Source organism: Microbacterium azadirachtae, assembly GCF_025583665.1.
GTDB lineage: Bacteria > Actinomycetota > Actinomycetes > Actinomycetales > Microbacteriaceae > Microbacterium > Microbacterium azadirachtae.
The window spans coordinates 2,768,861-3,671,408 of the sequence record NZ_CP099706.1; the positions used below are offsets into that span (position 1 = coordinate 2,768,861).

Below are 902,548 nucleotides of genomic sequence, written 5' to 3' on the forward strand. Positions count from 1 at the left end.
GATCCCCGCGTTGTTCGCGGCGATCTTGGTCAGCGTGTTCTTCACCACGGCGTAGTTCGCGTCCTGACGGATGCTGTTGCGCAGCTGCTTGAGCTGGGCAACCGTCAGACCGCGGTACTCGGTCAGCAGAACGGCGTTCGAGTCCTCGAAATTCTTCGTGAGCTCGGCGACCGATGCATCCTTCTGCGCCATGGTCACTCCTTGATGAGTACGGGATGCTCCACGGCGGTGGAGCACCGGCCTCGACCGCTGCGCTCTGCAGGCAAACAAAAACGCTCCGGCGCAAGCGCACGGAGCGGGATCCAGGATCTGGAGGACGTTCGTGTCACCTGCGCGGGCCTCTGCTGAGTGGATCCGGGGATCCGGCAGTGCTTCGATCGTCTCGCACTCGCGTGCACGACGATGACCAGCGGTCTTCGGTTGATCCAAGACTACGGCATCCTCCGCGCTCCCCCAAATCGGGGCGGCCGCGGCGGACGGCGACCGCGGTGCATCGGCGTGCCCGGCGCGGAGGCGTCGGCGGGCGGAGGTAGCCTCGATGGGTGACCCCGGAACTCGAAGCGCGCATCGTGGCCGACTCGCGCGACCGGGTCGCCTGGCTGCGCGCGCGAGCCCGAGGCATCACCGCGACCGACGTCGCCGGGCTCACCAGCGAGGTCTCCATCGCCCGCGCCGCCGACGCCAAGCTCGGCGCAGGCCCGCGGTTCGCCGGCAACGCCTACACCGACCACGGCCGCCGGCGCGAGCCCGAGATCGCGGCCTGGGTCGCCGCGACGCACGGCATCATGCCGTCCTCCGCGCTGTTCCGCGCCGAGGTGGAGGCGCGGCACCTGGCCACGCCCGACGGCATCCTGCAGGATCCGGGCGGACGCATCCTGCTGGCCGAGATCAAGACGACCAACAAGTCGTGGCGGCAGATCCCCCGCACCTACCTGCGCCAGGTGTGGTGGCAGCAGCATGTGCTCGGCGCGGAGCGCACGCTCTTCGTCTGGGAGGAGCACGACGACTTCCGTCCCGTGCACGACGAGCCGCACTGCGTCTGGATCGACCGCGACGAGCGCGAGATCGAGACCCTGGTCGGGCTCGCGACGCGACTGATCGACGAGCTCTACCACCGCACGACGGGTCGCACTCCCCCGTCGCGCACGCCGTCGGCGCCCGAGAGCCGGCGCGACGCGCTGCGCGAGCGGGACATGTTCCGGGCCCTCGCGCTCGCGGAGTAGCAGCTCACACGCACGTCGCGTTGAGGCCTGCCAGAGACATCGTGAGCGTCTTCGTCAGGCTCGTCGACGTCCAGTTCGTGCCCGCGGCGTTCTTGACCGTGAAGGTCGTGGTGCTCCCGAGCAGGTTGGTGACGAGGCTCAGCAGCAGGTTCTGATCGAGGGTCACCGTGTAGGTGTAGGGGCCCGTCCCGGAGGAGCTGATCCCCGTGACCGTGCTCGTCTTGACCGACGAGCTCGCCGTGAGCACGGTGATCCCGCCGACCGTCGTCGTGAGCGGGTAGGCGGAGTGCCATCCGATCGTCACGCTCGTGAAGACACCGAGTGACTTCTGCACGGTGCACGTCATGTTCGACGGGTTCGACAGGGTCGCCGCGGTCACGGTCCCGCTCGCGGCGTACTCGCCGTCCGTGTAGGAGGCGTCGGTCATCGCCGGACGGGGCCAGAGCAGCGCCGCCGCGCATCCCGCGACGACGAGCATGGCGAGCACGGCACGGCGCAGGCGCGAGCGCTTCGCGGCGATCATGAGTCCCCTCCTCTGCGGCGACGCGCGAACACCAGCAGCAGCGCCGCGGCGACGAGCAGGGCGCTGCCGGCGACGATGGCCGGCAGCGGGAGGGATCCCCCTGTCGCGGGAAGCTGCCCCCCGGGCCCCGTCTGGATCCGGTCGCCGAGCCCGTCCGCGTGGACGCGGATCTGCGTGGCTCCCGCCTCGCGGCCACCGGCGAGCCGCACGTCCAGGCGGACGTGGGCGACGTCGTCGGAGGAGATCGCGTCGAGCTCGACCGTCCGGCCGTTCCGCGGCACACCCCAGGCGCGGCGCAGCAGCTGAGCTCCGCCGACGCAGTCCTCGCCCTGCCACGCCACGGGGCAGAGCCGCACGTCGACGGCGACCGGCGCGTCCCCGAGTGCGCTGACGCCGACGCGGACGGTGCCGGGGCTCGGCGCGGCGGCGCTGATCTCCAGATCCCAGCGCACACTGGCCTCCGGGCCCATCGCCGCGGCGGCGGCCCAGTCGGCACGGGACACGATGCGCACGTAGCGCCCCTGCACGATCTCCGTCGCCGGAGCCGCGGCGGCCGCAGGCGCCGACGCGATCACGAGCAGTGCCCCCGCCAGCGCGGCGAGGGCCGCCCGGGCGCGACGGTCACGGCGACTCATGGCTCGCCCGCCGAGGCCCCGGGGCCTCCGCCTCTTCTTCCGTCGCAGCGCGACGACGCGGCCAGAACGCCCAGATCACGAGGACCGCGACGCCGATCGTGATGCCGCCGAGCACGAACGGGTTGCCGAACGCGACGATGACCGGAGCGAGTCCCGGGATCGCGAAGCGCACGATCCGCACGGTCGAGACCGGATAGGGCGCCACATCGTCCTGCGCGTTCGCGTCACCCCGGAGGGTGAGGAGCCGCTCGCCGGAGGTCGAGCCGTCCGCGACGGCCCGCACGCGGTGCGTCACGGGAAGCTCCCCCGGCCGGTCCACGGTCACCACGTCGCCGACGTGCACCTGCGACGCGGGGATCTGCTGGACGATCGCGACGGACCCGGTCGGGATGGTCGGTGCCATGGATCCGGTGCGGAACATGATGAGCGTGATGTGGGCGACGAACGCCAGGATCACCAGCACGATGCAGACGAGGCCCGCCAGCGCCGCGACCCAGAGCAGGATCTCACTGAGCACTCCGCGGACGGAGCCCCGGCGCCGACGGCCGCCGCCCGGCCGCGGACCGGCGTCGGCGCTCTCCTCGGGTGCCTCGTCGCGCGTTCCGGGTCGCACGCCGTGGTGCAGTTCTGCCGCCGCGCTCTCGCGCGCGGCGCGACGCGTGGTCGGCTGCGTCGTCTCGGTCATGCTGTCCTTCTCTCTCTGTGACGTGCTCACTCCGGACCTCATCCCGAGGTCGCGACGAGCTGCCAGGTCTGCGCGATCGCCAGCCCCTGCATCCCGTTGGACGCTCCCACCGGCAGCGAGAGCGCGAAGCAGTAGTAGACCGGCGTGCGGTCGGCCGCGAGCGTCTGCGAGCCGGCGGCCGAGGTCCCGAGGGTCGAGCCGTCCGGGATCACCGCCCCGCCGCCCGCGTACCCGGCTGCGGAGCACTGGCCCATGCTGCTCACGGTCCGGACGCCGTACCGGAGATCGGAAAGTCCCCCGCTCGCCGTTCCGGCCGAGACCTGCACATGGCCGGCGACCGAGCCCGTCGTCGCGCGGACGGCGAAGGCGGCGTACGACGTGCCTCCGGGGAACAGTCCGGTCACCGCGGGGCTGAAGCTGAGTGCTGCGGCACCCGTGCTGGCGTGCTTGGAGTAGTTCGTGCCGTCGAGCGAGCCCTCGATGCCGAACCTCGCCGCCGTGAACGTGCCGTTCGCGTACTCCGCGTCGTTCCAGCTCGCCAGCGTCGAGGTCGCCCCCGTGCCGAGCACGAGCCCGCCGGCGAGCAGAGCACGGATCCGCAGCAGTCGGATCCTCCGCTCGCCGGCGCGCGTCGCCGCTCGCCTCTTCTGGTGAGCCCGCATCGCGGGGTCCTCAGTTCGAGGTCGCGGTGAACTTCCAGACGGCCGTCCCGGCGCCGCCCTGCTGCAGCACCGCCTGGGTTCCGGCGGTCGCGACGAAGCAGAGCTTCTGCGCGGCACCGGCCGTGGTCGGCGGCGTGCCCTTGGCGAGCGGGAACGTGGTCGCACCGGTGGCGGTGCTGAGGTTCGCTCCGGAGAGGATGAGCGTGCCCGTGGTGGCCACGTTCACGTCACAGGCGGTCGCGCTGGGCACCGTGTACACCTTGTACGAGATGGCCGCCGCGTTGACGCCCGTGCCGGAGGTCGCGTCGAGGGCCGGCGTCACCGTCGCCGGGCTGGTCGTGTTCTTGTCGAGCTGGACCCAGTACGACGCGTACACGCTGTCGCCGGGCGTGAGGTTCCCGACGTTCGCGCTGAACGTCAGTCCGGCGCCGGGCGCGGCGCTGTGGTCCGCGAAGGTGGTGCCGTCGGTGGAGCCCTGGAGGTTGAACGAGCCGGCGGTGAAGGTGCCGGTCGCGAACTCGGAGTCGTTCCAGGCGGCGAGGGTGATCGCCGCGCCGACGCCGAGCACGAGGCCACCGGCGAGCACGGCGAGGACCTTACGGCGGTTGCGAGTGGTGGGTGTCACGGTGTCCATGAGAATCCTTTGCGTCGTCTGGACCTGATACGCCCATACTGGATTCCGAGATACCGGTTGACAAGACCACTGAACAGGTCTTCAGGCTTCCTTCACACAACCTTGAGGAGCGCTCGCGGAACGGTCGCGCACCGCGAAGAAAAGGTCCGGACGACTGCGCCCTACTCCGCCGGGGCGAGGGCGATCACGGGCGCCAGGGCGTCCCGGCCGACCGTGATCGCGGGGCCCGCGGCGTCGATGAGCACACCGCTCAGGCCGGGCTGCTGAACCATCACGGTGCCGATCTGCTCCGCCGAGAACGGCATGGGCTGGTCGCCGCGACCGAGCGCGATGACCTCGAGCGGGTGGCTGAACAGCTGGAGGTAGCGCTGGCCGTCGGGCGTGTGCGCCTCGGCCACGCCGTACTGGCCGTCGCCGTCGACATCGCTCACGGCGACCCACAGCCGCGCCGTGGTGAGGGCCTCCGCCACGCGCGCCTCGGAGTCCGCTGCGCGCGGTGTCGCGAGCAGCGCCTTCACGGCGAACGTCGGGTCAGCCTCCTCGAGGGCCTTCTGCAGGATCTCGGAGGGGAAAACGACGCGGTGCGGCTCCGAGGCGTTGTCGATGATGAGCCCGGCGAAGGGTCCCTCGATGACGTTCTGGTAGACCGCCTGCACGGGCTGCACGACCGCGGACGTCTCGGACGGATCCTCGTCGCCCTGCTGCACGGAGTCGCGCACCGCGGCCGCGGAGCTGAAGGCGAGCATGAACGAGTTCTCCCCGTCGTTCACGACCGCGACGGCCAGCGGCTTGCCCTCCCGGATCTGCTCGCCGGCGTCGCCGCTGACCCGGAGGAACAGGTTGCCCTGCAGCGACTGGCGCAGCACGCCGAGCAGCTCGGCCTGGCTCGCGTCCGTCCCGAGCATCGACAGAGCCTCGCGCAGCAGCACGTTGTCCGGCATGCCCGGGATCGACTCGGTCTGCTCCGGCGGGTCGGCCGGCGCCAGCGGAAGGGGCGGCCGGCTCGACGGCGCGGGCGCCGGCGGAACGGGCGCCTCGTCGACGACCGGGTCGATGAGGTCGTGGCCGGCATCGGGGGCGTCGGCGGGCGCGGCGACCTCGGGGCCCGCGGGCGCTCCGAGACCGCGGAAGGCCTGCACCGAGACGTTCACCACCGGTGCGGCCTCGGCGGCCGTCTCCTCAGCGCCCGTCTCCCCTGCGCCCTCGGCGACGGCGTCCGGCACCGCCCCCTCGGCGGCGGAGGCGGACTCCAGCGAGACGACGTCGTCCTGCTTGCTACGGCGCGAGAAAAGGCCCATTGCCCCAGCCTAACCGCGCGGGCGCTCCGGATACGCCTCGGGTCAGAGCTTCTGGATGGGCGCGATCTTGATCAGCAGCTTCTTCTGCCCCGCGGCGTCGAAGCGCACGTGTGCGATGCGCTTGGCGCCCTCGCCCGTGATCGCCTCGACCTTGCCCTCGCCGAAGTCGTCGTGACGGATCCGGTCTCCGGCGTTCAGCTCGAGGTCGCCGTTATCGCGCACCTTCGCCGTCACCCGGTTCGGGAACTTGTCCATCGCCGTGGACAGCGGCGTGAGCCCCTCGCGCTTCGGGAGCGCGCGGGCGGCGAAGCGGTCGCCCGATCCCCCCGACCCGCCGAACCCGCCCGGACGACGGGCGTTCAGGGCGCGCGACTGCGTGCCGCCGCGGGAGTTCACATCTCCCGGGGACTGCCTCCAGTCGATGAGCTCTGAGGGGATCTCCTGCAGGAAGCGGCTCGGCATGGCCACCGACACCTCGCCGAACTGCGCGCGCGTCATCGCCAGGGACAGATGCAGGCGCTTGCGGGCCCGCGTGATGCCCACGTAGAACAGCCGGCGCTCCTCCTGCGGACCGCCGGGCTCGTTCGCGGAGATGCGATGCGGGATGAGGTCCTCCTCGACGCCGGTCACGAAGACCGCGTCGAACTCGAGTCCCTTGGCGGTGTGCATCGTCATGAGCGACACCACCCCGGACTCGTCGTCCAGGTCGTCGGCGTCGGAGACGAGCGCGACCTCGGCGAGGAAGTCGGACACCGAGCCCTCGGGGTTGTTGCGCGCGAAGTCGCGGGTGACGGCGATGAGCTCGTCGAGGTTCTCCAGCCGCGCCTCGTCCTGCGGGTCGCGGCTGGCACGCAGCGCGTCCAGGTAGCCGCTCTTCTGCAGCAGGAGGGTGAGCCCCTCGGCGACGGCGGTGGGCGGCGCGACCTCGCCGCTCGCGGGCAGCATGATCTCCGTCGCCTCGCGCAGCACCGCGTCCAGCTGGGCGATCGCGCCCTGGATCTTCGGCCCTACGCCGAGCTGCGCCGGGTGCGCGAGCGCATCGCGGAAGCTCAGCGAGTGCTCCTCCGCGAAGCGCGCGATCGAGGTCTCGGTGACGTCGCCGATGCCGCGACGCGGCTTGTTCAGGATGCGCCGGACGGCCATCTCGTCGGCCGGGTTCGCCACGGCGACGAGGTAGGCGAGGGCGTCCTTGATCTCGGCGCGCTCGTAGAACTTTGTGCCGCCCATGATCTTGTACGGGACGGCGGAGCGGATGAAGATCTCCTCCAGCGCGCGGGACTGCGAGTTGGTGCGGTAGAACACCGCCATCTCCCCGTACGGCATGCCGGCCCGGCGCAGCGCCTCGACCTCGTCCGCCACGAACTGGGCCTCGTCGTGCTGCGAGTAGCCGGTGAACCCGACGATCGCGTCACCGGATCCCTTGTCGCTCCACAGCTTCTTCTCCTTGCGGTCGAAGTTGTTGCTGATCACGGCGTTGGCGGCCGACAGGATGTTCTGCGTCGAGCGGTAGTTCTGCTCGAGCAGCACCACCTTGGCGCCGGGGAAGTCGCGCTCGAACTCGCTGATGTTGCGGATGTCGGCGCCGCGGAAGGCGTAGATCGACTGGTCCGAGTCGCCGACGACGGTGAGCGCGGCGCCCGGCTCCGCTCCGGCGGCGTCCTGCGGGTCGGGTTCGAAGATCATCATGCCGTTCGAGGCAAACGGCTCCCTCCCGGTCCCCGAGCCTGTCGAAGGGCCCTGCACCGGACGCGTGAGCTCGTGGATGAGCGCGTACTGCGCCGCGTTGGTGTCCTGGTACTCGTCGACGAGGATGTGCCGGAACCGGCGGCGGTAGGTGTCGGCCACCTGCGGGAACGCGCGGAAGAGGTAGACCGTCTGCCCGATGAGGTCGTCGAAGTCGAAGGCGTTGGCCTTCTGCAGCTGGCGCTGATAGTCCGCGAACACCTCCGCGAACACGCGCTCGGCCGGATCCGACATGTTCGCCTGGCGGGCGAAGGACTCCGCATCCTGCAGCTCGTTCTTGAGCTTGGAGATGCGCGACTGCACCGCTGCGGGCGTGTACCCGAAGGCGTCGGCCTCGTGCTCCTTGACGAGCCTCTTGATGAGCGCGCGCGAATCGCCGGAGTCGTAGATCGTGAACGACTTCGTGAAGCCGAACTGCTCGGCCTCGCGGCGCAGGATCCGCACGCACGCGGAGTGGAACGTCGAGATCCACATGCCCCGGGCGGTGTCGCCCACCAGCTGCGCGACGCGCTCGCGCATCTCGCCCGCGGCCTTGTTCGTGAACGTGATGGCGAGGATCTGGCTGGGCCACGCCTCGCGCTGGCGCAGGAGCAGCGCGATGCGTCGGGTGAGCACGCTGGTCTTCCCCGACCCCGCGCCGGCCACGATGAGCAGCGCCTGGCCCCGGTAGGTGACCGCGTCGAGCTGCTGCGGATTGAGCCCCGCGAGCAGATCGTCGGCCGAGGGCGCGGACGCGCTCGCGCGCGGCGCTCCGACGGCGGACCCGGGCGGCAGGATGACGGGGGAAGGTGCTTCGCTCATGACCTCACAAGTCTAGGTCTGGCCGCGGACATCGATCCCGGTCGGGCGCGCGCCCGGCCCGCGGGGCGGCGGCTCCGCTCCGCAGGGACGGCCCGCGCGCCGGTGTCAGGCGATCCGGGTGCCCGGGGGCAGCCGACGCGCCGGGGTGCGGGTGCGCGCCCAGGCGCCGGCGAACAGGCCCGCCGCGATCACTGTCTGGATCCCGAGCCCGACGAACCAGCTCGGGGTCGTCGACTCGATGATCTCCTTGGGCGTCGGACGGCCGTCATCGGGGCTCTGCAGACAGGGGTCGTAGACGTTCAGCGTCTGCGGCGGCAGCTGGGCGGAGCGCACGGAGAGCTTGATCCCGCCGAACATGTCGGCCGGCGAGCCGTACGGCGTGTACGTCGTCGGAGTCGCATCGGCGAGCACGACGAACGGGTTCGCAGCGAGGAAGCCCCACACGTAGTCGAAGCGCGGCTGGAGCACGGTCCGCGTCTCCCAGCGGTCGCAGATCGGCTGGCCCTGTGCATCCCAGGCGCGGTCGCGCAACTCCACGTCGGTGCGGATGACGGACCCGGCCAGCCCGAAGAACAGAAGCGTTCCGAGACACAGCGCCGCCACCACGAGGTACGTGTTCGCGACCGAGAACAGGGGCCGTGCGACGAGCCCGCTCCAGCCGACGCCGATCGCGGCGACGATCACGATCTCCGCCGCGAGGATGAGCAGCGAGACCAGCAGGACGTCGACGCGCACCACGCCCGCCAGCATCGACACCACGAGGAACGGGACCGCGACGAGGAGGAACGCCGCGCCGGTGATGATCGCGGCCAGGAGCTTGCCCACCATGATGTCGCCCGTGCTCGCGAGGGTGGTCTGGAGGCTGGCGAGCGTGGCCGCCTCGCGGTCGCCGTTGATCGAGGATCCGCTGAGCGTGGGCGAGATCAGCACGACGAGGAGCAGCACGAGCATCACGATCGCCGAGTAGGCGCCGGATCCCGCGGCCGGCGTGAACGAGAACGCCATCAGGGCGAGCACGGTGACGATGAGCAGCACGAGCGCGAACACGCCGAGCAGGATGTACCAGCCGGCGCTGCGCAGGCGCTGCGTGAGCTCGAGACGCGCGATGGTCCAGATCCGGGTGAGGCTCATCGCGCACTCGCCAAGGTGAGGAACGCCTGTTCCAGCCCGCTCTGCGCGGGCGCGAACGAGGTGACCGGCAGGCCCGCGCCGACGAGGCGCGAGAGGGCGGCGGCGGCCCCGGCCTCGTCGGGGAAGACCGCGAGCACGTCGCCGCGGTCCGTTCCCAGCGTGTGCGGGTCCACGCCGAGCGCAGCGGCGACCCGCAGCGGCGCCGAGCCCGTCTCCGGCACGAACCCGCCATCCGGGACGCTCTGTGCCGCCGCCTCGGGCGGCGCGGTGTCCGGCAGGAGCCGGATCCGCCAGGCGCGCGCCACCGGTTCCGGAGCGGTGACCACCTCGCCCTGCACGAGGAACACGGCGTCGTCGATCACCTCCTCGAGCTCGCCCAGCACATGGCTGGAGATGAGGATCGTCAGCCCTTCCGCGGCGAGGTCGCGCAGCAGCACGCGCAGCTGCACGCGCGCCTCGGGGTCGAGCCCGGACGCCGGCTCGTCCAGCAGCAGCACCCGCGGCCGGTGCACGAGGGCCCTGGCGAGGCCGAGCTTCTGCTTCTGGCCGCGGGAGAGCACCCTGGCCGGCGTCGCCGCGAGGTCTCGCAGGTCGACGAGCTCGAGCAGCTCCTCCGTGCGCGCCGCCGCCTCGTCGCGATCGAAGTCGTGCAGCCGCGCGGTCGTGACGATGGTCTCGCGCACCGTGAGGGCCGGCCACGCGCCGAGCGCATCGGGCATCCAGCCGAGCACGCCACGGGCGGCCGAGGGGTCGGCCACCGGATCGATCCCGTCGATGCGGATGCGGCCGCGGTCGGGGGCGAGCAGGGACGCGAGCATCAGCAGCAGCGTCGTCTTGCCTGCACCGTTCGGGCCGACCAGTCCCGTCACCCGCCCGGGCGCCGCGGCGAAGCTCGCCCCGCGCACGGCGTGCACCGATCCGAACGACCGCGCAAGATCTGCGACCTGGATCCCACCCTCCGAAAGCTCATCCATGAGGTCAGCATGCCAGACGCCCCGACGGCCGCCGGGTGGCCGCGCTCAGCTCCGGAACGCCTCCGCACCGAGGTCCGGGTGGTCGACGAAGACGCCGTCGAGGCCGGTCTCGGCGATCCTCGCCCATTCCGCGCGGTAGTCGCCGAACGCGGCGGCCCCGCCGCTGCGGCGGAAACGCCGGTCGAGGAATGCGTTCTCCGGACGGCACGTCCAGGTGAAGACGCGCAGCCCGCGCCGGTGCGCCTCGTCGATGAGGTGCGGCCCGGCGTCCTGCAGCAGCAGCTGCTTGTCGACGCTGATTCCGTCCACGTCGCGGGCGAGCACGTCGAGGCCTGCCGGCGTGAGCGCGTCCGCGTAGGTCTGCGCGAGGCGCCCGTCCCGTGCGACGAGATCCGCCGGCGAGCCCGCCGCCTCCAGGAGGTAGACGAAGACGGCCCGCACGCCGCGCCCACGCAGCTCCGCCAGGACCGTCTGCTCGAACGACTCGATCCAGAGCGGGTGCTCCCCCGAGGCCCACCCGGCCTCGCGCAGGTCGCGCTCGACCAGCGGGGCCGGATCCCGTCCGATCCCGGCGAAGTAGGTGGCGTGCTTCACCTCGAGCACGACCCCGATCGCCCGGCCCTGTTCGGCCGAGGCCTCGCCGACGAGCTCCAGGAGGTCGGTCAGGCGCAGGATCGGCTCGGTGTCGTCGTGCTCGGCGGATCCGGGACGCAGGGCGGGGATCCTCTCCCGGCAGCGCAGGGTGGCGAGCTCGGCCCAGGTGAAGTCCTCGGTGAACCACCCGGTGAGACGCTCCCCGTCGACGCGCTTCGTGGTGCGCCGATCCGCGAACTCGGGATGGTCGGCGACATCGGTGGTGCCCGAGATCTCGTTCTCGTGACGGATCACGAGCACTCCGTCCGCGGTGACGACGACGTCGGGCTCGACGGCGTCGGCGCCCATCGCGAAGGCGAGGCGGTAGGACGAGGCGGTGTGCTCGGGACGATAGCCGGGAGCGCCGCGGTGGCCGATCAGGAGCGGACGGACGGACGGATCCGTCGGCGAGACGTCGGGCGGGATCCGTCGGGTCACGCTCTCAGCGTACGGCAGTGCCCCTCACGGGTTCCGCCGGTACTGTAGAAGGAAGATGACCACCACTTCTGAGGAGTGAGGCCGACCATGAGCAACTTCGCGTTCAACAACCCGGCGTTCAAGGAGCGGGATCCGCGCGCCGTCGCGACCTATCCCGGAGGCGCCCAGGCGGGCCAGAACGGTCAGTACGCGCCGCCCCCGCCGACCGGCCAGTTCGCCGCGGCCCAGCAGGCGGCCGTCAACGCGAACCTCGAGGGCATGTACGCCGCACCGTCGGCCGGCGCCATCGAGACCGACCGGATGACGGTCGAGGACACGGTCTGGAAGACCGCGGGCCTGTTCGGCATCCTGCTCGTCTTCGCGGCGATCGGCTGGTTCTTCACGCTCGGCGGCGTCGCCGTGCCGCGCACGCCGACCGCCGTCGCGATCTGGCCGTGGGCCGTGGGCGCGCTCGGCGGCTTCGTGCTCGCGATGATCGTGAGCTTCACCTCGCGCAAGAAGGTGCGTCCGGCGCTGATCTTCGCCTACGCGGCGTTCGAGGGCCTCTTCATCGGAGGCATCTCGGCCTTCTTCGAGGTGCTCTGGCCCGGCATCGTGCTGCAGGCGACGCTCGCCACCGCGGCCGTGGTCGCCGTCACCCTCGCCCTGTTCGCGAGCGGCAAGGTCCGCGCGTCCGCGAAGATGACGAAGATCGTGATGATCGCGATGCTCGGCTACCTGCTGTTCTCGCTGCTCAACGTCGTGCTGATGGTGTTCAACGTGCTGCCCGCCAACCAGATGTTCGGCCTCTACAGCGCGAAGGTCGCCGGCATCCCGCTCGGCCTGATCATCGGTGTGCTCGTCGTCTTCCTCGCCGCGTACTCGCTGGTCATGGACTTCGACCAGATCCAGCAGGGCGTGCGCAACGGCGCCCCGCGCCAGTACGGCTGGCTCGGCGGCTTCGGCATCATGGTCACCGTCGTGTGGCTGTACGTCGAGATCCTGCGCATGATCGCGATCGCCCGCGGCAACAACTAGCCGCCACCGCGCTTCACGATGAAGGCCGCTCTCCTCGGGAGGGCGGCCTTCGTCGTTCCCGCGCAGCCCGGCGGCGCACGACGGCGGCTCGCTCAGCCGCGGGCCTTCTGCTCGAGGAGCGCACGCTCGCGGTCGTTGCCGGCCAGCGCGGCCGCGACCGCGAACTCGGAGCGCGCCTCCTCCGCGCGCCCGAGACGCAGCAGCAGCTCGGCGCGCGTGGCGGGCAGCAGGTGATAGCCGCGCAACGCGCCGTCGGCGATGAGCCCGTCGACGATGCGCAGCGCGGACGCCGGGCCCGTCGCCATCGCGACCGCCGCGGCGCGATTGAGCTCCACGACCGGCGAGGGGGCGATGCGCCCGAGCGCCTCATAGATCAGCACGATGCGCTCCCAATCGGTCTCCTCGACCGATGGTGCGACCGCATGGCACTCGGCGATCGCCGCCTGCAGCGCGTAGGCCCCGCGGCCGCGGCCGAAGGCGTCCGCCTGAGCCAGGGCGGCGCGGCCACGGGCGATGCGACCGCGGTCCCACAGACGACGGTCCTGGTCGGCGAGCAGCACCGGGTCGCCGTGCGCGTCGACGCGCGCCGGAAAGCGCGCGGCCGTGAGCTCCATGAGCGCGAGCAGCGCGTGCACATCCGGCTCCGTCGGCATGAGCGCGGCCAGCACGCGGGTGAGCCGGATCGCCTCGCGTCCCAGATCCGGGCGGAGCAGATCCTCTCCCGCCGTCGCCGCATGCGCCTCGTTGAACACCAGGTAGAGCACCCCGAGCACCGCACCGAGCCGCGCAGGGAACTCGTCGCGCCCCGGCACCTCGAACGGCGCCTTGGCCGCCGCGAGCGTCTTCTTCGCCCGCACGATGCGCTGCTGCACGGTGGCGGTCGGCACCAGGAACGCACGCGCGATCTGCTCCGTGCTCAGACCGCCCACCACACGCAGGGTGAGCGCCACGCGCGCCTCGCGCGAGAGCACGGGGTGACAGGCGATGAAGACGAGCCGCAGCACGTCGTCGTCGATCGCGTCAGGATCCCAGGGCGGGGCGTCCAGGGCGGCGTCCTGCTCCCGCTCGAGATCGTGCGCGATCACCGCGAGTCGATCGTCGTAGCGCTCCCTGCGCCGCCATCCGTCGATCGCACGGCGCTTGGCGACAGCCGTCAGCCAGGCCGCGGGGTTCGCGGGCACGCCGTCGCGCGGCCATTGTGCGAGCGCCTCCAGCAGCGCGTCCTGCGCGAGATCCTCGGCGAGGCCGAAATCGCCGGTGAAGCGCGTCAGGGTGGCGACGATCCTCGCCGACTCGATACGCCACACCGCGGCGACGGCGCGCTCGGTCTGAGCGCCCGTCGCCGCGGAGTCGGATCCGGCCATCGCCGTCACTCGGCCGCGCGCGCGGCCGCCTCCTCGCGCCAGCCGGCCTCCTTCTGGATCCACTCGTTGTCGGCCGGGAAGTCCTCGAGCTCGGTGACGCGGCGCACCTCGAGGTACGCGCCCGGCGTGAGCGGCGCGCGCTTGGCCCACTCCGCGGCCTCCTCACGCGTGGACACCTCGATGATCCAGAAGCCGTTGAACAGCTCCTTCGTCTCGCCGTAGGGGCCGTCGGTGACCAGCGGCGTCTCGGCCGAGAAGTCGACGACGAAGCCCTCCGCGGCGTCCGTGAGCCCTTCGCCGGCGATCAGCACCCCCGCCTTGATCATCGACTCGTTGTACCGGCCCATCGCCTCGATGACCTGCTCGAACGGCATGTCCTCGTACGCCCGCACACCCTGGTCGTCCGCGCGCATGATCAGCATGAACTTCATGATCTCTGTCTCCTCATCGGGGGTCGTCCTTCGACCCTCTCACTCAAGACGTCGAACGAGAAGACGCCGGATCGACAGCGCGTCGAAGATTCTTCGAAGATTTTCTAGACTCCGGATGTGACGTCCTCCTCTGCGCTCGCGAACGTGATCCGCGAGGCCCTGCGCGCGGCCGCGGATCCCGCCCTCGCACCCGGCCAGCAGGCCTACATGAAGTCGGCGATGCCGTTCCTCGGCGTGCGCGTGCCGGACGCTCGACGGCTCGCCACTCAGGCGGCGCGCGGGGTCGTCGACGTCGACGAGCTGCGCGACGCGGCGCTCGACCTGTGGCGTGCGGCCGGGTACCGCGAGGAGCGCTACGCGGCGCAGGCCCTGATGGCCCTGAAGCCGCTGCGCGGACGGCTGGATCTGCTCGACGTGCACGAGGAGATGATCCGCACCGGCGCCTGGTGGGACCACGTCGACGAAGTCGCGCACCGTCTCGCGGACCTCCTGGACTCCCACCCCGCCGAGCTGGCCGTGGAGCTGCGCGTGTGGGCCGACGACGAGGACCTCTGGATCCGGCGCGCGGCGATCATCGCCCAGCTGCAGCGCAGGGACCGCGTCGATCACGGCCTGCTCTCCGACGTGATCGAGGCGAACCTCGGCGACGAGGAGTTCTTCATCCGCAAGGCGATCGGGTGGGCGCTGCGCGATCACGCCAGGGCGGATCCGGACTGGGTGCGCGCGTTCGTCGACGCGCACCCGTCCCTCTCGCCGCTGAGCCGCCGCGAGGCGCTGAAGCACCTGGGCTGAGGCGGTTCCGCCGTCCTCGCTCAGCGGGCCCCGACCGGGGAGATCACTCCCACTCGATGGTTGCCGGCGGCTTCGAGGTGACGTCGAGCACGACGCGATTCACCTCGGAGACCTCGTTCGTGATGCGGTTGGAGATCTTCGCGAGCACGTCGTACGGCAGGCGGGTCCAGTCGGCGGTCATCGCATCCTCGGACGACACCGGACGCAGCACGACCGGGTGGCCGTAGGTGCGGCCGTCGCCCTGCACGCCCACGGAGCGGACGTCGGCGAGCAGCACCACCGGGCACTGCCAGATGGTCTGGTCGAGTCCGGCGAGAGTGAGCTCCTCCCGGGCGATCGCGTCGGCTTCGCGCAGGATGTCGAGACGCTCGCGGGTGACCTCGCCGATGATGCGGATGCCGAGGCCCGGCCCGGGGAACGGCTGGCGGCCGACGATCGCCTCGGGGATCCCGAGCTCGCGTCCGATGGCACGCACCTCGTCCTTGAACAGGGTGCGCAGCGGCTCGATCAGATCGAAGTCGAGGTCGTCGGGGAGGCCTCCGACGTTGTGGTGCGACTTGATGTTCGCGGTGCCCGCGCCGCCGCCGGACTCGACGACGTCCGGGTACAGGGTCCCCTGCACGAGGAACCTGACCTTCTCGCCGGAGGCCTTCGCCTCCTCGACCAGGTCGCGCTGCACCTGCTCGAACGCGCGGATGAACTCGCGGCCGATGATCTTGCGCTTGGTCTCGGGATCCGTCACGCCGGCCAGGTGGCCGAGGAACGTGTCGGCCGCGTCGACGGTGATCAGGCGTACGCCGGTCGCCGCGACGAAGTCGCGCTCGACCTGCTCGCGCTCGCCCTTGCGCAGCAGGCCGTGGTCGACGAAGACCGCGGTGAGCTGGTCGCCGATCGCCTTGTGCACGAGCGCGGTGGAGACGGCGGAGTCGACGCCGCCCGACATCGCGGAGATCACGCGGGCGTCGCCGACCTGGGCGCGGATGCGCTCGACCTGCTCGGCGATCACGTTGTCGCTGTTCCAGTCGGCGGGGAGGCCCGCGCCCTTGTGCAGGAAGTTCTCGATGATCTCCTGGCCGTGGTCGGAGTGCTTCACCTCGGGGTGCCACTGCACGCCGTAGAACCTGCGCTGCTCATCGGCGAACGCCGCGACCGGCGTGGCCGGGGTCGAGGCGAGCACCGCGAAGCCCTCGGGCGCCTTCGCGACCTGGTCGCCGTGGCTCATCCACACGTTCTGCTCGGCGGGCTGACCGCCCAGCAGCGTGGAGTCGTTGACCGGAATCATCGCGTCGGTCGCGCCGTACTCGCGCAGTCCGGTGTTGGCGACCTCGCCGCCGAGAGTGCGCGCCATGTACTGGAAGCCGTAGCAGATGCCGAGCGTCGGCACGCCCAGGTCGAACACGGCCGGGTCGAGCTGCGGGGCGCCCTCCTCGTACACCGACGACGGGCCGCCGGAGAGGATCAGCGCGACCGGGTTCTTGGCCGCGATCTCGGCCGCGGTCACCGTGTGCGGCACGATCTCGCTGTAGACGCCCGCCTCGCGGACGCGGCGGGCGATCAGCTGCGCGTACTGCGCACCGAAGTCGACGACGAGGGCGGGGCGCTGCTCGGTGTCGGGAGTGTTGTCGGTCAACGGGCACCTTCCGTGGCGGGAGTGGTCGAGGAGGTCTGGTCGGCGTCGGCCTCGCGCCGGAAGAGGTAGGCCTTCACCTCGCGGGCGACGCGGGTCTCCATGAAGAAGGAGAGGAACGGCACCACGCCGCCGAGGGCGAGCATGATGAAGCGCAGGAACGGCCAGCGCATCAGGCTCCACACGCGGAAGCAGGCGAACAGGTAGACGACGTAGAACCACCCGTGCGCGACGAGGATCCCCATCGAGAGGTTGAGGCCGTTGCCGGTGGACTCCAGGCCGCCGTGCACGCCCTCCACCACCGGTGCGAACCAGAGGAATCCGCCGGATCCCCCCGCGAAGAGCTCGAGGTGGATGGGGGTGTACTTGAGCACCATCTCGGTCACCAGCAGCAGGAGCATGACTCCGGTGATGATCGAGGCGATCTGGTAGAACTTCAGCGCGCCGCGGATGGCCTGGAAGCTCTCAGGCTTGGGTTCGGGCATGGATCCATCCTAGCCGCCGGATCCTGTGCGCCTCCGGGCACGACGGAGGCCGCCGGGGCGAACCCCGACGGCCTCCGCAGGTCAGCGCGAGAGGGTCACTCCACGCGCAGGCGACGACGGGCGACGACGAGCCCCAGCCCGAGTGCCAGCAGCACCAGGGCGAGGAGCAGGAACGAGCCCGAGTCCGCACCGGTCAGCGCCAGGCCTCCTCCTGATGCGGCCGCGACGACCGTGATCTCGACGGAGATCTGGGCGCCGTCCGACAGGATCGCCACCACGTGGTGCTGTCCCGCGGCGGTGCCGGCGGGGATCGTGACCGTGGCCGTGAAGGACCCGTCCGCGGCCGCCGTCACCGAGCCGAGCGAGACCGGGGTGGAGTGGAGCTCGAGCGCCACCTTCTCGTTCTGCTCGAGGCCCGATGCGGAGATGGTGACGATGCCGCCCGCGGTGACCGAGGAAGCGCCGACCTTGAGCTGGCCCTTGCCGCGAACCACGGTGACGGCGGCGGTCGCCTCGTCCCCGTCCGTCTGCGTCGCGGCGACGAGGTAGTCGCCGCCCTTGACGGAACGCGGCACCACAGGCGCGGTGGCGAACGATCCGTCGCCGCCGACCTTGACCGTGCCGAGGTCGATGACCGTGCCCTTCTTGCCCTGCTCGCGCAGCTGGAGCGTCAGCGTCTCGCCCGGCTCGAACGCGGTGCCCGTCAGCGCCAGCTTCTCGCCGGCGAGGACCTTGGCCGCACCGACCGAGATCGTGCCGTTGAAGGATCCGGTGTCGGATCCGGCGACGGTGATCGGCAGCCGGAGCGACGTACCGGTGACCGCGACGTCGACCTGCAGAGCCTGCGCCCCGGTCACCCCCTCGGGGATCGGGAACGTCAGGGTCGCCGTGCCGGCCTCGTCGAAGGCGTCGACGGTGACCGCCGCATCGACCGTCGACGTGGTGAGCGCAGTGCCCCCCAGCGAGACGGTGACGTCGCCCGGAGCCTTCTCCCCCGCGCTGAACGCGAGCGAGCTGAGCTTCAGCGTGACGCTCTCCCCGGCCTTGTAGCCGGCGGCGTCCGCCGGAGCGCTGAGCACCGCGCCGACCGCGCGCTGCGCGAGATCGGGCGCCGCCGTCTTGTTCGCCGCGAACCAGTCGACCATCGACTGCAGGTCCACCTTGCCGGTGTCCTTCTTGTCGGTGCCCTGCTGGAATGCGGTGAACGCGTCGCCGCCCGCGGCGAGGAAGGCGTTGGCTCCCACCGTGTAGACCGCCGCCGGGTCGATCGGCGCGCCGTTGACCGTGATGCCCGTGATGTGCGAGCCCGCGGCGGCGGCCGGGTCGTAGGTGTACGCCAGCTCCTTCGAGACGCCGAGCTTCAGGAACGGCCGCGCCGAGCCGGCGGGCTGCCACTGCTGCTCGAGCACCTGCTTCACCTGGGCGCCCGTGAGCTTCACGGTCATCAGGGTGTTGGCGAACGGCTGCACCGTCGCCGCCTCGCGGTAGCTGACGCTGCCGTCCGCATCCCCCGCGCCGCTGGACGCGTAGGTGAGGTTGGCCCGCAGACCGCCCGGGTTCATCACCGCGAAGTCGGCGCCGGTCGACCACTTCTGCACGTCGGCCACGAAGTTGCCCAGGGTGGACTCGCCACCGCGGTTCTCCGTCTTGCCGTCGCTCTGCCGTGCGCGGTTGAAGTCGGCCGTGATGTCGCCGAGCTTGACCGAGCCGAGCTCGTCGGCCTTCTTCTTGGCCGCGTCCACGATCGCCTGCACCGCGGGATCCGCCGGGTACTGCGGGACCTTGTTCACGGTGAGCGGCTTGATCTCGTTGGTGATCGAGAGCAGCTTCTTCGTGGCCGGGTCGACCTTCAGATCCATCAGTCCCATGTTCTCGCCGTACTGACCGGCGGAGACCACCGGACGACCGTCGATCACGTGGTTGTACGCGAGGTGCGTGTGCGCCGAGACGATCGCGTTCACGCTCTTGTCGACGCCGTTGACGATCTCACCCAGCCGCGACTCGGGCGTGATGCTCGCGACGTCGGTCGTGGTCGCCCCCTCGTGCACGAGCAGGATGATCACGTCCGCCTCGCCGTTGGAGGCGTCGCCGTCCTTGAGCTCGGCGGCGACCTTGTTCACCGACGTGGCGATGTCGCGCACCTCGAGACCCTTCATGCCGTCGGGCGAGACGAGGGTCGGCAGATCCTCGGTCACCGCGCCGATGAACCCCACCTTGACGCCCTGTACGTCCTTCACCCATGCGGGGGTGAGGGCCGGCTTGCCGTCGGCGGTCAGGAACACGTTCGAGCTGAGGTACGTCCAGTCCGCGCGCGGGATGACCCGGTCGCGGAGGTCGGCGTAGCCCTGGTCGAACTCGTGGTTGCCCGCGGCGCTCACGTCGAGACCGGCCGCGTTCAGCGCGTCGATCGTCGGGTTGTCCTGCTGGATGAACGACGTGAACGTCGACGCCCCGATGAGATCGCCCGCCGCGGCGAAGATCGTGTTCGGGTTCTGCGCGCGGAACTGCTCGACCGCCCCGGCCACCACCGCGGCGCCGGCGGCGGCGCCGTCGGCCTCGATGCGTCCGTGGAAGTCGTTGATCGTCGCGATGTTGATGTCGATCGGATCCGCGGCGCCCTTGAGCCCCACCACGATCGGGTCGTGGTCGCTGGAGCGGTACGGCGTACCCGACTCGGTGGCGGCGAACGCGTAGCCGCGGTCGCTCCACTCCGGCGAGTTGATGTTCCAGACGCCGGCACCGGTGATCGCCTTCGCCGCGGACGGCGATGCGATCACGTGATCCAGGGATCCGAGTTCGCCGTCGAACGAGTACGTGTACTGCCCGTGCGCGAAGGTCGGCTCCACGTCGGTCCACCCGGCCTGGGCGAAGACGTCGATCGGGTCCTCCTTGCCGTACGCGTTGAAGTCGCCCACGAGGAAGACGTCATCGCTGCCGGAGCTCTTCTGCACCTTCTGCGCGAACGCGAGCTCGGCCTTCGCCTGCGCGACGCGGTCGGCGTTGAAGAAGCCCTGGCCGTCGGCCGGCTCGGGCCCCGCGTTCTGGGGCGGGGACTTCGACTTCAGATGCGTCGTGATCACCGAGAGCACGCGGCCCTGCGCGGTCTGGAACGTCTGCGCGATGGGCTCACGGGCGTTGCCGAACACCGTCTCGTCCACGACGGTCGACGCGTCGCCCTTGAGGGTGACGGACGCCTTCTTGTAGATGATCGCGGTCGTGATCACATCGGTGATCGACGTGTCGTTGAGCGCCTGCGGCGTGCGGACGTAGTCCCACACGTCGGATCCGGCTGCGTCGTTCAGCCCCTGCACGAGATTCTGCAGCGGCGCGTCGAGCGGGAGTCCGAACTTCGGCCCGTTCTCGACCTCCATGAGACCGACCACGTCGGCGCCCAGTCCGTTGATCGCCGAGACGATCTTCGAGCGCTGGATCTGGAACTGCGCCGCCGTCTTCGCGCCACGCGCGTCGGCGTTCTCGCTGGAGAGCGTCGTGAAGAAGTTGTAGACGTTGAACGACGCCACCTTCACGTCGCCGCCCACAGCGGGCGGGGCGTCCGTGCGCGGGTTCTCGGAGCCGAACGTGGGCTTGTGCGCGGCGTCGCTGGTGCCGTTGATGGGCACCACCGGCTGCAGGCGCCAGTCGTCGAAGCCGTACTGGAGCACCTCGCCCTCCGTGGGGAAGTGCACGGTGTCGCCGTTGCGGACGACGGTGTCCTTCGTGAAGTACGGCTGCCCGCCGGTGTGGCCGCCCTTGCCGATCTGGGACGACCAGCCGTCGTCGAGCAGGATCCGGTTCGCCCGGTTGGCCGCGGTGATCGCGTCCGCCTCGGCACCCGGACGCACGGTCTCGGTCGCCTTGACGTTGAGCGCGTCGCCCGCGTTGAGCCAGAGCGTGCCGTAGTTGTACAGCTGGTGGCTGGAGGCGAGCTTGTAGGTGCCGCTCGGCGCGACGAGCATGTTCTCGTACGCTTCGCGATCGGCGCCGCGCACCGAGTCCGGCAGCGCGACGGGCTGCGGGAGCCCCGCCCCCGCCGTCACCACGGAGATGTCCCCGAGGGTCGCCGGGTTGATCTGGGTCTGGCCGAAGTACTCCGAGACCGTGCCGGTGACCGAGACGAGGTCGCCGCGTGCGACCGAGGGCGCCAGCGCGTTCAGGTACACGAAGATGCCGTCCGAAGCGCCCGCGGTCTTGACGTCGCCGCCCGTGCCCTGGGTCTGGATCGAGACGCCCTTGTAGCCGCCGGTGCGGTAGTCGCCGGTGACGATGCCCTGCACGGTGACGGTCTGTCCGACGAACGGAGAGCTGTCGGTCGTGCCCTGCACCTCGGCGATGCTCTTGGTCTCGCCCGGCGCGGGGGTGTCCGTCGGCGTGGGGGTCGGCGTCGGCGTCGGCTCGGGGTCGGGATCCGTCGCGTTGTTCTTGGTGTTGGTCGGCGTGATCGTCGCCGAGAGGGAGAAGTCGGCGTTGTTCGCGTCGGTGTCAGCGCCCTGCGTGCGGTTCAGCGATCGCACGTCGGTGTTGCCCGAGGGAGCACCGGCGACGGCGCCCTCGAAGGTGTTGGACGTGCCGTATCCGATCAGGTCGATCACATCGGGGTTGCCCACGAGGGATCCGGTCGGCAGCGCGACCGCGGACGCGCTGTTGACGAGCGCGATCGTGCCGGTGGTTCCGCTCGGGTTCAGGCCGCCGGTCGCATCGGGGGCGGGAAGCGCCGCGCCGTTCGAGCCGTTGCTGCCGCCCTGGACCAGGTAGTAGCCGTGGGCGGGGATGGATCCGGCGAGCGGGACGACCCCGCTGAAGTTCGTGGTGCCGGTCGCGGACCGGTACTGCACCGAGGTGCCGTCGAGCGAGATCGCCGCGTCGGTCGGGTTGTACAGCTCGACGAACTTGTTCTTGAACGCCGCGCCCGCGCTCCCGCCGGAGAGGTACGCCTCGTTGATCACCACCCCCGTCCCGGACGTGTTGGCGAAGGCCGGAAGCGCCACCAGGCTGCCGAAGCCCACGGCGCTGACGGTGGTCACGGCGAGTGCGCACAGACGCGCTCGCCTTCTGCGATTCGCGACGGGAACCGCGTGGTTCTCGCCGGTGGGGACGGACGTCATCGGTGCTGTCTCCTCGGGAAGTGGAACGCCGGCTTCCCCGCGGGACCGCCGACGGCGCCGTCTGGGGGACGGCGCATACGTCCCGACCCTAGGCGAGGCTATGCACGGGCTTCAAGGACCTTAAGGAAGGGCTGAAAGGAGTTCACTGTCAGGACAACGGATCTTCACCCGGCGGCGCGCGAAGGTGCAGGAGATGCGGCTCCGATGCTCGAAAGAGCGACGGCGGCCGAGGCCCGCCCGCGACCGAGTCAGAGTGCTCCGGGATCCGGATCCGCGACGGATCGCCGCTCCTCGAACTCCTCGACCTCGCGCTCCCAGGCGTCCTTCGCCAGGCGGTACCAGAGGTAGAACGCGAACCCGGCGAAGATCGCCCACTCCACCGCGTAGAAGATGTTCAGCCAGTTCACCGAGGAGTGCTCCTCCGGCGCCGGCGAGGAGATGGCGTCGAGACCGCCGAGCGCGGCCGTCGAGGCCAGGAAAGGACGATAGACGTCGAGGCCCGCGGTGTCGTGCCAGAAGCCGAGCAGTGCCGCCGGCGACATCCGGTCCATGCGGGTGGGCTGGTCCTTCGGCGGGGCGACGGGCCCCTCGTCGGAGATCAGCCGCCCCTTCACGGTGACGACGGATCCGTCCGCGGTCTTCTCGAGGCGCTGCACCGCGGCCTTCGCGGCAGCCTCGTCCGCGGCCCAGCCGACCGCGACCGCGAGCGAGGTGGGCTTCGCCGTGCCCGAAATGCGGAGCTGACCGGTGACCCAGTAGCCCTCAGCCCCGTCGTTGAACCGCGAGGAGACGATGAGGAAGTCTCCGGGGATCCAGGATCCGCTGGCCTGGGTCCGCTGCCCCACGAGGGCGGCGTCCAGGTACTCCCCCGGCTTGACCACCTGGTCGAGCGGCAGCACCTTCTCGGTGGCGCCGGGCGGCGGGGGGCTGGTGTCGATCGCGCGGCCGAGCTGCCACTGCCCGAGCCAGGCGAACACTCCGGCCACCACGAGACACAGCAGCAGCATGCCGATCCAGCGACCGCGCAGCATGACCTCGCGCAGGGTCGGCGGGAACTCCGTCTCCGGCGATCGGGGTGCGGGCGAAGGGGCGGAGGGCGTGGACGACACGGAGCGGCTCAACGACAGCGCGAGTTCAGGACTCGTACGGGGACAGCACGACCTCGACGCGCTGGAACTCCTTGAGGTCGGAGTATCCGGTCGTGGCCATCGACTTGCGCAGCGCCCCAATCAGGTTCGCCGTGCCGTCCGCCACGGGGGCGGGGCCGTACAGGATCTCCTCGAGCGTCGCGACGCCGCCGACGGCCACGCGACGACCGCGCGGCAGCTTCGGGTGGTGCGCCTCGGGGCCCCAGTGGAAGCCCTGTCCGGGGGCATCCGTGGCGCGCGCGAGGGCGACCCCGAGCATGACGGCGTCGGCGCCCATGGCGAGCGCCTTGACGATGTCGCCGGAGGTGCCCACGCCGCCGTCGGCGATGACGTGCACGTACCGGCCGCCGGACTCGTCGAGGTAGTCCCGGCGCGCGGCGGCCACGTCGGAGACGGCCGTGGCCATCGGGGCGTGGATGCCCAGGGTGGCGCGCGTGGTGGAGGCCGCCCCGCCGCCGAAGCCGACGAGCACGCCCGCCGCGCCCGTGCGCATGAGGTGCAGGGCCGCGGTGTAGGTGGCGGCGCCGCCGACGATCACGGGGACGTCGAGGTCGTAGATGAACTTCTTCAGGTTCAGCGGCTCGGCGACGCTCGACACGTGCTCGGCCGAGACGGTCGTGCCGCGGATGACGAACAGGTCGACGCCCGCCTCGACGACGGTCTGGTACAGCTCCTGGGTGCGCTGCGGGGTGAGCGACCCCGCGACCGTGACGCCGGCCTCCCGGATCTCGGCCAGGCGCGTCTTGATCAGCTCGGGCTTGATCGGCTCCGCGTAGAGCTCCTGCATGCGCGTGGTCGCGGTGCCTTCATCGAGGCCCGCGATCTCGGCGAGCAGCGGCTCGGGATCCTCGTACCGGGTCCACAGGCCCTCGAGATCCAGCACGCCCAGTCCGCCGAGCTGACCCAGCATGATCGCCGTGCGGGGGCTGATCACCGAGTCCATCGGCGCCCCGAGCACGGGGATCTCGAACGGGAACGCATCGATCGTCCACGCGGTGGACACGTCCTCCGGGTTGCGGGTGCGCCGCGAGGGCACCACCGCGATGTCGTCGAACGTGTATGCGCGGCGCGCGCGCTTGCCTCGGCCGAGCTCGATCTCCTGAGTCACCCCCTCAGACTACCCGGGTTGCCTCTGCGCCCTCCGCGGGTGTGGATCCCGCCCCCACCGCGGCGACGCACGAGGGGAGAGCCGGACGCCGGGCCGCTCAGCGGGCACGCGCGACCCGGCGCTCGTCCCACACCGGGGCGTCCGCCTCGTAGACCTCGCCGTCCTCGCCGAACACGAGGAACCGGTCGAACGAGCGCGCGAACCAGCGGTCGTGCGTGACCGCGACGACCGTGCCCTCGAACCGAGCGATGGCCTCTTCCAGCGCCTCCGCCGACTCCAGGTCGAGGTTGTCGGTGGGCTCGTCGAGCAGGAGCAGCGTCGCGCCGGAGAGCTCGAGCAGCAGCACCTGGAACCGCGCCTGCTGACCGCCGGAGAGCTGCGCGAACTCCTGCTGCGCCTGACGCACCAGTCCATAGCGGTCCAGGGCCGAGCTGGCCGCGTCGCGGGGCATGCCCGCCCGGCGGTCGTCGCCACGGTGCAGGATCTCGAGCAGCGTGCGTCCGGCGAACTCGGGGTGCGCATGGGTCTGGGCGAAGAGGCCTGGCACGACGCGGGCGCCGAGCACCGCGGTGCCGGTATGGGCGACCTCGTCGAGCCGCTCCCCCGCGCCGGTGAGGTGCCCGAGGGCCGGATCGGGATCGCTGCCCCCGCGCGCCAGCAGCCGCAGGAAGTGGGACTTGCCGGATCCGTTCGAGCCGAGCACGGCCACGCGGTCGCCGAACCACAGCTCGGCATCGAAGGGCCGCATGAGGCCGGTCAGCTCGAGCCCGGTGCACACGATGGCGCGTTTGCCGGTGCGCGCGCCGCGCAGCCGCATGTCGAAGTCCTGCGCGGGCGGGCGCTCCTCGGGAGGGCCGGCCTCCTCGAACTTGCGCAGCCGGGTCTGCGCCGCCTGGTACCGCGAGGCGAAGCCGTCGTTCGCCGCCGCCTTGACCTTGAGGTTCGCGACCAGGGTCCTCAGCTTCTCGTGCTGCTCGTCCCAGCGCCGGCGCAGTTCGTCGAGCCGGTCCATCCGATCGGTCCGCGCCTGATGGTAGGTGCCGAACCCGCCGCCGTGCACCCACGCGGTCGCGCCCGCGCCGCCCGGCTCGAGCGTGACGATGCGATCGGCCGCCCTCGCGAGCAGCTCGCGGTCGTGCGACACGAGCAGCACCGTCTTGGGCGTCTCGCGCAGCCGCTCCTCGAGCCATCGCTTGCCCGGCACGTCGAGGTAGTTGTCCGGCTCGTCGAGCAGCAGCACGTCGTCGGGGCCGCGCAGCAGCGCCTCGAGCGCGAGCCGCTTCTGCTCGCCGCCGGACAGGGTCGCGAGGTCGCGGAACCGCGCCCGCTCGAACGGGACGCCCAGGGCGGCGGTCGTGCACTGGTCCCACACAGTCTCGTGCTCGTACCCGCCGGCGTCGGCGTACTCCGCGATCGCGGTCGCGTAGCGCATCTGCCGGGGCTCGGTGTCGTCCTCGATCAGAGCGTTCTCCGCGGCCTCGAGCGCCTCGGCCGCCGCCCTGATCCGCGCGGGCGCCACCGCGACGAGAAGGTCGTGCACCGTCTGTCCCTCGCGGCCGTGTCCGACGAACTGATCCATGACGCCGAGGGATCCGTCGATCGTGACGACGCCGGCATCCGGCGCCTGATCCCCGCGGATGATCCGCAGGATCGTGGACTTGCCCGCGCCGTTCGGTCCGATCAGGGCGCTCGTGGATCCGGCACCCACGCGGAACGAGGCCTCGTCGAGCAGGGGGCGGCCGTCGGGCAGGGTCAGCGAGACGCCGGCGACATCGATGTATCCCACGGTGGTGGTCCTTCCGCCCGCGAGCAGGTGCGCAATGGCGAGCCGACCAGGCTATCAGGCGCCGGAGCCGGCGCGGGCGGCGGCGCCCCTACAGCCGGTGCTCGCTGCGCGGAAGGACCTCGAGCACGTGCGGCAGCTTGTTCGGGAAGCACGCCCGGAACAGCTCGGTGATCTGCGGATCGGATCCGTAATCGTCCACGATCCGCAGGCCGATCATGGTGCTGATCAGCATGCCCTCCGCGAGGAACGAGCGCGCCCCTTCGGCGTCGAGCCCCATCTCGTCGCGCAGGAAGCGCCACACCCGCGCGAACCCCTGACGTGCGGCGGCGCCGATGGCCGGGTTGCTTCCGAGCAGGTATGCGTGCGCGAGGGTCTGATGCAGGCCGCGTACCTCGATCAGATCGACGTAGGCCTCGCCGATCCGCTTGCCGACCGGGCGCTCTCCCCCCTCGTCCGACGCCGCGAGCGCCGCACGGAACACGGCGAGCAGCCGCTCGACCGCGAACTCGATGGTCGCGAGGAACAGGTTCTCCTTGGTGCCGAAGAGGCGTACGACGTAGGGCTGGCTGACCCCGGCGGCGCGGGCGACCTGGTCGGTCGTGGCGCCTTCGTAGCCGCGCGAGCCGAACACCGTGAGCGCGGCGAGGATGATCTGCGCGCGCCGCTCGTCCGAGGACAGGCGGCGGCCCGGCTCCTCGGTCGAATCGGGGGCGGCGGTCGCGGCGGAAGTCATGCTGAAAGGTTATCAGCGAATGACTTGACTTTGTAATCATGCGATTACTACATTGATGCCAGCGCTGGTAATCATCCAATTACAACCGGGAGTCCTCCATGACCGAGTCCTCGTCGCTCACGACCGCGCGTCGCGAGCGATCCGCCCTGCGGCCTCGCCGTCCCCGCCCGGTGGCGCTCGTCATCGCCGCCGCGTCGCTCCCCATGTTCATGGCCACGCTCGACAACCTGGTCATGACCAACGCCCTGCCCGTGCTGCACCGCGAGATGGGCGCCACGATCGAGCAGCTGCAGTGGTTCGTGAACGCGTACACACTCGCGTTCGCCGGCGCGATCCTCATGGCCTCCGCGCTCGGCGACCGGTTCGGCCGCCGCACCGTGTTCGTGCTCGGCATCGCCCTGTTCGGCGCCGGATCCCTGCTGGCGGCGCTCAGCGCGGATCCGGGGCAGCTCATCGCCGCGCGGGCGGTGCAGGGTCTCGGCGCGGCCGCCGTCATGCCGCTCTCGCTCGCTCTACTCACCGGCGCCGTGCCCGCGGCCCGGCGCCCCCTCGCGATCGGCATCTGGGGCGGCGTCTCCGGACTCGGGGTCGCGGTGGGCCCGCTCATCGGCGGCGCGATCATGGAGGGCTGGAACTGGCAGGCGATCTTCTGGATCAACGTGCCGGTCGCCGTGATCGCGATCCCGCTCGCCGTGCTGGTGCTCGCGAACGACTTCGGCGCCCGCATGCGCATCGACGTGCCCGGCGCCGTGCTCGCGGCCGCCGGAGTGCTGGCGCTCGTCCACGCCATCGTCCGCGGCAACGACGACGGCTGGGACTCGGTCGGCGTGATCGCCGAGCTCGCCCTCGGCGGCGTCCTCGTGATCGTGTTCCTGCTCTGGCAGTGGCGCTCCTCGGCGCCGCTGATGCCGCTGCGGCTCTTCCGCGACCGGTCGTTCTCGATCACCAACGTCGTCGGCTTCGCCTTCAGCTTCGGGACCTTCGGATCCGTGTTCATCCTGATCCAGTTCCTGCAGGTGGTGAAGGGCGCGACGCCGCTCGAAGCCGCCGTGCAGACCATGCCGTGGACGCTCGCCCCGATGGTCGTGGCCCCGATCGCGGGCATCGTCGCCCCGCGCGTGGGCACCCGCGTGCTGCTCGTCGGCGGCCTGCTCCTGCAGGGCGTGGCCCTGGGGTGGCTCGCCGCGCTCCTCTCCGTCGACGTGCCATATGCGGCCCTGGTGACGCCGTTCATCCTCGCCGGCGTCGGCATGGGGCTCGTGTTCGCCCCGTCCGCGACCGCGCTGCTGGCCACCCTCGGCCTCGTCGACCACGCCAAGGCGTCCGGGGTGAACTCCACCCTGCGCGAGCTCGGCGTGGCCCTCGGCACGGCCGTGATGACCGCGGTCTTCGTGGGCGCCGGCGGGCAGCTGCTGCCCGACCACTACGTCGACGCCGCGCGCCCGGCCGTGTTCACCGGCGCCGCGGTGCTTCTCGTCGCCACCCTCATCGCCCTGCGGCTGCCGGCCGGCACCGGCGGGCACACGGACGGCGAGCCCGTCGCCGGTGCGACGACCGCAGCTCCCGAGCCCGTCTCAGCCTGAGAGCTGGTCCCCCGGGTCCCCCGGCTCGCTGGTCGCGGATTGCGGCCTCGGACACCGCAAACCCGCAGACGGCGTCCAGCGAGCAGTCGGGGATCCCGGCGACGACGAAGGCCTCGGATCCGAACGGGATCCGAGGCCTTCCGCGTCGTCGGTCAGCGCTTGTAGTTGGGCGCCTCGACCACGATCTGCACGTCGTGCGGGTGCGACTCCTTGAGGCCCGCCGCCGTGATGCGCACGAACTTGCCGCGGTTCTTCAGCTCCTCGATCGTGCGCGCGCCGACGTAGAACATCGACTGGCGCAGCCCGCCGACCAGCTGGTACGCGACCGCGGAGAGCGGTCCGCGGTAGGGCACCTGGCCCTCGATGCCCTCGGGGATCAGCTTGTCGTCGCTGGGCACGTCGGCCTGGAAGTAGCGGTCCTTCGAGTAGGAGGTCTGCTTGCCGCGGGTCTGCATCGCGCCGAGCGAGCCCATGCCGCGATACAGCTTGAACTGCTTGCCGCCCTGGAAGACGATCTCCCCCGGCGACTCCTCGGTGCCCGCGAGCAGGGATCCGAGCATCACGGCGTCGGCGCCGGCGACGAGCGCCTTGGCGATGTCACCGGAGTACTGCAGACCGCCGTCGGCGATCACCGGGATGCCGGCGGGACGCGCGGCGAGGGAGGCCTCGTACACGGCCGTCACCTGCGGAACGCCGACACCGGCGACGATGCGAGTGGTGCAGATCGAGCCGGGGCCGACGCCCACCTTGACGGCGTCGACGCCCGCGTCGACGAGCGCCTGCGCACCCTCGCGGGTCGCGACGTTGCCGCCGATGACGTCGATGTGGTCGAAGGAGGGATCCGCCTTGAGCCGCTTGACGAGGTCGATCACGCCCTGCGACTGGCCGTTGGCAGTGTCGACGACGAGCACGTCCACGCCCTTGTCGCGCAGCGCCTCGGCGCGCTCCCAGGCGTCGCCGAAGAAGCCGATCGCCGCACCCACGCGCAGGCGACCCTGCTCGTCCTTGGTAGCGAGAGGGTACTTCTCGCTCTTGTCGAAGTCCTTGATGGTGATGAGGCCCGCGAGCTTGCCGTCCTCATCGATGAGCGGCAGCTTCTCGACGCGGTGCTTGGCGAACAGCTCGATGACCTTCTCGGCCGGAACCCCCACCGGGGCGGTCACGAGGCCCTCGCTGGTCATCACGTCGCGCGCGAGCGTGGTCTGCTTGGCGGATCCGGAGATGAAGCGCATGTCGCGGTTCGTGACGATGCCCACCAGGCGTCCGTCGGGGTCGACCACGGGCAGGCCGGAGATGCGGTACTTGGCGCACATCGCGTCGACCTCGGCGATCGTCGCCTCGGGGGTCGTGGTGATCGGATCCGTGATCATGCCCGACTCGCTGCGCTTGACGCGGTCGACCTGCGCGGCCTGATCGGCGATCGAGAGGTTGCGGTGCAGGATGCCCAGGCCGCCCTCGCGCGCCATGGCGATGGCCATGCGCGCCTCGGTGACGGTGTCCATGGCGCTGGAGAGCAGGGGCGTGGCGACCGAGATGCGGCGCGTCACGCGGGACGACGTGTCCGCCTCGCTCGGGATCACGTCCGTATGCCCCGGAAGGAGCAGGACGTCATCATAGGTCAATCCGACAAAACCGAACGGGTCGTGCTGCTCCATGGGTTGCGGGGCTCCTCTTTCTCGCGCGCGTGTATCGATTCTAAACGCCGCGGGAGAGGCGGTATTCCCAGGAACGGCGCCGTCGGGCGCCGTGCTCGCGCGTCAGGGCACAGGGATCGAATCGGTCCCCGGGTGCGTCTCGTCGGCCGACCCGCGACCGGACCGCAGCCGCCGGGCCGCAAGGCCGAGGTCGATGAGGAACACGGCGATCGCCACCCAGACGATCGCGAACCCGATCCACCTCTCGATCGGCATCGGCTCGTGCATCACGAGCACGCCGACGAGGAACTGCATGATCGGGGTGATGAACTGGATCATCCCGATCACGGTCAGCCCGATCCGGCGCGTGCCCGCCGCGAACAGCAGCAGCGGCACAGCGGTGGCGACGCCCGCGAAGGCGAGCAGACCCGCGTGCAGCGGACCGTGCTGCCCCATCGTGATGCCGGTGGTGAGGCCCACGGCGATCAGCTGCACGACCGCGACGGGCAGCAGCCAGAACGACTCCAGAGTGAGGCCGCTGAGCGCGTCGACGGACGGCCCGATCTTCTTCTTGACCAGCCCGTAGATCCCGAAGGAGGCGGTGAGCGAGAGCGCGATCCAGGGGAACGTGCCATGCGCGAACACGATCACGAGCACGGCGACCGTGGCGATGCCGATCGCCACCCACTGCAGCCGGCGCAGCCTCTCCTTCAACACGAAGACGCCCAGCAGCATGGTGCCGATCGGGTTGATGAAGTATCCGAGGCTCGTCTCGACGATCTCGCCGTTCAGCGTCGCGAGGACGAACACCTGCCAGTTGATGTAGATCAGCACGCCGGCGAGCGCGGTGAGGGCCAAAAGCCGCGGTTGGCGGACGACGGCGAGCAGCGGCTTCCATCCTCGGGTGACGGCGAGCAGGATCACGCAGAACACGAGGGACAGGGCGACCCGCCACGCCACGAGCTCCCAGGGTCCGGTGGGGGCGAGCAGCAGGAAGTAGAGCGGCAGCACGCCCCAGAGCAGGTAGGCGCCGATCGCGAAGGCGACGCCGGCGGTCTGGGTGCTGCGGGTCGTGGTCACCGGTCAACCCTATTGCCCGTCCTGCCACCGCCTCCGCGTTCGAACGGATCCGGATCGCCGGGGACGACGAAGGCCCGGATGCGCAGGGGCATCCGGGCCTTCGATACGTCAGTGCGAGCTCAGCGCACCACGACGGCGAGCACGTCGCGCGCCGAGAGCACGAGGTACTCCTCGACGCCGAACTTCACCTCGGTGCCGCCGTACTTGCTGTAGAGCACGCGGTCGCCGACGTTGACGTCGAGCGGCACGCGGTTGCCGTTGTCGTCGATGCGGCCGGGGCCCACGGCCACGACCTCGCCCTCCTGGGGCTTCTCCTTCGCGGTGTCGGGGATGACCAGGCCACTCGCGGTGGTCTGCTCGGCCTCGACCTGCTTGATGACGATGCGGTCCTCGAGCGGCTTGATGGAAACCGACACGGTCTACCTCTTTCTTGACGGTTCAAGACTTCGTTAGCACCCTCAACCCGAGAGTGCTAACGCCAGTCTAGGCGCAACGCTGGCACTCATGCAATCAGAGTGCCAGTCGATGTCCTCTGACCGGCCGTGGTCCCGCAGCCAGGGAGGGCGGGATCCATCCGCTCCGGATCCGACCGCCGCGGGGCCGCGACGTCGATAGCCTGGACCGTGTGGACATGAGCGAACTGCGAACCCTGCTGACGCCCGAGGCTCTGCGGGCGGTCGACGTGCTCGGCGAGGTCGCGTCCACCGACGCCGCGGCGAGCGCGGTGCTGCGGCTGCGGGCGGAGGGGCACTCCCCCGAGTTCGTGAGCGCCGTGGTGGGGCAGGCCCGCCTGCGCACCAAGGCGGCGGCGAAGTTCGGCGAGTTCGCGCAGCGGATGCTGTTCACCCGCGCCGGCCTGGAGCAGGCCACCCGGCTCGGCGTCGCCGCCCGGCACGCGGGCCGCATGCGCGCTGCCGGCGTGACCCGCGTCTCGGATCTCGGCTGCGGTATCGGCGGGGACGCGCTCGCGTTCGCCGGCGCCGGGCTCACGGTGACCGCGGTCGACGCCGACGAGGTCACCGCCGCTCTCGCCGCCTACAACCTCGCCCCGTTCGGATCCGACGCCGAGGTGCGGCACGGGCTCGCGCAGGACCACGCGCCGGAGGGGACGGACACAGGGGCGGGGACCGAGGCGGTGTGGCTGGATCCGGCCCGGCGCACCGCGGGCCACGCCGAGACCCGCCGCGTCTCGGCGGACGACTACTCCCCCTCGCTGGACTGGGCGTTCGCGCTCGCCGGCCGTGTTCCGACCGGCATCAAGCTCGGCCCGGCGCACGACCGCGAGGCGATCCCCGCGGACGTCGAGGCGCAGTGGGTCAGCGCCGACGGCGACGTCGTCGAGCTCGTGCTGTGGTCGGGCAGGCTGGCCCGCGAGGACGTGCGCCGGGCCGCGCTCGTGATCCGGGGCGATCGCGCGTTCGAGCTGACGGCGGCCGCCGACGCCGAGGACGCCGACGTGCGCCCGCTCGGCGCCTACGTGCACGAGCCCGACGGAGCGGTGATCCGCGCCCGCCTCATCGGCGACCTGGCCCGCGGCATCGACGCCGGCATGCTGGATCCGCACATCGCCTATCTCACCTCCGATGCGCCGGCGGAGAGCCCTTTCGCGTCGTCGTTCCGCGTCCGCGAGGTGCTGCCGGTGAATCCGAAGACCATCGCCGCCTCGCTGAAGAAGGCCGGCATCGGGCGACTCGAGATCAAGAAGCGCGGCGTCGATGTGGATCCGGCGGCGTTCCGCAAGAAGCTGAACCTGCGCGGCTCTGGGGAGGCGACCCTCATCCTGGTGCGCATCGGCGACAAGCGTCACGCGATCCTCGCCGACCGCGTCTGATCACCCTGCCGGCGGGCCGAGGACGACGCTATCCGCCCATCTCGTCCGGCGCAGGCGGGCTGGGCGCGCGCTGAGGGAACAGGCCGGAGGCCTGTTCCGTGATCACGATGTACCCCGCCGATGAAACCGGGTTCCACATCTCGATCCGGGCGCGGGGGCGGTCTCCGGAAGCGCGCAGATCGAGGCTCAGCATCGGCTCGTCGTCGCCGGACTGCGGATCCAGGCCGAGCGGCGCCGCGGTCGGATCGGCACAGCTGCTGCGCAGCGCAGGGTCCTCGACGACCAGGCACTGCTCGTTCTGCGTCGTGTAGCCCATCCACACGATCAGCCCTCGCCAGCGGGCCGCGAGGGCCACGTGCGCGAAGCCCTGCTCCCTGCGGATCCGCTCTGCGGCCAGCCCCTCGGCGTCCGTGAGACCGCGGTCGCTCTGCGTGAAGTACTCCATCCTCTGCAGCGCTCCGATCGGCACGCCGTTCGCCGAGATGAGGACGTACCCGGCATAGGTCACCAGCGCGCGGGAGCGGTCCGCGGACACGTTCGTCGGCGCCGAGATCGCCTGCAGCGGCTGGCTCTGCAGTGCGTTCGCCGGCCGGCAGTCGCTCTCCATCGGCCTCGGCGCAGGCGGGGGCGCGACATCGATGATCAGGCAGCGCACCTCGCCGCGCGCGCTCGTCGCCGTCCACAGCAGGGCGTCGCCCTGGCGTGCCAGCAGCAGGAGGGATCCGGGGTCGAATTCGTCGTTGGCGGCGAGCACGGCGTCCCGGCGGGCACCCTCGCCGTCCCTCAGCGCGAGCCCGCCGACCGGCGGACGCGGGATACCCCATCCGATCAGCAGACCGATGAGGAGCAGCGCCGCAGCGGTGCCGACGAGGACGCGCGGGCGCGTCCCGCGAACCGTGGCGAACCGGGCGCGGAACCGGGAGAGGACCGGCCGTCCGCCGTCTCCCTCCGACTCCGGAGCCGGCGGCACCGCGGACGGCAGTTCCGCGTCCTGCCGTTCCGGCTCGGGAAGGGCGGCGACCGCGTCATGCTCGGCGCCCGGGGCCTCTGCCGCGCGCTCGGGGGCCGGAGACGGCAGCGCCGACCGCCGCAGCTCGGACAGGCGCGCGGCCTCGACCTCGCTCAGACCGGACCCGTCCCGTGCGAACGCACGACGCTCGAGTTCGCGGCGCTCGTCCTCGCGGGCCGGATCCGTCATGCGGCTATCCGAGCCAGCCGAACCGGTACGCGGCCCAGAGCAGCCAGCCCGCGCTGTAGAGGGTGGCGAGGATTCCGAGCGCGAGAGCCCAGACCGACATGCTGCGGCTCTCCCCCGGGCGGCGCAGCGACATGATCGCCGCCGCCACCGACACGATCGCGACGGGGATCCCCCAGCCCACGAACAGCGACGCGAACAGCGCCACGATCGCCGACAGCAGCGCCCAGGGCGCCAGCCTCGGCTCGGACGCGGGGTGCGCCGGGAGCTCGGTCCCGTCGGTGGGGTGCCAGTGCTCCTCGTGCACCGTCTCGCCGTCGCGCTCGAGCTCCACAGGATCGGGCGCGGGGGCGTCCAGGAGCGGTCCGCTCTCCACGACCGCAGGGACGGGCGCGGTCGGCAGCCGGGTGTACCGATCCGGATCCTTCCCGCCCGTCTCCGTCATCCTCCGACCCCGGTCCCCGCCGCGACCGCGTCGCGCTCCGCCACCTGGATCTCGGTCACCGGCAGCGTCGAATCCGCTCCGAAAGCGAGCGTGGACGGCTGCCGCCCCGAGGCGATCAGCTCGGCCGCGAGCCCGGCGATCATCGCCCCGTTGTCGGTGCACAGCGACAGCGGCGGGATGCGCACGGTGACGCCGGCCTCGGCCGCGCGGGCGAGTGCGACCTCGCGCAGGCGGCGGTTGGCGATCACGCCTCCGCCGAGCAGCAGCCGCGGCACCCCTCGATCGACGCACGCGGCGAGCGCCTTGGTCACCAGCACGTCGACGACCGCCTCGCGGAAGCTCGCCGCGACGTCGGCGACCGGAATGGGGTTGCCCGCTGCCTGCTCGCGCTCGATCCAGCGCGCGACCGCCGTCTTCAGGCCCGAGAAGGAGAAGTCGTAGCGGTGCTTCTCCAGATCCGAGGCGCGGGAGAGCCCACGCGGGAACCGGATCGCCGCCGGATCGCCGCCCACCGCTGCGCGGTCGATCTCGGGTCCGCCCGGGTAGGGCAGCCCGAGGATGCGGGCGACCTTGTCGAAGGCCTCTCCGGCCGCGTCGTCGACGGTCTCCCCGAGCAGCTCCACGTCGGTCGTGAGATCGCGCACGTGCAGCAGCGACGTGTGTCCGCCCGACACCAGAAGGGCGATCGTCGGGTATTCCAGCGGCACCGAATCGGGCGTCAGGATGTCGGCGGCGATGTGACCGACCAGGTGGTTGACGGCGTACAGCGGCTTGCCGAGCGAGACCGCGAGGCCCTTGGCGGCCCCGATGCCGACCATCAGCGCGCCCGCGAGCCCCGGGCCGCTGGTCACGGCGACCGCGTCGAGATCCTCCAGCCGCACCTGCGCCTCGGCGAGGGCCCGGTCGATCGCGGGCTGCATCTCCTCCAGGTGGGCGCGCGCGGCGACCTCCGGCACCACACCGCCGTAACGGGCGTGCTCATCCATGCTCGAGGCGATCGTGTTGGACAGCAGAGTGCGTCCGCGCACGATGCCGATCCCGGTCTCGTCGCAGCTCGTCTCGATCCCGAGCACGAGGGGTTCAGACATCGGATCCCTCCTCGTTCCCGTTCTCGGCGTTGCCGTTCTCAGTGTTGCCGTTCTCGGTGTTCCCGTTCTCGGGCCGGTTCGGCGTCTCTGCGCCGTCTCCCTCCGATTGTGCCCGATCGGGCGAACCCACCCGGAGAACGGCCGCGTCACGGCCGCGGAGCTCCAGCCGCATCACGATCGCGTCCACGTCATCGGGCTGGTAATAGCCCGCACGGCGGCCGATCTCGACGAACCCCTCGGAGACGTAGAGCCGCTCGGCCACGGGGTTGTCGGCGCGGACCTCGAGGAACACCTCGCGCGCCCCGCGCTCCGCCGCCTCCGCGAGCAGCGCGCGCAGCAGGGCCCTCCCCCGGCCGGATCCGCGGTGGGCCGCGTCGAGCGCGATGGTCTGGATGTCGGCGTCCGCGGATCCGCGCAGGGCGCGCACTCCGCCGTATCCGACGACGAGCTCGCTCTCGCCCGCGGACTCCGCATCGACCAGATAGCGCCCGTGCGGGCTGGCGAGCTCCGCGGCCATCATCTCCGCGCTCCACGCATCGGTCGGGAACGAGCGCCGCTCGATGAGCATGATCGCGTCGAGGTCGCCGGGAGTCGCCGGGCGGATCACGACCCGACCTTCTTCGGCGCCGCGGGCACGCGGGCGTCCGGCGGGCGCAGGTACAGCGGCTCGGATCCGGTCAGCGTGCGACCGGCGGCCACCGCCCGACGCGCCACACGTGCGAGGACGGCGCCGGAGATCTCGGTCACCTCGATGCGGCGCAGCGCCCCGAGCCGGCGGTCCACCTCGGCCTGCGGCACGAGCACCGTGTCGACGACGGCGTGCGGGATGCCGTCGACGTCGATGCCCTCGTAGACCGTCACGGCGGTCTCGCGGCGGCGCGCGTCGGTGAGGATCGCGAAGGGCTCGGCGGGGGCGTCCGACTCGATGACGGCGAGCGCGGCCGCGTGATGGCTGGGCACCGCGATCACGGGCACGCCGCGGCCGAGCGCGAAGGCGCGGGCGGCGGCGATCCCGATCCGCAGCCCTGTGAACGGCCCGGGTCCCATCCCCGCGGCGACGTGGGTGAGGGTCTCGGCGGCGGCCTCGTCGGTCGGCGCCGCGCCCGCGTCGGCGGACGGCGCCGCGGCGAGCACCTGCTCCAGCAGCGCGCCGATCGCCTCGGCATGCCCGAGGTGCCCGGTCTGGGAGACCTCGGCGACAGTGCGACCATCGCGGCCGATCAGGCCGACGGCCGAGCCGAGGGAGGTGTCCACGCCGAGAATCACCCTTCCAGGGTAGTCCGTGCGTGCGCGACGGCCCGGTCGGCCTCGTCCGGAGGGCACCGCGGCTGGATCAGCGCACGGGCACGACCGCCCGCTCCCAGCGGTCCCCGCCGCGGGTCTGCGCGAGGGCGGAGGCCTCGGCGGCGGCCGACGTCAGCGCCTCGAGATCGTAGTCGGCGTCCCGCGCGCCGACCCACCCGATGCTCGCCGACACGCGAAGAGGTGCGCGCGGCCCGGAGTCCTCGATCGTCGACACGCGGGCGAGGAGCGCCCTGAGATACCGCCGCACCTCGTCGTCGGAGCCGGGGAGCAGCGCCAGGGCGCGGCCGTCCGCCGCCCGCTCCACGTCGGCCACGACAGGGAGGGCATCGACCACGTGCTCATGGAACGCCTGCACGATGCTCGCGAACGCCGCCGGGCCGACGGCCTCCTGGACGTCGGCCGGATCGTCCAGCCGGATGTCCAGGAGCGACCACGCCGGATCCTGGTGCTGCCGCGCACGCGCGAGGCGTCCCGCCAGGGCGGCGCGGTCGTCCTGACCGCCCCTGCCGCCGCCGCGCAGCAGAGCCTCGCCCCGGGCCAGCAGCACGATCGTGATCGCCGCGCACTGGCTGGTGAGCATGATGCCGACCCCGTTGATGTCGCGGAGCATACGCAGCTGATCGCCCGGGGCGGCCCCGACGCCGGCGATCCCGGCGGCGACCCCGAACACGGCGACCACGACGAACGCCGAGGAGACCAGGGCGAGCGGCAGCACGACGTCGCGTGCGCTGACCCGCAGCCGGAACAGCTCCCACGCCGACATGCCGGCGAACACGGCCCCCGCGGAGAACACGATGCGGAAGACCACCGGATACGCGTCCGTGGTGGAGGCGACGGTGAGCAGCGCCGGCCCGATCACGATGTACGCGACCGCGGCGGGCCAGAACGCGCGGCGCCCGGCGTAGAAGCGGATTCCGAGCCACAGCAGCGGCTCGAAGCACACGATCAGCCCCGAGGAGAGCGCGCGCAGCGGCGCGCTGTCGAACTGGTTCGCCGCGACCCACACGTAGGTCGCGAGCATGGCGATGCCGAAGCCGACCGACCACGTGATCGTGGCCCGGCTCGGTCGCGGCATGAGCGCGAGCCCGAACACGAGCGCCGCGGACAGCGTGACGACCGCCACCAGCGTCGCCGAGGTGTTGACGGTGATCCCGATGGGAGCAGTGGCGATGTTCATGCGTCGTTCCTCTCTGGGCGCCGGGGCAGCCGCACGCGCATGCGCGTCCCCTCGCCGAGCCGGCTGTGCACGTCGACGGTGCCGCCGTGCGCCGTCACGATGTCTCGCACCGTGACCAGTCCGAGCCCCGTGCCCGGCACGCCTCCATGCGCGGCCTGCTCGCCGCGGAAGTAGGGCTCGAAGAGCCGCTCGACATCGGCGGGAGCCATGCCGGATCCCGTGTCGGCGACGACCAGCTCGGCCAGCGCATCGTCGGCGACGTCGAGCGAGACCACGATGGATCCTCCCGCGGCGGTGTACTTGACGGCGTTGCTGAGGAGGTTGTCGATCACCTGACGCAGCCGGAACGCGTCCCCGTAGATGAGCAGCGCGGAGGCGCCCGTGACGTCGACGCGGATCCGGCCCGCGGTCGCCGTCGGCAGGAACGAGGACACCGAGGCCCGCACGAGGGCGTGCAGGTCGACGGGCTCCGACAGCACGCGGCGTGCGGGGCGGGAGGCGTCCAGGGCCGTCGTCACCAGATCCTGCATGCGCTCGGCCGCGCCGGCGACCACGGTGAGCTGGTCGGCGGCGCGCGCGGGCAGATCGTCGCGCTCCAGCAGCAGATCCACGTGCCCCACGATCGCGGTGAGCGGGTTGCGCAGCTCGTGCGTGAGGATCGCGGACATCAGCCGCCGCTCCTCGGCCGCCGCGAGCGCGGCCGTCACGTCGTCGATCCTGACGAGGGTCACGGCGCCCTGGTCGGCATCGCTCGCCATCGGCCGGGTGCTCACCTCGAGGGCCCGCCACACGCCGTCCGCGTCGTAGAGCCACACCCGCTCCCCGTCGAGCTGCTCACCGCGGCTCGCGCGGGCGAGCACGGTGCGGTGCACCGGGACGGGCTCTCCTTCGCGGTCGTCGTACTCGACGGCGGGCGCCGGCAGGGCGATGCCGTCGGCGTCCACGCCGTAGAGCCGGCGATACGCGTCGTTCATCTTCAGGATCACGCCGTCGTCGCCGAGCGCCACGAGCGCGGTGTCGAGCGCGTCGATGATCTGGGTGACGCGGCGCTCATGCGTCTCCGCGCGCCGGGCGATCCTGTCGATCTGCTCGGACCGCCGCCGCAGGAGCCTGCTGGACGCGCGCGAACGCTTCACGCCGATCCGGATCGTGGTGCCCAGGAAGCCCAGCGCGAAGGCGGTGATGAGCACGCGCAGCACGACGTCGGAGAAGAGCCCCGTCTGGTTCGCGATCGTGAACAGGAAGGCGGTGATCAGTGCGATGCCGCCGAACACGGCGATCATCGAGTAGTACGTGGCGATCCACGTGATCGGGATCACCCACAGGAACCCCAGCCGGATGTCGGGGGCCTGCGTGGTGAGGCCGATCGCGACGATGTCGACCATCGGCACCGCCAGGATCCCGGCAGGAGGGATCCGGTCCCAGGGCAGCACGAGCACGACGATCGTGGCGACGAGGGACAGCAGGAGTCCCGCGGTGAACAGGGGCGTGGCGAAGACGGTCGGTTTGAGGGCCGCGACGAGCACCGCGATCGCCACCGTGGTGCTGACGAAGATGAGCTGCCAGCGCCAGATCGACGCCCTGCGGGACATGCCGATCCTCTCTCTTGCGCGGCGCCGCGCCGACGCCGGATGCGCCGCGCGGACCGGGACCGGAACCCGGCCGCTCAACGCTTCCGCAAGGTTATCCAAAGAACGCCCGAAGGCGGTTCAACCGGGATATCGCGCCGCATAGCATCGCTCGAGACGGACCCCCCTCCGTCGCCGGATCCGCGGCCCGAACGCGGATCCGGCACACCTTTCACTCCCGTGCCGCATCGGATCCGTCACCACCCGCCGAAGGAGAATCGCGATGACCGCTCCTTCCTCCACCCGCCCCGACCGGCCCCGCCGGGGCTGGACGGTGCTGACCGGCCTGCTCGTGGCGCTGACCGTCGCCATCGGGATCGTCGCGGTGCCGTGGTTCCTGCTGCAGGACACGCCCGGATCCTCCGCCGCGGCCGGGCCGCGCTGGTTCGGCGGCTACGTCGACGTCACCGCGGGAGGCGGGACGGCGGCTATGGCGAGCACGACCGCCGCGGACGCCGTCGTGCTCGCGTTCGTGGCGTCGGCGTCGCAGGATGCCTGCCTGCCGAGCTGGGGCGGCGCGTACTCCCTCGCGGAGGCGGGGCAGGCCCTGGATCTGGACGGCCGGATCTCACGGATGCGACAGCACGGTCGCCCCGTGGCCGTCTCGTTCGGCGGTGCCGGGAACATCGAGCTGGCCGGATCCTGCGGCTCGGTCGGCGCTCTCGCAGGCGCCTACGCGGCGGTGCTCGACCGCTACGCCGTGACGACCATGGACCTCGACCTCGGCACCCGCAGCCTCGACGATCCCGTGGCCGGTGAGCGCCGCGCGCAGGCGGTCGCACAGCTGCAGGCGAACCATCGCGCCCGGGGCGCCCGGCTCGCCGTGTGGCTCACGCTCCCCGCGGGGCACGGCGGGCTCAGCACGGACGGCCTGCGCAGCATCCGTCAGATGCTCCAGGCGGGGGTCGAGCTCTCCGGCGTCAATGCGCTCATCGGAGGCGACGACGCCTCGGCGCACGGAGCATCGACGGGCGCCGACGCCGTCACGGCGCTCACGGCCGTGCACGACCAGCTCGGCCGCCTGTACGACGATCTGAACGTGTCGCTCCCCGCCGACGACGCCTGGACGATCATGGGCGCCACTCCGACGATCGGACGCACGGCGGAGCACGGGCCGGTGTTCGCGCTGGACGACGCGGCCACCGTGAACGCGTTCGCCCAGAAGCACGGTCTCGCCCGGCTGTCGATGTGGTCGGCCAACCGCGACCGTGCCTGCGCGGTCGGCGCTCCGGCCGCCGATGCCGCCGCGGGCTCGTGCAGCGGCATCCCGCAGCAGGATGAGGCTTTCGCAGACGTGCTGGGACGCGGGTGGGGAAACGGCGCGGCGGACTCGGGGACCCCGAGTCCGCCCGTCTCCTCGGCGCCTCCGGCCCCGACTCCCGTTCCGAGCCCGGACCCGTAACCGGGATCGGAGCGGAGGCGCCTTCGGGAGGCGCCGCCCCGCCCCGGGACCCTGCCCGGAGGCGGTCGCCGGAATCGACGGGACTCGATCCGGCCGTGGTCCCGGGAGCCGAAGGGGACCGGCTCCCGGGACCGCACAGGGGGCGCGTCTCGGGACGACGCCCCGACGGGGGGCGCGGACGAGGGATCTGCGCCGCATGGGGAGGCGCGGGCGGGGGCCCGCGCCAGGACCGGCGATGCTCGGGATGTCGCCGACGGGGGTGCCGGACCTTCACCCGGCACCCCTCCGAGCACCCGAGGGCACCGGAAGTCCGATCAGTGCTCGACGGTCAGCCTCGGCCGTCAGCCCTCGACGGCATCGTCGTGCGCGGTGAGACGGTAGCCGACGCCCCGCACGGTCTCGATGTAGCGGGGCACGGCAGTGCTGTCGCCGATCTTGCGACGCAGGTTCGCCATGTGCGCCTCGATCGCGCGCTTGTCGGGATCGCCGACGTACGACGCGGATCCGAACGCCTCTCCGCGCAGCACCAGCGCGAGGTCGGACTTGCTGCGCACCCGCCGCTTGGACTCGAGCAGCGTGGCGAGCAGGTCGAACTCGGTGGGCGTCAGATCCACCTCCTGCTGCGCCACCAGCACGGTGTGCGTGTCGAGGTCGAGACTGATGTCGCGGTGCGCGTGCCATCGTCCGGCGGTGCCCGCCGGCGGATGCGCCGCGGCGACGGAGGGATTGCGCGCGGCTGCGCCCTGGGCGACGCCGGAGGGGATGCGCGCCGCGGGCGCCGCGTCGCTCGCGGCGGGGGTCGCACCGGCGGTCGTGGCGGGCGACGGCTCCGGGTTGCGGGGACGGCGCAGCAGCGCCTCGATCCGCGCCCGGAGCTCACGCGGACGGAACGGCTTCACCAGATACTCGTCGGCGCCCGAGGTGAGACCGAGCACCACGTCGGACTCCTCACCGAGGGCGGAGAGCATGATGATGAACGTGCCGCTGACGGCCCGGATCCGTCGTGCGGCCTCGAACCCGTCGATGCCGGGCAGGTTGATGTCGAGCGTGGTGATGACCGGCCGGTTCGCGGCGACCGCGGCGACGCCCTCGAGCCCCGTGCCCGCCAGCACCGTGCGGAAGCCGGCGGAGCGGAAGACCTCGTCCAGCAAGGAGCGGACGTCCGGATCGTCCTCGATGATCACGGCGGTCTTCGTGGCGTCTTCGGTCATGATCTTCCCTGCAGCTCCGGTCGTGAGCATCATATCGGCATGCCGGTGGCACGCCGATCTCGCTCAGCGGCCGGCGCGGGCGATCGTGACGATGCGGGGCGCGTCGGCGTCGAGGTCCTCCGCGGCGAGGTCGTCGGAGGTCGCCCCGATCGGGCGCTCCAGCTCGATGTCCCACCAGCTGTCGGCGAGCTCCTCGGCCATGCCGCGTCCCCACTCCACCACCACCACGGATCCGGGCACGTCCACGTCGAGATCGTCGAGCTCCGCCGCGGATCCGAGCCGGTACGCGTCCATGTGCACGAGCGGCGCACCGCCGATGAGGGACGGATGCGTGCGCGCGATCACGAAGGTGGGACTCTGCACGGGGCCTCGCACGCCGAGCCCTGCGGCCAGCCCGCGGGTGAACGTGGTCTTGCCCGCGCCCAGGGGCCCGGTGAGGATCAGGACGTCGCCCGCGACGAGGTCGGATCCGATCCGTCGTCCGAGCTCCTCCATCGCCTCCGCCGTGCGGATCTCGTGCCGTCCGGCCAGCTCGTCCAGGGCGGTCACGAGACGCTCCGGCGCGGCACGCGCGGCCCGATCCGCGTCACGATCTCGTAGTCGATGGTGTCGGCCGCGTCGGCCCAGTCCCTGGCCGAGGGCACCCCGAGCGTCGGGTCGCCGAACAGCACGACCTCGTCGCCGACCGCGACCGGGTCATCGCCCACGTCGACGAGGAACTGATCCATCGCGATGCGCCCGGCGACCGAGTAGCGCCGGCCTCCGATCTGCACCGGTCCGCGCCCCGACGCCTGGCGCGGCACGCCGTCCGCGTAGCCCAGCGGCACCAGCGCGAGCGTCGTCTCCGCCGCCGTGCGGTGCGTGTAGCCGTAGGAGACGCCGGTGCCCGCCGGCACCCGCCGCACGGCGGCCACCGCCGCGCGCAGGGTCATCGCGGGACGCAGGCCGAGATCGCTCGGCGAGCGGTCGTCGAAGGGGCTGACGCCGTACAGGCCGATGCCGATGCGCACCGCGTCGAGGCGGGTCTCCGGCAGATCGATCGCCGCAGCGGTGGCGGCGAGATGACGAAGCTCCGGGCGGATCCCGTTCGCCTCGGCCTCGGCGCACGCGGCGTCGAAGGCGGCGAGGGCTGCGCGGTCGTCCTCGGGCGAGGTGTTGGAGACGTGGCTGAACAGGCCGACGATGCGGATCCGCCCGATGCGCTCCAGGCGCGCCGCCTCCGCGAGCAGCCGGCCGCGATCGGCCGGGGCGATGCCGTTGCGGCTCAGCCCCGTCTCGAACTTCAGGTGCACGCAGACCGGATCCGCGCCGCGTCCTGCCTCGGAGGCGGCGATCAGCTGCTCGAACGACGAGACGCCCAGCTCGATGCCGGCCTCGGCGGCGTCGTCGAACCGGCGCCCCGGCGCGTGCAGCCAGGCCAGGACCGGGGCGTTCACGCCGTCGCGCCGCAGCTGCAGCCCTTCCTCCACCGTGGCGACCCCGAGCCGGGTCGCTCCGCCGGCGAGCGCGGCGACCGCGGCCGCCGCGGCGCCGTGCCCGTATGCGTTCGCCTTCACGATGCCGATCACCTCGACGCCGGTGAGCCGGCGCAGGTGCCGGGTGTTGTCGCTGATCGCATCGAGGTCGATCGTCGCCTCGCGGAACGGCGCGGTCATGCGCGCTCCTCCGCGACGGCCCCCGCCGTCGTGGCTGCGGCCCCCTCGGCCACGACGTACGCGGCGGCCAGACCCGCGTCGTGGGTGAGCGAGAGGTGCAGCGTGGTGATGCCGCGCTCCGCGACCGCCTCGGCGGTGCTGCCGCTCAGCAGGAAGTAGGGCCGGCCGGAGGGTTCCGAGGCGATCTCGATCTCGGTCCAGTGCACTCCGTCGGATCCGCCGAGGGCCTTGATGAGCGCCTCCTTGGCGGCGTACCGCGCAGCCAAGGACGCCAGTCGGAGCGTCTGCTCCGACGGGGCGAACAGCCGCTGCATCAGCCGGGGCGTGCGGGCGACGGTCCGCTCGAACCGCGGGATGTCCACGAGGTCGATGCCGGTGCCGATGATCACCGATTCAGACTACCGGGCGGGATCCGCGCGTCCGGATCCCGCTCGGTGGCCACCTCGATGCGCGTGGACCTGCCGGGTGCGCCCCGGGTCACTCCACGGTGACGGACTTGGCGAGGTTGCGCGGCTGGTCGACGTCGAGACCCTTCGCCGTGGCGAGCGCCATCGCGAAGATCTGCAGCGGCACCACCGCGAGGATCGGCTCGAACAGGGCCCCGGCGAGCGGGATCCGGATGACCTCGTCGGCGAACGGCAGCACGGCCGCGTCGCCCTCCTCGGCGATGACGATCACGCGGGCGCCGCGGGCGCGGATCTCCTGGATGTTCGACACGACCTTCGCGTGCAGCAGCGCGGAGTGGCGCGGCGACGGCAGGAGCACGAACACGGGCTGACCGGGCTCGATCAGCGCGATCGGGCCGTGCTTCAGCTCGCCCGCGGCGAAGCCCTCGGCGTGGATGTAGGAGATCTCCTTGAGCTTGAGCGCGCCCTCGAGCGCGATCGGGTAGCCGACGTGGCGGCCGAGGAAGAGCACCGAGCGGGTGTCCGCCATCCAGCCCGCGAGCTGCGTGACGTGCACCTGCTCGTCGGCGAGAACCTTCGCGATCTTCGCGGGCAGCGCCTCCAGGTCCGCGACCGCGGCGGCGGCGTCGGCGGCGGAGACCGTCCCGCGCACGCGTCCCGCATGCAGGCCGAGCAGCAGCAGCGCCGTGATCTGCGCGACGAACGCCTTGGTCGAAGCCACCGCGACTTCGGGGCCGGCGTGGGTGTAGACGACCGCATCCGACTCGCGCGGGATGGTCGCGCCCTGCGTGTTGCAGATCGACAGGGTGCGCGCTCCGCGCTCGCGGGCGTACTTGACCGCCATGAGCGTGTCCATGGTCTCGCCGGACTGGCTGATCGAGACGACGAGCGTGTTCTCGCCGATCACCGGATCCCGGTAGCGGAACTCGTGCGCGAGCTCGACGTCCACGGGCACGCGCGCCCACTGCTCGAGCGCGTACTTGCCGACCATGCCCGCGTACGACGCGGTGCCGCACGCGGTGATGATGATGCGGTCGATGCCGCGGAACAGCTCGTCGGATCCGTCGAGCTCGGGGATGACGACCGCGCCGTCCTGCACCCGGCCGCGGATGGTGTTGGCGACGGCGTCGGGCTCCTCGGCGACCTCCTTGGCCATGAAGCTCGGCCAGCCGCCCTTCTCGGCGGACGCCGCATCCCAGGACACGTCGAACGGCTCGGGCGTGACCGGGTTGCCGGCGAAGTCGGTCACGGTCACCGCGGCGGGAGTGATCGCGACGATCTCGTCCTGACCGATCGCGAGCGCACGGCGCGTGTGGTCGACGAACGCGGCGACATCGGATCCGAGGAAGTTCTCCCCCTCGCCCAGGCCGATGACCAGAGGCGAGTTGCGGCGGGCGGCCACGACCAGACCCGGCTCGTCCTTGTGCACCGCCAGCAGGGTGAAGGCGCCCTCGAGGCGGTTGACGACGGCGCGGAACGCCTCCTGCAGGTCGCCGGTGCGACGGTACTCGCGCCCGATGAGCGCGGCCGCCACCTCGGTGTCGGTCTCGCTGCGGAAGCCGACGCCGTCGGCCTCGAGCTCCGCCTTGAGCACGGCGAAGTTCTCGATGATGCCGTTGTGGATCAGCGCGAGCCGGTCGTCGTCCGCGAGGTGCGGGTGCGCGTTCGCGTCGGTGGGCCCGCCGTGCGTGGCCCAGCGGGTGTGCCCGATGCCGGTCGTGCCGTCCGGCAGCGCGGCGTCTTCCAGGGAGTCCCGCAGCACCTGCAGCTTGCCGGCCTTCTTGCGCATCCCGAGGGATCCGTTGTCATCGATGACCGCGATGCCGGCCGAGTCGTACCCTCGGTACTCCAGGCGGGCGAGCCCGGCGAGCAGGATGTCCTGGCTGGGGCGCGGCCCCACGTATCCGACGATTCCACACATGGTTTCAGGGTACGGCGGGAGTTTTGCGCAGGTTCCGAACGAAATCAGACGCCGGCCCTGTCCCAGCTCGCACCGAAGTTCGCGGGCCTACCCTGACGCAATGGGGACCGAGAAGGTGCTCTGCGTCGACGGTTTGGGGCCGCACGCATGAGCCGCAGGAATCGTCGTAGCGTCGACCGCGAATACCGCACGCCCTGGCTGCTCAAGGAGCTCTCCGGCGCACCCGTATGGGCGATGATCGCGTTCGGCGTCATCGTCACCGGGATTGCGACCTTCGCGTTACTGCATCGCTAGAGCCGAGGCGCCTCCCGGGCGCGCGGTCCGGCGCACGACACGAGGTGACGGCAGCCCGGACAGAGCGAACGCGCGGCGCATCCCGGCCGCGTCTGCGAAGCCCGCGTGCTCGGCGATCTCCGCGAGGCCGAGCGGCGCATAGTCCGTGTCGCTCATGAGTTCACGCGCCAGCTCGACGCGCGCTCGGCGGAGCTCATCCGCCGGCGAGCTGCCCTCGGCGGCGAACATCCGCTGCAGCTGACGCACCGACAGATGCATGTCACGGGCAAGGCCCGTGACATCGAAGTCGCGCTCACCACGGCGGACGAGCATGAGCGAGCGGGCCCGATCGATGCCGGACGCCTTGCGTCCCTCGACGATCCCCCGCGGCGCCGCTTCCACGAGCACGCTGAACACCATCTCGGCGATCAGCCGCTCCACGAGGTAGTCGGTGTACACCGTCGGATCCGAATGCTGGGTCAGCAACGAGCTCAGGAACGCATGCAGGCCACGGCCGAGCGTGCTCGGCGGAATCACCTCCCTCGGCGCACGCACACCGGACTCGATCTCGGCCAGCGCGCCCCAGGGCACCCACGCGCACATGACGCTCCCGGCTGCGACGGCGGTCACGGTGACGGTGCGGTGCGGGTGCAGAAAGCACAGCGTTGCCGCCGGCGCCTCCACCGCCACACCCTCGCCCCCGAGGACCCGGAGCGGGCCGGTCGCGATGAGGATCCCGGCGATGGCGTCGCTCTCGCCGGCCTGGGCCGCCCAATGCCACTCCGCCCCCTTCTCGAGTGCGTGCTGAGTGGCCAAGACGCCTCGGTAGCGTCGCGCCACGAGCGGATTCTGGCGCCCCGATCCGAGCTGGCGCATCACCGCGCCGACGTCGATTGCGATCCCCATATCGCGACCTCCCCGTAGGTCTCGCGGGTGCGACTCCCCAGTCGCAAGCGCCCGCGTGAGCGTCATTGTACGCGCCAAAACACGTCATGCGAACCATCGGTTTCGCGACACGCCGCACTGCGGGGGCAGGGGAACCTCGGGATCGGCTAGATGACCGGTCCGGAGTGGGCGTGCGCCGGAGTGCCCTTCACGTCGCCCGCGCACGGCGGCAGCTTTCCCAGGGGCGCCGTCACCGAGCCGGTGCGCGCGACGCCGGCATCGGAGTAGGCGAACGAGAGCGTCGCCGTGCCGTTGGCCGAGTCGGCGAAGAGCCCCGCGTCGACGTAGAGGGCGATGTTCTTCTTCGGGGGCACCGTGTACGACGATGTCAGCCGGCCGCCCGCCGAGAACTTCGCCTCCCTTGCCTGTCCGTTGACGAGGAAGCTCCCGAGCACGATCGTGAGGGGCGCCGCCGTCGTGTTCTCGAACGAGAACGTGCCGTGGTAGTACTTCGGGTTCCCGGGATGCTTGCAGAACGACCCCGCCTGATACGACGGGACGAGCGGCGTCCGGCCCCCGGTCCCCGGCGTGCTCGCGCCGCCGCCCGGAACGCCGGTGGTGGAGGCGCTCGCCAGCGGCGCCGCCACGGCCATCGCGATCACCGGCAGGCTCCACGCCGCCCCGCGCACCACGGTGCGGCGGGAGAGACCACGCTGCTCCCCCGCCTGCGCAGTGCTGTTGTTGCTGTTCCCGGACATGCATGCCTCCCCGGAAATCGGTCGCTGTCGCTCTCCGCGCCGGGCTCCCCCTGCCCGGCGCGCAAGATCCCGACTCTGCCGAAGGACGGCGCGAAGGAGCCGTCAGGGTGTCGCGAAATTCACGAAGGAGGGCGCGATCGTGTCGCGCGCGGGTCAGATCGCGGTGCGCGCCTGCAGGCGCCGCGGCGTCGGCAGTCCCTGACTGAGGAACGCACGACGCATCCCGGCGACGTCACGGAAGCCGGCGCGCTCGGCGACCTCGTCCAGCCCCTCGGCGCCGGCGTCGATGAGCCGGCGCGCGTGGTCGACGCGCTGACCCCGCAGCTCCGCCAGGGGCGTGGTGCCCTCGCGGGCGAACAGACGCTGGAGCTGGCGGCGCGAGAGGTGCAGCGCCTGCGCGAGGGAGTCCACGCCGAACGCCGGATCCGTGCGCCGCGACCGCACGATCTCCCGGGCACGGTCGATCGCGCGCGCTCGGCGCTCCCCCGGGTCGACATCGGCGAGCACTCCGCGGATGGCGCCCACGATCAGCCTCTCGGCGAGCGGGCCCTCGTCGACGCCGGATGCGTCCGCGAGCATGCCCAGCAGGAACGCGTGCAGACTCCGGGCGATCGCGCCGTCGGGCAGCACCTGCCCCGAGCCGGCGGCGGCGCCGGCGGCTTCGGCCACGGCGTCGTGACGCACCCACGCACAGGTGACGGATCCGGGCCGTGCCGCGATCATCTCGACGGCCTGATCCGGATGCAGCAGGCAGACGGATCCGGCGGGGACGACCATCCCCCGGTCCTCCCCGACGCGCACGCGCAGCGGTACGTCGGCGAAGCACAGCACGAGCAGCTCGTCGCCGCGCCGCTCCTGCGCCTCCCAGCGCCACGGCCGCGCGGGATCCACGCGATGCCGGCTGATCAGCGCGCCGGCGCAGCGGAGCAGTGCGAGCGGGTGCTCTTGCTCCGTCCCCAGCCGCCCCAGAGCAGCACGGGAATCGATACTCTTCCCCATCCCAGACATCCCCATGTCCACCCGGGAGTGCGATTTCCCCATCGCTCCGACTCGTCCGGGCGGATCCAGAATACTGGTATCACGGACGCCGTCTCCCGGCGTTCGTTCAGCACCGCGTGCGTCAGCGCGCGGGCGGCCGCTCCCCGTGCAGGCTCTCGTAGACGTCGTCGACGAACTCCGCGATCGCCGAGGCGCCCGTCACCGGACCGCCGGCGAGCATTCCGTCGGCGCCGAGGAGCACGGCGGTCGGCGTGAACCAGTGGTCCGCGAGCGATGGCCCGACATAGCGCAGCGGATCGTGCACGGTCTGCGGTTCCTCGGCTGAGGCGAGGCGACTGTCCTCGGGCGCGCTCTGCAGCAGGAAGCGCACCGACACCTCGGGCAGCAGCGCCCGGTACGCGTCGATCCTCTCGATCACGGGCGTGCAGGATCCGCAGGTCTCCGAGACGGCGAGCAGCAGCACGGGCTTCGTCTCGGCGAGCTGACGCAGCGTCACGGTGCTCCCGTCCGCGAGCGTCACCGGAACCGCGGGAATCCGGGCGCGCAGGTAGTCCTCGAGCTCTGCGTCATCGGCCGGACCCGCACCGGATCCGCCCGCGACGTGCGCTGCGGGTGCGGACTCCCCCGCCTTCTCCTGCACCAGGACGAAGGTGACGGCGACCGCCGCGAGCGCGAGCGTCCACGGCCAGAACGCGATCGCGAGCACGACCGTACCCCCGAACAGAGGAAGGGCGCCGATCGTGAGTGCGGAGATCACGGCCAGCAGCGTCAGCCAGCCGTTGCGCACGAGCGTGCGGCCGGTGATCGGCTGCCGTTCACCGAAGCAGGCGCACGACGCGTCGGGCGTCTTCCGCCGCGCGCGCCACACCATGACCAGATAGGCAGCGAACAGCAGCACCGCGACGACGGCCGCGGCGACGCCCAGCAGACCCCCGAGCAGCAACAGGGCGGCCGCGAGCACGAGCTCGGCGACGGGGTGCAGCCGGATCAGCCAGTCCTTGCGCAGTGCGGCGGGAAGCCCCAGCGCCTCCCACCCCTCGGCGTCGTCGGGCGTGCGCAGTTTCGCGACCCCGCTCACGACCAGCACGCCCACCAGGATGAGCGTGGATGTCAGCGCCGCCGCCGGCAGCAGAAACTCGATCAGAGCAGTCCCCATCCGGCCAGTATCCCAGGAGCGGGAGCGGCCGGGGTCCGGTCAGAGCTTGCGCAGGAGCACCGATTCGACCGCGTGCGAGGCGCCCTTGTTCAGCACCAGCGTCGCCCGGTGCCTGGTCGGCATCACGTTCTCGATGAGGTTGGGCATGTTGATCTCGTTCCAGTAGCCCATCGCCGTGGTGACCGCCTCCTCGTCGGTGAGGTGCGCGAACACGTTGAAGTAGGACGACGGATTGGTGAACGCGCCCTGCCGGAGCGCGAGGAACCGGTCCACGTACCACTGCGCGATGTGGTCGAGTTCCGCGTCGACGTAGATCGAGAAGTCGAAGAGGTCGCTCACCGCCACATCGTTGGGCGCCGGCGGCGGCTGCAGCACGTTCAGCCCCTCCACGATCACGACGTCGGGGCGGCGCACGACCACATGGGCGTCGGGCACGATGTCGTAGCGGATGTGCGAGTAGAACGGCGCACGCACCTCGTCCGCACCGCTCTTGACCTTCGTGAGGAACTCGATCAGGGCCCGCCGGTCGTAGGACTCCGGGAAGCCTTTGCGATCCATGATGCCGCGGCGCTCGAGCTCGGCGTTCGGGTAGAGGAACCCGTCGGTCGTGACGAGCTCGACGCGGGGGGTGCCGGGCCAGCGGCTCATCAGCTCCCGCAGCAGACGCGCGATCGTCGACTTTCCGACCGCGACGGATCCGGCCACGCCCACGACGAACGGGGTCGTGTCGTCGGCCTCGCCGAGGAACTGGTTCGTGGCCTCGCCGAGGCGCTTGGTCGACGTCGCGTACAGGCTCAGCAGCCGGCTCAGCGGCAGGTAGACCTCTTTGACCTCGGTGAGGTCGAGGCGGTCGCCGATGCCGCGGATCTCCACGACCTCGGTCTCGCTGAGCGGCTGGTCGAGATCGGCGGCGAGGCGCGCCCAGTCGGCGCGGTCGATGCGGCGATACGGAGACAGCGACGGCAGCGTCTGCGGCGCGAGGGGATCGGAGCTCACGCGCTCCATCGTATCGGCGCGCCGACCGCCGTCCGGTGCCGCTGCCGTGCCGGACGCCCCTTCGCTGGTCGCCGTTTGCGGTTCTCCCGCGCTCGAAGCCGCAACGGCGACCAGCGAGCGGAGATGAGACGCTCGCGTGCACGTCACCTCCGCCGAGTAGTCTTCCCCCGTGCGTCTCGGAGTGCTCGACATCGGATCCAACACCGTCCACCTGCTCGCGGCCGACGTGCATCCCGGCGGACGGCCGCTCGCGACCACGAGCGACCGCACGGTGCTGCGGCTAATGCGGTTCCTCACCCCGTCCGGCGCCATCAGCGAGGAGGGGGTGCAGGCGCTGCTCTCGGCCGTCGCCCAGGCGCGCGCCCTCGCCGAGCACGAGAAGGTCGACGCCCTCCTCGCCACGGCGACCAGCGCGGTGCGCGAGGCGGCGAACGGCGCCGACGTGATCGCCCGGGTCGAGGCCGCGCTGGGCCAGCCCCTGCAGGTGCTCGACGGAGAGACCGAGGCCCGGCTCACGTTCCTCGCCGTCCGGCGCTGGTTCGGCTGGGCGGCCGGGCAGATCCTGCTGTTCGACATCGGCGGCGGATCGCTGGAGGTGGCGGCGGGCTCGGAGGAGCTTCCCGACGTCGCCGCCTCGGTGCCGCTGGGAGCCGGCCGCTCGACGGTGATGTTCCTGCCCGACGACCCGCCCGGCGAGGAAGCGGTCGAGAGGCTGCGTGCACACGCCGCCGACGTGCTCGCACCGGTCGCGGAACGGCTCTCCGCGCTCCCCCGCCCCGATCACGTGGTCGGCTCCTCCAAGGCGATCCGCTCGCTCGCCCGTCTCGTGGGCTACCCGGCGCCGGGCTGGTCGGGATCCGAGCGGATGCTGCTGCCCCGTGCGTCACTCGGATCCTGGATCCCCCGGCTCGCCCGCCTGCCCGCGTCGGCGCGGCAGGAGCTGCCCGGGATCACGCCCGACCGCACGTTCCAGATCGTGGCGGCCGCGGTGGTGCTGCACGCCGCGATGACGGCGATGAAGGTGGACGAGCTCGAGGTGTCGCCGTGGGCTCTGCGCGAAGGCGTGCTCCTGCGCTACATCGAGGACCGGGCGCACGACGACGACCGCTGAGACAGCGGCTCTCCCGCGCCCGCATCCCCTACCCTGGTGTCATGAACGACGCGAGGGATCTGGGGTCACCGCGCGGCGAGTCGCCGATGCCGCTCACCCGACGAGAGCTGCGACAGCGCCGCGAGGCCGCGGCCGTCGCCGAGGCGTCAGGGGCGCATCTCGACGAGCGGCAGGAGCCGGATGCGGCGGCGGCACCGCAGGACGCACCCCGCCCCTCGGACCCGCAGACGCCGGACCGGCCTCCCGGCGGTGCCTCCTTCGGCTCCCTCGCCGGCATGTTCGCCGACACCGTGCGGGCCGTCTCGGCCCAGCCCACGGTGCTGACGGTGTGCACGGGCAACATCTGCCGTTCGCCGCTCGCCGAGTCGCTGCTCCGCGCGCACCTCGCCGACCTCGACGTCCGCGTGCACAGCGCCGGCACCCACGCGCTCGTCGGCCATGCGATGACCGAGCCCGCGCAGCAGCTCGCCCGCGACCGCGGCGTGGATCCTGCCGTCGCCGACGCCCACCGGGCCCGGCTCCTCACCGAGCCGCTGCTCGACGACGCCGACCTCGTCCTCACCATGACCACGGAGCAGCGCGACTACGCCGTGCAGCTGCTGCCGCGCCGGCTGCACCGCGTCTTTCCCGTGCGGGAGTTCGCGCGACTCGCGCAGGATCTCGACGACACGCAGCTGCGTGTCATCGCCGACGCGGCGGGCGACGACCCCCGCGAGCGCCTGGTGGCGGTCGTCGAGGCCGTCGCCGGCCGTCGAGGCGGATCGGCACCGAAGGGCGAGGACGTGATCGACCCCTACCGGCGCTCGACGGCGGTCTACGAGGAGTCCGCCGCGCAGCTCACCCCGGCACTCGTCGAGGTCGAGCGCGTGATCCGCGCGGCCCTCTGACACCGCAGGCGGAATCGGCCTGCCGCCCGTTCTCGCGGACGTGCAGGCCGACCCCCTGAACGGCTACGGCATGCAGATGCCCGACACGTCGAACGTGAACGGCCCGACCCAGATGTTCTGCGGCGGTCGGTCGTTCGCCGCGCGCCCCGAGTTGTTCACGATGAAGTCGAGCGAGAACGCGCTGACCGATGCCGCGGTGACGTTGACGTTGCCCGCGCTGCTGGCGGCATCGACCTCGACGTTCGGCGCGCTGGTCGACAGGCGCCAGCGGTTGGACGGGATCCCGCTCCCCTGCAGCCACGTGGGATTGTAGCTGCCCGTGCCGGCCGACACCGAGACACGCTCGGCGCCGCCGTTGCCGTCGAGCGCCATGAACCCGTCGATGTCCTTGATCGTGTAGGCCAGGTTCTGCACGGTCGTGGCGGCGCCGCCCAGCGCGAACGTGAAGGTCACCGTCTCGCCGCCGCCGTTGTTGACGAGACCGAGGGTGTCGAGGGCCAGGTGCACGCTCGGCTTCGCCTCGCCGCCGTGCATGTCGACGTCCTGAACGAGGTTGTTCGCCGTGTTGATGGCCATCTGCGCGACACCCGTGTGCACGGCGCTGAGCGTCAGGGTGAGATCCTTCCCATCGCCGAAGGGATCGGTCCAGGTGAACTGCGACGCCGTGGCCCCGGCGCGCACATAGGCCGCCGTCTCCGTGCTGAGGTGCTTCGTGCACGCCGCCGACGCGGCGGACATCGGCGTCGCCGCCACTGCCGCCAGGACGGGAACCGACCACGCCGCGCTCTTGACGACCGTTCGTCGCGTCAGCTCTCTCGACCGGCCGCGCTCGACGTCGAGTTCTTCCATTCTGTCCATCCTCTTCTCCCCGATCTGCGGCGGCCGGGGTGCCACCGCCTCTGGACAGAAAGGAGTGGCCCGCCCTCGAAAAGTGACGGCGCGACGCAAGGTTCTTCGCCCCTTGGCCGGTGCCTGCCGATGCCGGCCCTCCCCGACACCCGCGGCTCGGTTTCGTCGCCGCTGTCAAGACCCGTCATACTGGTCTGCAGGGGGCGGTACTATGTCGGCTGTCCACGTCCGAAAGGACCTCCCACCCCCGTGTCATCCCTTTCGACCACGCGCTTGCTGGAGACTCACCTCGGTCTCAGCTCGCACCATTCCGGCCTCGTCAGCGCGCGCGCGTTCCGCTCGATCCTGGTCACGGTGCACCGGCCGCAACAGCAGCACTGGACCTGGCGCGAAGTGGCCGACGAGCCCCACGCCGCCGTGCTGTTCGCTACCGGTGAAGGCGCGGACGGTACCCCGCTCCCGGTCGCGCGGTTCGTGCCGCCTCACGCCGTCGAGAGCATCGAATGGAGCCGCTCCAGCGAGGTGATCGCCGTGTGGGTCCCGCTCGAGACCCTCCGGGAGCTCATCCACGACGCCCCGCTGCGCCCGCTGACGCTGCATCCCACTCCGATGGTGCAGGCGTTCCGCGCCTTCACGCTCGCGATCGCGCGCAACACCGAGGACTCGACGTCCATCTCGCGGTACGCGATCGAGCGCCTGCTCGCGGAGATGGTCTTCGGCGCCCTGCTCGAGGTGTTCGCCGGGGATCTCCCCGAGCGCGGGCAGGCGCCGTTGGCGGAGCGCGCGCGTTCCACGATGTTGCTGCACCGGGAAGATCCGCAGTTCACGATCGCCGAGCTCGCCAGCGAGCTGCATGTGTCGCTCCGCCACCTGCAGCGGGCCTTCGCGAAGCTGGGCACCACGCCGGGAGATGCGCTGCGGCGCCTGCGGGTCGAGCTCGCCGAGTCGCTGCTGCGCAACCCCGACTACGAGGTGCTCACGATCGAGGAGATCGCCGCCCACTCCGGGTTCACGAGCGGCCTGCAGCTGCGCCGCGCGCTGCGGGCCGAGGGCCTGCCGTCGCCGACGAGGATCCGGCCCTCCCGCTGACGGGTGCGGCCCGGGGGCATCCCGCCGGTCAGACGCGTCGGCGCACCACCCCGGCCTGGATGAGCTCCGCCAGTGCCGCCTCGACCAGCTCTCGCGGATCCCCGTGCTGCGGCGCGCCGAACTCGGCGACGACGTCGTCGATGATGCCGGCCGTCGAACGGCCGGCGCGCAGGGCATCCCAGATGACCGGCGCGATCCCGTCGAGCACGTGCACCCAGCGCTGGGCGAGCACGACGACGTGATCGCCGCAGCGGATCGCATCGGTCACCTCGGAAAGGTCGAACTCGGGGTTCTCCTCCGTGACCAGTGCGGGCTCCCACTCGCCGTGCACGCGGGCGTGGTCGAGCAGCTGCGGGACGATCGGCGCGACGGTGGCGGCGTCGGGGTAGGTCAGGCGCACGACGCCGCCGATCCGATCGCAGAGGGCGGCGACCGTCTGCAGCGGTGTCGGCAGCTCGGCGAGATAGCTCATCTGCGGCGCCAGCTCGGCGATCGCATCGGGGAACGTCACCTGCTCGATGCGCGGCTCCGGCTGCGCGGCGTCGCGGGTGATCAGCACGAGGGCGGTGAGCGCCAGCGGGGCGTCCGGCACCGGCTGCAGGCCGGCGGCGTCCGGCGAGACCTGCTCCTTGGGGCGCCCCTCCCGCACCATCGAGAGGGGTTTGCGGTACGGCAGCACCGTGCGTGCGGTGTCGACCGCGATCGTCTCGTCGGAGATGTACCCGTGCACGGCGCCCAGCGCGCGGCTGAGCGTCGTCTTGCCGCGCCCGGAAGGCCCGACGAACGCGGCGACCCGGCCCTCCGGGTCCGACACACCGCAGGCGTGGAACATGAGCAGCTCGCCGCTGCGCGCGTTCAGCGCGGCCAGCGTGACCTGCACCGTGAGCGATTCGGCGAGGGCGTCGCCCTCCAGCCCGGCCGCGACGGGCACGTCGGCGCCGGGTTCGATCGCGGGGTCGTACGGAACCCGGGCTCCGGCCCAGGAGGCGCGGATCGCGTCGACGACGTCACCGGGGACGCCGTCGGCGAACGTCAGGCGGATCCGCACGCCGAGCGCGCTGACATCGAGCGGAGCGTACCGGGTCCCCTCCGGTGCGGACGCCTCGGAGGCCATCACGCCGCCTCCGACTCCCCTCGCCGGCGCGGGCCGTCTCCGTGTACGGTGCCGGACGGCAGCTCCTGCTCGTCACTGCGGTAATAATCCCCGTGGTACTGATACCCGTAATACGCAGCACCACTACCCCGACGCGGAACCTTGTTCAACACCAAACCCAAAGCACGCGCCCCCGCACGCTCCAGATTCCCGATCGCCTTCCCCAACACCTCGAACGTCGTCTTCCCCACCGTGCCGACAATGATCGCGCCGTCGGCGCTGTGGGCGAGCACGGCCGCGTCCGTCACCGGAATCAACGGCGGCGCATCGATGATCACGATCGCCTCCCGCGCGATCGACTTCAACAACTCCCGCATCCGCGCCGACCCCAACACCTCACTCGGATTCGGCGGCACCTTCCCCGCCGTCACCACCAACAACTGCCCATTACCGAACCGCTGCGCCACCTCCGCGATCGTCGCCCGCCCCGCAAGCACATCCGAGATCCCCGCACCCTTCGGCAAACCGAACACCGTATCCACCATCGGACGCCGCAGATCCCCATCGATCAACACCACCGGCTGCCCACTCGACGCCAACGTCACCGCCAGATTCGACGAAATCGTCGACTTCCCATCACCCGGCAACGGACTCGTCACCACAATGATCCGCGGCGGATTATCCACATCCATGTACTGCAGATTCGTCCGCAACTCCCGCATCGCCTCACCGATACCGAACAGATGCGCACCCTCACTACCCCGACTCGTGCCCCCATCAAACGGCAACAACCGGTTATCCGCCGTGAACGACTTCTCCTCCGGGATCGTGCCCACCACAGGCTTACCCGTCTCCCGCTCCACCTGCTCCACCGAACGAATCCGACGATCCAACGTGTACCGCAACAGGCCATACCCCACCGCGACCGCCAAACCCACCAACGCCCCCAACGCCAACGCCAACCGCGTATTCGGCGACGACGGCGCATCCGGCAAACGCGCCGAATCAATCGGACTCAAAAACACCGCACCCTTCTTCGCCGGGTCCGTGGTCTCCAGGCGGTTGACCTCGGCGCCCATCGAGCGCACCCAGGCCTCGGCGATGTCGCGGGCCTTCTCGGGCGAGGACGCGTCGGCGGTGACCTTGAGCGTCGTGGTGTCGACGGTGTTGGCGACGCTGACCTGCTTCACGAGCTGGTCGGCGCTGACGTCCAGGTTCAATTCCGTGATCACGCCCTCGGCGACGGCGCGCGACTGCCCCAGCGCGACATAGGTCTTGACGCGCCCCGAGGTCAGCGAGTTGCCGAGCATCGCAGAACTCAGGCTGCTGTCGCCGGTGTCGCCCGACGTGTTCGCCTGCACGATCGCGGAGGCGTCGGCCGTGTAGACCTTGGGCTGCAGCAGCGTCCATCCGAACGCGACGGCGACGCCGAGGAGCGTGATGAGGACCATCCCGAGCCAGTGCGCGCGGAAGACCCGCAAATACTCACGCAGATCCATACAGGCTGATCCCCCTCGCTCCGCTCACCCTGCGAGGGCGATAAGTCAACGGCCTTTCGATGGTACCGGAAGCGCATTCCCAGGCGCGACAAGGAGACGACGGCTGTCGACTCGCCGAGAGCGGACTCAGGCGGTGGCGGTTCCGCTGAAGTTCAGCGTTCCGATACCGCCGAGCACGAAGCCGGTCGCCACGCCGTGGAGGTTCCAGACGAGAGTCATCGGGCACTCGACGCTCAGACCCAACCCGTACTGAAGCGTCGTCTTCACCGTGACGGTCAGGGTCTTCGGGACCGGCGCGTACGGCGGGATACCGATGGCCGAACCACCGTTCGGGAGTGCCACGTTCGTGAAGATGAAGGCGCCGGGGAACAGTCCCACGGTCGAGATGTTGCCGGCCCCCGCGCCCAGACCGACAGCGGAGGTGTAAGTGTTGTTGTCCGACATCGTCAGGGTGGCGCTCAGTACGACGTAGGTGAAGGCGGGCTGGAAGATGTTGGTCCAGCTGATGCCGCACGCGGTCGCGTCGAGTCCGAAGACGTTGGGGAAGGCAAGGGTCGCCTTATTTCCTGCCACAAGCGCCACGGACGTCCAAGCGCCGGCGATGAGGCCTCCGACGATCGGCAGGCCCGCCTTGATGCATGTCGGGCAGGCGGGGACCGACGCAGAAGCCAACGGTGTCGCGGCAGCCGCCGCGACCACGGGAACGGACCAGGCAGCACCCTTCAGAACGGTGCGGCGCGCGACCTGCTTGGTGGTTTCGATCTCGGACATGCGGCCCCCAGAAGTGACGAGTAGATTCAGAGCGGACCGATCTGCCGGTTGCCGTTCACGCACCGCATCGGGACCCACATCTCGACACTGGCCAGCCCCTCAGGCCGCCCGCAGATTGACGTCGTCAGAACGTGGAAACGCGTCGTCGAATCGACGTTGTCAATCCGGTCGAACACGAAGAAGGCCGCCTCGGCAGAGGCGGCCTTCTCGAAAGGGTGGCGTCAGAGGATGCCGGCGCCGACCGGGACGCTGATCGAGGTCGAGCTGGTGAAGGTGCGGCCGTTCAGGACCACGGTCAGGGTGACGGGGAACGTCGCGAGCGCGCTGATCGCCACGCCCGTGCTCACCCCGGCGAGACCGAAGACGACCGGGACATTGAGCGTGCCGTTGGACGCGACGGTCACCGTACGCGTGCCGGTCCAGCTGGTCGCGGGGAATCCGAAGCTGCCGACGATCGGGGCGGTCTGGTAGGTCGTGGTGCGCTCGCCGGCCGTGGTGTTGATGCCGTCGACCGAGGCGACGCCGAATCCACGCGCCTGTCCCACGGGGATGTTGATCCCGGCCGGACGGCCGACGGCGATGGTCACCGTCGCCGCCCCCGTCAGCGGGCCTGTGCCGTTCGTGACCGTGTACTGGGTCGGCACGGTGATGAGGACCTGAGCCGTCAGGGTCCCGCCGCCGTCAAGGAGGGCCAGGGTCAGGAGCGAGGTGCTGCTGCCGTTCCAGGCGATGCTCGCGTTCGCCGTCGACGCCGCAGCGAGCGGGGTAGCCACCGCTGCCGCCACGACCGGCACCGACCATGCGGCGCCCTTCAGCACTGCGCGGCGCTGGATGTTCTTGTTCTCCGTCATGTGTTGCTGCTCCTCCGGTGTTTCCGATATCGACGCGGGTACGTCGCCCTCCGCGCCCTGCTGCAGATGGGGGACATCTGGGCACGTTCAGCAGCCATCGTCGCGGCGCGCACGGGGAGGGAACAGGGGTGAGGTCGCTGACTGATCGAGACCGGTCGCAATCCGCCCACGGGTCGAGAGCGGCATGATGGACGCATGGCATCCGACACCGCAGCACCCGAGCGTCCCCCGGAGCAGAACCGCCCGCTCTGGCGTCGGATCACCGGCAGCTTCCTCTTCCAGCTGTGCGCGGCGTTCGTCGTCTTCGGGCTGGTCCTGTCGTTCGTCGCGAAGCCGTACTGGGTGCCGTCGGGGTCGATGGAGCAGACCCTGCAGGTCGGGGACCGCGTGCTGGTGAACCGCCTGGCCTACGTCGGCGGTGCGACGCCGCACACCGGTGACATCGTCGTCTTCGACGCGGACGATGCCTGGGACGGCGGTACGAGCGCTCCGGAGAATCCGCTCAAGGCCGCCCTGCGGTGGGTCGGCGAAGTCACCGGGTTCGGGCCGTCCGGCCCGCACACGCTCATCAAGCGCGTGATCGCCGGGCCAGGGCAGACGGTGAGATGCTGCACCGCGGACGGAAGGCTGATCGTCGACGGGAAACCGCTGGACGAGTCCTACGTATTCCAGGACTTCCCGTTCCAGCCCGGTTCGCTCGACTGCGCCACGACGCCCGTCTCGCCGAGGTGCTTGCCCGAGGTGACGGTGCCGAAGGACTCCTACCTGGTCATGGGCGACCACCGCTCGAACTCGTCCGACGGCGCGATCCGCTGCCGCGGGCGCACGACGCCCGACGCCGGCTGCTGGCGCTGGGCGCACTCCGAGGACATCGTCGGCAAGGCCGTCGTGATCCTCTGGCCCGTCAACCGTTGGTCGGGGCTATAGCCGGTCTCACCGCTCGTCGGCGTCGTCGTCCATCGCCGCGGCCGCAGAGAGAATCACGGGAAGACGCCAAGCCACGGTGAGCCGCAGCGGACGTGCAGGCGCCTCGCCCGCGTCATCCGGAGCCGGTTCCTCTGCCGTCGACCCCCGTTCGTCGGCACGACTGTCGTCCCTGTCCATCTTCATGAGCAACGCGGGCTTCCCCTCAACAGATCCCCTCCCCAGGGGACACCGCCGCACGACGGAGAACCGACCTGCATGCGGTGACAAAACGATGCCGACGACTTTCGGGTCGCCGCCGACAATTCATTCAACGCGCGAAGTCTGGGAGCTTCCCCCACTGCAGAAGAATTCACCCTTGACATCACCCGAGTCGGGTGAAGTGCAACAAGGCCCGCTCAGAGGTACCCGGCCTTGGTGGCCAGGCGCACCGCGTCGGCCGCGGCGGACACGCCGAGCTTGCGGTACAGCGAGGTCTGATGGCTCTTCACCGTGTTCGGCGAGCGGAAGAGGGCTTTCGCGATCTGCTCCCTCGTCTCGCCCAGTGCCAGGCGGGCGAGTACGGCGAGCTCGCTCTCGGTGAGCGACGGCATGTCGAAGACGCCCCTGCTGCCCGGACTCACCACCTCCGGGAGCAGCTCCGGGATCCGCTCGGCGACCAGTTCGAGCAGGCGGGGAGCGAGGATGCGCATCACGGCGAGCTCATGCGGGCCCGAGCGGCGGTTGAGCTCACCGAGCTCGTCCACCGCGGCCCTGGCCGCCGCGGTGTCGCCGCTGAGATAGTGCGCGAGCCCGAGCATGAGGCTGCGGTGCCGCTCCGCCTGGCGCAGTCCCTCGGTCAGCGGGCGCGCCGCGCGGAGCTCACGGATCGCCGACTTGGGCGCTCCCCCGGCGATGCCCACCATGCAGCTCACGATCACGGTCGGCCAGCTGCGGTCCTGCACGGTCCGCAGATGCTGTCGGGCGCCCGGCACGTTGCCGTTCAGGAGGGATTCGAACGCGAGGAGCACGTGCGGGACGGAGGAGTTGAGGGCGCTCCCCCTCGTCCCCAGGCCGGCGGCCATGAGCGCCTCGATGCGCTCCTTCACCTCCACCCGCCGATCGGCGAGCACGCCCCGTCGTTGCAGAGCAAGGAGGTAGAGCGGCCAGAGCTCGCCCATCGGACCGTAGGTGAGCTGCAGGATCCGGGCGAACGACCCGGACGGATCCTCGTCGTCGAGCAGTGCCTCGACCAGCGCCTGCTCCGGATCGAGCAGCGGCTCCATCCAGCTCGACGTGCGAGGCGTGCGTTGCGCCTCGACGAGGTGAGCGCGTGCCGCGGCGGGGTCGCCGTATAGGGCGTGGATCATCGCCGAGCGCAGGTGCGCCTCTCTGAGATAGAACCGCAGGGAGGAGGGCGTGGGAACGCGCAGCACGCGTCCGAAGAGCGCGAGGGCTTCGGCGAACCGTCCGAGCAGCAGCGCCGTGAGAGCGGCCTCCGTGAGGAACAGGCTGCGGACGCCGTTCGTCGGGTCCAGCACCGAGGGGATCGCCGCCTCGATCTCGGGCAGGCGGATGAGCACCTCGTAGGCGCGGGCGACGTCGCCGTTCAGCCGCGCGTGCCAGGCGTCGGTGACCACGAGCCAGCGCCGCAGGTGCGCCGGCAGATTCGGGGAGCGGGAGAGGGCCCTGTCCTCGGTGGCCGCGTCGGCGCCCTCGGGAGCGAGCATCCGCGCGACCAGGGCGACCTCGGCGCTCGCGCGGACCGCCTCGGCGGGCAAGCCCAGGAGGATCCCGGTCAGCTCCTCCACCGGCAGCGTGAACCAGGCCTCCACCGGCCGAGTGGCGAGCAGGTGGACGACGACGGCATGGTCGCCCGCCGCTTCGGCGTCGCGAATCCTTCTCGCGATATCCGACATCCGGCACTCCCCGCAACTGACCCCCGTGTGACGAGCATACGATCCGCATGGCGGATTCGGGCGGCGCAGGGGCCACGAACAGAGGATCTTGTGAGAATCTCACTCCGCACGGGCGGAGGCCGCGCCCCCTGCCGGCTCGAGGAGCCCGCGCACGACGAGGTCCGCGACGAACTCGTCGACCGCGCCGACGATCGCCGCCGTGTCGCGGTCGACACGGCCGGAGGCGCGATCGGCCACCGTGCCGTCCCCCTCCTCGCAGGCGGCACGCCAGATCACCCCGGCGGTTCCGGCCAGCACCACGATCGGCCCCTGCGGTAGCCGCGCCGCGTACACGGCGTCGCCGTCGTCGATCACGCCGACATCCGCTGCCGGACGATAGCGGATCATGATCCGCCGTGCTTCCGGGGTGGATCGTCGGGCGTGCGACGACGGAGCCGGCTCCGCGTCGACTGCGCGACCTCGCGCAGTCCTCGCCCCGAGCGGACGGCGAACTCGCGCAGGATCTCCCCCGGTCGCGGCGCACGGCCCAGCTTGTGCGTCAGACGTTCGGTGTTCACCAGCGGCGCCCGCAGCATCAGCACGATCCGCTCGCGCAGCGTCCGCGCGGCGCGCACGCGGGCGAGCCAGTCCTGCGTGCGGGTACCTCCCTGCGACGCCACCTTCCAGAGCAGGTACTCGCGCCGGTGGGCGTGGCTCTCCAGGTCGCCGTGGGCCGCGGCGAACGCCACCTGCGCGTCCAGGCGATCGACCAGCGCGAGACAGGCTGCGCGCGCGGGTTCGTCGAGCGCGTCCCACACCCGCGCGGCGGTGTCGCCCTGACCGCCGGCGCGCGCCGCGTTCAGCGTGAGCAGGACGGCCTGGGCCGTGAGCCCGGGCACCGCGCAGGGCAGCCCCGCCGCGCGCGCCGGCGCACGGTCGGCCCACAGCACCTCGAAGGCCGGCCCGTCGGGGAGCCCGATGCCGGGGAACCGGCGGTGGACGTCGAGGTGGCCCCAGTCCGGGTGGAAGTAGGTCTGCGCATGCTCGAACGAGGAGTTGTTGCGGAAGAAGCTGTAGACCTGCCAGCCCTGCGCGAGCAGGGCGCGGTGCAGCGCGGGGATCCCTGCGGGATCGACGATCACGTCGACGTCCGTGCCCTCGAAGCGGCGATCGAGCAGCGCTCGATCCGTCATGCTCCCCTTGATGTGCAGCAGGCGCGTCCCGACCCGGTCGGCGATCACCTGCACTCCGGCGCGCGACATCTCCAGCCGCACGCTCGGCGGGATCCGCTCGACGACCTCCGCTGACACGGCGCCAGCCTACGGCACCGCCCCGACGCGCCCAAGGCATGCCCTGACGGCGGGATCAGCGCCGCGCGAGCACCCTCCGATAGACCTCCGCGTGCTGCTCGGCGACGGCGTGATCGGTGACGAGGCCCGGCGTCCGCGACGCGGCCTCGCCGAGCCTCCGGCGCAGGCCGGGGTCGTCGCCCAGTCGACGCAGCGCCGCGGCGAGGGCGCGGGCGTCGCGAGGGGCGACGACGAGGCCGTTGCCGCCGTCGCGCACCCACTCGACCGGCCCACCCTCCCCCGCGACCACGGTGGCCAGGCCCGCGTCCAGGTACTCGAGCACGTTGAACCCGAGCGGCTCCGCGCGCAGCGACGCCTGCACGCCCACGTCCCAGCGGCGCAACAGGCGCTCGACGTCGTCCACATGACCGAGCAGGCGCACCCGGTCAGCGAGACCGAGCGCGCGGGCCCGGGCGCGCAGCTCGTCGGCGTAGCCGGCATGTCCGAACGGCGCGCCCCCGGCGAACTCCAGCACCTCATCGCCCGCGGGGAACGCCTGCGCGAACGCCTCCAGCAGGAGCAGCTGGCCCTTCCACGGATCGATGCGCGCCAGCATGCCCACCCGGAGCGGCCCCGGCTCGCGTTCGCCGCGTGCGCGACCGGTCAGACCCGACGCCCCCACGGCGACCTCCCGCAGAGCAGCCGCCCGCAGGAACGGCTCGGCGCTCGCCAGTGTCGCCTGCGAGTTGGCGATCACGCCATCCGCGCGGGGCAGGACGATCCGGGTCATCATCCGCAGTCCGAAGCCGCCCAGCGTCTCCCGGTCGGTGAAGTCGTGCAGGTAGACCACGAAGGGCGCACGCGTGCCCGCCACCGCGAGCGCGCCGTAGGCGGCGGCGCGGGTGCTGTTCGAGACCACCAGATCCGCCCGGCGGAACGACGGATGCCGCCGGGTCGCGATCGCCTGCGCGGCCAGCCGGGCGCCCGCCGCGACCGCCCCCGCCGGCGAGGCGCCGCTGGCGCCGTGCGGCTGGGTGACGCCGATGCGATGGATCGGGACCGACTCCGGCACGCCGGCGAAGGCGCCGTCCTCCGCCGGGTCCGGCGGGAGCAGGATGCTCGCGCGCCAGGGCGGGTCCGCCCGGAGCATCCGGGCGAGGCCGAGCTCGGCCCCTCCCGGCACCGTGGTGTGCGCCAGGTGGACGACCCTCGGTGCAGGTGCCGTCGAACGCTCGGGAACGGACAGCGGATCCTCTCCTAAGATGAGTGCGGAGTCGCTTCTCTGCGACGACACCGGGCGTCTCCGCGGCACGCGAACACCTGTCCCGCGTCGACGGACCCAACGATACAGGGGGGACGATGCGTGTTCTGCGGATCTCCCACAGTGCGACGGTGCGGGCCTGGCGCGGGCGGGAACGAGCCCTGCGCGAGCGCGGTCTGGACGTGCGCCTGCTCACCGCGACGCACAGCGACGCCGGCGGCGTGCCGGTCGCGCTGGACGCGGATCCGCAGGAGGACGTCGTCGGCGTCGGGACCTGGGGCACGCACCCGGCCCTGTTCGTCTACGACCCCCGTCCGCTCTGGAGGGCCCTCGGCGAGCACTGGGACCTGATCGACATCCACGAGGAGCCGTTCGCGCTCAGCACCGCCGAGATCCTCGTCCTGAGGGCGTTGCGCGCGCGGCGGACGCCGTACATCCTCTACACCGCGCAGAACCTGCTCAAGCGCTACCCCTTCCCGTTCGGCTGGTTCGAGCGCCGGTCCCTCCGCCGCGCCGCCGGCATCTCCGCCTGCAACGCCGAGGCGGCGGCGATCGCGGAGCTCAAGGGCTTCCCGGGGCACGCGCGGGTGATCCCGCTGGGGGTGGATCCGGCTGACGAGGTGGATCCGGCCGCCGGGACCGCTCCGGCCGACGGAACCGGATCCGCGACGGCCCCGTCGGAACCGGTCCGGATCGTGGTCGGGCTGCTCGGACGGCTCGTGCCGGAGAAGGGCGTTCTGCTGCTGCTCGACGCCCTGGTCGCCGATCCGTCGCTGCACGCCAGGATCGCGGGCACCGGTCCGCTCGCCGAGGTCATCGAGGAGGAGGCGCGGCGTCGCGGGGTCGGCGCAAGGGTGCAGTTCCTCGGCGGAGTGGATCCGGACGACGTCGCGGGGTTCTACGCGTCGATCGACGTCCTCGCCGTGCCCTCGCTGCCGACGCGCCGGTGGACCGAGCAGTTCGGACGCGTCGCGGTCGAGGCGATGGCCGCCGGGGTGCCCGTGGTGTCGAGCGACGCCGGGGCGCTCCCGGACGTCGTCGGCGGCGCCGGCATCGTCGTGCCCCGGGGCGACGCGCGCGCCCTGGCGGCGGCACTGCGGGAGGCGGCCGGGCCCCGACGCGACGAGCTGATCGCACGGGGGCTGACCCGCGCGGCCGAGTGCTCCTGGCCCGCCATCGCCGCGCAGTACGAGCAGCTCTACACTGCCGCGCTCGCCTCCGCGCCGCGCGGGCTCCCTCGAACCGCTGCCCGGGCGGACGAGCCCGAGGTGATCGTGGTGGCGTACGGCGCACCCGACCTGCTGCGCCGTGCACTGGAGCCCGTGCGGCACCTGCCCGTCACCGTCGTGGACAACTCCTCGCTGCCAGAGATCGCCGCCCTGTGCGACGAGCTGGGCGTGCGCTACCGGGATCCGAGCAGGAACCTGGGCTTCGGCGCGGGGGTGAACCGGGCGCTCGCCGAGCGGATCCGCCCGGGCGCCGATGTGCTGCTGCTCAATCCCGATGCGGTGATCGACGCGGACGGCGTCGGCGCCCTGCAGCGCGCGCTGGCCGCCGACCCGCGACTGGCGAGCGTGGGCCCCCGGCAGCACGACGAGCAGGGGGTCGAGGCCCGCGCCGCATGGGTGTTCCCCTCCCCCGGCCGTGCCTGGCTCGAGGCGCTCGGACTCGGGCGCCTGATCCGCGGCCCCCGCTTCGTGATCGGATCCGTGCTGATGCTGCGCGCGGAGGCGCTGGATCAGGTCGGCGGCTTCGACGAGCGCTTCTTCCTCTACGCGGAGGAGACCGACTGGGCCTACCGGGCTCATCTGCTCGGCTGGCGGCATGCCGTGGTCCCCCGCGCGGTCGCCACGCACGCCGGCGGGGGCACGAGCACGGATCCGGCACGCCGCGAGCGGCAGTTCCATGCCAGCCAGGAGCGCTATTACCGCAAGCACTTCGGCGCCCTGGGCTGGGCTTCGGCCCGCGCCGCGCAGCTCCTCGGCGCCACCGCGCGCGGGATCGCGCTGCGCGGAGACCGCGGCCGCGCCGCGGCCCGTCGTGCCGCGCTCTATCGTCGCGGTCCGGTGCGGGCCGAGGCGGAGGCGGATCCTCGCCCCCTCTCGGCCTGACCTGCGCGCTACGCTGAATCAGCGGCGCGGCGGGGCACATGCGCCGAAGGCCGTGTAGGGGATCGCACCGTGATGAGGATCGTGCAGATCGCACCGAGCGTCGCACCCGGCGCCGGCATCTCGGGTGTGGCCTGGGAGCTCGAGCGCGCGTTCCGAGCGCAGGGACATACGGTCGAGTCGCTCACGGCCGCGCAGCTGGTGCGCATCCCGCCGCGCACCCAGCGCGCCGCGTGGCGGCGCCGGCTGTCGATGGTCGGCACGCAGTTCCGTCTGGCCGTCCGCGGCAGCGCTCGCGCACGGCGGTATCTCGCGGCGCGGCCGGATGCGGTCGCGCTGTGCCACGGCATGGTGCTGGCGGGCGACGTGTTCGTGAACCACGTGATCACGGTCGCGGCCGTGCACGCCCGCGGGCATGCGCTCTGGCGGATCCTGCGCAACCCGATGGTCCCGTTCGCCTACGTCGTCGATCGGATCCGCTATCGCGGGCGCACGCATCGTGCCGTCGTCGCACTCACCTCCGCGGAGGTCGCGACGCTCGAGCGCTGGTACGGGGCGGTGGCCCCGCCCGTGCAGGTGATCCCGAACGGCGTGGACCTGGAGCGCTTCCGGCCGCCCACCGACGCCGAGCGGCGGGAGGCGCGGGCCGCGCTGGGCCTCGACGACGAACACCGGGTCGCTCTGTTCGTCGGCCACGAGCTGCGCTGGAAGGGCGTGCCCCTCGCGATCGATGCGCTCGTGCACGCGCCCACCGTGATGCTGCTGGTCGTCGGCGGCGATTCCGAGACCATCCCGCTGATGCTGCGCCGCGCCGAACGGGTCGGCGTCCTGGACCGCGTGCACTTCGCCGGCGTGAGGACCGACCTGCCGGCGGTCTTCGCCGCCGCGGACATGTTCGTCTTCCCTACGCTCTACGAGCCCTACGGCATGGTGGTGTCGGAGGCGCTGGCCTCCGGGCTGCCGGTGGTGGCGACACGGCAGGGCTGCGCGGCCGACCTCGTCGAGGACGGCGTGAACGGCTATCTCGTGGATCCGGATCCGGTCGCGATCGCCCGGCGGCTCGAGCAGATCGCCGCGACCGACGTGGCGGGGTGGCGGGATGCGTGCCGGCGCAGCGTCGAGCATCTCGGATGGGATCGTATCGCGCGCCGCTACGTCGACCTGCTGTCCTCCGTGCGCCCGGGGCGGACCGGCCCGGGGCCGGATCCTGCCGAGGACGCCGCGGCCCGACCGCTCGACATCGTGCACGCCGTCTGCTCCGACGGGTTCGCCGGCGTCGAGCGGTTCATCGTGCGGCTCGCGAGCGCGCAGCGCTCGGCCGGGGCCCGCGTGCGCGTGATCGGCGGGGATCCGGCGCGCATGTCGGCGGCGCTGGCCGGAACCGGTGTCGGATTCGTCCCGGCCCGCGGAAGTCTCGGCGTGCGTCGCGCGCTGCGGGCCGTGCGCGACGACGCCGACGTGGTCAACGTGCACATGACGGCCGCGGAGGCCGCCGCCGCGCTCGCCTTCGGTCGCGGCCGCCGCCCCGCGGTCGTGGCGACGCGGCACTTCGCGCAGCCGCGGCGGCGCCGCGCGGTGGTGCACATGGACGCGGTCGCCGCCCGCGTGGTCGACGCCGAGATCGCGATCAGCAGCGCCGTGTCGGCCGAGATCGGCGTGCCCTCGACGGTCGTGCGCTCCGGACTGCCCACGCCCGGAGCCTCCGGGACCGAACCCTCCGGGACGCCGCCGGTGCGCGAACGCATCCTCCTCGTCGCGCAGCGCCTCGAGGCGGAGAAGGCGACCGACGTCGCGATCGAGGCGTTCGCGGCCTCCGGTCTCGCTGCAGACGGCTGGCAGCTCTGGATCGCCGGCGAGGGCGCCCTGCGCGCAGCGCTCGAGGCGCAGGCCGCGCGTCTCGGCGTCGCCGGCGCGACCCGCTTCCTGGGGTATCGGTCCGATGTCGCCGCGCTGATGGCGCAGGCGGGGATCCTCCTCGCGCCGTGCCCGCGCGAAGGTCTCGGGCTGACCGTGCTGGAGGCGATGCAGGCCCGGCTCCCGGTCGTGGCCGCGGCGGCGGGAGGGCATCTCGACCTTCTCGAGGCCGTGGATCCGGATGCGCTCTTCCCGCCCGGCGACGTCGCGACCGCCGCCGACCGCCTGCGCGTGCTCGCCGCGGATCCGGAGGCGCGTGAACGTCTCGCCGAAGCGGCGCAGAGGCGCCAGGTCGCCGAGTTCTCGCTCGAGGCACAGGTGGCCGGCACAGCCGCCGTGTACCGCGACGCGATCGCCCGCCGCACGGCGTCTCGCCGGGGCCCGGATGGCGGGCACCGCCCATGACGGACCTCGTGGTGGTCTCGCTCGAGCGCTGGGACGAGGTGTGGCGCCGCAACCAGCATCTGGTCTCGGGTCTGCTGCGCGAGGATCCCGCCCTGCGCGTGCTGTTCGTCGAGCCGCCGGACGACCCCCTGTACGCGCTGCGGCGCGGCGCGCGTCCGGAGTTCGGGCGGCGGCTGCGGGCGATCTCCGGACGGCTGCACGCGATCCGCCCTGTGAAGTGGCTGCCGCGGCGTATCGATCCGGCAGCGGATGAGCGGATCGAGCGCGCGGTCGTCCGCGCCGCGGCCCGCCTGGGCATGACGGATCCGGTGCTGTGGATCAACGACCCGCGCGCCGCAGGCCTCGCCCGGCGCACGGGCTGGAGGACGCTGTACGACCTCACCGACGACTGGCTGGCCGCCGACCGCCCCACCGCGGAGACGCGGCGCATTCGCGAGGGCGAGGAGTGGCTGCTCGCCCATGCGACGGCCGTGGTGGCGTGCTCGGCCGAGCTCGTGCGCCGCAAGCGCCCCGGCCGAGCGGACATCGCCCTGGTGCGCAACGGCGTCGACGTGGCCGCCTATCGCGCCCCGCATCCGCGCCCGCACGATCTGCCCTCAGGGTCCGTCGCGCTGTACCTGGGCACCCTGCACCGCGACCGGCTCGACGTCGACCTCTGCGTGCGCACCGCCGCCGCCCTCGGCGGCGCCGCCACCCTGGTGCTCGTCGGCCCGAACGCGCTCGACGACGCCGACACCGCCCGGCTGCGCGAGGCCGGCGCGGTCGTCCTGGGCGCCCGGCCGCGCGACGCGGTGATCGGATACCTGCAGCACGCCGACGTGCTGCTCGTGCCTCACCTCGTGACGGCGTTCACCGAGAGCCTGGATCCGCTCAAGCTTTACGAGTATCAGGCGGTCGGACGCCCGGTGGTCGCCACGCCCGTCGCGGGGTTCCGCGAAGCGGCAGGCGATCGGATCCGCCTCGCCGACGCCGACGAGTTCGCCGCGGTCACGCGCCGCACGCTGGCCGACGCCGCGGAGTCGCCGGGCTCCGACCCGGATCCGGTCGCGGCGGCCGACTGGTCGCAACGGGTCGCCGAAATGCGTGCCGTGCTGGCCGGGGCGGAGTCGCGGTGAGCGCGCGCGAGGCGCCCACCGGGATCCGCGGATCCGGTCGCGGCACGGACCGGCGGACGGCCATCGACGTGGCCGTGCTGTGTGCAGCCACCGCCGCGCTCGGGGCGTTCGCGGTCTTCCTGGTCCCCGCGGGGCTCCCCTACGACGAGCCCGCGCACTGGTCGAATGTGCTGTATCTGGCCCATCACCGCACGCTGCCCGTCGTGGGCGACCCCGGGGTGACCTACGAGGGGCAGCAGGCGCCGGCCTACTATGCGGTCGCGGCGCTGCTCGTCGGCGCGTTCGGCTCCGGCTCCGCCGGCTTCATCGCCGTGCGCCTGTTCGGGGTGCTGGGCGCGGTGCTGATGACGTGGCTGGTGGCCCGTCTGCTGGGCCGGGCACTGCCCGGCCGGCCCGCGGCGATCGTGTCCGGCACCGCGTTCGTTGCTCTCAACCCGATGCTGCTCGTGATGTCGGCCTCGGTGCAGAACGACACCTGGTCGCTCGTGGCGGGGTTCGCCGCGATGCTGGTCGCCCTCGGCACCGGCGGCAGCCCGTGGATCCGCGGAGCAGCCCTGGGCCTGCTCGCGGCGCTCGCGATCCTGGTGAAGATCACGACCGCGCCCCTCGTCGTCGGCGTGCTCGTGGTGCTGCTCGTGCGGGCGCGGTGGCGCGAGGCGGCCACGGCGGCGCTCGTTCTCGTGCCCGGGTGCGGCTGGTGGGTGCTGCGGAACCTCTCGCTGTACGGCGACCTGACCGGCCAGGCCGGCGTCGATGCCGCGGGCTACCGGTTCGCCGGCGGCGGGGCGACCCCGTTCGCGCTCGCCCGCGAGGCGCTCACGTACCTGACGCTGCCCGACGAGTATCTGCGCAACGTGTTCGCGGCGCCGACCGCGATCGACGCGCTCGCGGTGCTGGTCGGCGTCATCCTGGTGGCCGGGGCGATCGCCCTGCCCGCTCGCGGCCGACGGTCGGTGCGGGGTCTGCCGGTCGCGCTGCTCGCGGTCGTCGGCGCGGTGAGCGTCGCGGCCTGGCTGGCCCAGGTGTCGCTGGGCTGGCACGTCGCATTCCGCACCGCCTACGGCGCGCTGCCGCTGGCGGCGCTGGCGTACGGATCCGCGACGCTCTGGGCGCGCGGACGACGCACGGGCTGGATCCTGTGCGCGCTGAGCGTGCTGCTCCTGCTGGTGCTGTGTGGCTGGACCGGGCTCCAGCTCATCGCGGTCTCGGATCGGGTGATGCTGCGGATCTGAACCGCGCCCTCCCTGGTCTCCGCGGATCAGCCGGCGGTCGCGGGCGTCGCGTCGGGATCGGCCGGCGGACGCGTGCCGTGCAGGGCCTCGTAGACGTCGCCGATGAAGGCCTCGACGGCGACGTCGCCGGTCACCGGCCCGCCGGCGAGCAGGCCGTCCGCGCCCAGGAGCACCGCGGACGGCGTGGACCACTCCTCGATCGACGCCGCGACGTAGTCGCCGACGTCGTGCAGCGACTGCGGCTCCTCGTGCTCGGCCCAGCGGCTCGTCGCCGGCTCCACCAGCAGCAGTCGCACGTCGACCTCGGGCAGCAGGGCGCGGTACTGCGCGCGCCGATCCCGGATCGTCTCGCAGTGCTCGCACACCGAGGACAGTGCGAGCAGCAGTTGCGGCTTCTTCGCTGCGAGCGCCCGGAGGTTCACCTCGGTGCCGTCGGCCAGGACCACGGGGACCGCGGGCGTACGGCGCCGGACGTAGTCGAGCGCGTCGTCGCCGGATCCCGACGCGGCCTCGCCCACCACCGGGACGCCGGCCGCCGATGCCGGGACCGGGGTCTGGGGAGCGCGCCAGAGCACGAGCGCGGTCGTCGCCACGGCGATGGCCGCCGCGACCAGCCAGGGCAGATGCCCTGCACCCGCCGCGATCGGCCCGCCGACGAGCGGCGTGCTCGCCGCACCCCCCGCGGCGGCCGCGGCGAGCAGGGTGAGCCAGATGTTGCGCGCCACCGTGATGCCCGTGACGCGCGCGGGTGCGCCGAAGCACGAGCACGACGCTCCCCCGCGTGCTGCGGCGCGGGCGACCAGCACCGTGTAGCCGAGCATCAGCAGGGTGGCGACGGTGCCGGCCAGCGCACCGAGCCACCCGCCGAGCACGGCCACGGCGATGCCGAGGAGCAGTTCGCCCCAGGGGTGCAGCCGCAGCAGTGCGTTGCGCCGCAGGAACCGGGGCACGCCCAGCTCCTCCCACTCCCGCAGGTCTCCCGGTGCGCGCAGCTTGGAGACGCCGCTGAGCACGAGGACGCCCGCGAGCAGCAGCGGCAGCGTGACGGCGAACGGAACGAGCATGGTGCGATGCTATCCAGCGGGATCCCGGACCTGCAGAGGGTCCCGCAGATGGTCCGGCAGACGACGAAGGGCCCCGCTGCAGCGAGGCCCTCGTCGAGGCAGGATCACGGGTCAGGCCGCCGCGATGTACGCCTTCTCGGTCGAGTTGAAGGCGGTGCAGGAGCTGCCTTGGATCGGCGGGGCCGACGGGACAGTGGCGTTGGCCACCTGCGGGGCGCCGCCGTTGACCGTGTACGTGATGCTCAGCGCGCCGTTGGAGCTGTTCGGCGCGTTGACCGTCAGCAGGGCGGCGACGTACGTCGTGTGCGCCGGCACGGTGAACGGGTTGGTCTTGATGGACCCGTCGGCGAGGTTCACGACCTCGACCCCGCCGAGGCTCGCACCGTCGAGCGTCGCCGAAGTGATGTTGATCGTGATCGGCGAACCCGTGGGGTTCGAGACCGTGAGACGGAACGCGTAGCCCTTGTAGAGGGACTGCGAGTTGCCCGGGAGCTTGCAGCCGACGCCCGCGAGGGAGATCGGACACGGATTCTCGGGGTTGTAATCGTTGCAGACGCTCGCGGCCGCGAACGGCACGGTCGCGGCGACGGCCACCGCGGGCATCGCCCACGCCATGGCCTTGGTCACTGTGCGGCGGCTGATGCCGACCGACGGCTCGTTCTCAGACATATGCAGTTCCCCAGTCGAATGCAATACGTTATGCGCCCCCAGTTGACGGCATAACGCGAACAAGACCGATGTTAGCGTATGACCCAAGCATTCCGATACCGGTATTGCAAGGATTTCGCGGGAGGACACGCGCGATGACACGCGATGCGATCCGCACCACCGCCCCGCGGACGCTCCTCTCCCAGCTCGGCACCCTCCTGCGCGTGACCGGGGCCCGTCCGCGGCAGTGGATCCTGGGCACCGTGGCGGCGTCGGTCGTGCTCGCGCTCCTCGACATGGCCGGGGTCGCGGCGATGCTGCCGCTGATGAGCCTGATCACCACCGGGCAGGCGCAGGGCGCCGTGCTGGAGTGGATCGCGGCGCGGGTCGGCAGCTCCGACCTGTCGGTCCTGATCCCCCTCGTCGGCGGCTTCATCGCAGTCGTCTTCCTCGTCAAGACGGCCGGCTCCCTGCTGTTCCGCTGGTGGCTCCTCGGGCGCACCACGCGGATCACCGCGCTCGCGGCAACGGAACTGATGAACCGCTACGTGCAGGCGCCGTACGCCGCGCATCGGGCGCGCACCCTCAGCGTCGTGTACCGCAACATCAACGACGCGACGAACCAGGCAGCCAGCGTGCTCATGGCCGTCGTCACGATGTGCTCGGACGTGCTCGTGCTGGTCGCGATCATGACGGTGCTCGCGCTCGCGGCGCCCGGCGCCACGGTGTTCACGATCGTGCTGTTCGGCGGCATCGTCGGCGGGGTGCAGTTCGCCCTGCGCCGTCGCCAGCTGCGCATCGGCGAGACGATCGCCCAGGCGGGCCTCGAGTCGTGGCAGGCGCTCATGCCGGGCCTCGAGGGCTTCCGCGAGACGCGGCTGAGCTCGCGGGGATCCGCCTTCGTCGGCGCCTTCCGCGAATCGCGGCTGCGCAGCGCCCGCGCCGGGCGCGAGCTGAGCTTCATGAGCGACGTCCCCCGCCACATCCTCGAGATCGCGTTCATCATCGCGATCGTGGGGATCTCGATCCTGATGTTCACGCTGGGATCGGCCGCGCAGGTGATCCCCGTGCTCGGACTTTTCGCGACGGCCGCCCTGCGCGCTCTGCCGACGCTCACCCGCGTGTCGGCGAACCTCGCCACGACACGCGTCGGCGGGGTGGGACTGAACATCATGGTCGAGGCGCTCGACGAGCTGGATCCCGCCGAGCTGTACGACGAGCGCCCCCGCGGAGACGAGCCGTACCACGGCGACATCGTGCTCGACGAGGTGACCTTCCACTACCCGGACTCGGACGCACCGGTGCTCGACGGGCTCTCCCTCACCATCGGCGAGAACACCACGGTCGCGTTCACCGGCGGCAGCGGCGCCGGCAAGACCACCGTGGTGGATCTGATCCTCGGCCTGTTCTCCCCCACGTCGGGCGTCGTGCGCTGCGGCGGCCGCAGCATCTCCGACGATCCGGCGACCTGGTACTCCGAGATCGGCGTCGTCCCGCAGGACGTGTACCTGCTGAGCGGGACCATCGCGCGCAACGTCGCCTTCGGGGTGGATCCCCCCGCCATCGACCGTGACCGCGTGCACGCGGCGCTCGTCCAGGCGCAGCTCGGCGACCTCGTCGCGAGCCTTCCCGACGGCATCGACACGGTCGTCGGGGAACGGGGCACGCGCCTCTCCGGCGGTCAGCGCCAGCGCATCGGCCTGGCCCGCGCGCTCTATCAGCGCCCGCGGGTGCTCGTGCTCGACGAGGCGACCAGCGCTCTCGACAACGCCACCGAGCACGAGATCGCCCAGACGCTGCAGTCCTTGCAGGGCACGATGACCATCATCATCGTCGCGCACCGGCTGTCGACCGTCCGCACGGTCGACCATCTGGTGCACCTGCGCGACGGCGGCATCGCCGCGCAGGGCACGTTCGACGAGGTGCGGGAGCAGGATCCCGAGTTCGCCCGGCTCGTGCAGCTCGGCCGACTGGAGTGATCCGGTCCCGCCGCTGAGCGGCCGGTTCAGACCTCGACCGCGGACGTCCGCTCCCGTTCGAACGGACGCTGCGCCAGGGCGCGCACGGAGGGAAGCCTCTCGCCGATCCGCGCTCTCAGCGTCGTGTCGCCGAGCAGGGCGGCCAGCGCCCGTCCGACCTCGGGCCCGACGCCCGGCACCGGATCCAGGGTGTACGGTTCGAGGCCGAACATCCGCGCCAGGCCCTCCACCTTGCCGCGCGTGCGCAGCACCACCACCGGCGTGCCCTGCGTCAGCGCCAGGATCGCCAGGTGCATGCGACCGGTGACCACCGCCGAGGCGCGCTTCGTGATCCACCGCACTTCGGCGGGGCGCAGCATCCGCTCGACCAGCAGCACCCTGTCCGGTGCCGCCGCGCGGACAGCCGCGCGGCGGCACACAGCGAGGTCGTCGTCCCCGTCGCGCAGGCAGTGCGGGAGCAGCATGACGCGCCGGCCTTCCGCGGTCACCCGATCGATGAGCTCGGCGAACTCGGGTACGAGGTCCCTGCGGCGCTCGATGAGACCGCTGAGGTTGATCACGATCACCGGATCCGGATCGCGCGCCAGCCAGGTCGCGACGCCGGCGGGCTCCTGCTCGCCGTCCGCCGTGAACACCAGATCCGCGGACTCGATCACGGAGACGCCCGCTGCGGCCAGGCGCTCGGCAGAGATCGGGTCGCGCACGAACAGCCGGGCCTCGCGCGCCGCCCGCGCGAGCGCCGCGGCGGCGACGCGGTCGGGCTGCGCGCCCCAGCTGAAGCCCAGCAGCTGCGCGCGCGCCCCGAGCCGGTGCGCGAGCCGGAGAAGCTCGGCGCGCGTCACAGCCTCCATGCGCTCGTAGCCGCCGTCCATGATGTCGGCGCCGATCACGGCGAACGTGCGGGCGACCCTGAGTTCTTCGGCGAGCGAGTGCACCTCGCTCCCCCGGCCCCGCAGGGTGCCGGCGCTCAGCAGGGGCGCGAGCAGCACGCGGACGCGCGCCCGGTCCTGCTCCGGGATGACGTAGGCGTCGGCGGATCGCATGACGGCGACGATCTCGCCCGGGGTGTTCGCGAGATACGCCTCGAACATCGCCTGGTCGCCGATGTTGCCGCGGCCCGCGGCGAGCATCACAACGTCCCGATCACGAGGAGGTGGAGACGGCGCCGTCTCGGCACGCCGGAGGGACGCGCGGACACGCATCCGCTCCGCGGCGTGCGCGACCCTCAGCCCGACGTCGGTGACGAGCGCGCGTCGCGCGCCGAGGTACAGCGCGTGGCGGAGCATCACCCGGCGCTGCGGCGGACCCGCGGCGGGTGCCGCGTCGCCGCTCCGGGTGATGGGCATGCTTCCTCCGCGGTGATGCTATTGCCTGTGACGGCGCAGTGATATACCTGTGTCGTGATTCACCCGGCCTCTGGGGTGCCCGTCGGATCCGGCCCTCCACGATGAGGATCGTCAGCTTCTCGCTGGTCGTGCCCTACCCCGGCATCCCGCATGCGGGCGGCGAGTACTACCGCCGCCACCTGCGGGCGCTCGGCGCTCTCGGCCATGACGTGACCGTCGTCGCGCCGGATTCCGCGCTCAACCGCGTCGGCCTCGCGCGCAGGGAGGATCCGGCGCGCGTGATCCTGGTCGGCGGAGACCTCTCTCCCGGCATGCGCGCGGTCGACCGCGTGGCCGCGCTGGTGGCGCCGCACTGGCTCCCGCCGAGCAGCCGCCGAGGGCTGCGCCGCAGCGACGAGGTCGGCGACGCGGTGCGGGATGCGGACTTCGTCGAGGCGCACTGGGAGGAGATGGCCTTCCTGCTGCGCCGAGCGACGGCGCCGCGCCCCACCGCCCTGTTCGCCCACGACGTGCCGCTCCAGCGCGAGCTGCGGTGGCTGCGGGCCGCCCGGGCTCAGCGCGCCATGACGAAGGTCGTGTGGCGGGTGTGGCGGGTGCTGATCGTCGCCCTGACGCAGCCCGCGTCGTTCCGGAGCGCCGACGTCGTGGTCGCATTGAGCGACAAGGACGCCGGACAGGTGCGCCGTGCCGCGCGACGTTCCCGGGTGGCGGCGATCGACCCGCCCCTGTGGGACCCGGCCGAGCACAGCGATCCCCTGCTCGAGGGCCGGGAGGCGCCGCGCGCCGCGCACGCCGTCTTCGTCGCCGCCTTCGATCGCCGCGAGAACGTCGAGGCGGCGGAATGGCTGCTGGACGAGGTGTGGCCCGCGGTGCGCGCGGCCCTGCCTGAGGCGACCCTGTCGCTCGTCGGCGCGCACCCGCCGGAGTGTCTCAGCCGACGTGCGGTCGAAGGCACGGGGGTGACCGTGACCGGCTACGTGCCCGATCTCGACACGGTCTATCGCACCGCCACCGCGGCGGTCGTGCCGCTGCACTCCGGCGCGGGCGTGAAGTTCAAGACGATCGATGCGCTGCTGCGCGGCCTCCCGGTGGTCGCCACCACGGTGGGGGCGGAAGGGATCGCCGCGGACGACGGCCGGGTCCCGTTCCCCGTGACCGACGAGCCGCAGGCGTTCGCCGCAGCCGTGATCCTCGCACTCGCGACCGCGCCCACGACCGAGCTCGAGACCGCCGAGTGGGCGCGCGCCCGCTACAGCACCGAGCGCTACACCCGCCGGCTGGTCGAGCTGATCCCCGAACTGGGGCCGCGTACAGCCCCCTAGACGGCGATCATCGAAGCCACCCCAGACTCCACGCCCGGCCGCCCTATGCTGACCCCATGGGCGAACTCCGCGTCATCCACGCCATCACGCCCGGCGACCATTTCTCCCCGCGCACCGGCTCCGCCGTGCCGACCGTCGTGCACCTGCTCGCCGATGCCGCCCGGCGCGCCGGCGACGCTCCCCACGCCGTCGTCCTGGACCGCACCACGATGGCGCCGCGCTACCCCGGCGTCGAGCTGATCGAGTACGACCGCGCCCCCGGGGTGACGCGCACCGGGCGCGTCCTCGATGCGGTCGCGGGCCGGCTCGGGGGGGCGCGCCCGCGGCTCGCCCGGTCGTTCGCCCCGGTCGCGGACGCCGTGCGCGAGCTCCCCGCGGCGCACGTGCTCGCACACAACGCGCCCGTCCTCCCTCGGCTGCTGCGCGGGAGCGGGCATCGCGTGTCGCTCTACGCGCACAATCAGCTGTTCCGCACCTACGGGCGTCGCGAGGCGGATCGGGCGGTCGGCGACGCCGCCGCGGTGATCTGCGTGAGCGATGCCCTGGCCGACGAGACCGCCCGTCTGCTGCCGCGCGCGCAACGGTCGAAGGTCGCTGTCGTCGAGAACCCCGTCGACACGGCGCGATTCTCCCCGGCGGAGCGGAGGGCGGACGGATCCCGTCCCGTGCGCGTGCTGTTCGTCGGGCGGATGATCCCGCAGAAGGGCCCCGACGTGCTGGCCAGGGCGGCGCAGGAGTTCGGGCTGGACGACGCCGAGTTCACCTTCGTGGGCAGCCACGAGTTCGACGCGGGCGCGCATCCCTCCCGCTATGAGCAGCGGGTGCGGGAGCTCGCGCGCGCGACCCGTGCGCCCGTCCGCTTCCTGCCGTTCGCCGACAGGGACGCCCTGCCCGACCTCTACCGCGAGGCCGATGTGCTCGTGGTGCCCTCGGTGTGGGCCGAGCCCAGCGGGCTGATCCTGGGCGAGGGCATGGCGAGCGGGCTGGCGATCGTGGCCTCGCGCACGGGCGGCATCCCCAGCGTCGTCGGCGACGTCGCGGTGCTGGTGCCACCGAACGATCCCGGCGCGCTCGCCGGCGCGCTCCGCGGCCTGATCGCGGATCCCGCGGCCAGGATCCGGCGGGGCGAGGACGGGCTGCGGCGGGCGATGCAGCGCTCTCCGGACTGGGCGTGGTCCCGGCTGCGCTCCCTCCTCGACGGGATCTGATCCCGTCTCACCGGCCCCAGCGCCGCAGCGGGCGGATCAGCGCGAGGTGGGCGAGGGCGTCCAGCTGGAGCCGGCAGGCGGCCAGCAGCCGACCCGGCCGCAGCGCGCGCCGCGCGGCCTCCGACTTCACCCGGAACTTGTGCCGCTGCATGCCCCGCCACGCCGCCTGCAGCGCGCGACGGTCGGCCGGGGAGTTGTCGGCCGAGGAGTACGTGCGCGCCCAGACGGCGCGGCTCTCACGCACGTTCAGCGCCGTATCCCCCGATGCGTTCGCGCCGTGGCGCCGGTAGCCGACCAGGATCTCGTCCAGCGCGGCGATCGGGCCGAGCCGGGACAGCCGGACCAGCGCGTCCCAGTCGTCGGCCACGCGGTACGACGGATCGAATCCGCCGATCGCGTCGATCGCACTGCGCCGCAGCAGGATCCCGCTGGGCGGATAGAGGTGGTTGGCGAGGAAGAGTTCCGGCAGCGTCGCATCCTCGCCCGGGGCGACGGGCACCACCCGCCCGTCCCGCACGATCTCGCGCTGCCGCATGAAGCGGGCGAACTCCCCGTCGCCGAGCGGCGCGGAGTCGGCATCGATCCAGTCCGCGATCGCGAAGGCGCCGACTGCGTCGGGGCGGCGGTCGAGCACGTCGCACAGCCGCGCGCACAGGTCGGGGGCGATGAGGTCGTCGTGATCCAGGAAGATCACGTACTCCGTCCCGTCGGCCAGCAGCGCGAGCCCGGCGTTGCGGGTGCGGGCGATGCCCTCGTTGCGCTTCTGCACCAGCGTCAGCCGAGGATCACCGAGCATGCTCCGCACGATCTCGGCACCGTCGTCGGAGGACCCGTCGTCGAGCACGATCACCTCGAGTGCGGAGTGCGTCTGGGCGAGCACGGACCGGAGCGTGTCGGCGATGTGCCGGGCGCCGTTGTAGAGCGGGATGACGATCCCGATCGTCGCCTCACCGGCTCGCCCTTCGGCCACCTGCGCTCCTGTCGCTCGCCCACGCCTGCGATGCGCCACCAGACCCGATGATAGCCAGCGGGATGCGCGGCGTCCGCGCGTCGAGAACAGGAACCGTCGCGGATCCCCGCGGGCATACTGGAAGCGCACACGGACAGGAGGCGTGATGGCGCGAGCCCGAGCCTTGCACGGATCCGCCGGCCGCACGGCGACGCAGCCCCGTGCGGCGTCGGCACGCGCTCCGCAGGGCGCGATCCTGTGGCTGAGCGTCGAGGTGCCGGATCGCTTCGGGCAGGGCGGGCAGCGCCGTCAGTACCACCAGATCGCCGCGCTGCGGGAGAACGGTCGACGGGTGGTCGTCGTCTCCCCGGCCGGCCCGCAGGACGACTCCTCGATCGCGGCCCTCGGCGAGGTGCTCCGCCCGCGGCTGCACGTGCGGGGCAGGGCGGTTCCCGGCGCCGCACGGCGGCTCTCCCGGCGCCTGCGCAGCGAGCCCTGGGACGCGATCGTGGTGTCGCACCAGGACTCCCTCTGGCTGCTGCCCGAGGAGACCGAGGCCCCGGTCCTGCTCGACGTCCACAACGCGATGAGCGCCTGGTACCTCTCCCGCGGGCTCCCCGTGCGGGCGGGACGGCATCGCGATCTCGAAAGGCAGGCCATCGCCCGCGCGGACGCCGTGATGACCTGCTCCGAGACGGAGCGCGTCCGTCTGATCGCCCAGCACCCGGAGGCGGCGGCGCGGACGTTCACCGCTCCCCTGGGCATCGATCCGCAGGAGTGGCCGGACCGGGACTACTCGCGGGCCCTCCCTCTCGTGGTGCTCTTCGGCGGCTGGGGCTGGGAGCCGAACCGCCGCGGACTGGAGTGGTTCGCAGGCGAGGTCTGGCCGCGGCTCGCCGCGCGGGCGCCAGAGGCGCAGTGCCGGATCGCGGGCACGGGACTGGATCCGTCCGTCTCACTGCCGGTGGGCGTGGAGTTCGTCGGAAAGGTGCCGAGCCTGGCCGACTTCGCGGCGGAGGCCACGGTCGTGGCCGTGCCCGTGGTGGACGGCGTGGGCGCGGCCATGAAGTTCGCCGAGTCGATGGCCACCGGAGCGGCCGTGATCGCGACGCCCGACGCCGCGAACGCCTTCCCCGGCGCCCAGGCCCAGGTCTCCGCGGATCCGACGGTCTGGGCCGAGTGGATCGCCGAGCGTCTGCGGCGGCGCGGCGAGGAACCCGTCCCCGCCGCAGAACGCGCGCAGGTGCTCGCCGAGCGCACCTGGGCCGCCTGTGTCGCACCGATCGAGGACTGGCTGCGCGCGCAGGTCGGGCGAGGCGACGCGACTGCGCCCCCGGGCGACGGTGCTCGCGGCACGACAGGCGACGGCGCTCCCGGCGGCGGGACGACCGGACGGAGCACGCCATGACCGCCGCCCGGCTCTCCCTGGCGACCATCGCGACCGAGGTGCCCATGGGCGCGCAGGCGTACCAGCGGCAGATCGGCGAGCGCGCCGAGGCGGCGCTGCGCCACGCCTCGTCCGAGCCGTGGACCGTGCGCCCCCTCGTGTTCCGATCGCTGCGGTCGTCTCTCGACGGGAACCGCCGGCTTCCCCTCGGCCGGGTCGCACGCGCGACCGAGAGCGCGCGCGCGTCGCTGGGCCGCCTGCTGTACCGGGGCGACACGGTCTCGCACCGGATGGCGCTCGAATTGCCGCCCTCCCCGCACGCCGACGTGATCACGCTGCACGACGTGGTGTCCTGGCGCTTCCCGGATGAGTCCGCGCCCGTCGCCGCGGCCGCCGCCGAGGCCCGCCGCGCCGCGGCCGTCATCTGCGTGTCGGCGTTCACCGCCTCGGAGGCGGTGGACTTCCTCGGGGTGGCGGATCCGCACGTCGTGCCGAACGGAGTGGATCCGCGCTACCTCGACGCGACGCCCCTGACCGACCGGGCGCGTGCGACCCTCGGCCTCGACCGGCCGTTCCTGCTGCACGCGGGCGGCGCCGCCCGGCGCAAGAACCTCGAAGCGCTGGCGGCCGCGTGGCCCCGGATCCATCGGGAACGCCCCGACCTGCTGCTCGCGCTCGCCGGCCCGCCGCATCCCCGGCGCACGGAGCTGTTCTCGGACCTGCCCGCGGTGCGCCTGCTCGGTCGCCTGCCGGACGAGCTCATGCCGGGCCTGGTCGCCGCGGCCCGCGCCGTGGTCGTGCCGTCGCTCTACGAAGGGTTCGGACTGCCCGTGCTGGAGGCGATGGCCGCCCGCGTCCCCGTGATCGCGGCGAACACGAGCAGCCTGCCCGAGGTCGCCGGCGGAGCAGCGGTGATCGTCGCGCCGACGGCGGACGGGGTCGTCGACGGCGTGCTGACCGCGACATCGGGCGACAGCGCCGTCGACGCGCTCATCGCCGCCGGCCGTGCGCGCGCGGCGGAGTTCACCTGGGACCGCTCGGCGCAGGGCCACGCCCGGATCTGGGACGCCCTGCGCTGACCGCTGCCGGACCGCGGGAGGTCAGCGGTGCAGAGCTCCCGCCGGGTAGCGCGGCAACGCCCCGAGAACCTCGGGAAGACGGCGCAGTGCCGACTCCAGCCCGTCGCACAGCGCCGTCACGCGCGCGGCGTCGGCGGCGCGCGCCCGGCGCACCACGTCGTCCGGCGTGCGCAGGTCCTCGAAGGAGACGAAGCGGCTGCGGCCCGGCGTGACCGCCGCCTCGTAGTCGCGGAACTTGAAGTCGCCGCCGATGAGGGCCGGCTCCCGCGTCGTCCAGACGGCCGGGATCCCGTAGGCGTCGGCCGTGACGAGCCCGTGCAGCGACGTGGTCAGCACCGCGTCCGCCGAGGCGATCCCGCGCAGCACTCCCGGTGCGGGCCGGTGCACGTTGACGGCGCGCACGCCGGCCGCGGCCTCGAAGCGGAGGAGCTCCTCATCGCGCCGATGATGACCGTGCGCCACGAGCACGACCCTGCCGTCCGACCCGGGCCGCTTCAGGTGACGGCCCACCAGCAGCCCCGGGTCGCCGTACGCGACCCCTTCCGCCCCGATCCGCTCCGCCGTGAGCGGGCCGCGGACGGCCAGGACGTGGGCCGACGGCAGGCGGCGTTCGGCGTCGTCGATCGACCCCGAGCCCCAGACGGCCCCGTCGAAGCGCTCGGGGAGGAACTGGATGATGCTGCCGACCCCCGCGAGCCGCGCTCGGTCGGGTTCGCGATGCAGCGGGACGATGCCGTACCGCGGCAGCAGCAGCGGTGTGAGGGCATCGCCGAAGTTCGGGTGCCCGTCCCACCAGAAAGCGGGCACGACGACTCCGCGCACGCCGACCACGGGCGCGGCCTGCAGGATCCGTCGCGCCTGGCGCAGTCGCCGCCGAAGCGGGCTGTCGTACCCTCCGGCCCCGGTCATCGGGACGTCCCCGCGGGCGGATAGAGCAGCAGGTACCGCTCGACGACGCGCTCCCAGCGGAACTCGGCGACCCGCTCGGATCCCGCCGCCGCCAGCCCGTCGCGCAGCGCCGGATCCTCGAGCACGCGCGCGATGGCGGCCGCCAGCGCATCCTCGTCCTCGGGGTCGACCAGGATGCCGTCCTCGCCGTCGTGGACGAACTCGCCGGCGCCGCCGCGGTTCGTCATCACGAGGGCCGTCCCGGCTCGCCACGCCTCCAGCGCCGCGATGCCGAACGCCTCGGAGCGGCTCGGCACCACGAGCGCGCGGGATCCCGCCAGCACCGTCGCCACCTCGGCCGGCGCGCACCATCCGAGGAAGTCCACGACGTCGGTGAGACCGCGTGCCGCGACCTGCTCCGCCAGCGCGGACCGCTCGGGTCCGTCGCCGGCGATCACGAGCCGCACCTCGTCCGGCCCCTCACCGTTCCCGGCCCGCGACGGTGTCCCGCGCTCCCGCAGACGCGCGAACGCCTCGATCAGGAGGTCGAACCCCTTCATCCTGCCGAGCCGGCCGACCGCGGCGAGATAGGCGCCCGAGGGGAGGCGGCTGCGGATCCCCTCGTCCGCCGGCACGTCGGGGGCCACGCCGTTCGGCACCACCACGCCGCCGGTCAGTCCGAATCGCGCGCGCAGATCCCGCAGCACATATTCCGAGGGCGCGGTCACCGCGGTGGATGCGGCCAGCGCGTCGCGGAGGCCGCGGCGCAGGAGCGCGGAGCGGGCGAAGACGTTGTCGTCGTCGCCGGTGGTCTCCCCGTGGGAGGTGACGATCAGGGGCGTGCCGAATCGGCGCTGCAGGGCGAGCGCGTAGAGCCCGTTCGGGCCGAAGCAGTGCACGTGGAGGACGTCGGGGCGGAAGCGCCGGTGCGCGCGCGTCCATGCGGTCCACGCCCCCGGCGCCCGCCGGGCGAACCGGGCCAGCGACGCCGCACGCCGGGCCGGCAGGGGCGTCGGCAGATAGCGCACGGGGAACGCGTCGGGCGGCGGGCCCTGCGGGCGCTCGCCCCGGTCGACGGCCCAGACCTCGACCGCGACGCCGCGGGCGGTCAGAGCTCGGGCGACCTCGGCCACGTGGGTCTCGACGCCGCCGACGTGGGGTGCGTAGGACGACGTGATCAGTGCGACGCGCGGCGCGCTCACGTCCGGCCGCGCTGGCGGCGCGGCCCGGTGGCGGCGTCGTCGGCGATGAAGTCGCCCAGCAGGCTGTCGAGGTCGCCGGCTTCGGGATCCGCCGCGAGAGCGGGATCCTTCCCGCGCTCGACGGGAGCGGCGGTCCGCGCGGCGCGCACCGCACGCGCCGTGGCCCGGCGCGGCTTCGACGCGGCGGGGGCGGCGACCGTCTCCTCGACGGGCTGCGCCGACGCCTCCTCGTCGGGGAGCAGCGGTCCCTGGTCGGCCGGCACGACGGGCACCGGCTGCGCGCCGGTGCGCTTCGGCCCGCTCGCCGCGTCGGTGCTCTTGCCGCCCTTGCCCGCCGTCTCCTTCGGCGAGGACTTCTCGCGGTAGTCGTAGGCGTACCCGGCCTGCCGTCCGGTCACGGGCACGCGGTTGAGCACCACCCCGAGCACCCGCCCCCGTGCCTTCTCGAGCGTGTTGAGCGCCTTGTCGACGACGTCGTAGGTGGTCTTTCCGACCGCGACCACGAGCAGGGCGCCATCGGCCTGGTTGGCGAGCACGGCGCCGTCGGTCACGGCGAGCACGGGCGGAGCGTCGATGATGACGGTCGCGTGCTTCGTCAGGTCCTTCACGAGCTGGTGCATCCGCGCGGATCCGAGCACCTCGCTCGGGTTCGGCGGGATGGTGCCGGCGGTCAGCACAGCCAGGTTGGGGATATCGGGCGCCGTCTGCGCGACCTCGGTGAGCTTGGCCCGTCCGGCGAGCACGTCGGTGAGGCCCGCGCCCGCGACGAGCCCGAGGGTCGAGGCGACGGTCGGGCGCCGGAGGTCGCCGTCGACGAGCACGACGTTCGCGCCGGCGGCGGCCAGGGTCATCGCGAGGTTCGCGGCCACGGTCGACTTCCCCTCCCCCGGCAGGGCGCTCGTCACCACGATCGTGCGCGGAGGATGGTCGACGTCCATGAACTGCAGATTCGTGCGCAGGGCGCGCAGCGACTCGCGCACCGCGAAGTCCGTGCGCGAATCCGCGCGCGCGTCGTCCTCTGCGACGATCCGCCGCTCCGCGGCCACGGAGTCGACCTTCGGGATGATGCCGACGACGGGCACCCCCAGACGCTGCTCCACGTCGTCGGTGCCGCGCACGCGGCGATCCGAGATCGCGCGGATCATCGCGAACGCGATCCCGCCGCCGAGCCCCAGGAGTCCGCCGATCAGCAGCGCCGTGGGGACGCTCGGGAAGATCGGCGCCTCGGGCAGCGCCGCGGTCTGCGCGACGTAGATCATGACCGGCGAGGTTCCCGGCTGGCGATCGATGCCGTCGGTGTCGTCGATGACGGAGACGAGGCCCTTCATCCACGCGTCCGCGAGCTGCTGCGCGGCCTTCGGCGACGACGCGGTGGCCGCGATGTTGATGATGTTGGTGGCCTCGGGGTTGGTCACCGTGATGCGCTTCACCAGAGACTCCGGGCTGTCCGAGAGCCCCAGGGTCGAGCCGGCGTTCACGGCGACGCTGCGCCATCCCGCCATCACGAGGTAGGTCGGCACTTTCGCGCGGGCATACGTGTCCGTGGACTGCGCGAGCTGCTGCTGCGGATCCGTCGGCGTCACCCGACTCTTCACCAGACCGCTGACCGAGGCCTCGTACACGGGCGTCTGGATCTTCGCCCACCCGTACGCGGCGCCGAGCCCGACCGCGGTCATCAGGATGATCGCGATCCAGTTGCGCCGCAGCGCCCGAAGATAGTCCCGGATGTCCATGTCAGTCCTTCGGGGTGGATGAGTAAGCACGATCATACAAACGGGGGTTCCGCCGGCCCCGGGCCTTCGAGCGCCGTGCCGCCGCGCGGCGCTCGGCGGAGCTCTGCCGGGCGTCCTTCGGGGGCGCCCAGTACTGTCCGTCACCCTTCGAGACGGCGAGCGCCTGCGCGCCCAGGCAGATCCCCGCGACCACGAACGGCACCGAGACCTGCGCCGCCACCCAGAACAGGTCGAACTGCGCCGCGGTGATGCGCAGCACGACCGCGCCGAGAGCGACCGCGCCGTAGCGGGGCGCCACCCGCCACAGCACGATGACGAACCCCGCCCACATGATCGCGAACCCCAGCAGGCCCACGACGCCCGCAGACGCCGCGACCTCGAGCTCCGCCTGCGGGGGCTGGAAATGCGCCCAGGGGTGCACGTACCAATAGCGCAGTCCGTGGCCGAACACCGGCGACAGCTTCCACAGCGCGTACACCTCGCGCATCCAGTCCAGTCGGGCGTATGCCGAGTTGAACTGGTTCCCGGATGCGAACTGCTCGATCACACTCTGCACGAGCAGCAGCACGGCCGGGACGGCCAGCACGGTGAGGAACAGCGCGTGCCCCGCCGCGCCGCGGCGGATGATCAGGATGAAGAGCGCGCCCAGCAGGCCGGCGATCGCCTGGCGTGACTGCGTGAGCAGCAGCGCCGCCCCGAAGACGCACACCAGCAGCACCGTCCAGCGCCGGGAGAGCCCGAGCCAGTCCGGTCGCGCGTAGACCAGGAAGACGCCGAGCGCCAGGGCTCCGCCGGCGGCGTTCTTGTGCATCGCCCACGGCCACAGGGGGTACACGGCATCGAGGCCGTGCCCCTGGAGGGCGTTGAGCGCCGCCGTCGCGAAGGTCCCCGCCGCGATCAGTCCCAGCATGCCCAGCAGCAGGAGCATGCTCAGCCGCGCGTAGCCTGCGCGCCCCAGCCCCCATCCGAGCACAAGCGCTCCCGAGATCAGCAGCCAGGCGTGGAACCACTCGACGGTGTTCTGCGGGAACGGGTTCGCGATCACCGTGAAGACGGTGCTGAACTGGTAGATCGCGTTCAGCCACAGCATCGCCCGCATCGGTGGGCTGAGCCGGCGGCTGCCCAGCAGCACCACGGTGCCGAAGCCTGCGGCCAGCGCGGCGTCCGACACCGTCAGATCCGCTCCGCCGACCGCGAGGCGCTCCGTGACGAACACGACCGGCGTCGCCATCAGCGCGATCGCCAGAGGCACCGACCAGGTGAGCACGGCGCCGACGAGGAGGGCGGCGAGCGCGGCGGCGGCCAGCACGGAGGAGGTGGTCGCGTGCTCCAGCACGAGGTAGGCGGCGAGCGCGACGCCGACGGCGATGACCGCCCATTGCCAGGTGGCCGCCCAGGCCGTGGGGAGGGCGTCACGAACGCGCGATACGACACCTGCGGCTCTGCCCATGTCCCCGGTCCTTCGTCCCAGGCGCCATTATCCCACGCCGGTATTCCGCGCGGGGGGCGGAATACCGGGCCACGGCCCCGGCACGCGTGCCGTCGAAAAAGTCGATTCGTCACTTTTCGGCACTTCCGCACTCCTTCGGTATGAGCCGTTTTTTGTGCTCGCGGGCAACGGCGGGGGGCACGCGACGGCACCCCGTCCGGCACACCGGGAGCAGGGGTCGGATCCGCTATCGTCGGACCGTTCAACTGCGTGCACCCGTCGTGCAGATCCACTTCCGGCCTCTTGGGGAGGAGAGCCGGATGAGCCTCATTCATTGGGGAGGATCTCGGTGGATCCACGCACCGATGCCGAGCTTCTGCGCGCTCTGCGCGCGGGAGACGTACGGGCGTACGACGCCCTCTGGCTGCGGCATTCGAAGGCCGCCCTGCGCTATGCGCACCGGCTTCTGGCGTCACGCGCGGAAGATCTGGTCTCCGAGGCGTTCCTCGCCGTGTTCCAGCAGGTCACGACGACCGAGGCGGGCCCGCAGTTCGCGTTCCGGTCATATCTCACGTCGGTCGTGCGCAATCTCGCGATCCGGTGGCGCAAGGAGGCGGAGCAGCTCGTGCAGCTCGGCGAGGTCGAGCAGATCGACGAGCGCGATGCGCTCAGCATCGCCGAGAGGGACGGCGACGCCACCGCCGTCCTGACCGCGCTGCAGGCGCTGCCCGAGCGCTGGCAGCAGGTGCTGTGGCTCGCGGAGGTCGCGGAGGTGAGCCGGCCGGAGATCGCTCGGCAGCTCGGCATCAAGCCGAACGCCGTCTCGCAGCTGCAGCGGCGAGCCAGGGCCGGGTTGAGGATCCAGTGGCTGTCCGGCCAGATCCCGCCCGCCCTGCGGGACGAGGAGGAGCGGCACTGACTCTCTCACGGCGCGTCACTTCTCGCCCTGGTCCGCGCTCCTTATGTGGTGAGACGGCCGAGGTCCTCCCCGGCCCCGGCCGTCTCACCGGTGCAGCCCGTCGTGGCGGAGCGGTCGATGCGAAGGCGCGGCAGCTCTGACGGGACACGGACCCGGGCTGCACCGGATCCGCCGCGTCACTTTCCCTGTCGCGCGCACTCCTTCTCTCGTGGGGACGGTGGCACCCGGCCACCACTCGAATTGGGGAGTAGCAACATGGAACAGCTCGACAACGAGCACGGGCCGAAGAAGGCCCTCACGCGACGCACGATCGTCAAGGGGGCGGCATGGTCGCTGCCCGTCATCGCGGCGGCGTCGGCCGTGCCGGCGTACGCGGCCTCGAACGGCGTCGTGATCGCCCCCGGCAGCCAGCCGGCGCCCACGGGCGTCTGCACGCCCGTCGGCAGCATCGCCTTCACGATCACCAACAACGGGACGCCGGTCGCGAACCAGGCGATCATCGTGACGCTTCCGTCGGCGGCCCCCGCCGGGCAGTCGTCGTTCCACTGGGACGACAACACCACCGCACCGAAGACGTTCGTCTCGGACGCGAACGGCGTCGTGGATCTCACGAGCCACATCATCACCAGCTCGACCCCCGGGACGTACACCGTGCTCGGTCAGATCTCCCCGAACGGGGCGACGTCGAGCATCCAGATCATGGTCTCAGGGGTCTGGATGGGAGCACTGCAGCAGGGCTACGGCGGCACGGGGATCCACGGGGTCTACAACAGCACGCCCGCCGACCCCAGCAACCCGGGAGCGCCCGACTACTTCTCGTACTGCGTCGAGCACAATGTCTCGGCGAAGTCGAACCTGGCGGCGACCGCCGGGGGCCTCGGCAGCTTCCTCGGCAGCAACTACCTCACCGGCAGCTCCGACATCTACAGCAAGGTGCTGTGGATCATCCAGAACAGCTACCCGGGCATCACGCTGAGCGCGTTCTCGGCCGCGGTCGCCGCGGATGCGGCCGCAGCGGGTCGCCCGTTCACCGCGCCGCTCAGCGCGAACGACGCGATCGAGGCGACCCAGTACGCGATCTGGCGCTACACCGACCTGACGTTCGACGCGAACTGGAACTTCCAGACTCCCAACAGCGCGGCGGCGTACTGGTACCTCATCGGTCAGATCAACGCCGGTATGCGCGGCACGCAGAGCGGCAGCACCGGCCTGATCACGTCCGAGGCCACGACGGTCTGCGGCACTCCGACGGGCGGCAGCCACGCGCAGAGCCAGATCCTGGTCGTCCCGGCCTGATCCCATCGCACGGCCGCACGACGGCGCCGTCCCGGAGTCATCCTCCGAGGCGGCGCCGCGCTCGTGCGCGCACGCGTCTATTCGCGCGCTCCGGGTCCGTCGGAGGGTATCCGACGAACTCCGATATATTCAGCAGACGTGCGCGCACCCGACGCGACACGCCGCCGACCGGCCCTCCCGGGACAGGAGGACCGGCAGACCTCGTTCCTGGGGAGGGAACAGTGGACGGTCGCACCGATGCCGAACTCCTCGCCGCACTCCGCGGCGGGGACAAGCATGCGTACGCGGCGCTCTGGGAGCGTCACGCTCCGGCGGCGCAGCGGTACGCGCTGCGCCTCTCGCCGGCGCGGGCGGACGATCTCGTCTCGGAGTCCTTCCTCGCGATCTACCAGCAGGTGACGACGACCGAAGCCGGTCCGCAGTTCGCGTTCCGGTCCTACCTGAAGGCGGTGATGCGCAACACGGCGATCCGTTGGTCCAAGGATGCCGACCAGCTCACCTTCACGGACGAGATCGACGCGGTCGACGAGCGCGATGCACTGAGCCTCGCCGAGACCGACAGCGAAGCGGGCGACGTTCTCGAGGCGTTGCAGGCGCTGCCGGAACGCTGGCAACGGGTCCTGTGGCTCGCCGAGGTCGTGGAGGCGGGGCGCCCGGAGATCGCTCGGGAGCTGAAGATCAAGCCCAATGCGGTGTCCGCTCTGCAGCGCCGGGCTCGGACGGGACTGAAGTTCCAGTGGCTGAGCCGACAGATTCCCGGTGCGCTGCGCGACGACACGAGCCATGTCGCCCGCCTCTTCCCGCAGTACCTCACGGAACCGCGCAACGCGACCCTGATCGCGGAGGTCGATCCGCATGTCGCGGAATGCGCAGAGTGCCGGGTGCTGCTGGGCAGCCTCCGTGGTGGCGCAGCACGGCTTCAGGGCGCCACGCTGGGTGTTCTTCTGGGCTCGGCGGGTATCGGTGCGGCCACGGCGTCGCTGTCATCCGCGACGACGGCGACCGCCCTTGCCGTCGTCGCCGGCACAGGCGCTGTCGCCTGGCTGATCGGCGGGGGGATGGCCGCGGTCACCGCCGGAGGTCTCATCATCGCGCCGTTCTTCACCGTCGGCCCGGCGCTGGCGGCGCCGGAGCCGACCCTGGTGCAGACGGCGCCGGTCGCACCGGAGCCCATCGTTCCCCCCGTGACCCGTGATCCGCTGGCCCCCTCGTCGCCGATCGTGCCTGTGGGCGCCCCTGGGCAGGTCGATCCCGCCGACCAAGGCATTGCCGAACGCTACACGCTCGAATACCAACCACGCCCCGACCCGGCGACGGGCGTGCCTGACCCAGGCCCCGCTCCTGGGCAGTCGACCCCCGACCCGACGGGAACGTCCACCCCGGCGCCGGGCACCCCCGGATCCTCACCCGGCGTCGTCAGCCCTGCGAGCAGCGGATACCTCGCCCCGGTGATCACCGGGAAGACGACGCCGGGCAACAAGGTCGCCGTGCAGCTCGACTCGTCGCGGTACACGCCGACGGTCGGAGCGGACGGATCCTGGACCTTCGACCCGCGCGGCCTCGAGCTCCCGGCCGGCGACTACACGTACCAGGCATGGACGTTCACCGACTCGGCCTCGTCTCCGGCGACCGAGGGCATGTTCACCATCCTGCCGATCGAGGTGCGCGGATTCGAGAACGTCACGGGCTTCGAAGACCTCACCGTGACGCAGGCCAAGACCACCGGCCTCGTCGTCGAGTTCCGCGGGCCGGCGAACGGAACCATCTACGTCTCGACCATGGAGGGCAACACCGCGTTCGTCGCGCTCGACGCCAACGGCTATGCCCAGCGCCGCGTGCTCGTCGACTCGTACGGCTGGTACTGGTTCACCATGCGCTACATCGACAAGGACGGCTACTGGGGACCCCTCTGGGAGCACAACCTCGACGTCTACGACCCCGTGGCGCCATATGACCCGATGGGCCCGGACCCGGCGGATATGACCTACCGGTTCGTGGTCCCGTAGACGACGGGCACCGCCTGCCGCGAGACAGGCGTAGAAGGCCCCCGCAGCCCCTGCGCCGGTGAGTGCTGAGGCTGCGGGTGCTCACGATGTCAGGGGTGGCTGACTGCTCCGCTGACGCTCACGCCGTTGTTGATGTTGGCGGCGGCGACCGAGACGGTGCCTGCGACAGGGTTCCTCGTCGTCGGGGTGCCCGTCCAGGCACCGGAGAAGACCGCCGCGGGCAGGGAGAAGATCGTGTCGGCGCTGACCGACTGCGAGGGGCCCGCGAAGTCGATCTCCCAGGTGCCGTCCGCGTCGGTCACGACCTGCGTGACGGTCCATGTCACGCCCCCGGCCACGATCGTCTCCCCGCTGACGAACGGCTGGCCGTTCGGCTTCGTGATCGCGAAGCTCGTCCACTGGCCGGAGCCGATGTACTTCCCGGTCAGCGCACCGGTCTCCCACGGGCCGTTCTTGACGTTCGTGATCACGACACCGCCGTTGAGCGTCCCGGTCGCCGTCTTGGCATTGTCGTCCGCGGTGATCGACCCGCCGACCTGAGCGGACAGATGCGCCTGCGAGGCGGGGCCGGTCGACGCCGCGTGGGCAGGCACTGCGGCTGCGGCGGCGATGACGGGCAGGGACCATGCCGCGCCCTTGATGATCGTGCGCCGTGGTACATGTCGGGTGAAACTGCTCTGCGTCATTGTCTTCGCTCTTCCTGATGCCTTAGTTTCGGGGAGGCCGCGGATCTGGACGCCCGGTACGTGGGCGGCAACGCGGCCTCAGCCATGTAAAGCGACTCCGGCGATGACGATCGACGAAGCGAGCGATTCTGGCGATTGCGGTGTGAGATCGAGTCGTGCCGGGTATTCGCCTCGGGTTCCACGCCGCTTGCTGCGGCACGATGCTGCCGGGGTGAGGCGAGGCCCTCTGCGGCCATCGCTCGCGCAAGGCTCGACCCGTTGCTGAGGCCGACCTGCTGGGCGAGGCACGTGATGCTCATGCGAGCCGTCGACGGATCCCGCAGCAGGGCCACCGCCTTGAGCACTCTCATGCGCCGGATCTCCTGCCGGATCGTCCGGCCGAGCGCCGCGAAATCGCGTTCGAGCTGACGCAACGAGACGTTCACGTCGTCAGCGATCGCCTGGGCCGACAGCGCGTGGTCGGCGTACCGCTTCTCGATGAGGGACATCGCCCGGTCCAGCGATGAAGAGGGGGCGACCTTCTCGACCGCGCCCGAGGTGATGGCCGCATCCATCAGCGCCATCAACGCGGACTCGAAATGCGCAAGAGTACGGTCGGGAACACCGTGGCCGCTCGCGAGCAGAGCGAGCACGAAGTCGCTCGACGGTCGAGCGACAGCGGAGCTCTCGACGAGCAGCAACGACCGATGCGGAATCGGCGCTGCCGCCAGGGCCACGCTCGGAGCGTCGATCACCGCGCTCTGCGCACCGTGCGCCGCTGAGATCCTCGCCAACGACGGGCCGGTCACCACGACGCCCTGCCCGCCGCGAGCGGAGATCCGGCGCCCCTCGAGGGACACATCGACGACGCCGTCATGACTCGCGACGAACGCCACACGGCCCCGCCCGACGGCGAGAGAACGGACCGACCGGCGCGCGTGCCGATGCACGGCAACGGTCACAGAACCGACAGCGCGCATCTCCAGAGAACCGCTCAACGACGATCACCGCGTGTTTCCCGAACCGAAGTCACGTGCCGGTGCCGAGCCCCCAGATTCATCCCCACAAAGGAGAACGGGTCGGTCCGGCCGGAATAGTGACGGCAGCGGGGTGGGCCCCGCTCCGCCGCGTGGTCAGGCCCTCTGCCGCACCCGCACGACCTCGACGACCGCGGTGATCCCGATGACCAGTGCGGCTGTGAGGAGCCAGAACCAGGGCGTGACGGTGCACAGCAGCACCAGGGCGACGAGCACGAGGAAGAGCACGGACGCCCACCTCGGCAGCGTGCGGCGCAGGATCAGCGCCCAGGTCGCCGCGAAGAACGCGGCCACCGGCACGGTGAGCGTTCCGGCGAGCGCGGTGCTCTGCACGCCGTGACCTTCCTCGAGCGCCGCGAGGACGTTCTCGATGCCGACCGAGAAGGCGCCGGCGGCGGCGAAGACGACGAAGTGCCCGTAGCCGAAACCCATGGTGGCGCGGAGGCCGCCGACCAGCTCGTCGCGGGGCAGCGCGAAGTAGCACCACCACATCCCCGCGAGCACCGTCAGGGCCGTCGCCGCCACGCCGATGAAAACGAGCGCGCCGTGATGCTCGATCGCGGCGAGCATCGCGGCGGTGGATCCGACCACCGATTCGCCCAGCAGGATCAGGGTGAACGCACCGAATCGCTCGGAGACGTGGTGGGGGTGCCACGGCGTCGACCGCGCGCGCTCGGCGAAGACCGGAACGAGCAGCTCGAGCGCCACCATCGCCAGGAGGCTCGGGACCTGCAGCGCGGCCGGCACGAGCGGCTGCCGCAGGATCCAGAGCGCCTGGACGAGCGTGATCGACACCGCGTAGCGCAGAGCGGTCGCCCGGTACTCCGGGCTGGCCGACGCGACGCGGATCCACTGCGCGACCGAGCACAGACGCAGCACGACATAGCCGATGACCACCCAGGTGAAGTCGCCGTGCAGGATCCCGCTCCGCGACCCCGCGGCGATCGTGATCGCGCCGCCCATCTGGACGATGACGAGCACGCGGTAGAGCCAGTCGTCGGTGTCGAAGCTCGTGCCGAACCACGTCACGTTCATCCACGCCCACCAGATCGCGAAGAACACCATCAGATAGGCGCCGACTCCGCCGAAGAGGTCTCCGTGCGCGGTGAGCTCGTGCATCGCCCCGGACGAGATGCCGACCGCGGCGGCGAACACGAGATCGAAGAGCAGCTCGAGGTTGCTGACGCCGCGATCCCGCTCCCCCACGTCGCGCGGGCGCATCCGTACGAGACCGAAGCGCGGCGGCGTCGACGCCCGAGCTCCGCGACCTGCGGACGGCCCGCTCATGCGGCGCGGATCGTCATCGAGGAGATGACCCCGTCCACGACGAGGAACTCGAACCGGCTCGGGCCGTTCGCGAAGGACGAGCGCCAGTCGCCGGTGACGACGACGAGCTCCTGGCCCGACTCCGGTGCCGTGGCGCCCTCGTCGACGCGCGTGATCGCGAGCACTCCGCGCGCGCCGATGAGCTCGCGGCTGCTCCATGCGTCGATCTCCGCACGGCCCCGGTAGATCGACCCCCAGTCGTCCACGAAGCCGCTCGGCGAGAACGCGTCGAGGAACCCCTCCTCGTCCAGCGCGGCCAAGCGGTCCAGCGCGTTCTTCACCGTCGTGTTCTGCACCTCGGTCATCAGATTCCCTCCCCAGGGTCCGGGCGCACGGCATCACGCCCCTGCAGAGAAGGAGTCGAACGGCCGCGTTTCGTGATGTGCGGCAGGCGCGACCGTGCCGGCGCTCACGCGCACCGACCGGCCGTCCTGCGTCACTTCTACGGCGACGCGTGCTCCTTCGACAGGGGGACGCTGAGATATCCTCCCCGTCGTCAGCGTTCCCCACGGTGCGGTCCGGCCGCGCGGGATGTCAGGAATCGGGACCTGACGTCCTCACTGGGGCCGTGGCACGGACCGCATCGGGTCTCTGGTGCGCACGCCCAGGGCGTCGACCAGGGCTTGCATCCGCGCAGCTCCCGCGCCCGGGGAGTACTCCGCGAACCATCGCTCGAACAGCGGCCCGCGCTTGGCGGTGGCGGATCCGGCGGTCAGCTCGGCGATCCGCTCGGCGAGCGCGATCGGGTCAGCGGCGGGAACGATCTCGCCGCGCGGGCCCACCACCTCGGGAAGGGCGCCGGCATCGCTCACGATGAGGGGCACGCGCGCGGCCATCGCCTCGGTGGCGACCAGGCCGAACGCCTCGTCCACGACTGACGGGACCACGAGCAGGTCGATGCCGTCGAAGAGGGCCGCCGTGTCGACCCATCCGGTGCGGTGCGTGAGGTGGGCGACGGGGCCGAGGGCCTCCTCCATGAGCGCGAGATCCTCCTCCGGCACCCCGACCGGCTCCCCGGCCAGCACCAGGCGGTAGCGACCCGGCATGCAGTCCTCGAGCCACTCGACGGCTTCCGCGAGCACATGCACCCCGCTGTCGAGGCCGAGCGGGCCCAGGAACCCGATCCGGATCCGCCCGTCCTCGTCCGGATGCGGATCCGCGCGCCGCATCCGGTCGGTCCAGTTCGGGAGCACGACGGCGCCGGGCACCGCCTCGAGCATCGCGCAGGAGGGCACGAGCGTGGCGACCGCGCCGCGCCGCGCGAGCCTCGCCACGAGGCCGCGCACTCCGCTCGGACTCCGGTGCAGATGCACCAGCCGATCGCGGCGCCCGATCGTGGCGGCAGAGGGCATCAGCCCGTTGCACCAGAGCAGACCGGGCGGGCGCGTGCGGTCCCACCGCCGCAGCGCCCAGGGCCAGGTGACCGGATGGCGCGCGGGGAGCGCGATCACCGAGAGCCCCTCCCTCACGGCGGCGACGAGCACCGGAGACGGATCCGGCACGACCGCGGTCACGTCGACGCCGAGCTCGCGCAGCACGGAGGCGATGCGCAGCAGCATCACCTCGCTGCCGCCGGGGCCGGCGTGATCGGCGACGACGTAGACGCGGGGGAACCCGCCGGAGGATCCCGCCTGCCAGCCGCCGGCCGCGAGGGCATGCTCGGCGCGGCCGAAGAGTCCGGACTTCCACGCGTCCTCGACGTCGCGATCATCGATCGCGTGCAATGGTTCGACCGCGCGCAACGGCCGGGCAGCGTCGCTCACCCGTGCCTCCCCAGTGGCACTCTCAGGCGCCTCCCACAGGCGCCACGGTCTCCCACGGACCGCTAGGGGCAGACTACGTCACCCGGCATCCCGCCGGAAGGGGTACGGCAGCCCGATTCGCGGTTCGGCGCCGTGATGCCGTAAGCTCTCTCTTTGGTGTGCGATCACTGCTGGTCGCACGCACGAACGTGAGCCCTCCACTGGCGTGTTCCTCTCCCTCGGGAGGGAACCACCCCGGAGTGGGATTCACGAACCTCTCCGTTCGATCAAGAAAGCAGCACTATTGTGACGCGCACTTACACCCCCAAGGCCGGGCAGGTCCAGCGTGACTGGGTCGTCATCGACGCCACCGACGTCGTTCTCGGTCGCCTCGCCTCGCACGCCGCAGCGCTTCTGCGCGGCAAGCACAAGGCCACCTTCGCCAACCACATCGACTCGGGTGACTTCGTCATCATCGTGAACGCCGACAAGGTCGCGCTCACGGGGCAGAAGCTCCAGAAGAAGATCGCCTACCGCCACTCGGGTCACCCGGGCGGGCTCAAGGCCGTCGCCTACTCCGAGCTGCTCGAGAAGAACCCGGTCCGCGCCGTCGAGAAGGCGATCCGCGGCATGCTCCCGAAGAACAGCCTGGGCCGCCAGCAGCTGGCCAAGCTCAAGGTCTACACCGGCTCCGAGCACCCGCACGCCGCTCAGCAGCCCAAGACGTACACCCTCGACCAGGTCGCCCAGTAAGCGCCGTTACGAATAAGGACATACTCGTGGCTGACATCGACACCACCGAATTCCCGCAGAACTTCTCGACCGAGACCCCTGAGGCCGCCGCCGTCGAGACCGCTCCGCGTCCCGTTCTCAACGTCCCCGGCGCTGCCGTGGGTCGCCGCAAGCAGGCCATCGCCCGCGTGCGCCTCGTCCCGGGTGCCGGCACCATCACGGTGAACGGCCGCACGATCGAGGACTACTTCCCGAACAAGCTGCACCAGCAGCTGATCAACGACCCGTTCACGGTGCTCAACCTCGCCGGGGCCTACGACGTGATCGCCCGCATCTCCGGCGGTGGCCCCTCGGGCCAGGCCGGCGCCCTGCGCCTGGGCATCGCCCGCGCGCTGAACGAGATCGACGCCGAGAACAACCGTCCGACCCTGAAGAAGGCCGGCTTCCTCTCGCGCGACGCTCGCGTGAAGGAGCGCAAGAAGGCTGGTCTCAAGAAGGCCCGCAAGGCTCCTCAGTACTCGAAGCGCTAAACCCTACAGTCCCTTCTATGGCTCTGTTCGGTACCGACGGGGTGCGGGGGCTGGCCAACGGCCCCCTCACCGCCGATATCGCGCTCACCCTGGCCCAGGCGACTGCCGTCGTCCTGGGCCAGGGCCGTATTGCCGAGGCCCGCAAGGCCGCAGGCAAGCGCCTCACGGCCGTGGTCGCCCGCGACCCGCGCATCTCGGGACACTTCCTCAGCGCTGCCGTGGAGGCGGGGCTCGCCTCCTCCGGCGTGGACGTGCTCGACGCGGGGACGCTGCCGACGCCCGCTGCGGCGTTCCTGATCGCCGACATCGACGCCGACTTCGGCGTGATGATCTCGGCATCCCACAACCCCGCGCCCGACAACGGCATCAAGATCTTCGCCCGCGGCGGAGTGAAGCTGCCCGACGTCGTCGAGCAGCGGATCGAAGAGGCGATGGCCGGCGAGAAGCTGCGCCCGACCGGCGCTGACGTGGGACGGGTCAGCCGCTTCTCGGATGCCGAGGACCGCTACGTCATCCACCTGCTGGCGTCGCTGCCGCATCGCCTCGACGGGATCCACGTCGTGCTCGACTGCGCCCACGGCGCAGCCAGCGGCGCCTCCCCCGAGGCGTTCCGCAACGCGGGCGCCAAGGTGACCGTGATCGGTGCGGATCCTGATGGCGTCAACATCAACGACGGCGTCGGATCCACGCATCTCGACAAGCTCGCCGCCGAGGTCGTGCGCGTCGGCGCCGATGTGGGCATCGCCCACGACGGCGACGCCGATCGCTGCCTCGCGGTCGACGCCGACGGCAACATCGTCGACGGCGACCAGATCATGGCGATCCTCGCGGTCGCCATGAAGCAGCGCGGTCGGCTCGCACAGGACACGCTCGTCGCGACCGTCATGAGCAACCTCGGCCTGCACGTGGCGATGCGCGAGAACGGCATCACCGTGCGGCAGACCGCCGTGGGCGATCGCTATGTGCTCGAGGACATGAACGCCGGCGGCTACTCGCTGGGCGGCGAGCAGTCCGGCCACGTGATCATGAGCGACTTCGCCACCACGGGCGACGGCGTGCTGACCGGTCTGCACCTGGTCGCCGAGATGGCGCGCCAGAAGAAGACGCTCGCGGAGCTCGCCTCGATCATGACCGTGTACCCGCAGAAGCTCGTGAACGTCAAGGGCGTCGACCGCACCAAGACCGACGACGAGCACCTGCAGAAGGCCGTGCGCGCGGTGGAGGCCGAGCTCGGCGACACCGGCCGCGTGCTGCTGCGCCCCTCAGGCACCGAGCAGCTCGTCCGCGTGATGGTGGAGGCCGCCGACGAGGCGTCCGCCCACGAGTACGCGCACCAGCTCGCCGAGGTCGTCCGTGAGCGACTCGCCCTCTGACAGCCTCTGACTGAGCGGCCGCACAGGATTCCTGTGCGGCCGCTCTGTCACAATGATCGTTCTGCCGCGCGAGCATATTGGGGGTGACGACGTGAGCGGGATCCCGCCGAGCTCGGCCTCGTTCTGGCGCCGGCTGACCACATGGGCGCTGATCTACGCCGTCGTCGTCGCCATCATCGTGTTCTCGCCCTATCCCTTCCTCTCCGCCTTCGATCCTGCGATCCGCACCCTGGGCAGAGTCATCCCGGGGCTCACGCTGGTCCGCGCCGAGTTCCTCGCGAACATCGCGATGTTCGTGCCCTTCGGCATCTTCCTCTCCGTGTTCCTCCCCCGGCGCCGGTATCTCGTGCTTCCCCTGGGATTCGTCACGACCGTCGTGATCGAAACCGTGCAGGGTCTCTTCCTGATGTCGCGCAGCGACTCGGTGCTCGACATCATCGCGAACACGGCCGGCGCCGCGATCGGGCTACTCGTCGTCGAGCTCTCGGACGCCTCCCGCCGTCGTTCACGCCGGATCGCACACGCCGACGGCGCATGACGAGGGTGCGATATTCCAGACTCTGGATTCCTCACTGATCGAGGACTAGCATGAATACGTCCACGTCTTTGGGAGGCGAGGACGCCCGTGAATCCCAGCCCCGGGAAGGCCGAGACCGCGGGGAAGCAGGATGGTCGCACCATCCACCGTTGTGGGAACGGGTATTGGGGAATTGTCTGGGAAAGTCGACTTTGTCGCGACGGCACACAACGTCGCGCTGTGGCGGCAGGCGTATGTTCGACGCCTCGCCGTCACGGATATGTTCATCGTGTTCGCGGCGGTCGCGTTCGCTCAGGTCGGAAGATTCGGGTTCGGAGACTCTCGCGTCGCCGGGTTCAGCGTCCTCGACGCAGAGGTCGAGTACTCGATCTTCTCGGTCGCGCTCGCACTCGTCTGGCTGCTCGCGCTGCGCCTGTCCGGCTCGCGCAACGCCAAGCTCGTCGGGGGCGGCACGCTCGAGTACAAACGCGTCGCCGACGCGACGATCCGGCTGTTCGGAGTGCTCGCGATCCTCGCGTTCGGCTTCCAGCTGCAGATCGCACGCGGATATGTGCTCATCGCCTTCCCGATCGGGCTGGGCATGCTGTTCTTCGGCAGGTGGCGCTGGCGGCGGTGGCTGCAGCGCCAGCGTGCCTTCGGAAGGTTCACGCACCACGCCGTGCTGCTCGGCGAGCGCGAGAAGTCTCGCCACGTCGGAGCCTCGATCCTCCGCGAGCCCGGGCTCGGCGTGGAGCTGCTCGGCGCCGTGACCGAGTTCGGCGGCACGGATCGGGATCTCCTCCCCGGCGTGCCGGTGCTGGCGGGCTTCGAGAACGCGCTCGAGGTGCTGCTGGCCAGCGGCGCCGACACGGTGGTGTACAGCGGCTCCGACCGCCTCTCCCCCGAGGCGCTGCAGGAGCTCGGCTGGGAGCTCGAGGCCGCGAAGATCGAACTGCTGGTGGCGCCGGCGCTCACGGGGATCGCCGGTCCTCGCCTGCACTCCATCCCGACCCCTGGCCTGCCTCTGATCCAGGTGGACTACCCGACGTTCGAGGGCACGAAGTACGTCGCCAAGCGCACGTTCGACATCGTGGGATCCGTGATCGCCCTGGTGGTGCTGAGCCCGATCTTCGCGGCGCTCGCCCTCCTCGTGCGCCAGGACGGCGGGCGCGCGCTGTTCCGTCAGCAGCGCATCGGCGCCGACGGCCGGCGCTTCGAGATGCTCAAGTTCCGCACCATGGTCGTCGACGCGGAGGATCGCCTGCCCGGTCTGCTCGATCAGAGCGACGGCAACGGCGTGCTGTTCAAGATGAAGAACGACCCCCGGGTGACGCCGGTGGGGCGGGCTCTGCGCCGGCACAGCCTCGACGAGCTCCCGCAGCTCATCAACGTGCTGCGCGGCAACATGTCGCTCGTGGGGCCCCGTCCGCCGCTCAACACCGAGGTCGAGCACTACGACTCCCGCATGCAGCGCCGCTTCCTGGTGCGCCCGGGCATCACCGGGCTCTGGCAGGTCAACGGCCGGTCGAACCTCTCCTGGGACGACAGCGTGCGCCTCGATCTCTTCTACGTCGAGAACTGGTCCCTCACCGGCGACCTCATCATCCTCTGGCGCACGCTTCGCGTCGTGTTCAACGGCGCCGGCGCGTACTGACGTCGGAGGCGGGCGCCATGTCGGGGTTGATCGTCACTGAGTGGATCGAACGCTCCGGTGGCGCCGAGCGGGTCCTGGACTCCATGGGCGAGATCTTTCCCGACTCGGAGATCTACTGCCTGTGGAACGACGCACCAGAGCGGTTCCCGAACGGACGCGTCGCCGAGTCCTGGCTGTCACGGACGCCGTTCCGCAAACACAAGGCTGCTTCACTGCCGCTGCTCGATGCCGTATGGCGCCGGGCGCCCGTCCGAGACGATCACGAATGGGTCCTCGCAAGTTCGTATGTCTTCGCCCATCACGTGAAGGTCCCTGATCCGTCGGTGCCGAAGTTCGTCTATGCACACACCCCCGCGCGCTATCTGTGGGATCCGGAGTCCGACGATCGGGGACGGTCCGCGCTTGTTCGTGCTGCCGCTCCCACCTTCCGCTGCATCGATCGCCGCCGGGCGCAGGAAGCCACGAGGATCGCGGCGAACAGTCGATTCGTCCGGGACAGGATCGCGCGGGCGTGGCAGCGCGACGCCACGGTGATCCACCCGCCCGTCGCCGTGGAGGCGATCGGCGAGAAGTCCGACTGGCGCGCTCATGTGCTCGATCCCGACGAGCGGCGCATTCTCGACGGACTGCCGGAGACATTCGTCATGGGGGCATCACGATTCACCCCGTACAAGGCGTTGGATCTCGTGATCGCGGCCGCTGATCGTGTCGGGCTGCCCGTCGTCATCGCGGGTCGCGGACCGGACGAGAGGCGTCTCCGCGCTCGAGCGGCGGAGGCGGGAGTCCCGGTCAGCTTCGTTATCGCGCCCTCGGATGCGCTGATGTACGCCCTGATGCAGCTCAGTGCCGTGTTCGTCTTCCCTCCTATCGAGGACTTCGGGATCGTTCCGGTCGAAGCGCAGGCGACGGGCACTCCCGTCGTCACGGGTCCGATCGGCGGACAGGTAGAGACGATCGTTCCCGGTGTCTCCGGAGTGATCGCGGCATCCACGGACCCCGCTGATCTGGCCACCGGTATCGAAGCCGCCCTGCGCCTCGCCCGGTTCGATTCGCGGATCCTGAGCGAGCGGTTCGGGCCGGAACGTTTTGCTCGTGAGCTGCAGAGGTTCGTTCAGGTCTGAGTGTTCGGCGCCGCCTGTCCTGCTGCCGCTGTGGTCCGAGGTGACCCCGTAGAGTCGGAAGGCCATGTTCGAGGAGCTTCCGAAGGATCCCGCCGCGCGCTCGCGCCCGTCTCCCGATCGCGTTGCGATGTTCGGAGCACGGTCGCTGCTGCCGTTCGTCGTGGCGGGAATCCTCCTGCTGACCTGGCTGCCGGCGGAGGACGCCGGCAAGGTGACGGGGATCGTGAACGCCGCGGCGAAGCTGCTGACCCACGCCGGCGTGCCCGTGACGATCGGTTACCCGGTGCTCGAGTTCCTTGCCAATGTCGCCCTGTTCATCCCTCTGGGCCTGTGCCTCGCCGGCGGCTGGCCCTCCCTCCACAGCGGTTGGATCGTCGCCGCGGGGATGCTGTTCAGCACGCTGATCGAGATCGTGCAGCTCGGTATCCCGTCCCGCTATGCGACGTTGTCCGACGTCGTCGCCAACACGGTGGGGACCGCGGTGGGGGCTTTCGCGGTCATCCTCATGCGCAGGCGCGCGGCCCTGCCGCGGTGATCACTGACAGGTGGGGTCGACCTTCGCCGGGGTCGCACGCGACATCGGCGTCGTCCAGATCGCGAGCGGGCCTTCGGTCTTCGCCGTCTTGAACGAGAATGCGATCGTGTGCGTGTCGGTCAGGTGGTTCACGACCTCGACTTTCACGGCGGGGCGGCCGAGATGCTCGCCCTGGCTCAACGGCGACGCAGGGTTGCCGTCGATCGTGATGCCCGTGAGCTCACTGCCGACGGGCCCGTACACCACGACGTAGCTGCTGATGTCCTCCGCAGCGAAGTACGGTCCCTTGATGTAGTTGGGCAGTTCGTTCGCCTTGTCCTGGGTGAGCGTCGATGTCAGTGTGGCGTGCCCAGACACCGCTCCCCCGTCTGCACGGCAGGCATCGATCGCCATGTCGAGGTAGTAGCTCTTCTTCGAGCCGGTGTTGTCGTTGAGATAGACGCCCACTGCGGTCTGCTCGGCGTTACTCGTCGGCATGATCCCGCTCATTCGGGAGTTGTCGATGAGCTTCGTCTGCTGGGGGTCGTCGCTCTGATACAGCAGCCGACCCTCGTCCGCTGCGCGGAACAGGGCCTGGATGAGCTTCACAGGCGACGCCTCGCCGGCGGTGACCTTGGTGAAGATCGAGTCAGCAGCCGACGCGAAGAACGCATCCTGATCCTTGCTCTGCGGATACCGGAAGTAGACCTCGTTGAGCAGCAGCGAGACGGCATTCTGCGACGTGAGCTGGTCCCCCGTGGCCAGCGTGACCGGGCCGGTGGCCTCGAGCACGTAGGACAGCGCAACGGGATCGATCGAGAGCACGCCCTGGAAGTCCGTGTGGATGTCGCTCGCCCACCAGCCATGCAGGATCTGCACGGCCGTCGGGAAGTTCGGGACCATGGTGAAGTCGGGCGAGTACCGCCCGATCTTGTCACCGAAGATGTTCACGGCCTGCGGATCCAACGGCACCACGGGCTCGGGCCTCGGCTGATGGGTGAAGTCCGAGCTGCTGACAACGGTGCCGCGGACGATCTTGCCGTTCTCGACGTGTACGGGGAGGAACTGTGCCGCGTTACCTCCGAGGCTGCGCGCTTCGGAGTTGCCCTGGAACATGAGCACGTAGTCCTTCGCGCCGTTCGCTCCGAGAGCGCTCGGAAGCACACTCAGCACCTCCTGGGCCGTCGACATCGTCGGACCGACCTTCTTCAGCTCCGTCTCGAGCTTGCTCACGCCGTCGGCGACGGGCCCTATCAGGGTGGCTCGGTCGACCTTCTTGAGTCCGGCGAGAGCCTTGTCGATGCCCGCGTCGACCGTCGTGAACGTCTTGGACAGGTTCGTGATCGCAGCGACGTTGATGGCGCCGTCCGTGAACGTGAAGTCACTCAGCCGGACGCTGGCGGCCGGCTTGACGACGTCGTTCGCGAGGCCATCCGTCACCTGTGCGACCGTGCGCACCGCGACCAGGTTCTGTCCGACGATCGGGAGCTTCTCGCCGAAGCGCCACTGCCAGTCCTTCGTCGCCGCGACGGCGGCCGCGGTCTGCTGCGATGCCGCGTCCGCACCCTTGGACGCCGCGTCAAGATCTCCCGCAAGAATCGACTTCTGTACCTGCTGCACGTCGGTCATGGCGGCCGCGAGATGGGTGCGCGCCTTCGCCGCACTGTCATAGACGTGCTTGCCGATGATCGCGCCGACGACCCCGATCACGATGAGCACGACCAGCACGCTGACGAGGATCCAGGGCCAGATCCGGCGCCGACGAGGCCGCGGGGCGTCGTGCTTCGTCTGCGCGTTGTTCTGCCGCTCGCGGTGTTCGCGTCGTGAGGAGGGCGTGCTCATGTGACGTCAGGCCGCTCCGACTACGATCCGCGGCGTCCCCGCCCACAGCGCGGGGTCTGTGGCGGCCCGTCCATCGACGAGCAATCTGATGCCCGGAAGGTGCGACGGGTCGAAAGTCCGATAGATAGCGTGATCCGTCTGCAGAACCGCGACGTCGACAGTATCTCCCAGGGTGTGGGGCACGAAGCCGAGCGCTCGCAGCTCCTCATCGGTGTAGAGCGGGTCATGCACACGCACGTCAGCTCCGCGCTCGCGCAACGCCTGCACGGTCGGGAAGACGCCGGAGAGCGCAGTTTCCTTCACCCCGCCGCGGTACGCCGCGCCGAGCACAACCGCGGTGAGACCGGTCAGCGATCCGAGGACGGACTCCGCGCGACTCACGAGGCGATCAGGCATCGAGGCATTCAGCTGGCGCGCCGTCCGCACGATGTCGGCTTCCGGGTCTGTTGCCAGATAAAGGCGTGGATAGACAGGGATGCAATGTCCTCCAACCGCGATGCCAGGACGATGGATGTGGCTGTATGGCTGGGAGTTGCAGGCTTCGATGACTTTGTAGACGTCGATTCCGTGGGATGCCGCGAACAGTCCGAACTGGTTGGCAAGCCCGATGTTCACGTCGCGATACGTAGTCTCCGCCAACTTCGCCATCTCGGAAGCTTCGGTCGTACCGAGGTCCCATACGCCGTTGGGACGTGGAAGGTCGGGGCGTTCGTCGAACTGCAGAACCGCCTCGTAGAACTCACGCGCACGGCGGTTGCCCTCTTCGGAAAGCGCGCCGATCAGCTTGGGATACTTACGCAGGTCCTCGAACACCCGGCCGGTGAGGACACGCTCCGGCGAATAGACGACGTGGAAGTCGACGCCTTCGGTGAGCCCCGAGCCCTTTTCCAGCATCGACGCGAAGCGGGTGCGCGTCGCACCCACCGGCAATGTCGTCTCGTACGAGATCAGCGTCCCCTCGCTGAGATGCGCGGCGAGCGCGATCGTCGCGGCGTCCATGTACTGAAAGTCGGGCTCCCAAGTCTCTTCGTCCACAAAGACTGGGGCGACGAGCACGACGGCCTCAGCCTCGGGAATAGCCTCGGCAAATTCGGTCGTCGCCCGAAATCGTCCGAGTGCGATGACTTCAGCGAGCTTCTCCTGCAGGTGTGCCTCGCCAGGGAACGGCTCCAGCCCCGAGTTGATCTTGTCAACGGTCCTTTGGTTGACGTCGACACCGATGACCTCGTGGCCTGATGAAGCGAACTGGACAGCGAGTGGTAGGCCGATTTTCCCCAGGGCCACGACAGCAATGCGCATGCAGCCATGCTATCTGGGCGCCCTGCACTCTCGTCTCACACCGTCCGACACGCGGCCGCCGATTTTGCGCCGCTCTACCCACGGAAGAAGTATCGCAGCGTCGCCTCCAGCCCGCGACGCCAACGGCGCGCCTGATAGGCCCACAGCTCGCTTCGCGACGGCAGACGCTCAACGTCGTTTCGTGGCACGTCCCGTCGCGAGACCCAGACCGCCTGCAGAATCCATCTAGGCTTCTGACTCCACGGCGCCGTGCGAACACGCTGCCACCACGCAACGCTCGAAGCGTCATCTACGCGCCTCGAGAAGAGCTCCCACTGCTGCCGCTGGGCGGAGTCGGCATCGATGACGACGGGGCCGAGGTCAGCAGCGTTGAAGTAGTCGCGCAATGTCCAGATCGCGCGACCGGCGCGGGCAACCTCGACAAACTCCGCGCGCTCGGCCTCGGTGAATGTCTCGTCCAGCGCCTTCATGACGAGTTCCTGCTCCTCGACGTGCCTCGGCGACCGTCGATCACGTTCGGCGTGAAGCGCCATGATGACGGCGGCGCCTGCTTTCGAAGGCGCCTGCACCGGCACATGAGCGACGCTGATTTCCTGGCGCGAGTCCCAGAGCGCTGAGAACACATCTTCGGGATCCGCGAAGAAGCCCGGAAACATCCAATGAACATCGATGTCGCACGGCCAATCCACATGGATATACGTGACGGAGTGATGGGGTAAGAGAGCGGGCGTCTCGCGACCAACCCGCGTATGCCATCCGTAGCTTTCGAGAGCTGCACAGAACTCCGCGAAGCGGTCGGGCTCGATGAGAACGTCCGCGTCCGCCGAGACACGCGGCGCACGGAGTTCATAATGTTCCGCGACTGGCCCCTTCAGACTCAGAGTCTTGATATCGCGGCTCCGGGCGATCGCCGCTGCCAGCGCATGCGCGAGCAGCGTAGCCGCGCTCATCTGAAGATACCCCGACACCACGGGCCCATCCTAGGGATCAAATTGCCTCAGCTCATACAGCCGAATGCGCTCACGAGCCTTGATGTACACGAGTCCGAATCACCCGGAGCAGCCCGACAGGGAGCAGCCCACTCAGGATCGAAGTTACGATCTTCGCATACTCTCGGGGCCCCGCTCCAAGCGCGGGGTAGTACCGGAGGCGCACGCGGATCTCGTCCCCCCGGTTGCGCAGCACTCGCTTAGAGAAGTCGGCCTTCTCGACGCGGTACGCGATTACGATCTCCGGGACCATGTAGAGCCGGTATCCGCGAAGGAGAAGTTCACACCACAAGGCCAGATCCTCCGAACGACGATAACTCGGGTATCCGCCCACTTCACGCACCGCCGCCGCCCGCATGATCGTCGCGGGATGAATCGGCGTGCGGCCGCGCATCACCAGCTTCGCGGTCAGTTCTCCTGGCCGCCCCAGGAGCAGATCCGCGCCGTCAGAGGACACTTCGCGCGCCCGCCCGGACACGACGGCGAACTCTGGGTGATCGCGCAGCCATCCGTATACCGTCGCGAGATAGCCCGGTTCCGCCACATCGTCCGTGTCCATCCGCGCGATGTACTCGCCTCGCGCATGTTCGAGGCCGAAGTTCAGGGCCTCGACGAAGCCACGATTTTCGCCGTACCCCACGACGCGGATCCGCTCATCCGCGAACTCAGCGGCAATTGAACGCACGTCCGTCGCGGATCCGTCGTCGACGATCAGCAGTTCGAAACGACGCTCCGTCTGATCCAGAATCGCGGCGATCGACTCCCTCAGCCGATCGGCGGGCGTGTTGTACTCCGCCATCAGAACGGTGATCGCGAGAGCGGTTGCGGAGTTCGTCACCGGACCACACTAACTGCGACAGCCGAACGGCCCCTGGAGCCTGCCCGACGACGCGTCTAGGTAGAATCGAGAAAGGCGCCAGTACCCTGGCATCTCGTTCGGAACGCGAACACCGTCTTAGCCAGGATCACGTCACGCCATGAGAATCCTTCACGTCGGCCTCTTTCACAAGCTCGGCAGCGGGCAACGCGCGCAACTTGAATACGAGCGCTCCGCAGCGAGCGGCCTCGAGAACGCCGTGTGGCACACCCATACGCTGACGCCTGACGCCGACCGGACGGACGACGGACCGAAAGTCCCTCGGTGGGCACGACGCTTCCAACTTGCAAAGCTCTTCACCTGGTGTCACATCGTCCGCACTGCCCGGAAGTACGACGCGGTCCTCATGCGAACGATTTCTCCCGACCCGTTCGCTGCATTCATGGCCCCGCTGATCCCCAATCTCTACACGATCCATCACAGCAAGGAACGCGAAGAGCTAGCGCTGCTGACCAGCGGAATTCGTCGGCGAATGACCTTGTTTCTGGAGGGTCGCCTCAAGACGTGGGCTTTCCGGCGGCTTCGCGGCGTCATCGGCGTGACCGAGGAGATCGCGCTTTATGAAAGCCGGCGATTTCCCCACGCTGCCGTCGTCGCGACTTATCCAAACGGCATCGATCTCGGGGGTCTCCCTGTCTCCGACGCGATCCCAGCGACCACGGGTCCAATCCATGCCGTTTTCGTCTCGAGCGTGTTCTACTCCTGGCAAGGCCTCGATCGACTACTCTCGGCTCTTGCAGAGTCCGCCCCTCACATCCAGAACTCTCTCGTTGTCCATCTTGTGGGGCGCCTTGAGGACGAACAACTCCCTTTGGCCGAGCAGCTCGCCGCAAGAGGCGTGGTGAAGCTGCATGGAGAACTGACCCCCGACCAGATGTCGCCCGTGCTCGCGGGAGCCCAAGTCGCGATTGCTTCGCTCGCCCTCGATCGCAAGGATCTCCTCCAGGCATCGACACTCAAGGTCAGGGAGTATCTCGCGGCCGGCCTGCCTGTCTATTCAACGCATGAAGATTCTGGACTCCCGTCGCATTTTGAGTACTATTTCTGCGATGGGAAGGGAGTCAGCATCGAGCGCATCGTCGCGTTCCACGACGGGCTCGTCGATCGGGCGCGGTCCTCTGTGCGCGAAGCCGCAAGGCCCTATATCGATAAGCAGGCGATCATGAAACGACTGATCGAACAGCTGCGCACGCCGACCGCACACGAAAGCGCGTTGCTGCGGGCGCGTCGATCATGACCTCCATCAATTCCGGTTCACGCGTCATCCAGGATGCGGCACCGGCAACAGGCGCGAAGCCCTTGAGCCGGATCGGGCAGCTCCTCGTCGCCGGGCTGATCCCCGTCGCGGCACTCAACCCCGTGTTGCCCCACGTTGGCCCCGTATCATCGTTCACCGCGTACGCAATCATCTTCTTCGTCTATGCGATCGGGCACATACACAAACGCCCTCCGAGCCGTCTGCGGCTCTTGATTGCACTGTTCTCGATTGTCGTCCTTGGCATCGCGCTCGTCACGCTAGCAAATCGATTCGGCGCCTTGTACGCCTCCGCGGAAGCTGTCGTAGTGGCAGGCGGCCTCTTCATCACCCTCGGGCTGATCTCGCTGCCCAGTACGCGCAATACCATCAAGTCGCTGCTCCTCGGCTGGTTGCTCGCATCCATCATCACAACTGTTCTGGCAATCGTCGAACTGCTCACCGGGCATCATTTCGGACCGAGTTACCTGGATGCGAACCCCGGCGCGTCAAAGACGGGCGTCGTCGTGGTGTTCTTCAATCCGAACAACTACGCCGCCTTCCTCACCCTGACAATCCCCCTCCTCATCGCGGGCGCACGGTTGACGAGTCGAGTCTGGGTACGAAGGGCGTACTACTTGGCCGCCTTCGCCTCCGTGCCGATCATGTTTCTCACGAGCAGCCGGTTCGGTCTCGCCGCTCTTGTCCTCGGCGCCGCGGTATGGGTGATACTCCGTGTCCGTTCCCGCGTCGCGCAAGCAGCTATTCTGGTGTTCGCGCTGATCGGCGTTATTGCCGTGCTGGTGATGTTCCAAGGCCGTACCGCAGGCGACATCTCCGCCGGCATTTCAAGGGACTCGTACGAGATCACCATCGGCGGGATCAAGATTCCGTCCGACAGCTCTCTCCTCGCTCGCTGGAACCTTGCGCTCAACGGTCTCGACATGATCGCCGAGAACCCTTTCGGCTCTGGACCCGGGGGCTATGAGCTGTCCGCCCTGAGCACGGGGACATCGAGGATGACATTCGGGATGGTTAATCCGCATAACGGTGCGATCGAGTTCGCGACACAGTATGGCGTATTCCTCGGTATCATTGCCGCCCTGATCACAGTCACTTTGCTGGCGACCGCTCTGCGTGCGAACTCGGTCGCGTCCAGGAGGTCACCGGACCGCGCTCTGGCGGCAGCGACCGTGGCGGTGATCTGGACACTTCCTCTCCTTTTCGGAATGCACAGCACGTTCGTCGATGTCCCGCACGAGTGGCTGGGCTTCGCTACCTTCGCGACGATCGGGGTCTACCTCACCCAGTACCGAGGCGCTCCAAGAACTCCCGATGCGATCGCCGACGATGTCTGAGGCCGCCGGGCGGCTGCTTCTCCTGACGCACCAGTATCCGTACGATGCCGGGGATGCTGCATTCGTGCGCAACGAGATCGAAGCACTCGCGTCAGCTTTCGATGAAGTCCTTGTCGTCTCCCTGACTGCTCCGGCCGTGGCACGACTGGCGCTGCCAAGGAACGTGCGCTACCTCGGCGCGGTGGGAACCATCACTCCGGCCCGCGCGGCGCGTGGCCTCAGGCATCCACGACGCGCAGCGCGGGCACTACGGGTCTTTCTTGGGGAAGGCGCGAGGTCGTTGACCCAGATGCGCAGTGATGTGATCGCTTCGCTGTGCGGCGCATGGTTTGCCTCTCATCCTGCGATCAATCAGGCATTGGCGTCCGCGCAGCCTCTTACCGTCTACAGCTTCTGGGGTGTCGACATCGCCTACGTGCTCCCCTGGTTGCGCCCGCGAGCACGCCGGATAGCCGTCCGCGTGCATCGCTACGATCTCGACGAGCGTACCGCGGGCTACCGACCGTTGAGACGCGCAGTTCTCGGTGCGGCAGATGTCGTGCTGACCATTGCGGAGAGCGGCCGCGACTACCTTCGCGACCGAGCACCATACATTGCCCCTGGGCGGATCGTGATCCGTCGCCTCGGCATTCCGAGTCAGCCCGAGGTAGAACCTCGAACGCAACCCGCCGACGCGATACAGCTCGTCAGCTGTTCGTCCGTTATCGCACTCAAGCGTGTCGATCGCATCCTTGACACCGCCGCCGAGCTCGCGCGAGCCGGCGAGCGTGTTTCCTGGACGCATTTCGGAGACGGTCCTCTCTTTGAAGCGCTCCGGGCGAAAGCTGTTGCACTGACCTCAGAGATTCCTTCTTTGTCCGTCGAACTACGCGGACGCGTCCCCGCGGCCCAGGTGCTCGAGCACCATCGCGTCAACCACCCAGCGGTCTTCATCAATCTGAGCACTATCGAGGGAATCCCAGTGAGTGCGATGGAAGCGGCCTGCTTCGGCATCCCGATCGTCGCGACCGACGTGGGCTCGACGTACGAACTCGTCGGCGAAGCCCTCGGTTCAGGAATTCTCGTGAATCCCGATGATGACATCGAAACCGTCGTGTCCGCCGTGCGAACAATCCTTGCTGAGCCGACTCGCTTCGACTCGAAGCGGGTGTGGGCGGAACGTTTTGACGCCGCCATAAATTCGACCGCGGCCGCCACGAGCGTAAAAGGGTGATCTTGTCCGACAGCGCCCTCGGTCAACTCCGGCTCGGAGCCGTCACGCTTCTGTCTCTGCGACTCTGATCTAGAGACTGCGGTGCACGCATCGACCGGATCGCGCCCGCCACGCTGCGCCATTGTCGGGTACGACGAGCACCAGTCCGCGTGGGTCTACGAGCGATCAGTCAGAGCCGAGGCGATGGCTGTCGAAGCGCGCAGCGACTCGGTGAGCGAGCACGATCAGAAAGGCCAGCAGGAGCGTCATTGCAGCGCTCGTCAACCACACCGCTCGCACGAGGTCTGCACCCGCGAGCAAGAGGATTGTCAGGGGTACCACGAGATACACGATTGCGAAGATCAGCATCGTGCCCTGGCGTTCCGCAACGATGAAGACCGTCGACAGCGGCGCAGTTGCCACGTTCAAATAGAGCCAGGGCGTCAGCGCTTGGACCACGAGTCCTGCTTCTGCCCATTGGGCACCAAGAAACCAGGGGACGACGATCGGAGCAACAAGACCGAGTGTCAAGAATGGGAGGAACCCGAGAAGCAACGCCCGAAGTGTGACGCTCCGCACGAGAGTCTTGAGCGTCCCCGGCGTGGCAACCGCCATCCGTTGGTAGTACACCTGCGAGATCGCGCTCGCGATCAGAGCCATAGGCGCCTGGGCGAGCTTCCAAGCCATCGAGAACTGCCCCAGTGCGTGCAGCGATCGACCCCCGATGATCATGTTGATCCCGTTGAGTCGCAATGAGTCCACCAGCGCGTTGGGGGCATTGAGGAGCGGCATCTTTCTGTATCGCACCATGAGTGACCACCAACTGCGTCGATCACGGACCGGTGCTGTCTTGCGAGCATCGTCCATTGCGATGAGGACACCGACACCGAAGACTTGCCCCACCAGGTAGCCTGCAATGAGCCATTCGCCCGTCGGCGCCAAGAGCCATCCCAGGCCTGCCTGGGTCGCCGCCGTGATCAGCGCTTGCACAATGCGCGACAGGCTTTGCGCGCGATAGCGCCTCTTCCGCGTCAGCCAGAAGTACAGAATCGATGTCTCCCCGGCCAGGAAGACGCTCACTCCGATCAGGAGCACCCACCAGTGTCGATCGGTCGGACGAGATAACCAGAACACCGCAATCGTCGTGATAACCGTGAGCGCCGAGATAAGGCTCACCAGCCCCGTTGAAAGCTGCCGTAGCCGATGAGCGTCTTCGTCGTTCCCCGGAAGAACGATGGCGTAGTCGTAACGCAAGGCGGAGACCATACTGACCACAGCACTCACGGAAAGGAAGACCGCAAGGACGCCGAAAGCCGCGGGGCCGTAAATCCGGCTGAGGAGGGGCATCGTAACGATGCCGATGACTTGCGAGGCCACCGTTCCTGTGAGCAGCGTCGCGATGCTCCGCAGGGCCGAGCGTCCTTCCCGTCGAGCCGGAACGTCTGTGTCAACCATGCGGATCATTCCGATGTCGGGCTTGTCCAAGCTGCACGTGAAGATGCTCTTCCAACGCTGACCAGACGACACCGGGCGCGTATGCTTCCACGGCGCGTCTCCGCGCTGCGATTCCCATCGCTCTGGCTCGATTCCGATCCGCAATAACAGTTCGGAGAGCGTCCGCGACGCCCAAAACGTCCCCGACAGGCACCATCAACCCAGTGACATCTGGCACGACTGCGTCGACGCACCCCGTGGCATCCGACACGATCGCAGGTACCTCCATCGCGGCAGCCTCGAGCACCACATTGGGAAAACCCTCGCGCCGGCTCATAAGAACAAGGACATCGAACTCCGCAAGGTACGGGCGGACGTCGTCCGCGTCGCCTGCCCGATGCACGGGGAGCCGCCCCTGCTCTCCTTGGATTTGAAGACCTTCGTCGCCGCCCACGAGGAGCACGCGCATCTCCGTTCCCTCGTCATGAACCAGGCTCGCCGCTTCGAGAAGGGTTTCAATTCCTTTGTCAGGATGCAACCGACCGATGAAGCCGATCGTCGCCCCTGCGTTCCGTTCCAGGAACCGGGCTGTGTCCGCATCCAACTCCGGGCGAGGCGCATCGGGCGAGAAGTGTTCCGAATCGACTCCATGAGATGAGCCGGACGCAGGCACACAGATGCGACCGGTGCGTGCGATGCGCAGTTTGACGGCCCGCGCGGCGAGGCTCTCGCTGTTGGCGACGATCGCCGTCGAATTCGAAGCGATCAGCCGCTCGAGTCCCTGGAAAACCCGGCGCGAAACACCCGTCGAGGTCTCGAAACGGATGCCCCAGAGCTCATAGACCCGCACGGGAATGCGCAGGAAGCGCGACGCAATCGAAGCGAGCAAGCTCGCTTTGGGAGTGGCGTAGATGACGGCGTCGGGGCGGACCTTCCGCATCAGCGCGATCATCCGTGCCAGGCTTCGTGCGTCGTGCACCGGGGACGGATCCCTCCTCATCGGCAGGGAGTAGGACAAGACCCCTCGCTGGGCAAGAGCGTCGCTGATCTCGCTTACGTCGTCGGCCACCAACGTGACGTCATAGTTGGACGCGGCGAGAAACTCGGCGTACCCCCGCATGAAGAGTCGAGCTGTCACCGCAGCGGTGACCACGATCATTACCCTCGGACGCGGCGCTGTGCTCGTCACCAGCGGTTCTCCATCTCACGGGCGGGGACGCCGATGACGACGACTTTCGGATCCACGTCCTTGGTCACGCACGCTGCGGCGCCGACGACGGCACTCTCCCCGATGGTGAGCCCTTGAAGCACGGTCGCCCCTGCCCCAACAAGTGCTGCTCGCCCGACGGCGACCTCGCCCGAGATGACGGCGCCTGGATTGATGGAGACGAAGTCGTCGAGCACCGTGTCATGTCCGATGACCGCGGCGGGATTCAGGTGCGTATGCCGTCCGACGCGGACATTCGTCGAGATCTGAACGCCACCGCACACCACGGATCCTGCCGAAATCACCACGCGCGTCCCGACAACGGCAGAAGGATGCACAACCGTCGCCGGGCGAGCCCCCCACGCTTCGACCTTTTCCGCGATCCGTGCCCGCACCGCGGTCGATCCGATTCCGATCACGTAATGAGTGCCTTCGAACAACTCGCGGTTCGCCTCGATCCCTCCGAGCAGACGAATCTCACGGTCCCGAAGGCGCTCAATCTGAATCTCAGCAGGCCCGTCGTCCACCACCCCGAGGATGTCCCATGTCGGGTCTCGGGTGAGCGCGTTGATCGCCGCGATCACATCGAGCGTCTCTCGCCCGAAACCGCCCGCGCCGATGACAATGATGCCGTCAGCCATCGCCCTCACCGAACTTCGTCATCGTCGCCTGCCCCTCCGCCGAGATCCCCTCCCGCGCCACCACCGAACGGATCGTCGCGATGATGATGCGCGCGTCGAGTTTAAGGCTCCGGTTGTCCACGTACTCGACGTCGAGGGCGAACTTGTCCTCCCAGCTGAGCGCGTTGCGGCCGCTCACCTGCGCAAGTCCGGTGATGCCCGGACGCACCTCATGCCTCCGCGCCTGCACCGGGGTGTACTTGGGGAGGTACTCGACGAGCAGTGGCCGGGGCCCGACCACGCTCATGTCGCCTCGCAGCACATTCCACAACGACGGCAGCTCATCCAGGCTGGTGGAGCGCAGCTTGCGTCCAAAAGGAGTGAGCCGATCCGCATCGCTGATGAGCCCGCTCGCCTCGTCGACGTCACGCATCGAACGGAACTTCCGCAGCAGGAAGATCCGTCCGTCGCGGCCCGGCCGTGGTTGGACGAAGATGACCGGGCGGCCGAGGCGCATCGCAACCAGCATCGCGACCGCGAGCATCACGGGCGAGAGCACGACCAGCGCGACCACGGCGGCAGCCATGTCCAGGAGCCGCTTGAGCACGTCATAGGGCCGAGTACGACCAGCCACGGTTCAGCGACCGCCGAGGAAGTCGCTGATGCGGCCCGAAACACGCGCGCGATGCTCGGCCGTCAGCGCCGACCCGCTCGGGAGCGTCAGGCCGGTTTCGAAGAGCGTCTGAGATGCGCCGTTGATGACCCCGTGATAGCCCGCGAACACCGGCTGCTTGTGCATCGGCTTCCACAGCGGACGACTCTCGATGTCGTCTGTCGCGAGGAACGCAGCGAGCTCGGTCGGCGCCCATCCGGTTCGCTGCTCATCGACCAGAATCGACGTCAGCCACACGTTGTCGTTCTCGTCGCCTTCGGCACCGAAGACCTCGACGCCGTCCACGTCGCGGAACAGCTCCTTGTAGAGCTCACGCATCTCACGGCGGCGCGCGATCATCTCGTCGAGCCGGCTCAGCTGCGCGCGGCCGAGCGCAGCGAGAAGGTTGCTCATGCGGTAGTTGTAGCCAATGTCGATGTGCTCGTAATGCACGACCGGCTGACGCGCCTGAGTGGCCAGATAGCGCACGTGCTGAGCGAAGTCGGCGTCATCGGTGAGGAGCATCCCACCGCCCGACGTGGTCATGATCTTGTTCCCGTTGAACGAGACGGCCGAGGCACGACCGAAGCTCCCCGCGGCGCGGCCCTCGTGCGAGGCTCCGAGCGACTCCGCGGCGTCGGCGAGCACAGGCACCCCGAAATCCTCAGCGAGAGCCAAGATCGAGGTGTAGTCGACGGCCTTGCCGAGAAGATCCACCGGCACGATCGCGGCGACGTGCGCACCCCCCCGGCGCAGCAGTGTCAACGCCTCGCGCAGGAGCTCTGGATCCATGTTCCCGGTGACGGGATCCGCGTCGACGAAGAAGGGCTCGGCGCCGGTGTAGACGATCGCGTTGGTGGTGGCCGCGAACGTCATCGTCGACGTCACGACGACGTCTCCGGGCTTGACTCCGAGAGTCAGCAGCCCCAGATGAAGGGCCGCCGTGCCCGAGCTCAGTGCGACGCCGTGCGCCACGCCGACACGGTCGGCAAGCTCCCGCTCGAACGCATCGACGTCGGGCCCCAATGGCGCGATCCATCCGGATCGCATCGCTGCGACGAGCGCCTCCTCCTCCCGCGCCGTGACGTCCGGCGAGGACATGTAGATGCGCTCAGTCATTCGAACCGCTGCCCGGTGCGGCGTTCACGCCGGTCACGAGCTGATCCACCACGATCCGGTCGACCACTGCCGTGTCATTGTTCCGTGGCACTGCGTTCATCCGAGCCTCCCAGCCCGCCTTGTCCAGGCGCTCAGGACTGATCGTATCGGCGTGGGCGTGAGAGATCTTCGGGTGGAACGGCCGTTCGAGGTTCTCCCGTGCGCCGACGAGCTCCTCGTGCAGCTTCTCGCCGTGGCGCAGGCCGGTGAACACGATCTCGATCTCCTTGCCCGACATCGCGATCATGCGTTTGGCGACCTCAAGGATCGAGACAGGTTCGCCCATGTCGAGGATCAGCACCTCGCCGGCGCGTCCGATACCACCGGCCTGGATGACCAGCTGGCACGCCTCAGGGATGGTCATGAAGTAGCGAGTGGCGTCGGGATGCGTGACGGTGATCGGCTTGTCCTCAGCGATCAGACGCTGAAAGGTCGGCAGCATGGAACCGCGGCTGCCGATCACGTTGCCGAAGCGCACAGAGAGGTACTGCGTACCGGTCTGCTCACCGGCCCAGGCGGTGAGCTTCTCGGCGACGCGCTTGGAGTGCCCGAGCACGCTTGTGGGGTTCGCCGCTTTGTCGGTCGAGATGTTGACGAAATGGGTCACGCCCACGCGGCGCGCAGCCTGCAGCACGTTCAGCGTCCCGATGACGTTCGTCTTCCACGCCTCGTCCGGATACTGCTCGAGCATCGGCAGGTGCTTCAGCGCGGCGGCGTGGAACACGACCTCCGGACGCCGCTCGTCGAAGATGGCGTTCAGCACGGAGACGTCGCGGATGTCGGCGAGCACGACGTCCTTCGAGTCCAACAGCCCGTTGCCCGCCGTGCCCAGCTGGGCGCCCTGCAGCCCGGTCTCGTCGCGGTCGAGCATGATGAGCTCACTGGGGCCGAACTTCGCGAGCTGGCGGCACAGTTCGGATCCGATCGACCCACCGGCCCCCGTGACGAGCACGCGCTTGCCTGTGACGTACCCCGCGATGAGCTCGACGTTGGTGTCGACGGGGTGCCTACCGATGAGGTCTTCGATCTCGATGTCGCGGACGTCGACCGTGGTGCGGCCTTCGAGCATGTAGTCGGTGACCGTGGGGGTGACCGACACGGACATCCCGGCAGCGTCCGCGGCATCACTCAGTTCACGCAGCAGCACGCTGTCGGCGTTGCCCAGCGCGATCACCAGTCGCGTCGCCCCCGTCCGCGCCGCGATCTCCGCGAGCTGGCTCCGGCGTCCCAGCACGGGCACGCCGCGGAGCCGCAGGTTCTTCTTCGCCGGGTCGTCATCGATCAATCCGACCGGCAGAATCGGCGACCCCGGGTCCGTCGTGATGCTGTGGAGAAGGCGATCGCCGAGGTACCCCGCTCCCACCACGAGCGCACGCTCGGCATTCTCCCCCGGCTTGCGGGAGCGCTCGACGACGAGGCGAGCGACGTAGCGAACGCCGAACATCGTCAGCAGCACGAAGGGTCCTGCCAGCAGAACGGTGGCGCGCGGGACACCGATCTGGTTGCCCGAGGGGATGACGAACGCGGAGAGGATCAGCGTGATGCCTCCCGCAACCAGCGACAACGTCCAGACTTCGCTGAACGAGCCGTACGAATAGCGGCCTCGGTAGAGCGCGAGCACATAGCCGACGATCAACTGCAGCAGCGCCGCGATCAACCCCAGGCAGAACGTCGCGATCCAGCCGGACAGCGGCAACTTGAAATCGACGCGCAGGCCTACCGCGAGGACGGTGCCGAAAACCCAGGCGAAGGCATCGAGCGCGGCCACCCAGCCGCGCCGCCGATGGCCGGCACCGGCGCTCTGAGCCCCCTGAATGACGTTCTCGCCCCGATCACCGCTCTGCACAGCGACATCCCCCCAAACTCTCAACTGACGGCGAAGGCGCCGCGATGCCCGTGAACAGCAATTTCCCGATCAGGCACGAATAGCTGGGATCCTTGCCCGCTCCCCCTGTGCCTCCAGGATCCCATATCTGTGAGAAAGCCGAGTGACAATGTCCGGAAAGTGACGCAATACGCATGCTTCGCACTCGCATTTCGCGCGTTTAGGTCGCATCGCACGAGCGACCGCCCCAACTGGGCTGCGGCAGCGCAGCGTCGCGCTCACGGCCTTCGATAGGCTGACGAGGTGGGTGGGGACCAGAGCGGGCCGTGGCGTATCGCCGATGCGGTCGCGTGGACGACGAGCGGCAATGAGGTCGTGGCCCTCGAACTCGAGTCGCCGACCTCTCATCCGATGACTCTTCAGGGCACCGCCGCGTACGTGTGGGAGGAGATCGACGCAAACGGCCCGCTCTCCTCGGCGGAGCTGATCACGAACGTCGCCGCTGCCTACGAGGTGAGCGAGGACGCCATCCGGGACGACATCCTCGCCCTTCTCGACGGTCTCCTCGCCCAGCATCTAATCGCACACTGATCGCTTGTGCACGGCGGATCGGCCGTGCCCGAATCGACACCGTTCGACCATGGTCAGGGGCCCGGGGGATCTCTAGAATCGCTTCGTGCCTTCCCGACACGAAGATCGTGGGGAGCGCCCGACCCGCGATGGAATCTCACCCGACTCGGACGATTCCTTCGAGCGCCTGCTGGCCACGCCTCAGACACCGGTCGGCAAGACGCACAGGAGGCGTCGCCCCGTGCTGAAGAGCCCCTGGTTCTGGGTTCTGATCTCGCTGCTGGTCGTCCTGATCGTGATCGGCGTCGTGGGCGCTCTCACCGCGAAGCGCCTGTACGACCAGGCGATGATCGCGAGGAACGACCTGGAGCAGGCCATCCCGCTCGTCGACCAGGTACAGCAGAGCATGCTCGCCGGCGATCCGGCAGGAGCCAAGAAGACGATCGCCAAGATCTCCGCCCTGACGGACGACGCCGCCAAGAAGACGAGCACAGGCCTGTGGCGCAATTCGGAGTGGGTCCCCGTCGCAGGTCCCAACCTCAAGGCCGTGCGCATCACGGCCGACTCCGTCAACGGACTCGTGCATGACGCGCTCCTGCCGCTGACCGGCCTCGACCTGAAGGCGCTCCTGCCGAAGGACGGCGGCATCGACGTCGCGAACCTCAAGACCCTGGCCGACGACATCGACACCGCCAACACCCGCATGGAGCTGGTGCAGAAGAACGTCAAGAGCATCGACCGATCCGCCCTGGTCCCGCAGGTCGCCGCCGGGCTCGCCAAGCTCGACGACGCGATCGCGAAGATCGAGCCCGTCCTCACCCCCGTGCACAACGCCCTGACGATCCTGCCGAACGCCCTCGGTGCCGACGGCCCGCAACACTACCTCCTCATCTTCCAGAACAACGCCGAGTCGCGCGGCACCGGCGGCAATCCGGCGGCCATCGCGATGCTCACGGCCGTGAACGGCAAGATCTCTATGACGCAGCAGGCCAATTCCACGGACTTCGCCAACGGGCGGCCGGAGCCCGTGATGGCGCTCGATCCCGAGACCGAGGCCCTGTACGGCGACAAGATCGGCCGCTACATCCAGGACTCGACTCTCTCCCCCGACTTCAGCGAGACGGCGCAGATCGTGCGCGCGTGGTGGTCCGAGACCTACGGCACCCCGGTCGATGCCGTCGCCTCGATCGATCCGGTGGCCCTCGGCTATCTGCTCCACGCGATCGGGCCTGTGACGATGCCGGCACCGTTCGACGAGACGCTCAATGCCAACAACGCGGTGGCCTTGCTGCTGAACGGCGTCTACGCGAAGTACCCGGATCCCCACGTGCAGGATGAGTTCTTCGCCGATGCTGCCAAGAGCGTGTTCGATGCGCTTCTGACCACGCACGCCGACCCGAAGGCGCTCCTGACCGCCCTGACGCAGGCCTCGAACGAGGGCCGCCTGATGTACTCGCCCAGCGACGAAGCCCAGGCGAAGATGCTGGCCGGCACCCCCGTCGGCGGCAACATGCCGGCGGACAACGCCAAGACCACGGACCTCGGCGTCTACATCGACGACCTCACCGCGAGCAAGCTCGACTACTACATGCAGATGAGCATCGCCGCTTCGGGCACGCAGTGCCAGAAGCCCGATGCCCCGACGTTCTCGAGCACCGTCACGCTGCAGAACACGCTCGATCCGGCCGCGGTCCCGGGCCTTCCGGTCTACGTCGACCCGGGACTCTTCTTCCCCAAGGGCCATGCCTCCACTGATGTGTATCTGTACGGACCGGTGGGATCCACGCTCACCGGTGTGACGGTCGACGGTCAGCCCGTGGCTGCATCGGGGCTGCCGCATCTCGGCCGCACGGTGGCGAAGCTCAACGTGCTCATGGCACCCGGCCAGACGACGACCATCGTGGCGAGCTTCAGTGCACCATCCGGCGCCTACGGGCCGCTCGAAGTGCGCCACACTCCGATGGTGAAAGCCACCCCCGTCGCGATCGACGCCCCCGGCTGCACGCCCGCGAAGAAGTAGCAGGCAGCTCGCCGCCTAGGATTGCGGCATGCGTGTTCTCGTCACCGGCGGTGCCGGCTTCATCGGCTCCCACACGGTCGTGGCTCTGCTCGAACACGGGCACCACGTCACGATCGTGGACAACCACGAGAACTCCTCCCCCGAGGTGATCAACCGCATCGAGCGAATCGCCGGCATCCGTCCCGAGATGATCGAGGTCGATCTGCTGGACGACGAGGCGTTCGATGCCGCCTTCGCTACGGCCGCACCCGATGCGGTGATCCACTTCGCCGGGCTGAAGGCCGTCGGCGAGAGCGTGGCCGACCCGCTGCGTTACTACGCGCACAACCTGGGCAGTACATTCTCGCTTCTCCGGACGATGAAGCGTCATGGCGTCCGCAACCTCGTCTTCTCCTCATCGGCCACGGTCTACGGCGACCAGCAGGATCCGCCGTATCGCGAGGACGCCGGCCGCCTCGACGCCACGAACCCGTATGGCATGACCAAGGTGATGCTCGAGCGCATCCTCAGAGATGTCGCGGCTTCGGAGGATGACTGGCACATCGGACTGCTTCGCTATTTCAACCCGATCGGCGCACACCCCAGCGGTCTGATCGGGGAGGACCCGAACGGGATCCCGAACAACCTGGCGCCGTACATCCTGCAGGTCGCTGTCGGTCGCCTGCCCGAGGTGAACATCTTCGGCGACGACTACCCCACCGCCGACGGCACGGGGGAACGCGACTACATCCACGTGGTCGACCTGGCGGAAGGACACGTGGCAGCGCTCGAGAAGCTCTCGACCGTCGCCGGCGCACGCGCCTGGAACCTGGGCACGGGAGCCGGCACGTCGGTCAAGCAGATGATCGCAGCGTTCGAGGCGGCGTCTGGGAATCCGATCCCGACGGTCATCCGACCGCGTCGCGCCGGCGATCTGCCACGGAGCTGGGCGGACACGTCGCGCGCCCAGGAGGAGCTCGGCTGGACCGCCTCCCGCGGCATCGCGGAGATGGCGCGCGACGGGTGGCGCTGGCAGTCGTCGAACCCGAGGGGTTTCGCAGAGTAGCCGCGCAGGACGAGACTCGCAGCTCCGCTCTCCGACGGAGTCAGGCGCCGTTCTCGTTACGGGGTGGGCAGGACAGTCGGCGGCTCCGTGGAGCCGGGATCCGTCGGCACGGGCGGGGGCTCCGTCGTCACCGGCGGCGGTTGCGTCGGCTCGGTCGTGGCGCCGCCGCCGGTGCCCGTGCCCGTGTCACCCGTGCCGCCGCCGGAACCGCTCGAGTCGGACTCCGCCACCGCGCGCGCCTGATCCGCGATGAGGGCGGCCAGCGCGCTGCGCCAGGCATCCCATGGGGCGAAGGACATCGCTCCGAACGGATCCGATGCGGCGACCGCCGCCGCCGTCTCCGTGGCGGCGGTTCGGAAGGGCTCGGCCGCGTCGGGGTTGTCGGCGACCGCGGTCGCCGCGTATCCGGGCACCGACTGCCGGAACGTCGTGATGGCACCGCGGAATCCGGCGGTCGCGGCCGTCAGCGACGCCTCGCGCGACGCGACCTCGCGCTCGAGCTGATCGAGCTGGACGTTCGTCGCGGACTTCCCCGCAGACTTGGGCACCTTCACCGCGGCGAGCGCCGCGGTGTACGCCTGGCGCGCGGCCTCGGCGGCGAGCCGGGCCGATTCGTCGCTGGATCCCGCCATCGCCGCGAGCGGCGAGGCGAAGGACTCTGCGCTCGTCTGCGCGGCCTTCACAGCACTCTCGAGGGAGTCGACGGCTGCGTTGACCTTGGAGATCCGCGCCGGATCCACGCTCGAGGTCGGGGTCGCGGAGACCGCGGCCGGCACGGGTGCGCCGGGCGTCGCAAGCGCCCAGCCGACGCCCAGCGCGGTGACGACCAGGCCTGCCGCCATCGCGATGACCTGAGGGCGCCCCAGGCCGTATCGCGGCGCGGCGTGCTGCGGCTCCGGCCGGGCCGGCACGGGCGCAGGGAACGAGTGCGTGTAGGGATGAGCCTCGGTCGCGGCATCGTCGAAGAGGTGACCCTCGGCGGTGTCGATCAGCGCCGTCGGGGCCTGCAGATGCAGGTCGAGGTCATCGTCGGGGTTCCGGTGCTCGCCGGGCGCGGGCATGACGGGCGCGTCGGCGTCCGTCCCCGGCCCCTGGGGATCCGTGGTCTCGGTTTCCTCAGATGCGGGCGAGCCCTTCTCGGTGCGCGCGACATCGCCCGGTCCCGCGAAGAGGGCGCTGAAATCCTCCAGCGGCGCCGCCGAGACGTCGTCCTCGTGGTGATCGAACAGCGACGCGAGATCGAAGGCGTGCTGGTCGTCGGACTGCGGGCCGTCGCCGTGCGCAGCCCCTTCGGTGCCGGCCCTGTCCCGGGGCACGTCATCGTCGGGCATTCGTCCCGCCTTCCCAGGTCGACGCGGTACTCGACTTTATCGGGAAACCACGACCTGCCTCGCCATGGCGTTCGCGGAGTCGCGCACAGCACCTCGCGGTGTCGCCCCGCGTGCCCTGGAACGCCCCGGCGCCGCGCCCCGCATCCGCGAGCTTCGGCGTGCGCGACGGCGCTACGGCCTGCCCATCCCGACGTAGGTCCAGCCCGCCGCGCGCCACGCCTGCGGATCCAGGCAGTTGCGCCCGTCGACGATGATCCGGCCCCGGGCCAGCGTGGACGCATGCTCGGGAGAGAGCTCGCGGCGGTACAGGTCCCATTCCGTGACGAGCACCACCGCATCCGCGCCCTTGAGGGCCTTGTCCCGATCCGCGACGTACTTCAGCTGCGGGTGCACGGCGGCGGCATTGCCGAGGGCCTCCGGATCCGTCACCCGTACCTTCGCGCCCATGCCGCGCAGCCGGATCGCGACCTCGAGCGCCGGCGAGTCCCGCACGTCGTCGCTGTGCGGCTTGAACGCAGCTCCGAGCATGGTGATCCTCTTCCCGACGACGCTCCCGCCGAACGCCTCGAGCACGAGGCGCACCGCGTGCTCCCTGCGGCGCAGGTTGATCGCGTCGACCTCGCGGAGGAATCCGACCGATGCCCCACGCCCGAGCTCCTCCGCGCGCGCGGCGAACGCGCGGATGTCCTTGGGCAGGCATCCCCCGCCGAAGCCGATCCCGGCGCCGAGGAAGCGTCGTCCGATCCGGTCGTCGTACCCGATCGCGTCGGCGAGCCGGGTGACGTCGGCCCCCGCCGCCTCGGCGATCTCCGCCATCGCGTTGATGAACGAGATCTTCGTGGCGAGGAACGCGTTCGCGGCGCCCTTGACGAGCTCGGCCGTGGCCAGATCGGTCACCAGGAACGGACTGCCCTCCGCGATCGCGTCGGCGTACGCCTCGCGCAGCACCTCGACCGCGCGCCGACCCGAGTCGTCCGCCGCGGCCCCGACCACGAGGCGGTCGGGGTGCAGCGTATCCCGCACGGCCCAGCCCTCGCGCAGGAACTCCGGGTTCCAGACCAGAGTCGCCCCGGCGCCCGCCACGCGTTCGGTGAGGCCCGCAGCGGTTCCCACGGGGACGGTGGACTTGCCCGCGACCACGTCTCCCGGCCGCAGCTGCGGCAGCAGCGCATCGAGGGCCCCGTGCACGAAGCGCAGGTCGGCGGCAGATCCGTCGGACTGCTGCGGGGTGCCCACGGCCAGGAAGTGCAGGACGGATCCGGCCGCGTCGGCGATGTCGGCGCTGAAGGTCAGCCGCCCGCTGGCGACCCCCGCGGCCAGCAGCTCGTCCAGCCCGGGTTCGAAGAACGGTGCCTTCCCCGTCGCGAGCGCCGCGATCCGGTCGGGATTCGTGTCGATCCCCGTCACCTCGTGGCCGATCGACGCCATCGCCGCCGCGTGGACCGCTCCGAGGTACCCGCAGCCGATCACAGACATCCGCATGAGGACACCACACCGCGCGAGTCTCACCACCACACGACCGGCAGGCGTCGCGTCGGCGACGACCGGGTGAACGCTTGGGGCGGGCGGTCTACCGGGGCGTCGCGGTCACCAGGATGGGCAGGTGGTCCGACTCCCCCTGCGGCAGCGTGCGCACCGACTCGACCACGAATCCGGAGGCCGCCGCGAAGTCGTAGAACCCGCGGAAGACGCGGTATCGCGTGTACGTATGCTGGTCGCTCATCACGAGCTCGTAGCCGACGTCGCGCATGTGCTCGCTGAGCCGCTCCTTGAACACCGGATAGTTGAAGTCGCCGACGATGAGCTGCGGCAGGCCCCACCCGAGCTCGGACAGCTCGGAGAGCGCCGCCCGGATTTGGTCGCGCCGCAGGGCGTTGCGCGCCGTGAGCGGCGCCGCGTGCAGCGACGCGACGAGGAAGTCGCGGCCGGCGTCGATGTCGCGGAGCCGCACGCCGAGCAGACGCTCGTGCGCGGGGCGCAGCACGTGGTCGTGCAGCGACTTCTTCACCGCGACCGCCGCCATGTCGACGAGACGGTACGTGCTCTCGCGGTAGTAGATGGCCAGTCCCAGCCGGTTGCGCTGCGTGGTGTGCGCCAGCACGAGACCTCCGGCCCGCTCCGGCAGCGACGCGGTATCGCCCTCCTGCAGGCACAGCACGTCGGGGTCATGGGCGTCGACGAGGGCGTCGAGCTCATGCGCCGCACGATGCTTGCGCAGGTTGTAGGAGATGATCCGCACGCCCCCACCGTACCCGCGCGCTCTTGCGCGAGGCTGAGCGGCAGCCGGAGTTCATCGGATGTTGCAGATCCGGATCCGCGTCAGTCGTCGTGATCGCGGCGGTTGCGCGTCTGCTCGGCGCGGGCCGCCAGCAGCTCGTCCGCGGGGTACCCCACCTCGGTGAGCGTGAGGCCGCGCGCGGCGAGCACCTTGAAGGCGCTGGTGCGGGTGAGGTCGTCCCGCAGCCGCGCCAGATCGGCGACCTCGAGGCGCCCCTCCCCCACGGCGGCGCAGGCTCCCACGAGCGCCCGCACCATGCTGTGGCAGAACGCGTCGGCCTTGACCTCGGCGACCAGCACGCCGGACGCATCCCGCGACCAGCGATAGTCGAGCAGGGTGCGGATCGTGGTGCCCTCCTCGCGCGGCTTGCAGTACGCGGCGAAGTCGTGCAGTCCGATCAGCGTCTGCGCGGCGGCGTCCATGGCGCCCTCGTCGAGGACCGCGCGGACGGTGGTGGTGTCGTGGCGCAGCAGGGGGTCGTATCCGGCCCGCGCGTCGGCCAGCCGATACCGGTACCGGCGCCAGACGGCGGAGAAGCGGGCGTCGAACCCCTCCGGCGCGAGCGACGTCCGCGACACGGTGGCATCGGGATACTGCCCGAGCACGCCGCGGATCCGCGAAGCCAGCGACGCCGCCGGATCGAGCGCGGCCCGGCCGTTGCGCGTCGCCACACGCGCCCACTGCTGCGCGTCGAGGTCGACGTGCGCGACCTGCCCGGTGGCGTGAACGCCCGCGTCGGTGCGCCCGGCGACGACGAGGCGCGGACCGGATGCCTGCGGATCCCCCGCGGCGGACTCCGCCGACGGACCGACGATCCGGGCGAGCGCCGCCTCGATGGTCCCCTGCACGGTCCGCAGCCCTGGCTGCTTCGCCCAGCCCCGGAAATGGGTGCCGTCGTAGGCGATGTCGAGACGGATGCGCACGGATCAAGGGTACCGACCGCGCTTCTCGGCCCCGCACCGGGCCCGCACCGGCGGGCTGCGCGCTCGGCATCGCCCCCGCCTCGGAGTAGGGTTTCCCACAATCCGTCCCGGCGTCGGGCCGATCCGGAATCACTCTGGGACTCAGTCTCTATTTGTGCGACACTGAATCCCAAGTGACCGGCGCCGGCACCCGAGCCGGCGGCGCAGCGGCATCGAGACGGACCGAGATCGAAGGAGATCCCATGGTCAGCAGCACGTTCCCCGACGTCGAGATCCCCGTGGTCCCGATCCACGAGTACCTCTTCGGCGACATCTCCGAGCACGACCTCGACCGCGTCGCCCTGGTCGACGGGATGTCGGGCGCGGAGACCACCTACCGTCAGCTGATCGGCCAGATCGATCTCTTCGCAGGAGCGCTCGCCGCCCGCGGCATCGGCGTGGGCGACGCCGTGGGCCTGCTCTGCCCGAACGTCCCCGCGTTCGCGACCGTTTTCCACGGGATCCTGCGCGCCGGCGCCACGGCCACCACCATCAACGCGCTGTACACCGCCGATGAGATCGCCAACCAGCTGCGCGACGCCTCGGCGTTCTGGCTCATCACGGTCAGCCCGCTCCTCCCCCAGGCGCAAGCCGCCGCGGAACAGCTCGGCCTGCCCGCCGACCAGCTGATCGTGCTCGACGGCGCCGAGGGGCACCCGTCGCTGCGGGATCTGCTCTCCGAGGGACACCATGCGCCCGCCGTGACCTTCGACCCCGCCACGCACGTCGCGGTGCTCCCGTACTCATCCGGCACCACCGGCCGGCCCAAGGGCGTCATGCTCACGCATCGCAACCTCGTCGCCAACGTCGCACAGAGCACGATCTCGATCGACCTGAACGATGACGACCGGATCCTCGCCGTCCTGCCGTTCTTCCACATCTACGGCATGACGGTGCTGCTCAACCTGGCCGTGCGCCTGCGCGCGACCCTCGTCACGATGCCGAAGTTCGACCTCGTCGAGTTCCTGCGCATCATCGCGGAGCAGCGCACCAGCTGGCTGTTCATCGCGCCTCCCATCGCCGTCGCCCTCGCCAAGCACCCGCTGGTCGCTCAATACGACATGAGCTCGGTGAAGGTCGTCTTCTCCGGCGCCGCGCCCCTGGACGGAGCACTCGCCCACGCCGTCGCCGGCCGGCTCGACTGCCTCGTGCGGCAGGGCTACGGCATGACCGAGACCAGCCCGGTGACGCACACGATCCCGGTCGAGCGCGAGGACATCGACCTCTCCTCGGTGGGTCTGCTCATTCCCAACACGGAGGCGCGACTGCTCGCGGAGGACGGATCCGACGTGGTGATCCCCGCCGACGGCGCGAGCGAGCCCGGAGAGCTGCTGATCCGCGGCCCGCAGGTCATGAAGGGCTACCTGAACCGTCCCGACGCGACCGCCGACATGCTCGACGCCGACGGCTGGCTGCACACGGGCGACGTCGCCACCGCCACGGCCGGCGGCGTGTTCCGCATCGTCGACCGCCTCAAGGAGCTCATCAAGTACAAGGGCTACCAGGTTGCCCCGGCCGTCCTCGAGGCCGTGCTCCTGGAGCACCCGGCCATCGCCGACGCCGCCGTGATCGGCGCGCCGGACGAGGACGGCCAGGAGGTGCCGAAGGCCTTCGTGGTGCTGCAGCCCGGATCGGAGCTCGACGCCGCGGGCGTCCAAGCGCACGTCGCCGCGCACGTCGCACCGCACGAGAAGGTGCGGATGGTCGAGTTCATCGACGCGATTCCGAAGTCGGCGTCGGGCAAGATCCTCCGCAAGGATCTCCGGGCGCGGACGAGCTGACCGGCCCGTCGCCCGCACATCTCCCTGTCCGCTCAGGTCGAAGCGTCGTCGACGTCGTCCTTCGGCGTGTGCCGGAACACGACGTAGTGGTACAGCAGGAAACGCACCACGACGATCACCGCGATGCTGCCCAGGTTGACGATGTTCACCAGCGCCGGACCGGGGGCGTGACCGGTGATGCCCTCGACGACCTCTGCGCCCAACCAGACGATCCCGGCACCGAGCAGGGTGCACACGAGGTTGACCACGAGGAACAGCACGATCTCGGCGGCGCGCCCGCGGCGGTTCCGATCGCGGAACGCCCACTCCCTGTTGCCGAAGTAGGCGTTGATCAGCGCGACGAGACTGGCCCCGATCTTGCCGAAGACGAGATCCCAGCCGAAGACGTAGACGAAGAGGTTGAAGGCGCCGACCTCGATGAGGGTGCTGATGCCGCCGACGATCAGGAAGCGGGTGCCGACTCCCGCCAGACGGCGCAACCGGGAGCGGCGATCCATAGCGCTACTAGAATACCCGGGAGGACGACGCAGCCTGGACGTCTCCCCATCTCCGAGACCTGAGGTTCGAGTGCAGTACGCCCACCTGGCCGTCGTGATGCCGGCCTACAACGAGGCCGAGGGCATCGCCGGCTTCATCGATGAGATCCGCGCCTCCGTCGGCCCGCTCGCCGAGCGCGTGACCTTCGTGATCGCGGACGACCGCTCGACCGACGGCACCGCGGCCGCACTCGCCGGCATCGCCGACGTGGACGTGCAGACGCAGCCGGTGAACCGCGGACACGGTCCCACTGCCCTCGCCGCCTACCGCGGGGGCCTCGCCCTCTCCCCCGACGCGATCGTGCACGTCGACGGCGACGGCCAGTTCCTCGGCGCCGAGATCGCGGCCGCCGTGCGCGCTCTCGCCGCCTCCGGTGCCGACGTGGTGCACGGCGTGCGCCACTCCCGCACCGACGCCTGGTACCGGCGGGTGCTGACCGCGTGCGTGCGCCTGCTCATCGCGACGTTCGTGGGCAGGGGCGTGCCCGACGTGAACACGCCCCTGCGCGTGTACCGCCCCGAGGCGCTGCGCCTTCTGGTGAATGCGGTGCCCTCCGACGCCCTCGTGCCGCACGTGCACTTCTCCCTCGCCGAGGTGCGAGCGAGGCTCGACGTCCGCTACCTGCGGGTGCGGAGCATCCCCCGGCGCGGCTCCTCGAGCACCGGCACGATGTGGGGCCGTGTCGCGCGACCCTCGCTGCCCCCGAGCAAACTGGTCCGCTTCGCGATGGACGCGCTGCGCGAGGCGTGGACGTGGTCCCTCCGTCCGGGCGCCCCGTTGCGGGCGCTGTCGCTCGAACGACCGGATCCGGTGCGCGCAGACGAGGGAACCGCATCCGCATGATCCGTCGCCTCACCGGAACCGGATTCTGGATCCTGCTCGCGCTGCTCGTCGTCGCGAATGCGATCGTGATGTGGCACAGCCTGACCGTGCTGCGGTTCTGGGAGGACGAGGCGTTCAACCTCACAGTGCCCCGCAATCTGCTCGCCGGGCTCGGCTACACCAGCGACGGCACCCTGTCCGGCTCCACCCTCACGCCCTTCGATCCCCGGATCTCGACCGGTCCCGTGGTGCTGATCCCGGTGGCCGGGATCCTCGCGCTCGGGGCGGATCCGGTGATCGGCGCCCGACTGGTCCCGCTCGCCTACTGGGTGCTCCTGGTCGTCGGCTGCGCGGTGATCGGGCGCCGCATCTCCGGGCGCTTCGGCGCACTGGTCGCCGCCGCCCTGCCTCTCGCGTTCAACACCGCCGAGAGCGTCTCCCCGATCCAGGGTCCCGCCGATCTGCTGGGCGAGACCGCTGCCGCCGCTCTCCTCGTATGGGCGCTGATCGTGCTCCCGCGCCGTGCATGGCTCGCGGGCCTGCTGCTCGGGCTCGCCATGCAGGCGAAGCTGATCGCGCTCTTGGCGCTCCCGGCGTTCGCCGTGGCGTTGTTCCTGTTGACGCCGGCGGCGCCGTTCCGGCGGCGCTTCACGGCGACCCTCCGCCGCTCGCTGCTTCCGCTCGCTCTGGCGGCCGCGCCGACGGTGCTGATGGAGCTCATCGCCCTCGTCTCCCTCGGCATCGGCGGGTACGCACGGCACGTGCGGGCGATGGGCGGCTTCCTGCTGAGCGGAGGCCAGCACATCGAGCCGACGACCGCGACGCAGAAGCTGGGCACGCTCGCCGGATCGTGGTTCGTCCCCTGGTGGCTGACCGTCGCCGCGGTCCTCCTGGCGGCAGCCGTCGTGATCGTGGCCGCCGTGCCGGTGCGGCACCAGCGCTCCGACACGAACCCCGGCTCCGCCCCGCGCTGGTGGGACCGCGACCCGCAGCTCCTCGCGTGGGGTTTCGGATCCGCCGTGGGTCTGCTCGCCTTCGTCGCGTGGTGGGCGCAGGCCTCGCACCTGCCACTGTGGGTGCGGCACCCCGCGGTGGGCGTCTTCGCCTTCGCCCCGGTCCTCGCCGCCGTCGCCGTGCGCGCGGCGGTCGCGCTGTGGCGGCGTCGCGGCCCCTCGAACTCGCAGGCGCCCGTACGGATCCTGTCCGTCGCGGCCCTCGCCCTGCTCGGCGGCGTCGTGGCGACAGGAGGCGTCAGCGACGCCGGCCGGGCACTGCGTGCGCCGGCCGCCGAGACGCTCGCCCAGCAGCGCGCCGCGGTCGCGCCCCTGGCCGCCTGGGTACGCGACAACGACGTGGAGTGGCTGGCCGCGGAACCCTGGGGCGGGCCCGTGTCCTCCGTGGTGCTGACCGGCGCGCACGTCGGCCTTTACGACGCGCCCGCGATGAGCCGCACGATGACCCTCGCGTACGGATCCTGCCGCACCGGATCCCCCCTGACCGCGGCCGGCGGCATGGTGATCTGCCCAGCGCCCTGACGCCCTCTTCGGGTCTGACCCTCTGGACCCTCGCCGCTGACGCCGCGGGGTCCTCCTGCTCGCTGGTCGCAGCGTGCGGCTTTCGGCACCGCAAGCCCGCAAAGGGCGACCACCGAGCAGGCGGAACGGTCCCCTGCGGCAACGACGAAGCCCGCCGTCCCACAAGGGGACGACGGGCTTCGAACGAGCGGACGGCCTTACTCGGCCTTCTCCTCCGCGGCGGCGTCAGCGGCGGTCTCGTCGGCGACGGGAGCCTCCTCGACGACCTCGGCCTCGGCGGCAGGGGTCTCGACGACCTCCTCCACGACCTCCTCGGCGGGGGCGGCCTTCTCCGCCTTGGCGGGCTTCGCGGCGGCCTTCTTCACCTTCGGGGCGACGGGCTCGAGCACGAGCTCGATCACGGCCATGGGCGCGTTGTCGCCCTTGCGGTTGCCGACCTTGGTGATGCGGGTGTAGCCGCCCTCACGCTCGGCGACCAGCGGCGCGATCTCGGCGAACAGCACGTGCGTCGCCTCCTTGTTGCGCAGCACGGACAGCACGCGACGACGCGCGTGCAGGTCGCCGCGCTTGCCGAAGGTGACGAGGCGCTCGGCCAGCGGACGCAGGCGCTTGGCCTTGGTCTCGGTGGTCTTGATCGACTTGTGCACGAACAGCTGGGCAGCCAGGTTCGCAAGCAGCAGACGCTCGTGTGCGGGGCCGCCTCCGAGGCGGGGACCCTTGGTGGGCTTGGGCATTGTTCTCTAGCTCCTGGATCGGAAAGGTTCGGGTCAGCTGGCCTCTGCCAGCCGGCAGAACGGGTGGGTCAGAAGGACTCGTCTTCGGAGCCGCCGTAGAAGTGGGCGCCGTCGAAACCGGGCACCGAGTCCTTCAGCGACAGGCCGAGCGAGACGAGCTTGTCGCGCACCTCGTCCACCGACTTCTGTCCGAAATTGCGGATGTTCATGAGCTGCGTCTCCGACAGGGCGACGAGCTCGGACACCGTGTTGATGCCTTCGCGCTTGAGGCAGTTGTACGAGCGGACGGACAGATCGAGGTCCTCGATCGGCATCGACAGCTCGTTCGAGAGGACGGCCTCGACCGGCGCGGGGCCGATCTCGATGCCCTCGGCCTCGACGTTCAGCTCGCGGGCGAGACCGAACAGCTCGGTCAGCGTGCGACCGGCCGAAGCGACGGCGTCGCGCGGGATGATCGAGTTCTTGGTCTCGACGTCCAGCACGAGCTTGTCGAAGTCGGTACGCTCGCCGGCGCGGGTGGCGTCGACGCGGTAGCTGACCTTCAGCACGGGCGAGTAGATCGAGTCGATCGGGATCTGGCCCGCCTCGGCGTACTCGCTGCGGTTCTGCGCCGCCGACACGTAGCCGCGGCCACGCTCGATGGTGAGCTCGAGCTCGAACTTGGCGGTGTCGTTGAGGGTCGCGATGACCAGCTCGGGGTTGTGCACCTCGACGCCGGCCGGAGCGGAGATGTCCGCCGCGGTGACCTCGCCGGCGCCCGTCTTGCGCAGGTAGGCGGTGATGGGCTCGTCGCGCTCAGAGGAGACGACCAGCTGCTTGATGTTGAGGATGATCTCGGTGACATCCTCCTTCACACCGGGAATGGTGCTGAACTCGTGGAGGACGCCGTCGATGCGGACGCTCGTGACGGCCGCGCCGGGGATCGACGAGAGCAGGCTGCGACGCAGCGCGTTGCCGATCGTGTAACCGAAACCGGGCTCGAGCGGCTCGATGACGAACCGGCTGCGGTTCTCGGAGATCTTTTCCTCGGTGAGAGTGGGACGCTGTGCGATGAGCACTGTGTGTTCCTTTCGATCACGTGCCCGCTATATGACACGTGTGGGTGAGGTCTTGAGTTATGGAAGAACGCGGGTGAGGATCCGGCCGCTGCCCTTCGATCGGCTCAGGGACCGATGGAAGTGAGGACCGGATCCACACGCCTGTCCTCGGGCCCTTCGACAAGCTCAGGGACCGAGGACAGAGAGCGTCAGACGCGGCGGCGCTTCGGCGGGCGGCAGCCGTTGTGCGCCTGCGGCGTCACATCCTGGATCGAGCCCACCTCGAGGCCGGCGGCCTGCAGCGAGCGGATCGCGGTCTCGCGGCCGGAGCCCGGACCCTTCACGAAGACGTCGACCTTCTTGACGCCGTGCTCCTGCGCCTGGCGGGCAGCGGACTCCGCGGCCATGCCGGCGGCGTACGGCGTCGACTTGCGCGAGCCCTTGAAGCCCACGCCACCGGACGAGGCCCAGCTGATGACAGCGCCGGACGGGTCGGTGATCGAGACGATGGTGTTGTTGAACGTCGACTTGATGTGGGCCTGGCCCAGCGCGATGTTCTTCTTCTCCTTGCGGCGCGGCTTGCGCGCGGCGGCCTTGGGTGCAGCCATGAAAGTGTTCTCCTATTCCCTGGCCGCTTAGCGGGCCTTCTTCTTGCCGGCGACGGTGCGCTTCGGGCCCTTGCGGGTACGCGCGTTGGTCTTGGTGCGCTGACCGCGGACCGGCAGGCCACGGCGGTGACGAAGGCCCTCGTAGGAGCCGATCTCGACCTTGCGGCGGATGTCGGCGGCGACCTCGCGGCGGAGGTCACCCTCCACCTTGTAGGTGCCTTCGATGTAGTCGCGGAGCGCGACGAGCTGGTCGTCGGAGAGGTCCTTGACGCGGATCGACTCGTCGATCTCGGTGGCTTTGAGGATCTCGACCGAACGGGTACGGCCGATGCCGTAGATGTACGTGAGGGCGATCACCACGCGCTTGTCGCGCGGGATGTCGACGCCGGCAAGACGTGCCATGCGGTAACTCCTGGAGTGTTGTGGAGGTGTGGAGCAGGATCGGTGCCCGGGCCTCCGCCCGAGGTGTCAGCTTCTCGCGGCCGCTGAGCCTGTCGAAGCGTCTGATCCTGCCTGTCAGATGTTGAGTTGTGAGATCGCGAGAGACCGGGCCGGGGCCCGAAGGCTCAGCCCTGGCGCTGCTTGTGGCGCGGGTTGCTCTTGCAGATCACCATGACGCGGCCGTGGCGGCGGATCACCTTGCAGTGGTCGCAGATCGGCTTGACGCTGGGGTTGACCTTCATGTTGCTTCCTTATCGCTGTCTTCACCGGGCAGGCGCGGACGCCTGGGGTGTTACTTCTCGACCGACCTAGCGGTAGCGGTAGACGATGCGACCGCGCGTGAGGTCGTAGGGCGAGAGCTCCACGACGACGCGATCCTCGGGGATGATGCGGATGTAGTTCTGCCGCATCTTTCCGGAGATCGTTGCAAGGACCTTGTGTCCGTTGGAGAGCTCAACGCGGAACATCGCGTTGGGCAGCGCCTCGGACACGACGCCCTCGATCTCGATGACACCGTCTTTCTTAGCCATAGCCTCGCTGACGCTTGTGCAGACCGGTCGATCTGCGGTGGTTGGGTGGTGTGGTGCCTGCGGATCCGGACACGCCGGACCAAGGCGCAAAGCACCAAAGATCTATGGTAGTCCGGATCCGCCGATCCGCAAAATGCGGCGGGATTACTTCTGGTCGACGATCTTCTGCAGCTTGGCGACGTCCGCCTGCTTGCTCGTGTCGAGACGCTCGCCGTTGATCTCGATCGTCGGCGTGCCCTTGATCTTGTGGGCGGAGGCCTGCGCGGTCGGGAACTTGAAGAACGTGTTCGCCTTGATCGTGGCCTCCGCCTTGTCGGCGCCGACCTGCTTCGCGTAGTCGATCAGCTGCTGGTCGGTGAGGCCTGGGGTGTTCTCGGTCGGCTGGTTCTCGAACAGGATGTTCAGGTAGTCGAGGAACTTGTCCGGGTTCTCCTGCGCGACCGCGTAGGCGGCGGACGCGGCGCGCGACGAGTAGTTGGTGCCCTGCGAGTAGCGGTCGAGGATCGCGATCGGGTGGTACTCGAGCGTGATCTTGTCCTCCTTCGCGAGCGCCTGCAGCTGCGAGCCGTACTGGGTCTCGAAGCTCTTGCAGATCGGGCACTGGAAGTCGACGTACAGGGCGACCTTGTCCTTGCCGCTGCCCGTGGTCACCGCTCCGGTCTCGGAGTTGACGATCGAGCTCTTGGGCGCGGGACCGGCGTCCGTGGCCTTGTTGTTCAGCCAGACGACGACGCCGACCAGTGCGATGAGCACGGCGACGACGGCAGCGGTGATTCCGATGGCGAACCCGTTGGTCCTGCCCTTGGCAGCGGCCATGTGTGTGTCTCCTTGTCCAGACCCGTCCGGCGGATCCGCTCAGCTAGGTCTTCCCATTGTGCCGCGAGAAGCCTTTGAGGTCCGTGGGAGACGGATCCGCGGCTCAGGCGAGGGGCGCGGGAGTGATGCCGAAGGGCGCGAGGCCCGCCGCTCCCCCGTCGGCCGCCGTGAGCACCCAGATGCCGCCGTCGTGCAGAGCGACGCTGTGCTCCCAGTGCGATCCGTCGGATCCGTCCGTCGTGGTGACGGTCCAGTCGTCGTCCTCGACGTAGGTCTTGTCCGATCCCGCGGTGACCATGGGCTCGATCGCGAGCACGAGACCCGGGCGCACCTCGGCGCCGCGGTCGGGCGTGCGGTAGTTGAACAGGCTCGGCGCCTCGTGCATCTTGCGGCCGATGCCGTGGCCGACGTACTCGCGCAGGATCCCGTAGGGCTTGCCGGAGACGACGGAGGGCCCCGCGGCGAGGATGTGGTCCTCGATCGCCGCACTGATGTCGCCGAGATGCGAGGCCGACGCCATGGCGGCGATTCCCGCCCACATCGACCCCTCGGTCACCTCCGACAGCGTCCGCCGTGCGTCCTCGACCTGAGTGTCGGTCGAGCCCGGCACGATGACCGTGATCGCGCTGTCGCCGTTCCACCCGTGGTACTGCGCGCCGCAGTCGATCGAGACGATGTCACCGGGCTCCAGCACGCGGGATCCGGGGATCCCGTGCACGACCTGGTCGTTGACCGAGATGCAGGTGGTGTGCCGGTAGCCCCGCACGAGCTTGAAGTTCGACTCCGCTCCGCGGTCGGCGATCACGCGGTCGGCGATCGCGTCGAGCTCGCCGGTCGTGATGCCGGGACGCACGGCCTCGCGCACGGCGGCGAGGGCTGCGGCCGTGATGAGCCCGGGCTCGACCATCGCCTCGAGCTGGGCGCGGCTCTTGTAGATGGAGCGGCGGAACGCCACGTCAGACCGCAGCCGTGCGCACGAGACCGCGCAGCGCCAGCGCCGCGAAGATGCGCTCAGTGATCTCGTCGAGGCTGCCGACGCCGTCGATCGTGTCGACGATGCCGCGCGCTCCGTAGGCGTCGAGGATCGGGGCTGTCTGCGCCTCATAGATGTCGAGGCGGTGCGCGATGGCCTCGGGGGTGTCGTCGGTGCGACCCTGCTCCGTGGCGCGCAGCGTGAGGCGGGCGATGCTCTCCTCGCGCGGCACGTCGAGCAGGATCACCGCGTCGAGGGCGGCGCCCTGCTCCCCCAGGAAGCCATCCAGGTCCGAGACCTGCGCCGCGTTGCGCGGGTAGCCGTCCAGCAGGAAGCCCGAGGCGGCGTCCGGCTGCGACAGGCGGTCGCGCACGAGCGCCCCGGTCAGCTCGTCCGACACCAGGTCGCCGGCGTCGAGGATGGCCGTGACCTGCTTGCCGAGGGGCGTGCCCTCCTTGATGTTGGCGCGGAAGATGTCACCGGTCGAGACGACGGGGATGTCGTAGGCCGCGGCGATCCGCACTCCCTGCGTGCCCTTGCCGGAGCCCTGCGGGCCCACGATCAGCAGGCGTGCGGTGGAAGTTGCGGATGCCGTCATCGTAGGAGCCCTTCGTAGTGTCGCTGCTGCAGCTGCGCGTCGATCTGCTTGACCGTCTCCAGGCCGACGCCGACGATGATCAGGATCGAGGCGCCGCCGAACGGGAAGTTCTGATTCGCGCCGACCGTGGCCAGGGCGATCAGCGGGATGAGCGCGATCAGACCGAGGTAGAGCGATCCGGGAAGTGTGATGCGCGTGAGCACGTAGTCGAGGTACTCGGCCGTCGGGCGACCCGCACGGATGCCCGGGATGAAGCCGCCGTACTTCTTCATGTTGTCGGCGACCTCGGTCGGGTTGAAGGTGATCGCGACGTAGAAGTACGTGAAGCCGATGATCAGCAGGAAGTACACGACCATGTAGAGCGGGTGGTCGCCCTTGACGAAGTACGTCATGATCCAGGTCGCCCATGCCGGCGGCGTCTTGCCGTTCTGCGGGATGTTGAACTGCGCGATCAGCATCGGGATGTACAGCAGCGACGAGGCGAAGATAACCGGGATCACGCCCGCCATGTTCACCTTGATCGGGATGTAGGTGTTGGTTCCGCCGTAGGTGCGGCGGCCGACCATCCGCTTGGCGTACTGCACCGGAATCCTGCGCTGGGACTGCTCGATGAAGACGACGAGCGTCATCACGAGGATTCCGATGAGGAGCACGAGAAGGAAGACCTCGAAGCCCTTCGTCTGCCAGATCGCCCACATGGCACCGGGGAAGGTCGCGGCGATCGAGGTGAAGATGAGCAGCGACATACCGTTGCCGATGCCCTTCTCGGTGACGAGCTCGGCGAACCACATGATCAGGCCCGTGCCGGCCGTCAGCGTCACGATGAGCAGCAGCTGCGCCCACCACACGTCGTTGGTCAGCAGCTGGTTGCAGGCGGCCACGCCGGTCTGCCCGAACAGCTGGCCCGTGCGGGCGACGGTGACGAGGGTCGTGGACTGCAGCAGCGCGAGGGCGATCGTCACGTAGCGCGTGTACTGCGTGAGCTTGGCCTGGCCGGCCTGGCCCTCCTTGTGCAGCGCCTCGAAGTGCGGGATGACCACGCGCAGCAGCTGCGTGATGATCGAGGCCGTGATGTACGGCATGACGCCGAGCGCGAAGATGGAGAGCTTCAGCAGCGCGCCGCCGGAGAAGAGGTTGACGAGCCCGAGCAGGCCCTCGGTGCCGCTGTTCTGAGCGAGGCACTCGGAGACGTTCGGGAAGCTCACGAACGGAGCGGGCACGGTGGATCCGAGGCGGTAGATCGCGATGATCGCGATCGTGAAGCCGATCTTGCGACGAAGATCCGGCGTGCGGAAGATCCGCGCGATGGCGCTGAACAAAAGCTTGCCTTCCTGAAAAGGGATGACGCCCGACGAGGGACAGTCAATTACCCAGGGTAACGCAAGAGGGGCCGGAGAAATCTCCGGCCCCTCTCGACGCGTGTTACTTGACGGATCCGCCGGCGGCGACGATCTTCTGCTCCGCGGAGCTCGAGACCTTGTCGACCGACACGGTCAGCGCCACGGCGATGTCGCCGTTGCCCAGGACCTTGACCTTCTCGTTCTTGCGAACCGCGCCCTTGGCCACGAGGTCGGCGACGGTGACGTCCCCGCCCTTCGGGTAGAGCTCGGCGAGCTTCTCCAGGTTCACGACCTGGTACTCCACGCGGAACGGGTTCTTGAAGCCGCGCAGCTTCGGGGTGCGCATGTGCAGCGGCATCTGCCCACCCTCGAAACCGACGCGAACGGTGTTGCGGGCCTTGGTGCCCTTGGTGCCGCGACCAGCGGTCTTGCCCTTGGAGCCCTCACCGCGACCCACGCGGGTCTTGGCGGTGTTGGCGCCGGGGACCGGACGCAGGTGGTGCACCTTCAGGACGCCGGGACGGGAGACCGTGGTCTCCTCGGCCTTCTTGGCGGCCGGCTTCTTGGCGGCGGTCTTGGTGGCCGCTTCCTTCTTCTCAGCCATTAGTCGATCTCCTCAACCTTGACGAGGTGAGCGACCGCGCGGACGTAGCCGCGGGTCTGGGCATCGTCGGGACGGACGACCGAGTCGCCGATCCGCTTGAGGCCGAGCGAACGCAGCGTGTCGCGCTGGTTCTGCTTCTCGCTCACCTTGGACTTGACCTGCGTGACCTTGAGGCGCGCAGCCATCAGGCACCTGCCTTCTGCGCAGCGATGGCGTCAGCCTCTGCGCGGACGAGACGCGCCGGGGCGACCTGGTCGAACTCGAGGCCACGACGCGCGGCGACCGCACGGGGCTCCTCGAGCTGCTTCAGGGCCTCCACCGTCGCGTGCACGATGTTGATCGTGTTCGACGAGCCGAGCGACTTCGACAGCACGTCGTGGATACCGGCGCACTCGAGCACGGCGCGGACGGGACCACCGGCGATAACACCGGTACCGGCCGCAGCCGGACGCAGCAGCACGACGCCGGCAGCGGCCTCGCCCTGCACCGGGTGCGGGATGGTGCTCGCGGAGCGCGGCACGCGGAAGAAGTTGCGCTTGGCCTCCTCGACACCCTTCGAGATGGCGAGGGGGACCTCGCGGGCCTTGCCGTAGCCGACGCCCACGAGACCGTTGCCGTCACCCACCACGACGAGCGCGGTGAAGCTGAAACGACGGCCGCCCTTGACGACCTTCGACACGCGGTTGATGGTCACCACGCGCTCGAGGAACTGGTTGTCCCCACGGTCGCGGGAGTTGCGGTCACGACCGCCCTGGCCGCGGTCGCGGCCACCACGGCCGCCGCGGCGCTCGTCGCGCTGCGGAGCCTCGGAACCGGCCGCGTTCTCGGCGGCAGGAGCCGTCTCGGTCACTTCGTTCTCCTTGATGTCACTCACAGTGCCAGCCCCCCTTCACGGGCGCCATCGGCGATGGCCGCGACGCGACCGGCGTACCGGTTGCCACCACGGTCGAACACGGCCTCCGAGACACCGGCGGCCTTCGCGCGCTCGGCGACGAGCTCGCCGACCTTGCGGGCCTTGGCGGTCTTGTCACCGTCGAACGCACGCAGGTCGGTCTCGAGGGTGGAGGCGCTGGCCACGGTGTGGCCCTTGCTGTCGTCGACCAGCTGCACGAAGACGTGGCGGGCCGAACGGGTGACGACCAGGCGCGGACGCGCCTCGGTGCCCTGGATCTTCTTGCGAAGGCGGGCGTGACGACGCGAGCGGGCGTCGGACTTCGTCTTGATAGCCATGGTTACTTACCACTCTTTCCGGCCTTGCGACGCACGACCTCGCCGGCGTAACGCACACCCTTGCCCTTGTACGGCTCGGGCTTGCGGATCTTGCGGATGTTCGCAGCCGCCTCGCCGACGGCCTGCTTGCTGATGCCGCTGACGGTGAGCTTGTTGGTGCCCTCGACCGTCAGGGTGATACCGGCGGGCGGGTCGATCAGGACCGGGTGCGAGAAGCCGAGGGCGAACTCGACCGAGCTGCCCTTCTGCTGCACGCGGTAACCGGTGCCGACGACCTCGAGGCCCTTGGAGTAGCCCTGGGTCACGCCGATGATGTCATTGCTGATGAGGGTGCGGGTCAGACCGTGCAGCGAACGCGAAGCGCGCTCGTCGTCCGGACGGGTGACGAGAACCTGGTTCTCCTCGACCGACACCTCGATGGGGGAGGCCACGGTGAGCGAGAGCTCGCCCTTCGGCCCCTTCACCGTCACCGCACGACCGTCGACCGAAACGGTCACGCCCGCGGGGATCTCGATGGGAAGTCGTCCAATACGCGACATTTCAGATCACCACACGTAGGCGAGAACTTCTCCGCCCACGCCCTTCTGCTCTGCCTGGCGGTCCGTGAGGAGCCCCGAGGAGGTGGACAGGATCGCGACGCCGAGGCCGCCGAGGACCTTGGGCAGCTCGGTCGACTTCGCGTAGACGCGGAGACCGGGCTTGGACACCCGCTTGATGCCGGCGATCGACCGCTCGCGGTTCGGGCCGTACTTCAGCGCGATCGTGAGGTTCTTGCCGACACGGGCGTCGGAGACCTCCCAACCGGCGATGTAGCCCTCCTGCTGGAGGATCTCGGCGATGTGGGTCTTCAGCTTGCTCGACGGCAGGGTCACGGAGTCGTGGTGCGCCGAGTTCGCGTTGCGCAGACGGGTCAGCAGATCTGCGACCGGGTCTGTCATCGTCATAGTTGTCTTCTTTCGTTCATGAGGTTCCGGCTGCCGTTACACGGCAGACGGCCTGCGATGAGCACGCAATTTTCAATTGTACGTCACCGCGGACTGCCGCGCAGACCGCAGAACGATCGTTGAGCGAGGCGGCGGAGCCGCGGAGCCGAAACGGTCTGAAGACCGGATCCCGAGGAAACCCCGGGACCCGGTCTTCAGAACATGACTTACGCCTGGGCGTCGTTCGACTTGAACGGGAAGCCGAGGTGGCGCAGGAGCGCGCGGCCCTCGTCGTCGTTCTTCGCCGTGGTGACGACCGTGATGTCGAAGCCGCGGACGCGGTCGATCTTGTCCTGATCGATCTCGTGGAACACGCTCTGCTCCGTGAGACCGAAGGTGTAGTTGCCGTTGCCGTCGAACTGCTTGTCCGAGAGACCGCGGAAGTCGCGGATACGGGGCAGTGCGAGGTTCACGAGGCGGTCCACGAACTCCCAGGCGCGGTCACCGCGGAGGGTGACGTGCGCGCCGATGGGCTGACCCTCGCGCAGCTTGAACTGCGCGATGGACTTGCGGGCCTTCGTGACGATCGGCTTCTGGCCGGTGATCTTGGTGAGGTCGTCGACCGCACCATCGATCACCTTGGAGTCGCGAGCCGCCTCACCGACACCGGTGTTGACGACGACCTTGACCAGGCCGGGGATCTGCATGACGTTCTCGTAGCCGAACTCGTCCTGCAGAGCCTTCTTGATCTCGTTGTTGTACTTCGCCTTCAGGCGGGGCTGCACCTTGACAGCGCCCGCGGCGTCAGCAGCCGCCATCAGAGGTCCTTACCGCTCTTCTTCGCGTAGCGCACGCGGACCGTGCGCTTCACGCCGTCCTTGACCTGCTCCTCGACGCGGTGACCGACCTTGGTCGGCTTCTTCGTCTCGGGGTCGACCAGGGCGACGTTCGAGATGTGGATGGGGGCCTCGATGGTCTCGATGCCGCCCGTCTTGGTGCCGCGCTGGGTCTGACCGACGCGGGTGTGCTTGGTGGCGTAGTTCACGCCCTCCACGATCACGCGGTTCTGCTCGACGAGGACCTCGAGGACCTTGCCCTGCTTGCCGCGGTCGCCGCCCTTTTCCTGCTTGCGGCCGGAGATGACCTGGACCAGGTCACCCTTCTTGATGTTCGCCATGAGTTACAGCACCTCCGGGGCGAGCGAGACGATCTTCATGAACTTCTTGTCACGGAGCTCACGGCCGACCGGACCGAAGATGCGGGTGCCGCGGGGCTCCCCGTCGTTCTTCAGGATCACGGCGGCGTTCTCGTCGAACTTGATGTACGAGCCGTCGGGACGGCGGGTCTGCTTGACGGTGCGGACGATGACGGCCTTGACGACGTCACCCTTCTTCACGTTCCCACCGGGGATCGCGTCCTTCACCGTGGCGACGATGATGTCGCCCAGGCCCGCGTAGCGGCGGCTGGAGCCGCCGAGCACGCGGATGGTGAGCAGCTCCTTGGCGCCGGTGTTGTCGGCGACCTTGAGTCGGGACTCGGTCTGGATCACTTTGCCTTCTCCAGGATCTCCACCAGACGCCAGCGCTTGGTGGCGCTCAGCGGGCGGGTCTCGTTGATGAGAACGAGGTCGCCGATGCCGGCGGTGTTGTTCTCGTCGTGCGCCTTGACCTTCGTCGTACGACGGATGACCTTGCCGTACAGCGGGTGCTTCACGCGGTCCTCGACCTCGACGACGATGGTCTTGTCCATCTTGTCGCTGACGACGTAGCCGCGGCGCGACTTGCGGTAGCCACGGGCGTCGGCGTCGCGCACGTCGTGCGAGACGACCTCGGCCTCGGCGGCAGCAGCCTTCTTCTCAGCCATTACTCGGCCTCCTCCTTCGGCGCTTCAGCCTCGTCGGCCTTCTTCGCCTTTGCCTTGGACGCCTTCTTGGCCGGAGCCTCGACCGGAGCCGGCGTCGCACGGATACCCAGCTCACGCTCACGGATCACGGTGTAGAGGCGCGCGATGTCGCGCTTCACAGCGCGAATGCGGCCGTGGCTCTCCAGCTGGCCGGTGGCCGACTGGAAACGGAGGTTGAACAGCTCCTCCTTGGCCTTGCGCAGCTCCTCGACGAGGCGCTGGTCTTCGAACGTGTCGAGCTCGGTCACACCGAGCTCCTTGGTGCCGATCGCCATTACGCGTCGCCCTCCTCGCGCTTGATGATGCGTGCCTTGAGCGGCAGCTTGTGGATTGCCCGCTGCAGTGCCTCACGGGCGAGCTGCTCGTTGACACCGGCGACCTCGAAGAGGACGCGGCCGGGCTTGACGTTGGCGACCCACCACTCGGGGGAACCCTTACCGGAACCCATGCGGGTCTCGGCGGGCTTCTTCGTGAGCGGACGGTCGGGGTAGATGTTGATCCACACCTTTCCACCACGCTTGATGTGACGGGTCATCGCGATACGAGCGGACTCGATCTGGCGGTTGGTCACGTAAGCGGGGGTGAGGGCCTGGATGCCGAACTCGCCGAAGGAGACCTTCGTGCCGCCGGTGGCCGCACCATCACGCTTGGGGTGATGCTGCTTGCGGTACTTGACCTTACGAGGGATAAGCATCAGGCAGACGCTCCTTCTGCGACGGGAGCCTCGTTGCGCGGGCCACGGCGACGGTCGCCACGGTCGTCACGACGGGACTTCGGTGCGTTGGCCTGCTCGCGAGCAAGCTCCTTGTTGGTGAGGTCGCCCTTGTAGATCCAGACCTTCACGCCGATGCGGCCGAAGGTGGTCTTGGCCTCGTAGAAGCCGTAGTCGATGTTCGCGCGCAGCGTGTGCAGCGGCACACGACCCTCGCGGTAGAACTCCGACCGGCTCATCTCCGCGCCGCCGAGGCGGCCCGAGACCTGGATCCGGATACCCTTGGCGCCGGCGCGCTGGGCACCCTGGAGGCCCTTGCGCATGGCGCGACGGAAGGCCACGCGAGCAGAGAGCTGCTCGGCGATGCCCTGGGCGACGAGCTGAGCGTCGGCCTCGGGGTTCTTCACCTCGAGGATGTTCAGCTGGATCTGCTTGCCCGTGAGCTTCTCGAGGTCGCCACGGATGCGCTCCGCCTCGGCGCCGCGGCGGCCGATGACGATGCCCGGACGAGCGGTGTGGATGTCCACACGCACGCGGTCGCGGGTGCGCTCGATCTCGATGTTGCTCACGCCGGCGCGGTCGAGCTGCGTCTGGAGGAGCTTGCGGATCTTGATGTCCTCGGCGACGTAGTCGGCGTAGCGCTGACCCGGCTTGGTCGAGTCAGAGAACCACCGGGACACGTGGTCCGTGGTGATGCCGAGGCGGAAGCCGTACGGGTTTACCTTCTGTCCCATTACTTGCTCGCCTTCTTCTCGTTGGCCGGTCCCTGAGACTCTCGAAGGGCAGGGGTGGCCAGCACGACCGTGATGTGGCTCGTGCGCTTCTTGATCTGGAACGCGCGGCCCTGGGCGCGGGGCTGGAAACGCTTGAGCGTCGTCCCCTCGTCCACGAAGGCGTTCTTGACGTACAGGTCCTGCTCATCGAGGAACTCGCCGTCGCGATCGGCCTTCACCTGAGCGTTGGCGATGGCGGAGTGCACGAGCTTGTAGATCGGCTCGGAGGCGCTCTGCTGCGCGAACTTCAGGATGGCGAGGGCTTCCTGCGCCTGCTTGCCCTTGATGAGGGCGACGACACGACGAGCCTTCTGCGGGGTCACGCGGATGTGCTTCACGCGTGCGATGGATTCGACCATTAGCGGCGCCGCCCCTTCTTGTCGTCCTTCTCGTGGCCGCGGAAGGTGCGGGTGGGCGCGAACTCGCCCAGCTTGTGACCGACCATGGTCTCGGACACGAACACGGGGATGTGCTTGCGTCCGTCGTGCACGGCGATGGTGTGTCCCAGCATGGCGGGGATGATCATCGACCGACGCGACCAGGTCTTGATGACGTTCTTCGTGCCGGCTTCGTTCTGACCGATCACCTTGCGAAGCAGGTGCTCGTCGACGAAGGGGCCCTTCTTAAGACTGCGAGGCATCTTCTCTTACTCCTACTTGCGCTTCTTGCCAGCGTTACGGCGACGCACGATGTACTTGTCGCTTTCCTTGTTGGCGTGACGGGTGCGACCCTCAGCCTGGCCCCAGGGGGTGACGGGGTGACGACCACCGGACGTCTTGCCCTCACCACCACCGTGCGGGTGGTCGACCGGGTTCATCGCGACACCGCGGACGGTCGGGCGAACGCCCTTCCAGCGCTTGCGGCCGGCCTTACCCCAGTTGATGTTGGACTGCTCGGCGTTGCCGACCTCGCCGATCGTCGCACGGCAGCGCGCGTCAACGTTGCGGATCTCGCCCGAGGGCATGCGCAGCTGCGCGTAGGGGCCGTCCTTCGCGACCAGGCGCACGGAGACGCCGGCCGAGCGGGCGATCTTCGCGCCGCCGCCGGGGCGGAGCTCGATCGCGTGGATGACGGTACCCGTCGGGATGTTCTTCAGCGGCAGGTTGTTGCCCGGCTTGATGTCCGCGGCAGCACCCGACTCGATGACGTCGCCCTGCTTCAGCTTGTTCGGCGCGAGGATGTAGCGCTTCTCGCCGTCGAAGTAGTGCAGCAGCGCGATGCGCGCGGTGCGGTTGGGGTCGTACTCGATGTGAGCGACCTTGGCGTTGACGCCGTCCTTGTCATTGCGACGGAAGTCGATGACGCGGTACTGGCGCTTGTGGCCACCACCGATGTGACGGGTCGTGATGCGGCCCTGGTTGTTGCGGCCACCGGTCTTGCTGAGCGGGCGCAGCAGCGACTTCTCCGGCGTCGATCGGGTGATCTCGGCGAAGTCGGCCACCGACGAGCCGCGGCGACCCGGGGTCGTGGGCTTGTACTTGCGAATAGCCATGTTCTGTCCTTATCCCCCGGTCAGTTCACTGCCGTGAAGATGTCGATGGTGCCCGACTTCAGGGCGACGATGGCGCGCTTGGTGTCCTTGCGCTTGCCGGTGCCGAAGCGGGTGCGACGAGCCTTGCCGACGCGGTTGATCGTGTTGACGCTCGCGACCTTGACGTCGAAGATCTTCTCGATGGCGAGCTTGATCTCGGTCTTGGAGGCGCGGGGGTCCACCAGGAAGGTGTACTTGCCCTCGTCGATCAGGCCGTAGCTCTTCTCGGAGACGACCGGCTTCAGGATGATGTCGCGCGGGTCCTTGTTGGCAGCCGCGGCGAGGATGTTGTCGCTCATGCGGAGACCTCCTCGGTTGCGCCGGACTTCAGCGCGACGAACGCGTCGAAGGCCGCCTTGGTGAAGACGATGTCGTCGGAGTTGACCACGTCGTAGGCGTTGAGCTGGTCGAAGTACAGCACGTGCACGTCGGCCAGGTTGCGGACGCTCAGGGCGTTGGTGTCGTCGCCGCGGTCGATGACCACGAGGACCTTCTTGCCCGGGAGCGCCTTCAGATAGGCGGCAGCCGTCTTGGTGGACGGCTTGCCCTCGATGCCGAAGGACTCGACGACGTGCAGGCGCTCACCGCGGAAGCGGTCGCTCAGCGCACCGGTGAGGGCGGCGGCGATCATCTTCTTGGGGGTGCGCTGCGAGTAGTCGCGCGGCTTCGGGCCGTGGACGATGCCACCGCCGGTCATGTGCGGCGCGCGGATGGAGCCCTGGCGGGCGTTACCCGTGCCCTTCTGCTTGAAGGGCTTGCGACCGGCACCGGAGACCTCACCGCGACGCTTGGTCGAGTGGGTGCCCTGGCGTGCCGCGGCGAGCTGCGCGACGACGACCTGGTGGATCAGCGGAACGTTGGTCTTGGCGTCGAAGATCGCGGCGGGGGCGTCGACCGTACCGGTCTTCTTGCCGCCGGCGAACACGTCGAGCGTCAGAGTGGTGTCAGCCATGGGACTCAGGCACCCTTCACTGCGTTGCGGACGTAGACGATGCGACCGCGAGCACCGGGGACGGCGCCCTTGACGAGCAGCAGACCCTTCTCGGCGTCGACGGCGTGCACCGTGAGGTTGAGGACGGTCACGCGCTCGCCACCCATACGACCGGCCATGCGCATGCCCTTGAAGACACGGCTCGGGGTCGAGGAAGCACCGATGGAACCGGGCTTGCGGTGGTTGCGGTGCGCACCGTGCGAAGCGGAGACGCCCTTGAAGTTGTGGCGCTTCATGACACCGGCGAAGCCCTTGCCCTTGCTGGTGCCGACGACGTCGACCAGCTGGCCGGCCTCGAAGGTGCCCTCAACGGTGAGCTCCTGGCCGAGCGTGTAGTCGCCGGCGTCCGCGGTGCGGATCTCGGTGACGTGGCGGCGCGGGGTGACCCCGGCGGCCTCGAAGTGCTTGGCGAGGGGCTGCGTGACCTTGCGCGGGTCGATCTGACCGGCCGCGATCTGCACGGCGTTGTAGCCGTCCTTCTCGGGGGTGCGGATCTGGGTGACCACGTTCGGGGCCAGCTCGATCACGGTGACCGGGATCAGCTTGCCGTTCTCGTTCCAGACCTGGGTCATGCCGAGCTTGGTGCCGAGCAGGCCCTTGGAAATCTTTGCGTTGATGTCGACCATCGTGATCCCCTTACAGCTTGATCTCGATGTTGACGTCAGCAGGAAGGTCGAGACGCATGAGCGAGTCAACGGCCTTCGGCGTCGGGTCGACGATGTCGATCAGACGCTTGTGGGTGCGCATCTCGAAGTGCTCGCGGCTGTCCTTGTACTTGTGGGGCGACCGGATGACGCACACGACGTTCTTCTCGGTCGGAAGCGGCACCGGGCCGACGACGGTCGCGCCCGCACGGGTCACGGTGTCGACGATCTTGCGGGCCGACGTGTCGATGACCTCGTGGTCATACGACTTCAGGCGAATGCGGATCTTCTGTCCCGCCATTGTCTGCTCTCTCTCATTAAGCGTCGTACCTGCCCGGACCGGGTGATCCGGGGGCATTGGACGCGCGACGGCGCGTTCTGCGCCTTCGCACTCCTCCTCCTTGCTCGTGTCGCGGATCCGAGGATCCACTCCGCGAGCCTGTCGAAGGGGCGCACCACTGTTCTGCTGTCAGCCCGGAGCCTCGCGACTCGCGGAAGCCGACCCCCGCACATGACGGGGCCTCGGTGAGGAGGTGTCGGTTGTGTGTTCTGCTGCCCGCGGCCCAGATCCCTGCAGCCGCTTCCCGGAGGAAGGGCGCCGTCTGTGCACTGCCCTGGCAGTGATCCGGCGCACGTCGGAACGCACGCCGGAATGTGGAACCTCAATAGTCTACGTGCAGCCCGGGCGTGTCGCAAACTCGGGCGTGTCGTCGACGGCGTGTACGGCGTGTCGCGGGCGGCGCCGCCCGGCCCCTTCGCTCACCGGTCGCCATTTGCGGTTCTCCAGCGCCCGAACCCGCAATCCGCGACCAGCGAGGCGGCGCTGCCGCGGGGCTCCTCCCATCCCCCCTGTTCGCTGGTCGCCGTTTGCGGGTCAGGGGGCGCCAAAACCGCAATCCGCGACCAAGGAGCCGTGAGACATCTCCTACACAGGGATACCGTCGATCTCGTTGTGCACGGTTCCCGCGATCGGCCCTCGGGGGTGGAGCGGTGGGACGCATCCTGGCTGACATGCGCTACCCGGATCCACTCCCCTCCTCCCTCGGAGACGCCTTCACGCGGGCCGAAGGGCTCGCCGCGGGCCTGCCCGCCTCACGATTGCGGGGCTCGGATCTCGTGACTCCGTTCCCCGGCATCCGAACGACCGCTCGAGCGTACGAGGACATGGACGACGGGGATCCGTTCACCGATCCGATCGCCGAGTCGGTGCGGCGTCTGTCGCACGCCTATGCGCTCTGCCTGCCGCCGGGCGTTCACCTCAGCCGCTCCACGGCTGCCGCACGCTACCGGATCCCCCTCCCGACGCACGCCTTCCCGATGCGAGGAAGCCCCTCACTCCCCGTGGGCGAACGCGTGCTGATCGAGGCCACGATGCCCGCACCCGGCCGCGCACCCCGAGGACCCCGCGTGCGTGGACACCAGACTCTCGCATCGTTGGAGCCGGTGACGCTGCTCGACGGTATTCCGATCTCCACGCCCGCAGCCACGTGGGCGTCTCTCGCAGACCGCCTCGGCATCGATGCGCTCGTGGCGGTCGGCGACGCGATCGTGCGGATCCCGCGGATCGCCGGACCGTTCGGGCGAGTGCTCCACGCACCGTTGGCCACATTCGAGGATCTCGACGCGGTGATCCGCGCCGGTCGCCGGATCGGGATCCGGAAGCTCAGGGAGGCGCGCACGCTGATCCGCATCGGGTCGGCGTCACCCCAGGAGACCGCGTTGCGGCTCGCACTCACCACCGGCACGGGCCTGCCCGCACCGGCCCTTGACGTCGACGTCTCCTCCCGCGGCGAGTTCCTCGGCTGCAGCGAGATCGCCTACCCCGACCATCAGGTCGCGGTCGAGTACGAGGGCGACTACCACCGCACCGACCGTCGACGATGGGCGAAGGACATCGACAAGTATCAGGCGTACACCGCCGCGGGCTGGCGAGTGGTCCGGATCACCGCCGAGCACCTGCGCCGCCCCGGCGAACCCGCACGCCGCGTGCGCGAGGCGCTGCGCCAGGCGGGACGGACTCTATGAGCCACAGAACCGGCTACCAGTTTGCGGTCGTCACGGTGGGCGTCACCGTGACGAATTGTGTTCCAGACAGGGTCCGGGTGCCGCCGATCGTGATCGGGAAATCCCCATTGCCGATCGAGCCCGACCCGTTGAGCCGGAAGCTCAGGCTGCTGGTCGAGCCCGCGGACGTGCTGCCCGTGAAGGTGAAGACGTAGGTGACCGTGTCGCCCGATGAACTGGCGCTGGTGAAACTCCATCCCGCCCCCGAGACGACCGTGGCCGCTGTCGGTCCGCTGCCGATCAGAACGTGCTTGTTCGGCTTCTGCTGAACGCTGAAGGTCAGCGTCGCGTTCGTCACCGCTGCCACCCCAGCCGGCGGAGTGAATGAGGCGGCGCCTGCAAGGTAGGCGCTGGTGTGCGTACCCGCGTTGAGGGTGGCGCTCATGCCGCTGAACGGCACGATCGGCGCGCCGAAGTCGATGCCCTTGGAGATCTGGCAGGCGCCCTTGGTCCACACGGCGCTTCCCGTGTAGCCGCCGGTGAAAGAGCCTCCGAACGAGACGGTCGTGCCGGTGGCTCCGGTGATCTCCAGCTGGACGTTGCCGTTGGCCAGGTTGGTGCGCGTGATGGTGGTGCCGGACGTGGTCTGCGCCGGCACCGTGATGCTGGGCCCACCCGCCTTCGGCACCAGGGTGATCACGAGCGACCACCCCGTCAGCGGCTGGGCGCTCCCGGCCTTGTTGACGCCGAAGGTCGCGGTGTAGTTCGACCCCGTGGCGACGAACCCCGCCCCGCCGACGCTGAAGTCGGCGCAGCCGCTCGCCGCATAGGCCGGCACGGCCACCGCCGCGGCCAGCACCGGCACGCTCCAGGCCGCACCCCTGAGCACGGCTCGACGGCCGATCCCCGCGTTCTCGGTCATGATGTCTCCCAGATGGCTTCCGCCTACATCGAGCTCGACCGCATCCGGTCCCATCCGGATGCGAGCTCAGCGCCCCAGCGCTTGGTGTCCCGCCCTCATGACAGCGCATCGTCACCGGGCCCCGAACGCCATCCGGCGCGAAACGACGCGTGCGGACGCAGAGGTGTCGCGTTCGGCACGACTCCCACGGCGGCCTCGGCCGAACGCAGGGCGTCAGCCGGCGAAACGCACACCCATGCGCACCACCGACGGCGCGGGCAGCCCCTCGCGCACCATCGCCCTGGCCAGCGGCGAACCGCCGGAGAATCCGACGCGGTGCGCGATCTCGTCGATGCTGGACGTCCCGGTCGGATCCTCGCTGAGCAGCCTCACCGCGGCATCGAGGCGCGCGTGCCGCACCTCCCGCGCGATCGTCGTGCCCTGAGCGTGGAACTGCCTCTCCAACTGACGGACCGAGAGGTTCACCGCCTCGGCGATGCGCCGCGAGCTGAGCGCCGGATCGGCGTGCATCCGCAGGATCACCGAGAGGGCACGCCGCATCGGGTTCGGCGCCTCCTGCACCGCCTCGACGGTCAGCAGGCGAGCGACCATGTCGCGGATGAGCAGCTCGATATGCGGATGGGGAACGCCCATCGCCTCACGGTCGACCGCGAGCACGACCTCGGCGGCGAAGGCGATGACGCCGCTGAGCAGAGTCTCCCCACCTGCCGCGACCCGCACCCCCGGAGACACCGTCTCTCCCGGCGGCAGGGCGAGCGTGATCGAGACGAGGTCGCTGGGGCGCAGTACCGCCGCCATCGCGGAGCTGTCGGACATCAGCAGAGCCCCGTTCTGCGTGATCTCGAACGGGGACGATCCGCCCCGGACGGCCACGCGACCCCTTCGCACGCCATGCACGGAGAGCATCCCGGCCCCCGCCGTGAGCGAAAGCACGCCCCCGGTCGCCCTCGTCGAGCGGATCCGGATGTCCCCGAAGGTGCGCTCCACGACCTGCGTAGCCGGCCCGGTCGACACGGCGGTCATCGCTCCGCCTCGGCGAGCACCTCGTGGAGAGGCGCCGCGTCCGGGTTCGCGGACACGTATCCCGCGTTCTTGCCGACGTAGCCGCCGCCGTAGTAGCCGTAGCCTGCACGATCCATGCCCTTGACCGGGATCCGGTTGATCACGATCCCCAGTGCCACTGCCCCGGCCTTGGCGAGGTTCGACAGCGCCTTGCCCAGCTCGTCGATGTGCGTGCGCCCCGCCCGCACCACCACGATGGCGCCATCAGCTTGGTTCGCCAGAATCGCCCCATCGGTCACGGGCAGCAGCGGCGGCGCGTCCACCAGCACGATCGCGTGCTCGCTGAGCTCGCGCAGCAGGTCCCGCATCACCTGTGTGCCGACGAGCTCGCTCGGGTTCGGAGGGACCGTGCCCGACGTCAGCAGATAGAGGTTGCGATGCCACGCGGTGCGCTGCAGGACCTGGCCGATCTGCGCACTGCCGACGAGCACATCGGTGAGGCCCGCCGCCCCGCTCACCCCGAAGCTCTCCGCGACGGTCGGCCGACGCAGATCTCCGTCGACGAGCACCACCCGTCGTCCGGATTCGGCGATCGCCAGCGCGAGGTTGGCCACGACGGTGGACTTGCCGTCGCCGGGCACGGGGCTGGTCAGGACGATGACGCGCGGCGGGTCGTCCACATGCAGGAACTGGATGTTCGTCCGCAGCTCGCGCAGCGCCTCGGCCAGTCGCAGATGCTCGTTGTGCTCGTGCGCTCGAGGTGCTGATCAGGCGACGACCGGCGCCGGCGAGGACGTCGTCGACCGGAAGGGTCCCGACCACGGACACGTCGTAGGTGCTCTCCACCGCGGCGGCGGAGCGGATCCGCTTGTCGACCGTGCTGCGCACCAGCGCCCATGCGATGCCGAGCGCGAGTCCGATGAGCGCGCCGAGGAGAAGGTTCAGCCTCAGGTTCGGCGAACTCGGCGCACTGGGCAGGACCGCGGTGTCGCCGGGGACGAGCGCGACCACCGCGGCACCGGCCGGATCGCCCTCCGCCGGCGCGGCGGCTCCGCCCTCAGTCAGCACCTGCCCGCTCTCGAGCTTCTGGACCTCGACGGCGAGGGCGCGGATCCAGGCGTTCGCCAGATCCTGCGCCTGCTGCGGCGTCGCCGCCTGGGCCGTGATCCGCAGCGTCACGGTGTCGAGCGGCACGGATGCCGAGATCTGGTTGACGAGCGTCTGCGGAGTGGTCTTGAGATCGAGCTGGCCGATCACCGCCTGCGCGATCGTGCGGTTCTTGGCGATCTCGACGTAGGACTTCGCGCGCGACTTCGCGTAGGCGTCTCCGAGCGAGGCGATGCCCGTGGATCCGCCGCTCTGCGAGACGACGAACCCGCTCGCGTCCGCGGTGTACACCTTCGGCATCAGCGCGCTCACCCCGAACGCGACGGCCAGCCCCAGACCGATGCTCAGCGCGATCGCGGCCCAGTGCCGACGTACGAGACGCCCATAGTCTTCGAGATTCACATCTGCTCCCCAGCAGCATCAGACAAACCCGCTCGTCCTCCCACAGGACAGTCGCAGTATATCGAGCACGACGAAGGGCGGGGAGCCCGTGCTCCCCGCCCTTCGCGAGATGTCAGTGCGACGTGTCAGGCGTCACTCGTTGCCGACCTGCTTGTCGAGGTTGTCGCGCACCCCGTCGATCTGCTCGGCGGCGCCGGGAGCGACCTTCTTGGCGAGATCCGCAGCGCCACCCAGAACGGTGTCGCTGATGCCTTCGGCCTGCTCGCTGTGCAGCAGCTCCTCGACCTTGTCCTTGTTCTCCTCGAAGAACTCCTTGCCCTTGTTCACCGCGTCGTTGATGGCGTCACCGAGACCCATGGGGTTTCCCTCCCTAGATCGAGCCGACTGTCGGCCCGCACGTCGCCATTCTGCCGCTCAGGGCCCCGGAACGGAACCCTTGGCGCACCACGTGTCGGCAGATGAAGCAGCATCGACGTGGGGCGGATTTCCCGCCCCCGAACGCCGCCGACAACGACACAGGGGCCGGGCCCGAAGGCCCGACCCCTGTGCGCAGAAGCAGATGCTTACTTGATGACCTTGGTCACCGTGCCGGCGCCGACGGTGCGGCCACCCTCACGGATCGCGAAGCCGAGGCCCTCTTCCATGGCGATCGGCTGGATGAGGTCGACCTTCATGTCCGTGGTGTCACCGGGCATGACCATCTCGGTGCCCTCGGGCAGCGTGATGACGCCGGTCACGTCCGTGGTACGGAAGTAGAACTGCGGACGGTAGTTCGTGTAGAAGGGGTTGTGGCGGCCACCCTCGTCCTTGGACAGGATGTACGCGGTGCCCTCGAACTCGGTGTGCGGGGTGATCGAACCCGGCTTCACGACGACCTGGCCGCGCTCGACGTCCTCGCGCTTGGTGCCACGGAGGAGAAGACCGCAGTTCTCGCCGGCCCACGCCTCGTCGAGCTGCTTGTGGAACATCTCGATACCCGTGACCGTGGTCTTCTGCGTCGGGCGGATGCCGACGATCTCGACCTCGGAGTTGATGGCGAGGGTGCCACGCTCGGCGCGACCGGTGACGACCGTGCCACGACCGGTGATCGTGAAGACGTCCTCGATCGGCATCAGGAACGGCTTGTCCTTGTCGCGCACCGGGTCCGGGATGGACTCGTCGACAGCCTCCATGAGCTCGACGATCGACTGCACCCACTTCTCGTCGCCCTCGAGAGCCTTGAGGCCCGAGACGCGCACGACGGGGGCGTTGTCGCCATCGAAGTCCTGCGACGACAGCAGCTCGCGGACCTCGAGCTCGACGAGCTCCAGGATCTCCTCGTCGTCGACCATGTCGCTCTTGTTCAGCGCGACGAGCAGGTACGGCACGCCGACCTGCTTGGCGAGCAGCACGTGCTCACGGGTCTGAGCCATCGGGCCGTCGGTGGCGGCGACCACGAGGATCGCGCCGTCCATCTGAGCCGCACCGGTGATCATGTTCTTGATGTAGTCGGCGTGACCGGGCGCGTCGACGTGAGCGTAGTGACGCTTCGGGGTCTCGTACTCGACGTGCGAGATGTTGATCGTGATACCGCGCTGACGCTCCTCAGGAGCGGAGTCGATCGACGCGAAGTCGCGCTGAACGTTGGTGGCCGACGGGAACTTGTCGGCGAGCACCTTCGAGATCGCAGCGGTGAGCGTGGTCTTGCCGTGGTCGACGTGACCGATCGTTCCGATGTTCACGTGCGGCTTGGTCCGCTCGAACTTGGCCTTAGCCACTGGGTCCTCCTCAGGACGTCATGTAGGGGCACCGGGCACTGGATTGTGACCGCTTTCCTACGGGTTTGATTCTCAGTTTAGTAGAGAGACGATGTGAAGTTGTCTGAGTGCCTGACGGGCTCCGGGCGGAGCCCGCCAGGCTCCTAGGGCTTACTCGCCCTTGGTCTTCTGGATGATCTCGTCGGCGACGGCCTTCGGGACCTCGGCGTAGCTGTCGAACTCCATCGAGTAGACGGCGCGGCCCGAGGTCTTCGAGCGCAGGTCGCCGATGTAGCCGAACATCTCGGACAGCGGCACCGACGCGCGGACGACCTTGACGCCCTGGGCGTCCTCCATCGACTGGATCTGGCCACGACGCGAGTTCAGGTCGCCGATGACGTCGCCCATGTACTCCTCGGGAGTACGGACCTCGACGGCCATCAGCGGCTCGAGCAGCACGGGGTTCGCGCGGCGCACGGCCTCCTTGAAGCCCATGGAGCCGGCGATCTTGAACGCCATCTCCGAGGAGTCGACGTCGTGCGACGCGCCGTCGATCAGGGTCGCCTTGACGCCGACCATCGGGTAGCCCGCGAGGGCTCCGGTGGCCATGGCGTCCTGGAAGCCCTGGTTGGTCGGCTCGATGTACTCGCGCGGGATGCGGCCACCGGTGACGCTGTTGACGAACTCGTAGGTCTGCTCCGCGGTCACCTCGAGGGGCTCGATGGTGAACTGGATCTTCGCGAACTGGCCCGATCCACCCGTCTGCTTCTTGTGGGTGTAGTCGTGCTTCTCGACGGCCTTCTTGATCGTCTCGCGGTACGCCACCTGCGGCTTGCCGACGTTGGCCTCGACCTTGAACTCGCGCTTCATGCGGTCCACGAGGATGTCCAGGTGCAGCTCGCCCATGCCCTTGATGGTCGTCTGACCGGTCTCGGGGTTGAGCTCCGTGCGGAACGTCGGGTCCTCTTCGGCGAGCTTCTGGATCGCGGTGCCCAGCTTCTCCTGGTCGGCCTTGGTCTTCGGCTCGATGGCGACCTCGATGACCGGCTCCGGGAACGTCATCGACTCGAGGACGACCGGGGCGGCCGGGTCGGCGAGGGTGTCACCGGTGGTGGTGTCCTTCAGGCCGATGACGGCGTAGATGTTGCCGGCGGTCAGCTTGTCGACCGGGTTCTCCTTGTTGGCGTGCATCTGGAAGATCTTCCCGATGCGCTCCTTCTTGCCCTTGGTCGAGTTGATGACCTGGGCGCCCGACTCGAGCTCGCCCGAGTAGACGCGCACGTAGGTGAGACGACCGAAGAACGGGTGCACGGCGACCTTGAAGGCCAGGGCGGAGAAGGGATCCTTTGCGTCGGGGTGACGCTCGATGATCTTCTCCTCGTCCTTCGGGTCGTGCGCCTCGATGGCCGGGATGTCCAGCGGCGACGGCAGGAAGTCGACGACGGCGTCCAGCATCGGCTGCACACCGCGGTTCTTGAACGCGGAGCCGCAGAGCACCGGGTAGATCTCGCTGGCGATGACCATCTTGCGGATGGCGCCCTTGATCTCGGCGACGGTGAGCTCCTCGCCGCCGAAGAACTTCTCGAGAAGCTCCTCGTCGGTCTCGGCGACCGTCTCCAGCAGCTGCTGGCGGTACTCCTCGGCGCGGTCCTTGAGGTCGGCCGGGATCTCCTGCACCTCGTACGAGGCGCCCATGGTCACGTCACCCTTGGCATCGCCGGGCCACACCAGGGCACGCATCTCGATGAGGTCGATGACGCCGACGAAGTCGTTCTCGGCACCGATCGGCAGCTGCAGCACGAGGGGCTTGGCGCCGAGGCGGTTCACGATGGTGTCGACGGTGTAGTAGAAGTCCGCGCCGAGCTTGTCCATCTTGTTGACGAAGCAGATGCGGGGGACGTTGTACTTGTCGGCCTGACGCCACACGGTCTCGGACTGGGGCTCCACGCCCTCCTTGCCGTCGAACACGGCGACCGCACCGTCGAGGACGCGGAGCGAGCGCTCCACCTCGACCGTGAAGTCCACGTGACCGGGGGTGTCGATGATGTTGATCTGGTTCTTGTTCCAGAAGCAGGTCACGGCGGCAGACGTGATCGTGATGCCGCGCTCCTTCTCCTGCTCCATCCAGTCGGTCGTCGACGCACCGTCGTGGGTCTCGCCGAGCTTGTGGTTCACACCCGTGTAGAACAGGATGCGCTCGGTCGTCGTGGTCTTACCGGCATCGATGTGCGCCATGATGCCGATGTTGCGGACCTTGCTCAGGTCGGTGAGCACTTCTTGTGCCACGGGGGTGTCCTTATCTTCTTGCTGTCGTTATGCGACGAAGGAAAGTGTGGGGTGCCGGGATCGGATCCCCGGTCCTTCGGCCCTTCAGCCATTCGAGAGCCTCAGGGACCGAGGGACCGAGGGACCGGCGATCCGATCCCGGCCCGACTGGATGATTACCAGCGGTAGTGCGCGAACGCGCGGTTCGACTCGGCCATCTTGTGGGTGTCCTCGCGGCGCTTGACCGCGGCACCCAGGCCGTTCGAGGCGTCCAGGATCTCGTTCTGGAGGCGCTCGGTCATGGTCTTCTCACGACGGCTCTTGGCGTAGCCCACGAGCCAGCGGAGGGCGAGGGTGTTCGCGCGGTGCGGCTTCACCTCGACCGGGACCTGGTAGGTCGAACCGCCGACGCGGCGGCTCTTGACCTCGAGAGTCGGGCGGATGTTGTCGAGAGCCTTCTTCAGGGTCGCGACGGCATCCTGGCCGCTCTTCGCCTCGACGCCGGTGAGGGCACCGTAGACGATGGCCTCAGCGAGCGACTTCTTGCCGTCGATGAGGATCTTGTTGACCAGCTGGCTGACGATCGGTGCGCCGTAGACCGGGTCGTTGACGACGGGGCGCTTGGGGGCGGGGCCCTTACGAGGCATCTAACTCAACCCTTCTTCGCGCCGTAGCGGGAACGAGCCTGCTTACGGTTCTTGACGGCCTGGGTGTCCAGGGCGCCACGGACGATCTTGTAGCGGACACCGGGGAGGTCCTTCACACGACCACCGCGCACGAGCACCAGCGAGTGCTCCTGCAGGTTGTGGCCCTCACCGGGGATGTACGCGGTGACCTCGGTGCCGTTGCGGAGCTTCACACGAGCGACCTTGCGCATCGCCGAGTTCGGCTTCTTCGGGGTGGTGGTGTACACACGGGTGCACACGCCGGCCTGCTGCGGGTTCGACTTCAGAGCGGGAGCCTTGGTCTTGGAGACCTTCGGCGAACGGCCCTTGCGAACCAACTGCTGAATAGTTGGCACTGCTTCTCCTAGTTGTGCTGCACGGTGACAGCGTGATGGGTTTCACATCAGACCCGCCCGCACGCCGAGGACGACGTGCGTGTAGATGGTGGGTATGCCGTGGGGGCGGAACCGGCGAGTGCCGGCGCCCGGTACGCGCGCGTCAAGACACACGCATACCCGCTCTATGGTAATGCGCGGTAACACGGTCGGTCAAATGGGCGCGGCGCGGCGCGCCGGGCGACGCGGAAGCCGTCGAGCCGCGCCGGCGGATCTGCCCTGGCCCCGGGGACTCAGAGCGTGTCGGGGTCGAAGGGCGAGTCCAGCGCCTCGGTGAGCTCGGCGAGCATCGCCTCGATCTGGGGCTCGACGTATTCGCTGATCGCCGCCTGCACGCGCAGCCGATGCCGCAGCAGCAGTCCGCAGATCTCCCGCCCCACGACGTTCGCGTAGTCGTCGGCCAGCGCGACCTCGTGACGCAGCGCGGCCTTCGCCTCGTCGCTGAGCGGCGGCAGAGGCGGCAGCTCACCCGCGTCCTCGTCCGCCATGCCGGCGAGCGTGAACAGGAACGGCGCACCCGGCACGGGATCGGGATCCAGCGGCATCCCCTCGTACTCGGGCTCGAGATCCTCGGTCGGGCGATAGGCGCGGGCGCGGTTGCGGGCGGCCTGCTGGTCGAGCTCGCCCTGCAGCATCGGCAGGTTCAGCGCCGTGTACTCGGCGACGGCATGGTCGACGATCGCCTTGATCCGGGTCGAGAGTCCGTGCTGCACGCCGTGCGGGACGTTCGCGCCGATGCCTGCGGCCGACAGCACCGGGGACCCCAGGCAGCGGCGGCACGGCGCGACCCTGCCGCGATGGGTCGCCGGCTCCCAGCGGGGCACCCAGCGGAGCCAGGCCTCGACGGCCTGGTCCACCTGCGTCTCCAGCGAGCGCTCCACGACACCAGCGTACGGCGCGGACACGCCCGGGCGGCGACGGCACGCGAGATCCGCGGCGCGCATACCGGGGTCCCCCGGGTCAGGCCGACGTGACCGGGAGAAGGTCGACCGGCCGGGGCTCACACGTCGTCGTCGTCCTTCTCCCACGGCCAGTGCGGGGCGCGCGCCGCGGTGCGGCGCAGGGCGATCGCCACCCATCCGGCGAGCAGGGCGGCCACCACGATCACCGCGCTCGCTCCCCCGAGCACCAGCTGCCCCGCCGCGGCGGTGGCGCCGACGGCACCTGCGCCCTCGGCCACAGCAGCGCCCCAGACGCCGCCGAGATGCACGAGCGCGGCGCCGAGCGCCAGGAAGACGGTCGCGACGAACGACGGACGCGCATCGGCGAGCACCACCCAGAGCGCGAGCGCGAACACCAGCACGGCGAGCACCATGCCCACCACCCCCGGCAGCTGCCCCAGTCGTGGCACCGAGATGATGTCGTGCTCGGCGAACAGGCTGAGCACGCCGAGGCCCATGATGGTCAGCGCGAAGAACGACACCACTCCGATGACCCAGGCGAGGACAGGCCGAACCCCCGCGGGCCGGGGCTCGCGGGGGTTCGGCGTGATGTCGTCCGTGATGGTCTCCTGCCCGGAGGGCGGTTCCTGCGGCTAGGGCAGCTGGGGACCGGCTTCGAGGACGCGCTCGTATTCGCGCTGCGCCTCCTCGTTCTGCGCGGTGCGGCGGGCGCCGGTGCGCGCGGCCCAGGCACCGAACCAGATCGTGAGCTCGCGGCCGAAGATGAACGCGGCGATCGCGAGCGGGGAGAGCAGCTGCGCGTTCGCGAGGCCGGCGAGCTCGGATCCGCCGAGCTTCCAGAACTCCACGGAGCCGATCGCGCCGAGCACGTGCCCGCCGTAGGCGAAGGCGCCGACGATGATGCCGAAGACGACCCAGAAGCCCCAGCGGCCGCGGTTGATGATGCCGCCGAGGATCCAGAAGCCGATCGCGAAGGCGGCGACCGGGACCCACAGACCCGCCGACTTCAGGTGGTCGAGCAGGACCGGGACGAAGCCGTCGGTCGTGGAGATGTTGCCCTCGAACGCGGCGATGCCGAGCGTCGTGCCCAGGTAGAGGATCGCGAACGCGATCGCCGCCAGCAGACCGATGCCGAAGATCGCGCCGCGGTTGCCGCGCTCGCGGGGGGCCTCCGGTGCCTGCACGAAGATCGGAGGCGCGTCGACGGCCGCCGTCGCGACCGCGGCCGGCGGCGGCGCGAGCACCTGGGTGCGGGCGTCGTCGGCCGTGTCGACGCGGGTGGTCGCGGCGTCGATCGCGACCGTCTCCTCCACGACCTCTGCGGGGCGCACGGCGGGCGGCGGGGTGAACGTGCCCCCGAACGTGCCGGGGTAGGCGGCCTCCGCCTCCTCGAACGCGGCGAGCTCCGGGTCGACGGCCGGCTTCTCGGCGGCGGACTTCTGCTCCGCGGCGTGCTCGGGCGCGGGGGCGGTGGCGTCCGCCGCGGCGCGCTCCGCCTCGGCGAGGCTCTCGTTGGCGCTCTGGGCGACGGCTGCGTGATCGGGCTGAGCGGCCGGGGCCGTCTCCTCGACCGGCTCGTGCGACGCGGACGCCTCCGCGGCGGCCGGGACGTCGGTGCGCGGGGCGGTGTCCGCCGTCTCGGCGGCGCCCTGGGCGTCCGCTTCGGGCGCGGCGGCCACGGCGTCGTCGACGTCGTGCGCCTGCGCCGGCTTCGAAACCTCGTGGTCACTCATGGGAGCTCCTCCATAGGGGATGCGGTGCTCCGAGGCTAGCTCCGCCGGGCGCCGGCACGGCGGAGGCGTGCCGGAAAGCGCCGATGCAGGTCCACCCGCCGTCCCGCGACGAGGAGCCGAGCACGCTCGCCGGATCCCGCACGCTCAGTGCGAGAGCAGGTCGCCGAAGTACTTCAGCATCACCGGCCCCATGGGCGCGGCGAGGTACACGAGGCCCGCGACCACGCCCGCGCAGACGACGCCGGCGAACCACGCCAGCGGCGTGCTGCGACCGCCGATCCGAGCCATGCTCCGAGCCTACGAGCGCCGAGGGCCCAGCGCGGGAGGGCGCGCGGATCCGGTCGCGCGCGTGTCGCCGGACGCCCCGCGCACAGCCGCCCGAGCGTCCGGCCGGCGCTCTCAGCGCGCGTCCGGCGCCGCCACCCCGGGCAGCGCCCACGCGGCGAACACCGGACCGTCCGCCGCCAGGGCCACCGCGCCGTCGTCCGCGACAGCCAGCGTCGCGTCGCCGAAGAGCGCCGCGGCGCCGGCGGCACCCGCCAGGGCCCGCGGCGGGAGCGCGACGTCGGCGTCGCCGCGGGCGGCAAGCACGAGCACGGTCTCGGCCGCGGACTCTCGCACGAACACCACGCACTCGTCGTCGACGTGCAGCCAGCGCAGCCCGCCCGTGCCGAGCACGGGGTGCGCGCGGCGGATCCCGACGAGGTCCCGGTACAGCGCGATCCGCTCCGCCGTCTCGGGGCGGTCCTCGGACCCCCAGGGGATCGGCGTGCGGCTGGACTCCCCGTCGACCCCGGTGAGGCCGAACTCGTCGCCGGCGAACACCACGGGCAGGCCGGGCAGCGTCATCGACAGCCCCACGGCGACCGGAACGGTCCCGGGCGCCGCGTTCGTCGCGAAGCGCGCGGTGTCGTGCGTGTCCAACGGCTGCATGTTGCCCAGTCGCACGCGCCAGGGGATGCCGCCCGTGAAGCGCGTCATCGAGTCGGCGAAGTCCCGCGCGGTGTAGCGCGGGATCCCGCCGATCTGCATCCCGAAGAACCAGCTCTCGGTGCGCTCCTCCCCCTCGGCGTCCAGGTACGGCGCGCCGTTCGGCTCGCTGAGCCAAGCCCACACCGGGCGCGTGAACGACGGGTACGTCATGGCCCCGTCCCAGCCGTCGCCCTGCAGGTCGCTCGTGGCGTCGTTCGTGGACTCGCCGAGCAGGATCGCCTCGGGGTTGATCCCGCGCACGGTGTCGCGCAGGAGCCGGCGCACATCGGCGTTCAGGTCGATCGCGCCCAGGCGTCCGGTCATGTTCGCCACGTCCACGCGCCAGCCGTCGGCGCCGTACGGGGGCTTGAGCCAGTGCGCGACGGCGGAGTCCTCCCCGGTGATGAAGCGCTCCCGCAGCTCGTCGCTCGCCCAGTCGAACTTGGGCAGGCTGCGTGCGCCCAGCCAGCACTCGTACTCGGTGTTGTCCTCGTCGGTGAAGTAGTAGAACTCCTCCTCGGGAGCGCCGGGATGCCCGAAGGCGGCACGGAACCACTCGTGACGGTCGCCGGAGTGGTTGCTGGTGAGGTCGCCGATCACCCGGATCCCCCGGGCGTGCGCCTCGTCGATCAGGCGCGCGTACGCCTCGTCGCCGCCCAGCAGCGGATCGATGCGGAGGAAGCTCGAGGCGTCGTAGCGGTGGTTGGACGCGGCGGGGAACACCGGCGTCAGGTAGAGCAGGTTCACGCCGAGCTCCACGAGATGGTCGAGGTGCTCCACGACGCCCGGCAGGTCGCCGCCGTAGAACTGCTGGGCGCGCCCAGGCATGACCGGGTCGACCGGGGTGTCCCACTCGGCCGGGATCGCCCAGTCCGGCGTCGGATGCAGGTCGGCCTGGGCCGAACGGGCGAAGCGGTCGGGGAACACCTGGTACATCACCGACCCGTGCAGCCACGCGGGCGGGGCGGCCTCGGCGACGAGGGCGAAGTCCTCGGCGTCGAGCGTCTCCAGCCGGTGGATCCCGGTCTGGTTGAGCCACTCCACGCGGCCGTCCGCGTGCTGCAGCAGGAACCGATAGCCGTGGCGCGGGTTGCGCACGGTCACCGGCGCCTCCCACCACTCCCACCCGTCGGCGGCCCCGATGCGCTCGGCATCGGTCCACTCCGGCTCGTGGTCGGGGTTCGAACGGGTGCGCACCGCGACGAGCGGGCCGTAGCCGTCGGGCACGCGCAAGCGCACCCTGACCACGTCGCCGAGGGCGGGCGCGTCGTCCGAGACGTGCAGCGGGGATCCGTCGTGGTGCGGGAGGAGGTCGGTCATTCCGGGCCTTTCGTGGACGGCGGCAGCCCGCCGTATGTGCGACGTGGTTGCACGGCCGATGCCGTGACAGAGCCCTCGGATTGTGATCGGGAACGCGGATCGCGTTCGAGGGAACGCTACTTCACACTGCCGGCGGTCAGGCCGCCGACGATGTACTTCTGCAGCGAGAGGAACAGGATCATCGGCAGGACGGCGGCGAGGACGGCCCCGGCCGCGAACACCGCGTAGTTCTTCGCATCCGTGGAGACGTACTGGTACAGCCCCACGGCGAGCGTCTGCTTCTCCGGGGAGATGAGCACGGTGGACGCGATCAGGAAGTCTCCCGTGATGCCGATGAACGCGAGGAGGCCGACGACGGCGAGGATCGGCGCCACGAGGCGCAGGATGATCGTGAAGAAGATCCGGGCATGGCCCGCACCGTCGATCTTCGCCGCCTCGTCGATCGAGGCGGGGATCGTGTTGAAGAAGCCGTACATGAGGAACGTGTTCGCCCCCAGTGCGCCGCCGAGGTAGACGAGGATCAGGCCGATCTGCGAGTTGAGGCCGAGGGCGGGGAAGATGTCGCCGATCGCGGACATCAGCAGGAAGATCGCCACGATCGCGAGCAGCTGCGGGAACATCTGCACCAGCAGCAGGGTCATGAGCCCCGTCCGGCGGCCGCGGAAGCGCATGCGCGAGAAGGCATATGCGGCGAGCGCGCACAGGAAGACGCTGAACACCGAGGCCAGCACGCCGATGAAGATCGTGTTGAGGAACCATGCGCCGTACGGCCGGGACGGATCCTGGAACAGCTGCACGTAGTTGTCGAGGCTGATCTTCGAGAACAGCCCGTTGGTGCTGAGGAGCGTCCCGCCCGGGTTCAGCGACGCCGACAGCACGTAGACGAGCGGGAAGCCCGCGAAGACGAGCATGACGATGCCGATCAGGTGCCGCCAGCCGGTCTCGCGGAACCAGCGGCCGAACGGGCGTCGCGTGCGCGGCGCGGCCGGCGCGAGGAGGGCGGCGGTCGCGGTCGAGGCGTCGGACGTGGTCGATGCGATGTCGGTCATGTCAGTTCAGATCCTCCAGCACCTTGGTCTGCCGGAACCCGATCAGGGAGATCACGGCGACGAGCACGAAGATGATGATCGAGAAGGCGCTGGCGAGGCCGTAGTCCCGCTCGGAGCCGACGAACGCGACCTTGTAGACCATCGAGATGAGCAGATCCGTGGACCCCACGTTGATGCCGGCGCCGGTGAACTGGGGACCGCCGTTGGTGAGCAGGTAGATCAGCCCGAAGTTGTTGAAGTTGAACGCGAACGACGCGATCAGCAGCGGGGCGACCGCCACGAGCAGGAGCGGGAACTTGATGAGCCGGAAGGTCTGCCAGACGCTCGCCCCGTCCACCCGCGCGGCCTCGACGACGTCGTCGGGCAGCGACTGCAGGGCACCGGTCGTGACGAGGAACATGTAGGGGAATCCGAGCCACAGGTTCGCGATGAGGATCGCCCCCTTGGCCAGCCAGGGGTCCGTGAGCCACGGGATCGACGCACCGCCGAGCACCACCTGGTTGATGAAGCCGAAGTCCTTGTTGAACAGCCCGGCCCAGACCAGGGCCGACAGGAACGCCGGGAACGCGTAGGGCAGGATCATCACCACGCGGTAGTACTTGCGGCTGCGCATCCTCGGGTCGTTGAAGACGATCGCGAGGAAGAGACCGAGGATGAACGTCGTCGCGACCGAGAGGATCGCGAACGCGAAGGTCCACAGCAGCACCGCGAAGAACGGTCCGCGGATGGACTGGTCCGAGAAGGCGCGGACGAAGTTCTCGCCCCCGACCCACACCTGCCAGCCGGGCAGCAGCGCCTTGCCGTCGGCGGCCGTGAACGCGCCGTGGCCGGTGTCGCGGTAGACGACGCCCGTCTTGGCGTCCGTCATGGTGTCGGCCTTCGGATCCCACTTCAGGGACGAGGTGAACAGGTACGCCTTGGACCCGTCGGTGGTCTTGAGGTAACCCTTGTTGAGGTCGTCCGAGAGCGGCACGGAGAGGGCGGCGATCTCGTCCTGGTGGGCGATGACGCCGGCGAAGTCGAGCGTCGTGAACCCGGGAGCGCCGTCCGCGGTGATGCCCGGCTCCGCAGAGAGCGGACGGTCTGCGCCGCCGATGACCGGTTCGCGGCTGTCCGGCGCGGTGGTGAGGAAGAAGAACTTCCCGTCCTTCTCCAGCACCTTGACGGAGAACGTCGGCGAGTCGGCGACGCGGGTCTGGGACTGCAGGAGCAGTGCCTGCACGGCGTCGTCCTTCGTCGAGTTGTGACCGGATCCGTAGTTCGTGAAGGCGACGTAGCCGGAGTAGAGCACCACGAAGATCTGGAAGATCAGCAGGAACACCAGTCCGGGCGTCAGATACTTCGCCGGCAGGAGGCCCGGCACCAGATAGACGACGTTGATCGCGACGACGCCCACGGCGACGAGCACCGCCGGCGTCCACTGCGCGCTCGCGGCGAGCGCGATCACCGCGTAGAGCGCGAGCGCGTCGATCACCCCGAGCGCGACGATCTTGATCGCCCACACCTTCCAGCCCGCGGACGCGGCCTCCGCATATGCGGCGGCTCGGCGCTGGCGGCGGCTGCGCGCCTTCTCCTCGGCGGACACGGCCGTCTTCTCCTGCACGGCAGGACCCGTCATCTCGACCCCTTCACAACGTCGTCAGCGGGAGGGTGCGGGGAGGCGTCGACGGCGTCTCCCCGCACCGGGTTCACGAGCGGATCAGCCGATCTTGGTCTGGATCGCCTGGGACATGGTCGTCCAGGTGCCGACCGGATCCGCGCCCTTGATGATGGCGACCTCGGACTTGCCCCAGTCGTCCCACACGGAGCCCATCTCGGGCACCGAGGGCATCGGCACGGCGTTCGCGCCGACCTTGGCGAAACCGGCGACGGCGGGGTCGGACTGCGCGGCCTGGAACGACTCGGTCAGTGCCGGCGGACGGCCGCCGGCCTTGTAGAGCGCCGTCTGCACGGACGGGGTGGCGAGGTAGTTCACGAGGAACTCGTTCGCGGCGAGGGTGTTCTTCGACTTCGCGTTCACGAAGAACGCCTGCACGCCGGCGAACGGACGGGCCTCCTGGCCGCCGGCACTGGGGATCGGATCGACGGAGACCTTGATCCCGGCCTTCTCGGCGTCGGGCAGGTTCCACGGACCGCTGATGAAGTAGGGCGCCTCGCCGGCGTTGAACGCGGCCTTGGCGAGGTCACCGGTCAGGCCGGGGTTGAACACGCCCGCGGCGCCCTGCGCGCCGAGCCAGGTGGCGAACTTCTGCCCGGCCTCGTCGCCGATCGTGAGCTTCTTGGCGTCGTAGCTGCCGTCCGCGTTCTGCGCGAAGACCTGGCCGCCGAACGACGTCTCGAACGGGTAGGTGTGGTACGCGTCGCCGGTCGCGGCGTCGAGGCCGATCAGGAACGGGTACTTGGTGCCCGCCGCCTTGCCCTTGGCGATCATCTCGTCGTAGGTGGCGGGGGTGGAGTCGGCGAGCGCCGTGTTGCGCAGGATGGCGATGTTCTCGATGGCGTAGGGCAGACCGTAGACCTTGCTGTCGTAGGTGACGGCGGAGATCGCGACCTTCTCGAACTTCGAGGCGGAGTCGCCGAGCTCGATCGGCGCGACCAGGCCGTCCTTCACGAAGGAGCCGATCCAGTCGTGCGCGCCGATGGTGACGTCGGGGCCCTTGCCGGTGGGGACCTGAGCGGTGAAGTCGTCGCGGATCTTGCCGAAGTCCTTGACCACCAGGTCGATCTTGATGCCCTTGTCCTTCTGGAAGTCGGCGGCGACCTGCTTCATGGCGGCCGCGCGGTTGGAGTCGACCCAGACGGTCAGCGTCCCGGCGTTCTTGGCACTGCCGGACGTCGAGCTCGCGGAGCCCGCGCTGCCGCCGCAGCCGGTCAGCGCCAGTGCGCCGGCCACGAGGACCGCGCCGAAGCCGACGATGCTCTTCCTGTTCACCTTCATCGGTGTACCTCTCTCGGTGCTGTGGAAGCGCGGATCGACGACGATCGGGTCCCCCGCGGCTTGCGGCGCGCTTCGCCTGCGCATTGCAAGCGTTTACAGTATGCGATGAAGATCCGCCTCGTGCAACGCCCCTTGCACTCTCATCTCTGGACAGCAGGACGGCGAATGCGCGATATTCCCCCATTCCTGGGCGTGGCCGCGGGACTTGCGGAGTACGCAAGCGTTTACAACAATGTTCCGAACGATCGTCATGCGCCCGCTCCCCCTGCCCGGCCGACGCCTCGGACCGATACCCTTCCTTGACCCGAATCCCAGGAGGCCCCGTGGCTGACATCGCCGATGTGGCGCGGCTCGCCGGTGTGTCCACGGCGACGGTGTCGCGAGCGCTGAACGGCAAGACCGCGTCGGCGGCGACCCGGGAGAAGGTCCTCGCGGCGGCCGCCGAGCTCGGCTACGTCATCTCGTCCAACGCGTCGGGTCTCGCGTCGGGGCGTACCCGGCACATCGGGTTCATGGTCCCCTTCATCGACCGCTGGTTCTTCACCGACCTGCTCACAGGCATCGAATCGGTGCTGCTGAGCCAGGGCTACGACGTGACCCTCTACGACCTGCAGGGCAACGATTCGCAGCGCGACCAGGTGTTCGGCAGCTCCCTGCGCCGCGCGAGCATCGACGGCCTCATCGCCGCGAGCATCGAGCTGACCGGCGACGAGATCCGCGCGCTGCGCGCCCTCGGCAAGCCCGTCGTCAGCATCGGCGGCTACATCGACGGCGCCACCGCGGTCGACGTGGACAATGCGCGGATGGCGACGCTCGCCACCGAGCACCTCCTCTCACTCGGACACACCCGGATCGCGTACGTCGGCGCCGGACGCACGATCGCCAGCGCCTTCCAGCTGGGTGACGCCCGGTACGACGGGTGGCTGTCCGCCATGCGGGCCGCGGGCCTCGACGGGGAGGAGTCGGGCTTCTGGGAAGCCGACTTCGACATCCCCTCGGGCTACGCGGCGGCGAAGGCGCTGCTCGCCCACGACCGGCCGACCGCCATCTTCGCCGCGAGCGACGAGATCGGGATCGGGTGCATCCTGGCCGCACGCGACCTCGGGCTGCGGGTGCCGGACGATCTCTCCGTGGTCGGGATCGACGACCACAAGCTCTCGGCGTTCTTCGGACTGACGACCCTCGCTCAGGATCCCGCCGGTCAGGGCCGCCTCGCCGCGCACCTCCTGCTGGCGCAGCTGGACAATCCCGGAGCCGCCCCCGAGCACCGCACGCTCACTCCGCGGTTCGTCGTGCGCTCGTCGACCGCGCGCCCCGGCGGCGCCGTGCACGGAACCGCCTGACGCCGTCGCTCGTTACACTGCCTGTATGGCTGACAGCTCATTCGACATCGTGTCCAAGGTGGATCGTCAGGAGGCCGACAACGCCCTCAACCAGGCCCGCAAGGAGATCGAGCAGCGCTACGACTTCAAGGGGGTCGGCGCGTCGATCGCGTGGAGCGGCGAGAAGATCGTGATCCTGGCGAACTCGGACGAGCGCGCGCGTGCCGTGCTGGACGTGTTCCAGTCCAAGCTCATCAAGCGCGGCATCTCGCTGAAGAGCCTCGAGTCCGGCGAGCCCACGGCGAGCGGCAAGGAGTTCCGGCTCGAGTCCACCCTCAAGGAGGGCATCAGCTCCGAGAACGCCAAGAAGATCGGCAAGATCATCCGCGACGAGGGCCCCAAGTCGGTGAAGTCGCAGATCCAGGGCGACGAGCTGCGCGTGCAGTCCAAGAGCCGTGACGACCTGCAGGCCGTGATCGCGCTGCTCAAGGGATCCGACCTCGACCTGGATCTGCAGTTCATCAACTTCCGGTAGAGGAGAACGACTGATCGAGGATCTCGAGCCACGGTCAGCAAGGAGTCCGCAGAATCGGCACGTCGGGCGGCTCGAACCGTCGCCCCTGCGACATGTTCCCGCGTTCCGGCGACAGGCGCCCAGTTGCCGCGTCCTGCCGGGGGCTACGGTGGCTCCGCCGCCGGGGCAACTCCCCAGTTCTCGGTGGCACCCGGTATCCGATTCCCCGGTGCCGGCGGGTTCGCATCATGGGGACCGCGAACCCTGCTGGTGGCTCCGTCCGTGTCGACGGAGCCACCACCTCCCCCACAGCGACGAAACCGCCGTGTCTCCGCTGACGTCGCGGTATCGGCGCCAACGCGTCCTGTGTCACGTTTGGACGCCCGTTCGGGCGACGCTTCACACGCACGCCGACGCACACGCGCATGCGCCCACCCCTGCTGATCGTTGAGCGTGTCGACAGGCGCGGATCTGCCCGAAGGTCGTCCTGGCGACAACTTTCAACGTTCCCCCGTCACGGGGTCGCCCTCCGTCGACCCTCCCCCTGAAGGATGAGCCGAGCACGGCGAATACCCGACGCGATAGCCGCGTCATTCGTCGTGCCGAGTCATCACCGTTCCTGGGGAGGAAACACATGTCTGAAACGAAGACTGTGAAGCACATCGATCGCCGCGCTGTCGTCAAGGGCGCCGCTTGGAGCATCCCGGTCGTCGCCGCGGCCGCGGCCATGCCGCTCGCCTCTGCATCCACGCCCGCGTGTCCGACGTGCATCAAGGCCGGGTTCCCGATCATCGGAGGCATCATCTCCGGTGCGTGGACCTCGCAGGCCGTCGTCGCCGGCAACAAGGGCACGATCGCGTTCCCGTCGATCTTCGGCCTGGACGCCACGCAGTGCGGGATCAGCTTCACGAACATCTTCCAGCCGGCCTTCACTTACATCGTGACCCAGGCGACGCTGACGATGTCCGATGGCAAGACCTACAATTCGGCGGTCGGCCTCGGGGCAGGCGCGGGCAATATCTCGACCGTCGGCGCCATGCCGGGCGCGTTCGTGTTCACCAATGTGTCTCTGCCCAACGGCGGCGCGGTCGGCGGCTTCGGCAACTACACCGACGTCCCGACGAAGCTGACCGTCACCGTGCAGACGACGCTCCAGTACGGGATCGGCCTCTCGATCCAGTGCCCGATGGTGCTCACGTGGAATCTGCACGGCGTCGCGACCGGCCTCGTCGCCTTCGGCGCCGGCACCGTCAACTTCAGCGGAACCGCCACCGTCTGAGCCGGGAAGAATGTCGCAAGGCGACGTCGGTTGACGTCGATTCGACCTTTTCGCGACAAGATTCCGGAGACGCAGGAGACCCGCGTAATCGGATCGCTCTCGTGTGATCTCATCCAGTGCACGGCTTCCGCGCTGCCCGGCTCCCAGATGCCGACCAGCGTTTTCCCGGGCTGTGCAGCGCCACGGGGGGGGGTGGTAGGTGCGGCCGGTTGTCCCAGCCGGTCGCACCGCATACTCCCCTCTTCCCGCGTCGGCCGGGCGCAGAACGTGTCGTCCGGAGCCACCCCTTCTGGTTCCCCGACGACCGGGCATCGGGACTCCCCTCTCGATGCCGAACGTTCGCCTTCTGGGGAAGGGCGAACGGCCGGTGGCTCCAACCGAGGGGGGAAGGAGCCACCGGATCCTCGCGCGAATCGACCGCTCCGGCCGCGCTGTCGATCGCAGCGCCCCTCGTTCGTCATCTCCGTGAACGGAACCGACGACCTCCGAAGGGACATGTCATGGACGACTTCCACATCACCGGCGTCCGCACGGTGAGCATCCCGGTGAACGATCAGGACGCCGCGCTGCGGTTCTACCGCGGACTGGGGTTCGCCGTGCTGCGCGACACCCCGACGCCGAACGGCGGGCGCTGGATCGAGCTCGCACCGGGCGACGAGCAGGTGATCCTCACGCTCGAGCCGGCGGATCCGGAGGTGCATCGCGGCGCGATCGGCATCCGGTTCACCTCCGACGACGTCGACGCCACGCACGCGGCCATGCTCGCCGCGGGTGTGGAGGTCGACGAGATCCTGCGCTGGCCGGGGGTCCCGCCGATGTTCGCCTGGCGCGACCCCGATGGAAACGCCTTCTCGGTCACCGGCCCCGCCCCCGCCCAGGACGGAGCGGCGTCGTGAGCACCGTCGGCCCGCTGGACATCGCCTTCACGGCCATGTTCGGTCGCGTGCGGGAGGGCGACACGTGGATCTGCGTGCAGCTGCCCGACTCGGCACGGATCTTCGGCACGCGCGGCCTGGTGAAGGTGTCGGGCACGGTCGACGGCCATCCCTTCGACGGCGCCTTCATGGCGCTCGGAGACGGCACGCACAAGCTCCCGATCTCGGCCGCCGTCCGCCGGGCGATCGGGCGGGGCGAGGGCGACGAGGTGACCGTGCACCTCACGCGACGTCGCGGCTGAGCCGCCGATCGTCGCGGGACCGTTCGGCACGGAAAACACCCTTGCCGTCGCGGAACAGCGTTTCAGCGTCGCAGAACGCGCGTTCGCTTCGACGCTCCGAACCGATATTTGGGTTTGACTGGTCGGAGTGGGATAGTGCTGTTCTGGGGAAACTACTTGGGGGTAGTGATGGACGAACGCGGTCCGCAATCCGGCGTGGGCCGGGCGCTTCTGGGGGCGCCGAAACAGCTTCTCGCCGACGAGGTCTATCAGAGGGTCGGGGCGTCGATCATCGACGGCACCCTGCCGCCCGGCCACCGCATCAGAGACGCGGAGCTGGCAGAGAAGTTCGGCGTCTCGAGGATGCCGATCCGGGAGGCGCTCCAGCGGCTGGAGCGGGTCGGTCTCGTCGAGATGCACCCGAGCCGGTACACCCAGGTCACGGAGGTGCCTCCGCAGCTGACCGAGAAGACCCTCGAGTACGCGGGATACTTCGGCGGCGCCGTCGCCGCGATCGCGGTGCCGCGGCTGACCGATACCGAACGGGAGCAGGCGGCCGCACTGGCGCGCGCCCTGGACGAAGGCCTCGACGACCCGACGGTCCTCGCAGCGCGGCGCAGCGAGCTCCTGCAGTACCTCTCGCGGCACTCGGACAACGAGATCCTCGACGCGGTGCTCGACCAGACGAGCATGCCCCTGTCGCGCAACCTCCGCCCGTGGACGGTGGAAGGCGCCGAGCGCGAGCAGATGCGGGAGATCCACGCCGCACTCGCGGAGGCGATCCTCGCCGGGGACGGTCACGCGGCCGAGCACTTCCTGCGCGCGATGCACCACGTCGCCTGAGCGGCGCGTCGGGCCGTCCGGCGGCGGTTCCGCTGCTCAGTCGACGCCCGGCGCGCCTGCCTCGCGCGACGCCGCCGCCCGCGCGGCCGAGTCCGCGGCCGCCCATCCGTCGACCCAGTGACCGAGCCGGGCGTACGCCTCCTCGCGGGCCTCGTGCCGCGAGAGGAACACGTCGTGCAGCGCGCCCTCGATCCATTCGATCGTGATCGAGTGCCCGATCTTGAGCGCGGCGCGGGCGATGTCGTCCACGACGAGCACGCTGTCCGCACGGGTCAGGTCCTCGGACCACGACGTCGGATAGGCGCTGTGCGCGGAGAGCAGCACGCACACCGGAACGCCGATGTCGATGCCCGCGGCGATGCTCGCGTGTCCGGCCAGGATCGCGTTCAGCCAGCCCGCATGCACCGCCATGGTCTGCGCCGGCCGCCACGCGAGATCCACGTCCATCGGATCCTCGGGATCGGCGACCTCGTTCTGCGCGCGCGTGTAGAAGCCGAGATCCACCTGGGGCGCCCGGTCGAGCGGACGCCTCTTGGCCTGCAGCCCCACGAGCGGCGCGATCGTCTCGCGAGTGAACCGCGGCAGTTGGAACTCCAGCCACGGGCTGTTCAGGATCACCGCCGACGCGACGCCCGGGTTGCGCGCCGCCCACAGGCTCAGCGTCAGTCCGCCCGTCGAGTGGCCGAGCAGCACCAGGCGGCGCGGCGCGGCACCCTGTCCGTCGGTCATCGCGGCGAGCGCCGCCGCGATGTCCTCGTCGTACTCGGCGAGGTCCGAGATGTACCCAGGGGTCTGCCCGGGACGGAGGCTGCGCCCGTATTTGCGCAGGTCGAGCGCGAAGAAGCGCGCCCCTCTGCCCGTCCAGAATCGCGCGAGTCTCTTCTGGAAGAAGTAGTCCGACCAGCCGTGCACGTAGAGCACGTCGGTGTCGGCGAGCGTGCGGCGGTCGCCGAACAGGCGCTGCCAGGCGGTGCGCTCCGGGAGAGCACGCACCAGCGTCGCGACCACCTCGCCCTCGTCGTCGGCGCGCAGCGGCAGTGTGAGCTGGAAGAACTCCTCGCCGAGCACGTCGGGCACCCATCCCTGCGGATCCGGTGCGGCGGTCATGACCTCAGCGTATCGGCGCCCCTGCCGTGCGCGCGGCGCGTCCCCTACGCTGGGGCCACAGCCCACCAGGAGGAACCATGCACCGCCGACTTCCCCGCTCCCGGGCCGTGCTGGCCGGGATCCTCATCTCGTCCGCAGCGCTCGGCCTCGCCGCCTGCTCCGGGACGGGCGGCACCGCCGCGACCACCGAGCCCGCATCGGTCACCCCCGCGCCGAGCGCGCAGCAGCTCCCGCCGATCATGGCCGATCTGAAAACCGTCGACGGCACCACCGTCTCGGTCCCGCTCGACAACGTCATCGTGCTGACCGGCGACACCGCCGACTTCACGCACTGGACCGCGAAGATCGAGGATCCGAACATCGTGTCGTTCACGCCCGGCAAGGACGACGGATCCGCGCAGTTCAACCCGGGACTCTCCCCGATCACGACCGGCACCACGAAAGTCACGATGGACAACAGCGCCTCGGGTGCACACGTCGCCTTCACTGTCGAGGTCACGCCGAAGAAGTAGCCCGTCCGTGACGCCCCGAGCCAAGGCGCTCGAGGCGACCGGGATCCGTCACTCCCCGCGGGAGATGCGGACCATGTCCTCGCGCGGAACGACCTTGACCCGGGCGCGCTCCTCCGGCGCCCCCAGGGCGATCTCATGCTCGTCCAGGCGGTGCCAGCCGTCGAGATCCGTCCAGCGCACGCCGCGCTCGGCGAGCAGCGCGGGGATCGCCTCCTCCGACGCGTCCTCCGGCTGCCACCAGGACCCCTGGTCGTTGATGAGGTGGCGGACGGTCTCCATCGCGTCGGACTTGGTGTGCCCGATCAGGCCCACCGGGCCGCGCTTGATCCAGCCGGTCGCGTAGATGCCGGGCACCCGCTGGTTCGAGTCCTTCGCCAGCACCTGCCCCTCGCGGTTCGGGATCACGCCGTGCTTCTTGTCGAAGGGGACGCCGGGCAGCGGCGAGCCGAAGTAGCCGATGGCGCGGTACAGCGCCTGGATCGGCACCTCGCGCAGCTCGCCGGTGCCGACCGCGCCCCCGGTGCCGTCGGGGCGGGTGCGCTCGTAGACGAGCGCCGCGACGCGGCCCGTCTCGTCCTTGCGCACCTCGACCGGACGCGCCCAGAAGTGCAGGTGCAGGCGGCGCGACGCGGTGCCGCCCGCGTTGTTCACGGAGTCGCGCTTGCGCCACGACTGCAGCACGCGGTCGATGACCATGACCTGCTTGTTGCTCGCGATCGCGTCGCGGGAGGCGTCGTCGTAGTCGAAGTCCTCGTCGTAGACGACCATGTCGACGTCGCGCAGCTCGCCGAGCTCGCGCAGCTCGAGCGGGGTGAACTTCACCTGCGCGGGGCCGCGGCGCCCGAACACGTGCACGTCGGTGACGGCGCTGCTCTTCAGCCCCTCGTACACGTTCGCGGGGACCTCGGTGACGAGCAGATCCTCGGCGTGCTTGGCCAGCATGCGCGACACGTCCAGGGCCACATTGCCGTTGCCGATGACGGCGACGCTCGCGGCGTCCAGCGGCCACTCGCGCGGCACGTCCGGGTGCCCGTCGAACCAGCTGACGTAGTCGGCAGCGCCGTAGGATCCGATCGCGTCGACGCCCGGGATGTCCATCCCGGTGTCGCGCCGTGCGCCCGTCGCGAAGATCACGGCGTTGTAGTGCCGCTTGAGGTCGTCCAGGGTGATGTCGGTGCCGAAGTTCACGTTGCCGAAGAGCCGGATGTCGCCGCGGTCCAGCACGTCGCGCAGCGCCGTGATGATGCCCTTGATGCGCGGGTGGTCCGGTGCGACGCCGTAGCGCACCAGGCCGTACGGCGCGGGCAGCTGCTCGAACAGGTCGATCGAGACGTCGAAGCGACGCTCGGCCTTGAGCAGGAGGTCGGCGGCGTAGATGCCGGCGGGGCCAGCGCCGACGATGGCAAGCCTGAGCTTGGTCATGGTGGTTCCTTTCGGCAGCCCGGGCACGGGCCGGACGATGTCAGCTGCTGCGGTCCGCGAGCGTCTCCGCGAAGCGGGTGAGCGCCTCGCGGACGGGACCCTTGGGCAGCACGGCGAGCTCGTCGATCGCGCCCTGGGTCCAGCTGCGCGCCAGGTCGAGCGTCTTGCGGGTCACGTCGTGGTCGCGCAGGCGCGAGAGGGCGTCGTCGAGGATCGACGGATCCTCCCCGGCCGCGATCCGCTGCACGCCCGCGTCGATCTCGGCGGCGAGCGCGACCGATTCCGGATCCGTCTCCACTCCCAGCAGGAGCGAGGGCATGGTCGGCACGCCGGCGCGCAGGTCGGTGCCGGGGACCTTGCCGGTGTCCTCCGGCTTGGCGGACAGGTCGATCACGTCGTCGAGCAGCTGGAACGCGACGCCGACCTTCTCGCCGTAGACGCGCAGCGGCTCCTCGAACTCGGCGGGAGCGCCGGAGAAGATCACGCCGGCCTGCGTCGCGGCCGCGATGAGGGATCCGGTCTTGTCCGCGAGCACCTGGATGTAGAACGCGATCGGGTCGTCGCCGGGCTGCGGGCCCACGGTCTCGTGCATCTGCCCGAGCACGAGCCGCTCGAACGTGTCGGCCTGCAGGCGGATCGCGCGGTCGCCCTGCCCGCTCATGAGCTTGAGCGCCCGGGAGAAGAGGATGTCGCCGGTGAGGATCGCGACGTTGTTGCCCCACACTGCATGGGCCGCGGGGACGCCACGACGCCGATCCGCGCCGTCCATGACGTCGTCGTGGTACAGCGAGCCGAGATGCGTGAGCTCCAGCGCCTTGGCGATGTCGATGACGGCGGGCAGGTTGCCGCCGCCGAGCTGTGCGGTGAGGAGCGCGAGCACGGGGCGCACCCTCTTGCCGCCGGCCTCGTACAGGTAGCGGCTCGTGGCGTCGGCGAGGGCGTCGGCCACGCGCAGGTCTTCGGCGAGGCCGGACTCGACCAGGTCGAGGCCCGCTTCGACCTCGCGGGCGAGCTTGCGCGCGGCGGGACCGATGAAGACACGGTCACTGAAACCGAGACGGCTCGCGAGGCGCGAACCCGTGGCGGCAGAGCTCGAAGTCACGGTGTCCAGCCTACCTGCGAACGCCGGGAGGTTGAGCGCGCCCGGTTCAGGCCCGCGGCTTCCGAGCCCGGTGCAGGGCGACCATGCCGAACGACAGGTTGCGCCAGGCGACGTCGATCCAGCCCGCCTCGCGCAGCCAGCCGGCCAGGGTGCGCTGGTCCGGCCAGTCCCGGATCGACTCGTTCAGGTAGTCGTAGGCATCGCCGTTGGTTCCGGCGAGGCGGGCCACCCGGGGCAGCACCTGGGAGTTGTAGAGCCGGTAGAAGCCGCGCATGAGCTTGGCCGGGGGCGTGGAGAACTCGTTGATGACGACCCGGCCGCCCGGCTTGGTGACCCGGTAGAGCTCGGCGATCGCCTTCTTCGGATCCTGCACGTTGCGCAGGCTGTACGACATCGTCACCGCGTCGAAGGAGTCGTCCTCGAAGGGGAGCGCGGTGGCGTCGGCCTCGACGAAGCTGAGGTTCGGCAGATCGCCGTGCCGGCGCTTGCCCTCGGCGAGCATCCCGGGCGAGAAGTCGGCGGCGACAACCTCCGCGCCGCTGCGCGCAAGGGACGCCGAGGAGGACGCGGTGCCCGCGCCCAGGTCGAGGATCCGCTCGCCCTTCTTCGGTGCGACCGCGCGCGTGGTGGCGGCCCTCCACAGTGCGTCGTTGCCGACCGTCATCACGGTGTTGGTGCGGTCGTAGCCGGCCGCCACCTGGTCGAACATGCCGCTGACGCGGGAAGGCTCCTTGCCGAGGTCGGCGCGGTTGGGCTCAGACGGGGTCACCCGTCCAGCCTACGCGCGTGCGGGCGTGCGGCCGGCGCAGGTCAGGACAGGTGCCGCGCCGGAAGCGCCAGCTCCGCGAGCCGGTCGAGCCACCGGTCGGCGGTCGCGTCGTCGAACGGCGGCACCTGCGCGCGCACCCGCTGCTCGAGGTCCGCGGCGAGCGCCTCCAGATGCCGCTGCACGTCGGCCGGGTAGCCGTACTCGACCCGGTGCTCGTCCCACTCGTCCTCGTCGTCGATCCAGGTGCCGCGCTCGCCCTCGACGCGCACGACGTCCAGATCCATGTCGATCCCGGTGAAGAGCACGGGCACGGTCCCCTGCCCTTCCTCCGCGCCATCGCCCTCCACCGCGCGCACGTCCCAGGCGAGGTCGATGTAGATGCGCATCCCGTGAGGATGGTCGCGGTTCACCGTCAGCGCGTAGTCGGCACTCGGCGGGACGAGGGTGACGTTGGGGCCGGCGGCGGTGAACGAGCGGCCGGGGCGCTCGCTCCCCCAGCCGGCAGGCTGTCCGACCCAGTCCCCCCAGTCATCGGATCCGAGGTAGACGCACTCGTGCCTCCAGTGCGGGGAGCCGCCCCACTTGCGCCATTGGAAGACGATCTCGGTTCCGGATGCGGGGCGGTCTGCGGTCACGCTGCCACTCTATGCGGGGGTCCCGCGCGCGAGGCGACCGGCTCCGCACGCAATAGGCTGGATGCGTGAGTGCCGGCCTGGTCGTTCAGACGCGAGAGTTCGACCTCCAAGGCGACCTGCTCGGCTATGCGGATCCCGCGGATCCGCGAGCGTGGTTGCGCCGCGGCGACGGGATCGTCGCGGTCGGCGCCGAGACCGCTCGCGTCGTTCGCGCCGCCCGGGGGCCCGAGTCCCGCACGTCGGCGCTCGCTCGCGCCTGGGACGACATCCGCGCGTCCGCGACCGTGGACGACACCGTGCAGCTACCGGGCACCGGGCTGGTCGCGTTCGCGGCCCTGGTCTTCGACGAGGAGTCGTCCGCGGAGAGCGTGCTCCTCGTGCCGCGGACGGTGATCGGCCGCCACGGCGGGCGCACGTGGATCACCCACGTGCTCGACGCCCCGGCCTCGGGCGACACCGATGGATCGGCCATCCCCGCTCCCACCGCGCTCGGACCGCACTGGGCGGGCACGCTCGGTCCGGGCGCGCAGACCGCGCAGGGCTACCAGGCATCGGTGCGCGCCGCGCTTTCCGCGATCGCCGAGGCGCAGTACGGCAAGGTCGTGCTCGCGCGCGACCTCGTGGGCACGGTGCCGGCCGGATCCGATCTGCGCCGGCTCGTACGGGCTCTCAGCACCGAGTACCCCGACACGTGGGCCTTCGCGGTCGACCGTCTCATCGGCGCGAGCCCGGAGACGCTCGTCACGGTGCAGGACGGCGTGGTGACGGCCCGCGTGCTGGCCGGCACGACCGCTCGCGGCGCGGACGCCGTGACCGACGCCCGTGCCGCCGCGGCCCTGGCCGACAGCCCCAAGGACAACGACGAGCACGCCTTCGCGGTGCGCAGCGTGGTCGCCTCGCTCGCCCCGCACACCACGGCGCTCGACGCCGACGGCGGACCCTTCATCCTCGAGCTGCCGAACCTGTTCCACCTCGCGACCGACGTGCGGGCCCGGCTCAGCGACGGCGCGTCCGCGCTGGACCTCGCCGCGGCACTGCATCCCACGGCCGCGGTCGCGGGCACGCCGACCGACGCGGCAGTCGCGGCGATCCGGGAGCTCGAGCCCTTCGATCGCGGTCGCTACGCCGGCCCGGTGGGCTGGATCGACGCCCGCGGCAACGGCGAATGGGCGATCGCGCTGCGGTGCGCCCAGTTCGGAGTCGCGGGCTCCGGGGTGCCGATCCCCCTCACCGCCTACGCAGGAGCGGGCATCGTGGCCGGCAGCGATCCGGAGGCGGAGCTGCTCGAGACGCGGGTGAAGTTCCGCCCCATCGTCGACGCCCTCGCCTGACGCGGAACAGGATCCGCTCAGGTCGCGGCGAGGCGCTTCCGCTCGGCCTCGACGTCGTAGTCGGCGAGCGGCCACTGCGGATCGATGTCCTCGAGCGCGGCGAGCAGCAGCTCCTGCACCGCGAGCCGCGCGTACCACTTGTGGTTGGCCGGGATCACGTACCAGGGCGCCGCGTCGGTCGAGGTGCGCGCGAAGACGGTGTCGTAGGCCGCCATGTAGTCGTCCCAGAGCAGGCGCTCATCCGTGTCGCCGGGGTTGAACTTCCAGTGCTTCTCGGGCCGGTCCAGGCGTTCCATGAGGCGCTTCTTCTGCTCGTCGCGGGAGATGTTCAGCATCACCTTGACGATGCGGGTCCCGCTGTCGACGACCCGCTTCTCGAACTCGACGATCGCGCCGTAGCGCCGTTCGATCTCCTCCGCGGGGGCGAGGGAGCGCACCCGGCCGATGAGCACGTCCTCGTAGTGCGAGCGGTCGAAGACCCCGATCTTGCCCTCCGCGGGCAGACGCTTCTCGATGCGCCAGAGGAAGTCGTGCTGCAGCTCCTCCGAGGTCGGCGCCTTGAAGGCGGCCAGCTCGACGCCCTGCGGATCCACGCCGCCGACCACGTGCCGCACGATCCCGCCCTTCCCGGCGGAGTCCATCGCCTGCAGCACCAGCAGCACGCTCGCCTGCGCCTCGCCCACCGCCGAGCGCGCGAACAGCCGCTCCTGCAGATCGCCGAGCGCCACCAGCCCGTCGGCGAGCGACGCCGCGCCGTCCGACTTCCGGCCCTGGTATCCCGGGGTGGAGTCCGGATCCACGCCGGCGAGACCGGCGGACGTGACGCGGAGGACTTCGGCGGCGGGGGCGGTCCACCCGGCGGAGTGCTGGCTCATGGTCCCCATGATGCCCCATGCCGGGCACAGGGGCCCGAGGGCGGCCGGCACCCGCTCCGGCACCGCGAAGGCTCAGCGCGCCAGCGGCACCTCGATGAGCTGGGGGCCGGTGACCTCCGCGGCGAGCGCACGCTCCAGCTCGGCGACCGTGCCGGCGCGCACGAACGTCCATCCGTAGGCGGCGGCGAGGGGCTCCAGCGCGACGGACTGCGGGGTATAGAACGCACGGTCCAGGTCGGCCGAGGGAGCGGTGCCGGCGACCTCGAGGCCGTCGAAGATCGTGCCGCCGCCGTCGTTCCCGACGATCACCTGGATCCGCGGCGCCGGTTCGTCGGCCGGCAGCAGCAAGGATCCCACATCGTGCAGGAGGGAGAGGTCGCCGAGCAGCACCCGGGTCGTGCCGCCGGCTCCGGGCGCTTCCTCCGCTTCCGCGGCGAGCGCGATCCCGATTCCCGTCGCGATCGTGCCGTCGATCCCGGCGAGCCCGCGGTTGGCGTGCACCCGCACGTCGCGGCCTTCGAGCAGCTGGTCCGCCACCCGCACGATCCTCGACGACCCGAACAGCAGCCGGTCCACCGGACGGCCGGCCGCCCCCACGGCGCGCACGAGAGCGCCGCGGTCCACCACGGCCCGCTCGACCGGGACGCTGTCGACCGCGGGTGCTGCGTCGCGCACGACCGGCGCGGTCCACGCCGCCAGCCATTCCGCGTCCCCAGGACCGGGCTCCACCTCCACCGCGCGTGCGTCGACGGCGGTGCCCGACGGGTTCAGCCGCTCCCCGCCGCGGCGCACCGCGACGATGTCGAGGTCCGTGCGGCGCAGCAGGGACGCGACCTCGCGACTCAGGGTCGGATGCCCGAAGACGATAACCCGCTGGATCCGTCCGGCGAGTGTCGGGTCGTTCAGGCGATCCCGGTATGCGGGGACGACATGCGGGTCCCCGGCCCGGGCGCCGCTCACCACTTCGGCGATCAGCGGCCACCCGGCTTCACGGGCGATCCGCGCCGCGTCCGGGCCGGCATCGGCACCCGCCACCACGACGGTGCGCGGTCCCGCGGCGATCCGCAGCGGTTCCGCGGGCGCCGACGACGGCAGCGGTCCACGCGTCGCGCGGAGCGGATCCGGCACCGCGCCGGAGAGCGGCTCGCGCGTCGGCAGGTTCAGGTGCGCGGGGCCGGCGATCCCCTCGAGGCCCTCGCCCGCGGCGCCGACGGCCGCCGCGACGGCGTCGGCGGCGAGCGTCGCGAAGACGGCCGGCTCCGCATCGCCCGGCACGGGCGCATCCACGCTCAGCCGCGCCCACGGACGGAACATCCCGGGCTGGATGGTGGCCTGGTTCGCGCCGACACCGCGCAGTTCAGGCGGCCGGTCGGCGGTGAGCAGGATCAGCGGAACGCCGGCATGGAACGCCTCCATCACCGCCGGGAGGTATCCGGCCGTCGCCGTCCCCGATGTGCAGATCAGCGCCGCCGGGGCGCCCGACTCACGACCGAGGCCGAGCGCGGTGAACCCGGCGACCCGCTCGTCGATCCGCACGTGCACGCGCACGGATCCGGAGCGCGCGAGAGCGGTCGCCGCGAGCGCGAGCGCCTGCGACCGGGATCCCGGCGAGAGCACGATGTCGGTCACGCCGCGTTCGACGAGCCCCGTCAGCAGTCGCACGGCGGCATCGGTGGCGGGCGACGATGCAGGCGCCGTCACGGGCGGGGGCCCGGCGAATCGGTGTCGCCGCGCTCGTCGAGCCGCGCGAGCTCCTCCTGGAGCTCCTTGATCAGCCGCTCCTGCTCCGCCTCGCTGATGCGTCGCACGGAGCCGGCTTTCGCGTGACTCGGATCCCCGTCGTCCAGCGGCAGGTACCGCTCATCGGCGGCGGAGTGCCCGCGGCGGGTGCGGCCGATCGCGAACCACAGCACGCCGCCGATCACCGGGATCACCACGACGATCGCGATCCACACACCCTTGGACACGCCGCGGTGACGGCTCGCCGGCTGCACGACGCAGTCGACGATGCTGAACACCCAGAAGACCGCGGCCAGAAAACCGCCGATCACGAGGAAACGTGCCACGCCTCCAGTCTAGGCGCGCGTGCTCGCGCCCGGGCACTTCCCCGGGATCACACGGCTGCCGCACATGTGATCGAGACGGACGCCATACGCCCCTCACAGCGCACCCCGAACGCGGGCTCCTAGACTGGACCCGTGAAACTTCCTCCCCTTCTCGTGTACTCGGTGCTGCGCCTGCTGGCGTTCCTCGTGCCGCTGGGGATCCTCTGGTTCTTCTTCCCGATCTTCCGGGAGTTCTGGTGGCTCGCGGCGCTCTTCGCCGCCCTCATCGGCATCAGCATCTCGCTGCTGTTCCTGCGCAGCCCGCTGTCCGACGCGTCGCGCGCGATCTACGCCAAGCGCGCTGAGAAGACGGGATCCGCACCGACCGACGAGGACATCGAGGACGCCGAGGCCTCGGCGGACCGCGACGAGACGGACGCGAACGGCACGGATTCCCGCAACGCGGCCTGACCCGCGTTCCGGGCGTCGCGCGCTCAGCCGGGCGCACCCAGCCGCGCGCGCTCAGCCGCGGGCGAAGGTCACGTGCACGACGCCGCTCTCGGCGACCTCGCTCGTGACGGTGTAGTCGCTCTCGAGTCCGCGCAGCTCCGCCCAGAGGTTCTGGCCGCGGCCCAGCAGGATCGGCGTGATGCCCACGTGCAGGCGGTCGATCAGGCCTGCCGCCAGGAAGGAGCGCACGGTGTCGACGCCTCCGCCGATCCGCACGTCTTCGCCTCCGGCCGCGTCGGTCGCGAGCGCCAGCGCCTCGTCGGGCGAGGCGGCGAGGAAGCGGAACTCGGTGCCGTTGGCGAAGACGATCGGATCGCGGTCCGCGTCGTGGGTGAGCACGAACACCGGGCAGCGGAACGGCGGCTCCTCTCCCCACCAGCCGCGCCAGTCGCGGTCGTCCGGGAAGTTGTGCAGCCCGAACATGCCCGCGCCCATGATCTCGGCGCCGATGTTCTCGAAGTAGGCCGCGCCGTAGCGGTCGTCGACACCCGTGGTGCCCTCGCCGGAGGAGTCGCCCAGCACCCGCTCGCGGAACGTGCGCGTGGCGGTGTAGGCGGCGACGAGGCGCCCCCAGTCCTCACCGAACGGGTTCTCGGGCGTCTGATCCGTGGTCGACGCGTAGCCGTCCAGGGAGATGTTGAGGTCGGCGCGAACGGCCATGTGTCGGCTCCTTGCTGACGAGGGGAGGGATTCAGGGGCGGTGCGGATTCGAGTCTTTGCCGTCGAGCCAGAGCGTATCCGTGGCGTCGCGATGCACGCCATCGGTTCCGACGTGGGTTGAGCTGATCGCGGGACCCTTGGTGATGACGTGAACGATCGCCATGCCGTGACCGCGTCCGAGGTCGTACTCGTTCTTCAGCCACTCGAGGATCGGTGTCGCCTTGGTACCCGGGCCGAAGCCCTGGGCGGCGGCGAGGTCGACGATCTGGCGCGGCGTGAGCCCGGTCTTGGTCTCGACGGCGTCGAGATATGCCTGGAACGACATGTTCTGGTTCTCCTCGGAGGCGGTGGTCACTCGACCACGGTCTGGATGATGACGGCGGAGGCGTGGATCCCGATCAGGCGCATGGTTCCCGATCCCACGTTCTCGAACCGGTGCGGTACGAATGCCGGCCCGGTGACGGTGTCCCCGGCGGTCGCGGCGATCGTGCGGTCGCCGACGGTGAAGGCCGCGTCGCCCTCGAGCACGACCCAGGTCTCAGGGTACGGGTGCCAGTGCAGCAGCGAGCCCTGACCGGGCTGGTTGTCGACATAGAAGTACGAGACGCCGGCGCCGTGCTCGGCTCCTTCGAAGCGTCGTCCGTTGCCGGTCCCGAGGCGGATCTCCTCGGGCGCGATCACGGTGACGTCGGGTGCGATGGTGCTCATGTCGTGTCCTCTCGGTGGTGTTCCCACTCTCGCGAGATCCCCGCGAGGCTCGTAGAGTTTCGATGTGGATCGAAACATGGAAGGTGTCGAGTGGGAGCACCACCGCGTCGACTTCCATCTGAGCCCCGGTGACATCCAGGCGGTGCGGTTCGGTATCTCGCCCGGCCATGAGCTTGCGCACGCCGTGCGCGTGCTGCTGCGCCCCGAGCAGTACCCGCTGGCCTGGGGCTGGCTGAAGAACGTCCGGGACCGGCTCCCCGGCGACGCCTTCGGCGTGCTGGCGCACGTGATCGGCGCCGACGGCTACATGCCCGACTTCGTCACCACGACCGCCCGCTGGGATCTCGGACCCGACGACGAGCTCGCGGCCCTGCGCGAGGCGCCGCTGGCGGGAATGCGCGTCGATCTCGGGAAGATGGTCGTGCGATCCTCCGGCCGACGTCAGGATGCGCTTCGCCGCATGCAGGACGACCCCGCCTGGGCACGCGCGATGATCGCCGACGCCTGGGCGGAGGTGTGGGAGGCGGCGATGGCGCCCGTCTGGCCGCAGCTCGAGCGGATCCTGCGATCCGATATCGCCGTCCGCTCCCGCACGATCGCGACCGAGGGCCTGGCGGCCATGGCCTCCGGCATCCACCCGCAGGTGAGCTGGGGCGACGGTTCGGTGCGCGTGCGACTGCGCCGGCACAGCGAGGACGTGGACTGCCGCGGCGGCGGGCTCGTGCTCGTGCCCTCCGTCATGTCGTCCTGGGGCTGCATGGTCATCACCGAGCCGCCGGCCCAGCCCACCCTCTTCTATCCCGCGCGCGGGGTGACGGCGGGCTGGGCGGCAGACGCGGAGGACCTCGTCCGCGCCCTGGAGGCCCTGATCGGTCCGGTGCGGGCGGGGATCCTGTTCACGGCGCACGTGCCGCGCACCACCTCCCGGGTGGCGGCGGAGGCGGGGATCGCCGTGTCCACCGCCTCCCACCACCTCACCGTGCTGCGCGACGCAGGCCTGATCGTCAGCACCCGCGACGGCGCCCGGATGATGCACCTGCGCGCCCCGCTCGGGGAGGCCCTGGTGGGCGCCGCGCTCTGACCGGTCCCGCTAGCGCAGGATCACGAGCTCCTGCGTCGCGCGCGTCATCGACACATACCGGTCCACGGCCCCTTCCACGCCCTCGCCGAAGCGGTCCGGCGCCACGAGCACCACGAGGTCGAACTCGAGGCCCTTGGCGGTCACCGGCGTGCGCAGCCGCACGCGCGGGTCGATCGCTCCCTGAGCGTCCGCGTACGGACGGTCGTCGCCGATCACGCAGGCGATCCCCTCTTCGTGCGCGGCGAGCCAGGTCGCGAGGAGCTCGTCGCGTTCGGCGACCGCGGCGTGCCGCACGGGGATCCCGCTCGAGCGCACCGAGACGGGCACGTTGGCATCCGGAAGCGCGGCCCGGATCACGGGCTCCGCCTCCGTCATGACCTCCTCCGGGGTGCGGTAGTTGATGCGCAGCGACGCCTGCTCGATGCGACGGATCCCCACGCGCGCGAGCCGCTCGCTCCACGTCTCGCCGAACCCGTGGCGCGCCTGGGCGCGGTCGCCGACGATCGTGAGGCTGTGCGAGGGGACGCGACGCAGCAGCATCGCCCACTCGGCGTCGCTGAGCTCCTGCGCCTCGTCGATGATCACGTGCGCGAAGGGCCCCGCCAGCGCATCCGGATCCAGCCGCGGCAGTGCGTCCTCGTCGAGGAGCATCTCGCGCACCCCCGCGCTGTCGTCGCCGAAGAAGAAGCCGGTGACGGCGCTCTCCTTGTCGTCGTCGGCGGCGAGCAGCTCGTCCAGCACGCGCTCGCGATACTCGCGCTCCTCGGCGGTGACGGCCTCCTGGCGGCGACGCCGGCGTGCTGCCGCGGGGTCGCCGATCAGCGCGCGTGCCGCGTCGAGGAGCGGCAGATCCTGTCGTGTCCAGCCGCGCGGATCCGCCCCGTCCCCCGCCCCACGTCGCAGGGCCGCCCGCTCCTGCTCGTCCAGCCACGGTGCGCAGATGCGCAGATAGGCAGGGGTGGACCAGAGGTCGGCGACGACTCCCGCCGGATCGAGCATCGGCCAGGCCGCGACGAAGGCGCGCTGCAGTGCCGTGCTCTGACGCAGCGCGCGGTCGAGGTGCCGCGGCGGCACGTCCTCGTCGGCGTACTCCTCGACGAGACCGCCGACCAGCGCGTCCCACACCTCGTCGCGGGCGTCGTTGTGCGCCGTGCCGGGCGCGGGAGCGTCGAACGCCTCGGCCCACGCCTGCGGTTCGACGATCACGTCCCGCCACGGCGTCTCCACGAGCAGCCGCTCCGCGGGGGCGTGCTCGTGGTAGCGCACGGCCGCCGTTACCGCATCGAGCAGGCGCGCGCCGGACTTCAGCGAGCGTGCGAGCGGATCCGCCTCCTCCGGCATGCGGTCGCCGTCGCGTCCCTCCGGGGCGAGGTCGGCCAGGGTGCACACCCGCACGCTGTCCTCCCCGAGGCTCGGGAGCACGTCCTCGACGTAGGCCAGGTAGGGCCGGTGCGGGCCGACGAAGAGGATCCCGCCGTGGCTGAGCCGCTGCTCGGCGTGCATGAGATAGGCCGCGCGGTGCAGGGCGACGACGGTCTTGCCGGTGCCGGGCCCGCCGTCGACGACGAGCGCATCGCGCGACGAGGCACGGATGATCGCGTCCTGGTCGGACTGGATCGTGCCGAGGACGTCACGCATCCGCGGCGAGCGCGAAGCGCCGAGGCTGGCGATGAACGCCGACTGGTCGTCGAGCGCAGCGGCCGCGTCGAGTCCGGCCTCCGCATAGGCGGCAGGATCGAACACCTCGTCCCAGTAGTCGGTGATCCGCCGCGCGTTGCCCGGTCCGGTCGACCAGCGGTAGCGGCGGCGACTCACGAGACCTGCGGGATCCGCGTGGGTGGCGGCGAAGAAGGGCTCGGCGGCCGGCGCGCGCCAGTCGACGAGCAGGCGACCCCCCTCCGCGTCGGACAGTCCGATGCGGCCGATGTAGACGGTCTCCGCCGGTTCGGTCCCTGTTCCCGCGACGACCATGCGGCCGAGGCACAGGTCGACGCCGAACCGGCGCAGCAGCTGCAGCCGCGAGGTCGATCGGTGGATGTCGAGGTCGCGGTCGAGGGCCTCCTGGCCGAGGCGGGCGCGCGCGGCGCGCAGGGCGACGAGGCGCTCGTCGAGCGCGACGATCTCCTCCGCGAGGCGGGCACGGACCGCGGCGAGGTGGGCGTCGTCCGCCGCGATGAGCGCCGGGGCCGACTTGCGGGCGAGTGCGGGCGGGAGCGCGAAGACGGACGGATCGTCCGGCGAGCCGGACGACGCGGTCGGGATGTCGGTTTCGAGGGCGGTCTCAGGGGTGGTTTCAGAGCGCACGGATCCTCCGGTTCCTGGGCGAAGCCACTCAGTCTGCCCCCGCAGGGGGCCCTTGCCGCAAGCCCCACCCCCTCCGGTATCCTGGAAGTGCAGGGAGCGGTCCGCGAGGATCCGCTCCCATCGTGTTTCCGCCGCTTTCCCGACACCGGAACGACATCTTCTGCGGCCGGAACGCGCTTCGCGCGCGGCTACGATCGAAGGTGCTCTGCGCCGCCCCGGCGGTCGCGCCTCGCCTCGGAAGGATCCTCATGTCCCACGCCGCCTCCGCCCACCGCCATGTCGAGGATCTGGCCGACTTCGTCGCCGCCTCGCCGTCCAGCTACCACGCGGCCGAGGAGGTCGCGCGGCGCCTCCAGGAGCAGGGCTTCACGCGTCTCGACGAGACCGAGGCCTGGCCGGCGCAGGCGGGCGGCCGCTTCGTCGTCGTGCGCGACGGCGCCGCGATCGCGTGGATCGTGCCCGCCGGCGCGACCGCGACGACGCCGGTGCACGTGCTGGGCGCGCACACCGACTCCCCCGGCTTCAAGCTCAAGCCCCGGCCGACCACCGGATCCCGCGGCTGGCTCCAGGCAGCCGTCGAGGTGTACGGCGGGCCGCTGCTGAACTCGTGGCTCGATCGCGAGCTGCGCCTCGCCGGCCGCCTCGCGCTCGCCGACGGCCAGGTCGTGCTCGCCGCGACCGGACCGCTGCTGCGACTCCCCCAGCTCGCGATCCACCTCGACCGCGGCGTCAACAACGGTCTCGCGCTGGACAAGCAGGTCGAGACGCAGCCGGTCTGGGGTCTGGGCGACCCCGAGGCGGCGGACGTCCTCGGCGAGCTCGCCGCCACCGCGGGCGTGGATCCGTCCGGCATCCGCGGCTTCGACGTCGTCGTCGCCGACAGCGCGCGCGGCGCAGTGTTCGGCAAGGACGACGCGTTCTTCGCGAGCGGGCGCCTCGACGACCTCGCCTCCGTGCACGCGGGCGTCGTCGCACTCGGGGAGGTCGCCGCGCACGGCGAGCCGTCGGCGATCGCCGTGCTGGCCGCCTTCGATCACGAGGAGCTCGGCTCCGGATCGCGTTCCGGCGCCGCGGGCCCGATCCTCGAGGACGTGCTGGAGCGGATCTACGACGGGCTCGGCGCCGACGCGGTCGACGTGCACCGCGCGTACGCCGCCTCCTGGTGCCTGTCCAGCGACGTCGGGCACTCGGTGCACCCGAACTACGCCGGAAAGCACGACCCGGTCGTGCAGCCCGTGCTCGGATCCGGGCCGATCCTGAAGATCAACGCGAACCAGCGCTACGCCACCGACGCGGTGGGCGCAGCGGCATGGCACCGCTGGTGCGACGCGGCGGGCGTCGTGACGCAGGAGTTCGTCTCGAACAACGACGTGCCCTGCGGCTCCACGATCGGCCCGATCACGGCGACCCGGATCGGGATCCGCACGGTCGACGTGGGGATCCCGATCCTCTCGATGCACTCCGCCCGCGAACTCGCCGGCGTGAGCGACCTGCACGATCTCGCCGCCGTCGCGAAGGCCTTCTTCGCGAGCTGAGGCGGTCCGACGCCACCCGGGAAGAGGTCCCGGATGCGGGTCAGCGCATCGTGTCCAGGATCCCGACCAGGTCCTCGAACGTCGTGAGCGGGTTCAGGATCGCGAAGCGGGTGTTGACCCGGCCGGCGTGCGAGCTCGGCACGACCAGCGCGCGCTGCGTTTCGAGCAGCTCGTCGGACCAGCGGTCGTAGTCCGCGCGCTCCCAGCCGTCGCGCTCGAACACCACGACCGACAGCTGCGGGTCGCGCACGAGGCGCAGCTCGGGACGCGCGGCGATCTCGGCCGCGATCCGGCGCGTCAGCGTCAGCGTCTCGCTGACCGCGGCGCGGTACGCGTCGACGCCGTAGGTCGCCAGGGAGAACCACAGCGGCAGACCCCGCGGGCGCCGGGTCAGCTGGATCGAGTAGTCGGAGGGGCTGAACTCGTCCGTGTCGGTGAGGGTGTCGAGATACTCGGCGTGCTGGGTGTGCGCGCGGCGCCCCGTCTCCGGGTCGCGGTAGAGCAGGGCGCAGCAGTCGAACGGCGCGAACAGCCACTTGTGCGGGTCGACCACGAGGGAGTCCGCGCGCTCGACGCCGGCGAACCAGCCGCGGGCCTCGGGCGCGAGCATCGCGGTGAGCCCGTAGGCGCCGTCGACGTGCAACCAGAACTCGAACTCGTCCTTGAGCGCGGCGATGCCGGCGATGTCGTCCAGGATCCCGAAGTTCGTGGATCCGGCGGTCGCGACGACGGCGAACGCCGCGTCGCCGTGCTCCTCGAGCGCTTCGCGCACGGCGTCGGCCCGCAGCACTCCGTCGGATCCGGCGGGGACGGCGATGACGTCGACGTCCATGATCTTCGCCGCCGACTTGTTCGAGGAGTGCGCCTCGAGGCTGCAGACCAGCTTCCAGCGCGGCGGCAGCTCACGGCCCGCCGCGAGCAGCCGCTCCTTGGCGGTCTCGCGCGCCGCGGCGAGCGCGGACAGGTTGCCGATCGTGCCGCCCTGCACGAAGACGCCGCCCGCGGTCTCGGGCAGCCCGAACTCGGCGGCGAGGAACGCGAGCACCTCGTTCTCCGCGTGCACGGCACCGGCACCCTCGAGCCAGCTGCCGCCGTACAGTCCGGAGGCGGAGACGACGAGGTCGAAAGCCATCGCGGCCACGGTGGGCGCGTTCGGGATGAACGACAGGTAGTTCGGGTGGCTGGTCGTGAGGCAGGCCGGCGCGAGGATGTGCTCGAACACGCTCAGCGCGCGCTGGGCGCCGAGGCCCTGGCCTGTGATGGTGGTGCCGACGAGGCGGCGCAGCTCCGACTCGGGCTGCGGCTTGTCGAGCGGCACGTCGGTGGCGAGCATCCGTCGGCGGGAGTAGTCGAGCACGGCGTCGACGATCGCGGCGGATTCGGGCGAGGCGGCATGCATGCGCGCGGCGTCCATGGAGGATCCTTCCGACCCGGAAGCCTACGGGCGCCCGGTCACGAGCAGAATGCCGCGCCGGATCAACGGGTCGGCGACATCGTACCGTGCCGTGCTTCCGTCCGCGACCGCATCCTCGAGGAGCGATGTCTGCGCCGGAACGCCCGTCCGGCGGACCGACATCGCTCCTCGAAACCCGGCGATGACGCCGCACCGCAGGGCGGCAGTGCCAGGATGAAGCCATGTCAGCAGATTCCCCGGCCGGATCCGCCTCGCTGATCGAGCGCAACGGCATCGAGATCATCCCCGAGTCGCAGCGCACCGCGCGGCCCCGCGACCTGTTCTGGCCCTGGTTCGCGGCCAACGTGTCCGTGTTCGGCATGTCCTACGGATCCTTCCTGCTCGGATTCGGGATCTCGCTCTGGCAGGCCACGGTCGTCGCGATCATCGGCATCGTCGTGTCGTTCGCGCTGTGCGGGCTCATAGCGATCGCCGGCAAGCGCGGATCCGCGCCGACCATGGTGCTGTCCCGGGCGGCGTTCGGCGTACAGGGGCAGAAGATCCCCGGGATCGTGTCGTGGCTCACGTCGATCGGCTGGGAGACGTCGCTCACGATCACCGCCGTGCTCGCCACGACGACGGTGCTGCACGCGCTCGGCTGGGTGGGCGAGGGCGGCGACGTGGCCGTCAACATCATCGCGACGATCCTGGTGGCGGCGCTCATCGTGGGCGCCTCGGTGCTCGGGTACCACACGATCATGCGGCTGCAGTCGGTGCTGACCTGGCTCACCGGCGCCTTCACCGTGCTGTTCCTGATCCTGACCTTCTCCAGCATCCACTGGGACAAGGCGCTGTCCCACCCCGACGGCACGCTCGCGCAGACCATCGGCGCGCTGGTGATGGTGATGACGGGCTTCGGGCTCGGCTGGATCAACATCGCCGCGGACTGGTCCCGGTATCAGCGACGCACCGCGTCCGACACGCAGATCGTCGCCTGGAACACGATCGGCGGATCCGTCGCACCCGTCATCCTGGTCTTCTTCGGCCTCCTGCTCGCAGGCTCCGACGACAAGCTCGGCGCCGCGGTCGCCGCCGATCCGATCGGCGCGCTCGCGTCGCTGCTTCCGACGTGGGCGCTGTTCCCGTTCCTGATCGTGGCGATCCTGACCCTGGTGTCGGGCGCGGTGCTCGGGATCTACTCCTCGGGTCTCACCCTCCTCAGCCTCGGGATCAGGATCCCCCGCCCCGCCGCCGCCGCGGTCGACGGCGTGATCCTCACGATCGGCACCATCGTCGTGGTGTTCTTCGCGCAGAACTTCCTCGGGCCGTTCCAGTCCTTCCTCATCACGCTCGGCGTGCCGATGGCCGCCTGGGCGGGGATCCTCATCGCGGACATCCTGCGTCGGCGGAAGGACTACGACGAGGCATCGCTCTTCGACGCGCGCGGCCGCTACGGCGCGTGGGACGGCGTCTCGATCGTCACGCTCCTCGTGGCGTCGGTCATCGGCTGGGGCTTCGTGATCAACACGTTCGCCGACGCGGCGCCGTGGAACAACTGGCAGGGCTACTTCCTCGGCCTCATCGGCGGCAAGGACGGCGAGTGGGCCTACGCGAACCTCGGGGTGTTCTTCGCGCTCGTGATCGGCTTCGTCGTCACGTGGTTCGGCCGCGCGGGACGGATCCGCCGTCAGGAGCAGGAAGCACCCGCGGCGTGAGCGCTCCGGAACCGGGCAGCACGGCGGAGTCCGTGGGGCCCGCCGCGTTGCCGTGGCTGGTGGTGATCGACGCGCAGAACATCTTCGCGGCGCCGGACTCGGCGTGGGGATCCCCGATGTTCCCGGAGGCGCTGGAGAACATCCGGCGCCTCGCCGCGGCCGCCGACGGGCGCGTGCTGCTGACCCGCTGGCTTCCCACCGCCGATCGGAGCACGTCCTGGGGCGACTACTTCGCGGCATGGCCGTTCGCGGACCGCCCGGCCGATGACCCGCTCTACGACCTCGTGCCCGGCGTGCGGGAGCTGTCGCCGCATCCGACGCTCGACCTGCCGACCTTCGGCAAGTGGGGAGCGGAGATCGAGCGGATCCTCGGATCCGCTCCGGTCGTGCTGACCGGCGTCTCGACCGATTGCTGCGTGGTCTCCACGGCTCTGGCCGCCGCGGATGCGGGGGCTCGCGTGACGATCGCCGCCGACGCCTGCGCCGGATCGACGCCGGAGAATCACGCCGCCGCCCTCACCGTCATGGGACTCTATCCGCCGCAGCTCACCGTCTCCGTCACCGCGACGGCCCTCGGGATCCTGCGCCCCTGACCCCCACGGCCCCACTCCCCCACGTCCGCTCGCTGGTCGCGGATTGCGGTTCTAGACGTCGAACACCCGCGATCCGCGACCAGCGAGCGGGATGGGGAAACCCTGCGGGGACGGGATGCAGGGCAGGCGCAGCGCGCCGTCAGCCCAGGACTGCGGCGACGGTCCGCCGCGCGAGGCCGGTGCGGTCCTCCGGCGCCCACTTCACCAGCGAGTGCGCGCTCATGCCGTCCACCGTGGCGAGCAGCAGCCACGCCGCGCCTTCCGCCTGCGTCGGGGTGATCTCGCCCGCGGCGACGCCCTCGGCGACGACCGCCTCGAGATCCTGCTGCCAGCTGTCCATCTCGCGCCGTACCCGGGAGGCGAGCTCCTCGTTGCGCGCGCCGGCGGCCCACGCCTGCACCCAGACCAGGGTGACGTCGTCGCGGTCGCCGTCGAGCAGGGTCTCGACGATCCGGGTGATGCGCGATCGCAGGCCCGCCTCCGCCCGCCCGGCCGCCATGACCTCCTCGCGCTCGGCGCCGACGATCGCACCGAACACATCGGCCACGAACGCGTCCATGCTCGGGCGGTAGTGGGCGACCAGCGCGGGCGTGACGCCGGCGGCAGCCGCCACGGTGCGTACGGTGAGTCCCGCGATCCCGCTCCGCCGTGCGAGCGCGACGGCCGCGTCGAGGATCGCCCGCTCGCGCTGCTCCGGCGGCATCCGCTTCGGGCGAGGGCTTGACGAGGTGCTCATGAGGCTATACCGTATCGCTAGTTGGTCACTTGTTCAATAAGTGCCGCGAACCCGATCCAAGGAGCACCGATGCCCTGGCAGATGCCCAGCGAGACCGCCCGCCACGACCGCGTCTGGATGGCCTTCCCCGCCGAAGGCGAGACCCTCGGCGACACCGACGCCCTGCGCGAGGAGGGCTACGCGACCTGGACCGCGGTGGCGCACGCCGTCTCCGCGTTCACGCCGGTGACCATCCTGGTGGATCCGAGCGAGCTGAGCCGCGCCCGCCGCATGCTCTCCTCGGACGTCACGATCCTGGAGGCGCCCGTCGACGAGTTCTGGATGCGCGACTCGGGTCCGACCTTCGTCGTCGATCCCGAGCGACCCGGTGTGCTCGGCGCGGTCGACTGGGTGTTCAACGGCTGGGGCGCCCCCGCCTGGGCGAGCTGGAAGCACGCGGCGCAGCACGCGCGCATCATCGCCGCCGAAGTCGGGGCCGAGCTCGTGAGCTCCGCACTCGTCAACGAGGGCGGCGGGATCCACGTCGACGGCGAGGGCACGGTCCTGCTGACCGAGACGGTGCAGCTCGACCCGCGCCGCAACCCGTACCTCGACCGACAGCGCGTCGAGGCCGAGATGCTCCGCACGATCGGCGCCACGAAGGCGGTCTGGCTGCCCCGCGGCCTCACCCGCGACTACGACGAGTTCGGCACGAACGGCCACGTCGACATCGTCGCCGCCATCGCCTCCCCCGGCCGGGTCCTCCTGCATGCACAGCAGGATCCCGCCCACCCCGACTTCGAGGTGTCCGCCGCCCTGCGCGAGCACCTCGCCGCGCAGACCGACGCCGCCGGCCGCGCCTTCGAGATCGTCGACCTCCCCGCCCCTGCGACCCTGCGCGACGAGGAGGGCTTCGTCGACTGGAGCTACGTCAACCACCTGGTCACCAACGACGGCGTCGTCGCCTGCGGCTTCGGCGACGAGACCGCCGATGAGCGGGCGCGGGAGATCCTCACCGACGCGTACCCGGGACGCCGCGTGGTGACGGTCGACGCCCGCCCCCTGTTCGACCGCGGCGGCGGCATCCACTGCATCACCCAGCAGCAGCCCACCCTCCAGGCCTGACCCGCCTGCCCTCGCTGCCCCTCCCCCCTCCCCGTCTGTTTGCGCCGAACCGTGGCGTTGCGCCCCTGAATCCCACGGTTCGGCGCAAACAGACGCACGATCGAAGGATCCGCTCATGTTCGACGTCGTCGAGACCCCCATCGCCCGCCTGCGCGAGGTCCTCGAGGCCGGCGAGACCACGGCCGTCGAACTGGTCGACGCCTATCTCGCCCGCATCGACGCCTATGACGGGCCCGACACCGAGACTGCGCTGAACGCGGTCGTCGTGCGCAATCCGCAGGCGCGTGCAGAGGCTGAAGCATCCGACGCGCGGCGCGCCCGCGGCGAGACCCTGGGTCCGCTCGACGGCATCCCCTACACCGCGAAGGACAGCTACCTCGTGCGCGGGCTGACCGCGGCGGCCGGGTCCCCCGCGTTCGCAGAGCTCGTCGCCCAGCGCGACGCGTTCACGATCGAGCGTCTGCGAGCGGGGGGCGCGATCTGCCTCGGCCTCACCAACATGCCGCCGATGGCGAACGGCGGCATGCAGCGCGGCGTGTACGGCCGCGCGGAGAGCCCGTACAACGCGGACTGGCTGACGAGCGCCTTCGGATCCGGTTCGTCCAACGGATCCGGCACGGCCACGGCAGCGTCGTTCGCCGCCTTCGGCCTGGGCGAGGAGACCTGGTCCAGCGGACGGGCGCCCGCATCCCACAACGCGCTCGTCGCCTACTGTCCCAGCCGAGGGGTCATCTCCGTCCGCGGCAACTGGCCGCTCGTGCCGACGCAGGACATCGTCGTGCCGCACGCCCGCTCGGTCGCCGATCTGCTCGAGATCCTCGACGTGGTCGTCGCCGACGATCACACGACCCGCGGGGACTTCTGGCGGGCGCAGCCGTGGGTGCCGCTGCCGACGGCATCCGAAGTCCGCCCCGAGTCGTATGTCGCCCTCGAGCCCGCGGATCTGCACGGCAAGCGGTTCGGCGTCCCCCGGATGTTCATCAATGCGGATCCCGAGGCCGGCACCGGCACCGGGATCGGCGGGCCGACGGGGCAGCGCATCGAGACCCGCGAGTCGGTCATGGAGCTGTGGCGCGCCACCCGTGCCGCGCTGGAGGCGGCCGGCGCCGAGGTGGTCGAGGTCGACTTCCCCGCCGTCTCGAACTATGAGGGAGACCGCGCCGGAGCGCCGACCATCGCAACCCGCGGCATCGTTCCGCCGGAGTTCCTGCGCAGTGAGGTCATCGAGCTGTGCGCTTGGGGATGGAACGACTTCCTCGACGCGAACGGCGACCCTGCGCTGAACACCCTGGCGCAGGTCGACGGCGCGCAGATCTTCCCCGCGCCCCCGGGCGCACTGCCCGACCGCTACACCGGCTTCGACGACGACATCAACGAGCTGCCCGACCTCTTCCGCGCACACCCCGTCACTGACATGACGACGATCCCGCTCATGGAGGAGGGACTGCGCGGGCTTGAGGAGACCCGCCGCATCGACGTCGAGGAGTGGATGGATCGCCTCGGGCTGGATGCCGTCATCCACCCGACCATGGCCGACATCGGCCCGGCGGACATGGATGTCAACCCCGCCTCCGCCGATCAGGGCTGGCGCAACGGCGTCTGGGTCGCCAACGGCAACATCGTGCCGCGGCACCTCGGCATCCCCTCCGTGACGGTGCCCATGGGCACCCTCTCGGACATCGCGATGCCGGTGGGCCTGACGATCTCGGGCCGCGCCTATGACGACACGCGGCTGCTGCAGCTCGCGGCCGCCGTCGAGGCGACCGGCGACCGGCGCACGTCGCCGCCGCGCACTCCCCGGCTCTGAGGCGTCGCCCCGTCCCCCGCCGCGGCGAGGATCGTCGCGCTATCGTGAGCGCATGGAACCGACTCCGCTGCGCACCCTCGAGGAGACGGTGCGCCGGGAACGGCGGGGCGTCCTCGCGACGACCGCCGCGGACGGCGCTCCGGAGGCCTCACTCGTCGGCATCGCCGTCCTCGACGACGGCACCCTGATCGTGAACGCGCCGTCCACGGCGCGCAAGGTGGCGCACCTGAGGGTGAACCCCCGCGCCGCGCTCGTCATCGGCGCCGGGGACGTGCGCAGCCTGCAGGTCGAGGGCAGAGCGCAACTGCTCGAGGGCGACGACCGCGCCCGGCTCGGCGCCGCCTATGACGCGCAGCTCCCCGGATCGCGATCGCTCGCCGAAGGCTTCATCCTCATCATGATCCGCCCGGAGTGGATGCGCGACTACGACGTCTCCCGCGAGCCCCGTGCCGTCGAGGCCACCTTCGCCGCCGACTGATTCGGGCCTCCGTGCTTCGGCGCGCTCTGCCTGCTCTCCGTGTGTCGTCACATTTCACGACCGTTTCCTCGGCGACACGCCCGGACGTAGCCTGATCGCACCGATCCTGTGAGGAGACCATCGTGACCACGCCCCGCGCTCAGCTCTCGCCCGTTCCGGCGCGACAGGCTGCGGCGTGCATGTGCGACCACGGCGACGTCTGCTCCTCCTTCGCTCCGGGGCACGCGCTGCATCTCATCCAGGCGCGTCTGGCCGCTGCGACGACCGCGGGCTGGACCGACGCGCTCGTGACCGGCCTCGACCGTGCGGCGGGCATCGTGCAGGTGCAGACGCTCGAGGGCGAGATCCTCTCGCTCTGGAACGCCGGCGGCGCAGCGCTCGAGGTCGAGCCCGGACAGCCTGTCGCCGTGCACACGCGGTGGAACGTGCTGGCGATCGGCGCGCTCCGCTACAACGTGGCGCGCGCCTGACGACCCCCGCGGAACGCAGGTCGCGGGAGCGGGTGACCGCGTGGGGTCACCCGCTCCCCCGGGTCAGACCTCGAGCTCGCGGAGGAAGCCCTGCACGTGCTCCTGCAGACGCAGGATCCGCAGCTCTCGGGCGGCCTCTCGGTCATACCCCTCGTATGCCAGGGCCGGCAGCCGGCGCACGTTCGCCGAGCACCCGAAGTTCGCGCAGATCAGCACGCCGAGCGTGTTGCCGTTGCGCCCGGACGGGCCCGCCTTGCGCGCCGCGAAGAACTGCACGTCGTTGCGGAGGGTGACGTCCTCGCACCACGAGCACTGGGCGCGCGCGAGTGTACGCTGCTCCGCCTGCTGGAGCAGCACGGACATCGGCGTCCCGTCTTCGCGATGCGCGACGACATAGGCGCGCCGGGGCATCTTGGGGTCGGACCAGCCGAGGTAGTCGAGGGTCGAGAAGTCGAGCTCGCCGAAGCCCGGCGGAAGCGTGAGGGAGGAGGACTCCTTGCGGGAGGCGTTGCGGAAGGACGCGCGGATGGCGCGCTCGTCGATGGGAAGCATGTCGTGCTCTCTGTGCGATGTCGTGGGGCCTGCGGGGCAGACCCGAAGAAGCGGCCGTCTCCGACAGCCGAGAAGTTCCCGCGGACTGATCACGCGGGCGCGACGAACTCGCCGACGCGTCACCTCGTCGGCGGGGGCGTCAGCCTCTGCCACCGGCGCAGAACGCGCCGGCTACCTCCTTCGACGCCGCACGGGCGTCACGAACGAACAGCATGTCTCGATCCTATGGCACCCTGGTGTGCCGAGCGCTGAACGCGTGGGTGGTCAGGCGACCATCATCGAATCGCGCATCGCCATGCAGGCATCCATGCACGCCTTGCACGCTGCTGCGCACATCCGGCAGACCTCGCTGTGGGCCTCGTGCTGCATGCACATGTCCATGCAGAGCTGGCACATCGCCATGCAGGCGTCGAGCATCGACATCATCACGGCCGGGGTCATCCCCTGCATGCGCATCATCGAGCGCATCATCGTGTTGCACATGTCGGCGCAGTTCATGCACGCGGGCGAGCAGTCCATCATCTGCGTCGAACAGATCGTGCACGCCTGCTCGCACGCCGAACACGCGTCCATACAGGCCTGCATGAGCGACATGTCCATCGCCTGCATGCCGGGCATCATGTCCATGCTCTTCATCGAGTCCATCATCATCGCGTCCATCACAAGCTCCTTCGTTCCACCAGGGAGGCGGGCGATCCGTCCGTCTGACGACAGGGTAGCCCCGTCGACTCCTCCCGTCGATGCCCGATCGCGGACGGGTGCGTCGAAGGCGCACGGGCGCGTGCACGCGAATCCCGCCGCGCAGCGGCGGAGGTCGCGGGGCCGCGCACGCACGAAAAAAGGCCGCCCGGAAGGGCGGCCTTGAATCGTCTCGTGGTGAAATGCAGAAAGGCCACCCTGCGTTGGGTGGCCTTTCTGTTAAAGGAAGTCCGGCGGTGTCCTACTCTCCCACAGGGTCCCCCCTGCAGTACCATCGGCGCTGTGAGGCTTAGCTTCCGGGTTCGGAATGTGACCGGGCGTTTCCCTCACGCTATGGCCGCCGAAACACTATTGACGTGTCTCAAACAAACACAAGCATGTGTGTTGTTGTTTGGTTTTCGACCGTACGTCGAGAACCACAAAGTGGACGCAAGCACCAAGAACGGTGTGTTATCAAGTCATCGGCTTATTAGTACCAGTCAGCTGCACGTGTTACCACGCTTCCACATCTGGCCTATCAACCCAGTAGTCTGGCTGGGAGCCTCTCACCCGAAGGTATGGAAGTCTCATCTTGAGGCCGGCTTCCCGCTTAGATGCTTTCAGCGGTTATCCATCCCGAACGTAGCTAACCAGCGGTGCTCCTGGCGGAACAACTGGCACACCAGAGGTTCGTCCAACCCGGTCCTCTCGTACTAGGGTCAGATCCTCTCAAACTTCCTACGCGCGCAGCGGATAGGGACCGAACTGTCTCACGACGTTCTAAACCCAGCTCGCGTACCGCTTTAATGGGCGAACAGCCCAACCCTTGGGACCTACTCCAGCCCCAGGATGCGACGAGCCGACATCGAGGTGCCAAACCATGCCGTCGATATGGACTCTTGGGCAAGATCAGCCTGTTATCCCCGAGGTACCTTTTATCCGTTGAGCGACAGCGCTTCCACAAGCCACTGCCGGATCACTAGTCCCGACTTTCGTCCCTGCTCGACCTGTCAGTCTCACAGTCAAGCTCCCTTGTGCACTTACACTCGACACCTGATTGCCAACCAGGTTGAGGGAACCTTTGGGCGCCTCCGTTACTTTTTGGGAGGCAACCGCCCCAGTTAAACTACCCACCAGGCACTGTCCCTGAACCGGATCACGGTTCGAAGTTAGATATCCAGAGTGACCAGAGTGGTATTTCAACAATGACTCCACATGAACTGGCGTCCATGCTTCACAGTCTCCCACCTATCCTACACAAGCCACACCGAACACCAATACCAAGCTGTAGTAAAGGTCACGGGGTCTTTCCGTCCTGCTGCGCGTAACGAGCATCTTTACTCGTAATGCAATTTCGCCGAGTTCGCGGTTGAGACAGTTGGGAAGTCGTTACGCCATTCGTGCAGGTCGGAACTTACCCGACAAGGAATTTCGCTACCTTAGGATGGTTATAGTTACCACCGCCGTTTACTGGGGCTTAAATTCTGAGCTTCGCCGAAGCTAACCCGTCCTCTTAACCTTCCAGCACCGGGCAGGCGTCAGTCCGTATACATCGTCTTGCGACTTGGCACGGACCTGTGTTTTTAGTAAACAGTCGCTACCCACTAGTCTCTGCGGCCACCACGCCCTTTTCGGAGTAAATCCGTATAAGCGGGTGGCCCCCCTTCTCCCGAAGTTACGGGGGCATTTTGCCGAGTTCCTTAACCACGATTCTCTCGATCTCCTTGGTATTCTCTACCTGACCACCTGAGTCGGTTTGGGGTACGGGCGGCTAGAACCTCGCGTCGATGCTTTTCTCGGCAGCATAGGATCACCCACTTTTTATCCGCATCGTGTCTCAGCCTGAATGAGAGACGGATTTGCCTATCTCTCGGCCTACGCACTTGCACCAGGACAACCATCGCCTGGCTTGGGCTACCTTCCTGCGTCACACCTGTTAATACGCTCACTCCACCAGATGGGGTCGCATGCCGCCTCACGATCGTCCCCGAAGGGATCCACGCGTCTTGGGATGCTTAGCACTCCTGATTTCATGTGGGCGGTTCTTCGCCGGTACGGGAATATCAACCCGTTGTCCATCGACTACGCCTGTCGGCCTCGCCTTAGGTCCCGACTTACCCAGGGAAGATTAGCTTGACCCTGGAACCCTTGGTCTTCCGGAGGACGTGTTTCTCACACGTCTTTCGCTACTCATGCCTGCATTCTCACTCGTGTAGCGTCCACGGCTGGATCACTCCGCCGCTTCACTCGCCACACGACGCTCTCCTACCCATCAACACGGCTGGACCACGAAGGCCTACCATTAATGTCAATGCCACAACTTCGGTGGCGTGCTTGAGCCCCGTTACATTGTCGGCGCGGAATCACTTGACCAGTGAGCTATTACGCACTCTTTCAAGGGTGGCTGCTTCTAAGCCAACCTCCTGGTTGTCACAGCAACTCCACATCCTTTCCCACTTAGCACGCGCTTAGGGACCTTAGTTGGTGGTCTGGGTTGTTTCCCTCTCGACTATGAAGCTTATCCCCCACAGTCTCACTGCTGCGCTCTCACTTACCGGCATTCGGAGTTTGGCTGACGTCAGTAACCTTGTAGGGCCCATCGGCCATCCAGTAGCTCTACCTCCGGCAAGAAACACGCAACGCTGCACCTAAATGCATTTCGGAGAGAACCAGCTATCACGAAGTTTGATTGGCCTTTCACCCCTATCCACAGCTCATCCCCTCAGTTTTCAACCTAAGTGGGTTCGGCCCTCCACGACGTCTTACCGTCGCTTCAGCCTGGCCATGGATAGATCACTTCGCTTCGGGTCTAGGACACGCGACTGAATCGCCCTATTCAGACTCGCTTTCGCTACGGCTACCCCACACGGGTTAACCTCGCCACGTATCACTAACTCGCAGGCTCATTCTTCAAAAGGCACGCTGTCACCCCTACTAAGGAGGCTCCAACGGTTTGTAAGCAAACGGTTTCAGGTACTATTTCACTCCCCTCCCGGGGTACTTTTCACCTTTCCCTCACGGTACTTGTCCGCTATCGGTCATCTGGGAGTATTTAGGCTTATCAGGTGGTCCTGACAGATTCACACGGGATTTCTCGGGCCCCGTGCTACTTGGGATACTCTTCACGCCAAGCCAGGCATTTCGACTACGGGGTTCGCACCCTCTATGACCGGCCATTCAAAACCGTTCGTCTATACCTGCTTGTAACGCTGAAAGTTCGGCAGAACAATCAGAAAAGTCCCACAACCCCGAGCATGCAACGCCTGCCGGCTATCACACACACCCGGTTTAGCCTCATCCGCTTTCGCTCGCCACTACTCACGGAATCACATGTTGTTTTCTCTTCCTGTGGGTACTGAGATGTTTCACTTCCCCACGTTCCCTCTACCCGCCCTATATATTCAGGCGGGAGTCACTAGGTCGGCACGCCGCCCAGCGGGGTTTCCCCATTCGGACACCCTCGGATCAAAACTCGCTTATCAGTTCCCCGAGGCTTATCGCAGATTGCTACGTCCTTCTTCGGCTCCAGATGCCAAGGCATCCACCGTTTGCTCTTAAAGACTTGAAATCACATGAGTTCATCAAGAATCGGTACCAGACCCCGAAGGATCCAGTTCGAAATTGACTAATGATCTTTAAGATCATCAATACAACACAACCCCAAAGGGTCATGCTGAAGATGCTCGCGTCCACTGTGTAGTTCTCAAAGTACGGGCGGTCCCCCACCCCCTCACCGCAGTGAAAGGCATGAAGGCCAGAAGTACCGCATGTGTTCCCACACCCGGTCCCTCAGGACCCAACAGCGTGCAGGCACCAAACCCGCCGGCCCCGCGTTCCCACACCGAAGTGCGTACTAGCAGAAACCATTGGCTCTGATGCCATGTCAAATGTTCCACCCATGAGCTCCCAGCGAAGAACGTGTGCCTTCGATCTGGGTTCTGGACTCCGAAGAGTCAGATGCTCCTTAGAAAGGAGGTGATCCAGCCGCACCTTCCGGTACGGCTACCTTGTTACGACTTAGTCCTAATTACCGATCCCACCTTCGACGGCTCCCTCCACAAGGGTTAGGCCACCGGCTTCAGGTGTTACCGACTTTCATGACTTGACGGGCGGTGTGTACAAGACCCGGGAACGTATTCACCGCAGCGTTGCTGATCTGCGATTACTAGCGACTCCGACTTCATGAGGTCGAGTTGCAGACCTCAATCCGAACTGGGACCGGCTTTTTGGGATTCGCTCCACCTCACGGTATTGCAGCCCTTTGTACCGGCCATTGTAGCATGCGTGAAGCCCAAGACATAAGGGGCATGATGATTTGACGTCATCCCCACCTTCCTCCGAGTTGACCCCGGCAGTATCCCATGAGTTCCCACCATTACGTGCTGGCAACATAGAACGAGGGTTGCGCTCGTTGCGGGACTTAACCCAACATCTCACGACACGAGCTGACGACAACCATGCACCACCTGTTCACGAGTGTCCAAAGAGTTGACCATTTCTGGCCCGTTCTCGTGTATGTCAAGCCTTGGTAAGGTTCTTCGCGTTGCATCGAATTAATCCGCATGCTCCGCCGCTTGTGCGGGTCCCCGTCAATTCCTTTGAGTTTTAGCCTTGCGGCCGTACTCCCCAGGCGGGGAACTTAATGCGTTAGCTGCGTCACGGAATCCGTGGAAAGGACCCCACAACTAGTTCCCAACGTTTACGGGGTGGACTACCAGGGTATCTAAGCCTGTTTGCTCCCCACCCTTTCGCTCCTCAGCGTCAGTTACGGCCCAGAGATCTGCCTTCGCCATCGGTGTTCCTCCTGATATCTGCGCATTCCACCGCTACACCAGGAATTCCAATCTCCCCTACCGCACTCTAGTCTGCCCGTACCCACTGCAGGCCCGAGGTTGAGCCTCGGGATTTCACAGCAGACGCGACAAACCGCCTACGAGCTCTTTACGCCCAATAATTCCGGATAACGCTTGCACCCTACGTATTACCGCGGCTGCTGGCACGTAGTTAGCCGGTGCTTTTTCTGCAGGTACCGTCACTTTCGCTTCTTCCCTGCTAAAAGAGGTTTACAACCCGAAGGCCGTCATCCCTCACGCGGCGTTGCTGCATCAGGCTTCCGCCCATTGTGCAATATTCCCCACTGCTGCCTCCCGTAGGAGTCTGGGCCGTGTCTCAGTCCCAGTGTGGCCGGTCACCCTCTCAGGCCGGCTACCCGTCGACGCCTTGGTGAGCCATTACCTCACCAACAAGCTGATAGGCCGCGAGCCCATCCCCCACCAAAAAATCTTTCCAGACACTGACCATGCGGTCGCGTCTCGTATCCAGTATTAGACGCCGTTTCCAGCGCTTATCCCAGAGTGAGGGGCAGGTTGCTCACGTGTTACTCACCCGTTCGCCACTAATCCCCCAAAGCAAGCTTCGGGTTCATCGTTCGACTTGCATGTGTTAAGCACGCCGCCAGCGTTCATCCTGAGCCAGGATCAAACTCTCCGTAAAAAAGAAAAGCATACGAAACCAGGGAAAACCAGTAACGCAGCGAGTTTGAAACTGACCAAAGAGATGACATCATTGCTGACTTCATCCGAATGCCAACCCCGAAGGGCTGGTCTTTGATCCAAAGGAATTTCTCAACCAGCCCGAAGACTGGACGAGGAATAAATTGGCATTTGACAAGTGCACGCTGTTGAGTTCTCAAGGATCGGATGCTCCTGCGTTCCGGCCTCTCGGCCTTCCCTTCAGGGCAACTTCTCTATCTTATCCGTGTCGCTCAGGCTGTCAAATCGACACGCCGTGAGGTTCAGAACCGGATCCGTTCCCTCGTTTCCGAGGCAACTTCTCTAGCTTAGCCCTCCCGGCCAGTCTGTCAAATCGACGATCCTGGCGGACGGTCATCCTCTCAAGCGCACGCGCTTGATCCTCTGTGCGGGGAGAACCCGCGAAGAGGAACCGGCTTCCGAGGAAGTGGTGGATGGTGTTCGCCGCTTGGGGAGTCAGGCCTTCCGGCCCTTCGCTCTACCGCTTGGGGCGAACAAGTAATAAGTTACGCGGATCCCAGGGTTCCGGCAAATCGTGGCCCACTCTCGGGCGTGTCGCACGCGGCGGAGAGCAGCTTCATCGAGGCGGTTCGGCGCGGGATTCCGCGGATCTGCGCCGGCGGACCCGCAGCACCGACACCAGGATCAGGGAGAGGGCTCCCCAGATCCCGACCGCGAAGGGAAGAGTCCGGTACGCGAGGTGCTGCACCGTGAACTCCGGCGTGAGCGGCCCGTAGAGGGCCAGGCCGATGCACGCCGCCGCGAGCAGGAACGCCGGGAGCGACACCCACCAGGTCAGACGGAGCGCGAGAGGGGCGGTGTCTGCGGCAGCCGGAACCCGGCGGCGCAGCCAGACCGCGCCCGCGACCGCCAGCACCGCCAGGCCTCCGATCCCCGACGCGTACTGCAGCCACTTGTACCCCGGCAGGGGCCCCCAGGACCGGTCGAGTGCGGGGATGAGGGCGACGCCGCCCCTCCCCTCGTGCGTGAACGCGTCCCACAGGATGTGCGAGACGATCCCGAGTGCGAGAGCGACCAGGAGCAGAAGCGTGCGGAGCGGCGTGCCGAACGTCTCCTCGAGGGCGGCGCGGCCACCACGGTCCCATTCGGCGGGCAGACGCTGCGCGAGGAACCGCGGTGCCAGCATCCGCGCGGCCGGCCGTAGGAGCACTCTCCAGATCAGGAGCAGAACCAGCGCGACCCCGACCGTCACCGGCAGCCAGCGCAGGTCGTGGGTGACGTCGTAGCCCACGATCGCACCGCGCGTGAAGAGCGGCAGATCAGGAGCCATGGCGCCGATCGCGACCGCAGCCGGCACGAACGGCGTGCGGATGAACGGCAGGGCGACGATCGCATGACTGGGAGTGAACGGCATGACCCGACGGTATCCGGCCGGAACCGAGGATCACTCGTACGGGCGCAGGATCCGATCCAGGAAGCGTCGCGTGCGCTCGTGCACCGGCGCGGTGAAGACCTGCGACGGCGCGCCGCGCTCGACGACGACGCCGTCGTCCATGAACAGCACCTCGTCGGCGACCTGCCGCGCGAAGCCGAGCTCGTGCGTCACGATCACCATCGTCCAGCCCTCGGCCACCAGCTCCGAGATCACGCTCAGCACCTCGCCGACGAGCTCGGGGTCCAGCGCGCTCGTGGGCTCGTCGAAGAGCAGCAGGTCCGGCTTCAGCGCCAGCGCCCGCACGATCCCGACACGCTGCTGCTGTCCGCCGGAGAGCTGGAAGGGATAGGAGTCGCGCTTGTCGGCGAGGCCCACGCGCTCGAGCAGGGCGAGCGCCTCCTCCTCGGCCTGCGGCTTCGGCACGCCCTTCACCTGCACCGGGCCCTCCATCACGTTCTGCAGAACGGTCATGTGCGGGAACAGGTTGTGGTGCTGGAAGACCATCGCGGACCGGTCGCGCAGCGCGAGTCGTGCCCGCTCCGCGGACCGCCGGTCTCCGCGGTTCGCGAAGTCCACGACGGGACCCCCGTCGAAGGACAGCACCCCCGCGTCGGGCGTCTCGAGCCCGTTCAGGGAGCGCAGCACCGTCGTCTTGCCCGAGCCGCTCGGCCCGATGAGCGCGACCACCTCGCCCCGCTTCACGTCGAGGTCGATGCCCTTGAGCACCTCGTGGGCGCCGAAGGCCTTCGTCAGACCGGTCGCGCGCAGCAGCGGCGTCGACGTCGGCGGATCAATGAGCGACATAGCGGTCCAGCTTCTTCTCCACGAAGCCCTGCGCCCCGGAGAGCACGAGGCAGAACAGCCAGTAGACGAGCGCCGCCTCGAGGTACAGCAGCATGACCTCCTGGCTGGCTGCGGCGATGCGCTGGGCGACGCGGAACAGCTCGGTGACCAGGATGAGGGAGGCCAGCGACGTGTCCTTGACGAGGGAGATGAACGTGTTGGAGAGCGGCGGAACCGAGACCCGCGCCGCCTGCGGGAGGATGATCCGGCGCAGGGTCCGGCCGCGCGACATCCCGATCGTGTACCCCGCCTCCCACTGCCCCACCGGCACCGAGAGGATCGCGGCGCGGATGATCTCCGCGGCGTAGCCGCCGACGTTGAGCGAGAACGCCGCGATCGCCGACGGCCACGGGTCGATGACGATCCCGACGGCGCCCAGGCCGTAGAAGATCACGAAGAGCTGCACCAGCAGCGGCGTGCCCCGGATCACCGACACGTAGCCTCGGGCGATGCCCGAGAGCACGCGCGACTCGGACAGGCGCATCAGCGCGATGAGCAGCGCGAGCACCAGGCCGATCGCGAACGAGGCGAGGGCCAGCGGGATGGTCCCGCTGATCCCGCCCCAGACGATCGGCCAGAACGACTCCAGGAAGAGGTGCAGCCCGTCGGGCATGGCGTGCTACTTCGAGACGTCTTCGCCGAAGTACTTCTTGCCGAGCTTGGCGAGCGTGCCGTCGGAGGACAGCTTCGCGAGCGCTCCATCGACGGCCTTCACGAGCGCGTCCTTCTTCTTGGTGAACGCGAACGCGCTCTGCGCCGGGTCGGTCTGCGCGGCCACGGCCAGCTTCGCGTCCGGGTGCTGCTTGACGTAGTCCAGGTAGGTGAGCTTGTCGTTGACCGTGGCCTGCACGCGGCCCTGCTCGAGCAGGGCGACGGCCTGGGCCCAGCCCTCGACCGACTCGACGTTCGCCCCGGCGTCCTGCGCGAGCTTGTAGAAGTTGCTCGTCAGGGACTGTGCGGTGGTCTTGCCCTTGAGATCGGAGAAGCTCTTGATCGACGTGTCGCCCTTCTTCACCACCACGACGCTCGGCGAGACGGTGTACGGCGTGGAGAACAGGTACTTCGCCTGGCGCTCCGGATTGATCGAGACCTGGTTGCCGATGACGTCGAAGCGGCCGGCCTCGAGTCCCGCGAAGATCCCGTCCCACTGCGTCTCCTGGAACTCGACCTTCAGACCGAGCTCCTTGCCGACCGCCTGCGCGACCTCGACGTCGTAGCCGACGAGCTCGCCCGATCCGCCGTCCGCGTGGTACGTGAACGGGCTGTAGGTCCCCTCGGTCGCGACCGTCAGCGTGCCCGGCTTCACCAGCCCGTAGGACGCCGTGTCCGCGCCGGAGGATGCCGTGGGCTTGCCGGACGCGCCGCCCGAGCAGGCGGCGAGCGTGACGACGAGGGCGGATGCGGCGAGGCCGACGGCGATCCGGGCGATGCGACGGTGAGACATGGAGAGACTCCGTTCAGAGTGAAAAGTGCATGCGGAAAGGGCGCGCCCCCGCGCATCCGAGTGGATCATACGCGCACCGGTCGCGCGAACTGCGTTTCGCCGTGTGTCGCGCCCCGGACCCCGGGATCGCGCGCATGCGGTCCCGGGGATCGGATCCGGTCTCAGGCAGGGAGCAGTCCCGCGAGGGTCTTCTTGCCGCGGCGCAGCACCGAGACGCCGCCGGGCAGTCCCAGCGGCACGGTCGCGTCGTCGGCCTCGACGCGGACGCCGTCGATCGAGACGCCGCCCTGGGCGATGGCCCTGCGCGCCTCGGAGGCACTGGACACCAGGCCGGTCGCGACGAGCGCGTCGACCACGGAGGATCCGGCGGCGACCTGCGCGTTCGGCAGCTCCTCCAGTGCGGAGCGCAGCGTCGCGGCGTCGAGCACGGCCAGGTCGCCCTGACCGAACAGCGCCTCCGACGCGGCGATGACGGCCGCGGCCGCATCGATCCCGTGGACCGTCGCGACGACCTCGAGCGCGAGGCGCTTCTGCGCGGCGCGCCGGAACGGCTCCGCCTCGACCAGCGCCGCGTACTCCTCGATCTCCGCACGGGTGAGGAAGGTGAACACCTTGAGGCGGTCGATCACGTCGGCGTCGGCGGTGCCCAGCCAGAACTGGTACATCCGGTACGGGCTGCACATCTCGGCGTCGAGCCAGATCGCGTTGCCCTCGCTCTTGCCGAACTTCGTGCCATCGCTGTTCGTGATCAGCGGCGTGCCGATCGCATGCGCCGACACGCCCTCGACCCGGTGGATCAGATCCGTGCCGCTGGTGAGGTTGCCCCACTGGTCGCTGCCGCCGGTCTGCAGCACGCAGCCGTACTGGCGGTAGAGCTCGAGGAAGTCGAGGCCCTGCAGGATCTGGTAGCTGAACTCGGTGTAGCTGATGCCCGCGTCGGAGTTGAGCCGCGCCGCGACCGCGTCCTTCTTCAGCATCGTGCCCACGCGGTAGTGCTTGCCGATCTCGCGCAGGAAGTCGATCGCGCTCAGCGGCGCCGTCCAGTCGAGGTTGTTCACGATGCGCGCCGCGTTGTCGCCCTCGAAGCTCAGGTAGCGCTCGACCTGGGCGCGCAGGCGACCGACCCACTCCTCGACCGTCTCCCGCGTGTTCAGCGTGCGCTCGGCCGTGGGGCGCGGATCGCCGATGAGTCCCGTGGATCCGCCGACGAGGCCGAGCGGCTTGTGGCCGGCGAGCTGGATGCGGCGCAGGGTGAGCAGCTGCACGAGGTTGCCCAGGTGCAGGCTCGGCGCGGTCGGGTCGAAGCCGCAGTAATACGTGATCGCGGGCCCGGCGAGCAGGGCGCGCAGCGCCTCGGGATCCGTGGACACGTGGACGAGTCCGCGCCACACCAGTTCGTCCCACACGTTCTCGAACGAGGGGTCGATGGCCGGTGTCGCGGTCGTCAGGGATGGGTTCGACACCGGTTCAGGGTATCAGCGCGGATCGGCCCGCTCGGCCCGCCGGAAACGTCCGGCTAGGCTGGCAGCTGTGTGGGGAACGCGCGCAGGTCGCACGGTCCGGGGCCTGATCGCCGCCCTGGTCGCGACGTTCGTCGCCTCCGTCTCCCACTCCACCGCCGACGGCGCGCCCGCGCCCCTGATCGGCATGGTGCTCGCGCTGCTGTTCGCCGCCCCGGTCTGCATCGCCCTCGCCGGCCGCCGGCTGAGCTGGATCCGCCTGTCCCTCGCGGTGGGGCTGAGCCAGATCGCCTTCCACGGCCTGCTGCTGATCGGGGTCGGATCCGGATCCGGATCCGTGACGCCAGGGCTCGGTGCGCACCTCCACGGCACGGAGCTCGCGGGCGCCCTGGGTGCGACGGCGGTAGACGCCGGCCACGTCCTGCACCTGCAGCCGGCCATGTGGATCGCCCACGCGATCGCGGCGGTGCTCACCGTGCTGGCCCTGGGCCGGGGCGAGCAGGCGCTGCGGGCCCTCCTCGAGCTCACCGGCTGGAACCTCGTCGCGCGGCTGCTCCTGGCCGCACCGGCGCCGGCGCACCGTGGGACGGCTGCGCCGTCCGTGCGCGTGCCCGTGCTGCGCTCCCTGTTCTCGCTGACCGTCGTGTCGAGGAGGGGTCCGCCGCTGGCGGCCTGACCCCCCTCCCTCCGCACCGCACTCCGGGCGTCGCTTCGCGCGCCGCGGTGCACCCACACGACTCAGAAAGACACTCCCACCATGCGCAACACCCCTCTCTCCCGCGTGCTCACGGGCCTCGCCGCCGGCGCCGTCCTCGCGGTCGCCGTCCCCCTCGCCGCGTCCGCTCACGTCACCGCGACGCCGAATCAGGCCGAAGCCGGATCCTGGACGTACGTCACCTTCCGGGTGCCGAACGAATCGGCGACCGCCAGCACGGTCAAGCTCGACATCCACCTGCCGTCCGACACCCCGTTCACGAGCGTCAGCTACCAGCCCACTGCGGGCTGGACCGGCGCCGCCACGAAGACGACCCTGCCGAAGCCCGTCAAGGTGGAGGGCAACACCATCAGCGAGGCGACCACCGAGATCACCTTCACGGCCGACGCGGGAGGCATCGCCCCCGGCCAGTTCCAGACGTTCACGCTGTCGCTCGGCCCCGTGCCCGACACGGGGCACATCGTCATCCCGGCGACGCAGACCTATTCGGACGGCAAGGTCGTCGAGTGGTCGGCCACGCCCGAGCAGGTGAAGAAGGACGACACGCTCGAGCCGGCGCCCGTGCTGTGGGTGAACGATGCGCCTCCGGCCGATCACCACGGCGGTGCGTCCGCGACGGCGGCGCCGATGGCCGAGGCCGAGGAGCCCGCCGGCGGCCAGGGCGGACTCGCCCTGGGGCTGAGCATCGCGGCGCTCGTGGTCGCGGCCGGCGGCGCCCTGCTCGGCGGCTTCGCCCTCGGGCGTCGGAAGGCCGGCGCGTGAGACTGCGCCACCGGCTCACGGCGCTCGCCGCCGCCGTCGGCGTCGGCACCGTGCTCGCGGTCTCCGGGGCTGCGGCGGCGAGCGCTCACGACACGCTCGACGGCACGGATCCCGCCCAGGGCTCGACCGTGACGAACCTCTCGGCCGTGTCGCTCACCTTCAGCGCCGACCCGCTCGGCACCGACGGCGCCACCGTGATCCAGCTGATCGGTCCGGACAAGAAGTACTACGAGACGGCATGCCCGGATCTGAACGGCCCCGTGGTGTCGTCCCCGGTCGCGCTGGGGCCGGCCGGCACGTATGAGGTGCTCTGGCGCGTGGTGTCCTCGGACGGGCATCCGATCTCGGGCAGCTACACGTTCGCGTACGCCCCGGACGGCACGGCCACCCCGGCTGCCGGCGGCTCGGCGAAGCCCGTCTGCGGGCCCGCCGCGTCGGAGTCGACCGAGGCGCCCACCGCCTCGGCGTCGGCGGATGCGGGCCTGTGGATCGGGCTCGGCATCGGGGCCGTCGTGCTCGTGGGCGTCGGCGTCGGCGCGTGGGCCCTCGCCCGCGGCCGCAAGAACGAGGACTGAGGCCCCCGGGCGTTCGGATCCTCCCGAGGTGCGCCGGTCGCGTCCTGCCTTTCTCCGCATTCCGGAGCGGCAGGACGTGACCGGTGCGCCGGACCGCGGTCGACCCGGCCGGCGAACGGCGCGCTCAGCCGGTGTGCGTGGCCCACCACAGCAGCAGCGCACCGCCGAGCGCGACCACCCAGCTCACCAGGCTGCCGACCAGGAAGTACTCTGCGCGGCCGCCGTGGGCGCCGTCGCGGGAGATCTCGGGGAAGCGGACGATCCCCTTGGCCGCGAGCATCGCGGCCAGCAGAGGATAGGCCGCGAACAATGTCAGCAGGAGCACGATCACACGCTCGAGCGGACCGATCAGGCGCCCGCCGCGGAACCCGGGATCCGGAGCGGAGGCATGCAGCGACGGCGTCGGCGCGGTCGGGACGCCCGGATCGAGCGCCGGCGCGGGCACCAGTCCGTGCACGGCCTCGGCGGGCGGCGCCTGTCCGGGCACGACGTCGGCGGGGAGCTCCGCCTTCTCGCCGAGCAGGGCGGCGCGCACGATCACGTTGCCCGTCTCCAGCAGCACCGCGAAGACGCCCACCGCGAGCACCGCGAGGTCGAAGCCGACGCGGCCGATCGGCGTGGGGAGCGGCGCGCCGGAGAGCAGTCCGGCGGAGGTGCGGGCAGGCAGGAGGGCCACGCCGCCGACCGCGATCAGCGCGAGCAGCACCGCGGGCCAGAACGACAGCCGCGGACGCCCCTCGAGCGGGAGCAGCCACGTCCACAGCGCGGCCAGCGCGATGCCGAGCAGCGCGAACGGCGCGGCATCCCCGAGCACGGAGAGCGCGAGCAGCAGCGCAGCGGCGATCCCGGCGCCGATCCAGAACGCACGACCGCGCAGGAAACCGCGCAGCACGTCGGCGAGGCCGACGGCCAGCAGCAGGAACCCCGCGACGATCATGCGCCCGCTCCCGCCGTCGAGGGGCAGGGCGCGCAGGCTCGACCGTTGGTGTCCATGGCGCCAATCCTCCCCCGACGCTCCGACAATCGCGACCCTCCGATGCGGCTCGGCGCGACCGGGACCCCGTCCGGCGCTCGGATCACCCCGCGTCTCGGACGAACCTCTGCACACGCCCGTTGCGCGAGGGCGACGGCGACAGCCCTGCCCCCTCGAGCAGCCCGCGCACGCGTCGGGACAGCGGAGGCAGCGCGGGCGTCCTCCCCTTCGGCACGCGAGCGATCCCGGCGATGAGCGAGAGCTCGACGCCCTCACCGCGCACCTCCAGGCGTGCATACTCGCTGTCGCTGCGCCAGACCAGGCGGTCGACATCGGCGTAGCGCACCGACAGCGTGCTCCCCGCACGCTCGAGCTGCAGGCGGTCGACATCGAAGCGCACCGTGCACGCGACGGTGCGACGACGCAGCAGGGCGCTCAGCAGAAGGTAGGCGGGCAGGCCGAGCACGATCCCGAGCGCGACGATGACGAGCCGCGGGCCGGCGGCCATCACGAAGGCGTCGAACGCGATCATCAGCGCGACGCCGATCCCCGCGACGACGACCACGACGAGCAGGATCCACAGCGTCAGCGCCCGCATCGTGAGGGGCACGGCGGCGAAGCGCAGCACGGATCCGGATCCCCGCTCCGCGCCCTCCCATTCGGAGCCCTCGAGCACGGCCGGGGTCGCGCGCAGGCGGAGGGCGCTCGTGAGTCGTCCGATCAGGGCGAGCCAGATCCATCCCGCGGCCGGAGCGGCGGCCATCTGCACGACGGCGACGACCGCGCGGGCGGGATTCGGCTTGGGCGCCAGCAGGTCGGGCACCACCGCTGCCAGGAACGCGAGCAGCAGGCCCGCCGCGATGGCGCCGAGCCCGTGCACGATCGCACCGCGACGCGGCGGGGACATGCGCGCGGTCGCGTTCACGAACGACATCCCGCACAGCCAGCCGCCCGCCAGCGTGAGCAGGAACGGCAGGAACGCATCCCCGCCGGCGGCATAGCCGGGAACGGCGAGCACGCCGCAGAGCAGCGCCCACAGCAGCGGCATCCGCAGCGCCCGCCGCCAGAGCGGAGCCCGCACCGTCGGCGGCGTCGGCGGTTGCGCTGCCACCGCGTGCACCTGGTGCCGCATCTGGCGGGGAACGGGATCGGACATCCCGGTCAGTCTAGGCAGGGCCGCGCTCGGCCTGCCGCGCCCCACAGACGGCGGGACCGGGATGCGTGCGCGCACCCCGGTCCCGTCGCCCGCGTCAGGCGGCGAAGTCCTCCGGCACCTCGAGCGGGCGCCGCGAGAAGTACGCGTCCTTCGCCTTGCGGTAGAACAGCGCGAGCGGGATGATGCCGATCGCGATGAGGCCGAGTCCGAGGATGTTCACGACCGGCTCGTTGTTCGGGATCGCCGCGAAGAAGATGTACAGCATGAACACCGCTCCGACGAACGGCCAGACGCCGATCAGGAGGAAGTTCTTCAGCGAGCGGAAGATCACCTTGCGGAAACCGATGATCAGCGCGAAGCCGGCGAGCGAGTAGTAGAAGGCGATCTGCAGGCCGATCGACGAGATCGCCCAGCCCAGGATCTGCCCGACGCTGTCGCCGAAGACGTTCGCGAGCACGAACAGCAGCAGCGAGACGCCCACGACCACGAGAGTGGCGAAGACGGGCGTCTTCCACTTGCGGTTGATCCGGCCGAAGGCGAACGGGATGGTGCGGTCGCGGCCCATCGCGAACAGGGTGCGGCTCACCTGGACGAGCGTGGTCTCGAGCGTCGCGATGGTCGAGAGCGCGACCGCGATGATCAGGATCTTGCCGCCGATGCCGGGCATGATCGCGTCGCCCAGCACGCTGAGCACGTTTCCGCTGTTCGCCTCGATCGTCTTGCCCGGCAGCATCACCAGGGTGGTCGTCGTGTAGATCTCGAACAGGATGAACACGATCACGATGCCGAGGATCCCCGCGAGGCCCGTGGTCTTGTGCGCGTTCTTCGTCTCCTCGCCGAGGTTGGCCGTGACGTCCCAGCCCCAGTAGTAGAAGGCCGCGATCAGGGCCGCCGCGACGAAGACGCCCGCGCCGGTCAGGTGGCCGAAGCCGAACCAGTCCCAGGAGAAGGTCTCGCCGTGGTGGTAGGTCGTGATCGCGCGCGGGATCGCGATGGCCGCGAACACCACGAGGATTCCGACTTCGATGATCGACATGATCCACTGCGCGCGCTCTGTGGTGTGCACGCCGAAGATCACCGCTGCCGCCATCACCAGGAACCAGAGGGCTCCCACGAGCGTCACGAGCAGCGTGTTCTCGTTGGCGACCTTGTCGCCGGCGAACAGCGCGACCGTCATCTGGCCGGCGGGCAGGGCCCCCGCCACCATGAAGATGGTCGCCGAGATCACCACGGCCCAGCCGGCGAGGAAGCCGAGGATCGGATGCAGGCCTCGCGCCACCCAGGAGAACGATGCTCCCGCGTGGGTGTCGACGCGCGCGAGGTAGCCGAACGCGAAGGCGATGCCGAGCATGGGGATGCCGCACCACAGCAGTGCGGCGGGGGCGCCGACGCCGGCGGCGCCGATCAGAAGCGCGGTGCTGGCCGCGATGGAGTAGGCGGGCGCGCTGCCTGCCACGGCCATCAGCGTCGAGCCGGCCTTGGAGACGCCTCCGGCCTGCAGTGCGTGCTCCTGATAGTCGATCGCACGCTGCAGAGACGTATCCGTCTCGAGTGGATTCTGGGTCACTCTGTTCCCCTGTCTCATCGTCGGGTATGGGGGATGACAGAGGGACGTTAGCACCCCGGGCATCCTTGCAACTAGAGGACCAGACCTTGATTTCGTCGATGTTCCCTGAAGCTATGGACGCGCTGAGAATATCGGCGCCCTCGGTGGGGATTCCGAAAGCATCCGAGAGATCCGCGCCGGGATCCGTTGCGGATCCGCCCGAATCGGTTCGATATGCGCAGACGCCTCCTCGTCCCGGCCACCCTTCCCGCCCGGCTCGTCAGCTGGTACCGTCGGCGCCATGGCTGCGGAGCTGGGACCGCGGGACACGCGCATGCGCCTGCGCTACGCCGGGACGTGCCGGCTGTGCGGTCGCGCTCTGCCCGCGGGCACGGACGCCGTCTACGAGCGCGACCGGCGGACGGTGCGGTGCCTCGAGTGCGCCCTGGATGAGCCGCCCGCCCCCGAGACGCTCGAGCCGGGCACGGCGGGCGCATCCGCACGCCGTGAGTACGAGAGACGCCACCGCCGGCGCGAGGAGCGGATCCGCACGGCGCACCCGAAGCTCGGGGGTCTGATCCTCGCGCTCTCCGACGACCCGCAGAGCACGCAGGCCTGGGCACGCGGGGCGATGGGCGAGGAGCTGCTCGCCCGGCGGCTTCAGGATCTGCCGACGTCGGCGCGCGCACTGCACGATCGGCGGATCCCGCGCACCAGGGCCAACATCGACCACATCGTCGTCTCCCCGGCGGCGTCTGGGTGATCGACGCCAAGAGGTACAAGGGCCGCCGCCCGTCGCGGGAAGCCACAGGGGGCGTCTTCGGGCCGCGCATCCAGACGCTGCGGATCGGCGGACGCGACGGGACCGCGCTCGTCGACGGCGTGCGGAAGCAGGCGGCGCTGGTCGCGGCGGCGCTCGGCGACGCCACCCCGGTGGCCGCAGCGCTGTGCTTCCTCGAGGCGGACTGGGGCTTCTTCGGCAGCCCGTTCTCGATCTCCGAGGTGCTGGTGACGTGGCCCGTCCGCCTCGTGAAGCGGATCGCGGAGTCGGCGGACGTCGGGGTGGACGTCGACGCCGTCGCCGCCCGGCTCGCGGCGGCGTTCCGGCTGCGTGAGCCGCGAGGCCTTCGGGCGGCGGTCAGCGCACGTCGAGGGCGAGGCGGGCGCCGAACAGCATCAGCACTCCGCCCGTGATCCGGTCCATCCAGCGGATCACGCGGGTGGAGCGCAGGCGCGGCGCGAGCCGGTTCGCTCCCAGGATGATCGCGCCCAGCCAGACGGTGCCGAGGGTGCAGTGCACGAGTGCGAGCAGCAGACCCACCAGGAGCGGGGACTGCCCCGCCGGAACGAACTGCGGGATGGTCGCCATGTAGAACACTCCGACCTTCGGGTTCGTGATGTTCGTGAGGAGCCCGAGCAGGAAGCCGCTCCGTGTGCTCCGCCGTGAAGGAGCCGGGGCCTCCGTCGACGCATCCGCGCCCGGGCGGAACGTCTTCGCGATCATCGTCGCGCCGAGGTAGACGAGGTACGCCGCGCCCGCAAACGACAGCACCCGGTATGCGACCTCGCTCGCCGCCAGCAGGGCCGCCGCCCCGGTGGCCGCGGCGGCGCCCCAGATCAGCGTGCCGACCTGGATCCCGAGAAGGGCGGCGAACCCGTAGGGGCGGCCGCGGGTCACCGTGCCCCGGATCACGAGCGCCGTGTCCAGGCCGGGGATGATCGTGAGCAGGCCCACGACGAGCGCGAACGAGAGCAGTGCCTGGCCGAGCGTCATACGACGAAGGTAGCGCGAACGCGGAACGTCCCGGGCAGCGGTCACCGGAGGGCGACGGCAGCCCGGGACGGATCCGCGTCAGCGCCCGGAGCGGCGCTTGTTGAAGACGTCGAACGCGACGGCGGCGAGCAGCACGAGGCCCTTGATCAGCGCCTGGTACTCGGTTCCGACGCCGAGGATCGACATGCCGTTGTTCAGGATGCCGATGATGAGGCCGCCGATGATCGCCCCGGTGATCTTGCCGATGCCGCCGGTGACGGCCGCGCCTCCGATGAACACCGCAGCGATCGCGTCGAGCTCGAAGCCGTCTCCGTTGCGGGGGCTCGCGAGGTTCAGCTGCGAGGTGAACACGAGCCCGGCGAGGGCCGACAGCACGCCCATGTTGATGAACAGCGTGAACGTGACGCGCGGCGTCTTCACGCCGGAGAGGCTGGCGGCCAGCGGGTTGCCGCCGATCGCGTAGATGTGCCGGCCCCACACGCTGCGCGCCATGATCGCCGAGTAGACCACGGTGAGCACGCCGAGGATCACCAGGGCGATCGGGGTGCCGTTGTAGCTGGCGAGCAGGTAGGCGACGAGGGCGATCAGCAGGCTGGTGAAGGCGAGCTTCGCGATGAACCACCACAGCGGCTCGTCCTCGACGGCGAACTTCCGGCGGGTCATGCGCCCGCGGATCCCGAAGCCGATCATCCCGAGCACGACGAGCACCGCGAGGATGATCGTGAGCGGCTCGACCACGGTCTGTCCGCCGCCCAGGTCGGGCAGGAAGCCGGCGCCGATCGCGCGGAACCCGTCGGGGAACGGGGAGATGGCCGTGTTCTGCAGGGTGATCTCGGTGAGGCCGCGGAACGTGAGCATCCCCGCGAGGGTGACGATGAACGCCGGGATCTTGAAGTACGCGACCCAGAAGCCCTGCCAGGCGCCGATGAGCGCACCCAGCACGAGGCACAGCACCACGGCGACCGGCCAGGGCACGCCCATCTTGGTGATCAGCACGCCCGCCGCCGCGCCGATGAAGGCGACCACGGACCCCACGGACAGGTCGATGTGACCCGCGATGATCACCATCACCATGCCGATCGCGAGGATCAGGATGTAGCTGTTCTGGATGATCAGGTTCGACACGTTGATCGGGGCGAGGGTGATCCCGCCCGTCGTGATCTGGAAGAAGATCACGATCACGATCAGGGCGATGAACAGGCCGATCTGCCGCAGCTGGCCGGTGAGGAACTCGAATGCGGAGCGCAGCGAGCTCGTCTGGGGGGTGATGGATGAGCCGCTCATGCGGAGCCCACCTCCTTCTCCTGGGTCATGTAACGCATGAGGTTCTCGGCCGACGCCTCCGCCCGCGGCACGTCCGCGGTGATGCGCCCCTCGGCCAGGGTGTAGATCCGATCGCAGAGCCCGATCAGCTCCGGCAGCTCGCTGGAGATGACGATGACGCCCTTGCCCTCGCTCGCGAGCTGGTTGATGATGCCGTAGATCTCGTACTTCGCGCCCACGTCGATGCCGCGGGTGGGCTCGTCGAGGATGAGCACGTCGGGCGACGTGTTCATCCACTTCGACAGCACGACCTTCTGCTGGTTCCCGCCGGAGAGCTTCCCGACGACCGCCTCGACCGAGCTGGTCTTGATGTTCATGCTCTTCCGGTACGACTCTGCGACGATCCGCTCGCGGCTCTCGTTGACCCACCCGATCCGGGCGATCCGGTCGAGGGCGGCGATCGTGATGTTCCGCTCGACGTCGTCGATGAGGTTCAGCCCGAACCGCTTGCGGTCCTCGGTGGCGTAGGCGAGGCCGTGGCCGATCGCGTCCGACACGGTCCTGGTGGAGATCTCGGATCCGCGCTTGTAGACGCGCCCGGAGATGTTCACCCCGTAGCTGCGCCCGAACACGCTCATCGCGAGCTCGGTGCGCCCGGCGCCCATGATCCCGGCGATGCCGACGATCTCGCCCTCGCGGACGAAGAGGTTGGCGCCGTCGACGACCTTGCGCTCGTGGTCGAGGGGGTGGTGCACCGTCCAGTCCTCGATCCGCAGCAGCTCGCCGCCGATCTTCGGGATCCGGTCGGGGAACCGGCTGGCCAGGTCGCGCCCCACCATGCCGCGGATGATCCGGTCCTCGCTGACGTCGTCGGTGCGCATCTCGAGGGTCTCGATGTTGCGCCCGTCGCGGATGACGGTGACCTCGTCGGCGATCGCGCGGATCTCGTTGAGCTTGTGGCTGATGATGATCGAGGTGATGCCCTCGTCGCGCAGGCTCCGGATCAGCTCGAGCATGTGCGCGGAGTCGTCGTCGTTGAGCGCGGCGGTCGGCTCGTCCAGGATCAGCAGCCGCACGCTCTTGGAGAGCGCCTTGGCGATCTCGACGAGCTGCTGCTTGCCGACGCCGATGTCGGCGATCTTCGTGGCGGGGTTCTCGTCGAGCCCGACGCTGCGCAGCAGCCTGGCCGCCTCCTGGTTCGTGGTGTTCCAGTCGATCCAGCCGCCGGACTGGCGCTCGTTGCCGAGGAAGATGTTCTCGGCGATCGACAGGTACGGGCTCAGCGCCAGCTCCTGATGGATGATGACGATGCCCGCGTGCTCGGACTCGTTGATGCTCTTGAACGCGACTGGCTCCCCGTCGAGGAGGATCTCGCCCTCGTAGGATCCGTGCGGGTAGACGCCCGAGAGCACCTTCATCAGCGTGGACTTGCCGGCCCCGTTCTCTCCGCATATCGCATGCACATGGCCGCGCTGCACGCTGATCGACACGTCCTGCAGAGCCTTCACGCCCGGGAACGTCTTGGTGATCCCGCGCATCTCGAGGATGTTGTCGCTCATCTCGCTCTCCTTTCGTCAGAGGAGGGTGGCTGCGGGAGCGTCCGCAGCCACCCGTGTCGAGGGAGTGCCTTACTTGAGCTGGTCCTCGGTGTAGTACCCGGTGTCGATGACGGCTTCCTTGTAGTTGTCCTTGGTGACCACGACCGGCTGGAACAGGAACGTCGGGACGACCTTGGTCTTGTTGTCGTAGGACTTCGTGTCGTTGACCTCGGGGGTCTTGCCGTTGAGCAGGTCGTCGGTCATCTTCACGGCCTCACCCGCGAGCTTGCGGGTGTCCTTGTAGATGGTCGAGTACTGCTGGCCCGCGATGATCGACTTGACCGACGGGATCTCCGCGTCCTGGCCGGTGATGATCGGCAGCTTGTCGGTGGCGTAGCCGGCCCCGGTGAGGGCCGAGATGATGCCGATGGAGAGGCCGTCGTACGGGGAGAGCACGCCGTTCACCGTCTGACCGTTCGAGTAGGTCGAGGCGATGAGGTCCTGCATGCGCTTCTTGGCGACGTCGGCCTGCCAGCCCTGCGTGGCGACCTGCGTGAAGCCGGTCTGGCCGCTGCCGACCTTGAGCACGCCCTTGTCGAGGTAGGGCTTGAGGGTGTCCATCGCGCCGTTGAAGAAGAAGGTGGCGTTGTTGTCGTCGGGGCTTCCGGCGAACAGCTCGATGTTGAAGGGCCCGGCGGCACCCGTGTCCTTGCCGCTCTTGTCCAGCACGCCCAGGCCCTCGAGGAGGCTGGTGGCCTGCTGCACGCCGACCTTGTAGTTGTCGAAGGTCGTGTAGTAGTCGACGTTCTTGTTGCCGTTGATCAGACGGTCGTAGGCGATGACCTTGACGCCCTTGGACGCGGCCTGGTCGAGCTGGCTGGACAGCGCCGTCCCGTCGACCGATGCGACGACGAGCACCTTGGCGCCCTTGGTGAGCATGTTGGAGATCTGCTGCACCTGGGTGGGGATGTCGTCGTCCGCGTACTCGAGGTCGACCTTGTAGCCGAGCTTCTCGAGTCCTGCCTTGACGGCGTCGCCGTCGTGGATCCAGCGGGTCGAGGTCTTCGTCGGCATCGCGACGCCGACGAGAGCGCCCTTGTTCGCGCCGGGCTCGGCGGTCGAGGAGCCGCCGCCGCCACGGGTGCCTGCACAGGCGGTCATCGTGAGGGCGAGGGCCACGGCCGCAGCGCCGAGAGCCAGTCTGGAGAACTTCATGTGATTCCTTTCGTCGAGCACGCCGCCATGGCGCGCTCAGGACCGCAGAGGGCGCGCCGACGGCATGCTCGGGGCGCCCGTTCAGGACCCTCGCCCCGAGGACGCGGGGCGAGGCAAGGCAGACGGACGCATCGCTGCGGCCGTCGGTTCGTGATGCTTCTCGCGGGAGGCCGGTGGCCGCCGATCTCCTGCTCGGATGACGAGGAGGCCGGAATCCGACCCCTTCGTCGCCCGCGGCTGTGACCGATCACACCCGCACGAGCGATCCTCTGGCGAACCGGTCACATTTGTCAAGAGCCGAATCCAAGATGGACGTGCCCCTGCCTCGTCGCCGACAGCTCGCGTCGTGGCCGCGAAACCCTCAGAGGGAGCGGGGAGCGGCCGTCGACGAGCGCACGATCAGCTGCGGGATCAGGGGTTCCTGTGGCAGCTCCTCGCCGTTCAGCTGCGCCAGCAGCATGCGGATCGTGCGCCGCCCGAGCTCGCTGAAGTCCTGCCGCACGGTCGTGAGCGGCGGGAAGAAATGCGCTGCCTCAGGGATGTCGTCGAACCCGACGACGCTGATGTCCTCCGGCACCCGCACGCCGAGCTCGCGGCAGGCGTGCAGGAAGCCGAGCGCCATCGAGTCGTTGCCCGCGAAGACCGCGGTGAAGTCGGGCATCCGCAGCAGGCTCCGCCCGGCCTCATAGCCGAACTGCGCGGTCCAGTCCCCCAGCAGCGGGGCGCGCACCCGCAGATCCCGGGCATCGAGCTCGCGCAGATACCCGACCATGCGCGCCTCGGCCTCGGTCCAGTCCTGGGGTCCCGCGAGGTGCACGATGTACTCGTGTCCGAGGTCGGCGAGATGCCCGACCGCCGCCCTGGCGCCGGCGATCTGATCCATCGCCATCGAGTGCCGCTCACCGCTCGGACCGAGCGCCACGATCGGCACGTCCACGCTCATCTCGCCGACCTCGCCGAGCACCTGCTGCTGAGGGGCGATCACGATGATCGCCTCGACGGCGTGGCTGAGCAGATCGTCGATGCTGGCGCGCACCGCCTCGGTCTCCCCCGAGCGCAGGTTCGCGATCGAGAGCCGGTAGCCGGCGTCGCGCGCCGCGAACTCGATCGCGGCGATCGCCGTGGCGGGTCCGTACAGGGCGCTCTGCGCCGTGAGCACCCCGATCGTGCGGGAGCGGTTCGTCGACAGCGCCCGCGCGACCGGATTGGGACGGTAGCCGAGCCGGTCGATCACCGACTGCACGTGCGCGCGGGTCGACTCCCGGATGCGGTCGCTGCCGTTCAGCACCCGCGACACGGTCTGGTACGAGACGCCCGCCTCACGCGCCACGTCGCGGATGTTCAGGGCGCGAGACGGCTCGCTGTCCACAGCCACGCCCACCTCCGCTCCACACCGGTCAAGCTCATTATGGGGGAGGCGGCGAACGCCTCGGACGCCCCCGCCCGCTCCCCCGGCCATGCGGCTCGACCACCGCGCCGCGGCGCATCCGCCCGCGTCACGGGCGCCGTCGCGTTCAGAACACGGTCTCCACGACGTCCACGACGACCGGGTCCGGCGCGTCCGCATCGGCGACGACGGGGATCAGGCGCCACTTGTCGAGCACCGTGCAGGGGTGGGACAGGCCGAGCCGCACGACGTCGCCCACTGCCAGCCGCTCGGCCGCCCCGGAGGCGACGACGTCGTCGCCGAGCCGCAGGAACAGGTGCTGGTCGTTGAGCGCCGTGACGCGGCTGCCGGCGAGCACGACGTCGTCGCTCGCGCGGCCGGCGATGCGCTGCGCCACCGGCAGCCCCTCGTCGAACGAGGCGTCGCGACGGCCGCAGTCCAGCAGTGCGAGTCCGGGTTCGGGGCGTGACAGCACCCGTGCCCACACGTGCATCGCCGAGCGGAACGGCACATCGCCGATCGTGCGGCCCATCGGGCTGATGCCGGCGTAGAACCCGTCGTCGTGGATCTGGAAGGCGCCGGAGCGCACCACCACGTCCGCATCGGGGCAGAGTGCCGGCAGCACGGCCCCCACGCGGTCGAAGTAGGCGCTGCCGCCGGCGGTCACGACCGGGCGTGCGCCCTCCGGGTAGAGTCCGGCCTCGCCGATCGCGCGGTGCACGGCGGCGAGCTCGTCGAGGTACGCGTCGACCCGGGCGATCGCCGCGTCGCCGGCGTCGTGCGCGAGGGCGCCCTCATAGCCGCCGACGCCTGCCAGCTGCAGCACCGGCGACGCCGCCATCGCCTCTGCGACGGCGAGAGCGGCGGCACGGTCGCGTGCGCCGGTGCGCCCGCCCGCCCCGCCGAGCTCGACCATCACCGCCAGCGGCCGGCGCACGTCGGCGCCGAGCCCCGCCTCCATCGCCCGCACCACGTCCACGCCGTCGGCCCAGCTGAGGATCTCGACGTCGGGATGCGCCGCCAGCTCGTCGGCGATCCAGCGCAGGCCGACCGGATCCACGACCTCGTTCGCGATGAGGATGCGGCGCACGTCGTGCGCACGACCGACCTGCGCCTGCCATGCGGTGGCGAGCGTGAGACCCCAGGCGCCGGCGCCGCGCGGACGGGGATCGAGCAGCTGCCGCCACAGCGCCGGAGCCATCGTGGTCTTCCCGTGCGGCGCGAGCAGCACCCCCGCCTCCTGCGCCCAGTCGGCCATGCGGGCGACGTTGTGCACCATCGCGCCGGCGTCGAGCGTGAGCAGCGGTGTCGCGAAGTCGGAACGTCGAGGGGCCGTCGCGAGGAACTGCTCCCGCGTGAGGCCGTGCGCCGACGGGGGGAACGACTTGTCGCGCACGGACAGCGGGCGGGCAGCACTCGATGACGTCTCCACTCCTCCATGATGACGCGCCGCGCGCGACGACGCGTCGCGTAGCATGTCGATCGCCGCGTCCGGCCGCCGACCGAGAGGAACGACCATGACCGAGAAGACCCGTGTGCTGACCGCCGACGCCCCCGCCCCGGCGCATGTGTTCTCGCAGGGCGTGCGCAAGGGTCCGATCGTGCAGGTCTCCGGCCAGGGGCCCGTGGATCCCGCCACCGGCGAATACCTGTTCCCCGGCGATGTGGCCGCGCAGACCCTGCGCACGCTGGAGAACGTGCGCGCCATCGTCGAGGCGTCGGGGGCGACCTTCGACGACGTCGTGATGCTGCGCGTCTACCTCACGAAGCGCGAGGACTTCGCCCTCATGAACGAGGCCTACGGCGCCTTCGTCACCCGGCACACCCTGAGCGGCGTGCTCCCCTCCCGCACCACTGTGTTCACCGGACTCCCCCGAGAGGAGATGCTGGTCGAGATCGACGCGCTCGCCGTCGTCTGAGCCGCGCCGCGACCGGTGCTCCGCGTCGCCTCACAGCTCGATCTGCGACCCCATCACGATCACGCGGTCGCGGGGCAGGCCGAAGTGGTCGCTCGCGTCGGTGGTGATGTGCGACGCGGCGAGGAACAGACGCTTGCGCCACCGTGCCATGCCGCCCCTGCGCCCCTCGCGCAGCTCGATCTTCGACAGGAAGTACGTGGCGTTGTCGAGATCCAGCCAGCCCTGGGTCTTGTGCGGAGGGATCGTGCGCAGGGCACGCGGGATGTCCGGGTTCTCGGCATAGCCGAACCTCGTGGAGATGTAGAGGATCCCGTCGGTCGGATCCCCGAGATCGTCGACCGTGCAGCGCTGGGACTGCGGGACCCGCGGGACGTTCTGGATGTCCACGGACAGGATGATCACCCGGGCGTGACGCACGTGGTTGTGCTCGACGTTGGCGCGCAGGGCGAGCGGCGTCGTGGTGCCTCCGGGGTTCAGGAAGATCGCCGTGCCGGGCACGCGGTCGATGAGCTTCGGATGCGTGCGCAGGTTGCTCACGAAGTCGGCGAGCGACCCCTCCGCCTCGGTGCGGCGGGCGGTGATGAGCGCGCGTCCGCGCTGCCAGGTCGTCATCACGATGAACGCGATGAGACCGATCGCGAGGGGCAGCCAGGCGCCGTGCACGAACTTGGTGGCGTTGGCGGCGAGGAAGAGCAGGTCGACGGAGAGCAGCACCGCCGCGCCGATCGCGAGGATCCAGCTCGGCGTCTTCCACCGTCGCCGAGCCAGGTAGAAGAACAGCAGCGTCGTGATCGTGATGGTGCCGATGACCGCCATGCCGTACGCGAAAGCGAGCGACGCGGAGCTGCGGAAGACGAACACCAGCGTGATCACCGAGACCATCAGCAGCCAGTTGATCCATGGGACGTAGATCTGCCCCTGGGTCTCGGAAGAAGTGTGGGTGACCCTCAGTCGCGGCAGGTAGCCGAGCCCGGATGCCTGCGCCGCGACCGAGAAGGCGCCGGAGATCACCGCCTGCGATGCGATCACGGTCGCCGCCGTGGCCAGCACGACCAGCGCGATGCGGCTCCACTCCGGCGCGAGCAGGAAGAACGGCGCCGACATGTTCGCCTTGTCCTCCAGCAGCAGCGCCCCCTGACCCAGGTAGGTGAGCGCGAGCGCCGGGAACACCAGGAACAGCCACCCGAACGAGATCGACTTGCGGCCGAAGTGGCCCATGTCGGCGTAGAGGGCCTCGGCGCCCGTGACGGAGAGGACCACGGCGGCCAGGGCGAAGAACGCGATGTGGAAGTGGCTGACCATGAAGCCGATCGCGTAGGTGGGCAGCAGGGCGAGCAGGATCTGCGGATCGTGAAGGATCCCGCCGATGCCCAGCACGCCGACGACCACGAACCAGATCGCCATGATCGGCCCGAAGAGCCGCCCGACCACGGAGCTTCCGAGCTTCTGGATGAGGAACAGGATGAGCAGGATCGTGGCAGTGATGGGGACGACCCATTCGTCGAGCCCCGGATTGATGGTCTTGAGCCCCTCGACCGCGGAGAGCACCGAGATCGCCGGGGTGATCATGCTGTCCCCCAGGAACAGCGCCGCCCCCAGCACGGCGAGGCCTGACAGGATCGCCACGGTGCGCGTGCGCCCCTTCGGCGCCCAGCGGCGCAGGAGGGTGAGGAGCGCCATGATGCCGCCCTCGCCGTCGTTGTCCATGCGCATCGCGAGCAGGACGTAGGTGATCGTGACGATCAGGATGACCGACCAGACGACGAGCGAGACGACGCCGTACAGGTTCTCCGTCGTGAGCGGGACCGGATGCGGATCCTCGGGGTTGAACACGGTCTGCAGCGCGTAGATGGGGCTCGTGCCGATGTCGCCGAACACCACCCCGAGCGCGCCGATCACGAGGGCGAGCCGGAGCGGACTGCGGGTCGCGGCGGGAGCCTTCTGATCGATCACTGCCTGGCTGTTCACAGACGAAGCCTAGATCCCGTTTCCCGCGCCACCCGGCCCTCCTCACGGAATCCTCACGGAGTGTCGGAGACGGCTTCCTCACGCGATCCTCGCGCTGGGTGCGGCACCGCGACGACGACGGAGCGCCGACCCTCGAAGACGAGGATCGGCGCTCCGGGCGCTGTCGCGGGTGCGACTAGCTCTTCGGCTCTGCAGCGCTGCCGCCGTCGAGCCGACGGCGACGACGCGCCACGACGAGCAGCACGCCGGCGAGCAGTACGAGCAGACCGCCGACGATGCCCGTCGTCAGCAGCGCGTCGCCGTTCAGACCGGTCGCGGCGAGGGCGCCGGAACCGTGTCCGGTGCCGCCCTTGCCGTCACCGTCGCCGCCGGTGACCGGCGGAGTCGGCGTCGGAGTGCTCGGCGTCGTGACCTCGGCGACGACGAAGGCGCTCGCCGCCGGGTCGCTGTTCAGATCGCCCACGCTCTGCACCGCGGAGATCGTGTGCGGCCCGGGCGCGAAGGTGCCGACGAGCGGGACCGTCCACGTGCCGTCGCCGCCCACGACCACAGGCTCTTCCACCGTGACCGCGGCATCCGCCGCCTTGGCCTTCGCCGCGGCGGGAGCCGCAGCCTTGGCGTCGGCAGCCGCGGCGGCTGCGCCGTCGACCGTCACCTCGACGACGGCTCCCGGCACACCCGTGCCGCTGACCGCGGTCGGCGCCGTGTCGAGCTTGGCACCGTCCGCCGGCGACGTGATCGCCGGCGCGGCGGGCTTCGACGGGGCGTCGGAGAGCGGGGCGCGCACCGTGAGCAGGGCTGCCGTGTTCTTCTGCAGCGCCTTCTTCACCGTGACCACGGTGCCGTATCCGACGCCGGCGTCGGCGGGGTTGCCGGTGCCGAGGGTCGTGAAAGGCAGCACGGTGCCGTACAGGTCGGTCGCCGGGGTGCCGTCAGGGTTGACCACGCGCGTGGTGTACGCCGCATCGTCGACCGAGGGCACGACGACCGAGGCGTCGCGCAGACGGTTGTACAGATCGCCGTCACGGAACTCCAGGCCGGCGACCCAGCCCTGGTCGTCGGTGAAGCTGCTCACCGGCGGCTGGGCGGCGATGTCGGTGCACGCCTCGGTGAAGTCGGCGTCCACCATGCAGTCCTTGAACGGCAGAGTCGGCGTGAGACCGAAAGCGGCGTTCGACGATTGCGCACGGCTGGAGAGATTCTTGAGCAGCGACGGATCCAGCTCCGCCTCCGCGCCCGTTCTGCGCAGCGGGTCGAAGTGGCTGTCGACGAGCAGAAGGCCGCCCTTCGCCCCGTAGCTGGGCAGATTGGTCAGATACGACGTGATCTGGTTCGACGAGCCGTAGGCCGCGTCGCGATACCAGACCAGCGCACCCGGCGCGTTGTACGGAACCTTCTCGACCTTCCAGCCCTGGTCGCTGTAGACCGTGGTGTAGCCGTACTTCAGCCCCTCGTCGAAACCGTCGAAGTTGCGCCATTCGACCAGGTAGAACTGCTTCTTGGTCTGAATGCCGGTGTCCCGCGCCCAGCCGACCCCCGTGGTGTCCGTGAAGGTGCCCGCCGTCGCCGTCCAGCCGTTGTCGCCGGACTCCACGTCGTCTGTCCAGACGTCGGATCCGCCGGCGCTGAGGGCGAAGTCGTCGGAGAACCAGCCGCGCTCCTCGAACGCCGCGTCGGTCGCCTGACGCAGACGCACCTGGATGTTCTGGCCCGCGTACGAGGACAGATCGATGTGGTCGTGGCGCCAGCCGTCCGTGGATCCGGTCAGACCGTACTTCTTGTTGCCGAAGTCCTTCATCCGACCGTTCGGGTCGCTGTAGCCGTCATCGGTCGACACGAGGGCGTTGCTGTCGTCGTAGACCTTCTGCTCGGTCCACGTGCTGCCGCCGTCGGTCGAGACCTCGATGAACCCGAAGTCCCAGTCCTCCTCGATCACGTAGTTGTTCCACATCGAGAAGGTCGCACCGGCCGGCACGTTGTCGATCGTGCGGCTCAGGGTCACGTCGGCCCAGTCCTGATCGGCGTTCGAATACCACATCTCGGCGCCGCTGTGCGGGGTGGCGAGCGTCTTGACCTTGTCCGGCAGGTTGATCTTGACGCCGTCCTCGGTGCCATTCGCGGGCCGGGACGCCTGTCCCACCTTGATCGTCTTCGTGCCGTCACCCGGGTTGATCTCGAGCGGGTCCACCCAGCCGAGCACCCACTTGTCCCAGATGCCCATGTGCGTCGGCATCGACTGGAAGATCGGTCCGGAATGCGACCCGGAGCTCATCAGATCCCAGAAGTCGACGTCGGAGTCGCCGGCGTTCGAGGTGTCGTACAGGTCGGGAAGGCCCAGGTCGTGTCCGTATTCGTGGGCGAACACGCCGACGCCGGAGTTCTCCGGCTGGACGATGTAGTTCTGGATCTTGAAATCGGTGCCGGGGATGGTGGCTCCGCCCGCGACATCGGACGAATGCGCCCAGATCGCGTAGGTCCCCTCCTTGCCGCCGCCGCCCGACTTGTCCTCACCGGCGTGCACGAGCACGACGTGGTCGATGATCCCGTCCGGCTCGTGCAGGTTGCCGTCGCCGTCCCGGTCGCCCTGGTCCTCGATGTCATAGTCCGCCCACGGGAACGAGGGATCGGACTGCGCCAGCGCCGCCACTGCGTCGATCGGGAGCTGGCCGGGGCCGAGGGGGTTGTCGGGGTGACCCTGCATGTCCTGCATCGGGCCGGCGACGTAGTCGCCCGTGGCGGGATCCTTGTGGCACACGGTGGCGCCGTAGTACGCCTCGGAGTGCGGCACCTTCACCCATGCGGTCGCCTCGCCCGTGAGCGAGTACGCACCGCGCGACATCTCCTCGTACATCTTCTTCATGGTGTGGCCCGAGATGTCGAAGCCGGGCTGGCCGTCCAGGCCGGTCAGATCGGTGCGGACGCGCTCGGTGATGCCCTCGTCGGAGAACAGCATCTTGTTGTAGAAGTCGCTCGAGAAGTCCGGCACCCACATGCTGTTGTTGTCTTTGTGGACGGCATCGGCCGGGTTCGCGATGTTGTTGTGCAGCGTCGGCCCCTGCACGTCACCGGGTTTGCAGGTCGTCTCGCCGAACGCGGTCGGGACCTGCAGGTTCGAGAAGTCCTCCGTGCCGTCGAACTCGACGAGGATCGTGAGGAGCTTCGCCTGCTGCGTGCTGTCCGCGTGCTTGAGGTTCTTCGGGCTCTCGCCGCTCTGCACCGCCTCCGCCTCGGTCTTGGCCAGCTGCTCGGCCGCCACAGGGTTGCCCTGAGCGTGCTTCTCGTCGTTCTCCTTCGCCCGCTCGAAGGCGGCGTCGCTGACGCCCTTACGCGCACGGGCATTGCCGCTCAGGTCGGCGACCGGCTGGTCGTCGGCCCCGTCGAGGATCGCGTCTGCACGCGGCGCCACGTAGTTGATGTAGTGATCGCTGGCGACTCCCGTCGTCGCAGCGGCGGTCGGACGGACGCCGGGCGCCGAGACGCTCGGCGCCGCGACGGCGGGGACGGCCCCGAACGTCGCCACTCCGGCTGCGGCGAGCACGAACGCGGATGTCGTCGCTGCGACACGTCGGCGTGCGCGGACGCTTCTCTCTGACATTGATTCTCCCTCCAGGCATCACCGCGGGGGTTGCCGCGACGGTGCGGATGTCATGCGCCGGTCAGGCGCACAAGAATCAGGATTACCGTGAAAACCCTATGCAAGGGAACAGAATCGCCTGAGAAAGGAAAGGATCCGCGACCGGATCCGTCCTCCCCTGATGCGGAAAGGCGCCACCCGGGATCGCTCCCGGACAGCGCCTTTCGGGCGGGCAGAGGCCCGCGGGGCTCGGATCAGCCCTTGTTGCAGACTTCCTGCAGCTTCTTGCCCTGCTCGGTCAGCTTGGCGCTGGCATCCTGCGCCTTGGTCGAGATCTCCTCGGCCTTCTTCTGCGCCTCCTGGATCTTGTCCATGGCGGCCGGGTCGGTCGCGTCGATGTTCTTCAGGTCGGGCATCTCGAAACCGTCGAACGCCTTGACGAAGCCGTTGAACTCGTTCGCGAAGGCGGTGAGCGGCGCCTTCACGGCCTCGTTGGTGACCTTCTTGCCGGCCTCGTCGAGACCCTTCTGCACCGGAGCGAAGATCTCGGCGAAGTCGACCTTCTCGCCCTGGGTCGCCTTCTGCATCGCGGCGTTGACGTCGCTCGAGACGCTCGAGGTCGCCTTGGTCATCTCGGTGTTCGCGATCTTGCACGCGTCGGCGACGCTCTGGCCGCCCGAGCAGGCGGTCATCGTGGCGGTCAGGACGATCGCAGCGGCGACGCCGCCGATCCGTGCGAGGGTTGCCTTGTTCATGTGAGCTCTCCGGTCTCCATAGATGTGGCTGCCGGTCCGTGAGGGCGCGACAGCCATGGTCACCATCCACCCTATTCCGAGCAGATGCATAGGTTCGGACCCTCGGACGGGATCCCGCGGGATCGTGACCGCACTGAGATATGACGGTCACGGCCCGTTGACCGCGCCGCGCGGCGTTTGTTCTGCCGGGTGCACCGCTGGGCGTCAGTCCGAACCGCCCAGCAGCTCCGCGTAGCCCTCGCGGAACGACGGGAAGCGCAGAGACCCGAGAACCTCGCGCATCAGGGCGCCGTCGAGCACGGTCCCGCCGTTCCCCTCCGGCTCGATCCGCGGCGGTGCCTCGCCCCCCAGGCGGTCCGCGACGAAGGTCACGACCTCGCCCATCGGCACCGGCGCCTGATCCACCGCATGCACGAGCGGCGGCGGATCCTCGGCGCGGAGCATCGCGTCCAGCAGCCGGACCAGGTCGTGCTCGTGGATCCTGTTGGTGCGGCGTGAGTAGTCGACCGGGACGCGTTCGCGCACCCGGCGGATCACCGACTCCCGGCCGGGGCCGTAGATCCCCGCCGGGCGGATCACGCGGGCGCCGAGCAGCCGTGCCGCGAGCCGTTCGCCGTCGAGCAGCGCGTGCGCCCGAGGGCCGGCCGGAGCGGGCGCATCCGCCTCGGTGAGGGGACGCGGCCCCGGCCGCCCTTCGAAGACGCGCGTCGAGGAGACGAACAGCACGCGCGAGGGGTGCGAGGGCAGCGCCTCGGCGAGGTGGGCGAGCGCCGCGGCGTAGATCCCCTCGCCATCCTCGTCCGGGGCATCCGGCGGGAGCGTGATGACGATCGAGTCGCAGGGTGGCAGGTCGCGGGGTGCGGCGAGACGCAGATCCTGGGCGATCGAGCGGAAGCCGGAGGGCAGCGCTCCGGGCGTCCTGCGGATCGCGAGCACCTCCTGGCCGCCCGCGACCAGCCGCTCACCGAGAGCGACGCCGAGCTTGCCGCAGCCGACGAGGAGGGTGCGGCCCGGGGACCGCTCCCCCGGCACCGTCATCCTGCGCCCGGTTCGGGCTCGGGGTTGGTCACCCGCATGCGGTCGGGCCGGAACCCGTGTTCGATGCCCCACAGCACGGCGTTGGTACGGCTGTTCACGCCGATGCGCCGGTAGCAGCTGCGGATGTAGGTCTTGACCGAGTTCACGGACAGGTGGGCGCGATCGGCGATCTCCGTGTTGGAGAGCCCCTGGGTGATCAGCGCCAGCACCTCCGCCTCGCGCTGGGTCAGGCCCTCTTCGCGCCCGGGCCAGTCACCGGCGACGACCGCCCCCGTGCCGGGGAGCGCGGCGTAGATCTTCGAAGAGCCGTGATGGATCTCCTCGAGGGCGGCGACGAGCTGTCGGGCGGGAAGCCCCTTCGAGATGTATCCGTGGGCGCCGTTGGCCAGGGCCGCACGGACCAGTGCGTCGTCGATGTTCCAGGAGTAGACCGCGACCTTGCCCGCGAGCGGGTTCGCGGCGAGCGCGTGCAGCTCCGCGCGGTCGCCCTGGGTGGCGGCGAAGGTGTCGTAGAGCACGATGTCGACGGGCTGACTGAGCTCCCGGTTCACGTCGAGCTCGAGGATGCGGACGCGGTTCTGATAGGCGCGCAGCATCGAGGAGAGTCCGCGGACCACGACCTCGTAGTCGTTGACGAGCGCGATGGAGATGACCATGTGCACACCATACGCCGAGACTTTCACCCTTTGGGGTGAAGTTCTTCACCACCGCGGAATCTACGGTGAAGGAGTGATGGCACCCAGGACGACAGACCGGCTCGATCATCGGCAGACGACGGGGCGCCCGGAGTAGGCGACCTGTGGGAGACATGTACTACGGCGGATCCGCCGCTCCGATCCGCATCGACGATCGCGTGCTCGCTCATCTCAAGATCGTGATCACGACCAAGCTGCGCCGCGGGGAGAGCTTCACGGTGTCGTGGCCGCACGGCGACGGCGAGCCGACCGGGCGCAGTTCCATCTGGCTGCACCCTGCCGTGCCGCTGCGCTTCGTGTTCGATGAGCCGGTGGCGCCCGACCTGGACCGCCCCTACCTGGCGAGGCTCGCGAACGCCGCGAACTCGACCGGCGGCATCCACCTCACAGCGGAAGACATCGACGGCAGCTCAGGTCGCGCGCCCGGTCACGAGCCCCGCGGCGCCCGGCATGACAACCCCGTCGGGTGAGGCGTAGCGAGCGAGCCGTTCTCTGACGACCGCGTATCGTCTCGGTGCGAAACTGCTCGCGGTCAGTGCGCTGTGTGCGCGCTGAGCAGCACCACGGCCCAGAGACCCAGGGCGACGATGGCCGGAAGCAGGGTGACGACAACGCCTCGACCGTGTCGGACCCCGAGCGCGAAGAGCGTCAGTACAGCGATCGCTGCCGTCGCCGCGAGGCCGAACACCGTGGTGGGCCACCCGGTCTGCACGACGATCTCCCCGCCGCCTTCGGCGAGATAGACGCAGAGTCGTCCGGCGGGCATCGCCGTCGTCGACGCCGTCACCAGAGGGTCATTCACTTTCGCGACCCCCGCAGGCTGCGAGTACATGCACTGCGATGCGACGTTCTCGTGTGAGTCGATGTACTGGATGGCGAGCATGAGCAGAACGGGGAGACAGAGCAGAGCAGCCGCCATCAGCAGCACTGCACGCACCTCTCCGCCCGGCAGCGGCCTCCGTGTGTCAGGGGGCAAAGTCATGATCCGGTGAGCCTACGTGGTGAATGCGACAGACTCCGGACCCCCTCACCCAGAGCTCTATATACTTACTTATACAAATCGGTTCAGCGAGGGGGCACCATGACCGTCACATCCATCGACATCGATCCCGACGAACTGCGGCAAGCCAAGGAGCTCGCAGGCACGTCCTCCAATCGCGAGACGGTGGACCTTGCCCTGCGCACGCTCATCGCTGTTCGTCGCCAGCCGGCGGCGGTGGAGCGCATCATCGGACGCAGGTTCACGCCTGACCAGATCGACGCGCCCACGATCGCGCCGACAGCGACTCGCCCGTGACCACCTACCTCGTAGACAACAGCATCTGGCAGAAGGCCGGAACCAGCACCGCGATCGCCGACAGGCTCAGGGCGCTGTCGCCGAACCACCTGATCATCACCTGCCCACCCCAGGTGCTCGAGTACTGCCATTCGGCGCGGGATCCGCGCGAGTACCTGGACCTCCGCGAGGACATGGAGGGGCTGTTGCCGGCGTGGGAGCACCCAGACGGGCAGGACGCCCTCGACATCCAGCAGGCCCTCTGGGAGAAGGGGCTCGTGCGCGCCGCCGCGGCGTTCGACTGCCTGATCGCTGCCTACGCTGTCGTCAACGACGCCGTGATCCTGAACTCTGACCACGACTTCGGATACATCGAGCTTGCGACCGACGGCCGCGTCCGCCAGGAGTACGTCGCAGCCTGACCGCGGCGGGAATCAGCCAGCCGCCCGCACACTGATCATCGACCCGCAAGCGAATCACGGTTCGTCGCGGGAGTCTCGACGATCTCGTTGCGCACGGACCGACCGGACTCGATCTCAGGGACCAGCGTGATGTAGGCAGCATCTGCCTCGGCGTCGAAAGTCGTTCGCATCCTCGGAGCCTACGCGGCGACACGGACACCTGGATCAGTGTGTGCAACCGGAATCCGTGCCCACAGGAGCCACGTCCCTGAACTCAGATCCGTTTCCAGCTCGCCTCCATATTGAGCGAGCCTCTGGCGGGCGCGAAGCAGCCCGCGCCCACTCGAGCGTGCCTTAGTGCGCGCATCGGCGTCTGAAACGACATTCGTCACCAACAGCTCGACGAAGCCGGGCTTCCCCACGACGTCGAGACTCGCGGCTTCCGAGTTGGGTCCGTGCTTGAGGATGTTCGTCACGGCCTCGATGGCTGTATCTGCGAGAGCCCGCTCGGCTGCCGGCGTGACGCTGAGTGCGCCCTGCGGGAGCGACACCCTGGTCGGGATCCCCGCCTCCTTCAGCAAGGTGGCCAGAGAGGTCACGGCTTCGATCACGTCGCCGTCGTACCGCGCGGGGCACCCATCCGCGCCCTCAGGCCTCGTCTCGCGCATCAACGACAAGAGCGATTGGATGCTCTGCAGCGCCTTCTCGGCCGATTCCTCGATCGTGGTGAGTGACACCTGCCGTGATGCCTCGTCGGGTTGTCTCGGCAGTGCGCGCGCATGGAACAGCACGAGGGTGAGGTCATGCGCGATCCCATCGTGCAGTTCGTCCGCGATCCGCTCCTGCTCTTCTCGTGCCAGAGCTTCCAGGTCCTTCACGACACGTGCCCGTTCGGCGACGACGATCTCTTCTCGGGCGGTGACGATGCGGAAGGTGAGACCGGCCAAGAAGGCGATCGCAGCGATACCTGTGTTCCCGTACACCCCTCCGTCCGTGAGGGAGGAGCCGTTGATGGCGATGTCCGCAGTCAGCACACTCAGCACCAGAGCATGAAGGACGATCAGCCACGGCGCGCAGGTTGCGGCAACCAGGCCGAGGGCGATCGCCAGCTCGAGAAGATCTCCGCCGCTGCCCGTCAGCACAGCGCCCAGACTGCAGATGACTATGACCATGAACGCCGCAGTGAGCGGGTGCCAAGCGAAAGCAGCGATCGCGACGTAGAGCATGAGCGTAAGCAGGTCAGCGCGCGCGAAACGGCCCGCCGCGACGATGAAGCCGATCGCGATGCACAACAGCACGGTCACCACCGCGAGCAGCAGGATGCGCGCGATCGGGTGCAGAGTCCGTTGCTGCCAGAACCGCCTGGAGCCAAACAGACGCCTGAAGGATGTCCGTCCCGGGTCGGAGAACCTCAGCTTCTGGCCCGCCTCAGGATGTTCATCAGGCACAGATGCCCAGCATCTTGCACAGCCAATCACCGAGGTCGGCGTTGGACCTGACCACCAGGCCTGCGAATGTACCGAAGCCGAAGACGTTCAGGGTGGGCATGATGTGGCTCCTAAAGGTCGGGGTCGCGAGCCGACGCCGGGCCCGTGGGTTCGACGTCGTCACGCACACGGATGCTCTTCTCACACTACGTCGCTGACCTCCAAGGCTTGAGAACCGTAGCCCTGGGGCTACGGTTCTGTCGAATTCCCCGCGATAGCGTGAAGGGGTGAGCGATGCCGTGCGTGTACTCGTCGTCGATGACGAGGCTCTCGTACGCCATGCGCTGCGCGCGTTCATAGCAGACGATGAACGCATCACGCTCGTCGGAGAAGCCGCCGACGGTTCCGAAGTCGTGGACGCGTGTAAACAGGTTCAGCCCGACGTCGTCCTCATGGACATCAAGATGCCCGGGGTCAGCGGCGTCGAGGCCACGAAGCGAGTCCTCGAGTGGAACCCGAGCTGCCGGATCGTCGCGCTGACGACGTTCACCACCGAGTGGCGCGCGCTCGAGGTGCTTCACGCGGGGGCATGCGGTTACCTCGTGAAGAACTCGACGCCAGAGCAGATCATCGACGCTGTCGTCGCCGCGCACGCCGGCGACCGAGTCGTCTCCCCGGAGGTACAGGCGCGTTTCGTACGCGCTGCGATCGAGTCGGGCGCCACGCGCACCCCTAGGGCGTGTTGATCAAGAAGGTGCGGGGTGGCCAGCCGCCGCGAGTTGCGCGGGAGAATGGGCGTGTGAAGATCCAGGTGCTGCATATCGAGGATTGCCCGAATTGGCAGGAGGCGGGCGATCGAGTACGGCTGGTGCTCGACTCGATCGGACGGGGCGATGTTCCGGTGGAGTTCGTGTTGATCCGCACCGAGGCTGAGGCGGTGAGCTCTGGTTTCGCGGGCTCGCCCACGATTCTTCTGGACGGTCAGGACTTGTTCCCGTCCCAGGGGAACACTGCCGACTTGGCGTGCAGGGTCTATCTGACCGAGCGCGGCTTTGCGGGTGCGCCGACGGTGGGACAGCTTGAGCGCACGCTGCAGGAGCGCGAAGCGCTCAGCGGAGATCGGTCTTGATCCAGATCAGCGCCGCGGCGAGGCTGACGGCGGCTCGGTAGTTGCGGGCGAGTTTGTCCGAGCGCATCGCGATGCCGCGCCACTGCTTGAGACGGTTGAAGCAGCGTTCTACGACGTTGCGTCCCTTGTAGCGTTCCTTCTGCTTGTCGCCGAAAGCGATCGGCCGGCCCGGCTTCTTGCGGCGGTGCGCGATCTGGTCGTCCCGCTCGGGGATGGTCGCCGCGATCCTCCGGTCGCGGAGCCAGGCGCGGTTCGCCCTTGAGGGGTACCCCTTGTCGGCGAGCACCCGGTCGGGGCGGGTGCGGGGGCGGCCCTTCCCGTCGCGGGGAACGCGGATGTTCTCCAGCACCGCGCTCATCATCGTGGTGTCGTTGATGTTCCCGGCGGTGATCATCATGCTCAGCGGCCGGCCGCGGCCGTCGCAGACCAGGTGCAGTTTGGTCGTCAGCCCGCCGCGGGAGCGTCCGATCCCGTGATCAGGCGGCTCGGACCACGGATTCTTGTGATTCGGCACAGCCCCCTGTGTCCCGGGCGAGGGTCGCGCCGTGCTGATGCACGCGCGCGATCGTGGAGTCGATCGAGACGACCCAATCGATTTCCCCAGCGGCGTCGGCCTGCTTCTGCACCTCGGTGAGCAGCTTCTGCCAGGTGCCGTCCCCGGCCCACCGGTTGAACCGCTTGTAGATCGAGTTCCACTTCCCGAACCGTTCCGGAACGTCACGCCACGGCGCACCGGTCCGGTACTTCCACGCCATCCCCTCGATAGCGAGCCGGTGATCCGTCCACGGCCGCGACCGACCGGTCACCGTCGGCATCAACGGCTCCATCACGGCCCACACCTCGTCAGAGATCTCCTGTCGCGTCACCGTTCAAGACTCACCCACCGAGGAGCGGAACCTCTTGATCAACACGCCCTAGCGCACCCGCACTCACGGACAGAGAACGGCAGGTCATCGAACTGATCGCCAAGGGGCTGTCGAACGCTGAGATCGCCGAGGAGCTGCACTACGCCGAGAGCACTGTGAAGGCCGACATCCGCCACATTAACCATCTATGGGGCGTAGAGAACCGTCTCCAGATCGTCCTTCGTGCCACAGAACTGGGCATTATCACCCTGTGAGCCAGTGCCGGCCAGGGCTGTCGCTGAACAGGGAAGGTTGATCGTCCCTCGATCAGAACTCGAAGATCCTGGCGAGCTCGTCGGAGATCAGGACGGTGTGCGGGAGACCTCGCAGCGAGTCCGCATCGACTGACATCCCACGGAGCCTCGCCGCCTGCGCATACTCCTCCCACGGGAAGAACCCGGGATCCGGCTCATCGCCCTGGATCAGGTCTAGAACTTCGGCGATAACCTCTTCCGAGCTTCGCTTCCACGAGACGGGCTCGACAGCTCCGAACCTGGCGGCGGTCACCCCACGATCCATATCCAGACGGATCATCGAGTCGTCCGAGAGTCGCAGATACTGCGTCATCTTCATGCTCATCGAAGGCCCCGCGTTCGCCGTCGGCCTGTGATCGAGCTCGCAGACGATGACGAGGCCCGTCACCGTCAATGCGGAGAGGTCGAAGGGGACACGCTGCGCAGGTTCAGTACGTGCCGACTCGGGATGAATCGGCACGTACTGAACGCGATCTGACTCGTTGGTCATGCGGGCGAGCAGCTGAGATCGACTTGGGCGCCGTAGCTCGGGCCGTAAGGGTGCCAGAAGTTCGTGAGGCCGACGTAGACCTCACCGCGCCAGCCGACGGGGTTGGAGTTCGCGCATGCCTTGTGAGGCGTGGCCCAGTGGCCGGTTCCGGATCCTGGGGTGACCGCCGTCGCCGTACCCGTTGCCTGCGTGATCCAGGTACAGCCGAGGGAGCTGCATCCGAGAGCCTGGAGGTTCGCGGTGATGTCGGCCGTGGACGGACAGCTGCCGCTCTTGTACACCCAGTACCCGTGCACCGATGCCTCGCCGTTGGTCACGTGCGGGTAGTCGGCCTTGCCGTCCCACTCGCATCCCCACCACTCGTTCATGGGGGTGAGCACCAGTCCCGACTCATCTGAGCTCGGCGTGCTCTCGACCGGCGCAGAGGGATCGAAGCCGAACTCTTCGACGGCTTCAGCCACCGAGACGTACCGCAGATCGGGAGCGTTAGCGATCTGCGCCGCGAGATCGGAGGTGTCCGACGGCGGTGCCCCCTCACCGGAGTCGGCGCTGGCCGCAGCTGGCACCGCGATCACCAGGGCGAACGCTGCAGCGATGGCCAGACCGAACTTCTTCTTCGTTCTCATCCACTTCTCCCTTGCTCATTCTCCCCCTGCGCCTGCACCATTCCACGGTTCTCATGCGCTGACCAGCAGAACTGGCATTCGTAGCCCCAGGGCTAGAGGGGAGCCGCCTGGCTTGACCGTCTGCACCACACGGTGGTGCTGTGTCGATGGGTCACTTCAAGCCACGAAGGGCCGTCCTGTCGCTCGCACCAACACGAAGGAGTCACGGTGTCCAGATCCATTCCCACGTTGAGGAAGCTGGCGACGCTGACCGTCGCCGCCACAGTCGCCGCAGCTGCGATGCTCACGGTCGCCTCTCCCGCGATGGCGTCGACAACCCCGGATCTGGCTCCGGTCGCCACCACGGTGCAGCAGGCTGGTGACACGACCACGAAGGTCCCGCAGGAAGACATCGACAACGGCAACCTCGCCGGAACCTTCGTGACCACCTCCAACGAGGTCGCCAGCTTCGACTACGGTGCTGCCGTGGCAGGAGGTGTCCCTGCGTCCTTCGCTGCCGAGTTCGCAAGTGGCGTCATCGCTGGAGGCGGCAAGATCGTCAACGCCCCCGCTGATGTCACCACCGCCTCCGAGGCCAAGGGCGCCCAGATGCTCTCCGCGGCGTCGTGCAACGGGCGCAACGGGTACGGCGTGTACTGGTGGGGATTCCAGACGGCGACCGACTCGTGTGTGACGAGCGCGCTCATCAACGCGATCTGGGCTGGGGCTGGGGCGGCGGCCCTCGCGGGCATCATCTCCTCCGAGACCGGCGTCGGGGCAGCCGCCGGTGCCATCGCGGCCGCCGCGCTCACCATCGGCGCCGGAGCGCTCGGCGTGTGCGCCTCGTGGGGCAACGGAATCTACTGGAACACGCTCTATACGGGTACCCCGTTCTGCTGGGGCCAGTAACGGGTCACACTAGACACTGAGGGGCTCACCGGATGGCTGCGCATTGCCCCCGGTGAGCCCCTCGCCGGATCCTCACAAGGCACCACACGCCCAAGAAAGGAACCAGACCAATGACCAGCTCACCCCGCCGCTTCAAGGCACTGACCTACACGTCGATGACTCTGACCGCCGTGCTCCTGGCAACCGGCATCGCCATGACCGTCTACGCGTTCACGGGCCTCGACCGCGGATCGGCCGCGTTCAATGCGACCATCGGCTGGGCGCAGACTGCACTCATCGCGGCGGTCGTCATCGGCGTGGGAGCCATCCTCTTGCGTCGCTCGCTCGCACGCCGACGCCCACCGTCCGAGAACGCCCAGGCCTGAAGCCAGCAAGGAACTGGAACGAAACCGTGGTCAGATCAACGTGGCGAGGCTGGGCAACAGCGCTCACCCTCGTCGGGGCTGCCCTCGTGCTCGGCGCAAACTTCCTTCAGGTGCAGCTGGCACTCGTCGGCTGGGCGACCGGACTCATCTGCTTCATCGCGGCTGTGAGCTGCGCGCTGGTCGACGCCCGCCGGCAGCAGCAGGGCACCAGACCCTGACGAGGAGATCCGCGCAGGAGCGGCCCGGCCCATCAACGAATCCGGGGCACTCCTGCGTCAGTTCTCCGGAACAGGAACTTCGCCGATGAGGACGTCAGGGTCCATGATCGAGCGCATCAACGAGGCACCGCCCGCCGACCTCGACGTCGAAACCGTCGCCGCGAGGATCGCGCAGGTCTCCCCCCGTGGCCTGAGCTCCGTCCCGCGGCCCGTTGACGACCCGAAGAAACAAGAATCCCCTCGCCGTAGCGAGGGGATTCCGAGGTAATCACGCCAGCCCTTGTCCGGCGCTCGTGCATGCAACGCATACGCTGATGCGCGTGACGGGTCAACATGCGCTGGGGGTACTGCTCAGCCCTGCGCGCATGGTCCCGTATCTCACTGCATCCAACGGAGATCTCAACCGGGCCGTCGACCTCTATCTCTGGGCGACGGAGCTCGCCGGCGCTCGCCAAGAGCAACCGCTCCGAATGGCCCGATCTCATGGTGCGATCCATATCGGCGCCGCACTCACGGATCTCTTCCACGGTGGACCAATATTCCCAAGAGCCCAGGCAGCCATGGAAAGGTGCACCACGGATGCACCACGTTGCCAGCCGATATGCGAAAACCCCCGATCTCTCGGGGGTTTTCATGGCGGTGACGGTGGGATTTGAACCCATATCGATATCCAGCATCATCAGGACGTGACGTCAAGAAGGCCAGAAATTCGGGGAATCAACTCCCACCTGTTCACATCAGCTCCCGAGCCCCTGCAGGCATTCTGTTACTGCTGCGTTACCGGGGATCCGACTGCGTGCCGTGTTCCGACCCGGCCAACTGCTGCTCACGATGGTGCTCGACTCGGTCCACCGCGACTTGAGTCGCTCCTGCTCCGCGCTCGAGGACGATCTTGACAAGCGTCTGGTCCGGACGGCTCGGAGCGAGCTCCAATGACAGGTACTCGAAGAGCTCGGGCTCGTGGATTGCGATCACGACTTGACGCCCATGAGTGAACGCCAGCTGGCGCACAATGGCGGCAAAGTTTGCAATGTGAATGTCATCCATCGACTGGACCGGATCATCGAAGATCAGCCAAGGCAGCCTTGTCGGTGCCGAAAGGTGAACTGCCATGAACAGTGAGAGTGCCGCCGAGTTGGTGTTTCCGTAGCTCAACATCGCCCCGGGGGCTCCGGACGTTGTCCCGTTGGGGAGTTGGGTCTCCAAGCGGACGTCGACTGTTCTCGTCGCCCTCGTCTGCTTGACAAACTTCGGAACGAAGCGTTCAGTGGGGGCGAAGCGACTGAACAACTGGGCCCACAGGGTGTTGAGTGACTGATCGAAGTCGACCATTTGTCTCTTGCACCGAATCGAGAACACCTCGTTCCCAGCGTCGCTGCGTTTCCCGGTACCTATGACTCTGAATTCGCTCTTCCACCAATTCGAGTAACGTTGCTTCCGGCTCAGCCAGGGGAAGTGCCGCCCTCGGGCGGTCTAGCGCTTCGGCAACATCCGCGATCCTCTGGTCGATAACGCGGTACTGCGCGTCACCCGACCGAGCGTCCGCCTCCTTGAGTTGAGCCTGGTCGACTTCAAAGCGGAGTCGTGCTCCCCTTTCGACCGCGCCTTCCATACCATTCGTGATCCGCACGATGCGATCGAAATCCACGTTGTCAGCGGCTGGGGGGGAGACTCTTCTGCAACACAGCTTCTCGGACTGCAGCCAACCGCGTTTCCTTCGCCGACGCGACGGCCGACTCGATTCGGACTAAGTCCTTCGATCGGTCGCTGAGACTCCGCAACTTGCGTCTTATGTGATCCGACAGGGCGCCGACGCCGATGAACTCCTGATCGCATACAGGGCAGATATTATCCGCAACCTGCGGGAGAATCGCGCCAAGAAGCTCGATGACGATTCGAACGTCAGTTGGCACGTCGATGGCCTGCGCCTCCGCTTCGAGGGCGCGGATAGTCGCGTCCAGATCTCGGATCTGTTCGTCGAGAACGCGAACACGGTCGGCCCGCTCTCGGTCAGCGACACTAGCGGCTTGATGAGCGCGCTGCATTGTGGACAAGGTCTCGCGCGCCTCACTATATCCGTCGACGAGTTGCGGCAGCCCCACTTCCGGCAGGCCAAGGTGCTCGGTTCGTACTTCATTTAGTCGATCAATCAGGACCGAGCCCTCATCGCCTACCCACCGCTCGTAGAGATTCGCAGCGTCGGCCGCGCGAGCTGCCTCCACTTCAATCTGGGTTGCGGACCGCTGGTCGCCGAGTTCCGCGCGCATGTTGCTCACCGAGTGAAGAACGGCCCTGAGCCCCTCGAGGTGCGTGAGCTCTTCTTCCTTGGGCGCCTCGGTTCGCGATCGCGATCGCAGGTGCTCGACAATGGCATCGTGCGCGCCCTCGTCAGGCAAACCCAGGAGTGCTCGAGCTTCGTTCGCAGTCTCCCGCAGCGCCCGCTCAGCGTCATCGACCTCCGCGTCCACAGAACTGATCCGAATCGGCTACCCCTCCATACCGGCGCGCATGCAGGCCCCCGACTGGCGATCAGCCTTCACTCTGATGGTCGAGGGCATCCTGCAGGACGCCGCGGACGCCGGCGCGCCCGTTCCTGCTGACAGGGTCCGCGACGTTCTTTCCGCACACGGGAGCGCCCTCGACGCGTGCACGACCGCGTCGGTCGTGCACGGCGACCTCTGGGCAGGAAACCTGTTCCTGGACTCCGCCCAGCGAATCGTCGGGCTGATCGACACTGAGCGGACCCTGTGGGGCGATCCGCTGTTCGATCTCATCGGTGCGGACCAGTTCGGCCTCTGGAATGTCGACCCAGATCTCCTCGAGGGGAACACCGAGCATGGAGGCATCCTCGCCGCAGAGCTCGCCTCCCCGACCGGACCCACCCGTTTCGCGCTGTATCGGCTGTACTTCTCGGTGATACTCGTCACGGAGATCTCCGTGCGGGACTACGAAGGCGAGTGGGTCGCCGAACACAGAAAGTCGGCCGAGGGGATGCTCGCTGCGGTGCTCCAGCGCTTCGATGAGCTCGCGCCGACGAACACCACGACCTCTGCCCTCGGAGTCCGTGAGTCGAACCCTCAGGGATAGAAGGAATCAGCGAACAAGCGCGCGGAGTCCGCAAACGACAGACCCCGCGCGCCCTCGGCCGACCGATCGCTAGATCATGGGTCGATGCTGCGCCCAAGGATAGGCGGCCTCGACCGCAGCAGCGGCCTTGAGCACTAGGGCGTCCTTGCCATGACCCGCTGCGATCTGTAGGCCCACAGGAAGACCGTCGGCAGTGAATCCGGCCGGGATGCTGATCGCCGGGTAACCGGCGTGCGCGATCGCCTCGGTGAGGATCTGGTTCTCGATCAGCGGGTCGGCCACCGGGCGACCATCGATCTCGGTCGGGTATCCGTGGACTCCGGGATGCAGGTATGCAGGCGCGGACGTGGTCGGCCACATCAGGACATCATGGTCGAGGAAGATTCGTGCGAATGCATGATGAATCTGCGTCCGAGCCGTGAGGAACGTCTTCGCATAGTCCAGCGAGCTCGCCCTCTCGGCACGAGGGATCACCTCGTACTTGGCACGCGCAGCGTCGTCGATACGCCCGTCGAGCAGATCATCGACGATCTCGAGCGCGATGATCGGCGACCAGTACGACCAGAAATAGTCCACCGGGTCCGGCAGCTGGATGTCGACCTCCTTCACGGTGCCGCCGTTGTCACGATCAATGCGGTCGATCAGGTTCCGCACGACACGTGCGGTCTCCGTCGCGATGGGACCCCGTCCGAGGTCCGGGCTGTAGGCAATGCGAAGTCCGGAGAGAGACGCCCTGTCGAGTCCTTCCGTGAAGTCGATCCCGCTCTCGAGCAGCGCGTACGGATCCCATGGGTCGGGGCCGTGGGTAGCAGACAGCACCATCGCGACATCAGACACGGTCCGCGCCATCGGACCGGTTGTCGTGACGGCTTCCCAGGCCTGCCGCTGGTCATTGAAGGGGATGCGTCCCGCCGACGGTTTGAGTCCCACGACACCGCAGTACGAGGCCGGCACACGGATCGAGCCGCCGCCGTCGCTCCCTGTGGCGATCGGACCGAGCCCCGCGGCGAGCGCGGACGCGGCACCTCCGCTCGATCCGCCGGCGGAACGATCGAGATCCCAGGGATTACGTGTGATGCCTGATAGCTCACTCTCGGTGGTGACGCCGTTGCCAAACTCCGGCGTGGCGGTCTTGCCGATCAGGATCGCGCCCACACCCTTCAGACGCGCCCAGATGGGAGCGTCCGTATCGGGGACGTGGTCTCGGAAGCTCACTGATCCGTATGTGGTGCGGACACCGGCCGTCTCCTCCAGATCCTTGACCGAGACGGGAACGCCGAAGAGCGGGGGAAGGGCGCCGGGATCCGCAGCCGCGAACGCCCGCTCGGCGGCGAGCGCACCCTCTCGCGCGGAAGCGGCGGTGACCGTCAGATAAGCATTGACCACCGGATTGACCGCATCGATGCGGTCGAGCACCGCGTCGATGACTTCGACCGGGGAAAGTGTTCGGTCTCGGTAGGCCGCGGCGATCTCGGTCGCGGAGAGGTACGCGACCTCGTCGTGCATTGCACTCATTGGTGAACCCTTCGGAGTGGATCGATGGAGAAGTAGGGCTGACGGGTGGGTCAGGAGTCGAAGCCGATGCCGAAGAGACCGGCGAGACGCAGAAGCGCACCGTCTCTTCCCCCTCGAGCATCGGACTTGGCGACGGCGCGGCGCATGATCTGGATCAGCGGATTCGCAAACGGCTCCGGCGGTATGGGAAAGGGCAGACTACGAGACATCCTGAGCCGAGTCCGTTCTGTGTCGTCGCCGTCGAGGAGGTCGAGCATCGTCTCCGCACCAAATCGGGTCGCGGCGACGCCGAGTCCCGTATAGCCGGCGCTGTACGCGACAGTTCCGTCCCTGCTTCTGCCATGATGTGCCACGAGGCGCGTCGACATGTCGATCATCCCTCCCCACCGGTGCGAGAACCTCACATCGTCCAGCTGTGGGAATGTCGAGAGGAAGTGGTCGGCGAGCCGCTCGAATGTCTCGTCCCGCTGATCGTGCTCTGCGCGCACCCTGCCGCCGCGATGATAGACAGCGTCGTACCCGCCGAACAGGATGCGGTCATCGTCGGTCTTCCGGTAATAGTGGAACTCGCGCCCGGAATCGGTGATTCCGTGTCGGCCCGTCCAGCCGATCGACCGCAACTGGGCGGGAGTGAGGGGCTCCGTCATCAGCACGTAGTCGTAGATCGGCACGGTGAAGAAGCGCAGGTGCGGTAGAAGCGACGGGTAGCCGTTGGTCGCGAGCACGACGGCCGCAGCATTCACTTCTGCGGTCGCCGTGCGCACTCGGCGACGCCCGTCTGCGAGTCGCATACTGAACACCGGGCTGTTCTCATGGATCTCGACGCCGAGCGACTCAGCGGCGTCGGCGAGACCCCAGGCAAGGCGTGCCGGGTTCACATATGCGTGCCCCCGTTCTTCCAGGATGCCCGCGCGGTAGAGCGGTGAATCCGCGAGAACGGAGAGTGCGTCCCCTCGAAGGATCTGACTCTCATTGTCGGCGTGCAGCGCCTCGACCTGATGATGCTCGGTCCCGACCGTGAGCATCGGGGCGCGCTCCCAGGATGCGTCGATGCCGTAGCGATCGATCGCGTCCTCGATCGCACTGAAGTTCTCCTGCCCGAGACGGTCGAGCACGTCCAGCTCTGCAGCGAAGTGCAGTCGCCCGTTCTCAGGGCCATGGGTCAGGTCGGCTTCGACGAACCCGCCGTTCCGACCGCTTGCCGCTCCGCCGACCCGGTCCCCTTCCAGCAGAACGACCCGCCGATCGGGGTCTCGCTCCTTGGCGATGATCGCGGTCCACAGCCCGCAGTATCCACCCCCGACGACGACGAGATCGGCACAGATGTCCTCCGCGAGGGACTGCCGCGGGACAGGCCGACGATCGTCATCGAGCCAAAAACACGCACGTTTCGCGCCGGCGAGTGAATCACGGATCTCTGCGAGGTCGTTTCGCAGGTCGTGGCCATAGGCAACTGTCGGGATTGCCATCTGTCAGAGTTTCTCACCGGCCGCGAGGGCGATTTCGGCGAAGGCGATGCCGACCGGCCGCAGATCGTCGACGGAGACCCGATCGATCGTGTCTGAGGGGTGGAAGAGGTACATCTGCCCAGCGACGAGACTGACAACGGGGATACCGGCTTCCGCGAACGAATACGCATCGGAGATCACTTCGTCCGCGTGGAACTCGTAGACCTCATCGTTCGCGTGCTCGGACGCGGACACGGGCGCGAGGAACGTTCGCCCGAGCCCGTTGCGCTCGAACGCATCCCTCACGTCCGGAAGCAGGCCCGATTCGTTCGACACGTAGACGATGCGAGGTTCGGAACGCCCGGTCTCGACAGCCCCGCCGTCGTCCGACAGTTCGACTTCTTTGCCGATGTGCTCGATGCAGAGATCCAGCACGATCCTGTCCGCGGCCTCGTCACGGGCCGCGATGAACGCCTCGTGTCCGACATAGTCGGTGAAGTGCGTATCCGTGAGCGCGAACATCATCGTCTTCGGACGCTGATCTATCGGCGTCTTCGCGAAATACTCCGCCAGCGCCAGCACCTCCGACACACCTGAGCCATCCTGCACCGCCCCGGCGAAGACGGCGTCGTGGTGCGAGTGCACCAGGATGATGTCTTCGGATTGCCCCGGGAGAGTCCCGCGAACGTTCAGTGCGTCCTCGAGCGTGTACTCGACATCGAGCTGAAGCGCCGCGACAGCGCGCCCAGGCACGGCTATCGTCTCGACGATGCGGTCGCCGTCAGCACGCGACACCCACAGAGCGGGGATACGCGATCCGTCCACGCCGAGAGCGAGCCCGTTCTCCGTATAGTCCTCGTTGTAGTAGGACGCATCCATATAGTCGCGAAGCGACCCGACGAATCCGACTGCACCGCGCTGCTGAGCGAAGAAATAGTTGTTCGGCCAGTTGTTGGGCGAGTAGATGTCGAACTTGTTCACAGGCTCAGCCAGGGTGCCGTCCGGGTCGAGCATCTCCATCCGGTCGTTGCGGGCCATCATCGACTCCGCGTTCATCGGCAGGAACTCGATGTCGCACACGACGATCTTTCCCTCGACATCGACACCTTCGAAGTCCGCCTGCCATCCCGCTCCGACGTGCACGATCGGTGTCTCATCGGGCAGGGAATGCACGAAACGCCCGAGGGGTGCGGTTCGCCCGGTGCCATTCGCCCAGAACGTGTCGATGCGCTCGCCGCCCAGGGTGAGGCCCTGGTTGCGCACCACTGGGCACGGCGTCGGCGCGGTTTCGATGCGCACCTCCTCGAGTCCGGCCTCGCGGAGCACCGACTCGATGTACTCGGCCGATCGCCTCCCCTGAGGCGTGCCGGTGCGGCGGTGCCCGAGAGCAGCCAGATCGTCGATCCAACCGTGGATGCGCTCCGTAGTCGGGAAGAGATCGAGGTCAACAGTGGGGCGGAGAGACGTGGTCACGATGAGATTCCTTGTATTTCAGTGGGGTTCTGTTGTTCGGCGCAGTCGCCACGCTCGGCGAGGGTTCAGGGTGACGCGTGCTCGACCTCGACCTGAGCTGTGCGAAGCTCTTCGACGATCGCGGCATGACGCCGTTCATTCACATTCCAGAACGCGAGCGGCACCACAGACAGGAGCAGCAGCCCGGCTGGCACCCAGGTCTGGAAGGCGACCAGAACGCTCGCGACGGCGGGGGACGCGGCCGACATCGGGTCAAAGGCGGCGGCTTCGAGGAGCGCACCAATGACCACCGGCGCGAACGAGCTCGTCACTCCGATGAGCAGCGTGAAGAGGCCGACGAGGAGAGCGGTGAGATCCTGCCCGCACCGCAGCTCGGTGACCTCGCGCAGGTCATAGACCATCGCGTAGCTGCACACGAGGGCGATGGAGTTCGTTACTCCGAACGCGCCGGCGAGCACAGCAGCCTGGGCGTATCCATTGAATCCGACGAGCAGCACGATGCCGGCGACGATCACGAAGAAGATGATCGCGTAGACGAGCGTCGCACGCTTGCCGATGCGACGGGCGAGGAAGGCTGCCGGAGCGACACTCACGAATGTGGCGAGCGCGCTGATCAAGAACAGTGTCGACGCTGTTCCCTCGTCGAGCCCGAGGACGTACACCGCCGCATACACGATGGTGCCGGCCAGTACAGCGTTCGCGAAGAAGTAGATGAGCGCCCAGACCAGGATGACGATCACCGGACGCATCCGCAGAACGCGGCCGACGGACTTGAAGGAGACAGAGGATTCATCGAGGACAGCACCCTGAGATTCGTAGCCACGAGTGGCACGCCAGGCCAGGAGAGCGAACACGCCGCCCGGGAGGCTGCAGCTCACCACGACGGCGAGCGTCCATGCCGTCGCAGAGCCGTAGGCCGGGGCGAACAGTGTCTGCAGCTGCAGCACGAGGAAACCGCCGACGAGAACCGAGAGGTACAGCGCCGCCGTGCAGATGGCACGGATGGTCGCGCGGCGCCCCGCATCCTCCGTCAGCACCGCACCGAGCGCGTCGTAGGGCACGAGGAAGCAGTAGTAGGCGATGATGTACGCCGCCGCCACGACGAAGTAGTACGTCGACGTGGCACCACCGAAGTCGACCTTCGTGAACAGCAGCGCCAGCAGGGCCATGGTCGGCACACCCGCGATCAGCAGGAACGGCCGGCGGCGACCCCACCGAGACCTCGAGCGATCGGAGACGACTCCGATCATCGGGCTCAGCAGTGCTCCGAGCAGCACCGATGCCCCGCTGATGAGTCCTGCCGTACCGGCAGGAAGCCCCACTTCGGTCGTCAGGTAGAAGAGCAGGTAGAAGCCGATGAGGTTCTCACCGACACGGATGAAGGATCCGAGGCCGTAGGCCGTGCTTACTCCTGTTGTCAATCGCATCGGCAGTTCCACACTTTCGTCTTCGCGGGATTTCGGAAGTCGCCGACGCGGGATGCCGCCGGTGGCATGAGAGCCATCATGGCCCCCATCCGAAGAGATGTAAAGACTTTTACATAAAAACGGCGTGCAGTGATTTCTTCGTGGTTACGATCTTGTTTCGTGTGGCGCTAGCGAGACGTGAAGACCTGCAGCAGGTGATCGAGCGCGCGCTCCTGGTGTTCGATCGTCCATAGGGCTGGTCGCTCGATCGCGTTGAGGGCGATACCACTGGTCCAGATGCGCAGGAGATCCACGTCGGACTCGTGGACCTCGGTCGTCTCGTCTCCGCCCAGGGCGACGCGGAGCACACGTCTCATGGATGGCTCGACCACGTCGAAGAACTCGTCGACGGCGGGGTCTCCTTGATGATCTCGAAGAGCCAACCGAACGCTCTCCTCGCGCGTGTCCTGGAGGTCCCCCAGCAGGAACCAGGCGAGCGCCCGACGGAGACGCTCCCGCGGGTCATCGAGGGAACGAAGCTCGTCCAGGATGACGTCCGTCTCGCGAGTCAAGCGTTCGACAATACCGTGGATGAGTTCCTCACGATTGCGGAAATAGTGCGTCACCAGGCGGATCGAGCCGCCGAGCTCCTTCGCGAGGTTGCTGAGAGTGAGTCGCGCGAACCCGCCTTCGCTGAGGATCTTGATCGCAGCCCCGAGTATCTCGTCGGTGCGCTCCTGTGGATCCACGATTCGAGGCATGTTCCCATCCTGCCCGATCATGGGCACCGTCGAGTGTGCGTCTGATCGTCATGCCGACCCAGGCCTCAGGCGGACGGAACCACCGCTCGGATCAGGCGGAACACCGTCGAGACGACCTGCGAATCGCTCGTGGGGCTCCAGTCATCGTCGCCCAGGAAGGCCCTCACGTCTGGCGCCAGAGTGTCGAAGTACTCGAGATGCGATCGCACGAAGTCCGCGTGCTCCGCGTTCTCATGGATGCTCACAGAGCGGGGAACCTCGCCGAGCAGACCCTCGTGAACGTGCGTGTACTCGACGAGAGCCGCGGGCTGCCCGGTCGAATCGATCAGCATCCGCCGGTCTCCGACAGCCGGCATCCGTTCGCCGCTCATCCGGTAGGCGAGCGAGAGCGTCGTTGATCCCGACTTGCTTCCCTCAACGATGCGCCGGACGAACTCCTCGCGAACTGGTCCGGGACTTCCCAGCGCCCACTCCGTCGGCTCTGGTGAATCCTGCGTCGACGCGAGGATCAGGTCGCAGAGCTCCATCGTGCGCACGTTGTCCCACGCGGAGCTCAGCGGGCTGCGCTCGCCACGGACCACGGCCTCGAAGTAGCGCATCTCACCGACGAACCCCCGATGGTGCAGGTCTGCCGCCCCGCCCGACATCGTGCTCTCCGGCGCGGTGAAGCGCGTGGCGACGTCCCCGACACTGGTGAAGTCGCCGTCAGAAAGTGCGGAGCGGTGGATGACGAGCTCTCGACTGCCGGTGGTCTCGGCCCACCCCTCGTCTCCGCACACGGTCATCGCTTCGACCTCGGACTGGCGGCTCGGAGCGCTCACCAGATCGAGAGTGCCGACCACGCCGCTGCCGAAGGTGATCGCCACCGAGAGGGACAGCGATTGTCCGTCGCGATTCATCGCGGTCACGACCGAGCCGGCTTCCCCGAACAGCCACCGCGTGAGGTCGATCATGTGTATCGCGGCATACAGCAGATGCTCTCGCGGAGAGGCGGCGAACGAGGAGCTGTCGCACGCGAACGCCAGGGTGAACGACTGCAGCCGACCGAGAGTCCCGTCGTCGATCGCCGCCTTCAGCTGCCGATACACCGGCGCGAATCGCTTCATGAACGCCACGGACACCGAAACGCCATGCTGATCGGCCAGGCGCGCCACCTGTCGCGCCTGCTCAGCAGTGAGTCCCAGCGGCTTCTCGACCAGCACATGCTTGCCAGCTATGACGGCGTCCTCGACGATCTGCACCTGGTCGTCAGGCTGAGCCACGATGATCACACCCGCAACCGCTGCGTCTGTCAGGAGCTCGTCGGCGCTGCCATAGGCCGCGGTTCGCTCGCCGAAGAGGCTCGCCGCGCGCTGAGCGCTGGCCGCGCTCCTTGTCGCGAGTGCGACGACAGGGACTTCCGCGAGCCTCAGAGCCGGGATGACATTGACGCGGGATTGGAACCCCGCGCCGATAACTCCGATTCCGGTGCTTTTTCTCACAGAGTCGGACATAGACGCCCCTTTCGTCATGAGCTTCCCTTGAAGGCGCCATCAGCTGTTCAGCTCGGCAACACCCCCCGCCCAGTTCGCAGGACGTGGACGCTCCAGGAGCCTATCCGGCATGAACGCCGAACCACCCACTCGCGCACAGGCTTTACGGCGCGTTACCGCTGCGTTACCGCCATGCACCGCTCGCGCATGACGAAGGCCCCGCATCCCAGTATTTCCAGGGGATTCGGGGCCTTCGTGGTGGCGGTGACGGTGGGATTTGAACCCACGGTAGGGGGTTACCCTACACAACTTTTCGAGAGTTGCACCTTCGGCCGCTCGGACACGTCACCGCGGACAAGCTTACGCGACCGCGGGATCGATCGCGAATCGAGCGGATCCGGCCGGGCGCGTCGCCTGGACGGGATCCCCTCTCGCGGCCGCAAGGCCCTGCACCGTGGTCACCAGGCTTCGGCGACCTCGGCGTGGGTGCGGAGGATCCCCTCAGTGGATCCGGCGGGAGCGCGGCCGATGCCGCACTCGGTCGCGACGCCGAACTGCGGCGCGTGCGGCGCCGCGGCCGCGATGCGGCGGAGGGCTCCGTCCGCCCCGTCCTCGCGATGCACGAGGCCGAGGTAGAGCTCCGTCTGATCGCCGAGGGCGAGCCCGTCGAGCGGCGCGAAGTACGCGTCGTCGTCGCGCTCGATCGGCACCGGCAGGTGCAGCCAGGTGAGCGGGCGGTGCGCTGCGGCGATGACGGCGTTCGCGTAGCGCACGAGGGTCGCGGCATCGGCGGGCTCGATGAAGTGCCTCTCGGCCGCGTCGCCGTAGCAGAGGTGCACACCGACCTCGACGCCGGAGGGCACCTCATCGATAAGCTCCGCCAGCCGTGCGACCAGCCCGTCGAACGGGTCGCCGGGCCACCACGCCTCCATGACCTTGCCGTAGCCCGCCGCACGCTCGATGATGCCGATCTCGCTCGCGACGTCCCATTGGATTGCGAGATCCGCCTGCGGGATCGCGTCGAGGATCTCGGCGAGCTCGCGAAGCATCGCCGCCGTGTAGACGGGCTCGATCGCCGCACGGTCATCCCCGGAGAAGAACGACGCGATGACGGCGAGCGGCGTCGGCAGCGACACCTGGAACCGCACGTCGTCGGCAATCGCCCCCTCCGCGCGCAGGCGCAGGAACGTGCCGTACGACTCCTTCGCCGCGGCCGCATAGCCGAGCGGCGGCAGCACGATCGACGCGGCGTCCGCCCCGCCGGCGATCCGCAGCGGGCGGGCGTCGAGGCCCGCGCCGAACGGGATCCGCTCCGCGCCCACGCGCTCGATGCCGTCGGCCTGACCGAGCACATCCGGCTGGAACATGATCCAGTGGAACCGGATCCCGACCTCGCCGTCGGGGATGCGCCGCAGCCGCGGACCGAGCAGCTCTGCCGCGGTGCGCATCGTGGTCTCGGCGTCGTCGTAGTTCACGCTGCCCACCAGCAGCGCTCCTCGGGGGCTCGTCATAGTGAAAAGCGTAGGCGCGTTCACGCCGCCGGTTCCGCACGGTTTCGCGGGACCAGCCGCTCCCGCGCGGTCAGTCCGCGGCGACGATGCGGACCCCGGCCTCCGCGAGCGCGCGGACGGTCGGGTCGTCGGCGGGCACATCCGTGACGACGCCTGCGACCTCGTCGAGCGTCAGGACGCCGAACCGCGACGCCGCTCCGAGCTTCTCCTCGCTCGCCAGGACGAACGTCTCGGCGGCCCGCGCCGCCAGCGCCCGCTTCATCGCCGCCTCGTCCGGATCCCCCGTGGTGAGACCCGTCGTGGGATGCACGCCCGTGACGCCGAGCAGGAACAGGTCGGCGCTGATCCGCTGCGCGGCCTCCATCGCCGCCGCACCGCAGGCGACCGCGGAGTGCTTGAACAGCTGTCCGCCGATGAGGAACACGTCTGCGGCATGGTCGAGCAGGGCCGCGGCGATCGTCGGGCTGTGCGTGATGACCGTGCACGACCTGTCGAGCGGGAGCGCGGCGACGACGGCGAGGGTCGTCGTGCCGCCGTCGAGGATGACGGTCGCGCCGGGCTCGATGAGGGCTGCGGCCGCGCGGGCGACCCGCTCCTTGCTGGCCGGCGACACCGCCGCTCGCCTGCCGTAGTCGACGACAGCCGGCGAGGCAGGAAGGGCACCGCCGTAGACCCGCACGGCGAGTCCCGCCGCATCCAGCTCCCGCAGATCCCGGCGGATGCTGTCCTCGGACAGCCCCAGTTCGGCGGCGACCTCCTTGGCGACGAGGCGCCCGTCACGGTGGAGCCGTTCGAGCAGCATCTCCTTGCGCGCCGCAGCAAGCATTCCGATTCCTTCCGATTGTTGCACGTTCCTGCTGTATTGTACCCGACATGACGAAACCACTCATGATCCTCATCGCCGGCCCCTACGCCTCGGGCACCGGCGGAGACCCCGGCCTCATGGCGCAGAACCTCGCCCGGCTCGAGGAGGCGGCGTGGCCGATCTTCCGCGCCGGTCACATCCCGATGATCGGCGAATGGGTCGCGCTGCCCGTGTTGTCCAGCGCCGGAGCGACCGGCCCGGGCGACCCCCTCGCGGCCGAGGTGATGTACCCGACAGCCGAACGCCTGCTGCAGCACTGCGACGCCGTGCTGCGCCTTCCGGGCGAGTCCCGCGGAGCCGACCAGGACGTCGCGATCGCCGAAGGACGCGGGATCCCCGTGTTCCGCCGACTCGACGAGATCCCGGGGATCGCGGCCTGACCCGGGTCCGACCGCGCGGGGCCCGGCTGACGAGCCCGGGTCCCGGCGCGGCGGCCGCGGGCGTCGGCACGCACGCCGCGACGTCAGCCCGCGACGGGGAGGATACGGCCGGCGTCGAGCCGCACCGCGCGGTCGACCAGGCCATCGGGCGGCGCGACGTGCGAGACCAGGATCACGGTCTGTCGCCCGGCGGCGCCGAGGAGGTCGCGCAGCAGCGCGTCCGACGCGTCGGGATCCACTCCCGCGGTCGGCTCGTCGAGCACGAGCACCGGGAAGCCGCGCAGCAGCGCCCGGGCGAGCGCGAGGCGCTGCGCCTGGCCGCCCGAGATCAGCGCGCCCCGCTCCCCCACGCGGGCGTCGAGACCGCCGCGCCCGGCGACCCAGCCGGCGAGCCCGACCCGGTCGAGCACGGCGAGCAGGTCCGCATCGGTCGCCGTCTCCCGCGCGAACAGGAGGTTCTGGCGGATGTCCTCGTCGAACAGCATCGGATCCTGCTCGCACAGCCCGACGTGCCGGCGCAGCTCGGGCCCGGAGACGCGGCCCGCGTCGTCCTCGCCGATCCGGTACGAGCCTCCGCTGCGGAGGAAGCCGACGAGCACCGCGGCGAGGGTGGACTTGCCCGCGCCGCTGGATCCGGTCACGAGGATCCGCTCCCCCGGCGCCACGTCGAGATCCAGGTCGCGCAGCGCCGGAGTGGCGGCCCCGGGCCAGGAGGCGGTCACGCCCCGCAGACGCAGGGCTCCCCCGGCGATCGCGCCGCCATGCGGGGGCACGCCGTCGTCGTCGCGCACCTCGGACGGCAGCGTCGCGGGCAGCAGCCCGTGGATGCGCTCCGCGCTCGCGCGCACCCCGCGCCAGGCCGACGCGGCCTGCGGCACGGCAGAGAACACGTCGAACACCGCCATCGGCAGCAGCACGGCCACGGCGAACCAGGGCGCGTCGACGGCGCCGCCCGGCTGCCCCGGCGCGGCGAGGGCGAGCGCGGCGATCGAGGCCGCACCGGCGGCGAGCGAGACCACCGCGGACGACAGCGCCTGCGCGACCGCCGCCCGGGTGACGGTGCGCCGGAGGGAGGCGTCGGCGGAGCGGATCCGCTCACGCGCGACGCGCTCGGCGCCGTAGGCCTGCAGCACGTCGAGCGCCGTGAGCTCGTCGACGAGGGCACCGGCGAGCTCCGCACGGTCGCGGCTGACCGCGCGTTCGGCGCGCCCGCCCGCGGAGCCGCCGAGCGCGACCGCGCCGACCACCGCGATCGCCAGGCAGACGGCCAGGGCGACCGCCGCCGCGGGCGCGATGAGCGCCAGCACGCCCACCGACACGACCGCGACCACGCCGCCGGTGAGCAGCGGCTGCACGACGCGGAGGGGCAGGTTCTGCAGGTTCTCCACGTCGTCGACCAGCGCCGCGAGCACGGATCCGCGGTCGGTGGCACCGAGGCCCGCGGGAGCGAACGGGGTGAGCCGGCGCACCACCGCCGCGCGCAGGTTCGCGAGCCGCCCGAGTGCGGCGTCGTGTCCGGCGAGACGCTCGAGGTAGCGCGTCACCGCTCGGGTCACCGCGAAGAAGCGCACGCCGACGATGGCCACCGACAGCGGCACCAGGCTGTCGACGATCGAGGCGCTGACGATGAGCCAGCCGCTGACGAGCAGCAGGCCCACAGCGGCCGCCGCGGAGACGATGCCGGCCAGCACCGCGGGCGCGAAGCGGCGGCCGCGGGGCATCGCGAGACGCAGGATCCCGCCGACCGAGGCAGGAAGATCGGGGATCGGATCCGGCCCCGGACCCGGCTCCGGATCCGCGATCGGCTCCGGTCGCGAAGGCTGCCGTTCCGACGGCCCCGAAGCGGTGCTCCCTGCCCCGGGAGCGGACCTGAGGGTCGTGTCGGCGGCTGACTCGGCCTCCCCGATGCGCACCACCCGGTCGGCGATCGCGCGGGCCGAGTGCCGGTGCGAGACGAGGAGCACGGTGGCGCCGCCGTCGGCCGCACGCCGGATCGCACGCCACAGCCGTTCCTCGGTCGCCGCGTCCAGGGCGCTGGAGGGCTCGTCGAGCACCAGCACGCGGGCACCCGACCACAGCCGGTAGAGCGCGCGGGCCACGCCGACCCGCTGCGCCTGCCCGCCGGAGAGCCCGGCCCCCTGCACGCCGAGCTCCTGAGCGGGATCGAGGTCGGCGGCCGCGGCGTCGTCGAGCGCCGCGCGCACCCGGGCGGCGTCGGGCGCGGGGTCGCCGAGGGCGACGTTCGCCGCGATCGTGCCGCGGATCAGGCCCGGGCGCTGCCCCGCCCACGCGAGCCACGAGGACGGATCCGCCGTCGCCGCGCCGTCCACGCGGATCGACCCGTCGTACGCGACCGCGCCGCGCAGCGCCGCGAGCAGACTCGACTTGCCGGATCCGCTGCGCCCCTCCAGGAGCGTGACCGTGCCGGGCTCAGCCGTGAACGACACCTCGGGCAGCCGTCGCTCCCCGTGGCGCACCGCGACCCCGTCGACGACCAGCCGGATCCCGGATCCCGTGTCGAGGAGCGATGTCGGCTGTCCGGAGGGCGGTGTCGCGACCGACATCGCTCCGTGAGCGCCGGCGGGAGGCGCGGCAGACGCGTCCAGGATCTCGAACACGTCCTCGGTCGCGGCGACGCCCTCGGCCGCGGCATGGAACTGCACGCCCACCTGCCGCAGCGGCAGGAACGCCTCGGGCGCCAGGAGCAGGACGAACAGCCCGACGCCGAGGGTCAGCTCGCCGTCGAGGAGCCGCAGCCCGACCGACACCGCGATGATCGCGACCGCCAGCGACGACAGCAGCTCCAGCGCGAACCCGGAGAGGAAGGAGTACCGCAGCACGCGCAGGGTCTCGCGCCGGTACTGCTCCGCCGTCTCCCGCATGCGGGCGGCGGCACGGCGCTCCCGCCCGAACAGCCGCAGGGTCGCGAGGCCCTGCACGGTGTCGGCGAACCGCGCGGCGAGCGTCTGGAGCACGGTCAGCTGCCGCCGCTGCACACCGCGCGTGGCGATGCCGATCAGGATCAGGAACAGCGGGATGAGCGGCAGCGTCACCACGGCCGCGAGCCCGCTCGGCCAGTCCTGCCACCACATCACGACGACGATCACCGGCGTCGCGATCGCGGTGAGCACGAGCTGCGGGATGTAGCGGGCGAAGTACGGATCCAGCGCGTCGAGGCCGTGACCCGCGATCACCGCCAACGCTGAGCGGTTGCGCTCGCCCAGCCACGCGGGCCCTCGCCGTGCGATCGCGTCGAGCAGGGCGTCGCGCAGCTCTCGCCCGGTCTGCGCCGCGGCCCTGGCGCCCCAGGCCTCCGAGACCCACAGCAGCACGGCGCGCACGACCACGACCAGCGCGAGCCACGGCAGCGCGCCGGCCGGCGAGCGCCCCTCCGCGACGGCGGTGATGCCGGTCGCGAGCAGGCCGGCGAACGCGATGACGACCGCCGTCTGCACGAGGGCGATGCCCGCCGACACGGCGAGGTACGTCCGCGCAGCGGGCGCCCAGCGCAGCAGCCGCGGATCGATCGGCTTCATCGGCTCACCGTCGCCGCGCCCGGCGCGACGGCTGCCGGATCCGGCGACGCGTGCCGGATCGATCCGGGGAGAACGCCCGGCATCCGTCGCCGGATCCTGCAGCCGTCCTCGCGGTGTGCGCGGTGTGCGTCGTGAGCGTCGGCGTCATGCGTGCGCGGGCGCCGCCTCGATCGTCGACCGGCGCACGCGCTTGCGGAACACCCAGTACGTCCACGTCTGGTAGGCCAGGACGAGCGGCATCGCGATGAGCGCCGTCCAGCTCATGATCTGCAGGGTGAGCGGCGTGCTGGACGCGTTCTGGATCGTCAGCGAGTTCGCGGGATCGATCGTCGACGGCAGCACGTTCGGGAACAGGGCCGAGAAGAGCATGAGCACCGCGGTGAGGATCGTCACGACCCCGGCCGCGAAGGCCCAGCCGTCCCGTCCGCGCAGCGAGAGGACGACCGACGCGATGAGGGACACCGCGGCGACGCCGCCGAGCGCGATCACGGCCCCCAGCAGCGACGGGCGCCCCGCGGCGATCACGATCGTCCACACCACGGTGCCCGCGGCAGCGAGCACGGTCGGCAGTGCCGCCAGCCGGGCCACGCGCCGGGCGCGCTCGTGCACGACGCCGTCGGTCTTCAGCGCCACGAAGTACAGCCCGTGCAGGAAGAAGAGCAGCAGGGTGGTCACGCCCACGAGGAGGCCGTACGGGTTCAGCAGGTCGAACACGGTCCCGCGGAAGATGTGCCGCTCGTCGAGCGCGACGCCCTGCACGATGTTCCCGAACGCGACGCCCCACAGCAGTGCGGGCACGGCGGATCCGATGATGATCATCGTGTCGAAACGGCGGCGCCAGCGCGGGTCGTCCTTCTGGTGCCGGTACTCGAACGAGACGCCGCGCAGGATGAGCGCGAGCAGGATCAGCAGCAGCGGCAGGTAGAAGCCGCTGAACAGCGACGCGTACCACTCCGGGAACGAGGCGAACAGGCACGCGCCCGCCACGATCACCCAGGTCTCGTTGAGATCCCACACGGGGCCGATGGTGTTGATCACCTGGCGGCGGGACACGTCGTCCCTGCCGAGGAACGGCAGCGACATCCCGACGCCGAAGTCGAAGCCGTCGAGCACGAAGTAGCCCACGAAGAACAGGGCGACGATCCAGAACCAGAGCGTTGCGAGATCCATGTCCGTCTCTCCTTCCTCAGTACACGACCGACGGGACGGGCGCGTCCTCGTCATGCTTCTCGGTGGTATCCGGCCCCTTCTTGGCCGCCCGGACGATGAGCCCGACCTCGACGACAGCGAGAGAGGCGTAGATCAGCGTGAAGGCGATGAGCGAGATGAGCACCTCGACGCCGCTCACCCCCGGCGAGACGCCGTTCTTCGTCGTCATGAGACTGAACACGATCCAGGGCTGACGCCCCATCTCGGTGAAGACCCAGCCGACGATGTTGGCGCCGAGGGCGAGCGGGAACGACCAGATCGCGATCTTCCACATCCAGGGCGCCGGCGGCTTCTTGGCGCCCTTGCGCGTGATCCACAGACCCACGAGGGCGATGAAGGCGTGCAGCATGCCGAGGCCGATCATCCAGCGGAACGCCCAGTAGGTGATCCACAGCACAGGGGTGAACTCGGTGAGCCCGGTGGAGGCGAACTGCTGCGCGTACTGCGCGTTCAGGTCGTTGATGCCCTCCACGCAGCCGTTCAGGTCGTGCGTCGACAGGAAGGCGAGCAGATACGGCACCCGCAGCGACCAGATCTCGCCGGTGCCGTCGGGCGTGCCGATCGAGAACAGCGAGAACGAGGCGTCCGCCCCGCAGCTCGAGTTGAACATCGCCTCCGCGGCGGCCATCTTCATCGGCTGGGTGCTGACCATCGCGAGTCCCAGCTGATCGCCGGACAGGACGACGCCCGCCGTCGCGACGAGCATGCCCCACAGGCCGAACTTCAGCGCCGGCCGCAGCGTGTCGACGTGCTGCCCGCGGGAGATGTGCCAGGCCGAGACCGAGATCACGACGCCGGTCGCGAACATCAGCGCGCCGAAGATCGTGTGCGGGAACGCGGCGAGCGCGACCTTGTTGGTCAGCAGCGCCCAGAAGTCGGTGAGCTCGGCGCGGTTCGTCGCCGCGTTGTACGTGTAGCCGACCGGGTTCTGCATGAACGCGTTGGCGGCGATGATGAAGTAGGCCGACAGGATCGTGCCGATCGCGGTGCCCCAGATCGTCGCGAGGTGCACCTTCTTCGGCAGCTTGTCCCAGCCGAAGATCCACAGGCCGATGAACGTCGCCTCGAGGAAGAAGGCGAGGAGCCCCTCGAACGCGAGCGGCGCGCCGAACACGTCGCCGACGAAGCGCGAGTAGTCCGACCAGTTCATGCCGAACTGGAACTCCTGCACGATGCCGGTCACGACGCCCATGGCGAAGTTGATGAGGAAGATCTTCGCGAAGAAGCGGGTGAGGTGCAGATATTCGATCTTCCCGGTGCGCACCCACACCGTCTGGAAGATCGCGGTGACCGTGGCCATGCCGATCGTGAGCGGCACGAACAGGTAGTGGTAGACGGTCGTCAGCCCGAACTGCCACCGGGACAGGACGAGGGGATCAAGCCAGTCCATGCGCGACGCCTCCTGTGTTCGCGGATCCTGCTCTGTCGTCGAATTCTGCCGTGCTCAGTCGGGGATCGCACGGATCGGCATCGCCGGATCCGGTGCGGACCAGCTCCACCGTGCATTCCTCGGGGCGGGCGGCCGAACGCACGCAGCGCGCGGCGAGAGGGCCGCCGGCCTGCGCCAGCACGCCCTGCATGAGGCCCAGGTGCACCTGGCACAGCACCGGCCGGTGCTCGGGACGCGCGGCGGCGTGCGGGCACGGGGTCAGCTCGACCGTGAGCCGGTCCTCGTCGATGACGGGATCGAAGCCGCTCTCCTCGAGATGCTCGACGAGGGCGTCGAGTTGATAGGTGGCGGGGCGCCCGAGCTCGGACGGATCCGTCTGCAGCATGCGGCGCAGCAGGTCACCCCGGCGGGCGGCGGCACCCGCCTTCTGCTGCGCGACCGGGCTCGTGGCCCCGGGAGCCCCGGTGGCCGCGCTGTACAGCACGCGCGGCCGGCCCCGGGTGGTGCGGTGCTCGGTGGCCTGCACGACGTAGCCGCCCTCGATCAGCCGCTGCAGATGCTCGCGCACGGTGTTCGGGTGCAGCGAGGTCGCCTCGCACAGCTCGCCGATCGTGCGGCGGGGTCGCGACTGCACGAGGTGCAGGATCCGCACACGCGAATAACTGGAGATCGGCCCGCAGACGGGCCCGGCGCTGGCCATGGCTCCATACTCGCATCGCCCCCGCCTTCGGAAGGGTCGTGCGGCCGTGAATAATGTCCCGCGCGATAGGAGCTTCGGATCGCGACCATGCGGTTCACGGATCCAGGCCCCGGCGGGGGCGCCTTTCCGCGCGGAACGGGATCCTCTCCGCGCGGATCAGGTCCCCGGATCGGACCGGTGGGCGAGCGCCAGTTCGGAGATCGCGGCGACCACGGCGCGCACGTCGCCGGGGCTGCCGCCCGCACGTCCGGCGACGAGGCCGGCCACGAACGCGCTGAACGGAGCCGCCGGGCGGGCCACGCCGTTCGCCACGTCGCGGGCGAGGTCGAGGATCAGCGCGATCGGCAGATCATCCTCCGCGAGGGCGAACCGCTCGCGCAGCACGGCCGCCCAGTCGTCGAGCGCCTCCGGGGGAAGCGTGCGGTCGTTCTCGGTCATGCGGGCTCCTCTGATCGGTCGGCGTCGGCGCGGGCGCGTGCGAGGTCGTCGGGGGTGTCGATGTCGGCGCTGGTCCCATCCTCGTCCGGGATCCATCGGATCGGAAGGCCGCCGAGGAGCGCGCGGCAGGAGGCGCCCTCGACCTCCCCGAGGGCGGCGAGCGCCGCCCGCACCGCGGCGACGCGATAGCGTCCGGCGAGCCACTGCGGCCGCCCCTCGGCCCGGAACACGACGCCAGCGGCGGATCCGTCGGGAAGGGCGCCCTCCCCCTCGGACGCCACCCCCTCAGGCAGGGTCCCAGCTGCTCGCGGGCCGCGGATTGCGGCTTTGCGGGGTTCATGTCCGCAATCGGCGACCAGTGACGGAGCGGAGGGGGTCGGATCCCGGCACATGAGGCGGGTCACGACGGCCTCGGGATGGGCCAGGTCTCCCGCCAGGAGCAGGATCTCCTCGGCGCGCGCGAGCGCCGGAAGCGCGAGAGCGGCGGCCAGCGCCGCGACCGGACCGCCGAACGGAGGCTCCTCCCGCACCCAGATCACCGCACCCGCGCCCTTCGCGCCGGCCTCGGGAGCGGTCTCGTCCGGGGCTGGTCCGACGGCGACGACCGGGGCGATCCCGTGGTCGGCCAGTGCGGAGAGGGCCCGACGCCAGGGCGTGGAGCCTCCGAGCGGGAGCAGGTGCTTCGCGGCCCCGCCCATCCGTCGCGCCCGGCCGCCCACGAGCACGACGGCGGCCACGGGTGCGGAGCCCCCCGACGGGGCGGATGCGGACATGACGCTCAGTCCAGATCCATCACGTCGACGAGATCGCCCACCTGCACCTCGTCGATCTCGGCCGGCACCACGGCGTACGCGGTCGCCCCGCCGAGCCCGACGCTCAGGTGCGATCCGGATCCTCCCCGCGACGCCGGCACGACCGCACCGTCGACGACCACGGCGGGCACGTACTGGCGGCGGCCCGGGGGCGTGCGCCACGCAGCCCCCGCCGGCACGCGACGCACCGGGCGGAAGACGGCGCTGCGGCCCTGCAGGCTCAGCAGCGCCGGGCGCACGAACGTCTCGAACGAGACGGCCGCACTGACCGGATTGCCCGGCAGCCCGAACAGGAGCACGCCCTCGGGGGTCACGCCGAACGCCTGCGGCTTGCCGGGCTGCATCGCCACGGGTCCGAACTCCATGACACCGGCGAGGCTCTGCCGCACGGGCTCATAGGCTCCGGCGCTCACCCCGCCCGAGAAGATCACCACATCGGCGCCCCGCCGAGTGGCGTGCGCAACCGCGTCCGCAGGGCCGTCGCCCTCGTCGCCGACCACGGTGCGCAGCACGACCTCGGCCCCGGCCTCGGCGGCGAGACCCGACAGCAGGAGCGAGTTCGACTCCGGGATCTGTCCGCGGCGCAGGGGCGCGCCGGGCGGGACCAGCTCGGATCCCGTCGACACGACCGCCACCCGCGGGCGGGGCGCGACCTGCACCTCGGCGACGCCGACGGAGGCGAGCGCGGACACCTGCCGCGGGCCCAGCAGCGTGCCGGCCGGGAGCACCAGCGCGCCCGCGGCCGCATCGGCTCCGGCGCGACGCACGTGCGCTCCCGCTTCCCGCGGCGCTCGCCGCACCACGGCCGTCTCCAGGGAGTCGGCGAGCCCGCCGGCCGTGTCCTCGAAGGGCACGATCGTGTCGGCCTGGGTCGGCAGGGCGGATCCGGTCATGATGCGCACGGCGCAACCCGGGGCGAGAGGCGGATCCTCCGCGCTTCCGGCCGGAAGGTCCGCCGTGACCCGCAGGGTCACGGGCGATCCGTCGGCCGCGCTCGCGACGTCGGTGAAGCGCACCGCGAACCCGTCCATGCCGGAGTTGTCGAAGGCCGGCACCGGGTTCGCCGCATGGGCGTCGGCCGCGAGCACCCGCCCGCCCGCCTCGGCGATCGGCACGGTCTCCGGCTCTCGGGGGCGCACGGCGGCGAGCACCCGCTCCTGCTGCTCCTCGACCGTGCGGTACGTGCTGCCCTGCCCCATGCGCGCTCCTTCGTCAGTGCCTCCGAGCGTACGGGTTCGGCGGGGGCGACGTCCCTGTCCGACGCCATCCCTGTCCCCGGACCCGACCCGCACTGTCGCCCGTCCGCACTGTCATCGCCCGCGCCGTCGCGCGTCCACCACGTCGCCGCCCGCCAGAGCACAACGCAGGAGATCCCGGGCATGACGGCTGGATCCGCACCCATCCACCTGCCTTCTCCTGCGTCGTGTCGGGCCGCGGCCGCTGCCCCGCGCTGTCGGCGGTCCCGGATAGCCTGAACCCATGGCCTCCCGGAAACCCTCCGCCCCCGCGTACGTCTGCACCGAGTGCGGCTGGACGACGGCGAAGTGGGTGGGCCGCTGCGGCGAGTGCCAGCAGTGGGGCACCGTGGCGGAGCAGGCCGCACAGACCGGGATCGTGCGGCGCGTCGAGGCGACCGCCCCGGCCGCCGGGCGTCAGGCGCGGCCCATCACCTCGCTCACATCGGCCGAGTCGCCGCGGCGGTCGAGCGGAGTGGCCGAGTTCGACCGCGTCCTGGGCGGCGGCATCGTGCCCGGAGCGGCGATCCTGCTCAGCGGCGAGCCCGGCGTCGGCAAGTCGACGCTGCTGCTCGAGGTCGCGGCCGCCGGTGCCCGAGCGGGCCGCCGGGTGCTGTACGCGAGCGGCGAGGAGTCCACCGCGCAGGTACGGCTGCGCGCTGAGCGCACCGGGGCCCTCCACGACGAGCTGTATCTCGCCGCCGAGACGGATCTCGGCACGATCCTGGGCCACATCGAGGAGGTCTCCCCCGAGCTCGTGATCGTCGACTCGGTGCAGACGGTCGCCTCAGCGCTGTCGGACGGCGCCGCGGGTCAGCCCGCACAGGTGCGCGAGGTCGCCGCCGCCCTGATCCGGGTGGCCAAGGAGCGGGATCTGCCGATCGTCATCGTGGGCCATGTCACGAAGGACGGCCAGGTCGCGGGTCCGCGGATCCTGGAGCACCTGGTCGACGTGGTCTGCCACTTCGAGGGCGACCGGCAGACGTCGCTGCGCTTCATCCGCGCGCTGAAGAACCGCTTCGGGCCCACAGACGAGGTGGGCTGCTTCGAGATGACCGGATCCGGCATCGCGGAGGTTCCGGATCCGTCGAGCCTGTTCCTGTCCCGCGGACGCCCCGAGCCCGGCACCTGCGTGGCGATCGCGCTCGAGGGCCGGCGGGCGATGCCGGTCGAGGTGCAGGCGCTGACCATTCCGACCCAGGCGCCCAACCCGCGCCGCGTGGTGAACGGACTCGACTCGTCGCGTGTCGCGATGGTGCTCGCGGTGCTCGAGCGACGGGCGGGCTTCAAGACCAGCGACAAGGACGTGTACGTCTCGACCGTCGGCGGCGTGCGGTTCACGGAGCCGGCCGCCGACCTCGCGATCGCGATCGCGGTGGCCGGATCCCTGACCAACGACGCGGTGCCCCGAACGCTCGCGGCCGTGGGCGAGCTGAGCCTCGCGGGCGAGGTGCGCGCCGTCACGCAGGCGGCGCAGCGCCGCTCGGAGGCGGCCCGTCTCGGCTACGCGCACGTGGTCGATGACCGTTCGGCCACGCTGCGCGGCGCCCTCGGCGACGTTAAGGCGCACCGCGCGCCGCGGCGGCTCGACGACGAGGTCCCCGCGTTCTGACCCGCCGCGCCCGCGCCCGAGCGCCCCGTCCCGCTCCGTCTATTTGCGTCAAACTGCGGTTTCAGAGGGCCCAGCACCACAGGTTGACGCAAATAGACGGAAGGTAGGGAAGCGCGGCGCGGCGGGGGCGGGGTCAGGCGTCGAGGGCGCGGAGCAGCTCGGCGGGCGGGGCCTGCATCGGATGCGGGCCGGCGATGTCGAGGAACACGGTCGTGATCACGTCGCGGTGCGCGGTGAGGAACGAGCGCAGCCACGCCGGCGAGTAGATGCCGACGCCGGGGGGAAGGTTGGCGGGCTTGTTCTTCGCGTCGCTGAACAGCAGCAGCGCGACGTCCCCGGTGGACGGATCGCGGTACGTCCACACCTCGCCGCCGTCGAGCGGGTTGTCCCTGGCACCGGGACGGATGAGCGGCACGACGGTGTTCCCGTTGCGCAGCGCCAGCGCGACGGCCGCCATGTCCTGCTTCTCCAGCGCCTGCGCGAGAGCCTCGGAGCGGAACTCCGAGGCGGCGGGAGCCTTTTTCTTCGACTTCTTCGCGGCCATCGTTCCACCTTACGAGAGACGGCGCTCCCGCCGGACGGGAGGCGTCCTGCCCGGAGAAAGAGAGGAGGACCCCTTCTTCCATCGCTTGGGGACAGATGGAGAAGAGGCCCTCGCGTCTTCGAGGACGGACGACGATGCGCTGGGGACGCTGAGTTGTCGAAGCCACTGGGGATGGCGACCCGTCAAGATGTCGAAGACCTTTCCTATGGTATCCCAAAGGACGGTCCGGGGCGACCGTTTCCCATCAGTTGCGCAGTTTCGGCCGCAATTCGCGCGCGTCGCGGACCTCGCGGCGGTCAGTTCAGCAGGAACTGCAGCGGGTTGGTGCTCTGGAACCCGCCGATCGCCACCGTCAGCCGGTAGGCGGCGCCGCCGCCCGGTGCGCGCTGGCGATCCGTGGCCTCGCAGGTGTCCACGCTGGAGCGCGTCCGGTCCCACACCACAGGGGTCGAGCTCGTGATGGTCGCGCCCGCCTTGATCGTCTGGACCGCGTCACTCGGCGTCTGCTGGCAGTCGGTCGAGCGCCACCAGGTGTCGCTGCCGCTCGTGATCGTGAACACCTGCGTTGTCGTGCCGACGTTCATCGTGCAGTCCTTGGCGCTCTTGTTCGTGAGCGAGATCGACAGCTGCGGGTTCTCGTCGGGCGAGTAGGTGTCATGGTCGGTCACGGCGGTGACCTGCACCTCGGCGGCCGTGCACGGAACCGGCCCCGCGTCCGCGGTGCTGGTCGGCGCGGAGGTCGCACCGGGATCGGGGCTCGCGTCGGCAGTCGGATCCGGCGTGGCCGGCGGGGCGCTGGGCGTCGGCGTGGACGTCGGCGAGCTCGGCGCCGGAGTCGGGGTGGCTCCCGATCCGCCGCGCGCGGTGAGCGCCCACACGAGAGCGATCAGCAGAGCGAGCACGACGATGACGGCCCCGAGCACCACGATCCGGCGTCGACGATAGACGGCGGCGGACTGGCGAGGGGTCATGCTTCCAGGTTATGCGGCGCTTCCTGCCGCACCCTGGATGACGCCCGGTTCGTCGTCGGCTTCAGAGATGCTTCAGCATCCGCGTGTTGCCGAGCGTGTTGGGCTTCACGTGCGCGAGGTCGAGGAACTCCGCGACACCCTCGTCCCCGCTGCGCAGCAGCTGGGTGTACACGTCCGGATCCACGACCTGCTCCCCGATCGGCGCGAATCCGCGGCGCTCGAAGAAGGGGACCTCGAAGGTCAGGCAGAACAGGCGGCTGAGTCCGAGGACCTTGGCATGTGCCTCCAGCTGATCGACGATCGCCCGCCCGACGCCGTGGTGCTTCCACTCGTCTTTGACGAGCAGGGTGCGCACCTCCCCCAGGTCCTCCCACATGACGTGCAGGGCACCGCACCCGATCAGCGCGCCGTCGGCCTCCGCGACCACGAACTCCTGCACGGCGCCGTAGAGCACCGCGATGTCCTTGCCGAGCAGGATCCGTCGCTCGACGAGCGGCTCCAGCAGCGCGTAGATGCCCTGGACGTCACCGGCCCGCGCGGGCCGGACGAGGTAGTCGCTCATCCCTCCAGCCTACGACCGCCGCCCGGTGCCGCCCGAACGACGCGGCCCGGCCGCCCTGCGCTCGCGAGCGGGGCGGCCGGGCCGAGGAGACGCACCGGTCGAGTCAGACCGTGACGATCACGTCGTCGGCGTCGATGCGCACGGGGATCGGACGCAGGCCGACGCGGTGATCCACCGGGTGCTTGCCGGTGAGGATGTCGAACTCGAAACCGTGCCACGGGCACACGATGTTGCGATCGGTGGGGTGGAACCCCGGCCCGCCGCTCTTCAGGCCGCCTTCGCCCCGCACGAGCTGCACAGTACGCGGCATGGTCTTGCCCTGGCAGACCGGCCCGCCCTGGTGCGGGCAGACGTTGTACCAGGCGCGCACCTCCCCGGCGTAGAAGTACAGGCCCAGTTCGGTGCCCTCGACGTCGACGACGATCCGCTCTCGCTCCTGCAGGTCCGCGAGGCTGGCGACCACGACGTCGCGTCGGACGACCTGCGCGCTCATTCGGCCCTCCGGTACCAGATCGCCATGTCGAAGAGGTTCACATCGGCGGCATCCAGGAGCGCCGTGACGAGCACGACGGTCTCGGTCGCGTTCAGCGCATCCTCGCGGATCGGCCACGCGATCTTGCCGACGCGGTCGGTCTTGGCAGAGAACAGCCGCGCGGCCGCGTAGAGCACGTCGGCGATCTGCTCGTCGGAGACCTCGGCGCCGAGCTCTTGGTCACCGACGTGCTGCACGAGCTCGCCGAGGCGGGTGATGACGGCCGAGAGCTCGGCGATGTCGGGGACAGTGGTGATGGTGTTCTCAGTCATGTCAGGAGATCCCGGGTCGTTCGAGGAGCACGCGCTCCGCGGAGGGCTTCTTGCGGTCGGTGGGGAGGTTGAACACGCGCGCGGCGTTCAGCCCGAGGATGTTGCGCTTGGCCTGTTCTGAGAGGAACGGCAGGCGCGTGATCGTGGACGGCGCGTCCCAGTCCCAGTGCGGCCAGTCGGATGAGTAGAGCAGCTGGGTCTCGGCGTTGAACGACTTCATGGTCGCCTCGAGGAGCTCCATGTTCGTGCGCTCCATGGGCTGGGTGGTGTACCACATCTCCTTCATGTACTCGCTCGGGAGGCGCTTGAGACCGGGTGCCTCGCTCGGCCTCATGAGGACCTCATGGTCGAGCCGCTGCATGAGGAAGGGGATCCAGGCCAGGCCGCTCTCGACCCAGACCATCTTGAGCTTCGGGAAGCGCTCCGGCATGGCGTTGATGATCCAGTTCGTGACGTGGATCTGGTTGTAGTGCGTGAACGAGAGGGCGTGCATGGAGAGGAAGCGGTTCAGCTGCGCGAACGACGGGTCCCCCCAGTGGTAGCCCGAGTGGAAGGCGAGCGGCTTGCCGCTGTCCTCGATGAGCTTGTAGAGGCGCGTGTAGACGTCGGAGTGCACGGGGTTGTTGCGCGTCGAGCACACCGTGTAGCCGATGATGCCCTCGTTGTCCGCGTACTTCTCGACCAGCTCCTCACACACCTCCGGGGTGTTGTAGGGCAGGTAGAGCATGCCCTTGAGGCGCGGGTTCGGCGGCAGGATCACCTCGGTGAGCCAGCGGTTGAACGCCCGGCCCAGAACGACCTCGACCTCGTCCTGCGGGTGCATGCCGAGCAGCAGCATCGCGCTGGGGAACACGACCTGGTAGTCGAGGCCCATCGCGTCCATGCCGCGCCGGGCGGCGGTGACGAAGGGATGCCCCTCCGTGCCCTCGACCGGCTCCTTCCGGCCCTGGTGGCCGATGCGTCCGCCGACGCTCTGGTGCGACATGCCCGGCTGGATGTTCAGGAGCGCGTTGTTGCCGGCGAAGCCGGCGTACTGGCTCATGCCCAGATCCCGCCAGACGTCGTTGTCGATGAGGTCGAGCACCTCCCCCCAGAAGTGATCCTCCGAGACGTGGGCGTCGATGTCGACGATGAAGTAATCGTCGTAGTCGTCCCGCGCCTGCTTGGTCGCGTGGGCGAGCACGTCTCTCGTGTCCGAGCGGCCGCCGATCTCGGCGAGCTCGCGGATCCGCGGCGCGTCGGAACGGGGCGTGGGCAGGTCACTCATGGGTATTCCTCTCGGGCTTCGTCCGCTCAGTGGGCGGCGACGATCGCATCGGTCATGGTGGTCAGGTAGTCGTCCTCCGAGGGCGCCGCGGCGACCCGGTGCGGGATGACGACGGCACGAGCGGGGTTGACGGCGAAGCCGTATCCGTCGCCCGGGTGCGGCACCGCGTCGGCGGCCATCTCGCCCGTCTCGACGCGGACCCGCAGGGGCAGCCCATCGGCGCGGACGAGGAGGTTGACGGCGCTGCCGAGGTACGTGGTGCGCTCGACGACCGCGGCGAACCGCCCGGCGGCGGGTGCGAGCTCGGCGGCGGGCATGAGCCGGGCGTGCGCCGCCCGGAACGCGATGTCGGCCCGCTCCCCCGGCGCGGCCTCGCCGGTCACGACCCCGGCGATGACGAGCGAGGTCCCGTCGACCTCGACGTCGGCGATGCCGTCGCGCACAGCGCGGATCGTGCCGGGCAGGATGTTCTGGAAGCCCATGAAGTCGGCGACGTACGCCGAGTTCGGCCGGTCGTACAGTTCGCTGGGTGTCCCGTCCTGCACGATGGACCCCTCGCTCATCACGATGATCCGGTCGGAGAGCGTGATGGCCTCCTCCTGATCGTGCGTGACGTAGACCGAGGTCGTCTCGAACTGGTTGTGCAGCGCGCGGACCTGCTGGCCCATCTGGTAGCGCAGCTTGGAGTCGAGGTTGGAGAGCGGCTCGTCGTAGAAGATGATGCCCGGCCGGGCGGCCAGCGCGCGGGCGAGAGCCACCCGCTGCTGCTGGCCACCCGACAGGGCGGTGACCGGACGTTTCTCGAAGTCCGCGAGGCCCACGGCGGAGAGCATGTCCGCGACGCGGGTGCGGCGCTCGGCCGCCCCCACCCTCGCGACCTTGAGCGGGTACGCGACGTTCTCCGCCACGCTCATGTGCGGCCAGAGCGCGTAGCTCTGGAACACCATGCCCACCTGCCGCTTGTCGGCCGGCACGAAGGTGCGCCGGTCGGTGTCGACGACGATGCGATCGCCCATGCTGATGCGACCACCGGTGGGGCGCTCGAGACCGGCCAGGCACCGCAGCGTCGTCGTCTTGCCGCAGCCCGAAGGACCGAGCAGGGTGACGAACTCGCCGGATCCGATCGTCAGATCCAATCCGTGCAGAGCGGTCTTGCCGCCGTAGCGCTTGGTCAGTCCGGATACCTGGACCTCAGTCATGCCGATCAGTGCTCTCTCGTGTGGGGGTCGGGGCCGAGCGCTACTTCTTGAACTGCGTGTTGATGAAGTCGAAGTAGGGCTGGTTGAAGTTCGGGTCGGGGTTGGAGAACGGCAGACGCCCGAGCTTGCTCAGCGCCGGCGCGCCCTGCGGGCCGGGTGCGTCCGGCGTCCAGCCGTAGGATTTGTTCTTCTCGGCGAGCGCCTTCTGCCCCTCCGGCGAGTACAGCCAGTTGATGTAGAGCTGCGCGGCGTCCGCATGCGGGGCCTTGTTCACGATGCACATGCCGGTGCGGGACATGAAGTTGCCGCCGTCATCGAGGGGGAACACCGCGGCGATCGGGCCGCCCTTCGCCTTCACGTCCTCGTAGAAGCCCTGGTAGACCGCGATCCCGATCGGGAAGCGGCCGCTGGCGACGTCGGCGGGGACGTTCGGCTCGGACTGGGCGAACTGCACGTCCTGCTTCGCGAGCGCCTCGACGTAGGGCTTGCCCCACTTGTCGGCGCTCTCGGGCACCATGAGCGACGTGAGGATGTAGCGGATCCCGCCCGGCACCGTCGGGTCGCCGACCGTGATCTTGCCCTTCCACTTCGGGTCGAGCAGGTCCTTCCAGTTCTTCGGGGCCTCGTTCTCCTTGACCGTGTCGGTGTTGTAGACGAACACGAAGTAGCGCATCGCGTAGTAGGTGAGGCGTCCGTCGAAGTTCGTCGGGATCTCGAAGCCGTCCGGCGCCGTCTGCACGTCGGCCTTGGTGCACAGATCTGCCTTCGCGGCGACCTGCGGCGACTCGCCGCCGTCGTAGATGTCGGCGATACGGTTGCCGCTCTGCGCCTCAGTCTCGATCTTGGTGATGCTCTGCGCGTCCGGCTGGTCCTGCTGAACGACCTTGATGCCGGGGAAGCGGTCCGTGAACGCCTTGAACAGCGCCTTCTGGGAGGAGACGCTGGGCCCGTAGACCACGATGTCCGTCTTCCCGTCGGCGACGGCCTTGCTGTACAGGTCGTTCATGTGCTTGTTGCCCGCGGCACTGGTCCCGGGCACCTCGATCGGAGTGTCGGGCTTGGCCGCGGCCGTGCCGGAGGAGCACGCGGTCAGGGCGGCGAGTGCGCCGATGGCCAGGGTGGCCGTGGCGAGGCGGAGGGTGGTGCGGGAGAACGTCATCATTCTTCCTCTCGGGTGTGTCAAGGGGTGATCCGGGTGAGGGGGACTGAGGGGGCGCGGCCCGAGCGGCCGGCGCGGGCGCGGAGGACCGCGGCGAGTTTCATGGATCCCGCGGCGAACGCGAGCACGGCCATGGCCGCGACGAGGATGATCATGAACAGGGCGGCGCCCTGCGACATGTTGCCCTGGAGGAACTGCTGGAAGGCGGTCAGTGAGACCGGCTGGAGCCCCGGAGGCGCGAGCAGCATCGGCACCGACAGGTTGCCCGCGATGAAGAGCGCGGACAGGAACCAGCCCGACAGGAAGCTGGGCACGACGAGCCGCAGCACGATCGTGAGCAGCACCCGCCAGGATCCTGCCCCGGACGTGCGTCCGGCCTCCTCGAGCTCGGGCGAGAGCTGGGCGAGGGCGCCCTCCGCGATCCTGCTGGAGACCGGGATCGTGGCGACGATGAGCACGAGGGTCATGAGGAATGCCGTGCCGTAGAGCCCCCGGAACGCCGGCACGTAGAGCACCGCGAACATGTACGCCAAGGCCAGGACGATGCCCGGCAGCGCCCACGGGATCCACACCGAGAACGACGTGTAGGAGCGGATGAAGCCGGTCCGGCGCGCCGTGACGTACGTGGTGAGCAGCGCGACCGCGATCGATCCGAACCCGCCGATCACAGCGAGCCAGGCGGTGAGGCCCAGACTCGAGCTGAACTCGGGATCTGTGAGCATCTGCACGTAGTTGTCGAACGTGAGTCCGGTGCTCACGACGCCGAAGATCGGCTGCAGGCTGCCCAGGATCATGGCGAACAGCGGCAGGATCACGTTCAGCAGCAGGAACACGACGATGAGGGCGGACAGGACCCAGCGCACCGGGCCGAGTTCCTGCGGCTCGCGCCGCGAGGTCTTTCCGGTGAGGGTGGTGAAGCTGCGGCCCCGCAGGATCCAGCGCTGGGCAAGGAACAGCAGCAGCACGAGCACGATGAGCACGAGAGACAGCGCGAAGGCCTTCGTGTACTCGGCCGGCGCCTGATCGCGCACGTAGTGGAAGATCTGCGTCGAGAACACGAAGATGTTGGCCTGGCGCCCGATCAGCTGCGGGCTGTCGAAGGACTGGAACACGAGGACGGCGATGAGGATCGCGGCTCCGGTGATCGCGGGTCCCACCGACGGGATCGTGATCGTGAAGAAGGTGCGCACCGCTCCGGCCCCGCTGATCGCGGCCGCTTCGTCGAGCGACTGGTCGCGGTTCTTGAAGGCGCCGAGCATGAGCAGGTATGCGAACGGCATGTACCCCAGCGACATGAGAAGGAACAGGCCGCCCCAGCTCTGGATGTTCATGATCGGGCCGTGCATGCCGAGCATGCGCCCGAACTGGTTCAGCAGCCCGTTCTGCGGGTTGCCGAGCATGATCCAGCCGAGCGTGTGGAACAGCGGGGGCACGAACAGGTTCACCGCCATCAGCGGGGTCAGCAGTCGCCGCCCCGGCACGTTGGTGTTCGCCGCGATCCAGGCGAAGAGCCCGCCGCCGGCGACCGAGATCGTGCCGCAGACGACCACGAGCAGCAGCGAGTTGCCCATGGTCTTCCAGGTCTCGGGATCCTGGAACGCCGCGACCAGTCCGCCGATCGTGAAGGGCAGGTCGTCCGACGGGAGGCCGTCGCGGAAGGCGCCGATCGCGATCATCGAGACCGGATAGACGAACACGAGCGTCAGGGCGGCGAGGAACACCGTCCAGCCGAACCCGCCGGTCAGCGAGCGCCGGATCGATGCTCGCCGGTCGCGTTCGAAGTCGCTTGCCGTCACTGCCCTCTTCTTCCGTTCGCGAGAGCGGATCCGAGACCCCCGGTCACCCGGGATCAGACCGCTCCGTCTGTCGTGTTGTCAGCGTAGGAAGCCGTTGCGCGGGCCTCATCGGGCCCGGCTCCGAAGTCCTTCCCGGGCGATCCGACACGGTGTCGGAACCCGGTCCGCCGGGGGTGCGATCGTGTCGGTCGGCGATCCCCGGCGCGCGATCGCGACGCGCCGGGGATCGATCGGCGGTTCAGAGCAGGGCGGCCAGGACGGCGTCGTTCTCGGCGGGCAGGCCCACCGTCACACGGACGCCGCCCGCGTTCGGGAACGGGCGGGCGAGCACGCCCTGCTCGGCGAACCGGGCCATGAGGGCGCTCGCGTCGCCCGGGAGGAAGAGGAAGTTGGACTGGCTCGGGAGGACCTCCACGCCGGCCTCGTCGAGCGCCCGCACGATGCGCGCGCGCTCCATGACGATGGTGGCGACCCGCTTGGCGGCGATCTCGATGCCCTCCGGGCTGAAGGCCGCGATGAGCGCGGCCTCGGCGATCCCGTTCAGCGCGAAGCCGACGGAGGTGCGCCGCAGCGCCTCCGCGATCCGCTCCGAGGCCGCTGCGTACCCGGCCCTGATGCCGGCGAGACCGTGCGACTTCGAGAGCGTGCGCAGGATCACGAGGTTCTCGAACTCGTCCAGCAGCGGCAGCGTGGCCTCGACGGGCTCGTCGGTCACGAATTCCCGGTACGCCTCGTCGAGCACGACGATCACGCTCTCCGGCACGCCCCGCAGGAAGGCCCGCAGGCCTTCGACCGGGATGAGTCCGCCGGTGGGGTTGTTCGGGTTGCAGAGGTAGACGATGCGCGTCTCGGGGCGGATCGCGGCGGCCATCGCCGGCAGGTCCATCGCCCCGTCGTCGGCCAGCCCCACGGCGGACGCGTCGGCGCCGGCGAGCGAGAGGGCCGCCTTGTACGCCTCGAAGGACGGCGCGGGGTACACGCCGTGAACCCCGGGCTCGCAGACGAGCCGGGCGAGCCCGTGGAGCAGTGAGCCGGAGCCGTTGTCGACGGCCACCCGGTCGGGGTCGACGCCGAGTGCGTCCGCGATCGCGGCTCGCGCGGCGGCGCGGTGGTAGTCGGGGTAGCGGTGCGACGTCTCGACCGCCGCGGACATGGCCGCCACGATCGGCGCCGAGGGCGTCCAGGGCATCTCGTTCTGCGAGAGCCGGATCGGCGGCGGGGTCGCCCCGGCGGGACGATTCGGGGTCTGCAGCATCTCGTCGACGACGCCTCGGAACTCGAGCGGCATGCGTCCTCCTCGGGCGGAAGTTAATTCTTAATAATGAATATGAACATTATTGAAGACGCGCCGCCCTGTCAACCCGCCGAGCTCCTCGGATCGTCAGGAGAGGAGGGTGGCGACCGAGGAATGCCGGTGCCGCTCGGCCGCGGAGCGCGCAAGGGCGTGGTCGCGCCGCTCCACGGCTTCCGCGAAGTCCAGGTGGGTCCGCAGACGCTCGGGCGTGCTGGGCGCCGTAGCACCCTCGAGCTGCTCGGCGATGATGTAGTCGACGAGGTTCGTGTAGAGGCTGCGCAGCAGTTCGTTCGGCGTGATCTCGGCGATCCGCGCATGCAGCGCCCAGATCGCCGACGGGCCCGCCTCGGTGCCCCACACAGCCTGGAGCCGCTCGGCGAGCGTCGCGATCTCGGCGATGTCGTCGTCGCTCGCGTGCTCGATCGCATCGTGCAGCACGAGGCCGTCCAGGGCGTCCAGCACGCGGAGGCAGTCGCTCGCGGTCGCCTTGCCCTCGCGCAGCTGCAGCAGCTGGTCGCTGAGCTGCATGAACGGCGAACGCGATGCGACGAAGATGCCGCCGCCGGGGCCGGGCTTCGCGTCCACGACGCCGCGCGAGCGCAGCAGCTGGATCGCCTCACCGAGGGTCGCGGGGGCCACCCCGAACCGGGTGGCGAGCTCCTGCCGCCTCCCGATGAAGTGCCCCGCCTTCCAGCCCCCCGAGACGATCTCGTCCTCGAGCGACTTCGCCACCTGCACGGCGACGGCGGCGTTGGTGATCTGCGTCATGACTTCCCCCGGTGATCCCTGCGGTGACCCCGAGCCGGTCACGCGTGAGTACAGAGTATGAGGTGACCCGCCTCGGCGCACCATCTATTGGATATATTCATCATATCCAATCGGCATCGGCGGCCACGGATCGTCGACCTGGGACGAAGGAGCCCCCATGGCGGATCCCCTCGCACTCCGCGCGGACGCGGGAGCACTCCTGCCCGACCTCATCGCCCTGCGTCGCACGCTGCACGCGCATCCCGAGGCGGGTTTCGCCCTCCCCCGGACGCAGCGCGCCGTACGGGAGGCGCTCGACGGCCTCGGTCTCGCGGTCACCACGGGCACCGAGGACTTCTCCTCGATCACGGCCGTGGTGCACGGTTCCCGCCCTGGCCCCGCCGTGCTGCTGCGTGCCGACATGGACGCCCTCCGCGTGCCGGAGCGCACCCGGCTCCCCTACTCCTCCCGCACGGACGGGATCATGCACGCGTGCGGACACGACCTGCACACCGCGGGGCTCGTCGGCGCCGCCCGGCTGCTGGCCGCGCGGCGGGATCGGATGGCCGGCTCGGTCGTGCTCATGTTCGAGCCCGGCGAGGAGGCCGGGGGCGGAGCCCTCCGGATGATCCGCGAGGGCGTGCTCGACGCCGCGGGACCCCGCGTCGAGGCAGCGTACGGCGTGCATGTGCTCCCCGGCGCCGCCGGGGTCTTCTCGACCCGCGGCGGGACGATCATGGCGGGCGCCTGCGCACTCGAGATCGTGGTCGAGGGCCGCGGCGGTCACGGGTCCCGTCCGCAGCAGGCGGTCGATCCGGTGCCGGCCGTCGCGCAGATCGTCCTCGCCCTGCACGCGTTCGCGACCCGGCGATTCCCCGTCTCGGATCCGATCGTCCTGTCCGTGACCAAGCTCTCCGGGAGCGAGATCATCAACGCGATCCCCGACACCTCCTCGCTCGGGGCCACCATCCGCATCCTCTCGGAGCGCAGCCGGCGCGTGCTGGAAGCGGAGCTTCCTGCGCTGGCGGAGGGGATCGCCGCGGCGCACGGCTGCCGGGCCGAGGTCTCGTTCCGCACCGTGTATCCCGTCACCGTCAACGACGAGAGGTGCGCGGAGCGAGCGCTCGCGACGATCGGCGCGCTCCTCGGCGAGGGCCGGGCGCTGCACGCGACGGAGCCCTCCATGGCCTCCGAGGACTTCTCCGCCGTGCTCGCCCAGGTGCCGGGCGCGTTCCTCTTCGTCGGCGCGACGCCGGAGGGGATCGACCCCGACGAGGCGGAGATGAACCACTCCCCCCGCGCGGTGTTCGACGACGGGATCCTCGCAGACCAGGCGGCCGCGCTCGCCGCGCTCGCGCTCGGGCACGTGGGCGCCGACCGCGGATGACCCCGGTCCGCAGGACGTGCCCGCGCGCGTCGGACGGCGGCGCAGAGCCGCGCTCGAGACCGTGCCGCCTCGACGGCCCGGCGGCCTCGCCGGCCGCCGGGCGCGGATCAGTGCTTCTCGTGGATGAGGGACCACGGCGAGGGGAACACGTCCACCCGCACCCGGACGATCGCCGGACGCCGGGCCGCGATCGAGGCCTCGATCGCGGTGCGGACCCCGTCGGCGTCCTCGACGTCCACGAAGTCGATCCCGAACGCCTGCGCGAGCAGCGCGAAGTCGGGGTTGACGAGGTCGGAGCCGATGAAGCGCCCGCCGTAGGTGTCGCGCTGGATGCGCCACACGTTGCCGAATCGCCCGTCCTCGAACAGCACGGTGACGAGCGGGATCCCGTAGCGCTTGGCGGTCGCGAACTCCTGCAGCGACCAGCCGATCCCGCCGTCGCCGGTGACCGCGACGACCGGGCGCCCGCCCGAGCCCACCGCGGCGCCGAGCGCCGTGGGCATCGCGTAGCCGAGCGTGCCCTGGTAGCCGGGCCACACGTACGAGTGCGGCGCCTGCACGGGGAAGCCGTAGGTGGAGACATAGCCGATCTGGGTCAGCTCGTTGACGTAGACGCCGTCCTCGGGCAGCGCGGCCCGGATCGCGTCGACGAAGGCCATCTGGGGTGCGACGCGCTCGCGGATCCGCCCCTCGCACTCGGCACGAAGTCGCCGCAGCTCCTCACCCCAGCCCTCGCGCGCCGGAGCCTCGGCGACCAGCGCCTCGAGCACCGCGGTCGCGTCGGCCTGGATCGCGAGGTCGGGCCGTCGCGGGGATCCGAGATCCGCAGCCTCGACGTTCACGAGAGCGATCCGCGCATCGCCGACGTTCAGCTGCTGCCCGAACGGCGTGAGGAAGCGGCTGCCGAACGAGACCACGAGATCGGCCGTCGCGCGCAGCTCCCAGAGCGCGAAGGCCGGGAGGGCATGCGGATCGCGGGCGTCGATCGCGCCCCGTCCGTTCTCGCTCATGACGACCGGGGCATCCAGCTTCTCGGCGAGGGCGGCGATGAGCGCGAACGCGCGCGTCCCGCGCACGCCGCCGCCGACGTGCAGCACCGGGCGCTCGCTCTCCGCGAGCAGGCGCAGCAGCGCCGCCACGTCCTCGGCCGGCGCGACCGGCGCCTCCGCCGCGAACGGGTCGCCGACCTCGACGTCGATCTCGGCGTGCAGCAGATCCGGCCCCAGCTCCAGGGCGACGGGGCGCGGACGGCCCGTGCGCATCTGACGGAAGCCCTCGTGCACCAGCTCGGGGATCTCCTCCGCTCGGGTGGGGCGCACCGACCACTTGGTCAGACCCTGGACCGTCTCGCTCTGTCGCGGGATCTCATGCAGCGCGCCGAGGCCGCCGCCGACGAGGCGCGAGGGGATCGTGCCGGCCAGCAGCATGACCTGCGAAGAGCAGGCGTACGCGGTCGCCATGCCCGCTCCTGCGTTGAGCACGCCGGGGCCGGGCACCACCATCGCGACGCCCGGCTTGCCGGACGCGCGGTGATAGCCGTCCGCCATGTACGTCGTGCTCTGCTCGTGCCGCGGGACCAGCAGGTCGATCTCGTCCTGCTTGCGGTACATCCCGTCGATGAGCCCATCCAGCTGCACGCCGGGGATTCCGAAGACCGTCTCGACGCCCTCGCTGAGCAGGGCCAGGGTGAGCGCGTCGCCGCCTGTCATCTTTGCCATCGCATCGCCTCTCAAGAAATGAATATAATGAATATAGATCTATTTCCCGGATCTCTGCAACGCGGCCGCCCGTCGACCGCTTCGGCGGAGGCTCGCGACCGCTCGCGGCAGACACCGGGGAGCAGCAGGAAGGGAGGCGGCCGATGACGCTCGAAGCGCAGGTCCAGGCCTATGCGGACCGGCTCGGACGACCGATCATCGTGTTCGACACCGAGTTCGCGGTCATCGCGTTCAGCGTGCACGACGGCGATGTCGACCATGCGCGGCTGGCGATCATCCTCGCCCACCGGGGATCCTCCCGCGCGAGGGAGTCGATCAAGGAGTTCCGCGTCGGCCAGGCCGACGGCCCTGTGCAGATCCCGGCGATCGAGGGCGGACAGACCCGGCTCGTCGCACCGATCCGGCACGACGGCCATCTCGTGGGCTACGTCTCGTCGACGATCCCCGAGGGGCATGAGCCCGCGGCCGACGACGAGGTGCTGCGCACCGGGCGCGAGCAGCTCGGCGTGGTGCTCGCCGCGATGGCACTCGGCAACCGGCAGGACGAGGACCGGGCGCTTCGACTGCTCTCCGCCCTGTTCGGCGGTGGTGCGGAGCAGCGCGCACGAGCCGCGGACGAGCTGCTCACGAGCGGACTGCTCTCCCCCGCCCCGCATTACACGGCGATCTCCCTCGCCGTGGCCCCCGACGCGACGGCGAGCGCAGCGACGTTGCGCCTGCTGCTGGACAGGGCCGTCGCGAGCATCCCGGTGTTCCCCACGCTCAAGGCCGTCGGCGCCGTGATCGACGGGGAAGCCGTGATCGCCGTCCCCTACGAGATCGACGCCGACCGACTCACCGCCCTCCTCGAGCAGCCGGCGTTCTCCGCCCTGCGCGCCGGGATCGGCGGCGCGCACGCCCCGCTCGCCTCGAGCACCCGCTCTCTCCGGGAAGCGCGGATCGCCCAGCGGGCCGCGGTGGTCGACCCCGAGCGCGGCAGCGTCGCGCACTGGGCCGAACTGGGCCTCGATCGGGTGCTGCTGCAGCTGCCGCTCGCCGAGCTCGCCCTGACCGACCTCCCCGGCGCCGTGCAGCGCCTGCTCGATGCACAGTCCGGGCCCGACCTCGCGCACACGCTCGAGGCGTATCTGGACTGCGGCTGCGATGCGCAGCGCACGGCGCAGGAGCTCCACGTGCACCGGAGCACGCTCTACTACCGGCTCGATCGGATCCGGGCGATCGCCGATGTCGACCTCGCCGACGGGGGTGTGCGCCGCGAGCTGCACACCGCGCTGCGCGTCGCGACGCTCGCCGGCCTGCGCTGAGGCGCAGACACCGCCCGGACAATTGACTATATTGATTAGAGTTTATTGCGGCCGTCCTGCGATCGCCGCGAATCCGCCGCGTGCAAGGGAGCTGTCATGAACCTACTGCTGACCTCGGTCTCCGACCCCGACGGCCGCCCCATCCTCGATGCCGCGACCCGCGCGGAGGTCGGGCGTGCCCCGATCCGCACCATCGCGGATCTGGATCGGGCCATCGACGCCGCGCGGGCCGCCCAGCCCGGCTGGGCGGCACTCGGCCACGCCGAGCGTTCCCGACTGCTGCACCTCGTGGCCGATGACCTCGACGCGCATGCCGACGAGCTCGGCGAGATCGTCACCGCCGAACAGGGCAAGATCGACGGCGCCGGAGAGGTGCACGGTGCCGCGCACTGGCTGCGTGCCGCCGCCGACACGGTTCTGGAGCCGCAGGTGCTGCGACAGGAGGGCGACTCCCGCGCCGAACTGCACTACGTCCCCCTCGGCGTGGTCGCCTCGATCGGCCCCTGGAACTTCCCGGTCATGATCTCGGTCTGGCACATCGCGCCGGCGCTGCGCATGGGCAACACGGTCGTCATGAAGCCGTCGGAGAACACCCCGTTGAGCGTGCTGGCCCTCGCAGAGGTCTTCCGGCGGCACCTGCCGTCCGACGTCGTGACCGCCGTCTCCGGCGACCGCGAGGTCGGGGCGGCGCTGGCCGCCCACCCCGATGTCGCGAAGATCGTGTTCACCGGATCCACCCCCACCGGGCGGCGGATCGTCGAGAGCTCGGCGCACAACCTCGCACGGCTCACGCTCGAGCTCGGCGGCAACGACGCCGGGATCGTGCTGCCGGGCACGGACGTCGCGGCGGTCGCCGACCGCCTGTTCTGGGGCGCCTTCATGAACACGGGGCAGGTGTGCGCCGCCCTCAAGCGCCTCTACGTGCATGACTCGGTCTACGACGAGGTGGTCGCCGCGCTCGCCGAGCGCGCCGAGGCCGCGCCGATGGGGTCCGGTCACGACAAGAGCAACCGGCTCGGCCCCGTGCAGAACCCCGCCCAGTTCGACATCGTCTCGCGCCTCGTCGACGACGCCCGCGAGCGCGGGGGCAGGATCGTCACGGGAGGTGCGCCGGCTGCCGACCTCGGCCCGCTCTTCTACCGCGCCACGATCGTCGCCGACGTCGAGGACGGCACGGCGATCGTCGACGAGGAGCAGTTCGGACCCGTGCTGCCCGTCGTGCGCTACACCGACGTCGACGATGCGGTGCGCCGCGCGAACGGCACGGAGCAGGGCCTCGGCGCCTCCGTGTGGGGTCCGGACGCCGACGCCGCCGCCGAGGTCGCCCAGCGTCTCGACGCCGGCACCGTCTGGATCAACCAGCACGGCGGTGTGGATCCGTCTATCCCCTTCGGCGGGACGAAGGCCTCCGGCTACGGATTGGAGTTCGGGGTCGAGGGTCTCAAGGCGATGGCGGCGACGAAGGTCATCCGCCGCTGAGCGACGGCCCTGCCACGAAGAAGGTCGCCTTCCGGCATCGGGAGGCGACCTTCTTCGTGGCAGGGGACGCGCCCGATCAGGCGGCCCCGCGGAGCAGCTCCCAGAGCGCGGCGGCCTCCGGAGCGGTCGGGGCGGCGCCGCGCCAGACCACGGTCTGGTCCTGCCGGACGAGGGTGATCGGCTGGTCGTACTCCGCCGGGAGCCCTTCCGCGACCTCGACCGCGGCGAACGGGATCCCGCGCAGCTCGGCGGCCGCGGCGAGCACCGCGATGGGCACGCCCGGCGCGCAGACCGCCGTGTATCCCGCGGAGAGCCGATCGTAGAGCGAGGTCCCGTCAGCGAGGCGGAAGTGCGGCGCACGGCAGCCCGGGACGGTCGAGGGCGTGTACGAGCCCATCGTGTAGCCGGGCGCCGTGCCGCCGTCGTAGTGGATGATCGGCGAGGCGTCGTAGCTGTAGCCGTAGTTGAGGCCCGCCGCGGCGAACTGCGGCTCGTTGAGATCGTGCACGGCCGCGCCGAACACGCGACGCGCCTCCTCCCCCGCGGGCCCGTCGTCCTCGAGCGCCGCGGGCAGCCCGGGCTTGGCGAGCTTCTGCTGGTGGCTCATCGCGAAGTGCGAGACCTGCTCCGTGATCGGTCGCCGCTCGGCCTGGTACGCGTCCAGGATCCGCTCGTCCGCCCAGCCGGCGATCCTCGCGCCGATCAGCCAGGTGAGATTCAGCACGTCTGCGATGCCCGCGTTCATGCCGAACCCGGCGAACGGCACCCAGAGGTGGCACGCGTCGCCCGCGATGAACACTCGGCCGTCGCGGAAGCGGTCGGCCAGCAGGCGGCGCGCGACCCAGTCCTCCTTCGAGACGACCTCGTAGGAGAAGCTCTCGTCGACGCCGAGGATCGCGCGGATCGCGGCATCGCGGTCGACGGATCCGGGATCCTGCGCCTCCTCGGGCGAGAGGTAGGTGTGCACGAGGAACGTGCCGGTGCCGTCGATGGCGTAGACGTGCCCCACGCGCCGCGGGTTGAACGTGTAGTAGCCCCAGGCACGGGGCTCGTCGGCCGACATGAGCGCGTAGAGGTGCGGGGCGCGGATGCACGTCGACTGCACGTGCTGCAGCACCGGGTCGCCGCTGAGCTTCGCCCCGAGCTGCTTGCGCACGGCCGAGCGTCCGCCGTCCGCGCCGATGAAGTAGCGGGCGCGCAGGGTGCGCTCGTTCTCGCCGTCGAGGTCGCTGATCGTCGCGGTCACGCCGTCCGCGTCCTGTGCGAAGGAGTGGAACCGGGTGCGGTTGAGGAGCGTCACACCGTGCGCCGCCGCCGCGCGCCGGGCGAGGATCGGCTCCAGGAACGTCTGGTTGATGCGGTGCGGCGGCTCGGGCGTCGCCCAGGTCGTGTCCGGTCCGTCCGTCGCGGTGTACCGCTCGCCGCTCGCCGGGATCGGGATCCGGGACAGCTCGCGCCCGGTGAGGGAGGTACGGAACGCCACGTCCTGCGGGTAGTCGGCGGGCAGCCCCGCGGCGCGCACCTCGGCCGCGATCCCGAGCCTGCGCAGGCTCTCCATGGTGCGGGAGGCGACGTGGTTGCACTTCACGTTCGGCGGCTCGAGGAACTCGCGCGTCTCGACCACGATCGTCGAGATCCCGCGGGAGGACAGGTCGAGCGCGGCGAGCAGGCCGACCGGGCCCGCTCCGATGATGAGGACGTCGGCGTCCGGCGTGCCGGTCATCGTGCTCCGTTCGGGTCGGCCGCCGGACGGATCGGATCACCGAGGCGGCGGAAGTCGTAGAGGTCGAGGGTGAGTTCCCCCGCGCGCAGGCGCGCCATGTACGCGTCCTCCTTCGCCGCGCGGGCACGGGCGGCCTCCAGGATGCGGTCGACGTCGCCGGAGGGGAGGATCGCGACGCCGTCCCGGTCCGCGACGACCAGGTCGCCGGCGTTCACGACCCGGCCGCGCAGGGTGATCGGGATCCCGATCGTGCCGGGCCACTGCTTGATCGTGCCGCGGATGGAGATCGAGGTGCTGAACGCGCCGAAGCCGAGCTCGCGCAGCTGCGCGGTGTCGCGCACGCCGCCGTCGATCACGAGGCCCGCGATGCCGCGCGCCTGCGCGGCCGCCGCCATGACCTCGCCCCAGTAGCCGAAGGGCGCTCCGCCGCCGTCGACGACGAGCACGTCGCCGGGGCCGGCCGCCTCGAGGCCGTGGTGCAGGGCGAGGTTGTCCCCCGCCTGCGCCGCCACCGGCACCGCGCGGCCGACGATCTCCGCACCGTCCCAGGCCGGGCGGAACGCCGCGTCGAGGAAGCAGTCCTGCCCGGAGGCCTCGTACAGCGTCGCGCTGCCGAGCCGCAGCAGCTCCGCGGCGTCGATCGGATCCGCGCCGCTCACGCCTCGGCCCGCTGCAGGTCGTGGTAGCCGTAGCGCGCGCGGGCCTCCGCGATCGAGGCGCCGGCGAGCGCCGCGGCGAGGATCGACTCCTCGCGGGCGTGGATCGTCTCCGCGACCTCGAGCACCTCGGCCTCGCAGTCCTGCGGGATCACGACGACCCCGTCGGAGTCGCCGAGCAGGATGTCGCCCGGCCGCACGGTGACGCCGCCGATCGTGACCGGCCCCTGCTCCTCGGCGACCTCGACCCTGTCCTTGCCGGTGCGCATGAAGCGCCCGCGACTGTAGATCGGGTACCCGATCGACAGGGCGCGGTGCGTGTCGCGGCACACGCCTTCGATCACGGTGCCGGCGATCCCCCGGTGGTGCGCGACGGCGGTGAGGATGTCCCCCCACACCGTGCAGTCCACGCGGGCGTCGTTGTCGAGCACGACCACCTGCCCCGGCTCGACCTGGTCGATGAAGTCCCCGACCGTGCCGGCCGGCACCTGGGCGCTGACGTAGCGGACGGTGAAGGCGCGGCCGACCATGCGCTGACCGTCGGCGAGCGGCGCGAGGCCGAGCAGGCTTCCGGGGCGACGCAGCTTGTCGAGCGCGTCCGAGACGGTGGCGGTGCCGAGCTCCCGGAAGCGCTCGATGAGGGGATCCGTCATGGCTTCTGCTCCTCTGCGGTGACGGTGGGGAACTGGGAGTCGTGCATGACCTCGCTCACGTCCCGGCCCGCGCGCACGGCCTCCGCCATGCGCTCCTCCCGGTCCGCGATGCGGCGGGCGAGGCGCACCACGCGCTCGGCCTGGTCGGCGGCGACGAAGACGACGCCGTTGACGTCCGCGATCACGTAGTCGTAGGAGGCGACCGGTACTCCCGCGACCTGGATCCGCTCGTCCGCCGCCTGCTGCACGATCCGGCCGCGCGCGCTCACGGGCACGGCCGCGCGGGCGTACAGGGGCAGGCCGAGCGCGGCGCTCTCCTGCACGTCGCGGCACGCGCCGTCGACGATCACGCCGACCACGCCGCGGCGCGCGGCCGCCTCGGCGAGCAGGCCGCCCCAGCACGACACGTCGGTGCGGCCGTGGTTGTCGATCACGACGACGTCGTCGGGCTCTGCGACGGCGACGAGCGGCGTCGCGATGTGCGTCGCCGGACCGGCCGCCGCCTTGGGCGCCGCCGTGACCGTGCGCACCCGGCCCGCGGTCACGCCGGTCGACGGCCAGCGCGGCGACAGGGCCGTGACGGCGCCCGGGAGGCCGAGCGTGTCCAGCGCATCCGACACCGCGCAGCTGTCCAGCTCGCGCAGCGCCGCGACGATCGGATCGGTCATCAGGGGGTCCGCTCCCAGGTGAGGAAGCCCATCGCGTTGCCGGTGCCGGCCTCGGTGCGGTAGCACGGCTCGTAGTCGACGTTCGTGACGCTGAGTCCGACCTCGTCGGCGATGCCGGCGACCGCGATCCAGTTGCGCAGCTCGGAGGCGCCCGACATCATCTCGCCCGCGGGGACCGACGAGAGGTACTCGGCGTCGTGATCCTTCATCGCCTGGATGAACTCGGAGTCGAGCTTCTCGTCGATGACGAAGTGGCTGAGGCCGCCGGAGGCGACGACGCCGACGCGCAGGTCGCCGGGGAACGACTGGATCGCACGACCCACCGCACGTCCGAAGTCGTAGCAGCGCTTGGCGCTCGGCGGGTTCGGCTCCCAGAACGTGTTGATGAAGATCGGCACCATCGGGATCGTCGACTCCTGGCCGAGGAACCGCTGGTAGATGAAGCCGAAGCCATGCGGGATCGTGTGGTTCTCGTAGCGTCCCGCCGGGATGATCTCCGTCGCGCCGGTGTCGAAGTCGTCCGCCTGGGTCGACTGGATGATGTGCTTGCCGAGCGCGCGGTGCGTGGGGCGCATGACCGTTCGATCGGGCACATCCCCCATCGCGGCCTCGGCGAGGCCGGGCGCCATCTCGTCCAGCTGCGCCCGCGTGTACGGCACGTGCGCGACCTCGTCCCCCCAGAACACCGAGAACGGCGCGAGCCACTCGTCGCCGTAGGTCTCCTTGTGGTCGCTCGAGATGATGACGAGCACGTCCACGTCCTGGTCGGCGATGAAGCGCGAGAGCGAGTCCATCGACGCCTGGCAGCTGTCCCAGCGGCGCTGCATGACGTCGTGCGTGATCTCGGCGGAGAAGTCCTCGCGGAGGGCCTTGAGCTCCTCGAACGAGTAGGTGCCCCCGCGGAACTTCAGGCCTTTGCTGCGACGGTCGGCGACGCCGCGCGTCTCCCAGGCCTCGGGCGGCGCGGCCTTGAGCTGCGGGCCGTGCGAGGTGCCGAATCCGGCGACGATCTCGGTCATGGTGGATCCTTTCTCGGAATGCGGGACGCGGCTGTCAGAGACGGAAGAGGGCGCGCGCGTTGTTCTCGAGCACGTCGGCGCGACGATCGTCGTCGAGCCACTCGATGTCGTCGATGAGCAGGTGGATGTCGTCGAACCAGCGCCCGGTCGCCGGGTCGATCTGCGATCCGGTGCCGGGCTTCTCGGATCCGAAGAGCACGCGGTCGGTGCCGACCGCCTTGAGCAGCAGCTCGAGACTCTCCTGCGTGTAGAGGCAGGAGTCGAAGTGGAAGTTGCGCAGCTTGTCGAGGTAGGAGACGCCGGTGCGCACGACCGAGGGCAGGAACCGGCCCATCTGGTACGGGATCGCCCCGCCGCCGTGCGCGACGACGACCTTGAGGTCCGGGAAGTCGGCGAAGACGTTCGCCTGGATCATGCTCCAGACCGAGACCGTCTCCTCCTGGATGAAGTGGAGGCTGTACGGCTCGCGGGAGGGGAACTTGCATCCCGCGGAGTGCAGCAGCATCGGCACGTCGAGCTCGCAGAGCGCCTCGTAGAGCGGGTACCAGTAGCGCTCGCCCATCGCGGGTGGCACCTCGGTGCCCTCGTAGGGGTCGGAGTTGACCATCGCCCCGACGAACCCGAGCTCCGTGACGGCACGGCGCAGCTCGGGCAGCCACTGCTCGACGCTCAGGTACGGGCTCTGCGGGATCCCGGCGACGCCCCGGAAACGACCGGGGAAGAGCCCGGTCGCGCGGTGGATGAGGTTGTTGGTCTCGGCCGTGAACCACTCGACGATCTTCGTCGGGCGCTCGGAGTGCATCGCGTGGAACGGGCGCGGGGAGAGCAGCTGCAGATCGATCCCCGCGCCGTCGATGTGGTCGAGGTGCGAGATGTTCCCGAAGCTCGGATGCGGCGCGTTGTACGAGGCGATGAGGGCATCGTCGCTGATGACCGGGGGCTTGCCGCCGTGCGAGCCGCGCGCAGCGAGGAGCGAGGCCTTCCACGCGTAGTACGCGTCCGGCGCGGACATGTGGCCGTGGACATCGATGATCACGGGGGCTCCTTCTGAGTCTTCTGCGGTCCGGAGGGCCGGGGCTTCGTCGCTGTCTCGACGTTATGAGAGGCCCGATCCGGGCGGATCGGCGGGCTGCGGGAAACTCCGCCGGGCGGATCCGACACGGTGTCCGAATCGGATCCGCCCACGGTGCGGCCCTTCGGGCGCCGCGGCCCTGAGGTCACTGCACGAGCACGCTGGCGGCGGCACGGATGCGCTTCAGGAACGGCTCCGCGGGGTCCTCGGCGGGGAGGTCACCGCCGCGCAGGATGATCGCGAGCACGTCGTCGAGCACCATCGACGGGTCCTCGGGCATGCCCGCCGACCGCCACGCGACCTTGCGGTCGGGGCGCACGAGCAGCGCGCCGTCGCCGCCGATCTCGCGCGCGCCCTGCCACGCGCTGTCGGAATCGTCGATCGCGACGACCGTGACCGGCAGGGCGCCGCCGACGAGGTCGATCGCCTCCTGCCACCGACCCGCGGCGGACGCCGAGGTGAGCAGGGTCAGCCCGACTCGCTCGACGAGGTCATGCGACGACACCGCGCCGCCGTCGTCCGCCGTGCGGCTCGCCAGCCAGACGTGGGGCAGATGATGCCCGGGCCTCGACGTCGCCTGGAAGTCGGTGGGGTCGGCGGGATCGCCCGGAACCGGAGTGCCGTCCGGCACCAGAGCGCCCGCCTCGTAGTGGAACCCGGCCTCGACGCCGAGCTGGCTGTAGTCGTGCGCATTGTGCGCGACCTCGGCCTCGACGCGGGCGCGCATCGCCTCCCCCTCGGGCGTCTCGCTCACGAACACCTCGAGGTTGCGGAACCCCTCTGCCTCGTCCTCGCTGAAGCCGAGCGCCGCAGCGATCGGGGGGTGCCGGTTCGCGTTCTCGAGGGAATGCGCGGTGTACCAGGCCACGATCGGCCGGCGCTCGGCCTGATAACTGTCCAGCAGCGCATCGGGCGCCTGACCGTCCAGCACCGCAGCGAGCTTCCAGCACAGGTTCTGCGCGTCCTGGATGCCGCTGTTCAGACCCAGGCCGCCCGTGGGCGGGTGTTTGTGGGCCGCATCGCCCGCGAGGAATACGCGACCGGTGCGGAACCGCTTCGCGACCAGGCCGTTGTACGTCCAGCGCGTCATCGAGTGCATCGCGATCCCGTGATCCTCGGCGAGACCGAGCATGCGGCGGATCGAGTCGAAGAGCGCCTGCTCGTCGTCCGGGTCGCCCTCGACCATCCAGCCGGCGACCGACACCAGCCATTCCTCGGAGTCGCGGTCGTAGTGCGTGGGGCCGAGCGCCTGGATCGTGCCGCGCCGACGCGCGCCACCCGCCGGGTGCAGGAAGTGGCCGAGCAGCGCGTCCGGCTCCGACCATGCCGACAGGTCGAGGCTGACGTGGTAGTTGACCACCTCGCGCATGTCCCGCGGTCCCTCCAGCTCTACCCCGAGCAGCGCGGCGCTGTCGCGTCCGCCGTCGGCCGCGATCACATAGCGGGCGCGCACCTCGCGGACCTCACCCGAGACCACGTCGCGGATCTCGACGGTCGCGGACTCCGCGTCCTGACGGATCCCGATGACCTCCTGCTTCGCGCGGATCCTGCCGGGTGCCGCGGCGACCGCGTGCCGGTGGATGAGGGGATCGAGCCGCAGCTGGGGCATGTTCGCGAACGCCCGCGGACTCGAGGCGCGATAGCGCTCCGCGTCGGGCCCGCCGCCCCACGCCGGCACCTCTCCGATCTTGAGCCCGTCGAAGCGCCCGGGTCCGGTCGCGGTCGTGTACCAGACCGCCTTCCGCCAGCGGTCGTGTGTGGGAGTCGCCGCATAGATGTCGTCCGCGACGCCCATGTCGTGGAACGCCTCCATCGTCCGCGGGTTGAGCAGGTGCGCGCGGGGGAAGCGGAACACGAAGTCGCGTCGCTCGACGAGCAGCACGTCGATCCCGCGCTGGGCGAGCAGGATCGCGCAGCTCATGCCGACCGGCCCGCCGCCCATGACGAGGACCTCGACGGCCTCGGGCCACTCGTCCTCGCCGAGCGGCGGCAGGGGGGCGCGGGGGCTCTTCACGGATGCGGTCACGGATTCCTCCTCGAATGCGGAATCCCAGGCTAGGGACGGGCCGGAACGCGACGATACGTGCCGAGAGCGCGAAAGTCGGCCGCCGATTCCGACACGATGTCGCATCCCGTCGCGGCATCCGGGCACGACGAAGGAGGACGTGCCGTCCCCCTCGGAGCAGCACGCCCTCTTCCGCCCGCGGGCCGGCTCTCAGCCCGAGATCGTGGGGACGGTCACCCACTGCCAGTAGGTGAACTCGTCCAGGTTCCAATGGCCGCCGTGACGGCCGCCGTTGCCGGAGGCGCCGATCCCTCCCATCGGGATGTGCGCGGCGTCGTAGATCGTCTGCCCGTTGACGGCCACCATCCCGGCCCGCAGCCGCGCGGCGAAGCCGAGCGCACGGGCGACGTCGCGCGTGTGGATCGCCGCAGTGAGGCCGTAGTCGCTCGCGTTGGCCAGCACCAGGGCCTCCTCCTCGGTGCGGAACCGGGTGACCGGGGCGACGGGGCCGAAGATCTCCGCACGGAAGGCCGCGTTGTCCGGGTCCACCCGGTCCAGCACGGTCGGTGCGTAGAACAGCCCGTCGTGGGCGCCGCCGTGCACGACGAGTGCGCCGTCGGCGATCGCCGCCTGGACGATGCCGTGCACGCGCTCGGTCTGCGCGGCGGTGATGAGCGGCCCGAGCGTCGTGCCCGGGGCGAGCGGGTCTCCGGGCACCAGGGCCGCCGCGGCGGCGCGCAGACGCTCGACGTATTCGTCGGCGATGCTCTCGTGCACGAGATGACGTCCCGTGGCCATGCAGATCTGCCCCTGATGTCGGAAGGATCCGGCGACTCCGGCGGCCACGGCCCGGTCCAGGTCCGCGTCCGCCATGACGACGAAGGCGTTGTTGCCGCCGAGTTCGAGCACCACGCGCTTGAGCAGCCCGCCCGCGACCTCGCCGACCCGGCGGCCGGCGGCGGACGAACCGGTGAAGGAGATCACGGTCGTGTGCGGCGAGCGCACCACGGCCTCGCCGGTCTCGGGGCCGCCGGGGAGCACGTGCAGCACGCCGTCGGGGAGTCCCGCACGACGGAAGACCTCGGCGATCGCGGCGCCGCCGGAGAACGCGGTCTTCACATCGGGCTTGAGCAGCACGGCGTTGCCGAGCGCGATCGCGGGGGCCACCGAGCGGATCGCGAGCATGAGCGGGGCGTTCCAGGGCGCGATGACGCCGACGACTCCGACGGGGATCCGCCGGGCCATCCCGATCGTCGAGGGATCCTCGACCGGCAGCAGGTCGCCCTGCGACATCGTCACGAGCCCGGCCGCCGCGACGAGTTCGTCGACGGCCTTGTCCACCTCGTGGGAGGCCTTGCCCGGCAGGGATCCGCTCTCCCGGATGAGGACATGCTCGACCTCCGCGCGGATCTGCCGCAGCGCGGCCGCCGCGCCCAGGAGCACGTCGGCGCGGGTGCGGTACGACGCGCGCCCCCACGCGGCCTGGGCCGCCGCGGCGCTCGCTCCCGCCCGCTCGACGTCGGACTCGTCGGCGAGGCCCGCGTGCGCCACGACGCCGCCGTCCCCGGGGGACACGATCGGGTGCGCGCCGCCGCCACCGGGACGCCAGCCGTCGGAGAAGATCAGCCCGTCGATGTCCTCGATGTCCCACCGTGCCATCGCCGTCTCCGTCCTCCTCGTCGAGTGCCGCCACGGCGATGGTATTCGACGCCCGGCCCCGCCCTCCCCGTCGTGGCGGCGCAAGGCGGGACGCTCGCCTCCGACACCGTGTCGTGCGGCGGTCGCGTCCGTGCTCGAACCGGTCGTCTGCGCCGATCGAACGGATCTGCTAGGCTGAGGAGTTGCGCGCCTGGCCTGCCGACGTCTCTTCGGTGCCGCGCCGCCCGGTCTCTGATCTTCGGAGGCCGCCCGCTCCGGACTGACATCCGCGACCCGCACCGATGCGCGGTCGCGCGCCCGGATCGGATCCGACACTTTCCCGGCTGCCGCGCGGCCGGAGCACACGAAGAAGCATCACCATGAACATCACCTGGAAACAGGCCGATCACGACGTCTACGTCGCGACCACGGACGGCGAGTACGCCGGCTTCGTGGCCGTCGACGGCACGGCCCACGTCCTGCACGATCGGCACAGCCGCCGTCTCGGCAGCTACCCGTCCCTCTCCGCCGCGCGCAGCGCGCTGGAGGTCCTCGGTGCGCCCGCGTCCGCGGCGCAGCACCGCCCCCGCCGCTCCGCGCGGAGCCGTCGCCGCCCCTCCACCGCACGGAGCCGCTGACCGCCCGCGCGACGGCGCGTTCCACGGCCGATCCGAGGCTTCACGAGATGGATCACGGGTCCGTCTTCGCCGAGCACGCGAAAGGGGGCGAGTGCCGAAGCACTCGCCCCCTTTCGCGGGAACGGGATCCGCTCAGGCGCCGGCCGCCAGGTCGGGCGTGGTCGGGATGGTGCCCGCGGTGTTCACACCGACGGAGACCTTCTCGCCGCGGGCCGTGGTCGTGAAGACGAACTTGCCGTCCACCGCGTCCACGTGCACGTGGTCGCCGGGGTTGAGCTCGCCGTGCAGGATCTTCTCCGACAGCTGGTCCTCGACCTCGCGCTGCATCGCACGACGCAGCGGACGCGCACCGAGCGTCGGGTCGAAGCCCAGGTCGATGAGCCGGTCCTTGGCGGCGTCCGTCAGCTCCACCGTCATGTCACGGTCGAGCAGGCGATCGGACAGGCGCTTCGTGAACAGGCCCACGATCTGGCGCAGCTCGTCCTTGTTCAGCTGCGGGAAGACGATGACGTCGTCGAGACGGTTCAGGAACTCGGGCTTGAAGTTGCGCTTGAGCTCCTCGTCCACCTTGCCCTTCATCCGCTCGTAGGTGCTCTGCGAGTTGCCCTCGATCTGGAAGCCGACCGGACCACCGGCGATCGCCGACGAGCCGAGGTTCGTCGTCATGATGATCACAGTGTTCTTGAAGTCGATCACGCGACCCTGACCGTCGGTGAGACGGCCCTCCTCGAGGATCTGCAGGAGCGAGTTGAAGATGTCCGGGTGGGCCTTCTCGATCTCGTCGAACAGCACCACGGAGAACGGCTTGCGGCGCACCTTCTCGGTGAGCTGGCCGCCCTCTTCGAAGCCGACGAACCCGGGAGGGGCACCGAACAGCCGCGAGACGGTGTGCTTCTCGCCGAACTCGCTCATGTCGAGAGAGATGAGCGCACCCTCGTCGTCGAACAGGAACTCGGCGAGCGCCTTGGCGAGCTCGGTCTTTCCGACGCCCGTGGGGCCGGCGAAGATGAACGAGCCCGAGGGACGCTTCGGGTCCTTGAGGCCTGCACGCTGACGACGGATCGTCTTGGACAGGGCGGCGATCGCCTCCTCCTGGCCGATGACGCGCTGGTGCAGCGCCTTCTCCATGAAGACGAGACGGCTGGACTCCTCCTCGGTGAGCTTGAACACCGGGATGCCCGTGGCCTGGGCCAGGACCTCGGCGATCAGGCCCTCGTCGACGACCGCGTTGGTCGCGACGTCGCCCGAGCGCCACTGCTTCTCCAGGCGCAGCCGCTCGGCGAGCAGCTCCTTCTCCTGGTCGCGCAGGGCGGCGGCCTTCTCGAAGTCCTGCTCCTCGGAGGCCTGCTCCTTCTCCTCGCGCACCTTCGCGATCTTGTCGTCGAACTCGCGCAGCTCCGGCGGCGACGACAGGATCGACAGCCGCAGGCGGGCGCCGGCCTCGTCGATCAGGTCGATGGCCTTGTCCGGAAGGAAGCGGTCCGACACGTAGCGGTCGGCGAGGTTCGCCGCGGCCACGAGGGCGCCGTCGGTGATCTGCACCTTGTGGTGCGCCTCGTAGCGGTCGCGCAGACCCTTCAGGATGTTGATCGCGTGCGGCAGGCTCGGCTCGTTCACCTGGATCGGCTGGAACCGGCGCTCCAGCGCCGCGTCCTTCTCGAAGTGCTTGCGGTACTCGTCGAGCGTGGTCGCACCGATCGTCTGCAGCTCGCCGCGAGCGAGCAGCGGCTTCAGGATCGATGCGGCGTCGATCGCGCCCTCGGCGGCACCGGCACCCACGAGGGTGTGGATCTCGTCGATGAAGACGATGATGTCGCCGCGGGTGCGGATCTCCTTGGTGACCTTCTTCAGGCGCTCCTCGAAGTCTCCGCGGTACCGGGAACCCGCGATGAGGGATCCGAGGTCCAGCGAGTAGAGCTGCTTGTCCTTCAGCGTCTCGGGCACGTCGCCCTTGACGATCGCCTGGGCCAGCCCCTCGACGACGGCGGTCTTGCCGACGCCGGGCTCGCCGATCAGCACCGGGTTGTTCTTCGAGCGGCGGGAGAGGATCTGCATGACCCGCTCGATCTCCTTCTCGCGCCCGATCACCGGGTCGAGCTTGTTCTCGCGCGCGGCCTGCGTGAGGTTGCGGCCGAACTGGTCGAGGACCTGCGAGCCCTGCGCCGACTGCTGGCTGCTGTCGTGCGCGGCGCCGGAGACGGCGGCCGGCTCGCGGCCCGGGGATCCCGAGAGCATCTGGATGACCTGCTGGCGCACCTTGTTCAGGTCGGCGCCGAGCTTGACGAGCACCTGGGCGGCGACGCCCTCGCCCTCGCGGATGAGGCCGAGGAGGATGTGCTCGGTGCCGATGTAGTTGTGACCGAGCTGCAGCGCCTCGCGCAGGCTCAGCTCGAGCACCTTCTTGGCGCGCGGGGTGAAGGGGATGTGGCCGGTCGGCTGCTGCTGACCCTGGCCGATGATGTCCTGCACCTGCTCACGCACGGACTCGAGGGAGATGCCGAGCGACTCCAGGGCCTTGGCAGCCGCACCCTCGCCCTCGTGGATGAGGCCGAGGAGGATGTGCTCGGTGCCGATGTAGTTGTGGTTGAGCATCTTCGCCTCTTCCTGGGCGAGGACGACGACACGACGGGCTCGGTCTGTGAATCTCTCGAACATGTCACTCCTTGTTCGTTGCCCGGGATGCGGGCGATGGCACAGTTCGTGCCGGATACATCGAGAGTAACGACCGCACGGAAGACGTATGCCGTTGTTCGCCGTGGGCTGACCCTGTGACGCGGCGTGACGACCGCACGCGACGGCAGACCCGGAATGCCGGATCCGTCTCCCTCCCCTGGCCGCCTTTCCCTCCCCGCACATGCGCACATGCGGGGAGGGAAAGCGGGCGCAGGGAGGGAAACGAGCGATCCTCGGGCGAGATCACGCGTCGCGCGAACCCGGGGTGGTCGGGCGAAGGGTCGGACGTCGGGCGACGGGTCAGGCGTCGGGCGACGGGTCAGGCGACGGGCGGAGCCGGAGGCGCGGCGGGCTGCGCGGGAGCGGGAGCGGCGCCGGCGATCGGCTCGATGAGCACGGCGGTGCCGTAGGCGCACATCTCGCTGAAGCTCCCGAGCGAGCCGGAGTCGAAGCGCATCGCGATCACGGCGTTGGCGCCGCGCTGCACGGCCTCGGCCCACATCCGGTTCATCACCTCGTAGCGGCTCTCGTACATGAGCTTCGTGAACTCGGGGATCTCACCGCCGCCGAGGGCACGGAACCCGGCGGTGAAGCCCTGCCCGAAGTTGGTGGAACGCACGGTGAGGCCCATCACCTCGCCGAGCACCTGGGTCACGCGGTAGCCGGGAACGTCGTTGGTCGTCACCATGAACATGCGCTCATCGTGACACGTCGTGTGGATGCCGCGCATCCCCCGCTCCCGGAATCCGCACAGGTGGCCGACGGAGGATCGTCAGGGCCCCTGCGACGGGTCCTCGCCGACGACAGGAACGGATCCCGACGATGACGATGAGCCCCCAGCACGCCTCCCGGCGCCGCATGTACCGACGACGCCGCTGGCTCGTCGGGATCATCGCGGTGATCGTGCTCGCGCTCATCGCGGCCGCGGCGTTCGTCGTGATCACCTATGCGGACGCGAACAACGGGATCCGCCGCTCGTCGATCTCCGGCATGACCGGACCGAAGCAGAACACCGGCGAGTCGAACATCCTCATCATGGGGCTCGACAGCCGCGTGGACGTGAACGGCAAGCCGTTCCCGCAGGCGATCTACGACCAGATCCACGCCGAGGACGCGTCGGTCGGCGGCTACAACACCAACGTGCTGATGCTGATCCACATCCCGGCGAACGGCGGCAAGGCCGTCGGGATCTCGATCCCGCGCGACGACTACGTCGACTTCCCCGGCGCCCCTGGCGGCGTGGAGAAGGGCAAGATCAAGGAGGCGTACGGCGATGCCATGAACGCGTCCCTGCAGAAGCTCGCCGACGAGGGCGTGCCGGAGGCGGACGCCTACCAGCAGTCGCGCACGGCGGCACGGCAGAGCACCATCAAGACCGTGTCCGAGTTCCTCGGCGGGGTGCGCATCGACCACTTCGTCGAGGTCACCATGGCCGCGTTCTACGAGGTGGCCCAGGCGGTGCAGCCGATCACGGTGTGCCTGAACCATGCGACCGCCGACACGTTCTCGGGCGCCGACTTCCCGGCCGGCGTCCAGCAGCTGAACGCTGCGCAGTCGATGGCCTTCGTGCGGCAGCGCCGCGACACCACCTCGAGCGACTTCGACATGACCGACCTGGACCGCACCCGCCGCCAGCAGGCGTTCATGGTGTCGCTGGCCGTGAAGCTCAAGCAGGCGTCGACGTTCACCGACTTCGGCAAGCTGCAGAAGCTCATCGACGTCGCGAAGAAGGACGTGGCACTCGATTCGGATCTGGATCTGCTGTCGTTCGCGCAGCAGGCGCAGAGCCTGGCCGGCGGCAACATCTCGTTCGTGACGCTGCCGATCGACCACTTCGACACCGTCGACGGTCAGGACGTGAACATCGTCGACGTGGATGCGATCCGCGCGCAGGTGCACGACCTGCTGAACCCGCCGACCCCGACCGCTGCGCCGTCCGCGTCGCCGTCGTCGTCTTCGGGGACGAAGGCCGGATCCGGATCGACGGCGCCGTCGGCTCCGGCGACGCCGAACCCGGTCTACACGGACTCGTCGTCGCCGCTGCAGTCCGGCAACGTGCCCTGCGTGAACTGAGGCGGTCCGGTCGCACCGGGCCTACTGGACGTAAGGCACAGTCAGCACCGCATCCGCGAACCCGGGGGCCGTGAAGCGGATCGTGATCACGCCGTCCCAGAATGCGCTGCCGTTGTTCGGGGTCTCCGCACCGTACATGAAGCCGTTCGCGGTGGATCCGTCGTAGCTGGAGACGACGGGCGTCTGCGAGTTCCCGGCACCGATGACCGTCTGGAAGACGAAGACGCTGTGGAGCTGGTCGTCAGGGGCTCCGGTCGTGGTCGCCCACCCGACGATTCCGGCGTCGCCGCCGGGCACGTTGCCTTTGTACAGGTAGAGCCCCTGGGCGGCGGAGTTGGATCCGGTTCCCTGCCAGGTGATGGTCGCCGACACGGTCGTCGCCGTCGGCGCGGCCTGCGACAACTGGAGCACGCCGCTCAGGCGGAACTCCGAGCTCCACTGAGGGCCGGTGAAGGTGAGTGCGACGCCGGACGCGTCGATGGTGCCGCCGCTCGCCGCGCTGAACGGTACCGCGACTGCGGCGACCACCACGGGGGTGCTCCACGCCGCAGCGCGAAGCACGCCGCGTCGGGAGAGGGGGCTGCGATCGGTGCGTGCGGGTGCGTCGGTCATCGGAGTCCTCACTGCGACGGCGGGGCGGCCGTCGGATTCGGGCGCACGCAGCATCCTAGTGGCGCCGTCACCCACGCTTCGAGCAACGGTATCTCGATATATGCCAACACTGGCGGCCTCGACATGCGTCGCAGGCTTCGCTGCTCACCCGCTCCGGGCCGCCCGATCGGGACCCGGCTGATCCCGCGAATCGGGACTCCGACCCTCTGGCGCGGAGGCCGGCGCCCGCAGTACTTTGATCACCGTGAGCCGCGCCGCCCAGATCGCCACCGGAGTCGCGGCTGCGGCGGTCATCGCGGGCCTGGTCGCGCTCGCCTCTCCCGTTTTCAGCGCCTTGGGTGGTTCCGGGCACCACCCCATCGCACATGCCTTGTCGGTGAGGCCGAGCGCCGCGCCGATCGCCTCGCCCGCCCCGACGCCCACGACGGAGGAAGCCTCCGCCGGCTGCAGAGCGGAGGCATCCTTCAGTCTGCAAGGCGATGTCGCGCACCTGCTGAAGGCCGACGCGATCCAGGATCGAGGCTCTCGATGGGGTGCCCGCGGAGAGGTCCTCTCGAACGCGGCCGGGATCTTCTCCTATGTCGTCGCCCCGAACGACAACCTCGATTCGATCGAGACGCGCCTGTGCTTCGACGGGTGGTCTCTCGCACGGTTCAATCACGTGCTCGGCGCGGCGATCCAACCCGACGCTCATCTGATCCTCCGCCCCGACCCCGCGCTGCCCTGGATCGATTCGTACCACCCTTACGATGAGGTGCCGGGAGTCAGCGTCGTCGACTACACCGACGCCCTGTACGAGATGGGCGCCGCCGTGCGCACACAGGATCTGGACACCGCCCGCGCGATCTGGAGCAAGCTCGTCTCCGGACACGTCTCCCCCGCCGCCCAAGCCGCCGCGACGAAGGCGCTGGATGCGGGTGACTGGCCGGTGCTGGATCAGCTGTTCCCGTAGCACACGCGTCGCCCCTTGATCGGGCAGCCGATCGCGTGCGCGTGCACTCCCCCGCATCGAGCAGGAATCGAGAAGCGCCCCCGCGGGCCCGGATCCGAGACTCGAAGCATGAACATTCAGCGCATCACCCTCGAGACCACCTCCGACGCCGTGCCGGCGGCCGAGGCCTTCTACCGCGACGCCCTGGGGCTGGCGGAGCAGGTCACCGTCCGCGCGACCTCCGCACCGAGCACCGGCTTCCGCGGCTTCGCGCCGTCGCTCATCTTCGTGCAGCCGGGCGACGTCGACGAGGCCGTCGCGCGGGCGGTCGCCGCCGGTGCCGAGATCCTCAAGCCGGTCGTCAAGAGCCTCTGGGGCTACGGCGGCTCATTCCGGGCACCCGACGGCACCGCGTGGCAGATCGCCAGCGCGAACAAGACCGCCACAGCACCCGTCACCGGCGAGGTGGAGCGGCTCGTCCTGCTGCTCGGCGTCGACAGCGTCAAGGCCGGCAAGCGCTTCTACCAGGAGCAGGGCCTGACCGTCGCGAAGAGCTTCCCCTCCTACGTCGAGTTCGACTCCGGTGCTGTCACGCTCGCCCTCTACAAGCGCGCCTCGCTCGCCAAGCAGGTGGGCATCGATCCGAGCGGCAGCGGATCCCACCGGCTCGCGGTCGTGGCGGACCGGACCTTCACCGATCCCGACGGCTACGCGTGGATGACGGCGGAGAGCACCGTCAGCGCGGCGTGAACGCGGGACCCGGGACGGTCGGACCCGGGGGCGTCGGACCGGGTCGGGGCCGGACCGGGTCGGGGTCGGACCGGGAGGGCACCGCGTTTCGTCTCGCGCCGGCTTCGCCGGTGCTCGCTCAACGACCGGCGAGGAGAGCGCGGGCCGGGCCCTTCGACAGGCTCAGGGACCGAGGGCGCGGGCCGGGCCCTTCGACAGGCTCAGGGATCGGGGGCGCGGGCCGGGCCCTTCGACGGGCTCAGGGACCGGGGGCGCGTCATCGTTCGTCACACCGGGCGCGGAATATCGGCTGACTCATAGCGTTGAAGACATCCGGCGCCACGGCGCCGACGTCCCGGCGCGTCTCGCGCCCATCCTCCCGGCGCACCCCAGCGCACCGACTTGGAGTCTCTGATGAGCACAACCACCCCCGCGGCACGGCGCCCGAAGGCGCCCGACACGCGCGGCCCCGTCCGCAAGCTGCTGACCTCGTTCGGCTTCCAGATCATCGCCGCGCTCGTGCTCGGCATCGCCGTGGGTCTCATCGGCCGCCAGCTCGGCGCCACGCACGACAACCACACGGTGCTGTCCGACACGCTCGACAAGATCGGCGGCTCCTACGTCACGCTGCTGCGCGCGGCCGTGGTCCCTCTCATCTTCACCGCGATCGTCGCGAGCATCTCCAACCTGCGCCGGGTGCAGAACGCCGCGCGCCTGGCCGGGCAGACCCTGCTGTGGTTCGCGATCACCGCGTTCATCGCGGTGTCGATCGGCATCGTGCTCGGCATCACCATCCAGCCCGGCGCACACGCCGGCACAGACCTCGCCAAGGGCGCCCCGCCCACGGTCGGCACCTGGTGGAACTTCCTCCTCGGCCTCATCCCGCAGAACTTCCTGGGCCTCGCGGTCTCCACGAGCCCGGGCCCGGCCGAGGGCACCTTCGTCTCCGGCGTGAGCTTCAACATCCTCCAGGTCATCGTCGTCGCGGTGGCGGTCGGCATCGCCGTGCTCAAGGCCGGCCGAAAGGCCGAGCCGTTCCTCGCCTTCACGGAGTCCCTGCTCAAGGTCATCCAGCGCGTGCTGTGGTGGATCATCCGCATCGCCCCGCTCGGCACCTTCGGCCTCATCGGATCCGCCGTCATCAACTACGGCTGGGACAAGCTGACCTCGCTCGCGTGGTTCACCGGCGCCATCTACCTGGGCCTCGCCCTCGTGCTGTTCGTGGTCTACCCGATCCTCGTCAAGAGCCACGGGCTCTCGATCACGCAGTACTTCTCCGGCGTGTGGCCCGCCGTGCAGCTGGCGTTCGTGAGCCGCAGCTCGATCGGCACGCTCCCCCTCACCGAGCGCGTGACCGAGCGCAACCTGGGCGTGCCCCGCGGCTACGCGTCGTTCGCGGTGCCGCTCGGCGCCACCACCAAGATGGACGGCTGCGCCGCGATCTACCCGGCCCTGGCCGCGATCTTCGTCGCCCAGTTCTTCCACATCGACCTGAGCATCATGCAGTACGTGCTGATCGTCATCGTCTCGGTGGTCGGATCCGCGGCGACCGCCGGGACCACCGGCGCGATCGTCATGCTGACCCTGACCCTGTCGACCCTGGGCCTGCCGCTCGAAGGCGTCGGTCTGCTGCTCGCGATCGACCCGATCCTCGACATGGGCCGCACCGCGGTCAACGTGGCCGGCCAGGCCCTGGTGCCGACGATCGTCGCCAAGCGCGAGGGCATCCTCGACCTGGACCTCTACAACGCCCCGCGCAACGGCCTGCCGTTCGCCGAGGACATCGAGGACGAGGCGCCCGAGTCCGTGGAGTCGAGCGCCGACGAGGCTGCGGTCTCGGCGCGCTGACGCTCCCCCTCCGTCACGAGGCCCCCGGATCCTGCGGATCCGGGGGCCTCGGTCGTGCGGGCATTCACCTCGTCACGCTTCCATGAGCGGCACGTCGAGGTCGAACGCGAGCACGACGGCGCGCGCGAGCAGACGCTCCTGATCCTCGCCCGGATGGCCCAGCGTGCGACCCAGGCGATCCACGGGAATGGTAGTTCGGTGCATCCCGTTTCGGGATGCACCGCTGTGACTCCGCTTCAGCCGCGCCTGGCCTCGCGCTGCCGGAGCGCCTCGCTCTCCGCGCGTTCGGCCTCGAGCTCGCCCCGGAGCCCCGCGTTCTCGTCCTCCAGCGCGAGCACCCGCCCGATCCCGGCGATGTTCATGCCCTCGTCGCGCAAGCGCGCGACGCGCTGCAGCCGCGCCACGTCGTCGTCGCTGTACCGGCGGGTGCCGCCGTCGCTGCGAGCGGGGGTCAGCAGACCCTTCTGCTCGAGCAGTCGCAGGCTCGCGGCGTTCATGTCCGCGAGCTCGGCGGCCACGGCGATGCCGTAGACGGGGGTCGCGGAATCGCGTTCGGCCATGCGGTTCTCCTCAGCACTTGCACCATTCGGAACGTTGATCTATAACAAATCTACACTGGCAGATATAGATCCTGCACACCCCGCAGCCCTGACGGGCCACAGGAAAGGAGTAAGACATGACCCTCGGTTTCGATCCCCTCAGCCAGCTCGATCGCTTCGCAGCAAGCGTGTTCGACTCCCCGCGCGCGCCCAAGCGCATGCCCGTGGACCTCTACCGCGACGGCGACCGGTACGTCCTGCACGCGGACATGCCGGGCGTCGACCCCGGATCCATCGACGTGGACGTCGACGGCGGGCAGCTCTCGATCCGCGCCCAGCGAACCATGGGCGGGCAGGAGAGCGTGCGCTGGTTCACGCGCGAGCGCGAGTCCGGCTCGTTCCTGCGGCAGTTCGCCCTCGGTGACGGCGTCGACCTCGACGGCATCAGCGCCTCCTACGACAACGGCGTGCTCTCGGTCATCATCCCCGTGAGCGACCGGGCCAAGCCGCGCCGCATCCGGGTGGAGTCGTCCGACCAGGGGCAGCGGATCGACGCCTGAGTCCCCCACGAGAGGAGAAGAGAGAATGGTCCTTCCGTCCACGCTCGACAGGTTCCTCGCCGGCATGGAGTACCCGGCTTCGAGGGACGACCTGATGCGCGAGGCTCTGCACGACGGCCTCGCCCGCGCCGACCGGGATCTGCTGGGCACGCTGCCCGACGGCACTTACACCGCGCGCTGGCACGTGCGGCACGCCCTGACCCGCGCCGGCAGCGCGTTCGACCGCATCCCCGCCCTGGCCTGAGGCCGGCCCTTCCCGGCCGCCGGCGTCGCGGCGACCGACGGCGTTCGCCGCCGGGACGGCGACCGGGGAGCGGGGCGGATCCGCATCGGCGGGATCCGCCCCACGGCATGGTCAGCGCTCGGTCGGCCCCGTCGCGATCCGGGTGTCGAGCGCGAGCTCCTCGGCGTCCATCGCGTGGATCAGCTCGCGCATGACCTCCTCGTTGAGCGTGCCGGCGTCGCGCTCGGTGATGAGCACGTCGCGCCGCACCTGCAGCCACCCCTTCGAGAGGCCCACGAGCTCGTCCCGGCTCGGCCGCGGCATGCTGTCCTCGTCGCGCTGCCCCTGCGCGGTGTCGCGCTCGACCCGTGAGAACCGCTGCGCGAACCGGTCGAACCAGCCCAGCGACGCCGCGCCGTGCTTCTGCTCCCACGCCGCGCGCTTCTCGTCCAGGAAGACCTTGCCCGCTTCGCGCGTGCGAGCGCGCACCTGCTCGAGCTGACGGCGGTCCTCCTCCTCTTCATCCGTCACGTCGGCGACGCCCAGCCCGCGGATGAGCGGCGGCAGGGTGAGGCCCTGGAGCAGGAGGGTGCCGACCGTCACCAGGAACGCCACCACGACGATCGCGTGCGACGCCTCCGTGTCGAGCCCTGCGAGATCGGCCGCGGCGAGCGCGGTCGCGAGCGTGACGACGCCGCGCATGCCGGCCCACGAGATCACGGCGTTGTCGCGCCAGGTGAGCTGCGACTCCCGGAACCGCTCGCGCAGCTCCTCCTCGCTCGGGCGTCGCCCCGTCCACCCCTTGCGGCGCTGCTTCTCGGCGACCGCGTCGACGCGCCTCTGGAACTCGCCCGACGCCAGCGCCTTCTCGAAGCGGCGGAGGCGCAGACTCGACCAGAACGCGCCCCAGGCCGACGCCGGGTAGACGAACAGCGGCCGCACCAGCAGCACGACGAGGAAGACCGCCCCCGCGAGCCACAGCACCCCGCCCACCTGCGTCGCCCCCAGCTCGGCGAGCACCGGCGGAAGCTGCAGCCCGATGTACGCGAACACGAACGACTCCAGCAGGAAGTCCGCGGACAGCCAGATCGGCGCCTCCTGCATCCGGGTCGCGTAACTGGTGCGCGGGGCGTTGTAGCCGACCACGAGTCCCATCGCGACGACGGCGAGCACGCCGGATCCCTCCAGGTGCTCCGTGATCGCGTACACCCCGAACGGGGCGAGCAGCCCGAACGTGCCGATCACCACCGGATCCGAGATCCGCATGCGCAGCTGGTGCATGCCGAGGCCGGCGACGATGCCGATCCCGACGCCGGCGACCACCGCGACGACGAAGTCCTTGAGGCCGCTGCCCACCGTGACGGTGGTTCCGGCGAGGATCAGCGCGAACACCCGGTACAGGGTCAGCGAGGTGGCGTCGTTGATGAGGCTCTCCCCCGAAAGCACGGTCATCACCCGGCGCGGCAGGCCGAGCCGGCGCCCGATGGCCGCGGCCGACACCGCGTCGGGCGGGGCGACGATCGCACCGAGCAGCAGTGCGCCGGGAAGGGTCAGCGACGGCATGATCAGCCACGCGACGAGCCCCACCGCGGCCGTCGTGACGATCACCAGCCCCACGCCGAGCCGACGGATCTGCGGCAGGCTGCGGCGGAAGCTCACGAACGACACGTCGAGCGACGCGGAGTACAGCAGCGGCGGCAGGACGAGCGTCAGCAGCACGTGCCCGTCGATGCGCAGGTTCGGCACCGCCGGGATGAACGACACCGCGAGCGCCACCACCGTGACCAGCAGCGGGGCGGGCCAGCCGCGCCACCGCGCGATCGCGGCGACGATGACGGATCCGACCAGCACGTAGAAGATCTCGGCGTCCATGCGGTCAGGCTACCGGTGCGCCTCTGTCGCGCCGCTGTCACGGTGCTGTCGGCGCGGATTGGCATCCGCCCGATCACCACGACCCGTCCGGGCCTCGTTCCTCCCGGCCGTCCTCGGTCGCCGACCGGGCGGCGTCGAGGATCCCGATGACCTCCTCGTCGGCCGTCTGCCGGAAGTCGACGTAGTGCATCCCCACCGCCATGAACCCCTCCGGCGCATCGAGGCAGACGACCGCATCGGCCACAGGACTGGCTCCCGAGCGCAGCCCGGCGAGCGCGTCGGGTGCCGCAACGGGGACCGCCACGACGACACGGGCCGCACCCCGGGCCCGCGCGATCGCGCAGGCCGCCCGCACGGTCGCGCCCGTCGCGATGCCGTCGTCGACGAGGAGCGCCGTCCGTCCGACCAGCGGCACCGGCGCGCGCCCGCCGCGGAACAGCCGGGCACGGCGCTCGACCTCGGCGCGCTCCCGGCGCTCCCCCGCACGCACCGTCTCCTCGTCGACCGCCGCGGCGCGGATCACGTCGGCGTTGCGGACCGCGGCACCCTCCTCGCCGACGGCTCCCATCGCGAGCTCCGGCTGCCACGGCACACCGACCTTGCGCACCACGAGCACGTCGAGGGGAGCGCCGAGCACCCCTGCCACCTCGGCCGCGACCGGCACCCCGCCCCGGGGAAGGCCCAGCACGACCGGATCCGGTGGCGGATCCTCCGCCAGTCGCGCGCCGAGCCGCCGGCCGGCGTCGGCACGATCCGCGAACCCGTGCATGCCTCCGGACTACGCCCCCACGGCCGCCGCGGTCAAGCCAGGACGCCGGCCCCGGGATCCGGATCCGGAATGCCGCGGGATCCGGTCGCGTTGCCACCATCGATGTCTTCTCTCGCGCTCTCCGTCCTCGACCTCGTCCCGGTGCGCACCGGGCAGACCAGCGCCCAGGCGGTGGCGGCGTCGCTCGCCCTCGCCGCGCGTGCCGATGAGCTCGGCTACCGGCGGTACTGGTTCGCCGAGCACCACAACATGCCCGCGGTCGCCTCCACCGCCCCGCCGGTGCTCATCGCCGCGGCCGCCGCGCGCACTCAGCGCATCCGCGTCGGATCGGGCGGCGTGATGCTGCCGAACCATGCGCCGCTGATCGTGGCGGAGCAGTTCGCCGCACTCGAGGCGATCGCCCCCGGTCGCATCGATCTGGGCATCGGGCGCGCGCCCGGAAGCGATCCGGTGATCACCCAGCTGCTGCGCGCCTCGGGCGCCGCCGGCGACGTCGAGCGGTTCCCCGACCACGTGCAGGACATCGCGCTCATGCTGCAGCCCGACGGCGCGACCGTGCAGTTCACCTCGGGCGGCGAGTACTCGGTGCGCTCGACCCCCGCCGCCGGCGGCTCCCCGGAGGTGTGGCTGCTCGGATCCAGCGACTACTCGGCGCAGCTCGCCGCGTCGCTCGGTCTGCCGTACGTGTTCGCGAACCACTTCTCGGGTCAGGGCCTCGACCGCGCCCTCTCCCTGTATCGCGAAGGCTTCCGGCCCAGCGAGGCACACCCCGAGCCGCGCACCTTCCTCACCGCGAACGTCGTCGCGGCGCCCACGGCCGAGGAGGCCGCCGACCGCGCCCTGCCGCAGCTGCGGATGATGGCGCGGCTGCGTCTGAACCGTCCGCTCACCGCTCTGGAGACGGTGGAGGAGGCCCACGCGGCACTCGCCGCGGCACCGGATCCACAGGAGGAGCAGATCCACGCCGCCGCCGTCGCGAACTGGTTCGTGGGCGACGCCGCCTCCGTACGCGCCGAGCTCGAGGCCTTCGCCGCGCGGCACGGCGTCGACGAGATCATGGTCTCCCCCGTCGCCGGCTCGTTCGCCGCCGAGGATCCGACTCTCACCCCGGGACGCACGCAGACCCTCGAGCTGCTCGCGGACTGAACCGATCGCGACGGCTCGGCGGCGCCGCTCGACCCGCGCTGTTGCGCAGGGCGTCCCTGCCGTTGTGCAGGGTGCCCCCGCGTTCTGCACGAGCCGGCCGGCGGGTCGGGGCGGATCGCGCCGGATTCGCGGCCGGGTCGGATAGGCGGTCCTGCAGAACGTCGCACCCTCCCTGCCGAACGGCTGCAGTGTCAGGCAACCTTGGCGCGCGATCCCCGCGCCGGCGCGGCTATGCCTCGGGCTCGCCCGCGATGAGGCCGCGCAGCCAGTCCCTGGCCTCGACGAACACGTCGTCGGCGTAGCGCTCGGGGTACTGCACGATGCGGCGGTCGGCGCGGGGGTACGACCCGAGGAACACCACCCGGGGGCTGAACCGCCGGATGCCGAGCAGCGCGTCGGCCATGCGCTCGTCCTGGATGTGCCCGTCGGCGTCGAGGACGAACCGGTAACGGCCCAGCTCGTCGCCGATGGGGCGCGACTGCAGCAGCGACAGGTTGATGCCGCGCGTGGAGAACTGCTCCAGCAGCTCGAGCAGGGCACCCGCGTGGTCTTCCGGGAGCTCCACGATCAGGGAGGTCTTGTCGGCGCCCGTCGGGGGCGCCGGGGCGACCGTGCGGGCGACCAGCACGAACCGGGTGACGGCGTTGTCGTTGTCGCCGATGCCGTCGGCCAGCAGCTCGAGCTCGTGGTGCTGCACGATGCCGGGGGCCGCGATGGCCGCATCGGCGGGCAGAGAGCCGTCCAGGATCCCGAGCGCCGAGGCGACGTTGCTGGCGGCGGGCACGTGCTGGTGGCGCGGGAGGTGCTCGCCCAGCCAGCCGTAGCACTGCGCATAGGCCACGGGGTGCGCGGCGACGACGGTGACGTCCTCGAGGCGCTTGCCGGGGGCGGCGACCAGCACGAAGTCGACCTTGACGAGGTACTCGCCCACGATCCGCAGTCCCGGCAGCGTGGCCAGGGCGTCGAGGGTGGTGGTGACACCGCCCTCGACCGAGTTCTCGATCGCGATCATCGCCGCGTCGCTGCGCCCCTCGAGCACGTCCGACAGCGCCTCGCCGACGTTGTGCACGGGGCGCCACTGCTGCCCGCGCGCCTCCGGCACCTGGTCCAGTGCCGCCTCGGTGAAGGTGCCCGCAGGACCGAGATAGCTGTAGGTGCGGCGGGCGGGGGCGGCATCGGTCACGGCGATCAGCCTAGTCCGCGGGGCGGGGCGCCGACGGCACGTGACGACGCCCCGGCACCGGCCGCCCGCGTCGGCCGCCCCCTCGCGTCCCCCGAGGAAACGATGATGCGTTCACAGGCCGGGCGGGGCAGACTATCCCCATGACGAGCCGAGCCGGCCTCCCCGCGGAGGAAAGCGACCTGATCGACGTCGACGAGCTGATCGCCGCCTACTACGACCGGATCCCGGATCCGAAGATCTCGACCGAGAGAGTCGTGTTCGGCACCAGCGGGCACCGCGGATCCTCGCTGTCCGGCAGCTTCAACGAGCAGCACATCCTCGCCACGACCCAGGCGATCGTCGACTACCGCACGGCGCAGGGCATCACCGGCCCGCTGTTCCTGGGCCGCGACACGCACGCGCTCAGCCGCCCGGCGGAGCGCAGCGCGATCGAGGTGCTCGTCGCGAACGACGTCGACGTGCTGGTCGACGCGCGCGACGCCTGGGTGCCGACCCCGGCTCTCAGCCACGCGATCCTCACCTACAACCGCGACCGCGCCGACGACGAGCCCGGCCGCGCCGACGGCATCGTGGTGACCCCGTCGCACAACCCGCCGCGCGACGGCGGCTTCAAGTACAACCCCCCGCACGGCGGACCTGCGGACACGGACGCGACCGCGTGGATCGCGAACCGCGCGAACGAGCTCATCGAGCAGGGTCTCGAGGGGGTCAAGCGCACGCGCTTCGCCGACATCGACGCCGACGGCCTCGGCACCTACGACTTCCGCGAGGCGTACGTCCGCGACCTGCCGTCGATCATCGACATCGACGCGATCAAGCGCGCAGGCGTACGGATCGGGGCGGATCCGCTCGGCGGTGCGTCGGTCGAGTACTGGGCGCTCATCGCCGAGATGCACGGCCTCGACCTCACCGTGGTGAACCCCGAGGTCGACCCCACCTGGCGCTTCATGACCCTGGACTGGGACGAGAAGATCCGCATGGATCCGTCGTCCCCCTCGGCGATGGCGTCGCTGGTGGCGAAGAAGGGCGACTACGACGTGCTCACGGGCAACGACGCCGACGCCGACCGGCACGGCATCGTCACCCCGGATGCCGGGCTCATGAACCCCAACCACTACCTCGCCGTCGCGATCGACTACCTGTTCTCGCACCGCGAGGGCTGGGACCGTAATGCGGCGATCGGCAAGACGCTCGTGTCGTCGATGATCATCGATCGCGTCGCAGAGTCTCTCGGACGGCGCCTGCTCGAGGTGCCCGTCGGGTTCAAGTGGTTCGTCCCCGGGCTGCTCGACGGATCGGTCGCGTTCGGCGGTGAGGAGTCGGCCGGGGCCTCGTTCCTGCGCCGGGACGGATCCGTGTGGTCGACCGACAAGGACGGGATCCTGCTCTGCCTGCTGGCCGCGGAGATCATCGCCGTGACAGGCAAGACGCCCTCCGAGCGCTATCGCGAGCTGGAGGAGGCGTTCGGCGCCTCCGCCTATCAGCGCGTCGACGCGCCCGCCACCCCGGAGCAGAAGGCGACGCTCGGCAAGCTGTCGCCGGAGTCGGTGTCGGCGACCGAGCTGGCCGGCGAGCCGATCACCGCGAAGCTCTCGCACGCTCCGGGCAACGGCGCGGCGATCGGCGGCCTGAAGGTGCAGACCGAGCACGCGTGGTTCGCCGCGCGCCCGTCCGGCACGGAGGACGTCTACAAGCTCTACGCGGAGTCGCTGCTCGGCGCGGAGCACCTCGCCCGCGTGCAGGAGGAGGCCCGCGCGGTCGTCAGCGCCGCGCTCGGCGCCTGAGGGCCGGCGCCCGTCGGCACCCGGTGCCCGGGGTTCCGGCCCGGGGGCGGGTCCTGGCCCCCTGCTCGCTGGTCGCGCATTGCGGGTTAGGTAGCCCCATTCCCGCAATATGCGACCACCGAACGACGGTGAGAGGGGCGGATCGGGTCGGGGGAAGGGGCGCGGCGGCGGGGACGGCCGCGAGCGTCAGCGGCGGCCGGGGGTGCTGTCGCGCACGATCACCTCGACCGGCAGCGGGGCCTGGGTCCAGTCGTCGTCGACGATCGCGCGGAACGCCTGGTAGCCGGCGTCGTTGAGCGGCACCCGCACGGTCGTGAGCGCCGGGGTCACGTCGCCGCTCGCCGAGACGTCGTCAAAGCCGCAGACCGCGATGTCCTCGCCGACGCCGCGGCCCGCCGCCCGGATCGCGGACATCGCGCCGAGCGCCACCACGTCGCTCATGCCGAAGACCAGCGTGCCCGGCTCGACGCCCTCGGCGAGCGCGGCCGTCATCGCCGCGGTGCCCGACTCCCGGCGGAAGTCGCCGCGGTGGATCCGGGCCAGCTCGCCCCCGCCGGCCGCGAACCCGCGGGCGAAGCCGTTGAGGCGGTCGTCGGAGGTGCGCACGCCCTCGGCGGCTCCGATGCCGATCGCGGTGCGATAGCCGATCGCGGCCATGCGGCGGCCGAGTTCCTCCGCCCCGCCGGCGTTGTCGATCGTGATCGCCCGGGTGGCCCCCTCGTCGCCGGCCGGGCGCTCGCCGAACACGACGACCCGTCCGCCGTAGCGCTGGAACGCCGCCAGCTCCGCATCCGCGGGTGCGCCCTCCCCCGCCTCGCCGGTGCGGTCGGCGCGGGACGCCGCGAGGATGAGGCCCTGCGGACGCTGGCCGCGCAGGGCGCGCAGGATCCGGTTCTCGCGCTCCGGATCCCGCTCGGTGATCGAGATCGTCACGACCAGCCCTCGCTCGTCGGCACCGCGCGCGACACCCGCCGCGATCTGGCCGAAGTAGGGGTCGGCGATGTCGGCGACGAGGAGGGCGATGACCGGGGAGTGTCCGCGCGCGGTCGCCTGCGCCGACACGTTCGGGGTGTAGCCGAGGGACTCGGCGACGCGCTCGACCCGCTCCCGGAACGCCTCGGCCACCTTGCGCTCCGAGCCGTTCAGCACGCGCGACGCCGTGGCGAGGGAGACGCCGGCCTCCCGTGCGACGTCCTGGAGCGTCACCGCATGGGCGGCGCCGGGGGCGGAGCGCAGGGAAGGGCTTTCCGGATTCATGCCCCGAGCATAGTTCCCGTCGCGCCCTTCGCGCATCGCGGGACACGCGCCGGGACGTCCGTCCGCGCCCGGGTGTCAGCCGAGGTAGGCGCGCAACGCGGCGGCCTCGCCGGCGAGGGCGGCCGGGTCGTCCCCCGGCACGAACTCGAGCAGCGCATCCCGCGGGGGGACGGGCGCGTTCGCCGCCGCGGCGGCGAACGCCCGCCACAGACCGTCCCGGGCGCCGAGCGTCAGACGCTCGGCCGCAGGCCACCAGGAGAACACGTGCACCGCCGAGACCCGATCCGCGATCCGTCGGTACTCCGCGACGGCCACGTCGTCGGGCGCCGAGACCGTGGGCTGCCAGTACGTCGACAAGTGCGGGCTGGCGACCTCGTCCAGCACGCGCAGCGTCTGCTCCGCATCGTCGGCGAGCGTGCCCCCGTGGAACTCGAGCGCGAGCGAGATCCCCCGCGCGCCCGCCTGCTCCACGGCCGCGGCGAGGGCGTCGATGGTCGCGGCGCGCTCCTGGGCACTCGCCTGCGCGGAGCCGGTCCGCCCCGCCCAGATCCGGATCCGGTCGGCGCCGAGCGCCGCGGCGGCGTCGAGCACCGGGGCGATCTCCTCCCCCGCATCGCCGCGGAAGTAGGAGCCGTAGGAGGCGACCGCCAGCCCGGCGTCGGCCGTGACCCTGGCGACCTGGGACGCCCGCGCGACATCACCCGGAGGCACGTGCACGTCGCTGCCCCACTCGACGGCCTGCAGTCCGGCGTCCGCGGCGAGCGCGGCGATCGCCGCCGGCTCCAGCTGACGGAAGGTCACGGAGCACAGTCCCGGTCGGATGCTCATGGATTCAGCCTTTCACGTGGTCGCGGCGGGACGCTTCTCCGGGGACCGCCCGTCGCGCACCGCTCCACGCCGTCTCAGACCAGGTGCGGAGAGACGGTGCGCGCGAAGGACTCGGCGGTGCGGCGCACCACGTCGACCGGATCCTGGGCCCAGATCTCGGCGTTGAAGATCTCCACTTCGATGTCGCGGTCGTAGCCGGTGGCGACGACCGCCTGCGTCAACGAGGCGAAGTCGATGATCCCGTCTCCCGGATAGTGCCTGCTGAGCAGCACGTCCGCCGGCAGCGGGGTCTTCCAGTCGCACACCTGATACGTCGCGATCCGACCCTCGCGGCCGGCGCGGGCGATCTGGTCGAGCACCTGCGGATCCCACCAGATGTGGAACGTGTCGACGGCCGCGCCGACGACCGCCGGGTCGAAGTCCGCGGCGATGTCGAGGGCCTGCCCGAGCGTCGAGACGACGCAGCGGTCGGATCCGAACATCGGATGCAGCGGCTCGATCGCGAGGGTCACGCCCGCCGCCCGGGCGTCGACGGACAGCTCGCCGATGGCGTCGCGCACCCGCTCCCTGGCGCCGCCGAGGTCGCGCGATCCCTCGGGCAGCCCGCCGGCGACGAGCACGAGGACGGCGGTGGATCCGTCCGACCCGGCGGCGGCGAGCGTGGCGGTCTCCTCGATCGCGCGCCGGTTGTCGTCGAGCGCGGCGAGGCGCTCGGGTCCGGCGGGCAGCGTGAAGAAGCCGCCCCGGCAGTGCGTCGTGAAGCGCAGCCCGGAGTCGCCGAGCATCTGCGCGGCCACATCGAGCCCGACCTCGTTCACCGGCTCGCGCCACAGCCCGATCGCCGCGACGCCGGCCTCGGCGGTGACCCGCAGCGCCGTCGCGAGATCGGCGCGCTTGATCGTGGCCTGGTTGATCGACAGACGGGGATGCGGCCTCTGAGGCTCTCGAAGGGTCATGCGCCCACCCCGTTCAGGCGCAGCATGCCGTGCCAGCGTTCGCGGGCGAGTTCCGGATCCTCCAGCGCGAGCGCGGCGTTCGCGAGCTCGACGATGCGGCTGAGGTGGGGAAGGCTGCGCGCCGAGTGAAGACCGCCGACCATCTGGAACGCGGGCTGATGGCCGTTCAGCCAGGCGAGGAACGCGACGCCGGTCTTGTAGTAGAACGTGGGCGCGGCGAACACCTGGCGGCTGAGCTCCTCCGTCGGCCCGAGGATCTGCAGATACCGGGCCGGATCCCCCGCGTCGAGCGCCTGGATGGCGGCCGAGGCGACGGGCGTGATCGCGGCGAACGCGCCGAGGAGCGCATCCGAGTGGCCTCCGGTCGTCGAGAGAGCGGAGGGAGACGAAGCACGGTCGGCGGCGAGGGCACCGCGTTTCGTCTTGTCGCTGCGCTCCTCGCTCGACGACCGGGTGGTGTCACCGCCGATCAGGTCGACGTAGTTGAAGTCGTCGCCGGTGAACATGCGCACCCCGTCCGGGAGCTGCTCGCGCACGGCGATCTCGGACTCCGCGTTCAGCAGGCTCATCTTCACCCCCGCGACCTTCCCCGGATTCTCGTCGATGATGCGCAGCAGCGTGGTCGAGGCTTCGCGCCACGGGGAGGATCCGAAGTATCCCTCGAGCTGCGGATCGAAGGCGGTGCCGAGCCAGTGCAGCACGACCGGGGTCGTCGCCTGCTGCAGCACGGCCGCGTACACGCGCAGGTAGTCGGTGCGCGATTCGGCGACGCGGGCGAGGTGGCGCGAGGCCATCAGCACGGGCCCTGCGCCCTGCTCCTCGACGAAGTGCAGCTGCTCGACGTATGCGTCGATCACCTGCGTCAGCGGGATGCGCTCCTCGTCGACGTGGTCGGTGTTCACGCCGACGACGACGGAACCACCCTCCTCGCGGGCGACCGCCGCGCTGCGGGCGATGAGCTCGCGGGTCGCCGCCGCATCGAGGCCCATGTTGCGCTGCGCGGTGTCCATGGCGTCGGCGACGCCGAGACCCCAGGAGTAGACGTTGCGGCGGAACGCGAGCGTGGCGTCCCAGTCGATGTCCGCGGGCTGCCCGGGGGTGTTGTCGGCGTGCGTCTTCGGCACCACGTGCGCGGCGGCGTAGGCGACGCGGCTGCGCAGGGGCGCGGACGGACGGGTGTAGGCGCCGGAGTCGGCGAGCGGGACGTCGGAGGTCGCTCCGTCGGCGGCGAGGAGGCGGATCGTCGTCATGTCCGGCCTCAGTCCAGGGTCAGCGCGGGCAGCGCGATCTTGCGCCCCTCGGCGGAGGACTGCAGTCCCGCCTCGGCGAGCTGCACGCCGCGGGCGCCGGCGAGCAGGTCGAACGCGTAGTCCGTGCCGAGCACGTACGACGTGAGGTACTCCTCCCACTGCTGTCGGAAGCCGTTGAGGAACACATCGTTCGTGGGCACCTCGGCCCAGTCCGCGTCGTAGTCGTGCTCGTCGGCGAGGTCGGGGTTCCACACCGGCTTGGGAGTGGCGTTGCGATGCTGGATCTTCGCGCCGAAGAGGCCGACGACCGCGGATCCGTGCGTGCCGTCCACCTGGAACTCGACGAGCTCGTCGCGGTTCACGCGCACGGTCCAGCTGGAGTTGATCTCGGCGACGATGCCGCCCTCGAGCTCGAAGATCCCGTACGCGGCGTCCTCGGCGGTGGCCGTGTAGTGCTCGCCCTTCTCGTCCCAGCGGTCGGCGATGTGCACGGCCGCCTGGGCGTACACGCTCTTCACCTCGCCGAACAGGTTCTCCATGACGTAGTTCCAGTGCGGGAACATGTCGCTGATGATGCCGCCGCCGTCTTCGGTGCGGTAGTTCCAGCTGGGACGCTGCGCCGGCTGCCAGTCGCCCTCGAACACCCAGTAGCCGAACTCCCCGCGCACGGACAGGATCCGGCCGAAGAAGCCCGAGTCGATGAGGCGCTTGAGCTTCTGCAGGCCGGGCAGGTACAGCTTGTCGTGCACGACGCCGGTCTTGACGCCCGCGGCCCGGGCGAGACGGGCGAGCTCCAGCGCCTCCCCCACGGACTCGGCCGTGGGCTTCTCCGTGTAGATCGCCTTGCCCGCGGCGATGGCCTTGCGGATCGCGGCCGCGCGCGCCTTGGTGACGAGGAAGTCGGCATAGATCTCCCACTGCGGATCCGCGAGCGCGGCGTCGAGGTCGGTCGTGTAATCGGCGATGCCGTGCGCGGCGGCGAGCTCGGCCAGCTTCTGCGCGCTGCGGCCGACGAGGATCGGCTTCACGGTGACCCGGGTGCCGTCGGGCAGCTCGATGCCGCCCTGCTCGCGGATCGCCAGGATCGACCGCACCAGGTGCTGGCGGTAGCCCATGCGCCCGGAGACGCCGTTCATGATGATGCCGATCTCGCGGGTGGTGCTCTCCGCCACGGTTTCTCCTTCGTTCCGTTGCCCCGGCGTGCGACGCCGTCGCAGAGGGTAAGCGCTTTCCAGTTCCCTCATCCTGACATGGGAACACGCTTTCCGCAACCGATGCGACGCATCCATCGCGAACGCCCCGCCCGAGAGCGGCCGCCCCGCCCGCGGGCGACGCGAGCCCGGCTAGGCGCTCGCGCGCGCGACCAGCGTCGGCACGAGCAGCGCCGGATCCGCGAGGGTCTGGCCCTCGACGCGGTCGATGAGGATCTGCACGGCCTTCTCGCCGAGTGCGGCGAAGTCCTGGCGGATCGTCGTCAGCGGCGGGCGGAACTCGGCGGCGTCGGCGATGTCGTCGAAGCCGAGCACGGCGACGTCGGCGGGGATGCGCCGCCCGGCGTCGGCGAGCGCGCGCAGCAGCCCGAGCGCCATCTGGTCGTTCGCGGCGAACACGGCCGTGACCTCGGGATCGGCCGCGAGGGTGCCGCCCAGCGCATGACCGGATCCGGCGCTCCAGTCTCCGCGCAGCGGCTCCGGGATGCGGGCCCCGCGCGCCGCGAGCTCTTCGCGCCAGCCGCGCTCGCGCTCGGCCGCCGCGAACGAGCCCTCCGGTCCGGCGACATGATGCACGGTGGCGGCGCCGCCGTCGAGCAGGTGCGCGGTCGCGACCCTGGCGCCGGCGGCGTGATCGGTGCCGATGACCGTGAACCGCGGGTCGGCCGGCGCATCGACCACGACGAGCACGAGGCCGGCCGGATCCACGTCGCGGGCGAGCGCCGATGCCTCGTTCAGCACGATCGCGCCGTCGACGCCCTGATCGCGCAGCCGGTCGAAGGCGTCGCCGATGCGACCCGCCGCGCCCAGCGTGACGACGGCGAGGGCGTAGCCGCGCGCCTCCGCAGCCTCCGCGACGGCCTGCAGCAGCGAGGAGTTGCCGACCGTGGCGAGGGTCTGCGCCACCACGCCGATCGTCATCGAGCGTCCGGTGCGCAGCGCCCGCGCGGCGCGATGCGGGCGGTAGCCGAGCTCGGCCATCGCAGCCTCGACCCGCTCACGCGTGACCGGATCCACCCGGGGGCTGTCGTTCACGACCCGTGAGACGGTCTGGCCGGAGACGCCGGCCCGCGCGGCGACCATCGCCATCGACACGCGACCGCTGGGCCGGGGACCCCTGCGCGTGCGGCCGGCGGGCGCTCCGTCGACCGTGCGGAGGAGCTCCTCGAGCTCGTCGTCGTGCTTCGGCATCGCCTCGCCTCTCCCCCGCCGATCCCACCCGCACCGTTCGGCGCGCCGTTCGCAGGTTTGTTGACGCTATCACGCCGCGTGCCCTATCGTGTTTACGTGAACATGGAAACGGATCCTGCGTTCGGTACGACCGCCGCGCCGGCGGCGCCCGCAGACGCGACCGCTGCCCCCGGAGGCGGGGACGCGGTGCTCGCCGTCACGACGCTCGGCGCCGGCGTCGTCAAGCGGACCACACGCCTCGCCGACGGCCGAGACCTCGTCTACTACGACGACCCCGGCACGGCCCTCGGGCCGGAGCGGAGCGTCGACGCGCGCGCCCTCGACCCGCGCCCGGACACGGCGACCATGCGTCAGGACGTGCTCACCGGGGACTGGATCACGTTCGCCACCCAGCGTCAGACCCGGGTGATGATGCCGGGCGCGGATGCGGATCCGCTCGCGCCGCAGACGGCGACCAACCCCTCCGAGGTGCCGTCGCGCTACGACGTCGCCGTGTTCGAGAACCGCTCCCCGTCGTTCGGGCCCGCCCTCACGAACGCCGTCGGCACCGCGCCGGCAGCGGTCGACCCGCCGCAGGGCCTCGCCGACCTGGAGCAGATCGGGCTCGGACGCACCCGGACCAGCGTCGGACGCTGCGAGGTGGTCTGCTTCAGCCCCGAGCACGCCGGATCCTTCGGCACGCAGTCGGTCACTCGCGCGCGCACCGTGATCGAGGCCTGGGCCGACCGCACGGCCACCCTCTCCGCGCTCCCCGGCATCGAGCAGGTGTTCCCGTTCGAGAACCGCGGCGAGGCGATCGGCGTCACGCTGCCGCATCCGCACGGCCAGATCTACGCGTACCCCTATGTCACCCCGCGCACGCAGCGGCTGCGCGAGAGCATCGCCCGCACCGGCGACGACCTGTTCGCGCGCATCCTCGACGCGGAGCAGGGATCCGACCGGGTGGTGCTGCAGGGAGAGCACTGGACCGCCTTCGTGCCGTTCGCCGCGCGCTGGCCGCTCGAGGTGCAGCTGCTGCCGCACCGGCACGTGCCCGACTTCACCGCGCTGGACGACGCGGAGCGCGACGAGCTCGCCCCCCTGTACCTGCGCCTGCTGCGCGGCGTGGATGCGCTCTACGCCTCGCCGACGCCGTACATCGCCGCCTGGCACCAGGCCCCGGTGCACGTCGGCCGCGGCACGATCCGCATGCGCCTCGAGCTCACCAGCCCCCGCCGTGCCGCCGACAAGCTGAAGTTCCTGGCCGGGTCCGAGTCCGCGATGTCTGCGTGGACGGCCGAGATCCTGCCCGAGGATGCGGCCGCGCGCCTGCGCGACGCGATCGCGTCCGTTCCCCTGCCCGTCGAGGAGACCCGATGACCCCCGCCCCCGCCGCCGACCCCGTGGTCGCCGCCGAGCCCACCGCCGTCGCCGGCGCCGCAGAGCTGTTCCGCGCGCTGACCGGATCCGCGCCCACCGGCGTCTGGTCCGCGCCCGGACGCGCGAACCTCATCGGGGAGCACACCGACTACAACGACGGCTTCGTGCTGCCGTTCGCGATCCAGCACCGCACGGCTGCGGCGGCACGGCTGCGCGCCGACGGCCGGATCCGCGTCGCGTCGACGTTCGCCTCGGAGCCGGTCGAGGTCGCGCTCGACGACCTGGATGCGCTCTTCCCCGCGGCCGGCTCTGGCACGCGCACCCCCGGCGATACCGCCCCGGCGACCGTGCCCGAATGGGCCGCCTACCCTCTGGGCATCGCCTGGGCGCTGCGGGGTCTCATCCCGGCATGGGCGGCGGCGACCCTGCCGGGGGTCGACATCGCCATCGCGTCCGATGTGCCGGTGGGGGCGGGGCTCTCCTCGTCCGCCGCGATCGAGGGCGCCGCCGCGTCCGCCCTGAACGAGCTGTGGGGGCTCGGACTCGATCCGGTGACCCTCGCGCAGGCCGGGCGCCGCGCCGAGAACGAGGCCGTGGGCGCGCCGACCGGGATCATGGACCAGATGGCATCGATGCTCGGCCACGCCGACGCCGCGGTGTTCCTGGACTGCCGCTCGCTCGAGACCCGCTCGATCCCGCTCGGGTTCGCCGAGGCCGGTCTCGAGGTGCTCGTGATCGACACCGGCGTGAAGCACGCGCACTCCACCGGGGGCTACGGCGAGCGCCGCGCCTCCTGCGAGCGCGGGGCCGCGGCGCTGGGGATCGCCGCGCTGCGCGACGCGACTCCGGCGGATCTGCCGCGGGCCGCCGAGCTGCTCGACGAGGTCGACTTCCGGCGTGTGCGCCACGTGGTCACCGAAGACCAGCGCGTCCTCGACACCGTGGCCGCCCTGGCCGCGGAGGGCCCTCGGGCGATCGGCGACCTGCTCGTCGCCTCGCACGCGTCGCTGCGGGCCGACTTCGAGATCTCGATCCCCGAACTCGACGCCGCCGTGGAGGCGGCGCTCGCGCACGGCGCGATCGGCGCGCGGATGACCGGCGGCGGCTTCGGCGGCGCGGCGATCGCGCTCGTCGACCACGACGCCGTCGAGCGGGTGTCGGACGCCGTCCGCCGTGCGTTCGCCGACGCCGGGTTCGCCGAGCCGCATCTCTTCACGGTGACCCCGTCCGACGGCCCGCGCCGCGACGTCTGAGCGCCCCTGCCGGTTTCGAAGCGCTGACTTTGCCGGATCCGGCCCCCGGATGCAGCCAGGTGCGCGCTTCGAACCGGATCCGTTCAGCAGGCCGCTGAGAGGATTGACGAACGAGGGCTGACGCCCGGAAACGAAGGAGACCCATGTCCTGGCTTGTCACCGGCGGCGCCGGCTACATCGGATCGCACGTCGTGCGCGCACTCGCGGAGGCCGGGCTCACCCCGGTCGTGCTGGACGACCTGTCCAGCGGCGTGGCCTCGTTCGTCCCCGAGGGCGTCGCCTTCGTGCAGGGCAGCATCCTCGATCGCGAGCTCGTGGAGCGCACCCTGCGTGAGCACGACGTGCAGGGCGTGATCCATGTCGCCGGGTTCAAGTACGCGGGCGTCTCAGTGCAGCGTCCGCTGCACACCTACGCGCAGAACGTCGAGGGCACGCGCGTCATCCTCGAGGCGATGGCCGCGGCGGGCGTCGCGAAGATCGTGTTCTCGTCGAGCGCCGCCGTGTTCGGAACCCCCGATGCGCCGCTCGTCGTGGAGGACACCGAGAAGCGTCCGGCGAGCCCGTACGGCGAGTCGAAGCTCATCGGCGAGTGGTTGCTGCGCGACCAGGCGGTCGCGACCGCCGGATCCGAGACCCCGCTCGTGCACACCTCCCTGCGCTACTTCAACGTGGTGGGATCGGCGGATCCCACGGTGTACGACGTGAGTCCGCACAACCTGTTCCCGATCGTCTTCGAGAAGCTGCTCGCCGGCGACACCCCGCAGATCAACGGCGACGACTACGCCACCGAGGACGGCACGAACGTGCGCGACTACGTGCACGTCGGCGACATCGCCCTGGCCCACGTGGCCGCTGCGCAGCGCATGGTCGCGGGCGACCCGATCGAGGCCGCCTACAACCTCGGATCCGGCGACGGCCTCTCGGTGCGCCAGATCATGGACGCGATGGCCCGCGTCACCGGCATCGCCTTCACCCCCGCGATCGGGCCGCGCCGCCCCGGCGATCCCGACCGGATCGTGGCGACCGGGGAGCTCGCCGCCCGCGACCTCGACTGGCGGATGCGTCACACGGTCGACGAGATGGTCCGCTCCGGCTGGGAGGCCCGCCGCAACGCCGGCTGAGCGATCCAGATCCGCGGACGCCGCTCGCGCACTGCATCACTGCTCGCTGGTCGCGGATTGCGGCTCTCTACGAGGAATGCCCGCAATCCGCGACCAGCGAGCGGAGTGGATCCGGCGCAACACGCGGAACCCCGTCCCGGGGAGTGGCGCTCCCCGGGACGGACGGGCGGTCAGGCCTGGGGGGCGTTCGCGGCGGCGATCAGCTGGTCGACCCCGGCACGGTCCAGGCCCCAGCCGAACGCCGGCAGGCGGCCGATCGGGAACGACCCCATCATCTTGGCCATCGCCTCGCCCGACATGATCCCGTCGCCGTCGCCGCCGAACTGCTCCTGCATCGCGGCGAAGGCGCCCGCCACCATCGGGCCGGCCACCGGGTGCGCGAACACCTGCGTGAGCGTGGACTCGGGAGTCAGCGGAACCAGGACCGCATCTCCGGCGACGTCGATCGTCACGGTGCCGCGGAGATCGCGGCTCGACGCACCGACCTCGACGCGGTAGGAGCCGCCCTCGACGACGAAGCGGTCGACGCGGATGTCCCAGTAGGCGAGATCCTCGCGACGCACGGTCAGCACGACGTCGGCGGTGGCGCCCGCCGCGATCTCGACCGAGGCGAAGGCCTTGAGCTCCCGAGGGGCGCGCTCGACGACGGAGGCGACCGGGGCGACGTACACCTGCACGACCTCACGGCCGTCGCGGGATCCGGTGTTCGTCACCGGGACCGTCACCTCGATGTCACCCGATGCGGTCACCGCCGCGGAGATCTCACCGTACGCGAAGGCCGTGTACGACAGCCCGTGCCCGAACGGGTAGGCGACCGACATGTCGCGGGCGTCGTACCAGCGGTAGCCGACGAGGATCCCCTCGCCGTAGCGGACGTGGCCGTTCGAGCCGGGGAAGTTGCCGAACGCCGGGGTGTCCTCGATCCGGTGCGGGATGGTCTCGGCGAGGCGGCCGGACGGGTTCACCGCGCCCGTCAGCACGTCGACGGTGGCGGATCCGCCGGCCTGGCCGAGCAGCCAGGCCTCGACGATCGCCGGCACCCGGTCGGCGAACGGCAGCGCGACGACCGAGCCGTTGGAGAGCACGACGACGGTGCGCGGGTTCGCCGCGACGACCGCATCGAGCAGCGCGAGCTGGTGCGCGGCGAGGTCGATGTGGTCGCGGTCGAAGCCCTCCGACTCCTCGGCATCGGTGAGGCCGAGGAACACCACGGCGACGTCGCGGGACGCGGCGAGGGCGACCGCCTCTTCGCGGAGGGCGTCCTGGCCCTCGGCGGCGGGATCGAAGGCGAAGCCGGGAGCGAACGCGACGCGATCCCCGGCGACGGCGCGCAGCGCGTCCAGCGCCGAGTCCACCCGGGTGGGGTTGATGTGCGAGGATCCGCCGCCCTGGAACCGCGGCGTGCGCGCGAACTCGCCGAGGAGCGCGATGGTCGTGTCGTCGGCGAGCGGAAGCAGCGGGGCGCCGTCGACCGCGTCGTTCTTCAGCAGCACGATCGAGCGTCCGGCGGCCTCGCGGGCGAGCGCGTGGTGGGCGTCGACGTCGAGCGGCCCGGCGACGGCGGGGCGGTCCAGTGCCCGCCCGACCAGGTCGAGCACGCGGCCGGCCGACGCGTCCAGTGCGGCGGCCACGGCCGGGTCGGAGGCCGCAGCGGTGGCGACGGCGGCGTCGGGCGCCCCGTCGCTGCCGGGCATCTCGAGGTCCAGGCCCGCGACGAGCGCCGCCACCCGGTCGTTCACCGCGCCCCAGTCGGAGACGACGAGTCCGTCGAAGCCCCACTCGTCCCGCAGCACCTGCGTGAGCAGCCACGGATCCTGCGACGCGTAGACGCCGTTGATCTTGTTGTACGAGCACATCACCGTCCACGGCTGCGCGTCCTTCACGACGCGCTCGAAGCCGCGCAGGTAGATCTCCCGCAGCGGACGCGGATCCACGTCGCTCGACGCGGTCATCCGCTCGAACTCCTGGTTGTTGGCGGCGAAGTGCTTGAGGGACGAGCCCACGCCCTGCGACTGGATCCCCCGTACCAGGCCTGCACCGATGACGCCGGAGACGATCGGGTCCTCGGAGACGTACTCGAAGTTGCGGCCGCACAGGGGCGAGCGCTTGATGTTGATGCCGGGGCCGAGGATGACCGCGACGTCCTCGATCGCCGACTCGACGCCGAGGGCGACGCCCACGCGCTCCGCGAGCTCCGGATCGAACGAAGAACCGAGCCCGGAGGCGGGCGGGAAGCACGTCGCCGGGACGCTCTCGCTGAGACCCAGGTGGTCGGACTCCGCCGCCTGCTTGCGCAGACCGTGCGGCCCGTCGGTGACCATGATCGACGGCACGCCGACCCGGTCGATGGGCTTCAGGGTCCAGAAGTCCCTGCCGCTGGTCAGCGACGCCTTCTCCTCGGTGCTGAGCTCGGGCAGGTGGTCGCGGGGCGTTGTCATGTCGACTCCTTCGTAGACGACTCGGGTGACGGGCAGGGCCAGTCGATCAGGTTCCGGATCAAAAAGCAAGCATTGCTCGGTTTTAGCCGCGAGGCCGGGGATCCCGAGATAGTCTCGGGCCATGGCACGACGGGGCTCGTATGCGAAAGGGATCGCGAAGCGTGAGGAGATCCTGCGCACCGCGCTGGCCGTGATCGCCCGCGAGGGGTACCACGGCGCCTCCGTGAAGGAGCTCGCCGAGGCGGTCGGCCTCAGCCAGGCCGGCCTGCTGCACTACTTCGACAGCAAGGACGAGCTGTTCGTCGAGATCCTGCGCACGCGCGACGAGATCGACCTGGCCGATCATGCCGAGGCGGCGGGGGCGGATCTGGACGACCTGCGCGACGGATACCTCGACATCGTGCGCCACAACGCGCAGGTGCCGGGGCTCGTCGAGCTGTTCACCCGCCTCGCTGCCGACGCCGCCGACCCCGAGCACCCGTCCCGCGCGTTCTTCGCGGAGCGGAGCGCGGGCCTGCGCGCCCGCTGGGCGGCCACGATCGCCGAGGCGCAGGCGGCCGGCCGACTGCGTGCCGGGATCGATCCCGTGCTCGCCGCGCGGCTCCTGCAGGCCGTCTCCGACGGCGCCCAGATGCAGCTGCTCGTCGAGCCGGAGCTCGACATGGCGGCCCTCATCGAGACGCTCTTCGATCTGCTCCAGCCGCCGGGCGAGTGAGCGTCACCCCTCCTGCAGCGGATGCACCGACGCGTAGGCGTCGGGCTGGTCGCGCGACGGGGTGTCGAACACCCGCGCGATCCCGTCGCGGTCGTACCTGGTCCATCCCGGATCCCCGGCGGCGATGAAGGCGACCGCGGCCCGGTGCACCTCGTCGGCGAGGGCCTGCGGCGGGTTCGGACCGGCGAGCGGCACCATCGCAGGGCCGTCCAGGCAGTCGAAGAAGAACGGCACGTCGAGGCAGTGCTCGGCGAACCCGAACGTGCCGGACGGCCAGGAGAAGCGGTAGACCCACGTCGGCGCGGTGCCGCGGTCGGCCACGATCCGCAGGATCGCGAGGCGGAACATCCGGTCGGTCAGCACGCGCCCCGCCAGGCGCGCCTTGCCCTTCGCCACCACGTCGGCGTTCGCGGCGAGGTACGCTCTGCGCACCGGCTTGGCGACGCCCAGCTTGCCCAGCAGCATGCCGGTGGGCACCCAGCGCAGCGCCTTCGCCGCATCCCCCATCGCCATCGTGAACTCGTCGTCCGTCGCGCCGAGCACGAGGGGCTTGCCGGATCCGACACCGGCCCGCAGCGACTCGGGCGTCGGCCGCAGCAGCAGCTCGCCGTCGACGCTCGGGCCGAGCGGCAGCCCGTCCTCGACGATCGACGACATGTCGCCGCCCTCGAAAGCGGTCGCCTTCTTCTGCAGCTCGAGCACGCGGTCCTGATCCAGCGCCGACCAGCCGGCCCGCGTGGGGGCGACGCCGGCCGTCGCCGCCAGCGACCGCCCGAAGGCCTCCGCACGCTCCGCCGAGACATCGGCGAGCGCTCCGGAGATCGCGTAGACGCCGTGGAACAGGTGCTGCGCCCTCTCCATGCCGAGCAGCGTCAGCACCGCACCTCCGCCGGCGGACTGCCCCGCGATCGTGACCCGTGCAGGGTCGCCGCCGAACGCCGCGATGTTCTGCTGCACCCACTCCAGAGCCAGCAGCCAGTCGCGCACGCCGCGATTGGACGGCGCGTCCTGGATCCACCCGAAGCCGTCGAAGCCGAGCCGGTACGAGATCGTCACCGTCACGACGCCGTCGCGGGTGAAGTTGCGCCCGTCGTACCAGGGGCTCGCCGGGGAGCCCGCGAAGTACCCGCCGCCGTGGATGTACACGAGCACCGGCAGGCCGGAGCCCTCCGTCCCCTCTTCTCCGGGGATCACGGGCGTGTACACGTTCACGTTGAGCGTCGAGTCCCCGTCGATGCTGGGCTCGGGGATGAGCGTCACCCCGGGGTCGCCGCGCTGGGCGGTGGCGCCGAACTCGGCGGCGTCGAGCACGCCCTCCCACGGCGCCTTCGGCACGGGGGCCGCGAAGCGCCGCTCGCCGACCGGCGGCTCGGCGAACGGGATCCCGAGGAACGCCGCGGAGCGCAGGTGTCCGCGGGGACCGGATCCGGGCGGTGTGGTGTCGCGCCATCGGCCGCGCACGCGGCCCGCGCGCGTCTGCACCTCGGGGTGCCGTTCGGCCGCGGGAGCCGTGGTCTCTTCTGCGGTGGTCTGGGTGTTCTCCATCGGGTGTCCTTTCGTGGAGGAGGCGGGGCTACTTGACGCCCTTGATCGGGGCGATGGCGACGGCCCCGAGCACGGCGAACACGATCGCGAAGACGAACAGCACCGGGTAGCCGCCGAAGGATCCGATGATGATCGCCGCGATCGGCGCGCTCAGCGCCTGCGGGATGTTGGTGGCGACGTTCAGGATGCCGAGATCCTTGCCCGCCGAGCCGCCCTCGTCGGGCAGCACCTCGGTCATGAGCGCCGCATCCACCGACATGTAGAGGCCGAAGCCGACGCCGTTGACGATGCTCATCAGGATCATGCCGGTCATGTTCGGCATGATCAGGGGGAACGCGAGCCCTGCGGCCATGACGACCGTGGCGGCGTAGATGAACACCTTGCGCCGTCCGACCCGGTCGCTCCACCAGCCGGACAGCGCGATCGCGATCAGGGTGGGCACGAACGCGACGAGCGTCAGCGTCATGACCGCTCCCTGGGCCTCCTGCAGCGGCAGCCTGATGTAGTCGGTGAGGATGTAGAGCTGATACGCGGAGACGACGAAGTACCCGAGGATCAGCAGGAACCGGCCGGTGAACGCCCAGAAGAAGTCGGGGTGCCTGCGCGGATCGATCCAGAAGCCCCGGAAGAACGCGCTCCAGCGGAACGGCTCGACGACCGCGTCCTTCGAGGACCAGTCCTTGTTGAGCAGTGCGAAGAGGATCGTGACGACGATCACGGCGATGCCGAAGACCGAGTAGCCGAGGCCGAGCTGCGCACCGAGTCCGACCGCGAGCATGACGCCGACCGTCATGCCGAGCTGCGTGCCCAGGCCGATCATCGCGCTCGCGCCGCCGCGCTTGGCACGGGGGAAACGGTCGGCGGTGATCGTGGTCAGCGGGGACTGCAGGAAGTTCAGGGCAACCTGGATCACCACCCAGAACACCGTGATCCACATCAGGTCCTGCAGCGACCCCATGCCCAGCAGCAGCACGCCGCCGATCAGCGCGCCGAGCACCATCCACGGGACGCGCCGGCCGAAGCGGGAGCGGGTGCGGTCGCTGAGGGCTCCGGCGATCGGCTGCGCGAACAGGGTGAAGACGAAGGAGGTCGTGGTGACGATCGCGAGGTTCGCGACCTTGTTCTTCTCGTCCAGCAGCAGGATCTGCGTGGGCAGCAGGATCGCGATGAGTCCGCCGTAGGTCGCGAACAGGGTCATCGAGGCGATCAGCAGGCTCGGCAGCAGCCGCTTGGTCGCGGGCGGGCTCGCCGCAGGCTCCCCCGCCGCGGGCGCGGTGGCGCGGATGAGCCCGGTCGGTGCGATCTCGGCGGCGGGATCGGGAGGGGTGATGGTCATGGTGATGGCTCCTCGTCGAGCGGATCGGGGGCGGATCCAAATCCCGAATCACGTTTGGTTTCTGGATCCGTGACGATTGTCGCATCGAAACCTGAACGTCGCAAGGCTTTCAGGTGCAGAACCCGATGCTTGTTCGCGTTTCATGACGGACGGATATCCTTGCTCCATGGCCAAACGGGGGGCGTACGCGAAGGGCGTCGTGAAGCGCGAGGAGATCCTCGAGGCCGCGCTCGAGATCGTCGGGCGACGCGGCTACCGCAACGCCTCCGTCCGCGAGATCGCCGACGCCGTGGGCCTGAGCCCCGCCGGGCTGCTGCACTACTTCGGCACCAAGGAGCAGCTGTTCGTCGAGATCCTGCGGGCTCGCGACCGGCGCGACACCGCCTCCGACGACGAGCTCGAGTTCTTCGACGCCTTCCTCGCCGTCGTGCGGCACAACCCCGAGGTGCCGGGCCTCGTGCAGCTCTACACGCAGCTGCAGGCCGAGGCGGCCGATCCCGGGCACCCCGCACGCGCGTACTTCCTCGACCGCACGGAGGAGGTGCACGCCGCCGCCCGCACGGCCATCACCGCAGGCCAGCGCGAGGGGCGCATCCGCGCCGACCTGGACCCGGAGTGGATCATCCGCGCCGGGCACGCGCTCGCCGACGGGCTGCAGAACGCGTGGATGCTGGATCCGACGATCGACATGGCCGCCGACGTCGAGCAGTTCTTCGCCCTCCTGAAGCCCTGACCTTCTGCCCTCGACCGCTGAGCGAGCGCAGCGAGACGAAACGCCCCTCACGACGGGCGGATACGCTGATCGGGTGACCGCCGACGCGCCCCTCGCCCAGACCGACGCCGGTGCGGTGCGCGGCTTCTGGCGCGGCGAGCCCGGGACGCCCGGCGCCTCCGCGGCCTTCCTCGGGATCCCCTTCGCCGCACCGCCCACCGGCGGACGACGCTTCGCCGCACCTCAGCCGGCCGAGCCGTGGTCCGGGGTGCGCGACGCGACGGCGTTCGGGCCCACCGCCCAGCGCGGTGACAAGGGCGAGACGCTCATCCCCGAGCCCAGCATCCCCGGCGCCGCGACGCTCAACGTCAACGTCTTCACCCCGGCGCTCGACGGCGCGCTGCCGGTCATGGTGTGGATCCACGGCGGCGGCTACGTCGACGGCTCCCCGGCGAGCCCCTGGTACGACGGCGCCGCGTTCAACCGGGACGACGTCGTGACGGTCACGATCTCCTACCGCCTCGGCTTCGACGGCTTCGGCCTGATGGACGGCGCCCCGCCCAACCGCGGCGTGCTGGACTGGATCGCGGGGCTGGAGTGGGTGCAGCGCAACGTCGCGGCCTTCGGCGGGGATCCGGGCCGCGTCACGATCGCCGGGCAGTCGGCCGGCGGCGGCGCCGTGCTGACGCTGCTCGGACTGGAGCGCGCGCAGCACCTGTTCCACGCGGCGATGGCCTTCTCCCCCGCGCTGGCCGACGTTCCGGCCGATCTCGCGCGCCGCCGTACGGCCCGGCTCGCGCAGCTGCTCGAGCTGGACGGACCGCCGACCGCCGACGCGTTCCGCACCGTCCCCGAGCGTCGGGTGATGCAGCGCCAGCCCGTCGCGGCGCTGCTGGGCGCGACCGGACTCCGCGCCGTGCTGGATCCGCTCGTCTCCGGCCTGCCCTGGGGCCCGGCGATCGACGGCGAGGTGCTGCCGCAGCCCGCCGTGGAGGCGCTGCGCGCCGGGATCGGATCCGACAAGCCGCTGCTGCTGGGCGCCACCGACGACGAGTTCACCATGACGCTGGATCGGGCCCCGCGCGCCCTGCGCTTCGTGCCGGCAGGACTCGCGCTGCGGCTGCTGACGCGCGACCGCCCCCTGCGCCGCGCCTACGTCGCCGCGAACCGGGCGCAGCGCCGCCGTGGCACCCCGGCCCTGCTCGGGCGGTTCGTGACCGACCGTGTGTTCCGCTCGCTCGTCGTGCGCACGGCTCGGGCACGCGGCGATGCGCCCACCTGGACCTACCGGTTCGCCTGGGTCTCACCGGCGAAGGGGTGGTCCTGCCACTGCCTCGACGTGCCGTTCTGGTTCGACGTGCTCGACGATCCGTTCGTCGAGCGCCTCGCCGGCCCCACCCCGCCGCAGCACCTCGCGACCGAGATGCACGCCACGGCAGTGCGGTTCGTGACCGAGGGCGACCCGGGCTGGCCTTCCTGGCGGACGGATCCGGGCCTCAGCCGCGTCTTCGGCGGGGAGCCTGCCGAGCCCGTGCTGTCCGCGACCGCCTACGACGGCGCGCTGCCCCTGGCCTGACGCCGGCACGACGAACCCGCCGTCCGAGGGGAGCGGGACGGCGGGTCCGGGTCTCAACGGGGCGCGTGCCCCGGGGAGGATCCGATCAGGCGATCGGATCCAGGAGCGGGATGTCGTGACGGTGCGGGGTGCCGAAGCGGTGCGCCGTGACGGAGACCGCCTGCTCGCGCAGGAACGCGAGGATCTCCACCCGTCCTGCGGCGACCACCGGGTTCGCGTACAGCGCGAGGCTCGGCGAGCCGTCCACGGCCGCAGCGGTCTCGGCGGCGGTCGCGCCGATGAGGCGCACCCGTCCGCCGCGGGCCGCGAGGCGCCGGGCGTGCGCGGCCCAGGCCGCGGCGTCCTCGGTGGCGACCGTGACGTCCTGCGTCCCGAGCCAGGTGGTGACGGATCCCGGCAGCGGCGCAGGGGTGCTGACCGTGACGCGGGCGCGGGCGCGGCGACCCGCGGCCACCACGCGCACCAGCTCGGCGACCCGGTCGCCCTCGAAGCGCACCGTGACCGGCACGGCCTGGTAGCGCAGCGCGTTCTGCTCGGTCACGAGACCGGTCGCGTCGCGCACCACGCCGAACTCCTCGGCCCACGCGTCGATGTCGGTCGCGAGCGCCCCGCGCAGCCAGGCGATGTCGGTGTCGCCCGCCGGTCCCTGCCCTTCGAGGGTCTCCGGGACCGAGCGGACGGCGGCGAGCGCACCGACGGCGGAGGTCGCCAGGGCGTCGAGCTCGCGCGTCGTGGTCACCGGCGCGTCGGTCCACTCGGACAGGCCCACCAGGTAGTTCGGGCCACCGGCCTTGGATCCGGCGCCGACGGCGGCCTTCTTCCAGCCGCCGAACGGCTGGCGCTGCACGATCGCCCCCGTGGTGCCGCGGTTGACGTAGACGTTGCCCGCCTGGATGGAGGCGAGCCACTGCTGGATCTCGTCCTCGTCGAGGGAGTGCAGGCCAGAGGTGAGGCCGTAGTCGATGTCGTTGACGATGTCGATCGCCTCGGCGAGCGAGTCGGCGGTCATGATGCCGAGCACCGGGCCGAAGTACTCCACGCGGTGGAACTCGCTTCCACGGCGCACGCCGTCACGGATGCCCGGGCGCCAGAGCTGACCGGCGTCGTCCAGCTTCTCCGGCTGCAGCAGCCAGCTCTCCCCCGCGTGCAGCGTGGTGAGCGCGCCGAGCAGCTTGCCCTCGGCAGGGCCGATGAGCGGGCCGATGCGATTCGAGCCGTCCACGGGCGAGCCCACGTCGTAGGCGCGCACGGCGTCGACGAGCTGACGGCGGAACCGCTCCGAGGTCGCGGCCGAGCCGACCAGCACCACGAGCGACGCGGCGGAGCACTTCTGCCCCGCGTGGCCGAACGCGGCGTACGCGACGTCCTTCGCGGCGAGGTCGAGGTCGGCCGAGGGGGTGACGATGATGGCGTTCTTGCCGCTTGTCTCGGCGAGCAGCGGCAGATCCTGACGGAATCCGCGGAACAGCTCCGCCGTCTCATAGCCGCCGGTGAGGATGACCCGGCCGACGGCGGGGTCGCTCACGAGCTTCGCGCCCAGGTCGGAGCGCGCAGGACCGTCGAACTGCACGTACTGCAGCACCTCGCGCGGCACGCCGGCCTCCCACAGCGCCTCCACCATGACGGCGCCGGAGCGGCGGGCCTGGCGGGCGGGCTTGATGATCACCGGGGAGCCGGTGGCGAGGGCGGAGAGGGTGGATCCGGCCGGGATCGCGACCGGGAAGTTCCACGGCGGGGTGACCACGGTCAGGCCCACGGCGTGCATCTCGGCGCCGTCCACGTGGGCCAGCTTCTTGGCGCTCTCGGCGTAGTAGTGCGCGAAGTCGATGGCCTCGGAGACCTCGGGGTCGCCCTGCTCGATGACCTTGCCCGCCTCGGATCCCATGACCTCGAGCAGCTCGGCGCGGCGGGCCTCGAGCACGTCGCCGGCCTTGTGCAGGATCGCGGCGCGGCCCTCGGCGCCCAGGGCGCGCCAGGCCTCGCCCGCCGACACGGCGGCGGCGATCGCGGCGTCGACCTGCTCCGGCGTCGACAGCGTGTTCGCCGCGACGGTGTCGTCGCCGAGGGTCGAGCCTGCCATGCGCGCGCGAATGGCATCGCCCCAGGCGCGGTTCGCGGCGAGCGACGGGTCGGTGTCCGGCGTGTTCTCGAAGCCGTCCGTCGGGGCCGGGGCGGCGGGGGCCGTGCGGTCCTGGATCCGGTTCGGGCCGGGGACCTCGGCCGGGACGCTCCGGACCGACGCGAGGAAGCGCTCCTTCTCGCGCTCGAAGAGGGCCGGATCCGCATCCAGGTCGAAGACGGCCGACATGAAGTTCTCCTGCGAGGCCCCCTCCTCCAGACGGCGGATCAGGTAGGCGATCGCCACGTCGAACTCGTCGGGGTGCACGACCGGCGTGTACAGCAGCAGCGAGCCGACGGTGCGCTTGACGACCTGCGCCTGCGCCGAGGCCATGCCGAGCAGCATCTCGAACTCGACCCCCTCGGTGACGCCGCGCTTCTGCGCGAGCAGCCAGGCCAGCGCGATGTCGAAGAGGTTGTGACCGGCCACGCCGATCCGCAGGTTGCCGATGTGCTCCGGGCGCAGCGCGTACTCGAGCACGGCCTTGTACGAGGCGTCGGACTCCTGCTTGGTCGACCAGGTCGCCAGCGGCCACCCGTGCGACTCGGCGTCGACGGTCTCCATCGGCAGGTTGGCGCCCTTGACGACGCGCACCTTGATCGGCGCTCCGCCGTCGGCGACACGCTGCGCCGCCCACTCCTGCAGGCGGATCATGGCCCCCAGGGCGTCGGGCAGGTAGGCCTGCAGCACGATGCCGGCCTCGAGGGTCTTGAACTCCGGACGGTCCAGGATCGAGGTGAAGACCGCGATCGTGAGATCGAGATCCTTGTACTCCTCCATGTCGAGGTTGATGAACTTCGGCGAGCCGGGGGTCGCTGAGGCACTCGAAGCGCCCTTGGCGGAGATCCGGTACAGCGGCAGCAGCGCCTCGGCGGCGTCGGCGACCGCGGCGTCGAACGCCCACGGGCTGTGCGGGGCGACGGTGGAGGACACCTTGATCGAGACGTAGTCCACGTCGTCGCGCTCGAGCAGGCGACGGGTGCCCTCGAGACGGCGCTGGGCCTCCTCGCGGCCGAGGATCGCCTCGCCGAGGAGGTTGATGTTGAGCTTCACGCCCTGGGTCTCGCGGATGTGCGCGATGGCCTTGCCGAGCTTCTCGTCGCGGGCGTCCACGATGAGGTGGCGCACCATCTGGCGCAGCACGGTGCGCGCGGCCGGCACGACGACGCCCGGGACCATGCCCGCGGCGAGCCCGCCGAGGCCGATCGCGCCCTTCATCGGCGCGGGCAGGAAGCCGGGCGTGAGCGGCACGAGCTCCTTGAGCTTCGCCGCCGCGACCTTCAGGTCCTCCGGGCGCACGACGCCGTCGACGAAGCCCACGGTGAAGTCGAGGCCGTTCGGGTCGCGCAGCACACCGGCGAGACGCTGGCCCGCGGCGTCGACGGGCACCTCGCGGCTCTCCACGAGCCAGGTCTTGACGAGGGCGACGGCGTCGTCGGCGAGGGCGGAGAGATCGTCGCCGTTCGCGCGGTCCCTGAGGCTCTCGGAGGGCAGGGACCGGTCGGTGGACACAGTGCTTTCGGTGGCGGTCATGGTTCCTCGTGGGGGTCGGGGTCACGCGCACGCGCGCGGGGATGCTCCCAGCATGGAGCCGACTTCCCTGCAGCAAAAGCGATCATTCGTGACGAGTATCATTCGAATTATCCGAATGAAGGAGGCTGACCGTGCTGGAGCTGCGCCGGCTGCGCCTGCTGCACGAGTTCGCGCTGCGCGGGACGATCGCGGAGGTCGCGCAATCCCTGTCGTACAGCCCGTCGACCGTCTCGCAGCAGCTGGCCCTGCTGGAGCGCGAGGCCGGCGTCGCCCTGCTCGAACCGGACGGGCGCCGGATCCGGCTGACGCCGGAGGGGCGCGCCCTCGCCGCGCACGCCGCCCGCGCCCTCGAGCTCGACGAGCAGGCCAGGCAGGCGCTCGCCCAGGCACCCGCCGAGGCGGTGCGCATCAGCGCGATGCCGACCGCGGCCGAGACGATCGTGCCCGCGGCGCTCACCGCCCTGGCCACCACGCATCCGCACCTGCGCGTGCAGATGACCGAGGCCCCGCCCGAGGAGGGCCTGTTCGAGCTGACGGCACGGCGCTTCGACCTCGTGATCGCCGAGCAGTACCCGGGGCACACGCGCGAGCGGCACCCGGGCAGCGTGCACGAGCTGATCGGAGAGGACCCGATCCGCCTCGCCCTGCCGTCCGGCGACCTCCCCGTGTCCCTCGATCGCCTGCGCGACCGCGCCTGGGTCATGGAGCCCGTCGGATCCGCGGCCCGGCAGTGGGCGGTGCAGCAGTGCCGGGCCGCCGGGTTCGAGCCCGACGTGCGCTTCGAGGCGGCGGATCTGACCGCGCACGTGCGGCTCATCGAAGCGGGCCATGCCGTCGGGATGCTCCCCGACCTCATCTGGGGGGACGCGCCCGCGCGGGTCACGCTGTCCGAGCTGCCCGGATCCCCCGTGCGGGAGGTGTTCACCGCGGTGCGGGAGTCGACGCGCGCCTCCGAGGCGATCGGCGTGGTCCGCGCGGCGCTGGCCGACGCATTCGCTCAGCATCGGCGGCCGCACCGCTGAACGGCCCCGCCGCCGGCCCGTCGGGGCCTTCGGCACCCTCGCGCGACGATCTGCACACCACTCGACGATCTGCACATGATCACCCCCGATCGGCGTGCGGATCGTGACACCGTGTGCAGATCGTCGCAGCCTCGTGCCCCGGATGCCACGCACACCTGGCCACATCCGTGACATCGGATGTTTCCTCCCCGTCCATCTCCGCTCCCTAGGGTCCCGAGGGTCCTCGACTCCGAAGGTCCCGACTCCGAAGGAAGCGCCCGATGCACGATCACGACGCACCGCACCGCCACGCCCTCGACGCCGAGCTGCGCACGCTCGGATTCTCGCGCCGCGAGATCCTCCGCACCGCCGGCATCGCCCTCGCCGCCGGCGGGCTCTCGGCCTTCGGCGGTGCAGGAGCGGCGATGGCCGCCGCCCCTGCCTCCCGTCCCGCCGCCGACCCGCAGCTGTCCTGGCTCGTGGGCGACCATCACGTGCACACCCAGTTCAGCCACGACGCCAAGTACCGCATGGCCCAGCAGCTCGACGCCGCCCAGCACTACGGGATCGACTGGCTCGCGTTCACCGAGCACAGCAACTTCGCCCACGCGGAGCGCGGGCTGCCCACCGCGCGCGACCTCATCCAGCAGGAGCGCGACGCCCGCGGGATGCTGATCTTCCAGGGACTGGAGTGGTACATCCCGGCAGCCGAGCACGCCTCCGTGCTCATCGCCCCCGGAGCGGACGACATCCGGATCCTGCGCGCCTTCGAGCTCGCGTGGGACGGCAAGCTCAACGGCTGGGACAAGCCCCAGGATGACGCGCAGGCCGCCGAGTACGGCCGTCGCGCCACCGAGGCGGTCGCCTGGCTGGGTGCGCAGAAGGCCGCCGGCGCGATCGGCGACGCCGTGGTGCTCGCGAACCACCCCATGCGGCTCGGCATCGACTCCCCGCACGAGATCCGTGCGTGGAGGGACGCGGATCCCGCTGTCTTCATCGGCATGGAGGGCGCACCCGGCGCACAGGGCTCCGCGATCAGCCAGAACGCGGGTCCCGGCGACCAGCGCGGAGAGTACGTCAACGCCCCGCGCCCCGACAGCTGGGCGGGCTACCCGGCCGACGCCTACCGTCCCTACGGCGGATTCGACTGGGCGACCGCCACCGTCGGCGGCCTCTGGGACGCGCTGCTCGCCGAGGACCGCCCGTTCTGGATCACCTCGAACTCCGACAACCACCTCACGGTGAAGGACACTTGGCGGATCGGCGACTACCCGGCCGGTGAGCCCTACGCCAGCCTGCCGAGCGAGTTCGATCGCTGGGCGGTGCGAGGGATGCGGCCGGATCCCATCGACACCGGCGTGCCCCAGGGCGGCAGCGACTTCTGGCCGGGGCAGTTCTCCCGCCTGCACACCGGCGTCACGACCCGCTCCTACGCCGGTGTGCTCGAGGCGATGCGGCTCGGTCGCATGTGGGTCGATCACGGCCATCTCCTGAGCGGTCTGGACGTCCGCGTCGGTGCCACGATGCCCGGCAAGGGCACCGGACGCGGCAAGGGGAACGGCGGCGGCTGGGGCAATGCCGCGGGCACCACCGTGACGCTCGGCGGCCGGCTCACGGCGAAGCGCGGGCAGGACGTCGTCGTCACGATCACGGTGACGGCGACGGAGGACGTGAACGCCGCCGGGATCCTGCCGCAGCTCGCGCACGTCGACGTCATCGCGGGCCCGCTCACCGGCCCCTCGTCGGACGCCGATGCGATGCGGGCTCCCGAGACGCGTGTGGTGCGCCAGTTCGACACCACCGGCCGTCGCGGCACGTTCACCCTGACGCACGTGTTCGAACGGGTCGACCGGCCGTTCTACCTGCGACTCAGGGGCAGCGACGGCAACCGCCACGGCGCCGGCTACTACGGCGCGTCGGTGGATCCCGCCGGCCCGCAGCGGCACGGCGACGGCGAGGGCGATCCGTGGAAGGACACCTGGTTCTACGCCAACCCGGTGTTCGTCGACGTGCGCTGACGAAGGCGCCTCCGAGCTTCGGGCGGCGCGTCGCACCGCCCGAAGCAATGGCTCAGGGCTCCTGCACGGTCGCGTGCGGGATGCGCTCGCGCATCACGCGCACGGCCTCGGAGCTCACGTCGACGAGCAGGGCGTCGCGACCCAGAGCGGACGCGACGGCGCCGGTCGTGCCGGATCCGGCGAAGAGATCCAGAACCCGGTCGCCACGACGGCTGGACGCCTGCACGATGCGACGCAGGATCCCCTCGGGCTTCTGCGTCGGGTAGCCGGTCTTCTCGCGCCCGGTGGTGGGAACGATCGTGTGCCACCACACGTCCGTCGGGAGCTTGCCGCGCTCGCGCTTCGCGGCGCTCACCAGGCTCGGCGCCATGTACGGCTCGCGCTCGACGTCGTCGACGTTGAACACGTGCCCTCCCGGCGTCTTGACGTAGACGAGGATCGTGTCGTGCTTGGTGGGCCAGCGGGTGCGGGGCTTCGCGCCGTAGTCGTAGGCCCAGATGATCTCGTTCAGGAAGCACTCCCGACCGAACACCGCGTCGAGCATGACCTTCGCGTAGTGCGCCTCGCGGTAGTCGAGGTGCAGGTAGAGCGTGCCGTCGTCGGCGAGGAGCCGCCAGGCCTCCTCCAGCCGCGGCATGAGGAAGTCTCCGTAGTCGTCGAACCGGTCGTCGTAGGCGTGCAGCAGCTCGCGCACCCGCTCGTAGCGGTGCCCATGGAACCCGTGGTTCACTTCGCGCCCCGGTACCGAACGCAGGAGATCCAGGGTGCCGTCGGTGTTCGTCCCGCGGGATTCCGCGGATCCAGGTTCGCCGGCATCCGGGATCTCCTGCGTCGTGTCCGCCGGACGGTCGGCACGGCGGCTGGAGACGACATGCCGCTCCTGCGTGCGACCGGTGTTGAACGGCGGATCCAGGTAGATCAGCGTGAACGCGGAGTCCGGCAGGGTGCGGGCGACGTCGAGCGCCTCCCCGTGCACGATCTCGACAGCCCCGATGCCCGGCGCGGGCGACGCCGCCCTGACGACCGCGGACGCTTCGACAGGCTCAGCGACCGGCGTCGGCTCAGCGACCGGGGTCGGCTCGGCGACCGGCTCTGGAGCGCCGCTCACGGGACGCGGTGCAGCCACGCCTCGGTGCCGAACTTCGTGCGCACCAGCTCCTCCGCGGCCTCGTACTCGTCGGCGGAGATCGCGCCGTCCTCGGCGCCCGTGAGCGAGCGGAACGTGCCCTTGAAGCGCTCGATGATCTCGGCGCGGGTGAGCCCGGTCTGACTGCGCAGCGGATCCACGCGCTTCGCGGCGGAAGCCGTGCCCTTGTCGCTGAGCTTCTCGCGACCGATCCGCAGCACCTCGGTCATCATCTGGCCGTCGATGTCGTACGACAGCGTGGCGTGGTGCAGCACGCCACCGTTGGCGAGCCGCTTCTGCGCGGCACCGCCGATCTTGCCGCTGGGTCCGGCGATGTCGTTGAGCGGCTGGTAGGTGGCGTCGATCCCGAGCGAGCGCAGGGCCTGCAGCACCCAGTCGTCGAGGAACGCGTAGGAGTCGGCGAAGGTCATGCCCTGCACGAGCGACGCCGGCACGTACAGCGAGTAGGTGATGATCTGGCCCGCGGCCATCATCATCGCTCCGCCGCCCGAGATCCGCCGCACGACGTCGAACCCGTGCGCGGCCGCGCCCGCCGGATCCACCTCGTTGCGATAGGACTGGAAGGATCCGATCACGACCGCGGATTCGTCCCACTCCCAGATCCGCAGCGTCGGGCGGCGCCGCCCCTCGCCGACCCGGGTGGTGAGCACCTCGTCGAGCGCGAGGTTCATGCGCGGGGACACCGCCTTCTCGTGCAGGATCTCCCAGTCGAAGTCGCGCCAGCCGGGCGCGGTCACGAGCGCCCGTCGCACGGCCGTGCCGACCGCCTCGGGCGTGAGTCCCAGCAGCTGGGCGCCGTCGGGGAGCGCCGCGCGCACGGCGGCGGCGATCCCGGAGGCATCGGTCTCGACCGGCAGCCCCGTGACGGCGGCGTTGATGTCGTCGAGCGCGTCGTCCGGCTCGAGGAAGAAGTCGCCCGCCAGCCGGAAGTCGGCGATCGCGCCGTCCGTCACCTCGAAGTCGACGACGACCAGCTTGCCGCCAGGAACCTTGTACTCACCGTGCACCGCTCCAGCCTACGCGGCGCGGGACGGGCGGCGGCGTGCGGGCAGCCCGGTCGTTCTGCAGGGAGGCCGGGGCGTTCTGCAGGGCTCGACGGCCGAAACGGCGCCCGATCCGCGGAACGGCGAGGAATCCCCGGCGACGCCCCTGCAGAACACGGCGGGGTCCCTGCAGAACGGCTCGGTTGGGGATCCGCCTCAGTCCCGCGACGGGATGTGCTTGTCCAGCCAGGCGAGCAGATCCGCCCGCACCTCCGCCTGCTGCAGCTCGTTGAAGATCTCGTGGCGCGCATCCGGGTACACGAGCGTCGTCACGTCGCTGAGGCCGGAGCGGTTGCGGTAGTCGTCGGCCAGACGGTGCACGCTGCGCGGCCCGCCGACCGGATCGTCCCGGCCGACCATCAGCAGCACCGGGACGTCGCGCGGATAGTCGCGGTGCGGGCGGCCGTAGAGCCGCACGGCCTCGATCGGGCCGAACAGCTTCAGCAGCGGCACCTCGGTCGTGAGCGGGTCGGCGCGGAACTCCGCCCATACGGCGGGGTCGCGGGACAGCCACTCGAGCCCGTGGGCGTCCGGACCCTTCCACCGGGCGTTGAGCGGCATCGAGTTCAGGTCGCTCGGGGTGCGATGGGCGGATCCGGAGAGGACGACGGCGTCGTACGCGTCGGGGTGCGCGTCGAGCACCATCTGCGAGAGGAACGACCCCCAGGAGTGGCCCAGAAGGACGAGCGGGAGCCCGGGGTTCTCGGCGCGGATCAGCTCCGTGAGCTGCCAGACGTCGGCGACGACCGCCCGCAGTCCGCCGGGACCGAGCCGTCCGAGCCGGGACGCGTCGCCGTGCTGCTTCATGCCGGTGCGCCCATGTCCGCGGTGGTCGTCGGCGTACACGATGAACCCGGCCGCGGTGAGCTCGGCGATCAGGCTGCCGTAGCGGCCCGCGTGCTCCCCCACGCCGTGCAGGAGCTGGACGACGCCTCTGGGCCTCACGCCGTCGGCGACGGGATGCACGTCGTAGACGATCGCGATGCCGTGTGCGTCGGTGAACTCGGCGGTGCGGGACTCAGCCATGCCCCTGAGTCTACGGATCCGGCACCGCGACCGCGTTCGCGCGTCGGCGGATGACGGGCTCAGAGCCCGAGGGCGGTGCGCACGGCCTGCGCCTCCGCCAGCTCGGTGACCTCGTGCCCGCCGCCGTCGTCGGCCGCGGATCCCATCCGCACCGAGCCGGAGGCCGCCACCGTGCGCTTGGCGGAGAAGTGCAGGGCGTCGACGCCGGTCGCCGCGATCTCGGCGGCGTTCTCGGCAGTGACGCCACTGCCGGCCATCACCTGGATGCGCCCGTCCGCGGCCGCGACCAGAGCGCGCAGCATGTCCCGCCCGTCCCTCGCGGCGGAGGCGCCGCCGGAGGACAGCACCCGGGTGAGCCCGAGCGAGACCGCCGTCCGCAGACCTGCGAGGGGATCCGGCGTCACGTCGATCACGCGGTGCAGGGTGACCTCCGCGTCGGCGCGCACGTCGCGGGCCGCGTCGCGCAGCCGGGCGAGCGCATCCCCGTCCAGGACTCCGTCCACCCTCTGCGCGCCGATCACGACACCCGTCGCGCCGTGCGCGAGCATCCACCGCACGTCGCGCACGGCGGTGGCGATCTCGTCGGCGTCGTAATGGAAGCCGCCCGCGCGCGGGCGCACCAGCACGTGCACCTCGACGTCGGGCCCCGCCCCGCGGGGCGACACTGCCGCCTCGACGGCGAGCTCGAGCGTCGCGGGCGAGGGCGTCAGACCGCCCAGCGCGAGTCCCTGCGTCAGCTCGACGCGGCGGGCGCGGACCTCACGGGCCACCCGCACGCCCGCGAGGTCCTGGACGGCGAGTTCGAGGGCGAGCGGCACCCGTCCATTGTCGTGGCAGCGGGACGCCGGGGGAACGGGCGCGCCGGAATTTGTTCGGCATCTTTCGCATCGACCGCCCGCACTCGCCGGCGTCGAGCACCCCACCTCCCCGAATATTTAGTTAGGCTATCTAAGCGATGGACGACGAGAGACTGCATGAGACCGCATCCGAACTGCGTCTTGCCACGTTCCGCCTCGCCCGCCGGCTGCGTTCAGTGCGGGCGGTGGACAGCCGCAACACCGCGATGAGCGACGCACAGCTCGCCGTGCTGGCGGCGCTGCGCGCGCACGGGAGGCACTCGCTGACGGCGCTCGCCGACCGCGAGCGCGTGACCGCCCCCACGATGAGCGCCGTGGTGACCGGGCTCGAGGAGCAGGGCTATGTCACGCGGATCCCGGACGACCAGGACCGCCGCCGCGTGCACGTCGAGATCACCGCTGCGGGCGAGAAGGTCGTCACCGAGACCTTCGAGCGGCGCACGCGGCTGATCATGACCGAGATCACCGAGCTCGACCTCACGGACGACGAGCTGAGGGTGCTGCACGAGGCGAGCATCCTGATGCGGAAGCTGGCCGAGCTGTGAGCCAGATGTTCCGCTCGTTCGGGGCGTTCAACTACCGGATCTGGTTCTTCGGCGCGATCATCTCCAACATCGGCGGCTGGATGCAGTCCACCGCGCAGGACTGGGTGGTGCTCACCGAGCTCACGCACAACGACGCCACCGCCATGGGCGCCACGATGGCCCTGCAGTTCGGGCCGCCGCTCGTGCTCGTCGGGCTCACCGGCCGCGTCGCCGACCGCTTCGACCGGCGACGCATCCTGCTCGTCACGCAGTCGACCCTCATGGTGCTCGCCCTGTGCGTCGCCGTGCTGCTGCTCACCCACGTCATGACGCTGCCGCTCATGCTCGTGTTCGCCGCGTGCTTCGGCGTCGCGAACGCGTTCGACGCCCCGGCCAGGCAGGCTTTCGTCTCCGACATGGTCTCGATGGAGAACGCCTCGAACGCGGTCGCTCTGAACTCGGCGTCGTTCAACATGGCGCGCCTGATCGGCCCCGCGGTCGGCGGCCTCGCCATCGTCGCCCTCGGATCCGGCTGGGTGTTCGTCGCGAACGCGGCCACCTTCCTGGCGATGATCGTGGCGCTGCTGCTCATCCGCACCAGGGAGCTGCTGCCGCGTCCGAAGAACCCCCGGGCCGGGGGTCTCATCGTCGGCTTGCGCTATGTGCGCAGCAGGCCGGATCTGATGGTCGTGTTCGTCATGGTGTTCCTCATCGGCGCATTCGGCATGAACTTCCCGATCTTCGCGTCGACCATGGCGCTCGAGTTCCACAAGCAGGCGGACGGCTACGGCGTGCTCAGCTCGGTGCTCGCGATCGGCTCCCTCACCGGCGCGCTGCTGGCGGCGCGCCGCGATCGGGCCAGGGTTCGGGTGCTCATGCTCGCGGCCGGCGGGTTCGGCGTCGCGTCGCTCGTCTCGGCGCAGATGCCCACCTACGTCGCCTACGCGATCACCCTCGTCTTCGTCGGCTTCTCGACCGTGACGATGCTGACGACCGCGAACGGCTATGTGCAGACCACCACGGACCCGGCCCTGCGCGGACGCGTGCTGGCGCTGTACATGGCGGTCGTCATGGGCGCGACGCCGATCGGGGCGCCCATCGCCGGCTGGGTCGCGGACGCGTTCGGCCCGAGGGCGGCGATCTCGGTCGGCGGTGCGGCGGGTCTCGTGGCCTTCGCGATCGGCGCGGGCTGGATGATGTACTCCGGCCGTCTGCACCGGCGGGAGGACGCCCGCTTCCTGCTCGCCCTGGACGAGACGCGCCCCCTGCGGGTGGTCGAGGCGATGCAGCGTGCGGTCACGCCGCCGATCACCAGCGCCACCACGCCGATCCGCACCGAAGCGGGCGGATCCGGCAGGCCCGTCTCCGGCGGTGCGAACGGATCCGGCCCGGAGGACACGGACGCGTGAGCGCCGACGGAGGCCTCGACGACATGCGCGCCCGCCGCTCGCTGCTGCCCGCCCTGGGCGCGCTCTCGGCGTTCGGCCCGCTGTCGATCGACCTGTACATCCCGGCCCTTCCGCAGCTGGGGCGGGACCTGCTGACGACCGAGGCCCTCACGCAGGTGACGATGAGCGCGTGCCTGATCGGCATCGCCGTGGGGCAGCTGCTGTGGGGTCCGGTCAGCGACCGGTACGGTCGCCGCCGTCCGCTGCTGTGGGCGGTGGCCGCCTTCGCGCTGTGCTCGTTCCTGTGCGCTGCGGCGCCGTCGATCGAGCTGCTGATCCTCGTGCGCCTGCTGCAGGGGCTGTGCGGTGCGGCCGGGCTCGCGATCGGGCGCGCGGTCGTGCACGACGTGTTCCACGGGGCGGAGGCGACGGCCGCCTTCGCCGCCCTGACCGCCATCGCGGGAGCCGCACCGGTGCTCGCGCCGCTGATCGGCGGCGGCCTGCTCGCGTTCACGGACTGGCGCGGCCTCTTCCTGGCGCTCGGGGCGATCGGGCTCGCGCTGCTGCTGACGGCCGCCCTGTGCGTGCCCGAGACCCTCGCCACCGCCCAGCGCACCACGGGCGGGCTCGGCAGCGATCTGCGCGGCCTCGGCGCCGCCCTGTCGAACGCCCCGTTCATGGTGTTCGCGATCACGCTGGGGCTCGCCACGGGCGGCTTCTTCACCTATCTGCAGATGTCGTCGTTCGTGCTGCAGCGCGAGTACGGGGTCGGAGCGCAGGGATTCGCCGTCATCTTCGCGGTCAACGCGGGCGGGATCATGCTCGGCGCGTGGATCAGCCGGCGGGTGGCGCGCGGCTCGTCCCGGTCGGCCCCCGACGGCGCCCATGCCGGGATCGCGCGACGACGGCGAGACTCCGGACGCCGGCTCGTGCTCTGGTCGCTCTCGCTCGGCACCGTCGCCGCAGCCGCCGTGCTGCTGAGCGCGCTCCTGCACAGCCCCCTGCCGTGGCTGCTCCCTCCCCTGTTCCTGCTCGTCTCACTGCACGGCGTGAACAACCCGACGCTCACCGCGCTCGCTCTGTCCCGCATCACGCGCGGAGCCGGATCCGCGTCCGCCGTGCTCGGCACCCTGGCTGCGCTGCTCGGCGCCCTGGTGCCGCCGCTGCTGTCGCAGGCGGGGGTGTCGGCGACGCTGATGGGCGCGACTATGCTCGTCGCATTCGCCGCCGCCCTCACCGTGCTGGCTCTCACCGGACGTGTCACGCGCACCGGCGAGTGAGCCCCGTCCGGACGGCCGGACCCGGACGCGGACCGGATCCCGCGAACTTCTTACGAATCCGTGATCTCCGCGCCGTCCGCCCGCGCCGGGTTCCTACGCTGAGGACATGAACGGATCCGCCTGGGGCGTCAGGGCGCGCGCCGCGGCGGCGGGGCTGGCCGCCGCGCTGCTCGGCATCGGCGCGGGCGAACTCGTCGCAACCCTGGTGGCGCCGCAGTCGAGCCCGTTCGCCGTCGTCGGCGGCGTGCTCATCGACGCGGCTCCGGCGTGGGCGAAGGACACCGCGATCGCCCTGTTCGGCACGGGCGACAAGGCGGCGCTGCTCACCGGCATCGCGATCGTGCTCCTCGCCGCGGCGGCCGCGCTCGGCCTCTGCGAGCGGCGCTGGCGGCACCTCGGCGTCGCCGGGTTCGTGGTGCTCGGCGCCGCGGTGTCCCTGCTGGCGCCGCTGCGGGCCGGCGCGGCGACGCTGTCGTGGCTGCCCGCGCTCACGGCGGGGATCGTCGCGGCCCTCACGCTGCGCGCGCTGATGCGGCGCCTCCCCGAGCGCGAGAGGCCTTCCGCGGGGACCGCGCCCGAGAAGCCCTCCGAGGGGACCGCGCCGCAGCACGCCCGAGCCGCAGCCACACTCCCCGAGGGCACGTCCCGCCGCCGCTTCCTCGCCGGGACGGGCGCGGCCGCGGCGCTCGGCATCCTCGCGACGGTCGCGGCCACGGCGGGGCGAGCAGGGTCCGTCGCGGTCGCCACCGTGCGCAGCGCCCTCCGCCTGCCGAAGCCGGCCGTGCCGGCACCGGCGATCCCCTCCGGCGCCGCACTGCACGTCGACGGGCTCAGCCCGCTGATCACCCCGAACGCCGACTTCTACCGCATCGACACCGCCCTTGTCGTGCCGCAGGTGGATCCGGCGCGCTGGCGGCTGCGGATCCACGGCATGGTCGCCCAGGAGGTGACGCTCACCTGGGACGAGCTGCGCGCGCTGCCCCTCGTCGAGTCGGCGGCGACGCTGTCGTGCGTGTCGAACGAGGTCGGCGGTGACCTCGTCGGCAACGCCGTCTGGCTGGGCTATCCGATCCGCGAGCTGCTGGCGCGGGCGCAGCCGTCGGCCGGCGCCGACATGGTGCTCTCCACCTCGATCGACGGCTTCACGGCCGGCACCCCGCTCGAGGCCCTCACCGACGACCGCGACGCCCTGCTCGCGATCGGCATGAACGGCGAGCCGCTGCCCCTCGAGCACGGCTTCCCCGTGCGGATGGTGGTGCCCGGCCTGTACGGCTACGTCTCCGCGACGAAGTGGGTCACCGACCTGGAGGTGACGCGGTTCGATCGCGCCACCGCCTACTGGACCTCGCGCGGCTGGTCCGACCACGGACCGATCAAGCTCGAATCGCGCATCGACGTGCCCCGGGCCGGGCAGGCGGTGCGCGCCGGCGAGACGACGATCGCGGGGGTCGCCTGGCAGCCGCACGTCGGCGTCTCGGCGGTGGAGGTGCAGGTCGACGACGGTCCGTGGCAGACCGCGGAGCTCGCGCCGGCGATCTCCGCCGACACCTGGGTGCAGTGGCGGGTGCCCTGGCGCGCCGCCGCGGGGCAGCACACGCTCCGCTGCCGCGCGACGGGCGCCGACGGCACCGTCCAGACCGCGACCGTCGCTCCCCCGGCCCCCGACGGCGCGACGGGCTGGCACACGGTCGGCGTGACGGTGAGCTCCTGACCGCCCGGCGCCACCCGCCGCTCCCCCGCGCGAATCCTCACGGAATCCATACGCTTCACTTCCTTCACGAATTCGTGAAATCGGCGTAGCATCGCCGCCATGAACACGATCATCCGCACCGACGGCCTCACCAAGCACTACGGCCGCGTGCATGCGCTCGACGGACTGGACCTCAGCGTCGACGAGGGCCAGGTGCACGGCTTCCTCGGCCCGAACGGTGCCGGCAAGTCCACCACGATCCGGATCCTGCTGGGCCTCGCGCGCAAGACGGGCGGATCCGCGACCGTCTTCGGCCAGGATCCCTGGCACGATGCGGTGCAGATCCACCGGCGGGTGGCCTACGTCCCCGGCGACGTGAGCGTCTGGCCGAACCTCTCCGGCGGAGAGGCCATCGACTTCCTCGCGCGCCTGCGCGGCGCCCGCACGAAAGATACGGCCTATCGCACCGAGCGGGAGCGCCTGACGACGGCGTTCCAGTTCGACCCGCGCAAGAAGGGCCGCGCGTACTCGAAGGGCAACCGTCAGAAGGTCGCGCTCATCGCGGCGTTCGCCGTCCCCGCCGATCTCTACATCCTCGACGAGCCGACGAGCGGACTGGATCCGCTCATGGAGGTCGTGTTCCGGGACGAGGTGCAGCGGATCCGCCGCGGCGGAGCCACCGTGCTGCTGTCCAGCCACATCCTCTCCGAGGTCGAGCTGCTGTGCGACCGGGTCAGCATCATCCGCGCAGGGCGCATCGTCGAATCGGGAACCCTGCAGGAGCTGCGCCACCTCACCCGCACCGAGGTGTCGTTCGAGGCGGCGGACGCTTCCGCCCTCGCCGGCATCCCCGGCGCCCACGACGGCACGCTCGACGACGGCCGGGCCCGGTTCACCGTCGACAGCGACGACATCCCCTCGGTGCTGCCGGTGCTCGCGCAGCGCAGCGTCGCCGGGCTGCGCATCGAGCCGCCCTCTCTCGAAGAGCTGTTCCTGCGGCACTACGGAGACGACCTCGCCGCCCTCCGTGCCGCCGAGGACGCAGGGTCGACGGGCGGCGGGACCCGCGCGTCCCGCCGCGCCGCCATCAAGGAGTCCTGATGCTCGCCACACTGCTGAAGCAGCGCCTGCGCCGAGACTGGCTGCAGCTGCTGCTCTGGATCCTCGCGACCGTGCTCATGGCGTACGCGGGCTTCGCGGGCGTCACCCAGTCGTACGCCACCCTCAAGGACCGTGTCGAGGTGCTGGCGGCCGTGATGGCGAACCCGGTGATCATGATGTTCCGCGGGCTCCCCTCGGGCGCCTCGGAAGGTCAGTTCCTCTCCTTCGAGATCCTGCCGTGGCTGACGATGCTCGCCGCCCTCATGAGCACCTTCCTCGCCGTCCGGCACACCCGCGGCGACGAGGAGGCAGGCCGTGCCGAGCTCGTCGCGGCCACCGCCGTCGGCCGGGCGCTGCCGACCATCGCGACGATCGTCCACGGCGTGGCGGCGAACCTCGTGCTCGGCGTGCTGGTGGCCCTCGCGCTGCTCGGCTCGAAGCTCGAGCCCGCCGGATCCTGGCTCATGGGCGCGACGTCCGCGACGACCGGGATCGCCTTCCTCGGGATCGGGCTCATCGCCGCGCAGCTCATGCGCACCTCGCGCGGTGCGAACGCCCTGACGGTGTGGATCCTCGTCGGCACGTTCCTGATCAACGGGATCGGCAACGTCGCGGGCACGCCGAGCGACGACCTCACGCGCATCAGCAGCTCCGGGCTGGTGTGGGCCTCGCCGTTCGGCTGGGCCGAGCAGGCGCGCCCCTACGACACGAACGACGGGTGGCCGGCGCTCCTCGGCCTCGCGTTCGGCCTCGCGCTCGCGGTGGTCGCCGTGGCGCTGCAGTCGGCGCGCGACATCGGCGAGGGCTTCGTCCCCGCGCGCCCCGGCCGGGTGCACGCGCGTCCGGCGCTGTCCTCCCCGCGCGCCCTCGTCTGGCGGCTGACGAACGGCGCCATCGTCGGCTGGGCCGTCGGCGGCGCGCTCACCGGCATCCTGGCGACGAAGCTCTCCGGCCTCGCGGGCCAGATCTCCGGGCAGAACCCCGCCGTGCAGCAGCTCCTGGAGAAGATCGGCAAGGCCGGGAACCTCGAGGAGACGGTGGTGTCGGTGTTCTTCACGATGCTCGGGATCCTGGCCGCCTGCGCCGCCGTGCAGATCGTCGCACGAGCCCGCCAGGAGGAGGCGCACGGCACCGCCGAGATCGTGCTGGCGCAGCCGGTGAGCCGGGTGCGGTGGCTGGCCGACCACCTGCTCGTGGCGGCCGCCGCGATCGCGATCGTCGTGGCCGCCGCGATGCTCGCCGCGTACGCCGGCCTGGCCGGCAACGCGCACGCGTCGTCGCTCGCTCGGGTCGTCACCGTGGTCGGACTCGGGCAGGGCCTCGCCGCCTGCGTGTTCATCGTGCTCACCGGGCTCGTCTTCGTGCTGCTGCCCCGCGGCACGATCGGGATCGCGTGGGCGCTCGTGCTGCTGGCGACGGTGTTCGGGCTCTTCGGCCCGCTGTTCGGGCTGCCCGAGTGGACCACACGGTTCTCGCCGTTCTCCGTCGCCCCGATCGTCACCGACGGCGACACGGATCTGCGCGGCACGTGGTGGCTGTTGCTCGTGGTCGCCGCGGGGGCGGCCGCGTCGCTCGCCCTGATGCGCCGTCGCGAGCTCCAGACCGCGGGATGATGGGGTCATGAACGCGCACGCTCCGGAGCCGCCCGTGCACCACGGCGTGGACGCGGCGGAGGAAGCTGCGGCGATGATCACCGCCGTCGGCTTCCCCCGCATGCCCGGCCGCGTGATGATGGCGCTCATCGCCGCCCCTGCGGAGGGGTACAGCGCGGCGGATCTCGCGGACAGGCTCGGCATCAGCGCCGCGGCCGTGTCGGGCGCCGTCCGCTATCTCCAGACGATCCAGGTCATCCGCCGCGTCTCGCGCCCCGACCGCCGCCGCGACCACTACGTCATCATCCCCGACACCTGGTACGGGCTGATGACGAACAACGGCCCGATCTACGAGCGGCTCGCCGCGCACATCGAGGCGATCGGCGCGGAGCACGACGACGACCACGCGGCGCGGGGGCGCGCCGCCGAGATGGCGGAGTTCTTCCGCTTCATGGCGCGCCGGATGCCCGAGCTCGTCGATGAGTGGGAGGCCTTCCGGGCGGAGCACCACCCACCGGCCTGACCCGGTCCCGCCTGCCGCGTGCCCGTTCCCCGGATTGCCCCTCCGTCCGGTGTGCCGGCCGTCCCGGGCGGGCGCGGGGCCGGGTGCGGCCATGCCGCGATGCGGTGCCGAAGCCGGGCGCGGCCCGCACGGCGCACCGCCTCCCACGCCGAGACCCCCACGTGACGTCGAAACCCCCACGCCGCAGCGACTGCGTGTGGGGGTTTCGACGCGCCGCGGGGGTCTCGGCGAGATCGGGCGGGCCCTACCGAGCCGGCGCCCGGCCGCGGGGTCAGCCCTCGAGCACCAGGCGGAGCTGCTCGAGCGCCCAGTCGAGCTCGGTCGCGCGCACCACGATGGGCGGCGCGATCCGGATCGTCTGTCCGTGCGTGTCCTTGACCAGCACCCCGCGATCGAGGAGCCTCTCGGCCACCTCGCGTCCGGTCCCGCGGGTCGGGTCGATGTCGACGCCCGCCCACAGCCCGGCGACGCGCACCGCGGTGACGCCCTGGCCGATGAGCGACTCCAGGCCCTCGCGCAGATGCTCGCCGAGCGCCTTCGCGCGCTCCTGGAACTCGCCGGAGGACAGCATCTCCACGGCCCGCAGCCCGACGGCCGCGGCGAGCGGATTGCCGCCGAACGTGGATCCGTGCTCGCCGGGGCGGATCACGCCCAGCACGTCCTCGTTCCCGACGACCGCCGAGACGGGCAGGATCCCGCCGCCCAGTGCCTTGCCGAGGAGGTAGAGATCGGGCACGACGCCCTCGCGATCGCAGGCGAACGTCTCGCCCACCCGGCCGAGGCCGGACTGGATCTCGTCCGCGACGAACAGCACGTTCCGCTCGTCGCAGATCTCGCGGATCCGGCGCAGGTAGCCCTCGGGCGGGATGATCACGCCGCCCTCGCCCTGGATCGGCTCGATCAGCACCGCGACGGTGTCGTCGGTGATCGCCGCGGCGATCGCCTCCGCGTCGCCGTAGGGCACCGCGTCGAAGCCCGGCGTGAAGGGGCCGAAGCCGTCGCGAGCGGACTCATCGTCGCTGAAGCCGACGATGGTGGTCGTGCGACCGTGGAAGTTGCCCTGCGCGACGATGATGCGCGCCGCGTCGGGCCGCACGCCCTTGACCCGGTATCCCCAGGCGCGCGCGACCTTGATGCCGGTCTCCACGGCCTCGGCGCCGGTGTTCATCGGCAGCACCAGGTCCTTGCCGCACAGCTCGGCCAGGGCGGCGGCGAACGGCTCGAGCCGGTCGCTGCGGAACGCCCGGCTGGTGAGCGCGACGCGCCCCAGCTGCTCTTCGAGCGCCGCCACGAGAGCGGGGTGGCGGTGGCCGAAGTTGACCGCGGAATAGGCGGCGAGCAGGTCGAGGTAGCGCTTGCCCTCGACGTCGGTCACCCAGGCGCCCTCGCCGCGCGCGATGGTCACGTCGAGCGGCGCGTAGTTGCGGGCGACATGGGGCTCCGTCGAGGAGGCGGCCGAGTCGGCCGTGAGCTCTGCGGCGGCTGTCACTTGGCACCGCGCAGTTCGAGGGTGCAGCACTTGATGCCGCCGCCGCCGAGCAGCAGCTCGCTGAGGTCGACGGTGAGCGGGTTGTAGCCGCGCTCGCGCAGCTGCTTCTCGAAGCCGGTGGCACGCGGCGAGATGATGACGTTGTAGCCGTCGCTCGCGGAGTTCAGCCCGAAGACGGCGCCGTCCTCGTCCGAGACCAGGATCGCGTCCGGGAAGCGCTCCTCGAGGATCGCCCGGCTCGCGTCGTCGAAGGCGTGCGGCAGGTAGGCGATGTTGGCGCTCGCCGGTCCGCCGTTCTCCTCGCCGACGACCGGATCCAGCACCGTCAGCGCGGTGTCGAGGTGGTAGAAACGCGGGTCGACGAGCGTGAGCGTCACGACCTCGCGGCCGAACACCTCGCTCACCTCGCGGTGGCTGTCGCCGGCCGAGCGGAAGCCGGTGCCGGCGAGGATCACGTCGCCCGCGAGCAGGAAGTCGCCCTCGCCCTCGTTGATCTCCTTCGGCAGCACGGTGTCGAAGCCGTTCGCGCGGAACCAGTCGGCGAACGCCGGGGCCTCGCCCTGGCGCTGCTCGTAGTAGAACGAGGGCACGTAGGCGCGGCCGTCGATGACGAAGCCGCCGTTGGCGGTGTAGACCATGTCGGGGTAGCCGGCGAGCGGCTCGATGAGCTCCACCTCGTGGCCCAGCTCGAGGTACAGGTCGTAGAGCTTCTGCCACTGCGCGACGGCCTTCGCGGTGTCGGTCGGGTTCGCCGGCTCCATCCACGGGTTGATGCTGTAGTTCACCGTGAAGTGCTCCGGCTTGCACATCAGGTACCGGCGGTGGTGCGCGGTGCGGGTGGGCGTGGCGGCCGTGGCGGTCTCGGGCGTCGACATGAGGCTCCTCAGAATCTCCGGTAGCGGCGGACGCTGTCCTCAGGCCCGGCGGTCCTTCGATCCGTTGTGCGGAGAAGATGCGACACGGGCACGCCGCCGTCCATTGTCGCACCCGAGCCTGAGCGTGGCCAGATCGCCGGGCCGCTCAGATGACCTCGGCGCTCCAGTCGTCCGGGTTCCCGTAGCGGTGGGCGGTGATCGCGATCGCCTGCTCGTGCAGGAACGGCAGCAGCTCGATCCGCCCGGCCGTGGTGACCTCGCCCGCGAAGATCGCGAGATCCGGATCCCCCTGCACGGCCTCGGCGAGCGCGGCGTGCAGGGCCGCCACGTCGTCGGGCGCCCCCACGATGCGCACCCGGTCGGCGCGCGGCAGCGGCCGGGCCTCGTCGCCGGGCTCCGCCTCGCTCTCCGTCGGCTTCGGCGAGGGGAGGCGAAGGGATCCTTCGGGATCCGGCACCGGCGGGGCGGTGAAGCGCTGGATCCACTGCGCGTCGGTCTCGACGAAGACGGTGACCCCGGCCTCGCCCAGCACGCGCCGCACCGCGGCGGGCAGGCCGACCGGGGACGAGAGCGTGAACGCGCCGCCGCCGCGGATCGCCGCGATCGCCACACGCAGCAGGGCGCGCAGGGGGGCTTCGCCGGTCGCCCTCACGGCGACCGGAACGGGGCGGTAGCGGAAGAGATTGCGCTCCACGCCCAGTCGCGACACGTCCCGCACCCGCCCGAACTCGCGGTCCCAGGCGAGCGCGTCGGAGAGCGCCGCGCGGCGCAGCCATTCGAACGCGGTGTAGTCGAGCGACGGCTGGGCCGACTCGATCAGGGCGGTGATCCGCGAATCGAGTCCGCGCAGGTGCAGCGTGGTGGATCCGCTGCCGCCGGTGTCCCGCCACGTGCCGAGGCCGAGGAGGTGGTTGGGGCCGCCCGCCTTCGCGCCGCCGCCGACCGAGGAGCGCTTCCAGCCGCCGAACGGCTGGCGCTGCACGATGGCGCCGGTGATGCCGCGGTTGACGTAGAGGTTCCCCGCCTGCACGCGGTCGAGCCAGAGCGCGAGGTCGTCGGGGTCCTGGGTGTGCAGGCCGGCGGTGAGGCCGTACTCCACGGCGTTCTGCAGCTCGATCGCGCGGGCGAGCGTGGGCGCGTGCATGATGCCCAGCACGGGGCCGAAGAACTCCTCCCGGTGGAAGCGCGACCCCGGCTGCACGCCGATCCGGATCCCGGGGCTCCACAGCCGGCCACCGGATCCGGGCACCTCCTGCGGCTTCAGGAGCCACTTCTCGTCCGGCCCGAGCTCGGTGAGCGCCCAGAGCAGCTTGCCCTGCGGGGGCTCGATCACGGGGCCGACCTCGGTGCGCGGATCGTCGGGCCAGCCGACGTGCAGGGACCGGGTCGCGTCGAGCAGCTGCCGCGCGAAGCGCTGCGAGCGCCCGATGGGTCCCACCAGGATGGCGAGCGACGCCGCCGAGCACTTCTGCCCGGCGTGCGCGAAGGCGCTGCGCACGAGATCCGCCACCGCGAGGTCCAGGTCCGCCGACGGGGCGATCACGAGCGCGTTCTTGCCGCTGGTCTCGGCGTGCAGCGGCAGGTCGTGCCGCCAGCTGCGGAACAGGGCCGCCGTCTCGAAGGACCCGGTGAGGATCACCCGGTCGACGTCGGGGTGGGCGATGAGGTCGCGGCCGAGGTCCGCCTCGGAGATGTCGACGAACGCGAGCAGGTCCCGCGGGATGCCCGCGTCCCAGAGCGCGGCGGTGATCACCGCCGCCGAGCGCCGCGCCTGCGGGGCCGGCTTGAACACGACGCCGGATCCGGCGGCGAGCGCGGCGAGCACCCCGCCGGCGGGGATCGACAGCGGGAAGTTCCACGGCGGCGCGACGACGGTGAGCCGGGACGGCACGAAGGCGGCGCCCGGCACGGCGTCGAGCTCCCTCGCCCGCGCCGCGTAGTAGCGCGCGAAGTCGACGGCCTCGCTCACCTCGATGTCGCCCTCGGAGAGGATCTTGCCGGTCTCTGCGGCGGCGACCTCGATGAGCTCCGCCCGGCGGGACTCGAGCACGGTGGCGGCGCGGAGCAGCACCTCGCCGCGCTCGGCGGCGGGGCGGGATCCCCAGTCCGCGGCCGCGACACGGACGCGCGCGACGATGCGGTCGAGCTCCGCGGGGTCGGTGACGAGGGCGCTGCGAACGAGCCCCTCCCCGGCCGTGCTGCCCTCGATGCGCGCGAGGATCCCGCGGGCCCACTCCCGGTTCGCGGGGAGGGACGGGTCGCTGTCGGGGGTGTTGCGGAAGCCGGGGGCGCCGGCGGCGACCGCGGAGTCGTCCTCGCGCGCGGCGAAGACGGCGGTCTCCACGAACGTGTCGCCGGGGTCGACGGCCTCGGCGATGCCCAGCACCGCCTGCGTGAGCGCCGCGGCCTCGGTGTCCGGATCCGTGGTGAGCGCCGCCGACTCGTGCACGGGGGCGAGACGGTTCTGCCGGCGGCGCGGACCGGTCGGCAGCCCGGGGTCGGCGGAGCGCTCGAGCGAGAGCGCGAACCGGTTGATCTCGCGGTCGAGCAGGTCGGGCTCCTCGTGCAGGCGGAACGCCGCCGAGAGGAAGTTCTCCTTGGACGCGTTCTCCTCGAGCCGCCGCACGAGGTAGCTGATGGCGACGTCGAACTCGCGCGGCTTCACCACGGGCACGTACAGGAGCACGTGCCCGACCTCGCGGCTCACGGCCTCGACCTGCCCCTGCGCCATGCCGAGCAGCATCTCGAACTCGAGGGGCGCGGAGGCGGATCCGGGCGCTCCTCCCGCCGGGCCGTCCGTGCCGTCGAGCGCGACCGGGTCGGGCCGCACGCCGCGGTCGCCCGCGAGCAGCCAGGCGTAGGCGATGTCGAAGAGGTTGTGCCCGGCGACGCCGATGCGCACCGCCCGCACGGATTCGGGCGTGAGCGCCGCGTCGAGGCAGCGCAGGTAGTTCGCGTCGGTGTCGATCTTGGTGTCGTAGGGCGCGGGCGTCCATCCGTGCAGCGCGGCCTCGACGCGCTCCATCGCGAGGTTGGCGCCCTTCACCAGCCGCACCTTGATCGGGGCGCCGCCGTGGTCGACGCGGTCCTTCGCCCAGGCGGTGAGCTCGCGGAGCGCCGGAAGCGCGTCGGGCAGGTAGGCCTGCAGCACGATGCCGGCCTCGAGGTCCTTCAGCCGCGGATCCTCCATGATGCGGGTGAACACCGCGATCGTGAGGTCGAGGTCGCGGTACTCCTCCATGTCGAGGTTGATGAAGGTCGGGACGGAGCCCGCCCCAGGCGCCGCGGCCGTGAGGTAGAGGGGCATCAGCCGCGCGGCGACCTGCTCGACGACCTCATCGAACGCCCACATCGAGATGCGGCTCACCACCGACGACACCTTCACCGAGACGTAGTCGACGTCGTCCCGGCGGATCAGCTCGTGGATCCCGTCCAGGCGGCGCTGCGCCTCGTCCTCGCCGAGCACCGCCTCGCCGAGCAGGTTGAGGTTGAGCCGCGCGCCGCCCGCGCGCAGCTTCGCGATCGCCGGTCCCAGCTTGGCGGGGCGGGCGTCGGCGATGAGATGGCCGACCATCTCGCGCAGCACGGTGCGTGCGATCGGCACGGTCGGAGCCGGGAGGCCCGGGGCGACCAGACCGCCGGCGCGCACCGCGGCGCGCAGGTACCAGGGCAGGAATCCCGGCACGAGCGGCGCCACCCGGTGCAGGCCGGACGCCGCGGCGCCGAGGCTCTCGGGGCGCATCACGTCGTCGACGAAGCCGAGCGTGAACGACAGGCCGTGCGGATCCCGCAGCACGGCGGCCAGGCGCTCCGCTGCCGGATCCGCCTGCGACTGGGCGGCCTCGTCGATCCAGCGCTGGGCGAGGGCCACGGCCTTGCGGGCGCGCTCGGTCTGTGCGGCGTGCAGCCACTGCGGCATGTGCGTGCGGTCCTCCCTCTCGCGCTGTCGGGTGGGCGCGCGAGTGCTCACTCCCAGCATGGCGCTCTCCGGCCCGCAGAAAGGGGCGGCACGCCCGCCCGCGCACCCTGAATATGCTGTACGCGTGGGGGAACGGGACGAGCCGCTGCCGGCGTCGCGCGAGGAGGCCGACGCGGCCACGCGCGCGGCATCCGAGGCGCGGATCACGGCCTGGGCCCGCAAGATGGCCGACCGCGTGCCGACGGCCTGGTTCGTCAGCGGCGCCGGCGCCGTGCTGCTCGCCTCGACGGCCGCGTTCGGGGGCCTTGCGGACGTGCCGGTGCCGAAGCCGCCGAAGCTCCACGCCGGAGAGCACTACGTCGGATCCGACCTCGACATGTCGGTGGTCAGCGCGGCCATCGGAGGCGAGGTGCGCGGCACCGGCCTCTCCCCCGCCGCCGGGCAGCGCACGCTCGTCGTCGTGCTCGACGTCACGAACGAGTTCTCCAAGCCCCGGTCCGCCTCGGCCAAGGACGCGCTCAAGGGCGTCACGGTCAAGGACGTGGCCGTGCAGGGGTTCAGCGCGGACCGCACGGTGGACGGCAGCAGCGTCTCCTTCCTTCAGCCCGGGGTGGCGACGCGCGTGCGGATCTCCTGGCTGGTGGACGCGGACGACGTCGCCCCCGGGGACGAGATCCAGGTCCTCCTGCCCGATTCGACGCACTTCGTGGGCGAGCTCTTCACCCGCGGCGACTACTGGGCCGACATCCGGACCGGCGCGTACGTCACGGTCGGCGTCGACGAGCTGCCCGCCGAGGACGAGGTGACGTCATGACCGTTCCCCCGCTCCCCGGCCCGCCCGCCGCGCCGTCGCCCGCCGCCCCTCCGCCGGCTCCGCCCCGCAGCCGGCTGCGCACGCTCGGCGTCTGGGCCCTGTCGATCGTCCTCGTCATCGCGGCATGGGGACTCATCCAGCTGCAGCAGCCCGACGACGCCCCCTACGAGAGCTTCGTCAGCCGCACCACCGTCGGCGAGCCCGCCACCACCCGCAACCTGGCGATGACCGTCACCCGCGTCCGCGCCGCCCATGCGGTCTCGGACGGCCGGCGCTGGCGCGCCGACGGCACGTGGCTCGTCGTCGATTTCGACGCCGCCGCCGTCGTGGACCAGTTCGGAGCCCTGCTGGCCACCTCGAACCTGCACCTCGGCGACCGCACGTACTCCGCCACGGAGCGCGGCGAGAGCGCCCGGAACATGGTGCTGGTCACGGGCGTCCCGCGACACGGGAGCATCGCCTTCGAGGTGCCGCCTGGATCGCTGGAGGGCACCGCGACCCTCGAGTTCGCGGTGGACTACGACACGGACGCCGACGGCGTGATCGAGGTCGTGGTCGATCTCGATCAGGTCGCGATGCAGAACGAGGTCACCCTCGATCCGGAGGGGTGGGCACGATGACGGACGACGCGACCCCCATCCGGCGGGGTTGGTGGCGCAGCAACCTCCTCAGCCTCGGCGTGCTGGCGGTGCTGCTGCCGGCGACGGTACTCGGCATCGGCTGGTGGAAGTGGGATCACGCGTTCCCCGGCTCGGGCCAGCCGGTCTGGGCCGTGGAGCCCGGGAAGTCGGGCACCGTGGAGCTGCAGGGCGCGACCTGGGGCCCGGTGCGCTCCAAGGAGGTCGCCGACACCTCCGGACTCGACATGCCCCCGAACGCGAAGCTCATCCTCGTCGGCGTTCCGGTGGATCCGACGGGCGACAAGGGTCCGGGGTGCTGGTCGCCCAAGCTGGTCCAGAAGAGCACGGGGCGGGTCTGGCTGTCGGCGCGCACCGAGCTGGGTCTGCTGTGGAACGACGACGAGCCCGAGGACTGCGTGCCGACGTTCGAGGGCGAGAAGGCCGAGCGCTACGAGCTGGTCCTCCCCTACGTCGTCCCGGACGATGTGGAGGGCCCGTTCTGGGTCGATCTGGAGCCGCTCTCCGCGAAGTCGAAGTACGTACGCTTCAGCATCGATCCCTGAGTCCGGCGACCCCGGTCAGGCCGGCGGCACGGCCGGCGGCACCGGCGCGCCGGGCGGCAGTTTGGTGGTCCGTGACGACGCAGGCTCGCGCAGGGCAGCGCTGGGCAGCGCCCCCGCGGCTGCGGTGATCGCCGCGGCGTCGACCTCGTCCTCTGTCGCGGGCGCGGCCGCATCGCTGCGCGCCTGCTGCGCGCGGCGCAGCATCCCGAACGTGGTGTCGTAGGCGCCGGCCACCACGGCGAGGCGGATCGGCTCCATGATCAGCGGCGGGATCAGGAAGATCACCGGCCAGTACACGTTCCAGAAGAGATCGAGGTCGTGCGGTCCGATCCAACGGCTCACGCCGTAACGCAGCCAGGACTGCGCCACGACGACGACCGTGTAGAGCAGCGCGTACGACGCGATGATGAGCGGCCCGGCGCGCCACATCAGCAGGATCGCGCGCCAGATCGGGAGGAAGCGCGATCCGAGTTCGGCGCCGAGGTCGCGCAGCCGTCGCATCACGGGGTTGGGCACCCGCGCGACCCGCTCGTGCATCTGCACGATGAGCCGGTGCTGGATCTGCAGCTTCTCCGCCACGATCGCCTGCCCGTAGACGACTCCGGCAACCGTGAGCCAAGCCAGCGGCGCGAGGAGCACCGGCCCCGCCTGGCCGAGCAGCCAGCCGATGCCGTCGCCGAGCCAGACGAGGGGAGGCAGCCAGCCCGCGAGCGTCGCGCGGACCTCTCCGAGCCACGCCACGGCCGCCCGCGTGTCGATCCAGGCGGTCACGGCTTGCGTGACGTCCTTCAGCAGCAGCACCGAGAAGAAGACCCAGATCACTTCGCAGTAGACCGCGGCGAGCGCCATCGCACGCGGCAGCCGGTTCGACCAGCGTCCCCATGCCCAGCGGGCGGCGAACGCGCCGACGATGATCAGCACCGTCCACACGTTGAACGACAGCTCGAGCACGTTGTCGCCCGGGTCGAAGGTGCGGTCGGTGCCGAGGGTGGCCCTGATCTCCTCGGTGTTCTTCGCGAGCGCGCGCAGCCCGTAGGTCTGGATGTCCTCGCGGAGCAGGCCCTGCGCGGCGTACACCGCGAAGAAGGGCAGGATGCTCGCCAGCAGAGCCGTGAGGAAACTGCGCCGCCGTTCCGCGGCCGTCTCGGGCACCGGCGCGACGCTCTGCAGCGCACGCAGGCCGTCGCGCATGACGAGCAGCATCCCGACCAGGCTGATGAGGCGCGCGAGCACGGCGATCGGGAGGATCAGCAGCCCGCCGACCGACGTGTACGCGCCCACGACGCCGGCGACTTCGTTCACCGCGTAGTGCACGAGGATTCCCGCGAGATACCAGGCCAGCAGCGCAGGCCACCGCATCCACAGCACCCGGCCGGTCGTCCGCAGTATCGCCCCCACGCGCTCAGATTAGCGCGCCCGCCGCGCTTCCCGGGGCCGCGGTGCGATTGCTTCCCGAGCGCCGCGGCCGGTCAGTCCCAGATGCTCGGGGCCGGCGCCTTGGTGGGCGGCAGCGCCGAGGCGGCGGCCCAGTCGTGGATCCAGTCCTCGACGCCCGGCACGTCCTCCGGACGACCCAGCGCCCCGAAGAACTCCTCGTGCGAGACGGTGCCTCCGGTGCGGCGCAGCATGCGCGCGCGCACGATGACCTTGGCGTACACCTCGCCGGCGACCACGGCCCTGTGTTCCATGAACAGCGCCTTGTCGTCGTGGCCGATGAACCGCGACTCGATGTCGAAGCGCTGCCACAGCTCGAGCGACTTGCGGAACGTGATCGTCTCGCTCGAGACCACGGCGTACCACCCGCGCTCCTTCATGGCGTCGAAAAGCCCGGTGCGGATCAGCAGATCCCATCGGCCGAGGTCGAACAGCGACAGGTACCGGCCGTTGTTCATGTGCCGGAGGATGTCGATGTCCGTCGGCAGCGTGGTGAGGCGGATGCGGCCGACGGCGGTCGGGGCGAGGCTCTGGCCGCAGCGGGCACGACGGCGGGCGGACAGGATGACGAGCATGGTGCGCCAGATCACGTTCACAGCAGGAGCGTAGTGAATCCGGCACGGATCACGAGGATCGCTTGTCGGATCTCCACAGAGCGTTCGAGGCGCGAAACGCGCCTGAAATGCATGTCGCCGCTCGATTTCGCGTCAGCGCACGGCACGCGTAGAGTCGCGAACATGAGCGCCGAAGCCCTTCCCACCGTCACCGTCCGGCCCGTTCGCGATGTGGATGCCGAAGCGCTCGGCCGCGTGCACGCGAAGTGCTGGCACGAGACCTACGACCACCTGATCAGCACCGCCACGCTCGAGGCCGTGTCGCCCAAGCGCCTGGCGGAGCTGTGGACGCACTGGGCGTCCCAGGGCGAGGAGTACCGCATGAGCGCGGCGCTCGTCGACGGCGAGATCGTCGGGTTCGTGGGCTCGGGTCCCGCCCGCGACGACAACCCGCCGGCCGAGCGCGAGCTCTACTTCATCTACCTCCTCGATGCCTGGCACGGCACCGGCATCGGCCAGCGGCTCTTCGAGGCCGCCGTCGCCGCCGGCGAGCGCTGCTACCTGTGGGTCGCCGAGGACAACCCCCGCGCACACCGCTTCTACGCGCGCAACGGGTTCACCCTCGACGGCGCGTCGCAGCAGGAGCCGTTCCTGGGCGAGACGATCAAGGAAGTCCGCTTCGTCCGCTGAGTCGCCCTCCTCGGCCGAAACCCCCGCACACCGTCGAAACCCCCTCCGAGCTGCGTCGCTCGGAGGGGGTTTCGGCGTGTGGTGGGGGTTTCGGGATCGGATCCGGTCCCGCGAGGGCGGGGGCGGATCCGGCGCGGTCAGCGGCCGGAGACCTGGCCGAACAGCTTCGCGATGGGGGCGAGCACGAGCGGCCGCGCGGCGATCCAGCCGCCGGCGATCACGGCGAGCGACAGCAGGAACACCCAGAACCCGGTCCAGGTCACCGCATCCTGGGCGGCGAACATGTGGTTCAGGTTGCGGAGCATCCCGGTCAGCAGCACCAGTGCGACGTGCACCACGATGAACGCCACGAAGAAGAGCATCGTCGGGAAGTGCAGCGCGCGGGCGACCTCGATCGGGTAGGCATTCGAGAGGCCCTCGGCCTTCTTGGGCCACAGCCCCGACATGCGGAATCCCGTGGCGATCGCGACGGGCGCGGCCAGGAACACCACCGTGAAGTAGGCGAGCTGCTGCAGGCTGTTGTAGTTCACCCAGCCGTTCTCGGTCGGCCAGTCGAACGAGACGTACTGCAGCGCCGCCGACAGCGCGTTCGGGAAGACCTCCCAGCTGGTCGGCACGAGCCGCATCCACTGCCCCGTGACGAACAGCAGCACGATGAACACCACGCCGTTGAGGATCCAGAGCAGATCCAGCCCCTGATGGAACCACAGCGTGAGGCTGATCTTGCCCTTCGGGTTGCCGCGCGGCGTCCAGAAGGCGGTCGGCCTCTTCTCGCTGCGCACCCGGAGGCCGGAGCGGATGATCAGCGTCATCAGGAACACGTTGAAGAAGTGCTGCCAGCCGATCCACGCGGGAAGGCCGACGGGGGCGCCGGCGGGCAGGTGGTACTCGCCCGGGTACGTGGTGAGGAAGTCCTGCATGAACGGGAGGCTGAGGAACGCGCGCACGATCGCGATCCCCGCGCCGGCCAGCACCGCGAGGCCCGCGGCGGCGAACAGCCCTCCGATCGCCTGAGGCCAGGTGGGGCGGAGCTTCGAGGGAGCAGGCTCGGCGGACACGCGGCGCGGAGCGGAGCCGTTCCACACGGTGCGGGTGAACGGCAGAGGGGCGGACACGTCGGGACGACGCACCATCGCGCTCGCCGCCGCGGAAGTCGCCGCCGCCGTGGTCGCCGGCTCTGCGGTCGCGGGCTCAGGGATCGGCGCGGCGCTCGGCGCGGCCGGAGCAGCCTGTTCGAGGACCTCGGACACCGCGGCGGGCGCCGTCGACGCACGCACGGACCCCGCGGGCGGCCACGGATCGCCGCCTGCCACGCGCGGCAGACCGCGGCGCAGAGAGGTTCCGGGAGCCGTGGCACGCTCAGCCGAGGGGAGATCGGGAGCGGAGGCGGCGGGCGCAGCGGGGGTCGCGGCCGGAGCGCTGGACGAGGCCTGCGGAGCCTCCGCAGTGCGCGCGGCGTCGGCCTGCACCACCGGCGCGGGGACGCTCGCAGCGCCTCCCGGCACCGCGACACCGGCCGGGGGCCACGGCTCGCCTCCGCTCACCCGCGGCAGTCCCCGGCGGAGGGGGGATCCGCCCGCTGCCGCGCCGGATCCCTCGCGAAGCCGATCCGCCGACGCCGAGACCGTCGTCGCCTGTTCCGCGACTTTCGGCGCGACGTCCTCCCCCACCGATGTCACCACCGACGCAGCAGAGAGGGAACCCCCCGCTGCGGGGGCGCTCGGAGCAGCGGAATCCACCGCGACGGATCGCTCATCGCCGGATGCGGCGTCGGCGGACGCGAGCGCATCGGACGCGACCACGCCGGCGGGCGGCCAGGCGTCCCCGCCCGGGGTGCGCGGCAGTCCCCTCCGCAGAGTGGCCATGGCTACTTCTTCCGCGCGCGCAGCTGCTCGATCACCTGCGGCACGACGGTGAACAGGTCGCCCACGATGCCGAAGTCCGCGACGTCGAAGATCGGCGACTCGGGATCCTTGTTGATCGCGACGATCGTCTTGGCGGTCTGCATGCCCGCGCGGTGCTGGATGGCACCCGAGATGCCCAGCGCGACGTAGAGCTGCGGCGACACCGAGACGCCGGTCTGACCCACCTGGTGCGCGTACGGGATGTAGCCCGCGTCGACGGCGGCACGGGAGGCGCCGATCGCGCCGCCCAGCTCGTCGGCCAGCTCTTCGACAAGAGCGAAGTTCTCCTTGGATCCGAGCCCGCGGCCGCCCGAGACGACGACCTTGGCACCGCGGAGCTCGGGGCGCGACGAGGTCGCCTCGACGGCCTCGATCGCGGATCCCGTCGCCGCTGCGGCCCCGGACGGCTCGACGGCGAGCGCCTCGACGCGGGCGTCGGCGACGGCCTCGGCGCGGGCGTCGATCGCTCCTTGGCGCACCGTGATGATCGGGGCGCCGAACGTGGGCGCCGAATCGGTGAGGAACGCACCGCCGTAGACCGAATGGTGCGCGACCACGCCCTCCTCGTCACGGGAGACGCCGATCGCGTCGACCGACAGCGCCAGGTGCTCGCGCACGGCCAGGCGTCCGGCGACGTCCCGCCCGGCGATCGAGTTCGAGACGAGCACCGCGTCCGGCCGCACGGCACGGTACGCGGCCTGCAGCGCATCGACGACGGGCACGGTGACCCCGGCCGCGTCGATGTCGGCGGTGAGCACGACCTGTGCGCCCGCGGAGACGGCGGCGTCGACCGCCGCCTGGGCGGTGCCCGCCGGGGCGGCGACGAGGGCGATCGGAGCGCCCAGCTGCGCGGCGGCGCCGAGAAGGCCCGCGGTCGACGGCGACGCGGCTCCCGCGGGGGTCACGTCGACGAGCACGAGGATCGCGTTGTCCGGGTACGCCATGATCACACCAGCCTGTTCTGCACGAGGAACTCGACGAGCTGCGCCGCGGCGTCGCCCTCGTCCGTGATCTTCACGCCCGCCGCGCGCGGCGGCTTCTCGGCCACGGCCGTGAGGATGGTCTGCGGCGCCTCCGCCGGGTCGGCGCTGACGCCGAGGTCGGCGAGGGTGAGCACCTCGAGCGGCTTCTTCTTCGCCGCCATGATGCCCTTGAAGTTCGGGAACCGCGCGTCGGGAAGGGCCTCGGTGATGGAGATCACGGCGGGGAGCGGCACGGTCACCTGCTGGGAGCCGAAGTCGGTCGCGCGCGTTCCGGTCACGGCGTCGGCGCCGATCTCGACCGCGCTCAGGGCGGTGGCCTGGGCGAACCCGAGGTGCTCCGCGAGCATCGCCGGGATCACGCCCGCCGAGCCGTCGGTGGAGAGGTTCCCGGTGATGACCAGGTCGGGCTCGCCGCGGCGGATCGCCGCCGCCAGCACCGCGGCCGTGACGCCCAGGTCCGCGCCCTGCAGTGCCTCGTCGACCACGTGGACGGCGGATCCTGCGCCGATGGCGAGCGCGCGGCGGATCGACGCCGTCGCCGACTCCGGTGCCATCGACAGCGCGACGACCTCGGTGCCGGGGTTCGCGTCCGCATGGCTCAGCGCCACCTCGAGGGCCCGCTCGGTGATCTCGTCGAGCACCACCTCTCCGGCGCCGCGGTCGGCCAGACCCGTCTCCAGGTCGAGCTTGCGGTCCCCGTAGGTGTCGGGCACCTCTTTCACCAGGACGAAGATCTTCATCGAGCCTCCTCACGCGAGCTTGGCCGGCCACCCGGCCGCAGGCGGGATCGCCCCGGTTACCGGGCGATAACGTGGTGCCAGCGTACCTCAGCGGCGGGGTCGGATCCGACTCCCTCCGGGCCTCCCGGACGCCCTCTGGCGCAACCCTCCAAGCCGCGCGCCACCTCGCCGGGGACGGTTTGGCGGAGCACCACGAACGGTGTCCGCGACGGCGGCGGGAAGCCCGGGATCCGGTGACCGCCCCGGTAACGTAGGGACATGGCCCGCCCGCATCCGCTGCCCATCGATCCCCTCGCCGAGGCGAAGCGGCAGTGGCTCGCGCACGGCTGGACCGATGCCGCCGACGGCATGTCGCTCGTGACCTCGGTGATGCGCGCGCAGCAGCTCCTGCTCGCCCGCGTGGACGCGGCTCTGCGTCCGTTCACCCTCTCCTTCGCCCGGTACGAGGTGCTGCGCCTGCTCGCGTTCAGCCGCACCGGGACGCTTCCCCTCTCCAGCGTCGTCGCACGCCTGCAGGTGCATGCGACGAGCGTGTCCAGCACCGCGGACCGCCTCGTGCGCGACGGGCTCATCGCTCGCCATCGCGACCCTCACGACGGACGCGCCGCGCTGCTCGAGCTCACCGAGACCGGTCGCGAACTCGTCGAGCGCGCCACCACGGCGCTCAACGACGAGGTGTTCGCCGATCCCGGGATCTCCGCGGAGGACGCCGCCGACCTCGTCGCGATCGTGGCGCGCATGCGCAAGGCCGCCGGGGACTTCGCCGACCCGCGCCCGCAGCCGGATCCGCTCTGATGGGATCCTTCGTCCTCGAGCGGACCTAGGCTGACGGTCATGAGCGAACTCAGGATCCGCACCACCCTCGAGCCCATGGGACCGGCAGGGGCGATCGTGCTCAGCGATGCGCAGGTCGCCGAGCTGAGCACCGTCAAGGCCTTCCCCGTCGTGGTCACGGTCGGCGAGAAGACCGCGCGACTGCGCCTGGCCAGGATGGGCGGCAAGAACCTCATCGGCTTCAGCAAGGCGAACCGCGCCGCGATCGGCGTCGAGCTCGGCGACGAGTTCGACGCGGTGATCGCGGCCGACACCGCCGAGCGCACGGTCGAGGTGCCCGAGGCGCTCGCCGCGGCCCTCGCCGAGGCGGGGCTGACCGGCGCCTTCGAAGCGCTCAGCTTCACGCGTCGCAAGGAGCTCGCCGGGTCGGTCGCCGACGCCAAGCAGGAGGCGACCCGCGAGCGCCGCATCGCGAAGGCGCTCGACGAGCTCCGCGCCTGACCGGCCGCTCCCCCGGATCCCGCTCGCCGGTCGCGGATTGCACTGACCGGGCCGCCCGGGATCCGTTCACTGGTCGCAGATTGCGGGATTCCAGTGCTCAAAGCCACAATCCGCGACCAGCGAGCCGACCGCCGAGACGGCGAACCATGTCCCCACTAAGTTGTGCACAACTGAATTGTCTGCAATGCTTCTATCATGGCCGCAACAGACGAGATGGTGTGCTTCGCGCTCTACGCCGCGACGCGGGCGACGACCCAGGCCTATCGGGCGCTCCTCGCGCCCTGGGGCCTCACCTACCCGCAGTACCTCGTGATGGTGACGCTGTGGCTGGATGGCGAGCAGACCGTGTCGTCGCTCGGCGACCGCCTGCAGCTCGACTCCGGCACGCTCTCGCCGCTGCTGCGGCGGATGGAGCAGAGCGACCTGATCGTGCGCGAGCGGCGCTCCCCCGATGAGCGCGTCGTTTCGATCGCCGTCACCGATCGCGGCCGCCGTCTGCGCGGTGAGCTCAGCGACATCCCCCGCCAGATCGCCGAGGGCTTCGCCCTCCCCGACCGCACCAGCGCCGAGGACCTCATCCGCCGGCTGCACGAGATCTCGTCCTCGATGCACGCCGTGGCCACCAACGCGGCCCGGCCCTGAACCCACCCACCTCGACCAGAAGACCAGAAGGAGATCACCCATGGACGTCCTCTACACCGCCGAAGCCATCGCGACCGGAGCAGGCCGCAACGGCCGCGTCGTCACCACCGACCGCCGCGTCGACCTCGACCTCGCCATCCCGCGCGAGATGGGCGGATCCGGCGACGGAGCGAACCCCGAGCAGCTCTTCGCGGCCGGGTACAGCGCCTGCTTCCACTCCGCGCTGCAGGCCGTCGCCCGCACCCAGAAGGTCGCGATCGCCGACTCCTCGGTCGCCGGCCGCGTGCAGATCGGCCCGAACGGCCAGGGCGGCTACCAGCTGGCCGTGCGCCTGGACGTCGTGCTCCCCGGCCTCGAGCTCGCGCAGGCCCAGGCGCTCGCCGACGCCGCGCACCAGGTCTGCCCCTACTCGAACGCGACCCGCGGCAACATCGAGGTGACGGTCGTCGTCTCCGAGGACTGATCCCGTGCCGCGTCGGGTTCCCGCCCACTCCCGGCGCGGCGCACGTCCGGCGGATGCGGCTCAGTCGCCCTCGTACACGTAGGCGTCGAACCGGGCGGGGATGTTCATCCGCTGCCAGGCGAGCTCCTCGTCGCGGCGAGAGCGGTCGCCCGGAAACGCACGGGCGGTGTGCCGCGGCACCTGCCGGCTGTGCCCGGCGAGATGCGCGACCGCCACCGCCTGGCCGCACACGCGTGCGGCCGCGACGGCACTCGGATCCTGCGCCTCGCGCGCCGCCTCGTGACACGCGAACGCCTTCTCCCGCACGGCGTCGATGTCGAGCTCGCCGCGCAGGAACGCCTCGGCCGCGGCCAGCGCCTCTCGGGGCCGGTCGTCGTCCGGACGCTCGGCCTGGAACAGCGGCAGGAGGCGCTCGGCGCACGCGATGGTCCATCCGACCAGCTCGCGACGGTCGTCCTCGCTCAGGCGCAGGTCCTCGGGGTCGGGCAGCGCACCATCGGCGAACAGCGGCACCACGTTGGACACTTCGCCGGCGGGGTCGGCGGACGCGGTCCGGCGACGGGGATCCGAAGCGGATCCGAGAGGGCGGATGTCGGCCACGTCGGTCACCGGTTCACGAACTGCGGAGGACGCTTCTCGCGGAAGGCCGCCATGCCCTCCTTCTGGTCGACGGTGTCGAACAGCGACGCGAAGGCCTCGCGCTCGATGTCCAGCCCGACCGCGAGCGTCGTCTCCATGGCGGCGTCGAGCGCGGCCTTGGCGGCGATGATCGAGGGCAGCGACTTGGCCGCGATCGACTCCGCCAGGGTCGACGCCTCTGCGAGCAGATCCGCGGCCGGCACGACGCGCGACACCAGGCCGGCGCGCTCCGCCTCCTCCGCGCCCATGATGCGCCCGGACAGCACCAGCTCGGCCGCCTTGTAGTAGCCGACGGCGCGGATCAGGCGCTGTGTGCCGCCCATGCCCGGGATCACGCCCAGGTTCACCTCGGGCTGGCCGAACTTCGCCGTGTCCGCCGCCAGGATGATGTCGCACATCATCGCGAGCTCGCATCCGCCGCCCAGGGCGAATCCGGACACGGCGGCGATCACCGGAGTCCGCACCGCGGCGAAGTCGCGCCACACGCCGAAGTGGTCGGTCGCGATCATCTCGGCCGCCGACATCGACTCCATCTCCTTGATGTCGGCCCCGGCGGCGAACGCCTTCTCCGAGCCGGTGACCACGATCGCCCCGATGCCCTCGTCCGCGTCGAACGCGGTGGCGGCGGCGGTGACCTCCGCGGCGACCTGCGAGTTCAGCGCATTCAACGCCTGCGGCCGGTTGAGGGTGATCCAGCCGACCCGCCCGCGCTGCTCCGTGAGGATCGTCTCGTACTCGGCCATGTCCCGTCCTTTCGCCGCACCGTCGTGGCGCTTCCAGTATCCCCGATGTCGGTGAACGGACGGTGTCCGCACCCTCTCCGGCCGCAGCCCGGCCCCCGTTCCGCTCCCGCCTGGCCTGCCCCGCGCGGCTCCCTGCTGCACCGTTTCCCTCCCTCCAGCGCCTTTCCCTCCCCTGGGCACCGCATGTCCGGGGAGGGGAACAGGCCCCGGGGAGGGAAACACATGCCCTAGGAACTCCCGCGCCGCGACAGGATCGGGACTCCCGCTGCGGATCCGTCAGGAGGCGTCGCGGATGTCGGTGATGATCCCGGAGAAGTCACGCCCGGCACCCGCGCCCGCGGCGAACTCCGCATAGATCTCCTGTGCGAGCCGGCCCATGCGCGCCTCCGTGCCCGTCCCCTCGATCGCCTGCAGCGCGAGCCCGAGGTCCTTCGCCATGAGGGCGCCGGCGAACCCCGGCCGGTAGTCGCGGTTGGCGGGGCTCGTCGGCACCGGCCCCGGCACCGGGCAGTTCGTCGTGATCGCCCAGCACTGCCCCGACGCCTGCGACACCACGTCGAACAGTGCCTGATGCTCCAGGCCCAGCCGCTCACCGAGCACGAACGCCTCGGCGACGGCGATCTGGGAGACCCCCAGGATCATGTTGTTGCACACCTTGGCGGCCTGCCCGAGCCCGGGTCCTCCGCAGTGCACGATGCGCTTGCCCATGACCTCCAGCAGGGGAAGGGCGGTGGCGAAGTCCTCGTCCGATCCGCCCACCATGAAGGCGAGCGTGCCGTTCTCGGCGCCCACCACGCCGCCCGACACCGGGGCGTCGACGTTGCGGTGCCCTGCCTCGACCGCGAGGGCGTGCGCCGTCCGCGCCTCATCGACCGCGATCGTCGAGCACTCGATGAACAGCGTGCCGGGATCCGCAGCGCCCAGCAGCTCGTCCTGGTAGGCCGAGATCACATGCCTGCCGGCGGGGAACATCGTGATGACGACCTCCGCGCCGGCCACCGCGTCGACTCCGAACTGAGCGATCGGCACGCCCGCCGCCGATGCCGCATCGACCGCTGCGGGCATGACGTCGAAGCCGCGGACCTCGTGGCCGGCCTTGATCAGGTTGAGCGCCATCGGCAGGCCCATGTGGCCGAGACCGAGGAACGCGACGCGCGTCATGATGCGCTCCGCATCTGCTGGGATCCGGCAGGGCGCAGCATCTCGCGTCCGACGATGAGTCGCATGATCTCGTTCGTCCCTTCCAGGATCTGATGCACCCGCAGATCACGGACGACCCTCTCGATCCCGTAGTCCTGAAGGTACCCGTAGCCGCCGTGCAGCTGAAGGGCGCGGTTGGCGACGTCGAAGCCGGCGTCGGTCGCGAAGCGCTTGGCCATCGCGCAGCGCATCGTGGCGTCCGGCGCCTTCTGGTCCACGGCCTGCGCGCCGTCGCGCACCATGAGCCGCGCGGCCTGCAGATCCGTGCGCATGTCGGCGACGGCGAACAGGATCGACTGCTTCTCGGCGAGCGGCTCGCCGAACGCCTCCCGCTCGTGCACGTACTGCACCGCGCGGTCGAGGGCCCACTGCGCGCCGCCGATCGAGCAGGCGGCGATATTGAGCCGCCCGCCGTTGAGCGCGCTCATCGCGATCGCGAAGCCCTGCCCCTCGGATCCGAGCATGTTCGACGCGGGCACCCGCACACCGTCCAGGACGACCTGGCGGGTCGGCTGCGCGTGCCAGCCCATCTTCTTCTCCGGGGCCCCGAAGCTCAGGCCGGCCGTGTCTCCGGGCACGAGGAACGCGGAGATGCCGCGCGCGCCCGGCGCGCCCGTGCGCGCCATCACGATGTAGACCGCGGCCTCGCCGGCGCCCGAGATGAACTGCTTCACGCCGGTCAGCACGTAGTCGTCGCCGTCGCGGGTCGCGCTCGTGGCGAGGGCCGCGGCGTCGGAGCCCGCGCCCGGCTCGGTGAGGCAGTAGCTGCCGAGACCTTCCATGGAGACGAGCTCGGGCATCCAGCGATCGAGCTGCGCCTCGCTGCCATAGCTGTCGATCATCCAGACGACCATGTTGTGGATCGAGATGTACGCCGCGATCGTGGGGTCGCCCTTCGCGAGCTCCTCGAAGATCGCGACCGTGTCGACGCGCTCGAGGCCGGTGCCGCCGGACTGCTCGCGCGCATAGATGCCGCCGAGGCCCAGCTCCCCGGCACGGCGCAGGGTGTCGCGGGGGAACAGGTGCTTCTCGTCGCGCTCGGCGGCGAACGGGGCGAGCTCGGTCTCGGCGAACTCGCGCACGGCGCCGAGGATGGCGGCGCGCTCTTCCGCGGTCATCGCGACCGGGGTGGTGACGGTGGTCATGGTGTGCTCCTCGTGGGTCACAGCTGTCGTGAGCGGGGACGGATCAGTGCATCGTCGGGATGACGAAGCTGGCGCCCTCGCGCACCCCGGCGGCGGGCCAGCGGCTGGTCACGGTCTTGGTCTTCGTGTAGAAGCGGAAGGCGTCGGCGCCGTGCTGGTTCAGATCGCCGAACCCGCTGCGCTTCCAGCCGCCGAAGGTGAAGTACGCGATCGGCACCGGGATCGGGACGTTCACCCCGACCATGCCCACGTTCACCCGGGCCACGAAGTCGCGGGCGGCGTCGCCGTCGCGCGTGAAGATGCCCACGCCGTTGCCGAACTCGTGCTCCGACGCCATGCGCAGCGCCTCCTCGTAGTCGGCCGCGCGGGCCACCACGAGCACCGGGCCGAAGATCTCCTCCCGGTAGATCGACATGTCCGTCGTCACCCGGTCGAACAGGGTCGGGCCGAGATAGAACCCCTGCTCGTGGCCCGGCACGGAGAACCCGCGACCGTCCACGACGAGGTCGGCGCCCGCATCGATCCCCTGCTGGATGTATCCGGTCACGCGATCGACCGCGGCGGCGTTCACGAGCGGGCCGTAGTCCACGCCCGGCGCGTCGGACGGGCCGACCTTCAGCTTCTCGATCCGCTCCACGAGCTTGGCCGTGAGCGCGTCGGCGGTGTCGTCGCCGACGGGGACGGCCACCGAGATCGCCATGCAGCGCTCCCCCGCCGAGCCGTAGCCCGCGCCGATGAGCGCGTCGGCCGCCTGGTCCAGATCGGCGTCCGGCATGACCACCAGGTGGTTCTTCGCGCCGCCGAAGCACTGGGCGCGCTTGCCGTGCGCGTTCGCCGTCGAGTAGATGTACTCGGCGATCGGCGTGGATCCGACGAAGCCGATCGCGCGCACCCGGTCGTCGGTGAGCAGCACGTCGACGGCCTCCTTGTCGCCGTGCACGACGTTGAGGATGCCCGCCGGGAGCCCGGCCTCCAGGAACAGCTCGGCGATCCGCACGGGCACCGAGGGGTCGCGCTCGCTGGGCTTGAGGATGAACGCGTTGCCGGCGGCGATGGCCGGACCCATCTGCCAGAGCGGGATCATCGCGGGGAAGTTGAACGGCGTGATGCCCGCCACCACGCCGAGCGGCTGGCGCATCGAGTAGACGTCGATGCCGGCGCCCACACCCGTGGAGTACTCGCCCTTGAGCAGGTGCGGGGCGCCGATGCAGAACTCGATCACCTCGACGCCGCGCTGGATGTCGCCCCGAGCATCGTCGACCGTCTTGCCGTGCTCGCTGGACAGCAGCGCGGCCAGCTCATCGGTCTCGTCGCGGAGGAGCTCGAGGAAGCGCATGAGCACCCGCGCGCGCTTCTGCGGGTTCGTCGCCGCCCAGCCCGGCTGCGCCGCCTCCGCGTCGGCGATCGCCGCGCGCACCTCATGTGCGCTCGCGAGCGGCACGCGCGCCTGCACGGCGCCGGTCGAGGGGTCGAAGACCTCGCCCCAGCGCCCTCCGTTCGCCTCCGGGCTGCCGGGGATCCCGGATCCTCCGATGAAGTGGGTGATGTCGCGGACCATCGTGTGCTCCTGGTTCTGCGTCGTCGTCGACGCGGACTCCAGATTACATGGCCGTCCATGTAGTTACGAGGGCTTCCATGTAATTCATCGACACCTGGCGGCGAGTTCACCTCCCCGTCACCTTGAGCACGTACAACAGATCTCGCGCGGGCCGCAGACGCTGACCGGATCGGGTGCTCGTCTTCCCCGCGCTTCAGGGATCCGCCCGGCTTTCTCGCACGGGCGTCCAGCGGTCACGAACCGCAGGACCCCCGCCGAATCGGGTCGGCGGGGGTCCTCTGGTTCGCGGGGCTCAGTGGCTCACTGCTCCCAGGTGACCTGGGGGCTCGGCTTGCCGAAGTCCACCGTGGGGGTCTCCAGATAGCCGCCGAAGGTGACCGTGTAGGTCTGGCCGTCGCTGCCCTGCAGACTCATGTCGACGGGGATCGAGTCGTACGCGGAGACCACCGTGGGCGAGGATCCGTTGCTCTCAGGCTGCAGCGCGTCGAGGGCGGCGCTCCCGTCCGCCGTGAGCGTGCGGGTGACGGTTCCCTCCACCGGGCTCGCACCGGAGAGGTCGATCGCGGTGATGTCCATGCCGCACGGCGTGGCCAGGGTCTTCATGGCCACGCACGCCTCGACCGCCGAGCGCACGAGCGAGCGGAACTGGGAGACGCCCGCATCGTTGAGCTTGGTGCGGACGTCGTAGAGGGCCGACGCGTCGTCGTAGGACGCGATCGCGAAGGTCGAGTCGCCGTCGATCGAGAAGTACTTGGAGTCCAGCGCGATCTGGTAGGTGCCGGGGAACACGTACGCATCCGTGATGTCGGCGGTCGGCACGCCGTTGAACGTCGCGTCGAGCCCGCGCAGGCTGTCCAGCGAGATCGGCGTCACGCCGTTCGTGATCTTCCAGGCGTCCTTGACCTTGTACACCTCGTACGTGGTCGACACGGTGCGGCCGCCGACCTCGAAGCTCGCCGCGACGGCGCCGGAGTACTTGCCCTCGCCGCCCTTCTTGACCGTGATGTGGCTGACCCCGCCGAGCTTGTCGGAGGCCTTCAGCACGGAGTCGGTGAGCAGCTTCTTGTCCGGGACGCTCTCGAGGTAGCCGAGGGCCGTCTTCGCGTCGCCCTTCGAGACGGCGGTCAGGTAGGCCTTCACCGTGTCGGCGGCCGTGACGGACGAGCGGGTGAGGGCGGGCACCACGAGCAGCGCCACGACGAGGATCGCGACGATCACCAGGGCCGCGCCGCCGCCGATCAGGCCCCAGAGCAGACCCTTCGAGGTCTTCTTCGGAGGCTGCCCGCCGGGGGCCTGGCTCGGCTGCGCGCCGTAGGGCTGCCCCGGGTACGGCTGCGCGACCGGTGCGCCGTAGGGCTGCCCCGGATACGAGGGCGCCGGCTGCGCGCCGTAAGCCTGCCCGGGCTGCGCGCCGTAGGGCTGCCCCGGCTGACCGGGATAGGCCTGCGTCGGCTGTCCCGACTGTGCGCCGTAAGGCTGACCCGGCTGGCCGGGGTAGGCCTGCGCCGGCGTGGCCGGGTACTCCTGCGCCGGCTGGCCAGGGTACGACTGCGCAGCGCCGTAGGACGGGGCGGCGGAAGGCTGGCCCGGCGCCGCGGCTCCGGGAACCACGGGTGCGGGATAGGACCCCGGGGGCGGGAACGCCTCGGTGGGGAAGGCCTCGGTCGGCTGTTCGGGTGCGGCGGGAGCGGCCTCGGGCGCGGGCGCCGTCTCGGGCGCGGGCGCCGTCTCGGGCGCGGCCTCGGCCGGCTGCGCGGGCGCCGTCTCGCGCGCGGGCGCCGTCTCGGGCGCGGCCTCGGCCGGCTGCGCGGGCACGGCAGGAGCGGCCTCGGGAGGACCTGCCTCGATCGGCGCTGCATCGGCCGGGGCGCCGTCGGCCGGGGCCGGGGCGGGTGCGTCCGCGGGCGGTGGCGGCGTCGGCTGCTGCGCCGTGGATCCGAAATCGAGCTCGTGGCCGCCCTGCAGCGGCTCCCCCTCAGTTGGCATGGACAACACGATACTCAGCGCGGGGCCCCTGCTCGATGGGCAGAACTCCCCGGCCGTTCCGTCTATTTGCGTCAAACCGTGGCTTTTGACCCTCGGAACCCACGGTTTGACGCAAATAGACGGAACCGACGGAGCGGGCGGGGCGGGGCGGGCGCCCCGGGCTCAGAGGGCCTGGATGCGCCAGGAGGCGACGTGCTCGCCGCGTGGGGGGAGCACCGTGAGTCCCGCGCCCGAGTTGTAGGCGTCGGGGGCGCACGTCATCGGCTCGACCGCGAGACCGATCCGGTGCGTCGCGGGATCCGCGGGCGTGTCGGCCGTGTGGATCTGCATCCACCGGCACGCCTCGTCCGCGTGCAGCGCGACCCCGCGGCCGTCGCGGGCACGCACCTCGACGGAGGCGATTTCGTCCGTGGCCGCCAGCTCCGTGAACGCATGGTCGATGAAGGTCGCGCCGATCCGGCGAGCCGCGCGGAAGTCCCACTGCGGATGCGCGTCGACGGGCTCGAGCGCGACCGGGCTCAACCGGTCGGGCGTGACCGTCAGGACGGCCGACGCGGGGAGGAGGAGAGTCCACCCGTCCACGGGAGGCGCCCCGTCCTCGGCGTCGCCCGCCACGAGATACGGGTGCGGCCCGGTGCCCCAGGGCGCTGGATCCGTTCCGGTGTTGCGCCCGGTCACCGTCTGGGTGAGCCCGTCCGCGCCCAGGCGGTACTCCACCACGACCTCGACGCGGAACGGATACCCGGCCTGCGGTTCGATGGTCGTGGCGAGCACCACGCGGTCCGGCTCCACCACGCGCGCGACGAACGCGCTCCACGCGACGAGGCCATGCAGCGCGTGCCCGCGCTCCGGTTCGGTCAGCGGCAGCCGATGCTCCGCCCCGCCGAAGGCGTAGCGCCCGTCGACGACCCGATTGGGCCAGGGCGCGAGCGTGGCCCCGCGGTAGTTCGGACGCACCTGGTCGGCCGCGAACGGCACCACGAGGTCCCGTCCTTCGAACCGCAGCGCGCGCAGCGTGGCGCCCACCGAGGCGATGTCGGCCTCATAGCCCTCCGCGGCGAGCGCGAACTGCCGCCCGGAGCGCGGCAGCGGTTCGTCGTCCGCCATCACAGTCCCTGCGCGAGGCGGTAGTACGCCTGGTTCCACCGCACCCGCTGCTGGAACTCCGGCAGGGTGGTGCTCTCGTCGATCACGAGCAGCTCCACCTCGGCCATCTCGGCGAAGTCTCGGAACGCCTCGATCCCGACGGCGGTCGACATCACCGTGTGGTGCGCGGCCCCGGCGGTCAGCCAGGCCGCCGCGGACGTCGTGAAGTCGGGCTGCGGCTTCCAGACGGCACGGCCGACCGGAAGGTTCGGCAGAGCCGCGCGCGGGGCGACGTTCTCGACGACGTTGGCGGTCAGGCGGAATCGATCGCGCATGTCGCTCAGCGCGACGACGACCGCGGATCCCGGATCCGCCGTGAACACCAGCCGCACCGGGTCGTCCTTGCCGCCGATGCCCAGCGGATGGATCTCGAGCGTGGGCTTCTGCGTGGTCAGCGACGGCGAGACCTCGAGCATGTGCGCGCCCAGGATGAGCTCGTCACCGGGCGTCAGGTCGTAGGTGTAGTCCTCCATGAGGCTCGCACCTCCGGGAAGGCCGGCGCCCATGACGTTCGCGATGCGCACGAGCACCGCCGTCTTCCAGTCGCCCTCGGCGCCGAAGCCGTAGCCCTCGGCCATGAGCCGCTGGACGGCGAGGCCCGGGAGCTGCTTCAGCGCGCCGAGATCCTCGAACGAGGTCGTGAACGCCGCGAACCCGCCCTCCTCGAGGAACGAGCGCAGCCCGAGCTCGATCGCCGCGCCGTCGCGCAGGGACGAATGCCGCTCCCCGCCCTTGCGCAGCTCGGGCACCACCGCGTACCGCTCCTCGTACTCCGCCACGAGCGCGTCGATGTCGGACTCCGCCGCCGCGGCGACCGCCTCGGCGAGTTCGTTGACGCCCCACGTGTTGACCTGCACGCCGAAGCGCAGCTCGGCCTCCGTCTTGTCCCCCTCGGTCACGGCGACGTAGCGCATGTTGTCGCCGAAGCGCGCGAGCTTCATCGAGCGGCTCGCGGCCAGGCCGGCCGCGGCCCGCTGCCAGATGCCCAGCTCCCGCTGCACGCGGGGGTCGGACGCGTGTCCGACGATCGTCTTGCGGGGCACCCCGAGGCGCGTCTGGATGTAGCCGAACTCGCGGTCGCCGTGGGCGGCCTGGTTCAGGTTCATGAAGTCGAAGTCGATGTCGGCCCAGGGCAGCTCCACGTTGGCCTGGGTGTGCAGGTGCGCGAGCGGCTTCTGCAGGGCGTCGAGGCCGGCGATCCACATCTTCGCCGGGCTGAACGTGTGCATCCAGGCGATCAGGCCGATCACCCGGTCGTCGGCGTTCGCCTCGAGGGCGGTGCGCCGGATCGCCGCGGAGTCGGTGAGCACCGGCTTCCACACGATGCGCACCGGCACCTCGCCGGCCTCGTCGAGGATCCGCGCGATCTGCTGCGACTGGTCCGCGACCTGCGCGAGCGTCTCCGGACCGTACAGGTGCTGGCTCCCCGTGAGGAACCAGACCTCGTAGCCGTCGAGGGAGGTGGTCAGTGTCGGCATCATCGGCCTTTCTGTGTGCCGGTCGTCGAGCGAGGAGCGCAGCGGGGCGACGCGTCGCTCAACGACCGGAGGGAAGGGAGGCCACCGCGGCGGCCTCGATGGCGAGTCCCGCACGGTAGCGGTCGAGGTAGGCGGCGAAGCCGGCGGCGTCGGCGGGATCCGGGTCCGCGACGACGAGCGCGGCCGAGGCGAACACCCGCCGGTCGAGGTATGCACCGAGGTCGAGCTCCCCGGCGTGCGCGAGATAGGACGCGAGCACGGCGATCCCCCACGCCCCGCCCTCGGAGGCCGCCTCGCCGATCGCGACGGGGGCGCCCAGCGCCGCAGCGAGGAAGCGCTGCGCGACGCCGGCCGTGCGGAACATGCCCCCGTGGGCGAACATGCGGTCGAGCCGCACGCCCTCGGCGGCGAGGGTCTGCATGCCCAGTGCGAGCGTCCCGAATACGCCGTAGAGCTGCGCGCGCATGACGTTCGCCAGGGTGAAGGCGCTGCCGGGGGTGCGCACCAGCAGGGGCCGCCCCTCCGTCAGCCCCGCGATCGGCTCCCCCGCGAGGTGGTTGTAGGCGAGCACTCCCCCGGCGTCGGCGTCGCCGTCGAGCGCCTCGCGGAAGAGCGCCTCGAAGGCGGTGTCGTCGCTCACCGGCGCCCCGGCCGCGGCGGCGAACCGCGTGAACAGCCCCGCCCAGGCGGCGAGCTCGCTCGCGCCGTTGTTGCAGTGCACCATCGCGACCGCGTCGCCCGCCGGCGTCGTGACGAGGTCGATCTCCTGGTGCACGCCGTCGAGCGGACGCTCGAGCACGACCATCGCGAAGATGCTCGTGCCGGCGCTCACGTTCCCCGTGCGCGGGGCGACGGCGTTGGTGGCGACCATCCCGGTGCCGGCGTCGCCCTCGGGCGGGCACAGCGGGATGCCGGGCGCGAGCGTTCCGGAGGGGTCCAGCAGCAGCGCCCCGTCGGCGGTGAGCGCCCCCGCGTCCGCGCCCGCGGGCAGCACCGCCGGAAGCAGGTCCGTCAGGGGCGCGGGCAGCCGCCCGGCGGCGAGGGCGTCGTACGCGCGCGCCTTGGCGGCGTCGTAGGCTCCCGTCGCGGCGTCGATCGGGAACATCCCCGAGGCGTCGCCGACACCCAGGACCCGCCGCCCCGTGAGCCGCTCGTGCACGTATCCGGCGAGGGTGTTCACGCTCGCGATGCGCGGCAGGTGGACCTCCCCGTCGACGACCGCCTGGTGCAGATGCGCGATCGACCAGCGCAGCGGGATGTTCACCCCGAGCAGCTCGGTGAGCTCGGCGGCCGCGACGGCGGTGTTGGTGTTGCGCCAGGTGCGGAAGGGCACCAGCAGTTCGCCCGCGGCGTCGAACGCCAGGTATCCGTGCATCATGGCCGAGATCCCGAGGGCTCCGAACGTCGTCGGCCGCACGCCGTACCGGTCGTGCACGTCCGCGACCAGCGCGGCATAGGCCGCCTGGAGGCCGGCCCAGACCTCGTCCAGGCCGTAGGTCCACAGGCCGTCTTCGAGCCGGTTCTCCCAGGCGGCGGACCCGGAGGCGAGCACGACGGACGGATCGGATCCGATCAGGCACGCCTTGATGCGGGTGGATCCGAGCTCGATCCCCAGGCTCGTCCGGCCGGAGAGGATGTCGTCGCGCGCGCTCATCGGCGGGCGTCCGCGCTCTGGCCGTACACGTTCTGGTAGCGGTCGAAGAGGCGGTCGATCGCCTCCTGCGGGAGCGGGATGAGCGGCCCGGCCTCTCGCGCGTGGTGCACGGTGCGCGCCACGTCCTCGACCATGACGGCGGCCTTGACCGCGTCCGCCGCATTCACGCCGATCGTGAACGGTCCGTGGTTCTGCATGAGCACCGCACGGCTGCGGTGCCCACGCAGAGTCTCGACGATCCCCCGGCCGATCGAGTCGTCGCCGATGATCGCGAACGGCCCGACGGGGATCGGACCGCCGAACTCGTCCGCCATGGCGGTGATGACGCAGGGGATCTCCTCACCGCGCGCCGCCCAGGCCACGGCGTACGTGGAATGCGTGTGCACCACCCCGCCGACCTCGGGCATGTGCCGGTAGACGTACGCGTGGGCGGCGGTGTCGCTGGACGGGGCGCGGTCGCTGCCGGCGGTGCCCGGCACCACCGCGCCGTCGAGATCGCAGAGGATCATGTTCTCGGGCGCCAGGTCGTCGTAGCTCACGCCGGAGGGCTTGATGACGAAGAGGTCGCCGCTGCCGTCGTCGGAGAGGCGGACCCGGCCCGACACGTTGCCGCCGGTCCAGACCACGAGACCGTAGCGCACGAGCTCGGCGTGCAGCCGGGCGACGTCGGCGCGGACGGCGTCGATCGCCTGCTCGATCTCGGGGGCGGAACGGGTCATGCGGATCCTCTCGGTGGCGCCCGAGATGCTCCTGGGCGACTGTGACCGGTCACGGACAAGTGTGACACCCGGGCACCGGGTCGTCAAGACCTCGACGCCGCGGCGCTCAGGCGCTCAGCCGCTCAGCCGCTCAGGCGGAGGGTGCGACCACCGAGTCGCGGATCACCAGCACCGGCGCGATCGGATCGGCCGCGTGCCGATCGGCATCCGCCGCGGCGTCCGCACCAGTCCGACCGCCGGCACCGGATCCGCTGCGGGCGATGACGCGCGCCACGGCGCGTCGTGCGAGCTCCTCGAAGTCCTGGCGCACGGTGGTCAGCGGCGGCCAGGCGTACGCCGCCTCCGGCACGTCGTCGAAGCCGACGATGCTGATCCGCTGCGGCACCGAGATCCCCGCCGCGCGCAGGCCCCCGAGGAGACCGAGCGCCATCTGGTCGTTGGCGGCGAACACCGCCGTCGCGCCCGACGCGATCACGTCCGCGGCGGCCTCGTGACCCGAGCGCGGGCTCCAGTCGCCGGCGAACACCGGCCCCTGCGGCAGCCCCCGCGCGGCGAGCTCCTCGGCGAAGCCCGCGGTGCGCGCCTCCGCCTCGAGCCAGTCGCGAGGGCCGGCGAGATGCGCGATCCGCTCGTGCCCGGCGTCGGCGAGCGTCGCCACGGCGAGGCGGGCGCCGGCCCGCTGGTCGACCGAGAAGTCCGCGCGCTCCGCCGCGTGCAGGATCACGGTCGGGATCCCGGTGCCGAGAGCGTCGAGCACGTCGAGCGTGCGGGCGTGCGGGGCGAACACGATGAGGCCGTCCACGGCCTGACCCCGCAGGTGCTCGATCGCCGCGGTCACCGAGGCGCCGTCGCCGGAGTCGGCGAAGGCCGCCGTGAGCCAGTAGCCGGCCTCGCGCGCCGAGGCCTCGATCGCCGCCATGCTGCGCGAAGGGCCGTACTGCAGCGCATCCGAGGCGAGCACCCCGATCGTGCGGGTGCGGTGCGTGCCCAGCGCCCTGGCGGCGTTGTTCATGCGATAGCCGAGCTCCTCCATCGCCGCCACCACTCGGGCGTGCGTATCGGGCGCGACATCCGGATGGTCGTTGAGCACGCGCGACACGGTCTGCCGGGAGACACCCGCGAGCGCGGCCACGTCCCGCACCCCGACGGCGCGCTGCGGCTTCGAGTCACTCACGCCTGCGAGTGTACGGGGCGCGGGCCCCTGCACTCCGGCAGGCCGGGTCAGCGGGCCAGGCCGAGCCGCTCGAGGGAGGCGTTGCGGAAGCGCCCGGACGGATCCATGCGGTCCGCGAGCGTGACGAAGTCGCCCCAGCGCGGCGTGCGCCGGCGGATCTCCGCGGGAGCGAGCGTCGCGAGCTTGCCCCAGTGCGGGCGTGCCGTGTCCGGCAGGGCCTCCTCGATCACCGGGAGCAGCGCCTCGACGGCCGGCTGATCCCGACGCCACGTGAAGTGCACGCCGACGGCCGGCTCCCCGTAGGACGAGCTCAGCCAGAGGTCGTCGGCCGCGACCGTGCGGATCTCGTTCACGAGCAGCAGCGGGGCGATCCGGTCGGCGAGGGCGCGGACCGCCTCGATCGCGCGCACCGCGTCGCGCCGCGGCACGAGGTACTCGCTCTGCAGCTCCTCCCCCGCCGACGGCGTGAACGCGAGCCGGAAGTGCGGCAGCCGCTCGTGCCACGGGCCGGCCTCGCCGAGCTGGGGCGTGCACGCCTCCGCCGAGACGCCGAGGATCGGATGCCTCGGCACCGTCGCCGCCGTGGCGCCGAGCCGCGCGAGCAGATCCCGGTCGGGACCCGGCTCGCCCACGCGGTTCTTCACCCACAGCTGGTCGGCACGGTCGCGGTCCGTCCATCGGCTGAAGATGCTGACGCTGGTGCCGAGCGCAGTGACCCGATCGAACTCGGCGAGCACCGCGTCCCACGCAGGACCCTCGTGCACGGTCTGCGCCACGTCGTAGGCGGGTTCGACGTCGAGCTCGAGCTCCACGATCACGCCGAGCGCTCCGAGGGAGACGATCGCTCCGGGGAAATCCGGGTCGCCGCGCCGCAGGACGCGCTCCCCCTCGGGCCCCGCGAGCGTGATCGCCCGCACGGCCGTGGCGAGGGATCCGATGGCGTCGCCGGATCCGTGCGTGCCCGTCGACACCGCCCCCGCGACGGAGATGTGGGGCAGCGACGCGAGGTTCGCGAGGGCCAGACCGCGCCGCTGCAGCTCCGCCCCGAGCTCGCCGTACCGGAGGCCCGCCGAGACGCGCACCGCGCCGGGAGAGACCTGATCGATCACGACGGGCATCTCCGCGAGGTCGATGAGGGTGCCGTCGGTGTCGGCGATGGCGCTGAAGCTGTGCCGGGATCCGAGCGGACGCAGGGGGCCCGGTGTCGCAAGCGCGCTCACCAGCTCGTCGCGGCTGCGCGGGCGGGCGACCGCCCGCGCGCTGTACGACACGTTGCCGGCCCAGTTCGTCCCGATGCTCATCGCCACATCATAGAGGCGCGACAGTGCCACCCGCCGCGGCTGTTACATCGATAGAACGGCGTCGGCGCCCGAGCCGACGTCCCGGGCATAGGCTGATCGCATGGCCGGAAGCACGCGCGCGACGATGCGCGACGTCGCGTCGCTGGCCGGGGTGTCGGCGAAGACCGTGTCGAACGTCGTCACGGGGTCCGTGTTCGTGCGGGACGACACCCGCGAACGCGTCGAAGAGGCGATGCGCAAGCTCGACTTCGTGCCCAACCTCAGTGCCCGGAGCCTGCGCAACGGCCGCTCCGGGGTCATCGCGCTCGCCCTCCCCTACCTGGCCACGTCGTTCTCCGCGGAGCTGCTCGACCACATCGTGCAGGCGGCCCGCTCCCGGGGGCTCGCGGTGCAGGTCGAGCAGACCGGATCCGAGCCGCGCCGCGAGCGCGAACTGCTCTCGCGCGCCCGCGCGCACCTCGTCGACGGGCTGATCCTGAATCCGATCCGGCTCGAGGACAGCGCGCTCACCGACGCCGACCGCCAGCTGCCGGTGGTGCTCATCGGCGAAGTCGAGCACCAGCTCGCCGATCATGTCGGGATCGACAGCGTCGCCGGGGCGGCCGAGCTGACCCGGCACGTGATCGCCCGCGGCGCCCGCCGGATCGCCGTCGTCGGCGGCGACGACCAGCACGCGATCGCGACCGCCACCAGCCGGCTCCGCCTGCAGGGGGTGCGCCAGGCACTCGCCGAGGCCGGCCTGCCCGCGGATCCGCGCCTGACCGCGAACCACGCCGACTGGACGATGAGCGGGGGCGCGGCCGCGATGACCGAGCTGCTCACCCGCGGCGTGCCCTTCGACGCCGTCCTCGCCTTCACCGACTCCCTCGCCGCCGGTGCCCTGCACGTGCTGCACGAGCGCGGCATCAGGGTGCCGGAGGACGTGCTCGTCACCGGCTTCGACGACGTGGAGCTCGCCCGCTTCACCGATCCCGCCCTGTCCACGGTGCAGATCGACCGGGCCGCCTTCGCCGCCGCCGCGGTCGACCTGCTCGCGGAGCGGATCGCCGATCCGACCGGCACCCCGCGCACGATCACGGTGCCGCACCGGCTCATCGTGCGCGACAGCACCGCCGCCGCCCCCCGAGGCTGGACGCCCGCGCGCTGACGGCTCGGCGCGATGGGCGCGCGAGCGCCGCGTGCGGCACGATGCGCGGCCGCCGCTGCAGCGCGCGAACGCCCCACCCGGGCACGCTGTGCCGCCGCCGCAGCGAGACCCCGGTCTTCCAAGATGGAAAACGCGCCCCCACCGGAGCTCCGGGCAGCGTTTTCCATCTCGCCGCCACGCGCGCCACGTCCCGAAGAGGGAGAACACACCGCGGACCGGCGCCCCGGCGACGTCATCCATCTCCCGGACGCGCGAACGCGCCACCCGGGCACAGTGCGCAGCCCCCCGCAGCGAGACGAACCCCGTCCTGTCACGCGGATCCGTGACCGGTCTCAGTTACCTCTTGCGCGGCATATTTCATCGATGTAATGATGTCGGAGTTCCCCGATCGTCCACGAAGGAGTGACGATGACACCACCTCTCGATCTGAACCGGCGGCAGTTCCTCGGCGCCGCGGGTCTCGCCGCCGGCACGGCCCTGCTCGCCGGCTGCGCCCCGTCCGCCAGCGCCGCCGGCACGCGCACGCTGCAGTTCTGGCACCTCCTCTCCGGCGGCGACGGCGTCACGATGTCGGGCCTGCTCGACGCCGTGAACACCGCCCAGGCCGACTACCGGATCCGTCCGACCGTGCTCGCCTGGGGCACGCCCTACTACACGAAACTCGCGATGGCCGCGGCCGGCGGGCGTGCCCCCGACGTCGCGATCATGCACGCCACCCGCGTGCTGGGCTGGGCTCCCGGCGGCCTCCTGGACGCCTGGGACACCGGACGACTCGCAGACCTCGGCGTGGATGCGTCGACCTTCCCGGATCCGATCTGGAAGAAGGGGGAGGTCGACGGCAAGCGCCTCAGCATCGCGCTCGACGCGCACCCCTTCGTGCTCATGTACAACACCGATGTCTGCCGCAAGGCGGGTGTGCTCGGCGCCGACGGGCGACTGAAGGAGGCGAAGAGCCCGGACGAGTTCCTCGCCATGGTCGACGCGATCGCCGGGGTCACCGGCGGGCACGGCCTCTCCTACGGCTATCTCGGCGACGGCTCTCAGATGTGGCGGCTCTTCTACACGCTCTACACCCAGCACGGCATCGAGATGGAGATGCCGCAGGGCGGATCCGCCGTGATCGACAAGGACGCGGCCGTCGCCTCGCTCGAGTTCATGCAGAAGCTGCTCGACGGGAAACGGGCGGCGAAGCAGGCCGACTACGGCACCGCGGTCGCCGAGTTCGCCACCGGCAAGAGCGGCATGTTCCTCAGCGGCGTCTGGGAGCTGCGCACCATGCAGGCGGCCAAGATCCCCTTCGACATCGCGATGATCCCGCCGCTGTTCGGCACGCGCACCGCCTACGCCGACTCGCACTCCTTCGTCCTGCCGCACCAGTCGCATCCCGACCCGGCGAGCCGCGATCTCGTCTACCGGTTCGTGGCCGACATGCTCAAGGGCTCCTTCGGCTGGGCGGAGGCGGGGCACATCCCCGCCTACCTCCCCGTCACGGAGTCCCCCGAGTACGCCGACCTGCTGCCCCAGGCGCACTATGCCGAGGCAGCCGGGTACGTGCGCTACGACCCGCCCGCGTGGTTCACCGGCTCCGGCTCCAACTTCCAGGGGCAGTTCGGCGCTGCGGCGCAGCCCGCCCTGCTCGGCGGGGGCAGCCCCGCCGACGCCATCGCCCGCTTCGAGGAGGCGGTCACGCGCTTCCTCGCCCAACCCAATCCGGCCGACCCGGAAGGAGCACGGAGATGACCGCGACGGCCACCACCACGACCATCGTCACCGGCCGGGCCGCGACCCGCGCCGCACGCCGGCACGCCGGCGGATCCCGCGGCGGGGAGCAGCTGATCGGCTGGGTGTTCCTGGCCCCGTTCCTCGTCGCGTTCGCGCTGTTCCTCGCCTGGCCGATCCTGCACGGGCTCTACCTGAGCTTCACCGACCAGTCGCTCACCGGATCCGGCGGAGGCTTCGTCGGCGTCGCGAACTACGTCGAGGCCCTCGGCGACCCGGTCATGTGGGGCGCCTTCGGCAACACCGTGTGGTTCACGGTGCTGTCCACCATCCCCCTTGTCGTCATCGCCCTCCTCATGGCGGTGCTCGTCGACCGCGGACTGCCGGGCCAGTGGCTCTGGCGGCTCTCGTTCTTCATGCCGTACCTGCTCGCCTCCACGGTGATCTCGCAGATCTGGATCTGGATCTTCAATCCCCAGATCGGCGCGGCGAACAACGTGCTGAAGGCGTTCGGCCTCGAGCCCATCGCCTGGCTGCAGGATCCGGCCGTGAACATGCTCGCGATCGTCATCGCGACCGTGTGGTGGACGATCGGCTTCAACTTCCTGCTCTACCTCGCGGCCCTGCAGAACATCCCGCAGCAGCAGTACGAGGCGGCGGCGCTCGACGGCGCCGGCGGCTGGCGGCAGTTCTGGTCGATCACGCTCCCCCAGCTGGGACCTGCGACCACCCTCATCGGCCTCCTGCAGATCCTGGCGTCGCTCAAGCTGTTCGACCAGGCGTACCAGATGCTCGGCGGCCTCTCCAGCGACACCACGCGCTCGATCGTGCAGTACATCTACGAGACCGGCTTCGTCGGCTACCGCTTCGGCTACTCGGCGGCGATCTCCTACGTGTTCTTCGCGATCATCATCATCCTCGGCGTCGCGCAGGCGCTGATCACCCGTCGGCGGAAGGACGTCCGATGACCACCGCGACCCGCACCCTCGTCGCTCCCGGCGCCGCGCGCGCCCGCACCCGCCGGCCGATCGGCCGCCGGTTCACCGTCCTGACCGTCGTCGCGTTCGCGGTGCTGCTGGTCCTCGCGATCGGCTGGCTGCTGCCGTTCCTGTGGGCGGTGGCCACGGCGTTCAAGACCGAGACCGACGCCGCCTCCGGCGACCCCGGCTGGATCGGGGCGAGCGGTCCGACCGTCCAGGCGTTCTCCGCGATCCTCGGGCAGGGCAACGTCTACCTCTGGGCCTGGAACAGCCTGTGGACCGCGACCGCCGTCACCGTGCTCACGGTGACGATCTCGGCCCTCGCGGCGTACGCCTTCTCGCGGCTCGACTTCCGCGGACGCAAGTGGCTGTTCGTCGTCATCGTGGCCGCCATCGTCGTACCGCCGCAGGTGCTGATCATCCCGCTGTTCTACGAGATGCTGGCCTTCAACCTGGTCGACACGCACTGGGGCCTGATCCTGCCGCAGGTCGTGGCTCCGGCGATGGTGTTCATCCTGAAGCGGTTCTTCGACGCGATCCCGATCGAGCTCGAGGACGCCGCACGCGTCGACGGCGCGAGCAGGTTCCGGGTGTTCTGGTCGATCGTGCTCCCGCTGAGCCGCCCGATCCTCGCCTCCGTCGCGATCTTCGTGTTCATCGGCGCGTGGAACAACTTCCTCTGGCCGTTCCTCGTGATCAACGACACCGGGCTGATGACCCTGCCGGTCGGCCTGCAGACCGTCATCAGCGCCTACGGGGTGCAGTACGCGCAGGTCATGGCACAGGCCGTGCTCGCCGCCCTCCCCCTCATCGTCGTCTTCCTCATCTTCCAGAAGCAGATCGTCAAGGGAGTCGCCACCAGCGGCTTCGGCGGTCAGTGACCCGACCCGAAAGGATCCTCATGACCCACGCCCGCATCACCGTCGACCGCGACTTCACGATCGCCGAGGTGCCGCGCCGCCTGTTCGGCCAGTTCGTCGAGCACATGGGCCGCTGCGTCTACACCGGCATCTACGAGCCCGGCCACCCGGCGGCGGACGCCCGCGGATTCCGCACCGACGTGCTCGAGCTCGTGCGCGAGCTCGGCCCGACGGTCGTGCGCTACCCCGGCGGCAACTTCGTCTCCGGGTACCGCTGGGAGGACGGGGTCGGCCCCGTCGCCGATCGCCCGGTGCGCATGGACGGCGCCTGGCACACGATCGAGACGAACGCGTTCGGCCTGCACGAGTTCATGGACTGGTCGCGCGAGGCCGAGGTCGAGGTCATGGAGGCCATCAACCTCGGCACCCGCGGCGTCGAGGAGGCCAGGGCGCTCGTCGAGTACGCCAACCACCCCGGCGGCACGTACTGGTCGGACCTGCGCCGCCGCAACGGCGCGGAGGATCCGTTCGGGATCAAGCTGTGGTGCCTCGGCAACGAGCTGGACGGCCCCTGGCAGATCGGGCACAAGACCGCGCACGAGTACGGACGCCTCGCCCAGGAGACGGCCAAGGCGATGAAGCTCGTGGACCCTGAGATCGAGCTCGTCGCGGTCGGATCGTCGAACCGGCAGATGCCCACCTTCGGCACCTGGGAGCACACCGTGCTCACGCACGCGTACGAGGAGGTCGACTACATCTCCATGCACGCGTACTACCGCGAGCAGGACGGCGACGCGGCCTCGTTCCTCGCCGAGGGCGTGGAGATGGACACGTTCATCGACGGCGTCATCTCGACGATCGACGCCGTCAAGGCCGCCGGCAAGCACAGCAAGCAGGTGAACATCTCGTTCGACGAGTGGAACGTCTGGGACTTCGACCGGTTCAACGACGTCGAGGAGGGCGAGGTGGCTGCGGCCGGCTGGCGCGAGCACCCGCGGCTCATCGAGGACACCTACACCGTGACCGACGCGGTCGTCGTCGGCACCTTCCTGCACAGCCTGCTGCGCCACGGCGACCGCGTGAAGATCGCCAACCAGGCGCAGCTCGTCAACGTGATCGCCCCCATCCGCTCCGAGGAGGGCGGCCCCGCCTGGCGGCAGACCATCTTCTGGCCGTTCGCGCGGATGGCGCGGATGGCGAAGGGCCGGATCCTGCGGCTCGCGATCTCGTCGACCAAGGGCGAGACGGCCCGGTTCGGCGATGTGGACGAGGTCGACGCCGTGGCGACGTGGGACGAGTCGTCGGGACGGCTCGCGCTGTTCGTCGCGAACCGCTCGCTCGCGTCGGAGGCCACGGTCGACCTCGACCTGCACGGCCTGCGGGCGACCGCGGTGCGCTCGGCCGAGGTGCTCACGGTGCCCGACGACGGAGACCGCCTCACGGCGAACGTCGAGCACGCGCCGGATGCGGTCGGGCTGCGGCCGCTCGACGGCGTCGCGATCGACGACGGCGCGGTCCGCCTCACGCTGCCGGCCCTGTCGTGGTCGGCGGTGGAGTTCGAGGTCGCCCGCGGCTGACCCTCTGGGTCGTCGAGCGCCCCGGAGGCGAGACGAGACGCGGTGCTCCTGCGAGGGCACCGCGTCTCGTCTCGGTCGCCTCCGGCGGCGTCGCTCGACACCCCGAGGAGGGACTCAGCCCAGGGGGTCGGCCAGCAGGCGCGCGAAGGCGGCGTCGGCGGCGCCGATCAGCAGCCGGTCGGCGCCGAGCGCGGCCGCGGAGATCGCCAGCCCCTCGGCCGACGCGGCGAGCGCACGCCGGCGCACGTCCTCGTCGAAGGCGTCCGGATCCAGATCCCGCAGGATCGCCAGGAAGCCGCCCAGCACGATCATCGCCGGGTTGAGCACGTTGACGGCGTTGCCCAGGGTCGCCGCGAGGATCCGGCGCTGCCGCGCGGTCTCGTCCATCGCGGCGCGGTCGGTCGACGCGGTCAGCGCCGCGCGCAACTCCGCGTCGTCGGGTGCCGTGAGCCCCGCGGCCTGCACCAGGCGCGCCCGGTTGACCTCGTCCTCCAGCACCCCGCCGTCGACGCGGCGGTCTGCGACGTCGGCCACGCTGGCCGCCGTCTGCCCCCACTCGCCCGCATAGCCGCCGACGCCGCCGATGAGCCGCCCGTGCAGGATGAGCCCGCCGCCGATGCCGCTCGCACCGCCGTTGAGGTAGACGACATCCTCATGCTCCCTGGCTGCACCGAAGAGCCGCTCGGCCCGCGCGCCGAGAGACGCGTCGTTGCCCACCACGACGTCGACGCCGAGGGCCGCCGCGAGCGGGCCGGCGATGTCGGCGTCGCGCCAGTCCAGGTGCGGGGCGAACCGGACGAGGCCGTCCGAAGCCCGCACCAGGCCGGGCACCGCAAGACCGACGCCCTCGATGCGCACGCCGTGCAGCGCGCCGTCGCGCCAGCCGTCCACGACGCGGGCGACGATCTCGACGACGTCGGCGACGCCGGGCTGCTCGACGGGGATCCGCACCCGCTCGCGCACCGCGCCGCCCAGCGCGACGGCCCCGAGCTCGACGGCGTCGATCTCGGGGTTGACGCCGATGGCGACCACGCCGGGGCTGGCTGCGACCATCGGCGAGGGGCGGCCCACGCGGCGCGTGGGATCCGGCTCGTGTTCCTCCACCAGCCCGGCCTCGACCAGTCGCCCGACCAGGTCCGAGACGGTGGAGCGGTTCAGGCCCGTCTCCGCCGTGATGACGGCGCGGGACCGCGGGCCGGAGTGGTGCACGAGGCGGAGGACCTCGGCGAGGTTGGTGCGCCGCACCCCCTCGACGGTCGTCGCGCGTTCGTTCATCCGGCGTCTCGCTTCCTGCACGCGGTGGGACTCCAGGCTACCGATCGCCGTGGTCCGCCTGCGCAGGCGCGTATGCGAAACGCGTGATGCGCACTTCGCCGCTCGGTTCGGCGCCCGCGCTCGTGGCGTACGCCCCGATCCAGAGCCCGAGGAAGCCACCGGTGGCCGAGGCGTCCAGGTCGCGCCCGTCCGCCGACTCCAGGTCCCGCCCTGCATGCCGGAACGCGTAGTCGTATCCGCGCCCGCTGACGACGAGCTCCACCTCCGGCGCCTCCGCCGGCGCCCCGTGATCGCGCCGCAGCACCTCGCCGCCGAGGCAGCGCTCGGACGTGAGCCGGAGCCCGTCCGGGGTGCGGGTGACGGCGACCGCGACGTGGTCCCGCTCGGACTGCCGCAGCACGACCCCCGCGCTCTCGCCCTCGGCGAGCCGGCGCACGTCCAGTGTGCAGCGCACGTCGACGTCGGCGTGCTGCTGCCTCACGCCCAGGAACGCGGGCGCCGACGGATCGTGCAGCGACGCGGCGCGCACCGGAAGCCGCCAGACGTCGCCCTCCGCGATCGCGACCTCGGCCGGCAGGGCGCGCAGCGCCGTCCACCGGGGGTCGGCGGGGGCGACGACGCCGGCGACGCGGTCGTCCGGCTGCCATGAGCCGGCACGCGGCGCGTCGGTCGCCCAGGGGATCGCGACCGCGCTCGGCAGCCGCCCCTCTCCGGGGGCGAAGACCGGCCAGCCGTCCTCCCACACGACAGGGCAGAGGAAGGTCTCCCGGCCGAGCGGGTAGTGCCGTCCGTCGTCGGCGCGCATCGCGAGCATCACGGCGAACCAGGATCCGTCCGCCGCCTGCACGAGATCCGCGTGTCCGGCGCCGATCACCGGGCTGGTCCGTCCCAGTTGCCGATGCGTGAACACCGGGTTCGCCCGGTCGCCGGCATAGGGTCCGGCGATGTCGTCCGCACGCGCCGCACTGACCGCGTGGTGGAACTCGGTGCCGCCCTCGGCCGCGATCAGCAGCCAGCGCCCGTCGACGCGGTACAGATGCGGCCCTTCGGCCCACACGGCACCGCGCACCGCGCCCCGCCAGATCACGTGCTCCGCACCCACGAGGCGGCGCTCGGCGGGGGCGTACTCGCGCACCCAGACCTCGGTCTGATCGTGCCATTCCGGGGCGGTCGCCAGTCGGGTGCCGTGCAGCCACACGCGTCCCTCGTCGTCGAAGGCGATCGACGGATCGATCCCCGCGGCGTCGAGCATCACCGGGTCGCTCCAGGGGCCCGCCGGGTCGCTCGCCGTCACCAGGAAGTTCCCGCCCCGGGACGCGTCGTCCCGGTCGACGAGCGTGCACACGACCCAGAACAGCCCGAGACCATGGCGGATGGTCGGCGCGTACAGCCCTCCGGAGGATCCGATCCCGTCGAAGTCGAGCATGCCCGGCCGATCGATCACATGCGCGACCGTCTCCCAGCGGATCAGGTCGCGGGAGCGCAGCACCGGAAGGCCTGGCAGGTACTCGAACGTGGAGGTGACGAGGTAGTACCACTCGCCCACCCGGCAGATCGACGGATCCGGATGACACCCGGGAAGGATCGGGTTCGCCGCCGCGATCACGCGACCGACACCGTCACCAGGCGGGCGTCGGCGGCGCCGACCGCGTGCACCTCGCCCGTCAGCACCACCGGGAGCGCCGCCGTGGCCGCTCCGGGAAGCGTCCGGCGCGCACGGGCGCGCTCATTCGAGATTGCCCCGCCGGTCACCCCGCCGAGCTCCGGCGCCGGGGCGGAGGCCTCGGCGTGGGCCGCGGCCCAGACGCGCACCTCCCCCGGCTCGACCACCCGGGTGAGCGTGCGATCGGAGAAGGCGAAGCGGGCGGCGGGCACGGTGAAGCGCAGCGTGCGGCGCTCCCCGGGATCGAGCTCGACGCGCGTATATCCGAGCAGCTGCGCCACCGGACGCGTGACGCTCGCCACGACGTCGCGCCCGTACAGCTGCACGACCTCGGCGCCACGGGCGGTGCCGGTGTTCGCCACCGTCACGGTCGCGATGAGGACGCCGTCGGTGCGGGCCTCGGCGGAGACGGCGAACCCCTCGTAGGCGAAGGTCGTGTAGGAGAGCCCGAAGCCGAACGGACGCAGCGGCGTCGGATCCGTCGACGTGACGTCCGAGGGGCCGCCGAGGATCGGGTGCAGGTAGCTGTACGGCTGCGCGCCTGCGGATCGCGGCAGGCTCACCGGCAGCCGCCCCGAGGGCGAGACGGCTCCGGTGAGCACGTCCGCGATCGCCGTGCCGCCCTCCTCCCCGGGGAAGAAGGCCTGCAGCACCGCACCGGGGCGGTCCTGGACGCCGTCGAGCGCCCAGTCGATCGCGTAGGGGCGACCGGAGAGCACGACCATGACGACGGGGGTGCCGGTGGCCACGACCCGCTCGACGAGCTCGCGCTGGACGCCCGGGAGATCCAGCGACTCCACGTCGTTGCCCTCGCCGACGGTCCCCCGCCCGAAGAGCCCCGCCTGGTCCCCGACGACGACGATCGCCACATCGGCGTCCGCGGCGGCGCGCTCGGCGTCGGCGAGCCCGGCGCGGTCGTCGCCGTCGACCTCGGATCCGCGCACGTGCACGACCTCTGCCCCCGGGAGAGCGGCGGCCAGCGCCTCGCGCACGGTGGGCATCTCGATCCCCAGCTCGTGATCGGGGTGGTGCGCGAGCACGTGGTTCGCGAACGAGTAGCAGCCCTGCAGCGCCTCCGTGCGGTCGGCGTTGGGGCCGATGAGCGCGATGCGCCCCGCTGTCGCGGCCAGCGGCAGGACGCCGTCGTTCGACAGCAGCACGAGGGATTCCGCGGCCAGCCGCCGCGCGACGGAGCGGTGCCGCGGGGTGTCGAGGTCGACCGCGACCGGGGCGTCGTCCTCGAAGACGCCGGGCTCGAGGAGTCCGAGCTGCTCCTTCTGGGCGAGCACCCGGATGACGGCGCGGTCGAGGTACGCCTCGTCGAGCGCACCGCTGCGCACCCGGCCCACCAGCGGCTCCAGATACGCGTCGCCGGAGGGCAGCTCCACGTCGATCCCGGCCCGCAGCGCGAGCTCGGCGGCCGCGCCCCGGTCGGCGGCGATCGCGTGCATGACCTCCAGGAACGCGATGGCGAAGTAGTCGGCCACCACGACGCCGTCGAAGCCCAGACGCTGCCGGAGGAGCCCCGTCAGCAGGGCCGGATCCGACGCGACCGGCACACCGTCGATCTCGGCGTAGCTGTTCATGACGCTGCGGACGCCGCCGTCCCGGATCGCCATCTCGAACGGCGGCAGGAAGACGTCGGCCACCTCGCGCGGCCCCGCCGACACCGGGGCGTGGTTGCGCCCGGCGCGGGAGCCCGAGTACCCGAGGAAGTGCTTGAGCGTGGCGTGCACCCCGGCGGACTGCAGGCCCTGGACGTACGCCGTCCCCACCGTGCCCACGAGGTAGGGGTCCTCGCCGATGCACTCGTCCACGCGCCCCCAGCGGGGGTCGCGCACCACGTCGAGCACCGGGGCGAGCCCCTGGTGGATGCCGAGCGTGCGCATCGACTCCCCGATGAGCGCACCCATCTCGGCGACGAGCTCCGGGTCGAACGAGGCGCCCCACGCCAGCGGCGTCGGGAAGGTCGCGGCCTTCCATGCGGCGAGCCCGGTCAGGCACTCCTCGTGCACGAGAGCCGGGATCCCGAGTCGCGTCTCGCGCTTCAGCCGGCGCTGCTCCTCCCAGAGCCACGCGGCGCGCTGCGCAGGCTCGACGGGCCGGGTGCCGTAGACGCGCGTGAAGTGGCCGATGCCCTCGCGGGTGATCTCGGCGAGCGTGTCGTGGCGTCCCGCGGCCGCCATCTCGTGCTGCAGGGGCGCCACGACCTCTCCGCCCTGATCGAGCCAGTATCCGACGAGCTGCGCGGCCTTCTCCTCGAGCGTCATCTCTGCGAGCAGCTCCCCCACTCGGGGGGAGGCGATCGGGAAGGCCGGGATCTCCTCCGTCGCGGCGACGGTCTCCAGGGACGTGTCCGAAGTCATGCTCAGCCCTTCACCGCGCCGGTCAGGCCGCCCACGATGCGGCGTTCGAAGAGGCTGAAGAAGATGAGCGCGGGCAGCATCGACAGCGAGGTGTAGGCGAGCACCCGGGCGGTGTCGACCGAGTACTGCGAGGAGAAGTTCTGCACGCCCAGCGGCAGGGTGAACAGGTTCGGATCGTTGAGGATGAACAGCGGCAGCATGTAGCCGTTCCAGGATCCGACGAACGCGAGGATGCCGACCGTCACGACGCCGGGCAGGCTGAGCGGGATCACCATCCGCCAGAAGAAGCCGAGACGGGAGGCCCCGTCGATCGCCGCCGCCTCCTCGAGCTCCTTCGGGATCGCCTTCAGGAACGGCACGAGGATGATGATCGTGCCGGGCAGCGCGAACGCGATCTGGGGCACGATGATCCCGGCCAGGCTGTTCACCAGTCCGAGGTTGCGGATCAGCAGGTACAGCGGCGTGATCGCGACGGTGACGGGGAACATCAGCCCCGCGGCGAACAGCGAGTACATCACCGGCTTGGCGGCGAACTCGTACCTCGCGAGCACGTACGCCGCCATCACGCCGAGCAGCACCGCGCCGAGGGTCGTGCCGATCGCCACGATCGTCGAGTTGAGCAGGGCGGTCCAGAACTCGGATCCCGCGAGCACGTCGGAGTAGTTGGCGAACTGCCAGGGCGCCGGGAAGCCGGACGGGTCCTTCGTGATCTGCGAGTTCGTGCGGAACCCGCCGATGATGATGTAGAGCACCGGCGTGATGCAGATCGTCACGAGCACGATCGCGATCAGGTAAAGCCCGGGGCTCCCCCACGGGGCCTTCTCGGAACGGCGTTCGCCGCGGCGGCCGCGCGGCTGCACGATGGCCGTGGTGCGGAGGGTGTCGGTGGTCATCGTCGGGCCTTTCCGCTGTCGCCGGTCAGGGCGCCGTCGGTGTCGCGCCGCAGCACGAAGCGCTGGTAGATCAGGGCGACGACGAGCGTGATCAGGAAGAGCATCACGGCCACCGCGTTGCCGAAGCCGTAGCTGCCGGCCAGATGCCCGTTCTGGTACATGTAGGTCGCCATCGTCGAGGTGCCGGCCGTGGCGGAGATGTACTGACCCCAGATGATGTTGACGAGGTCGAACAGCTGCAGGGCGCCGATGATCGACAGGAATGCCCAGATCCGGATCGTCGGCCCCAGCAGCGGCACCGTGATGTTCCACTGGATCTTCCAGAACCCGGCGCCGTCGATCGCCGCCGCCTCGAAGAGCTCCTCCGGGATGGACTGCATCCCCGCGAGCATGAGGATGACCGCGAAGCCGATGTACTTCCACGTGATGATGATCATCAGCGTCCACAGCGCGAGCTTCGGATCCGCGAGCCACGAGTGCTGCAGGAAGCCGAGCCCGAGCTTGCCGAGCAGCGAGTTGAGCGCTCCCGTGTCCTGCATCATCAGGTTCCAGCCCGTGCCGACGATGACCTCGGAGATCACGTACGGCACGAAGATCAGCACGCGGATCAGCGACCGCCCGCGGAACTTCTGGTTCAGCAGCAGGGCGAACAGGATCGCGATCGGCCCCTGCAGCACGAGCGAGAGCACGACGATCGCGAAATTGTGCACGACCGCATCGCGGAACGTGTGGTCCTGCCACATGTGGACGTAGTTGTCGAGGCCGACGAACTGCGTCGGCCAGCCGAAACCGTTCCACTTGAAGAAGCCGTAGACGGACGCCATCCCCACGGGGAGGATGACGAATCCGACGAACATCAGCAGGGCGGGTCCCGAGAGCAGCGCGATCTCGCCGCGCTTGCGCCAGTCGGCGCGTGCTCGCCGCACCGGGGCCGGGGAGGCCCCGGTCCCGGTGCGGCGGCTGCTCTCAGGCACGGCCCCGGCCATCACCTGGGTGCCGGTCATCGCTCTCGCTCAGCCCCTCGCCGCAGCGTCGGTGATCTTCTGGATGAGCGTCTTCGGGTCGCCCTGGCCGGCGAGCATCTCGACGACGCCCGTGTTCAGCGCGTTGCCCACGTTCTGCCCGAGCGCCGTGTCGAGCCAGAGCGCCACATAGGGCGCGTTGGCGTAGGCCTCCATCAGGGGCTTCAGCGAGGCGTTGTCGACGGCGCCCTTGGCGTCCTGGTTGGCCGGGATGGTCTGGAACGCGTGGGCGTAGTTCTCCTGCTGCGCCTTCGACGCGACGAAGTCGAGGAACTTCTCGCAGGACGACGGAGACTTGTCGGAGCAGGAGTACCCGTCGACGCCGCCCATCATCGCGCCGGGCTCGCCCTTGCCCCCGGAGACCTCGGGGAACGGGAACCAGTCGAGGTCGGCCAGCGGCTTCTGATCCGGGGTCAGGCTCGCGATCACACCCGGATCCCAGGCGCCCATGAGCTCCATCGCCGCCTTGTGGTTGGCGACCAGACCGGCGGAGGAGTTCGCGCCCTGCTGGGCCGAGGTGGTGAGGAAGCCCTCGTTGAACGGCTCGACCTGCGCGAACTTCTGCAGGTTGTCCGCCGCGGTCAGCCAGCAGCCGTCCTTGAAGTCCTTCTTGGTGGCGAGGTTCGTGATGAGGTCCTTGCCGCAGGCGCGCACCGCGAAGAAGTAGTACCAGTGCGCGGCCGGCCAGGCGTCCTTCCCGCCGAGGGCGATCGGGGCGATGCCGGCGGCCTTGAGCTTGACGATGGCCGCCTCGAGGTCGTCCATGGTCTTCGGCGTCTCGGTGATGCCTGCCTTGGCGAAGAGATCCTTGCTGTAGAAGAGGCCTCCCGGCAGCACCGCCATGGGCACGCCGTACAGCTTGCCGTCGACGCTGAACGCGCTCAGCGCCGCGTCTCCGATCGCCTTCTTGACGTCGGGATCGATCTTGTCGCTCAGATCCTTGACCTTGCCGGCCGCGACGACGTCGGCGAGCTTGCTGCCGCCGCGCGCCATGAAGACGTCGGGCATGTCGCCGGAGTTGACGGCGGTCTGCAGCTTGCCGTCCATGTCCTCGTTCTGGATCGAGGTGACCTTCACGGTGACGTCGGGGTTGGCCTTCTGGAATGCGGCGGCCGCGTCCGTCCAGAACTTCTTGCCGTCGCCGGTGGTCGAGTTCTGCCACACCGTCAGCGTCTGCTTGCCGCCGCCGTCGCCGCTGCCGGAGCCTCCGGAGCAGCCGGTGAGGGCGATCGCCCCTACCGCTGCGAGCGCCACGGCGGCGGTCAGAACCTTGCGGATCTTCATGCTGTGTTTCTCCTCATCGTCGAGTTCCAGCACCGAGTCGATAATTTGTTGTCGACTACAGCGAATGTGCCGTCGGCCTACTCTGACATCCGGATCCACCGCATGTCAAACGATATCGATAACGTTTTCGCTCGGTATATTGGGCCGATGAGCCGCCGCATCACGATTCACGACGTCGCGCACGCTGCAGGTGTCTCCGTCGCGACCGTTTCGAAGGCGATCAACGGTCGCGACGGCGTCTCGCGCACGACGCTCGAGCACGTGCAAGAGGTCGTGGCACGACTCGGATACGAGAGCTCACTGGTCGCCACCTCCATGCGCCGGCGCAGGACCGACGTGATCGGCGTGCTCGTGGCCGAGTTCGAACCCTTCGCCGTGCAGCTGCTGCAGGGGGTGTCGGCCGCACTGCAGGGTACTCGCTTCGACGTGCTCGCCTATGCGGGGAGCGTGTCGGCGGGCGAGCACCTCGGCTGGGAGCGGCGGTCGCTCTCACGCCTCGGCGGGACGCTCATCGACGGCGCCATCGTGGTCACCCCGACGACCATGCCCGTCGACGCGAGCGTGCCGCTCGTCGCGATCGACCCGCAGGCGGAGCCGGACGGCACGGCCTCGGTGAGCGTGCACAACGCCGAGGGCGCCTTCGCCGCCACCACGCACCTGATCTCCCTGGGCCACCGCCGCATCGCACATCTGCGCGGCCGCACCGATCTGGAGTCGGCCCACCAGCGCGAGGACGGCTACCGGCGCGCGCTCGACGCCGCGGGGATCCCCTTCGACCCGGCGCTCGTCGTCGACGGCGGGTACCGCACCGCGAGCACGACCGCGGGCGCGCACGCCCTGCTGGATCTGGCCGCGCCGCCGACGGCGGTGTTCGCCGCGAACGACCAGTCCGCGATCGAGATGATCCGCGTCGCGGCCGCGCGCGGCCTGAGCGTCCCTCAGGATCTGTCCGTGGTGGGCTTCGACGACGTGCCCGAGGCCGCCGCGCACGTCCCGCAGCTGACGACCGTGCGCCAGCCCCTCACCGAGATGGGCACCGAAGCCGTGCGACTGCTGCTGGCGATGCTCGACGGCGCCCCGCGCGAGCACGTGCGGCTGCCGGCCGAGCTGATCGTGCGCGCCTCCACGGCCGCCCCCCGCTGACCCTCCTGCACCGCAGGAGCGCGCCGCGACCACCGCGCAGGGACGTTGCGCCGACTCGACCTCGCTGATATGTTCGCTGCTACAACATTTCACCGACGTCGCTGAAGGCGGTTCACCATGTCACTCACCCCCACCCGCGAGGACAAGTTCTCGTTCGGTCTCTGGACCGTCGGATACAACGGCGCCGACCCGTTCGGCGGCCCGACCCGCCCGGCTCTGGACGTGGTCCACGTCGTCGAGAAGCTCGCGGAGCTCGGCGCCTACGGCCTGACCTTCCACGACGACGACCTGTTCGCGTTCGGATCCACCGAGGCCGAGCGCCAGACGCAGATCGACCGCCTGAAGGGGGCGCTGGCCGACACCGGCCTCGTGGTGCCGATGGTGACCACCAACCTGTTCAGCGCACCGGTCTTCAAGGACGGCGGCTTCACCTCGAACGACCGCGCCGTGCGCCGCTTCGCACTGCGCAAGGTGCTGCGCCAGCTCGACCTCGGCGCCGAGCTGGGCGCCCAGACGTTCGTCATGTGGGGCGGCCGCGAGGGCGCGGAGTACGACTCCGCCAAGGACATCCGCGCCGCGCTGGAGCGCTACCGCGAGGCCGTGAACCTCCTCGGCGACTACGTGACCGACAAGGGCTACGACATCCGCTTCGCGATCGAGCCGAAGCCGAACGAGCCCCGCGGCGACATCCTGCTCCCCACCCTCGGCCACGCCCTCGCGTTCATCGACTCGCTCGAGCGCCCCGAGCTCGTGGGCCTCAACCCCGAGGTCGGCCACGAGCAGATGGCGGGGCTCAACTTCGCCGCCGGCATCGCACAGGCGCTGTACCACGGCAAGCTCTTCCACATCGACCTGAACGGCCAGCGCGGGATCAAGTACGACCAGGATCTCGTCTTCGGGCACGGCGATCTGCACAACGCCTTCGCGCTCGTGGACCTGCTCGAGAACGGCGGCCCCGGCGGGGTCCCCGCCTACGACGGCCCGAGGCACTTCGACTACAAGCCCTCCCGCACCGAGGACGAGACGGGCGTCTGGGACTCGGCGAGCGCGAACATGCGCACCTACCTGCTGCTGAAGGAGCGCGCCGCGGCCTTCCGCGCCGACCCGGAGGTGCAGGAGGCGCTCGCCGCCGCCCGCGTCGACGAGCTCTCCACGCCGACGCTGGCCGAGGGCGAGGGCTATGCCGGGCTGCTGTCGGACGCGTCCGCCTACGAGGACTTCGACGCGAACGCCTACTTCGGCGCCCAGGGCTTCGGCTTCGTGCGCCTGCAGCAGCTCGCGACCGAGCACCTCCTCGGGGCCCGCTGACACCCGCGCTCCCCCGGGCACCGAGACCCCCTCCGAGCGCCGAAACCCCCGCGCAGATGCGCTGCGCAGAGGGGGTCTCGGCGCCCGGGAGGGGTCTCGACCCCTCGAACTCCACGGAAGGAAGCTGACATGACGCTGGTGATGGGCGTGGACTCGTCCACGCAGTCGTGCAAGGTCGTGGTGGTCGACACCGCGTCCGGATCCGTCGTGCGCACCGGGCGCGCAGCGCATCCGGACGGCACGGCGGTCGACCCCGAGGTGTGGTGGCGCGCGCTGAACGCCGCGATCGCCGACGCGGGCGGCATGGACGACGTCGACGCCTGGTCGGTCGGCGGCCAGCAGCACGGGATGGTCGTGCTCGACGACTCCGGATCCGTGATCCGCGACGCCCTGCTGTGGAACGACACCCGCTCGGCCGGCGCCGCGGAGGAGCTCATCGCGGAGTTCGGCGCCACCGCGCTCGCCGCGCGCACGGGTCTCGTGCCGGTCGCGTCGTTCACCATCACCAAGCTGCGCTGGCTGCGCGACGCGGAGCCGCAGAACGCGGCACGCGTGGCCGCCGTCGCGCTGCCGCACGACTGGCTGACCTGGCGCCTGCGCGGCTACGGACCGGCCGGGGTCTCCGCGCGCGGACCGGTGCTGGACGAGCTCGTCACCGACCGCTCCGACGCCAGCGGCACCGGCTACTGGAATCCGGCCGACGGCGGCTACGACCGCGAGCTGCTCACGGCGGCGCTCGGCCGCGACGCGGTCCTGCCGCGGGTGCTGGGTCCGGCCGAATCGGTCGCGGACGCGGCCGGCCGGCGCGTCGCCCCGGGCGCCGGGGACAACGCCGCGGCGGCGCTCGGCCTCGGCGCGGAGCCGGGCGACGTCGTCGTGTCGATCGGCACGTCGGGCACCGTGTGCGCGATCAGCCGCGCGCCCATCGCCGACCCGTCCGGCACCGTCGCGGGGTTCGCCGACGCGACCGGGCGCTTCCTGCCGCTCGTCGCGACGTTGAACGCCGCGCGGGTGCTCGACGTCACCGCCGCCCTGCTGGGCGTCGGGCACGACGAGCTCAGCGACCTCGCACTGCACGCGCCGGCGGGCGCCGGCGGCCTCACCCTGCTGCCGTACTTCGAGGGCGAGCGCACCCCGAACCTCCCCGACGCGACCGCATCGCTGACCGGCATGACTCTGGCCTCGACCACGCGCGCCAACCTCGCGCGTGCCGCCGTGGAGGGGATGCTGCGCGGCCTCGGCGCCGGCCTCGACGCCCTCCGCGACCTCGGCATCCCCCTCGAGCGCGCCCTGCTCATCGGCGGGGGCGCGCAGTCCGAGGCGGTGCGCCGGATCGCGCCGGAGATCCTCGGCGTGCCGGTCGAGGTGCCGGCTCCGGGCGAGTACGTCGCCCTGGGGGCCGCCCGCCAGGCGGCGTCGGTCGTCGCGGGCCACTGACCGCGGACACTGCTGGCGGTGTCCCGGCGTCGCCTCCGGAGGCGCCGCCGGGGCATCCGCAACATCCGGGAAACACGGGATGCGTACACTCGGGGACGCCACAAGCACGCACTCCCCCGAAGGACCCACCCATGTCCGGTACGCCGTCATCCGCGCCCATCACCGTGTCGATCCGCCGCGAGGTCGATCCCACCCGCATCGCCGAGGCCACCGCCTGGGTGCAGACCGGGGTGAACCTCGCCAGCGCCCACCCGGGCTTCCTCGGATCCGGCTGGGTGCGCGACGGCGAGGACTCCCACCACTGGCACATGCTGTACCGCTTCACGGACGAGGCGGCGCTCGACGCCTGGGAGGCCTCGAGCGAGCGGGCGTGGTGGCTGTCGATGGGCGAGGGCTTCGTGCGCAGCGAGCGCACGAAGCGGCGCACCGGCATCGAGGGCTGGTTCGACGAGCCGTCCACCGAGACGATCTCGGTGCCCACCTCGACGGGCGCGACCACCGTGATGGTGGCCCCGTCGCCGCCGCGCTGGAAGCAGGCCGTGTCGATCTGGCTGGGCTTCTTCCCGGTGAACCTCGTCTTCACGTACCTGATGAGCCCGGTGCCCGGCTGGAACGGACTGCCGATCTGGCTGCGCGTGCTCACGACGACGGTCGTCCTCACGCCGATCATGACCTACTGGGTGCTGCCCTGGGTCACCCGCACGCTGCGGCACTGGCTGAACCGCTGACCGCCGCGGCGGGCGCGGTGCGTCAGCGCAGCGCCTCCTCCGGCTCCGGCACCGCTTCCGGATCCACGTCGTCCGCCACGGGCTCGCCGAGCTTCACGAGCACCACTCCGACCAGCACGAGCGCGCCGCCGATGGCCTGCAGCAGTCCCGGCAGCTGGCCCAGGAACAGCCAGCCGAACAGCAGCGCCGCGATCACCTCGGAGAGGGCGACGAACGAGGCGACACGAGACCCCAGCCGGCGCGTCGACACGATGCCGAGCACGTAGGCGAGCGCCGTGGCGACGACGCCGACGGCGAGCACGGGGACGAACCACGGCAGGGTGCCGAAGCGATAGGCGACGTCCTGGGTCGTCCACGTCATCGGCAGGATCCCGGCGACACCGGCGACGCTCAGCCCGAGCGCCCCGATCAGCAGCCCGAGCCCCGCCAGGGCGATGGGCGGGAGCCCGGTGTCGCCGCGTCCGGACAGCAGGAAGTAGGTGGCCGCGCCGACCATCGCACCGAGCGCCCACAGGATCCCCACGGGATCGATGCGGGAGCCGGTGAAGATCTCCAGCATGAGGATCAGCCCCACGAACGCGACCAGCGCGCCGATGATGCCGCGCACGCCTGGGCGTTCGCCGCGCCGCAGCCAGAGCCAGAGTACGACCGCGATCGGCGCCGTGTACTCGATGAGCAGGGCGATCCCGACGTCCATGACGGCGACGGCCTGGAAGAAGCACAGCTGCGCCGCGGTGACGGCGAGCAGCCCGTAGCCGACGATCATGCCGGCATTCCTGCGCACCGCGCCCCATCGCCCGCGGAGGGCGAGCAGGGTCGGCACGAGGAGGACGAGCGCGGCGACCCACATGCGGGCCGTCACGGCGGCCCCGGGGCTCCAGCCGGCGTCCATGAGCCCGCGCGCCCAAGCCCCGCTCATCCCGAAGGAGAGCGCCGCACCGAAGGCGAACACGAGCCCGGAGCGCACGCCCGTCGTCCGCATGTCATTCACCACCGTGCTCATGACATGTGACGTTACTCGGGGCGGATGTAAGATGTCAACATGATCTTCACCGATGACACCGAGGAGACGCTGCGGGCCGCGGTCTGGCTTGTCAACTCGGCTGAGGATCCGGACGCCCTCCTGTCGCCGAGCGACGAGGCGGACTTCCTCAGCGGATACGGGTACACCGGCCGGATCGACCGCGATCAGCCCGAGGTGGACGCGCTGCGGGCACTGCGCCCCCAGCTGCGGACGATGCTGCTCGCGCCGCGCGACGAGATGGCCGTCGCCGTGAACGAGGCGCTCGCGGGGGTCTCCCTGGCCCTGCGCCTCACCCGGCACGGAGCCATGGACTGGCACCTGCACGCGGTGGCCGACGACCGCCCCCTCGCCGAGCGCGTGCTCGTGGAGACGGCGATGGCACTCATCGACGTGATCCGCGCGGAGGAGGGATCCCGCATCTCGGTGTGCGCGGACGAGACCTGCGACGCGATCGCCCTCGACCTGTCGCGCAACCGCTCGAAGCGCTACTGCTCGACGACCTGCGCCAACCGCAACGCCGTCGCCGCCTATCGCGCCCGTCGCGCCGAGGCCTGATCCGGAGCATCCGCGGCACGACGCCCGGCGGCGGGACGGCCGAGGCGTGCGCCGGCCACCACACGGCTTCCGTGCCGCTGCTTCGTCGACCCCGCGGGAAAACGCTTACTGAATGTGCGTTGATCGCTTCACAAACGATTATCGATTAGTGTATCGTCGCGGATGCCCCCCCACCCGCATCAGGAAGGATCAACGATGATCAAGGGCCGCCTCATCCCCGCCGCAGGCCTCGCCGCGCTCGCCGCCGTCGCCCTCGCCGGCTGCAGCACCGCCGCCGCGCCCTCGGGCTCCGACGCCACCGGCTCCTCGAAGGTGACGCTGCACGTGCTCGTCAACGTCACGCCCAACCTCACCGAGGACTACTGGAACTCCCTCGTCACGCCGTTCGAGAAGAAGAACCCGGACATCGACGTCGTCATCCAGAACCCCGGCGCCGAGGGCGTCGCGGCTGCGGTCCCGCGCCTGCTCGCCTCGGGCGACGCTCCCGACGTCGTGCAGTCGCTGGCCCCCACGGCCGAGCTCGCCCCCGAGCTCGTGGACCTGTCGAAGTACGCCTGGGCCAAGAAAGGCCCGCTCGCCGACCAGTACTCGATCGACGGGAAGAACTACATGGCGGGAATCGGCGTGCAGCTGCAGAGCCTCGTCTTCTACAACAAGAAGGCGTTCAGCGACGCGGGCATCGCCGCCCCTCCGAAGACGGTCGACGAGCTCACCGAGGACCTCGGCAAGATCAAGGCCGCCGGCTGGCAGGTGCCCGTGCAGACTGGCGGCGACTGGATGACCAGCCACACGCTCCAGGTACTCGGGCTGCCCACGATCGTGTCTCAGGATCCGAAGTTCTACCAGGAGATCTCCGCGGGCAAGACCACGTTCAGCAAGGCATACGGACCGGCGGTCGAGACCTATGCGGAGTGGGTGTCGAAGGGGTACATCCCCAAGGAGGCCCTGGGCATCAAGTACCCCGACGCCGAACAGGCGTTCCTCAGCGGCAAGAGCGCGATCTACCCCATGGGCAGCTGGTTCGTCGGGTCCCAGGCCAAGGCGGCCGACTCCGCCGACATCGGCGTGTTCCGCGCCCCGGCCGAGAAGGCCTCGGAGGCCCCGGCGATGGGCGCGAACATCGCGAGCCCCTACTCGATCCTGAACACGAGCAAGAACCAGGAGGCCGCGGCCAAGCTCATCGAGTACCTCACGACCGACAAGGCCGCCGTCGCGTCGCAGCTCAAGGTCGACGGCAACTACCGGGACGGCTACACGTACGAGATGAGCCCCCTCGGCGAGGAGCTCCAGAAGATCGTGTCCGACACCAAGGCGTCCTCGTATACCCCGACCGGCGGCGGCTACGGCGAGCGCACCATGCCGACCGGGTACTCCGGCGAGATCAACACCCAGACCCAGGCGCTGCTGGGCGGCGCCCCGGCGGCCGACGTGCTCAAGAGCATGGACGACTGGTTCGCCGCGAACGCGGGCTGACGCCGGGGGCGATGAGATCGTGACGATCACGCGTTCCTCCGGGGGCGGGACGGCTGCGGCCGCCCGTCCCCGGGACCCCGCGGCCGAGGAGGAGAGCAGGAGCAGCGCCGCCCGAGCCGCGACGACCACCCGGGGCCCCCGCAGAGTGAGCACGGCGCGCCGCCTGCAGCGCGCGCTCCCCGGCTTCCTCATGAGCGCCCCGGCCGTGGCCGTGTTCATCGCGATGTTCGTGATCCCGATGATCCTGGCCTGCGTGCTGAGCTTCACGAACTGGAACGGCTACAGCCTGCGCTTCACCTTCATCGGCTGGGAGAACTACATCCACGCGTTCCGCAACCCGCGCTCCGCACAGGCGGCCCTGTTCACGGGCGTGATCGCGGTCGCCGGCACGATCCTGTGCAACGGAGTCGGTCTGGCGATCGCGGCGCTGATCTCCGGATCCGGTCGCGCGAACGCGCTGCTGCGCACCGTCTTCTTCTACCCCTATGTGATCAGCGGCCTGATCATCGGGTTCCTCTGGTCGGCGATGCTGGCCCCGCAAGGCGCGGTGAACGGCGTCCTCGGGGCGATCGGCCTCGGACCTCTGCCGTTCCTCACGGATCCGACGTTCGCCAAGGCGAGCGTGATCCTCACGATCGTGTGGTCGCACTTCGGCTTCAACATGATCCTGTTCCTCGCCGGCATCAAGTCCGTGCCCGCGGAGTACTACGAGGCGGCGACGGTGGACGGGGCGAGCCGCGGAGAGCAGTTCCGCAGCATCACGTTCCCCCTGATCGCCCCCGTGTTCACCGTGAACCTGGTGCTCACGCTCGTCGGCCTGCTGAAGGCGTACGACGTCGTGCTGGCGCTCACCGACGGCGGGCCCGCGGGCTCGACGCAGACCATCGTCTACCAGATCCTCAAGGACTCGTTCGCCCGCTCGGCGCTCGGCCTCGGCGCCGCGCAGTCCGTCATCCTGCTCATCGTCACGGCGGCGGTCGGGCTGGCCGTGACCCTCATCCGCCGCCGAGCCGAGCAGAAGGTCGTGGACGACTGATGAGCACCGCCACCAGCCTCAACCCGGCGGTGCGCCCGCCGTCCTCCCGCGGCCGCGTCCGCCGTTCCGCGGGGCGCACGCGGGCGCCGCTCCTGGCCCGTCTCGCGCGCGGGATCGTGCTGACGGCCGTCGCGGTCGTCATGATCGTGCCGCTGTACACGATGGTGATCAACGCCTTCAAGCCGCAGAAGGAGATCATCGAGAACCCGCTGCTGATCACCCCGCAGAGCTTCACCCCCGAATTCCTCTGGGCCGCCATCACGAGCAGCAAGTTCAACGTGATCGCCGCGTACGGCGTGACTCTCCTGTTCGTCGTGCTCGTCAACGTGTGCTGCATCCTGCTGTCGGCCCCGGTCGCGTACGTGATCGCGCGGGGACGCTCGAAATGGCACATGGGACTGCTGCTGCTGTTCGTGTCCGGCCTGTTCATCCCGGGTCAGGTCACCCTGATCCCCGTGGTGTTCGTGCTGCGCGTGCTCGGGCTCATCAACACGATCCCCGGATTCATCCTGTTCGAGACGGCGGCCACCCTCCCGGTGACGATCTTCCTGTTCTCCGCCTACCTGCGGTCGGTGCCGCGGGACATCGACGAGGCCGCGGCGCTCGACGGCGCCGGACGCATCCGCGCCTTCTGGACGTGCATCTTCCCGATCATGCGCCCGGTCGTCGCGACGATCGTGGTGCTGAACTCGATCGGGGTGTGGAACGACTTCGTGAGCCCGCAGATCATCCTCGGCCCGAGCTCGGGGATCTACACCGTGACGACCGGCGTGTACGCCGCGGTCGGGGAGTTCTCCACCGACTACACACAGGTGTTCCCGACCCTGCTGCTCGCCATCGCCCCCGCGCTGGTCTTCTTCGTCCTCATGCAGAGGCACATCATCGGCGGCCTCGCCGCCGGAGCCACGAAGGGCTGACGATGACCCATCTGATCACCTCGCCGCTGCGCGCGATCCCCGCCTGGGCCGTGCTGCAGCGCCGCCTGTTCGACGAGGTCGAGGACGCCAGGCGGCTGTTCGCCGAGCGGTACACCCTGCCGGACGGACGGCTCCGCGGCGTCGCGGAGTTCGAGGACCGCGACGGCGTGGACGACCTGTACGAGCCGTTCTTCAACTGGCCCGCGTTCTACCTCCTCGGAGGCGCGGACGCGGCGCTCGCCGACGCCAAGCGCTGCTGGGAGGGCGTGACCGCCCAGCTCGCCGAAGCCGGCATGCTCACCGACGAGTACGAGAACGGCTACGACTGGTTCCACCAGGGCGAGTCGGTGCTGCTGTTCGCGGGCATCCGTGCAGCGGACCCCTCCGACGCGGTCTTCGCCGAGCGCGCGCGCCGCTTCGCCGCGCTCTTCACCGATCCCGCGCGCGGCAACTACGACGCCGAGCACAACATCATCCGCGCCCCGCACAACGGCGGGCTCGGCGCCCGTGCAGGCCTGGAGGATCCGCAGCCGGAGGGATCCCCGCTCGCCGGGCGGGTGCGCCCCTACTCCGCCGAGCGCGCGGAGATGCGCCCGTACGGGCTGCCGATCCAGGGGCTCGACGGGATCGCGGAATGGGACGATCTGGCCGACCCCGGCAACGCGCAGCGCATGGCGGACGAGATGCAGCGCCGCGCCGCCGGCGACGTCCCCGTGAACCTCGCCGCGACCTCGCTGCCCGTGCTGCGCTGGCTCGACGACGGGGACGAGGGATCCGCGGCCTGGATCCGCCGCTATGTCGAGGGGTGGGTTGCGCGCGCGGCGGCGAACGACGGCCTCGTGCCCGACAACGTCGGCCCCGACGGGACCGTCGGGGCCCTGCAGGACGGCCGCTGGTGGGGCGGTCACTACGGCTGGGCCTGGCCGCACGGCTTCCACTCGGTGGCCATGAGCGCCCTCATCGGCGCGATCAACCACTCCCTCGTCAGCGGCCGGGACGACGCCCTCGACCTGGTGCGATCCGCGCTCGACACGGTGCTGGCGCACGCGATCCCCGGATCCGTGGAGGACTCCGTCTACAGTCTGCGCGGGGGCTGGCGCGCCCGCCTGGGCGATGCCGCGTCGCGCCCCGGCCTGCTCGTGCCCTACCGTCACGGCATCGAGGGCTGGTTCGACTTCGGCCCGCTGCAGCTCGATGTGCCGGTGTGGCTGTGGTGGTGGAGCCGCACGCCGGCCGATCGCGCGCTGCTCGACCGCGCCCGCGCGGGGCTTCCCGAGGGGACCGACCTCGTGGCGCCGTTCCGCGACAAGGAGGAGGCGGGGCACGAGGCCGGCTGGATCGCGTTCCTGGACGGAGAGCTGCCCGACTACCCGGAGCGCGCCCTGGAGATGGCGCTGGGCCAGGTGTCGCGCCGGGTGGCGATGATGCTCGGCGACGACGCCGATCCCGACGCCGCGCACCTGCATTTCTGGCAGCGGGTCAACCCCGTGGTCACGGAGGTGCTCACGCAGCTCGTCGGCGGCGCTCCGCAGATGCTCTACAACGGCGGCCTCCCCTTCACCGCGCTCCGCTACGAGGACGTCGACCTCGGACGCCCCGGGCTCCCCCGCGACGTGGCCGCACTGGTGCACCGCATCGACGACGCGGGCGTCGGGCTGCGCCTGGTCAACACGTCCGTGGTGCGGTCCCGCACCGTGCGGGTCCGCGGCGGTCGCTTCGGCGCCGACCGGATCGTCCGGGTCAGCGCGACCGTCGAGACCCCTGGGTCCTTCCCCGGCGCGTCCGGCTCGTACCGCGCGGCGCAGAACCCGATGCGGACCGTCACGTGGGGCTGTGACGACGACCTCGTCGTCACCCTGCCGCCGGCGCACGTCGCCGACCTCGACCTGATCATCGCCCGCGGGGCAGGAACGCCCCGCCTCGACCCCGGAGGAGACGCATGAGCGCCGACCTGATCCGCCCCGACTTCGCCCTGCCCGTGCGCGGCGCGGCCTACGCCCGTCCGCCACGGGAGCTCGTGGAGGACTTCGGCGGCCTCTCCTCTGCCACCGCGTGCGCCAAGCTGCACGGTCTCGGGATCCGGCACAGCTACGTCGACGGGCCGGAGCCCCTCGCCGCCGGCAGCCGCGTGGTCGGATCCGCGCTCACCCTGCAGTTCATGCCGCAGCGCGAGGACATGGCCTCCGGGCAGGGCCAGGAGTACGCCGAGCGGCACACCGCGCTCTGGCACGTGCTCGAGGCCGTGCAGCCGGGCGACGTGCTCGTGATCCAGGCGTACGGCAGCCGCTTCTCCGGGTGCATCGGCGACATCCTCGCGCGCTACTTCGCGCGCAAGGGCGGCGCGGGGATCGTCGTCGACGGACGGATCCGCGACGCCGGCAGGATCCGCGAGCTCGGCATCCCGGTGTGGTCCACGGGCACGACGCCGCACTACGCGTCGCAGTCCGAGCTGGTGCCCTGGGCCTATGACGTGCCGGTGGCCGTGGGCGGCGCCCTGTGCATGCCGGGCGACCTCGTCGTCGCCGACGACGACGGCCCGGTGGTCGTGCCGCAGGCGATGGCGCGTCAGGTGATCGACTCGGCCCGCGACCACGAGGAGTGGGAGGTGTTCAGCCGCGCGCGCCTCGACGACGGCGCTCGCCTGAGCGATTACTACCCCCTCACCCCCGACACGCGCGAGGAGTACGAGGCATGGCGTTCCGTGCAGAGCTCCGTCCGCTGAATCCGGGGCCGGTCGGGGACGTCGCCCTGCGCGACGACCTCGGCCTCGGCTGCGCGCCCATCGGCAACCTCTACACGCCGGTCGCCGACGACGACGCCGTCGCCACGGTGCGCGCGGCGCTCGACGACGGGGTCCGCTTCTTCGACACGGCCCCGCACTACGGCGCCGGCGAGAGCGAGCGCCGGCTCGGGCTCGCCCTCCAGGGCGTGCCGCGGGACGACTACGTGATCGCGACCAAGGTGGGACGGCGGATCGTCGACGCCGTCGGGGATGCGGTCGCCGGATCCGCATCCGGGCACGACACCGTCGCCGACCTCAGCCGCGACGGCGTGCTCCGCAGCCTCGAGGCGAGCCTCGCGCGTCTGCGCACCGACCGGATCGATCTGCTGCACCTGCACGACCCGCTCGACGTCGACGCCGGCCTGGCCGGCGCCATGACCGCGCTCGTCGAGCTGCGGGACCAGGGCGTGGTGCGCGCGATCGGAGTGGGCATGGGCAGACTCGCCCCGCTGATCCGGTTCGCCGCCGAGGCCCCGGTCGACGTGATCATGGAGGCCGGGCGGCTCACCCTGCTCGACCGCACCGCCGAGGACGAGCTCCTGCCCCTCGCCGCGTCGCGCGGCATCGGCGTGATCGCGGCCGGCGTGTACAACACCGGGATCCTGGTCGCGCCGCAGACCGCGCCGTACTACGAGTACAAGCCCGCACCGCCGGAGCTCGTCGCCCGCGCGCTGGCGCTCCAGGACGCGTGCCGCGCGCACGGCGTCGAGCTCGCGACCGCAGCGGCGCGCTTCCCGCTGCGGCACGGCGCCGAGGGCGTGGTCATCGGCGCGCGCACCCCCACCGAAGTGGCCGCGTTCGTGCACGGCCGCGACGTGCGGATCCCGGACGCGCTCTGGTCCGGGCTCGATCGCATCGCCGCCCCGGGGACGGCCGTCTCCTGATGCGGATCGTCGACGCGCACGTGCATCTGTGGGACGTCGACGCACTGCCGCTCCCGTGGTTCCGCGAGGAGCTGGGGCTCCCCCGCCGCGCCCTGCCCGAGGATCTCGGCGCGCTGCTGCGCGCGACGGGCGCAGGCGCCGCGATCGCGGTGCAGGCGGCGGACTCGGTGGCCGAGGCCGACTGGCTCGCCGACGTCGCGGAGCGGGATCCGCTGGTGCGGCGCGCGGTGCTGCAGTACGTCCCCTTCCCCGGCGCGCCGCTCGGGCGCACCGCGACCGCGCCGGGTCCGTCGACGACGGGGATCCGGGCCGCCGTCCCGCAGTTCGCTCCCGACCTGTCCGATGTCGAGGGCCTGGACGCCCTCGCCGCCACGGCCGGGGAGGCGGGACTCGTCGTGGAACTGCTGCTGCGCCCCGAGCAGCTGCCGGGAGCCGCCGCCCTCGCCCGCCGCCACCCCGCCACGACGTTCGTCCTGTGCCACCTGGGGCTGGGCGCATCCGTGCCGGATGCGGGGTGGATCCGCGATCTCGTCACGGCCGCCGCCGCGCCGAACCTGTCCGCGAAGACCTCGGGCGTCGTGCACCCCTCGCGCTCGGCGGCGGAGCTGCGCCGCATCCTCGGCGCAGCGCTCGACGCGTTCGGCGCCGGTCGCCTGCTGCACGGCAGCGACTGGCCGATCTCGGCCCGGCACACGCCGTACGAGGCGGTCGCGGCACGGGTCGCCGAGGCGCTCCCCTCACTATCCGCCGCAGACGCCGAGGCGCTCTGGGCGGGCACCGCCGAGCGGCTCTACCGGCTCTGAGCGCCGACCCCGCGGCGCGGGGTCTCAGTCGTTGAGCAGCGTGCCCGCCGCGTGCGCGCGGAAGAGGGCCGAAGCCGCCTCGGCGTCGCCGCCGTCGAGCACGTCCAGCAGCCCCTTGTGCCAGTCGGCGACCTCGTGCCAGTCGCCGGTGAAGGCCGGATCTCCCAGCACATGCATCACGCGCAGGCTCGGCTCGAGGAGATCCCACATCCGGGGCAGATACACGTTGCCGCTCGCCTCGATCACGGCGCGGTGGAAGACGAAGTCGAGCTCGCGGAACCGCGACAGATCGGCGGCCTCCGCGGCCTCGTGCATCTGGGCGATCAGGGTGGAGAGCGCGCCGCGGCGCTCCTCGTCGAGCGCCCCGCAGGCCAGCCGGCCCGCGAGCGCCTCCAGCTCGACGCGGGCGGTCTTGGCCTGCGCCGCCTCCTCCGGCGAATAGCTCGCGACGAAGCTGCCCAGGTGCCGCACCTGCGACACCAGCCCCTCGTGCGTGAGCCGCTTGAGCGCGTCGCGCACGGGCGCCTGGCTCACCTGCAGCTGGCGCGCCAGCTGCGACTCGACCAGCTGCTCGCCCGGCGCGAGCGAGGAGTCCTTGATCATGCCCTTGATCATCGAGTAGATCTGATCCGACAGCAGCCCTCGCTGCAGGGTCGTCGAGGCCAGCGCGTCCGTCATGGTGCTCATTCTAGGTCCATTATCGACTATCGCTAATGACGCACCGCGGACGTCCACGCGTCCGCGATGAGCCGGGATCCGGCGGGTGTCGGGTGCACGCCGTCGGGCGCGAGCCCGGCCGGATCCCGCCCCTCGGCCGCCTGGGTGAGCACGTCGTGCAGCGGCACCCGCACCGCATCGAACTCCGCGGCGAGGCGGGCCACGGCTGACCGCTTGTCCGCGAGCTCGTCGAGCCAGGACCGCTGCTCCGGGCGAACCGGAAGCAGGTACGGCTCCATGAGGACGAGCCTCGGCGCGCAGGTCTGCACCGCGCGTTCGAGCAGCCCTCGGTACGTCTGCTCGAACACCGCGGTGGGCGTCGGATCGTCGCTGTCGAACCGCCGCCAGACCTCGTTGATCCCGACGTACACGGTCAGCAGCTCCGGTCTGGTCGGCAGGAGCTCGACGCTCCAGCGCGCGTCGAGGTCCGCCGCCCGGTCTCCCGCGACGCCGAGATTGCGCACGACCGCGCCGTCGGCGATCAGGCCCGGCGCCAGCAGCGACACGTAGCCGTCGCCGAAGGATCCGGGATCTGCGCGGTCGCGCCCTGCGTCGGTGATCGAGTCTCCGATGAACGTCACCCGCACCGGGGCACCTCCGCTTCGTCCTGCTTGATCTTGGGTCGCACCGAGACGTCCAGCGTGGTCGACTGCCCCTCGTAGGCGATCGTCAGCACCTGGTGCGGGCGGACCTTGCTGCTGTCGAATCCGCTCACCATATCCTCCGCGACCTGCGCGGTCGTCAGGGTGCCGTCGCTCCAGCGCACGCCCAGCAGCATGCCGGTCACGTCCAGCGCGTCCCCCACCACGTAGCGGGTCTTCGGATCCGCGTCGGCCGCCCAGCAGATCCCGGTGATCGTCGCGGGCGGAGGCGTCGGCCGCACGGCGAGGGTGCTCGTCTTGGCGTAGTGATAGACGTTGAAGAACCCGTCCGCACCGATGCGCAGGTTCTGCCGCGCATCGAGCGTGTTCCACACGGTCTTGCCGTCCACCCGCAGCACCACGCGGGTGCCGCCGGTCTCCTTCACGGCGCCGACCTCGATCCGATGCGTGCTGTTCGGCGCGATGACGGTGTTGGGGATCACGTCGAGCATCGTCTGCCCGGGCGACCAGCTCTGCAGCTCGAACGTGTCCTGCTTGACGAGGAACAGATAGCCGGTGTTCGAGTTCTGCCACGCCGGGATCCCGGTCTGATCCGATCGCACCTGGAACCCGTACCAGCCGCCGTCGAACGCACCGAAGTCCGCATCGAACTGCAGCAGTGCGTCACCGAAGCGCTCGGCCTTGTAGCCGTGCACGCCCTGGCCGGTGATCGTCACGCCGGCGTCGCCGACCGAGATCACGTCGGATGCGCTCCAGTTCGCGGCGTCCTTCAGCTGCGCATCGAGACGCACCGTCGGGTAGGTCGCGTCGGCCACCGTCACGGCGACCGCCGCGGTCGCCGTCGGCTCCGCCACGCTCGCGGCCGTGATCGTGGTCGATCCCGCGCCGACCGCGGCGATCCGGCCGGTCGCGTCGACCGTCGCGATCGACGGATCGGCGCTCGTCCACGCGACGCGCAGGTCGCTCGCATCCTCCGGCGCGATCTTGGCGGCGACGCTGCGCCGCTCTCCGACATTCATCGACACCGAGGCGGCGTCGACGGTCAGTCCGGTCACCGGCACGGCGGAGATCGAGAACCCGATGTCGTCGACGTCGAGCGAGGGATAGCCCTCGACGTAGAAGCCGACCCGGCCGGCGGCGCCCGGCGCCGGATCCGCGCCGTCCAGCACGAGCGTCCCGCCCACCGAGATCCGGATGCGGCCGTCCTGCACCGCCATCCGCACGTGCGAGGTCTTGCCCGCGGGCAGGGCCTGATCGGCCGGGAGCACCTTCTCGGCGACGACCTTCCACGCGTCGTCGAAGATCGTCCAGGTCGGGCCGGCGGCGGCGTTGCGGTAGCGCACGTACCCGCCGCCCTTGCCGTTGCGGTCGTAGATCACCAACCCGGATCCCGCCGGCGCGGCGCCCGCTGGGGTGGTCACGTCGACGTCGAGGACGAAGGAGGTGAAGTCCCTCGGGAGCACGGCGTTCGCGCCCTTCACGATGCGATAGACGTGATCGCCCGTCCCGTCGTCGACGACCTTGCGGTTCGGATCGGTCGGCCACCCGTTCGACCCCGACTCGAAGTCGGTGAAGTGCAGCACGCCGTCGCCCTCGTCCACCGTCACGGCGACCGTGGCGGTGAGCGTCGGGTTCGACGCGGCCGTCGCGGTGACGGTGGTCGTGCCGGGCGCGGCGCCCGAGATCGTGCCGTCGGCCGCCACGGTGGCGATGGCGGGGTCGGCCGAGACGTAGGTCGCCTTCGCATCGGCCGCGTTCCACGGGAGCGGAACGGCGGCGGCGCGCACGTCGTGGCCCACGTCGATGCGCACCGCGTCGGTCGGGAACGCGATGCCCTCCAGCGCCACCCGGTCGGGCGACTGGGACTGGCCGACCTTGCCCTGCAGGCCGATCTTGTCGAAGGCGATCGCCTGGAAGCCGGGGATCTGCGCGAACACGGCGGCATCGGGCTTGAGGCGGTAGTCGCCGTGCGCCGCATCCACGAAGCCGGGGTCGGAGGTCGCGACCATGTTGGTCTCGTAGTTCAGCAGGTTCTTGCCGTCCTTGGCGCCCTGCGCGTTCAGGCCCGACGGCTTGCGGTTCGGGTTCCACACCACGTTCTGGGCGAAGGTGCTGTGGTCGGGGAAGTAGTGGTCGTCCTCGAAGAAGTGCGCCAGCTCCGGGTACTTCTCCAGATAGGGGGTCCCGACGAAGTCGTGGTTGTCGGCGAACACCTGCTTCCACGCGGGCATGTAGTCGCGGTCGACCACGTTCCCCTCCTGGTTGCCCATCCACTGCTCGTAATTGTCGTACGGCACGAGATTGTCGATGAAGACGTTGTTGCGCGCTTCGATGTAGTCGGCGGACCCGCTCTTGATGCCCGAGTTGCCCATGTTCACGAAGACGTTCTTCGTGATCTCCAGATCCCAGGTGAAGTTGTCGGCGTAGATCCCCTCGACGCCGGCCATCCCCACGCCGATGTCGTGGAAGTAGTTCTCGCGGAACACGTGACCGCGCTGCTGGGGCGTCTTGCCGGAGTTCATGTAGATCGCGCCGAGGTCGTGGAACTGCTTGCAGACGTCGTAGACCTCGTTGCGCTCGAACAGGTGGTCGTTGCCGTAGACGATGATGCCCGGATGCGGGGCGTCGTGGATCTTGTTGTTCTTCGCGACGTTGCCGACGCCGTCGAACATCACACCGGGGTTGTACGCCTTGTGGTAGTACGCGAAGTCGGCGATCTCGGAGTTCTCCACGCGATTGCGGCCGGGGGCGAGCGTGGTCTTGTCGCCGCCCTGCAGAACCACGCCGATGCCGCCGATGTGCGTGAGCCTGCTGTCGGTCACGGCGTGATCCGTGCCCCCGCGGTTCACCGGGATGCCGTCGTAGGTGTAGCGGCCCGGCGAGTTGATGAGCACGCCGCCGTCGGAGAAGTTGCGGATGTCGCTGTGCGAGACCGTCACGTGCGAGCCGCCGAGGATCACGGCCGCCGTGGCGCGACCGTACTCGAGGGCGAGGTCGTCGAAGGTCACGTACGAGGCGCCGTCCGTGCGCAGCATCGGGTCCTTGAGCGTGGTCACCGTGATGTCGCCGCGACCGGCCGCGAACGCCGCATTCGGCATCAGGTAGAGGACGCCCTTGTCCCGGTCGATGTAGTACTCGCCCGGCGCGTCGAGCTCCTCGAGCAGGTTCTGCGCGAAGTGGAAGTCGGGGAACCAGCTCTTCATGATCCCGCTCATCTCGCCGTAGCGGAGCGTGATCGTCTTCTTCTCCGTGTCGATGGACTGGATCTTGTTGTACGACCACTCCCAGCTGTAGCCGAAGATGCCGTCGAGCCAGACGTCGTCGGCCTGGGTCCAGTACTTCGGCCGGTCGTAGCCGTAGGTGAACGTCCCGCCGCGGTCCTGCAGATCCGCGTCCTTGCGGGTGGGGCCGGGATCCACGATGTCGCCCATCTGCACCGTGGGCTTGGCGGCGTCGGCGTTCGGCCACCGCGCGAGCGTCATCCCCTGCCCCTCGATGTAGAGCTCCATCGGCGGCGTGGTGCTGACGTCGTTGGCCTTCCAGTAGCCGTGACGGCTGAGCTGGCCGTAGTCGGCGATGCCCAGGGCGCGCAGGTCGATCTGCTGCACCTTGTCGCGCGCTGCGGCCTCGACGATGCGGTCGCGGACCGCCGGGTCGGTCACGCCTGTGAAGCCGTCCTTCGGCAGGGTCCGCCCGCCGGAGAGCGTCGCCCGCTCACCCGGGTAGGAGCGGTAGGTGATGGGCGCGTCCGCGGTGCCCGAGTCCTGCGCCCCCAGCTGGAACGACGCGTCCCGCTGATACGTCCCCTGCCGGAGGTAGACGGTCGTGCCTCCGGCCGGCAGGGATCCTGACGCCCGGAGCGCGCGGATGCGGTCGCGAGCCCCTTCGAGCGTGGCCAGCGGCGCATCGATCGCGCCCGAGGCGGCGTCGTCACCTCCGGGCGCGATGTAGAGGGCGCCGTCCGCGGCGGCCGCTGCGGACGCGGCGCCCGCGGAGAGGGCCGTGCCGAGCAGGGCGGCGAGGGCGAGTGTCGTCAGTGCACGCTTCATCGCGTCTCCGATGTCTGAGAGGGGTGCCGCGGGGCGGCGTCTTCACAACTCTTCGGACACTAGCGCAATCGATAATCGACTATCAAGCATCGATCCATTGAAGAGGAGCCGAGGAAGAGAGGTGAACGAGCGCATGTCACAGATTCTTTCAATTCACATCAACTGCGCTCGTTACCTGATCGTGATCCGGACGTGTTGACGTGAACACAACCTGCCGGAAATACTGAGGACTCGAGCCGGAAACCCCCGATCCCGCTCTCCCGCTCTTCCCCGGTCAAGGATGCCCAAGATGACAGAAGCAATCAGCTCTTCACGGAAAACAACAGGCGCGAAGCCTCGTCGCCTCAGTGACGGGATGTTCGCGTTCCTGCTCACCGTGCCCGGGCTCGCCCTGCTCCTCGCCGTGGTCGTCTATCCGCTGATCACGGCGCTCGTCACGGCGTTCTTCAAACAGAGCCTCGTCACCCCCGGGCGCGAGTTCGTCGGACTGCAGAACATCATCGACGTGCTGCAGGGCGACTTCTTCCGCCTGCTCGGCCAGACGCTGGTGTTCACGCTCGGGACCACGATCGCGCCGTTCGTGATCGGCTTCGGCCTCGCGCTGGCGCTCAGCACGAGGATCCGCGGCACCAAGGTGCTCCGCGGCGTCATGCTCATCCCGTGGCTCATCCCCGGGGTCGTGGTCTCGTTCCTGTGGATGTGGATCTTCAACGCCAACTACGGGGTGATGAACGCCCTGCTCGAGGGCGTCGGACTCATCGACGAGCCCCAGGCCTGGCTCGCGCACCCCGCGACCGCCATGATCGCCGTCATCGTCGCGAAGACGTGGCAGTCGTTCCCCTGGATGATGGTCATGCTCCTCGCCGGCCTGCAGACCGTGCCCCACGAACTGCACGAGGCGGCCGAGATCGACGGCGCGGGCACCGTGCGCCGGTTCTTCTCCATCACCGTGCCGCAGATGCGCGGCATCATCGGACTCGTCCTGCTCCTGGAGTTCATCTGGAACTTCCAGCACTTCGACATCATCTACGTGCTCACCGGCGGCGGTCCCGCCGGCGCCACGCAGACGTTCGCCACCGCGGTGTACGAGACCGCGTTCACGGGCTTCGACCTCGGCCATGCCGGAGCGATCGGCCTGCTCTGGATGATCCTGCTGCTCGGCCTCGTCGTCGTCTACGTCCGCTTCTCGGAGAGAGGGGAGAAGCGATGACCGCCGTCCTCGAGCAGCACGCTCCTGCCACCACGACCACCACCCCGCCCGCTCCCCGCCGCCGTCGCCTGCGCAGCGACCGCCGCGCGGTGAAGGTCAGCGCCTGGATCGCGATCGTGATCTTCGGCGGGTTCGCGCTGCTGCCGGTGTACTGGCTGCTGGCCACCTCGCTGACGCCGCGCACGCAGGTGTTCTCCTATCCGCCGCGCCTTTTCCCGAGCGAGATCACGTTCGATGCGTACGCGGCCCTCGCGGCCAATCCGGCGCTGTTCGGATACCTCCGCAACAGCATCGTCGTCTCGGTGATCACGGCCGTGCTGTCCGTGATCGTCTCGGCCTACATGGGCTACGCGTTCTCGAAGTTCCGCTACCGGGGCCGCCGCAGCCTCATGTACTTCGTCCTGGCGTCGCAGATGTTCCCCCAGGCCCTGCTGCTGATCACGCTGTACGCGGTGTTCTCGGCATACGGCCTGCTGAACACCTACACCGCCCTGGTGCTCTCGTTCACGACCTTCACGCTCCCCCTGTGCGTGTGGATGCTGAAGGGCTTCTTCGACACGATCCCGGACGAGCTCATCGAAGCGGCCAGGGTCGACGGCGCCTCCCGCCTCCGGATCATCCACTCGATCGTGATGCCGCTGGCCGCACCCGGCCTCGTCGCTGCCGGCCTGTTCGCGTTCGTGCGCGGCTGGAACGACTTCATCTTCGCCCTCACCCTCGCCGGCCCCGACAAGCAGACCCTGCCGCCGGGCCTCGTCAACACGTTCATCGGAGAGGCCTCGACCGCGTGGCCCGAGCTGATGGCCGCCTCCCTGGTGGTGTCCCTCCCGGTCGCCATCGCCTTCATCGCCCTGCAGCGGTACCTCGTCGGCGGACTCACCGCCGGCGCCGTCAAGGGCTGACCGCACCCCCTCGAAGAAGAGAGAATCGCATGACCTCCACCCCCATCTCCCGCCGCCGGCTGCTCTCCCTCGCCGGGCTCGGCGCCGCCGGCATCGCGCTCGCCGGCTGCATGCCCAGCGGAGGCGGCGCCGCCCCCAGCGCGACCCCGTCGGGTCTCGCTGCCGGATCCTTCACGCCCGCCGGCTTCTCCTTCGCGAGCTGGTCGCTCACCGAGGAGGCCGCTGCGCCGGCCATCAAGGCCCTGCTGGACGGCTACAAGAGCACGCAGAAGGTCGACATCGCCGAGGTCTCGTTCCCGTACAACGAGTACTTCAAGCAGCTCATGCTGCAGGTGCGCGGCGGCCAGTTCACCGGCGCCGCACACGTCGACGTGGCCTGGCTGGCGTCGCTGGCGGCCCTCGGCAAGCTGCAGGACGTGTCCGGGCTCACGAAGGATCGCGGCTACACGGCCGCGGCGCTCAAGGCGGCGCAGTTCGACGGCGTGCAGTACGGCTTCCCGTGGACGATCGGCGCGATCGGCCTCGTCACCAACTCGGAGCTGCTGGCGAAGGCCGGCGTCGACGAGTTCCCCGTGACGGTCGACGACTACGAGAAGGCGCTCAAGAAGCTCAAGGCGCTCGGCAACGGGCTGATCCCCTATGCCGCCTCGACCAAGGCCGCGCAGCTGAAGGACATCCTCATCTGGATGCAGACCTTCGGCAGCCCGCTGGTGAAGGACGGCAAGGTCGCGATCGGCGACGACGAGAGCGTCGAGGCCGTCACCTGGTACAAGTCCCTGTACGACCAGGGCCTGATCGCCGCCGACGTCGACCGCTTCGACGCGCGTTCCCTGTTCTCGCAGGGCCGCACGGCGATCTACGACGATGCGCCGGTCGGCCGCGGCGCGGTCACCAAGGACTCCCCGGACAAGGATCTCGCGAGCAAGCTGGTCCCGCAGTCGCGCCCGGTGCTGAAGAAGGGCGACACGCCGCGGGCTCTGGTCTGGGGCGGAGCGATCGTGGTCGTCGGAGACGACAAGGGCACCCGCACCGCCGCCGACTTCGGCCAGTGGTCCACGAGCGACCTCGACGCCGTGCTCGGCGACTACAAGCTGCGCGGTCTGCCGCCGGTCACCACCGAGGCGCAGTCCTCCTCCGAGGTCGCCGCCGACGCCTTCGGCAAGCGGTTCGCCGAGCGGATCACCAAGACCGCCACGACCAACCCGTTCTGGGTGTATCCGCAGTACGCGCAGATCGAGACCGTCGTCGCCGAGCGCGTGCAGGCGGTGCTCGTGGGCCAGCAGAGCCCCCAGGACGCCATGTCGCAGGCCGGCGAGGCCGCTCAGAAGCTGATCGGCTGAGGCCCCCGATGACTCCTCGCACCTGGGCGGGCGTCGCGGCCGCAGCCGCAGCCGCCGTGACGCTCTCCGTGCTCGCCGCTCCCGCCGCGGGCGCGGATCCGGCCTCCCCGTCCCTGGAGACCGTGCCGGTCACCGTCGACGCCTCGAACCAGTCCGGCTGGTGGAACCCGCTTGCCGTGGTCGGAGGCACCACGTACTTCGCGTACAACGTGACCACCACCACCGGCCGGCACCAGGTGCACCTGGCGGCGCGCGCCGCCGACGGCGCCTGGACGACCGGATGCCTGCGCACGTCCGCGGGGGCCTGCGCGGACTTCCTCGACGACAACGGGCACAACCAGCCCTCGATCGTCGTGGACGGATCCGGTCAGATCCATGCGTTCGTCTCGATGCACCACGAGCCGTGGCACTACTTCCGCTCGACGGTCGCGGGCGACGTGACCTCGCTCGTCGACGTCAGCGCCGAGATGCCCGACCAGGGCGCCGCGATCTCCTATCCGGTGACCGCGCCCGGCGCGAACGGCGACGCCTGGCTCATGGTGCGCGTGGGAGCGGACCCCCAGGGCCGCCGGGACGGCGTCCTGTACCACTACACGCCCGCGACCGGCACGTGGACGCGCGAGGCGGTGATCGCCTCCGCCGTGGGCTATTCGTTCTACGCCGACGACCTCACCGTCGACGACAGCGGACGCGTGCACATCCTCTGGGAGTGGGGGCCGTGGCCCGCCGGACCCTATCGCCACCTCGGCTCGTACGTCGTCTACGACCCGGCCACCAAGGTCTTCCGCGACGTCGCAGGCACGGCGCTCACGGCGCCCGTCCGGCCGACGGATCCGGGCGCGACGGTCTGGCGCACCTTCGCGTCCGGGGAGACCGTGAACACCGTCTCCCCGGACGCGCCCGCGGTGCAGACGGCGAAGATGGCGATCGCCGGCGGACAACTCGTGGGCGTCTCGTATCGCTACGCGGAGCAGGGCTCCACGGCGTTCGACGTGCACTGGGCGACGTGGAGCGGCACCGGCTGGACGGACCAGACGCTGATCGACACCCACGCCCTCGGCGGCGGGATCGACACCATCGCCGCCGTCGACGCCACCCGCTCCGGATCCGAGACCCGCGTCTACGCCGTGCTGTCGATGCCGGACTGCGGCACGGCGCGCAGCCAGGTCGTGATGCTTTCCTCGACGGGCTCGGCGTGGTCGGCGACGGCGATCGGCGCCCCGGTGTCCGGGCAGCAGCGCCTGCGCGCCGCCACGGCGGCCGACGGCGGCGACGTGCTGTACCTCTCCGCACCGGAGAAAGGCACGCTGACCTACGGCCGGGTGCCGCGCACCGGCACGACATCGACCGCGACCGTGGCCGACGTCGTGGCCGGGATCCGCGGCGACTCCGGCGGTCAGAACCTCGCCCGCACGGGAACGGCGACCGCCACGTCGCAGCTGCGCGCCGACACCGGTCCGGAGCGCGCGATCGACGGCGTCTGCACCGACGCGAGCCGGTGGATCTCCTCGACGACCGACGCGCACCCCGTCTACACGGTGACCTGGGCCCAGGCCCAGCCGCTCGAGCTCGTACGGGTGCGCAGCGGCTACTCGGTCGGCGACCCCGCCCTCTCCGTGCTCAGGGACTTCCGCGTCGAGGTGCGCACCGCCGCGGGCTGGACCCCGATCGGATCGTTCACGGGGAACACCGCCACCACCGTCACCGCGAACGCCGGCGGGGCGACCGCCGACGCGGTGCGCCTGGTGATCCAGACGCCGTCCGCGTCGACCACCAACGTGGCGCGCGTCTACGAGGTCGAGGCGATCGCCGCCACGCCCTGATCCTCGGGCGGGCGCCGTCCGCCGGCGCCCGCCCGTCCCTCCGTCATGCCTACCGATGTGAATCCAGAACCTCCAGGAGCAGAACCCATGCGCACGCAGACCGTCGATGCCGACATCGTCGTCATCGGAGGAGGCCTCGCCGGCGTCAGCGCGGCCGTGGCCGCGGCCCGACTCGGGCGCCGTGTGGCGCTGATCAACAACCGGCCCGTGCTCGGCGGCAACTCGTCGTCGGAGGTGCGGGTGTGGGTGTGCGGCGCGACCGCGCACGGCAACCAGCGGTGGGCGCGTGAGACCGGCATCATCGGCGAGCTGTACCGGGAGAACCAGTACCGCAACCCCGACGGCAACCCGATCTACTGGGACGACGTGGTGCTGGACACGGTGCGCCGAGAGCCGAACATCGCGCTCTTCCTCAACACCGAGGTCGTCGATGCGAGCGCCGAGGGACCCGACGACGCCCGCCGTGTGCGCTCGGTGACCGGATGGACCCTCGGATCCGAGATCCGCACGACCTTCCGCGCTCCCGTCTTCCTCGACTGCACCGGCGACGGCCTCGTCGGCGCGCTCGTCGGCGCACGGCACCGCCTCGGCAAGGAGGGCCGTGACGAGTTCGGCGAGGACTGGGCTCCCGAGGAGCCCGAGCGCGAGTTCCTCGGCTCGACCCTGCTCTTCTACACGAAGGACGCGGGGCACCCCGTGAAGTACGTCGCCCCGGAGAGCGCGAAGGACATCACGACGACGCCCATCCCGTCCTCGCGCATCATCCGCTCCGGCGACAGCGGCGCGCACTACTGGTGGATCGAGTGGGGCGGCCGCCTCGACATCGTCCACGACAACGAGCGGATCCGCGACGAGCTGCGCTCGGTGATCCTGGGCATCTGGGACCACATCAAGAACTCCGGCGAGTTCGACGCCGACACCCTCACGCTGGAGTGGATCGGGAACCTGCCCGGCAAGCGGGAGTACCGCCGCTTCATCGGCGACCACACGCTCACGCAGAACGACGTGCTCGCGCAGACGTCGTTCGACGACGGGGTGGCCTTCGGCGGCTGGTCGATCGACCTGCACCCCGCCGACGGGATGTACGCCACCGGCGCCGGGGCGCTGCAGCGCTTCAGCGAGGGCGTGTTCGAGATCCCGTTCCGCTCCCTGTACTCGGTGAACGTCGAGAACCTGCTCATGGCGGGACGCAACGTCTCGGCGACGCACATCGCGTTCGGCGCCGCGCGAGTGATGGCGACGTGCGCGGCGATGGGCGAGGCCGCCGGCACCGCCGCCGCGATGTGCGTCGAGCACGAGGTCACGCCGCGCGAGCTGCACGCGACCCGTCGCTCAGAGCTGCGGCAGCTGCTGCTGCGGGCCGACGCCTCCCTGATCGGCGTGGAGAACGAGGATCCGGACGACCTCGCACGCACCGCGACCGTCACGGCATCGTCGACCCGCTCCGTCGTCGGCGCCGAGGCGCCGGATCCCGAGGCGCACGCGCTCGTCGACGATCTCGGACTCGTGGTGCCGGTGCACCCGCGCCTGGACGCCGTGCACCTGCTGCTGTCGGCGGACGAGGACACGGAGCTCACGGTCGAGGTGCATTCCACCGGTCGCCGGCAGAACGTGATCCCCGCGCGGCTCGAGCACCGCACGACCGTGCGGGTGCCCGGCGGGGCGCCGGCCTGGATCCGGGCGGATGCGGCGTTCGCGCCGGAGGCGCCCGAGAACGCCGTCGTCGTGCTGCGGGCGAACCCGGCCGTCCGCGTGCACCTCACGGCGAAGGGGGTGCCCCTCGCACCGGGCGTGCTCACCCTGGTGCACCGCGCCGACAACGACGACCAGAACGTGCAGATCAGTCAGGACGAGCTGCTCGTGCAGTGGCCGACCAAGCCGCTGCGCGGCCGCGCCGTCGTGTTCCGTGCCGAACCGGAGAGCGACGCGCTGGCCCCTCAGCGCGCGGTGTCCGGCTTCAACCGGCCCTTCGGCGGCCCGAACATGTGGGCCTCCGCTCCCCTCGCCGACGGGCCGGCCTGGCTGCGGCTGGACTGGCCGCAGCCGGTCGCCGCCCGCGAGATGCGCCTCGTCTTCGACGACGACCTCGACCTCGAGCTGAACACGCTGCACCACCACCGCAGCCCCGACGAGATCCTCCCGCAGCTGGTGCGCGACTACCGCCTGGAGGTGCAGCGGGCCGGATCCGACGACTGGACGGTCGTCGCCGACGAGACCGCGAACCGGCATCGCCTCCGCGTGCATCCCGTGCCCGCCGAGGCCGGGCCGTTCTCCGCGGCCCGCCTCGTCATCACCGCGACGAACGGCGCGCCCGAGGCGCGCGTGGTGGCCTTCCGGGTGCAGTCGTGACCGACGGCGCTAACGTGAGGGGCACCGGTCGAGCACGCCCGGTCCGTCGCACGATCACCGGGAGGTCCGTGATGCGCTCCTCCGATCCGCATCGACCCGAGGCGCAGCGCTCCGTGCCCGTCATCCGCGCGCCGCGCACGGGTCTGATCGCGCTCGCGGTGCCCAACCTCGAAGAGCCGTACTTCGCCGAGCTGACCTCTCTGCTCGTGCGCCGCGCGGACGAGCGGGGGCTTGCGGTGCTCATCGTGCAGACCGAGGGCGATCACGGTCGCGAGATCGCGGTCGCCGACGGCGTGGGACTCCCCCCCATCGACGGCCTGATCCACATCCCGCGCTCGCTCACGGTCAGCGATCTCACCCGGCGCACCTCGCCCGGACCCCTCGTGCTGCTCGGGGAGCACATCCAGACGAGCCCGTTCACGCACATCACGATCGACAACCGCGCGGCCGCCCGTCTCGCGACCGAGCACCTGCTCTCCGACGGCCGCCGCCGGATCGCCTTCATCGGACGCCGCGACGCCCGTCCGTCCGATGCGGCCGACCGCCGTCATGCCGGCTACGTCGAGGCGCTCGCGCACGCCGCCCTCCCCGCGGATCCCGCCGCCGTCGCCCAGGTCGCGGCGTTCACCGCCGAGGAGGGTGAGCGCGCCACCGCGGAGATGCTCGCGGCACTCCCCGACCTGGACGGCATCGTGTGCGCCAACGACTCGATCGCGCTCGGCGCGCTCGTCGCCCTGCATGCCGCGGGGCGCGCCGTGCCCGCCGACGTCGCGGTCACCGGGATCGACGACATCCGCGCCGCGCGCTTCGCGATCCCCGCTCTCACGACCGTCGCGCCCGATCACGAGCAGCTCGTCGACGCCGCCTTCACGGAGCTGGAGCGTCAGCTCACCGCCCCGCCGGGCGCCGACCTCCCCGTGCGACACGTCACCGTCGGGATCCGTCTGATCGAACGCGCGAGCACCGTCTCCGCCGCGGCCGACGACGCGGCTCCCGCGCGCCGGGGCGGCGCGCGGCGATGAGATCCGCCCGCTCAGCTCACGTGGTCGCCCGCGATGAGCAGCTCGCCGACGTGCGCGCCGAGCTGCTCCCTGGCGGTCTGATCCAGCCCCGCGTCGATCACGAGACGGTCGATGTCGCTGAGGTCCGCGATCGTCGTGAGGCCGACGAGACCCCAGCGCCGATGATCGGCGAGCACCACGACCTCGCGCCCTGCGGCCATGAACGCGCGGTCCGTCTCCGCCTCGAGCAGGTTCATGGTCGTCATCCCGGCCTGCACGTCGAGTCCGTGCACGTCGAGGAACACGATGTCGCAGTGCAGCTGCTCGAGGGCGCGGACGGCGACCGGCCCGACCAGGGCCTGCGCCGGCGTGCGCACTCCCCCGGTGAGCACGACGGTCTGCGTGTACGGCTCGTCGGCCCGGTCGGGGCGCGCGAACAGATCCGAGACGCCCAGCGCGTTCGTCACGATCGTCAGCTCCGGCACGGCGGCGAGCGCTTCGGCGAGCGCGAGCGAGATCGCCCCGCCGGAGATGCCGACGGCCATGCCCGGTTCGACCAGGCCGGCCGCGAGGGCCGCCACCTCCCGGCGCTCACGCGACACCGACGCGGCGGGGGCCCGGACGGATGCGGCGCCGAGGGCCGCCCTGACGCCTCCGCGCACCTTGCGCACGGCGCCCTCGTCGGCCAGGAGGTCGATGTCGCGGCGGATCGTCATCGGGCTGACGCCGAGAAGGCCGGAGAGCTCTGGGATGGTCGCGGTGCCGTGCTCGCGGACGTGCGCGAGGACGCGCTCACGTCGCTCCGATACCAGCACCCGCGCTCCTTCCGATCGAGGCTCCAGTCTGCCACGTGCGCACCTCGCCGGCCGGTCCCGGGCCGCGCGCGAACCGCATGCTCCCGGCGCGAGACCGCCGCGACGTCGTCCGGACGGAGCCGCCGATGAGCGCCCCCGCCCCCTACGACGGCTGGTTCCCCGACGCTCCCCTCGACGGCACCTACGGCTTCGACCTGCCCGCGCTGCAGGCCGTCGCGCCGGTCGCCGCGCCGGACGGCTTCGGAGCCCGCTGGCAGGCCTGGCGCGCGGCCGCCGCCCGCATCGACGCCGACCCCGTGATCGTCGCGCAGGGCGAACGTGACGGCAGGAGCCTGTCGATCGTGGAGCACACCGGCGCCGACGGCACGCGACTGCGCGCGTGGGTCGCTCAGCCCCTCGACGTCCCGGCGGAGATCGCGCTCGTGCACGGGCACGGCTACGGCGGGCGGGACGAGCCGGGCTTCGCGCGTGTGCCGGACGACGCGGCGGTGATCTTCCCCGTCGCGCGCGGCCTGGGCGCGCTCAACGCCGGCGTCGGTGCGCCGCCCGTGCGGGACGAGCACGTCATCGCGGGGATCGAGGATCCCGAGCGCTTCGTGCTGGGCCTGTGCGCCCGCGACCTCTGGCTCGCCGCGGACGCGCTGCTCGCGATCACCGGACCGCTCCCGCTCGCCTACGTCGGCGAGAGCTTCGGCGGCGGCATCGGCGCGCTGGCGCTGCCGTGGGACGATCGCTACGTCGCGGCGACGCTCGTCGTGCCGAGCTTCGGCCAGTACGACGAGCGGCTCGCGGTGCCCTGCCTCGGCAGCGGCGAGGCGATGCGCCGCCACGTGCGCGCGCACCCCGAGGCCCGCGAGGTGCTGCGCTGGTTCGACGCCTCGTCGGCGATGCTCGCCAACCGGATCCCGGTGCGGGTGGAGGCGGCCCTCTGGGATGCGAACGTGCCGCCGCCGGGACAGTTCGCGATCGCCCACGCGGTGGCGCAGTCGGCCGGCGCGCTGGAGCTCGCCGTGCTGCCCGCGGGCCATGCGGAGTACCCCGGCCGCGTCGGGATCACCCGGTCGGCCGAGCGCGCGGGCCTGGCGCATCTGGCACGAGCCCGCCGAAGGGAATCGCCCTCCGCTCGCCGTTTCGAGGAGCGAGGTTCGTCGTCTTCGGGGCCGTTCGGGAGCGGACATCGCTCCTCGAGCGGAGAGCCTCCCGGCTACCCTCGATGACATGACCTCCGACTGGACCGGATCCGCCATCGCCCTGCTCGAAGCGGATGCGAATCGCAGCGCCGACACGCACCTGCACGTGTTCCCGCTGCCCGCGGAGTGGGGCGTCGACCTGTACCTCAAGGACGAGTCGGTGCATCCGACCGGATCCCTGAAGCACCGCCTCGCGCGCTCGCTGATCCTGTACGGCCTCGTGAACGGCCGCATCCACGAGGGCACGACGCTCGTCGAGGCCTCGAGCGGATCGACGGCCGTATCCGAGGCGTACTTCGCGCGGATGCTGGGCCTGCCGTTCGTGACGGTCGTGCCGCGGTCGACCAGCCAGGAGAAGATCGACCTCATCGAGTTCTACGGCGGCCGCTGCCACTTCGTGGACTCCGGCGCCGCGATGTACGCCGAGGCGGAGCGGCTCGCCTCCGAGTGCGGCGGCCACTACCTCGACCAGTTCACCTACGCCGAGCGCGCGACCGACTGGCGGGGCAACAACAACATCGCGGAGAGCGTGTTCAGCCAGCTGAGCCGCGAGCGCCACCCGATCCCGAGCTGGATCGTGGTCGGCGCGGGCACCGGCGGCACGAGCGCGACGTTCGGGCGCTACGTGCGCTACCGCCGCCACGACACCCGCATCGCGGTCGTGGATCCGGAGGGCTCCGCGTTCTACGGCGGCTGGCGCAGCGGCGATGCGTCGTTCACGACCGGGACCCCGAGTCGCATCGAGGGCATCGGCCGGCCGCGCGTCGAGCCGTCCTTCGTGCCCGGCGTCATCGACGAGATGATCCCGGTGCCCGATGCCGCGTCGATCGCCGCGATCCGGCTGCTGAAGCAGCGCACGCTGCACTGGGCGGGCGGCTCCACCGGGACGAACCTCGTCGGCGCGTTCCAGCTCATCGCCCGCATGCTGCGCTCCGGCGAGCGCGGCAGCGTCGTGACCCTGATCTGCGACGGCGGCGCCCGCTACCTCGACACGTACTACTCCGACGAGTGGGTCGCCGCGAAGGGCTGGGATCTCGCTCCGCACCGCGCACGCATGGAGCACTTCCTCACCACCGGGGAGTGGGCGGAGGACTGATCCCTCCCCCCGCCTGTCGACGCGCCGGGGCGCTCTGGTCGCACGATCCCCGCTCCCCTACGCTGACGGCATGACCACGCTCATCCTCACCGTCGTCGGATCCGATCGCCCCGGCCTCGTTGCGACCGTCGCCCATATCGTCGACGAGCACGGCGGCAACTGGGAGAACAGCCGGCTGGCGGAGCTCGCGGGGACCTTCGCCGGCGTGATCCAGGTGTCGGTCCCGATCGAGCGGGTCGAGGAGCTGCGCGCCTCGCTGAGCGGCCTCGAAGGGCTCCTCACGATCGCCGTGCACGCCGGATCCGGATCCGAGCCGGCAGAGGCTCCGCAGGAGCTGTCGATCCGGGTGCTCGGCAACGATCAGCCGGGCATCGTGCGCGAGATCTCGGCGGTCCTGAACGCGAGCGCCCTGAGCATCGAGAGCATGACGACCGAGACCCGCGACGCGGCGATGGCCGGCGGGCGGCTGTTCGAGGCGTCGATCCTCGCCCGCATCCCGGCGGAGGCGGATCCGGAGGCTCTCCGCGGAGCCCTGGAGCGGATCGCGCATGACCTCCAGGTCGACATCACGGTCGGCTGAGAGCGTCCCCGGCCGTTGAGCGAGGACGCCGAAGGCGACCGAGACGAAACTCCTCGCTCGACGACCCCGAAGAGTCGTCAGACGAGCCGCTCCTTGGGCGATACGTCGTAGGTGTCCTGGGGGTCGTCGTTCACGACACCCGCGAGCGCGTCGTCGATCGCCGCGAGGGTGTCGGCGTCGAGCACCACGCCCGAGGCCTTGACCGTGTCGGCGAGCTGCTCGGGCCGGGACGCGCCGACGAGGGCGGCCGCGACGTTCTTGTTCTGCAGCACCCACGCGATCGCGAGCTGCGGCATCGTGAGCCCGGCCTGCGCCGCGATCGGCTTCAGGCGCTGCACGGCCGTGAGGATGTCGTCCTGCAAGAAGCGCTGGATGAAGTGCGCCCCCGAGTGCGGATCCGTCGCGCGCGATCCCTCCGGCACCGGCTGACCCGGCAGGTACTTGCCGCTCAGCACGCCCTGCGCCATCGGCGACCACACGATCTGCGAGATGCCCAGCTCCTCCGAGGCGGGGACCACCTTGCCCTCGATCACGCGATGCAGCATCGAGTACTGCGGCTGGTTCGAGATGAGCTGCACGCCGAGCTGCGTGGCCAGGGCGTGCCCCTCCCGCAGCTGCTCCGCGGTCCACTCGGACACGCCGATGTAGAGCGCCTTGCCCTGGCGGACGACGTCGGCGAACGCCTGGAAGGTCTCCTCGAGCGGCGTCTCGTAGTCGAACCGGTGCGCCTGGTACAGGTCGACGTAGTCGGTGCCGAGGCGCTGGAGGGATCCATTGATCGACTCCAGGATGTGCTTGCGGCTCAGACCGGTGTCGTTCGGGCCCTTGGGGCCGGTCGGGAAGTACACCTTGGTGAAGATCTCGAGGCTCTCGCGGCGCTGTCCTTCGAGGGCCTTGCCGAGCACGACCTCGGCGGCCGTGTTGGCGTACGTGTCTGCGGTGTCGAACGTCGTGATTCCGGCGTCGAGCGCGGCGTGCACCGTCTTGACGGCCGCGGCGTCCTCGACCTGCGAGGCGTGCGTGACCCAGTTGCCGTAGGTGATCTCGGAGACCTTCAGACCGCTGTTGCCCAGGTATCGGTAGTTGACCATGGCTCCAGCGTAGGCGTGACCGGACACAGCCGGGGCCGCCCGTGTCATCCTTCGTGACGGATCACTCCGACATCTGCTTGCGCAGCCAGAACTCCGTCTGGGCCACGTGTCCCGCCGCCGCCGCGGACGCCGCCGCAGGATCGCGGGCGATCAGGCCCCGCACGATCGCGCGGTGCCCGGCGTCCGAGAGGATCTTGAGCTGGGCGGCGTCCTCGTCGTCGAAGATCCGGTACTGGCGGGTGCGCGAGCGCAGCACCTCGAGGAGGCTGGTGAGCGCGGCGTTGCCGGCGAGCTCGGCGATGCGCATGTGGAACTCGTGGTCCAGACGCGACGCCTCGTCGTGATCGGGGCACTCGGCGATCCGCTCGACGAGATCGGTGAGCCCGGACAGCAGCGCGTCGTCGCCGCGGGCCGCCGCGATCGACGCCGCGTGCGCCTCGAGAGGCCGGCGGATCTCCACGAGCTCCAGGATCGCGTCGAGGGGCAGCACGTCCACGGTGAGTGAGAGGCCGCGGATCAGGTCGGCCGGGCGCAGGCTGCTGACGTAGCTGCCGGATCCGTGGCGCGTCTCCAGCACGCCGAGCGCGGAGAGGGTGCGGATCGCCTCCCGCACCGACCCGCGAGAGACGCCCAGCTGCTCGCCGAGCTCGCCCTCGCTCGGCAGCTTGTCCCCGGGCCTCAGCTCACCGTCGGCGATGAGGGCCCGCAGTCCGTGCAGGGCGGTCTCGCGAGCGCTCATGCTTCTCCTTCGATCCGTTCCCTTGAGTGTGCCGTTTCGCACGCGCCAGGGGTAGTTGTTCTACGACTAGGGCGAAACCTGATCGTAACAGTGGCTATTTCCGGGGTTTCATGCCAAAGTTGTGCGACAAGTCACCCCGTTCCCGACCGTGAGGATCCCCGCGCACCATGTCCGACGCCGACACGACCGTCCGCACCTCCGCCGTGCGCCTGGCCTCCTTCGAGCGCGCACGCGACGCGTGGCCGCTGGATCCGGCGATCGTGCACCTGAACCACGGATCCTTCGGCGCCGTGCCGCGCGAGGTCGTCGCGGCACAGGATGCGCTGCGCCGCGAGGCCGACCTCAGCCCCGTCGGCTGGTTCCCGCGGATCGCGGAGAAGGTCGAGGCGGCGCGGGCGGCGACGGCGCCGTTCGTCGGCGCGGACGCGGCCGACACGGCCTTCGTTCCCAACGCCTCAGCCGCCGCGACGGTCGTCTACAACGCGCTGCAGCTGACCGGCGACGACGAGATCCTCGTCACCGACCACGGCTACGGGGCCGTCACGATGGGGGCGGCCCGGCTCGCGCGGCGCTTCGGCGCCCGGCTGCGCACCGTGCCCCTCGGCCTCGTCGACGACGCCGAGACGATCCTCGCCCGCTTCGCCGAGGCGATCGGCCCGCGCACCCGCCTCGTCGTGGTCGACCAGATCACATCCTCCACGGCCCGGCGCTTCCCCACGGCGGAGATCACGGCTCTGGCGCACACGCGCGGCGCGCGCGTACTGGTCGACGGCGCGCACGCCCCCGGCCTCGTCGCCGACGCCGCGGCGGCCGGCGGCGGCGACTGGTGGTTCGGGAACCTGCACAAGTGGCCGTGCGCCCCTCGGGGCTCCGCCCTGTTCGTCACCCGCGCGTCGGATCGGGACGACCTGTGGCCGCTCATCGACTCCTGGGCGGCGGAGGATGCGTTCCCCGCGCGCTTCGACACCCAGGGCACGATCGACGCGACGACGTACCTCGCCTCCCCTGCCGCGATCGACTTCATCGAGCGCGAGCACGGCTGGGAGCGCACGCGGCGCACGATGACCGACCTCGCCGACGCGGGCGCGCAGATCATCGCCGAGGCGTTCGAGGCGTACTCGGACGAGCCCGCGCTCGTGGACCAGCCGATGCCGGTGCCCTCGATGCGGCTGATCCGGCTCCCGCTCGGAATCGGGAGATCGCGTGAGGAGGCCGACGCGCTCCGCATGCGGCTGTTCGACGAGGTCGGCGTGGAGACGGCGTTCACGAGCTTCGCCGGCGCCGGCTACTTCCGGCTCTCCGTGCACCTCTACACCGAGATGACCGACTTCGAGGCGTTCGCGGAACGCTGCGTCCCCCGCATCCTCGAACTCGCGCGCGCCTGAGCGTGCGGACACGACCGACCCTGCAAGACACCCAACGAAAGGACGTTCCATGGTGAAGCGCACCCGACTCGCCTCCATCGCCGGGATGGGCATCGTCGCCCTCCTGGCCCTCACCGCCTGTTCCGGCGGAGCATCGGGCGGAAGCGGATCCGCGGGCGGCAAGGTCACCCTCCAGATGGTGGAGAGCCTGACCAACCCCGACCGCACGAAGCTCATCCGCAGCCTGCTCGACGACTTCCAGAAGGCCAACCCCGACATCACCGTCAAGCTGGTCTCGCCGCCCACCGAGCAGGCCGACACCACGATCCAGCAGATGCTCCAGTCGGGCAAGGGCATCGACGTGCTCGAGACGCGCGACATCACGGTCGGGCCGTTCTCCAACAACCACTGGCTCTACGACATGTCCAAGGACCTGAAGAGCTGGGACGGCTGGGGCGAGCTCACCGACAACGCGAAGAAGGCGGCCGATTCCGGCGGCAAGACCTGGTTCGTGCCCTACGGCTTCTACGGGCTGTCGCTGTTCTACCGCACCGACCTCGTCAAGGACGCGGGCTTCGACGGCCCGCCGCACTCCTGGAAGGACCTGCTCGAGCAGGCGTCGAAGATCCAGGATCCCGGCAAGAACCAGTACGGCTACGCGTTCCGCGGCGGCAAGAACGCGAACTCCAACGTGGTCGCCGCGATCGAGGCCTACACGATCGACGACCTGGACACGTCGAACGCGTTCCTGCTCAAGGACGGCAAGACGATCTTCTCCTCGCCCGACGCCCAGCAGGCCGTCGACGACTACTTCGCCCTGTTCAAGAAGGCCTCCCCGCCGTCGGCCGTCTCCTGGGGCTACCCCGAGATGGTCGCGGGCTTCACGAACGGCACGACCGCGTTCCTCCTGCAGGATCCGGAGGTCATCGCGACCGTGTCGGCGTCGAGCCTGAAGAAGGACCAGTGGAGCACCGCCCCGCTGCTCGTCGGGCCCAGCGGCAAGGCGGCGCAGCCCCTCGCCGTCGCCGGCTGGGGCATCGCGCAGTCGAGCCAGCACAAGGAGGCGGCGGTCAAGCTCGTCGAGTACCTCTCCTCGGCGAAGCCGGCGACGACCTTCGCCCAGAAGAACAGCCTCGTGCCGATCATCGCGGCGGCCGCGAAGGATCCGTTCTACTCGACCGGTCCGTGGACGAGCTACGTCACGATGACCGAGCACCCCGACACCTACGTCAACGTCCAGCAGCCGCGCGGCGAGGCGTGGTGGACCGAGTGGATCCAGAAGTCCGACCAGGACGTGCAGAGCGTGCTCCTGGGCAACATGACGACCAAAGACCTGCTGAAGTCGTGGGACGAGTACTGGACCACGAAGTACAAGAAGGGCTGACGTCGTGACCTCGACCTCCGCCGCCGAGCGCCCGGCCGGTACGTCCGGCCGGGCCGCTCGGCCCGAGCAGGCCCGCCCCGCGCCCTCGGCGCCGGGGCGGCGCCGCCGGACGTTCCGCGCGCGCCATGCGCTGACCATCTTGGGCTTCCTCGCCCCGGCGATCGTCTTCGTGTGCTGGTTCACCTACTTCCCGATGCTGCAGGGCGCGCGCATGGCGTTCCTCGACTACAAGCTCTGGGACCTGACATCGACGCCTTTCGTCGGGTTCGACAACATCGCGCGGGTGCTCTCCGACCCGGTCTTCCCCACCGTCGCGGGCAACACCGTGCTCTGGGTCGTCGGCTCGCTCGTCCCGCAGTTCGTGATCGGCTTCCTGATCGCCCTGGCGCTGCGCCAGCGCTTCCGGTTCCGCGGCGTCTACCAGGCGCTCGTGTTCTTCCCGTGGGCGGTCTCGGGGTTCCTGATCGGCATGCTGTTCCGCTGGATGTTCAACGCCGAGTTCGGCGTCGTCAACGACCTGCTCATGAAGGCGCACCTCATCTCGGCGCCGCTGCCGTGGCTCGCCGACCCGAAGCTCGCCATGTTCGCGGTGATCCTGGCGAACGTCTGGTACGGCGTGACCTTCTTCGCGATCATGATCCTCGCCGCACTCCAGTCGGTGCCGGACGAGGTGCTCGAGGCGGCCAGCCTGGACGGGGCGGGCAAGGCGCGCCAGCTGTTCTCGATCGTGATCCCGTACATCTCCACGACGCTGCTCCTCACCGTGCTGCTGCGGGTGATCTGGATCTTCAACTTCCCCGACATCATCTGGGCGATGACCGGTGGCGGCCCCGCCAACCGCACGCACATCATCACCACCTGGATGATCAACTTCACGCAGCAGGGCGACTACGGCACCGCCAGCGCGATCGGACTGGTCGTCGTCGCCGTGCTGTTCGTGTTCTGCGCGTTCTACCTGTTCGCGATGAGGAAGGCCACCCGATGACCGCGACGATGACCCTGACGACGGGACGCGCGCAGGCCTCGCGGCCGGTGCGGCGCTCGCGCTCGCGGATCACGGCGGGCGGGGTGATCAAGGTCATGGGGCTCGCCCTGTGGCTGCTCATCACGCTGTTCCCGCTCTACTGGATCGTGCTCACCTCGTTCAAGTCGCCGCAGACCGTGAACCGGTTCCCGATCGAGTACTGGCCGTCCGAACCGTCGATCGAGAACTACACGCGGCTCTTCTCCGACGCGAACTTCGGGGTCTTCCTCGGCAACTCGGCGCTCGTCTCGCTGGTCGCCGGGGCCACCTCGACGCTGATCGCTCTGCTCAGCTCCTACGTGATCGCGCGCTTCGAGTTCCGCGGCAAGGGCGCGGTGCTGATCGCGTTCCTGCTGACGCAGATGATCCCGGCCTTCATCGCGCTCGGCCCGCTCTACACGATGATGACCGACCTCGGTCTGGTCGACGGCAAGTTCGGCCTGATCCTGGTCTACATCGCGGTGTGCATCCCGTTCTCGACGGTGATGCTGCGCGGGTTCTTCGAGAACGTGCCCGACGCGCTCGAGGAGTCGGCGATGATCGACGGCTGCTCGCGGCTGGGAGCGCTGTTCCGGATCCTGGTCCCGGTGATGACCCCCGGGATCATCGCGGCGTTCATCTTCAACTTCGTGAACTGCTGGAACGAGCTGTTCCTGTCGGTCGTGCTCATGCAGTCGGAGGAGAACCGCACGGTCCCCGCCGCGCTGAACGCCTTCATCTCGACCTTCAACGTCGACTGGGGCTCGATGTCGGCCGCGGCCGTGCTCACGATCCTGCCGACCATGGTGCTGTTCGCGGTCGCGAGCCGCTGGATCGTCGCCGGCCTCACCGCGGGCTCGGTCAAGGAGTAGCGCGCGACGCGAAAGGGTCCCCTCCCGTGCGATCGGAGGGGGCCCTTTCGTGTCGGCTCAGACCCGAGCGGTCTCCGGCGACGCCGGATGCGCGGAGCCCGGGACCGGGTGCGCGGAGCCCGGCGCCGGGTGCGCGGAGGCGACGCCGGGGTGCGCGGGCACCGGCCACGACGCCGCACCGGACGACACGGCCCCCTGCGCCCGGTGCGGCTCGGCGGCGACCTGCGCGGGCACGGCCGCCGGCTCGAACGGTGCCGGGGATCCCGCCGGCATCGGGGACTCGCTCGTGTCCGCAGCCGCGGCGGCGGTCTCGGCCTCGTGCGCGTCGGCGAAGGCGCGATGCCGCGCCTCCTCCGCGATGATCGCGGCACGGTCGCGGTACCCCTTCGAGGTGACGCGGTCGAGCTCGACCTGCTTCGCGATGGCCTCGGCCTTCTCGTACAGGGAGGGATCGCCCCAGCTGGTCAGCACCTTCACGATCACCGGGAGCAGTTCGATCATGAAGAAGAGCGCCGCGATGAGCCAGTGCGCGAAGCCCAGGACCGGCTCCTTGGCGGACAGTCTGTCGAGCGCCGAGATCTGGCTGAGCAGGCCGACGGCGCCGGCGTTCGTGCCCGCCACGTCGGCCGCGCGGGCGTTGTAGGCGTCGAGCGCGGTCTTGTACGCCTGCTCCGCCGCCGGGATCTGGTCCTTGGCCTGCTGGCGGTTCTGCGCCTCGGAGGCCGAGGTCGCCGACTTCGACGAGCTGTCCGCCGACTCCAGGTCCGTGTTGGCCTGGCGCAGCTGCGCGGCGAGCGCGTCGTAGGTCTGCTGCGCCTGGTCGAGCTGCGACTTCGCGGCGGCCGAGCTCGCGCCGTCGCCCTGCACCCCGGTGCAGCCGGGCACGGTGCCCGCGCCCTGTCCGGTGAGCTCGCACTGGTAGAGCGCGCGGGCCTGGTCGATGACCTTCTGCTGGTCGGCCATCTGAGCCGTGACCTTGGCGACCGTGTCCTGCGCCGCCTTCTGCGAGGCCGAGTCGCTCGAGGTGCCCTTCACGATTCCGGTGGAGGCCTGGTTCTGCAGATCGGCGAGGCGCTGCGACGCGGCGTCGAGGGCCTTCTTCTCCGGACCGGTCGCGACGGCCTTCTGGTCGCTCTGCGCCTGCACCAGGTTGGTCGCGGTGACCTCGCGGGCGATGTCGTTGTGGAACGCCTGGAGCACGATCGGCTCCGCTACGACGAATCCGATGATGGCGGCCATCAGCACACGCGGGAGCGCGAGGCCGAGCAGCCGCCACACGCTGCGGGTGGACCGCATGGTCGAGGTGAGGAAGCGGTCGAGGTTGAAGATCAGCAGCGCCCAGACCACGGCGAGCGGGACCGCGAGCCACACCAGCACCTGCACGCCCGTGGTGAGGGCGAACAGCATCGACAGCGCCGAGACGAGCGCCGTGCCCGCGAGGACGAAGAACATCTGCACGAAGCGCGGCTGCTCGCTCGGCACACGGTCGAGGATCGCGCCGTCGGCGCCGCCGAGGATCGCGAGCCGGCGCCAGAACCAGCCCTGCGGGCGGGGCTGGCGCGGCGCCTTGGGCCGCTTCGGCGGCTTCACGGGCCGCGACGGCGCGACCGGGTCCTCCGCGGCGGCGAAGAACGCCTCGGCATCCGCGGGCGCGGGCTCGGGAGCCTCCGGCGCCGCCTCGGCGGGTTCGGGCGCCGCGGACGTCGCCGCCTCGGGCACGGGCGGGCGGGGCGGGACGACGGGCTCGACGGGAGCCGCCTCGGCCTCTGCGGCAGCCGGGTCGGATCCGGCCGGGGTGTAGTCGCGCACGAAGATGAACGGGTCCTCCGCCGTCGGGTCGGCGGGGTTCGCGGGGTCGTTCTGTCCGTCGACGTCGAAGGCGATCCGACCCTGGGAATCCATGCGGCCGGGGCGATGAGCGGAATAGGACATCCCTCAAATGTACGAAAACCCCCCTGGGGAACCGATGGACGAACCCTGGACAGCGGCCCAGCGGATCCGAGGCGCAGCCTATGCGCGGCCGCGTCGCGCGCCTCCGCGCGGCCGGACACCTCCCTTCGCGTTTCCCTCCCCGCAGCGCCTTTCCCTCCCCGCAATCGCACCGATGAGGGGAGGGAAAGACGACCAGAGGAGGGAAACGCGGAGAAGGGGCGCGCCACACCCGACGTGCGCCCGGAGCGCGGCGGGCTCACACCCCGAGGTGGGCGGCGAGCTCGCGATCGAACGTCTCCGCCTCGTCGAGGTGCGGCGCATGTCCAGCCTCGGGCAGCGCGACCTCACGGTAGCTTCCGCCGTTCGCGGCGTACCGCTCGAGCACGGCACGGGTCTGGGTGACCATCGGCTGTGCAGGGGCGACGTCGTCGCCCGGCCACCCGGGGATCACGCCGAGCGCGCCGAGGTGGTTCAGATCGAAGAACGAGGCGTCCGAGACGATCGCGTCCCTGTCGCCGTGGATCCACAGGATCGGGGGCTTCACGGCGAGGTCGACGATGCCGGACAGGTCAAGGTGCTGCGGCGCCATGGTGTTGAGCACGCCACGCGTGCCGGCCGCGAAGCCCGGCCAGTTCTCCGAGGCGACGGCGTCGCCGGGATAGTTGTCCGGACCGGTCTTCGTGGTGAGCATCGAGGCGACCCAGACATCCTCGTGCGCGGCCTGCGCCTCGGGCTTCGCCACGTACGCCGTACGATAGACGGTGCGCGGCGAGGTCTGCGCCTCCTCCGTGGTGTCGCCCGCCTCGAGCCTCGCCACGAAGTCGGGGTTCGCCCCACCGCCGCCCGTGCCGGCGCCGTCGGCGTCGTTGCGGATGCCGTCGGCACCGTGTGTGCCGCCGAAGCCGTAGGGCGACACCGGCGCCTCGAGGGTCAGTGAGAGCACGCGCTCCGGTGCGTCGAGCGCGACCTGCAGCACGACGCCGCCGCCCATGCTCCACCCCACCAGGTGCACCGCGTCGAGCCCCAGCGCGTCGAGCACGGCGCGCACGTCGTCGGCGAAGTCGCGCAGCCCGCGGGTCGCGTCGACGGGCTTCGTCTCGCTGTCGCCGAAGCCGCGCAGGTCGATCGCCAGGGCGCGCACGCCCGCCGGCAGGGCCTGCATCGTGGGCGCGAAGTACAGCGACGACGACACGTTGCCGTGCACGAACACGATGGTGGCGTCCGGGCTCTCCGGATCCGCGGCCGGGCGCTCCCGCACGTTCGCGGTGTAGCGCGGCGTCTCGACGCGGAATGACGTGATGCCGTCGAACAGGGTGTCGGTCATAGCGGGTTCCTTCGGGAACGGGGCGGGGAGGCGCGGCGGTCAGCGGCGGTCGTCGACCGCAGCGGCGACGCGGCGCGCCCCGCGATCGGCGAACAGGATCGTGTAGTGGTTCACGTCGTCGACCTCGACGATCTGCAGCTGCGGCACGAGGTCGAGGAACCCTTCGAGGGCGCCCGGCGCGTAGAGCGGCTCCGCGTCGAGGAGGCCCCGCGGCGCGCGCAGCACGGCCACCGGCATCCGCAGCCCGCGCAGCGCGGCGACGTACCAGTCCGGGCCGTAGAGCTCGCCGCCGTCCTGCACCATGGCCGCGGCCACGGTCGAGGAGCGCAGGTGCGGCGCGGCGCCGTCGAGGTCGTGCCGTGCGTACGCCTCGACCGCCGGGCTCCAGTCGCGGGCGAACGCCGGGTGCGCCCGCCAGAAATCGAGGTACGCGTCCTCGTCGGCGAACTCCCGCGCGAGGCGCTGCGCGGCCGGGCCCAGCAGCGCGGCGATGTCCAGGTCCTCGGCACTGCGGACGCCCGACGGCAGCGGCAGCGGGAACCCGCCGTCCACGAGCACGAGCTCCGCGACCAGGTCGGGCCTCGCCGCGGCGAGCGCGACGGCGACGAACGCCCCCATCGAATGGCCGAGGACGGTGCGCGGCCCGCCGCCGTCCGCATCCAGCAGAGCCGCGAGATCCGACGCGTGCCGGCGCAGGCCGTACGGCCCGGGCAGCGCACTGCTGCGCGCCCGCCCGCGCAGATCCGGCGCGAGGATGCGCCGTGCGGGCAGCAGCGCGGCGACCGTGTCCCAGCAGCGGCCGTTGGCGGTGATGCCGTGGATCGCCAGCAGCGCCGCCGCATCGGAGCCGGGCCCGTAGGTCGTCACCGCGAGCGCCGGATCCGGGACGGACGCGGCGAGCGCAGGATCCGTCGCGGGCAGCGGATCCGACGCGGATTCGGCGAGCGCCGCAACGGGCACGGGCGCGACATCCTCGCTCATCGCGCGCTCCAGCCGCCGTCCATCGTGTACGACGACCCCGTGACGGATCCGGCCATCGGACCGCACAGCCACAGCGCCAGGTCGGCCACCTCCTCGGGCTCGAGCAGGCGCTTGATCGCCGCCTCGGCGAGCATGACCTTCTCGATGACGTCCGACTCCGGAATCCCGTGCGTGCGCGCCTGATCCGCGATCTGCTTCTGCACCAGGGGCGTGTTCACGTACCCCGGGTTGAGGCAGTTGCTGGTCACGCCGTACGGACCGCCCTCGAGCGCGGTGACCTTGGACAGGCCCTCGAGCGCGTGCTTGGCGGTGACGTACGCCGACTTGAACTCGCTCGCGCGCAGCCCGTGCACGGAGCTGATGTTGACGATCCTCCCCCAGCCGCGGGCGTACATGCCGGGAAGCACGGCCCGGGTCAGCAGGAACGGCGCCGTGACCATGATGTCGAGCATGCGCCGGAACGTCGCCGGGTCGAACTCGACGATGGGTGCGACCGTCTGGATCCCCGCGTTGTTGACGAGGATGTCGGCATCGAAGCGCTGCGCCGCCAGGGCGTCGAGATCGCCGAGGTCCAGCGCGAGGCTCTCCCCGCCGATCTCCGCGGCGAGATCCGCCGCGCCGTCGGCGTCGCGGTCGATCACCACCACGTGCGCGCCGTTCCGCGCGAGGACCCGGGCGCAGGCCGCGCCGATCCCGCTCCCGCCGCCCGTGACCAGAGCAGTGCGCCCCGTCAGATCCGTGCTGTTCCCCCGGGGTCCCTGTTCCGCCATGCCTGCAACGTACTTCACGAGAGTGCACGCCGGGAAGAGAGCCAGCTATGCAAAACTGCACATATGGACGCGCACTTCCCCGCACCGCCGCTCAGCGCCGACGACCTCCTGGTGCTGCTCGCCGTCGCTCGCAGCGGCCGGTTCACGAGCGCCGGCCAGCAACTCGGCCTCAACCACACGACCGTCGCCCGGCGCATCGCGGCGCTGGAGACCCAGCTCGGCGGCCGCGTGCTCTCCCGCGAGGGCGCGGGCTGGGAGCTCACCCCGCTCGGCTCGCGCGCACTCGCCGCGGCCGAGGGCGTGGAGCGGGCGCTCGGCCGGCTCGACGATCGCGACGGCGGCCGCATCGGCGGCCTGATCCGGCTCTCCGCGACGGACGGGTTCAGCGGCTTCGTGGCGGCCCCGGCGATGGCGGCGCTGCGCAGGATCCATCCCGACGTCTCGTTCGAGATCATCACCTCGACTCGGCAGGCCTCCCAGCAGCGCACGGGCGCGGATCTGGAGGTCGTGGTCGGGCGGCCTCAGGTGCGCCGCGCCCGCGCGATCCACCTGGCCGACTACGCGCTCGGCCTCTACGCCAGCCGAGAGTGGCTGCGCACGCATCCCGCTCCGCAGGATCCTGCCGAGCTGGCGGGGCAGCCGCTCGTCTACTTCATCGAGTCGATGCTGCACGTCGACTCCCTGGACGACGCACGCCGGGCGGTGCCGGGCATGGTGGACTCGGTCGCGAGCACCAACGTCTACGTGCACGTCGACGCGACGCGCGGCGGAGCCGGATACGGGCTGCTCCCCGCGTTCCTCGCCGACCGTCACGACGACCTCGTGCGTGTGCTGCCCGACCGGATCGACGAACGGCTGCCCTACTGGCTCATCGCCCGCCCCGAGGCGCTGAACCAGCCGGCGATCGCGGCGTTCCTGGAGGCGCTGCAGGCCCGGCTCCGCGAGATCCGCCCGCAGCTCCTCGGCGAGCGCTGACCGCGGCGCCCGGATCGGCGTGCGCGGGCGAGTGCGCGGTGGCACTCTGGTGTCCATGAAGACCCTGCTCCTGGCCCGTCACGCCAAGTCCGACTGGGACGTGGCGGGCCTGCGCGATCACGACCGGCCGCTGAACGCGCGCGGCCTCAGGGACGCCCCCGCGATGGCCCGGCGACTGCGCGACGAGGGCGTGAGCCTGCAGCGCGTCGTCTCGAGCACGGCCGTCCGCGCCCGGCGGACGGCCGAGGAGTACGCGGCGGCCTTCGCGCTCCCGGTGGTCGAGGAGCCCGACCTCTACGCGGCCCACGCCGCACGGATCCTGCGGGTCGCCGCCGCCCTGCCCGACGACGCGGACGTCGCGATGCTCGTCGGCCACAACCCCGGGATGACGGACGCGGTGGCCGAGCTGACCGGATCCTGGGTCGAGTTCCCGACCTGCGCCGTCGCCGAATGCACGATCGACATCGGATCCTGGGCCGAGCTGATCGAGGGATCCGGCCGGCTGCGCCGCCTGCGCACCCCGCACGACTGACGCCCCGGATCCGCCGGAACCCCCACGTCGCGCCCAGACCCCCCTACGGCCACGCACCGGCGTGGAGGTTTCGGCGCTCTGCGGGGGTTTCGGCGGAAGTGGACGGCCGGAGACGGCCGGCCGCGAGCCCGGACCCGGGTCAGGCCATCGCGGCGGCGGCGGCCTCGTCCTCGGTGGTGGCGACGAGCTGGCCGCACGCGCCGTCGATCTCCTTGCCGCGGGTGTCGCGCAGGGTCGTGGGGATGCCTGCGTCGTTGAGGCGACGCACGAACTCGTCCTGCACGTCCTTCTCCGACGCGGTCCAGATGGATCCGGGCGTCGGGTTCAGCGGGATCGGGTTCACGTGCACCCAGCCGCGACCGCGGGCGTTGAGCTTCTCCGCCAGCAGGTCGGCGCGCCACGGGTGGTCGTTCATGTCCTTGATGAGCGCGTACTCGATCGAGACCCGGCGGCCGGTCTTCTCGAAGTAGCCGCGTGCGGCGTCGAGCGCCTCGTCGACCTTCCACCGCGAGTTCACCGGGATGAGCTCGTCGCGCAGCTGGTCGTCCGGCGCGTGCAGCGACAGCGCGAAGGTGACCGGGATGTCCTCGTCCGCGAGCTTGTTGATGGCCGGGACGAGCCCGACCGTGGACACGGTGATGCCGCGGGCGCTCATGCCGAGCCCCTCGGGCTGCGGGGCGATCATGACGCGCACGGCGTCCATCACCCGCTTGTAGTTGGCCAGCGGCTCGCCCATGCCCATGAAGACGATGTTGCTGACGCGCTCCATCGAACGGTCGTCGGCCTTCTTGCCGCCCAGCCCGCCTTCGGCGATGAGGCGGTTCGCGCGCACGATCTGCTCGACGATCTCCGCCGTCGACATGTTGCGCGTGAGTCCCGCCTGCCCGGTGGCACAGAACGGGCAGTTCATGCCGCAGCCGGCCTGGCTCGACACGCAGAGCGTGATGCGGCCCGGGTAGCGCATCAGCACGGACTCGACGAGCGCACCGTCGTGCAGCCGCCAGAGGAACTTGATCGTGTCACCGCGGTCGGTCTCCAGATGTCGCACCTCGGTGAGCAGCGGCGGGAGCATGCCGGCGACGAGCTCGTCTCGCTGCCCCGCAGGCAGGTCGGTCATGTGCGCGGGATCCGACGTGTAGTGCGTGAAGTAGTGCGTCGCGAGCTGCTTCGCGCGGAAGCCGGGCAGTCCCAGCTCCTTCACCTTCTCGACGCGCTCGGCAGGCGTGAGGTCGGCGAGGTGCACGGGCGGCTTGCCCCGCTTGGGACTGGCGAACTGCAGGAGCGGACGCCCCTCGGCGTCCTTCTTCTGCGTCCATCCTTCGGTGGCGGGGCGCACCTGGGCGGTGCGCTTCGCGGGCGCGCCGGAGCGGGCGGACGCAGGAGTGTCGGACATGTCTTCCAGGGTAGGGCCTTGCAGGTGCGAAGGTCCTGGATGCCGTGTCCTGACGGGTGCACGACGGACCGCTGGAGGCGCGCGCCGCCACGGCCCCGTACCCTGGCGGCATGGAGCTGTGGATCTGGATCCTTCTCGCCGTCGTGATCGCCGCCCTGCTCGTCGTGATCGTCACGACGATGCGCGCGATCCGCCCGAAGCCGCCGGGGCCGCTCGACGCGGGCGTGGCCGCGCCCTCCCTCGCATCGCCCGCCCGGCCGCTGTCACCGCGCGATCCGCGCCCGGCGCCGCCGGCCGCGCTGACGCCCGCGGTCACCGCCCGGATCGACGCACTGGTCGCCGCCGAGCAGCGGATCTCGGCGATCAAGGTGCTGCGCGAGGCGAGCGGACTCTCCCTGCGCGAGGCGAAGGACCGGATCGACGCATGGACGCCGTCCGCCTCTGCCGTCCGCCCGGCGGTCACGCCGCCGTACCCGCAGGCCGGGTCGGCGTCCGACGCGCTGGCACGCCTCTCCCCCGAGGTGCGCGCGGAGATCGGCCGCCTGGTCGCCGCGGACCAGAAGATCTCGGCGATCAAGCTGCTGCGCGAGGCGACGGGTCTCGGCCTGAAGGACTCCAAGGACGCCGTCGACGCCTGGCGCTGATCGCGCACGGAGGAGATCCGGCCGAAGGCGCCGATCGCGCCGTGCTCAGTGCCGCCCGGTGACGACGTCGGCGATGCGGGCGATCGGCGAGGTGGTCGCCCTTCCCGCCGCCTCGGCCCGGTCGGCCATGCCGTACGCGGCGTACAGGCCCGTCGTCGCGATCCAGCGCAGCGGCTCGGGCTCCCACCGGCGCACCCGGTGGTTCACCCAGGGGAGCCCGGCGATCTCGGAGTCGTGCTCCAGGATGAGGTCGGCGATCGTGCGCCCGGCGAGGTTGGTCGCCGTCACCCCGGTGCCCACATAGCCGCCGCCCCAGGCGATGCCGGTGCGCCGGTCGAGGCCGACCGTGGCCGCCCAGTCGCGGGGCACCCCCAGCACCCCCGACCAGGCGTGCTCGATCGCGGCGCCGGCCGTGGCGGGGAAGAACCGGTGCAGGATGCCCTCGAGCGTCTGCACCGTGGACAGCGGCGTCCTGCCGTCGGTGTCGGTGCGGGATCCGTACCGGTAGGGCTTGCCGCGGCCTCCGATCGCGATCCGGCCGTCAGCGGTGCGCTGGGCGTACATGTACACGTGCGCGAAGTCGCCGAGCACCTCGCCGCCGCTCCAGCGCAGCTCGTCCCACACGGCGGCGGGCAGCGGCTCGGTCGCGATGAGGGAGGAGTTCATCGGCAGCCACACCCGGTGCAGGCCCTTGAGGTTCGCGGTGAAGCCCTCGGTGGCGCGCACGATGTGCTCCGCCGCGACCGTGCCGTGGTCGGTGGTCAGCCGACGCGGCGCGATCTCCTGCACGGTGGTGCGCTCGTAGATCTCGACGCCGAGGCGCTCGACCGCGTCCGCGAGTCCCGCCACGAGCCGGGCGGGCTGGATCCGGGCGGCGTGCGGATGCCACACCGCCGCGCGGGTGTAGCGCACGGCGATCCTCGCCGTCGCCTCCGCCGCTTCGAGCACCGTGAGGTCCGTGTGCCGCCACGCCCGTTCCTCCGCGGCGAAGGCACGCAGCCGCGCCTCCTGCGCGGGCGTGCGGGCGACCGTGAACTCGCCGCCCTTCACGATGTCCGCATCGATGCCCTCTGCAGCGGCGACCCGGATCACCTCGTCGACGGTCTCGTTCATCGCCCGCTGGAACCGTTCGGCGGCGTCGCGACCGTGACCGGATGCGTACCGCTCCCGCCCTCCGGTGATCGAGTTCGTCAGCCACCCGCCGTTGCGGCCGGAGGCCCCGTACCCGGCATGCCGCTGCTCGATGACCGCGATCCGCAGCGCCGGACGCGCCTTCTTCAGGTAGTACGCGGTCCACAGACCCGTGTACCCCGCGCCCACCACGGCCACGTCGACCGTCAGATCGCCGGGGAGCTCCGGACGCGGCGTCGGCGCGCCGACCTCGTGCCACCAGTGCGAGACGTCTCCGTTGAGCATGCGAGGGTTTCCTTCGTCGGGTCGCGATCGGCGACGTCGCCGGATCCGCTCGATTCTACGGACCCGCCCTCAGCCGAGACGCGGACTCAGGTGGTATACCATTTACATGCCTTCCTCCGCGTCCTCTCGCACCCGCGCCGCCCGCGCGGTCGCCGGGCTCGGCGCTGCCGCGGTGCTGCTCGCCGGATGCACGACGACGGCCACGGAGCCCTTCGCGACCGTCACCAGCACACCGCCGGCGACCGCAGCCCCGTCCCCTGCCGCATCGAGAACCGAGGCCGAGATGACCACCCTGAACTCCCGCCTGTTCGACGCCGCGTCCGCCGGAGACGCCGACGCGGTGCGCACGGCGATCGCCGCCGGCGCCGACCTCGAGGCGCGCGGCACGGGAGGGATGACGCCGCTCGTCGCCGCCACCAAGGGGAACCGGGTCGAGGCGGCGCTCGCCCTCATCGACGCCGGCGCGGACGTGAACGCCAAGGACGACATCGTCGACTCGGCGTACCTCTCTGCGGGTGCGCGCGGCCACGACGAGATCCTGCGCGCGACGCTCGCGCACGGGGCCGATCTGCGCAGCACGAATCGCTACGGCGGGACCGCATTGATCCCCGCGTCAGAGCGCGGCCATCTGCAGACCGTCAGGATCCTGCTCGCCGCGGGCGTGGATCCGAATCACGTCAACAACCTGCACTGGACCGCGCTGCACGAGGCGATCGTGCTCGGCGACGGCTCGGCCGTGTACGCCGAGATCGTGCGCGCGCTCGTCGCCGGCGGCGCCGATGTCACGATCCGCGACGGCGACGGCGTGCTGCCGCGCGACCTCGCCGCCTCGCGCGGCTACCGCGAGATCGTCGCGGCGATCGACGCGGCCTGATCCGGACGGACGGCGGAGGATCCGGCTGCTCCGCGTGCTCGGGAGGCCGGATCCTCGATGCTCAGTCCAGGAAGATGTCCGGGAACAGCTGATCGTCGGGGGTGCCGGGCACGGCCGCATAGCGGGAGAAGTCGGTGACCCCCTCGGCCTCGAGCACGTCCTCCACGATGAGCGTCTGGCCGGAGTACTCGCGCGCGGGCTTCGTCAGCACCGCGTAGGCGGCGTCGGCGTAGACCTCGGGCGTGCGGCTGACCTTCATCATCCGGTCGCCGCCGAGCGCGAACTGCACCGCGGCCGTCGCGATCGTGGTGCGCGGCCACAGCGTGTTCGCGGCGATGCCGGCGTCGGCGAACTCGGCCGCGAGACCCAGGGTCGTCATCGTCATGCCGTACTTCGCCAGCGTGTAGCCCGTGTGCGCGCCCAGCCAGCGCGGCGTGAGGTTCAACGGCGGCGAGAGCGAGAGGATGTGCGGGTTCGGGGCGTCCTTCAGCACCGGGACCGCCGCGCGCGACAGCATGAACGTGCCGCGCACGTTGACGTCCTGCATCAGGTCGTACTTCTTCGCGGCCAGGTCGAGGGATCCGGACAGATCGATCACGCTCGCGTTGTTGACGACGATGTCGATGCCGCCGAACTCGCCCTGCGTCTTCATCACGGCGTCGATCACGCTCTCGTCGTCGCGCACGTCGCCGACGATCGGCAGCGCCTGGCCGCCGGCTGCGCGGATCTGCTCCGCCGCCGAGTGCACGGTGCCCTCGAGCTTCGGATGCGGGGTGTCCGTCTTCGCGAGCAGCGCGATGTTGGCGCCGTCGGCGGCCGCCCGGAGGGCGATCGCGAGGCCGATGCCCCGGCTGCCGCCCGACATCAGGATGGTCTTCCCCGCGAGGGGCTTGTTCTCGGTCATGTCTTCCTCGGGTTCGTGGGTGTCTCGCCGTGCGCCGCGGGTGGGGATCCGGTCATCTCGGGGCCATGCGGATGGCGCCGTCGAGGCGGATCGTCTCGCCGTTGAGGTAGCCGTTCTCGACGATCTGCTGCACGAGCGACGCGTACTCGTCGGGACGACCGAGACGGGCCGGGTACGGCACCTGCTCGCCCAGGGAGTCCTGCGCCGCCTGCGGCAGGCCCGCGAGCATCGGCGTCTCCATGATCCCGGGGGCGATCGTGCACACGCGGATCCCGTAGCGGGCGAGCTCCCGGGCGATCGGCAGCGTCATCGCGTGCACGCCGCCCTTGGACGCCGAGTACGCCGGCTGTCCGATCTGCCCGTCGAAGGCCGCGACGCTGGCCGTGTTGACGATGACCCCGCGATCCCCTCCCTCGGTGGGCTCGTTCGCCGCGATGACGGCGGAGGCCTGCGAGATGACGTTGAACGTGCCGACGAGGTTGATCCGGATGATCCGCTCGAAGGCGGCGAGATCGGCCGGGTTGCCGTCGCGGTCCAGCACCTTCGCGGGCGGCGCGATGCCCGCACAGTTCACCACGATGCGCAGCGGGGCCGCGGCCTGCGCGGCGGCGACGGCCGCGGCGACCTCCTCGGCACTGGTGACGTCGGCCGGGGCGAAGACGCCGCCGAGCTCCGCGGCGATCTCCGCGCCCTGCGACGAGGGCAGGTCGATGATGGTGACGGTCGCCCCCGCGGCGGCGAGGCGACGGGCGGTGGCGAGGCCGAGCCCCGAGGCGCCACCGGTGACGAGAGCTCCGGATCCTGCGATCTGCATCAGCCCCTCCTTCTGGAACAGCACTGTTCCGTCAAACCTGCAACTGAGTCTCAGCTTACGTGAGTCTGCGTCTCACGGAGACGCGGATCCGCATTCGCGCGGACGGCGAAGCGGGTGTTTGCTGAGCACATGGACATTCGTCTCAAGCGAGCCTATGACGCCGCGGCCCCGGATGACGGGTTCCGCGTGCTCGTGGACCGGCTCTGGCCCCGGGGCGTCTCGAAGGAGCGCGCTGCGATCGACCTGTGGGCGAAGGACACGGCGCCATCGCCACCGCTGCGCACCGCCTGGCACCAGGCTCCTCCGACGGAGTGGTCGGCATATGCCGACCGGTACCGCGACGAGCTCGCGCACGAGGCGGCTCCCGCCCTCGCCGCGCTCGCGGACACGCTCCGCCCGCAGCCGGTGGTGACGCTGGTCTACGCCGCGCACGACCCGGTGCACAACCACGCCGTGGTGCTCACCCAGGCGCTGCGCGCCGCGCTCGGCGACTGATGCTCACCGGCAGGATGGATCCATGAGCATCCCGGCCGTCGACCTGCCCGTGCCGGAGCGGGTGCGGGCGCTCGCCGGGTCCGCGGCGCTCACGCCGGTGTGGGAGAACGGGATCGGCGGGCTCACGTTCCGCACCGATGACGGCCGGTTCATCAAGTGGGGCCCGCGCCATCTCGAGAGCACCATGCGCGCCGAGGCGGAGCGGATGGTGTGGGCGCGCACGTGGACGCGGGTGCCCGCGGTGCTCGCGCACGGCGAGGACGAGCGCCACGAATGGCTCGTGACCGCCGCGCTCCCGGGGCGCAGCGCGGTGGAGCCGCACTGGATCGCGCGCCCGGAGGCGGCGGTGCGCGGCGTCGGCGCCGCCCTGCGCGCCCTGCACGATGCGCTCCCCGCGGCGCAGTGCCCGTGGAGCTGGGACGTGCCCGAGCGACTCGCGAACGCCGCCCGGCGCGGAGTCGTCGTGCCGCCGGCGCTGCACGAACGGCCGCCGGTCGACCGGCTCGTGGTCTGCCACGGCGACGCATGCGTGCCGAACACCCTGCTGGACGACCGGGGCCGCGGCGTCGCGCACGTCGACCTCGCCGCGCTCGGCGTCGCGGACCGATGGGCCGACATCGCGGTCGCCTCGATGAGCACCGAGTGGAACTACGGGCCCGGGTACGAGGAACTGCTCATCGAGGCCTACGGCGTCGCCCCGGATCCGGAGCGCCTCGCCTACTACCGCGATCTCTGGAACGCGACCTGAGGGATCCGGATCCGGGATGCGCGGAGGCGGCCTCAGTGATCGCGCAGCAGGTGGATGAGCTCCTGCTTGCGCTTGCCGGAGTATCCGTGCAGTCCGAGCTCCTTGGCCCGGTGCCGCAGGTCCTCGACGGTCCAGTCGTCGTACGAGCCCGACTCGCCGCCGCGGCGTCCGACCGCGCCACGGCCCTCCTTCGCCGCCGCGTTCGAGATGCGCGCGGCCTTCTCCTTCGAGTTCCCTTCATCGCGCAGCTTCTCGTAGAGTTCGGGATCCTTGAGCTCCGGTTGACGGGGCATGGTGCACTCCTTCCTCTCGTGGAGGGGCCACGGTAGGCACGCGCGGCGAACCCGGGCACAGGGGTTGACAAAGCCGGCCTGCCCCCCCTGCCACGCCGCGCGGCGCACGTCAAGACGGTGACGGTCCGGCGGCGCGGCGCACGACGCTGATCCTCATGCAGGACCACACGGACACCCCGCGCCCGCCCGCGACGCGCGCGACGCAGGCGACCTCGCAGGCCTCGCAGGCCTCGCAGGAGGACGTCTCCCGGCGCTGGGAGCGGATCCTGCAGGAGGTGCGCGTCACGCAGACCGGCACGCAGATCATCACCGGCTTCCTGCTGTCCGTGGCGTTCCAGCAGACCTTCGCGAAGCTGCCGGGGCATGCCAGGGGGATCTACCTGGTGCTGGTCGTCCTCGCGTGCGTCGCGACGCTGCTCGGGCTCCTGCCCGTCGTGCAGCACCGCAGACTCCCGGAGCGCGACCCTGACCGGCGGCTCGTCGCGTCGGGCTCGCGGATCCTCATCGCACTGCTCCTGCTCGTCACTCTGCTCGCGATCGGCGTGGCCGTCTTCATCTTCGACGTGGTGCTCGGCGGCGTCGCCGCGCTCGTCGCCGGAATCGTGGCGTTCGTCGCGGGCGTGCTCGTCTGGACGCTCCCCGTCCATTCGCGCGCGCAGCGCCGCCGGCACACGGAGACGTCGTCGCAGACGGATGCACCGCCGCTGTCAAGGCCCTCGCGGTGATCCGCCGCGTCGCGGATCCTGGGCACAGCATCACGGCCCCTGACGGAACAGGAGCCGGGAGGAGAGAGCGACATGAGCGAGATCTCGGACGAAAGCCAGCTGCCGCCGAACGTGCATCACCCGCGGCCGGAGAAGCCGGCGAGCACGGACGAGGAGGCCGACCGCGAGCGCGTCGAAGAGGGCGCCGAGGGCGATGGCGACGAGCCTCGTCACGACGAGGGCGCCGACCGGCAGCCACCCGCCGACACCCCGCACGCGCGCCGAGGCGACACCGACGACCCCTACGCGAAACAGGGCGAGGATCCGTACGCCGAGCCGGCGAAGAGCCCGCGGCGCACCGGGCACGACGGGGCCTCGGGCGACGGGACCTCGGAGGGGACCTCCGGCACCGGCGCGTCGGGCACGGGCGCCGCGGGCACGGCGGAGCCGCCGGACTGACGGCTCCGCCGGGTGCACTACTGGAGGTGGCCGCCCTCGTCGAACTGCATCTCGTCGACCTGGGAGGGCTCCGGGATCAGGCGCAGGCCCGCGGGCGTGTTCGCCAGCTGGCTCAACGCCTCGATCCAGATCCGGTTGAGCGGCGGGCGTCGACCCCCGTGATAGGTGAACACCATCGTGCAGCCCGGGTGCACCCAGACGGACGTGCGGCCGTGCCCGATGCTCGGATCGTCCTTCCACGTGAAGTAGAACGGCTCGCCGCGACGCAGCTTGTTGGCCACCACCATCTGCAGATGCGCGAGCGCGCGATCGTCGAGGTCGACGTGCGTCTGGCCTTCGTAGCTGAACCTGCCCATGTCTCTTCTGGTCTCCTCGTCCTGCCCCGCGCACACGCCATCCCCACCCTTCATCATGGTGCGGCACGGCACCGCCCGACAGCCCCTCGACGCACGCGCCGCGCCCGTGCTACACGCGCGCGAACGCGCGGAACACAATGGAAGACAGGCCACCGACAGGAGATCCGCAGTGGGAGTCATCTACTACGGCGGGGCGGAGACCCCGATCCGCATCGAGGACGGCGTCCTCGCGCACCTGAAGGTCGTGATCGCGACCAAACTGCGCCGGAACGAGAGCTTCACGCTCTCCTTCCAGCACGGCGACGGCGAACCCACCGGGCGCACCACGATCTGGCTGCATCCGGCGATCCCGCTGCGGTTCGTCTTCGACGAGCCCGTCGCGCCGGAGCTGGATCCTGCGCTGATCCAGGATCTCGCCAACTCCGCGAACACGTCGGGCGGCATCGCGCTGATGCCCGAGCATGTGTTGCGCGGGCGTCACGAGCCCTCGGAAGGCACGGCCTCGGAGGCCCCCTCGACCGACGCGGCCTCCTCGAGCTCCTGACCCGGGACGCCCCGGGATCATACGTTCCGGCGGCGCGCACCGGAACCCCCGGGCGCGAAGACCCGGCGCGCCGTACCGTGCCGGCATGAGGAGCATCATGATCAGCACGATGGATGCGGTCGTCGATATCGACCGTCCCGTCGACGAGGTGTACCGGCGATGGACCGACTTCGACGACCTGCCCGATCTGCTGCCCAGCGTCGAACGCGTCGAGCGCGTGGACGACGACGTGACGCACTGGGATGCGCGCGTCGGCGGGCTGCGTCGCTCCTTCTACGCCACCACCGTGGAGGAGATCCCGAACCAGCAGATCAGCTGGACGAGCGACGCCGGCCGGCAGCACAACGGGATCGTGATGTTCACGCGGCTGACGTCCGACCGCACCCGGCTCGAGCTGCGGCTCGCCTGGGTGCCGGAGTCGTTCCTGGAGCGCACCGGGGCGCGGCTCGGGATCGCGCGCCAGATCGCCGAGCGCGACCTGGCGCGATTCACGCAGCGCGTCGAGGACGCTCCGGCGATCGAGCCCCCCGTTCCGTGGTGAGCGGTCCGTCACGAAAGGAGCATGTCATGTCGAATCCCGAGGTCCCGGTCCTGCCCGAGATCCATCACTGGTGGCCGCGCCTGTCGGCCCACGCCAAGCAGCTGCTCGAGGACGCCGAGGACGGCGTCGTGGTCGACGAGGTGCGCGAGGAGATCGAGCGGATCACCGGCACGACGGTCGACCCGTCCGCGCGTCTCAGCGACGGCGACCGCCGGTTCATCCGCACCCAGCAGGAGATGGTCGACTAGCTAGCCGGCGAGGAATCCGGATAGTCGGGCCGCGGTTCCTGGAGCTGCTGATCGGAGAACTCGCCGCCCTCGCGTCCGCCGAACGGGCGCCCGTGGTCGGCGAACTCGTCGCGCATGAAGACGAGACGCCACGGCCCGACCGTGAACCGCGCGCCCGTGCGCAGGATCTCGTCGCCGCGACGCTCCTCGTCCTGCGACTTCTCCAGGTTCGCGCTGGTCTCACCCGGGCCCTGCATCGTGAGCACGTACTCGTCGCGCGAGTCGTGCCGGATCGATGCGTGCACGGGGTCGGCGCCCGGGAGCCGCAGATCGCACTCCTGGGCCGAGCCGATCGTCGCCCCGTCGACCGGGATGTCGTAGACCGACCGGCTCTCTCGAGAGGAGACCAGCAGCCGGGGGTGTCCCGCACCCCAGTCCGCGTGGGTGGTAGGGCCGGTCTGCTCCTGGGTGTCGTCCATGTCCTGTTCCTTCCGTGGGTCGCCGCATCGGGCGGTCTGGTCGGGGGCGGTGCGCGGCGCTGGTCAGAGGTGCCGGCCGCCGGTGACGGGGATGATGCCGCCGGAGACGTAGGAGGCGTCCTCCGAGGCGAGGAACACGTAGGCGCCGGCGAGCTCCGCCGGCTGGCCCGCGCGGCCCAGCGGGGTGTCCTCGCCGAACGTGGGCAGCTTGTCCGGCCAGCCCGTCGCGGGGATCAGCGGGGTCCAGATGGGTCCGGGCGCCACGCCGTTCACCCGAATGCCGTGCGGGCCCTGCTGCTCCGCCAGCGTCTGCACGAACGAGACGAGCGCCGCCTTCGTCAGCGCGTAGTCGAACAGCCCGGGCGAGGGGTCGTATCCCTGGATCGACGTCGTCGCGATGATCGACGACCCCGGCCGCAGGTGCGGCAGCGCGGCCTGCGCGAGCCAGAACGGCGCGTACAGGTTGGTGTGCATGACCCGGTCGAACTCCTCGGTCGGGATCTCGTCCACCTCGCCGCGGCTGCGCTGGTAGCCGGCGTTCAGCACCAGGATGTCGAGCCCGTCCAGGCTCTCCGCGGCATCCGCGATCACGTCCTCGCACTGCTGCTCCTCGGTGAGGTCGCCCGGCAGGAGCACGGCCTGGCGGCCCGCCTTGCGGACCCACTCCGCCGTCTCCTCCGCGTCCGCCTGCTCCTCGGGCAGGTAGCTGATCGCGATGTCGGCCCCCTCGCGGGCGAACGCGATCGCGACGGCGCGCCCGATGCCGGAGTCGCCCCCGGTGATCAGTGCGTGGCGGTCGGGCAGGCGGCCCGAGCCGCGGTACGTCTCCTCGCCGTGGTCCGGGCGCGGTTCGGTCTCCTCCAACAGGCCCGGCTGATCGGTGTGCGGATCCGGCGGGTCCGGAAGCGGCGGATACTTCGTCCTGGGGTCGGTCATCCTGTGGCTCATGCGCGGCACGCTATTCCGACGGGCTTTCCTGACACAGGGGCTTGACGCTCGCGGCCGTACGGCCTACAGACCCCGATCCCGGCGAACATCCCTCCTCCCGCGCGGTATCCCCCTGCACAGCCGCTGTCAAGGGCCGTGACTTCCCCGTGCGCGCAGGAGAGCCTTCCGGGGAGCGATGGGAAAGACATGTCGACGATGACAGGCCCCCGATTCGAGATGCGCCGGCTCACCGAGAGCGAGTGGCTGATCCTCGATGACCGATACGAGTCCACCGACGCGCGGCACACCGTCGCGTGCGTGAGCCGGGTGTCGGTCGATCAGGTCGACGTCGTCTGGCTGCGGCCCGTCACCGGACGGCGCCGGTTCGCGACGGTCGCCGACGTGCTCGAGGCCGTGCGCAGCACGCTCTCCGCGGCGGATCCGGCGCGCGAGCCCGCCTGATCCGCGACCCCTGCCATCCCGAGGCCCCCGCCGTCAAGCCCCTGGGCCGTGCGACGCGTCGGTGCCTACGGTGGTCGAGCGGCCGCACCCGTGTGCCGCGGAAGGAGTCCGTCATGAACATCCTCTTCATCGTCATCATCGTGGTGGCGGTCATCCTGGCCATCACCGGTGGTCTCGTGCAGTCGCTGAACTTCCTGCTGTGGGTGGGACTGGTGCTGCTCGTCCTGGCCGTGATCGCCTGGCTGATCCGGTCGCTCACCGGCAGCCGCACGCCCTGACCGACGCCGGACACGGAAGGAGCCGCCGATGACCGTCAGGCTCAACGAGAAAGCCCTCTAGCCCCCGCAGGACGGCCCTCCACCCCGTGCAAGATGGAAAACGTCGCCCCGGCCCTCGCGCAAGCGACGTTTTCCATCTTCCGCACCGCCCGCAGCGGGCCGGATCCGCGCCGCTGTCAGCTCACCCGGCAGAGGATCTCTCCGTGCAGCAGCGAGATCCAGCCATCGTCCGATGCCGCCCACTCCCGCCAGCCGTCGCTGACGCGCTGCAGGTCGGCGGGCGTCGCGGCGCCGGAGTCCAGGAGCTGCGGCGCGATCGCCGAGCCGAGGATCCGATCCGCCCACATGCCGCCCCACCAGGCGCGGTCCTCCTCGTTCGCGTAGCACCAGGTGCTCGAGGTCGCCACCACGTCGGTGAGGCCCGCGGCGTGCGCCCAGGACAGCAGCCGTCGCCCCGCGTCGGGCTCGCCGCCGTTGGCGCGCGCCGCCGTGTAGTACAGCGCGAGCCACTCGTCCAGCGCCGGGACGGCCGGCCACCATTGGAAGCCGCCGTAGTCGCTGTCGCGCACCGCGACGATCCCGCCCGGCCTGGTCACGCGCGCGAGCTCGCGCAGCGCCTGCACCGGATCCGCGACGTGCTGCAGCACCTGATGCGCATGGGTCACGTCGAAGCTGTCGTCGGGGAAGTCGAGCGCGTGCACATCGGCGACGTGGAACTCGATGTTGTGCACGCCGCGGTCGGCGGCGGTGGCGCGGCTCAGATCCAGTTCGGCCTCGCCGACCTCGGTGGCGACGACCTCGGCCACCCGCTCTGCGAGATCCGCCGTGATCGTGCCGGGCCCGGCGCCCACGTCGAGCAGGCGATCGGTCGGGCGCAGGTGTGGCAGCAGGTGCGCCGCCGAGTTCTGCGCCGTGCGCCAGCGGTGCGATCGCAGCACCGAGTCGTGGTGTCCATGGGTGTAGCCGGCCATCGGGTCTCCTCCGGGTCAGGGGCGTTCGTCCTCAGCGTCCCGGTTCGAGGAGCCGTGCGGAAGACCGTAGTCTTCCTAGGAGCGCCGCACCCTCCCGCGCGACGCGGATCCTGTCTTCCCGAGCTCCCGGAGGCTGCGGATGTCGAACGCACTCGGCGATTTCCTCCGCGCCCGGCGCACCGACGCCCGGCTGCAGGCCGACGCGCCGCGCACCGGCGGCCGCCGCCGCACGACCGGGCTGCGCCGCGAGGAGGTCGCGACCGCCGCGGGCATCAGCGCCGACTACTACACGCGCCTCGAACAGGGCCGCGAGACCCATCCGAGCGATGCGGTGCTCGACGCGCTCGCCCGTGCGCTGCAGCTCGACCCGGACGCCGCCGACCACCTGCGCCGGCTGCGGGACGCCCACCCCGCCACCGCCCGCACCGAATCGCCGGCCGCGCCCGCGGTCGACGAGGGCCTGATCGCCCGCATGGCGCTGCTGGTCGATGCCGTGCGCCCCAACCCGGCCTATGTGCTGGATCGGCTCAGCACGGTCGTGGCGGCCAACCCCGAGGGGCTCGCGCTGCACGAGGGACTCGCCGACCTGCCTCCGGCCCAGCGCAACACCTGCCGGTCGCTGCTGCTCGACCAGCGAGCCCGCGAGACGTTCGTGGAGTGGGAGGAACTGGCCCGCGGGGCCGTCGCCCACCTGCGCGCCGCGAACGTGGACGACCTGCAGGATCCGCAGCTCGTCGCGCTCGTCGCCGAGCTCGGCGCCGCCAGCCCCCTGTTCCGCACCTGGTGGAGCGGCCATCTGGTGCAGCGCCGGCGCGGCGACATCACGCACGTCCGCGGTGCCGACGGCACGGTCAGCGCGCGGCGCTACGAGGTGCTGCACCTGCCGGAGGACGGCGTGCGGATGACGCTCTGGCTGCCCGCCCTCTGAGGCCGGATCCCGGCCGCCGGCCCGGCCACCAGATCCTGTCGCCGACGAGCGCGAAGATCGCGGGCACGATCACGGTGCGCACCACGAGGGTGTCCACGATCACGCCGACGCCGACGATCAACCCGAGCTGGCCGAGCGTGACGAGGGGCAGCACGCCGAGCGCGGCGAACACCGCCGCGAGCACGATGCCGGCGCTCGTGATCACGCCGCCCGTGTGCGCGATCGCCTCGACCATGCCCTGACGGGTGCCGTGCACGGCGGCCTCCGCCCGCGCGCGGTGCACCAGGAAGATCGTGTAGTCGATCCCCAGCGCGACCAGGAACAGGAACGCGAGCAGCGGGACCTGCAGATCCAGCGCGTGCTGGCCGAACAGCACCCGACTGAGCCAGGCTCCGGCACCGATCGCGGCGACCGCGCTGGCGAGGTTCACCAGGAGCAGCAGCACCGGCGCGACGAGCGAGCGCAGCAGCACCAGCAGCACCAGGAAGCTGACCAGCAGCACGAGCGGCGCGACGAGCAGCAGATCCTGCTGGTTGCCGCTGCGGGCGTCCAGATCCGTCGCCACCGCCCCGCCGACGACGGCGTGCGCCTCCGGCACGGCGTGGACGGCGGTGCGCAGCGCGCGGATCTGGTCGAGGCTGGCACCGGATCCGGGGGCGTACTCCCCCGTCACCATGATCTTCGTGAGGTCGCCGTCCTCGGTCACGCCGGCCGGCTGCACGCGCACGACTCCCTCGACGCTCTTCGCCGCAGCCACGACGTCGTCCGCCTTCGTCGTGTCCGCGACGATCAGGACCGGCTGGGCCTCTCCCGGCGGGAAGTGCGCGGAGAACACCTCGAGTCCTGCCGCCGACTCCGACGGCACCCGGAACTTCTCCACCTGGTCGAGGCCGACCGTCGTGCCGACGAGGCCCGCCGCCATCACGGCGAGCAGGGCCGCTCCAGCGAGCAGTCCCGCACGGGGTCGTCGCGCGACACCGCCGGCGACCGCCCGCCAGGCCCGTCCCTGCCGCCGCTCCTGGCCGGGACGCGGCACGAACGGCCAGAACACGCCGCGCCCGCACACGGCGAGGAGCGGCGGAAGCAGGAACAGCACCGTGCCGAGCGCGATCAGGAGCCCGATCGCACTCGAGACGCCGAGCCCGTGCGTGCCGGGGATCACCGCCAGCACCAGGGTCAGCAGGGCGAGCACCACGGTCACGTTCGACGCGACGATCGCCGGCGCCGTCCGGCGCCAGGCGGTGCTCAGAGCGCGCCGGTGGTCGGTCTCGCGCTGCAGCTCCTCGCGGTAGCGCGAGATCAGCAGGAGGGCATAGTTGGTGCCCGCGCCGAACACCAGCACGCTGATGATCCCCGCGTCGAACTGCAGGCCCCAGGCGGATCCGGCCGCGGCGGTGATCCGGCCGGCGAGCCCGTCGGCGAGGGCGACGACCACGAGCGGGATCAGCCACAGGATCGGCGAGCGATAGGTCACGATGAGCAGCACGGCGACGATGAGGATCGTCACGATGAGCAGCGTGAAGTCGGCCCCCTCGAACGAGGAGGCGATGTCGGCGCCGAACGCGGGGCCGCCCGTCACCTGCAGGGTCAGCCCGTCCGGGGCGTGCGCGGCCGTGTCCGCCCGCAGCGCCGCGATGACCTTCGCCGTGTCGGCATTGCTCGCGCCCACCGTGATCGGCACGACGATCGCGCCGGCCTTCTTGTCCTCGCTCACCAGAGGACCGGTCGGGTCGGCGGCCGCCACGGGGCGCAGCGACGGCATCAGCTGCTTCAGCCCGGCCAGATCCGCAGCGCTCAGCTCCGTCCCGTCGTCACGCGAGGCGACGACGATCACGGACTGGCGGTCGGCGTTCGGGAATTCCGACAGCAGCGCGGCCGCCTTCGTCGACTCGGCGTCGGCCGGGGCCTGTGCGCTGCCACCGGGCGCCTTGGCCGAGCCGAAGGCGCCGAACAGCAGTACGAGGAGGACGAGGACGAGACCGAGCGAGACCCACGCGCCGCGGCGCGAGGTCAGCACGTCGGAGAGGCGCGGGCGCGCGGCAGGTTCTGACATGCCTCCAGTCCATCGCCGCAGGGTCCGCGTGACATCGTGCACAAGGTTGATCGAAAGATCGATCGAAGGGACGAGACCGGATCCGGGGCAGCCTCGCAACGCCGAACGCGGCCCCCTTCGGGGACCGCGTTCGTGGTGCCGGGCGCCCCGAGATCTCGGGGCGCCCGGGGAATGAGGACGTCAGTACCGCAGGCCGTGGCCGAACCGGAAGGTCGGGTCCTCGGTGTCGAACGCGACGTCGGTGCGGCTCGCGGCGACGGCCGCATCCGAGCGCGGAAGGTCGAACGGGAGCGAGCCCTGCGGACCGCGTTCGCCGAACAGCACCCGCAGCACGGCCTCGTCCGACGCTCCGTAGTCGGCGAGCACGGCGCGCGCCGACTCCTCCAGGCCGCCGAGCACGGCAGGACGGTCGAGGTAGATGTCGATCACCGTGGGGACGGCCTCGGCGATCGCCGTCAGTCGCGCGTGCTCCTCGGCCGGGAACTCCAGCGATCCGGAGTGGAAGAGGTCGCTGAATCCGCCGCGGTCCCGGTCCTCGAACGGCGCCTTGATCCGCAGGATCGCGACGTCGGCGTCCTCCGGGGCGGTCACGACGTCGGCGTATCGGGCGAGCGCCTCCGCGGCGACGCCCTCGGCGTAGACCTTCACGCCACGCGTCAGCGGCAGGATCGGGGATCCGCCGTCCACCGCCGTGTTCGTGAGCAGGGTGAGCGAGTCGCTCTGCGCGTCGAGGCCCTCCTGGACGAAGTCGGCACGACCGACGACGGCGGCCGCGTGCTCCTCGTCGACGAACGGGTTCTCGAACAGCCCCAGCCGGAACTTCTCGCGCAGCAGCCGTCGCACCGACACGTCCAGGCGCGCCTCCGAGACCTCGCCCCGTTCGACGAGACCGAGGAGCTCCTCGGTGCAGAGCTCGCCGCCGAACTGGTCGATCCCCGCGTCGAGCGCCTTGACCATGCGCTCCGGCCGGGTGAGGTGCTCGACGCCCCAGGCGCGGGCGGGCATGTCGGCGCCGAACACGACGACGTCGGTGAGCAGGCCCCAGTCGGTGCAGACGATCCCGTCGAAGCCGAGCCGGTCGCGCAGCAGATCCGTGAGCACGTCCTTGTTGAACCCGAAGCCGACCTCCTCCCAGTCGGTGCCGATCGGCTGACCGTAGTACGGCATCATCTGGGTCGCGCCGGCGCCGATCGCGGCGATGAAGGGGCGCAGGTGGTACTCCTGTTCGCCACCCGGATAGACCTGCTCCTTGCCCCACTCGAAGTGCGGATCCTCGCCGTCGAGCTGCGGACCGCCGCCCGGGAAGTGCTTGACCATCGTCGCCACGGACCCGGGGCCGAGCTCGGAGCCCTGGAATCCGCGGATGTAGCCCACCACGAGGCGCGACGTGAGGTCCGCGTCCTCGCCGAACGTGCCCGCGATCCGCGACCAGCGCGGCTCGGTGGCCAGATCGATCTGCGGATGCAGCGCGACGCGCAGGCCGACCGCGACGTACTCCTGCCGTGCGATGTCGGCGAAGCGCTCGAGCCGCTCCGGGGATCCGAGGGCCGCGAAGCCGAGCGTCTCCGGCCACTGCGAGAAGGGCCCCGCCATGAGCGAGGTGAGGGGGTTGTCGCTGAACGAGTGCCGCGGGTCGGTGGAGAGCGTGACCGGGATCCCGAGCGGCGTGTCCAGCGCCATGCGCTGCAGGGCGTTGTGCCAGGCGGCGAACTCGCGTCCGCCCGGGGCGGCGCCGAGCAGGTTGAAGTGGCTCATCCGGCGTTTGCGCACCATGGAGGCGAGGGAGGGCAGGCCGAACGTCGGGTTGCCCTCTTCGAGCTCGGCGAAGGCCGCCATGGTGTGGAACAGCATCCCCACCTTGTCGGCGAGCTCCATCCGGCCGAGGAGGTCCTCGACCCGCTCGTCGATCGGCAGCGAGGCGTCGCGGTAGGGCAGCACGGCTTCGTTCACGGTGTCCGTCATTGTGATGTTCTCCTCTACTTGACCGACTTGATGAACCAGACGCTGACCGCGCCGAGCACGCTCAGCACGATCGCGATCGGGAAGAGCGCGCCGTATCCGAATGCCAGCACGATCGCGCCGGCGACGCCGGGGGCGAACGTCTGCGGCAGCGTCGCGGCGATGTTCACGACACCGAGGTCCTTGGCGAAGTTCTTCGCGGACGGCAGCACCTGGCTCATGAGGGCGGTGTCGACGGCCTGGAACATCCCGAATCCGAAGCCGCTGATCACGGTCATGATCATCCACGACGTGTAGGAGGGGGCGATCATCGGGAACACCAGCGCGACCGCCATGAGCAGGGAGGATCCGAAGACGAACGGCTTGCGTCGGCCCACCTTGTCGGAGAGCGGACCGGAGATCACCGTCGCGACGAGGATGCCCACGAGGCTGAGGATGCCGAGCAGCGGGATGACGGAGAAGGGATCCTTCACGCCGAGGTAGTTCTTCAGGATCAGCAGCTGGAACCCGGTGACCGCGAAGTATCCGGTGTACAGCAGCAGCCGGCCCGTGAAGGCCCAGAAGAAGTCGGGATGCTTGATCGGGCTGACCCAGAACGTGCGCAGGAACTCGCCGAAGCTGAACGGCTCGTTCCGGAAGTTGAGGCTGGAGTGATCGGGGTTCGCGACGACGAACCCGAGCAGCACGACGACCGCGAACACCGCGAAGACGATGTAGCCGAGCGTGATCGTGTGCGCGAGCTGCGATCCGATGATCTGTCCGCCGAGCGCGCCGAACATGAGGCCGATGCCGGAGAGCGCGGCGAACGTGCCGCGGCGGGCGACCGGAACCCGGTCCGGGAGGATCGCGGAGAGCGGACCCTGCGCGAAGTTGTAGGCGACCTGGATCAGCGTCCACGCGACGATGATGCCCGCGAGGCTGTTCATGAAGCCGAGGGCGATGAGCGCGGCGCCGCCCACGATGGCGCCCGCGATGATCCACGGCGCGCGGCGGCCGAACCGCGAACGGGTGCGGTCGGACAGCTGTCCGGCGGCGGGCTGGGCGATCATCGCGCCGAGCGCGCCGATCGTGGACACGATCGCGATGTTCGCGACCTGGGTCTTCTCGTCGGGGAACATCGCGATGAGCTGCGCCTGCAGCAGGATGCCGGGGACCGCGCCCCAGATCACGAAGATCGCGAAGTTCGCCGGGATGATCCATCCCAGCAGACGTCGGACGCCCTTGATCGGGGCGGGCGGGTCGTCCTCGCCGGACGCGGTGGCCACGAACGTGGTCTCCGTGAGGGGCGGACGCAGCTCTTCGGGCGTGTCGGATGATGTCGACGTCATTGTCAGTCCTTGGGGGCGAGCGGTGGGATCGGGTCGGGCCGACGAAGGCGCTCGACGCGTCCTCGGAACCGGCTGTTCGCACGCTAGCATGAAAAACCGGCACAAGTGTAGGTTTTTGTTCAGAGCGGTGCCCGGCCGCGGATCGCGCACCGGTCGCGACCCTCTCCGGCGCCGGGGGACGCATACGATGGGACACCGATGACGACCGAACGCGGATACACCACGGGCAGGGCCCGGCGGGAGCGGATCATCGCGGCCGCGACCGCGCTGTTCGGACGCGTCGGCTTCAACAGCGCCACGATGCTCGAGATCGCGCAGGTCTGCGAGATCTCCCGCGCGGGCCTGGCCCACCACTTCCCCACCAAGGAATCGCTGATGGAGGCGGTGCTGGAGACCCGGGACCGCGAGGACCGCGAGCGTTTCCGGCGCAACGGCTCCCAGGGCCAGGACGGCATCGGCGTGCTGCGCGGCATGGTGGACCTCGCCCGGCACAACAGCGAGGTCGGCGGCATCATCGCCCTGTACGCCGTGCTCTCGGCCGAGGCGGCGGATCCCGCGCATCCGGCCCACGACTACTTCGTGCGGCGTTACGCCAGGATCCGCTCCGGCACGGCCAAGGCGCTGCGCGACGCCCGCGCCGCGGGCTACCTGGCCGCCCACGTCGACGAGGACCGCGCCGCCGCCGAGCTCACCGCGCTCATGGACGGCCTCCAGCTGCAGTGGCTGCTCGACCCCGCGTCGGTCGACATGGCGGAGACCGTGCGCCGCCGCATCCAGGAGCTGCTCGTGGTGCCGCTCGACCCCGCCCGCTGAGCGAGCGCGGCAGCCCCGGCCCTGAGCGCGCGAAGCGAGACGAAGGGCGCCTACGACCAGACGAAGCGGAAGGTGCCCGCCAGGACGGCCGCCGCGATCGACAGCGCCATGATGCCCGCCCCGCCCGCGAGCGCGATCGCGTCGCGGGCGTGGAGCCGCGACGGACGCGACCACGTGCGCGGGATCTCGGATCCGAATCCGCGAGCCTCCATCGCGAGGGCCAGCTTGGTGCCGCGACGGACGGCGAACACGAGCAGCACGAAGGACATCGTGACGAACCGGCGCAGCACGCCGCGATCGCCCACGCCGCGCGCTCGGCGGGCGAGCGACATCGTGCGCCAGTCGTCGAGGAACAGCCCGAGCATGCGCGTGCCCGCGAGCACCCCGAGCACGAACCTGCTGGGCAGGTGCGCGACCTGGGCGAGGGCGTCCGCGAGCGCGGTCGGATCCATGCGGGCGAACAGCAGGATGGTTGGAAGGCCGAGCGCCACGACGCGGATCGACACCGCGACGGCGAGCTGGATCGACGCCTCGCTGATGTGCGCGAACCCGAAGCTGAAGAAGACCTGCCCTCCCGGCGCGGCGTAGAGCAGCATGCTGATCCCCGCGATCGGCGCCACGACGAGCAGCAGCGCGAGCCGGCGCAGCACGGTGCCCAGACGGAGCCCGCTGAGCGGGACGCACAGTAGCTGCAGGCCGATCGCGACGAGGCCGCTCGTCACGTCGATCGACGCGAACAGCGGGATCGACAGCAGCAGCGCCAGCAGGATCCGGGTGACCGGATTGACCCCGTCGATCCACGCCCCGGCCTCGGCTCGACCCCCCACCGTACGCAATGCAGGAGATCCCGCGTCTTCCGCCCCGGATCCGGGCCCACCGGCGGCGTTTCTCCTGCGTTGTGTGCGGCCGAGGTCGAGGCGCGTCATGCCGCCTCCTCGGTCCGGGCCGCGTCGGCCGCGTCGGCGGGGGCGAGGGCGATCCGGTGGCCGCCGAGGTGGCGGATCACGTCGTCGTCGTGCGTCACCGCGATCACGGCGGTGCCGCGCGCGATCTCCTCCTGCAGCAGGCTCACGATCCCGATCCAGCCCCGCCGGTCCTGCCCGAAGGTCGGCTCGTCCAGCACGACCACGGCGGGCGCCGCGGCGAGCACGGTGGCCACCGACAGCCGCCGCTTCTGACCGCCCGAGAGCGTGAACGGGTTGGCGGCGGCGAGCGCCGTGAGGCCGAGCCGGTCGAGCAGGGCGTCGACGACGGCATCGACGCGCGGGGCCTCCCAGCCGAGGGCCCGCGGACCCACCGCGAGCTCGTCGCGCACGGTCTGCGTGAGGAACTGATGCTCCGGATCCTGGAACACCATCCCGATGCGGGTGAGCAGCTCGCGCGAGGTCCACGCCGACGGGCGACGGCCGCGTCGCCCGCGGAGCTCCTCCTCGGCCTCCACCAGCCCCCGCAGCGGATCCAGGAGACCGGCGAGGGTCAGGGCCAGCGTGGACTTGCCGGCACCGTTGGGGCCGACGATGACCGTCGCGGCAGCGTCCGGCACCGTCAGGTCGAGGCCGCTCTGCACCGCGGAACGGCGGTCGCGCGACACCGCGAGATCCCGGGTCGTGAGCACGCCCTCCCCGGCCGACGGCGCCGGCGGCAGCACCGGGAGGTCGACCGGGTGGCCCGGCACCCACACGCCCGCGTCGGCCAGAGCGTCGCCGTACGCGCCGAAGACGTCGGCGGGCCTGCCGTCGGCGAGCAGTCCGCCGCCGGCGCCCACGACGATGACGCGCGTCATCAGGTCGGCCCAGATCCCGGTGCGGTGCTCGATGACGACCAGCGTCGCGCCCGTCGCCTCGACCACCCGCTCGACGCTCGCGCGGATCTCGCGCACGCCGTCCGGATCCAGGTTGGCCGTCGGCTCGTCCAGCAGCAGCAGCCCGGGCCGCATCGCGAGCGCGCCAGCGAGGGCCAGGCGCTGCTTCTGCCCGCCGGACAGCGCGGACGTCCGGCGGTCGAGCGGCACGTCGAGACCCACTGCGTCGAGCGCCTGCCCGACTCGCTCGGGGATCTCCGCCGCGGGGACGCCGAGGTTCTCACAGCCGAACGCGACGTCGTCGCCGACCCGGCTCAGCACGACACCGGCATCCGGATCCTGCAGCACCAGGCCGATGCGCCCGCGGCGGCTCTCCGGATCCGCGCCGTCGACGAGAAGGGATCCGCTGCGCTCGCCCTCGTCGGCGTCGCCGAGCAGCCCCGCCATCCCCGTCAGGAGGGTGGACTTGCCCGCGCCGGAGGCGCCGAGCAGCAGCACGCGCTCGCCGGGCTCGATCGTGAAGGACACGTCGCTGACCGCGGGCAGGCGGCGGCCGGCGTAGCGCCAGCCCCACCGGTCCGCGACGACGCGGGCCGCACCCGCGGTCATGTCAGACCTCGCGACGCAGCTCGCGTCCGGCGGCGAAGCGGCTGAGCGCACCGGTCGCGGCGAGCGCGCGCACCAGCAGCCAGCCGAGCACGCCGGCGAGCACCGCACCCGAGACGACGAGGGTGCCGAGGTAGATCGCGTTGAACTCGAGGCTCTTGAGGATGTTCGGCGAGCTGCCGTAGAACAGCTCGAACACCCAGGCGCCCACCGCCGCGGCGACACCGGAGAGCGCGGCCACCGGCAGCGAGAAGCGACGGTAGAGGAAGACGGCGAAGATCAGCTCGGCACCCAGGCCCTGCGCGATGCCCTCGAGCACCGTGGATACTCCCCAGATGTTGCCGATCAGCATCGAGACGACCGCCGCGACGACCTCGACCACGAGCGCCGCGCCGGGCTTGCGGATGACGAGTCCGCCGACGACGCCGCCGAGCAGCCAGATCCCGACGGCGATCCCGCCGAGGCCCGGGGTGAGTGCGTCGGCGGCCGAGAACCAGGCGTAGCCGATGGTGTTCCAGACCCAGAAGACCAGGCCGATCGCGACGCCCAGGACGGCGGCGACGACGATGTCGACGACCCGCCAGTTCAGGCGGCGCGCGACCGCTCCCATGCTCGCGTTGCGTGCGGTTGCCGTTGCATGCATGACTGTTGCTCCTCCCTGCGCCGGCATGATCCGGATCAGGTTCGACGGTCGAAGCGCGATTCGCTCCCTCTCAGCCCGGCTCGCCGGACTCCCGTGGTGATCCGCCCATCTTAGCCCCGGCCGAGAGGCGCCGCGACCGGCGGCGTCGCACCCGGTCGCCGCCCGTTCCGGAGCACCGGATCCCGCGCCGGAACGCACGAGGGGTGTGCGGCGACCGACGTGCGCGCGGATTCCCGCGGCAGAACGGCGTTCGGCTGCCGGTGATCGACACGGCCTCCCGATACGGTAGGAGGGTGAACGAAGACGACGGCCCGGCGGCCGCACAGGGCGATCCCGAGCTCGTCGACGCCCCGGCCGAGACCGCCGCAGCGGATTCGGCGTCCGCCGTCGCGACGCTCGACGCTCCGGCCGAGGTCGCCGAGTCCTCGGACGACCCGATCGCAGGCGACGCCCCTCCGCCGGAGGACCCGAACGCCCCGGCCACCGACGCCCCCGTCTCCGGGGGCCCGGTCGTCGGCGCCGACGCCGTCGACTCCGCGGAGACGGTCGAGCCCGCGGGCCTGTTCCCGGCGCCGGCGCCCGCCCCCGAGGCCGGCCTCCTCTTCCCGCCGACCGACGCTGCCGTCCCGACCGCCCCTGCCTCCTCGGCCGCGACCGGCACGGTCCTCGTCGACGCCGCCTCCGCCGACGCCCCCGCCGCCACGTCCGGCGCCGCGCGTACCGAGGTGCGACCGCTGCCGTCGGCCTCGCTCGTCCGCGGGCCCGATCGCACCCCGACCGCCGCGCTGGCCTGGGTCGACGTCGCCCGCATCGGTTCGACGACCACGGCCGCGGAGCCGGCCTCCTCGCCCGCGCTGCTCGCCGACGCCCCGCGGCGGAGCCTCGTCCGGCCCGCCGTGCTGCTGCCGATCGCGGGCCTGCTCGCGGTCGCCGTGGCCTACGGCGCCACGACCGCGCTCTGGCCCCTCAACGCCGTGAAGCCGACCACGACGGCGGTGGCGTTCCAGCCCGTGGCCGCCCCGGCCGCGGCGGCCGCGTGGCCGACGACCGGCAGCGCCGCGGTCAGCGTGCAGGGCATCGGCACGGTCGCATCCGCCGACCAGCAGGTTCCGATGGCCAGCATCACGAAGCTCGTGACGGTGCTGACCGCCCTCGACAAGATGCCTCTGAAGACCGGAGAGCAGGGCCCCTCCTTCGCGTTCACCCAGGCGGACAGCGACGACTACCTGAACTATCTGCGACAGGACCAGTCGGCTCTGGATGTTCCCGTGGACGGATCCCTCACGCAGTACCAGTTGTTCGAGGGGATCCTGCTCGGCTCCGCCAACAACTACGCCGATCGCCTCGCCCGCGAGCTCTGGGGTTCCGACGAGAACTACGCGGCCGCGGCCAATCAGTGGCTGGCCCAGCACGACCTCGGCGACATCCGCGTCGTGACGCCCTCCGGCTTCGACTTCGGCAACGTCGCCACCCCTCGCGCGCTCATCCAGCTGGGCGAGATCGCGGAGAAGAACCCGGTCATCGCCTCGATCGTGAAGCAGAAGAGCGTCGAGCTGCCCGGTGCCGGGATCGTGGAGAACACGAACGGCCTGATCGATGACGCGGGCATCGTCGGCATCAAGACGGGCACGATCGGCGACGGCGACGACACCCGGTACAACCTGCTCTCCGCGAAGGACGTGGCCGACGGCACCACCACGGTGCGCATCTTCGTCGCCGCGCTCGGACAGAGCAGCGATCAGGGTCGGGTCGACGTCTCACGGGCGCTCTACGCCGACGTCGAGGCAGCACTGAAGAACCAGCCGCAGACGGTCACCAAGGGTACGACGCTCGGCACGGTCGACACCGCCTGGGGCGAGACGTCGCAGGTCATCGCCGCCGACGACGCCCGCGTCACCCTGTGGAACGGCGCTTCGGCGTCGGCCACGACGAAGTTCGCGCTGGGGGACACGTGGAAGGCCGGCGCGAAGGCCGGGACGCTCGCCCTCAAGGGTCCGCTGGATGCGACGACGGTGCCGCTCACGCTGCGCACCGAGCTGAAGGGACCGAGTCTCTGGTGGCGACTGAGTCACCCTCTCGAGCTGTTCGGTCTGACCAAGTAGGGGCACGAGCGCGTCCGCGCGGTCGGACGCTCTCGGCATCTGCCACCGCGAGAACGACGGAGCGCCGCCGCCCTGGCCAGGACGACGGCGCTCGTGCCGTGATGATCGCGGTGCGTGTCAGAGATCGTCCGACCGCGGGGCGTCTGCCGCCTCCGCGGCCTCGACCGCCCGCTCGGCCACCGCGACCGGAGCGGACCCGGCTCCGGCGACCGCGGCGCCTCCGGCCTCGGTCTCCGAGGCGACCGAGCCCTCTGCGGGCACCGTGACGGTCCCGGTGACGAGTGCGGCGTCGGCGTCGGTGTCACTCGCCGCCTGCTCGAACTGCGACTGGTAGAGCCGCCAGTACGCGCCCTCGGCCGCGATCAGTTGCTCGTGCGTGCCCTTCTCCACGATGTCGCCGTGCTCCATCACGAGGATGAGGTCGGCATCGCGGATCGTGGACAGGCGGTGCGCGATCACGAACGACGTGCGGCCGTGCCGCAGCGCCGCCATGGCGTGCTGCAGCAGCAGCTCGGTGCGGGTGTCGACGGCCGACGTGGCCTCGTCCAGGATGAGGATCGACGGCTGCGCCACGAACGCGCGCGCGATCGTGATCAGCTGGCGCTCACCGGCCGACACGTTCGACGCGTCCTCGTCGAGCTTCGTCTCATAGCCCTCGGGGAGGGCGTGCACGAAGCGGTCGACGTAGGTCGCCTTGGCGGCCTCGATGACCTCGTCATCGCTCGCCGTGGAACGGCCGTACCGGATGTTCTCCCGGATCGTGCCCGCGAACAGCCACGGATCCTGCAGCACCATGCCGGTGCGGGAGCGCAGATCCGACCGCTCCATCTCGGCGATGTCCTGCCCGTCGAGCAGGATGCGGCCGCCGCTGAGCTCGTAGAACCGCATGATGAGGTTCACCAGCGTGGTCTTGCCCGCGCCGGTCGGGCCGACGATCGCGACAGTCTGCCCCGGCTCCACGCGGAACGACAGGTCGGTGATGAGCGGCCGGTCCTCCGTGTAGGAGAAGGCGACGTGCTCGAACTCGATCACGCCCTTGCCGTCGGTGACGGTGGGGGCGTCGTCGATGTCCGGATCCTGCTCCTCCGCGTCCAGCAGCTCGAAGACGCGCTCGGCCGAGGCGGTGCCCGACTGCACGACCGCCGCCATGCCTCCCAGCTCGCTCAGCGGCTGGGTGAACTGCTGCGAGTACTGGATGAACGCCTGCACGTCGCCCAGACGGATCTGGCCGCTCGCGACCATGAGGCCGCCGAGCACGGCGAGGCCGACGTACGTCAGGCTCCCGATGAACGTCATCGCCGGCATGATGATGCCGGACAAGAACTGCGCCTTGAACGCGGCCTGGTACAGATCCTCGTTCTCGACCTGGAACTTCTCCAGCGCGTCCTTCTCGCGGCCGAACACCTTCACCAGGGCGTGGCCCGAGAAGGCCTCCTCGACGCGGGCGTTCAGGCGGCCGACCTTCTTCCACTGGATGCCGAACGCCTTCTGCGAGCGCGGCCCGATGACGCCGAAGATCACGGCCATCAGCGGCAGCGCCACGAGGGCGACGAGCGCCAGCTGCCAGGAGATCGAGAACATCATGATCAGCACGCCGATCACCGTGAGCACCGAGGTGAGCGCACCGGACAGCGACTGCTGCATGGTCTGCGTGATGTTGTCGATGTCGTTCGTGACGCGCGAGATCAGCTCGCCGCGCTGCACCTTGTCGAAGTACGACAGCGGCAGGCGGTTGATCTTCGCCTCGACGTCCTCCCGCAGGCGCCACATCGTGCGCACCATGATGACGTTGATCACGTAGCCCTGGATCCAGCTCAGCAGGGCGGAGCCGACGTAGATCGCCAGCACCGCGGTGATCACCCAGCGCAGCTGGTCGAAGTGGATCCCGTCGCCGACCCGGAAGTCGCCGAACGCGGCGACCATGTCGGCGAACTGGTTCTGGCCGCCCTGGCGCAGCGTCTCGACGACCTGGCTCTTCGGCGTGCCCGCGGGGAAACCGGGGAAGTCGCCGTTGGGCTGGCCGAGCGTCTTGGAGATCACACCCTCGTAGATGATGTTCGTCGCGTTGCCGAGCACCTTGGGCGCGGCGACGGACAGCACGACCCCGATCGCGCCGAAGATCGACACGAGCACGAACCACACGGCGCTGGGCTTGAGCAGCCCGATCATGCGCTTGAAGCTCGGGCCGAACTGGCTCGCCTTGCCGGGCGCGGGCCCGTCGAACATGCCGCCACCCTGCAGGCGCGCCTTCTCGGCCTGCTCGGCCTCCTCGCGCTCCTCGTCGGTCATCTCCGCCGTCGCGGTCGCGGCACCGCCGGCGTACTTCGCCCGACGCGCCTCCATGCGGGCGGCCCGAGCGGCCTTCTTGTCGGTGTTGTCGGTCATGCGTCCACCCCCAGCTGCGACTCGACGATCTCTCGATAGGTGTCGCTGGTCTCGAGCAGCTGCTCGTGCGTGCCGACCGCGACCATCGTGCCGCCTTCGAGCACCACGATCCGGTCGGCGTCGGTGATGGTCGACACGCGCTGCGCGACGACGATCTTGGTCACGTGCGGGAGCTCGCGCCACAGCGCCTGACGGAGTCGGGCGTCCGTGGTGAGGTCGAGCGCCGAGAACGAGTCGTCGAAGACCAGGATCTCGGGCTGATGCACGATCGCGCGGGCGATCGCGAGGCGCTGGCGCTGGCCGCCCGAGACGTTCGTCCCACCCTGGGTGATCGAGGAGTCGAGCCCCTTCGGCATCTCCGAGACGAAGTCCTTCGCCTGGGCGATCTCGAGCGCCGCCCACAGCTCCTCGTCGGTCGCGTCCTCCTTGCCGAAGCGGAGGTTCGAGGCGACCGTGCCGCTGAACAGGAACGGCCGCTGCGGCACGAGCCCGATGCTCCTCCACAGCGCGTCGACGTCGGCCTCGCGCACGTCCGTGCCGCCGACCGCCACCGCGCCGCCGGTCACATCGAACAGGCGCGGGATCAGCGAGACGAGGGTCGTCTTGCCCGCACCTGTGGATCCGACGATCGCGACGGTCTCACCCGGCTCCGCGCCGAAGCTGATGCCGGTCAGCACCGGCGACTCGGCACCCGGGTAGGTGAACTCGACGTCGTCGAACGCGACGGCGCCCGGTGCCGGGAACCGCACCACGCCGTCGACCGGACGGCTCATGGTCTGCTCGGCGTCGAGCACCTCGCCGACGCGCTCGGCCGAGACCGCGGCGCGCGGGATCATCATCGCCATGAAGCTGGACATGATGACGCCCATCATGATCTGCCCGATGTACTGCATGAACGCGAACAGCGTGCCGACCTCGACGTTGCCGTTGTCGACCTCGATGCCGCCGAACCAGATCACGCCCACGATGGTGACGTTGAGGATCAGCATGAACAGCGGGAACAGCAGCACGAAAAGGGATCCGACGTTGCGACCGACCACCATGATGTCGGTGTTCGCGCCGCGGAAGCGCTCCTCCTCGATGCGCTCGCGCACGAAGGCGCGCACGACGCGCACGCCGGTGAGCTGCTCGCGCATGATGCGGTTGACGTTGTCGAGCTTGCCCTGGTAGCTGCGGAACAGCGGAACCATGCGGCCGATGATGATGCCGGCCACGATCAGCAGCACGGGCACCGACACCGCGATGAGCCAGCTCAGCTGGAGGTTGGTCTGCACGGCCATGACGATGCCGCCGATGGCGAGGAGCGGGGCCGTGACGAACATCGTCGAGCCCATCATCGCCAGCATCTGCACCTGCTGCACGTCGTTGGTGTTGCGGGTGATCAGCGAACCGGCGCCGAACTGCGAGACCTCGCGCTCGGAGAATCCGCTCACGCGGGAGAACACGTCGGCGCGGATGTCGCGGCCGGCGCCCATCGCGGCGCGCGCCGCGAAGTACGTGGCGATGACGGAGGCGATGATCTGGCCGAGCGATACGGCGAGCATCAGCGCGCCGTGCGACCAGATGAAGCCGGTATCGGCCCTCGCGACGCCCTTGTCGATGATGTCGGCATTGAGCCGTGGCAGGTACAGGGAGGCCAGGGCGCTGGCGAACTGGAACACCAGCACGCCGAGCAGCAGCCACTTGTACCGCGACAGATAGCGGAACAGGATCTTTCCGAGCACAGGCGGACTTTCCTTTTGGGAGCGGACTTCCCAGGGGGAAGAGGATCGGCCGAGAATCGGCCAGGAAACACCCTGCCACGAGGCGCCGACATTCACATCCCCCGTGAGGAGGATCCGCTCGAATCTTCGCTGACGGCGAACGAATCCCTGCTCCGCCGATATTTCCGGATCCGGTTGAGGAACCCGGGACCGGGGCTTCAGCGCCCGACGATGAGGTGCGGGCGCGGCCCCTCGAGCCGCGCGATCCCGATCTTGACCTCGGTCAGCTCCGCCTGCAGCCCATCGATGCGCGCCGAAAGGGAACCGTCTACTCCATCGATCCGGGCGGACAGCGTCTCCTCGACCCGGTCGATCCTCGCCGACAGCTTTCCTTCGACCCCGTCGATCCGCGCCGACAGCTTTCCCTCGACCCCGTCGATCCTGCGGACCACCCAGGCGAAACCTGCGAACATGCCGCTGCCGAGGGTGACCAGCACGGCGAACGCCGTGACCACCACCCCGATGAGCTCGACGGACATGTACATGCCCTCCATTCTGCGCGTCCCCCGGGCGCTGCACCAGCGACGATAGGCGACGGAACGGAAGGAGTCGCACCCCTGTCCGCGACCGGTGGACTGCCCGACCAGGTGCGCGGCTGTGCGGACCGCGCTCAGCTCCAGAGCGGGACGGGCGGCACGTAGTCGCGCGCCTCGGCGGCGGCGTCGGGGGCGAGGTCGGCGAGCGTCTGCGGATCCCAGCGCGGGTTGCGGTCCTTGTCGACGAGCTGGGCGCGGATGCCCTCCACGAGATCCGGGTGGTGGTGCACGAACCACAGCACGCGGCGGTACTCCCCCGCCAGCGCATCGCGCACCGACGCCATCGCGCGGGCCTCGCGCACGGCGTCGAGGGTGACGACGAGGGCGGTGGGCGCGAGCGATTCGAGCAGGTCGGCGGTCGCCGCCGCCCCGTCCGGTTCGCCCGGAAGCGCCCGGAGGCGCGCGACGATCTCCGGCACCGTGTCCGCGGAGAAGGCCTCGTCGATCCACCCCTGCTGCGCGGCGAGCGCGGACGGTTCCGGCGTCTCGTCGAACAGCATGACGATCTCGCTCGGCCCGGTCGGATCCGCCCGGTGCGCGAGAGCGTCCCGGAGCGCGTCGATGCGCTCCGACGGCACGAAGAAGTCGGCGAACCCCGCGTACAGCGCGTCGGAGCCGTCCATCGTCCCGGCGGTCAGGGCCAGATACTCGCCCAGGCGTCCCGGCGCTCGGGCGAGCAGCCAGGTGCCGCCCACGTCGGGGGTGAAGCCGATCCGTACCTCCGGCATCGCGAGCTGCGAGCGCTCCGTGACGACGCGGATGGCGGCGTGCCCGGCCACGCCGATGCCGCCCCCCATCGTGATGCCGTCCGCGACCGCGACGATCGGCTTGGGGTACTCGGCGATGGCGGCGTTCATCGCGTACTCCTCGCGGAAGAAGTCGACCGTGTCGGCGCTGCGACCGGCCGTGATCTGCGCGTGCAGCTCTCGTACGTCGCCCCCCGCACACAGCCCGCGCTCCCCCGCGCCGTCGATGAAGACGATCTCGATGTCGCTGTCATCGCGCCAGGCGTCCAGCGCGGCGTGCACCGCGCGGATCATGCCGACGTTCAGCGCGTTCAGCGCGCGCGGCCGGTTGAGCGTGATCCTGCCCAGCGCCCCATCGGTGCGCACCAGCACCTCGGGCTCGACGACGGCGGCGGACGGGGCCTCTTCGACAGTGCTCACGGATGCCACGTTACCGCGCCCAATCAGGCGGAATGGCCCGGATCAACCTGCGTTTTCACTCCCCATCCGGCAGGATAGAGGGGTACTGCCGTATCGATGAGAGGCCGCGGATGACCGACGGACAAGTGCTCGAGTTCTCGCATGCGACGAAGCGCTTCGGCGTTCTCACCGCCGTCGACGACCTCTCCGCCCGCATCGAGCCCGGCGCGGTGACCGCCTTCCTCGGTCCCAACGGGGCGGGCAAGACCACGTCGCTGCGCATGCTGCTCGGCCAGATCCGGCCCACCTCCGGCACTGCGACCATCGGCGGCGTCTCGCACGCCGAGCTGCGCCACCCGCTCCGCACCATCGGATCCGTGCTCGAGGAGGCCGTCTACCGGCCCCGCCGCACAGCACCCCGCCAGCTGTCCATCGCGGCCAAGGCGAACGGGATCCCGCTGTCGCGCGTGGACGAGGTCCTCTCGCTCGTCGGCCTGCAGAACGAGACCGAGACGCGCATCGGCGCCTACTCCCTCGGCATGCGCCAGCGCCTGAGCGTCGCGGGCGCCCTTCTGGGCGATCCCGGTGCGCTCGTGCTGGACGAGCCGGCGAACGGCCTGGATCCCGAGGGCATCCGGTGGATGCGTCTGCTCATGCGGCGCCTCGCCGACGAGGGCCGCACCGTTCTGGTCTCCTCGCACGTGCTGAGCGAGATCGAGCAGATCGCCGACAACGTGCTCGTGCTCTCCAAGGGCCGCCTGGTGTATGCGGACAGCATCGGAAAGCTGTCGGATCCCACGACGGGTTCCGTGGTCGTCGACGCGGAGGACCGCGCCGCGCTCACGACCGCCCTGAGCGAGGCCGGGCTGACCTTCGACGTGCTGCGCTCGGGGCTCACGGTGCACAACACCGACGCCGCCGCGGTCGGCGCCGTCGCCGCGTCCGCCGGTCTCGCGCTCACCACACTGCAGCAGCGTGGACCGAGCCTGGAGGAGGTCTTCCTCGACCTCGTGCACGGCCGCCGCGATCCCCTCACCGGGTCCGTCCCGGTGCTGACGGCGCCCGCCGCGGAGGAGACCCCCGCCACGGACGACGCGGCAGAGGCCGCAGCGGCCCCGGACGCCGACGCCGAGGGCGCGGGAGCTCCGGCCGCGGAGGACGGGACGCCGTCGGCCGGACTGTTCGGCGCGGCTGTGGCCGTGCCCGCCGTCGCCGCCACCGGTGCGGGCGTCGCCGGCCTGTTCGAGAAGACCGGCCCGGCGGCCGCCGAGGCCGGCACCGTCGCGATCCCCACCACCCGCCGCGAGGCCGCCGAGTTCGCCGCCGCGCAGAGCGCGCAGGGCGACGAGGAGGCCGAGGGCTCCGAGGAGGGCGTATCCGTCGCCGCAGATGACGCGGGCGATGAGGGCGACGAGGCCGCCCCGGCGGGAGCGGACGCCGCAGAAGGATCCGAGGAGACCTCGTCGGACGGCGTGGCTCCGTCGGACGGCGAGGCCGCCGAGGGATCCGTCGACGCCGAGCAGGCGCCGGCCGAGGACGACGACGAGGCACCCCAGGGCGACGAGCCCGGAGCGGCGTCCGCGGAGGAGAGCAGCGAGGACGCCGACTCCTCTGCCGAGGTGGACGGATCCGAGAGCGACGACCAGGACGGATCCGAGACCCCCGCGACCGACGACGGCGGCGAGCACGCGCAGCCCGAGGTCGCGCCGGAGCAGTCCGCCGAGGACGACCAGGACAGCCCGGACGAGAGCACGATCGCCGCGGGCATCGCGCTGACCGCCCCGGTCGCGGCCGACTACACCCCCGGAGAGCCGCAGCACGACGCTCCGCTCACCCACGACGCCGACGCGGCGGATGAGGCCGAGGGTTCCGCTCTCGGCTCCTTCGAGACCGCCGCCCTGACGATCCCGGCGGAGGCGACCTCGGTGTCGTTCGACGACCTGATCACGGGCGTGCCCTCGGCGGTGCAGTCCACCGAGGACGACGACGCCCCCGAGGACGCGGAACCCGCCGCAGCATCCGAGGACGGCGAGGCGCAGGACACCGCGGACGAAACGTCTGCGGACGAAGCACCTGCGGACGATGCCGGCCACGAGGTGGACGACGCCCCGACCGCCGCGACGACCGTGATCACCACTCCTCACGCCGATGACGAGTTCGCCACCCCTGAGCCCAGCACCGAGACCACGGAGATCGCGGGCATCGAGATCTTCGCAGCCCTGGCCGAGGGCCGCACGCAGGAGATCCAGGTGATCCTCGACGAGACGCCCGAGGAGGACGACGACCTCGAGGATGTGACGCAGGGCGAGATCCATCACGACGAGGATCCGCGCGCCGCCGCCGTCAGCGCATCGCTGGCCGCAGCCGCCCGGGCCTTCTACACCGATGACGCCCCGTCGTACACGCCGGGGCCCGCCGCCGGCGAGCAGCCCGCAGCGGACGAGCACGCCCCCGACGAGCACGCCCAGGGGGAGCACGCGGACGGCGAGCACGCCCCCGAGGAGCACCACGAGGGCGACCGCAACGACGACGGGCAGCACCCGGAGCACCGCGGGAACTGACCCCGGCACAGGCTCGCGAAGCGGCGATCGTCCGAGGACGGTCGCCGCTTCGGCGTTCCGGGACGGTGCACGCGTCGCCACGGCGGCGGCATCGGCACCGGCTCAGGCGGGGCGGACCGCCGGCTTGCGCTTGCGGGAGGGCTTGGCCGGCTCGGCGACGGGGATCGCGCCGGTGGCGGCGATGTCGGTCACCTCGGCGAGCTCGCTCGTGGCATCCAGGCGCAGCGCCTGGGCGAGCGCGAGGCCGTGCCTCGTGGTGAGGACGAGACGCTGGAACTCCGCCCCCTCGAGATCGATCACGACGCTGGGCTTATGACGCCGGATCAGGACGAAGTCGTCGCCGTTCGCCGACTTCCAGGTGCCCGCGGCGAGCACCAGCGGCACATGCGTGCCGGGGCTGCCGACGCCGCGGAGCCAGGTCCAGGCGTCATCGGTGAGCTGCACCTTCACGATCGCCTCGCGGGCGATGTGGAGGTTGTCGCGGCGGAACGAGACGGCGCGCTCGAGCGGAGACAGCTCCACCTCGAGGCGGGTCCGGTCCAGCAGCAGCGTCACCATTCCTCCAGTCTGCCAGCGCCGTCGCGGATCCGCCCGCGAGGCACCTCACAGGACGGCAACGATCACACTGGCGGGGATCCACAATCCGGCATCCCCGCCCGCGTCCGTCGCCCCGACCCACATCCCCCCTCTTTGCTCGCTGGTCGCGGATTGCGGCTTTCCGCGGCGCTGAACCGCGATCTGAGACGAGTGAGCGAAGTGCGGGAGGCGGCAAGCGAGCGAAGCGCCGGGGGCGGCCCAGCGAGCGAAGGGAGGGGCGGGTCAGGCGGTCGCGCGCGCCGCGGCCTCAGCCGCCTGAGGCAGGGCCGCCTCGATCGCGGCGAGCTCGGCCTCGCCGTGGGCGGCGGTGAGGAACCAGGCCTCGAAGACGCTGGGCGGGAGGGCGACGCCCTGCTCACGCATCGCGTGGAAGAACGGCGCATACCGGAACACCTGCTGCGCCTGAGCCTCGGCGTAGTCGCGCGGCGCCCGCTCGGCGAAGGCCACGCCGAACAGGTTGCCGGCGCGCGGCACGGCGTGCACGACGCCGGCCGCGGTCAGCGCGCCGTCCAGCGCCGTCGACAGCCGCGCCGCCGCCGCGTCGATCTGCGCGTAGACCTCCGGGGTCGCGAGCCGCAGCGTCGCGAGCCCCGCGGCGACCGAGAGGGGGTTCCCGCTCAGGGTGCCCGCCTGGTAGACGGGGCCGGTGGGCGCGAGGCGGTCCATGACCTCCGCGCGGCCGCCGAGAGCGGCGAGCGGCATCCCGCCGCCCACGACCTTGCCGAACGTGATGATGTCGGGGAGGTACTCCTCCCCCGCCTCCTGCTGCAGACCCCAGAAGCCCGCGGGGTGCACGCGGAAGCCGGTGAGCACCTCGTCGAGGATCATCAGCGCGCCGTGCGCGTGCGCGGTCTCGGCGATCAGGCGGTTGAAGCCCGGCACAGGGGCGACCACGCCCATGTTGGCCGCCGAGGCCTCCACGATGACGGCGGCGATGCGCTCGCCGTGCTCGGCGAACACCGCGGCGAGCGCCTCCGGGGAGTTGTAGTCGATGACGAGCGTCTGCGCCGCGATCGGGGCCGGGACGCCCGCGGATCCGGGAAGGGCGAGCGTCGCGACACCGGATCCGGCGGCGGCCAGCAGCCCGTCCGAATGCCCGTGGTAATGACCGGCGAACTTCACGAGGAGGTCACGGCCGGTGACGCCGCGGGCGAGCCGGATCGCGGTCATCGTGGCCTCGGTGCCCGTGGAGACCAGGCGCACACGCTCGACGGGGCGCACCTCGCCGTGCCGCACCCGATCGGCGATGAGCGCGGCCAGCTCGACCTCGCCCTCGGTGGGGGCGCCGAACGACAGTCCGCGGGTCGCCGCCTCCTGCACCGCGGCGACGATCTCCGGGTGCGCGTGCCCGAGCAGTGCCGGACCCCACGACGCGACGAGGTCGAGGTATACGGAGCCGGCCGCGTCGGTCACGGTGGCGCCCTCGGCGCGGGCGAGGAACCGCGGCGTGCCGCCGACCGAGCCGTAGGCGCGCACGGGCGAGTTCACCCCTCCGGGGATCACAGCGCGGGCGGCGTCGAACAGGTCGTCATTGCGGTCGGTCATGGATCCATTCTCCCTAGGGAGCCGGTGCTCCTCATCGTCTCGAAGCGCGCACGTGGCTCCATCCGGGCCCCCGATCCCACCATGTGCGCGCTGTGAATGCAGTGGGCCGATTCAGCCGCGGGCGATCCAGCGCGCGGCCTCGGTCGCCCAGTACGTCAGCACGACGTCGGCGCCGGCGCGGCGGATCGACAGGAGCGATTCCAGGATCGTGCGCTCCCGGTCGAGCCAGCCGTTCTGCGCGGCGGCCTCGATCATCGCGTACTCGCCCGAGACCTGGTACGCCCACACGGGCACCCGCACGGCGTCGCGCACCTCGCGCAGCACGTCGAGGAAGGCCATCGCCGGCTTCACCATGACGACGTCCGCACCCTCGGCCTCGTCCAGAAGCGCCTCGCGCACGCCCTCGCGCCGGTTGCCCGGGTCGAGCTGGTACGTGCGGCGGTCCCCCTGCAGCTGCGAGTCGACGGCCTCGCGGAACGGGCCGTAGAACGCGCTCGCGTACTTCGCGGCGTAGCCGAGCAGGAGCACGTCCTGGAAGCCCTCCGCGTCCAGCGCGTGCCGCACGGCGGCCACCTGGCCGTCCATCATCCCGGAGAGGCCGAGCAGATGCGAGCCTGCGCGCGCCTGGGCGAGCGCCATCGCGACGTACCGCTCCAGGGTGGCGTCGTTGTCGACCGAGCCGTCGGCGGCGAGCACGCCGCAGTGACCGTGGTCGGTGAACTCGTCCAGGCACAGATCGGTCTGCACGACGAGCGCGTCGCCGACCTCCGCCGCCACCGCGGCGGTGGCGAGGTTGAGGATCCCGTCCGGGTCGTCCGCCCCGGATCCCACGGCGTCTCGCACCGCGGGGACGCCGAACAGCATGATGCCGGTCACGCCGGCCTCCGCCGCCTCCGCCGCGGCGCGGCGGAGCGAGTCGACCGTGTGCTGCAGGACGCCCGGCATGGACCCGATCGGCGTCGGATCCGTGAGGCCCTCGCGCACGAAGGCGGGGAGCACCAGGTGGCGCGGGAGCAGATCCGTCTCGCGCGCGAGCGACCGCACCGCTGCGGACTGCCGCAGCCGGCGCGGGCGGACGTCGGGGAAACCGGCCGAGGCGCCGAGTCCGCCGCTCACGGGGCGAACTCGTCGGCGGCGTGCGGGAGCGTGAAGTGCGAGACCGCCTCGATCAGCGCGTCGACGGTCTGCGCGTCCGCGACGACCGTGATCGGCAGGCCGGCCTTCTTCGCGTCCTTTGCGGTGCGCGGGCCGATCGCGGCGAGGAGCGTGGTGTCCGGGATGTCCGGGAACTGCGCGCGCACCTGCTCCGCCACCGAGCCGCTCGTGACGAGGATCGCGTTGATCCGCCCGTTCTGGACGTCGCGCATGATCCGCTCGGTGACCGGGACGCCGACGGTGCGGTAGGCGACCACGCTCGAGACGTGGTGTCCCGCCTTCTTGAGCGACTTGGTCAGCAGCGGCTTCGCGATCTCGCTGCGCAGGGTCAGGATCCTCTTGGGCTCCGGCTCCAGGGCGATGATCTGGCGGGCCATGCCCTCGGCGGAGTTGTCGTCCTCCGGCACGAGATCCACGTGGTAGCCGACCGCCATGAGGGCGGCGGCGGTGGTCTCGCCGACGGCGGCGATCTTGGTCGTCGAGGGGATCTCGGCCCGGTGCGCGAAGAGCACGTCGACGGTGGTCGCGCTGGTGATCGTGAGCCAGTCGAACTCGCCGTTCTCGAGCTTCACCAGGGCGTCGTCGAGCGCGGCCTGGTCGTTGGTCGGCGCGAAGTTGATCAGGGGGGCGACCACGGGGACCGCGCCCTGGGCGCGCAGGCTGGCGGCGACGCCGTCGCCCCAGGGGCCGCCGCGCGGCACGAGCACGCGCCAGCCGGTGAGCGGCTTGGCCTCTTGCTTCGATTCAGTCATCATCATCGGGTTCAGGAGCGCGGAAGAAGGTCAGCCGCCCCACGTTCGAGCAGCCGATGGGCAACAGACGACCCGATCTCGCGTGCTGCGGCGATCGGGTCTGCACCATCGGCAGAGTCCGCGCCGTTGCCCCTGCCGTTGGCTTGAATATACTCCTCGGCCGACCCCTCCGCCTCCACGGTTCCTGGACGCAGCGCCTCGGTGACGTCGATCCCGATGCGCCATCCGTCGTGCGGGGCGTAGACCACCGCGCGCACCCGGAGGTCGGCGCCGGAGAGCTCGGCGTGCGCCGCCATCGGCGCCTGGCACCCGGAGTCCAGCCCGGCCAGGACCGCTCGTTCCGCGGTCACCGCGATGCGGGTCGCCTCGTCGTCCAGCGCGGCGAGCGCCGCGAGCAGGTCGACCGGGGCGTCGGCCGTGGTCTCGACGGCGAGCGCGCCCTGACCGGGTGCGGTCGGCCACTCCGCGAGCCCCAGGCTCTCGACCTTCAGCGCGCCGATCGGGTCGCCCTCGAGCCGGCTGAGCCCGGCCGCCGCCAGGATCACGGCGTCGAGCTCGCCCGATGCCACCCGCTGCAGCCGCGAGTCGACATTGCCGCGCAGATCGACCGTGCGCAGACGCGGGTTGCGCACGTGCACCTGTGCGATCCGACGCGGGGATCCGGTGCCGATCGTGGATCCGGCCTTCAGCTCGTGCAGTGGCGTGCCGTCACGGGTGACGGCGACGTCGCGCGCGTCCGCCCGCGCCGGGATCGCCGCGATGACCAGTCCGTCCGGCACGGTCGTGGGCAGATCCTTCAGGGAGTGCACCAGCAGGTCGCACTCGCCGCGGAGGAGGGCGTCGCGCAGCGCCGTGGCGAACACGCCCTGGCCGCCGATCTCGCTCAGCGAGGCGCGGTTGGTGTCGCCCTCGCTCGTGATCGGCACGAGTTCGACGCGACGTCCAGACACCTGCTCCAAGGCCTGCGCGACCTGGCCGGACTGAGCCTGCGCGAGGGCGCTGCGGCGGGTGCCGAGCCGGAGCGCGCCAGCGGTCACTGCAGGACCTCGGCGATCTCGTCGAACCGCAGCCGGCGCCCCGTGTAGAACGGCACCTCCTCCTTCACGTACCGGCGGGCGTCGGTGTAGCGGAGATCTCGCATGAGGTCGACGAGCTCCGTGGGGTCGTCGGCCTCCAGCGGAAGCAGCCATTCGTAGTCGCCCAGCGCGAACGCCGCGACCGTGTTGGCGATGACCCCGCGGAACGCGGCGCCCTTGCGGCCGTGCTCGGCGAGCATGCGGCGACGCTCGTCCTCCTCGATGAGGTACCACTCGGGAGTGCGCACGAACGGGTACAGGCACAGCCAGCCCTTGGCGTCGACGCCGCGGAGGAATCCGGGGACGTGGGCGCGGTTGAACTCGGCGTCGCGGTGCACGCCCATGACGTTCCAGACCGGCAGCAGCGTGCGCAGCAGCTCGGTGCGGCGCAGGCGGCGCAGCGCCTTCTGCAGCTCCTCGGGACTCGGGCCGTGCAGCCACACCATCAGATCGGCGTCGGCCTTGAGGCCGGACACGTCGTAGAAGCCGCGGACGCTGATGCCGCCGTCCTCGATGTGACGGACGATGTCCTCCAGCTCGGTGGAGTCGGTCTCGAGCACGGGTGCGGCGGGGTCGCGTCGCCACACGGCCCAGAGCGTGTAGCCCTCGGGCGAGGCGTCGGAGTCGGCGGCGAGCACGGGCGTTTCTGCAGCTTCAGCCATGGATCCAGTCTGCCCCCTCCGCCTATGGACGGGTGACCGATGACGGATCCGGAGCCGGATCCGCGCGGCACGATCTGCACACGACGCGACGATCTGCACGCGATCGCGCCGGATCCGTGTGCGGATCGTCGCCGGATGTGCAGATCGTCGCGCGGGGAGAGGGGCGCCGAAGGCGCGCGCGGCTCAGCGGGCGATGCTGCGGGCGACCGCCCAGACCACGCCGCCGACGACGGCGGCGACACCGACCGCTGCGGCGACCGCGCCGACCGGGTTGCGCTGGGCGAAGAGGCGCGCCCTGCCCCCGGCCTTCTGCAGCTGACGAGGCACGTTGGTCTTGTCCTCGATCGCGAGCAGAGCGGCCTTCAGCTCGGCGCGCGCCGAGGCGACCGGGTCGACGATGCCCACAGGCACGGCCGTGCGCGGGATGTTCGGATCAGCGGCCATCGCCGGCCTCCTTCACGATGCGGACGTCGGTGGCCACGGCCTGCGCGGGGTTCTCCCGTCGCAGCACCCGGCGGAACTTCAGGATCCCGAGCAGCGCGAACACGAGCACGACGAGCAGCAGGATGCCGAACGTGATGATCGCGGAGAGCCACACCGGGAACCACGAGGAGAGCCCGGCGATCGAGAACACGAGCACGACCGGCACCGCCCAGAACAGGAAGAACAGGGCGACGAGGAACCAGACGCTGCCGATGCCCGCATCCTTCGAGGTGCGCGCGACCCAGGTCTTGGCCGCGTCGATCTCGGCCTTGACGAGGTTGCTGACGAGATCGGGGAGATCGCCGAGCAGCGTCAGCAGACTGTCGTCGGCGCGATCCCGGTAGTCCCTGACCATGTCAGGCTCCTGCGGCGGGCTTCTTCGGCCCGCTCCTGGGAGCCGACGTCGAGCGCGGCTTCTTCTCCGCCTCCGCGGCGGCGACGGTCTCCTCCGCGGCCTGCTTGACCTCCGCGGCGACCGACTTGCCGCTCGCGATGGTCGAGTCCACGCGCTGGCCCGGCGTGCCGTCGGAGGTCGCCGCCTTCACGATCTTGACGGCGCCGGTCCAGAGGGCCTGCGGCACGGCCGCGGCCTGGGTCTTCGCGAAGTCCTGCACCTTGTGCACCTGCGCCTGCACCGGGTCGAGGTTCCAGACCTTGAGCCATTGCTTCTTGATCTGCTCGTACCGTTCGCGCCCTGCACGGGTGCCCAGCACATAGCCGACGCCGAGTCCGACGACGAGTCCGATCTTCCCCTTCATGGGGTCCCCTCACGTTGTGGTCGGTCTATCCGGACCTCCAGCGTAACCCTGTATTCCGTTTTCGGCATCTAAAGGTCTTCGGCCGAACGAGAACCCTGTCACGGCGCGGCGCGCGCTCAGCCCCAGAGCAGCGCGTGCCGGATCCGCTCGGCCTCCGCTCTGGCGTGCGGGACGACCTGCGCCAGCCCCGTGCCGCTGAGCCACGCACCGGTCGCGGCGAGGCCCGGGGCGTCGGCGATCGCGGCGGCCGCGGCGCTCCGCCGCTCGGCCGCGCCCAGCACCGCGGAGGGCTGCGCCTGCACGAAGCGGGAGCGGTGACTGCCGCGGAGCTGCTCCGGACGCAGCTCGACGCCCAGCAGCGCGGACGCCTCGGCGAGCGCGAGCGCGGCGGCGGCCTCGTCGTCGAGCGCGGCGGTCGCCGGCTCCTCGCCCTGGGATCCGAAGGACACGCGCACGACGTGCCGCGAGCCCGCCCGCTCGCGCAGCCAGGCCCACTTCGCGGTGCTGTGCGTGAGCGCTTTCGCGGTGTGGCTGCCGGGCACCGTCAGCACGCCGGATCCGCGCGGCGCCGCGTCGAGCACCGGGGCGTCGAGCACGAGGGTGACGATCTCGATGCGCGGGGAGGATCCGGCGGCGACCGCTGCGAGCGCGGGGACGTGCGGGGCGAGCAGGCGCCGGGCCGTCGCCTCGTCGGCGGCCAGGATCACGGCGTCGAAGAGTTCGGGCTCGGCAGGACCACCGCCGGGCCCGGCACCATCCGCCACCTCGGCGGGCGCGGACTCGGCGACGCGCACGGTCCAGCCGTCGCCGTCCCGGTAGAGGGCCTCCACGGGCGCCGCCGTGCGCACCTCGGATCCCAGCAGCTCGATGCGCGCGACGAGCGCGTCCACGAGGCCCGCCATGCCGCCCTCGAGCCCCTGCACAGCGGCGCCCGGAGCACGCTCGGAGCCGCCGGTGAGCTCGGCCACCGCCCCGGAGAGGGATCCGGCACGGGTCAGCGCGGCGTTCAGCGCGGGGGCGGCGACGTCGACGTCGATGTCGTCGGGGTGCGCGGAGTACACGCCGGTGCTGACCGGCGCCACGAGCCGATCCCGCACGCGGGGACCCATGCGCTTGCGCACGAGGCGCCCCAGGCTGTGGTCGTGACCGATCGTGAGCGGCGGGCGCAGCCGGTCGAGCCAGGCGCGCCAGGTGCCGCGCCATCCGATCACGCGGCGCACGTCCTCGGCGAACGGATTGGCCGGGATGCCGAGCAGACCGCCCTTCGGCAGCGGCGCCGCGCCCGAGGGGATCCCCGCGACCCAGGCCCCGCCTGGCTGAGGCGTGCGCACCCGGTCGCCGAGGCCGAGGTCGTCGATGAGGGCGCGCACGTGTCCTCCGCGCACCGCGAAGCTCTCCGCGCCGGCGTCGAACACGAGCCCGTCGGCCTCCCCCGGCTGCACGGCTCCTCCGGCCCTGCCCTGCGCCTCGAACACGGTCGCGTGCGCGCCGATCGCGGCGACGGCCTCCGCCGCCACGAGACCGGCGATCCCGCCGCCGACCACGGCGACCCGCAGCCGCGCCGCACGCTCCGCCAGCTCCGGCGCGTGCGCCGCCTCGGGGGCGTCGGAGCCCGCCTTCGCGCCCGGATCGGTCATCGCGCGCCCTCGACCGCGGGCTCGACGCGCACGGCGTGCACGAGCTCCACGATGCGGGTGAGCACAGTCGGGTCGGTCTCGGGCGGAACCCCGTGACCGAGGTTCAGGATGTGCGCGCGGGCCGCGGCGCCGCGGCGCAGCACGTCGCGCACGTGCGCCTCGAGCACCGGCCAGGGCGCCGTCAGCAGGGCCGGGTCGATGTTGCCCTGCACGGTGACGTCGTCGCCGAGCACCGCCGCGGCCTCGTCCAGCGGCAGGCGCCAGTCGACGCCCACGGCGTCGGCACGGCCATCGAGGCGCATGTCGGCCAGGAACGGCCCGGTCCCGACGCCGAAGTGGATGACCGGGGCATCGACGCCGTCCACGGCGGCCGCCGAGTGCGGCGCCACGAAGGCGCGGTAGTCGGAGGGGCTCAACGAGCCCGCCCAGGAGTCGAACAGCTGCACGGCGCTCGCGCCGGCCGTGCGCTGCGCCGCGAGGAACGTCCGCGAGACCTCGGCGAGCCAGCCCGCGAGGCGGTTCCAGGACTCCGGATCCGTATGCATCATGGCGCGTGCGCGCAGGTGCTCCTTGGACGGACCTCCCTCGACGAGGTACGCGGCCAGGGTGAACGGCGCTCCGGCGAAGCCGATCAGCGGCGTGCGGTCGCCGAGCTCTGCCACCACGAGGCGCACGGCCTCCTGGATCTGCGTCGTGTCGAGGGATGCGGGGTCGATCGCGGTGATGCGGGCGACGTCGGCGGCCGAGCGCACGGGATCGGCGAACACGGGTCCGCGGCCCGGCTCGATCTCGACCTCGACGCCCGCAAGCCGCAGCGGCACCACGATGTCGCTGAAGAAGATGCCGGCGTCCACGCCATGCCGGCGCACGGGCTGCAGCGTGATCTCCGCAGCGAGGTCGGGCGTCAGGCAGGCGTCCAGCATGCGGGTGCCGACGCGCAGGTCGCGGTACTCGGGCAGCGAGCGGCCCGCCTGCCGCATGAACCACACCGGGGTCGTCTCGGGGCGGGTTCCGGAAAGAGCGCGCAGCAGCGGGGCGTCGTCGAGGGGCATGGATCCATTCTCCCCGACGCCTGCTTAGCGGCCGATGGGGATCCGGCGTCGCCCGCGCGAATCCGCCTCGTGCCACAGAGGCGGCGACGATCACCGGGCGCACGAGTGCCCTCGCGGCGGCTGGCGCGCCGCAGGGCCAGGCGGCAGAATGCTGGGCAGGGATCCGCCGTCCCCGGTCGCGACGATGGCGCACCGCGCACCACCCGAGAGAGCAGACCGTTGGACGCAGCGACTCCGCCCGTGACGTCGGCCCCCGGAGGCCACGGACTCCCCGGCCTCCGCTTCGGCGCCTCCGGCCCGCGCTCCGGCGGCCACGGCCTCCCCGCGCCTCGGTTCGGCGGCGGCCCGGGCGCGGCGCCGGTCCCGCGTCCGACGGCCGGCGCCGCCGCGCGCCCTCCGATGTCCCGCCGCCGGCGCGGCTGGCTGTGGGCCGTCACCGTCGTCGCGGCGGTCGCGGTCACGATCGGGGGCGCATCGATCACCGGAGTCGCCGTGCTCACGGCGATCGCGCAGGGCTCCCCGTACGGTTCGGAGGCCACCGGGGACGGCTCCTCGACGGGCGCCGACGCGTGGGAGGACGACGTGACCACGCGGCTGAGCACCGCGATGCAGCAGAACGACCGCGCGGCGTTCGTCGCAGCGGGCGACGGGCGCGTCGCGCAGCATCTGGCGGCGATCTGGGACGAGACCAAGAAGCTGGGCTGGACGCTCGGCGTGGCCGAGTCGACGGACGCGACCGGATCCGTGCAGCTCGCGTTCAACATGCAGCTCGGCGGCTTCCACGCGGTCGCCGCCGACGACGGGACCGGCCTCGGCGGGGAGCTGCTGGCGACCTTCGTGTACGACGCGACGATCACGGGCACGGGTCCGCACTCGAAGCTCACGACGCTGGACGCGGTGGCGGACATGCCCTGGGATCGCGGCGAGCAGATCGCGGTCGCACGCGGGGAGCACGTCGCGTTGTTCGCCGACGCCGACGAGGCCGCCCTCGCCGAGGACCGCATCCCCGAGGCCGAGGCCGCGGCGGAGGACGTGCTCGCGCGTCCCGAGTGGGCGGGATCCACGGCGCGGCTCGACGGCTTCGTGACCTACGTGACCGAGGACGACCAGGACTTCCATGCGGCGTACGGCCCGGACATGGCCGACGGCGTCGCGGGATTCTGCCTGTTCGACTACCGGCCGACCCGGTGGACCGCGGAACAGGTGCCCGGCCTCGCCAGCGGCCCCTACCCGGGCGGCGGGCTCGCGGTCCTGGGGCCGGACGGGCTGCTCGATGAGGACGGCTACGTCTTCGCGCACGAGTTCGCTCACTATCTGCAGAACGCGTACGCGCCGGCACCGCTCACCGCCGACGGCGCGAAGGGCGACGACCGCGCCTTCTCCGAGGGCTACGCGGAGGCGGTGGCGGCCGACTACGCCGACGCCTCGGCCGAGCTCTTCACGACCCGCGAGGTGCGGCGCACGGTGCTCGACGGGGACGTGGCGGACGCGGTCTCCGCGGCGGCGTTCGACGACTCCGCCCGCGTCGACACGGCCTATCTGACGGCCGGATCGTACTTCTACTTCCTCGACCAGCAGCACGCCGACTACCGCGCCCTGCTGACGACGGACGGCTCGACCCCGTTCGTCACGGAGGTCGACGCGGTCATGCCGCCCGGGCTCCGCATCGCGGACTGGCAGACCTGGATGGCGTCGCAGTAGCGACGACCGACAGGATCCCCGCCGGCCGTGTGCGGGATCCGGATGAGGCTCCGCTCCTCGGATGATCGGGCATCCAGCATCCGCAAAGGGCTCAGCGCGTAAACTCTCAGGGTGCTGCTCTGCGTCACGGCCAATCACAAGACGGCCCCCTTCGACCTCCTCGAACGACTCAGTCGCACCCCGGATGACCTGGCGGGATCCCTCTCCGAAGGATCCCGGGGCGCCGTCGTGCTGGCGACCTGCAACCGCTTCGAGGCCTATGTCGACGTCGACGGCGCGGCGGACGAGCACGACGTCGAGCGGATCCTGAGCACGGTGTCGGAGCGCAGCGGGATCCCCGCGGACACGCTCACCGCATCGTCCTCCGTGCACTCCGGCCCCCGGGTCGTCGAGCATCTCTTCTCGGTGGCGTCCGGGCTCGAGTCGGTCGTGTCGGGCGAGGGCGAGATCGCCGGACAGGTGCGCCGCGCGCTGACCTCCGCGCGCAAGCACGGCACCACCTCCCCCGAGCTGGAGCGGCTGTTCCAGCGCGCGAGCGAGGCGCAGCGCAAGGTCAAGAACGACACCGCCCTCGGCCGCGCCGGCCGCTCGCTGGTGCGCCTGGCCCTCGAGCTGGCGGACAGCCGCATCGCCGACTGGAGCGCCGCCCGGGTGCTGCTCGTCGGCACCGGCGCCTACGCCGCCGTGACCCTGGCGACGCTGCGCGAGCGCGGAGCGCACGACATCAGCGTGCACTCCCCCTCGGGCCGCGGCGCCGCGTTCGCCGCGAAGCACGGCATCCGCGCCCTGCCCAAGGCCGAGTACGCGCGCGCCGCCGCGCACGCCACGATCATCATCACCTGCACGAGCGCGGAGCAGCCCGTGCTCGACGCCGCGATCCTGCGGCAGGGCCGCGGTCCGGCGCTCGCCGCGCTGCCCACGCCGGATGCCGCGGTGGACTGCCCCGTCCCCGGCCACGGCTTCTCGGCCGGCGCGACGCCGTCGCAGCTGATCGTCGATCTCGGCATGCCCCGCAACGTCTCCCCCGACGTCGCCGAGGTCCCCGGCGTCGCCCTGCTCGATCTCGAGACCATCCGTCTGCACGCGCCGCTCGAGGAGCTGCAGGCCACCGACGCCGCACGATCGATCGTGCGCGCGGCCGCCGCGACCTTCCACGAGGTCGGCGCCCGCGAGAGCGTCACTCCGGCGGTCGTCGCCCTCCGCGGGCACATCTTCGATCTGCTCGAGGCGGAGATCGAGCGCGCGCGGCGGCGCGGCGACGACGGCGGGCAGGTCGAGCAGGCGATGCGCCACCTCGCCGGCGTGCTGCTGCACACCCCGACGAGCCGCGCGCACGAGCTCGCCGCGCAGGGCCGCGGCTCCGAGTTCATCGCCGCGGTCGAGACCCTCTACGGCCTGACCGCCGCACCCGCCGCCGAGCAGGACGACGCCGCCACGGCCTGAGCCGCCCGGCCCTCACCGCGGTTAGCCTGGGACGGTGAGCGACGCGACAGACGAAGGACCGTTCTTCCACGGCACCAAGGCGGATCTGCGACCGGGCGACCTCCTGACGGCGGGTTTCCGCTCGAACTACCGGCCCGAGATCGTGATGAACCACATCTACTTCACCGCGCTGCGCGACGGAGCCGGCCTCGCGGCGGAGCTGGCCGCGGGCGATGCAGCGCCCCGCGTGTACCTGGTCGAGCCGACCGGGCCGTTCGAGGACGATCCGAACGTCACCGACAAGAAGTTCCCCGGCAATCCGACGCGTTCGTACCGCAGCACCGAGCCGCTGCGCGTGGTCGCCGAGGTCGACGACTGGACGCGGCTGACGCCGGAGGCGCTGCAGGAGTGGCGCGATCGCCTCGCCGCCGTCCTCGAAGACGAGCGCGGCGAGATCATCAACTGACCGCGACGATCAGCACCGCGACGGGTGTTCCGCCGGTGCGCCGCGAGCGTGCTCAGAGACCCGCGGCTCTCAGAGCGGCCGCGACGTGCAGCGCGGTCGTGGGGAACACCGGCACCGGTGCATCCTCCTGTGCGATGAGGAGCTCGATCTCGGTGCACCCGAGGATGATGCCCTCGGCGCCCGCGTCGACCAGCCTCGCGATGACGTCGCGGTACTTCTGGCGCGACTCCTCGGCGACGACGCCCTGCACGAGCTCGTCGTAGATGACGCCGTGCACGGTCGCCCGATCCTCCGCGTCGGGGATCAGCGTGGTGATCCCGTGCACGGCGAGGCGGTCGCGATAGAAGGCCTGCTCCATCGTGAACGCCGTTCCGAGCAGGCCGACCGTCCGCAGCCGCGCGGCGCGGATCGCTTCCGCCGTCGTGTCCGCGATGTGCAGGAACGGCACGCTGATCGCGTCGGTGATCCGATCGGCGACCAGGTGCATCGTGTTCGTGCACAGGACCACGAGCCCCGCACCGGCGGCCTCGAGGCCTTTCGCGTGGGCGGCCAGAACGGCTCCCGCGGCCTCCCAGTCTCCGGCAGCCTGCATCGCTTCGATGTCGGCGAAGTCCAGCGAGTCCAGCAGGATCGGAGCAGAGTGGAAGCCGCCGAGCTCCGCCCTCACCATTTCGTTGGCGAGCCGATACCAGTCCAGCGATGATTCCCAGCTCATGCCTCCGAGGACGCCGATCGTCTGCATGCCTTCACGCTACTGGCGGATCCGAGGACACGTCGCCTCCGGATCCGTCCTCGGATCCGCCGTCGAGGTACGCCGTGAGCGCCTCCAGCAGCTGGGTCCATCCCGGCTCGAGGCCCGCGATGGCCTCTGCGGCGCCCTCCCGGACGCCCGTCGCCTCGATGCGCAGTGCGACGACGGTCTCCGCGTCCGTGCCGGTCAGCTCGACCGTGTGCACGGCGTCGAACAGCGCCTCCCCGTCCTCGTCGACCGGGGCGAGCGCGAACACCAGGCGCCGGCCGCGGTCGGCCTCGAGCACGCGGCCGGCCGAACGGTAGACCGCCCCGCCCGGCTCGCCGAGCGCGAAGCGGATGGGCGAGCCCTCCTCCGCGCCGAGGACGAGCTCGTGCACGTCGAAGTGCGGCGGCGCCCACCACCGGCCCGCGATCCGCGGGTCCGTCCAGGCACGCCACACCGCCTCCGCGGGGGCCGCGACGACGGCGCGGAGCGATACGACGCGGGAGCGGCCCGGCTCCCCCGCCTCGCGGGCGATCGCCTGCTCGTACGCCTGCAGCGCGTCGGCATCGGGATCCGGCTGTGCCCACCCGCCGAGGTGCGCGGCGAGCGCCGCGAACGCGGGACGGTCCAGACTCGCCACCCGGCGACGCCCCAGCTTGTGGACGCGGATCAGCCCGGCCGCCTCGAGCGCCTGGAGGTGCTTGGTGGTCTGCGGCTGCAGCGCGCCGATGGCATCGGCGACGCCGCCGACGGTGCTCGCGCTCTCTGCGAGCACCTCGAGGATCCGGTACCTGGTCGGCTCGCCCATCGCTGCGAACGCGCGCTGCGGGGCGGGGGATCCGGCTCCGGGAGTGTCGTCCGCCCCGGCCCCGGGCACGGGCGACGACGACGCCGCGGTCATTCGGCGGCGACGAGGGCGGCGAGGTTGTCGAGCTCGTTCGCCCGGCCCGCGAGCAGACGCTGCGTCCAGACCTCGTCGTGCAGGGGCTCCACGCGCATGACGACCCGCGTGCCGCCGTCGTCGGCCGGGTGCAGCTCGACCTCGGTGAGCTGCTCGTACTCGTCGTGGCCGGGCACGAAGTCGATGATCGAGGCATAGGCGAGCCGCGTGGGCTCCTCGATCTCGGTGAAGCGCTTGCGCGACGCCGTCGAGAGCGGCATCCCGTTCTGCTCCATGAAGGCCACCTGCTCCGGGGCGACCGCCGTCATCGTGTACTCGAGCGCGCCGCCGGGGCGCAGGTCGAGGGCGGTTACGTCGGTGCGGAAGCCGTCTGGTGCCCACCAGCGCGAGATGCCCTCGGGGGTGGTCCAGAGCTCCCAGATGCGCTGAGGGGTGGCGGGGACGGTGCGTTCGATGATCTCGTTCATGAGTTCATAATGCATTCGTCTAGACGAATATGTCAAGGGTTTTCTCGTTCCGGATCCGCGCGCGGTGCGAGACTGGATCCATGGCCCTTCACATCACCGGAGACACCGCCGCCGACACCCTGCTCACCGACAACCCGCTCGCACTGCTCGTGGGCATGCTGCTGGATCAGCAGGTCGCGATGGAGACGGCCTTCGCCGGTCCGCTCAAGATCGAGCAGCGCACCGGCGCGGCCGATGCCGCGACGATCGCGTCCTACGACCCGGAGGAGTTCCTCGCGGCGTTCCGGCAGACGCCGTCGGTGCACCGCTTCCCCGGCTCCATGGCGGCGCGCGTGCAGACGCTCTGCCAGAAGCTCGTCGACGACTGGGACGGCGATGCGGCCGCCCTGTGGACCCGGGGCGATCCGGACGGCGCCGAGGTGCTGCGGCGCCTCAAGACCCTCCCCGGCTTCGGCGAGCAGAAGGCGAAGATCTTCCTCGCGCTCCTCGGCAAGCAGTACGGCTTCACCGGCGAGGGCTGGCGCGAGGCCTCGGCACCGTACGGCGAGGACGGATCCTTCCGCTCGGTCGCCGACATCGTCTCGCCGGAGTCGCTCGCGAAGGTCCGCGAGCACAAGCGCGCCATGAAGGCCGCCGCCAGAGCGACGGCCTGAGCGCTCACATCATGACCATGTCGCCGTCGTGGGCGCGGTACTCCTCGGTCGCCGGGATCACCGGCTCCGACTCGGTGCCGGTGCGATAGCCGCGCACGGCCGCGAGCACGGGCTCCGGCCCCTCCAGCTCGATCTCGACGCCCCGCACGGTGCGGCCGGGGAAGGCGTGCAGCCGGCGTACGCCCACCGTGCCCCCCGCGCAGACCTGGACGCCGTCGTCGAGCACACGATGGCCCGAGATCCGCTGCGCCTCCTCGAGCGCCTCCTCGAGCTCGAGATGGTCGACCTCGACGGCCCCGCCGAAGTCGGCGCGCCAGCGGCCTCCGCCGAGCGGCACGAGCACCGCCTCGAGGGGCGTGCCGAAGCGGCGCTCCCGCTCGGCCGCGTACTCGGCGAGCCGGGCGAGGTCCGCCGGATCGATGAGACCGTCGCGGTTCGGGGGCACGTTCAGCAGCAGGTTGGCGCCGAGGCCGAGCGAGCGGTAGTGGATGCCGAGCAGGTGCTCGAGGCTCTTCGGCTCGTCGCCGGGCTGCCAGAACCAGCCGTGCCGCAGCGAGACGTCGCACTCCGGCGGCAGGTAGCGTGCCTCGCCGAAGCCGAGCACGGCGTCGGTGTGCACGTCGTTCGGCGTCACGTCGACGACGTACTCCACCGGGTCGGCGGCGAGGCCGTCCTCGTTGCCGACCCACCGGATGTCGGGGTCGCCCATGTTGAAGATCACGGCATCGGGCTGGTGCCGGCGGACGATGCTCGTGATCCGCTCCCAGTCGTAGACGCGACCGGCGGATCCCGCACCGTCGAACCACACCTCGACGAGGTCGCCGTACTGCGTGACGAGCTCGGTGAGCTGAGCGCAGTAGACGTCGTCGTAGGCCTGCGGATCCGGATAGCGCGGGTCGTGGCGGTCCCAGGGCGAGAGATACAGGCCGAGTCCCATCCCGCTCTCGGCGCAGGCGTCGGCCAGCTCGCGGACCACGTCGCCATGCCCGCCCCGCCACGGGCTGGAGGCGACCGAGTAATCGGTCGTCGCCGTCGGCCAGAGGCAGAAGCCGTCGTGGTGCTTCGCGGTGAGCACCACGTACGCCGCGCCCGCGGTGCGCGCCGCGGCCACCCACTGCCGGGCGTCCAGCCGCGCCGGGTCGAATCCGGAGGCGGGCAGGGTGCCGTCGCTCCACTCGACCCCGAAGAACGTGTTGAGCCCGAAGTGCAGGAACACGCCCGTGCCGGCGCGCTGCCACCGCAGCTGGGCGGGCGTGGGGCGCAGCGCCGCGGTCTGCGCGGAGATGGTGGTCACGAGCGTTCAGCCTAGGGCGTGGCGCGACCTTCGGCGAGAACGGGATCCGCGCGTAATAGACCGCTCGTCCCGGCGTCTCGCCAAGGGAAGGAGTCCCGGTCATGAGCACCTTGTCGCAGCACGACACGCGACCGTCGCCGCCGGCGCGTGACGCGGCGCAGGCCCGCGCCTCCCACCGTCGGCGCGGGTTCGCCCAGGCGGTCCTGAGCGCTCTGAGCGCCTGGCATCCGCACGATGCCCTCGTGCTCGGCAGCGCGGTGGACAGGGCGGCGTTCGGCGCCGTGGCGGAGGACATCACCGCCGCGGTCTCCCCCGAGGTGCTGTGCGCGCTCCACGCGCGCCGGCCGATCATCGTCCCCGGCGAGAGCCGTTTTGGCGGAGTGCTCTATCTCGTGCAAGGCGGCGCCGGATCCCCCGAGGGACGACGCGAACCGCTGACGGCGGTCCTGATCAGCCTCGGCGAATCGGATCACGTCGACCTGGACGTGTGCGATCTCACCGCCGGCCTGCGACTGCTGCGACGGCGAGGGGTGGGCCTCGCCGAGCTTCCGCAGCTCCTGCTCGCCTTGGCGCACGACGGGCGCGCCACCGCAGGACGGATCGTCGAGACCGGGTCGGCCGACGCCGACGCGGCCTAGGCGCGGACCCCCTCCGCGCAGCGCGCGGTCGGCGGGGCTGCGCCGATCGCCGTGTCGACCGCGGCGAACTCCTCCAGAGACAGGGCGGATCCGGCGTTCCACGCCCGCTCGGCCATCGCCCGCAGCGGGGCGCGGATCCCTTCCGCGACCTCGGCGGGCGTCTGCGCCCCGGGCCGGTCGGACCACACGGCGAAGGAGACGCCGAGCAGCAGCGCGGGATAGGGACGGACGAGCTCCTGCCGCACCGCGCCCTGTCCGCCCGGACCCCACTGCGCCGGGAACAGGCCCGGGTGCCAGTCGGCCGCCCAGATCCGCTCGGCGGTCGGATAGCGGTAGCCCGCGTTCTCGCCGAGCACGTAGTAGAACAGCGCGTCGTTGACGTTGACGACCCGGTGCCCCGCGGCGAGCGCATCCGCGACGGGTCGCATCCCGGCGTTCCAGTTCGTCCACCAGGTCAGCACCACCTCGGGATCCAGGTGCTCCGCGGCACTGCGCAGCAGGCCGTCGTTCCACGCGCGCGCCTGGAGGCCGTGCGCGCGCACATGGGCGGCGACGCGGTTCACGAAGGCGGTGAGCAGGTCGAATCCGGTGCCGTCCGGGCCGTACCGCTCGCGCGCCGCCGTCGCCAGCGCGGGGAACTCCGCCATGCGATCGAAGTCGACGAACTCGTCGCCGCCGAGGTTCCACCGGGAGCTGTGCGGGAAGACCGGGATCAGGTCGTCGATCAGCGCCAGGGCGAACCGGATCGGATCCTCGCGGGTGATGTCCAGCGCATGATCGGTCGCGAGTCCCGGCGCCTCGGGCAGCCGGAGTCCGGGGTGAGCGGCGAGCGTGTGCCGGAGGTGGCCGGGCATGTCCAGCGACGGGACGAGCTCGATGTGCAGATCGCGTGCGGTCGCGACGACCTCCGCGGCCTCGGCGCGCGTGATGTGCTCGGCGGAGACGATCTCCGGGAAGGCGGCGGACTCGATGCGGAAACCCTCGTTCTCGGAGAAGTGCCATTGGACGATGTTGATCCCGACGTCGGCCGCGGCCCGCAGCTGCGCGAGGATCCACTCCGCGGGGTAGTGCTTGCGTCCCGTGTCCAGATGCAGACCGCGCTCAGCCACGGCGGGCGCGGAGACCACGGTTCCGCGGGGCACCGCACCCTGTGCGCGCAGGTTGTGCAGCAGCTGCCGGGTCGCGCGGAACGCCCCCGCCGGAGACGCGGCGGTGACGGTCACGTCGTCGGCGATCCGGATCCGGAAGGACTCGTCGGGGAGGGCCTCGCCCTCCGTGCCCGCCGCCGCGACCGCGGACGGGGACGGGGCCGGCTCCGTGGCCGGCGGCAGGGTGAGGCGCAGCGTCGGATCCGCCGCGGAGCGGGCAGGCTCGATGCCGGCCGCCGCCAGCTCCGCCTCGACGCGCTCCGCCTCTCGCCGCAGCGCCGCCGCGTCGGCCACGACCCGCACGCGCTGCGGCGCCCACACCCCGCACGATGGACGGAACGACGAGGGCTGCGGGATCGCCCGCCAGCCCCCGTCGCTCCGCCCGGGATGGGTCACGGGTGCGCGGCCGTGTCCCGGGAGTCGGCCGCGGGGTCTCCGAGGTCGAACAGCTCGATCTGCCGCAGCACGGCCGGCGCCGTCGCGCGCACGCGCAGCAGGGCAGTCGTCACGGGCGCGGCGAACGTGAAGGGCACGGTGCGGTCGGCGGGAAGGTCCTCACGGTGGGTGGTCGAGACCGGGATCCAGGTCTCGCCGTCGGCGCTGTGCTCCCACGCCAGTGCCTCGGCGGAGGTGTGCGCGACCGCGGTGAGCGTGACGTCGGTGATCGTCGTCGGCGCGGAGAAGCGCCACCCCGCGACCTCGCCCTCCGCGAGCGGGACCGCGGCGTCGTCGCCGTCCGCGAACAGCGCGACGACCACGTCAGCCCCGAGCGGGACGCCCGGCGATCCGGCGCGCTCCGCCCCGGGCACCACGACCGGCCCCGTGAGGTCGGCGCGCCATCCCGGCGCGACGGACGTGTCCTCGCCGGCGCTGTGCGCGTCCGTGCCGGCGTCCGGCTCGGCGGGCGCCCACAGCGGCGAGGCCGCGACACGGCCGGGATCGGCGGTGAGGACGAGGTCGAGAACCGCGTCCGCGCTGTGATCCAGCACACGCACGTCGAGCAGGGGCCGCTCCAGGGGAACGCCGTCGAGGCGGGCTTCGGCGAGGTGCGTCGCGTCGGGGCTCTCCCTCCGCGTGCGGATCCGCAGCGTACGACCGTCCGTCCGCCGCACCGTCACGTCGTCGAGCAGGGGCGCCCCGATGCGGAGCGCCCCGGCGCCGAGCTCGAGCGGGTAGAGGCCGAGCGCGGCCCACAGCCACCAGGCGCTCATCTCACCGTTGTCCTCGTCGCCGGGGAAGCCCTGCGCGATCATCGCACCGGTGAAGAGCCGCCGCGCGAGCGCGTGCACCGTCGCACCGGCGCGCCACGGCTCGTCGCCGAAGACGTGCATCCACGGGATGTGGTGCGCGGGCTGGTTGGAGATCGCGCACATCCCGGAGCGCAGCGCCCTGGCCTCGCGCTGCTCATGGATCACCGTGCCGTAGGTGCCGCCGAAGGCGGGATCCGCGGTCTCCGGCTCGGCGAACAGCCGATCAAGATGCGCGCGCAGACCGGCCGGTCCGCCGTGCAGCGCGGCGAGCCCGGCGCCGTCGTGCACCGCGCCGACCGACATGCCCCACGCGTTCGTCTCGACGTTATCGCCGCCCCAGATCCGCGGGTCGAACGCGTCGGAGAACGATCCCTCCTCGTCACGGCCGCGGAAGAAACCGGTCTCGGCATCGAAGAGCGAGCGGTGGGCCAGGGCGCGATTGCGGAACGAGCGCGAGAAGGCCCGGTACCGTGCCCGGGCGGGCGGACCGGCGTCGGGATCCGCGGCGAGCGCGTCGGCGAGGTGCGCGATGCCCGCGTCGCTGATCGCGTTCTCGATGCTCCAGCTCATGCCTTCGTGCACCGAGGACGGGATCCAGCCGAGGAAGCGTCCCGCCCCGATCCCCTTGCGCCCGACGCGAGGGTCGGCGGACGGCTCGGACGCGTTGCGCCAGGCGCTCTCGAACGCGGCGGCGGCGTCGAACGGGAGCCCGCGGCGGGCGGCGTCGGCGAAGATCTGGTCGCTCGAGGTGCCGACCATGCAGTCGACGTAGCCGGGGGCGCTCCACCGCGCCATCCAGCCACCGTCCCGCCACTGCCGCAGCAGGCCGTCGAGCATCGCACCGGTGCCGGCCGGATCCAGCATGCCCAGGAGCGGCCAGGCCGTGCGGTAGGTGTCCCAGTACCCGTTGGTGACGTGGGCCTCGCCGTCGCGGACCACCGCCCCGGTCTCGGTCTCGCCGTGCGGGGCCGCCGGCGCGGTCGCGTCGGCGTAGCGCGGCACGGGCCGCTCCGTGGTGCCCGTGTTCTCGTCGATGCGGCACGGATACAGGTGCAGGCGGTACAGGGCGGAGGCGATCCGCGCGGCATCCTCCTCGTGCGCGAGCGTGCGGCCCGGATGCGCCTCCGCGGCAAGGGCCGGGATCTGCACCGCGCCGAGCAGCGCGTCCCAGCGCGCCCGCAGGGCGTCGCGGAGCACCTCGAAGGAGACGGCGTCGGGCAGCTCGAGCGCGAGGTTCCGCTCGGCCTGGGCGACCGACAGGTACGACAGCGCGATGCGCACCTCGATCGCGCCGCGGCCGGCGACGTACCCGGCCACCCGCTCGCGCCCCGCGTCCGAGAGCGCTCCGTAGGCGATGGGGTGCTGCACGACCCGTCCCGCGAAGTACGTGCGCGGCGGGTTGCCCCAGCCGGGATCGCCCTCGGGCACCCAGCCGGAGAAGGAGACGCCGTCGGCGGCGTACGTGAGCCGTCCCTCGGGCCGGATCTGGTCGAGCACGAATCCGACGGTCTCGCCGGGGTCGTCCGCGAGCGCCCGGAACGCCCCGCCATGATCGGTCGCGGTGACCTCGAGCCGCAGCCCGCCGGTGAGCGCGGCGGTGTACACGTGCGGGCGCGCCCGCTCGGTGCCCGGCAGGATCCCGCGCCGCCGGGCGGTGCGATCGGAGTGCGGCTCGCCGGTGAACGGCATGAGCTGCAGCACTCCGTGGTCGCCGATCCACGGGCTCGGCTGGTGCGAGAACTGCACCGCCTCGAGGCGGCGGATCCCGATCCCGTCCGGGTCCGGGTCGTCGTGCACGAACGGCCGGTACGGCCATCGCGCGTCGCCCGCGTCGGTCGCGGGCGTGAGGAAGCAGAACCCGTGCGGGGCGGCGGTGATCGGGATCGTGTTGCCGCGCGAGAACCGCGAGCCCGCATGGCTGCCGCGGCGCGTGTCCACCCGCTCGGCGGGAGACGGATCCGCTCCCTCGTGCGCCAGGGCGTGGTCGACCCGCACCTCGACGAACCCGGTGACCGGCTCGTCCGCTCGCTCCGCCCCGGGTGCGGCGAGGCTCGGCGCGCCCAGCACCACCTCGATCCGTCCCGTCCGCCCGGTGTGGGCGCCGAGGGCGACCGAGTCGGCATTCCACTGCTCCGGCATCGCCCAGGCGGCGTCGAACTGCGCCTGCGCGTCGAGGGGGAACCCGTACCGGTCGCGCAACGCCGGGTCGTCGGCGAGGCGGGTGCCGTCGTCGAACACGACGTCGACGGCGACGGCGAGCGCGGCGTGCGGGGCGAGCGCCGCCGCGGGGCCGTCGGCGTAGAACGCCCAGTGCAGCACCGAGTCGGGACCGGGCACCACGTCGCCGGGCAGCGGAATCCGCTGCACGCCCTGACCCGGCGCGAACCGGTAGGCGCGGACCGCGCCGCCCAGCACTCCCGCGTGCGGGCGGGAGGACGGCGGATCCTCCGGCCCCCGGGCCGGCTCGAGCACGGCTCCCGACCGCGGCACGGCGTGCGTCATCCCTTGACCGCCCCCTCCTGGACGCCGGAGAAGAAGAACCTCTGCGTCACCGAGAACAGCACGATGATCGGGATGAGGGCGATGATCGTGCCGGCGGCGATGAGCCGCGGATCCGGCGAGAAGTTGCTGTTCAGATAGGCCATGCCCACCGTCAGCGTGTAGTTGTTCGGATCCGTGATCACCATGAGCGGCCACAGGTAGTCGTCCCAGGCGCCGATGAACGTGAAGATCGCGACCACGCTGGTCATGCCCCGCACGTTCGGCCATACGATGTGCCGGATCCGCTGCCAGGTCGTCGCCCCGTCGACCGTGGCGGCGTCGAGCACCTCCGCCGGGATCATCCGGCAGGCGGTCGCGATGAGCAGCACGTTCATGGCGCCGATCGCCCCGGGCAGGATCACGCCCCACAGGGTGTTGGCCAGCCCCAGCCCGTTGACGGTGAGCAGGTTGCTGGTGACGGTGACCTCGCCGGGCAGCAGCATGGTGGAGAACAGGATCCCCAGGGCGATGCGCTTGCCGCGGAACTTCATGCAGGCCAGGGCGTAGCCGCCCATGAGGGCGAACACGACGTTCGTGGCCACCGACACCAGTGCCACGAACAGCGACCGCCAGGCGTACTGGTACACCGGGATGAAGTCGGTCACCTTGCGGTAGTTGTCGACGGTCGGCTGCGCAGGGATGAGGTTCGGCGGGAACGTGTAGAGGCTCTCGCCGGGTCCCTTGAACGACGTGGACAGCTGCCACAGGAACGGGCCGATCACCAGCACGAGCACGACCACGAGCAGCACGTAGCGTCCGATCAGTCCGCCGACGGTCGGCTTGGTGATGTCGCCGGAGCCGCCGGTGCGGAACATCCGCTCCTTCGCCGGCTTGCGTCGCCGGGTCTCCTCCTCGACGATCAGGGCGGTCTCGGGCAGGCCGACATCCGTGGCGCTCATGAGGTCGCCTTCTTCTCGCGGTTCAGCAGGGCAATCGCGACGAGCGGGATCAGGGTGAGCAGGAACAGCGCGACCGAGACCGCGGCCGCATAGCCGAGGTTGCCGGTCAGGCCGGATCCCGCCTGGCGGATCAGCATGACGATGGACATGTCGTAGCCGCCCGGGCCGCCGGTGCCGTGCGAGAGCACGTCGAGCTCGGCGAACACCCGCATGGCCGAGACGGCGATCAGCACGGAGATGAGCAGCATCGCGCCCCGCACACCGGGGATGGTCACGTTCACGAAGCGCTGGAACGCGTTCGCACCGTCGAGCATCGCCGCCTCGTGCAGATCCTTGCCCACGTTGCCCAGCGCAGCCAGGTAGACGACCATGTAGTACCCGACCCCCTTCCAGACGGTGAGCAGGATCGCGCAGGCGAGCAGCCACCAGCGGTCGACGAGGAACGCCACGGGCTTGTCGACCACGCCCATGAACTGCAGCGCCTGGTTGATGATCCCCTTGCTGTCGAAGAGCCAGCTCCAGATCAGCGCCACGACGACGACCGAGGCGATCACGGGGAAGTAGAACGTCGTGCGGAACAGCGTGATGCCGGGGATCTTCTTCTCGACGAGCAGGGCCAGCAGCAGGGGCAGGATCGTGAGCAGCGGCACGCACACCACCACGTAGATCACGCAGGTCAGCAGCGCGTAGCGGAACTGCTCGTCGCCGAGGAGCTTGACGTACTGGTCGAAGCCGACGAACTGGGGTTCGCGCAGCGGCCGGGCGTTGGTGAAGCTCAGCACGACCGTGTTCAGGAACGGCCACAGCGAGAACACCAGCACCCACAGCACGGCGGGTCCGACCAGCAGCCAGGGCGTGAACCAGCGATGGGAGCGGATCGGGCCCCGCTTCGGGGAGCCGGTGCGCGCGGCGCCGGCTCCCTTCCGCGAGAGGGTGATCCTGTTATTTGTCGATGCGGTTGTCATTCGCGTTCTTCACGATCTTGTCGAGCGCGTCCTTCGCCGGGATGTCACCGCGCACGGCGAGCGCCATCTGCTGGTTCAGGTAGTCGGTCATCGCACCGGTCCACTGGTACGGCGTCGCCTTGGCCTTGGGCAGGGCGTCGAACATGATCTTCATCGCCTCGGCCTGCGCCGCGGGCACGTTGGCGTCGCTCTCGACGGCCTTGACGACCTCGTCGCCGCCGTTCGCCGTGCCCGGCGCGAAGCCGATGGCGAGCTTGGTGAACGCGACCTGGTTCTTCTCGTTCGTGGCGAACTCGGCGAACGCGAGCGCCGCCGCCTTGTTCTTCGAGGTGGACGCGACGTTCAGGCCCTGCACGAACAGGGGCGGCACGCCGGGGCGTGCGGACGCGGCCGTCACGTCGACCAGGTCAGGAGCCTTGGTGCGCAGATCGCCCGCGAAGCCGGATCCGCCGGTCGAGTACGCGACCTTGCCCTGCAGGTACATCTCGGCGTTGCCCGAGTAGGTGCCGCTCAGCGCCTCGGCCGGCATCGCGCCGGCCTTGTACGCGTCGGCGTACTTCTGCACGATGGCGACCGCCTCGGGGGTGTTGAAGACGAACGCGCCCTTGTCGTCGATCACCGGGATCCCCGCGGAGATGAAGGTGTCCAGGCCCGGCATCGACGAGACGAGCATCACCTTGCCCTGCGAATCCGTCGCCACCTTCTTCGCGAGGTCGAGCCACGCGTCGGTCGTCGTGGGGAGGTTCTCCTTGGTGACGCCGTAGGGCTTGAGCTGATCGAGGTTCCACCACGACTCGTCGCTGCCGATGTACCACGGCAGGCCGTAGGTGCCCTTGATGCCGGTGTAGCTGCTGTACGCCTCCCAGCCGCCCTTGTTGTACTGCGCCTCGAGCTTCGGATCCGCCTCGGCCAGGTCGACCAGCTTTCCTGCGGCGACGAGCGGGTAGCCGATGTCCGGCGGGAGGTTCAGCACGTCGGGCAGGGTGTTCGAGTTCGCCTGGCTCAGGATCTTGTCCTGGTACCCGTCGCCGGGCTGGTCGACCCACTCGACGGTGACCTTGGGGTGCTCCTTCTCGAACGCCGTGATCAGGTCGGTGAAGTAGGGCGAGAACTTCTCGTTCTTGAGCGACCAGGTCTGGAACTTGATCGTGCCGCTCAGCTCGCCGGAGGTGTCGATCGCGCCTCCGCCCCCGCCTGCCGCGCCCCCTGCGCCACCCGTGCACGCCGTCAGAGCGAGTGCGGCGGCCGCGGCGATGCCGACGGCCAGAGTTGCTCGGATTTTCATGGACGTTCTCCTTCGAAGTGGTCCCCGGGATCCGCGCGCCTGCCGGCTCTGGAATCCCATCGCTAAAACGCTATAGTGTGCCTACTATGCCATAACCGCAAGACGCCGTCCAACAATGCCGTCGCGAGATCCCGTGGCCGGCCAAATCCCTTCAGTGGAGCAAGGAGAACCGCGATGGACAGCCCGCGCCGCCCGAACATCGTGTTCGTGCTGACCGACGACCACGCCTCGAACGCGATCGGCTGCTACGGATCGGTGGTGAACACCACCCCGGGCATCGACGCGATCGCGGCGGCCGGGGTGCGCTTCGACCGCGCCCTCGTCGAGAACGCGCTGTGCACGCCGAGCCGCGCCGCCTTCCTCACCGGCACGTACAGCCACACGAGCGAGGTCACGACGCTCACGACGCACCTCGCGAACGACCGCGAGACGTTCATCAGCGCGCTGAAGGCCGCCGGCTACCGCACCGCCATCTTCGGCAAGTGGCACCTGGGGCACGGCCCCGACCACGACCCCGTCGGCTTCGACCACTGGGAGGTGCTGCCGGATCAGGGCGAGTACGTGGATCCGGAGTTCCACACGCCGGACGGGCTCGTGCGCTACGAGGGCTACGTCACCGACATCATCACGGAGCACGCGCTGGCGTGGATGGATGCGCAGGGCGACGAGCCGTACTGCGTGCTCGTGTGGCACAAGGCCCCGCACCGCCCGTGGGAGCCGCATCCGCGGCATGCGGACCTGTTCACGGATCCGATCCCGCTGCCCGCCACCTTCCACGACGACTACGAGGGCCGCGGAACCCCTGCGCACCACGCGACCATGCGGATCGCCGACGATCTGAACGACATCGACCTCAAGCAGGATCCGCCGTCCGAGCTCGGCTACGCGGAGCGGGCGCTCTGGAAGTACCAGCGCTACATGCAGGACTACCTGCACTGCGTGGCCGCAGTCGACGAGAGCGTCCAGGCGCTCACCGGCTTCCTGCACGAGAGCGGCCGGTTCGACGACACCGTCACGATCTACGCCTCGGACCAGGGCTTCTACCTCGGCGAGCACGGCTGGTTCGACAAGCGCTTCATGTACGAGGAGTCGCTGCGCATGCCGCTCGTGCTCAGCTACCCCGCCCGCGTCGCCCCCGGCAGGACCACCGACGCCATGGTCTCCAACGTCGACATCGCGCAGACGCTGCTCGACTTCGCGGGGGTCGAGGCTCCCGGCGGCATGCAGGGGCACAGCCTGGTGGAGCTGATGACCGCAGACGCCCCCGTCCCCGTGCGCGATGCGCACTACTACCGCTTCTACGAGCACGACGACCGATCGCACCATGTCTGGGCGCACTACGGCGTGCGCACCGAGCGGTACAAGCTCATCTACTTCTACGCGGACGGGATGGGCCTGCCGAACACGCGCGACACCACCTATCCTCCGGAGTGGGAGCTCTTCGACCTCGAGAAGGATCCGCATGAGCTCACCAGCGTGCACCTCGATCCCGCGTACGCCGACATCCGGCGTGAGCTGACCCTGAAGCTCTGGGATCTCCAGCAGGACCTCGGCGACTCGCCCCACCCGCGCCAGCCCGTCCCGGAAGGACGTACTCGATGACCCCCCGCACTGACTCCGCCCCCTCCGCCGCCCCGAGCGGCCCCGCCCCCCTGCGGTTCGGCGCGAACTACACCCCGGCGAAGGAGTGGATGCACTCCTGGCTCGACCTCGACCTGGACGACGTGCGCCGCGACTTCGCCGGTCTCGCGGCGCTCGGCCTCGACCACGTGCGGATCTTCCCGCTCTGGACGGTGCTGCAGCCCAACCGCACCCTCATCCGCGACAAGGCCGTCGCCGACGTGAGGGCGGTGGTCGACGTCGCCGCGGAGTTCGGGCTCGACGCGAGCGTGGACGTGATCCAGGGACACCTGTCGAGCTTCGACTTCATCCCGTCCTGGCTGTTCACCTGGCACGACAAGAACATGTTCACGCACCCGCAGGCGCTCAGCGGCCAGGTCGCCCTGATCGAGCGGCTCGGCGCCGCCCTGCGCGACGCTCCGAACTTCCTCGGGTTCACCCTCGGCAACGAGGTGAACCAGTTCTCCGCGGCGGTGCACCCGCACCCGTGGCCCGTCACGCCCGAGGAGGCGGCCGGCTGGCTCACCGCGCTGCTCGACGCGGCCGAGCGCTCGACGCCCGGGCTGCCGCACGTGCACAGCGAGTACGACGCCGCCTGGTACATGGACGGGCACGGGTTCGTGCCGACGCACGCGAGCCGCCTCGGCGCCATGACCACCGTGCACTCCTGGATCTTCAACGGCACCGCGCAGCGCTACGGCGGGCGCAGCATCGCGAGCGACCGGCACGCGGAGTACATGATCGAGCTGTCGCGCGCCTTCGCGACGGATCCGGGCCGTCCGGTCTGGCTGCAGGAGGTCGGCGCCCCGTCGAACTGCCTCTCCTCCGACGAGATGCCCGGCTTCCTCGAGGCGACCGTGCGCGCCGCGGCCCGCACCGAGAACCTGTGGGGCGTCACGTGGTGGTGCTCGCACGACGTGAGCCGCGGGCTCGCCGACTACCCCGAGCTCGAGTACTCCCTCGGCCTCATCGACCAGGACGGCGAGGCGAAGCCGATCGGGCGGCGCTTCGCCGAGATCATCCCGTCCCTCCGCGACCGGCGTCCGGCACCCGCACGCCCCACCGCGATCGTGATCGAGGTCGACGAGCAGGAGGTGCCCGTCAGCCGCGCCGCGATGAGCCCGGGAGGCGCGGTCTTCCAGGCGTGGGTCGACGCGTGCGAGGCGGGGCTCGATCCCGCCTTCGTGACCTCGCGGACGGCGTCGGATCCGATCGCCCTCGCTGCGCGCGGCATCACCGAGCTGATCCACCCCGACCTCGGCACCGGGTCAGGGACCTACTCCTCGAACAACACGGTCGTGGACCACACCGCTCCCGCGTCGGAGGTCCCCGCCTGATCCGTCCCCGGTGGGGGTCGTCGAGCGAGCACGACCGAAGGCACGGGTCCTCGAATCAGGCGCGCGCTTCGCGCTCGGCCTCCTTGGCGGCGACGATCTTGCGCAGGCCGGAGCTGGAGAAGCGGTGGTCGCGGCTGTTGAAGTACAGCTCGATCCCCGCCTCCTCGCAGTAGGTGCGGCCGGTGAAGTCGCGGTCCTCGTACTCGTCGCCGACGATGCGCACGTCGAGCTTGAACGAGCGGAGGATGTCCTCCAGGTCCTGCTCGGTGGAGTACGGCACGATCTCGTCGACGTACTCGCAGCCGCGCAGCTGGATGTAGCGCTCGACCACGGTCTGCGTGGGAGCGTTCTTCTCCGGGCGGTCCAGGGTGGGATCCATCTGCAGCCCGCAGATGAGGTAGTCGCACTGCCGCTTGGCCTCGGCGAGCATCATGATGTGCCCCGCGTGCAGCAGGTCGAAGGTGGAGAAGGTGATCCCCACGCGCGGCCCCGGGTTGTAGTCCTGGTGCTTCTTCTTCACGGCGTCCGGCGTCATGCGCATCCCTTTCGTCGGCCTCCAGAACTCTAGCGGACGGGTCTCCGCGAGCGGCCGGAGCCCGCTCAGCGGGAGGGTGCGGCCGTGCTCTCGCGGATGGTGAGCGCCGGGGCGGGACCGCGTCGGGACGGCAGCGGATCCGCGGATCCGATCCGCTCGAGCAGGAACGTCGCGGCCTGCTCGCCGAGGGCGAAGGTGTCACGGGTGAGGCAGGTGATCGAGGGGTGCACGAGGCCGGTGACCACCGAGTCGTCGAACGACGCGACCGACAGCGCGTGCGGCACCGCCACCCCCATCTCCTGGGCGACGCGGAGGCCGGCGATCGCCATCACGTCGTTGTCGTAGACGATGGCGCTCGGACGATCGGCGCGGCTCAGCAGCGTGCGCGTCGCCGCGGTGGCCGCGGCCGGGGAGAAGTCGGTGACGAGGGTCTCGCCCGCCACGCCGCGGCCCGCGAGCGCTTCCAGCACGTCGGCGCGGATGCGCGTGTGCTGGAACTCGGCCGGGCCCGACACGTAGGCGATCTCGCGGTGGCCGAGCGCGGCGAGGTAGTCGAACAGCGCGTGCGCGGCCGCCTCGTCGTCGAGCCAGATGGCGGGCGGATCCCCGGAGGCGTCGCGGCTGCCGATCACCACGGCGGGCAGCGCGAGCGCGGGCAGCAGCTGCAGACGCGGGTCGTCGTCACGCGGGTCGATGACGATCACGCCGTCGACCTGATGGGCGCTGCGCCAGCGCCGGTAGGTCGCCATCTCCTCCTCGATCGAGGAGACCACCACGAGCTGCAGGGCGATGCCGTGCAGTGCGAGCGCCGACTGGACGCCGGCGATCAGGTCGGTGAAGAAGGCCTCGGTGCCCAGCGTGCGCGCCGGGCGGTTCACGGCGAAGCCGACCACGCCGGCCCGGGATCCGACCAGGGCGCGGGCCGCCGAGCTGGGCTGCCACTGGTGCTGCTCGGCGATCTCGAGGATGCGCTGCCGGGTCTGCTCGCTCACGCCGGGACGCCCGTTCAGCGCGAAGGACACGGCCCCGGGGGACACACCGGCGAGCCGAGCGATATCGGCGATGGTGATGCGCTTCGCCTGTGACATAGACTCACCGTACTAGATCGTTTTAGTGGACTCCGGGGAACAGGATTCCCCCGGCGTTCCCACATTCTCGCACCGCGAAGGAGCACCCCGTGCACGAAGAGACCTCGCTCACCGTCGGCCGCGTCACCCGGGTGCTCGCGGAACGGGTGCGTCCCGCGGTGCATTCCGCCCGCATCCCGCTCGAGGTCGCCGCGCACGCGCTGCCCGGCGAGCCGATCGCGCCCGCCGACGGTCTCGGCCTCGACTACGCGCCCTTCGCGGCCGGCGAGCAGTGGGGACCGGCCTGGGGCACCACCTGGTTCCGCCTCCGCGGCACCGTCCCCGCCGACTGGGCCGGCAAGCGGGTCGAGGCGCTCGTGGACCTCGGCTTCGACATCAACATGACGGGCTTCCAGTGCGAGGCGCTGGCCTACCGCGCCGGCGCGGACGGCGAGCCCGTGCCGGTGAAGAGCCTCAACCCGCGCAACCAGTGGCTGCCGATCGCGGATGCCGCCGAGGGCGGCGAGGGCGTCGAACTGTTCCTCGAGGGCGCCTCCAACCCGGTGCTGCTGGACTACCACCCCTTCCTCCCGACGCAGGAGGGCGACATCCTCACCTCGTCCCCCGCGCCGCTGTACCGCGTGCGGCACATGGACCTCGCCGTGTTCGAGCGGGAGGTGTTCGAGCTCTCCCTCGACCTCGAGGTGCTGCTCGAGCTGCAGGCCGAGCTGCCGGAGACCAGCCCGCGCCGGATGCGGATCCTGCAGGCCCTCGACGACGCGCTCGACGTGCTCGACCTGCAGCGCATCGCGGAGACCGCCGGCGACGCCCGCGCCCGGTTGGCGGAGGTGCTCGCCGCCCCCGCCGACGCGAGCGCGCACCGCATCGCCGCGGTGGGCCACGCGCACATCGACTCCGCCTGGCTGTGGCCGCTGCGCGAGACCGTGCGCAAGGTCGCGCGCACCACCTCCTCGATGACGACGCTGCTCGAGGAGCAGCCGCAGTTCCGCTACGGCATGTCGAGCGCGCAGCAGTACGCGTGGATGAAGGAGCACCGCCCCGAGGTATGGCAGCGCATCAAGGCCGCCGTCGCCGAGGGCCGCTTCCTGCCGCTCGGCGGCATGTGGGTCGAGTCCGACACGGTGATGCCGACGGGCGAATCGCTGGTGCGGCAGTTCTCGCACGGGCAGCGCTTCTTCGAGCGCGAGTTCGGGATCCGCTCGAAGGGCGTCTGGCTGCCCGACAGCTTCGGCTACTCCCCCGCGCTGCCGCAGCTCATGCGGCGGGCCGGCTTCGAGTGGTTCTTCACCCAGAAGATCTCCTGGAACCAGCGCAATGTGTTCCCGCACCACACGTTCGAGTGGGAGGGCATCGACGGATCCCGGATCTTCACGCACTTCCCGCCGATGGACACCTACAACTCCCAGCTGAGCGGGATGGAGGTCGCCAAGGCCTCGCGTCAGTTCAAGGAGAACCGGATCGCGACGCGTTCGATCGCCCCGGTCGGCTGGGGTGACGGAGGAGGCGGCACCACCCGCGAGATGACGGGCAAGGCCGCGCGCCTCGCCGACCTCGAGGGCAGTGCGAAGGTCGAGTGGATCCATCCCGACGAGTTCTTCGACGCTGCCAAGGCCGAGCTGCCCGATCCCGCCGTGTGGGTCGGCGAGCTCTACCTCGAGCTGCATCGCGGCACGCTCACCAGCCAGCACGCCACGAAGGCGCTGCACCGCTGGGCCGAGCAGGCGCTGATCGAGGCGGAGCTGTGGGCCGCGACCGCGGCGGTGCAGCTCGGCACGCCCTATCCGCACGACGAGCTCGACCGCCTCTGGGAGACCGTACTGCTGCACGAGTTCCACGACATCCTGCCCGGCACGTCGATCGCCTGGGTGCACCGCGAGGCCGTCTCCGTGCTCTCCGGCGTGCTCGACGAGGCGCGCGCCCTGTCCGATGCCGCGCGCACGGCGCTGGCGGGCGAGGGCGACCGCGAGCTCGTCTTCACTCCGACCTCCGTCGGGGTCGCCCCCGGCGCGCGTGCGCTGGGCGCGGCCGCCGCCCCCTCTTCGGGGTCGTCGAGCGGCCCCGCCGCCGACCGCGACGAGTCGCCGGTCACCCTCGCCGAGACCGCCGACGGCTTCGTCCTGGAGAACGACCTCGTCATCGTGACGGTCTCCGCCGAGGGCCTCATCGTGTCCGCCGTGGACAAGGCGTCGGGCCGCGAGGTCGTCCCCGCCGGCCGCGCCGCCAACCTCTTCCAGCTGCACCAGGACTTCCCGAACATGTGGGACGCGTGGGACATCGACCGTTATTACCGCAACCGCGTGGACGATCTCACCGCGGTGTCCGCGCTCTCCGCGTCGGTGGAGGACGGCGTGGCGACGATCGTGGTGGAGCGTGCGTTCTCCGCCTCGTCGCTGCGGCAGACCATCACGCTCGCACCGGGCTCCCGCACCGTGCAGCTGCGCAACGAGATCGACTGGCACGAGACCGAGAAGCTGCTCAAGCTCGCGTTCCCGCTGGATCTGTTCGCGCGCGAGACCGCGGCCGAGACGCAGTTCGGCTTCCAGCGCCGCGTCACGCACGTCAACACGAGCTGGGAGGCCGCGAAGTTCGAGACCTCGATGCACCGCTTCGTGCTCGTGCAGGAGGACGGCGGCTTCGGCGCCGCGCTGGTGAACGATTCGATCTACGGGTACGACACCACTCGTGACGCCGACGGCGACGACGTCACGACCACGGTCCGTCTGTCGCTGCTGCGCGCCCCGCGCTTCCCCGACCCCGACACCGACCACGGCCGGCACGAGATCCGCGTGGGTCTCGTGATCGGCGCCGGCGCCGCGATCGCGACCGCCGAGGGCATCGCGCTGAACGCCGCGGCGACGGTCGTGCGCGGAGCGAACGAGATCGAGCCGCTGGTCTCCGTGGCCGGCGACGGGATCGTCGTGTCGAGCGTGAAGCTCGCCGACGACCGCTCGGGCGACGTGATCGTGCGCGTCTACGAGGCTCTCGGCCGGCGCACGACCGGATCCCTGTCGGTCGGGTTCGCGCATGGCGGCATCCGCGAGGTGTCGCTCATCGAGGACGAGCTGGAAGGGCCGCGCACCGGCGAGACGCTGTCGCTGCGCCCCTTCGAGGTGCGCACGCTGCGCATCGCCCGCGCCTGACCCGCCGAGACCCCTCCGGTCCGCCGAAACCCCCACGTGCGCGCGAGCGAGCGTGGGGGTTTCGCTGGTCCGAGGGGTATCGGCGGGCAGAGAGGACGTGCCGCGAAGCCGGGCCCTCGCCCTACGGGCGCAGACGGTCGAAGCCCGCGGCGCGCAGGCGCTGCGTCGCCGGATCGTCGATGCTCACGCGCACTTGGCTGAGGCCGTCCAGCGCGGCCCAGAAGGCGATCGGCATGAGCAGCGTGCGGATCAGCATCGCCCACCCGGCCTTCGCGAGGCCGATCCGGGATCCGTCCTTCATCCGCACCAGTCGCGTGGCCGTGAGCAGTCCGCCGAGGGCTCGGCCGTTCCGGTACGCCCAGCCGTAGCAGAGCGGCAGCACGATGAGCAGGGCGATCGCAAGCACACCGGCGCCGGCACCGGCGTACGGATCCGTGGAGCGGGTGCCGTAGAGCACGGCCAGCGCGACGGCCGTGCCGTTCACGAGCACCGCGTCGATGAGCCAGGCGGTGAACGCCGCGCCGCTCGTCGAGTCGATGTACAGGGCGCCGTCCTCGAAGGCGCGCAGCCGCTTCGCGACGTCCGCGCCGCCGACCGCCGGAGCCACGGTCTCCCGCATGTCCGCGAGCCGCGCACGGACGTCACGGGCCGTCGCCGCACCCTTTCCCTCGACGCTCATCCGTAGGTGTAGCTCGTCGTGGCCGCGGCGACCACCGCGAGCACGGCGAGCAGCCCGAACAGCACCGAGAAGGCCGTGGTGATCCAGCCGATGACGATCGCGGCGACCGCGAACCCGTTGGGCGCACCCGCGCGGCGGCTCTGCGACCGTGCGATGTAGCCCAGCACCAGGCCGACCACGCACGCGAGCACGGACAGCACCAGCGCCACGGCACCGAGCACCCTGCCGGGCGTCGCGGCCGGCGCCGCCTTCCGGCCGGTGACCGCCGCGAGGACGATCCCCCAGACGAAGACGAGGGCACCGACCGCCATCGTCGAGACTGCGACGACGCCGAAGCCCGCCGCGAAGTCGCCGAAGGCGGTGGTGTTGCCGCCTCCGCCCGCGAGGAACAGCAGGTAGGGCAAGGCGGAGATCCCCTCGCCGAGGAGCACGACGGCGCCGCCCACGAAGATGAGCGCGATGCCGGGCCCCTGCGATGGTCCCTGAGCCGGCGGCGCGCTCGGCACCGCCCCGTAAGGGAGAGGCGCGCCCTGCGGGGCGTACCCGCCCTGCGGGGCGTATCCGCTCTGCGGGGGGTAGGTCGACTGTGGCGGGGCGGGCGGGATACTCGAGCCGGAAGCGGCGGGCGTCTCGTTCGTCACGGCCCCACGCTATTACGGGTGCCGCGAGGAAGCCCATGGGCAGCAGTGCCCATGGATGCCGACGGTCAGGCCAGGATGCGCGTGAAGGCGTCGCGGCTGATCCCCTGCTCGAGGATCCGGGCCGACCACTCGCGCGCGCCGTGCAGGCTGTGATCGCGGTAGTTGCCGCACTCGATCGCGCTGACGCCCGGAACGTCGCTCCACTCGGCCTCCTCCGCGATGAAGCGCAGGCTGTCGGTGACGGCTTCGACGAGCGCCGGGACCTCGGGGCGGCCCCAGGTGATCAGGTGGAAGCCCGTGCGGCAGCCGAACGGCGAGATGTCGATGACGCCCTCGACGCGGTCGCGCAGCAGGGACGCGAGGGTGTGCTCGATCGTGTGGAGGGCGGCCGTCGGGATCTCGCCCTCGTTCGGCTGCACGAAACGCACGTCGAAGTTCGAGATCTCGTCGCCGCGCGGTCCCTGCTCGACGCCGATCAGGCGGATGTAGGGCGCCTTGACGGCGGTGTGGTCCAGCGTGAAGCTCTCGACCTCGGCCATGACGGATCTCCTTCGGGTGGGGGTGCGATGCGGGCGGGCGGTGTGCCGGTTCCGGCCCGCTCCGAGGCTACCCCGCTCCGGTCCCGCGGGGGCCGCCGGCCGCAACACGATGACGGTGCGGCCGGCGGCGCTCGGCTCAGGCGGTGGCGCTCCCCGCGAAGAACGCGCGGATGTCGCCGGCGACGAGGTCGGGACGCTCCAGGGCGGCGAAGTGGCCGCCCTCGTCGAAGCGGCTCCAGTGCACGATGTTGTCGTTGTCGCGCTCGGCGAAGACGCGGATGGTCTGGAAGTCGTCCTTGAACACGGCCACGCCGGTGCGCGCGTGGTTCACCTGCGGCTCGGACGGCGCCTGCGCGTTGTCGAAGTAGCTGCGGCTCATCCCCGCCGCCGCGTTCGCGAACCAGGTGACGCTGACCTCGAGCAGGATCTTCTCCAGCGGCACGAGCGAGGTCCCGTTGCCGAAGCTGTTGAACAGCTCGCCGTAGGCCAGCAGCGCGATCGGGGAGTCGCTGAGCCCCACGGCCACGGTCTGCGGACGCGACGCGTTCATCGTGTTGTACCCGCCGACCGACTGGAACCACTTCATGTGCTCGAGCCCGGCGTAGTCGGCGGGCTCGAGGCGCTCGAACTCGGACGCGTCGCCGGAGGGGAACGAGAACAGCTGCAGGACGTGCAGTCCGAGGAAGCCCTGCGGATCCAGGAGTCCGAGCTCGCGCGCGACCATCGCGCCGTTGTCGGATCCGTGCACGCCGTAGGAGTCGTAGCCGAGTCCGCGCATGAGCCGGTCGTAGGCCGCGGCCACCCGGGACACGGTCCACCCGCCTTCGGTCACCGGCTGGGAGAAGCCGTATCCGGGGGCGTCGGGGACGACGACGTCGAAGGCGTCCTCCGCGCGCCCGCCGTAGGCGACCGGGTCGACGAGGCGGTCGATGACGTCGAGGTAGTCGACGGAGGAGCCGGGATAGGTGTGCGCGAGCAGCAGTGGCGTCGCACCCTCGTGGGGCGAGCGGACGTGGATGAAGTGGATGTCCTGTCCGTCGATCTCGGCGACGAAGTGCGGGAAGGCGTTGATGCGCGCCTCGGCGGCGCGCCAGTCGAACGCGCGCCAGGCGGCGACCGCCTCGCGCAGGTAGTCGTTGGGCGTCCCCGTGGTCCAGTCGTCGGCGGGGGCGGGCTGCGGCAGGCGGGTGCGCGCGAGGCGGTCCTGCAGATCGGCGATCTCCGCGTCGGTGACGGAGACGGTGAACGGGCGGAGGGCGAGGGATGCGGTGCTGTTCATGTGTTCCACGGTAGGAGCCCATTAGGCTGGATATGTTCCTAATAGAAGAAGTTCCTCGAGGATGCGATGACGAGTCCCTCCGCCCGCCTGCTCACCCTGCTCTCGCTGCTCCAGACCGGGGCCGGCCGCACCGGCGGCGAGCTCGCCACGCGGCTCGGAGTGAGCGCTCGCACGGTGCGCGCCGACATCGAGCGGCTCCGCGAGCTGGGCTACCCGGTCGATGCGGTGCGCGGATCGGTCGGCGGCTATCGGCTCGGCGCAGGCGGGCATCTGCCGCCGCTGCTGCTCGACGACGAAGAGGCCGTGGCCGTCACCGTGGGGCTGCAGATGGCCGCGGGGGTGACCGGGGTCGAGGAGTCGGGGGCGCGTGCGCTCGCGAAGCTCGAGCAGGTGCTCCCCTCGCGCCTGAGACCCCTCGTCGACGCCCTCGGATCCACGATCGACCGCGGCCAGGAGAACACCGGCACCGACGCCCCGGATCCGGAGGTCGACGCCGCGGTGCTGGGCGCCGTGGCGGCCGCCATCCGCGACGCGGAGTGGCTGCGCTTCGACTACCAGGGCGAGCCGGTGCTCGTGGAGCCGTACCGGCTGCTCAGCTGGCAGCGACGATGGCATCTCGTCGCACGGGATCCGGTGAGCGCCGCCTGGGGCACGTACCGGGTGGACTGGATGTCACTGCGCATGCCGACGCGCCGGCGCTTCGATCCGCAGCCCCTGGAGGGCGGCGACTACACCGCCTTCGCGATGCGCACGATCGCCGCGAGCGGATGGGCCGTGCACGCCCGCCTGCGCATCGACGCACCCGCGCAGACCGTGCTCGATCGGATCAACCCGACGGTCGGCGTGGTCGAACCCGTCGACGCCGAGCACTGCGTGCTCGTGACCGGGGCGGACAGCCTGGACACGGTCGCCGCGTACATCGGGATGCTCATGATGGACTTCACCGTGGAGTCGCCGCCGGAGCTGATCCCCCGGCTGCGGGTGCTGTCGGAGCGGTACGCGCGCGCTGTCGCCGGATCCTGTCCGAGCGCGTCGCCGGATCCTGATCAGCGGCCGTAGCGCTCCGCGATCTCGTCGGTCAGCGCGGGCCAGATCCGCTTGTGCTCCTCGCCGAACGGGACGCCGGAGAGGAACGCCGCGGCGATGTCGCGGGAACGGTCGACGAACAGGAAGCTTCCCAGCGCGCCGAAGTGCCCTGCCGTCTCGGGCCGGAAGGAGTCGCTCAGCCAGTGCGGCGACTTCACGCCCTTGAGCTCGAAGCCCAGCCCCCACTGGTTGTCGGCGTAGGAGCCGTAGCCGGGCACGATCCCCCGCAATCCCGGATGCGAGACGGTGAGGGCGAGGTCGCGCAGCGCGGCGGGGATCAGCGTGGGTCGAAGCACCTCGCGGCCGAAGATCAACAGGTCCTCGATCGAGGCGGTCGCTCCCGCCGACGGCCGGCCGGTGACGTCGGTGCGCTCCATGCCGAGCGGGAGGGTCACCTCGCGCAGCATCCAGTCCGCGAAGTCCATCCCGACGGCGTCGGCGATGTGGGCGGCGAGCGCGTCGAAGCCGGCGTTCGAGTAGATGCGCCGCTCGCCAGGCGCCTTCTGCGGCTCCTCCCCCTCCATCGGCAGGCCGCTGGTGTGGTCGAGCAGGTTCAGCACGGTCGCTCCGGCCGGGCCCGCCGGCTCGTCCAGATCCACCAGTCCGCGCTCGACCGCGACCAGGGCGCCCCACGCCGTCAGCGGCTTCGTCACCGACGCGAGCGGCAGGACCGCCTCGGGATCCCCCTGCACGGCGAGCGTGCGCTCCGGGTCCGTGACCCCGACCAGGGCCGTGTGCGGGAAGCCGTCGGTCGCGGTGAAGGTCGTCGATTCCACGGGATCCATCGTGTCACGAAGGATCCCGGGCAGCGGATGTCACACTTCGGGCCCCGGCGGTGTCTCCATGTGCGAAGGCGCGAGATGCGCGCCGCAGAAGGAGCAGATCATGACGAAGACGACCAGGATCCCCGCCGTCGAGGTGACCGGCCCGTTCGGCGCCCTCGTGAAGGCCGTGGCGCGGCGCAAGCTGGGCCTCGTGCCCGACTCGCTCGGGGTGATGTGGCAGCACCGGCCGGTGATGATGGACATGATGAGCTTCGGCGGCAAGACCGAGAAGTGGCACGAGCTCGACCTCGGCCTGTCGACGCTGGCGACCATGGCCGCGGCGGCGACCGTCGGATGCAGCTTCTGCCTCGATCTGCACTACTTCATGGCGCACGACCGCGGCCTCGACGAGGGCAAGGCCCGCGAGGTGCCGATCTGGCGCGAGTCGACCCGGTTCACCCGCCTGGAGCGGCTGGTCATGGAGTATGCCGAGGCGATGAGCCAGACCCCGCCGGCGGTCACCGACGAGCTCTCCGACGCCCTGCTCGCCGAGATCGGCGCCCCGGCGCTGCTCGAGCTCGCCGCGAAGGTGGGCTACCTCAACGCCACCGCCCGCACGAACATCGCGCTCGGCATCCACTCCGACGGCTTCGCCGACGCCTGCGGCCTGGCGCCGCTGGCCGCAGCGCCCGCCGGCGTAGCCTCGCACGCATGAGCAGCGTGCCGGCGGCCGATTCCGAGGATCCGTTCGTCGCCCATCGCGGGCTGCTCTTCACGGTCGCGTACGAGATCCTCGGATCCGCCGCCGACGCCGAAGACGTGCTGCAGGAGTCGTGGCTGCGCTGGGATGAGGTGGATCGCGACCGGATCCAGGATCCGCGGGCGTACCTGGTGCGGATCGTCACACGGCAGGCCCTGAACCTGCTCCGGTCGGTGTCCCGTCGGCGCGAGGAGTACGTCGGACCGTGGCTCCCCGAACCCCTGCTGACGACCGCGGACGTGGCCGATGACGTGGTGCTCGCCGAGAGCGTCTCGGTTGCGATGCTGACGGTGCTCGAGACGCTCGGCCCGACCGAGCGCGCGGTGTTCGTGCTGCGGGAGGTGTTCGACGTGCCCTTCGACGAGATCGCGGACGCCGTCGGCAAGACCCCGGCGGCGGTGCGTCAGATCGCGCACCGCGCGCGCGACCACGTCGCCGCCCGGCGCCCGCGCGTCGCCGTCGACGCCACCGAGCACGACCTCGCCGTACAGCGCTTCATCGCGGTGATGAACTCGGGCGATGTGCAGGGACTCATGGACGTGCTCGCGCCCGACGTGGTCTCGGTCACCGACAGCGGCGGACTCGTCCGGCATGCCGCGCGGCGCCCGCTGCACGGCGCCGATCGGGTGATCGCGTTCCTGCGGGGAAGCATCGCGAAGCTCGACATCGCCTACACCGTCGTGCCGCTGCGCGTGAACGGCATGCTCGCCGCAGGGATCCGCGTCGGCGACGAACTGGCCGCCGCGGTGAGCTTCGCCGTCGAGGACGGCCGGATCAGCCGCGTGTTCTCGATGGCGAACCCCGGCAAGCTCGCCGGGCTCGACGCGGAGGCGCGGCTCACCCGCTGACACGTCGCACGGGCGCAGAGACCCCGCGCGACGGGCCATGCCCGGTTCCTTGCAGAGTGCGAAGAAACCGCGGTTCTTTCCCGTCGGATCGCACAGAAGCGCGGCGGAATGCCCGCGAAACTGGATCCAAGCCCCCCTCGTACGCAAAGGAGCACGCGCATGGAACGCGACCCGGAACTCTTCGACACCGACGCCCTGCTGCACATCGGCCGTCCCGTCTGGTTCGAGAAGCACCCCTCGCAGGCCGAGGGCGAGGACTTCTGAGCACCCGCCGCCCCGGCACGAAAGGCCGCGACTCACCTGTGTGAGTCGCGGCCTTTTCGGTGTGACATGCCGGAGCCGGCTCAGGCGCCCTTGAGGCGCTCCGACAGGTAGGCGTCGAGCTCGGCGAGCGGCACGCGCTCCTGCGCCATGGTGTCGCGATCGCGCACAGTGACGGCGTCGTCCTCGAGGGAGTCGAAGTCGATCGTCACGCAGAACGGGGTGCCGATCTCGTCCTGACGGCGGTAGCGGCGGCCGATCGCGCCGGCGTCGTCGAAGTCGATCGCCCAGTGACCGCGCAGCCTGTCGGCGACCTCGCGGGCCAGGGGCGAGAGGCGCTCGTTGCGGCTGAGCGGCAGCACGGCGACCTTGACCGGAGCCAGGCGCGGGTCCAGCTTCAGCACGGTGCGCACGTCGGTGCCACCCTTGGCGTTGGGCACCTCCTCCTCGACGTAGGCGTCGACGAGGAACGCCATCATCGAGCGGGTCAGGCCGAACGACGGCTCGATCACGTAGGGCACGTACTTCTCGCCGGAGGCCTGGTCGAAGTAGCTGAGCGACGAACCCGACGCCTCGCTGTGGCTGGAGAGGTCGTAGTCGGTGCGGTTGGCGACGCCCATGAGCTCGCCCCATTCCTTGCCCGCGAAGCCGAAGCGGTACTCGACGTCGATGGTGCCGGCGGAGTAGTGCGCGCGGTCGTCCTCGGGCACGTCGAACTGGCGCATGTTCTCCGGGTCGATGCCGAGGTCGATGAACCAGTCCCAGCACGCCTGCACCCAGTGCTCGAACCACTCCTGCGCCTCGGCCGGCGGCACGAAGTACTCGATCTCCATCTGCTCGAACTCGCGGGTGCGGAAGATGAAGTTGCCGGGGGTGATCTCGTTGCGGAACGCCTTGCCCACCTGGCCGATGCCGAACGGCGGCTTCTTGCGGCTCGCGGTGAGCACGTTGGAGAAGTTGACGAAGATGCCCTGGGCCGTCTCCGGGCGCAGGTAGTAGAGGCCGGACTCGTCGTCCACGACGCCGAGGTAGGTCTTCACCAGTCCGGAGAACGCCTTCGGCTCGGTGTACTGGCCCTTGGTGCCGCAGTTCGGGCAGGGCACGTCGGCCAGGCCGTTCTCGGCGGGACGGCCCTTGCGTGCCTCGAAGTCCTCGATGAGGTTGTCGGCCCGGAACCGCTTGTGGCACTGCAGGCACTCGACGAGCGGATCCGTGAACGTCTCGACGTGGCCGGAGGCCTCCCACACGCGCTTGGGGAGGATGATCGACGAGTCCAGGCCCACCATGTCGCCGCGGCCGCGCACGAACGTCTGCCACCACTGGCGGCGGATGTTCTCCTTGAGCTCGGTGCCGAGGGGTCCGTAGTCCCAGGCCGAGCGCGAGCCTCCGTAGATCTCACCCGCCTGGAAGACGAACCCGCGGTGGCGGGCGAGGGCGATGACCTTGTCGAGGCGGGACTGTTCGGCCACGGTGGCTCCAATGGTCGCGATGAGGCGGGGAATGCGCACGAAGAGGCGCAGCTCAATCCTATCGGCGCGGCAGAACTCCGCGACGGCGGCCCCGTGTCGGGGGCCGGTGGCACACTGACCGTCATGGAACAGCGTGTGAGCTTCATCACCCTCGCCGTCGCCGACGTCGCCCGCAGCCGGGCCTTCTACGTCGACGGACTGGGCTGGCGCCCGATCTTCGAGGCCGACGAGGTGCTGATGCTCCCGGTCGCAGAGAGGCTCATCCTCTCGCTCTGGAGCGTCGAGGGCTTCACCGCGGAGATCGGCGAGCCGCCGGCGACGGGCGTCGCTCCGCTCACCCTCGCACACAACCTGGCGACCGAGGCCGAGGTCGACGCGGTGCTCGCCGAGGCCGCCGCCCTGGGCGCGGCGGTGGTCCCTGCTCAGCACCGCGACTGGGGCGGCTACTCGGGCTACTTCGCCGACCCCGACGGCTTCCGCTGGGAGATCGCGATGAACCCGGGCGACACCGGGGCGTTCGTCCTGCCGCCCGCCGACTGACGCCGGCGATCCGCGCCCGGTCCCGGCGCGGCATACGCTGGAATGATGAGCACCGCACCGGAGAGAGCGAAGCACGGCGAGCACGACACCCGATTCTTCGGGCAGCCCTGGGCTCTCGCCCACCTGTTCGGGGTGGAGATGTGGGAGCGGTTCAGCTTCTACGGCATGCAGGGGATCCTGCTCATCTACCTGTACTACTCGGTCACCGACGGCGGGCTCGGGCTCGACAAGGCGGTCGCCGGGGGCATCGTCGGCGCCTACGGCGGCTCGGTGTACCTGTCCACGATCCTCGGCGCCTGGGTCGCCGACCGGATCCTGGGATCCGAGCGCACCCTGTTCTACAGCGCGATCGTCATCATGGCCGGCCACATCGCGCTCGCCCTGCTGCCGGGGGCGGCCGGGGTCGGCGTGGGCCTCGTGCTCGTCGCGATCGGATCCGGCGGCCTCAAGGCGAACGCGACCTCGGTGGTCGGCACGCTCTACAGCGCCGACGACCCGCGTCGCGACGCCGGCTTCTCGCTGTTCTACCTCGGCATCAACCTGGGCGGCTTCTTCGGCCCGATCCTCACGGGGCTGCTGCAGTCGACACTGGGCTTCCACTTCGGCTTCGGGCTCGCGGCGGTCGGCATGGCCGCCGGACTCGCGCAGTACTCGTTCGGGCGACGCGGACTCCCCGAGGAGGCGCACCGGATCGCGAACCCGCTGCCGCGCAGCCGGTACGGGATCGCCGTGGTCATCGCACTCGTCGCCGTCGCGCTGATCGCGGCGCTCGTGCTCACCGGCGTGATCCGCGCCGACAACCTGGCCACCGTGGTGATCATCGCGGCGACCGTCGCCGCGATCGCCTACTTCGCCGTGATCCTGACCAGCCGTCGTATCGACGCCACCGAGCGCTCACGCGTGTGGGGCTTCCTGCCGCTGTTCATCACGAGCGTCGCGTTCTGGTCGCTCTATCAGCAGCAGTTCACCGTGCTGACCGTCTACTCGGATGCGCGGCTGAACCGCGACCTGTTCGGGTGGGAGATGCCGGTGTCGTGGGTGCAGTCGATCAACCCGGTGTTCATCATCGTGCTCTCCGGCGTCTTCGCCGCCCTCTGGACGAAGCTCGGCGCGCGCCAGCCCTCCACCCCGGTGAAGTTCGCGCTCGGCGCGATTGTGATGGGCGCCGCGTTCCTGCTGTTCCTGCCGTTCGCGAACGGCCCCGCGAACTCGACGCCGCTGCTCGCGATCATCGGGATCCTGTTCGTCTTCACGGTCGCCGAGCTGCTGCTCTCGCCGATCGGGCTGTCGGCGGCGACCAAGCTCGCCCCCACCGCGTTCCACACGCAGATGGTGGCGCTGTTCTTCCTGTCGGTGTCGCTCGGCACGGCGATCTCGGGCTGGCTCGTGACCTTCTACGACCCGAAGAACGAGATCCCGTACTTCTCGATCCTGGGAGGGATCGCGATCCTCGTCGGCGTCGGGCTGCTCGTCTCGGCCCGGCCCGTGCTCGCGCTCATGAAGGACGTGCGCTGACGCAGACGCGAAGGGGCCGGGCGATCGACGCCCGGCCCCTTCGTCGCGTTCAGTGGGCGGCGACGCTCTCGCCGAGGTACTCGCCGGCCGCGAGCTGCTCCACGAGCGGACGCGCGACGGGCGCCCAGCCGAGCTCGGTGCGCGCCGTGGCTCCGGACGCCTGCTCGTCGAGCAACAGCGCGTCCGCGAATGCCTCGCCGAGCCGGGCACGGGTGTCGTCGTCGCTCTCGGGGCGCACCCCCTCGGCCACGTCGTACCCTGCCGCGATGGCCTCTCCGAGCTCGCGGACCGTGGGGTTCTGACCCGAGGCGCCGATGTAGGTCGCGCCGGGGCGGCCCTTCTCGAGAGCGAGCACGTAGAGCGCTGCGAGGTCGTCGACGTCGACCGTGGTCCAGTGCTGGCTGCCGTCGCCGATCAGGCGCACTCCCCCGTCGGTCTCATCGGTGAGGAGGCGGATCAGTCCGCCGGCGCGGCCATACACGAGCGCGGGCGCGACGACCGTGCCGCGCACTCCGGTCGCGCCGAGGACACGGGCCTCGCCCGCGCCGCGCCAGGCGGTGAGCGCCGGCCGGTCGAGGGGGCTCTGCTCGGTGATGTCGCTCGACGTGCCGTAGCTCCAGATCCCGCCGGTGTGCACGAACGGCTTGCCGCTGCCCCCGAACGCCCCGAGCACGGCGTCGATGAACGCCGCATCGCCCTCGGGCGTGGAGGCCGTGTGGATCACGCCGTCGGCGACGGACGCGGCCTCCGCCACGAGAACGGCGTCGGTCACGTCTCCGACGAGGCCCCGGGCGCCGGCCTCCTCGACGGTGCGCGCCTTGGTGGCGTCGCGCACGAGCGCCGTCACCTCGTGCCCTTCGGAGAGAAGACGGGAGAGGACGGAGGAGCCGATGTAGCCGGTCGCGCCGGTGAGAAGAACCTTCATGCCTTTCGCGAACGCCCCGCGGGCGGGGGCGTATTCCCGATGCCGAGGACGGCGGGAGGCGCTCGCGCCGGCGCGCTCGGCAGGCGGGGGACGGGAGACCGCCGTCGCGGGCGGTCTCCGACGGCGAGTCAGCGGGTGATCGTGCGCCCGTCCGGGTCGCCGGCGCGAAGCGGCCGCAGACGCGACGGGATCGGCCATTCGAGGGCGTACCGCTGCGTGGGCGGGCGCTGCATGTCGCCGAAGTCGTCGACCTTGACGGTGATCCGCCCGTCGCCCTCGGGCACGACCTCCACGATCTGCACCCGCAGCGGCCCCTCGGCCTCCCCCTCCAGGATCCAGGGATCGGCCAGCCAGCGGATCCCGTGGTGCTCCAGTGCGGTCTCGGCGTCGAGCCAGTCGATCGCGCCGGTGAGCTCACGTCCGAGCACGTCGACGGCCAGCCAGTCGGCGCCGGACGGACGGATCCATCCGAGCAGCTCGCCGTCCTCACGGCGATGCGGGGTCCAGTCTGCGGGGATCATGCGCCGAGCCTAACCCGATGCGATCCCGCCGCCCCGCCGGCTCCCTCGCCCCGCCGGATCCCTCGCCCCCGCGCTCTGCCGCCTGGCTGCCCGGCTGTCCGCACCCGCGAGATGGATAACGCACCTCTCTCGCGCGCCGCAGCAGCGAAATCCATCTCCCCGCGCGGGCTCCCCGGCCTACGAGATGGATAACGCACCTCCCCCGCCCCGCGCAGGAGCGAAATCCATCTTCCTGCCCTCTCGACCGCCGCCCGACCACGGCTCCGACGCACGAACGCCCGCCCCGGAATCGGGACGGGCGCTCGCATGGCCGGGTGTCACCAGATCGTGACGCGCTCCTCGGGCGCCAGCCACAGCCGGTCGCCCTCGGTCACGTCGAACGCGCCGTAGAACGCGTCGATGTTGCGGAGGATCTGGTTGCACCGGAACTCGTTGGGCGAGTGCGGGTCGATCGTGAGCAGGCGGATGGTCTCGGCCTCGCGGCTCTTCTGCTGCCAGACCTGCCCCCAGCTGAGCAGCAGGCGCTGCACGCCGGTGTAGCCGTCGATGACCGGCGCCCCGTCGAGGGCCTCAGGGGCCTTCCCGAGCGCGATCTCGTAGGCCTTGAGCGCGATGCCGAGACCGCCGAGGTCGCCGATGTTCTCGCCGATCGTGAGCGCGCCGTTGACGTGATGGTCCGCGGACAGCCCCTCCGGCACCAGCGCGTCGTACTGCGCGATGAGCGACGCCGTGCGCTCCTCGAACGCGGCGCGGTCCTCGTCGGTCCACCAGTCCTGCAGCTTGCCGTCGCCGTCGTAACGGCTGCCCTGGTCGTCGAAGCCGTGGCCGATCTCGTGGCCGATCACGGATCCGATCCCGCCGTAGTTCGCGGCCGCGTCACGGCCCGCGTCGAAGAACGGGTACTGCAGGATGGCCGCCGGGAACACGATCTCGTTCATGAGCGGGTTGTAGTACGCGTTCACCATCTGCGGCGGCATGAACCACTCGTCGCGGTCGATGGGCTTGCCCACCTTGCCGATCTGGCGGTCGTGCTCGAACTGCGCGGCGCGGCCGGCGTTGCCGACGAGGTCGCCGGCGTCGATCGCGACGGCCGAGTAGTCGCGCCACGTCTTCGGGTGGCCGATCTTCGGGGTGAACGTGTCGAGCTTCGCGAGCGCCTTCTCGCGGGTGGCGGGGCTCATCCACTCCAACGTCGTGATGGACTGCCGGTACGCCTCCAGCAGGTTGCCGATGAGCTCGTCCATTGCCGCCTTGGCGGACGGCGGATAGTGCCGCTCGACGTACACCTTGCCGACCGCGTCCCCGAGGGAGCCCTCGACGAGCGAGACGCCGCGCTTCCAGCGCTCGCGGATCGTGGGGACGCCGGTGAGCTCGGTGCCGTAGAACGAGAAGTTCTCCTCGACGATGTCGTCGGTGAGGTAGGCGGCGAGGCCGTGCACGACCTTGGCGCGCAGCCAGGCCTTCCAGTCGTCGAGACGCTCGGCGACGAGCAGGGATCCGAGGCCCGAGAAGAAGCTCGGCTGGTAGACGACGACCTCGTCGAACGCAGCCGCCCCCGCAGGGCCGGCGACGGCGTCGCGCCACGGGGCGAGATCCACGCCCACGAGCTCCTGGAGCTCGTCCCAGCTCTTGAGGTTGTAGGTCTTGACCGCGTCGCGGCTCTCCACGTTGTCCCAGTGGTGACCGGCGATCTCGTGCTCGAGCCCGAAGGCGCGCTCGGCCTGGTCCGCCGCGTCCGCGACGCCGGCGAGCGTGAGGATCCGCTCGAGGTGCGCGCGATAGGCGGTGCGGGTGCCCTCGAAGCTGTCGAGGCGGTAGTAGCTCTCGTCCGGGAGGGACAGGCCCGCCTGCACGAGGAACGGCACGTAGCGCGCGGGGTCGCCCGGGTCCGGCTCCACGAAGACGCCGAGGAGCGCGGCGATGCCCGCGCGGTCGAAGGCTCCGACCGTCGCGAGGAACTCGCCGATCGTGCCGATCGCGTCGACCGCGGCGAGCGGCTCGGCGAGCGGTGCGGTGCCGAGCTCGGCGATGCGCTCCGTGTCCATGAAGCTCGCGAACAGGTCGCCGATCTTGCGCGCCTCGGTGCCGGGCTCGGCCGTCTGCGCCTCTTCGATGATCGCGCGGACGTCCTTCTCCGCCTGGTCGGCGAGCATGTGGAACGAGCCCCAGCGCGCCTTGTCGGCGGGGATCTCGGTGTTCTCGAGGAAGGTGTGGTTGACGTGCCGGTAGAGGTCGTCCTGGGGGCGGATCGCGGGGTCGAAGTCACCGGTGGCGAGGCCGGAAGGGAGAACGTCGGTCATGGGGATCAGCCTATGCGGCGGAGTCGACATCGGGCGGGCCGGATCGCTCTCGGCGGATCAGGACTCCAGCAGCGCCTTCGCCCGATCGAGCGCCGCCGTCTCGCCGTCCATGCTCCGCTGCACGGCGGCTCCCATGAGCAGCTTCTTCACGCCGGCGACCTCGGCCGACAGCGCGAACGTGACGCTCGTGCCGGCCGGCGTCTCGGTGAGCGTGTAGCCGCCGACGGGGCGCACGGGGCCGGCGATCGTGGCGAAGGCGTAACGGACCGGCGGCGCGTACTCGGTGATGCGGATGTCGGCGACGATCGACCGCCCGCCGGGCCCCGCGACCGCCTGGTGCACGATGCCGCCGACGGCGGGGGCGCCTTCCGCGCTCATCTCCTTGACCCCGCTGCGCCAGAGCGGATCCTTGCTCGGGTCGGTGAAGAACGCGAACACGGACTCGATGGGGGCGGCGATCTCGATCGTCCGGGATGCGGTGGGCATGGAGCGATTATCGTGCGCCGCTGGGCGCACGGGAAGACACGTGACGACGGGGGCTCCCCCTCGGCGGGACCATCGCCGGGGCAGTCGCGCGGAGCGACCGGAATATCGCTCTGCCGCAGAAGCCCGCGCCGCTCTAGGATGAGCGCAGAGCGGCTTTGGGGAGCCGCCCGGATTGGGGTCTCCCATGCGCGGTCTGGGACAGATGCTCGTGCTGACCGGTGCGGCGCGCGCCGAGGACGTGAACGCCGCGGTCTCCGCCGTCGGCGACGGCGACGCTCTGCCCGGCTACCTGCTGCGGCGCGGACTCGTGAACGAGGTGCAGCTGGCCGAGGCCGTGTCGGTGGCGACCAGCACCCCGTACGTCGACCTGACCGCCTATCCGCTGGATCCCGAGGTCATCGCCCTCGTGCCGGGACCGCTCTGCCGTCGGTACCGGATGATCCCGCTGCGTCACCACCGCGACCAGCTGACGGTCGCGATGGTGGATCCGACCGACATCATCGCGCTCGACGACGTCGCCAGCCTCACGGATCTGCGCGTCACGCCCGTGGTCGTCACCGACGAGGCGCTGAACCAGGCGTTCGAGCGCTTCCTGCGCTCCGACGAGGAGCTCACCGACCTCTCCGAGCAGATCGGCGAGGCGTCGGCGACGTCGAACGTCGTCTTCACCGAGCAGCTCGACGACCAGGATGCGGACGCCCCCGTCGTGCGCTTCGTGAACCTGCTCATCACGCAGGCCATCAACGACCGCGCGAGCGACATCCACATCGAGCCCGGTGAGCACCGCCTCACGGTGCGGTTCCGGATCGACGGCGTGCTGCACGAGATGCAGCGCGCCGACCGCAGCATCCAGGACGGCGTGATCTCGCGCCTGAAGATCATGTCGTCGATCGACATCGCCGAGAAGCGCGTGCCGCAGGACGGCCGCATCTCGGTGCTGCATGAGGGGCGCAGCGTCGACCTGCGCGTGGCGACCCTGCCGACGGTGTGGGGCGAGAAGATCGTCATGCGCATCCTCGACAACAGCGGTCAGGTCATGCTCATGTCGGACCTGCTGTTCTCCGAGCCCAACGAGGAGCTCTTCACGCGGGCGATCTCACGCCCGCACGGCATGGTGCTCGTGACCGGACCGACCGGATCCGGCAAGTCCACCACCCTGTACACGGCGCTGCGCGCGGTCGCGAACCCGCGCGTGAACGTGATCACCGTCGAGGATCCGGTCGAGTACCGGATCCCCGACATCAACCAGATCCAGGTCAACCCCCGCGCCGGCCTCACCTTCGCGACCGCCCTGCGTTCGATCCTCCGCGCGGACCCGGACGTGGTGCTCGTGGGCGAGATCCGCGACCGCGAGACGGCGGCGATCTCGGTGGAGGCCGCGCTGACCGGCCACCTCGTGCTGTCGACGCTGCACACCAACGACGCGCCGAGCGCGCTGACCCGGCTGGTCGAGATCGGCACCGAGCCGTTCCTGGTGGCGACCGCGCTCAGCGCCGTCATCGCGCAGCGACTAGCCCGCCTCCTCTGCACGAAGTGCCGCCAGCCGATCGATCACGACACGGCCATGCTCAAGAGCGTCGGGATGCCGGCGCACCTCATCAAGGGCGCGACCGTGCACCGCGCGGTGGGCTGCACGGTGTGCTCGAACACCGGCTACCGCGGCCGCGTCGCCCTGCACGAGGCGATGGAGGTGACCGACCGCATCGAGCAGGCCCTCGTCGGCCGTGCCACGGGCGGCGAGCTGCGCGAGATCGCCCTGGAGCAGGGCATGATCCCGCTGCGCGACGACGGCTGGGCCAAGGTCGCCCGGGGCATCACGACGATCGAGGAGATCCTGCGCGTCTCGGTGTGAGGCGCGGCCTCGGCGCCGTTCCCCTCAGTGCTGCTTGGCCAGGTCGCCGTAGAGCGTGAAGATCGGCAGGTAGAGCGAGACCACCATGCCTCCGATGACCACGCCGAGGCCGACGATCAGCACGGGTTCGATGAGCGACGACAGCTGCTCCGTGGCGGTTTCGACCTCGTCCTCGTAGAAGTCGGCGATGCTGCCGAGCATCTCCGCGAGGGTGCCCGACTCCTCGCCCACCGCGACCATCTGCGCCACCATCGGCGGGAAGACCTCCGCCTTGGCCAGCGGCGCCGAGAACGAGCGGCCGCCCCGGATCGACTCCTGGATGTCGCGCACGGTCTGCTCGACCTTCCAGTTGTTCGACGCCTGGCCGACGATCGACAGGGCCTGGATGATCGGGACTCCCGCGTCGAGCATCATCGAGAGGTTCCTCGTGAAGCGGGCGACGGCCATCTTGGTGAGCAGCTTGCCGAAGATCGGCAGCTTCAGCAGGAAGGGGTCCACGACCTTGCGATACGCGTCCGTGTAGCGGTTGCGCGCCCACCAGATCCACACCACGATCACGACGACCGCGAGGGAGGGGAGGATCCAGACCATGTTCTCGGAGACGGCGACCAGGATCTGCGTGGGCAGCGGCAGCGAGGCGCCGAGGCCGGCGAACATGTTCTTGAACACGGGCACGACGAACGTCAGCATCGCCAGGACACCCAGGATCGCGACGATCAGCACGACCAGCGGATAGGTCGTCGCGGCGCGGATCTTCGCGTGCAGCTCCGCCTGCTTCTGGTAGGTCTCGGCGATCGAGTCGAGCGCCTTGCCGAGGAAGCCGCCCGCCTCGCCGACGCGGATGATCGACACCATGAGCGGCGGGAACACCTGCGGATGCCGCGCCAGGGAGGCGGACAGCGACGATCCCGACTCCACGTCGCCCTGCACGGCGACCAGCACCTGCTGCAGCTTCTTGTCGTCGGCCTGCTCGGAGAGCACGCTCAGGGTGCGCAGCAGGGGGAGGCCGGCGTTGATGAGCGCCGCCATCTGCCGGGAGAAGATCGCGAGCGTCTTCGCGGTCACCCCCTTGCGCAGCGTCGGCAGCGTGATCTCCCGGTGCAGGCCGGTCCTCGCGACGGGCGCGACGCGCAGCGGGGTCAGCCCCTGCGCCCGGAGCTTGGTGGCGACCGCGCTGTCGCTGGACGCGTCCATCGACCCCTTGACGGTCTGCGCGGTGGACGAATCCAGCGCCTGATACTCGTACTCCTGCACCCCGGCCATCACGATCCCCATTCCTCGAGCTGCGTCCCACCGGCGAACGTCGACCACGATTCGGCGTCGAGATCCGCGGGCCGCACGTGCACGCCGTCGATCGACTTCGGATCGACGGCGAAGGTGCGCGCGACGTGGGCGGCGATGCGCCCCTCGCCGACGAGGCGGCGCAGATCCTGGTCGAGCGTGTGCATGCCGTAGGCCTGCCCGGCCTGCATCGTGGAGTACAGCTGCGACACCTGGCCCTCGCGGATGAGGTTCGCGACGGCGGGCGTGTTGATGAGCACCTCGGTCGCGATGGTGCGACCCGAGGTCTGCGCCTGCGGCAGCAGCGTCTGGCTGATGATGCCCTGAAGCGTGTCGCCCAGCTGGGTGCGGATCTGGTGCTGCTGATCGGCGGGGAACACGTCGACGATGCGGTTCACCGACTTGGCCGCCCCCTGGGTGTGCAGCGTGGAGAGCACCAGGTGGCCGGTCTCCGCCGCGGACAGGGCCGTCGAGATCGACTCCGGGTCGCGCAGCTCGCCGACCAGGATCACGTCGGGGTCCTGCCGCAGCACCCGGCGCAGCGCCTCGGCGAAGGACTCGGTGTCGGATCCGACCTCGCGCTGATGGATGAGCGCCCGGTTGCTGGTGTGGTGGAACTCGATCGGATCCTCGATGGTGACGACGTGCACCGGCCGGGTGTTGTTGACGATGTCCACCATCGCGGTGAGCGTGGTGGACTTCCCGGATCCGGTCGGTCCGGTGAGCAGCACGAGACCGCGCGGCCGCAGCGCGAGGTCGGCCGCGATCGCCGGCGCACCGAGCTCCTCGAGGCTGAACACCCGGTCGGGGATGAACCGCAGCGCCATCGCGATCTCGCCGAGCTGGCGGAACACGTTCACGCGGAAGCGCCCGATGCCGGGGCTGGCGTGCGCGAGGTCGACCTCGTGCCGCGTCGCGAACTCCTCGCGCTGCGGCATCGTCATGAGCTCGAACGCCGCCTGCTCGACCCAGTCCGCGCTCAGCGGATCCGCGTATCCCGGCACGGCGACGAGATCCCCGTCGACCCGCATGAGCGGAGCGGCCCCCGCGGTCACGTGCACGTCGCTGGCCCCCGCGCGGGCGCCGATCGCGAGGATCCGGGTGAGGACGAGGACGCTCATCTCGACGCCCCCGCCGTGGGTGCCGGCGCCACGAAGGCGAGCAGGTCGACGTGGAGCTGGAGCCCGCCGTTCCCCGGCGAGAGCGCGGCCTTGTCGACGGCGAGCAGCCGGTCGGATCCGCGCAGTCCGTCGAGGAAGGCCTGGGCGGCCGCGGCGTCGGGGACGGTCGCGATCACCGTCACGGGGATCTGCTCCTTGCCCGCCGCGCCCGTCCCTCCGCCAGCCGGAGCCGCGGCGTTCGCGCCGTTCGCCCCCGAGGCGCCGGCCTGCGAGGTCTGAGCCGCGTTCGCGTCCGCCTGCGCGGCGACGTTCTTCGCATCGCCCACGGTGCCCGAACCCGCGGTGGGCTGCGGCGTCGGCTGGGCGGAGGGCGCGGTCTGCGCCTTCTCCGCCGCAGCGGCCCCCGGCCCCGCCTCGACCGGAGCGGTGCGCGGGGCGAAGGGCGCCAGGTCGCCGCGGGTCGCGCTCGTCAGCGCCGCTCCGGACGCCTGCGCGGAGGTGGCGACGATGTCGAACACCTGGTCGAGCTCGGGCGACGCGGGGATCTGCCCGCGCAGGGCGTCGACCGAGGCGTCGATCTCCGCCTTGCGCTGCTTCTGCTTCTGCAGTTCCGCGATCTGCGTGCGGTAGGTCGCGTTGGTGGCGGCGACCTGGCTCGTGCTGCTCAGCGCCGTGAACGACTGGCCGACGAGGGGCAGGACGCCGAAGACGACGGCCAGCACCACGATGGCGATCGACACGAGGGCGCCGATCAGGGTGATCAGCTGCTTGGTCACTTCGTCGCCTCCTTCGCGTACCGTCCGGAGTACACGGTCTGATCGAAGGTGACGTCGATCGTGTAGATGTACCGGCCGGGAGACTGCTGGCTGGCCGTGCTCGCCCTGCCGTCGGCCGCGAGCACTCCGTCGACACCGCGCAGCCCCCGCGCCAGGGCGCCCAGGTCCAGCGCGTTCGGGCTGTCGATCGTGAGGGTGCCGGTGAGGCCGATCGCCTTCTTCGCCGCGTCCTTGTCCTTCGCCGCCGGATCCGGAACGGCCCCGGGCGTGAGCTCGAAGCCGGTCACCGTCGTGTCGGCGGGGAGCGCGCCGCGGACACGATCGAGGATGCCGCTCCAGGCGAGATCCGACCCCATCGCCTCGCCGCGGAAGGCGTTCAGCTCCCCCTCGGTCGCGAGGGCGCCGCTGACGTCGTTCAACTGGCCGATCTGAGCGAGCAGCTGCGTCGAACGGTCCTGTTCGGCCACCAGCTGCTGCTGCGCGAACTGATTCCACACGAAGGCGGCCCCGATGAACGCCGCCGCGAGGACGACCGCGAGCAGCCCGATCCGCACCCAGACGGCGGAGAGCTTCTCGCGCTCCCGGCGATCGACCTCGGAGCGGGGCAGCAGATCGACGCGGGGCGGGCCGCCCACGGCGGCGGCGGCGATGCGGGACATCAGCGGTCCTTTCCGAGGGCGAGTCCGGCGGTGGGCACCAGATCGAGAGCGAGCTCTCCGCCCGGATCCGTGCCGCGCACCGGCAGGACGTTCTGCAGGCTCAGCGTGTGCACCGGAACCTCGACGGCGGCAGCGAGACCGGAGGCGACGCCGTCGACGGCGGATCCGGCACCGCTGAGAAGCACCTGCTGGATGGGCGCCGCCTCGGGTCTGTTCAGGTAGAAGGCCAGCGTGCTGCGCATCCGGCCGATCAGGTCGTGCACCGGGCGCACGCCGGCGTCGACGCGCAGTGCACCGCGCGCGACGATCCCGGCCGTGCCCGTGAGGTCGTCGTCGCCCGACCCGGTGTCGGATCCCGCGACCGCGAACGTGCCGTCGCCCGCACCGCTCGGCGCGACCATCTGCGCCGCGCGTCGACGCACCGCCGAGGTCTCCAGATCCACGGGCGTGATGCGGACGAAATCGGGGATCCCGTCGCGCAGGATCACGATCTGCGTCGTGTGGTCGCCGATGTTGATCGCGGCGACCACACCGGCCGGCACCACGCGGGCCGCGGCGCGGGCGAGGCCGAAGGCGGCGAGGTCGACGCCGTCGATGCGGATCTTCGCCCGCGCGAACGACGCGATCATCGCTTCGACCGTGTCGGCGACGGCGGCGACGAGCAGGCCGTGCAGCTGGCCCCCCTCCTGCGACGTCGGGTAGTAGTCCAGCACCGCCTGCGCGACCGGCACGGGAAGCAGATCCTGCACCTGGAACGGCAGGGCCTGGCGCAGCAGGTCGGGCGCCATCGCTGCCGTGCTGTGCTCGCGCACCAGCACGCGCCGGCTGGCGATCCCGAGCGTGGCGGACTTCGCCTTGATCCCGGCCGTGCGCCAGAGCTGCTGGATCGCGAAGGCGACCGCGCCCTGATCGAGCACCTCCGAATCGTGGGCGGCGTCCGGAGGCAGCGGCACCTCGCCGCAGGCGACCACCTGCGGCGACCGTTCGCCGCTCACCTCGACCGCACGGACGCTCTCCTCCGTGATCTCGACTCCGACGTGACTCTTCGCCATCTTCTCTTCCCCAGTTCCCCACGCGCTTCGCCGCAGCTCAGCTCAGTCCCAGCATTCCGACATACCAGCGTCCGATCGGCTCACCCACGGCGATCCCAGCCCAGGCGCCCGCGATCATCCACGGCCCGAACGGGATCGCCGTCGTGCGTTTCGCTCGGCGCAGCAGGATCAGGCCCACCCCGAACAGCCCGCCGAGCACGAACGCCGCGAAGGCGCCGACGACGAGGGTCGCCCACCCGCACCAGCCGAGGAACAGGCCCACGAGGGCCGCGAGCTTGACGTCGCCGCCGCCCATGCCGCGCGGGCTGATGAGGCGCACGACCGCATAGAACGCGCAGAGGATCGCCCCGCCCGCGACCGCCCGCAGGAAGGTGGTCCATCCGATCCCGCTCGCCGATCCCGCCGGCCCCAGGGCCGCCGCGATCGCGAGCAGGGCGACTCCGACGACGATGCTCGGCAGCACGATCGCGTTCGGCAGCCGCTTCGTCTCCAGATCGATGAGGCTGAGCACGATCGACACCGCCGCGAAGCCGAGGAACGCGACGAGCACGACCCAGAAGACCGGATCCGCGACGGCGCCGACCGGAGCAGCGAGTCGAAGGGCCCACCACGCCACCCCGACGAACACGACGCCCGTGAACGCCTCGATCAACGGGTACTGCGCGCTGATCGGGGCCGCGCAGCGCGCGCACCGTCCGCGCAGCGCGACCCACGACACGACGGGCACGTTCTGCCACCACCGGATCGGCGCATCGCATCCGGGGCAGCGGCTCTCGCGCACGAGCGAGATCCCTGCGGGCACGCGGTACGCGACGACGTTGAGGAAGGAGCCGATCACCAGGCCGAACAAGCCCGCGAAGACGAGGAGGAACGCGGTCATGGCGCGACCTCCTGCTCGGAGGTCAGGGTCGGCGGGAGGATGGTCGTGATCGTGGTTCCGGGCGAGCCCGCCGCCGTCGCCACCTTGCAGCCGAGGTCGATGACAGGGCTCCAGCTCATCGGCGTGCAGGTGAAGTCGGGGTGCACCCAGTGCGGGGTGCCGTCGTTGTTGGCGTAGTACTGCCCCTGGAAGATCAGCCCGTTCTGCGAGCTGTTGTTGAGCCCGCAGGGCGTGTAGAACATCAGCCGCGCCTGCACGGTGCTCGGCAGGGTCAGCGCATCGCTCGCCGACCCGGATCCGCAGCTCGGCGCGGTGTCGGTGAGGTTCGCGTCGGCGTGGACGAAGAACAGCTGCGGCGCCGTCGCCAGCGACGGGGCGCTCGAGGTGAGCGGTCCGGAGACGTTGACGTTCATCGGCGATCCGGACGCGATCAGCATGACGGCGTCGTTGACGAGCCCGGTCGCGCCGATGTTCACGGTGACCGTGCCGGTGCAGGAGCTGAAGTCGATGCCGACGCGCGTGTTGGGCGGGGTCGGCGCGGCCGCGAGCAGGCCGCTCACGTTGGATCCGTTGCACGGTCCGGTGGTCCACTGGATGTTCGAGCCCCACGCGGCGCGCGCCGAGCCGAGGTTGCGCCAGGTGGTCATCGCCGTCACCGCGACGAGGGTCGGGTTGGTGCGGTTGGTGCCGGGCTTCGCCGCGGGCGATCCGCAGAGCGAGGCGTTGGCCGCGGGCGTCGGGCTGGTCGAGCAGTTCGCGACGGTCTGCGTGGGCTTTCCCACGACGCCGGCGCCGCTGAAGCCCTTGCCGATCGAATAGCCGCCCCTGATGACGGGCTTGTTGCCCAGGGCGAACGTGCCGTCGGCGTACACGAACCCCGACGTCGGGACGGCGGAGTCCCCGAGCGAGAAGCCGTTCGCCGTGAGGTTGACGTTGCCCGCGGTGATCAGGTTCCCCTTCACGATCGCCGCGTTCCCGCCGCTGGCCGTGATGTCGCCGAGCGCGTAGACGTTGCCGTTGACGGTGCAGTTCGCGCTGAGATCGACGGCGCCGTTGGGCACCCAGAGGTCACCCGTGATCACGGACGACGAGTTGCAGCTGTAGTTGCCGCTGCGGATCACCAGATCGCCGGTGTAGTTGGCGTGGGTGGCGAGGAAGGACCCGTCGAAGTACGACATCGTCCCGCCGGGCGCGTTGGAGAGCGAGACCGGGCGCTGGTAGAGCGCGACGATCTTGGTGGCCGAGCCGTCGGGCCCCTTGCCGCTGGCCGTGATCTGGATCGTCGAGGTCGCGGTCGCACTCAGGCACGCGTCGGTCAGATGATCCTTGTCGGGCCCGAACAGCGCGCTGACCGCGTAGTAGAGAGGTGCGGACCCGGCATCCGCGATGGACTTCGCGCACGGGTTGGCGAGCACCGTCGCGAGCATCTGGTCGCGTCCCGACTCGGCGGCGACGAACGCCTGGGTCGTGCTCTTGTTCTTGGCGTTGGACTGGATCGTGAACATCACGGTCGCGGCCACCAGCACGGCGGCGACCACGCCGACGATCATCACGATGAGCACCGCGACGAGCGCCGCACCGCGGTCGTCGCGGTCCGCCGTCTCGAGTCGATCCCGGATCACCAGCATGGGCTGAGGCTTCCTGCTGCGGAGTTGCGCATGTAGGCCGTGCCCTGGAAGTGCACGGGCGCCGCGACCACCTGGGCCCCCGACCTGCTGAGCGCATCGAAGCTGTACGCGACGCTGTTGCCGCTCTGGGAGATGAACGCCCCGGATCCGGCGGCGACGTCCGCCTGCCAGACGGGCCAGCCCGAGGAAGGGGCGGGCGAGGAGGAGACGGTCATGTGCAGGCCGTCCGCGGCGAGCTGGAACGCCTGGCACTGGAGCCCGCCGCCGAGCGCCGTGTTGACCCGGATCGTCGATCCGTCGGCCGAGACGTCGAAGGCCACTGCGTTGCGCATCGCTCGCTCCACCTCTGATGCGACGAGCTGCCCCCGGGTCGTCGCCTGGCTCTGCGCCGAGACGGCGACCTGGGAGCGCCACATGTTGCTGAACAGCGTCCCCAGCACCAGGCTGACGACGCCGAGGATGGCGACGACCACCACCAGCTCGATCAGGGAGACTCCCCTGTCGTCCTGCGACCGGGGCGTCATGGCGACGTCACCGGATCCGGAGGGACGATCACGAGCGCATCCGCCGCCGCGAGGGCGTTCCCGCCCTGCGTGGCGGTGAGGTGGATCGACACCGTCGACCCTTTGCTGCACGATCCGATCGCCGCCTGGGTCGTGTAGCTGTTGCCGTGACCGTCCAGGAAGGTGCGCGGCGTGGCCGCCGTGCCGAGGATCGACCCCATCGTCGCGCAGTCCGGGCTCTGCCGCACCTGGTCGATGAGGCCGTTGAGCTGCCGGGTGGCCGTGGCCACCGACGACTGCTGCGCCGAGAAGCGCAGACCGTTGACCAGGGCCGGGAGGAGGGAGACGGCCACCAGCGCGAGCAGGAACATCGCAATGACCACCTCGACGAGGCCGAGTCCGTCCTCGCTGCCCTGATTACGCTGGTTCGCCATCGTTCTCCGCCCCCAGATCGCGCTCGGCCCCGGAGCTTCCCGCCCCGGAGCCGAGCACGACGGTCGTGTCAGCAGCCGGGCCCGGCGGTTGCCACGGCGCCGCCCGCCGTTGAGCCCGCACCCGTAGCGGTCACGCAGAACCCGTCGAGCGTCAGACTGCCGCCCACGGTGACGGTTGCATTTCCGCCGGCCTTGTACACGCCGGCCGGAACGGGCCCGGTAGCAGTGGTGAGTGGCGTCGTCTTCGCCAGATCCGCGGCCACCGCCGAGGCAGCGCTGGCCGCGATCGACTTCAGTGAATTGTCCTTGGCCTGCTGCTGGATCCCGGCGAAGATCGGGATCGCGATCGCCACCAGGATTCCGAGGATCACCACGACGATGATCAACTCGATGAGTGAGAAGCCGGCCTCTTCACCGTTCTCGCGTGCTGCTTTCTTCGCCTCGAGGGCGCGACGAATACCGCTCATTGCATATCCCCATTTCAGAGAGTCGTTTTCGGGTAAAACGCACTCTGCGAACCGGCGCGTCCCCTACGCCTCAGCCCGGATGGTCCCGGTCCCCAGATAGGAGTCGAGCTGTCCCAGAGCTCTCATCCTGGACAAAGGATGGACCCATCCGGGCCCTGGCGCAAGACCTGCGGCGAAACCGCTATTTCGGCATTCCGACGACAGCGATGCTCATCTGCACGACATGCGTCAGGGCTGCCCGACCGGCAGTTCCACCTTCAGGCAGAAGCCGTCGTCGGTGTGCTCGGCGAACACGTCGCCTCCGTGCGCCCGGGCGAGCCCCCGCGCGATCGCCAGACCCAGCCCCGCGCCGGAGGCGACGGCGTCGGGCGCGGCGCCCGCGGTACGGGACGGATCCGACCTCCAGCCCACCTCGAACATGCGGTCCAGGTCCTCCACGGCCACGCCGCTGCCGTGATCGAGCACGGCGAGCACGAGGCGATGCGGCGAGGGCGACTCCGCGAAGACGAGGATCTCGGATCCGTCCGGCGCATGGCGCACGGCATTCGTGAGCAGGTTGACGATCACGCGGGTGAGCTGATGCGGATCCGCCCACAGCACGTGCCCTTCGATCCCCTGCGGCACGATCCGCACCCGGTGCTGTCCGGCGGCGGCGCGCACGTCGGCGACCGCATCGGAGACGATGTCGAGCAGCTCGACCTGCTCGGCCCGCAGCCGGAGCGAGCCCGACGTGATGCGCGACAGCTCGAAGAGGTCGTCGACCATCCGGCCCAGGGTGTCGACCTGCGCGCGCACCTGCGCCGGGAACGCCGCCGGATCCGCGAGCCCCGCCTCGGCCGACTCGGCGAGCGCCCGGATCGCGGTGAGCGGGGTGCGCAGGTCGTGCGAGATCCAGGCGAGGAATCTGCGCCGGTCGGAGTCGAGTCGCTCCAGCTCGGCACGCGCGTCGCTGAGCTTCGCGGAGGCCTCGGCGAGCTGCGCGGAGAGGTCGTCGAACTCGCGCCAGCCGGTCGCTCCGCCGTCCACCACGTCGCCCTCCCCGACCCGGCGCACCGCGGCCGACAGATCCTGCACGGAGCTCCGCGCGGCCCGGGCGGTGATCCACGCCGTGGCAAGCGCGCACAGCAGCGCAGCTCCCAGCACCCAGACCAGCACGGTGAAGTCGTGAGGCGACAGGTACATCTCCGCCGAGATCGCCAGCACTCCGGTCGCGAGGGCGAGCACCGACGCGACGCCGACCACGACGAGCCGGAACGTCAGCCCCGCCCTCCGTGCACGACGGAGCACCAGCACCGCCGCGAGGGTCACCACCCCCGCGCATCCCAGCGCGGTCAGCACGATCAGCAGCACGTCGGGCGTCCCGAGCGGCATCATGACCCGGATCCGTCCGCCGAGAACCGGTATCCGGCGCCCCACTCCGTGAGCAGGTGCAGGGGGCGACGCGGATCCTGCTCGATCTTCTCCCTCAGCCGCCGCACGTGCACGGTCACCGTGGAGCCCTCGCCGAACGACCACCCCCACACCTCCCGCAGGATGTCGTCCCGCGAGAGCACTTCGCCGTCGTGCTGCACGAGGTGCGCGAGCAGCTCGTACTCCCGCGCCGCCAGCACCACCTCCTCGCCGCGTACGTGCACCCGCCGGCGGGCCGGATCCAGGCGGAAGTCGCCGCGCACGATCTCCCGCGTCGGCGCCGCCGCTGCCCGCGACCGGCGCAGCAGCGCGTCGACCCGCAGCAGCAGCTCACGCAGCGCGAACGGCTTGACCACATAGTCGTCGGCGCCGTTCTCGAGCCCCTCGATGCGCTGTTCGACCTCGCCCAGCGCCGTGAGCATGATGATCGGCACGGCGGAGCGCCCCCGCACGTCGCGGGCCAGCTCGTCCCCGCTGATCCCGGGCAGCATGCGGTCCACGATGAGGACGTCGGGCGGATCCGCACGCACGGCACGGCGCGCCGAGACCCCGTCGCCGAAGGCGTCGACGAGGTAGCCGTTCGCGCCGAGGTAGCGCTCGACCGCGACCCGCACGGTGGGGTCGTCCTCGACGAGCACCACCCGGGGCACAGAGGTTCCCGGGGTCTCCATGCACCGAGGCTATCCCTGCGGCGCGGACCGGATCCGCGTTCCTTACGGCCTCGAAAGAACTCCCCCGCACGCCGGCGGGCCTGCCTAGCGTCGGATCCGTTCTCGACCGTCGGCGGGTCCCCCCGCCGGCATCCCCCCAGGAATGGAGCAATCATGCGCAAGACCGCACTCGTCCCCTCCTCGATCGGCGTGGCCGTCCTCGCCCTCGGCCTGACCCTCGCCGGCTGCAGCTCGACGCCGTCGGCGTCCTCACCCTCGGCCGACACGATGTCGAGCTCCTCGCCGACGCCGTCCGCGTCTCCGATGGACCACATGTCGAAGACCGGCACCTTCATGGGCCTCAACGGCAAGAGCGTGAAGGGCACGGTCACCGTCTCCGGATCCGAGCTGACGCTCACGGGGTTCTCCTCGGACGAGGGGCCTGACCTGCACGTCTACCTGACGAACGGCACCGACGAGGCCGCCGTCGCCGCCGGCAAGCAGATCGATCCCGTCGCGTTCGACAAGGACTCGCAGTCGTTCATGCTGAACGGCGTCGACGCCTCGATGTACAAGGACGTCGTCATCCACTGCGACAAGGCCAAGGCGGTGTTCGGGGCCGCCGCGCTGTCATGACCGCGGCAGGCGCCGGCGTCGTGGGAGAGGCGCTTCCCACGGAGCCGGCGGTGCGGCGCGGAACCGGCCTGCTCCGGGCCGGGGAGGTCGTCGGCACGCTGGCCAGAATCGCGGCGGGTGCGCTGTGGCTCGGCGAGGGATTGCTGAAGTACCGGGCGGGATTCGGATCCGCCGACATCCTGCTCGTCGCCCAGGGCAGCACCGGCAACAGCCGGGTGCCGTTCTTCTTCCGTCCGCTCGGGGCGCTCATGCAGGCCGCGCCGGGGCTGTTCGGCTTCGCCATCCCGGCGCTCGAGGTCGCACTCGGCATCCTGCTCGTGCTCGGACTCGGCCGTGTGCTCACCACGATCACGGCGCTCGGATCCGTCGCGACGCTCATGCTGTACTGGTCGTCGGATCAGCTCATCACGCAGTATCCGCTCATGACGCTGCTCTCGGCGATCGTGCTCGCACTGCCGTGGTCCGGACGGTTCGGCGTGGCGTGGCTCTGGGCGCGCAGACGCGGGCGGGGCGTGCGACGCGGCGGCTGAGAGCACCGGCCATCACGGCTGCCGCCCCGGTCGGTCGCCTCGCGTCACCCGCGCAGGGGATCGATCGGCGCCATACGGGCTCAGCGTCGGCGGAACCAGCGCTTCTTCGGTGGTGCAGGGGCGGCCGACGCTGCCGACGTGGTCGCCGCGCGCCGCTCTCGCCAGGCGGAGACCTCGGCGTCCACGTCCCGCGGCTTCGTCACCACGGGCGGGCCGCCGAGCAGCTGCCGGCGCGCCTCGATCACACGCCGGTTGAAGTCCTCCAGCACGGCGCGGACGTCCTCCTCGCGATGCAGGCCGTCGAGCTGCGCGTCGAGCTCCCGGTCCTCCACGCGCAGCATGAGTGCGGGCGGCCCGAGACCGGTGAGGTTCTCGCGCTCGATCTTGCGGCGGATCCACCAGTCCGGATCATGATGATCGCCGAGGCCGGGGATGGGCTTGCCCGCACCGGGCAGATCGTCGAACTGTCCCTGCCGGATCGCCACCTGGATCGCGGTCTCGACGATCGCCGGCATCGTCTCGGCGTTCAGTGCCGCGGGCGGCGCGGTGGTTTCCCCAGGCTTCGCGCTCAGCGCGCGCTCGGCACGCGCGGAGCGTCTCTGCTCGTCGTCGGCCATGGGTTCCTCCGGTTCTGTTCGGACCTCGGGGTTTCCAGCCTACGGTCCGCGGCGGGTGCGCGGCGGTCACGACGAGCATCGGCCGTGCGCGGATCGTCCTCCACAACTGCCCGCGCCAATGAGTTCTGCACAGTCCGGAAAGAGCGCCTGATCTGGGCTTCGAATGTCGGTGGCCGAGGGTTGAATAGAGGCATGACATCGACCGCGACCCGGATGCTCGAGCAGGTGGACGAGCTGCTCGAGCACCTGCTCGCCTCGGCGGAGGTGTGCTCCGGGTTCGACGGAACGCGCGGTGCGGATCTGGTCGCCGCGGCGCAGGCCGCGGGTGCGGTACGGCGTCGGCTGGACGCGGTGATCACCGCCCTCACGGGGCAGCTGATCGACCGGGACATGCGGGCCGTCTCCGAACGGGTGTCTGTGCAGGCGGGGTGCCGCGACGCGACCGAGCTGCTGCGACGAGCGCTGCGCACCGACGTCGGCACGGCGCGCATGTTCGTCCGCGCCGCCCGGGCCACGCACCGGGAACGGCAGCTGTCGAGCGGCGGGTTCGCCGCCGCTCGGTTCGCGGGACTGGCCACTGCGCTGCGCGATGGGATCGTGTCGGTCCCGGGGCTGCTCGCCGCGATCGGTCCGGTCGAGCGCGCCGGCAATCGTGTCGGAGCCGAGGAGCGCGAGGCCGTCGACGGCCTGCTGGCGGCGACCGCCCGCGGCGAGGATCTGCCCGACGAACACGGGCGGCCTGGACCCGCCCCGTCCACCGCCGAGCTCGGCGAGTACGCCCGGGCGGTGATGCTCGCCCTCGATCCCGACGGCGCCGAACCCGACGACGCGAAGGCGGACCGGAATCGCGGGCTCTGGATCGGCCGGCTCCGCGACGGGGTGCACCCGGTGCGCGGCGGACTGCTGCCCGAAGTCGCCGGCCAGCTGCAGCGCCTCTTCGACGCGCTCAACAACCCCGCCGCGACCGGATCCGCGGATCACGGGTGGAGAGGCGTCTCGTTCGCCCCGGACCCGAACCCGGATCCGGATGGGCTCGCCGACCTCCCGGCCCCGGCGGAGCCGCGTACCCGCGCTCAACGCGATCACGACAACCTCGCCACGATCCTCACCGCTGCAGCCGCGAGCGGTGGGCTGCCGGACCTGGGCGGGGCCGCTCCGACCCTGGTCGTGTCCGTCACCGCCTCTGATTACGCCGTAGGGCAGGGACGCGCCCGTATCGAAGGCACCGGCGACGACGTCTCGCTGTCCGTGGCGCGTCATGCGGCGTGCGCGGGCGGGGTGCAGCGGGTGCTGTTCGACGAGCAGGGGCAGATCGTCTCCATCGGCACGAGCGCGAGGATCTTCACCGCGATCCAGCGCCGTGCGATCGTGCTCCGAGACCGGGAGTGCGTGATCCCGGGCTGCCACGTTCCGGCGACCTGGTGCGAACTCCATCACGTGCAGGAGTGGGCGGCGGGCGGTCCGACGCATACGAGCAACGGCGTCGCCCTGTGCTGGCATCATCACCGCACTCTCGAGTCGTCGGGATGGCGCATCCGCATGCGCGTGGGCGTGCCAGAGATCAAGGGCCCGCACTGGTGGGACCCCCACGGCGGCTGGCACCGCCCGCGCACCCGCGACGGCGACCCGCACCGGATCCGCCGAGAACTCGCCGACGCGCTGGCGCCACCGGGCCAGCGGCGATGACGATACCCAGCGATCACGATGGTGCGTGACGGCCGGCCCGTCGCGACCATCGGAACGGCCACGCGATCCGGCCTCGCGCAGCCACAGGGACGGTCCGACGCCGACGCTCGACCGAGCGATCACGCCGTCGCCTGTCCGCGGCCACCTCTAGGCTCGTACGGTGCCCTCCGAGACCCCGAGCGGGACGCCGGCCCCCAGCCCGGCGCCGACCCTGAACCGCGAGATCGTGCGGCTCGCCGTCCCGGCGCTCGGCGCGCTCGTGGCGGAGCCCGCGTTCCTCATGGTCGACGCGGCGCTCGTCGGGCATCTCGGCGCGACGCCGCTCGCCGGGCTCGGCATCGCGTCCGCGATCCTGCAGACCATCGTCGGGCTGATGATCTTCCTCGCCTACTCCACGACGCCCGCCGTGGCACGGCGGTTCGGCGCCGGAGAGCACGGCGACGCCGTGTCGGTCGGCATCGACGGCATGTGGCTGGCGCTCGGGCTGGGCGCGGTGCTCGCCGTGCTCGGATCCCTGCTGATGCCCGCCGTGATCCCTCTGTTCGGCGCGACCCCGGCCGTCGCCGCGCAGGCGAGCGCCTACCTCGCCCCCTCGATGTGGGGCCTGCCCGCCATGCTGGTCGTCTACGCCGCGACCGGCCTGCTGCGCGGGATGCAGGACACGATGACCCCGCTGTGGATCGCCGGGATCGGGTTCGCGGCGAACGCCCTGCTGAACGCACTGTTCATCTACGGCTTCGGCTGGGGCATCGCCGGATCCGCGTTCGGCACCGTCGTCGCCCAGTGGGGCATGGTCGGCGCCTACGTGATCTTGATCGGCCGGCTCGCCCGCCGGCACGAGGCCTCGATCTCGCCCGAGCTCAGCGGGATCCGGGGGTCCGCCCGCTCCGGCGGATGGCTGTTCCTGCGCACGGTGAGCCTGCGCGTGGCCCTGCTCGCGACCGTCGGCGTCGCCACCGGCATCGGCACCCGTGAACTCGCCGGCTGGCAGGTCGTCTTCACCGTGTTCTCGGCCGCCGCCTTCGCCCTCGACGCTCTCGCGATCGCCGCGCAGGCCCTCATCGGCAAGAGCCTGGGAGCAGCGGATCCGAACGGCGCACGGCATGTGCTCGCCCGCACCGTGGCCTGGGGCGCGTGGTTCGGCGTCGTCGTCGGGGCGCTCATCGCGGCCCTCTCCGCCGTCATCGGCCTCGCCTTCACCGGAGACCCGGCGCTCGCGGCGCTGATCCAGCCGGCCCTCGTCGTGCTCGCCGTCGCGCAGCCGATCGCGGGCGTCGTGTTCGTGCTCGACGGCGTGCTCATGGGCGCCGGGGACGCACGCTACCTCGCCGTCGCGGGCGGGCTGAACCTCGTGCCGTTCCTTCCCGCCCTCGCGATCATCGCCGCCACCGGGGTGTCCGGTGCGGCGGGCCTGATCTGGCTCGCCGTCGCGTTCTTCGGCGTGTACCTGTGCGCGCGCCTCGTGACCCTGGGCTACCGGGTCCGCACGGGACGCTGGCTCGCCGTCGAGGTCTGACACGCGCCGTCGGCACTGACCGCGACGGACCCGCGTCCGCAGCTTCGCCGATGCGATCCGGTGAGCGCGGTCAGCTCGCGTGCCGTCGACACCACTCGTACATGATGATCGCCGCCGCCGCACCGGCGTTGATGGAGCGGGTGGATCCGTACTGCGTGATCTCGACATGACCCGAGGCCGCGGCGAGGGCGTCCTCCGACAGCCCGGGACCCTCCGCGCCGAACAGCAGCACGCAGCGCTCCGGCAGCTCCGCCTGGTCGACAGGAACGGCGCCGTCGAGGTTGTCGACCGCGATGACGGGGATCCGCTCCGCCCGCGCCCACTCGGCGAAGGCGGTCACCGTCTCGTGGTGGACAACGTGCTGGTAGCGATCCGTGACCATGGCACCGCGGCGATTCCAGCGGCGCCGACCGATGATGTGCACGGTGTCGGCGAGGAAGGCGTTGGCGCTGCGCACGATCGAGCCGATGTTCATGTCGTGCTGCCAGTTCTCGATGGCGACGTGGAAGCCGTGCCGCCGGGCGTCCAGGTCGGCGACGATCGCCTCCATCCGCCAGTACCGGTAGCGGTCGACGACGTTGCGCCGGTCTCCGTGCGCGAGCAGTTCCGGGTCGAAGCGCTCATCCGCGGGCCACTCCCCCTCCCAGGGGCCGACGCCGTGCGCGGGGGCCGGCTCGTCGGCCGACTCAGGATGGTGGCGCGCGTCGGGATCCTGCATGCCGCCAGCGTATCCGGGACCATCGAGCGCCTCCGCCGACGCAGGAGCCCCACCGGGATATTTCGGTGTGCCTAAAAATAGGATAGGTTTTCGGTGTGCCGAAAACCTCCGTGACCGTCGCTCCGCAGCGCCAGGGACTGCCCGCCTCGGCGCGCGGAGCCGCACTGCTCGGACCGGCGCTGGTCGCGGGCGTCGCGTACGTGGATCCGGGAAACGTCGCGAGCAACATGACGGCCGGCGCCGGCTACGGCTACCTGCTGGTGTGGGTCGTCGTCGTCGCCAACGTGATCGCATGGCTCGTGCAGTACCTGTCCGCGAAGCTCGGCGTCGTCACCGGCCGCAGCCTGCCCGAACTGCTCGGCGACCGTCTGCAGCACCGTTTCGCGCGGCGCGCCTACTGGCTGCAGGCCGAGCTCGTCGCGATGGCGACCGACATCGCCGAGGTCATCGGAGGCGCCGTCGCGCTGCAGCTGCTGTTCGGCCTGCCCCTCCTCCTCGGCGGTCTGATCACCGGCGCCGTGTCGATGGTGCTTCTGGCGATCCAGGGGCGGCGCGGCGCGCGCCCCTTCGAGTTCGTCGTGATCGGGCTCCTCGCCGTCGTCACCGTCGGCTTCCTGGCAGGCCTGGTGGTGGCTCCACCGGATCCCTCCGCAGCACTCGGCGGACTGACCCCGCGATTCACCGACTCCGGATCCGTGCTGCTGGCGGCGTCGATCCTGGGCGCGACGATCATGCCCCACGCGATCTACGCGCACTCCGCCCTCGCCCGCGACCGCTTCGGCACGGCACCCGTGCACCCCGGCGGAGACCCGGAGCCCTCGACACGCACCCCGATCGCCCGGCTGCTCACCGCCACCCGATGGGACGTCACCCTGGCGATGATCGTCGCCGGTGCCGTGAATCTCGGCATGCTGCTGCTCGCCGCGACCACTCTCCCGGGCGTCGACGGCACCGATTCGCTCGAGGGCGCACACGCCGCGATCAGCGCTCAGCTCGGTCCGCTCATCGGAACCCTGTTCGCGGTCGGTCTGCTCGCCTCGGGCCTCGCATCGACGGCGGTAGGGGCGTATGCGGGCGCCGAGATCATGCACGGGCTGCTGCGGGTGCGCATCGCGATGCCTCTGCGGCGTCTGATCACGCTGGTCCCCGCGCTGCTCATCCTCGGGCTCGGCGTCGATCCGACGTTCGCGCTCGTGCTCAGTCAGGTCGCGCTCTCGTTCGGCATCCCCTTCGCCCTCATCCCGCTCGTCGCCCTCACCGCCCGCCGACGCACGCTCGGGCGCTATGCGAACCGGCCCCGGACCACCGTCGCCGGGATCATCGCGGCGGTCCTGCTCATCGCGCTCAACGCGGTGCTGCTGTGGCTGCTGCTGACCGGCGCCTGAGCGCGCGGCCGCTACGGCCCGTCGGGGGCGTCCCCGCCGCGCGATGCCCCCTCCTGCTCACCGGCCTGTGAGGCGATCTCCTCCTGCGCCCGCGCCTCCGCGCGGGACTCGGCTTCCGACTCGGCCGCCCGTGCCGTCGCCGTGGCCGCCTCAACCTCGGTCGCGACGGCGCGCGGATCGAGGGCGCGCGGATCGGCCTGTCGCCCGTCCGGCTCGTTCCGGGCGGGCGCGTCGGCCGTCGCCGGGACCAGCGCTCGCGCGATCCCCTGCAGCTCGGCGATCATCTCGAGCTGCCGCCGGTTGATCTCCAGCAGTGCCTCGATGTCGATCTTGGCCGCGACGTTCGTGTCGAAGTCATGCTGCGCGAGCGCCGCCGTGATGGCGTCCTGCCGTTTGGCCGCGATCAGCAGGATCGCGCCCTGCAGGCCCGCCAGCATGCTGAGGAACAGGTTCAGCAGGATGAACGGGTACGGATCCCAGGTGGTCGCGCGCAGAGAGTTGAGCATCCACCACGTGCCCATGAACAGGACGAATCCGCCGACGAAGACCCAGCTGCCCATCCCGTTGCGGAGCCGATCCGCCGCACGCTCGCCGAGCGTGAGACGCTCCCGCGCCCGCTCGTGCCAGGTGCTGTCGGGCAGCGGCCGGGCACTCGCCGACGGCAGCCGCTCGAGGAACGCGTTGAGATTCTCGATCGACATGACCTGCTCCTCGCATGATGGTCGCACGCATGCCCGCGGCGCCGCGGGCTCGGGTCCAGTCTCCTCCGCCGAACGCCCGCCGGACGGGATCTCTCGGGGATGACGAGATCCACCGGATGGACGATCCCTGCCGCAGGGCGCGCACAGGCGCCGCGGGTAGGCTCGGAGCATGGCCCGATCCCGCCGCCCGTCCGCCGCGCAGCGCGCCGCCGAGAAGGCCGAAGCGCAGGCCTCGGCCCGTCGCGCGGTGCAGATCTGCACCTGGGCCTCGCTCGTCACGGCCGCGCTCGGGATCCTGCTCGTCGCGGTTCCGAAGCTGATGCCGGTCGGCAGCCCGTGGGTGCAGCTCGCACTCGGGGCGCTCACGCTCATCCTCGCGTTCCGCGCCCGCGCGATCGGGATGCGCGGCGTCGAGGGCTTCGACGGGCGCCTGTCGCTGCTGGGCGCCTTCGCAGGCTTCATCGTGATGTTCTTCGCCGGCCAGGCCGCGTTCTCCGTGCTGTCCTCGCTCGGGCACTGACCTGCGCCGGATCCTGCTCGTGCGGCCCGCACCCTAAGCTGGATCCGTGGCATCCCCCGCGGCCGACGACTACCTGAAGACGGTGTACGCGCACACCGAATGGCAGCCGGCGCCGATCACCCCGTCGCAGCTGGCGGCCAAGCTCGGCATCGCGCCGTCGAGCGTCACCGAGATGGTGAAGAAGCTCGCCGCCGCCGGCCTCGTCTCGCACGTGCCCTACGGCGCCGTGCGCCTGACCGAGGACGGCGAGCAGCGCGCGCTCGCGATCATCCGACGGCACCGTCTCATCGAGACCTGGCTCGTCCGCGAGTTCGACTACGCCTGGGACGAGGTGCACGACGAGGCCGAGGTTCTGGAGCACACCATCAGCGACCGCTTGCTCGAGGGGATCGACGCCCGTCTGGGCCGCCCGCGCTTCGACCCGCACGGCGACGCGATCCCCGATGCGGACGGCCGCATCGACCGCGAGCCGTTCGTGCTTCTCGCCGATGCCGCCGCCGGCCACGAGGGCAGGGTGCTGCGCGTGGACGACCGGGATCCCGAACTGCTGCGGTCGCTGGAATCCGCCGGGCTGGTGATCGGCGGCGACGTCGTCGTGACCACCCGAGGACTCCGCATCGCGGGCGCCGACGTGGAGCTCCCGCCGGACGGCGGCGACGCGGTCTGGCTCTCGGCCTGACCGCGCACGCATGCCCGGCGACCGCCTTCAAGACGAGACCCGCGTGATGGCGTGACCACGGTCGGTTCGAACCCCTGCGCCGCGAGACCGTCCTGAGCACGAGACGCCGCCCGATCCACCCGGTCGTCATCCTCCCGTAACGCGGCGGCTCTAGGCTGGGCGCATGGCACAACGCGACGACATCGAATGCTGGCTCACCGACATGGACGGTGTGCTCGTGCACGAGAACGACGCCATCCCCGGAGCGTCCGAGCTGCTCGCCAACTGGGAGCGCAACGGCATCCCCTACCTGGTCCTGACGAACAACTCGATCTTCACCGCGCGGGACCTCTCCGCGCGCCTGCGCACGAGCGGGCTGAACGTGCCGGAGGAGCGGATCTGGACCTCCGCGCTTGCCACCGCCGACTTCCTGCAGCAGCAGCTCCCTGGCGGATCCGCGTTCGTGATCGGCGAGGCCGGCATCCTCACGGCGCTGCATGACGCGGGCTTCATCATGACCGAGACGGCCCCCGACTTCGTCGTGGTCGGCGAGACGCGCAACTACTCGTTCGAGGCGATCACCAAGGCGATCCGCCTGATCAACGACGGCGCACGGTTCATCGTCACCAACCCGGATGCGACGGGCCCGAGCGCGGACGGGCCGCTGCCCGCCACCGGCGCGATCGCGGCGCTCATCACCAAGGCGACCGGCAAGGACCCGTACGTCGTCGGCAAGCCCAACCCGATGATGTTCCGCTCGGCGCTCAACAAGATCGGCGCCCACTCCAAGCGCACCGGCATGATCGGCGACCGCATGGACACCGACGTGGTCGCGGGCATCGAGGCGGGACTGCACACGGTGCTCGTGCTCACCGGGATCAGCGACACGGCGGAGATCGAGAAGTACCCGTTCCGCCCGGACGAGGTGGTGCAGTCGGTCGCCGACCTGCTCCCGCGCATCACGGAGACCATCCGCACGATCCCGCAGAAGGCGTCCAAGCCGAAGGGCTGACCCATGGGCGCACTCGACGAGGGCGAGCGGGTCGTCGCCACGGACGCCGCCGCCTGGCGCGCGTGGCTCGCGGAGAACCACGCGACGGCGACCGGCGCCTGGCTGGTGCGGCCGCGGCCCGGCAACGACGACGTGCACGTCCCGTATGAGGACGCGATCCTGCAGGCGCTGTGCTTCGGCTGGATCGACGGCCCGGTGCGCAGCTTCGACGACCGCATCGGCGGGCTGTGGTTCGCCCCGCGCCGCGCGTCGAGCGGTTGGGCGGCGACGAACAAGGCCCGGATCGCGCTGCTCGAGGAGGCCGGCCTGCTCGAGGCGGCCGGCATCCGCGCGATCGAGGTCGCGAAGGCGAACGGCGCGTGGACGGTGCTCGACGGTCCGGAGGCCGGCATCGAGCCGGATGACCTCACGGCCGCTCTGGATGCGTCCCCCGCGGGCCGCGCCGGGTGGGACGCGTTCCCGCCGTCGGCGAAGAAGCTCGGCCTCACGCAGATCGCGATGGCGAAGCGGCCCGAGACCAGGGCCGCGCGCATCGCGAAGATCGTGGCCGACGCCGCCGAGGGGAAGCGGCCATGAGCACGAACCCGATCCTCTGGGTGGCGCTCGTGATCGCCCTCGGAACCCTCACCGCCTGGATCGTGCAGTTCGTGCGGAACCGCCGCGGGGGCTCCGCGCGCGACCGCGGCGCGTGGTGGGAGGGCCCGTGGGACGAGGACGATCCGCCGCGGAAGCGCTGAAGCGCTGAGCACGGGGACCGCGACGCGCCGGGGTCAGGAGCTCGTCGCCCGAACCGGGCCCGTCAGCGCAGCACGAGCGCGGCAGCGCCGATGAGCGGCCCCTCGTCGCCGAGGCCCGACCGCACGACGCGCGTGTGTCGGGAGTAGTCGTGCGCGGCGGTCGCGGTGAGCGCCGCCTGAACGAGCTCGATGTAGTCGCCGGAGACGCGGGAGAACCCGCCGCCGATCGCGACGACCTCCAGATCCACGAGCGTCGAGGCGTCGGCGAGGGCCGCGCCGACCGTGCGCGCGGACCGTTCGATCGCGGCGCGCGCGATCGGGTCCCCGGCCGCAGCGTCCTTCGCCAGGTCCTCCCCCTGCTGCCCGGTCCATCCCTGCGTGCGGGCCCAGGCCACGCTCGCGGGCCCGGAGGCGACCTGCTCGACCGTGAGCTCGGGTGTCGCGTGCACCTGGCCGAGGTGGCCGGCGTTCCCGGACGCGCCGGGGAGGTAGCGGCCGTCGACGACGAAGCCGCCGCCGACACCGGTCGACACGACGATCGACAGCGACGCCGCGGCGCCGCGCGTGGCCCCGAGCCAGGACTCGGCGAGCGCCAGGCAGCCGCCGTCGTGCGCGAGCACCGTGGGCACCGGCGCCCCGACCGCCGTGGCCGCGCCGTCGCGCACCGCGCCGCGCAGGTCGAAACCGTGCGCCTGCGGCATGTTCACGGGGACGATGGTGCCCTGTTCGCGATCGATCGGGCCGGCGCTGCCGATGCCCGCGCCGATCAGCTCGTCCTCGGATCCGAGGCCGCGGAGCGCGTGCGTCACGACCTCCTCGATCGCGGCGCGCAACGAGGCGAAGGTCGCATCGGGACCGGTGGCACGCCGGCTGCGGGTGCCGTCGACGACGCTCCCGTCGGCACGCACCAGCGCGGCCTCGAGCTTGGTGCCGCCGACGTCGACGGCCAGGGCGACGCGACGGTCTTCGGATCCGGTCATGGGCGCGGCTGCGGTCGTCACTGCGGGGCGAGTCCGAGGTCGTCGAGGTCGATCGCGGCGAGCCACTGCAGCCCTGCCGCCTCGACCGCGGCCTGGGCGCCGGTCTTGCGGTCGACGATCGAGATCACGGCGACCGGCTCGGCGCCGGCCGCGCGCAGCACCTCGACGGCCTTGAGCGGGGACCCGCCCGTGGTCGACGTGTCCTCGACCACGACCACGCGCTTGCCGGCGACGTCGGCGCCCTCGATCTGACGGCCGCGGCCGTGGTCCTTCGGCTCCTTGCGCACCACGAAGGCGTCGACCGGGGCGCCCGCGCGCACCGACTCGTGCATCACGGCGTTGGCGATGGGGTCGGCGCCGAGCGTGAGACCGCCGACGGCGGCGATGTCCCCGAGGCCCTGCATCAGATCCAGCACGATGCGGCCGATCGCAGGCGCGGCGCGGTGGTCCAGCGTCAGGCGCCGCATGTCGACGTAGTAGGTCGCCTTCTTGCCGCTGGCGAGGGTGAAGTCGCCGTGGAACACCGCCTCGTCCTTGATGAGAGCGATGAGGGCCTGGCGGTCGGCTTCGAGTTCGGGGGTGCTGAGCGTCACGGCTCAAGTCTAGGGTCGCCGCTCGCGACACAGCGCAGGGGAATCGGACCCGTCCGTCCGAGATCCGCAGCAGCACGCCGCATGTTCCTGCGTTGCCTCCGATCAAGGCCGATCCTCCGGCCGGTTCGGGGCCGGATCGGGGCCGGTCGGGGCAGGATCCGGCGACCGGATCCTGGCCGCGCGGCGCGGATCGATGCGAGGATGGCGGGGTATGCGGCGGCTCCCGCGTCCGCCGCGACCGAGGAGGATCGCATGCTCGACGTCGACACGTACGCCGCCCTCGCCCGGCTCAAGCCGGTGCCTCCGCTGGAGCTCTCCAGCCCCGACTTCGATGCGGACGGGCCGCTGCCGGTCTGGGCCTGGTCGGAGTCGCGCGGCGGGGACGACCGCTCCCCCGGCCTGGTGTGGGGCGAGCCCCCGGCGGGCACCAAGAGCTTCGCCCTGTCGGTCTACGACCCGGACGCCCCGACCGGATCCGGCTTCTGGCACTGGGCGGTCGCGAATCTCCCGGCCGACGTGCGCTCGCTGCCGGCGGGCGCCGGCGACGGCGAGCCCGGGTCGCTCCCGCCGCAGGCCGTCACCCTCCCGAACGAGGCGCGCCTGCCGCGCTACATCGGCGCGGCTCCGCCCGCCGGCACGGGCGTTCACCGCTACGTGATCACGGTCGATGCACTCGACATCGAGGAGATCGACCTCGACGGGCACGAGACGCCGGCCTACCTCGGCTTCAACCGGCATTTCCACGTGCTCGCACGCGGGATCCTGGTCGGCACCGCGGATCCCGCCGAGCGCTGAAGCCGAGCGCTGAACCGGTCTCCCGCGGATCCGCCCGGCCATCTTCACTTTCAACATGTGGAACTCAATCTTCACATTGTGATAATCTCCTCGCGAAGGTAATCTCGACATCGAGATAAATCACGCCGAGGAGACGCCGATGTCCACGCACCGACAGACCGTCACGATCACCTACGAGACGGCCGCACGAGCCGTCGCGCTGGCGCTCGAGATCGGCGCCGAGCGCGGCCTCCCCACCGTCGCCGCCGTCGCGGATCCGTCGATGACGCTCATCGCCTACGGCATGGCCGACGGCTCCACGCCGCACAGTGCCGAGACCTCCCAGCGCAAGGCCAAGAGCAGCGCCTCGATCCGCCGCCGCACCGGACAGATCGCCGAGGCCCTCGCCGCGACGCTGCCGCTCGGCACGGGCGGCACCATGACCACGATCGACGGGGGCGTGCCGATCTTCTTCGGCGAGCACCACGTCGGCGGCCTCGGCATCGCCGGCGGTCCGCCCGCACTCGACGCGGAGATCGCCCTGGAAACCCTGAAGCGCCTCGGCGCTCGCACAGAAGGAATGGAACTATGACCTCGTACCTCACCCGCGCAGACCTGTCGGTCGCCGCGCCGATCGTCGAGTTCGCTGAAGCGTCGCTTGCCGATTCCGGTCGCGACGCCACGGCGTTCTGGGCGGGCGTGAGCGAGATCGTGCACGACCTCGTGCCGCGCAACGCCGCGCTGCTCGCACGCCGCGACGAGCTGCAGCAGCAGATCGACGAGTATCACCGGAAGAACCCGGGACAGCCGGATCCGGCCGCCTACCGGGCGTTCCTGACCGAGATCGGCTACCTCGTGCCCGTGCCGGAGGACGTCGCCGTCACCACCGAGGGCGTCGACCCCGAGATCGCCACCATGGCGGGGCCGCAGCTGGTGGTGCCGCTGCTGAACGCGCGCTTCGCCCTGAACGCCGCGAACGCGCGCTGGGGCTCGCTGTACGACGCGCTCTACGGCACCGACGCCATCGAGCGCACCGGTGAGCTCGCCCCCGGCAAGGACTTCAACCCGGCGCGTGCCGAGGCCGTCGTCGCGTTCGGCCGCGAGTTCCTCGACGAGATCGCCCCGCTCGCCGACGGCTCGCACCGCGACGCCACCGGATACCGCGTGGACGCGGACGGCCTCGTGGTCGCGACGGCCTCCGGCGACCGTCGCCTCGCCGACCCCGCGCGCTTCGTCGGCTACACCGGCGACGCCCAGGCGCCCGACACGGTGCTGCTCGTGCACAACGGGCTGCACGCCGAGATCCTGGTCGACCGCTCCGGCGCCATCGGCCGCACCGACGCCGCGGGCGTGCAGGACATCATCCTGGAGTCCGCGCTCACCGCGATCCTCGACCTCGAGGACTCGGTCGCCGCGGTCGACGGAGACGACAAGGCGCTCGGCTACCGCAACTGGCGCGGCTTCATGGACGGCACCCTCACCGAGACGGTGACCAAGGGCGGCCGCACCTTCACCCGCGCGCTGAACCCGGACCGCACCTACCGCACCGCCGATGGCGGCGAGGTGACCCTTCCCGGCCGCGCGGTGCTGTTCGTCCGCAACGTCGGCCACCTCATGCGCACCCCCGCCGTGCTCGACCGCCACGGCGACGAGGTCTTCGAGGGGATCCTCGATGCGATCATGACCGCGCTCGGATCCCTTCCCGAGCTGGAGGGCTCGCGCGCGGGCACCAACTCGCGCACCGGATCCATGTACATCGTGAAGCCGAAGATGCACGGCCCCGAGGAGGTCGCGTTCGCCGCCGAGCTGTTCGGCCGCGTCGAGCAGCTGCTGGGCCTGCCCGCCGGCACCATGAAGGTCGGGATCATGGACGAGGAGCGCCGCACGTCGGCGAACCTCGCCGCCTCGATCGCTGCCGCGAGCGACCGCGTCGTGTTCATCAACACCGGCTTCCTCGACCGCACCGGCGACGAGATCCACACCTCCCTGCATGCCGGCCCCTTCCTGCCGAAGGCCGGCATCAAGGCGCAGCCGTTCATGCAGGCGTACGAGGACCGCAACGTCGCCATCGGCGTCGCGAGCGGCCTCAGCGGACGCGCGCAGATCGGCAAGGGCATGTGGGCCGAGCCCGACCTCATGCACGCCATGCTGCAGAAGAAGATCGCGCATCCGCTGTCCGGGGCGTCGACGGCCTGGGTCCCGTCGCCCACGGCCGCCACCTTGCACGCCCTGCACTATCACCGGGTCGACGCGTTCGCGGCGCGCGCGGCGCTGCCGCCCGTGGACGACAGCGCCCTGGAGCGGCTGCTGGTGCCGCCGCTCGCGGATCCCGCTGCGCTCACGCCCGAGGTCGTCGCGACCGAGGTCGACAACAACGTGCAGTCGATCCTCGGCTACGTGGTGCGCTGGATCGATCAGGGGATCGGCGTCTCGAAGGTGCCGGACATCCACGACGTCGGACTCATGGAGGACCGCGCCACGCTGCGCATCTCGAGCCAGCTGCTCGCGAACTGGCTGCAGCACGGCGTGATCACCGAGGAGCAGGTCGACGACAGCCTGCGCCGGCTCGCCCCCGTCGTCGACGCGCAGAACGCCGGCGACCCGAACTACGAGCCGCTCGCGTTCGCGGAGGGTGAGCAGCCGGGCATCGCGTTCACCGCGGCCCGTCGCCTGATCACCGAGGGCGCCGCCCAGCCCAGCGGCTACACCGAGCCGCTGCTGCACGGCCTGCGCCGCGAGAAGAAGGCGGAGCAGGCCGCGCGCGGCTGACCCGGATCCTGCCCGTTTTCGAAGCGCGCACCTGGCGGCATCCGCACTCTGGATGCAGCCAGGTGCGCGCTCTGAATGCCGGCATCGCGCCGGTCAGGACAGGGCGTGCGCGTAGGCGGCGCGCCAGATGCGTTCGAAGGCGGGCCCGTCCAGGTCGCCTGCGCGATAGGCGGCGCTGGCTCCCAGCAGCGAGTCGGCGATCGCGTCGAGGCGGCGCTGCGCCGCCCTGCCCTCGTCGTCGGGGCGGAGGCCGGAGCAGCACGCTGAGACCGTCGCGGCGGCGTGGCGCACGGCGCGCGTGCGGCGGGCGAGCACGATCCCGACAGGGAGGGTGACCGCCGCGATCACCACCAGTGCCGCCAGGGGCGGGATCCCGGCCGCCGCGCAGCCGATCCAGACGAGGAGTCCGCCGCCGAACGCGAAGACGCCGTATCCGCGGGCGAGCTCGGCCCAGCGCCGTTCGATCTCCGGAGAGTCGGGCGCATAGATGACGAGCGTGCTGGAGACGACGCCGTACCGGCTGACGGAGCGCGACAGGTGACCCCAGTGGGGGCGCGGCCGTCGCAGGGCCGGCGGGACGGGGTGATGCGGCGACGGCAGGGACCGCTGTTCGATGACCATGGATCCACCGTGCGCCGCATTCCGAGCCGCGGCGTACGTCCCTACGGAATCCGAACGGCTCGGAGCCGGATCCCTGCGCTTCCCGAACGCCGCCGCGGGCAGGTGCCGGTCAGTCCCGTCCGGGGAGCTTCCGGGGCCGGCGGTGTCCTCGGCCGCCCGTAGGCTGGATCCATGCGCCTGGCCACCTGGAACGTCAACTCCATCCGCACCCGTGTCGCCCGCACCGTCGAGTTCGCCGTGCGCGAGGACATCGATGTGCTCGCGATGCAGGAGATCAAGTGCAAGCCGGAGCAGTTCCCGTACGCTCCCTTCGAGGAGGCCGGCTATCACGTCGAGGTGCACGGCCTGAACCAGTGGAACGGCGTCGCGATCGCGAGCCGCGAGCCGATGACCGATGTGCGCACCGCGTTCGACGGCATGCCCGGGTTCGCCAAGGGCCATGAGGGTCCCGACGCGCCGCAGGAGGCGCGGGCGATCGGCGCGATCGTCAACGGCGTGCGCGTGTGGAGCCTGTACGTGCCGAACGGCCGCTCGCTCGACGACCCGCACCTCGCTTACAAGCTGCACTGGCTCGAAGCGCTGCGCACCGCGACGGCGGCCGAGCTCGCGGCGAAGCCGGGCCTCCCGCTCGCGCTCGTCGGCGACTTCAACATCATCCCGTTCGACCACGACAACGGGGATCCGGACATCGTCGTCGGCAAGTCCACGCATGTCTCCCCCGAGGAACGCGCCGCATTCTTCGCACTGGAGTCGGCGGGCGTGCAGGACGTCGTGCGGCCGCTGCTGCCCGAGGGCTACACCTACTGGGACTACCAGCGGCTCAAGTTCCCGCGCAACGAGGGGATCCGGATCGACTTCGTGCTGGGATCCACGCCCTTCGCCGATGCGGTGAAGGGCGCCTCGATCCACCGCGAGGAGCGCAAGGGCGAGCAGCCGAGCGACCACGTGCCGGTGGTCGTCGACCTCGAGCTCGGCGCGGCCGACGAGGACGACGACCTGCCGATGATCTTCGCGTGAACTCGGCGGATCCCCGCCCCCCGGGGTCGTTGAGCGACGAGACCGAAGGCGCCCCCACCCCGGGGTCGTTGAGCGAGGACGCCGAAGGCGACCGAGACGAAACGCGGTCCCCTGCGGAACCCGCAGGCCACCGGATCCGCCTGATCGCGACCGACCTCGACGGCACCCTCCTCGACCCGTCCGGGCACGTCACCGCCCGCACCCGGGCGGCGCTCGACACCGCACGAGCCGCGGGCATCGTGGTGGTGCCGGTCACCGCCCGCCAGCCGATCGGGCTGCGCGCGATCGCGGCCGAGGCGGGATTCGAGGGCTGGGCGCTGTGCGGCAACGGCGCGTACGGCATCCACCTCGGCACGCACGAGCTGCTGTTCGCGTCCGAGATCGCGGCGCCCGTGCAGCAGCGCATCGCGCGGGAGCTCGGCGAGCGGATCCCGGATCTGCTGTTCGCGAGCGTGCGCGAGGGCGGCGAGGTCTTCGTCGCGCAGGAGGGGTACGCCGCCGTCGCGACCCTCAGCGATCACAAGCGCGACCCGCGCACGATGGGTGCCGTGCCGCTCGCCGAGGTGCTCTCGGCACCGAGCCTCAAGCTCGTGATCCGGCACGCGACGATCTCCCCGGCGGAGATCTTCGCCGTGCTGGGCACCCTGGATCAGACCGGCTTCGCGGCGACGCTGTCCGGCGCGCCGTTCGTCGAGGTGATGGCCGAGGGCGTCACGAAGGCCACCGGCCTCGCGCAGCTGTGCGCAGCGCTCGGCATCGATCGCAGCGAGGTGCTCGCCTTCGGCGACGCGCTCAACGACGTCGAGATGCTGCGCTGGTCGGGCCGCGGCGTCGCCATGGCGAACGCCGAGCCCGAAGCGCGGGCCGCCGCCGACGAACTCACCCTGTCGAACGCCGAGGACGGTGTCGCGCTCATGCTGGAGCGTGTGCTCGCGGGTTGATGCACCGCGGGCGCCCCGTGGCCGAAGCCGACGAGGCGCCCGCGGAGGATCGAACCGGTCAGGCCTGCTGACGACGACGGATCCGCACCAGCACCGCTCCCGCGAGCAGCAGGAGAGCAGCGAGTCCCATCTCTCCGAACGGGACCTCCGATCCCGTTGCGGCGAGCTGCGCAGCGCTGGAAGTGCCGGCGCCCGAAGGACTCGCCGCGCCGCCGGTCGCGCCGCCGGTCGAGCCGGTTCCGGTGCCACCTGGGACCGTCAGCGCCGCGCTGCCGGTGAGCGTCGACATCGCTCCCGTGAGCACGATCTGGTGCTCACCCGCGGCGACGTCCGGCGGAAGCGTCACGGTGGTGTCGACGGTGCCGTCGGCGCCCGCCGTGACGGATGCGAGCAGCACGGGCACGGAGTGGAGCTCGATCTTCACCGGATCACGGGGCGCGAAACCCGACGCCGTCACATGGACGGTCTCTCCGGGATGCGCCGTCCCGGAGGACAGTGCGACTTTCGCAGTGAGCGAGGACAGATCGAAGTCGATGCCGGTCGTATCGGCGTCCCCGGAGAGCACGACCGGGGTCGCTTCGGCTGCGGTAGCAGCATGGGAGTAATACTGCGGCGCCACCGCCCAGGCGAAGCCCTCCGTGCCCTCGACGTGCACCGTGTACGTGCCCGGGGCGATCGTCAGAGTGTAAGTGCCGTCAGGATGGACGTAGCTCATCCCGGCGAACCGCCCGTCCGACTCGGCGATCACCGCGATGCTCGAGGAACGCCCGCGCAGATCCGTCGATCCGTCGAGGAGCACGGTGCCACGGATCACCCGGGTCGCGTCGAGACGGGCGTCGATGCCGGTGACCTGCGAGCCCTCCGCCAGCGTGACCGGCGTCGCGTCCTGCGCGCTGGTCGCACCGCTCCACCACTGGGACACGAACGCCTGGTAAGGGTCGCGGAACTCGACCGTGTACTGGCCCGGCGCAGCGGAGATCCGATAAGCGCCCATGTCATCGGTCGTGGCCCAGTAGTACCCACCGGCACCGCTCGCGGTCACTGAGATGCCCGCCACTGGTGCGCCGTCGGACGCGCGCGTCACGGTGCCGCTGATCTGCGCGGGGAGGGACTGCAGCGCGGCGTCGATACCGCTGACCGTCTGACCGGCGACGACGGTGACGGCCGTCGCCGCGGCCGCGGTCGCGGCACCGGCCCAGTACTGCGGGACCAGGCTCGGATCGTTGGAAGAGAATTTGACCTTGTAGTCCCCGGGGCGGATCCCCTCGATCCGATAGGTGCCGTCCGGGGAGAGAACTCCCTGTGCGACGGAATTGCCGTTCGCGTCCAAGACGGCGACCCAGCCGTTGGCCACGACGGAACCGTCGGAGGCCTTCGTGACCACACCCTGGACGGACCCGCCCGCCGTGAGCACGGCGTCGATGCCGGTGACCGCGCCACCGGCCGCCACAGGCACCCGTGTCGCGGAGAAGTAGTCGGCCGCATCGTTCCAGTACTCGCCGACCAGTCCGTCCCAGGTGGTCGAGAAGTTCACGACGTAGGAATCTGCCGGGAGCCCCTGGATCGTGTATGCGCCCGAGCTATCGGTGATCGCGCTGCTGAATCCGCCGCCGAGGCCACTTGCGGCGGCACTGACGGGTTCACCCACGACGGGGGTGCCGTCCTCGCGCGTGACCACGCCACTGATGGTCCCCCCGCTGCTGAGTGCTGCATCGATCCCGGTCGCCACGACACCGTCCTGCACGTCGACGACGGCAGCCTGGAAGTAGCTCGTCGCGTTGTTCCAGTACTCGCTGATGTACGAGGTCCCGAGCGTCAAGAAATGCACGCGATGCGCGCCCGGCTGAAGCCCGTCGATGCGATACGAGCCATCGGGTCCGGTCGTGGCACCGGCGATCGAGGACGCGTCGTCGTTCTGCGCCTGGACGAAGATGCCCGCGATCGGGGAGCCATCCGCTTCGTTGGTGACGACACCCGCGATCGAACCACCGGTGGCCGCGAGCGTATCCGCCGCAGCCGCCGCCCCCACTCCCGTGAACATCAGCGCCGCGGCGATCAGCGCTGTGAGAGCGCCTTTCCACCGTCGACGCGTGGACACACCTGCAGACATCCTGGTCCCCCCGTCGGGTCGTCGCCCGCCCCCTTCATCGGGCGCAGGCGGAGCCTGAAGAACCAGGCGTCGATGCAATCTATCGTCACAGGGTTCTCTCAGGAAAGAGGAAGATCCGTCGAGATCCGCGCCCGGACATGGGAACAGCCGCACTCCCCAGAGTGCGGCTGTTCAGTCAACGTCCCCACGCGTTACGAGGACTGTAGTTTCCGCCGAGACGACGGGACAGAGGCGTTCGCGATATTCCGGTCACGAATCGGAAACGGCCCTGCCGGTGGTCACATCGTGCCGGTCTCCACCTCGCCCGGCGCCGGCGCGTAGCGCAGCAGAAGGGTGCCGCCGTCGCCGGACTCCGCGTGCACGAGACGCAGGTTGTGCGGGGCCGCGCCGTCGGGGAACACCTTCTTCCCCTGGCCGAGCACGATCGGGTACACCCACAGCTGGAGCTCGTCGTAGAGCTGCTGATCGAGCAGGGTGTGCACGAAGTCGACGCTGCCGATCACGTGCACGTCCTGGTGCTTCTCACGCAGGGCGGCGAGCTCGGCCGGCAGGTCGTCGCCGACCCTGCTGCTGCCCTGCCAGTCGAGCTGGATCCCGGCGTCCCGCGAGGCGACGTATTTCGGCACCCGGTCGAAGAGCTGCCCGATCGGCCCCTCCGGCCCGGTCGTGTGCTGCGGCCAGTAGCCGGCGAAGATGTCGTACGTGCGCCGGCCCAGCAGCAGCGCGTCGAGCGTCTCCATCCCCGCCATCACGCTGCCCATGACGGCCTCGCTCGGCAGCGGCGCCTGCCACCCGCCGAAGCGGAATCCGTCCGACGGATCCTCCTCCGGGCCGCCCGGGGCCTGGGCGACGCCGTCGAGCGTGGTGAACAGGTCGATGATGATGCGTCCGGTCATGATGTCCTCTTCCTTGGGAATCCGGTTCGGTCGTTCGTCCTTCAGCGCCCACGGCGACGCTACGCCGCGAGCCGGTCGATGTGGAAGGTGCGGGCGAAGACGTCCAGGATCCGCTCGTCGCCGCGCACGACCGCGACCAGATCCTGCGCGACAGCCTCCGCCGGGGTGACGTCGCCCGCGATGAGGTGACGGATGCCGGGCCCGGCGACCAGGATCCCCTCCGCATCGCCGGCGGGCAGCGCTCCTCCGACGGGCGGGGCGGGCGGCGCGAGCTGCGCGACGCGGAGCGCGCCGTCGCGGACGATCACGCGCAGAGCGACATCGCCCACGTGCAGTTCCACGTCGAGGCGCGCGGCGCGGTCCGGGCGGAACGACGTCCGCAGCGCCATGGTGAGCGAATCCGGGGACACCACATCGCCTTCGCCCGGATCCCCCATCGCCTGGAAGCCCCACCTGCCGAGCGCCAGCACGATCGGCTCCAGCGCCTGCCCATAGGGCGTGAGCTCGTAGACGAGACCGCTGCCGTGCAGGGGCGCCCGGCGCACCACCCCGCCCTCCTGCAGCTCCTTGAGCCGCGAGGACAGGATGTTCGTCGGGATGCGCGGCAGACCCTGCTTCAGATCCGTGTACCGGCGCGGCCCCACCAGCAGGTCGCGCACGATGAGCAGCGCCCAGCGCTCGCCGATCAGCTCCACCGCCGTCGTGACGCCGCAGTACTGGCCGTAGCTGCGCGCGGCCATGTCAGAACCGCTTCCGCATCACGCGGTCGTCGCCTGCGCGGCCGGCTCCTGCTCGGCACCGCCGGGGACCATGTACAGGAAGCCGAGGGAGTTGCCGTCGGGGTCGTCCAGATCGCGCGAGTACATGAAGCCGTAGTCCTGCGCGGGCTGGGGCTCGGTGCCGCCCGCCGCGAGTCCCTTCGCGATCACGGCATCGACCTCGTCACGGGAGTCGAGGGCGAACGACGCCGAGGTCTGCAGCGTGACCCTCGGATCCGCGATCGGCTTCTCCGTGAAGGTGGCGAAGAACTCGCGCGTGATCATCATGAAGAAGATGTTGTCGTCCCACACCACGCAGACGCCGTTCTCATCGGACATCTCGGGATTGATCGTGCAGCCGAGCGCCGTGTAGAAGGCCTTGGTGCGCTCGAGGTCGGTGACGGGCAGGCTGATGAAGACGGTGGCCACGATGACTCCTCTGTCGCGGACCCGGATCGGATCCGATGCGTCAAGCTTGCTTTTTGCAAGTTCGCTTGTCAAGAGCAAGTCCAGGCCCGGACTCAGCCCTCGTCCGGAACCCGCCGGAGCCCGAGGCCGGCGAGGATCCCCGCACCGGCGGTCAGGCCCCCGATCACGACGAGCCCGATGCCGGGGACGGTCGCGGTCGCCACGGCGCCGGCGATGAGCGGCCCGCCGGCGTCCCCCAGCTCCCGGCCGAGCTCGGCGGATCCCATCGTGCGCCCCATGCGATCCGGCGGCGTCGACGACGCCAGGTGCGCGAAGGCGAGAGGCGTCGCGAGTCCCACCCCGGCACCCGCGAGCACGGCGGCAGCCAGGACCACTCCGACGACCGGCCACAGCCCCGCGAGCAGCATGCCCGCGGCGAGCAGCGCCAGGCCGCCCACCGCGCCCGCCCGGATCCGGAGGCGTCCGCGATCGTGCAGGGATCCGGCCCACGGCTGCACGACGCTGCTGACGATCGCCAGCACGGTGACGAGCGCCATGCTGCCGACCGTGCCCATGCCCGTCTGGCGGCCCAGCAGCGGCAGGAAGCCGACGGCCACCGCGAGACCGCCGGTGGTCGCGGCCAGCACGAGGGTGGGCACCAGGAACCCGGGGGCGGCGAGCTCGCGCACCAGATCGGCGACGGTCACGCGCTTGCGCGGCAGCACCGGCACCGCCGGCACGCCGAATCGCACCCAGGCCGCGGCGACGAGGGCCACCGCGGCGAGCGCCCAGAACAGCGCGGGCAGCCCCGCCCACACCACGAGACCGGCGCCGACCAGCGGGCCGAGCGCGTAGCCGAGCCCCTTCCAGGATCCGTAGCGGCCGAAGTAGCGTCCGCGCGACGCGTCGTCGGCGAGCCGGGCGACGGCGGCGGACGACGCGGGCGAGAACGCCGACGCGGCGGCGCCCTGGCCGAAGCGCGCCACGACGAGCCCGATCGTCCCCGGCACCAGGGCGCCGACCACGGAGAACGCAGCGAAGCCGAGCAGACCCGCGACGATCACGGGACGTACGCCGATCCGGTCGCTGAGAGCGCCGAACACCGGCTTCAGCAGCACCTCGGCCAGGTCGTACAGCGCGAGGGTGAACCCGAACGCGAGCAGGGTCCAGCCGATGTCCTCGGTCTCGGCGCCCAGCGCGGCGGCGATCCCGTGAGCGCCGAACGCCGTCGTGAACCCCGCGAGGTACAGCGGAGCGAGGCGAGGGCGCGGCGAGGTCACGCCTCAGTCTCGCACCGCGCGTCCGTCGCACGGGGGATGCCGTCCGCGCGGGCACCGCCCTACGGTGGAGGGATGCCGTTCACCCGCACTCCGACGCCGCGCGAGCTCCGGCAGGACCTGCTCCTCGCCGCGGTCCTGCTGGTGGGCGGGATCCTCAGCGCCGGCCTGTCGTCGCTCGCGAAGGTCTACGGCAGCGAGCAGGGCCCGCTGTGGACGGCGATCCCGTACGTGGTCGTGATCTCGGCGGCCATCGCCCTGCGCCGCCGCTGGCCGGGCCCTGTCGCCGTGGTCGTCTCGCTCGCGTTCGTCGTGGCGACCTCGCTGAAGGTCCCCGAGATCTACGCCGGCAACATCGCCATGTTCATCGCGCTGTACACCGTGGGCGCCTGGATGAACGCCCGCCGGAGCGCGTTCTTCGTGCGCGTCGGGATCATGGTCGTGATGGCCGCGTGGCTGGTCGTCGAGATGTACCGGCAGGCGATCGACCAGGCCGCGAAGGCCGACGTCGTCGCGGGGATGTTCTCCCCGCTCGTCGCGTTCCTCATGCTCCAGGTGCTGCTGAACGTGCTCTACTTCGGCGGCGCGTACTACTTCGGCGAGCGCAGCTGGAGCGCCGCCCGGCAGCGTGCCGCGCTCGAGCAGCGCACGGAGGAGCTGGAGCGGGAGCGCGCGCTGAGCGCCGCCCAGGCCGTCGCACTGGATCGCGTGCGCATCGCCCGTGAGCTGCACGATGTCGTCGCGCACCACGTCTCGGTCATGGGGGTGCAGGCGGGAGCGGCCCGGATGATGATCCCGCAGGATCCGCAGGCGGCCACCGAGATCGTCGCGGGGATCGAGACCTCCGCGCGGGACGCGATCCGCGACTTCCGCCAGCTGCTCGACACGCTGCGCGCCCCGGGTGACAGCGAGGACGTCTCCTCGACCGTCGACATCGGCGACATCGCCGAGCTGGCGGCCGCCTCGACGTCCGCCGGACTCCCCACACGCCTGCAGGTGATCGGCGACCCCGTGCCCGTGCCGCGCGTGACCGCGGTCAACCTGTACCGGATCGCGCAGGAGTCGCTCACGAACGCACGCCGTCACGCCGGTCCCGACGCCGAGGCGGACGTGCGGATCCGATACGAGCCGGGTTCGGTCGAACTGGAGGTCGTGAACACCGGACGGGTCGTCACCGGGCTGCGCCCCGGCCTGGGGCAGCTCGGCATGCGCGAGCGCGCGACGGCCTCGGGCGGAACGATCGAACTGGTCCCCCGTCCGGCCGGCGGCTTCCGCGTGCGCGCCACGCTGCCCGTGACGTCGGCGTCGGCGTCGGCCTACGCGCTCGCCGACGCGCCCGCGGGCTCTGCGCCGCGCCGCGGGACGGAGGACGCATGAACGCCCCGATCCGTGTGCTGATCGTCGACGACCACGCGATGCTCCGAGCCGGCTTCCGCACGATCCTGGATCTGCAGCCCGACATCTCGGTGGTGGGCGAGGCGTCGACCGGCGCGGAAGCCGTGACGCTCGCCGGATCCCTCCTCCCCGACGTCATCACGATGGACGTGCAGATGCCCGACATGGACGGGATCGCGGCCACGCGGATGATCCGCGCCGACGAGCGGATCCGCGCCTCGATCGCGATCGTGACGACGTTCGACCGGGACGACTACCTGTTCGACGCGCTCGATGCGGGCGCGAGCGGGTTCCTGCTCAAGAACGCGGGGCCCGAGGAGCTCGTGGCGGCGGTGCGCGCGCTGGCCGCGGGCGACGGCATGCTCGCCCCCGAGGTGACGCGGCGGGTGCTGCAGCGCTTCGCGGCCGCGTCCGCATCCGCCGTCGTCCCGAGCGCAGAGGCCGCGGCATCGCGGACGGCGGTGGTGACGACCGGATCCGTCGCGCTTCCCAGCGCCGACCTGCCGGAACCGCTGACCGATCGCGAGGGCGAGGTGCTGCGCCTGGTCGCCGAGGCGTGGAGCAACGCCGAGATCGCTGCGGAGCTGTTCATCGGAGAGGCGACGGTGAAGACGCACGTCTCGCGCATCCTGCAGAAGCTGGGAGCCAGGGACCGCGTGCAGGCCGTCGTGCTCGCACACCGGCTCGGGCTCGCGTAGCCCGCTCCCGGGCGTGCACGCAGCCCGCTCCTGGGCGTGCGCGGAGCCTCGCCGCCGGCCGATAGCCTCTCCTCATGGCCGAAACCGCGAGCCCGCCGATCCCCCGAACGCCGCTGTCCCGCCCGATCATGGCGGGCGTCGTCACCGCGCTGGTCGGGTTCACGAGCTCGTTCGCGGTGGTCCTCACCGGGCTCGCCGCGGTCGGCGCGAGCCACGCGCAGGCGGCGAGCGGGCTGCTCGCGCTCAGCCTCACGATGGGCGTCGCCTGCATCGTGCTGGCCTGGCGCTACCGCATGCCGATCACCGCGGCCTGGTCGACGCCGGGTGCCGCGCTCCTCGCCGCTTCCGGGGCGGCGGGCGCGGGCGCGATCGAGGGCGGCTGGCCGGCCGCGGTCGGCGCGTTCCTCATCGTGGCAGGGCTCATCCTGCTCACCGCCCTCGTGCCGCAGCTCGGGGCGCTGATCGCCGCGATCCCGCCGTCGATCGCGCAGGCGATGCTGGCCGGCGTGCTGCTGCCGCTCTGCCTCGCCCCGATCACCGGGCTCGCGAAGAACCCGTGGGGCGTGATCCCGGTGGTGCTGACCTGGCTCGTGTTCGCCCGGCTGGCGCCCCGCTGGGCCGTGCCCCTGGCGTTCCTCGCGGCCACGGTCGTGATCGTCATCGGGATCGCGACGGGCGGGGCGCACGTCGACCCCGCCGCCCTGCTGCCCCGCGTCGAGCTGACGATGCCGACGTTCACGGTCGGATCCCTGGTCGGCATCGCACTGCCGCTGTTCATCGTGACCATGGCGTCGCAGAACGTGCCCGGCGTGGCCGTCATGCGCAGCTTCGGCTACGAGGTGCCATGGCGACCGGCGATGCTCGTGACCGGCCTCGGCAGCGCGCTGGGCGCGCCGGCGGGCGGTCACGCGATCAACCTCGCCGCGATCAGCGCGGCCCTCGCGGCGGCCCCCGACGCGGAGCCGGATCCGAAGCGCCGCTGGATCGCGGGCGTCTCCACCGGGGTCTCGTACCTGGTGCTCGGCGGCTGCTCGGCCGCATTCGCGGCGCTCGTGGTGCTCGCGCCCGCCGCCGTGATCCCGGCCGTCGCCGGACTCGCCCTGTTCGGCGCGTTCGGATCCGCGGTGCAGCAGGCGATCGACGACCCCGGCGAGCGCACCCCGGCCGTGGTGACGTTCCTCGTCGCCGCGAGCGGCATGGCGTTCTGGGGCGTGAGCGCGGCGTTCTGGGCGCTGCTCGCAGGCCTGCTCGTGCGCGGCGCACTGCACCTCGGCAGGCGCTGAGCGGATCAGGCGGGACTCGCCGCGGCGTCCGCCGCGGGCCGGACCCGGATCCGCGATCCGGATCCGTCTTCGGGGGGATGTCGCGGCATCGGCACCCTGGTTAGCGTGGGGCGTGCGCCGCAACGAGCGGACGCCGAGGGAACGGAGAGAGACGAAGTGACCACAGTGCTTCCTCAGAGCGGGGCCGCGACCACGGCCACCGGACTGCTCGAGCTGCAGGGCCTCACCAAGAGCTACGGTGTGCGCCGGGTGCTCGAAGACGTCTCCTTCCGCGTCGCGCCCGGCCGCCTCACCGGCTTCGTCGGCGGCAACGGCGCGGGCAAGACCACGACCATGCGGATCGTGCTGGGCGTGCTCGCCGCCGACGCCGGAACCGTGCGCCTCGGCGGCCACGACGTCGCAGCCGCCGACCGCCGCCGCTTCGGCTACATGCCGGAGGAGCGCGGCCTCTACCCGAAGATGAAGGTGCTGGAGCAGGTCGCGTACCTGGCCCGCCTGCACGGCTTCGGCAAGGCTGAGGCGACCGCGCGCGGCGAGGCGCTGCTGACCGAGCTGGGCCTCGGCGAGCGCCTGCACGACACGATCGAGTCGCTCTCCCTCGGCAACCAGCAGCGCGCGCAGATCGCGGCCGCCCTCGTGCACGACCCGGAAGTGCTGATCCTCGACGAGCCCTTCTCGGGTCTCGATCCCCTCGCCGTCGACGTGGTGGCCGGCGTGCTGCAGTCGCGCGCCGCGCGCGGCGCCTCGATCCTGTTCTCCTCCCACCAGCTCGACGTGGTGGAGCGCCTGTGCGACGACCTCGTCATCATCGCGGGCGGCACGATCCGCGCCGCGGGGTCGCGCGAGGAGCTCCGCGCCCAGCACTCCGCGCCCCGCTACGAGCTCGTCTCCGACGCCGACGCCGGCTGGATCCGCTCCGAGCCGGGCATCACCGTCGTCGACTTCGAGCGCGGCACGGCCGTCTTCGACGCGGCCACCCCGGAGGACGCCCAGCGCGTGCTCCGCACCGCCCTCGGGCACGGCGTCGTGCACGCCTTCACCCCGCAGCATCCGTCCCTCGCCCAGATCTTCAAGGAGGTCATCCAGTGAGCACCACGACCGCGCGCGACTCCGGAGCCCTGTCGACCGGCAACGGCATCCTGCTCGTCGCCGAGCGCGAGATCGGATCCAAGCTGCGCAGCAAGGCCTTCCTGATCTCCACCGGGATCCTGCTGCTCATCGCCCTCGCCGGGGTGCTGATCGGCGGCTTCATGAGCAAGAACACCTCGGAGACCAAGATCGCGGTGACGGCGGAGACGGCACAGGCGGTGCACGGGCTTCCCGGCCTGAAGGCGATCGAGGCCGCCGACGCGACCGCGGCCGAGAAGCTGGTCCGCGACGGCTCGGTCGAGGCGGCTCTCATCCCCGCGCCCGGCGATGCGGCGTTCGGCTTCGAGATCGTGGCGCTCAAGGACGCCCCCAGCGGTCTGCAAGGCCTGTTCGCGAAGACGCCGAAGGTCACCATCCTCGAACCGGACACGACCAACCCCCTGCTGCGCTACCTGGTGGCGATCGGCTTCGGGGTGGTCTTCCTGATGGCCGCCTCGACCTTCGGCGCGACCATGGCGCAGAGCGTCGTGGAGGAGAAGTCCACGCGCGTGGTGGAGCTGCTGCTCGCCGCGATCCCGGCGCGGGTGCTGCTGGCCGGCAAGGTGCTCGGCAACACGGTGCTGGCGATGGCGCAGATCCTCGCGCTCGCGGCGATCGCCGTCGTCGGGCTCATCGTCACCGGGCAGAACGCGGTGCTGGAGGGCCTCGGCTCCCCGCTCGTGTGGTTCGCCGTGTTCTTCCTGTTCGGCTTCGTGCTGCTGGCGTCGCTGTTCGCCGCGGCTGCCGCACTCGTCTCACGCCAGGAGGACATCGGATCCACGACCATGCCCATCACGATGCTCGTGATGGCGCCGTACATCCTCGTGATCATCTTCAACGACAACCCGCTGGTGATGACGATCCTGTCGTACATCCCGTTCTCGGCGCCGGTCGCGATGCCCGTGCGGCTGTTCGTGGGCGAGGCGCAGTGGTGGGAGCCCCTGGTGTCGCTGGTGATCCTGCTCGCGGCGTGCGTGGCCGCGATCCTGGTCGCCGCGAAGATCTACGAGAACTCCCTGCTGCGCATGGGGGCGCGCGTGAAGCTGTCCGAGGCCCTCAAGGGCTGACGCCTTCGCGCCGCGAGACCGCATCCCGTCGCCGACGCGGATGCGGTCTCGTGCTGTGCGGTCACGGATCCGGATCGGCGGCGAGGAATATTCACGCGCATGGATTGTTGGGGTGAGCAACGGACGACGGGGTCCGGACCCGCAACCATCCATCCGAAAGGCCTCACCGTCATGAGCACGCCTGCCCTCGACCGCACCGCGGTCACCGACGCCCCGATCCTCGACGTCCTCGCCGAGCGCTGGAGCACGCGCATCTTCGACGCCACCTCGACCATCGACGAGGCGGCCCTGGCCAGCGCCCTCGAAGCGGCGCGCTGGGCGCCGACCGCCGCGAACAGCCAGCCCTGGCGCGTGATCGTCGCCCGCCGCGGCTCCGAGGCGCACGCCACCGTGCTTGGCAGCCTCATGGGCTTCAACAGCGCCTGGGCCGGCGACGCCGCCCTGCTCGTGGTCTTCGTCGCCGAGACCACCCGCGACGGCAAGCCGATGCCGTGGGCGCTCTACGACACCGGCCAGGCCGCCGCCCACTTCACCGTGCAGGCGCACGCCAACGGCCTCTCCACCCACCAGATGGGCGGCTTCGACCGCGACGCCCTCTCCGCCGGCTTCGGTCTGGGCGACGAGTTCACCCCGATCTCGGTCATGGCCGTCGGCGAGCTCGGCGACATCCGCACCGCCAGCGAGGAGATGCAGCAGCGCGAGAACGCTCCCCGCGAGCGTCGCCCGATCGCCGAGACGATCATCGTCAACGACTGATCCGACCGGATCCGAACGCCCTCTCCGCCGGCCGGAGGGGGCGTTCGTCGTCCACGTCCTCCCTCGCCGCGGCCGGCCGAGATCCGGCGGATCGCCCCGGAACAGGCGGATCCCGCACGATCCACCCCTCCTCGGTCGATCGAGCCGCTCCCGGTCACCGGCGCGGAGGAGTCAGCGCTTGCGGTGGCGCCCGGCGGCGAGCGCGTCGGCCGCCCGCACGAGCGACAGATGCGAGAACGCCTGCGGCGTGTTGCCGACCTGGCGCCTCCCGACGGGGTCGTACTCCTCGCTGAGCATCCCGACATCGTTGCGCAGACCGCAGAGCCGGTCCATCAGTCGGCGCGCCTCGACCTCGCGCCCCGTCACCGCGTACTGCTCGACGAGCCAGAACGAGCAGGCGAGGAAGGTGTGCTCGCCTCCGGGAAGGCCGTCGACGCCGGTGCCCGTGCGGTACCGGTTCACGAGGCCGTCGTGCACGAGGGTCTGCTCGATGCGCTCCACCGTGGCGAGCATGCGCGGATCGTCTGGCGCGCAGAAGCCCGTGCGCGGGATGAGCAGCAGCGAGGCGTCGACCTCGTCCGTGCCGCGGTGCTGGACGAACCAGCCGTGGTGCACGCCGAACTCGTCGACCTCGGCCCTGAGCCGGTCGCGCACCTGCCGCCACCGCTCCACGGGGCCGCGCGCCCCCTCCTCCTCGACCGCACGCACGCCGCGATCGAACGCCGCCCACAGCATCACCCGGGAGTGCGTGAAGAACTGCGGATCCCCGCGGATCTCCCACATGCCGTTGTCGGGCCGGTCCAGCAGCTCCTCGACGTGCCCCAGCAGCAGCCGCTGCAGCGACCATGACCGCGCGGACTCGGCGAGCCCGGCCCGGCGAGCCGCCGCCAGGGTCACCATGACCTCGCCGATCACGTCGGCCTGGTACTGCCGTGCCGCATCGTTCCCGATCCGCACCGGGGCGGATGCGGCGTAGCCGGGCAGGGACGGCATCTCCCGCTCGATCAGCTCGCGCTCCCCGGCGAGGCCGTACATGATCTGCACGTCCGCCGGGTCTCCGGCGACCGCCCGCACGAGCCAGTCCCGCCAGGCGCGGGCCTCGTCGGCGAGTCCGTGCGCGAGGAGCGCCTCGAGGGTGAGCGCCGCGTCGCGCAGCCAGACGTAGCGGTAGTCCCAGTTGCGCACCCCGCCGAAATCCTCGGGGAGCGAGGTCGTCGCGGCCGCCGCGATGCCGCCGGTGTCCCGGTTCGTGAGCGCCCTCAGGATCAGCAGCGAGCGTCGCACCGCCTCGTGCTGCGGACCGGAGTGCGCGATCCCGGCCGCCCATTCGCGCCACCAGGCCGCGGTCCGGCGCAGCGACGCGTCGACATCGAGCGGATCCGGAGTGCGGCGGTACGACGGGAACCAGGTGAGCACGAGGTCGGCGGTCTCACCCTCCCCCACGGTGATCTCACCCGTGTGGCTGTGCCCCGACGGCCGCAGCGCCGCACCGCGCACGACGACCGCGTCCGGCCCCGCGGTCGCGGTGATCTGGGGAGCCGACGCCGAGCCGGTCTGGTGGATCCACGGCAGCGCGCGGGCGTAGTCGAAGCGGATCCGCAGCTCCTGGACGAAGCGCACGGTGCCGCGGATGCCGGTGATGCGGCGGATCACGTCGGCGCGTTCCCCGGGTGCGGTCTCCGCCATGCCCGCGTGGTCGCCGGTCGGCCGCTCGGGAGCCTCGGACGTTTCGGGCCCGGACTCGGACCTCGCGGGCTCGGACTTCGCGGGCGCGGGCTCGGACCTCGCGGGCTCGGGCTCGGGCGCGGCCTGCCCCGTGCCCGGCCGGTCGTCGCCGCTCGGCACGATCGGCATCCACTCGGTGACCTCGGCGACGCCGTCGGCGGTCTCCCATCGGGTGACCAGGCAGAACGTGTCGCCGTCGTAGCGGCGGATCGCGGTCGCGTCCGGATCCTCGGGACGCAGCGTCCAGTGCCCCTGCTCGACGCCGCCGAGCAGAGCGCCGAACAGCGACGCGGAGTCGAGCCTCGGTGCGCACAGCCAGTCGATGCTGCCGGCGCGCGAGACCAGGGCCGCCGTGCGTCCGTCGCTGAGCAGCGCGTAGTCCTCGATCGGAGCGCTCGCCGCTTCTCCCTCACCCATAGCCGCAGTCTCGCACGCACGGCGATGCCGGGGCTGGACAGCACGCGCATCGGATCCCGCCGCGCCGGACGACAACCACGCGCGACGGAACGTATCGTGGGCGCATGACCACCCCGACGACGCTGCTCATCCTCGGCGCCTCCGGAGACCTCACGTCCCGGCTCCTCCTGCCCGCCATCGCCCAGCTGCTGCAGCGCCAGCCCGACCGCGCGCTCGTGCTGCGCGGAGCCGGATCCGACGACTGGTCCGACGAGCGCTGGCAGGAGGCCGTGCGCACCGCGTTCGCGACCGTGGGCGCGGAGGACCAGGTGGCCCGCGTCGCCGGCAGCACCTACACGAAGGCCGACGTCACCGACCGGGACGCGCTCGCGGGACTCATCGCCGGCGTCGAGGGATCCCTCGTCATCTACTTCGCCCTGCCGCCCGCCGTCACGGTCGCCGCCTGCGAGAAGCTCGTCGACATCCCCCTCCCCGCCGGCACGGTGCTGGCGCTGGAGAAGCCCTTCGGCAGCGACGAGCAGAGCGCGGCCGCGCTGAACGCGCTGGTCACGCGCATCGTGCCGGAGAACCAGGTCTTCCGCGTCGACCACTTCCTCGGCCGGTCCACGATCCTCAACATCATGGGCGTGCGGTTCGCGAACCGTCTCGTGGAGCCGGTGTGGTCGGCCGATCACGTCGAGAAGGTGCTGATCCGCTACGACGAGGCCCTCGCGCTGGAGAACCGCGCCCGCTACTACGACAAGGCGGGCGCGCTCGTCGACATGATCCAGAGCCACCTGCTGCAGGTGCTCGCGATCGTCGCCATGGAGCAGCCGGCGGATCTGGACGAGATCGACCTCCGTGACGCGATGGCCGCCGCACTGCGCGCCACCCGGATCGTCGGCGACGATCCCGCCCGCTCCACGCGCCGCGCCCGCTACACGGCCGGCACGATCGGCGAGCGATCGATCCCGGCGTACACCGACGAGCAGGGCGTGGACCCGGCCCGCGGCACCGAGACGCTCGCCGAGATCACCTGCGAGGTCGACACCGCGCGCTGGGCGGGCGTGCCGTTCACGCTGCGCAGCGGCAAGGCGCTCGGCGACCGGTGCGCGGAGATCGTCGTCACGTTCCGTCCGGTGCGGCACATCCCGGGAGGTCTCACCGGCCGCCCGGCCGACGGCGGGGTGCTGCGCTTCTCGCTGGGACCCGACCGGATCGACCTCGAACTGAACGTCAACGGCGGCGACGACCCGTTCGCGCTGCGCCGGGACGTGCTGTCGACCGGACTCGGCAAGGGCACGCTGCTCGCCTACACCGAGGTGCTGAGCGAGATCCTCGACGGCGACGTGGCGCTCTCGGTGCGCGGCGACGCGGCCGAGCAGTGCTGGCGGATCATCCAGCCCGCGCTCGACGCCTGGAGGTCGGGCGCGGTGCCGATGGAGGAGTACGCGGCCGGCTCGCGCGGACCGGACGACTGGCAGACCTCCCACGGCACGACCGCCTGAGGCGCGGGTCCCTTCGTTCGCTGGTCGCAGTTCGCGGGATTCGGGCTGCGAAAGCCGCAATACGCGACCGCCGAACCGTGGGTCGGGGCGAACCGCGGGCGGGCTGCCAGGGCGGATCCGCGGCATCGCGACGGCCGGGATGACGGATCCGGCGCATCGGATCCGTCGATCCGCGTGACCGCCCCTACGATCGGCGCATGACCGCGCTCCCCCGCCGCGTCCGCGTCGGCTACGCCCTGGGCGGCATCTCCTCGGGCACCTACGGCACCGTGCCCGGCCTCATCCTGATGCCGTTCCTCACCGACCTCCTCGGCGTGCAGGCCGCGATCGCGGGCATGATCGTCTTCGCTCCGAAGGCCTGGGACTTCTTCCTCAATCCGATCGCCGGCCGTATCAGCGACCGCTCCCGCAATGCGCGGGACCGCCGGCGGCCGTTCATCCTGCGCGCCGGGATCCTGCTGGCCCTCGCGTTCGCCGCGATGTTCTTCGGCCCGACGGCCCCGCCGGTCGCGGCCGCGCTGTGGGTGCTCACGGCGTTCCTCGCCTCGGCCACGGTCTACGCGTTCTTCCAGGTGCCGTATCTCGCGATGTCGGCCGAGATCACCGACGACTACACCGAGCGCACGCGGATGATCAGCTGGCGCGTGATCGTGTTCACGCTCGCCATCCTGGTCTCCGGCGCCGCGGCCCCGGCCCTCGTGGAGGCCTTCGGCGGCGTGTCCGGCTACCGGATCATGGCGCTCGCGATGGCGGTGCTCATCCTCGTCGGCACCGCGGGCGTGTGGTTCGGCACGCGCTCGGTGCCGCTGACGCGCGGCGAGCAGGCCCAGGGGCGGCTGTTCGCCCAGCTCGCGATCGTGCTGCGGGACGCCGACGCGCGCATGCTCATCGTCGCCTTCGTCCTGCAGGCCGTCGCGATCGGCATGGTGCTCGGCGGCGTCGTCTACGCGGCGCGGCACGTCGTGCACGATCCGTCCGTCGCGACCTACAGCTTCGTGTGCTTCGTCGCCCCCGCCATCGTGCTCACCCCGGTGTGGAGCCGGCTCGGATCCCGGATCGGCAAGAGGTCGGGGTTCATGGTCGCCACCGTCACGATGACGCTCGGTCTGGTCGCGCTGCTCGCGGCGCGCACCGGCGACGCGGTGCCGCTGCTCGCCGCCTCGGGCGTGGTCGGCGTCGGGTACGCCGGAGCGCAGCTGTTCCCGCTGGCGATGCTGCCCGACCTCGCCGCCGAGGACGCCCGTCGCAGCGGCACGAACCGGATCGGGATGATCTCCGGAGTGTGGTCGGGGTTCGAGCTCCTCGGCTACGCCCTGGGGCCGGCCCTGCTCGGGCTCGTGCTGACGCTCGGAGGCTACCGCGCCGCCACCGGCGACACGACGGCGCAGCCCGACAGCGCGCAGTGGGCGATCGTCCTCGGAGTCTCTCTCGTCCCCGCGGCGCTCTGCCTGATCAGTCTGATCCCGCTGTCGCGCTACCGCCTCGACGGCCGCCTGCGCACGGAGGCGGACGCTGCCGCCGCGCCCCTTCCCTGACCGCTCCCCGTCACCACCGGGGCGGGATGCGCGCGATCGACCGGCCAGAGGCGTCGAGCTCGTGCCCGTTGCGCTTGACCGATCGCAGCACGGTCCAGCGGTCGACGATCTCGACGTCCTGCCCCCAGGAACGCTCGATGGCGGGCAGCGCCGTCAGCGAGCGCGCCCGCACGCACGCGAACACGGGCGCGGGCCCCACCGCCACGCCGGCGCGATGCGCCTCCGGCAGACGTGCCGCACGCGCTGCGGCCGCCTCGGGGTCGGCGGAGCGCGCCCACAGCACGGCGCCCCGGCGGTAGCCCGCCGCCGGCATCGCCAGGTCGCAGCCGAACCGCAGCAGTCCCGTCGCGGTCGCCCGCTCCACGGCCCGGCGGGCGGTCGCCTCGGACACGCCGAGACGCGCCGCGAGCGCCGCCGAGGGCATGCGCGGATCCTCCTCCAGCACGTCGGCGATGTCCGCGACGGCGTGCGGCTTGAGCGGCCGCGCCGTGTCCGCCGCGGACGCGCGGGTGCCGCCGGGTGCGGGGCGGAGGAGGCGCTGCTGCGCGGCCGAGAGCACGGGCAGCCGCCAGGTGGAGTCCTCGGCCGCGACGGTCGCAGCGACGTCCATCCGCACCACGGTCGCGTCGGCTTCGAGGGCGCGCACGCGCTCCCCCAGCTGCGGCAGGCCGTCGGAGGCGGCGACGAGCACCAGGAGCCCGGCCGAGGTCTCATCGACGCCGAGCACCCACGGCCGCCGCACGATCGCGGCCTGCGCGTCGGGCGCGATCCCGGGATGCACCAGCACGAGCGCGAGATCGGTCGTCGACGCCCAGCGTTCCGCCGTGGGCCACGCCGTGAGCCAGGCCAGCCCCTCGTCGGTCAGCGCGCTCCAGTGCCGCACGACCGTGGCGGCGTCCACGCCGATCGCGGCCGCGATGCGGGTCCAGGGCGCCCTGGCGTCGAGCTGCAGGGCATGGACCACCGCCAGGTCGACCTCGTCCAGCACCCGGGGATCCGTCGTCTCCATGTGACGAAGACTACGCATGATGCGGAGAAGAGTGGCGGTTTCCCTCGATTCAGATCCGGATCCCGATCGAAAATCTACGCTCGACCCATGAGCTTGACGACCGCGCAGATCCTGGCGACCATCGAGGATCTGGTCGCGCTGGCACCCCGCGCCACCGGGACGCCGGGCGGGGCCGCCGCGGCCGCCTACGTCGAGGAGCGCTTCTCCCGCGCCGGCCTCACGACCGAGATCCTCGAAGTGCCGTCGTTCGCGTGGCGGGCCGGCGAATGCCGCGTCGAGGTCGGCGAGGCGGCGGACGCGCTCACGGTGCCCTGCTCGCCGATCCTGCACTCCGCCCTCCCCGCACACGACTGGACCGGCGAGGTGCGGCACGTCGTCGACGCCCCGGTGGTCGACATCGGGGCCGACCGCGTGGGCCGGCACGACGTGCGCGGGGCGATCGTGCTGTTCGACCTCACGTTCGACATGACGCTCGCGCACACGCTGCCGCTGACGCTGTTCCTGCACGATCCGGGACGGCGCGTGCTGCGGCGCGACGTGCTGCGCAGCCGCAACCCGTACGTCACCTCGCTCGCCCGCACGATGCGCGACGCCGCGGCGGCGGGCGCCGTCGGGGTCATCGGTGTCCTGCGCGACTACCCCGACTCGCTCGGCTACCACAACGAGTACTACCGGCGCACGCTGTTCCGCCTGCCGGGCGCCTGGGTGACCCGCGCGGGCGGCGCCCGGCTGCGGGCCCGTCTGCGTCGCTCGCCGCGCGCGACGCTCACTCTCGGCGTGGAGCGCTCGGAGGTGGTCTCGCGCACGGTGATCGGCGTGCTGCCGGGCAGCGACCGCCCGGCGCGCGCCGACGAACGCGCGGCGCGATCCGGGGGCCGGTCCTCCCGGAGCGACGCCGTCATGATCCAGTCTCATCACGACTCGGTCGGCGACGGCGCGGTGGAGGACGCCTCGGGGGCTGCCGAGGTGATCGCGCTCGCCGAGCACTACGCGGCCGAGTCCCGCGCGGGGCGGCCTCCGCGCAAGACGCTGCTCTTCACCACCTTCGACACGCACTTCACCGGCTACCAGGCGCACCGGGAGTTCGCCCGCCGCCACGTGCTCTCGCCGGACGCGCCCTGGAGGATCGTGCTCAACGTCACGATCGAGCACATCGGGCTGCGCGCCGTCGAGGGCGTCGATGGAGGTTTCGCGAGCACCGGGGAGACCGAGCCGCGCGGCATCTTCCTCAACGTCAGCCCGGCGTTCACCGCCCGCATCGCGGGACTCATCCGCACGCATCGGCTCCACGCGACCAGCATCCTCGGATCCGGTCTGCTCGAGTTCTTCGCGGGCGGCATCCCCACCGACGCCTCGTTCACGTTCGTCTCCGGCGTGCCCACCGTGAGCCTGATCTCCGGCCCGCTCTACCTGTACGACGACGCCGACACGATCGACCGCATCGACGTGGCCCAGCTCGAGCCGGTGGCCCGGTTCTTCGCCGACGTCGTGGACGACGCCGACCGGCGCCGCGGCTCGCTCCTGGGCACCCTGCCCGCCGGCGTGCGCCGCCTGCTCCCCCGGGGACGCTGGTGAGCGGCCGGGGCGACGACGCGTCCGGCGGACCGGGATCCGGGATCCGTCACGGGTCCACGCGCATCGTGCGCTTCCCCGGCGAGGACGGACCGGAGACCGGGATCCTGCACCTGCCCGCCACGGCGGCGCCGCGCGGCGGCCACCCGATCGTCGTGTTCGGCCACATGACGACGGGCGGATCGCGGCGGTCCGCGCCGAGTCTCGGCCACCCCGGGCACCCGGAGTGGCGCCGCATGTCCCAGGGCGACGCGCTCTGCGACCTGCTGCTGGGGCGCGGCATCGCCGTGCTGCGGCCGGACTACCCCGGCATCGGCGGCAGCGGCGTGCATCCCTATCTCCTCGGCGGTCCGCTGTCCGGATCCCTGCGCGCGATGATGCGCGCCCGGCACGCCTTCGACGACCGCCTCGGTGACGACTGGGTCGTCGCCGGTCATTCCGAGGGCGCGGTCGCCGCGCTGTTCGCCGGCGCGGCGGACGAGCCCGACTCCCGCAGCAGACTGCGCGGAGTCGCCGCCGTGACGCCCGTCACCCGGATGGACCTCAGCATCCGCGCCTCGCTCGCGCTGCCCGGCGTCGCACCGGGTTCGGGCGTGGTCTCAGCCCTCATCGGCCTCATGCTGCGCGGTGCGGCCACGGCGGATCCCGTTCTCGCCGCGCTGATCGACGGCGAGGGCCTCAGCCCCGCCGCCCGCGCACGATGGCGCGATCTCGACCGGCTCTGCCTCAGCGAGCTCGCCGCCGCAGACTCCTGGGGCGGCATCGCGCCGGGCCGCATCGGCGGGCCCGCACGGAGGGCGCTCTTCACGCGGCTGTACGCGTCGTTCCGGGCGAACGACGTCGCCGCCCTGACCGGATTCCGCACGCCCGTGCGCATCGATGCGGCGTGGTTCGACGAGGTGGCGCCCGCGCCGCTCACCGCGCGACTGCTCCGCCGCTACCGCCGGGCCGGGGTCGACCTCACGGCCCGCTGGTGGCCCTCGCATCACTCCGGGACGATGCGCGCGCAGCACGCCCCCTCCCGCGCCGCCGACTGGATCGCCGCCCGCTTCAGCCGCTGAGGCTCCGGCTGAGGCTCCGGCTCCGCCTGTTCGCTGGTCACAGTTTGCGGGTTTCGGGCCGCGAAAGCCGCAATGCGCGACCAACGAACAGCAAGGGAAGGGCCGGGATGGCGGGGCGACGCGGGCTCAGGCGTGGCGGGCGAGCAGCGCGCGGGCCGCGGCGCTGTGCTCGGCGATCAGCTGCGGCACGTCGAGCCCCACGATCTGCCCGTCCTGCACGCGCCAGACGCCGCCCACCATCACGCGATCGGCGCGCTCCGCGCCGCACAGCAGCAGGGCCGCGAGCGGATCGTGGCTGCCGGAGAAGCGCAGCTCGTCGAGCGTGAACATCGCGAGGTCGGCCTGCTTGCCCGGAGCGAGCACACCGATGTCGCTGCGGCCGAGGGCGCGCGCCGACCCCTGCGTCGCCCAGCTCAGGGCGTGCTCGGGCGTGACGGCCGCGGCCCCGTAGCGGAGGCGCTGCAGGTACAGGGCCTGACGCACCTCCATCATCATGTTCGAGCCGTCGTTCGAGGCGGATCCGTCCACGCCCAGTCCGACCGGGACGCCCGCCGCCTCGAGCTCGACGGCGCGCGCGATCCCGCTCGCCAGGCGCATGTTCGAGGTGGCGCAGTGCGAGACCGCGGTGCCGGCGGCCCCCAGCCGCGCGATCTCGGCGTCGTCGAAGTGGATGCCGTGCGCGAGCCAGGTGCGGTCGGAGAGCCAGCCGACGCTGTCGAGGTAGTCCACCGTGCGCAGGCCGAACCGCTCGCGGCAGAAGTCCTCCTCGTCGATCGTCTCGGCGAGGTGGGTGTGCATCCGCACGTCGAGGCGCTCGGCGAGGGTCGCGGTGTCGCGCATGACCTCGGTGGTCACCGAGAACGGCGAGCAGGGCGCGAGGCCGATCTGCACGAAGGCGCCCTCGCCGCGCTCGTGATGGGCGCCGACCAGGCGCTCGCTGTCGGCGAGGATCACCTCGGCGTCCTGCACGGTGCTCTGCGGCGGGAGTCCGCCGTCCTTCTCGCCGAGAGACATGGATCCGCGCGTCAGGGTGGCCCGCATGCCGAGGCGCTTGACGACCTCGACCTGCACGTCGATGCCGTCCTCGAGCCCGCTCGGGAAGAGGTAGTGGTGGTCGGCGGCGGTGGTGCAGCCGCTCAGCAGGAGCTCGGCGAGCGCCGCGGTCGTCGCGAGCTCGAGATCCCGCGGGGCGAGCCCGGCCCAGACGCCGTACAGGCCCTTGAGCCAGGGGAACAGCTCGGCGCTGACGACCGGCGTCCACGCCCGCGTGAGCGTCTGGTAGAAGTGGTGGTGCGTGTTGATCAGGCCCGGGATGATCACGTGCCGGGAGGCGTCGAAGGTCTCGTCCACGGGCACGGAGGGGGCTCCTCCGGCTGCCACGGCCTCGAGGATGCGCGACCCCGAGACGACGAGACCGCCGCGGGCGTCAGCGCTGTCGCCGGTGTGGATGCCGAGCGGGTTCTTCAGCCAGACGGTGCGGGTGGATGCGGACATGATGCGGACTCCCTCTTTCGATGAGCGGGGCCGGTTCCGACCCCGCGGGGCCAGCTCAGTGATGACCTGTCTGCTGATCCAGGTGCGGCGCCCGCCGACCCGCCCCGGCGGTGAGCCGGGACGGGTCGGGCGGGGTCAGTGCGCGGGACGCTCGATCGAGACCTCGTTCCCGTCGCGGTCGACGATCTTGCCGTCGATGATCGAGTCGCCGTCCTCGAAGGCGTCCAGGTACGCGACCGGGATGCTGCGCGTCGGCGCCGACACGAAGGCGTTCTTGCGCTTCGCGCTGCCGAGGTGGTTGAAGAGCAGGTTGAGCAGGATCGCCGTGACCGCGGCCGAGCTGATGCCCGAGTGGAAGATCGTGACGAACCAGGCCGGCATCGCGTGGTAGATGTCGGGCTTCGCGATCGGCAGCATGCCCACCGCGAGCGACGTCGCGACGATCACGAGGTTCATGTTGTCCTTGTACTCCACCTTGGCGAGCGTGCGGATGCCCGAGGCGGCGACCGAGCCGAACAGCACGAGTCCTGCGCCGCCCAGCACCGGCTGCGGGATCGCGCCCACGACGCGCCCGAGCACGGGCAGCAGGCCCAGGATCACGAGCACCCCGCCGCCGGCGGTCACCACGAAGCGGCTCTTGACGCCCGTGATCGCGACCAGGCCGACGTTCTGCGCGAAGGCCGACTGGGTGAAGGTGCCGAAGATCGGCGAGACCGCGCTGGAGAGCATGTCGGCGCGCAGGCCCGCGGCGATGCGCTTGGAGTCGACCTTGGTGCCCACGATCTCGCTCACGGCGAGGATGTCGGCGGTGGTCTCGGTGAGGGTGACCAGGATCACGATGAACATCGAGATGATCGCGGCGATGTCGAACGTGGGCAGGCCGAAGCCGAAGATCTGCGGGAGGGCGAAGATCTGCCCCTCGCCCACCTTGCTGAAGTCGGCCTTGCCGAGGAAGATCGCGACGATCGTGCCGAGCACGATGGCGAGCAGGATCGCGAGGCGCGAGATCGCCCCGACCGGGATCTTGCTGAGGATCAGCACGATCACCAGAGTGATGCCGGCGAGCATCAGGTTCTCCGGCAGCGCGCCGTTCTCGGGCTTCGCGCCGGGGCCGTAGATCCAGCCGGCCGCCACAGGCAGCAGGCTCAGACCGATCGTGGTGATGACCGTTCCGGTGACCACCGGCGGGAAGAAGCGGATGATGGTCGCGAACACCGGGGCGATCAGCAGACCGATCAGGGACGCGGCGATCACGGAGCCGAACACCGAGGGCAGCCCCCCGCCGTTCGTGACGATCGCGCCCATCGTGGCGACACCGGCGAACGAGACGCCCTGCACGAGCGGCAGCTGGGATCCGAAGAACGGGATTCCGACCGTCTGCAGGATCGTGGCGAGACCGCCCATGAACAGGCACGCGGCGATGAGCACGCCGATCTCGGCGGGCTTGAGACCCGCGATCTGGCCGATGATGAGCGGCGGGGCGATGATGCCGCCGTACATCGTGAGCACGTGCTGGATGCCGTAGCCGATCGTCGCGCCGATCGGCAGGCGCTCGTCCTCGGGGCGGGCGAGCTCCTTCTTCTGCTTGGTAGTCACTTCGACCTCTTCGTCGGGGGGATGCACCGGGTGAGCCGAGCGTCGGCCGGCATGCAGCGCCGGTGTGCGGCGATGCGGTGCGGACGCTCCTTCCGTCCCGACGTGCGGGGCGGACTGCTGTTGGTCCCGGTGCGTCTCCTGCTCTGGAGACGTCCTCAGGCTAACGGCGGCCTCCGTCGCGAGTCAAGCATTTTTTCCGAATCTCGGAGTGGTGCTTCCATGATGTGGATATTGAGGAAGGCGCCTGCTATACCGGAGACCACGAGAAAGGGGCCCGGATCAGGAAGATCCGGGCCCCTTGGGGAGATGCTCCCCGACGTCAGTCGTCGAGCAGCTCCGCCTCGATCGTGTCGTCGTCGGCGTCCGCTTCCGGCGTCGGGGCCACGACGGGGCCGTCGCTGGTGAGCACGAGCGACGAGCCGTCGGCCGCGACGTCCACCCGCACCACGTCGCCGTCGTGCACTCGGCCCGACAGCAGCGCCGACGCGAGCCGGTTCTGCACCTCGTTCTGGATGAGACGGCGCAGCGGCCGCGCACCGAACACCGGGTCGTAGCCGCGCTCGGCGAGCCACGCACGCGCGTCAGGGGTGACCGCGAGCGTGAGCCGGCGATCCGCGAGACGGCGCTGCAGCTGGTCGATCGTGAGCTCGACGATCTGCGCGAGGTCGTCCTCGGTGAGCGCCTGGAACATCACGATGTCGTCGAGGCGGTTGATGAACTCGGGCTTGAACGCCTGCCGGACCAACGCCATGACGGCCTCGCGCTTCTCGTCGGGCGAGAGCGTGGGATCGATCAGGATCGGGGATCCGATGTTGCTCGTGAGAATGAGGATGACGTTCGAGAAGTCGACCGTGCGCCCCTGGCCGTCGGTGAGGCGGCCGTCGTCCATGACCTGCAGCAGCACGTCGAAGACCTCGGGGTGCGCCTTCTCGACCTCGTCCAGCAGCACCACGCTGTACGGGCGCCGCCGCACGGCCTCGGTGAGCTGACCGCCCTGCTCGTAGCCGACATAGCCGGGAGGGGCGCCGACGAGCCGCGATACCGAGTGCTTCTCGCCGTACTCCGACATGTCGATGCGCACCATGGCGTGCTCGTCGTCGAAGAGGAACTCCGCGAGCGCCTTGGCGAGCTCGGTCTTGCCGACGCCGGTGGGCCCGACGAAGAGGAAGGATCCGGTCGGACGACCGGGGTCGCTGATCCCGGCCCGGGAGCGGCGCACCGCGTCGGAGACGGCGGCGACCGCGTCCCGCTGCCCGATCAGGCGCCGCCCCAGCTCGCGCTCCAGGTGCAGCAGCTTCTCGCTCTCGCCCTGCAGCAGCCGGCCCACCGGGATCCCGGTCCACGCGGCGATCACGCCGGCGATGTCCTCATCGGTGACCTGCTCGTTCACCATGCGGGGCTCGTCGCTCTGCGCCTCCGCCTGCCGCTCGGCGTCGGCGAGCTGCGCCTGCAGCTGCTTGATGGTCTCGTACTCGAGCCTCGACGCCTTCGTGTAGTCGGCGTCCCGCAGCGCGCGGTCGCGCTCGGTGACCGCCTCGTCGAGGCGCTTCTTCAGCTCGCCGACGCGGTTCAGCCCGCCGCGCTCGCGCTCCCAGCGCGCCTCGAGATCCTTGAGCTCGGCCTCGGCCTCGCCCATCTGCTCACGCAGCTTCGCCAGACGCTCCTTCGAGGCGGCGTCCTTCTCCTTCTTCAGCGCGAGTTCCTCGAGCCGCATCCTGTCGACCTGGCGCTTGAGCTGGTCGATCTCCACCGGGCTCGAGTCGATCTCCATCTTGAGCCGGCTCATGGCCTCGTCGATGAGGTCGATGGCCTTGTCCGGCAGCTGACGGCTCGGCAGGTAGCGGTTCGACAGCGAGGCGGCGGCGACGAGCGCGGAGTCGCTGATCGTCACGCCGTGGTGCGCCTCGTAGCGCCCCTTGAGTCCGCGCAGGATCGCGATCGTGTCCTCGACGGAGGGCTCGCCCACGTACACCTGCTGGAAACGGCGCTCGAGGGCGGCATCCTTCTCGATGAACTCGCGGTACTCGTTGAGGGTGGTGGCGCCGATGAGGCGCAGCTCTCCGCGGGCGAGCATCGGCTTGAGCATGTTGGAGGCTGCCACGGAGCCCTCTCCCCCGCCCGCGCCCATGAGCACGTGGAGCTCGTCGATGAAGGTGATGACCCGGCCGTCCGACTCGGTGATCTCCTTGAGCACGCTCTTCAGGCGCTCCTCGAACTGCCCGCGGTACATCGCGCCGGCGACGAGGGCGGAGATGTCCAGCGAGACGAGCTCCTTGTCCTTGAGCGACTCGGCCACGTCTCCCGCGACGATGCGCTGCGCGAGGCCCTCGACGACGGCGGTCTTGCCGACGCCGGGCTCGCCGATCAGCACCGGGTTGTTCTTGGTGCGCCGCGTGAGCACCTGGCTCACCCGGCGGATCTCGGCGTCGCGCCCGATCACGGGGTCGAGCTTGCCCTGCCGTGCGCGGTCGGTCAGGTTGATCCCGAACTGCTCGAGCGCCGACTGCTGTTCTTCCTGCGGTGCCTGCTGAGGGGTGGCCATTCGTCCTCCTGGAGTCTCCTTGCGTGTGATGCGGAAGAGCCGGATCCGGTCCGCCTCTTCAAAACTTGAGTTGATTCGACTCAAGTTTACCGGATGGGGCGGATCAGGACAAGGGGCGCGGACGCGAAGAACCGGCCCGATCGCAGGATCGGGCCGGTTCTTCACTCTGGGGGAACAGCCGTCGACGATGGGGGACGCCGTTGTCCGCGCATCGTCGACGAGCTCAGAGGGGGCGACTCACTCGGCGTCCACCATGCCGCGACGCAGCAGGCGACCCCGCGGTGTCGCGAAGTCGATCTCCTCGCCGTGCAGATACGTCCTGCGCACCCGGCCGGCCAGAGCCTTGCCGTTGTACGGAGTGAGCGGGTTCTTGTGGTGCAGCTTGGTCACGTCGACGACGTAGGCGTCGTCGGCCGCGAAGATCGAGAAGTCCGCGTCGTAGCCGGGAGCGATCCGGCCCTTGCCGGTGAGGCCGGCGAACTGCGCGGGCTTCTCGCTCATCCACGACACGACGGTCTCCAGCGCCAGCCCGCGCTGACGGGCCTCGGTCCAGATCAGGGACAGGCCGAGCTGGAGCGAGGCGACGCCGCCCCACGCCACCGCGAAGTCGCCGTTCTCGAGATCCTTGAGGTCGAGCGTCGAGGGCGAGTGGTCCGACACGATGAAGTCGATCGTCCCGTCCTCCAGGCCCTGCCAGAGCAGTTCCCGGTTGCCGGCCTCGCGGATCGGCGGGCAGCATTTGAACGCCGTCGCGCCGAGCGGGATCTCCTCACTCGTGAGCGTGAGGTAGTGCGGGCACGTCTCGACGGTGATCTTCAGGCCGTCGTGCTTGGCGGAGCGCAGCATCGGCAGCGCGTCGGACGAGGACAGGTGCAGGATGTGCGCCCGGGCGCCCGTCCAGCGCGCCCGCTCGATGACCTCGGCGATCGCCAGGTTCTCGGCCCCGCGCGGGCGGGACGCGAGGAACTTCGCGTAGTCGTCGCCGTCGGGCTTCGGCGCGCGGTCGATCGCACGCGAATCCTCGGCGTGCACGATCATCACCGAGTCGAACGTCGCGAGCTCGCGCATATCCTCCTCGAGCTGATCCGGGTCCAGCGGAGGGAACTCGTCGACCCCGCTGTGCAGCAGGAAGCTCTTGAACCCGAACGCGCCGGCGTCGTGCAGCCCGCGCAGCTTGTCGAGGTTGCCGGGTACGGCGCCGCCCCAGAAGCCCACGTCGACGTGCACCTGGTCGCGGGCGACGTCGCGCTTGATCTCCAGCGCCTCCACGTCGATCGTCGGCGGGATGCTGTTCAGCGGCATGTCCAGGATCGTGGTCACACCGCCCGCAGCGGCGGCCTTGGTGGCGGACGCGAAGCCCTCCCACTCGGTGCGGCCCGGCTCGTTCACGTGCACGTGCGTGTCGACCAGCCCCGGGATCAGGGTCTCGTCGTCGGCGAGCTCGATGACCTCGTCCGCCGAGAGGTCGTTGCCCAGAGGCTGCATCGCGACGATCACGCCGTGGCGGACCCCCACCTCGCGGGGGCGGATGCCGGAACTGGTCAGGACCCGCTCGCCGCGGATCACCAGGTCGTAGTGCTCTCCGGTGGGGTCGTGCTGATCCTGCGACATGTCGGACGGATCCTTTCCTCCGGCGAGAGCCGGTCGTGCTTCGTTGGATTTCATTGTGCTCCGGAAGCGGAGCATGTCGCTCCGATCCGTGAGTTGTCGCTCCGGTCCCTGAGCTTGTCGAAGGGCCCCGAGCGACAGGCCGGGCGCTTCGACGGGCTCAGCGACCGGTGTGGGCGCGCCCGGGGCTCACCCACGCGGGACGAGCTCGCCGATCTCCGCGCCCACCCGCCGGCCCACCTCGGTGAGCAGCGCCACCGCCTCGGCCATGCTGCGGGCCGGATCCGGCTCGAGGTCGGCGAGCGCGTAGACCCGCTCGAACCCGGCAGCGCGAGCCGCCTCGGGCGAGAGGGTGGAGCGGCCGCACACCGCGATCACCGGGATCCCGGCCGCGCGGGCGGAGGCCGCCACCCCGAGCGGCGTCTTGCCGCCCAGGCTCTGGTCGTCGAGGCTGCCCTCCCCGGTGATGACGAGGTCGGCCCGGGTTCCGCCCGCGCCCAGCGCTTCCGCGAGACCCGTCAGCCGCTGCACGACCTCGACGCCGGGCTCCCGCCGCGCGCCCAGCACGGCGAGCGCCGCATAGCCGACGCCGCCCGCCCCGCCCGCGCCCGGCAGATCCGTCGCCGCGCGGACCCCGGGCTGCTGCTCGAGCAGCGCGGCGTAGCGCGCGAGGGCCGCGTCGAGGGTCGCCACGTCCTCCGGGGCCGCCCCCTTCTGCGGGCCGAAGACCGCGGGGGCGCCGCGCTCGCCCAGCAGCGGGTTGTCGACGTCGCTCGCGAGCACGATCTCGACCCCGGCGAGACGCGGATCCAGGCCGGATACGTCCGCCTCCGCGATGCGTCCCAGCGCGCCGCCGCCTCCGGGGAGCTCGTTCCCCTCGGCGTCGCGCAGTGAGACGCCGAGCGCCTGCAGCATGCCCGCGCCGCCGTCGGTGTTGGCGCTGCCGCCGATGCCGAGGACGATGGCGGTCGCGCCGTGGTCGAGCGCCGCGGCGATGAGTTCGCCCGTGCCGCGGCTCGTCGCCCCGAGCGCGTCCTTCACGCCTCCCGGGAGCAGGTCGAGCCCGCTCGCGGCCGCCATCTCGATGATGGCCTGCCCCTCACGCACGCCGAACCGCGCCTCCACCGGCCGGCCCGTGGGCCCGGTCACCGTCGCAGTGACCGCCTCGAAGCCCGCGGCGAGGGCGGCGTCGACCGTGCCCTCACCGCCGTCCGCGACGGGGACCGTGTCGATGACGGTCCCCGGCGCAGCCTGGGTGATCCCGTCCGCCAGGGCGGCGGCGACCTCCGGGCCGGTGGCGGAGCCCTTGAACTTGTCCGAGGCGATCAGAATGCGCATGGTGGCCCTTCTCCTTCAGGCTCGTCGACTTCGCCTACAGGCTACGGCTCGCGGAACGGCGACTCAGTCGAGCAGCGCGTAGATGGCCTCGGGGGCGTCGGCCGGCGACGTCGCGAGATCCTCGAACTCGTTCATGGTGTCCAGATCCGCGCCCATGGCGATGTTGGTCACGCGCTCGAGGATGACCTCGACGACCACCGGCACCTGGAACTCGTCGCGCAGGCGCTGCGCCTCCGCGAAGCCCGCGGCCAGGTCCTCGGGACGCTCGACGCGCAGCGCCTTGCAGCCCAGTCCCTCGGCGACCTTGACGTGGTCCACACCGTAGCCGGTGGCGATCGAGGAGGAGTCCTGCGGGGTGTTCACGTTGTCGAACGCGAGCGACACCTCGTAGTCCATCTCGAAGCCGCGCTGCGACTGGCGGATCAGGCCGAGGTAGCTGTTGTTCACCACGACGTGGATGTAGGGCAGCTTGTGCTGCGCCCCCACCGCGAGCTCCTCGATCATGAACTGGAAGTCGTAGTCGCCCGAGAGCGCCACGACCTGCTCGCCCGGCTTGCCGCGCACGACGCCGAGGGCGGCAGGGCCGGTCCAGCCCAGGGGTCCCGCCTGGCCGGCGTTGATCCACTTGCGCGGGCCGTAGACGTGCAGCAGCTGCGCGCCGGCGATCTGCGACAGGCCGATGGTGGTGACGAAGGTGGTGTCGCGGTCGAACGCCGAGAGCATCTCCTGGTAGACGCGGTGCGGCTTCATGGGCACGTTGTCGAAGTTGGTCTTGCGCTGCAGCGTCGCCTTGCGGTGACGGCACTCCTCGGCCCAGCCGTTGTAGTCGGGCAGTTCGGCCACGCGCTCGCGGGCGGCCTCGAGCAGGGCGTCGATGAACGCGCCGGCGTCGGACACGACGCCGTAGTCGGGCGCGAAGACGCGGCCGATCTGGGTGGGCTCGATGTCGACGTGCACGAAGGTGCGGCCCTTGCGATAGGTGTCCAGGCCGCCGGTGTGGCGGTTCGCCCAGCGGTTGCCGATGCCCAGCACGAAGTCGGACTCGAGGAAGCTCGCGTTGCCGTAGCGCTGCGAGGTCTGGATCCCGACCAGGCCCGCGGCGAGCGGGTGGTCGTCGGGCAGCACGCCCCGGCCCATCAGGGTCGGGAACACGGGCACGCCCAGGGTCTCGGCGAGCTCGACGAGCTTCTCGGAGGCGCCGGAGTTCACGATGCCGCCTCCGGCGATGATCGCCGGGTGCTTCGACGCGACGAGGAGGTCGAGCACCTTCTCGGCCTGGGCGCGGGTCGCAGCGGGCTTGGCGACCAGCAGGGGCTCGTAGGTGTCGATGTCGAACTCGATCTCGGTCATCTGCACGTCGAACGGCAGGTCGATCAGCACCGGGCCCGGCCGGCCGGAGCGCATGATCTGGAACGCCGACTGGAAGACGCCGGGCACCTGCGCACCCTCGAGCACCGTCTTGGCGAACTTCGTGACCGGCTTCGCGATCGACGCGATGTCGACGGCCTGGAAGTCCTCCTTGTCGAGCTTCGCCACGGGCGCCTGGCCGGTGATGCAGAGCATCGGGATGGAGTCGGCGATCGCGGCGTACAGACCGGTGATCATGTCGGTGCCGGCCGGGCCCGAGGTCCCGAGGCACACGCCGATGCGGCCGTCGGCCGTACGGCTGTAGCCGTCGGCCATGTGGCTCGCGCCCTCGACGTGACGGGCGAGGGTGTGCCGGATGCCGCCATTGGCGCGCATCGCGGAGTAGAGCGGGTTGATGGCGGCACCGGGAAGGCCGAAGGCCTCGTCCGCGCCTTCCTTGATCAGGATCTGGACGATGGCGTCGACTGCGCGCATGCGGGTCATGGGAGTTTCCTTAAGGCTGAAGTTTCGAGGGAGCATCCGGCCCCTGAGCGTGTCGAGGGGTCCGGATGCGAACCGGGTCCGGCCCTGAGCGTGTCGAAGGGTCCGGATGCGAACCGGGCGCTTCGACGGGCTCAGCGACCGGCGGGAGGGTCATTCGCGACCGGCGGGCGGGTCAGTCGCGGCCGGCGAGCTCGGTGGTGAGCTTGAACAGGCCCGAGTGGTCCAGGCCTCCGTCGCCGCGGGCGACGAGGGCGTTCACGAGCTGTGCGACGGCGGCGCCGAGCGGGACGGTGACCCCGACGGAGCGCGCAGCCGACGTGACGATGCCCAGATCCTTGTTGTGGAGGGCGAGGCGGAATCCGGGCGCGAAGTCGCGGTTCAGCATCTTCCGGCCCTTCTGATCGAGCACCTTGGATCCGGCCAGGCCGCCGCCGAGCACGGTCAGCGCCGCGTCGGTGTCGACGCCGAACGCCTCGAGGAACACGACGGCCTCGGCGAGCGCCTGGATGTTCACGGCGACGATGAGCTGGTTGGCGGCCTTGACAGTCTGCCCTGCGCCGGCGGGACCGACGTGCACGATGGTCTTGCCGATGGCGTTCAGGACCGGCTCCGCGCGGGCGAAGTCGTCGGCGGATCCGCCGACCATGATCGAGAGGACCGCGTCGATCGCGCCCTGCTCGCCGCCCGACACGGGGGCGTCGACGGCGCCGAGGCCCGCGGCCACGGCCTCTGCGGCGAGCTCCTTGGCCACGTCGGGGCGGATCGAGGAGTTGTCGATCCAGAGCGCGCCGGCCTTCGCGTTCGCGAACACCCCGTCCGGGCCCTGCACGACGCCGGCCACGTCCGGGGAGTCCGGGACCATGGTGATGACGACGTCCGCCTCCGAGACGGCGTCGGCGATGCCGGTGGCTCCGGCTCCGCCGGCGGCGACCAGCTTGTCGATGGCCTCCTGGCTGCGGTTGTAGCCGACGACGTCGTAGCCGGCGGCGACCAGGTTCTTCGCCATGGGCAGGCCCATGATGCCGAGGCCGATGAATGCGATGCGGGTCATGTTCTTCGCTCCTTCGCGGAATGCGTGCGGGTCAGGCCTGAGCGGCCGCGGGGGTGATCCAGGCGAAGGGATCCGCCTGCGTGGCCTTGTACTCGAGGCCGATGACGCCGGCGTAGCCGCCGGCCTGGGCGTCGGCGATCCACTGCTCGAGCGGCAGCTCGCCGGTGCCGGGCTCGCCGCGACCGGGGGCGTCGGCGATCTGGATGTGGCCGAACTCGGCCGCGTGCGCGGCGATCACGGCCGGCACGTCGTCGCCGTTGACCGCGAGGTGGTAGAAGTCGGCGAGGAGGCGGACGTTGTCCACGCCCTCCTCGTCCTTCACCCGCGCGATGATCGCGAGCGCGTCGGTCGCGGTCTTGAGCGGGTAGGCCTCCATGCCGGAGACCGGCTCGAGCAGCACGACGCCGCCGAGCTCGGCGACCGCGCGTCCCGCCGCGGCGAGGTTCTTCACGGCCAGGTCGTCCTGCTCCTGCGGGTCGGCGCCGTCCAGGCGGTTGCCGTACAGCGCGTTGAACGCCCGGGTGCCGAGGCGACGGCCGATCTCGACGACGACGTCGATGTTCGCCGCGAACTCGTCCTCGCGGCCCGGCCACGACACCAGGCCGCGGTCGCCGCCGGGCATGTCGCCCGCGAAGAAGTTCAGCCCGGTGAGCTGCACGCCGGCGTCCTGGATCGCGGCGACGAACGCGTCGACCTCGTCCTGCGCGGGCACGGCGACGGAGAACGGCCACCAGTACTCCACGGCGTCGAACCCGGCGGCCTTCGCGGCGGCCGGGCGCTCCAGGATCGGCAGCTCGGTCAGCAGGATCGAGGCGTTGACGGTGTAGCTCATGAGATCGTCCTTGATTGAGTCTCGGCATCTTTCCGAATTATGGAAAGAAAATCTTGATTGATGAAAGTTTAGGACGAGTCGCCGGGGATGTCAACGGGTCGCCCCGGCGGTCGCCCCCGCGGATGCCGGCCGCCGTGAAGATGGATCTCGTCGCTCCCCGCGCTGTGGCGGCGACGTTTTCCATCCCGGTTCCCGGAATGCAGGCGGGCGGAGATGGATTTCGCTGCTCCGGGAGCGCTCAAAGCGACCTTTTCCCTCTCGCGGGACCAGAGCGGCGCGCCCTCCGCGCGACAGCGCACCGCCGCGCGTGACGGACCGATACGACGAACGCCGCCCCGCGAAGGAGCGGCGTTCGCCGACCAGGGCCGCAGCCGTCGTCAGGTGAGACGGATCTGCCGGTTCATGTCCTTGTACAGCAGGTAGCGGAAGTCCTCGGGGCCGCCGGCGTAGCAGGCCTGCGGGCAGAACGCGCGCAGCAGCATGTAGTCACCCGCCTCGCACTCGACCCAGTCGTCGTTGAGGCGGTACACGGCCTTGCCCTGCAGCACGAACAGGCCGTGCTCCATGATGTGCGTCTCGGCGAACGGGATGGATCCGCCCGGCTTGAAGGTCACGATGTTGACCTGCATGTCGTGGGCCATGTCGCTCGCGTCGGAGAACCGGGTCGTCGCCCAGACGTCGTCGGTGTCGGGCATCGAGACCGGCTCGATGTCGTTGTCGCTCGTGACGAAGGACGCGGGCGCATCGACCCCGTCCAGATACTCGTAGGCCTTGCGGATCCAGTGGAAGCTCGTGATCTCGGACCCCTCGTTCGCGAGCGACCACTGCGCGTTCGGGGTGATGAAGGCGTACCCGCCGGCCTCCAGCACGTGCCGCTCCCCCTCGAGGGTGAGGGTGAGCTCGCCGGTGGTGACGAACAGCACGCTCTCGACGCCTGCCTCGGCCTCGGGCCTGGCGGCGCCGCCCCCGGGCGCGATCTCGACGATCAGCTGCGAGAACGTCTGCGCTGAGCTGGGCGTCGGTCGGGCCAGGATCCAGGCGCGGGTGTCGGTGAAGCCGGGGAGGCTCGAGGTCACGATGTCGCGCAGCACGCCCTTCGGGATGAACGAGTAGGCGAGCTTCACGACCGCGCGGTCGGTGAGCAGGTCGCTCTGCGGGGGCAGCCCGCCGGCGGGCGTGTAGTAGGTGCGAGTGCTCATGAGGCATCCTCCGTGATGACGAGTTTCGGGTGGGCGAGGCGGACGAGCTCCACGGGCTCGGATCCGGTCGCGGAGCGGACCTCCTCGGCCGTGAGCGCTCCGCACTCCAGGCCGCGCACGACGAACCGCGCCAGGGCCCGGGCCGTCGCCGGCTCGTCCATGATCGCGGCGTCGCTGCCGTGCAGGTAGTTGTCGAGGCGCCTGGCCGCGGCGGCGAACCCCTCGCGGTAGAACGCGTAGGTGGCCAGATACCGGGTCGGCAGCTGCGCGGCGTGCAGATCCCAGCCTTGGTAGTAGCCGCGCTCGAGCGAGCGCCGCACCAGCCGGGCGTGCAGCTTCCACGCCTCCTCGACGTGGACCGGATCCCCGACCGGGACCACGTTCGTGGATCCGTCGGAGAGCCGCACCCCGGTCTCCGCCACGGCGACCTGCATGACCTGCTTCGCGAAGTCGGCGGCCGGGTGCTCCATGGACTGGTGCGCCGCGGCGATCTGCAGCGAGGCGCTGTAGTCGTACGTTCCGTAGTGCAGCGCGCTCACACGGCCGTCCGCGCGGTGCAGCAGGGTCGCGACCGGGACGGATCCGTCCGCGGCGACGATGAGCTGCGGCGTCTCCATCTGCACCTCGAAGCGCAGGCGGTCGGCGGCCAGGCCCAGGCGCTGCTCGAACAGCTCGCACAGCGCGACCATGGCCTCGACCTGCTCGACCGTGGTGACCTTCGGCAGTGTCAGCACGAGACCGTCCGGCAGCGGGCCGTTCGCGACGAGCGTGGTGAGGAACAGGTCGAGCGTGCGGATCCCGCGCCGGCGCGTGGGCTGCTCGAAGCACTTGAACCGGATGCCGACGAACGGCGGCGCGATGCCGGCGGCGACGGCCGCAGAGACGCGCTCGGCGGCGAGGACCGCATCCGCGTCCTCCTCCGCGTCGGGACGGGATCCGTAGCCGTCCTCGAAGTCGAGGCGCAGGTCTTCGATCGGCTCTCGCTCGAGCTTCGCGTCGACCAGCGGGGCGAGCTCCTCGGCGAGCACGCCGAGACCGACCGCACGGGCGAGCGCCGCCGTGCCGCCGAACGCGGACACGGCCTCGGCCGCCGTCCGCCCGAAGGCGGCGGGCAGATCGAGCCGGAACCGGTCGGCGGGCACGTACAGGGTGTGCACCGGCTGACGGGATCCGTCATCGCCCGGGTACTCGGTGCGCAGCAGGGTGTCCGTGCCGGCGAGACGGGCGTCGATGTCGGCGAGGTCGCCCTCGCCCAGGGTGCCTGCGGGCATACCGGTCACTCCTTCGACGACTCGACGACGCGCACGATCGCGTCGGCGACGGCGCCGGCCACGAGCGGGTCGAACACGCTCGGGATGATGAAGCTCGCGTTGAGCTCGTCGTCGCCGACGCGGTCCGCGATCGCCTGCGCGGCTGCGACCAGCATAGGCGGGGTGATGTCCGACACGCCGGCGTCGAGCAGGCCGCGGAAGAAGCCGGGGAACGCGAGCACGTTGTTGATCTGGTTCGGGAAGTCGCTGCGCCCGGTGGCCACGACGGCCGCGTGCCGGGAGGCGACGATCGGGTCGACCTCGGGGGTCGGGTTCGCCATCGCGAACACGATCGCGTCCTCCGCCATGCCGGCGATGTCGTTCTCGTCGAGGATGTTCGGGGCGCTCACGCCGATGAACACGTCGGCGCCGACGAGCACCTCCTTGAGGGTGCCGGAGACGCCGCGCGGGTTGGTCGTGGCCGCGAGTTCCCTGCGGTGCGCGTCGGTGTACTCCTCGTCGCGGGTGATCGCGCCGTTGCGGCCGCAGGCGACGATGTCGACGGCGCCCTCGGCGAGCAGCAGCTGCACGATCGCGTTGCCCGCGGCCCCCACGCCCGAGACCACGATCCGCACGTCTCCGATCGCCTTGCCGACGACCTTGAGGGCGTTCTGGAGCGCGGCGAGCGTCACGATCGCGGTGCCGTGCTGGTCGTCGTGGAACACCGGGATGTCGAGCTCGTCGCGCAGGCGCGCCTCGATCTCGAAGCAGCGGGGGGCGGCGATGTCCTCGAGATTCACGCCGCCGTAGACCGGGGCGATGGCCTTGACGATCTTGATGATCTCCTCGGTGTCCTTCGTGTCCAGGCAGACCGGCCAGGCGTCGACGTTGGCGAACTGCTTGAACAGCGCGGCCTTGCCCTCCATGACCGGCAGGGCGGCCTCGGGTCCGATGTCCCCCAGACCCAGCACGGCCGTGCCGTCGGTAACGACGGCGATGGTGTTGCGCTTGACGGTGAGGTTGCGGGCCTTGCTCTTGTCCTCGGCGATCGCCATGCAGACGCGTGCGACGCCCGGCGTGTATGCGCGGGACAGGTCGTCGCGGTTGCGCAGCGGCACGCTGGGGACGACCTCGAGCTTGCCGCCGAGGTGCATCAGGAAGGTGCGGTCGCTGACCGCGCGCACCGTGACGCCCTGGAGTCCTTCGACTGCCGCCCGGATCTGCTCGGCGTGCTCCTCGCCCGTCGTGTTGCAGGTCAGGTCGACGACGATCGTGGCGGGGTGGGACTCGACCACGTCGAGCGCGGTGACGGCGGCGCCGGCCGCAGCGGCCGCGGCGGCGAGCTCGCTGGTCACGTGGAAGTTGGACGGCGCGTCGATGCGCAGCGTGATCGAATTGCCCGGACCCGGATTCGCCATGGTTCCTCCTCATCGAGGCGTCCGGGCGGAGGGCTCGGGCGCGGTAGCGGTGATGTAACTCTTTACAACTTTCGTATTGTGGACACTATTATCTCCATCGTGGAAGTTTTGCGCAAGACGAGTTTCCCAACCCGTCGGATTTCCGGCGCGCAACTCTCGCATGATGGAATAACCACGACGACGGGAGCGGCAATGACGGACATTTCGAAGACGAAGGACGCGGATCCGAAGCCGGGCAAGAGCTCGGGATCCGGCGTGCAGTCGGTCGAGCGCGTGTTCGAGCTGCTCGAGCTCGTGACGGACGCCGGCGGCGACGTGACGCTCAGCGAGCTCTCCGCATCGACCGACCTGCCCCTGCCGACGATCCACCGGCTGCTGCGGACGCTGGTGTCGCTGGGCTACGCGCGCCAGCTGCCCAACCGCCGCTACGCGCTCGGGCCGCGCCTGATCCGCATCGGCGAAGGAGCTTCCCGTCAGTTCGGCGCCCTCGCGCGCCCGCAGCTGAAGACCCTCGTCGACGCGCTCGGCGAGAGCGCCAACATGGCCGTGCTGGACGGCGACATGGTCGTGTACGTGGCCCAGGTGCCCTCGCAGCACTCGATGCGCATGTTCACCGAGGTGGGCCGCCGCGCCAACGTGCACGACACCGGCGTCGGCAAGGCGATCCTCGCCCAGCTGGACGACGACACCGTGCGCGGCATCGTCGGGCGCACGGGCATGGCCACCCCGACCGAGCACAGCATCGGCACCGTGGACGCCCTCCTGAAGGAGCTGGACCTCATCCGCGAGCGCGGCTACTCGATCGACGAGCAGGAGCAGGAGATCGGCGTGCGCTGCTACGCGATGGCGGTGCCCGGTGCCCCGACGCCCACGGCCGTCTCGGTCTCGGGCCCGATCGCCCGCGTGACCGAGGAGTTCGGTCAGCGCGCGGTACCCCTGCTCCGCGACGCCGCCGCAGCGATCGCCGCCGACCTGGAGGCCTGAGCCCGGCGCGATCGACGACCGGTGCGTTCCGGTCCCTGAGCGAGCGCCCTGCGCCACCGGGCAAGATGCAAAGCGCTGCTCCCGTCGGGTCGGGACGGTGCGCGGGGCCCCCATCACCCGGATCCCTCACGCCTGCCTCATGGCGATGGCCCGGCGGATCCGGGTGACGAAGGCACCGGATCCGTCGGTCAGGTCGAGCTGGGTGAGGCGGATGACGATCCAGCCGCGGTCCTCGAGCTCGCGCTGACGCTGGATGTCGCGGCGCCACTGGGCGACATCGGTGCGGTGCCCGTCGCCCTCGTACTCGATCGCGATCTTCCACTGCGGGTAGGCGAGATCGATCCGAGCGACGAGCCGCCGCCCGTCGCGGACCTCGTGCTGGACGACCGGCTCGGGCAGCCCGGCGTCGACGATGAGCAGGCGCGTCTCGGTCTCCTTCGGAGACTCCATCCCGACGCGGGCACGAGGCAGGGCGGCGAGGATCGTCGCGCGCCCCGGAAACCGCCCCCAGTGCCGCACCCGCTCGCCCAGCTCCTCGGGAGAGGCCACCGGTCGCCCCCTCCGCAGCGCGGGGTAGCTGTCAGCGTCGGCAAGAAGGGCGTCGAGCAGGACCACGGCCTGTGCGTCGTCCAGCTCCGCGGCGCAGCTGAGCACGGCGGCGACCGGATCCACCACGGGGAGGGAACCGATCCGCCACGTGGACGCCTGATCCTCCCTGAGCCGACGACCACGGATGCCTCGGCTCTTCGGCGGAGTCGCGTCCGGAGGCACGACCACCTCGAGCGGCTCGCCCGGCTGCCATCGCTGCGGATGGGGCAGCCCCCACAGCCGCGCCGCCGTCACCCCCACGAAGCGCTGGCGCGGCTTCAGCCGCCGCGATCCGCACGCGACGACAGCCGCGAACGTCTCGGGGACCTCGCTCGACCGCACGCCGCGGAACGGGCGTCTCAGATCGCGCGCATCCGCCCGGGCGCGACCCAGCCCGACGACCTGCGCCTCGCGCAGGGTGAACGTCGCGCCGAGCGATGAGGGCAGGGGGATCCGGTGGTGCATCCCCCGATGCTCGCCGAGGGCCGAGCCCGACGGGTTGGCGGTCACGTGATCCGTGGACTCTCCACGACCCGAGTGCGCTGGGGAGGGCGAGCTGCCGACGGCGACCCGTGTTGCGGGCCGCGGGCCGCCCCGCGCAGCGGACTCGGGAAGCGCCGCGAGATGGAAAACGTCGCTGGCAGGATCCGCGGAGCGACGCTTTCCATCTTCACGGGTCCGCGGTTCCCACGACGAGATGGAAAACGTCGCTCCCGCTGAGTCAGGAGCGACGTTTTCCATCTTTCGCACCGCCACGGAAACCGCCACGGGCACCGCCACGCGCACCGCCACGCGCACCGCCACGGGCACCGCCACGGGCACCGCCGCGCGCACCGCCACGGGCACCACCGCGCGCGCCGCGAGCACAGCCGGGGGCACAGCCGGGGGCTACTCCGCGTCGGTGCCGCTCGTGCCGGCGTTCACGTCGAGCAGGCGGTACTTCTCGGCGGCCTGGACAGGGATCGCCGCGTCGACCTCGCCCCGGGCCGCGAGCAGCTGCAGCGTGCGCACCACGACCGACGGGCCGTCGATCTTGAAGAACCGCCGGGCGGCCGCGCGCGTGTCCGAGAAGCCGAAGCCGTCGGCGCCCAGAGTCGCCCAGTCGTTCGGCACGAACTGGCGGATCTGGTCGGGCAGATCCTTCGCGTAGTCGCTGACGGCCACGATCGGGCCGTGCGCGTCGGAGAGCTGCCGCTGCACGAACGGCACCCGCGTGCCACGGCCGAGGAACGCATCCTCCTCGGCGGCGACCGCGTCGCGGCGCAGCTCGGTCCACGAGGTCACCGACCACACGTCGGCGTCCACGCCCCAGTCGTCGCGCAGCAGCTGCTGCGCCTCCTGCGCCCAGGTCACGCCGATGCCCGAGGCCAGCAGGTGCGCCCGGGGCGCCGCGACCGGAGCGATCCGGTGGATGCCGCCGAGGATTCCCGCGACGTCGACGCCCTCGGGCTCGGCGGGCTGCACGATCGGCTCGTTGTAGACCATGAGGTTGTAGATGACGTTGCGGTCGGTCGACTCGGCGCCGTACATGCGCTCGATGCCGGCGCGCACGATGTGGCCGATCTCGTAGCCGAACGCCGGGTCGTACGTCACGACGGCCGCGTTCGTCGCGGCGAGCAGCGGGGAGTGCCCGTCGGCGTGCTGCAGACCCTCACCGGTCAGCGTCGTGCGCCCCGCGGTCGCCGAGATCAGGAACCCGCGCGCCATCTGGTCGGCGGCCGCCCACAGCGAGTCGCCGGTGCGCTGGAAGCCGAACATCGAATAGAACACGTACACCGGCACGAGGGGCACGCCGTGCGTGGCGTAGGCGGTGCCCGCCGCGGTGAAGGCGGCGATGGATCCGGCCTCGTTGATGCCGACGTGCAGGATCTGCCCCGCCTCGGACTCCTTGTACGAGAGCACGATGTCGCGGTCGACGGCGAGGTAGTTCTGCCCGTTCGGGTTGTAGATCTTCGCGGTCGGGAAGAACGCGTCCATGCCGAAGGTGCGGGCCTCGTCGGGGATGATCGGCACGATGCGCGCACCGAACTCCTTGTCGCGCATGAGGTCCTTCAGCACGCGCACGAACGCCATCGTGGTCGCCGCCTGCTGCTTGCCGGATCCGCGTGCCGCCACCTCGTACGCCTTCGCATCCGGCAGCGCGATCTCGCCGGAGGCGTTCGGCCGGCGCTCGGGCAGGTAGCCGCCGAGAGCGCGGCGGCGCTCCTGCAGGTAGCGGATCTCGGGGGCGTCGGCGCCCGGGTGGTAGTACGGCGGCTCGTACGGGTTCGCCTCGAGCTGCTCGTCGGTGATCGGCACGCGCAGGTGGTCGCGGAAGTCCTTGAGGTCCTGCAGCGTCAGCTTCTTCATCTGGTGGGTCGCGTTGCGCGCCTCGAAGCGCGGCCCGAGGCCGTAGCCCTTGACCGTCTTGACGAGGATCACGGTGGGCTTGCCGTTGTGCTCGAGCGACTTCCGGTACGCGGCGAACACCTTCCGGTAGTCGTGGCCGCCGCGCTTGAGCCCCCAGATCTGGTCGTCGGTGAGGTTCTCCACGAGCGCGAGCGCACGCGGATCCTTGCCGAAGAAGTGCTCCCGGATGAACCCGCCGGACTCGGCCTTGTACGTCTGGTAGTCGCCGTCGCGGGTGGTGTTCATGATGTCGAGCAGTGCGCCCGAGGCGTCACGGGCGAGCAGGTCGTCCCACTCCCGCCCCCAGACGACCTTGATCACGTTCCAGCCGGCGCCGCGGAAGAATCCCTCGAGCTCCTGGATGATCTTGCCGTTGCCGCGCACCGGGCCGTCCAGGCGCTGCAGGTTGCAGTTGACCACGAAGGTGAGGTTGTCGAGCCCATCGTTGGCGGCGAGCTGCAGCAGGCCGCGGCTCTCCGGCTCGTCCATCTCGCCGTCGCCGAGGAAGGCCCAGACGTGCTGGTCGCTCGTGTCCTTCAGGCCGCGGCCCTGCAGGTAGCGGTTCGACTGCGCCTGGTAGATCGCGTTCATCGGGCCGATGCCCATCGACACCGTCGGGAACTCCCAGAACTCCGGCATGAGCCGCGGGTGCGGGTAGGAGCTCAGCGCGTGGCCCTCGCGGGACTTCTCCTGGCGGAAGCCGTCGAGATCCTCCTCGCTGAGGCGCCCCTCCAGGAACGCGCGGGCGTACATGCCGGGCGAGGCGTGGCCCTGGAAGTAGACCTGGTCGCCCCCGCCGGGGTGGTCCTTGCCGCGGAAGAAGTGGTTGAAGCCGACCTCGTACAGCGTCGCGGCGCCCGCGTACGTGGAGATGTGGCCTCCCACGCCGATGCCGGGGCGCTGCGCGCGGTGCACGAGGATCGCGGCGTTCCAGCGCATCCAGGCGCGGTAGCGGCGCTCGAGCTCCTCGTCGCCCGGGTAGGCGGGCTCGTCGGCGGCGGCGATCGTGTTGACGTAGTCGGTGGTCGCGCGCGGCTCGGCGGAGTATCCCGAGCGGGCGACGAGCGAGCGCACGATGTGCTCGCCGCGCTCGGCGCCGCGCTCGGCGACCAGCGCGTCCAGCGACTCCAACCATTCGGCGGTCTCTTCGGGATCGTGATCCTGGGTGTCGGATCCGAGGGCGGCGGAGGTGCTCTGTTCGTGCATCTTCGGCCTTTCTGTGAGAAGTCGGGGTGACCTGTTAGATGGAGGGGGCTGCCGGTCCGGCAGCGCAGTCGAGTCGGGAGGAGTGGGGATGCACGCGCGCATCGCTGTGGTGACGGGGGCGGGATCCGGGATCGGACGCGCCGTGGCGCGCACCATGCTGGCCGCCGGATACCGCGTCGCGCTCGCCGGGCGGCGCGAGGCTGCGCTGGCGGAGACGGCGGCCGGGCATCCGGACGCGCTGGTGCTCCCGACAGACGTGACGGTCGAGGCCGAGGTGCAGGCGCTGTTCGACCGCGTCGTGCGCGAGTGGGGCCGCGTCGACGTGCTCTTCAACAACGCCGGCGCCTTCGGCCCTGCCGTGTCGGCGGCGGACATCGAGCTCGCCGACTGGGAGCAGACGCTCGCGGTGAACCTCACCGGCGCGCTGCTGTGCGCCCGGGCCGCGATGCGCACGATGCGGGCGCAGACCCCGCAGGGCGGCCGCATCATCAACAACGGATCCATCTCCGCGCAGGCCCCGCGCCCCCTCTCGGTGGCCTACGCCGTGAGCAAGCATGCGCTGACGGGGCTCACGAGGTCCATCGACCTGGACGGCCGGGCGGACCGGATCTCCTGCGGTCAGATCGACATCGGCAACACCCGCACCGAGATCATGGACGAGCTCGGCGTCGGATCCGGGGCGCTGCAGGCCGACGGGACCAGGAAGGTCGAGCCGACGTTCTCGGTCGACGAGGCCGCGCGCACGGTGCTGTTCATGGCGGATCTGCCGCTCGAGGCCAACATCGGCGCCCTCACGATCACCGCGAGCGGGATGCCGTTCGGCGGGCGCGGCTGAGATCGCGGACGAGGGGATGGATCTCATCAGGCGGATCCATCCCCTCATCCCGGTGCCGAGCGCGCTCAGCAGAAGCCGGCGATGCCGTCCCACGACCAGTGGTCGGCGTCGGCGCCGTCACGCAGGAACGACGCCTCGATGAGGCCGTACGGGCGGTCGGCCGCGTAGAAGACCTCGTTGGGGTTCTCCAGGCCGAACGGGGACAGATCCACGACGAAGTGGTGCTTGTTCGGGGTGGAGAAGCGGATCTCGTCGATCTCCGGGTGGGCCTCGAGCACGGCCTCGGCCATCTCCTTGAGCGTGTGCTGCAGGGCGTACGAGTAGTTGCGCGAGAAGCCGGCCAGGAGCAGGCGGCGCACGTCGGCGTAGACCTCGTTGAAGTCGATGTCGTTGCGGTTGTAGCGCCACTTGGCCGTCACCGAGGTCGCGAGGATCCGGTCCTCGGTCTCGGGAAGGGTCGTGTACTTGTCGCGCGGGTAGCCGACGAAGCCGCTCGCGGTCGACTTGAGCACCGTGAGATCCTGCAGGCCGGCGATGATCGTGGTGTCGTCGCCGTCGATCTGCACGACCGCGGTGCGGGTCTCGGTGCCGCCGCGCACGAACGCGTGGTCGTGCTCGCCGTTGTCGCCCTCGATGCGCAGCCACGTGTACTGGTCGGCGGCCCAGCGTCCACCGGTCACCCAGTCGAACTCGCCGGTGAAGTGCCGGCCGAGACGCAGGAGGAACTCCTCGGGGCTGCCGACGCCGTCCTTGGCGAAGGCGTAGACCGTGTTCTTCTGGGTGTCGGTGGCGACGACGTTCTCGTTGTTGCCGTCGAAGTGCGCCGAGGCGAAGTCGCCGCGCAGCTGCGAGGTGACGTTGAGGTCCTCGATCTCGTGGCGGTCGGTGTCGCGCGTGATGCGGACGACCCGGTTCTCCGCCTTGCCGTACTGGTTCTTGCCCAGGGTGATGGTGGTCATGTCGGATTCCTCTTAGCTTCCTCGGTAGGTGGAATAGGCGAACGGACTGAGCAGCAGCGGCACGTGATAGTGCGCCTGCTCGGCGTCGACCTGGAAGGTCAGCACCACCTCCGGGAAGAAGGCGTCCGTCTCGATGCCGGCGAAGTAGGCCGCGGTGTCGAACCGGAGGCGGTACGCACCGCTCTCCAGCCGCTCCGGGCCCAGCTCTTTCACCCGCCCGTCAGCATCGGTGAGGCCCGTACCGATCCCCGACCACCCATCGCCGACTCGGGCCTCGAGTACGACGGCGACGCCGGGCGCGGGGCGCCCGAGTGTGGTGTCCAGGATGTGGGTGGTCACGTGGGAGACGCTCATGCGCTCGCTCCTTCGGTCTCGATGGCCGCCGCCAGGCGCAGGGCCGCGATCTCGCGCAGCTGCTGGTCGACGACGGCGAGCTCCTGCTCGTCGGTGTTGCCGAGCCGCTGCTGCAGCAGGGCCAGGATCTCCTCGGCGGTGCGTCCGGCGGCGCGCACCAGGAAGACGCGGTCGAACCGCTCCTCGTAGGCGCGGTTGCCCTCGGCGAGCGCCGCGGCCGTGACGTCGTCGACGCTCGGCTGCTCCCGGCGCGAGTGCGCGGCCTCGGCGCTGGTGCCGTCGACCTTCGCGCCGATCCGCGGGTGGTGCGCCAGCGCTCCGTCGAGCTCGGCCTCGCTGAGCGGCGCGGCGGCCTCGAGGGCGGCGGCGGAGAGCGCGTCGACCGAGGCGTAGGGGCGGGCGTCCACGATCGCGTCGATCCAGCGGGGGATGTCCAGCGCGGGCTTCACGGCGGCCGCGGCATCGGCGCGGCCTGCGGAGTTGAACTCCTCGAGCAACATCTTCGATCCTCAAGCCATGCTGGCATCCGGCGTGTAGAGCGTACGGCGGGATCCTATCGAGAGGTTCCCGGATCATCGTGGCGATGATTTCCGCAGTCCGGAACTGTTATTTCAGCATGTGTAAACCATTGTGCGGATCGGATCCGGCGATGTCAAGCCCCCGGCGAAGTTCCCGCCTTCTCTTCGCGAGACGAAACGCGGTGCCCTCGCAAGAGCACCGCGTTTCGTCTCGGTCGCCTTCGGCGTCCTCGCTCAACGACCGAGGGAAGGGCTGCGTCTTGTTCAGACGCCGAGCTCTTCGCGCAGGCGCGCGACATGGCCGGTCGCATCCACGCCGTACTCGGCGCGCTGCACGACCCCGTCGCCGTCCAGCACGAAGGTCGAGCGGATGACGCCGTCGAACGTGCGGTCGCCGACCGTCTTCTCGCCCCACACTCCCCAGGCGCGCGCCACGGCGGCGTCGGTGTCGGCGAGCAGCGGGAAGGCCAGGCCCTCGGCGTCGGAGAAGGCGCGGATGTCGGCCACCTCGTCGGGCGAGATGCCGATCACCGAGTAGCCGGCGGCGTCGAGCGACGACAGGCTGTCGCGGAAGTCGCACGCCTCCGTGGTGCAGCCGGGCGTGGCCGCCTTCGGGTAGAAGTACACGACGACGTTGCGGCCGCGGTAGTCCTCGAGCGAGACCCGGGCGCCGTCGGCGTCGTCGAGGGAGAAGGCGGGCGCGGTGTCGCCGGGGGCGAGGCGAGTGGTCATGGTGTCTCCGTTCGGATGGATCAGTGGGTGACGGGCAGCACGCCGAAGGCCTCGGCGAGCTGCATGATCTTGCGGGCGCGACCGAGGCGGGGCAGGTCGCTCCCGTCGCGGACGATGCGTCCGCGCGCATCGAAGTCCTCGAGGAACTCGTAGGCCCACTCGACATCGGTGCGGGTGGGGCTGATGACCTCGTTCACGACGGGGGTCTGATCCGCTGTGAGGCAGAGCTTCCCGGTCATGCCCATCGACACGGTGATCGCCGACTGCTCGCGCAGGATCGGGTGGCTGGATCCGACCGTCGGGCCGTCGATGGGTCCGGGCAGCCCGCCGGCGCGGCTGGAGATCACGAGCCGGGCCCGGGGGTAGGCCATGGCCTCGCGGTCGGCCGACATGCCGGTGTCGCGGCGGAAGTCGCCGCTGCCGAAGGCCAGGCGGAACACGCCCTTCGCACGCGCGATCTCAGTCGCGTTCTCGATGCCGATCGCGGATTCCACGAGCGCGACCACGGGGACCTTCGCGCCCAGGCGGTTGAACGTGTCCATGACCTGGCCGCCGAACTCGGTCTTGGCGAGCATCACGCCCTGCAGGCCGGGGGCGTCGCGCAGGCCGTCGAGGTCGGGCGACCAGTGCTCGCTGGTCGCGTCGTTGATCCGCACCCAGGCCCGGTTCGGCCGGCCGTCGGCCGTCGCGCCGTGCAGCCAGCGCACGACGTCGTCACGGGCGGAGTCCTTGCGGCTCGCGTCGACCGCGTCCTCCACGTCGAGCACGACGGCGTCGGCGTGGGAGCGGGCGGCCTCGTCGAACGTCTCCGGCTTCGTCGCGGCGACGAGCAGCCACGAGCGCGCCAGCTCCGGCGCAATCTCGCGCGGGCCGGCAGTGGGGAGCGGAGCGTTCATTGCATTCCATTCTATGAAACTTGATTTTTGCAATACGAAAATGTTACTGCGGCGTGGCCCGACGCGCCAGCCTTGTGCGACGTCGTCGCACCCGCCTCAGGGACGCAGCGCCACGACCGCGTCCCAGAGGGCGGTCGCGATGCGACGCTTGGATCCCGACACGGCCGCGACGACCTCGCCATCCGGACCGATGATCTCCACCGCGTTGTCGGGCTTCTCGAACCCGTGGTCGGCGTCCGCGAGGTTCACCGCGAGGAGGTCGGCGCCCTTGCGCGCACGCTTGCGCCGCGCACGCTCGCGTCGGGCGTCGGCGTCGGTCGAGGTCTCCGCGGCGAAGCCGACGAGGATCTGCCCCTCGGGCGCAGCGCCCTCACGGCGGGACGCCCCGAGCGCCGCGAGCACGTCCTCGTTCTCGACGAGCTCGATGCGCTCGAGGATCCCGTCCTCCTTGGTGAGCTTGTGCGCCGCGGCCTGCGCCGGGCGGTAGTCCGCGACGGCCGCGGCCATGACGACGACGTCCGCCGCAGCCGCGGCGTCCTTCATCGCGGTCGCGAGCTCCGCGGCGGTCCCGACCCGGTGGATCCGGATGCGCGGATGCGCCGCTGCGGCGAGGACGTCGCCGGCCAGGTTCGCCGCGACGAGATCGACGTCGGCGCCGCGCCCGGCCGCCTCGACCGCGAGCGCCGCCCCCTGCCGGCCGCTCGACCGATTGCCGAGGTAGCGCACGGGATCGATCGGCTCGCGGGTTCCGCCCGCCGAGACCGCGACGCGGAGTCCGGCCAGATCCTGCGGCGCGAGCAGGCGCAAGGCGGCCTCCGCGATCGCCTCGGGCTCGCTCATCCGGCCGGGCCCGCTGTCGCCGCCCGCGAGCTCGCCGTCGTCCGGACCGATGACGTGCACGCCGCGCTCGACGAGCGTGCGCATGTTGGCGCGGGTCGCCGGATGCGCCCACATCTCCGCGTGCATCGCGGGCGCCACGAGCACCGGCGCAGTCGTGGCGAGCAGGGTCGTGCCGAGCAGGTTGTCGGCGATGCCCGCCGCCATGCGCGCCAGCGTGTTCGCGGTGGCGGGCGCGACCACGACGAGATCCGCGCCCTGGCCGAGGGCGACGTGGCGCACCCGGGCGACGTCGTCGTGCACGCTCGTGGTGACCGGGTTGCGGCTGATCGCCTCCCAGGTGGGCGCGCCCACGAATCGCAGGGCGTCCTCCGTGGGCACGACCGTGACGTCGTGGCCGGCCTTCACGAGAAGGCGCACCAGCTGCACCGACTTGTACGCCGCGATGCCGCCGGAGACCCCCACCACGATGTCCATCCCTCGATTCTGCCATCCGGCATCCGTGCCCGCCCTTGTGCAGGGCGTCCACGCCGTTGTGCAGGGACCCGGCGCTGTTCTGCAGGGACCGGGCGCTGCTCTGCGGGGGGCCAGGCGGCGTTGTGCAGGGGCCGGCCGCCGTTGTGCAGGGACCCGCCGCCGTTGTGCAGGGACCGGGCGGCGTTGTGCAGGGACCGGGCGGCGTTGTGCAGGGACCCGCCGCCGTTGTGCGGCAGCCCGCCGCCGTGGATCCGCCAGTTTCCGCTCCGAGACCGAGGCTTCTCTCCACCTGGCCTGCAGAACGGCCCCGGCGCCCTGCAGAACGGCCCGGTGGCCCTGCCGAACAGCCCGGGCGCACTGCCGAACGGCGCGGGCGCCCTGCACAACGGCGGCACCGGCGCGGGCACCCCGGACGGATCCACCCACCGGCGGCCTGCCTAGACTGAACCCGTGTGCACGGTCGTGATCGAGATCGACGCCCTTCGACAGGCTCAGGGACCAGAGGCGCGGCTGCTGGCCGTGCGCGACGAGGATCCGCTGCGCGAGTGGGATGCGCTCGGTGAGTGGTGGCTGGATCGGCCCGGCGTCATTGGGATCCGTGACCGTCGCGCGGGCGGCGCCTGGCTCGCCGCGGATCCCGCGACCGGGCGCCTCGCCGTGCTGCTGAACCGCGCCGACGTGCTCGACCTTCCCGACGACCAGGCCGTCTCCCGCGGTGCGCTCGCGCTGGCCTCCGTCGCCGATGCCTCCGCGGGCCTCCGCGAACGGCTCGAATCGGGCGCCGTGCGGATGCACGGCTTCAATCTGCTCGAGGTCTCCCCCGCCGGCGCCCGCGTGCTGTCGTGGGATGGGGCGACGCTGCACGAGACGCCCGTCCCCGCCGGCGTGCACATGATCGCGCACGACGACCTCGACGACCCGGCCACGGCGCGGATCGCGCGCTGGCTGCCGGAGTTCCGCGCGCAGCCGGCCACCGGAGACGACTGGCCGGAGTCGTGGATCCGCCTGCTCGCCGAGACCGCGGAATTGGATCCGGCCGACGATCGCGCGATCATCCGCGACAACCGCCCGCACGGCTATCCGACGCAGTCGCTGCTCTACGCGACCGCCGCCGTCGACGAGGACGGCGTCGACGTGCGCGACCACGCCCTCCCGGCACCGGCGCACTGGGCATGACGACGTCCGTGGGGTCCGGGGATCACCTCGCCCCGATCCCCGGGGCTGTGATCCGGCAGACGTCCCCCGGCGCGGACGACCTCGAGCGGTCGGTCGCGCTGTTGCGTCAGGTCGCGTCCGGAGAGGGGCCGCAGCGGCTGCTCCGTCTCTACACCCCGGCGCCGACGCTCGCGCTGACGCGGAGGGAGAGCCTGATGCCCGGCTACAACATCGCCGTGGCGGCGGCGGAGCGCCTCGGGTTCGCACCGGCGATCCGCCCGACCGGCGGCCGCGCCGCCGCCTACGACGAGACGTGCCTCGTCTTCGACCTCGTCGAGCGCGAGGAGTCGCATGCCGACCCCACGGCCCTCTTCGCGCAGGCGGGCAGGACGATCGTCGACGCCCTGCGCGGACTCGGCGTCGACGCCCGGCTGGGCGAGGTGCCCGGCGAGTACTGCCCCGGCGAGTACAGCATCAACGCCCGCGGCGCCGTCAAGCTCGTCGGCACCTCGCAGCGCGGCGTGCGCGGCGCACGCCTGCTCAGCGGGGTGCTGGCGTTCGGTCCGGTCGACCACCTCGTCGCGGTGCTCACCGAGGCCAACGCCGCGCTGGGACTCGAGTGGGATCCGCGGACATTCGGGTCGATGCTCGCCGAGGCACCTGGGGTCTCGCGCGAGGACGTCGAGGAGGCGTTGGCGGGGGCGCTCATCGCCTGACTGACACCGCGTCTGGGTGGCATGGGTGGTGCCGCCGCGGGAACCGTCTACATCACCTTCGAGTCCCTCCAAGGGCACAGTCCCTTTTGCCTCTGACCAGGTATTTCTTCTGTGGTCAGACCACTCAGATTGCGCTTTTTGCCCGCATTTTGCCCGCATCCTGAAACTTCGGTGGACCGAAAATGCGCGTCAACAACGGCCTGCGCGCGACGCTTAAGAGCGCCAAAATCGAGCGTTTCGGGCGAAATCCGCCTCGTCGTAAACTGAGCAATCTGCTCTCTGAGCTACTGGTGTCGGGCGTAGCGGGTCTGCGGATCCGAGGGCAGCGCCACCAGCGGCATCTGGTCGTTCAGTCGCGTCGCGACGGCATCCAAATCATCGTCGAAGAGATCGGCGTAGGTGTCGAGCGTCATCGCCGCCGACGCGTGGCCGAGCATCCGCTGCACAGCCTTCACGTTCGCGCCCGAGCTGATCGCGAGCGATGCAGCGGTGTGACGGAGGTCGTGCGGAGTGAGCCGCAGGATTGACGGAGCGAACTCCTGCGCACGCCGGACCGCGTTCACAAACCATCCCTTGTTCCCCGAGTTGCGGATGTGATTGCGCGGCCCGCGGCGAGGAAGGCTGCGCACGTGCCGGGCGGGATTGCTGCGAGGCGGCGATCGTCAATGGCGACGTCGAGGATACCGGCGAGGACTCCCAGCGCGCGAAGAACGACTGTGCGCGACTTCTGCGTCGCGAGCTCTGACACCCAATCCTGGACTTCGGAGCGCCGAATCGACGAGATCTCTCTGTCGGCCCACACCGGCGAGACATGGTTCTTCCACGCCCGCTCCAGCGTCATGTAATACGACGGCTTCGACATCGGCGGTTGCTTGGATCGCAGCCAGCTGTCGGCGAACATTCGCACGGGCACCCGCGACGTGGACGGGTCGATGTACTCGCCCTTCGACTTCGACACCGTGACCATCGAGAGGTACAGCTTTGCCTCGTGCATCGTCGTGAAGCCGCGCTTCTCCCCCTCGATGCGATCGGGCTTGCGATAGCGCACGCGGTAGCGGCGGCCCTTCGCCGATTCGTACGGCGTGATGCTGCCCATCTCGACCTCCGCTCATGCCGGATTCAGGGTCAGTATCGGGCCAGTGTCGGACACACTGCGCCGCGCCCGATCGCTGAAATGGCCGATTGTCGGAGGAAAGCTGATCTGGGTCGCGCGCCGCTTCGTCAAACCCGCAGCGTTGCCCATTACCGACGACCGCAAGAGGCGAATCACGCCATCTCACTCCGCGGGAGCCCACAGCACGTGGGCAATGATCACACCAACTGCACGTGCTCTTGGTAGTCGAAGTGGGTCTTCACTGACTCGGTGACATCGATGTTCTGGAGCTTGCTCGAAACCGGAGTAAAGCCACCGAGCCCCGCAGCTATCTCGCCGGCCTGGGCTGTCCAGTACACGTACTTAAGGACAGCATCGGTCGTGGAGTGGTAGCCGTAGACGACCTCATCTACTGCTGCGGTCAGTGAGTCCCAGTTGCTTTTCGCGCCGATCGCAGCACCGAGCAGGTGGGCGGCCTGGATGCGCGGGCCACCGGGCTTTGTGCCGAGGGTCTCGGCTGCCACGACCATGACGCGGGCGCCGAGACTGTGGCCAATGAGGACGTATGACTCTGCCTCGGTGCGCGCGAGGAGGTCTCCCACGATGACGCCCGTTTTGTCAGCGCGGCTCTTCGCAACGTGCCACGGGTTCTTGGCGAGATCGGTCGCGAGCATGGCCGGTCCGACGACGTTCCCGAGGAACTTGGCGCCGGCCTTCGTTCCGGCGGCTGCCGCGGCCTTCACCGCCGCAGTGCCGCCGGCTTTGCCCATGGCGTTCACGCCAAGAATCCCGAAGTCGCGGAGCTCCTTTGAGCCCCACCACACACGGTAGACAGGTGAGTCGGGATATCGATCGTTGACGATCTTCTTCCACCCTCCCCATTTGTCGCCCTTGCCATCAGTGAGGAATCCGTTCGCCACGAGCACGGGCACGCCGCCCTTCCCGGGCCGAAGTAGCTCGATACGGAACGACTTGTCTTCGCGCAGATACGCGTTCGCCACGGAAGCGCCCAGCGCACCGCCGACTGCCGCACCGACGGCGGTGACCACGGCGGTACCTCCGGCCATCCCGAGCCCGCCGGCGGCAAGGGTTCCTCCCCCGAGCAGGGCCAGGCCGTGGGAGGTCGCGGCCGCGCCGGAGAAGCCGCCGAAGACGCCGAGCGACCCGATCGCGCCGCCGACGGCAGGCGCTGCGACGAGCGCGAGTGGGATGGCTACGCCCACGGCCAGCGCGCTACCGACTGCGATCTTGGATGCCTTGTCGAGATCGGGCTTCTCGTACTTGAGGAACTCCTCGTAGTCGTGAAGCTCGCCGATGGTTCCCTGAGCCTTCTCGAAGCCGGGGACGTCTCGGCGGTGCTCCGCGCAGAATTGAGGAACGCGGATCGCGCCGCGGTCGCGCACTGCCATGTTGTCGCATCCGACCGCCACGCACGGGAGCGTCGGCGACCCGCATCCCTGACACACGTAGACCGGCAGCTGACCGACAGGGCGGTTCGACTTTCGGTGCTCCGTCTTGAAGAAACAGGACGAGCACCATCCATGCTCGATATCCAGCAGTGAGACGTCATCCGCCACGTCGGCGATCCATTGTGCGGTCTTGGCGTACACGTCGGCCTGCTTCTGCGCAGTCCGCTTCGTATCCTCGACCAACTTCAACGCGGCCTTCTGCTCCGCGGGATCCGCGAGGCTCAGAGCATCGGCATTCGATGTGGTACGCGCGGTGTACCAGGTCTTTGCATACGCCCACATGTTGCTGCGAAGCGCTGGATTCGCTTCGAGGACTCCACCGGTCTCCACGATCGGCTCCAGGTCGGTGAGTTCACCACTCAGCGACAAGGTCGCCCCTTGGTCGGAAACCACGTCGACTCTGAGGCGAGTTCCGTCGAGCACATGGGCATGTAGAGAGCCGGGCATGGCTAGATCGTGCCACAAACTCCCGACGCGGCACCCAACTGCGTCGAGCGCATTTGGCAGCATCGGACGCACTGACCGTCGATAATGCCGGCGGTCGTGCTTCCGAATTGCTACTGAATGGTCTTGGTGATCGAACGCTGACGTCACCGCCGTGCAAACAGCTCGAACTTCTGGGCAAGTCGGTCACGATCCGGTCGCACGTTCGACTTCGATGGAAGCCGGATCTGCCTGCCATGCATGTCCTGCAGCCCATGCCGGAGCATAGGACCGTCGACTTCGTCAAGCAGCTCTTGGTCGATCCGCACTTCGAAGTCCGGCGTGATTCCCAGCAGCGAGCGGTCAAAGGCGGCATGGTGGATCTTGCACATCGCCAGCCCATTCGTGACATGGGCGACGCCGTGTTCATTCGCATCAGGAATGATGTGCGCTGCGTCCAACAGCTCTGAGTGCCGGAGATCGCACACCGTGCATGCACCCGAGTACGCGTGCAGCACGCGCGCCCGAAAGATCGGCTGGTGAAGCCGTACGCGCACGATCGACTCGGCGTACCGCCGCTTCTGCTCATCGTACGTTCGCGGATCTCCGAGGAACGAGAGCGCTTGGTCGAGTGGGAATCGGATGACCCTACCGACAGGGTCGTTGTGGACGATCACGATCGGGTAGTACGGGATGTAGAAGCCCTCCCGCACCGCCCGGAAATACACCAACGGATCGCCGTTAGCCCACGCTCGCACGAGCTTGGTGTTGTCGCCGCCCTCACCCTCGCGATAGTGGTAGGTCACCCATCCGTCGTCGGACTCGTAGTCCGAGTACCTGTTCGCCTTCCACCCCGACATGATCGAGAGCGTCGATGAGAAGGTTCCGGGATTACGGATGCCTTTGCCACGGTCGAGCAGAGGAATGTGCTCGCGTCCGTAGTGGTAACTCCGCAGCACGGAGCTGTGGATCTCGTATCCGCCACGTCCGATGAACTGCTCATCGAGCCAACGGAACACGTCCGCGCGGATGGCGAGCTCTTCGTCGCGACCCCTCATGAACCCGCCGCGGCAGAGAGGTTGGTGCCCATCATCGTGTACGCGAGTTCAGCAAGGCGACCCGCGGCACCTGCACGGCCGCCGCTGAACTCGGCGGCTCCTAGCGGTGTGCAATGTTGGTAGCCGATCGCCGCGCCGAAGATCGCCTTCGAGTCGTAACGACCAGTCTCCGTCACGAGCATGTAGTCGCGAGCGCGGCCGAAGCCGTGCTGGTGAAGGAACGCATCACGCCCAAGCCTGTCGAACTCTGCGAGTGCGGCATCGACGGCCCACCGGTCCGTGAGGTCTGAGTAGCGCGGCACAACCTCAACGTAGCGCGCATGCGCGCCGCGGCCGATCCGGATTCCGGGATGCGATTGCGAGTGTCTTGCGTGGGCGCAAGCATTTGAACGAAGCAACCACCATGAGGAGCGAAGCATGAGCGTTGGGCCAAGTCGGGAAGTGCTCGATGAGATCGACGCGATACTTGCGCGGGATGGCACTCGACTCGGCGATGTCTTCCGCGGCAAGCGCACCGGCTTTACGATTTCGCAGATCGCGCAGAGCGCCGGCGCCTCCACGCATGGGTGGGTAACGAACTAGGGCGTGTTGATCAAGAAGGTGCGGGGTGGCCAGCCGCCGCGAGTTGCGCGGGAGAATGGGCGTGTGAAGATCCAGGTGCTGCATATCGAGGATTGCCCGAATTGGCAGGAGGCGGGCGATCGAGTACGGCTGGTGCTCGACTCGATCGGACGGGGCGATGTTCCGGTGGAGTTCGTGTTGATCCGCACCGAGGCTGAGGCGGTGAGCTCTGGTTTCGCGGGCTCGCCCACGATTCTTCTGGACGGTCAGGACTTGTTCCCGTCCCAGGGGAACACTGCCGACTTGGCGTGCAGGGTCTATCTGACCGAGCGCGGCTTTGCGGGTGCGCCGACGGTGGGACAGCTTGAGCGCACGCTGCAGGAGCGCGAAGCGCTCAGCGGAGATCGGTCTTGATCCAGATCAGCGCCGCGGCGAGGCTGACGGCGGCTCGGTAGTTGCGGGCGAGTTTGTCCGAGCGCATCGCGATGCCGCGCCACTGCTTGAGACGGTTGAAGCAGCGTTCTACGACGTTGCGTCCCTTGTAGCGTTCCTTCTGCTTGTCGCCGAAAGCGATCGGCCGGCCCGGCTTCTTGCGGCGGTGCGCGATCTGGTCGTCCCGCTCGGGGATGGTCGCCGCGATCCTCCGGTCGCGGAGCCAGGCGCGGTTCGCCCTTGAGGGGTACCCCTTGTCGGCGAGCACCCGGTCGGGGCGGGTGCGGGGGCGGCCCTTCCCGTCGCGGGGAACGCGGATGTTCTCCAGCACCGCGCTCATCATCGTGGTGTCGTTGATGTTCCCGGCGGTGATCATCATGCTCAGCGGCCGGCCGCGGCCGTCGCAGACCAGGTGCAGTTTGGTCGTCAGCCCGCCGCGGGAGCGTCCGATCCCGTGATCAGGCGGCTCGGACCACGGATTCTTGTGATTCGGCACAGCCCCCTGTGTCCCGGGCGAGGGTCGCGCCGTGCTGATGCACGCGCGCGATCGTGGAGTCGATCGAGACGACCCAATCGATTTCCCCAGCGGCGTCGGCCTGCTTCTGCACCTCGGTGAGCAGCTTCTGCCAGGTGCCGTCCCCGGCCCACCGGTTGAACCGCTTGTAGATCGAGTTCCACTTCCCGAACCGTTCCGGAACGTCACGCCACGGCGCACCGGTCCGGTACTTCCACGCCATCCCCTCGATAGCGAGCCGGTGATCCGTCCACGGCCGCGACCGACCGGTCACCGTCGGCATCAACGGCTCCATCACGGCCCACACCTCGTCAGAGATCTCCTGTCGCGTCACCGTTCAAGACTCACCCACCGAGGAGCGGAACCTCTTGATCAACACGCCCTAGAACGGCGTGATCGACAGCATCCGAACGGGCAAAATTCCGGATGGCGCATCTCGCAGGAAGGACACCCTCGGCGCGGTCCGTTCCTTGCATGAGCGTCATCGGTCAGGTCTGTCGGTCGAGGGAGGGTCGTGGCTCGCGGGCATCACCGCCGCGCTGTCGCGGACAGGAGATGCGCGACCAGAAGTCAATGATCGGGACTGGGATGGCGAGGACGTGGGAGGCCACTTCCAGACCGTCCAGCTCGATGCGGATGTCTACCGGAGGCTCGTAAACGAGCAACGTCCAACCGAACGCACGCTTAACGACACTTTCCGCCGAATCCTCACTTAGTGCCGCCCGCCGATGTCGAAGCTCTTGGATAGGCTCAGCTGCGGGGAAGTGCTTACGGCCGGGTAAAACAATGGTGGGGAGAGTCCAACGTTGGATGCGTTCAAGGTTCATCGTGATGTGATCGAGGACTATCGCCGATTCACTGAAGGATTTGTTGGTGCCGCTGACCCGACGATCAGGGACTTCCTCGAAAAGCAGAGCGCCGAAGGACGCCAGTGGCCCGATCCGTGGTTGTCGCTGAACCCCGCTTTCGCGGCGGGCGGTTCAGTAGACGAACTCGTCGCTGAGGGCGCCCTCCACCCTGACGTTGCACGCGTCTTCCGCGTGAAGAAGAGCGAAGACGACTCCGGCTTACCATCCCCCATCGTCTTCCACAAGCATCAGCGGGATGCCATCGAGACGGCGGCGACCCGCGAGAGCTATGTCCTCACGACCGGTACGGGTTCGGGCAAGTCACTCGCGTATATCGTGCCGATCGTCGACCGGGTGCTCCGCGAAGGTTCCGGCAAGGGCACGCGGGCGATCATCGTCTACCCGATGAACGCGCTGGCAAACAGTCAGCTCGAGGAGTTGACTAAGTTCCTCAAGTTCGGCTTCGGCGGCAAGCCGCCTGTCACCTTCCGACGCTACACGGGACAGGAATCGCATGACGAGCGTCAAGAGATCCTCGCGTCGCCGCCGGATATTCTCCTGACCAACTACGTGATGCTCGACCTCGTCATGACTCGCCCCGACGAGCGGAGGTCGCTGATCCAAGCGGCCAAGGGGCTGCAGTTCCTGGTGCTCGACGAGCTGCATACGTATCGAGGGCGACAAGGTGCGGACGTCGGGATGCTGGTGCGTCGGCTCCGCGAAGTGTGTGACGCCGACGACACGCTGCAGTGCGTCGGGACATCAGCAACCATGTCGAGCGGCGGAACTGTCGCGGAGCAGCGTGCCGAGGTTGCTCGCGTTGCGACGCAGATCTTCGGAACGAAGGTGGCACCACACAACGTCATCACCGAGACCCTGGTGCGTGCCGGCCGCGGCGACGAGGTGACCGCCGACCAATTGCATCCGCTCGTCGAGGCGCGCGGTCCCGTGGAGGCTCCGAAGCTCAAGTTGACTGCGAGCGAACTCGCCACCGACCCCCTTGCTGCCTGGATCGAGCAGCAGTTCGGTCTCGATACGGAACCCGAGAGCAACATCCTCGTCCGCAAAAAGCCGACTACCGTCACAGCCGCGGCGGCGGTGCTCGCCGAAGCGACCGGTACGGACGCGACGACGGCGGCGAACGCGATCCGCGCGACTCTGCTTGCCGGGGCGAACGCGAAGAACGCGATCGGCCGTTCCTTTTTCGCGTTCCGCCTCCACCAGTTCCTCTCGAAGGGTGGCAACGTCTACGCCACGCCAGAGTCACCGTCGAAGCGCATGATCGAGACGAATTTCCAGGTCACCATGCCCGGGGTTCCCGAAAAGCGTCTCTACCCATTGGCGTTCTGTCGTGAGTGCGGCCAGGAGTACCTTGTCGCCAGACGAGGCGAACCCAATGCGGCCGGTATCGCTCTTGCGCGCCATCAGATCCGCACGACGGACCGTTCCGACGGCTACCTATACATCTCACACGATCAGCCGTGGCCCATCGATCCGATCGAGGACGGTCGGCTCCCTGGCTCCTGGCTGTCCGTGACTCCGTCCGGCACAGGGGTGACCAAACTCCGAGCCCCGGACGTTCCGGAGCGCGTGAACATCACGCCCGACGGCCTGCTTACCCCTCTCAGCGACGACGAAGCCGCGCAGGACACACTCGCGGCATGGATTCCGGGCATCTTCCGGTTCTGTCTCGCCTGCGGCGTCTCGTACGAAGGACGGAGCTCGGAATACACCAAGCTCGCCACCCTCGACCGCGAGGGTCGAAGTAGCGCTATGACGGTCCTGGCGACGTCACTTCTCACATCGCTCAAGGCGATTCCGGCCGACGAGCTACCTCCGCGCGCGCGAAAGCTGCTGACATTCGTCGACAACCGACAGGATGCTTCGCTGCAGGCGGGGCACTTGAATGACTTCGTGCAGGTCGCGCAGCTCCGCGGTGCGCTCCACCACGCCGTCGCCGCATCTGGAAACGACGGGCTCGACCTGCTTGACGTTGGCGACACCCTGATCGATGCGCTCGATCTGCGCCCCGCTGACTACCTCGCAGCGCCGGATGGCCTCGCTACGCGTGCCGGGCGCGCGGCACTCAAGCGAGTTCTGGAGTATCGGGCAATTGCCGACCTTCAGCGGGGGTGGCGCGTGACGCTGCCGAACCTTGAGCAGACGGGACTTGTCGTCGTCGACTATCCGATGCTCGATGAGCTCGCCGCACGCGACGACCTGTGGGCAGACGCCGATCACCGACTCGTGGCTGCAGACCCGAAGCAGCGGTTCGAGGTGTCAAAGGTTCTCATGGACGAGTTCCGCCGCGTACTGGCGATCGACGCCGAGGCGTTGACACCTGAGTCGTTCGAGCGACTCCAGCGGCTCAGTCGCGAGTACTTGACCGGGCTGTGGGCCATCGGCGACATGGAACCTCCCGCGAATGTAGGTATCGCCATCCCGGAGGCCGGCAGCAAGGGCGGAGCACGCAACGTCCTGACGCTCACAGGACGCGGCGCGTACGGCCGGTGGCTCCGCCAGCCGGATCGATTCGGCGTGGCGCTCAGCCCGTCCGAGGCGGACGAGGTCATCGTCTCCCTGATCGCCGTCCTCGAGCGGGCGGGCATCGTCACCAAGGTGATCGATGAGAAGAGCTCTGGATACCGGCTGCGCTCCTCGGCCATTGTTCTTCACATGGGCAAGGGTAAGCACGGTGCACCTGACCCGCTGCGGCGGCGCTATCAGAATGAGCAAAAGCCTCGCGTTGTGACTTACTTCCGCGATCTCTACCGCGACCACAGCCGTGATCTCGCGGGCCTGCGAGCTGCTGAACATACAGCTCAGGTCCCGGCCGATGTGCGCATGGATCGTGAGAAGGAGTTCACCGAGGCTGAGCTCCCACTCCTGTTCTGCTCACCCACGATGGAACTGGGCGTTGACATCGCAGAGCTGAACGCGGTGGGGATGCGAAACGTGCCGCCGACGCCGGCGAATTACGCCCAGCGCAGCGGTCGCGCAGGCCGTTCGGGGCAGCCCGCAATCGTGATGACTTACTGTGCAACCGGCAACGCGCACGACACCTACTACTTCGAGCGGTCGCACCTGATGGTGGCAGGTCAGGTGATGCCGCCGCGCCTTGACCTGGCCAACGAAGACCTCGTTCGTTCGCACGTTCAGGCGATCTGGCTTTCCGAGGCGCTCGCCGTGAGCGCTAAGGGCCTCGGAAGCTCGATGAAGGACGTCCTTGTCCTAGATGACGCCGTCAACCGCTATCCGGTCGCGCCATCGCTGCGCTCGAAGCTCGAAGACGGAGGGGCAGCGACTCGCGCTCGCGTTTCAGCCAACCGTGTGCTCGAACCGCTTCGGGAGGTGCTGGGACGAGCGAGCTGGTGGACGGAGGGTTGGATCGACGCAGTTATTGCACGCTCCGCCAACGAGTTCGACCGGGCGTGCGATCGCTGGCGTGACTTGTACGCATCAGCGCGCGCTGAGCAGCAGGCGGCCTTCGAGCAGACGAAGAACATCGCTGCGACAAAGCGCGACCGCGACGATGCCGAACGGCGCCAGCGCGAGGCCCGCCAACGCATCGATCTTCTCCTGAACGATGCCGGCGACACGGGCTACAACCAGTCCGACTTCTACACCTACCGGTACCTCGCATCCGAGGGGTTCCTTCCCGGCTACTCCTTCCCGCGTCTTCCGCTTGCGGCGTTCATTCCCGGCTGGGGCAATCGCCCGAGCAGCTGGCTGCAGCGCCCGCGCTTCCTCGCGATCTCCGAGTTCGGTCCCCAGTCCCTCATCTACCACGAAGGCGCACGCTACCAAGTGACGCGCATCAGCCTTCCTCGCGAGGGCGGTGAGGCAGGCGGTGATGTAACGCTTACGACCGCGAAGATCTGCGAATCGTGCGGCACCCATCATCTCGATACCCAGAACGTCGACGTCTGCGTAACCTGCCAAACGCCTCTCCCCGCTGAGTGGAAGAACCTCCTGCAGCTCCAGACCGTCCTCACTCGTCGTCGCGAGCGGATCAGCGCGGATGAAGAGGAGCGCAACCGCGTCGGTTACGAGCTCCGCACTACGTACCGCTTCGTTCCGCGCGCGGGTCACCCCGGCCGCGCGACGGCGAAGGCGACGGCGGATGCCGGAGCCCATGTACTCGACGTCGTTTACGGTGACTCCGCCGACGTGCGGGTCACAAACCTTGGCAGGCGAACACGCAAGGATGCCGACAGGCACGGGTTCTGGCTCGACACCGTCAAGGGGCGATGGCTGAGCGAGAAAGATGCGGCGCAGACCGACTCGGAGTCCGAAGAGACCGACGATGATGCGCCGATGCCCGCTGATGTGAAGACGAAGGCGTTCGTCACCCCGTACGTCGAAGATCGCCGCAACATCGCAATCCTGCGATGGGCGAACAAGATCGACGAGACTCAGTCAGTGACGGCGCGATATGCCCTTGAGCGAGGGATCGAGGCGCAGTTCCAGCTTGAGGATTCTGAGCTGATGAGCGAACAGCTCCCTGACGCCGACGAGCGGGGACGTCTGCTTCTGACCGAGGCGGCGGAAGGTGGGGCTGGCGTGCTCCGCCGGCTCCAGTCGGATGCGACGGCGCTGGCGGATGCTGCACGCGAAGCCCTGCGCATTCTCCACGTCGATCCCGAGACGGGGCTGGACACCGACGATGCGTGTGGTGCGGGGTGCTACAAATGCTTGCTGTCTTACTCGAACCAGATGGACCACGAGCGCATCGACAGGCGCACGGTCGTGCCCCTGCTCCGCGACCTGGCTAGCTCTCGCGTGCAGTCTGACGACCCCGAACCGGTGACACTGCCGACCGCACTCGCAGATGACTTCGCGACGGAGTCATCGGAAGCGAGCCTCATCGCAACACCCGAAGCGGAGCGCGCTGCCGCTTTCCTACGACACCTCGAGTTTCGCGGACTGCGGCTCCCCTCTCATGGCGAAGGCGAGGTCGGTGGGCTCCTCGTCGACTTCGTTTACGACAGTCCGCTCGCCGTGGTCGTTGTCCACGACGACATGATGAAGGTAGACGCCAGCGACCTCGCTTTTGATGGCTATCAGGTCGTCACGGTCGGGCTCGACCGTGACTTCGACGACGTGATCCGTGAACACCCCAGCGTGTTCGGAGAGGCAGTGCAGTGACCGCGACTGACTTCGCGATTGGTTCTCTCGTGACGGCGCGGGGGCGCGATTGGGTCGTGCTGCCCGACTCGGTTCCCGATTTCCTCGTGGCCAAGCCTTTGGGCGGCTCCGATGCCGAGATCACCGGACTCATCCCCGCCGTCGAAGACGTCACCGCCGCGAGCTTCCCACCCCCGGCTCCGACCGACCGCGGTGATGACCGCAGCGGGCGGATGCTGCGCGAAGCCCTGCGCATCGGATTCCGCTCGTCGGGCGGCCCGTTCCGATCGCTCGCAAGCCTGAATGTCGATCCGCGACCGTACCAGCTTGTGCCGCTCCTGCTCGGGCTGCGCCAGGAGACCGTGCGCCTGCTGATCGCCGATGACGTCGGCATTGGAAAAACGGTGGAAGCAGGGCTGGTCGCGAGCGAACTGCTCGCCCAGGGCACGGTGCAGCGCCTTGCGGTCCTCTGCCCGCCGAGCCTCGCCGAACAGTGGCGTACGGAACTCTCCGAGAAGTTCGGTCTCGACGCCCAGCTCGTGCTCCCCTCGACCATCACAAGGCTGGAGCGCGCGCTCGCCGTCGGCGAGGAGCTCTTCACCCGTTACCCCGTTACGGTCGTCTCCCTCGACTTCATCAAGTCCGAGCGGCACCGTTACGAGTTCCAGCGCACCGCGCCCGAGTTGATCATCGTCGATGAGGCCCACACGGTCGCTGCCGACGACAGCGGCGCTGGGTCGGCGGGCCGCACGCAGCGGTACAACCTGATCCGCTCGCTCGCTGACGACAAGACTCGTCACCTGATTCTCACCACGGCCACCCCTCACAGTGGCAACGACGGTGCCTTCCGCAACCTCATCGGCCTCCTCGATGACGACCTCAAGACGGTCGATCTGTCGAGTGACACCGGCAGGCGCCTGCTCGCCCGCCACATGGTACAGAGGCGCCGCGGCGACATCCGTGACTACCTCGGCGCCGAGACGCAGTTCCCGAAGGACCGTCAGACCAGCGAAGCGCCGTATCAATTGAGCGGCTCGCATCAGGAATTCTTCGACGACGTTCTGCAGTACATCCGCGGCCAGGTGCAGGACCGCACCGGCACCAAGCTGCAGCAGCGCGTGCGCTGGTGGTCGGCGCTCGCCCTCCTACGAGCGATGGCCTCCTCTCCGGCTGCCGCTGCGATGACCCTCCGCACGCGCGCGGCGACGACCGAAGCCCAGACGGATGCCGAGGCCGATGTCGTCGGGGCCGCCGAAGTGCTCGACCAGTTCGAAGACGAGGGTGCGGATGCCGCGGACCTCGTGCCGGGCGCCGAGCACGAAGCATCCGAGTCGTCGCTCCTGCGATCCTTCGCCGTCCGTGCCGAGGCGCTCGTTGCCGCGCCGGCCGAGGACGCGAAGCTCACGCTGCTGACGAAGCAAGTCAAGGCGCTGCTGAAAGACGGATTCAGCCCGATCGTGTTCTGCCGGTTCATCCAGACCGCCAAGTATGTGCACGAGCACCTGTCCGGTGCCCTGCGAAACGTCGAGGTCGAGGTCGTGACGGGAGAGCTGCCGTCGGAGGAACGCGCCGCCCGCATCGCGACGCTCGCCGCCCGCTCCGAGGGCGTGAACCGTGTGCTCGTCGCCACGGATTGTCTGTCGGAGGGTGTGAACCTTCAGTCTGACTTCCAGGCTATCGTGCATTACGACCTCGCGTGGAACCCCACCCGCCACGAGCAGCGCGAAGGCCGGGTCGACCGCTTCGGTCAGCCGCGCGACATCGTGCGGGCGCAGACGATCTACGGCTCCGACAACGGCATCGACGGCATCGTGCTCGATGTGCTGATTCGCAAGCACGAGAAGATCCGTCGCGACCTCGGCATCAGCGTGCCCGTGCCCGCCCGGAGCGATGAGGTGCTGAGCGCCCTGCTCGAGGGTGCCGTTATGCGCGGCAACGGCTACGAACAGCTCGCGTTCGACTTCGGGCTCGACGACGGTGGCGTGAAGGACTTCGACGCCGAATGGGAGTCGAGCGCCGAGAAAGAAAGGCAGAGCCAGACGTTGTTCGCCCAGCGCACGATCCACCCCGACGAGGTGAAAGAGGCGATGGATGCCGCGCGCCGCAGCCTCGGCGAACCGGGCGACGTCAGCGGCTTCGTCGCCGACGCGCTCACCGAACTCGGAGCTCTGCTCACCGCGACCTCGACGGGCTTCACCGCCGAACTCTCGCAGGTGCCCGTGCAGGTGACCGAGGCATTGACCGCCGCCGACGGCCGCCCCGTCACGACTTACTACAACGACCTTCCCGCCCCGCGCCAGGCGGCCGTGCTGCAGCGCACAGACCCTACTGTGGCCGCCCTCGCGAACTACGTCCTCAACAGTGCGCTCGACGGCTCGCTCGCACCGAAGGAGCGCCCGGCGAAGCGCGCCGGGATCCTCACCACAGGCAATGTCGAGAAGCAGACGGTCGCGCTGCTGATGCGGTTCCGCACGCACCTCGTACTGCCCTCTGCGAGCGGTTCGCGTACGACGCTTGCCGAGGAGGCGCGCGTCGTAGCATTCCGTGGGCGTCCTTCTGACCCGGAATGGCTCACACCTCTCGAAGTCGAGCAGCTGCTCGCTGCGACGCCGACGGCGAACACTCCTGCTGACGTCGCGGCAAACACGCTCGCCGCCGTCATCTCGGCAATCCCCGTCATCCAGCAGCACCTCGGTACCCAGGCCGAAGGCCTCGCCGCGCAGCTCGAAGAGGACCACGTCTCGGTGCGCGTTGCGGCTCGTGGCGAACGCGCGGGTGCGCTCTCGGTGCGTGGGCTGAGCGTGCGAGCCCAGCTGCCGCCCGACGTGCTCGGCGTGTACGTCTACCGCCCGGCAGGAATTGCGGCATGAACGGCGACCTGCAGGGTATCCGGCTCATCGGCGGTGTGCTGCCCGCTGCGCTTCTCGGCCGCATTCAGGCAAACGAGCTCAGCGATCTGCAGAGCATCTCGGGTGCTTCCTACCATCTCGTCGGGAATGAGAAGCCGAAAGATGCCGCCGCCCGCGCGTGGTCGTACCTGCGTGGTGCGTGGAACGCCTGGCGCGATGTCGCCGCGAGGGAGCAGGGGCTCCCCGGGACCGGCGCGGCACGCGAGAAGTGGCTGCTCGTCCTCCTTGACGAGCTCGGGTATGGGCGTCTCCCCGTCACCCGTCAGGCCGAGGTGATCGACGGGACGGAGTACCCGATCTCGCACCGCTGGTACCACGTGCCCATCCATCTGCTCGGCCCGGGCGTCGACCTCGACAAGCGCAATCCGGGTGTGCCTGGGGCGGCGCGCGCACCCCAAGCGATGCTGCAGGAGTACCTCAACCGCAGCGATGACGACCTGTGGGGCATCCTCAGCAACGGCCTGCGTCTGCGGTTGCTGCGTGACTCCACCGCGTTCGCGGGGTCGGCGTACGTCGAGTTCGACCTCGAGGCGATCTTCGACGGCGAGCTGTACGCCGAATTCCAGCTGATGTGGCTGCTGTGTCACGTCTCGCGCGTCGAGAAGCGCGGTGGGCAGGACGCGAGCCCTGCCGACTGCTGGCTGGAGGAATGGCGCGCCGAGGCCGCCGAGGCTGGCACTCGCGCCCTCAACCGCCTGCGCGATGGGGTGGAGGCGGCGATCACGACGTTCGGCTCCGGCTTTCTCACCCACCCGGCGAACGACTGGCTCCGCGCCGCGCTGCACACCGGGTCGCTTACCGGCCGGGACTACCATAAGGCGCTGCTGCGGCTCATCTACCGGATGCTGTTCTTGTTTGTCGCCGAGGAACGCAGCGCCTTGCTCGACCCGGCAGCATCCCGCGAGGTCCGTGAGCGGTACGGCGAGTACTTCTCCACGACGCGGCTGCGCCGGCTGTCGCGGCTGCGCTCGGGCGGCACGCACCCCGATCTGTGGCGCGGGCAGAGGTTGATCCTCACCGCGCTCGGAGATCGCGGAATGCCGCAGCTCGGCGTCCCTGCCCTCGGCGGTCTCTTCGACCCCGACCGGCGCGCGCCCGTGATCGACGGCGCACCGCACCGCGACCTGTTGCTCGGTGCCGAGATCACCAACAAGAACGTGCTGCGCGCCATCCGGCACCTCGCGTGGATTCTCGTGCCCGGCCAGCGGGCCCAACCCATCGACTACCGTCACCTCGGGGCCGAGGAACTCGGCGGCGTGTACGAGTCGCTGCTCGAACTCGTGCCGCGCGTCGATCTCGATACTCGCCAATTCTCGCTCGCCCATCTGTCGGGCAACGAGCGCAAGACCACAGGCTCGTACTACACCCCACCCGCGCTCGTCTCAGCCCTGCTCGACGCATCCCTCGACCCCGTGCTCGACGAGGCCGTCACCTCGGGCCACAGTGTCGCCGAACGTGAGGCGAACCTGCTCGCGGTGACCGTGTGTGACCCGGCGAGCGGTTCCGGCGGGTTCCTCGTCGCCGCCGCCAGGCGCATCGCCCGCCGTCTCGCGCAGGTGCGCTCCGATGAAGACGAGCCGACGCCCGAGGCTGTGCAACGCGCCCTGCACGACGTCGTCGCCCGGTGCATCTACGGGGTCGACGTGAACGACCTGGCCGCCGAGCTCGCCAAAGTGTCGCTGTGGCTCGAAGCCCTCGAACCCGGGAAGCCCCTCGGCTTCCTCGACGCACGCATCCGCGTCGGCAACAGCCTGTTCGGCACGACCCCGGCCCTCATCGCGGGCGGCGTGCCTGATGCCGCGTTCAAAGAGATCGAGGGCGACAGCAAGGCGTTCGCCGCTGAGGTGCGCAAGCGCAACAAGAACGAGGCGACCGGTCAGGGCCTGCTGTCGTGGGCTGACCCCGACGCGCTTGCCGCCGCGAACCGCCGCGAACGAGCGTTGCTGCTCGCCCCGAGCGACGATGTCGACGACATCCGCGCCCGAGGCGAAGCGTGGGACGCCTATCTCACGTCCGACGCTCGACAGACCCTCAAACGGCAAGCGGATGCCTGGGCCGCCGCCTTCGTCTGGCCCCTGCACGACGGCACCCCTCTGCCGCCGACCACCGCAGTCGTCCGCGCGATGCTCGATGACGACGTCGCGGTGCAGTACCCCGACACCGTTACCCGCGTGGAGCGGCTCGCCAGCGAGTACCGGTTCTTTCACTGGCACCTGGAGTTCCCCGAGGTCTTCGATGCCGCCACAGGTGACGGGCTCGGCCCCGAGGGGTGGGCGGGCGGCTTCACGTGCATGCTCGGCAACCCGCCGTGGGAGCAGATCGAACTGAAGGAGACTGAATTCTTCGCCGCGCGCGACCCGGAGATCGCGAAAGCGACCGGGGCGAAGCGCAAGTCGCTGATCGCGAAGCTCGCCACCGCCGACCCGATCCTCGATAAGGAGTACCGGACGGAGAAGCGCTCCATCGATGCTCTCCGAAAGTTCGTGTCTACGGGACGTTATCCGCTCACGGGCCGTGGCCGGGTGAACACCTATTCGGTCTTCGCGGAGCTCTTCAGAGGACTCACGGCTCCGCAGGGGAGGTCAGGTGTCATCGTCCCCACGGGAATCGCGACGGATGCCACCACGCAGTACTTCTTCAAAGACCTCGTCGAGACGGAATCGCTGGTCGCGCTCTATGACTTCGAGAACTCGAAGCCCATCTTCGATGGCGTGCATCGGAGCTTCAAGTTCTGCATCCTGAGCTCGAGTGGGCGCGCCGTCGAGACCCCGGCAGCACAGTTCGCATTCTTCTTGGAAGACCCGCTGCAGATCGAGGTCTCCCGCTTCAGGCTCACGCCCGACGAGATCATGCTCCTCAACCCGAACACGGGCACGGTGCCAATCTTCCGCACCCGACGCGACGCCGAGATCACTCTCGGCATCTACCGCCGCGTGCCCGTGCTCGTCGACGAGAACGACCCCGTGAACGGCAACCCCTGGGGCGTCTCGTTCATGCAGGGCCTGTTCAACATGACGAGCGACTCGCACCTGTTCCACACCCGCGACCAACTCGAGGCCGACGGTTGGACCCTCACCGGCAACGTCTTCGAGCGCGGCGCGGCGCGGATGCTTCCGCTTTACGAAGCGAAGATGTTCCATCAGTTCGACCACCGGTGGGCAACGTACGAGGGTACGCAGGTCCGGGATGTTGAAGCTACCGAGAAGCGCGATAGAGAGTTCGTCTCCTTGCCCCGGTACTGGGTCGCCTCGAAGCACGCCGATGCAGCGCTGGAGGGGCGGTGGAACCATTCATGGCTGCTCGGCTGGCGTGATATCGCGCGCGCCACGGACGTCCGGACGACAATTGCGTCGGTGCTTGGTGCGGGTGCCAGCCCTGAGGGCGGTGCGTTGTTGATGCTCTCGTCCGAGGGTGCTTCAGCCACCGCGGTACTGCTTGCGACGCTAAATTCTTTCGTGTTCGACTTCACTGCGCGTCAGAAGGTAGGGGGTACTCATCTGAAGTTCTTCACGATGCGTCAACTACCCGTGCTCGCGCCGCTCGCAGCCCAATCGCCCGTCCCCTGGAAAGGACAGCCGGACTTGACTGCCTGGATTGTTGATCGCGTTCGCGCGCTTACCGACTCAGCTGACGACATGCGGCCGTGGATCGACGAACTTGGGGGCGACTCTCACGAAGTCTTCGACGCAAGCGCGCGCGAAAACCTCCGCGCTGAGCTGGATGCGGGCTTCTTTCACCTGTACGGCGTCCCTCGCGACGACGTGGGCTACATCATGGATACCTTCCCCATCGTGAAGCGGAAGGATGAAGCCGAGTTCGGCGAGTACCGCACGAAGCGGCTGATCCTCGAGAACTACGACAAGATGCAGAAATGCATCGACACCGGCACCGAGTTCGTGTCGACGCTGGACCCCGCGCGGGGTCTCGGCCCGTGGCATCTCGAAAGGACGACCGATGCCTGACGAGAACCTGTACGAGCGCGGCAGCGGCGCCAACCCCGCGGTGGACGAGGCAGCGTGGCTGATCCTTGGCCCGGCGCTCCGCGGCGAGCCGTCGCCGATTCTTGGAACTGAGCCGACCTGGACGGCCGAGGCAGCACGGACTCTGCGTGGTCTGATCACCGGCGACAACGCTGACGAGGGGTCGCGGAAGTTCCTGAGCAAACTGCAGGATCAGCTCGTGGCCGCACCGAACACTGTCATCAGTCTTGCCGCCGAGTTGCTGTGCGTTCAGGTGCTGCCCCTGAGCAACATCACACCTGAGACCAAGCGCACCCGGGTGAACACCGTGCTCTCGTGGGCGAACCCTCCGCTGCAGGTGCCCACAACGATCGATTCGGCGTTGGGGGCTGGCGGCACGTTTCATGGCGGAGCCGGCTTCAATATCCGCATCTGGCAGCAGGTCGTCTGGCTCACCCAGTTCATCGAAGAGTGGTGGGCGTCCCCCTTCGAGGAGCGCCAGCGGGCTCTGCGTGATCCGTGGGCGTTCCGGGATCTCACCGACCGGGTTCAGGGCGGATGGGAACCCGCTATGCGAACCTCCCTGCTCGCGCTGGTGTGGCCTGGGTACTTCGACAGCGTCGTCAAGGAGGCTGACCGTCAGCGCATCCGGGCCGCGTTTGCGCACCACCTCGGGCCGTCCGGGGACGCAGGAGACGGAGACCTCGACCACGACCTCTGGAGGATTCGTGAGGCCGTCCAGGAGCCCGGGCAGCCCCGCGTCGATTGGTACGCCGAGCCCTACCTGAGCGCATGGAGCAGTCTCGCCGCGCCGCGCAAGCATGCCGAAGGGCGCCGCGCCTGGCTGGTGCGCACGGGCCAAGGCGGTGCGCAGCTCGCTGACACCTGGCGAGACGACGAGTTCGTGTCGCTCCCGGCGACGAACCTCCGGCTCGAACTCGAGACCGCCACCGAGGCCTCCATTCGCGGTGCCGTCGACACCGGGTACACACACCTCGATTACGCCCAGCGGCTGCAGCTGACCCAGGCCGATCAGGCGTTCATCCTCCGCATGGCTCCGGACGACATCGTGCTCACCCTCGTCGGAGACAACGCGGAGATCGGGTACGTCTCCGGCGCCCCCTCGTGGAGCGAGACCGAAGGATCGCGCTTGCGTCGGACGGTCGAGTGGCTACCCGATCCGGTCGTGAAAGCCGAGCTGCCCGAACCGGTGCCCGGCATGCTCGACAAGCAGGGTGACGTCGTCGAGCTGACCGCAGGACTCGACGCGCTCACCGCGCTGGTGGAGCGGCTCACTGATCACCCGATCGACGACGACGTTATCGAGCCAGACGACGATGAGGCCCCTCGCTTCCCGTCTGCTGTTAGCATCCCACCTGCCACCGACGATCTGGCGGGGTCGCTCTATATGCCACGTGAGGTGCTGCAGGAGTGGCTCGACGTGCTCCGCGACCGGCGCCAGCTCGTGTTCTACGGTCCGCCCGGCACCGGCAAGACGTTCGTCGCCGAAGCACTTGGTCGGCACATCGTCGGCAGCGATACGAACCACCTGAGCACGGTGCAGTTCCACCCCTCCTACGCATACGAAGACTTCTTCGAGGGGCTGCGGCCTACGGTCGAGGACGGGAACGTCACCTATCAGGTTGTACCGGGGCCACTGCGCACGCTCGTCGCCGAGGCGACGACACCGGGCAACGAGTCCCGCCCGTACGTGCTCGTCATCGACGAGATGAACCGCGCAAACCTCGCCAAGGTCTTCGGCGAGCTGTACTACCTGCTGGAGTACCGCGATCAGTCAATCAGCCTGCAGTACTCGAGAGACAGCGACTTCCGTCTGCCGAAGAACTTGTTCATCATCGGCACGATGAACACACTCGACCGCTCGATATCGATGGTGGATGCCGCCATCCGTCGCCGGTTTCCGTTTGTCGAGTTGCACCCGTCGGTCGATCCTGTGTCGGGTGTGCTCTCCGCCTACCTTGCGGCGCAGGGTAGCGACGATCGCCGCGCCCGACTGTTGGATGCGCTGAATGCCGGTATCGACGAACGAGATCTGCAGATCGGGCCGTCGTACCTCATGAAGCACTCCGCACGCGAGCATTCGGGGCTGGAGCGCATCTGGAAGTACGACATCCTGCCGCTGCTCGATGATCATTTCTACGGCGCACGCACCCCCGAACAGATCCGCGCACAGTTCGGGCTCGACGCGCTGCTCGCCCGGTTGAACAGTGCCCTCGTCGGCCCGGTGGATGCCGTCCTCCAGTCCGATGTCGTCGTCTCCGTTGACGGGACTGCCGGAGACGAGGAGTCGGCTGACTCGTGACCGACGTGCGCAGACTGACGCTGACCGAGTCGTTCGAGCCGTTCGCGGCCCGACTCTCGGAGGCGCAGTCCCGCGCACTTCAGGGCTCGCGGCTCGTGAACGTCGTGCCGGCGGGGGCGGGTTCAGCGGTGCTGCAGCCGAGTGGCCGGGTTGGCGCGGTGCGCGTCGGTGATCTCCAAGTCGAGATCTGGCCGAAGGAAAAGGTCAAGCTCGCTCACCTCATCTTCATGTTGGGCTATGCGGCTGATCCGGGCTTCCGACCCGAGGCTGTCGACGCCGAGGCGTACGACGAGCTGTGGCCTGCGCTCGCGGAATCGCTCGCACGGCTCTGCGAGCGAGCATTGCTCGGGGGGGTTCTGCAGGGGTATCGCACGGTTGAGGGGTCGTCGATCGTGGTGCGCGGCCGCATCCGTGTCGCCGATCAGTTGCGGCGGCATCCCGGCCAGATCTCGCCGACAGAGATTGCGTACGACGAGTACATGACCGACGTGGCCGAGAACCGCATCCTGCGCACCGCCCTGCGACGGATGCGGGCGGTTCCCCGCCTGCGACCAGATGTCGCGGCGCGACTGTCGCATCTCGACAACCGGCTCGACGGCGTCGCTGTGCTCCGCCGAGGTGCGCCGCTGCCGACATGGCGATCGACCCGACTGAACGCGCGGTATGTACCAGCGCTGCGGCTTGCTGAACTCGTGCTGCGCAACACAGCCGCGCAGGCAGGGGATGACGGCGTCGAGATCGCTGCGTTCGTCGTGTCGATGTGGAAGGTGTTCGAAGACTTCGTCACGCTAGCGCTGCGGGAAGCCATTGCCGCACGGGGCCGTCGTGCCGTGCCGCAGAAGCGCTGGCACTTCGACGAGGTCCGGCGCGACGGCGTCGGCCGGGTGCCGATGGCGATTGACCTGCTGGAGTACGACGGTGCCGCGCCCGTGATGGTCTATGACGCGAAGTACAAAGCCGCCGCCGGCGACGGCCGCTATCCGAACGCTGACTTCTACCAGATGCTCGCTTACTGCACGACGGTCGGGATCGAACGAGCTGTGCTGGTCTACGCGCAGGGCGGCGACGCGGTAGATCGGCGGGTGGCGAACTCGCCCGTCACGATACGCGAGTGGCCACTTGACCTGTCGCTCCCGCCCGCCGAGATGCTCGCGTCGATCGAACGAGCCGTGGACGCGGCATCCCAACCTCTTGAGGGGAGCCACGAGGCATGGTGATTCCGAGCGATCGAGCCATTCAGGCAGAGCTGTTGAAGTACCTGTCCGGATGCCTTGGGTATCGTGCCCACGCTCAGAAGTGTTACGCAGAACTCGAGACGCTGTTCCCCGAACTCACACGTGAAGAGGTCACCGAGCGCTACCAAGCGAGCGTGAGCAAGTGGGCGAACTCCGTTCAATTCGCAAGGCTGCACCTGGTCAATCAAGGTTTGATCTACCGGGCGGGAGACGGCCCGAGCCCGAGCAGGGGTGTCTGGATCCTGACGCCTGCAGGTGTCAGCGCATCAGGCGGTGCGGCGCCCACGCGCATGACCGCACGCGTTCCCGCGTCGAGGCCCCTAGAGGACGGGGCAGGCGAGGGCATCATTCTCGGCTGGAATCGGGCGCGGTGGGATGGATGGGAGGAGACCTATGACGGCGCGGTGAACATCGCCATGTCCGGCGCACCCTATGAAATTCGCTGGTCAGTTGGCTCGCGGGTGGATGTGCCTGCCGGCACCCACGCATGGCTCCTCAGGCAGGGCGGACCGTATGGGCTGCTGGGTCACGGAATAGTGACTTCCGAACCGTTCGAGGACGATGACTTTGCGAAGCCTGGTCAGACGTCGCGCTACGTACAGGTGGCCTTCGACGTGCTGCTCGACGAGAACGACATTCTCAGCCGTGACATCCTCGAATATGCAATTCCCGAGTTTGCATGGCGGTACCAGCTCCAGTCGGGCAACCGAGTCGATTCAGGGACTAACGACCGACTGCTGGAGCTCTGGAACGAGCACATCTCCTAGTCCGCAACGTCCGAGGGAACTTGTATCTGTGCCCGAAGTAACACTGTCGAAGACCGACGATCACAAGCTAGACAAGGCTGTCCAGGCGAAGGTGTTGTCGTTCCTCATGAAGCTGCGCGAGGACGATTCGGCGTACGGGCTGCGCATCAAGAAGCTCGAACAGCAGAAGGACCCTCGTGCACGCACGGGGCGCGTCGACGACTCCTGGCGGGCGGTGCTGTTTTGCCTCGATCACGCGGGCGAGAGGACGTACGTCTACGCGGGGACATACGAGCACGACGAGGCTATCGAGCGCGCGCGGACCCGCGTGCTGCGCACGAATCCTGTGTCTCACGTGGCGGAGATTATCGACGCGACTGCTCCTGACTTTGCGCCGGCGGTTGTCGTCGTCGAGTACGGCGGCGCTGCGAAGGCGACCTCCTATCTAGGTGAGCATGGGTACCCGGTTGCCGACCTCATCGAGGGGCTCGGCTTTGAGAAGGCGGATGCCGAACGGCTCTACGCGGCGCCGTCGGAAGATGCGCTAGCTGCGTTGGCCGACGGCTTCGAGAACGAGTGGCAGCGCCTCGCCATTCTTGGCATGGCGGTCGGGGACACGGTCGCCAAGATTCGCCTCGATCTCGGCTTCGACGTTCCAGCCGGTGTTGACGCGCCCGCAGACCTTCGTGTGGCGGCGCCGCCTCACGCTCGCAGCGAGGATGCCGCGATTATTGACGCGCTCAGCCGCCCGGCGAGTCGCATGCAGTTCACCCTGGTCAACGATGATGAGGAGTTGCGTCGCATCATCGAGGAAGGCGATTTCGGCGCTTGGCGAGTCTTCTTACATCCCGAACAGGCGCAGTATGTCGAGCGCGACTTCAACGGTCCGTTCCGCTTGAGCGGTGGCGCCGGCACGGGAAAGACGGTCGTTCTACTACATCGTGCTCGTAGGCTTGCCGCTGCGACGCCCGATTCACGAATCGTGCTCACAACCTTCACTAAGGCTCTCGCCGGGATGCTTCGGGGCGATGTTGAGCGTCTGGATTCCAGCATCCCGGTCGCGTCATCTCTCGGGGGTGCGGGAGTGTTCGTGACCGGGATCGACGCCCTCGCCGCAGCGGTGCGCGACGGCGCTGGCGCGGACTTTTGGAGCATCGCTGGCGAGGCGGTGTTTGGCTCCCCGAGCCCCGTTCGTACGTCGCTTGTGTCGAACAGCCATGGATGGGACGCCGCTGCCTCGACGCTCGCGGGCGGGCCAGTCGAGATTCTGAACCCCGCCTTTCTCAAAGCGGAGTACGCGCAAGTCGTACTGCCGCAGCGCATCACCGATCTTGCGGGCTACCTCGCTGCGAAGCGTCCGGGGCGCGGTGTGGCCCTGGATCGCGCGCGTCGCACGATGGTGTGGAAGGCGATCGAGGCCTACCGGACGCATGCCTCGACGTCGCGTCGGATGACGTGGGCTGAGCTCTCAGCGATGGCATCGGCGTATCTTGAGGCGCGTCCTGACGCAGCGCCGGCTGACCACGTCCTCATCGACGAGGGTCAAGACCTCAGCCCGCTCCACTGGCAACTGGTCCGCTCGATCGTCACCCCTGGCGCTAACGACGTCTTCATTGCCGAGGATGTGCACCAGCGGATCTACGGGCAGCGCATCGTGCTTGCGCGCTACGGCATCAAGGTGGTGGGTAGATCCCGCCGGTTGACTCTGAACTACCGAACGACTCAGGAGAACCTGCTCTATGCCCTGGGCGTGCTTGAGGATGCCCAGTTCATCGATGCCGCCGAGGAGACCGAGACGAACCACGGTTATCGATCGGCGAGACGCGGGCCGATGCCCCGCGTGATCCCGAGCGCGTTCGTGTGGGAGCAAGTCGATGCGGTGGCGCGCACCATCACCGATTGGACGTCGGCCGGCCTCGGAGACTCGGTCGCGATCCTTGGCCGTACTACTTTCTCGCTCAAGCGTCTGCAACGCCAGCTCGCGGACCACGGGATCAAGACCGCGATGTATGGCGAGGATGCTCGTCCAGGTGTCCCGGTGCTCGTGACGATGCACAGCGCGAAGGGGTTGGAGTTCTCGCGGGTCGTCTTGTTCGACGTGTCGGAGGGATCGGTGCCGCTGCCCATCGCACTACATGGACTTACAGGTGGTGATCTCGAGGATGCGATGCTCCGCGAGCGATCGCTGCTTTATGTCGCCGCGTCGCGGGCGCGAGATGAGCTGGTCGTGACGTGGGCTGAGAAGCGGTCAGAGCTGCTTGGAAGCTAACGGCGCTGCGGCGGGACGTACGTTCAAACCTGCCGCGCGACCTGGCAGGCGCGGGGGCGATTGATCACGCCCACGGCCGATACGGCAACCACCACGGACGTCCTGCCGGCATTTTGGCCGCATTCCATTCGGCGCTGGCTGTTTTCGGACGTCGTTCGATGTCGCCGCGGTCTCAATAACCCGCGCGTAATTCCGCGGAAGTTGTCGTTCGACGTCGCGATACAGAATGCTCAAAACGTGTTCGAGTCCCTCCAGGGGCACCGCGCCGACACGCCCACGGCCCGCCAGCCTCAGCCGCCGATCGCCCGCCCATACACCTCGAGCATCGCCGCGGTCCGCGACGACTGCCGGAAATCGGCGGCGACCTGCGGATCCGGCTCCGGCGCACGCCCGGCGGCGATGTCCGCGGCCGCGATGCGCAGCGTCTCGGCGAGCGCCGCCACCCGCGCGGGCTCGTCCGCCCCGGCATCGGGCACCGCCCACAGTCCGCTGCGCAGCTCCCCCGCGATGTCGGGGTCGCTCACGACGGTGGGCGTGCCCAGAGTCGCCGCCTCGAACGGGGTCATCCCCTGCGTCTCGAAGCCGATCGACGTCTGCACCACGGCGTCGGCGGCGGCGATGCGCGCGAGCACGTCGGCGTAGCCGATCCGTCCGGCGAAGCGGATGCGGGGCCGGCCGGCGCGGGCCGCGATCCGCTCGGCGGCGCGGAGCTGCGCCCCGCCGCCGACCACCTCGATGTCGGCGTCCACGTCGCTCGCGACGACAGCCTCCAGGAACGGCAGCAGGCGCTTCTCCGGACTCATCCGGCCCAGCCAGATGAACCGCGGCCGGCCCGGCGCGCGCTCCGCAGGAGCGGCGGCGAGCACCTGCTCGCGCACCTCGTCGTCGATGCCGTTCCAGATCACGTCGACGGATCCGAATACGCCGTGCTGCTCGAGCCGATGCGCGAAGTGCCCCGACGGGGCGGTCACCGCGCGCGACTCCGCGGCGATCCCCGCGAGATACGCCCACCCGTCAGCGCCGCGCGGCTGCACCCCGATCCCGCGCAGCGCCGTGCGCCGCCAGAGATTCAGCGCGCCGAGCACGGGCCGGTGCAGCGGCGTGACGGCCGCGATGCCGACGTCGACGCGGTTGTGCATCGTGTGCACGGCGGGGATGCCGTGCCGGTGCGCGAAGCGGTGGCCGATGAACGCACCCCAGAAGTCGGCCTGCACGTGCACCAGATCCACCGGCGGACGGCGGGTCAGCGCCTGGTCGAGGAAGCGGTCGGTGCGTCGCCCCGGCCACGTCATCGCGTACTCCCGGTCGGCCGTGATCGGGATCGAGGGCAGGTCGACGTAGCCGGGATCGGCGACGCCGTGCTGCCCGCCGCGCGCCGCGTGCATGCGCGGCGCGACGATCGTCACCGTGTGCCCGGCGCGCTCGAGGTACTTGCGCTGCAGGCGCATCGAGACCTGCGCGCCGCCCAGCGACTCGGCGTGCTGGTCGGCGAAGAAGACGATGTGCATCCCGGCCTACTCCGGCAGCGGCTCGTCGCGGTACAGCGCCTCGAAGGTGTCCAGCGTGCGGTTGATGTCGTGCACGGCCACGCCGTCGAGCGAGGCGCGCTGCATGCGCTCGTACTCGGCCGGATCCGCGGTGAGCACGTCGGTGAGACGCGCGGCGAGCTCGTTGACGTTGCCGGGCTCGAACAGGTAGCCGTTCTCCCCGTCGTGCACCAGGTGCGGCAGCGCGACGGCATCGGCGGCGACGATCGGCAGTGCCGACGCCATCGCCTCCATGGTGGCGATGGACTGCAGCTCGGCGATCGAGGCGATCACGAAGAGCGAGGCGCGGCTCAGCAGAGCGCGCAGCTCCACGTCCGTGGTGCGCCCGTGGAAGGTGACCCGGCCCCCCAGCCCGAGCTGCTGCGCGAGGGCCTCGAGCTGCTTGCGCTGGTCTCCCCCGCCCACGATGTCGAAGGTGACGTCGAGAGCCGGATCCAGCTTCGTCATCGCCTTGAGAATGACGTCCACCTGCTTCTCGGCCGTGAGGCGGCCGACGAACACGATCCGGTTCTTCTCGCGCGGGCCGATGACGGGCGAGTACTGGGTGCGGTCGATGCCGCAGCTGACCGGGATCACGTCCTCGACGTCGATCGTGCGCTCGAGGAAGTCGGCGGCCCGCCGGGTCGGCGTGGTCACGGCGCGGGTGAGCGCGAACGTGCGCGCGGCGTCGGCCCACGCGAGCTTGAGGACGATGTCGTCGATGAACTTCGGCATGGTGGTGTGGTCGAGGATGTTCTCGGCCATCACGTGGTTGGTCGCGATCACCGGGATGCCGCGCTGGTGCGCGATGCGCGAAAGTCCACGGCCGATCACGATGTGCGACTGGATGTGCACCACGTCGGGCTGCACCTCGTCGAGCACCTTGCGTGCGTAGTGCTTGGAGCGCCACGGCCAGACGAACCGCAGCCAGTCGTGCGGGGCCCAGCGCACCGACGGCAGCCGATGCAGGGTCATCGCCTCGCCTTCGATCACCTCGGTGCGGGGCTTCGCGGTGCGGTACGCCTGGTTCGGGGCGACGACGTGCACGTCGTGGCCGCGCTGCACGAGCCCGGCGGCGAGGCGCTCGGTGAACCGGGCGGCACCGTTCACGTCGGGCCAGAAGGTGTCCGCGCCGATCAGGATCCGCAGGGGGCGCGGAGCGTCGGCCGGAGCGGAGACGGGTTCGGGCGCGCCGGAGTCGGGGCTGTCCGAGGGGCGATGATCGCCGGAGGAGGTCACGTGGTTGCTGCCTTCTGCTGGGCCGCGGCGCCGTCGACCGGTTGCTGAGCTTGTCGAAGCACATCGGCCGCTCGAACCCCGCGGAGATGGCCTGGATCGGGCGCTGGCCACTCTACCCGAGCGCGCTGAGGATGCCGCGGAGGCGGATCCGGCGGCGGCGCGGCGAGGCCGCGGGCGCCAGGGGACGGTGCGGGGGCGGCGCGCCGGGCACCGCCCCCGCGACCCGGCTCAGGATCCGAGCACGATCCGCTTCGCGTGCCCGTGGCCGTCGAGGTCGAACTCGAGCGCGAGGGGCGCCGTCCCGACCACCCGCACCCCGTCGTCGCCCTCGATCACGGTCGACTCGGCGACCCCGGCGAGCACGACGCGCGCCGTCTTCTGGGTGCGACTCGGGTCGGAGAGTGCCACGGTCGTGCGGCCGCCGTCGGTGCGCACCGCGAGCGAGCACGGCCCGGTCACGGTCACGCCGGAGGCCGGTGCGCCGCCGGAGGGCGTCGCCTGGAAGAAGTTGGCGAGCGTCAGGCCCTGTCCCGCCACCCGGATCACCTGCGCCTGAGCGTTGTTGGCGATGACCTCGACGGTCGGCGCGTCCGACTCGGTGAACGTCACCGAGTGCGCGACGTTCGGCAGCACGATGTACGCGTAGCCGCCGGCGGTCGGATCCGTGCCGTGGTGGTGGGTGATCGTCACGTAGTCGCGGTTCTTGACGTCCGTCGTGCCGCCGGTGTCGGATCCGGAGTTGATGCTCTGCCAGTCGCCCGAGCGCGGGACGACCTGCACGTCGATCGTCCCGGCCACGTTCTCCCCCTTGAGGAAGACGTAGCCGCCGTGACCCATGATGTGCACGTTGCGCTTCACGGCGATCGCGCCGTCCGCGGCGGTGAGCACGCGGTTGCGGTTGTCGGTGCGCACGTTCGGCACCCCGCCGGGCGCGAAGGAGCGGTTGTCGATCGTGGTGAACACGTCGTAGCCGGAGGCCGAGGCGATCGCGGCCCCGAGGCAGACGACTTTGTCGTCGAGGAAGAACCACGACTTGCGGCCGCTGAGCGACTTGTCGAAGTTGAGGTGGTCCATGCCCTGGATCCCCCAGCGGCCGTCGAGGGCGAGTCCGCCGCCGAACGCCTGGAACGCCCGGGGGATGCCGGTGCCGTCGGCGGCGCCGTTCGTGCGGGGCGCCGCCGTCACCGTCGTGCCCGGCAGGCGGTACGGGTCGACGGTCGGCCAGAAGTCGGCGCTGTACTGCGCGGGATCCGCGGAGCTGTAGAAGAAGGTGAGTCCGTCGCCCTGGTACCAGCCCAGGTTGTTCTCGCGATTGCCCCACTCGTAGCGGCCGATCCGCTTCGACGAGAGGTTGACGACGGCGCTGAAGCCCGGCCGGTGGTGCACCAGGCGGTCCTGATCGCCGAAGGCCTTCGTCGACACGGGCGCGTCGGCGGGGGTCACGCTGTCGTCGCCGAGGATCGAGGTGACCAGGAGCGACTTCGCCACGGTCTGCGTAGGCAGGCCGTACAGCTTCTCGTCGGTGCAGCGCAGCAGCCAGCCCTTCACGAGCGAGAGGTAGCGGCTCCGGTAGGGCTCGCCCGCGCCCTGCGCGAGCAGCAGGATCGCGGTGATCGCCGCCGCGCCGTCGACGTAGTCGGGCTCGGCCTGGCGCGACACGGCGCGGCCTCGCACGGCCTCCATCATCCGGCCGTTCCAGATGAAGGGGGCGTACGAGGCCTCGACGGCGTCGAGGATGACCGACTTCTTCGGATCCGTCACGTCCCAGTCGCTGCCGCCGAGCAGGCCGAGGATCTCGGCGATGCCGCCGAGGGTGACCACGCCGTAGGTGCCGACGTAGGGCAGGGCGGTGTGCTGCACGAAGGATCCGTCGGCGTAGAAGCCGTCGCCGCTCGTGACGTATCCGAACACGCTGTTCTTCCCCGACCGCACGGTGTCGCTGAGGGCGTCGCGAGCGAGGGCGATCTCGTCCGGACGCGCGTCGAGGATCCCCCGCAGCGCGCAGGACAGCGCCTTGTCGGTGCGGTTCGCGCCGGTCTCCGCCAGGCTCGTGCCGCGGCCCCGCCAGTTCGGGTCGGGGGTGAAGTACCGGACGGCGGCGAGGAGAGCCGTGCGCACGTCGGCGGGGACCGCGTCGTGCAGCAGGACGCAGATGTCGGCGGCCTTGCGCGGCACGCCGATCTCCCAGAACCACCAGTTGCCGACCGGCGAGGCGCCGGCCTTGTAGACGTTCGCGCTGAGCCAGGCGAGCGCCGCCACGAGATCGCCCGCGAGCGCGGCATCGCCGTGCTGGTCGCATCCCGCCGTCGAGTACGCGAGCGCCAGGTCGAAGAGGCGGTTGAAGGTCACGCCCATGTTGCCGGACAGCACGGTGCCGCTCACCCCGGCGAGCGGCAGGTCGCTCCAGATGCCCGGCGACGCCGCTGGGCGCACCATCGCGGTCCACGATGCGGAGGCGTTCGCGCTCATGGTGCTCAGCACGCCGGCGAGCTCGGGCACGGACGCCGCGCTGCCGTCCCCCGCGAGCATGATCCGGCGACGCTCGATGAGGCTCGCGAGCGGATCGCCGGTCGCCGCGAAGGCGACTCCGGGTGTGCGTGCGCTCGCGGACTGGCCTGCGAGCGTGACGAGTGCGCCTGCTCCGAGCAGTCCGAGCACGGTGCGGCGGTTCATCTCAAGGGGGGACATCGTCGGCCTCCGGGTCGATCGGGGAAGGATTCGCGCCCTACGGTATACGCTTTCCCATCCGAATAGTAGAGCCGATGAACATATTTCACGGCGGCCGTTCTCGGAGGGGATCCGACCCCCGACGGCGATCCGGCCAGGCTCGCGACCCCTCCGAACGAACCCGTCCTGAGAACGGTTGCCGCGGGGACGCACGGCTCGCGCTCACCTGCGACCCGTACGCTCTGAGCATGCGCCTTGCCGCCGACGCCGACCCCGAACGCTGGATCCCCGTGACCGGATCCCTGGGCTTCCGCGGCCGCCGCCACCGCAAGGCCGCGATCGGGATGCTGCTGGGGCAGTTCAGCGGAGCGGTCGGCGCGACGCCGCGCCCGGGGTCGGGGTTCGGCGCGTGGGCGCTCAGCCAGGCCGCGCCGTTCCTCATGCGCAAGGCTGACGGACGCGTGCTGGTGTGGACCTGGAAGGCGGAGCCGGAGCTGATCGTGGCGATGGCGAGCGCGCAGGAGCTCACGCCCCAGCTGCGCACGGCGCGGGCCATGATGCCGATGGAGTACGACGACACGGAGGATTTCCGCAACCCGTACCTCGGCGCGGGCGAGAAGCTCGTGGTGCCGCTGCCCGCCGAGCAGGGCGCGCCGCCGTTCGCGACCTACACCTGGGACACCGGCACGCACCTCATCACCCTGCAGGCGGTGTGCGCCGACCGGGAGCGCTTCGGCACGGTGATCGCCGCCGTGGACGAGATCGCCCGCACGCTCCGCACCGTCGACGACCTGTCGGTCGGCGAGTCCGGCCCGATCCTGCGCCTGCCTCCCGCCTGACCGGCGCAGCGGCAGGACCGCCGTGCTACTGCGCCCTCAGTCGAGCCCGCGCTCGTCCAGCCACCGCCGGGCGACCGCCTTGGGGGCGCGGAGCAGCCAGGCATCGGCGATGATCTCGCCGAGATGGTCGGGCGCGATCGCGTCGAGCCGCAGCAGCACGGCGGGATAGCCGTCGAAGTGCGGGATGGTGAAGAACACATCCGGATCCGCCGCGATCAGCTCCCCGGCGAGGGCGGCGGTCTCGATGCGCACCGCCAGCACCGGCCCCTCCGGCCAGGTGCGGCCGAGGGCGGCGAGCTGGGCCAGATCCGTCTTCCGCGGGCCGCGCAGCCAGGCGATCTGTCCCCCGTTGCAGCGCCAGGCCGGCGCGCCGGTGTGCCCGCCGGTGCGCTCCTCGACGCCGGGCAGGGCGAGGGCCAGAGCACGGACGTCGTCGATCGTCGCCATGGATCCGATCCTCGCCCCTCCCGGGATCCGGTTCAAGGGCGGACGGATGCAGGACGCTGCGACGGATGCAGGACGGATCCGTCGTTGGCGTCCTGCATCCGTCGCGCGGTCCTGCAGGCGCACCGCTCTGCGCGTTCAGGAGCGCGCGTACTCCAGGAGGGTGACCCCCGAGGCGAAGGCCGTGGCGGCCGTGCGCGTAAACGCCGACGGCGCATACCCGCCGCGGCCGAACACCGGGATCCCGTCGCCGAACAGCACGGGGTTGACCTTGAGCACCAGACGGTCGATCTCACTCGCGAGCGATGCGGCGAGCGCGCCGCCGCCGCACAGCCAGATCCCCGCCCCGTCCTGCGCCTTGAGCTCGCGCACGACGCCGACGGGATCGGCGTCCGTGAAGTCGACGCCGTCGACCGGATCCGGATCCCGCCGGGTGAAGACCACCTGGCGCAGGTGCGCGTACGGGGAGGGCATGTCGGGGAGGCCCACCGCGTAGGTGTTCCACCCCATCAGCACGGTATCGAACGTCGAGCGCTCCTGGGCGATGCCCAGTGCCTGGGCGAAGGACGTCGGGATCGCGTCGGCGAACCGGCCGGTGAGGGCGGCCATGTGGTCGCCCTCGAGCAGGAAGGCGTCGAACTGCCCCTCGGGGCCTGCGATGAAGCCGTCCAGGCTGACGGCGACGTAATAGGTGAGCTCTCGCATAGGTCCTCCGATCCTCGCGCACCATTCACAACAGGTGCAGTGGTTGGAGACTACAACAGATGTTGTGGTTGCGCTACTCTGAGGTCATGGCCAAGAACGAAGCCCGCCGCGCCGCGCTGGCCGATGCCGGCATCGCGGTGCTGGCGCGCGAGGGATCGCGCGGGCTCACGCACCGCGCGATCGACGACGAGGCGCACGTGCCCACCGGCACCGCCTCGAACTACTTCCGCAGCAGGCGGGCGCTCATCGCCGGCCTGTTCGAGCGGATCGGCGAGCGCCTCGCCCCGACTCCGGAGGATCTCGCCCGGCGGGCCTCCCAGACCCCGAGTCCCGCGCTGTTCGCCGACTACCTGCGCGACATCGTGCGCCGCCTCGTCGCCGAGCGCGAGGTGACGCTCGCGCTGTTCGAACTACGGCTCGAGGCGGCGCGGCGGCCCGAGCTCGCCGCGGCGCTCCAGGAGTGGCAGCATGCGGGCTTCGAGGGCGACGTCGCGTTCAACGAGGCCGCGGGCCTCCCCGGCGGCCGCGCGGAGATCGCGCTGTTCCACTACGCGATCGAGGGCCTCGTGTTCGACCGGCTCACGTCGTCGATCGACCCGGCGACGCCGACCGACGACGTCGTGGACGCGCTCGTGGCAGGGCTGCTCCCGCGCGCGTGAGCCACGGCGGCTCCCCGCTCGCCACCGTCGTTCACTGCGGTTCACCGCGGTTCGCCTGGGCTCACCCGCGGGGCGGCGTCAGACGTTCACCTCGCCGACGAGGTTGACGCGGATCCCCATGCCGTCCAGCATCGCGGCCTTCGCGACGAGGGCCTTGTCGGCGGTCTCGGCGTCCGGCGCGTAGACGAGCTGCGCGTGGTTGGCCTTGTGCCGGGCCATGAACTGGTCCCGGCTCTGGCCGTGCAGCATGACGTGCGCGATCGGCCACTCCGGGTTCGTGGCGTCCTTGCGACGCTGGGTCTCCTCCGCGGGAAGCTCCACGACCGTTGCGCGGAACACGTCGGCCTGCAGCACCCCGTCGGCGATGAAGATGCGCGAGAGCACGACCTCGCCGGGCCGGGACACCCCGTTGATCGTGGCGCCGCCGGCCGGGAAGAACACGTGCCCCTGCCGCCAGCCCTCCGCGTTCTGCCAGCCGCCCAGGTGCGAGGCGGGGACGGATCCGGAGATCTCGTAGACCCAGACGAACTCGCCGTCGTAGTCCTCGCCCCAGCGCACGTCGTGCAGGGTGTTGTCGGGCACCAGCCCCATCGCCCGCCACACCCGGTCCGTGACCAGGGCATCGACGGCGACGCCCTCGTCGGCCTCGTTGAAGTGCGGGAACGCGCGACCCTCGTGGAGGATCCGCGATCCGTCCCGCGAGGTCACCGGCGGACGCTCAGTCGAGTTCAGGATCCCCTCGGCCAGATCCGACGCGGGGACCAGATCCTTCAGGCCCTGCTGGTACTGGATCCCGACGGCGTCGAGCCCGAAGTCGTCGGCGATGCGGAGGGCCGCGATGTACATCTTCAGCTGCCACTGCACCTGCTCACGGGTGAGCTCGGTCGCCGCATCCTCGCCGAAGCGGAAGGTCATGCCGTGCGCGACGAGCCAGTCGAAGGCGGCGTCGGCCTCGGCGTCGGTCACCGTCAGCATCTCGGCGTACAGCGCGGACTGCGACAGGCGCTCCTTGTAGATGCCGGTCCTGTTGAGCAGCTCGTCGTCGAAGATGGCGTTGTACATGCCCATGCAGCCTTCGTCGAACACGCCGATGATGGCCTTGTCGGCGAGCAGCTGCGCGGCGAGGGCCTCGCCGAGCTGCTTCTCCGGGCTGTCCGGGAGCTCCGGCAGGGACCGCACGTGCGAGGCGTCGTGCGTGATGCGGCCGGCCTCGGTCCACTCCTTCAGCCCCGCGCGGAACCAGGGATCGGTGAAGTCGACCGACCAGATCGTGGAATAGGGCTTGCCCATCTTGGTGAGGCCGGCGTTGAGGCCGAGCAGCCCGACGAGGCCGGGCCAGTCCGGTGCGAAGTTGGCGGTGGTGAGGATCGGGCCCTGGTGGGTGCGGAGGCCGGCCAGCACGTGGTGCGAGTACTGCCAGTTCGCGGTCGCGACGATGAGGGGCGCGTCGACGGGGATCTTCGTGAACACCTCCATGCCCATGCGCTGGCTCGAGATATAGCCGTGGCCGGTGGCCGGATCCACGCCGAACGGGCGGATGACGGTCCAGCCGAGATCCTCGAAGGCGGCGGTGATCGCCGCCTCGGTCGCAGCCTGCACCGGCCACCCCGCGACGTTCGCCGACTCGCGGAGGTCGCCGGAGGTGATCAGGTAGGCGGTCTTCGGCGCCGACGCGGGACGCTCGGTCGGGGCGGGGATGGCGTAGCTCATGGGATTCTCCGTTGCTGGATGGTGGTCACGTCGGCGGATGCCGTTCCGTCGGGCGGAAGGAAGGTGCGGGTCTCGCCGGCGGCGAGACGGACGTCCTGCGCGAGCTCCGTGCCGTGCAGGCGCAGTCCGGCGAGGTCGAGCGTCCCGCCGTCGAGGTGGAGCGTCAGCGCCGCGCCGTCGGATTCGGCGCGGCCCCAGCCGGTGCCCGTGGTGAACAGGAACCGCGCCGGGGCGCCGTCGGCGAAGGCGCCGGCCACGGGCGCGAACGACAGGGTGCGCGCGGGCGCGTCCCACTGGACGCCGCTCGCCGCGAGCAGCAGCGCCCACGACGCGAGGGAGCGGGCGTAGTGGTTGCCGCACTCGATCTCGTTCCACGGGTTGCGGTGCACCCCGTCGTAGCGGGCGCGCAGCGTGCGCTCGATGCGCAGCGCGTCATCCGCCCGCCCCGCGTACAGCAGCGACGCTGCGACCTGATGCTCCACGCCCGTCCACACCTCGTCGGAGTAGACGAACGGGATCGCCGGGCGTCCGCCGCTCGGCCAGGAGGCGAGCAGCAGCCCGCCCTCGTCGTTCAGGGCGTACACCCGCTGCGTGCTCTCGTGCGCCGAGAGGTCGTCGCGGTGGTTGTGCGCGACGATCGCGGCGAGCGCGGAGTCGAGGTGCGGCGCCGGCAGCAGCGCGCCGAGACCGTTCACCCAGGCGTGGAACTGCCCGAGCAGCTGGTCCGAGAGCACGCCCTCTCCGTACTGGTAGCGGTGCGCGTCGACATCGTCGATCACCTGTCGGTAGTACTCCCCGTTGAACAGCACGTCGTCCATCGCGCCGGCGACGTGGTCGGCTCTCGCCGTCCAGCCCCGCGCCCGGTCCGTCTCCCCCAGGTGGGCGGCCATGCGCGCTCCGGCGCGGAGGGCGGCGAGGTAGACCCCGTTGGCGAGGGGGTCGATCCCGTGGAACTCGATGTCGTAGGTGTTGTGCAGCTCGCCGTCGAGCAGGCCGTCGCCGTCGCGGTCCCACTCGCGCGTCGCGTGGTCGAGCGTCCGGACCGCGGCCGGCCAGAGCTCGCGCAGGAACGCGTCGTCGCCCGAGAAGCGCCACTCGCGATGCAGGCGGACGAGGGTGCCGAGCTGCCCGTCGACGGCGGGACCGATGTACCACGGAGCGGATCCGAAGAGCCGGTTGCCGCGGAACCTCTGCGCTCCCTCGGCGTCGGTCTCGAGCAGGTACTCCGGGCGCCGGGCGCTGCGTTCGAGGCTCGGGAACAGCCAGGCCGCGGTCTGCGCATACGACCACACATGCGTGCAGGTGCCCTCGCAGGATCCGCCGTGGTCGAAGGAGCCCTCCCAGGCCGCGAACACCGGCCCCTCCCCGAGGGCCGGGTTCGGCGACGCCACGACGAAGCAGGTCGTGGAGCGCACGGCGGCGATGTTGGCCCCCACGGCGTCCGCGAGAACCGGATCCAGAGTGCCTCCGTACAGCGCCTCGACGAACGCATCGGTCGCCGCCTCGAGCGCCGGCAGCTCGCGGTGCAGGTGGGTCGCGGCCGACCAGGCGTCCGGCCAGAGCGTCGCGTAGTGGTTGCGCACGATCGGCGACAGCGACGGATCCTCCGCCCGGTCGTCCAGGATGATGTGCCCGTGCCAGCCGCGGCGCCGGTTCGGGAACGACCAGCTCAGCACGAACTCGAAGTCGCGCGCCTCGCCGGGCGCGAGCGTGTGCACGATGCCCAGGGATCCGGTGCGCAGCCGGGGAAGCCGGGCGAGCATCTCCTCCTCGGTGAGCGGCGGGGCGTCGGGATCCGCGTCCCGCTCGGCGAAGAGGCCGCGCGGGCGGTCCTCCAGGGTCAGCCGCGGCTCGGGCGCGAGCAGTCCGTCGGCCGTCAGGTCGCTCCAGAACATGCGGGCGCCGTCGGGCCAGTAGCTCGTCACCCACTGCGGCTTGGCCGTGATCGAAGGGTCTGTCGTGGTGAGGGCGAGCGTGCCGTAGCCCGGGTCGTCCTCGGGCAGGTCGATGCCGAAGTCCAGGCCGCGCACGACGCCGTCGTCGCGCCACCGCACGGTCTGCGTACCGCGCATGCCCCAGGGAGCGTCCGGACCGGGTTCGCCGCGCCCCGCCGTGTGCGACACGCTGCCTGCGACGGTGACCGCGACGGGCACCGTCCCGGGGTTGACCACCCGATAGCGCAGCACGGCCGCCGGGATGCCGGACGCGTCGGCATCGAGCGGCACGAGCGGGGTGAAGGCGTGCAGGGACACCTCGACCGGCAGCGCGCGGTCGGCGAAGTCGATGTCCACCACCGGGTACTCGCCGTGCATGGTCGCGGCGTCCAGGCGCGGCAGGCCGGCGAGGTCGTCGAACGAGAAGCCCGCGTCGAGGTCGCGGCGCCCCGTCATGCGCGCCTCGATCACGCGTGTGACGGGCTCCGCGCCCTCGGGGGCGGCGTGGATCGCGAAGAAGGTGCGGGGGTTGCGGCGGTCCTTGTCCGGGTGGTTCTCGAGCTCCCAGTCGCGCAGCTCGCCGCGTGCGCCGAGCGAGACGTTGCCGGTGCCGACGCCTCCGAGCAGGAACGCGGCCCGCTCGGAGGTGTGCGGGATCGGGCGGGCACGGCGCGTCATGCGGACGCCTCCTTCGCGTCGTCGGCCTTCTGCTGCGCGGCCAGCTCGTGCACGACGTCGGCGGTGCCGGCGTACAGCCGCAGATAGCGGTCGTAGAGCGCGTCGTAGAGCGGGGCGAGACACGGATCCGGGACGATCGTCGTGACGACCAGGTTCCACTCGTCGATCCTCGGGGCATGCTCCGCGACGGCACCGGCCGCGAGGAACGCGGCCCCGTAGCTCGCGCCGATCGTGATCTCCGGCACCTCCTGCACGAGCCCGGTGACGTCCGAGACGATCTGCAGCCAGAGCCGGCCCTGCGTACCTCCGCCCACCGCGACGATGCGGCGGATCTCCGCTCCCGCGTCGCGCATGGTCTGCACGTTGTGCCGCACGCCGAGCGCCGTCGCCTCGAGTGCAGCGCGGTACAGGTCGCCCCGGCCGTGCGCGAGGGTGAGGCCCGCGATCACGCCCCGTGCGTCCGGATCCTGGATCGGCGTGCGCTCCCCCGCGAAGTACGGCAGCATCACGAGCCCCCGCGCGCCCGGCCCCGAGGCCTCGGCCTCGGCGAGCAGCTGCGGGTAGTCGGAGTCCGTGAGCTCCTTCAGCCACCCCGTCAGCGCGCCGGAGGTGGACAGCCCGCCGGCGAGGTTCCGCGTGCCGGCGAACGCCCCGGCCGTGGTCCACATCGAGGGGGTACGCAGCGTCTGCTCGCCCGTCGCCACCAGGAACATGGTCGTGCCGTACATCAGCATGAGGTCTCCGACGCCGTGCGCCCCGACGCTGACCGCCTCGGTCCACGCGTCGATGGTGCCGGCGATCACGGGCGTGCCCTCGGGGATCCCGGTGAGTGCCGCGGCCTCCGCCGTCACCGCACCCGCGACGTCGCCGGCCCACCGCAGCGCGGGCTGCGCGAGGGGGGCCGCGTAGCGCTCCCACCACGCGTCGTGCCAGCGCTCGCGCTCGATTTCGTAGAGCGGTGAGACCTGGCTCGCCGACTGGTGGTCCAGCACGTAGGCGCCCGTGAGGCGGTGTGCGAGCCACGAGGCCGGCATGAACAGCCGGCGCGCCCGCCCCCATGCCTCCGGCTCCTCGTCACGGATCCAGAGGATCTTCGGTCCGCCCGCCTGCGAGGTGAGCACGGATCCGCCCACGCGTGTGATCTCGTCGACGCCGAGGTCCTCCGTCATGCGCGCGATCTGGCTGCCGGCCCGGGTGTCGACGCCGTATAGGATCGCCGGGCGCACCGGCTCGCCGTCCTCGTCGGCCAGCAGGATGCACGGGCCCATGCCGCTCACGCCGACCGCCGCGACCTCAGCGTCCGGCACGGCGGCGAGCAGTTCCTGGGCGAGCGAGACGAACTCGTCCCACCAGATCCGGCCGCCCATCTCGACCCAGCCGGTGCGCGGGCGGCTCACCTCGTGCGTCCGCGTCGCCTGGGCGAGGATCACGCCCTCGGCGTCGACGAGGACGCCCTTGCTGCTGGAGGTGCCGATGTCGACACCGATCGTGCACCGCACGCGCATCCTCCTCGATCGCTCGGCCTGGCCGGACGGCGATCACACTACGCGAAATCGATTTCAAGCGCAATTGCCCCGCGATCGTCCTCCACAGCACCCGATCAGCGTGATTCCTCCCCTGATTCCGTGAAACCGACTTCGAGACCTTTGGCTGATGACACGCTCGGAACGACCGAAGAGACTGGAGGCATGGACATGACCGAACCGCAGGTGTGGACCCTGATCGGGGTCTTCACGGCGATCATGCTCGGCGGCATGACGCTGATGACGACGCTTCTCACGAACGCCATCGACGGACGGCTCGAGGGCCTCGAGGGCAGGTTCCACGGCAGGTTCGAGGCCATGGACAGCAGGTTCGACGCCATGAACAGCACGTTCGAGGGGCTCCGCGCCGAGATGAACGCCCGCTTCGACGCGGTGGACGTGAAGGTCTCGGCGCTCGACAAGGATGTGGCGGCGCTGGCCGACCGCCTGTGGCACTCCTGAGCGGGGGTCAGCGCGAGACGGTCGCCGCCTGGATCTCGTTGCGCAGCACGACGGTGCGGGCGGGCTGGTCGTCGCCGCCGATCCGATCGAGCAGCATCCGGGCCGCGGTCACGCCCATGTGGCGCGCGGGCAGGCGCACGACGGTGACCACGCTCGGCGACAGCGTCGTGAACGGCAGCGATCCGACGACCGCGACGCCCATCGCAGGCGGAGTGAGTCCCCGCTCGGTGAGCACCTGGATCGCGCCAACACCGATGAGGTTGTTGCCGGCGACGACGGCGTCGGGCGGCTCGGGCAGCGCCAGCAGCTCCGCCATGGTCTCGCGCCCTCCGTCCACCCGGAACGTCGAGAACCGCAGCAGCTCCGGATCCACCGGCAGATCATGGGCCTTGAGAGCGGCGCGCCACCCGTCGGCGCGCTCGAGCGCCGTCTCGATGTGCTCCGGGCCGGCGATGTGCGCGATCCGGCTGTAGCCGGCCTCGATCAGCTGCTCGGTCGCGCTGCGCCCGGCGTCGCGGTTCGCCATCATCACGCCGTCGATGTCGTAGCCCGTGGTGCGGTCGACCGCCACCACGGGGCGGCCCGCCGCCATGATCTCGTCCAGGCTGGTGCGGTCGGAGGCCGCCGCGAGGATCACGCCCGACATGTGCTCGGCGATCGCGATGCGCAGATAGGTCTGCTCCTTCTCGACCTGGGCGTCGGAGTTGCAGAGCACCACCGAGTACCCCGCCTCGGAGGCGACGTCCTCGACGCCGCGGGCCATCTCGGTGAAGTAGGGGTTCTCGATGTCGGGGATCACGAGCGCGATCACCTCGGAGCTCTGCCGCCGGAGCGTCCGGGCGGTGCGGTTCGGGAAGAACTTCAGCTGCGCCGCCGCCTGGCGCACGGCCACGACCTTCTCCTCCGAGACGCCCACCCCGTTGAACACGCGCGACACGGTCGCGGGAGACACGCCGGCGAGACGCGCCACGTCGTAGATGGTCGCCATCCCGCCCTGCCTTCTGTTGTCCGTCAGGACACACTATCGTGATGAAATCGATTGCAACAGTGGCGGCGAATCGGTAGGGTGGCCGCACGCACCGTCGCGAGTCCCGCGCGGATCCACCCACCCCCCTCGAGGATGTGCCCCGTCATGACGCTTTCCGATCTCACCGCCGTCTCGGCCCTGCGACGCGTTCAGACCCGATCGATCTCGCCGGAGAACTTCGACGGCTCGGTCGGCGGCGGCGCCAGGGCGACCGAGGGGACGGGGGCCGACTGCGCCCGCGACCTGGGGCCGGGATGGAAGATCTCGCCGAGCGTCGACATCAAGGCGGGCGAGACGTTCGATCTCGCCGCGATCGACGGCCCCGGCAGGATCACGCACATCTGGATCACCACGCACACCGACAACTGGCGCACCCTCGTCCTGCGGGCGTACTGGGACGGTGCCGACGAGCCTGCCGTCGAGGTGCCCTACGGAGACTTCTTCTGCAACGGCTGGGGCGTGTTCGCGCAGGTGAACTCGCAGGTGATCGCCGCCAACCCGCACGGCGGATTCAACTCGTACTGGCCGATGCCGTTCCGGGAGGGGGCGCGGCTGACCATCGAGAACACCTCGGTCGTCGACGTGCGCGTCTACTACCAGGTCACCTACGAGATCGGCGGCGACTACTCCGCCGACGGCTACTTCCACGCGCAGTGGCGGCGCTCGAACCCGCTCGAGGAGCTCGTCCCGCACACGATCCTGGAGGGCGTCGAGGGCCAGGGCCAGTACGTCGGCACCTACATCGCCTGGGGCGTGAACTCCAACGGCTGGTGGGGCGAGGGCGAGATCAAGTTCTACCTGGACGACGACACCGACCACCCCACGATCTGCGGCACCGGCACCGAGGACTACTTCGGCGGCGCGTGGAACTTCGACATCCCCGGCCAGGGATACACCGCGTTCTCCACCCCCTACCTCGGCATGCCGCAGGTGATCCGCCCCGACGGCCTCTACGTCTCGCAGCAGCGCTTCGGCATGTACCGCTGGCATCTCGCGGATCCGATCCACTTCTCCACCGGGCTGCCCAAGGTCGACATCCAGGCACTCGGGTGGCGCAGCGGCTGGCGGTATCTGCCCCTGCGGGACGACATCGCCTCCACCGCGATGTTCTACCTCGACCGTCCCACGGCCCGGCGCCCGAAGTCTCCCAGCGCCTCCGACATGGAGGTGCACCTAGGAACCGCCCCGGTGCCGGATCTGGGATTCACTCCCCCGCGCGAACCGCGCAGCTGAACCCGTCGCGCGGCGACCGCCGGCGACGCGAAGAAAGGAGAGGGCGATGAAGCCCTTCACGAGGATCGCGGCCGGCGCCGCGGCCGCCTCCCTGACCGCGCTCGCCTTGGTGGCGACGGCCTCGCCTTCCGCCGTCGCGACGTCGGCCGCGACGCCGGCGACGGTCGTCTCGAAGGTGACCGGTCCGGATGCGCCCAGCAACACCTGGGGCCAGTGGGATGTGAAGTCCACCGACCTCGGAATCCTGTGGGACGACGGATCGGGCCACGTGCTCGCCGCCTTCGGCGACACCTTCGGCAATTCCTGGACGGGTCCGGGCGGAGGTGCGCCGCCGAACGGGAACTGGCGCAGCAACGTGCTGCTGCGCTCGAGCGACACCGACCTGTCCGATGGGATGCTGCTGGATCACGTCGTGCAGGATCCAGCGGGGATCGCGAAGCAGATCATCCCCTCGAAGAAGATCAACGGCGACGAGATCACGGTCATCCCGACGTCGGGCATCTCGGTCGGCGGACGTCAGTACCTGGGCTTCATGTCGGTGCGCCAGTGGGGACCTCCCGGCGTGTGGGACACGAACCATGCCGGCATCGCCTACTCCGACGACGACGGCGAGACCTGGACCGTATCCGACACCCGCTGGGACAACCCGGACGGGCATGATCCCTTCCAGATGCAGGCGTACGTGCAGAAGGGCGGCACGATCTACGTCTTCGGCACGCAGAACGGCCGCAACGGCCCGGCCTCGGTCGCGAAGGTCCCCGCGCAGAAGCTGCTCGACAAGGCGTCGTACCGATATTGGGACGGCTCGTCCTGGAGCAAGGACGAAGCCGCGGCGAAGCCGGTCATGGACGCGCCGATGAGCGAGATGTCGGTGCAGTGGGACGACTACAGCAAGCGGTTCCTGATGATGACGCTGTCCGGCGAGGACATCGTCCTGCGCACGGCGCAGAGCCCTGAGGGACCGTGGACGCCGGCGCAGACCGTCGCGAGCTCGACCGACTACCCGGCGCTGTACGGCGGCTACTTCCATCCGTGGAACAAGAACGGCGAGATCTACTTCACGATGTCGCAGTGGAACCCGTACAACGTGTATCTGATGCACCTGCGCATCGATCGCAACGGCACGATCGTCGACCCGAACCTGGTGGCGGATCCGAGCTTCGAACGCGCGACCTCTCTGGGCGACGGCACGAACGGCACCTGGGGCGCGAAGCCCAACTCGGGGATCGACAATGCGCCGGCCGCGGGCTTCACCGGCGACCACCGCGTGTTCGTGCGGTACAACCAGGGCTGGCGCGACATCTGGCAGGATGTGGCGGTGCAGCCGCACACGAGCTACCGGCTGACGGGCTTCCTGCGCACCTCGGTCAACAGCGATGCCGGCTACTTCGGCGCGCGGTCGCTCGACGGCACGGTGATCTCGGAGGCCCACTTCGTCTCGGTGGGCGCGTGGACGCGCTTCACCGTGACGTTCGACTCCGGCGATCGCGACGCCGTGCAGCTCTACGGCGGGGTCTGGACCGACAGCGGCGACATCTGGATGCAGATGGACGACGTCGCGCTCGTCCGCGCCCCCTGACCGCGCAACCCCGCAGGCGCCGCTTCGAGAGGGAAAACGTCGCTCCGACGGTCGTGGGAGCGACGTTTTCCGTCTTCGGCGCCGGATCCGGGCTCAGGCGAGCGCGCGCACCGGTCCGCGCAGCACGGCGCGATCGAGGCCGTAGCGCCCCGCGCCGGTGAAGGCGAGGGCGAGGGCGGCGGCGCCGAGCACGGCCGCGAACTCCCAGCCGCCGTCACCGACCCAGATGCCGTTGCCGAGATGCACCAGTACGATGGCGCCCGCCATGTCGGCGGCGAGGAGCACGCCGACGGGGCGCGTGAACAGGCCGGCGACGAGCAGGATCCCGCCGATCAGCTCGAGGAACGCGATCGCGGGGCCGGCGATCTCGGGCAGGGGTGCGCCCATGCCGGCGAAGGCCTGGACGGTGCCGGGCAGGGTGTACTCGAAGACCTTCTGCGCGCCGTGCGCGGCGAAGACGCCGCCGATCACGAGGCGCAGGACCAGGAGTCCGAGCGAGGAGGCGGGCTTCGAGGTGTTCGTCATTCCGGAATGCTCCTTCGTGGCAGGACACCGCGGCGAGCGCGGCTCGGGGCGTCCGCCCCGTTCTCCCACGCTACGGAGCACTGCCTGTCATGTTTCTGAACGCGGGCTCAATATTCCGTGCCGATACCGTCGGAGGTTCCGGCGTGGTCGAGCCGGGCGCCGCCTCAGGACGTCGGGATGACGACGATCGGCTGGGTCGTGGGCTTGCCCGTGGGCGAGCCTCCGGCAGGCTCGACGGTCACCGCGATCGCGTCGCCGGCGTGCATGCTCCCGCGCAGCTGCGCCGTGGTCGTGCCCGGCTCGGCGGCGAAGACGCCGGCGGAGACGGGGGTGTCGCCGCGGACGAACCACAGTTCGTACGTGCGGGCGGAGTCGAGGGGCTCGAGCCCGTCGGAGACGAGCACGGCCGTGCCGATCGACGCCGACCAGTGCGCCGTCGCGTGTCCGCCGGAGGGCAGCGAGACCGTCTTCTGGGCGGCGTCCGGGGCGTTCTCGATCCGGTCCAGCGCCACGACGGCCGCGGGGCGCAGCAGCTGCGGGATCACGACCGCGGCACCCGCGCCGAGCCCGACGACCAGCACGAGGCATGCGGCGAGCGCGAACAGGAGCCTGCGCGGACGGCGCGCGGGCGCAGCCGCGGAGGACTGCGGAGCGGGCTCCTGATGGCCCCCGTCGGCGAGGGCGGACGGCGGATCCGCGGGGGCGGGCGGCGCGGCGGCGGGCACCGTGTCAGCGGGCTCCTGGGGCGTCACGGCGATGCGGGCGAGGAGCGCGTCGCGGAGCGACGGCGGGGGAGCGACCGCGGGCACGCCTTCGGCGAGGAGGGCTGCGGTGTCCGCGTCGTCGGCGACGATCGGAGCCCATTCCGGGTGCGCGGCGAGCGCGGCCTCGTAGCGCTGCTCGTCCTGCACCGACAGCGATCCGAGGCTGTGGCCTGCGGCCAGCTCTGCGAACTCCTGCTCGTTCATGCGTTCACCCCCCAGTGCGTCCGAAGACGCGTGAGTCCATCTCTCATGCGGGTCTTCACCGTTCCCAGCGGTGATCCCGTGATCGTGGCGATCTCGCTCTGCGAGTAGCCGCCGTAGTACGCGAGCACGAGCGCCTCGCGTTGCGCGTCCGGCAAGGCGGAGAGGGCGTCGACCACCCGGTCCGCGTCGATCGACAGCTCGGCCTGCTCGGCGACGCTGTCATGGGCGACGTCGAGGTCGCGCGCCCCGATCCGCACGTCCCGGTCGGCGCTGGCCTGCGAGGCCCGCACGCGGTCGACCGCTCGACGATGCGCGATCGTCAGGATCCAGGTCCTGCCCCGGCCCCGATCGGAGGCGAATCGGGAAGCGGTCTGCCAGATCTCCAGGAAGACCTCCTGCAGCACCTCCTCGCTCTGCGACCGGTTCACGAGGACACGGAGGATGAGGCCGAAGACGCGCGAGGAAAGCATGTCGTAGAGCTCGGCGAACGCCGACTGATCGCCCTGCGCGACGCGCAGCAGCAGCGCGGACGCGAGGTCGTCGCCGCCGTCCTGCTCGGCGTGCTCCCGATCGTCGATCACCATGGGTTCCAGCATGCCTCACCTCCCTGCCCCGCATCGGCAATGCGTCGAGGGCGAGCACTATCGCGTCCTTCCGTCTGCCCCTCCCCCGCGGGACCGGACCGCATGCTCGGACGGGTTCGTCGATCATGCGATCCGGTCTGCGTGGCGGATCCGCGGGTCCTTACTGGGCCGGCGGCATCAGGACGGAGTCGACGAGGTACACGGTCGCGTTCGCGGTGTGGACGCCGCCGCAGATCACGTTCGCGTCGTTGACCTTGAGGTTGTCGCCCGAACCGGTCACGGTCACCTCGCCGCCCTCGACGGTCTTGTGCGTGCCGACGATGTCCTTCGGCGAGATCTGACCGGCGACCACGTGGTACGTCAGGATCTTGCTGAGGGTGTCCGCGCCGGCATCCGTCTTCAGAGTGTCGATCGTCGCGGGATCGATCTTCTTGAAGGCGTCGTCGACGGGTGCGAAGACGGTGAACTCGCTCCCGTTGAGCGTGTCGACCAGGTTGACCTTCGGGTTGAGCTTGCCCGAGACCGCCGCGACCAGCGTGGTCAGCAGCGGGTTGTTGCTCGCGGCCGTCGCGACCGGGTCCTGCGCCATCCCGGCGACGGAGCCCGCGCCGGAGGGGACCTGCTTCGCGTAGGCGGCGCATCCCGGTCCGACCAGGTCGGCCGCCGGATCCATCGTCTGGGTGGGCGACGCGGCCGGCGCGCTGGTGGCGGGCTCCGAGGACGAGCCGGACGACGAGCCCGACATCGACGAACAGCCCGTGAGGGCCAGGGCCGCGGCGGCGAGCAGGCTGGCGGCGGCGAGCGACGCCCGGGCGTGCAGGCGAACAGTGGATCGCATGATCTTTCTCCTTTGACTGGTGCATCGCGACCGTTCATCGGCCGACACGATGCGTTCGGAGCCGCACCCGCACCGGATTGGATCCGGTCCGATCGCCATCCGATCGGCCGATCGCGACGAACCAGGGACATGGGTGAGAGCACAGGGAAGACAGGCGCACGGATCTGGGCCGCGGTCGCGGGGGTCGTGAGCGGCGCGGTGTTCGTCGCCGCCGCCGAGATCACGGCCTTCCTCGTGGCGCGCGACACGAGTCCGCTGCTCGCGGCGGGCTCGTTCGTCATCGACATCGTGCCGCAGTGGGCGAAGGAGCTGGCGATCGAGCTCTTCGGCGCCGACGACAAGCTCTTCCTCCTGCTGACCCTGGGCGTCGGCGTGCTCCTTCTCGCGGCGGTCGCGGGTCTTCTCGAGCGCCGGCGCCGAGGGGCCGGCGTCGCGGTGTTCGCCCTCGCCGGCGTCGCCGGGCTGCTGGCGACCGTGACGCGCGCGGGGGCGAGCGGCGCGTCGGCCCTGCCGCCGCTCGTCGGCGCGATCGCGGGCTGCACGTTCCTGACCCTCTCGATCCGCGCGCTGCACCGCTGGCGCGTCCCCGCGGCCGGCGTCGAGGCGGGCCCGGATCGCCGGCGCTTCCTGGTGCTGACCGCGGTCGGGGCCGCCGCCGCCGTCCTCGCCGGCGTGGGCGCACGCCTCGGCACCGCGGCGACCACCTCGATCGCGGCCGCACGCAAGGCTCTGCGGCTGCCGGAGCCGCTGTCGCGGGTCACCGTGCCCGCGGGCGCCGAGCTGGACATCCCTGGCCTGTCTCCCCTGTTCACCCCGAACGCCGACTTCTACCGCGTCGACACGGCGCTCTCGGTGCCGGCGATCGCCCCGGCGGACTGGCGGCTGACGGTCGACGGCATGGTCGGCAGGAAGGTCGAGCTGAGCTTCGACGAGCTGCTGCGGATGGGCCTGCGGGAGTACGCCGTGACCCTGACCTGCGTCTCGAACCAGGTCGGCGGCGATCTCGTCGGCACCGCGCGCTGGCTCGGCGTGCCGGTGCGCGAGATCCTCTCCCGCGCGCTCCCCGCGAAGGGGGCCGACATGGTCCTCTCGCGCAGCATCGACGGGTTCACCGCGAGCACGCCGCTCGACGCGCTCACGGATCCGCACCGCGACGCGATCCTCGCCGTCGCCATGAACGGCGAGCCCCTGCCACCCGAGCACGGATTCCCCGTGCGGATGGTCGTGCCAGGGCTCTACGGATACGTGTCGGCGACGAAGTGGCTCACCCGGCTGACCGTCACGACCTTCGAGAAGGATCAGGCGTACTGGACGCCCCGCGGATACAGCGCACAGGCGCCCATCAAGCTGTCGAGCCGGATCGACACCCCGCGCATCGACAGGGAGATCCCGCCGGGGGCCGCCCGGATCGCCGGGGTCGCCTGGGCGCAGACGGTGGGGATCGCGCGCGTCGAGGTGCAGATCGACGGAGGGGCGTGGCAGACCGCGACGCTGTCGGCTCCCGTCAGCGCCGACACCTGGGTGCAGTGGTTCCTCGACTGGAACGCCACGAGCGGCAGTCACACCCTCGTCGTCCGGGCGACCGATCGGAACGGACGGATGCAGGAGCAGGCGCGCACCCCGATCGCTCCGAACGGCTCGACCGGATGGCAGTCGACCGTCGTCCGCGTGGGCACGGCCGGCTGACGACCGCCGTCAGACGAGCCCCTGGATCCGGAACTGCTCCACGTGGTACACGCTGTTGTCGCCGGTGTTCCACTGGCTCACGCTGAGGTGCAGGTCCGACAGCGTCGAGCCCGGGATGATGTACCCGCCGTAGAGCTGGGCGACGTGCGTCGCGTCCTCGGCACCCCAGCTCCCGCCCCACAGCAGGGTGGTCTTCGTCGCCGTGTAGAGGTTGTCGGTGGGGGTGTTCACCACCATCGCGTCGATCCGGTAGGCGTCGGCGTTGAACCAGGTCAGGATCCACTTGCCGCCGAGCGGACGCAGGCACATCTCGCCGAACTTGCCCGGCAGCACCTCGGTGGCGGGATTGCCCCACGCCCAGACGCCGTTCGCGTAGCCCCACGGCTGGTAGGCCGACAGGGTCGTCATGCTGTTCTGCGGCACGCGGTAGAGCACGATCCCTTTGTCCCTCTGGAAGCCGGTGCCGTAGATGTAGACGTAGCCGTCGTTGCCCTGCCCCCAGGTGATGCACTGGAAGTGGCCGCCGGCCATGTCCGCCGGGAACTTCAGCCCCGTGTGCTGCCAGGTCGCGCCCGAATCGTCGGACTGCCAGAGCTCGGTCCAGCGCACCGCCCCGAACGTCGGTCCGTTCACGATCGCGTGCAGGTACATCCGCGATCCGATCGTGATCACGTCGGAGGGGATCACGGTCTCGTAGTAGGCGTCGTGCGGGTAGTACCAGAGCTGCGGCGCCGTGACCTGGGTGTTGGCGCCCGCGCCCGCCGCCCCGTTGAACACGACCCCGGAAGCGAGGGTGCTCGTGGACGAGTACAGCGCGACCGGCGAACGCCAGTCCGCGCCGCCGACCGCGTCGGCCCACGTGTCGCCGAACGTGAACAGCAGCCGCCCGTCGGGCGTGCGGGCCGGGATGCCGAGGTCGGTCGCGCCGATCCCGTACTGCACGCCCGCCTGCGTGCCGGCGAGCACCTTCATGCGGGTGACGGTGAGCCCGGCGGCGGCCGCGGGACTCGCGCCCAGCGCCGATGCCCCGAGCGCCGCGCCTGCGGCGAGCGCCCCCTGGAGGACGGTGCGGCGGGTCAGCCCGCGGGCGGGGCGGAGCACTTCTTCGGACATGGCATTCTCCCCTTCGAGAACACGGCCGGCTACTTGAGTCCGGCCATCTTGATGTTGCCGATGATCTGGCGCTGGAAGATGAGGAACAGGATCACGACCGGTGCGGCCGCCAGCACGGATCCGGCCATCAGCAGGCCGAGCTCGCTCGAGCCCCGCCCGGTGCGGAACTCGGCGAGGTACTGCTGCAGCACGAACTTCTCGGGTGAGGTGATCGTCATGATGGGCCAGACGTAGGAGTTCCAGTAGGTCAGGAAGGCCGTGATCCCCATCACCACGAACGGCGGCTTGGACAGCGGCAGGAAGATGCGCACGAAGATCGCGAAGCGGCCGCAGCCGTCGAGCATCGCCGCTTCTTCGAGACTCGCCGGGATGTTCAGGTAGAACTGCCGGATGAAGAACACCGAGGCCGCGCTCGCCGCACCGGGGATCACCAGCACGGCGAGGGTGTCGAGCATGGCGAGCCGCGTCACGACGATGAAGCTCGTGAGCAGGATCGTCATGCCCGGGATGAACATGGTCGTGATGACGGCGACCCAGAGCGTGCGCTGGAACCGGAACTGCAGCCGCGCGAACGCGTAGGCGGCGAGCGAGTTCACGGTCAGGCTCAGCAGCGTGAACAGGATGGCGCCGAGGAACGTCCAGCCGAGGGTGCGCAGGAACGTCTCGTCGGCGAGGATCTTCGCGTAGTTCTCCCAGTGCCACACCTCGGGGAAGAACTGGAACGGCGTGCTGAGCACCTCGGTCTTCGCCTTGAACCCCGCGATCACCATCCAGGCGAGCGGGAACAGGGCCGCGAGCAGGAACAGCAGGCCCACGAGGGCCTTGCCGATGAGGATCGCCCAGCCGGTGACGCCGTGCGGCGCCGTGAAGCGGCGGCGGCCCTTTCCGGCCAGGACGATCCGGGTGGTCTCCAGCGCGGTGGTCGGGGAGGTCGCACTCATCAGTCGACGAGCCTTTCGGAATTGATGAACTTGAAGACGAGGGCCGAGACGGAGCCCAGCACGACGAACAGCAGCAGCGCCGCGGCGATCGAGTAGCCCACGTTCACGTCGTTGCGGAAGTGGTTGAAGATGAACAGGTTCGGCAGCGTGGTCGAGTCCAGCGGTCCGCCCTGGGTCATGACGAGGGGCAGCTCGAACTGCTGGATCGCCGCGACGAAACCGGTGATCAGCAGATAGAGGAACACGTTCTTCATCTGCGGCATCGTGATGTAGAAGGTCTTCTGCCACCAGCCGGCGCCCTCCATCGCCGCCGCCTCGTAGTACTCCGTGGGGATGTCGACCATGGCCGCGACCATGATGAGCGAGGTGATGCCCATCCCGAGCCAGACGGCGGGCACGGCGACCGAGAGCAGCGCCCACGCCGGATCCCCGATCCAGGCGACCGCGTCGATGTGGAACGCGGCGAGCACGGCGTTCAGGATGCCGCCGTCGTAGGTGTAGATCAGCACGAACACGATCGACGCGATCACCGACGAGATGATCGTCGGGATGTAGATGCTGACCTTGAGCACGGTCGCGAATCGCCGCGAGACGCTCACCACGAGGCTCGCGAAGAGGAACGCGAGCACCAGCATCGGCGGCACGGTCATCAGCACGAACAGGAAGCCGCGTCCGATCGTCGCGACGAACAGCGGGTCCGTCAGCACGTCGGCGTAGTTCTTCCAGCCGACGAACTGCGGATCCTTGTAGAAGCTCCAGTCCTGGAAGGAGAGGAATCCCGCGTAGACGGCCGGCCAGATCACGAAGATCCCGAGCAGGATCACCACGGGCGCGAGCAGCAGGTACGCGAGCCTCGTGTCGCGGTAGCGGTGCCGGTCGGCCCTGCGCTTCGCGGCGCGTCGGTCGTCGATCGCTGGCGTGGTCATCGTTGCTCTCCGTCGGGGGGATGATGCGGGGGCGGGCTGCGCGGTCGGGGACGGCCGCACAGCGGTCCCCGACCGCGCCGCGCTCACTTCTTCGGAGCCTTGCCGGGCAGGCCCTGCGACTGGATGACCTTCTCGATCGCGGCGTTCGCGGTCGAGATCGCATCATCGGGCGACTTGGCGCCCTTCATGACCGACTCCATCGCGGTGCCGACGGCCAGCGAGACGTCCCAGGGGTAGGTCGGCTCGGGGATCGCGGTCGGCGCGATGTCGTTGACGATCACGGTCGACCACGGGGCCTTGGCGGCGGCCTCGTCCTTCGCGACGGCCTCCTGCACGCTCTTGCGCACGGGCACCTTGGTGAACTGCGTGTTCACGAAGAACGGCACGAGGTTCTTCGGATCGCCCGCGAGCGACCACTCCAGGAACTTCCCCGCGGCTTCGGCGTTCTTGCTCTTCGCGTCGATGACCCACTTGAAGTTGCCGAGCGTCGTGGCGGTGCGTCCGTCGGCGTTGGACGCGTTCGGGAACGCGCCGATGCCGGTCTTGGTGAGCAGGTCGGGGTAGTCGGAGCCGATCTCGGACATCATCCACGAACCGGAGACCTTGAAGGCCACCTTCTTCTGCCCGAAGTCCTTGCCCTCGACGTAGGCGGCGAGCGCCTGCTTGGGCATGTACCCCTTGTCCCAGAGCTCCTTGTACTTGGACATCAGGTCACGGTACGCCGCGTTGTCGATGTCCGGCTTGGACCAGTCGTCGGTGAGCGCGGTGTGGCCCGCGAAGTTGTACTGCTGGCCGACGGTGGACCAGGCGAAGGTGATCGCGTCGGACGCGGGCGAGATGCAGTACTGGCCCTGCGCGAGCGTCGGCTGGATCTTCGCGCAGTCGGCGAGCAGGTCGTCCCAGGTGGCGGGGGCCTTGTCCGTGTCGACCCCGGCCTTGGCGAGCATGTCCTTGTTCCAGAACAGCACCGTCTGCGCCTCCTGCAGGAGGGGGTACGCGTAGTAGGTGCCGCCGATCTCGGAGACCGACTTGGCGGAGTCGATGATCTCGTCGAGCTTGGACTTGTCGACGACCTTGCCGAGGTCGTACAGCTGCCCCGCGTTGACCGCGTCCTGGATGCTGCCGGAGTGGGTGTAGATGTCGGGCGCCTTGCCTGCGGCCTGCGCCGCCTTCATCTTCTGGTCCCAGGCGTCCGCGGGGATCTCGGTGTCCTTGACGACGATCTTGTCCTGCGCGGCGTTGAACTTCTTGACGATGTCCTTGTACCAGGCGTTCTCGGGCGGGGTGAACGTGCGGTGCCAGAACTCGATGGTGGTCTTGCCCCCGGAGTCGCCGCCGCCTCCCGCAGCCTGTCCCGGGGTGCTCGAGCCGCAGCCCGCGAGCAGTCCGATCGCGGTGACGCCGCCCAGTGCGGCCATCACCACCCGGCGGGTGCGCTGTGTGTCCGTCTTCATGGTTCCTCCTCGGGAACACGACTTCCTCGTCGAATCGGTGCAGGGTCCGGCGCTCACGCCGGTTCCGCGGTCGCGCTCAGGATCGGCATCGACCGGGTTGTCGTCCAGGCTAGGCGAAATCGATTTCAGATACAAGATGATCTTCGCCGAAATCCGGATCCCGGCGAGAGTCTGGCATCCGGACGCCGTCCTGTCTCCTCTTCCTGCTTTATCTTTCCCCGCGATCTCGCTTAGGATCCGCGAGAAGGAAATCGATTTCAGATGATCGCCGATCGTCTCCCTCGCACCCCGAGGAGCACCGACGACCACACCTGGCACCCCTGAGGAGATCTCCCCCGCCGTCGCCGGCGGCCGCTGGCTGCGCCCGTCCGGCGCCGCGCCGCGCGAGGGGTGCGGTCAGCGGTTGAGGAACTCTACTGCTCGGGGGGCGAAGTCGGTGTGGTACTGGAAGATGCCGCCGTGGCCGGAGTCGGGGTAGATGATCAGTTCTGATCCCGCGATGCGCCGATGGAGGTCGATCGAGAGGACCGAGGGCACCATGCGGTCGTTGTCGCCGTTGGCGATGAGGGTGGGCATGGTGAAGGTTGAGAGATCAGAGGGCACGGAGCGGCCATAGCGCTGGATCGCGCGCAGCTGGGTCTGGAACGCCTTGAGACCGATGGCCGCGTCGCGGTCCGTCGTGCGCTCCTGAAGCCGTGCGATGAACGCCTTGCCGGCACGCTTGCCGGCGGTGTCGCGGTTGAAGAAGAGGAACTCCTTCGGGTCCGAGCGGGTGAGGGCAGCGCGGAGAAGGTCGAAGTAGGTGGTGCGGAGCACCTTGTCGATGTCTTTGCCGCCGCGGGGGCCGGTGCCGGTGAGCACGAGCCGGCGGACCAGGCCCGGGTGGGCGACGATGAGGTCTTGGGCGATCATCCCGCCCATGGAGAACGAGAACACGTCGATCTCGTCGTAGCCGAGCACGTGGATGAACCGGTAAGCGGCTTCTGCGGCCTGCTCGATGGTGGGTGGGACGGTGCCCGAGGAGCCTCCGACTCCGACGTTGTCGAAGGCGATGACGTGGCGGGTTTTCGCGATCGGGTCGATGATGCGCGGATCCCCGTTGTCGAGGGTCGCGGCGAGGTGCCCGAAGAAGACCACGGGGATGCCGCCCCGGGGGCCGAGTTCGCGGTAGGCGAAGGTGGTGCCGCTCGTGGTGACGGTGCGGTTGGGTGCCTTGGCATAGGAAGTGATGACGGGTTCGTCGCTCATGATCGAGTCGCTCAGGCTTTCAGTTCGGGGTACAGAGCTTCGACGGGTGCGCTCAGTCCTGCTTTGATCGAGGTGGTGACTTCGTCGGCGATGACTTCGTAGCCGCCGGCTTCGACGGTGTCGAACACGTGAATGACGAGATCGGCGGGGAGCATCTTCGGCCCATTGTCATGGGCCGCCATCGGGGTGTCGACGTAGCCGACATGCACGCCCACCACGTGTGTGCCTCTGGGGGCGAGCTCGAGGCGCAGCGAGTTCGTTGCTGACCAGAGCGCGGCTTTCGAGGCGCTGTACGCGCCACCGAACGCGTACCAGCTGGCGACCGAGTGCATGTCGATCAGCACAGACTCCGGACGGGAGGTCAGGACCGGCGCGAACGCGGCAGCGAGCATGACAGGGGCGATGAAGTTCGTCTCCATCGTGGCCCTGAGGGCGTCGGCGGAGATGTCGAGCAGGCTCCACGTGGGCGGCAGCGTTCCGGCGTTGTTGATCAGGACGGTGACGTCGGGGGCGGCCTCGACGGCTGCCGCGATGGAGGCGGGGTCGGTGATGTCGAGCGCGAGCGGCACGATCCGGTCATCGCCCCAGTCGCGGGGGGTGCGGGCAGTGGCGTAGACCTTCACGGCTCCGCGGGCGAGAGCTTCGGCGACGAACGCCGAGCCGATCCCGCCATTGGCTCCGGTGACGAGCACGACGGCTCCGGTGAGTGACGACATGAGGAACTCCGTATCGGGGATGGGGTACGTGGTCGGGTGGGTGGATGCGGGTCAGTCGGTCACGGAGACCACGATCTTGCCGCGCACGCCGCCACGCTGCATCGCGGTCAGCGCCGCGGGGGTCTCGGCGAACGGGAACACGCGTCCCACCACGGGATGCAGCGCTCCGGCATCGACGAGCGCGGCGATCTCCGCAAGCTGGCGGCCGTCGGCGTGCATCCAGAGGAAGGAGTAGTCGACACCGAGTCGACGCGCCTGCCGGCGCACCTTGGCGCTCAGACCACCGATGGCCAGCCTGAGACCGGCATTCAGGCCGATCGCCCGAGCGAAAGCCGGATCGGGCGGGCCAGCGATCCCGATGGCGAGACCACCGGGGCGCAGCACGCGCAGTGACTTCTCGAGGTTCTCGCCCCCTACGCCGTCGATGACAAGGTCGTAACCGGAGAGCAACGTCGCGAAATCCTGGGAACGGTAGTCGATGACCTCGTCCGCGCCGAGCCCGCGCAGCCACTCGACGTTCGAGGCGCTCGCGGTCGTGGCGACATGTGCTCCGAGATGCTTCGCGAGCTGCACGGCGACCGACCCGAAGCCACCCGCGCCGCCGTGGATGAGCACCCGGCTCCCCACCCCGACCCCGGCGCGCTCCACGAGCGCCTGCCAGGCCGTCAAAGCGACCAGCGGCAGTGAGGCCGCCTCGACCATGCCCAACGAATCAGGCTTCAACGCCACGTCACCCTCTGCGATCGCGATGCGCTCGGCGAAGGTTCCGATGCGGAAGTCGGCTGGGCGAGCGAACACCTCGTCACCCACGGCAAACCGGGTGACGGCCGATCCGACTGCCTCGACCGTTCCCGCGACGTCGTGCCCGAGGGTCAGCGGCAGCTCGTAGTGGAGCATCGCCGTGAACTCCCCCTCGGCCAGCTTCACGTCGAGGTGATTCACCCCTGCCGCGTGCACAGTCACCAGCACGTCGTGATCGCCTACCACGGGCTCGGGTGCATCCGCTTCTCTGACCTCGCCCTTGTACCGGTCAATTCTGAAGGCCTTCATAACCTGCTTCTCTCATCGTTTTTTATGAGCGTAGTCACTAATGAGCGCACTCGCAAGTGACTGTACGATGAAAATCTGTAGAATGAAGACCTGATGACCCCTCCCGACACTGCGCCCGTCGGCCGCCGCGAGCGCAACAAGCAGCAGAAGCTCGATCGCATCACCGCGGCCGCGGACGATCTCTTCCGTCGATACGGGGTCGACGACGTCACGACACAGCAGATCGCCGATGCGGCCGACATCGGCACGGGCACCCTCTTTCTCTACGCGCGCAGCAAGGCAGAGCTGTTGCTCCTCGTGCAGAACACGCACTACGCCGAGGCGATCGAGTCGGGCCTGCGCGCGGCCGCCACCGCCCGATCGCCGATCGAGGCGATCATGGCGCTCGTCGAACCCGTCGTGGAGTGCAACCGGCGACAGATCGACAACGGCCGCACCTACCTCCGCGAACTCATCTTCGGCGACCCCGAAGAGCCCCACCACGCCGTCGGCCTCCAACTCATCCAACGCGTCGACGCCGCCTACGTCGAGATCCTGCAGCGCGATGGCCGGTTCACCGCGAGCGATGCCGCGACGCTCGCTCGCGCCATCTCCGCGGCCATGTTCGTCTGCCTCGCCTCACCGCTGCATCTGAACAGCACCAACGCTCAGGTCTGCGACGACATTCGCGAGCAGACGCGGGTACTCATCCGCGCGTAGGTGGTTCGGTAGCGACATCCTGCGCGTCGAGAACGCCCCTGTCGTCGCGCGCACAGGTCAATGCCCGCTGGTCGTACGGGCCGAGCGCCTCGGAGATCCCAGCGGCCCGGCCTACGAGAACCTGGAGGTCGTCGAGCCGCTGGACTGACCCGCAGCCTCAGCGCTCGCTGTCGTCGGGATCGTCGGCGAGCTCGTCGTCCGACGCCTCAGGGCGGTTCAGCCAGGGCCGCCACAGGACGATCTCGGTGGAGCGCCGGATCCGTCGTCCGGAGGGGACGGCCATGATGGAGCCCGTCGCGCCGGCGGCGAATACCCGCACGCCGGGACGGCTGGCCCGCTCCTCGCGCAGGTCGTGCTCGAGCTCGACGACGCGGCGGCGGAGCGTGCGGACCTCGTCCTCGAGATCGAGCAGCTTCGCGATCGCCGGCAGGCTCATGCCCTCGCTCGACAGCTGCGCGACCTCGCGCAGCTGGGCGATGTCGCGCTGGGAGTAGCGGCGGGATCCGCCGCGGGTGCGTCCGGGCACGACCAGGCCGATCCGGTCGTACTGCCGCAGGGTCTGCGGATGCATGCCGGCCAGCTCGGCGGCGACCGCGATCGCAAAGATCGGGGTGTCGGCGCTCATACGCTCATCACCCACAGCGCACCCCGTTTCGGCCCTGCCGGAATGAGGGCGGCCGACCGAGATCAGGAGAATCCGCAGGGATCCACCTGATCTCGGTCAGTTCGCCCGTTCTCGGCATCAGCAGGGCGCGAGCGGAGGCGCACAATGACGGGGTCTTCACGCGCGCGCCTTCGCCAGCAGCTCGGCGCGCGGGTTCTCCGCGGGCTCGGCGGCCCGGAAGCGCTCGAGCGCCTCGCGCGCGGCCTCGTCCAGATGCGCCGGCACGGCGACCTGGATCTCGGCGAGCAGGTCGCCGGTGCCCTTCGACGTCGTGACCCCGCGGCCCTTGACGCGCAGCACCCGGCCGGACGGCGTTCCCGCCGCGACCTTGAGCTTGACCGGATCCCCTCCCAGCGTCGGCACCTCGATGGTCGCCCCGAGCGCGGCCTCCGTGAAGGTGACCGGCACGGTGACGCGCAGGTTGAGGCCGTCGCGGGTGAACACGGGGTGCGGTCTCACCGAGACCTGCACCACGATGTCGCCGTTCTCGCCGCCGTCCGGGGAGGGCCGGCCACGACCGCGAAGACGGATCTTCTGCCCGTCCTTCACGCCCGCGGGGATCTTCACCTTGAGCGGATGACCGTCCTCGCCCTGCAGCGTGACGGTCTCGCCGCGCACGGCCGTCGCGAACGACAGCGTGGTGCGCGCCGTGACGTCGGCGCCCTTGGTCGGGCCGCCGAAGCCCCGGAAGCCTCCGGACGGCTGCCCGAAACGGCCGGATCCGAAGGATCCGCCGCCCTGGTTGAACATCGCGAAGATGTCGTCGAAGTCGGCGGTCTGCCCGCCGCGGCCGCGGTTGAACGCGCTGAACACGTCGTCGAAGCCGCCGTTGCCGGCGCTGCCGGGCGCGGTGAACCGCGCGCCGCCGGCGCCCATGGCGCGGATCTGGTCGTACTCGGCGCGCTGCTCCGCATCGGAGAGCACCGAGTACGCCTCGCTGATCTCCTTGAACTTCGCCTCCGCCGCGGCGTCGCCGGGGTTGGAGTCGGGGTGGTACTTGCGCGCGAGCTTGCGGTAGGTCTTCTTCAGATCCGCCTCGGAGACGTCTTTCGAGACGCCAAGGGTCTTGTAGAAGTCCTTGTCGAACCAGTCCTGGCTAGCCATGCACCACCCCTACTCAGCGGGAACGGCGACGACGACCTTGGCAGGGCGCAGCTCGATATCGCCCAGGCGGTAACCCACCTCGACGACCTCCAGCACGACGGTCTTCTCGACGCCCGGGGTGGGCTGCTGGAAGATCGCCTCGTGCTGCTGCGGGTCGAACTCGTCGCCCTTCTCGCCGTAGGAGACGACGCCGAGCCGCTCGACGACCGAGCGGACCTTCTCGGCGATCGCGGCGAAGGGGGTGCCCTCCTGCAGATCGCCGTGCTGCGCGGCGCGGTCGAGATCGTCGAGCACGGGGAGCAGGCCCTTGGCGGCCTCGCCCTTCGCGCGCTGGATCTCGACGCCGCGCTGCTCCTCGGTGCGGCGGCGGTAGTTCGCGTACTCGGCCTGGAGGCGCTTGAGGTCGATGAGCAGGGTGTGCTCGGCGTCCGCGAGGGCCGCGTCCTCGGCGAGCGCGTCGTCGCTCGGCGCGGTGTTCAGGATGTCGTCGACCGTGAGCTCTTCGGCGTCCTGCAGGTCATCGGCCCCGGCCGCGGGGCCGGACGCGTTCGCGTCCGACCCCTGGCCGCCGACCTCACGGCCCCCCTCGGGGCCCTCGAAGTCCTTGGGATCCGTCATTACTTCTTCTCGTCCTCGTCGTCCACGACCTCGGCGTCCACGACGTCCTCATCGGACGCGGCGCCCTCGGCCGCCGGCTCGCCCTGCGGGGCGGATGCCGCGTCGGCCTGCGACTGCGCGTAGATGGCCTCGCCGAGCTTGGACTGCGACTGGTTCAGCTTCTCGAACGCGGCCTTCACGGCCTCGTCGTCCTCGCCCGCCAGCGCGGTCTTGAGCGCGTCGACGTCGGCCTTGACCTCGGTCTTCACGTCCTCCGGGAGCTTGTCCTCGTTCTCCGAGATGAGCTTCTCGATGGAGTAGGACAGGGTCTCGGCCTGGTTGCGGACCTCGGCCGACTCGCGGCGCTTCTTGTCCTCGGCGGCGTGCTCCTCGGCCTCGCGCACCATGCGGTCGATGTCGTCCTTCGAGAGCGAGGATCCGCCCGTGATGGTCATCGACTGCTCCTTGCCCGTGCCCTTGTCCTTGGCGGACACGTGCACGATGCCGTTCGCGTCGATGTCGAAGGTGACCTCGATCTGCGGGATGCCGCGCGGAGCCGGCGCGATGCCGGTCAGCTCGAAGGTGCCCAGCGGCTTGTTGTCGCGGGTGAACTCGCGCTCGCCCTGGAAGACCTGGATCGCGACCGACGGCTGGTTGTCGTCGGCGGTCGTGAAGGTCTCGCTGCGCTTGGTGGGGATGGCCGTGTTGCGCTCGATGAGCTTGGTCATCATGCCGCCCTTGGTCTCGATGCCGAGGCTCAGCGGGGTGACGTCGATGAGGAGGACGTCCTTGCGCTCGCCCTTCAGCACACCGGCCTGGAGAGCTGCGCCCACGGCGACGACCTCGTCCGGGTTCACGCCCTTGTTGGCCTCCTTGCCGGTCTCGCGCTTGACGAGCTCGGCCACGGCGGGCATACGGGTGGAACCGCCGACGAGCACGACGTGCGCGATGTCGCCGACCTTGATGCCGGCCTCGCGGATGACGTCCTCGAACGGCTTCTTGGTGCGGTCGAGGAGGTCCTTGGTGAGGTCCTCGAACTTCGCGCGGGTGATCGTCTCGCTCAGCGACACGGGGCCGTTCTCGGTGAGCGACAGGTACGGGAGGTTGACCGAGGTCGACGTCGAGGAGCTGAGCTCCTTCTTCGCCTGCTCCGCGGCCTCCTTGAGACGCTGCAGCGCGATCTTGTCGTTCGAGACGTCGACGCCGGTCGAGTCCTTGAACTGCTTGATCAGGTAGTCGACCAGGCGCTGGTCCCAGTCGTCGCCGCCGAGGCGGTTGTCGCCGGCGGTGGCGCGCACCTGGATCGTGGAGAAGTCGTCGTCCTTGCCCACCTCGAGCAGCGAGACGTCGAAGGTTCCGCCACCGAGGTCGAAGACGAGGATGAGCTCGTCCTCCTTGCCCTTGTCGAGGCCGTAGGCCAGGGCCGCCGCGGTGGGCTCGTTGATGATGCGCAGCACGTTGAGGCCGCTGATCTCGCCGGCCTCCTTGGTGGCCTGGCGCTCGGCGTCGTTGAAGTACGCGGGGACCGTGATGACCGCGTCGGTCACCGTGTCGCCCAGGTAGGCCTCGGCGTCGCGCTTGAGCTTCTGCAGGATGCGCGCGGAGATCTCCTGCGGCGTCCACTTCTTGCCGTCGACGTCGAACGACCAGTCGGTGCCCATGTGGCGCTTGACCGAGGCGATCGTGCGGTCGACGTTGGTGACGGCCTGGCGCTTCGCGGTCTCGCCGACGAGCACCTCCCCGTCCTTGGTGAAGGCGACCACCGAGGGGGTGGTGCGGAATCCTTCTGCGTTGGCGATGACCTTGGGCTCGCCGCCCTCGAGGACGCTGACGACGGAGTTCGTCGTACCGAGGTCGATACCGACAGCACGTGCCATTTGTTTTCTCCTTCAGTCGGAAGTTTCTGGGAAAGCCTGCGCGGCCGCAGGATCCCGGGGATCACCGGAAAACCTGAGTCGCGATGACTCAAGGGTACGCCCGCTGTCAAGGGATGTCAAAACAAACTTGATAGGACAACGCTCAAGTTTGACGCCGGCGGGGCGGCGCGGCGCGGCCGTTCCCCGCGGACGGGGAGCACTCCCCATCGACGCGGCACTCAGCAGATCCCTAAGATCGGCCTCATGACGACTCGCCTCCGCACCGCCGCCCCTGCGCTCCGCCTCGGCGCCGCCGGCCTGCTCCTCGCCGCCGCGCTGCCGCTGAGCGCGTGCGGGTTCCCGTTCTCGCCCTACGGCGGCGGCGCGGTGCGCGTCGACGGCGGCGGGACGCCCACCCCCGCCCCGACCGACACCACGACCGACGACTCCTCGGGGTCGGGGACCCTCACCTTCGACGCCGACTCGCTGCCGGCCGGGGGCCACGTCGAGTGGTCGGACGGCCTCATCGCCGACTCCCGCTGGAAGGTCGACAAGCCCGACGACGGCAACGGGAACTGGTCCTACGCGACGGTCGACGGGCTGTGCACCGTGCAGTTCTGGCAGGGCACGACGACGTCGACCGGCGCCAAGGACGACCGCGAGGCCAGCGATCTGATGCTCGCCGCCCTGACCAAGGCGACGATCGCCGACGTCACCGCCGCCGCCTCCGACGTGCCGTTCAAGAACGCGACCTCGGGCGGTTACGACGTCGACTCGCGAGCCGTGCAGGGCAGCAACGACGCGGCCACCTGGGTCATCCAGGCCCGGGTGTTCGAGCGGGCAGGGGCCGGGCTCTCCTTCGTCCTCGACTGCACCGACGGCAGTGCGCCGACCGTCGCCGACGAGATCATCGAGAAGGATCCGATCCTCGTCCGCTGATCGGGCGCTCCGGGCCCTCCGGGCGTAGGCGGACGCCCGGCGTCGTCAGTGCGACCCGCCGGGAGGGCCGATCAGCAGCAGCACCGCGAACAGCGCGGCGACCGCGGCGAGCACGAGCAGCGCCAGCACCCACGGCCGGTGCAGGAACCAGCGCATGGTGCGGTCGTACCAGGCGGCGTCGCGCGGGTCGTCGGTCTGCTCCAGGCGCCAGTCCCCGGCCAGCCGGCCGGTGCGGTGCAGCCAGATCTCGGCGGGGATCGTGGCGTAGGGGACGATCGCGCTCGCGATCGCGAGAACCGCGACCCCGACGCCCCAGCGCTGGTGGAACGCGAGCAGCACGGCCGTGGCCGCGTACGAGAGGAACACGAAGCCGTGGATCGACCCGGCGATCGTGACGAGCACCGGCGGCAGGCCCACGGCACGGCCCACGAGGGCGCCGATCAGCAGAGTCCAGGTGATGGCCTCTGCGATCGCGAGCACGCGGAACAGGCGGGCGGGAGTGGTGAACACGTCTCTCCTCGGGTCGGGTCCTTCCAGCGTATTCAGCGGCCCGCGCGCCCGCCTGCCCGGCGCCTCCACCTTTCGGACGGTTTCGGGGCCTCGACAGCGGCCACGGCCGGACCGTAGACTCGGCGGGCACCGGGATGCGCCCGGGATCCGAGGGAAGGAGCTGACGATGAACGTCTCTGTTTTCGCGCCCTTCGCCGACCTTCTTCCCTGAGGCCGCCGCCGAACCTCTTCGCGAGCGGCCCCGACCCGGAGTCTCTCGTGATCCCTTCCTCCGCATCCCCGGATGCCCCTTCTTCCTCCGTCCCCCTCTCCTCGTCCGCTCCGCGCGGCGTCGTCGGCGACTTCCTCTCGGCCGCCGACGACGACGACCTCGGCCTCTCCTTCGCCGACGTCGACCTCGTCGACGGTCAGCGCTGGACCACCTGGCCGACGACGACCCCGACCGAGCGCGGTCCCGAGCCGCGCCCGGAGTGGGTGGTGACCTCGGCCGGCGCCGTCGACACCGAGCTCGGCATCCTGAAGACCGGCAAGGAGGCCGACGTCTTCCTCATCGAGCGCGCGGTGCCCGGGGATCCGGCGCAGCGCAGCCTGCTCGCGGCCAAGCGCTATCGCAGCACGGATCACCGCAGCTTCCACCGTTCCACCGTGTACACCGAGGGGCGCCGCACCCGGAACTCCCGGGACGCCCGCGCCCTCGCGCGCAAGAGCGAGCACGGCCGCGAGGTCGCCGCGGCGCAGTGGTCGTTCGCCGAGTTCGAGGCGCTGCGCCGCCTCTGCGAGCTCGGCGCGCCCGTGCCCTATCCGGTGCAGGTGAGCGGCACCGAGGTGCTGATGGAGTTCATCGGATCCGGCGACGGCGTCGGCGCACCCCGCCTGGCACAGGTCCGGCACGATCCGTCACTGCTCGACGATCTGTTCGCGCAGGTCGTCGAGCTGATGCGGGTGTTCGCCCGGGCAGGGCTCGCGCACGGCGACCTCTCGCCGTACAACCTGCTGGTGCACGACGGCCGCGTCGTCGTGATCGACCTGCCGCAGATCGTCGACACGGTGGCGAATCCGCAGGGCCTGGATCTGCTGCACCGCGACTGCGTGAACGTGTGCGACTGGTTCGCACGTCAGCGGCTCGACGTCGACGCCGAGGCGCTGTTCGGCGAGTTGGTGGCGGAGTCGTTCGGCTAGCGGACCGCCGTCTTTCCCCGGATGACATGCTGCCGGGCCTGATCCGGCGGCACCGCATACACTCCGAGCATGACCCGCCCCGCCCTGCTCGCCGTCTCGCACGGGACGGGGGACGCGGCCGGTGCGGCAGCGATCTCGCTGCTCGTGCAGCGGGTCGCAGAGCGCCTGCAGAGCCCCGGCCAGGAGCCCGTCGAGGTGCACGCGGGTTTCGTCGACGTGCAGGAGCCGGATGCCCCGAGCGCCCTGGCGGCCATCGCTGGGCCGGTCGTCGTGGTCCCGCTTCTGCTGTCGCAGGGGTTCCACGTGCGGGTGGATCTGGGTCGCGCGGCCGCGGTCCGGCCCGACGCGGTGGTGACGGATCCGCTCGGACCCGATCCCCGGCTGGCCGAGGTGCTCGCGCAGCGGGTCGCCGAGGCCGGCGCGGATCCGGATCCCTCGACGCCGCTCGTGCTCGCCGTCGCCGGATCCCGCGACCCTCTCTCCCTGCCGGACGCCGAGGCCGCGGCGGCGCTCCTGGCCGAGCGGATCGGACGCGTCGTCGTGCCGGCGTACCTCGCGGCGCGCGAGCCGAGCCTCGCCGCGGCGCTGCAGACCCACCCCGGGGCGGCGGTCGCGACCTACCTGCTCGCGCACGGCTACTTCTTCGACGTCGCGGCGCGGATCGCCGGCTCCTCGGTGCTGACCGAGCCTCTGCTCGACGACGGCGAGCCCCCGGCGCCGCTCGTGGACCTCGTCGTCGCCCGCTATCTCGCAGGCGTCGCGCGGCTCACGGCACGAGCCTGAACCGCGGGCCGCGGCGGATCCGGGCACGCGGGCGGGGCACCCCCAGCGGCCCCCGCGCTTCCCGCACGCGAGATGGAAGACGTCGCTCCCTCCGCGATCGCAGCGGCGTTATCCATCTTCCGGGCGCGAGTGCTGCGCGCACGAGATGGATTTCGCTGCGCGGAGGACGGCGCGGGCGACGTTTTCCATCTCTCCAGCCGCGAAGCACTCGCCGGCGCGCAGCGGCCGCTCCTGGGGCGGGCCCGTAGCGCGAAGGCGGCAGTGCATCGCGAGTGTTCGCCCTCCGTTCACGCGACGTCCACTCGCATGGGCGCGCGCGGCGCGAGGGTGGGTACGGCGTCCGCCCCGGCGCCCCCGAGCGAAGGAATCCGCATGCAACTCCCCCGCACCCTCATGGCTGCCTCGGCGGCCGTCATCGCCCTGCTCGCCGCGGGCGCGACCCCCGCCGTCGCCGCCGACGCACCGGGCCAGGACAAGGCAGGGCACTACTCGTTCGCGATCATCGGCGACATCCCCTACGGCGCCGCACAGCAGGCGCTGTTCCCGCAGTGGATCCAGGAGATCAACGCCGCGAATCCCGAGCTGACGTTCCACGTGGGCGACATCAAGAACGGATCCAGCCGCTGCGACGACGCGCTCTACCAGCAGATCAAGGGCGATTTCGACACCTTCACGAACCCTCTCGTCTACTCTCCGGGCGACAACGAGTGGACCGACTGCCACCGCGCGAACAACGGCGCGTACAACCCCCTGGAGCGCCTCGCCTACGACCGCTCGGTGTTCTTCGCCAACCCGGGCGTCTCCCTCGGGCAGAACCCCGTGAAGCTCGACTCGCAGGCGGCGGCCGGCTTCCCGGAGAACGTTTCCCTGCGCCGCGACGGCGTGGACTTCGCGGTCGTGCACGTCGTGGGCAGCAACGACGGCGTGCAGCCGTGGGCGGGCCTCGGCGACACCGCGCCCCGGCCGGAGCAGCTCGCCGCGGAGCAGGCGAGGATGGCGAACGCGATCTCGCTCGTGAAGAGCACGTTCGCGACCGCGAAGCAGAAGCACGACCGCGCCGTGACCGTGCTGTTGCAGGCCGACATGTTCGACCCCACGTACACCCCGGCCTGGTCGGACATCTCGGCGTTCCAGCCGCTCGTGCAGACCCTCGTGGAGCAGTCCCGCGCCTTCGACGGCGAGGTCTACCTCGTCAACGGCGACAGCCACGTGTACAACTCCGACAAGCCGCTCGCGGCCGGATCCCCGTGGCTGACGACCTACGGCGTGACCGGATCCGCCGACAACCTCACCCGTGTGACCGTCGACGGCTCCTCCAACAACAAGGACTGGCTGCGCGTGACCATCAACCGTCCGGGCGCCGACCACGTGCTGAGCTGGGAGCGCGTCCCGTACATCGCGCACTGAGCTCGCGGCCAGAAGGCGGGATCCCTCGGGGTCCCGCCTTCTGCGTGTCCCGCGGTCTGCGGGAACCGGATCCGCGCGGCGGGCGCTCCATTGAACAGCATCCCGCCCGGAGGAAACTGGACCATGTCGAACAATGACGCTCCGTGTCGGAGCGGATGACACAGACGGGCGGATCCGGCGGGTGCGCACGTAGCTTGTCGGCATGTCTCCCGAACCGACCACTGCCGCGCCCGCCGGCCCGGTGCGCGGCGCCCGCACCCGCACCGCCCGCGTGCCCACCAAGCCGCACGGTCAGTGGGCCGTCGACGGCACGGAGCCGCTGAACGGCAACGAGGAGTTCAAGCTCGAGGACAACGGTCTGAACGTGCGCGAGCGGATCGAGTCGACCTATGCGGCCGGCGGATTCGCGAGAATCGACCCGACGGACCTGCACGGGCGATTCCGCTGGTGGGGCCTGTACACGCAGCGCAAGCCCGGGATCGACGGCGGCCGCACCGCGACGCTGAGCCCCGAGGAGCTCGAGGACGAGTACTTCATGCTGCGCGTCCGCGTCGACGGCGGCCAGCTCACGACCGACCAGCTGCGCGTGATCGGTGGGATCTCGACCGAGTTCGCCCGCGACACCGCCGACCTCACCGACCGGCAGAACATCCAGCTGCACTGGATCCGCGTGGAGGACGTCCCCGAGATCTGGCGTCGCCTCGAGGACGTGGACCTGAGCACCACCGAAGCGTGCGGCGACGTGCCGCGCGTGATCCTCGGATCCCCCGTCGCCGGGATCGCCGCCGACGAGATCATCGACCCCACCCCGCAGATCCTCGAGATCGCGGAGCGCTTCATCGGCGACGAGACCCTCGCCAACCTGCCCCGCAAGTACAAGACCGCGATCACCGGCCACCCCAGCCAGGACGTCGTGCACGAGATCAACGACTGCGCGTTCGTGGCCGTCACCCACCCCGAGCTCGGCATCGGCTACGACCTGTGGGTCGGCGGCGGCCTCTCGACCGTGCCCCGGCTGGGCGAGCGCCTCGGCGCCTTCGTGACGCCCGACCGCGTCGCCGAGGTGTGGCACGGGGTGATCCGCATCTTCCGCGACTACGGCTACCGCCGCCTGCGCAACAAGGCGCGCCTGAAGTTCCTCCTCGCCGACTGGGGCACCGAGAGGTTCCGTGAGGTGCTCGAGACCGAGTACCTCGACGCGCCGCTGCCCGACGGACCCGCCGCCCCGAGGCCGATCGGCCAGGGCGACCACGTGGGCGTGCACCGCCAGAAGGACGGCCTCTTCTACGTCGGCGCCGCGCCGGCGGTGGGGCGCGTGTCGGGCACGACGCTCACCGCACTCGCCGATCTCGCCGAGGCGCACGGATCCACCCGCATCCGCACGACGCCGTACCAGAAGGTGCTCGTGCTCGACGTGGCGGAGGACCGGGTCGAGTCCCTCGTCTCCGGTCTCGACGCGATCGGCCTGCAGGCCCGTCCGAGCCTGTTCCGCCGGGCCACCATCGCGTGCACGGGCATCGAGTTCTGCAAGCTCGCGATCGTGGAGACCAAGGTCAACGCCGCACGGGCGATCGAGCAGCTCGAGGAGCGCCTCGGCGCCCTGGAGCCCGAGATCGGCCGTCCGATCACCCTGCACGTCAACGGCTGCCCGAACTCCTGTGCCAGGATCCAGACCGCCGACATCGGCCTCAAGGGCCAGCTCGTCACGATCGACGGTGAACAGGTGCCCGGCTATCAGGTGCACCTCGGCGGCGGCCTCGCCAGCGCCGAGCGCTCGGAGGAGGCGGGCCTGGGCCGCACCGTCCGCGGGCTGAAGGTGCCCGCCGACGGCATCGCCGACTACGCGGAGCGCGTGATCCGGCGCTATCTCGCCGACCGGGAGCGCCCGGACGAGACGTTCGCCACCTGGGCGCACCGGGCCGACGAGGAGGCCCTGCAGTGAGCGCCGTGGATCCCGCCACCCCGGTCGCTGAGGCAGTCGAAGCGCCCCCGACGCACACCCCCACCCCGGTCGCTGAGGCACTCGAAGCGACCCGGACGCACACCCCCGTCCCTTCGAGAACCTCAGGGACCGACCCCGCCACCCCGGTCGCTGAGGCACTCGAAGCGACCGTGCGGAAGCGGTCCCTCGACGAGCTGCGGGCCCTTGCCGAGCGTGGGGCCGCGGAGCTGCGCAGCGGATCCGCCGACGAGGCCTCCCCTGCGGAGGTCGTCGCCTGGGTCGCCGCGAACGTCTCGCCGAGGCTGGCCGCCGTCGCCTGCTCGATGGCGGACGCGGCGCTGCCGCACCTGGTCGCCGCGGCGATCCCGGGGGTGGACGTGCTGTTCCTGGACACCGGGTACCACTTCCTGGAGACGACGTTCACGCGCGACGAGGTCGCCCGCACGCTCGACGTGCGGATCGTGGACGTGAAGCCCGAGAAGACTGTGCGCGAACAGGACGCGGAGCACGGCAAGGACCTGTTCGCGCGGGATCCCGCCCTGTGCTGCGAGCTGCGCAAGGTGGCCCCGCTGCACAGGGCCCTCGGCGGCTACGAGGTGTGGTTCACCGGCGTGCGCCGCGACGAGGCGCCCACGCGGGCCAACACGCCGCTGATCGTCTTCGACGAGCGCAACGGCCTGATCAAGGTCAATCCCGTCGCGGCCTGGTCGTTCGACGACCTCATCGCCTACGCGACCGCGCACGAGGTGGTGGTGAACCCGCTCGTCGCCAACGGCTACCCCTCGATCGGCTGCGCGCCGTGCACCAAGCCCGTCGCTCCGGGCGAAGACCCCCGCTCCGGCCGCTGGGCCGGACTGGCCAAGACCGAATGCGGACTCCACGTATGAGCATCGACACACTGACCACCGAGCGCCCTTCGTCGGTTCCTGAGCGAGGAGCGCAGCGACGAGACGAAGGACTCACCGGCCTGGATCTGCTCGAGGCCGAGGCGATCCACATCATCCGCGAGGTGGTCGCCGAGTTCGAGCGTCCGGTGCTCCTGTTCTCGGGGGGCAAGGACTCGGTGCTCGTGCTGCACCTCGCCGCGCGCGCGTTCGCGCCGGGCCGGATCCCGTTCCCGGTGCTGCATGTGGACACGGGGCACAACTTCGACGAGGTGATCCGGTTCCGTGACGAGACCGTCGAGCGGCTCGGCCTGAAGCTCGAGGTCGCCCGCGTGCAGGACTACATCGACGACGGCCGCCTCACCGAGCGCCCGGACGGCACCCGCAACGTGCTGCAGACGCAGCCGCTGCTCGACGCGATCGCCGCGGGCAGGCACGACGCGGTCTTCGGCGGCGCCCGCCGCGATGAGGACAAGGCCCGCGCGAAGGAGCGCATCATCTCTCTGCGCGACGAGTTCGGGCAGTGGGATCCGCGCAACCAGCGCCCCGAACTGTGGAGCCTGTACAACGGCCGGCACACGCCGGGCAAGCACGTGCGCGCGTTCCCGATCTCGAACTGGACCGAGCTGGACGTCTGGCGCTACATCGCCCGCGAGCGGATCCCGCTTCCGCCGCTGTACCTGGCGCACGAGCGCGAGGTGTTCCGCCGCGACGGCATGTGGTGGGCGGTGAACGAGCATGCCCTGCCGCGCGCGGACGAGCAGGTCGAGCGCCGCACCGTCCGCTACCGCACCGTCGGCGACGCGAGCTGCACCGGTGCCGTCGAGTCCGACGCGGCGACGGTCGACCAGGTGGTCGCCGAGGTGGCGCGCTCCACGCTCACCGAGCGCGGCGCCACGCGCGCCGACGACCGGATCAGCGAGGCCGCCATGGAGGACCGCAAGAAGAACGGATACTTCTGATGAGCACGACCGAGACCTCAGGGACCGGGGTCGTCGAGCCCGTTCCGACGCTGCGCGACACGACCCTGTTCCGCTTCGCCACCGCCGGATCCGTCGACGACGGCAAGTCCACCCTCGTCGGACGGCTGCTGCACGACGCGAAGGCGATCCTCGCGGATCAGCTCGAGCAGGTCGCTCGCACCTCCGCCGACCGCGGCTTCGCGCACGGCGAGTTCGACTTCGCGCTGCTCACCGACGGCCTGAGGGCCGAGCGCGAGCAGGGCATCACGATCGACGTCGCGTACCGCTACTTCGCCACCGATGCCCGCAGCTTCATCCTCGCCGACTGCCCGGGACACGTGCAGTACACGCGCAACATGGTCACCGGATCCGCCACCGCCGACGCCGTGGTCGTGCTGATCGACGCGCGCAAGGGCGTCGTGGAGCAGACCCGCCGGCACCTCGCCGTGGTGTCGCTGCTGCGCGTGCCGCACGTGGTGGTCGCCGTGAACAAGATCGACCTCACCGGCTTCGACGAGGAGCGCTTCCGCGCGGTCGAGGAGCAGGCCCTCGCCGTGGCCGCCGAGCTCGGCCTCATCGACACGCACGTCATCCCCGTCTCCGCCCTCGAGGGCGACAACATCGTGGATCCGTCCGAGCGCACGCCCTGGTACGAGGGTCCGACGCTGCGCGAGCTGCTGGAGACCCTGCCCGCGCGCACCGCCGAGGAGGACGCGGCGTTCCGCCTGCCCGTGCAGACCGTGATCCGCCCGCAGGGAGGCGTCTCGGCCCTCATCGACGAGGCGGAGGCGGATGCGCTCCGCGACTACCGGGGCTTCGCCGGACGGGTCTCGAGCGGCTCGGTCCGCGTCGGCGACCGCGTGCAGGTGTTCCCCGGCGGACACGAGACGACGGTCACCGGGATCCGCGTCGCGGGTCGGGTCGCCGAGGCGGCGCACACCGCGCAGTCGATCGCGGTGACGCTCGCCGACGAGCTCGACGCCGCGCGCGGCGCGCTCATCGCCGCGGCAGGCACCGTGCCCTCCGGGCACCAGGAGGCCGAGGTGGAGATCTTCCAGCTCGACGTCCGGCCCGTGGCGCCAGGGGCGCGCGTGCTCGCGAAGCACGGGACGTCCACCGTCCAGGCGATCGTGACCGAGGTGCTCTCCCGACGGGATCTGGACACCCTCGCCCTGGAGGACGCGGCGGAGATCGCCGTGAACGAGATCGGCCGCGTGCGGATCCGCTTCGCCTCCCCTCTGCCCCTCGAGCGCTACGCCGACGACCGCGAGGGCGGCGCCCTGCTGCTCATCCACCCCGTCGACGGCGCGACCCTGGCCGCCGCGACGGTCGTCTCCACCCCCTGACCCCTCCCCTCTCCCGTCTATTTCTGCCGAACCGTGGGTTTTCACCCTGAGATCCCACCGTTCGGCAGAAATAGACGGAGCTGGATCCGCCCACACCCACCCACCCAAGAACGCCTAAGGAGGCGACAGTGAATCGCAAGACCCGCATCGGCACGGCCCTCACGACCCTCGGACTCGCGATGGCGATGCTCGCCGGCTGCGCCTCCGCCCAGGCGGCGACCCCGACGACCACGCCGGACAAGCTCGACACGCTGCGGCTGGGCTACTTCGCCACCGTGACGCACGCGCCCGCGCTCGTGGGCGTGGAGAAGGGCTTCCTGCAGAAGGAGCTCGGCGACACCCAGCTGAAGACCGAGGTGTTCAACGCCGGCCCGGCCGCGATCGAGGCGCTCTCCGCCGGCGCGATCGACGCCGCGTACATCGGCCCGAACCCGGCGATCAACACGTTCATCAAGTCGGGCGGCGCCTCGGCGCGCATCATCGCGGGCGCCACCAGCGGGGGCGCGGCGCTCGTGGTGCGCGACGGCATCACCAGCGCGGACGACCTCAAGGGCAAGACGCTGGCCACCCCGCAGCTCGGCAACACGCAGGACGTGGCGCTGCGCACCTGGCTGTCGTCGAAGGGCCTCAAGACCAGCGTCTCCGGCGGCGGCGACGTGACCATCACCCCGACCGAGAACGCGCAGACCCTGACGCTGTTCAAGAACGGACAGCTCGACGGCGCCTGGCTGCCCGAGCCGTGGGCGTCGCGTCTGGTCGTCGAGGCCGGGGCGCACGTGCTGCAGGACGAGCGCGACCTCTGGCCCGGCGGGAAGTTCCCCACCACAGTCCTGCTGGTCAGCAAGGATTTCGCCGACAAGCACCCCGACGCGGTGAAGGAGCTGCTGGCCGGCCACCTCGACTCCCTCGACTGGATCGCCAAGAACCCCACCGAGGTCGGCGGAGTCGTGAACACGGCGCTGCAGAAGGCGACCGGCAAGCCGCTGGCCGACGGAGTGCTGACCAAGGCCCTGGCGAACGTGTCGTTCTCGGCGGATCCGAATGCGAAGGCGTTCGCCACGCTCGTCAAGAACGGCGTCACCGCGGGCACGCAGACGAAGGGCTCGATCGACGGCCTGTTCGATCTCACGGCGCTGAACGCCGCGCTGAAGGAGCGCGGCGAGAAGGCCGTGAGCGACGGCGGACTGGGTGCGAAGAAATGACCCCCTCGCAGAACACGACGCCGGAGACGCGCCACGCGGAGGCCTTCTCGGCGCTCGTCACGGCGGACTCTCCTGCGTCGTGTTCCGCGCGCGCGGGTGCTGAGGATCGCGGGACGAGCCGATGACCGCACCGCTCGCGCCGAGCTTCGACTCGATCTCCCCCGTGCCGCCGGTGTCGGATCCGGTGGATCCGGCCGTGCGCCTCGCGCACGTCACCAAGCGGTACGGATCCGGCCCCGTCGTGCTGGACGACGTGTCGCTCGACATCGCCCCCGGGGAGTTCGTGTGCCTGCTCGGCGCGAGCGGCTGCGGCAAGTCCACGCTGCTGAACCTCATCGCCGGCCTCGAGCCGGTGTCCGCCGGAACGCTCACCGCCCCTGCGGAGGGCGCCGCCGTGATGTTCCAGGATCCGGCTCTCATGCCCTGGCTGAGCGCGCGCCGCAACGTCGAGCTTGCCCTGCGCCTGCGCGGCGTGCCGCGCGCCGAGCGCCGGGTCGAGGCGCTGCGCCTGCTCGGGATCGTGAATCTCGCCGATGCGGCGGACAAGCGCCCGCACGAGCTCTCGGGTGGGATGCGGCAGCGCGTGGCACTGGCCCGCGCGCTCGCCCAGGACCGCCCCGTGCTGCTGATGGACGAGCCCTTCGCGGCGCTCGACGCGATCACCCGCGACCTGCTGCACGAGGTGCTGGAGAACATCTGGCGCGAGACCGGTCGCACGATCGTGTTCGTCACGCACAACGTCCGCGAGGCGGCCCGCCTCGGCCAGCGCGTCGTGCTTCTCGGCAGCCGTCCCGGCCGCATCGCGCGCGAGTGGCGCGTGACCCGCACCCGCGGCCGCCGGATCGAATCGCCCGAGGTGTCCGCGCTGGCCGCGGAGATCACCGTCGAGCTGCGGAAGGAGATCCGCCGAAATGCCGACTGAGACCACCGACCCCGTCGCCGGGTCCGTCGAGGCGGCGTCCCCGGGCCCCGCCCCGGCGCCGGCGACGAGCGCGGAGACCGGGCGCCGCACGGACGACGACCTCTCCCGCCTCGAAGCCGGACTGGATCGCCTGCAGACGACCGGCTCCGGATCCGGTTCCCGCGGACGCGAGCGTCTGCGGGCGATCCTGCCGCCGGTCGTCCTGCTGCTGGTGCTGCTCGCCGCGTGGCAGGCGTACATCGTGATCGCCCAGCCGCGCCCCGACAAGGCGCCCAGCCCGCTCCAGGTGCTGGGGGCCCTCGGCGACGCCTGGCAGGCGGGCCGACTGCAGGAGTCGGTGCTCACGAGCCTCGAGCGCGGCGGCATCGGGTTCCTCATCGCGATCGCCATCGGCACCCCGATCGGCCTGCTTCTGGCCGAGTGGAAGCTGCTGCGCCGTGCCGCCGGCCCGCTCATCTCCGGGCTCATGGTGCTGCCGAGCGTGGCCTGGGTGCCCGCCGCGATCATCTGGTTCGGCCTGTCGGATGCGACCGCGTACTTCGTGATCCTGATGGGCGCGATCCCGTCGATCGTGAACGGGCTGCTCGCGGGCATCGACCAGGTGCCGCCGCAGCTGCGTCGCGTGGGCACGGTGCTCGGCGCGAACCGGTGGCAGTCCGCCACCGCGATCGTGCTGCCCGCCGCCCTGCCCGGCTATCTCGCCGGGCTCAAGCAGGGATGGGCGTTCTCGTGGCGCTCGCTCATGGCCGCCGAGATCATCACGACCGGCGGGACGATCGGCTTCGGGCTGGGGACCATGCTCGACCAGTCCCGACAGCTCGCTGATCTGCCCGGCGTGCTGGCAACCATCATCCTGATCCTGGCGATCGGCATCCTCATCGAGCTGGTGCTGTTCGCTCCGCTGGAGCGCGTCGTGCTGCGCCGCCGCGGATTCCTGCTCGGAGGTGCCCGATGACCTGCGGAACCGTCACCCTCGTCGGAGCGGGCCCCGGCGACGCGGGCCTGCTCACGCTGCGGGGGCTCCGCGCCCTCGAGCACGCCGACGTGATCGTCGCCGACCGGCTCGGCGCCCGCGCCGTGCTGGACCAGCTCGCGGACGAGGGCGTGGTCCTCACCGCCGAGGTGATCGACGTCGGAAAGACCCCCGGCCACCACCCCGTGCCGCAGAACGAGATCAACGCGCTGCTGGTGCGCCACGCGAGGGCCGGTCGCGAGGTCGTGCGCCTCAAGGGCGGGGATCCGTTCGTGCTCGGACGCGGTCGCGAAGAGGCGCTCTACTGCGAGGCCGAGGGCGTCGCCGTGCGGGTCGTGCCCGGGGTGACGAGCGCGATCTCGGTGCCCGCCGTGGCCGGGATCCCGCTCACCCACCGAGGCGTCGCCACCGCCTTCACCGTCGCGAGCGCGCACGACCCGATCGAGCAGCTGCCCGGCGGATCCGATCACACGGTCGTGCTGCTCATGGGCATCGGCACCCTCGCGCACACCGCCGGCATCCTCGCGCGCGGCGCCCGGGGGGCCGACTGTCCCGTCGCGATCGTCGAGGACGGCTACGGATCCGGCGAGCGCGTCACCATCGGCACGCTCTCCACGATCGCCGCCCTCGCCGCCGTGCGCCAGGTGCGCAATCCCGCCGTCGTGGTCGTGGGCGACGTGGTGCGCCTCTCCTCCGCCTGGCCGGGCGACTCCCTTTCCGGCGCGCTGAGCGAGGACGCCGAAGGCGACCGCGACGGAACGCGGTTCCCCGCCACCTCGTTCGAGACCGCGTTCCGTCTCCCTCCCGTTTCCCCGGTGCTCGCTCATCGCCCCCGTCCCCTCGACCGAAAGACCCTGCAGCCGTGACCGCTCCCGCCCCCTCCGCCCCGCTCCGCGTCGCGATCGTCGGCGCCGGCCCGGCCGGCATCTACGCCGGCAACATCCTCACGAACGCCCTCGCCGCCCGCGAGGACGGCTCCTCCGTGGAGATCGATCTGTTCGAGTCGCTGCCCGCGCCCTATGGCCTGATCCGCTACGGCGTCGCCCCGGACCACCCCCGGATCAAGGGCATCGTGAACTCGCTGCACGAGATGCTCGACGCGCGCGCGGAGGGCGCCGATCGGCGCGTCATCCGCTTCCTCGGCAACGTCGAGGTCGGTCGCGACGTGTCGATCGACGAGCTGCAGGCGCGCTATCACGCCGTGATCCTGGCGACGGGGGCGATCCGCGACGCCGCGCTGCGGATCCCGGGCGTGGATCTCCCCGGATCCCACGGCGCCGCCGACTTCGTGTCCTGGTTCGACGGGCACCCCGACGTCCCGCGCACCTGGCCGCTCGTCGACGAGCAGGTCGCCGTGATCGGAAACGGCAACGTGGCCCTCGACGTGGCGCGCATCCTCGCGAAGCTGCCCGAGAACCTGCGCAGCACCGAGGTGCCCGACAACGTGCTCGAGGGCCTCGAGGCCTCGGCGGTCACCGACGTGCACGTGTTCGGCCGCCGCGGGCCCGCCGACATCAAGTTCACCCCGATCGAGCTGCGCGAGCTCGGAGAGGTCGCGGGCGTGGACATCCTCCTCGACGACGCCGACTTCGACGGAGTGGATCCCGCGTCCGCGTCGACGAACCAGCTCAAGATCATGCTCCGCACGCTGAACTCCTGGCGCGACCGCCCGGAGAACCGCGGGGAGCCGACGGGCAACCCTCGTCGCCTGCACCTGCACTTCTGGCATGCACCGGTGGAGATCACCGGATCCGACCGCGTGGAGGGGATCCGGTTCGAGCGCACCGCGCCGAACGCCGACGGATCGGTCTCGGGCACGGGCGTGTTCCGCGACTACCCGGTCACGGCCGTCTACCGCGCGGTCGGCTACTTCGGATCCCCGGTGGTCGAGGTGCCGTTCGACGAGCGCCGCGGTGTGGTGCCCAACGAGGGCGGCCGCGTGAACGGCGCCGCGGGCGTGTACGCGACCGGCTGGATCAAGCGCGGCCCCGTGGGTCTGATCGGACACACCAAGTCCGACGCGACGGAGACGATCGCGAACCTCCTCGAGGATGTCGATGCAGGCCGTCTGGTCGCTCCCGTGGAGACCGCGGACATCCTCGAGCTGCTCGCCGAGCGCGAGGTGGAGGTGACCACGTGGGACGGGTGGCTCGAGCTCGACGCGCACGAGCGCGCCCTGGGCGCAGCCCACCGGCACGTGCGCGAGCGGGTCAAGGTGGTGCCGCGCGAGGAGCAGGTGGAGATCTCGCGCAGCGCCGCGCTCTCGGACGCCGGGGCGCGCATCCGATGACCTATGTGATCGCGCTGCCCTGCGTGGACGTCAAGGACAGGGCGTGCATCGACGAGTGCCCTGTCGACTGCATCTACGAGGGTGAGCGCTCCTTGTACATCCACCCGGATGAGTGCGTGGACTGCGGCGCCTGCGAGCCGGTGTGCCCGGTCGAGGCGATCTACTACGAGGACGACCTCCCCGACGAGTGGGGCGACTACTACAAGGCCAACGTCGAGTTCTTCGACGAGATCGGCTCCCCGGGCGGCGCCGCCAAGGTCGGCCCCTACGCGTTCGACCACCCGCTGGTCGCCGCGCTGCCTCCGCAGGCGGACGGCCATGACTGACGACGTCTACGACGTGCTCGTCGTCGGCGGGGGCCCGGCCGGCCTCTCCGCCGCGCTGAACCTCGCCCGCTCCCTCGCCCGGGTGCTCGTCGTCGACGCGGACCGGCCGCGGAACGCGGCGACGCTCATCTCGCACGGGTTCCTCACCCGCGACGGGATCCCCCCGCACGAGCTGCGCCGCATCGCCCGCGAAGAGCTCGCGGCCTACCCGAACGTCACGATCCGCACCCGCGAGCGCGTGTTCGAGATCGTGGCCGAGGGATCCGGTTTCACCGCAGGGGTCGGTCGGCGTGCGCCGGAGGTCACGGTCCGCGCGCACAGGGTGCTGCTCGCGACGGGCCTGCGCGAGACGCTGCCCGAGGTGCCGAACCTGCGCGGCTTCTACGGCGTGACCCTCTTCAGCTGCGCGGCCTGCGACGCCTGGGAGCTGCAGGACCGCCCCCTCGCCCTCATCGGCGAGACGCCCGATCTCGCCGCGCGCGCCCGGCTCATCGCCCGCTGGACGACGCAGCTCACGGTCTTCACGAACGGTGCCGACATCGTCGACGCCGCGGAGGAGGCGGAGCTCGCCGCGGCGGGGATCTCCGTCGAGCGCAGCCCGATCGCCGAACTGCACGGCGAGCGCGGCGCCCTCACCGGGATCCGCCTGGCCGACGGCACGGAGCACGTCGTCGAGGGCGGCTTCGTGCGCCCGGAATGGCAGACCGACCTGTCGTTCCTGCCGTCGCTCGCCCCCGACCTCGACGCGCACGGCCATCTCGCCGCCGACCGCGCAGGCCGCACCAGCGTGCCGGGCCTGTACGCGGCGGGCGACGTGGCCTCGCCCGGACCGCAGCAGCTCATCGTCGCGGCGGGCGCCGGGGCGCGTGTGGCCGCCGTCATGATCCACGACTCGATCGGCGTCGCGACCGCGCACTGACCTGACTCGGCCTGCGGTCAGCCCGCGTCGGCGCACAGAGGGTGAGGCGGGATCCCCGCTTCTTGCGCGCGTTCCCGGAGCTCGCGGTCGAAGCTGAGCATGGAGTCGACCACGCCCTCGAGCTGGAGCGCCGTTGCCAGGTGGAGGGCATCGGGGGCGCGCAGGCCCGAGCGGATCTCCATGGCTCGATCGAGCACCTGGTCGTCGAGCGTCACCAGATTCACGCGATCCAGGAGCCGCGCCACCTCCTTCCCGCCGGCGCGCCGGCGCTGCGTGACGGCCGCGAGCTCGAGCGCGAGCAGCCGTGATGCGATCAGCAGCTCCCCTCGGGCGAAGACGTCGCGCATCTCGTCGGTCCCTTGCTCCGGAACGATCGCCTTGATCGCCGCAGAGGTGTCGAGGTAGATCACCAGCGCTCCCCGCGGATGTCCTCGATGATCTCCTCCGATGTCATGCCCAGGTCGATCGGTTCGAAATCGAGCGGTCCGGATGCGGTCGCGGGCCTGATCCTCCCCTCGGCGACGAGCCGATCCCAGGCGCTCTCCCTCGGCGGACCGATCTCGGCGATGGCGCGCCCGCGCTCCGTGACGGTGATGTGCTCACCGGCCGCGACCCGCGCGAGCACCCGCGCGGTCTGCTGGTTCAGCTCGGTCTTCGTCACGGTTCCCATGCAACCACGCTACGCCGAAACTAGTAGAACTACTACACAGGCTCCGAGCCGCACCGTCTCCGCCTCGCTCACAACGCCGCGGCGACGACCGCGACCGCGTCGAGCAGCGCGGCGAGCGGATCCGGGATCCGGTCCGGCGGCAGCGCGGCGACCACGTCGGCGGCGAAGACGGTCTTGCGCCCGCTCGCCGTGCTCGCGAACCGGTGCAGCTGCGCCTCGACGGAGCGCACCCGCTGGGCGGGCTGCCCCTGGAACACCCGGAACAGCGCCAGCTCGCCGCGCGCGTCCAGCGTCTTCCGCACCCGCTCCGCACCGGCCGCACGGATGACCTCGTCCTCGAGGTCGCGCTCGCATCCGAAGAACCCGCACCGGGCGACGGCGGCAGGATCCGCCCCGCCCTCGCGCAGCAGGCCGCCGGCGACCAGGGCGCCGACGACGTAGCGGAGCTCGGCCGCGTCGTAGAGCCCGAGCACGGGCACCGCCGGATCCCGTCGCTCCAGCCACCACGCGCGCAGATTCGTGATGCCGCCGAGCGCGACCACCTCGGCGCGCAGGTCGTCACCGCGCACGCGCGCCGCGGCGATGAGGGCGAGGCGATCGCTCTCCCCCTCCACGAGCACGACGGGCTGCACCATGCCCCGACGCTACCCGGCGACGCGGTCCCGCGCGCACCGTCGCGGCGGATTCCGCATCGGCGCGCCGCTACCTCTCGTTCACCGGCACGCACGAGACTTCCTGCATGAGCAACGGCGATCATCCCGAGCCCCAGGCCACCGCGAACAGCGGGGCTGTCGCGGTGGTGGGCCTCGACCTGCGCGGCGACGAGCCGGCCCCGAAGAAGCAGATCTACTCCTGGGCGCTCTGGGACTGGGCGACGCAGCCGTTCCACTCCGTGATCCTGACGTTCATCTTCACGGCCCTCTACCTCACCACGAACGCGTTCCTTCCTCCCGAGATCGCCCAGCTCGACAAGACGGATCCGGCCCGCGTCGCCGGGATCGCCGAGCTCACGAGCGGTCTGGGACTCGGCGGCACGATCGCCGGGCTCGCCATCCTGCTGCTCGCGCCCGTGCTCGGCCAGCGCGCCGACGCGGCGGGCCGGCAGAAGCTGTGGCTCGGCATCGGCACCGGCGCCCTCATCCTCTGCATGCTCGGACTGTGGTTCGTCACGCCGACCCCGGCGCTGTTCTGGGTGGGCGTCGCCCTGATCTCGGCCGGCGTCGTGTTCAGCGAGATCGCCTCGGTGAACTCGAACGCGATGCTCATCTCGATCGCGAGCCCGAAGACCGTGGGGCGCATCTCGGGCCTCGGCTGGGGGTTCGGCTACCTCGGCGGCATCGTGGCGCTCGTGCTGGTGATCGTGTTCTACGCCTCCCACTGGTTCGGCCTCTCCGCGGACGGCGGGCTGCCCTTCCGCCTCATCGCGGTGGGCTGCGCGGTGTGGGCGATCGTGTTCTCGATCCCGATCTTCCTGAACGTGCCGGAGCCGTCGCTCGGACGCCCGGAGCGCAAGGTCGGCTTCTTCGCCTCCTACGTCCTGCTCGTCAAGGACGTCATCGGCCTCTACCGCGCCCCCAGCACCCGCACGACGTTCTGGTTCCTGGTGGCCAGCGCGGTGTTCCGGGACGGCCTGAGCGCGGTCTTCACGTTCGGGGCGGTGATCGCGAGCACGGTCTTCGGGTTCGAGTTCATCCAGCTCGTGATCTTCGGCGTCGCCGCGAACCTCATCGCGGGCGTCTCCACGATCCTCGCCGGGCGCCTCGACGACCGCTGGGGGCCGAAGCGGCTGATCCTCATCTCGCTCGCGTGCATGATCGTCTCCGGCCTCGCCGTGTTCGCCCTGGTCGACACCGGTCCGATCGCCTACTGGATCGGCGGGCTGATCCTGTGCGCGTTCGTCGGACCGGCGCAGTCCGCTGGGCGATCCTTCCTGGCCCGCGTCACGCCCGCCGGCCGCGAGGGCGAGGTCTTCGGCCTCTACGCCACGACCGGTCGCGCGGCGAGCTGGATCGCCCAGGGCGCCTGGACCGTGCTCATCGTCCTCACGGGCAACACGAAGTTCGGGATCCTCGGGATCGTCGTCGTGCTGCTCGCCGGGCTCCTGCTCCTTCTCCCCGTCAAGGAGGCGCGGCAGAGCGTGCGCCTCGCGCACTGACCCGGCGCCGGACGGTCAGCGGCCCGGGTCGGCGACGAGTCCGGTCAGCAGGTCCGCGGCGGCGCCCGCGGAGCGCAGCCGCTCGTGCATCGCGCGTGCCGCCAGCTCGTACGGCCGCGCGTCCTGCAGGAGCAGCGACCTCGAGTTCGCCGCCTCGTTCAGTGCCGCCAGCTCGAAGGCGAGCTGCTCGGGATCCGTGCCCTCGGCGAGCTCGGAGGCGGAGATCGCGTGCCGCGCCTGCGCCTCGATGTACCCGTACCAGTCGGCCAGCGCCGCGCGCACGGCGTCGCGCACCGGTCCGGGCTTGGAGTCGACGTCGGCCGCGGTCGCCGCGAAGAAGCAGCCGCCGGTGAACACGCGGTCGCGGGAGTAGTCCAGCGCGTTGCGCAGCAGTGCGGACAGCCGGCGCACACCACGCGGCTCGGTGCGCGCACGCTCGACGATGCGCTCGGTGAAGATGTCCCTCGCGGCGGCGATCGTCGCCAGCTGCAGGCCCTCCTTGCTCTGGAACAGCGTCGCGATGCTGCTCTTGCCGCGCCCGGAGGCCACCGCCAGCCGCCCGATCGTGAGGCCGTCGAGCCCGTCGACCGAGGCGAGATCCGTGGCGCTCTCCAGCACGGTGCGCCGGGAGGCGTCGCCGCGCAGACGTCGTCCGTCCGCGGCGGCGGCGGCCGTGGCGGGATCGTGCAGCAGAGATTCGGACATGGGCCTAGTGTACGAACGATCGTTCGCATAGTCTACGTATGACCGTTCGTATTTATTGTCTGGAGGGATCCCGATGACCGCTTCCGCCCGGCTCCTCAGCACCGGCATCCGCACGCTCGGGGCCGTCTCCCCCGACCTGTCGGCGCGACTCGCCCTGCGACTGTTCTTCTCGACCGCCCCGCGCATGGCCGTGCGCGACGCCGATCGCGCCACTCACGAGGAGTCCCGGCAGGAGCGGATCCGGCTCCGCAGCTCGGACGTCCTCGTCTACCGCTGGGGCCGCGGCGAGCGCGCCGTGCTGCTGCTGCACGGCTGGCAGGGGCGCGCGTCGCAGTTCGCCCCGCTCGTGCGCGAGCTCGTCGCCGAGGGGTTCCGCGTCGTCGCCTTCGATGCGCCGGCCCACGGCGGATCCGGCGGCCGGCGAACCGACATCCGAGACTGGGTAGAGCTCGCCGAGCAACTGGGTCGGACGGACGGGCCCTTCGACGCGCTCGTCGGACACTCGTTCGGCGGCCTCGCCGCGCTCACCGCAGCACGCACCGGCACGCCGGTTCCGCGCGTCGCCGCGATCGCGAGCGCCGCCTCGCCGACCGCGTTCCTCACTGAGTTCTCCCGGGGGCTCGGCCTCTCGTCCGCCGTCGCCTCCCGGTTCGCGCGACGCTTCGCCGCGCGCTTCGGTCTCGACGCCGCGGGGATCGCCGCCGCGTACGACGCCGTGGGCGACCCGCTCCCGGACGGCACCGAGCTGCTCGTGGTGCACGATCGCGGCGATCGCCGGATGCCCGACGCCGACGCTCTCCGCCTGCACGCGGCGCACGCCGGCCGCTCGCGGCTGCTGCGCACGGAGGGCTACGGGCACAACCGGGTGCTGCAGGCCGACGCCGTGCTCGACGCGGTGCTCGATCTCGTCCGCTCCGAACCCCCGCAGCCGACCGGTCGCCCGACCGGCAGCCGGACTGCGGCGGACGTGACGGCCCGGGCCGTCACCGCGGGCTGACCGCCGCGCCGCTCTCGGGGCGCGGCGGAGCGCTCAGCGCCAGTTCTCGGCCACCTTGGCGAGCAGCCGGGCGAACTCGGCCTGCTCCTCGGCGGTCAGCGCCGACATCGCGCGGCGCAGCGCCTCGCGTCGGTCGCCGCGCACCCCGCGACCGAGGCGCCGGCCCTCATCGGTCAGCACGATGCGGGTGCGGCGCGCGTCGTCCGGGTCGGCCTCGCGGCGCAGCCACCCGCGCTCCACGCCCTGCTGCACCAGACGCGACGCACGCGGCTGATCCACCCCGATCGCCTCGCCGAGGGCGCTCACGCTCAGCGGCCCTGCGGCGAGCGCCTCGAGCATGCGCACGCGCGCGGGCGCCTCCCCGCGCGTACCACCCCACGGCCCGCCCGCCCAGGGCTCGGCCCCACGACGGCCTCCGTGCGGTTCGCCGTGCTCGCCGTGCGGGCCGCCGTGCCCGTGGAAGCCGCGACCGCCGTGCGCATGCTCCCGCGGAGGGCGCGGCCCGCGCCCTCGCAACAGGCCCAGGGCGGCGACGATCGCGTCGAGGGGATCCGGTGTTTCGGCGTTCTGTGACACGATCCGATTTTACATGCGACTTGACATGGATCTGTAATGCATGTCACACTGCATGTACATGCATGATGACAAGCATCCGGACCGGATCCGTCCCCTTCGACAGATGAAGGAAACGGGGCGCCGCCTGAGCGCCGCGCCGCGGTCATCCCCCGATCAGAACAGGACCACCATGAACACCTCTCAGAACAGCACCGAGAACACCTCCTCCGACCAGGGCCGCCCGTTCGGCTTCTGGATCTCCGCCGTCGACCGACTGACGGCCGCTCGCTTCGCCACCGCCTTCGAGGATGAGGGGATCACCCGCCGCGACTGGCGGATCCTCAACGTGGTCGACGGCACGGTCCCCTCCGGTCGCGACCTTCCCGACCGCAAGCTCCATCACCTCGCCGACCTCGGCTGGGTCGAGCGCACGGCTGACGGCTGGGCCCTCACTCCCGAGGGCGTCGCCGCCAAGGCGCGCCTCGGCAACGCCGTCGAGGAGATCCGCGCCGAAGTCGCCGCCGCCCTGGATCCCGAGGAGTTCGCCGCCCTGGCGGCCTCCCTCGAGAAGCTCGCCCGCGGGCTGGGCTACGAGGAGGGCATGCGCCTTCCCCGTCGGCCGGGTGCGCGCCGGGGCGAGCGCGGCGAGCACCGCCGCGGTCATCGCGAGCACGGGCGCCCCCACGGCGCCGGCTTCGGCGGGGGCCACGGCCGCGGCGCCGGCTTCGGCCACGGCGAGCGCTTCGAACGCCCCGCGCACGATCGCTTCGCCGAGCACCCCGGCTTCGGACGCGAGTGGCTGCGCCGCGCGCAGCAGCACGCCGAGCACCGCCACGGCGAGCACCCGCACGGCGAGCACCCGCACGGCGAGCACCTGCACGGCGAGCACCTGCGCGGCATGGGTCCGCGCGGACGGCATCACCGCCGCTCGGCCGAGCACATCCACATCCACCTGCACCACGGCCGTCGCGACGGCTGACCCGCAGCACCCCTCCGGCCCCTGTCCGCACACCCGCGGCAGGGGCCGGATCTCTTTCCGCGCCGCCTTCGGGTGCGTCTCCGCCGGAATACGCTCCCCGCGTACGCGGTTCCTCTCTGACATGACGCTCATCGCCCCCGGCCCGGCATCGCCCGATGTCGCCGTCGCGGGTGCGGTCACGCAGACCGGCGGTGCCGTCGAGGCCCTGCTCTCCGCGGTCGACGTACGGCTGCGCCGGCAGGTGCGCATCGCACCGGATCCGGCCGAGACCATCGCTCTCGACCGCGATGCGCTGTCGATCGTCTACGTCATCGACGGCGCGGTGCACACCCGCTGCGGCGACAAGCCGATGTCGCTCGCCCAGGGCGATGCCCTGCTGACGCCCGGCCGGGTGCCGATGTCGGTCAAGACGGATCCGGGAACCCGGATCCTCGTCTCGACCCTCATGCTCGTTCCGCACGCCGCGCACATCGCGAACGCGCTGCCGGACGTCGCGCTCGTGCGCGACTTCGCCCATCACGAGCCCGCCGCGGCCGCGCTGGCCTCCCAGGTCGGGCTCGACCTCACGGCGCTCCCTCTCGACTCCGCCACGATCGAGGCCACCGGCCGCGACGGCGACGCCGTGATCTGCCGCATGATGGCCAACACCGTGCTCGCGTCGGTGATCCGCGCCTGGGCCGCGCACGGCTGCGCCCCCGCGGGCTGGCCGGCGCGCACGAGCGACCCGTTCCTGGAGAAGGTGATCGAGGCGATCCACGCCGCACCGGGCAAGGACTGGAGCGTCGAGGGCCTCGCGAGCGTGGGCGCGATGTCGCGCACGGTGTTCGCGGAGCGGTTCCGCGCCGCCTTCGGCACGTCGCCGGCGAGCTATGTCACCGAGGTGCGCATCCGCGCCGCGCAGGACCGGCTCGTGCTGGGGTGCCTCGTCAGCGAGATCTCGCGCGACCTCGGCTACAGCTCGGACGAGGGGTTCAGCCGCGCGTTCCGCCGCCGCACCGGCCAGACCCCCACCGCATGGCGCGAGGCCCGCACGGCCTGAGCCCCGACGCCCGGCGCATGCTCCCGCCCGCGAAGACAGAAGCCTGCGCCCGAGCGGGATCCCGCTCGGGCGCATCCCACCGATCCGGTCAGCGGCGGCTGAGGCGGTCCGAGAGCCCGAAGAGCACGGCGCCCACCACGAGCACCGCGGCGCCGATCACGTACACCTGGGTGATGCCGATCCCGTCCACGAGCGCGCCGCCGACGGCCGCGGCCGTCATGATCGCCGCCTGGAACCCCATCACCACGAGGCTCCCGCCGGCCTCGAGCCGGTCGGGCATCCGGTGCCCGATCCAGGTGTTCACGATGAGCAGCCACGAGGCGAAGAAGAAGCCCCACACGAAAACCACCACGCCGATGGCCCAGAGGGATCCGGTGAACGCGTTCATCAGGAGCGCCATCGCGGCGAGCACGAACGGGGTGACCACGGCGAGGATCCGGTAGCTGCGGTCGACGATCACGCCGATGCCGATGTTGCCGATGAACCCGCCGATCCCGAAGAGCGCGAGCAGCAGGATGATCGTCCCCGCGTTGATCGGGGCGCCGCCGTCGTGCACCCGCTCGAGGGCGACGCGGATGTAGGTGTACGCCAGGAAGTGCCCGAGCACAACGAGCACGTGCCCCACGATGCCGAGCCCGATGCCCCGGCGCCGGAACGTGTCCACGAGCGTCGACAGGCGCGCGGCGCCCTCGGCGGGCACACTCGGCAGGGCGATCCGCAGGGCGACCGCGAGCAGACCGGTCCCCGCCGCGGCGATCGCGAACACGCCCCGCCAGTCGAGCGCCTGGCTGAGCAGCACGCCGAGGGGGACGCCGGCGACCGTCGCGAGCGACACTCCGGCGGAGGTGAACATCATGGCGCGGCCGAGCCGTTCGGGGCCGGCGATCCGCGCGGCCACGGTGACCGACATCGACCAGAAGCCGCTCAGTGCGCCGCCGAGCAGCACCCGGGCGAGGAGCAGCAGCGGAAGGTTCGGGGCGATCGCGACGACGACGTTCGAGACGGTCGCGCCGATCGCCATCCACACCAGCAGCGAGCGCCGGTCCAGCCGCGGCAGCATGAGCCCGATCGTCGGGGCGACGATGAGGCCCGCGAGCGCCGTGACCGTCACCATCTGTCCGGCCTGGCCGGGGGTCACGCCGATCTCGGTGGCGATGTCGGTGAGCAGTCCGCCGGGCAGGAATTCAGCGGTCACGAGGAGGAAGCTGGTCGCCATCATCACGAGCAGCGCGCCGTAGCGCATCGGCTGCGGGCGGACGCCTGAGGCGACGGGCACAGGGGCGGTCGTGGTCATGCTTCCAGCCTTCCGTGCGCGCGCGCTGCGCGCCCGATCATGCGTCCGGGGGATCCGACCGATCGTCCGGACCGCGTTCGCGCCACCGTCGAGGCCGGCTGCCGCGCGACGGATGCAGGACCGTGCGACACCTGCATGACGGATCCGGCTGGATCAGCCTACAGACGTCGCCGGATCCTGCAGACGTCGCGCAGTCGCCCGTCGGATCCGGCGGCGGCCGACTGTCAGAGGAGCGGAGCGACAGCCGGGATCAGCGCGTCGGCCGCGGACAGCGGCCACGCGCCGTTCGCGACGAGCACGGCGATCAGCACGATCGCGCCGACGAGCAGCGCCGCAAGGATCACGAACACCAGCACCACGAGACCCGGGTAGCCGCCTCCGTCGCGCCCCCGCGCGGCCGGCGGTCTCGGGCGCTCCGGGGGCAGCGCGGGCAGCGGCGGCAGACCGGCGGGCGCCGGCACGGCGGGCGCAGACCCGGGCTCCGTCGCCACCGCGGGCTCCGTCGCGACCGCGGGCTCCGTCGCGACCGCGGGCTCCGTCGCGACCGCGGGCGCCGGCACGGCGGGCGCAGACCCGGGCTCCGTCGCCACTGCGGGCTCGGATCGCGGACCGTCGGCAGGATCCGGGATCTCCGACGCCGCGTCGCCGAACAGCACCGGATCCGGATCCGCCAGGATCGCGGCGAGACCGGGAGTCTCCTCGGCCGGCGCGGCCTCCTCCGGCGTCGCCAGGAGGTCGGCGAGCGCCGCGCTCTCGTCCGCCGGGGCGATCTCCGGGTCGGCGAGCAGGTCGGCCAGCCCCTCGCTCTCGACCGGCGCGGGCGCGAGCTCGGTGTCGCCGGCGGGCGGCTGCGCGGTGGGGTCGGCGGGCACGGACACGCTGGGCGCCGACCCCGCAGGAGCCTCCGCCGCGGGCTGCTCGCCCGCGGTCGGGTCCGTCTCGTCGCCGGTCATGTCAGCCGCCGGTGGATCCCGCGTCGGTGATGCCGACGTCGGTGCGGTGGAAGTTCTGGAAGGAGCGCGACGCGGTGGGTCCGCGCTGCCCCTGGTAGCGGTTGCCGTACGGGCCGGATCCGTACGGGTTCTCCGCCGGGGAGGACAGCTGGAAGAAGCAGAGCTGCCCGATCTTCATGCCCGGCCACAGCTTGATCGGCAGGGTCGCGACGTTCGCGAGCTCGAGCGTCACGTGCCCGGTGAACCCCGGGTCGATGAAGCCCGCCGTCGAGTGCGTGATCAGCCCGAGGCGACCGAGCGAGGACTTGCCCTCCAGGCGCGCGGCGATGTCGTCCGAGAGCGACACCTGCTCGAACGTGGCGCCCAGCGCGAACTCGCCCGGGTGCAGCACGAAAGGCTCGTCCGGGTCGACCTCGATGAGGCGGGTCAGCTCCGGCTGATCCTCGGCCGGGTCGATGAACGGGTACTTGTGGTTGTCGAACAGTCGGAAGTAGCGGTCCAGCCGCACGTCGATGCTCGACGGCTGGATCATGCTCGGCTCGAGCGGATCCAGCCCGATCCGCCCTGCGTCCAGCCCCGCCCGGATGTCTCTGTCGCTCAGCAGCACGGTTTCAGAGTAGCCGGTGCCGTCACCCCTGGTCGGTCAGGCCGTTGCGGAACGCGAAGACCACCGCGAGCACGCGATCCCGCATGCCGAGCTTCTGCAGCACCCTGCCGACGTGCGTCTTGACCGTGGACTCGCTCAGCCACAGCCGTTCCGCGATCTCCGCGTTGGACAGCCCCTGCACGAGCGCGTCGAACACCTCGCGCTCGCGGTCGGTGAGCACCTGCAGCCGGGCCGCGGCGGCCCGGCGGTCCTCGTCCCTGGCCCGGCGCGCCGGTTCCTCCGCGGCACGGCTGAGGGCGCCGAAGCGCCGCAGCAGCTCCGACGTGACCCGGGGGGCGAGCACGGCGTCGCCTGCGGCGACCGCACGGATCGCCGCGACGATGTCATCGGCGTCCGAGTCCTTGAGCAGGAAGCCGCTGGCGCCGGCCTCGATCGCCCCGAACGCGTAGGCGTCGAGGTCGAAGGTCGTGAGCACGAGCACGCGGATCCCGCTGCCCGACGTCACGAGCTCCTTCGTCGCCTCCAGGCCGTCCATGCGCGGCATCTGCACGTCCATCAGCACCACGTCCGGCCGATGCGCGCTCGCCAGCGCCACGGCCTCGATGCCGTCCTGCGCCTCGCCCACCACCTCGATGTCGGGCTGCGCGCCCAGCACCATCGCGAGGCCCGCCCGGATCAGCGCCTGGTCGTCGGCGATGAGCACCCGCACCGCGGTCATGCGCCGCTCCGGGGCAGGACGAGACGCACGGCCCAGCCGCCGGCCGTGTCGGGGCCGGCGTCGAGCGCGCCACCGTAGAGCGCGGCGCGCTCGCGCATCCCGAGCAGTCCGCGCCCGACACGGTCGGCGGGCGCCGCCGCCGTCGCGCCGTCGTCGCGGATCTCGGCGTGCACGGCGTCCACGGCGACCCGCACGTCGACCTGCACCCGCGTGGGCGCGTCGGCGTGACGCAGCGCGTTGGTCAGCGACTCCTGGACCACCCGGAACACCGTCATCTGGAGCCCTGCCGGCACTTCGTGCGAATCCGCGGCGCCGGATCCGGCGTCGTGCTCCGACTGTCCCAGATCGAGCTCCAGCCGCACCGGCAGCCCGATGCCGCGGTACACCTCGGCCAGGCGCGGCAGGTCCTCGAGCCCCGTGCCGCTGCGAGCGGACTCCTGCCCGGTCGGCCGCTCCAGCACCCCGAGCACGCGCCGCATCTCGTCGAGGGAGGAGCGCGCGACGCCGCCGATCTGCCCCACCGCCTCCCTGGCACGATCCGGATCCGCGTCGAAGACGGCCCTCGTGCCGTCGGCCAGCCGCACGATCACGCTGAGCGAGTGCGAGACGATGTCGTGCACGTCGCGGGCGATGCGCGACCGCTCGGCGAGGGCGGCCAGCTGCGCCTCCTGATCGCGCTCGTGCTCCAGGATCCGGGCCCGTTCCACGAGCGCGGCCACGTACCGGCGCCGGTTGCCGGCGTTCTGCCCCCACAGCAGTGCCACCAGGAGCAGCAGCAGGTCGAACGCGACCCAGGCCAGCGCGGTGTCCCACCGGGATCCGGAGCGGCTCACGGGCGCGAAGCCGAATCCCGTGAGCAGATGCACGATGCTCAGCGCCACCGTGACCGCGTAGGCGATCGCGCCGGTGATCCACGCACGCGACGTCCGGTCGTACACGGCGATCGCGAACACCGCATAGGCGACCGCGAAGGCCCCGACGTCCAGCGAGAGCGGCAGCAGCACGAGCGGAAGCGTCAGCGAGAGGACGAAGAGCAGCACCGGGTTGCGGCGCCGGAGCAGCATCATCGCCGTCGCCACGATCGCGACCACCGCGATCCCCAGTCCGAGCCCCCACGGCCCGATCGGCCGCGTCGGGATCCCGGGATCCGCGGACTCCGCCGTGAACATCGGCACGAGCGTCAGCCCGACCCAGCTGAGCGTCGTCAGCGCATCGGCGACGCGCGGGTGACGCTGCCAGCGCGACGCGGCGCGGTCCAGGGCGCGCGCGGAGCCGTCGGTCACGTCGCCAGTCTCCCACGGTCGTCCGCGGCGGGAGCGGCGTCCTGCGCAGGATCCTCCTCGCGCTCGAACACCTCCACACCCGCGTCGCGGCCGGCACGACGGGCCGCGCGGCGCTCGCGCCGGGCCTGCCGGCGGTCGTGGCGACGCTCGTACAGCACGACCAGCGCCGGCACCAGCAGCAGCGTGAGCACGGTCGAGGAGACCAGTCCGCCGATCACCACGATCGCGAGCGACTGCGAGATGAACGCCCCTCCCCCGGTGACGCCGAGGGCCATCGGGATGAGCGCGAAGATCGTCGCGCACGCCGTCATGATGATCGGCCTCAGCCGCAGGCGTGCACCGTGCACGACCGCGTCGTCGATCCCCGAGCCGGCGCGACGGTACTCGTTGATCAGGTCGATGAGCACGATGGCGTTGGTCACCACGATGCCGATCAGCATCAGCATGCCGATCAGGGCCGGGATGCCGAGCGGCGTGCCGGTGACCAGGAGCCCCGCGATCGCGCCGGTCGCCGCGAACGGCACGGAGACCAGCAGGAGCAGCGGCTGCACGAGGGAGCGGAAGGTGGCCACGAGCACGATGTAGACCAGGGCGATCGCGGCGAGCATGGCGACGCCGAGCTCGCCGAACGACTGCGCCTGCTCGGCGGCGGCGCCGCCTTCGTCCAGGGTCACGCCGTCGGGCAGGCGCACGGCGGCCACCGCGGTCTGCACGCCGTACGCGGCCGTGGAGAGGTCCGCGCCCTCGGCCGGCGTGGCCGAGACGGTCACCGCGCGGGCGCCGTCGATCCGGGTGATCGTGGCGGGCGCCGAGACGACCTCCACCGTCGCGATGTCGCCCACGCGGATCGGGGTCGCGCGCACGTGCTCGAGGTCGCGCTGCGCCTGCGCCAGCCGGTCGGTCTCGGCCTGCTGGCGCGCTCCGTCGGCCATCGCGTCCCGCGCGGCGGAGATCTGCTCGTCGAGGGTGCTCAGGCCGCTCTCCGCCCCCGCGACGGCCTGGGTGAGCTGCTGCACGAGCTTCTGGTACTCGAGGGCGCTGAGCTGCCCCTGCGTCGCGGGCTGGGAGTCGGCGGGCGGCGGCGAGGCGAGGAGCTGCGCGAGCTGCTCGCGTAGCGAGATCAGATCCTGTGCGCCCGAGGAACGGGCGTCGTAGAGCGACGACAGCTGCTCATCCGCCTTGTTCTGCGCGTCGACCCGCGCCTGCTCGGACATCGTCTCCTGCTCGCGCTGCAGGGCATCCGCCGCGTCCTTCTGCGCTTTCTGGGCCTGCAGGGCCGAGACCGGCAGCGCGAGCGCCTTCACCGCCTCCGGATCCGTCGCCGTCGACTGCGCCCGAACGACCAGGTCGGTGGCCGCGCCGTCGATGCCCACCGTGCCGAGCCGCTCGCCCTGCACGGCGGCCGAGATCGCGGCCCCCACCTCGGCCGTGGTGAAGCCCTGCGCCGCGGCCTTGGTCGCGTCGACCGACACCTTCAGCACAGGCAGATCCGCCGCGAGGTCGCTCTTGACCGTGCCGATGCCGTGGACCTTGCCGAGCGCTGCCGTGAGCTTCTCGGAGGCGGTCGTGAGGGCCTTGTCGTCGGGGCTCTTCACGATCACGTCGATCGACGAGGAGGTGGTCTGCGTCGCCTGGGTCGACACGGTGATGCGGTCGGAGTCCGGGAGTGCGGCGACGGCCTTGCGGATCCGCGGCAGCACGACGGCCGGATCCGCGTCCGGCGCGATCACGACGTCGAGGGTGACCGGCGCGCCCTGCTCGCCTGCGGTGGTGCGGTAGGAGGCGACGCCCTTCAGCGAGCCGACCTTCTTCTCCAGCGCGGTCGCGGCCTTGTCCGACACGGCGAGCGTGGCATCCAGGGGCATCGTCTGGGTGACGGTCACCGCACGCTCGTCGGCGAAGCTGCCCAGCATGTCGGTCTTCAGGAATCCGGCTGCCACGATCGTGCCGGCGAAGACCACGACCGAGATCAGCACGACCGCGACGGGCCGGCGCAGTGCGAACAGGAGCGAGGGCAGGTAGGCGCGCTGCATGCGCGTGACCCGCTCGGCGGGATCCGCCTGCGCCTGCTCCTGTCCGACCGCGGCGCTCGCCGGCACCGGCGCGGCCTCGGAGCCCGTCGCCGCCGACCCTCCCTGCGTCTGCTCACCCGCGACGGTCGGCGCCTCGACGGCGGCAGCGGTCCGCGCCGGCCGGCGCAGGAACCAGTACGCGAGCACGGGCACGATCGTGAGGGAGACCAGCAAGGAGGCCAGCAGCGCGATGGTGACGGTCAGCGCGAACGGCCGGAACAGCTCGCCGGCCATGCCGCCGACCAGGGCGACCGGCAGGAACACCGCGACGGTGGTCAGCGTGGACGCGGTCACCGCCCCGGCCACCTGCCGCACGGCGGCGAGCACGTCGGCGGGAGTGAGCGGTGCGGATCCCCGTCGGCGCGCGATGTTCTCGATCACCACGATCGAGTCGTCCACCACGCGGCCGACCGCGACGGTCAGGGCGGCGAGGGTGAACACGTTGAACGAGAAGCCGCCGACGCGCAGCCCGATCACCGCGATCAGCAGCGACAGCGGGATCGACACGGCCGTGATCACGGTCGCCCGGGGCGAGAGCAGGAAGACGAGGATGATCAGGACCGCGAAGACCAGGCCCAGCCCGCCCTCGACGGCGAGATCATGGGTCGACTTCTCGATCATCGTCGACTGGTCGAACAGCACCGTGCTCGTCGCGTGCCCGCCGAGCGAGGGCAGCGCCTTGCCGACCGCGGCGCTGACGGCGTGCGAGACCTGCACGGCGTTGGCCTCGGGGGTCTTGGTGATCGTCAGGCTCAGCGCGGGGCGCCCGTCCGCACGGGAGACGGTGCTCTGCGGAACGGGGGCGAGCTCGACGGTCGCGACCTCGGACAGCGCGACAGGGCCCTTCGCGGTCGGGATCGGCATCGCCGAGATCCGCTCGATCGACGTGCCTTCCTGGCCCACCTCGATCGCCATCGCGCGCGTCCCGTCGCTGCTGGTGCCGGCCGGGACCACGACGCCCGCGGTGCGCAGCAGCCCCGACACGGCGGACGCGTCGATCGACCGCGCCGACAGCTTCGCGGGGTCGAGCGTCACGAGCACCCGCTGGGCGACGCGTCCGGAGACCTGCACGGCGCGCACGCCGGCCACGTGCTCGATCGCGGGGACGAGGGTCTTGTCCACCCGATCGGCCAGGGCCCCGAGGTCGCCGTCGGCCGTGATGGCGAGGCTCTGCACCGGGATGTCGGCGGAACTGCCGGCGTAGACCTCGGTGTGCACGCCGTCGGCGGTGGATCCTGCGGCCGTCGCGGCCGTCTTGAGGTCGGCCAGGATCTTGGTGTCGTCGCGGCCGAACGCCCAGTTCACGGTGAGCTGCGCGCTGCCGCTCGACGTGCTCGCGCGCACCTCGTCCACCCCGGTCACGGATCCCAGCGCATCGGACAGCGGCTTCACCACGTCGTGGTCGAGCGTCTCGGCCGAGGCGCCGGGCTTGGTCACGACCACTACCGCGGCCGGCTGCGACATCGACGGGAGCAGCTCCTGCTTCATGCTGCCGGTGGCCCACAGGCCCGCCCCCACGATGAGGATCGTGAACAGAGCCACGACGGCGCGGTTGGCGAGGCTGAGTCGGGTCAGCAGGGTCACGGATCCTCCAGGCGATCACGGGCGCGGGGCACCCCGGCTGCCGCGACCTGCGACGAGCCATGACTTCAGCCAACCGGCCGCACCCGGTCCAGCACATCCGCTTCCGGGAGGATCACGCGCGCGCCGGGGTCGTCCTCAAGTACCACATCCGCATGCGGCGCCATCCGACACATCGCTCCCTGCTCGACGAAGCCCCCTCCGCGCAGGCGGAAGGGGCTTCGTCCAGGGATCCCGAGGCTCAGGCGTCGCGCGAGCGCAGCACCGCCCAGGAGCCGAGCAGCCCGGCGGCGACCCATGCGCCGAGCGTGAGGAAGGCCACGCCCGCCGAGAGCGGGGCCGTGTCACTGGGCAGGATCGCGTTCTGCGCGGCCGACAGCGGCAGGTAGTTCGCGGCGTCCATCACCCACTTCCACGACTCGCCGGCGAAGGCGAAGAAGGTCGACATGATCGGCAGCACGAACAGCAGGCCCACCGTGGCCGCGATCGCGCCGGCGCCCGAGCGCAGCAGGAAGCCGAACGAGACGCCGATCAGCGCGCACACCGCCATCGTGACCGAGGCGGAGAGCACCGGCAGGATCACCTTGTCCGGCTGCCCCCATTCGAGACTCTGCCCGTGCCCGCCGAGGATCGCCGAGACGAGCACCGCCGAGATCACGAACATGACCAGCGAGGCAAGGAACAGGAAGACGGCGAGCACCACAGCCTTGGCGACCAGGACGCGACCGCGGCGGGGGTCGGCGGTGAGGGTGGAGCGGATCATGCCCGTGGAGTACTCCCCGGTGACCGCGATCGCACCCAGGATCCCGGCCAGCAGTGCCGTGAACTGGATCGGGGAGACGACGGCCATGATGCCGTTGAGACCGCGCGGCGCCTGGCCCGACGAGGTGAGGGCGAAGGCGATGAGCACGCCGATGCCGATCGTGAGGGCGGCTGTGATCGCGATCGACCACCACGTGGAGCGCAGCGTCGTGAGCTTGATCCATTCGCTGCGGAGCGTCCGCGGCAGGGACAGGCGGTAGCCGCCCGCGAGAGCGGGGGCGGCGGGGGCGACGGCGCTCATGCGACCACCTCCGGGATCGGGGTGCCGGCTTCGGGCACGGCGCGGGTGCGGTATTCGACGGCGTCGCCGGTGAGGGCGAGGTAGGCGTCCTCGAGCGAGCCGCTCGTGGGGGTGAGCTCGTGCAGCGCGATGCCGCGCTCCGCGGCGAGATCGCCGATCCACCAGGCCTCCGGACCCGTGACGTCGATCGTGTCGTGGCCGGATCCCTGGACCACGGCGCCGGCCGCGACGAGCAGCTCGCCCAGCTCGACGGCTCGCGGGCTGCGGACCCGCACCTGGGCGGTCGTCCACTGCTCGACGAGCTGCGACAGCGGGGCGTCGGCGAGCACGCGTCCGCGGCCGAGCACGATGATGTGGTCGGCGGTCTGCGCCATCTCGCTCATGAGGTGGCTGGAGAGCAGCACGGTGCGCCCCTCGGAGGCCGCGTGCCGCACGAAGTTGCGCACCCAGAGCACGCCCTCGGGGTCGAGCCCGTTGACCGGTTCGTCGAGGATGAGCGTGTGCGGGTCGCCGAGCAGCGCTGCGGCGATGCCGAGCCGCTGCCCCATCCCGAGCGAGAAGCCGCCCGCGCGCTTGCGCGCGACGGATCCGATGCCGGTGATCTCGATGACCTCGTCCACGCGCGACGCCGGGATCCCGTGCGTCGCCGCCATCGCGCGCAGGTGGTTGCGGGCGGTGCGACCGGTGTGCACGGCCTTCGCGTCGAGCAGCACGCCCACCTCGGTGAGCGGTGCCCGCAGCCCGCGGTACTCCTGGCCGTTCACGGTCACCCGGCCCGTGCTCGGCCGGTCCAGCCCCACGATCATGCGCATGGTGGTCGACTTGCCGGCGCCGTTGGGGCCGAGGAAGCCCGTGACCGTTCCGGGACGCACGGTGAACGACACGTCGTCGACGGCGGTCTTGGGTCCGTATCTCTTGCTGAGGCCCTCTGCGGTGATCATGCCTTCGACGCTATGCGGCCGCCGTGCCCCGGCGCATCCGCCTGGAGGATGACTCGGGGAACCCGCGAGGATGATTCCGGATAACCCGAACGTCGTCCCCGCCCGGGCTCCCCGCGCGCGGTCTCCCCGCGCGCGGTCGCTCTGCTCTCCCGCCGGCGCGTTTCCCTCCCCGCACCTCGTTTCCCTCCCCTCATCGGCACCCGCACGGGGAGGGAAAGTCGCGGCGGGGAGGGAAACCGCCCGATGAAGCAGGGCGGATCGCGGAACCGCGGGCGTTTGTTATGCTGGCCAGGCGTCCCTGACGCACGGGGCTGTAGTTCAATGGCAGAACTTCTGCTTCCCAAGCAGACAGCGCGGGTTCGATTCCCGTCAGCCCCTCCGATCGCACAAGGGTCCTCGCCGCCGGCGGGGGCCCTTCGTCGTGTCCGGCAGACGGGCTACTTCGCCACACGCACGAACAGCCCGGGGTAGTCGAGCACGAGGCCGGAGGCGTCGACGAGGATCTCCCGGCGGAAGTCGCTGTCCCGCGACTCGTACAGGTAGCGCTCGCTGCTCAGGCGGGTGTAGCGCTGCGGATCCGGCAGCACCTCGAGCGCGTCGGTGACGTATGCGGTCACGATGTCGCGGGACTCACCGGGCTCCAGGGCCAGACGGCGGATCGGCAGCGTGTTGGTGAAGGGGCTGAAGGACAGGTCGATGTCGATCGCCGCACTCAGGTCGGGGCGCGGCACATCGTTCACCCGCCATTCGCCCGCCGACGATCGGGCCAGGCGCAGGGTTCCGTCGAGGTCGTCCTCGACCGTGAGATCCACGAACTCCCACCGCTCCGTCAGCCGGGCGGCATAGCGGATCACGCGACCAGGGCTCTCCACGACCGATGTCGCATCCACGCCGCCCGCCGCGACGGACAGCTCCAGCGTCTCCGTGCTTCCCGTCTCGGCACCCCGCCAGCGGATCCGCATGATGCCGTCAGCCGATCGACTCGGCGAGGGAGACGATGATGCCCTCCGGACCGCGGACGTAGGCCATCCGGATGGCGTGCTGCCATTCGTGGTCGAAGCTGCGCACCCGCGGGGGCGAGCTCTTCTCGGTGTTCATGCACGAACCTCGTTCCTGGCGGCCGGCGTCCTCGCCATGGTAGGCGGACGGCGCGTCCGCGGGCAGGGGATCGAGGGAAGAACTTCCTCTTCGCATCCATGGCTCCGGCGTCTAGGATCTCTGGCGAGCGAGGCATCCGAGCCGAGCCGGAGCGAAGGAGTTCCCCATGGCCGATTGGGCCGCTGACGTCAAGATCTACCGTCCCAACGCCGACGAGGCTGCGATCGCGGGTCTGCTGAAGACCTACCGCCTCGTCATGGACAGCCAGGACTCGGCGTACGTCGCCTTCTCCGACAAGGACGAGGTCGAGACCGTCAAGACCAATTTCCTCAAGAAGAAGCTCGGTCTCACCGAGTCGGACGCCGTGCTCGACGCCGCGCTCGACGAGGTCAAGGAGACGATGAAGGCGGACCGCACCAAGAGCCGCATCACCGTCTACTACCTCCTCGCCGAGAAGTTCGGCAAGCTCGACCTCTTCCACTGAGCGCCTGCTCCGACGCAGACGACAGGGCCGCAGCCGCAGGAGCGACTGCGGCCCTTCTCGTGCGGTCGACGTCAGCCGCGGGCGTCACCGCGCAGGCGATCGATCTCCGCACGGTTGACCTCGGCGGCACGCGCCAGAAGCTCCGCCGCGAACTCGATCTGCTCATCGCTGAGCGTGTCGAGGTAGACGTTCCACTGCTCGGCCACCCGCCCGTACACCGGCCCCACTCCGGCGAGGATCGGATCCGGATCCGCGGTCACGAGCACCCGGCGGCGGTCGTTCTCATCGCGGCTGCGATGCACGTAGCCGGCCCGCTCGAGCCGGTCGATCATGGCGGTGACCGCGCCTCCGGCGGTGAGCCCCGTGCGCGCCGCGAGCTCGCCCGGAGTGGCCGGACCGCTGCTCAGCAGGAGGCCCACGGCCTGCAGGTCGGTGCCGTTGAGACCGACCGATCGCGCGACGGCGTGCTGGAAGAGCACGGCGCGCGCCATGAACTCCTGCATCGCCGCGCTCTGACGGGCGATGGCAGCAGCACGACGTGCGGTCGGTTCGGACATCTGCTATTCTCTCTATTATCGAGAGACTCTGAAAACGAGACTCTCTGTCTTACTCCAGACTAGCGAAAGGCCGGACCGATGCCCAAGGCGCTCATCATCGGCGGCGGGGTCGCGGGACCCGCCGCCGCCCTCTTCCTGCGACGTGCCGGCTGGGAGGCGGAGATCTTCGAGGCACGCCACCGACCCGACGCCTTCGGCGGCCTCTTCCTCAACGTCGCGACCAACGGCCTCGCCGTTCTCGACACGCTCGGCCTGAAGGCGCGCCTGCTCGAAGACGGCCACCTGAGCCCGTACATGGAGATGCACAGCGGCCGAGGCCGGAAGCTCGGCACGGTGCCGAACGGCCCCGCCGGCGAACCCGAGCGGGGCAGCGTCGTCGTGCGACGCGAATGGCTCAATGCCGTGCTGCGCGAAGCGACCGAGAACGCCGGCATCCCCCTCACCTGGGGAGCCCGACTCGAGCGCATCGAGGAGACGCCCGACGGCGTCACTGCTCACTTCGCCGACGGCTCGCAGGCGACCGGCGACATCCTCATCGGCTGCGACGGCGTCGGATCCCCGACCCGGCGATGGATCGATCCCGAAGCGCCGGATCCCGCGTACAGCGGACTGCTCAGCATCGGCGGGTTCGCCCGCGTCGACGGGCTCGAGCCCACCCCGCTCACGCAGCACATGGTGTTCGGCACACGGGGGTTCTTCGGATATCTGGTGCGCGACGACGGCACCGTCTACTGGTTCGCGAACCCGGCCAGAGCGGAGATGGACCGCGATGCCCTCCGCGCAGTGCCCGGCGAGACGTGGCTCGACGAGCTGCGGGCGGTGCACTCGGAGGATCCGTACCCGGTGCCGCAGATCCTGGACAACGCGACCGGCGCGGTCGGGGCCTACGGCATCTACGAGCTGCCGCACGTGCCGCACTGGCACCGCGGCAGGGTGGTCGCCGTGGGCGACGCCGTGCACGCGACCTCGCCGAGCGCGGGCCAGGGCGCCTCACTCGCCCTGGAGGACGCGGAGACCCTGGCCCTGTGCCTGCGCGATCTGACGGCGCACGAGCAGGCGTTCGCCCGCTACCAGCAGCTGCGGCAGCGCCGCGCGGAGGACGTCGTGAAGTACTCCCGCGCGATCAGCCGGCAGAAGACGGCGACCTCGTCGAAGCTCGCCGTCCTCCTTCGGGACGCGCTGCTGCCGCTGTTCCTGCGCGGCGCGACGCGGGACACCCGCAACAACCACCTCTACAACCACGTCATCCGGTGGGAGCGATCAGCCCTCGACGCGTGACCCGCGAGCCTCGCCATACTGGGGTCATGACCTCCCCCGAGTACCGCGCGCACTTCGGCTTCGACATCGCCTTCGCCAACGGCGGCGGCATGCACGGCGACGGATTCCGCCTCGATCTGCCCTCCGCCGACCTCGACGCCGACGCGATCGCGCTGCTCCTGGTCCGCCATCTGGGTCTGGCGCTCGTGGAGTCCGCGACGCTGCGCGACCTCGAGATCGTCGCCGAGCCGCACCGCGGCAGCCGGGGCGTCGAGACGCGGCCGGCGGCGGCCGACCGGCGCCTCGTCGACCTCTCGCACCCGATCCGCGCCGGACTGATCACCTATCCCGGGCTCCCCGCGCCCGAGATCACGCCGTTCCTCACGCGTGCCGACTCGCGGGAGAAGTACGCGCCGGGCACGGAGTTCGCGATGGACGTCATCACGATGATCGGCAACACCGGCACGTATCTCGACTCGCCGTTCCACCGCTATGCCGGCGGCGGCGATCTCTCGTCCCTGCCGCTCGAGAAGCTCGCCGACCTCCCCGCGGAGGTGTTCCACCTGACCGACGCGTGGACGGCCGAGCGGCGCGGCATCGCGCCGGAGACCCTCGCCGATCGCGACCTGCGCGGCGCCGCCGTGCTGCTGCACACCGGATGGGACCGGCTCTTCGGAACACCGGAGTACGGCCGCGGCGCACCCTTCCTCACCGGCGCCGCGGCCGCGGCGCTCGTCGACGCGGGCGTCGCGCTCGTCGGCATCGACTCGATCAACATCGACGACACCGAGTCCGGCGGCGAGCGGCCGGCGCACTCGCTCCTGCTCGCGGCCGGGATCCCGGTCGTCGAGCATCTCACCCGCCTGGGGTCGCTCCCGGCCCGCGGCGCGCGGTTCACCGCCGCTCCCCCGGCCGTGGCCGGGTTCGGCACGTTCCCCGTGCGGGCGCACGCCATCGTCTGACGGCGCCGCCCGCGCGGACACGGCTCCGATCAGAGGCCCTCGATGCCGCCCTCGAAGCCGAGCGTCGTCTCGACCGACGGCGGCGGGAGCGGTCCGCCCTCTTCATCCGTCTCCGTCACTTCCTCATCGACCGCATCCTGCTCCTCGAGTCGGTCGTCGTCCTCGTCGCGTCCCATTCCGTCCTCCTCGCAGCTCGCCGTCCGGGCGTCGACATCCGCGTCGACGGGGCTCGCACCGACCGGATCCGCCCTCTTCCGGGCAGGCTATGCCGGGGCCTCGGCGTTGGCAAGGCTCCCGTGGCGCTGCTCGGCCCCGGTTCCCGGAGCCGTGTCGGACCCCACGGGTAGCGTGTCCCCATGTCCACAGCTCCGACCGTCACGCTCCGTGCCCGCACCGATGCCGACCTCGATGCGCTCTACAGCATCGCGTCCGATCTGGACACGTGGGAGGAGCGCAATCCCGGTCGCCCGGTGACGCCGACGCGCGAGGCCTGGCAGGCGCGTCTCACCGCGCGGGAGGCGGATCCGGGCGGCAACATGAGTTTCGTCATCGACGTCGCCGGCGCGGCCGTCGGGACCGTCGGCCTGTTCGACGTCGACGACGTCGCGCAGCACGCGGAGGTCGGCATCGCCCTCATCGCGTCCGCGCGCGGTCGGGGCATCGGCACCGAGGCGATGCGGCAGATCCTCGAGTTCGCGTTCGTGCGCGGCAATCTGCGTCGCGTGCACCTCGAGGTGATCTCGTCGAACGCGGCCGGGATCCGCTCCTACGAGAAGGCCGGCTTCGTGGTGGAGGGGCGCCAGCGCGAGCACGCCTGGGTGCGCGGGCAGTACGAGGACCTCGTGCGCATGGGCGTGCTCCGCGAGGAGTGGCAGGCTGCCCGAGACGGCCGGTGAGCGGCGATCGCCTCAGCGGTCTCCGAACAGCTCTGCGTTGACCTCGGCCGGCCCTTCGTAGCTCCGATCCGGCAGCCCGGCGAGCGCGTCGACGATGACATCGGCCGCACCGCGATCCTTCGCGGCGGCGACCAGGTCGTCGCGCGACGCCGGATAGCTCACTCCGGAGAGGTGCTCCTGCACGGCGAGGGGGTTGGGCAGCACGGCCATCATGCGCCTCCCTCCTGCGCGGCCCGCGCGTCGTGCGCGACCGGATCCTCGTCCTCCTCCACCGCGGTCGCGCGCTCCTCGTCGACCTGCGCCGGCGGCTGGTGCTGCAGGTGGGCGCGGTCGTCGTTCGGATCGCCCGAGCCCGTCGGCGCGGCGCGCGTCTCGTCCTCCGGATCCGTCTGGTCCCTCTGATCGCTCATCTCGTCCTCCTTCTCGGCGCCCGAAGCGGCACCGCACACCCATGCCACCTCTCGACGCGACATGCGCCCAGGGTCTTGACAGCCGCCGTCGCCGCCCGCTCCCGATGGCGTAGCGTCGGAGCAGACCGTGATCGAAGGGGATCCGCATGGCGACGCACACCGTGACGAACCAGGCTCCTCCTCGCGAGGGGCTGGACGAGTTCGCCCTCGACCTGCCCCTCGCCGAGGGCGTCCGGCGCCACGGCGCGTCCTGGGCGGAGGCGGGGCTGAGCGTGACCGGGCGCCTGGTCGGATCCGCCGGGTTCCAGCACGATGCCGAGCTCGCGAACGTGCACGAGCCCTCGCTCACGGCGTTCGACCGCTGGGGACGACGCATCGACGAGGTGGAGTATCACCCGTCCTATCACCGGGTGCTCGGCGCAGCCGTCGCCGCCGGCGCGCACACGGCGGCGTGGGCCGACCCGCGCCCGGGCGCCCAGGTGGCGCGGGCGGCGCACTTCCTGCTGTTCGCACAGGTCGAGCCGGGCCACGCCTGTCCGGTGTCGATGACCCACGCGGTGGTCCCTGCGCTGCAGCAGTTCGCGCCCGCCGACCTGCGCGCGCAGTGGCTGCCGCGGCTGCTCTCCCGCGACTACTCCCCCGAGCTCATCGCCGGAAAGACGTCGGCCCTGTTCGGGATGGCGATGACCGAGAAGCAGGGCGGATCCGACGTGCGCGCGAACCGCACCGCCGCCGTCCCGGCCGCCGACGGATCCTGGATCCTCACCGGTCACAAGTGGTTCTGCTCGGCGCCGATGTCCGACGGCTTCCTGGTGCTCGCCCAGGCGCCCGCCGGGCTCAGCTGCTTCCTGGTGCCGCGGGTGCTGCCGGACGGATCGCGCAACGCCTTCCTCATCCAGCGCCTCAAGGACAAGCTCGGCAACCGGGCGAACGCCTCCAGCGAGGTCGAGTTCGACGGCACCGTCGGATGGCTCATGGGCGATGAGGGCCGCGGGGTGCGCACGATCATCGAGATGGTGAACCAGACGCGCCTGGACTGCATGCTCGGCACCGCCGCGGGCATGCGGCAGGCGTCGGCGGAGGCGATCTGGCATGCGCAGCACCGGGCGGCCTTCGGCGCCCCGCTCGCGGAGCAGCCCGCGATGACCCAGGTGCTCGCCGATCTGGCGGTCGAGACCGAGGCCGCGATCGCCGCGTCGCTGCGGGTCGCCGCCGCGTACGAGGCCGACGCCCCCGCCGCCGACGAACCGTTGCGGCGGCTGGCCACGGCGGTGCTGAAGTACTGGATCTGCAAGCGCGGGCCCGGCCACGCCGCCGAAGCCCTCGAGTGCCTCGGCGGCAACGGCTACACCGAGGCGTTCCCGCTCGCACGCCGTTATCGCGAGCAGCCGGTGATGGCGGTCTGGGAGGGATCCGGCAACGTCATCGCGCTGGATGTGCTGCGTGCGATCGCGCGCGAGCCCGAGACGGCCGACGCGCTGCTCGCCGAGGTGCGCCTCGCGGCCGGCGCGGACGCCCGGCTCGACGCGCACCTCGACGACACCGCGCGGCTGCTGCACGAGGCGCAGCGGGATCCGGCATCCGCCGAGGCGCAGGCCGGGGCCCGCCGGCTGACGGAGGCGCTCGCGGTGGCCCTGCAGGGCTCGCTGCTCGTGCGCAGCGCACCGCCCGCGGTCGCCGACGCGTTCGTCGCGTCGCGGGTCGGCGACGTGCGCGGCTTCCTCTACGGCGCGACCTCCGCGCGGGATGCCGCCGCGATCGTCGCCCGGCACGCGGGCGCTTGACCGCGACCCGCCGCCCGACACGCCAGCGCCTGACCGCGCCCCGCCCTGCGGATCCGCGCGCGAGATGGAAAACGTCGCTCGCACGTGCCCCGCAGCAGCGAAATCCATCTCCGCACGCGCAGCAACCCTGCGGCGAGATGGAAAACGTCGCTCGCACGTGCCCCGCAGCAGCGAAATCCATCTCGCTCGGCACACGGATCCTGGTCCGAGATGGAAAATGGCGCCCGCGCAAGCTCCGCAGCAGCGAAATCCATCTCGCTCGGAGGCGGACCCAGGCCCTGGCGTGGGCTCACCCGAAGCTCCCGGGCTGCGGATCCGGTCCGCCCCGACCGGCGGGACGGGACCGGATCCGATCCGGTCACAGCGCGGCGATGATGTCCTCCACGCGCTGCTTGGCGTCGCCGAACAGCATCTGCGCGTTGTCGCGGAAGAACAGCGGGTTCTGCACACCGGCATAGCCCGCGGCCATGGAGCGCTTGAACACGATCACGTTCTCGGCCTCCCACACCCGGAGCACCGGCATCCCCGCGATCGGGCTGCCCGGATCCTCCGCCGCGGCGGGGTTCACGGTGTCGTTGGCGCCGATGACGAGCACGACCGACGTGTGCGCGAGGTCGTCGTTGATCTCGTCCATGCTCAGGACGATGTCGTACGGCACCTTCGCCTCGGCGAGCAGCACGTTCATGTGCCCGGGCAGACGACCGGCGACGGGATGGATGCCGAACCGCACGTCGACCCCGCGCTCGCGCAGACGCTGCACCAGATCGGCGACCGGGTACTGGGCGTGTGCGACGGCCATGCCGTAGCCGGGAGTGATCACGACGCTCTTCGCCGAGGTGAGCAGCTCCGCGGCGCTGGTCGCGGTGATCTCGCGGTGCTCGCCGTGCTCCTCGTCGGACGAGGTCGAGGCCACGATGCCGAAGCCCCCCGCGATCACGGAGAGGAACGACCGGTTCATCGCCTTGCACATGATGTACGAGAGGTAGGCACCGCTGGATCCGACGAGCGCGCCGGTGACGATGAGCAGGTCGTTGTTGAGCAGGAAGCCCGCCGCCGCGGCCGCCCAGCCGGAGTAGCTGTTCAGCATCGAGACGACGACCGGCATGTCGCCGCCGCCGATCGAGGCGACCAGGTGCCAGCCCAGCGCGAACGCGAGCACGGTGATCGCGATGAGCAGCCACAGCTGCTGGTCGATCACGAACCAGACGGTGAGCACCAGGAAGGCGACCAGCGCGAGGATGTTCAGCGCGTTCTTCCCCGGCAGCATGAGCGGCTTGGACGAGATCCGCGCCGACAGCTTCAGGAACGCGACGATGGATCCGGTGAAGGTCACCCCGCCGATGAAGATCCCGATGAAGACCTCGGCGTTGTGGATCCCGACCAGCGCGGGGGCGATCTCGGCGTGTGCGAGGTGGCCGTTCCAGCCGACGAGCACGGCGGCGAGCCCCACGAAGCTGTGCAGCAGCGCGATGAGCTCGGGCATGCCGGTCATCTCCACGACCCTGGCGCGCCACAGTCCGATCCCCGCGCCCACCAGCAGCGCGACGAGCAGGAAGACGAGGCCGATCACCGCGCCGCCCGACCAGGCGCGGGCGACCGTGAGCGACACGGTCGCGATCAGGGCGATCGCCATCCCGGAGATGCCGAAGACCACACCCGAACGGGCGGTCTCGTGCTTGCTGAGACCGGCGAGGCTCAGGATGAACAGCAGCGCCGCGACGATGTACGCGGCGGTGGAGAGGGCTCCGACGGTCACTTCTGGCCGCCCTTCGTGAACATGGCGAGCATGCGGCGGGTCACCGCGAACCCTCCGAAGATGTTGATGGACGCGAGCAGCACCGCGATCGCGGCGAGCACCTGGACGACCGGATCCGGATCCGTGATCTGCAGCATCGCGCCCACGACGATGACCCCGGAGATCGCGTTGGTCACCGACATGAGCGGGGTGTGCAGCGCGTGGTGCACCTTGCCGATCACGTAGAAGCCGATCACCACCGACAGGGTCAGCACCGTGAAGTGCTGCGGCAGCGGCGCCGGCGCGAACGCGTTGACCAGGAAGAGCGCGGCGATGCCGAGCACGATCAGCAGGGCCTTGCGGCCCGCCGACAGGCCCTGTTTCTGCGGCGCCTCGATCGGCGTCGACGCGACCGGGGCCTTCGCCGGGGCTGCCGCCACCTGCACGGGCGGCGGGGGCCAGGTGATCTCCCCGTCGCGCACGACGGTCACCGAGCGCTGCACGACGTCGTCGAAGTCGATCGTGAAGGCGCCGTCCTTGCCCGGGGTGAGCAGGGCGACGAGGTTGGCGACGTTCGTCCCGTACAGCTGCGACGCCTGGGCCGCCAGGCGCGACGCGAGATCGGTGTAGCCGAGGATGATCACGCCGTTCGGCGTGACGGTGCGCTCGCCGGCGACGGATCCCTCGACGTTGCCGCCCTGGCCCGCGGCCATGTCGACGATCACGCTGCCTGGCTTCATCCGGGCGACGTCGGAGGCGGTGATGAGCCGCGGTGCCGCACGTCCCGGGATGAGGGCGGTGGTGATGATGATGTCGACGTCGGCGGCCTGCTCGGTGTAGATCTCGGCCGCCCGCCGGTCGTACGCCTCGCTCGTCGCCTTGGCGTAGCCGTCGGTGGACTTCTCCACCGCCACGTCGACGGGCAGGTACTCGCCGCCGATCGAGGTGACCTGGTCGGCGACCTCCGGCCGGGGGTCGGTCGCGCGCACGATCGCGCCCAGGCTCGACGCGGCGCCGATCGCGGCGAGACCGGCGACGCCGGCGCCCGCCACGAGCACCTTGGCCGGCGGCACCTTGCCCGCTGCCGTGACCTGGCCGGTGAAGAAGCGCCCGAACTCGTGCGCGGCCTCCACCACGGCGCGATAGCCGGCGATGTTGGCCATCGAGCTGAGCACGTCCATCGACTGGGCGCGCGAGATGCGCGGAACCGCGTCGAGGGCGAGCGCCGTGATGCCTCGCTGCGCGAGGGACTCCACCAGATCGGGCCGCAGCGCCGGCGACAGCAGCGCGATGATCGTCGCCCCGTCGGCGAGCAGGGCGATCTGCTCCGCTCCGGGCGCCGTGATCGCCAGCACGATCTCACTGCCCCATGCCCGGGCGCGATCGACCAGCTCCGCCCCGGCGGCCGCGTAGGCCTCATCCGGGTAGGACGCATCGGATCCCGCTCCGCGCTCCACGACCACGTCGTGACCGAGCGTGCGAAGCTGTGCGATCGTCGCCGGGGTCGCGGCCACGCGCGACTCTCCCGCAGGCTCTCGGACGATGCCGATGACTGCCATAGCTACCTCCTCCATGCCGTCGGCGATGACGGGTGGTGTGCGCTGCGCACTATGCGGCACCCTCGCCGGACAACCTGCTCAGAGTACTGAGCGGGACGACGCGGATCCCTTGGCTTTTCGCGATCTTACGCGCTAAGAATCCCGGATCTTTCCCTCCTGGCAACGACGGCGACCGCGTGTGCGCGACAGCGTCGGCCGCGTAGGCTCGTGGGCATGGCACCGGATTCTCGGCTCATGGCACTGCTCGGAGACTGGACGGGGACGGAGGAGCTGTTCCCCACCGCGTGGACGGAGGCCGGGACGGCCCGCGGAGCCCTCAGCGTCGAACCGGGCCCCGCCGGCGTGCTGCTCGACTACGTCGAGGCCCGCGACGGCGCCGAAGGTGCTCCGCTCGTGGCGCACGCCGTGGTCGCCGGAGAGGGCTTCTGGTGGTTCGACACCTACGGCTTCACCCCTCAGGCCCCCGGATCCGCCGAGTGGGTCGACGAGGCGCTGGTGCTCGACCGCCGCTCCGACCGGGGACGCACCGTGATGCGCCTGCGCGCCGACGGCGACCGGCTGACGGTCGAGCTGGACTCGGCCGTGCCGGCTGATGCGGCGCCCGCGCCGCTCATGCGGGGCGTCTACACCCGGCAGGCCGCGCAGGGCTGACCCCGGCGGCGCACCGGAGCGCCGGCCACGATCAGTGCCCGGGTGACGGCACCCGGGCCTTCGCCGCGTCGTCGCCCTCCGGGGCGAGACGGCGCAGCACGAGCGGCGCGAGGACGCCGTGCAGCAGGATGCTGCCGACCACGGTGGTCACCATCGCGGTGAGCACGAGGTCGCCCGCGTCGTCCGGCAGGGCGTTGTATGCGAGGAGGCCGAAGACGATCGTGGCGGTGCCGCGCGGACCGAGCAGCCCGATCCTGACCCGATCGCCGCGGGGCACCGAGCTCCCCATCAGCGACAGGTACACCGGCCCGAGCCGCAGCAGCGTGAGGGCGAGCAGCGCGAGCAGCACGATCCGCACGTCGAACGAGACGGTGAAGACCAGCAGTGTCGCCCCGCCCAGCATGAACCACACGAAGTTCGCCGTGAGGGTGCCCACCTCCTCGACGAGCAGCAGCTCCTCATGCGGGATCACGCGCTCCGCCATGCCGCCGGTGCGGGCGACACGGTAGATGAGGCCCGCCACGAAGGCGGCGACGAAGCCGTTGGCCTCGAGTGCCGGGATGGTGGCGATCCCGTAGGCGATCAGGGGCAGCAGCACCATGACGAACCGGGCGCCCCCGGCGTCGGCGACTCCGCGGTCGCGGGCGGCGCGCATCGCCAGCCCGACGAGCCCGCCGAGCGCCACACCGATCACGATCGCGACGAGCGTGGCCGGCACCGCGTTGAGGAAGGCCTCGACGAACTTCTCGCCGTTGTGGCCCACGTCCTGTTCGTCGAGCGTGAACGTGTCCTTGCCCGTCCGGAGGTACTCGCGCACGAGCGGCTCGATGATGACGGCGATGGGCAGCGCCATGCCGAAGATCGGCGAGACGAGTCCGTCGTTGTAGCCGCTCTCCACGTTCAGGATCGCGCGCACGCGCTCCGGGAGCAGCCGAGAACGCAGCAGCCGGGTGGCCGGGGCGAAGTCGGTCGGCATGATCACGCAGGCGATCACGCCGATCACGGCGAACGACTCCGGCACGAGCCAGCCGCACAGGATCGCGGTCAGCAGCAGGGAGAGGGGCAGGGCGATCAGCACGAGACGCGCGGTGACCTTGCCCTCCCCGCCGAAGATCCCGCCGCGCACCTCGGTCGCGTCCGCGAAGAGGAGGACCGAGAGCACCACCTCGACGACCTTCTCGGTGACCGGCGAGTCGAGCGAGACGCCGAACGCGTCGAGGTTCCAGACCGTTGCCGCCGCACCCAGCACCAGCAGCATCGCAGGACCCGCGATGCCCCAGCGCTCGAACCGATGGGAGATGAGCGACCACAGCAGGACGGCGATCAGGCCGATGAGCACGAACGGCGGCATCCGGATCCTTCCGTGGAGGGCACGCTCAGAGACTACTGCGGCGCCGGGGTCCTTCGTCCCGCCTGCGCCCTCGCCGTCTGTACGGCCACGTCGATCAGCTCCCGCCCGGACGCGGACAGGTCGCGCGCACCGCCGCGCCACAGCGCCGTGATCGGCCGCACGACCGGATCCCCCGTCGTGCGGACGGCGCGGAGGCGTCCGAGCCTGATGTCGTCGGCGGCCTCCCTGCGGCTCAACACCGCGGCGCCCAATCCGTTCGCGACGGCCGAGCGCACCGCCGCCGACGTCGGCAGCACGACCGCGGGTGCTGCGGCGTCGCGCCCGAGCCGGCGGCGCACCTCGTCCTCCCACGCGCGCCGGGTGCCGCTGCCCTCCTCGCGCGCGACGAGGGGTTCGGTGGCGGCCGTCTCGAACGCGATGGGACCGGTCGCGGTCCACGGGTGCTCCGGCGCCACGACGAGCGCGAGCTCGTCCCGGTCCACCGTGGTCGAGCCGAGGTCGGAGGGGACCTCGCTCGACTCGATGAACGCGAGGTCGGCGCGCCCATCGCGCACGAGGGCCTCGGCGTCGGTGCTGTTGCCGGAGAGCAGCTGCACGGCGGTCGGGGTCCGTCCGTCGGCGAGCTGCTGCCGGCGCAGCTCCACGAGCCAGAGTGGGAGCAGCCGCGCCGACACCGTCTGGCTCGCGGCGACCGTGAGCCGCGCGGTGCTCTCGCCGCGGAGCGTGCGGGTCGCCGCACGGAACCGCGCGGCCGCCGCGAGCACGTCATCGGCCCAGGAGGCGACCACCTCGCCCTCGAGCGTGGGCCGGGTCCCGGACGGGGTGCGGTGGAACAGGGCCAGTCCGAGCTGACGCTCGATCGCGCGCAGCCGCGTGGACGCCGACTGCTGGGTCACCCCGATCTCACGCGCCGCCGCCGAGATGGAGCCGGTGCGCACGACGGCCACCAGCAATTCGAGCGAGCCGATGTCGGGCATCGATCCATCGGCCATGCGCACACCCCACAGTCTCTGCCTGTATCCCTATCGAGCCTAGCCGGATACCGCGGGGCGCGGCCACGCACGAGCCTGGATCCATGATGTTCCGCCCTGCCCGCACGCTGCCGTCCCGTCTCGCACTGCGGGCGGTCGAGGTGCTGCCGGGGCTCGCGCTCACCGTGCCGATCGCGATCGCCGCCACCCTGATCGGATCCGCCGTGCCCGTGCTCGGCTCGGCACTGCCCGCGATCGTGATCGGCGTCGCGATCGCGGTGATCCGGCGGCCCGGTGCGCGGTTCGTGCCGGGAGTGGAGTACTCCGGACGGTTCCTGCTGCAGATCGCGGTGGTGCTGCTGGGCGCGCAGCTGTCGCTCGACGCGATCCTCCGGGTGGGAGCGGAGTCGCTGCCGATCATGCTCACGACTCTCGCGGTGTGCCTCCTCGGCACCGCCGTGATCGGCCGGGCGCTGCGCGTCGCCCCGCGACTGCGCACCCTCATCGGCGTCGGGACCGGGATCTGCGGCGCCTCGGCGATCGCCGCGGTCTCGCCCGTGATCGGCGCGGTCGGCGCCGAGGTCTCCTACGCCGTGTCGACGATCTTCGTGTTCAACATCCTGGCCGTGGTGCTCTTCCCGCTGCTCGGCCACGCGCTCGGACTGGATCCGCACACGTTCGGACTCCTCGCCGGCACCGCGGTGAACGACACGAGCAGCGTCGTGGCGACGGCGAGCGTCTTCGGCGCTTCCGCGCTCGGGTTCGCGGTGGTCGTGAAGCTCGTGCGCACGCTCATGATCATCCCGATCTCGGTCGGCCTCTCGGTGATCGAGTCGCGTCGCGCGGCCGATGGCCGGCGGATGACGCTGCGCGGCGCGATCGGGCTCGTGCCGTGGTTCCTGATCGGGTTCCTCGTGGTCGCGCTGCTCGGTTCCCTCGGCGGGATCCCCGCGGCTCCTCGGGACGCGATGGTGCACGCGAGCGGCTTCCTGATCGCGGTGGCCATGGCGGGGATCGGCCTGTCGACGGATGCAGCCGCGCTGCGCAGCGCCGGCTGGCGGCCTCTGCTGCTCGGCGCGATCCTGTGGATCCTGGTCACCGTCACGGCGCTCGCCGTGATCGCCCTCACCGGCTTCGGCCGCTGAGGGGCGGGGATCCGGTCAGAGCCAGCCGCGCTTCTTGAACACGAGGTACAGCGCGAAGCCGCCGCCGACCATGAGACCGATCGCCATCGGATAGCCGGCGGCCCATTTCAGCTCCGGCATCACCTCGAAGTTCATCCCGTAGATGCCCGCCACGATCGTCGGGGCGAAGAAGATCGCCGCCCAGCTGGAGATCTTCTTGACCTCCTCGCCCTGGCGCATGCTCTCCTCGGTCATCCGCCGCATCTCGTCGTTCTGACGCCGGGCGACGATCGTCGCCTCCACGGTGAGCGCGTTGTCGAGGTTCGCCCGGAAGGTCGACACCCGCTCCGAGAGGGCGATGATGTGATCGAGCACGTCGCGCAGGTAGCGCTGCAGCTCGAGGTCGACCGCGTACTTCGCGGATCCGCGCAGCAGGTTCTCCAGCATCGGCTGCAGCGGCTGGGTCGCCTTCTGGAAGTCGATCACCTCGCTGCTGAGCTCGTAGATGCGCTGCGTGACGTCCGAGTCGTCGAGGAACAGCTGCGCCTCGATCTCGTCGATGTCGTTCTCCAGGCCGGCGAGCACCGGCGAGTACTCGTCGACGAGCTCGTCGAGCACGGCGTACAGCACCGCCTCGGGGCCTCGTGCGAGCAGCTCGGGGTCGTGCTCCATGCGTCCGCGCACGCGGCTGAGGCTCGGGGTCTCGGCATGGCGGATGGTGACGACGAAGTTGGGGCCGACGAAGACGTGGAGCTCCCCGAACTCCACCTCCTCCGCCGCATCCAGGTACCGAGCGGGGCGCAGCACGACGAAGAGGGTCTCTCCGTAGCGCTCGAGCTTGGAGCGCTGATGGCCGGTCAGCGCGTCCTCGACGGCGAGCTCGTGCAGTCCGAACTCCGCGGCGACCTGGCGCACCTCCTCCTGACTGGGACGGTACAGGCCGATCCATCCCATGCCGCCCCGCGCATGCATGAGCTCGAACGTCTCGTCGAGCGTGTGCGGGGTGTCGGTGCGGACGCCGTCCACGTAGATGCCGTTGTCGACGATGGCCATGGCTGCTCCTCGGAGTCGTGCAGCGCTTCGCAGGGCCTGCCGGACCGTGCGGCGGCAGGCCTCGCGACGCGCGAGGGAGACGTCGAACGGACCGGGTCAGCCCTGCGGCAGCGGGCAGACGGCCGCGCCGTCGACCGCCTTAGCGTAGTCCTCCGGGGTGAACGGCAGAGCGAACTCCGGGGCGGTGCGGCCCTTTCCGGCGGGCACCTTGGAGGCGATCGCGGAGAGCTCGAACGCGAGATCGCCGATGAAGGCCGACCCGACGGTGGAGTCGTTCAGCACCACCACGACCGTGAAGCCGGACGCGGGGTCGGAGTACGCGGCGGTGAGGTACCCCGGGGTCCCGCCGTGCTGGCCGATCATCGAGCCGACGAGGTATCCCCCGCCCGTGGCCTTGTACCAGCTCGGCGCGCCGTCCGCGACGGGGAGCGGGGATCCGAAGCGCTTGGGCGTCTTCTTCTCGCGCAGCGCCTGCGCCGCCTCTGCCTGCATGTACCGGCCGAGGTCCTTGATCGTCGAGACGACGCCGGAGTCGGTGTATCCGTTGCTCGACGAGCTCACGGTGATGTCGGCGGGCTTGGCGCACTGGTACGCGCCGTCGACCTGAGGAAGGTACGAGCCGTTCAATGCGGGCTCCGGCGACGGCGCGGCCGCCTTCGGCCCCGGCAGCGAGGTCGCGTCCAGGCCCAGCGGCGCCGTGACGTACTGCCGGATGAGCTGCGACGCGGTCTGTCCCGTGGCCCGTTCGAGCGCCTGCCCGAGCAGCAGGTACCCGGCGTCGGAGTCGCGGTAGCCGGTGTGCGCCGGCGTGCGGTCCTGCGCCAGGCCGTATGAGGCGAGCTCCTTGGGGTCCCACTGGCGGTCGGGGTTGTTCAGCCACATGGGCGTGGCGATCGCGGCCGAGGATCCGATGCCGCTCGTGCCGTTGCACAGGTCCAGCAGCGTGACGTCCTGCAGATCCGGCACGCCGGAGACGTACTCGGTGATGCTGGCGTCGAGCTTGACGGTGCCGCGGTCGGCGAGCGCGTACAGCACGTCGCAGGTCATCAGCCGGGTGACGTCGCCGATGCGGAACGACATGTCGGTGCTGACCGGCGTCTTGTCCCCGGCGGCGACCGTGCCCAGGCCGGTGACGTACGAGCCGCTCCACGGCGCCCAGACGCCCAGCAGCGCCCCGCTGGAGCCGCTCGCCGCCATCGCGCGCTGCACGGCGCCCTTGAGCTGGTCCTGCACCGCCGACGGCAGCGAGCCCTCGACCTGCGGCTTCGGCGAGAACGTCGGGGTGAAGTCGCCGCCGGAGCAGCCGCTCAGCACGAGCGCCGCCGCGATCGCGCCGACGATCAGCGCTCCCGCGCGTCGCCTCATGTTCCGACCCATTCGCCCCCCTGACATCCTCACGATTGTAAACGGCGCGTCTCCGGGTCCACGTCATCCCTGCGGATGATCCGGGCTGTCCTGACCGGATCGTGATGAACGCCCGCTCAGTTCGCGGACGTCGTGCCGAGTCCGCGCGCGATCGCCTGGGCTCGATCGCGGACGCCCAGCTTGGCGAACAGCGCGTTGATGTGGGTCTTGACGGTCGCGACGCCGACGAAGAGCGCGGCGGCGATCTCGGCGTTCGACCGCCCCTGCAGCACGAGCGCGTACACCTCGCGCTCCCGGGCGGTGAGCGCGGGGAAGCGCTCCGCCAGCGCCGACTCGGACAGCGGATCGGGCACGGATCCGGAGAGCCCGCCCGTCGGCGACGGCGCCGGCGCCGGCGCAGCGATCCGTCCCAGGAGCACCTCCCGCACCGGCTCGGAGAAGGTGCTCTGACCTGCCGCGACCGCCCGGATCGCCGCAGCCAGCTCCGCGCGGCCCGCATCCTTGGTGAGGTACCCCCGGGCACCGGCGCGGAGCGCGGTCACGATGTCGGCGTCGTCGGCGAAGGTCGTGAGCACGAGCACCGCCGTCTCCGGCGTCTCCGCGGTCACCCGCCGGGTCGCGGCGGCCCCGTCCAGGATCGGCATGCGCAGGTCCATCAGCACGACGTCGGGCCGCTGGGCCGCGACCAGCGCCACGGCCTCGGCGCCGTCCACCGCCGTGCCGACGACCTCGAAGCCGTCGACGAGGCTCAGCACCGTCTCCAGGCCGTCGCGGATGATCGCCTGGTCGTCGGCGATCGCGATCCGGATCCGCGCGGTCATGCCGGGGCCTCGGCGCGGAGCACGAAACGGCCGGCCGCCCCGGTCCCCGTGGTTCCCGCCGTCACCGTGCCGCCGACCGCGGCGAAGCGCTCCCGCACGCCGCGCAGCCCGAAACCGCCCCCGGTCGCCGCGAGCCCTCTGCCGGCCTCGCGACCGCCCTCCGCGGGCATCGCGTTCTGGATCACGCACTCCACCCGGTCAGGATGCCAGACCAGGGCGACCCGCACCGCGGATCCGGGCGCGTGCTTGCGCGCATTGCTCAGTCCCTCCTGCACAGCCCGGACCAGGGCCTCGGCGAGCGCGGCCGAGACCGCCCGCGGCGCACCCGACTCCTCGATGTGCACCCCCTCGTGCGGCTCGGCGGTGCGGAGCGCCTCGAGGCGCGCCGCGAGCTCGTCCGGCTGCACGGCGGACGCCGCCGGCGTTCCGTCGTCCGGATCCGGTCCGCGCAGGGTCCGCACCGCTTCACGCGCCTCATCCAGCCCGGCGACGGCGAGCCGGCGCGCCGCGGCCACCCTGGCACCCGCCCGCTCGGCGTCGCCCGCCTCGAGCAGCGCCTCCGCCGCGTCCAGCTGCACCACCAGCCCGCCCAGGCTGTGCGCGAGCACGTCGTGCAGGTCGCGCGCGATCGCGACGCGGTGCGCCGCCGCCTGGGCGCGCACCGCCTCGGCGTTCGCCCGCTCGCGCTCGGCCAGCAGCACGCGCTGCGCGCGGCGGCCCAGGCCCAGCACCACGGCCAGGGCGAGCGCGGCGAAGAGGGTGAGCAGACCGAGCACGGATCCGGTCACGGATCCCGCCCGGCCCGCGGCGGTGAGCAGCGCGCCGGCGGAGATGCCGAGGGCTCCGGCGATCGCCACCGCGATCCACGCCCCCGGCGTGGTCGCCGGGTCGCTCGCGACCCCGATGACCGCCACCACGAGGACCGCCACGCCCAGCCCCTGCGTCGGGACGGCGGTCACGGAACCCGCCGCCGTCATCGTCACGAGCAGCGCCGCCGCGGCCCAGGCCTCGCCGGAGCGGTGCGCGGCGCCGGTGGACGCGAGGGCGGGATCCAGGCCGCCCGGCGCAGCCCCGGCCGTCGCACCGTTCCGCGCCGCGAGCGCCGTGCGCATCGCCCAGGCGGCCACTCCCGCGACGAGGAGCCAGACCACCCAGGGCGCGGTCTGCGGACCGACGCGCAGCAGCACCCAGCCGACGGCGAGCATGCCGACGGCGTTGATGCCGGCGCTCCAGCCGGTCATCGGCGGGATGCGCAGGGGGATGCGGGTCACGGAACCATCATGCGCGCGGATCCGCCCCGTGCGCCCGCGTGACGCAGCGCGTCCACCCGGCGGTGCAGCACGAGGATGCGGGAGGCGCGGTTGGCCGCGAGCACCAGCAGGATCATCCCGGTCGAGACCCCGAGGTGGGATCCCAGGCTCTCGAACGCGAACGTGAGCCCGACCCGCACGCCGATCAGCACCACCCACAGACCCAGCCCCCACGGGCCGGTGCGGGTCTCGAACTCGGCGAGCGCCTGCGCGGCCGCCTTGGCCGACAGCCCTGCGGTCTCCGGCACGTATCCGGCGGGCCGGGCGAGCGGACGGATGTGCGCGATCGCGCCCATCCCCGCCCCGACGCCGAGCGCGATGACGACCTCGACCACGAACGCGACGACGTCGATCACGCCGAGCGCACGGCCGTTCAGCGATTGCAGCAGGAACGCGGCGCCGGCCACGACCGCGACCATCGGGAACGTCCAGTCCCTGCCGCCGAGGACCGGGCGCCAGGTCATCTGCCGCACGGCGATCACGCCGACGGCCAGGAGGATCAGCAGGACGTTGGAGAGCACGGAGAGGTTCATGTCCTCGATGCTCCTCGGATGCCGGATCCGGGGGCACCACCCGCGGGTGGAGATCCGAGCCCGGCGGGTGGAGATCCTCCTGTCGGCAGCGGATGTGGTGCAGGCACCACCTCGCTGTGGAGTCACGCCCATCGGCCGGCGCGCCGCCGATTCCTAGCGTGTGAGAAGAGCTTCCGGACGGGAGAACACGCAGCCCCTCAGGGCGAGAGAAGAGAAGGAAAGACATGAACACCATCACCACGAACAGCACCGCCCGCCGGCTTCTCGGCACCGGCCTGATCGCCTCGACGGTGCTCGGCTCGGTCGCGCTCGGCGTCGCCACCGCCGCGCCGGCTTCCGCCGCGACGCCGCGCGCCGCAGCGGCCACCGCCGACGTCACCCGCGGATTCGACATCGTCAACACGACCAAGCACACCCTGGAGCTGCAGGGCATCGACGGCGCGGGCGAGCGGGACCAGTACCAGCCGACCGGGACGAAGATCCTCCCGGGTCAGTCATACCGCTACGAGAAGGTCTACTACCTCCTCAAGCGCGGCGAGACGACTCTCACCTTCAACTACCGCGAGGCCCTGGGCGACGGATCCGAGCGGATCTCCGCCTTCCAGGTCACGCTCGTCGTCGACGCGGTCAGCGGCACGAGCATCCGCACCGACGCCGGCGACGCGTTCGCCGTCCACAATCAGGGTCTCTCCGGGCAGATCACGATCTCGGAGAAGGACTTCTCGGAGATCACGGTACCGGCCTCCGATGCCCAGCGACAGGCCGAGCTGCTCAACCAGACCTGCGTCTCGGGCCTGGCGTCGTGCACGTTCACGCCCGTCAGGAAGGAGGAGGGCAAGGCCCAGATCCGCCTGGTCGCAGGAGGCGCGAACAACACCGAGAAGGCGCGCGCGGGAAGCGTCACCACCAAGGTCTCGGCCGGCACGACCTCGTCGGTGGAGACCACCGCGTCGGCGCAGTTGACCATCAACGGGATCCTGGAGGCGGGACTCACCCACAAGTACGGCGGCGAGTGGTCCAACACCAAGGAGGAGACCAAGGTCCAGCCGTACGAGGTGGGCGCCTACAAGAACTTCAACATGTGGTCCCGGGTGCTGACCGAGCGGGTGACGGGCGACTTCACGGTCAAGCTCGGCAAGACCACCTGGAAGCTGTCCGGCGTGCACTTCGACATCCCGCGGGCAGACGCCGACGTGCTCTACGACAGCGCCGAGCGTGCGCTGACCGAGCAGGAGAAGGCCAGCCTGCCGAAGATCGTCGACATCAAGCCGGTCGGCTGACGCCCCAGGATCCGCGGAGAGCCGCCGTCCACCCCGCAAGGGTGTGGGCGGCGGCTCTCCTCGGGTACTGTCGGGTCACCGCCCGGATCCGCATCCGTCAGTCAGTCAGGAGCAGGCATGCGCGTCGTCATCGCCGAGGACGAGGTCCTGCTGCGGGAGGGCGTCTCCCGGATCCTCACGGACGAGGGCCACGAGATCGTCGCGACGGCCGGGAACGCCGACGAGCTGCTCGGCAAGGTCCGCGCCCACCGTCCCGACCTCGTCCTCACGGACATCCGGATGCCGCCGGACTTCACCGACGACGGCCTGCGGGCGGCGAAGCGGATCCGGCAGGAGCTCCCCGGGACCGGCGTCATCGTGGTCTCGCAGTACGTGGACGCGCAGGGAGCGATGGAGCTGCTGGCCGACGGCGCGGAGGGCGTCGGCTACCTGCTGAAACGGCGCATCCTCGACCTCGACGACTTCCTCGATGCCGTGCAGCGCGTCGCGGCCGGAGGATCCAGCATCGACTCGGACGTGATCTCCTCGCTCGTGCGCCGCGAGGTCCGCGACCACACCGACGGCGGCATCGCCCGCCTCACCCCGCGACGCCGGGAGGTGCTGCAGCTGATGGCGCAGGGCTACAGCAACGCCCGCATCGCCCGCGAGCTCTTCGTGACGGAGAAGGCGGTCGCGCGCAGCATCGCTCTCATCTTCACGACCCTCGACCTGCCGCCGGATCCCGACGACCATCGCCGGGTGCTGGCCGTGATGCGCTTTCTGGGCCGGTGAGCGGAAGGCGCCCGCGCCGCACCCGCTACCCCAGCGGCAGCTCTGCCCGCAGGGTCGTCCCGCCGCCCGGGACCGGCTCGAGGGCGACGGTCCCGCCGAGGGTCTCCACCCGGTCGCGGAGGCTGCGCATCCCGAACCCCGGGACGGCCCCTGCCGCGCCCTTGCCGTCGTCGCTCACGGCGATCTGCAGCCGGCCGTCGTGCAGAGCCACGACGACCACGATCTGCCGCGCATCGGCGTGCTTGACCGCGTTGGTGAGCGCTTCCGCGATCACGTAGTACCCCGTCGACTCGACCGCGGCGTCCAGCCGGCCGAGCGGGGATGCGACCTCGACCCGCACCGGGATCCGGATCCGGTCGGCCAGGGTCGTGATCGCTGCCTCCAGGCCGTCGTCCTGCAGCCGGCTCGGCAGGAGGCCCTCGACCAGCCCGCGCAGCTCGTCGAGGAGCGAAGCGCAGTGCTCCGCGATCCGCGCGGACTCGGACCGGACGTATGACGGGTCCTCCGCCTGCCGGGCCAGTCGCTGCACGTCGATGCCGACGAGGACGATCCGCTGCTGGGCACCGTCGTGGAGATCCTGCGCGATGCGGCGGCGCTCGGCATCGGCGGCGACGACGATCCGACGCCGGGAGGTCTGCAGCTCCTCCGCCGCCACCTGGAGCTGCTGCACCGCGGAGCGCAGCTCGACGATCAGCCGCTGCTTGTCCATCGCGACGCCCAGCGGCGCCGACACGGTCGCGACCAGGCTTCGATCCGCGATCAGCTCGCGGTCGTACAGCAGCGCGCCGGTGGGTGCCTCCGGGGCGCCGATCGGCCACAAGCCGCGCTCGGTGGGCACCGCGACGGGGCGCCCGCCGCTGTCCACGAAGCGGGAGGGAGCCGCCCCCTCCGCGTGCGAGGCCCAGAGGACCCGGGCACCCGGGTCACCGAGCGCCCGTGCTGCGAGGGCGTCGAGCAGCGCCGGCTCCACCGACGCCGCCACGATGCCCGCCGCGGCCTCGGCGACCTCGCCCGCCCGGCCGAATGCGCCGAACGTCAGCCCCACGAGGAACGCGATCGGCAGGCCGCCGAGCATCACCGACTGCACGACGTCCGCCGCCTGCTGAGCACCGGGACGCGGGTCGAGATGCAGGACCAGGACGGTCGCGGCGATCACGGCGAGGGCCGCGCAGCCGTAGCCGACGAACGGGAGCAGCTGACGCCGCGGCAGCGCGGGCATCCGCGCGACGCCCCGACCGCAGAGCACGATCGTCACGATGAGCGTGCCGACGCCCACGGCCGCCTGCAGCGTCCAGGCGACCTCGGTCGCGGCGGGCCGCAGCACCACGACGATCTGAGGCGCCACCGATACGAGGTAGGCGACGGTCACGACCGCGCGGGCGGTACGGCCCGTCAGACGCCCGGAGGGGAACGCGAGCAGCAGGTGCAGCAGCAGCGCCAGCGGCAGACTGGACGTCAGCGTGCCGAGGATGCGCAGGGCCGGGAGGTCGTCGTCCTGCGTGCGCGACGCCCAGAGCGCCAGCGCGGTCAGCAGCATGAGCCGGCCGATGCGGTTGTGCGGACGGCGCGACCAGGCGAGCAAGCCGGTGACCGTGTAGACCGCGACCAGCGCGCCGTCGAGGAGCGATCCGCCGAGTCCTCGCGACGACGAGGGGACGGCGAGCTCGACGAGGCAGAGCGCGGCCATCAGGATCCCGATGCCGACGAGGGCGTCGCGCAGGCCCGATCCTCCCGCCGCCGGGACCCGCCCGCCCGGAGGACCGCTGAGCCGTGTCATGCGTACAGGATCCCAGGGCCGGTCAGTGTGCGGAATGGTTCTCGGGCGTTCCTCGACTCGTCGCAGAACTGATCATCGACTCCCACCGGATCGATCGTGCCGGTCCAGCACGGCGACCAGCGCCCGGTGATCGGTTCCGCCGGTCGCGTCGACCACCCGCACCTCGCGCACGCGCCACGCGGATCCGACGAGCACGTGGTCGATGGGCGAGGCGAGCCAGGCCGGCATCGTGGACGGCCAGGTGCCCGTCGCCGCCGCGTGCGCCTCGTCGGCCGCATCCCGGCAGCCGGCGAGATCGAGGTGATCCAGCGTCGCGTTGAGGTCTCCGGCGAGGATCAGCTCCGGCCCGAGAGCCCGGCACTGCGCCCGGATCCAGTCCAGGCCCGCGCGCCAGTCGTCCATGCCGTCTGTCAGCGGAGCCGCGGGGTGGGCGGCGACGATGACCGGGCCCGTTCCGTCGACCGGTCGCCACACGCCGCTGGGCAGACCGCGCGTCGTACCCGCCGTGGCGTCGAGGCGGTAGGCCCCGAGGGAGTCGGCGACGAGCAGAGAGGTCGGGATCCATGACGGGGTCGACGTCTCGGCGACCGCGCGGGTGGTGGCGGCGGTCATGGGGATCCCTCCGGCGGTCACCCGTCGCGCGACCTCGGCGGCGGCCTCGTCGTCCATCTCGGGCAGACTCACGACATCGGCGCCGGTCGCGAGAACGAGCGCGGCGACGTCCCCGGGCGACGTCGCCCCGCCCTGGGTGTTCCAGACGAGCACGGTGAGATCGCCGTCGCGGATCCCGGCCGTGCCGCTCTCCGACGTTCCCCGGGCGAGGAGCACCGCCAGGTTCCCCACCGCGGCGAGCGCCGCGACCAGCGTGACGGCGATCAGCGCGCGCCGCAGCCCCGGCGCCCGCCGGCGCAGCACCACCGCCACGGCCCCGCCGACCAGAGCGAGCGCGGCCAGCGCGAGCGCGACCGGCGCCCGGAACGCGATGACCTGCGCCATCCCGAGGACTCGTTGCGCGCCGAGCGCCTGAGGCCACACGAGCAGCACCGCGATGAGCGCCCCGATCAGGATCACGATCCCTGCGGCAGCTCGACCCCGCGCGCCACGACGCTCCGTCACGACCGGCTCCCTCCGCTACGACCCGACCTGCGGCGTGGAGTCGCCCTGCCGCGCCTCCCAGGCGGCGCGCATGAAGCGGCGCACGTCCTCGTCGACACAGATGTCGCGGGGGCGCAGCGGGCGGGTGAGGTACAGACCATCCAGAGAGGTGAGCCGCGACAGGGCCACATAGGTCTGACCGGGGGCGAAGGCGCCGGATCCGAGATCCACGATCGCCCGGTCGTAGGTCTTGCCCTGCGACTTGTGGATCGTGACCGCCCAGGCCAGACGGAGCGGGAACTGGGTGAACTCGGCCACGACCTCGCGCGAGAGCGTCTTCGTGCCCGGGTTGTAGATGTAGCGATAGCGCTCCCACACCGCGGGCTCGACGTCGACCTCCTCGCCGTCGATCTCCACGCGCACCGTGTCGCCGAGGATGCGCACGACCGTGCCGATCGTGCCGTTCACCCAGCGCGGCGGCTCCGGCGCGGCCGAGACGTCGTTGCGCAGGAACATCACCTGCGCGCCCTCCTTGAGCTGCAGCTCCTGGTCGGCGGGGTAGTTCGCCTCGCCCCGGCCGAAATCACCCGAGATGTCGGCCTTCGCCTTCTGCACCTTGCCGGGCAGGGCCGCGAGGTGCCGCGAGTTGATGCCGTTGACGATGTCGTTGCGCGTGGCCAGAGTGATGATCGGGATCTCGCCCGGAGCCGGATCCGGCGGGGTGCGCGCGCCCGCGTCGTTGAGCGCCTGCGCGATCTCGGCCGTCACCCGCCCGTAGCGCACCGCGTTCAGCATCGCCTTGAACCCCGCGTCGGACTGGCGGTGGATGTGCACGAGCTCGCGCACGTGCAGCTGCGCGCCATAGGACCCGACGTCGAGCAGGCCGTCGGTCGCCTGCCCCCCGGTCCACACCTTCGCGTCGAAGAACCAGAACGAGCGGTAGTGATCCTGGATGTAGCGCAGCTCATCGCCTCGCGGCGGCACGGGTGCGAGCTGGTACGGGTCGCCGAACATCACCACCTGCACTCCGCCGAACGCCTCGCCCCGGCGTCCCCGCGCCTGCCGCAGCGACCGGTCGATCGCATCCATCAGATCCGCGTTGACCATCGAGACCTCGTCGATGACGAGCGTGTCGATCGCGTTCAGGATCTTACGGGTCGCGTCGGACTGGTCGATCTCGCTGTCGGCGATGAGGCCGATCGGCAGCCGGAACAGCGAGTGGATCGTCTGGCCCTCGACGTTCAGCGCGGCGACGCCCGTCGGGGCGCAGACGGCGATCTGCTTCTGCGTGTTGTACGCGAAGTGCTGCAGCAGCGTGGACTTGCCGGTGCCGGCGCGGCCGGTGATGAACACGTGCTCGCGGGTGTCCTCGATCAGCCGGAACAGCGCTTCCTGTTCGGCGGAGAGGGTCGGCGTGCTCACGGTCTTCGGATTCTACCCGGGGAGCGGGCCGGCGCGGCCGCCACCGCGCTCCGGCTCACCGCGCCCTCGCCGACATCGTGTGACGACGAGCCCGCGCACTCGGTGTTCCCGCAGGCGGCCTTTCGTAGACTGACGCACATGGTGCAGTCGGCGGGGGTGCTGGCGCCAGGCGTGCGGACGCGTCGGGCGCGGACGGCGCGACGCCGCGCCCCGCTCTGGGCCGACCTCACCCTGCTCGCCGCCATCGGACTCGTGCTCGTGGCCGCGCTCGCCGCCGGAGGGGTCACCGTCTACCGCGAGTTCTACAGTCCCTCCGCGTTCGTCACCCGGTACCTGACCCTGCTCTCCGAGGGCCGCGCGGCCGATGCGCTGCGTCTGCCCGGCGTCGCCATCGGGCACGGCGACCTCGACAAGAGCACCTTCCGCTCCGCGTCGGACGCCTTGCTGCGCCAGGCCGCGCTGAGCTCGCTCACCGACATCACGGTGACCGGCGAACGCCCGCAGGGCGACGCGACCGCGGTGACGGTGCACTACAAGGCCGGCGGACACGCAGGCACCAGCACGTTCCTGGTCGCCCAGGACGGATGGATCGGCGTCGCCCCGTCCTGGCAGTTCGCGCAGAGCCCGCTCGCCGTCATCTCGCTCACGGTGCGCGGATCCGACCGCTTCTCCGTCAACGGCTTCGAACTCGACCGCCGCCAGGTCGCGGCGCAGGGCGCGGATTCGTCGGCCCTCCAGCCGGTGCCGATGCTGGTGTTCTCCCCCGGGCTGTACTCCGTGTCGGTGAAGACGTCCACGGCCACCGCCGACGGCATGGGGGTGCTGGCCGACAAGCCGCTCGCCGACGTGCCGCTCGACGTGCAGGCCAAGCCCACCGCCGCGTTCGTCAAGGTCGTGCAGCAGCGGGTCGACGAGTTCCTCCAGCAGTGCACGACGCAGAGCGTGCTGCAGCCGACCGGGTGCCCGTTCGGCTACGCGGTGCCGAACCGCGTCGTGGACGGCCCCACCTGGAGCATGGTCAAGGGTCCCGAGATCACGCTGGAACCCGACGACGAGGGGTGGAAGATCCCGCCGGCCTCCGCCACCGCCCACGTGACGCTGGACGTGAAGCTGCTCTACGACGGCACGCTCTCGCACGTCGACCAGGATGTGCCGTTCCAGGTGGACGGCACGATCCGTTTCCTCCCGGACGGATCCGCCTCCATCAGCATCACGTCGCCCGAGCAGTCCGGCCCCCCGGCAGGTTCCGAGGGCTGACCCGCCCCCGTTCGCGAGGGAGCGGCTCGCTCAGGGACCCAGGGCCCCACGCACCCCGAAGCGTCAGTGCCCGCGCGCGGCCGCGCGGCGATCCTTCTCGGCGAGCTCGGCGAGCCGGGCGTTGTACTCCTCGAGCTCGGCGTCTCCGCTGCGGTCCGCGGCGCGGTCCGCCCGCTTCTGCACCTTGGCGTCGCTGCGGCTCCACTGGATCGCCACGGTGATCGCCAGGATCAGGGTGGGGATCTCCCCCACCGACCAGGCGACACCGCCGCCCACGTACTGGTCCTGCAGCGGGGTCGCCCCCCAGGTGCGCCCCATCGCGCCGAACCACTCCGCCACCATCAGCCCGGACTGCATCATGATCGCCATGCCGAAGAACGCGTGCGTGGCCATCACCGCGATGAGCGTGATCAGGCGTCCGGCGTACGGCAGCCGCCGCGGCACCGGATCCGCGCCGATCAGGCTGAGCACGAACAGGTACCCCGAGATGAGGAAGTGCATCGTCATCCACTCGTGCCCGATGTGGTCGGTCATCGCCCAGCGCACGAGATCGGTGAAGTAGAACGCCCAGAGCGACAGCACGAAGATCGCCGCGGCCACGAACGGGTTCGTGACGACGCGGGAGAACGGCGAGTGCACGGCCCACAGGATCCACTCCCTGCCGCCGCGGGTGCCGTCGCCGCGCTTGTCGATCGCGCGCAGGGCGAGGGTGACCGGGGAGCCGGAGACGAGCAGCAGCGGGATCGCCATCGACAGCATCATGTGCCCGAGCATGTGCACGCTGAACAGGTACTCCTGATATGCGTTGATCGCGCCGCCGGTGACCCAGACCAGGGCGGCCATGCCGAGGATCCAGAACACGGTGCGGTGGATCGGCCAGGAGTCGCCGCGCGCACGCAGGCGGCGCACGCCGAGGAGGTACAGCACCACGCCGAGCACGGCCGCGACCGCCCAGATGAGATCCAGGTTCCACATCGTCAGCCAGCGGATCGGCGTGAGCTCGGGCGGCAGCGCGGATCCGGTGAGGATCTCGGCCGGGGTGCGCACCGCAGGGGCTTCGAGGCCGGCCGGAGGAGGGGTGCGCGACAGGGCGGCCGCGAGTCCGGAGGCGATGCCCATGAGGGCGAGCTCGAGCAGCACCAGCGTCCAGAACGGACCGGATCCGCTCGTCTCGAGCTTCGGGATGAGTCGTGTGCGGTACCGGGCGCCGAGCGCGCCGAGCAGGATCAGAACGACCGCCTTCGCCACGATGAGGCCGCCGTAGGGGGTGAGCATGCCCGCCCAGTCGCCCACCGCGACGATCGAGCGGGCGACGCCCGACACCGCCACCACGACGTACGCCACGAGCGCCAGCGACGAGTAGCGGCGCACGACGGCCGCGAACGTGACGCCGCCCCGGGGAGCGGAGGCCCGGCCCTTCGCGCCCTTCGCGGTCTTGGGCGAGCGCTCGGCGGAGGCGCTGCCGCGGTCCGCCTCACTCTTCCCGCCCTTCGGCGCTCCGCTCAGCTCGCTGCGGGATCCGCGCAGCACGATCAGCAGCAGGAGCCCGCCGATCCACACGGCGGCGCCGATCGTGTGCAGCAGCAGCGAGTTCACGGCGGCGTCGTGACCGCTGAGGTCGCCCGCGTGCCCCTGCGTGGCGAGGGGGATGAACGAGACGGCGGCGAGGATCGCGGTGAGCAGCGTCGCCGTCCAGCCGCGGAACGCGAAGGCGGCGATGGTGATCACGGCGCCGGCGAGCACGGTCATCAGCCACGCCTGTCCGAGCGGCAGCTCGAGCAGGAAGCGTCCCAGCTGCGCACCGAACTCCGGGCCCGCGCTGAGCTTCACGCCGAGCGTCTGCAGGAAGGTGAACAGTCCCGCCACGGCGCTGGCCACGGTGAAGACCGCCGCGCCGATCGAGGCGGTGTCGAGCGCGATCTCGAACGACCGCGCGCCGCTGCGCAGAGCGAAGAGGGCGAGCACGAGCGAGCCCAGCATCGCGGCCGCGCCGAGGTTGCTGAGGGTCTTCACGACCGGCAGCCCCCAGCGCACCACGGGACCGGGGTCGAGCAGCAGGTTCGGGGCCGCTCCGCCGCCGAAGGCGAGGCCGGCCACGACGGCGAGGACCGCCGCACCCACGAGGATCACGGGCCCGGCGATGCGCAGGGTCGAGGATCCGCTGGGCAGGGCCGTGCGGTCGGAGCCCGTCCCGGGCTGGGGACGGACCCCGGAGGAGGGGCGATTCACCCCTCCAGCCTAGGCGCGTCTCCTGTGCGGGCCCCTCGACCTCCGCGCATCGCCTCCACGGGCCGCGCCCGCCGCGTCCCGCCCCGCCGGCCATTCCACCGGCGTGACCGCTCCGGAATGACGCCCGGACACGCAGAAGGCCGCCCCCGGAGGGACGGCCTTGCGAGGCGGAGCCGGATTACTTGACGGCAGCCTTGAGCTTGGAGCCGGCGGTCACCTTGACGCGCTTGCCGGCCGGGATCTTGATCTCGGCGCCGGTCTGCGGGTTGCGGCCCGTGCGAGCGGCGGTCGCGACCTGCTCGAACGAGATCCAGCCCGGGATCGAGACCTTGCTGCCCTTGGCAACAGCGTCCGAGACCGTGGCGAACAGGGCGTCGAGAACGCCGGAGACAGCAGCCTGGCTCTGGCCGGTGGCGCTGGCGATGCTCGCGACGAGCTCGGTCTTGGTGATGGACTTGTCAGCCATTTCATCCTCCAGCGACGGGGATCCCGTCGCTTCGTATCAGAGTTCCGGATGGGCGGATGCCCCCCGTTGGTCGAACGACCGCCTTGAATGTATCAACCAAACCCCGGTTTTCCGCGTCATTTCGCGGGTTTTGACGTTTTGCGGCGGCGTGTCGCGCCTCACCAGCCACTCCCGTCACAGCCGCGGCCCCTCTCGACCACGCTCGCCTCCTCCTCTGAACACAACGCAGGAGATCCCGCAGGGTTCGGCACCGATCGCCGACGGATGCCCCGAATCTCCTGCGTTGTGCTCGCGACACCGCCGTCACCGGCACGCGGGAAGGGGCGACGGTCAGGCGCGGTGTGCGGCGATGAGGTCGCGGGCGGTGCGGGCGAACGCGGGGGCGACCCGGTCCTGCCCGTCGAGATACCCGCCGACGAGCGCCGCGTCGCGCAGCAGCACGAGGGAGGCGGCCACGGCGTCGGGGTCGCGGAGTCGCGCCGCCTCGGCCAGCTGCCGCAGCGTCTCGCGGAACCACTCGCGGTGGGTGGCGATCAGGTCGCGCACCGGACCCTGGTCGGGGTACTCGGCCGCGGCGTTGATGAACGGGCAGCCGCGCGTGTGACGGTCGCGGATGTCGTGCGCGATGCCGTCCACGACGAGGTCGAGCAGCACAGCGGGGTCATCGGACGCCTGCGTCGCCTGCGCGAACAGTCCCCGCAGCCCTTCGTCCTCCCCGTGCAGATACGCGAGGACCAGTCCCTCCTTGCCCGCGAACTGCTTGTACATCGTGGCGCGCGTGACGCCGGCGGTCTCGATGATCCGGTCGACGCCGACCGAGTGGATCCCCACGCGGTAGAAGAGGTCGGTCGCCGCGTCGAGCAGTCGCTGCCGTGCGGAGCCGGGGCGCACCGCCGGTGTGGTCGTCGTCATGGATTCCCCTTCCTCTTCCATCGTGCCACACGGGAATACTCTTGTGTAGATAGAACGTTCAGTCTACCATGAGCAGCGAAGCAGCAGACGCGGATCCCGCAGACCACTCGAACACCGAACCCTCCAAGGAGCACGACATGACCACCTCGACCAAGACCCCGATCGTGCTCATCCACGGACTGTGGATGACGCCCAAGAGCTGGGACACCTGGGCGCAGCGCTTCCGCGACGCGGGGCACGACGTCATCGTCCCCGGATGGCCCGGCATCGACGACCGCACCGTCGAGGACATCCGCCGCAACCCCGAGGCGCTCAAGGGCGTCGGTCTGAAGCAGATCGCCGATCACTACGAGCGGATCATCCGCACGCTCCCCGTGAAGCCGATCATCATCGGCCACTCGTTCGGCGGCGTCATCACGCAGATGCTCGCCGACCGCGGCCTCGGCGCCGCCTACGTCGGCGTCGCTCCCGGGCAGACCGCCGGGGTCACCGCCCTCCCGCTGTCGACGCTGTGGACGGGGTTCCCCATCCTCTCCAACCCCTTCGGACGCAACGGCGCGAAGCCCCTGTCCAAGAGCCACTTCCACTTCACCTTCGGCAACGACCTGCCCCGCGCCGAGTCCGACCGGCTGTGGCAGGAGTACGCGGTCAACTCGTACAACCGCGTGTTCTTCGAAGGCGTCTCGTCCGTGCTCGATGAGAAGGGCGGCGTCACGCACGTCGACTACGGCCGCACCGACCGTGCGCCCCTCCTGGTCGTCACCGGCGAGATCGACCACGTCGTGCCGCCGGCGATCGGGCGGGCGATCGTCAAGAAGTACCTCTCCAGCGGCAGCCCTGCCGTCGTCGAGTACCGGGAGTACCCCGGCCGCACGCACCGGCTGGTGAGCCAGGACGGCTGGGAGCAGATCGCGGACGAGACCCTGGAGTGGGCGACCGCGCATCAGATCCCGGAGCCCGCCGCAGCGTGACCAAGGCCCGCGGACATGCAGAAGGGGCGGGGATCCGAAGATCCCCGCCCCTTGCGTCCCCTCGATGAACTCAGGGACCGGTGAGACTTACCAGCTCGACTTGGTCACGCCCGGCAGCTCGCCGCGGTGCGCCATGTCACGGAAGCGGACACGCGAGATGCCGAACTTCGTGAGGACACCGCGGGGGCGGCCGTCGATGGCGTCGCGCGAACGCACGCGCGCGGGCGACGCGTTGCGCGGCAGCTTCTGCAGGCCGACGCGGGCGGCCTCGCGGGCCTCGTCGGTCGCGTTCGGGTCGACCAGGGTCTTCTTCAGCTCGGCACGACGCTCGGCGTAACGCTCGACGACGACCTTGCGCTGCTCGTTGCGCGCGATCTTGCTCTTCTTAGCCATGGATCAACGCTCCTCTCGGAATTCGACGTGCTTGCGAACCACCGGGTCGTACTTCTTCAGCACGAGGCGGTCGGGGGTGTTGCGACGGTTCTTCTTGGTCACGTAGGTGTACCCCGTGCCCGCCGTCGAGCGCAGCTTGATGATCGGACGGATGTCCTGTGCCTTCTTGGCCATTAGAGCTTCACACCCTTCGCCTGGAGGTCAGCGACGACCCGCTCGATGCCACGGGCGTCGATCACCTTGATGCCCTTGGCGGACACGTTCAGCGTGATCTTGCGACCGAGCGACGGAACGAAATACGTCTTCTTCTGCACGTTCGGGTCGAAGCGGCGCTTCGTCCGACGGTGCGAGTGCGAGATGTTGTGACCGAAACCGGGAACTGCTCCGGTCACCTGGCACACTGCTGCCATGATGACTCCTTCTCTACCGTGAGGCCGGACGGCCCCACCCAAGATCCCTTGTCTGCACGCCTCTCCCCTCGCCGCCCTTCGACGAGCTCAGGGGACCAAAGAGGAGGAGGCATACGAACTGCGCACAGGAGTGTGCGCAGACAAAGAGCTACTCTAGCACGGATCCGATCCCGGGCGTGTCGAGGGCGGCGGCGGCCTCGGCCGCGCCCCTCCCCCAGCGGAACGCCGAGACGGACGGATCCCCCGGGATCCAGAACCGCCACGGGAACGCATCGGTGCCGGCATGACCGGCCACCCCCACGCGCGGACCCGACGCGTACTCGGCGAGCGGCTCGCCCAGCCACAGCTCGGCGTGCGCTCCGGCGTGCTCGGCGCCCGTGACGGCGTCGATGCCGTCGTGCTGCGGGTGCCGCAGCCCGGACGCCTGGCCGAACCGTCCCGGCCCGCGGGCCAGGTCTCGCCCGGCTCCAGACCAGGACGCAGGAGAGTCTGCAGCGGCAAGGCCGGATCCACGGACCGGATCCGGGATAATCCTGCGTTGTGTCCCGGCGGCGCGGCGTACGGCGGCCACGTCGATGCCGGAGACGACCTCGCCGGCGCGCAGCAGGATTCCGCCGGCGACGCCGTCCGGCCCGCACACGACGTTCACGCAGGAGTGGATGCCGTGGCTGAGGTAGACGTACAGGTGGCCCGGCTCGCCCCACATCGTCGCGTTCCGGGCGGTGCGGCCCATGCGCGCGTGCGACCCGGGATCGTGCCGATCGCCCACGCCCTTCCCGTGATAGGCCTCGACCTCGGTGATCCGCAGGACCACCTCCGCCCCGTCGACGATCGTGCGCAGCCGGGCGCCGAGCAGCCGGGGCGCGACCTCGAGCGGGAGCGGCAGCAGATCCTCGCGACGGACCCGCCGGAGCTCCCCGTCTGCGCGCGCGCCCATCAGCTCCCCGCCCCGCGCATCACCGGTGCGGCGCCTGCGCGCACCACGACGGATCGAATCCCGCGAGCACGACGAGCTCCTTGCCGCTCTTGGTGTCGAGGATGTGGGTCTGCATCGTGGTCGGCAGCGGCAGGAGCGACTGGTCGTACGGGTTGTTGACGAGCTTGGGCGCCACCACGATCGCGCTGTACTGCCCGCTCGGTGACGGGCAGGCCTGCATGATCGCGTCGGATCCGGTCACGCTGAACAGCTTCACGGCCTTGCCGTCGTCGGCGACCCGCGTGACGATCTGGCCGGTCGGCAGCCCGGTGGCGTCGCGGGTGGCGACCTGTCGCAGCGTTCCTCCGGGGAAGGGCGCGATCGTGCCCGGCACGCCGAAGTCGGGCGTCGAGGCCGCGAGCGGCTTCTCGGATCCGTCGGCGAGGTTCAGCTCGATGAGGTCGGGCCCGCGGCTGACGATCGCGGTGTAGGTGCCGCGCGTGATCCCCTCGATGGTCTGGGCCGCGCCGAGGGCGGTCGGCTTCGCCTTGGCGTCGGTGCGGTCCTCGACGTACAGCGCCCCGGTGAAGTCGATGAAGAGCGCGGAGGACGAGTCGGGCACGAACGCCCACTGCCCCACGCTCGGCTGCTTGCCGGCCAGCGACACGATCTGCGGGTCGCCGTCGCCCGTGAGCGACTGCGTCACGAGGACGCTCGCGCGCCCGCTGGTCGCGCTGACCCCCTTGTCGGTGAACGTGTAGCCGACGAGGTTGCCGCGCTCCGAGACCTGCAGCGACGAGAGGAACCCCGGCCCGGGGAGCTTCAGCGTGCGCTCGTTCTTGCCTTCGCGGTCCATCACGAGCAGCGCAGAGACACCGTCCTTCTCGGTGGCCACGACCAGGTGGTCGGCCGTCGCGCGGAAGTCGTCGATCTTCTCGTGCTGCACGATCGGGACGGCGTTCTTCCCGCCGAGGTCGGTGTGGAAGATCGTGTCGTCGCCATCGGCGTTGCGCTGCAGCAGGAACATCGACGACTTCGGCGTCTGGAACGTCGCCTGGAGGGTGCTGCGCCGCTGCTTGTCGGTGCCCGTCACATCCTTCACGGTCACCGTGTAGTTCGTGTCGTCGTCGAGCGGAACGGTGAAACGCACGCCGAGGTTGCGCCCCGACGTGTCGACCGTGAACGGCGTCGCGGGACTCACCGACACCTGAGACGGCTCCACCTTCGCCAGCGCCTGGCTGGCGGTGATGATCATGCGCGTGCCCGACGCGTCGATCGCGGCCTGGGCGTCGACCTTCACGCTGCTGATCCGCGGCCCCTGCAGCAGCGTGATCACCCCGAACCCCGCGACCACGAGCACGAGGATGCCGAGCACGGCGCCGAGGATCAGCGGGAACCGGCGGCGGGTCCTGATCGGCTCGGGGGTGGGGTGCGGCTCCCATGCCGGCGGCACGAGGCGCGGATCGGATCGGGCCCCGTCTGCGGCGCCGGATGCCGAGCGTCGCGGACCGGGACCGGCGGAGACGTCGACCGGGGCGGGAGGCACGGGAACGGGCGGCACCTCCGGGGCAGGCTCAGGGGCAGGCGCCGGCGAGGCGGGCAGGTCGCGCGGGTCGATGACCGGCGCGTCGTCCGGGGTGACCGAGGCCGCGGGCACCGGTTCGAGCGAGGCGGGCAGCTCGGGCGCTTCCGGGGCGGTCGAGCCGGCCGGCTCACCCGAGGGCGCCGCGGCCTCCTCCTCGGCGGCACGACGAGCGCGCAGTTCGGCGCGGGTGAGGGGACGATCCGCGTCGTCAGTGCTCATAGGGGTCCTTCGGCTCCGGGATCTTCGACACGCTGGCCGGCACGATCGAGAGCTTGCCGTCCGCACTCGCGCGGACGGTCCCCTTCACCTGGATCCAGTCGCCCACAGCGTACTGGCCCTGCCAGCCGGTGATCTGCACCGGCACCGACGCGGGCTGCGCGTCGAGCACGCAGTGCGAGATCACCATGCGCGTCAGGTGCGCCTGATCCTTCGCGGAGCCGCTGGGCGTGAGGAAGCCGGTGAGCGTGACGGACGATCCGTCGTACTTCTCCGGACGGGATCCGGTGGCGAACACGCTGGCCCAGCCGCCGATCCCGAAGGTGCTGGTATCGGTGTTGGCGCCGAGGGCCACGTTGTCGGCGCCCGCGAAGAGCACATTGCCCATCGGGGCGCGCTGCATCGCCATGTCCACGGACAGCGAGGCCGGCGGCAGCAGCAGCGCCCCGGCGACCACCCCGGTGGCGATCACCCCGCCGGTGGCGCCGGCGACCACGCCGACGACGCGACGCGCCGGGCGGGGGTGCGCGTGCTCATCCGCGTGATCGTGGCCGGCGCCCGCGTCGCCGTGGTCGTGGCCGTGCTCCTGCTCGGCGCCGAGGGGCAGCGCGCACGACCACACGACGCCGATGAGCGTGGCGATCGCCGCGGCCACGGCGAACCACACCGTCTCGGGGCTGATGTAGAGGGTGAGCCGTCCGGTCGCCGCGAGCGCGAGCGTGGCCACGGCCAGCGCCGCCGCGAGCCCGGCGCCCAGCCAGCGGGTGCCGAGGGCCTGCAGGCGCGACGGCTCCTGCCCCTCGTGCGTCTCGGAGGCGGGTCGGACGGTCGTGTCACGCAAAGACGTTCACCCCGATCCCCAGGGCGAAGCCGAACAGGATCACGATGCCGACGATCCCGGCGAGCGTGCGCGCGGTGAACGTGGTGCGCAGCAGCGCCATCATCTTGATGTCCACGAGCGGGCCGACCAGGAGGAAGGCGACGATCGCGCCCGGCGAGAACGTCGACGCGAACGACAGCGCGAAGAACGAGTCGACGTTCGAGCAGATCGCGACCGAGATCGCGAGGGCGATCATCGCGACCACCGACAGCAGCGGATTGGATCCGATCGCGAGCAGCACGTCGCGAGGCACCAGCACCTGCACGGCGCCGGCGAGCGCGGATCCGACGATCAGGGCCGGCATCACCGCGCGCAGCTCGATGAGGAACTGCGCGAGGCTGCGCCGGATGCCCGATCCCTGCTCGTGCACGACGACGTCGCACGTGTCGCGGAACCGCGCGGTCAGCAGCGCATCCGGATCCGGGTGCCGGCTGTACACCCAGCCGATGAGGTTCGCGACGAGGTAGCCGCCGACGAGGCGCGCGACGAGGATGCCGCCGTCGAAGCCGAACGCCGCGTGGGTGGTGAGGATGACGATCGGGTTCACGATCGGCGCCGCGATGAGGAACGTCAGCGCCTCGGCGGGCCCGAGGCCGCGCATCATGAGTCCACGCGCGAACGGTACGTTGCCGCACTCGCAGACAGGGATGAGCATGCCCAGCAGCGACAGCACCGCGCGGCGAGCCCATCCGCGCTTCGGCAGCACGCGCTCGATGACGCCGGCGGGCAGCCACACCTGCACGGCGATCGAGAGCACCACGCCGAGGATCACGAACGGCAGCGCCTCGAACAGCACGCTGAGCGACAGCGTCAGGCCGTCCTGCAGGCGGTTGGGCAGGCGGGCGGAGAAGAGGTGCGGCGCCAGGGCGTCGATCGCGATCAGAGCGCCGACCACGACGACGCCGATCACGGCGCCGATGAGGGCCGTGCGCCCCGTCAGCCGCGGCGGCGGTGTGCGCAGGGCGTGCGGCGTCGCCGCCCCGTCTCGCGCGGCGGTCGCACGGCGGCCGGGGGTGGTCAGGGTCACGCGGGGATCACTCCTGAGCGGCGTCGGCGCAGCTCGCGCACAGTCCGAAGATGTCGACCACGTGCTCCGCGTCGCGGAAGCCGTGCTGGGCGGCGGTGCGCTGCGCCCACTGCTCGACGTCGGTGGCCTCGATCTCGACCGTCCGGCCGCAGGATCGGCAGATCAGATGGTGGTGGTGCCCCGCGCTGCGGCACGCGCGGTACAGCGCCTCCCCCTCGGGGCTCTGCAGCGAGTCGGCCTCGCCGGACGCGGCCAGGCCCGCGAGAGCGCGGTACACGGTGGCGAGGCCGATGCCGGTGTTGGCCTCGCGCAGGGTCGCGTGCAGAGTCTGAGCGCTCACGAAGCCGGGGGCGTCCGAGAGCTCCTCGCGCACGCGTTCGCGCTGCCACGTGTTCCGCTGGGCCATGCCTCGAGTCTAGAGCGGCCCGCTGGCGTGCGGCTGGGAGCGGGATATCCGCAACCTTCGAGCGCCCCGGGAGCGATGCTGTCCGGGAGGCCGCGTGCCGGATCCGCCCCGAGCTTCGTCGTCACGGGATGGAAAACCCCGCCGCCAGCCTCGCGGAACCTGCGAAAACCATCTCGCCGGGATGCGGAACCGCGCCACAAGATGGAAAACGCCGCCCCGGGGCACCCGGCAGCGGCGTTTTCCATCGCGGCGCGCTCGCGCCCGGATCAGGCCTCGGCGTCCTCCGCGGGCGACTCGACCTCGGACGCCGCGGGCGCCTCGGACGCCTTGTCGTCCTCGGCCGCGGGGGCGGATCCGGATGCCTCGCTGCCGAGCGCGCCGTCGGGGCGGATCAGCTCGCGCACCTCGGCCATGAAGCTCGTGAGCTGCTGCTGCTGCCAGCGCAGCTGGCGGGCCCGGTCGTCTGCATCGCGCACGACGTTCGCGGTGTGCGCGGTGACCATGTCGACGATCTTCTGCGACTTGGTGCGGGCACGGTCGAGCGTCTCGCGAGCGCGCACCTGCGCCTCGGCCTCGATCGCCTGGGCCTGCGAGCGCATCAGCCGCTCGTAGTCGTCGGCCTTCGCCGAGATCCGCTCGGCGTGGGCCAGGGCCGCGGCGACCTGCTCGTTCGCGTCGACGGTGATGCGCTCCGCGTGCGCGACGGCCTGGTTGTGCAGCACGAGGAACTCCTGCTGCGCGTCGTCCTGGCGGCGGGTGAGCGACTCCTCCATCTCCAGCACGCGCGCGTTCATCTCCCGCACCTCGCGCTCGGCGGCGACGCGCAGGTCCGTGGTCTCGCGGGTGACCATCGCCCGCAGGGCCGCGGCGCCCTTCTCGGCCTCGGTGCGGATCGAGTGCGCCTCCTGCTCGGCGTGGTTCACCTTCTCCGCCGCGTGCGCGGCCTCGCGCTCGACCTGTGCGGTGTGCGCGGTGAACTCGGTCTCCATCTTGAGGCGCACCTGGTCGGCGTCGCGCTCGGCCTGCGCCGTGATGCGTGCGACGTCGGCGTCGAGCTCGGCGCGCTTGGCGGCCGCCTCGTCCCGCGCGGCCTCGAGCAGGCGCTCCGCCTGCACCGCGGCGTTCTGGATGAGCACGCTGGCCTGCTCCTCGGCGACGCGCAGCACGGTCTCGAACTGCGACCGCGACGTGGCCTCGTCGATGTCCTCCTGGGATCCGGCGAGCGCCGTGCTCAGCGACTGGATCTGCTGGGCGGACTCGGCGATCTTCGCGTTCGCGGCAGCCAGATCGGCCTCGAGCTTCGCGGCCCGCTCCTCATGGGCGGCGGTGGCCTTCTCGAGCTCGCGGCGGTGCTTCTCGGACGCCTTGTCCAGCTCACCGCGCAGGTGGGCGTCGGTCTTGGCGCTCGAGTCGGTCGCGCGGCGCAGCTCCTCCTTGAGGGCGGTGAGGTGCGCGTCGACCTCCGCCTTGTCGTATCCGCGGAAGCCGATCGTGAAGGCCTGCTGGCTCGACGGCGAATCGAGGAGCTGATCGAAGAAGTCGCCCTGCGGCGGCTGCTCCTGGGATGCACGGTTCTCGGTCGCCTCGGCCACGGGCAGCGCCTTTCTGCTCACCCCTCCCACGCCCTGGCAGGGGGAGTGCCGGGGAGGATGGATGCGGAGGGGGATTCGCGTCGTCCGGCGTCCTTGGGTGCAGGGCCGTGGTCCGCGCGAGTCCTGACGATCCTAACCCGGGCTTCCCTTGTGTCGACAGGGCCGGCGCGACGCGGGCGCGGAACGATCGGCGGATGTCCGGCGATGCGCATGCGGGAGACGAGCCCTGCAGCGCCCCGTCACCCGGCGCCGACCTGGATCCCCGCGATCACCGCGCGGATCGCGGCATCGCCGCGCCGACTCTGCTCCGCGCGGTCCAGCCCCGCCAGGGGGCCGCGCAGGCACAGCTCGGCGAACCCGTGGACCGTGGCCCAGCATGCCCAGGCCGCGTCGTCGCGCTGCGCCTCGGGCAGCGCACCGTCGGCGACCAGATCGTCGAGGGCCGCCGTCAGCGCCCGGAACGCCGGCGCCTGCGCCGTGGTCGCCGGCTCCGGCGGGCGGATCCCGAAGAAGACCACGCCGAACCAGCCCGGCTCGTCGAGGGCGAAGTCGATGTAGGCGGCGCCGATCCGGTGCAGGCGCTCGGCGGGCGATCGCTCGGGGGCGTCGGTCATCGCCGCGGCGAGCCCCTGCTGGATCGCCGTCGCGGCCGCGTCCAGAAGGGCCGCCCGATTCGGGAAGTGCCGGTACGCGGCGTTCGGCGAGACCCCGGTGCGCCGCGTGGCCTCGCGGATCGTGATCGCCGCCGGCCCGCCTCCGCGGCCGAGCGCGACGGCCGCCTCGACGAGGGCGGTGGCGAGATCCCCGTGATGGTAGGCCATCGGATCCCCTCCCCCTCTTGAGTCGTCGCCGGGCGATGTGTACGGTGTGAACATAGCAGATGTGGACGCCGTGAACATCGGCGCCCGAGCGACCGGAACCGACCATCGGAGGATGTCATGACCGCTCTGCCCCCTGTCGTCGACGAGCAGACCTGGCGCGAAGAGCTCGCGCAGCTGCGGATCCGCGAGAAGGCCGCGACCCGGGAGCAGGACGCGATCGCGGCCGCCCGGCGGCGGCTGCCCGCCGTCAAGCTGCCGCCGTACACGCTCATCGCCGAGGACGGCAGCCGGGTGAGCCTGGCCGACGTGTTCGAGGGCAAGAGCCAGCTGGTCACCTACCACCACATGTGGACGGACGGCGCGACCTGGCAGTGCCAGGGCTGCACCGGCCTCACCTCCCAGTGGACCCGCACGGGGCACATCGAGGCGCAGGACGCCCGCTTCGTGATCGTCACGAACGGACCGATGGACGAGATCCTCGCCTACAAGAAGCGCGTCGGGAACCGGATGACCTGGTACTCGTCGGCGGAGTCGTCCTTCGGCGCCGACGTGGACGCGGGCCCGGGAGAGGGCTTCGGCTTCAACGTGTTCCTGCGCGACGGGGACGACGTCTACCGCACGTGGCACACCGACGGCCGCGGCGCCGAGCGCTTCAGCGTCGCGTTCGCGATCTCCGACGTGCTGCCCTACGGCCGCCAGGAGGAGTGGCAGGACGTGCCGGACGGCTGGCCGCAGGATCCGACGTACTCGCGCTGGGTCAGCTCGCAGGACGTCGCAGCGCTCTACGGAGAGCCTGTCGCCTAGCCGCCCGTACGCGGATCCGGCGCCACGATCGTCGGCGCCTCGACGGTGCGCAGCGTGCGCAGCCACTCCACGGTGTCGGCGTCGTCCTCGCCGAGCGGCGCGGGGAGGGACTCCCCCGTCACGGCCGAGCGGGGAGGCAGGAGCGCGACCGCGATGGCCGTGGTGAGAGGCACCGCGAGCACGAGCCCGATGCCGCTGCAGAGGGTGCGGACGATCTCCGTCGCGATGTCCTCGAGCCCGAGCATGTTCATCATCGGCTGGTCGTAGACGTAGAGGAGCAGCACGACGCTCAGCGACGCCCCGACGTAGGCGAACACGATCGTGTAGATCGTGGAGGCGATGTGATCGCGTCCGATGCGCATCGCGCGGCCGAACAGCTGCCGCCGGGAGAGCTCCGGGGCGACGGCGCGCAGCTCCCACACGGCCGAGCTCTGCGTGATGGTCACGTCGTTGAGCACGCCCAGCCCCGCGATGATGATCGCGCACGTGAGCAGGCCCTGGAAGTCGACCTGCGGCACCATCGGGGCCAGGAAGCCGGCGCTCTCGTCGATGCCGCTGAGCCGGGTGGTGCCGACCGCCAGCTGCGCCAGGATCGCGGTGATCGCGACTCCCGCGAGCGTGCCCGCGAGAGCCGCGCTGGTGCGCAGGGACAGCCCGTGCGCGAGATAGAGCACGACGTAGAGGATCGCGGACGCGCCGACGAGGGCGACCGCCATGGCGGGCTCCGCGTGCAGCAGGGCGGGCAGCAGGAACATCACGATCATCGCGCCGCTGAACACCAGCCCGACGAGGGCGAGCAGTCCGCGCAGGAGCCCGACGACGATCACGACCAGGGCGAACAGCCCGACCCACACGGCCAGCGGGACGGTCCTGACCACGCCGAACGCCGAGATCCCCGGATCCACGCCGCCCGGCTGCACGATGCTCGAATGCGTGGGCAGGGCGATCACCATCAGCTCGAGCCGGTCGCCGGGGTGCAGGCCGGCGCGGGCGAACGGACCGTTCAGCATGATCCTGACCGTCTCGCCCGCACGGGCGCCGTCCTCGATCCTGACCTGCGCGATCGCGCAGGCCGCGGGAGATGCTCCTCCCGCACCGGATCCGCCGGTCGCGCCGGAGCCCGTCCCGCCGCCCGAGGGTGCCGGCGGCCCGGGTGTCGCGCAGTCGGACATCCGCAGGATCTCGCCGGTCGGGTACGTGGTCTTCGCGACCGAGGAGCCGGACGTCGGGGTCCCTCCGGGACGCTCCGCGGACGGCCAGAGCAGCAGCAGCCCGGCGATCGTCGCCACGCCGACGACGATCAGCACCGCGAGCAGGATGCGTTTCGGCGTCCGAGCCACCTCGACGTGCCGGAGCGCCGCGGAGTCATGCCCGTGCCCGTGTGCGCTCATTCGGTGCGCGCCGGGGCCGGGGCCGCGCGCACGACACGATCCCGCCGGGATCCGATCGCGCGGCAGACGAGGTAGATCGCGAACGAGACCGTCGTGATGTACGGGCTCACCGGCAGCGTGCCCATCACCGCCAGGAGGATGCCGCCGACCGCGGAGACCACGCCGAAGACGGCCGCCAGCACCGGCACGGCCAGAGGGCCTGAGCGCACCCGCATCGCCGCGGCGGCCGGGGTCACCACGAGCGCCATCACCAGCAGCGCGCCGATGATGTGCACGGCGACCGCGACCACGAGGCCGAGCAGCAGCATGAAGGCGAACGAGACGCCGACCGTGGGAACGCCGCGGGCGGCCGCGGACTGCGGATCGAGGGAGTCGAAGCGCAGCGGGCGCCAGATGATCAGCAGGCCCAGCAGCACGAGCGCGCAGATCCCGGTCAGCCAGCCCAGCTGCTCCGACTGCACCGACACGATCTGCCCGGTCAGCAGGCTGAACCGGCCTGCCGCACGCCCGTTGTAGAGCGATAGGGCGAGGATCCCGACACCCAGCCCGAACGGCATGAGCACGCCGATGATCGAGTTGCGGTCGCGCGCGCGGGCGCCCAGCCAGCCGATCATCGCCGCGGCAATGAGGGATCCGACGATCGAGCCGGTGACGACATCGACGCCCACCAGCAGCGCGACCGCGGCGCCGGCGAAGGAGAGCTCGCTGATGCCGTGCACGGCGAAGGCCATGTCGCGCTGCATCACGAACACGCCGATGAGGCCGCCGACGAGACCGAGCACGGCTCCCGCCCAGACCGAGTTCGAGACCAGGGCGAGGATCTCGCCGTACTGCGACACGCCGCCGAACATGGCCTGGACGATGTCCGGGAGGTTCATGCGTGCAGCTCCTCGTCGGGTCCGTCGTGGTGGTGCGCGGCGCTCTCCGCATCCGGCGCGCCGACGACGACGAGCCGGCCGCCGACTTGGGACACGAACACCGGAACCCCGTAGAGGTCGGAGAGCACGCGGGTGGTCAGCACCTCCCGCGGGGTGCCGAGCGTGAAGCGGCCGTTCGCGAGGTACAGGATCCGGTCGACGATGTCGAGCACGGGGTTGATGTCGTGGGTGACGAGCAGCACGCCGGCGCCGGTGCGGCGATGCCGGTCGATCAGCTCCACGACGGCCTGCTGGTTGGCCAGATCGAGGCTCGTCAGCGGCTCGTCGCAGAGCAGCAGCCGGGGGTCGTCGGCAAGAGCCTGCCCCACGCGCAGCCGCTGCTGCTCGCCGCCGGAGAGGGTGCCTGCCGGGCGGTCGGCGAAGGACCGGGCGCCCACCGCCGCGACCAGCGCATCGACCCTGGCGCGGTCGCCGCGCCGCGGGATCGGGAAGCCGAACCGGTGCCCGTCGACGCCGAGCGCGACGAGGTCGCGGCCTCGCAGCGACGTCTCGGCGGGCAGTGGTCGCGCCTGCGGGAGATAGCCGATGCGGCGGTTCCCGCGCCGGCGCACCGGCTGGCCCACCGCCTCGATGGTTCCCTCGGAGAGCCCCTGAAGGCCGAGGATCGCGCGCAGCAGGGTGGTCTTGCCCGTCCCGCTGGGGCCGAGCACCGCGACGAGCTCGCCGGGGGCCACGTCGAGGTCGAGTCCGCTCCACAGCTCCCGGTCGTCCCGGCGGATGCCTGCGCCGCGGATCCGCAGCAGCGGAGCGGCCGGAGAAGCGGCGGGAGAGGTCACTTGTCGAGGTTACGCGAGAGCGTGTCGATGTTGTCCTTCATCCAGGTCAGGTACGTCTTGCCGTCCGGCACCAGCTCGGTGACCTCCTGGACGGGCACGCCCTTTTCCTTCGCGACGCCGATGATCTTCGTGGTCTCAGCACCTCCCGCCTGGGCGTTGGCGAACAGCGCCTTGACGTCGCCCGACTCGACGAGGTTCGTCGCCTCGAGCAGCGTGGCGGGCGGGACGTCCTGCCCCTCTTCGACCGCGTGGCTGAACGCCTCGGGAGTGACGTTCACCAGGCCCGCCGCGTCCGTGAGGTACAGCGGAACCGGCTCGGTGACGAAGATCTTCTCACCCTGGTGCGCGCTCTTGATGGTCGCGAGCGAGGAGTTCAGCCCCGAGATCCCCGTCTCGAACGTCGCCAGGTTCTTCTCGAAGTCCGCCTTGTGCGCCGGGTCGATCCCGCTCAGCTCGTCGGCGACCTTCTTCGCGACGTCCTCGACGACCGCCGTGTCGTACCAGACGTGCTCGTTGAAGCCCTCGGCGGTCTTCATCCCGTCCTCGCCCTTCGGCCAGCTCGGCGCGAACGTCACCGCGGTGACCACCGGTGCCTTGCTTCCCGACTTCGAGACCAGGTCGCCGAAGAACGCGTCGTAGCCGCCCCCGTTCTGCAGGATCAGCTTCGCCCCGCGCACCTTCAGCTGATCGGCGGCGGTGACCTCGTACTCGTGCGGATCCTGCGACAGCGACGCGATGACGGAGGTGACCTCGACGTGCTCGCCGCCGATCTCCTTCGCGATGTCGCCCCAGACGTTGGTCGACGCCGTCACCGCGATGGTCCCGCCGCCGGAGGACGATCCGGGATCCGCCGTCGCGGAGCAGCCCGCGAGGGCGAGGATCGTGGCGGCGGCGAGCGTGAGGGCGGCGAGGGGCTTCTGCATGTCCTCGACACTACGTTAAATGAGAATCATTATCAAAACGGATCTCAGGCGAATCGGACCAGGTCGTTGAGCGGGCGCAGCAAGACGAGACGCGGCACCCCCGTAAGGGCACCGCGTCTCGTCTCCCGCCCGCGGCGTCAGGGCTCGCTCGCCGACGCCGACCGCCGAACTCGGCTCAGCCGCGCAGCCAGACCGTGGTCTCGGCGGGCACCGCGCCGTCGACGAGCTCGCCGAGCACCGGCGCCTCGCCCTCGGCGAGCGCGAAGGGCTCCGTACCGAAGTTCGTGACGACCTGCCATCCGTTCGGCCGGACGAAGCGCAGCACGTCGTCACGGCCGGTCTCCATCCACTCCAGGCTCTCGCCGGTCTGCAGCTCGTGCCGCAGCGCGAGCGCACGACGATAGGTGTTCAGCGACGAGGCGGGGTCGGCGTCCTCCACGTCCACCGCGTAGTCCGCGAACCAATCGGGCTGCGGGATGTGCGCGCCCGCGGCGCCGAAACCGAAGGAGGATCCGGTTCCGGTCCACGGCAGCGGCACGCGGCATCCGTCGCGGCCGAGGCCGTCGCGCTCCGGATCCGCGCCCCGGAAGAACGCCGGGTCCTGCCGATCCTCGGCCTTGATGTCGCCCACCTCGTGCAGGCCCAGCTCCTCGCCCTGGTACAGGTAGGCGCTGCCGGGCAGGCCCAGCAGGAACAGGGAGGCCGCGAGCGCCTGCCGGCTGCCGCGCGCGAGGTCGATCTGGTCGGCCGGGGCGCCGGCGAGGATCCAGGCCGAGCCCTGCTTGGCGAGGCTGCCGCGCCGCGGGGCGAGGCCGTAGCGGGTCGCGTGCCGCACCACGTCGTGGTTCGAGAGCACCCAGCTCGAGCTGGATCCGGTCGCCGCGCTCTGGGCGAGGTTGTCGGTCACGATGTGCCGGAACTGCGCGGCGTCGAAGTCGGCCTCGAGCAGGTCGAAGTTGAACGCCTGGCCGAGCCCCTCGGGGGTCGCGTACTTGGCGCGGCGCTCCGGCGTCGCCACCCACGCCTCGGCCACGGCGATGCGCGGCGGGTCGTACTCGTCGAACACCTGACGCCACTCGCGGTAGATCTCGTGCACGGCGTCGCGGTCCCACAGCGGGTGCTGACCGTCGGTGGTGTCCATCGCGTCGAGCTCGGCCTGGCTGGGCAGAACGGCAGGCAGGTCCTTGCTGAGCCCGTGCGCGACGTCGATGCGGAACCCGTCGACGCCGCGGTCCGACCAGAACCGCAGGGTGTGCAGGAACTCGGCGTGCACGTCGGGGTTGTCCCAGTTGAAGTCGGGCTGCTCGGTCGCGAAGTGGTGGAAGTACCACTGCCCGTCGCCCACGGGCTCCCACGCCGGACCGCCGAAGATGCTCGCCCAGTCGGCGGGCGGCAGTTCGCCGTTCTCGCCGAGTCCGTCGCGGAAGATGTAACGGTCGCGCTCGGGCGACCCCTTGCCTGCGGCGAGCGCCGCGCGGAACATCTCGTGGCGGTCGGACGAGTGGTTGGGCACGATGTCGACGATCACCTTGATCCCGCGCTCGTGCAGCGCGGCGACCATGTCGTCGAAGTCGTCGAGCGTGCCCAGGCGCGGATCCACGTTCCGGTAGTCGTCGACGTCGTAGCCGCCGTCGGCGAGCGCGGACGGGTAGAACGGGCTCAGCCACACCGCGTCGACGCCGAGCCCGGCGAGGTAGTCGGCCTTGTCGGTGACGCCCCGGATGTCGCCCAGTCCGTCCCCGTTCGAGTCGGCGAAGCTGCGCGGATAGACCTGGTAGACGACGGCCTGGCGCCACCAGGCGGCGTCGTCGGATCCGAGCACGGGGACTCCGGCGGCGAGGACTGCATCGGTCATGGAAGAGAGCTCCTTCGGTGTTGCGGTCTTGTGCGGGCGGAGGCGCCCGACGGATGAGAGCCGGACGGGCGGTCAGCCCTTCACGGCGCCCTGGGTCACGCCCTCCATCACCCAGCGCTGGGTGAACAGGTAGGCGACGATCGCGGGGGCCATGGCCATCAGGTACGAGGCGAAGGCGACGTTGTAGTTGCTGCTGAACTGATTCTGGAACAGGTTCTGCCGCACCGGCAGGGTCTGCAGCGACGGATCCGAGATGATCAGCGACGGCATCATGAAGTCGTTCCACGCGTAGAGGAAGGCGAAGATGCCGACGGTCGCGCTCATCGGCCCGAGCAGCGGGAAGATGATCCGCCAGAAGGTCTGCCAGGTGCTGGCCCCGTCGATCCGCGCGCTCTCCTCGAGCTCGAGCGGAAGGGAGCGCAGGAACGCCGTGAACAGCAGCACGCTGAAGCTGAGCTGGAACATCGTCGCGAGCAGGATCACCCCGAACGGATTGTCCAGGTGCGCGAGACCGGTCAGTTGGATCTGCGGCAGCGCCACCACCGGGAACGGGATGAACATCGCGGCGAGCAGGTAGAAGAACGAGTACCGGAAGAGCCGGTGGTCCCAGTTGCGCACGATCGCGTAGGAGGCGAACGCGGCCAGCACCACGGTCAGGAACACGGTGCCCGCGGTCACGAGCAGCGAGACTCCCGCCCCGACGGGGAACTTCGTGAGGTTCCACGCCTGCACGAATCCGTCGAGCGTGAACGGAGCCGGGAACGAGAACGCATTGCCGTCGACCGACTGCTTCGACGTCTTGAACGACATCGCGATCGTGACGTACAGCGGGATCAGGACGGTGGCGGTGCACAGGATCAGGATGATCGTGCCCGACCAGTTCACCCGCTCCCTGCGGATCCGGGGCTTGCGGCCCGTGGTGGTGAGGGCCTCGATGGTGAGGAGGGTCTGCGTCGACATCAGAGTGCGTTCCTTCCGCGGGTCACGGACAGCTGCAGCAGGGAGATCAGGATCGCGACGAGGAAGAAGATCGTCGCGTTCGCCATCTGATAGGCGTAGTCGCCGCCGTTGAACCCGGCGATGATCGTCATCGCCACGCTCCGCGTCGAGGTGCCGGGACCGCCGTCGGTGAGGCCCTTGATGATGTCGTACGCGTTCAGGAAGCCCTTGAACCCGAGCACGATGTTGATCACGAAGTAGCCGGCGACGAGCGGGACCGTGATCCGGGTGAGCTGCTGGAGCTTACTCGCGCCGTCGAGGTCCGCCGCCTCGTACACGTCCCCGGGGATCGAGAGCAGGCCCGCGATGTAGATGAGCAGGGTGCCCGGGATCGCCTGCCAGGCCGTCACGATCACGATGCCCACCCACGCGAGGTCGGGGTTGGCGAGGATGCTCGTCGACAGCCACGGGATGCCGGTCGCCGTCCCGAGCGCCGGGATCGAGTTCGAGAACAGGAAGTTGAAGACGTAGGCGATGATGATGCCGGAGATGACCATCGGGATCACGAAGATCGCGCGCAGGCCCGTCTTGAAACGGATCCGCGAGACGAGCCCGACGGCCAGCAGGAAGGCGAGCACGTTCACCACGATCACGGTCACGACCGAGAACCCGAAGGTGAACAGGTAGCTCTGCAGGATCGCCGGGTCGCTGAACGCCGCGATGTAGTTGGTGAGCCCGTTGAAGCTCCAGGTGCCGATCCCGATCGAGTCGGTGAAGCTGAAGAAGATGCCCATCACCGCGGGCACCGTGATCGCCAGCGTGAACAGCACGAGCGTCGGCAGCAGGAACAGGTAGTAGATCGGCTCGACGCGCTTGCTGCTGCGACGGACCGTGCGGTCGCCGCCGGTGACGATGGTGGTTGTCGCGGTCATTTCGTCGTGCCCTTCGTGTCGCTCGGGAGCTTCGGGGCGAGGAAGGCGGCGCGCGCCCAGTCCGCGTCCATCGTGCGCAGGGTGCCGTCGACGCTGCCCCCGAGGGCGATCGCCTGGACGTAGTTGAAGACGGGGATGGTCTTGGGCACCAGCACCGACGCGCCCTGATAGACCGCGCCGTCGGTGTAGTACGGGATCATGCCCGCGATGCGCGGATCCGTCGGCAGAGTCGCATCGGTCGTCGGCGCGAAGCCGAGCTGGGACGCGTTGTAGGCGTCGATCACCTCGGGCCGGTAGAGGTAGGCGAGGAAGTCGCGCGCGGCCTTCTGGTGCTGCGACCCCGTCGGGATCATCGCCGCGAGGTCCATGTTCACGCGGACCTTGAGATCCTTCGGATCGTTCGTCATCGGCAGCGGGAAGCTGCCGAGCTGCAGGTCGGGCGACGTCTTGGCGATCTCGCCGAACGCCCACGGGCCCTGGAGGTACATCGCGCCCTTGCCCTGGGCGAACGCGAGGTTGCCGTCGACATACGCCTGGCTCGCGGCGTTGGGCTGCGTGTAGTCCTTGATGAGCCGGGTCATCTTCTCGACCGGCTTCGCGAAGTCCTTCGAGAAGGAGGTCTGCGCCTTCGGTCCGACCGCGGTCCCCTCCTCGTTCAGTTTCTTGAAGAAGTCCACGACCGGCACCTCTCCCCCGACCGCGTAGTCGTACCAGCCCTGCCCGATCGTCCAGTTGTCCTTGAACGTGCCGTAGAACGGCGCGACCCCGGCGGCCTTGAGCCTGTCGCACGCGGCGATCAGCTCGTCCCAGGTCTTCGGGATCTCGATGCCGTGCTTCGCGAAGATCTCCTTGTTGTAGATCACCGAGGCCGCCATCACGGAGTACGGCAGCACGGTGGTCCTGCCCGGGCACACCCCGTACTGATCGAGCAGGGGCTTCAGGTCCTCACGGATCCGTCCCGCCTCCGCCGTGTCGGAGAGGTCGGTCAGCGCGCAGCGCTGCACGAACCGGGCGACCTCGAAGTTGTAGTTCGCGAGCATCAGATCCGGCGGGTTGCCGCGCACGAAGCTCGCCGAGACCACGTCCACGCCGGAGGTGTCGATCTCCACCCGCACCTTGTCCTGCGACGCGTTGTAGTCGTTCACGACCTTCGTCATGAAGTCGATCGCCTCGCGCTTGCTGAATGTGAACCGCACGGTCTCGCGACCGTCGGCGGGCGCGCATCCGGCCAGGGTCGTCGCCCCGATCGCGAGGGCCGCGGCGACCGCGACCATCCTCGCGATTCGCGTTCTCTTCCCAGACACCATCGTCCTCATCCCTTCCGGGATCCGTCCGCGCCATCGGATCGGATCTTGTTCCGGAGATTAGATTTTGTGCCCGAATCAAATCGGGCAAGGGATACTCTGACAGAAGCCCACCCGAGAGGTCAAGCACCGATGCCGAGATCCGCCGCGTCCGACGCGCCCCCCGCCGCCCCCGGCGCGGCCGGGGCTCCCGGCGCTCCCGGTGCTCCCGGCGGCAGCCGACCGAGCCTCGGGCAGGTGCTGGACTTCGCCTGGGGCCGCGGCCCGTTCACCGCCACCGAGGCGATGGCCGGCGCCTCGCTCACCCGGTCGACGACGATCGACGCGATCGACACGCTGGTGGAGGCGGGCGTCGTGCGCGAGCTGCCCAACGCCCGCGACGCGGGCCAGTACTCGGCCGGGCGACCGGCACGACGGTTCGAGCTGCCCTCCGATGTCGGCGCCGTGATCGCGATCGACGCCGGCGACACCCACCTCGGCGTGACCGTGACCGACCTCGCCCGCATGCCGCTCGCGCACCGGCGCACCGACCTGGATCGGCACCACACCGTCGGTCAGCGCCGCGCGGTCATCCTGCAGCACCTCGACGCGGCGCTGGCATCCAGCGGCGCCCCCCGCGACCGCGTCCTCGCCCTGTGCGCGGGCGTCGCGGCCCCGGTCGCACGGAACGGCTCATCGCCGCCGCACCCCGACGGGTTCTGGGAGCGCACCAATCCCGGCCTCGCCGAGCTCCTGGCGGGATGGGCCCCCGTCGTCGAGATCAAGAACGACGCCGTGCTCGCGGCCGCCGCGGAGGGGGATCTCGGCGAGGCCGTGGGCTGTCGCGACTACATCGCTCTCGTCGCCGGGGAGCGGTTCGGCGCCGGAGCGGTCGTGGACGGGCACATCCTGCACGGCGCGCACGGCGGCGTCGGCGAGATGGTGCTCTTCGACCACGTGCGCGGGGTGGACTCGGCCGACGGACTCGGCCCCACGATCACCCGCATCGCCGGTGAACTGCTCGCCTCGGGAGACGCGGCCGCCGACGGAGCGCTGGCCCGGCTCGCCGCGGAAGGCCTCACCGCGGACCGGGTGCTCGCCCTGGCGGAGACCGGGGACGCCGACGCGTCCCGCGTCGTGCGCGACACCGGCGCCTTCCTCGCCCGCGTGGTCGCCGTGCTCGGCAGCACCTACGACCCGGAGCGCGTGATCGTCTGCGGTGCGATCGCCGAGAGCATCCAGCCGGTGCTCGACGCGGCGCGCGACGTGCTGCGCCCGCTGCTCGACCTGCCGGCGCCCGCGATCCTGCGCTCGAAGCTCGGCGCCGACATCGTGCTCGCCGGCGCGGTCTCCACGGCGCTGGCCGCCGCACGGACGGTCGGCCTGCCGCAGCTCGTGGCACGCCGGCTGCAGGGCTGAGAGCCGACCCGGCCGGATCCGGGATCCGGAGTCCGGGGTCGGGATCCGGTCTCAGTCCACCAGCAGCGCGGGCTCCTCGAGCACGGCGGCGACGTCGGCGATGAAGCGGCTCATGCCGTCGCCGTCCACCACACGATGGTCGAAGGATCCGGCGACGGTCGTCACCCAGCGCGGACGCACCTCGCCGTCCACGACCCACGGCTTCTGGCTGATCGTGCCCATCGCCACGATGCCGGCCTCTCCGGGGTTGATGATCGGGGTGCCCGCATCCATCCCGAACACGCCGATGTTGGTGATCGTGATGGTGCCGCCCTGCTGGTCGGCCGGCGTCGACTTGCCCTCGCGGGCGGTCGTGGTGAGCCGGTTGAGCGCGCGGGCCAGATCCTTCATGCCCAGATCCTGCGCGTCCTTGATGTTCGGCACGAGCAGGCCCCGCGGGGTGGCGGCGGCGATGCCGAGGTTGACGTAGTGGCGCACCGCGATCTCGGCGCCGTCGGCGGTGTCGATCCACGCCGCGTTGACCATCGGGGTGCGGCGCACGGCCCAGATCACGGCGCGCGCGACGATCAGCAGCGGCGACACCTTGATGTCGGCGAAGTCGGGCGACGCCTTGAGGCGCTTCACGAGCTCCATGGTGCGGGTCGCGTCCACCTCCTTCCACACCGTCACGTGCGGGGCGGAGTAGGCGCTCTGCACCATGGCCGACGACGTGGCCTTGCGCACGCCCTTGACCGGGATCGACTCGGTGCGGCTCTCGTCCGCGCCGATCGAAGCGCGCGAGGGCGCGATCCCGCGCGCGAGTCCGACCGGCGCGGGTTGCGGCGCAGGCACGGTCTCCTCGCGCACGGCACCCCATTCGGGGGTCTGGATGTTGCGGAACACGCTCGCCTGCTCGGCGTGCTTCATCACGTCGTCGCGGGTGACCTCGCCGTCGGCGCCCGTCGGGGTGACCTGGGTGAGGTCGACGTCGAGGTCGCGCGCGAGCTTGCGGATCGGGGGCTTGGCGATGACGCCGACGGTGGAGCGCACCGGCCGCTCGGCGGGGCGACGGCGGCGCGAGGTCGCCTCGGTACCGGATCCGTAGCCGACGAGCACGGATCCGGATCCCTCCGCCGCCGGAGCCGCCGGCGCCGGGGCGGCCGCCTCCGGAGCGCCGGTCAGGAACGTGATGATCGGGGTGCCGACGTCGACCGTCTTCCCCTCCGGCACGAGCAGCTCGCCGACCGTGCCGGCGTGCGGCGAAGGCAGCTCGACGAGCGACTTGGCCGTCTCGATCTCGCAGATCACGTCGTTGACCGCGACGGCGTCGCCCGGGGCGACCCGCCAGGTGACGATCTCGGCCTCGGTCAGGCCCTCGCCGACGTCCGGGAGGGTGAAGGTCTGGGTGCTCATGGTCGGGATCCTTTCCGCTCAGCCCCCCTTCCTGAACCTGACGCAGGAGATCCTGCAGGTCAGCGGGCGGATGGAGGCTGAGTGTGACGATTCTCCTGCGTTGTTTTCAGGAAGGGGAGGAGACGGGGCCGTCAGTACGCGAGCGACCGGTCGACGGCCTCGAGGATCCGGTCCGGATCCGGCAGGTAGGCGCCCTCGAGCTTCGCGGGCGGGAACGGGGTGTCGTAGCCCGACACCCGCAGCACCGGCGCCTCGAGCGCGTAGAACGCCCGCTCCATGACGGTCGCTGCGATCTCGCTGCCGAGGCTCACGAAGCCCGGCGCCTCCTGCGCGTAGACCATCCGGCCCGTCGATCGCACCGAGTCGAGGATCGGCCCGTAGTCGACCGGCGACAGCGAGCGCAGGTCGACGACCTCGCAGCTGGTGCCCTCGGCCTCGGCGAGGGCGGCGGCCTGCAGCAGGGTCGAGACCATGGCGCCGTGCCCGACGAGAGTGACGTCGGATCCGCGACGCACCACGCGCGACGCATGCAACGGCAGGGCGGGGGCGGCGAGGTCGACCTCGCCCTTGGGCCAGTACCGGCTCTTCGGCTCGAGGAAGATCACCGGGTCGTTCGAGGCGATCGCCTCCTGGATCATCCAGTACGCGTCGTTCGGCGTCGACGGCGACACCACGCGCAGGCCGGGAGTGTGCGCGAAGTAGGTCTCCGGGCTCTCCTGGTGGTGCTCGACCGCGCCGATGTGCCCGCCGTACGGGATGCGGATCACGATCGGCATCGAGAGCGCACCCTCGTGCCGGGCCGTGATCTTGGCGAGCTGTGTGGTGATCTGGTCGAACGCCGGGAAGACGAAGCCGTCGAACTGGATCTCGACGACGGGGCGGAATCCGCCCATCGCGAGGCCGATCGCGGTGCCGACGATGCCCGACTCCGCGAGGGGGGTGTCGAGCACGCGCTGCGGCCCGAAGTCGCGCTGCAGGTGCTCGGTGACGCGGAACACGCCGCCGAGGGCGCCGATGTCCTCGCCCATGAGGAGGACGCGCGGGTCGTCCTCCATCGCCTTGCGCAGGCCCGCGTTCAGCGCCTTGCTGAACGGCATCGTCTCGATGCGGGTGCCGGTGGTGGTGTCGACGGTGGTCATCGGATCTCCTCCTGCCGTCCGGCCGCCGCGCCCGAGCTGAACGAGGCCTCGTACTGCTGGTGCCACGCCTTCTGCTCGGCCATGAGCGGGTGCGGATCGCTGTACACGTTGTCGAAGATCGCATCGTGACCGGGCGCGACGAGCTCGAGGGTGCGCACCCGCAGATCCTCGGCCGCGTCGGCCGCCTCCGCCTCGACGTCGGCGAAGAAGGACTCCCCCGCGCCGCGGTTCTCGAGGTACGCGCGCATGCGGGCGATCGGGTCGCGCTGCGCCCACTCCTGCTCCTCGGCGCTGCCGCGGTACTTGGTCGGGTCGTCGCTCGTGGTGTGCGCGCCCATGCGGTACGTCACGGCCTCGATCGCCCGCGGGCCGTCGCCGGCACGCGCCTCGTCGAGCGCCCGCCGGGTGACGGCGTAGCTGGCGAGCACGTCGTTGCCGTCGACCCGCACCGAGGGGATGCCATAGCCGATGCCGCGCTGCACGAGCGGCACGCGCGACTGGGTGCTCACCGGCACCGAGATCGCCCAGTGGTTGTTCTGTAGGAAGAAGACCTCGGGGGTGCGGTAGCTCGCGGCGAACACCATCGCCTCGTGCACGTCGCCCTGGCTCGAGGCGCCGTCGCCGTAGTAGACCATGACGGCCTCATCGCGATCCGGGTCTCCGGTGCCGCACTTGCCGTCGAACACGAGCCCCATCGCCAGACCCGTGGCGTGCAGGGTCTGCGAGCCGAGCACGAGCGTGTAGATGCGCGTGTTGCCGTTGCGCGGATCTGTGGGATCCCAGCCGCCGTTCGAGGTGCCGCGCATGAGCTTGATGATGTCGACCGGGTCCACGCCCCTGATGCGGGTGACGGCGTGCTCGCGGTAGGACGGGAAGATCGTGTCCTGCGGGCGCGCGGCACGAGCGGATCCGACCTGCGCGGCCTCCTGCCCGCGGCTCGGCGGCCACAGCGCGAGCTGGCCCTGGCGCTGCAGGTTCGTGGCCTGGGTGTCGATCGCGCGGATCGCGACCATGTCCCGGTAGAGCTGCTCGAGCTCGCTGTCCGGGAGCGCGTCGATGAGGGGCAGATACTGCTCGGCCGCGGCGTTCGGGGCGTAGCTGCCGTCGGCGTCGAGGACGCGGACGACGGGGATATCGGCGTCAGTCACCTTGTCTACGCTAACCGAGGTTTCCGGCTTCGCAGTGGAGGGTGCACACAAACGATCCGATGGGTCCTGTCACGATCCCCACGGACGTATGCAGCCTCGCGGATATCCAGGTGTCCCAGGTATTTATGCCAGGTCCCCCTAGCTTTTTGCATGGGACGCCTTGCATCGGATCCCGCCCGCGCCGACCGCCTCGTGCGGGACGCGCGCGGGTCCGCCCGTCGCGGCGGAGGGTGCCGCGTCGCGGGCGCCCCTCAGCGCTGGGCGGCGGCGACGGCCAGCACGCGGGGCAGCGACTCCGCCTCGCCGACAGAGATCCGGATCCCGTCTCCGGGGAAGGCGCGCACGATGAGCCCGGCGTCCTCGAACGCCGCGGCGATGTCGGCGGTCGCATCGCCCGTGGGGAGCCAGACGAAGTTGCCCTGCGCGTCGGGCACGTCCCACCCGTGGGCGCGCAGGCCCGCGACGAGCTCGGCGCGGCGCTCGACGATGACCGCGACGCGGGCGCGCAGCTCGTCCTCGGCGTCGAGGCTCGCGATCGCGGCGCCCTCGGCGGCGGCCGTCACGGACAGCGGGATCGCCGTCGTGCGGGCCGCGTCCAGGACGCGGGGGTGGCCGATCGCGTAGCCGATCCGGAGCCCGGCGAGACCGTAGGCCTTGGAGAACGTGCGCAGCACGACGACGTTGGGGTGCGTCTCGAAGACGCGCTCGGCCAGGCCGTCGACCGCGTCGGGGGCGGTGACGAACTCGGCGTAGGCCTCGTCGAGGACGATCAGCACGTCGCGCGGCACCTGGGCGACGAACGCCGCGAACTCGGCGCTCGTGACGATCGGACCGGTCGGGTTGTTCGGGGTGCACACGATCACCACGCGGGTGCGCTCGGTGATCGCCGCAGCCATCGCATCGAGGTCGTGGCGGGAGTCGGCGGCGAGCGGCACCTGCACGCCGGTCGCCCCGGCCACGAGGGGCAGGCCGGGGTAGGCCTCGAAGGAGCGCCAGGCGTACACGACCTCGTCGCCGACCGTCGCGGCCGCCGCCACCAGCTGATACAGGATCGCGACGCTGCCCGAGGCGACGTGCACCGCGTCGGGCGCGACGCCGTACCGCTCGCCCAGGCGTGCGCGCAGCGCCCCCGCCGTGGCGTCCGGGTAGCGGTTGATCGGCGCCCCCGCCGTCAGCGCCGCGACGACGGACGGCAGCGGCTCGAACGGGTTCTCGTTGCTCGAGAGCTTGAACGCGTCCGCGCCGGCCTGCTTGCCCTGCCGGTACGGGGGCAGGGCTGCGATCTCTTCACGGATGCGGGGCAGGATCTCTTCGCTCACGCGTCGAGTCTAGATCCGCGGCCCTCTGCGCCGTCCGACGGCATCGACACGACGGACTTCGCGGGACTCCCCGGCGGATCCCGGTTTCGGGTGGGACAATCGGCCTCATGAGGTTCCTCATCCGCGTCGTCGTGAACGCCTTCGCCATCTGGGTCGTGAGCCTGATCACCGTCCTCGAGGTCACGGTCACCCCCTACCCGCCGGGCGGCATGGTCCCGCTGCTCGTCACCCTGCTCGCGATCGGCGCCGTGTTCGCCGTGGTGAACACGATCGTCGGCACCGTGGTGAAGGTCGTCGCGATCCCGCTGTACATCCTGACGCTCGGGCTGATCTCCCTCGTGATCAACGGGTTCCTGCTCTGGCTGACCGCCTGGATCACGGGCTTCTGGGGATGGGGACTGGCGCTCGGCGGCTTCGGCTGGACGATCGTCGCCGCGTTCCTCATCGCCGTCATCAACGCGATCTTCAACGCGATCCTGCGCCCGCAGCGCCGCCGCGACCGCGACCGCTGAACCCGCGACCCGGCGTCCCATTCTCACGACCCGACCCGCTCGGCGGTGTAATCCGCCGTCGTGACCGACTGCGCCTTCCCCAGCCGCGCGAGATGCTCGCGGATCGCGGCCATGCGCGGATCGCCGGACTGCTCGGCCGATCGCACGGTGTCCCGATAGGCGTCGAGCTGGTGCGCCGGCATGCCGGGATCGAGGCCGTGCCCCGGGAAGGCCGCGCGCGTGATGACGAGGCTGTCGGGTGATCCCGTGCCGTACGGACTGCCCCCACCCGCGAGGCCGGCGACCGGATCGTCCGTGTGCCGCACGGCGACGCTCAGCACGTCCCTGGGCAGTGCCGCCTCGACCGGCGCCCCGATCGTGAACACGCCCTGCACGGCGAACTCGCCCGTCTGTGCGACCTCATCCACGAGCATCCCGCCCTGCGAGTATCCGACCAGATCGACCGGGGTGCCGTCGTCGGCCCCCGCGTCGCGCAGCGCCGCGACGACGGCCTTGAGCGAGTCGGACTCCTCGCGATTCAGGTACAGCTCCGCGTTCGACGCCATGTCCCACGGCTCCTCGGGCCCCTTCCCCGGACGGGTGCCGTCCACGTAGGCGACGACGCGCCGCGACCCGTCCTCGAACTCGTAGGTCTCCACCCGCACCTGCGGCTGGCTGCCGTACGGCACGCGGGCGACGGCGTCGCTCAAGGTCTGCGGCGGAACGGCCGCCGTGCTGCGGACGGGCTCCGAGCGCGTCACGCGGACGTCGCCCGGTCGCACCGCGGGCTCGTGCGGATCCGGCACGGGCGGCGAGGCCGGCGATGCGCTCCGTGGCGCGAGAGCGGTGCCGTCGGCCCCCACGACCACGGCCCTCCCCGGCGTCGGCCGCACCCTCATACCGGGAGGCAGGACTCCGGCGCCCGCGGCGACGACCTGCAGGATGGCCTGCGCCAGGAGGGGAGCCTGCCGCACGACGGTCCCCAGGTCGGGCAGCGTCCCCGGAGGCGGGAGCACCAGCGGCGGGAGCAGGACGGCCGGGTCCGGATCCCCCGCGCCCGGCGGCGCGAAGCCGTCGACGGCATGCCGGAACCAGTCCTCGCGCAGCCGCCGCTCCGTCTCGTTCAGGAGCACGTTGCGGGATAGGAGCAGGTCGGCTCGCTGCCGCAGCTCCCGCCCGTGCGCCGCGTCGGCGTCGCCGGGGCCGAGCAGCGCCTGCTGCGCGCGCACGTCGGCGAGCTCGAACACGTCGGCCATCGTCCCGATGCCGCTCGCAAGCCCGTCCAGCGCCGACTCGATCTGCGCGAGCCGGCCGACCGCCGCCCACAGCGCGGGAACGCCCCCGACGCCGAGCCCGTCGATCGCCGTGGGGATCGCCAGGAGATCCTCCCGTGCGAGGGCCGCCTGCACGGAGTGGCCGCGCACCCGGCCCGCCACCGCCCTCAGATCGTCCGGGTCGACGGCGATGTACCCGCCGTGCGCGATGTCGACCGCGTCGCCTGCGCCCGTCACCGCAGCAGCACCGCCTCGACGTCGCAGAGGCCCGAGAGCACCTCGCGCAGCTCCTGCTCGCGATCGGCGAACTGCGCGCACAGCACCGTGATGGCCCGGGACCGCCACGGCATGTCGTCGTCGAGCGCTCGCAGGCCGGCGCGCGCGACCTCGAGCCGCTCGCGCGCGCTGTCGCAGCGCCGCAGCGCCTCGGCGAGCGCCCAGGATCCTTCAGCGGTGGCGGGTGCGATCGTCAGCATGATATCCACCCTGCGGTGCGCGTCGGCCCGTGCCGACGGTCGCGGCGCAACCCGTGCGAACCCGGTCCGGCAGCGCGGATGTGGGGAACGTCCGGCGCGCGCGGGCTCATCCCGGCATCCGGGCGATCGAGCCGGTGCGGCACAATGGATCCATGACCGAGTCGGACCCGTTCCGCGTGATCTTCGTGTGCACGGGCAACATCTGCCGGTCACCCATGGCGGAGGTCGTGTTCCGCGACATCGCCGCGCTGCAGGGCCTCGGCGACCGCATCGTCTCCACGAGCGCCGGCACCGGCGACTGGCACGTCGGCGAACAGGCCGACCGTCGCACGCTCGAAGCGCTCGCCCGTCGCGGATACGACGGATCCGCTCACCGCGCCCGCCAGTTCACCTACGACGACTTCGCGCGCAACGACCTGGTCGTCGCGCTCGACCGCACGCATGAGCGGATCCTCCGGCAGTGGGCGCGCGACGAGTCCGAGGAGGGCAAGGTCACTCTGCTGCTCTCGTTCGAGCACCCCGACACCGCGCTCGAGCACCAGGGCGTGCTGGACGTGCCTGACCCCTACTACGCCGACGCCCCGGTGTTCGACGAGGTGCTCGGTATGATCGAGAGCGCGAGCCACGGCCTCTTCCGCCAGCTCGAACCCGCCATCCGACCGCCGCGTCCGTGACGTCTCCTCGCCCGTGACGGCACCGCGGAGTCTCGGATCGACGGCCTGATCCACGACTCTTCCGGAGGACACCCCGTGACCGCCTCGCTCCCCGTCCAGCCCCTCAGCCCGCTCGACGGACGGTACCGCGCCGCGGTCGCCCCGCTCGCCGACTACCTGTCCGAGGCCGGCCTCAACCGCGCCAGGGTGGAGGTCGAGGTGGAGTGGCTGATCGCCCTCACCGACCGCTCGCTCTTCGGCACCGCCCCGCTCGCCGAGGACGACAAGGAGCGCCTGCGCGGCCTGTACCGCGACTTCGGCCAGGCCGAGATCGACTGGCTCGCCGAGAAGGAGGCGGTCACCCGCCACGACGTGAAGGCCGTCGAGTATCTGGTGCGCGACCGTCTCTCGGCCCTGGGTCTGGACTCGATCGCCGAGCTCACCCACTTCGCCTGCACGAGTGAGGACATCAACTCCGCCTCCTACGCCCTCACGGTCAAGCGCGCGGTGGAGCGCGTCTGGCTGCCGGCCGTGCAGGACGTGATCGCCACATTGCGCGAACTGGCCGTCGAGCACGCCGACGCCGCGATGCTGTCCCGCACGCACGGTCAGCCGGCCACCCCGTCGACCATGGGCAAGGAGCTCGCGGTGTTCGCGTGGCGCCTGGAGCGGGTCGTCGCGCGCATCGAGGGATCCGAGTACCTCGCGAAGTTCTCCGGCGCGACCGGCACCTGGTCGGCGCACCTCGCCGCCGAGCCGGACGTCGACTGGCCGATGATCGCCCGCGAGTACATCGAAGGCCTCGGGATCGACTTCAACATCCTCACGACCCAGATCGAGTCGCACGACTGGCAGGTCGAGCTGTACGACCACGTGCGTCACGCGGGCGGGATCCTGCACAACCTCGCGACCGACATCTGGACGTACATCTCGCTCGGCTACTTCGCGCAGATCCCGGTGGCGGGCGCGACCGGATCCTCGACCATGCCGCACAAGATCAACCCGATCCGCTTCGAGAACGCCGAGGCGAACCTCGAGCTGTCCGGCGCCCTGCTGAACTCGCTCTCGCAGACGCTCGTGACGAGCCGCCTGCAGCGCGACCTCACCGACTCCACGACGCAGCGCAACATCGGCGTCGCGTTCGGGCACTCGCTGCTCGCCCTGGACAACCTGCGCCGCGGCCTGAACGAGATCTCGCTGTCGCGCGATGTGCTGCTCGAAGACCTCGACCACAACTGGGAGGTCCTCGGCGAGGCGATCCAGACCGTGATCCGCGCCGAGGTCGTCGCCGGCCGCTCCACGATTCAGGATCCTTACGCGCTGCTCAAGGAGCTGACCCGCGGCCACCGGGTGGGCGCCGCAGAGCTCGCGGAGTTCGTGCAGGGCCTCGAGATCGGCGACGCCGCGAAGCAGCGCCTCCTCGCGCTCACCCCGGCGACCTACGTCGGCCTCGCGGAGACCCTGGCGAAGTAGGCGTCCTACGGAGCACCCCGGCACGCGGAGCGCCGCGCCGCTGCCGGGCACTTCGCCCGCGCACGGATCCGGTGACTGCACGGGATCCCGCGAGATGGATAACGTCGCTCACCCGCGGCTGATAGCAGCGTTTTCCATCTCCTGACGGGGCGGAGGATCCGGTCGAGATGGAAGACGTCGCTCAATCACGCCTGACAGCGACGTTTTCCATCCTGTGCCGTTTCCGGCGCGCGCCGCACCCCGGAACCGGGAACGCACCGGGCCCGGGAGCACGCCCGCACGCGGAGCGCTGAGCTCAGCGACCTACGTCGGCCTCGCGGAGACCCTGGCGAAGTAACGCGGCTCAGGCCTCGGCGGGCACCGCGGCCGGGGCGCCGGAGTACTCGCCAGCACGGTCCTTCGGCATCGCGAGGATGGCCAGGAGCATGAGCGCGGCGGTCACCGCGGCCGCGACGAACACCCACGTCGACGCGCTCACGACGGTCGCCGGATCGTCGGATCCGCCGCCGCGGGCCATCACGGCGTTCGAGATCGCACCGTAGACGGCGACGCCCACCGCGGCGCCCGCCGAGCGTGCGAACGTGTTCATGCCGGTGACCGCGCCGCGCTCGCCCCAGCCGACCGAGGCCTGCGCGACGATGAGCGTCGGCGCGGCGGTCCAGCCCAGGCCGAACCCGATCACGAACGCGACCGCGGCGAGCGAGAAGGCGTTGGGATACGGCCCGATCAGCGCCAGCCCGAGAGCGCCGACCGTGGCGATCCCCGATCCGATCAGCGCGGTGAACCGGAAGCCCCGGCGCAGGTAGAGCCGCCCGGCATTGGCCGCCGACAGGGGCCAGCCCAGCGTCATCGCGGCCACGGCGAGGCCGGAGAGCAGGGGAACGACGCCGATCGACCCCTCCAGGTACGCGGGCGCGAAGCTGGTCACGCCCGTCAGCAGCGCGCCGATCGCGAACGACGCGAGGGTGGTGGTGAGGATCAGCCGGCTCGAGATCAGGCGCAGGTCGATGATCGGCTCCGGCGCCCGGCGCTCCACGAGCGCGAACAGGACGAGCGCGACGGCGCCGCCGATGAAGCAGAGCAGGCTCTGGACCGACAGCCACGCCCAGGCGTTGCCGCCCTCCAGCACGCCGAGGATGAGGCCGGTGAGGCCGATCGTGAGCAGCACCGCTCCGAGGTAGTCGATGCGGTGCCGGCGGCGCTCCGCCTGCTCGTGGAAGTGCCGCAGCAGCATCCAGCCCGCGATGAGGCAGAGCGGCACGTTGATGAAGAAGATCAGCCGCCACATGTCCAGCTGAGAGAATACGCCGCCCAGGGCGGGGCCGACGACGGAAGAGATGGCCCACACGCTCGCGATGTAGCCCTGCACGACCGCCCGCTCGGACACCGTGTAGATGTCGCCCACGATGGTCATCGCCATCGGGCCGACCGCTCCCGCTCCGAGCCCCTGCACGAGCCGGAACAGGATGAGCGAGGGCATGCTCCACGCGACGCCGCAGAGGATCGAGCCGATCAGGAACAGGGCGATGCCGATCAGGAGGATCGGCTTGCGGCCCACGGTGTCCGCGAGCTTCGAGTAGATGGGGACGCTCACCGCCTGCGCGAGGAGGTAGACCGAGAAGAGCCAGGGGAACTGCTGGTAGCTGCCCAGATCGTGCACGACGCTCGGCACCGCGGTGGCCAGGATCGTGGCATCCATCGCGATGAGGCCGGTGGCCAGCATCAGCGAGAGCAGCACGGGCCCGCGTTCGGAACGGAACCCCACGGAGGCGCGGTCGATCGTCATGCTCACCCTGGGGTCAAGGCAGGACGGGTGCCGGCTATTCCCCGGGTCACGCCTTCGGCGCGTCGCCCTCCGCCGTCCCGGAGGCCTCGGACGCGGACGCCTCGCCCGTGCCGGTCGCCGCGGCCTCGGTCGTGTCGTCGACCGCGTCGTAGAGCACCGGGCGGTCGTGTGGCTTCGAGAAGTCGGCCGGGTCGACCGCGAGGATCAGGATCGACAGGATCAGCAGGGCGGCGATGAAGATGCCCCCGGTGACGATGAAGGCCAGGTTCCACGGCGGGATGCCCGCGTAGGTGCCCTTGTCGACCATGCGCATCACCTTGTCGGTGAAGGCGCCGGTCGCGATCAGGGTGACGGCTCCGGCGAAGACGCCGCACAGCAGCGACAGCCCGATCAGCTGCACCGGCCGGAACAGATCCCGGCGCCTGGTCTTCTCGGTCATGCGGATCCTTCGTTGTCGGCCGGCGCCGTCCCGGCGGCGGCGGTGTCTGCACCCTCGTCCTTGGAGGCGCGGGAGCGCGGGCTGAGGCCGGCGATGCCCAGGAACACCGCGACGATCGCGGCGTAGGCGCCGAAGATCCCCACAGCGAGGGTGATGCCGGTCAGGGTGAACGACCCGGCTTCGGCGATCGAATAGCGCAGCGCGTAGGTCGTCGGCACGCACAGCAGGCCGACCGCGAGCGCCAGGCCCAGCGCGCCGACCAGGATCGCGTCACGGGCGCCGTCGGCGACGACGACCGGAGCGGATCCGGTTCGCGCGAGGCGCCGGGCGCGCAGGCCCGCGATCAGCTCGATGAGGCCCGTCAGCGCGCCCCAGGCGATGACGACCACGAAGAACAGCGGGGTCGAGCGCCAGGCGGGCACTCCCCCGGCCATGCCGGTGAGGATGGAGACCGCCGCGAGCAGGATCGACGGCCAGCGCCACCCCGCCGGCGCGACCTGCCAGGCCGCGAGCATGTGGATGAGCGCCGTCACGAGCGCGAAGCCGCTGAACACCGAGAGGCCGACGATGGCCGAGTGATCGGCGGAGAACGTGATCATGAGCGCCGCGACCGCCGCGAACGCTGCGCGCGCGAGCTGCACGTGACGCAGCGTGAGCGTGCGGGTGGCTGACATGACGGATCCTCGGGTCCTGGGCTTCGAGAGCCCGGGCAACAGCATCGACGGGCTCGCCGCCTCGACATGCGGGCGGACCCGTCCAGTCTACGCGGGGGATCCTAGGCGCCTGCTCGGGGTGCCGACTCCCCCGCCTCCGTCGCCGCGGTCTCGATCCCGCCCGGATCCGGATCCTCGGCCGTGCCGCCGTCGCGGCGTCGCGGCTGCAGCTCGCTGAGCAGCGTGCCGGCGATGATGAGCCCGGCGCCCAGGATCGCGAGCGGCGGGATCCGCTCTCCGGCGATGCGCCCGACCACGCCCGCCCACACGGGTTCGCCGGTGTAGATGATGGTGGCGCGAGTGGCCGACACCGAGCGCTGCGCCCAGTTCATCGTGAGCTGGATGAGCCCGCTCGCCAGCCCCATGCCGAGCCCGGCGAACAGCCAGACGGGATCGAAGGCCGGGATCCGTTCGCCGGCGACGGGCATGGTCGCGAACCCCAGGACCGACGCGGTCAGCAGCTGCACGACGGTGAGCCGGCTCACGTCGAACCTGCCGCCGAAGAGGCTGATCAGGATGATCTCGCCGGCGATCGGGAGCGTGCTGATGAGCGTGAGGATCTCGCCGGTGCCGAGCTGGACCCCGCGGGATCCGATGCCGGCGACGAGGAGCAGCCCGACGAAGGCGAGTCCGGCGCCGAGCAGCGTGAGCGCGCGGGGCGGCTTGCGCAGCACGAGCCACTGCAGCAGCGGCACGAGCGGCACGTAGAACGCGGTCATGAACGCGCTGGTCGACGAGTCGATGGTCTGCAGCCCCGCGGTCTGCAGTCCGTAGCCGCCGTAGATGGCGGCGCCGATCGCGGCGCCCGCGCCCAGCTCGCGCCAGGTCATGCCGCGCAGCGACCGCCAGAAGACGGCGACGGCGAACAGGCCGGCGGCGAGGAAGCGGAAGCCCACGAAGAACCACGGCCCCGAGTGCTGCATGGCGGTGTGCACGACCAGGAACGTGCCGCCCCAGATCATCGTGATCCCGACGAGCGCCCATTCCGGGACGGACAGCCCGAGCACGCGACGGGAGACGGAGGGTTTCACGTTCCCACGCTACCGGGGCTCGGACGGTCGCGATCGCGCCCCGCTCCCGCTTTCCTGCGGGGTGCACCTCCGTCTCGTGCGGGATGCGCCTCAGCCGGCGGTCGCGACCCAGAGCCGCCCGGATCCGGTCACTTGCACGCGCGCGGCGCGGGACACGAAGAGCGCGACGCCGCGGCGCACCTCGATTCCGGCGCCCGGTTCGGCGGCATCCTCGGCGGAGAGCGTGAACGCGCCGTCGGTCGCGACCGCGATCGAGGGGCCGGCGAGCTCCAGCCGCGCGTCTCCGGTGACCGCGAGCAGCTCGAACGGCACATCCGCGCCCGAGGCGTGGATCCGCGGCCGGTAGCTGCGCACGTCAGCGGCGAGCTCGACGGGCACGAGGTGGTCGTCGTCCGACGCGGAGAACGTCAGCACCCGTTCCAACTCGGCGACGTCGACGTGCTTGGGCGTGAGTCCTCCGCGCAGCACGTTGTCGCTCGGCCCCATGAGCTCCACGCCCGCACCGCGCAGATAGGCGTGGATGTTGCCCGCGGGCAGCCAGAGCGACTCGCCCGCGGCGAGCGTCACATGGCGCATCATCAGAGCGATCGCGATGCCCGGGTCGCCCGGGTACGCCTCGGCGAGCCGGGTGACGAGCTCGAAGCTCCCATCGCCGGAGGCCGCGGCCACGAGCGCCGCGACCGCGAGATCCACCCCCGCTCCTCCGCCCAGCAGCCACGCGAAGCCCGCGCGCAGGCCGTCGGCTCCGGTCAGCACCTCCCGCCAGGGGGCGAGCGCGTCGGATCCGGACCGCGCCGCGAGCGCGTCGACGTCGGCGAGGATCTCGTCGAGGGGGCGGAAGCCGCACAGCGCCTCGAAGCCGTCCTCGAGCGCCACGATGAGCTCGGGCTTGGCGTAGGGGTCCTTGTAATTGCGGTGCGCGGCCTCGAGGGGGATGCCGCGGGCGTCCTCGTCGGCGAATCCGGCCTGCGCCTGGGCGGTGGTGGGGTGCGCCTGCAGCGAGAGCGGGCCGCCGGCCACCAGGATCTTCAGCAGGAACGGCAGCCGCTCGCCGTTCTCGCGCTCCCAGTCCAGGAGCGTCGCCCACGGCGCAGGGTCGACCGCACGGGCCGGGGATCCGGGATGCGCCCCGAGCCACAGCTCCGCCTCGGGGCCGCCGGTGCCGGCGGCCCCCATCACCCCGGCGACGCCGTCGATCCGTCCCCAGGCGTAGTCGCGGGGGACGTTGGCGATCTCGACGAACAGGGGCTCGGAGGAGGCGGTCATCCTGCCAGCGTAGCGAGGATGACCGCCTCTCCTTGCGGAGGGCGATGTCTGCCGCGGAACCGCCCCCGACACCGCGGACATCGCGCTCCGAAGCTGTCGTCCGCGGCGCATCCGGACCAAGATGGCTCCATGAGCCAGCCCCGTTCCGCCACCGCGGCGACGTCCGCGATCCGCTCCGCCCGCGACCTTCTGCTCGCGCACGCCACCGACTACGCGGGCGCCCGCGCCACGTTCCGCTGGCCGGAGCTGCGCGAGTTCAACTTCGCCCTGGAGTGGTTCGACGTCGTGGCCGGCGAGACTCCGAACCGCCCCGCGGTGCAGATCGTCGCGGCCGATCTCAGCAGCCGGAGCTGGACGTACGGCGAACTGGCGCGCCGCTCCGATCAGGTGGCGAACTGGCTGCAGCAGCTCGGGATCCGCCGCGGCGACCACGTCATCGTGATGCTCGGCAACACGATCGACCTGTGGGAGACGATGCTCGGACTCACCAAGATCGGCGCGGTCGCGATCCCGACCTCGACCCTGCTCTCGCCCGCGGATCTGGCCTACCGTGCGGAGAAGGGCGAGGCGCGCGGCATCGTGACCCTCGGATCCCTCGCGGACCGGGTCGCCGCCCTTCCCTCCGAGATCGTGCGCATCGCCGTGTCCGACGCCGCCGGGATCCTTGCCCCCGACGGCTGGCACGACTTCTCCTCATCCGAGAGCGCCTCCGACGCCTTCGAGCCCGATGCACCGACGCCGGCGACCGACACGAGCCTGCTGTACTTCACGTCGGGCACCACGAGCCGCCCGAAGCTCGTGCAGCACACCCACGTGTCCTACCCGGTCGGGCATCTGTCGACCATGTGGTGGCTGGGAGTGCGCGAGGGCGACGTGCACCTCAACATCTCGTCGCCGGGCTGGGCGAAGCACGCCTGGTCGAGCTTCTACGCGCCGTTCCTCGCCGAGGCCACCGTGTTCGTCTACAACTACGACCGGTTTGACGCGAACACGCTCATGGAGGTCATGGAGAAGCACCGCGTCACCACGTTCTGCGCGCCGCCCACGGTGTGGCGGATGCTGATCCAGGCGGATCTCGGCCGGCTCGCGCATCCGCCCCGCGAGCTCGTCGGCGCCGGGGAGCCGCTCAACCCGGAGGTGATCGGCCGCGTGCGCGACGCCTGGGGAGGCACGATCCGCGACGGTTTCGGCCAGACCGAGATGACCGCCTGCGTCGGCAACTCCCCCGGGCAGGTCGTGAAGGACGGGTCCATGGGGCGCCCTCTGCCCGGATACCCGGTGGTGCTGGTGGATCCGGTCACCGGCGCCCGCGTGGACGGCGACGCCGACGGGGCGGCCGAGGGCGAGATCTGCCTCGACCTGGCGGAGCGCCCGCTGGGCCTCATGGCGGGGTACTACGCGGATCCGGAGGCCACGGCGCGTTCCCGCGAGGGAGGCTTCCACCACACCGGCGACATCGCGACCCGCGACGCCGAGGGATACCTCACGTACGTGGGGCGCGCCGACGACGTGTTCAAGGCGTCCGACTACAAGATCTCGCCGTTCGAGCTCGAGTCGGTGCTGCTCGAGCACCCGGACGTCGTGGAGGCGGCCGTGGTGCCGAGCCCGGATCCGACGCGCCTCGCCGTGCCGAAGGCGTACGTGCTGCTGACCGCGTCCGCGCACGACGACCTCACGGCGACCGCGGGCTCGATCTTCGCGCACGCGCGCGGTCAGCTCTCGCCGCACCAGTGGGTGCGCATCATCGAGTTCGTGCCGGAGCTGCCGAAGACGATCTCCGGCAAGATCCGCCGGGTGGATCTGCGGGCCCGCGAGGCCGAGCGCGTCGCGACCGGCGACGAGTCGGGCCAGCACCGCGACCGCGACCACCGCTGACGCCGGCCCCCGGCCGTTTCGAAGCGCGCACTGTGCGGTGAATCGCGCCGGGATCCGGCGAAGTGCGCGCTTCGAAAGCCAGGACGGTCAGCGCGCGTCGTAATCGGCGCGGGACTGCTCGATCGTGGAGTGGTTCGCGATCGCCCACTGCGCGATCGTGTGCGCGATCTCGACGAAGGTGGCGCCGAGCGCCGTGAGCCGGTACTCCACCCGCGGCGGGACCTCGGCGTAGGCCGTGCGGATCACGAGGCCGTCGCGTTCCAGCTGACGCAGGGTCAGAGTGAGCATGCGCTGCGAGATCCCGGGGATGTGGCGCAGCAGATCGCTGAACCGCATCACGTCGGCGCCGAGCGTCGCGACGACGAGCAGCGACCATTTGTCCCCCACCCGGTCGAGCACGTCGCGGATCATCCGCCCCGCCTCGGGACCCCCGGGGCGGCCCTCGCACGAGTTCTCGTACTCGGCGAGGCCCGCGGGCGCCGCCGGACCGCGCTCCGTGCCGGCTGTCGCCGTGTCGGTTCCCGCACTGTGCGCCGGTGACACGGATGTGCCTTTTGTACGCGTCTCCACGATGCTCCATCCTTTACTTACTGATCGTAACAAGGTGACGATCGATAACAAGAAGGAACCCCCATGCTGATCGCCCTGTGGATCGTCAACGCACTGCTCACCCTCGCCATGCTCGGCGGCGGCGGCATGAAGCTGCTCACGCCCAAGCCCGTGCTCGCGGAGCGCGGGATGGCCTGGACCGACGACTTCTCGGCCGGGACGATCAAGGCGATCGCGGCCCTGGAGGTCGTCGGCGCGATCGGACTGATCCTGCCGCTCGCGACCGGCATCGCCCCGATCCTCACCCCGCTGGCCGGCACCGGCATCGCGATCATCATGATCGGCGCCGTCGTCGTGCACCTGCGCCGCAAGGAGCCGGCGACGCCGGCGATCGTGCTGGCGGTGCTGGCCGTCGCGAGCGCGGTACTCGGCTTCCTCGCCGTGCGCTGACCCAGTAGCGCGCAGGGGGGAGCGCCCGGATCCGGTCAGAGATCGGCGATGACGATCTTCTTCATCCGCATCAGGTGCGCATAGGCGTCCGGGCGCTGCATCAGCTCGCCCAGCTCCGCCGGGACCACCTGCCAGCTCACCCCGAACCGGTCGACGAGCCAGCCGCACTGCTCGGCCTCGGGGACGGCGCTCAGCGCGCTCCAGATCCGGTCGATCTCGTCCTGCCCTGAACAGTCGATCTGCAGGGACACCCCCGGCGTGAACGGATGATCCCGGTCGATCGGCGAGTCGAACGACGCGAAGAGCTGTCCCGCGAGCAGGAACTCGGTGTAGGTGATGGGCACATCCACATGCGGCGGCTCCGTCACCGGGTACGTCACCTGTCGCACGATCCCCGACGGAGTCAGCAGCTCGCCGTAGAGGGCGACCGCCTCCTCCGCCTTGCGCTGGAGGGGGCCGCCGAACACCAGCATGGGGATGATCGCGGGTTCGGGGGCGGCACCGGGGTCCATCAGCTTCAGCTGCCAGCTCACGCCGTAGCGATCCTCGACCCACCCGTACAGTCCGCTGAAGAAGTACTCGCCGATGTCCATCAGCACGCGCCCGTCCTCGCCGAGGGCGGTCCAGGCGCGGTTGATCCACGCGCGAGCGGCGCCCTCGTCACCGCCGAAGTCCCTCGGATCCACGCACACGACGAACGAGATCGCCGAGGTCGGCGAGAACTCGTCTCCCGCATTGATGAGGGTGAGCCGGTAGCCGCCGATCGAGACGTCGACGGTGAGCGCCTGCCCCGCGAACGCGCTCTGCCGCGCGGGCAGCCCCTCCTCCGGATAGCGCGCGACGACCTGCGCCGACGCGCGCTCGAACACCGAGGCGTAGAAGGCGCCCGCCTCCTCCGCGTCGCCGGCGCACCAGATGTTGGGGATGATCCGCTGGGTCATAGGGGGAGCTCCTCGCACGCCGGTCGTCCCCCCGGGACTCCAGACTGCGCGCGCGGACCCGCGCATCGCAAGCGCCTGGCCGAGATCGGTGCGCGCGGCACCGGGTCGCACGCATCTCCGCGGCGCCGCCTCAGCGGCGCCCGACCTTGAGCCGCGGCCTCTTCTTCACCACCGGAACGGGCGCGGTGAACACCCCGTCGACCACCATGGATCCATCGGTCGGGCCGACCACGGGGATCGCCGTGGTCGGGGTGACCTCCACCGGGTCCACAGGCATCGTCGCGAGCTCGCGGTGCGCCTTCACGTACGCCGGGATGAGCAGCGCAGCAGCCCCGAACCACGCCAGCGGATTGCTGAGCGCGACGCCGGGGTAGCCGATGAGGGCCCCCAGCACGACGGCGGCGCCCACGCGCATGATGAGCTCGATCACGCCGGTGATGGTGGGGATCAGCGTGTGCCCGAGGCCCTGCAGCACGCCGCGCAGCACGAAGAGCACGCCCAGGGCGCTGTAGCTGAGCCCGTTGATCAGCAGCATGAGCGCGGCGAGCCGCACGACCTCGTCGGATCCGTCGCCGATGAACACGCGCACCATCGAGGAGCCGAACAGCACCAGAAGTGCGCCGAGCGCGACCGCCGTGATCACCGCCATCCAGATCGCCTGCGCGACGCCGCGGCGGATGCGGTCGGGGCGGCGACCGCCGAGGTTCTGCGCCGCGTACATCGACGCGGCGAGCCCGATCGACGAGAGGAACGCGACCGCGATGCTGTCCACGCGCGAAGCCGTGGTGTAGGCGGCCACGGCGTCGGGGCCGAGCATGTTCAGGGCGACCTGCACGGTGATCGTGCCGATCGCGATGATCGAGGCCTGGAATCCCATCGGCAGGCCGAGGCGCAGGTGCTCGACGATGTCGGAGCGGGTGATCCGCCAGTCGGCCCGGCGCACATGAAGCACGGGCAGGCGCCGCCACACGTACAGGAGGCAGAGCGCCACCGAGACGCCCTGGGCGACGACGGTGGCCCAGGCGGCGCCGGCGACGCCCCAGTCGAAAGTGCCCACCATGAGGATGACGAGCACGATGTTCAGCGCGCACGAGACGGTGAGGAAGACGAGGGGCGTGCGGGAGTCTCCGATCGCGCGGATCACCGCCGAGAGGTAGTTGAAGAACATCACCGTGCTGCCGCCGATGAAGGTGACCTGGGTGAACACGGTCGCCTCGGGCATCAGCACCTGCGGCGTCTGCAGCAGTCGGAGCAGCGGCTCGGTGATGAGGGGGGCGCCGATCGAGATCACGATGCTCGTCGCCGCCGTCAGCAGCGTGCCGGTGGCGACCGAGCGGCGCACGGCGGCGTGGTCGGAGGCTCCGAAAGACTGGGCGGTCGGAATCGCGAACCCGCTGGAGAGACCCCAGGCGAAGCCGATGAGCAGGAAGATCAGGCTGCCCGTGGCGCCGACGGCGGCGAGCGAGTCGACGCCGAGGTGCCTGCCGACCACGATCGCATCGGCGAACTGGTACAGCTGCTGCACCACGTTGCCGATCAGCAGAGGGACGGCGAACGAGAGGATGACGCGCCAGGGGCGGCCAGTGGTGAGGGAGACGGCCATGCGGAGACTCTTCAGGCGAGGGATCGGGCGGCGACGAAGCAAGGCCCGCCGTGATCGGTCACGGCAGGCCGTCTCCCATGGTATCGAATCGATTCGGAGGACCGAAAGGGGGTCGAGCGGTTTTCTCTCCGGATCCTGACGGATCTCCGGCGGATCTACCGCGATTCCGGGTGGTCGGCGAACCCGCGGTGCACGTCGGGATCGATCCCGTGGGCGACGGCGAGGCGGGAGACGAGGGTGCCGAGCGCCGCCCGCTCCTCCGCGTCGAGCGGAGCCAGCAGGTCGGCGTTCTGCTGCTCCGCCGCACCGCGGAGCCGGCCCATCGCGGCGCGACCGGCATCGGTCAGGTCGAGCCGGTGGTGGCGGCGATCCTCGGGGTCGCGGGTGCGGGACACGAACCCGGCGGCCTCGAGCGCGTCCACGAGCACGACGACGCGGCTGGGCACGGCGCCGAGCCGATCGGCGAGCGCACGCTGACTGAGCCCGGGGCTGCGCGCCAGGATCCGCAGCGCGCCGGCCATCGCCGGCGTGAGGCCCAGCGGCTTGACGAGCTCGGCGAAGCGCGCCGCCGCGAAGGATCCGAGCTGCGAGAGCAGGAAGCCGGTGCGTTCCGGTCCCCCAGGACTGTTCATGCCCTCAGCTTAGTCTCTTGACAGAATGATTCACCGTATGCATCATTTCACTCATGACCGATTATTCGCCCCGCTCCCGTCGCCCCGGCGGGCCGCCACTGGGACCGCTCGCCATCGTGACGTTCGCGCTCACCCTCGCCGGGGTCGGCACCTTGCTCGCGGGCACCGGATCCGTCCCCGCACCGTTCGCACCCGCCGCCGACGTCGCGGCCTGGTACGCGAACCACGCCCTGCCGATCCGCATCGCGGCGACCCTGCAGCTCGGAGCCGCCGTGCCGCTCGGGATCCTCACCGCGTCGGTCTACGCCCGCCAGCTGCGTCTCGGCGTGCGCGTGCCCGGGCCGGTGATCGGCCTCTACGGCGGAATCACCGCCTCGATCCTGCTGGCGGTCTCGGCCCTGGTCACCTGGGCGCTGGCGTCCGCGCCCGCCCCCGGCGGCGTCGCCTCGACGCTCGGCGTGCTCGCCTTCGCCCTCGGCGGTGTCGGCTACGCGGTCGGCCTCGGGCTGCTCATCGCGGGAGTCGCCGTGCCCGCCTTCATCCTGCGGCTCATGCCGCGCTGGTTCGCCCTGGCCGGCCTCGTCATCGCGGCGTGCGGCGAGCTGTCGTTCCTCTCGCTCGTGCTCGACCCGCTGCAGGCGCTGCTGCCGCTGGTCCGCTTCGGAGGCGGTCTGTGGCTCATCGCGGCCGCGTTCCTGCTGCCCCGGGACCGGCCGCGCCGGGATCCCCGTCTCGCCGGCGGGGAGCGGTCATGAGCACCGCCCTCATCGTGGGCGCGAACGGCGCCATCGGCTCGGCGACCGCACGCAGGCTCGCCGCGGAAGGCCATCGCCTGCTTCTCGTGGCGCGCCGCAGGGAGCCGCTCGACGCGCTCGCCTCCGGACTGCGGGACGGCGGGACCGATGTCGCCACGGGCGCGTTCGACGCCGCCGAGCACGACGCCCTCGCACGCTTCCTGCACCTCGAGGCGCGGGACGGCATCCAGGTCGCCGTGAACAACCTCGGCGTCGCGCACCTGCCGCGACCCCTGACGGCGATCGACGACACCGAGCTGATGCAGGTGCTCGCCGTGGACCTCCTCGGTCTCGCGCGATGCCTCCGCGCGGAGCTCGCCGCGATCTCCGAGGGGGGCGCCGTGGTGAACGTGTCCTCCACCGCGGGCATCGGCGGGGCGCCGGGCATGTCCGCCTACGCGGCGGCCAAGCACGGCGTCGTCGGCCTCACCCGCACCACGGCCCTCGACGAAGCCGCCCGCGGCGTGCGCGTCAACGCCGTCGCACCGGGGCCGATCGCGTCGGGGAACGTGCTCGGTCAGCCGCAGGAGGTGCGCGAGCGGATCGGCCGCGTCGTGCCGCTGCAGCGCATGGGCCGCCCCGAGGAGGTCGCCGAGGCGATCGCCTGGCTCGCCTCCCCCGCCGCGTCGTTCGTGACCGGCGTCGTGCTTCCCGTCGACGGCGGCAAGACCGCCGCGGCCTGATCCGGACAGGAGACCAGGATGAACCTTCTCACCGTGCTGCGCGAGTTGCTCGTGCTCGTGCACCTCATCGGCTTCGCACTGCTGCTCGGCGGCTGGGCGGCGCAGGCCGTACGGCGCCGCTATGCGACCACGACGCTGTTCCGCACCGGCCTCGGCGTGATGATCGGATCCGGCCTGCTGCTCGCGATCCCGTTCCCGGCGGGTGTCCATCTGGACTACCTCAAGCTCGGGGTGAAGCTCGCGGTCGCCCTCGCGATCGGCGGGGCCTTCGGCGTCGTCATCACCCGGGAGAAGGCCGGACGGCCCACCGCTGTCGCCTTCTGGACGATCGGCGCACTCGCGCTGCTGAACGCCGGCATCGCGATCTTCTGGCACGGGGCCTGACGCCCGCCGCGATCGGCGGGCGTCAGGGATCCGGGCTCAGCGGAAGCGTCGCAGACGCAGGCTGTTGCCCACCACGAACACGCTCGAGAACGCCATCGCCGCACCGGCGAGCATCGGGTTCAGCAGCCCCAGCGCCGCCACCGGGATCGCCGCCACGTTGTAGGCGAAGGCCCAGAACAGGTTCGCCTTGATCGTGCCGAGCGTGCGCCGGGAGAGCCGGATGGCGTCGGCGGCGGTGCGCAGATCGCCGCGCACCAGCGTGATGTCGCTCGCCTCGATCGCGACGTCGGTGCCGGTGCCCATGGCCATCCCCAAGTCGGCGGTGGCGAGCGCCGGGGCGTCGTTCACGCCGTCGCCCACCATCGCCACGGTCCGCCCCTCCCGCTGCAGCCGCGCGACGACGTCGACCTTGCCCTCGGGCAGCACCTCCGCGACGACCTCGTCGATCCCGACCTCGTCCGCGATGCGCCGCGCGACCGCCGCGTTGTCGCCGGTGAGCAGGATCGGCGTGAGGCCGAGGCGCTTCAGCGCGGCGACCGCGTCGGCGCTCGTCGGCTTCACGGTGTCGGCGACGACGAGGATCCCGCGCGCGACGCCGTCCCAGCCGACGGCGACCACGGTCTTGCCGCCGGCCTCCGCGTCGGCCTTCGCCGCGGCGACCTGCGGGCTGAGGTGCTGCGACCAGTCGGCGAGCAGGGCCTCGCGGCCCACGAGCACGGCATGCCCCTCGACGACGCCCTGGACGCCTCGGCCCTCGATGTTCTGGAAGGACTCGACGCCGCCGAGCTCCCCCGCCGCAGCCGCCGCGCGGGCGACCGCCTGGGCGATCGGGTGCTCCGACGCGTTCTCGACCGCTCCAGCCAGGCGCAGCAGCTCCGCCGGATCCGTCCCGTCCTCGGTCACGACGTCGACGAGGGTCATCCGACCGCTCGTGACCGTGCCCGTCTTGTCGAGCACGATCGTGTCGACGCGACGGGTGGACTCCAGCACCTCGGGCCCCTTGATGAGGATCCCGAGCTGGGCGCCGCGGCCGGTCCCGACCAGCAGCGCGGTCGGGGTGGCGAGACCCAGGGCGCACGGGCACGCGATCACGAGCACCGCGACCGCGGCCGTGAAGGCGGCCGTCGCGCCGAACCCGGCGCCGAGCCACGCCCCGAGCGTCGCGACGGCGACCGCGATCACGATGGGCACGAACACACCGGAGATGCGGTCGGCGAGGCGCTGCACCTCGGCCTTGCCGGTCTGCGCGTCCTCGACGAGTCGCGCCATCTGCGCGAGCTGCGTGTCGGCGCCGACCCGGGTGGCGCGCACCACGAGCCGCCCTCCCGCATTGACCGTGGCGCCGGCGACGACGTCTCCCGCCGTCACCTCGACGGGCACCGACTCGCCGGTCAGCAGGGATGCGTCGACCGCGCCGGCACCCGCGACGACGACCCCGTCCGTGGCGATCTTCTCGCCGGGGCGCACGACGAACTCGTCGCCGACCGTCAGCTGCGCGATCGGGATCCGCACCTCCTCCGAGGTCGATCCGCCCTCGGAGCTCGCGGGCCGGAGCACCGCGACATCCTTCGCGCCGAGCTCGAGCAGTGCGCGCAGGGCGGCGCCGGCCCGGCGCTTGGACCGCTTCTCGAAGTACCGCCCCGCGAGGATGAACACCGTCACCCCGGCGCCCACCTCGAGATAGATGCTGCCCGCGCCGTCACCGGCCGTCAGCGCGAACGAGAACGCATGACGCATGCCCGGCTCGCCGGCCGTGCCGAGGAACAGCGCGTACAGCGACCAGCCGAACGCGGCGAGCGTGCCCATCGAGATGAGCGTGTCCATCGTCGCCGCGCCGTGGCGCAGGTTGAGCCACGCGGCACGGTGGAAGGGCCAGGCGCCCCACACGATCACGGGAGCGGCGAGCGCGAGGGACGCCCACTGCCAGAACGTGAACTGCAGCGCGGGGATCATCGCCAGGGCGATGACGGGGACGGTCAGGATCGTGCTGACGATCAGCCGCGTGCGCAGCGCGCGGAGCTCCGGGTCGTCGGCGTCCTCCGCGGACTCGCCTCCGTCCGCGGCCCCCGGCGCCGCCGGCGGCGCGGGGAGCACAGCGGAGTAGCCGATGTCCTCGACATGCGCGATGAGGACCGAAGGATCCAACCCCTCGGGCAGCGACACCTTCGCCTTCTCCGTCGCGTAGTTCACGGTCGCCGTCACGCCGTCGATCCGGTTCAGGGTCTTCTCGATGCGGTTCGCGCAGGAGGCGCAGGTCATCCCGCCGATCTCGAGCTCCAGGCTGTTCGCGTCCATGGGTGCGTCTCCTTCCGATGTCGTCGTACGGGTCAGTGGGCGTGGGCGACGGCGTCCCGCACGAAGGCCGCCGTGTGCACGACGCCGTCGACCTGGAAGTCGAAGTAGAGCAGGTAGCGGCCGGCCGTGGGCACCTGCGCGCCGAAGCGCACGTCGGGCCCGGAGACCTCACCGGGCGACGGCTCCGCACCCTCGGGGTGCACGTGCAGGTAGGCCAGGTCGCCTTCACGCAGCGCCACCAGATGGCCGAACGCGCCCAGATAGGGCTGCAGCGCGGTGACCGGTGCGCCGTCTCGCGTGATCGTGACGGTCAGCTCGGACGCGGATCCCGGAACCAGGTCGCCTGTGATGCGCGCCTCGAACCCGTCCACGCGAGCAGTGGCGGTGGTCTCGGGGTGCGTCGGCGCGAAGGAGCCGGCGACGTCGACGGTGCGGGTGAGGGTGACCGGATCCGCGCCCGAGGCGGCGAAGTCCGCGAACACCCGGTACGCCCCTGCAGCATCCCACGTCCATGGCAGACTCCAGGTGCCGCTCGCGCGGTCGAGAGCGGGATGCACGTGGCGGAACCATGCACCGTCGCTGCGCACGACGATGAGGTGCAGATCCTTCTCGTGCTGGGGCTCATAGGCCGTGACCGGGGACCCGGCCGGATCCAGGATGCGGAAGCTCAGCTCGCCGCTCTCCCCCACCGTGCCCGGCGCGGAGACCGGGGCGAGGGTGAACCCGCCCGCCGCCAGCGCGACCCCGGATGCCGTCTCGGCCGCGGTGTGACCGCCGTGACCGGGTGAGGACTCTGCGGTCGGTGCGTGCATGTCGTGGTCCTGCATGTCCTTCTCCTCCTGCTGGATGCTCTGCGGAGCGGCACCGCGCGGGGCGACCAGGCCCGCGGCGCCGAACGCCACGGCGAAGGTCGCCGCGAGCGCTGCGCCGTACAGGCCCAGTCGTCCCGCAGCGTTCATCAGGCCCGGACCGCCCGGTATCCGGCTTCGTCGACCGCCGCGAAGACGCGGGCGTCGTCGAGCGGGGCGCTCGCGGTGATGACGAGCGAGCCGTCGGCCGCACTGACCTGGACGGCGTCGACGCCGGCGATCTTGCCGACTTCGCGCCGCACGGACATCTCGCAGTGGCCGCAGGTCATTCCGGTCACCTGGTACTCGGTGGTGGTCATGTCGTCTCCTCCGTCCGATACCCCGTCCGGGTATCCGATATCGACAATCATATACCCCCAGGGGGTATTCCCGCATCCGTCAAGATCCGGATCGGATGCCTCAGGATCCGGCGGACGGCGTCGCCCTGCAGAGTGAGGCCGTCGGTCAGTGCAGCGCGCCGTCGGCCTCGACCGCGCGCCACGCGTGCAGCCGCACCGCGAGCCCCGGCCGCGTCGGAGCGCACACGAACGGTCCCGCCTCCGCCGCGAGCTCGGCGGGGAAGGGCAGGACGCGCACGAGCTGCAGCGGGGCGCCGGCCAGACCCGCGCGCACCGTGAGGGCGTCGTCACCGCGGCTCACGCGCACCAGGACCCGCCGGTCGATCCACTCCGGCACCGGCGACAGCGACCAGTCCGACATGACGTCGGTGACGACGGCGCCCACCTGAGGCCGGCCGTCCGCGAACTCCACCCCCGCCTTGACCCAGCGCTCGGCGGACGCGCGCACGAACACGCCGGCCTGGTCGAACTGGGCGGAGAACGCCGCGGTGAACTCCACCTCCACGGCCGTGCCCACGGCGAACGGCGCGAGGAGCGCGTGCTCGTTGTCGTGCACGAACCCGTACGCCGTGACGCGCCAGGCATCGCTCCCCTCGACCGCCGTGACGACGAGATCCCCGCCGTCTTCGGCGAGCGCGGCGGGGGCGTGGGTCCAGCGTCCGTCCGACCAGGCGATGTCCGTCATATCGCCAGGCTACGGCCTCCCCGGAAGCGTCGCCCCGGCCCGGTCACGCTGCTCGCCCGTACACAGCGCAGGAGATCCGGCCTCCTCCGGCCCGATCGGGCCGAGACGGAGCCGGATCTCCTGCACTGTGTCTGACGAAGGGGCCGGAGCCGGGGAGTCAGGCGCGGAGAGCCTGCTCCAGGTCGGCGAGGAGATCGGCGATGTCCTCGAGGCCGACGGACAGCCGCACGACCTCCACCGGCACCGCGGCCTCGGTGCCGCGCACGGAGGCGTGCGTCATCGCGTCCGGGTAGTTCACGAGCGACTCCACGCCGCCGAGCGACTCGGCGAGCTGGAACACGCGGGTCGACTCGGCGAAGCGGCGGGCCGCCTCCCCGGACTCCAGGGCGACCGAGACGATGCCTCCGAAGCCGGACATCTGGCGGGCGGCGAGCTCGTGGCCGGGGTGCTCCGGAAGGCCGGGGTAGTAGACGTGGGCGACGCGCGGGTGGGTCACCAGGAACTCCGCCACCGCCTCGGCGTTGGCGTTGTGCTGGCGCATCCGCACCGGCAGCGTCTTGATGCCGCGCGTGGTCAGCCAGGCGTCGAACGGTCCGGACACCGCACCCACCGCGAACTGCAGGAAGCCGACCTTCTCGGCGAGCTCGGCGTCCTTCAGCACCACCGCGCCGCCGACGACGTCGGAGTGGCCGCCGAGGTACTTCGTGGTGGAGTGCACGACCACATCGGCCCCGAGGGAGAGCGGGCGCTGCAGAGCCGGGGTGGCGAACGTGTTGTCGACGACGACCACGGATCCGGCGGCGTGGCCGATCTCGGCGAGCGCGGCGATGTCGGAGATCCGCAGCAGCGGGTTCGAGGGCGTCTCGACCCACAGCACGCGCGGCGCCTTGGCGGCGACCGCGGCGCGCACGGCCTCGGTGTCGCTCATGTCGACGACCTGCACGGTGACGCCCCAGGTGCCGAGCACCCGGGAGATGAGCCGGAACGTCCCGCCGTACACGTCGTTGCCGAGCAGCACGTGGTCTCCGGGCTGCAGGATCGCCCGCAGCAGGGTGTCCTCGGCGGCGAGCCCGGATGCGAAGGAGTACGCGTGCGTTCCGCCCTCGAGCGCGGCGAGCTGCTGCTGCAGGGCGTCCCGCGTCGGGTTGCCGCTGCGTCCGTATTCGTAGCCCTGGCGGAGTCCGCCGATGCCGTCCTGCACGAAGGTGGTCGACAGGTGCAGCGGCGGGATCACCGCGCCCGTGTAGGGGTCGGCGGCCTGACCGGCGTGGATGGCGGCGGTGGCGGTCTTGTCGGTCTCGATGGTCATCTCGGATCCTCCTGCGTGGTTCGGTTCGTTCGTCTGGCGGGCGTCGGCGGCGGACGTGGCGCCGGCGGGCGGGTCGATGGGGGCGTGCGCGGTCTCGGCGGCCGTCACGGCGAACCCGTGTCCGGTCATCCAGTCGTCGTCGTAGAGCTTGTCGAGGTAGCCGCGGCCGTGGTCGGGCAGCAGCACGACCACGACGTCGTGCTCACCGAGCCCCTCCGCGATCCGCAGGGCCGCCACCACGGCCATGCCGCTGGATCCGCCGACGAGCAGGCCCTCCTCGCGCGCCAGCCGGCGGGTCATCGCGAACGACTCGGCGTCCGAGACGCGTTCGTAGCCGTCGACCACGGCTCCGTCGAACGTGTCCGGGAGGAAGTCCTCCCCCACGCCCTCGACGAGGTAGGAGTGCACCGGACCGCCGGAGTAGAGGGACCCCTCCGGATCCGCGCCGATCACGCGCACGCGTCCCTTGCTGACCTCCTTGAGATAGCGCCCGGTGCCGCTGATCGTGCCGCCCGTGCCGATGCCGGCGACGAAGTGGGTGACGCGTCCGTCCGTGTCGTCCCAGATCTCGGGCCCCGTCGAGCGGTAGTGGCCGAGCGGGCCGTTCTGGTTCGCGAACTGGTTGGGGTTGAAGGCGCCGGGGATCTCGCGGGCGAGGCGCGCGGCGACCGAATAGTACGATTCGGGGTGCTCGGGCGGCACGGAGGTGGGCGTGACGACCACTTCGGCGCCGAAGGCGCGCAGCGTCGCGACCTTCGGCCCGTCGAACTTGTCGGGCACGACGAACACCATGCGATAGCCGCGCTGGAGGGCGATCAGCGCGAGGCCGACGCCCGTGTTGCCGCTCGTCGCCTCGACGATCGTGCCGCCGGGGAGCAGCAGGCCGTCGCGCTCGGCGGCGTCGACGATCGACCGGGCGATGCGATCCTTCGCGGAACCGCCGGGGTTGAAGTACTCGAGCTTGGCGAGCACGGTCGCCCGGATCGCGGGACGATCGGCGGTCGCGCCGGTGACGGAGGTGAGACGGACGAGGGGCGTCGAGCCGACGAGATCGGCGACGTGGCTTGCGTAGCGCACGGGAAGGGGTCCTGAACGGTCGTCGCGCGAGAGGGCGCGGATCTGTCTGTGGTCGTCGAAGGTGCGCGGAACGCGCTCAGAGACAACAACGACAGGTCAGGGCCACGATGTCAACATACCCGATCGGTCGCCGGATCCGGAATCCGCCGGTCCCGCACCGGCTTCCGCAGCGCGAGGACGGCTCAGGCGCGCAGCAGCGCGTCCTCCAGGGCGACCCACGCGAGCATCGCGCACTTCACCCGCGCGACGTAGCGGCTCACGCCGGTCAGGGCGGCTGCGTCGCCGTACACGTCCTCGTCCAGCTCGACGGCGCCACGGGAGCGCAGCGCCTCACGGAAGCCGTCGATGAGCTCGCCGGCCTCGGCGCGGCTCCTGCCCACCATCAGCTCGGTGAGCATCGACGCCGACGCCTGTGAGATCGAGCAGCCGGATCCCTCCCAGCTCACCTCGGAGATGCGGTCGCCGTCGTCGGAGACCTGCGCCCGGAGCGTGATCTCGTCCCCGCAGATCGGGTTGCGCTGGTGCGACTCGGCCGCGTGCGGATCGTCCTCGGCGCCGAGCAGGCCCTTGCCGTGCGGGCGCTTGGAGTGATCCAGGATCAGCTCCTGATAGAGCTCCTCGAGACCGCTCATCTGCTCACGGCCTCCTGCTCGGGGGATCCGGAGACCCCGAAGAACGTCCGCACGCCGGAGACGGCGTCGAGCATCCGATCGACCTCGTCGGCCGTGTTGTAGAGCGCCGCCGACGCGCGCACGGAGGCCGTGACGCCGAGGCGGGCGTGGACCGGCTCGGCGCAGTGATGGCCCACGCGCACGGCGACGCCGCGCGCGTCCAGGAACTGGCCGACGTCGTGCGCGTGAACACCGTCGACGACGAACGACTGCAGCGCGACGCGTTCTGCCCCGTCCGCGGCGCCGAGCAGCCGCACGCCGTCGATCGCGCCGAGCCCCTCGCGCAGACGCCGCTCGAGTTCCTTCTCGTGCGCGTGCACCGCGTCCATCCCGAGACCGTCGAGGTAGCGCACGGCCGCGGCGAGCGCGATCGCCTGCGACACGGGCTGCGTGCCCGCCTCGAACCGCTGCGGAGGCGGCAGGAACTCGGTGCGCTCGAGCGTGACGCGCGTGATCATCGACCCGCCGGTGAGGAACGGGGGCAGTGCCGCGAGCACCTCGCGCCGGCCGTACAGGCCGCCGATGCCGTAGGGGCCCTGCATCTTGTGGCCGGAGAACACGGCGAGGTCGACTCCGAGCGCGGGAAGGTCGAGCGGCAGGTGCGGCGCGGACTGGCAGGCGTCGAGCACGGTGAGCGCTCCGACGGCCTGCGCGAGGGCCACGATCTCGGCGACCGGGTTGACGATGCCGAGCACGTTGGACACGTGCGTGAAGGCGACCACCCGCGTGCGGGATCCGATGATCTCCGCGGCGTGATCGAGGTCGAGGGTGCCGTCGTCGCGGATCCGGATCACGCGCAGGACGGCGCCGGTGCGGGCCGCCAGCTCCTGCCACGGCACGATGTTCGCGTGGTGCTCGGCCTCGGTCACGACGAGCTCGTCGCCCGGCTGCAGGGCGAAGCGGGCGCTCGCCGGCGCGCCGCGGCCGGCGGTGGCGTTGCCGATCGCGTACGCGACGAGGTTGAGTCCCTCGGTCGCCCCGTGCGTCCAGACCAGGTCGTCGGCCCGCGCCCCGACGAAGCCGGCGACCGCGGCTCGCGCGTCCTCGTAGAGCTCGGTCGCCTCGGCGGCGAGGGTGTGCGCGCCGCGGTGCACCGCCGCGTTCGAGCGCTCCAGGAAGTCGCGCTCGGCGTCCAGCACGACGCGCGGTTTCTGGCTCGTCGCCGCCGAGTCGAGGTACGCCAGCGGCGCCCCGTTCACGGACTCGGCGAGCAGGGGGAAATCGGCGCGGACGGCGGCCACATCGAGGTGGGGAGAACTCACGTATCAACGCTACGTCAGTGCCGGCCCCCTGGGATCCGTCTGGAGCTCTCGGTCTCGATCCGGTGACGCCGTGTGAAACAACCGATCGCGGCTCTGGACAGATCCCCTCCCGCAGGAATACCTTGTGCGGTACAGCGGTATATCCGGGGGGGTAAACCATGCAGGGTCGCACGTGGTCGCTACGGGGATTCGTCCCCGCTGCGATCGCGGGCGGACTCCTCGCCGTCGGCTGGGTCGCACTGTCGATCGCTTTCGGATCCGGCTCCGCGCAGGCTGCGGAGACCGCGCCGCCCCCGCCTCCGAGCCTCCTCGGCACGCTGCAGAGCACGGTCGGAGCCGTGCAGGACACCATCGCCGCCGCCCCCGTCACCGTGCAGAGCACCGTGACCGCCGTGCCGCAGACGGTCGCGGAGACGCTTCCTGAGCCGGTCCCGGCCGTGGCGCCCGAGCCGGCGCCCGTCGCCGACACGGCGCCCGCGGATGTCGCGGCGCCCCGCACTTCGGTGGTGGCGCCGGTCGTCGAGGCGACGGTCCCGCTCCTGCGCAGCGTCGACCAGACGGCCGAAGCCGCGGTCGGCACCGTGACCGGCACTGTGGGCGCCGTCGCCCCGGCGCTGACCCCGGTGCTCTCGCCTGTCGACGCGGTGCTGCACCGCGTGCCGGCGACGCTCGACACGGTGACCTCCGCCCTCCCTGCACTGGCGGTGTCGCTCGACGACACCGTGGGCACCGTCGGCGGCACCGTGCGCGACGCGACCGGGCTCATCCCGGTCGTGATCACCGTTCCATCCGGCCCCGTGATCCCTTCGCTCCCCGGCGGCGGGCCGAGCTCCGGTCCATCCACGCCGCCCGGCGCTCAGGCGCTCGTGGCCGCGGCGGGGATGGTGGTCTCTGCCACCGAGGCGACGACGCGTGTCGCGGCCGCTCCCGACGAGGTCTCGGAGACGGCGCAGCAGTCCGCCTCCTCCGGATCGACGTCGCCGCTGAGCCCGGCGCACCACCCCGGCGGATCTCCGGCCTCCGAGCTGCGCATCCCCGGAACTGGATCCGCAGCCGGCGGCGGCGCGGTCGACGTGCGACTGCTCGGCACGGTCTCTTCGCTTTCGGCAGGCGACCGCCTGCTGACCGTCCGCACCGGATCCGCAGGCGACGACCGCCTGCCGGCATCTCCGGTCGCGGACCACGACTCCTCTCCCGACTGATCGGGGCATGGCCGTCCTCGAGGACGGCACGTGTCATCGCGCATTCGCGCACGCCCCAGATCAGAAGGAAAGAGAACATGAATCGCATCGTCAAGCGTGCTCTCTGGGGCACGCTCATCGCGGGCGGGATCACTCTCGCCGGCGCGACGGCGGCGAATGCCGCAGAGACGCCACCCAATGGCGCCGACTGCGGCTGCAACGTCGTCAACAGCACTCTCACGGCAGTCACGAACCTCGTCGCCGGTGCCTGCGATCCGTCGCAGGGCGGCGGAGGGACCGGCGGCCTTCCCGCCGTCACGCAGGACGTCTCGAACCTCGTCGGCGACACGCTCGGCACGGTCACGGGAACGGTTCCGTCCGGAGGCGGCACGGATCCCGGCCTGCCCCCGGTGCCGGCCGTCCCCGACGTCACGAGCTCCGTCGTCCAGGCCGCCACGTCGGCGACCGACGGGGCCGTGGACACCGTCAGCGACGTCACCGACGCAGCCACGACCGGAGTGACGAACACGGTCGACGACGTCACGAATGCGGCCGCGAGCGGCGCTGCGGACACCGTCGGCTCGGTCGTCACGGCAGCGGGGAACGGTGTCGACGGAACCGTCGACGGCGTCACCCACGCCGCGGCATCCGGTCTCGGCGACACCCTCGGCGGTCTCACCGCGCACCTGCCCTCCGTCCCGGGCGTGCCCTCCGTTCCGGGTCTCCCGGGCAACGGCGGAACGCCGGGTCTCCCCGGGCTTCCGGGTCTCCCCAGCCTGCCCGGTCTTCCGGATCTCCCGGGGCTTCCGGGTGGTTCGCTGCCCGGCGTTCCGGGCCTTCCCGGGAGCGGCGGAGCTCCGGGCGTGATCACGGTCCCCATCCCGGGGGTCGGTTCGGTCCACGCCGGCACCACGCCGAACGGGCTCAACGTCGGCAAGAACCTGAACGTCCTCGGAGTCAAGGACGTCTGGGACCTCACCGCGGGCCCGCACGGACTGAGCACCACCGACCGCATCGGCACCGACGCCACGAACGTCTACGTCGACGCGGCCCTGCCCACCACCGGCACCACGCCGGGACACGCCTCCGTCACGCTGCCGGTCCTCGGCAACCTGACCGGCGGCCTCCCCACCGTCCCGGGACTTCCCGGCGGCGGATCCCTGCCCGGGCTTCCCGGCACCGGCGGCACTCCCGGAGGTAATGGAGGAGGAACCATTCCGGGGCTGCCGACCATCCCGGGCCTGCCCGACCTCGGCGGAGTCGTGAGCGGCGTGACCGGATCCCTTCCGGCGCTGCCCTCGGTTCCGGGCCTGCCCTCGGTTCCGGGCTTCCCGGGTACCGGCGGGACGCCGGGTGTGATCACGGTCCCCCTCCCGGGTGTCGGTTCGGTCCACGCCGGCACCACGCCTGATGGTCTGAATGTCGGCAAGAACCTGAACGTCCTCGGAGTCAAGGACGTCTGGGACCTGACCGCCGGCCCCAAGGGCGTCTCCACCACCGACCGCATCGGCACCGACAGCACCAACGTCTACGTCGACGCGGCCCTGCCCACCACGGGAACCACCGCACCGCACGCCTCGGTCACGCTGCCGAACCTCGGCAACCTGACCGGCGGCCTCCCCACCGTTCCGGGTCTCCCGGGTAACGGCGGAACCCCGGGCCTCCCGGGGCTTCCCGGCCTGCCGAACCTCGGCGGAGTCCTCGGCGGTCTGACCGGATCCCTTCCGGGCCTCCCCACCGTTCCCGGCCTCCCGGGCACGGGTGGCACCCCGGGCACGGGGGTCATCACCGTTCCCCTCCCGGGCGTCGGTTCGGTCCACGCCGGCACCACGCCTGACGGCCTGAATGTCGGCAAGAACCTGAACGTCCTCGGAGTCAAGGACGTCTGGGACCTGACCGCCGGCCCCAAGGGCGTCTCCACCACCGACCGCATCGGCACCGACAGCACCAACGTCTACGTCGACGCGGCCCTGCCCACCACCGGCACCACGCCGGGACACGCCTCCGTCACGCTGCCGAACCTCGGCAACCTGACCGGCGGCCTCCCCACCGTTCCGGGTCTCCCGGGTAACGGCGGAACCCCGGGCCTCCCGGGGCTTCCCGGCCTGCCGAACCTCGGCGGAGTCCTCGGCGGCGTGACCGGATCCCTTCCGAGCCTCCCCACCGTTCCCGGCCTGCCGGGCAACGGCGGAACCCCGGGCCTCCCGGGGCTTCCCGGCCTGCCGAACCTCGGCGGAGTCCTCGGCGGCGTGACCGGATCCCTTCCGGGCCTGCCCACCGTTCCCGGCCTCCCGGGCACGGGTGGCACCCCGGGCACGGGTGTCATCACGGTCCCCCTCCCAGGGGTCGGTTCGGTCCACGCCGGCACCACGCCTGACGGCCTGAATGTCGGCAAGAACCTGAACGTCCTCGGAGTCAAGGACGTCTGGGACCTGACCGCCGGCCCCAAGGGTGTCTCCACCACCGACCGCATCGGCACCGACGCTACGAACGTCTACGTCGACACGGCCGTGCCCACCACCGGCACCACCGCACCGCACGCCTCGGTCACGCTGCCGGTCTTCGGCAACCTGACCGGCGGCCTCCCCACGGTCCCGGGTCTGCCCGGCAACGGCGGAACCCCGGGTCTCCCGGGCCTGCCGAACCTCGGCGGAGTCCTGGGCGGTCTGACCGGATCCCTTCCGGGCCTGCCCTCCGTCCCTGGCCTCCCGGGCACGGGCGGCACCCCGGGCCTTCCCGGCCTGCCGAACCTCGGCGGAGTCCTCGGCAGCCTGCCCGGATCCCTTCCGGGCCTGCCCACCGTCCCCGGCCTCCCGGGCACGGGCGGCACCCCGGGCCTCCCGGGGCTTCCGGGCCTGCCGAACCTCGGCGGAGTCCTCGGAAGCCTGACCGGATCCCTCCCAGGTCTGCCCTCCGTCCCGGGCCTGCCCGGCAACGGCGGAACCCCCGGGCTTCCGGGCCTGCCGAACCTCGACGGCGTCCTCGGCGGCCTGACCGGGTCCCTCCCGGGACTGCCTTCCGTCCCCGGTCTGCCGGGTAACGGCGGCACCCCGGGCCTTCCGGGCCTGCCGAACCTCGGCGGAGTCCTCGGCAGCCTGCCGGGCCCCCCCGGCCTGCCGAACCTCGGCACGGTCCTGGGCGGTCTGACCGGATCCCTGCCCGGCCTCCCCACCGTTCCCGGCCTGCCCGGCAACGGCGGAACCCCAGGCGTCCCGGGGCTTCCGGGAGCGCCGAACCTCGGCGGCCTGACGGGTGCACTCACGGGGATCCTCCCCGGTGAGCCGCACGCGGGCACGGGCCTGCCGAACCTCGGCAGCATCCTCAGCGGGATCACCGGCAGCCTCCCCGGGCTGCCCTCCGTCCCCGGTCTGCCTTCGGTTCCGGGCCTCCCCGGCACCGGGGGCACCCCGGGCAACGGCGGCCCCCTCGGCGGCCTGCCGTCTCTGCCCATCGGTGACCTCGGCGGCATCGTCGGCGGCGTCACCGGATCCGTCCCGACGGTGCTCAACGGCGTCGTCGGAGGGGTCACGGGCTCGCTGCCCGGCGTGATCGGCGGGGTCACCGGATCCCTGCCCGGCGTGATCGGCGGGATCATCGGGTCCCTCCCCGGCCTGCCCACGGTGCCCGGAACCCCGGGAACCCCGGGAACTCCGGGTACCCCGGGCACGCCCGGCACGGGCGTCGGAGGAACCGTTCCCGGCGTCGCCAACGGCGGGGTCCAGGTCGTGTCCTCGGTGGCCCATGGGCTGGCCAACGGGGCGCGCATCCTGCACGCCGCGACCACGAGGAACGGCTCTCTCGCGCAGACCGGGTTCTACGACCCGTTCCTGCTCTTCGCCGGCCTGATCCTGCTCGCCGCAGGCGCCGTGACGAAGGCGATCGAGCGTCGCTGATCCCTCACAGCGGAGGGTCGTCCGTCCGGGCGGCCCTCCGCTTCGGCGTGCCTGCTCACCCCCTCGCACCGCAACGGCGACCATCGCCTCTTCGGGAAGATTCCGGAGCGTAGGTTAGGCTTACCTACATACCCGTCGTTCCGATCTGAGGAGATCCATGCCTGCCCTCCGCCTGCGCCGCAGCGCAGCCGTCGTCGCCCTTCTCACCGCCGGCGCCCTCGCCCTGAGCGCGTGCTCCACCGGAAACGCCCCCGCAGCAGACAGCGGCGCATCCGGCGGCACGTTCCCGGCGACCGTCACGCACGTCTACGGCAAGACCGTCATCGAGTCGGCCCCCAAGAACGTCGCCACGATCGGCTGGGGCAGCTTCGACGCCGCGATCGCACTGGGCACGGTCCCCGTCACGATCCCGAAGGCGACCTTCGGCGACCCCGACGGCGACGGCTACCTGGAGTGGACGAAGGACGCGATCACCGCCGACAAGGCGAAGCTGCCGCCGCTGCACGACGAGACCGACGGGATCCCCTACGAGAAGATCGCGGACACGTCACCGGATCTGATCCTCGGCACGAACTCCGGCCTCACGAAGCAGGAGTACGACACGCTCACCAAGATCGCCCCCACCGTCGCCTACCCGGGCGCGCCGTGGGGCACCTCGTGGCGCGAGTCGACGACGATGATCGGCGCCGCACTCGGCAAGGCGACCGAGGCCAAGACGCTCATCGCCGACACCGAGAAGGCGATGTCGGACGAGATGGCGAAGTACCCTGCCGCGAAGGGCAAGACCGGCATGGTGATGTGGGTCGACGCGAAGGATCTCGGCAAGGTGCAGTACTACGTGCCCAGCGACACCCGCGTGCAGTACCTGAACGACCTCGGATTCGCGACGCCGGCCTCGATCACCGAGCTGGCGAAGAACGAGAAGGGCTTCGTCGGCACCATCTCGGCCGAGCAGGCCGACAAGCTCGACGCCGACGTCGCCGTGATCTACGTGCAGGGCGGTGACCTGTCCACCCTGCAGAACGACCCGCTGCTGAGCCGCATCCCGGCCATGAAGAAGGGCGCCGTCGCGCTCATGAACGATGAAGCCCTGCTGATGGCGGTGTCGGCACCGACCGTGCTCTCCATCCCGTGGGCCCTGCCGACCTACGCCAAGATGCTCGGCGAGGCCGCAGCCAAGGCCTGATGACCCTCGCCCCCGCCCCGACGACGTCCGCGCCGCGGTCGGGCACGCGCACCCGCGCGCGCCTGGCCCCGGCGTGGGCGATCGTCGCGTGCGCGGCGGCGGCGGCCGCGGCAGCGGCGCTCTCGCTCGCCCTCGGCGCGCGGATCGTGCCGGTCGACGCCGTGTGGAACGCGTTCTTCCAGCCGGACGGATCCACCGACCAGGCGGCAGTGCTCTCCCGGGTGCCGACCACGCTCACGGGACTGCTCGTCGGTGCGGCGCTGGGCATGGGCGGTGCGCTCATGCAGGGCATGGCCCGCAACCCCCTGGCCGACCCCGGTCTGCTCGGCGTGAACGCCGGAGCATCGCTGTTCGTCGTGCTCGGGATGACACTGCTCGGCTGGCAGGCGCCGCTCGCGATCGTGTGGTGCGCGCTGGCCGGAGCCGCCGTGGCGGTCGTCATCGGCTACGGCGCCGCGGCGGCGAGTCCGGGTGGTGCCACGCCGGTCACCCTGGCCCTCGCCGGCGCCGCGGTCACGGCGATCGCGACGGCGGTGATCACCGGGATCCTCATCGTCGACGAGTCGACGCTGGAGAGCTTCCGCTTCTGGCAGGTCGGATCCCTCACCGCCGCCTCGTTCTCCTCGCTCGCGCAACTGGGCGGATTCCTCGCCCTCGGAGCCGTGCTGGCCGTCGCGTGCGCCGGGCGTCTGAACGCCCTCGCGCTCGGCGACGACGTCGCGCGCGGTCTCGGCGTGCGCGTCGGCGCTGCACGGATCACCGCGGTCGTCGCGGTGGTGCTGCTGTGCGGTGCCGCCACCGCGCTCGCCGGCCCGATCGCGTTCGTCGGGCTCGCGGTGCCGCACGCCGTGCGCTTCCTCGTCGGAGCCGACTACCGCTGGATCGTGCCGCTCTCCGCGGCGGGAGGGGCGACGTTCCTGCTCGTCTGCGACGTGATCGGACGCCTCCTCGCGCGCCCCGGAGTGCTCGAGGTGGGCATCGTCACCGGCCTCATCGGCGCTCCGATCTTCATCGTGCTGCTGCGACGGCGCAAGGCGGTGGGTCTGTGACCGCCGCCGGCACCGCACGCCTCCGCTCGGCCGACGCCCTGCGCGTCGCCCGCCGACACGGCCGCAGACGCGACGCCGTGCTGGTGACGGCGCTCGCCGTCGCCGCGGTCGTGCTGTTCGCGGCCGGACTTGTGTTCGGGGCGAAGACCCTGGCGCTGTCCGACGTGCTGCGTGCACTCGCCGGGCAGACCGTGCCGGGCGTGAGCTTCGCCGTGGTCGAGCTGCGCCTGCCCCGCGCGGTCGGCGCGCTGCTGGCCGGAGCGGCGTTCGGCCTCGGCGGCATGCTGTTCCAAACCCTGCTGCGCAACGTGCTCGCGAGCCCCGACGTGATCGGCATCAGCACCGGATCCAGCGCCGCGGCGGTCACGGCGATCTCGTTCTTCGGCGCCTCGGGACTCGTCGTCTCCGGCGCCGCGATCGCCGGCGGCCTGCTCACCGCGCTGCTGATCTGGGCGCTCGCCTATCGTCGCGGCCTGTCGGGCCTGCGGTTCGTGCTGGTCGGCATCGCCGTCGCGGCCGCCCTGCAGGCCGTCATCGGCTACGTCCTGACCCGCGCCGACATCAAGGCCGCCGAGCAGGCGACCGTCTGGATGGCCGGATCGCTCAGCCGCAGCCTGTGGGACCAGCTCGGCCCCACCGCCCCCGCGCTCGTCGCACTGCTCGCGATCGCACTGCTCGGAGCACGCACCCTGCCCGTGCTCCGCCTCGGCGACGACTCGGCGACCGCCCTGGGCGCGCGACCCGCGCGGAGCCGGATCCTGCTGATCCTGTGCGCCGTGCTGCTCATCGCGGTCGCGACCTCGCTGACCGGCCCGATCTCATTCGTCGCGTTCCTCGCCGGTCCGATCGCGCTGCGGCTGGTGAAGCGCGATTCGGCGCTCGCGCCGGCCTCCGCGCTGATCGGCGCGATCATCGTGCTCGCCGCCGACCTGATCGGCCAGCACCTGTTCCCCCTCACGCTGCCGGTCGGCGTGATCACCGGCGCGATCGGCGCGCCGTTCCTGCTGTGGCTCCTGATGAGAGGACGCACGCGCGCATGACGCACACCCTGGAAGCACGGAACCTGACCGTCGGGTACGACGCGGATCCCGTCATCGACGGCCTCGACCTGGCCCTGCCCACGTCGGGCATCACGATGATCGTCGGCGGCAACGGCTGCGGCAAGTCGACGCTGCTGCGCACCCTCGCCCGGCTCCTGAAGCCGCGGACCGGATCCGTGCTGCTGGACGGATCCGCGATCGCACAGCGGCCCACCAAGGAGGTCGCCCGCATCGTGGGCCTGCTTCCGCAGGCTCCGGTCGCCCCCGACGGGATCAGCGTCGCCGACCTCGTCGACCGCGGTCGCACCCCGCACCGCGGATGGCTCGGCGGGCGCGATCGGCGGGACGACGAGGTGGTCGCCGACGCCCTGCACGTCACCGGCATGGCCGAGTTCGCCGAGCGCACGATCGACGAGCTCTCCGGCGGTCAGCGGCAGCGCGCGTGGGTCGCGATGGCGCTCGCTCAGGAGCCCGACATCCTGCTGCTGGACGAGCCGACGACCTACCTCGACCTCGCGCACCAGGTGGAGCTGCTGCAGCTGCTGGTGCGGCTCTCGCGGGAACGAGGCACCCAGGTGGTCGTGGTCATGCACGAGCTGAACCTGGCGACGCGCTACGCCGATCACCTCATCGCGATGCGCGACGGCCGCGTGGTGGCCGAGGGCGCACCCGGCGATGTCGTCACCGTCGAGCTGCTTCGCGACGTTTTCGATCTGGAGGCGGTCGTCGTGCCGGATCCGATCGCCGGCACCCCGATGATCGTCCCCGTGGACGTGCACCGGGCCTGACGCCGGGCGGCCCGGGGGCTGGTCGGTTCCCGCGGGCGGGGGACGTCGTCCGGGCCGCGCCGCACCCGGCGCACCGGTCTGCCTAGGATCGACACCATGCGCACGCACCACGTCGACGTCAAGGGGCGCCCGGTCGACGGGCAGACCCGCTGCGTGCACTATCGGACCGAGCTCGACGTCGTGGCGATCCGGTTCTCCTGCTGCGGGGAGTACTACCCGTGCCACCTCTGTCATGCCGAGACCGCCGACCATCCGGCGCGGCCGTGGCCGCTGGCGGAGCAGCGCGGGGCGAAAGCCGTGCTGTGCGGGGTGTGCGGCCACGAGCTCGAGATCCGGGAGTATCTCGGGGTCACGGCCTGCCCGCGCTGCGCCGCCGGCTTCAACCCGCGCTGCGCTCTGCACGCCGACCTGTACTTCGAGGTCGCGCGCGACGGATCCTGACGCCTGCTCACCGGCCGCGGGATGTGACCCGATGCACGACGGACACAACGCAGGAGAATCGGCTACCCCTGGCCCTTCAGCCCTTCAGCCCTTCAGCCCGGAATGGGCCAGCCCCTCGACGAACTGCCGCTGCGCGATCAGGAACACCACGAGCACCGGCACGACGGTCATGGTCGCCGCCGCGAGCTGGGTGTTCCACATCTCGCCGCCGTACGCGTCGGTGTAGCGGGTAAGCGCCTGGGGCAGGGTGAACAGGTCCGGCGAGGTCAGGTAGACGGTCGGCTCGAGGTAGAGGTTCCACGAGGCGAGGAACGTGAGGATCGCGACGGCGGACAGGGCGGGCTTCGCCAACGGCAGGCAGATCCGCCACCAGATCGCCAGCCGGCCGAGCCCATCGAGCCGTGCCGCCTCCTCCAGTTCGACCGGCAGCGCGATGAAGAACTGCCGCATGATGAAGGTCGCCAGCACGCACGGCGCGGCGAGCGCGGTCACGAGGATCAGCGGCCAGTGCGTGTTGATCAGCCCCACGCCCTTGAACATCTGGAAGAGGGGGACGATCGTCACCTCGCCCGGCACGAGCAGCCCCACGAGCACGACCAGGAAGAGCACGTTCTGCCCGGGGAAGCGCAGCCTCGCGAACGCGTAGCCGGCCAGGCTCGACACCAGCAGCACGATGAGGGTCACCACCACGGCGATGTAGACGCTGTTCGCATACTGACGGGCGAAGGGCTGGAAGCCGAAGGCCTGCACGTAGGCGTCCCAGGTCGGCGACGCGGTGAAGATCGAAGGCGGCGAGGCGAAGATCTGGTCGAGCGGCTTGAACGAGGAGGCGATCATCCAGATCGTCGGCACGATGAACGGCACCGCCATCACGGCGAGCGCGACGTAGAGCACGATCCGTCGGGCGACGGCGCCCCGGGGCCGTCGAACGCCCGTGGGAGGGGCCGTCGGCACCGGGATTCGCGAACCAGAGGCGAGGAGCGTGTCAGCGCTCATAGAAGACCCACTTCCTTCGGAGCTGCCACTGCAGCACGGTGAGCAGCATCACGAAGGTGAGCAGCATCAGCGCGAGGGTCGAGCCGTATCCGATGTTGTTGAATGTGAACGCCTGCTGGAAGACGTAGTAGACGAGCACCGTCGTCGAGAGAGCGGGGCCGCCCTCGGTCAGCACCGCGATCTGCGCGAACGCCTGCAGGGCGCCGACGATCGTGATGATGCTCGTGAGCAGCAGCGTCGGCGAGATGAGCGGCAGCGTGATGCGCGTGAAGATCGTGCGGCTTCCGGCGCCGTCGATGCGCGCCGCCTCGTAGAGCTCGCTCGGAACCCCCTGCAGCGCGGAGAGGAACAGGACCATGTTCACGCCGACACTGCGGATGACCTGCGTGACGATCACGGCCCCCATCGCCGTCGGGCCCTCCTGCAGCCAGTTGGGTCCATGGATCCCGAACTGGGCGAGCACGGCGTTGATCCCGCCGTTGTCCTGGAGCAGGAATCCCCAGACGAGGGTCCAGGCGACCACCGAGATGACCACCGGGGAGAAGAACAGCGTGCGGAAGAACGTGACGCCGCGGAACCGGCGGTTGAGCATCACCGCAAGGCCCAGCCCGAGCGCGATGTTGAGCACCACCACCCCGAGCGAGAAGACCGCGGTGGCGCCCAGCACGCTCGGGAGCTGCGGATCGGCGGCGAGCGCCGCGTAGTTCGCCCCTCCGACGAAGCTGAGCCGGCCGGTGAAGATGTTCCACTTGTTCAGGCTGTAGACGATCGCGAGACCCACGGGGACGAGCACGAACAGCACCACGCCGATCACCTGGGGCGCGATGAAGAGGTATCCCGCGGCGGCGTCCCGGCGCCGCATGGTCCAGAACCGCCGGGCGCGCCGGCGCACCGGATCCTCGTCGCCGGGAGCCCGGGAGGCGGTGGTGACCGCCTCCCGGGGCAGGGTGGAGCCGGCAGTCATCGTCACTTCGCCAGGAGCGGGGAGATCGCCGAGCAGACGGATCCCAGCACCTTCTCGACGTCCGCGTCGGGCTTCCACATCGCGTCGAGGGCGGTCTTGCCCTTCTGCGCGATCTCGGCCGGGCTGGTGTGGTTCGGCAGGGTGACGGCGCCGGGGATCTGATCCACGACCACGCTCTGAAGCTGCTCAGCGGTGAGCTTCGTGTTGTTCGCGGCGAGCTTCTCGCCGGTCAGCAGCGACTTGCGCGCCGAGGGGAAGAACTGCGACAGCTTAGCGCTGTTCTCCGGGCCGGTCAGATAGGCGAGGAAGGAGCTCGCCTCCTGGGGGTGCGCGCTCGTGCGGAGGACGCCCATGCCGGCCTGCCCGATCACCGAGTACGTGCCGGCGGGCCCTGCAGGGAGAGGCACGACGTCGTATCCGAAACTGCCGGTGAGCAGGGAGGCGCGCGAGACCTGCGCGACGGTGAACGCGGAGTCGCCCGCGAAGAAGTCGGCCTTGGTACCGGGGCCGGGCATCGCGGAGTGCTTATAGACGGCGTCGTGCAGGAAGGTGAACGCACCGACCATCTTGTCGTCATCGAAGGTGCACTTCGTGCCGTCTGCGTTCCAGGCGCTCGCGCCCCACCCTGTCCACACCGTGGCGAGGGTGTTCCAGGCGGAGAAGTCGAAGTCCCGGATCACGAATCCGGCCTTCCCCGTCGCAGCGTTGACCGCCGCCCCGATCGTCGACACCTGGTCCCACGTCAGACCCTCGGCGGGCAGGGATTGTCCGGCGGCGGCGAGGAGGTCCTTGTTCACGTAGAGCGCGTAGGGCGAGTTGGAGAAAGGATAGGCGTACAGCTGACCGTCTCGGCTGAACTCCGCGGTCGCGCTGGGCAGCAGGTCGTCGTACCGCCAGCCTTTCGTGTCCTTGAGCACCGGGGTGAGCGGGAGCAGCGCGTCGGAGGCGATGAGGTCCTTCGACAGATCGCCCATCCACGCGAGATCCGGAGCGTTCCCTCCGGCGATCTGCGTGGTCAGAGTCGTGTTGTAGTCGGCGAACGGAAGGCTCTCGAAGGTGATGGACTTGATCTCGGGGTGCGTCGCCTTGTAGCTGTCGGCGATCGATGCGAACAGGGCGAGCTGGGCCTCGTTCGAGGTCCACACGGTCATCCTGAGCGCCACGCTGTTCGGAGCGGCGGTGGTGGGGGCGGCAGTGCCGGGGGTGGCGCTGCATCCGGCGAGCGCGACGATCGCGGCCGTTGCGAGGGCAGCAGCGCCGGCCAGCTTCTTTGCTGTGTTCATGGGGGGCTTTCTTGTTGGGAGGGTGACTCGCTAGTAGCCGAGGATCTCCGGCCAGTGGAGCTCGATGCCCGACTCGACGAGCCGGCTCTGGAACCGCTGTCGCAGTCCGGGATCCGAGAGCACGTGTCTCGGAAGCGTGGATTCGTCGATGCAGAAGCTCGCGAGCTCGCCCGCGGACTCCCCGATGTTCCATTCGACGGGGTGGAGCCGGTAGGCCCCGTTGGTGATGTGGGTGGTGCCGATGTTCTTCGCCGCAGGGATGAGGTTGCGGGTGCGCACCGGCACGAGCGCACCGAGGGGGATCTCGAACGGCGCGCACTCGACGTCGATGTAGTTGTCGCCGCCCGTCGAGGGGTGCAGATCGATCCGGTACATCCCGATGCCGACCGAGTCGGGGAACGTCGCCGGTCCGGCGTGACCGCGGGACGCGACGGAGATGTCCTGCTCGACCACTGTGGTGACCGCCCGGATGCGGCGGGACTCACGGATGTAGGGTGCCTGCGCGAACCCGTCCTGTGTGCCGGTCTGATCGCCTCGCGGGCGCAGCCCGGGCCAGCCCTGACCGCCGTCGGGGCGCGGTGCCTCGGTCTGCAGCCAGTACAGGTAGGAGCGGGAGAGCTCCTTCGCAGCCGCGCGGTGCACCTCCGCATCGGGATCGTCGAAGACGGATCCGTCGAGGTAGTCCAGCATCGGCCAGTTCGCCACGACGATGTCGCTCTCGTACGCACCGGGCTGGAAGTTCTGGCGGGCGATGATCCGGCGGAACTCCCAGAGGTCGAGGTCGCCCGGATCCTCCCGGGGATCCCCCTGCTCCGCACGCTCGGCCCCGTAGGGCGGGTTGACGTGGAGCGTGCGCGACTCGGGCTCGAGCGTGCGCGGCTGCGGCGCCGTGAACGAGAGCAGCCGGTCGCCCCAGAACGCCGGGGCGTAGTCGCGCCAGTAGTCGTAGCCCTCCGGCCGCTCGATCGTGAAGTCGGCGCCTTCGACGTGGTCGAAGACGAAGCACCACGAGATCGCCTGCAGATTGCCGGGATCCGCCTGCTCGGGCGCGCTCGGCTCCCCCGTCTCGGTGCGCGCCTCCGCGCCGGCGACGTACTCCGTCCCGGTCAACGGGAGGAGCTCGCCCGTCTCCGTGGCGTCGAGCACGAACGGTGCGGAGACGCGCACCGCGGTGCCGTCGTGGACATGGCGGAGGGTCACGGATGAGACGACGTCCTCGGCCACCGCGGCCGCCGCCGGCACGTAGGGCTGCAGAACGGTGAGCCGCCCGCTGGAGAGGTGAGGAGCGAGCTGCTGTTCGATGACGGCGACGGCGACTCTCGGCTCATGGCAGAGCCTGCTCACGCGTCCGAGCCCGGGGTTGAGCCTCAGGTCGCGCCGTGCGGCCTCGGTGAGCGGGTAGAACGCGCGGTAGTGGTCGCGAATGCCCTCGCGCAGCGCGCGGTACCGGGCGGTGACGCCGAACTGCTCGACCCAGATGTGCTCGTCGGGGGGAACCGCCTGAGACGTGAGCTGGCCGCCCAGCCAGATGTGCTCCTCGGAGAGGATCACGCGCTTGCCCCGGCCGAGCGCCGCCAGAGCGGCGGCGACGCCGCCGAGCCCGCCTCCGATGATCGCGACGTCGGCGTGGAGCTCCCTCATGCGTCGGCCCGACGCGCCACCAGCGTCTCGCCGGGTTCGAGGGATCCCTGCAGAAGACGCTGCCGATCGATCGTGTCCGCCCGCTCGGGGTCGGCGGCGATCAGCTCCCTCAGCAGGCCCAGCGCCTCGAAGGCGATGCGCTGACGGGGGGTGTGGAATCCGGAGAGGCGAAGCCCCTTGACGGTGTGACTCTGCACCTCGCCGAGCGCGGCGATCGAGACCTCGATCGGCAGCGCGACGCCCTGCCGATCGAGGGCGAGCGCCAGGTCTTCCGCGGCGAAGGCGTCTTCGGCGACCACGAGCGTGGCACCGCTCTCGACGATCGTCCGGGCGGTCGCCGCCGGATCCCCGCCGACGTCGGGCAGCGAGCGGAAGGACAGCGGACCGCGCGCGCCTGCCGCCTCGATCTCGGCGAGCCGGTCGCGGGACGACGGAGTGTCCCGATCGCCGTGCACGTACACCGCGGACGTGTGACCCAGCTCGACTGCCCGGGCGATCAGGTCACGGGTCAGAGCACGGTAGTCGATCCCGACGTAGGGCACGCCCTCGGCCTCGTCGCGTCGTCCGACGGCGACGAACGGGAAGCCCTCGCTGACCAGACGGGCGAGCTCCTCCCCGTCCATGTGCTGGCCGAGCAGGATGCAGCCGTCGGCGAGGCGCAGCCGCGTGTTCCGGTGGAACAGGCGGCGCGATCCGTTCTCGACCGGCGAGCTCGTGAAGAACAGGAGGTCGCAGTCGTACTGCTCGGCGGCGCGCTCGATCCCGTTGAGCAGCGGTCCGTAGAAGTCCATGCTCTCGGCGGTCAGTGCGGACTCATAGGTGAAGACGCCGAGGATCTTGTTGTCGAGCCCCGCGAGCCTGCGCGCGGCGGGATCGGCCACGTACGTCGTCTGCTCGATTGCGCGACGCACGCGCTCCCTCGTCGCTTCGGGGATGCGCACGTTCGTGCCGTCCCGGTCGTTGAGCACGAGAGACACCGTCGTCTGGCTGACCCCGGCGATCCGTGCGATCTCCTTCTGGGTCGGCTTGCCCGTCTTCCCCGACATGTGCGTCCTCCGCGTCTGATAATGCCTATCACCAAGGCGATGCCCCGACGGTAATACGTATCTTCACAAAGCGCAAGTCTTCTTGACTTCGGCGCATGGGGTGGATCAAACTTGGCCTCGTTCGCGCGCTAATGCGCATTATCACGATCAAGGGAGATCCGATGACGAAACCGACCGACGCCGGCGCGGGCTTCACACGCCGAGGATTCCTCGGCGCCACCTTCGCCGCGGGAGCGCTGCTCGTCGCCGCACAGAGCCCGGTCCGCGCGCACGCGGCCGCGGGCGACCTGACCCTCACCGCCGACGGGATCAGCCTCGTCGCCAGCCCCGGCGGCCGCGTCGCGATCAAGGACGGCTCCGGCACCATCCGCCTCCAGGGCTCCAAGTTCCAGACCAAGGACACCGCGACGGGGATCCAGGTGTCGACGGGAGGAACGCCCACGCTCGTGACGCTCGCCGACGGCAGCCCCGCCATCCGGATGGACTACGTGATGCCCGCCGCGGCCGGGCCGATCGCGGTGCACGGCCTCTTCTCGATCGGCGCCCGTCATGTGCGCCTCGAGTGGCATGCCTCGGGTTCCAGCACCTTCACCCCGGAGGGCTTCCTGTTCAGCCGCGCGATCCTCTCGGCGACCGAGCCGGACGGCTATGTCGCCCTCACCGAGTGGAAGAGGGACACCGCCGGCGGGATCCCCTTCGAGGACGCGGTCGGCGTCGCGCACACCTCTGCCTGGGGCGCCCTGCACGGGCTGCTGATCCTCGACCGCTCCCGTCAGGCCTGGACGAACTCCACCTGGGTGCACGCTCCCGGGACAGTGCAGCCCGACGGCAGCGTCGTGAGCCGCGCGGACTTCTTCTTCAGCGACAAGCGGCCCTCGGCGGTCGCCTCGATCGGCACGGCGCAGGATCTCGGCATCGAGGTCTGGACGGACCGACCCTTCGGGCTGTGGACGACGGCTGGGCAGCAACTCACGATCTCCGCCCAGGTCGCCAACGGCGCGACGACCGATCGCGCCGTCGACCTGGTCTGGTGGGCGCGCGACTTCAACGGGACCCTGCTGGCGAGCCAGACCGTCGCCGTGGTCGTCCCGGCCGCCGGAACCCTCGACCACGCCTTCACCCTGACCGCACCGGGATCCGGTTTCGTCGTCACTGAGATCGCGGCGGTCTCCGGCGCCCTCGAGGCGTTCGCCCGCACGAACCTCGCGGCGATCCCGCCCCGGGATCACGCCGCGGCGTCGGACAGCATGTTCGGCATGGCCAACTACCCGTGGCTCCAGGTGCCGTCGGCCACCGCGCTGCTCGATCTCTGGCAGGGCATCGGCGTCGACCGGGTGCGGATCTCGTACGACGGAGGTCCCGGGCTGCCGCCCTCCGCCTTCGACGCGCGCGGCATGTCGCACAACATCGAGCTGCAGCCCTCGCTGACCGCCACCGCCGCCGAGGCGACGGCCTGGGCAGCCGCCAACACGGCCACCGCCGTCGCGGCCGGGGCCGAGTACTTCGAAGTCGGCAACGAGCTGAACCGGCCCTTCAACACCGGCACCGCTGCACAGGCGTACATCGACAAGGCGCTTCGTCCCGTGCGCGACCGCGTGGTCGCCACCGGAGCGTCCCTGAAGCTGCTGAACAACGGGCTCGCCGGAATGGACGAGCCCTGGGTGCAGAACTTCCACGCCGGCGGCGGCTGGGATCTCATCGACGGCATCGCGTTCCATCCCGGCCGCGGCAACTTCACTCCCGACTACGATCCGCAAGGCCCCGTGGACGCCGGCGCGAACGGCACCTACTGGAACTTCCTCGGGGGCCTCCGACGGCTCAAGGCCCTCATCGCGCAATACGGGCCGAAGGAGATCTGGATGACCGAGGCCTACGCCTGCACCAAGCCCAACGCGTGGTGGTACGACACCTACCGGCACGCGGCGGAGAACGTGTTCCTGAGTCTCGCGCTCGCGAAGGCCGAGGGCGTCCGCTGCGTGTGCTGGTACCAGTTCCACGACAGCGTCCTCGGCAACCCCCAGGTCGCGAACCCGAACGACGCCGAGTACCACTACGGCCTGGTGAACCGCGACACCAGTGCGAAGCCGTCGCTGCTCGCCTACGCGAACGCGGCGCACCTGCTCGATCGCGCGACGTTCGTGCGCTGGCTCACCTTCGCGGACACGCAGAACAAGGGCCTCCTCTTCGACACCCCCGACGGCGAGGTCGCCGTGCTGTGGAACCGCGCCGACGGCTACATCCTGAACGCCGACCACGACCCTGCGAGCAGCACGTTCCCCGCGCCTGAGCTGTGGCTGGATCCCTGGCCGACCAAGACCGCGCTGACGATCCCGGCGAACGGTGCGGGCGTCACCCAGATCGACTGCATCGGACAGGAGACGTCCCTCGGCGTCGCCGCGGGAACGGTGACCCTCACCCTCGACGGCGCCCCCCGCATCTACCGAGGCCTCGACTGCAGCGGACTGTGACCCCGTCACGAGGCCGCCGTATCCCTCGGCCGCCGAGCCCGCCGACCAGGGGACCTCAGTCGACGGAGCGGGTCATGCCCCGCCGGCGGATCGCGGCAGCGTCCGGCGCACGGATCGCATACCTGCGAGCACGACCAGCCCGAGCAGCGCGGCCGCGCTCACCAGGGCCAGCACGAGGCCGCCCGGCGCGCGATCCCCACCCGAGACGTTGTAGCCGTCGGCGAGCGACATGCCGATGCCGAACGAGCTCGCCCAGTACGCCGGCAGCCCCATGATCAGCATCCCGAGGTAGGCGATGACGACTCCGGCGCCGCGAATCGCACCGGTGATCACGAAGACGAGCAGCAGGACCGAGAGCGCGATCCCGATCCCGGCGGCGACCAGCGGGAAGGCGGGATTCAGCTCTTCACCCGCCGATGCGAGGTGGGCGTGGACGCCCGCGAGGGACTGCCCCTGCGCCACCGCCATGGGATTCCAGACGAGGATCTGCAGCCCCAGGACCACCGCGTAGGCGCAACCGAGAACGGTCCCGACGATCGCGGTCCAGATCGATCCGCTCATGGCGCGAGTATCGCATGGCGGGCTGGAGCAGTGCCGGATCCGGATCCCCGCGGGATCCTCAGGGGCGGGTGAGCTCCTCGAGCACCTCGACCACGTGGCGGTACCGCTTGCCGGTGGCGCGGCTCATGCCCAGCTCGCAGGTGCGGTTCGCCGAGACGAACGCGTCGAAGCCGCCGCGCTCCTCGTCCGCCGCCGCGATCTCGGCCGCCTCCACCGCCGTGGCGCTCGCGGTCAGCTCGGGGTGCAGCATGCCGCGATCGCCGGCGAAGGCGCAGCATCCCCAGCCGTCCGGCACGTACACCTCGTCGGCGACCGCGTCGGCGAGCGCACGCAGCGCCCCGGTGGCGCCGAGCTGCGTGGTCGAGCAGGTCGGATGCACCGCGATGGATCCGATCCGCTCCCGCACCTCGAGCCGCGGCAGCGCCTCCCGGGCGAGGAACGTCGTCGCGTCCTCGATCCGCAGCGCGCCGTACTCCGGGTGCTCCGCCGCCGCCTTCGCGAGCATGACGTGCAATCCCTCGGTGCACGAAGCCGCGTCGCAGACGATCGGCAGCGCACCCTCCCGGCTGGCCCGCCACAGGGCCGGCAGCACACGCTCGGTCATCGTGGCGTATCCGTCGAGCTGGCCCTTCGACTTCCAGGGGGTGCCGCAGCACAGCGCCCCGGCGTCCGGCGGCACGCTGTAGGCGATCCCCGCCCGCTCCAGCAGCAGACGCACCGCCTCCCGGGAGCCCTCCCCGTGCACGCCGTCGGGATCCTGCTCCGCGCCGAACATCGTGCCGATGCAGGATCCGAACAGCACCGCCTGCGCGTCGGCCGGATCCGCCGCGGCGAGCGCACGCGTGCCGCCGTCCGGCAGCCCTCCGTCGTAGAGCGGCACCGTGTCGGCGCCGAGCACGGCGCGGCCGGCGCGGGTGACGGCGGTGACGAGCGGCGCCGGGAGCGCCTTGGCCACGTTCAGCGCGAGTCCGCCGCCGCGGGTGACCGCACCCCACCCCTTGGCAGCCGCGTTCCACACGCCCTCCTCGAACCGGCCCGCCTCCTCGGCGCGCAGCCGGCGCACGAGATCGCCGGTGTTGATGTCGACGGGGCAGGCCGTGCCGCACATGCCGTCCACGGCGCAGGTCTGCACCGCGTCGTAGTCGTAGTCGCGGGCGATCTCGGCCGCGGTTCCGGTGTCGCCGCGGTGCAGCGCCGCCGTCATGTCGCGCCGCAGCACGATGCGCTGACGCGGCGTGAGCGTGACGTCCTTGCTGGGGCAGGTCGGCTCGCAGTACCCGCATTCGACGCAGCGGTCGACCTCGCTCTCGACGGTCGGCACGAGCTTCAGGTCGGCGAGGTACGAGGTCTCATCGTCCGACAGCACGACGCCGGGGTTGAGGATCCCGTCCGGGTCGATGAGCCCCTTGACCTCCCACATCATGTTCGTGAGCACATCACCGTACTGCCGCCGCACGAACGGCGCCATGATCCGCCCGGTGCCGTGCTCGGCCTTGAGCGTGCCTCCGTGGCCGAGCACGAGCTCCACCAGGTCCTCGGTGAACGCCTCGTAGCGGCGCAGCGAAGCCGGGTCGTCGAAGCGCTCGTTGACGAGGAAGTGCACGTTGCCGTCCTTGGCGTGCCCGAAGATCACGCACCCCTCGTAGCGGTGCTTCTCGAACAGCGCGGTGAGCCCCTCGCACACCCCGAGCAGCTGCTCGACGGGCACCGCGATGTCCTCGAGCAGAGCGGTGGTGCCGCTCGGGCGCGCACCGGCGACCGCCGTGTAGAGGCCCTTGCGCACCGTCCACAGGGCGCTGCGCTCCGCCGCGTCCTCGGTCATGCGCGCGGGCGACGTGAGCGGCAGGGTGGCGACGTGGGCGAGCGCCGCCGCCACCTCCGCGGCGAGCGCGGCGGGTTCGGCGGCGTGCACTTCGACGAGGAGGGCGGCGTGCCCGCCCACGTCGATGTCGGCGATCACGTCGGGGACGGTGCCGAGCGTCTGCGCCACCCTCAGCGACGCCGCGTCGAGCAGCTCGATCGTGGCGAGGCCGAGCCCGGTCAGCCCGGGAAGCGCGGCCATCGCGTCGGACAGCGTGTCGAAGACGAGCAGTCCCGTGGAGATCTCGGGCTGGATCGGGACGGTGCGGAACCGCGCCTCGGCCACGAAGGCGAGAGTGCCCTCGGATCCGATCACGAGATGCTCCAGGATCCGCACGGGCTCGTCGAAGTCGAGCAGGGAGTTCAGCCCGTAGCCCATCGTGTTCTTCAGGGAGAACTGCCGTGCGACCTCGGCGCTCAGCGCGGGGTCGGCGCGCAGGCGATCGCGCAGCTGCTCCAGGCCCCGGGCGATCTCGGGCTCCTGCGTGCGCAGCTGCGCGTCCGCATCCGGTGCGCCGGTGTCGAGGACCGTGCCGCGGGGCAGCACCAGCAGCATCGACTCGATCGTGCGGTACGAGTTCTCCACGATGCCGCACGCCATGCCGCTGGAGTTGTCGGCCACCACGCCGCCGATCGTGCAGGCGATCTCACTGGCCGGATCCGGTCCGAGCTTGCGTCCGAACCGGGCGAGCCGCGTGTTCACCTGTCGCACGGTGGCTCCGGGCTGCGCCGCGACCGAGGTGCCGTCCGCGCTGACGCGGATGCCGCGGAACGCCGACCGCGTGTCGACCATGACGTCGCCGGTCACCCCCTGCCCGCTGAGGCTCGTGCCGCCGGAGCGGAACGTCAGCGAGCGCCCTGCGGCGCGGACCGCGGCGAAGACACGGCTCACCGCGTCCGCGTCCTGCGGGATGAGCACGGCATCCGGCACGAGCAGGTAGTGCGACGCGTCGTGCGCCCGGGCGAAGCGATCGATCGTGCGCGACGCCACGCGCACACCCGGTCCGAGGACGGCCGCGTCCAGCGGCGAGGTCACGGTGGCGGGCATGCGGCTCCCTTCGGCGGTGCGGGCACTCTCCAGTCTGGCCCCCATCTCCGCGTTTCCCTCCCCTGACCGTCTTTCCCTCCCCTGAGATGCGCCTCTGCGGGGAGGGAAAGGCGCTGCGGGGAGGGAAACGCGGCGGAGGGCGGGCGGGATCCGGTGTCGGGGGGATCCGAGACGGGATCCGGTGTCGGGTCAGGCGAGCGCGGCGGGATCCACCCGGCGGAACACCCCGTCGACGAGCACGGGCACCGTCGTCGACACGTCCGTCTCGGCGGCGAGCTCCACGTCCGCCCCCTGGCCCTCGTCGCGCAGCTCCACGCCGCTCGACGACGCCGTGAACAGGTGACGGGTCGCGCGTGCCAGGCCCGTGTACGCGGCGGAGGCGGCCGCGGCCTCGGGCGAGCAGGCGTCGATGCCGAGCGCACCGAGCGCGTCGATCACGGCGCCGGCGGTGAGCAGATCCTCCACGGAGAACCGCACGGTCTCGTCGTCGCGCACCTCTCCCCCGGCGACGACGGCGACCTTCACGCGATGCCCGAGCGCCACCTGGCGATCGAGGATCCACTGCGCGACGGCGCTGCGGTTGCGCAGCGATGCGGCGAGCACGGGGACGCCGAAGCCTGCGGCGGCAGCCGACAGACGGGAGCCGTTGAACGACGGCACCACAGCGCGGTCCGCTCCGAAGGCGGCCACGTTCGCCGCGGTCACGCTCGACGGCGACAGCGTCACGCCGTCTCCCCCGCGCGGACCGGCGAGCCGGGCGGCGCCGAAGCCGCCCGCGGCCGCGACGGCCTCCGCCTCGACGCGCTTCCCGGGGAACGGCTGCACGTCCAGCCCCTCGGTCACCGCGCGCTCCACGGTCGTGGTGAACGAGATCGCGTCGATCACGACGATCACGCCGGCGCCCTGCGCGATCGAGCGCAGCCCCTCGCGCGCCCAGTCGAAGCGCACCTCGTAGTCCTGCTGCAGCGGATGGTCGGGACTCATCGGGGATCTCACCCGGGAATGCTACCCGGGCGCGATCGGCCGGCGCTCAGCGCGGCGCGTCGGCGCTCAGCGCGGCGCGTCGGTGCGCAGCGGCGCGCTGCTCCACCCCGTGGCCGCCCCGCTCAGCACCTCGTCCAGCGACTCCTGCGCGTACCGCATGTTCTCGGCGTATCGCGGCTCCTGCAGGCGCTGCCACATCGCGTCCTCCGGCACGGTCTCGATCTGGGCGGTCACCCACCAGATGTTGCCGAACGGATCCTTCACGCGTCCGCCGCGCTGGCCGAAGGCGTTGTCGCCGAGCTCGGTGACCACGGTGGCCCCGCGCTCGACGGCCCGGGCGAAGGCCGCATCGGCGTCGGGCACCCAGACCCGCAGCAGGCTCGGCATCACCGGCCAGCCCGGGCGCCGGTCGAAGGCCAGCAGCACCGTGTCGCCGACCCGGATCTCGCCGTGACCGATCGACCCGTCCTCGGTGGCGACCCGTGCGAGCTCCTCGCCCTCGAACGCCGCGCTGATGAAGTCGAGCAGCGCACCCGTGTCGTCTGTGACGACCCAGGGGGCGACCGTCGTGTATCCGGTGGGCGTCGCCGCATCGATCATCGCCATGAGCGCATCCTCTCCTCGTGACCCCGAGCCTAGGGACGGCCTCCGACATCGAGCCGCCCGATACCCTGTACTGCGCTGTTCCGCCGCCGCAGACCACCCGAGGAGGGCGATGTTCGACAGTCCGCTCTCCGCCTCCGCCTACGAGGTGCTGGGCGTCGCCGCGACCGTCGGGGACGAGGAGCTGCGCCGCGCCTACCGGCTGCAGCTGCGCCGCACGCATCCCGACACCGGCGGCGACGCGACCGTGTTCATCCAGGTGCAACGGGCCTGGGAGCTCGTCGGCACCCCCGAGCTGCGCGCCGCCTACGACCGCGGCCACGGCTTCTCCGACGACGACCTCCCCTGGGACGGCTGGCGTGCGCCCGTCGCGCGCACCGATACCCGGCCGCGGGCCAAGGCCTACGGCGAGGCGGGCGGAAGCCGGCGACGGCTGTACGTCGCGCAGGTGCACGCCTGGGCCGGATCCGAGGTCGCGGATCCGTACGATCCCGCATTCGTGCGCACGATCCCCCGCGAGCTGCGCCGCGTGCTCGCGAACGCCCTCGCCGAGGAGCACACGGCGCGCGCGGTCGCCGACCTGGGGATGGGCTTCACCGCCTGGCACGACGTCGCCGTCTCGGCCGGCGCCGCGGCGCCCGGCCCCGGCGCGCCCGCGGCCCCCGACACCCTCGACCACATCGTGCTCGGCCCGAGCGGGCTGTACGGCCTGATGTCGGCGGACTTCGGCGAGATCGCGCGCTTCCGCCAGGGCGAGGTCATCGGATCCGGCACCGGGTCCCGCGCCCCGGTCACCGCACTCGTCACCCAGGTGCGCTCGATCGCCCGCGCCGCCAGGGTGCGTTTCGGCGGAGCCGTGCTCGTGCTCCCCGACGACGACCTCGCGCAGGCGATGACGCCCCTCGGCGCGATCCGCGGCACGACCGTCGTCGTCGTGCGGCGCAGCGCCCTGCGCACGCTCCTGCGCGCCGGGGTGCCGGGCTCCCGCACGATCGGCGGCACGGAGCTGTTCGACCTGCGCACCCGGATCCAGCAGACCGTCCGCTTCGCCTGACCGCGCGGGGCCTCATAGGGCCGGCGAATCCGGTTCCTCCTCCGTCTTTCCCTCCTCTGGCCGGCTTTCCCTCCCCCTGCAGGCGCCACCCAGGGGAGGGAATGACGCTGCGGGGAGGGAAACGCACGCCGAGGGCGGACAGGCGACGGGCACGGGACCCAGGCCCATGGTCACCGCACCCCGCCGCGCGCCATCATGGGTGTGCACGCCGTGCGCACCGCGACCGACGAAGGAGGCGAGGCGATGGCGGATCCGGCGACCGTCGATCCGTCCTCCGCCGCGCGCGGACGGCGCGGCTCCGATCACCCCCTCCCGGCGGCTCTCGTCATGATCGCGGTCTTCGCCTTCCTCCTGGGCGTGGTCGAGCTGGGAATCGGGCTGCGCGCCCCCGGCGCCCTCTGGGTGGTCGCGCTGTTCGCCGGAGTGTTCTGGATCTGGGTCGCCGCGGGCCTGCTCGCCTGGTGGCGGCGCCCGCACAACAACACGGGGCTGCTGCTCGTGGTCGGGGGCATCGCGCTCTTCCTCGCCGGGCTCGTCAACCTCGGCGTCGACCCGCTCTCGGTGCTGAGCGCGATCTTCGCGACGAGCCCCCTCGCGATGACGATGCATCTGCTGCACGCCTTCCCCTCCGGGCGCCTGCGCGGCCGCCTCTCGATCACGACCGTGGTGCTGGGCTGGGTGGCCTGCCCCGTCCTCCAGCTCGTGGTGGTGCTGCTCTCCGCGTCCGCGCCGGCCGCCGTCCCGCTCGTCGCCGCGGTGCAGAAGACCCTCGGGATCACGGTGATGGTGCTCACGGCGGTCGTGCTGGCGCGCCGCCTCGTCGTCGCCGACGCGACGCATCGACGCGCGCTGCTGCCCCTGTTCGGCTACGGCATCGTGGCGGTGCTGATCCTCGCCTTCGCGCCCACGATCGTCGGTGCGCTCGGGTGGGATCCGGCGATCGGCGGCGTGACGCAGCTCATCGTCTCGGCGGCGATCCCCGTCGCGTTCCTTCTCGGCGTGCTGCTCGGCGGGTTCCGCCGCACCGGCGACCTGGAGCCGCTGAGCGCCTGGCTCGGCATCACGGGCGCGGGCGGGCCGGCCGTGGCGCGCGCGCTGGCCGGCACGCTGGGCGACGACTCCTTGCGCGTCGTGTACTGGTCGGCCGAGCGCGACGAGTACGTCGACGAGGCGGGCGGCCCGGTCGACCCCGCCCAGCGCGGGCCGGACCGCGGCTGGTGCGAGATCCGTGTCGATTCCCGCCTCGTGGGGGCGATCGTCTACGACACCCGGATGACCGCCGATCCGGCACCGGTGCGGCGCGCGGGCGACGTGCTCGCGATCGCGATCGACCGGGAGCGCTTGACCGCCGAGCTGCTCGCCAGCAACGATGCGCTCACGCAGTCGCGGATCCGGCTCGTCGAGACCGCCGACCGGGAGCGCTCGCGCATCGCGCAGGATCTGCACGACGGCATCCAGGTGCAGCTCGTGCTGCTGGCGCTCGCCGCGCAGACCATCGCCAACTCCCCCGATGCGACCCGCGAGACGAGCGAGGCGTCGGCGCGCCTCCGCCACGGGATCGACGAGGCCGCGGCCGACCTGCGCCGCCTCGTGCACAACGTGCTGCCGGTCACGCTCACCGAGCGCGGCCTGACGGCGGCGACGGAGGATCTGGTCGATCGCCTCGCGATCCCGGCGACGCTGGAGGCCGACATCGACGATGCGGCCCTCTCGTCCACGACCGCGCACACCGCGTACTTCATCGTCGCCGAGGCGCTGACCAACACCGTCAAGCACTCGAAGGCGTCCTGGGTGCGTGTGACGATGCGCGTCGAGGGAGCCCGGCTGCGCATCACGATCCGTGACAACGGGATCGGCGGGGCGAGCCTCGATCGCGGCGCGGGGCTGCACGGACTGCTCGATCGCGTGGACGCGCTCGGCGGCCGGCTGCGCCTGCGGTCGGAGCCGGGACACGGCACCGAGGTGAGGGTGGAGCTGCCATGCGGGTGATCATCGGCGAGGACGAGGTGCTGCTCCGCGAGGGCCTGCGGCATCTGCTCGCACAGGACGGCTTCGAGGTCGTAGCCGCCGTCGGCGACGCCGAGGCCCTGCTCGAGCACGTGGATCTGCTCGAACCGGATCTGGTGATCACGGACATCCGCATGCCCCCGACGCATACCGACGAGGGGCTGCTCGCGGCTTTGCGGATCCGCGAGGCCCACCCCGGGATCCCGGTCGTCGTGCTCTCGCAGTATGTGCAGCGCCGCTACGCGACGGAGCTGCTCGACCAGAACAGCGGCGGGTTCGGGTACCTGCTTAAGCAGCGCATCGCCGACGTGACCACGTTCACCGCCGACCTGCGCCGCGTGGCCGCGGGCGGCACGGCCCTGGATCCGGAGGTCGTCTCGGTGCTGGTCACGCGGGCGAGCCGCGCGAGCGGAGCCGTCGGCTCCCTCACGCCGCGTCAGCTCGAGGTGCTCTCGCTGATGGCGGAGGGGCGCAGCAACGCGCGCATCGCGGCGGATCTGTTCCTCTCCGAGAAGGCCGTCGTGCAGCACACCTCGCACATCTACACCGCGCTCGGGCTGCAGGTCGACGGTGACGACCACCGACGCGTGCTCGCCGTGCTGCGCTTCCTCGCGTCCGTGGCGGAGAAGTACCGCTGAGCCAGGGCCGCGGCCGTGCTCGCTCAACGACCGGGATCGCGCGCCCCAGCCGCGAGGCTACTTCCGCGGCGGCGGGACGTAGGCGGTGCCGAGCTCGCCGGTGAGGGCGACGAGGAGCCGCACCGCGGGCGTCTGGCAGATCGCGTCGCCCGGGTCGTCGGTGAGCGTGGGCGAGGTCGTGCAGCCGCCCGACGCGATGTCGCTGTTCGTCTGCACGGCGACCGTGGTGTCGGTCGCCGTGTCGTAGAAGAGCGACGTGTTGTAGCCCGAGAGGTCGCCGGTGTGCCCGACCCACCCCTGCGAGCAGCTCAGCCCGAAGCCGTAGCCGATCTCCGAGAACGAGGTCAGCCGCAGGGTCTGCGTGGCGGGGTCGACCAGTCCCTGCCCCGTGCCGAGCGCGCGCCCCATCGTGAGCAGATCGTCGATGTCGGAGATGATCTCGCCGGCCGTGAAGCTCCACGAGGGGTTCCAGTCCGTGGAGTCGGTCGGGGCGTCCGGGGTCGCGGTGTTCCCGTTCAGCGTGTACCCGCGCGCGTACGGCTCGGGCAGCGCCGCCGAGGTGCCGGGCCACGACGTGTTGCCCAGGTGCAGCGGGTCGAAGATCCGCGTCTGCATGAGCCGGCCGACGTCCTCGCCGGTCACCTTCTCGATCACCGTGCCGAGCAGCACCGTGTTGGTGTTCGAGTAGGCGAACCCCTTCCCCGGAGGGAACAGGGGTGAGACGGCGGCGCCGGCCTCGATCACCTCCTCGGGCGTGTAGACGGCGGTCGGATCCGCGAAGTACTTCTGCAGCAGCGCATCGTTCATGGTGTAGCTCGCCACACCGCTGGTCATGTCGGCGAGCTGCGTGAGCGTGATCGCGTCGCCGTTCGGGATCCCGTCCACGTACTTGGCGATCGTGTCGTCGAGCTTCAGCTTCCCCTCCTGGGCGAGCTGCAGCACGATCGTCGCGGTGTACATCTTCGTGAGCGACGCGATGCGGGTGTGCATCCCGACCTGCATCGGCGTGCCCGCGCGATCGGCCGACCCGTAGGCCTTCGTCCACGTGCCCTCGGGCGTGCGCACCCCGACGACCGCTCCCGGGGAGGCGCCGAGGGCGAAAGCCTTCGCCGCCGCCGCGTCCAGCTTCGCGACCGTCTCGGCGGGGAGGGCCGACATCGTCTTCGCGCCGGGTTTCGCGGCGATGGTCCTGGCCGGATCCGCGACGCACCCGGCGGCTGTCGCGGACGGGGACGGCGGGGTCGTGGCGGGCCCGACGCCGGACGCACCGGAGCATCCCGCCAGGGCGAGCACGGCGGCGGCCGCGGCGAGCGCGAGTGCGCGGCGCCGGGCATGCCGGGCGGCGGATCGGGACGGCGTCATCGTGTCATCCTCCGTAGATGCTCTTCATGAGCGATGTGGCGATCGTGGCCGCGGGCGGGCGCCCGTCGGCGGCGGGGGCGAGGTTCGTCCAGACGACGATCGTCACCTTCTGCACGGGGTCGTACCCCATGAACGAGTTGTAGCCGGGCAGTTCTCCGGTGTGGCCGTACAACGGACCGATCTTCGCGATGCCCCAGCCGTACTGGGGGTCGGGCAGAGGGGGCAGCGGGACGGGGACCGGCTCCACGCCGGCCAGGCGCTCCTTCTGGAGGGCCGGGCCGAGCACCGCGCCGGAGCCGAGCGCCTCGACCCAGTGCGCGAGGTCGCGGATCGTGGAGATGCCCGCACCGGCCGCACCCGCCCATGACGGGTTGAGCCGGGTGGTGTCGCTCGGCAGCAGGGTGCCCGCCTTCGCCTGCGCGAGCTGGGCGGGCGGCAGCACGTTCGACGCCATGGTGTCGACGTTGGTCGAGTACATGTAGCCGTGCGAGTACGGCTCGGGCAGCGTGGAGTCCGAGACCGCGGGATACGTGGTCTCGCGCAGCCCCAACGGGGTGAAGAGGCGCTCCTGGAAGATCTCCGCGAGCGGCTTGCCCTCGAGCTGCTCCGCGATGAGGCCGAGCAGCACGGTGTTCGTGTTGGAGTAGTTCCAGCCGTCGCCCGGCTCGAACGTCGGGGGCTCGGCGAGGCCCATGGCCACGAGCTCCTCCGGTTTCCAGGCGCGCTGCGGCTGGGTGTCGAGCGCCGTGTTGAGCGCGAGCGTCGTCGTGTAGTTCGCCAGCCCGCTGCGCATGGTGAGCAGCTGCTCGATCGTGATCCGGCTCCCGTTCGGCACGTCGGGACGGTACTTCGCCACTTTGTCGGCCAGGGAGATCCGCCCCTCCTGCACCAGCTGCAGGATCACCGTCGCGGTCATCGTCTTCGTGTTGGATCCGATCCGGAAGTGGTCGTCGAGGGAGACCGGCGTGGTCCCGTTCACCTGCGTCACCCCGTAGGTCGCGGTGATCTCGCCCTGCGGCGTCCGCACGAGCATCGCGGCCCCGGGAACGCCCAGCTCCCGCGCCAGCCCCTCGAACCGCGTGCGCAGCGCGCCCGCGTCGGTGGTCACCGTGCGCACCCCGGCCGAGGCCGTGGCCGGCGGGGAGGCGGCGGCGCCCTGAGCACCGCTGCCCGCACATCCCGAGGCGATCAGTCCGATCGCCAGGAGCGCGACCACCGCCGCTCCCCGCTTCCCTCCGGCGCCTGCCGCCATCGCGAGCCTCCTCATCGCACACACCGATCCATCGCGCGTGCGGATCCGACCCTCGATCTCCCCTCGAGCATCCCCATGCGCCCACCAGTCTCCCGGCGGCGGGCGCGCATCGGAATGGGCCTACGTCTATTCCTTGCAGCCGCCTCCGGTGCCAGAGTCTCCCTGGGGGAAGGACTGATCCGCCCGAAGGAGCTCCGCCATGGTCACCGTCCGTCTCGCGAGGCCGATCGCGCTCGCGGCCGCCCTGCTCGTGCTCGCCGGCTGCACCGCCCCGCCCTCGGCCGGCCCGTCCTCCTCCGGAGCGGGAACGCCCTCGTCGACGGTGCCCGCGGTCTCCACCTGCGTCGCCGATCCGTCCGCCGTCGTGGCCCGCACGGCCCCCCTACCCACCTCCGAAGTGCCGGCGGATCTCGCCGCCACCCTCGACAAGACGGCGCAGGACGCCTTCGCGCAGACCTCCGCGAAGGGTGCGGTCGTCGCCGTCCAGTCCCCGAAGGGGCTGTTCCTGAAGGCGTACGGCGTGGCGGATCCGGCCACCGGCGCACCGATGACGACGGACATCTATCAGCGGGTCGGATCCATCACGAAGCCGTTCACCGGAACCCTGACCCTGCAGCTCGCCGCCGAGGGCAAGCTCAGCCTCGACGACACGATCTCGAAGTACATCGACGGCGTGCCGCGCGGCGACAAGGTCACGATCCGGATGCTCGCCGACATGACCAGCTCGATCACCAGCTACACCAAGGATCCGGCGTGGCAGAAGATCTTCTTCTCCGAGACGGACCGGGTCTGGACGCCGGAGGAGCTGCTCAAGGCGGGCATCTCGCTCCCGCCCCAGGACTTCGCGCCCGGCACCGCGTTCGACTACTCGAACACCAACACGATCCTGTTGGGCCTCGTGATCCAGAAGGTCACCGGCAAGAGCTATCAGGACGTGCTCGCCGAGAAGATCAGCACGCCCCTGGGCCTGACGCACACGATCTTCCCGGCCGGGTCCGCCGCGTTCCCGGATCCGCACGCGCAGGGATTCACGCTCCAGGGCGGCCACGGCACACCGCAGGATCCGGCGAACACGACGAACTGGAACCCCTCCTGGGGCTGGAGCGCGGGCGAGCTGATCTCCAGCGCGCGGGATCTGCTGACGTTCGGGCGCGCGGAGGCCACGGGCGCGGGCCTCGTGCCCGTGAAGGCGCAGATCGAGCGGCTCACGTCGTTCCGCGAGTTCAACGGCCCCGGCAACGGCGGCTACGGCATCGGCTGGGGCTGTCAGAACGGCTGGGTGGGCCACACCGGCGAGCTGCCCGGCTACAACACGGCGATGTTCTACAGCACCAAGGACGACACCACGATCATCACGATGGTCAACAGCGACATCCCCTCCGGCGACTGCCCGAGCGACGCCCGCACGCTCACCGACAACCCGACGGATCTGCCCTGCAGCTCCCCCGCGACCCGGATCTTCCAGTCCCTCGCGAAGGAGCTCGGCACCCCGTTCGCCCCGCAGAAGAAGTAGCCCGCCGACCCGCTGCCGACCGGACCCACTCGCGACCCGGCCCGCCCCGCGTTTCCCTCCCCGTGCTGTCTTTCCCTCCCCCTAGAGGCGCGTCTGCGGGGAGGGAAAGACGATGCGGGGAGGGAAAGACGGATCCGACACGCCGATCCGGTCAGGCCTTCGGCGTCGGAGGCGTCGGCTCGCCGAGCGACAGCATGAGCCGGTTCGCCCAGTTGAAGAACGCGGCGCTCTGCACCACGTCGACGATCGCCTGGTCGTCCAGCCCCGCCGCGCGCAGCGCCTGCACGTGCGCCTCGCCGAACCGCGACGGGGTGGCCGTCAGCGCGGCCGCCGCTTCGATGATCGCGGTCCAGCGCTCGTCCTGCTCGCCGTCGATGCCCTCGTCCAGCAGCCGCTGCACGTCGTCGCGGCGCGAGGGCGCCTGGATCGTCGCGAAGCGGGAGTGCACGGAGGCGCAGAACAGGCAGCCGTTGACCCGCGAGGCCGCAGCGGCCGAGATCTCGCGCTCGGCCCGGCCCAGCCCCGCGTCGGTGTTGTAGAAGATGTCGTTGTCGGCGCGGGTGCGCGCACCGAGCACGACGGGATCGCGCACGAGCAGACGGAAGTACGGGCTCGCGGCGCGGGAGCGCTCGACGAGGGCGGTGTAGTCGTCGTCGGTCAGCTCCCCCTCGGGCTTCGGCTCGAGCCAGGGCACCCAGCCGAGCTCCTCCTGCGTGAACACGTGGGGCGGGGTCACCTCGGGGTGACGCAGAACCTGCTCTGCCATGTCAGATCGCCTCCTTGAGCACGCTGAGCCCCGCGATCACGCGGAGCTGGAAGTGGGTGAACGCGACGAGCTGCGAGACCGTGACGACGCCGTCGGTGCTCCAGCCCGCATCCAGCAGCGTCTGCAGCGCGTCGGGACTCGCGTCGCGAGGTCGGTAGGTGAGCAGGTGCGCGTGCTCGAGGGCCGCGCTCAGACGGGATCCGATCGCATCTCGGAGCGCGGTGGGCGCGATCCAGTGCAGGCCCTCCTCGTCCTCGACGCTGAGCGGACCCTCCGGATACGCCCCGTACGGACCGGTGGTGAGCGCGCCGGGCAGCGCCGCATCGATCGCGGCGCGCGCCTCGGGATCGGCGTCGTCGAGCAGCGCCCGGTAGTGCTCCGCCAGGCCGCCGGCGCGGCTGAGCGCGGCGACCCAGTAGCCCAGGGCCGCACGCTCCGCCGCGGTCGCCCGGGCGAGATCGGCGGGCGTCGTGATGAGCCCGTCGTACGTGGCCTGGGCGTCGCTGCGCGCCACGGGGCGCTTGGCGCGCAGCGCGTCGAGCGTGCTGCGCGGGACGATGCCGACGAGGTCGTCGATCAGATCAGACATGGGTCTCCTCCGCGAGGGTCAGGGGGGCGTCGTCCGCGTCGAGCGACTCGTGGCCTTCGACGGACTCAGGATCCGCCCGGCTCCAGCCCAGCGCGGGGGCGACCCGCGTGGCGATGAGCTCGAGCGAGCGCAGCAGCACCTCGTGCGGTGGATCGACCGGGTGCGACTGGAACACGATGTCGGTGGCCGAGGTGAGCACGTGGTCCTGCGCGAGCTCCTCGACGATCTGCTCGGGCGTGCCGATGTGCAGGTCGAACAGGATCCGCAGCTGCTCGTCGCTCGCCCCGTCCGGGATCACGATGCCCATGGGCCGGGCCGCGGGCAGCGAGCGCTCGATGCCGCGCGCCAGCAGCGCCGGGACATCCGCCACGTCATCCACCACGACGAGGCCGCGGGACGCGAACGTCCGTGCGGCCACGCCCTCGGGGAGTGCCGCCTCGTAGGCGTCGATGACGAGCCGCTGCGTGTCGGCGAGCGCGGTGGCGCCGGATCCGGCGGTGTGCGGCTGGGACTTGGAGAGCATGAGCCCGGATCCCGAGGCTCCGATCCTCGCCGCCCCCTCGGACGAGAACGTGGCCTGCCAGAGCGTGTCGAGCAGCTGCGGCGCCGCCGGGTACAGCCGGCCGCCGTCGGCGGTGAGCGCGTCGCCGCGGAGCGCCTCCTGCAGACGCGCGAGGTGGCGCCCGTAGATCGCGCCGCGCTCCTTCGGGTCGTGCCCGAACGGCGGGAAGGAGCTGGGGGTGCCGCCGCTGCCGACGCCGAGCTCGAAGCGTCCGCCGCTGAGCAGCGAGAGCACGGCCGCGTCCTCGGCCACGCGCAGCGGCTCCTCGAGCGGCAGCGTCACGATGCTCGTGCCCAGGACGATGCTCCTCGTCTGCGCGGCGGCGTGGGCGAGGAACACCAGCGGCGACGGCAGCCCGCCCTCGTCCTCGTGGAAGTGGTGCTGCGCCACCCATGCGGAGTCGAAGCCGAGCCGCTCCGCCGTGCGGATCTGCTCGAGCGCCAGCCGGTAGCGTTCTGCGGGCGGCGCGGCGTCGAGCACCCGGGTGAAGAACCCGAGTCGGGGTCCGGCCGGAGGCACAGGATGCGTGCGGGCGTCTGCGGTCATGAGCCGCTCCTTCCGAGGTAGGCCTCTTGAATACGGGGGTCGTGCAGCAGCTCCTGCGCCGAGCCCTCGGCCACGATCTCCCCCGTCGCCAGCACATAGCCTCGGGACGCGATCGACAGGGCGAGCTCCGCCTGCTGCTCCACGAGGAGCACCGCGACGCCGAGCTCGCGGTTGAGCCGCGCGATCTCGTCGAGCACCTGGTCCACGAGCTTGGGCGAGAGACCCATCGTCGGCTCGTCCATGCAGATCAGGCGCGGCCGGCTCATCAGCGCCCGGGCGAACGCCAGCATCTGCTGCTCGCCCCCGGAGAGCGTGCCCGCCTCCTGGCGGCGGCGTTCGGCGAGCCGCGGGAAGTGCTCGCGCATCCGCTCGACGTCCTCCGCGATCCCGGCACGGTCGCGACGGGTGTACGCCCCGGCGTAGAGGTTCTCGTCCACGGTCATCTGCGGGAACACCCGCCGCGCCTCGGGCACGCTCGCGATCCCCGCGCGCACGCGCTTCGCGGTGGAGCGATGCGTGATGTCGGCGCCCGCGAACGCGATCCGCCCGTCCTTGACCCTGTTCAGCCCGAGGATCGACTTCATGGTCGTGGACTTGCCCGACGCGTTGCCACCGAGCAGCGACACGATCTCGCCCTCGCCGACCTCGATCGACACCCCGCGCAGCGCGTGGAAGGGGCCGTAGTAGACGTTCAGCGCGTCCAGGCTCAACAGGGCCGTCATGCGGGTCCCTCCTCTCCTGAGTCCGAGCCCGGGGTCTCCCGCCGCCGGCCGAGGTAGGCCTCGATCACGCCGGGGTCGGCGCGCACGCTCTGCGGGTCGCCCTCGGCGATGATCCGGCCGCCGTCCATCACGATCACCCGGTCGGAGACCGTCATCACCAGATCGAGCTTGTGCTCGACGAGGAGGATCGCCTGCCCCGCGGCCTTGAGCTCGAGCAGCTGCGCGAGCACCTCGGCGGTCTCGGACTGGTTCATGCCGGCCGTCGGCTCGTCGAGCACGAGCAGCTTCGGCTGCAGCGCCAGCGCGCGGGCGATCTCGGTGCGCCGGCGGTTCGCGTAGCTCAGCGTGTACGCCGGGTCGTCGCGTCGCGGGCCGAGCCGCGACCCGAACCGGTCGACCTCCCGGTCGATGACCCGGTCGATCTCCGCGCGCTCCCGCCGTGCCGCCGGGGTGCCGAACACCGCGACGAACAGCTCGGCGAGGAGCGGGATCCAGCGCAGCAGGAAGACGTGCGAGAGCCGGCGGAACGGCCGGTGCGCGTGCAGCTGCGAGTGGATCCCCACCTCGATGTTGTCGGCGACCGAGAGCGTCGCGAACACGCGGCCGTTCTGGAAGGTGCGCGCGATGCCGTGCTCGGCGATGTCCACCGTCTTCGCGTGATCGATGCGGGCGCCGTCCAGGGCGATCGCGCCGCCGTGCGCGGGGATCGTGCCGGTCACGAGGTTGAGCGTGGTGGTCTTGCCGGATCCGTTGGGTCCGATGATCGAGACGACCTCGTGCGGCTGCACCTCGAAGGACACGCCGTCGACGGCGCGCACGCCGTCGAAGTGACGCTGCAGATCCTTCACGTCGAGCAGGGCGGTCATGAGTTCCTCACCAGGACGCCGCCGGGCCGGAAGCGCACGACGAGGATGAGCACGAGGCCGTAGACGATGATCCGCCATTCCGGCGTGAAGCGCAGCAGCTCCATCGCCCCGATGAGCACGATCGATCCGACGACCGCGCCGTAGGGCAGCCCCACGCCGCCGAGGATCACGATCGTGACCACGAGGAGCGACATCAGCATCGTGAACGTCGTGGTGTCGATGTAGGTGTACTGATGCGCCAGGAGGGATCCGCCGATGCCGGCGAAGAACGCCGAGATCGCGAACGCGAGGGCCTTGTAGTCGCGCACCCGCACGCCCGAGGCGAGGGCGGCGACCTCGTCGGATCCGACCGAGGAGATCACCTTGCCGAGGTGCGAGCGCCGGATCCGCCACATCACCAGCAGGGTGAGCACCAGCACGACGAAGTCGATGAGGTAGTAGGCGAGCGGGGTGTTCAGGTCGACGCCGGCGATCTGCGGAACCGGGATCCCGTACACGCCCTGCGGGACGAGCAGCTGGATCACGGCGACGATCGCGATGCCCAGTCCGAGCGTGGCGATCGAGATGTAGTGGCCCTTCACCCCCCAGATCGGCGAGGCCAGCACCGAGGCGATCACGGCCGCGCCGAGGCCGGCGATCGGCAGCGCGATCCAGAACGAGAGGTGCAGGTGCACGCTCAGCAGGGCCGAGAGGTAGGCGCCGATCGCGATGGGACCTGCCTGTCCGAGCGCGAGCACGCCGGCCTGCCCGGCGGTGACGGTGAACCCGGCGGCGATGATCGCGTAGATGAGCACCTGGGTGCCGGTCGTGAGCACATAGGTGTCGGCGAGGACGGGGACGAGCACGCCCAGCACCACGAACGCGGCGATCCACGCCCAGCGCGGGATGCGCAGCGGACGCCCCTTCCCGAGGAAGGTGCCGGTGAGCGGCTCGGTCGAGATGAGCGGCACCTTGCCGAGCAGGCCGCCGGGGCGCACGATCAGCACGACCAGCAGCACGACGAAGACGATGATCTGGCGCGCCGCGTCGCCCAGCCAGTAGATCCCGAAGGCCTCCAGGATCCCCAGCACGAAGCCGCCGACGACGGCGCCGACGAGGGATCCGAGTCCGCCCAGGGCCGCGGCGACGAAGGCCGTCATGCCGATGTTGAGCCCGGAGACCGGGTTCACGACGCCGATGTAGAGCGAGAAGAAGATGCCGGCGAGACCGCCGAGCGCCGAGGCGATGACGAACGAGAGGTTCTGCACCGACCCGACCGGGATGCCCATCTGCAGGGCCGCCTCCTGATCCTGCGCCGTGGCCCGGATGGCGCGACCGGTGCGGCCGTACTTCAGGAACAGGGACATCGCGACCATGACGGCCGCCGTGACGCCCAGCATCACCAGATCCGAGGTGCCGAAGCGCATGTTGCCGATGTGCAGGTTCGACGTGGGCAGCACCTGCGGGAAAGACCGGAACTGGGCGGAGAAGGCGAGCTGGGACCCGTTGTCGAGGATCTGCGCGACGGCGTAGGTGGACAGCATCGCGGCGAGCGGCAGGTACTTCGCGAGCGGGCGCACGACGGCGATGTTGATCACGAGGCCCAGCACGGCGCAGATCGCGAGCACGAGCGGCAGCGCGATCCAGAACGGCTGGTGCAGCTGCGCCACGAAGAACCAGGCCAGCATCGCGCCGAGCCCGAAGAACGAGAACTGCGCGAAGTTGACGACGTTCATGACGCCGAAGACGAGCGAGATGCCGACCGCTCCGAGGGCGTAGACGTTCCCCCGGAGCAGGCCGGCGATCAGAGTGTCGAGCATGGAGGCGGGATCAGCCTTCGATGGCGACCCAGGCGCCGTCCTTCAGCACGGTGGGCGTGAGCTGCGGCGAGGCCGGCCGACGGGTGTCCTGGTCGAAGGAGAGCTTGCCGTAGACGACGCTCGGGACGTCCTTGATCTCCTGGAAGCCCTTGAGGATCCCGGCGCGGTCGGTCCCGCCCTTCTTCGCCGCGGCGACGGCGACGTGCAGCGCGTCGTAGGCGCCGGCCTCGAAGAGGGTGACCTCCTTCTCCTCCGGGTACATCTTCTTGAACGCGGTGACGAACGCCTGCACCTCGGGCGCGGTGCTGGTCGAGACGAACTCGGTGCCGATGACCGATCCTGCGGCATCGGGCGTGGCATCGAAGGACTGCTCGTCCTGCCCGCCGTAGAACGTGCCCGTGAAGCCGATCGCACGCAGCTGTGTCACGAGCTTCGCGGCATCCGGTCCGTATCCGACGTGCGCGAACGCCTTCGGGTTGCCGGCGACGGCCTTGGTCAGCGAGGGCCGGTAGTCGTCCGAGGTGGGGTCGATCGCCTCCGCGTCGGTGATCTTGAGCCCGATCTTGTCGGCCTCGGCCTTGAACGCCTGGAAAGCGGGGATGCCCCAGTCCGCGGTGTTCAGGTAGGTCACGCCGATCGAGTCGACGCCCTGCTTCTTGATGTAGTCGGCCGTCCAGGTGTAGCTGGCGCTCGTGGTGATGGCGCTCGACCACTGGTACTGGGTGCCCTTGGCGGTGAAGTCGGGGTTCGAGTTGTTGAAGCCGTACTGCAGCAGCTTGCCCGCGGTGTAGATGGGCGAGGCCGGGATCGACGCCGCCGACGAGTAGTCGCCGAACACGAGCGAGATCTGGGGGTCGTTCACGAACTTCTGCGCGACCGTGACCGACTGCTTGGGGTCGGACTGCGAGTCCTCGTACTTCAGGGCGACCGGGTGGCCGTCGATGCCGCCGTCCTTGTTGACCTCCTCGACCGCGAGGTCGAACGCCTTCTTGAACTGCTCGCCGTACTGGGCGTACTGGCCGGTGGTCGCGGAGGAGACGCCGAAGTACACGGTGCTGCCCGCGGAGGCGCCGGCCGACGGGCCGTTCGCCGAGGCGGAGAGGCTGCATCCCGCGAGCGCGAGTGCCGCGGTGGTCGCCATGAGTCCGGCGAAGGCGATGCGTCGAGTGTTCCTTGCCATGGGGGGCCTCCTTCGGGTCTTCGCACCGCGGGTCGGTGCCGTCCGGACGCCGCGCTGTGTACGGCGCCCGGGAACGCGCCGGCGGAACGGGGGGCCGCGGGCGTGTGCCCACATTCACACGCCCGCGGGATCGGCCGTCGTTGTGTGTCGGTTTTCGACATCGTGTGACGCCCGAGGCGGCTTCTGTGACGCCGCGCGTCGCGGATTCCGGGCGAGCGGATCCGCTCGCCCGAGTGGCGCGGTAGGCTCCGCCACCGCCCGCGCCCCCGATCCACGTTTCCCTCCCCTGGTCGCGTTTCCCTCCCCTGGCAAGCGTCGATGGGAGGAGGGAAAGACGGTGCGAGGAGGGAAAGGGGGATGCAGTGCCGGGCAGGATCCTGAGCGCGAACCTTCGATACCGTGGACCGCATGAGCGACGACATCTCGATCGGCGGCGAGAGCATCCGGCTCGGGCAGTTCCTGAAGTACGCGGGCCTCCTCGACTCCGGCGGCGACGCCAAGGAGGCGATCATCGACGGGTACGTGCGCGTGAACGGCGAGGTGGAGCGCCGTCGCGGGCGCCAGCTCGTCGACGGCGATCTCGTCACCTACGAGGAGCGCACGGTGCGCGTGCGGCCCTGACCGCCGCCGACCCGATCACTGCGATGCGGGGCGGCGCAGGAGCTCGACCGCGATCAGCACGAGCACGGCGCCCAGCAGCACCCACAGCACGAGCCAGGCCGTGAGCGGGTGCACGAGAAGCACGACCGCCGCGGCGACGAGTGCGACGACGATCAGGATCCCCCGGTGCGAACGATCGATCCAGACGCCCAGACGAGCCCCCGGCGCTGTGGCATCCGAGCCTCCGCCGCCCGGACGCGCCGCTGAGGCGAGCCGGCCGCCGGCGGCGCGCAGGGCGATGGCCGGACGGGACGCGCCGACGACCCACGCGACGAGCGCGATCACGAGGGCGAGCAGGCCGAGCGCGAGCAGGCGCTGCGTGAGCGGCTGCGTGATCTGGTCGAACACGTCGCCCGCCGCGGCCGGCGTGATCACGGATCCGTTTGACGCCAGCGCCCCGATCCCCACCGCGCGTCCGACGGCCACCGCCGCGAGCAGCGCCACCATGATCACGACCGCCGCGACGCCCGCGGCGAGCACCGCCCGCCGGCGTCGCCTCGCGACCACCACGCCGGCGACGAGCAGCGCCAGCGCGACCCACGGCAGCCATGCCGAGACCGTGACGACGATGCCGTAGGCGGCGACGGCCGTGCCGAGCGACGCATCGTGCACGAGGACGATCGAGCGGTCGGTCGTGGGGATGCCCTGCGCGAAGGTCACCCCCTCGGCGAGCAGGCGCGTGCGCACCCCTTCGAGGATCGGGCCGAGCTGCAGGGTCAGCGCTCCGTCGGTCCCCGCGACGACGGCGGATCCGGGGTCGCCCTGCAGGGCCGCCACGGCCTGCGCGTGCGAGACCCGCAGCGCCTGATTCCAGATGTCGGAGAAGGCCGGCGACGTGATCACGTTCTCCACCATGCCGCGCACGAGGTTCCGAGCGCCCTGTGCGACCGGGGCCTCGAGCAGTCCCAGCGCGGTCGACGCCCGCGGGGGCAGATCCAGCGAGCGCAGGCCGTCGAACACGTCGGCGGTGAGGCCCGGGATGTCGACCTGCTGGTCGATGACGTCGTTCGTCGCGCGCACGAGCACGGACTGCACGGCCGGATCCGCGGCGAGCGGGGCGAACGTCGCGACGAACTGATCGGTGTCGGTGAGCAGATCCCGGGCATAGCTCGTGACCGCGCTGACGGATCCGAGCAGCAGGCCGATCACGATCAGGACGGCCGAGGCCGCGCTGCGCCATCGCGACCCGGCACCGTGCGCGATGCCGCGCCGCAGCGCATCGTTCTCGGCCTCGAGCCTCGCGATCCGGGCGGCCGGGTCCTGTTCGCTCGTCATGGGCGCGTCCTTCCGTGGCTGCTCGATCGGGCGGGCGCGCCGGGTGAGCTGAGAGCAGACTATTGCCCCGCTCGGCTCGGGGAATCGCTCAGCTCTCGACCCTGTAGTGCTCGAACAGCGGGTGCACGCTCTCGCGCGCTCGCCGCCACAAGCTCGCCGGATCTGATCCACCGATCGGTGGCCGACCGTGACCGATCGGTGGATCCGGCGGCACGCGCCGCTGAGGACGCTGGAGTCATGAACACCACACTCTCCCCCTCGCCCGAGACCGTCGCCTCGTCCCGCCGCGCCGCGTTCCGCCCCATGCTCCTGCTGTCCTGGGCGTTCGTCGCCGTCAGCGCCGCGATGATCGCCTTCCTCGGCGTCGCGAGCGCGACCGGGATCGGCTTCGAGACGGCGATCTGGATCCGCAGCTCCCTCGTGCTCGCGAGCGCCGTCGTGGTGCTGGCGATCGCCGCCTCCGCCGCCCGCGGCTCGCGCGGCGCCTGGGTGCGCCTGCGCATCATCAGCCCGATCATCGTCGCCGCGGTCGTCGTCATCGTGTCCATCCCCGGCTTCCTGCCCGACTGGGTGCGCCTCGAGCAGGCCCTGTGCGGACTCCTGCTGCTGCCCGTGGCGATCCTGGTGAACCTGCCGCGCATGCGAGCGCTCTTCGCGCCGAAGGCGTAAGGTCGGCCCGTGGTGGACACCCGCTGGCGGACCGTGCTCGCGGTCGCCCCGTACCTCGTGCTGGGCCTTCTGGTCGCGTTCGAGCTCCTCACCCAGTGGGGACGGCCGGAGAGACTGCTGCCGACGCTGGCCCTGTGCGCGGCGTACGGGCTGTGGGTCCTGACGATGCGCACGCTGCCGTTCCCCTGGCGCGACCAGCCCGCCGCGGTCGCCGTGTTCCTCACCGGCGCGATCGTGCTGAACCTGGTGCTCGTGCTGCGGGAGGGAACGTTCGGGTTCCTCGCGATCGCCACGTTCTCCTTCGCGTACTCGCTGGCCTCGTGGCCGTGGGAGCTGCTGCCCGTCGCGGGGACGGCGGTCGTGGCGGGTCTCGCGCAGAGCTCCGGTTTCGGCGCGGACCCTGCCGGCGCCGCCGGCACGGTCGCGGTGATCCTGCTGAACACGGTCGTGATGTGCGGTCTGTCGTTCGGGCTGCACCGCGCCGAGCAGAACCTGCATCGCACCGCCGTACAGGACGAGCGCACGCGGCTCGCCCGCGAGATCCACGACACGCTCGCGCAGGGTTTCACCGGCATCATCACCCAGCTGCAGGCGGCGGAGCAGGCGCCCGACGAGCCGACCCGGCGCCGCCATGCCGACGCCGCACTGTCCCTCGCTCGCGAGGGGCTCGCCGAGGCCCGCCGCTCGGTGCAGGCGCTGCGGCCCACCGTTCTGGAGCAGACCTCGCTGGCCGACGCGCTCGGCGGGGTCGCGCGGTCGTGGTCCTCGCGCACCGGGATCGCGTCGACGGTGACGGTGTCCGGCACGGCCCGGCCGCTGCCCACCGAGACCGAGGTGGCGCTGCTGCGCACGGCACAGGAGGCCCTCGCCAACGTGGAGCGTCACGCGGCCGCGCGGCGGGTCGCGGTCGCGCTGCGCCTGGGCGAAGACCGGGTCCGCCTCGAGGTGCGCGACGACGGCCGCGGGTTCGATGCCGTCGACCGGGTGCAGCGCGCCTCCGCGGAGACGGGCGGATACGGCCTCATCGCGATGCGGGAGCGCCTGGAGTCCGCGGCAGGCTCGCTGGAGGTCGACTCCCGTCCTGGCCGTGGCACCGTGGTGCGTGCGGAGGTGCGGGCATGACGCCGCTCACGCTGCTCGTCGTCGACGACCACCCGGTGGTGCGCGACGGCATCGTCGGCATGGTCGGATCCGCCGACGACATCACCGTGATCGGCGAGGCGTCGGATGGGGCGGAGGCGGTCGCGCTCGCCCAGGTGCATGCTCCGGATGTGGTGCTGATGGATCTGCGCATGCCGCGGATGGACGGCGTCGCCGCGCTGCGCGAGTTCTCGCGGCTCGGCATCGCGAGCCGCGTGGTGGTGCTGACCACCTTCGACGCGGACGCCGATGTGCTGCCGGCGATTGCCGCCGGCGCCACCGGCTACCTGCTCAAGGACGCCTCCCGCGACGAGCTGCTGCACGCGATCCGCGCTGCCGCAGCCGGCCGGACCGTGCTGGCGCCCGAGGTGGCGTCCCGGCTCGTCGACCGGGTGCGCACGCCGGAAGCCGCTCTGCTGACGCCGCGCGAGCTCGAGATCCTGGGTCTCATCGCCGACGGCGCCACCAATCGTGCGGCGGGCGACCGCCTGCATCTGAGCGAGGCGACCGTGAAGACGCACCTGCTCAGCATCTACGGGAAGCTCGGCGTCGGCGACCGCGCCGCGGCCGTGGCGGAGGGCTTCCGGCGCGGTCTGCTGGATGCCACCCGCTGACCGCACCTGTTAGTTTTCGATGATGCGCCGACCCCCGATCGATCCCTCCGCGCAGACCGGATCCCGGCCGTGATCGATCTCGCGCCGTGGGCATGGATCCTGCTGGCGATCGCGGGGACCGTGGTCGGGCTGTCGAAGACCGCGCTGCCGGGCGCGAACACCGTGTCCGTCGCGATCTTCGCCGCGCTGCTGCCGGCACGCACCTCGACCGGCGCCCTGCTGCTCCTGCTCGTCGTCGGCGACCTGTTCGCCCTCCTCACCTGGCGGCGGCACGCGCACTGGCCCACGCTGCTCCGGCTCGCCCCCGCGGTCGCCGCGGGGCTGGTGCTCGGCGCCGTGTTCCTGGCGGTCGCCGGCAACGCCGTGGTGCGCCCGGTGATCGGCGCGATCCTGCTGGCCATGGTGGCGATCACCCTCTGGCGGCGCCGTCGGACGACTGCGGCTCCAGAGGGCGCGGCGCACCTCGGCACCACGCTCGGCTACGGCGCGCTGGGCGGCTTCACCACGATGGTCGCCAACGCAGGCGGTCCGGTCATGTCGATGTACTTCCTCGCGATGCGCACGCCGGTGAAGGTGTTCCTGGGAACGGCCGCGTGGTTCTTCGCCATCGTGAACATCGTCAAGGTGCCGGTGCTCGCGGGCCTCGGCCTGATCACGGTGCCCGTGCTGCTGATGGACGCCGTGCTCGTGCCGATGGTGGTCATCGGGGCGCTGTTCGGGCGCTGGCTCATCCCCCGGATCCACCAGGCGCTGTTCGACCGGATCGTGCTGATCCTGACCGTCCTCGGCGCGCTGTACCTGCTGATCCCCTAGGGCTCGGTCTGCAGGCCACGCACGCGACGCAGCAGCCGGCCGCCCTGCGAGATCACGATCACGCCGAGCAGCACCACCAGCCCGCCCAGCAGCTCCACCGCCCGCGGCAGCTCACCCAGCCAGATCCACGCGATCAGTACGGCGATCGGCGGCACGAGGTAGAGCAGTGAGGTCGACACCGCGACAGGCAGGCGCCCCACCGCGAAGGCCCAGAGCACGAACCCGACCGCGGACGGCGCGAGGCCCAGATAGACGGCCGCGATCCAGCTCTGTGCCGAGGCGCCGGCGAGCTGTGCCGCGCCGAACGGCAGCAGCGAAAGCGTCATCGCGGTGCCCGCGACCATCGTGTAGGTGGCCACTTCAAGCGCGGTGTACCTCTTCAGGAGCGGCCGTTGCAGCGGGTGGTAGACGCCCTGGACGGCCATCGCGGCCACCGCGATCCAGACGGATGCGCTCAGCGACAACCCTGCTCGGGCCAGGCACACGATCAGCACGCCGCCCAGCGCGATCGCGCTGCCGACGAGGGTGGCCGGCGTGACGGCCTCGCGGAACAGGATCCGCGCGACCGCGACCGAGACCAGCGGGGCGGCGGCCACGATCATGCTCGCCGTGCCGGCGGGGACGTGCAGCTCGCTCGCGTTGAGGAGGAGCTGATAGACGGTCATGCCGAAGAAGGCGGCGGCGAGGATCCAGCCCAGATCCCTCCCCCGTGGGAGCCGGATCCGCTTCACGACCCCGATCGCCGACAGCGCGAGGGCGGCGACGGCGAGACGCACGAACGACAACCCGACGACGCCCAGCGCGGGGGCCGCGACCTGGATCGCCGGGAACGCGCTCGCCCAGAGCACCACGACGAGCAGACCGGCCAGGATCCCCGAATCGCGTTTCACCCTGCCAGGATCCGACATGCAATACAACAGTTCAAGTGAATTGTCCTGACGCGTCACCTAAGCTCTGTTTATGATCGATGTCCGCAAACTGCGCATGCTGGCCGAGCTCGACCGGCTCGGCACCGTCGCAGCGGTCGCCGAAGAGCTGCGGCTGACCGCGCCCGGCGTCTCGATGCAGCTCGCGGCCCTCGAACGCGAGCTGGACGTGACGCTCACCGAACGCCAGGGGCGCCGGCTCGCCCTCACACCGGCGGGCAGGCTGCTGGCCGCGCACGGTCGCGACCTGGTCGACCGGCTCTCCCTCGCCGAGTTCGACGTCGACGCGCTCCGTCGCGGCGTGCAGGGCACCTATCGACTCGCCGCCTTCCCGTCCGCCGCGCGGACGCTCGTCGCCGACGCCTGGCGAGCACTGCGCGAGGAGCACGCCGACATCGGGCTGCGGCTGAGCACTCCCGAGCCCGAGGCCGCACTCGCCGCCCTCACCGCCGGCGAGGCCGACCTCGCCCTCGTGCACGCGTACTCCACCGTGCCTCGGCGCCTTCCCGACGGCGTCGTGGCCGACCTCATCGCCGAAGAGCCGGTGTGGCTCGCCCTCCGCGCGGACGATCCGCTCGCCGCCGACACCGTCGACCTCACCGCACTGGCGGACCGGGACTGGGCGATGCCGACGAGAGACCTGAGCTGCTTCGACATGGTCGAGCGCGCCTGCGGCCTCGCCGGCTTCCGCCCCCGCCTCGTGGCGGAGACGCTCGACTTCGCCGTGCAGCTCGAGCTCGTCGCCGCGGGCATCGGCGTCGCGCTGGTGCCCGATCTCACGGTCGCCGCGGTGCCCGCGGGCGTGCGCCTGGTGCGACCGAGCGTCCCCGTGACGCGCAGCACGCACGCGGTGCGGCGCATCGCGCGCCGGAACGACCCCGGGCTCGATCGCATCCTGCAGGCCCTCGTCGACGCCGCCGCCCGGATCCGCACCGCTCCGCCTGCCTGAGAGGGCCGCTCGACGTGCCGCACGGCGCGACCGTCAGCGGAGCTCGTCCGGATGGACCACGTCGATCTCGCTGATCCGGTCACCGAAGTCCTTGCGATTGTTGGTCAGGAAGCGATCCGCGCCCGCGGTGATCGCCGTCGCGAGATGCACGGCATCCGCCGCGCGGAGACCGTACTTCGCCCCGAGCGTCACCGAGAGCTGCGCCACCTCCCGGTCGACGGGAAGAAGCTCGAGGCGCGAGAGCAACCGTGTGAGCTCCGCGACGACGGCAGACCCGGGCTCCGTCCTCGTCGGCTTGCTGAGCACTTCCGGCAGGAGAAGCTGCGAACCGATTCCTCGATCCCGCTCCGTCGCGCGCACGATCCCCGCACCCATCGGGTGACCGGGCGCGCCTGCGTAGATGAGGACGTCGGCATCGAATGCGGTCACCCGGCTCACCGCGAGTCACGCCCTTCTCGGATCCAGGCGACGAGCTCCTCCGCGTCCCCCGCGCTCAACGACCCCTCCAGAGGCTCCGACCGGGCGGCCTCCAGACGCGCTCCGAGCTCGTCGGCGGCCTTCCACAGCTCGGCGGCGCGAGGGGATCGGAGTCTCTTCGGATCGATCATCACCGCGACGACGCGACCGTGACGGGTGATCCTCACCTCTTCACCGGCTTCGACGCGATCCAGGAGTGCGGGAAGAGTCTGCCGAGCGACGGATGCCGTGACGCTGTCCATGGCCGCAATCGTACTCTCTTGTACATAATTGTACGATTGTGGGATCGAGATCTGCGCGAGTGCCATGCGCCGAGCCTGACCGCCGGCTGCGCGTCCTGTGCGCCGATCCCCGCGACCCGTGGAGAACCGCGCGACACGCGCTGTGGTGCGGAGCGCGCCGAAGAGCCGGCCCGTGGGACCGGCACGGGTGGCCGAAGCCGGCACCCGGCTCAGCGCGCGGAGCCCTCGACGGCGGCGAGCGCCTCGATCGCGCCCCGGGTCGGCGCGATGCGCACCAGTCCGCGGTACAGCCGCAGCAGCGCCTCGCGGTCGAGCACGCCGGTGCGCGCGCGGTCGCAGTGCACCGACTGGATCGCCGCCTCGAGCTGGAATCGTCCCGGCTCCCCGCCTCCGGCGACGTCGCTCAGGCGCGCCGCCCGGTGCAGCAGCGCCTCGCCCTCGGCGATGAGGGCGCGATCCCAGAGCGCCGGATCCTGCGCATCGAGCGCGGGCCAGCGCTCCCCCGGCGCCGACGGCACCCGCGCCGGCGCGCGCGACTGGGCGAGGGTGAGCAGCGCCGCGAGACCCCACGCTTCGGGATCCGTCTCGAGCAGGGTCGCGGTGAGCACGGCGAGCCAGCGGGCCTCGTCGGCCAGCGTCGTGCGCACGTCGTCGTGGTCGCCCAGCCAGTCCAGGGCGTAGGCGCCGTAGATCGCCTCGAGCACGGCGGTCGTGCGAACGGGCATGTCGGCGCGCGTCGGCAGCGCGAACGGGATCCCCGCGTCGCGGATCTTGCGCTTGGCCCGCACGAGGCGCTGGGCCATCGCGGCGGGCTCGATGTCGAACGCCCCGGCCACCTGGGCCGCGTCGAAGCCGAGCACGGTCTGCAGCATGAGCGGCGTGCGGATCCCCGAGTCGATCGCCGGGTGCGCGCAGGCGAACAGCAGCTCCAGGCGGCGATCCGGGATCGCCTCGCCCTGCTCCACGAGCGCGGCCACGTCGATGCCGGAGTCCGGGCCGACGTCGAGCACGTCGTCGTCGAGCGGTGCGCGCGTGCGCTGCGCCGCCGATCCCCACACGTCACGGAGTCTGTTGCGGGCCACGGTGAGCAGCCATCCTTCCGGGTTCTCCGGCACACCGGCCTCGGGCCAGGTGCGCAGGGCGCGTTCGAGCGCGTCCGCGAGGCAGTCCTCGGCGAGCGCGAGGTCGCCGGTGCCGCCGGCGAGGAGCGCGACGAGGCGGCCGTAGGAGGCGCGCACCGCCCGTTCTGCGGCGGCGCGCGCCTGCTCGACCGCGCTCACCGCACCGGCGACGCGCCCTGCCAGGCGCCGTCGGCGAAGCGCGTCGCGACCGGTCGCACCTCGACGGCTCCCCAGGCGACCGACGGCGCCTGCTGCGCCCAGGCGATCGCGGCGTCGAGGTCGTCGACCTCGATCACGAAGGTGCCGCCGACCTGTTCCCTGGTGTCGGCGAAGGGCCCGTCCTGGACGACGAGCTGCCCGTCGCGCACGCGCACCGTGGTGGTCGCGGTGGAGGGATGCAGCACCTCGGCGCTGCGCAGGACGCCCGCCTCGTCCAGCGCCTTCGCGTAGACGTCGAAGGCGCGCATGCCCTCGGCGAGCGCTTCGGGCCCGAGGTCCTCCGCGGACATCTCCGGATACTGCAGCAGAAGTGTGTAACGCATGATCGGTCCTTTCCGGTGTCGCCGAAGACCTGCTGTGCTTCGACACCCTGATGACGATCGAAGGATCCGCCGATCGACATCCTCCTCCGCCGGATCCGGATCCGCACCTGCCAGGCCTGTTGCGAAGACCGATCGACCCGCGAGAGATCAAGCCTGGCGGAGATCGGCCAGCGCGGTGATCGCGCGTTCCGGGTGCTCTGCGATGCGGTTGAGCACGTAGAGCCACCACTCGGGCCCGTACACGATGTACTCCCGGGTGATGAGCCCGTCTTGTCGAAGCGCGTCCAGAAGGGTGGCGCCGAGCCCTTGGAGCGTCTCGAACTCCACGTGCTCGGCGCGGAGGTCACCGCCGAGTTCTGCGCGGAGGTCGCCGATGAGCGCCTCGTCGTGCGTCGCGATGTTCACGCGGTGCCCCGCACCGACGAGACGGCGCGCCATCGTGCGATAGGCGTCGTACATCGGTGCCGAATTGCGCACGTGCGCGACCGCCGCGGTCTCCAGGAACGCGCCCTTCACGATGCGAACCGGGCCGGAGCGTCTCATCACTCGTTCGAGGTCGGTGCCTGTCCGGTGCAGCCGTGCCTGAAGCGTCACGCCGGTCTCGGGGAAGTCGTAGGAGATCTGCTCCCAGATCCCCAGCACGAGGTCGGTACGGTCGGACCCCTCCGCGGAGATCATCACGGAGGTGCCGGCATCGCGTGCCGCCTGTGCGATTCGCAGGCCGTTCTCGAGCCCGAGCTCGGACGAGACGACCGATCCGACGTGGGACAGGTCGAAGGAGATCGTCGCCGTGCCGCCGCCGGCGACCAGCTGACGAATCATGCCGATGATCTCTTCCGTCTCCCCCGACGCGACATCCGCATCGCGCACCGACTCCCCGACGCATTCGATGCTGCCGCGGTGCCCGCGCGCCGCATTGAGCGCCAGAAGGCGCAGCGCATCGTCGGCCCGCGCACCGGCCGAGTAGCGACGAGCGATCTTGGCCGCGATCCCGGCGAGAACCGGGTGAGCCATCACCGTCTGCTTGAGGCGTTCGTCCAGGGCCCAGCCCCGCAGAGTGTCGGCTGCGGCCAGAAGTTCCGAGGGATTGGTCATCGCACCAGCCTGAAATGCCGCGGAGGCACTCGTCTTGTACGAAGTTGCTCAACCGCGGTAAGCCCCCGGAGTGGCTGCGACATGGGCGCGGAAGACGCGATGGAAGTGGCTCTGATCGGCGAAGCCGAGCACCGCAGCCGTGTCGGCGAGGGAGCGTCCCTCCCGCAGCATCTGCCGCGCGGTGACGATGCGCTGATCCTGCCGCCAGGCGATCGGCGTCATGCCGGTCGCCCGCCTGGTGGCGCGGATGAGCTCGTATCTGCTCATTCCCGCCAGCTCGGCGAGCTCCTCGAGAACCCCTCCCGACGCCTGCCCCTGGAGGTGCTCGAGCACGGGGGCCAGCCGCGCCGCCAGCAGCGGATCGTTCACGGGTGCAAGGCGATGAACCGGAGCGAGTCGCGCACATTCGCGCAGGCCCTCGGCGAGATCGGCCTCGACACGCGAGATCTCCCGGTTCGCGAAGAGCCGAGTGTTCAGATCGTCGAACCGGTCGTAGACCGCCGCGTCCTGGTACACGCTGATCCCGCGCATCACCTGCGTCGCCGCGTTCCCGCCCAGCGACTCGATCCACCCCTCATCGGCATGGATCATCTGATACTGCCATCGTCCCTGATCCGGGTTGCACGCGTGCACGTGTCCGGCCGGGATGATGATGACATTGCCCGCCTCGAGCGTCACCGCTTCGTCGCGTATCCCGGTGAGTCGCGCAGAGCCGGAGTCGATCAAACCGACCGAGAACCGGTCATGCGTGTGGGGCCGGTAACAGGTCGCCATCTGGCACGACCGGCGGGACTCGAGGTGAGGGAGCAGGTCGTTGCGCCAGAACTCACCCATCAGCCCGCCTCTGCCTCCTGCGCACGTCACGCGAGTACGGCGCGCCCCACAGCACCATACCTGCCAGGCCGGATCCGGCGATCAGAGCGTTCCGAGCACGTCCCGGGGATCCGCGTCGAGGGCGAGGGTCTCGAGGACGCGGAGCAGCTGCCGCTCCTCGAAGGCGAAGTGGCTCTCCATGATGGCGCCCACGCCGTCGAGATGCCGGTCGAGGTCGCCGGGCGCGATGCCGCCGTCGACCGCGTCCCGCAGCGCTGTGAGGAGGGTGTCGATCATGGCGTGGTCCTCCGAGAGCTTGCGCAGCACCGGGGCGAGCTCGGGATGCGCGGCCTCGATGGCCGGGAAGAGGGCGCGGTCCTCGCCCCGATGGTGCTGATCGAGGGCGGTGCAGAAGCCGCGGCAGTGCAGCAGCAGATCCCGGTCGGCCGACCGCGGATCCGCCCCTCCTGCGCGCACGAAGGCGAGTGCGCCGCGCAGCCGGGTGTGGGCCTCGCGGAGCTCGCTGCTCCACGCGATCAGCCGGGTCGTCTCGTTCTCGGGCATGCGCGCGGTCACAGCTTCCCGAAGAACGCCGTGACGCCGTGCAGCGTGATCTCGACCCCGATCGCGGCGATGAGCAGGCCCATGATGCGCGTGAGGGCGCCGATCCCGTTCGGTCCGAGCTTCTCGATCAGCGGGGTGCCGTAGCGCAGCGCGACCGCCGTGACGGCGGCGATCGCGACGCAGGCCAGCGCCACGCCCAGGCGCTCGTCGAGCTGCGGATGCCGTGCCGCGAGCGCGATCACCACGCCGATCGCCCCGGGGCCGGCGATGAGCGGCAGGGCCATGGGCGAGAAGCTCACGTCGGCCTTGGCGACCGCGCCCTTCTGCTCGGGCTTGGTGAGCTGCGGTCTCGGGTAGAGCATCGTGAAGCCGGAGTAGACCACGATGAGGCCTCCGGCGATCTGGAGCGCCGGCAGTCCGATGCCGAGCACCGTGAGGAGCTCGGTGCCGACGAAGGTGAAGACGACGAGGATCCCGCCGACGTAGACGCCGGTGAGCCAGGCCTGCCGATGCAGGTCGCGCGGGTCGTCTCCCGCGGTGAGCCCGGCGAACGCGGCGATCGCGCCGACGGGGTTGGTGATCGGGATCAGTGCCAGGAACGACGCGAGGAGGACGGCCCACATGCCCTCATTGTCCCGCGTGTGCACCGCGGCCGCCCGCGGCGGCGCGGCTCTCGCCCCGGGATCCTGTGCGCACGGACAAGCCCGGCTGTGCCCCGGCGTGCGCGCGCCGCCGACGATGTGCGCCCGGGCGTAAGGTGGCGGCGAAGCCACCGCACGGACCAGAGGAGACGCGATGTTCGGAGAGAAGCGGCGCGAGGAGAAGCGCGAAGAGGCGGCGCTCGCAGAGGCGAAGGAGCAGGCGGCGGCCGCGGTCGAGGAGAGCGAGACGGACGACGCCTCCTTCGAGCCGGACGAGGCGGTCGAGGAGGGCTTCGAGCCCGACAGCGGCGACATCCGCAAGTAGGCGTCGGCTACCGTCGTCCCATGACAGACGACGTGCGCAATGTGAACGAAGCCCTCTCCGCGATCGGCGAGCACTGGCAGCCGCATCGGCTCACGAGCGTCAACGACTACGACGTCAAGGTGGTCAAGCTGCGGGGCGAGTTCGTCTGGCACACGCATCCCGACACGGATGAGCTGTTCATGGTCGTGGCCGGTCGGCTGACGATCCAGCTCCGCGATCGGGATGTCGTCCTCGAACCGAACGACGTGTTCGTCGTGCCGCGGGGCGTCGAACACTGTCCGAAGGCGGACGAAGAGGTGCACGCGATCCTGTTCGAGCCGAAGGGCACGGTCAACACCGGAGACGCCGGCGGCGCGCGGACCGCGGAGCTGCGCGAGCTCCGCTGATCCCGGCATCCGTCACGTCGTCGCCGGACGGAACGGTATGACGCGGTGATGACACTTATTGCACCTGATCTGGGCATTTGCAGGTCAGGAATGTCGGTGGCCCCTGGTTGACTGAGGGCATGGCAGACGCGGTGGCGACGACGACGGATCCGGTGGATCCGGTCGCCGTGCTGCGCATGCTGACCGAGGGTCTGGCCGCGACGGAGGCGTCGATCGTGCGGCTGCAGGCGGTGCGGGAGGCGCATCTGGCCGTCGCCCAGCGCCTCGCCGAAGAGATCGCCGCCGCGGCGTCCGAGCATGCGCGACCCGACTCCGCGGACCTGGTGTCACGCAGCGTCGCCGCAGAGCTCGCCGGAGTGCTGCACATGTCCGACCGCGTCGTGCAGGCGCGCATGTCACGCGCCGCCGATCTCATGACCCGCTACCCCGAGACGATGCGGGCGTTCAGCGACGCGCGGATCAACGGCGCGCACGCGCGCCTGATCCACGACGCCGGCGCCCCTCTCGACGATGACGCCCGAAGCCGGTACGAGCAGGCCGCGGTGGCCGCCTGCATCGACGAGACACCGCATCGCGCCAAGCGCGCGGTCGAGCGGATCGCGGAACGCCTCGCGCCGCGCAGTCTCACGGAGCGCCATCGCGACGCGCAGAGCAACCGCACCGTGTGGCGGGAGGATCTGCCGGACGGGCAGAAGGCGCTGGGCCTGATCCACTCCGCCGCGGTGATCGACGGGATCTACGACCGGCTGACCCAGCAGGCGCGGCTCGTCACGACCGAGAACGCGAAGGCGGCACGGAACGCCGATGCGCAGGGGCGCTCCGGCGCGGACGGCCGCTCCGGCTCGGACGGCCTCGGCGACCCCGCAGACACCCGCACGGTCGATCAGCTGCGGGCCGATCTGTGCGCCGACCTGCTGCTGACCGCAACGCCCCGCGGACACGACAGCGCGGAGGGGCTGCTCGCGGCGATCCAGGCGCGCATCGAGCTCACCGTGCCCGCGCTCACCCTGCTCGCCTCCGACGCGACGGCGGGCTCCGCACCGCACCCCGGCGTCGCCCCCGCGTTCGGCGTTCGCGCCGAGCAGCCCGCGGAGCTCGCCGGCGGACAGCCCATCGACAGCCGCACCGCCCGCGTCCTCGCCGGCGGTGCGGCCGCCTGGGAGCGCGTGCTCACGCACCCCGTCACCGGCGCGATCCTGGCCGTCGACCACTATCGGCCCAACGCCGACCTCCGCCGCCTCCTGCATGCCCGCGACTCCCGCTTCCGATTCCCGACCTGCGGACTGCCGCCGCGCGCCCAGGACCTCGACCACACCGTCGACGCAGCCCGCGGCGGGGCGACGGAGGAGGGCAACCTGGGCGGCCTCTGCCGACGCCATCACGTCCTCAAGCACCAGACCGCCTGGACCGTGAGGCAGCGAGGCGCCGGCGTGCTCGAGTGGACGAGTCCCGCCGGATACAGCTACATCGACCGGCCGCCCTCGCCCGTCACCTTCACCATCGACGACCAGGACCCCGACCCGCCCTGGGCGAAGGATCCCGCCGCGCCCGGATCGTGACGTCCGGAGAACGGGCGCCGACAGACTCGTCCCGCGGCGCTCAGCCGAGGATGACGCTGGCCTCCGAGGTGTAGGCCGAGAACGTCACCGACTCCTGCGCGTACAGGCGGATGCCCTCCGCGTCGTGCGAGAGGTAGCCGATCGAGACGTCCTGACCGAGGGTGAGCGCGTAGTCGCCACCGCGCATCGTGAGCACGATCGCGCCGTCGAGCGCGGCGGCGAACACGATGGTGCCGTCATCGCCGAGCAGGCGGCGCAGGTGCTCCGCCACCGGGTAGCCGTGGTCGACGGTCTCGGAGGCCGCGGTGTACAGCTCGGCCGACAGCAGCAGCGCGTACGGCCCCTGCACCCCGACGGTGCGGAGCACGGTGAGGGCGCGGGAGACCGCGGCCGGAAGTTCGCGCGGATCCGCCGGCAGCGGGATCGTGTCGTTCGAGCTGCTCGCGATGATGCCCTGCACGCCGGCGGCCTCGGATCCGGCGAACACCAGGGTGTCCTCGGCGGTCGCCAGCGCCTCGACGGCGTCCTTCACGGGCTGCCAGTCGGAGTTCTGCGCTCCGCGCTCGACGTCGTCGACGGCGGCGTGCGTGACCGTGAACGGGGCGCGCAGCTCCACGAGCGGCTGCACCTGCCGCCGTCGCGCCTCGACCGATGGCGCGGGCGCCGCGATCGGTTCGAGATGGCCGGTGCCGATGGCGGAGAGGCCTGACCCGCCCGCCTCGGGCACGTCGACGACGCGACGTCCCGCGATGCGCGTGATGAAGGTGCGCCGCGCCTCGTCGTCGATCTGGTCCCAGGCGGCCGAGGAGATCGGTGCGAGTCTGCGGTGGAGGTTGTCCATGTCGTCGGCCTTTCGCTGTTCGGTGTCAGTGCGTGGCGGCGCGGAGCCCGCCGATGCCCAGATCCGTCGCCTTCGCGTCGGAGGGGGCGGAGTGGCCGGGCGCGGCGGCGACCGGCGCCGTGTCGGCCGGCGCGTCATCCGCCGACGCGCCGGCGCGCGGTCCCGGCACATCGTCGAGGAAGTCCAGGGCCGGCGTGAAGAACAGCGTGCCCGTGTGCGCCGTGGAGAAGTCCAGGATCCGGTCCGTGTTGCCGGGCGGGCTCCCGAGGAACATGTTCCGCAGCATCTGCTCGATCACGCCCGGATCCGCCGCGTAGCCGATGAAGTACGTGCCGAACTCGGCCGTGCCGAGCTCGCCGAACGGCATGTTGTCGCGCAGGATCTGCCGCTGCACGCCGTCGGCGTCGACCACCGTGTTGAGGTGCACGTGGGAGTTGATCGGCTTGACCGCGTCCGGCATCTCGACGTCCTCGAGCTTGCTGCGGCCGATCGCGCGCTCCTGCTCCTCGACCGGCAGCGCACCCCACGCCTCCAGGTCGTGCCGGTACTTCTGCACGATGACGTAACTGCCGCCGGCGTAGTCGGGATCCTCGTCGGCGATGAGCACCGCTGCGGGTGCGGCGTCGCCCTCGGGGTTCTCGGTGCCGTCCACGAAGCCGAGCAGATCCCGCTCGTCGAAGTACTTGAACCCGTGCGTCTCGTCGACGACGACCGCGTGGCCGCGCAGCCTGTCCATCACCTGGCGCGACAGCTCGAAGCACACGTCCATGTGGTGGGCCCGTACGTGCAGCAGCAGGTCCCCGGGGGTGCTGGGCGCGCTGTGGCGCGGCCCGTCGAGCGGCACGAAGGGATGCAGTCCCCGGGGTCGCGGCAGATCGAACATCCGGTCCCAGAGCCCTGCGCCGATGCCGAGCACACAGTTCAATTGGTCGCCCGGCACGCGGAACGACACGGATCGGGTGATGCTCGACAGGTCGGCGAACACGTCGCGCACGACCTCTTCGCTGCCCTCGTTCACCGTCAGCACGAGGAACAGGGCCGCGCGCGCCGGCGCCGCGACGAACTGCTGAGTGACCAATCGACCCGTCCCCTCCGCGGGCGCACGCCACGCACGGTCAGCCTGTCATGCGCGCGCACCGGCTTCAAGCCGGGTTGTCGTCGCGGTCAGCGGGCCTTGGCGGGGAACACAGACGCGCACCCGGCCACGATCGGACCGCCGGTCAGCCCCAGGCCGGATCGCCGGGAGCACCGAGGTAGCCGGCGCGCAGCTCGTCCACGAGCGAAGGCCGGGCGGTGCGCCAGCCGAGCCGCTCGCGCGCCCGGTCGGCGGCGGCGTGCTGATCGAGCAGCAGCACTCCGGCGAGCGCGGACCCGATCCGCGCGGCGGTCTCCTCGGCGGTCTCGGCCCGCACCGTGGCGCCCTCCGGATGCGCCGCGGCCGCCGCCAGCTCGGCCACGGTCTCCGACGCGCCGGACGCGGCGATGTACACGTCGTCGTCGTGGGACTCGGCGCCGATGATCCGGACGTACAGGTCGGCGAGGTCGTCGACGTGCACGGTCGCCCACCGCTGCGACCCGTCGCCGATCAGCGGCAGCACCGGCTGCGCACCGCTGCGGTCGATGTCGTCGACGAACCGGCGCGGGATGCCCTGGCCGTGCCCGTAGACGATCCCGGGCGCGACCACCACGACCCGCATCCCCTCGCCGTCGTCCGCGAGGAGCCGCTGCACGGTCTCCGCCATCCAGGTCACCGCCGGCGGCGGCGCGGCCGGCGACTTCTCCGTGAGGTCCCGTCCGGATCCATAGGTCCACAGGCTGCTCGTGTAGACGAAGGGCTTGTCGCTGGTCAGCAGCCCTGGCGTGACCGCCGCGATGAAGTCCGCGTCCTCGGTCCGCGAGGTCGCGGTGTGGATCACGCCGTCCGACGCCAGCGCGAGATCCGCCACCGTGCGGGTGTCCTCCTCGGAGGCGAGGAACGGATCCGCTCCCGCGGCGCGCACCTCGCCCGCGTCGTCCTGGTCGTCGACGAGGGCGGTCACGCGATAGCCGGCCGCGAGCAGCGCCTCCCTCACGGCCCGTCCGATGAAGCCGGTCGCGCCGGTCAGCAGCACGCTCATCGTTCCTCCTCGTCCGTTCCGATGTCCTCCGGCCCTTCGTAGGCGAGCAGGTAGGAGAAGAGCCGGCCGTCGCGCTCCTCCGGCTCGATGTCGTAGACCTTCACCCACCGCCGGCCGTCATGCTCCACGACCCGGCGGAGCACGTCCTCCGGTCTCCGTTCGATGAGGACGAGCCCCTCCAGCCGCTCCACCACGGGGCCGAACGGCCGGTCCCGCAGCTCCGCGGTGTACGTCTGCGGGATCATCGCCGTCTCACGATGGTCATGGCCACCCCCTTGTGGCACGCCACGCTAACCCTCCGCCGTCTGTCACGGGAGGCTCCCGGGGCGGACCTGTCGGCGCGCACAAACGGTGCTGTGACCCCGGACAGACGTCGCGCGTGCCGACGCCGCCGTGCATCCCGCCCATGATCTGCTGAAGGCGCGAGGCGCCCTCGCCGACGGCGTAATCTCGCTGTCAGCGACGCGCACGGGACGGAGCGGCCACCCGGCGGGATCGAGGAGAGCGGACATGACGGAAAGCGCGGCGAGCCTCTCGTCCACGGGGATCCGATGAGCCCGGCCGACCGCGACGAGGGCATCGCCTGGGTCGAGCACCAGCTGCCGGGACTGATCGAGAAGGTCTACGCCCGCAGCGTCGAGACCCTGCCCGTCTACCAGGACGAGAAGCACGTCTCCACCGGCGAGCTGCGACGCTCGATCGAGGACAACCTGCGCTTCCTCGTGCGCGCGCTGCGGCATCCGGGAGAGCCTCTGGACCTCGCCGTCCCCGAGCAGACCGGCCGCCGCAGGGCGCACCAGGGCGTGCCGCTGCCCGAGGTGCTGCAGGTGTACCGGATCGGATTCGGGATCCTGTGGGGAGCGCTCGTGGAACGCGCCTCGCAGAGCCCGCGGACAGAGGTGCTCACCCGGCTGCTGGACACGTCGACGCGGATCTGGGCCGTCGCCGAGGAGCACGCCACGGCCGTCACCGAGGCCTATCGCGCCACGACCGCCGAGATCCTCATCTCCCAGGAGCACCGTCGCGCCGCCCTCGTCGAGGTGCTGCTCACCGGGCACGTCAGCAAGGACGCCGGCCCCTGGGAGGCGGCGTCGCTGCTCGGCTTCCCCGCCGACGCGGATCTCGTCGTGGTCGCGGCGCAGACCAACGAGGTGGCGGCGGAGTCGCTGCCGGGGATCGCCCGGCGCCTCGCCGAGCAGGGCTGCGTGTCAGGATGGCGGCTCACGCCGGCCCTGCAGGATAGCGCGAGCTGCGCGACCTGGCAGGCGCTGCTCGTCAGGGCTCGGTCAACCTCGTGATCGCAGAGCGGAGCTGACTTGCCGGATTGATGCTGGGGTCGATCAGCCATTGCAGCTGCAGGCCGTCGGACAGAGAGATGAGCATGACGGCGATCTCATCCGAACTCAGCGCCGGGACGTACCGGCCCTCCCGCATACCTCGATCCACCTCATCGGCAACCCTGCGGCGGATACGGCGATACCGATTCTGGAAGAAATCGTGCGAAGGGTGATCAGGGGTGGAGGCCTCGGCCGCGAGAGCTGTATATAAGTGCACGAGGCCGGGGATCTTCGCGTTGCGCTCGAGGACCTCGGGCCAAATCTGCAGGAACGGTGCATCATTCTGCGCGTCCACCGGTGCATCCCAGGCGCGGATGACTTCCTCGAGGAGGCCTTCCCGCGATTGGAAGTAGTGAAGGATGTGGGCGGGCTCGATTCCCAGCTCGCGACCGATCGCCCGGAGCGAGGTTTCACGGTAGCCGCGCTCAGCGAGCACCTTCAATGCAGTTTCCAGTATCTCCGCCCGGCGAGCCTGGCCCTTTCGCGTCAGAACCCGCTCGCTCATCCCTCGATCTTAGTGGTCGCGTTCGAATCCATACCCAAGGAGGATTGTACGAGGAACTTATCAGTGGTAAATTCCTCGTACCCGTTGCACCTGTCGTACCCGTGGCGCCACCCAGCATCGCCGTCGACGCGGCACGCGCACCGCAATCACTACATCAGCCATAGGAGTCTGAAATGAAACGTTCCATCCGGATCGCGGCCATTGGAAGTATGGGCCTGGCCATGCTGCTCGCGGGGTGCTCGGCCCCCGGAGGGTCGAGCCAAGACGGGGGTGTTGCGGCTGACGGCAACGCGCACGTCGTCGCGAAGAAGCTGACGGTCTGGACGAACGCCGCAGACAGCGATGCGGTTCGCCACGTCTACTCGCGATTCGGGGAGAAGTTCGGTGTCAAGATGAACATCGTCGAGATTCCGGCCGACAGTTTCGAAACAGCGGTCCAGACGAAGTGGGCCAGCGGGGACCGGCCCGACCTTCTGGAGTATCACGCCACGTCGAACTTCTGGTCCCTCAACCCGGCGAAAAACCTCATCGACCTGTCGCACATGCCCTATGTGGCGAAGTCGGGCGATACGTACAAGTACGGTGGTTCGCTCGACGGCAAGGTGTACGCGGCCATCACTGACACCCCCACGCTCTTTGACATCTTCTACAACAAGGAGGTCTTCGAGAAGAACGGCCTCAGCAAGCCGAAAACCTACGCCGATCTCGCGAAGATCTGCTCGACCCTGAAGACCAGCGACCCCGGTGTCACACCGATCTTCGAGAGCGGCGGATCGGTCTGGCCGACCCAGATCCTCGGCGGGATCATGTATATGTCTTCGGCTCAGAAGAAGGACAACTGGGCGCAGCAGGTAATCGATCGCAAGACTACGTTCGACGCACCCAACAGCCCGTTCGTCGACGGTCTCGCTGCGTACAAAGACCTGCAGAAGTCCGGTTGCTTCAACAGCGATGCGACCACGGCGAAGTTCGAGGACTCGATCGCGGCAGTTGCCCAGGGGAAGACGGCGATGGTGGCGCTCCACTCCGGGTTCGTGTCGACCTTCAACGAATATTTCGGATCGGCCAAGAAGACCGATGAGACGATCGGGTTTGCTGCGGTGGGGGCGGATGGCCCGACCGCAGCGTGGGCTCCAGCTCTCGGTGGGACATGGTATGTGCCAAAGACCGGCCATGCCGACACCGAGAGTACCGCGCTCGCGTTCATCCAGTACGCCACTGGAGAGGGGTACCAGGCCTTCGTCAACGAGTCGGGGACGTTCCCGCTCTTGAAGGGCGCGAAGCCCCCTACTGGGGGGTATCAGGAGCTCTCGAAGGAGATCGCCGACGCCTATAACGCCGACTCCGCAATTGCCTTCAACTCGAACCTCGTCGGGTTCGGCTCTAAGTTCGCCGACTATCTCACCGGCTTGCTCAGCGGCAGCCAGACTCCCGAGCCGATCGGGGAGAACGCTCAAAAGGTGTTCGAACAGGCGGCGAAGGCAGCGCAGCTTCCAGGCTGGTAAGAAAGGTCCTCCACAACTCATGACTTTCGTTCACAGCGACGCAGCTGTCGCCGCCCCCGGCCGGAGCCGGGGGCGGCACCCCGTCCGCCCCCAACGCCGGCGCCGGAAGGATCTGCGCTGGTGGCCGTTCGTAGTGCCGGCGGTAGCACTGACCGTCGCATTCTTCCTTCTTCCCTTCCTCCTCAACATCTATTTCGCCTTTACGAACTGGACGGGCTTCTCCTCGTCCATCAAGTGGAACGGGATCCAGAACTTCATCGACCTCGCGGACACCGGGGTGCTCGGAAACGCGATCCGCGTGACGATCACTTATGCGATCGTCGCGCTGGTCGTCCAGAACACCGTGAGTCTGATCCTCGCGCTCCTCCTGCAACGCACGAGCGCGGTGAACTCCGTGTTTCGCGCGGCCTTCTTCGTCCCGGTGCTGATCTCGCCAGTAGCAGCCGGCTACATCTGGGCCGCGATCCTCTCACCCCACGGTCCACTTAATGCAGCGATCGGAATCGTCATCCCGGGATTCGACTTCGGTTGGATGGGGAACTACGACACCGCCCTGTTCACCGTGGCGTTCATCGACGCATGGAAATGGAGCGGGTTGGTGACGCTCGTCTACATCGCCGGGCTGAACTCCATCCCGCACAGCTTGATCGAAGCCGCCATGATCGACGGCGCGAACAGCTGGCAACGATTCTGGCGAGTGAAGTTCCGTCTACTGGCACCGGCATTCACCTTCAGTGTCGTCTCCACCTTCCTCGGTGCGCTGAGCGCCTTCGACATCATTCAGGCAACGACGGGCGGGGGACCTGGCGACGCCACGACCGTCCTTAACATCGCGATGTACCGGCAGTACGGGATGGGCTTCTTCGGCAGCGCGAGCTCCCTGAGCCTGGTGGTGACGATCCTGGTCGTCGCTCTGGGCCTGCCCTTGATCGCATACCTACGGCGTCGGGAGATCGAAGCATGAGCACACAGCACGTCCGCAGTCGGCTCGGGGCGACTCACCGGACCGCCCGTCTCCGTGAAGGCGGCCGCCTCACCCTCCTCGTGCTCATCGGCATGCCGTGGATCGGGATTCCCCTGTGGCTTCTTCTCGTCAACTCCGCCAAGCCGTACAGCGAGGCCAGTCAGCTCAGTCTCGCGCTCCCTCACCAATGGGCGATCGTCGAGAACTACTCGCGGGTCTTTGTCGAAGGAAACTATCCGGCTGCGCTGCTGAACAGCTTGATGATCACCATCCCCACCCTGGTGTGCGTGATGATCTTCGGGTCGATGGCTGCGTGGGCATTCGCGCGATCCAAGCGGATCAGCATGAAAACGGGCTACACGCTGAGTGTCATGTCCATTCTCCTACCGCCGGCGATCCTTCCGACCATCTACGAGCTGCAGGTGCTCGGAATCGCCGGCGATCGCTTCGGCTACTTCCTGGTCATGGTGGGAACCCGCATGGGGATCGTTGTGTTCCTGGCGACCGGATTCGTAAAGGCGATGCCTGCCGAACTCGAGGAGGCCGCCGCAATCGACGGCGCCTCTAAGCGGCAGATCTATCGCCTGTTGATCCTGCCCAGCCTGATCCCGGTGCTTTTGGTCGGAGGGGTCATCCTGATCATCACGATCTGGAATGAGTTCTTCTTCGGCCTGTTTCTCCTCCACGGATCCGAGAACGCGACCCTCCCGCTCGCTCTCTACCAATTCTCCAGCACTTCGTCCGAGATCCAATCGATGCGGTGGGAACTCATCTTCGCCCACGTTGTTCTAACGAGCCTTCCAGTGATGATCGCCTACATCCTCGTCCAGCGTCGCCTCGTATCGGGCCTGACCGAAGGATCGATCAAGGGATGAGAGCCCAGGTTCGCCACTCTGAAGAAGGAACCGACCGCAGGGGCCGTCCCCTGCTCGTTGGACTGGCTCGTTGCGGAGGCGGGATGTGAACACTGAGCACCGTGGCAGTGAAGAGAGCCAAGGCTCGGGCCCTGATGGCCCGACTACTGACCGCCAAGGAGAGTCATGACGCTCAAGACCCCGCTGCGCCTTCCGACGGACTGGGAACCTGCTTGCTGCGATAGCCCATCGGAGATCAACTACACGACGGAGGACGGATTCCGGCGCTATCGAGACGTTGAATACGCGATCGTCGACGGCTACCGCCCGCTACTCCTTGACCTGATGATTCCCGCTGATGCGAATAAACCCGCGCCTCTGATCATCTTTATTCATGGTGGGGCCTGGCTCGCCGGCAGTAAGAACTTCCGCTCCCGCGATGTCGATGACCGTCGACCTCTCTTTGCGAGACTGTTCGAAGAGGGCTACGCCGTCGCCACCATCCAGTACCGACTCTCGGCAGAAGCGACCTTCCCGGCACAAGTGCATGACGTGAAAGCGGCCACTCGGTGGCTTCGAAACGCCGCTCCAGCACTCGGCCTCGACGCGGATCGGATCGGGTCAGTGGGTGAATCCGCCGGCGGATATCTCTCCCTCTTCCTCGGCTCGAACACCAGCGATCCCGTACTGGAAGGTGAAGTGGGCATGACTGGGCTGTCCTCTTCTATCGCCGCCTCAGTAGCCTGGTATCCGGCCACACGGTTGGACACGTTGCAGGAGGAAACACTCCCCGGCTCGCCGTTCCCCGATCATGGCGCTGCCACATCGCCCTCCTCGCTTCTGATCGGAGTCGCAGTGTCGGAGCAGCCCGAGCTTGCTCGCCGGGCGAGCCCGATAACGCACATCAACCAGGCGACGGCGCCCACGCTCCTCATACATGGCACGCTCGATCAGCTGGTTCCGCACCAGCAAAGCATCGCCTATCACGAGGCACTCCAAGCTGAGGGCGTTCCTAGCGAGCTTCATCTCATCGAAGGCGCTGACCATGGATTCTTCGGGGGCGACGTCGACGCCATCGTTGATCTGACCGTCGCCTTTCTTAACGCCCGACTGTGCCGCGGGCGCGCCCGCGGCACGGAGGAGGTGCACGTGTGAGGGGTGCTGCAGGCCCATTCGCAAGCCACCAGGATGTCGAGGCGGATACCCGCACTGCCGAGGGCCCCGTATCACAAACCCCTCTCGTTCTCCTCGCATACCCCTTCCCGGTGTGCGCTCTGACCATGGCTGATGCCACTCAAGCCCACAAATCCGCCACAACCAAGTGGCACTAGACAAAGGAGTCCAGATGACCGAGACCCTCGCACGGCCACCTTTTGACCCTCAGTTGGAGGCGCCGCTGGCCGTGATCCGTGGGCAGATGCCTGACGTACTTACAACCGATCTGCTCCCCGCGCTCCGGCCGAACTTCGTTACGGACCAGGAAGCGCTGCGGGCGCGCATGACCACGCTAGGCCTGTCACGCCGTGACATCACAGTCCCGGGTCACCTCGGAGACGAGATCGTGTTGACCGTGATCGCACGCAACGACCACACCGGGCGGGGGCCGGGCATCTATCACACTCATGGCGGCGGGATGATGCTCGGTGACCGGCTTGGCGGCGTGGAGGTCTTCTTCGGCGCAATCGAGCGCCACGATGCGGTGTTGGTCAGTGTCGAGTACCGACTGGCACCCGAGTTCCCAGATCCATATCCAGTCGAAGACTGCTTCGCCGGCCTCGTGTGGATGGCGGCGCACGCTAACGAATTGGGCATCGACCCTTCTCGCATCCTGATCGGCGGCGGTAGCGCCGGAGGCGGTCTCGCCGCTGGCGCTGCGCTGCTCGCGCGCGATCGGGGCGGCCCTCACCTTCTCGGCCAGGTTCTAATGTGCCCAATGCTCGATGATCGTGACGCGACCGTCTCCACGAAACAGATAGACGGTGTCGGTCTCTGGGACCGGGCAGCGAACATCGTGGGTTGGACCGCGCTTCTCGGCGATCGGAAAGGCACTCGGGACGTCTCGATCTACGCCGCACCTGCACGCGCGACGAACTTGTCCAACCTGCCGTCAACGTACATCGACTGCGGCAGCGCCGAGGTGTTCCGTGATGAGGACGTGGCCTACGCGACGAAACTGTGGGAGGCCGGTGTTCAAGCCGAACTGCACGTATGGGCGGGCGGCTTCCACGGGTTCGAGATGCTTGCAGACGCCATCGTGTCTCGTGCCGCTACTACCGCCAGAGAAAGCTGGCTAGACCGCGTCCTTAGCTCCTAGAGCGTCTCCTAACCTGGCGGGCAGGGGACTGCTGAGCGTTTAGCGGTGAGATCACTGACTGTCACGAGGATCGGATCCGGCGAGAGCGTGATTATGTCGCCCGCGAGTGGATGATCCAACCTGAGCGCCTCATCCTCGACGCAGACGCACCGCAACGTACACACGCAGCTGTCTCGTTTCGGTCCTATAGATGTCCGGCGCACATACCCCCGTCGCCTCACAACTGCACGTGGGGGAGGAGAGGACTTCGACACGCAGTCGTTACGGCGCGCGCGACAGCCCGAAACAAGCACTTCCTAGCGTGATCGCACAGGCACACTGGGAGGTCCGCATGACTGGCATCGCCACGAACAGCACGTCCACGCACAGCGCGCAGAGCCCCGCGACCGGCGCCGCGCTCGGCTTCCTGCCGGGACGGTGGATCTCTGGGTGGAACGCGGAGGACCGTGAGCAGTGGCGAACCGCCGGCTCTGCGATCGCGCGGCGCAACCTGCGCTGGTCGATCTTCGCCGAGTTCCTCGGCTTCGTCGTCTGGCAGCTCTGGTCGATCGTGGTCGTGGCGCTGCCGGCGGCAGGATTCCACTTCACCGTCTCCGAGACGTTCTGGCTGATCTCGATCCCGAGCCTGGTCGGAGCGACCCTGCGCTTCCCGTACACGTTCATGGTGCCGCGCTTCGGCGGACGCAACTGGACGGTGGTGTCGGCGCTGCTGTTGCTGATCCCCGCGCTCGGGCTCGCGCTGTGCGTGTCGAACCCCAGCACCCCGTTCCCGGTGATGCTCACCGTTGCGGCGCTCGCAGGCCTCGGCGGCGGCAACTTCGCGAGCTCGATGGCGAACATCACCTCCTTCTACCCGCAGCGGCGGAAGGGTTGGGCCCTCGGGCTCAACGCCGCCGGCGGGAACCTCGGCGCCGCTGTCGCCCAGTTCGTCGTGCCGATCGTGATCACCCTGGGAGCCAGCACCACCCTGCATTTGCCTCTCGCGGGTCTCATCTGGGTGCCGCTCATCATGATCGCAGCCCTCGGCGCCTGGCGCCGGATGGACAACCTCACGAGCGCCCGTGCCGACATCTCGGCTTCTCTGGCCGCGCTGCGCTATCCCGAGCTGTGGCTCATGGCGCTTCTGTACATCGGCACGTTCGGATCCTTCATCGGCTTCTCCGCCGTTTTCCCCAAGCTCATCGCCGACCAGTTCCCCGCCTTCACTGCCTTCCCTGTCGGCGGCGCGATGCTGTCGCTCGCGTTCGTCGGGGCACTGGTCGGGTCGCTCGCGCGCCCCTTCGGCGGACGGCTGGCCGACCGGTTCGGCGGCAGCGCCGTGACGATCGCCGCCTTCGCAGTCATGGCGCTCGGCGCCCTCGCCGTGGTGCTCACCCTGCCGCTGCACTCCTTCTGGCTGTTCCTCGGTTTCTTCCTCCTGCTGTTCGTCGCGAGCGGCGCCGGCAACGGCGCGACATACCGGATGATCCCGACTCTGTTCGCGCTGAGGTCCGGTGTGGACGGCCACTCTTCGTCCGGCGACGCTGCCACCCAACGCGCCGCGGCCGCCGCGCTGGGGATCGTCTCCGCGCTGGGCGCCTACGGCGGGTTCCTCATCCCGCAGGCGCTCGGGCTGTCCAAGGCAGCGACCGGAGGCTACGCCGTCGGTCTCGGCTGGTTCGTGGTCGTCTACGTGATGCTGTGCGGGGTCACGACCGCCGTGCTGCTGCGCGGACGCCGTCGCGGGACGCGGATCTGAGTCGGCCGCGATGGCAACCGGATCCCCGCCCCCGACGGCTCCCGCCTGTTCTGCTGCGGCGGACACGCACTGCCCGTACTGCGCACTGCAATGCGCCATGACGCTCACCCCTGATCCGGCCGGTTCCGCCCCGGTGCGAGTGGAGGGGCGTACGTTCCCGACCAACCGTGGCGGGCTCTGCAAGAAGGGGTGGACCTCGGCCGCCCTGCTCGCCTCTCCGGAACGGCTTACCACCCCGTTGATCCGCGACGCCGGCGCCCTGCGCCCGGCGAGCTGGGACGAGGCGCTGGAGCGGATCGCGTCGTCGCTGCGCGCGATCCGCGAGGCAGACGGACCCGACGCGGTGGCAGTGTTCGGGGGCGGCGGACTCACGAACGAGAAGGCGTACCTGCTCGGCAAGTTCGCCCGTGTGGCGCTGGGCACCTCGCGCATCGACTACAACGGCCGGTTCTGTATGTCGTCCGCCGCGGCGGCAGGGAACCGCGCTTTCGGGCTCGACCGTGGTCTGCCCTTCCCCGTCTCCGACCTGGACGACGCCGACACGATCCTGCTGCTCGGCTCGAACGTCGCCGCGACCATGCCACCCCTGCTCTCGCACCTTGCGGGCGCCCGCGCCGCCGGTGGCCTGGTCGTCGTGGATCCGCGCCGTTCGCAGACCGCCGAGCTCACGGCGGACGGGGCAGGCGCGCACCTGCAGCCGGCGCCCGGCACCGACCTCGTGCTCCTGCTCGGCCTCGCCCACGTCGTGCTGGCGGACGGACTCGCCGACCACGACTACCTGGATGAGCGCACCGTCGGCTTCGACGCGCTGCGTCGCAGTGTCGCGCCGTGGTGGCCGGAACGGGTACAGGCGGCGACGGGGATCCCCGTCGGCGTGCTGCGGGCGACCGCCCACCGGCTCGCGCGCGGCCATGGCACCTACATCCTCACCGGGCGGGGCGTCGAGCAGCACATCGACGGCACCGACACGGCCACGGCGGCGATCAACCTCGCTCTCGTGCTCGGGCTGCCGGGCCGGCCGGGCTCGGGCTATGGAACGCTCACCGGCCAGGGCAACGGCCAGGGCGGGCGTGAGCACGGGCAGAAGAGCGACCAGCTGCCGGGCTACCGCAAGATCGCCGATCCCGCGGACCGGGCGGCGGTGGCGGCCGTCTGGGGTGTGGATCCGGACAGCCTGCCCGGGCCGGGCGTTCCGGCCGTGCCGCTGCTGGGTATGCTCGGACGGCCCGGGGGCGTTCGCGCCCTGCTCGTGCACGGCGCGAACGTGGTCGTCTCCGGACCGGACGCGCACGCGGTCATGGCGGGGCTGCGCGCGCTCGATCTGCTCGTCGTGAGCGACTTCGTGCTCTCGGAGACCGCCGCACTCGCCGACGTCGTGCTTCCGGTCACGCAGTGGGCCGAGGAGGAGGGCACCCTCACGACGCTCGAGGGGCGGGTGATCCGCCGCCGCCGCGCGCTGCCCCCGCCGCCCGGGGTGCGCAGCGAGCTGGAGATCCTCGCCGATCTCGCCGCCAGGCTGGAGGCGCCGTCGGAGTGGCCGACCGATCCGGCGATCGTGTTCGCGGAGCTCGCCCGCGCCTCCGCAGGCGGGATCGCGGACTACTCAGGGCTCAGCCACGCGCTCCTCGACGCCCAGCTCGCCGCGGGGGTGGCCGCGCACTGGCCGTACCCCGCAGGCTCCGACGGCACGCCGCGGTTGTTCGCCGAGCGGTTCGCGCACTCGGACGGCCGGGCACGGCTCGTGCCGGTGCAGCCGCGGGAGCACGAGCCAGAGGCGCTCGACGAGCCGCTCTGCGGCGCGACGATGGGCGCGGGGACCCGTTCGATGCTGCTCACGCTCATCACCGGGCGCCTGCTGGAGCACTACCAGTCCGGGGCGCAGACCCGTCGGGTCGGCGAGCTGACCGAGGCGCAGCCGCGTGCCCGCGCCGAGATGCACCCCGCGACGGCGGCCCGCCTCGGCGTCGCGGACGGGGATCCTGTCGTGGTTCGAAACCGGCGAGGGCGTGTCGTGGCCGACGCCCTTCTGACCGAGCGGATCCGCCTCGACACGGTGTTCCTGCCGTTCCATTTCACGAACGAGGAATGCGTCAACCTGCTGACGGCCGCGGTGACGGATCCGGTCTCGGGCATGCCGGAGTTCAAGCGAACCATGGTCGTCGTCACCCCGGCGGTCGGAGAGAACGGAGCCGCATCCGTGAACGCCGAGCGGGTGCAGGCATGACGGCCCCGCTGCGGACCGTGCTGATCGGCTACGGACCGGTCGGCGCCCGCTTCGTCGAGGAGCTGTTGCCCGCGGTGACCGCGGGGCGGGTGTCGCTCACGGTGCTGGGTGCGGAGGCCGAGGATGCCTACAACCGCGTGCTGCTCGCGGAGTACGCGGTGGGCGCCGCCTCACGGACGCGCCTCGAGATCGCTGACACCGCCGCGGCCCGGGCGGCAGGAGTGCGGATCAGGCTCGACGAGACGGCGGTCGCCGTCGACCGCGCCGGGCGCGTGGTGCGCACCTCGGACGGGGAGGAGATCGGCTGGGACCGGCTCGTGCTGGCCACGGGCGCGCGCGCCAACGTACCGACCCTCGGCGGTCTGGAGCACACGCGGCACGAGCGCAGCGCGACGCCCGTGCGCGGTCGGGACGGCGGGCGCCGGGCGCTGCCCGCGGGCGTGCTCGCGCTGCGCGACGTGGCCGACGCCGAGGCGGTCGCGCCGGTAGTCGCCGGGGGTGGGGCGATCCTTGTGCTCGGGGCAGGGGTGCTCGGCATGGAGTTCGCGCTGCTCGCCGCCGAGCACGGGGCGCGGGTCACCGTGGTGCACCACGGTGCGGCGCCGATGGCCCGCAATCTCGACGAGACCGGCGGCCGCATGCTCGCGCGTGCCGCCCGAGCGGCGGGCCTGCGGATGGCGGCGCACGCGCGCGCCGAGACCGTCGAGCTCAGGGACGCCCCGGGTGGGCCCGTGTTCGACGGCATCGTGTGCGCCGACGGCACCTACCTGCGCGGCGACCTGCTCGTGCTGTCCTGCGGTGTCGCGCCCCGGGTCGAGCTCGCGCTCGCCGCCGGCCTCGCGTGCGCGACCGGTGTACTCGTCGACCCGGATCTGCGCAGTTGGACGGATCCGGACGTGTTCGCGATCGGCGACTGCGCGCAGGTCGCCGATCCTGAGGAGGCCGACGCCACGGGGCGCGTGCCAGGGGCGCCGAGCGGTCTGATCGGACCCGGATGGCGGCAGGCCGCCGCCGTCGCGAGCCGACTGCACGCCGAGTCGGCCGGATTCGCGGTCGGCGCGAAGGCGACCGTCGCGCGGCACGAGCGCCCCACGGCGCTCATGCTCAAGGCGACCGGGATCGATGTGGTGTCGGGCGGGGCGTATGCGGCCGAGCCGTGGGACGCCGACGCCGAGGTCAGCGTGTGGGTGGACGCCGCGCGGGGCGCGTATCTGAAGACCGTCGTCCGCGACGGCGTGCTCGCCGGGTTCGTCTCGGTCGGCCTGCCCCGGGCCGGCGCCGAGCTCACACTGCGCTACGAGCGAGGAATGGGCCTCGTCGCAGATCCGGCGGCGCTGCTGCGGCTCGACGCGGCCGATGCCGGCACGGCCGTGGCCGCCGATGACCCGCTCGGGCCCGATGCGACCGTGTGCTGGTGCAACGGCGTGACGGCGGGTCGCATCGCAGACGCGGTGGCCGACGGGTGCGGCACCGTCGATGAGGTCGGCCGCTGCACGCGCGCCGGCACCGGGTGTGGGGGTTGCAAGGGACGTATCGCCGCGCTGCTGGCGGTGGTGCCGGCGGGGTGAGAGCCGGCGCGATCCGGTCCCTGGGCTTGTCCAAGGGCCCGGGTCAGGGGGGAGCGCTTCGACAGGTTCAGAGACCGGCAGGCTCAGACGTCGAGCCGGTAGCCGCGCTTGACGACCGTGGCGACGAGGCCGGGGGTCGCGAGGCTCTGCCGCAGCCGGCTGAGCGAGACCTCCATGGTGTGTTCGTCGCCGTCCACGGATCCGGAGAGCTCCCGGCGGGAGACCACCGCGCCGCGGGCGGCGACCAGCGCGCGGAACAGCGTCACGGAGGTGGGGGTGAGGCGCACCGGCGTGCCGTCAACGACGGCGACGCTGCCACGCAGCTGGACCTCGCCGTGCCGGGTCTGCACGCGCTGCGTCGCGCGGTCTTCGAGGTGCTCGCACACGAGCCGGATGAGCGCGCCCATCCGGTAGCGATCCGGCTGCAGCACCGGGATGCCGACCGCTCGCAGCGGCGCGGAGGTCACCGGGCCCACGCTCGCGGCCACCACGTCCCGCCGCAGCGCGTCAACCACCTCGTCGTGGCGGCTGCGGGCCAGGGCGGCGATGAACAGTCCGTCCACCGCAGGGGCGCTCGTGAAGGTGACGCCGTCCAGTTGCCGGGCCGCGATCGCGTCGATGAGGCGGGTGATCCGCTCGTCGTCGTCCTCGGCGTTCGACCAGGTGTATGGGGCGACCGTGAGCACGTGCATTCCGGCCTGCGCGAGCCGCTCCAGTTGCGCGTGATCGGTCTGGCCGTGCAGCTGCACCGCGACCGTGGTGCCCGCTCCGAACTCGGCGACGGCCCTGTCCACCAGAGACGCCGTCGTCTCCTCGTCGCTCATGCCCTCGTCGTCGAGCCCCGCCGCGCGCACGGCGCCCCGCGCCTTCGGGCCGCGCACCAGGATCGTCGCCGCGGACAGCGAGTCCTGCAGCGCTGCGCCGAGCCCCGCCGCATCGGCGACCTCGAACCAGCGCCGCATTCCGTAGCTGGTCGTCGCGAGGAGGAGATCGGGGTGCGCGGCGACGATGCTGCGGGTGTCGTCGATGACAGGACCATCGTCATCCGCATGCCGCATCCGTACGGTGGGAGCGTGCAGCACGGACGCTCCGCGGCGCTCGAACGCGTCGATGAGGTCGGCCGAGCGACGATCGCTCGTCACGCCGATCCGGAAGCCGGCGAGCTGGTCCGGACCGAAGCCGGACACAGGATCGATGCGTTCGGACGGTGTCATGGGGCATCCCCCGCGAGTGCGACGGCGTCCGTGAGCAGCGCGACGGCCTCCCGGTCCCCGTGAACGGCGAGCCGGACGACGTCGCCCACGACGATCACCGCGGGGGACTGCACCCCGGCGTCCTCCGCGGCCCCGCGGATGCCTGCGAGGTCGGAGACGGTGGTGCGCTGGTCGGCGGTGAATCCGCGTTCGACGATCGCGACGGCCGTGCCGGGATCCATGCCGTGGCGCAGCAGACCGGCACTGATCGACGGCAGGTTCGAGACACCCATGAGCACGACGATGGTACCGCCGAGGCCGGCCAGGTGCTCCGCCTCGGACTCCGTGAGCGGTGCATGCCCGGAGACCACCGTAAACAGCCGCGCGACCCCGCGGTGCGTGACCGGGATGCCGGCGGACGCGGGCACCGAGATCGCGCTCGTCACCCCGGGGATGACCTTCACTGGCACGCCGGCCGCCCGGCAGGCCGCCGCCTCCTCGCCGCCGCGACCGAAGACGAACGGATCCCCGCCCTTGAAGCGCACGACCGCGGCGCCTGCGAGCGCGTGGTCGATCAGGATCCGCTCGATCTCCTCCTGCGGGATCGCATGATGGCCGGGGCGCTTGCCGACATCGACCAGCTCCGCCTGCGGCGCGAGCTCCGCGAGCAGCGCGTACGGCGCGAGCCGGTCGAACAGCACGACATCGGCGTCCCGCAGCGCCCTGACCGCGCCGACGGTGAGGAGGTCGGGGTCGCCCGGACCGCCGCCGACGAGGGCGACCGACCCGACCGCGGCCGTCACGATCGCCCCTCCGCGGGCATCGCGTCGGTGCGCAGCGGGATCGTGGCGCCGGCGATCGACACGACGCCGGCCGCGCGCTCCGCCGCGGTCGCCGGGCGGAGCTGTCCCCGCTCGGCGACGCGCGCGATGGACGGATCCGCAAGAGCCGGCTCGTTCACGAAGGAGCGGAACCGGCGCAGCCGCTCCGGGTCGGCGAGCGTTGCCGCCCACTCGTCCGCGTAGGTCTCGACGTGCTGCGCCACGGCCGCCTCGAGCTCGGCGGCCAGGCCGAGTGAGTCGTGCACCACGACGTCGCGGACGTGGTCGAGGCCGCCGTCCAGATCCTCCATCCAGCGCGCGGTGCGCTGCAGCCGGTCGGCGGTGCGGATGTAGTACATCAGATAGCGGTCGATGTAGCGCACCAGCGTCTCGTCATCCAGGTCGGATGCGAGCAGCTGCGCATGGGCGGGCTGGAAGCCGCCGTTGCCGCCGACGTAGAGGTTCCAGCCCAGATCGGTCGCGATCACGCCCACGTCCTTTCCGCGCGCCTCGGCACATTCGCGGGCGCATCCGGAGACGCCGAACTTGAGCTTGTGCGGGCTGCGCAGGCCTCGGTAGCGCAGCTCCAGGGCGATCGCCATCCCCACCGAGTCCTGCACGCCGTACCGGCACCAGGTTGATCCGACACAGCTCTTCACGTTCCGCAGCGCCTTGCCGTACGCCTGCCCCGACTCGAAGCCGGCGTCCACCAGCCGACGCCAGATGTCCGGCAGCTGGTCCAGCCGTGCGCCGAAGAGGTCGATCCGCTGTCCGCCGGTGATCTTCGTGTACAGGCCGAAGTCCTGCGCGACGCGGGCGATCACGCCGAGTTTCTCGGGGGTGATCTCGCCGCCGGGGATGCGCGGCACGACCGAGTACGTGCCGTCCTTCTGCATGTTGGCGAGGGCGCGGTCGTTCGTGTCCTGCAGCGGGCCGCGACCGCCGTCAAGCAGATACTGGCCGTGCTGGGTGGCGAGGATCGATCCGACCGCGGGCTTGCAGATGTCGCAGCCGCGCCCGCGACCGAGGCGGGTGATCGTCTCGTCCCAGCTCGTCAGCCCCAGAACACGGACGGACTCGAACAGCTCCTGCCGGGACAGGTCGAAGTGCTCACACAGCGCGTGCGAGACCGTGGCGCCGGCGGCGGTGAGCTCCGCTTCGAGCAGCTTCTTCACCAGCGGCACGCAGGATCCGCACTGCGTGCCCGCGCGGGTGCAGGTCTTCAGCTCTCCGAGGTCGTGGCAACCGTCGCCGACCGCGGCGCGCACCGTCCCCGCGGCGACGTTGTTGCAGGAGCACACCAGCGCGTCGTCTGGCAGCGCGCCGCTCGTGGGCGGCTCGGCACCGGCGGCGGAGAGGTACGCGGCCGGCTCGGCGTCGAGGGTCCGACCGAGCAGCGGTCGCAGACCGAGGTAGGGCGTGGCGTCGCCGACGAAGACGCCGCCGAGCAGCGTGCGGGCGTCGTCGCTCACGACGAGCTTCTGGTACAGCCCGCGCGCGGGATCCGCGTACACGATCTCGAGGGCGCCGGGATCGCGGGCGAACGCGTCGCCGAAGCTCGCCACGTCGACGCCCGACAGCTTGAGCTTGGTGGCGTCGTCGATCGTGGTGAAAGCCGCATCGCCGCCGAGCAGCCGGTCGGCGACAGTCTCGGCCATGGCGTTGGCCGGCGCGACCAGGCCGATCGTGCGGCCGTCGATCGCAGCGACCTCGCCGATGGCCCAGATCGACGGATCAGCGCTGCGGCAGGCCTCGTCCACGATCACGCCGCCGCGCGGCGCGGTCTCGATCCCCGCCGCCGTGGCGAGTTCGTCGCGCGCTCGGATGCCGATGGCGAACACGACGATGTCGGCCGGAACGCTGCGGCCGTCGGTGCAGAGCACCTCGACGGGGCGGCCGCCAGCGCCGAGCACGATCTTCTGCGGCCGGGTGCCGAGGTGCAGGTGGACCCCGCGGGCCGCGATCAGCCGCCCCAGGGCCTGGCCCGCGCCCTCGTCGAGCTGGGCCGACATCAGCCACCCGCCGGAGTGGATGATCACGGCGTCGGCACCGAGTGCGGCGACGCCTCCTGCAGCTTCCAGTCCGAGAAGACCGCCTCCGGCCACGGCGACGCGCGGAGAACGGCCCAGCTCGTCGCGGAGTGCCGCGACCTCGGCAACGAGGGCGTCCACGTCGTCGATCGTGCGGTACACGCGGGCGGCCGCAGCACCGGGGATCTCGGGCACAGGGGCGGAGGATCCAGTCGCCAGCACGAGATCGTCGTAGCCGAGCACGTCGCCGGTCGACGTTGTCACTGTCTTCGCGGCGCGGTCGATCGCCTGCGCCCGTTCGCCGACCCGCAGGGAGACCGCGGCGTGCTCCCAGCACGACGCCGGATCCAGCGTGAGATCGACGGATCCGTCCGCGAGCCGCTTGCTCAGCTGCACCCGGTCGTACGGAAGATACGGCTCTTCCGCGACGACGGTGATGCGGTGCGCGGCGGCCGGCTCATCGGCGAAGCGCGATAGCAGGGCCTCCACGAGCCGGTGGGCGGCGGGGCCGCCTCCGACGATGAGCGTGTTGCGGGACGTCATGCGTGCCCCCTCCAGTTCGGTGGTTCCCGAGCGTAAGAGCAGGCCGTTTCCCCGCCATTTCGATGATGTAACCGACGCGTGACGACCACCGCACAGGCCTGCCAGGCGCCTGTGAGAGGAGATTCACATCCCTGACATACGGCGCGAGCACAAACGAAACACACGCGTTCTAGCGTCATCTCATGACCACGATCACGCAGACCCGCCCTCGTGCCGTCTCCACCCGGTCCGTTCCGTCGGACCCCACCTGGGAGCGGGTGTGTCGCGTTGACGACCTCGAACCCTCCTGGGGCGAAGCGGTGCTCATCCGGATGCGTCAGATCGCCCTGTTCCTGCTCTCACCGCGTGAGGTGTACGCGGTGGAGCACACCGATCCCGCGGCAGACGGCGCACCGGTGATGGCGCGAGGTATCGTCGGCTCCCGGGGTGATCGCCCCACCGTCGCCTCGCCCCTGCACAAAGAGGTCTACGACCTCGGCACAGGAGAGTGCTTGACCGATCCTGCTCTGTTGCTGCGCACATTCCGCACACGCATCGTCGGCGGTTTCATCGAGATCGAACTCAGCGAATGACCGGCACCCACGGTACATAGACGCGTAGAGTCTGGAAGGTGCCTCTCTCCCGCGGCTCTCTCCTCCCCTGGCGCGCGGGAGAGAGGTTAAGACTGAGGTGGGCGGGTTGGATTTTCAGATTCCAACCCGCTTGGCGGGGACCTCATGGGGCATAGCCCGTGGGAGCCGACCCCAGGGGTGGGCCGGCACTCGCGCAACGAGATCCGCACCACACTTCGGCGTGTAGCCCTCACACCTCTAGGGGCGCCCCGAGGATCCGACGGCCTACATCCAGGCGTCCGTGCGGTTCTCAAGTCGCTGCACGGCGCCCTGCCAGATCCAGCAGCGCAACCATTCCTCGTCGACGGGGACCGCGACGCCCACGGCGTCAGGGGTCCATCGGAGGATCCGGACGACGCAGCGCACGTCGACGTCGCCGAACCGCACCCAGGCATGACCCCACATCGCGGGCGTGCGCGGCGCGTGCGTGATGGGAACGGTGTGGGAGCGGATCTGGATGTCGGTGAGCGACTGTAGCGGCCCCGCCTTGCGGGCCTTGCGCAGCTCGTTCTCCTCGGCCCGCTGTGCGGCCAAGTACGGGTAGCGCTTGTTAGTGCCCACGGGGCCCGCGATCCGGACGCCGGCGCCGGCGCGCGATCGCGAATCCTGGCCTACCATCCTTCATCTCATTAGTATAAAACTACGATTTTCAGGCGATAGAAGAATATCCGATATCGAATATTATATCAGGTCAGGGGTTTCCGCGGTCTCGGCCTATGTTCTTGTCCGATGGACGCGCGCCGCCTGGGGGGTGGAAATCCTGGACCCGGCGACCATGCCAGCTCTGTCCGCCCTCCCCTCCGGGCTAGGAGACGTAGGGCCGCGAGATGCGTTGCGATGGCAGCGTCAAGCGCCATGGCGACGGATGCGAGGTTCGCGGTGAACTTGGCTGCGAACACTTCTCCGTCGGCGAGACGTTCGATGTCTGACGCGGCGATGCTTCGTTTCACCGATGGGTGTGTGAGTCCGCTGATGAAGGCCCACATTCCTTGTGTATGGTTCCCGCTGATGCCGACGATCTCACTGGATGCGCGAACGATAGGCCCGAATCCCGGAAGGCCTCGGTTGATGTCCTCGAGTGCGATCCCAGAGTCGGCGGCATACTCCCGGAGTCGCTTCTTCTGCGCCCGCGACCGTTGTGAGTTCTCCCGCCGGTGCTCGGCGTGATCGCCCTCGCCCGCCCCGATGCCATGGACGAGGTCCTCGAGACGCTGCGCGGCTACCCGGGCGCCCGCGTCGGCGTCAGCCCGCCGTTCCCCGCGCGCACCGATGCGCCGCGGGCGCTGCGGCTGGCCCGCGCGGCACTGGCGACGACGGCCCGCAGCGTGACGAAGGTGCGCGTGTTCAGCGCGAGCCCGATCGCGGCCATGATCGCCGCGGATCCGCACGAGGCCGAGCGCCTCACCGACGACGTGCTCGGCCCGGTCCTGCACCTCGCCGAGAGCGACCGCGACGTGATCCTGGAGACGCTCGAGACGTACATCGACACCGGCGGATCCGCGGCCGACGCGGCGGCGCTGCTGCACTGCCACCCCAACACCGTGCGCTACCGGCTGCGGCGGATCGAGGAGCTCACCGGGCGCAGCTTCACCCGCCCGAACGACATGGCCGAACTCGCCGCCGCGGCGTACGGACTCGAGCTCACCCGGATCGCGCAGCACCGCGGCACCTGAACCGACCCGCGCGACATGCCCGGGACGCCGGTGCGGTGACGGAGAATTGAGGCAACCCCTTCTCTCCCCCGACCGAGGACCTGCGTGAGCGACTCCCTGAACGCCGTGGGCCGCTACGTCCGCGCACGACGCGACGTGGTCCAGCCCGAGGACGTCGGACTGACCCGGCAGCCCGGGAGAAGGGTTCCGGGCCTGCGGCGTGAGGAGGTCGCCGAGCTCGCGGGCATCAGCGCCGAGTACTACCTGCGCATCGAGCAGGGACGCATCGGCCGCCCGTCCGAGCAGGTCCTGGCGGCCCTCGCGCGCGCCCTCCGCCTCGACGACGAGTCGATCGCGCACCTGGACCGTCTCGTCACCGGCCGACCCCACCGGCCGCACGTGCCCGACGCCGGAGCCGCCGAGCGCATCGCGCGCACGCTCTCGCGCTGGTACCGCACGCCCGCGTACATCTCGGATCCGCATCGCGACATCGTCGCCGCGAATGCTCTGGCCACGGCGCTGGGACACGGGGGCCTCGCCGTGGGCTCCAATCAGATCGCCGGCCTCTTCAACGACCGCATGAAGAGCACGCTCCGGGAGTGGGAGGAGATGACCCGGTCCGCCGTGGCCACGCTCCGCCGCGACGCGCATCCGGATTCCCCCCGCCTGGCGGAGCTCGTGACCGAGCTCTCCGCGGATCCGGACTTCGTGCGGATCTGGGGGCGCCACGACGTCTCGGGCCCGGAGGACACGACCTTCCACATCGTCATCGAGGGATTCGGCGACGTCGCGATCGATGCCCACAACTTCGCCGTGCGCAGCCTCCCCGGCTATCAGCTCACCGTGCTCTCCGCCGGGCCCGGGGGGATGGCCGAGACGCTCTTCGCGGGGCTCGCCGCGTCGGTGCCGCTCTCGTCGGGGCCGACGCCGCCGACGGCCCCGACGAGCACCGCGGCGCCCGAAGGGTAGTACTACGCGGGCCTCCCTCCCCGATGCGCCCTCGCCCTAGCGTGTGTCTCGCGGCAGCGCGGCGATCCGTCGCCGTGCGCGTCGCGCCCCCTCCCCAGGAAAGGACACACGATGCCCTACATCACCACGCCCGACGGCACCGAGATCTACTACACCGAGCTCGGCGAGGGCCGCCCGGTCATCTTCAGCCACGGGTGGCCGCTCAGCTCGGACGCCTGGCAGAAGGAGCTCAAGCTCTTCGCCGACGCCGGCTACCGCGCCATCGCGCACGACCGCCGCGGCCACGGCCGCTCGGCCCGCACCTACCGTGGCAACGACATGGACACCTACGTCGCCGACCTCGCCTCGCTCGCCGAGCAGCTGGACCTGCAGGACATCCTCCTCGTCGGCCACTCCACCGGCGGTGGCGAGGTCGTCCGCTACGCGGCCACCCGCGGAGCCGGGCGCGTGTCGAAGGTCGCCACTGCGGGCGCGGTCCCGCCGATCATGCTCCAGTCCGCCGCCAACCCGGAGGGCACGCCGCTGGAGGTCTTCGACGGCATCCGTGCGGGAGTCCTCAACGACCGGTCGCAGTTCTACAAGGACCTCGCCGAGACGTTCTTCGGCTTCAACCACCAGCCGGAGAAGCGCTCGCAGGGGCTCGTCGACGACTTCCAGCGCCAGGGCATGATGGCAGGCCTCAACGCCGCCTACGACTGCGTGAAGGTGTTCTCCGAGACCGACTTCACCAAGGACCTGGAGGCGCTCGACGTCCCGATCCTGATCGCCCACGGCGACGACGACCAGATCGTCCCCATCGCCGCGGCGGCCGAGAAGGCGATCACCCTCGTCTCGCAGGGGACCCTGAAGGTCTACGAGGGCGCGTCGCACGGGATCTGGGGCGACTACCAGGTCGCCCTCGACGACGACATCCTCGCGTTCTTCGCGGAGTGACGCCGAAGCGGCGGGGGTTTCGGGACCCCCGCCGCTTCCACCGCGATCCGGTGCGCTCAGGAGGATCCGGCGCGCTCAGGCAGTCTCCGCCGCGTCCTCCGCGGGCGCGATGCGCACGAGCATCTTGCCCGTGTTCGCGCCGCGCATCATGTCGAGGAACGCGTCGACGGTGTTCTCGATCCCGTCGACGATCGTCTCGTCGTACGCGATCCTCCCCTCGGCGAACCAGGTCGCCATCTTCTCCTGGAACTCGGGCGCCAGGCCCAGGTACGCCGCGAGCGTGAAGCCCTTCAGGGTCAGGGCCCGCGTGATGATGTTGGCAAGGTTGTCCGGCCCCGGGGTGCGGTCGGTCGTGTTGTAGCCGGCGATCGCACCGCAGAGCGCCGCGCGGCCGCCGTCGTTGAACACGTCGAGCGCCGCCTCCAGATGATCCCCGCCGACGTTGTCGAAGAACACGTCGATGCCCTCCGGAGCGGCGGCCGCGAGCTGCGCCCGCACGTCGCCGTCCTTGTAGTTGAAGGCCACGTCGTAGCCGTACTTCTCGGTCAGCAGCGCGACCTTCTCGGGAGTGCCCGCCGAGCCGATCACCCGGCCCGCGCCGAGGAGCTTGGCGATCTGGCCGACCGCCGTGCCCACCGCGCCGGCCGCACCGGAGACGAACACGGTGTCGCCGGGCTTGAGCCCCGCGATCGCGGTGAGCCCGACGTACGCGGTGAGGCCGGTCATCCCGAGGATGTGCAGGCGCAGCGAGGACGAGAGGCCGGGCACCTCGGGGACGGCGCGGAAGGTCGATGCGTCGGCCTGCACCACGTCGGCCCAGCCGTGCTGGTGCAGCACGACCGTGCCGACCGGGAGCTCGGGGGCCGCGGAGACGACCACCCGCCCGATCGCGCCGCCGGTGATCGTCTCGCCGAGGGCGAAGGGCGGCACATAGCTGCGGACGTCGTTCATGCGTCCCCGCATGTACGGGTCCACGGAGACGAACTCGTTGCGCACGCGCACCTCGCCGGTTGCGGGGGCCTCGTAGACCACCTCCGCGGTCTGGAAGTCATCGGGCGTCGGCCAGCCGACCGGACGCTGGGCGAGCTGGATCTGGGTGCTCAGGGCAGTGGACATGGAACTCCTTCGTGAGGGGGATTCGGATGGGTCGGGAAGTGCGGGCGAGGTCAGAGCACGAGGCCGATCACGAGGAGGATCGCGGCCACCGCCGGGATCACGCCCTGCGTGAGGGCGGCGCCCCGCTTGTCCGGGCTGGACAGCAGGAGCACGAGCGCCGCGGCGGCCATCGACCCCACTCCGACGAACACGAGGGTGGCGCCGACGACCGGGGCGCCGACGGAGAAGAAGACGATGCCCGCGAAGACCGCGATCGCGAGGAACAGGTTGTAGAACCCCTGGTTGAACGCCATCGGCTTCGTCGCCCGCGCCTCCTCCTCGCTCATGCCGAACGTCGCGCGCACCCGGGGCGTGGTCCACGCCACCGACTCCATGACGAAGATGTAGACGTGCACGAGCGCCGCGACTCCGGCGAAGATCAGACCTGCGACGACCACGATGGGACTCCTCTGCGTGAAACCTTTTCTGTAACGACCTGTCCAATATATACTGGATCAGTCATTACAGAAAAGGGCGACCATGGCACGCACGCAGAGCTTCGACCGCGACACCGTGGTGCGCGCGGCTCGCACGCTGTTCTGGACCGTCGGCTACGAGAGCGCGTCGATCCCCGAGCTCGAGACCGCGACCGGCCTCAGCCGCTCCAGCATCTACAACGCGTTCGGCTCCAAGCGCGGCCTGTTCGACGCCGCCGTGCAGAGCTACCTCGATGAGGTCGTCCGTCCGCGGCTGCGCCCCCTGACCGGCGAGACCGTCGCACCGGGCGCGATCATCGACTATCTGGAGGGTCTGCGCGACGCGTTCGGCACCCTGACCTCGATGCCCGCATCGCACGGCTGCCTGCTCGTGAACGCGGCGGGTGCGCCGATCGCGCAGGATCCGAAGGTCGCGCAGGTGATCGCCGACTATCGTGCGGAGCTCCGCGACGCCTTCGACCGCGGGGTGCGCGCGCTTGCGCCCCACCTCGACGTCGCGGATCGCGAACGCCGGGTCACCGCGATCACGAGCAGCGTCGTCGCCGCGTTCGCGCTCGCGCGGATCGACCCCGCCGAGGCGTCGCGCGGCATCGCGTCGGCGATCGAGCTGGTCGCGCTCGAGACCGGGGCGGCTGCGCGCAGCTGACCGCGGCGTCGGTGCGCTCCACTGCGGTCAGGTCGACCACGACCGCCCGCAGCGCACCCGGATCAGATCCGGTCGAGCCCTTCCTTGCGGCGCTCGTCCTGCGATCCCTCGTCGTCGACGCCGCCCGTCTCGTCGAACGCCTCGTCGCGGTGGTGCTGCCGGCGCTCCTCCTGCTCCTGCCGGTCCTCGCGCAGCTCGTCGTTCTTGTCGTGACCCATCTCGTCCTCCTCGTCCGCGCGCATGACGCGCACTCAGGGACAGGATCCTCCACCCGCCCCGGATCCGCACGGTTTTCTGTGACGGCGACAACCAGGACGGGCCATCGCGCCATCGCCCGACTGCTATGTTCGGCACAGCATCACCACCGGCGCCGATTTCGAGGACTTCCATGAGCGATCCCCAGCCCCCCGTCCCTCAGCCCGAGCCCGCGCACGGTGCCGCCGGCTTCCCTCCGCCTCCGCCGTCTGGCGCGCCCGCGCAGCCGGTCCAGCCCGCCCCGCCGGCGCAGGCCCCGCAGTACGGCGAGTACGCGCCGCCGGCGCAGGTCGCGCCTCCGGTTCCGCCGTACGGGCAGCCGCCGCAGCCGGTTCAGGCCCCGCAGTTCGGCGAGTACGCGCCGCCGGCGCAGGTCGCGCCTCCGGTTCCGCCGTACGGGCAGTACGGCGCGCCCACGCCTCCGGTTCCGCCCGCTCCGGGGTACGTGCAGCCGGGAGCGCCCTCGGCGTACCCCGGCGCCTGGACCGCCGCGCCCGCCGCGGTGCGTCCCCTCCGCGGCGTCGGCGCGACCGCTCGCTGGCTGATGCTCGTCTACGCAGCGTTCTCCCTGATCACGATCGCCGTCGACGCCTGGGGCATCGGCGCACTCACCGCGTACGACCAGGGGTCCGCGGGCATCGAGGCGCTCAACGCCTACGACGCCGTCTCGATCCCTCTCTCCATCGTCGCGCTGATCGTGCTCCTCGCCGCCGCCGTCTTCTGGGTGGTCTGGCAGTACCGGGCCGCAGCCTCGCTGCCGGCGGGATCCCTTCGCCGCTCCCCCGGCTGGCACGTCGGATCGTGGTTCATCCCGATCGTGTCGCTCTTCTTCCCGTTCCAGAACGTGTCCGACCTGGCCCGCGCCTCGCAGGCACGGCTGACTCCCGGCATCCGCGGCGCCTGGTGGGCGCTGTGGATCTCGGCGAACTTCGTGAGCGCGGGCGCCAGCCGGCTGATGACATCGGCCGACTCGACCGCAGGGCTCAGCGGAGCGCTCGGAGCCGCGATCCTCGGCGAGGTGCTCGTGATCGGCGCGGCCGTGCTCGGCGGGATCGTCGTCTCCCGCATCACCGACGCGATCGATCCCGCGCGCCGCTGACCCGCGGACCTCGCCGCTGCGACGCACGTCCGGCATCCCAGTCAGGCGTCACACGTCCGGCGCCGTCGGATCCCACCCGGATCCGGCTCGACTAGTGCCCGATGCCGAGATGCGCAAGCCCGTGGGACTCCGGGCGGCGAGCACGTAGCGTGCGCAGGGTCAGCGCAGGCGGATCCGTCCGCCTGCGGATCCCGTCGAAGAAGGAGTCCCATGAACGCCCAGGCGACGAAAACCCCGAAGAACCGCCGCAAGCCCTCCCGTGGAGCCGCGCGCACCGCGGAGGAGAACGCCGAGAAGGGCTTCGCCGCATCCCAGAAGCTGAGCGACAGCATGCAGCGGGTGCTGGTCGACCTCATCGAGCTCTCGCTGCAGGGCAAGCAGGTGCACTGGAACGTGGTCGGCACGAACTTCCGCGACACGCACCTCCAGCTGGACGAGATCATCGAGGCCAGCCGGCTGTTCGCCGATACGGTGGCCGAGCGGATGCGCGCCCTCCACGCGCTCCCCGACGGCCGCAGCGACGTGGTCGCGGAGACCACGACGCTGCCCGAGTGCCCGCACGGCGAGATCGCGACCCGCGACGCGATCGATCTCATGACCGAGCGCCTCGACGGCGTCGCCGCCACCTGCCGCGAGGTGCACGACCAGGTGGACGAGGAGGATCCCACCACCGCCGACATCCTGCACACGATCCTCGAGCGGATCGAGCAGCTCTCCTGGATGGTCAGCGCGGAGAACCGCACCCCGAAGTGACAGGGGGCAGGCTCCGTTCAGCGACGCGCCATCCGCGCTCCCGACACCACGACGAGCAAGCCGGCGAGGGCGCTGAGACCGATGAGCACCGTGACCGGCGACCAGATGCTCAGTGCACCGGCCGCGAGCAGCGGGGGCAGCGTCATGCCGGCGTAGGCGATCAGGAAGATGGCGGCGAGCGCCTCGCCCCGTCGTTCGGGCATGGCCGCCGACGCCGCGGTGGTCAGCGCGTTGCGGAACAGGATCCCGATGCCGGCGCCCGTGATCCCCGCTCCGATCAGGAAGAACGACAGGGACGTCAGCACGGCGCCCGCCGCCACGGCGGCAAGGCCCAGCACCGCGAGGACGATCGCGAGGAGCAGCTGCGCGCGCGCCGGCACCGTCGTGGTGAGGATCTGCGCCGCCGCGGCGGCCATGAAGAGGATGAACGGTGCCACGCCCACCAGAAGCGGCGAGTGCACGCCGAGCACCCGCCCGAGGAACGTCGACGAGAGTCCCATGAAGGTGCCGAAGACGGCGAAGGCGCCGAAGGCCGCCGCGGCCGCCGACCAGAAGGCCGACCGACCCGCCGCCGGGACGGCCACCCGCTGCGGCCGGTACGCGGGCCGCTCCTCGCGCCGCTCGACGGTCTCCGGCACGAAGGCCACGACGACCGCCTCCACGGCGAGGAGGACGGCGAAGATCGCGTAGGGCGTCACGAGCGGGCGCGCCGCCCAGGTGGCGACCACTCCGCCCACGAGGGGACCGAGCGAGATCCCGCCGAGGTTCGCGAAGGTCGACACGAGGGCCGAGCGCCCCGCAGGGCGGCCGGCGGCGGTACCGAGCTCGGAGAGGTGCGCCGTCGCGGTCGCGGTTAGGATTCCGACGCCGAGCCCGCAGACGAAGCGGGCGATGATGAGGCCGGTCACGTCGGTCCACACGAGGAAGAGGACGGCGGAGAGCACGTTGATCAGCAGCGAGCCGAGGATCACGCGCCGGCGACCGAGCCAGTCGGAGACGTGTCCCGCCAGATACAGGCTCACCATCACGCCGACCGCGTAGGACACGAAGATCACCGTGAGGACGATCGTCGGGAAGCCGTCGCGCTGCTGGTAGATCGCGTAGAGCGGGGTGGGGATCGCACAGAACGCCATCTGGGTCAGGAACGCGACGGCGATGATCCAGAAGCCGGCGTGGTGCGGGAGGCGCCGGGCGGAGGGAAGGGCGAGGGAGGCTGTCGTGGTGGTCACGGCTCCATGCTCGCCGCCCGACGTCATCGAGTCCAACGGTTATCATTGATCACTGCCATCGTTCTCATCGATGACTAGGAGCCTGCATGGACACCCGTCAAGCCGAGTACGCGATCGCCGTCGCCGAGGAGCTGAGCTTCACCCGCGCCGCGCAGCGCGTGTTCGCCGGCCAGTCGACCGTCTCCGCCGGCGTGCGCGCGCTCGAGAAGGAGCTGGGCGCCGCCCTGTTCGAGCGCGATCAGCGCGGCGTGCGGATCACCGCGGCCGGAGAGGCCGTCCTTCCCGTCCTGCGTGAGCTCGCCGACGCCGAGGCGCGCGCCAAGGCCGCGGCGGATCCGCGAGGCGAGCTGCGGGGGCTCCTGCGCATGGGCATGTTCACGAGCATCAGCTCCATGGCCGTCCCGCGCGTCATCGGGGCCTTCCATCGCGCGAACCCCCTCGTCGAGCTCCGCCTGCGCGGCACGTCCGGCGGATCCGGCGAGCTCGTGGAGTCGGTGCGCCGCGGCCGGGTGGATCTGAGCCTGTTCGGCCTGCCTGCATCGGCGGCGTCCGGCCTGGCCGTGCACCGGCTCGCGACCACGCCGTACCGCGTCGTCCTCTCCGAGGACCACCCGCTCGCGCAGCGGACGGAGATCGAGGTGGCCGAGATCGCCGCGGAGCACTTCGTCGACACACCGGTCGGCTTCGGCAATCGCGACGTCCTCGACTCCGCCCTCGCCGCACGCGGCATCGTCCGCGACATCCGCGCCGAGGTGACGGAGACGAGCGCGATCCCGGTGTTCGTCGCCACGGGCCTCGGGATCGCGATCCTCCCCGAACTGATCATCACGCCCGTCGACGGCGTCGTCACCGTGGCCCTCGCCGAGCCGATCGAGTGGGATCTCAGCATCATAAGCCCCCGCTCTCCGAGCGCCCCGGCCGCGGCGCTGATCGAGGAGTTCCTGGCCGCCTATCGCTGAGGGGCCGGCGATCCGTGCCGGACGGGTCGACGTCCCATCCCGTCAGGCGGCGGCGCGGAGTGCTCTGAACACCTGGGTCAGCCGCAGCGTGGGCGCATAGGTGCGCAGCAGTGCGGGCCCGATCCGGGTCAGTAGCAGCGGCTGCGGATAGCTCATCCAGAGCGGTTCGTGCCGGGCGCCGAACTTGGCCTTGAAGCGTTCGAGCGAGGCGAATCCGTAGCTGGGCTCCAGCATCTGCGACATCCGGCGGGCCAGCCAGCCGGACTGCCGACCCTCGTGCGGCGCCAGCGGCGTCCCGGAGAGGCCGATCGTCTGCAGACCGTCCTCCGACGCCTGTCGCACGGCAGAGACGATGGTGAACTCCATCGCGCCCGGCATCGCCCGGCGGTCGCGCCGCATGACGTCGAGGGTCCACCCGACGATCCGGCCATCACGCCGAAGAGGAAGCCAGCTCGTCACGACCTGGACGCGGCCGTCCGCACCGATCGCCAGCATCAGGCGCACGTCGGGGTCGGTCAGCTCCGCGAGGCCGCCGAGTGTGAAGCCCATCTCCGGGAGACGCTTGTCGTCGGCCCAGGCGGAGCAGAGCGCGTCGACCTGCGCGCGCACCGCGGGTGCCGTCTCGGCGTAGCGGGTCCACACCGCAGAGAGACCTTCGCGATCGGCACGGTTGACGGCCGTGCGGAGATCCTGACGGCGTCGCCCGCTGAGCGTGAAGCCGTCCACGTCGATCACGGCGTCCGTGCCCACCGGGATGCGCGCCCAGCCGACCTCCTGGAGAGCCGACGCCGCCTCGTCATGGATGCTGTAGAACACCGGCGTCCAGCCGCGCGATTCGCAGAACTCAGCGAAGGTGCGCAGGGCGAAACGCGGATCCTCGGAGATCGGATCTCCGACGGTGAAGGCGATCCCGTCGCGCACACGGTAGGCGACAGCCGAACCGTCCTCGCCGAACCACAGGGAGTTGCCTGCCCAGGTGGCCATGTGCGCGAACGTGGAGTCGCCCGACGCCTTGAGGGCCACATGCAGCTGCTGACGGTCCGCCGCGGTCGCGACCGGAGCCGGCCGGCGGATGACCTTTCGTGCCCCCAGGGCGAGGATCAACGCAGCCAGTGCCGGCAGGCCGCCGGAAAGCAGGAGGATGACCTGCCATTCGGTCTCCGCACCGGTGAGCCCCTGCCACACGATCCCGCCCTCGACGATCGGGCGCACGATCAGTTCGACGAGGGAGACGGCCGCGACCCCGGCGAGAGCGATCCCGCCCACGACGATGCCGAGGATACGACCCCGCATGATCAGCACGGCGCTCACGACGAGCAGAGCCGATGCGACCGGCGCGGCGATCGGATCGATGACGGCACCCGCCCAGGCCAGCACGCCTGTGGCGTTCGGCACGACCGATCCCAGCGCGAGCCCGCTCGCAATGACCACCAGGGCCGAGGCCACCGCACTGCGCCAACGCGTCTGCGCACTCGGCCTCCAGTCCGTACCGGGGCGCGCAGGCCGGCCGATGGTCGCCGCCACGGCGGCCGCGAGCACCGCGAACATCCGCGCCACGTCGGATGCGTGGCCGCTCATGAGCAGCAGGACGACGACGCCCGTTCCGACGACCCATCGCAGCGTCCAGCGCGTGGCCGGACGGAGCCGACTGGAGACGGCCATCAGGAGGGCGGCGCTGGTGACCGACGGTGTCCACGCCTGGTAGCGCAGCGCCTCCTGGGACATCGGCTCTCCGAATGCTGCGGCCGCCGACAGGAGGCTCCAGGCGGCGGCGACACCGGCGGCGGTCGCGGACGCACCGACGCTGAACGCCCACCTGCTGCTCACCGAACGCTCCGCCACCCCGACGGCGACGATGAGGAGGATCCACGAGAGGAAGCTGAAGTGCACGCCGGCGAGTTCCGCTTCGCTCGCCCACGCGGCTCGGGCGATGCCGGCGCCCACCGCCGCGGCGGCGAGCGCCAGCGCCAGCGGATACCGCAGGGAGTTCCGGGCGAGGCGGGGCAGAACACGGTGCATGACTCCAGTCCAGCCGTTCCTCCGTCCCGCGTCGTCATCCGACCGGCGTAACCGCATCCGTCGATCGGCGGGGATCGGGTCCACCGGACGGCGGTGATGGATCCTCGATGCGCGTCTTTGCCCTAGCGTGTGCGGGGAGGAGAAGAGGAACCCATGATTCGTGTCGTGATCGTCGACGACGAGGCCCTGGTGCGTTCAGGATTCACGATGATCCTGAACGCCACGGACGACATCCGCGTCGTCGGTACCGCGTCGGGCATCGAAGCGCTCGATGTGATCAAGGCCGAGAAGCCCGACGTGCTCCTGCTCGACATCAGGATGCCGCAGGTCGATGGGCTGACCCTCCTGGGCATCGTCTCGACCATGCCTGAGCGGCCCGCCGTGGCGATGCTCACGACCTTCGACGCGGACGAGTACATCATGACGGCCCTCGGCTCCGGCGCGTCCGGATTTCTGCTGAAGGACACCGAGCCCGAGCAACTCGGACAGTATGTCCGCGCCCTCGCGGCGGGCGGGGTCGTCCTGTCGCCGAGAGCCTCCCGCACCCTGCTGGACACCCACCCCGGCCTGGGCGCCGCGCTCGACGAGGAGGCGGAGCGCGTCGGCACGCTCACCGACCGCGAGCGCCAGGTGCTGGTGCTCGTCGCCGAGGGGCTCTCGAACGCCGACATCGGCGCGCGGCTCTACCTCGGCGCCGGCACGGTCAAGGACCACGTCAGCGCCATCCTCGCCAAGCTCGGCGTCGCGAGCCGAGTGCAGGCGGCACTGGCAGCGCAGCGCGCCGGGCTGCTCGACGAACGGCCGTCGGACCGGTGAATCGCCTGGCGGCCATCTGGCGGCGCATCCCGGCGTGGGCGACGGATCTCCTCGCCGTCGCCATCGCCGCCGTCGATGCGACCCTCACATCCGTCGACGAGGGGGTGCTCGGCATCAGTACCAGCGCGCTCGCGTGCGCGGCGCTGCTGATCCGACGCCGATGGCCGCTCATCGCCTTCGCGCTGACACTGCCCGCCGCCCTCATCGCGAACATCCTCGCCGCCCCGGTCATCGCGCTGCTCGCGCTCTCGAGCCGCAGCCGCCGCAGATGGCTGCTCTTCCTCTGCGGAGCGCTGTTCGCCGCAGCCGAGGCCGTCGGCTGGCCCCTGACGAGCCTGCTCACGACCGACCAGAACTGGACGGCTGTGACCTTCGTCTACCAGCTCGCCACCGCCGCCGCCCCGATCCTGCTCGGGCAGCTGACCCAGGCGGCATCCGATCTGCGAGCGAGGATCGCCGAGATCGAGGCGACGAAGCAGCACGAGCGCGAACTGTACGCGCAGAGTCTTCTCACCCAGGAGCGCAACCAGCTCGCCCGCGAGATGCACGACGTGGTCTCCCATCAGGTGAGCCTGATCTCGGTGCAGGCCGGCGCACTGCAGGTGACGGCCGCCGACGCCGAGGTGCGCGATGCGGCCAGCTCCATCCGGACGATGGCCGCAACCACTCTGGACGAGCTGCGCTCGATGGTGACCCTCCTGCGCGCCGCGGGCACGCGGAGCCCTGGCCTCGCGCCCCAGCCCACCATCGCCGATCTGACCGACCTCATCGCGGCGAGCGGTCTGCCGGTCACCACGATGGGAGAGCTCCCGCGCGGAATCCCCTCCGCCGCCCAACGCGCCGTGTACCGCACCGTGCAGGAGGCCCTGACGAACGTGCGCAAGCACGCACCCGGATCGGCGATCCGCGTGCGTCTGTGGTCGGACGACCGATCGTATGGCGTCATCGTCGAGAACTCCCGCCCGTCGGAACCTCCCCTGGATCTGCCGAGCGCGCGGCTCGGGCTGCTCGGCCTCAGGGAACGCGCGGAGCTTCTCGGCGGTACCCTCGTCGCCGCGCCGAGCGGTGACGGCTATGCGGTGCGCCTCGCGCTTCCGCGTTCCCCCGCCTGACCCGCCGACCGGGAGCGCGCTTCCCGCCAGCCGGCGGATCCGCCCGCGATGCGACGCGCGGAGCATGGGCATGTCACCACTGATCGACGTCGATGACATCTCCATCGCCGTGAGAAAGGGAATCCTCATGCAGACCTCCGACGCGCGCCTGATCATCGATCTCGCGGACTCCGTCCGCAACGCGGCTCCGATCCAGAAGGACGCCGAAGCCGCGCAGCTGATCTCCCAGCTGATCGGCTCCCAGCCCGACGCGCTCTACTTCCTCGTGCAGACCGTGCTCCTGCAGAAGGAGGCGCTCGCTGCGCAGCAGGCCTCCCCCGGTGCTGCGCCCGGCGCCGCGTACGCCGCTCCGGCAGCGGCACCGGCCGCCTCCGCCCCAGCGGAGGAGCAGCGCGGACGATGGGGCGGACTGTTCGGTTCGCGCCGGCAGCCGAGCGCCGACGGCGGCGCGGGAGGGGGCAGCTTCCTCAAGACCGCCGCGGCCGGGGCGGCCGGCGTGGCGGGCGGGGTTCTGCTCGCGCAGGGGATCTCCGGACTGATGTCCGCCCCGCACGACCAGCACCACGCCGAAGACGACCACGACGAGTGGGACGACGACGGCTGGGACTCGTTCTGACATGTCGACCTCGCTCGAGCTCGTTCCCGCCGCCCGCGGCGATCTTGCGGCTCTGGTCCCGCGCATCCAGGCGGCGTTCGCGATCGCCGTCGTCGAGAGTTCCGGAGAGACCCTCCGGGGGCCCATCCCCTCGGACTCGGAGGTGTGGGAGTCGTTCGACGACCCGGATTCGCACGTCCTGCACGTCGTCGCCGAGGGTCGGAGGATCGGGGGCGCCGTCGTCGGCATCCGCCCTGAAACGCAGCACAACAGCCTCGACCTGTTCTTCATCGATCCCGAGTTCCACGACCGAAGGTACGGCCGTCGGGCCTGGCAGGCGATCGAGGAGCGCTATCCGCTCACCCAGGTGTGGGAGACGATGACGCCGCACTTCGAGACGCGCAACATCCACTTCTACGTCAACGTGTGCGGATTCCGGATCGTCGAGTTCTACCACCCCGGCCATCCGGATCCGCACGAGCCCCCGCCGTCGTCGGCTCCCGGGCCGGAGGGGAGCGGGCGAAGCGACGACGACCTCATGTTCCGGTTCGAGAAGACTCTGCGGCCGAACGGCTGAGGGGGCGCACGGCGCCGCGGGGGGATCCTCCCGGCGGCGCTTCCGTTCCCGTAGAGTGCTTGACACCGACGGAACCGGGCCGCTCGGCGGATCCCTCGACCTGTGAAGGACGGCCATCCGCATGTTGATGATCGCACTGGTCGTGGCGGGCCTCGGGCTGCTCGTCTGGGCCCTGTGGAGCCGCACCTTCCGACGGGCCACCGTCAACGGCCCCGTGGTGATGACGGCGCTCGGCGCTCTCGCCGGCGCCCTGCTGCCTCCGCAGGAACCGCTCTTCATGGAGTCCAAGACGACGCTGTTCCTCGCAGAGCTCGTCCTCGCCTTCCTCCTCTTCGTCGACGCTCTCGACGTGCGGGGCTCGCTCAGCTCACAATTCCGCGGGGTTCCGCTGCGGCTGCTCGGTCTCGGCCTTCCCCTCTCCCTGCTCCTGGCCTTCGCCGTCGGCCTCGTCCTCCCCCTCGGGCTCTCCCTAGCCGTTGTCCTGGCGATCGCTTGCATCGCCGTCCCGGCGGACTTCTCCCCCGAGACCTCCCTCGTGCGCGATGAGCGCATCCCCGCCAGAGTCAGGCGCTGGTTGAGCATCGAGAGCGGCTACAACGACGGTCTGGTCTCTCCGCTGCTGCTCGGCGCCCTCGCCTTCGCCAGCGCCGGCAGCACCAGCGACGCGGGTCGCGCGCTCGCCGTCGCCGCGCCCGCCGGCCTCATCGCCCTCCTCGTAGGCGGCGCTCTCGGTGGAGCGATCGGGGGTGCCACGCGATTCGCCGACTCCCGCGGATGGACGGAGCCTCAGAGCATGCGGATCGCCTTCATCGCCGCACCCGTCCTGGTCTTCGCCACCACGGTGCTCCTTCACGGAAACGGCTTCGTCGCCGTGTTCGTCGCCGGCGTGGTCATCCGCGTCGCGCGCGGCAAGCGGGGCATAGAGCACACGGAGCTGTCCCTCGTCGAGGATCTGTCGTGGCTGGCGAATCTGCTGCTCTGGCTCGCCTTCGGATTCGCCTCCACGCTCCTGCTCAGCCAGACGTACGACTGGTGGCCCGCGATCGTCCTCGCACTCGTCGCGCTCACCGCCGGACGGCTGGTCCCTGTCAGCATCGCCCTGCTCGGAAGCGAAGCCACCCGAGCGGAGCGCTTCTTCATCGCGGCGATGGGTCCGCGAGGCGCGGCATCCATCGTGTTCGGCCTGATCGCCGCCAATGCGCTGCCGGGCGAAGAAGGGTTCATGATCCTCGCCGCCACCTGCATGGTCGTCCTCGGCAGCGTCGTGATCCACGGCATCGGCGGCCCGCTCCTCGTGCGGCGACTGTGGCCAGCGACGCCCACCGCGACGGTCTCCTCCACTCCACGCTGAGCGCGGGCGGCGGGACGATTCCGGCCACCACGGGGAGGAGCGTGGGTCATGCTCCGGTCGCGACCACGCTCTCGCGCGGAGCGGGTGCGGCATTCATCGCTCGCGAGGCCCAGGCCGTCACGCGCTCGAGCGGCCCTCTGCCCCACCGCAGCGCCCAGATCGTGCAGCCCGCCAGCAGAGCGCCGATGCAGACGAGCCACGAGAGGGGAACGTTCGAAGACTCCGCGAATGCGTCCGGCGCCAGGGACAGCGGTGCGCTGAGCATGAAGAACGAGATGACGTGGGCAGTGTACGCGGTCAGCGGCATCGAGCCGACGGCAGCGATCGGGACCAAAGCCACCCGGATCCAGCGGGCCAGCAGCAGGCAGACGCCGATCACAGCGATCGCAAAACCGCCCGATCCGATGATCTCCAACGTCCCGCCCGAGTGCGGGCTCACGCCCCAGGCGCTGCTCAGGACCGAACCGGGATCGGGCACCGCCGACGGATCGGCCGCCGACGCTGCACCGCCCTTCCCGCTCCCCCCGCCGACGGAGGCCGATCCCTGTGCTCCGTCGAGTGAAGAAGCCGCCACATCGGCGGCCCAACCGTTGCGGACCCCGGTCACCGCGCTGCCGATGCCGTAACCCGCGACCGCGAGGATCGCCCCGACGAGCGCCAGGCGGACCGCGGTGCGCGCCGCGCCGAGCTCGCACCGCGCCAGGGCGAGGCCCGCCAGCATCAGCGGCAGCCATACGGTGAGCGGGTACGCGCCGGAGAGCAGGAACGCGACGCCGGGCGCGCCCGAGGCGCCGCCGGTCCCCGCCGAGGACGTCAGGGCGTTCACCGTGCCGACGAGCGTCGGGCCGACGACCGCGAGCACCGCGGCGGTGACGACGAGCGTCCGCCTCCGCATGCCGAGGAACGGCGTGATGAGCAGGAACAGCACGCCGTAGATCGGGAGGATCACCGCGATCTCCGTGCCGAGGAGCTCCAACGCGAGCCCGAGCGAGAGGACGGCGATGGCCCGACCCACCATCTTCAGGCGAGCGGATCGGAGGTCCTCCCCGGTGGGCCTGCCCCCTGCGCCCGCCGCGATCCCCACGGAGACGCCGGCGACCACGGCGAAGAGGATCGAGGACCGACCGGACACGAGCGTCGTCCAGGTGAGCGGGTCGGCGAGGTCGAAGGTCGCGGAGACGCCGACGTGGACGCCGATCATCCCGAAAACCGCCAGCCCCCGGGCCACATCGATCCCGCTCAGCCGAGGGGCCCGTCCGAACGACGCCCACCTCGTGAAGAACGACGGCCGGGTGCGCGCGGGGGCGACGGGGGACGGAGTGCTCATGGCGTGTCTTCCTTCCGGGGTTTGGCGGGCGAGGAGTCGACACGGAGGCGGTCGCAGGGAACCGTGACCTCCCACGCGAGGGTCTGCTTCAGCGTGACGTCGTCCCGGGGAGGCGCTTGGGCGCACAGCCGTCGCGCGTCCTCGACCTGCGGACTCCACGCCGGACCCTGGGAACGCCGCGTGTCCGACGGAACGACGTGCAGCACCAGCGACGAGGCCAGCGCCGCCACGGCGATACGGGCAAGCAGGGCCGACGTGCGGCCCGCTCCTGACCGATCCCGCCGGGCCCGCACGGTCCCGTCCGCCGCCACGACGACCGCAGCGGCGACGAGCATCGAGGGCAGGACGCCATAGCGAGGAAGCCAGATGGAGCGCAGTTGCCGAGCCGTGTGCCCGGCATAGTCGTAGTAGTCCTCGGGGTTGGCGTACACGCTGCCGCAGTAGACGATCACGGCTCCCGCCAGAAGCAGAGCGACGAGGATCCGGTGCGACCGGGACGCCGAGCGCAGCAGCACGCCCAGCAGCACGCCGAGCACCGCCGCGGCGCCGAGCACGACGAGCAGGCTGCGCCCCGCGAGGACGGGGCCGATCTCCTGCTGCGGAAGCAGGAAGGGGAGCACCGCGTTCACGACCAGGCCCTTGGCGTAGGACAGCGGCTCGACGTGGCCGAACGCGGTCTGCCGGCGCGGGCTCAGCAGCGCGGCGATGATCTGCGCAGACGATCCGGCAAGCAGTCCGGCAGCGACGATGCGCCGCATCGGATGACGCACCCGCCACAGCGCCACGGGGATGAGCAGCACCGCCTGGATCTCGGTCAGCGCCGCCAGCGCGGCCAGGATCGCGGACGCGACGGCGATCGTCGCGCGGCGGGGCGTGACCAGGAGCAGCCACAGCAGGGTCCACATCATCAGCGTGTGCAGGTTGGCCGTGTTGCCGAGTACTTCGCGCGCCGCCAGCGGCGCGAGCACGGTGAGAGCGGCGAGGAGAACCGCATGGGCAGGAAGCAGGATCCGACGCGCGCACAGCCACACGACCGCCGCGCACCCTCCCGCGACCAGGCAGCTCCCAGCGGTCATGGCGATGGCCATCGATTCGACCGGCAGAGCGGCGGCGAAGCCTGCGATGATCCGGGGAATCACGTGCAGGTAGCCGCCGTAGGGTGCGAAGGTCTCGGCGAAGCCCGCATCGATCGCGCCCTGCAGAAAGTCCCGTCCGTCCTCGGCCCAGAGGGTGTCTCGGGCCGTCACCGGCAGACGCAGCCAGGCCAGTGCAGCACCCACCGTGCCGATCAGCACCGCCACCGCGGCGACGACGGCGGGCCGCGGAGGCATCCTGATGCCCCCGTCCTCTCCTGTCTGCTCACGGATCCGATGGCGGACCGCCGGCGTCGAAGTCATCGTGGCGTCGTCTCGGCGGTCATGGATTCCCGGGGTGCGTCGTGGATGGTCGTTCCGGTCTTCCATGGTTCCGCCGCGGCCGCGGGCACCGGATCCCCTGATCGGGGGTGGACGCACCGCCGATCAGGGGGAAGAAGGGGCGCCTTCCCGGATGTCGCCGGCGCCGGCGCTGGTGAGGATCGAGAGGTGACCGACTTCTTCTCCGAGCTCTGGCTGGGCTTCCTGCACGTCCGGATCGTCGACGGCGTGCTCCCCGTGATCGTCTACGTCCTCGCCGGCGGCGGCATCGTCGTCACCCTTCTCTGGGGCGCGACGAGACGGTCGATCCTCATCGCAGCGCTGGCGGGGGTCGGCGGCGGCATGCTCGCCGTCGCGCTCTGGCTCGTCTGCGTGCGATGGCTCGACCTGTTCGGAGGCAGCCTGGGAATGCCCACGTACCTGTGGCTCGCGGCGGCCCTCTCGGCCGTCGCCGTCGGAACGGCCTCCCTGTTCCGCCGAGGGGCGCTTCGTCGTACCGTGGCGGTCGTCGCCATCGTCTCCTCGATCGCGGCGGGAACACTCGGCATCAACGCCGCCTTCGGCCTGAACCGCAGCATCGGGAATCTGCTCAACATCGTCGTCGACCAGCCGCTCCGGCTTCCGGCTCCGACCGCCGCGCCGGAGAGATCCCCCGCGCCCGTACGCCCGCTCTGGGAGACCTGGACGCCGCCCGCAGGCATGCCCCGCGCGGGCCACACGGGTACCGTCGCGATCCCGAACGTCGAGAGCGGATTCACCGCCCGCAGCGCCGGCGTGTACCTCCCTCCCGCGGCCCTGACTGCCAACCCGCCCCGGCTTCCCGTCGTGCTCATGCTCATGGGCCATCCAGGCAACCCTGATCCTGCGCCCATCGCGCAGGTGCTGGACGCCTTTGCCGCCGCCAACCACGGTCTCGCCCCCATCGTGGTCGTCGCCGATCAGGTGGGAGCGGACGTGAAGGACACCGGATGCGTGGACTCGCGCCTCGGCAAGGTCCGCACCTACCTCCTGCACGACGTCATCCCGTGGATGCGCGCGAACCTCAACGTCGCTGCCGACCCCCGGCTCTGGACCGTCGCGGGGTATTCGAACGGCGGCCAGTGCGCGATCTCACTGGGTGCCGAGCACCCCGAGCTGTTCGGCACGGTGATCTGCGTCTCCGGAGAGGAGTTCCCCGGCGCCTCCCACCCTGCGGACGCCCTCCAGCACCTTTTCGGGGGCGACGCGCAGAAGTACGAGCAGGCCAAACCACTCGCCCTGCTGCAGCAGCACCGCTACTCGGGGACCACGGCCGTCTTCACGGCGGCCAAGGACGACCCTCGCTATCTGGACGTCGCGAAAAAGTTCGCCGTCGCGGCGCAGGCGGCAGGGATGAACGCGCAGCTTCGCGAGCTCGCCGGCGGCGGCCACGGCGCTGCGGCGCTCACGGGCGGCCTCCGCGCCGCCTTCGCCGTCACCTATCCGGTGCTCGAGCTCTCACCACCCGGCCGGGAGGCGACGGCGACCGGCCCCTGACGGAGCTCTTCTCAGGCGGATCCGATGAGAGGAGCCGGCCGGTGGCGAACCGGCCGGGCTCCTCGGAGTGCCACGGCTTGGCGAATGACCGGAAGTCTGGGGAAACCCGCATGCGCCGTGGGACCTTCCCGCACATCACCGTACGGGGGTGCGCCCGCGCCGGGCAGGGGCTTGACGACGGCGGTGAGGACCGACTAGCGATCAGAGACTGCGCCGGAGCGCCTCGACGATGGTCGTGGCGCGGTCGTCCGCACCGGCCTCCATCCAGTTCGTCACGAACGCGAACCCCACGCGGGCGTCGCGGTCGGCGAAGGCGACCTGGCCCCCGGCGCCGTCGTGGCCGAAGCTCGCCTCGCCCAGGTAGCGTCGCGCCGCGGAGTCGAGCTGGAATCCGCGCGACCACCGGGGCCACGGACCGTCGGTGGGGAACACGGGCTCGCCCGCGCTCATCGGGATCAGCGCCTGCGCGAGGATCGCGTCGTCGAGCACGCGCACGCCGTCGGTCGCCGCGACGGTGGCCGACCAGAAGGCGCTCAGCGCATCGGCCGTGGCGATGCCGCCGGCCCCCGGGATCTGCGCCGCCTGCACGCGCGGATCGTTGAATCCGCCGCGCGGACTCACGAGCGCCGCGGGAAAGGCGTCCCCGAGCGTCATCGCCCGCGGCGTCCAGGGGGATTCTGCCGCCTCGAGCTGCCGTCCTGCCTCCTGCTGGCTCTCCGACGCGTGCAGCTGGGCGACGCGGGAGCGTTCTGCGTCGGGCAGACCGATCCAGATCCCGTCCGACCACGGCTCCGCGATGAGGGCGAGGTATTCGCCGGGCAGCTGTCCCGTCACCCGCCGCACGAGCTCACCGGCCAGCCAGCCGTGGGTGATCGCGTGATAGGCGTAGCCGGTTCCCGGCGTCCACAGCGGCTCCTGCGCGGCGAGCGCGGCGGTCGCGAACGACCAGTCGAGCGCCTGATCGAGGGTGAGGGCGCACCGGAAGGCGGAGAGTCCCGCCCGATGCGCCAGCAGCTCGGCGACCGTCACGTCAGCCTTGCCGGCGGCCGCGAACTCCGGCCAGTACCGCGCGACCGGCTGCTCGTAGTCGAGGAGGCCCTCCTGCACCAGTCGCGCGATCAGCGCCGACATCACGCCCTTGGTGCACGAGAAGATCACGGAAGCGGTGTGCTCGTCCCACGGCGTCGCCCGCTGCTCGTCGGCGACGCCGCCCCACAGGTGCACCACCCGCCGCCCGTCGACGCGGACCGTCAGCCCTGCACCCATCGCGGGCCGCCCGGCGAAAGCGTCCGCGAACGCGTCGGCGACCTGCTCATATCCGGCCTCCACGGTCCCGTGGATCTCGGTCTGCGTCATGGCGTCTCCTCGTCGCTGTCGCCCGGCCGCGCATCGGCGAGCCGGGGGGTGGGGCCTGTCTGGTCGAACGCGAGCGGATCCGTGAGGCGTCCTGCGAAGGCGCCGCCCGATCCGGCGTTCTCGAAGGCGAGCAGCCAGGGGGTGCCCGCGCGGTCTGTGACCACCCGCCCCGCATAGCGGCGTTCGTCCGCGAGCAGCTCCGCGCGGCCGAGGTCGTACGGCCCTGTGGGAGAGGCCGCGGGGGCGATCCAGATCCCGCCCTGCGCATCGAGGCGGTCACCGGCGAGGTGGGCCGCATCGCACGAGAACAGCAGCCAATCGCGCCCGCTCAGGCGCACCGGCTGCGGCACTTCCAGGTGTGCGAACCCCGCGCCGGGCTCGGTGAGCGGCGGACCGATGCACCACTCGGAGAGGTCGGCCGATCGGGCGTGCCCCACGACACCGCGGTCACGGGCCGTCGCGCCCGAGCGCGACCGCGCGGTCACGAGCATGTGCCACCCCTCGCCGTGGGGGTCGCGGAACACCCAGGGATCGCGCCACGCCTCCTCGTGCCACGTCCCATCGGACAGGAGCTCGTACCACTGCGGATCGGCCGAGAGCCGCACGTCGGGGAGCTTGTGCCACGTGAACAGGTCGTCCGATCGGGCCACGCCCACGGTCTCCACGTTCGCGATCTCGTCCGGCGCGAGGAAGTTCGAGCCTGTGTAGAACATCCGCCACGATCCGTCGTCGGCGCGGATCACGCTCCCCGTCCAGGTCGCCGAAGCGTCCAGCTCCCCCGGCTCACCAGGGGTCAGCACGACTCCGTGGTCCGTCCACTCGACGAGGTCGCGCGAGGTGGCGTGCCCGATTCGGGCGTTGCGGTGCCGGAGATCCGGATCGCCGAGCGACATCGGAGCGTGCAAGTAGAACAGGTGGAAGAGCTCGCCGTCGTCGGCGACCCAGAAATCCCAGACCCAGTGATCCCGTGTGCTGAACCCCATCCCGTCAGCCCTTGACCGCACCCTGGATCAGCGCCTTGATGAACTGGCGCTGGAAGATCACGAAGATCAGGACCGTGGGGAGGATGATGATCAGCGCGCCCGCGTTCAGCAGCGGGATGCTCAGGCTGTACTGGCCCTGGAAGAAGGTGAGCGCTCCCGCGACGGTCCGCTGCAGAGGGTCGGAGACGAGCACGACGGGCAGCAGGAACTGGTTCCACGTCCACAGGAAGAGCAGGATCGCCAGTGCAGACAGGGCCGGCCGCGCGAGCGGAAGCTGGATGTGCCTCAGCTCCTGCCACATGCCGGCGCCGTCCATGCGAGCCGCCTCGGCGAGCTCCTCGGGCACGCCGACGAAGTGCGCCCTCATCCAGAACACGCTGAACGGCATGAACAGCCCGATGAGCGGGAGGATGATCGCCCACTGGGTGTTGAGCACGTTGAGCGACTGCATCTCGTAGTAGAGCGGGATGATGATCGCCTCGAACGGGATGGTGAGCCCGAGCACGAAGAGGATGAGGAGCGCGCGCGAGCCGCGCATCCTGATCCCGCCGAGCGCGTAGCCGGCCAGCGACGCCACGATCAGGCTGACCGGCACCACTCCCAGCACGACGAGCGCGCTCGAGCCGAGGAGCTCCCACACGTGCCCCGTGTTGAACGCCTCGACGAAGTTCCCCCACTGGGGATCCGACGGCCAGGCGAGCCCCGTCGGGTTCACATCGGCGGGCTGCAGAGCGGCCGACACCATGTTCAGCAGGGGGATGACGGTGAGCACGAGGACGAGGACGAGGAGCACCCGCCCCGTCCACTTCTCGATCGGGTTGACGATCATTTGTCACGGACTTTCGAGAGACGCTGGATCGGGAGGACCACCGCGAGCACGAGGATCATCAGGACGATCCCGAAGGCGGAGGCGAGACCCACCTCGCTCTGGGTGAAGCCGATCCGGTAGATGGAGATGCCCGGCACGAGAGTGGCCCGCCCGGGGCCGCCGAGGGTGGTGGTGTAGATGATGTCGAAGCTGCTCAGCGCGGCGATGATCGTGATGGTCACGAGCACGGCGAGCTCCTGGCGCAGGCCGGGGATGGTGATGGTGAAGAACTCGCGCCACCATCCCGCGCCGTCGAGCCGGGCCGCCTCGTACAGCGAGACGTCGATCTTGCCGATGCCGGTGAGCAGCAGCACGGTGCACAGCCCGGTGAGGGTCCACGAGCCGATCAGGCCCACGGCCGGCAGGGCCGTCTGATAGTCGCCGAGCCAGGGACGCGCGAGCCTGCCGAGCCCGATCCAGCCGAGGATCTGGTTGACCGCGCCGGTCTGGGCGTACATCCACGACCACGCGATGCCGGCCGCGGCCAGCGGGATGATCTGGGGCAGGAACAGGATCGTCTGCGAGGCGCTGGAGAAGAAGCCGGCACGCACCGAGCGGATCAGCGTCGCGAGGACGAGCCCCGCTGTGACCGGGATGACGGTGAAGAACGCGATCAGGACGAAGGCGTTGCGGATGGCTCCGAGGAGATCCGGATCCGTGAACACCGTCAGGTAGTTGGAGAGCCCGACCCAGGTGGAGGGGCCGATGCCGTTCCACTCGTAGAACGAGTACTGGACGCCCTGGATCAGAGGCCAGAGCACGAACGCCGCGTAGAAGAACAGGGCCGGTGCGACGAGCACCCAGCCGATCCGGCCGGGCCGCCCGGCCGCCCGACGTCGGGCGGGCGGGCGGCCGGTCGGATCCGGGGCGGCCTCGCGGGCGAGATCGCGAGCCACCCGTCGTGCCGACAGGGCGGGGTAGGTCGTGTCCCCGCCTGAGCGAGACCGCGTGGACGTCATGTTTACTTCTTCACTTCCTGGGCGTAGAACGCCTGCACCTTGTCGACGTACTCCTGACCCGAGATCTGGGAGGTCACGAGCAGCTGCGATTCGGGGATGATGACCCCGGCGTAGATGCCCGCGGTGGTGTTCGCCATGAAGTCGACCTGGCCGTCCTCCTTGGCGACCTGCGCGGCGGCCGCGAGGACCTGCTCGGTGATCGAGCCCTTCTCGACCTTCGGCTGCGCCTGCGACGGGTCACCACCAGGGGCGGCTCCGGTGACGTCGACGACGATCTGACGCGCCTTGTCGTTCGTGTGCACCCAGTTGAGGAAGTACGCCACCTCGTTGAGGTGCGTGGACTTGGCCGCCGCGGAGAACGAGTTCGCCGCGCCCATAGCGACGTGCGTGCCGCCCTTCTCGGCCGGCGGCACGAGGAAGAACGTCAGATCCTTGCCGAGCTTCTTCGCGTAGTTCGTCGCCTCCCAGTTGCCGTTGAACGTGAACACGCCGCCGGCGTCCTGGAAGCGGCTGACGAAGGAGAAGTAGTCGAGGGCGTTGATGTCCGAGGGGAAGTAGCCCGCGTCGGCCCAGGTGCGGATCAGCTCGGCGCCCTTGACGTTGCCGGGGGTGCTGAAGCTCGCCCCCGGCTTGTTGAACATCCAGTCGAGGAACTGCTGCTTGTCGGCGTACTGGTTCATCGCCGCCTGCACGGCGAAGTTGACGACACCGTCCTTGTCCCCCTCGACCAGCGGTGCGACGCCGGCGGCCTTGGCCTTCGCGAAGTCCTCCTCGAGCTCGCCGAGCGTCTCCGGCGGCGCGCTGATGCCGGCCTGCTGCGCGAGCTTCGTGTTCATGAAGATGCCGGTGACGCTGTAGCCGAGGCCGAGCTGGTACAGCGATCCGCTCCCGCGGACTCCGTCGGCCGTCATCCGCAGCGGGGCGAGCTGCGCCGGCGACCACTTGTCCCAGCCGTAGGCGGTGAAGTACGGATCGAGGTTCGCGACGAGGCCGTCCTTCACCGTGTCGCCGAGCGTGGGGAGCCGGATGAGGTCAGGCGGCGTGGAGCTCGCGAGGAGCTTCGGCGCGTTCGCGGTGAGGTTCTGGAACGTGTCGCGGGTGATCTTGAACGTGATGTTGGGATGCTGCTTGGTGAACTCCTTGGTGAGCTCGTCCGTCAGCGGGAAGCCGGTCTCATCGGCGATCGTGAGCTGGACCTTGTCCTTCGTCAGCTGGGTGCTGACCTCGGTCGCAGCGGTCGCGCCGCCGGTCGACGAACCGGGCGCGCACGCCGTGAGGGCGATGGCGGCGAGCGAGGCGATCACGGCGACGGTCGTTGCGCCGCGCACCCGCCTTCCCCGTGCAGTTGCGGACATGCAGAGACTCCTTCGTCCTGGGAGCAACACTCCCGATTCCCTTTGCTGAAAGCTTTCAGCGGGCCAATACTGAACCAACTCGCGTACGTTTGTCAACTGCAGGCCGACGAGCCGGGCCGGGCACGGTCACGGCACGCAGACAAGGAGGAGGTTCTCGATGCTGAGCAAGCGCGTGACCCTGACCGATGTCGCCAAGAAGGCCGGCCTGTCCGTGTCCGCCGCCTCGATGATCCTGAACGGCAAGCCCGACACCCGCCTGTCCCAGGAGGCGCACGATCGCGTGCACGCCGCGGCCGCCGAGCTCGGATACCGTCCCAACGTCGCCGCGCGCGGACTCAAGACCAACAAGACGCAGACGATCGCCTTCATCTCGGATTTCGTCGCGACCACCCGATTCGCGTCCGGGCTCATCAAGGGCGCCCTGTCGGCGGCAGAGGCGGCTGGGCACGTCATGATGGTGCTCGAGACCGGCGGCGAGCCCAAACGCGAGACCGAGGCGATCGGCGCCGCACTCGACCGGCAGGTGGACGGCATCGTCTTCGCGGCCATGCGCGCGCGGGAGCTCTTCCTCCCCGACATGCGCATCGAGACGCCCGCCGTGATGCTGAACGCCACCAACAGCCGCTTCCCCCACTCCGTGCTCCCCGACGAGTACCGCGGAGGGCGCGCTGCGATCCAGGTGCTCATGGACGCCGGGTTCCGCGACGGCATCGCCCTGCTCGGCCAGAGCGAGGCGAAGGAGAGGGAACTGTTCCGCTCGGCCACCGTCGCCCAGCGCGTCGCCGGGATCCGCGAGGCGATGGCCGACCAGGATCTGGAGTTCGTGGCAGAGGTCTCGGTGTGGCTGTGGGAGCCGGACGAGGGCTACCAGGCCATGAAACGCCTGCTCAGGCAGAAGAACCCGCCCCGGGCGATCGTCGCCATGAACGACAGGCTCGCGTTCGGCGCCTACCAGGCGGCCGGTGAGCTCGGGGTGCGCATCCCGGAGGATCTGTCGATCGTGTCCTTCGACAACGACGAGATCGCCGCCTACCTCCGGCCAGGCCTGACCACGGTCGCTCTTCCCCACGAGGCGATGGGCGCCCGCGCGGTCGACCTCCTCCTGCATCCCGAGCCCGCGACCGAGTCGCTGATCCCGATGCCCGTCGTCGTGCGCGACTCCGTCCGCTGAACCGGGGCGCCGCGGGCGCTCCTACTCCCGCGCTTCCGGATCCGTTGAACCTTCCGCGGCTCTCTCTCGTGCTCCCTCACGGGGGGGTATCGCCTCCTCGCGCCCCGCCGACGAAGGAGATGACGACCATGAACACGACCGACGACCGCACCGCCCTCGCCACCGACGAAGACACCGCGAGCCCGCGCCGCTCATCCGCCGTCGAGACCGCTCCGGTCCTCAGCGCGGTTTGGCCGCTCCTGCGGATCGCCATGGCCCTGATCTTCCTGTGGGCCTTCCTCGACAAGACCTTCGCGCTCGGATTCAGCACCGGCCGGGACGCCAAGACCGGAGCCGTCGACCTCTTCGGCCCCGCCGCGTGGATCCACGGCGCCTCCCCCACCACCGGATTCCTGGAGTTCGGGACCCAGGGCCCGCTCGCGCCGCTCTTCACGGCGCTGGCGGGCAACGTCGTGGTCGACTGGCTGTTCATGCTCGGCATGGGCGGTGTGGGCATCGCACTGCTCCTCGGCATCGCCACCCGGATCGCCACTGTCGCGGGAGTCGCCCTCATGATCCTGCTGCGCCTCGCCGTGTGGCAGAGCCCGAACAACCCGATCGTCGACGAGCACCTGGTGTACGCGCTGGTGCTGATCGCACTCGCCGTCACTCCCGCGGCACACCGCATGAGCCTCGACGCGATGTGGCAGCGCCTCCCCATCGTGCGGAGGCTCCCGATCCTGCGCTGACGCGATCGGCGCTTCGGCGCGGCCTAGTTGAAGTCGCCGCCGCCCTGGAAGTCGCTGGCCATGTCGGCGAAGCGGGAGAAGTGGCCCTGGAAGGCGACCTGGATGGTCGCGGTGGGGCCGTTGCGGTGCTTGGCGACGATGAGGTCGGCCTCGCCCGGGCGCACGTCCTTGTCGTAGACGGAGTCGCGATGCAGCAGGATCACCATGTCGGCGTCCTGCTCGATGGATCCCGACTCGCGCAGGTCGCTGATGGCGGGCTTCTTGTCCTGCCGCTGCTCGGGGCCACGGTTCAGCTGCGAGAGCGCGATCACCGGCACCTGCAGCTCCTTCGCGAGCAGCTTCAGAGCGCGGGAGAACTCCGAGACCTCCTGCTGACGCGACTCGACGCGCTTGCCGCTCGTCATCAGCTGCAGGTAGTCGATGATGACCATCTTCAGACCTGCGCGCTGCTTGAGCCGGCGGCACTTGGCGCGGATCTCGACGAGCGTCATGTTGGGGCTGTCGTCAATGTACAGGGGCGCGTCGTTGATGCGCCCGCGGGTGGCGGCGACCGTGGTCCAGTCGCGCTGGTCGAGGGTTCCCTTGCGCAGGTTCTGCAGCGGCACCGCGCCTTCGGCGCTGAGCAGACGCATGGCGATCTCGGCCTTGCCCATCTCGAGCGAGAAGAAGATCGACGGCTGGTTGCTCCCGATCGACGCGGCCCGCGCGAAGTCGAGCGCGAGCGTCGACTTACCCATCGCAGGACGCGCGGCGACGACGATCATCTGACCGCCGTGCAGGCCGTTGGTGAGCTCGTCGAGCTCGCGGAACCCGGTCGGAACGCCGGTCATCGATCCGTCGCGACCGCTCGCGGCCTCGATCTCCTCGACGGCCGCGTCGACGGCGACGGTGAGCGGCACGTAGTCCTCGGCCCGCTCGGTGCCCGTGACGGAGTAGATCTCGGCCTGCGCGCTGTTGACGAGGTCGACCGCGTCGCCCTGCCCGTCATACCCCATCTGCACGATGCGGGTGCCCGCGTCGACGAGCTTGCGCAGGATCGCCCGCTCCGACACGATCCCGGCGTAGAACCCGGCGTTCGCGGCGGTCGGCACGATCGAGGTGAGCGAGTGCAGGTAGTCGGCCCCGCCGGCGCGGGACAGGTTGCCGTTCTTGATGAGCTCGTCGGTGACGGCGATGACGTCGGTGGGCTCGCCGTGCGAGTACAGCGAGAGGATCGCGTCGAAGATCAGCTCGTGCTTGGGGATGTAGAAGTCGGCTCCGCGCAGAGACTCGATGACGTCGGCCACCGCGTCCTTCGAGAGCAGCATTCCGCCGAGCGTGGACTGCTCGGCCATCATGTCGTGGGGAGGGGTCCGCTCTGGTCCGCGCTCTCCACCGAGCCGCTCTTCCGCGATGTCCGCGATCGACACACGCGCCCCCTTCTCCTACCCCGCCGGCCGTGACAATCCCCGGGTCGGGATCGGGCCTCGCGGAGCTCATCTCCCCGCGTGCACATCGCACCATGGACCACCGACATCGGGTTGCTGGACCACGCTACCCGCACGCGCGGAGAGCCTGTGGATAACTCTGTGGAGGGATTGCGGGTAAGTCGGGAGAGTCTGTGCAGAACGCCTGGGGATAACTGTGGGGAGTCTTTTCGATCTCAACTTTTTTATGGTGCTTGACCTGGCTTTTCTAGTTTCCCCAGCCTGTGGATGGGAATCCGTTTAAAGTCCCTCTTTAAGGTTCGCGAGCGGTTGTGCGGATGTGTACAACTTGGGGATGACACCCACGCCAGGAGCCGTTTGTCAAGTCGGCCGTTCGGCGGGAGTGGCGTCGCTCGAAGGAGCATCTGCACCGGCCGAGCCTGCGCCGAAGCGCGCGATGGTCGTCACCCTAGGATCGCGCCGCGGTTCTGCGCGGGACAGCGGCCGAGGCCTCCGCGCACCACCTCTCGAGCCGCTGCTGGGCGACCGTGCCACTGAGCTCGCCACGGCGCTCCGGATGCTCCTGCCAGTACCGCAGCGCGGCGTACAGGACCCACGGCGGAGCCGTGTAGTCGTCGAGCCCGAGATCCCACGGCTCGCGACCCTCGCGCTCGATGCGCACACGCCGCGGCCCCTCGGTCGAGCCGGCCTCCCGCGCAAGCGCGGACACGGCCCGGATCTGCTCCCACGGCACGACCTCGATCGCGTCCAGGTAGTGACGGGAGAAGCCCGCCCGGCCGAGCGAGATCCCGAGGGGGATCCGCCCGAACGAGGCGCTGCGGAACGCGGCGACGAGCGCGATGACCCCGCACAGGACCAGGACCGCGGCCGCCAGAGCCAGCGGCACGATCAGCAGCAGCCAGCCCCCGGCATCCCGCTCGACGACGCGCATCCCGGCCACGACGAGCAACGTGCCCGACCCGGTGCCGCCGAGCAGCAGCGCCCACCCGAGCCCCCACGATGCGAGGTTCTGACGGAAGAAGTGCACCCACGAGTCCGGCGGCTCGCGGTCAGCCCGCGTCAATGCGACCGCGTTGATCAGCGCCGGCCCGCGGTAGCGGCGCGGAGGTCCCTCCCGCGAGACCGACAGCCCCGCCATGAGCGCCCCGAAGCACACCGCCCAGAACACGGTCCACAGCACGTCTCCCCGCACCGCGCAGCTCACCCCGAGCAGCAGCAGGGCGGCGGCGGTGAGCGCGATGAACGCGTACGCGACCGGCGACACCGCCCCCATCCCCCGCTCGTCCCAGTTCGCGGGCAGCGGGTATGGGATCGGATCCTCTGTGTCGGCGCTCATGCTCCCCCTCCGGCTCGACAGTAGCGCGGGCGGGCTAGGGCTTCGACGACACGATCTGCACACCCTCGGGAAGCGGGGCGCCGAGAAGGGCGGCGTACTGCTCGGCCTTGGCCCGGTCGAAACCCCCGGAGATCTCCACCGACGTCGACAGGGACTGCCCGCACTCGAGCTGCACCGTGGGGGCGGCGAGGAGCTTGCCGTCGAGCAGGATCGCCATCCGCTTGAGCGCCGGATCCTCCTCGCAGGCGAGCTTCCCGGAGAACTCGGCGAGGGCCGCCGCGCCGCCGTCGGTGAAGTCGACCTGCACACCCCACTGGTTCTGCACCTCCACCGCCTTCGCGGAGGCGAGATCCTCGTCGCCGACGCCGGCCGGCCCGAGCTGCAGAACCTCGTGCTCCTCGGTGGTGACGGTGCAGGTCTCCGCGCTCTTCGTGCAGTCTTCCGACGCGGTGGCCTTCGCACCGACGGCTGTCACGGGACGGATCGTGAACTCCCCGGGCGCCTGGAACAGGTCATCCCTGACCTCGACGTCTTTGCCTCCGGTCTTCGGCGGGTTGTAGCTCACCGCCACACGGTCGCCGTCCGTGCCGATGGTCCGCTCGGTGATGCCCGCGACGTCGAGCCGGTGCGCGAGCTGCTTCGCGACCGCATCGGCCTTGCCCGCGGGAACCCGCAGCACCACCTGGTGCGTGAGCTCAGGAGCGGCGAACGGCAGCCGCGTGCACCCCGCCAGCAGCAGGACTCCGGCGACGGCGACAGCGACGAGGACGCAGGAACGGATCGAGCGGCTCATACCCCCGGAGCCTAACCCGGCGGCCCGCGCGCCGCACCGGCGACAGGACCGCTACGAGACGCGCGTGGCGGTCACGATCCAATTGTCGACCGAGTGGCCGTCCACGTGCGGGGCGTCGAGGTCACACGAGAACAGCGCGAGCGTGCGCTCCGGACCGTCCGTCTGCCACACCCATCTGTATGCCGTGGTCGCCTGTGCGACGACGTCCTGCTTGGGCACGCTGACGGCGTCGGCGGCCACGTCGAACTGCGCGGCGGCCAGTCCGCCGGCGCGCAGTGCATAGGTGATCACGACGCTGTCCCCCGCCTTCACCCGCCCGAGATCGAAGAAGACGTCCTTCAGGCCCTCACCGGTCACGTTGTGCCCGACGATGACCGCGCGGTAGCCCGACAGGTTTCCCGGCATCGTCTGCCACTGCGGAGGGCCGTACCAGCCCGCGAGTCCCGGATCCGGGTTCAGCCATCCGTCGTCGTTCAGCTGGATCAGGTTGATGTCGGCATCGATGAGCGGCACGTCCTGATGGCGCACGGTGATGTGCACCGGGGTGCCGTCGATGTCCTGCAGAGCCGCCGGCGGCGGGAGCGTCGACGACGCGGTCGAGCCGGGCTCCGGCGTCAGCAAGGGGGTCGGGGCCGGCATCGACACCTGCGGCGCGGGCTTCATCGGCACGGGCCCGATGCCCCGTGCCGCGCCGGCGAGCGCGACCGCCCCGCCGCCGGCGAGCACCGCGACGACGAGAAGGGTCATCGCAAGGCGTCTGCGCGTCACGATGACCCTCCCTGTCCTCGACGGATGCTCAGCTGCGACGGCCGCGCAGAAGCAGGCCCGCCCCGGCCAGCGAGACCGCGGCGAGCGCACCGAGGCCGCCCGCGGCGACCAGGATCCACGACGTGTCGCCGTCGGTCTGCACCGTGACGGGAATCGTGTGCGTGGTCTCCTCGGCCGGAGCCGGAGTGGTGGGCGGCGTCACGGTCGGCGGCGTGACCACGGTGACAGGGCACGTCACGGCATCGTGGTGCACGGTCGTGTAGACGGCGGGCGTGCCCTCCGTCGGCGGAACCGCCGGCTGCCCCTCGACGTCGATGATCTTGTCCGCGGACCAGTAGAACCAGTCGGCCTTTCCGGGCGTGCCCGCCTGGAAGATCTCGTTGACGGGATCCGTCCCGTGCCCGGCGCCCTCGTAGCTGACGGTGTTGGCCTGCCAGTTGTCGCCCGGCGGGATGTCGCCGGCTCCCGGGCCGTCGGGACCGCCTGTCCACGAGTAGCGCTGGAAGTTGCCCCAGTGCCAGACCTCCTCGACGGCGGGCGAACCCGGCGTGCCCGGCACCTCAGGAGTGACGAGCACCTGCTCGTCGTACGCCGGCGCCGGCGTGCAGGTGCTGTCGTCCGCGGATGCGGCCGGCACCGTGATCAGGATTCCCGCGACGGCGAGCGACATCGCGCCCGCTGCGTACGCGGCCTTGCGGAGCGCCTTCGCGCTCGTGCTGTTCGGAGACATGTCCCCCGTACCCCCCAGATTCGTGATCGAAGTGCGATCACACGCGTCCGGGTGCGCGGAAGTCCACGGAGTGAACCGTGACGCGCCGATCCCCAAGATCGCCGGGCCCCCACCCCGTCAACGGTTGCCCACGCCCCAGCCGGTGCAACCTTTGCTCCCACGATAGCCACCCTCCGATGCCGGGGCAATGGACCCCGGGAAGCCTGGGACAAGGCGGACCGGGCACGCGAAAGGGGCCGCCTCCCGAAGGAGACGGCCCCTGACAGGGCGTTCGCGCCTTACTTGGCGGCGACGACCTGCAGCGTGATCACGGCGGTCACGTCGTCGTGCAGACGAACGGTGGCCTCGTGGTCGCCGACCGACTTGATCGGCGAGGTGATGTGCACCTTGCGCTTGTCGATCGCGCCGATGCCCGCGGCCTCGACGGCGGCGGCGACATCAGCGGTCTTGACCGAGCCGAACAGACGGCCCTCGGCGCCCGCCTTGACGGCGAGGCGGACCTTGGCGGCCTCGATGGCGTTCTTCAGCGCCACCGCGTCGTCGAGGTCGTGGATCGCACGCGCCTTGCGGGCGGCCTGGATCTGCTCGACCTGCTTCTCGCCACCGCGCGTCCACGCGACAGCGAAACCCTGCGGAACGAGGTAGTTGCGGGCGTACCCGTTCTTGACCTCGACCACGTCACCGGCGCTACCGAGCCCGGCGACCTCATTCGTGAGAATCAGCTTTGCCATGTCGGTGCTCCTTAACGGCCAGCGCCGGCGTAGGGCAGGAGAGCCATCTCGCGCGCGTTCTTGATCGCCTTGGCGATCAGGCGCTGCTCCTGCACGGACACACCGGTGATGCGACGGGCGCGGATCTTTCCACGCTCCGAGATGAACTTGCGGAGGGTCGCGACGTCCTTGTAGTCGATGACACCCACGCGGATGGACTTCGCGGGGGCGGCGTTCTTCGCGCCCTTCCGCGGCTTGCGGCGGTCGCCGCTCGACTTTCCAGCCATGAGTCTTCCTTACGAGAATTGTTTTTCGGATCCGTCAGGATCCGGAATCTGTTGTGTCCGGGGACGACGCTCAGAAGGGCGTGTCGTCTCCGAAGCTGCCGGGAGTGCTCCACGCGTCAGCGCTCGAGGAGCCGGGGGTCGACCACGGCTCGTCGTTGTCGCGCTGCTGCGGGCGCCCGCCGCCCTGCTGGCCGCCGGAGAAGTTCCCGCCGCCGCCGTTCGAGGCGGCGCGGGTGACCTGGGCGGTCGCGTAGCGGAGCGAGGGGCCGATCTCGTCGACCTCCAGCTCGATCGCGGTGCGGTTGTTGCCTTCGCGGTCCTGGTAGGAGCGCTGACGCAGGCGTCCGGATGCGATGACCCGCATGCCCTTCGTCAGGGATCCCGCCACGTGCTCGGCGAACTCGCGCCACACGGACGCGCGGAGGAACAGCGCTTCGCCGTCCTTCCACTCGTTCGCCTGGCGATCGAAGGTGCGCGGCGTCGAGGCGATGGTGAAGTTCGCCACCGGCAGCCCGTTCTGCGTGTAGCGCAGCTCGGGGTCGGCGGTGAGGTTTCCCACCACGGTGATGACGGTCTCGCCGGCCATGATGCCTTAGGCCTTCGCGACCTTGGGCTTGCGGGCGGCCTTCTCCTCGGCACGCTTGGCCTCGGCGGCGACCATCGCCTGCGCCTCTTCGGCACGCAGAACCTTGGTACGGAACACGAGCTCCGACAGGTTCAGCTGGCGGTCCAGCTCGTTGGTGGCCTCGCTGGTCGCGGTGAAGTTCACGACGGCGTAGATGCCCTCGGTCTTCTTGTTGATCTCGTAGGCGAAACGGCGCTTGCCCCAGATGTCGACCTTGTCAATCGAGCCACCATCAGCGGTGATGACCTTCAGGAACTTGTCGAGGTTGGGGGCAACCTGGCGCTCGTCCAGCTCGGGGGTCAGAATGACCATGAGCTCGTACTGGTGCGTCACTTACCCACCTCCTTCGGACTAGAACGGCTTCCGGGACTTTCCCGGAAGCAGGAGGGTGTTGTGCACGTGCCCGGGCATGATTCACCCAGGCAACCGGTACAGCTTAGCGGATCCGGCTGAATGCGCCGAATCGGCGCGGGAACCTCGGTAGCGTGACCGGCATGGATCAGGTCGAGATCGATTGGGAGCCGGCGCGCGAGGCGAACCGGGAGAACTGGGACGAGCGCGCGGCGCTGCACGTCGAGGCGTACGGGCTGGACGCCTTCGACGATCCCGCGCACCTCTCCGATGTGGTGCGCACCGACGCGGCCGCCCTCGCACCGTTCTTGGCGGACGGACTCGACGGGCTCGACGTCTGCCACCTGCAGTGCCACATCGGCACCGACACCCTCTCGCTCGCACGGCTCGGCGCCCGCGTCACCGGCGTCGACTTCTCCGGGCCGGCCCTCGACGCGGCGACGGCCCTCGCCGCACGCCTGGGCCTGTCGGCCACCTGGGTGCAGACCGACGTGCTCGACGCCCGGGCCGCCGTGTCCGGAGACTTCGACCTGGTCTACACCAGCATCGGCACGATCACCTGGCTCGACGACCTCGATCGCTGGGCGGCGCAGATCGCCGGTCTCCTGCGCGCCGGCGGGCTGTTCTACATCCGCGACGGCCACCCCGTGCTCTACGGGCTCGATGAGACGCGGGACGAGCTCGTGCTGCGCTACCCGTACTTCGGCGACGGGTCGGCCCAGGCGTGGGACGAGGCCGGCACGTACGTCGGCGACGGCACGGTCACGCACACCCGCACCTATGAGTGGCCGCATCCGATCTCGGAGGTCGTGAACGCGCTCATCGGCGCGGGCCTGCGCATCCTGAGGATGGAGGAGGGCCGCAGCCTGCCGTGGCGGTTCTCGCCGCGGATGACCGAGGCCGGCGGCGACTACGTCTGGCCCGAGGGCGAGCGCGACCTCGTGCCGTGCACCTTCACGATCATCGCGAAGAAGGACTGAGGCCGACGACGAACATCGACCCGGCGGGTTAGCCTGGCGGCATGCGCTGGGTGGATGACGTCGAGGTCGGAGACTGGATCCGGGACCGTCTGGATCCCGGCGTCGACACGATGCACGACGTCGTGCCGCGCGGATTCGCGGCGTACGCCCGGATCCTCCATCCCGCCGGGGTGCGCAGCGTGACCGCCGGCGTCGTTCCGACGATCGACGAGCTGCGTGCGATGACGGAGGACGAGGAGGAGCAGGCCCTCGTCGGGCTCCGCGACGACGCGGCGACCTGGGCGGATACCGCCGCGGCGTTCGGCACGGTGCTGCATCCGCTCGCCCAGTGGAACCGGATCGTGCGGACGCCCGAGGGCGAGGACTGGCGCCGGCGCCGCTCCCCCGACGGCCGGGAGTTCACCGCACCGTTCGAGGGAGAGCTCCCGCCCGCGGAGCTGGCCCGGGTGGCCACGCACCTCGCCGCGCACACGACGACGCCGGATGACGGGGTGGCCGGGCTCTGGGAGGGCTGGGGCGGTCTCACCGGCGGCTACGGCACGACCGGACGGGCCTTCATGACCTTCGCCGACGATCCCGCCGAGGCGCACGCGGCGATGCTCGCCGAGAGCATCCACGACCCGTTCAACAACCCGTACCAGAAGGCGCCCTGGCAGGACGGGATCCTCTCCCGCGAGATCTCCGAGGGCGCTCGTCTCGAGCTTCCGCAGCGCAGCCATGTGCTGTTCGCCGTGCCGCCGCGGGTCTTCGCGGACGCGGACTGGCCGCTGCGCGTGCCGTGGCGGGACACCGTCGCGGAGCAGCACGGGTTCCCGCCGAGCGCGCAGCACCCGAGCCTGATCTGGCCGGCGGACCACGCCTGGATCCTGGTCAGCGAGATCGACTTCGACTCGACGATCGTGGGCGGATCCGAAGCCCTCGTCGCCGCGCTCTGCGCCGACGACCGCCTCGAGGCGCTCCCCATCCCGGAGGGCGCGAACCTGCAGTGGGACGCGGATACCGTGAACGCCTGACGGGCCTCGGGCCGCATTCACCGCTGTGGAATCCGCGCTCCCGCAATAGCGTGGGAGGGTGAGCACTCCATCGCCCGGCAGCACCGCCGCGTTCGACGCCCGCGCCCTGACCGCCCCCGTCGACCGCGCTCGGCTCACGGCCTGGGCACGCGAGGCGAGGGCCAGCGGCGTGGGTCCGCGCACCGGCCAGATCGTGCTGTTCATCGTCATCGCGCTCTTCATCGCGTTCGTCGGCTTCGGCGTCGTCGGGGTGTTCCTGTCGGTGCTGCTGGGCTCGTCGGGCGGGATCGTGATGCCGCTGCTGATGCTCGTCATCGTGGGCCTCGCCGTGTGGGGCGGGATCGCCTGGTGGAACCGCCTGCTCGTGCGCGGCTATCGCCTCGCCGACTTCGCCGCGTCGAACGGCATGAGCTATCTGCCGCGGCTCGCGGATCCGCAGCTGCCCGGCATGATCTTCTCGCTCGGACACGGGCGCGAGTCCACCGATCTGGTGCGCGGCACCTCGCCGCGCTTCGCGGAGTTCGCGAACTACCGGTACACCACCGGATCCGGCAAGGAGAGCCAGACGCACGAGTGGGGCTACATCGCGATCAAGCTCGACGTTCCGCTGCCGAACATCGTGCTCGACGCGCAGTCCAACAACGGCCTCTTCGGCTCCAACCTGCCCGCGGCGTACCAGCGCCACCAGCGGCTGTCCCTCGAGGGCGACTTCGACCGCTCCTTCGCCCTGTACTGCCCCGAGGGTTACGAGCGCGACGCGCTGTACCTCTTCACCCCCGACATCATGGCCCGCTTCCTGGACAGCGCCTCGGCGTTCGACGTCGAGATCGTCGACGACTGGCTGTTCCTCTACGCGCAGAACCGGCAGGTCACCACACTGGATCCGGCCGTGTGGGCGCAGATGTTCGGCACGGTCGGGGCGGTCATCGCGAAGCTCGAGCAGTGGGCGCGCTGGCGAGACGAGCGCCTGGGCGCGGCGTCCGACCCGGCACCCGCGCGCTTCGCCGGCGGCCCGGTCACGCCGACGCCCGGCGAGCCGGGCCGCCCCTGGGCTCCTCCGCCCGGCGTGGCACCGGAGGGCCGCCGTCTGAAGCGCACGTTCCCGTGGGCGTCGGTGCTGGTGTTCGGCGCGGCCGCCGTGGGCTGGGTCGTGTTCCGCGTGATGTTCGCGCACTGACGACGAGGCCGGATCCAGCGCGCTCGAATCCCGTCGAGATGGAAAACGTCGCGCGCAACACCCGCGGAACGACGAGATCCATCTCGAGATCCGCGAGGTCGCTGACTGAAGATGGAAAACGTCGCTGCGAGACGAGTCGCAGCGACGTTTTCCATCTTGCGCCGGAGGGACGAGCGCCCTTGCGCCGGAGCGGCGAGCGCCCGGGGGCGGGCCGCTCAGCCGCGGCGCACGGCCTGCCAGAGTGCGCGCCGCTCGGCCTGCTCCACCGGATCCGGCACCGGGAGTGCGGCCAGCAGCTCCCGGGTGTAGGCGTGGGTCGGATCCTTCAGCACCTGGGCGGTCGTGCCCTGCTCCTGGATCCGGCCGCGCTGCAGCACGATGATGCGATCGGCGACGGCGTCGATCACGGCGAGGTCGTGGCTGATGAACAGCGACGCGAAGCCGAGCTCGGCCTGCAGCTGCACGAACAGCTCGAGCACCTTGGCCTGCACCGACACGTCCAGTGCGCTGGTGGGCTCGTCGGCGATGAGCAGCTTCGGATCCAGTGCGAGTGCGCGGGCCAGCGAGGCGCGCTGGCGCTGCCCGCCGGAGAGCTCGTGCGGGTAGCGGTCGCCGAAGTTCGTCGGCAGGCGCACCGCGTCGAGCAGCTCGTCCACCTTGGCCCGCGCCGCGGCGACGCTGGACGCCTTGCCGTGCACGATGAGCGGCTCGGCGATGCACTCCGCGATCGACAGCAGCGGGTTGAAGCTCGTGGCCGGATCCTGGAAGACGAACCCGATCTCCGGGCGGAGAGGCGCGAGCTGGCGCTGCTTCACGCCCTTCATCTCCTGTCCGAGCACCTGCAGCGACCCGCCGACCACGGTGGTGAGGCCGACGACGGCGCGGCCGATCGTGGTCTTGCCCGATCCGGACTCGCCGACCAGGCCGACGACCTCGCCGGGACCGACGTGGAAGTCGACGCCCTTCACGGCGACGACGCCGCCGCGGCCGAACCGTCCCGGGTAGCCGATCTCGCACGCCCGCGCGACGATGAGGCTGCCCGCGGCCGGCTCCGGCGCGGAGCGGTCTTCGAGCGAGGACGCCGACGGCGACGAAGTCGCGACGAGCGCGGACTTGCCCTGACCGACGTGCGGCACGGCGGCGAGCAGCTCGCGGGTGTAGTCCTGCTGCGGGTTCGCGAAGAGCTCCCGCACCGGCGCCTGCTCGACGATGTCGCCGCGCAGCATCACCACGACGCGGTCTGCGAGATCGGCGACCACGCCCATGTTGTGCGTGATCAGCACGATGGTCGCGCCGAACTCGTCGCGGCACGCCCGCAGGAGCTCGAGGATCTCGGCCTGCACGGTCACGTCCAGAGCGGTCGTCGGCTCGTCGGCGATGATGAGCCCGGCGTTGAGCACGAGCGCCATCGCGATGACGATGCGCTGCTTCTGCCCGCCGGAGAACTGGTGCGGGTAGTCGTCGACGCGCCGGTCCGGATCCGGGATCCCCACCTTGCGGAGGATCTCGACGGCCTTCGCCTTCGCCTCCTTCGTGGAGAGGCGTCCGTCGGCATGGGCCCGCAGGCCCTCCGCGATCTGCCACCCCACGGTGTAGACGGGGTTCAGCGCCGTCGACGGCTCCTGGAAGACCATCGCCGCATCGCGTCCGCGCATCGCGCGCAGCTTGGCGGGCGAGGCGTGCACGACGTCGGTCTCGCCGCCGCGGCCGCGCACGATCACCGCGCCCGACATGGTCGCCGTCTCCGGCAGGAGCCCGAGCAGGGCGTTGGCGGTGACGGTCTTGCCGGATCCGGACTCGCCGACGATCGCGAGCACCTCGCCCGCGTGAGCCCGGATATCGATGCCCTTCACGGCGTCGACGGGCTCGCCGTCGGTCGCGAACCGCACCTTCAGGTCGCGGATCTCCGCGACGTCGGGCAGGCCGATGGTGTTGGTCGTTCCGGTCATGCCGCACCTCCCGCGCGACGACGCGTGCGCAGTCGCGGATCGCTCAGGTCGTTCAGGCTCTCGCCGACGAGGGTGATGCCGAGCACCACCAGCACGATCGCGAGGCCGGGGAAGATGGACGTCCACCAGATCCCGCTGGTGACGTCCGCGATGGCGCGGTTCAGGTCGTAGCCCCACTCCGCCGCGGAGGTCGCTTCGATGCCGAAGCCGAGGAAGCCGAGACCCGCGAGGGTCAGCAGCGCCTCCGAGGCGTTCAGCGTGATGACGACGGGCAGCGAACGGGTGGAGTTGCGCAGCACGTGGCGGATCAGGATCCGGGTGGTCGGCACGCCGATCACCTTCGCCGACTCGACGAACGGCTCGGCGCGCACGCGCACCACCTCGGCGCGGATGACGCGGAAGTACTGGGGCACGAACACCACGGTGATCGACAGGGCGGTGGCCATGATGCCCGACCACAGGTTCGACTGGCCGTGGCTGATCACGATCGACATGACGATCGCGAGCAGCAGCGACGGGAAGGCGTAGATCGCGTCGGCGAGCACGACGAGCGTGCGGTCGAGCCAGCCGCCGAAGTAGCCGGAGAGCAGGCCGAGCGCGATGCCGATGAAGATCGAGCAGGCGATCGCGGCGAGGATCACGAGCAGCGCGGTCTGGGACCCCCAGATCACGCGCGAGAACACGTCGAAGCCGCTGACCGTCGTGCCGAGGATGTTGGTGGCGCTCGGCGGCTGCTGCGTGCCGAACTTCACTCCGTTGACGGCCTGCTGCGCCCACGAGTAGGGCGCGATCAGCGGGGCGAGGATCGCGGTCAGCACGAACACGGCCGTGATGACGAGACCGGTGACGAGCATGCCGCGCTGCAGGCCGACGCTCTGACGCAGCTGGGAGACCACGGGGATCCGCTCGCTCCAGCGGCGCTTGCGCGGCGCCTGGGCGGCGAGCACCTCGGTCTTGGGCGTGGGCAGGTCGCGGTCGACCACGGGCTCGGAGGGGTTTCCGGCAGCCATCTCAGTACCTCACCCTCGGGTCGATCATGGCGGCGACGATGTCGACGATGAAGTTGGTCACGGCGACGATCACGGCGATCATGACGACGATGCCCTGCACGGCCACGAAGTCGCGGGCCTTGAGGTACTCGCTCAGCATGAAGCCGATGCCCTTCCATTCGAAGGTGGTCTCGGTGAGGATCGCGCCAGAGAGCAGCAGTGCGATCTGCAGGCCCATCACCGTGATGATCGGGATGAGCGCGGGCCGGAACGCGTGCTTCGTGACCAGGCGGTACTCGCTCACGCCGCGGGAGCGACCCGAGGTGACGTACTGCTGCCCGAGGGTGCCGATCACGTTGGTGCGGATCAGGCGCAGGAAGATGCCGGCCGTCAGCAGCCCGAGGGCGAGGGCGGGCAGGATCGCGTGCCACAGCACGTCACCGATGGCCGGTCCGTTGCCGAGCCGGATCGCATCGAGCAGGTAGATGCCGGTGGGGGTGTTCACCCCGCTCATGAGCAGCTCGGTCTGGGTGCTGGCCCGGCCCGAGACGGGCATCCAGCCCAGCCACACCGAGAAGACGAGCTTGAGGAGCAGGCCGACGAAGAAGATCGGGGTCGCGTACGCGAGGATCGCCATGATCCGCAGCGAGGCGTCCTGCCACTTGTCGCGGCGGTGCGCGGCGACAAGGCCCAGGGGGATCGACACCGCGAACGCGACGATGAGCGCGTAGATCGCGAGTTCGAGCGTGGCGGATCCGTAGGTCAGCAGCACCTGCGTGACGGGCTGGCCGTCGGTGATGGTCGTGCCGAAGTCGCCCTGCAGGATCTTGCCCAGGTACTCGAAGTACTGGATGAGGACGGGCCGGTCGTAGCCCGCCTGGTGCACGCGCGCGGCGAGCTGGTCGGGAGGAAGGCGGCCGCCGAGGGCGGCAGTGATGGGATCGCCGGTGATCCGCATCAGGAAGAAGACCAGGGTGACCAGGATGAGGACGGTCGGGATGATCAGCACCAGGCGGATCAGGATATAGCGCCACAGTCCTCCTCCGGAGGAGGCGGGGCGCGTCGCCACGGGGTCTGCGGCGAGGGCGTCAACGGACATGGAGAACCTTCGTGAGGAGGGTGGGCGCTGCGCTGCGCCCGGACGAGGACGGGGCACCGTCGCGTGTGCGGCGGTGCCCCGTCTGAGGATGCGCTACTTGCTCAGCGGCGCGTAGCGGAACTTGAAGGAGGCGTCGAGGGTCGCACCCTTGACATCGGCGCCCGTGACCGCGATCTGCTTGCCCTGGAGCAGCGGCAGGGTCGACAGGTCCTTCGCGACCATGTCCTGGATCTGAGCCAGATCCGCCATGCGCTTGTCCTTGTCGGTCTCGGTCTGCGACTTCACGATGAGGTCGTTGACCGCGCTGTTGTCGTAGTGGTTCTTCAGGAAGTTGTCCGTCGTGAAGAACGGCGACAGGTAGTTGTCGGCGTCGGAGTAGTCCGGGAACCAGCCGAGCTGGTAGGCCGGGTACACATCGGCGACGCGATCCTTGGAGTACTGCGTCCACTCCGTGCTCTGCAGGTTGACGGTGAACAGGCCGCCCTGCTCGAGCTGGGCCTTGATCGCGGCGTACTCGTCACCCGAGGACGGGCCGTAGTGGTCGCCGTTGTACTGGAGGTTCAGTGTGATCGGGCCGGTGACGCCCGCGTCCGACAGGACCTTCTTCGCCTTGTCGAGCGACGGACCGCCGTTGCCGTCGCCGTACATCGACTTCAGCGGGGTCGTCGCCCCGGACATGCCGTCCGCGACGAAGGAGTACAGCGGGCTGTAGGTGTCCTTGTAGACGTCCTTCGCGATCGCCGCGCGGTCGACGAGGTCGGCCGCCGCCTGGCGCACGGCCTGCGCCTTGGCCGGGTCGGCCTCGGGAGTGGTCGCGCCGAAGGGCATCGTGTTGAAGTTGAAGACGATGTAGCGGATCTCGCCGCCGGGGCCCTCGACGAGCTTGACCTTCTTGTTCTTGGAGAGGTCGGCGGTGTCGGTGGCGGACAGGCTGCGGAACGCCACGTCGATGTCGCCGTTGCCGATCGCGAGCTTGAGGTTCGACGCGTCCGCGAAGTACTTGACGTTGACCTGGCTGTTGGCGGCCTTGCCCAGCTCGCCCTGGTAGCCGGCGTACGGCTTGTAGGAGATGAGCTGGTTCTTCTTGTAGTCGGTGATCTCGTACTGACCCGCGAAGGCCTTGCCCTTGACGATCGTGTCGTCATCGGTGACCTTGTCGGCCGAGAAGACCTTCTCGTCGACGATGGGAGCCGCCGGGCTGGAGAGGATGAGCGGCCAGATCTGGTCGTTTCCGTTCTTCAGCGTGAAGACGACCGTGGTCGGGTCCGGTGCCGCGGTGCTCGCGAGGTTGCTCAACAGCACCGCGGGACCCGCGGGATCGTTGATCTTGAGCTGGCGGTCGAAGGAGAACTTCACCGAGGCCGAGGTCAGCGGGTCGCCGTTGGCGAACTTCAGGCCCTTCTTGAGCTTGACCGTGTACTCGGTCGGCGAGGTGAACTCGGCCGACTCGGCGATGTCCGGGGTGACCTCGGCCGTGCCGTACTTGCTGTTCATCAGGAACGGATAGACCTGGTTCATCACCGCGAACGAGCCGTTGTCGTACGAGCCGGCCGGGTCGAGGAACGTGATCTTGTCGGTGGTGCCGACCGTGATCGTGCTGCCGCCGGATCCTCCGGTCGAGCCGCCGCCACCCGTGCTGCTCGTCGCGCAGCCCGCGAGGACGAGGGCTGTGGCGCCGAGCGCGCCGATGGCGAGGCCGAGGCGACCTCGTGTGCTGTGGAATGACATATACACCTCTGTATCGGTTCCGTGGCCGCAGTTCAGCGCGGCCGCAACATCCATGGCCGTCGGGGTTCACGGCGCACGGGACACCCGATTGTATGCACGCCTGCGCTTTTCTCGGGAGATCCGAGGCCGAGCCGTGATCTGGGTTGGCGCAAATCCTGCGGCGAGCTGTTCGAGCGGGGTAGCCTCAAGGTTCTCCGGCATCGGGGCCGGAGACGTTCGTCAATGAACGTAACCGGAGGAGTCCACATGAAGAAGAACCATTTCGCTTCAGCGGCTGGAGGAGTTGTGCTCGCGGCGGCACTGACGCTGGCCGTGGCGCCCAGCGCTTCTGCGGCCACGCAGGTCGGATCGGGCGGATACACCTCGCTGAGCGGCTGCCAGGCAGACCAACGACAGTTCGCGAAGAGCGGATATCAGATCGCGCAGAACTGCGAACTTCGCGGCGACGGGCTGTATCACTTCACGTACTGGGTATAGCGAACCCGGGATGCTCGATCAGGCCAGCGCGAAGTGCTCGAGCTCGGCCTGGTCGAGCATCCGCGAGCGCGTGAGGAACCTCTTGCCGGTCGGCGACTCGACGCTGAATCCGGATCCGCGTCCGTCGACGACGTCGATCGTGAGGTGCGTGTACTTCCAGTACTCGAACTGCGACGCGGACATGTATACGGGCACGGATTCCTCGACGCCGACGTCGAGATCGCCGAGCAGCACGTCCCCCGGTCCGGTGAGGAACATGCCCACCGGGTAGCACATGGGCGCGGAGCCGTCGCAGCATCCGCCGGACTGGTGGAACATCAGCGGGCCGTGCTGCGCGGTCAGCGCACGCAGCAGCGCCGCCGCCTCCGGTGAGACGTCGACGCGGTGGAATTCGGGCATCGCCGCTCCTCTCGTCATGCGGGCGGGCACCTGCGTGGGGTGCCCGCCCGTTCGTCGGATCCGGATCAGAAGAAGCCCATCGGGCCTTCGGCGTAGGAGACCAGGAGGTTCTTCGTCTGCTGGTAGTGGTCCAGCATCATCTTGTGGTTCTCCCGGCCGACGCCGGACTGCTTGTAGCCGCCGAACGCCGCGTGCGCGGGGTATTGGTGGTACGTGTTGGTCCAGACGCGGCCGGCCTCGATGGCCCGGCCCGCGCGGTAGGCGGTGTCGCCGCTGCGGCTCCACACGCCCGCGCCGAGTCCGTAGAGCGTGTCGTTCGCGATCGAGATCGCATCGTCGAAGTCGGCGAAGCTCGTCACCGACAGCACCGGCCCGAAGATCTCCTCCTGGAAGATCCGCATGTCGTTCGTGCCCTCGAACACCGTCGGAGCCACGTAGTAGCCCTCGCTGAGGTCGCCGCCGAGGTCGACGCGCTCACCGCCCGTGAGCAGACGCGCGCCGCCCTGCGTGCCGATGTCGATGTAGCTGAGGATCTTCTCGAGCTGATCGTTGGAGGCCTGTGCGCCGATCATCGTGGTGAGATCCAGCGGGTTCCCCTGCACGACCTTCTTCACCCGCTCGAGTCCGTCGGCGAGGAAGCCGTCGTAGATCGAGCGCTGGATGAGTGCGCGGGACGGGCAGGTGCAGACCTCGCCCTGGTTGAGCGCGAACATCGTGAAGCCCTCGAGCGCCTTGTCGTAATACGGGTCGGACGTGGAGCTCGCGACGTCCTCGAAGAAGACGTTCGGGCTCTTTCCGCCGAGCTCGAGGGTCACCGGGATGAGGTTCTGCGACGCGTACTGCATGATCAGGCGACCCGTGGTGGTCTCTCCGGTGAAGGCGACCTTGCGGATCCGCTTGTGCTGCGCGAGGGGTGCGCCGGCCTCGATGCCGAAGCCGTTGACGATGTTCACGACGCCGGCCGGGAGCAGGTCGCCGATGATGTCGAACAGGAAGAGGATCGACGCCGGCGTCTGCTCGGCGGGCTTGATCACGACGCAGTTGCCCGCGGCGAGCGCCGGTGCGAGCTTCCAGGTGGCCATCAGCAGCGGGAAGTTCCAGGGGATGATCTGGCCGACCACTCCGAGCGGCTCGTGGAAGTGGTAGGCGACGGTGTTCTCGTCGAGCTGGCTGATGCCGCCCTCCTGGGCGCGCAGCACGCCGGCGAAGTAGCGGAAGTGGTCGACGGCGAGGGGGATGTCGGCGGCGAGCGTCTCGCGCACCGGCTTGCCGTTCTCCCACGTCTCGGCGATCGCGATGACCTCGAGGTTCTGCTCGATACGGTCGGCGATCCGGTTCAGGATGTTCGCCCGCTCCGCGGGGCTGGTCTTGCCCCAGCTCGCGAACGCCTTCCAGGCCACGTCGACCGCGCGGTCGATGTCCTCGCTCGTGCCGCGGCCGACCTCGGTGAACGGCTTGCCGTTCACGGGGCTGATGTTCTCGAAGTACTGGCCCTTGACGGGTTCGACGAACTCGCCGCCGATGTAGTGCCCGTACCTCGGGCGGTAGTTCGCGAGCGCGCCCGGCTGGCCGGGGGCCGCGTAGGCGGTCGACACGCTCTCCTCGATGATGGTCATCGCGTCTCCTTCGACGTACCGCGGCTCCGATGCCGCGCGGGTGGATGTGCCTCGACGGTAGGCGCGCGCACGTTGCACCCCCGTGCGTCACGTTGCATCGGGTTGCACCCCGCGCGCCCCTCCCCCCTTCCGTCTGTTTGCGTCAAACCGTGGGATTCGGGGGCCGGAACCCACGGTTTGACGCAAATAGAGGGAGCGTCAGGCCTGCTCGAGCCGTTCGATGCGGCTCACCAGGCCCGCGCGCTTCGGCGAGCGCGCCGGCAGGAGCTCCAGGCACAGCCGCAGGATCTCCGCGTCGTCGGCGCCCTCGGGGATCTCGGCGTAGCTCAGCAGCACGTCGACGCTCGCCTCGGTGCGCATCGTCTCGCGCAGGGTGGAGCGTACCGACTCGCGGTACTCCTCCACGCCCGGCGCCGTCGAGTCGGGCAGCACGGGTCCGCGGTACGCGCTCAACGCCACCCGGTGGGCCCCGCGATCAAGCAGGGACAGCACGTCCTGCGCATCGGTCTCCAGCGGCACGCTCAGCCGGTACGGACGCGACTCCGGCACGAGCGCCGGCCAGATCCGCTCCAGGATCTTGCGCAGGCGCACCATCTCCGGGCGCAGCGTGTCCGCCGACGAACCCTCCCCGTACACGAGCTCGGCGAGCCGGTCGGCGCTGAGCCCCTGACGGTGCACCGCGAGCAGCAGCAGGATCTCCGCGTGGCGTGCGCTGAGCTCGACGAACCGCTCTCCCTCCTCCCCGGCCACCTCGAGCCGGGCCCGGTCCCGGCCGAGCACCCGCAGCGCGGCGCGGTCCGGGGCCTGCCTCCGGTGCGGCGTAGCGGCGGGGGCAACGGGCTCGGCACGGGCCCGCAGGCGTGCGACGAGCAGCTCCGCCTCGACGGCGCGCGCGGTGGCGTCGACGAGCATGCGGGCCTGGGGGCTGGCCGCCTCCGGGCCGCCGGTGACATCGATCACCCCGAGGATGCGACGGTCCTCCGGGTCGAACACGGGCGCGGCCGTGCACGACCAGGGCTGCACCAGACGGTTGTAGTGCTCGGCCCCGTGGATCTGCACCGAGGCGCCGAGCTCGAGGGCCGTGCCGGGGGCGGAGGTGCCGACCGAGCGCTCCGACCAGTTCGCGCCCTCGACGAAGCCCATCTCTCCGGACAGGATCCGCTGGTTCAGGTCGCCTTCGACCCACAGCAGGCGTCCGGCATGGTCGCCGACGGCGACGATCACGCCGGAGTCCTCTGCGGATCCCGGAAGCAGCAGCGAACGGATGGTGTCCATCGCCCCCGCGAGAGGGTGGGCGAGCCGGTAGGCGTCGAGGGCCTCGAGGGTGAAGTCAAGCGGCGGCAGTCCCTCGGCGCCGACGCGTTGCCGCCACGACCGCTCCCACGACTCGCGCACGAGCGAGCGCACGTTCTGCAGGCGCCCGTCCTCGACGTTGCCGGCCACGAGCTCCTCGTGCGCGCGCTCGATGAGCAGGCGCGAGGCGGCGGGGGCAGGATCGCGGGAGGGCTGCCAGGGCGAGGACACGAGGTCTCCGATCGTCGGCGACGGAGTGGATCCAGTGTACGGCGACGGGCGCGCCGCAGCGCCGGGATCGGAGACAGGCCTCCGCGTCAGACCGCGGGCACGTGCTCCTGCTCCTCGGGGGCGTGCTCGTCGACCGTGCGCGCGTCGGTGAGGGTGAGCGCGCCGACGCCCGAGATGACCCCCACCGCCACGGCGAGCAGGATGAACACCGCCTGCTCACCGTGGAAGAACGAGGCGACCAGCGCGGGAGCCCATGCCCCGGTGGGAAGCGACACCGTCACGAGCGCCGCGATGAGCGTGCCGACGACGGCCGTGCCGACGCTGGTGCCCAGCTCCTGCGCGGTGTCGTTCATGGCGGCGCCCATCGACGTGCGGTTCTCGGGCAGGGCGCCGACCAGCGCGACGGCGCAGATCGTCATGACCGTGCGCAGGCCCGCCGTCATCACGACCATCGCAACGGCGATCGCCACATAGTCCCGCTGGACGGCCCAGGCCATGAGCCCGAGGCCCGCCGCGAGCAGTCCCGCTCCGATGAGGCACGCGATTCGGTGCCCGCACCGGCGCACGAGCCACTCGGTGAGGGGCGTGGCGAGGATCATCGTGGCGATGAGCGGCAGATTGGCCAGTCCCGCCTGCAGCGGCGACCAGCCCCACGCGTACTGGAAGTGCAGGATCAGGGCGAACATCACGCCCGCCATCGCGACGGAGGTCCCGATCTGGGCGATGGCCGCGCCCCGCACGGTTCCCTGGCGGAACAGCGACAGGTCGAGCATCGGCGAGGCCGCCCTCCGTTCGCGGACGATGAACAGCACGAGCGAGACCACGGCGCCGACCGCGATCGCGAGGGTGAGGGGCGATGCCCATCCGTTCTCGATGCCGCTCGTGAGCACGTAGCATGCGAGCCCGATCGTGAGGATGCTGAGCGCGGCGCCCGGGAGGTCGAGCCGGTCCGTGGTGAGGCCGTCGGCCGAGTCGGCGGGAACGCCGAAGCGGACGCCCGCGGCGGCGATCAGCGCGATGGGCGCGTTCACGAGCAGCAGCCACTGCCAGGGCAGATGCGTGAGCATCGTGCCGCCCAGGAGCGGGCCGAGGACGAAGCCGGACATCCCGACGACCATCATGAGCGTGATGGCGCGCATCCGCAGCTTCTCGTCGTCGAACAGCCGGAAGACCAGCGAGTTGGTGATCGGGGCCATCGCCGCTGCGGCGACGCCGAGCGCGGCGCGCAGCACGATGAGCTCTCCGGTGGAGGTGATGAGCAGCACGGCGAGACTGATCAGCCCGAACAGGCCGAGTCCGATCTGCAGCACCCGGCGTCGGCCGAAGCGGTCGGCGATCGAGCCGGCGGTCAGCAGCAGGCCGCCGAACGTGAGCGAATAGGCGCCCGTGATCCACTGCAGCGAGGTCGTGTCGCCTCCGAGCTCGCGACCGATGGTCGGCAGCGCGATCGAAAGAAGGGTGTTGTCGACCATCTCGACGAAGAACGCGAGGCAGAGAGCGGCGAGCGGGATCCAGGCGGCCCGCAGGGACGGGTAGGTGCGTGCGCGGGCGAGCGCGGGCGCGGGTGCGGGAGTCATGGGCGATTCCTCCGAATCGAGAAGGTGAATCGAACAGCGTTCGGTCACCGAACGTCGTTCGATAGAATAGAACGATGTTCGATGATGTGCAAGCGCCTCCCGCGCAGAGCCGCCCGTCATGGTGGGATGGAGCCATGGCATCCACACCGCAGCAGAGCGACGGGCCCGTGCGGCCGCGCGGTCCGCGCACGCGCTCCCGCGCTTCCCACTCCCTGGAGTCGGTGCTCGCCGGCGCGGTCGAGATCCTGGACGAGTCCGGCGCACAGGGGCTGACCATCCGCGCACTGGCCACGCGGCTGGGCGGCGGCGTCGCGAGCGTCTACTGGTACGTGTCCGGACGCGACGAGCTGCTCGACCTCGCCGCGGACTCGGTGCTCGCCGGCGTGCTCGAGGCGACGGCGGACGTCGGCGGCGGGGATCCGATCGAGGACATCCGCACCATCGCGCTCACCATGTTCGACGCGATCGTCGACCGCCCGTGGCTCGGCGCCTACGCCCTCCGCGACACGACCAGCCAGATCCACTCCCTGCAGCTCTACGAGCGGATCGGGGAGCACGTGATGCGACTGGATCTCACGCCGCGCCAGACCTTCCACGCCACCTCGGCGGTCGTGGGCTACGTGATCGGCACCGCCGCCGATCTCGGGCAGGAGCCGCCCGCCGCCGTGGTGTCGGGCGAGGTGAGCCGCGAGGAGTACATGGCCTCGGCTGCCGCGCAGTGGCGTGCCCTCGATGCGGCCGATTTCCCGTTCATCCACCACATCCTCGACGAGTTCGACGGCCACGACGACCGCGACCAGTTCCTCGGGGGGCTCGACCTGCTCCTGGCGGGGCTCCGCCTCCAGGCTCAGGGCTAGACACGCCTCAGGGCGACCTCCGTCCCGCCGTTCGACCAGGCGCACAGGCGCTGCCCGACACGGCGCAGCGTCGATGATGACGCGCTACCCGCACTACTGTGCGTTGCGTGGTAGCGTGCAGAGCAACGCAGTCGATCGCGGCTGCGGAGGAGGGTGAATGGACACCACGCAGCTGCTCAAGGGAGTGCTGGATCTGGCCGTGCTCGCGGTCGTGCGCGACGAGGACGGATACGGGTACGACATCGTGCGCCGCCTCCGCGAATCCGGGATCGGCGACGTCGGGGACGCATCGGTCTACGGCACGCTCCGTCGGCTCTACTCCGCCGGCGCCCTGTCCAGCTACGTCGTGCCGTCCGACGGCGGCCCGCACCGCAAGTACTACGCGATCACCGGGCACG

831 protein-coding genes, 2 tRNA genes, 3 rRNA genes, 4 pseudogenes and 1 riboswitch (2 of these 841 cut by a window edge) are annotated in these 902,548 nt (G+C 70.7%); of the genes and pseudogenes, 310 read left to right on the top strand and 530 right to left on the bottom strand.

Annotation, left to right across the window (positions count from 1 at the left end; translation table 11 throughout):
* Positions 1-192 carry the beginning of a 50S ribosomal protein L10 gene (gene rplJ, locus NFX31_RS13145; protein ID WP_045250550.1) on the bottom strand. The gene continues 297 nt to the left of window position 1, outside the view, so the window shows 192 of its 489 coding nt (coding positions 1-192); its start codon is at positions 190-192; its stop codon lies off the left edge, out of view.
* 350 nt (positions 193-542) lie between these two features.
* On the opposite strand from rplJ, the gene NFX31_RS13150 reads away from it, so the two are divergent.
* Positions 543-1,223 (top strand): YqaJ viral recombinase family protein, encoded by a 681-nt coding sequence (locus NFX31_RS13150; protein ID WP_045250551.1) that lies wholly within the window; start codon positions 543-545, stop codon positions 1,221-1,223.
* Positions 1,224-1,227: 4 nt separating this feature from the next.
* Here NFX31_RS13150 and NFX31_RS13155 read toward each other — a convergent pair whose 3' ends face one another.
* The 10 genes from NFX31_RS13155 to NFX31_RS13200 all read right to left on the bottom strand — a co-directional run bounded on the left by NFX31_RS13155 (position 1,228) and on the right by NFX31_RS13200 (position 11,380).
* The gene (locus tag NFX31_RS13155) at positions 1,228-1,746 is read right to left on the bottom strand and encodes a hypothetical protein (RefSeq protein ID WP_262955932.1); all 519 of its coding nucleotides are present in this window, start codon (positions 1,744-1,746) and stop codon (positions 1,228-1,230) included.
* The gene (locus tag NFX31_RS13160; protein WP_262955933.1) at positions 1,743-2,381 is read right to left on the bottom strand and encodes an LPXTG cell wall anchor domain-containing protein; all 639 of its coding nucleotides are present in this window, start codon (positions 2,379-2,381) and stop codon (positions 1,743-1,745) included. Before NFX31_RS13160 ends, NFX31_RS13155 begins: the two co-directional genes overlap by 4 nt.
* Entirely contained in the window at positions 2,368-3,066 is a 699-nt protein-coding gene (locus NFX31_RS13165; protein ID WP_091479436.1) for a signal peptidase I, read from the bottom strand. The genes NFX31_RS13160 and NFX31_RS13165 overlap by 14 nt, the downstream gene beginning before the upstream one ends.
* A 38-nt stretch (positions 3,067-3,104) precedes the next feature.
* On the bottom strand, positions 3,105-3,728 hold the full coding sequence (locus tag NFX31_RS13170) for a SipW-dependent-type signal peptide-containing protein (protein ID WP_045250554.1): 624 nt from the start codon (positions 3,726-3,728) through the stop codon (positions 3,105-3,107).
* Positions 3,729-3,738: 10 nt separating this feature from the next.
* Positions 3,739-4,362 (bottom strand): SipW-dependent-type signal peptide-containing protein, encoded by a 624-nt coding sequence (locus NFX31_RS13175; protein ID WP_045250555.1) that lies wholly within the window; start codon positions 4,360-4,362, stop codon positions 3,739-3,741.
* A gap of 161 nt (positions 4,363-4,523) precedes the next feature.
* Positions 4,524-5,660: an SseB family protein gene (locus tag NFX31_RS13180; protein WP_262955934.1), complete on the bottom strand. Its 1,137-nt coding sequence runs from the start codon at positions 5,658-5,660 to the stop codon at positions 4,524-4,526.
* Positions 5,661-5,702: 42 nt separating this feature from the next.
* Entirely contained in the window at positions 5,703-8,204 is a 2,502-nt protein-coding gene (locus tag NFX31_RS13185) for an ATP-dependent helicase (protein ID WP_091479446.1), read from the bottom strand.
* 105 nt (positions 8,205-8,309) lie between these two features.
* A complete protein-coding gene (locus NFX31_RS13190) occupies positions 8,310-9,335 on the bottom strand; it encodes an ABC transporter permease (RefSeq protein WP_262955935.1) in 1,026 nt (341 codons plus the stop codon).
* Positions 9,332-10,309, bottom strand: coding sequence for an ABC transporter ATP-binding protein (locus tag NFX31_RS13195; protein ID WP_262955936.1), 978 nt, complete (start codon positions 10,307-10,309; stop codon positions 9,332-9,334). Before NFX31_RS13195 ends, NFX31_RS13190 begins: the two co-directional genes overlap by 4 nt.
* A 45-nt stretch (positions 10,310-10,354) precedes the next feature.
* Positions 10,355-11,380, bottom strand: a complete 1,026-nt coding sequence (locus tag NFX31_RS13200) for a glycerophosphodiester phosphodiesterase family protein (RefSeq protein WP_262955937.1) — start codon at positions 11,378-11,380, stop codon at positions 10,355-10,357.
* An 87-nt stretch (positions 11,381-11,467) separates the two neighbouring features.
* On the opposite strand from NFX31_RS13200, the gene NFX31_RS13205 reads away from it, so the two are divergent.
* On the top strand, positions 11,468-12,397 hold the full coding sequence (locus NFX31_RS13205) for a Bax inhibitor-1/YccA family protein (RefSeq protein WP_091479461.1): 930 nt from the start codon (positions 11,468-11,470) through the stop codon (positions 12,395-12,397).
* A gap of 92 nt (positions 12,398-12,489) precedes the next feature.
* On the opposite strand, the gene NFX31_RS13210 is transcribed toward NFX31_RS13205, so the two are convergent.
* Together NFX31_RS13210 and NFX31_RS13215 are read right to left on the bottom strand one after the other, a co-directional pair.
* A complete protein-coding gene (locus tag NFX31_RS13210; protein ID WP_262955938.1) occupies positions 12,490-13,761 on the bottom strand; it encodes an RNA polymerase sigma factor in 1,272 nt (423 codons plus the stop codon).
* 5 nt (positions 13,762-13,766) lie between these two features.
* Positions 13,767-14,192: a YciI family protein gene (locus NFX31_RS13215; RefSeq protein ID WP_045250562.1), complete on the bottom strand. Its 426-nt coding sequence runs from the start codon at positions 14,190-14,192 to the stop codon at positions 13,767-13,769.
* A gap of 117 nt (positions 14,193-14,309) precedes the next feature.
* On the opposite strand from NFX31_RS13215, the gene NFX31_RS13220 reads away from it, so the two are divergent.
* Positions 14,310-14,984: a DNA alkylation repair protein gene (locus NFX31_RS13220; protein ID WP_262955939.1), complete on the top strand. Its 675-nt coding sequence runs from the start codon at positions 14,310-14,312 to the stop codon at positions 14,982-14,984.
* Positions 14,985-15,027: 43 nt separating this feature from the next.
* Here the strand turns inward: NFX31_RS13220 and guaA are convergent, their stop codons facing one another.
* From guaA to NFX31_RS13255, 7 genes are all read right to left on the bottom strand, one after another.
* Positions 15,028-16,614 (bottom strand): glutamine-hydrolyzing GMP synthase, encoded by a 1,587-nt coding sequence (gene guaA / locus NFX31_RS13225; protein ID WP_045250564.1) that lies wholly within the window; start codon positions 16,612-16,614, stop codon positions 15,028-15,030.
* Positions 16,611-17,096 (bottom strand): DUF3817 domain-containing protein, encoded by a 486-nt coding sequence (locus NFX31_RS13230; protein ID WP_045250565.1) that lies wholly within the window; start codon positions 17,094-17,096, stop codon positions 16,611-16,613. The genes guaA and NFX31_RS13230 overlap by 4 nt, the downstream gene beginning before the upstream one ends.
* A gap of 95 nt (positions 17,097-17,191) precedes the next feature.
* Positions 17,192-22,117, bottom strand: a complete 4,926-nt coding sequence (locus NFX31_RS13235) for an ExeM/NucH family extracellular endonuclease (protein ID WP_262955940.1) — start codon at positions 22,115-22,117, stop codon at positions 17,192-17,194.
* 329 nt (positions 22,118-22,446) lie between these two features.
* Entirely contained in the window at positions 22,447-23,229 is a 783-nt protein-coding gene (locus tag NFX31_RS13240; RefSeq protein ID WP_045250599.1) for an SURF1 family cytochrome oxidase biogenesis protein, read from the bottom strand.
* Between the two features lie 103 nt (positions 23,230-23,332).
* Positions 23,333-24,454, bottom strand: coding sequence for a GuaB3 family IMP dehydrogenase-related protein (locus tag NFX31_RS13245; RefSeq protein ID WP_045250566.1), 1,122 nt, complete (start codon positions 24,452-24,454; stop codon positions 23,333-23,335).
* Positions 24,455-24,551: 97 nt separating this feature from the next.
* Complete coding sequence (locus tag NFX31_RS13250; protein WP_045250567.1) at positions 24,552-26,240, bottom strand: ABC-F family ATP-binding cassette domain-containing protein; 1,689 nt, start codon at positions 26,238-26,240, stop codon at positions 24,552-24,554.
* Between the two features lie 88 nt (positions 26,241-26,328).
* The gene (locus tag NFX31_RS13255) at positions 26,329-26,973 is read right to left on the bottom strand and encodes a TetR/AcrR family transcriptional regulator (protein ID WP_045250568.1); all 645 of its coding nucleotides are present in this window, start codon (positions 26,971-26,973) and stop codon (positions 26,329-26,331) included.
* A 98-nt stretch (positions 26,974-27,071) separates the two neighbouring features.
* Here NFX31_RS13255 and NFX31_RS13260 point away from each other — a divergent pair, with 98 nt between their 5' ends.
* Positions 27,072-28,556 (top strand): MFS transporter, encoded by a 1,485-nt coding sequence (locus tag NFX31_RS13260; protein ID WP_262955941.1) that lies wholly within the window; start codon positions 27,072-27,074, stop codon positions 28,554-28,556.
* 152 nt (positions 28,557-28,708) lie between these two features.
* Here NFX31_RS13260 and guaB read toward each other — a convergent pair whose 3' ends face one another.
* The 3 genes from guaB to groES all read right to left on the bottom strand — a co-directional run bounded on the left by guaB (position 28,709) and on the right by groES (position 31,686).
* Positions 28,709-30,211 carry an IMP dehydrogenase gene (guaB, locus tag NFX31_RS13265; protein WP_045250569.1) on the bottom strand — a complete coding sequence of 501 codons (1,503 nt, stop codon included), beginning with the start codon at positions 30,209-30,211 and terminating at the stop codon, positions 28,709-28,711.
* Positions 30,212-30,313: 102 nt separating this feature from the next.
* Entirely contained in the window at positions 30,314-31,270 is a 957-nt protein-coding gene (gene rarD, locus NFX31_RS13270; protein WP_045250570.1) for an EamA family transporter RarD, read from the bottom strand.
* A 119-nt stretch (positions 31,271-31,389) separates the two neighbouring features.
* Complete coding sequence (gene groES / locus NFX31_RS13275; RefSeq protein ID WP_045250571.1) at positions 31,390-31,686, bottom strand: co-chaperone GroES; 297 nt, start codon at positions 31,684-31,686, stop codon at positions 31,390-31,392.
* 209 nt (positions 31,687-31,895) lie between these two features.
* Here groES and NFX31_RS13280 point away from each other — a divergent pair, with 209 nt between their 5' ends.
* Positions 31,896-33,101: a class I SAM-dependent methyltransferase gene (locus NFX31_RS13280; RefSeq protein ID WP_262955942.1), complete on the top strand. Its 1,206-nt coding sequence runs from the start codon at positions 31,896-31,898 to the stop codon at positions 33,099-33,101.
* Positions 33,102-33,129: 28 nt separating this feature from the next.
* On the opposite strand, the gene NFX31_RS13285 is transcribed toward NFX31_RS13280, so the two are convergent.
* From NFX31_RS13285 to NFX31_RS13315, 7 genes and pseudogenes are all read right to left on the bottom strand, one after another.
* Positions 33,130-34,299 (bottom strand): hypothetical protein, encoded by a 1,170-nt coding sequence (locus NFX31_RS13285; RefSeq protein ID WP_045250573.1) that lies wholly within the window; start codon positions 34,297-34,299, stop codon positions 33,130-33,132.
* Between the two features lie 4 nt (positions 34,300-34,303).
* The gene (locus tag NFX31_RS13290; RefSeq protein WP_052674304.1) at positions 34,304-34,741 is read right to left on the bottom strand and encodes a hypothetical protein; all 438 of its coding nucleotides are present in this window, start codon (positions 34,739-34,741) and stop codon (positions 34,304-34,306) included.
* The gene (gene tsaD, locus NFX31_RS13295) at positions 34,738-35,829 is read right to left on the bottom strand and encodes a tRNA (adenosine(37)-N6)-threonylcarbamoyltransferase complex transferase subunit TsaD (RefSeq protein WP_262955943.1); all 1,092 of its coding nucleotides are present in this window, start codon (positions 35,827-35,829) and stop codon (positions 34,738-34,740) included. The genes NFX31_RS13290 and tsaD overlap by 4 nt, the downstream gene beginning before the upstream one ends.
* 157 nt (positions 35,830-35,986) lie before the next feature.
* Positions 35,987-36,397 (bottom strand): annotated as a pseudogene (rimI, locus tag NFX31_RS13300) (ribosomal protein S18-alanine N-acetyltransferase); the annotation flags it as partial.
* 35 nt (positions 36,398-36,432) lie between these two features.
* Positions 36,433-37,095, bottom strand: coding sequence for a tRNA (adenosine(37)-N6)-threonylcarbamoyltransferase complex dimerization subunit type 1 TsaB (tsaB, locus tag NFX31_RS13305; protein WP_262955944.1), 663 nt, complete (start codon positions 37,093-37,095; stop codon positions 36,433-36,435).
* 67 nt (positions 37,096-37,162) lie between these two features.
* A complete protein-coding gene (locus tag NFX31_RS13310; protein WP_052674305.1) occupies positions 37,163-38,311 on the bottom strand; it encodes a hypothetical protein in 1,149 nt (382 codons plus the stop codon).
* Positions 38,308-39,903, bottom strand: coding sequence for a sensor histidine kinase (locus NFX31_RS13315; RefSeq protein ID WP_091479499.1), 1,596 nt, complete (start codon positions 39,901-39,903; stop codon positions 38,308-38,310). The genes NFX31_RS13310 and NFX31_RS13315 overlap by 4 nt, the downstream gene beginning before the upstream one ends.
* 259 nt (positions 39,904-40,162) lie before the next feature.
* On the opposite strand from NFX31_RS13315, the gene NFX31_RS13320 reads away from it, so the two are divergent.
* Positions 40,163-41,341, top strand: a complete 1,179-nt coding sequence (locus NFX31_RS13320) for a glycoside hydrolase family 18 protein (RefSeq protein WP_045250604.1) — start codon at positions 40,163-40,165, stop codon at positions 41,339-41,341.
* Between the two features lie 341 nt (positions 41,342-41,682).
* Here the strand turns inward: NFX31_RS13320 and NFX31_RS13325 are convergent, their stop codons facing one another.
* The 5 genes from NFX31_RS13325 to glmS form a co-directional block, all read right to left on the bottom strand.
* On the bottom strand, positions 41,683-42,552 hold the full coding sequence (locus NFX31_RS13325; RefSeq protein WP_091479644.1) for a response regulator transcription factor: 870 nt from the start codon (positions 42,550-42,552) through the stop codon (positions 41,683-41,685).
* Positions 42,553-42,615: 63 nt separating this feature from the next.
* Entirely contained in the window at positions 42,616-43,047 is a 432-nt protein-coding gene (gene tsaE / locus NFX31_RS13330; RefSeq protein WP_175491286.1) for a tRNA (adenosine(37)-N6)-threonylcarbamoyltransferase complex ATPase subunit type 1 TsaE, read from the bottom strand.
* A gap of 50 nt (positions 43,048-43,097) precedes the next feature.
* A complete protein-coding gene (gene alr, locus NFX31_RS13335) occupies positions 43,098-44,207 on the bottom strand; it encodes an alanine racemase (protein WP_262955945.1) in 1,110 nt (369 codons plus the stop codon).
* The gene (locus tag NFX31_RS13340; RefSeq protein WP_091479509.1) at positions 44,204-44,596 is read right to left on the bottom strand and encodes a holo-ACP synthase; all 393 of its coding nucleotides are present in this window, start codon (positions 44,594-44,596) and stop codon (positions 44,204-44,206) included. The genes alr and NFX31_RS13340 overlap by 4 nt, the downstream gene beginning before the upstream one ends.
* Positions 44,597-44,684: 88 nt before the next feature.
* A complete protein-coding gene (glmS, locus tag NFX31_RS13345; protein ID WP_262955946.1) occupies positions 44,685-46,535 on the bottom strand; it encodes a glutamine--fructose-6-phosphate transaminase (isomerizing) in 1,851 nt (616 codons plus the stop codon).
* Positions 46,536-46,682: 147 nt separating this feature from the next.
* Between glmS and NFX31_RS13350 the strand changes: the two genes are divergently transcribed.
* Entirely contained in the window at positions 46,683-46,829 is a 147-nt protein-coding gene (locus NFX31_RS13350) for a hypothetical protein (RefSeq protein ID WP_262955947.1), read from the top strand.
* On the opposite strand, the gene NFX31_RS13355 is transcribed toward NFX31_RS13350, so the two are convergent.
* The 5 genes from NFX31_RS13355 to coaA all read right to left on the bottom strand — a co-directional run bounded on the left by NFX31_RS13355 (position 46,815) and on the right by coaA (position 51,611).
* Positions 46,815-47,714, bottom strand: coding sequence for an AraC family transcriptional regulator (locus NFX31_RS13355; RefSeq protein ID WP_262955948.1), 900 nt, complete (start codon positions 47,712-47,714; stop codon positions 46,815-46,817). The two genes, NFX31_RS13350 and NFX31_RS13355, sit on opposite strands and share 15 nt — an antisense overlap.
* Positions 47,715-47,860: 146 nt before the next feature.
* The gene (locus NFX31_RS13360; protein ID WP_262955949.1) at positions 47,861-48,451 is read right to left on the bottom strand and encodes a hypothetical protein; all 591 of its coding nucleotides are present in this window, start codon (positions 48,449-48,451) and stop codon (positions 47,861-47,863) included.
* 153 nt (positions 48,452-48,604) lie between these two features.
* Positions 48,605-49,450 (bottom strand): AraC family transcriptional regulator, encoded by an 846-nt coding sequence (locus tag NFX31_RS13365; protein WP_045250582.1) that lies wholly within the window; start codon positions 49,448-49,450, stop codon positions 48,605-48,607.
* A gap of 121 nt (positions 49,451-49,571) precedes the next feature.
* Positions 49,572-50,606, bottom strand: coding sequence for a MauE/DoxX family redox-associated membrane protein (locus NFX31_RS13370; RefSeq protein WP_045250583.1), 1,035 nt, complete (start codon positions 50,604-50,606; stop codon positions 49,572-49,574).
* Between the two features lie 39 nt (positions 50,607-50,645).
* Complete coding sequence (coaA, locus tag NFX31_RS13375) at positions 50,646-51,611, bottom strand: type I pantothenate kinase (RefSeq protein WP_045250584.1); 966 nt, start codon at positions 51,609-51,611, stop codon at positions 50,646-50,648.
* A 160-nt stretch (positions 51,612-51,771) separates the two neighbouring features.
* Here coaA and NFX31_RS13380 point away from each other — a divergent pair, with 160 nt between their 5' ends.
* The gene (locus NFX31_RS13380) at positions 51,772-52,713 is read left to right on the top strand and encodes a Ppx/GppA phosphatase family protein (protein WP_045250585.1); all 942 of its coding nucleotides are present in this window, start codon (positions 51,772-51,774) and stop codon (positions 52,711-52,713) included.
* 41 nt (positions 52,714-52,754) lie between these two features.
* Entirely contained in the window at positions 52,755-53,600 is an 846-nt protein-coding gene (locus NFX31_RS13385) for an arsenate reductase/protein-tyrosine-phosphatase family protein (RefSeq protein ID WP_276553864.1), read from the top strand.
* A gap of 63 nt (positions 53,601-53,663) precedes the next feature.
* Here the strand turns inward: NFX31_RS13385 and NFX31_RS13390 are convergent, their stop codons facing one another.
* A complete protein-coding gene (locus tag NFX31_RS13390; RefSeq protein ID WP_045250586.1) occupies positions 53,664-54,449 on the bottom strand; it encodes a hypothetical protein in 786 nt (261 codons plus the stop codon).
* Between the two features lie 249 nt (positions 54,450-54,698).
* Between NFX31_RS13390 and NFX31_RS13395 the strand changes: the two genes are divergently transcribed.
* Positions 54,699-55,538: an AraC family transcriptional regulator gene (locus NFX31_RS13395; protein WP_052674307.1), complete on the top strand. Its 840-nt coding sequence runs from the start codon at positions 54,699-54,701 to the stop codon at positions 55,536-55,538.
* Positions 55,539-55,566: 28 nt separating this feature from the next.
* Here NFX31_RS13395 and NFX31_RS13400 read toward each other — a convergent pair whose 3' ends face one another.
* From NFX31_RS13400 to NFX31_RS13415, 4 genes are all read right to left on the bottom strand, one after another.
* The gene (locus NFX31_RS13400; protein ID WP_052674308.1) at positions 55,567-56,652 is read right to left on the bottom strand and encodes a PqqD family peptide modification chaperone; all 1,086 of its coding nucleotides are present in this window, start codon (positions 56,650-56,652) and stop codon (positions 55,567-55,569) included.
* Positions 56,652-58,130, bottom strand: coding sequence for a tyrosine-protein kinase domain-containing protein (locus tag NFX31_RS13405; RefSeq protein ID WP_262955950.1), 1,479 nt, complete (start codon positions 58,128-58,130; stop codon positions 56,652-56,654). Before NFX31_RS13405 ends, NFX31_RS13400 begins: the two co-directional genes overlap by 1 nt.
* Positions 58,131-58,256: 126 nt before the next feature.
* Positions 58,257-58,901, bottom strand: a complete 645-nt coding sequence (locus tag NFX31_RS13410) for a hypothetical protein (protein ID WP_045249804.1) — start codon at positions 58,899-58,901, stop codon at positions 58,257-58,259.
* Between the two features lie 221 nt (positions 58,902-59,122).
* The gene (locus tag NFX31_RS13415) at positions 59,123-59,752 is read right to left on the bottom strand and encodes a hypothetical protein (RefSeq protein ID WP_052674216.1); all 630 of its coding nucleotides are present in this window, start codon (positions 59,750-59,752) and stop codon (positions 59,123-59,125) included.
* Between the two features lie 195 nt (positions 59,753-59,947).
* On the opposite strand from NFX31_RS13415, the gene lepB reads away from it, so the two are divergent.
* Complete coding sequence (gene lepB, locus NFX31_RS13420) at positions 59,948-60,679, top strand: signal peptidase I (RefSeq protein WP_052674215.1); 732 nt, start codon at positions 59,948-59,950, stop codon at positions 60,677-60,679.
* A gap of 395 nt (positions 60,680-61,074) precedes the next feature.
* On the opposite strand, the gene NFX31_RS13425 is transcribed toward lepB, so the two are convergent.
* The 4 genes from NFX31_RS13425 to NFX31_RS13440 all read right to left on the bottom strand — a co-directional run bounded on the left by NFX31_RS13425 (position 61,075) and on the right by NFX31_RS13440 (position 65,025).
* Positions 61,075-62,574, bottom strand: coding sequence for a helix-turn-helix transcriptional regulator (locus tag NFX31_RS13425; RefSeq protein WP_045249803.1), 1,500 nt, complete (start codon positions 62,572-62,574; stop codon positions 61,075-61,077).
* A gap of 99 nt (positions 62,575-62,673) precedes the next feature.
* A complete protein-coding gene (locus tag NFX31_RS13430; RefSeq protein WP_045249802.1) occupies positions 62,674-62,961 on the bottom strand; it encodes a hypothetical protein in 288 nt (95 codons plus the stop codon).
* On the bottom strand, positions 62,958-63,863 hold the full coding sequence (locus NFX31_RS13435) for a nucleotidyltransferase family protein (RefSeq protein ID WP_052674214.1): 906 nt from the start codon (positions 63,861-63,863) through the stop codon (positions 62,958-62,960). The genes NFX31_RS13430 and NFX31_RS13435 overlap by 4 nt, the downstream gene beginning before the upstream one ends.
* A gap of 55 nt (positions 63,864-63,918) precedes the next feature.
* A complete protein-coding gene (locus tag NFX31_RS13440; RefSeq protein ID WP_045249801.1) occupies positions 63,919-65,025 on the bottom strand; it encodes a glycosyltransferase family 4 protein in 1,107 nt (368 codons plus the stop codon).
* Between the two features lie 176 nt (positions 65,026-65,201).
* On the opposite strand from NFX31_RS13440, the gene NFX31_RS13445 reads away from it, so the two are divergent.
* From NFX31_RS13445 to NFX31_RS13460, 4 genes are all read left to right on the top strand, one after another.
* The gene (locus NFX31_RS13445; protein ID WP_262955951.1) at positions 65,202-67,214 is read left to right on the top strand and encodes a glycosyltransferase; all 2,013 of its coding nucleotides are present in this window, start codon (positions 65,202-65,204) and stop codon (positions 67,212-67,214) included.
* A 72-nt stretch (positions 67,215-67,286) separates the two neighbouring features.
* A complete protein-coding gene (locus NFX31_RS13450) occupies positions 67,287-69,530 on the top strand; it encodes a glycosyltransferase (protein WP_262957212.1) in 2,244 nt (747 codons plus the stop codon).
* Positions 69,527-70,645 carry a glycosyltransferase gene (locus NFX31_RS13455; protein ID WP_262955952.1) on the top strand — a complete coding sequence of 373 codons (1,119 nt, stop codon included), beginning with the start codon at positions 69,527-69,529 and terminating at the stop codon, positions 70,643-70,645. The genes NFX31_RS13450 and NFX31_RS13455 overlap by 4 nt, the downstream gene beginning before the upstream one ends.
* A complete protein-coding gene (locus NFX31_RS13460) occupies positions 70,642-71,877 on the top strand; it encodes a glycosyltransferase family 39 protein (protein WP_262955953.1) in 1,236 nt (411 codons plus the stop codon). Before NFX31_RS13455 ends, NFX31_RS13460 begins: the two co-directional genes overlap by 4 nt.
* A 26-nt stretch (positions 71,878-71,903) precedes the next feature.
* Here NFX31_RS13460 and NFX31_RS13465 read toward each other — a convergent pair whose 3' ends face one another.
* Entirely contained in the window at positions 71,904-72,941 is a 1,038-nt protein-coding gene (locus NFX31_RS13465; protein ID WP_262955954.1) for a MauE/DoxX family redox-associated membrane protein, read from the bottom strand.
* A gap of 111 nt (positions 72,942-73,052) precedes the next feature.
* Positions 73,053-73,610, bottom strand: coding sequence for a hypothetical protein (locus tag NFX31_RS13470; protein ID WP_262955955.1), 558 nt, complete (start codon positions 73,608-73,610; stop codon positions 73,053-73,055).
* Between the two features lie 134 nt (positions 73,611-73,744).
* Between NFX31_RS13470 and NFX31_RS13475 the strand changes: the two genes are divergently transcribed.
* Entirely contained in the window at positions 73,745-75,568 is a 1,824-nt protein-coding gene (locus tag NFX31_RS13475) for an ABC transporter ATP-binding protein (protein ID WP_262955956.1), read from the top strand.
* A 26-nt stretch (positions 75,569-75,594) separates the two neighbouring features.
* On the opposite strand, the gene NFX31_RS13480 is transcribed toward NFX31_RS13475, so the two are convergent.
* Complete coding sequence (locus NFX31_RS13480; protein ID WP_262955957.1) at positions 75,595-76,914, bottom strand: polysaccharide pyruvyl transferase family protein; 1,320 nt, start codon at positions 76,912-76,914, stop codon at positions 75,595-75,597.
* Positions 76,915-77,015: 101 nt separating this feature from the next.
* On the opposite strand from NFX31_RS13480, the gene NFX31_RS13485 reads away from it, so the two are divergent.
* Both NFX31_RS13485 and NFX31_RS13490 read left to right on the top strand, forming a co-directional pair.
* Positions 77,016-78,236 carry a glycosyltransferase gene (locus NFX31_RS13485; protein WP_262955958.1) on the top strand — a complete coding sequence of 407 codons (1,221 nt, stop codon included), beginning with the start codon at positions 77,016-77,018 and terminating at the stop codon, positions 78,234-78,236.
* Between the two features lie 56 nt (positions 78,237-78,292).
* Positions 78,293-79,444 carry a glycosyltransferase family 4 protein gene (locus tag NFX31_RS13490; protein WP_262955959.1) on the top strand — a complete coding sequence of 384 codons (1,152 nt, stop codon included), beginning with the start codon at positions 78,293-78,295 and terminating at the stop codon, positions 79,442-79,444.
* 7 nt (positions 79,445-79,451) lie between these two features.
* Here the strand turns inward: NFX31_RS13490 and NFX31_RS13495 are convergent, their stop codons facing one another.
* Complete coding sequence (locus NFX31_RS13495) at positions 79,452-80,414, bottom strand: glycosyltransferase (RefSeq protein WP_262955960.1); 963 nt, start codon at positions 80,412-80,414, stop codon at positions 79,452-79,454.
* 145 nt (positions 80,415-80,559) lie between these two features.
* Here NFX31_RS13495 and NFX31_RS13500 point away from each other — a divergent pair, with 145 nt between their 5' ends.
* A complete protein-coding gene (locus NFX31_RS13500) occupies positions 80,560-81,801 on the top strand; it encodes a glycosyltransferase family 4 protein (RefSeq protein WP_262955961.1) in 1,242 nt (413 codons plus the stop codon).
* The gene (locus NFX31_RS13505; protein ID WP_091481599.1) at positions 81,798-82,859 is read left to right on the top strand and encodes a glycosyltransferase family 4 protein; all 1,062 of its coding nucleotides are present in this window, start codon (positions 81,798-81,800) and stop codon (positions 82,857-82,859) included. The genes NFX31_RS13500 and NFX31_RS13505 overlap by 4 nt, the downstream gene beginning before the upstream one ends.
* 21 nt (positions 82,860-82,880) lie before the next feature.
* Here the strand turns inward: NFX31_RS13505 and NFX31_RS13510 are convergent, their stop codons facing one another.
* The 4 genes from NFX31_RS13510 to NFX31_RS13525 are packed head-to-tail and all read right to left on the bottom strand — an operon-like array spanning position 82,881 to position 88,132.
* On the bottom strand, positions 82,881-83,768 hold the full coding sequence (locus NFX31_RS13510) for a polysaccharide pyruvyl transferase family protein (protein WP_262955962.1): 888 nt from the start codon (positions 83,766-83,768) through the stop codon (positions 82,881-82,883).
* Positions 83,765-84,949, bottom strand: a complete 1,185-nt coding sequence (locus NFX31_RS13515) for a glycosyltransferase family 4 protein (RefSeq protein WP_262955963.1) — start codon at positions 84,947-84,949, stop codon at positions 83,765-83,767. The genes NFX31_RS13510 and NFX31_RS13515 overlap by 4 nt, the downstream gene beginning before the upstream one ends.
* Entirely contained in the window at positions 84,946-86,682 is a 1,737-nt protein-coding gene (locus NFX31_RS13520; RefSeq protein ID WP_262955964.1) for a tyrosine-protein kinase domain-containing protein, read from the bottom strand. Before NFX31_RS13520 ends, NFX31_RS13515 begins: the two co-directional genes overlap by 4 nt.
* 1 nt (position 86,683) lies before the next feature.
* Positions 86,684-88,132, bottom strand: a complete 1,449-nt coding sequence (locus NFX31_RS13525) for an O-antigen ligase family protein (RefSeq protein WP_052674209.1) — start codon at positions 88,130-88,132, stop codon at positions 86,684-86,686.
* Positions 88,133-88,460: 328 nt separating this feature from the next.
* Between NFX31_RS13525 and NFX31_RS13530 the strand changes: the two genes are divergently transcribed.
* From NFX31_RS13530 to NFX31_RS13540, 3 genes are all read left to right on the top strand, one after another.
* A complete protein-coding gene (locus NFX31_RS13530) occupies positions 88,461-89,030 on the top strand; it encodes an RNA polymerase sigma factor (RefSeq protein WP_175491338.1) in 570 nt (189 codons plus the stop codon).
* A 255-nt stretch (positions 89,031-89,285) separates the two neighbouring features.
* Positions 89,286-90,326 (top strand): Cys-Gln thioester bond-forming surface protein, encoded by a 1,041-nt coding sequence (locus tag NFX31_RS13535; protein WP_262955965.1) that lies wholly within the window; start codon positions 89,286-89,288, stop codon positions 90,324-90,326.
* A gap of 221 nt (positions 90,327-90,547) precedes the next feature.
* Positions 90,548-92,332 carry a sigma-70 family RNA polymerase sigma factor gene (locus NFX31_RS13540; protein WP_262955966.1) on the top strand — a complete coding sequence of 595 codons (1,785 nt, stop codon included), beginning with the start codon at positions 90,548-90,550 and terminating at the stop codon, positions 92,330-92,332.
* Positions 92,333-92,421: 89 nt separating this feature from the next.
* Here NFX31_RS13540 and NFX31_RS13545 read toward each other — a convergent pair whose 3' ends face one another.
* The 5 genes from NFX31_RS13545 to NFX31_RS13565 all read right to left on the bottom strand — a co-directional run bounded on the left by NFX31_RS13545 (position 92,422) and on the right by NFX31_RS13565 (position 97,123).
* Positions 92,422-93,018, bottom strand: coding sequence for a hypothetical protein (locus NFX31_RS13545; protein ID WP_045249786.1), 597 nt, complete (start codon positions 93,016-93,018; stop codon positions 92,422-92,424).
* On the bottom strand, positions 93,015-93,809 hold the full coding sequence (locus NFX31_RS13550) for a helix-turn-helix domain-containing protein (protein WP_169748216.1): 795 nt from the start codon (positions 93,807-93,809) through the stop codon (positions 93,015-93,017). The genes NFX31_RS13545 and NFX31_RS13550 overlap by 4 nt, the downstream gene beginning before the upstream one ends.
* A 321-nt stretch (positions 93,810-94,130) precedes the next feature.
* Positions 94,131-95,321, bottom strand: coding sequence for a low temperature requirement protein A (locus NFX31_RS13555; protein WP_091481625.1), 1,191 nt, complete (start codon positions 95,319-95,321; stop codon positions 94,131-94,133).
* Entirely contained in the window at positions 95,318-95,665 is a 348-nt protein-coding gene (locus NFX31_RS13560) for a hypothetical protein (protein WP_045249784.1), read from the bottom strand. Before NFX31_RS13560 ends, NFX31_RS13555 begins: the two co-directional genes overlap by 4 nt.
* Positions 95,666-95,917: 252 nt before the next feature.
* Entirely contained in the window at positions 95,918-97,123 is a 1,206-nt protein-coding gene (locus tag NFX31_RS13565; protein WP_262955967.1) for a glycosyltransferase family 4 protein, read from the bottom strand.
* 285 nt (positions 97,124-97,408) lie between these two features.
* Here NFX31_RS13565 and rplM point away from each other — a divergent pair, with 285 nt between their 5' ends.
* The 7 genes from rplM to NFX31_RS13600 all read left to right on the top strand — a co-directional run bounded on the left by rplM (position 97,409) and on the right by NFX31_RS13600 (position 103,564).
* The gene (gene rplM, locus NFX31_RS13570) at positions 97,409-97,855 is read left to right on the top strand and encodes a 50S ribosomal protein L13 (RefSeq protein WP_045249783.1); all 447 of its coding nucleotides are present in this window, start codon (positions 97,409-97,411) and stop codon (positions 97,853-97,855) included.
* Positions 97,856-97,881: 26 nt separating this feature from the next.
* The gene (rpsI, locus tag NFX31_RS13575; RefSeq protein ID WP_045249782.1) at positions 97,882-98,364 is read left to right on the top strand and encodes a 30S ribosomal protein S9; all 483 of its coding nucleotides are present in this window, start codon (positions 97,882-97,884) and stop codon (positions 98,362-98,364) included.
* Positions 98,365-98,381: 17 nt separating this feature from the next.
* Positions 98,382-99,737, top strand: coding sequence for a phosphoglucosamine mutase (gene glmM, locus NFX31_RS13580; protein ID WP_045249781.1), 1,356 nt, complete (start codon positions 98,382-98,384; stop codon positions 99,735-99,737).
* Positions 99,738-99,828: 91 nt separating this feature from the next.
* On the top strand, positions 99,829-100,275 hold the full coding sequence (locus NFX31_RS13585; RefSeq protein WP_262955968.1) for a VanZ family protein: 447 nt from the start codon (positions 99,829-99,831) through the stop codon (positions 100,273-100,275).
* A gap of 259 nt (positions 100,276-100,534) precedes the next feature.
* A complete protein-coding gene (locus tag NFX31_RS13590) occupies positions 100,535-101,908 on the top strand; it encodes a sugar transferase (RefSeq protein ID WP_262955969.1) in 1,374 nt (457 codons plus the stop codon).
* Positions 101,909-101,925: 17 nt separating this feature from the next.
* On the top strand, positions 101,926-103,029 hold the full coding sequence (locus NFX31_RS13595) for a glycosyltransferase (protein ID WP_045249779.1): 1,104 nt from the start codon (positions 101,926-101,928) through the stop codon (positions 103,027-103,029).
* A gap of 64 nt (positions 103,030-103,093) precedes the next feature.
* Positions 103,094-103,564, top strand: a complete 471-nt coding sequence (locus NFX31_RS13600) for a VanZ family protein (protein ID WP_052674205.1) — start codon at positions 103,094-103,096, stop codon at positions 103,562-103,564.
* Here NFX31_RS13600 and NFX31_RS13605 read toward each other — a convergent pair whose 3' ends face one another.
* The 4 genes from NFX31_RS13605 to NFX31_RS13620 form a co-directional block, all read right to left on the bottom strand.
* A complete protein-coding gene (locus NFX31_RS13605) occupies positions 103,565-105,385 on the bottom strand; it encodes a DUF4012 domain-containing protein (protein WP_052674204.1) in 1,821 nt (606 codons plus the stop codon). It abuts the gene before it with no gap.
* Positions 105,386-105,391: 6 nt separating this feature from the next.
* The gene (locus NFX31_RS13610; RefSeq protein ID WP_045249778.1) at positions 105,392-106,684 is read right to left on the bottom strand and encodes a nucleotide sugar dehydrogenase; all 1,293 of its coding nucleotides are present in this window, start codon (positions 106,682-106,684) and stop codon (positions 105,392-105,394) included.
* Between the two features lie 74 nt (positions 106,685-106,758).
* Positions 106,759-107,655 (bottom strand): nucleotidyltransferase family protein, encoded by an 897-nt coding sequence (locus NFX31_RS13615; protein WP_045249777.1) that lies wholly within the window; start codon positions 107,653-107,655, stop codon positions 106,759-106,761.
* A gap of 49 nt (positions 107,656-107,704) precedes the next feature.
* Positions 107,705-108,511: a glycosyltransferase gene (locus tag NFX31_RS13620; RefSeq protein ID WP_139168339.1), complete on the bottom strand. Its 807-nt coding sequence runs from the start codon at positions 108,509-108,511 to the stop codon at positions 107,705-107,707.
* A gap of 139 nt (positions 108,512-108,650) precedes the next feature.
* On the opposite strand from NFX31_RS13620, the gene NFX31_RS13625 reads away from it, so the two are divergent.
* Genes NFX31_RS13625 through NFX31_RS13635 form a run of 3 tightly spaced genes read left to right on the top strand, consistent with a single transcriptional unit; the run spans position 108,651 to position 112,355 of the window.
* Positions 108,651-109,787 carry a glycosyltransferase gene (locus NFX31_RS13625; RefSeq protein ID WP_045249775.1) on the top strand — a complete coding sequence of 379 codons (1,137 nt, stop codon included), beginning with the start codon at positions 108,651-108,653 and terminating at the stop codon, positions 109,785-109,787.
* Positions 109,784-111,142: an O-antigen ligase family protein gene (locus NFX31_RS13630; protein WP_082072099.1), complete on the top strand. Its 1,359-nt coding sequence runs from the start codon at positions 109,784-109,786 to the stop codon at positions 111,140-111,142. Before NFX31_RS13625 ends, NFX31_RS13630 begins: the two co-directional genes overlap by 4 nt.
* Positions 111,135-112,355 (top strand): glycosyltransferase, encoded by a 1,221-nt coding sequence (locus tag NFX31_RS13635; protein ID WP_262955970.1) that lies wholly within the window; start codon positions 111,135-111,137, stop codon positions 112,353-112,355. Before NFX31_RS13630 ends, NFX31_RS13635 begins: the two co-directional genes overlap by 8 nt.
* Positions 112,356-112,520: 165 nt before the next feature.
* Here the strand turns inward: NFX31_RS13635 and NFX31_RS13640 are convergent, their stop codons facing one another.
* From NFX31_RS13640 to NFX31_RS13665, 6 genes are read right to left on the bottom strand one after another with little or no spacing between them, the layout of a single operon-like run.
* Positions 112,521-113,789 carry a lipopolysaccharide biosynthesis protein gene (locus NFX31_RS13640; protein WP_045249772.1) on the bottom strand — a complete coding sequence of 423 codons (1,269 nt, stop codon included), beginning with the start codon at positions 113,787-113,789 and terminating at the stop codon, positions 112,521-112,523.
* Positions 113,782-114,921, bottom strand: coding sequence for a glycosyltransferase family 4 protein (locus NFX31_RS13645; RefSeq protein ID WP_169748213.1), 1,140 nt, complete (start codon positions 114,919-114,921; stop codon positions 113,782-113,784). The genes NFX31_RS13640 and NFX31_RS13645 overlap by 8 nt, the downstream gene beginning before the upstream one ends.
* A gap of 32 nt (positions 114,922-114,953) precedes the next feature.
* A complete protein-coding gene (locus tag NFX31_RS13650; RefSeq protein ID WP_045249807.1) occupies positions 114,954-115,616 on the bottom strand; it encodes an acetyltransferase in 663 nt (220 codons plus the stop codon).
* A complete protein-coding gene (locus tag NFX31_RS13655) occupies positions 115,609-116,229 on the bottom strand; it encodes a sugar transferase (protein ID WP_276553865.1) in 621 nt (206 codons plus the stop codon). The genes NFX31_RS13650 and NFX31_RS13655 overlap by 8 nt, the downstream gene beginning before the upstream one ends.
* Before the next feature lie 3 nt (positions 116,230-116,232).
* The gene (locus NFX31_RS13660; protein ID WP_262955971.1) at positions 116,233-117,366 is read right to left on the bottom strand and encodes a DegT/DnrJ/EryC1/StrS family aminotransferase; all 1,134 of its coding nucleotides are present in this window, start codon (positions 117,364-117,366) and stop codon (positions 116,233-116,235) included.
* Positions 117,359-119,251 carry a polysaccharide biosynthesis protein gene (locus tag NFX31_RS13665; RefSeq protein WP_248700387.1) on the bottom strand — a complete coding sequence of 631 codons (1,893 nt, stop codon included), beginning with the start codon at positions 119,249-119,251 and terminating at the stop codon, positions 117,359-117,361. The genes NFX31_RS13660 and NFX31_RS13665 overlap by 8 nt, the downstream gene beginning before the upstream one ends.
* Positions 119,252-119,533: 282 nt before the next feature.
* Between NFX31_RS13665 and NFX31_RS13670 the strand changes: the two genes are divergently transcribed.
* The 3 genes from NFX31_RS13670 (at position 119,534) to galE (NFX31_RS13680) (ending at position 122,865) form a co-directional block, all read left to right on the top strand.
* Complete coding sequence (locus NFX31_RS13670; RefSeq protein ID WP_045249768.1) at positions 119,534-119,821, top strand: PqqD family protein; 288 nt, start codon at positions 119,534-119,536, stop codon at positions 119,819-119,821.
* A 220-nt stretch (positions 119,822-120,041) separates the two neighbouring features.
* A complete protein-coding gene (locus NFX31_RS13675) occupies positions 120,042-121,820 on the top strand; it encodes a DUF4012 domain-containing protein (protein WP_262955972.1) in 1,779 nt (592 codons plus the stop codon).
* A 28-nt stretch (positions 121,821-121,848) separates the two neighbouring features.
* Positions 121,849-122,865 (top strand): UDP-glucose 4-epimerase GalE, encoded by a 1,017-nt coding sequence (gene galE / locus NFX31_RS13680; RefSeq protein ID WP_045249766.1) that lies wholly within the window; start codon positions 121,849-121,851, stop codon positions 122,863-122,865.
* A 56-nt stretch (positions 122,866-122,921) separates the two neighbouring features.
* On the opposite strand, the gene NFX31_RS13685 is transcribed toward galE (NFX31_RS13680), so the two are convergent.
* The 4 genes from NFX31_RS13685 to truA all read right to left on the bottom strand — a co-directional run bounded on the left by NFX31_RS13685 (position 122,922) and on the right by truA (position 127,397).
* A complete protein-coding gene (locus tag NFX31_RS13685; protein WP_262955973.1) occupies positions 122,922-124,196 on the bottom strand; it encodes a hypothetical protein in 1,275 nt (424 codons plus the stop codon).
* 171 nt (positions 124,197-124,367) lie between these two features.
* A complete protein-coding gene (locus NFX31_RS13690; RefSeq protein ID WP_262955974.1) occupies positions 124,368-125,678 on the bottom strand; it encodes a UDP-glucose dehydrogenase family protein in 1,311 nt (436 codons plus the stop codon).
* 88 nt (positions 125,679-125,766) lie between these two features.
* Positions 125,767-126,435 (bottom strand): endonuclease/exonuclease/phosphatase family protein, encoded by a 669-nt coding sequence (locus tag NFX31_RS13695; protein ID WP_045249897.1) that lies wholly within the window; start codon positions 126,433-126,435, stop codon positions 125,767-125,769.
* 80 nt (positions 126,436-126,515) lie between these two features.
* The gene (gene truA / locus NFX31_RS13700; RefSeq protein ID WP_262955975.1) at positions 126,516-127,397 is read right to left on the bottom strand and encodes a tRNA pseudouridine(38-40) synthase TruA; all 882 of its coding nucleotides are present in this window, start codon (positions 127,395-127,397) and stop codon (positions 126,516-126,518) included.
* Positions 127,398-127,639: 242 nt separating this feature from the next.
* Here truA and NFX31_RS13705 point away from each other — a divergent pair, with 242 nt between their 5' ends.
* Entirely contained in the window at positions 127,640-129,217 is a 1,578-nt protein-coding gene (locus NFX31_RS13705; RefSeq protein WP_045249899.1) for an AMP-binding protein, read from the top strand.
* 32 nt (positions 129,218-129,249) lie between these two features.
* Here NFX31_RS13705 and NFX31_RS13710 read toward each other — a convergent pair whose 3' ends face one another.
* The gene (locus tag NFX31_RS13710) at positions 129,250-129,714 is read right to left on the bottom strand and encodes a GtrA family protein (RefSeq protein WP_262955976.1); all 465 of its coding nucleotides are present in this window, start codon (positions 129,712-129,714) and stop codon (positions 129,250-129,252) included.
* Positions 129,715-129,784: 70 nt separating this feature from the next.
* Here NFX31_RS13710 and NFX31_RS13715 point away from each other — a divergent pair, with 70 nt between their 5' ends.
* Together NFX31_RS13715 and NFX31_RS13720 are read left to right on the top strand one after the other, a co-directional pair.
* Positions 129,785-130,597, top strand: coding sequence for a glycosyltransferase family 2 protein (locus NFX31_RS13715; protein ID WP_045249901.1), 813 nt, complete (start codon positions 129,785-129,787; stop codon positions 130,595-130,597).
* Positions 130,594-132,111 carry a hypothetical protein gene (locus NFX31_RS13720; RefSeq protein WP_262955977.1) on the top strand — a complete coding sequence of 506 codons (1,518 nt, stop codon included), beginning with the start codon at positions 130,594-130,596 and terminating at the stop codon, positions 132,109-132,111. The genes NFX31_RS13715 and NFX31_RS13720 overlap by 4 nt, the downstream gene beginning before the upstream one ends.
* 197 nt (positions 132,112-132,308) lie before the next feature.
* On the opposite strand, the gene rplQ is transcribed toward NFX31_RS13720, so the two are convergent.
* The 30 genes from rplQ to rpsJ form a co-directional block, all read right to left on the bottom strand.
* Positions 132,309-132,845 carry a 50S ribosomal protein L17 gene (gene rplQ, locus NFX31_RS13725; RefSeq protein WP_045249903.1) on the bottom strand — a complete coding sequence of 179 codons (537 nt, stop codon included), beginning with the start codon at positions 132,843-132,845 and terminating at the stop codon, positions 132,309-132,311.
* Between the two features lie 68 nt (positions 132,846-132,913).
* Positions 132,914-133,903 (bottom strand): DNA-directed RNA polymerase subunit alpha, encoded by a 990-nt coding sequence (locus tag NFX31_RS13730; RefSeq protein ID WP_045249904.1) that lies wholly within the window; start codon positions 133,901-133,903, stop codon positions 132,914-132,916.
* A gap of 188 nt (positions 133,904-134,091) precedes the next feature.
* Entirely contained in the window at positions 134,092-134,490 is a 399-nt protein-coding gene (gene rpsK / locus NFX31_RS13735; protein WP_045249905.1) for a 30S ribosomal protein S11, read from the bottom strand.
* 27 nt (positions 134,491-134,517) lie between these two features.
* On the bottom strand, positions 134,518-134,892 hold the full coding sequence (rpsM, locus tag NFX31_RS13740) for a 30S ribosomal protein S13 (protein WP_045249906.1): 375 nt from the start codon (positions 134,890-134,892) through the stop codon (positions 134,518-134,520).
* Between the two features lie 164 nt (positions 134,893-135,056).
* On the bottom strand, positions 135,057-135,173 hold the full coding sequence (gene rpmJ / locus NFX31_RS13745) for a 50S ribosomal protein L36 (RefSeq protein WP_005050492.1): 117 nt from the start codon (positions 135,171-135,173) through the stop codon (positions 135,057-135,059).
* 66 nt (positions 135,174-135,239) lie between these two features.
* Positions 135,240-135,461 carry a translation initiation factor IF-1 gene (infA, locus tag NFX31_RS13750; RefSeq protein ID WP_018171468.1) on the bottom strand — a complete coding sequence of 74 codons (222 nt, stop codon included), beginning with the start codon at positions 135,459-135,461 and terminating at the stop codon, positions 135,240-135,242.
* A 144-nt stretch (positions 135,462-135,605) separates the two neighbouring features.
* Complete coding sequence (locus NFX31_RS13755; RefSeq protein ID WP_045249907.1) at positions 135,606-136,277, bottom strand: DsbA family protein; 672 nt, start codon at positions 136,275-136,277, stop codon at positions 135,606-135,608.
* A gap of 103 nt (positions 136,278-136,380) precedes the next feature.
* Positions 136,381-137,232, bottom strand: a complete 852-nt coding sequence (map, locus tag NFX31_RS13760) for a type I methionyl aminopeptidase (protein WP_082072165.1) — start codon at positions 137,230-137,232, stop codon at positions 136,381-136,383.
* A 1-nt stretch (position 137,233) separates the two neighbouring features.
* Positions 137,234-137,848, bottom strand: coding sequence for an adenylate kinase (locus tag NFX31_RS13765; protein WP_045249908.1), 615 nt, complete (start codon positions 137,846-137,848; stop codon positions 137,234-137,236).
* Positions 137,845-139,167, bottom strand: coding sequence for a preprotein translocase subunit SecY (gene secY / locus NFX31_RS13770; RefSeq protein ID WP_045249909.1), 1,323 nt, complete (start codon positions 139,165-139,167; stop codon positions 137,845-137,847). The genes NFX31_RS13765 and secY overlap by 4 nt, the downstream gene beginning before the upstream one ends.
* A 103-nt stretch (positions 139,168-139,270) precedes the next feature.
* Positions 139,271-139,792, bottom strand: a complete 522-nt coding sequence (gene rplO / locus NFX31_RS13775) for a 50S ribosomal protein L15 (protein ID WP_082072167.1) — start codon at positions 139,790-139,792, stop codon at positions 139,271-139,273.
* Positions 139,792-139,977, bottom strand: a complete 186-nt coding sequence (gene rpmD / locus NFX31_RS13780; RefSeq protein WP_045249910.1) for a 50S ribosomal protein L30 — start codon at positions 139,975-139,977, stop codon at positions 139,792-139,794. The genes rplO and rpmD overlap by 1 nt, the downstream gene beginning before the upstream one ends.
* The gene (gene rpsE, locus NFX31_RS13785) at positions 139,977-140,666 is read right to left on the bottom strand and encodes a 30S ribosomal protein S5 (protein WP_045249911.1); all 690 of its coding nucleotides are present in this window, start codon (positions 140,664-140,666) and stop codon (positions 139,977-139,979) included. Before rpsE ends, rpmD begins: the two co-directional genes overlap by 1 nt.
* Positions 140,663-141,022: a 50S ribosomal protein L18 gene (gene rplR / locus NFX31_RS13790; protein ID WP_045249912.1), complete on the bottom strand. Its 360-nt coding sequence runs from the start codon at positions 141,020-141,022 to the stop codon at positions 140,663-140,665. Before rplR ends, rpsE begins: the two co-directional genes overlap by 4 nt.
* Before the next feature lie 2 nt (positions 141,023-141,024).
* Complete coding sequence (rplF, locus tag NFX31_RS13795; RefSeq protein ID WP_045249913.1) at positions 141,025-141,561, bottom strand: 50S ribosomal protein L6; 537 nt, start codon at positions 141,559-141,561, stop codon at positions 141,025-141,027.
* A gap of 6 nt (positions 141,562-141,567) precedes the next feature.
* The gene (gene rpsH / locus NFX31_RS13800; RefSeq protein ID WP_045249914.1) at positions 141,568-141,966 is read right to left on the bottom strand and encodes a 30S ribosomal protein S8; all 399 of its coding nucleotides are present in this window, start codon (positions 141,964-141,966) and stop codon (positions 141,568-141,570) included.
* A 206-nt stretch (positions 141,967-142,172) separates the two neighbouring features.
* On the bottom strand, positions 142,173-142,763 hold the full coding sequence (gene rplE, locus NFX31_RS13805) for a 50S ribosomal protein L5 (RefSeq protein ID WP_045249915.1): 591 nt from the start codon (positions 142,761-142,763) through the stop codon (positions 142,173-142,175).
* Positions 142,763-143,122, bottom strand: coding sequence for a 50S ribosomal protein L24 (gene rplX / locus NFX31_RS13810; protein WP_045249916.1), 360 nt, complete (start codon positions 143,120-143,122; stop codon positions 142,763-142,765). Before rplX ends, rplE begins: the two co-directional genes overlap by 1 nt.
* A 3-nt stretch (positions 143,123-143,125) precedes the next feature.
* On the bottom strand, positions 143,126-143,494 hold the full coding sequence (gene rplN / locus NFX31_RS13815; protein WP_045249917.1) for a 50S ribosomal protein L14: 369 nt from the start codon (positions 143,492-143,494) through the stop codon (positions 143,126-143,128).
* Positions 143,491-143,808 (bottom strand): 30S ribosomal protein S17, encoded by a 318-nt coding sequence (gene rpsQ, locus NFX31_RS13820; RefSeq protein WP_052674221.1) that lies wholly within the window; start codon positions 143,806-143,808, stop codon positions 143,491-143,493. Before rpsQ ends, rplN begins: the two co-directional genes overlap by 4 nt.
* Positions 143,808-144,122: a 50S ribosomal protein L29 gene (gene rpmC, locus NFX31_RS13825; RefSeq protein WP_045249918.1), complete on the bottom strand. Its 315-nt coding sequence runs from the start codon at positions 144,120-144,122 to the stop codon at positions 143,808-143,810. The genes rpsQ and rpmC overlap by 1 nt, the downstream gene beginning before the upstream one ends.
* Positions 144,122-144,541 (bottom strand): 50S ribosomal protein L16, encoded by a 420-nt coding sequence (rplP, locus tag NFX31_RS13830; RefSeq protein WP_045249919.1) that lies wholly within the window; start codon positions 144,539-144,541, stop codon positions 144,122-144,124. Before rplP ends, rpmC begins: the two co-directional genes overlap by 1 nt.
* Positions 144,541-145,293: a 30S ribosomal protein S3 gene (gene rpsC, locus NFX31_RS13835; RefSeq protein WP_045249920.1), complete on the bottom strand. Its 753-nt coding sequence runs from the start codon at positions 145,291-145,293 to the stop codon at positions 144,541-144,543. Before rpsC ends, rplP begins: the two co-directional genes overlap by 1 nt.
* Entirely contained in the window at positions 145,293-145,691 is a 399-nt protein-coding gene (rplV, locus tag NFX31_RS13840) for a 50S ribosomal protein L22 (RefSeq protein WP_045249921.1), read from the bottom strand. The genes rpsC and rplV overlap by 1 nt, the downstream gene beginning before the upstream one ends.
* Complete coding sequence (gene rpsS / locus NFX31_RS13845) at positions 145,691-145,972, bottom strand: 30S ribosomal protein S19 (protein WP_045249922.1); 282 nt, start codon at positions 145,970-145,972, stop codon at positions 145,691-145,693. Before rpsS ends, rplV begins: the two co-directional genes overlap by 1 nt.
* Before the next feature lie 12 nt (positions 145,973-145,984).
* On the bottom strand, positions 145,985-146,824 hold the full coding sequence (gene rplB, locus NFX31_RS13850) for a 50S ribosomal protein L2 (protein ID WP_045249923.1): 840 nt from the start codon (positions 146,822-146,824) through the stop codon (positions 145,985-145,987).
* 20 nt (positions 146,825-146,844) lie between these two features.
* Positions 146,845-147,162, bottom strand: a complete 318-nt coding sequence (gene rplW, locus NFX31_RS13855) for a 50S ribosomal protein L23 (RefSeq protein ID WP_045249924.1) — start codon at positions 147,160-147,162, stop codon at positions 146,845-146,847.
* Complete coding sequence (gene rplD, locus NFX31_RS13860) at positions 147,159-147,815, bottom strand: 50S ribosomal protein L4 (RefSeq protein WP_045249925.1); 657 nt, start codon at positions 147,813-147,815, stop codon at positions 147,159-147,161. Before rplD ends, rplW begins: the two co-directional genes overlap by 4 nt.
* Positions 147,816-147,820: 5 nt before the next feature.
* The gene (gene rplC / locus NFX31_RS13865) at positions 147,821-148,480 is read right to left on the bottom strand and encodes a 50S ribosomal protein L3 (RefSeq protein ID WP_045249926.1); all 660 of its coding nucleotides are present in this window, start codon (positions 148,478-148,480) and stop codon (positions 147,821-147,823) included.
* Between the two features lie 10 nt (positions 148,481-148,490).
* Positions 148,491-148,799: a 30S ribosomal protein S10 gene (rpsJ, locus tag NFX31_RS13870; protein WP_017201594.1), complete on the bottom strand. Its 309-nt coding sequence runs from the start codon at positions 148,797-148,799 to the stop codon at positions 148,491-148,493.
* Positions 148,800-149,662: 863 nt separating this feature from the next.
* On the opposite strand from rpsJ, the gene NFX31_RS13875 reads away from it, so the two are divergent.
* Positions 149,663-150,523, top strand: coding sequence for a hypothetical protein (locus NFX31_RS13875; protein WP_262955978.1), 861 nt, complete (start codon positions 149,663-149,665; stop codon positions 150,521-150,523).
* A 13-nt stretch (positions 150,524-150,536) separates the two neighbouring features.
* Here NFX31_RS13875 and NFX31_RS13880 read toward each other — a convergent pair whose 3' ends face one another.
* The 3 genes from NFX31_RS13880 to NFX31_RS13890 all read right to left on the bottom strand — a co-directional run bounded on the left by NFX31_RS13880 (position 150,537) and on the right by NFX31_RS13890 (position 153,106).
* Complete coding sequence (locus NFX31_RS13880; protein WP_262955979.1) at positions 150,537-151,424, bottom strand: hypothetical protein; 888 nt, start codon at positions 151,422-151,424, stop codon at positions 150,537-150,539.
* A gap of 213 nt (positions 151,425-151,637) precedes the next feature.
* Entirely contained in the window at positions 151,638-152,447 is an 810-nt protein-coding gene (locus tag NFX31_RS13885) for a helix-turn-helix domain-containing protein (RefSeq protein ID WP_262955980.1), read from the bottom strand.
* Positions 152,444-153,106 carry a CpsD/CapB family tyrosine-protein kinase gene (locus NFX31_RS13890; protein WP_420847413.1) on the bottom strand — a complete coding sequence of 221 codons (663 nt, stop codon included), beginning with the start codon at positions 153,104-153,106 and terminating at the stop codon, positions 152,444-152,446. The genes NFX31_RS13885 and NFX31_RS13890 overlap by 4 nt, the downstream gene beginning before the upstream one ends.
* Positions 153,107-153,261: 155 nt before the next feature.
* On the opposite strand from NFX31_RS13890, the gene NFX31_RS13895 reads away from it, so the two are divergent.
* The gene (locus NFX31_RS13895) at positions 153,262-153,723 is read left to right on the top strand and encodes a hypothetical protein (RefSeq protein ID WP_262955981.1); all 462 of its coding nucleotides are present in this window, start codon (positions 153,262-153,264) and stop codon (positions 153,721-153,723) included.
* 8 nt (positions 153,724-153,731) lie between these two features.
* On the opposite strand, the pseudogene NFX31_RS17520 reads toward NFX31_RS13895, so the two are convergent.
* The 14 genes and pseudogenes from NFX31_RS17520 to NFX31_RS13960 all read right to left on the bottom strand — a co-directional run.
* Positions 153,732-153,935, bottom strand: a pseudogene (locus tag NFX31_RS17520) (hypothetical protein); the annotation flags it as partial.
* 132 nt (positions 153,936-154,067) lie between these two features.
* Entirely contained in the window at positions 154,068-154,292 is a 225-nt protein-coding gene (locus NFX31_RS13900; protein WP_045249928.1) for a hypothetical protein, read from the bottom strand.
* A gap of 206 nt (positions 154,293-154,498) precedes the next feature.
* Entirely contained in the window at positions 154,499-155,692 is a 1,194-nt protein-coding gene (gene tuf / locus NFX31_RS13905; protein WP_045249929.1) for an elongation factor Tu, read from the bottom strand.
* Between the two features lie 150 nt (positions 155,693-155,842).
* Positions 155,843-157,957, bottom strand: a complete 2,115-nt coding sequence (fusA, locus tag NFX31_RS13910; protein WP_091481696.1) for an elongation factor G — start codon at positions 157,955-157,957, stop codon at positions 155,843-155,845.
* Positions 157,958-158,112: 155 nt separating this feature from the next.
* Positions 158,113-158,583 carry a 30S ribosomal protein S7 gene (gene rpsG / locus NFX31_RS13915; RefSeq protein WP_045249931.1) on the bottom strand — a complete coding sequence of 157 codons (471 nt, stop codon included), beginning with the start codon at positions 158,581-158,583 and terminating at the stop codon, positions 158,113-158,115.
* A gap of 5 nt (positions 158,584-158,588) precedes the next feature.
* A complete protein-coding gene (gene rpsL, locus NFX31_RS13920; RefSeq protein ID WP_013584051.1) occupies positions 158,589-158,957 on the bottom strand; it encodes a 30S ribosomal protein S12 in 369 nt (122 codons plus the stop codon).
* A gap of 272 nt (positions 158,958-159,229) precedes the next feature.
* Positions 159,230-159,877, bottom strand: a complete 648-nt coding sequence (locus tag NFX31_RS13925; protein ID WP_045249966.1) for a hypothetical protein — start codon at positions 159,875-159,877, stop codon at positions 159,230-159,232.
* Positions 159,878-159,996: 119 nt separating this feature from the next.
* Positions 159,997-160,419: a hypothetical protein gene (locus NFX31_RS13930; protein ID WP_091481699.1), complete on the bottom strand. Its 423-nt coding sequence runs from the start codon at positions 160,417-160,419 to the stop codon at positions 159,997-159,999.
* A 111-nt stretch (positions 160,420-160,530) separates the two neighbouring features.
* Positions 160,531-161,631 carry an ABC transporter gene (locus tag NFX31_RS13935; RefSeq protein ID WP_156156719.1) on the bottom strand — a complete coding sequence of 367 codons (1,101 nt, stop codon included), beginning with the start codon at positions 161,629-161,631 and terminating at the stop codon, positions 160,531-160,533.
* A gap of 144 nt (positions 161,632-161,775) precedes the next feature.
* A complete protein-coding gene (locus NFX31_RS13940) occupies positions 161,776-161,919 on the bottom strand; it encodes a hypothetical protein (RefSeq protein ID WP_156156720.1) in 144 nt (47 codons plus the stop codon).
* Positions 161,920-162,030: 111 nt separating this feature from the next.
* A complete protein-coding gene (locus NFX31_RS13945) occupies positions 162,031-163,923 on the bottom strand; it encodes a glycoside hydrolase family 13 protein (protein ID WP_262955982.1) in 1,893 nt (630 codons plus the stop codon).
* 116 nt (positions 163,924-164,039) lie between these two features.
* Complete coding sequence (locus NFX31_RS13950; RefSeq protein WP_045249934.1) at positions 164,040-164,972, bottom strand: sugar ABC transporter permease; 933 nt, start codon at positions 164,970-164,972, stop codon at positions 164,040-164,042.
* Between the two features lies 1 nt (position 164,973).
* Positions 164,974-166,590, bottom strand: a complete 1,617-nt coding sequence (locus NFX31_RS13955) for an ABC transporter permease subunit (protein ID WP_091481716.1) — start codon at positions 166,588-166,590, stop codon at positions 164,974-164,976.
* An 81-nt stretch (positions 166,591-166,671) separates the two neighbouring features.
* Positions 166,672-167,910: a sugar ABC transporter substrate-binding protein gene (locus NFX31_RS13960; protein ID WP_262955984.1), complete on the bottom strand. Its 1,239-nt coding sequence runs from the start codon at positions 167,908-167,910 to the stop codon at positions 166,672-166,674.
* 323 nt (positions 167,911-168,233) lie between these two features.
* Here NFX31_RS13960 and NFX31_RS13965 point away from each other — a divergent pair, with 323 nt between their 5' ends.
* The 6 genes from NFX31_RS13965 to NFX31_RS13990 all read left to right on the top strand — a co-directional run bounded on the left by NFX31_RS13965 (position 168,234) and on the right by NFX31_RS13990 (position 173,024).
* Positions 168,234-169,253 (top strand): LacI family DNA-binding transcriptional regulator, encoded by a 1,020-nt coding sequence (locus tag NFX31_RS13965; protein WP_262955985.1) that lies wholly within the window; start codon positions 168,234-168,236, stop codon positions 169,251-169,253.
* 25 nt (positions 169,254-169,278) lie between these two features.
* Entirely contained in the window at positions 169,279-169,767 is a 489-nt protein-coding gene (locus NFX31_RS13970; RefSeq protein ID WP_045249938.1) for a YajQ family cyclic di-GMP-binding protein, read from the top strand.
* Between the two features lie 613 nt (positions 169,768-170,380).
* Positions 170,381-171,025 (top strand): hypothetical protein, encoded by a 645-nt coding sequence (locus tag NFX31_RS13975; protein WP_156156721.1) that lies wholly within the window; start codon positions 170,381-170,383, stop codon positions 171,023-171,025.
* A 500-nt stretch (positions 171,026-171,525) separates the two neighbouring features.
* Complete coding sequence (locus NFX31_RS13980) at positions 171,526-171,921, top strand: VOC family protein (RefSeq protein ID WP_262955987.1); 396 nt, start codon at positions 171,526-171,528, stop codon at positions 171,919-171,921.
* Positions 171,918-172,202 carry a DUF1905 domain-containing protein gene (locus tag NFX31_RS13985; protein ID WP_262955988.1) on the top strand — a complete coding sequence of 95 codons (285 nt, stop codon included), beginning with the start codon at positions 171,918-171,920 and terminating at the stop codon, positions 172,200-172,202. Before NFX31_RS13980 ends, NFX31_RS13985 begins: the two co-directional genes overlap by 4 nt.
* A gap of 168 nt (positions 172,203-172,370) precedes the next feature.
* Positions 172,371-173,024 (top strand): GntR family transcriptional regulator, encoded by a 654-nt coding sequence (locus tag NFX31_RS13990; RefSeq protein WP_045249942.1) that lies wholly within the window; start codon positions 172,371-172,373, stop codon positions 173,022-173,024.
* Between the two features lie 36 nt (positions 173,025-173,060).
* Here NFX31_RS13990 and NFX31_RS13995 read toward each other — a convergent pair whose 3' ends face one another.
* Positions 173,061-174,131, bottom strand: a complete 1,071-nt coding sequence (locus tag NFX31_RS13995) for an alpha/beta hydrolase (RefSeq protein ID WP_045249943.1) — start codon at positions 174,129-174,131, stop codon at positions 173,061-173,063.
* Between the two features lie 77 nt (positions 174,132-174,208).
* Between NFX31_RS13995 and NFX31_RS14000 the strand changes: the two genes are divergently transcribed.
* Positions 174,209-174,643: a hypothetical protein gene (locus NFX31_RS14000; RefSeq protein ID WP_156156722.1), complete on the top strand. Its 435-nt coding sequence runs from the start codon at positions 174,209-174,211 to the stop codon at positions 174,641-174,643.
* A gap of 48 nt (positions 174,644-174,691) precedes the next feature.
* On the opposite strand, the gene NFX31_RS14005 is transcribed toward NFX31_RS14000, so the two are convergent.
* The 4 genes from NFX31_RS14005 to NFX31_RS14020 all read right to left on the bottom strand — a co-directional run bounded on the left by NFX31_RS14005 (position 174,692) and on the right by NFX31_RS14020 (position 178,571).
* A complete protein-coding gene (locus NFX31_RS14005; RefSeq protein WP_045249945.1) occupies positions 174,692-176,065 on the bottom strand; it encodes an FAD-dependent oxidoreductase in 1,374 nt (457 codons plus the stop codon).
* 40 nt (positions 176,066-176,105) lie between these two features.
* Positions 176,106-177,167: a polyprenyl synthetase family protein gene (locus NFX31_RS14010; protein ID WP_045249946.1), complete on the bottom strand. Its 1,062-nt coding sequence runs from the start codon at positions 177,165-177,167 to the stop codon at positions 176,106-176,108.
* Positions 177,168-177,213: 46 nt separating this feature from the next.
* On the bottom strand, positions 177,214-177,876 hold the full coding sequence (locus tag NFX31_RS14015; RefSeq protein WP_082072168.1) for a class I SAM-dependent methyltransferase: 663 nt from the start codon (positions 177,874-177,876) through the stop codon (positions 177,214-177,216).
* Between the two features lie 101 nt (positions 177,877-177,977).
* Positions 177,978-178,571, bottom strand: a complete 594-nt coding sequence (locus tag NFX31_RS14020) for a DUF402 domain-containing protein (RefSeq protein WP_045249948.1) — start codon at positions 178,569-178,571, stop codon at positions 177,978-177,980.
* 65 nt (positions 178,572-178,636) lie between these two features.
* On the opposite strand from NFX31_RS14020, the gene NFX31_RS14025 reads away from it, so the two are divergent.
* On the top strand, positions 178,637-179,902 hold the full coding sequence (locus NFX31_RS14025; RefSeq protein WP_082072171.1) for an isochorismate synthase: 1,266 nt from the start codon (positions 178,637-178,639) through the stop codon (positions 179,900-179,902).
* 17 nt (positions 179,903-179,919) lie between these two features.
* Here the strand turns inward: NFX31_RS14025 and NFX31_RS14030 are convergent, their stop codons facing one another.
* The 3 genes from NFX31_RS14030 to NFX31_RS14040 form a co-directional block, all read right to left on the bottom strand.
* Positions 179,920-180,777, bottom strand: coding sequence for a polyphosphate kinase 2 family protein (locus NFX31_RS14030; RefSeq protein WP_420847414.1), 858 nt, complete (start codon positions 180,775-180,777; stop codon positions 179,920-179,922).
* A 72-nt stretch (positions 180,778-180,849) separates the two neighbouring features.
* Positions 180,850-182,478 (bottom strand): 2-succinyl-5-enolpyruvyl-6-hydroxy-3-cyclohexene-1-carboxylic-acid synthase, encoded by a 1,629-nt coding sequence (gene menD, locus NFX31_RS14035; RefSeq protein WP_045249949.1) that lies wholly within the window; start codon positions 182,476-182,478, stop codon positions 180,850-180,852.
* A complete protein-coding gene (locus NFX31_RS14040) occupies positions 182,475-182,843 on the bottom strand; it encodes a PLDc N-terminal domain-containing protein (RefSeq protein ID WP_045249950.1) in 369 nt (122 codons plus the stop codon). Before NFX31_RS14040 ends, menD begins: the two co-directional genes overlap by 4 nt.
* 132 nt (positions 182,844-182,975) lie before the next feature.
* On the opposite strand from NFX31_RS14040, the gene NFX31_RS14045 reads away from it, so the two are divergent.
* Positions 182,976-183,293, top strand: coding sequence for a DUF4229 domain-containing protein (locus tag NFX31_RS14045; protein WP_045249951.1), 318 nt, complete (start codon positions 182,976-182,978; stop codon positions 183,291-183,293).
* Between the two features lie 51 nt (positions 183,294-183,344).
* Here NFX31_RS14045 and NFX31_RS14050 read toward each other — a convergent pair whose 3' ends face one another.
* Genes NFX31_RS14050 through NFX31_RS14060 form a run of 3 tightly spaced genes read right to left on the bottom strand, consistent with a single transcriptional unit; the run spans position 183,345 to position 184,700 of the window.
* Positions 183,345-183,992: a dihydrofolate reductase family protein gene (locus NFX31_RS14050; protein ID WP_045249952.1), complete on the bottom strand. Its 648-nt coding sequence runs from the start codon at positions 183,990-183,992 to the stop codon at positions 183,345-183,347.
* Between the two features lie 31 nt (positions 183,993-184,023).
* Positions 184,024-184,317 carry a DUF4287 domain-containing protein gene (locus tag NFX31_RS14055; protein WP_045249953.1) on the bottom strand — a complete coding sequence of 98 codons (294 nt, stop codon included), beginning with the start codon at positions 184,315-184,317 and terminating at the stop codon, positions 184,024-184,026.
* A gap of 26 nt (positions 184,318-184,343) precedes the next feature.
* Complete coding sequence (locus tag NFX31_RS14060) at positions 184,344-184,700, bottom strand: cupin domain-containing protein (protein ID WP_045249954.1); 357 nt, start codon at positions 184,698-184,700, stop codon at positions 184,344-184,346.
* 76 nt (positions 184,701-184,776) lie between these two features.
* Here NFX31_RS14060 and NFX31_RS14065 point away from each other — a divergent pair, with 76 nt between their 5' ends.
* Positions 184,777-185,781: an ArsR/SmtB family transcription factor gene (locus NFX31_RS14065; RefSeq protein WP_262955991.1), complete on the top strand. Its 1,005-nt coding sequence runs from the start codon at positions 184,777-184,779 to the stop codon at positions 185,779-185,781.
* Positions 185,782-185,790: 9 nt separating this feature from the next.
* Here NFX31_RS14065 and helR read toward each other — a convergent pair whose 3' ends face one another.
* Positions 185,791-188,085 carry an RNA polymerase recycling motor ATPase HelR gene (gene helR, locus NFX31_RS14070; protein WP_276553866.1) on the bottom strand — a complete coding sequence of 765 codons (2,295 nt, stop codon included), beginning with the start codon at positions 188,083-188,085 and terminating at the stop codon, positions 185,791-185,793.
* A 248-nt stretch (positions 188,086-188,333) separates the two neighbouring features.
* Between helR and NFX31_RS14075 the strand changes: the two genes are divergently transcribed.
* Positions 188,334-189,620 (top strand): M18 family aminopeptidase, encoded by a 1,287-nt coding sequence (locus NFX31_RS14075; protein ID WP_262955993.1) that lies wholly within the window; start codon positions 188,334-188,336, stop codon positions 189,618-189,620.
* Positions 189,621-189,660: 40 nt separating this feature from the next.
* Here the strand turns inward: NFX31_RS14075 and NFX31_RS14080 are convergent, their stop codons facing one another.
* Positions 189,661-191,034 (bottom strand): pyridoxal phosphate-dependent decarboxylase family protein, encoded by a 1,374-nt coding sequence (locus NFX31_RS14080; RefSeq protein WP_262955994.1) that lies wholly within the window; start codon positions 191,032-191,034, stop codon positions 189,661-189,663.
* 221 nt (positions 191,035-191,255) lie between these two features.
* Here NFX31_RS14080 and NFX31_RS14085 point away from each other — a divergent pair, with 221 nt between their 5' ends.
* Both NFX31_RS14085 and NFX31_RS14090 read left to right on the top strand, forming a co-directional pair.
* Positions 191,256-192,728 (top strand): purine-cytosine permease family protein, encoded by a 1,473-nt coding sequence (locus NFX31_RS14085; RefSeq protein WP_262955996.1) that lies wholly within the window; start codon positions 191,256-191,258, stop codon positions 192,726-192,728.
* Positions 192,725-193,321, top strand: coding sequence for a cysteine hydrolase family protein (locus NFX31_RS14090; protein ID WP_262955998.1), 597 nt, complete (start codon positions 192,725-192,727; stop codon positions 193,319-193,321). Before NFX31_RS14085 ends, NFX31_RS14090 begins: the two co-directional genes overlap by 4 nt.
* 139 nt (positions 193,322-193,460) lie before the next feature.
* On the opposite strand, the gene NFX31_RS14095 is transcribed toward NFX31_RS14090, so the two are convergent.
* Positions 193,461-194,057 (bottom strand): TetR/AcrR family transcriptional regulator, encoded by a 597-nt coding sequence (locus tag NFX31_RS14095; protein WP_091481788.1) that lies wholly within the window; start codon positions 194,055-194,057, stop codon positions 193,461-193,463.
* A 69-nt stretch (positions 194,058-194,126) separates the two neighbouring features.
* Between NFX31_RS14095 and NFX31_RS14100 the strand changes: the two genes are divergently transcribed.
* From NFX31_RS14100 to NFX31_RS14115, 4 genes are all read left to right on the top strand, one after another.
* Positions 194,127-195,161 (top strand): agmatine deiminase family protein, encoded by a 1,035-nt coding sequence (locus NFX31_RS14100; protein ID WP_262956000.1) that lies wholly within the window; start codon positions 194,127-194,129, stop codon positions 195,159-195,161.
* A 115-nt stretch (positions 195,162-195,276) separates the two neighbouring features.
* Positions 195,277-196,968, top strand: a complete 1,692-nt coding sequence (locus NFX31_RS14105; protein ID WP_262956001.1) for an amidase — start codon at positions 195,277-195,279, stop codon at positions 196,966-196,968.
* Between the two features lie 52 nt (positions 196,969-197,020).
* Positions 197,021-197,446, top strand: a complete 426-nt coding sequence (locus tag NFX31_RS14110; RefSeq protein WP_262956002.1) for a pyridoxamine 5'-phosphate oxidase family protein — start codon at positions 197,021-197,023, stop codon at positions 197,444-197,446.
* Positions 197,447-197,568: 122 nt separating this feature from the next.
* The gene (locus tag NFX31_RS14115; protein WP_045248787.1) at positions 197,569-197,916 is read left to right on the top strand and encodes a hypothetical protein; all 348 of its coding nucleotides are present in this window, start codon (positions 197,569-197,571) and stop codon (positions 197,914-197,916) included.
* 63 nt (positions 197,917-197,979) lie between these two features.
* On the opposite strand, the gene NFX31_RS14120 is transcribed toward NFX31_RS14115, so the two are convergent.
* The 10 genes from NFX31_RS14120 to tyrS all read right to left on the bottom strand — a co-directional run bounded on the left by NFX31_RS14120 (position 197,980) and on the right by tyrS (position 209,823).
* Positions 197,980-198,468: an FBP domain-containing protein gene (locus tag NFX31_RS14120; RefSeq protein ID WP_045248786.1), complete on the bottom strand. Its 489-nt coding sequence runs from the start codon at positions 198,466-198,468 to the stop codon at positions 197,980-197,982.
* Between the two features lie 264 nt (positions 198,469-198,732).
* Positions 198,733-199,128, bottom strand: a complete 396-nt coding sequence (locus tag NFX31_RS14125) for a four-helix bundle copper-binding protein (RefSeq protein ID WP_045248785.1) — start codon at positions 199,126-199,128, stop codon at positions 198,733-198,735.
* 267 nt (positions 199,129-199,395) lie between these two features.
* Positions 199,396-199,512: ribosomal RNA gene (gene rrf, locus NFX31_RS14130) — 5S ribosomal RNA — on the bottom strand.
* 104 nt (positions 199,513-199,616) lie between these two features.
* A 23S ribosomal RNA gene (locus NFX31_RS14135) occupies positions 199,617-202,714 on the bottom strand.
* A 400-nt stretch (positions 202,715-203,114) separates the two neighbouring features.
* Positions 203,115-204,639 (bottom strand): 16S ribosomal RNA (locus NFX31_RS14140).
* Together the 16S, 23S and 5S rRNA genes form the textbook arrangement of a ribosomal RNA operon.
* Positions 204,640-205,254: 615 nt before the next feature.
* Positions 205,255-206,052, bottom strand: a complete 798-nt coding sequence (locus NFX31_RS14145) for a DUF4184 family protein (RefSeq protein WP_262956003.1) — start codon at positions 206,050-206,052, stop codon at positions 205,255-205,257.
* A 30-nt stretch (positions 206,053-206,082) separates the two neighbouring features.
* Positions 206,083-206,877 carry an amino acid ABC transporter ATP-binding protein gene (locus NFX31_RS14150; protein ID WP_276553867.1) on the bottom strand — a complete coding sequence of 265 codons (795 nt, stop codon included), beginning with the start codon at positions 206,875-206,877 and terminating at the stop codon, positions 206,083-206,085.
* A complete protein-coding gene (locus tag NFX31_RS14155) occupies positions 206,864-207,529 on the bottom strand; it encodes an amino acid ABC transporter permease (RefSeq protein WP_045249395.1) in 666 nt (221 codons plus the stop codon). The genes NFX31_RS14150 and NFX31_RS14155 overlap by 14 nt, the downstream gene beginning before the upstream one ends.
* Before the next feature lie 6 nt (positions 207,530-207,535).
* Positions 207,536-208,360 (bottom strand): amino acid ABC transporter substrate-binding protein, encoded by an 825-nt coding sequence (locus tag NFX31_RS14160; protein WP_045249394.1) that lies wholly within the window; start codon positions 208,358-208,360, stop codon positions 207,536-207,538.
* Positions 208,361-208,521: 161 nt separating this feature from the next.
* Entirely contained in the window at positions 208,522-209,823 is a 1,302-nt protein-coding gene (tyrS, locus tag NFX31_RS14165; RefSeq protein ID WP_045249393.1) for a tyrosine--tRNA ligase, read from the bottom strand.
* Between the two features lie 67 nt (positions 209,824-209,890).
* Here tyrS and NFX31_RS14170 point away from each other — a divergent pair, with 67 nt between their 5' ends.
* The 3 genes from NFX31_RS14170 (at position 209,891) to NFX31_RS14180 (ending at position 211,872) form a co-directional block, all read left to right on the top strand.
* The gene (locus tag NFX31_RS14170) at positions 209,891-210,496 is read left to right on the top strand and encodes a hypothetical protein (RefSeq protein WP_262956004.1); all 606 of its coding nucleotides are present in this window, start codon (positions 209,891-209,893) and stop codon (positions 210,494-210,496) included.
* A gap of 81 nt (positions 210,497-210,577) precedes the next feature.
* Complete coding sequence (locus tag NFX31_RS14175; protein WP_262956005.1) at positions 210,578-211,297, top strand: YcnI family copper-binding membrane protein; 720 nt, start codon at positions 210,578-210,580, stop codon at positions 211,295-211,297.
* A complete protein-coding gene (locus NFX31_RS14180) occupies positions 211,294-211,872 on the top strand; it encodes a copper resistance CopC family protein (protein ID WP_262956006.1) in 579 nt (192 codons plus the stop codon). The genes NFX31_RS14175 and NFX31_RS14180 overlap by 4 nt, the downstream gene beginning before the upstream one ends.
* A gap of 124 nt (positions 211,873-211,996) precedes the next feature.
* Here the strand turns inward: NFX31_RS14180 and NFX31_RS14185 are convergent, their stop codons facing one another.
* From NFX31_RS14185 to NFX31_RS14195, 3 genes are all read right to left on the bottom strand, one after another.
* A complete protein-coding gene (locus tag NFX31_RS14185) occupies positions 211,997-212,809 on the bottom strand; it encodes a hypothetical protein (RefSeq protein WP_262956007.1) in 813 nt (270 codons plus the stop codon).
* Positions 212,810-212,948: 139 nt separating this feature from the next.
* A complete protein-coding gene (locus NFX31_RS14190; protein ID WP_262956008.1) occupies positions 212,949-214,001 on the bottom strand; it encodes a hypothetical protein in 1,053 nt (350 codons plus the stop codon).
* Between the two features lie 94 nt (positions 214,002-214,095).
* Positions 214,096-215,568: an APC family permease gene (locus tag NFX31_RS14195; protein ID WP_245762995.1), complete on the bottom strand. Its 1,473-nt coding sequence runs from the start codon at positions 215,566-215,568 to the stop codon at positions 214,096-214,098.
* Positions 215,569-215,848: 280 nt separating this feature from the next.
* Between NFX31_RS14195 and NFX31_RS17475 the strand changes: the two genes are divergently transcribed.
* Both NFX31_RS17475 and NFX31_RS17480 read left to right on the top strand, forming a co-directional pair.
* Entirely contained in the window at positions 215,849-216,310 is a 462-nt protein-coding gene (locus NFX31_RS17475) for a nuclease-related domain-containing protein (protein WP_338101473.1), read from the top strand.
* The gene (locus NFX31_RS17480; protein ID WP_338101474.1) at positions 216,307-216,741 is read left to right on the top strand and encodes a hypothetical protein; all 435 of its coding nucleotides are present in this window, start codon (positions 216,307-216,309) and stop codon (positions 216,739-216,741) included. The genes NFX31_RS17475 and NFX31_RS17480 overlap by 4 nt, the downstream gene beginning before the upstream one ends.
* Here NFX31_RS17480 and NFX31_RS14205 read toward each other — a convergent pair.
* The 6 genes from NFX31_RS14205 to NFX31_RS14230 all read right to left on the bottom strand — a co-directional run bounded on the left by NFX31_RS14205 (position 216,686) and on the right by NFX31_RS14230 (position 224,156).
* Complete coding sequence (locus NFX31_RS14205; protein WP_262956009.1) at positions 216,686-217,321, bottom strand: LysE family translocator; 636 nt, start codon at positions 217,319-217,321, stop codon at positions 216,686-216,688. The genes NFX31_RS17480 and NFX31_RS14205 overlap by 56 nt on opposite strands.
* A 78-nt stretch (positions 217,322-217,399) precedes the next feature.
* A complete protein-coding gene (gene mmsB / locus NFX31_RS14210) occupies positions 217,400-218,605 on the bottom strand; it encodes a multiple monosaccharide ABC transporter permease (RefSeq protein ID WP_045249387.1) in 1,206 nt (401 codons plus the stop codon).
* Positions 218,602-220,143 (bottom strand): multiple monosaccharide ABC transporter ATP-binding protein, encoded by a 1,542-nt coding sequence (gene mmsA, locus NFX31_RS14215; RefSeq protein ID WP_045249386.1) that lies wholly within the window; start codon positions 220,141-220,143, stop codon positions 218,602-218,604. The genes mmsB (NFX31_RS14210) and mmsA overlap by 4 nt, the downstream gene beginning before the upstream one ends.
* Positions 220,144-220,212: 69 nt before the next feature.
* Positions 220,213-221,337: a multiple monosaccharide ABC transporter substrate-binding protein gene (gene chvE, locus NFX31_RS14220; protein WP_175526252.1), complete on the bottom strand. Its 1,125-nt coding sequence runs from the start codon at positions 221,335-221,337 to the stop codon at positions 220,213-220,215.
* Positions 221,338-221,698: 361 nt separating this feature from the next.
* On the bottom strand, positions 221,699-222,712 hold the full coding sequence (locus NFX31_RS14225; protein WP_258955432.1) for a LacI family DNA-binding transcriptional regulator: 1,014 nt from the start codon (positions 222,710-222,712) through the stop codon (positions 221,699-221,701).
* A 139-nt stretch (positions 222,713-222,851) separates the two neighbouring features.
* Positions 222,852-224,156 carry a type III PLP-dependent enzyme domain-containing protein gene (locus NFX31_RS14230; protein WP_262956010.1) on the bottom strand — a complete coding sequence of 435 codons (1,305 nt, stop codon included), beginning with the start codon at positions 224,154-224,156 and terminating at the stop codon, positions 222,852-222,854.
* Between the two features lie 85 nt (positions 224,157-224,241).
* Between NFX31_RS14230 and NFX31_RS14235 the strand changes: the two genes are divergently transcribed.
* The gene (locus NFX31_RS14235) at positions 224,242-224,643 is read left to right on the top strand and encodes a RidA family protein (protein WP_262956011.1); all 402 of its coding nucleotides are present in this window, start codon (positions 224,242-224,244) and stop codon (positions 224,641-224,643) included.
* A 30-nt stretch (positions 224,644-224,673) separates the two neighbouring features.
* Here NFX31_RS14235 and NFX31_RS14240 read toward each other — a convergent pair whose 3' ends face one another.
* From NFX31_RS14240 to NFX31_RS14260, 5 genes are all read right to left on the bottom strand, one after another.
* On the bottom strand, positions 224,674-226,611 hold the full coding sequence (locus NFX31_RS14240; RefSeq protein ID WP_045249382.1) for a potassium transporter Kup: 1,938 nt from the start codon (positions 226,609-226,611) through the stop codon (positions 224,674-224,676).
* A 175-nt stretch (positions 226,612-226,786) separates the two neighbouring features.
* Positions 226,787-230,206, bottom strand: coding sequence for an immune inhibitor A domain-containing protein (locus tag NFX31_RS14245; RefSeq protein ID WP_211256015.1), 3,420 nt, complete (start codon positions 230,204-230,206; stop codon positions 226,787-226,789).
* A gap of 233 nt (positions 230,207-230,439) precedes the next feature.
* Positions 230,440-230,940 (bottom strand): hypothetical protein, encoded by a 501-nt coding sequence (locus NFX31_RS14250; RefSeq protein WP_045249381.1) that lies wholly within the window; start codon positions 230,938-230,940, stop codon positions 230,440-230,442.
* A gap of 204 nt (positions 230,941-231,144) precedes the next feature.
* On the bottom strand, positions 231,145-231,978 hold the full coding sequence (locus tag NFX31_RS14255; RefSeq protein ID WP_262956012.1) for a sugar nucleotide-binding protein: 834 nt from the start codon (positions 231,976-231,978) through the stop codon (positions 231,145-231,147).
* Positions 231,975-232,634, bottom strand: coding sequence for a helix-turn-helix transcriptional regulator (locus tag NFX31_RS14260; protein WP_262956013.1), 660 nt, complete (start codon positions 232,632-232,634; stop codon positions 231,975-231,977). Before NFX31_RS14260 ends, NFX31_RS14255 begins: the two co-directional genes overlap by 4 nt.
* Before the next feature lie 143 nt (positions 232,635-232,777).
* Here NFX31_RS14260 and NFX31_RS14265 point away from each other — a divergent pair, with 143 nt between their 5' ends.
* The gene (locus NFX31_RS14265) at positions 232,778-233,143 is read left to right on the top strand and encodes a DUF7882 family protein (RefSeq protein WP_262956014.1); all 366 of its coding nucleotides are present in this window, start codon (positions 232,778-232,780) and stop codon (positions 233,141-233,143) included.
* 62 nt (positions 233,144-233,205) lie between these two features.
* Here the strand turns inward: NFX31_RS14265 and NFX31_RS14270 are convergent, their stop codons facing one another.
* Positions 233,206-233,655 (bottom strand): hypothetical protein, encoded by a 450-nt coding sequence (locus NFX31_RS14270; protein ID WP_156156679.1) that lies wholly within the window; start codon positions 233,653-233,655, stop codon positions 233,206-233,208.
* 99 nt (positions 233,656-233,754) lie between these two features.
* Between NFX31_RS14270 and NFX31_RS14275 the strand changes: the two genes are divergently transcribed.
* Together NFX31_RS14275 and NFX31_RS14280 are read left to right on the top strand one after the other, a co-directional pair.
* Positions 233,755-233,970 carry a type II toxin-antitoxin system VapB family antitoxin gene (locus tag NFX31_RS14275; RefSeq protein WP_045249376.1) on the top strand — a complete coding sequence of 72 codons (216 nt, stop codon included), beginning with the start codon at positions 233,755-233,757 and terminating at the stop codon, positions 233,968-233,970.
* Positions 233,967-234,371 (top strand): PIN domain-containing protein, encoded by a 405-nt coding sequence (locus NFX31_RS14280; RefSeq protein WP_045249375.1) that lies wholly within the window; start codon positions 233,967-233,969, stop codon positions 234,369-234,371. The genes NFX31_RS14275 and NFX31_RS14280 overlap by 4 nt, the downstream gene beginning before the upstream one ends.
* A gap of 179 nt (positions 234,372-234,550) precedes the next feature.
* Here the strand turns inward: NFX31_RS14280 and NFX31_RS14285 are convergent, their stop codons facing one another.
* Entirely contained in the window at positions 234,551-235,798 is a 1,248-nt protein-coding gene (locus NFX31_RS14285) for a sensor histidine kinase (protein ID WP_262956015.1), read from the bottom strand.
* 266 nt (positions 235,799-236,064) lie between these two features.
* On the opposite strand from NFX31_RS14285, the gene NFX31_RS14290 reads away from it, so the two are divergent.
* Both NFX31_RS14290 and NFX31_RS14295 read left to right on the top strand, forming a co-directional pair.
* On the top strand, positions 236,065-236,523 hold the full coding sequence (locus tag NFX31_RS14290) for a response regulator (RefSeq protein WP_262956017.1): 459 nt from the start codon (positions 236,065-236,067) through the stop codon (positions 236,521-236,523).
* A gap of 53 nt (positions 236,524-236,576) precedes the next feature.
* Positions 236,577-236,906 carry a hypothetical protein gene (locus NFX31_RS14295; protein WP_026095586.1) on the top strand — a complete coding sequence of 110 codons (330 nt, stop codon included), beginning with the start codon at positions 236,577-236,579 and terminating at the stop codon, positions 236,904-236,906.
* On the opposite strand, the gene NFX31_RS14300 is transcribed toward NFX31_RS14295, so the two are convergent.
* Positions 236,887-237,733, bottom strand: a protein-coding gene (locus tag NFX31_RS14300) for an IS5 family transposase (protein WP_233449959.1) whose coding sequence is annotated in 2 segments (ribosomal slippage) — positions 236,887-237,426 and positions 237,428-237,733 — 846 coding nt in all. Because the reading frame shifts where the segments join, the coding sequence is not laid out codon by codon here. The two genes, NFX31_RS14295 and NFX31_RS14300, sit on opposite strands and share 20 nt — an antisense overlap.
* Before the next feature lie 146 nt (positions 237,734-237,879).
* On the opposite strand from NFX31_RS14300, the gene NFX31_RS14305 reads away from it, so the two are divergent.
* A complete protein-coding gene (locus tag NFX31_RS14305; protein ID WP_420847441.1) occupies positions 237,880-238,026 on the top strand; it encodes a LuxR C-terminal-related transcriptional regulator in 147 nt (48 codons plus the stop codon).
* A gap of 52 nt (positions 238,027-238,078) precedes the next feature.
* Here NFX31_RS14305 and NFX31_RS14310 read toward each other — a convergent pair whose 3' ends face one another.
* Positions 238,079-238,555 carry a hypothetical protein gene (locus tag NFX31_RS14310; RefSeq protein ID WP_045249373.1) on the bottom strand — a complete coding sequence of 159 codons (477 nt, stop codon included), beginning with the start codon at positions 238,553-238,555 and terminating at the stop codon, positions 238,079-238,081.
* Positions 238,552-239,181, bottom strand: a complete 630-nt coding sequence (locus NFX31_RS14315) for a hypothetical protein (protein ID WP_045249372.1) — start codon at positions 239,179-239,181, stop codon at positions 238,552-238,554. Before NFX31_RS14315 ends, NFX31_RS14310 begins: the two co-directional genes overlap by 4 nt.
* Positions 239,182-239,388: 207 nt before the next feature.
* Here NFX31_RS14315 and NFX31_RS14320 point away from each other — a divergent pair, with 207 nt between their 5' ends.
* The 3 genes from NFX31_RS14320 (at position 239,389) to NFX31_RS14330 (ending at position 240,652) form a co-directional block, all read left to right on the top strand.
* A complete protein-coding gene (locus NFX31_RS14320) occupies positions 239,389-240,069 on the top strand; it encodes a hypothetical protein (protein WP_156156678.1) in 681 nt (226 codons plus the stop codon).
* Between the two features lie 110 nt (positions 240,070-240,179).
* Entirely contained in the window at positions 240,180-240,434 is a 255-nt protein-coding gene (locus tag NFX31_RS14325; RefSeq protein WP_045249370.1) for a hypothetical protein, read from the top strand.
* A gap of 26 nt (positions 240,435-240,460) precedes the next feature.
* Positions 240,461-240,652: a hypothetical protein gene (locus tag NFX31_RS14330; protein ID WP_045249369.1), complete on the top strand. Its 192-nt coding sequence runs from the start codon at positions 240,461-240,463 to the stop codon at positions 240,650-240,652.
* A 777-nt stretch (positions 240,653-241,429) separates the two neighbouring features.
* On the opposite strand, the gene NFX31_RS14335 is transcribed toward NFX31_RS14330, so the two are convergent.
* Positions 241,430-241,984 (bottom strand): hypothetical protein, encoded by a 555-nt coding sequence (locus NFX31_RS14335; RefSeq protein ID WP_045249367.1) that lies wholly within the window; start codon positions 241,982-241,984, stop codon positions 241,430-241,432.
* A 320-nt stretch (positions 241,985-242,304) separates the two neighbouring features.
* Positions 242,305-243,120 carry a hypothetical protein gene (locus tag NFX31_RS14340; protein WP_262956019.1) on the bottom strand — a complete coding sequence of 272 codons (816 nt, stop codon included), beginning with the start codon at positions 243,118-243,120 and terminating at the stop codon, positions 242,305-242,307.
* 76 nt (positions 243,121-243,196) lie between these two features.
* Between NFX31_RS14340 and NFX31_RS14345 the strand changes: the two genes are divergently transcribed.
* On the top strand, positions 243,197-243,739 hold the full coding sequence (locus tag NFX31_RS14345) for a phosphotransferase family protein (RefSeq protein ID WP_169748203.1): 543 nt from the start codon (positions 243,197-243,199) through the stop codon (positions 243,737-243,739).
* A gap of 69 nt (positions 243,740-243,808) precedes the next feature.
* Here NFX31_RS14345 and NFX31_RS14350 read toward each other — a convergent pair whose 3' ends face one another.
* The 9 genes from NFX31_RS14350 to NFX31_RS14390 form a co-directional block, all read right to left on the bottom strand.
* Positions 243,809-245,254, bottom strand: a complete 1,446-nt coding sequence (locus tag NFX31_RS14350; RefSeq protein ID WP_262956020.1) for an amidase — start codon at positions 245,252-245,254, stop codon at positions 243,809-243,811.
* 50 nt (positions 245,255-245,304) lie between these two features.
* On the bottom strand, positions 245,305-246,723 hold the full coding sequence (locus NFX31_RS14355) for an NAD(P)/FAD-dependent oxidoreductase (protein ID WP_045249364.1): 1,419 nt from the start codon (positions 246,721-246,723) through the stop codon (positions 245,305-245,307).
* Positions 246,724-246,726: 3 nt separating this feature from the next.
* Entirely contained in the window at positions 246,727-248,175 is a 1,449-nt protein-coding gene (locus tag NFX31_RS14360; protein WP_045249363.1) for a M28 family metallopeptidase, read from the bottom strand.
* Positions 248,176-248,240: 65 nt separating this feature from the next.
* On the bottom strand, positions 248,241-249,602 hold the full coding sequence (locus NFX31_RS14365) for an MFS transporter (protein ID WP_045249362.1): 1,362 nt from the start codon (positions 249,600-249,602) through the stop codon (positions 248,241-248,243).
* Positions 249,603-249,769: 167 nt separating this feature from the next.
* Complete coding sequence (locus NFX31_RS14370; RefSeq protein WP_169748202.1) at positions 249,770-250,342, bottom strand: TetR/AcrR family transcriptional regulator; 573 nt, start codon at positions 250,340-250,342, stop codon at positions 249,770-249,772.
* Positions 250,343-250,407: 65 nt separating this feature from the next.
* On the bottom strand, positions 250,408-251,835 hold the full coding sequence (locus NFX31_RS14375) for a Gfo/Idh/MocA family oxidoreductase (RefSeq protein WP_169748201.1): 1,428 nt from the start codon (positions 251,833-251,835) through the stop codon (positions 250,408-250,410).
* Between the two features lie 238 nt (positions 251,836-252,073).
* A tRNA-Ser gene (locus NFX31_RS14380) sits at positions 252,074-252,164 on the bottom strand.
* Positions 252,165-252,272: 108 nt separating this feature from the next.
* Positions 252,273-253,325, bottom strand: coding sequence for a hypothetical protein (locus tag NFX31_RS14385; RefSeq protein ID WP_045249361.1), 1,053 nt, complete (start codon positions 253,323-253,325; stop codon positions 252,273-252,275).
* A 70-nt stretch (positions 253,326-253,395) separates the two neighbouring features.
* Complete coding sequence (locus NFX31_RS14390; RefSeq protein WP_045249360.1) at positions 253,396-254,151, bottom strand: DeoR/GlpR family DNA-binding transcription regulator; 756 nt, start codon at positions 254,149-254,151, stop codon at positions 253,396-253,398.
* Between the two features lie 47 nt (positions 254,152-254,198).
* On the opposite strand from NFX31_RS14390, the gene NFX31_RS14395 reads away from it, so the two are divergent.
* Complete coding sequence (locus NFX31_RS14395) at positions 254,199-254,570, top strand: DUF4406 domain-containing protein (RefSeq protein WP_248700360.1); 372 nt, start codon at positions 254,199-254,201, stop codon at positions 254,568-254,570.
* A gap of 83 nt (positions 254,571-254,653) precedes the next feature.
* On the opposite strand, the gene cydD is transcribed toward NFX31_RS14395, so the two are convergent.
* The 7 genes from cydD to NFX31_RS14430 form a co-directional block, all read right to left on the bottom strand.
* Entirely contained in the window at positions 254,654-258,106 is a 3,453-nt protein-coding gene (gene cydD / locus NFX31_RS14400) for a thiol reductant ABC exporter subunit CydD (RefSeq protein WP_262956021.1), read from the bottom strand.
* A 144-nt stretch (positions 258,107-258,250) separates the two neighbouring features.
* Positions 258,251-259,276 carry a cytochrome d ubiquinol oxidase subunit II gene (cydB, locus tag NFX31_RS14405; RefSeq protein WP_262956022.1) on the bottom strand — a complete coding sequence of 342 codons (1,026 nt, stop codon included), beginning with the start codon at positions 259,274-259,276 and terminating at the stop codon, positions 258,251-258,253.
* A 16-nt stretch (positions 259,277-259,292) separates the two neighbouring features.
* The gene (locus NFX31_RS14410) at positions 259,293-260,705 is read right to left on the bottom strand and encodes a cytochrome ubiquinol oxidase subunit I (protein WP_045249408.1); all 1,413 of its coding nucleotides are present in this window, start codon (positions 260,703-260,705) and stop codon (positions 259,293-259,295) included.
* Positions 260,692-261,405, bottom strand: coding sequence for a helix-turn-helix transcriptional regulator (locus NFX31_RS14415; protein ID WP_262956023.1), 714 nt, complete (start codon positions 261,403-261,405; stop codon positions 260,692-260,694). Before NFX31_RS14415 ends, NFX31_RS14410 begins: the two co-directional genes overlap by 14 nt.
* Positions 261,406-261,561: 156 nt before the next feature.
* A complete protein-coding gene (locus NFX31_RS14420) occupies positions 261,562-261,843 on the bottom strand; it encodes a DUF6457 domain-containing protein (protein WP_045249409.1) in 282 nt (93 codons plus the stop codon).
* The gene (mobA, locus tag NFX31_RS14425) at positions 261,840-262,616 is read right to left on the bottom strand and encodes a molybdenum cofactor guanylyltransferase (protein WP_262956024.1); all 777 of its coding nucleotides are present in this window, start codon (positions 262,614-262,616) and stop codon (positions 261,840-261,842) included. The genes NFX31_RS14420 and mobA overlap by 4 nt, the downstream gene beginning before the upstream one ends.
* 5 nt (positions 262,617-262,621) lie before the next feature.
* Complete coding sequence (locus tag NFX31_RS14430) at positions 262,622-263,854, bottom strand: molybdopterin molybdotransferase MoeA (RefSeq protein WP_045249411.1); 1,233 nt, start codon at positions 263,852-263,854, stop codon at positions 262,622-262,624.
* A gap of 280 nt (positions 263,855-264,134) precedes the next feature.
* On the opposite strand from NFX31_RS14430, the gene radA reads away from it, so the two are divergent.
* Positions 264,135-265,502, top strand: coding sequence for a DNA repair protein RadA (radA, locus tag NFX31_RS14435; RefSeq protein WP_045249412.1), 1,368 nt, complete (start codon positions 264,135-264,137; stop codon positions 265,500-265,502).
* 133 nt (positions 265,503-265,635) lie between these two features.
* Here the strand turns inward: radA and NFX31_RS14440 are convergent, their stop codons facing one another.
* From NFX31_RS14440 to NFX31_RS14490, 11 genes are all read right to left on the bottom strand, one after another.
* Complete coding sequence (locus NFX31_RS14440) at positions 265,636-266,046, bottom strand: dehydrogenase (protein WP_091479743.1); 411 nt, start codon at positions 266,044-266,046, stop codon at positions 265,636-265,638.
* Between the two features lie 296 nt (positions 266,047-266,342).
* Positions 266,343-267,017: a hypothetical protein gene (locus NFX31_RS14445; protein ID WP_262956025.1), complete on the bottom strand. Its 675-nt coding sequence runs from the start codon at positions 267,015-267,017 to the stop codon at positions 266,343-266,345.
* A gap of 61 nt (positions 267,018-267,078) precedes the next feature.
* Entirely contained in the window at positions 267,079-267,579 is a 501-nt protein-coding gene (locus tag NFX31_RS14450; protein WP_262956026.1) for an amino-acid N-acetyltransferase, read from the bottom strand.
* Between the two features lie 103 nt (positions 267,580-267,682).
* Positions 267,683-268,072 carry a Rieske (2Fe-2S) protein gene (locus tag NFX31_RS14455; RefSeq protein ID WP_262956027.1) on the bottom strand — a complete coding sequence of 130 codons (390 nt, stop codon included), beginning with the start codon at positions 268,070-268,072 and terminating at the stop codon, positions 267,683-267,685.
* Complete coding sequence (locus tag NFX31_RS14460) at positions 268,069-268,383, bottom strand: hypothetical protein (protein ID WP_045249417.1); 315 nt, start codon at positions 268,381-268,383, stop codon at positions 268,069-268,071. Before NFX31_RS14460 ends, NFX31_RS14455 begins: the two co-directional genes overlap by 4 nt.
* 1 nt (position 268,384) lies before the next feature.
* The gene (locus tag NFX31_RS14465) at positions 268,385-269,650 is read right to left on the bottom strand and encodes an amidohydrolase family protein (protein WP_052674159.1); all 1,266 of its coding nucleotides are present in this window, start codon (positions 269,648-269,650) and stop codon (positions 268,385-268,387) included.
* Positions 269,651-269,676: 26 nt separating this feature from the next.
* Entirely contained in the window at positions 269,677-270,849 is a 1,173-nt protein-coding gene (locus NFX31_RS14470; protein ID WP_045249418.1) for an ABC transporter ATP-binding protein, read from the bottom strand.
* Positions 270,850-270,889: 40 nt separating this feature from the next.
* Positions 270,890-272,008 carry an ABC transporter substrate-binding protein gene (locus tag NFX31_RS14475; RefSeq protein ID WP_045249419.1) on the bottom strand — a complete coding sequence of 373 codons (1,119 nt, stop codon included), beginning with the start codon at positions 272,006-272,008 and terminating at the stop codon, positions 270,890-270,892.
* Positions 272,009-272,028: 20 nt separating this feature from the next.
* Positions 272,029-273,804 (bottom strand): ABC transporter permease, encoded by a 1,776-nt coding sequence (locus NFX31_RS14480; protein WP_262956028.1) that lies wholly within the window; start codon positions 273,802-273,804, stop codon positions 272,029-272,031.
* A 238-nt stretch (positions 273,805-274,042) separates the two neighbouring features.
* Positions 274,043-275,092 carry a pyridoxal phosphate-dependent aminotransferase gene (locus NFX31_RS14485; protein WP_262956029.1) on the bottom strand — a complete coding sequence of 350 codons (1,050 nt, stop codon included), beginning with the start codon at positions 275,090-275,092 and terminating at the stop codon, positions 274,043-274,045.
* A 93-nt stretch (positions 275,093-275,185) separates the two neighbouring features.
* Positions 275,186-275,866, bottom strand: coding sequence for a FadR/GntR family transcriptional regulator (locus tag NFX31_RS14490; RefSeq protein ID WP_045249422.1), 681 nt, complete (start codon positions 275,864-275,866; stop codon positions 275,186-275,188).
* A 157-nt stretch (positions 275,867-276,023) separates the two neighbouring features.
* On the opposite strand from NFX31_RS14490, the gene NFX31_RS14495 reads away from it, so the two are divergent.
* On the top strand, positions 276,024-277,232 hold the full coding sequence (locus tag NFX31_RS14495; RefSeq protein ID WP_262956030.1) for a M20 metallopeptidase family protein: 1,209 nt from the start codon (positions 276,024-276,026) through the stop codon (positions 277,230-277,232).
* Positions 277,233-277,339: 107 nt separating this feature from the next.
* Here NFX31_RS14495 and NFX31_RS14500 read toward each other — a convergent pair whose 3' ends face one another.
* Positions 277,340-278,950, bottom strand: a complete 1,611-nt coding sequence (locus NFX31_RS14500; protein ID WP_262956031.1) for a thiamine pyrophosphate-binding protein — start codon at positions 278,948-278,950, stop codon at positions 277,340-277,342.
* 143 nt (positions 278,951-279,093) lie between these two features.
* Between NFX31_RS14500 and NFX31_RS14505 the strand changes: the two genes are divergently transcribed.
* Both NFX31_RS14505 and NFX31_RS14510 read left to right on the top strand, forming a co-directional pair.
* A complete protein-coding gene (locus tag NFX31_RS14505) occupies positions 279,094-280,254 on the top strand; it encodes a PucR family transcriptional regulator (protein ID WP_262956032.1) in 1,161 nt (386 codons plus the stop codon).
* Positions 280,255-280,350: 96 nt separating this feature from the next.
* Positions 280,351-281,733, top strand: coding sequence for an aldehyde dehydrogenase family protein (locus NFX31_RS14510; RefSeq protein ID WP_262956033.1), 1,383 nt, complete (start codon positions 280,351-280,353; stop codon positions 281,731-281,733).
* A 76-nt stretch (positions 281,734-281,809) separates the two neighbouring features.
* Here NFX31_RS14510 and NFX31_RS14515 read toward each other — a convergent pair whose 3' ends face one another.
* The 8 genes from NFX31_RS14515 to NFX31_RS14550 form a co-directional block, all read right to left on the bottom strand.
* The gene (locus NFX31_RS14515) at positions 281,810-283,456 is read right to left on the bottom strand and encodes an FAD-dependent monooxygenase (protein ID WP_262956035.1); all 1,647 of its coding nucleotides are present in this window, start codon (positions 283,454-283,456) and stop codon (positions 281,810-281,812) included.
* Positions 283,453-284,115: a 4-carboxy-4-hydroxy-2-oxoadipate aldolase/oxaloacetate decarboxylase gene (locus tag NFX31_RS14520; RefSeq protein WP_248700363.1), complete on the bottom strand. Its 663-nt coding sequence runs from the start codon at positions 284,113-284,115 to the stop codon at positions 283,453-283,455. The genes NFX31_RS14515 and NFX31_RS14520 overlap by 4 nt, the downstream gene beginning before the upstream one ends.
* On the bottom strand, positions 284,112-284,765 hold the full coding sequence (locus tag NFX31_RS14525) for an RraA family protein (RefSeq protein ID WP_045249428.1): 654 nt from the start codon (positions 284,763-284,765) through the stop codon (positions 284,112-284,114). Before NFX31_RS14525 ends, NFX31_RS14520 begins: the two co-directional genes overlap by 4 nt.
* Complete coding sequence (locus NFX31_RS14530; RefSeq protein ID WP_262956036.1) at positions 284,762-285,433, bottom strand: RraA family protein; 672 nt, start codon at positions 285,431-285,433, stop codon at positions 284,762-284,764. The genes NFX31_RS14525 and NFX31_RS14530 overlap by 4 nt, the downstream gene beginning before the upstream one ends.
* Positions 285,433-286,452 (bottom strand): DODA-type extradiol aromatic ring-opening family dioxygenase, encoded by a 1,020-nt coding sequence (locus NFX31_RS14535; RefSeq protein ID WP_045249429.1) that lies wholly within the window; start codon positions 286,450-286,452, stop codon positions 285,433-285,435. Before NFX31_RS14535 ends, NFX31_RS14530 begins: the two co-directional genes overlap by 1 nt.
* 34 nt (positions 286,453-286,486) lie before the next feature.
* On the bottom strand, positions 286,487-287,488 hold the full coding sequence (locus NFX31_RS14540) for an amidohydrolase family protein (RefSeq protein WP_091479802.1): 1,002 nt from the start codon (positions 287,486-287,488) through the stop codon (positions 286,487-286,489).
* Positions 287,489-287,669: 181 nt separating this feature from the next.
* Positions 287,670-289,550 carry an FAD-dependent monooxygenase gene (locus tag NFX31_RS14545; protein WP_262956037.1) on the bottom strand — a complete coding sequence of 627 codons (1,881 nt, stop codon included), beginning with the start codon at positions 289,548-289,550 and terminating at the stop codon, positions 287,670-287,672.
* Positions 289,551-289,739: 189 nt separating this feature from the next.
* Complete coding sequence (locus NFX31_RS14550; RefSeq protein ID WP_262956038.1) at positions 289,740-291,188, bottom strand: aldehyde dehydrogenase family protein; 1,449 nt, start codon at positions 291,186-291,188, stop codon at positions 289,740-289,742.
* Positions 291,189-291,547: 359 nt separating this feature from the next.
* Here NFX31_RS14550 and NFX31_RS14555 point away from each other — a divergent pair, with 359 nt between their 5' ends.
* Positions 291,548-291,805, top strand: a complete 258-nt coding sequence (locus NFX31_RS14555) for a hypothetical protein (RefSeq protein WP_262956039.1) — start codon at positions 291,548-291,550, stop codon at positions 291,803-291,805.
* Positions 291,806-291,937: 132 nt separating this feature from the next.
* Here the strand turns inward: NFX31_RS14555 and NFX31_RS14560 are convergent, their stop codons facing one another.
* Together NFX31_RS14560 and NFX31_RS14565 are read right to left on the bottom strand one after the other, a co-directional pair.
* A complete protein-coding gene (locus tag NFX31_RS14560; RefSeq protein WP_091479813.1) occupies positions 291,938-294,460 on the bottom strand; it encodes an ATP-dependent Clp protease ATP-binding subunit in 2,523 nt (840 codons plus the stop codon).
* 337 nt (positions 294,461-294,797) lie between these two features.
* A complete protein-coding gene (locus tag NFX31_RS14565; RefSeq protein WP_262956040.1) occupies positions 294,798-295,208 on the bottom strand; it encodes a YbjQ family protein in 411 nt (136 codons plus the stop codon).
* Positions 295,209-295,300: 92 nt separating this feature from the next.
* Here NFX31_RS14565 and NFX31_RS14570 point away from each other — a divergent pair, with 92 nt between their 5' ends.
* Positions 295,301-296,551, top strand: a complete 1,251-nt coding sequence (locus NFX31_RS14570; RefSeq protein ID WP_262956041.1) for an LCP family protein — start codon at positions 295,301-295,303, stop codon at positions 296,549-296,551.
* Between the two features lie 21 nt (positions 296,552-296,572).
* Here NFX31_RS14570 and NFX31_RS14575 read toward each other — a convergent pair whose 3' ends face one another.
* On the bottom strand, positions 296,573-297,163 hold the full coding sequence (locus NFX31_RS14575) for a hypothetical protein (RefSeq protein ID WP_045249435.1): 591 nt from the start codon (positions 297,161-297,163) through the stop codon (positions 296,573-296,575).
* A gap of 244 nt (positions 297,164-297,407) precedes the next feature.
* On the opposite strand from NFX31_RS14575, the gene NFX31_RS14580 reads away from it, so the two are divergent.
* The 3 genes from NFX31_RS14580 to NFX31_RS14590 all read left to right on the top strand — a co-directional run bounded on the left by NFX31_RS14580 (position 297,408) and on the right by NFX31_RS14590 (position 300,671).
* Positions 297,408-298,115 (top strand): hypothetical protein, encoded by a 708-nt coding sequence (locus tag NFX31_RS14580; RefSeq protein WP_156156682.1) that lies wholly within the window; start codon positions 297,408-297,410, stop codon positions 298,113-298,115.
* A 108-nt stretch (positions 298,116-298,223) separates the two neighbouring features.
* Complete coding sequence (locus NFX31_RS14585) at positions 298,224-298,844, top strand: VOC family protein (RefSeq protein WP_262956042.1); 621 nt, start codon at positions 298,224-298,226, stop codon at positions 298,842-298,844.
* A 393-nt stretch (positions 298,845-299,237) separates the two neighbouring features.
* The gene (locus NFX31_RS14590; RefSeq protein ID WP_262956043.1) at positions 299,238-300,671 is read left to right on the top strand and encodes a dicarboxylate/amino acid:cation symporter; all 1,434 of its coding nucleotides are present in this window, start codon (positions 299,238-299,240) and stop codon (positions 300,669-300,671) included.
* 236 nt (positions 300,672-300,907) lie between these two features.
* On the opposite strand, the gene NFX31_RS14595 is transcribed toward NFX31_RS14590, so the two are convergent.
* On the bottom strand, positions 300,908-301,231 hold the full coding sequence (locus tag NFX31_RS14595) for a MerR family transcriptional regulator (RefSeq protein ID WP_262956044.1): 324 nt from the start codon (positions 301,229-301,231) through the stop codon (positions 300,908-300,910).
* A 116-nt stretch (positions 301,232-301,347) separates the two neighbouring features.
* On the opposite strand from NFX31_RS14595, the gene NFX31_RS14600 reads away from it, so the two are divergent.
* Both NFX31_RS14600 and NFX31_RS14605 read left to right on the top strand, forming a co-directional pair.
* A complete protein-coding gene (locus NFX31_RS14600; protein WP_091479833.1) occupies positions 301,348-301,770 on the top strand; it encodes an Hsp20/alpha crystallin family protein in 423 nt (140 codons plus the stop codon).
* 25 nt (positions 301,771-301,795) lie between these two features.
* Entirely contained in the window at positions 301,796-302,014 is a 219-nt protein-coding gene (locus NFX31_RS14605) for a DUF2795 domain-containing protein (RefSeq protein ID WP_091479836.1), read from the top strand.
* A 111-nt stretch (positions 302,015-302,125) separates the two neighbouring features.
* Here the strand turns inward: NFX31_RS14605 and NFX31_RS14610 are convergent, their stop codons facing one another.
* Positions 302,126-303,865 carry a cation:proton antiporter gene (locus tag NFX31_RS14610; protein WP_262956045.1) on the bottom strand — a complete coding sequence of 580 codons (1,740 nt, stop codon included), beginning with the start codon at positions 303,863-303,865 and terminating at the stop codon, positions 302,126-302,128.
* A 73-nt stretch (positions 303,866-303,938) separates the two neighbouring features.
* On the bottom strand, positions 303,939-304,634 hold the full coding sequence (locus tag NFX31_RS14615; RefSeq protein ID WP_262956046.1) for a phosphoribosyltransferase: 696 nt from the start codon (positions 304,632-304,634) through the stop codon (positions 303,939-303,941).
* A gap of 102 nt (positions 304,635-304,736) precedes the next feature.
* Here NFX31_RS14615 and NFX31_RS14620 point away from each other — a divergent pair, with 102 nt between their 5' ends.
* A complete protein-coding gene (locus NFX31_RS14620) occupies positions 304,737-305,780 on the top strand; it encodes an LLM class flavin-dependent oxidoreductase (RefSeq protein WP_262956047.1) in 1,044 nt (347 codons plus the stop codon).
* A gap of 229 nt (positions 305,781-306,009) precedes the next feature.
* Here the strand turns inward: NFX31_RS14620 and pheA are convergent, their stop codons facing one another.
* Entirely contained in the window at positions 306,010-306,972 is a 963-nt protein-coding gene (pheA, locus tag NFX31_RS14625) for a prephenate dehydratase (RefSeq protein ID WP_245763009.1), read from the bottom strand.
* 131 nt (positions 306,973-307,103) lie between these two features.
* On the opposite strand from pheA, the gene pgm reads away from it, so the two are divergent.
* Positions 307,104-308,747 (top strand): phosphoglucomutase (alpha-D-glucose-1,6-bisphosphate-dependent), encoded by a 1,644-nt coding sequence (gene pgm, locus NFX31_RS14630; protein WP_045249445.1) that lies wholly within the window; start codon positions 307,104-307,106, stop codon positions 308,745-308,747.
* Positions 308,748-308,933: 186 nt separating this feature from the next.
* On the opposite strand, the gene NFX31_RS14635 is transcribed toward pgm, so the two are convergent.
* From NFX31_RS14635 to NFX31_RS14660, 6 genes are all read right to left on the bottom strand, one after another.
* Complete coding sequence (locus NFX31_RS14635; protein ID WP_262956048.1) at positions 308,934-310,004, bottom strand: LacI family DNA-binding transcriptional regulator; 1,071 nt, start codon at positions 310,002-310,004, stop codon at positions 308,934-308,936.
* A 75-nt stretch (positions 310,005-310,079) separates the two neighbouring features.
* Complete coding sequence (locus NFX31_RS14640; RefSeq protein ID WP_262956049.1) at positions 310,080-310,832, bottom strand: sugar phosphate isomerase/epimerase family protein; 753 nt, start codon at positions 310,830-310,832, stop codon at positions 310,080-310,082.
* Positions 310,833-310,906: 74 nt separating this feature from the next.
* Positions 310,907-311,788 (bottom strand): sugar phosphate isomerase/epimerase family protein, encoded by an 882-nt coding sequence (locus NFX31_RS14645; RefSeq protein ID WP_262956051.1) that lies wholly within the window; start codon positions 311,786-311,788, stop codon positions 310,907-310,909.
* Positions 311,785-313,038, bottom strand: a complete 1,254-nt coding sequence (locus NFX31_RS14650) for a dihydrodipicolinate synthase family protein (protein WP_262956052.1) — start codon at positions 313,036-313,038, stop codon at positions 311,785-311,787. Before NFX31_RS14650 ends, NFX31_RS14645 begins: the two co-directional genes overlap by 4 nt.
* A gap of 8 nt (positions 313,039-313,046) precedes the next feature.
* A complete protein-coding gene (locus NFX31_RS14655) occupies positions 313,047-314,174 on the bottom strand; it encodes a Gfo/Idh/MocA family protein (protein WP_045248796.1) in 1,128 nt (375 codons plus the stop codon).
* A 207-nt stretch (positions 314,175-314,381) separates the two neighbouring features.
* On the bottom strand, positions 314,382-315,338 hold the full coding sequence (locus NFX31_RS14660; RefSeq protein ID WP_262957217.1) for a LacI family DNA-binding transcriptional regulator: 957 nt from the start codon (positions 315,336-315,338) through the stop codon (positions 314,382-314,384).
* Positions 315,339-315,542: 204 nt separating this feature from the next.
* Between NFX31_RS14660 and galT the strand changes: the two genes are divergently transcribed.
* The 3 genes from galT to galE (NFX31_RS14675) all read left to right on the top strand — a co-directional run bounded on the left by galT (position 315,543) and on the right by galE (NFX31_RS14675) (position 319,173).
* A complete protein-coding gene (gene galT / locus NFX31_RS14665; RefSeq protein ID WP_420847442.1) occupies positions 315,543-316,799 on the top strand; it encodes a galactose-1-phosphate uridylyltransferase in 1,257 nt (418 codons plus the stop codon).
* Entirely contained in the window at positions 316,796-318,052 is a 1,257-nt protein-coding gene (gene galK, locus NFX31_RS14670; RefSeq protein WP_262956054.1) for a galactokinase, read from the top strand. Before galT ends, galK begins: the two co-directional genes overlap by 4 nt.
* A gap of 143 nt (positions 318,053-318,195) precedes the next feature.
* Positions 318,196-319,173, top strand: a complete 978-nt coding sequence (gene galE / locus NFX31_RS14675) for a UDP-glucose 4-epimerase GalE (RefSeq protein ID WP_045249207.1) — start codon at positions 318,196-318,198, stop codon at positions 319,171-319,173.
* A gap of 170 nt (positions 319,174-319,343) precedes the next feature.
* Here the strand turns inward: galE (NFX31_RS14675) and NFX31_RS14680 are convergent, their stop codons facing one another.
* The gene (locus NFX31_RS14680; protein WP_262956055.1) at positions 319,344-321,611 is read right to left on the bottom strand and encodes a glycoside hydrolase family 3 C-terminal domain-containing protein; all 2,268 of its coding nucleotides are present in this window, start codon (positions 321,609-321,611) and stop codon (positions 319,344-319,346) included.
* A 121-nt stretch (positions 321,612-321,732) separates the two neighbouring features.
* Here NFX31_RS14680 and NFX31_RS14685 point away from each other — a divergent pair, with 121 nt between their 5' ends.
* Entirely contained in the window at positions 321,733-322,326 is a 594-nt protein-coding gene (locus NFX31_RS14685) for a TetR/AcrR family transcriptional regulator (protein ID WP_262956056.1), read from the top strand.
* Positions 322,327-322,329: 3 nt separating this feature from the next.
* Here NFX31_RS14685 and NFX31_RS14690 read toward each other — a convergent pair whose 3' ends face one another.
* Positions 322,330-323,871: a carboxylesterase/lipase family protein gene (locus NFX31_RS14690; protein ID WP_262956057.1), complete on the bottom strand. Its 1,542-nt coding sequence runs from the start codon at positions 323,869-323,871 to the stop codon at positions 322,330-322,332.
* A gap of 28 nt (positions 323,872-323,899) precedes the next feature.
* Entirely contained in the window at positions 323,900-325,207 is a 1,308-nt protein-coding gene (locus tag NFX31_RS14695) for an MFS transporter (RefSeq protein WP_262956058.1), read from the bottom strand.
* A 166-nt stretch (positions 325,208-325,373) separates the two neighbouring features.
* Here NFX31_RS14695 and NFX31_RS14700 point away from each other — a divergent pair, with 166 nt between their 5' ends.
* Both NFX31_RS14700 and NFX31_RS14705 read left to right on the top strand, forming a co-directional pair.
* Complete coding sequence (locus NFX31_RS14700) at positions 325,374-325,940, top strand: TetR/AcrR family transcriptional regulator (RefSeq protein WP_262956059.1); 567 nt, start codon at positions 325,374-325,376, stop codon at positions 325,938-325,940.
* Between the two features lie 73 nt (positions 325,941-326,013).
* Positions 326,014-327,495, top strand: a complete 1,482-nt coding sequence (locus NFX31_RS14705; protein ID WP_262956060.1) for a carboxylesterase/lipase family protein — start codon at positions 326,014-326,016, stop codon at positions 327,493-327,495.
* A gap of 85 nt (positions 327,496-327,580) precedes the next feature.
* Here the strand turns inward: NFX31_RS14705 and NFX31_RS14710 are convergent, their stop codons facing one another.
* The gene (locus NFX31_RS14710; RefSeq protein ID WP_082071976.1) at positions 327,581-331,147 is read right to left on the bottom strand and encodes a bifunctional proline dehydrogenase/L-glutamate gamma-semialdehyde dehydrogenase; all 3,567 of its coding nucleotides are present in this window, start codon (positions 331,145-331,147) and stop codon (positions 327,581-327,583) included.
* Positions 331,148-331,278: 131 nt separating this feature from the next.
* Here NFX31_RS14710 and NFX31_RS14715 point away from each other — a divergent pair, with 131 nt between their 5' ends.
* On the top strand, positions 331,279-332,169 hold the full coding sequence (locus NFX31_RS14715) for a LysR family transcriptional regulator (protein ID WP_045249200.1): 891 nt from the start codon (positions 331,279-331,281) through the stop codon (positions 332,167-332,169).
* A 260-nt stretch (positions 332,170-332,429) separates the two neighbouring features.
* Positions 332,430-334,166 carry a PHP domain-containing protein gene (locus NFX31_RS14720; protein WP_262956061.1) on the top strand — a complete coding sequence of 579 codons (1,737 nt, stop codon included), beginning with the start codon at positions 332,430-332,432 and terminating at the stop codon, positions 334,164-334,166.
* Between the two features lie 52 nt (positions 334,167-334,218).
* Here the strand turns inward: NFX31_RS14720 and NFX31_RS14725 are convergent, their stop codons facing one another.
* From NFX31_RS14725 to NFX31_RS14740, 4 genes are all read right to left on the bottom strand, one after another.
* Positions 334,219-335,292, bottom strand: coding sequence for a DNA methyltransferase (locus tag NFX31_RS14725; RefSeq protein ID WP_420847415.1), 1,074 nt, complete (start codon positions 335,290-335,292; stop codon positions 334,219-334,221).
* Entirely contained in the window at positions 335,271-336,320 is a 1,050-nt protein-coding gene (locus tag NFX31_RS14730) for a lipoate-protein ligase LplAB (protein ID WP_045249198.1), read from the bottom strand. Before NFX31_RS14730 ends, NFX31_RS14725 begins: the two co-directional genes overlap by 22 nt.
* A gap of 192 nt (positions 336,321-336,512) precedes the next feature.
* Positions 336,513-337,382: a lysophospholipase gene (locus tag NFX31_RS14735; RefSeq protein ID WP_262956062.1), complete on the bottom strand. Its 870-nt coding sequence runs from the start codon at positions 337,380-337,382 to the stop codon at positions 336,513-336,515.
* Between the two features lie 59 nt (positions 337,383-337,441).
* Positions 337,442-338,200 (bottom strand): copper homeostasis protein CutC, encoded by a 759-nt coding sequence (locus tag NFX31_RS14740; RefSeq protein ID WP_045249196.1) that lies wholly within the window; start codon positions 338,198-338,200, stop codon positions 337,442-337,444.
* 137 nt (positions 338,201-338,337) lie between these two features.
* On the opposite strand from NFX31_RS14740, the gene NFX31_RS14745 reads away from it, so the two are divergent.
* From NFX31_RS14745 to NFX31_RS14775, 7 genes are all read left to right on the top strand, one after another.
* The gene (locus NFX31_RS14745) at positions 338,338-338,784 is read left to right on the top strand and encodes a MarR family winged helix-turn-helix transcriptional regulator (RefSeq protein ID WP_045249195.1); all 447 of its coding nucleotides are present in this window, start codon (positions 338,338-338,340) and stop codon (positions 338,782-338,784) included.
* Between the two features lie 5 nt (positions 338,785-338,789).
* Positions 338,790-340,172 carry an MFS transporter gene (locus NFX31_RS14750; protein ID WP_262957219.1) on the top strand — a complete coding sequence of 461 codons (1,383 nt, stop codon included), beginning with the start codon at positions 338,790-338,792 and terminating at the stop codon, positions 340,170-340,172.
* Complete coding sequence (locus NFX31_RS14755; protein ID WP_091479893.1) at positions 340,169-341,431, top strand: Bcr/CflA family efflux MFS transporter; 1,263 nt, start codon at positions 340,169-340,171, stop codon at positions 341,429-341,431. The genes NFX31_RS14750 and NFX31_RS14755 overlap by 4 nt, the downstream gene beginning before the upstream one ends.
* Before the next feature lie 106 nt (positions 341,432-341,537).
* Entirely contained in the window at positions 341,538-343,142 is a 1,605-nt protein-coding gene (locus NFX31_RS14760; RefSeq protein ID WP_091479898.1) for a molybdopterin-dependent oxidoreductase, read from the top strand.
* A 99-nt stretch (positions 343,143-343,241) separates the two neighbouring features.
* On the top strand, positions 343,242-344,222 hold the full coding sequence (locus tag NFX31_RS14765) for an ABC transporter ATP-binding protein (RefSeq protein ID WP_211256010.1): 981 nt from the start codon (positions 343,242-343,244) through the stop codon (positions 344,220-344,222).
* Positions 344,222-345,835: an ABC transporter permease gene (locus NFX31_RS14770; protein ID WP_262956063.1), complete on the top strand. Its 1,614-nt coding sequence runs from the start codon at positions 344,222-344,224 to the stop codon at positions 345,833-345,835. Before NFX31_RS14765 ends, NFX31_RS14770 begins: the two co-directional genes overlap by 1 nt.
* A 7-nt stretch (positions 345,836-345,842) precedes the next feature.
* Positions 345,843-346,337, top strand: a complete 495-nt coding sequence (locus NFX31_RS14775) for a GbsR/MarR family transcriptional regulator (RefSeq protein ID WP_045249192.1) — start codon at positions 345,843-345,845, stop codon at positions 346,335-346,337.
* Positions 346,338-346,608: 271 nt separating this feature from the next.
* On the opposite strand, the gene rocD is transcribed toward NFX31_RS14775, so the two are convergent.
* The 3 genes from rocD to NFX31_RS14790 form a co-directional block, all read right to left on the bottom strand.
* Positions 346,609-347,826, bottom strand: coding sequence for an ornithine--oxo-acid transaminase (rocD, locus tag NFX31_RS14780; protein ID WP_045249191.1), 1,218 nt, complete (start codon positions 347,824-347,826; stop codon positions 346,609-346,611).
* Positions 347,823-348,701 carry a dimethylargininase gene (ddaH, locus tag NFX31_RS14785; protein ID WP_045249190.1) on the bottom strand — a complete coding sequence of 293 codons (879 nt, stop codon included), beginning with the start codon at positions 348,699-348,701 and terminating at the stop codon, positions 347,823-347,825. The genes rocD and ddaH overlap by 4 nt, the downstream gene beginning before the upstream one ends.
* A gap of 145 nt (positions 348,702-348,846) precedes the next feature.
* On the bottom strand, positions 348,847-352,620 hold the full coding sequence (locus tag NFX31_RS14790) for a proline dehydrogenase family protein (RefSeq protein ID WP_045249189.1): 3,774 nt from the start codon (positions 352,618-352,620) through the stop codon (positions 348,847-348,849).
* Positions 352,621-352,744: 124 nt separating this feature from the next.
* Here NFX31_RS14790 and NFX31_RS14795 point away from each other — a divergent pair, with 124 nt between their 5' ends.
* From NFX31_RS14795 to NFX31_RS14805, 3 genes are read left to right on the top strand one after another with little or no spacing between them, the layout of a single operon-like run.
* On the top strand, positions 352,745-353,434 hold the full coding sequence (locus NFX31_RS14795) for a hypothetical protein (RefSeq protein ID WP_091479908.1): 690 nt from the start codon (positions 352,745-352,747) through the stop codon (positions 353,432-353,434).
* Complete coding sequence (locus NFX31_RS14800; RefSeq protein WP_262956064.1) at positions 353,431-354,054, top strand: hypothetical protein; 624 nt, start codon at positions 353,431-353,433, stop codon at positions 354,052-354,054. The genes NFX31_RS14795 and NFX31_RS14800 overlap by 4 nt, the downstream gene beginning before the upstream one ends.
* Positions 354,051-354,617 carry a hypothetical protein gene (locus NFX31_RS14805; protein ID WP_156156781.1) on the top strand — a complete coding sequence of 189 codons (567 nt, stop codon included), beginning with the start codon at positions 354,051-354,053 and terminating at the stop codon, positions 354,615-354,617. The genes NFX31_RS14800 and NFX31_RS14805 overlap by 4 nt, the downstream gene beginning before the upstream one ends.
* 15 nt (positions 354,618-354,632) lie before the next feature.
* On the opposite strand, the gene NFX31_RS14810 is transcribed toward NFX31_RS14805, so the two are convergent.
* On the bottom strand, positions 354,633-356,015 hold the full coding sequence (locus NFX31_RS14810; protein WP_262956065.1) for a hypothetical protein: 1,383 nt from the start codon (positions 356,013-356,015) through the stop codon (positions 354,633-354,635).
* Between the two features lie 71 nt (positions 356,016-356,086).
* Positions 356,087-356,647 (bottom strand): acyl-CoA thioesterase, encoded by a 561-nt coding sequence (locus tag NFX31_RS14815; protein WP_262956066.1) that lies wholly within the window; start codon positions 356,645-356,647, stop codon positions 356,087-356,089.
* A 141-nt stretch (positions 356,648-356,788) separates the two neighbouring features.
* Here NFX31_RS14815 and NFX31_RS14820 point away from each other — a divergent pair, with 141 nt between their 5' ends.
* Positions 356,789-357,295: a GNAT family N-acetyltransferase gene (locus NFX31_RS14820; protein WP_045250918.1), complete on the top strand. Its 507-nt coding sequence runs from the start codon at positions 356,789-356,791 to the stop codon at positions 357,293-357,295.
* Between the two features lie 137 nt (positions 357,296-357,432).
* Here NFX31_RS14820 and NFX31_RS14825 read toward each other — a convergent pair whose 3' ends face one another.
* From NFX31_RS14825 to NFX31_RS14835, 3 genes are read right to left on the bottom strand one after another with little or no spacing between them, the layout of a single operon-like run.
* Positions 357,433-359,160 carry a cytochrome b/b6 domain-containing protein gene (locus NFX31_RS14825; RefSeq protein ID WP_262956067.1) on the bottom strand — a complete coding sequence of 576 codons (1,728 nt, stop codon included), beginning with the start codon at positions 359,158-359,160 and terminating at the stop codon, positions 357,433-357,435.
* Between the two features lie 2 nt (positions 359,161-359,162).
* Positions 359,163-360,143, bottom strand: a complete 981-nt coding sequence (locus NFX31_RS14830) for an electron transfer flavoprotein subunit alpha/FixB family protein (protein WP_262956068.1) — start codon at positions 360,141-360,143, stop codon at positions 359,163-359,165.
* Positions 360,144-360,145: 2 nt separating this feature from the next.
* A complete protein-coding gene (locus tag NFX31_RS14835) occupies positions 360,146-360,922 on the bottom strand; it encodes an electron transfer flavoprotein subunit beta/FixA family protein (RefSeq protein WP_091479931.1) in 777 nt (258 codons plus the stop codon).
* 258 nt (positions 360,923-361,180) lie between these two features.
* On the opposite strand from NFX31_RS14835, the gene NFX31_RS14840 reads away from it, so the two are divergent.
* The 4 genes from NFX31_RS14840 (at position 361,181) to NFX31_RS14855 (ending at position 363,302) form a co-directional block, all read left to right on the top strand.
* Positions 361,181-361,717, top strand: a complete 537-nt coding sequence (locus NFX31_RS14840) for a MarR family winged helix-turn-helix transcriptional regulator (protein WP_045250922.1) — start codon at positions 361,181-361,183, stop codon at positions 361,715-361,717.
* 39 nt (positions 361,718-361,756) lie between these two features.
* Positions 361,757-362,197: a YdeI/OmpD-associated family protein gene (locus NFX31_RS14845; RefSeq protein ID WP_262956070.1), complete on the top strand. Its 441-nt coding sequence runs from the start codon at positions 361,757-361,759 to the stop codon at positions 362,195-362,197.
* Positions 362,198-362,392: 195 nt separating this feature from the next.
* Positions 362,393-362,839, top strand: a complete 447-nt coding sequence (locus NFX31_RS14850; protein ID WP_262956071.1) for a MarR family winged helix-turn-helix transcriptional regulator — start codon at positions 362,393-362,395, stop codon at positions 362,837-362,839.
* A gap of 40 nt (positions 362,840-362,879) precedes the next feature.
* On the top strand, positions 362,880-363,302 hold the full coding sequence (locus tag NFX31_RS14855; RefSeq protein ID WP_045250925.1) for an organic hydroperoxide resistance protein: 423 nt from the start codon (positions 362,880-362,882) through the stop codon (positions 363,300-363,302).
* Positions 363,303-363,362: 60 nt separating this feature from the next.
* Here the strand turns inward: NFX31_RS14855 and NFX31_RS14860 are convergent, their stop codons facing one another.
* The 12 genes from NFX31_RS14860 to NFX31_RS14915 all read right to left on the bottom strand — a co-directional run bounded on the left by NFX31_RS14860 (position 363,363) and on the right by NFX31_RS14915 (position 378,045).
* Positions 363,363-363,911, bottom strand: a complete 549-nt coding sequence (locus NFX31_RS14860) for a putative immunity protein (protein ID WP_262956072.1) — start codon at positions 363,909-363,911, stop codon at positions 363,363-363,365.
* Positions 363,908-364,684, bottom strand: a complete 777-nt coding sequence (locus NFX31_RS14865; RefSeq protein ID WP_262956073.1) for an enoyl-CoA hydratase-related protein — start codon at positions 364,682-364,684, stop codon at positions 363,908-363,910. The genes NFX31_RS14860 and NFX31_RS14865 overlap by 4 nt, the downstream gene beginning before the upstream one ends.
* Before the next feature lie 276 nt (positions 364,685-364,960).
* Positions 364,961-365,845: a 3-hydroxyisobutyrate dehydrogenase gene (mmsB, locus tag NFX31_RS14870; protein WP_045250927.1), complete on the bottom strand. Its 885-nt coding sequence runs from the start codon at positions 365,843-365,845 to the stop codon at positions 364,961-364,963.
* Complete coding sequence (locus tag NFX31_RS14875) at positions 365,842-367,029, bottom strand: acyl-CoA dehydrogenase family protein (protein ID WP_045250928.1); 1,188 nt, start codon at positions 367,027-367,029, stop codon at positions 365,842-365,844. The genes mmsB (NFX31_RS14870) and NFX31_RS14875 overlap by 4 nt, the downstream gene beginning before the upstream one ends.
* A 43-nt stretch (positions 367,030-367,072) precedes the next feature.
* On the bottom strand, positions 367,073-368,587 hold the full coding sequence (locus NFX31_RS14880) for a CoA-acylating methylmalonate-semialdehyde dehydrogenase (RefSeq protein WP_091479949.1): 1,515 nt from the start codon (positions 368,585-368,587) through the stop codon (positions 367,073-367,075).
* A 300-nt stretch (positions 368,588-368,887) separates the two neighbouring features.
* A complete protein-coding gene (locus NFX31_RS14885) occupies positions 368,888-370,573 on the bottom strand; it encodes a hypothetical protein (RefSeq protein WP_262956074.1) in 1,686 nt (561 codons plus the stop codon).
* Between the two features lie 162 nt (positions 370,574-370,735).
* On the bottom strand, positions 370,736-371,680 hold the full coding sequence (locus NFX31_RS14890; protein ID WP_262956075.1) for an aldose 1-epimerase family protein: 945 nt from the start codon (positions 371,678-371,680) through the stop codon (positions 370,736-370,738).
* Positions 371,680-373,197: an L-arabinose isomerase gene (araA, locus tag NFX31_RS14895; protein ID WP_262957220.1), complete on the bottom strand. Its 1,518-nt coding sequence runs from the start codon at positions 373,195-373,197 to the stop codon at positions 371,680-371,682. Before araA ends, NFX31_RS14890 begins: the two co-directional genes overlap by 1 nt.
* Positions 373,198-373,255: 58 nt before the next feature.
* Positions 373,256-374,851: a xylulokinase gene (locus tag NFX31_RS14900; protein WP_262956077.1), complete on the bottom strand. Its 1,596-nt coding sequence runs from the start codon at positions 374,849-374,851 to the stop codon at positions 373,256-373,258.
* Positions 374,848-375,570 (bottom strand): L-ribulose-5-phosphate 4-epimerase, encoded by a 723-nt coding sequence (locus NFX31_RS14905; RefSeq protein ID WP_045250932.1) that lies wholly within the window; start codon positions 375,568-375,570, stop codon positions 374,848-374,850. The genes NFX31_RS14900 and NFX31_RS14905 overlap by 4 nt, the downstream gene beginning before the upstream one ends.
* Positions 375,571-375,700: 130 nt before the next feature.
* Positions 375,701-376,744: a LacI family DNA-binding transcriptional regulator gene (locus tag NFX31_RS14910; protein WP_045250933.1), complete on the bottom strand. Its 1,044-nt coding sequence runs from the start codon at positions 376,742-376,744 to the stop codon at positions 375,701-375,703.
* A 47-nt stretch (positions 376,745-376,791) separates the two neighbouring features.
* Complete coding sequence (locus NFX31_RS14915) at positions 376,792-378,045, bottom strand: FAD-binding protein (protein WP_045250934.1); 1,254 nt, start codon at positions 378,043-378,045, stop codon at positions 376,792-376,794.
* A 100-nt stretch (positions 378,046-378,145) separates the two neighbouring features.
* Between NFX31_RS14915 and NFX31_RS14920 the strand changes: the two genes are divergently transcribed.
* The 5 genes from NFX31_RS14920 (at position 378,146) to arfA (ending at position 384,328) form a co-directional block, all read left to right on the top strand.
* Positions 378,146-379,192, top strand: a complete 1,047-nt coding sequence (locus NFX31_RS14920; protein ID WP_045250935.1) for a LacI family DNA-binding transcriptional regulator — start codon at positions 378,146-378,148, stop codon at positions 379,190-379,192.
* A gap of 408 nt (positions 379,193-379,600) precedes the next feature.
* Positions 379,601-380,932, top strand: coding sequence for an extracellular solute-binding protein (locus NFX31_RS14925; protein ID WP_045250936.1), 1,332 nt, complete (start codon positions 379,601-379,603; stop codon positions 380,930-380,932).
* Positions 380,929-381,879, top strand: a complete 951-nt coding sequence (locus NFX31_RS14930) for a carbohydrate ABC transporter permease (protein WP_045250937.1) — start codon at positions 380,929-380,931, stop codon at positions 381,877-381,879. The genes NFX31_RS14925 and NFX31_RS14930 overlap by 4 nt, the downstream gene beginning before the upstream one ends.
* Positions 381,876-382,772: a carbohydrate ABC transporter permease gene (locus NFX31_RS14935; protein WP_262956078.1), complete on the top strand. Its 897-nt coding sequence runs from the start codon at positions 381,876-381,878 to the stop codon at positions 382,770-382,772. Before NFX31_RS14930 ends, NFX31_RS14935 begins: the two co-directional genes overlap by 4 nt.
* Before the next feature lie 20 nt (positions 382,773-382,792).
* Positions 382,793-384,328: an arabinosylfuranosidase ArfA gene (arfA, locus tag NFX31_RS14940; RefSeq protein WP_045250939.1), complete on the top strand. Its 1,536-nt coding sequence runs from the start codon at positions 382,793-382,795 to the stop codon at positions 384,326-384,328.
* A gap of 114 nt (positions 384,329-384,442) precedes the next feature.
* Here the strand turns inward: arfA and NFX31_RS14945 are convergent, their stop codons facing one another.
* Genes NFX31_RS14945 through NFX31_RS14970 form a run of 6 tightly spaced genes read right to left on the bottom strand, consistent with a single transcriptional unit; the run spans position 384,443 to position 392,831 of the window.
* Positions 384,443-385,603, bottom strand: coding sequence for an ROK family transcriptional regulator (locus NFX31_RS14945; RefSeq protein ID WP_091479977.1), 1,161 nt, complete (start codon positions 385,601-385,603; stop codon positions 384,443-384,445).
* 37 nt (positions 385,604-385,640) lie between these two features.
* Positions 385,641-387,209: a glycoside hydrolase family 43 protein gene (locus tag NFX31_RS14950; protein WP_262956079.1), complete on the bottom strand. Its 1,569-nt coding sequence runs from the start codon at positions 387,207-387,209 to the stop codon at positions 385,641-385,643.
* Complete coding sequence (locus NFX31_RS14955; protein ID WP_420847416.1) at positions 387,206-389,632, bottom strand: beta-xylosidase/alpha-l-arabinosidase; 2,427 nt, start codon at positions 389,630-389,632, stop codon at positions 387,206-387,208. The genes NFX31_RS14950 and NFX31_RS14955 overlap by 4 nt, the downstream gene beginning before the upstream one ends.
* Positions 389,633-389,634: 2 nt before the next feature.
* On the bottom strand, positions 389,635-390,525 hold the full coding sequence (locus tag NFX31_RS14960; RefSeq protein WP_262956080.1) for a carbohydrate ABC transporter permease: 891 nt from the start codon (positions 390,523-390,525) through the stop codon (positions 389,635-389,637).
* A complete protein-coding gene (locus NFX31_RS14965; RefSeq protein WP_045250944.1) occupies positions 390,522-391,529 on the bottom strand; it encodes a carbohydrate ABC transporter permease in 1,008 nt (335 codons plus the stop codon). Before NFX31_RS14965 ends, NFX31_RS14960 begins: the two co-directional genes overlap by 4 nt.
* 9 nt (positions 391,530-391,538) lie before the next feature.
* Complete coding sequence (locus NFX31_RS14970; protein ID WP_262956081.1) at positions 391,539-392,831, bottom strand: extracellular solute-binding protein; 1,293 nt, start codon at positions 392,829-392,831, stop codon at positions 391,539-391,541.
* Between the two features lie 147 nt (positions 392,832-392,978).
* On the opposite strand from NFX31_RS14970, the gene NFX31_RS14975 reads away from it, so the two are divergent.
* The 4 genes from NFX31_RS14975 to NFX31_RS14990 all read left to right on the top strand — a co-directional run bounded on the left by NFX31_RS14975 (position 392,979) and on the right by NFX31_RS14990 (position 397,447).
* Positions 392,979-393,974 carry a LacI family DNA-binding transcriptional regulator gene (locus NFX31_RS14975; RefSeq protein ID WP_262956082.1) on the top strand — a complete coding sequence of 332 codons (996 nt, stop codon included), beginning with the start codon at positions 392,979-392,981 and terminating at the stop codon, positions 393,972-393,974.
* A 117-nt stretch (positions 393,975-394,091) separates the two neighbouring features.
* Positions 394,092-395,282 (top strand): xylose isomerase, encoded by a 1,191-nt coding sequence (xylA, locus tag NFX31_RS14980; protein WP_091480000.1) that lies wholly within the window; start codon positions 394,092-394,094, stop codon positions 395,280-395,282.
* 129 nt (positions 395,283-395,411) lie between these two features.
* Positions 395,412-396,719, top strand: coding sequence for a xylulokinase (gene xylB, locus NFX31_RS14985; RefSeq protein WP_262956083.1), 1,308 nt, complete (start codon positions 395,412-395,414; stop codon positions 396,717-396,719).
* Positions 396,720-396,850: 131 nt separating this feature from the next.
* The gene (locus NFX31_RS14990; RefSeq protein WP_045250949.1) at positions 396,851-397,447 is read left to right on the top strand and encodes an antibiotic biosynthesis monooxygenase; all 597 of its coding nucleotides are present in this window, start codon (positions 396,851-396,853) and stop codon (positions 397,445-397,447) included.
* A 22-nt stretch (positions 397,448-397,469) separates the two neighbouring features.
* Here the strand turns inward: NFX31_RS14990 and NFX31_RS14995 are convergent, their stop codons facing one another.
* Positions 397,470-398,450, bottom strand: coding sequence for an EamA family transporter (locus NFX31_RS14995; protein ID WP_262956084.1), 981 nt, complete (start codon positions 398,448-398,450; stop codon positions 397,470-397,472).
* Between the two features lie 39 nt (positions 398,451-398,489).
* Here NFX31_RS14995 and NFX31_RS15000 point away from each other — a divergent pair, with 39 nt between their 5' ends.
* From NFX31_RS15000 to NFX31_RS15035, 8 genes are all read left to right on the top strand, one after another.
* Complete coding sequence (locus NFX31_RS15000) at positions 398,490-399,026, top strand: CGNR zinc finger domain-containing protein (protein ID WP_262956086.1); 537 nt, start codon at positions 398,490-398,492, stop codon at positions 399,024-399,026.
* A gap of 195 nt (positions 399,027-399,221) precedes the next feature.
* On the top strand, positions 399,222-400,499 hold the full coding sequence (locus tag NFX31_RS15005) for an ABC transporter substrate-binding protein (RefSeq protein ID WP_262956087.1): 1,278 nt from the start codon (positions 399,222-399,224) through the stop codon (positions 400,497-400,499).
* Positions 400,500-400,518: 19 nt separating this feature from the next.
* Complete coding sequence (locus tag NFX31_RS15010) at positions 400,519-401,535, top strand: carbohydrate ABC transporter permease (RefSeq protein WP_262956088.1); 1,017 nt, start codon at positions 400,519-400,521, stop codon at positions 401,533-401,535.
* Positions 401,535-402,452 (top strand): carbohydrate ABC transporter permease, encoded by a 918-nt coding sequence (locus tag NFX31_RS15015; protein ID WP_045250954.1) that lies wholly within the window; start codon positions 401,535-401,537, stop codon positions 402,450-402,452. The genes NFX31_RS15010 and NFX31_RS15015 overlap by 1 nt, the downstream gene beginning before the upstream one ends.
* Before the next feature lie 2 nt (positions 402,453-402,454).
* Entirely contained in the window at positions 402,455-404,395 is a 1,941-nt protein-coding gene (locus NFX31_RS15020) for a DUF8034 domain-containing protein (RefSeq protein WP_262956089.1), read from the top strand.
* Positions 404,392-405,174, top strand: a complete 783-nt coding sequence (locus NFX31_RS15025) for an RraA family protein (protein ID WP_045250956.1) — start codon at positions 404,392-404,394, stop codon at positions 405,172-405,174. The genes NFX31_RS15020 and NFX31_RS15025 overlap by 4 nt, the downstream gene beginning before the upstream one ends.
* Complete coding sequence (locus NFX31_RS15030; RefSeq protein WP_262956090.1) at positions 405,144-406,118, top strand: aldo/keto reductase; 975 nt, start codon at positions 405,144-405,146, stop codon at positions 406,116-406,118. The genes NFX31_RS15025 and NFX31_RS15030 overlap by 31 nt, the downstream gene beginning before the upstream one ends.
* Positions 406,118-406,921, top strand: a complete 804-nt coding sequence (locus NFX31_RS15035) for an amidohydrolase family protein (RefSeq protein ID WP_262956091.1) — start codon at positions 406,118-406,120, stop codon at positions 406,919-406,921. Before NFX31_RS15030 ends, NFX31_RS15035 begins: the two co-directional genes overlap by 1 nt.
* A 24-nt stretch (positions 406,922-406,945) precedes the next feature.
* Here the strand turns inward: NFX31_RS15035 and NFX31_RS15040 are convergent, their stop codons facing one another.
* The 3 genes from NFX31_RS15040 to NFX31_RS15050 are packed head-to-tail and all read right to left on the bottom strand — an operon-like array spanning position 406,946 to position 412,289.
* Positions 406,946-407,599: a GntR family transcriptional regulator gene (locus tag NFX31_RS15040; RefSeq protein WP_091480049.1), complete on the bottom strand. Its 654-nt coding sequence runs from the start codon at positions 407,597-407,599 to the stop codon at positions 406,946-406,948.
* A 32-nt stretch (positions 407,600-407,631) separates the two neighbouring features.
* On the bottom strand, positions 407,632-408,219 hold the full coding sequence (locus NFX31_RS15045) for an SGNH/GDSL hydrolase family protein (protein WP_262956092.1): 588 nt from the start codon (positions 408,217-408,219) through the stop codon (positions 407,632-407,634).
* A complete protein-coding gene (locus tag NFX31_RS15050) occupies positions 408,216-412,289 on the bottom strand; it encodes an Ig-like domain-containing protein (protein ID WP_262956093.1) in 4,074 nt (1,357 codons plus the stop codon). The genes NFX31_RS15045 and NFX31_RS15050 overlap by 4 nt, the downstream gene beginning before the upstream one ends.
* Before the next feature lie 355 nt (positions 412,290-412,644).
* Here NFX31_RS15050 and NFX31_RS15055 point away from each other — a divergent pair, with 355 nt between their 5' ends.
* The 6 genes from NFX31_RS15055 (at position 412,645) to NFX31_RS15080 (ending at position 420,935) form a co-directional block, all read left to right on the top strand.
* Positions 412,645-413,499, top strand: a complete 855-nt coding sequence (locus NFX31_RS15055; RefSeq protein ID WP_091480061.1) for a carbohydrate ABC transporter permease — start codon at positions 412,645-412,647, stop codon at positions 413,497-413,499.
* Positions 413,496-414,401 (top strand): carbohydrate ABC transporter permease, encoded by a 906-nt coding sequence (locus NFX31_RS15060; protein ID WP_045250961.1) that lies wholly within the window; start codon positions 413,496-413,498, stop codon positions 414,399-414,401. Before NFX31_RS15055 ends, NFX31_RS15060 begins: the two co-directional genes overlap by 4 nt.
* Before the next feature lie 29 nt (positions 414,402-414,430).
* Positions 414,431-415,741, top strand: a complete 1,311-nt coding sequence (locus NFX31_RS15065; RefSeq protein ID WP_262956094.1) for an ABC transporter substrate-binding protein — start codon at positions 414,431-414,433, stop codon at positions 415,739-415,741.
* An 8-nt stretch (positions 415,742-415,749) separates the two neighbouring features.
* Positions 415,750-417,564, top strand: coding sequence for a BNR repeat-containing protein (locus NFX31_RS15070; RefSeq protein ID WP_262956095.1), 1,815 nt, complete (start codon positions 415,750-415,752; stop codon positions 417,562-417,564).
* An 87-nt stretch (positions 417,565-417,651) separates the two neighbouring features.
* On the top strand, positions 417,652-419,913 hold the full coding sequence (locus NFX31_RS15075; protein WP_262956096.1) for an FAD-dependent oxidoreductase: 2,262 nt from the start codon (positions 417,652-417,654) through the stop codon (positions 419,911-419,913).
* A 71-nt stretch (positions 419,914-419,984) separates the two neighbouring features.
* Positions 419,985-420,935 (top strand): LacI family DNA-binding transcriptional regulator, encoded by a 951-nt coding sequence (locus tag NFX31_RS15080; protein WP_045250965.1) that lies wholly within the window; start codon positions 419,985-419,987, stop codon positions 420,933-420,935.
* Positions 420,936-420,946: 11 nt separating this feature from the next.
* Here the strand turns inward: NFX31_RS15080 and NFX31_RS15085 are convergent, their stop codons facing one another.
* Entirely contained in the window at positions 420,947-421,729 is a 783-nt protein-coding gene (locus NFX31_RS15085; protein ID WP_045250966.1) for a DeoR/GlpR family DNA-binding transcription regulator, read from the bottom strand.
* A gap of 125 nt (positions 421,730-421,854) precedes the next feature.
* Between NFX31_RS15085 and NFX31_RS15090 the strand changes: the two genes are divergently transcribed.
* The 3 genes from NFX31_RS15090 to NFX31_RS15100 all read left to right on the top strand — a co-directional run bounded on the left by NFX31_RS15090 (position 421,855) and on the right by NFX31_RS15100 (position 424,595).
* The gene (locus tag NFX31_RS15090) at positions 421,855-422,946 is read left to right on the top strand and encodes an acetylxylan esterase family protein (protein ID WP_262956097.1); all 1,092 of its coding nucleotides are present in this window, start codon (positions 421,855-421,857) and stop codon (positions 422,944-422,946) included.
* Between the two features lies 1 nt (position 422,947).
* Positions 422,948-424,015: an L-cysteine desulfhydrase Cds1 gene (cds1, locus tag NFX31_RS15095; protein WP_091480074.1), complete on the top strand. Its 1,068-nt coding sequence runs from the start codon at positions 422,948-422,950 to the stop codon at positions 424,013-424,015.
* A gap of 70 nt (positions 424,016-424,085) precedes the next feature.
* Positions 424,086-424,595, top strand: coding sequence for a glycine cleavage system transcriptional repressor (locus NFX31_RS15100; protein WP_045250968.1), 510 nt, complete (start codon positions 424,086-424,088; stop codon positions 424,593-424,595).
* Between the two features lie 77 nt (positions 424,596-424,672).
* On the opposite strand, the gene NFX31_RS15105 is transcribed toward NFX31_RS15100, so the two are convergent.
* Together NFX31_RS15105 and NFX31_RS15110 are read right to left on the bottom strand one after the other, a co-directional pair.
* The gene (locus NFX31_RS15105) at positions 424,673-425,686 is read right to left on the bottom strand and encodes an aldo/keto reductase family protein (protein WP_045250969.1); all 1,014 of its coding nucleotides are present in this window, start codon (positions 425,684-425,686) and stop codon (positions 424,673-424,675) included.
* Positions 425,687-425,747: 61 nt separating this feature from the next.
* Positions 425,748-426,425: a FadR/GntR family transcriptional regulator gene (locus NFX31_RS15110; protein WP_045250970.1), complete on the bottom strand. Its 678-nt coding sequence runs from the start codon at positions 426,423-426,425 to the stop codon at positions 425,748-425,750.
* Between the two features lie 167 nt (positions 426,426-426,592).
* On the opposite strand from NFX31_RS15110, the gene NFX31_RS15115 reads away from it, so the two are divergent.
* The 4 genes from NFX31_RS15115 to NFX31_RS15130 are packed head-to-tail and all read left to right on the top strand — an operon-like array spanning position 426,593 to position 431,048.
* Complete coding sequence (locus NFX31_RS15115; RefSeq protein WP_262956099.1) at positions 426,593-427,810, top strand: aminotransferase class V-fold PLP-dependent enzyme; 1,218 nt, start codon at positions 426,593-426,595, stop codon at positions 427,808-427,810.
* A 49-nt stretch (positions 427,811-427,859) separates the two neighbouring features.
* Positions 427,860-429,173, top strand: a complete 1,314-nt coding sequence (locus tag NFX31_RS15120) for an ABC transporter substrate-binding protein (protein ID WP_175491295.1) — start codon at positions 427,860-427,862, stop codon at positions 429,171-429,173.
* A 4-nt stretch (positions 429,174-429,177) separates the two neighbouring features.
* Positions 429,178-430,158, top strand: a complete 981-nt coding sequence (locus NFX31_RS15125; RefSeq protein WP_045250973.1) for a carbohydrate ABC transporter permease — start codon at positions 429,178-429,180, stop codon at positions 430,156-430,158.
* On the top strand, positions 430,155-431,048 hold the full coding sequence (locus NFX31_RS15130; RefSeq protein ID WP_175491296.1) for a carbohydrate ABC transporter permease: 894 nt from the start codon (positions 430,155-430,157) through the stop codon (positions 431,046-431,048). Before NFX31_RS15125 ends, NFX31_RS15130 begins: the two co-directional genes overlap by 4 nt.
* Before the next feature lie 57 nt (positions 431,049-431,105).
* Here the strand turns inward: NFX31_RS15130 and NFX31_RS15135 are convergent, their stop codons facing one another.
* The 4 genes from NFX31_RS15135 to NFX31_RS15150 all read right to left on the bottom strand — a co-directional run bounded on the left by NFX31_RS15135 (position 431,106) and on the right by NFX31_RS15150 (position 436,055).
* A complete protein-coding gene (locus NFX31_RS15135) occupies positions 431,106-432,980 on the bottom strand; it encodes a DUF4407 domain-containing protein (RefSeq protein ID WP_262956101.1) in 1,875 nt (624 codons plus the stop codon).
* A gap of 256 nt (positions 432,981-433,236) precedes the next feature.
* A complete protein-coding gene (locus NFX31_RS15140) occupies positions 433,237-434,304 on the bottom strand; it encodes an alpha/beta fold hydrolase (protein ID WP_045248800.1) in 1,068 nt (355 codons plus the stop codon).
* A gap of 39 nt (positions 434,305-434,343) precedes the next feature.
* Positions 434,344-435,285: an alpha/beta hydrolase gene (locus tag NFX31_RS15145; RefSeq protein WP_052674086.1), complete on the bottom strand. Its 942-nt coding sequence runs from the start codon at positions 435,283-435,285 to the stop codon at positions 434,344-434,346.
* Positions 435,282-436,055, bottom strand: coding sequence for a 3-hydroxybutyrate dehydrogenase (locus NFX31_RS15150; protein WP_262956104.1), 774 nt, complete (start codon positions 436,053-436,055; stop codon positions 435,282-435,284). Before NFX31_RS15150 ends, NFX31_RS15145 begins: the two co-directional genes overlap by 4 nt.
* 63 nt (positions 436,056-436,118) lie before the next feature.
* On the opposite strand from NFX31_RS15150, the gene NFX31_RS15155 reads away from it, so the two are divergent.
* On the top strand, positions 436,119-437,030 hold the full coding sequence (locus NFX31_RS15155; RefSeq protein WP_045250974.1) for a LysR family transcriptional regulator: 912 nt from the start codon (positions 436,119-436,121) through the stop codon (positions 437,028-437,030).
* 55 nt (positions 437,031-437,085) lie between these two features.
* Entirely contained in the window at positions 437,086-437,562 is a 477-nt protein-coding gene (locus tag NFX31_RS15160) for a SixA phosphatase family protein (RefSeq protein WP_045251020.1), read from the top strand.
* Between the two features lie 139 nt (positions 437,563-437,701).
* Here the strand turns inward: NFX31_RS15160 and rlmN are convergent, their stop codons facing one another.
* On the bottom strand, positions 437,702-438,955 hold the full coding sequence (gene rlmN, locus NFX31_RS15165; RefSeq protein ID WP_262956106.1) for a dual-specificity RNA methyltransferase RlmN: 1,254 nt from the start codon (positions 438,953-438,955) through the stop codon (positions 437,702-437,704).
* Positions 438,956-439,065: 110 nt separating this feature from the next.
* Between rlmN and NFX31_RS15170 the strand changes: the two genes are divergently transcribed.
* Positions 439,066-439,599, top strand: a complete 534-nt coding sequence (locus NFX31_RS15170) for a ribosomal protein L7/L12 (RefSeq protein WP_262956107.1) — start codon at positions 439,066-439,068, stop codon at positions 439,597-439,599.
* A 45-nt stretch (positions 439,600-439,644) separates the two neighbouring features.
* Here NFX31_RS15170 and NFX31_RS15175 read toward each other — a convergent pair whose 3' ends face one another.
* A complete protein-coding gene (locus NFX31_RS15175; RefSeq protein ID WP_262956108.1) occupies positions 439,645-441,015 on the bottom strand; it encodes an NAD(P)/FAD-dependent oxidoreductase in 1,371 nt (456 codons plus the stop codon).
* A gap of 106 nt (positions 441,016-441,121) precedes the next feature.
* Between NFX31_RS15175 and NFX31_RS15180 the strand changes: the two genes are divergently transcribed.
* Positions 441,122-441,889, top strand: a complete 768-nt coding sequence (locus tag NFX31_RS15180) for an ankyrin repeat domain-containing protein (RefSeq protein WP_338101475.1) — start codon at positions 441,122-441,124, stop codon at positions 441,887-441,889.
* A 61-nt stretch (positions 441,890-441,950) separates the two neighbouring features.
* On the opposite strand, the gene NFX31_RS15185 is transcribed toward NFX31_RS15180, so the two are convergent.
* Together NFX31_RS15185 and NFX31_RS15190 are read right to left on the bottom strand one after the other, a co-directional pair.
* Positions 441,951-442,793, bottom strand: coding sequence for an SDR family oxidoreductase (locus tag NFX31_RS15185; protein ID WP_262956109.1), 843 nt, complete (start codon positions 442,791-442,793; stop codon positions 441,951-441,953).
* A gap of 52 nt (positions 442,794-442,845) precedes the next feature.
* On the bottom strand, positions 442,846-443,607 hold the full coding sequence (locus NFX31_RS15190; RefSeq protein ID WP_091740033.1) for an SDR family NAD(P)-dependent oxidoreductase: 762 nt from the start codon (positions 443,605-443,607) through the stop codon (positions 442,846-442,848).
* A gap of 129 nt (positions 443,608-443,736) precedes the next feature.
* On the opposite strand from NFX31_RS15190, the gene NFX31_RS15195 reads away from it, so the two are divergent.
* Together NFX31_RS15195 and NFX31_RS15200 are read left to right on the top strand one after the other, a co-directional pair.
* Positions 443,737-444,102 carry a DUF488 domain-containing protein gene (locus NFX31_RS15195; protein ID WP_262956111.1) on the top strand — a complete coding sequence of 122 codons (366 nt, stop codon included), beginning with the start codon at positions 443,737-443,739 and terminating at the stop codon, positions 444,100-444,102.
* A 22-nt stretch (positions 444,103-444,124) separates the two neighbouring features.
* Complete coding sequence (locus NFX31_RS15200; RefSeq protein WP_045250981.1) at positions 444,125-444,850, top strand: aminoglycoside 3'-phosphotransferase; 726 nt, start codon at positions 444,125-444,127, stop codon at positions 444,848-444,850.
* Between the two features lie 32 nt (positions 444,851-444,882).
* On the opposite strand, the gene NFX31_RS15205 is transcribed toward NFX31_RS15200, so the two are convergent.
* Positions 444,883-445,143, bottom strand: coding sequence for a Rho termination factor N-terminal domain-containing protein (locus tag NFX31_RS15205; protein ID WP_262956112.1), 261 nt, complete (start codon positions 445,141-445,143; stop codon positions 444,883-444,885).
* A gap of 155 nt (positions 445,144-445,298) precedes the next feature.
* On the opposite strand from NFX31_RS15205, the gene NFX31_RS15210 reads away from it, so the two are divergent.
* Both NFX31_RS15210 and NFX31_RS15215 read left to right on the top strand, forming a co-directional pair.
* Complete coding sequence (locus NFX31_RS15210; RefSeq protein ID WP_262956113.1) at positions 445,299-445,868, top strand: DUF6328 family protein; 570 nt, start codon at positions 445,299-445,301, stop codon at positions 445,866-445,868.
* 72 nt (positions 445,869-445,940) lie between these two features.
* Positions 445,941-446,306 carry a hypothetical protein gene (locus NFX31_RS15215; protein ID WP_262956114.1) on the top strand — a complete coding sequence of 122 codons (366 nt, stop codon included), beginning with the start codon at positions 445,941-445,943 and terminating at the stop codon, positions 446,304-446,306.
* 17 nt (positions 446,307-446,323) lie between these two features.
* Here the strand turns inward: NFX31_RS15215 and NFX31_RS15220 are convergent, their stop codons facing one another.
* Positions 446,324-446,662 carry a DUF7882 family protein gene (locus NFX31_RS15220; RefSeq protein ID WP_045250985.1) on the bottom strand — a complete coding sequence of 113 codons (339 nt, stop codon included), beginning with the start codon at positions 446,660-446,662 and terminating at the stop codon, positions 446,324-446,326.
* Positions 446,663-446,831: 169 nt separating this feature from the next.
* Between NFX31_RS15220 and NFX31_RS15225 the strand changes: the two genes are divergently transcribed.
* From NFX31_RS15225 to NFX31_RS15235, 3 genes are all read left to right on the top strand, one after another.
* Entirely contained in the window at positions 446,832-447,206 is a 375-nt protein-coding gene (locus tag NFX31_RS15225) for a DUF7882 family protein (protein WP_045250986.1), read from the top strand.
* A gap of 85 nt (positions 447,207-447,291) precedes the next feature.
* Complete coding sequence (locus tag NFX31_RS15230) at positions 447,292-447,747, top strand: SRPBCC family protein (RefSeq protein ID WP_175491299.1); 456 nt, start codon at positions 447,292-447,294, stop codon at positions 447,745-447,747.
* Between the two features lie 26 nt (positions 447,748-447,773).
* The gene (locus NFX31_RS15235) at positions 447,774-447,995 is read left to right on the top strand and encodes a hypothetical protein (RefSeq protein WP_045250987.1); all 222 of its coding nucleotides are present in this window, start codon (positions 447,774-447,776) and stop codon (positions 447,993-447,995) included.
* Here the strand turns inward: NFX31_RS15235 and NFX31_RS15240 are convergent.
* Together NFX31_RS15240 and NFX31_RS15245 are read right to left on the bottom strand one after the other, a co-directional pair.
* Positions 447,992-448,453 carry an FHA domain-containing protein gene (locus NFX31_RS15240; protein WP_262956115.1) on the bottom strand — a complete coding sequence of 154 codons (462 nt, stop codon included), beginning with the start codon at positions 448,451-448,453 and terminating at the stop codon, positions 447,992-447,994. The two genes, NFX31_RS15235 and NFX31_RS15240, sit on opposite strands and share 4 nt — an antisense overlap.
* A gap of 63 nt (positions 448,454-448,516) precedes the next feature.
* Complete coding sequence (locus NFX31_RS15245; RefSeq protein ID WP_082072335.1) at positions 448,517-449,389, bottom strand: SDR family oxidoreductase; 873 nt, start codon at positions 449,387-449,389, stop codon at positions 448,517-448,519.
* Positions 449,390-449,587: 198 nt separating this feature from the next.
* Here NFX31_RS15245 and NFX31_RS15250 point away from each other — a divergent pair, with 198 nt between their 5' ends.
* Positions 449,588-449,842: a hypothetical protein gene (locus tag NFX31_RS15250; RefSeq protein WP_045250990.1), complete on the top strand. Its 255-nt coding sequence runs from the start codon at positions 449,588-449,590 to the stop codon at positions 449,840-449,842.
* A gap of 113 nt (positions 449,843-449,955) precedes the next feature.
* On the top strand, positions 449,956-450,120 hold the full coding sequence (locus tag NFX31_RS15255) for a hypothetical protein (RefSeq protein WP_169748234.1): 165 nt from the start codon (positions 449,956-449,958) through the stop codon (positions 450,118-450,120).
* Positions 450,121-450,296: 176 nt separating this feature from the next.
* On the opposite strand, the gene NFX31_RS15260 is transcribed toward NFX31_RS15255, so the two are convergent.
* Positions 450,297-451,091: a class I SAM-dependent methyltransferase gene (locus NFX31_RS15260; protein WP_091480139.1), complete on the bottom strand. Its 795-nt coding sequence runs from the start codon at positions 451,089-451,091 to the stop codon at positions 450,297-450,299.
* A gap of 139 nt (positions 451,092-451,230) precedes the next feature.
* Here NFX31_RS15260 and NFX31_RS15265 point away from each other — a divergent pair, with 139 nt between their 5' ends.
* Positions 451,231-452,019 (top strand): helix-turn-helix transcriptional regulator, encoded by a 789-nt coding sequence (locus NFX31_RS15265; RefSeq protein ID WP_262956116.1) that lies wholly within the window; start codon positions 451,231-451,233, stop codon positions 452,017-452,019.
* Here the strand turns inward: NFX31_RS15265 and NFX31_RS15270 are convergent.
* The 3 genes from NFX31_RS15270 to NFX31_RS15280 form a co-directional block, all read right to left on the bottom strand.
* Positions 451,943-454,072, bottom strand: a complete 2,130-nt coding sequence (locus NFX31_RS15270) for an MMPL family transporter (RefSeq protein ID WP_262956117.1) — start codon at positions 454,070-454,072, stop codon at positions 451,943-451,945. The genes NFX31_RS15265 and NFX31_RS15270 overlap by 77 nt on opposite strands.
* Positions 454,073-454,252: 180 nt before the next feature.
* The gene (locus tag NFX31_RS15275) at positions 454,253-456,034 is read right to left on the bottom strand and encodes a glycoside hydrolase family 3 protein (RefSeq protein ID WP_262956118.1); all 1,782 of its coding nucleotides are present in this window, start codon (positions 456,032-456,034) and stop codon (positions 454,253-454,255) included.
* A gap of 14 nt (positions 456,035-456,048) precedes the next feature.
* Positions 456,049-457,359, bottom strand: coding sequence for an MFS transporter (locus NFX31_RS15280; protein WP_045250994.1), 1,311 nt, complete (start codon positions 457,357-457,359; stop codon positions 456,049-456,051).
* A gap of 198 nt (positions 457,360-457,557) precedes the next feature.
* On the opposite strand from NFX31_RS15280, the gene NFX31_RS15285 reads away from it, so the two are divergent.
* Entirely contained in the window at positions 457,558-458,172 is a 615-nt protein-coding gene (locus tag NFX31_RS15285; protein WP_045250995.1) for a TetR/AcrR family transcriptional regulator, read from the top strand.
* 50 nt (positions 458,173-458,222) lie between these two features.
* On the opposite strand, the gene NFX31_RS15290 is transcribed toward NFX31_RS15285, so the two are convergent.
* The 3 genes from NFX31_RS15290 to NFX31_RS15300 all read right to left on the bottom strand — a co-directional run bounded on the left by NFX31_RS15290 (position 458,223) and on the right by NFX31_RS15300 (position 461,222).
* Complete coding sequence (locus NFX31_RS15290) at positions 458,223-458,999, bottom strand: energy-coupling factor transporter transmembrane component T family protein (protein ID WP_262956119.1); 777 nt, start codon at positions 458,997-458,999, stop codon at positions 458,223-458,225.
* Between the two features lie 95 nt (positions 459,000-459,094).
* A complete protein-coding gene (locus NFX31_RS15295; protein WP_262956120.1) occupies positions 459,095-460,582 on the bottom strand; it encodes an ABC transporter ATP-binding protein in 1,488 nt (495 codons plus the stop codon).
* A gap of 1 nt (position 460,583) precedes the next feature.
* On the bottom strand, positions 460,584-461,222 hold the full coding sequence (locus NFX31_RS15300; RefSeq protein WP_262956121.1) for an ECF transporter S component: 639 nt from the start codon (positions 461,220-461,222) through the stop codon (positions 460,584-460,586).
* Positions 461,218-461,327: riboswitch (TPP riboswitch) on the bottom strand. (Overlaps the previous gene by 5 nt.)
* A 188-nt stretch (positions 461,328-461,515) precedes the next feature.
* Here NFX31_RS15300 and NFX31_RS15305 point away from each other — a divergent pair.
* On the top strand, positions 461,516-463,324 hold the full coding sequence (locus NFX31_RS15305; protein ID WP_262956122.1) for a D-alanyl-D-alanine carboxypeptidase family protein: 1,809 nt from the start codon (positions 461,516-461,518) through the stop codon (positions 463,322-463,324).
* A gap of 117 nt (positions 463,325-463,441) precedes the next feature.
* Here the strand turns inward: NFX31_RS15305 and NFX31_RS15310 are convergent, their stop codons facing one another.
* The 4 genes from NFX31_RS15310 to NFX31_RS15325 all read right to left on the bottom strand — a co-directional run bounded on the left by NFX31_RS15310 (position 463,442) and on the right by NFX31_RS15325 (position 469,174).
* Positions 463,442-465,667, bottom strand: a complete 2,226-nt coding sequence (locus tag NFX31_RS15310) for an ABC transporter ATP-binding protein (RefSeq protein WP_262957223.1) — start codon at positions 465,665-465,667, stop codon at positions 463,442-463,444.
* A gap of 38 nt (positions 465,668-465,705) precedes the next feature.
* The gene (locus tag NFX31_RS15315; protein ID WP_262956123.1) at positions 465,706-467,433 is read right to left on the bottom strand and encodes an ABC transporter ATP-binding protein; all 1,728 of its coding nucleotides are present in this window, start codon (positions 467,431-467,433) and stop codon (positions 465,706-465,708) included.
* 197 nt (positions 467,434-467,630) lie between these two features.
* Entirely contained in the window at positions 467,631-467,957 is a 327-nt protein-coding gene (locus NFX31_RS15320; protein ID WP_052674346.1) for a hypothetical protein, read from the bottom strand.
* Positions 467,958-468,082: 125 nt separating this feature from the next.
* Entirely contained in the window at positions 468,083-469,174 is a 1,092-nt protein-coding gene (locus NFX31_RS15325) for an enoyl-CoA hydratase/isomerase family protein (RefSeq protein WP_262956124.1), read from the bottom strand.
* A 110-nt stretch (positions 469,175-469,284) separates the two neighbouring features.
* On the opposite strand from NFX31_RS15325, the gene NFX31_RS15330 reads away from it, so the two are divergent.
* On the top strand, positions 469,285-471,714 hold the full coding sequence (locus NFX31_RS15330; RefSeq protein WP_262956125.1) for an ATP-binding cassette domain-containing protein: 2,430 nt from the start codon (positions 469,285-469,287) through the stop codon (positions 471,712-471,714).
* Positions 471,715-471,816: 102 nt separating this feature from the next.
* Here the strand turns inward: NFX31_RS15330 and NFX31_RS15335 are convergent, their stop codons facing one another.
* The 11 genes from NFX31_RS15335 to hemE all read right to left on the bottom strand — a co-directional run bounded on the left by NFX31_RS15335 (position 471,817) and on the right by hemE (position 481,431).
* Positions 471,817-472,272: a hypothetical protein gene (locus NFX31_RS15335; protein WP_045250999.1), complete on the bottom strand. Its 456-nt coding sequence runs from the start codon at positions 472,270-472,272 to the stop codon at positions 471,817-471,819.
* A 261-nt stretch (positions 472,273-472,533) separates the two neighbouring features.
* Positions 472,534-473,856, bottom strand: a complete 1,323-nt coding sequence (gene hemL, locus NFX31_RS15340) for a glutamate-1-semialdehyde 2,1-aminomutase (protein WP_262956127.1) — start codon at positions 473,854-473,856, stop codon at positions 472,534-472,536.
* Positions 473,857-473,967: 111 nt separating this feature from the next.
* Positions 473,968-474,972: a porphobilinogen synthase gene (gene hemB / locus NFX31_RS15345; RefSeq protein WP_091480176.1), complete on the bottom strand. Its 1,005-nt coding sequence runs from the start codon at positions 474,970-474,972 to the stop codon at positions 473,968-473,970.
* Positions 474,969-475,763 (bottom strand): uroporphyrinogen-III synthase, encoded by a 795-nt coding sequence (locus tag NFX31_RS15350; protein WP_420847417.1) that lies wholly within the window; start codon positions 475,761-475,763, stop codon positions 474,969-474,971. Before NFX31_RS15350 ends, hemB begins: the two co-directional genes overlap by 4 nt.
* A gap of 11 nt (positions 475,764-475,774) precedes the next feature.
* Positions 475,775-476,800: a hydroxymethylbilane synthase gene (gene hemC / locus NFX31_RS15355; protein ID WP_045251003.1), complete on the bottom strand. Its 1,026-nt coding sequence runs from the start codon at positions 476,798-476,800 to the stop codon at positions 475,775-475,777.
* A complete protein-coding gene (hemQ, locus tag NFX31_RS15360; RefSeq protein WP_045251004.1) occupies positions 476,797-477,501 on the bottom strand; it encodes a hydrogen peroxide-dependent heme synthase in 705 nt (234 codons plus the stop codon). Before hemQ ends, hemC begins: the two co-directional genes overlap by 4 nt.
* 183 nt (positions 477,502-477,684) lie before the next feature.
* Positions 477,685-477,945, bottom strand: coding sequence for a hypothetical protein (locus tag NFX31_RS15365; protein WP_045251005.1), 261 nt, complete (start codon positions 477,943-477,945; stop codon positions 477,685-477,687).
* Positions 477,935-478,339 (bottom strand): phage holin family protein, encoded by a 405-nt coding sequence (locus NFX31_RS15370; protein WP_045251006.1) that lies wholly within the window; start codon positions 478,337-478,339, stop codon positions 477,935-477,937. Before NFX31_RS15370 ends, NFX31_RS15365 begins: the two co-directional genes overlap by 11 nt.
* Position 478,340: 1 nt before the next feature.
* Positions 478,341-478,742 (bottom strand): hypothetical protein, encoded by a 402-nt coding sequence (locus tag NFX31_RS15375; RefSeq protein WP_045251007.1) that lies wholly within the window; start codon positions 478,740-478,742, stop codon positions 478,341-478,343.
* A 116-nt stretch (positions 478,743-478,858) separates the two neighbouring features.
* Positions 478,859-480,379, bottom strand: a complete 1,521-nt coding sequence (locus tag NFX31_RS15380; RefSeq protein ID WP_262956129.1) for a protoporphyrinogen/coproporphyrinogen oxidase — start codon at positions 480,377-480,379, stop codon at positions 478,859-478,861.
* Positions 480,376-481,431, bottom strand: a complete 1,056-nt coding sequence (gene hemE / locus NFX31_RS15385; protein WP_262956130.1) for a uroporphyrinogen decarboxylase — start codon at positions 481,429-481,431, stop codon at positions 480,376-480,378. The genes NFX31_RS15380 and hemE overlap by 4 nt, the downstream gene beginning before the upstream one ends.
* Before the next feature lie 240 nt (positions 481,432-481,671).
* Between hemE and NFX31_RS15390 the strand changes: the two genes are divergently transcribed.
* The 3 genes from NFX31_RS15390 (at position 481,672) to arr (ending at position 485,020) form a co-directional block, all read left to right on the top strand.
* The gene (locus NFX31_RS15390) at positions 481,672-483,132 is read left to right on the top strand and encodes a hypothetical protein (RefSeq protein ID WP_262956131.1); all 1,461 of its coding nucleotides are present in this window, start codon (positions 481,672-481,674) and stop codon (positions 483,130-483,132) included.
* Positions 483,133-483,243: 111 nt separating this feature from the next.
* On the top strand, positions 483,244-484,575 hold the full coding sequence (locus tag NFX31_RS15395) for a glutamyl-tRNA reductase (protein WP_045248988.1): 1,332 nt from the start codon (positions 483,244-483,246) through the stop codon (positions 484,573-484,575).
* Between the two features lie 34 nt (positions 484,576-484,609).
* Complete coding sequence (arr, locus tag NFX31_RS15400) at positions 484,610-485,020, top strand: NAD(+)--rifampin ADP-ribosyltransferase (protein WP_262956132.1); 411 nt, start codon at positions 484,610-484,612, stop codon at positions 485,018-485,020.
* A gap of 52 nt (positions 485,021-485,072) precedes the next feature.
* On the opposite strand, the gene NFX31_RS15405 is transcribed toward arr, so the two are convergent.
* From NFX31_RS15405 to NFX31_RS15415, 3 genes are read right to left on the bottom strand one after another with little or no spacing between them, the layout of a single operon-like run.
* Complete coding sequence (locus NFX31_RS15405) at positions 485,073-485,762, bottom strand: aspartate/glutamate racemase family protein (protein ID WP_262956133.1); 690 nt, start codon at positions 485,760-485,762, stop codon at positions 485,073-485,075.
* Positions 485,763-485,766: 4 nt separating this feature from the next.
* On the bottom strand, positions 485,767-486,657 hold the full coding sequence (locus NFX31_RS15410; protein ID WP_082071918.1) for a metalloregulator ArsR/SmtB family transcription factor: 891 nt from the start codon (positions 486,655-486,657) through the stop codon (positions 485,767-485,769).
* Entirely contained in the window at positions 486,654-487,124 is a 471-nt protein-coding gene (locus NFX31_RS15415) for an SRPBCC family protein (protein ID WP_052674106.1), read from the bottom strand. Before NFX31_RS15415 ends, NFX31_RS15410 begins: the two co-directional genes overlap by 4 nt.
* Before the next feature lie 80 nt (positions 487,125-487,204).
* On the opposite strand from NFX31_RS15415, the gene NFX31_RS15420 reads away from it, so the two are divergent.
* A complete protein-coding gene (locus NFX31_RS15420) occupies positions 487,205-487,777 on the top strand; it encodes an HhH-GPD-type base excision DNA repair protein (protein ID WP_045248984.1) in 573 nt (190 codons plus the stop codon).
* Positions 487,778-487,781: 4 nt separating this feature from the next.
* Here the strand turns inward: NFX31_RS15420 and NFX31_RS15425 are convergent, their stop codons facing one another.
* Positions 487,782-489,071, bottom strand: a complete 1,290-nt coding sequence (locus tag NFX31_RS15425) for an alpha-L-fucosidase (RefSeq protein ID WP_262956134.1) — start codon at positions 489,069-489,071, stop codon at positions 487,782-487,784.
* 101 nt (positions 489,072-489,172) lie between these two features.
* On the opposite strand from NFX31_RS15425, the gene NFX31_RS15430 reads away from it, so the two are divergent.
* Positions 489,173-489,709, top strand: coding sequence for a hypothetical protein (locus NFX31_RS15430; protein WP_262956135.1), 537 nt, complete (start codon positions 489,173-489,175; stop codon positions 489,707-489,709).
* On the opposite strand, the gene NFX31_RS15435 is transcribed toward NFX31_RS15430, so the two are convergent.
* From NFX31_RS15435 to NFX31_RS15455, 5 genes are read right to left on the bottom strand one after another with little or no spacing between them, the layout of a single operon-like run.
* A complete protein-coding gene (locus tag NFX31_RS15435) occupies positions 489,706-491,253 on the bottom strand; it encodes a family 20 glycosylhydrolase (RefSeq protein ID WP_262956136.1) in 1,548 nt (515 codons plus the stop codon). The genes NFX31_RS15430 and NFX31_RS15435 overlap by 4 nt on opposite strands.
* Complete coding sequence (locus NFX31_RS15440) at positions 491,250-494,609, bottom strand: GH92 family glycosyl hydrolase (protein ID WP_262956138.1); 3,360 nt, start codon at positions 494,607-494,609, stop codon at positions 491,250-491,252. Before NFX31_RS15440 ends, NFX31_RS15435 begins: the two co-directional genes overlap by 4 nt.
* Entirely contained in the window at positions 494,606-495,547 is a 942-nt protein-coding gene (locus NFX31_RS15445) for a carbohydrate ABC transporter permease (protein ID WP_091480235.1), read from the bottom strand. The genes NFX31_RS15440 and NFX31_RS15445 overlap by 4 nt, the downstream gene beginning before the upstream one ends.
* Complete coding sequence (locus NFX31_RS15450) at positions 495,544-496,512, bottom strand: carbohydrate ABC transporter permease (RefSeq protein WP_338101476.1); 969 nt, start codon at positions 496,510-496,512, stop codon at positions 495,544-495,546. Before NFX31_RS15450 ends, NFX31_RS15445 begins: the two co-directional genes overlap by 4 nt.
* Positions 496,490-497,797, bottom strand: coding sequence for an extracellular solute-binding protein (locus NFX31_RS15455; RefSeq protein WP_045248981.1), 1,308 nt, complete (start codon positions 497,795-497,797; stop codon positions 496,490-496,492). The genes NFX31_RS15450 and NFX31_RS15455 overlap by 23 nt, the downstream gene beginning before the upstream one ends.
* A gap of 174 nt (positions 497,798-497,971) precedes the next feature.
* Between NFX31_RS15455 and NFX31_RS15460 the strand changes: the two genes are divergently transcribed.
* Positions 497,972-499,399 carry a sulfatase family protein gene (locus tag NFX31_RS15460; RefSeq protein ID WP_262956140.1) on the top strand — a complete coding sequence of 476 codons (1,428 nt, stop codon included), beginning with the start codon at positions 497,972-497,974 and terminating at the stop codon, positions 499,397-499,399.
* Positions 499,396-500,754: a glycoside hydrolase 5 family protein gene (locus NFX31_RS15465; RefSeq protein WP_262956142.1), complete on the top strand. Its 1,359-nt coding sequence runs from the start codon at positions 499,396-499,398 to the stop codon at positions 500,752-500,754. Before NFX31_RS15460 ends, NFX31_RS15465 begins: the two co-directional genes overlap by 4 nt.
* A 55-nt stretch (positions 500,755-500,809) precedes the next feature.
* Here the strand turns inward: NFX31_RS15465 and NFX31_RS15470 are convergent, their stop codons facing one another.
* Together NFX31_RS15470 and NFX31_RS15475 are read right to left on the bottom strand one after the other, a co-directional pair.
* Positions 500,810-501,289: an adenylyltransferase/cytidyltransferase family protein gene (locus tag NFX31_RS15470; protein WP_045248818.1), complete on the bottom strand. Its 480-nt coding sequence runs from the start codon at positions 501,287-501,289 to the stop codon at positions 500,810-500,812.
* A 65-nt stretch (positions 501,290-501,354) separates the two neighbouring features.
* A complete protein-coding gene (locus tag NFX31_RS15475) occupies positions 501,355-502,377 on the bottom strand; it encodes a LacI family DNA-binding transcriptional regulator (protein ID WP_045248814.1) in 1,023 nt (340 codons plus the stop codon).
* Between the two features lie 89 nt (positions 502,378-502,466).
* Here NFX31_RS15475 and NFX31_RS15480 point away from each other — a divergent pair, with 89 nt between their 5' ends.
* Positions 502,467-505,517, top strand: coding sequence for an alpha-mannosidase (locus NFX31_RS15480; protein ID WP_262956144.1), 3,051 nt, complete (start codon positions 502,467-502,469; stop codon positions 505,515-505,517).
* Between the two features lie 121 nt (positions 505,518-505,638).
* Here NFX31_RS15480 and NFX31_RS15485 read toward each other — a convergent pair whose 3' ends face one another.
* The 4 genes from NFX31_RS15485 to NFX31_RS15500 form a co-directional block, all read right to left on the bottom strand.
* The gene (locus tag NFX31_RS15485; RefSeq protein WP_220387458.1) at positions 505,639-506,196 is read right to left on the bottom strand and encodes an RDD family protein; all 558 of its coding nucleotides are present in this window, start codon (positions 506,194-506,196) and stop codon (positions 505,639-505,641) included.
* Positions 506,193-506,837, bottom strand: coding sequence for a DUF4190 domain-containing protein (locus NFX31_RS15490; RefSeq protein ID WP_262956146.1), 645 nt, complete (start codon positions 506,835-506,837; stop codon positions 506,193-506,195). The genes NFX31_RS15485 and NFX31_RS15490 overlap by 4 nt, the downstream gene beginning before the upstream one ends.
* A 65-nt stretch (positions 506,838-506,902) precedes the next feature.
* On the bottom strand, positions 506,903-507,376 hold the full coding sequence (locus tag NFX31_RS15495) for an S-ribosylhomocysteine lyase (RefSeq protein WP_045250028.1): 474 nt from the start codon (positions 507,374-507,376) through the stop codon (positions 506,903-506,905).
* Positions 507,377-507,512: 136 nt separating this feature from the next.
* Positions 507,513-508,655: an epoxide hydrolase family protein gene (locus tag NFX31_RS15500; protein WP_262956147.1), complete on the bottom strand. Its 1,143-nt coding sequence runs from the start codon at positions 508,653-508,655 to the stop codon at positions 507,513-507,515.
* A 66-nt stretch (positions 508,656-508,721) separates the two neighbouring features.
* Here NFX31_RS15500 and NFX31_RS15505 point away from each other — a divergent pair, with 66 nt between their 5' ends.
* Positions 508,722-509,714, top strand: a complete 993-nt coding sequence (locus NFX31_RS15505) for a helix-turn-helix transcriptional regulator (RefSeq protein ID WP_262956148.1) — start codon at positions 508,722-508,724, stop codon at positions 509,712-509,714.
* Here NFX31_RS15505 and NFX31_RS15510 read toward each other — a convergent pair.
* The gene (locus tag NFX31_RS15510) at positions 509,702-510,526 is read right to left on the bottom strand and encodes a serine hydrolase domain-containing protein (protein ID WP_420847418.1); all 825 of its coding nucleotides are present in this window, start codon (positions 510,524-510,526) and stop codon (positions 509,702-509,704) included. The two genes, NFX31_RS15505 and NFX31_RS15510, sit on opposite strands and share 13 nt — an antisense overlap.
* 100 nt (positions 510,527-510,626) lie before the next feature.
* Here NFX31_RS15510 and NFX31_RS15515 point away from each other — a divergent pair, with 100 nt between their 5' ends.
* Positions 510,627-511,220: a carboxymuconolactone decarboxylase family protein gene (locus NFX31_RS15515; protein ID WP_262956151.1), complete on the top strand. Its 594-nt coding sequence runs from the start codon at positions 510,627-510,629 to the stop codon at positions 511,218-511,220.
* Positions 511,217-512,113, top strand: coding sequence for an RNA polymerase sigma-70 factor (locus NFX31_RS15520; protein WP_045250024.1), 897 nt, complete (start codon positions 511,217-511,219; stop codon positions 512,111-512,113). The genes NFX31_RS15515 and NFX31_RS15520 overlap by 4 nt, the downstream gene beginning before the upstream one ends.
* 344 nt (positions 512,114-512,457) lie before the next feature.
* On the opposite strand, the gene NFX31_RS15525 is transcribed toward NFX31_RS15520, so the two are convergent.
* A complete protein-coding gene (locus NFX31_RS15525; RefSeq protein ID WP_045250023.1) occupies positions 512,458-513,843 on the bottom strand; it encodes a glycine--tRNA ligase in 1,386 nt (461 codons plus the stop codon).
* 123 nt (positions 513,844-513,966) lie between these two features.
* Here NFX31_RS15525 and NFX31_RS15530 point away from each other — a divergent pair, with 123 nt between their 5' ends.
* Together NFX31_RS15530 and NFX31_RS15535 are read left to right on the top strand one after the other, a co-directional pair.
* Positions 513,967-514,383, top strand: coding sequence for a VOC family protein (locus NFX31_RS15530; RefSeq protein WP_045250022.1), 417 nt, complete (start codon positions 513,967-513,969; stop codon positions 514,381-514,383).
* A gap of 45 nt (positions 514,384-514,428) precedes the next feature.
* Complete coding sequence (locus tag NFX31_RS15535; protein WP_262956155.1) at positions 514,429-515,898, top strand: peptide MFS transporter; 1,470 nt, start codon at positions 514,429-514,431, stop codon at positions 515,896-515,898.
* A 49-nt stretch (positions 515,899-515,947) separates the two neighbouring features.
* On the opposite strand, the gene NFX31_RS15540 is transcribed toward NFX31_RS15535, so the two are convergent.
* The 4 genes from NFX31_RS15540 to NFX31_RS15555 all read right to left on the bottom strand — a co-directional run bounded on the left by NFX31_RS15540 (position 515,948) and on the right by NFX31_RS15555 (position 520,130).
* A complete protein-coding gene (locus NFX31_RS15540; protein WP_262956157.1) occupies positions 515,948-516,823 on the bottom strand; it encodes an NAD-dependent epimerase/dehydratase family protein in 876 nt (291 codons plus the stop codon).
* A 128-nt stretch (positions 516,824-516,951) separates the two neighbouring features.
* Entirely contained in the window at positions 516,952-517,344 is a 393-nt protein-coding gene (locus NFX31_RS15545) for a hypothetical protein (protein ID WP_045250019.1), read from the bottom strand.
* Between the two features lie 317 nt (positions 517,345-517,661).
* Complete coding sequence (locus NFX31_RS15550; protein WP_045250018.1) at positions 517,662-519,644, bottom strand: M13 family metallopeptidase; 1,983 nt, start codon at positions 519,642-519,644, stop codon at positions 517,662-517,664.
* A 57-nt stretch (positions 519,645-519,701) separates the two neighbouring features.
* Positions 519,702-520,130, bottom strand: coding sequence for an SRPBCC family protein (locus NFX31_RS15555; protein WP_262956160.1), 429 nt, complete (start codon positions 520,128-520,130; stop codon positions 519,702-519,704).
* 184 nt (positions 520,131-520,314) lie between these two features.
* Between NFX31_RS15555 and NFX31_RS15560 the strand changes: the two genes are divergently transcribed.
* A complete protein-coding gene (locus NFX31_RS15560; RefSeq protein ID WP_045250016.1) occupies positions 520,315-521,982 on the top strand; it encodes a GspE/PulE family protein in 1,668 nt (555 codons plus the stop codon).
* Between the two features lie 24 nt (positions 521,983-522,006).
* Here NFX31_RS15560 and NFX31_RS15565 read toward each other — a convergent pair whose 3' ends face one another.
* The 12 genes from NFX31_RS15565 to NFX31_RS15620 all read right to left on the bottom strand — a co-directional run bounded on the left by NFX31_RS15565 (position 522,007) and on the right by NFX31_RS15620 (position 532,864).
* The gene (locus tag NFX31_RS15565) at positions 522,007-523,245 is read right to left on the bottom strand and encodes a type II secretion system F family protein (protein WP_262956161.1); all 1,239 of its coding nucleotides are present in this window, start codon (positions 523,243-523,245) and stop codon (positions 522,007-522,009) included.
* Complete coding sequence (locus NFX31_RS15570) at positions 523,245-524,384, bottom strand: type IV pilus twitching motility protein PilT (RefSeq protein WP_276553869.1); 1,140 nt, start codon at positions 524,382-524,384, stop codon at positions 523,245-523,247. The genes NFX31_RS15565 and NFX31_RS15570 overlap by 1 nt, the downstream gene beginning before the upstream one ends.
* Complete coding sequence (locus NFX31_RS15575) at positions 524,381-525,160, bottom strand: hypothetical protein (protein ID WP_262956163.1); 780 nt, start codon at positions 525,158-525,160, stop codon at positions 524,381-524,383. The genes NFX31_RS15570 and NFX31_RS15575 overlap by 4 nt, the downstream gene beginning before the upstream one ends.
* Positions 525,157-525,819: a hypothetical protein gene (locus NFX31_RS15580; protein ID WP_262956165.1), complete on the bottom strand. Its 663-nt coding sequence runs from the start codon at positions 525,817-525,819 to the stop codon at positions 525,157-525,159. The genes NFX31_RS15575 and NFX31_RS15580 overlap by 4 nt, the downstream gene beginning before the upstream one ends.
* Complete coding sequence (pilM, locus tag NFX31_RS15585; protein WP_262956167.1) at positions 525,819-526,871, bottom strand: pilus assembly protein PilM; 1,053 nt, start codon at positions 526,869-526,871, stop codon at positions 525,819-525,821. The genes NFX31_RS15580 and pilM overlap by 1 nt, the downstream gene beginning before the upstream one ends.
* Positions 526,872-526,908: 37 nt before the next feature.
* Positions 526,909-527,751, bottom strand: a complete 843-nt coding sequence (locus NFX31_RS15590) for a prepilin peptidase (protein WP_262956168.1) — start codon at positions 527,749-527,751, stop codon at positions 526,909-526,911.
* On the bottom strand, positions 527,748-529,379 hold the full coding sequence (locus NFX31_RS15595) for a hypothetical protein (RefSeq protein ID WP_262956170.1): 1,632 nt from the start codon (positions 529,377-529,379) through the stop codon (positions 527,748-527,750). Before NFX31_RS15595 ends, NFX31_RS15590 begins: the two co-directional genes overlap by 4 nt.
* Entirely contained in the window at positions 529,370-529,903 is a 534-nt protein-coding gene (locus tag NFX31_RS15600; protein ID WP_045250010.1) for a prepilin-type N-terminal cleavage/methylation domain-containing protein, read from the bottom strand. The genes NFX31_RS15595 and NFX31_RS15600 overlap by 10 nt, the downstream gene beginning before the upstream one ends.
* Positions 529,900-530,316: a hypothetical protein gene (locus NFX31_RS15605; protein WP_045250009.1), complete on the bottom strand. Its 417-nt coding sequence runs from the start codon at positions 530,314-530,316 to the stop codon at positions 529,900-529,902. The genes NFX31_RS15600 and NFX31_RS15605 overlap by 4 nt, the downstream gene beginning before the upstream one ends.
* Before the next feature lie 68 nt (positions 530,317-530,384).
* A complete protein-coding gene (locus NFX31_RS15610) occupies positions 530,385-530,783 on the bottom strand; it encodes a type II secretion system protein (RefSeq protein WP_262956173.1) in 399 nt (132 codons plus the stop codon).
* Between the two features lie 228 nt (positions 530,784-531,011).
* Positions 531,012-532,157, bottom strand: a complete 1,146-nt coding sequence (locus tag NFX31_RS15615; RefSeq protein WP_262956174.1) for a sensor histidine kinase — start codon at positions 532,155-532,157, stop codon at positions 531,012-531,014.
* Positions 532,154-532,864: a response regulator transcription factor gene (locus NFX31_RS15620; protein WP_045250008.1), complete on the bottom strand. Its 711-nt coding sequence runs from the start codon at positions 532,862-532,864 to the stop codon at positions 532,154-532,156. The genes NFX31_RS15615 and NFX31_RS15620 overlap by 4 nt, the downstream gene beginning before the upstream one ends.
* Before the next feature lie 153 nt (positions 532,865-533,017).
* Between NFX31_RS15620 and NFX31_RS15625 the strand changes: the two genes are divergently transcribed.
* Positions 533,018-533,479, top strand: coding sequence for a DM13 domain-containing protein (locus NFX31_RS15625; protein ID WP_045250007.1), 462 nt, complete (start codon positions 533,018-533,020; stop codon positions 533,477-533,479).
* On the top strand, positions 533,476-534,009 hold the full coding sequence (locus NFX31_RS15630; RefSeq protein WP_248700400.1) for a hypothetical protein: 534 nt from the start codon (positions 533,476-533,478) through the stop codon (positions 534,007-534,009). The genes NFX31_RS15625 and NFX31_RS15630 overlap by 4 nt, the downstream gene beginning before the upstream one ends.
* Positions 534,010-534,089: 80 nt before the next feature.
* Here NFX31_RS15630 and NFX31_RS15635 read toward each other — a convergent pair whose 3' ends face one another.
* Positions 534,090-534,626 carry a DnaJ family domain-containing protein gene (locus NFX31_RS15635; protein ID WP_262956175.1) on the bottom strand — a complete coding sequence of 179 codons (537 nt, stop codon included), beginning with the start codon at positions 534,624-534,626 and terminating at the stop codon, positions 534,090-534,092.
* A gap of 192 nt (positions 534,627-534,818) precedes the next feature.
* Between NFX31_RS15635 and NFX31_RS15640 the strand changes: the two genes are divergently transcribed.
* On the top strand, positions 534,819-536,312 hold the full coding sequence (locus NFX31_RS15640) for an HNH endonuclease signature motif containing protein (protein WP_262956176.1): 1,494 nt from the start codon (positions 534,819-534,821) through the stop codon (positions 536,310-536,312).
* Between the two features lie 160 nt (positions 536,313-536,472).
* On the top strand, positions 536,473-537,828 hold the full coding sequence (locus NFX31_RS15645; RefSeq protein WP_262956177.1) for an MATE family efflux transporter: 1,356 nt from the start codon (positions 536,473-536,475) through the stop codon (positions 537,826-537,828).
* Positions 537,829-537,898: 70 nt separating this feature from the next.
* Here the strand turns inward: NFX31_RS15645 and NFX31_RS15650 are convergent, their stop codons facing one another.
* On the bottom strand, positions 537,899-538,546 hold the full coding sequence (locus NFX31_RS15650; protein WP_262956179.1) for a TrmH family RNA methyltransferase: 648 nt from the start codon (positions 538,544-538,546) through the stop codon (positions 537,899-537,901).
* A gap of 95 nt (positions 538,547-538,641) precedes the next feature.
* Between NFX31_RS15650 and NFX31_RS15655 the strand changes: the two genes are divergently transcribed.
* Positions 538,642-539,931 carry an Nramp family divalent metal transporter gene (locus tag NFX31_RS15655; RefSeq protein ID WP_420847419.1) on the top strand — a complete coding sequence of 430 codons (1,290 nt, stop codon included), beginning with the start codon at positions 538,642-538,644 and terminating at the stop codon, positions 539,929-539,931.
* 11 nt (positions 539,932-539,942) lie between these two features.
* On the opposite strand, the gene NFX31_RS17485 is transcribed toward NFX31_RS15655, so the two are convergent.
* The gene (locus NFX31_RS17485; RefSeq protein WP_338101477.1) at positions 539,943-540,632 is read right to left on the bottom strand and encodes a DUF1003 domain-containing protein; all 690 of its coding nucleotides are present in this window, start codon (positions 540,630-540,632) and stop codon (positions 539,943-539,945) included.
* 169 nt (positions 540,633-540,801) lie between these two features.
* Between NFX31_RS17485 and NFX31_RS15665 the strand changes: the two genes are divergently transcribed.
* The 5 genes from NFX31_RS15665 (at position 540,802) to NFX31_RS15685 (ending at position 543,559) form a co-directional block, all read left to right on the top strand.
* Positions 540,802-541,152 carry a hypothetical protein gene (locus tag NFX31_RS15665; RefSeq protein ID WP_248700399.1) on the top strand — a complete coding sequence of 117 codons (351 nt, stop codon included), beginning with the start codon at positions 540,802-540,804 and terminating at the stop codon, positions 541,150-541,152.
* 46 nt (positions 541,153-541,198) lie between these two features.
* A complete protein-coding gene (locus NFX31_RS15670) occupies positions 541,199-541,831 on the top strand; it encodes a metal-dependent transcriptional regulator (protein WP_091480327.1) in 633 nt (210 codons plus the stop codon).
* Between the two features lie 163 nt (positions 541,832-541,994).
* Complete coding sequence (locus tag NFX31_RS15675) at positions 541,995-542,822, top strand: HAD-IIA family hydrolase (protein ID WP_045249999.1); 828 nt, start codon at positions 541,995-541,997, stop codon at positions 542,820-542,822.
* 3 nt (positions 542,823-542,825) lie between these two features.
* Positions 542,826-543,398: a YdeI/OmpD-associated family protein gene (locus NFX31_RS15680; protein WP_262956181.1), complete on the top strand. Its 573-nt coding sequence runs from the start codon at positions 542,826-542,828 to the stop codon at positions 543,396-543,398.
* The gene (locus tag NFX31_RS15685; protein WP_262956182.1) at positions 543,395-543,559 is read left to right on the top strand and encodes a hypothetical protein; all 165 of its coding nucleotides are present in this window, start codon (positions 543,395-543,397) and stop codon (positions 543,557-543,559) included. Before NFX31_RS15680 ends, NFX31_RS15685 begins: the two co-directional genes overlap by 4 nt.
* Before the next feature lie 62 nt (positions 543,560-543,621).
* On the opposite strand, the gene NFX31_RS15690 is transcribed toward NFX31_RS15685, so the two are convergent.
* Together NFX31_RS15690 and pyrE are read right to left on the bottom strand one after the other, a co-directional pair.
* Entirely contained in the window at positions 543,622-544,539 is a 918-nt protein-coding gene (locus NFX31_RS15690; protein ID WP_262956183.1) for an ROK family protein, read from the bottom strand.
* Positions 544,540-544,556: 17 nt separating this feature from the next.
* Entirely contained in the window at positions 544,557-545,132 is a 576-nt protein-coding gene (gene pyrE, locus NFX31_RS15695; protein WP_045249996.1) for an orotate phosphoribosyltransferase, read from the bottom strand.
* A 252-nt stretch (positions 545,133-545,384) separates the two neighbouring features.
* On the opposite strand from pyrE, the gene NFX31_RS15700 reads away from it, so the two are divergent.
* The 3 genes from NFX31_RS15700 to NFX31_RS15710 all read left to right on the top strand — a co-directional run bounded on the left by NFX31_RS15700 (position 545,385) and on the right by NFX31_RS15710 (position 548,675).
* On the top strand, positions 545,385-545,927 hold the full coding sequence (locus NFX31_RS15700) for a YbhB/YbcL family Raf kinase inhibitor-like protein (protein ID WP_045250033.1): 543 nt from the start codon (positions 545,385-545,387) through the stop codon (positions 545,925-545,927).
* A gap of 139 nt (positions 545,928-546,066) precedes the next feature.
* Positions 546,067-546,498, top strand: a complete 432-nt coding sequence (locus NFX31_RS15705; protein WP_045249995.1) for a GlcG/HbpS family heme-binding protein — start codon at positions 546,067-546,069, stop codon at positions 546,496-546,498.
* Positions 546,495-548,675: a malate synthase G gene (locus NFX31_RS15710; protein WP_262956184.1), complete on the top strand. Its 2,181-nt coding sequence runs from the start codon at positions 546,495-546,497 to the stop codon at positions 548,673-548,675. Before NFX31_RS15705 ends, NFX31_RS15710 begins: the two co-directional genes overlap by 4 nt.
* A 93-nt stretch (positions 548,676-548,768) precedes the next feature.
* On the opposite strand, the gene NFX31_RS15715 is transcribed toward NFX31_RS15710, so the two are convergent.
* Complete coding sequence (locus NFX31_RS15715; RefSeq protein ID WP_045249993.1) at positions 548,769-549,296, bottom strand: DUF6611 family protein; 528 nt, start codon at positions 549,294-549,296, stop codon at positions 548,769-548,771.
* A gap of 171 nt (positions 549,297-549,467) precedes the next feature.
* Between NFX31_RS15715 and NFX31_RS15720 the strand changes: the two genes are divergently transcribed.
* Complete coding sequence (locus NFX31_RS15720; protein ID WP_045249992.1) at positions 549,468-550,313, top strand: exodeoxyribonuclease III; 846 nt, start codon at positions 549,468-549,470, stop codon at positions 550,311-550,313.
* On the top strand, positions 550,310-551,254 hold the full coding sequence (locus NFX31_RS15725) for a Cof-type HAD-IIB family hydrolase (protein ID WP_262956185.1): 945 nt from the start codon (positions 550,310-550,312) through the stop codon (positions 551,252-551,254). Before NFX31_RS15720 ends, NFX31_RS15725 begins: the two co-directional genes overlap by 4 nt.
* 58 nt (positions 551,255-551,312) lie before the next feature.
* Here the strand turns inward: NFX31_RS15725 and NFX31_RS15730 are convergent, their stop codons facing one another.
* The 5 genes from NFX31_RS15730 to NFX31_RS15750 form a co-directional block, all read right to left on the bottom strand.
* Positions 551,313-553,364 carry a carboxypeptidase regulatory-like domain-containing protein gene (locus NFX31_RS15730; RefSeq protein WP_262956186.1) on the bottom strand — a complete coding sequence of 684 codons (2,052 nt, stop codon included), beginning with the start codon at positions 553,362-553,364 and terminating at the stop codon, positions 551,313-551,315.
* 278 nt (positions 553,365-553,642) lie between these two features.
* Positions 553,643-554,260 (bottom strand): dihydrofolate reductase family protein, encoded by a 618-nt coding sequence (locus NFX31_RS15735; protein ID WP_262956187.1) that lies wholly within the window; start codon positions 554,258-554,260, stop codon positions 553,643-553,645.
* 59 nt (positions 554,261-554,319) lie between these two features.
* Positions 554,320-555,000, bottom strand: a complete 681-nt coding sequence (locus NFX31_RS15740; RefSeq protein ID WP_045249989.1) for a winged helix-turn-helix transcriptional regulator — start codon at positions 554,998-555,000, stop codon at positions 554,320-554,322.
* Positions 555,001-555,018: 18 nt separating this feature from the next.
* Positions 555,019-555,450, bottom strand: coding sequence for a VOC family protein (locus NFX31_RS15745; RefSeq protein ID WP_258955378.1), 432 nt, complete (start codon positions 555,448-555,450; stop codon positions 555,019-555,021).
* A gap of 89 nt (positions 555,451-555,539) precedes the next feature.
* On the bottom strand, positions 555,540-556,706 hold the full coding sequence (locus NFX31_RS15750; protein WP_262956189.1) for an MFS transporter: 1,167 nt from the start codon (positions 556,704-556,706) through the stop codon (positions 555,540-555,542).
* A 72-nt stretch (positions 556,707-556,778) separates the two neighbouring features.
* Between NFX31_RS15750 and NFX31_RS15755 the strand changes: the two genes are divergently transcribed.
* The 6 genes from NFX31_RS15755 to NFX31_RS15780 all read left to right on the top strand — a co-directional run bounded on the left by NFX31_RS15755 (position 556,779) and on the right by NFX31_RS15780 (position 563,030).
* Positions 556,779-558,080: a sensor histidine kinase gene (locus NFX31_RS15755; RefSeq protein ID WP_045249986.1), complete on the top strand. Its 1,302-nt coding sequence runs from the start codon at positions 556,779-556,781 to the stop codon at positions 558,078-558,080.
* Positions 558,077-558,796: a response regulator gene (locus NFX31_RS15760; RefSeq protein ID WP_045249985.1), complete on the top strand. Its 720-nt coding sequence runs from the start codon at positions 558,077-558,079 to the stop codon at positions 558,794-558,796. The genes NFX31_RS15755 and NFX31_RS15760 overlap by 4 nt, the downstream gene beginning before the upstream one ends.
* Before the next feature lie 74 nt (positions 558,797-558,870).
* Complete coding sequence (locus NFX31_RS15765) at positions 558,871-560,079, top strand: benzoate/H(+) symporter BenE family transporter (RefSeq protein WP_091478076.1); 1,209 nt, start codon at positions 558,871-558,873, stop codon at positions 560,077-560,079.
* A gap of 204 nt (positions 560,080-560,283) precedes the next feature.
* On the top strand, positions 560,284-561,168 hold the full coding sequence (locus NFX31_RS15770) for an ABC transporter ATP-binding protein (protein ID WP_091478236.1): 885 nt from the start codon (positions 560,284-560,286) through the stop codon (positions 561,166-561,168).
* A complete protein-coding gene (locus tag NFX31_RS15775; protein WP_045249983.1) occupies positions 561,165-562,274 on the top strand; it encodes an ABC transporter permease in 1,110 nt (369 codons plus the stop codon). Before NFX31_RS15770 ends, NFX31_RS15775 begins: the two co-directional genes overlap by 4 nt.
* A gap of 171 nt (positions 562,275-562,445) precedes the next feature.
* On the top strand, positions 562,446-563,030 hold the full coding sequence (locus tag NFX31_RS15780; protein ID WP_262956192.1) for a nitroreductase family protein: 585 nt from the start codon (positions 562,446-562,448) through the stop codon (positions 563,028-563,030).
* A 171-nt stretch (positions 563,031-563,201) separates the two neighbouring features.
* On the opposite strand, the gene NFX31_RS15785 is transcribed toward NFX31_RS15780, so the two are convergent.
* Positions 563,202-565,172: a glycoside hydrolase family 15 protein gene (locus NFX31_RS15785; RefSeq protein WP_262956194.1), complete on the bottom strand. Its 1,971-nt coding sequence runs from the start codon at positions 565,170-565,172 to the stop codon at positions 563,202-563,204.
* Positions 565,173-565,276: 104 nt separating this feature from the next.
* Here NFX31_RS15785 and NFX31_RS15790 point away from each other — a divergent pair, with 104 nt between their 5' ends.
* Both NFX31_RS15790 and NFX31_RS15795 read left to right on the top strand, forming a co-directional pair.
* Positions 565,277-566,659 carry a glucose-6-phosphate dehydrogenase gene (locus NFX31_RS15790; protein WP_045249980.1) on the top strand — a complete coding sequence of 461 codons (1,383 nt, stop codon included), beginning with the start codon at positions 565,277-565,279 and terminating at the stop codon, positions 566,657-566,659.
* Positions 566,660-566,856: 197 nt separating this feature from the next.
* Positions 566,857-568,194: an MFS transporter gene (locus tag NFX31_RS15795; protein ID WP_262956197.1), complete on the top strand. Its 1,338-nt coding sequence runs from the start codon at positions 566,857-566,859 to the stop codon at positions 568,192-568,194.
* Positions 568,195-568,204: 10 nt separating this feature from the next.
* Here NFX31_RS15795 and NFX31_RS15800 read toward each other — a convergent pair whose 3' ends face one another.
* Positions 568,205-569,203: an Lrp/AsnC family transcriptional regulator gene (locus tag NFX31_RS15800; RefSeq protein ID WP_262956198.1), complete on the bottom strand. Its 999-nt coding sequence runs from the start codon at positions 569,201-569,203 to the stop codon at positions 568,205-568,207.
* Positions 569,204-569,290: 87 nt separating this feature from the next.
* Between NFX31_RS15800 and NFX31_RS15805 the strand changes: the two genes are divergently transcribed.
* Positions 569,291-570,778, top strand: a complete 1,488-nt coding sequence (locus NFX31_RS15805) for a M28 family peptidase (RefSeq protein WP_262956199.1) — start codon at positions 569,291-569,293, stop codon at positions 570,776-570,778.
* A complete protein-coding gene (locus tag NFX31_RS15810) occupies positions 570,775-571,836 on the top strand; it encodes an alpha/beta hydrolase family protein (RefSeq protein WP_262956201.1) in 1,062 nt (353 codons plus the stop codon). Before NFX31_RS15805 ends, NFX31_RS15810 begins: the two co-directional genes overlap by 4 nt.
* 126 nt (positions 571,837-571,962) lie before the next feature.
* On the opposite strand, the gene NFX31_RS15815 is transcribed toward NFX31_RS15810, so the two are convergent.
* The 11 genes from NFX31_RS15815 to NFX31_RS15865 form a co-directional block, all read right to left on the bottom strand.
* Positions 571,963-573,330 carry an 8-oxoguanine deaminase gene (locus NFX31_RS15815; protein ID WP_262956202.1) on the bottom strand — a complete coding sequence of 456 codons (1,368 nt, stop codon included), beginning with the start codon at positions 573,328-573,330 and terminating at the stop codon, positions 571,963-571,965.
* Between the two features lie 135 nt (positions 573,331-573,465).
* Complete coding sequence (locus NFX31_RS15820) at positions 573,466-574,926, bottom strand: nucleobase:cation symporter-2 family protein (protein WP_248700396.1); 1,461 nt, start codon at positions 574,924-574,926, stop codon at positions 573,466-573,468.
* Between the two features lie 319 nt (positions 574,927-575,245).
* On the bottom strand, positions 575,246-577,468 hold the full coding sequence (locus NFX31_RS15825) for an ATP-dependent Clp protease ATP-binding subunit (RefSeq protein ID WP_091478067.1): 2,223 nt from the start codon (positions 577,466-577,468) through the stop codon (positions 575,246-575,248).
* Between the two features lie 237 nt (positions 577,469-577,705).
* The gene (allB, locus tag NFX31_RS15830; RefSeq protein ID WP_262956203.1) at positions 577,706-579,079 is read right to left on the bottom strand and encodes an allantoinase AllB; all 1,374 of its coding nucleotides are present in this window, start codon (positions 579,077-579,079) and stop codon (positions 577,706-577,708) included.
* A 186-nt stretch (positions 579,080-579,265) separates the two neighbouring features.
* Positions 579,266-580,414, bottom strand: a complete 1,149-nt coding sequence (locus NFX31_RS15835; protein WP_091478066.1) for a glycerate kinase — start codon at positions 580,412-580,414, stop codon at positions 579,266-579,268.
* Between the two features lie 63 nt (positions 580,415-580,477).
* Positions 580,478-582,265: a glyoxylate carboligase gene (gene gcl / locus NFX31_RS15840; RefSeq protein ID WP_262956204.1), complete on the bottom strand. Its 1,788-nt coding sequence runs from the start codon at positions 582,263-582,265 to the stop codon at positions 580,478-580,480.
* A 172-nt stretch (positions 582,266-582,437) separates the two neighbouring features.
* Positions 582,438-583,316: a 2-hydroxy-3-oxopropionate reductase gene (locus tag NFX31_RS15845; protein ID WP_091478064.1), complete on the bottom strand. Its 879-nt coding sequence runs from the start codon at positions 583,314-583,316 to the stop codon at positions 582,438-582,440.
* A 31-nt stretch (positions 583,317-583,347) separates the two neighbouring features.
* Positions 583,348-584,148, bottom strand: a complete 801-nt coding sequence (locus NFX31_RS15850) for a hydroxypyruvate isomerase family protein (protein ID WP_262956206.1) — start codon at positions 584,146-584,148, stop codon at positions 583,348-583,350.
* A 377-nt stretch (positions 584,149-584,525) separates the two neighbouring features.
* Complete coding sequence (locus NFX31_RS15855) at positions 584,526-585,347, bottom strand: bifunctional allantoicase/(S)-ureidoglycine aminohydrolase (RefSeq protein ID WP_045249241.1); 822 nt, start codon at positions 585,345-585,347, stop codon at positions 584,526-584,528.
* Positions 585,344-586,618, bottom strand: a complete 1,275-nt coding sequence (locus tag NFX31_RS15860) for a DUF6986 family protein (protein ID WP_262956207.1) — start codon at positions 586,616-586,618, stop codon at positions 585,344-585,346. The genes NFX31_RS15855 and NFX31_RS15860 overlap by 4 nt, the downstream gene beginning before the upstream one ends.
* Positions 586,619-586,623: 5 nt before the next feature.
* Entirely contained in the window at positions 586,624-588,015 is a 1,392-nt protein-coding gene (locus tag NFX31_RS15865) for an NAD-dependent malic enzyme (RefSeq protein WP_045249239.1), read from the bottom strand.
* 192 nt (positions 588,016-588,207) lie between these two features.
* On the opposite strand from NFX31_RS15865, the gene NFX31_RS15870 reads away from it, so the two are divergent.
* Entirely contained in the window at positions 588,208-588,999 is a 792-nt protein-coding gene (locus NFX31_RS15870) for an IclR family transcriptional regulator (RefSeq protein WP_091478060.1), read from the top strand.
* A gap of 126 nt (positions 589,000-589,125) precedes the next feature.
* On the opposite strand, the gene NFX31_RS15875 is transcribed toward NFX31_RS15870, so the two are convergent.
* Both NFX31_RS15875 and aceE read right to left on the bottom strand, forming a co-directional pair.
* Entirely contained in the window at positions 589,126-590,097 is a 972-nt protein-coding gene (locus tag NFX31_RS15875) for an endonuclease domain-containing protein (RefSeq protein ID WP_262956208.1), read from the bottom strand.
* Between the two features lie 378 nt (positions 590,098-590,475).
* On the bottom strand, positions 590,476-593,181 hold the full coding sequence (gene aceE / locus NFX31_RS15880) for a pyruvate dehydrogenase (acetyl-transferring), homodimeric type (protein WP_262956209.1): 2,706 nt from the start codon (positions 593,179-593,181) through the stop codon (positions 590,476-590,478).
* Between the two features lie 88 nt (positions 593,182-593,269).
* Here aceE and NFX31_RS15885 point away from each other — a divergent pair, with 88 nt between their 5' ends.
* Entirely contained in the window at positions 593,270-594,016 is a 747-nt protein-coding gene (locus tag NFX31_RS15885; protein ID WP_262956210.1) for an SDR family oxidoreductase, read from the top strand.
* A 65-nt stretch (positions 594,017-594,081) separates the two neighbouring features.
* On the opposite strand, the gene pucL is transcribed toward NFX31_RS15885, so the two are convergent.
* The 6 genes from pucL to coaBC all read right to left on the bottom strand — a co-directional run bounded on the left by pucL (position 594,082) and on the right by coaBC (position 598,789).
* The gene (pucL, locus tag NFX31_RS15890; protein ID WP_262956211.1) at positions 594,082-594,975 is read right to left on the bottom strand and encodes a factor-independent urate hydroxylase; all 894 of its coding nucleotides are present in this window, start codon (positions 594,973-594,975) and stop codon (positions 594,082-594,084) included.
* A 12-nt stretch (positions 594,976-594,987) separates the two neighbouring features.
* A complete protein-coding gene (gene uraH / locus NFX31_RS15895; protein ID WP_262956212.1) occupies positions 594,988-595,329 on the bottom strand; it encodes a hydroxyisourate hydrolase in 342 nt (113 codons plus the stop codon).
* The gene (uraD, locus tag NFX31_RS15900; RefSeq protein WP_045249233.1) at positions 595,326-595,829 is read right to left on the bottom strand and encodes a 2-oxo-4-hydroxy-4-carboxy-5-ureidoimidazoline decarboxylase; all 504 of its coding nucleotides are present in this window, start codon (positions 595,827-595,829) and stop codon (positions 595,326-595,328) included. Before uraD ends, uraH begins: the two co-directional genes overlap by 4 nt.
* 282 nt (positions 595,830-596,111) lie before the next feature.
* Positions 596,112-596,579: a thioredoxin-dependent thiol peroxidase gene (gene bcp, locus NFX31_RS15905; RefSeq protein ID WP_262956214.1), complete on the bottom strand. Its 468-nt coding sequence runs from the start codon at positions 596,577-596,579 to the stop codon at positions 596,112-596,114.
* Between the two features lie 20 nt (positions 596,580-596,599).
* Positions 596,600-597,475, bottom strand: a complete 876-nt coding sequence (locus NFX31_RS15910) for an HpcH/HpaI aldolase/citrate lyase family protein (RefSeq protein WP_045249231.1) — start codon at positions 597,473-597,475, stop codon at positions 596,600-596,602.
* A 96-nt stretch (positions 597,476-597,571) separates the two neighbouring features.
* A complete protein-coding gene (gene coaBC / locus NFX31_RS15915) occupies positions 597,572-598,789 on the bottom strand; it encodes a bifunctional phosphopantothenoylcysteine decarboxylase/phosphopantothenate--cysteine ligase CoaBC (protein WP_091478052.1) in 1,218 nt (405 codons plus the stop codon).
* A gap of 450 nt (positions 598,790-599,239) precedes the next feature.
* On the opposite strand from coaBC, the gene NFX31_RS15920 reads away from it, so the two are divergent.
* Together NFX31_RS15920 and NFX31_RS15925 are read left to right on the top strand one after the other, a co-directional pair.
* Entirely contained in the window at positions 599,240-599,965 is a 726-nt protein-coding gene (locus NFX31_RS15920; RefSeq protein ID WP_262956215.1) for an NRDE family protein, read from the top strand.
* Positions 599,962-600,660, top strand: coding sequence for a lipoate--protein ligase family protein (locus tag NFX31_RS15925; protein ID WP_262956216.1), 699 nt, complete (start codon positions 599,962-599,964; stop codon positions 600,658-600,660). Before NFX31_RS15920 ends, NFX31_RS15925 begins: the two co-directional genes overlap by 4 nt.
* 284 nt (positions 600,661-600,944) lie before the next feature.
* Here the strand turns inward: NFX31_RS15925 and NFX31_RS15930 are convergent, their stop codons facing one another.
* The 5 genes from NFX31_RS15930 to NFX31_RS15950 all read right to left on the bottom strand — a co-directional run bounded on the left by NFX31_RS15930 (position 600,945) and on the right by NFX31_RS15950 (position 605,005).
* Entirely contained in the window at positions 600,945-601,223 is a 279-nt protein-coding gene (locus NFX31_RS15930; protein WP_262956217.1) for a tyrosine-type recombinase/integrase, read from the bottom strand.
* Positions 601,220-601,756: an N-terminal phage integrase SAM-like domain-containing protein gene (locus NFX31_RS15935; RefSeq protein WP_262956218.1), complete on the bottom strand. Its 537-nt coding sequence runs from the start codon at positions 601,754-601,756 to the stop codon at positions 601,220-601,222. Before NFX31_RS15935 ends, NFX31_RS15930 begins: the two co-directional genes overlap by 4 nt.
* A 215-nt stretch (positions 601,757-601,971) precedes the next feature.
* Positions 601,972-603,669 carry a TMCO4 family protein gene (locus tag NFX31_RS15940; protein WP_262956219.1) on the bottom strand — a complete coding sequence of 566 codons (1,698 nt, stop codon included), beginning with the start codon at positions 603,667-603,669 and terminating at the stop codon, positions 601,972-601,974.
* 143 nt (positions 603,670-603,812) lie between these two features.
* Positions 603,813-604,703 carry an HNH endonuclease gene (locus NFX31_RS15945; protein ID WP_262956220.1) on the bottom strand — a complete coding sequence of 297 codons (891 nt, stop codon included), beginning with the start codon at positions 604,701-604,703 and terminating at the stop codon, positions 603,813-603,815.
* On the bottom strand, positions 604,700-605,005 hold the full coding sequence (locus NFX31_RS15950; protein ID WP_262956221.1) for a ScoMcrA-related endonuclease: 306 nt from the start codon (positions 605,003-605,005) through the stop codon (positions 604,700-604,702). The genes NFX31_RS15945 and NFX31_RS15950 overlap by 4 nt, the downstream gene beginning before the upstream one ends.
* 343 nt (positions 605,006-605,348) lie before the next feature.
* Here NFX31_RS15950 and NFX31_RS15955 point away from each other — a divergent pair, with 343 nt between their 5' ends.
* Entirely contained in the window at positions 605,349-605,678 is a 330-nt protein-coding gene (locus NFX31_RS15955; protein ID WP_026095586.1) for a hypothetical protein, read from the top strand.
* Here NFX31_RS15955 and NFX31_RS15960 read toward each other — a convergent pair.
* Positions 605,659-606,505, bottom strand: a protein-coding gene (locus NFX31_RS15960) for an IS5 family transposase (protein ID WP_233449959.1) whose coding sequence is annotated in 2 segments (ribosomal slippage) — positions 605,659-606,198 and positions 606,200-606,505 — 846 coding nt in all. Because the reading frame shifts where the segments join, the coding sequence is not laid out codon by codon here. The two genes, NFX31_RS15955 and NFX31_RS15960, sit on opposite strands and share 20 nt — an antisense overlap.
* Positions 606,506-606,602: 97 nt before the next feature.
* Here NFX31_RS15960 and NFX31_RS15965 point away from each other — a divergent pair.
* From NFX31_RS15965 to NFX31_RS16000, 8 genes are all read left to right on the top strand, one after another.
* The gene (locus tag NFX31_RS15965; RefSeq protein WP_262956222.1) at positions 606,603-606,926 is read left to right on the top strand and encodes a hypothetical protein; all 324 of its coding nucleotides are present in this window, start codon (positions 606,603-606,605) and stop codon (positions 606,924-606,926) included.
* A 90-nt stretch (positions 606,927-607,016) separates the two neighbouring features.
* Complete coding sequence (locus NFX31_RS15970; RefSeq protein ID WP_262956223.1) at positions 607,017-612,206, top strand: DEAD/DEAH box helicase; 5,190 nt, start codon at positions 607,017-607,019, stop codon at positions 612,204-612,206.
* Positions 612,203-615,055, top strand: a complete 2,853-nt coding sequence (locus NFX31_RS15975) for a DEAD/DEAH box helicase (RefSeq protein ID WP_262956224.1) — start codon at positions 612,203-612,205, stop codon at positions 615,053-615,055. The genes NFX31_RS15970 and NFX31_RS15975 overlap by 4 nt, the downstream gene beginning before the upstream one ends.
* Entirely contained in the window at positions 615,052-619,056 is a 4,005-nt protein-coding gene (locus NFX31_RS15980) for an SAM-dependent methyltransferase (protein WP_262956225.1), read from the top strand. Before NFX31_RS15975 ends, NFX31_RS15980 begins: the two co-directional genes overlap by 4 nt.
* The gene (locus NFX31_RS15985; RefSeq protein ID WP_262956226.1) at positions 619,049-621,376 is read left to right on the top strand and encodes an AAA family ATPase; all 2,328 of its coding nucleotides are present in this window, start codon (positions 619,049-619,051) and stop codon (positions 621,374-621,376) included. Before NFX31_RS15980 ends, NFX31_RS15985 begins: the two co-directional genes overlap by 8 nt.
* The gene (locus NFX31_RS15990) at positions 621,373-622,593 is read left to right on the top strand and encodes an McrC family protein (RefSeq protein ID WP_262956227.1); all 1,221 of its coding nucleotides are present in this window, start codon (positions 621,373-621,375) and stop codon (positions 622,591-622,593) included. The genes NFX31_RS15985 and NFX31_RS15990 overlap by 4 nt, the downstream gene beginning before the upstream one ends.
* Entirely contained in the window at positions 622,587-623,378 is a 792-nt protein-coding gene (locus tag NFX31_RS15995; RefSeq protein ID WP_262956229.1) for a winged helix-turn-helix domain-containing protein, read from the top strand. The genes NFX31_RS15990 and NFX31_RS15995 overlap by 7 nt, the downstream gene beginning before the upstream one ends.
* A 28-nt stretch (positions 623,379-623,406) precedes the next feature.
* Positions 623,407-625,626, top strand: coding sequence for a 3'-5' exonuclease (locus tag NFX31_RS16000; RefSeq protein ID WP_262956231.1), 2,220 nt, complete (start codon positions 623,407-623,409; stop codon positions 625,624-625,626).
* A gap of 290 nt (positions 625,627-625,916) precedes the next feature.
* Here NFX31_RS16000 and NFX31_RS16005 read toward each other — a convergent pair whose 3' ends face one another.
* From NFX31_RS16005 to NFX31_RS16015, 3 genes are all read right to left on the bottom strand, one after another.
* Positions 625,917-627,134, bottom strand: coding sequence for a glycosyltransferase family 4 protein (locus NFX31_RS16005; RefSeq protein WP_262956232.1), 1,218 nt, complete (start codon positions 627,132-627,134; stop codon positions 625,917-625,919).
* Positions 627,135-627,140: 6 nt separating this feature from the next.
* Positions 627,141-628,391, bottom strand: coding sequence for a glycosyltransferase (locus NFX31_RS16010; RefSeq protein ID WP_262956234.1), 1,251 nt, complete (start codon positions 628,389-628,391; stop codon positions 627,141-627,143).
* Between the two features lie 228 nt (positions 628,392-628,619).
* On the bottom strand, positions 628,620-631,079 hold the full coding sequence (locus NFX31_RS16015) for a polysaccharide lyase 8 family protein (protein ID WP_262956235.1): 2,460 nt from the start codon (positions 631,077-631,079) through the stop codon (positions 628,620-628,622).
* 227 nt (positions 631,080-631,306) lie between these two features.
* On the opposite strand from NFX31_RS16015, the gene NFX31_RS16020 reads away from it, so the two are divergent.
* The gene (locus NFX31_RS16020) at positions 631,307-631,897 is read left to right on the top strand and encodes a hypothetical protein (RefSeq protein ID WP_262956236.1); all 591 of its coding nucleotides are present in this window, start codon (positions 631,307-631,309) and stop codon (positions 631,895-631,897) included.
* Positions 631,898-631,933: 36 nt separating this feature from the next.
* Here the strand turns inward: NFX31_RS16020 and NFX31_RS16025 are convergent, their stop codons facing one another.
* Both NFX31_RS16025 and NFX31_RS16030 read right to left on the bottom strand, forming a co-directional pair.
* The gene (locus tag NFX31_RS16025) at positions 631,934-632,344 is read right to left on the bottom strand and encodes an MmcQ/YjbR family DNA-binding protein (protein ID WP_262956237.1); all 411 of its coding nucleotides are present in this window, start codon (positions 632,342-632,344) and stop codon (positions 631,934-631,936) included.
* Positions 632,345-632,479: 135 nt separating this feature from the next.
* On the bottom strand, positions 632,480-633,046 hold the full coding sequence (locus NFX31_RS16030; protein WP_045249221.1) for a dihydrofolate reductase family protein: 567 nt from the start codon (positions 633,044-633,046) through the stop codon (positions 632,480-632,482).
* Positions 633,047-633,132: 86 nt separating this feature from the next.
* On the opposite strand from NFX31_RS16030, the gene NFX31_RS16035 reads away from it, so the two are divergent.
* Positions 633,133-633,705: a TetR/AcrR family transcriptional regulator gene (locus NFX31_RS16035; protein WP_091478043.1), complete on the top strand. Its 573-nt coding sequence runs from the start codon at positions 633,133-633,135 to the stop codon at positions 633,703-633,705.
* A gap of 78 nt (positions 633,706-633,783) precedes the next feature.
* Here the strand turns inward: NFX31_RS16035 and NFX31_RS16040 are convergent, their stop codons facing one another.
* The 3 genes from NFX31_RS16040 to NFX31_RS16050 are packed head-to-tail and all read right to left on the bottom strand — an operon-like array spanning position 633,784 to position 639,532.
* Positions 633,784-635,415 (bottom strand): fucose isomerase, encoded by a 1,632-nt coding sequence (locus NFX31_RS16040; RefSeq protein WP_262956238.1) that lies wholly within the window; start codon positions 635,413-635,415, stop codon positions 633,784-633,786.
* On the bottom strand, positions 635,412-638,027 hold the full coding sequence (locus tag NFX31_RS16045) for a GH116 family glycosyl-hydrolase (protein WP_262956239.1): 2,616 nt from the start codon (positions 638,025-638,027) through the stop codon (positions 635,412-635,414). The genes NFX31_RS16040 and NFX31_RS16045 overlap by 4 nt, the downstream gene beginning before the upstream one ends.
* The gene (locus NFX31_RS16050; RefSeq protein ID WP_262956240.1) at positions 638,024-639,532 is read right to left on the bottom strand and encodes an FGGY-family carbohydrate kinase; all 1,509 of its coding nucleotides are present in this window, start codon (positions 639,530-639,532) and stop codon (positions 638,024-638,026) included. The genes NFX31_RS16045 and NFX31_RS16050 overlap by 4 nt, the downstream gene beginning before the upstream one ends.
* A gap of 183 nt (positions 639,533-639,715) precedes the next feature.
* Between NFX31_RS16050 and NFX31_RS16055 the strand changes: the two genes are divergently transcribed.
* On the top strand, positions 639,716-640,012 hold the full coding sequence (locus tag NFX31_RS16055) for a hypothetical protein (protein ID WP_262956241.1): 297 nt from the start codon (positions 639,716-639,718) through the stop codon (positions 640,010-640,012).
* A gap of 7 nt (positions 640,013-640,019) precedes the next feature.
* On the opposite strand, the gene NFX31_RS16060 is transcribed toward NFX31_RS16055, so the two are convergent.
* Complete coding sequence (locus NFX31_RS16060; protein WP_045249215.1) at positions 640,020-641,000, bottom strand: LacI family DNA-binding transcriptional regulator; 981 nt, start codon at positions 640,998-641,000, stop codon at positions 640,020-640,022.
* A gap of 144 nt (positions 641,001-641,144) precedes the next feature.
* On the opposite strand from NFX31_RS16060, the gene NFX31_RS16065 reads away from it, so the two are divergent.
* Both NFX31_RS16065 and NFX31_RS16070 read left to right on the top strand, forming a co-directional pair.
* On the top strand, positions 641,145-642,272 hold the full coding sequence (locus NFX31_RS16065; protein ID WP_262956242.1) for a glycoside hydrolase family 172 protein: 1,128 nt from the start codon (positions 641,145-641,147) through the stop codon (positions 642,270-642,272).
* A 46-nt stretch (positions 642,273-642,318) separates the two neighbouring features.
* Positions 642,319-643,851, top strand: a complete 1,533-nt coding sequence (locus tag NFX31_RS16070) for a DUF4185 domain-containing protein (RefSeq protein ID WP_262956244.1) — start codon at positions 642,319-642,321, stop codon at positions 643,849-643,851.
* 93 nt (positions 643,852-643,944) lie between these two features.
* Here NFX31_RS16070 and NFX31_RS16075 read toward each other — a convergent pair whose 3' ends face one another.
* The 4 genes from NFX31_RS16075 to NFX31_RS16090 form a co-directional block, all read right to left on the bottom strand.
* Complete coding sequence (locus NFX31_RS16075; protein ID WP_045248780.1) at positions 643,945-644,376, bottom strand: DoxX family protein; 432 nt, start codon at positions 644,374-644,376, stop codon at positions 643,945-643,947.
* A 164-nt stretch (positions 644,377-644,540) separates the two neighbouring features.
* Positions 644,541-645,344, bottom strand: coding sequence for an anti-sigma factor (locus tag NFX31_RS16080; RefSeq protein ID WP_262956248.1), 804 nt, complete (start codon positions 645,342-645,344; stop codon positions 644,541-644,543).
* Positions 645,341-645,940, bottom strand: coding sequence for an ECF RNA polymerase sigma factor SigK (sigK, locus tag NFX31_RS16085; protein WP_175491241.1), 600 nt, complete (start codon positions 645,938-645,940; stop codon positions 645,341-645,343). The genes NFX31_RS16080 and sigK overlap by 4 nt, the downstream gene beginning before the upstream one ends.
* Before the next feature lie 148 nt (positions 645,941-646,088).
* Positions 646,089-646,766: a fasciclin domain-containing protein gene (locus NFX31_RS16090; RefSeq protein WP_262956249.1), complete on the bottom strand. Its 678-nt coding sequence runs from the start codon at positions 646,764-646,766 to the stop codon at positions 646,089-646,091.
* Positions 646,767-646,895: 129 nt separating this feature from the next.
* Between NFX31_RS16090 and NFX31_RS16095 the strand changes: the two genes are divergently transcribed.
* Positions 646,896-648,452, top strand: a complete 1,557-nt coding sequence (locus tag NFX31_RS16095) for a molybdopterin-dependent oxidoreductase (protein WP_262956250.1) — start codon at positions 646,896-646,898, stop codon at positions 648,450-648,452.
* Between the two features lie 9 nt (positions 648,453-648,461).
* Here the strand turns inward: NFX31_RS16095 and NFX31_RS16100 are convergent, their stop codons facing one another.
* From NFX31_RS16100 to NFX31_RS16130, 7 genes are all read right to left on the bottom strand, one after another.
* Positions 648,462-649,565, bottom strand: a complete 1,104-nt coding sequence (locus tag NFX31_RS16100; RefSeq protein ID WP_262956251.1) for a DUF4185 domain-containing protein — start codon at positions 649,563-649,565, stop codon at positions 648,462-648,464.
* A 29-nt stretch (positions 649,566-649,594) separates the two neighbouring features.
* Positions 649,595-650,506, bottom strand: a complete 912-nt coding sequence (locus tag NFX31_RS16105; protein ID WP_262956252.1) for a carbohydrate ABC transporter permease — start codon at positions 650,504-650,506, stop codon at positions 649,595-649,597.
* Complete coding sequence (locus NFX31_RS16110) at positions 650,506-651,432, bottom strand: carbohydrate ABC transporter permease (protein ID WP_045248870.1); 927 nt, start codon at positions 651,430-651,432, stop codon at positions 650,506-650,508. The genes NFX31_RS16105 and NFX31_RS16110 overlap by 1 nt, the downstream gene beginning before the upstream one ends.
* A gap of 83 nt (positions 651,433-651,515) precedes the next feature.
* Entirely contained in the window at positions 651,516-652,886 is a 1,371-nt protein-coding gene (locus tag NFX31_RS16115; protein ID WP_045248869.1) for an ABC transporter substrate-binding protein, read from the bottom strand.
* Positions 652,887-653,282: 396 nt separating this feature from the next.
* Positions 653,283-654,134, bottom strand: coding sequence for an alpha/beta fold hydrolase (locus NFX31_RS16120; RefSeq protein WP_262956253.1), 852 nt, complete (start codon positions 654,132-654,134; stop codon positions 653,283-653,285).
* Positions 654,135-654,145: 11 nt separating this feature from the next.
* A complete protein-coding gene (locus NFX31_RS16125; RefSeq protein WP_262956254.1) occupies positions 654,146-654,850 on the bottom strand; it encodes an SDR family oxidoreductase in 705 nt (234 codons plus the stop codon).
* A 51-nt stretch (positions 654,851-654,901) separates the two neighbouring features.
* Entirely contained in the window at positions 654,902-655,900 is a 999-nt protein-coding gene (locus tag NFX31_RS16130) for an NADP-dependent oxidoreductase (protein ID WP_262956255.1), read from the bottom strand.
* A 93-nt stretch (positions 655,901-655,993) separates the two neighbouring features.
* Between NFX31_RS16130 and NFX31_RS16135 the strand changes: the two genes are divergently transcribed.
* Positions 655,994-656,599: a TetR/AcrR family transcriptional regulator gene (locus NFX31_RS16135; protein WP_262956256.1), complete on the top strand. Its 606-nt coding sequence runs from the start codon at positions 655,994-655,996 to the stop codon at positions 656,597-656,599.
* 157 nt (positions 656,600-656,756) lie between these two features.
* Here NFX31_RS16135 and NFX31_RS16140 read toward each other — a convergent pair whose 3' ends face one another.
* From NFX31_RS16140 to dnaK, 4 genes are all read right to left on the bottom strand, one after another.
* The gene (locus NFX31_RS16140) at positions 656,757-657,224 is read right to left on the bottom strand and encodes a heat shock protein transcriptional repressor HspR (protein ID WP_175491240.1); all 468 of its coding nucleotides are present in this window, start codon (positions 657,222-657,224) and stop codon (positions 656,757-656,759) included.
* Positions 657,225-657,380: 156 nt separating this feature from the next.
* Positions 657,381-658,367, bottom strand: a complete 987-nt coding sequence (locus NFX31_RS16145; RefSeq protein ID WP_091478034.1) for a DnaJ C-terminal domain-containing protein — start codon at positions 658,365-658,367, stop codon at positions 657,381-657,383.
* A gap of 9 nt (positions 658,368-658,376) precedes the next feature.
* Positions 658,377-658,985 carry a nucleotide exchange factor GrpE gene (locus tag NFX31_RS16150; RefSeq protein ID WP_091478033.1) on the bottom strand — a complete coding sequence of 203 codons (609 nt, stop codon included), beginning with the start codon at positions 658,983-658,985 and terminating at the stop codon, positions 658,377-658,379.
* Positions 658,985-660,841 (bottom strand): molecular chaperone DnaK, encoded by a 1,857-nt coding sequence (gene dnaK / locus NFX31_RS16155; protein ID WP_045248864.1) that lies wholly within the window; start codon positions 660,839-660,841, stop codon positions 658,985-658,987. Before dnaK ends, NFX31_RS16150 begins: the two co-directional genes overlap by 1 nt.
* Positions 660,842-661,084: 243 nt before the next feature.
* Here dnaK and NFX31_RS16160 point away from each other — a divergent pair, with 243 nt between their 5' ends.
* Positions 661,085-661,759 carry a hypothetical protein gene (locus NFX31_RS16160; RefSeq protein ID WP_091478032.1) on the top strand — a complete coding sequence of 225 codons (675 nt, stop codon included), beginning with the start codon at positions 661,085-661,087 and terminating at the stop codon, positions 661,757-661,759.
* A 45-nt stretch (positions 661,760-661,804) separates the two neighbouring features.
* Here the strand turns inward: NFX31_RS16160 and NFX31_RS16165 are convergent, their stop codons facing one another.
* The gene (locus NFX31_RS16165; RefSeq protein ID WP_045248834.1) at positions 661,805-662,269 is read right to left on the bottom strand and encodes a DUF3817 domain-containing protein; all 465 of its coding nucleotides are present in this window, start codon (positions 662,267-662,269) and stop codon (positions 661,805-661,807) included.
* 258 nt (positions 662,270-662,527) lie between these two features.
* On the opposite strand from NFX31_RS16165, the gene NFX31_RS16170 reads away from it, so the two are divergent.
* The 14 genes from NFX31_RS16170 (at position 662,528) to NFX31_RS16235 (ending at position 677,404) form a co-directional block, all read left to right on the top strand.
* Positions 662,528-663,448, top strand: a complete 921-nt coding sequence (locus NFX31_RS16170) for a serine protein kinase RIO (RefSeq protein WP_262956257.1) — start codon at positions 662,528-662,530, stop codon at positions 663,446-663,448.
* A gap of 69 nt (positions 663,449-663,517) precedes the next feature.
* Positions 663,518-664,231, top strand: a complete 714-nt coding sequence (locus tag NFX31_RS16175; protein ID WP_262956258.1) for a sirohydrochlorin chelatase — start codon at positions 663,518-663,520, stop codon at positions 664,229-664,231.
* A 372-nt stretch (positions 664,232-664,603) separates the two neighbouring features.
* Entirely contained in the window at positions 664,604-665,638 is a 1,035-nt protein-coding gene (locus NFX31_RS16180; protein WP_262956259.1) for a metallophosphoesterase, read from the top strand.
* A gap of 202 nt (positions 665,639-665,840) precedes the next feature.
* On the top strand, positions 665,841-667,580 hold the full coding sequence (locus tag NFX31_RS16185; protein WP_262956260.1) for a nitrite/sulfite reductase: 1,740 nt from the start codon (positions 665,841-665,843) through the stop codon (positions 667,578-667,580).
* 170 nt (positions 667,581-667,750) lie between these two features.
* Positions 667,751-668,467 (top strand): phosphoadenylyl-sulfate reductase, encoded by a 717-nt coding sequence (locus NFX31_RS16190; protein WP_262956261.1) that lies wholly within the window; start codon positions 667,751-667,753, stop codon positions 668,465-668,467.
* The gene (cysD, locus tag NFX31_RS16195; protein ID WP_091478029.1) at positions 668,464-669,426 is read left to right on the top strand and encodes a sulfate adenylyltransferase subunit CysD; all 963 of its coding nucleotides are present in this window, start codon (positions 668,464-668,466) and stop codon (positions 669,424-669,426) included. Before NFX31_RS16190 ends, cysD begins: the two co-directional genes overlap by 4 nt.
* Positions 669,426-670,772 carry a sulfate adenylyltransferase subunit 1 gene (locus NFX31_RS16200; RefSeq protein WP_262956262.1) on the top strand — a complete coding sequence of 449 codons (1,347 nt, stop codon included), beginning with the start codon at positions 669,426-669,428 and terminating at the stop codon, positions 670,770-670,772. The genes cysD and NFX31_RS16200 overlap by 1 nt, the downstream gene beginning before the upstream one ends.
* Before the next feature lie 128 nt (positions 670,773-670,900).
* The gene (locus tag NFX31_RS16205) at positions 670,901-671,974 is read left to right on the top strand and encodes an ABC transporter substrate-binding protein (RefSeq protein WP_262956263.1); all 1,074 of its coding nucleotides are present in this window, start codon (positions 670,901-670,903) and stop codon (positions 671,972-671,974) included.
* A 121-nt stretch (positions 671,975-672,095) separates the two neighbouring features.
* A complete protein-coding gene (locus NFX31_RS16210) occupies positions 672,096-672,896 on the top strand; it encodes an ABC transporter ATP-binding protein (RefSeq protein ID WP_082072328.1) in 801 nt (266 codons plus the stop codon).
* Positions 672,886-673,851 carry an ABC transporter permease gene (locus NFX31_RS16215; RefSeq protein WP_262956264.1) on the top strand — a complete coding sequence of 322 codons (966 nt, stop codon included), beginning with the start codon at positions 672,886-672,888 and terminating at the stop codon, positions 673,849-673,851. Before NFX31_RS16210 ends, NFX31_RS16215 begins: the two co-directional genes overlap by 11 nt.
* Positions 673,848-674,735, top strand: coding sequence for a uroporphyrinogen-III C-methyltransferase (gene cobA, locus NFX31_RS16220; protein ID WP_082072327.1), 888 nt, complete (start codon positions 673,848-673,850; stop codon positions 674,733-674,735). Before NFX31_RS16215 ends, cobA (NFX31_RS16220) begins: the two co-directional genes overlap by 4 nt.
* Positions 674,732-676,159 carry an FAD-dependent oxidoreductase gene (locus NFX31_RS16225; RefSeq protein ID WP_262956265.1) on the top strand — a complete coding sequence of 476 codons (1,428 nt, stop codon included), beginning with the start codon at positions 674,732-674,734 and terminating at the stop codon, positions 676,157-676,159. Before cobA (NFX31_RS16220) ends, NFX31_RS16225 begins: the two co-directional genes overlap by 4 nt.
* Entirely contained in the window at positions 676,156-676,485 is a 330-nt protein-coding gene (fdxA, locus tag NFX31_RS16230) for a ferredoxin (protein ID WP_045250885.1), read from the top strand. Before NFX31_RS16225 ends, fdxA begins: the two co-directional genes overlap by 4 nt.
* Positions 676,478-677,404: an NAD(P)/FAD-dependent oxidoreductase gene (locus NFX31_RS16235; protein ID WP_262956266.1), complete on the top strand. Its 927-nt coding sequence runs from the start codon at positions 676,478-676,480 to the stop codon at positions 677,402-677,404. The genes fdxA and NFX31_RS16235 overlap by 8 nt, the downstream gene beginning before the upstream one ends.
* A gap of 17 nt (positions 677,405-677,421) precedes the next feature.
* Here NFX31_RS16235 and NFX31_RS16240 read toward each other — a convergent pair whose 3' ends face one another.
* The 3 genes from NFX31_RS16240 to NFX31_RS16250 all read right to left on the bottom strand — a co-directional run bounded on the left by NFX31_RS16240 (position 677,422) and on the right by NFX31_RS16250 (position 678,709).
* A complete protein-coding gene (locus NFX31_RS16240) occupies positions 677,422-677,814 on the bottom strand; it encodes a type II toxin-antitoxin system VapC family toxin (protein WP_262956267.1) in 393 nt (130 codons plus the stop codon).
* A complete protein-coding gene (locus NFX31_RS16245) occupies positions 677,811-678,074 on the bottom strand; it encodes a type II toxin-antitoxin system Phd/YefM family antitoxin (RefSeq protein WP_045250882.1) in 264 nt (87 codons plus the stop codon). The genes NFX31_RS16240 and NFX31_RS16245 overlap by 4 nt, the downstream gene beginning before the upstream one ends.
* Positions 678,075-678,142: 68 nt before the next feature.
* Entirely contained in the window at positions 678,143-678,709 is a 567-nt protein-coding gene (locus NFX31_RS16250) for an ATP-dependent endonuclease (RefSeq protein ID WP_262956268.1), read from the bottom strand.
* 104 nt (positions 678,710-678,813) lie between these two features.
* Here NFX31_RS16250 and NFX31_RS16255 point away from each other — a divergent pair, with 104 nt between their 5' ends.
* Positions 678,814-680,229: an MFS transporter gene (locus tag NFX31_RS16255; RefSeq protein WP_262956269.1), complete on the top strand. Its 1,416-nt coding sequence runs from the start codon at positions 678,814-678,816 to the stop codon at positions 680,227-680,229.
* 15 nt (positions 680,230-680,244) lie between these two features.
* Here NFX31_RS16255 and NFX31_RS16260 read toward each other — a convergent pair whose 3' ends face one another.
* Positions 680,245-680,934 (bottom strand): TetR/AcrR family transcriptional regulator, encoded by a 690-nt coding sequence (locus NFX31_RS16260; RefSeq protein WP_262956270.1) that lies wholly within the window; start codon positions 680,932-680,934, stop codon positions 680,245-680,247.
* A 73-nt stretch (positions 680,935-681,007) separates the two neighbouring features.
* On the opposite strand from NFX31_RS16260, the gene NFX31_RS16265 reads away from it, so the two are divergent.
* A complete protein-coding gene (locus tag NFX31_RS16265) occupies positions 681,008-681,931 on the top strand; it encodes an alpha/beta fold hydrolase (RefSeq protein ID WP_262956271.1) in 924 nt (307 codons plus the stop codon).
* A gap of 33 nt (positions 681,932-681,964) precedes the next feature.
* Here NFX31_RS16265 and NFX31_RS16270 read toward each other — a convergent pair whose 3' ends face one another.
* Entirely contained in the window at positions 681,965-682,507 is a 543-nt protein-coding gene (locus NFX31_RS16270) for a MarR family winged helix-turn-helix transcriptional regulator (protein ID WP_262956272.1), read from the bottom strand.
* Positions 682,508-682,676: 169 nt separating this feature from the next.
* On the opposite strand from NFX31_RS16270, the gene NFX31_RS16275 reads away from it, so the two are divergent.
* The gene (locus tag NFX31_RS16275) at positions 682,677-683,465 is read left to right on the top strand and encodes a MarR family winged helix-turn-helix transcriptional regulator (RefSeq protein ID WP_262956273.1); all 789 of its coding nucleotides are present in this window, start codon (positions 682,677-682,679) and stop codon (positions 683,463-683,465) included.
* 121 nt (positions 683,466-683,586) lie between these two features.
* Positions 683,587-684,504, top strand: a complete 918-nt coding sequence (locus NFX31_RS16280) for a helix-turn-helix transcriptional regulator (RefSeq protein ID WP_091478018.1) — start codon at positions 683,587-683,589, stop codon at positions 684,502-684,504.
* Between the two features lie 88 nt (positions 684,505-684,592).
* Here the strand turns inward: NFX31_RS16280 and NFX31_RS16285 are convergent, their stop codons facing one another.
* The 8 genes from NFX31_RS16285 to NFX31_RS16320 all read right to left on the bottom strand — a co-directional run bounded on the left by NFX31_RS16285 (position 684,593) and on the right by NFX31_RS16320 (position 695,016).
* On the bottom strand, positions 684,593-685,798 hold the full coding sequence (locus NFX31_RS16285; protein ID WP_091478017.1) for an MFS transporter: 1,206 nt from the start codon (positions 685,796-685,798) through the stop codon (positions 684,593-684,595).
* A gap of 224 nt (positions 685,799-686,022) precedes the next feature.
* A complete protein-coding gene (locus tag NFX31_RS16290; protein WP_091478016.1) occupies positions 686,023-686,751 on the bottom strand; it encodes a hypothetical protein in 729 nt (242 codons plus the stop codon).
* Position 686,752: 1 nt separating this feature from the next.
* The gene (gene dcd / locus NFX31_RS16295) at positions 686,753-687,358 is read right to left on the bottom strand and encodes a dCTP deaminase (RefSeq protein WP_045250878.1); all 606 of its coding nucleotides are present in this window, start codon (positions 687,356-687,358) and stop codon (positions 686,753-686,755) included.
* A 22-nt stretch (positions 687,359-687,380) separates the two neighbouring features.
* Positions 687,381-688,076, bottom strand: a complete 696-nt coding sequence (locus NFX31_RS16300) for a response regulator (RefSeq protein ID WP_045250877.1) — start codon at positions 688,074-688,076, stop codon at positions 687,381-687,383.
* Complete coding sequence (locus NFX31_RS16305; RefSeq protein ID WP_262956274.1) at positions 688,073-689,359, bottom strand: sensor histidine kinase; 1,287 nt, start codon at positions 689,357-689,359, stop codon at positions 688,073-688,075. The genes NFX31_RS16300 and NFX31_RS16305 overlap by 4 nt, the downstream gene beginning before the upstream one ends.
* Positions 689,356-693,015, bottom strand: coding sequence for an efflux RND transporter permease subunit (locus NFX31_RS16310; RefSeq protein ID WP_262956275.1), 3,660 nt, complete (start codon positions 693,013-693,015; stop codon positions 689,356-689,358). Before NFX31_RS16310 ends, NFX31_RS16305 begins: the two co-directional genes overlap by 4 nt.
* A gap of 238 nt (positions 693,016-693,253) precedes the next feature.
* Positions 693,254-694,075 carry an ABC transporter permease gene (locus NFX31_RS16315; protein ID WP_045250875.1) on the bottom strand — a complete coding sequence of 274 codons (822 nt, stop codon included), beginning with the start codon at positions 694,073-694,075 and terminating at the stop codon, positions 693,254-693,256.
* Entirely contained in the window at positions 694,072-695,016 is a 945-nt protein-coding gene (locus NFX31_RS16320; protein ID WP_045250874.1) for an ABC transporter ATP-binding protein, read from the bottom strand. The genes NFX31_RS16315 and NFX31_RS16320 overlap by 4 nt, the downstream gene beginning before the upstream one ends.
* Before the next feature lie 307 nt (positions 695,017-695,323).
* Here NFX31_RS16320 and NFX31_RS16325 point away from each other — a divergent pair.
* Positions 695,324-695,394, top strand: a tRNA-Gly gene (locus NFX31_RS16325).
* A gap of 59 nt (positions 695,395-695,453) precedes the next feature.
* Here the strand turns inward: NFX31_RS16325 and NFX31_RS16330 are convergent.
* Together NFX31_RS16330 and NFX31_RS16335 are read right to left on the bottom strand one after the other, a co-directional pair.
* Positions 695,454-695,978 carry a putative glycolipid-binding domain-containing protein gene (locus NFX31_RS16330; protein ID WP_262956276.1) on the bottom strand — a complete coding sequence of 175 codons (525 nt, stop codon included), beginning with the start codon at positions 695,976-695,978 and terminating at the stop codon, positions 695,454-695,456.
* Positions 695,979-695,985: 7 nt separating this feature from the next.
* Positions 695,986-696,114: a hypothetical protein gene (locus tag NFX31_RS16335; protein ID WP_258955370.1), complete on the bottom strand. Its 129-nt coding sequence runs from the start codon at positions 696,112-696,114 to the stop codon at positions 695,986-695,988.
* Positions 696,115-696,280: 166 nt separating this feature from the next.
* Between NFX31_RS16335 and NFX31_RS16340 the strand changes: the two genes are divergently transcribed.
* Positions 696,281-696,598 carry a DUF2853 family protein gene (locus tag NFX31_RS16340; protein ID WP_045250872.1) on the top strand — a complete coding sequence of 106 codons (318 nt, stop codon included), beginning with the start codon at positions 696,281-696,283 and terminating at the stop codon, positions 696,596-696,598.
* Positions 696,599-696,669: 71 nt separating this feature from the next.
* Here the strand turns inward: NFX31_RS16340 and NFX31_RS16345 are convergent, their stop codons facing one another.
* Complete coding sequence (locus NFX31_RS16345) at positions 696,670-697,155, bottom strand: MarR family winged helix-turn-helix transcriptional regulator (RefSeq protein ID WP_262956277.1); 486 nt, start codon at positions 697,153-697,155, stop codon at positions 696,670-696,672.
* 78 nt (positions 697,156-697,233) lie between these two features.
* Between NFX31_RS16345 and NFX31_RS16350 the strand changes: the two genes are divergently transcribed.
* Together NFX31_RS16350 and NFX31_RS16355 are read left to right on the top strand one after the other, a co-directional pair.
* Positions 697,234-698,433: an FAD-dependent oxidoreductase gene (locus NFX31_RS16350; RefSeq protein ID WP_045250870.1), complete on the top strand. Its 1,200-nt coding sequence runs from the start codon at positions 697,234-697,236 to the stop codon at positions 698,431-698,433.
* 26 nt (positions 698,434-698,459) lie between these two features.
* Positions 698,460-699,374, top strand: coding sequence for a cyclase family protein (locus tag NFX31_RS16355; protein WP_262956278.1), 915 nt, complete (start codon positions 698,460-698,462; stop codon positions 699,372-699,374).
* A 29-nt stretch (positions 699,375-699,403) separates the two neighbouring features.
* Here NFX31_RS16355 and NFX31_RS16360 read toward each other — a convergent pair whose 3' ends face one another.
* A complete protein-coding gene (locus NFX31_RS16360; RefSeq protein WP_175491238.1) occupies positions 699,404-699,550 on the bottom strand; it encodes a hypothetical protein in 147 nt (48 codons plus the stop codon).
* Positions 699,551-699,730: 180 nt separating this feature from the next.
* Between NFX31_RS16360 and NFX31_RS16365 the strand changes: the two genes are divergently transcribed.
* A complete protein-coding gene (locus NFX31_RS16365) occupies positions 699,731-700,270 on the top strand; it encodes a GNAT family N-acetyltransferase (protein WP_091478009.1) in 540 nt (179 codons plus the stop codon).
* A gap of 12 nt (positions 700,271-700,282) precedes the next feature.
* Here the strand turns inward: NFX31_RS16365 and NFX31_RS16370 are convergent, their stop codons facing one another.
* Both NFX31_RS16370 and NFX31_RS16375 read right to left on the bottom strand, forming a co-directional pair.
* Entirely contained in the window at positions 700,283-700,483 is a 201-nt protein-coding gene (locus NFX31_RS16370) for a DUF2795 domain-containing protein (protein ID WP_082072324.1), read from the bottom strand.
* Entirely contained in the window at positions 700,480-700,680 is a 201-nt protein-coding gene (locus NFX31_RS16375; protein ID WP_045250867.1) for a hypothetical protein, read from the bottom strand. The genes NFX31_RS16370 and NFX31_RS16375 overlap by 4 nt, the downstream gene beginning before the upstream one ends.
* Before the next feature lie 146 nt (positions 700,681-700,826).
* Here NFX31_RS16375 and NFX31_RS16380 point away from each other — a divergent pair, with 146 nt between their 5' ends.
* Complete coding sequence (locus tag NFX31_RS16380; protein ID WP_103951810.1) at positions 700,827-702,464, top strand: acyl-CoA dehydrogenase family protein; 1,638 nt, start codon at positions 700,827-700,829, stop codon at positions 702,462-702,464.
* Between the two features lie 358 nt (positions 702,465-702,822).
* On the opposite strand, the gene pntB is transcribed toward NFX31_RS16380, so the two are convergent.
* Together pntB and NFX31_RS16390 are read right to left on the bottom strand one after the other, a co-directional pair.
* Positions 702,823-704,220 (bottom strand): Re/Si-specific NAD(P)(+) transhydrogenase subunit beta, encoded by a 1,398-nt coding sequence (gene pntB, locus NFX31_RS16385; RefSeq protein ID WP_045250865.1) that lies wholly within the window; start codon positions 704,218-704,220, stop codon positions 702,823-702,825.
* Complete coding sequence (locus NFX31_RS16390; protein WP_045250864.1) at positions 704,217-705,758, bottom strand: Re/Si-specific NAD(P)(+) transhydrogenase subunit alpha; 1,542 nt, start codon at positions 705,756-705,758, stop codon at positions 704,217-704,219. Before NFX31_RS16390 ends, pntB begins: the two co-directional genes overlap by 4 nt.
* Before the next feature lie 213 nt (positions 705,759-705,971).
* On the opposite strand from NFX31_RS16390, the gene NFX31_RS16395 reads away from it, so the two are divergent.
* Complete coding sequence (locus NFX31_RS16395) at positions 705,972-706,409, top strand: hypothetical protein (RefSeq protein WP_156156776.1); 438 nt, start codon at positions 705,972-705,974, stop codon at positions 706,407-706,409.
* A 31-nt stretch (positions 706,410-706,440) separates the two neighbouring features.
* On the opposite strand, the gene NFX31_RS16400 is transcribed toward NFX31_RS16395, so the two are convergent.
* Entirely contained in the window at positions 706,441-707,760 is a 1,320-nt protein-coding gene (locus NFX31_RS16400) for a cation:proton antiporter domain-containing protein (protein WP_045250862.1), read from the bottom strand.
* A 32-nt stretch (positions 707,761-707,792) separates the two neighbouring features.
* Positions 707,793-708,752 carry a LysR family transcriptional regulator gene (locus NFX31_RS16405; RefSeq protein ID WP_045250861.1) on the bottom strand — a complete coding sequence of 320 codons (960 nt, stop codon included), beginning with the start codon at positions 708,750-708,752 and terminating at the stop codon, positions 707,793-707,795.
* Between the two features lie 83 nt (positions 708,753-708,835).
* Between NFX31_RS16405 and NFX31_RS16410 the strand changes: the two genes are divergently transcribed.
* Complete coding sequence (locus NFX31_RS16410; RefSeq protein ID WP_262956280.1) at positions 708,836-709,876, top strand: YeiH family protein; 1,041 nt, start codon at positions 708,836-708,838, stop codon at positions 709,874-709,876.
* A gap of 15 nt (positions 709,877-709,891) precedes the next feature.
* On the opposite strand, the gene NFX31_RS16415 is transcribed toward NFX31_RS16410, so the two are convergent.
* The 5 genes from NFX31_RS16415 to NFX31_RS16435 all read right to left on the bottom strand — a co-directional run bounded on the left by NFX31_RS16415 (position 709,892) and on the right by NFX31_RS16435 (position 714,937).
* Positions 709,892-710,908 (bottom strand): magnesium and cobalt transport protein CorA, encoded by a 1,017-nt coding sequence (locus NFX31_RS16415; RefSeq protein WP_045250860.1) that lies wholly within the window; start codon positions 710,906-710,908, stop codon positions 709,892-709,894.
* Between the two features lie 96 nt (positions 710,909-711,004).
* Entirely contained in the window at positions 711,005-712,273 is a 1,269-nt protein-coding gene (locus NFX31_RS16420; RefSeq protein ID WP_262956281.1) for a serine hydrolase domain-containing protein, read from the bottom strand.
* Between the two features lie 116 nt (positions 712,274-712,389).
* Positions 712,390-713,094 carry a response regulator transcription factor gene (locus NFX31_RS16425; protein ID WP_262956282.1) on the bottom strand — a complete coding sequence of 235 codons (705 nt, stop codon included), beginning with the start codon at positions 713,092-713,094 and terminating at the stop codon, positions 712,390-712,392.
* Positions 713,091-714,365, bottom strand: coding sequence for a sensor histidine kinase (locus NFX31_RS16430; protein WP_262956283.1), 1,275 nt, complete (start codon positions 714,363-714,365; stop codon positions 713,091-713,093). The genes NFX31_RS16425 and NFX31_RS16430 overlap by 4 nt, the downstream gene beginning before the upstream one ends.
* Entirely contained in the window at positions 714,362-714,937 is a 576-nt protein-coding gene (locus NFX31_RS16435) for a hypothetical protein (protein WP_175491236.1), read from the bottom strand. The genes NFX31_RS16430 and NFX31_RS16435 overlap by 4 nt, the downstream gene beginning before the upstream one ends.
* Positions 714,938-715,161: 224 nt before the next feature.
* Between NFX31_RS16435 and NFX31_RS16440 the strand changes: the two genes are divergently transcribed.
* Complete coding sequence (locus tag NFX31_RS16440; protein WP_262956284.1) at positions 715,162-716,217, top strand: hypothetical protein; 1,056 nt, start codon at positions 715,162-715,164, stop codon at positions 716,215-716,217.
* A gap of 117 nt (positions 716,218-716,334) precedes the next feature.
* Positions 716,335-716,988: a response regulator transcription factor gene (locus NFX31_RS16445; protein ID WP_045250855.1), complete on the top strand. Its 654-nt coding sequence runs from the start codon at positions 716,335-716,337 to the stop codon at positions 716,986-716,988.
* A gap of 25 nt (positions 716,989-717,013) precedes the next feature.
* On the opposite strand, the gene NFX31_RS16450 is transcribed toward NFX31_RS16445, so the two are convergent.
* From NFX31_RS16450 to NFX31_RS16460, 3 genes are all read right to left on the bottom strand, one after another.
* Complete coding sequence (locus tag NFX31_RS16450; protein WP_262956285.1) at positions 717,014-718,765, bottom strand: sensor histidine kinase; 1,752 nt, start codon at positions 718,763-718,765, stop codon at positions 717,014-717,016.
* Between the two features lie 72 nt (positions 718,766-718,837).
* Entirely contained in the window at positions 718,838-719,881 is a 1,044-nt protein-coding gene (locus NFX31_RS16455) for an endonuclease/exonuclease/phosphatase family protein (protein ID WP_262956286.1), read from the bottom strand.
* Between the two features lie 15 nt (positions 719,882-719,896).
* Positions 719,897-721,282, bottom strand: coding sequence for an ATP-dependent DNA helicase (locus tag NFX31_RS16460; protein WP_262956287.1), 1,386 nt, complete (start codon positions 721,280-721,282; stop codon positions 719,897-719,899).
* A 138-nt stretch (positions 721,283-721,420) separates the two neighbouring features.
* On the opposite strand from NFX31_RS16460, the gene NFX31_RS16465 reads away from it, so the two are divergent.
* The gene (locus NFX31_RS16465; protein WP_091477999.1) at positions 721,421-722,539 is read left to right on the top strand and encodes a hypothetical protein; all 1,119 of its coding nucleotides are present in this window, start codon (positions 721,421-721,423) and stop codon (positions 722,537-722,539) included.
* Positions 722,540-722,602: 63 nt separating this feature from the next.
* Here NFX31_RS16465 and NFX31_RS16470 read toward each other — a convergent pair whose 3' ends face one another.
* The 3 genes from NFX31_RS16470 to NFX31_RS16480 all read right to left on the bottom strand — a co-directional run bounded on the left by NFX31_RS16470 (position 722,603) and on the right by NFX31_RS16480 (position 726,146).
* Complete coding sequence (locus NFX31_RS16470) at positions 722,603-724,768, bottom strand: bifunctional copper resistance protein CopD/cytochrome c oxidase assembly protein (protein WP_262956288.1); 2,166 nt, start codon at positions 724,766-724,768, stop codon at positions 722,603-722,605.
* Positions 724,769-724,946: 178 nt separating this feature from the next.
* Positions 724,947-725,234 (bottom strand): HU family DNA-binding protein, encoded by a 288-nt coding sequence (locus NFX31_RS16475; protein WP_045250850.1) that lies wholly within the window; start codon positions 725,232-725,234, stop codon positions 724,947-724,949.
* A gap of 330 nt (positions 725,235-725,564) precedes the next feature.
* On the bottom strand, positions 725,565-726,146 hold the full coding sequence (locus tag NFX31_RS16480) for a TetR/AcrR family transcriptional regulator (protein ID WP_262956289.1): 582 nt from the start codon (positions 726,144-726,146) through the stop codon (positions 725,565-725,567).
* A gap of 137 nt (positions 726,147-726,283) precedes the next feature.
* Here NFX31_RS16480 and NFX31_RS16485 point away from each other — a divergent pair, with 137 nt between their 5' ends.
* Positions 726,284-727,117: an alpha/beta hydrolase gene (locus tag NFX31_RS16485; RefSeq protein ID WP_091477998.1), complete on the top strand. Its 834-nt coding sequence runs from the start codon at positions 726,284-726,286 to the stop codon at positions 727,115-727,117.
* 87 nt (positions 727,118-727,204) lie between these two features.
* Here the strand turns inward: NFX31_RS16485 and rpsN are convergent, their stop codons facing one another.
* The 10 genes from rpsN to NFX31_RS16535 form a co-directional block, all read right to left on the bottom strand.
* Entirely contained in the window at positions 727,205-727,510 is a 306-nt protein-coding gene (rpsN, locus tag NFX31_RS16490; RefSeq protein WP_045250847.1) for a 30S ribosomal protein S14, read from the bottom strand.
* A 3-nt stretch (positions 727,511-727,513) separates the two neighbouring features.
* Entirely contained in the window at positions 727,514-727,684 is a 171-nt protein-coding gene (gene rpmG / locus NFX31_RS16495; protein WP_045250846.1) for a 50S ribosomal protein L33, read from the bottom strand.
* Positions 727,684-727,920, bottom strand: coding sequence for a 50S ribosomal protein L28 (gene rpmB, locus NFX31_RS16500; protein WP_045250845.1), 237 nt, complete (start codon positions 727,918-727,920; stop codon positions 727,684-727,686). The genes rpmG and rpmB overlap by 1 nt, the downstream gene beginning before the upstream one ends.
* Before the next feature lie 148 nt (positions 727,921-728,068).
* The gene (locus tag NFX31_RS16505) at positions 728,069-728,857 is read right to left on the bottom strand and encodes a DNA-3-methyladenine glycosylase (protein WP_262956290.1); all 789 of its coding nucleotides are present in this window, start codon (positions 728,855-728,857) and stop codon (positions 728,069-728,071) included.
* A gap of 19 nt (positions 728,858-728,876) precedes the next feature.
* Complete coding sequence (locus tag NFX31_RS16510) at positions 728,877-730,640, bottom strand: TolB-like translocation protein (protein ID WP_262956291.1); 1,764 nt, start codon at positions 730,638-730,640, stop codon at positions 728,877-728,879.
* Positions 730,630-731,478, bottom strand: a complete 849-nt coding sequence (locus tag NFX31_RS16515) for a TIGR03943 family putative permease subunit (RefSeq protein WP_262956292.1) — start codon at positions 731,476-731,478, stop codon at positions 730,630-730,632. Before NFX31_RS16515 ends, NFX31_RS16510 begins: the two co-directional genes overlap by 11 nt.
* Positions 731,471-732,538 (bottom strand): permease, encoded by a 1,068-nt coding sequence (locus NFX31_RS16520; RefSeq protein ID WP_374700549.1) that lies wholly within the window; start codon positions 732,536-732,538, stop codon positions 731,471-731,473. The genes NFX31_RS16515 and NFX31_RS16520 overlap by 8 nt, the downstream gene beginning before the upstream one ends.
* A gap of 13 nt (positions 732,539-732,551) precedes the next feature.
* Entirely contained in the window at positions 732,552-732,950 is a 399-nt protein-coding gene (locus NFX31_RS16525; protein WP_045250842.1) for a Fur family transcriptional regulator, read from the bottom strand.
* A gap of 266 nt (positions 732,951-733,216) precedes the next feature.
* Entirely contained in the window at positions 733,217-734,542 is a 1,326-nt protein-coding gene (locus NFX31_RS16530; RefSeq protein WP_262956293.1) for a coiled-coil domain-containing protein, read from the bottom strand.
* A 239-nt stretch (positions 734,543-734,781) separates the two neighbouring features.
* Entirely contained in the window at positions 734,782-735,363 is a 582-nt protein-coding gene (locus NFX31_RS16535) for a TetR/AcrR family transcriptional regulator (RefSeq protein ID WP_262956294.1), read from the bottom strand.
* Positions 735,364-735,480: 117 nt separating this feature from the next.
* Here NFX31_RS16535 and NFX31_RS16540 point away from each other — a divergent pair, with 117 nt between their 5' ends.
* Positions 735,481-736,167 carry a DUF899 family protein gene (locus NFX31_RS16540; RefSeq protein ID WP_045250840.1) on the top strand — a complete coding sequence of 229 codons (687 nt, stop codon included), beginning with the start codon at positions 735,481-735,483 and terminating at the stop codon, positions 736,165-736,167.
* Here the strand turns inward: NFX31_RS16540 and NFX31_RS16545 are convergent.
* The 8 genes from NFX31_RS16545 to NFX31_RS16580 all read right to left on the bottom strand — a co-directional run bounded on the left by NFX31_RS16545 (position 736,164) and on the right by NFX31_RS16580 (position 745,195).
* Complete coding sequence (locus NFX31_RS16545; protein WP_052674323.1) at positions 736,164-737,558, bottom strand: YibE/F family protein; 1,395 nt, start codon at positions 737,556-737,558, stop codon at positions 736,164-736,166. The genes NFX31_RS16540 and NFX31_RS16545 overlap by 4 nt on opposite strands.
* A complete protein-coding gene (locus NFX31_RS16550; protein ID WP_262956295.1) occupies positions 737,555-738,436 on the bottom strand; it encodes a metal ABC transporter permease in 882 nt (293 codons plus the stop codon). Before NFX31_RS16550 ends, NFX31_RS16545 begins: the two co-directional genes overlap by 4 nt.
* Positions 738,433-739,272 carry a metal ABC transporter ATP-binding protein gene (locus NFX31_RS16555; RefSeq protein WP_045250838.1) on the bottom strand — a complete coding sequence of 280 codons (840 nt, stop codon included), beginning with the start codon at positions 739,270-739,272 and terminating at the stop codon, positions 738,433-738,435. The genes NFX31_RS16550 and NFX31_RS16555 overlap by 4 nt, the downstream gene beginning before the upstream one ends.
* Positions 739,269-740,195: a metal ABC transporter solute-binding protein, Zn/Mn family gene (locus tag NFX31_RS16560; protein ID WP_045250837.1), complete on the bottom strand. Its 927-nt coding sequence runs from the start codon at positions 740,193-740,195 to the stop codon at positions 739,269-739,271. Before NFX31_RS16560 ends, NFX31_RS16555 begins: the two co-directional genes overlap by 4 nt.
* 175 nt (positions 740,196-740,370) lie before the next feature.
* Positions 740,371-742,050, bottom strand: coding sequence for a glycoside hydrolase family 13 protein (locus tag NFX31_RS16565; protein ID WP_262956297.1), 1,680 nt, complete (start codon positions 742,048-742,050; stop codon positions 740,371-740,373).
* Between the two features lie 72 nt (positions 742,051-742,122).
* Positions 742,123-743,010 carry a carbohydrate ABC transporter permease gene (locus NFX31_RS16570; RefSeq protein WP_045250835.1) on the bottom strand — a complete coding sequence of 296 codons (888 nt, stop codon included), beginning with the start codon at positions 743,008-743,010 and terminating at the stop codon, positions 742,123-742,125.
* The gene (locus NFX31_RS16575; RefSeq protein ID WP_045250834.1) at positions 743,010-743,921 is read right to left on the bottom strand and encodes a carbohydrate ABC transporter permease; all 912 of its coding nucleotides are present in this window, start codon (positions 743,919-743,921) and stop codon (positions 743,010-743,012) included. Before NFX31_RS16575 ends, NFX31_RS16570 begins: the two co-directional genes overlap by 1 nt.
* Positions 743,918-745,195 (bottom strand): ABC transporter substrate-binding protein, encoded by a 1,278-nt coding sequence (locus NFX31_RS16580; protein ID WP_091477990.1) that lies wholly within the window; start codon positions 745,193-745,195, stop codon positions 743,918-743,920. The genes NFX31_RS16575 and NFX31_RS16580 overlap by 4 nt, the downstream gene beginning before the upstream one ends.
* Positions 745,196-745,357: 162 nt before the next feature.
* Between NFX31_RS16580 and NFX31_RS16585 the strand changes: the two genes are divergently transcribed.
* Complete coding sequence (locus NFX31_RS16585) at positions 745,358-746,623, top strand: ROK family protein (RefSeq protein ID WP_262956298.1); 1,266 nt, start codon at positions 745,358-745,360, stop codon at positions 746,621-746,623.
* Between the two features lie 51 nt (positions 746,624-746,674).
* On the opposite strand, the gene NFX31_RS16590 is transcribed toward NFX31_RS16585, so the two are convergent.
* The 4 genes from NFX31_RS16590 to NFX31_RS16605 form a co-directional block, all read right to left on the bottom strand.
* Positions 746,675-748,015 carry a dihydrolipoamide acetyltransferase family protein gene (locus NFX31_RS16590; RefSeq protein WP_091477988.1) on the bottom strand — a complete coding sequence of 447 codons (1,341 nt, stop codon included), beginning with the start codon at positions 748,013-748,015 and terminating at the stop codon, positions 746,675-746,677.
* Between the two features lie 131 nt (positions 748,016-748,146).
* Positions 748,147-749,154 (bottom strand): alpha-ketoacid dehydrogenase subunit beta, encoded by a 1,008-nt coding sequence (locus NFX31_RS16595; RefSeq protein WP_045250832.1) that lies wholly within the window; start codon positions 749,152-749,154, stop codon positions 748,147-748,149.
* Entirely contained in the window at positions 749,151-750,302 is a 1,152-nt protein-coding gene (gene pdhA / locus NFX31_RS16600) for a pyruvate dehydrogenase (acetyl-transferring) E1 component subunit alpha (protein ID WP_262956299.1), read from the bottom strand. The genes NFX31_RS16595 and pdhA overlap by 4 nt, the downstream gene beginning before the upstream one ends.
* A gap of 251 nt (positions 750,303-750,553) precedes the next feature.
* Positions 750,554-751,621 (bottom strand): histidinol-phosphate transaminase, encoded by a 1,068-nt coding sequence (locus tag NFX31_RS16605; RefSeq protein WP_262956300.1) that lies wholly within the window; start codon positions 751,619-751,621, stop codon positions 750,554-750,556.
* Positions 751,622-751,728: 107 nt separating this feature from the next.
* Here NFX31_RS16605 and NFX31_RS16610 point away from each other — a divergent pair, with 107 nt between their 5' ends.
* A complete protein-coding gene (locus NFX31_RS16610; RefSeq protein ID WP_045250830.1) occupies positions 751,729-752,133 on the top strand; it encodes a phage holin family protein in 405 nt (134 codons plus the stop codon).
* Positions 752,134-752,156: 23 nt separating this feature from the next.
* Here NFX31_RS16610 and NFX31_RS16615 read toward each other — a convergent pair whose 3' ends face one another.
* Together NFX31_RS16615 and NFX31_RS16620 are read right to left on the bottom strand one after the other, a co-directional pair.
* Positions 752,157-753,623 (bottom strand): hypothetical protein, encoded by a 1,467-nt coding sequence (locus tag NFX31_RS16615; RefSeq protein ID WP_262956301.1) that lies wholly within the window; start codon positions 753,621-753,623, stop codon positions 752,157-752,159.
* Complete coding sequence (locus tag NFX31_RS16620) at positions 753,620-753,862, bottom strand: hypothetical protein (protein ID WP_262956302.1); 243 nt, start codon at positions 753,860-753,862, stop codon at positions 753,620-753,622. The genes NFX31_RS16615 and NFX31_RS16620 overlap by 4 nt, the downstream gene beginning before the upstream one ends.
* A 152-nt stretch (positions 753,863-754,014) precedes the next feature.
* Here NFX31_RS16620 and NFX31_RS16625 point away from each other — a divergent pair, with 152 nt between their 5' ends.
* A complete protein-coding gene (locus tag NFX31_RS16625) occupies positions 754,015-754,536 on the top strand; it encodes a low molecular weight protein-tyrosine-phosphatase (protein WP_169748231.1) in 522 nt (173 codons plus the stop codon).
* 75 nt (positions 754,537-754,611) lie between these two features.
* Positions 754,612-755,988: an adenylosuccinate lyase gene (purB, locus tag NFX31_RS16630; protein ID WP_262956303.1), complete on the top strand. Its 1,377-nt coding sequence runs from the start codon at positions 754,612-754,614 to the stop codon at positions 755,986-755,988.
* A 343-nt stretch (positions 755,989-756,331) separates the two neighbouring features.
* On the opposite strand, the gene NFX31_RS16635 is transcribed toward purB, so the two are convergent.
* From NFX31_RS16635 to manA, 5 genes are all read right to left on the bottom strand, one after another.
* Entirely contained in the window at positions 756,332-757,774 is a 1,443-nt protein-coding gene (locus NFX31_RS16635; RefSeq protein ID WP_262956304.1) for an MFS transporter, read from the bottom strand.
* A gap of 46 nt (positions 757,775-757,820) precedes the next feature.
* A complete protein-coding gene (locus NFX31_RS16640; RefSeq protein ID WP_045250827.1) occupies positions 757,821-758,213 on the bottom strand; it encodes a hypothetical protein in 393 nt (130 codons plus the stop codon).
* Positions 758,210-758,887, bottom strand: coding sequence for an acyl-CoA synthetase (locus NFX31_RS16645; protein ID WP_262956305.1), 678 nt, complete (start codon positions 758,885-758,887; stop codon positions 758,210-758,212). The genes NFX31_RS16640 and NFX31_RS16645 overlap by 4 nt, the downstream gene beginning before the upstream one ends.
* 101 nt (positions 758,888-758,988) lie before the next feature.
* Complete coding sequence (locus NFX31_RS16650; protein WP_248700448.1) at positions 758,989-759,957, bottom strand: DMT family transporter; 969 nt, start codon at positions 759,955-759,957, stop codon at positions 758,989-758,991.
* Positions 759,958-760,047: 90 nt separating this feature from the next.
* Positions 760,048-761,223 (bottom strand): mannose-6-phosphate isomerase, class I, encoded by a 1,176-nt coding sequence (manA, locus tag NFX31_RS16655; RefSeq protein ID WP_052674321.1) that lies wholly within the window; start codon positions 761,221-761,223, stop codon positions 760,048-760,050.
* 129 nt (positions 761,224-761,352) lie between these two features.
* Between manA and NFX31_RS16660 the strand changes: the two genes are divergently transcribed.
* Positions 761,353-763,098, top strand: coding sequence for an AMP-binding protein (locus tag NFX31_RS16660; RefSeq protein ID WP_262956306.1), 1,746 nt, complete (start codon positions 761,353-761,355; stop codon positions 763,096-763,098).
* 87 nt (positions 763,099-763,185) lie between these two features.
* Here the strand turns inward: NFX31_RS16660 and NFX31_RS16665 are convergent, their stop codons facing one another.
* Entirely contained in the window at positions 763,186-763,641 is a 456-nt protein-coding gene (locus NFX31_RS16665) for a winged helix-turn-helix transcriptional regulator (protein WP_309599102.1), read from the bottom strand.
* Between the two features lie 90 nt (positions 763,642-763,731).
* Between NFX31_RS16665 and NFX31_RS16670 the strand changes: the two genes are divergently transcribed.
* The gene (locus tag NFX31_RS16670; RefSeq protein WP_045250824.1) at positions 763,732-764,097 is read left to right on the top strand and encodes a DoxX family protein; all 366 of its coding nucleotides are present in this window, start codon (positions 763,732-763,734) and stop codon (positions 764,095-764,097) included.
* Positions 764,098-764,132: 35 nt separating this feature from the next.
* Here NFX31_RS16670 and NFX31_RS16675 read toward each other — a convergent pair whose 3' ends face one another.
* The 3 genes from NFX31_RS16675 to NFX31_RS16685 form a co-directional block, all read right to left on the bottom strand.
* Complete coding sequence (locus tag NFX31_RS16675) at positions 764,133-765,038, bottom strand: VOC family protein (RefSeq protein WP_262956308.1); 906 nt, start codon at positions 765,036-765,038, stop codon at positions 764,133-764,135.
* 130 nt (positions 765,039-765,168) lie between these two features.
* Entirely contained in the window at positions 765,169-766,641 is a 1,473-nt protein-coding gene (locus NFX31_RS16680) for an MATE family efflux transporter (protein ID WP_045250822.1), read from the bottom strand.
* Between the two features lie 155 nt (positions 766,642-766,796).
* Entirely contained in the window at positions 766,797-767,273 is a 477-nt protein-coding gene (locus NFX31_RS16685) for a MarR family winged helix-turn-helix transcriptional regulator (RefSeq protein ID WP_045250821.1), read from the bottom strand.
* A 53-nt stretch (positions 767,274-767,326) separates the two neighbouring features.
* Here NFX31_RS16685 and NFX31_RS16690 point away from each other — a divergent pair, with 53 nt between their 5' ends.
* The 3 genes from NFX31_RS16690 to NFX31_RS16700 are packed head-to-tail and all read left to right on the top strand — an operon-like array spanning position 767,327 to position 769,134.
* On the top strand, positions 767,327-768,028 hold the full coding sequence (locus tag NFX31_RS16690) for a hypothetical protein (protein WP_262956309.1): 702 nt from the start codon (positions 767,327-767,329) through the stop codon (positions 768,026-768,028).
* Positions 768,025-768,750, top strand: a complete 726-nt coding sequence (locus NFX31_RS16695; protein ID WP_262956310.1) for an SDR family NAD(P)-dependent oxidoreductase — start codon at positions 768,025-768,027, stop codon at positions 768,748-768,750. Before NFX31_RS16690 ends, NFX31_RS16695 begins: the two co-directional genes overlap by 4 nt.
* 18 nt (positions 768,751-768,768) lie before the next feature.
* Complete coding sequence (locus tag NFX31_RS16700) at positions 768,769-769,134, top strand: Fe-S protein (RefSeq protein WP_262956312.1); 366 nt, start codon at positions 768,769-768,771, stop codon at positions 769,132-769,134.
* Positions 769,135-769,170: 36 nt separating this feature from the next.
* Here NFX31_RS16700 and NFX31_RS16705 read toward each other — a convergent pair whose 3' ends face one another.
* The 8 genes and pseudogenes from NFX31_RS16705 to NFX31_RS16740 all read right to left on the bottom strand — a co-directional run bounded on the left by NFX31_RS16705 (position 769,171) and on the right by NFX31_RS16740 (position 777,640).
* A complete protein-coding gene (locus tag NFX31_RS16705) occupies positions 769,171-771,429 on the bottom strand; it encodes a heavy metal translocating P-type ATPase (protein ID WP_091477976.1) in 2,259 nt (752 codons plus the stop codon).
* 32 nt (positions 771,430-771,461) lie between these two features.
* Positions 771,462-772,388, bottom strand: coding sequence for a heavy metal-binding domain-containing protein (locus tag NFX31_RS16710; RefSeq protein ID WP_091477975.1), 927 nt, complete (start codon positions 772,386-772,388; stop codon positions 771,462-771,464).
* Positions 772,388-772,597: a heavy-metal-associated domain-containing protein gene (locus NFX31_RS16715; protein WP_045250815.1), complete on the bottom strand. Its 210-nt coding sequence runs from the start codon at positions 772,595-772,597 to the stop codon at positions 772,388-772,390. Before NFX31_RS16715 ends, NFX31_RS16710 begins: the two co-directional genes overlap by 1 nt.
* Before the next feature lie 145 nt (positions 772,598-772,742).
* Positions 772,743-773,321 carry a DUF1349 domain-containing protein gene (locus NFX31_RS16720; RefSeq protein WP_091477973.1) on the bottom strand — a complete coding sequence of 193 codons (579 nt, stop codon included), beginning with the start codon at positions 773,319-773,321 and terminating at the stop codon, positions 772,743-772,745.
* Between the two features lie 157 nt (positions 773,322-773,478).
* Positions 773,479-774,630 (bottom strand): cystathionine gamma-synthase, encoded by a 1,152-nt coding sequence (locus tag NFX31_RS16725; protein ID WP_091478122.1) that lies wholly within the window; start codon positions 774,628-774,630, stop codon positions 773,479-773,481.
* Between the two features lie 231 nt (positions 774,631-774,861).
* Positions 774,862-775,707, bottom strand: a pseudogene (locus tag NFX31_RS16730) (PLP-dependent cysteine synthase family protein); the annotation flags it as partial.
* A 182-nt stretch (positions 775,708-775,889) separates the two neighbouring features.
* Positions 775,890-776,339, bottom strand: coding sequence for a Fe-S cluster assembly sulfur transfer protein SufU (sufU, locus tag NFX31_RS16735; protein WP_045250813.1), 450 nt, complete (start codon positions 776,337-776,339; stop codon positions 775,890-775,892).
* Complete coding sequence (locus NFX31_RS16740) at positions 776,336-777,640, bottom strand: SufS family cysteine desulfurase (protein ID WP_262956314.1); 1,305 nt, start codon at positions 777,638-777,640, stop codon at positions 776,336-776,338. Before NFX31_RS16740 ends, sufU begins: the two co-directional genes overlap by 4 nt.
* 158 nt (positions 777,641-777,798) lie before the next feature.
* On the opposite strand from NFX31_RS16740, the gene NFX31_RS16745 reads away from it, so the two are divergent.
* From NFX31_RS16745 to NFX31_RS16775, 7 genes are all read left to right on the top strand, one after another.
* Complete coding sequence (locus NFX31_RS16745; RefSeq protein ID WP_262956315.1) at positions 777,799-778,842, top strand: hypothetical protein; 1,044 nt, start codon at positions 777,799-777,801, stop codon at positions 778,840-778,842.
* A gap of 77 nt (positions 778,843-778,919) precedes the next feature.
* Complete coding sequence (locus NFX31_RS16750; protein WP_262956316.1) at positions 778,920-782,714, top strand: hypothetical protein; 3,795 nt, start codon at positions 778,920-778,922, stop codon at positions 782,712-782,714.
* A gap of 157 nt (positions 782,715-782,871) precedes the next feature.
* Positions 782,872-783,900: an iron-siderophore ABC transporter substrate-binding protein gene (locus NFX31_RS16755; protein WP_262956317.1), complete on the top strand. Its 1,029-nt coding sequence runs from the start codon at positions 782,872-782,874 to the stop codon at positions 783,898-783,900.
* Positions 783,900-784,949 (top strand): FecCD family ABC transporter permease, encoded by a 1,050-nt coding sequence (locus NFX31_RS16760; protein ID WP_262956318.1) that lies wholly within the window; start codon positions 783,900-783,902, stop codon positions 784,947-784,949. Before NFX31_RS16755 ends, NFX31_RS16760 begins: the two co-directional genes overlap by 1 nt.
* Positions 784,946-785,989 (top strand): FecCD family ABC transporter permease, encoded by a 1,044-nt coding sequence (locus tag NFX31_RS16765; RefSeq protein ID WP_262956319.1) that lies wholly within the window; start codon positions 784,946-784,948, stop codon positions 785,987-785,989. The genes NFX31_RS16760 and NFX31_RS16765 overlap by 4 nt, the downstream gene beginning before the upstream one ends.
* Positions 785,986-786,777, top strand: coding sequence for an ABC transporter ATP-binding protein (locus NFX31_RS16770; RefSeq protein ID WP_045249026.1), 792 nt, complete (start codon positions 785,986-785,988; stop codon positions 786,775-786,777). Before NFX31_RS16765 ends, NFX31_RS16770 begins: the two co-directional genes overlap by 4 nt.
* Positions 786,778-786,873: 96 nt before the next feature.
* Positions 786,874-787,218: a CHY zinc finger protein gene (locus NFX31_RS16775; RefSeq protein ID WP_045249025.1), complete on the top strand. Its 345-nt coding sequence runs from the start codon at positions 786,874-786,876 to the stop codon at positions 787,216-787,218.
* Between the two features lie 84 nt (positions 787,219-787,302).
* Here the strand turns inward: NFX31_RS16775 and NFX31_RS16780 are convergent, their stop codons facing one another.
* Genes NFX31_RS16780 through NFX31_RS16800 form a run of 5 tightly spaced genes read right to left on the bottom strand, consistent with a single transcriptional unit; the run spans position 787,303 to position 793,148 of the window.
* Entirely contained in the window at positions 787,303-788,214 is a 912-nt protein-coding gene (locus NFX31_RS16780) for a carbohydrate ABC transporter permease (RefSeq protein WP_082071926.1), read from the bottom strand.
* Positions 788,204-789,178: a carbohydrate ABC transporter permease gene (locus NFX31_RS16785; protein ID WP_082071924.1), complete on the bottom strand. Its 975-nt coding sequence runs from the start codon at positions 789,176-789,178 to the stop codon at positions 788,204-788,206. Before NFX31_RS16785 ends, NFX31_RS16780 begins: the two co-directional genes overlap by 11 nt.
* 2 nt (positions 789,179-789,180) lie before the next feature.
* On the bottom strand, positions 789,181-790,461 hold the full coding sequence (locus NFX31_RS16790) for an ABC transporter substrate-binding protein (RefSeq protein WP_045249023.1): 1,281 nt from the start codon (positions 790,459-790,461) through the stop codon (positions 789,181-789,183).
* A 30-nt stretch (positions 790,462-790,491) separates the two neighbouring features.
* On the bottom strand, positions 790,492-792,102 hold the full coding sequence (locus NFX31_RS16795) for an FAD-dependent oxidoreductase (RefSeq protein ID WP_045249022.1): 1,611 nt from the start codon (positions 792,100-792,102) through the stop codon (positions 790,492-790,494).
* Positions 792,099-793,148, bottom strand: coding sequence for a LacI family DNA-binding transcriptional regulator (locus NFX31_RS16800; protein WP_045249021.1), 1,050 nt, complete (start codon positions 793,146-793,148; stop codon positions 792,099-792,101). Before NFX31_RS16800 ends, NFX31_RS16795 begins: the two co-directional genes overlap by 4 nt.
* A gap of 161 nt (positions 793,149-793,309) precedes the next feature.
* Between NFX31_RS16800 and NFX31_RS16805 the strand changes: the two genes are divergently transcribed.
* The gene (locus NFX31_RS16805) at positions 793,310-795,616 is read left to right on the top strand and encodes a hypothetical protein (protein WP_091478121.1); all 2,307 of its coding nucleotides are present in this window, start codon (positions 793,310-793,312) and stop codon (positions 795,614-795,616) included.
* 72 nt (positions 795,617-795,688) lie between these two features.
* Here NFX31_RS16805 and NFX31_RS16810 read toward each other — a convergent pair whose 3' ends face one another.
* The 4 genes from NFX31_RS16810 to NFX31_RS16825 form a co-directional block, all read right to left on the bottom strand.
* Positions 795,689-796,177: a hypothetical protein gene (locus NFX31_RS16810; protein ID WP_091477963.1), complete on the bottom strand. Its 489-nt coding sequence runs from the start codon at positions 796,175-796,177 to the stop codon at positions 795,689-795,691.
* Between the two features lie 58 nt (positions 796,178-796,235).
* On the bottom strand, positions 796,236-799,085 hold the full coding sequence (locus NFX31_RS16815; RefSeq protein WP_262956320.1) for an FAD-binding and (Fe-S)-binding domain-containing protein: 2,850 nt from the start codon (positions 799,083-799,085) through the stop codon (positions 796,236-796,238).
* A gap of 189 nt (positions 799,086-799,274) precedes the next feature.
* Positions 799,275-800,081, bottom strand: coding sequence for a 2-phosphosulfolactate phosphatase (locus tag NFX31_RS16820; protein WP_139168290.1), 807 nt, complete (start codon positions 800,079-800,081; stop codon positions 799,275-799,277).
* A gap of 54 nt (positions 800,082-800,135) precedes the next feature.
* The gene (locus tag NFX31_RS16825; RefSeq protein ID WP_045249017.1) at positions 800,136-800,675 is read right to left on the bottom strand and encodes a VOC family protein; all 540 of its coding nucleotides are present in this window, start codon (positions 800,673-800,675) and stop codon (positions 800,136-800,138) included.
* A 109-nt stretch (positions 800,676-800,784) separates the two neighbouring features.
* Here NFX31_RS16825 and NFX31_RS16830 point away from each other — a divergent pair, with 109 nt between their 5' ends.
* The 3 genes from NFX31_RS16830 (at position 800,785) to NFX31_RS16840 (ending at position 804,371) form a co-directional block, all read left to right on the top strand.
* Positions 800,785-801,726 carry a J domain-containing protein gene (locus NFX31_RS16830; protein WP_262956321.1) on the top strand — a complete coding sequence of 314 codons (942 nt, stop codon included), beginning with the start codon at positions 800,785-800,787 and terminating at the stop codon, positions 801,724-801,726.
* A gap of 195 nt (positions 801,727-801,921) precedes the next feature.
* Complete coding sequence (locus tag NFX31_RS16835) at positions 801,922-803,715, top strand: sensor histidine kinase (protein WP_262956322.1); 1,794 nt, start codon at positions 801,922-801,924, stop codon at positions 803,713-803,715.
* On the top strand, positions 803,706-804,371 hold the full coding sequence (locus NFX31_RS16840; protein ID WP_262956323.1) for a response regulator transcription factor: 666 nt from the start codon (positions 803,706-803,708) through the stop codon (positions 804,369-804,371). Before NFX31_RS16835 ends, NFX31_RS16840 begins: the two co-directional genes overlap by 10 nt.
* A gap of 57 nt (positions 804,372-804,428) precedes the next feature.
* Here NFX31_RS16840 and NFX31_RS16845 read toward each other — a convergent pair whose 3' ends face one another.
* The gene (locus NFX31_RS16845; protein ID WP_091477957.1) at positions 804,429-805,733 is read right to left on the bottom strand and encodes a serine hydrolase domain-containing protein; all 1,305 of its coding nucleotides are present in this window, start codon (positions 805,731-805,733) and stop codon (positions 804,429-804,431) included.
* Positions 805,734-805,737: 4 nt separating this feature from the next.
* Positions 805,738-806,985: a serine hydrolase domain-containing protein gene (locus tag NFX31_RS16850; protein WP_262956324.1), complete on the bottom strand. Its 1,248-nt coding sequence runs from the start codon at positions 806,983-806,985 to the stop codon at positions 805,738-805,740.
* Between the two features lie 199 nt (positions 806,986-807,184).
* On the opposite strand from NFX31_RS16850, the gene NFX31_RS16855 reads away from it, so the two are divergent.
* Positions 807,185-808,498, top strand: coding sequence for a serine hydrolase domain-containing protein (locus tag NFX31_RS16855; RefSeq protein ID WP_262956325.1), 1,314 nt, complete (start codon positions 807,185-807,187; stop codon positions 808,496-808,498).
* Between the two features lie 151 nt (positions 808,499-808,649).
* Here the strand turns inward: NFX31_RS16855 and NFX31_RS16860 are convergent, their stop codons facing one another.
* The 7 genes from NFX31_RS16860 to NFX31_RS16890 are packed head-to-tail and all read right to left on the bottom strand — an operon-like array spanning position 808,650 to position 815,528.
* The gene (locus NFX31_RS16860; RefSeq protein WP_045250368.1) at positions 808,650-809,264 is read right to left on the bottom strand and encodes an alkylhydroperoxidase domain protein; all 615 of its coding nucleotides are present in this window, start codon (positions 809,262-809,264) and stop codon (positions 808,650-808,652) included.
* 1 nt (position 809,265) lies between these two features.
* A complete protein-coding gene (locus tag NFX31_RS16865; protein ID WP_262956327.1) occupies positions 809,266-809,853 on the bottom strand; it encodes a CMD domain protein in 588 nt (195 codons plus the stop codon).
* Positions 809,846-810,961 carry a putative FMN-dependent luciferase-like monooxygenase gene (locus NFX31_RS16870; RefSeq protein WP_262956328.1) on the bottom strand — a complete coding sequence of 372 codons (1,116 nt, stop codon included), beginning with the start codon at positions 810,959-810,961 and terminating at the stop codon, positions 809,846-809,848. Before NFX31_RS16870 ends, NFX31_RS16865 begins: the two co-directional genes overlap by 8 nt.
* The gene (locus NFX31_RS16875; protein ID WP_045250371.1) at positions 810,958-811,683 is read right to left on the bottom strand and encodes an ABC transporter ATP-binding protein; all 726 of its coding nucleotides are present in this window, start codon (positions 811,681-811,683) and stop codon (positions 810,958-810,960) included. Before NFX31_RS16875 ends, NFX31_RS16870 begins: the two co-directional genes overlap by 4 nt.
* Positions 811,680-812,549 (bottom strand): ABC transporter ATP-binding protein, encoded by an 870-nt coding sequence (locus NFX31_RS16880; RefSeq protein ID WP_262956329.1) that lies wholly within the window; start codon positions 812,547-812,549, stop codon positions 811,680-811,682. Before NFX31_RS16880 ends, NFX31_RS16875 begins: the two co-directional genes overlap by 4 nt.
* Complete coding sequence (locus tag NFX31_RS16885) at positions 812,546-814,348, bottom strand: ABC transporter permease (protein ID WP_262956330.1); 1,803 nt, start codon at positions 814,346-814,348, stop codon at positions 812,546-812,548. The genes NFX31_RS16880 and NFX31_RS16885 overlap by 4 nt, the downstream gene beginning before the upstream one ends.
* A 10-nt stretch (positions 814,349-814,358) precedes the next feature.
* On the bottom strand, positions 814,359-815,528 hold the full coding sequence (locus tag NFX31_RS16890; RefSeq protein WP_262956332.1) for an ABC transporter substrate-binding protein: 1,170 nt from the start codon (positions 815,526-815,528) through the stop codon (positions 814,359-814,361).
* Between the two features lie 408 nt (positions 815,529-815,936).
* Here NFX31_RS16890 and NFX31_RS16895 point away from each other — a divergent pair, with 408 nt between their 5' ends.
* Positions 815,937-816,149 carry an RNA-binding S4 domain-containing protein gene (locus tag NFX31_RS16895; protein WP_045250374.1) on the top strand — a complete coding sequence of 71 codons (213 nt, stop codon included), beginning with the start codon at positions 815,937-815,939 and terminating at the stop codon, positions 816,147-816,149.
* Positions 816,150-816,164: 15 nt separating this feature from the next.
* Here NFX31_RS16895 and NFX31_RS16900 read toward each other — a convergent pair whose 3' ends face one another.
* On the bottom strand, positions 816,165-817,463 hold the full coding sequence (locus tag NFX31_RS16900; protein WP_262956333.1) for a hypothetical protein: 1,299 nt from the start codon (positions 817,461-817,463) through the stop codon (positions 816,165-816,167).
* Between the two features lie 237 nt (positions 817,464-817,700).
* Between NFX31_RS16900 and NFX31_RS16905 the strand changes: the two genes are divergently transcribed.
* The 4 genes from NFX31_RS16905 (at position 817,701) to NFX31_RS16920 (ending at position 820,699) form a co-directional block, all read left to right on the top strand.
* The gene (locus NFX31_RS16905) at positions 817,701-818,132 is read left to right on the top strand and encodes a hypothetical protein (RefSeq protein ID WP_262956334.1); all 432 of its coding nucleotides are present in this window, start codon (positions 817,701-817,703) and stop codon (positions 818,130-818,132) included.
* Positions 818,133-818,141: 9 nt separating this feature from the next.
* Positions 818,142-819,254 (top strand): sensor histidine kinase, encoded by a 1,113-nt coding sequence (locus tag NFX31_RS16910; protein WP_262956336.1) that lies wholly within the window; start codon positions 818,142-818,144, stop codon positions 819,252-819,254.
* On the top strand, positions 819,251-819,886 hold the full coding sequence (locus NFX31_RS16915; RefSeq protein ID WP_262956337.1) for a response regulator: 636 nt from the start codon (positions 819,251-819,253) through the stop codon (positions 819,884-819,886). The genes NFX31_RS16910 and NFX31_RS16915 overlap by 4 nt, the downstream gene beginning before the upstream one ends.
* A 69-nt stretch (positions 819,887-819,955) precedes the next feature.
* Positions 819,956-820,699, top strand: a complete 744-nt coding sequence (locus NFX31_RS16920) for a sulfite exporter TauE/SafE family protein (RefSeq protein WP_045250378.1) — start codon at positions 819,956-819,958, stop codon at positions 820,697-820,699.
* On the opposite strand, the gene NFX31_RS16925 is transcribed toward NFX31_RS16920, so the two are convergent.
* On the bottom strand, positions 820,696-821,589 hold the full coding sequence (locus tag NFX31_RS16925) for a DMT family transporter (RefSeq protein WP_262956338.1): 894 nt from the start codon (positions 821,587-821,589) through the stop codon (positions 820,696-820,698). The genes NFX31_RS16920 and NFX31_RS16925 overlap by 4 nt on opposite strands.
* Positions 821,590-821,659: 70 nt before the next feature.
* Here NFX31_RS16925 and NFX31_RS16930 point away from each other — a divergent pair, with 70 nt between their 5' ends.
* Positions 821,660-822,574, top strand: coding sequence for a LysR family transcriptional regulator (locus NFX31_RS16930; RefSeq protein WP_220387427.1), 915 nt, complete (start codon positions 821,660-821,662; stop codon positions 822,572-822,574).
* Positions 822,575-822,607: 33 nt separating this feature from the next.
* On the opposite strand, the gene NFX31_RS16935 is transcribed toward NFX31_RS16930, so the two are convergent.
* The 8 genes from NFX31_RS16935 to NFX31_RS16970 form a co-directional block, all read right to left on the bottom strand.
* The gene (locus tag NFX31_RS16935) at positions 822,608-823,003 is read right to left on the bottom strand and encodes a type II toxin-antitoxin system VapC family toxin (RefSeq protein ID WP_045250379.1); all 396 of its coding nucleotides are present in this window, start codon (positions 823,001-823,003) and stop codon (positions 822,608-822,610) included.
* 5 nt (positions 823,004-823,008) lie between these two features.
* Entirely contained in the window at positions 823,009-823,359 is a 351-nt protein-coding gene (locus NFX31_RS16940; RefSeq protein ID WP_082072265.1) for a type II toxin-antitoxin system Phd/YefM family antitoxin, read from the bottom strand.
* Positions 823,360-823,502: 143 nt separating this feature from the next.
* Positions 823,503-824,573 (bottom strand): RNA polymerase sigma factor, encoded by a 1,071-nt coding sequence (locus NFX31_RS16945; protein ID WP_262956340.1) that lies wholly within the window; start codon positions 824,571-824,573, stop codon positions 823,503-823,505.
* Entirely contained in the window at positions 824,570-824,956 is a 387-nt protein-coding gene (locus NFX31_RS16950) for a YciI family protein (protein ID WP_045250382.1), read from the bottom strand. Before NFX31_RS16950 ends, NFX31_RS16945 begins: the two co-directional genes overlap by 4 nt.
* 147 nt (positions 824,957-825,103) lie before the next feature.
* On the bottom strand, positions 825,104-826,051 hold the full coding sequence (locus NFX31_RS16955; RefSeq protein WP_045250383.1) for a proline dehydrogenase family protein: 948 nt from the start codon (positions 826,049-826,051) through the stop codon (positions 825,104-825,106).
* A 48-nt stretch (positions 826,052-826,099) separates the two neighbouring features.
* On the bottom strand, positions 826,100-826,885 hold the full coding sequence (locus tag NFX31_RS16960; RefSeq protein WP_262956341.1) for a helix-turn-helix transcriptional regulator: 786 nt from the start codon (positions 826,883-826,885) through the stop codon (positions 826,100-826,102).
* An 81-nt stretch (positions 826,886-826,966) separates the two neighbouring features.
* Complete coding sequence (locus NFX31_RS16965) at positions 826,967-827,428, bottom strand: hemerythrin domain-containing protein (RefSeq protein WP_262956343.1); 462 nt, start codon at positions 827,426-827,428, stop codon at positions 826,967-826,969.
* 8 nt (positions 827,429-827,436) lie between these two features.
* Positions 827,437-828,051 (bottom strand): MarC family protein, encoded by a 615-nt coding sequence (locus tag NFX31_RS16970; RefSeq protein WP_045250439.1) that lies wholly within the window; start codon positions 828,049-828,051, stop codon positions 827,437-827,439.
* Between the two features lie 172 nt (positions 828,052-828,223).
* Between NFX31_RS16970 and NFX31_RS16975 the strand changes: the two genes are divergently transcribed.
* From NFX31_RS16975 to NFX31_RS16985, 3 genes are all read left to right on the top strand, one after another.
* Positions 828,224-828,394: a hypothetical protein gene (locus NFX31_RS16975; RefSeq protein WP_169748219.1), complete on the top strand. Its 171-nt coding sequence runs from the start codon at positions 828,224-828,226 to the stop codon at positions 828,392-828,394.
* Positions 828,395-828,414: 20 nt separating this feature from the next.
* Positions 828,415-828,780, top strand: coding sequence for a cupin domain-containing protein (locus tag NFX31_RS16980; protein WP_091477944.1), 366 nt, complete (start codon positions 828,415-828,417; stop codon positions 828,778-828,780).
* A 119-nt stretch (positions 828,781-828,899) separates the two neighbouring features.
* Complete coding sequence (locus NFX31_RS16985) at positions 828,900-830,339, top strand: HNH endonuclease (RefSeq protein ID WP_262956346.1); 1,440 nt, start codon at positions 828,900-828,902, stop codon at positions 830,337-830,339.
* Positions 830,340-830,379: 40 nt separating this feature from the next.
* Here NFX31_RS16985 and NFX31_RS16990 read toward each other — a convergent pair whose 3' ends face one another.
* The 4 genes from NFX31_RS16990 to NFX31_RS17005 form a co-directional block, all read right to left on the bottom strand.
* Positions 830,380-831,180, bottom strand: coding sequence for a family 1 encapsulin nanocompartment shell protein (locus tag NFX31_RS16990; RefSeq protein WP_262956347.1), 801 nt, complete (start codon positions 831,178-831,180; stop codon positions 830,380-830,382).
* A gap of 25 nt (positions 831,181-831,205) precedes the next feature.
* Positions 831,206-832,258 carry a Dyp-type peroxidase gene (locus NFX31_RS16995; protein WP_262956348.1) on the bottom strand — a complete coding sequence of 351 codons (1,053 nt, stop codon included), beginning with the start codon at positions 832,256-832,258 and terminating at the stop codon, positions 831,206-831,208.
* A gap of 142 nt (positions 832,259-832,400) precedes the next feature.
* Positions 832,401-833,297: an NAD-dependent epimerase/dehydratase family protein gene (locus NFX31_RS17000; protein WP_262956349.1), complete on the bottom strand. Its 897-nt coding sequence runs from the start codon at positions 833,295-833,297 to the stop codon at positions 832,401-832,403.
* Positions 833,294-833,542 (bottom strand): hypothetical protein, encoded by a 249-nt coding sequence (locus NFX31_RS17005; protein ID WP_045250388.1) that lies wholly within the window; start codon positions 833,540-833,542, stop codon positions 833,294-833,296. The genes NFX31_RS17000 and NFX31_RS17005 overlap by 4 nt, the downstream gene beginning before the upstream one ends.
* Positions 833,543-833,848: 306 nt before the next feature.
* On the opposite strand from NFX31_RS17005, the gene NFX31_RS17010 reads away from it, so the two are divergent.
* Complete coding sequence (locus NFX31_RS17010) at positions 833,849-834,595, top strand: RsbRD N-terminal domain-containing protein (protein ID WP_052674273.1); 747 nt, start codon at positions 833,849-833,851, stop codon at positions 834,593-834,595.
* Here the strand turns inward: NFX31_RS17010 and NFX31_RS17015 are convergent.
* The gene (locus tag NFX31_RS17015; protein WP_045250389.1) at positions 834,573-835,139 is read right to left on the bottom strand and encodes a TetR/AcrR family transcriptional regulator; all 567 of its coding nucleotides are present in this window, start codon (positions 835,137-835,139) and stop codon (positions 834,573-834,575) included. The two genes, NFX31_RS17010 and NFX31_RS17015, sit on opposite strands and share 23 nt — an antisense overlap.
* 173 nt (positions 835,140-835,312) lie before the next feature.
* Here NFX31_RS17015 and NFX31_RS17020 point away from each other — a divergent pair, with 173 nt between their 5' ends.
* The 8 genes from NFX31_RS17020 (at position 835,313) to NFX31_RS17055 (ending at position 846,306) form a co-directional block, all read left to right on the top strand.
* Complete coding sequence (locus NFX31_RS17020) at positions 835,313-836,644, top strand: ABC transporter substrate-binding protein (protein WP_045250390.1); 1,332 nt, start codon at positions 835,313-835,315, stop codon at positions 836,642-836,644.
* 19 nt (positions 836,645-836,663) lie between these two features.
* Positions 836,664-837,608 (top strand): carbohydrate ABC transporter permease, encoded by a 945-nt coding sequence (locus NFX31_RS17025; RefSeq protein ID WP_082072267.1) that lies wholly within the window; start codon positions 836,664-836,666, stop codon positions 837,606-837,608.
* Positions 837,605-838,483, top strand: coding sequence for a carbohydrate ABC transporter permease (locus NFX31_RS17030; RefSeq protein WP_082072268.1), 879 nt, complete (start codon positions 837,605-837,607; stop codon positions 838,481-838,483). Before NFX31_RS17025 ends, NFX31_RS17030 begins: the two co-directional genes overlap by 4 nt.
* A 165-nt stretch (positions 838,484-838,648) precedes the next feature.
* On the top strand, positions 838,649-839,617 hold the full coding sequence (locus NFX31_RS17035; protein ID WP_052674274.1) for an alpha/beta hydrolase: 969 nt from the start codon (positions 838,649-838,651) through the stop codon (positions 839,615-839,617).
* A gap of 190 nt (positions 839,618-839,807) precedes the next feature.
* The gene (locus NFX31_RS17040; RefSeq protein WP_045250391.1) at positions 839,808-840,776 is read left to right on the top strand and encodes an alpha/beta hydrolase; all 969 of its coding nucleotides are present in this window, start codon (positions 839,808-839,810) and stop codon (positions 840,774-840,776) included.
* Between the two features lie 331 nt (positions 840,777-841,107).
* Entirely contained in the window at positions 841,108-842,514 is a 1,407-nt protein-coding gene (locus tag NFX31_RS17045) for an MFS transporter (protein ID WP_262956353.1), read from the top strand.
* 97 nt (positions 842,515-842,611) lie between these two features.
* Positions 842,612-844,738 carry a molybdopterin oxidoreductase family protein gene (locus NFX31_RS17050; RefSeq protein WP_420847420.1) on the top strand — a complete coding sequence of 709 codons (2,127 nt, stop codon included), beginning with the start codon at positions 842,612-842,614 and terminating at the stop codon, positions 844,736-844,738.
* Complete coding sequence (locus NFX31_RS17055; RefSeq protein ID WP_045250393.1) at positions 844,735-846,306, top strand: FAD-dependent oxidoreductase; 1,572 nt, start codon at positions 844,735-844,737, stop codon at positions 846,304-846,306. The genes NFX31_RS17050 and NFX31_RS17055 overlap by 4 nt, the downstream gene beginning before the upstream one ends.
* Before the next feature lie 83 nt (positions 846,307-846,389).
* On the opposite strand, the gene NFX31_RS17060 is transcribed toward NFX31_RS17055, so the two are convergent.
* The 3 genes and pseudogenes from NFX31_RS17060 to nirB all read right to left on the bottom strand — a co-directional run bounded on the left by NFX31_RS17060 (position 846,390) and on the right by nirB (position 850,893).
* A complete protein-coding gene (locus tag NFX31_RS17060; RefSeq protein WP_045250394.1) occupies positions 846,390-847,520 on the bottom strand; it encodes a uroporphyrinogen-III synthase in 1,131 nt (376 codons plus the stop codon).
* Positions 847,517-848,293 (bottom strand): annotated as a pseudogene (cobA, locus tag NFX31_RS17065) (uroporphyrinogen-III C-methyltransferase); the annotation flags it as partial. The pseudogene cobA (NFX31_RS17065) and the gene NFX31_RS17060, both read right to left, overlap by 4 nt.
* Positions 848,294-848,298: 5 nt before the next feature.
* Positions 848,299-850,893 (bottom strand): nitrite reductase large subunit NirB, encoded by a 2,595-nt coding sequence (nirB, locus tag NFX31_RS17070; RefSeq protein WP_045250395.1) that lies wholly within the window; start codon positions 850,891-850,893, stop codon positions 848,299-848,301.
* Between the two features lie 182 nt (positions 850,894-851,075).
* Here nirB and nirD point away from each other — a divergent pair, with 182 nt between their 5' ends.
* Positions 851,076-851,465: a nitrite reductase small subunit NirD gene (nirD, locus tag NFX31_RS17075; RefSeq protein WP_045250396.1), complete on the top strand. Its 390-nt coding sequence runs from the start codon at positions 851,076-851,078 to the stop codon at positions 851,463-851,465.
* A 264-nt stretch (positions 851,466-851,729) separates the two neighbouring features.
* Here the strand turns inward: nirD and NFX31_RS17080 are convergent, their stop codons facing one another.
* The gene (locus NFX31_RS17080; protein ID WP_139168289.1) at positions 851,730-852,065 is read right to left on the bottom strand and encodes a hypothetical protein; all 336 of its coding nucleotides are present in this window, start codon (positions 852,063-852,065) and stop codon (positions 851,730-851,732) included.
* 602 nt (positions 852,066-852,667) lie between these two features.
* On the opposite strand from NFX31_RS17080, the gene NFX31_RS17085 reads away from it, so the two are divergent.
* From NFX31_RS17085 to NFX31_RS17095, 3 genes are all read left to right on the top strand, one after another.
* Positions 852,668-853,177 carry a PucR family transcriptional regulator gene (locus tag NFX31_RS17085; RefSeq protein ID WP_139168288.1) on the top strand — a complete coding sequence of 170 codons (510 nt, stop codon included), beginning with the start codon at positions 852,668-852,670 and terminating at the stop codon, positions 853,175-853,177.
* A gap of 84 nt (positions 853,178-853,261) precedes the next feature.
* The gene (locus NFX31_RS17090) at positions 853,262-854,125 is read left to right on the top strand and encodes a helix-turn-helix domain-containing protein (protein ID WP_045250397.1); all 864 of its coding nucleotides are present in this window, start codon (positions 853,262-853,264) and stop codon (positions 854,123-854,125) included.
* Positions 854,126-854,236: 111 nt separating this feature from the next.
* A complete protein-coding gene (locus NFX31_RS17095) occupies positions 854,237-855,058 on the top strand; it encodes an alpha/beta fold hydrolase (protein ID WP_045250398.1) in 822 nt (273 codons plus the stop codon).
* Between the two features lie 75 nt (positions 855,059-855,133).
* On the opposite strand, the gene NFX31_RS17100 is transcribed toward NFX31_RS17095, so the two are convergent.
* On the bottom strand, positions 855,134-856,174 hold the full coding sequence (locus tag NFX31_RS17100; RefSeq protein ID WP_262956358.1) for an NADP-dependent oxidoreductase: 1,041 nt from the start codon (positions 856,172-856,174) through the stop codon (positions 855,134-855,136).
* Positions 856,175-856,224: 50 nt separating this feature from the next.
* On the bottom strand, positions 856,225-856,611 hold the full coding sequence (locus NFX31_RS17105; protein WP_045250400.1) for a DUF1304 domain-containing protein: 387 nt from the start codon (positions 856,609-856,611) through the stop codon (positions 856,225-856,227).
* An 82-nt stretch (positions 856,612-856,693) separates the two neighbouring features.
* Here NFX31_RS17105 and NFX31_RS17110 point away from each other — a divergent pair, with 82 nt between their 5' ends.
* On the top strand, positions 856,694-857,296 hold the full coding sequence (locus NFX31_RS17110) for a TetR/AcrR family transcriptional regulator (protein WP_262956359.1): 603 nt from the start codon (positions 856,694-856,696) through the stop codon (positions 857,294-857,296).
* A 62-nt stretch (positions 857,297-857,358) separates the two neighbouring features.
* On the opposite strand, the gene NFX31_RS17115 is transcribed toward NFX31_RS17110, so the two are convergent.
* Positions 857,359-857,547, bottom strand: a complete 189-nt coding sequence (locus NFX31_RS17115) for a hypothetical protein (protein WP_139168287.1) — start codon at positions 857,545-857,547, stop codon at positions 857,359-857,361.
* Positions 857,548-857,684: 137 nt separating this feature from the next.
* Between NFX31_RS17115 and NFX31_RS17120 the strand changes: the two genes are divergently transcribed.
* Both NFX31_RS17120 and NFX31_RS17125 read left to right on the top strand, forming a co-directional pair.
* Complete coding sequence (locus tag NFX31_RS17120) at positions 857,685-858,650, top strand: DUF4328 domain-containing protein (RefSeq protein WP_262956360.1); 966 nt, start codon at positions 857,685-857,687, stop codon at positions 858,648-858,650.
* Between the two features lie 210 nt (positions 858,651-858,860).
* Positions 858,861-859,403: a Dps family protein gene (locus NFX31_RS17125; RefSeq protein ID WP_091477926.1), complete on the top strand. Its 543-nt coding sequence runs from the start codon at positions 858,861-858,863 to the stop codon at positions 859,401-859,403.
* A gap of 17 nt (positions 859,404-859,420) precedes the next feature.
* On the opposite strand, the gene NFX31_RS17130 is transcribed toward NFX31_RS17125, so the two are convergent.
* Positions 859,421-860,632 carry an MFS transporter gene (locus NFX31_RS17130; RefSeq protein ID WP_262956361.1) on the bottom strand — a complete coding sequence of 404 codons (1,212 nt, stop codon included), beginning with the start codon at positions 860,630-860,632 and terminating at the stop codon, positions 859,421-859,423.
* Positions 860,633-860,718: 86 nt separating this feature from the next.
* On the opposite strand from NFX31_RS17130, the gene NFX31_RS17135 reads away from it, so the two are divergent.
* A complete protein-coding gene (locus NFX31_RS17135; protein WP_045250405.1) occupies positions 860,719-861,591 on the top strand; it encodes a LysR family transcriptional regulator in 873 nt (290 codons plus the stop codon).
* Positions 861,592-861,633: 42 nt separating this feature from the next.
* Here the strand turns inward: NFX31_RS17135 and NFX31_RS17140 are convergent, their stop codons facing one another.
* A complete protein-coding gene (locus tag NFX31_RS17140) occupies positions 861,634-863,610 on the bottom strand; it encodes a bifunctional lysylphosphatidylglycerol flippase/synthetase MprF (protein WP_262956363.1) in 1,977 nt (658 codons plus the stop codon).
* A 153-nt stretch (positions 863,611-863,763) separates the two neighbouring features.
* Here NFX31_RS17140 and NFX31_RS17145 point away from each other — a divergent pair, with 153 nt between their 5' ends.
* The 5 genes from NFX31_RS17145 to NFX31_RS17165 all read left to right on the top strand — a co-directional run bounded on the left by NFX31_RS17145 (position 863,764) and on the right by NFX31_RS17165 (position 868,061).
* The gene (locus NFX31_RS17145; protein WP_045250407.1) at positions 863,764-864,426 is read left to right on the top strand and encodes a response regulator; all 663 of its coding nucleotides are present in this window, start codon (positions 863,764-863,766) and stop codon (positions 864,424-864,426) included.
* Positions 864,423-865,538, top strand: coding sequence for a sensor histidine kinase (locus tag NFX31_RS17150; RefSeq protein ID WP_091477923.1), 1,116 nt, complete (start codon positions 864,423-864,425; stop codon positions 865,536-865,538). Before NFX31_RS17145 ends, NFX31_RS17150 begins: the two co-directional genes overlap by 4 nt.
* 127 nt (positions 865,539-865,665) lie before the next feature.
* Complete coding sequence (locus tag NFX31_RS17155) at positions 865,666-866,154, top strand: DUF2076 family protein (RefSeq protein ID WP_045250451.1); 489 nt, start codon at positions 865,666-865,668, stop codon at positions 866,152-866,154.
* A gap of 1 nt (position 866,155) precedes the next feature.
* Positions 866,156-866,710, top strand: a complete 555-nt coding sequence (locus tag NFX31_RS17160) for a GNAT family N-acetyltransferase (protein ID WP_045250409.1) — start codon at positions 866,156-866,158, stop codon at positions 866,708-866,710.
* Between the two features lie 121 nt (positions 866,711-866,831).
* Entirely contained in the window at positions 866,832-868,061 is a 1,230-nt protein-coding gene (locus NFX31_RS17165; protein WP_262956364.1) for a cation:proton antiporter domain-containing protein, read from the top strand.
* A gap of 46 nt (positions 868,062-868,107) precedes the next feature.
* On the opposite strand, the gene NFX31_RS17170 is transcribed toward NFX31_RS17165, so the two are convergent.
* A complete protein-coding gene (locus tag NFX31_RS17170; RefSeq protein WP_262956366.1) occupies positions 868,108-869,388 on the bottom strand; it encodes a heparan-alpha-glucosaminide N-acetyltransferase domain-containing protein in 1,281 nt (426 codons plus the stop codon).
* Positions 869,385-870,719 (bottom strand): hypothetical protein, encoded by a 1,335-nt coding sequence (locus tag NFX31_RS17175; RefSeq protein ID WP_262956368.1) that lies wholly within the window; start codon positions 870,717-870,719, stop codon positions 869,385-869,387. Before NFX31_RS17175 ends, NFX31_RS17170 begins: the two co-directional genes overlap by 4 nt.
* A 252-nt stretch (positions 870,720-870,971) precedes the next feature.
* Between NFX31_RS17175 and NFX31_RS17180 the strand changes: the two genes are divergently transcribed.
* Positions 870,972-872,318 (top strand): alpha/beta hydrolase, encoded by a 1,347-nt coding sequence (locus tag NFX31_RS17180; protein ID WP_262956370.1) that lies wholly within the window; start codon positions 870,972-870,974, stop codon positions 872,316-872,318.
* Between the two features lie 201 nt (positions 872,319-872,519).
* Here NFX31_RS17180 and NFX31_RS17185 read toward each other — a convergent pair whose 3' ends face one another.
* Genes NFX31_RS17185 through NFX31_RS17205 form a run of 5 tightly spaced genes read right to left on the bottom strand, consistent with a single transcriptional unit; the run spans position 872,520 to position 877,839 of the window.
* Positions 872,520-873,674, bottom strand: coding sequence for a serine hydrolase domain-containing protein (locus tag NFX31_RS17185; RefSeq protein WP_262956371.1), 1,155 nt, complete (start codon positions 873,672-873,674; stop codon positions 872,520-872,522).
* On the bottom strand, positions 873,671-874,657 hold the full coding sequence (locus tag NFX31_RS17190; protein ID WP_045250414.1) for a glycoside hydrolase family 68 protein: 987 nt from the start codon (positions 874,655-874,657) through the stop codon (positions 873,671-873,673). Before NFX31_RS17190 ends, NFX31_RS17185 begins: the two co-directional genes overlap by 4 nt.
* Before the next feature lie 4 nt (positions 874,658-874,661).
* Positions 874,662-875,486 (bottom strand): carbohydrate ABC transporter permease, encoded by an 825-nt coding sequence (locus tag NFX31_RS17195; protein ID WP_045250415.1) that lies wholly within the window; start codon positions 875,484-875,486, stop codon positions 874,662-874,664.
* On the bottom strand, positions 875,483-876,484 hold the full coding sequence (locus NFX31_RS17200) for a carbohydrate ABC transporter permease (protein ID WP_248700425.1): 1,002 nt from the start codon (positions 876,482-876,484) through the stop codon (positions 875,483-875,485). Before NFX31_RS17200 ends, NFX31_RS17195 begins: the two co-directional genes overlap by 4 nt.
* 2 nt (positions 876,485-876,486) lie before the next feature.
* Positions 876,487-877,839 (bottom strand): ABC transporter substrate-binding protein, encoded by a 1,353-nt coding sequence (locus NFX31_RS17205; RefSeq protein WP_248700426.1) that lies wholly within the window; start codon positions 877,837-877,839, stop codon positions 876,487-876,489.
* A gap of 157 nt (positions 877,840-877,996) precedes the next feature.
* Here NFX31_RS17205 and NFX31_RS17210 point away from each other — a divergent pair, with 157 nt between their 5' ends.
* Both NFX31_RS17210 and NFX31_RS17215 read left to right on the top strand, forming a co-directional pair.
* Positions 877,997-879,010 (top strand): LacI family DNA-binding transcriptional regulator, encoded by a 1,014-nt coding sequence (locus NFX31_RS17210; protein ID WP_045250417.1) that lies wholly within the window; start codon positions 877,997-877,999, stop codon positions 879,008-879,010.
* A gap of 128 nt (positions 879,011-879,138) precedes the next feature.
* Positions 879,139-879,738 (top strand): hypothetical protein, encoded by a 600-nt coding sequence (locus tag NFX31_RS17215; protein WP_103951808.1) that lies wholly within the window; start codon positions 879,139-879,141, stop codon positions 879,736-879,738.
* 23 nt (positions 879,739-879,761) lie between these two features.
* On the opposite strand, the gene dnaB is transcribed toward NFX31_RS17215, so the two are convergent.
* The 9 genes from dnaB to rpsF all read right to left on the bottom strand — a co-directional run bounded on the left by dnaB (position 879,762) and on the right by rpsF (position 886,747).
* Positions 879,762-881,075 carry a replicative DNA helicase gene (gene dnaB, locus NFX31_RS17220; RefSeq protein ID WP_245762953.1) on the bottom strand — a complete coding sequence of 438 codons (1,314 nt, stop codon included), beginning with the start codon at positions 881,073-881,075 and terminating at the stop codon, positions 879,762-879,764.
* 538 nt (positions 881,076-881,613) lie between these two features.
* Entirely contained in the window at positions 881,614-882,501 is an 888-nt protein-coding gene (locus tag NFX31_RS17225; protein ID WP_262956375.1) for a hypothetical protein, read from the bottom strand.
* Between the two features lie 34 nt (positions 882,502-882,535).
* Positions 882,536-883,294 (bottom strand): SecDF P1 head subdomain-containing protein, encoded by a 759-nt coding sequence (locus tag NFX31_RS17230; protein WP_262956376.1) that lies wholly within the window; start codon positions 883,292-883,294, stop codon positions 882,536-882,538.
* Between the two features lie 51 nt (positions 883,295-883,345).
* Positions 883,346-884,041 carry a class F sortase gene (locus NFX31_RS17235; protein WP_262956377.1) on the bottom strand — a complete coding sequence of 232 codons (696 nt, stop codon included), beginning with the start codon at positions 884,039-884,041 and terminating at the stop codon, positions 883,346-883,348.
* Between the two features lie 49 nt (positions 884,042-884,090).
* Positions 884,091-884,792, bottom strand: a complete 702-nt coding sequence (locus NFX31_RS17240) for a hypothetical protein (protein ID WP_262956378.1) — start codon at positions 884,790-884,792, stop codon at positions 884,091-884,093.
* 278 nt (positions 884,793-885,070) lie between these two features.
* Positions 885,071-885,523 (bottom strand): 50S ribosomal protein L9, encoded by a 453-nt coding sequence (gene rplI / locus NFX31_RS17245; RefSeq protein ID WP_045250422.1) that lies wholly within the window; start codon positions 885,521-885,523, stop codon positions 885,071-885,073.
* 11 nt (positions 885,524-885,534) lie between these two features.
* Positions 885,535-885,789, bottom strand: coding sequence for a 30S ribosomal protein S18 (gene rpsR, locus NFX31_RS17250; protein WP_040168021.1), 255 nt, complete (start codon positions 885,787-885,789; stop codon positions 885,535-885,537).
* A gap of 70 nt (positions 885,790-885,859) precedes the next feature.
* A complete protein-coding gene (locus NFX31_RS17255) occupies positions 885,860-886,375 on the bottom strand; it encodes a single-stranded DNA-binding protein (RefSeq protein WP_045250423.1) in 516 nt (171 codons plus the stop codon).
* Positions 886,376-886,381: 6 nt separating this feature from the next.
* Entirely contained in the window at positions 886,382-886,747 is a 366-nt protein-coding gene (gene rpsF, locus NFX31_RS17260) for a 30S ribosomal protein S6 (protein WP_045250424.1), read from the bottom strand.
* A gap of 161 nt (positions 886,748-886,908) precedes the next feature.
* Between rpsF and NFX31_RS17265 the strand changes: the two genes are divergently transcribed.
* The 3 genes from NFX31_RS17265 to NFX31_RS17275 are packed head-to-tail and all read left to right on the top strand — an operon-like array spanning position 886,909 to position 889,935.
* On the top strand, positions 886,909-887,745 hold the full coding sequence (locus NFX31_RS17265; RefSeq protein ID WP_262956379.1) for a class I SAM-dependent methyltransferase: 837 nt from the start codon (positions 886,909-886,911) through the stop codon (positions 887,743-887,745).
* 41 nt (positions 887,746-887,786) lie between these two features.
* Complete coding sequence (locus NFX31_RS17270) at positions 887,787-888,758, top strand: hypothetical protein (RefSeq protein ID WP_091477910.1); 972 nt, start codon at positions 887,787-887,789, stop codon at positions 888,756-888,758.
* 58 nt (positions 888,759-888,816) lie between these two features.
* Positions 888,817-889,935 (top strand): hypothetical protein, encoded by a 1,119-nt coding sequence (locus NFX31_RS17275; protein ID WP_091477909.1) that lies wholly within the window; start codon positions 888,817-888,819, stop codon positions 889,933-889,935.
* A gap of 215 nt (positions 889,936-890,150) precedes the next feature.
* On the opposite strand, the gene NFX31_RS17280 is transcribed toward NFX31_RS17275, so the two are convergent.
* The 4 genes from NFX31_RS17280 to NFX31_RS17295 form a co-directional block, all read right to left on the bottom strand.
* Positions 890,151-891,884 (bottom strand): dipeptide ABC transporter ATP-binding protein, encoded by a 1,734-nt coding sequence (locus NFX31_RS17280; protein ID WP_258955359.1) that lies wholly within the window; start codon positions 891,882-891,884, stop codon positions 890,151-890,153.
* On the bottom strand, positions 891,881-892,894 hold the full coding sequence (locus NFX31_RS17285; RefSeq protein ID WP_082072273.1) for an ABC transporter permease: 1,014 nt from the start codon (positions 892,892-892,894) through the stop codon (positions 891,881-891,883). Before NFX31_RS17285 ends, NFX31_RS17280 begins: the two co-directional genes overlap by 4 nt.
* Position 892,895: 1 nt before the next feature.
* A complete protein-coding gene (locus NFX31_RS17290; RefSeq protein WP_045250428.1) occupies positions 892,896-893,972 on the bottom strand; it encodes an ABC transporter permease in 1,077 nt (358 codons plus the stop codon).
* Between the two features lie 93 nt (positions 893,973-894,065).
* Positions 894,066-895,700: an ABC transporter substrate-binding protein gene (locus NFX31_RS17295; RefSeq protein WP_091477908.1), complete on the bottom strand. Its 1,635-nt coding sequence runs from the start codon at positions 895,698-895,700 to the stop codon at positions 894,066-894,068.
* Positions 895,701-895,946: 246 nt separating this feature from the next.
* Here NFX31_RS17295 and NFX31_RS17300 point away from each other — a divergent pair, with 246 nt between their 5' ends.
* A complete protein-coding gene (locus NFX31_RS17300; protein ID WP_139168286.1) occupies positions 895,947-896,177 on the top strand; it encodes a hypothetical protein in 231 nt (76 codons plus the stop codon).
* Between the two features lie 18 nt (positions 896,178-896,195).
* Here the strand turns inward: NFX31_RS17300 and NFX31_RS17305 are convergent, their stop codons facing one another.
* The 4 genes from NFX31_RS17305 to NFX31_RS17320 form a co-directional block, all read right to left on the bottom strand.
* On the bottom strand, positions 896,196-896,576 hold the full coding sequence (locus NFX31_RS17305) for a DUF779 domain-containing protein (RefSeq protein WP_262956380.1): 381 nt from the start codon (positions 896,574-896,576) through the stop codon (positions 896,196-896,198).
* A 65-nt stretch (positions 896,577-896,641) separates the two neighbouring features.
* Positions 896,642-898,192: an acetaldehyde dehydrogenase ExaC gene (gene exaC / locus NFX31_RS17310; RefSeq protein ID WP_045250432.1), complete on the bottom strand. Its 1,551-nt coding sequence runs from the start codon at positions 898,190-898,192 to the stop codon at positions 896,642-896,644.
* Between the two features lie 198 nt (positions 898,193-898,390).
* Positions 898,391-899,716: a GAF domain-containing protein gene (locus NFX31_RS17315; protein WP_262956381.1), complete on the bottom strand. Its 1,326-nt coding sequence runs from the start codon at positions 899,714-899,716 to the stop codon at positions 898,391-898,393.
* An 86-nt stretch (positions 899,717-899,802) separates the two neighbouring features.
* Positions 899,803-901,293, bottom strand: a complete 1,491-nt coding sequence (locus NFX31_RS17320) for an MFS transporter (protein ID WP_262956382.1) — start codon at positions 901,291-901,293, stop codon at positions 899,803-899,805.
* Positions 901,294-901,427: 134 nt separating this feature from the next.
* Between NFX31_RS17320 and NFX31_RS17325 the strand changes: the two genes are divergently transcribed.
* Positions 901,428-902,150, top strand: coding sequence for a TetR/AcrR family transcriptional regulator (locus tag NFX31_RS17325; RefSeq protein WP_045250435.1), 723 nt, complete (start codon positions 901,428-901,430; stop codon positions 902,148-902,150).
* Positions 902,151-902,307: 157 nt separating this feature from the next.
* Positions 902,308-902,548, top strand: partial view of a PadR family transcriptional regulator gene (locus tag NFX31_RS17330; RefSeq protein ID WP_338101478.1) — the 5' portion only. It continues 188 nt past the right edge of the window; 241 of the gene's 429 nt are visible here — the first part of the coding sequence; its start codon is at positions 902,308-902,310; its stop codon lies beyond the right edge, outside the window.

Excerpts from the sequence above, each read along its gene's own strand:
- NFX31_RS13155 (WP_262955932.1), bottom strand. The coding sequence starts at position 1,746 with ATGATCGCCGCGAAGCGCTCGCGCCTGCGCCGTGCCGTGCTCGCCATG.
- NFX31_RS13160 (WP_262955933.1), bottom strand. The coding sequence starts at position 2,381 with ATGAGTCGCCGTGACCGTCGCGCCCGGGCGGCCCTCGCCGCGCTGGCG.
- NFX31_RS13165 (WP_091479436.1), bottom strand. The coding sequence starts at position 3,066 with ATGACCGAGACGACGCAGCCGACCACGCGTCGCGCCGCGCGCGAGAGC.
- NFX31_RS13170 (WP_045250554.1), bottom strand. The coding sequence starts at position 3,728 with ATGCGGGCTCACCAGAAGAGGCGAGCGGCGACGCGCGCCGGCGAGCGG.
- NFX31_RS13175 (WP_045250555.1), bottom strand. The coding sequence starts at position 4,362 with ATGGACACCGTGACACCCACCACTCGCAACCGCCGTAAGGTCCTCGCC.
- NFX31_RS13180 (WP_262955934.1), bottom strand. The coding sequence starts at position 5,660 with ATGGGCCTTTTCTCGCGCCGTAGCAAGCAGGACGACGTCGTCTCGCTG.
- NFX31_RS13185 (WP_091479446.1), bottom strand. The coding sequence starts at position 8,204 with ATGAGCGAAGCACCTTCCCCCGTCATCCTGCCGCCCGGGTCCGCCGTC.
- NFX31_RS13190 (WP_262955935.1), bottom strand. The coding sequence starts at position 9,335 with ATGAGCCTCACCCGGATCTGGACCATCGCGCGTCTCGAGCTCACGCAG.
- NFX31_RS13195 (WP_262955936.1), bottom strand. The coding sequence starts at position 10,309 with ATGGATGAGCTTTCGGAGGGTGGGATCCAGGTCGCAGATCTTGCGCGG.
- NFX31_RS13205 (WP_091479461.1), top strand. The coding sequence starts at position 11,468 with ATGAGCAACTTCGCGTTCAACAACCCGGCGTTCAAGGAGCGGGATCCG.
- NFX31_RS13210 (WP_262955938.1), bottom strand. The coding sequence starts at position 13,761 with ATGGCCGGATCCGACTCCGCGGCGACGGGCGCTCAGACCGAGCGCGCC.
- NFX31_RS13215 (WP_045250562.1), bottom strand. The coding sequence starts at position 14,192 with ATGAAGTTCATGCTGATCATGCGCGCGGACGACCAGGGTGTGCGGGCG.
- NFX31_RS13230 (WP_045250565.1), bottom strand. The coding sequence starts at position 17,096 with ATGCCCGAACCCAAGCCTGAGAGCTTCCAGGCCATCCGCGGCGCGCTG.
- NFX31_RS13240 (WP_045250599.1), bottom strand. The coding sequence starts at position 23,229 with ATGCTGCGCGGTCGCTGGATCGGCATGCTGCTGCTGTGTCTCGTGGTG.
- NFX31_RS13255 (WP_045250568.1), bottom strand. The coding sequence starts at position 26,973 with ATGACTTCCGCCGCGACCGCCGCCCCCGATTCGACCGAGGAGCCGGGC.
- NFX31_RS13260 (WP_262955941.1), top strand. The coding sequence starts at position 27,072 with ATGACCGAGTCCTCGTCGCTCACGACCGCGCGTCGCGAGCGATCCGCC.
- guaB (WP_045250569.1), bottom strand. The coding sequence starts at position 30,211 with ATGGAGCAGCACGACCCGTTCGGTTTTGTCGGATTGACCTATGATGAC.
- NFX31_RS13285 (WP_045250573.1), bottom strand. The coding sequence starts at position 34,299 with ATGACGGATCCGGCCCGCGAGGACGAGCGCCGCGAACTCGAGCGTCGT.
- NFX31_RS13290 (WP_052674304.1), bottom strand. The coding sequence starts at position 34,741 with ATGACGGAGACGGGCGGGAAGGATCCGGATCGGTACACCCGGCTGCCG.
- tsaD (WP_262955943.1), bottom strand. The coding sequence starts at position 35,829 with ATGTCTGAACCCCTCGTGCTCGGGATCGAGACGAGCTGCGACGAGACC.
- NFX31_RS13310 (WP_052674305.1), bottom strand. The coding sequence starts at position 38,311 with ATGAACATCGCCACTGCTCCCATCGGGATCACCGTCAACACCTCGGCG.
- NFX31_RS13315 (WP_091479499.1), bottom strand. The coding sequence starts at position 39,903 with ATGTCCCGCAGGGCGTCGATCTGGCGCTGGCAGCTCATCTTCGTCAGC.
- NFX31_RS13320 (WP_045250604.1), top strand. The coding sequence starts at position 40,163 with ATGACCGCTCCTTCCTCCACCCGCCCCGACCGGCCCCGCCGGGGCTGG.
- NFX31_RS13325 (WP_091479644.1), bottom strand. The coding sequence starts at position 42,552 with ATGACCGAAGACGCCACGAAGACCGCCGTGATCATCGAGGACGATCCG.
- tsaE (WP_175491286.1), bottom strand. The coding sequence starts at position 43,047 with ATGGAGGAGCTCGGACGACGGATCGGATCCGACCTCGTCGCGGGCGAC.
- alr (WP_262955945.1), bottom strand. The coding sequence starts at position 44,207 with ATGACCGCGCCGTTCCGCGAGGCGACGATCGACCTCGATGCGATCAGC.
- glmS (WP_262955946.1), bottom strand. The coding sequence starts at position 46,535 with ATGTGTGGAATCGTCGGATACGTGGGGCCGCGCCCCAGCCAGGACATC.
- NFX31_RS13350 (WP_262955947.1), top strand. The coding sequence starts at position 46,683 with ATGAGCCGCAGGAATCGTCGTAGCGTCGACCGCGAATACCGCACGCCC.
- NFX31_RS13355 (WP_262955948.1), bottom strand. The coding sequence starts at position 47,714 with ATGGGGATCGCAATCGACGTCGGCGCGGTGATGCGCCAGCTCGGATCG.
- NFX31_RS13360 (WP_262955949.1), bottom strand. The coding sequence starts at position 48,451 with ATGTCCGGGAACAGCAACAACAGCACTGCGCAGGCGGGGGAGCAGCGT.
- NFX31_RS13365 (WP_045250582.1), bottom strand. The coding sequence starts at position 49,450 with ATGGGGAAGAGTATCGATTCCCGTGCTGCTCTGGGGCGGCTGGGGACG.
- NFX31_RS13370 (WP_045250583.1), bottom strand. The coding sequence starts at position 50,606 with ATGGGGACTGCTCTGATCGAGTTTCTGCTGCCGGCGGCGGCGCTGACA.
- coaA (WP_045250584.1), bottom strand. The coding sequence starts at position 51,611 with ATGGAGCGCGTGAGCTCCGATCCCCTCGCGCCGCAGACGCTGCCGTCG.
- NFX31_RS13385 (WP_276553864.1), top strand. The coding sequence starts at position 52,755 with ATGAACGACGCGAGGGATCTGGGGTCACCGCGCGGCGAGTCGCCGATG.
- NFX31_RS13390 (WP_045250586.1), bottom strand. The coding sequence starts at position 54,449 with ATGGAAGAACTCGACGTCGAGCGCGGCCGGTCGAGAGAGCTGACGCGA.
- NFX31_RS13400 (WP_052674308.1), bottom strand. The coding sequence starts at position 56,652 with ATGGCCTCCGAGGCGTCCGCACCGGAGGGGACCCGGTACGCTCCGCTC.
- NFX31_RS13405 (WP_262955950.1), bottom strand. The coding sequence starts at position 58,130 with ATGGATCTGCGTGAGTATTTGCGGGTCTTCCGCGCGCACTGGCTCGGG.
- NFX31_RS13410 (WP_045249804.1), bottom strand. The coding sequence starts at position 58,901 with ATGTCCGAGATCGAAACCACCAAGCAGGTCGCGCGCCGCACCGTTCTG.
- NFX31_RS13415 (WP_052674216.1), bottom strand. The coding sequence starts at position 59,752 with ATGACGGAGAACAAGAACATCCAGCGCCGCGCAGTGCTGAAGGGCGCC.
- lepB (WP_052674215.1), top strand. The coding sequence starts at position 59,948 with ATGGCATCCGACACCGCAGCACCCGAGCGTCCCCCGGAGCAGAACCGC.
- NFX31_RS13425 (WP_045249803.1), bottom strand. The coding sequence starts at position 62,574 with ATGTCGGATATCGCGAGAAGGATTCGCGACGCCGAAGCGGCGGGCGAC.
- NFX31_RS13430 (WP_045249802.1), bottom strand. The coding sequence starts at position 62,961 with ATGATCCGCTATCGTCCGGCAGCGGATGTCGGCGTGATCGACGACGGC.
- NFX31_RS13445 (WP_262955951.1), top strand. The coding sequence starts at position 65,202 with ATGCGTGTTCTGCGGATCTCCCACAGTGCGACGGTGCGGGCCTGGCGC.
- NFX31_RS13450 (WP_262957212.1), top strand. The coding sequence starts at position 67,287 with ATGAGGATCGTGCAGATCGCACCGAGCGTCGCACCCGGCGCCGGCATC.
- NFX31_RS13455 (WP_262955952.1), top strand. The coding sequence starts at position 69,527 with ATGACGGACCTCGTGGTGGTCTCGCTCGAGCGCTGGGACGAGGTGTGG.
- NFX31_RS13465 (WP_262955954.1), bottom strand. The coding sequence starts at position 72,941 with ATGCTCGTTCCGTTCGCCGTCACGCTGCCGCTGCTGCTCGCGGGCGTC.
- NFX31_RS13470 (WP_262955955.1), bottom strand. The coding sequence starts at position 73,610 with ATGTCTGAGAACGAGCCGTCGGTCGGCATCAGCCGCCGCACAGTGACC.
- NFX31_RS13475 (WP_262955956.1), top strand. The coding sequence starts at position 73,745 with ATGACACGCGATGCGATCCGCACCACCGCCCCGCGGACGCTCCTCTCC.
- NFX31_RS13480 (WP_262955957.1), bottom strand. The coding sequence starts at position 76,914 with ATGCCCATCACCCGGAGCGGCGACGCGGCACCCGCCGCGGGTCCGCCG.
- NFX31_RS13485 (WP_262955958.1), top strand. The coding sequence starts at position 77,016 with ATGAGGATCGTCAGCTTCTCGCTGGTCGTGCCCTACCCCGGCATCCCG.
- NFX31_RS13490 (WP_262955959.1), top strand. The coding sequence starts at position 78,293 with ATGGGCGAACTCCGCGTCATCCACGCCATCACGCCCGGCGACCATTTC.
- NFX31_RS13500 (WP_262955961.1), top strand. The coding sequence starts at position 80,560 with ATGGCGCGAGCCCGAGCCTTGCACGGATCCGCCGGCCGCACGGCGACG.
- NFX31_RS13505 (WP_091481599.1), top strand. The coding sequence starts at position 81,798 with ATGACCGCCGCCCGGCTCTCCCTGGCGACCATCGCGACCGAGGTGCCC.
- NFX31_RS13510 (WP_262955962.1), bottom strand. The coding sequence starts at position 83,768 with ATGACCGGGGCCGGAGGGTACGACAGCCCGCTTCGGCGGCGACTGCGC.
- NFX31_RS13520 (WP_262955964.1), bottom strand. The coding sequence starts at position 86,682 with ATGGACATCCGGGACTATCTTCGGGCGCTGCGGCGCAACTGGATCGCG.
- NFX31_RS13525 (WP_052674209.1), bottom strand. The coding sequence starts at position 88,132 with ATGGGCAGAGCCGCAGGTGTCGTATCGCGCGTTCGTGACGCCCTCCCC.
- NFX31_RS13535 (WP_262955965.1), top strand. The coding sequence starts at position 89,286 with ATGGAACAGCTCGACAACGAGCACGGGCCGAAGAAGGCCCTCACGCGA.
- NFX31_RS13545 (WP_045249786.1), bottom strand. The coding sequence starts at position 93,018 with ATGACGCAGAGCAGTTTCACCCGACATGTACCACGGCGCACGATCATC.
- NFX31_RS13555 (WP_091481625.1), bottom strand. The coding sequence starts at position 95,321 with ATGAGCGGGCCGTCCGCAGGTCGCGGAGCTCGGGCGTCGACGCCGCCG.
- NFX31_RS13560 (WP_045249784.1), bottom strand. The coding sequence starts at position 95,665 with ATGACCGAGGTGCAGAACACGACGGTGAAGAACGCGCTGGACCGCTTG.
- glmM (WP_045249781.1), top strand. The coding sequence starts at position 98,382 with ATGGCTCTGTTCGGTACCGACGGGGTGCGGGGGCTGGCCAACGGCCCC.
- NFX31_RS13590 (WP_262955969.1), top strand. The coding sequence starts at position 100,535 with ATGTTCATCGTGTTCGCGGCGGTCGCGTTCGCTCAGGTCGGAAGATTC.
- NFX31_RS13595 (WP_045249779.1), top strand. The coding sequence starts at position 101,926 with ATGTCGGGGTTGATCGTCACTGAGTGGATCGAACGCTCCGGTGGCGCC.
- NFX31_RS13600 (WP_052674205.1), top strand. The coding sequence starts at position 103,094 with ATGTTCGAGGAGCTTCCGAAGGATCCCGCCGCGCGCTCGCGCCCGTCT.
- NFX31_RS13605 (WP_052674204.1), bottom strand. The coding sequence starts at position 105,385 with ATGAGCACGCCCTCCTCACGACGCGAACACCGCGAGCGGCAGAACAAC.
- NFX31_RS13610 (WP_045249778.1), bottom strand. The coding sequence starts at position 106,684 with ATGCGCATTGCTGTCGTGGCCCTGGGGAAAATCGGCCTACCACTCGCT.
- NFX31_RS13625 (WP_045249775.1), top strand. The coding sequence starts at position 108,651 with ATGAGAATCCTTCACGTCGGCCTCTTTCACAAGCTCGGCAGCGGGCAA.
- NFX31_RS13630 (WP_082072099.1), top strand. The coding sequence starts at position 109,784 with ATGACCTCCATCAATTCCGGTTCACGCGTCATCCAGGATGCGGCACCG.
- NFX31_RS13635 (WP_262955970.1), top strand. The coding sequence starts at position 111,135 with ATGTCTGAGGCCGCCGGGCGGCTGCTTCTCCTGACGCACCAGTATCCG.
- NFX31_RS13640 (WP_045249772.1), bottom strand. The coding sequence starts at position 113,789 with ATGGTTGACACAGACGTTCCGGCTCGACGGGAAGGACGCTCGGCCCTG.
- NFX31_RS13650 (WP_045249807.1), bottom strand. The coding sequence starts at position 115,616 with ATGGCTGACGGCATCATTGTCATCGGCGCGGGCGGTTTCGGGCGAGAG.
- NFX31_RS13660 (WP_262955971.1), bottom strand. The coding sequence starts at position 117,366 with ATGACTGAGCGCATCTACATGTCCTCGCCGGACGTCACGGCGCGGGAG.
- galE (WP_045249766.1), top strand. The coding sequence starts at position 121,849 with ATGCGTGTTCTCGTCACCGGCGGTGCCGGCTTCATCGGCTCCCACACG.
- NFX31_RS13685 (WP_262955973.1), bottom strand. The coding sequence starts at position 124,196 with ATGCCCGACGATGACGTGCCCCGGGACAGGGCCGGCACCGAAGGGGCT.
- NFX31_RS13690 (WP_262955974.1), bottom strand. The coding sequence starts at position 125,678 with ATGCGGATGTCTGTGATCGGCTGCGGGTACCTCGGAGCGGTCCACGCG.
- NFX31_RS13705 (WP_045249899.1), top strand. The coding sequence starts at position 127,640 with ATGGTCAGCAGCACGTTCCCCGACGTCGAGATCCCCGTGGTCCCGATC.
- NFX31_RS13710 (WP_262955976.1), bottom strand. The coding sequence starts at position 129,714 with ATGGATCGCCGCTCCCGGTTGCGCCGTCTGGCGGGAGTCGGCACCCGC.
- NFX31_RS13720 (WP_262955977.1), top strand. The coding sequence starts at position 130,594 with ATGATCCGTCGCCTCACCGGAACCGGATTCTGGATCCTGCTCGCGCTG.
- rplQ (WP_045249903.1), bottom strand. The coding sequence starts at position 132,845 with ATGCCCAAGCCCACCAAGGGTCCCCGCCTCGGAGGCGGCCCCGCACAC.
- rpsK (WP_045249905.1), bottom strand. The coding sequence starts at position 134,490 with ATGGCTGCACCCAAGGCCGCCGCGCGCAAGCCGCGCCGCAAGGAGAAG.
- rpsM (WP_045249906.1), bottom strand. The coding sequence starts at position 134,892 with ATGGCACGTCTTGCCGGCGTCGACATCCCGCGCGACAAGCGCGTGGTG.
- rpmJ (WP_005050492.1), bottom strand. The coding sequence starts at position 135,173 with ATGAAGGTCAACCCCAGCGTCAAGCCGATCTGCGACCACTGCAAGGTG.
- infA (WP_018171468.1), bottom strand. The coding sequence starts at position 135,461 with ATGGCTAAGAAAGACGGTGTCATCGAGATCGAGGGCGTCGTGTCCGAG.
- NFX31_RS13755 (WP_045249907.1), bottom strand. The coding sequence starts at position 136,277 with ATGGCCGCTGCCAAGGGCAGGACCAACGGGTTCGCCATCGGAATCACC.
- NFX31_RS13765 (WP_045249908.1), bottom strand. The coding sequence starts at position 137,848 with ATGACGGCATCCGCAACTTCCACCGCACGCCTGCTGATCGTGGGCCCG.
- rplO (WP_082072167.1), bottom strand. The coding sequence starts at position 139,792 with ATGGCTGAGAAGAAGGAAGCGGCCACCAAGACCGCCGCCAAGAAGCCG.
- rpmD (WP_045249910.1), bottom strand. The coding sequence starts at position 139,977 with ATGGCTGCGCGCCTCAAGGTCACGCAGGTCAAGTCCAAGGTGAGCGAG.
- rplR (WP_045249912.1), bottom strand. The coding sequence starts at position 141,022 with ATGGCTATCAAGACGAAGTCCGACGCCCGCTCGCGTCGTCACGCCCGC.
- rplF (WP_045249913.1), bottom strand. The coding sequence starts at position 141,561 with ATGTCGCGTATTGGACGACTTCCCATCGAGATCCCCGCGGGCGTGACC.
- rpsH (WP_045249914.1), bottom strand. The coding sequence starts at position 141,966 with ATGACGATGACAGACCCGGTCGCAGATCTGCTGACCCGTCTGCGCAAC.
- rplE (WP_045249915.1), bottom strand. The coding sequence starts at position 142,763 with ATGGCGGCTGCTGACGCCGCGGGCGCTGTCAAGGTGCAGCCCCGCCTG.
- rplX (WP_045249916.1), bottom strand. The coding sequence starts at position 143,122 with ATGGCGAACATCAAGAAGGGTGACCTGGTCCAGGTCATCTCCGGCCGC.
- rpsQ (WP_052674221.1), bottom strand. The coding sequence starts at position 143,808 with ATGGCTGAGAAGAAGGCTGCTGCCGCCGAGGCCGAGGTCGTCTCGCAC.
- rpmC (WP_045249918.1), bottom strand. The coding sequence starts at position 144,122 with ATGGCGATCGGCACCAAGGAGCTCGGTGTGACCGAGCTCGACACGTTC.
- rplP (WP_045249919.1), bottom strand. The coding sequence starts at position 144,541 with ATGCTTATCCCTCGTAAGGTCAAGTACCGCAAGCAGCATCACCCCAAG.
- rpsC (WP_045249920.1), bottom strand. The coding sequence starts at position 145,293 with ATGGGACAGAAGGTAAACCCGTACGGCTTCCGCCTCGGCATCACCACG.
- rplV (WP_045249921.1), bottom strand. The coding sequence starts at position 145,691 with ATGGTCGAATCCATCGCACGCGTGAAGCACATCCGCGTGACCCCGCAG.
- rpsS (WP_045249922.1), bottom strand. The coding sequence starts at position 145,972 with ATGCCTCGCAGTCTTAAGAAGGGCCCCTTCGTCGACGAGCACCTGCTT.
- rplB (WP_045249923.1), bottom strand. The coding sequence starts at position 146,824 with ATGGCTATTCGCAAGTACAAGCCCACGACCCCGGGTCGCCGCGGCTCG.
- rplW (WP_045249924.1), bottom strand. The coding sequence starts at position 147,162 with ATGAGCGACAACATCCTCGCCGCGGCTGCCAACAAGGACCCGCGCGAC.
- rplD (WP_045249925.1), bottom strand. The coding sequence starts at position 147,815 with ATGGCTGACACCACTCTGACGCTCGACGTGTTCGCCGGCGGCAAGAAG.
- rplC (WP_045249926.1), bottom strand. The coding sequence starts at position 148,480 with ATGGTCGACATCAACGCAAAGATTTCCAAGGGCCTGCTCGGCACCAAG.
- rpsJ (WP_017201594.1), bottom strand. The coding sequence starts at position 148,799 with ATGGCGGGACAGAAGATCCGCATTCGCCTGAAGTCGTATGACCACGAG.
- NFX31_RS13875 (WP_262955978.1), top strand. The coding sequence starts at position 149,663 with ATGGACGACGGGGATCCGTTCACCGATCCGATCGCCGAGTCGGTGCGG.
- NFX31_RS13880 (WP_262955979.1), bottom strand. The coding sequence starts at position 151,424 with ATGACCGAGAACGCGGGGATCGGCCGTCGAGCCGTGCTCAGGGGTGCG.
- NFX31_RS13885 (WP_262955980.1), bottom strand. The coding sequence starts at position 152,447 with ATGACCGCCGTGTCGACCGGGCCGGCTACGCAGGTCGTGGAGCGCACC.
- NFX31_RS13900 (WP_045249928.1), bottom strand. The coding sequence starts at position 154,292 with ATGGGTCTCGGTGACGCCATCAACGACGCGGTGAACAAGGGCAAGGAG.
- rpsG (WP_045249931.1), bottom strand. The coding sequence starts at position 158,583 with ATGCCTCGTAAGGGCCCCGCCCCCAAGCGCCCCGTCGTCAACGACCCG.
- NFX31_RS13935 (WP_156156719.1), bottom strand. The coding sequence starts at position 161,631 with ATGAGTGACCACGAGGTTTCGAAGCCGGCGCAGGCGCACGACGTCGAC.
- NFX31_RS13940 (WP_156156720.1), bottom strand. The coding sequence starts at position 161,919 with ATGGCTCGGATCGGCGGTCGCAGCACGCCGCTGGCGTGGTTCGCCGGC.
- NFX31_RS13945 (WP_262955982.1), bottom strand. The coding sequence starts at position 163,923 with ATGACCGACCTCCTCCCGCACCACGACGGATCCCCGCTGCACGTCTCG.
- NFX31_RS13950 (WP_045249934.1), bottom strand. The coding sequence starts at position 164,972 with ATGACCGACATCGCATCGACCACGTCCGACGCCTCGACCGCGACCGCC.
- NFX31_RS13955 (WP_091481716.1), bottom strand. The coding sequence starts at position 166,590 with ATGACGGGTCCTGCCGTGCAGGAGAAGACGGCCGTGTCCGCCGAGGAG.
- NFX31_RS13960 (WP_262955984.1), bottom strand. The coding sequence starts at position 167,910 with ATGAAGGTGAACAGGAAGAGCATCGTCGGCTTCGGCGCGGTCCTCGTG.
- NFX31_RS13970 (WP_045249938.1), top strand. The coding sequence starts at position 169,279 with ATGGCTGACAGCTCATTCGACATCGTGTCCAAGGTGGATCGTCAGGAG.
- NFX31_RS13975 (WP_156156721.1), top strand. The coding sequence starts at position 170,381 with ATGTCTGAAACGAAGACTGTGAAGCACATCGATCGCCGCGCTGTCGTC.
- NFX31_RS13980 (WP_262955987.1), top strand. The coding sequence starts at position 171,526 with ATGGACGACTTCCACATCACCGGCGTCCGCACGGTGAGCATCCCGGTG.
- NFX31_RS13990 (WP_045249942.1), top strand. The coding sequence starts at position 172,371 with ATGGACGAACGCGGTCCGCAATCCGGCGTGGGCCGGGCGCTTCTGGGG.
- NFX31_RS13995 (WP_045249943.1), bottom strand. The coding sequence starts at position 174,131 with ATGACCGCCGCACCGGATCCGCAGGGATGGGTGCCCGACGTGCTCGGC.
- NFX31_RS14000 (WP_156156722.1), top strand. The coding sequence starts at position 174,209 with ATGCACCGCCGACTTCCCCGCTCCCGGGCCGTGCTGGCCGGGATCCTC.
- NFX31_RS14005 (WP_045249945.1), bottom strand. The coding sequence starts at position 176,065 with ATGACCAAGCTCAGGCTTGCCATCGTCGGCGCTGGCCCCGCCGGCATC.
- NFX31_RS14015 (WP_082072168.1), bottom strand. The coding sequence starts at position 177,876 with ATGTTCGACCAGGTGGCGGCCGGCTACGACCGCACCAACACCGTGATG.
- NFX31_RS14030 (WP_420847414.1), bottom strand. The coding sequence starts at position 180,777 with ATGAGCCAGCACTCCGCCGGGTGGACCGCCCCCGCCGCCGAAGTCCTC.
- NFX31_RS14050 (WP_045249952.1), bottom strand. The coding sequence starts at position 183,992 with ATGGCCGTTCGCGCCGACCTCAACATCTCCCTGGACGGCTACGCGTCG.
- NFX31_RS14055 (WP_045249953.1), bottom strand. The coding sequence starts at position 184,317 with ATGTCGTTCCAGGCATATCTCGACGCCGTCGAGACCAAGACCGGGCTC.
- NFX31_RS14060 (WP_045249954.1), bottom strand. The coding sequence starts at position 184,700 with ATGAGCACCATCGCACCCGACGTCACCGTGATCGCGCCCGAGGAGATC.
- NFX31_RS14065 (WP_262955991.1), top strand. The coding sequence starts at position 184,777 with ATGGAAGGTGTCGAGTGGGAGCACCACCGCGTCGACTTCCATCTGAGC.
- NFX31_RS14075 (WP_262955993.1), top strand. The coding sequence starts at position 188,334 with ATGTCCCACGCCGCCTCCGCCCACCGCCATGTCGAGGATCTGGCCGAC.
- NFX31_RS14080 (WP_262955994.1), bottom strand. The coding sequence starts at position 191,034 with ATGGACGCCGCGCGCATGCATGCCGCCTCGCCCGAATCCGCCGCGATC.
- NFX31_RS14085 (WP_262955996.1), top strand. The coding sequence starts at position 191,256 with ATGTCAGCAGATTCCCCGGCCGGATCCGCCTCGCTGATCGAGCGCAAC.
- NFX31_RS14095 (WP_091481788.1), bottom strand. The coding sequence starts at position 194,057 with ATGAGCACCTCGTCAAGCCCTCGCCCGAAGCGGATGCCGCCGGAGCAG.
- NFX31_RS14100 (WP_262956000.1), top strand. The coding sequence starts at position 194,127 with ATGCCCTGGCAGATGCCCAGCGAGACCGCCCGCCACGACCGCGTCTGG.
- NFX31_RS14105 (WP_262956001.1), top strand. The coding sequence starts at position 195,277 with ATGTTCGACGTCGTCGAGACCCCCATCGCCCGCCTGCGCGAGGTCCTC.
- NFX31_RS14110 (WP_262956002.1), top strand. The coding sequence starts at position 197,021 with ATGGAACCGACTCCGCTGCGCACCCTCGAGGAGACGGTGCGCCGGGAA.
- NFX31_RS14120 (WP_045248786.1), bottom strand. The coding sequence starts at position 198,468 with ATGCTTCCCATCGACGAGCGCGCCATCCGCGCGTCCTTCCGCAACGCC.
- NFX31_RS14125 (WP_045248785.1), bottom strand. The coding sequence starts at position 199,128 with ATGGACGCGATGATGATGGACTCGATGAAGAGCATGGACATGATGCCC.
- NFX31_RS14145 (WP_262956003.1), bottom strand. The coding sequence starts at position 206,052 with ATGCCGTTCACTCCCAGTCATGCGATCGTCGCCCTGCCGTTCATCCGC.
- NFX31_RS14150 (WP_276553867.1), bottom strand. The coding sequence starts at position 206,877 with ATGTCGCTCATTGATCCGCCGACGTCGACGCCGCTGCTGCGCGCGACC.
- NFX31_RS14155 (WP_045249395.1), bottom strand. The coding sequence starts at position 207,529 with ATGCCCGACGGGCTGCACCTCTTCCTGGAGTCGTTCTGGCCGATCGTC.
- NFX31_RS14160 (WP_045249394.1), bottom strand. The coding sequence starts at position 208,360 with ATGTCTCACCGTCGCATCGCCCGGATCGCCGTCGGCCTCGCCGCATCC.
- NFX31_RS14175 (WP_262956005.1), top strand. The coding sequence starts at position 210,578 with ATGCGCAACACCCCTCTCTCCCGCGTGCTCACGGGCCTCGCCGCCGGC.
- NFX31_RS14185 (WP_262956007.1), bottom strand. The coding sequence starts at position 212,809 with ATGATCGTCGCGGGGTTCCTGCTGCTGGCCGTCGGCCTCGCCGACGTG.
- NFX31_RS14190 (WP_262956008.1), bottom strand. The coding sequence starts at position 214,001 with ATGTCCGATCCCGTTCCCCGCCAGATGCGGCACCAGGTGCACGCGGTG.
- NFX31_RS17475 (WP_338101473.1), top strand. The coding sequence starts at position 215,849 with ATGGCTGCGGAGCTGGGACCGCGGGACACGCGCATGCGCCTGCGCTAC.
- NFX31_RS14205 (WP_262956009.1), bottom strand. The coding sequence starts at position 217,321 with ATGACGCTCGGCCAGGCACTGCTCTCGTTCGCGCTCGTCGTGGGCCTG.
- mmsB (WP_045249387.1), bottom strand. The coding sequence starts at position 218,605 with ATGAGCGGCTCATCCATCACCCCCCAGACGAGCTCGCTGCGCTCCGCA.
- mmsA (WP_045249386.1), bottom strand. The coding sequence starts at position 220,143 with ATGAGCGACAACATCCTCGAGATGCGCGGGATCACCAAGACGTTCCCG.
- chvE (WP_175526252.1), bottom strand. The coding sequence starts at position 221,337 with ATGAAGTTCTCCAGACTGGCTCTCGGCGCTGCGGCCGTGGCCCTCGCC.
- NFX31_RS14235 (WP_262956011.1), top strand. The coding sequence starts at position 224,242 with ATGACCGAGAAGACCCGTGTGCTGACCGCCGACGCCCCCGCCCCGGCG.
- NFX31_RS14245 (WP_211256015.1), bottom strand. The coding sequence starts at position 230,206 with ATGTCAGAGAGAAGCGTCCGCGCACGCCGACGTGTCGCAGCGACGACA.
- NFX31_RS14250 (WP_045249381.1), bottom strand. The coding sequence starts at position 230,940 with ATGAACAAGGCAACCCTCGCACGGATCGGCGGCGTCGCCGCTGCGATC.
- NFX31_RS14255 (WP_262956012.1), bottom strand. The coding sequence starts at position 231,978 with ATGACGGTGCCGGGGGAGCGGTCCCCGGGCCGCACCCTCCTCGTCGGC.
- NFX31_RS14260 (WP_262956013.1), bottom strand. The coding sequence starts at position 232,634 with ATGGTCATCTCCATCGCGCTCGTCAACGACTACGAGGTCGTGGTCCGC.
- NFX31_RS14270 (WP_156156679.1), bottom strand. The coding sequence starts at position 233,655 with ATGACTTTGCCCCCTGACACACGGAGGCCGCTGCCGGGCGGAGAGGTG.
- NFX31_RS14275 (WP_045249376.1), top strand. The coding sequence starts at position 233,755 with ATGACCGTCACATCCATCGACATCGATCCCGACGAACTGCGGCAAGCC.
- NFX31_RS14310 (WP_045249373.1), bottom strand. The coding sequence starts at position 238,555 with ATGACCAACGAGTCAGATCGCGTTCAGTACGTGCCGATTCATCCCGAG.
- NFX31_RS14315 (WP_045249372.1), bottom strand. The coding sequence starts at position 239,181 with ATGAGAACGAAGAAGAAGTTCGGTCTGGCCATCGCTGCAGCGTTCGCC.
- NFX31_RS14325 (WP_045249370.1), top strand. The coding sequence starts at position 240,180 with ATGACCAGCTCACCCCGCCGCTTCAAGGCACTGACCTACACGTCGATG.
- NFX31_RS14335 (WP_045249367.1), bottom strand. The coding sequence starts at position 241,984 with ATGGTCGACTTCGATCAGTCACTCAACACCCTGTGGGCCCAGTTGTTC.
- NFX31_RS14345 (WP_169748203.1), top strand. The coding sequence starts at position 243,197 with ATGGTCGAGGGCATCCTGCAGGACGCCGCGGACGCCGGCGCGCCCGTT.
- NFX31_RS14350 (WP_262956020.1), bottom strand. The coding sequence starts at position 245,254 with ATGAGTGCAATGCACGACGAGGTCGCGTACCTCTCCGCGACCGAGATC.
- NFX31_RS14355 (WP_045249364.1), bottom strand. The coding sequence starts at position 246,723 with ATGGCAATCCCGACAGTTGCCTATGGCCACGACCTGCGAAACGACCTC.
- NFX31_RS14365 (WP_045249362.1), bottom strand. The coding sequence starts at position 249,602 with ATGCGATTGACAACAGGAGTAAGCACGGCCTACGGCCTCGGATCCTTC.
- NFX31_RS14370 (WP_169748202.1), bottom strand. The coding sequence starts at position 250,342 with ATGCCTCGAATCGTGGATCCACAGGAGCGCACCGACGAGATACTCGGG.
- NFX31_RS14375 (WP_169748201.1), bottom strand. The coding sequence starts at position 251,835 with ATGTCCGACTCTGTGAGAAAAAGCACCGGAATCGGAGTTATCGGCGCG.
- NFX31_RS14385 (WP_045249361.1), bottom strand. The coding sequence starts at position 253,325 with ATGACGAGCCCCCGAGGAGCGCTGCTGGTGGGCAGCGTGAACTACGAC.
- NFX31_RS14390 (WP_045249360.1), bottom strand. The coding sequence starts at position 254,151 with ATGCTTGCTGCGGCGCGCAAGGAGATGCTGCTCGAACGGCTCCACCGT.
- NFX31_RS14395 (WP_248700360.1), top strand. The coding sequence starts at position 254,199 with ATGACGAAACCACTCATGATCCTCATCGCCGGCCCCTACGCCTCGGGC.
- cydD (WP_262956021.1), bottom strand. The coding sequence starts at position 258,106 with ATGAAGCCGATCGATCCGCGGCTGCTGCGCTGGGCGCCCGCTGCGCGG.
- cydB (WP_262956022.1), bottom strand. The coding sequence starts at position 259,276 with ATGGATCTCGCAACGCTCTGGTTCTGGATCGTCGCCCTGTTCTTCGTG.
- NFX31_RS14410 (WP_045249408.1), bottom strand. The coding sequence starts at position 260,705 with ATGGACTGGCTTGATCCCCTCGTCCTGTCCCGGTGGCAGTTCGGGCTG.
- NFX31_RS14415 (WP_262956023.1), bottom strand. The coding sequence starts at position 261,405 with ATGGCCAGCGCCGGGCCCGTCTGCGGGCCGATCTCCAGTTATTCGCGT.
- NFX31_RS14420 (WP_045249409.1), bottom strand. The coding sequence starts at position 261,843 with ATGACCGAGAACGACCGCACGCTTCCCCCGGAGGCGCTCGACGACTGG.
- mobA (WP_262956024.1), bottom strand. The coding sequence starts at position 262,616 with ATGTCCGCATCCGCCCCGTCGGGGGGCTCCGCACCCGTGGCCGCCGTC.
- NFX31_RS14430 (WP_045249411.1), bottom strand. The coding sequence starts at position 263,854 with ATGGGGCAGGGCAGCACGTACCGCACGGTCGAGGAGCAGCAGGAGCGG.
- radA (WP_045249412.1), top strand. The coding sequence starts at position 264,135 with ATGGCCTCCCGGAAACCCTCCGCCCCCGCGTACGTCTGCACCGAGTGC.
- NFX31_RS14440 (WP_091479743.1), bottom strand. The coding sequence starts at position 266,046 with ATGGCCGCGAAGAAGTCGAAGAAAAAGGCTCCCGCCGCCTCGGAGTTC.
- NFX31_RS14445 (WP_262956025.1), bottom strand. The coding sequence starts at position 267,017 with ATGACCCCTCGCCAGTCCGCCGCCGTCTATCGTCGACGCCGGATCGTG.
- NFX31_RS14450 (WP_262956026.1), bottom strand. The coding sequence starts at position 267,579 with ATGAGCGACTACCTCGTCCGGCCCGCGCGGGCCGGTGACGTCCAGGGC.
- NFX31_RS14455 (WP_262956027.1), bottom strand. The coding sequence starts at position 268,072 with ATGAGCGCGCAGGTCGTCCGACGCGACGTCGTGGTCGCCAGCCTCGCG.
- NFX31_RS14460 (WP_045249417.1), bottom strand. The coding sequence starts at position 268,383 with ATGACTGAGAACACCATCACCACTGTCCCCGACATCGCCGAGCTCTCG.
- NFX31_RS14465 (WP_052674159.1), bottom strand. The coding sequence starts at position 269,650 with ATGAGTGACCTGCCCACGCCCCGTTCCGACGCGCCGCGGATCCGCGAG.
- NFX31_RS14470 (WP_045249418.1), bottom strand. The coding sequence starts at position 270,849 with ATGACTGAGGTCCAGGTATCCGGACTGACCAAGCGCTACGGCGGCAAG.
- NFX31_RS14475 (WP_045249419.1), bottom strand. The coding sequence starts at position 272,008 with ATGACGTTCTCCCGCACCACCCTCCGCCTCGCCACGGCCACCCTGGCC.
- NFX31_RS14485 (WP_262956029.1), bottom strand. The coding sequence starts at position 275,092 with ATGCCGCTCGAGTTCCGAGGCGTCGTCGACGAGATGCTGCAGACCCCG.
- NFX31_RS14490 (WP_045249422.1), bottom strand. The coding sequence starts at position 275,866 with ATGACGCAGATCACCAACGCCGCCGTCGCCGTGCAGGTGGCGAAGTCG.
- NFX31_RS14495 (WP_262956030.1), top strand. The coding sequence starts at position 276,024 with ATGGCGGATCCCCTCGCACTCCGCGCGGACGCGGGAGCACTCCTGCCC.
- NFX31_RS14500 (WP_262956031.1), bottom strand. The coding sequence starts at position 278,950 with ATGGCAAAGATGACAGGCGGCGACGCGCTCACCCTGGCCCTGCTCAGC.
- NFX31_RS14505 (WP_262956032.1), top strand. The coding sequence starts at position 279,094 with ATGACGCTCGAAGCGCAGGTCCAGGCCTATGCGGACCGGCTCGGACGA.
- NFX31_RS14510 (WP_262956033.1), top strand. The coding sequence starts at position 280,351 with ATGAACCTACTGCTGACCTCGGTCTCCGACCCCGACGGCCGCCCCATC.
- NFX31_RS14515 (WP_262956035.1), bottom strand. The coding sequence starts at position 283,456 with ATGACCGGCACGCCGGACGCCGACGTCCTCATCATCGGAGCGGGCCCG.
- NFX31_RS14525 (WP_045249428.1), bottom strand. The coding sequence starts at position 284,765 with ATGACGGATCCCCTCATCGAGCGCTTCCGGGAGCTCGGCACCGCCACC.
- NFX31_RS14530 (WP_262956036.1), bottom strand. The coding sequence starts at position 285,433 with ATGACCGATCCGATCGTCGCGGCGCTGCGCGAGCTGGACAGCTGCGCG.
- NFX31_RS14535 (WP_045249429.1), bottom strand. The coding sequence starts at position 286,452 with ATGACCGAGATCGTCGCCGGATTCGGCACCTCGCACGGCCCGCAGCTC.
- NFX31_RS14550 (WP_262956038.1), bottom strand. The coding sequence starts at position 291,188 with ATGGCACGGTGGGACATCGAGGACATCGACGGGCTGATCTTCTCCGAC.
- NFX31_RS14555 (WP_262956039.1), top strand. The coding sequence starts at position 291,548 with ATGAACATCACCTGGAAACAGGCCGATCACGACGTCTACGTCGCGACC.
- NFX31_RS14560 (WP_091479813.1), bottom strand. The coding sequence starts at position 294,460 with ATGTTCGAGAGATTCACAGACCGAGCCCGTCGTGTCGTCGTCCTCGCC.
- NFX31_RS14565 (WP_262956040.1), bottom strand. The coding sequence starts at position 295,208 with ATGCGCGGCATCCACACGACGTGTCACGATGAGCGCATGTTCATGGTG.
- NFX31_RS14570 (WP_262956041.1), top strand. The coding sequence starts at position 295,301 with ATGACGATGAGCCCCCAGCACGCCTCCCGGCGCCGCATGTACCGACGA.
- NFX31_RS14575 (WP_045249435.1), bottom strand. The coding sequence starts at position 297,163 with ATGACCGACGCACCCGCACGCACCGATCGCAGCCCCCTCTCCCGACGC.
- NFX31_RS14585 (WP_262956042.1), top strand. The coding sequence starts at position 298,224 with ATGAACATTCAGCGCATCACCCTCGAGACCACCTCCGACGCCGTGCCG.
- NFX31_RS14590 (WP_262956043.1), top strand. The coding sequence starts at position 299,238 with ATGAGCACAACCACCCCCGCGGCACGGCGCCCGAAGGCGCCCGACACG.
- NFX31_RS14595 (WP_262956044.1), bottom strand. The coding sequence starts at position 301,231 with ATGGCCGAACGCGATTCCGCGACCCCCGTCTACGGCATCGCCGTGGCC.
- NFX31_RS14600 (WP_091479833.1), top strand. The coding sequence starts at position 301,348 with ATGACCCTCGGTTTCGATCCCCTCAGCCAGCTCGATCGCTTCGCAGCA.
- NFX31_RS14605 (WP_091479836.1), top strand. The coding sequence starts at position 301,796 with ATGGTCCTTCCGTCCACGCTCGACAGGTTCCTCGCCGGCATGGAGTAC.
- NFX31_RS14610 (WP_262956045.1), bottom strand. The coding sequence starts at position 303,865 with ATGGACGCCGAGATCTTCTACGTGCTGGTCGGATCCGTCATCGTCGCC.
- NFX31_RS14615 (WP_262956046.1), bottom strand. The coding sequence starts at position 304,634 with ATGCACGGGTTCGCGGATCGTGCCGACGCCGGCCGGCGGCTCGGCGCG.
- NFX31_RS14620 (WP_262956047.1), top strand. The coding sequence starts at position 304,737 with ATGTCTTCTCTCGCGCTCTCCGTCCTCGACCTCGTCCCGGTGCGCACC.
- pgm (WP_045249445.1), top strand. The coding sequence starts at position 307,104 with ATGACGAGCCGAGCCGGCCTCCCCGCGGAGGAAAGCGACCTGATCGAC.
- NFX31_RS14635 (WP_262956048.1), bottom strand. The coding sequence starts at position 310,004 with ATGAATCCGGAAAGCCCTTCCCTGCGCTCCGCCCCCGGCGCCGCCCAT.
- NFX31_RS14640 (WP_262956049.1), bottom strand. The coding sequence starts at position 310,832 with ATGAGCATCCGACCGGGACTGTGCTCCGTGACCTTCCGTCAGCTGGAG.
- NFX31_RS14645 (WP_262956051.1), bottom strand. The coding sequence starts at position 311,788 with ATGACCCTTCGAGAGCCTCAGAGGCCGCATCCCCGTCTGTCGATCAAC.
- NFX31_RS14650 (WP_262956052.1), bottom strand. The coding sequence starts at position 313,038 with ATGACGACGATCCGCCTCCTCGCCGCCGACGGAGCGACCTCCGACGTC.
- NFX31_RS14655 (WP_045248796.1), bottom strand. The coding sequence starts at position 314,174 with ATGAACGGCGTCTCCGGGCGCATGGGCTACCGCCAGCACCTGGTGCGG.
- NFX31_RS14660 (WP_262957217.1), bottom strand. The coding sequence starts at position 315,338 with ATGGCGATGGTCGCCGCGCGGGCCGGCGTCTCCGGCCAGACCGTCTCA.
- galT (WP_420847442.1), top strand. The coding sequence starts at position 315,543 with ATGGAAACGGATCCTGCGTTCGGTACGACCGCCGCGCCGGCGGCGCCC.
- galK (WP_262956054.1), top strand. The coding sequence starts at position 316,796 with ATGACCCCCGCCCCCGCCGCCGACCCCGTGGTCGCCGCCGAGCCCACC.
- galE (WP_045249207.1), top strand. The coding sequence starts at position 318,196 with ATGTCCTGGCTTGTCACCGGCGGCGCCGGCTACATCGGATCGCACGTC.
- NFX31_RS14680 (WP_262956055.1), bottom strand. The coding sequence starts at position 321,611 with ATGACAACGCCCCGCGACCACCTGCCCGAGCTCAGCACCGAGGAGAAG.
- NFX31_RS14685 (WP_262956056.1), top strand. The coding sequence starts at position 321,733 with ATGGCACGACGGGGCTCGTATGCGAAAGGGATCGCGAAGCGTGAGGAG.
- NFX31_RS14690 (WP_262956057.1), bottom strand. The coding sequence starts at position 323,871 with ATGGAGAACACCCAGACCACCGCAGAAGAGACCACGGCTCCCGCGGCC.
- NFX31_RS14695 (WP_262956058.1), bottom strand. The coding sequence starts at position 325,207 with ATGACCATCACCCCTCCCGATCCCGCCGCCGAGATCGCACCGACCGGG.
- NFX31_RS14700 (WP_262956059.1), top strand. The coding sequence starts at position 325,374 with ATGGCCAAACGGGGGGCGTACGCGAAGGGCGTCGTGAAGCGCGAGGAG.
- NFX31_RS14710 (WP_082071976.1), bottom strand. The coding sequence starts at position 331,147 with ATGACCGCCACCGAAAGCACTGTGTCCACCGACCGGTCCCTGCCCTCC.
- NFX31_RS14720 (WP_262956061.1), top strand. The coding sequence starts at position 332,430 with ATGCACGATCACGACGCACCGCACCGCCACGCCCTCGACGCCGAGCTG.
- NFX31_RS14735 (WP_262956062.1), bottom strand. The coding sequence starts at position 337,382 with ATGGCTGAGTCCCGCACCGCCGAGTTCACCGACGCACACGGCATCGCG.
- NFX31_RS14745 (WP_045249195.1), top strand. The coding sequence starts at position 338,338 with ATGGACGACGAGAGACTGCATGAGACCGCATCCGAACTGCGTCTTGCC.
- NFX31_RS14750 (WP_262957219.1), top strand. The coding sequence starts at position 338,790 with ATGTTCCGCTCGTTCGGGGCGTTCAACTACCGGATCTGGTTCTTCGGC.
- NFX31_RS14760 (WP_091479898.1), top strand. The coding sequence starts at position 341,538 with ATGAACGGATCCGCCTGGGGCGTCAGGGCGCGCGCCGCGGCGGCGGGG.
- NFX31_RS14765 (WP_211256010.1), top strand. The coding sequence starts at position 343,242 with ATGAACACGATCATCCGCACCGACGGCCTCACCAAGCACTACGGCCGC.
- NFX31_RS14770 (WP_262956063.1), top strand. The coding sequence starts at position 344,222 with ATGCTCGCCACACTGCTGAAGCAGCGCCTGCGCCGAGACTGGCTGCAG.
- NFX31_RS14775 (WP_045249192.1), top strand. The coding sequence starts at position 345,843 with ATGAACGCGCACGCTCCGGAGCCGCCCGTGCACCACGGCGTGGACGCG.
- ddaH (WP_045249190.1), bottom strand. The coding sequence starts at position 348,701 with ATGTCGACGCCCGAGACCGCCACGGCCGCCACGCCCACCCGCACCGCG.
- NFX31_RS14790 (WP_045249189.1), bottom strand. The coding sequence starts at position 352,620 with ATGCCGCAGTGGCTGCACGCCGCACAGACCGAGCGCGCCCGCAAGGCC.
- NFX31_RS14800 (WP_262956064.1), top strand. The coding sequence starts at position 353,431 with ATGACCGTTCCCCCGCTCCCCGGCCCGCCCGCCGCGCCGTCGCCCGCC.
- NFX31_RS14805 (WP_156156781.1), top strand. The coding sequence starts at position 354,051 with ATGACGGACGACGCGACCCCCATCCGGCGGGGTTGGTGGCGCAGCAAC.
- NFX31_RS14820 (WP_045250918.1), top strand. The coding sequence starts at position 356,789 with ATGAGCGCCGAAGCCCTTCCCACCGTCACCGTCCGGCCCGTTCGCGAT.
- NFX31_RS14825 (WP_262956067.1), bottom strand. The coding sequence starts at position 359,160 with ATGGCCACTCTGCGGAGGGGACTGCCGCGCACCCCGGGCGGGGACGCC.
- NFX31_RS14830 (WP_262956068.1), bottom strand. The coding sequence starts at position 360,143 with ATGGCGTACCCGGACAACGCGATCCTCGTGCTCGTCGACGTGACCCCC.
- NFX31_RS14835 (WP_091479931.1), bottom strand. The coding sequence starts at position 360,922 with ATGAAGATCTTCGTCCTGGTGAAAGAGGTGCCCGACACCTACGGGGAC.
- NFX31_RS14840 (WP_045250922.1), top strand. The coding sequence starts at position 361,181 with ATGGCCCGCCCGCATCCGCTGCCCATCGATCCCCTCGCCGAGGCGAAG.
- NFX31_RS14845 (WP_262956070.1), top strand. The coding sequence starts at position 361,757 with ATGAGCGAACTCAGGATCCGCACCACCCTCGAGCCCATGGGACCGGCA.
- NFX31_RS14850 (WP_262956071.1), top strand. The coding sequence starts at position 362,393 with ATGGCCGCAACAGACGAGATGGTGTGCTTCGCGCTCTACGCCGCGACG.
- NFX31_RS14855 (WP_045250925.1), top strand. The coding sequence starts at position 362,880 with ATGGACGTCCTCTACACCGCCGAAGCCATCGCGACCGGAGCAGGCCGC.
- NFX31_RS14865 (WP_262956073.1), bottom strand. The coding sequence starts at position 364,684 with ATGGCCGAGTACGAGACGATCCTCACGGAGCAGCGCGGGCGGGTCGGC.
- mmsB (WP_045250927.1), bottom strand. The coding sequence starts at position 365,845 with ATGACGCGCGTCGCGTTCCTCGGTCTCGGCCACATGGGCCTGCCGATG.
- NFX31_RS14875 (WP_045250928.1), bottom strand. The coding sequence starts at position 367,029 with ATGACCACCGTCACCACCCCGGTCGCGATGACCGCGGAAGAGCGCGCC.
- NFX31_RS14880 (WP_091479949.1), bottom strand. The coding sequence starts at position 368,587 with ATGGTCCGCGACATCACCCACTTCATCGGAGGATCCGGGATCCCCGGC.
- NFX31_RS14885 (WP_262956074.1), bottom strand. The coding sequence starts at position 370,573 with ATGCCAACTGAGGGGGAGCCGCTGCAGGGCGGCCACGAGCTCGATTTC.
- NFX31_RS14890 (WP_262956075.1), bottom strand. The coding sequence starts at position 371,680 with ATGGCGGACGACGAACCGCTGCCGCGCTCCGGGCGGCAGTTCGCGCTC.
- araA (WP_262957220.1), bottom strand. The coding sequence starts at position 373,197 with ATGCCGACACTGACCACCTCCCTCGACGGCTACGAGGTCTGGTTCCTC.
- NFX31_RS14900 (WP_262956077.1), bottom strand. The coding sequence starts at position 374,851 with ATGAGCGCGCGCGACGACATCCTCTCCGGCCGGACGAGCCTGGGGATC.
- NFX31_RS14905 (WP_045250932.1), bottom strand. The coding sequence starts at position 375,570 with ATGACCCGTTCCGCCCCCGAGATCGAGCAGGCGATCGACGCCGTCCGC.
- NFX31_RS14915 (WP_045250934.1), bottom strand. The coding sequence starts at position 378,045 with ATGAGCATCGGGACGAACTGGGCCGGCAACGTGTCGTACAGCGCGCGG.
- NFX31_RS14920 (WP_045250935.1), top strand. The coding sequence starts at position 378,146 with ATGGCCGGAAGCACGCGCGCGACGATGCGCGACGTCGCGTCGCTGGCC.
- NFX31_RS14925 (WP_045250936.1), top strand. The coding sequence starts at position 379,601 with ATGACACCACCTCTCGATCTGAACCGGCGGCAGTTCCTCGGCGCCGCG.
- NFX31_RS14930 (WP_045250937.1), top strand. The coding sequence starts at position 380,929 with ATGACCGCGACGGCCACCACCACGACCATCGTCACCGGCCGGGCCGCG.
- NFX31_RS14935 (WP_262956078.1), top strand. The coding sequence starts at position 381,876 with ATGACCACCGCGACCCGCACCCTCGTCGCTCCCGGCGCCGCGCGCGCC.
- arfA (WP_045250939.1), top strand. The coding sequence starts at position 382,793 with ATGACCCACGCCCGCATCACCGTCGACCGCGACTTCACGATCGCCGAG.
- NFX31_RS14945 (WP_091479977.1), bottom strand. The coding sequence starts at position 385,603 with ATGAACGAACGCGCGACGACCGTCGAGGGGGTGCGGCGCACCAACCTC.
- NFX31_RS14955 (WP_420847416.1), bottom strand. The coding sequence starts at position 389,632 with ATGACTTCGGACACGTCCCTGGAGACCGTCGCCGCGACGGAGGAGATC.
- NFX31_RS14960 (WP_262956080.1), bottom strand. The coding sequence starts at position 390,525 with ATGACCACCGACACCCTCCGCACCACGGCCATCGTGCAGCCGCGCGGC.
- NFX31_RS14965 (WP_045250944.1), bottom strand. The coding sequence starts at position 391,529 with ATGACCGGCACCCAGGTGATGGCCGGGGCCGTGCCTGAGAGCAGCCGC.
- NFX31_RS14970 (WP_262956081.1), bottom strand. The coding sequence starts at position 392,831 with ATGAAGATCCGCAAGGTTCTGACCGCCGCCGTGGCGCTCGCAGCGGTA.
- NFX31_RS14975 (WP_262956082.1), top strand. The coding sequence starts at position 392,979 with ATGAGCCGCCGCATCACGATTCACGACGTCGCGCACGCTGCAGGTGTC.
- xylA (WP_091480000.1), top strand. The coding sequence starts at position 394,092 with ATGTCACTCACCCCCACCCGCGAGGACAAGTTCTCGTTCGGTCTCTGG.
- xylB (WP_262956083.1), top strand. The coding sequence starts at position 395,412 with ATGACGCTGGTGATGGGCGTGGACTCGTCCACGCAGTCGTGCAAGGTC.
- NFX31_RS14990 (WP_045250949.1), top strand. The coding sequence starts at position 396,851 with ATGTCCGGTACGCCGTCATCCGCGCCCATCACCGTGTCGATCCGCCGC.
- NFX31_RS14995 (WP_262956084.1), bottom strand. The coding sequence starts at position 398,450 with ATGAGCACGGTGGTGAATGACATGCGGACGACGGGCGTGCGCTCCGGG.
- NFX31_RS15000 (WP_262956086.1), top strand. The coding sequence starts at position 398,490 with ATGATCTTCACCGATGACACCGAGGAGACGCTGCGGGCCGCGGTCTGG.
- NFX31_RS15005 (WP_262956087.1), top strand. The coding sequence starts at position 399,222 with ATGATCAAGGGCCGCCTCATCCCCGCCGCAGGCCTCGCCGCGCTCGCC.
- NFX31_RS15015 (WP_045250954.1), top strand. The coding sequence starts at position 401,535 with ATGAGCACCGCCACCAGCCTCAACCCGGCGGTGCGCCCGCCGTCCTCC.
- NFX31_RS15020 (WP_262956089.1), top strand. The coding sequence starts at position 402,455 with ATGACCCATCTGATCACCTCGCCGCTGCGCGCGATCCCCGCCTGGGCC.
- NFX31_RS15025 (WP_045250956.1), top strand. The coding sequence starts at position 404,392 with ATGAGCGCCGACCTGATCCGCCCCGACTTCGCCCTGCCCGTGCGCGGC.
- NFX31_RS15030 (WP_262956090.1), top strand. The coding sequence starts at position 405,144 with ATGGCGTTCCGTGCAGAGCTCCGTCCGCTGAATCCGGGGCCGGTCGGG.
- NFX31_RS15035 (WP_262956091.1), top strand. The coding sequence starts at position 406,118 with ATGCGGATCGTCGACGCGCACGTGCATCTGTGGGACGTCGACGCACTG.
- NFX31_RS15040 (WP_091480049.1), bottom strand. The coding sequence starts at position 407,599 with ATGACGGACGCGCTGGCCTCGACGACCCTGCAGCGAGGGCTGCTGTCG.
- NFX31_RS15050 (WP_262956093.1), bottom strand. The coding sequence starts at position 412,289 with ATGAAGCGTGCACTGACGACACTCGCCCTCGCCGCCCTGCTCGGCACG.
- NFX31_RS15055 (WP_091480061.1), top strand. The coding sequence starts at position 412,645 with ATGTTCGCGTTCCTGCTCACCGTGCCCGGGCTCGCCCTGCTCCTCGCC.
- NFX31_RS15060 (WP_045250961.1), top strand. The coding sequence starts at position 413,496 with ATGACCGCCGTCCTCGAGCAGCACGCTCCTGCCACCACGACCACCACC.
- NFX31_RS15065 (WP_262956094.1), top strand. The coding sequence starts at position 414,431 with ATGACCTCCACCCCCATCTCCCGCCGCCGGCTGCTCTCCCTCGCCGGG.
- NFX31_RS15070 (WP_262956095.1), top strand. The coding sequence starts at position 415,750 with ATGACTCCTCGCACCTGGGCGGGCGTCGCGGCCGCAGCCGCAGCCGCC.
- NFX31_RS15075 (WP_262956096.1), top strand. The coding sequence starts at position 417,652 with ATGCGCACGCAGACCGTCGATGCCGACATCGTCGTCATCGGAGGAGGC.
- NFX31_RS15080 (WP_045250965.1), top strand. The coding sequence starts at position 419,985 with ATGCGCTCCTCCGATCCGCATCGACCCGAGGCGCAGCGCTCCGTGCCC.
- NFX31_RS15090 (WP_262956097.1), top strand. The coding sequence starts at position 421,855 with ATGAGCGCCCCCGCCCCCTACGACGGCTGGTTCCCCGACGCTCCCCTC.
- cds1 (WP_091480074.1), top strand. The coding sequence starts at position 422,948 with ATGACCTCCGACTGGACCGGATCCGCCATCGCCCTGCTCGAAGCGGAT.
- NFX31_RS15100 (WP_045250968.1), top strand. The coding sequence starts at position 424,086 with ATGACCACGCTCATCCTCACCGTCGTCGGATCCGATCGCCCCGGCCTC.
- NFX31_RS15105 (WP_045250969.1), bottom strand. The coding sequence starts at position 425,686 with ATGGTCAACTACCGATACCTGGGCAACAGCGGTCTGAAGGTCTCCGAG.
- NFX31_RS15110 (WP_045250970.1), bottom strand. The coding sequence starts at position 426,425 with ATGAGCGCTCGCGAGACCGCCCTGCACGGACTGCGGGCCCTCATCGCC.
- NFX31_RS15115 (WP_262956099.1), top strand. The coding sequence starts at position 426,593 with ATGTCCGACGCCGACACGACCGTCCGCACCTCCGCCGTGCGCCTGGCC.
- NFX31_RS15120 (WP_175491295.1), top strand. The coding sequence starts at position 427,860 with ATGGTGAAGCGCACCCGACTCGCCTCCATCGCCGGGATGGGCATCGTC.
- NFX31_RS15130 (WP_175491296.1), top strand. The coding sequence starts at position 430,155 with ATGACCGCGACGATGACCCTGACGACGGGACGCGCGCAGGCCTCGCGG.
- NFX31_RS15135 (WP_262956101.1), bottom strand. The coding sequence starts at position 432,980 with ATGTCCTATTCCGCTCATCGCCCCGGCCGCATGGATTCCCAGGGTCGG.
- NFX31_RS15140 (WP_045248800.1), bottom strand. The coding sequence starts at position 434,304 with ATGACCGACACCCTGTTCGACGGCATCACGTCATTCCGCGTCGAGACG.
- NFX31_RS15145 (WP_052674086.1), bottom strand. The coding sequence starts at position 435,285 with ATGAGCGAGGATGTCGCGCCCGTGCCCGTTGCGGCGCTCGCCGAATCC.
- NFX31_RS15150 (WP_262956104.1), bottom strand. The coding sequence starts at position 436,055 with ATGGCGGAACAGGGACCCCGGGGGAACAGCACGGATCTGACGGGGCGC.
- NFX31_RS15155 (WP_045250974.1), top strand. The coding sequence starts at position 436,119 with ATGGACGCGCACTTCCCCGCACCGCCGCTCAGCGCCGACGACCTCCTG.
- NFX31_RS15160 (WP_045251020.1), top strand. The coding sequence starts at position 437,086 with ATGAAGACCCTGCTCCTGGCCCGTCACGCCAAGTCCGACTGGGACGTG.
- rlmN (WP_262956106.1), bottom strand. The coding sequence starts at position 438,955 with ATGTCCGACACTCCTGCGTCCGCCCGCTCCGGCGCGCCCGCGAAGCGC.
- NFX31_RS15170 (WP_262956107.1), top strand. The coding sequence starts at position 439,066 with ATGGAGCTGTGGATCTGGATCCTTCTCGCCGTCGTGATCGCCGCCCTG.
- NFX31_RS15175 (WP_262956108.1), bottom strand. The coding sequence starts at position 441,015 with ATGCTCAACGGAGACGTCTCGCACTGGTGGCACGAGGTCGGCGCGCCG.
- NFX31_RS15180 (WP_338101475.1), top strand. The coding sequence starts at position 441,122 with ATGCCTTCCTCCGCGTCCTCTCGCACCCGCGCCGCCCGCGCGGTCGCC.
- NFX31_RS15185 (WP_262956109.1), bottom strand. The coding sequence starts at position 442,793 with ATGACCGAGAACAAGCCCCTCGCGGGGAAGACCATCCTGATGTCGGGC.
- NFX31_RS15190 (WP_091740033.1), bottom strand. The coding sequence starts at position 443,607 with ATGCAGATCGCAGGATCCGGAGCTCTCGTCACCGGTGGCGCCTCGGGG.
- NFX31_RS15195 (WP_262956111.1), top strand. The coding sequence starts at position 443,737 with ATGGACATTCGTCTCAAGCGAGCCTATGACGCCGCGGCCCCGGATGAC.
- NFX31_RS15200 (WP_045250981.1), top strand. The coding sequence starts at position 444,125 with ATGAGCATCCCGGCCGTCGACCTGCCCGTGCCGGAGCGGGTGCGGGCG.
- NFX31_RS15205 (WP_262956112.1), bottom strand. The coding sequence starts at position 445,143 with ATGCCCCGTCAACCGGAGCTCAAGGATCCCGAACTCTACGAGAAGCTG.
- NFX31_RS15210 (WP_262956113.1), top strand. The coding sequence starts at position 445,299 with ATGCAGGACCACACGGACACCCCGCGCCCGCCCGCGACGCGCGCGACG.
- NFX31_RS15215 (WP_262956114.1), top strand. The coding sequence starts at position 445,941 with ATGAGCGAGATCTCGGACGAAAGCCAGCTGCCGCCGAACGTGCATCAC.
- NFX31_RS15220 (WP_045250985.1), bottom strand. The coding sequence starts at position 446,662 with ATGGGCAGGTTCAGCTACGAAGGCCAGACGCACGTCGACCTCGACGAT.
- NFX31_RS15230 (WP_175491299.1), top strand. The coding sequence starts at position 447,292 with ATGAGGAGCATCATGATCAGCACGATGGATGCGGTCGTCGATATCGAC.
- NFX31_RS15235 (WP_045250987.1), top strand. The coding sequence starts at position 447,774 with ATGTCGAATCCCGAGGTCCCGGTCCTGCCCGAGATCCATCACTGGTGG.
- NFX31_RS15240 (WP_262956115.1), bottom strand. The coding sequence starts at position 448,453 with ATGGACGACACCCAGGAGCAGACCGGCCCTACCACCCACGCGGACTGG.
- NFX31_RS15245 (WP_082072335.1), bottom strand. The coding sequence starts at position 449,389 with ATGACCGACCCCAGGACGAAGTATCCGCCGCTTCCGGACCCGCCGGAT.
- NFX31_RS15250 (WP_045250990.1), top strand. The coding sequence starts at position 449,588 with ATGTCGACGATGACAGGCCCCCGATTCGAGATGCGCCGGCTCACCGAG.
- NFX31_RS15255 (WP_169748234.1), top strand. The coding sequence starts at position 449,956 with ATGAACATCCTCTTCATCGTCATCATCGTGGTGGCGGTCATCCTGGCC.
- NFX31_RS15260 (WP_091480139.1), bottom strand. The coding sequence starts at position 451,091 with ATGGCCGGCTACACCCATGGACACCACGACTCGGTGCTGCGATCGCAC.
- NFX31_RS15265 (WP_262956116.1), top strand. The coding sequence starts at position 451,231 with ATGTCGAACGCACTCGGCGATTTCCTCCGCGCCCGGCGCACCGACGCC.
- NFX31_RS15270 (WP_262956117.1), bottom strand. The coding sequence starts at position 454,072 with ATGTCAGAACCTGCCGCGCGCCCGCGCCTCTCCGACGTGCTGACCTCG.
- NFX31_RS15275 (WP_262956118.1), bottom strand. The coding sequence starts at position 456,034 with ATGACGGACACCGTGAACGAAGCCGTGCTGCCCTACCGCGACGCCTCG.
- NFX31_RS15280 (WP_045250994.1), bottom strand. The coding sequence starts at position 457,359 with ATGACGTCGACATCATCCGACACGCCCGAAGAGCTGCGTCCGCCCCTC.
- NFX31_RS15285 (WP_045250995.1), top strand. The coding sequence starts at position 457,558 with ATGACGACCGAACGCGGATACACCACGGGCAGGGCCCGGCGGGAGCGG.
- NFX31_RS15295 (WP_262956120.1), bottom strand. The coding sequence starts at position 460,582 with ATGACCGCGGGTGCGGCCCGCGTCGTCGCGGACCGGTGGGGCTGGCGC.
- NFX31_RS15300 (WP_262956121.1), bottom strand. The coding sequence starts at position 461,222 with ATGCATGCAACGGCAACCGCACGCAACGCGAGCATGGGAGCGGTCGCG.
- NFX31_RS15310 (WP_262957223.1), bottom strand. The coding sequence starts at position 465,667 with ATGGAGGCGCGTCGGGCGAAGTACGCCGGCGGTGCCGCGACCGCGACG.
- NFX31_RS15320 (WP_052674346.1), bottom strand. The coding sequence starts at position 467,957 with ATGTACATGTCCGTCGAGCTCATCGGGGTGGTGGTCACGGCGTTCGCC.
- NFX31_RS15330 (WP_262956125.1), top strand. The coding sequence starts at position 469,285 with ATGACCGACGGACAAGTGCTCGAGTTCTCGCATGCGACGAAGCGCTTC.
- NFX31_RS15335 (WP_045250999.1), bottom strand. The coding sequence starts at position 472,272 with ATGGTGACGCTGCTGCTGGACCGGACCCGCCTCGAGGTGGAGCTGTCT.
- hemL (WP_262956127.1), bottom strand. The coding sequence starts at position 473,856 with ATGACCGACCGCAATGACGACCTGTTCGACGCCGCCCGCGCTGTGATC.
- NFX31_RS15350 (WP_420847417.1), bottom strand. The coding sequence starts at position 475,763 with ATGACTGAATCGAAGCAAGAGGCCAAGCCGCTCACCGGCTGGCGCGTG.
- hemQ (WP_045251004.1), bottom strand. The coding sequence starts at position 477,501 with ATGGCTGAAGCTGCAGAAACGCCCGTGCTCGCCGCCGACTCCGACGCC.
- NFX31_RS15365 (WP_045251005.1), bottom strand. The coding sequence starts at position 477,945 with ATGGCCGCTGATCCGAACATCCCGCGCACGGCCGTGCCTGTGGGCATC.
- NFX31_RS15370 (WP_045251006.1), bottom strand. The coding sequence starts at position 478,339 with ATGGTCAGGGACTACCGGGATCGCGCCGACGACAGTCTGCTGACGCTG.
- NFX31_RS15375 (WP_045251007.1), bottom strand. The coding sequence starts at position 478,742 with ATGAAGGGGAAGATCGGACTCGTCGTCGGACTCGGCGTCGGCTATGTG.
- NFX31_RS15380 (WP_262956129.1), bottom strand. The coding sequence starts at position 480,379 with ATGACCGATCCGGGCGCGAAGGCGGGCTCCGACGCCCCCGAGGCGGCG.
- hemE (WP_262956130.1), bottom strand. The coding sequence starts at position 481,431 with ATGCCCCTCGACGACGCCCCGCTGCTGCGCGCTCTTTCCGGAACCCGC.
- NFX31_RS15405 (WP_262956133.1), bottom strand. The coding sequence starts at position 485,762 with ATGCAGACGATCGGCGTCCTCGGAGGCATGAGCTGGGAATCATCGCTG.
- NFX31_RS15410 (WP_082071918.1), bottom strand. The coding sequence starts at position 486,657 with ATGACCGCGGCGTCGTCGTCGCCCGTGCCCGGGGCCGGGGCGGACGAC.
- NFX31_RS15415 (WP_052674106.1), bottom strand. The coding sequence starts at position 487,124 with ATGAACGAGATCATCGAACGCACCGTCCCCGCCACCCCTCAGCGCATC.
- NFX31_RS15420 (WP_045248984.1), top strand. The coding sequence starts at position 487,205 with ATGGCCCTTCACATCACCGGAGACACCGCCGCCGACACCCTGCTCACC.
- NFX31_RS15430 (WP_262956135.1), top strand. The coding sequence starts at position 489,173 with ATGAGCACCTTGTCGCAGCACGACACGCGACCGTCGCCGCCGGCGCGT.
- NFX31_RS15440 (WP_262956138.1), bottom strand. The coding sequence starts at position 494,609 with ATGACGCACGCCGTGCCGCGGTCGGGAGCCGTGCTCGAGCCGGCCCGG.
- NFX31_RS15445 (WP_091480235.1), bottom strand. The coding sequence starts at position 495,547 with ATGAGCGCCACGGATGTCGGCCTGCCCGAGACCGCCCTGATCGTCGAG.
- NFX31_RS15450 (WP_338101476.1), bottom strand. The coding sequence starts at position 496,512 with ATGACAACCGCATCGACAAATAACAGGATCACCCTCTCGCGGAAGGGA.
- NFX31_RS15455 (WP_045248981.1), bottom strand. The coding sequence starts at position 497,797 with ATGAAAATCCGAGCAACTCTGGCCGTCGGCATCGCCGCGGCCGCCGCA.
- NFX31_RS15460 (WP_262956140.1), top strand. The coding sequence starts at position 497,972 with ATGGACAGCCCGCGCCGCCCGAACATCGTGTTCGTGCTGACCGACGAC.
- NFX31_RS15465 (WP_262956142.1), top strand. The coding sequence starts at position 499,396 with ATGACCCCCCGCACTGACTCCGCCCCCTCCGCCGCCCCGAGCGGCCCC.
- NFX31_RS15470 (WP_045248818.1), bottom strand. The coding sequence starts at position 501,289 with ATGACGCCGGACGCCGTGAAGAAGAAGCACCAGGACTACAACCCGGGG.
- NFX31_RS15475 (WP_045248814.1), bottom strand. The coding sequence starts at position 502,377 with ATGTCACAGGCGAAGCGCATCACCATCGCCGATATCGCTCGGCTCGCC.
- NFX31_RS15485 (WP_220387458.1), bottom strand. The coding sequence starts at position 506,196 with ATGAGCGTCGAGGGAAAGGGTGCGGCGACGGCCCGTGACGTCCGTGCG.
- NFX31_RS15495 (WP_045250028.1), bottom strand. The coding sequence starts at position 507,376 with ATGGCCGAGGTCGAGAGCTTCACGCTGGACCACACCGCCGTCAAGGCG.
- NFX31_RS15500 (WP_262956147.1), bottom strand. The coding sequence starts at position 508,655 with ATGAACAGCACCGCATCCCTCGCCCTCCGCCCGTTCACCGTCTCCGTC.
- NFX31_RS15505 (WP_262956148.1), top strand. The coding sequence starts at position 508,722 with ATGACGAGTCCCTCCGCCCGCCTGCTCACCCTGCTCTCGCTGCTCCAG.
- NFX31_RS15510 (WP_420847418.1), bottom strand. The coding sequence starts at position 510,526 with ATGGATCCCGTGGAATCGACGACCTTCACCGCGACCGACGGCTTCCCG.
- NFX31_RS15515 (WP_262956151.1), top strand. The coding sequence starts at position 510,627 with ATGACGAAGACGACCAGGATCCCCGCCGTCGAGGTGACCGGCCCGTTC.
- NFX31_RS15520 (WP_045250024.1), top strand. The coding sequence starts at position 511,217 with ATGAGCAGCGTGCCGGCGGCCGATTCCGAGGATCCGTTCGTCGCCCAT.
- NFX31_RS15530 (WP_045250022.1), top strand. The coding sequence starts at position 513,967 with ATGGAACAGCGTGTGAGCTTCATCACCCTCGCCGTCGCCGACGTCGCC.
- NFX31_RS15535 (WP_262956155.1), top strand. The coding sequence starts at position 514,429 with ATGAGCACCGCACCGGAGAGAGCGAAGCACGGCGAGCACGACACCCGA.
- NFX31_RS15540 (WP_262956157.1), bottom strand. The coding sequence starts at position 516,823 with ATGAAGGTTCTTCTCACCGGCGCGACCGGCTACATCGGCTCCTCCGTC.
- NFX31_RS15545 (WP_045250019.1), bottom strand. The coding sequence starts at position 517,344 with ATGATCCCCGCAGACTGGACCCCGCATCGCCGTGAGGACGGCGAGCTG.
- NFX31_RS15550 (WP_045250018.1), bottom strand. The coding sequence starts at position 519,644 with ATGACCGACGTTCTCCCTTCCGGCCTCGCCACCGGTGACTTCGACCCC.
- NFX31_RS15555 (WP_262956160.1), bottom strand. The coding sequence starts at position 520,130 with ATGCCCACCGCATCCCGGACGATCGAGATCGCCGCCCCCATCGAGTCC.
- NFX31_RS15560 (WP_045250016.1), top strand. The coding sequence starts at position 520,315 with ATGCGCGGTCTGGGACAGATGCTCGTGCTGACCGGTGCGGCGCGCGCC.
- NFX31_RS15565 (WP_262956161.1), bottom strand. The coding sequence starts at position 523,245 with ATGGCCGGGGTGCAGGAGTACGAGTATCAGGCGCTGGATTCGTCCACC.
- NFX31_RS15570 (WP_276553869.1), bottom strand. The coding sequence starts at position 524,384 with ATGAGCGTCCTCGTCCTCACCCGGATCCTCGCGATCGGCGCCCGCGCG.
- NFX31_RS15580 (WP_262956165.1), bottom strand. The coding sequence starts at position 525,819 with ATGTCCCGCATCGCCGCCGCCGCCGTGGGCGGCCCGCCCCGCGTCGAT.
- pilM (WP_262956167.1), bottom strand. The coding sequence starts at position 526,871 with ATGGCGAAGAGTCACGTCGGAGTCGAGATCACGGAGGAGAGCGTCCGT.
- NFX31_RS15590 (WP_262956168.1), bottom strand. The coding sequence starts at position 527,751 with ATGACCGCGTTCCTCCTCGTCTTCGCGGGCTTGTTCGGCCTGGTGATC.
- NFX31_RS15595 (WP_262956170.1), bottom strand. The coding sequence starts at position 529,379 with ATGCTGGTGATCCGGGATCGACTCGAGACGGCGGACCGCGACGACCGC.
- NFX31_RS15600 (WP_045250010.1), bottom strand. The coding sequence starts at position 529,903 with ATGACGCCCCGGTCGCAGGACGACAGGGGAGTCTCCCTGATCGAGCTG.
- NFX31_RS15605 (WP_045250009.1), bottom strand. The coding sequence starts at position 530,316 with ATGGCGAACCAGCGTAATCAGGGCAGCGAGGACGGACTCGGCCTCGTC.
- NFX31_RS15610 (WP_262956173.1), bottom strand. The coding sequence starts at position 530,783 with ATGAGCGGTATTCGTCGCGCCCTCGAGGCGAAGAAAGCAGCACGCGAG.
- NFX31_RS15615 (WP_262956174.1), bottom strand. The coding sequence starts at position 532,157 with ATGATGCCGCTCGGGACGCCCGACGTGCTGCTGATCGTGCTGACCGCG.
- NFX31_RS15620 (WP_045250008.1), bottom strand. The coding sequence starts at position 532,864 with ATGGAGACCCCGGGAACCTCTGTGCCCCGGGTGGTGCTCGTCGAGGAC.
- NFX31_RS15625 (WP_045250007.1), top strand. The coding sequence starts at position 533,018 with ATGCGCAAGACCGCACTCGTCCCCTCCTCGATCGGCGTGGCCGTCCTC.
- NFX31_RS15630 (WP_248700400.1), top strand. The coding sequence starts at position 533,476 with ATGACCGCGGCAGGCGCCGGCGTCGTGGGAGAGGCGCTTCCCACGGAG.
- NFX31_RS15635 (WP_262956175.1), bottom strand. The coding sequence starts at position 534,626 with ATGGCCGACGACGAGCAGAGACGCTCCGCGCGTGCCGAGCGCGCGCTG.
- NFX31_RS15640 (WP_262956176.1), top strand. The coding sequence starts at position 534,819 with ATGACATCGACCGCGACCCGGATGCTCGAGCAGGTGGACGAGCTGCTC.
- NFX31_RS15650 (WP_262956179.1), bottom strand. The coding sequence starts at position 538,546 with ATGCAGGATCCCGACGCGCGCCACCATCCTGAGTCGGCCGACGAGCCG.
- NFX31_RS17485 (WP_338101477.1), bottom strand. The coding sequence starts at position 540,632 with ATGTCGATCGAGAATCTCAACGCGTTCCTCGAGCGGCTGCCGTCGGCG.
- NFX31_RS15665 (WP_248700399.1), top strand. The coding sequence starts at position 540,802 with ATGGCCCGATCCCGCCGCCCGTCCGCCGCGCAGCGCGCCGCCGAGAAG.
- NFX31_RS15675 (WP_045249999.1), top strand. The coding sequence starts at position 541,995 with ATGGCACAACGCGACGACATCGAATGCTGGCTCACCGACATGGACGGT.
- NFX31_RS15680 (WP_262956181.1), top strand. The coding sequence starts at position 542,826 with ATGGGCGCACTCGACGAGGGCGAGCGGGTCGTCGCCACGGACGCCGCC.
- NFX31_RS15685 (WP_262956182.1), top strand. The coding sequence starts at position 543,395 with ATGAGCACGAACCCGATCCTCTGGGTGGCGCTCGTGATCGCCCTCGGA.
- NFX31_RS15690 (WP_262956183.1), bottom strand. The coding sequence starts at position 544,539 with ATGACCGGATCCGAAGACCGTCGCGTCGCCCTGGCCGTCGACGTCGGC.
- NFX31_RS15700 (WP_045250033.1), top strand. The coding sequence starts at position 545,385 with ATGCTCGACGTCGACACGTACGCCGCCCTCGCCCGGCTCAAGCCGGTG.
- NFX31_RS15705 (WP_045249995.1), top strand. The coding sequence starts at position 546,067 with ATGTCCACGCACCGACAGACCGTCACGATCACCTACGAGACGGCCGCA.
- NFX31_RS15710 (WP_262956184.1), top strand. The coding sequence starts at position 546,495 with ATGACCTCGTACCTCACCCGCGCAGACCTGTCGGTCGCCGCGCCGATC.
- NFX31_RS15715 (WP_045249993.1), bottom strand. The coding sequence starts at position 549,296 with ATGGTCATCGAACAGCGGTCCCTGCCGTCGCCGCATCACCCCGTCCCG.
- NFX31_RS15720 (WP_045249992.1), top strand. The coding sequence starts at position 549,468 with ATGCGCCTGGCCACCTGGAACGTCAACTCCATCCGCACCCGTGTCGCC.
- NFX31_RS15730 (WP_262956186.1), bottom strand. The coding sequence starts at position 553,364 with ATGTCTGCAGGTGTGTCCACGCGTCGACGGTGGAAAGGCGCTCTCACA.
- NFX31_RS15735 (WP_262956187.1), bottom strand. The coding sequence starts at position 554,260 with ATGACCGGACGCATCATCATCGACCTGTTCACCACGCTCGACGGCGTC.
- NFX31_RS15740 (WP_045249989.1), bottom strand. The coding sequence starts at position 555,000 with ATGGCCGCGCGCAGCTACGGCCAGTACTGCGGCGTCACGACGGCGGTG.
- NFX31_RS15755 (WP_045249986.1), top strand. The coding sequence starts at position 556,779 with ATGCCGTTCACCCGCACTCCGACGCCGCGCGAGCTCCGGCAGGACCTG.
- NFX31_RS15760 (WP_045249985.1), top strand. The coding sequence starts at position 558,077 with ATGAACGCCCCGATCCGTGTGCTGATCGTCGACGACCACGCGATGCTC.
- NFX31_RS15765 (WP_091478076.1), top strand. The coding sequence starts at position 558,871 with ATGGCCGAAACCGCGAGCCCGCCGATCCCCCGAACGCCGCTGTCCCGC.
- NFX31_RS15780 (WP_262956192.1), top strand. The coding sequence starts at position 562,446 with ATGAGCACGCCTGCCCTCGACCGCACCGCGGTCACCGACGCCCCGATC.
- NFX31_RS15785 (WP_262956194.1), bottom strand. The coding sequence starts at position 565,172 with ATGGGTGAGGGAGAAGCGGCGAGCGCTCCGATCGAGGACTACGCGCTG.
- NFX31_RS15790 (WP_045249980.1), top strand. The coding sequence starts at position 565,277 with ATGACCACCCCGACGACGCTGCTCATCCTCGGCGCCTCCGGAGACCTC.
- NFX31_RS15795 (WP_262956197.1), top strand. The coding sequence starts at position 566,857 with ATGACCGCGCTCCCCCGCCGCGTCCGCGTCGGCTACGCCCTGGGCGGC.
- NFX31_RS15800 (WP_262956198.1), bottom strand. The coding sequence starts at position 569,203 with ATGGAGACGACGGATCCCCGGGTGCTGGACGAGGTCGACCTGGCGGTG.
- NFX31_RS15805 (WP_262956199.1), top strand. The coding sequence starts at position 569,291 with ATGAGCTTGACGACCGCGCAGATCCTGGCGACCATCGAGGATCTGGTC.
- NFX31_RS15815 (WP_262956202.1), bottom strand. The coding sequence starts at position 573,330 with ATGTCCGCATCCACCCGCACCGTCTGGCTGAAGAACCCGCTCGGCATC.
- NFX31_RS15825 (WP_091478067.1), bottom strand. The coding sequence starts at position 577,468 with ATGGCCACCCCTCAGCAGGCACCGCAGGAAGAACAGCAGTCGGCGCTC.
- allB (WP_262956203.1), bottom strand. The coding sequence starts at position 579,079 with ATGTCGCAGGATCAGCACGACCCCACCGGAGAGCACTACGACCTGGTG.
- NFX31_RS15835 (WP_091478066.1), bottom strand. The coding sequence starts at position 580,414 with ATGCGCATTCTGATCGCCTCGGACAAGTTCAAGGGCTCCGCCACCGGC.
- gcl (WP_262956204.1), bottom strand. The coding sequence starts at position 582,265 with ATGACCCGCATGCGCGCAGTCGACGCCATCGTCCAGATCCTGATCAAG.
- NFX31_RS15845 (WP_091478064.1), bottom strand. The coding sequence starts at position 583,316 with ATGACCCGCATCGCATTCATCGGCCTCGGCATCATGGGCCTGCCCATG.
- NFX31_RS15850 (WP_262956206.1), bottom strand. The coding sequence starts at position 584,148 with ATGAGCTACACCGTCAACGCCTCGATCCTGCTGACCGAGCTGCCGATC.
- NFX31_RS15855 (WP_045249241.1), bottom strand. The coding sequence starts at position 585,347 with ATGAGCACTCGCACCTACTACACGCCCGCCGGCGGGCTGCCCCCGCAG.
- NFX31_RS15860 (WP_262956207.1), bottom strand. The coding sequence starts at position 586,618 with ATGCCCGCAGGCACCCTGGGCGAGGGCGACCTCGCCGACATCGACGCC.
- NFX31_RS15865 (WP_045249239.1), bottom strand. The coding sequence starts at position 588,015 with ATGGCGAATCCGGGTCCGGGCAATTCGATCACGCTGCGCATCGACGCG.
- NFX31_RS15870 (WP_091478060.1), top strand. The coding sequence starts at position 588,208 with ATGACGGACATTTCGAAGACGAAGGACGCGGATCCGAAGCCGGGCAAG.
- aceE (WP_262956209.1), bottom strand. The coding sequence starts at position 593,181 with ATGCACGAACAGAGCACCTCCGCCGCCCTCGGATCCGACACCCAGGAT.
- NFX31_RS15885 (WP_262956210.1), top strand. The coding sequence starts at position 593,270 with ATGCACGCGCGCATCGCTGTGGTGACGGGGGCGGGATCCGGGATCGGA.
- pucL (WP_262956211.1), bottom strand. The coding sequence starts at position 594,975 with ATGACCACCATCACCCTGGGCAAGAACCAGTACGGCAAGGCGGAGAAC.
- uraH (WP_262956212.1), bottom strand. The coding sequence starts at position 595,329 with ATGAGCGTCTCCCACGTGACCACCCACATCCTGGACACCACACTCGGG.
- uraD (WP_045249233.1), bottom strand. The coding sequence starts at position 595,829 with ATGTTGCTCGAGGAGTTCAACTCCGCAGGCCGCGCCGATGCCGCGGCC.
- bcp (WP_262956214.1), bottom strand. The coding sequence starts at position 596,579 with ATGACCACTCGCCTCGCCCCCGGCGACACCGCGCCCGCCTTCTCCCTC.
- NFX31_RS15910 (WP_045249231.1), bottom strand. The coding sequence starts at position 597,475 with ATGAACGCTCCGCTCCCCACTGCCGGCCCGCGCGAGATTGCGCCGGAG.
- coaBC (WP_091478052.1), bottom strand. The coding sequence starts at position 598,789 with ATGGACATCGTGGTGGGGGTCTCCGGCGGCATCGCGGCGTACAAGTCG.
- NFX31_RS15925 (WP_262956216.1), top strand. The coding sequence starts at position 599,962 with ATGACGACGTCCGTGGGGTCCGGGGATCACCTCGCCCCGATCCCCGGG.
- NFX31_RS15935 (WP_262956218.1), bottom strand. The coding sequence starts at position 601,756 with ATGGGCAGCATCACGCCGTACGAATCGGCGAAGGGCCGCCGCTACCGC.
- NFX31_RS15940 (WP_262956219.1), bottom strand. The coding sequence starts at position 603,669 with ATGCCCGGCTCTCTACATGCCCATGTGCTCGACGGAACTCGCCTCAGA.
- NFX31_RS15945 (WP_262956220.1), bottom strand. The coding sequence starts at position 604,703 with ATGAGGGGTCGCGACGAAGAGCTCGCCATCCGCGCGGACGTGTTCCGT.
- NFX31_RS15980 (WP_262956225.1), top strand. The coding sequence starts at position 615,052 with ATGAACGGCGACCTGCAGGGTATCCGGCTCATCGGCGGTGTGCTGCCC.
- NFX31_RS15985 (WP_262956226.1), top strand. The coding sequence starts at position 619,049 with ATGCCTGACGAGAACCTGTACGAGCGCGGCAGCGGCGCCAACCCCGCG.
- NFX31_RS15995 (WP_262956229.1), top strand. The coding sequence starts at position 622,587 with ATGGTGATTCCGAGCGATCGAGCCATTCAGGCAGAGCTGTTGAAGTAC.
- NFX31_RS16005 (WP_262956232.1), bottom strand. The coding sequence starts at position 627,134 with ATGCACATCGTCTTCTTCGCCGACCAGCACGCCGAGTCGCTGGGCGGC.
- NFX31_RS16015 (WP_262956235.1), bottom strand. The coding sequence starts at position 631,079 with ATGTCCCCCCTTGAGATGAACCGCCGCACCGTGCTCGGACTGCTCGGA.
- NFX31_RS16020 (WP_262956236.1), top strand. The coding sequence starts at position 631,307 with ATGCGCCTTGCCGCCGACGCCGACCCCGAACGCTGGATCCCCGTGACC.
- NFX31_RS16025 (WP_262956237.1), bottom strand. The coding sequence starts at position 632,344 with ATGGCGACGATCGACGACGTCCGTGCTCTGGCCCTCGCCCTGCCCGGC.
- NFX31_RS16030 (WP_045249221.1), bottom strand. The coding sequence starts at position 633,046 with ATGCGAGAGCTCACCTATTACGTCGCCGTCAGCCTGGACGGCTTCATC.
- NFX31_RS16035 (WP_091478043.1), top strand. The coding sequence starts at position 633,133 with ATGGCCAAGAACGAAGCCCGCCGCGCCGCGCTGGCCGATGCCGGCATC.
- NFX31_RS16040 (WP_262956238.1), bottom strand. The coding sequence starts at position 635,415 with ATGAGCTACGCCATCCCCGCCCCGACCGAGCGTCCCGCGTCGGCGCCG.
- NFX31_RS16045 (WP_262956239.1), bottom strand. The coding sequence starts at position 638,027 with ATGACGCGCCGTGCCCGCCCGATCCCGCACACCTCCGAGCGGGCCGCG.
- NFX31_RS16050 (WP_262956240.1), bottom strand. The coding sequence starts at position 639,532 with ATGCGCGTGCGGTGCACGATCGGTGTCGACATCGGCACCTCCAGCAGC.
- NFX31_RS16055 (WP_262956241.1), top strand. The coding sequence starts at position 639,716 with ATGGACATGACCGAACCGCAGGTGTGGACCCTGATCGGGGTCTTCACG.
- NFX31_RS16060 (WP_045249215.1), bottom strand. The coding sequence starts at position 641,000 with ATGGCGACCATCTACGACGTGGCGCGTCTCGCCGGCGTGTCTCCCGCG.
- NFX31_RS16065 (WP_262956242.1), top strand. The coding sequence starts at position 641,145 with ATGACGCTTTCCGATCTCACCGCCGTCTCGGCCCTGCGACGCGTTCAG.
- NFX31_RS16070 (WP_262956244.1), top strand. The coding sequence starts at position 642,319 with ATGAAGCCCTTCACGAGGATCGCGGCCGGCGCCGCGGCCGCCTCCCTG.
- NFX31_RS16075 (WP_045248780.1), bottom strand. The coding sequence starts at position 644,376 with ATGACGAACACCTCGAAGCCCGCCTCCTCGCTCGGACTCCTGGTCCTG.
- NFX31_RS16080 (WP_262956248.1), bottom strand. The coding sequence starts at position 645,344 with ATGAACGAGCAGGAGTTCGCAGAGCTGGCCGCAGGCCACAGCCTCGGA.
- sigK (WP_175491241.1), bottom strand. The coding sequence starts at position 645,940 with ATGCTGGAACCCATGGTGATCGACGATCGGGAGCACGCCGAGCAGGAC.
- NFX31_RS16090 (WP_262956249.1), bottom strand. The coding sequence starts at position 646,766 with ATGCGATCCACTGTTCGCCTGCACGCCCGGGCGTCGCTCGCCGCCGCC.
- NFX31_RS16095 (WP_262956250.1), top strand. The coding sequence starts at position 646,896 with ATGGGTGAGAGCACAGGGAAGACAGGCGCACGGATCTGGGCCGCGGTC.
- NFX31_RS16100 (WP_262956251.1), bottom strand. The coding sequence starts at position 649,565 with ATGTCCGAAGAAGTGCTCCGCCCCGCCCGCGGGCTGACCCGCCGCACC.
- NFX31_RS16105 (WP_262956252.1), bottom strand. The coding sequence starts at position 650,506 with ATGAGTGCGACCTCCCCGACCACCGCGCTGGAGACCACCCGGATCGTC.
- NFX31_RS16110 (WP_045248870.1), bottom strand. The coding sequence starts at position 651,432 with ATGACCACGCCAGCGATCGACGACCGACGCGCCGCGAAGCGCAGGGCC.
- NFX31_RS16115 (WP_045248869.1), bottom strand. The coding sequence starts at position 652,886 with ATGAAGACGGACACACAGCGCACCCGCCGGGTGGTGATGGCCGCACTG.
- NFX31_RS16120 (WP_262956253.1), bottom strand. The coding sequence starts at position 654,134 with ATGAGCGACGAACCCGTCATCACTTCCTATGCCAAGGCACCCAACCGC.
- NFX31_RS16125 (WP_262956254.1), bottom strand. The coding sequence starts at position 654,850 with ATGTCGTCACTCACCGGAGCCGTCGTGCTCGTCACCGGAGCCAATGGC.
- NFX31_RS16130 (WP_262956255.1), bottom strand. The coding sequence starts at position 655,900 with ATGAAGGCCTTCAGAATTGACCGGTACAAGGGCGAGGTCAGAGAAGCG.
- NFX31_RS16135 (WP_262956256.1), top strand. The coding sequence starts at position 655,994 with ATGACCCCTCCCGACACTGCGCCCGTCGGCCGCCGCGAGCGCAACAAG.
- NFX31_RS16140 (WP_175491240.1), bottom strand. The coding sequence starts at position 657,224 with ATGAGCGCCGACACCCCGATCTTTGCGATCGCGGTCGCCGCCGAGCTG.
- NFX31_RS16145 (WP_091478034.1), bottom strand. The coding sequence starts at position 658,367 with ATGGCTAGCCAGGACTGGTTCGACAAGGACTTCTACAAGACCCTTGGC.
- NFX31_RS16150 (WP_091478033.1), bottom strand. The coding sequence starts at position 658,985 with ATGACGGATCCCAAGGACTTCGAGGGCCCCGAGGGGGGCCGTGAGGTC.
- dnaK (WP_045248864.1), bottom strand. The coding sequence starts at position 660,841 with ATGGCACGTGCTGTCGGTATCGACCTCGGTACGACGAACTCCGTCGTC.
- NFX31_RS16160 (WP_091478032.1), top strand. The coding sequence starts at position 661,085 with ATGACGACTCGCCTCCGCACCGCCGCCCCTGCGCTCCGCCTCGGCGCC.
- NFX31_RS16175 (WP_262956258.1), top strand. The coding sequence starts at position 663,518 with ATGACCCGCCCCGCCCTGCTCGCCGTCTCGCACGGGACGGGGGACGCG.
- NFX31_RS16180 (WP_262956259.1), top strand. The coding sequence starts at position 664,604 with ATGCAACTCCCCCGCACCCTCATGGCTGCCTCGGCGGCCGTCATCGCC.
- NFX31_RS16185 (WP_262956260.1), top strand. The coding sequence starts at position 665,841 with ATGTCTCCCGAACCGACCACTGCCGCGCCCGCCGGCCCGGTGCGCGGC.
- cysD (WP_091478029.1), top strand. The coding sequence starts at position 668,464 with ATGAGCATCGACACACTGACCACCGAGCGCCCTTCGTCGGTTCCTGAG.
- NFX31_RS16200 (WP_262956262.1), top strand. The coding sequence starts at position 669,426 with ATGAGCACGACCGAGACCTCAGGGACCGGGGTCGTCGAGCCCGTTCCG.
- NFX31_RS16210 (WP_082072328.1), top strand. The coding sequence starts at position 672,096 with ATGACCGCACCGCTCGCGCCGAGCTTCGACTCGATCTCCCCCGTGCCG.
- NFX31_RS16215 (WP_262956264.1), top strand. The coding sequence starts at position 672,886 with ATGCCGACTGAGACCACCGACCCCGTCGCCGGGTCCGTCGAGGCGGCG.
- cobA (WP_082072327.1), top strand. The coding sequence starts at position 673,848 with ATGACCTGCGGAACCGTCACCCTCGTCGGAGCGGGCCCCGGCGACGCG.
- fdxA (WP_045250885.1), top strand. The coding sequence starts at position 676,156 with ATGACCTATGTGATCGCGCTGCCCTGCGTGGACGTCAAGGACAGGGCG.
- NFX31_RS16235 (WP_262956266.1), top strand. The coding sequence starts at position 676,478 with ATGACTGACGACGTCTACGACGTGCTCGTCGTCGGCGGGGGCCCGGCC.
- NFX31_RS16245 (WP_045250882.1), bottom strand. The coding sequence starts at position 678,074 with ATGGGAACCGTGACGAAGACCGAGCTGAACCAGCAGACCGCGCGGGTG.
- NFX31_RS16250 (WP_262956268.1), bottom strand. The coding sequence starts at position 678,709 with ATGGTGCAGCCCGTCGTGCTCGTGGAGGGGGAGAGCGATCGCCTCGCC.
- NFX31_RS16255 (WP_262956269.1), top strand. The coding sequence starts at position 678,814 with ATGAGCAACGGCGATCATCCCGAGCCCCAGGCCACCGCGAACAGCGGG.
- NFX31_RS16260 (WP_262956270.1), bottom strand. The coding sequence starts at position 680,934 with ATGTCCGAATCTCTGCTGCACGATCCCGCCACGGCCGCCGCCGCCGCG.
- NFX31_RS16265 (WP_262956271.1), top strand. The coding sequence starts at position 681,008 with ATGACCGCTTCCGCCCGGCTCCTCAGCACCGGCATCCGCACGCTCGGG.
- NFX31_RS16275 (WP_262956273.1), top strand. The coding sequence starts at position 682,677 with ATGAACACCTCTCAGAACAGCACCGAGAACACCTCCTCCGACCAGGGC.
- NFX31_RS16280 (WP_091478018.1), top strand. The coding sequence starts at position 683,587 with ATGACGCTCATCGCCCCCGGCCCGGCATCGCCCGATGTCGCCGTCGCG.
- NFX31_RS16285 (WP_091478017.1), bottom strand. The coding sequence starts at position 685,798 with ATGACCACGACCGCCCCTGTGCCCGTCGCCTCAGGCGTCCGCCCGCAG.
- NFX31_RS16290 (WP_091478016.1), bottom strand. The coding sequence starts at position 686,751 with ATGACCGGCGACGAGACGGACCCGACCGCGGGCGAGCAGCCCGCGGCG.
- NFX31_RS16300 (WP_045250877.1), bottom strand. The coding sequence starts at position 688,076 with ATGACCGCGGTGCGGGTGCTCATCGCCGACGACCAGGCGCTGATCCGG.
- NFX31_RS16315 (WP_045250875.1), bottom strand. The coding sequence starts at position 694,075 with ATGAGCGCCGTCGCCCCCGCCGCCCCCGCTCTCGCGGGCGGCTACCGC.
- NFX31_RS16320 (WP_045250874.1), bottom strand. The coding sequence starts at position 695,016 with ATGATCACCGCAGAGGGCCTCAGCAAGAGATACGGACCCAAGACCGCC.
- NFX31_RS16330 (WP_262956276.1), bottom strand. The coding sequence starts at position 695,978 with ATGCGGATCCGCTGGCGGGGTGCCGAGACGGGAAGCACGGAGACGCTG.
- NFX31_RS16335 (WP_258955370.1), bottom strand. The coding sequence starts at position 696,114 with ATGAACACCGAGAAGAGCTCGCCCCCGCGGGTGCGCAGCTTCGACCAC.
- NFX31_RS16340 (WP_045250872.1), top strand. The coding sequence starts at position 696,281 with ATGGCCGATTGGGCCGCTGACGTCAAGATCTACCGTCCCAACGCCGAC.
- NFX31_RS16345 (WP_262956277.1), bottom strand. The coding sequence starts at position 697,155 with ATGTCCGAACCGACCGCACGTCGTGCTGCTGCCATCGCCCGTCAGAGC.
- NFX31_RS16350 (WP_045250870.1), top strand. The coding sequence starts at position 697,234 with ATGCCCAAGGCGCTCATCATCGGCGGCGGGGTCGCGGGACCCGCCGCC.
- NFX31_RS16355 (WP_262956278.1), top strand. The coding sequence starts at position 698,460 with ATGACCTCCCCCGAGTACCGCGCGCACTTCGGCTTCGACATCGCCTTC.
- NFX31_RS16360 (WP_175491238.1), bottom strand. The coding sequence starts at position 699,550 with ATGGGACGCGACGAGGACGACGACCGACTCGAGGAGCAGGATGCGGTC.
- NFX31_RS16365 (WP_091478009.1), top strand. The coding sequence starts at position 699,731 with ATGTCCACAGCTCCGACCGTCACGCTCCGTGCCCGCACCGATGCCGAC.
- NFX31_RS16370 (WP_082072324.1), bottom strand. The coding sequence starts at position 700,483 with ATGATGGCCGTGCTGCCCAACCCCCTCGCCGTGCAGGAGCACCTCTCC.
- NFX31_RS16375 (WP_045250867.1), bottom strand. The coding sequence starts at position 700,680 with ATGAGCGATCAGAGGGACCAGACGGATCCGGAGGACGAGACGCGCGCC.
- NFX31_RS16380 (WP_103951810.1), top strand. The coding sequence starts at position 700,827 with ATGGCGACGCACACCGTGACGAACCAGGCTCCTCCTCGCGAGGGGCTG.
- NFX31_RS16390 (WP_045250864.1), bottom strand. The coding sequence starts at position 705,758 with ATGGCAGTCATCGGCATCGTCCGAGAGCCTGCGGGAGAGTCGCGCGTG.
- NFX31_RS16395 (WP_156156776.1), top strand. The coding sequence starts at position 705,972 with ATGGCACCGGATTCTCGGCTCATGGCACTGCTCGGAGACTGGACGGGG.
- NFX31_RS16400 (WP_045250862.1), bottom strand. The coding sequence starts at position 707,760 with ATGCCGCCGTTCGTGCTCATCGGCCTGATCGCCGTCCTGCTGTGGTCG.
- NFX31_RS16405 (WP_045250861.1), bottom strand. The coding sequence starts at position 708,752 with ATGGCCGATGGATCGATGCCCGACATCGGCTCGCTCGAATTGCTGGTG.
- NFX31_RS16410 (WP_262956280.1), top strand. The coding sequence starts at position 708,836 with ATGATGTTCCGCCCTGCCCGCACGCTGCCGTCCCGTCTCGCACTGCGG.
- NFX31_RS16415 (WP_045250860.1), bottom strand. The coding sequence starts at position 710,908 with ATGGCCATCGTCGACAACGGCATCTACGTGGACGGCGTCCGCACCGAC.
- NFX31_RS16420 (WP_262956281.1), bottom strand. The coding sequence starts at position 712,273 with ATGAGGCGACGCGCGGGAGCGCTGATCGTCGGCGCGATCGCGGCGGCG.
- NFX31_RS16425 (WP_262956282.1), bottom strand. The coding sequence starts at position 713,094 with ATGACCGCGCGGATCCGGATCGCGATCGCCGACGACCAGGCGATCATC.
- NFX31_RS16435 (WP_175491236.1), bottom strand. The coding sequence starts at position 714,937 with ATGAACCTCTCCGTGCTCTCCAACGTCCTGCTGATCCTCCTGGCCGTC.
- NFX31_RS16440 (WP_262956284.1), top strand. The coding sequence starts at position 715,162 with ATGAACACCATCACCACGAACAGCACCGCCCGCCGGCTTCTCGGCACC.
- NFX31_RS16445 (WP_045250855.1), top strand. The coding sequence starts at position 716,335 with ATGCGCGTCGTCATCGCCGAGGACGAGGTCCTGCTGCGGGAGGGCGTC.
- NFX31_RS16450 (WP_262956285.1), bottom strand. The coding sequence starts at position 718,765 with ATGACACGGCTCAGCGGTCCTCCGGGCGGGCGGGTCCCGGCGGCGGGA.
- NFX31_RS16465 (WP_091477999.1), top strand. The coding sequence starts at position 721,421 with ATGGTGCAGTCGGCGGGGGTGCTGGCGCCAGGCGTGCGGACGCGTCGG.
- NFX31_RS16475 (WP_045250850.1), bottom strand. The coding sequence starts at position 725,234 with ATGGCTGACAAGTCCATCACCAAGACCGAGCTCGTCGCGAGCATCGCC.
- NFX31_RS16480 (WP_262956289.1), bottom strand. The coding sequence starts at position 726,146 with ATGACGACGACCACACCGGCGGTGCGCCCCGGCTCCGCACGGCAGCGA.
- NFX31_RS16485 (WP_091477998.1), top strand. The coding sequence starts at position 726,284 with ATGACCACCTCGACCAAGACCCCGATCGTGCTCATCCACGGACTGTGG.
- rpsN (WP_045250847.1), bottom strand. The coding sequence starts at position 727,510 with ATGGCTAAGAAGAGCAAGATCGCGCGCAACGAGCAGCGCAAGGTCGTC.
- rpmG (WP_045250846.1), bottom strand. The coding sequence starts at position 727,684 with ATGGCCAAGAAGGCACAGGACATCCGTCCGATCATCAAGCTGCGCTCG.
- rpmB (WP_045250845.1), bottom strand. The coding sequence starts at position 727,920 with ATGGCAGCAGTGTGCCAGGTGACCGGAGCAGTTCCCGGTTTCGGTCAC.
- NFX31_RS16505 (WP_262956290.1), bottom strand. The coding sequence starts at position 728,857 with ATGGGCGCGCGCGCAGACGGGGAGCTCCGGCGGGTCCGTCGCGAGGAT.
- NFX31_RS16510 (WP_262956291.1), bottom strand. The coding sequence starts at position 730,640 with ATGAGCACTGACGACGCGGATCGTCCCCTCACCCGCGCCGAACTGCGC.
- NFX31_RS16525 (WP_045250842.1), bottom strand. The coding sequence starts at position 732,950 with ATGGCCCAGCGGAACACGTGGCAGCGCGAACGCGTGCGCGAGGAGCTC.
- NFX31_RS16535 (WP_262956294.1), bottom strand. The coding sequence starts at position 735,363 with ATGGCCTACCATCACGGGGATCTCGCCACCGCCCTCGTCGAGGCGGCC.
- NFX31_RS16540 (WP_045250840.1), top strand. The coding sequence starts at position 735,481 with ATGACCGCTCTGCCCCCTGTCGTCGACGAGCAGACCTGGCGCGAAGAG.
- NFX31_RS16545 (WP_052674323.1), bottom strand. The coding sequence starts at position 737,558 with ATGAGCGCACACGGGCACGGGCATGACTCCGCGGCGCTCCGGCACGTC.
- NFX31_RS16550 (WP_262956295.1), bottom strand. The coding sequence starts at position 738,436 with ATGAACCTCCCGGACATCGTCCAGGCCATGTTCGGCGGCGTGTCGCAG.
- NFX31_RS16560 (WP_045250837.1), bottom strand. The coding sequence starts at position 740,195 with ATGCAGAAGCCCCTCGCCGCCCTCACGCTCGCCGCCGCCACGATCCTC.
- NFX31_RS16565 (WP_262956297.1), bottom strand. The coding sequence starts at position 742,050 with ATGACCGATGCAGTCCTCGCCGCCGGAGTCCCCGTGCTCGGATCCGAC.
- NFX31_RS16570 (WP_045250835.1), bottom strand. The coding sequence starts at position 743,010 with ATGTCGACGCAGACCCTCCTCACCATCGAGGCCCTCACCACCACGGGC.
- NFX31_RS16575 (WP_045250834.1), bottom strand. The coding sequence starts at position 743,921 with ATGACCGCGACAACCACCATCGTCACCGGCGGCGACCGCACGGTCCGT.
- NFX31_RS16580 (WP_091477990.1), bottom strand. The coding sequence starts at position 745,195 with ATGGTCGCGGTCGCCGCGGCCCTCGCGATCGGGGCGACGACCCTGGCC.
- NFX31_RS16585 (WP_262956298.1), top strand. The coding sequence starts at position 745,358 with ATGCCGAGATCCGCCGCGTCCGACGCGCCCCCCGCCGCCCCCGGCGCG.
- NFX31_RS16590 (WP_091477988.1), bottom strand. The coding sequence starts at position 748,015 with ATGAGCACCCAGACCTTCACCCTCCCGGACGTCGGCGAGGGCCTGACC.
- NFX31_RS16595 (WP_045250832.1), bottom strand. The coding sequence starts at position 749,154 with ATGACCACCGTCGACACCACCACCGGCACCCGCATCGAGACGATGCCG.
- NFX31_RS16610 (WP_045250830.1), top strand. The coding sequence starts at position 751,729 with ATGAGGTTCCTCATCCGCGTCGTCGTGAACGCCTTCGCCATCTGGGTC.
- NFX31_RS16620 (WP_262956302.1), bottom strand. The coding sequence starts at position 753,862 with ATGCTGACGATCGCACCCGCCACCGCTGAAGGATCCTGGGCGCTCGCC.
- NFX31_RS16625 (WP_169748231.1), top strand. The coding sequence starts at position 754,015 with ATGACCGAGTCGGACCCGTTCCGCGTGATCTTCGTGTGCACGGGCAAC.
- NFX31_RS16635 (WP_262956304.1), bottom strand. The coding sequence starts at position 757,774 with ATGACGATCGACCGCGCCTCCGTGGGGTTCCGTTCCGAACGCGGGCCC.
- NFX31_RS16640 (WP_045250827.1), bottom strand. The coding sequence starts at position 758,213 with ATGACCGAGAAGACCAGGCGCCGGGATCTGTTCCGGCCGGTGCAGCTG.
- NFX31_RS16645 (WP_262956305.1), bottom strand. The coding sequence starts at position 758,887 with ATGTCAGCCACCCGCACGCTCACGCTGCGTCACGTGCAGCTCGCGCGC.
- manA (WP_052674321.1), bottom strand. The coding sequence starts at position 761,223 with ATGACCGCCTCCTCCGAGCCCCTGTTCGTCGAGATCGCCAACGTCCCC.
- NFX31_RS16660 (WP_262956306.1), top strand. The coding sequence starts at position 761,353 with ATGAGCCAGCCCCGTTCCGCCACCGCGGCGACGTCCGCGATCCGCTCC.
- NFX31_RS16670 (WP_045250824.1), top strand. The coding sequence starts at position 763,732 with ATGCTGATCGCCCTGTGGATCGTCAACGCACTGCTCACCCTCGCCATG.
- NFX31_RS16675 (WP_262956308.1), bottom strand. The coding sequence starts at position 765,038 with ATGACCCAGCGGATCATCCCCAACATCTGGTGCGCCGGCGACGCGGAG.
- NFX31_RS16680 (WP_045250822.1), bottom strand. The coding sequence starts at position 766,641 with ATGGCCGTCTCCCTCACCACTGGCCGCCCCTGGCGCGTCATCCTCTCG.
- NFX31_RS16685 (WP_045250821.1), bottom strand. The coding sequence starts at position 767,273 with ATGAACAGTCCTGGGGGACCGGAACGCACCGGCTTCCTGCTCTCGCAG.
- NFX31_RS16690 (WP_262956309.1), top strand. The coding sequence starts at position 767,327 with ATGACCGATTATTCGCCCCGCTCCCGTCGCCCCGGCGGGCCGCCACTG.
- NFX31_RS16695 (WP_262956310.1), top strand. The coding sequence starts at position 768,025 with ATGAGCACCGCCCTCATCGTGGGCGCGAACGGCGCCATCGGCTCGGCG.
- NFX31_RS16700 (WP_262956312.1), top strand. The coding sequence starts at position 768,769 with ATGAACCTTCTCACCGTGCTGCGCGAGTTGCTCGTGCTCGTGCACCTC.
- NFX31_RS16705 (WP_091477976.1), bottom strand. The coding sequence starts at position 771,429 with ATGGACGCGAACAGCCTGGAGCTCGAGATCGGCGGGATGACCTGCGCC.
- NFX31_RS16710 (WP_091477975.1), bottom strand. The coding sequence starts at position 772,388 with ATGAACGCTGCGGGACGACTGGGCCTGTACGGCGCAGCGCTCGCGGCG.
- NFX31_RS16715 (WP_045250815.1), bottom strand. The coding sequence starts at position 772,597 with ATGACCACCACCGAGTACCAGGTGACCGGAATGACCTGCGGCCACTGC.
- NFX31_RS16720 (WP_091477973.1), bottom strand. The coding sequence starts at position 773,321 with ATGACGGACATCGCCTGGTCGGACGGACGCTGGACCCACGCCCCCGCC.
- NFX31_RS16725 (WP_091478122.1), bottom strand. The coding sequence starts at position 774,630 with ATGACCATCGAGACCGACAAGACCGCCACCGCCGCCATCCACGCCGGT.
- sufU (WP_045250813.1), bottom strand. The coding sequence starts at position 776,339 with ATGAGCGGTCTCGAGGAGCTCTATCAGGAGCTGATCCTGGATCACTCC.
- NFX31_RS16745 (WP_262956315.1), top strand. The coding sequence starts at position 777,799 with ATGCAGGGTCGCACGTGGTCGCTACGGGGATTCGTCCCCGCTGCGATC.
- NFX31_RS16750 (WP_262956316.1), top strand. The coding sequence starts at position 778,920 with ATGAATCGCATCGTCAAGCGTGCTCTCTGGGGCACGCTCATCGCGGGC.
- NFX31_RS16755 (WP_262956317.1), top strand. The coding sequence starts at position 782,872 with ATGCCTGCCCTCCGCCTGCGCCGCAGCGCAGCCGTCGTCGCCCTTCTC.
- NFX31_RS16760 (WP_262956318.1), top strand. The coding sequence starts at position 783,900 with ATGACCCTCGCCCCCGCCCCGACGACGTCCGCGCCGCGGTCGGGCACG.
- NFX31_RS16770 (WP_045249026.1), top strand. The coding sequence starts at position 785,986 with ATGACGCACACCCTGGAAGCACGGAACCTGACCGTCGGGTACGACGCG.
- NFX31_RS16775 (WP_045249025.1), top strand. The coding sequence starts at position 786,874 with ATGCGCACGCACCACGTCGACGTCAAGGGGCGCCCGGTCGACGGGCAG.
- NFX31_RS16780 (WP_082071926.1), bottom strand. The coding sequence starts at position 788,214 with ATGAGCGCTGACACGCTCCTCGCCTCTGGTTCGCGAATCCCGGTGCCG.
- NFX31_RS16785 (WP_082071924.1), bottom strand. The coding sequence starts at position 789,178 with ATGACTGCCGGCTCCACCCTGCCCCGGGAGGCGGTCACCACCGCCTCC.
- NFX31_RS16790 (WP_045249023.1), bottom strand. The coding sequence starts at position 790,461 with ATGAACACAGCAAAGAAGCTGGCCGGCGCTGCTGCCCTCGCAACGGCC.
- NFX31_RS16795 (WP_045249022.1), bottom strand. The coding sequence starts at position 792,102 with ATGAGGGAGCTCCACGCCGACGTCGCGATCATCGGAGGCGGGCTCGGC.
- NFX31_RS16800 (WP_045249021.1), bottom strand. The coding sequence starts at position 793,148 with ATGTCGGGGAAGACGGGCAAGCCGACCCAGAAGGAGATCGCACGGATC.
- NFX31_RS16805 (WP_091478121.1), top strand. The coding sequence starts at position 793,310 with ATGACGAAACCGACCGACGCCGGCGCGGGCTTCACACGCCGAGGATTC.
- NFX31_RS16810 (WP_091477963.1), bottom strand. The coding sequence starts at position 796,177 with ATGAGCGGATCGATCTGGACCGCGATCGTCGGGACCGTTCTCGGTTGC.
- NFX31_RS16815 (WP_262956320.1), bottom strand. The coding sequence starts at position 799,085 with ATGCCCGCCACCGTGACCTCGCCGCTGGACGCGGCCGTCCTCGGACCG.
- NFX31_RS16825 (WP_045249017.1), bottom strand. The coding sequence starts at position 800,675 with ATGGCGATGATCGATGCGGCGACGCCCACCGGATACACGACGGTCGCC.
- NFX31_RS16830 (WP_262956321.1), top strand. The coding sequence starts at position 800,785 with ATGTTCGACAGTCCGCTCTCCGCCTCCGCCTACGAGGTGCTGGGCGTC.
- NFX31_RS16835 (WP_262956322.1), top strand. The coding sequence starts at position 801,922 with ATGGGTGTGCACGCCGTGCGCACCGCGACCGACGAAGGAGGCGAGGCG.
- NFX31_RS16840 (WP_262956323.1), top strand. The coding sequence starts at position 803,706 with ATGCGGGTGATCATCGGCGAGGACGAGGTGCTGCTCCGCGAGGGCCTG.
- NFX31_RS16845 (WP_091477957.1), bottom strand. The coding sequence starts at position 805,733 with ATGACGCCGTCCCGATCCGCCGCCCGGCATGCCCGGCGCCGCGCACTC.
- NFX31_RS16850 (WP_262956324.1), bottom strand. The coding sequence starts at position 806,985 with ATGGCGGCAGGCGCCGGAGGGAAGCGGGGAGCGGCGGTGGTCGCGCTC.
- NFX31_RS16855 (WP_262956325.1), top strand. The coding sequence starts at position 807,185 with ATGGTCACCGTCCGTCTCGCGAGGCCGATCGCGCTCGCGGCCGCCCTG.
- NFX31_RS16860 (WP_045250368.1), bottom strand. The coding sequence starts at position 809,264 with ATGGCAGAGCAGGTTCTGCGTCACCCCGAGGTGACCCCGCCCCACGTG.
- NFX31_RS16865 (WP_262956327.1), bottom strand. The coding sequence starts at position 809,853 with ATGTCTGATCTGATCGACGACCTCGTCGGCATCGTCCCGCGCAGCACG.
- NFX31_RS16870 (WP_262956328.1), bottom strand. The coding sequence starts at position 810,961 with ATGACCGCAGACGCCCGCACGCATCCTGTGCCTCCGGCCGGACCCCGA.
- NFX31_RS16875 (WP_045250371.1), bottom strand. The coding sequence starts at position 811,683 with ATGACGGCCCTGTTGAGCCTGGACGCGCTGAACGTCTACTACGGCCCC.
- NFX31_RS16880 (WP_262956329.1), bottom strand. The coding sequence starts at position 812,549 with ATGACCGCCCTGCTCGACGTGAAGGATCTGCAGCGTCACTTCGACGGC.
- NFX31_RS16885 (WP_262956330.1), bottom strand. The coding sequence starts at position 814,348 with ATGCTCGACACTCTGATCGCCGGCCTGCTCCGGGGGAACGTCTACGCC.
- NFX31_RS16890 (WP_262956332.1), bottom strand. The coding sequence starts at position 815,528 with ATGGCAAGGAACACTCGACGCATCGCCTTCGCCGGACTCATGGCGACC.
- NFX31_RS16895 (WP_045250374.1), top strand. The coding sequence starts at position 815,937 with ATGAGCGACGACATCTCGATCGGCGGCGAGAGCATCCGGCTCGGGCAG.
- NFX31_RS16900 (WP_262956333.1), bottom strand. The coding sequence starts at position 817,463 with ATGACGAGCGAACAGGACCCGGCCGCCCGGATCGCGAGGCTCGAGGCC.
- NFX31_RS16905 (WP_262956334.1), top strand. The coding sequence starts at position 817,701 with ATGAACACCACACTCTCCCCCTCGCCCGAGACCGTCGCCTCGTCCCGC.
- NFX31_RS16915 (WP_262956337.1), top strand. The coding sequence starts at position 819,251 with ATGACGCCGCTCACGCTGCTCGTCGTCGACGACCACCCGGTGGTGCGC.
- NFX31_RS16930 (WP_220387427.1), top strand. The coding sequence starts at position 821,660 with ATGATCGATGTCCGCAAACTGCGCATGCTGGCCGAGCTCGACCGGCTC.
- NFX31_RS16940 (WP_082072265.1), bottom strand. The coding sequence starts at position 823,359 with ATGGCACTCGCGCAGATCTCGATCCCACAATCGTACAATTATGTACAA.
- NFX31_RS16950 (WP_045250382.1), bottom strand. The coding sequence starts at position 824,956 with ATGCGTTACACACTTCTGCTGCAGTATCCGGAGATGTCCGCGGAGGAC.
- NFX31_RS16955 (WP_045250383.1), bottom strand. The coding sequence starts at position 826,051 with ATGACCAATCCCTCGGAACTTCTGGCCGCAGCCGACACTCTGCGGGGC.
- NFX31_RS16960 (WP_262956341.1), bottom strand. The coding sequence starts at position 826,885 with ATGGGTGAGTTCTGGCGCAACGACCTGCTCCCTCACCTCGAGTCCCGC.
- NFX31_RS16965 (WP_262956343.1), bottom strand. The coding sequence starts at position 827,428 with ATGCCCGAGAACGAGACGACCCGGCTGATCGCGTGGAGCAGCGAGCTC.
- NFX31_RS16970 (WP_045250439.1), bottom strand. The coding sequence starts at position 828,051 with ATGTGGGCCGTCCTCCTCGCGTCGTTCCTGGCACTGATCCCGATCACC.
- NFX31_RS16975 (WP_169748219.1), top strand. The coding sequence starts at position 828,224 with ATGTTCGGAGAGAAGCGGCGCGAGGAGAAGCGCGAAGAGGCGGCGCTC.
- NFX31_RS16980 (WP_091477944.1), top strand. The coding sequence starts at position 828,415 with ATGACAGACGACGTGCGCAATGTGAACGAAGCCCTCTCCGCGATCGGC.
- NFX31_RS16985 (WP_262956346.1), top strand. The coding sequence starts at position 828,900 with ATGGCAGACGCGGTGGCGACGACGACGGATCCGGTGGATCCGGTCGCC.
- NFX31_RS16990 (WP_262956347.1), bottom strand. The coding sequence starts at position 831,180 with ATGGACAACCTCCACCGCAGACTCGCACCGATCTCCTCGGCCGCCTGG.
- NFX31_RS17000 (WP_262956349.1), bottom strand. The coding sequence starts at position 833,297 with ATGAGCGTGCTGCTGACCGGCGCGACCGGCTTCATCGGACGGGCCGTG.
- NFX31_RS17005 (WP_045250388.1), bottom strand. The coding sequence starts at position 833,542 with ATGATCCCGCAGACGTACACCGCGGAGCTGCGGGACCGGCCGTTCGGC.
- NFX31_RS17010 (WP_052674273.1), top strand. The coding sequence starts at position 833,849 with ATGAGCCCGGCCGACCGCGACGAGGGCATCGCCTGGGTCGAGCACCAG.
- NFX31_RS17015 (WP_045250389.1), bottom strand. The coding sequence starts at position 835,139 with ATGAGCGAGCGGGTTCTGACGCGAAAGGGCCAGGCTCGCCGGGCGGAG.
- NFX31_RS17020 (WP_045250390.1), top strand. The coding sequence starts at position 835,313 with ATGAAACGTTCCATCCGGATCGCGGCCATTGGAAGTATGGGCCTGGCC.
- NFX31_RS17025 (WP_082072267.1), top strand. The coding sequence starts at position 836,664 with ATGACTTTCGTTCACAGCGACGCAGCTGTCGCCGCCCCCGGCCGGAGC.
- NFX31_RS17030 (WP_082072268.1), top strand. The coding sequence starts at position 837,605 with ATGAGCACACAGCACGTCCGCAGTCGGCTCGGGGCGACTCACCGGACC.
- NFX31_RS17035 (WP_052674274.1), top strand. The coding sequence starts at position 838,649 with ATGACGCTCAAGACCCCGCTGCGCCTTCCGACGGACTGGGAACCTGCT.
- NFX31_RS17040 (WP_045250391.1), top strand. The coding sequence starts at position 839,808 with ATGACCGAGACCCTCGCACGGCCACCTTTTGACCCTCAGTTGGAGGCG.
- NFX31_RS17045 (WP_262956353.1), top strand. The coding sequence starts at position 841,108 with ATGACTGGCATCGCCACGAACAGCACGTCCACGCACAGCGCGCAGAGC.
- NFX31_RS17050 (WP_420847420.1), top strand. The coding sequence starts at position 842,612 with ATGACGCTCACCCCTGATCCGGCCGGTTCCGCCCCGGTGCGAGTGGAG.
- NFX31_RS17055 (WP_045250393.1), top strand. The coding sequence starts at position 844,735 with ATGACGGCCCCGCTGCGGACCGTGCTGATCGGCTACGGACCGGTCGGC.
- NFX31_RS17060 (WP_045250394.1), bottom strand. The coding sequence starts at position 847,520 with ATGACACCGTCCGAACGCATCGATCCTGTGTCCGGCTTCGGTCCGGAC.
- nirB (WP_045250395.1), bottom strand. The coding sequence starts at position 850,893 with ATGACGTCCCGCAACACGCTCATCGTCGGAGGCGGCCCCGCCGCCCAC.
- nirD (WP_045250396.1), top strand. The coding sequence starts at position 851,076 with ATGACCACGATCACGCAGACCCGCCCTCGTGCCGTCTCCACCCGGTCC.
- NFX31_RS17095 (WP_045250398.1), top strand. The coding sequence starts at position 854,237 with ATGCCCTACATCACCACGCCCGACGGCACCGAGATCTACTACACCGAG.
- NFX31_RS17100 (WP_262956358.1), bottom strand. The coding sequence starts at position 856,174 with ATGTCCACTGCCCTGAGCACCCAGATCCAGCTCGCCCAGCGTCCGGTC.
- NFX31_RS17110 (WP_262956359.1), top strand. The coding sequence starts at position 856,694 with ATGGCACGCACGCAGAGCTTCGACCGCGACACCGTGGTGCGCGCGGCT.
- NFX31_RS17120 (WP_262956360.1), top strand. The coding sequence starts at position 857,685 with ATGAGCGATCCCCAGCCCCCCGTCCCTCAGCCCGAGCCCGCGCACGGT.
- NFX31_RS17125 (WP_091477926.1), top strand. The coding sequence starts at position 858,861 with ATGAACGCCCAGGCGACGAAAACCCCGAAGAACCGCCGCAAGCCCTCC.
- NFX31_RS17135 (WP_045250405.1), top strand. The coding sequence starts at position 860,719 with ATGGACACCCGTCAAGCCGAGTACGCGATCGCCGTCGCCGAGGAGCTG.
- NFX31_RS17140 (WP_262956363.1), bottom strand. The coding sequence starts at position 863,610 with ATGCACCGTGTTCTGCCCCGCCTCGCCCGGAACTCCCTGCGGTATCCG.
- NFX31_RS17145 (WP_045250407.1), top strand. The coding sequence starts at position 863,764 with ATGATTCGTGTCGTGATCGTCGACGACGAGGCCCTGGTGCGTTCAGGA.
- NFX31_RS17155 (WP_045250451.1), top strand. The coding sequence starts at position 865,666 with ATGCAGACCTCCGACGCGCGCCTGATCATCGATCTCGCGGACTCCGTC.
- NFX31_RS17160 (WP_045250409.1), top strand. The coding sequence starts at position 866,156 with ATGTCGACCTCGCTCGAGCTCGTTCCCGCCGCCCGCGGCGATCTTGCG.
- NFX31_RS17165 (WP_262956364.1), top strand. The coding sequence starts at position 866,832 with ATGTTGATGATCGCACTGGTCGTGGCGGGCCTCGGGCTGCTCGTCTGG.
- NFX31_RS17170 (WP_262956366.1), bottom strand. The coding sequence starts at position 869,388 with ATGAGCACTCCGTCCCCCGTCGCCCCCGCGCGCACCCGGCCGTCGTTC.
- NFX31_RS17175 (WP_262956368.1), bottom strand. The coding sequence starts at position 870,719 with ATGCCTCCGCGGCCCGCCGTCGTCGCCGCGGTGGCGGTGCTGATCGGC.
- NFX31_RS17185 (WP_262956371.1), bottom strand. The coding sequence starts at position 873,674 with ATGACGCAGACCGAGATCCACGGGACCGTGGAGGCCGGATATGAGCAG.
- NFX31_RS17190 (WP_045250414.1), bottom strand. The coding sequence starts at position 874,657 with ATGGGGTTCAGCACACGGGATCACTGGGTCTGGGATTTCTGGGTCGCC.
- NFX31_RS17195 (WP_045250415.1), bottom strand. The coding sequence starts at position 875,486 with ATGATCGTCAACCCGATCGAGAAGTGGACGGGGCGGGTGCTCCTCGTC.
- NFX31_RS17200 (WP_248700425.1), bottom strand. The coding sequence starts at position 876,484 with ATGACGTCCACGCGGTCTCGCTCAGGCGGGGACACGACCTACCCCGCC.
- NFX31_RS17205 (WP_248700426.1), bottom strand. The coding sequence starts at position 877,839 with ATGTCCGCAACTGCACGGGGAAGGCGGGTGCGCGGCGCAACGACCGTC.
- NFX31_RS17210 (WP_045250417.1), top strand. The coding sequence starts at position 877,997 with ATGCTGAGCAAGCGCGTGACCCTGACCGATGTCGCCAAGAAGGCCGGC.
- NFX31_RS17215 (WP_103951808.1), top strand. The coding sequence starts at position 879,139 with ATGAACACGACCGACGACCGCACCGCCCTCGCCACCGACGAAGACACC.
- dnaB (WP_245762953.1), bottom strand. The coding sequence starts at position 881,075 with ATGATGGCCGAGCAGTCCACGCTCGGCGGAATGCTGCTCTCGAAGGAC.
- NFX31_RS17225 (WP_262956375.1), bottom strand. The coding sequence starts at position 882,501 with ATGAGCGCCGACACAGAGGATCCGATCCCATACCCGCTGCCCGCGAAC.
- NFX31_RS17230 (WP_262956376.1), bottom strand. The coding sequence starts at position 883,294 with ATGAGCCGCTCGATCCGTTCCTGCGTCCTCGTCGCTGTCGCCGTCGCC.
- NFX31_RS17235 (WP_262956377.1), bottom strand. The coding sequence starts at position 884,041 with ATGACCCTTCTCGTCGTCGCGGTGCTCGCCGGCGGCGGGGCGGTCGCG.
- NFX31_RS17240 (WP_262956378.1), bottom strand. The coding sequence starts at position 884,792 with ATGTCTCCGAACAGCACGAGCGCGAAGGCGCTCCGCAAGGCCGCGTAC.
- rplI (WP_045250422.1), bottom strand. The coding sequence starts at position 885,523 with ATGGCAAAGCTGATTCTCACGAATGAGGTCGCCGGGCTCGGTAGCGCC.
- rpsR (WP_040168021.1), bottom strand. The coding sequence starts at position 885,789 with ATGGCTGGAAAGTCGAGCGGCGACCGCCGCAAGCCGCGGAAGGGCGCG.
- NFX31_RS17255 (WP_045250423.1), bottom strand. The coding sequence starts at position 886,375 with ATGGCCGGCGAGACCGTCATCACCGTGGTGGGAAACCTCACCGCCGAC.
- NFX31_RS17265 (WP_262956379.1), top strand. The coding sequence starts at position 886,909 with ATGGATCAGGTCGAGATCGATTGGGAGCCGGCGCGCGAGGCGAACCGG.
- NFX31_RS17270 (WP_091477910.1), top strand. The coding sequence starts at position 887,787 with ATGCGCTGGGTGGATGACGTCGAGGTCGGAGACTGGATCCGGGACCGT.
- NFX31_RS17280 (WP_258955359.1), bottom strand. The coding sequence starts at position 891,884 with ATGACCGGAACGACCAACACCATCGGCCTGCCCGACGTCGCGGAGATC.
- NFX31_RS17285 (WP_082072273.1), bottom strand. The coding sequence starts at position 892,894 with ATGGCTGCCGGAAACCCCTCCGAGCCCGTGGTCGACCGCGACCTGCCC.
- NFX31_RS17290 (WP_045250428.1), bottom strand. The coding sequence starts at position 893,972 with ATGTCCGTTGACGCCCTCGCCGCAGACCCCGTGGCGACGCGCCCCGCC.
- NFX31_RS17295 (WP_091477908.1), bottom strand. The coding sequence starts at position 895,700 with ATGTCATTCCACAGCACACGAGGTCGCCTCGGCCTCGCCATCGGCGCG.
- NFX31_RS17300 (WP_139168286.1), top strand. The coding sequence starts at position 895,947 with ATGAAGAAGAACCATTTCGCTTCAGCGGCTGGAGGAGTTGTGCTCGCG.
- NFX31_RS17305 (WP_262956380.1), bottom strand. The coding sequence starts at position 896,576 with ATGCCCGAATTCCACCGCGTCGACGTCTCACCGGAGGCGGCGGCGCTG.
- exaC (WP_045250432.1), bottom strand. The coding sequence starts at position 898,192 with ATGACCATCATCGAGGAGAGCGTGTCGACCGCCTACGCGGCCCCCGGC.
- NFX31_RS17320 (WP_262956382.1), bottom strand. The coding sequence starts at position 901,293 with ATGACTCCCGCACCCGCGCCCGCGCTCGCCCGCGCACGCACCTACCCG.
- NFX31_RS17325 (WP_045250435.1), top strand. The coding sequence starts at position 901,428 with ATGGCATCCACACCGCAGCAGAGCGACGGGCCCGTGCGGCCGCGCGGT.